Here is a 903,791-nt window from a genome sequence, read left to right as displayed (position 1 = left end):
CGCCATGCCCGGCGTGATCGCCGTCCTGCACCACGGCAACGCCCCACGGATCGAGACCGGCTACGTCGGTCTGCTGGGCGTCCCGGACCCCACCGCGACCGTCTTCCAGCACGACCGGGTGCCGCACGCGGGCTGGCCGGTGGCGCTGGTCGTCGCCGAGACCTCCGAACAGGCCCGGGAGGCCGCCGAAGCGCTGGTCGTGCACTACGAACAGGAGCCGCACGACGTCGACTTCACCGGCGAGCACCCCGACGCGTACCCGGTCGACTTCCATGGGCCGGGGGTGATCGAGAAGGGCGACCTGGAGGCCGAACTCGACGCGTCCGCCGTCGTCGTGGACGCCGAGTACACCACCCCGGAAGAGCACCACGCCATGATGGAGCCGCACGCGGCCACCGCCCGCTGGGACGGCGGCCGGCTCGAAGTCGTCGACTCCAACCAGGGCACCTTCTGGGTCGCGAGCGAACTCGCGCAGATGTTCTCGCTCGACCCGTCCGCTGTCCGGGTGCGCTCCGAACACGTCGGCGGCGGCTTCGGCAGCAAGGGCATCCGCGCCCACCAGGTGGCCGCAGTGATGGCCGCGACCGAACTGCAGCGCCCGGTCCGCGTGGTCATGACCCGCCGTCAGATGTTCTCCCTCACCGGCTACCGCAGCCCCACCCGGCAGCGCCTCAGGCTCGGTGCCGACGCCGACGGCCGGCTGCGCGCGCTGGAACACCGTTCCCTGAGCGCCACCTCCACGGTGCACGAGTTCGTCGAGTCGGCCGCCGGCCCGGCCCGGACCATGTACGGCGCCGACGCCCACCACACCGCCAACCGGCTCGTACGACTCGACGTGCCGACCCCGACGTACATGCGCGCGCCGGGCGAGGCACCGGGTTCGTTCGCGCTGGAGTCGGCGATGGACGAACTCGCCGTGAAGTGCGGCCTCGACCCGATCGAACTGCGCGCCCGCAACGACCCCGAGACGGGCCCGGTGTCCGGGCTGCCGTTCAGCGGCCGCAACCTCATCGCCTGCTTCCGGGAAGGCGCCCGGAGGTTCGGCTGGGCCGACCGCGACCCGCGCCCCGGCCTGCGCCGCGAGGGACGCTGGCTGCTCGGCACCGGCACTGCGGCCGCGTCCTTCCCGGCCGGCGCCGGCCCGTCCACGGCGGCGGTGACGGCGGAGGCGGACGGCACCTACACCGTGGGGATCAACGCCGCCGACATCGGCACCGGCGCCCGGACCGCACTCACCCTCGTCGCGGCCGACGCCCTGGAGACCGCACCGGAAAACATCCGTGTGCACATCGGCGACAGCGACCTCGGTTTCGCGTTCATCGCCGGCGGCTCCATGGGCACCCGCTCCTGGGCCTGGGCGGTCACGATCGCCGCCGGGGAACTGCGGGAACGGCTCGCCCTCGGCGCCGACATCCCGCCGGAGGGGATCACCGTGAGGTCGGACACCACCGAGGCCATCGGCGCCCTCGCGCAGAAGGAACGGCACTCCTTCGGCGCCCAGTTCGCCGAGGTCGCGGTGGACCCCGCCACCGGTGAAGTCCGCGTGCGCCGCATGCTCGGCATCTTCGCGGCCGGCCGGATCGTCAACCCGCTCACCGCCCGCAACCAGTTCGTCGGGGGCATGACCTGGGGCATCTCCATGGCCCTGCACGAGGAGGCGGTCCGCGACCGGGCCCTGGGCAGCCACTACGGTGCCGACCTCGCCGGCTACCACGTCGCCGCCCACGCCGACGTCCCGGCCATCGAGGCGGACTGGATCGACGACCCGGACCCCGACGACCCTGTCGGCATCAAGGGCATCGGCGAGATCGGCATCGTGGGCGCCGCCGCGGCCGTGGCCAACGCGGTCTGGCACGCGACCGGCGTACGCCACCGGGACCTGCCGATCCGCCCCGACCGCGTCCTGACGGCAGGCGTCCGTGCTTGACCTCGCCGGGGAACTGCACCGCTGGATCGAGGAGGGCCGCGCGTTCGCCGTCGCCACCGTCGTGGCCGTCGGCGGCAGCGCCCCGCGCGGCCCCGGCGCCGCCCTCGCCGTCGACAGCGAGGGCACGGTCATCGGCTCGGTCTCCGGCGGCTGCGTGGAGGGAGCGGTGTACGACCTGTGCGTCCAGGCCCTCCAGGACGGTGAGACGGTCGTCGAACGGTTCGGATACAGCGACGAGGACGCCTTCGCGGTCGGGCTGACCTGCGGCGGGATCATCGACATCATGGTCACGCCGGTCGGCAGGGACGCGCCGGCGCGGCCGGTGCTCCGGTCGGCCCTGTCGGCCGCCGCGCGGGACGAGCCGGCAGCCCTCGCCCGCGTCGTACGCGGTCCCGCCGAACTCCTCGGCGCGGCCCTGCTGGTGCGGCCGGGCGAAGCGGCAGCGGGCCCCTCCCGGCCGGGGTCCGGGGCAGGCTCGTACGAAGGCGGTCTCGGCGGACACGCGGAGCTGGACCGTACGGCGGCCGGTGAAGCCCGCGCCCTGCTGGACGCCGGCCGCACCGGCACGGTCGAGCTGTCGGCGGACGGCTCGCGCTGTCCCGGCGGAGTGACCTTGCTGGTCGAGTCGAGTGTGCCGCCGCCCCGCATGATCGTCTTCGGGGCGATCGACTTCGCCGCGGCCCTCGTACGGGTGGGCAAGTTCCTCGGCTACCACGTGACCGTGTGCGACGCCCGCCCTGTCTTCGCCACCACAACCCGCTTCCCGGAGGCCGACGAGGTCGTGGTCGACTGGCCGCACCGCTACCTGCGCGGCACCGCGACCGACGCGCGCACGGTGCTGTGCGTGCTCACCCACGACGCCAAGTTCGACGTACCCCTGCTGGAAGCGGCCCTGCGGATGCCGGCCGCCTTCGTCGGCGCGCTGGGCTCACGGCGCACGCACGCCGACCGGGACCGACGGTTGCGTGAAGCGGGCCTGACGGAAGGCGAGTTGGCACGGCTTCGGTCGCCGATCGGACTCGATCTCGGGGCCCGCACACCCGAGGAGACGGCCCTGTCCATCGCGGCGGAGATCGTCGCCACCCGGCGGGGCGGGACGGGCACGCCCCTGACCGGGTCGGGCGGACCGATCCACCACGGCCATGCGCCCCGACGTACTCGCGGCCCGGCTGTCAGTGAGCATCCTGCGGTAGGCGCAAGGTGAAGGTCGCTCCCTTGCCCGGCCCGTCGGATTCCGCGGTGATGTCTCCGCCGTGGGCCCGGGCGACGCCCCGGGCGATGGTCAGACCGATGCCGCTGCCGCCGGCGGCAGCGGATCGGCCGGGATGCCCAAGGCGTTCGAAGCGGTGGAAGATGCGCTCAAGGTCGTGTTCGGCGATGCCGATGCCGTCGTCCGTGACCCGCACGATCACGTGGTGCCCGGGCGACGGTTCGCTGTGCACGGACAGCGCCACATGCCCGTGCCGATCGCACGCGGCCAGTGCGTTGCCGAGCAGGTTCACCAGGACCTGAGTGATCCGGTCCGGGTCGCAGAAAGCGGCGGCGGGCGTCCCTGCGTCAACGGCGAGGGTCACCTTCTGGTCGTCGTACTGGGGACGCAGTCGCTCGGCCGTCCTCCGGGCCAGCGCGGCCACGTCGGTGGGCTCGCGGCGGAGATCGAAGGCACCCTCCTCCGCCCGGGACAGGCTGGAGAGGTCACCGGCCAGACGCTGCAGCCGGTCGAGATCATCGGCGAGGGAGGCGAACATCGCCTCGTCGGGGACGAAGATGCCGTCGGCGATGCCCTCGATCTGGCCGCGAAGGATGGTGATCGGGGTGCGCATCTCGTGGGCGACCTCGGAGATCAGCCGGGCGCGGCGGCGCTCGGTGTCGGCGAGGGCGGCCGCCAGCGTGTTGACGTCTTTGACCAGCGCCGCCAGGCCCGGCTCGCTGGGGAGTTCGAGGACGTCGTCGTAGTGTCCCTCGGCGAGCCGGCGCGTGGCGGCGCGCACCCGGTCGAGCGGACGCAGCAGGAACCGCGACAGGGCGACGGACGCAAGGAAAGCCGCGGCCCCTCCGAACAACAGGCCGACCTGCAGGACCACATCGCCTTCGATGTCGGCAAAACCGAGCCACACCTCGATCAGCGCGCTGATCGCCGCCATGGCCGTCAGCGCCAGCAGGAGCACCATGACGTGCGAGAGCACCAGCCGGTTGCGCAGCGACAGGCGCTCCTTGATCCGGCGCAGCCGCGCACGAGACCGGTGGTGGGCCGGAAAGCGGGAGGCAGGCATGGGCGGATGTCCTTCCTGGCCGCTAGACGGGTCGCCCGATGAACCGGTAGCCGACGGTGCGGACGGTCCCCACGAACCGGGGTGCGCCCGCGTCGTCGCCCAGCGCGCGCCGCAGCGTGCGGATGTGCACGTCCACGACGCGCTCGTCGCCGAAGAAGTCATCGCCCCACACCCGGGCCAGCAGGCCGCGCCGGGTGAAGACCCGCCCGGGGGCACGGGCCATCGCCGACAACAGATCGAAGTCGAGGGCGGACAGCTCCACCGTCCGGCCGGCATCGACCAGCACGGTCCGGGTCCCGGGATCGACGGTCAGTCCGTCGAAGCGCAGTACGCCGTCCTCGTCGTCCGTCTCGGACCGGCTGTCGGTGCGCCGCAGGATGGCGCGTACGCGCAGTGCCAGTTCGCGGGGGCTGAACGGCTTGGTGACGTAGTCGTCGCTGCCGGTGGTGAAGCCGATCAGCCGGTCGACCTCCTCGTCGCGGGCGGTCAGCATGATCACCGGGATCCGGCTCGCCTCCCTGATGCGGCGCAGGACCTGGAATCCGTCCAGTCCCGGAAGCATCACGTCCAGCACCACGAGGTCCGGCCGTTCGCGGGTGACCGCCCGCAGGGCGGACGGCCCGTCCGCGGCCTCGACGACGTGGAACCCGTCCGCCTCCAGGTAGCCGCGCACGGTCATGCGGATCTTGGGCTCGTCATCGACGACCAGAACCCGCTGCGTACTCATCGCGCTCGCTTTCCGTCGCCGAGGTGGGGAGAGGGAGGAGAGGCCAGCGTACGGTGACTGTCGTGTCGGGGTCTGTGTCGACGGCCTCCCCGGTCCGCCGGCCCTCTGTGCACAGGTCAGCGCGAGCCGGAGCGGCGGATACGCGCCTTCAGCTTCGGGAACTGTTCCAGGGCGTTGGTCCGCTCGAGAGCGATCCGCTCGCGCCGGCTGTAGATCTCGTCGACGGTCGGTTCGGGGTCGCCCGCCTCGAGGTTCGGCAGGTTGCCCTTGAGGAAGGGCATCGTCTCGACGTTGTCGGCCGCGTAGAGGTGGCGGGTCGCCGGCCAGTCGCTGCCGAACATGATGTGGTCGGCGGGCACGAGGGACGACAGCGGCTGCAACTGCGCGGCCGTGAACGCCTGTGCGTCGTCGAAGAACATCCGCTTGATGTAGGTGAGGGGGCCTTCCGGCAGCACCTCGTTGAACGGCGGGAAGGCCGAGTGCCGGGTCGCGAGCCGGTAGGCCAGGAACGGCAGTGCGCCGCCGCTGTGGGTGAAGTGCCAGCGGATGTTCGGGTAGTCCCGCAGGACACCGTTGTAGATCAGGCTCGTCATGGCACGCGTCGCGTCGAAGGTGTACTCGAAGACGTTGTTCCCGGCCGGGATGTCGGGGCCGAAGCAGAGCTTGGGAGCCGGGTTGTTCTCCGGACCCGTCGGGTGGACGTAGACGTAGGCGCCGCGGTCGTCGAGGATCTCGTACAGAGGCTTGAAGGAAGGATCCCCCAGGTAGGTGCCCTGGTAGTTGGTGAGCAGGCAGATGCCGTCGAGATCCAGTTCGCCGAGCGCGCGGTCCACCTCGGCCACCGAGCCCTCGATGTCGGGCATCGGGGTGACCGCGAAGATCCCGAACCGGTCACCGCGGGTCTGCACGAGGTCGCGGGCGTAGTCGTTGACCGCGCGGGCGGTGGCGCGCCGGTCGTCGACCGGGCCGACGGTGACCTGGAGGTCGCCGAACGACAGGACGCTGGCCTGGATCCGGTACTGGTCCATGAAGGCCAGGTGCCGCTCGACCGACCACGGACCGTACGCCCCGGTGATGGCCCCGAGCAGGCCATAGCGCTTCAGGTAGTCGTTGTAGACGTCGGGGCTGTAGTGCGCGTGGGTGTCGATACGCCAGTTGCCCTTCGGCAGCCCCGGCCCGGACGCCGTCTCCGGGCCGGCCATGGCGGCAGGCATCGTGGCCGCGGCCGCCGTGACAAGTGCAGCGGCCGATGCCCCTTCGATCATCCTTCGCCGCGAGATGTTCCGTCGCAGGTTCATGTCCAGGTCTCCTCTTCATGCTGTGCGCGTCGGGTCGTATGTGCGCGCGGCACTGCGGAGGCCGCTGCCGCGAGCAAGTCGCTCCTGGGCAGGGCCAGTTGCCGCCGACAGCGACCCGCGCCGGGCGTGGGAGCCGACGTGTCCCCGTCGGCCGGCCGTCGCCCGCGGAGGGGTCCGTGAGAGACGGCAGCACCGAGTGCGTGCATGACCGCCAGGCAACAGCCGCCTCATCAAGCACGTACCGCTCAGCGCATGAAGCTTCTATGAAGGCAGTGACCGCTAGTGGGAGTCCTGCGCTGCCTCGGCAGGTCGCAGCGCGGTGAGCCACTGAGTCACGACGGCGTCGATGAAGGCGTCGGTGACCTGGCCGCGGTCGAGGAAGAGCCGGGCGAGAACGGGCCCGTACAGCAGGGTGAACTCGTCCTCGCTGATCTGGACGCCCGCAGGCTCCAGCAGCTTGTTGAAGCCGGCGTGGCGGTCCTCGCCGATGCGGACGAGTGCCCGGGCGCTGTCTGGGTCGTGGTCGGCCTGGGCGGTGACCGCCAGGGCCGCGGTACGCACGGACGGCACGCTGACGCCGGCGCGCAGGCTCTTCAGCCAGGCGGTGGCCACCGCGCGCACATCGCTGCCCGGTTCGGGACAGGTGCCGAGATCGGGGCCTTCGAGGACGAGGTCGAAGAGCAGAGCGGCTCGGGTGGGCCAGTGCCGGTAGAGCGTCTGGCGGGTGACGTCCGACCGCTCGGCCAGCAGGGCGTAGGTCAGCCCGGCCGGTCCGACCTGGGGCAGCAGGTCCCGCGCGACGGCCAGTACACGGTTGCGGGTGCGCTGCACGCGCGGGTTGCCCGGGGTCGGCTGACGGCGGTGGAGGGGCTGCTTCATGCGGCCACCCTACCGGCACATCATACGGCGCGTGTGATTGACGTTACACGCCCAAATCATACGCGCTGTGTGATACACCTGAGGAGGTAATCACACGCACTGGATGATTCTCGTGTGTCGACCCATCCGAAAGGCAGCCGGCCATGTCACCCCGCACCCTGACCGCACCCACGTTCGCCCGCACTCGCCTCGGCTCCGGCCCCGGTCTGCTCCTCGCCCATGGCGCCGGCAGCAGCCTGGCCGGCACCTACGGCCCCGTCCTGGAAGCCCTCGCCGCCCGCCGGACCGTCGTCGGCATCGACTACCCCGGCAGCGGCGACACCCCCCGCTCCACCGCCCCGCTGTCCGTCGACGACCTCGCAGACGAGCTCGTCGCCGCCGCCGACGCGGAGGGACTCGACCGCTTCGCCGTGGCCGGTTACTCCCTCGGCGGTCCGGTCGCCGTCCGCGCCGCCACCCGCCACCCCGAGCGCGTCAGCGCACTCGTCCTGACCGCCGCCTTCCCGCACCGCGACAACCGGCTCGCGCTCGCCTCCTCGGTCTGGAGCAAGATCGCCGCCTCCGGCGACCGCGAGCTGCTCGCCGAGTATCAACTCCTGATGGCCCTCGGTACCCAGGCGCTGGAGTCGATGCCGGCCGAGCATCTCCAGCAGACCCTTGGCCATGTCGCCGCCGGTTCGGCCGAAGGCAGCTCCGAGCAGACCGACCTCGTCGGCCGGCTCGACATCCGGGACGACCTCGCCGGCATCACCGTCCCCACCCTGGTCGTCTCGACCACGGACGACCGACTCGTCTCCACCGCCCTGCACCGCCACCTCGCCGAGACCATCCCCGGCGCCCAGCTCGCGGAGATCGCCACCGGCCATCTGCCGATGCTGGAGCGGACCGACGAGTGGCTGCGGCTCACCACCGACTTCCTCGACAAGCACCACGCCTGACCACAACTCACCACACGAAAGTTCCTGGAGGAACCATGCTCACCTTCGGCCACCTCGACGCGTCCACCCACTTCCGCGACCAGCAGAAGGAGGAGACCGGACCGGTCACCATCATCAACACGTTCGTCGCCCCGGAAGGCAAGGAGCACGAGGTGCTGGCCGCCTGGGCGGACGACGCGGACTACATGAAGAAGTCGGGGAACCTGCTCTCGGTGCAGCTGTACCGGGGCATCGGCGGCAGCCGGCTCTTCACCAACGTCGCGGTCTGGAAGTCCACCGGGCACCTCCGCGCAGCGCTCGGCACACCGGAGTTCGCCTCGCACCTCGCGAGCTACCCCGACGGCACCGTCGCCTACCCGCACCTGTACCAGAAGTTCGCGGTCGAGGGCGTCTGCGGAGGGGAGTGACGACCGCTTCCGGGGGATCGTGCCCCGGGAGACGGAAGAGGGAGGCGGGGCACCGTGCCCGGAGCGGGCTCGGCAAGCTAACTGTAAAGAACCTTGACAGTTATGTGGTCTAGTCCAATCATGGGCACGGTTCCTCTTCCCGCGGTTCGGCCATTGCGCTGTCCCCGCATGCCCTTTCCCCCTGGGAGCGTCAGTGAGACGACCTGGTCACCTTCGTGCGTTGCTGTCCTGTCTGAGCGTCAGCGCGCTGTCCGCAGGGCTCGTCGGACTCGGGGGAGGGGGCGCGCTCGCGGCGCCGCTCCCGCCCTCGCCGGCGTCCTCGCCCGCGGCCTTCGGCAAGCCCCTGCCGGCCCATGTGTCCGCCCCCTACGTCGAGTCGTGGACCGGCGAGAGCCCGGCCGCCCTCGCCGCCGCCTCCGGCAACAAGTACCTCACCCTGGCCTTCCTCCAGACGGCCGCGGCGGGTTCGTGCTCCGCCTACTGGAACGGCGGGACGGACCAGCCGATCTCGAAGGCGACCTTCGGCCGTGACATCGCCACCATCCAGGCGCGCGGCGGCGACGTCATCCCCTCCTTCGGCGGCTGGTCCGCGGACACCACCGGCACCGAACTGGCCGACAGCTGCACCAGCGTCGACGCCATCGCCGATGTGTTCAAGAGCCTCGTGACGACGTACGGCATCAGCCGCATCGACCTCGACGTCGAGGGCGACTCGATCAACAACGCCGCCGGGATCGACCGCCGCAACAAGGCGATCGCCGAGGTCCAGCGCTGGGCCGAACGCACCGGCCGCACCGTGCGGTTCTCCTACACCCTCCCGACCTCCACGAAAGGCCTCGAGGCCAACGGCCTCGCCGTGCTCCGGAACGCCGTCGACAACGGCGCGCGCGTGGACGTCGTCAACCTCATGACCTTCGACTACTACGACGGCGCCACGCACGACATGGCCGCCGACACCCGGACGGCCGCCGAGGGACTGCACGGCCAGCTCGCCGCGCTCCACCCGCACAAGAGCTCCGCGAAGCTGTGGAGCATGATCGGCATCATCGAGATGCCCGGCATCGACGACTACGGCCCCGAGGAGACCTTCACCGTCGAGGACGCGGTCGCGGTGGAGAAGTGGGCCGAGGCCAAGCAGATCAACACGCTCTCCTTCTGGGCGCTCCAGCGTGACAACGGCGGCTGCCCGGGCACCGGCGGCTCCGACTCCTGCTCCGGCATCACCCAGGACACCTGGGCCTTCAGCCACGCCTTCGAGAAGTTCACGAGCGGCGGTCACAGGTAGGAGGACACCCCGCGAGGCGAGGGCCCGGTGCGCGTCTCCTGCGCACCGGGCCCTCGTCACGCCGATTTCGCTACAAGTTCCGAAATTATTCGGGGCGAGGACCGCCACGTGGCCGAAACACGCGGTTCATAGCGTCGGGCCACATCACGCCACCGCCCTCAGTACTCGTGAGGAATCTCGTGTCACAGGAGTCCCCGTGCCCAACCTCTCCCGTCGCACCGCCCTGCGGCTGACCGCCGGAATGGCGCTCGGCGCCGCGCTTCCCCTGGCCGGCTGCGGGCGCGACAACGACGCGCCCGCCGCTTCCGCCGCCAAGAAGGTCGACGCGTCCCCGGCCACCGGCACCGTGAACGTCTGGGCCGCCCAGGGCGACGCCGACGTGCTCGGCACGGTCGTCAAGCCGTTCAAGGCCGCCAACCCCGACCTGGTCGTGAAGACCACGCTGATCCCGAACGCGGAGTACTACACCAAGCTCCAGGCGGCGATCGCGGCGGGCAAGGGACCCGACATCGCCCAGTTCTTCCCCGAGTCGCAGGCGCAGTTCCTCAACCCGTCGACCCTGCATCCGGTGCCGGACGGCCTGGTGGATCCGGGCGGCTTCTTCAAGAGCCTCTGGGCCGCCGGAGTCGTGGACGACGTGGCCTACACGGTGCCCTGGTACGCGTACACGTACGCGCTCGTGTACCGATCGGATCTGGCCAAGAAGGCGGGCGTTCAGGCGCCGACCACCTGGGCCGGCATGGAGCCCTTCCTCAAGGCCCTGCAGGGCGCCGGCGCGGCCCACGCGCTCGGGGCCGACATCGGGTGGGACATCTTCAACGGCCAGGACGTCGCCATGTACGCCTGGCAGGCCGGAGCCTCACTCGTCACCTCCGCCGGCAAGTGGAACCTGAACACGCCCCAGATGGTCGACGCCCTCGACTACAACGCGTCCTTCTTCACCGCCGGGACCGCCGACACCGGCGGGCCGACCTTCCTCGACGCACAGCCGTACTTCGTCTCCAGCAAGACAGCGAGCATGATCACCGGGCCCTGGGTCATCGGCCAGCTCGACACCGCCGCCAAGAAGCGCGGCTGGACCGCCTCCCATGTCGCCACCGCTCCGCTGCCCGCCGGTGCGTCGAGCAGCGTCTCCTTCTCCGCGGGCGGCACCTGGGGCGTCCTCGCCGACAGCGGCAACACGGACGCCGCCTGGAAACTCGTCCGGCATCTGGCCGAGCCCAGCACACAGGTCGCGCAGTACAAGGCGTACGGCTCGCTGCCGGCCGTCATCTCCGCCTGGGACGACCCGGCGATCAAGGGCCAGCCGCTGCTTGCCGCCTTCTTCACCCAGCTCAAGAACACCCGCGCCTTCCCACAGGTCAGCACGTGGCAGCAGGTCGCGACCCGGCTGGGCAAGGAGGTGGAGGCCGTCGCCAAGGGCAAGCAGACCGCGGCGAAGGCGGCCGCGAACATCCAGGCCTACGCCGAGAGCGTCGGCACGGGCACGCAGTGATGACCACGACGCTCGCACCGGCCACCAAGAAGGCGACGGCCGTACCGAAGCCCGCGGCACACAGGACGTCCCGCGCCCGCCGTACCGCCGTCGCCTGGCTCTTCCTCGCCCCCTTCGGCCTCGTCTTCCTGGTCTACACGGCGATCCCCACGGTCGCCGCGCTCGCCCTGAGCCTCACCGACATCCGCGGTGCCGACCTGCGCACCCCGTTCGCCGTCGACTTCACCGGCATCGACAACTACCTGCGGCTCTTCCAGGACGACACCTTCGTACGGGACATCCTCAACACCGCCCTCTTCGTGGCCGTGGGCGTACCCCTGACGATGGGCATCGGCTTCACCCTGGCCCTCGCGCTGAACTCCGGCATCAGCCGGCTGCGCGGTGTCCTGCGCACCGTGTTCTTCGCGCCCGTCGTCACCAACGTCGTCGCCGTCGCGCTGATCTGGCAGTACGCCTTCCACATCGACGGCACCGTCAACAAGCTGCTCGGCGCGGTCGGATTCGCCGGACCGAACTGGCTGGACGACCCCCACCTGGCCATGCCCGTCGTCATCCTGCTCGGCGTCTGGCGCAACTTCGGCATCGCGATGGTGCTGTTCCTCGCCGGTCTCCAGGCCGTCCCGCGGGACGTGTACGAGGCCGCCGCACTCGACGGGGCCGGCCGGTGGCGCCAACTCCGGCACATCACCCTGCCGTTGCTGCTGCCCACCACGCTCATGGTCTCCGTCCTGCTGACCGTCTTCTACCTCCAGGTCTTCGACGAGCCCTACCTGCTCACCGGCGGCGGCCCGCTCGGCTCCACCGAGTCGGTCGCGCTGTACACCTACCGCCAGTTCGGGGCGGGCGAGTTCGGGATGTCCTCGGCGGCGTCCTTCGTGACGCTCGCGCTGGTGACCGTGGTGAGCGTCGTCCAGTTCCGGCTGCTGAGGTCCCGCACATGAACCGTGCCGCCCGCCCCGCGCTGTACGCCGCCCTCGTGCTGTGCGCCCTGCTCACCACGCTGCCCTTCGCCTGGGGTGTGAGCGGCTCGCTGCGCAGCCTCGACGAGATCCGCTCCGACCCCGGGGCCCTGTTCCCGCACCACCTCACCTTCGGCAACTTCACCCGGCTGTTCGAGACCCAGGGCTTCGGCCGGTTCCTGGTCAACAGCGTGGTCGTCGCGCTGATCGTCGTGGCCGGGAACATCGTGGCCGCGTCGGCCGCCGGATACGCCCTCGCCAAGCTCGACTTCGCGGGCCGGCGGTTCGCGTTCGGCGCTGTCATGGCGGCGATGATGGTGCCGTTCACCGCGGTGTTCGTCACCCAGTTCGTGATCACCGTGGACCTGGGCCTCGCGGACACCCTCACCGGAATCGCCCTGCCCGGCGCGGCGCTTCCGCTGTTGGTCTTCATCGTGCGCCAGTACGCCCTGTCGGTCCCCGACGAACTCCTCGAAGCGGCCCGCATCGACGGCGCGGGCGAGTTCCGGATCTTCTTCAGGATCTTCCTGCCGCTGGCCGGTCCCGCCGTCGCCACCATCACGATCATGTCGTTCCTCAACTCCTGGAACAACTTCATCTGGCCGCTGGTGGTCGCCCAGAGCATGTCCACCTACACCCTCCCGGTCGGCCTCGCCGCCACCAGCCAGGCCGCGGCCCACGTCACCGACTACGGCCTGCTGCTCGCCGGAGCGATCGTCGTGATGCTGCCGGTGCTCGTGCTCTTCCTCTTCCTGCAGCGGTACTTCGTGCAGGGCATCGCGGGAACGGGGCTGCGATGAGCACGCCCGTCACCGTCCGGACCCCGGCGGGCACGGTCGTCGGCCGTCAACACCGGGGCGTGCGGCGCTTCTTGGGCATCCCGTACGCCGAAGCACCTACCGGTCCACGGAGGTTCACCGCACCGACTCGACGCGGCCCCTTCGCACAGCCGTACGACGCCTCCCGCCCCGGCGCCACCGCGCAGCGCGTGCCGCTGTTCGCCACGACCACCATCCCGGAACCCTCCGTACCCGGCGACGACATACTGAACGTCTCCGTCACGGCCCCCGACGCGGACGGCTGCCCGGTGCTCGTGTGGATCCACGGCGGCGGCTTCCTCGCGGGCAGCCCGGCGAGCCCCTGGTACGACGGCCGCGCCTTCGCCCGCGACGGAGTCGTCACCGTCAGCGTCGGCTACCGGCTCGGTGTCGACGGATTCGCGGTCCTCGATGACGTCCCCACCAACCTCGGGCTGCGGGACGTGCTCCTCGCGCTCGACTGGGTGCGGGAGAACATCGGCGCGTTCGGGGGCGACCCGGACCGGGTCACCGTCGCGGGCCAGTCGGCCGGGGGAGCGATGGTGCTCGCGCTGCTGTCGTCACCCGCCGGGCGCGGGCGGTTCCAGCGGGCGGTCAGTCTCTCCGGCGGCCTGTTCGAGGTGGAGGCGACCCGGACCCGCGACCTCCTCGCTCGGCTCGGCGAGCACCTGGGCGTGCCGCTCACCCGGGCCGGATTCGCCCTGTGCGCACCGGAGTTGCTCCAACGCGGCGTGCTCGACCTGTGCAAGGACGACGACCAACTCCTGCTCGGCCCGGTCGTCGGCGACGACATTCTGCCGGTGCCGCTCGCCGAGGGGCTGGCCGGGCACGGACAGGACGTCCCGCTGCTGCTCGGCGCCACGGGCGACGAGTTCGACGGCGACGGCGGGCGCGGTTCGCGCGGGGCCGGCACCCGGATCTCGGACACCCTGTTCCGGTCCGCCTGCCCCCGCACGGCGGCCGCCCGCCGCCAGGCACCCGCCGGTACCTGGCTGTACTCCTTCGAATGGCCCTCCCCGACCCTCGGCGGCGCCGTCCACTGCGTCGACCTCCCCTTCTTCTTCGACGTGCTCGACGCGCCCGGCGTCCCCGAGGCGCTCGGCCCGAACCCGCCCGCCGACCTGGCCGCCCGGATGCACGCCGACATCGTCGCCTTCGTCCGCGGCGAGACCCCGGCCTGGGGGAGGGCGGCGGGACGGCTCGGCGACCCGGCCCGTGAGTACGGCCGACCGCTCGCGGCGGACACCCGAGGCGTGTACGACCCGGTGACGGGAGGCGACGCGTGCTGACGGCGGGGATGAACCAGAGCGCCGTACGACGGGTCAACACCTCGGTGATCCTTCGGGCGTTGGCGGTATCGGCCGGGCCGCGCAAGCTCACCGAACTCGCCGCGCAGACCGGCCTGTCCCGCCGCACGATCGAGCTGATCCTGGACTCGCTCGTCGAGGCGGGCTGGGTCGCCGAACTCGACCGGACGCCGCACAGCGGCTGCGCCGGACGCCCGGCCCGCCGCTACGAACTGCGCGCCGAACACGCCCTGTTGGCGGCCGTACGGGTCACGACCGTCGACGCCTCCGCCGTCGTCGCCGATGTCCGCGGCCACATCCTCGGCCGGGCCCACCGGCCGCTGCGCGCCTACAAGGACCCGCACACCACCCTCGACGACGCCGCCGAACTGGTCCTCCGCGCCCTCGACGACGCCGGCGGCTCGGTGGACCGGCTGCGCGCCGGGGCCATCGCGGGCGGCGGTGCCATCGACGACGAAGGAGTCGTACGGCGCCTGGTGCACACCACGCGCTGGGAGGGCGTGCATCTGCCCGAGGAACTCGGCCGTCGCGTCCCGGTGCCCTGGTTCGCCGACAACGACACCAACCTCGGTGCGCTGGCGGAGCGTTGGCGGGGCGTGGCCGCCGATCACGACAACGTCGTCTGGGCGATGCTCGGCAACCGGACCGGCCTCGGCATTCTCATCCGGGGGGCCGTGCACCGCGGACTCGACGGCGCCGCGGGCGAGATCGTCGAGGCCCCCTCGATGCCGGCCGGCTCGGTCGAGGACTGGCCCGTAGCCGCCCTGACCTCACCCGTGCCCGCCCAGCGCGCGCTCGCCCAGGCCCGTTTCGAGGCGGCCCGCAACGGTGACGCCGCCGCACTCGCCGAGGTCGACGAGTTCGTGGAGAACATCGCGTCGATCCTCACCACCCTGTCCTGGACGGTCGCCCCTTCGCTGATCATCCTCGGTGGCGGCCTGGAGGACGCGGCCGACATCCTGCTGCCCCGGGTGCGGGCCGCGCTGCAGGCCGCCCGCGCCCCCGCGGTCGAACTGCGCGCCACCGCGCTCGGCCCCGACGCCCCGCTCGTCGGCGCGGTGAAACTCGCCCTGGACCGCATGGACACCGAACTCTTCGGACCGCTCGCCCCGGTCGACTGACCCCCACAACCCACTCATCCGGAGCTTCAGTTGACCCACACCCCCCGCACCGACGTCCTCGTCGTGGGCAGCGGCATCATGGGAGCCCTCGTGGCCCGTCTCCTGCGCGAGAGCGATCCGGCCCTGCACATCACCATGGCCGACGGCGGCACCCCGATCGGCGGCACGCCGGGACGGCATCTGCACGACCTCGACGACCCCGACCTGTGGTCCCGCTACAACGAAAGGGTCGCCACCGGCATCCAGGGCATGTACACGGGAGCGGAGGTGGTCCGAGAGGTCGCGGGCAGCCTCCCCGATCTCACCCCCGGCATGTTCCACGCGCTCGCCTTCGGCCAGGACGCCGAGGCGATGCCGCAGGCCGCGCTCGCCTGGAACACGGGCGGCATGGGCGTCCACTGGACCGCCGCGACCCCGTGGCCCGCAGGGGACGAGGTCTTCGACTACGGCGACCCGGACGCCTGGGCGGCCGACCTCGCCACCGCACGCCGCCTGCTCGCCGTCACCCCCGCCGCGATCGGCCCGACCAAGGTCGGCGAACTCGTCCTCGACGTCCTGCGCCGACGCTACGGCGGTACCGGCCCGGCCGACCGGGCCCCGCAGCCCATGCCCATGGCCGTCGCCCCCACACCCTCGGGCCCCATGCCCCGCACGGCACCCGGGACGATCCTGCCCGCACTCGCGCAGGGCGGCGATCCGGCGTTCACCCTGCTCACCGGCACCCTGGTGACCGCACTCACCCAAGGCGACGCCGGACGGGTCACCGGAGCGCGCCTGCGTCGCGTCGCCGACGGCACCGAGACCGAACTCCGCGCCGGCACCGTGGTGGTGTGCGCCGACGCCCTGCGCACCCCGCAACTCCTGTACGCCTCCGGCATCCGCCCCGAGGCCCTGGGCCGTCACCTCAACGAACACGCCTTCGTCACCGCCCGCGTCCTGCTCGACCTCGACCGGTTCGGCCTCGACCCCGACGCGCTGCCCCTGCCACGCCCCGGCGAGTTCAGCACGGACTCGCTGTGGCTGCCGCGCAACGGACCCGCCCAGCCCTTCCACGGCCAGATCATGAACCGCACCTACGTCGACGAGACCGGCCGGCCCCTCGCGCACTCCGTCGGCCTGTCGCTGTACGTGCCCGTCGAGTCGCGCCCGCAGAACCGGCTGGTGTTCTCGGCGAGCGAGAGCGACCTGGCCGGCCTGCCCCGCATCCGCGTCGAGTTCGGCTACTCCGAGACCGACCGTGCGCTGATCCGGCGGGCGCTGGAGGAAGTCCGGTCCGTGGCCGAGGAGTTCGGCCCCTTCGATCCGGCGACCGAGTCCACGGTGCTGCCGCCGGGCTCGTCGCTGCATCTCACCGGCACGGTCCGGGCAGGCGTCACCGACGACGGCACCAGCGTGTGCGACCCGGACGGCCGGGTGTGGGGCTTCGACAACCTGTTTCTGGCGGGCAACGGAGTCGTCCCCACGGCGATGGCCGCCAACGTCACCCTGACCGGCGCCGTCACCGCGGTACGGGCCGCCCGTGCCGTCACCGCACGCACCTGAACCATCCGAGAGGAACAGCACAGTGATCGACATCGCCAAGGAATACCGCGTGGCCCTACCCGCCTGGATCGAGGACGAACTCGCCGACGTGCCCGCCACCGCCCCCTCCCGCGAGGACCGGATGCGTCTCGTGCACCGCCTCGCCGACCGCAACTGGCGCGAGGGCAACGGCGGCCCGTTCGCGGCACTGGTCGCCGAGCGTGATACCGGCCGGATCGTCTCCGTCGGCGTGAACGTCGTCCTGTCCACCGGAGTCTCCAGCGCGCACGCCGAGGTCGTCGCGCTCGGCCTCGCCCAGACGGCGACCGGCAGCTGGGACCTCGGCGGCGAGGGCCTGCCCTCGCACGAACTGGTCGTCAACTGGCGCCCCTGCGTGCAGTGTTACGGCGCCACGATGTGGTCCGGGGTACGCGGTCTGGTGGTCGCCGGTCAGGGCCCGGAGCTGGAGGAGATCACCACGTTCGACGAGGGCCCGCTCGGCGCGGACTGGGCCGAGCAGTTCGAGACCCGGGGCATCGAGGTCGTGGGCGACGTCCTGCGGGACGAGGCGCTCGTGGTGTTCCGCAACTACCGCAAGGCCATCGACGAGTCGGACGAGGTCGTCGTCTACAACGCGCGCGGGGGAACGGAATGAGCCCTCGTTTCGCGACCGACGTCATCACCTTCTACCACCCCGGTTTCTGGGACCTCGACTCCGCCGCCGCGGTCCGCTCCTGGGCCGCGGATCATCCGGACCGCTTCTGGCAGCGGGTCATGCACACCCTCGCCGAGACCGAAGTGACCGGCATCGAGCTGACGTTCGCGCCCGGGGACGCGGACTCGGCCCTGCGGGCCTTCGGCAGCGCGGAGGCGTTCCGCCGCGAACTGTCCGCGCGGGGCCTGGCCGTGGTCAGCGCCTTCGTCGCCGACAGCGACGCCCCCGACTGGCGGCACGGCGGCAACCTTTCCGCGATCGTCGCCGACGCCGAGCGCCGCGCCGCCTTCCTCGCCGAGGTGGGCGCCGAGGTCCTCGTCACCGGACTGCCGATGAGGACGACGTACGGCACTCGACCGCCCTTCTTCGTCGACGCCGCCTACATGACCCGCATGGCCGACATCGCGCACACGGTGGGCGAGGCGGTGTCCCGGTACGGGGTGCGGCTGGCCTTCCACACCGAGTCCCACAGCACCCTCTGGTACGAGCGGGACATCGACCTGTTCATGGCCCTGACCGACCCGCGCTATGTGTGGCTGTGCCCCGACTCCTGCCACATCGCCCTGGGCGGCGGCGACCCCGTCGCGGTGGCCCGCCGCCACGCCCCGCGCACCGCCCTGGCCCACTGGAAGGACGCGGTCGGCCCGATCGACGTCCACCTCACGATCGACGACACGGTGTACTCCCAGCAGCAGCCGTACATGACGGAGTTGGGTACAGGGATCGTCGACTGGGCGGGCTGGGCGGACGCCATGTCCGGTACGCCCGGCGCGGACACGGTCCTGATCGAACTCGACGAGGCCGCCGATCCCGTGGCCGCGCTGAGGGCGGGCACAGCGGTGGCGAAGCGGGTGCTAGCGGCGCAGCTCCGCGTGGGCGGTCTCCGGGAGGCGCAGATACACCATTGACGAACCGAGGCACAGGACGGCCACGTACCACGGGAACAGCCCCGTATGCCCCAACTCCTTGAACAGCGTGCCCACATACGGTGCTGTCCCGCCGAACAACGCCACCGTCAGGGAGTACGGGAACCCGATCCCGGCCGCCCGCACCCGCGCCGGAAACACCTCCGCGTTCACCGCCGCGCTGATCGACGTGAACCCGGTCAGCAACACCATCCCCGCGCACTGCACGAGCAGAAGCACCACGAACGAGTCCCGCAGCGCGTGCAGCAGCGGCACGCTCAGCAGCGCGAAACCCACCCCGAAGAAGAGCAGCAGCGGCCGCCGCCCGAAGCGGTCCGACAGCAGCCCGCCCAACGGCTGGAGCACCCCGAAGAAGGCGAGCGAGATCGTTCCCGCGAGCAACGCGTCGGACTTGTCGACACCGGCGTTGAGTTCGGCGTACGTCGGCAGGTATGAGGTCCACGTGTAGTAGGCGATCGTGCCGCCCATCGTGATCCCGCAGATCAGCAGGGACTCGCGCGGATGGCGCCGCAGCCCGTCCAGCAGCCCGGGACGCGGCGCCCGCCGCTGCTCCTCGCTGCGGGTCTCCTGGGCGCCCTGCCTGATCCAGAACCCGACCAGGGACAGCACGGCCCCGAGCACGAACGGCACCCGCCACCCCCAGGCGTCCATCCGGCCCTCGCTGACCGTGTCCACCAGCAGCGTGGCGATGCCGGACGCGAGGAGCTGCCCCGCCGTGGTGGACACGTACTGGAAGCTGGAGAACAGCCCGCGCCGGCCCGGCCCCGCCGACTCGACGAGGAAGGTCGTCGACGCCGCGAACTCACCGCCCACGGACAGCCCTTGGAGCAGCCGCGCGAGCACCAGCACGACCGGAGCGAGGACGCCGACCGCCGCGTACGTGGGTGTCAGCCCGACCAGCAGGCTGCTGCCGCCCATCAGCAGGATCGTGACCGTCAGCGCGGCCCGCCGCCCGTGCCGGTCCGCGATCGCCCCCATCAACAGCCCGCCGACCGGCCGCATGAAGAAGCCCACCGCGAACACCGCGAACGTCGACAGCAGCGGCACCAATGAGTTGTCCGCGCCCTTGGGGAAGACCGCGGCGGCGATATAGGTCGCCAGGAACGTGTAGGCGTACCAGTCGTACCACTCGACCGCATTGCCCACGGAGGCGGCGAGCAGTTGGCGTACGGGCCGTTTCGTGGGCGGCGCGTCCGGAAGTGGCGTCTCTGTCATGATCGCGACCATCCCCCGATCGAGCTCCGGCACACCTGCCGTACCCGCGACTTTCACATCAGCGACACCGGACCCTTCCCTGACGTTTGGTGCACTTGGAACACTCGCTGCGCGCACCTTCCGTCACCTTCGGGCCACCGATGCGCAGGATTGAGAGGTCCCTCACTCATGTCCGACGTCAACCGGCGCAGATTCCTGCAACTCGCGGGCGCCACCACCGCCTTCACCGCCCTGTCGAACAGCATCCAGCGCGCCGCCGCCCTTCCGGCCCACCACCGCACGGGGACGATCGAGGACGTCGAGCACGTCGTCGTCCTGATGCAGGAGAACCGGTCCTTCGACCACTACTTCGGCTCGCTCAGGGGAGTTCGCGGCTTCGGCGACCCGCGCCCGGTCACGCTGGAGAACGGCAAGTCGGTCTGGCACCAGACGGACGCCAACGGCAAGGAGATCCTGCCGTTCCGCCCCGAAGCAGACGATCTGGGCCTGCAGTTCATCCAGGACCTCCCGCACGGCTGGAACGACGGACACGCCGCCTTCAACGGGGGCAAGTACGACAAATGGGTCCCGAACAAAGGGACCACGACCATGGCGTACCTGACCCGCGAGGACATCCCCTTCCACTACGCCCTCGCCGACTCCTTCACCGTCTGCGACGCCTACCACTGCTCGTTCATCGGCTCCACCGACCCGAACCGCTACTACATGTGGACGGGCTACACGGGCAACGACGGCCAGGGCGGCGGCCCGGTCCTCGGCAACGACGAGGTGGGCTACGGCTGGACCACCTACCCCGAGCGCCTGGAGAAGGCCGGCGTCTCCTGGAAGATCTACCAGGACGTCGGCGACGGCCTCGACGCCAACGGCTCCTGGGGCTGGATCCAGGACGCCTACCGCGGCAACTACGGCGACAACTCGCTCCTCTACTTCAACCAGTACCGCAACGCCAAGCCCGGCGACCCCCTGTACGACAAGGCCCGCACCGGCACCGACTACACCAAGGGCGAGGGCTACTTCGACCGGCTGAAGGCCGACGTGAAGGGCGGAAAGCTGCCCCAGGTCTCCTGGATCGTCGCCCCCGAGGCCTTCACCGAGCACCCCAACTGGCCCGCGAACTACGGCGCCTGGTACATCGCCCAGGTCCTGGACGCGCTCACCTCCGACCCGAAGGTGTGGGCGAAGACGGCCCTGTTCATCACCTACGACGAGAACGACGGCTTCTCAGTCGCAAGGCGCTGACCTGGGAAAACGCCGCATTGGGGCTTGCATTGGTCGCATTTTGTCCCGCTTGTAGTTCGCCGACGCCTCGATTCCGGATGCCCCCTTGCCCACGGTGCTGGGGCGGCTCGCGAGGGCGGCGAGGGTCTGGCGGCCGATCACGGGAGGAGCCCGGCGCTGATGTCGCCGCAGTGACCACCGTCCAGGTTCGTGAGGTCGTCGAGCAACTCGTCGCCGCGGGCCAGTGGAAGCCGGGCGGCCCCGAAGTCCTGGTCGTCCTGGACGCCGGATATGACGCACCCCGCATCGCCCACCTGCTCAGTGATCTGCCCGTCGAGATCCTCGGCCGGCTCCGCTCAGACCGTGTCATGCGACGGCCGGCACCGCCGCAGGTCTACGACCCCAAGGGCGGCCGACCGCCCAAGCACGGCGGAGAGTTCGTCTTCGGTGACCGAGTCACCTGGGGCACCCAGCAGGCCGTGACGGCCACGGACACCCGCCTCTACGGGAAGGCGACCGCCCAGGCGTGGGACCGGCTGCACCCGAGGCTGACCCGGCGGGTTGCCTGGCTCAACCACGACGGACCACTGCCCATCGCATCATGTAGGTGCCACTGGTGAAGTCCGCGCCCACCCGGGCGGATCGCTCAGCGAGAGAGGTCGAGGACTCGGACGCCGGCCCCGTCCCAGGCCTTGGGCTGGATGGTGGCGACGCGTGCCCCGTCCACGCGCTCGGGGCTGGGCATGGCCACATGGTGGGTGTGGCACCAGCCCAGAGGCCGCTCGTGGCCCGAGGCGGCCAGGACGGCGGCGAGATCGAGCGGATGAAAAACCACCTGGTCGAGCATGCCGAGGTGGCCGGCGAGTCCGGTGCGCACCCGGTCCGCTTCGGCGAGTGCGGCCAGCGCGACGTGGACGCGCCAGGCCCCGGTCTCGGCGGCCTGGTACAGAAGGCGGGAGGCCAGGACGTTGCCCGAGCCCAGAGCGAGCAGCGCGCTGTCGTCGAGGACTACATCGACAGGGGCGACAGGGTTCACGCGGCGCTGCCGAGTCGGCGCGTGAGCTCATCGTCCGCTGCGCGGTCCTGCTCGGGATCCGGGGCGTAGCCGGAGAGCGCGTGCAGGACTTCGAGGGTCTTCGCAACCTGCTCGTCCCGCTCACTCTGAGTGAGGGTGTGGGTGGCGAATTCGCCGACGAGCCCCGCGATCGTGGTGTCCTTCTCGGCGGCCAGGATCGCCAGCCGGTCCCGGACACTGCTCTCGACCTTGATCGTTGTGTGTGCCATGCCTGACAGAATACATCGGGTATACCCGCCCGGGGAGGCGATTGAGGTAGCTGCTTGTGCTTGCCTCGGCCAGGGGCGAGGGACGGTCGGTAGGTGTGATTTCGCAAGCGAGAGCTCCTCATGGCTGCCGTACAGCGCGGCGAAGTCGACGTCATCATCGTCTACACGCTCTGGCGGAACCGGCGCGAACGGGCAGTGTGACCGCTACTTCGCAGGAGGTGGGGCTCTTGTCGTACCGGATGGCGATGCCGCGGAAGCCTTTGCGCTTGGGGCACCGCCAACGTTGTTCTGTGGCCCCGCCCGATCGTCCTGGTCGCCAACACCAAGGTCCTCGAGCGGCTCGGCGAGGACCAGCGCAAGCTGCTGCACAAGGCGGCGCGGCAGGCAGTGCATGGCGTCGGCGCCCACTTGCGCGAAGAAGAGACCAGGGACCTGGAGGGCCTCTGCGCCCGGGGCCAGAGGTTCGCCCCCGCGATCCCGGTCCAACTGGCCGCACTGCGCAGGGCGCTTCAGCCGGTGTACGACCGGCTCTCCCGCGACAGGCACACCAAGGAATACCTCGACGCCGTCACCACCCTGGTGCGGGATGCACCGGCCGAGCCACCCATGGCATGCAAAGGCTGACGCCTACGACGAAACGACGTCGCCCCTCACTACGTCCCGCCTCCGCCCGATCGAATCACTAACGAACGGGACCGACCTGGTCGCCCAGCGCGGCCACGCGAACCCGGCTGCTGTCACCCGCCGTCAGCGGGGGGACGGGACGGGAGGGCGTCGGGGGTGGCGCGGTCGGCCTTGGCGGCGTCGGCGAGGGCTGCGGCGGCGGCTTTCGCGGCTTGTGCCGTGTCGTCGGCGGCACGCTCGGCGCTGTCGTCCGAGGGCTTCTCTCGGGTGGCTGGTGACTGGGGCAGCACCTCGGTGAAGGCGCGGGACACGCCCTGGAGTGCGGAGGTGATCTCGCTGGGGATCACCCAGAAGTTGTTGCCGGAGCCTTGCGCGAGTTGGGGCAGTGTCTGGAGGTACTGGTACGCAAGCAGTTTGGGGTCGGGGTCGTTGCGGTGTACGGCCTGGAAGACCTCGTCGATGGCCCGGGACTGGCCCTCGGCCTGGAGGATCGCGGCGGTTCGGTTGCCCTCGGCGCGCAGGACGGCGGCCTGCTTGTCGCCTTCGGCGGTAAGGATCTGCGACTGGCGTTGCCCCTCGGCTCCGAGGATCGCGGCCCGCTTGTCCCGCTCGGCTCGCATCTGCTTCTGCATCGCGTCCTTGATGGACTGCGGAGGGTCGATGGCTTTGATCTCCACGCGGTTGACCCGCAGCCCCCACTTGCCGGTGGCCTCGTCCAGTACGCCACGGAGCTGACTGTTGATGGTGTCCCGTGAGGTGAGGGTCTTTTCCAGGTCCATGGATCCCACGACGTTGCGCAGGGTGGTCACGGTGAGCTGTTCGACCGCCTGAAGGAAGTTCGCGATCTCGTAGAAGGCCGCGCGTGGGTCGGTGACCTGGAAGTACAGGACGGTGTCGATCTCGACGACCAGGTTGTCCTCGGTGATGACCGGCTGCGGTTTGAACGAGACGACCTGTTCCCGCAGGTCGATCACCGGGTGCACGCGGTCGACGTACGGGATGACGAGGCTGAGACCGGGGGTCAGGGTCCGGTGGTAGCGGCCCAGGCGCTCGACATTGCGAGCGCGTGCCTGGGGCACGATACGGACCGCCCGCACCACGGTGAAGACCGCGATCAGCGCGACGATCAGGCCGGCAATGAGGAACGCGGAGGTTTCCATGGGTTCAGTCCCGGGGGTAGACGAGGGCGGTGGCGCCGCTGATCTCCATGACATCGACGGTCTTTCCGGGCGGAATCACCAGCGTCTCGTCGTAGGCGCGGGCTGTCCATTCCTCGCCGTCGATACGGACCCTGCCATCCAGGCCCGTCACCTCCGAGACGACATAGGCCGCCCGGCCGACCAGTGCGTCCACGCCGAATCGCGCCACCTGGGGCTGGAGCACGTGCCGCACTGCGAGGGGGCGGACGAACACCACGGTGACCGTGGCGACGAGAGCGAACACCAGGAACTGGAAAGGCACTGGCAGCCCCACAGCAGCGGACCCCGCTGTGACCAGCGCGGCCGCACTCAGCAGTCCGAGCGCGGCGGTAAGAGTGAAGATCTCCGCCGCAGCCAACACGGCTGCGACGATCAACCAGATCAGCCATGGATCCATAGCGTGCCTCTTCTGACCGGTGCGGGTGCGGAAGGGCCTGACTCTCACCATTGGACCCTGATACCGGACGGCGGCGATACCCCTGGGCGAGGAATCCCTGGCGGGCGACCGGAGGGGTACTGATGCAACGCACTCCGAGCGGCTACTTCGCACCTTTTCAACAATTTTACCCGGATGGAGAAGCCGACGACCGAGATGTGAAGCATTGAGGGCGGCGAGCCGATATAGGCCGAGGCAAGGGCGCCTCAGCAGGGCGGCGGCCGGCGGTCCAGCAGGGCTCGCCATATGCGCCGGAACGATCCCGTGAGGTGGCAGCACAAGGGTTCAGCGTGGGGCCAAGCCACCGTGGTCTCCTGGGCCATTGCCAGGAAGAAGGCTCTTCCCGCCTGGGTTTGTAAGGTCGTGCTCCACCGGTAGCCCGGGCGATGGGCGAGAAGGCAATGGACGAGTTCGCGGCCCAGCCCCTGGTGCTGCCAGGCGTCGCAGACCCAGATGTCCAGGATCCGACCTGTCCGGCACGCCGGGCAGGCGTGGAAGCGCAGCTGCCCGATGAGACGGTCGTTGCGATCACGCAGGACTATCTCGGTAGGTGTTATCGCGGAGGAAGCGGCAAGGCTGTTCCACCGCGGGGAGGGAACCACCCTGACCACCTCTCCTGGAGCCTTGGGTGCCTTGTTTTCAGCAACTGGTGCAGCGATGGTTCGTCGGAGGCGGGCCCAGGCGCTGTCCGCGGCTTCGACGACGTTCGCCGTTCTGGTTCCCTGTCGTTTCCGCTCCCGGCGTGGTGGACAGGTGGACGATGTGGGCGACGAGTGCCCCGGCCAGCACCGCCCACGCAACGGCGGCGATGCCGACTGCCCGCCAGCCCCCGACGGAGAGAAGCACGGAAACGGTGGCTCCGGCGGTCATCGGTCGACGGCGAACAAGAAGGCACCGCTGCCGGCGTGCGCTTCCCGGGTGGCGGATCTCCAGCAGCGCGGCTCGGATCACCAGCAGGGCGACGACAGCCACGGGTGCCAGCAGCGAGGCGTCCATGCGCATGCCTCCTTCCGGTTCGGGCGGCCGTACCCGTGGCGGGTTCGGCAGAGGGCCGGTCAGGCGAGTGCGAAGTAGCGCAGCCACACATAGCGACGACCAGCCGCCCGAGTCGGACGAGTAACGCCGGGGCCGAGACGGCGACGCTTTCGGGTTTCCTGCTACCCCGATTCCAGGCGCTCGTGTAGGGCCCCCTGACCAACCGTACGGTTCTGCGCTGTTGCGGTCGCAGACCAGCCGGACAGCTCAACGCGAGGCGCGGTGCGAGTCGCTCCTCCTTGTCCCGGCGGCGAGCAGAGCGAACCCCAGTGCGAAGCCGAGCATGGTGCATACACCGCGGGGCCAGAAGATGTGGCTGTCTGTGAAGGACCAGCCGGCCACCAGGAGAACCCCCGTGCCGGGAGCAACTCGCACGCCGTGTTTCGGGAAGAGCGCGACCGCCGTGGCCACGACAGCGACGATGAGGGCGTAGGCACCGACCTCCCCGAGCGACTCACCCGCCTCGTAGAGCGGGTACTTGATCGGCCCTACGTTCGCTGTCCCGGCAGCGTGCTCGACCGCGGTTCCCGCCGCGATACCGGCCACCGCGTCGAGACCGGTGTAGAAGGCCGCGTAGGTGAACGCACTCGTCCAGGCCACCGCGGTGGCGAAGCCTGCGAGGTCTGGTCGGGGGCGGTGCCACAGAGGGACGAGGAGGCCGAGCGTAAGCAGCGGAAAGACCGGCAGCAGTGCGATGTGCAACTGGGTCCAGTCCATGGCCGTCGCCCTGGACAGGCCATGTGGGTGCGCGGCGCCCGCCGCAGCCAGCACAAGGGGCGCGACAGTGACGAGTGCGAGGTCTCGGATGGTCAACACGCTGTGATCGTAGGCGCGTTACGTCACTTGAGACGCATGCGTAAGGGCTTCGTAAGATCTTGCGTGGTGCCGTGGAACGCTGGAAACCGTCCGCCTGGGCGATTCCACTCTGAGGTGACACTGGCCTCGCCGATCTTGCGGCGAGGCCAGAGCACAGGACCTTCAAGAGCCATGTGGACGGATGGTGTCTCCAGTCAATGGGTTGAGGCCCTGGGGCCGGGGGAGTGGCGGTCCGGTCGGTCGGGTCAGCCGCAGCGGCGCCCTGAGTTGATGCAGGAGACCGCCTGTTTCATGAGCTGGTCGGTCATCACGTTGATGAAGTCGTTGTGGTCGGTGATGGCGTTGTGCTGCTGTCCCTGGAAGCCGTCGACGGCGAAGTTCGGTGCCGCAGGGGTCTTGTAGGTGAGCCTCATCGTCAGCTGCGGGATGGCCTTGAAGCCGCTCGCGCAGTTGCCGCGTGCGTCGGCGAAGGCGACGTGGCTGCGGTGGTCGGCGCTGTCGGTGTTCCTGCCGTCCCAGCAGCTCTGGAAGGCGAAGCTGCGCACCACCTTGCTGCCGCTGGGACAGATGGGGTACTTGTCGGTGAGCTGGACCTTGTTCTCGAAGCCGGTGCAGCTCCAGTGGGCGTTGGCGTTCTTGGTGCCGTTGGTGAACGCCTTGGCGTCACCGGTGATGATTCGCAGGAAGCGTGGCATGGCCACGACCTTGCCGGTGGGGCTGCCCTGGTAGGTGATCGTCACGGTCCGGGGTACCAGGATGGCTCCCTTGTTGCCCTCGGCGCCGCCGCCGAGGGCGTTGGCGTCGGGACCCTGACGGGTGATGTCCCGCAGGACGGGCCAGTAGTACGCGGACTGGTCGCCGTTGGTGCAGGAGGTGCGCTGGGCGCTCAGAGACTCGTTGGTCGATGTGAAGTCCACCTTCCGGTTGCCCACGTAGTCGTGGACGTGGTGGGCGCCGTTGCTGACACCGGGAGCCACGATGTCGTTGTCCGAGTTGTGCTGTCCCTGCTTGTTGACTCCGCATCGGGAGGTGAAGGCTCCGGTCGAGGCGCCGGCTTGCCTGCGGACCTTGCGCACGTTCGGGGCCACCTTCGTGATGTCCACGAAGTCGGCCGCGGTGGGCCCGTCGTTGCTGCGTCCTGCGGCACCGGATCCGTTTCCTTGCTGTCCGGTGTTGCCCCCCGCGCCCTGGGCGCCGCCGGGGCTCTGGTTCGCGGCCCCGGCGCCGGATGTCTGGGTCGCGGGTGCGTCGAGACCGAGGTTGCAGGCGGCGAGAGCGTCCAGCCCTGTGGGCCTGGCGGCCGTTCGGCCGATGGCGATGGTGATCCGGTCGATGGTCGCCTTCCGCTTGTCTGTCAGAGGGCCGAGGATCGCGTTCTGCACAAAGTTCGGACCCCCTTGCCCACGGGTGTCGACCAGGCGCTGGTTGGCCTCAGCGGTCTGGCGGTCCAGCAACTGCAGGTTCCGGTCCACCTCGGCCTGTGCCTGCTGGGGGATGGCCGGCAGCTTGCCCTTCACATCCGGGCAGCTGATCGTCTGGGCTGACCGCGTCGTAGGAGCAGTGGCGGTGACGTTGGACGCGTTGGCGGCGTAGTTCACGGCTACGAGGCCACCGCCCCCTGCCAGGAGCGCCGTGACCGCCATGATGGCGTTGCGGCGGCTTCGGCCGCGCCTGTGATCTGCTCGCATGAGAACTCCTGATCTGACAACGTGGTTCCTGGCCCGGCGGCGACGCGTATCACCCGCCGCCGTGATGCCCCAGCCTCACCTGAGGGGCCGGCGCTCGGCTGCTATTCACGTTGTGCGTCATGGACACGTAAGAACTAAACCGCGACCGAACTGACTCCCGCCCAGCACGAGGAGTTGCGCCGCCTCGGCATCCTGCGCTTGGCGCTGGAAGAAGCCGGGATCCCATGTGATCCGGGCCTTGTGCGCTATGACGACTTCACCCACTGCCTCGCGCACCACGACGCTCTGGAGCTGCTGGCGTCACCGACCGCACAATGGCGGTCCTCGTCGGCAGCAACCACCAGAGGCTGTACATCAATCGGGCGGCAGCGTCGCTCGGGCTGCGCCTTCCGGACGACGTCAGCGTGGTCCGCTTCGGCGATCTGCCTTTCGCGGACTGAGTGACTCCGCGTCTGACGGTCATGCCCACTCCGCTCACTGTCATAACTGTGCGCGCCACATGCCATGCTCCAGCCGGCTGGGCAAGTCCGGCCCGCATGGCTTGTTTCGGCTGCGGGATCGATGACAGACATCGAGCGCTCCTTGCTACCGGAACGGGTTCGGCGCCTCGGAGAGGAGTCTCCAGGGCGCCGGGCCACGGTGGCAGCTTCTTTACACCGCGGCTATTCCCTCCATGCCGGACTCGGCGAAGGGGGGCAGCCCGGTCGCCGTGGTGACCTTGGTGAGGGAGCCGTTCTTGCCGATGCGGAAGCCGTCGACGGTGCCGGATGTCCCGTTCTGCACGTACAGGAACTTCTCGTCCTGTGTCACCGCCAGGTCGATGACACCCTGGGACATGGCAGACGGCGGGGTGGCTATGCCGATCTCGTTGGTGAGCGCGAGCTTGCCGTGGTGGTCGGTGCGGTAGCCGGTGACGGTGGAGTTGCCGGTGTTGCCGCCGTAGAAGAAGTCGCCGGCGCGTTCCAGCCAGCACAGCGTGTTCTGTCCGTTGGCCAGGGGCTTCTGGACGACCTTGAGGCTGCCGTCGGTGCGCACTTTGTACGTACTGACCGTCGATTTCTCGGCTTCGGCGACCAGCATCCGGCCCGTCTTGTCGAAGGTGATCGCGAACGGCACGCCGCCGGCCGAGTCGTTGACCTTCGCCCGGTGCGTGGGACGTCCGTCGCGCCGCATCGGGAACACCTCGATGGTGTTGGCCGACTTCGTGGTGATGACCAGCTCCCGGCCGCCCGGCGTGAACGCGACCTGGCCGGGCGAGCTGCTGAACAACGGCACCTTGTCGTTCTTCAGCCCCAGGGAGCGATATGAACCGCCCAGCGGCTTGAGTCCGTCGGCTGTGATCCTGAAGCCCTGGACGCTGCCCGCGCCGCCCGCGTTCATGACGTAGGCGAGGTTGCCGGACACCGCGATGGACGAGGGGAAGTCCCCGCCCGAGCGCACCACCCGGCGGCCCGTCAGTTTCTGTCCCTCGACCCGGAACGAGGTCACGGTGCCGCTGCCCGCGTTGACCGCCAGCAGCAGATGCGAGCGCCGGTCGTAGACGAGCGAGCCCTGGGAGGCGAGCGAGTCGGTGGGCGCGTCGACCTGGTCACCGCCCTTGCCGCCGGTCGCGTAGGTACCTGCGGCGGTGAGCTTTCCGTCCTCGCCGCGCCTGAAGACGTGGATGGTGTTTCCGGCGAGCTCGTTGCCCTGGACGAAGACGGCGTGGTCGGCTCCCGCCCTGGCGCTCTTCGTCGTGGCGCCTTCGTGTGCGCGGGGGACTTCCCCCGCCGAGGCGATGGCCACCGTGGTCGCGACCGCCGCCGAAGCGAGGATGCCGCCCCCGGCGACGGTCATCCGGATCTGCGACTTCGACCTGCGCCTGGTATGCCTGCTCACGCCTGACTCCTTGCACCTCGTCGCCACCGCCGGTCGGTGACGTGCAGAGCCAGAGTTGCCTGTGGGGCGGGTGTGGCGAGGATGTTTCGGTTCCGCGTCAGCTTCTCGTAAGAACTTCCGTTCGCCCGGAGAAAACGGCGGCGGTCCGGCCTGCGGGGGAACTTCCGGGAGCTGCCGGACGGGGTATTCCGGCAGGTGATCGAGGTCGACCACTTCGGGACGCCGTACGCCGTGCGGACCGTGGCCCAGGGTGCTGGAGTGCGGGCGGGGGCGTGCGGTCGCGGTGTCGCCGGTCCCGATCTGATCAGGACGGCGGATGAGCCTGCCCGACGGAGTTGGCCCCGAGGTGACGCGCCATGGACTGCATCTGTCGAGATCTCACGGACCCGTGACGTGATGGGCGCGGTGCTGCCGTGCGGGGTGCCCATGCTCTTGGCGTTCGCGTATGCGAGTACTGGTCACCGGCGGAGCCGGGTTCATCGGGTGTCATGTCGTCGAAGCGCTGACCGCGCGGGGGCACGAGGCGGTCGTGTTCGACCTGCGTGACGGTCTGGACGTGCGTGACGCGGAGGCGGTCGCGGCCGCTCTGCCGGGTGTGGACGCCGAGTGTCATCAGGCGGCGATGGTGGGGCTCGGGAAGGGGTTCGGCGACGCGGTCGAGTACGTGTCGCGCAACGACCTCGGTACGGCGGTGGTGCTGTCCGCCATGGCCGAGGCGGGGGTGGGGCGGTTCGTGCTGGCCGGGTCGATGGTCGTGTACGGCGAGGGCTTGTACGGGTGTGAGCGGCACGGGGCGGTACGACCAGGCCCTCGGGCCGTGGCCGATCTGGACGCAGGGCGTTTCGAGCCCCGGTGTCCGCGGTGCGAGGAGGCGCTGACGCCGGGGCTGGTCGGCGAGGACGCTCCGGTCGATCCCCGGAACGTGTACGCGACGACCAAGCTGGCCCGGGAGCATCTGGCTTCGGCCTGGGCCCGGTCCATGGGCGGCTCGGCTGTTTCGCTGCGCTACCACAACGTGTACGGGCCGGGCATGCCACGCGACACCCCGTACGCGGGGGTCGCGTCCTTCTTCCGGTCCGTGCTCGCCCGGGGCGAGGCACCGCGTGTCTGCAAGGACGGCCGTCAGTGGCGGGACTTCGTGCACGTACGGGATGTGGCGGCGGCCAATGTGGCGGCGCTGGAGGTCGAGCCACCAGCCGGAGCGCTGGCGGCGTACAACACCGGCAGCGGGGAGCCCCACACGGTCGGCGAGATGGCGCAGGTACTGGCGTCCGCGTACGGCGGACTTGCGCCCGTGGTGACCGGGGGAGTACCGCCTCGGGGACGTACGGCACATCACGGCGGACTCGTCGCGGTTGCGGGCCGAACTGGGCTGGAAGGCCGAAGTCGGATTCGAGGAGGGCATGCGGGAATTCGCGAGAGCCGGGCTGCGCGAGGAGTAGTACTCGGCCGGGCCTGTCGCGGCGGAGCGGGAGGCGGGCGGCGCCCCGCCGACCGACCGGCGATCGAGCAGCAGCGCGGGCCCCGGGGGATATCGGCTGCTGTCACGGCGGCTGGTTTCACCACTGTGTGGGCCGGCAAGGTGGTCGCCTGCGCCCCACGTCCGCCGGCTCCACGAGCATCGCAGTGACCGCGACAGTGCCGACGAACGAGGGAGACGAACAGCATCCGCACGTCAGTCTCTGTGTCCGGCATCCGGGTGACCCCGCGTGTGGCAGAGCCGGTTCGGCATCGGAGGTGCCTGACGCTCGCGCACCCAACCGGACCTCGGCCGGCGGCACTTCGGTGCTCCGCTCCCTCCTTCGACGTCCGCGTTTCGTAAGGAGCCGAAGTTCCTTACGCCCCTTTTGTCTTCGTAGGGTGAAAACCGTGACGACTTCTCCTGCAACGCGATCGGAAGCGGAGACGCCCGCGGCGACTGTCGACGTGGTGCTCCCCTGTCTGAACGAGGCCGAGGCCCTGCCCTGGGTGCTCGCCCGCATCCCGCCCACATGGCGCGCGATCGTGGTGGACAACGGATCCACGGACGGTTCGCCGGAGCTGGCCCGCGATCTCGGCGCGACCGTCGTGCGTGAGACGCGCCGCGGCTTCGGCGCCGCCTGTCACGCCGGGTTGACCGCGGCCACCGCGGACATCGTGTGCTACTGCGACTGCGACGCCTCCCTCGACCCGTCCCTGCTCGTGCCCTTCGTGCGCGAGGTGTGCGACGGCGAGGCCGACCTGGTGCTCGGGCGGCGCCGTCCGCAGGGCGGGGGCGCCTGGCCCGCGCACGCCCGGTTGGGCAACGTGGTGCTGGCACGGATGCTGCGTCGCCGCACAGGGCTGCGCCTGCACGACCTCGGCCCACTCCGCGCCGGCCGTCGTGAAGAGTTGCTCGCCCTGGCACTCAAGGACCGCCGCAGTGGCTACCCGCTGCAGATGGTCGTGCGCGCGGCCGACGCCGGCTGGCGGGTCGTCGAGCACGACGTGCCCTACCTGCCGCGCGCCGGTGCCTCCAAGGTCACCGGTACCTGGCGCGGAACCTGGCAGGCGGTCCGGGACATGGGCCGCGTCCTGGCCGAACCACCGATGCCCCCGGACGGGGCAGGTGCCGACTCATTCGCCGTACTCCCAGGAGGAACCGCTCAGTGACCACTCTCCTCGTCATCGCCAAGGAGCCGCGGCCGGGACGGGTGAAGACCCGGCTCACCCCGCCGTTCACGCCTCGAGAGGCGGCGGCGCTCGCCGAGGCGGCGCTCGTGGACACCCTGCGTACGGTGGCGGCCACACCCGCCCGGCGCCGCGTGCTGGTACTCGACGGCGCTCCGGGCCCCTGGTTGCCCCCCGGCTTCGACGTCGTCCCGCAGTGCGCGGGAGGTCTGGACGAGCGGCTGGCCGCCGCCTTCGCCGGCTGCGACGGACCCGCGCTGCTCATCGGCATGGACACCCCTCAGGTGACGCCCGCGCTGCTCACCGTCGACTTCGCCGACTGCGACGCGTATTTCGGGCCGGCCGAAGACGGAGGCTTCTGGGCGCTGGGCCTCGCCCACCCGGACCCCGAGCTGCTGCGGGGTGTGCCGATGTCCACGCCCACGACGGGTGCCGTGCAGCGTGAACGGCTCGCCGTCGCGGGCCTGCGAGTACGCGAGCTGCCCCGCCTGCGAGACGTGGACACCGTCGGCGATGCGGAGGCGGTCGCCGCGGCTGCGCCAGGGAGCCGCTTCGCCGCCGAACTGGAACGTCTCGGGGCGGCTGTCGGCCGATGAGCACCGCACATGAGATCACGTCGCCGGGGGCGATCGCCCTGGATTGCCCTGCGCCGGTTGCCTCCGTCAGCGTCCCGCGCCCTTGGGCTGCCGACCCCTATTCAGAGGCCCTGGTCACCGGCCGGGGTCCGCTCTTCCTTCGTCGCTCCGACGGCTGGCTGCTGCCGCTGGAGGTGGAACGCTGGTGTGCCAGGGCCGACGCGGCGGACATGAATGTTCTGGAGCACTGTGAAGGCGCGGTACTCGATGTGGGGTGCGGTCCGGGGCGGCTTGTCGCCGAACTCGCGGCCCGGGGCCGGCCGGCGCTCGGCGTCGACGTAAGCGAAGCCGCCGTCGCCCGCACCGTGCGGCTTGGCGGTCAGGCTCTGCAACGCTCCGTCTTCGAGCCGCTCCCCACCGAAGGGCGCTGGGACACGATCCTCCTCATCGACGGCAACATCGGCATCGGCGGCGACCCGACCGCCCTCCTCCGACGGGTGTCCCAACTCCTCAACCACAACGGCCTGTTGATCGCCGAGACGGCCCCGGACAGTGAGGTCGACGAACGCGTCACCGTGCACGTCGTCCGCATCACCGCCGACACTCACGGCACGGCAGGCCCGCCCTTCCCCTGGGCCCGACTCGGAACAACGGCCCTGCTCCGGCTCGCGACATGCGCCGGCTGGCACCCGGAACGTCAGTGGACGACCGGCGGCCGCTCCTTCGTCGCCCTGCGCAACCACAGGGACCGCAGCAGGAGCACCACCACCGAGCCGCCGAACAGCACCGCGGTGATCAAAAGCCACCGGGACAGGAATCCGTCGCCGGACAGGGTGGTGGCAGAGCTGTAGCGGTCCGCCATCTGCCCGCTGATCAGTGGAAACCAGATCAGCAGCAGAAGGCCGGAGAACGCCGCCGGGACGCGCACGAAGACCGTCCACTCCCGGCGGCCGACCACGCCCAGCCCGCGCGCGACAATCCGGTCCGCGCCCGCGTACAGGGGCAGCAACACCAGGTCGTGCACCAGCGCCGCGCCCACGAACCACAGCACAACAGAGAGCCAGTCGTCCGCGAGCAGTCGCATGCCCGCATACCCTGCCAACGCGAACGAACAGGCGAGAAGCAGGAGTTGAAGCGGGCTGCCCACACCCGGGCGCACCACAAGCCGTCGTGTCACACGTCGTCGCATCACAGATCTCCGAACGTCATCCGTGCCACCCACTTGGTGTTCAGCACGCCAGGCGCCGCAGGAACGATGACCCGCGCCGGATAGCCGTGGTCCGCGGTCAGGGGCTCGCCGTTGACGAACAGAGCGAGCAGGGAACGCGGGTCACGCACCTGGTTGTCGCGCAAGGCGGCCCGGCGGAACGACCCCTGCCGCTGGAGCGACTCCACCAGTACGTCGGGCGCCGCGCCGGTCTCATACCCGACGAGCGCCGCCAGATCCCGCAGGCGTACGCCCCGCCACCACTGGTCCGAGGTCGACCAGCCCTCCACACACGCGATGGGCAACGCAGCGCTGTACAAGGGGAGTTGCAGCAGCTCGGTCCGGCTCAGCCGGACCGTCCGCCCCTGCCCCTCGACGACCAGCCGCCACGCCTCGTCACTCGTCTCCGTCATGTTGATCCCGCGCGACGCGGCCGTCTTGTTGATCTGGAAGCCGCCGGGTCCCGAACCCGGTTCAGGGCCGCCGTGCGGCGCGAGCAGGGCCGTTGCTCGCAGCGGTCCGTCGAAGCTCCGGCCCGCCGTCGTGGTCAGCAGGAGCAGGAAGCCGCCGCCGACGAAGGCGAGGGCGCCGCGGCGCGAGACGGTGGACGGGGCGGGGTTGGGAGAGCCGAGCTCGCTCTCCTGGTCGCCCAGGTGGCGCAGATTGCGTAGCGCGGCCGGCGCCCGCAGCACCGCGTGTGTCACGAACGCCGCGAAGAACACCCAGGCCCCGTAGAAGTGCAGCGGATAGAATGAGCCGGGGAAGAGGTAGTCGAGCTGGACGTTCAGCACGCCCGTGGTGAACTCGAACAGTGCGCCCCCGACCAGCAGAAGCAGTGAGATCCGCTCCAGCGCATGTGCGAGGGATCGCACGGGCGGCAGGGTGAACAGTCGCGGCAGGACCGACCACAGCTTTGCCAGCAGTACGGGGATCAGCGCGATGCCCAGGGTGACGTGGACCCCCTGGGTGAGCCGGTAGAGCCAGGGCGGTCGGTCGGCCAGGCGAAGAGGTAGAAGCCGAGCAGGCCCTTGTCCGGGGTCTTGTCGTTCACCGGTGACAGGCCGGGGTTGTAGGCCGCGTACGACACAAGGCCCGTGGTGAAGAGCACCGTGATCCCGCCGAGCAGCACGATACCGAGCACGGAGGTGAACCAGGGGCTGCGCAGCGGGCTGCGCCAGAAACCGGGAGAAGTGGGGAGTCGATGGTCGCGCCGTCCCGACCGTAGGCCGGGACAGGCCGAGGAGGGGGCCCGCAACTCATGACGAAATGCTGACGTCCAGGCTCACCGGAGCCTCACCCGGCCCTCCCCGGCCTAGCGTGCCGGTGTGAACCGCGATCTTCTCCGCGACCTGTCCGCGGCCCTGGCCGCAGCGCTGCTCGTCACGACGGCGGCTGTGATCGGCACCGTCCTGGAACACCGCTACAGAAACCTTCATGTCAGCTGGCCGCCGCTGTACGGGCATTGGGAGCCGCATGTCGGCTCCGGCACCCCCGCCGCGATCGCGGTGGCCCTCGCCGTGGTCGCGTACGGGCCGCTCCTCGCCGCCCGGCTGCCCTGGCGCGCGCTGCTGTGCACGGCCTGGGGCACGGCCACGGCGTGGACGTTCTCGCTCGCCCTGGTCGACGGGTGGCAGCGCGGGATCGCCCGCCGGCTGACGACCAAGTACGAGTACCTCCAGGTCATCGACCCCGTCAACCGCTTCCACGACATCCCGGCCGCCCTACAGGACTTCACCCACCACATCCTGATCCACTCACCCGACGCCTGGCCCGCACACGTCGCCGGACATCCCCCCGCCGCGACCCTCACCTTCGTCCTCCTCGACCGGATCGGACTGGGCGGCGGGGCCTGGGCGGGCGTCTGGTGCATCACCGTCGGGGCGACTGCGGCGGTGGCGGTTCTCGTCACCGTACGAGCGCTGTCCGGGGAGGCGCTCGCCCGCCGCGCCGCGCCCTTCCTGGTCCTGGCCCCGGCCGCCGTCTGGATGGGCACCTCCGCGGACGGCTACTTCGCGGCGGTCGCCGCCTGGGCGATCGCGTTCCTCGCCCTCGCCGTCACGGGACACCGGCCACGTTCGACAGGTCTCGCCTCCGGGCTCCTCTTCGGCCTCACCGCGTATCTCTCGTACGGGCTGACACTGTTCGCGGTGATCGCCGCCGGCGTCCTGCTGCTCGGCTCCCGACGGCTGCGCCCCCTCCCTTACGTCCTCGCCGGATTCGTCGTCGTCCCCTCCGCGTTCCCCTTCGCGGGCTTCAACTGGTGGGAGGCGTACCACCTGCTGGTCACCCGCTACTACCAAGGGGCCGGCGGCGTCCGCCCTTACGGCTACTGGGTGTGGGCGAACCTCGCGTGCACGGCACTCGTCGTGGGCCCGGCGACGGTGGCCGGACTGCGACGAGCCGGCGCGGCTCCCCTCCGCCAGGGCATTCGCACATGCCTGCGCCGCTCCGCCCCCGGACCCCGCCTCGCCCTGCTCGTCCTCGCCGCCCTGCTCGCGCTCCTCGCCGCGGACCTCTCCGGCATGAGCAAAGCGGAAACAGAACGCATCTGGCTGCCGTTCGCGATGTGGCTCCTCCCGGCCTGCACGTTCCTCACCCGACCCCGCGCCTGGCTCACCGCACAGGCCACCCTCGCCCTGCTCCTCAACCACCTGCTGCTGACGGGATGGTGACCACGGGACCCAGCTCAAGCCTCCGCGGAGGAGCGCCACCGCTCACCGCTTCTCCGGACGGACCTTCCCGGCCCTCGCCTCCAGCGCCACCCCTACCCCGCGCCCAGGATGCCGCGCTGGTACGACACGGGTGCAACGTCCTGCAGAGGGCGATCGGGGCCATCGTGGCGGTCACCCGGGCCGGGACTGGACGCCCGTCAGCAAGCGGCGTGCCAGCGTCATGTGCTGTCAGCCCCTCACCGGTCGTCGTGGGCGAAAGAGCCCGGAGAAGCGAGCGCATCGGCCGACGCGCTGCCCGGCATGATGACGCAGTGATCGACCGGACCGACGGTCACCGTCGTTCCACCTGCCGTGGTCGCGAGGAATCCGGCGCCTATGACATGCAAAGGACTCCTTGGCTTCGCCATCCGGTTGGTGCGCGGCTTGGGCCTGCTCATATCTGGCTCCTCGCGGATCTGCGACCGCCACTGCGGATCCGTGGCGACAGGACCAGGGTCGGTGGTCAAGCGTGGGCCAGGCAGCTGGTCGGCCGTCGCGTCAGAGTCTGGTAAGAATTCCGGCCCACGCGGGCTCCTCCCGCCGTCGGCGATGCCAGGGGCCTGCCAGAACGTGCGAACGGAGGCACGCAGGGGTGCTCGCGACGCCGCGCCTTCCGAGCTCAGGCGCGGGCGCGCAGGCGCCGCCGAGGTACACGGCAACGCCGTACGACGGGAGCGTTGGCCGCGGGAATGGCCAGATTCAAGGGAGGGCGAAACGGGCGTCAAGATCTTACGAAACCCGGACGTCGGGGCGGCCCGTCCGCACGGCAATGAGGCCGGTGGGAAGCTGGGAGCATGCAGCAGCCGCACGAATCCCCAGGCTCCGAACATGCTCCCCGCGGGCCGGGAGGTACGACCCGCGTCCTCGTCGTGGACGACGATCCCACCGTGGCCGAGGTCGTCTCCGGCTATCTCGACCGCGCCGGGTACCAAGTGGACGTAGCCGGGGACGGGCACTCCGCGCTCGCGCGGGCGGCCGCGCACTGGCCGGATCTGGTGGTGCTCGACCTGATGCTGCCCGGCATGGACGGGTTGGAGGTGTGCCGCCGGATACGTTCCCGCGGGCCCGTGCCGGTCATCATGCTCACCGCCCGCGGCGACGAGGGCGACCGGATCCTGGGCCTGGAAGTGGGCGCCGACGACTACGTCACGAAGCCCTTCAGCCCCCGTGAGCTGGTCCTGCGGGTCGAGTCGGTACTGCGCCGGACCCGGCCCGCCGTCGCGGCTCACCCCGTGCACGCGGCTGGCGTCACCGTCGACCCGGCAGCCCGCCGCGCCACCAAGAACGGCACCGAACTCAGCCTCACACTCCGCGAGTTCGACCTCCTCGCCTTCCTCCTGCGCAACCACGGCCGCGCCTACAGCCGCGAAGAGCTCATGCGCGAGGTGTGGGGATGGGACTTCGGCGACCTGTCCACCGTCACCGTCCACGTCCGCCGACTGCGGGGCAAGGTGGAGGACGACCCGGCCCGGCCCCGACTGATCCAGACGGTGTGGGGAGTGGGCTACCGCTTCGATGCCACGCCCTGCGAGGAGGCGGTCCGACCGTGAGCGACACCCTCCTCATCGCCCTCTTCGCCTTCCTCGGCGCCGCCCTGGCCGGGCTGCTCGGGGCGGGTGTGCTGTGGCTGATCCGGCGACGCTCGCTGACCGCGTCCCTCGCCGTGGTCGCCGCAGTGGCCGTGACCGCCATGCTCGCGGGCACGCTGGCCGTGGCGCAGGCGATGTTCCTGTCCTCGCACGACCTGAGCGTCGTCACAACGGTCGTGGCGATGGCTGCCGTCGTCTCCCTGGTCACCGCGCTGCTGCTCGGCCGGTGGGTGGTCGCCCGCAGCCGGGCGCTCACCGCCGCCGCCCGTTCCTTCGGCGACGGTGGCCATTTCGCGGCCCCCGACGGCCCGGCGACCGCGGAACTGGCCGCACTCAGCCGCGAGTTGGCCGCCACCAGTGCGAAGCTGGCCGAGTCCCGCGACCGCGAGCGCGCCCTGGAAACTTCGAGACGTGAACTCGTCGCCTGGATCTCGCACGACCTGCGCACGCCCCTGGCCGGGCTGCGCGCCATGTCCGAGGCCCTGGAGGACGGCGTGGCCGCCGACCCCCACCGCTACCTCCGCCAGATGCGCACGGAGGTCGAACGCCTCAACGGCATGGTGGGGGACCTGTTCGAACTCTCCCGCATCCACGCCGGGGCGCTCGCCCTGTCTCCCTCCCGCATGTCGGTGTACGACCTCGTCGGCGACGCCCTCGCGGGAGCGGACGCCCTCGCCCGCGAGCACGGGGTGTGGCTGGTCGGCGACCGCGTCGAGCCGGTGCCGGTCGAGGTGGACGGCAAGGAGATGAGCCGAGTGCTGGGCAATCTGCTGGTCAACGCGATCCGCCGGACACCCTCCGACGGCACCGTCGCGGTCACCGCCGAGCGCTTCTCCGACGGAGTCGTCCTGTCCGTCACCGACGGATGCGGCGGCATCCCCGAGGAGGACCTGCCACGTGTCTTCGACACCGGTTGGCGCGGTACCCATGCCCGCACTCCTCCCGCCGGTGCGGGCCTCGGCCTAGCCATCGTCCGAGGCATCGTGGAAGCCCACCAGGGCCAGGCCGCCGTACGCAACGTCCCCGGCGGGTGCCGCTTCGAAGTGACGCTTCCCCTGGCCGAGGCGTGATCGGGGGCTCCTGAGCCAAGCGAATCCGCCGACTACCGGAATGGCATCCGGGCTGGACCCATGGCGGTCGGCCATCTGGGTCGGTCAGCAACTTCACGTTCACGCCATCAGCAGTGCTTGGCTGACTAGTCGGCCCGGCCGTCGCCCAGGCGGTCGGACTCCGCGAGCGTTCCCTCGAACAGAACCTAGCCGAAATCGGGTCTCGCGCAGCACCTCGAGCGGGCCCGTGCACGGTCAGCGTGGCTTCGAGGTGACGATTGACGCCACTTATAGGGCAGTGGGGTGCCGATTTGCCGTGGCATGGTCCCCGGTGCGGTACGGCAGCGCCAGAAGGCCAGGTTGGTGTGGCAGGTCAGAGTGGTGGGGTGCTCAGAGCCCAAGGCGAGTTCGGCGTCATCGGCCGCCATGAGGAACTGCTCGACCGCCAGGCCGTGGTCTCCAGCGATCCCGTGCCAGTAGGCGAGGTTGTGCCGGGCGATGATGGTGTCGTGGTGCAGTCGGCCGAGGACGGAGACCAGTCCGTCCACCGCTTCCCGGTAGGTGGCGACGGCGGAGCGCACGTCACCCGTCTCCCCGATCCACCGGCTGAGGTCGGAGAGGACCCGCAGGGTCGACGGGTGTCGTTCGGCCGAGCCTGTGCTCCAGATCCTGGGCGAGCGCGCCGTAGGCGTCGCGGGCGCCGTCGGCGTCCCCGAACAGGCCGCGTGAACCAGCTGTGTCTGCACGGTCGTAGGCGGTCGCTGAGCGGTAATACGAGTCGATGAACCCCGATGACCGGCGGGACCGGGACTGCTTCGCAGCTGGCCCATGCGGCGGGCGGCGGCCGATTCAGGGGGGTGACGGTTACCAGCTACCCCTACAGAGTCAACAGGATCCCCACCCCCTGGACACGTCTCAACCACGCCTGAACCGCAGAGTCCGTGGAGAGCCCGGTACTCGGAGACGGGTAAGAGATCTCGGTCAGCCGCTCAATGCTCTGAGACGCCCCGGGCCGTGGGCGGTCAGATACCTCCATCCCCGCCTCGATGAGTGGATGGCACGCGAAGGCGTTCAGCCGGGACGCCTCCGTGATGTGGTCATGGACGTGCAGACTCTTATTGGGTGTGCGATGCGGCCCGCTCACGGTGACAACCTGGAAAACCGTCGCGGCAGCGATGTCACCGTGAGTTCGAATCCCACACCCACTGCCAGGTGAACGGCCCCGACCAGTCGTTCCCGTGGGGCCAACAGACACCTGGGTGGAGGTCTCATACAAGATCTCCGGGACGTGCGGCGCGGCCATGCATTGGACTGGGGGCAAGACCCTCCAGGCACCACCTCGAACCGTCAACAGGGGTGACGTGGCCGGTCAAGTCCACGTAGCCAACGGCGCTGTACGGCGGCAAGCACGTCAGCCGATGATGGCGACCGGGGCGTCCCAGGTATTGCGGTCGACGTTGATGGTGTAACCGCCACGGGTTTCCTTGCTGTTGGCCTTGTACTGGTGGCCGCGGCTGTGGTCGGTGTACAGCTTCGGGTCCCAGGGCCAGTCCTTGGTGGTGGTCTCCTGGCCGTTCCACAGCGCGTACCAGAGGTTGCCGGGCAAATCCGTGCGGTTTTTGGCGGTGGCGATCGCCTTGGCACTGGAGCTGCTGAAGCCGTAGAGGCCCGCGCGGTAGGTCTTGGCGCGCAGGGTCTTGGTGAAGGACCGCACGTAGGTGAGGGTGGCGTCGTTGCATGCCTTGTCGGCGACGTCGTACGACTCCATGTTGAGGTAGATCGGACTGCCGGGCTTCATACCGAGCGCCGACACCTTGGCTACCGCGTCATTGGCATTGGCAGCTCCTACCGAGGCCGCGGTGGCCGCGGTGAACCTCTCCTTGTTGAGGCTCTTCTGGCAGGGGGGCTGTGCGCCGACGTACAGCGGAATGATCCGCCAGCCGAGGGTGTCGACCGATTTCACCCAAGACTTGGTGAGGTTGGGCTGGGCGCAACCACGGTTCTTGCCGCCGATGTAGACGGCGACGCCGCTGTAGTAGGCGTCCTTCTTCCACGCCTTCATCGCGGCGAGCGAGGGCGCCGTGCAGGCGTCGAAGGCCCGGCCGGTGTAGGTTTTCTGCGCGGGCCACGTTGTGGCGGCCATCGAGGTCTGCGCCGCGATCCCGGCGCCGGACACGACGACGATGCCGGTCGTCGCCAGAGCGATGTAGCGGCCTTTTCTGGACAGCCGATGCTTCGGCATTTCCCACCCCACAAAAATTCAATCAGCCAGGGTTTGTTGCAGCCCAGGCGACTAACGAAAAGAGAAATCGGTGCGCCTTATGACGGCCGAGTAGCGTTCAGCTTGCGGAATTGCGGCCGATGAACCATACGGCCCCTCCTGCGACGACAGCGGCGAGACCCAGCAGCAGGACAGGAAGGCCCGGGCCGGGAAGAACGTACATCGCTGCTCCGGCCGCTGTGAGAGCGACGCCGATCGACATCACTAGGACGCCGACACGGGACTGGGACATGCTTATGCTCCTTGGTCTTCACTGGTGAGAGGCGTTCGGGAAGTCAGGGCGGCTGCCCGGACCGCTGAGAAGCGGTCCGGGCAGCCTGGAATGTACCGGGGTCAGTATCCCCAGTAGATCTTCGAGGAGTAGACGTAGGTCCGCCGGTAGGTGGTCCACCAGGACGACGTCTCGGAGAACCGGAAGTTGGTGTAGGTCTTCCGGTAGGTGATCCGGTCCTGGTACTGGGTGGTGTAGACGGACACCCATTCGGCCAGGACCTTTTCGCGGCTCCACGACAGGAGGGTGCAGCGGACACCGCGCTGGGTGCGCCAGCGCCACCGCTCCTTCCAGCCCACGATCGCCAGGGGCGTCCAGTCGGCGAGCGCGTCCCACATCCAGGAGTACTTCTTGGTGCGCCAGCTGGTGTAGGACCACTTCCCGGACCAGGTGATCTTGATGTCGCTTCGCCAGCCGGTCCACGCGTACCACGGGATCTTGCAGGGCAGACAGCCAGAGACGTCCTCTGCGTTGACCGGGTCGGCGCAGACGTAGTCGTAGTTGCTGCAGCTGCCGCCGGCGACCGGATCGGTCTGCAGGAACCGGCCGGATGCCGGGTCGTACAGGCGCACGCCCATGAGCACGAGGTTGCCGAGGGTGTCGGCGGAGCGCTGTTCGCCGCCGAAGAACCCGTACCGGGCCTGCTCGGTGCTGGTGCGCTTGCCGAACTCGTCCGTGGTCAGGGCCGTGGGGGCCTTGGAGGTGTCGAGCGGGAGCGCGAGGGAGACGTCGTTGTGCAGGTCGACGAGTTGCAGGACGACGTCGCCGGTCTTGCTGGTGGTGGCACCGAGGCTGCGTCCGGCGGATTCCACGTTGCGGGTGATGGCCCCGGTGGTGGTGTTCTCGACGATCCAGGTCGGCTTGTCGCTGTCGCTGCTGTAGTGGTTGACCTTGGTCGCGGTCGTGGCCCAGCTGCCCGAGGCGTTCGACTCGACGGTCCACGAACGGATCCGGCGGGTGGCGTCGAGAGCCCAGGTCTGACGCTGGTCGCCCAACTGCTGCTGCCTCACGAGGTCGTTGAGGTAATAGCCGAGCGTGCCCTCACCGGGAACGGTGGTGGCGCGGCCGAACGCGTCGTAGACGTAGCCGCTGTCGGTCCGCCGGTCTGCCGTGTCGTAGGTGCTGGTGACGGTCGTACCACCGGTCGTCGGGCAGTCCAGACCGGGGGCGGCGGCGGCCGTCGTGACGGAGGTGCGGTTGGAGTGCTTGTCCCAGACGTACGAGCGGCGGGTGCAGACGCTGTCGGCGGTGTCCTCCACCGACAGCAGTCGGCCGGCGGCGTCGTAGCCGTAGGCGCGGTTGGTGTTCTGTCCTGCGCCTCCGGCCCGGGTGGCCCACTGGTCGTGAGCCGTGACCGTGGCGGCGTCGCTGAGCAGCAGGGCGCCGTCGGAGTCACGGGTGTAGGCGCGCTCCGTCGGCTTGCCGGCCGGGTCGTTGGCCTGGGTCATCGTGTAGCCGCCGGGCAGTTTCTCGGTGGCCACGTTGCCGTCCGCGTCGTACGAGGTGCGGAAGGTTCCCGCGACGGAGTCGGTGAGTGAGACGAGCAGTCCGCGCGGCTCTGCCGAGGTGTCGTAGGTGTAGGTGACCGTGGAGGGGGCACCGTCGGTGCTCTTGACCGGCCGGTTGAGCTGGTCGTACTGCACCGAGGTGGTGTTGGTGTCGGCGTCCGTGTAACTCATCTGACGTCCGAGCACGTCGAAGGTACGGGTAATGGCGCCCGCGGTGGTCGAGGAGGTCTTGGTGAGGTGTCCTGCCTCCGCGTCGTAGGTGAAGGTCTGGTCCGGGATGGCGGTGCCGGCGGTGCCGCTGGTGGTCACCGTCGACTGGCGACCTGCTGCGTCGTAGGTGGTCACCAGGGTGCGAGTGGCGCCGTTGGCGCTCTCCACGACCTTCGTCGGCTGACCGTAGACGTTGTACTCGTTGTAGATCACCGGCAGGGCGCCGTTGGTGCCGGCTGCGGCACCGGCGTAGCGCACCTCGCAGACCTGGTCGGCCCACTCAGGACGGCCCGCGCAGGTTCCGGTGCCGGTGGCGGACCAATAGGTGGTCAGCTGGGTTCCGGGGTCGGTTCCGTTCGACTTGGGCATGAGCGACTTGACGGCGCGGCCCTTGTCGTCGAACTGGGTGATCCGGGTGATCGCCAGACCGCCGGGGTCCTGCACGTTCTTCGTGGCCAGGCCCTTGGCCCAGTCGTACTCGGTGGTGGTGATACGACCGTCGGCCATCTGGCCGGGATAGGTCAGCAGTTCGGCGCCGACGGTCTCCTTGGTGGGCTGGTTGACCACGGTGGCGGAGCCGTCGGTGGGACGACCGGCGTCGTAGGCGGTGGTCGTCCACGTACGACCGGGAGCCGCGGTGCCCGCTGCGAGCAGGACCGTGCCGTCGGCGGCCTTGAGGTCCTTCTCCACCGTCAGCATGCGCAGCGGACCACGGGAGTCGGTCGAGCGGGAGCCGTCGGCGGCGAAAGTGGTCTCACTGGCCAGCAGGCGGGCCCGCGCTGCGGATCCGGCCGCGTCGGAGCCCAGTCCGAGCTCGGCGAGGCCGGCCTTGTCCTTGGCAGTCAGCCCGAGAGCGAGAGCGCGGTTCGCGGCCGACAGCTCCATCACCGTGTTGCCGTACCGGTCGTACTGGGTGGTGGTGATGTGGTCGCCAGGGTTGCGCTGGTTGACCTGGCGGCCGGAGGCGTTCATGTAGAGCACCATGGCCCGGGCGTAGTCCGCCTTCGTCAACTGCGCACCGTCGGAGGAGGAGGGCACCTTGTCCGCGGGGAAGACCGCGGTCGCGTCAACGGGAGCCTCGTTCTGTCCCCACTTGGCGACATCGGCCGAGCCCATCGCGGCCGGGGCCGTCGTCCCGGTGAGCGGAACGTTGTAGACGACCGTGGAGGTCGCCGTGCCGGAGACCTGGTCCTTCGTGCCGGCCGCCAGGGTGGGCCTCTGCACGGACAGCAGCATGCCGTCCGAGGCACCCGTCACCGCGGCGACCTTGCCGTAGTTGAACGTCCACGGCAGTTGTCCCGGTGGTGTCAGGGTGCTGATGCGACCGGCGGAGTCGTAGGTGTACGTGGTCTTCAGAGCGGGGCTGATCCGCGGGTCCCACACCTGCCGCAGACGGCCCTGCTCGTCATAGGCGTAGCGGGCCACGCCGACCGCGGTGGAATTGGCGGCGCCGGGTTCGGAGGCCCACACCTTGAGCTCGGAAACCTGGCCTGCGATGTCGCCCAAGGTACTGGCGGTGGCGGTGGTCGTGGTCGCGTAGACGAAGTCCAGGACCTTGCAGCCGCGTGTCGACGGAGTGGCCTCACAGGTCGTGGCCGTGGCCGCGCTCGTAGCGCCGATGATGCGCTTGGGGCGGCTGACCCGCTTGCCGTCGATGGTAACGGCTTCGGATACGACCAGGCTTTCCCCGCCGTCGATACCGGACTTGACCGAGCTGGACAGCTGCCAGGTCGGGGCGTCGGCGGCAGCCTTCTTGAAAGTGGTCACCGAGCCGTCGTCCTCTTTCAGGGTGAAGGAGGATGAGAAACCGCCGGTCAGGGCGAGTTCTTCGAAACCGGGCTCGGGGATCCAGCCGTTCTGGGCCTGGTTGGCCGTGAAGTACGCGGACGCGCCGTCGGTCGAGACGAGGTTGAGCGAGGTGTTGGAGGTCTTCTCGATGTGGGAGTACCCCGAGTCCACCTCGGGGGCGGTGGTGCCGGAGACCCACTCCTTGCCGAAAATCGGCGCCTGGCCCGTCTGCTTGGTGCCCTTGTCCGGCACTCGTGAGGAGGCCGTACGGCTCACCGACAGGCCCAGCACCTCGGCGTCCGAGGCGCCGAGCGAGTAGTCACCGTTGAGCAGGTTCACCGAGCCCGGGCCCACCTGGGAACCGGCGGCGCCGTCCGCGTTGCGGTCGATGACCACGGGATGTGGCTGCGTACTGCCTGCCGCGCCGTTCGGCCCGGTGAAGTCGGCCTTGATCTGGACGCTGCCATCGGGGTCCACGGTGCTGGTGGCGTTCCAGGCGAGGGCGGCGTTTTTACCGTTCACCAGTGGGACCGGCCACGAAGTGAGCGCTTGGCCGTCCTTGAGGACGTCCGACACCGGGATCTTCGTCCAGGTGTCGGCGTCGGAACGACGCCAGGAGAAGGAGACGGAGTCGTACTTGCCTGCTTCGGCCTCGGCGAGAAGCGGCAGCCGGCGCGCGGTGCTCTCACCCTCGCTGGGCTGGACGAAGCCGCCGGGCCCGGCGTGGAAGGTGTACTCCAGGGCCTCGGACTTGTTGTCCGCCTTGTCGACCTGCCGCACCTGCAGGGTGTGGGTGCCGTCCTTGGGCGGGGTGACGCTGATGGCCTTGGCCGCGGTGGACCCGCTGGTGGTGACCTTGGTCCACGTCAGGCCGTCCAGGGACCATTCGAGCCAGTTGTGATCGGTGCCCCGGGGCGTGACCGTGAAAGTGCCGGCTTGTCCGGCGCCCTTGACCCACGCGGTGGACGGGTAGTCCGTCGACGTCACACCGGTCGGGGCCGAGGGGGCGGTGGTGTCGACGGTGAACGTCTTCCACTCCGACCAGCCCGTGTTGTAATGCGCCCCGTCGTACGGCGACGTACGGAACTTGTACGTCTTGCCGTTGGTCAGCACTCCCGCCGGGACGGTCACGGAGGCGACCTGTCCGGAGTTCACCCAGGGCGAGACGATGACGTTGCCGACCTGGGCGTTGGTGGCGGAGTCGAAGATCTGGAAGGTGCCGTTGACCTTGTCCCCGTTAGGGTCGACGAAGGTGTCCCGCAGGGTCGGGGTAGTGGTGTTGACCACATAGGCGCCCCCGTAGGAGAAGAACGGCGCACCCGCCTCCTGCTTCGTGCCCGTGCGCGGCCGGTAGTTGTACGTGACGGTCAGCTTCGGCGGGTTCGAGGCTGCGTTAGCGGAGTTGACACGTTTCCACTGCCCCGTGACAGCCTCATCTGTGGCACGCAGACCCATGTGCGACTTGGCCGCCTTGGCCGAGGCCCACTCCTGCACCAGGGTCGTGACGTTGGCGTTGATCCAGCCGTCCGGCTGCGTGGAACACGAAGCGTTGCCCCGGGTCTCCGAGGAAGTGGCCTTCTTCGCGGTCCATGACGGCTGGGCCGTCCACCGCGACGATGTCGTCGCAGCGCCGGTGGACCACACCTCCCACGGCTGGGTCGGACATGACGATCCGGTGTAGTTGCCGGAGTGGAAGTTCCACAGCGAGAGCTTCGCGTCCGTCACCAGCGCGTCGGCGATCGGCGCGGTGTTCCACGAGACGAACGACCGGGCGGTCCGGAAGGTCCCGTCGGCGTTCTGCGTACCGGGGTTACCCAGGTCCAGCTCGACATCCGTGGACCAGTCGACCGCGGTGCCCTGCTGGACGTAGGTGTCGAAGACATTGGAGAGCGCCGAGGTGGAAGGGTCCACCGTGACGGGGTACTTCGTGGCCGGATCGGCCAGGAAGTCGGCGTCGGGGGTGATGACGAGATCAACACCGCCCTTGACCTTGACCACCTTCATGGCAACGCGGACCTGGCGCGTGTGTTCGCCGGAGACCGGGTCGACCGTGGCATCCCACATGACCGGGGCAGGCATGACCGCGGTCTTCTTCGACTTCTTGTCGGTGAACAGCACACCACCGTCGGCTTGCTGCTCGACCTTCAGGCCCTTGGTCCGAAGCGGCAAGGTGTAAGCGAAGCCGGCCTCCGGCCGCGCCTTGACCTCAACGAACTGCTCGAAGCCGGTACGGGTGGCTTCCACCACCACATCCGCGCCGGGCACCGCGTTGACATAGGTGGCGCGAGTACCGTCCAGCTGAGGCGCCGGCAGCCCACCGCGCCACTGCAGGGTGATCTGCTCGTCCCCCTGGCCGAGCGTGACCAGATCGGCGGCGGGAGCGGCCTGGGCCGCTCGCAGGGAAGACGGCTTGGCGCCCGTCTTCCCAGACAGCTTCAACCCAGCCGGGTGCGCCTTGGCGGCAACCGAACCGTCAGCCTGAGCCGCCAGGTCGACATCCACATCGCGCCAGACACCCTTGGCGGGGTCCTTGAAGCGCACAGGCCCGGCGGTCAGCTCGGTGGTGAGCGACCCGTCCTTGTTGACCCAGGTGGTCGACGTCTCGGTGCGCTCGGAAAGCGCCTCGACCCTCTTACCGGACAACTTCGCGGCGATACGGGCCGAAGCGATGTCAGCGGCCTGCGTCACCGCCTTCTTCTGCGGTACGGCCGCAGGCGCCTGGCGCGGCTGGGCAAGAGCGGAACCAGCGCCGTCCAGCACGGTGATGGCCATGGCCAGGGCGAGACCACTCGCTATGAAGCGCGCTCTCCCCCCGGCCCCCGACCGTCTGCGCCTTCCCGGCGCAGAGCTGTGAGTTGCCACGATTCCCCCGTCTCATGCGTATCTGACACACCGTCTTGTGGTGCTGGTGTGAACGTATCGAAGGAAAAAACGGCAAAGAAACTACAAAGCACACGTAAAGCGTCAGCGTAGGTTCCACTTTTCGGAGTGATCTACGCCACTCTCTTCTGCGGAACTGCTCCATGCTGTCTATGCCGTTCCCGGTCGGCCGCGAAGGCCAGCCGCTTCGGCGGCCTACGGCCCCCTTCAGTAGGCCGTCCCAATCCGGAACGTGCGACCACCCTTCGTCGATGGCGCGGAGGGAGCAGGCGAAGGGCGTCCGTCCACACAGTCCGCAGCTCCGAGCTCTCAGCGCGATCCAAGTGCGGTAGGAATGAGCAGGGGTGATGACAGGTGACGACGGGTCAGGTTTCCGGAACCCGCGACAAGGTGCAAAGGCAACCCAAGATCGCTAACCCTGCCTGGCAACGCCCGCACCGTGCATGACGGGCCCGGCTAGGTAACCGCTGAGGGGGAACGCGTGGCAGCTCGCGATCGGGCTCGCCCTGCTGCGGACGGTGGGAGGCGTTTGAGGCGTTACAGCGACCTGCGGGACGCGTACGACCTCTGCCTTCCGTAATGCGTTGCCATTGGCTGGCTGGCTGGCTGGCTGGCTGGCTGGGCCCGCGGTCCTGCGCCGCAACTGGCGCGGTGGCACTCATCACCTGGCATCCATGCCTTGCGCAACAGGCTAGGTTGCCCACCCCCAGTAACGTCGGGGCGGGATACCGCAGACCCCTGGTAGCAGTGCTCGACGAGGAGGTGGGATGCCTCCCGCCCCCGCCCCCGCCCCCGTGGCCGACGGCGCGACGTAAGGATTCCGTCATCAGCTGGGGGGTGGGGGACGGCCGCCCGTGCCCGTTGAATGGGAGCGCAACAGGAAAATCTCAAGAGGCGAGCGGGGATGGGGCGCGTGCGGAAGGCATTGACCAGGCCGTGGGTCAGCGCGGTTGTGGTGGTAGCGGTCGGGGCAGTCGGCTTCGGGCTGTACTGGTTTCAGCCCTGGAAGCTGTGGCAGGACGAGACCGTCCAGGAGGCCCTGCCCGGGGTCGTGGAGGAGTCCGCTCCTCCTGCCGCGGCGCCCACGGAAGAGACCTTCGCGCCGCCCTCCCCGGCTACCGGTCCGCAGGTGCTGGCCAGTGGTGAGCTGATCAGTCACGAGCATGCGACTTCGGGCACGGTGAAGCTCGTACGGCTGGCTGACGGCTCCCATGTCGTCCGTCTGGAGAACCTCGACACCAGCAACGGGCCGGACCTGCGTGTCTGGTTGACCGACGCGCAGGTGAAGCAGGGGAAGGCCGGCTGGCATGTCTTCGACGACGGCAAGTACGTGAGCCTCGGCAAGTTGAAGGGCAACAAGGGAAGCCAGAACTACGTGCTGCCCAAGGGCGTTACTCCCTCGGACTACCGCAGCGTGAGCATCTGGTGCGACCGTTTCGACGTGTCGTTCGGTGCGGCCGAACTCGCCCGAGTCTGACGGTCCGCTTGTGGCGGCCCCGACTGGCACTCAGCCCAGGGCATCGAGGGCCGCCAGGACGTCGGCGGGTTCGGCGCGCTTGGTGTAGTCCGTGTCGACGAAGGCCCAGCGAATGACGCCCTCGCGGTCGATGACGTAGGTGGCGGGCAGCGGCAGGGTGCGCGGGTGGCCGCCGTTGACGCGCTGGAGGTCGAAGCCGAGCTTGTCGTAGACGGTTGCGAGGTCGTCGGGGAGGTCGAAGGCGAGGCCGTACTGCTTGGCCGTGTCGGAGCCGACGTCGCTGAGGACGCTGAAGGTGAGCTGGTGCTTCTCGGCCAGGGAGAGGGACTCGTCGGGGACCTGCGGGGATACGGCGACGAGGTGGGCCCCTCGTGCGGTGATCTCGTCGTGGTGCTGCTGGAATGCGCGCAGGGCGATGTTGCAGTACGGGCACCAGGCGCCACGGTAGAAGGTCAGGACGACGGGGCCGGTCTTGATCAGGTCGGCCAGGCTCACGGGGTTGCCGGTCGCGGACGGAAGGCGGAAGGCAGGGGCCTGTGCGCCGACGGCCAGAGCGCGGTCGGCCTGACCCGATTCGGCGAGTTCGCGGCCCGCCCGGTGCATGATCTGCCGTATGTCGGCGGGGATCTGCTGCTGGCGGGCTGTGTAGAAGGCGTGCAGCTCGGCGTTGAGGGTCATCGGGAAGGTTCCTCCTGGAGTGCCGGTCATGTCGTGTTCCGTCATCTTGGAACGACCGTTTCAAGATAGCGGGCGTGGCGGTATCTTGGAACCCTCATTTCAAGATGCCGAGGACTGAGACATGCCGGACGTCAAACACTTCGCCCCCGACGCGGCCCTGGACACGGTGATGCGGCTGTTCTGGCGCCAGGGCGTGGAGGCGACAGGCATCCAGGACGTCGTGACGGCGACCGGCCTGAACCGCTCCAGCCTCTACGCCACCTTCGGCGGGAAGCAGGAGCTGTACCGCGCCGCACTGCGCCGGTACGTCGAGCAGCGCTCCCGGCCGGCGTTCAGCCGCCTGGCGGGAGACGGCCGCGGTCTGCCTGCTGTTCACGACTTCTTCGCAGCGCTGATCGAGGCCCGCTGCTCCGGTGCGTATGCCCGCTGGGGGTGCATGGTCTCCAACGCTCACGTCGGCGACGCGAACAGTGACCCCGACATCCGAGCCGTCCTCGACCGGCACCACGCGGAGCTACGGGAGGCGTTGCGCACGGCGCTCGTCGCCGGCGAGGCCAAGGGGGAGCTCAGACCCGGCACCGACCCCGGGGCTGCGGCCGACTTGCTGGCCTTGGTCGCCTACGGGGTCAATCTGCGCTCCCGTGCAGGCGCCGACGCCGGGGAGCTGACAAGGACCGTGACCGGGGCCCTCGATGCGCTGGGGGCCGCGTAGCCGGGCAGTGCGGCGCGGCGTGGGAGCGGGCTCGGGGCTCGATGCGAGTGGGGGCGGGGGCGTGCGGACGGTTGTGATCGTCGTACGCGCTGTCGGCCCGCCCGACCGTGGCGGCGGGCTGTGTCAGACGTCTTTGGCCGGCCAGTCCAGAAGCCGGGCTCCGATCACGGCCGTCTGAAGCATGTAGCGGTGGGTGGGGTCGGCAGGGTTGGCGCCGGTGAGTTTGTGGATGCGTTCCAGGCGGTAGGTCAGGGCGCGCACGCTCAGGGTGAGACGGCGGGCGGCCTCGGCGGCGACACAGCCGGAGTCGAAGTATGCCGTGAGGGTGTCGAGGAGAGGCTGGGCACCACCGCGGGCGGTGGTGAGCGGGCCAAGAGTGTCGGCGACCAGGTCGGCCATGGCTTGGCGATCACGGGTGAGCACGGGGTAGACCAACAGGTCGGCGGCGCGCAGGACGGGGTCGTCGAGGTCGAGGCGCTCGGCCAGTTCAAGGACGCCCAGGGCCTCTTCGTAGGACTGGACGACGCCCCCCGGACCTGGCTGAGGGCGGCCAATGGCGACTCGGCCGCCGTCGGTGGCGGCGTGGGCCTGTTTGGCGAAGTGGGCGAGTACCTCGTCCTGTTGACCGGGAGCGATGCACAGCAGGCGGCCGTCCTTGGTCGTGAGCAGGACGTTGCGGTCGCCGAAGCGGGAGATGAGCGCCTGTTCCACCTGCCGGGGCACCGGGTCACCCTCGTCGTACGCCGTCGGTCCCTGCGCGACGGCGACGGCGTGCGCGTGGGAGAGGCGCAGCCCGAAGCGTTCGGCGCGTTCGGCGAGGCGGCCGAGGTCGCTGCGGCCGTAGAGGAGGTCATCGATGAACTCCCGGCGGGCGGCCTCTTCCTGGCGGACAGCGACAAGCTGGGCGCGTTCGTATCCTTCAGCGAAGGCGTCGATGACCTGCTGCACGGCGGCAAGCGCGCTGTCGGAGGATCCGGGGGAGCTGGGCCAGGCGGTGCGGGCGGCGGTCAGATGGGCGCTGACGAGTGCGCGCAGCCCGTGCCCTGCCTCGGCGGCCTGCTCACCCAGGGCGCGGCGGGAGGCGACCTCGTCCCGGGTGAGGCGTCGGCCGGTGGCTGATACCTCGGCCAGGATCTCGGCGTAACCGTCCAGGTACTGCTCGGGAAGGTCCCGGTCCGTCACGTCGTCCCCCGGTTTTTGATGTGCCGTTGACGGATTCTTAGCGGTCACCGGCATGCAGACCCTATTGAACACTGCCGGGAACCGGCAATGCGCGGCCGCGATCGGATCGTGCAGCATGGCTTGCGGGGAGCACGGCGGATGGTTCCGGTGCCGGACACCGGCAGGTGCCCGGCACCGAGCCCCGGAATGGCCGTGTGCCGTCGGAGCCGGCAGATGCGCGTCGCGGGCGGAGAGGGGGATCAGGGGATGCGGACAGTTCTGACAGCGGCCACGGGCCTGCCCACGATCCTGCTGACCGCCGCCCTCGTCGTGGTCGTCTGCTTCTGGCTCCTGGTCGCGGTGGGTGCCGTCGGCGTCGGCAGCTTCGACACGGACGTGGACCTGCGGGCATGGCGTATGGGCGGGGTGCCGGTGGCGGTCGCCTTCTCTGTGCTGACGGTGCTCGGCTGGTCCTTGAGTGTCGGCGCGGCGGTCGTGGTTGCCGTGTTCGCCCCTTCCGGACCTGTCACCTGGCTGCTGCACCTGGCCGTATCTGTCGGCGCTCTGCCGGCGGCCTGGGCTGCGACCTGCCTGATCGTGCGGCCGTTGCACCGCCTCTGTCCGGATGAACCCGCGCAGTCCGTGCTGAGCGAGGCTCGCACGGGCGGCGACAACACCGGGCTACGAGGTGCCGGGAGCCGCGATCCCTACCGAGGCGCGACCCGCGCCACCGCGCGGCATCGCGCCGCCTGAGCCCCGACGCCTGAGCCGGATCTCACCTCCGGCCCCTTCCTTCTTCGTGCTCAACTCCCTTACGCCTCAAGGACGTATGCCATGACTGCCATGATCGTGGGCATCGGCGTGCTCGTCGCCGTCTGCCTCGTTGTCGTACTCGTCGTCTCACAACTGTTCCGCAAGGTGGAGCAGGGCAAGGCGCTGATCGTCTCCAAAATGCGCAAGGTCGACGTGACGTTCACCGGGCAGATCGTGCTGCCGGTTCTCCACAAGGCCGAGGTGATGGACATCTCGGTGAAGACCATCGAGATCACCCGGGCCGGCAAGGAGGGGCTGATCTGCCAGGACAACATCCGCGCCGACATCCGCATCTCGTTCTTCGTGAAGGTCAACAAGACCGTCGAGGACGTCATCAAGGTCGCCCAGGCCGTCGGCACCGCGCGGGCCAGCGACCGGGACACGCTGCAGGAGCTGTTCCACGCCAAGTTCTCCGAGGCACTGAAGACCGTCGGCAAGCAGCTGGACTTCACCGACCTCTACACCAAGCGCGAGGAGCTGCGGTACCGGATCATCGAGGTCATCGGCGTCGACCTCAACGGCTACCACCTGGAGGACGCGGCGATCGACTACCTGGAGCAGACGCCGCTCACCCAGCTCGACCCGGCCAACGTCCTGGACGCCCAGGGCATCCGGAAGATCACAGAGCTGACGGCCATCGAGCACGTACGCACCAACGAGTTCCAGCGCACCGAGGAGAAGGAGATCACCCGGCAGAACGTCGACGCCCGCGAGGCCATCCTGGAGCTGGAGCGCCGCCAGGCCGACGCCGAGATCAAACAGCGCCGGGAGATCGGCACCGTGCGGGCCCGGGAGGAGGCCGAGACGGCGCGGGTGGTGGAGGAGGAGCGGCTGCGCTCCCAGGGCGCGTTCCTGAAGACCGAGGAGCAGCTCGGCATCCAGCGCGAGAACCAGGCCCGCGAGGTCGCCGTCGCCGCGAAGAACCGCGAGCGGGTCATCGCCATCGAGAACGAGCGCATCGAGAAGGACCGGCTGCTCGAGGTCATCGCCCGGGAGCGGGAGACCGAGCTGACCCGGATCGCCGCCTCCAAGGAGGTCGAGGCACAGAAGCGGGAGATCGCCGAGGTCATCCGGGAGCGGGTGGCGGTGGACCGTACGGTCGCCGAGCAGGAGGAGTCCATCAAGAAGCTGCGCGCGGTGGAGGAGGCGGAGCGGCAGCGGCAGACGGTGATCATCGCCGCCGAGGCCGAGGCGCAGGAGAAGCTGGTCAAGGACATCAAGGCCGCGGAGGCCGCCGAGCAGGCCGCCACCCACCGTGCCGCTGAGGAACTGACCCTGGCCGAGGCGCGGTTGAAGAGCGCCGACCTCGACGCACGGGCCAAGCTGCGCCTGGCCGAGGGTGTCCAGGCGGAGTCCGCGGCGGAGGGGCTGGCCGCCGTGCAGGTCCGTGACAAGGAGGCCGAGGTCATCGAGAAGGCCGGCCGCGCGGAGGCCGAGGCGACCCAGGCCCGGATGCTCGCGGAGGCGGAGGGCACCAAGGCGCAGGCGCTGGCCGAGGCGGAGGCCATCGGTGCGAAGCTGAAGGCCGAAGCGGCCGGTCTGACCGAGAAGGCCGCCGCGATGGCCGCGCTCGACGACGCGTCCCGTGGTCACGAGGAGTACCGGCTGCGGCTGCAGGCCGAGAAGGACATCCGGCTCGCCGGGCTCGACGTGCAGCGCCAGGTCGCCGAGGCGCAGGCCACGGTGCTCGCCACCGGGCTGGAGAACGCCGACATCAACATCGTCGGCGGAGAGTCGGTCTTCTTCGACCGGCTGATGTCCTCGATCTCCCTCGGCAAGAGCGTCGACGGCTTCGTCCAGCACTCCGAGACCGCGCAGGCCCTCGCGAAGCCCTGGCTGGACGGCACCTCGGGCTTCACCGACGACCTGAGCCGGATCCTCGGCTCGGTCTCCACGGCCGACGTGCAGAACCTGACCGTCTCCGCGCTGCTGATGAAGCTGATGAAGACGGGCGGGGCCGATGCCTCCGCACTGCGCAAGCTCCTCGACCAGGCCGGTGAACTGGGTGTCGCCGACACCTCGCTCGCCGCCCTGAACGGCAGCGCCAAGGGCTGACAGGCCGGCGGTACGGAGCTGCCGCACAGGGGACGGCAGCTCCGTACCGCCCCGTTCGACTTCCGAGAGGGATCCCATGACCACCGGCCTGGACACCGGCACCTACGACGCCGTCGACACCGGCACCTACGAGGTACTGCGCGACCGGCTCACCGCACAGGCCACCGAGCTCGCCCGGCGCGCCGAGGCGCTCAACGCCCGCCGCACCGAGGAGTTCGGCTCGACGCGGCTGGAGCTCGCCGGCACCGAGCGGCTGCGCACCGAGCACGCCTGCGTGCCCCGCGACATCGTCTCCGTCGGCGGCGTACTGCTCTTCGGCTACAACGTCTTCCTCGACGTGAAGCCGGAGACGACCGTGAGTGACGTCTTCGCCCTGCACGACCGCGACCTGAACCGGCTGCCCGACGATTCCGTGCCGGGCCTGCTCGACGACCCCGCCTTCGTACGGGAGTTCGCGGCCCTCTACCGCTACTACCGCCAGGCCCACCTGCTCCAGCTGCGCCGCGTCGACGGCAAGGTGCTGGCTGTTTTCCAGACCGGTGACAAGCCCGGCGACATCCGCGTGTTGCGCTGGGCGGTCACCGAGGACGGTCGCGCCGCCTTCCTGGACGCGCGCGGCGACCGGGATCACGTCTTCCCGCCCTCCCACGACTTCGCGTGGACGCAGACGACCCGCGAGGACCACGTCCTGGGCCGCCACCCGCACGTGTCCGTCGAAGGCGAGGTCTTCGTCGACACCCTCGGCGGCGCCCTCACCGTCAAGGCCGAGGACGACACCGAGGCGGGGGAGGGGATCTACTCCGAGCCGGTCGAGGAGCCCCTGCAGTCCCTTGCCGACGCCGATATCGCGTACGCCCGCGTGGGCGCCCTGATCCTGCTGCGGATCCGCCCGTACAAGGAGGACACCTACCGGTACCTGGTCTTCAACACGCTCACGAAGAGCGTCGTACGCCTCGACGGCATCGGGCAGGCGTGCCGCCGCCTGCCCGAGGACCAGGGCATCGTCTTCCCCGGCGGCTACTGTCTGGCCGCCGGCGCCCACAAGACCTACGACCTCTTCGCGACGGACCTGGAGTTCGAGCGCGAGGTGCGCTCTCCGAACGGCGAGGACGTCCTCTTCGCCTTCCACGCGCGCGTGGAAGGCCGCAGTCTGCTGCTGCCCTACAACATGATCCGCAAGGAGGTCGCCAACCCGCTGTCCTGCCACGGCTGGGCCCACTTCGACGACGGCACGCTGATGGTGCTGCGCGCGGACCATGACGAACCGCAGCGTGTGCACCCGCTCCAGGTGTGGAACTCCCCGTACGTCTCCGACACCTATGCCGCCGCCAAGCCGGTCGGCACCGGCCCGCTTGCCCGTGTCGGCAACGCCGACCTCGTGCGCGGCATCTCCGACTGCCTCTCCATCACGCGCGCCGTCACGGAGACGAAGCCGACGAGCGAGGTGTACGAGGCACTGGCCGCCGCCTGCGTCCGGGCCACCGACTCCTACCACTGGCTGGGAGAGCCCGAGCTCGGCGATCTGCACGAGCCGCTCAGCCAGGTGCGGGCCACCGCCGAGCAGGTGCTGGCCGAGTTCGAGACCGTCCAGACCCTCACCCGCCAGGCCGCCGACGCGCTGGCCGAAGCCGCCGCACGGGTAGCGGCGGTCGTTCGACGCCTGCGCGGCGAGGCCCCGCGCAGCGCCGCCGCCTGGGTGAGCGGCCTGACCGAACTGCGCCACGCCGAGGGCCACCTGCTCACCCTCAAGGACATGCGGTACGCGGACACCGCCCGCATCGATGAACTGGCCGCCGACGCCGAGGCCGACCTCGCCACCTTCGGGCAGCGGGCCGTCGCCCATCTCGCCCGCGAGGACGCCTTCGCCGACCACCAAACCGACATCGAGCAGCTCGTGGCCGACGCGGAGGCGATCGCCACCGTCGCCGAGGCCGCGCCCGTCGCCGCCCGTCTCGACGACCTCGCCGACAGACTGCACACGGTGACCGAGGTCGTCGCCGCGCTGGACATCGGCGACGCCAGCGTCCGTACGTCCATCCTCGAGCGGATCGCCGAGGTCCTCGGCGGCGTCAACCGCGCCCGCGCCAGGCTCGACGGGCGCCGCCGCGCCCTCCTCGACCGCGAGGGGCGGGCCGAGTTCGCCGCTGAGTTCGCGCTGCTCGGCCAGGCCGTCATCGGTGCGCTGGCGGCAGCCGACAGCCCCGAGGGGTGCGACGAGCAACTCGCCCGCCTGCTGGTGCAACTGGAGAATCTGGAGTCCCGGTTCGCCGAGTTCGACGACTTCCTCGGCGAGCTGGCGGACAAGCGCGACGAGGTCCACGAGGCGTTCTCCGCCCGTAAGCAGACCCTCGCCGACGCCCGCGCCCGGCGTTGCGAGCGCCTGGCCGATTCGGCGAGGCGTGTCCTGCAGTCAGTCGCCCGCCGCGCCGGCACGCTCGCCGACGCGGACGCGATCGCCACGTACTTCACCTCTGACCCGATGACCGCCAAGGTCCGCCGCCTCGCCGACGAGCTGCGCGAACTCGGCGACCAGGTCAGGGCGGAGGAACTGGACGGCTTGCTGAAGACTGCCCGCCAGGAGGCATTGCGCGCCCTGCGCGACCGCACCGACCTGTACACCGTCGACGGCCGCACCCTGCGCCTGGGCACCCACCGTTTCGCCGTCAACACCCAGCCCCTCGACCTGACCCTGGTCCCGCACGGCGACACCCTCGCCTTCGCGCTCACCGGCACCGACTACCGCTCGCCGGTCAGGGACCCCGACTTCACGGCCACCCGCCGGTACTGGGACCGCCCGCTGCCCTCGGAGTCCCCGCAGGTCTACCGCGCCGAGCACCTCGCCGCCCGCCTTCTGGACGAACACGGCCCGGCGGCCCTGGCAGAGGCCGACCTGCCCGCACTGGTCCGGCAAGCGGCGGAGGCGGCGTACGACGAGGGGTACGAGCGCGGCGTCCACGACCACGACGCCACCTTGATCCTCGCCGCACTCCTGCGCCTGCACGAAGGCGCGGGCATGCTGTGCCACGAGCCCGCCGCCCGCGCCACCGCCCAGCTGTTCTGGGCACACGGTACGACGGAGGACAACCGCGAGAGCTGGACCCGGCGCGCGGTGTCGCTGGCCCGAGCCCGGGATGTGTTCGGGCTCGCGCCCGCCATCGGCGACCTGCAGAGGGAGTTGGCACAAGCGATCACCGGAGACGTCGCCGATGCCGCCGCCGCGTACCTCTTCGAGGAGCTGACCAGCGGCCCCGACGGTTTCGTCATCAGCGCCGGCGCCCGCCTGCTGCTCGACAAGTTCCGCCGTACGGTGGGCACTTCGGCCTACGACGAGGACCTCGCCGCACTCGGCGACCTGGCCGCACGCAAGCAGCTCGTCGAGGCATGGCTCTCCTCGTACACCGCCGCCACCGGCACGGACATCACCGCCGGCGACCTGGCCGAGGCCGTGGCCGCCGAGCTCTGCCCCGGCCTGCCCCGCCACGAGTCCGACGCGCCACTGACCGAGACCGTCCAGGGGCTCCTCGGCGCCCATCCCCGCATCACCGCCGGCACACTCACCGTCCGTGTCGACGAACTCCTCTCCCGGACACACGCGTTCCGCACCCATGACGTGACCGGCCACCGCGCCTACCAGCGCCGACGTACGGCGTTGGTGGCTGCCGAGCGCACGCGCATCCGCCTGGATGAATACCGGCCGCGCGTGATGTCGGCCTTCGTCCGAAGCAGGCTCATCGACGAGGTGTACCTGCCCCTCGTCGGCGACAGCCTCGCCAAGCAGCTCGGCACCACGGGCGAATCCAAGCGCACCGACACCGGCGGGCTGCTCCTGCTCGTCTCCCCGCCGGGCTACGGCAAGACGACGCTCATGGAGTACGTCGCCGACCGCCTCGGCCTGATCCTGGTGAAGGTCAACGGCCCGGCACTGGGGCACGCCGTCACCTCACTCGACCCGGCCGAGGCCCCGAACGCCACCGCCCGACAGGAAGTCGAGAAGATCAACTTCGCGCTGGCGGCAGGCAACAACACGCTCCTGTACTTGGACGACATCCAGCACACCTCGCCCGAACTGCTGCAGAAGTTCATCCCGCTGTGCGACGCCACCCGCCGCGTCGAGGGCGTGTGGGACGGCCAGCCGCGCACCTACGACCTGCGCGGCAAGCGGTTCGCCGTCTGCATGGCCGGCAACCCCTACACCGAGTCCGGCAGCCGCTTCCGCGTCCCCGACATGCTCGCCAACCGCGCCGACGTGTGGAACCTCGGCGACGTCCTCACCGGCAAACAGGACGTTTTCGCGCTCAGCTTCATCGAGAACGCGCTCACGGCCAACCCGGTCCTCGCCCCGCTGACCGGCCGCGGCCGCACCGACCTCGACCTGCTGATCCGCCTCGCCGAAGGTGACACGACGGCCCGCGCCGACCGGCTGACCCACTCGTACGCGCCCGCCGAACTGGAGCGGATCCTGGCCGTACTGCGCCACCTGCTGGCGGCTCGCGACACAGTCCTCGCCGTCAACGCCGCCTACATCGCCTCCGCCGCCCAGACCGACGCCGCCCGCACCGAACCGCCCTTCCAGCTCCAGGGCTCCTACCGCAACATGAACAAGATCGCCCAGCGCATCCAGCCGGTCATGAACGACACCGAACTCGCCGCGCTGGTCCACGACCACTACAGTGCCGAGGCCCAGACCCTCACCACCGGCGCCGAGGCCAACCTGCTCAAACTCGCCGAACTGCGCGGCACGCTCACGGCTGAACAGGCGCTGCGCTGGGCCGAGGTGAAAGCAGCGTACGTCCGCACCCAGACCCTGGGCGGACCGGACGAAGCCCCCCTCACCCGCGCGGTGGCCACCCTCGGGCTGCTCGCCGACCGTGTTGCGGCCGTCGAGACGGCGATCAACCGCGCCGCCGACCCACACCACCCGATCGCCCACTCCGCCGCCCGGCACGCGGCCCGCTCGGGTCACGAGGAGCTCTGAAGTGCCGCGCACCCCTCCGGCACCGCTGCCCCGGCAACCGCCCGACGTCGGCACGGTCCGCCGTCGGGCACGTGCGGCTGCGGGTCTGGCAGTGTGGCTGCTCGTGCTGCCTTCGCCGCCGGCGTCCTGGCCGAGGCGGCTGTGGCACTGGGCCTGCTGACCTGTCCTCTCGCCTTCCTCCTGCTCAGCGAGCTGTGCGAGGAACGCCCGCCGGCGCGCCACAGCGCAACCAGGATGACCGCACGGACCCTGACCGGCGTGCGCTCCGTCGACCTGAACCACATCACCAGCGTCCGACTGCTGACGACGTTCTCGTACGGCACCGTCTACCGGGCTCTCCTTGTCCGCTACACGCAAGGGGTGCAGCTCGGCGTCACCTCCACAGCCGGGCGGCGCGCGCTGCGGCGGGCGCTCGAACGGCAGCCGAGAGTCTGCATGGAACCCCGTCCCCGGTGAGCCGCGCGGCGTGTGCCTGCCTCAGGACCGGGTGCCTCAGGACCGAGTGGCCTGGACAACACACCGTCCACACTGCGCCGTGCTTCTTGCACAGGTGGGGTTTGTCTGCGCGTATGTCGTGGCGCTGAGGCCGGTGGGATCGGTTGACCCGACGGCCCGAGGCCGCTCTGTCATGGTGGGAGACACCCCAGGCAGGCGTGTCTACTCTGGCCCGTATGGGACGGCACAGTCGAAAGCGCGCCTTGACCGGTGGAACCTGCCGTACGGAGAACGCCGGTGTGATCCATGACCGTTACTGGGCGCGGGAGATGCGGAGCGCGGTGATCTGCGGCGCCGTGTTCTTTGGGGCGCTGGTATTGCTCGACTGGGGGCTCGTGGGACTCACCGCGATGCGGTTGGCCGGATGGGCCGCGCTCGCCGTCCTGTTCTGGGTCGTTCTGACGCCGCCACGTGTGAGCGCGCAGGACGGCGGCCTCGACTCACGGGGGCTGGTGAGCCGCCGCCGGGTGCGAACAGACCGCCTCGTGGCCGTGAGGATGTCCGAGGGGATCACGCAGCGATTGGTCCTGAGTGACACATCCGGCGGCCGACTGGAGCTGGATCCGAGGGTCCTGATCACTAATCCCCTGTTGTGGCACCACCTCGAACGCGGTGCACGCCGTGCCCTGGAACAGGGCACGCTGCGGTGCGGTATGCCGGTCCTGGAGCGTTTGGGCAGACGGATCGACGCCGAGGTGTGCCGGGAGATCCTGCGCGCTTCCGGCCTTGGGTAGTCGGCACACGCGCGAGTTTCATTGGCGCGGTTACGTTGTGCTCAACGCCCCTGCCGCGCCCAGCAGTTCGTGCAGGAGGTGCGAGGCCGTGATCACGCCTAGCAAGCGGGTACTGCCTGGTTCCCGGCCGCCCGGTCCGGCTTTGACCTTCTCGACGACCGCCACCAATGGGCTGCGTACCTGTGCCATCAGCGCGGCGACCTCCAGTGCGGTGTAGTCGGGGTCGGCGATCGGCGGCGGGGCCGCCTTGCTGGACAGGCAGTCCCCGACACGGCGGCCGGCCAGTGCCTGGCAGAGCCGGTCGGCGTGCTTCTCGTCGACGACGGCGGCGAGGGCCGGGTCTTCGACGACGTAGGCGGGCACCAGTACTTTGATCATCTGGGAGGCGGGAAGGATCGCCTTTGGCTCGCCCCGCTCGTCGAGCACCAGCAGCCCCGGCAGCTTGTGCTCCGCCATCAGCCGGGCAGCGTCCATGGCGTCGCTGTCGACGCTCACCGTTTCGTATTCGACCGCCAGGTCACGAGCGCGCACGGCGGGCTCCTCTTCCACTGGAAATGTTCCTGTGCTCAGCGTCGTACGGTTTCACGGCACGGGCCAGCTCATTGGCGCGGAACCACACAGTGGCCGAGCTCACCATGGTTGCCCGGCGCTGTCGGGTGCCTGCTCGGCTGCCTGAGAGCGCACAGTCCGCCGGTGGAACCGCTCACTGAGCTGTGATCCGCCGATGAGTCCGGCGGCGAACATCAGCACGCCGACCTCCATCATCGACCCGAAGAATGTGGTGTCCTCGGTGTCCAGGCCGCTGAACCGCAGCAGGGGAACCACCAGCCCGCCGACCCAGATCACCAGCAGCGCCACCCCTCTCACGCGGATGCCCCACGGGCTCGTACGACGTCGGACGCGCCGAGGTGCCCAGCCCCGCAACGAGGCGATCGCCAGGGGGAGGGCGAATGCTGACCAGCCGATCAGCCACAGCCAGGGGAACAAGGTTCACGCTCCATATCGGGTGTCGCCCGACAGCTGAAGGATTTGTGCGGCTACCGCCCCCGTCGGGGCGCCTGCCCATGGGTCGGCGTCCGGACGGTTCGAGAACCGTCCGGACGCGCTGCGCCACCGGGTGCCCTGATGTCAGCTGGTGACCTCGATCTTTCCGTTAGCTTCGACGGGCGCCGCGGCGGCGGACTGTGTCCCGCCGGTCCGCTGGGTGATGTTCTTCAGCAGCTCGGCAAGGTCGACCCCGGTGGTGGAGCTGAGGAGTTCGACGCCCTGGGCGACGTTGTCGGCGACGGTTCGCGAGAGCTGGGAGGCGCCGTCGGTGGAGATGACGGTCATCTTGTCGATGGCGCTGAGCGGCTCGGACGCCTTGGCGACGACCTGGGGCAGAACCTCGACGAGCATCTGCAGCACGGCCGCGTCGCCGTACTGCGCGAAGGCATCCGCCTTCTTCTGCATTGCCTCGGCCTCAGCGGCGCCCTTCGCGCCGATCGCGGCGGCCTCGGCCTCACCCTCGATACGGACGGCGTCGGCGAGCGCGGCGCGGTGTGCCTTCTCGCCCTCACCGGTCAGCCGGGACCGCTGGGCATCCGCTTCGGCCTGCTTGACCAGGGCGATGCGGCGGGCTTCGGCCTCCTGCTCGGCCTGGTAGCGGGCGGCGTCGGCGGGCTTGCGGACCTTGGTGTCCAGTTCGCGGTCGGTCAGCGCGGCCTGCCGCTCGGCGACCTTCTCCTGCTCACTCAGGACCTCCTGCGAGCGGGCGGCCTCGGCCAGCGGTCCCGCCGCAGCCGCGCGGGCGGCGGCCTCGTCCGTCTCGGCCTTGATCTCGGCCTGCTTCAGCGCGAACGTCCGCTGCGCGATCGCGATCTCCTCCTCGGCCTTCAGCCGCGCCTGCTCGGCAGCCCGCCGGGCGACGGCCTCGGCGATGTCGGCCTCCTGCTTGGCGCGGGCGGCCTCCGGGCGGCCGAGGTCCTCCAGGTAGGAGCCCTCGGTGCTGATGTCCTGGATCTGGAAGGCGTCCAGCACCAGGCCCTGCCCGGACAGGCTCGCCTCGGCCTCTTCAGCGACCTGACCCGCGAACGCGGCCCGGTCGCGGATGATGTCCTCCACCGACATCCGGCCGACGATGGCCCGCAGCGCACCGGAGAGCACTTCCTGGGTGAAGCCGACGATGCCGTCCTGCTGCATCAAGAACCGCTGCGCGGCGGCACGGATGGAGTCCTCGCTGCCACCGACCTTGACGATGGCGACGCCTTCCAGGTGCGCCTTGACACCGCGGAGAGTAACCGCGCCGCGCACCGCGACCGGGATGTGCCGCGAGGAGAGGTCGAGGGTGAACTTCTGCTGCACGAACGGCACGACGAACACGCCGCCACCGACCACGACCTTCTGCCCGCTGTTGTCGGTGAAGATCCGGCCGGTCTCTGGGTCGGTGGCCTTCTTGCCGCGCCGCCCGGTGACGATGAACGCCTCACTGGGACCGGCCACCTTGTAACGCGTGACGACAACCAGAGCCAGCAGGACCAGGAGTACGACGACTCCCACGACCGCGACGAGGACAGGACTCATGACAATGCCCCTCTTTTAGAACCCAACCCCCTGAGGCGGGGCGGATCGAACAAACAGCAACGACGAACGGACACAACTCAGCGGTCGACCGGGCGTACTGCCACGGAGGTCACCGACAGGGCTTCCTCGACCCACACCTCGGTGCCGCGCTCGACGGGGCCTGCGCTTTTCGCGGCGTACTTGACCGGCTGGCCCGCCAGGTACACCAGCACCTCGCCGTAGCCGTCGGCCGGGATCGGTGTGACCACGGAGCCGGAAGTGCCCACCAGGTCCGTGCCGCGCGGGGTGGTGCCGGGCTCCTCCCGCATCAGAGCCCGGCTGAGCCGCCAGGTCAGCCAGCCCGCCCCGACTCCCGCGCCCGCACCCGCGACGGCCGCGGTGCCGGCCCCGAGACCCGTCGTGCCCAGCACGATCGCCCCGCCGAAGCCCAGCATCGAGACGAACCCGGCGATGACCGGAAGCGACAGCAGCCCGTCGAACAGCCCGTCCAGCACGCCGACGCCGTCGAAGAACCCTTCGAGGACACCGTCGAAGACGAGCGCGAGCACCAGCAGGATGAGACCTGTGATGCCAAGACCCAGAAACAGAGTCACGGAACTTCACCTCCCCGCTGTCGTTCACGGCACGTCACGGCGAGGGTCTCACGCGTCTCTACGGCAGTCATTGCCGGATTCCGGCAGTCTTTACGCGCCTTTGATGCCTGGCCCACGCGTCTGCGGACCGTCTCCCCGAAGCGCGGCCGACGGCCAAGGAATGCGGCCGGGTCCTGGCGCGCTCGTGCGGGGCGGCAGTCTCAGGGCGAGGACGCGCACGGCCTCCGGGCGGGAGGCCTCGGCTCTGGGGCCTCCTTCGAGAACGTCCGCTCGGGGCGGCTTCCTCGCCCGGTCGTGCTGCCGGGACCTCGCACGGCGGCTGGGGAAACCCGACCGCGCCGTCGGTCAGCTCCAGTTCAGGCGAGCGCGAAGTAGCGCAGCCACACGTATCCCGCCGACAGCGCCACGGTGACGACGGTGACGACCAGGCCGTATTTGGTGAACTGCCAAAAAGAGATGGGCTGCCGGTTGCGTTCGGCGATGCCCAGGACGACCACGTTGGCGCTCGCGCCGATCGCGGTGGCGTTGCCGCCCAGATCGGCGCCGATGGCCAGGGCCCACCACATGACGTGGCCGCCGGATCCGCCCATCGACTGCACCAGGTCGCTGGTGATTGGCGCCATCGTCGCGACGTAGGGGATGTTGTCCACGATGCCGGAGAGCACGGCCGACGCGCCCAGCATCAGCATGGAGCCGCCGAGTTCGTTGTCCCCGATGGCGTCGGCGAGGGCCTTGGAGACCTCGCCGATGACGCCGGTCTCGATCAGACCGCCGACCATGATGAACAGCCCGGCGAAGAACGCGAGGGTGGGCCACTCGACCTCACCCAGGACTTCGCCGGTCTCCACGGCGGACACTGCGATCAGCAGGCCGGCGCCCAGCAGGGCGACGACGCTGGGCTCGTAGTGCAGCACCGGGTGGAGCACGAAGCCGACGACGACCAGGGCGAGTACGACGAGCCCCTGGACGAGCAGCCGGGGGTTCTTGATGGCCTCGCGCTCCTCCAGCGCCATGACTTCCTCGGCGCGCGCCTCGTCGTAGACGAAGGACTTGCGGAACAGGAAGCGGCACAGAGCGATGAGCACGACGACCAGGATCGCGGAGAGCGGCGCGAGATGGACCAGGAAGTCGTTGAAGGTCAGGCCGGCCCGGCTGGCGATGATGATGTTGGGCGGGTCGCCGACCAGGGTCGCGATGCCGCCGATATTGGATGCGAACACCTCGGCGATCAGAAACGGGGCTGCGGGCAGGGACAGGCGCTCGCACACCAGCAAGGTGACCGGGGCGATCAGCAGGACCGTGGTGACGTTGTCGAGCAGCGCCGAGGCCATCGCTGTGATCACGATGAGCATGACCATCACCCGGAAGGGTTTGGCCCGTGCCCGTTTCACCGACCAGATGGCCAGATACTCGAACATGCCGGTCTTCTTGAGCACTCCGACGATCATCATCATGCCCATGAGCAGGAAGATGACGTTCCAGTCGACACCGCTGTGCTCGGAGAAGAAGGCCGACTTGTCGTCGGTCGCGCCGATGGCGAGCATCAGCGCGGCGCCACCGAGGGCTGCCCCCACGCGGTGGATCTTCTCGCTGATAATCAGGCCGTACGTCGCGACGAAGACGACGATCGCCGCCCAACTCTGCCAGCCGTTCACGATCCTCCGATGAGTCGTTCCCTCAGGCGGGCGGCCGTCACGGCGCCTACCAGCCAAGTTTGTTTACCGCTGCGTTCGAGGCGACGCGGCAACCTTCCCCAAGCTCTCAACTTCGTTCGAGCAGGGGGGACACCCGTCGCGACCGTGCGTCCGGTGGGCCCTCCCCGTCACCTCGTCGAGGTCCCGGCCCTCGAGCCCGGCCGCGGGCAGATGATCCGCCAGCGCGTACGCGTACTCGGGCACGAGGCATCTGACGAGTTGCGATCCGGGAACGATGGCGTACGGCTGGTCGTCCCGGTCGACGACCAGCAATGCGGGCAGCCTGCGCTCGGCCAGCACCAGCGCCGCGGCGGTGGACACGTACGGGTAGGGCTCCGCGAGTTCATGCGCCGACATGGCCAGCCTCCTTGGTGCCAGGGGGTGCTTCGTCGCCGCCGGGTACGCCGGCGAGGTCCTCGACGTCGAAGAGCCGGGCGATCGGCACGTCGGTGGAGCTGTGCGCGATGATCGAGAAGGCGATGCACACGGCGATCAGTGTGAACGCCTTCTCGCCCTGCGGGATCCCGGCCTGCAGCACCAGCAGCCCGTACACCACCGACGCGAAGCCCTTCGGTCCGAACCAGGCCGCGACCAGTTTCTCCCGTCGGTCGAACCGGGTGCCGAGCAGCGAGAGCAGCAGCGAGGCCGGCCGGATCAGCACGATCGCCAGGACCACGGCGACGTAGCCGCCGAAGGACAGGTCTCCGAACAGCTGCGGGGTGAGCAGGGCGCCGAAGACCAGCAGTGCCGCGAACTTGGCCAGTTCCGCCAACGCCTCGCCGAGTGGCTCGAACGCCTCTTTCGCCTCCAGGGAGCGCGCGGTGAGCACCGCACCCGCGGAGAACGCGGCGAGGTAGGGGTTGGCGTGCGTCAGGTGGCACGTCGCGTACAGGATGACGCCGATGGCCAGCGGCAGGAGCGGCTGCAGTTTGGGCTCGGCGCCCAGCAGCCGGAACCGGACGAGTTCGATCACCACGAACGGCAGGACGACACCGAACGCCAGCCCGAGGACCAGCTCGAGCGCGATCTTCCCCAGCGACGCCTCGGCGTGCCCGGAGGTCGGCCCAGCGGCGGCGATCAGGACGAGGACGACCGGCAGGGCGAGCCCGTCGTTGATGCCGCTTTCCACGTTCAGCAGCTGCCGCAGCTTCGCCGGGACCTTCTTGCGGCCGACGATCGCCGAGGCGAACACCGGGTCGGTCGGCGCCAGTACAGCGCCGACCAGGAACGAGGTGGTCCAGTCCAGGCCCACCAGGTAGTGGGTTATCAGGGCCATGCCGACGAACGCGAGCGGCATGCCGAGTCCGAGGGCGCGGGCCGGGTTGCGCCAGTTCGCGCGCAGCTTGGGGAACGAGACGTGCATGCCGTCGGTGAACAGCACCGCGAACAGCGCCAGATCGGCCGTCACCGACACGATCTCGCTGTCGGGGGTGATGTGAATCAGCCCCAGGAAACCGTCGCTGACGAGAGCGCCGCCGACCAGGAACAGGAAGGACGTCGACAGCACGGTGCGGGCAGCCAGCCCTGACAGCAACACCGCGATGAGCAGCGCCACCCCGAAGACCACAACGAGCACCATGACCTGAACCCCCGATCAGCGAAGAGACTTGTCCCCCAACGCCGACCAGGCTTCCCGGCACACCGCTGGGAACCCTACACGTTCCGTACGCGGCACTGACAGGTCACCAACGCGCACTCTGACCAGGCGGTCACTGCCGGATTCCGGAAGAAACTCTCAGCCTGCCGATGTGCCGTCGTCCGCTCCGGCAGCCAGCGCGCGGGTGATGCCGATCTGGCGCAGGACCCGGCGTGCCCGGTCGTTCGCGTTGGTGATGACCAGCCGTGTGCCGTGTGCCCGGGCGGCTCGAAGGGCCATGAGCAGCGCCCTGCAGCCGTCCGGGCTGAGGTAATTCACACCCCCGAGGTCGATCTCCAGGATGTCAGGCCCTGCGCCGACCATCCCGACCAGGCGGCGACCGGTCGCTTCAGCGTTGCGGGCGTCCAGGTCGCCGCGCAGCCGGACCACCTCGTAAGCGCGCGGGTGGCGCTGCTGTCGGCGGTGACGCGAGCGGAAGAAGTGCATGGGCGGCTCCGGGGCAGGCGGATGTCCGCCGACCAGACTTCCCGGCACACCTGTGGGAAGCATATGGGGAGCACGGCTGGGGTGCCTGTTCTGCGCCCCCTGGGGGACGATCGGAGTCCTGTGGAGGCGTAAGGAGACAGCTGACGTGCGCGTCGGCTTGGTCGCCGCCGGGGAGCGCGGGCCGACGGCGGCTGCGGGCTCTGCCGCCTCACCTCTCGTCGCCGAAGGCGGGCCCAGGGCCCGATCGGTCAGGCGTGGCCGACGGCGTCTTGGTCGTCGATGGTCTCGTACGTGTGCGGCGGCGCAGGCGGCGCCTCCTGGAGTGGCGGGCCCGGGCGCCGGAGGCGCTGTCGGAGCAGGCGGGTGGCCAGGGGCTCGGTGTAGCGGGCGGTGAGGGGGCCGAGGATGACCAGGATGAGGACGTACGCCGTGGCGAGGGGGCCGAGGGAGGGCTCGATGCCGGCCGTGACGGCGAGCCCGGCGATCACGATGGAGAACTCGCCACGAGCCACCAGGGTCCCGCCGGCCCGCCAGCGCCCCCTGGACGCGACGCCGGCCTGTTTGGCGGCCCAGTAGCCGGTGACGATTTTCGTCAGGGCGGTGACGACGGCCAGGGCCAGAGCGGGCACCAGGACGGGCGGAATGCTGGCGGGGTCGGTGTGCAGGCCGAAGAAGACGAAGAACACCGCCGCGAACAGGTCACGCAGCGGCGCCAGCAGACTGTGGGCGCCCTCGGCGACTTCGCCGGACAGGGCGATGCCGACGAGGAAGGCACCCACCGCGGCGGACACGTTCAGCCTCTGGGCCAGCCCGGCGATCACCAGGGTCAGCCCGAGGACCACCAGCAGCAGCTTCTCGGGGTCGTCGCTGGAGACGAAGCGGGAGATGTGGCGGCCGTAGCGGACTGCGAGGACCAGGACGAGGACGGCCACCCCGAGTGCGATGGCGAGCGTGACGCTGCCTGCGGCGAGGCCGGCGCCGGCCAGCAGGGCGGTGACGATGGGCAGGTAGACCGCCATGGACAGATCTTCGAGGACCAGGATGCTCAGGATGGCCGGGGTCTCCCGGTTGCCCAGGCGGCCCAGGTCGCCCAGGACCTTGGCGATGACGCCGGAGGAGGACACCCAGGTGACCCCCGCCAGCACGACGGCGGCAACCGGGCCCCAGCCCAGCAGCAGCGCCATGGCTGCGCCGGGCAGGGCGTTGAGGACGGCATCGAGGAGCCCGGCGGGGTAGTGCGTCTTGAGGTTGGAGACCAGATCGCTGGCGGTGTACTCCAGGCCCAGCATGAGCAGCAGCAGGATGACGCCGATCTCCGCGCCGACGGCGACGAAGTCCTCGCTGGTGCCCAGCGGCAGCAGCCCGCCGTTGCCGAACGCGAGCCCGGCCAGCAGATACAGCGGGATCGGGGAGAACTGGAAGCGTCCGGCGAACCGGCCCAGCAGGCCAAGGCCCAGGATGATGCAGCCGAACTCGATCAGGAAGACGGCGGAGGAGTGCATGGCCGCTCACTCCCGCCCGAGTATCGCGGCGGCAGCCTCCACGCCTTCGCGGGTGCCGATGAGGATGAGGGTGTCACCGCCGGCGAGCCGGAAGTCCGGCGTGGGGGAGGGGATCGCCTCGGCCCGGCGCAGCACGGCGACAATGGAGACGCCGGTCTCGGTACGCATCCGGGTCTCGCCCAGCAGGCGCCCGTTCCAGCGCGACGTGGCCGACAGTGCGATGCGCTCGGCCACCAGCCCCAGGTCCGTGGTGGACAGCAGGTTCGGGGTGTGGTGGGCAGGCATCAGCGCGTCGATGAGGGTGGCGGCCTCCTCCGAGGTCAGCCGCGCGGACAGGGCGCACGCGTCCGGGTCGTCCTTGCGGTACGCGCTGATCGTTCGCTGCCCGTCGCGGTGCGCGACCACGGACAGCCGGCGGTTCTCCCGCGTCGTCAGGTCATAGCGGACCCCGATACCCGGCAACGGCGTACTGCTGAGGCGTCGTGCGCCCATGGCTGTCCCCCTTCTCTCGGCGTGAGCAATGTTCCTGTGCCTCGCGTGCGGGGGTCGCGCTGACGAGCGCCCAGGTCCAGCCTGTGCGCTTCATCCTAGGCGGCCGGACGGAAGCGGTCCTCTTCCAGCGATCGCCATCCGCCCAGCAGAGGGGACGCCCGACTGGCAGGGGTGCCATTCGCTGCCGTCTCCTTCGCCCACGTGCTGACGCGCGCGAGGCCGGCCGTCCGGGACGGCGCGCGAACTCGTCACCGTGCTGGTGATTGAGGACCAGGGGGCAAAGATGACCGATTGCCCTCTGCACTGGGGTGTACGGGCCCCAGAAACGGATAGAGTGCAAAGAACGCGTCAAGTGGCGCGGGGTGTGCCGGGAAGTCTGGTCGGCGTGGAAGGGGCCGTGGGCCCTTCGTCGCCGATCCCCGGAGGTTCGCCTGTCATGGCCGACGCCCCGCAGTCCCGTTCGCTGTTCCTCGGTGTGCTCCCGCTCCCGGAGCGGCAGGCCGTCGCCCGTGCTCTGCGGACGGAAACGGTGGGTGGCCTGATCCTGCTGGCCGCCGCTGTAGTGGCCCTGGTGTGGGCCAACAGCCCCTTCAGCGGTGCCTACGCACAGATACGCGACGTCCACTTCGGCATCTCCGCCCTCGGCTTGGACCTGTCGCTCGGGCACTGGACCGCGGACGGACTGCTGAGCGTGTTCTTCCTTGTCGCGGGGATCGAGCTGAAACGCGAACTCGTGGTCGGCGAGCTACGCAGCCCGGCAACCGCCGTGCTGCCTGTCATCGCAGCCCTGTGCGGCATGGCGGTCCCCGCAGCCCTCTACGCCGCCACCGCTGGGCTTGGCGGCGGCAGCATGGACGGGTGGGCGGTGCCGATGGCCACGGACATCGCTTTCGCCCTCGCTGTTCTGGCGGTCATCTCCACCCACTTGCCCGCGGCGCTGCGTGCGTTCCTGCTCACCCTTGCCGTGGTCGACGACCTCGGCGCGATCCTGGTGATCGCAGTCTTCTTCACCGCCGATCTCAACCCGTACGCGCTGGCTGGGGCCCTCGCCGGTCTCGTCGTCTTCTACCTGCTCCAGCGGCTGAGGGTGACCGGCTGGTGGTGGTACCTCCCGCTCGGGGTCACGATCTGGGCGCTGATGTACAACGGCGGCGTCCACGCCACCCTCGCCGGCGTCGCCATGGGCCTGCTCCTGCGCGCTACCCGAGACGAGGGCGAGAGTGCATCGCCTAGTGAGCGCACCGGGCACCTGCTGCACCCTCTGTCCGCCGGCGTCGCGGTCCCGTTGTTCGCGCTGTTCGCCGCCGGTGTCAGCGTCTCCACGGGTGCCCTGGGGGAGGTGTTCTCCAGCCCGGAGCCGCTCGGCGTGGTCGTGGGCCTGGTGCTCGGCAAGACGGTGGGGATCTTCGTGGGCACCTACCTCGCGGCCCGTTTCACCCGTGCGCAGCTCAACCCGGACCTGGCCTGGGCCGACGTGTTCGCCCTCGCTGCCCTGGCAGGGATCGGGTTCACGGTCGCTTTGCTTGTCGGTGAGCTCGCCTTCCCGCAGACCGCGGGCGAGCACGTCAAGGCTGCGGTCCTCATCGCCTCGCTGGCCTCCGCCCTCCTGGCCGCGCTTCTCCTGCGCCGCCGCAACCGGATCTACCGGCGCCTGTACGAGGAGGAGAACACCGACGCGGACGCCGACGGCATCCCCGACATCTACCAGCAGGCCACTGCAACACCAGCCGGTGCGGACCGTTCTGACGGGACCTCCCGCTGATGGCCGCCGACTCCTCGCTGCTGGCGCCGGCGATCGTGGCCGCCGCTTTGGTGATCAGGACAGCCGTCGGTGAGCTCAGGCACCCGGGCAGCGCCCGCGAGCAGTGGGCCTTCGCCGCCAGCCGCCGCGCCGTGGCCGCAGGTGCGACGACAGCCGCGGCCGTAGTCCTGCTCGGCTGGCACCAGGCCGGGCCCGCTGCTGCGGCCTGGGCCCTGCTGATTGGGGCGCTCACCGCTCACCTGGTCCACCGCGACGGGAACCGCCCATGACCGCACCGCCGACGCCCTGTGGCCCGGCCGCGTCGGCCACCGGCCCCGCGGACGATCGCCGCCGCTCGCCCGCGTCGACCCGCGCCGCCCGCACACGCATTGGAGCGCTGCCTCTATGACCTGGCACTGGACTGGTCTCGTTTTCTTCTCCCTCACCTTGCTGCCGGCAGGACTCGCGCTGGTCAGCGGCCGGATGCCGCACCGGTTGCGGCATCGGCTTGCCCCCATGCGTCCGCGCGGCTGGGCCCTTCTCGGCCTCTACGCCGTCGCCCCTCTCACCACGATCCCGCACCTTGCCGAGGCACCGCCTGTGACCATCGTGGTGGCTATGGCCGCCGCAGTCGTCCTGGCCGCAGCGGGTTGCACGTATGCCGCCCTCGCTCCGCGCCGGGCCCGGAACGTCGCTCACTGACCGGCAGGCCGCGCCTGTCACGCCTCGCCTTCTCCCTTACCGTCTGGTGGATGCTGATTGGTCTCGGTCTCTGGCTCCTGGGCCGGGCACTGGACCAGCCCGCCTCACTCGGACAGTGCGCCGCCTCGTCTGCCTTTCTCGTCGTTCTGGGGGAGGCTGGTGACTCGCTGCGGCGGCGTTGGAGGTCCGGGCGGATCACGCTCCGCAGCTGGCGCCGTCACGGCCTCAACCGTCGGAGGAGAAGGGGCCACGTAAGCACCTCATGACTACGGCCTCCGAGGGAGGGGGAATCCTCGTGGCGAGTGGTGCTCGGCGGGGACAGCGCAACCTCCGGGAAGAATGAGCTGTCTTCTTTCCGGGCACCAGGTGTCCCAGGAGCAGAGGGAGACCACAGGTCACGCGGCCCGCTCCGAGACGCGCCAGCGGGGCTGAGATCCGCGCTGGTCCGTTCGGCAAGGAGGCACGTGGAATGGCTGTATGGCGGGACGATTCAGACGGCATAGCGCGCCTCCGCAGGCACAGTGAGACCCCCATCGGGGGCCTGCCCGCCGGGAAACGCGTACACGTCACGCAGGAAGTGGTTGAACCGCTGCTGCGCCGCGCCGACCTGTTGTCACAGCTCCTGCGGATCGGGTACGCGTGTGACCCGCAGGGGCAGGAGGCGTAGCAGTCCCGGACATCCCTGGCAGCGCGCGCAGGACCACCAGTACCGAGTGATGACTCGCGCTCGCATGCTCTGTGGGCGTGTTCATCATGACCACCCTGTTGCCCCCGAGTGGCAGGGCTGTCGTCCTCCACGTTGAACGCGCGTCGTCGTCCCGGGCAAGGCGGCGTACGACCGTGATCCGTACAAGATCAGTGCCCCGTAATCCCCGTCAGCACGGGTTCGCCCGATCCCTGGCCAAGGCGGGGGCACATGGCACATACGGGCGGTTCCGGACTGGGCAAGGCGCGCTGGGTCGTCGAGCGCGCCTTCGCCTGGCTGCACCAGTTCAAACGACTCCGCACCCGCGAAGCAGCCTGCTGAAGATGTTTCGCGTGGCCGCCGGGTGGTCCGCATGAGGGCCCTGGGGGTGGTGCGTCAGCCCGAGGCGCCGCCGCGCCGGGCGTAGGCGCGGGCGGCGCGGGCACGGTCGCCGCAGCGTGTGGAGCACCAATGGCGCCGACCGTGGGTGCGCAGGAGGAACCGGTCGCAAGGGGCTGATCCGCAGGCGGCGAGGATGTCGGCGTCGGGACCGGTGAGCAGGTCGGCGGCGTCGGCGGCGAGGGTCGCCAGTGCGTGGTTGACGGCCTGGTCGGTGGGGTGCGCCTGGACGCGGCGCAGCCCCCGGGCCCCGTCCCAGGCGAGGAGGGGGGCGGTGGGCACGGCCGTGAGGGCCTCGTTCACCGCGCGCAGGGACTCCTCGGGCGGGGTGGTGGTGTCGACGCGGGCGGCGAACAGGGCGCGGATGTGGGCGCGCAGCGTACGCATCCGCTGTGCGCACACCTCGTACAGCTGCACGTCCGGGGTGGTCAGGTCGTGGGCGGCGAGCCAACGCATGGCGGATTCCGGGGCGGCGAGCAGGTCGTAGCTCTGGCCGGCGGGCAGGGTGGCGGCGGTGTCGGCGAAGTCCAGGGAGCAGTACCGGTCGGCACCCGGAGCCGGGGGCAGAGCGGTCAGTGCCACGTCGGTGGTCAGGGTGTCGTCCATGCCTCTCATGGTAGCGCTTGCATTTTTCCGTGATGCCTGCCTAGCCTGAATCACGTTAACCGCAGGATTTTTTCGTGAGAAACGGAGACGTGATGTCCCAGTCCAACGCCAGCCAGTTCCCGGTCCGCACGTTCGGTGGTCCGACCGCCCTGTTCGAGTACGGCGGCCTGCGCTTCCTGACCGACCCGACCTTCGACGGCCCCGGCGACTACGCCTCGCCCGGTGGCCCGACCCTGACCAAGACCGCCCCCTCCACCACCACAGCCGCCGACCTCGGCCCCATCGACGTGGTCCTGCTCTCCCACGACGAGCACGCCGACAACCTCGACACCTCCGGCCGCGCCCTGCTCGCGGACGTCCCCCTCACCCTCACCACTCCCGGCGGCGGCAAGCGCCTCGGGGGGAAGGCCAAGGGCCTGGCCGACGGGGAGTCGATCGAGCTGGAGCGTCCGGGCGGCGGCACCATCACTGTGACCGGGGTCCCTGCCATCCACGGCCCCGGCGCGCGCGAGGAGATCGAGCCCTTCGCCGGCCAGGTCGTCGGCTTCGTCCTGACGGGCGAGGGCCTGCCGACGGTCTATGTCAGCGGCGACAACGCCTCGCTCGACGCGGTCAGGGAGATCGCCGACCGCTTCGCCCCGATCGACACCGCCCTCCTGTTCGCCGGAGCACCCAGCTTCCCCATGCTCTTCGACGGCCGACCGGTCGTCCTGGACAGCGGCCAGGCTGCCGAGGCCACCCGGATTCTTGACGCCCGCCGCGTCGTCCCGGTCCACCACGACAGCTGGGCCCACTTCACCGAGGGCCGCGACGAGCTGGAGGCAGCCTTCGCCGCCGCGGGCCTGACCGACCGCCTCGACCAGGACTGGGCGCAGCGCGCCTGAGCCCGGACCGCAGCTCAGGAACCGAGACCCCGTGCCAGGGTCGGGGCTCCCCGCACACCGAGCCCCGACCCTGGGAGCAACCCCTCGCGGCGTCCCCTGCGCCACCCGGGCTGTCTTCAAGGTGGGAAACGGGCGGACGACGGTCTCGGGTACCAGGGGAAACCACCGCGCGCCGGTGCGTCGCAGCGGGACAACGCTTGCATTCCGCGAGACGCTGCCGCCGGGACGGCGCGGAGCCGCCGCCTCCCTCGCCCCGTCCGCTCTCCTCCCGGAGGCCTCAATGGCAGCACCGCACTCGCCAACTGAGCACAGTTACCGTTTCGACGACCTGCGTGCGCTCTTCATCAACTGCACACTCAAACCGTCCCCCCAGCTCAGCCACACCCAAGGGCTGATCGACAAGAGCCGGGCGATCATGGACGCGCGTGGGGTGACCACCGACGAGATCCGTGCCGTCGACCACGACGTCGCTCCCGGTGTCTATCCGGACATGACCGAACACGGCTTCGCCACCGACGCCTGGCCCGCGCTGTACGAGAAGGTGATGGCCGCGGACATCCTCGTGCTGGCCGGACCGATCTGGCTGGGCGACAACAGCTCGGTCACCAAACAAACCATCGAGCGGCTCTACAGCTGCTCCAGCCTCCTCAACTCCCAAGGCCAGTACGCCTATTACGGGCGCGTCGGCGGCTGCCTCATCACCGGCAACGAGGACGGCGTGAAGCATTGCGCCATGAACGTCCTCTACAGCCTCCAGCACCTCGGCTACACCATCCCACCGCAGGCCGACGCGGGCTGGATCGGAGCGGCGGGGCCCGGGCCCTCGTACCTGGACCCAGGCTCCGGCGGCCCGGAGAACGACTTCACTAACCGCAACACCAGCTTCATGACCTGGAACCTGATGCACCTGGCGGCCATGCTCAAACGCGCTGGAGGCATTCCCGCCCACGGCAACCAGCGCACGGAGTGGGACGCCGGCTGTCGGCCGGGGGCAGACAACCCCGAGCACCGCTGAGCCAGACCGGGAAGTCCGGGGCTCTCGCCGATTCGACTACAAGCCCGGCGCCCAAGCACCGGGCGTTGGACAGCTTCTGGCCTCGCGTCAGGGGGCGGTTTCCAGGCGGCCTTGTAATCGCAGGCGTGACGCCCCGGAATCGGACCAGGTCGGCGACACAGCGGCCGTGAGGCACGGGATACCTTGCTCCTCCTGTCAAGATCCTTAACGACAGCCCTAGCCCGAAACGCCAGTGGGGCTCCCCGCCCACAAGAACGGGAAGCCACACCTGCCTGTGCCGGTCAACCGGCCATGGCCGCCATGACCAGCGCAACAGCCGCACCGCACAGCAGCACCACAAGCGGCCATGCCAGCCGGCCGCGCCCGGTACGCCTGCGCCATAGCACCAGCCACAGCGCACACGCCGCCACGAACACAACCGTCACACCGCTCAGCTCGCCCTCCCGCCACGCCATCCGCATGGCGTCATGGTCAGCGCCCCATACAAGGAGCGCAACGAGGACCCCCAAGGTCAGCGCACACACCGCTTCCAGCAGCCTGCTCATGCGGGGCCCTTCTTCTCCGGAGTGTCCGTCAGGTCACCGCGCGGGCGGAACGGACGGCTCGACCTGGGCGGTCTCCGTCTTGCGGCCTTCTGTGTCCCGTCGAGGCGCTCGCACCCTTCCTCGGGGTCAAGGATGCACGGTGCCTGACGCGAACCAGTCATAGGCGTTGGGCAGGGCTTCGTCGGGGACGTCGGTGAGGAAGACGACTGCGAGGCCACGGCGGGCTCTGGAGCACGAGACGTAGAAGAGGTTGCGTGATCGCTCCAGTCGTTTCTCGAGGTCACGGCCTGTGAGCATCTTGCCCATGTTGTACTGGGTCCACGACCCGTCGTCGATGATCACGATGACGTTGTCGAACTCGTCGCCCTTGACTCCATGCTGGGTGTGGAACGGGGTGAGCTGCTCGCGGTACTCGATGAAGCGGATGACTTCCTGGTAGGGGACTTTCCGCAGGGCGTTAGAGAATTCGGCTAGTTTTGCGTCGTAGCCTTCGAGGTCTTCAGACCTCCGTCGGCGTTCGAGGTCGCTGAGCTTGCGGGGCACTGACAGAAGGTGCTGCCGAGCCATGTGGTCGAGTACGTCACCGATTGTTCCGGACTCTCGCACCGTGGTCAGTTGTCTGATGTCGGCTGCGATCCGCTGCTTGTCGGTGTGACTTGTGATGGTGGTCCGTCCTGCCACCAAAAGGCTTGTGAGCTCTGCGTAGTCGAGCGCGTGGAAGGCACGACAGAGAGCCTCGACCCGGCTGAAATATTCGATGTAGGGCTCGTCATTGTCCAGAAGCTTGTCGCGACCTCGAGAGCCGAGGATCTGATACTGCTGCAGAAGGGCACCGTAGGACAGGGCTCCCGCAATCCCTCGGTGGGTGAGCATCAGGTAGCTGGTGGTGTCGTCGCTCCAGCCCAGTTCGGCGAGCTGCAGGCGAGCCGCACCCAGGCGTGCCTGGCCAGCGGGCAGGGCGGAGTTGAGGAAGAGGTGCACTTCCCCGTCTGTGTGCTCGCCCACCGCTTCCTGCTGCAGCTCGGGACGGATCTTGTTGAGTACGGCGACAACCGGGGGAGAGCAGCGGTAGTTCTCGTGCTTGGTGATGACCGTCAGCTTGGAGTGCACAACGGCGCCCTGCCCCGTGGCGTAGATCTTCTGCATGGAGTCGCCGAACAGCCCAACGACGCAGGACTGGCGGCCGGCCCCGGCGAGGTGGTCGAGCAGCAGGCGGATCGTCTTGGGGGAGGTGTCCTGGTACTCATCCACGAAGACAACGGGGTAGCAATCGGCGATGAGACGCGTGAGTTTGGGATGCCGGATCACCATGCGCAGCGCGAGGTCGATGACCTCGTCGTGGGATATCTCCCCCCGGTCCAGGCGCCGTCGCCGGTCGACGTACTGGACAGGCGGCCGAGGGCTGCTGAGCTCGCTGAGATCCTCGGGTGTTGGCAGAGCATCGTTATATTCAATGATCTGCTGCCACAGCTCGGCTCCGAATCCCTTGATGATCTCCCAGAGAAACTCATGGATGGTTGCAACCGCCACGAGCGGGTTGTCGTGGATCCGGTCGGCGATCTTGCGTTTGGCCACGTTGGTAAAGGTGATGCATGCGATGCGACGGCCCTTGCTCGCCAATTCCGCACCCTGGCTCCGGAGACTGTGCTCCAGAGCCTCGACCAGTGTCGTCGTCTTGCCCGCGCCGGCGCCGGCCTCCACCAGGAAGCTACGCCGTGCTTCCAGTTCACCGATGACCTTGTCGATCGTCGTCTTCACGGTAGTGTCAGCCACTGCAGGCCCTCGTCGATGTACCGGGGCACCTTCCAGCCGTCCAGGAGCATGGCGTCGAAGGCGAAGTCTGTCTTGTGGTCACGGAGGTTCTCCGCGATCTGGTAAGCCTGCGTCGCGATTGCTGCCTCGGTGGGGTGTTCGCCCACAGTGCGGTCGAAGTGCCCCTTCAGAGCGAGGCCGGAGATGTTGTCGGCGAGGACAGCGGCGTTGGCGATGATGAAGGCGTCCTCGAAGCTGCGGCCGAAGAATCCGCCTGGCTGTTCGGGCACCTCCTGGTCACCGGGCGGTACCCCCGCAACCGGCATCACCGTCACCGACCGGGCCAGCGGCTCCTGCTTCGGGACTGCCGAATCCACCATGCGCACCGACGCTTGGCGCTGCACCGCCGGCGACCGGATCCTCGACCCCTGTTTCTCTCCGGACTCCGATCCCTCGGACACCAGCGCGCTGTGCCTGGACGGAGCCCCCGACCGCATGGTCGAGCTGTCGGTCGCCGAGGGCTTTCCCGGCAACAACAACCACATGCGGGGCGGACCCGCCATCGAACCGATCACCCTCGTCCTGAGCAACGGCGCCCGCTGCTCGTTCGCGGTGGCGGCACCGCGAGGCTCGCGGGACAGCGCCTGAACTACGGCTGCGAGAACGGAGGCTACCCGTACGGCTACCCGACCAAGACAGCCGCGCTGTGGACCGTCTCCTACGCAGCCCCCGGCAGCGGAGCCAGTGTCTCCGCGCCGATCACCACCGTCTACCAGTAGCCCGCCGACGGTCGCGTCAGCACATCGGGCGGTCGATCAGCCCGACACCATTGCTGCGTCGATGAGTTCTCCGGTTATGGCGAATCTATGGGGGTTCGCTGTCATGAAAAGGGTGTTGGGCCCTCTGAAACTTGTTCGCATGCGCGTGTCTGCATTGGCTGCACAGATCCTGCAGCGCTGCACGCCAGCGACGAGTGTGTTCCGCTAGAACGGTAGTCCGCTGCAGCCAATCTACGTCGTCGGCCCAGCCGCCGAGCGCTCGCCACAGGACCGGGCGTGAGTTGCCTAGCTGACAGCGATCCGGAACGGCGATGCTCTCAAAGATTTCACGCCGGTCTGTGACGTACTGTGAGATGTCAACCTGGTTGTACAAGATGGTGAACGCACTCACCGACGACTGGCGCTTGCTGATCTCAAACTCCAGTTGGACCAGGGGGAAAGGATCGTCCCCCGGCCAACGTGCATAGTCGTCCGTTAGTGGCAGGCGCATGAAGCCTCGTCCTTCTGCGGGACGTTTCCAGCCCAGAGCCTGCAATGGCCCAAAAGACGCGGCGATCTGATCCAGAGCACGCTCGGCCTCGGCTCTTTGGGCAGTTCTTGCAGCGACCCGCTTCTGCGAGCGTTCGGCCGCACCAGCGGGAACGGCAGCGACCTCCTCCGGAGCCGGTGCTTGCGGGGCGGACGACAGCAGCGCGCTCCTGAGCGTCGGATTTCCCACGAGATCCCAGATGCCGATCTTCAGGTCGTAGCGTGCCTGAAGCAGCACCCGGGCGGCTTCGAGATCCGATGGATCACGCCACTCGCCGTCCTGCACCAGCCCCGTGACACCGAACTGCGCCTCGACTGGAACGGGGCAGGTGTAGTGGACCGGATCCGGCAAAGCCGTCGGATCCCACGTCGTGACCGGAGCGGAGATCTTCTTGGCAGCGGGCCGACCGCCACGCACCCATGCCAGATAGCCGCGCACCAGCGATTCGCTGCGGTGGGTATGTGGCATGACGAGGATGCTGTTATCCCCCTTGAGACGTCGCTGCTCGAAGGCTGCATACCGGTCCGGGAGGAGATCGCCGCCTTGGGTGAGTGTTTCACTCGTGTCGATGAGAGCCGCGGCTCCGATTCTCTCTCCGGCCTTGTCGAGGTAGAACTCGTTTCCTTTGAGGAAACGCCATCGGCGGCTCGGGGTATTGGTCTTGAACCCCACGGTTCCCATGACAGTGCCGTCCCAGCTTTCGAGCCTGTGCGCCTCGGTATAGCTGTTCGGCAGTGGTTCGTCGAACGACGTACGGATCAGCTCCAGCTCTGTCGTGCCGCCGGGCAGTACAGCGCGAAGACCGGTACGGCGCAAACTCCCGTCGTGGCGCAGCTGGACCACCGAGCGCTGGCCGACCAGTAGGGCAAATGCGGATTCGCCTGCCGAGTCGAGGAGGCGACCGACGAGCGAGGATGCCGTCAGCCACCAGAGCAGAGAGCTTGCGAGACTCGCATGCGTCACATGCGAGGTGGGGTCTTCGGCTACCGGCTGGCGCGAGTCCAGCGACGAGCCGTCGTCGACGGTCATCGGCCCGCCGATGAGAATGATCGTCGGGCTGGTGGGGTCAGCGTGCTGGTGATCGCTCATCGTGGCCCGTGCTGCAGGGCGAGCAGCGCTTGGCGCAGTTCCGGCGCGTCGCTGGCTGCCAGGGCCAGGGATTCGGGGTCCGTGCCGGTCAAGCCTTCGCGTTCGATGAACAGTCGTGCGCAGGCCACCAGATCGGCGTGTGAGTCTCGTCCGTCGGTGTCGAACACGCCCCCCTGTTCGCCGACCGTGTTGAGTGCTTCGAACGAGCCCTTGGCTTCACCTCCGTTTCCGTTGCTTACCCGAAGGGCACGTTCTCCGTCCGTGATGAGGACGAGAGGAGGCGGAAGCAGGTCCACGTTCTCAGTGATGCGCCGAGCCATGCCGAGCAGTCGGGGATCCGCTGGGAGATAGACCCGCCCGTGATCGTCGACGTTCGCCGGGTCCGTGCGCACCACCCGTCCGACGATCTGCCGGAACGACAGAAGGGTCAGACGGTTCGTCAGGTAGACCACGGCCCGCAGCCTGGGGATGTCCACTCCTTCGGAAACCATGTTCACCGCGACGATCCATGGATCATGGGAGGCGCGGAACACCCGGATGGCGTTGGCTGGGTCGGGATCGTTGTCGTCATGGAGCCTGGAGCAGGCGACGACCGGACGGAAATCCAGTACCCGGGAAGCCATGTGGCCGGCTACTCGGGCCGCGTGATCGCAGTCGATGCACACGACGAGACCGGCGGCATCAGTGTCTCCGCGCTGTCGCAGGCCGAGAAGATACTGGTTGGCATCGATCAGCATCCGCTCGGCGATCGAGCCGTCATCGATCCACTCGATCGCGGCGCGAAGGCGGCCCCGTTCTCTGATCTGCGTCACATCTGTGTCGTCGAAGGTGACGGAGTGGGTCCGGTGATCAGAGGTCCGGAAGGTCGTCTCGCCGCGAGCCTCGACGAACTGCACGGGCCGGCAGGCCCCGTCGGTGATGGCCTGATCGTACGAGTAGCGGTAGTGGGGGCGGGCGTTGCCCCCCTCTGAGGGTACAAACGCGATCGGGTCGCGAACTGTGCGAAATGGAGTGCCGCTGAGCGACAAGATCCCCCACGCGCCCGCTGCGAATGCCTCCTGGGCCGCGATACCCCAGGCCGCGTCGGCGCCCGCGTGGTGGACCTCGTCGAAGATGACCAGCGTCCGCTGGCCGGGATCCGTCGCGTGGGCCAAGAACATCTCGGTGGACGACAAGAGCGATTGGTAAGTGATGATCGCTCCAAGCCATCCATCCCCAATCGGGTCCACGGCCCGCCAGTCACGTTGCGTCCGCAGCGGCAGCGTCGGCGCCCCCGGCGTTGCCACCGAGCACGCGCGCGCCCAACCGTCCGCGATCGCCAATGAGGGGACGACAACGAGCACACGTGAGATGTGCCCCTTAGTCGCCAGCTCATGAGCCACTTCAAGGCCGAAGCGCGTCTTGCCCGCGCCCGGGCACGCTTCGACGAGAACGGGCTCACGGCCCAGCAGGGAGAGGACGATTGGCATAGCTTCGGCCTGCCATGGCCGCAAGGGCGCCGTGCTCGGGTTGAGCAGGCCGGCGGAGAAGCGGACATCCACGACCGACTGCGCTGTGTTGCCTTTGCGGAGATTGCAGGAACCGCAGATCGCCTGGAGGTTCTCGCTGCTGGTCCGTCCGCCCTGGCTCCACGGCACGATGTGGTCGCCCTGCATCAGATCGAAGGGGATATCGCGCCTGCAGAGATGGCAGACACGGCCCTGCAACTGCCATGCGCGCCAGGTCTCCTGGCGTGTGAATGTTCGCCTGGCATCGAGTGTCACATAGGGAGGGTAACGAGCCGGGGCCACGGAGGGGCCGGTGAACGCTGATGGCTGCGTCGGCTGGACGTCGCGGGGATCGTCGACGGGCTGCGGCCACCGGATTCGCGGGCGGGTGATCGAGGTACTGGTGGCGAACCGGCTGACCGCTCCCGGTTGGGCCCTTCCGTGTCATCCCCTACGAAAGAGCCGCACCCGCCGGGCTTTCGTGGTGCTCCGTCACGACGACGTCACCCCCGACCGGCGCGGCAGTGTGCACAGTGCTGGTCGCACTGTGGTCGCATACGCGCGTGAAGTGGGGTGTAGTCGGGTGTAGTCGGGTGCAGTATCCGTGCAGGTCAGACCCAGTTTCCCGGGTTACGCTGCTGGTGGCGAAACCGCGTGTCTGAAAACGACGGCATCTCAGGCGCAAGGCGCTGACCTGGGAACTTGCCGCACATTGGTCGCATTCCGGTGCCCACCCGCCGGACCTCGGTGCACCCGTCACGGCGGCACAAGCTCGCGACCAATTCCTCGAACTCGGTGCCGGTCATGGCATCCACCTCGGCGAAGGTTCGGCGGCCGTTCCCCCAGCTCGGTGCGGAGGCTGCCCACAGCGGACTCGGCCCACGCCAGAGTGTCGCGGCAGCTGTACGAGTTCGGCCCGTAGCTCGTCATCGCTGCGGGATCCGAGGACGAGAGGAACTGGCCGACGTTGTCATGCTCGGCGGGTCGGGCCTTCAGCCTGTCCGTGAGCTGGCTCGCAGTGGTCTTGAGCTCCCGCAGCACGCTGTCGGTCAGCGCGAACATCAATCGGAAGAGCTCTTTGCGCTTGGGCTCGAACCAGGAGTCCAGGTGGCCGACGACCTGCCGGTCGATCTCGCGGGCCTGGAGATAGACGTACGCGTACAGGTCGGTGAGGTGAGATTCTGCGGCCGTGCTGCTCCCTCGCAGCGCGCGGCGATCTGTACGCGGGGACGGCCGAGAGCGTCCAGCAGGTGGTGGGAGAGCGTCGTGCCGCCGCAGTACTGGGGCGTTCAATGTGCGTGCGCACGCAGGACTTCTGTACCGACTGCCGAAAGACCCCAAGATGGCGTACGCGCTCTCAGATCGCCGTAAGGCCAAGGGAGTTGTTGTTGGGTGGTCGGCCTCGGCGAGCTGAAGGGCTGGCGGATGTGTCCTCGATGGCTCTCACACACACTGGGTTCCCTCATGCCGAAAACTTGTACCCCTCTTTGCATAGGAGGGTGGTAGCTTCTCAGCCGTCTGTGGATCTTCGCAATAGGCAAGTCGGCCCGTGCAGGCTGCTATTGACATCGTGTCACCGACGCCGGTGGAGGCGCCGGTAAGGGGAGGGGACCATGAGAGTCAAGTCTGTTCAAATCAAGGTGGCCGCGGCCGGAACTGTCCTTGCTGCGGGTGCGGCGCTATTGTCCGGCGCCGCACCCGCACAGGCGGCCACCAACAACGTCACCGACAACTGTGATGTCCCATGGATCAGTTGCTCCTACGGTGATCTGTGGCTGTTCTACAACTCGAAGGCCATTGCCATCCAAAATGGCACTATCGAGTCGGCGTACACGACGTTCTACGGCAATGTGGACGACCACTGGGGCACCAGCGCATACCAGGGATCCTCGGAGACGACTTACCGGTATGTCTTCGGCAACGGCGGCAATGGCAACGGCCAGTACATGAAGAACAACGCGGCGTCTGTGCAGAACTGTGCCCCAGACGACAACTACCGCGTGTACTTCAACTCCGGCTACGGCGGCACTTCTCAGTACTTCGCGAAGAACGGGCCCTACGGAGACTGCGACATCACCGACCTGATCTCCGCTTTGAAGAACAACAACGCCTCATCTCACTTCTCATAGGAAGGAACACGCGTGAAGCACATCAAGCGGACCGCCACCGCCGTCGCCCTAGCCGCTTCAGCTCTCCTGGTCAGCGCCTGCTCCTCCAACACGAGCCCGCACACCACGCAGAATGCGGCTGACGGCAGACCGATCGTGAACAAGGAAAACTGGCCCAAAAATATACCCACCAGTGGCCTGACGAAGGGTCTGACCCTTCCGTTGGAGGCGTACATGGCCTCTTACGAGGACCAGGTCGCCGTCGAGCAAGCCGCCAGCGATCTTCAGCAGTCCTGTATGAAGGACTACGGCATTGACCTGACGCTGCCGCGAGCGGGCGCCAACCCGCCCCCCAGTGACAACGACGCCAACATCGAACGCCGTTATGGCATCACTGACCGGGCCGAGGCCGAGAAGTACGGCTACGAGCTCCCCCCCGCGCTGCAAGAGCACACCACGCAGACCATGCGTGACCTGTCCGGTGTCGAGGTCGAGGTGCTGACCGGCCACACCAAGCCTCAACCGCCCGAGAACCCCAAGGACGTCAAGGCCGGAGAGCCGCTCGCCGCCCCCGGCCAGGGCACCAAGCCCGCTCGGGCGGAATACAACGGGAAGAAGCTGAAGACGGGCGGCTGCATCGGCTGGTCCAAGGGCCAACTCGGCGTGCGGGAAACCGACCCGACGTTCGTGGCGCAGCTCGCCGGGGACAGCCTGATGCAGTCGATGAAGGACGACAAGGTCATCCAGGCCATCGCCGCGTGGTCTTCATGCATGGACGGCAAGGGACACTCAGGAATTGCCGATCCGTACAAGGCGATGGACCAAGGGGTCACCAGCGATGGGAAGCCGACGCCGGAATCCATCGCTCTGGCCGTCGACGACATCGACTGCAAGACGAAGACGGATCTGGTGAAGATCTGGTCCGGCGTGGAGGCCGTAATCCAGGACAAGCAGATCGCCGACAACCAGAGCCAACTGACCGGCATCAAGGAACAGCACGGCAAGGAAATCGCCGCCGCGCGCAAGCAGATGGCGGCTTCGACCCAGTGAAGGCTCGCGCAGTAGTGCCCGGACCACGCATGGTCCGGGCACTGTCCCTGATGGCGGCGTGCCTGCTGGCCGCCGGGTGTACGGACGCATCCGCTGACCGGACCCCCGTCTCTCAGCGGCCGGTGACTCCGAGCGCGGAACAGAACAGTCCGCAAGCGCGTCCATCACCTGTGCCTTCGGTGCACTCCGAAGGCCGCACCCGCGTCTTGGAGTACGGAGAACTGACCGTGCGTGCCACACCAGCAAGCAGCGGTGTGCGTACTGAGATCGAGGTAGCCAATACCTACGAGCGGAAGGCGACGTACTCGGTCCAGATCAGTATCGCTGACGGGAAGGGATGGACCGCGTACAACCGGTTCTGGCTTCAGGACGTCCCTCCGGGAAAAACCGGGCGGGATGTTGCGGTGATCGGCTCAAAAGCCATGGGTCCGGTTCCGCAGGTTCCGAGGGTTTACGTCGACCAGTTCACTCCCATCGTCGACCGGAAGTAGGAAAGGGAAAGCTACTGCTCCGAAGTCGACAACCACGGCGTCTACTTGCCCGCAGCGTCAACCACGAGTTCGTGGCCTCCTTGCCAACCGGGAGCAGCACCTGGCTGCCGGCGGCGTACGACACGGGCAGCCCCTTCCCGGCACCACGACGGGCAAGCCACCGCGCACTCCGGCGAGGGACGTCATCGCGTATGTGCCGCAGCATCCTCGGCACGGTGTGCTCACGGTGCCGTTCGCCCATCCATCACGGCAGCAAGCCGTATGCCTACGCGATCACAGTGACCGTCAACGGGGCGACCGATCCCGGATCGCCTCGGAGGGCGCTTAGCGCAATAGACCGGGATGCTGCCCCGAACGCCACGACGGGCACGAAGGTCAGCTCCGAGAGGCGCGACAACATTCCGGGTCAAGCCCATCGGTGTCCGCAATCACTGAGACAAAGAACAGGGAGATAAATGATAGCCCGTCATAGACGGCACTCGGTGACGGTCCTCGCCGTTACCGCGATCTTGTCGGGGCTGATCCAAGCCCAGACCGCCACCGCGAAATCCACGCCCAACCCTGCCCCCACAGCCTCCAAACCGGCGGTCACAGCCTCGAAAGGCGCCGTCAAGTCCCCAGACACCACCCTGGGCAAGGGCTGGAAGACCTCCGGCGACCGGGCCGTGACCAGCGCCGCCGACAGCGACGGACTGCATCTGCTCGTCGCGGACAGCAAGAACGCCTACGCGTGGAAGACGGTCACGGTGCTGAGTGAGCCGCAGCTTCCGGCCGACACCTGGATCGGCAACAGCTGTGTCATGGACGACCACCACGCGGCCGTCGTCTACGCTCCCCGCGCCTTCACCAACAAGCCGGACCTGATGATGGGCGGCGCGTTCACGGCGATCGTGAACCTTGACGACGGCAGCGTCACCAAGCTGCCGTTCACCGCGTCCCTGGCCTACTTCGACCCGAGCTGCAATCCGGCCACGCACACCGCCGCCTTCACCGCGCTCCGTGACGCCCAGACGCGCCTGGTCACGGTGGACACCAAGGGCGCCACCGTCGCCGACACCACGGCGAAGGGCGAGATCACCTCCGCCGTGCCCACCGGGGACGGGGTGATCGCGGCCGCCGGAAACCGGCTCGTCCACGTCGACCGCAAGGGCAAGACAGCCAAGCTCACCGCCACCCAACACGCCCCGTACGCCATCCATGTAACCAGTGACGGCACGGTCACCTACATTGATCGCACGGGCGACACCGACGCCAACGTACAGACGTACACGCGCGGTAGGAAGACGACCGTCGCGAGCGGCAAACTTACTGCGATGAGCCTGCGCCAGGGCACGGACGGCACCGTCTACCTCACGGGGAAGGCCAGTCGCGGCAAGAGCTTCGCGGCCAGTGGCATCAAGCAGTTGAACGTCTCGCCCGACGCGGACCTCTCCACCCGTGGACGTCTGGCCGTCGACCCGGTCGTCTCCCCGGCTGTGCAGGCAGGCGTTGCCAACATTGAGAACGCTGGACGCGGGTTCTCCGGCACCGCGACCAAGGAACCGGCGGCCAACGCGAAGCCGGACCACACCAGCCATGCTCTGACCGTCACCGGCTCGGTTCCGGGCACGGGCAGGCATACGAACCAGAAGGTCGCCGCGCCCGGCAGCACCGCGGGCAGCACGCCGTCGCCGGCGCTGACCGGCTCCCCGAAGCCGCAGATGTCCACGATGACCATGCTGACCACGGCCGACGACGACCCGCGGGCCCACGACCCGGTCGACACCGACGCCTGGTGCTCCGTGCCCCGCAACGACACCGCCACCCAGGCTCTTCAACCCACCCCGAACCAGGTCGAGTGGGCCGTGGACATGGCCGTCCGAGGCGACCTGCGCTCCGGCTACCTCACCCAGGGCGGCTGGCGCGCCCAGACCGGGCTCTCCACCATCGACCCGCAGGGCATGTTCCCCGCCCCCACGCTGAACGGCACCAGCGGCCGTATCCCCGCCCAGGTCGAACTGGGCATCCTCGCCCAGGAGTCCAACCTGTGGCAGGCCGAATCCGGCGCCATCCCGGGCCAGATGGGCAGCCCGCTCGCGGCCGTCGACGGGTACTACGGACACCAGACCGGCGGCACGCTCGCCGACTACTGGACGATCAACTGGGACAAGTCCGACTGCGGCTACGGCGTCGGCCAGGTCACCGACGGTATGCGCAAGGCCGGATACGAGAAGGAGGGCGAAACCTCCCTCCCGGTCAGCACGCAGCGCGCGGTCGCCGTCGACTACGCCACCAACATCGCCGCCTCGCTGCACATCCTCGCCGACAAGTGGAACGAGGTGCACGAGTCCGGCCAGACCATCACCGTGAACAACGACGACCCGGCCAAGCCCGAGAACTGGTTCGCCGCCGTGTGGAACTACAACCTCGGCTTCAACACAAAGGCGGACGAGGGCACCAACGGCAACTGGGGCCTGGGCTGGTACAACAACCCCGCCAACCCCGTTTATCCGGCATCCCGGCCAGCTTTCATGAACACGGATGTCGACCCGTTGGCCGCCAAGGACGCCGCCCAGCCACAGAAGTGGCCGTACGAGGAGAAGGTGATGGGATGGGCCGCCTGGTCCATCGACACCGGCCACTCCTACGCCACCTCGGGACGCCAGGACTGGCCCGGCGAGTCCGGCTTCTCCTCGGCCGGATTCCGCCCCGCCTACTGGAACGGCACGGCCGACCCCTACAACATCACGGGCAGCGCGAAATACAACCGGGCCCATGTCTCGCCGCCGCTGGACGCGTTCTGCAACGCGCAGAACGGCTGTGACGCGGCTAATCCGCCCAACTGCTCCGACGCCGCCTGCTACACCCCGTACTGGTGGAACGCCTCCAACGCCACCTGGAAGTCGACCTGTTCCGCGACCTGCGGCTTCGAGAGCATCAAGTACGTCACCCTGGTCAGTGAGCCCGGGCGTGGCTCTCGCCTCCAGTACGGCACACCCGTCTGCTCCGGCGCACCCTCCGGCGCGAAGGTCGTCGACTCCGATCCCGCTGGCGTCAACACCTGGAGCAGCTGCGGAACGACCAGTACCGACGGCTCGTTCCAGTTCACCTTCTACCCCGATCCGAACGCCACCGGCCCGGGCCTCGGCCAGTATGACGCCAAGGCCGACCTGCACCAGATCGGCGGCGGCTACCAGGGCCACTTCTGGTACGCGCACGCACGCGACTACGCACATCTGGGCGGCACCAGCGGGCGAATGACCGTCCTGGGAACCTGGAAGCTGAACGGCCCGGTCACCGAGAAGCAGGCCGAGGTGTTCGTCCACATCCCCGATACCGGAGCACAGACTCACGAAGCCATTTACAAGATCAACACGGCGTGGGGGGAGGCTCAGGTCCGTCTCGACCAGGACGCCAACGAATCCAACAAGTGGGTCTCTCTGGGTGCGTACCGGTTCAACGACAACACCCCGCAGGTCACCCTCTCGAACTCCTACGGCACCGGATCCGGCGACGACGACATCGCCTGGGACGCAGTTGCCTTCGTGCCCGGCGACTACGGCATCAGCAACGACCGTCCCGTGGACCTGACCCTGCCTGACCCGAACGAGAACAGCGCCAATCCCGACCTGCTCGACCAGCCGGTCAGCACCGAGGCGACCGGAGCCCTGAAGGAGGATGCCTCCAACCCGGCGCAGGACGGCAGCGTCGTGCCCTACGTCAGCAGTCATGGTGTGGCCCCCTGGTGCGACGACGGCAAGATCGTCGCTCGTGCCACCCGCACCATCGAATGCGAGACGCGCGTGGTTCCCTACTACCTGCGAGTGGACGGACAGGTGAAGGCCACCGCCTGGTTCCAGTTCCAGCGCACCATCGAACTGACCGGCACCAACTCCTTCACTGAACATCTCAGCGTGGCCGGGCAGGATATTCCGCCGGATTTCGCCATGATCCAGCTCGCGATCAACGAGCACCTGTGTGAATCCCCGTGCAAGCCCGTCGAGGCAAGCATGAGCGCATGGCAGGGAACTCCAACGTGGACAGCTGGTGACACCCACGAGGCGTCCATCACCTCGTCGTACACCTGGGACACCTCCGCCAGCGGGCAGACCTACTTCTTCCACCCGGACGTCAAGATCGACGGCGACGAGTACCCGTCGGACGACAGCATCCAATACCAGACCACCGGCTACCAGTGGAGTGCGAGCACATCGAGGGCGACCGACCTCGACACGGTCCGCTGCGACACCGTCGTCACGGTAGGCGGAGGCTGCGTCTTCTCCAACTACGCCCCCACCTACACGTTCAATGGGGCCAAGTATCCCCAGGCCGCCGCACATGCCTGGCTGATCCAGACCTTCTCGCCCAAGCACCCCGGGTCCAAGGCGACAGGTCAGCCCCTCTACTACCTGAGCGACACCAGCCAGAGGAACAAGAACCGGGGCCGCATGTGCCCGACCAGCTGGGCAGCCGACAACGGCGACCTCAGTGCCCTGGACGGGGCCGACGATTCGATTCTCAACTGCGACGAGTTCGCCTTCGGCGCCAGCTACAACAGCGGCGGCATGAGCACCAGCGAAGGAGGTCTCAATCCGGCCATCCCCGACGACAGCACCACCGGCGTACCGAATGGGCGGGCCTGTATCCAGACCTACGCCATCAAGGTCAACGGCACGATGCACCTGTACAACCTCAACGGCACGGTTCCCAGCTGGACCGAGGTCTGCGGGCGCTCCGCCATCTCCGACACGGACAATCAGCAGTCCATGTCGCCCTTCGGTGGATTCATCACCAAGATGCGCCTGATGGGCAAGGACGCCTACTGGCTCGACACCGCCACCTCCGGGGACTGCGGCACGCCCAGCGTCTCGACGTCCGTCAAGTGCACCCTGAAGGCAACCAACTGACACCCGGAATCTGACACAGCGCACGCGTGTGAGCCCGCCCCCAGGGGGCGGGCTCACACGCATTCCGACAACCAGATCTGCGCCTCAGCCGCAAGCAGTCACTCCTCGCCCCACCTGAGCGAACCCCTCTCCACCCGCGCAGGCCACCCACCCCAGCTGCCGCTCTCCAGGGCATCCGCGAACGAATCCAGTAGCGCCGCCAGCGACGGGGAAGCTTCGGCCGGAACAGAGCCCTCGCCATACTCCAGCGCAGGGAAGCCGGACGTCCCAGAAGCATCCACGGCGTATCCGTAGTACTGCCCCTCAAAGTCCTGGATGACAGGCACCCAGGAAGCGCTCCAGTAGCCGTCCAGGCCGTTCTTTTCCTCAGTCCGCCGCCACTTGGCGTACTCCTTAGCAATATCTGTGCATCCCAGAAGAATCTTTCCGTAGGGGAAGATCGCCGCATCCAGGTGACGGACAGGCACCACCCGCCCGTTGGGAAGGCTCCGCGTGGAGTCCTTTGCGGTGTTGCCGTTGTTCATCCGCAGCAACGCCTCAAGCACGTTGGGCACCTCGAACCCCAACGCCTCAGACAGACCCGCGATGTCCTCATCCGTCGCCGGCCCGCACAGCGTCTGCGCACTGCCCGGCGCATTCACCGTAAGCCAGTGGACTATCCGCCCCCACGCCGACTGCACTTCTTCTGTCTCGGACACTCCGGCTGCACCGCCTCAGTATTAATCAGAGCTACCAACAACACTGCACGCACCATCGGCATACCGCCCAGCGTGCTGCCCCCAGACGCTCATGGCCTCGCGACGGCGCTCTTTCGCGTGGCCTGACTATAGACGCGCATGAGACGGTGGTGCCCGGAGGAGTAGGACCCTTGGGCCATCGACCGGTCCGATGCAGCTGCGGGTACGGCATCACGCAGGCGTTCTGATGCCTGTGCGGGCATGTTCAGCGGTATCGCCGGCGCGGTGGCCACTGCGACAGCGACCGGCGCAAGGAACCGCCTTCTCAGCTTGACTCTGAAGCTCCTATAGATCGTCGCCGAGGGCGCCGTAGTGGTTCCAGAAGGCGAGTTCGGCGTCACGTACGCCGGCCCGCTCGAACTTGGCGGCGTAGCTGATGAGCGCGCCGGAGTTGCCCATCTCGGCGGGCGTGCCGTACTCCTCGATGGAGATCGGCCGCGGACTGATGCCGAGGCTCGACTCCAGGGACCGGTACGCGGAGACGTGCGCGGCGATGTCCTGGCTGCCCTGGAGCTCGTGCCAGGCGATGACGTCGGGGACGGTGCCGCTCGCCTTGGCGTCGGTGAGGAACGAGCTCATCCAGGACTGGTTCCACGCCGAGTAACTCGGACCCTGGACGGGGGTCGTGGCGTCCTTGGCGCGGACCTCCTTGAACGTGCGTGCCCAACCGGCGTTGAACGCGCCCGCGTTGGTGGTGTCCCAGGTCCAGTCGGGCTCGTTCCAGAGCTCGTACGCGCTGATGTTGGTGGCGCCGGAGGACTGTACCGAGGCGACCTGCTTGTCGACGGCGGACAGCCAGTCGGCCCAACTTTCCCAGTTGTAGGAGAAGTTCGGGTACCAGTCCGGCATGCGGACGACCACCTTGGCGCCGGCGCGGGCCGCCTTGGGCGCTACGACGAGCGCGTCGCCGGCGGGATTCGGCTCACCGTTGGGCAACTGGCTGCCGCCCGGGGCCATCTGCACGAACGTGTTCGGCTTGAGCGCCTGGACCACGCTGTCCGTGGGGGTGGTGTCGTCGGCGAGGCCGTAGAGGCTGCCCGTGCCGACGTGGGTGACCGGGCGCAGGGTCTGGTTGGCGTTGACCACCAGAGTGGTGGAGGAGGTGGGGGTGGCCTGGGCGGAGGTGCCCGTCAGGACGACGGCCGTGGTGGCCAGGGCCGTGGCGAGGGCGGCGGCGGTGGCGCGGCCGAGGGTGGCTCTGCGGCTGCGCTGGGAGCTCAGGTGTGACATCAGCGGCTCTCCTGAGTGCTGGAGGGGACGTGCTGGTGGCGGGGTGCGCCGGGGTGGGGCGGCTCGGGGGGATAGGCCGGACGGATCGCAGGGGACGTGAACCCTTGTGACGGGTGGCAGTCCTACGTGGTGGACGAGCGAGGCGGCGGAGCACGGCCCCGCCTGGCTGGTGGGCCGGGGGCGGTGGGCACGGGTGCTCAGTCCTTGACCGCGCCCGCGGTGACGCCGGCGGCCACGTAGCGCTGGGCGAGGACGAGCAGCACCGCGGCCGGCAGGGACGCGACGACGGCGGTGGCCATGATCGCGTTCCACTCCTGGTTGTTGTTGCCGATGTAGTGGTAGATGCCGAGGGTGATCGGCCGCCAGTCGCCGCCGCCGTCGAGGGTGTTGGCGAAGACGAAGTCGGACCAGGCCCACAGGAAGCTGAAGAGCGAGACCGTGACGATGGCGTTGCGGCTCACCGGCAGGACGACGGACCGGAAGGTGCGCCAGGTGCCGGCACCGTCGATGCGGGCCGCGGCGATGAGTTCGCCGGGGATGCCCGACATGAACGCCGTGAAGATCATGACGCCGAAGGGCACGGCGATGGTCGAGTCCGCGATGATCAGACACCACCAGGAGTTGAGCAGGCCGAGGTCGAGGAAGATGCCGTAGAAGCCCATCGCCATGACGATCCCGGGAATCATCTGGGCGACCAGCAGCACCAGACCGAGGAACCCTCCGCCGAAAGGCCGGAGCTTGGCCAGCGCGAAGCCGGCCGGGGCGGCGAGGACCAGGGTGAGGACGACCGTGCCCAGACCGATGAGCAGGCTGGTGCCGAGGTAGGGCATCTGGTCGTTGAGCACCGCGCGGTAGCCCTCGAAGGTGGGGTGCAGCGGCAGCAGATCGGGTGGGCTCTTGCGCATGTCCTGCTGCGGGGTGAGGGACACGTTGATCATCCAGTACACCGGGAACAGCATCACGGCGGTGAGCACGAGCCCGATGACGGTGTAACGGCGGGATCCGGTACGCGACTTCACGCTTCCTGCCTCCTCTGGACGCGGATGTACAGCAGCCCGAAGACGAGGGCGATGAGGATGAGGATGTTGCCGACGGCCGCGCCCGGGCCGAACTTCGGCAGCAGCGTGCCGAATCCGAGCTGGTAGGACCAGGTGGGCGGGCAGAGCGTCGGCGAGGGTGGCGAAGCACCGCTGGTCGCGCCAGGCGTCGCGGTCGCCGACGACGAACAGGCGGCGCTTGGCGCGGCTGACGGCGACGCTGAGGAGGTTGGGTCGCGAAGGGGCCCAGGCCCGGGCCCAGGCGCGGGCGCCGGGGCGGCGCGGGTCGGTGCTGAGGACGAGGATCACGACGTCGGCCTCCTTGCCCTGGGTGGTGTGGATGGTGCCGACCCGGTTGGCGGGCAACAGATCCCGGCAGGTCTTACGCGCACCGGCGACGACCGCGCGCAGCGACAGGTGGCTCCCGGCGCGGATCTGGACGATGCGGCGGGCCTGCTGGCGTTGCTCGCTTACGGGGGTGAACCTGCGTTCGCGCGCCGGAGCCGACGCCGGTGAACTGACGAGGACCGTGACCGCCGCACTGGACTCGCTGCGGCCCGCGAGTTGATCACCTGACGCGGCGGTCATAACCACCTGGCGCGACCACCACCCGCCAACTTTCTACCTCCATACCAAAGCCCACTGGACACGCTCCCCCTACGCCGACACCGCCCTCGCCCTATGCGCGGCGACCACAGCAGCGGGCGCCCTCTGGATGGCGCTCAGCGGGGGTTCCTGACCGACTCGCGCAACGGGATAAGCTCAGGTCCTTTCGCCGTAGGCTCGCACGAAGATCGCGCGGAAGGTTCAAAGCGGTAGCGGCTCAGGCCCTTCGTGAGCGGGGCCTGAACGGTTGATCCGTTCGTTCCAGGCGGTTGGTCTACGGGCTGGAGCTGCCGGCGCCTGAGTCGGTGAACTGGACCCTCGGCCGGCTCATACTGTGGAGCAACGAGCTCCTGCACACCCTGGTCGGCGACGGCTTCGCCAACCAGCAGCACGCCGCAGCGTTCCTGTGGTGGGCCAAGGACCAGCCCGGAGGGCTGGGGCAGCCGCCACGCCGAGGGCGATCTTGGGCAGGCTCATATCGTCCGGTCACGCAAGCTCGTACAGGCCGGTCGGGCAGTGCACGCGAGAGGGGCGCGGACGGGTGCAAGGCGAGCAGGGCCGCCTGTGATCCAGCCGCGATCCTTGATACTGCAGCAGCCGGCGGGGTGGTCGCTGGTGTCCCTCGACGAGGGTAGGGGACGTCACGGCGGATACCATCTTCGCTGGTGCCGTGTAGCTCCTCAGGTGGGCCCGCCGGGGCATACCAGCGTTGTCCATGGGGAGTTGGCGGGCGGTCATCTCGCGAGCAGAAGGTCCTGCACTGTGGGTCGGAAGGCGCCGGGCAGGGGGCAGTCAACCCACTCCGAGTACCATTCCTGCGAGGGTTTCCGGTCGGCGCTGTGCAAGGTGGCTTTCTTGCGCGCGCTTCGGGATTGCGGAACTCGGCGTCGACACTTCGAACACTAGCCCGCAGTGACGCAGCCGTAGTGGGCGTTCGTACAGAGAGGATCGTGGGGAATGAGCGTGGTGGAGAGCTGGTCCCGCGTGATGAGTCTTCTTCACGAGCACGCCCCGGCCGATCATGCGGATCTGCCCGGGCCGGCCACGGAACAGATGCTCGCGGCCGCCGAGAAACAGATGGGTATCTCACTTCCTCCGGAACTGCGGGCGTGGCTGTTGCAGAACAATCTGGATCTTCCTGAGGAAGACGTGGACGACGATGTGGCCTGTTGCGGTTTCGCCGGATTTCCGGACGAGGGGATGTTCTTTCTGGGCATCCGGGCGATAGAGAAGCTCTACGCGAACCACTCCATGCCCGGTGGGGTCAACCCTCCGGATGAGCGGGACAATCCGTTCTGGCGCAATGAGTGGATCCCGTTCCTGTCGGACCAGGACGGCTGGACTGGAAAGTTCATCGACGTGCGGGACGGCCGTATCGGCAGGTGGTTCGTGGGTGAGAACACGACCACGGGCGAGTACGCGTCACTGGCCCACTATTTCGACTCCGTGGCGGAAATGCTCACGAAAATCGCCGATGGAAGCCATCCGGTCTGCTCGATCGCCGAAGGACGACTCGTCTGGTTGTGACACCAAAGTGCCCCCCGGTTCTTCCGGGGGGCACTTCTCATTGCCCGGTCACGGTGTGGGCGCGGTGAATCCGTCCAGGTCGAGCCAGTAGTCGTCGTCCTCCATCAAGCGTTGTTCCTTGATGAAGTCGCCGAACGGCCGCATCGACTGGGTGTTCTGCCAGTTCGACATCGAGGACCGGCCGCAGGGCTCCTTCCAGGTCGGTGCCGGGGCATCAGGACGCAGGTGCAGCGTCATGGTGTCGTCGGCGTTGCGCTTCAGATAGGTCTGCACGCATTCCTTGCCGCTGTACGTGACAGGGTTGGGGCCTGCTGAGTTTCCGGCGCTCTGGAAGGAGTTGGCGAAGGCGAACTCGTCACAGCTCTTCGAGTCGGTACGTGTCGCCCCTGCCTCCAGGGTCCACATGTCACTGAACAGACCGGTGTCCTTGTAGGTCTTCCACTGCCTGCCGCAGATGAGCTGCCGGTTGCGGTCCGACTGAACCTTGCCGGAGCCGTCGACGGACATCTTGTTGCCCAGGTAGGTGAGCGGCTTGCCACCGTTGCGGTTGCCCCAGTCAAGGGTGGTCTTGCGCCACATCATGTCGATGTGTGCGGCGGCCCCCGGAAACTTCTTGGAGTTCATGACGTACGTCGGGTCGTAGCCCGAGAACACGCAGCCGGTGCCGGCATTGGGGATCTCGCTGTCGCAGCGGATGTCCAGCTTGGCCTTCTCGACTTCGAGCGGATTCGCGATCGGGGTGGTGTTGGCCATACCGCTGAAGTACCAGTACGGGGTGATCGTGTTCTTGGTGGCGCCACTGGGTGTCCACTTGAACCGCGTGGTGATGGTCCGCTGGATCGTGTCGCCCTTCTTGAAGATCTTCGACCCGTCCCAGGTGACACTGGTGATGTTGCAGTACCCGCGGCACTTGGCCTGGTAGTCCAGGTCGACCGTGTTCATCACACCGCTCATCGACTTCAGCCGGATCGTGGTGACCTGGGAGAACTCATCACTCGTCGGGTCGAGATAGATCGTGTTGTAGTAGTCGAAGGAAGCGTTTCCGTCCGGTGTGCCGTTCGCGTAGTGATTCACCCACAGCTCGTCGTGGAGACAGCTGTTGGTGCGCTTGCGGGTGATGGAAAGGGACACCGTCGAGCACGACGCGGTGCTCATGGTCGTCGCCATCGGCGGCGCCGTGGCGGTGTCGGCCGAGAACCCGCTGACATCGGGGAAGAGACTGTCGCTGATGTCCTCACCGGGCTCGACCGGGGCCGGCTCCGGTGCGGTCGGGTCGGCCGTCATGCTGCCCGTCATCTTCAGGCCGTCGTACGTGCCCGGGACGAACGCCAGCGCGTCAAAGGCGATGTCCGCGCTCCCGGTGCCGCCGTTGAAGTTGTCGAGCCGCACCTCGGGGACCTGGTCACCGAAGTCGTAGGCGCCCAGGTCCACCCATTTGTTGGACTCGTTCGCCGTCTGTGAGATGGCCACCTCCTCTTCCCCTTCAGGGGTCTGGATCCGGTAGACGGCGTTGGAGGTCTGCGCCCCGTGGTCGGGGATATGCGCGAAGACCTTCGCCTGCCGCGTGGTGTTGGTCAGCGGAGCGTTCAGCTTCCAGGTGCCGGCGACCTTCATCCGGTCGGCGTTGCCCGGGTAGGACTCCGGCGAGCGGGTGTGCGCGAACCAGAAGTGGTTGCCGTAGCCCGCGCCGATCTGGTGCGTGTCGATCTTCCCCGGATACGTGGTGACGGTGGTCGGGTTGTCCGTCCCGTCGTTGGTGAGATCCATCTGGGTGTCCCACGGGACGAACGTGAAGCTGAATGTGCCGCTGGAAGCCACCGCCCCGCAGCCGCGCTTGGTGTCGACTCCTGCGGGTGTGGTGCCGTCGGGCAGGTCGTCGACCACCAGGGCGTTGGCGGGCAGGCCGGTGGTGGAGCAGTTCGGCGGGTACGAGCCGGCATCTGCCTGTTCGCCGTACGACGTACTGAAGCGGTGCACACCGTTGCCGCACTCGGCGAGCCGTTCACAGTCCTTCCACTGCTCCTTGGTGATCTTCTCGTGCCACCAGCAGTGGAGCCAGTGCGCGTTGGTGTCGCTGTCGCCCGAGTCGAGGGTGCAGGCGCCCAGGCCAGGGTCGTTGGAGTCGTTGTCGCCGATCTTGGACGGGTCGCAGTAGTTCGACGCGTTGCAGAAAAGATCGACGGGAGGCTTGGCGTTGGAGCGATCCTCGTTGGTGGTCCACCACGCGGGACGGTAGCCCGCCTGGAAGTCACCGGGCGCGAACATCGCCGAGATCGGACGGGCCGCCCAGCCGATCACCTTCTCCTGGTACGGCCAGTCCTGCGGGTGTGCGGCATGGCTGTAGTCGTCACCGGCAGGGTTGGACGCGCTCTGCAGGAACGGGACGCGGTTGGCCTTCCACAGCGGGTTGGCCGGGTTGTTGGTCCAGCCGACGCCCCGGTGGCCCTGGGAGTCGGCGGTGTCGTAGAAGCCGGAGTTGTATGCCCACAGGGCGAAGAACCAGTTCTCGATCCACTTGGGGTGGCCGCCGTTGATCGTCATGCCGGCGTTGTAGGTCTGGTTCCACTTCTCCGACAGGATCCGCACACCGGCGGCGATGTTCGCCGTGTAGTCCAGGGCGACGGCTTCCTGCGCGAGGGTCGACAGGGCGGTCTCGCCGGGCTTGGTCTTGCCCGCGAGACGCATACCGTCGGTGGCCTGGGTGATGCCGTAACCGCAGTCGGCGTCCGCCCAGTTGATACGCCAGGGGTCGAGTTGTTCACCGTCGGCGGCGTAGTCGACACCGTAGTAGTTGCCGATCAGGGAGTTGGCGGTGACACCGGGCACGGCAAAGCGGGTGGCCTGCCACATGTTGGACTCCTGCGCGGTGATGCCGAGCATCACCTGCGCGGGAATGTGCCACTTGTCGGTGACATCGGGGTCCTCGTTGTCGAGGGTGCCGTTAGGGTCACCGGCGAGCACGGTCGGCGGAAAGAGGCCCTGAGGCTGGTAGCCACCGGTCCCGGTGTTCTTCCAGTTCCCCGCGCGGTAGAAATCCAGTTCGCCGACCACTGCCTGGTCCACGGCCCATTCGACCTGGCGCGGGGTGGGCTGGAAGGCCTGCTTCTTCGCATCGTTACGGGCCACCGCGCAGTAGCGTTCCCCGGTGCCCTCGCTGGGGTCGTCGGCCTGTGCGGTCCGGGCCCGGGTGCTGACGGTCTGCGTGGACAGGCCTTCTTCGCCTTGCCGGCCTGTGTCCGGGCCGGACTCGACCGGGCCGCCGGTGGGCAGGGCGGGGGACAGGACATGCCCCTGGGCCTCCTCGCCCACGCGGTGGGCACCGGGACGCAGATCGAGGGTCACGGACCTGCCGGAGTCCAGCATGCGCAGGACCGTACGCGCGGGACGGGGCTTGGCGGCGTCCTCCGGGTTGACCAGGGTGGTCTTCCCGTCGGACCACGTGGTGGTCAGGGCTGTCCGGGCGTGGCTGGAGATCGCCGCGCCTTTGGGGAGTCTGCCTGGGTTGTGCACCCGCTTGGGCAACGTTCTGGACGTGGCGGCACCGGTGACGAACACCTCGCCGCGTGCCGAGCGGGTCAGGTCCCAGGCTTCGAGCTTGCCGGAAACGACGGTGACGGGCTCGGTCTTCTGGCCCTTCTCGACCTTGGCACGGTCGAGGTGCTTGGCCCAGCTGGTCGGCGTCTTGGACGCCTTCTTGTCCAGTTCGCGGTCGATGAAGGTGATGCCGCCATCGGCGTCGGCGGTGATCTCGAACGGCACCGTTGTGGTGGACGCCAGTGTCTTCTCGGCCGTGCCGTTGACCCGTACCAGCTTGTTGCCGTGCGCGGCGATGATGCCCGTGTCCGTGGGGATGGCCGAGGTGACCGCGCCTGCGAGCGTGACCGGCTTGGACGCCTTGCCGGTTGCCGCGTCGACGGTGATCAGGCGGGTCTGCTGCTTCTTGTCACCGTCGTGGCTGAGCTGAGTGAACACCGCCTTCTCACCATGCCCGCAGCCGGGCGAGAAGTAGGCGAGCGACGACTGGAACGGCAGCTTGGTGACCTTGCCCGACTGAAGATCGACCACTGCGGTGAACGCGCCGCGCACCATCAGCTCGGGCTTGTTGGTGAACATACGCGGCGCGTACGAGACGGCCGCGTACTTGCCTGACTCGGTGACGCAGTGGTTGCCGATCCAGGTGTCCGAGGCGAAACCGTCCTCGAACAGGCTGGCTATCGTGCGCAGTTGATAGCCGTTCTGCTCCTTGCCCGCAAGGAGGTGGAAGCCGGTGCCGTCGCCGGTCGTGGTGACGGCGGTGTCGGCGGATGCCGCGTAGTCCTTGCCGAGCAGGCCGGCGCGGTCCTTCGCGGGGATCGCGGAAGGCTTCAGGGAGAGCTTCTTCTGCTCCTGTGTGGCGTCATTCCAGCCCTGCGCCGCGCCCTTGGGCGGCTTTGGTCCCTCGGCCTGTGCGGGCAGGCTCAGCGGTATCGCCAGCACGGTGGCCACCGCGAGGGTGAGCGGCACGCGCAGGCGCATACGTTTCTGTCTCAACTTCGTTACCCCCTGGGTTACTTGACAGCCTTGGCGGCTGCAAGGGCCTTGCTCAGGCGCGTTTTGACCGCGGCGAGCTGGTCCTTGTTCTCCTCGATCAGCCGCTTCTGGATTGCCGACTCCTCCTTGAACCAGACCTCGATCAGACGGGTCTGCTCCTTGCAGTCGATGTCGTCCAGGGCGAGCTCGATCGCGTCTTCGGTGGTGCCGTCGCCGTTGGCGTAGCCTTGCTCCATGGCCCTGTACGGGTCCGCGGCGGACCGTCCCTGCTTCTTCATGCAGGCTGACCAGTCCTTGATGGCCTTCTTGACCGGCTTGCGCGAGCGGGACTCGGAGAGGCTTGTCGAGGCGAGTTGTGAGACATAGCCCGCATCTGACTCGTTCAGCTTGAGCTGTTGCTTCGACCGTGCGGTGCAGCCACCCTTGTGCAGCTTCTTGCCCTGGTACTCGGCGCGGGCGGGTCCGGAGTCCGCACCGGTGAAGTACGGCCCGTCACCCTCGGCACCCTGGGGCGGAAGGAACTCGGGCTTTGTACGCCCGGTCAGTACCTCGACCTCCACACCCGAAAGCCCCTTGTCGACCGCTTCGGTGCTCCGGGTCAGCTCCTTCGGCAGCCCGTACCCGTACTTCTCCGCCCGGGTGCGGTCGGTGATGCCGTAACGGGCCTCGATCGACATGGCGTTGCTGTACGGCGGCGGATTCATACCGGGGCGCGGCAGGTCGACAGTGAGCCCGTACTCGGCCATGCACCGCGTCTGGAGGGTGCGCAGCGCGGTGTCTACGGTGACCTGATCCGCGTACGAGGACATATAGGCCTCAAGCGGCAGCTCCAAGCCTTTGACCAGTCCCGAAGCAGGGGTCTCCGCAGGCCAGTTGCTCCGGTCGACCGGGGTCTGGTCCTTCGCCGAACTGGAGCCCGATCCGGACGAAGAGCATGCCCCGAGAGACATTGCCGCGAGCATGACAGCTGCTGCGGTGGTCGTTGGCTTGAGGACGTGCACGGGCACTCCTTGTCTACCTAAGTGCTGGGGAAGAATGCTGTCGTTGTGCAGCTGGTCAGCGGGCGTCGAAGACGGCCCGGGCGATGCCACCCGGGCTCGCAGCGCCCCGACCGAGGTCTGTTGCCACGGCGGCGGCGAGGTCTCCGCTGAATGCGGTGAACCATGCGTGATCTGCCCGTCCCGTGCCCTGCTCCGCGATGCCGGCCCTGGAGCCGACAGTGTCGGTGGTGCGCCGTCGGGACGTCCACGGAAAGGGGCACCGCCGCGCGTCACCCCACAGGTGAGGGCGGTGACGCGCGGACAGGGAGGCGGGGCTAGTACCTCTTGTGGGATGCGTTGTCGTTCTTCAGCTCGGGCACGAGGTTTTCCGCCAGGCCGCCGTAACCGCCGCAGGAACCGTAGATGGCCTGGGAGATGCTCTGGTAACCAGAGCCCCAGTAGACCCGGTTGTAGACGCCGCATTCGGCGTTCGCAATGGAAGCGGCGTTGTTCTTGAGGGGTGTCCCGTCTCCGCTGTCAGTGGTGCAGGTGCCGGGAAGCAGGCCGTAGTGGAACACCAGGCGGACGAGAGTTGCCCCGTTCGGGGAGTAGCCGTAATGGTCGGGGACGCTCCTGTTGGAGATGTAGCAGGAGCCCTGTCCGGAGTTGGTGGTCGAGCCGACGCTGTTGTAGTAGAGCACGAAGCAGTACTTGTTGCCGCTGGAGGTGCAACCGTCCGACTCGTAGGAGGTGGCGGCCTGCGCGGGCTGGGCGCAGAAGATGCTTGCGGCGAGGAGCAGGGCGGCGATGAGCGACCGGATCAGGTTGCGTATGGTCGGGGTCACTTGTCACTGCCTTCCGAGATCACTCTTCGCGCGGTCGTCTTGACGGTGTTCGTTCGGGCGAGTTCGGCGTCGAGAGAGGTCTTCTTGGCAGCGATCTGCTGGTTCTGGAGGGCGATCTCCTCTCCGGACCAGACCTTGATGAGGCCGGTTTCGCCCTTGCAGGCGACGTCGGCCGTGGCCACCTCGATCTCCTCTGCCGACGCCGTTGGCGTCGACAGGTCGAAACTGGCAGCGGGCTTGTACGGATCGTCGAACGCGTGGCCCTTGTCCTTCATGCACGCCGCCCAGCCGTCGATGACGTTTTGGACGGCGGGCTGCTTCAAGGACAAGGTCATGCTCGACGCGTTGACTTGCGATGCGTCCTCGCCCTGTGTGAGATGCCCGAGCTGACGTTCCGTCTCTCCGCGGCACCCTCCCTGGGGAACAGTCACCCCGTTGTACGTGTCGCCCGTGAGCTCCGGCCCGTCCCCGAGGAAAACGGCTTCCTCCGCCCCGGCGGCCGGCTCCCATGCCGGCGGCTCGTCCAGCTGCTCCGGCGGCAGGTGGTAGCCGTATTTCGCCGCTTGTGTCGCGTCGGAAGCCCCGTATCGCCTGGGCATGTTGGCGTCGTTGAACTCAACAGGCGGGTTGACCCCCGGAACCGGGGGGCTGAACTTCTCGAAGCCGAACCGAGCCATACAGCTGATCCAGAGGTCGCGCTGGGCGCGCTGCCAATCCACGACGTCCGTGTAGCCGACGAGATACTTCTCCACCGGCAGGGACAGCCCCTTGGCAAGCCCACGTTCGGGAGTGCGACTGGGCCACTTGCTCTCGTCGACAGCGTTTGCTGCCACCGTCTTCGGTGAAGGCTCATCCGGTGCCGCCCCACCCCCGCCGGCGACACCCACCACAACACCGGTGGTGAGTGCTGCTGCTGCGAAGAAACCGGCAAGCGCTTGCCGCTTGCGCATCAACTACCCCCTCATTTGCTTTGCATGTGCATGACATGTAAAAGCTATGCCAGGTCGCTTCACAGTGGCTACACAGAGATGATCACGGGATGGCAACGACTGGTCTGGACCCTTGCGGGCCGCAGGGGGTGCAGCCGACGATTATGCGGGCGAAGCCGTATGGCGTGCTTGGAGCAGTCGACTTGGGTGGCAAGGGGAGTGTTCGTGCCCAGAACCGCAGGGTGGGGTGCGGTTGTCGCCGTGACTCTGGCAATGTTCGGTGCGTCGTGCAGCGCAGGCTCTGATTCCGACAATCCGGGCGGTACCCCGGCTGTCGCCAGCCGGCCGGCCGGCAATGCACCCACCGCCGAGCCTTCACCGCCACTGATACCGACTGCAACGCCAGTCGAGAAGGTCCGCGACGCCTTCGCCGGACTGCAGGCGACCTTGGATGATTCCTGCAGGCCTGCCGACTGCGCCTACGTTCTGCGCCGTGTCTTCGATGAACTCCACCGCCTTGACGGCGCCATGAAGGCGTCTGAGAAGGGCCCCAGCCACTTCGCCGAGCCAATCAAGTTGATCAAGGATCTCGACACGCAAGTCGGCAGCGATCAATCCTTCGAAAATCTCAAGGAACACCAGGACGCATTGATCGACACTCGCAACAAGATCAACACATGGATGCAGGGCCACCCAGACGACTACCGCTGATGCAAGGCGCCGGCTTTGGTCAAGTGGCAGTGCATATGTAACTCGGTGTGTGGCGAGGCCGGTGCAGGGGCGTCATGCGGTCGGTCCTGGGGAGTCAACGCTGTTCGGGGTGGCGTCCCGCCGGGTGGTGTAGCCGCGTGGCCTTCGTGACGCCGCAGGTCGCGGCAGTGATCGGCCCGGAGCTCGGGCGTCGGGCGGCGTACGCCGTCGTGACCGGCTCGCGCAGTGGCCCGAAGCACTCGGCCGCACCGCGCGGCCACAGCCACCCGGACTGCCGCCGTCCGGATGACCGCACCACGCCGCGGGGCACGCCCCTGCTCGGTTCGAGCCCTGGAATCTGCGCCGATACGAGCCCGAACGAGTGGTGCCGCGGTTCGCCTCCCACCCCAGGCCTGGCGATGCTGCTGTTTCCTGTACAGCCGGCGCCAACCTCGTATCACGCGCAGCCACTCCAGGCCCTATGCGTCAACTGCACTGTTGCGTAGGCAATCCATAGCATTGCCTCACTATGGCGGGCAGCTTGATCATCTGATTACCAACATTGACGTTTCCGTGGGAACTTGATGGGCAGTCCATGGACGTCATGTGACCCGAGTGCACCATGCACCGATCAACTCGGCGTCGAATCAGTGTATAAGCGGCAAGACGTGCTGCGCTTGATGCGGCGCGGAGGAGAAAGGTCTGAGGTGATGTGTGTGCACGGCATACGCAGATGGGGGCCGGCAGCGGTCGCACTGACGCTGCTGGCCGGAGCGTTCCAAGGGATTCAGGCATCCCCGGCAGCCGCGGTCGGCTGCTTCCGAGCCACCTGTTCGGGCAAGGACCCCATCGAAATGGGGTGTGACGACGACGCCGAGCTTCTTCAGCAGGTCACCGAGCCGGACGGGTCGGTCGTGATACGGCTGATGTGGTCGTACATGTGCCAGGGGGTGTGGGCGAAGATCTCACGCGATCTCGACACGTCGCCCGACTATGTGTACGGGACGCTGTGGACGACACGTGATCCCGAAGGCGGCGTCCAGCAAGCCGACACGACGGGCCTTCTCGCCGACGGCGTGGCAGGCGACTACACCAAGATGCAGAACTGGAAGAAGACGTCGGCGAAGGCGTGTTGGAACGACGTCGACGCGCAGTACGACCCCATGCCGCTGAGGTACATCGTGAACAACAACGACGCGAGCATGCCGACCGTGCACGGCTCGTGCACCGACTGGCTGTAGGGGGAGAAGATGCGCAGAAGACGTCTCCGGAGATTCTTCTCCACGAATCCGCTGATAGCCCTGAGCGTGCTGGCGGCTTCCGCCGCGCTACTCCCGCCGGCTTCCCCGGACACCCCGGTGCAGACGGCCGCCGCTGACGGCACGGCACCCCGCATGTTCTCCGCACCCGGCAAGGAGCTCGGATCGGGCTACGCCTCGTCATCGGACGCGATCGTCCAGGCCACCGGCGACGCCGAGGGACTGCACATCCTCGCGGCGAAGGAGAGCGACGGGTTCTCCTTCTACGAGATCGCCCGCCTCAACCGTACGGACCTGTCCGAGGTCGGCCCCTGGACGGGCTATGTCTGTACCACCGGATCAGGGAACTACGCGGCTGCGGTCTACGCCCCGTCGGTCTGGTCCAACCAACCCGGCGCGTACGACAACGGTGCCTTCGCCGCGGTGATCCGGCTCTCCGACGGCAAGGTCACCGAGGTTCCCGACCGGGTGCAGCTGGCCTACTTCACGCCGGGCTGCGGAACGGGCGACGAGGTGGCGTTCACCTCCAGCTCGGCCACCGACAGGTCCGTCGGCGACACGACCGTGATCTCGGTCGACGCGGCCACCGGATCGGTGACCTCCCGCCGCACGGTCGACGGCTACCTGACGCACGTCACGCCCACCGAGAAGGGCACCGTCGGTGTGCTCGGCGGCAACCTCGTCGACCTGAAGGGCGACGGCAAGAAGCTGTCCGCCCGCAAGCTCGCCGCGGTACCGGGCCCGATGTTCGCGCTGACCGCCTCGAAGAACGGCACCGTCGACATCGGCACGGTCGACGGCGAGAACAGCGTCATCTCCCGCTACGACGGCGATGACTTCACCGAACTGGGCCGCGCCCCGAAGGGGGACGTCAAACTCCTCCCGGTGGCCGACGGCGACGCGGTCGTCGGCGACGTGGAGGACATCGACACCAGCAAGGCGCCGGGGCTCGCCAAGCACCCGGTGGACGGCCGTGTCGTAGGCATCTCCCGCCAGGGCCACCTGGTGACCAACTCGGTGTTCTCCGAGCAGATGAAGGGCATCACCACCAACATCGGCTCGCCCTCGGAGGAGGGTGTCGGATCCCTGACCGTGAAGGCTACGGCGGTCAAGACCGGCGTGAAGGCCAGCACCCTCGTGGACGCCGACCGCGAGCGGCCGCAGACGGACTCATCGCTGTCGCTGGACCCGGCCGCGTTCGCCGCGGCCGAAGGCGATGACGACGACCCGCTCACCTGCGGCGAGGGCGGCCCGGAATCACAGTGCCTGTCCGGATCCGGCGCGCAGGTCGTCGGCAAGATCGCGGACATGGAGAGCCCCTGCATCGTCAAGCGCAACGACCCCAAGCGCCAGGCGCTCCAGGCCAGTGCGAACCAGGTGGAGTGGGCGGTCGACCAGGCCGTGCACGGGGACCTGACGGTGTCCCGCGAGGCGGACTGGCACGACACGGGCCTCGCCGCCTACACCCCGCAGGGCCTGTTCCCCAAGCCGTCACTGACCGGCGGAGGTGAGATTCCCGCACAGGTCATGCTCGGTATCCTCGCCCAGGAGTCCAACTTCAAGCAGGCGTCCTGGCACTCCGTGAACGGCGACTCCGGCAACGTCACCAAGTCCGACTGGTACGGCAACCTCAACGGCATCCACGACTACCCCAGGCGGGGCTTCGCCGACTGCGGCTACGGCATCGCCCAGGTGACGACCGGCATGTCCGAACTCCACGGCGAGCAGCTCGACGCCCTGCACGCCGGTGCCGTCACCACCGACTACGCGGCGAACATCGCCGCCGGGCTGAGCATCCTGGCCGAGAAGTGGAACCAGCTCAAGGCCTTGGGCATGAATGCCAACAACGGCAGCGCGGACTACATCGAGAACTGGTACATGGCGCTGTGGGGCTACAACTCCGGCGTCTACACCTCCGGTTCGGTGGGCCTGGGCTACTTCAACAACCCGATCAAGCCGAACTACCCGGCCGACCGGGAGCCGTTCCTGCGCAACAGCTACGACGACGCCTCCCACCCCGGTGACTGGACCTACCAGGAGAAGATCCTGGGCTGGGCGGAAGTACCGCAGATGACCTGGGACGGCGTGGCCTCCTACGTCAAGCCGACCATGCCGTTCAACGTCATCACGGCCGCCCCGCTCGACGCGTTCTGCGACTCGTCCAACGCGTGCGACCCGGACGCGGCCGACCCCTGCCCGACCTGGGACTCGGCGTGCTACTGGAGCGGCAGCGTGAGCTGGATCGGCTCGCAGAGCAGCGCCAACTCCAGTACCGAAGCGCTGAGATACACGCTCGGCTCGTCGGAGCCCGCACTTGAGAGCAAGTACGGTCACGGCCCGTGCATCGACCATCCGAGCGTCTACACGAACGCCATCATCGTCGACGACCTCGGCGAGCACGAGGACACCTATGGATGCGGGGACTTCGAGGGCGCCGACGACGGCAAGTTCACCCTCCAGACCGGTGACAACATCACCATGGAGCGGGACGACTACACCTACCGCGCCACCCCCTACATCGCCCCCATCGACCTGCACCAGCTCGGCGCCGGGTACGACCACCACGTCTACTTCACGCACAGCTACCCGGACACCGACTACTTCCACAAGGTGACCGGCCGCTGGCAGGTCAACCAGTCCGACCTCCCCTCCGGAGACGAGTTCGGCGGCCAGCGGTACAAGGTCTACGTCCACCTGCCCAGCCACGGTGCGGAAGCGATCGTCCGCTACCGCTTCATCCCGGGCGACAACGCGTTCGGCGCGGAGGCCGACTACTGCCGGGTCAATCAGGCGACCCGCAGCAACGGCCAGGAGACCTGGTTCGAGATGGGCACGTTCTCCTTCTGGAAGGGCGGCTATATCGAGGCGGACAACCTCCACGACGCCGGCACCGGAGACGACAACGTGGTGTTCGACGCGATCGCCTTCGTTCCGTTCACCAGCGCCGATCCCGGCGCGTGCGCCCTGAACGACGGTGGTGCGTGATGCGCGTCGCCACCCGTGTTTCCGCCGTGCTGATGGCTGTCGCCATCGGCACGGCGGGAGCCGTCTCTTGCGGCGGGAGCGACTCCGGCAACTCCGGTACGGCGGCATCCGACCGTACGAAGGCCGCGGCGTCGCAGCCTTCGCCGTCCAGGACGCGGACCGCGCCGCGCGCCGCCGATCTGCCGAAACACGCGGTGACCGGCGACAAACGGCCGACCTTCGGTGCGGCGGACACCATAGCCGCCGGATACACCGGGCAGGAATTCCTCGCTGGTCTCTCGAAGCACTGGAAGCTGAAGCTGGACAAACCCGTCGAGCAGGAGATGCCCGACGGAAAGAAGAGGACGTATGTCAACGGGAGCGGCGGGAACGGGGTGACGATTTCGGCCGGTTATGTCGACAGCGAGAACATGTCGTCTCTTCTGTGCAGAACGAGCACCGATCAATCGGACGAATTCGGCTTTCTCGCCGCCTGCACCGGACTCGACGTGCCGGGAGCCGACCACGACAAGGCGTCTTCGTGGCTGAAGCAGGCGAAGAAGGAGACCGACTCCCTGTACGAGAAGCAGGTCGCCGAGACGGGAAACAAAAAAGAGTACGTCGTCAGCGGGGTCTTCGTCTCGGGGCCGGTGACGATGATTCTGCACCGAGCGTACGACAAGTATTCCCTGAGGATCCTCGGGGGCGCGGTGGCCTAGGGCGAGCAGAGGAGGTCTTCGACCTTCTCCTTGTAGTCCTGGGCTTCGCCCGCCTCGTAGCCGGCTTCCTTGAGGCTCTTCATGAGTGAGGCAGTGTCCCCGCACAGGGTGGGGCGCTGCCGCTCAAGGTAGGACTTGACGCCTTCGGCGGACAGTTCTTCCCATGCCCGTTTGGTCTCGTCGCTCTTCTCGTGCGCGTAGGAATACTCGACCCACTCCTTCTCGTGGTCCGACAAGGCGGACGTGTCAACGGTCGAGTCGCTTCCCCCGCATGCGGAGACCAGGAGAATGCACGTGAATACGAGACATATGCGCGCCTTCTTCACAGTTCCTCTTCTGCGTAGATTGCCGGAGGCGCATTCTATTGTAGGTTCCGCGAGTTCGTTGGCACTGGCTCCTGCAGAAACGTCAGAATCCGGGCTTTGTGCGCAGCGCTGGGGTCGGGCGACGATGCGCAGTCTTGGTCTCGTGGGTGAGGTCGCAGGTTACCCAGGGTGTTGACGCTTGCCCATCGAATGAGAGGTCGCGCAGGTAGGCGCGTTGGTGGACCCCGGCAGCACAGCAGGCACAGGTCTTGGCGATCATGGAGTTGCGATGCTCTGTGATCACCGGGGAGACCTGTGCCTGTACTGCCATCATGGCTGACCGAACCACTCTGGGGCCAATTCGCCGCCCTGCTGCCTGCGCGATCGGCCTACGTGCCGACCCATCCGCTGGGCTGCCACCGCCCACGCATCAGCGACCGCATCGTCTTCGACAAGCTGCTGCAGCTCCTGCGCTTCGGCTGTTCCTATCAGGCGATCGCCGACACGACCTGCTCGGCCACCACGATCTGCAACCGCCGCGGCGAGTGGATCGCCCTCGGCGTCTTCGCCTAACTCAAGCAGATCGCGCTGGCCTCCTACGACCGGATCGTCGGCCTTGTCCTGGAGCAGATCGCCATCGACGGCTCGATCACCAAAGCCCCCGGCGGCGCCGAGGTCGCGGGGCGTTCACCGGTCGATCGCGGCAAACGGGGCCTGAAACGCTCGGGCATGACGGATGGTTACGGGGTCCCACTGGGCCGCGTGTTGGCTGGAGCCAACCGTCACGAGTCCCCGCTGCTTGCCTCGACCCTGGACCGCCTGGACGACCTGCGACCACTGCCCGACGACATCACCATCCACCTGGACGCCGGCTACGACTCGGACAAGACCCGCGCCCTGCTCGACGAACGTGGCCTGCACGGCCGCATCGCGCACAAGGGCGAGAAGGCACTCTGCGCATGATCCTCCGCCACCACCTCGGCACGGTCCTGGACGAACCCGTACCGCTGCCCATGAGCACACGCCTATCCGCGCGACCTCTAAGGGGTGCTTGCAGAATGATCCTTTTGTGGCACGGTGGAGATGTATGTGATCCCGTCGTTTGCGGGGTGTGACCATGGCGCGGCGGAAGCCGTGGGAGGTCAGCGACGAGTTGTGGGCGGTGATCGAGCCGTTGTTGCCGCGGCATGAGCGTCGTTACAGGTATCCGGGCCGCAAGCGGATCGATGACCGCAAGACGCTGCAGGGCGTGCTGTTCGTCCTGTACACCGGTGTCCAGTGGGAGTTCCTGCCGCAGGAGTTGGGGTTCGATTCGGGTCCCACGTGCTGGCGGCGGCTGGCCGAGTGGCAGGAGGCCGGGGTGTGGGAGGAACTGCAGCGGGTGCTGCTGGATGGGTTGCGGGCGGCTGCCTGCCTGGACTTCTCCCGCGTCACCATCGATGCCTCCCATGTGCAAGCCAAGCGGGGGCGAAGCAGCCCAAAAGTCGGTCCGAGCCCGGTTGACCGCGCACGTCCGGGCTCGAAGCATCACGTGCTGACCGAGGCGCACGGCATCCCGCTGCGGAGGCAAGGGATACGCCTCCGAAGCCCTCCGCGGACTGCTGCTGTTCGCGCGGGCACGCGGCGTCACCTGCGTGAAAGGCGACGGCGACCACGACAACATCCCGTCCCAGCACGTCATGATGGCAGCCGGCATGCGGCCGACCGGACAGGACGAACGCGTCAGATACTTCGAGATCGCCTGGACCGCCACGATGGCAAGTACTGACCCACGCTCCCAGGTCTGTGCCCCGCCGTGAGCGCAGCACTACCCGTCCGGCCTGAACCACGAGCAGGGCCCGCCACCCGTCCCAGTTCAACTCTCCCGCCCATCCCGGCAGCAGCATCGGGTCGGGCACGGGGGCGGCGAGCATCGGCTTCGGCAGCGTCCGCATCACGATCCCCGTGCCTTCCATCCAGCCGCTGCGTCCGCGAACCGAGCGGCGCGACCCGACCACAGGGCCGACCACGGCCTGCATCGCCAGACCATGACGCCGACCACGGCAGGTCAGCGCTAACCGCACGACGCCATGCTCACGTGTGTCGGGTGCTACGACCGAGGTTGCACGAGGTGACGTCACACCGTCCGGCAGGGGGCCGCAGCATTCGTGTTTCTCCGTCACGACGACGTCACCCCCGACCGGCGCGGCAGTGCGCACAGCGCTGGTCGCACCGTGGTCGCATACGTGCGTGAAGTGGGGTGTAGTCGGGTGTAGTCGGGTGCAGTATCCGTGCAGGTCAGACCCGGTTCCCGGGTTACGCTGCTGGTGGTGAAACCGCGTGTCTGACAACGACGGCTTCTTCGACCACGTGGTCCCCGCCTTCCCTGCGGGTTCCGCGGCGCAGGGCAAGTCCACCGTCGACCCCGCCCTCGACCTGTTCAAGGGCGACACCAGTCACCCGGCCGGCCCCTACGGCCTCGGCCAGCGCGTGCCCATGCTCGTCGTCTCACCCTGGAGCAAGGGCGGTTACGTCTGCTCCGAGACGCTCGACCACACCTCGATCATCCGCTTCCTGGAGACCCGCTTCGGCGTCCACGAGCCCAACATCTCGCCCTGGCGGCGCACCGTCTGCGGCGACCTGACCGCCGCCTTCGACTTCTCCCGCAAGGACACCAGGCCGGTCGCCCTCCCGGACACCGACGGCTACGAGCCGCCGGACCGCGAGCGCCACCCGGACTACGTGCCCGTTCCGCCCGCCGTCGGCGCCCTGCCGAAGCAGGAGCGCGGCCTGCGCCCCGCCCGCCCCCTCAAGTACGCCCCGCGCGTGGACGGTTCGGTGGACGCGAAGAACGGCAGGTTCACGCTCACCTTCGCCTCCGGCGCCAAGGCCGGTGCCGCCTTCCTGGTGACCTCCGGCAACCGCACCGACGGACCCTGGAGTTACACCACCGAGGCCGGAAAAGCCGTCTCGGACACCTGGAACTCCGCGTACTCCAAGGGATCGTACGACCTGACCGTGCACGGCCCGGCCGGTTTCCTGCGCGTCTTCAAGGGGCCGAACAAGAACGCCGGTCCCGAGGTCACCGCCCGTCACACCGGGGACGACGTCGAGCTGACCTTCACCAACAAGGGCTCCGGCACGGTCCGTCTGAAGGTGGTGAGCGGCTACGGCGCCCCCGCGAGGACCTTCACCGTGCGGGCCGGCGCCACCGCCCGCCACACCTTCCGTCTCGCCAGGAGCCGTCGCTGGTACGACCTCACCGTCACCTCCGACACCGACCCGGCGTTCCTGAGGCGATTCGCCGGACATGTCGAGAACGGGCGTACAGGAGTGAGCGATCCGGCCGTCATCACCAGGTAAAGCCGCGGCCGGAGCTGTCGTTCACCCGGCCGGATCGCAGTGGTCCCGGGGTAGTGTGCCCCGGTGACCACGCATTCGAACACACCTGCAGGCTGGTACCCCGATCCGCACGGAGCGGCCCAGACGCTCCGGTACTGGGACGGCGCGCAGTGGACCCAGCACACCCACCAGGACCAGCAGGGAGCGGGGCAGGGCACCGCTCAGGCCGTGCAGGCCCCGCCCGCCCCGCCGGTCCAGCAGGCACCGCAGATGCCTCAGCAGTCGGCCGGTCCCGACCAGCGCGTCCAGCGTCAGGTGCAGCAGCAGGCCGGGGTCAGCGGGGGCGGGGCGGGCGGCGGCACGCTGTTCACCGAGCCGGTGCTCGTGGTCAACCAGAAGGCCAAGCTGATCGAGCTGACCAACGAGTACAAGGTCATGGATCAGAACGGCAACCAGCTCGGCTCCGTCACCCAGGTCGGGCAGAGCGCCTTCCGGAAGATCGTGCGGTTCTTCTACAGCATCGATCAGTTCATGAAGATCAAGCTGGAGATCCGCGACGCCCACGGGCAGCCGCTCATGCTGCTGACCCGGCCGGGGAAGATCTTCAAGTCGCGGGTGATCGTGGAGCGTCCGGACGGTTCGCCGGTCGGTGAGATCGTCCAGCAGAACATGATCGGGAAGATCAACTTCGCGCTGATGGTGAACGGGCAGCAGGTCGGCGCGATCAAGGCGGAGAACTGGCGGGCCTGGAACTTCGCGATCGTCGACCACACGGAGAACGAGGTGGCCCGGATCACGAAGACGTGGGAGGGGCTCGCCAAGACGATGTTCACGACCGCGGACAACTACGTGCTGCAGATCCACTACCAGCTGCCCGAGCCGCTGTTGAGCCTGGTCGTCGCCACCGCGTTGACCGTGGACACGGCGCTGAAGCAGGACGCGCGCGGGTTCGGCTGAGCCTGTCTAGAGCGGTGTGAGGTGTCCCGGCTCCGGCTGCCGGGGCACAGTCATGTCCCGCAGGGACGGTTCCACGGACGCAGTCGAAGGCTCCAGGGCCAGGACCGCCGCCACCGGGTGGTCGTCGTCCGCCGGCACCGGGGGCTTGCGGGTCAGCAGCACCACACCCCAGGCCGCCAGGCCCGCTCCGGCCAGCGCGAGCAGCATGCCCGCCGCGCCGCCCCGCAGGCCCTCGCCCAGCAGGGAGAGGCCGATCACCGCGGCGGCCAGCGGGTTGGCCAGGGTCACCACCGCCAGCGGGGCGCCCAGTCCGTCACGGTAGGCGGTCTGGGAGAGCAGGAGTCCGCCCGCGGCGAAGGCCGCCACGAGCAGGGTCACGCCGATCACCTGGACGCTGAGGAGCGACTCGGAGCGGTCCGTCGCGGCCACCGTCACGGTCTGGGTGAGCGCGGAGGCCACGCCCGAGGCGACCCCGGACGCCGAGGCGTGCCGTATGCCGGGCCGGGCGCCCGGACGGGCCAGGAGACCGATCAGCGCCGCCGTCACGGCGGCCACCGCCACCGCCTCGGAGGTGCTCAGTACCCTCCCGGGCGCGGATCCCGACGCCACCACCAGGATCGCGGCGAGACCGGCCAGGGTGTACGCGGTGCCCCGCCACTCGGTCGTGCTGACCCGGCGCCCCGCGATCCGCGCGCCCAGCGGCACCGCGGCGACCAGGGTGAGGGCGCCGAGCGGCTGGACCACGGTCAGGGGGCCGTACTTGAGGGCGACGACGTGCAGCAGCGCGGCCGCCGCGTTGAGCGCGACCGATCCCCACCAGGCGCCCGAGCTCAGCATCCGCAGCACACCGGAGCCGGGGTCGCGGGAGGCGAGGCGCTCCTGGGCGACGGCGGCGGCCGCGTAGGCGACGGAGGAGAGCAGGGAGAGGGCCAGGGCGAGCAGGGTGGCGTTCATCGGGCCGCTCCGACCAGGACGTTCTTCTCGGGTTCGGCCGGGGTGAGCTTCTCCTGCGTCCGGCCCGCGGTCGTGGCCGTGCGCTGCGGCACCTGGATGACCGCCAGGGCGATGCCGAGCAGGGCCGTGGCCACGATCGCGTCCATCCAGTAGTGGTTGGCCGTCCCGACGATCACCAGCAGGGTCACCAGCGGATGCAGCAGCCATAGCCAACGCAGGCGTGAGCGGGTCGCCACGATCAGGCCGATCGCCACCATCAGCGCCCACCCGAAGTGCAGCGAGGGCATCGCGGCGAACTGGTTGGAGAGGGTGTCGGTCTGCGGCGGCCCGTACACCGAGGGGCCGTAGACCTTCGCGGTGTCGACCAGGCCGGCCGCCGCGAGCATCCGGGGCGGGGCCAGCGGGAAGACGAGGTGCAGTACCAGGGCGGCGCCGGTGAGGGCGGCCAGGACGCGACGGGCCCAGACGTAGTGGGCGGGGCGCTTCAGGTACAGCCAGACCAGGAAGGCGACCGTGGCCGGGAAGTGCACGGTCGCGTAGTAGGTGTTCGCCAGGTGCGCGAGGGTGTCGCCGTGCAGCAGCAGCGACTGCACCGAGCCCTCCGAGGGCAGGTGCAGGGCCCGCTCCCAGTCCCACACCCGGCCGGCGTTGCGGAAGGCCTCGGGGGTGTGGCCCGTGACCAGTTGCCGGCCGAACTTGTAGACGAGGAAGAGTCCTACGACGAGCAGGAGTTCACGGACGAGCGGCGGCCGCGCTGTGGCGTCCGGTTCCGCTTCTGAAGGCTCGGTGCGGGCATTCATTCCCCCGGCCCTTTCGCTGGCGGTGGTGCAGGTGGTGAATCCGAACAGGGTGGTGACCCGTTCCGATTCCAAAACTCATCGGTACGACATCGTACCGATACGCCAGTGTACCGATACGGTCGGGTACCGGTACACTGGCGTTTCGATTGACATACGACACACTGGAATCCGGGAATGAAACGCGACGGCCGTGCAGCAGGCCCGGCCGGCGGAGTGAGTGAAGGGGAGAGCTGATGACGTCGCAGGCCGCGGACGGACCGGAGACGGTCGCCGCCTCGCGCCGCTCCAAGATCACGCCCGAGCGTGAGCAGGAGTTCTTCGACGCCGTGCTCGAACAGGTCCGCGAATGCGGATACGAAGCCGTGACCATGGAGGGCGTGGCCGCCAGCACCCGTTGCAGCAAGTCCACCCTCTACCGGCAGTGGAAGACCAAGCCCCAGTTCGTGGTGGCCGCCCTGCGCTCCCGCCGCAGGTCGAAGTTCGACGGGATCGACACCGGTTCGCTCGCCGACGACCTGCGCGAGGCCGCCCGGGCCGCGGCCCGGTGGTCGATGCACGACACCAAGCTGCACCAGGCGCTCGGCCACGCCGTCACCCAGGACGCGGAGCTCGCGCAGGCATTGCGTGAGGCGCTGGTCGAACCGGAGATCGCCGCGCTGAGGCACATTCTCCAGCGTGGGGTCGACCGGGGTGAGATCGCCGACGGACACCCGGCGCTGGAATACATCCCGTGCCAGATGTTCGGTGTCATCCGCGCCCGGCCCGTCGTCGACGGGCAGTACGCCGACCAGGACTACCTGGTCCGCTTCGTCGAGGCCGCCGTACTGCCGACGCTCGGCCTGGCCTGAGACCCGGGCCGCCGTCCACGGGATGACCGGACGGTGGCCTGCTCGCGCCGCACCGTGGGGACGGGGGCGGCGCGCACCCCCCGGCCGGGTGGGGTTCCTCTCGAGCAAAGAGGCGCCCCTCCCGGCCGACCGGGTGTGCGGGGCCGGCGTCAGACGTCCTGGCCGCTGCCGCCGCCCGTCGACACCTTGATCCCCTTGGTGATGTCGTCGATCACGCTCTGGCCCTCCTCGACGTCGACACCGAAGCGCACCACGACGATCTGCTGCGGGTTCGCGGGGGACGGGAAGGCCAGCGACTCGACATAGCCGTCGGAGCCCTTGCTGGTGACCGCCTTCCAGCGGACCAGATAGCCCTTCTGCCCGGCCACGGTCACCGCCTTGGAGGCGAGGACGTCGTGCGAGGTGATCGAACCGTAGGTCTTGCCGCCGTAGGACTGCTCGGCGTTGGCCTCGATGTCGGCCTTGGCGACCGCCTCGGCCGTGCTGCCCTTGGTGCGCAGTGCCTGCGCGGGCGCCGAGTAGGCACCGCCCTTCGTGCACTTCTCGGAGGTGTCGCCGGGGCAGGCATAGGAGTCGTTCGAGGTCACGGACGCGCCGACCTGGATCTCCTGGCCGTACCAGTCGTCCGGTATGGGCAGGCTGATCCCGTCGATCGAGTCGGTCACCGAACCGCTCTCGATCTTCGGTGCCTCGGACTCCTGCGGGGAGGGCGACGCGCCCCCGGAACCCCCGCTGCCACCGGAGCCGCCCGAGCCGCCGGACCCTCCGTTGCCGCCGAAGGGCCCGCCCTGGCCCCCGGTGCCGCCCGGGCCGCCCTGGCCTCCCGGCCCCTGCGAGGTGGCGGAGTCACCGTTGCCGTTGCCGCTGTCGGCCAGTGCGTAGACACCCACGCCTATGCTCGCCAGGACCACGACCGCCACCGCCACGGCTATGCCCATGCGGCCGCGCCGCGACCGGGCCGGCGGCTGCGCGGGATACGGCGGAAAGGCCGGGTACTGCCCGGCGTCCCCGGGGCTCGCGACCTGTTCCGGGGGACCCCATGCGGCGGCCGAGCCGGCGGGCCGGGTCCGCTCCGTCCACGCCTTGCCGTCCCACCAGCGCTCGGCGGCGGGACCGTCACTTGTCTGCCCGGGATCGGGGTACCACCCGGGGGGAGTCTCCTGCGTCATGCCCCCACCGTATGAGCACTCGGTGAAAGAGGGATGAGAGGGCCCCGGCCGATTCCGGACGACCGGCACGGGAACGCCCGGGGCGGCGCGTGCGCGGGCGCGTGTGCTCGCCGGGGCGGGGTGCTTGCCGATGGGCTGCGGGATGTCGAGGTCGAGGCGGTCGCGCAGGACGAGGCGGCGGCTCTCGTCGGCGACGTCCTGGTCGTGGAGGCCGACGGTGGTGGGTGGCCTCCCGCAGTTCGGCCGGCTTGAATTCGACCAAGGTGTCCGCCTCGGTGCGCGCGGTTTGCGCGCGGCCTTCGGCGCGAGCACGACCCCGGGCCTCGGTGTCCCGCGCCCGACGCTGCGAGCGAGGTGATCAACTCGGCTCGGACGAAGCACAGTTCGCTGCCGGAACGCGCGGTGGCGCCCACGGCTGACTGTCGGTCAGGTGTGTCGGCGGCAGGTCGCGGGCAGGGCGCGTCGCCTGCCCGTACCGCAGGTCACCCGTCAAGGCAACAGGTACCCCGACCGCCCTCCGCTTCCGCACCCGGACGGCTACGCTCGAGATCTGCACGTCGTTCGGGCGACTTGGGGAGGTAGCGGGATGACGGAGGTACGGCCCATTGCGGCCGCCCCGGCCTCGCTGTGGGAGCGTGACGAGGAACTCGCCGCCGTCGAAAGGGTGATTGACTCCCTGTGCGCGGACCGCGCGTCCTCGGGCAGCGTGCTGGTGATCCGCGGTGAGGCGGGCTTCGGCAAGACCGCCCTGCTCGCCGAGACCCGCCGCATCGCCGAGGCCCGCGGCTGCACGGTCTGGTCGGCCCGCGGCGGCGAGACCCTCAGGTCCGTCCCCTTCAACGTCGTACGACAACTGCTGCAGCCCGCCCTCCTGTCACTGATGCCGGAGGAGGCCCGCGAGTACCTCGGCGACTGGTACGACATCGCAGGCCCCGCCCTCGGCATCGCGGACCCGGGAGAGCGGCAGGCCGACCCGCAGGGCGTGTGCGACGGACTGGTCGCCGCGGTGCGCCGGCTGGCCCGCCGGGACTGGCCGCTCGTGCTGATGGTCGACGACGCCCACTGGGCCGACCAGGAGACTTTGCGCTGGCTCGCCGCCTTCGCCGAGCGCCTGGACGACCTGTCCGTCCTGGTCGTGGTGGCCCGTCGCCCCGGGGAGGCCGACGGCGAACGCGCCCGCCTCCTGGAGACCGTGGCCGGCGCCGCGGGCCGCCCCGTCACCAGCCTGAGCGCCCTCACCCCGGAGGCCACCGCGGGGCTCACCCGCGCCACCCTGGGCGAACACGCCGACGCCCCGTTCTGCCGCGAGGTGTGGGCCGTCACCGGCGGCAACCCGTACGAGACCGTCGAGCTCCTCGCCAAGGTCCGGGACAGCGACATCGAGCCCAGCGAGGGCTCGGCGAACGAACTGCGCGAACTGAACCGCTCGGCCCGCGGCGGCGGACTCGTCAGCCGCCTGGAGGAACTCGGCATCGACGCCACCCGGTTCGCCTGGGCGGCCGCGATCCTCGGCACCGACATCTCCGTCGGCCTGGTGGCCAGGCTCGCCACCCTCAAGCCGGACCAGGCCGCGCTCTGCGCCGAACTCCTGCGCAACGCCCGCATCCTGACCGGTTCCGGCACGGAGGACGACGAGCTGGAGTTCGTGCACCCGCTGATCGCCACCGCCGTCTACGAGTCCATCCCCGACGCCCTGCGCAAGGCCATGCACGGCATCGCCGCCCAGCTGGTCACCGACTCCGGGCTCGGCGCCGCGGCCGCCTCCCGGCACCTGCTCCAGGTCCACCCGGACGACGACGAGGAACTCGTCGAGCAGCTGCGCGAGGCCGCCCGCGAACACCTCCTCGTCGGCGCCCCCGACGCCGCCCGCCGCTGCCTGGAGCGCGCCCTGGTGGAGCCCCCGCCGCCCGAGGTCCACGCGCGCGTGCTCTTCGAACTCGGCTGCGCCACCCTCCTGACCGCCCCCGCCAAGACCATCGGCCATCTCCAGACCGCGCTCGCCATGCCGGGCCTGGAGGGCTCCGCGCGGGTGGACGCCGTCGTCCGCCTGTCCCAGGCACTCATGCACAACAACCAGCTGGAGGAGGCGGTCCGCACGGTCGAGGCGGAGGCCGCCCGGCACGACGAAGGCCCCGCCCGACTGCGCCTCCAGGCCGTGCAGTACACCTGGGAAGGGCTCTACCCGGGCGAGGCCACCTCCCCGGCGCGCTCCGAGCGTCTCGCCGCGCTGGCCGCCACCTGCACCGGCCGGGACAACTCCGAGCGGGCCCTGCTCATCCTGCGCGGGTTCGACGCGATGGCCCACGGCGAGAGCGCCGAGGAGATCGCCGAAGTGTGCGACCGCGCCCTGGTCAACGGCCGCCTCGCGCCCGGACTCGGCTGGACCGACACCGAGTGGGGCCTCGAACTGCCGCTGATGCTGGCCAGCGCCTACGCCTTCACGGACCGGCTGGACCGCGCCGAGGCCCTGTACACCGACGCCCTGCGCACCTACGAGTCGGCCGGCTGGAGCGGCGGCCACCTCGCGCTCGCCCATGCCTACGTCGGCCTGGGCCACCGGCGGCGCGGGCGGCTCAGGGAGGCGGAGACCTCCCTGCGCGAGTCACTGCGGCTCGCCGAGCGGGTGGGGCGAGGACTGCCCCTGTACTGGTCGGCGACCTGCAACCTCGTCGACACACTGCTCGCGCGCGGGCATGTCGAGGAGGCGTGGGCGATCGCCGAGCAGTACGGGTTCGCGCCGCCGTATCCGTCCACGATCGTGCTGCCCGATCCGCGGTCCGTGCGGGGGCGGCTGCTGCTGGCCGTCGGCAGGACCAAGGACGGGATCAACGAGCTGGAGGCCGCGGAGAAGGCGGCGGCGGTCCGGGGACACCACAATCCGGTGCTGGTGCCGTGGGCCGTCGATCTCGCGCGCGCTCTCGCCGTCGAGGACCCGGTGCGGGCCGCCCAGTTGGCCACGGAGGTGCGCCGGCACGCCGAGCGGCTCGGCACGGACACCGCGATCGGTGAGGCGCTCAGGTGCGCTGCCGCGCTGGAGACCGGGCAGCGGGCGGTACGGCTCGCCGCGCAGGCGGTCGCCTACCTGGAGGCGTCGCCCTGCCAGTACGAGCATGCGGCGGCGCGGGTGGAGTACGGGATCGCGGCACGGTCCGTGGCGGAGCTCAACCGTGGCCTGGCGCTGGCCCGTTCGTGCGGGGCGGACGGGCTGGTGACGCAGGCCAGGGAGGTGCTGGAGACCGGTCGGGGACTGCGGTGACCGGCGTTTTCGCCTCCTCAGGACACCAGTAGCCGGTCGGTGACGGCCGACAGGCGCTTCTGCACCTCCCGGTCGTACGTCCCCTCGTGTGCCCGCGCCGGATTCGTCCCGTCGAAGAAGCGGCCCGTGCCCAGGTCCTGGGTGGCCAGGGCCAGCACACCCGGAGCCCCGTCCGCCACCGTCGACCACGGGGCCACCCCGCCCTCGCGGACCATCGCTGTGTCCATGAAGGTCGCCGGGTGCAGGACGTTGACCGCGACCCCCGTTCCCGCCAACTCCTCGGCCAGGGCGAAGGTGTGGGCCGCCAGGGCGAACTTGGCGCGGCGGTACGCGGCGAAGCCGTCGTAGCCGCGGGTGAACTCGATGTCGTCGAAGTCGACCGGCTCCTGGCCGACCGACCCGACGTTGACGATCCGCGCCGGCCGCGTCGGCAACAGTGCTCTGGTCAGCGCGACCGGCGCCAAGTAGTTCACCGCCAGCCGCAGTTCATGCCCGTCCGCGCTCACCTCCCGCCCCGAACCGGGCGAACCCGCGCCCACGCCCGCGTTGTTGATCAGGACGTCCAGCCCGGGGTGGGCCTCGGCGACCCGCGCGCCCAGCTCGCGCACCTGGGCCAGGGAGGCGAGGTCGGCCACGAAGCCCTCGGCCGCCCCCTCGGACCGCAGCTCCTCCACCAGGGTCCCGGTACGGCCCGGGTCCCGGCCGTGGGCGAGGACGGTGTGACCGGAGCGGACCAGTTCGAAGGCGACGTAGCGGCCGAGACCGGAGGTGGCACCGGTGATCAGAATGGTCGACATGCCCCTACCGTAGGCACATCCGCACAGCCGGCGCCTGTCCCTGCCGGGGTCACCCTTCCGTCTCCTCCGCCAGCACCCGCTGCGCCGTGGCGAACGCCGAGTTCGCCGCCGGCACCCCGCAGTAGACGGCCGTCTGGAGCAGTACGGCCCCGATCTCCTCCGGTGTGAGGCCGTTGCGCCGCGCCGCCCGCACATGCATGGCCAGCTCGTCGTAGTGGCCGTGTGCGACCAGCGCCGTCAGCGTGATCATGCTGCGCTCGCGGCGGCTGAGCGTGGGGTCGGTCCAGATCTCGCCCCACGCGTAGCGGGAGATGAAGTCCTGGAAGCGGGCGGTGAACGGTGTCTGCCGGGCCTGTGCCCGGTCCACGTGCGTGTCCCCGAGCACCTCGCGCCGCACCTCCATGCCCCGCCCGGCGCCCCCGTCGAGGTGGGCGCGCAGCGCGGTGAGGACGGCTTCCGGGCACTGCGCCGGTGCCAGATGCGAGGCCCCCGGGAGTTCGACGAGCGTGGCGCGCGGCACCGCGTCGGCGATCTCCCGCAGATGGGGCGGCGGGGTCGCCGGGTCCTGGCGGCCGGCGATCAGCAGGGTCGGCGCGGAGATCCGGTTGAGCCGGTCGCGCAGGTCGAAGGAGCCCAGGGCGTCACAGCAGGCGGCGTACGCGGACGGATCGGCCTCGGCGTGGTCCCGTACGAGCTCCGGCACGGTGAAGTCACCGGCGAACCAACGGGAGTTCGCGCTCTCCAGCAGCCACTCCAGCCCCTCGCGGCGGACCCGCTCGGCTCGCTCCTCCCAGGGACCCCGCCCGTTGAAGTGGGCACTCGAACAGATCACGGCCAGCGACTGGACACGCTCCGGGTGATGCGCGGCCAGGTGCAGACCGACCGCACCGCCCAGCGACACCCCGGCATACGCGAACCGCTCCACGCCGAGTGAGTCGGCGAGCGCCAGCACCAGATCGGCGAGGTCACCCACGGTGGCGCCGGGACCGATCAGGCCGGCCGCCGAACCGCCGTGTCCGGGCAGGTCCCAGCGGATCACCCGGTGGCTGATGGACAGCTCGGGCGCCACCTTGTCCCACAGGGCGTACGAGGTCCCGAGCGAGGGCCCGAGCAGCAGCGGGGGAGCCGACGCGGGGCCCTCGGCGCGGTGGTTGAGGAGTTTCTCGGTCAACGTCGCTCCAGAGCACGGTCGGTGAGGGCACCGGCGGAGCCGGTGTAGCGGGCGGGGTCGGTGAGCTCGTCGAGGTCGACGTCCTTCAACTCGGGCTCCTGGGCGAGGAGTTCACTCAGCGACACGCCTTCGGCGTAGGTCCGCTCGGCGAGCTGCGTGAGCAGGGCCTTGGCGCGGGCGCGGCCCAGCACGGACGCCAGCTCGGCGGACAGCCGCTCGGAGACGATCAACCCGTGGGTGAGGTCGAGGTGTTCGCGCATGGTGTCCGGGTGGACCCGCAGCCCCTCGGTCAGTTCGGCGGTGTCCCGGGCGGCTCCGCCAACCAGCCGCAGCAGGTCCCTGAGCGGCTCCCACTCGGCGTGCCAGGCGCCGGCCGGCCGCTCGTCCTCGGCGGCGAGGGAGCCGTACAACGTGGCGGCGAGCTGCGGCGCGCGCCGGGCGGCGGCGGCGATCAGCGTGGACCGTACGGGATTCGCCTTGTGCGGCATGGCCGAGGAGCCGCCCCCACTGCCTTCCGCGAGCTCGGCGATCTCGGTACGGCCGAGCACGAGGACATCCGCGGCGATCTTGCCCAGCGCGCCGGCGGTGAAGGCGAGACATCCGGCGAGGTCGGCGACAGGGGTACGGAGGGTGTGCCAGGGAAGCAGCGGCGTCCGGAGTCCCAGCTCCGCGGCGAAGGCCGTCGTAAGCGCCTGGGTGTCCTCGCTGCCGTACGCCGTGAAGGCCGCCAAGGTCCCGGCGGCGCCGCCGAGTTGCGCGGGGAGGGAGTCCCGTACGGCCGCGACCCGGTCCCGCGCGTCCAGCACCAGTTCCCGCCACCCGGCCGCCTTCAGCCCGAACGTCGTCGGTACGGCGTGCTGGGTGAGCGTCCGCCCCGGCATCGCGGTGTCCCGGTGCTCCGCGGCCAGCCGGGCCAGGGCCTGCTGGACGCGGTGGAGGTCCGCCAGCACGAGGTCGAGCGTGCGCGCCGCCACCAGCATCGTCGCCGTGTCCAGGATGTCCTGGCTGGTGGCGCCCCGGTGCACATACGGGCCGTACTCCTCGCCGACCGCCTCGGTGAGGTCGGCGACCAGGGGGATGACCGGGTTGCCGCCGCCGCGCGCACGCCCGGCGAGGGACCGTACGTCGAAGCGGTCCGCGTGGGCCGCCTCGGTCACCGCGCCGGCCGCGCCGTCCGGGGCGAGACCCAGCCGGGCCTGTGCCCGCGTCAGCGCGGCCTCCGCGTCCAGCAGCGCCCGGAGGTAGGCGCCGTCGGCGGTCGCCGAGGCGGCGGGGGAGCCTGCCCACCCGGGGGCGAGCAGGCCGGTGTCGGGATCGGGAGAAGTCACTGGTACTCCAGGAAGACCGTCTCGCCTTCGCCCTGAAGGCGGATGTCGAAACGGTAGGTGCCATCGCCCTGCCGGCGTGCGATCAGCGTGTCGCGCCGCTCGGCCGGCACCCGGGCCAGCAGCGGGTCGGCGGCGAGGACCGTCTCGTCGTCCGGCAGGTAGATCCGCGTGTACAGGTGAACCAGCAGCCCGCGCGCGAAGACGCACACGCTGATGTACGGGGCGCTCCGCCCGCGCGCGCCCGGCCGCAGGGTCCGCGCGGTCCAGTGGCCGTTGGCGTCGGTCTGGATCCGGCCCCAGCCGGTGAACTCCACGCCGTTGCGGCCCAGGTAGCCGCCGCTCGCGGGGTCGCGCCTGATCGAACCGTCGGCCTGCGGGATGTTGCCGTCCGGGTCGGCGCTCCACAGCTCCACGAAGGCGTCCGGGAGCGGGTCGCCCTCGCCGTCGGTGATGTAGCCCTGGAGGGTGAGGGTGTCCGGGTGGCCGACGGGCGCGATGTCGCCGCCTCCGGGGAAGGGCAGGGCATGGCCGTAGAAGGGGCCTACCGTGTGCGACGGGGTCGGCAGCACGGTCTCCGGACGACTGGTGTCGATCTTCGTCATGGCGGGTCAGCGTCCTTCTTCGAGCCAGGTGGCCTGCGGTCCGTCGAGCACGATGTCCCAGTGGTAGCCCATCGAGAACTCCGGCACCGACAGGCTGTGGTCGTACGTGGCCACGAGCCGCTGACGGGCCGCGTCGTCGGTCACCGACTGGATGATCGGGTCGTAGGGGAACAACGGGTCGCTCGGGAAGTACATCTGCGTCACGAGCCGCTGGGTGAACGCCGTGCCGAAGATCGAGAAGTGGATGTGGGCCGGCCGCCAGGCGTTGACATGCTGGCGCCACGGGTAGGGGCCCGGCTGGACGGTGGTGAACCGGTAGCAGCCGCTGTCGTCGGTCAGGGTGCGGCCGACCCCGGTGAAGTTCGGGTCCAGCGGGGCGTCGTGCTGCTCCCGCTGGTGGGCGTAGCGGCCGGCCGAGTTCGCCTGCCAGATCTCGACCAGCTGCCCGCGCAGCGGACGGCCGTTGCGGTCCAGGAGCCGGCCCTCGACGGTGATCCGCTCACCGATCGGCTCCCCGGTGTGCTGCCGGGTCAGGTCGTTGTCGATCTCGGTGATGTCCCGCTCCCCGAAGGCGGGCGAGTGCAGCTCCACCAGCTCCGGGTCCTTGGACACGTCGATGCCGATCGGCGGCTGCTTCGGATGCCGCAGCACCGAGGAACGGTAGGGCGCGTAGTCGCGCCGCGGCTGGTGCTCGACGGGAGCGCCGTCGGCGAGCCGCTTCTCGTAGGCGGCGTGCTCGGCGGCGATTTCCCGGTCGATGTCGTGCTGGGTGAGAGTCATGACGATTCCTGCGTTCCGTTAACGTTCGAGGACGAGAGCGAGACCCTGGCCGACGCCGATGCACAGGGTGGCGACGCCGACTCCGCTGCCCCTGCGGGCGAGTTGATGGGCGACCGTGCCGGCCAGACGCGCGCCGGAGGCACCCAGCGGATGGCCCAGCGCGATCGCCCCGCCCTGCGGGTTGAGGATCGCCGGGTCGAACTCGGGCCACTCGGCGACACAGCCCAGCACCTGGGCCGCGAAGGCCTCGTTCAGCTCCAGTACTGACAGGTCGTCGAACTCCTTGCCCGCCTTGGCGAGTGCCCGGTTGACCGCCTCGACGGGGGCGAGCCCGAAGTAGTGCGGGTCGAGCGCGTTGACCCCGGTCGCGGAGATCCGGGCCAGCGGCTCGCGACCGGTCGCCGCGAGGCCCTCGTCGTCCACCAGCAGCAGGGCCGCGGCACCGTCGTTCAAAGGTGACGCGTTGCCCGCGGTCACCGTCCCGCCGTTCTCGCGGAACGACGGCTTGAGCTTCGCCATCGCCTCCAGCGACGCGTCCGGCCGTACGCACTCGTCGGCGCCGAAGGCGACCGGCTCACCCTTGCGCCGCGGGATCGACACCGGCGCCAGCTCGGCGTCGAACAACCCTGCCACCTGTGCCGCGGCCGCCTTCTGGTGCGAGGCCAGCGCGAACTCGTCCTGCTGCTCGCGGCCGATCTTGTGCTTGTCGGCGATGAGCTCGGCCGACTCGCCCAGCGGGATCGTCCACTGCGGCTCCATCCGCGGGTTGACCATGCGCCAGCCCAGCGTGGTCGAGTACAGCTCGGTGTGCCCGGCCGGAAACGGCTTGTCGGACTTGGGCAGCACGTACGGCGCCCGGGTCATCGACTCCACGCCACCGGCCACGGCGATGGAGGCGTCCCCGAGAGCGATGGCGCGGGCCGCCTGGATCACGGCTTCGAGGCCCGAGGCGCACAGGCGGTTGACCGTCACGCCGGGCACGCTGGTCGGCAGGCCCGCCAGCAGCGCGGCCATACGGCCGACGTTGCGGTTCTCCTCACCGGCTCCGTTGGCGTTGCCGAAGTACACGTCCTCGATCCGGGCCGGGTCCAGGTCGGGCGTACGGCCGAGCAGTTCACGGATCGCGTGCGCGCCCAGGTCGTCCGGGCGTACCGAGGAGAGGGCTCCGTTGTAGCGGCCGACCGGAGTACGGACCGCGTCGACGATGTAGACGTTCTTCACTGCAGGCCCTCCGCGACGGTCAGCTCGGCGTCGGTCTTGGCGGTGATCTCCTCGACGCCCACCCCGGGCGCCGTCTCGACCAGCACCAGGCCGTCCTCGGTGACGTCCAGGACGCCGAGGTCGGTGATGATCCGGTTCACGCAACGCTTGCCGGTCAGCGGCAGCGCGCACTCGGTGAGGATCTTGGGCGAGCCGTCCTTGGCGGTGTGCGTCATCACCACGATGACCGTGCGGGCGCCGTGGACCAGGTCCATCGCACCGCCGATTCCGGTGATCAGCTTGCCGGGGATGGCCCAGTTGGCCAGGTCGCCGGTCTCGGACACCTGCATGGCGCCCAGCACGGCCACGTCGATGTGCCCGCCCCGGATCATCCCGAAGGAGAGCGCCGAGTCGAAGAAGGATGCCCCCGGCAGCACGGTGACGGTCTCCTTGCCCGCGTTGATCAGGTCGGGGTCGACCTGGTCCTCGGTGGGGTAGGGACCGGTACCGAGGATGCCGTTCTCGGATTCGAGGATCACCTCGACGTCCTCGGGGAGGTAGTTCGGGATCAGCGTCGGCAGTCCGATGCCGAGGTTGACGTACTGACCGTCCCGGAGTTCGCGCGCGGCCCGCGCGGCCATCTGTTCCCGTGTCCAGGCCATCAGCCGCTCACCGTCCCTCGTGCCGCGGGCGTGGAAACCGTCCGCTGCTCGATCCGCTTGTCCCTCGCCTGCTCCGGCGTCAGCGCGACGACCCGCTGCACGAAGATGCCCGGCAGGTGCACCGCGTCCGGATCGATCTCGCCGGGCTCCACGAGTTCCTCCACCTCGGCGATCGTGACCTTGCCCGCCATCGCGGCGAGGGGGTTGAAGTTCCGGGTCGACCTGTTGAAGACCAGGTTGCCGTGCCGGTCGCCCCTCGCCGCCCTCACCAGCGCGAAGTCGGTGCGGATCCCGCGCTCCAGGACGTACTCGGTGCCGTCGAACTCGCGGACCTCCTTCGGCGGGGAGGCCACCGCGACGCCGCCGGAGCCGTCGTAGCGCCAGGGCAGTCCGCCGTCGGCGACCTGGGTGCCCACGCCGGCCGGTGTGAAGAACGCGGGGATTCCGGCGCCGCCCGCCCGCAGCCGCTCGGCGAGCGTGCCCTGCGGGATCATCTCGACCTCCAGCTCACCGGCCAGGTACTGGCGGGCGAACTCCTTGTTGGCGCCGATGTAGGAGCCGGTCACACGGGCGATCCGCCCGGCGGCGAGCAGGACCGCGAGGCCCGACTCCATCGCTCCGCAGTTGTTGGAGACCACCGACAGCGAGCCGGTGCCCTGCTCGTACAGGGCCTGGATGAGCACGTTCGGCACACCGCTCAGCCCGAAACCGCCCACCGCGAGCGACGCGCCCTCCGGCACATCCGCCACCGCCTCCCGGGCCGTGGCGACCACCTTGTCCATCCGCGTAGCCCCATCTCTCCAACTGCTCAGTGCACTGAGTATTTCAGCGAGGTTTCTCTTAAGCTGCCACTGTGGCAGCCTGGCGTCAAGACTCACTACTCTTCAGTGCACCAACCAAATGCACCAACCAAATGCACTGACCAAAACGCCCACCAACCTGACTCGGGAGCGCACATGGCCGCGGTGGATCTCACCACCCACCCCGGGCACCTCGCCCGGCGGCTCCAGCAGGCGCACTACCTGCTGTGGAACACGATGGTCTCCGAGGAGATCACCTCGCCCCAGTTCGCGGTCCTGAACGCGCTCGTCGCCGAGCCGGGGCTCGACCAGCGCACGGTGGGGGAGCGGGTGGGGCTCGACCGGTCCACGATCGCCGAGGTGATCAGCCGGCTCGGCCGACGCGGACTGCTCGACAAGGTGCGCGACCCCCAGGACGGCCGCCGCTTCCTGCTACGCCTGACCGAGGACGGGGTGCGCACCCACCGCAAGCTGACCGTGCGCACCGCCCGGATGAACCAGGTCTTCCTGGCCCCGCTCTCCGACGAGGAGCAGGGCCGCTTCTTCGAGCTGATCCGCCGGGTCGCGGACGCGGCGGAGGGGCTCCGCAATCCCGCGGAACCCCTTCTCACCCAGCGCTGATCAGGACGCCTTCGCGAAGACGACCCAGACCTGGCCCTCGGCGAAGTTCACCGCGGAGCCGTCCTTCGTGGTGAACTCCGTGCCGTCCGTGGCCTTCGCCCGCTTCCAGTTCACGTCGTAGGCGCGGCCGTCGCGCAGCACCTTCGCCTTCCCCGAGCCCACCGTCACCGTGTACGGCGTGTAGTTGCCGAGGAAGTCGTGGAAGGCGGACTTGCGGACCTTCACGTACTGCACGACGACCGTGGCCGGGGCCAGCCGCTTCCCGTCGGCCGTCATGTCCGGGGCGCCGTCCATCGAGACCAGCCAGCGCTCCCGGCTCTGTGACCAGGTGAAGGAGAAGCGGGCAGCCGGGAAGCGGACCGTCTCCGAGGTGTCCCTGGTGCCGCCGGCGGGCGCGGGGCCGTAGTGGAAGCCGGTCGTCAGTGCGGCGGCGCCCGGCGTGGCGGGCACCAGGCTCTTGGGGCGCAGGAAGAGGTTGTGCGGGGAGACCTTGTCGGCGCCGCGGAAGTAGGCGCCGGTTGCCTTGTCGGGGGTCCGGGCGACCAGCGGCGCCCCGTTGATCAGGGGCATCAGTTTGCTCTGGGCGCCGGAGAAGGCGAGCGTCGGGTCGTCGAACTGCCGCAGCAACTCCAGGTCCGACTCGCGGGCGCTGCGCACGGGGCCGACGGCCTTCGGCAGTTTCGTCGCGTACACCGCCATGAGGCGGCTGAGCCCGCCCTCGACCTGCTCGGCGTAGACGACGTCGGCGGAGTCGATGCCGGTCTGCGGGCGCGCCTCCCGCACGTTGTCGATCTTCACGGCGAGCACGGAGGGACCGTGGGCCTCCTTGCTCGGTTCCGCTGTGTTCGGTGGTGACGTGCTCGGTTGATCCGTGCGGAACTGTCCGCGTCCGTCGTCGGCCGGGACCCGGGGTGTGCCGTGTCCCGTGCAGCCCGCGACGAAGAGGCCCGTGACGGTCAGCAGCGCCGCCGCCGTACGGGCGCGCCGCGTGCGCACCCCTTGCTCCCTACCCACCATGCCCGCCATGCCCACAGTGCCCGCCCGTCTCGTGTCTTTGATTGTGCGCTTATAAGTTCATTGATGGCCATACCCGTCCGTTTCTGATTCGTCGCGTCGACTAGGCCGATCGGCCCTGGATCACGGTTCGGCGGGAGTCCGCCCGGGTACCCGGGGCGCCTCACCCCAGGACCGACACGCGACGTGACGGAGGGAGAGCCGGGCGATGAAGGCTGTGACCTGGCAGGGCAAGCGGGATGTACGGGTGGAGGAAGTGCCCGATCCGAAGATCAAGGAACCGACGGACGCGATCATCAGGATCACCTCGTCCGGGTTGTGCGGCTCCGACCTGCATCTCTACGAGGTGCTCACCCCGTTCATGACGCCGGGCGACATCCTCGGCCATGAACCCATGGGCATCGTCGAGGAGGTCGGCGCCGGGGTGCCGGACCTCTCGGTCGGCGACCGGGTCGTCGTGCCCTTCCAGATCGCCTGCGGCAAGTGCTGGATGTGCATGACCGGGCTGCCGACCCAGTGCGAGACCACCCAGGTCACCAGCGAGGGCATGGGAGCCGCCCTGTTCGGCTACACCCGCCTGTACGGCGCCGTACCGGGCGCCCAGGCCGAGTACCTGCGCGTCCCGCAGGCCCAGTTCGGCCCCATCAAGGTCCCCGAGGGCCCGCCGGACGACCGTTTCGTCTACCTCTCCGACGTGCTGCCCACCGCCTGGCAGGCCGTCGCCTACGCGGACGTCCCCGAGGGCGGCAGCGTGGCGGTGCTCGGACTCGGGCCCATCGGCGACATGGCCTGCCGCGTCGCCCAGGTGCGCGGCGCCGGGCGCGTCTTCGGCGTGGACCTCGTGTCCGAGCGGCTGCGCCGGGCCCGCACGCGGGGCGTGGAGACGTACGACCTCAGGAGCTTCGACAGCGAGAAGGAGCTGGTCCAGGCGATCCGCGACGAGACCGACGGACGCGGACCGGACGCCGTGATCGACGCCGTCGGCACCGAGGCCCACGGCAGCGCGGTGGCCCGCCTCGCCCAGAACGCCTCGGCCCTGTTGCCGAGGAAGATCAGCGGACCGTTCGCCGAACGCTTCAGCGTCGACCGGCTCGCCGCCCTGCACACCGCCATCGAACTGGTGCGCCGCGGCGGCACGCTCTCCCTCACCGGCGTCTACGGCGGCATGGCCGACCCGCTGCCCATGCTCACGATGTTCGACAAGCAGATCCAGATCCGGATGGGCCAGGCCAATGTCCGGCGCTGGAGCGACGAGATCATCCCGTACCTGACCGACGAGGATCCGCTCGGCGTCGACGACTTCGCGACCCATCACGTGCCGCTGTCGGACGCCCCGCACGCCTACGAGATGTTCCAGAAGAAGCAGGAGGGCGCGGTCAAGGTGCTGATGCGGCCCTGACCCCGCCGCCGGAAGCGGGCGGTGTGGCGGAATTGTGTGCCGTGGCTGTCCGGAGACGTCCTTCGTCCGCGTACTGACGCGGTCCTGACCTCGCGGCTCAGCCCAGGATTTCGTCGAGGTCGTAGCGCACCGGTTCCTCCAGTTGTGCGTAGGTGCAGCTCTCGGGGGTCCGGTCGGGTCGCCAGCGGCGGAAGCGGGCGGTGTGGCGGAATCGTGCGCCGTTCTCCATGTGGTCGTACGCCACCTCCGCCACCCGCTCGGGCCTGAGCGGCACCCAGGACAGGTCCTTCTTTCCCGACCAGCGGCTCGGCGCCCCGGGCAGCCGGGCGCTCTCGTGCGCGGCCTCCTCGGCCCAGGCCGCCCACGGGTGTCCGGAGGCGTCGTCCATCCGGAGCGGCTCCAGTTCGTCGATCAGCTCGGCGCGCCGCTTCATGGGAAAGGCCGCGGACACGCCGACATGCTGGAGGACGCCCCGGTCGTCGTGGAGCCCCAGCAGCAGGGAGCCCACGACAGGGCCGCTCTTGTGGAGCCGGTAGCCCGCCACCACCACGTCCGCGGTGCGCTCGTGCTTGATCTTGAACATGGCACGCTCGTCCTGGAGATAGCGCAGGGTGAGCGGCTTGGCGATGACACCGTCCAGGCCCGCGCCCTCGTACTCCTCGAACCACTGCAGGGCCACCTCGATGTCCGTGGTCGCCGGTGCGAGGTGCACCGGGGCCGTGACCCCGGACAGAGCCGCCGTGAGCAGCTTCCTGCGGTCGGTCAGCGGGACGTTCAGCAGCGATTCGTCCTGGAGCGCCAGCAGGTCGAAGGCCACGAAGGAGGCCGGCGTCCGCTCCGCCAGCGTGCGCACCCGGGAGGCCGCCGGATGGATGCGCTCGGTCAGCGCGTCGAAGTCCAGCCGGCCGTCCCGCGCGATCACGATCTCGCCGTCCATCACGCACCGCTCGGGCAGACGCGCCGCGAGTGCCTCCACCAGCTCGGGAAAGTACCTGGTCAGCGTCTTGCCGGTACGGCTGCCCAGCTCGACCTCCGCCCTGTCCCTGAAGACGATGGCCCGGAACCCGTCCCACTTCGCCTCGTAGTGCATCCCCGGCGGGATCTTCGCCACCGACTTGGCGAGCATGGGCTTCACTGGGGGCATCACCGGCAGATCCATGGTCCGATTCTGCACGCGGGTGCCCCGAAATGCCTGATATGCCGGGCTCGCTTACCGTGGCTCGCATGGGTGACGCGGTGGAACTGGAGGCGGGCGGCCGGACCGTACGGCTGTCCAGCCCGGACAAGATCTTCTTCCCGGAGCGCGGCTTCACCAAGCTGGACCTCGCCCGCTACTACCAGGCCGTCGCCCCCGGCATCCTGCGTGCCCTGCGCAACCGCCCCACCACCCTGGAGCGCTACCCGGACGGCGTGACCGGCGAGAACTTCTTCCAGAAGCGGGCGCCCAAGAACATGCCCGACTGGATCCCGACCGCCCACATCACCTTCCCCAGCGGCCGCAGCGCCGACGAGATGTGCCCGACCGAGGAGGCCGCCGTCCTGTGGGCCGCCCAGTACGGCACCCTCACCTTCCACCCCTGGCCGGTCCGCCGCGACGATGTGGACCGCCCCGACGAACTCCGCATCGACCTCGACCCGCAACCCGGCACGGACTACGACGACGCCGTGCGCGCGGCGCATGAACTGCGGTCGGTGCTGGAGGAGTTCGGGGGTCTGCGCGGCTGGCCCAAGACCTCCGGCGGTCGCGGTCTGCACGTGTTCGTGCCGATCGAACCGCGCTGGACCTTCACCCAGGTGCGGCGGGCCGCGATCGCGGTCGGGCGGGAGATGGAGCGCCGGATGCCGGACCACGTGACCATCAAGTGGTGGAAGGAGGAGCGGGGCGAGCGCATCTTCATCGACTACAACCAGACGGCCCGCGACCGTACGATCGCCTCCGCATACTCGGTACGGCCCCGCCCGCACGCTCCCGTCTCCGCGCCCCTGCGCTGGGAGGAGGTCGGTGAGGCGCACCCGCAGGACTTCGACATCGCGACCATGCCCGCGCGCTTCGCCGAACTCGGCGATGTGCACGCGGACATGGACGATCACGCGTTCTCGCTGGACGCCCTCCTGGACCTGGCCCGCCGTGACGAGCACGACCACGGGCTCGGCGATCTGCCGTACCCGCCCGAGTATCCGAAGATGCCGGGGGAGCCCAAGCGGGTACAGCCGAGCCGGGACACGTCGAGGAAGGCGCCTCCTACAGCTCCTTGATCCTGATGTCCCGGTACGAGACCACATCCGTTGTGCTGTGCACCTGGAGCCCGATGTAGCCGGAGGAGAACCGCCGCCCGTCCGTGCCCGGGTCGTCCGAGCGGGCCGGGTAGAAGTCCTGACCGCCGATATTGTCGAACTCGTTGATCAGCACGCCGTTGCGGTAGACCGAGTAGTGCTGGTCGACCACCCGGATCTCGTAGTCGTTCCACGTGCCCTTCTGGGTGACGCCGGCCCCGGCGAGCCCCACCCGGTCGAAGCCGTAGACCGACCCCGTCTTGTACATGTCGCCGTCGGGCCGGTCGAGCACCTGCACCTCATGGCCGTACTTGATGGCGACCCACTCGGGGCGGGACTCCTCCGGGTGGTCGTGGACCCACGGGAACCGCACGAACACCCCGGAGTTGGCGTTACCGGTGCCCGGGGCGTCGTCCCGCCACTGGAGCTTGAGCGAGAAGTCGCCGTACTTGTGCTCCGGGAACCAGAGCATGCCGAGGCCGTCCTTCGTGGTGCCGGACGTGATGGACCCGTCGCCGTTCGGCGCGAACGAACCGCCGCCCACCTGCTGCCACTTGGCGAAGGAGGCTGCGCTGCCGTCGAGGATCGTGCGGTACCCCTCGGTCTGCCCGGGCCTGCCGATCCCGGACTCACGGGCCGCCGCGTCGATCGCGTCGTACTCGCGCTCGTCGACGACCCCCTCCCGGAAGAGCTTGTCCAGGACCGTCTTCACGTGCTTGAGGAACAGAGCGTGGGACGTCCACTCCTTCTCGTCCTCGATCAACTCGTTGATCCGGCACCGGCTGTTGGTGATCCGGTTCGGGACCCCGGAGTCGACCGTGCCGACGATCACCGTCAACCGCTCGTCGAACTCCGCGCAGTTGGGCGCCGGGACCTGGCCGGCGACCACCGTGAAGGTCACCGTGCGCGCGGCCGAGGTGTTGCCCGCCTTGTCGGTCGCCCGGTACGCCAGGGTGTGCGTGCCCGCCCGGTCGACGACCACCGGAGCGGTGTACGCCAGGTAGGGCCCGGCGTCGATCGAGTACTCGACGCCCGCGACACCCGAACCGCCCACGTCCGTGGCGCTCACGGTCACCTTGGCGTTGCCCACGTAGGCCCCATCCGAGTTCCGGGTGCCGTCCACGGTCACTCCGGTCACCGGCGGGGTGGTGTCCTGCGGGGCCGCCGCGACCACCGTGAACCGGACGCTCTTCTCGGCGGCCACGTTGCCCGCCTTGTCGGTCGCCCGGTAGCGCACGGTGTGGCTGCCGACCTGGTGCACCATCACGGGCATGGTGTACGGCTGCCAACTCCCCTCGTTCACCGCGTACTCGATGGTGTTCACCCCGGATCCGGTGTCCGAGGCCGACACCGTCACCGTCGCCATGTCGACGTACGTGCCGTCCGGGTTCTGCTCGCCGCTCACCGTCGCCGAGGTGTCCGGCGGGGCGGTGTCGTCGGAGGGCGGCGGGACGACCGTGAAGTCGACACTCTTCTCGGCGGAGACGTTGCCCGCGTTGTCGACGGCCCGGTAACGCACCGTGTGGCTGCCCACCTGGTCGACGACGACCGGGGCGGTGTACGGCTGCCAGGCGCCCGTGTCCCCGATCGCGTACTCGATCCGGTCGACGCCGGAACCCCCGGCCTCGTCGGTCGCCGTGAGGGCCACGCTCGCCGAACCGACGTACTGGCCCTGCGCGTTCTGCGTACCCGTCACCTGCGCCTGGGCCGTCGGCGCGGTGGTGTCCTCGCCGGTGCCCTCGGTCACCACGAGGATGCCCTGCATCTGGCCATGGCCTGGGATCGTGCAGTGGTAGAAGTACCGGCCCGGCGTGAGCGTGACCTCGGCGGTGTGGCGGCCGCCCATGTCGTCATTGGGGTTGGCGAGGATGTTGAGCTGCACGTCGTTGTTGAACTCGGGGTCGCTGGTCACGAAGGTCAACGTGTGCGGCATGCCGGTGGTGTTGCCGGTGGCCGCGCTGTTCTCGAAGACGATCGTGGCCGTGCCGGCGACGGCGGTCGTCGGGGCGGAGGTGTACTTGGTGATGTCGTCGCCGGCGGTCCAGGTGAGTGTCTGGGCCGCCGCCGGGACCGTGTCAGGGCGTGCCTGGGACGTCGACTGGAGGCCGAGCACCATCAGCAGGGCGGCCACCAGGACGGTCAGAGCTCCTCGGGGGCGCATCACTGCCCTCCTCTCACCAGTTGTCCGGCGGCCGGCGTCGGGCCGCCGCCCGTGTAAGTGACGCGCCACAGGGCCGACTTGGCGTCCGAGGTGAAGAACCCGCGCCCGTAGTCGAGGACGTACAGCGCGCCGTCCGGGCCGAACTTCCAGTCCATGAGGTTCTTGATGCCGTCGTTGCCGATCGGCACGATCTTCTTGAGCGACTCCGAATGGACGGGCAGTCCGCCCTCCCCGTGGGTCTTCGGATCGGTGATGACCGCGTTGCGCGGCTGGTCGGCGTCGTAGAAGTCACCGATGAACCACTTGCCGTCCCAGTAGGAGGGCCACTTGACGGTGCTGGTCGCCGAGGCGGCGTCGTAGCGGTAGACCGGCCCGTTCATCGCGGCCTGGCCGCCACCCTTGAGCCACGGCAGCAGGTACGTGGCGTCCGCCTGCTTGTAGGAGGGGATGCCGTTCGCATCCCGCGGGTAGTCCGGGGCGCCGCCCTGCGGGGAGTACCAGATGTTGTTGCCGGTGACCGGCGGGAGATTGACCAGACCGTCGTTGTTGGGCGACTCGTTCTTCGGGTGGCCGCAGTCGTACCAGCCCAGCGGCTGGTCGGGGTTCGGCAGGTTGCGGTCCCGGTAGGGCTGCTTGTTGCCCATGCAGTACGGCCAGCCCCGGTTGCTCGCCTTGGTGATGACGGCGAAGGTGTCGTACTTGGCCGGGCCCCAGGTCGTCGAGGGCTCGCCCGCGTCCGGGCCGACCCATCCGGCGTACAGGATGTCGGTCTTCTTGTCGACGAAGATGCGGGCCGGGTTCCTGACGCCCATCACATAGATCTCGCCGCGGGTCTTGCCGCCGCCCTCGGCGGTCTCCTTGCCCGTGAAGAGGTTCCCCTCGGGCAGGGTGTACGTCCCGTCGGGCTCCGGGTGGATGCGCAGGATCTTGCCGTTGAGGTTGTTGGTGTTGCCGGCGGTGCGGCGCGCGTCCGCGAAGGAGACGCCCTTGTAGTTCGGCTGCGGGTTGTTGCCGGAGTAACCGCCGCTGAAGCCACTGGAGTTGTTGTCACCGGTCGCGATGTACAGGTTGCCCTTGGAGTCCCAGGACATCCCGCCACCCGCGTGGCAGCAACTGTGCACCTGGACCGGCCACTTGAGCAGGACCTTCTCGCTGCTCAGGTCCAGCTTGTTCGTGGCGAGGTCGAGGGTGAAGCGGGAGACCCGCCGCTCGGCGATCCGGGTGTCGCGGTTGAGCCGGTCGTGCGGGGTGTAGTGCAGATACACCCAGCCGTTCTGCTCGAAGCGCGGGTCGAGCTCGATGCCGAGCAGTCCCTCCTCGACCTTCACCAGCTCGTCGCCGCCGCCCTTGTTGCCGAAGACGGTCAACTCGCCCGCCAGGGTGGCCTTCTTGGTCGCCGGGTCGTAGACGTGGATCTGGCCCTTGCCCTTTCCGACGTCCGGGTTGTTCCAGTCGGTGATCACCGGCTGGGAGGAGTCGGCGCCGCCCCGCCCGATGTACAGGACCCGTCCGTCGGGGGCGGTGACCAGCCCGTGCGGTTCGCCGATCTGGTCGTTCTGCCCCGCCTGGTTGGGCTGGGTGAGCCGCTCGGCCCTGTAGTTGCCGTTGATGGTCGCCTTGCAGTCGGCCTGCACGAGCCGCGAGGTCCACAGCAGTGCGCCGCGCAGATGGGTCCGGAAGTCGGTCTCGTCGTACGAGGACACCGTGCCGCCCATACCGGTGTAGAAGGACCGGCCGCCGTCGTAGTCCCGGCACCAACTCACCGGGTGGTCCCAGCCGTTGGCGCTCGCTCCCGGCCGGTACGTCGACTCGCGCACCCGGGCCACGGTGTGCACGTCACCGGACGGGTTCTTCGTCCAGTTGAACCACTGGTCGGGACGCTTCCACTGCACCGGCAGCTCCCTGGTCGCCGGATGCTGCCGGTCGCCGACCTCAACGGTTGCCCGCTGGACGGCTGTTGGACTGGAGGCGGCCGGACGGGCGCCGACGAGGCCCGTGAACCAGTCGGAGTACGGCTCGGCGCGGGCCGCGTCATGGATGCCGACGAAACCGCCGCCCGCCTCCATGTAGGCCTCCAGACCGGCCTCCTGCTCGGCATCGAGGACGTCACCGCCGCCGGTCAGGAAGACGATGGCGTTGTAACTCCCCAGCGCCCTCTCGTCGGTGAAGACTCCGGCGTCGTCGGTGGCCTCGGTCTCGAACCGCTGGTTCACCGGACCGGACAGCCCGATCTGCTCGACGGCGGCGATCCCGGCGTTGACGACCGGTGACTCGTCCCCGGCCGCCGCGGACCCGTAGAACACCAGCACCCGTACATCGGCGCCGCCCGGCGGCGACTTGACGGACATCGTTGTCGCGGACGGATCGGGAGCCGGTAGCGCCCCCGCGGCCGGTCCGGACATCAGCCCGGCGGCGACGATCCCCGCGGTCACGGTGGCCGTCCAGACCCGTCTCCTCGCGCTTCCTCCGCTTCTCGCGCTCAACCCTCGTAAGTGCATGGGCACCTCCTCGGTCACAGCAACAGCGCCATGGAAGCTAGACCCCTTTGCGTCGCTCGCCAATACCTATGACCGGGATCGCACGAACTTTGTCCTGAGTGTGGATAAACGGCTCGGGGGCCGGTACCGTCTCACAGGTTCATCACAGGTACGTCTCCGCAAAATCCGTATCACGGTGGGGAGTTCTGCGTGGGTGCACTGGACAGACGTGGCTTCAACCGGCGGGTGCTGCTCGGTGGTGCCGCCGTCGCGACATCGTTGTCCCTGGCGCCGGAGGCCCGGAGCGACACAGGTCCGGCGAAGGCGGCCCCGGGCGGCGGCGAGGTCAAGCGCATCAGGCTGTACGCCGAGAAGCTCGCCGACGGGCAGATGGGCTACGGCCTCGAGAAGGGCAAGGCGACCATCCCGGGACCCCTCATCGAGCTCAATGAGGGCGACACCCTGCACATCGAGTTCGAGAACACCATGGACGTCAGGGCGAGTCTGCACGTCCACGGCCTGGACTACGAGATCTCCAGCGACGGCACGAAGTTGAACAACAGCGACGTCGAGCCGGGCGGCACCCGCACCTACACCTGGCGCACGCATCTGCCGGGCCGCCGCGGCGACGGCACCTGGCGGGCGGGCAGCGCGGGCTACTGGCACTACCACGACCACGTGGTCGGCACGGAACACGGCACGGGCGGTATCCGCAAGGGCCTCTACGGCCCGGTGATCGTCCGCCGCAAGGGAGACATCCTCCCCGACGCGACACACACCATCGTCTTCAACGACATGCTCATCAACAACAAGCCGGCGCACTCGGGGCCCAACTTCGAGGCCACGGTGGGTGATCGGGTCGAGTTCGTGATGATCACGCACGGTGAGTACTACCACACCTTCCATATGCACGGTCACCGCTGGGCGGACAACCGCACGGGCCTGCTCACCGGACCCGACGACCCGAGCCAGGTCATCGACAACAAGATCGTGGGCCCGGCGGACTCCTTCGGCTTCCAGGTGATCGCGGGGGAGGGGGTCGGGGCGGGCGCGTGGATGTACCACTGCCATGTGCAGAGCCACTCCGACATGGGGATGGTCGGGCTGTTCCTGGTGAAGAAGACGGACGGGACGATTCCGGGATACGAGCCGCACGAGCACATGGAGCACCGGGCCGGGCACGCGCACTGACGGATCATGGACGGGTGACTCTTCTTCTCACGCGCGGCGATCTGGAGGCGGTGCTGGAGCCGGAGGCCTGCCTCGACGCACTGCGGGACGGCTTTCGCACCGTGGACAGCGAGTCGATCGCGGGACAGCGGGTGCGCACGGACCTCCCGTTCCCCGGTACGGCCACCGCTCTGATCCCGGGCCTGCTCCCCGGCGTCCCTGCCTACACGGTGAAGGTCAACGCCAAGTTCCCCGCCGCCCGGCCCGCCCTGCGCGGGGTGATCTGCCTGCACAGCGGCACCGACGGCGAGCTGCTGGCGCTGCTCGACTCCGCGACGGTCACGGCGTGGCGGACGGGGCTCGCGGCCGCCCTGGGCACCGATCTGCTCGCCGGCCCGGCAGACGTGGTTGGAGTGGTCGGGGCGGGAGCGCAGGCCGAGTTGATGGTGCGGGGGCTTGCGGCGCTACGGCCCCGCAGCGCCCTGGTCGTCCAGGACACGTCCGCCGACCGCGCCGCGGAGTTCGCCGCGCGGCACGGTGGCCGTGTGCTGTCCTCCGCCGCGGAGGTGGCCATGGCAGCCGACATCGTCCTGTCGGCGACCTGGTCGAGGCAGCCGCTGCTGCACCTGCGTGACACCAGGCCGGGCCAGCACTTCACGAGCCTGGGCGCGGACGAGCCGGGCAAGGCGGAACTGGCGGCGGATCTCCTGGACACGGCGCTGCTGGTCGTCGACGACCGTGAACTGGCCTCACGTGTCGGCGTGTTGAGGCCGGCCGACGCCACCCTCGGCGAACTCCTGCGCTCGGAACACCCCGGCCGCACGAACGACACGGACCGCACGGTCTACGCACCCGTGGGCCTGCCCTGGCAGGACCTCGCCCTGGCCTGGACGGCGTACGAGCGGGCCGAGCGGGAGGGAATCGGGCGGCGGGTGGATCTGCTGGCCTGAACCCGGTCACGCGATGGCCGGCAGGGACCGGTCGGCGGCCGAGTGTGCTGCCGGTCGGGGCGGCGGTCGGTCGGGATACCTGGGCCGTACGTCTCTTCCGTCGACCCCGAGAGCGCTCTCACCGGTGACCTCGTCCGGGGCTATCCTGATCCGCACCCGCCGACGAGGAGCCCCGAAGTGACCGAGACAGCGCCGCGCCCCACGCTGGAGGCCGTGGCGGCCCGGGCCGGGGTGTCGCGGGCCACCGCGTCGCGGGTGGTGAACGGCGGGGACGGGGTCAGGGAACCGCTCGTCGAGCGGGTACGCAGGGCTGTCGAAGAGCTTGGATACGTGCCCAACCAGGCCGCCCGCAGTCTCGTCACCCGGCGCCACGACGCCGTCGCCGTGGTCGTGGCCGAGCCGGAGACCCGGGTCTTCGCCGACCCCTTCTTCGCACTGCAACTCCGCGGAATCAGCAAGGAGCTGACCGCCCACGACAATCAACTGGTGCTGCTGCTCACCGAGGGCCGCGACGACCACGCGCGCGTCGGACGCTACCTCGCCGGAGGACACGTCGACGGCGCGCTCGTCTTCTCCCTGCACCTCGACGACCCGCTGCCCGGACTGATCCAACGGGCCGGTGTCCCCACGGTGTTCGGCGGACGGCCCGGCTGGAGCGACGGCACGACGGACATCCTGTACGTCGACAGTGACAACCGGGGCGGAGCCCGTGAGGCCGTACGGCATCTCACAGGGCTCGGGCGCACCCGTGTCGCCCACATCACCGGCCCCCTCGACCAGACCTCCGCGGCCGACCGGCTCGACGGCTACAAGGACGTCATGGGCGACGCCGACCCGCGGCTCGTCGTGCCCGGCGACTTCACCCCGGCCGGCGGGGAGCGGGCGATGCGGACGCTCCTCGACACGTTCGAGGACGTGGACGCGGTCTTCGCCGCCAACGACCTCACCGCGTCCGGTGCCCTGCGTGTGCTGCGCGAGCGCGGGCGCCGGGTGCCCGAGGACGTGGCGGTGATCGGCTTCGACGACATGCTGCCGGTCGCCGAGCAGACCGATCCGCCGCTGACGACGGTCCGTCAGGACATCGAGGAGATGGGCCGGTTGATGGCCCGCCTGCTCCTGGGAGGTCTCGACCCCGCGGACGCGGGGGCCGCGCCGGCCGGTGTCGTGCTGCCCACCACGCTGGTACGGCGCGCCTCGGCGTGAACCCTGCCGCCCCCCTATGGCGTCTGCTGCGGCGCGCTCTTGATCACCGCGAAGCGGGCGCCGTACGGGTCGGCCAGCTTGGCCACCCGGCCGACGCCGGGCACGTCCGTGGCGGGCAGCCGGACGCTGCCGCCCAGCTGCTGTGCCTCGGCCACCGTCCCGTCCGTGTCCGTGACCTCGAAGTACGGCATCCAGTACGCCCCGTCCCGCGCCTCCAGCGGGTCGTCGGCGAGCGGGACGATGCCGCCGAACATGCCGTCCTCGCTCTGCCCGTCCGGCAGCACGGTGGTGTACGTGCCGCCGGGGAACTCGACCCCGTAGGTCTCCAGGCCGAGCGCCGCGCGGTAGAAGTAGGCGGCCATCGGCAGGTCGGCCGTGTACAGCTCGACCCAGCACAGCGAGCCCGGCTCCTGGGTGACGTCGAGCCCCTTGTTCCGCCCGGGCTGCCAGATACCGAAGGGCACGCCCGCCTTGTCGGCGAGGATCGCCATGCGGCCCTGGTCCATCACGTCCATGGGCTGCATCAGCACCGAGCCGTGCGCCTCCTCGGCCGCCTTCGCGGTGGCGTCCGCGTCCGGGGTCTGGAAGTAGACGGTCCAGGACGGCGGGCCCTGTTCCGATGTGGTCTGCATACCGCCCGCGGCGGTCCTGCCGGCGAGCTGGAAGAAGCCGTAACCGCCGGCTTCGGGCGGACCCGGCTGGAACTCCCAGCCGAACAGGCCGCCGTAGAAGGTGGTGGCGCCGTCGATGTCGGGGGTGCCGAGGTCGAGCCAGTTGGGAGCGCCGGTGACGTAACGGGTCGTGAGCATCTCTGCCCTCCTCTGAGGGGTCCCGCTGCCTGTACCGCCGAGTCTTGCACCGTCCACTGACAATCGCCGCCGGTACGCCGATGCGGGCCGGTCGGCGAGTCGAACCGTTTCCGCGCGCCGCCGTGCACCCCCGCACCGGGCGGAGGACCATCAAGGTGGCCGGGGGCATGAACGCCGCTGTTGATCCCGCGTTGATCGAACGTTTTTCGCTGCCCGGCACGATCTCGGCATGCACATCGACACCATCACCCCGACCGACCCCGCCTGGCAGGCGCAGGCGTTGTGCGCGCAGACCGGGGCGGACTTCTTCTTTCCCGAGCCGGGCAGCTCGGTGCGAGAGGCGAAGCGCATCTGCGGCATGTGCGAGATGCGCCCGGCCTGTCTCGAGTACGCCCTGGCCAACGACGAACGCTTCGGCGTCTGGGGCGGCCTCTCCGAGAAGGAACGGCTGGCCATCAGGCGGCTGGAAAACCGTGAGCCGACGGCCCGGGAGTGCGGTTAGGATCCCGGAGCGCACCCGGGCGTAGCGCAGAGGCAGGCGCACCGCCTTGCCAAGGCGAAACACATCGGTTCGAATCCGATCCCCGGGCTGCGTCCGCGGGCCCTGTGGAGCAGAGGCAGACTCGCCGCCTTCTCAGGGCGGATACGCCGGTTCGAATCCGGCCGGGGCCCATGGCAAGGGCTCGGTAGCGCAGAGGCAGGCGCACCTTCACCGCATGAAGGGAACGTCGGTTCGAATCCGACCCGGTCCACGACAGGGCACGAACGGGGCGGGGACGCATGGGGGACATGATCGACGAGGGCGAGCTGGCCGCCTTCCACCGCATGGTCGGCAGGCTGCGCGAGCTGCCCGTCGACGACCCCGTGCGGTTGCGCGCCGAGCAGGTCGCCGCGTCCTTCGCCCGCGACGGACGGCTGCGGCGACGCAAGGCACGGGGTGCCGAGACGGCGGCCGCCGACGCGGGGGCGATGGCGGCCACCGCGACCGGCGCCCACGACCGGCGCGAGGACGCGCCCCTGACGGTGTCCGGCGACGGAGGCGTCTACCGCAAGCCTCGCAATTGCTATGTCTGCAAGTCGTCCTATCGACAGGTGGACGCCTTCTACCACCGTCTCTGCCCGCGCTGTGCCGCCGACAACACAGCCCGCCGGTCCCTGGCCACCGACCTCGACGGGCGCCGCGCGCTGCTCACCGGCGGCCGCGTGAAGATCGGCTTCCAGCTGGCCCTGATGATGCTCCGGGACGGCGCGGAACTGCTGGTGACCAGTCGTTTCCCGCACGACACCGTGCGCCGCTTCCGGTCCGCGCCGGGCAGCGATCAGTGGCTCCACCGGCTGACCGTCATGGCGGTCGACCTGCGCGACCCGCGCCAGGTACTCGGCCTGTGCGAGGAGCTGAGCCAGGAGGGCGTCCCCCTGGACATCCTCGTCAACAACGCCGCCCAGACGGTACGCCGGCCGCCCGAGTCGTACGCCCTCCTCGCCGCCGGCGAGCGCGACGAACTGCCCGAAGGGGTACGGCGGGCGCCGGGCTTCACCTCGATGCGGATGCTGGAGGGCGGCGCCGCGGCGCTGCCCGTCGCGCTGCGCGAGGCCGACGAGGCGGGGCTCCTGCCCGACCCGTCCCCGGAGAACTCCTGGTCGGCCCGGCTCGGCGCGCTCGACCCGGCCGAGGTCCTGGAGACCCAGCTCGTCAACGCGCTCGCCCCGGCGCTCCTGTGCGACCGCCTGCTGCCTCTGCTGCTCGCCTCCCCGCACCCCCGCCGGTACGTCGTCAACGTGACGGCCGTGGAGGGCCGTTTCGCCGTCCGCAACAAGATGGCCGGGCACCCGCACACCAACATGGCCAAGGCCGCCCTCAACATGCTCACCCGCACGAGCGCCGCGGAACTCGCCGCGCAGGGCGTGCACATGTGCGCCGTCGACACCGGCTGGATCACCGACGAGAACCCGGCGCCGAAGAAGGAGCGGATGGCCCGCGCCGGGTTCCGCACACCGCTGGACGTCGTGGACGGGGCGGCGCGGGTGTACGACCCGATCGTGCGCGGCGAGGCGGGCGACCCCGTGTCCGGGGTGTTCCTGAAGGACTACCGGGCAGCGGAGTGGTGAGCGGGCGGGGCAGGGAGCGGTACCGCTCCCTGCCCCGAGTCACCGGCGCATCGCGATGAACACCTCGGTCCAGAACCGCTGGTGCTGCGCGGACGCGCCCACCAGATAGGTCGCCCGCAGCTTCGCCGGCAGCAGGGCGACGAGGCGGGTGACGGCGGCGCGGTGCTTTCTGAGCTGGGACAGCTCCGCGTTGGCGAGGATCTGGTGGACGACGTCGCTGTCGTCGCCCCCCTCCGAGGAATGTCCTGCGGCGCGGCTCAGGCGGGCCTCCCAGGCCTCGACGTCCCGCGCGACTTCGCGCAGACCGGTGACCTGGCGGCCCCGGAAGCGGTCGATCAGCGCGGTGAGCGGCACGGGCGCGTACTCGCCGTCGCCCAGGTAGACCGTGCCCATCTCCAGCGGCAGCCCGCGCCGGTGCAGCTTGATCAGCCGCTCCAGCGTGCGCTTGGTGATCCAGGCCCGTCCGTCGTCGTCGATGTCGTGCTTCCACCACTCCAGGACCGTCTCGGCGTCCGAGCCGTACCGGGCCAGCAGCCACTCGTTGGCCGGGATGTCCTCGGGCTCGACCTGGAGCGAGGCCGTGAACCGGGTCGCCTGCGCGATGTTGTTCCGCGCCACCAGCATCTTGCGGCCCAGGTGGTACGGCGGATTCTGCACCGCGATCTGCGCCCGGAGGTTCTCGATCCGGCGCCCTGCCAGTGACCACTCCTGGGTGATCTCCATGAGCTTGGCGAACGCGGTCTTGTCCTTGGGCCGGTTGTACTCGTCCCACACGATCGCCTTGGGCTCCGGCCCGGTGAACTTCGCGGCCAGCAGGTTGTCCAGGGTGCCGTCCGCCGAGGGGATGGGCGCGCACAGGTCCTCGACGTTCGTCACGGGCAGCGAGAAGTACAGCGGCTCGCGGCCCAGTCCCGCCCGCACCGTCTCCCGCACCAACTGCGTCTTGCCGCAGCCCGGCGGGCCCTGGAGCAGCACCGTCCAGCGGCCCCGCAGCGTCGCCCGCACGACCTGTCGTACCGGGTCGGGGATCGTCGCGGGGTTGGGTACGCCGAGCGACTCCGCGACCCGGTCCAGGATCTCGGCGGTGCGGTTCTGCCCGGGTCTGCCGTCCCGGCCCGGCTCGGCCAGCCGCAGCCGCTCCCCGTCGACCAGCGGGAGCCCCCAGCGCAGCGGGAAGCCCTCCCGCGCGTTCGCCAGGACGTGGTCGAGGGTGCGCGGGGACAGCAGCTCGCGCAGGGCGGGGGAGAGCGACGCCCACAGCGAGAACACCGGACGCAGGTCCCATGGGCGGTACTTGGCGGCCAGGTGCGGCCGCCACGCGGTGTCGTTCGCCGTGATCCGCAGTGTCACCATGCGGTCGAGGAGCGCGAGGTCGCTGCGCCGGGCCGAGGTCTCGGCCAGCGACTCGTTGTCCGTCAGGAAGACGCCGACGCAGCCCAGGGCGCGCAGATCGTGCTCCCCGAGCGTCCAGTCGCAGGCGATCTGCATCAGCTGCGACTGGATCGTCCCACCCGCCTGCAGGGAGTCGTCGATGAGCAGCACGAACGGCCGCCCCGGCTTCAGCTGGCTCATCACCAGCTGGCGCAGGACCAGTTCACCGGTGCGCGGGTCGCGCACCGGGGCGTTGACGAGCAGGTCGTCCGGCGTGAGGTTCGCGGCGGGGACGTACACCAGCCCGGCGTCCGGGTACGCCCGGGCGATGTGCGAGAAGAACGTCGCCGTCTTGCCGATGCCGTGCTCGCCGAAGATCTGCCCCGTCTGCCCCATGTCGATCATCGCGTCGATGAAGGACTCCAGGCGCGAGGTGGTCAACTGCTCGGTCTTCGTCGTCATTACCGCGATCCTGTGATGACGCGATGGCAGTCCATCGCGGGGGTGTGCGTCTCCGGCCAGTCGTTGCCGCCCTCCGTGATCAGCCAGATCCATTTGTCCGGCTCGGCGGGCGTGATGGGCGGGGCGTATCCGTCGGTGAGCATCACGACGGCGTCCGGGGTGACGTCGAACCGCCGCCCGTCGACCTCCGTGCGACCCTCCACGTAGTCGGCGACCACCTGGAAGCTCGTGCCGCCTCCGCCGTAGACCCGCTCGCCGGGCCGGAACGGCATCACCGCTGCGTCGAAGGCGAGCCAGTGCGCCTCGACCCCGTCGATGCGCCCCACGAGCCGGGTGAGCCACTCGACGACGTGGTCCGGCATGGAGCCCGAGGTGTCGTAGGCGACGACGAGCACCTTCTCCCGCACCGGACCCCGCCGCGAGAGCATCGGGTCCTGGCCCAGGGCGGCGAGCAGCGCGCCCCGCTTCTTCGGGTACACCAGCCGCTCGCCGTCGCGCAGTCTGGAGCCGAGCACGTCGACCAGCCAGCGCTGCCACCAGTCGACCGTACGCGTGCGCGTGGTCTCGCCGCGCAGGGCGCCCGCGCCCAGGCTGCCCCAGATCCGCGAGGCGCGGCTGTTGCCGTCCTCGGTGCGGCCCATGAGGTCGAGCAGCTCCCGCTCCGCGCCCGCGTGCCCCCGCCGGGCCGCCAGCAGGGAGTTGAGCAGCGCCGAGGAGGCGACCGCGTCCACGGTTTCCTGGTCGGCCGGAACGCCTCCCTCCCGCAGGTGCACGCACAGCCGCCGCTCGGGGACGGGCGGGGCGTGCATGCGTTTGAGCTCGCCGTACACCCGCATGTCCGTCTCGGTGAACGTGTCGTACCCGACCGGCTCCAGGCCGTGTTCCGTCAGGTCCAGGACGTAGAGGTCGTAGATCCCGCGCGGGTCGACTCCCGTCGGGCGCCCGTCCAGCAGGGGGAGCTGCGGCCGCCCCAGCCGGACCAGCGCCACATGGTTGACGGACACCTCGCAGGCCAGCTCGAACACCGGGTCCGCGCGTAGCCCGGGGTCGGTGAACAGATGCCTCTGCACGAGGTGCCGGGCCTCGTGGAACAGCACGAACTTGACGCCGTCCAGGCCGAGACCGACGAAGAATGCCGGGTTGTACAGCAGCAGGCAGGAGCCGTCGCCGGACGCCACCACAGCCGCGGTGTCGATGGCGGTCGTCGGGATCTGGTGCCGGCACTTGGCGTACAGCCAGGACGCCACCGCCGACTCGGTCAGCCCGAAGTCCAGCAGGGCGGCCTCCTTCAGCCGCCGAGCCTCCTCGATCAGTCCCGAGTCCGCCGGGCGGTACCGCTCCAGCGCCCTGCGGTCGGCCAGGTCGACCACCGGGACACGCCGCCCCCGCTCTCCGTACGCCATGCCGAGCCCCCCGTACCGAAATCCCCCGTGCCTCATTGGTAGCAGCGCGCACTGACAACGGGCCAACGCATTACGCTCGGGGACCAAGGGCGGGGCCGTAGCGCAGAGGCAGGCGCACCGGTCTCCAAAACCAGAACACGCTGGTTCGAATCCAGCCGCCCCGCCCCCCTGACGACTGACGACTGACGACGAGGTCAGGCGATCGCGCCCGCCGTCATGATCAGCTCGGGCGCCGTTCCGTGGTACGTGTCGAGGAGCTGAGCCAGCACCGCCCAGGCCTCCTCGCGCTCGCCCAGGTGCTCGCGCACGAGGGGGCGCAGCGCGTCCTCGGCGGCGCGTACGCGCGCGGGGAACATCGCAGGGCCCAGGGAGAGCACCCTCAGAACCTGCGCGGCCGGCCCGTGCGCGGTCGCGTACGCAGCGGGACCGGCCAGGACACCGGCCTGCCGGACGCGGTGCTCGAACTTGGCGTGGCTGCCGAACTGTGCGCGCAGGGCGGGCGGGCAGTCCGGGCGGACGGACAGGGCCCAGCGGGCGTAACCGGGCAACGGCCGCTCGCGGTCGGCCGCGGTGACCGTCTGCCAGTCGCGGTGCCCGAGCACCATGGACGCCGCGTCTCTGGCCGGCCCCATGGCGGTGGCGGCCCGCAACGCCCCCACGAGCCCCCGCGTCACGACGGACTGCGGCACCGGCGGCTCGTCCGCGTGCTTGCGCAGGACGGTGTCCACGGGCAGGGGGCCCGTGCGGCCCGTACCGAACGGCACGCCTCGCAGCACCGCCCGCCGCATCGTCGGGTCGGCCGAAGCGTGCCCGTGGACGGCCGCGTTGAGCTCCGGGTCGTCCTCCTCCAGGATCCACACCAGCACGGAGGAGGGGACCGGGGTCAGCTTCAGGGCGGCGTAGGCGGCCCGGCGTTCGTTCCCGCGCGTGCGCGGCGCGCCGATCCGCCGCCGTACCCGCGCGGCGGCGTCGGCGTCGATCAGGCCCAGCAGGAAGCCGACGGCCCGCTGATCCTTGCTGCTGTCATGCATGGCCGCATGATGCCCCGGCCGGCGGGCGGCCCGCACCGGATATTCGGCGTGCGGCCCGCACCTGGTGGTCGGCGGACCGGCCGGACCGGCGTCAGGCCCCCGCCGCGCGGGCCGCCATCCGCGCCTTGCGCGCCGCCAGCTTCTCGTCGAACTTCGACGCCTCGGAGTCCAGGCCGCTCATGTACAGGCCGAGCTCCTCCTGGGCCTTGAGGCCCTCGGGGCCGAGGCCGTCGATCTCGAGGACCTTCAGGAAGCGCAGGACCGGCTGGATGACGTCGTCGTGGTGGATGCGCATGTTGTAGATCTCGCCGATCGCCATCTGCGCGGCGGCCCGCTCGAAGCCGGGCATGCCGTGACCGGGCATCCGGAAGTTCACGATGACGTCGCGCACGGCCATCATGGTGAGGTCGGGCGCGAGCTCGAAGGCGGCCTTCAGCAGGTTCCGGTAGAAGACCATGTGCAGGTTCTCGTCGGTGGCGATGCGCGCCAGCATGCGGTCGCAGACCGGGTCCCCGGACTGGTGCCCGGTGTTGCGGTGCGAGACGCGGGTCGCGAGCTCCTGGAAGGAGACGTAGGCCACCGAGTGCAGCATCGAGTGGCGGTTGTCCGACTCGAAGCCCTCGCTCATGTGGGCCATGCGGAACCGCTCCAGCTGGTCCGGGTCCACCGCGCGCGAGGCGAGCAGGTAGTCCCGCATCACGATGCCGTGCCGGCCCTCCTCGGCCGTCCAGCGGTGCACCCAGGTGCCCCAGGCGCCGTCACGGCCGAACAGCGAGGCGATCTCGTGGTGGTAGCTGGGGAGGTTGTCCTCGGTGAGGAGGTTCACGACCAGGGCGATCCGGCCGATCTCGGTGACCTTGGACTGCCCCTTCTCCCAGGCCTCGCCGTCCTCGAAGAAACCGGGGAAGTTGCGGCCGTCGCTCCACGGCACGTACTCGTGCGGCATCCAGTCCTTGGTGACCTTCAGGTGCCGGTTGAGTTCGTTCTCGACGACTTCCTCCAACGCGTACAGCAGACGGGCGTCGGTCCAGGCCGAGGACGGGCTGCCGAGGTGAGGGGAAGTGATCGTCACAGGTACTCCAGGGGGACGCGGCAAACATGTGGAGGGGTCGGCGAGCGGTGCCGATAACTTACGGAATCGTAGGCTACGAAACCGTAGGTTACGAGACCGTAGGTTAAGGGCGCCGTAAAAGATCCCTGATCAGCCGTGTTCCCCGGGCATGACAAGCAGTCCCGGAACCGCAGGTCGGGCCGCTGGAGCGACCGGTCCGCACGGTCAGGCGTACAGGTCCCGCAGCCGTACTGAGAGGCACGTCACACAGCCTTCGAGCTTCTCGAACTCGCTGATGTCCACCACCACCGGTTCGAATCCGAGGTCGGTGAGCAGCTCCGCGGTCTTGGGCGCGCTCGCGGCCATGAGCAGCTTGGGGCCGCCGAGCAGGACGACGTGGGCGCCGGCCTCCTCCGGCACGGACAGGAAGCGCGGGAAGAGGGCGGGCCGGTCCACCTTGGGGATGTGCCCGATGACGGTCCCGTCGGGCAGCGCGGTGACCGCCGACTTCAGGTGCAGCACCTTGCTCACCGGTACGGCGACGACCTGCGCCCCGAGCGGTTCGAAGGCGGCCCGCAGCTGCTGGACGCCGGCCGCGTTGGTACGCCCGCCCCGGCCGACGTAGATCGTGTCGCCGATCTTCAGCACGTCGCCGCCGTCCAGGGTGCCCGGCTCCCAGACCCAGTTCACCGAGCAGCCCAGACGCGCCACGGCCTCCTCGACGCCGGCGGTCTCCTCGCGCCGGGACTCGGCGCCGGAGCGCGCGATCAGCGCGACGTTCTTGTACATGACGACGGTGTCCTCGACGAACACCGAGTCCGGGCAGTCGTCCTCCGGGTCCACCTCGACGGTCTCCCAGCCGTGCGCGCGCAGCGCCTCGACGTACGCCTCCCACTGTTCGAGCGCGAGCTCGACATCGACCTTCTCCCGCTCGACGTGCGTCACCAGACCTTCGGCGAGGCGAGGGCTGGGGCGGCGGACGAGGGCCTTCTTGCTGGGCACGAGGGAACTCCGTATCGGCGGGACAGGGACGGCTCCCGTGACGGGCGCCGGTCAGCCATCATGCAGCGCCGGTCCGTGTCGACAAAACCCCCGTACCCAGGCTGTGCCCCTCCTGAGACGCGCACGGCAGACGCTCCACGGCTCACGAGCACCGCCGCACCGCACGCGCGCGTGCCGCCTCGTGGGCCTCGCGCAGCAGTCGTACGACCGTCCCGGTGGTCCGCTCGCCGGGATTCACGACGCAGACCCAGCCGAGGGCGCCGTGGACCGGGTGCGGCAGCACCACGTCGGCCGCCGCGGGGTCGTGCCGCTCCCCGAGGAGTCCGGGGAGCGCCGTACGGCCGACCTGGACGTTGACCCGCCAGCGGCCCGGCGGGTCCAGGTCGGAGGCGGTGTCTTCGGGGTAGTCCTTGGTGACGATCGTCCCGTAGGGCTGGGTGTTGCGGGGCATCCGACCGTCGGGGGCGTAGTAGAAGAACGCGTCGCCCCACGCGATCTCGGGGGAGTCCCCACCGGGCTCCGGGACGACCACGAGTGCCCCGTCGAAGCCGCGCACGGTTGCGATGATCTGTTCCATACTCATGGTTCAAGCGTGACCTTCAAGTGCTTATGTGGGGTTTGGTCGAACGATGCGCACAGCCGACGTCGCCAGGGAGTCCGGGTACTCGGTGCAGCAGGTGCGCGACCTGGAGCGGCTGGGGGTGATCCCGCCGGCCGTACGGTCGGACAACGGCTACCGCTCCTACACGGCGCTCCACGTGCACGCACTGCGCGCCTATCGAGGGCTCGCCGCCGCAGTCGGCCCCGTCGAGGCGCGGCGGCTGCTCGCCGAACTGCGGACGGCGACGATCACCGAGGCGGCCTCGGCGGTCGACGAGGTCCACGCCCGGCTCGCGCGGGAGCGCGCGGAGGTATTGCGCGCCCAGCGGGCACTCCAGGGCATCCGGGCCGAAGAGGGCGGTGAGGGCGACGAGGAGGACGAGGGCGGCGGCTCCATGACCATCACGCAGCTCGCGGAGGCGCTCGGCGTGCGGTCCTCGACCCTGCGGTTCTGGGAGGAGGAAGGGCTGGTCCTCCCGGAGCGGGTGACCACGCTGCGCGCCCGTCGCTACGGTCCCGCGGCGATCAGGGCGGCGCGCGTCGTCGTCGCCCTGCGCGCCGGCGGGTACGGCATCCCGGCCGTGCGCGAGGTGATGGGCGCCCTGGAGAACCTCGACGGCCTCGACGGACCGGAGGACGCCCGACGCATCCTGCGGGAGCGGCTCGACGGGCTCGCCGCCCGGAGCGTGGGGCTGCTCCGGGCGGGCGCCGATCTGGCGGTCGTTGTCGCCGCCGCGGACGCTACCCCGGGAGCTCCAGGGTCTCGGGAGTGACCTCGCGCAGCTCGCCGTCCAGCATGAGCCAGCGTGTGATGCCGATCGACTCCAGGAACGGCAGGTCGTGACTGGCCACGATCAGCGCGCCTTCGTAGGACTCCAGGGCGGAGGTCAGTTGCCGCACGCTCGCGATGTCGAGGTTGTTCGTCGGCTCGTCGAGCATGAGCAGCTGTGGTGCGGGCTCCGCCAGCATCAGCGCGGCCAGCGTCGCCCGGAAGCGTTCGCCGCCGGACAGCGTCGACGCCTGCTGGTCGGCCCGGGCGCCCCGGAACAGGAAGCGGGCGAGACGGGCCCGCACCCGGTTGTTGGTGGCGCCCGGCGCGAACCGGGCCACGTTCTCGGCGACCGACAGCTCACCGTCGAGGACGTCGAGGCGCTGGGGCAGGAAGCGCAGCGGCACATGGGCCGTCGCCTCGCCCGACACCGGCTCCAGCTCCCCGGCGATCGTCCGCAGCAGCGTCGTCTTGCCCGCACCGTTGCGCCCGATCAGCGCGACCCGCTCGGGGCCCCGCAGGTCGAAACCGCCCTTGACCCGTGCGCCGTGGGCCAGTTCCAGGTCCATGAGGGTCAGCACGGTACGGCCCGGCGGCACGGCCGTGTACGGCAGGTCGACGCGGATCTCGTCGTCGTCCCGTACGGCCTCCACCGCCTCGTCGAGCCGGTCCTTGGCCTCGGCGAGCTTCTCCTCGTGCATGATGCGGTGCTTGCCCGCGGACTCCTGCGCCGAGCGTTTGCGCGCCCCCATGACGATCTTCGGCTCGCGCTTCTGCTCGAACATCTTCTGGCCGTACCGCTTGCGCCGTGCCAACTTGACCTGCGCGTCCGCCAGTTCGCGCTTCTGCTTGCGGAAGTCGGACTCGGCGACCCGCACCATCCGCTCGGCCGCCTCCTGTTCGACGGCGAGGGCCTCCTCGTAGGCGGAGAAGTTCCCGCCGTACCAGGTGACCTCGCCCGCGCGCAGATCGGCGATCTGGTCGACCAGGTCGAGGAGTTCACGGTCGTGGCTGACCACGACCATGACCCCGGGCCAGGAGGCGACAGCCGCGTACAGCCGCCTGCGGGCGTACAGGTCGAGGTTGTTGGTGGGCTCGTCGAGGAGCAGGACGTCCGGTCGGCGCAGCAGCAGTGCCGCCAGCCGCAGCAGCACCGACTCGCCGCCCGACACTTCGCCGATCCCACGGTCCAACCCGATGTGCCCGAGCCCGAGTTCACCGAGGGTGGCCAGGGCCCGCTCCTCCACGTCCCAGTCGTCGCCGACCGTCTCGAAGTGCTCCTCGGCCACATCGCCCCCCTCGATGGCGTGCAGGGCGGCGCGCTGAGCGGAGATACCGAGCGCCTCGTCGACCGTCAGGCCGGTGTCGAGGGTGACGTTCTGCGGGAGGTATCCGACCTCGCCCGCGACGCGCACGGCGCCGTCGGCCGGGGTGAGTTCACCGGCGATCAGCTTCAACAGGGTTGATTTACCTGAACCGTTGACGCCGACGAGGCCCGTCCGGCCGGGGCCGAAGGCGATGTCGAGGCCGTCGAGGACAGGGGTTCCGTCGGGCCAGGAGAAGGTGAGCGAGGTGCAGGTGATGGAAGCAGACATACAAGTCTCCGCGGTTGCTCGAAGCGAGAAGGGGCAAACGCGTATCGAGACACCCGCGACCACGGGAGACGACGGAAAACCGGAGGGCACGGACCAGGTCCTGCTCGTCGGAACGGCTCGTATGCCGAGGTCGCACGCGGCGCACACACCTCAGGTGTGTGACACGGTGTCTCAGGACCTCAGACGAGCAACGTCCTTCTCCGATCGACGGCAACAGAAGCGTTCTACACCGTACGAGGCGGCCATAGAGCTGTCAACGAGTTAATGCGCCTTAGGAGGCCCCGTGCCCGACGGCTCGCTCTCTCTGCCGGCCCACCTCTATCTGCTGGCCTGGGACACCTCGAAGTCCGAGACGGCCGGCGTCGGCCAGGTCCCCCAGCTGGTGCGGGCCGGTGCCCTGACCGAGCTGGCCCGGCGTGGTCTGCTCCTCGACGAGGACGGCATCGCCACCCCCGTCGACATGGACGCCGAGACCGGGGACCCCGTGCTGGACGGGCTGCTCGAACTGGTCCGTGAATCCCGGCCGCACCGGTGGCGGGGCTGGGTGACACCGCACACCCGGATCACCCTGGACGCCGTACGGGAGCAGCTCACCGCGGGCGGACAACTGCGCGCCCGGAAGAGGCGGGCCCTCGGGCTGTTCCCCACGGTGGAGTACGACCTGGCCCGCCCGGTCGTCGTCGAGGCACTCCAGGAGGAGGCCCGGCAGGTCCTGCGGGGACCGGTGCCGGGCGTGGACGTCTCCGACCGGGACGCGGCCCTCGTCGCGCTCGCCGCCGCGGCCGGTCTGCGCACCCTGCTGCCCCGCGGGGAACACCCCGAGACACGGGTCGAGGAGCTGATCGAGCGCAGCGGGCAGGTCGCTCCGGTGCTGCGGGAGCTCGTCCACGGGGTGCGCGGGGCGGCGGCCTCGGTCGCGGCGCGCGCCTGAACGTCGACGCCGGAGTCCTGCCGGCGCTGTCGCGGGCGCAGCCGGTCGGGCCAGGTGCATGGCGAACCAGGACAGACTCCGCGAGCGCGCCGACATGGAGGGCATGTTGCTCGTCAACGCCGGTATCGACACGTCTCTGCCCGGCGCCGGAGCCGTTGCCCTCACTCCGGAGCGGCCCGCGGCCTTCCTCGCCGCGGGCGCCGATGGGAGGTCCCCGGGGCCGTCGACCCGGGGACCGTCGAGCTCCTGGTCGACGGGGCCGACCGTCCGCTGAACGTCATGGCCGGACCCGGCGCCCCGTCCGTCGCCGATCCGGTCTCACTCGGGCCGCGCACGTCCTGATCCGCCGCGCCGCGCGGGAGCTGCTGGGCGCGGGGGACGTACGACGTGCCGGCCGGCGGGCTCGACCACGGCGAGCGCAACGCCCGCCCCGGCGACCGCGTCAGTACGCGTCGCGCATCAGCTCGGCCAGGTCGTGGTCGAGGTCGAGCTGGAGGTGCTCCAGACCGGCCGGCACGAGGTCGTTCGTGGCCTCCAGGAACCGGCGCAGCTCGCCCGTGCGCACATGCACGACGGCGGTGCCCTCGGGGGCGTGGAACTCGAGAACGGTGCGGTCGTAGCCGTACGGCCGCACCCGGACGTCGCCGTGGCCCTCGGGCTCGTGCAGGCCGGTGGTGAGCAGTTCGCGGCTGAAGGTCCAGCAGACCTCGACGCCCTCCAGGGTGGCCGGGGCGGGGAAGGTCATACGGACGGCGAACGGATCACAGCGGTCGTAGTGCAGGGTGGCGGGAATGCTCGGCATCCGCGGTGCCGCGGCGACGAGTCGGGCCTCTACGGGCTGCTCGATGACGGTGGACAACGCCTTGCTCCCTTGTGACGGCTGGTGGGGCTTCCGGGGTGGGACGGGCACTGGAAGAGACGTCGGAATGAGCCAATCCGTGTACACGAAGGGCGAGTGACCTCTGTCACCGTCTTCATGCCCCGGTGCGATCCGGTCCTTCTCCCGTGCCCCGAGAGCCACTTGTGACACCCGCGCACCGCTCGGCGGGCGGCCGAGGGCATCTGGACGGCGCCGGGAGCGTGGGCTAGCTTCGCCCGCCATGAGGCGCTTGGGGAACACGCGAGGCAAGAGACGAACGGGTCCGGTGTTCCGGACCATCACCGCGGGAGCGGTCTCGGCGGTGGCGCTGGCCGCCCTGACCGCCGTACCGGCCGAGGCGCACGACCCGGACGGCCGTACACCGCACTGGGCACTCAAGGACAGCGGCACCCCCGAGGTGCGGTTCCGCGGGCTGTCGGCGGTCAGCCGCAACACCGCCTGGCTGGCCGGCACCCAGGGCACCGTGCTGCGCACCACGGACGGCGGGGCGAGCTGGCGGAACGTCTCACCGCCCGGTGCCGCCGAGCTCCAGTTCCGCGACATCGAGGCCTTCGACGCGCACCGGGCGGTGGTGCTGGCCATCGGGGAGGGCGAGGCGTCCCGCGTCTACCGCACCGAGGACGGCGGCGCGACCTGGACCGAGTCCTTCCGCAACACCGACGCCAAGGCCTTCTACGACTGCCTCACCTTCTTCGACCGCCGCCACGGCCTCGCCATGAGCGACCCGGTGGACGGGAAGTTCCGTGTGCTGTCGACCTCCGACGGCGGCCGTTCCTGGAAGGTGCTGCCGGACAAGGGCATGCCGGCCGCGCTCGACGGCGAGGCGGGCTTCGCGGCGAGCGGCCAGTGCCTGGTCAGTTCCGGGCCCCGGGACGTCTGGCTGGCCACCGGCGGCGCCGCACGCGCGCGTGTGCTGCACTCCGCCGACCGGGGGCTGACCTGGACGGCGTCCGACACGCCGATCCCGGCGGGCGACCCGGCCAAGGGCGTCTTCGCGCTCGCCTTCCGCGACCGCGCCCACGGACTCGCGGTCGGCGGCGACTACCGGGCCGACCAGAGCTCTCCGCGGGCCGCCGCCCGCACCGGCGACAGCGGTGCGACCTGGAGGCCCGCCGCGGCCCCGGTGACCGCCTACCGCTCCGGTGTGGCGTGCCTCCCGTACAGCCGCGCCGCAGCCCTCGCGGTCGGCCCCACCGGCACGGACCTCACCGGGGACGGGGGCAGGACCTGGCGGACCGTGGACACCGGCTCGTACGACACGGTGGACTGCACGGCCGACGGCGGCTGCTGGGCGGCCGGGGAGAAGGGACGGGTGGCTCGTCTGGAGAAGTGAGTGGAGAAATGAGTGGCGGAATGTGGGTACCCGGTCGCCGACGGCGAAAGGAGTGATCCCCCATGCCAGCCGGCTCCAACTCGAAGCGCGAACGCCAGTACGAGCACATCAAGGAGAGCGCCCAGGACCGGGGCGAGAGCACCGGACGGGCCAAGGAGATCGCGGCGCGGACGGTCAACAAGGAACGCGCCCGCTCCGGCGAGTCCAAGACCGCCAGCCGCACCTCGACCCAGGACATGTCCTCGGGGAAGCGGGGCGGCCAGCGGTCCGGAAAGGGCTCGCAGGGCCCGACGTACGACCAGCTCTACGAGGAGGCCAAGCGCAAGGGCGTCAAGGGCCGCTCGGACATGAACAAGAGCCAGCTCCAGCGCGCCCTCGGCAACAAGGGCTGACCGGTCAGGCTGGCGTCTCCCGGTACGGCTCCAGCGCCGGGGCCGTCTTCGTCGCGGCGAACTCGGTGACGCGGTACGCGCACACCCCGGCCGAGACGAACGGGTCGCCCGCGGTGACCTCCTCGATGCGCGCACGGTCCTCCGCGACGGCGATGATCACCCCGCCGTCGCGGGGGTTCTTGGGCCCGGACGCCAGGAACAGGCCCTTCGCGTACTGCTCGTCCAGCCAGACGACATGCGCCGGCAGTACGGCGTCCACGGCCTCGAGCGGGGCGGTGTAGGTCAGTTCCAGTACGAACATGATCGCGAGCCTACGCCGCCGAGCCGTACGCTCGTCCCCACCATGACGACAGTGGACATTCCCGCGGGCTGGCCCGCGACCGAGGAGCAGGCCCGCGCGGTCCAGGACGAGTTGAGGGCGAGCACGGTCCTCGACGAGACGGGCCCGCCGCCGGGCACCGGGCATGTCACCGGGGTCGACGTGGCCTACGACGACGAACGGGACGTCGTCGCGGCGGCGGCCGTGGTGCTGGACGCGGCCACTTCGGAGGTCGTGGCCGAGGCGACCGCGGTGGGCCGGATCTCCTTCCCGTACGTCCCGGGCCTGCTCGCCTTCCGGGAGATCCCCACGGTTCTCGCCGCCCTCGCCGCCCTGCCGTGCCCGCCCGGCCTGGTCGTCTGCGACGGCTACGGCCTCGCCCACCCCCGCCGCTTCGGCCTCGCGAGCCACCTCGGCGTCCTCACCGGCCTGCCGACGATCGGCGTCGCCAAGAACCCGTTCACCTTCACCTACGACGATCCCGGCGCCCGGCGCGGCGCGTGGACGCCGCTGCTGGCGGGCTCGGAGGAGGTCGGCCGGGCCCTGCGCACGCGCGAGGCGGTGAAACCGGTCTTCGTCTCGGTCGGCCACCGCGTGAGCCTGGACAACGCCTGCGCCCACACCCTCGCGCTCACGCCGGCGTATCGCCTGCCGGAGACGACGCGCAGGGCGGACGCGTTGTGCCGGCAGGCGCTGCGGGAGGCGACGTCCCGGCAGGGGGCCTGAGGGGGCCTGAGGGGGCCTGAGGGGGTACTGAGTACGTCGTCTGAGTATCTGTACGGATGTGCGTGCCCCGGTGTGCTCGGCAGGCTGTCCCGCATGACGACGCACCGCGTGACCCACCGTTCTCCCAAGCCCCTGGCCGACCCGAACCGGCCCGTCGAGCGCGCCGTGACCGCCGCGCTGGTCCTCGGCGTGCTCGCGGGGCTCGGCTGGATCGTAGGGATGATCTACACGGTGGCGGGCTGGTCCTTCTAAGCCCGGTCCACCGGTGTGCGAGGCCCGGGTGTACGGTCCGCGCTCACCGGCTCGACGCCACCCGGAAGGTGATCCCGGCCCGTCGCAGCCGCTCGATCAGGGCGTCACCCATCGCGACCGCCGTGGTGACCTGGCCGGACGTCCCCGGAAGGTCGTCGAGGGCCAGGGACAGGGCCGACTCGGCGAACATCTTCGCCGTCTCGTCGTACCCCGGGTCACCGCCCGCGACCTCCGTGAACACCCGCCGGCCACCGCCCTCGCCGACGAAGCGCACCGAGAACCAGCTCTTCGCGCGCTTCTCCGCGCTCGGCCCGTCCCCCGGCTTGAGCCGGTCGGACAGCCAGTGGCGCGCGGGCGGCAACTGGGCCGCCGTGACGAGCGCGCCCATCGCCGCCACACCGCCCAGCGCGACGGGCAGACGTCGTACGGCCGCGTAGTGGCGGTAGCGGAAGTCGGGGCCGTAGCGATCGAGCGCCTTCGCCGACCGGCGCACGATCTGCGGGTCGATCGTCGGCAGCGGCAGCGCCCACGCGCCGATCTCCTTGGCGAACCGGGGCGCGCCCGTCGGCGCGGCGGCACGCCGGCCCACCAGGCGCGGCTCGTGCCGCCGCCGGTCCCGCTCGGCGGCCAGCATCGGCCGCAGCCGCGAGAACTGGTTCAGCGCGGACGCGAACGTACCGCCCGAGAACGTGGCGTCGGCGGTGACGAACCCGTCGACCGTCAGCGGCACCCCCTCGGGCAGCTGCTGGACGGTGAAGTAGGCACCCAGGTCGTGCGGGATCGAGTCGAACCCGCAGGCGTGCACAAGGCGTGCGCCGGTCTCCCGCGCGCGTGCGTCGTGCCGGACGTACGTCAGGTCCACGAACTCCGGCTCGCCGGTCAGATCCAGGTAGTCGGCACCGGTGTCCGCGCAGGCCGCGACGAGGTCCTCGCCGTAGTTCACGTACGGCCCCACGGTCGTGGCCACCACGCGCGCGTGCTCGGCGAGTTCGCGCACCGAGCCCGGCTCGGCCACGTCGGCGCGCAGCACTCCGACGCTCTCGCCGCCCGGCAGCCGTTCGCGCAGCCGTTCCAGCTTCCGCTCGCTGCGGCCCGCGACGGCCCAGCGCAGCCCCTCGGGAGCGTGCGCGGCGAGATACTCCGCGGTCAGCGTGCCGACGAAGCCGGTGGCTCCGAAGAGCACGATGTCGTACGGACGGTCCGTTGCGTTCAGCCTGCTCATGACACTCCTCGGTCCGCACCACGCGCCGTTGTCGGTGGCCGAGGCTAGCGTGAGGAGTGCGGAGCCCGACGACGAGCCCGGAGGTGGAAGGTGGCCGTGCCCGAAAACGCCCTGAGGAAGAGGGAGAAAGTGCGCGAATTCGCCCTCGGGCTGCCGGGTGCCGTCGAGGAGTTCCCGTGGGGCGAGTCCGTGGCGAAGGTCAAGGGGAAGGTGTTCGTCTTCCTCGGCGTCGACGACGGCAGCCACCCGCCGGGCATGACGGTGAAGCTCACCGACGAGGCCGTCCACGCGCACGCGCTGGCCTGTCCCGGCGCGGCGCCGTCCGGGTACGGCCTGGGCAGGGCCGGCTGGGTGCGCGTCCCGCTGGAGGGCGAGGGCGTCCCGGCCGCGGAGCTGCTGTGCGACTGGGTGGAGGAGAGCTACCGCGCGACCGCGCCGAAGCGGCTGACAGCCGAGCTGGACGGACGCCGATCCCCGACAATTGGCTAAGCGCTTGCTCGCTCAGCTCTTGTGCTCGGTGGAACACGTTCTTAGCATCACTGGTGTTACATCAGTTGTGTCATACCTGTGGGACTTGGGGGCCGAATGGCGACGACGCCAGGACAGGGGCCGCTCACCGGCGTGCGCGTCGTCGAGCTGGCCGGGATCGGGCCGGGCCCGTTCGCCGCGATGCTCCTGGCCGACCTGGGCGCCGACGTCGTGCGCGTCGACCGACCCGGCGGAGTCGGCCTGGCGATCAAGCCGGAGTACGACGTCACCAACCGCAACAAGCGTTCCGTGGTGGTCGACCTGAAGTCCCCGGACGGCCCCGCCCGCGTCCTCGACCTCGCCGCCCGCGCCGACATCCTCATCGAGGGCAACCGCCCCGGCGTCGCGGAACGCCTCGGCGTCGGCCCCGAGGACTGTCACGCGCGCAACCCCGCCCTCGTCTACGGCCGCATGACCGGTTGGGGCCAGGAGGGGCCGCTGGCCCAGCGCGCCGGGCACGACATCGCCTACATCGCCCTCACCGGCACCCTCGGCCTGATCGGCGAACCGGGCCGTCCCCCGGCCGTGCCCGCCAACCTCCTCGGCGACTACGCGGGCGGCTCCCTCTACCTCGTCGTCGGTGTCCTCGCCGCCCTGCACCACGCGCGCGCGACCGGCACCGGCCAGGTCGTGGACACCGCCATCGTCGACGGCACCTCCCACCTCTCCGCGATGCTCCACGGCATGGCCGCGGCCGGCGGCTGGCAGGACCGGCGCGGCGCCAACCTCCTCGACGGCGGCTGCCCGTACTACGGCACCTACGAGACCGCCGACGGCAAGTACATGGCTGTGGGCGCGCTGGAGCCGCAGTTCTACGACCTCTTCCTGGACCTGCTCGGCCTCCCGGACTTCGCGGACGCCCGCAAGGACTGGACCCGCTGGGGCGAGCTGCGCGAGGCGGTCGCGGCCCGCTTCCGCAGCCGTACGAGAGACGACTGGACGGCCGTCTTCGAGGGCACCGACGCGTGCGTGGCGCCCGTGCTGTCGCTGCGTGAGGCCCCGCACCACCCGCACCTCGCCGCCCGCGGCACCTTCACCGACCACGGCGGCATCACCCAGCCCGCCCCCGCGCCCCGCTTCTCCGCGACCCCCACGGCCGTCCGCACCGGGCCCGCCCGGGCCGGCGCCCACAGCGCGGAGGTGGCACGCGACTGGGACGTACCGGATCTTCTGAAAGGCCCGAATGCAGGCCCTGATGAAGGCCCCAGATGAAAGGCCCCGAATGAAGCGGCAGCTCTTCGCCCCCGAGCACGACGCGTTCCGCGCGACCGTGCGCGCCTTCCTGGCCAGGGAGGTCCTGCCGTACTACGCGCAGTGGGAGAAGGACGGCATCGTCTCCCGCGAAGCCTGGCGGGCGGCCGGCAAGCAGGGCCTCCTCGGGCTCGCCGTGCCCGAGGAGTTCGGGGGCGGCGGCACCACCGACTTCCGCTACGCCACCGTCCTGGCCGAGGAGTTCACGCGCGCGGGCACTCCCGGGCTCGCCCTGGGCCTGCACAACGACGTCATCGGGCCCTACCTGACCTGCCTCGCCACCGAGGAGCAGAAGCGCCGCTGGCTGCCCGGCTTCTGCGACGGCTCGCTCGTCACCGCCATCGCCATGACCGAACCGGGCGCGGGCTCCGACCTCCAGGGCATCCGCACGCACGCGCAGGACCGCGGCGACCACTGGGTGCTGAACGGCTCCAAGACGTTCATCTCCAACGGGATCATCGCCGACCTGGTGATCGTCGTCGCGAAGACCACCCCCGAGGGCGGGGCCCGCGGACTGTCGCTGCTGGTCGTCGAGCGCGGCATGGACGGCTTCGAGCGCGGCCGCAACCTCGACAAGATCGGCCAGAAGGCCCAGGACACGGCCGAGCTGTTCTTCCACGACGTACGCGTGCCCAAGGAGAACCTCCTCGGCGAGCGCGACGGCGCCTTCGGGCACCTGATGACCAACCTCGCGCAGGAGCGCCTGAGCATCGCCGTCGCCGCGGTCGCCGCCGCCGAGCATCTCCTGGAGATCACCACCGAGTACGTCAAGGAGCGCGAGGCCTTCGGGCGGCCGCTCGCGACCAAGCAGCACATCCGGTTCGAGATAGCCGAGATGGCCACGGAGTGCGCCGTCACGCGGACGTTCCTCGACCGCTGCGTCGAGGACCACTGCGACGGGGGACTGGACGCCGTCCACGCCTCCATGGCCAAGTGGTGGGCGACCGAGCTCCAGAAGCGGGTCGCGGACCGCTGCCTGCAACTGCACGGCGGCTACGGCTACATGAGCGAGTACCCGGTCGCGCGGGCCTTCACCGACGGCCGGATCCAGACCATCTACGGCGGCACGACCGAGATCATGAAGGAGATCATCGGCCGTTCCCTGCTGAGCTGACCCTCATTGAAAGGCTTCCCCGTGAGCACCGAAGCGTACGTGTACGACGCGATCCGCACCCCGCGCGGCCGCGGCAAGGCGAACGGCGCCCTGCACGGCACCAAGCCCATCGACCTGGTCGTCGGACTCATCCACGAGATCCGCGCCCGCTTCCCGGACCTGGACCCGGCGGCGGTCGACGACATCGTGCTCGGCGTCGTCAGCCCGGTCGGCGACCAGGGCTCCGACATCGCCCGCACCGCCGCGATCGCCGCGGGCCTCCCGGACACGGTCGCGGGCGTGCAGGAGAACCGCTTCTGTGCCTCGGGCCTGGAGGCCGTCAACCTGGCCGCCGCCAAGGTGCGTTCCGGCTGGGAGGACCTGATCCTGGCGGGCGGTGTCGAGTCGATGTCCCGGGTGCCGATGGCCTCCGACGGCGGCGCCTGGTTCAACGACCCGATGACCAACCTCGCCGTCAACTTCGTGCCGCAGGGCATCGGCGCCGACCTGATCGCCACGATCGAGGGATTCTCGCGGCGTGACGTCGACGAATACGCCGCTCTGAGTCAGGAGCGTGCCGCGACGGCCTGGAAGGAGGGCCGCTTCGACCGCTCCGTCGTCCCGGTGAAGGACCGCGCCGGCCTGACCGTCCTCGACCACGACGAGCACCTGCGCCCCGGCACCACCGCCGACTCCCTCGCGGGGCTCAAGCCGTCCTTCGCGGACATCGGCGACCTGGGCGGCTTCGACGCCGTGGCCCTGCAGAAGTACCACTGGGTCGAGAAGATCGACCACGTCCACCACGCGGGCAACTCCTCCGGCATCGTGGACGGCGCCTCGCTGGTCGCGATCGGCTCCCAGGAGGTCGGCGAGCGCTACGGCCTCACCCCGCGCGCGCGGATCGTCTCCGCCGCGGTCTCCGGCTCCGAGCCCACCATCATGCTCACCGGCCCCGCGCCCGCCACCCGCAAGGCGCTCGCCAAGGCCGGGCTGAGCATCGACGACATCGACCTCGTCGAGATCAACGAGGCCTTCGCGGCAGTCGTCCTGCGCTTCGTCAGGGACATGGGCCTGTCGCTGGACAAGGTCAACGTCAACGGCGGCGCGATCGCGCTCGGCCACCCGCTCGGCGCCACCGGCGCCATGATCCTGGGCAGCCTGATCGACGAACTGGAGCGCCAGGACAAGCGGTACGGCCTCGCGACGCTCTGTGTGGGCGGCGGCATGGGCATCGCCACCATCGTCGAGCGCATCTGACCCCCTCCCACGGATACGACGGATCACACGGAGCACATCCACATGAGCACTCAGCCCACGACCATCCGCTGGGAACAGGACCGCACGGGCGTCGTCACCCTCGTCCTCGACGACCCGAACCAGTCCGCCAACACCATGAACCAGGCGTTCCGCGACTCCCTCGCGGTGATCACCGACCGCCTGGAGGCCGAGAAGGACACCATCCGCGGTGTCATCATCACCTCCGCCAAGAAGACCTTCTTCGCCGGCGGCGACCTGCGCGACCTCATCCGGGTCACGCCCGAGACCGCGCAGGAACTCTTCGACGGCGGCCTCGCGATCAAGCGCAACCTGCGCCGCATCGAGACCCTGGGCAAGCCGGTCGTCGCCGCCATCAACGGAGCGGCCCTGGGCGGCGGTTACGAGATCGCCCTGGCCTGCCACCACCGCATCGCCCTCGACGCGCCCGGCTCCAAGATCGGCTGCCCCGAGGTCACCCTGGGTCTGCTCCCGGGCGGCGGCGGTGTGGTCCGCACCGTCCGTCTCCTGGGCATCGCCGACGCCCTGCTGAAGGTGTTGCTCCAGGGCACGCAGTACGCCCCGCAGCGCGCCCTGCAGAACGGCCTGGTCGACGACGTGGTCACCACCCAGGACGAACTCCTCGCCAAGGCCCACGCGTTCATCGAGGCCAACCCCGAGTCCCAGCAGCCCTGGGACAGGCCGGGCTACCGCATCCCCGGCGGCACCCCCGCCCACCCGAAGTTCGCGGCGAACCTGCCCGCCTTCCCGGCGAGCCTGCGCAAGCAGACCAACGGCGCGCCCTACCCGGCCCCGCGCAACATCCTCGCGGCCGCGGTGGAAGGCGCCCAGGTCGACTTCGAGACCGCGCAGGTCATCGAGGCGCGCTACTTCGTCGAGCTGGCCGCCGGCCAGACCTCGAAGAACATGATCCAGGCGTTCTTCTTCGACCTCCAGGCGGTGAACTCCGGCGCCAACCGACCCAAGGGCGTGGCACCCCGCCCGGTCCGCAAGGTGGCCGTGCTCGGCGCCGGGATGATGGGCGCGGGCATCGCGTACTCCTGCGCCCGGGCGGGCATCGACGTCGTCCTGAAGGACGTGTCACCGCAGGCGGCGGCCAAGGGCAAGGCCTACTCGGAGAAGCTCTGCGCGAAGGCGGTCTCCCGCGGCCGTACGACGCAGGAGAAGGCGGACGCGCTCCTGGCCCGCATCACGCCGACGGCGGACCCGCAGGACCTCGCGGGCTGCGACGCGGTCATCGAGGCGGTGTTCGAGGACACGGCGCTGAAGCACAAGGTCTTCCAGGAGATCCAGCACATCGTCCAGCCCGACGCATTGCTCTGCTCCAACACCTCGACGCTGCCGATCACGGCGCTGGCCGAGGGCGTGGAGCGCCAGGACGACTTCATCGGCCTGCACTTCTTCTCACCGGTCGACAAGATGCCGCTGGTCGAGATCATCAAGGGCGAGCGCACCGGCGAGGAAGCCCTGGCGCGCGCCTTCGACCTGGTGCGGCAGATCAGGAAGACCCCGATCGTCGTCAACGACTCCCGCGGCTTCTTCACCTCCCGTGTGATCGGCCACTTCCTCAACGAGGGCGTGGCGATGGTCGGCGAGGGCATCGAGCCCGCGTCGGTCGAACAGGCGGCGGCGCAGGCGGGCTACCCGGCGAAGGTCCTGTCGCTGATGGACGAACTGACGCTGACGCTCCCGCGCAAGATCCGCAAGGAGACCAGGCAGGCGGTCGAGGAGGCGGGCGGCACCTGGACACCCCACCCCGCCGAGGCGGTCATCGACCGCATGGTCGACGAGTTCGGCCGCACCGGCCGCAGCGGAGGCGGCGGCTTCTACGACTACGGCGACGACGGCAGGCGCACCTCCCTGTGGCCGGGCCTGCGCGAACACTTCACGCGCGCGGGTTCGGAGATCCCCTTCCGGGACATGCAGGAACGCATGCTCTTCTCCGAGGCCCTGGACACGGTCAAGCTCCTGGAGGAGGTAGTCCTGACCTCGGTCGCCGACGCCAACATCGGCTCCGTCTTCGGCATCGGCTTCCCCGGCTGGACGGGCGGCGTCCTCCAGTACATCAACGGCTACGAGGGCGGCCTGCCGGGCTTCGTGGCACGCGCGCGTGAACTGGCGGACCGATACGGCGAGCGCTTCACGCCTCCGGCGCTGCTGGTCGAGAAGGCGGCGAACGGGGGCCGTTTCGCGGACGAGTGAGACGGACGCTGCGCACGCCGGGCGGGCGAACTCGGCTCGCCCGGCACGCGGGGCACCCTTCACCGTCTCAGGAGGCCCCGCCCACCTCTGACGTCCACTGGCGCAGTTCCTCCTTCAGGGACCGCTGGAACGTCGTCAACAGGGCCTGCACGACCAGGGGTTCCATGTGCGCGGACAGCGACCTCACGTCCTGCGCGTCCCGCTGTGCCACCTCGCCCCGGAACAGCTGCGACAACTCGTGCGCGGCGGCCCGGGAGTGCTCGATGAGCACCTTCCGCGAGGCGAGGATCGCCTCCTGCGACAGGGGGACGTCGAGCAGTCCGACGCCGAGCCGGAGCAGCCCCAGGTCGACGCGGTAGCCGTCACCGTCCCGCCGTACGACGTCCATCGCGGCGAGCCGCTCCAGGTCGTCGTCGCTCAGCGCCCGCCCCGCCCGCCGCCGGAGTTCCTCGCGCGTCACCCGCTCCACCACGTCCGGGGCCCAGGAGGCCACGACCGCCCGGTGGATCGCGAGGTCATGGGCGCTCAGGTCGGCCGGGAGCTGCTGCATGTACCGCTCGATCGCCGCCAGCGTCATGCCCTGGTGCTGGAGCTCCTCGATCAGTGCGAGGCGCGCGAGGTGCTCGCGGCCGTAGCGACCGACCCGGCGCGGACCGATCACCGGCGGCGGCAGCAGTCCTCGGGTGCCGTAGAAGCGGATGGTGCGGACCGTGACCCCCGCCCGCGCGGCCAGCTCGTCGACGGTGAGGGCCGGCTCCTCGGCATCGGCATCGGCGTCGGCATCGGCGTCGGCGTCGGGGGAGGGGTCGGTCGTCATGTGCAGCAGTATCGCTGTCTCACCATCGCTGTGACACCCGATCGGCGGTCCTTTCCGATCATGTGAGGTGCCCTCGCTGTGACGCCCGCCACCGCGTGCGAGGACGGTTCCGGGGAAGGCGAGCCCTCGGCCGGTGCCTTGTGCCAGGAGGCAGGGGCCGACGCACGTCCGGAGACCCGGGCGAGACCTGCCGGGGCGCACCAGAGAGTGGAACCACCTGTGAGCAAGGACGCCGTGCAATCGGCACAGGCCGCCTCCCGCACCGACGTGGCCCAGGTGCCCGCCGACGCGGGCGACGCCGGCTACAGCAAGGACCTCAAGGCCCGCCACGTCAACATGATCGCCATCGGCGGCGCGATCGGCACCGGCCTCTTCCTGGGCGCCGGAGGACGACTCCACACCGCGGGCCCGGCGCTGGCGCTGGCCTACCTGGTCTGTGGCATCTTCGCCTTCTTCGTCGTCCGCGCCCTGGGCGAGCTGGTCCTCTACCGCCCCTCCTCGGGCTCCTTCGTGTCGTACGCGCGCGAGTTCCTCGGCGAGAAGGGCGCGTACGTCGCCGGCTGGATGTACTTCCTGAACTGGTCGACGACCGGCATCGCCGACATCACCGCGATCGCGCTCTACACGCACTACTGGAGCCTGTTCACCGACATCCCGCAGTGGACGCTGGCGCTCATCGCCCTCGCGGTGGTGCTGACCGTCAACCTGATCTCGGTGAAGATCTTCGGCGAGATGGAGTTCTGGTTCGCGATCATCAAGGTCGCCACCCTCGTCGGCTTCATGCTGATCGGCATCTTCCTGCTGGCCACCCGGCACGAGGTGGGCGGCGGGACACCCGGCACGGGCGTGATCACCGACAACGGCGGCGCCTTCCCGTACGGCGTGATGCCGGTCGTCCTCGTCATGCAGGGCGTGATCTTCGCGTACGCCGCGCTGGAGCTGGTCGGTGTCGCGGCGGGGGAGACGGCGGAGCCGGAGAAGGTCGTCCCGCGCGCGGTGAACTCGATCATGTGGCGGGTGGCCCTGTTCTACGTCGGCTCGGTCGTGCTGCTGGCCCTGCTCCTGCCGGCCTCGGTCTACTCGGCCGACGAGAGCCCCTTCGTCACGGTCCTGTCGAAGATCGGGGTTCCGGCGGCCGGTGACGTGATGAACCTGGTGGTCCTGACGGCGGCGATGTCCTCGCTGAACTCCGGCCTGTACTCCACGGGCCGCATCCTGCGCTCGATGGCGACGGCGGGTTCGGCCCCGAAGTTCACCGCCCGCATGAACCGCAGCCAGGTCCCCTACGGCGGCATCCTGCTCACCTGCGCGGTCTGCGTTCTCGGCGTGGGCCTGAACTACCTGATGCCGAGCCAGGCCTTCGAGATCGTGCTGAACATCGCCTCCCTCGGCGTCATCAGCACCTGGGTGATCATCATGGTCTGCCACCTGGTCTTCGTCCGCCGCGCGCGGTCCGGCCTGGTCACCCGCCCCTCCTTCCGACTGCCCTTCAGCCCGGCCACGGAGATCACCACGATCGCCTTCCTGCTGGCCTGCCTGGGCATGATGTGGAACGACCCCGAGGTCGGCCGCAGGACGCTGCTGCTCATCCCGGTGATCGCGGTACTCCTGGTGGGCGGGTGGTTCGCCATCCGCCGCAGGGTCGAGCAGACATCGGACCGCGAGCTGACCGACCTCACGGACTGACGGGGCACCGCGTTGTCAGTGGTGCCCTCTACGGTGGAGTCATGGGGGAGATCACGTACGTCCGAGGCGACGCCACCGCACCATCGGTGAAGGGCACCAAGCTGATCGCGCATGTCTGCAACGACATCGGCGGCTGGGGCAAGGGCTTCGTCGTGGCGGTGTCGCGCAGGTGGCCCGAGCCGGAGAGCGCCTACCGCGCCTGGCACCGAAGGCGCGCGTCGAACGACTTCGGGCTGGGCGCCGTGCAGTTCGTGCAGGTCGAGCCGTACGTCTGGGTGGCCAACATGGTCGGGCAGCGGGGGATACGGAGCGGCAGCAAGGGCATCCCGGTCCGGTACGAGGCGATCGACGCGGCTCTGGGCCGCCTGGCCGACAAGGCCCTGGAGCTCGACGCGTCCGTGCACATGCCACGGATAGGCTGCGGACTGGCCGGCGGAAAGTGGTCCCGCGTGGCGCCGCTGATCGACGAGCGGCTGGTGAAGCGGGGCGTCGCGGTCACTGTCTACGACCATGGGGAGGGCGGGAGTTGACCCGATGCACTTCTCGCCCGCGTGGCCGATGTCTCGACTCGCGGTGAATCGGTCACCCTCACCGGGTGAGGACGCCGTCGGAGCGGCCCGCACCTCGACGGGAGTCGAAGGACGGGCCGCCCCCAACCCCCTAGTCGGTGTGCACGTCGTTCGTCGCCGCGATCTGCTTCCACGACTTGGGCTGCACAGGAGCCTGCGCGGTCCTCGCGATCGACGCACCCCGCGCCGCGGGCGCCCCCGGCTTCGACGGCTGGAACAGCCACGTGTCGAACAGCGCGGCCAGCGACTGCCCCGACACCTCCTCGGCGTACTTCTGGAACTCGGCGACGGAGGCGTTGCCGTACGCGTACTTCTGCGGCCAGCCCTTCAGCACCGCGAAGAACGCGTCGTCACCGATCTCGTTCCGCAGCGCCTGCAGGGCCAGCGCGCCCCGGTCGTAGACGGCGATGTCGAACTGGTTCTCCGGCCCGGGGTCACCCGGCTTCACCGTCCAGAACGCGTCGTCGGCCGGGTGCGCGGCGTACACGTAGTCGGCGAGTTCCTGCGCGGTCCCTTCGTCCTCGTGCTCGGACCACAGCCACTGCGCGTACCGCGCGAAGCCCTCGTTGATCCAGATGTCCTTCCAGTCGTGTACCGACACCAGGTCGCCGTACCACTGGTGGGCCAACTCGTGCACGACCACGGAGGTGTTGGACCCGTTCGCGAACTGGCGCGGGCTGTAGAAGGGCCGGGTCTGTGTCTCCAGCGCGTACCCGGTGTTCGTGTTCGGCACATAGCCGCCGAGCGCGTCGAAGGGATACGGCCCGAAGTACCCGCTCAGCCAGTCGGCGATCTCCCCGGTCCGCTCCACACTGGCCCGCGCCGCGCCGTAGTTGGCCCCGAGGTCCTTGCTGTAGGCGTTGACGACCGGAATGCCACCGTCTGTCGTCCCGGTGGTGAGGTCGAACTTCCCGACGGCGAGCGTCGCGAGATACGTGGCCTGCGGCTTGTCGGAGCGCCAGTTCCAGCGGGTCCAGCCCAGGCGTGAACTCGTCGACTGGAGCGTGCCGTTGGAGATGGCCTGGTTGCCGTCGGGCACGAGGACCGAAACGTCGTAGGTGGCCTTGTCGAGCGGGTGGTCGTTGCTGGGGAACCACCACCAGGCCGCCTCGGGCTCGTTCGCCCCGACCCCGCCGTCAGGGGTGCGGTGCCAGCTCGTGAAGCCGTACGCCTGCTTCGACGACGGCACCCCGCTGTAGCGGACCACCACCGTCACGGACGTTCCCTTGGCCAGCGGTGACTTCGGCGTGATCTCCAGCTCGTGCTCACCGGAGGTGGTGAACGAGGCCTTGGCGCCGTTGACCCGCACCTCGCTCACGTCGAGGAGAAAGTCCAGATCGAAGCGGGACAGGTCCTGCGTGGTGCGCGCCAGAAGGGTGGCTGTGCCCTCCAACTCGTCCGTCGCCGGCTGGTACTTCAGCCGCAGGTCGTAGTGGGAGACGTCGTATCCGCCGTTGCCGTAGTCCGGGTAGTAGGGGTCGCCGATGCCCGGAGCGCCGGGGGAGAAGCCCGCCGCCGACGCCGGGATCGCCAGCATCAGGGAGGCCGCCGCGAATGCGCCCGGTGCGATGAGTCTGCGGTGCACGAAAGCTCCAAGTCGTGGGGAGATGAAGTCTGTTCGCAGCCTATTCACCACCTGTGAGCCGGACGTGTCCACGGTCCCTCCTGTCACACGATCGCCATTCGGCCGTCATGGACTCAATGGGCCCTCTTTTGTGCGGGAGTTGACCGCAGTACCGTCCGCCCATGTCGATACGCACGCGCTTCACGACCTGGAGACCGCTCGCGACAGCCGCCGCGGCCACCGCCGCCCTGCTGGCTACCTTCCTCGCGCCCGCGACCGCACAGGCACAGACCCGCACGGCCCCGCGCGAGAGCCAACCGATCTACTCGTACGACAACGCCGTCCGCGAGGCCGTCTGGGTGGACACCCGGCTCGACGGCGACGGTGACGGAAAGACCGACCGTGTCGCCGTCGACATTGTCCGGCCCCGCGAACCCGCCCAGCGGGGCCGCAAGGTCCCGGTCATCATGGACGCCAGCCCGTACTACTCGTGCTGCGGACGCGGCAACGAGAGCCAGCTGAAGACGTACGACGCCCAGGGGAACGTCGTCCGGATGCCGCTGTTCTACGACAACTACTTCGTGCCCCGCGGCTATGCCTTCGTCGGGGTCGACCTCGCCGGCACCAACCGTTCCGACGGCTGTGTGGACGTCGGCGGCCGCTCCGACATCCAGTCCGCCAAGGCGGTGGTCGACTGGCTCAACGGCCGGGCCACCGCGTACACCAGCCGCACGGGCACAGCGAAGGCCAGGGCCACCTGGACCAACGGCAGGACCGGCATGATCGGCAAGAGCTGGGACGGCACCATCGCCAACGGCGTCGCCGCCACCGGCGTCAAGGGACTGAAGACCATCGTCCCGATCAGCGCCATCTCCACCTGGTACGACTACTACTTCTCCCAGGGCGCCCCGCTCTACGACTCCGGCCCCGACTGGCTCTCCGACTACGTCGACAGCCCCGACGCCCGCGCCAAGTGCGCCGCCGTCCAGCAGAAACTCGTCGACCAGGCACCCCGCACCGGCGACCGGACCCCGCTGTGGACCGAGCGCGACTACGTGAAGGACGCGCGCAAGGTCACGGCCAGCGTCTTCCTCGTCCACGGAATGCAGGACCTCAACGTCCGTCTCCAGCACGTCGGTCCGTGGTGGGACGCCCTCGCGAAGAACGGCGTCGAACGCAAGATCTGGCTCTCCCAGACCGGCCACGTCGACCCCTTCGACTTCCGGCGCGCGGAGTGGGTCGACACCCTGCACCGCTGGTTCGACCACGAACTCCTCGGCTACGACAACGGCATCGACCGCGAGCCCATGGCCGACATCGAACGCCACCCCGACCAGTGGGTCACCTCGAAGTCCTGGCCCCCGCGCGGCACTTCGGCGACCACTCTGCGCCCGGCGAAGGGCGCACAGCCGGGCGTCGGCACCCTCGGCCTCGCCAAGGCCAAGGGCACCGAGACCTTCACCGACGACCCCGCGCTGAGCGAGACGGACTGGGCCGCCCGGATCGACACGTCGACCCCCGACAAGGCGGGCTTCACCACCGGAACCCTCACCAAGGACCTCCGCCTGTCCGGATCCTCCAAGGTCACGGTCACGGCGACCCCGACCACCACCACGGCCCACCTCTCCGCCGTACTCGTGGACCTCGGCCCCGACACCATCCGCGACTACGCGGCCGGCGGCGAGGGCATCACCACCCTCACCGACCGCACCTGCTGGGGCGCGAGCACGACCGGCGACAGCGCCTGCTTCAAGCAGACGCAGGCGAAGACCACCGCGGTCGACTACACCGTGGTCAGCCGCGGTTGGGCCGACCTGGGCAACTACGCCTCGGACCGCAAGGGCGTCCCGCTCACCCCGGGCAGGGCGTACACCATCACCCTCGACCTGGGCGCCACGGACCACGTCGTCCCGGCGGGCCACCGCCTCGCCCTGATCGTCGCGGGCACCGACAAGGACCTCATCGACCCGCCGTCCACCAAGCCCACCCTCACCATCGACCTGGCCCGCACCTCGGCCCGCGTGCCGCTGGTCGGCGGCGCCGCCGCCTTCGCGCACGCGACGAAGGGCGCCGAGACGGTCGTACCGGATGCGGCGCGAGCCCTCGACGGTGTCCGCGCTCCGCGCGCCACCCAGCGTGTCCCGGAGGTGGGCCGGTGATCGGAACCGTCACCGCCGGGGAGCCCGACACCGGCTGCTGAATCGGTCGAGATCTGCGGCACCTGTGGTAGGTCCTGGGGAACTTGGTGAAAACCGGCGTATCCACCGCCCCAGGGGAAGGTGCCGCAGATGACTGAAGACCTGAAGAAGAGAGGCGGCCGGGAAGGTGCCGCGGGCATCCTCGGCCACGAGACCGACCGGGTGGTGTTCGGTGTCACCGCCGTCATCACCCTGGCCTTCGTGATCTGGGGCTGGGCGGCGACGGACTCCCTGGAGGACGTCTCCACCACCCTGCTCAAAGGGCTGATCCACAACGGCGGTTGGGCCTTCATGCTGGCCGCCTCGTGCTTCGTGGTGTTCGCCCTGTGGCTCGCGATGAGCCGCTACGGCCGCATCCACCTGGGCGCCGAGGGCGAGGAGCCCGAGTTCAAGACGGTGTCCTGGGTCGCGATGATGTTCAGCGCCGGCATGGGCATCGGCCTGATGTTCTACGGCGTCAGCGAGCCCCTCTCGCACTACACGACCCCGCCCCCGGGCACGAACCCCGCCAACTCCGGTGAACGCATGGAGACGGCGATGGCCACCACCCTCTTCCACTGGACCCTGCACCCCTGGGCGATCTACGCGGTCGTCGGCCTGGGCATCGCCTACAGCACCTTCCGCAAGCGCCGGCGGCAGACCATCAGCGCCGTGTTCACCCCGCTCATCGGGGAGAAGCACGCCAACGGCACGGTCGGCCGGGTGATCGACATCCTCGCGATCATCGCCACCGTCTTCGGCTCCGCGGCCTCCCTGGGCCTCGGCGCCCTCCAGATCGGCTCCGGTTTCCGGGAACTGAACTGGATGGACGACGTCAGCACCGGCCTGCTCGTCACGATCATCGCCGTGCTGACCCTGGCCTTCGTGCTCTCGGCCGTGTCCGGCATCGAGCGGGGCATCCAGTGGCTGTCCAACACCAACATGGTGCTCGCCCTGATCCTCGCCGTGTTCGTGTTCATCGCGGGCCCCACGATCATCGTGCTCGACCTGCTGCCCACCTCGGTCTTCTCCTACCTCGGCGACCTGCCCCAGCTCGCCGGCCGTACCGAGGCGAGCGGCGGCAAGGGCGTCGCGGACTGGCTCGGCAGCTGGACCGTCTTCTACTGGGCCTGGTGGATCTCCTGGACGCCCTTCGTCGGCATGTTCATCGCCCGCATCAGCCGCGGCCGCACCATCCGGCAGTTCGTCGGCGGCGTCATCCTCGTGCCCAGCACGGTCAGCCTCGTCTGGTTCGCGATCTTCGGCGGTACGGCCATGAAGCTGAAGGAGGGCGGCGCGCTCGGCGGCGAGTCGACTCCGGAGGGCCAACTCTTCGGCGTCCTCCAGGAATTCCCCATCGCCACCGCCACCAGCCTGCTCGTGATGATCCTGGTCGGCATCTTCTTCGTCTCCGGCGCCGACGCCGCGTCCATCGTGATGGGCACGCTCTCCCAGCGGGGCGCACTCGAACCCGGCCGGTTCGTCGTCGTGTTCTGGGGCGTGGTCACCGGAGCGGTCGCCGCCATCATGCTGCTCGTCGGCAGCGGCCAGGGCGACGCGCTCACCGGCCTGCAGAACCTCACCATCCTGGCCGCCGCGCCCTTCGTCCTCGTGATGATCGGCATGTGCGTCGCCCTCATGCGCGACCTGCGCCGGGACCCGCTCATCGTGCGCGGCGAGATGGGCTCCGAGGCCGTCGAACTCGCCGTGATCGAGGGCCACCGGAAGTACGACGGCGACTTCGGGATCCAGATCGGCCCGGGCCCCGGCACCGAGACGGAGGGCGACCCACTGGGCCACGACCACAGCTGATCCGGCGCACGCCGAGGAGGCGGTCACACCCCCTCCGACCGGTCCTCCTTCGACCATGCGTACGCCGCTGACGCCGGGCCGCGCCGCCAACTCCCCGTACCCGCCGAGGTGCACGTCGGACGACCGCGCCGCCCGGCGTGAGCGGAATGACCCATGCCGTGCTCAGACCGGCCCAAAGCCGGGAATACTCACACCATGTCTGCCGCCTACGCGACCTTCGGCCTGGCACCGGCGATGCGTGCCGGTGGAGTCCTCGCCAACGGTGACTTCCAGGTACACCGGGACTTCGTGGACTTCATCGTCGACGGCCGCCCCCTCCTCTTCCAGCTCTCCGACCTCGACGCGGTCTCCCCCCTCGCCTCCGACGTGCCACCCGCGATCTTCACCGCCCAGGTCCGCAGCCTCCTGGGCGAGACGGACGCCCCGCTTCCGAGCGGTCGTCACGTCATCTACGGCTGCCCCGAGTGCGAGGATCTCGCCTGCGGAGCCGTCACCGCCGTCATCGAGCGGGACGGCGACGATGTCATCTGGAAGGACTTCGCCTGGCAGAGCACCGAGGACGTGGACCTCCGGCTCAGCGGCTACCACGGCATCGGACCGTTCCGTTTCCGGGGCGCCGAGTACCGCGCGGCGCTCGACTCCCTGCTCCGGGGCGGCAACGGCTCCGAGGGAGCCCGCCGCCGTGTCCTGCTCATCGGCGCCCGCGTCGCCGTCCTCGCCAAACTCGCCGCCGCCCTGCGCACCATCGGCATCGGCGCCGACATCACCCACGAGGTGGGAGCCGTCCACGCCGACGAACTGCGCGGCTACGGCGCCGTCGCCTTCGGCCGCGCGGTCACCGAGGAGGAACGTGCCGCCGTACGCCGCTCCTTCGAACACGCGGGAGTCGACGTGGCCTACGTCGACGGTCTCGCCCCGATCGTCCCGCTGCTCGTGGCCCAGATAGAGCACGCCCTCGACCGCAGCCCCGCCGAACGGCGCCGGCTGACCCGGCTGGTCGCCGCCGCCGGCGAGGCGGGCGTCGAGGTCACCTCACCGTGCCGGGTGCGCCTGACGGCGTACCGCCTCGACCGCCTCTACCGCACCCACGCCCAGGAGGTCTTCGACGGCGTCCTGGAGGCGGGCCGGCATCGGATCGCCCTGGACGCCAAGGCGGTGAAGGGTCAATCGTTCGTGGTGGCGCGGACCTCGGGAAGTGTCCTGGTGGAGCCGATGGCCCGCTGAGAAACCCGCGCGCCGGGCAATCGCCGCCGCCGTTAGGATCGACGGTCTGATGACTGCCACCCTCGTCGCCAAGAACCTCGCCGCCGGCCACGGCGACCGTTCCCTGTTCAGCGGGCTCGACCTCGTCGTCGCGCCCGGAGATGTGATCGGCCTGGTCGGGGCCAACGGCGCGGGCAAGTCCACGCTGCTCAGGATGCTCGCGGGGCTGCTCGCGCCGGAGGAGGGGGAGCTCAGGCTCTCCCCGCCGACGGCCACCGTCGGGCACCTCCCGCAGGAGCCGGAGCGGCGCCCGGGGGAGACCGTGCGCGCGTTCCTCGCCCGCCGCACCGGAGTCGCCGAGGCCCAGCGGGTGATGGACGAGGCGACCCAGGCCCTGGTCGACGGGGCCCCGGGCGCCGACGACGCGTACGCCACCAGCCTGGAGCGCTGGCTCGACCTCGGCGGCGCCGACCTCGACGAACGCGCCGAGGAGGTCACCGACTCCCTGGGACTCGCGGTCGACCTGGACCTGCCGATGACCTCCCTGTCGGGCGGCCAGGCGGCCCGCGCGGGCCTCGCCTCCCTGCTGCTCTCCCGCTACGACGTCTTCCTCCTCGACGAGCCGACCAACGACCTCGACCTGGACGGCCTGGAGCGCCTGGAGCGCTTCGTGAAGGGCCTGCGCGCCGGCACGGTGGTGGTCAGCCACGACCGCGAGTTCCTCACCCGCACGGTCACCAAGGTGCTCGAACTCGACCTGGCCCAGCAGCGGATCACCCTCTACGGCGGCGGTTACGAGGCCTACCTGGAGGAGCGCGAGGTGGCCCGCCGGCACGCCCGGGACGACTACGAGGAGTTCGCCGACAAGCGGTCCGCCCTCCAGGACCGGGCGCAGATGCAGCGCTCGTGGATGGACAAGGGCGTGAAGAACGCACGTCGCAAGGCGAACAACGACAACGACAAGATCGGCCGCAAGTTCCGCAGCGAGGCCAGCGAGAAGCAGGCCGCCAAGGCCCGCCAGACCCAGCGCATGATCGAACGCCTCGATGTCGTCGAGGAGCCGCGCAAGGAGTGGGAACTGCGCATGGAGATCGCCTCGGCCCCCCGCTCGGGCGCGGTCGTGGCGACACTGCGGGACGCCGAGGTGCGCCAGGGGGACTTCGTCCTCGGTCCGGTGTCCCTCCAGATCGACTGGGCGGACCGGGTGGCGGTCACGGGCGCGAACGGAGCCGGAAAGTCCACCCTGCTCGGCGCCCTGCTGGGCCGGGTCCCGCTGACCTCCGGCCAGTCCTCCCTGGGCTCCGGCGTCCTGATCGGCGAGGTCGACCAGGCCCGCAAGCTCTTCCACGGCGAGGAGTCCCTGCTGGACGCCTTCTGCGCGGCGGTCCCCGACACGGAACCGGCGGAGGTCCGCACCCTCCTGGCCAAGTTCGGCCTCAAGTCCGACCACGTCACCCGCTCGGCGGCGACGCTGTCGCCGGGAGAGCGGACGAGGGCGGCCCTGGCACTGCTGCAAGGCCGAGGAGTGAACCTGCTGGTCCTGGACGAGCCCACCAACCACCTCGACCTGCCGGCGATCGAACAGCTGGAGTCCGCCCTCGACGCCTACGAAGGCACGCTGCTACTGGTCACGCACGACCGCAGAATGCTGGACGCGGTGAGGGTGAACCGTCGCCTGGAGGTCCAATCGGGCAAGGTGACCGAAGCGCCCTGAAGGGGCGCGGGGAACTGCGCGCCCAGCCCCACCGGCGCGCAGTCCCCCACCACCGCTACCGCCCCTTTTTCTTGGAATCGAGCAGCCCCGCCTTACGCAGAGCATCAGCCATCGCACCGTTGGCCGGAGCAGGCGCCGCCTGCCGTTGCTGCCGCTGCTGAGGCGGCCGCCCACCCCGCTGCGGCTGACGACGCTCCCCACCGGAAGGCTTCGCCGCCGCTTCGTCATCGAGCCGCAGCGTCAACGAGATCCGCTTCCGCGGAATATCGACCTCCAGCACCTTCACCTTGACGATGTCGCCGGGCTTCACCACATCGCGCGGATCCTTGACGAACGTCTTCGACAACGCGGAGACATGCGCCAGACCGTCCTGGTGGACACCGACGTCGATGAACGCCCCGAACGCCGCCACGTTCGTCACGACCCCCTCCAGCACCATCCCGGAGACGAGGTCGGAGATCTTCTCGACGCCCTCCTTGAAGGTCGCCGTCTTGAAGGCGGGCCGAGGGTCGCGCCCCGGCTTCTCCAGCTCCTTGAGGATGTCCGTCACCGTGGGCAGACCGAAGGTCTCGTCCACGAAGTCCTGCGGCCGAAGCGAACGCAGCGTCGCCGTGTTGCCGACGAGGGAGGCGACGTCCTGTCCCGCGGTCTTCACCATGCGCCGCACCACCGGATATGCCTCGGGGTGGACGCTGGAGGAGTCCAGCGGGTCGTGGCCGTCACGGATCCGCAGGAAGCCGGCGCACTGCTCGTACGCCTTGGGGCCCAGGCGGGCCACCTTCTTCAGCTCGGTGCGGGCCTTGAAGGGGCCGTTGGCGTCCCGGTGGGACACGATGTTCTCGGCCAGCCCGGAGGTGATCCCGGAGACCCGGGCGAGCAGCGGGGCGGACGCCGTGTTGACGTCGACGCCCACGCCGTTCACACAGTCCTCCACCACCGCGTCCAGAGAGCGCGACAGCTTCACCTCGGACAGGTCGTGCTGGTACTGGCCGACGCCGATCGACTTCGGGTCGATCTTCACGAGCTCGGCCAGCGGGTCCTGGAGCCGGCGCGCGATGGACACCGCGCCGCGCAGTGACACGTCCATGTCCGGCAGTTCCTGCGAGGCGAACGCGGACGCCGAGTACACGGAGGCCCCCGCTTCGGACACCATCACCTTGGTGAGCTTCAGCTCCGGGTGCTTGGTGATGAGTTCACCGGCGAGCTTGTCGGTCTCGCGGGACGCCGTGCCGTTGCCGATCGCGATCAGCTCGACCGCGTGCTCCCGGGCCAGCCGGGCCAGCTTGGCGATCGCCTCGTCCCACCGGTTGGCGGGGACGTGCGGGTGGATGACATCGGTGGCGACGACCTTGCCGGTCGCGTCGACCACGGCGACCTTCACGCCCGTACGGAACCCGGGGTCCAGGCCCAGCGTCGCGCGCGTGCCGGCCGGGGCGGCGAGCAGCAGGTCGCGGAGGTTGGCCGCGAACACGTTGACCGCCTCGTCCTCGGCGGCCGTCCGCAGCCGCAGCCTGAGGTCGATGCCGAGGTGCACGAGGATGCGGGTCCGCCAGGCCCAGCGGACCGTGTCCACCAGCCACTTGTCGCCGGGGCGGCCGCGGTCGGCGATGCCGAACTTCCCGGCCACGATCCCCTCGTAGGAGGAAGGACCGGGCTGCTCGGACGGCTCCTCGGGTTCCAGGACGAGGTCGAGGACCTCCTCCTTCTCGCCGCGCAGCATCGCCAGGACGCGGTGCGAGGGCAGATCGGTGAATGCCTCGGCGAAGTCGAAGTAGTCGGCGAACTTGGCGCCCGCCTCCTCCTTGCCGTCCCGTACCTTGGCGACCAGCCGCCCGCGCACCCACATGCGCTCGCGCAGCTCACCGATCAGGTCGGCGTCCTCCGAGAAGCGCTCGGTCAGGATCGCCCGGGCACCGTCCAGCGCGGCCTGCGCGTCCGGGACGCCCTTGTCGGCGTCGACGAACGCGGCGGCCGCGGCGAGCGGCGCGACACCCGGGTCCCCGAGCAGGCCCTCGGCGAGCGGCTCCAGACCTGCCTCGCGGGCGATCTGCGCCTTGGTGCGCCGCTTCGGCTTGAACGGCAGGTAGATGTCCTCCAGGCGCGCCTTGGTCTCCGCGCCGCGGATCCGCGCCTCGAGCTCCTCGGTGAGCTTGCCCTGCTCGCGCACCGAGTCGAGGATCGCCGTCCGCCGCTCCTCCAGCTCCCGCAGATACCGCAACCGCTCCTCGAGCGTGCGCAGCTGCGCGTCGTCGAGCATCTCGGTCGCTTCCTTGCGGTAGCGGGCGATGAAGGGAACCGTGGAACCGCCGTCCAGCAGCTCCACGGCAGCCTTCACCTGCCGCTCCCGTACGCCGAGTTCCTCGGCGATCCTGCTTTCGATCGACCCTGCGCTGGTGGACCCGCTGGACCCGGGTGTCGTCACGATCCCGTACCGCCTTCTCACTGAGGTTGCGCGGCAATTGTGGCAGGCGGCACCGACAGTCGGGGATCAGGGCGCGGTCATCAGGCCGAGGTCATCAGGCCCTGCTGCTCCTCGTGGAGCCGGACGCACCGCCGAAGAGCCGGGCCACCGCCCGGAAGGGCAGGGTCACCACGGTGGCGATGGCGCCACCGATCTGGCGCAGGACGTCTGCGATCGCGCGGAACATGTGTATCCCCTTTCCTCTCCCGGCCGCGACGACCGGGAAAGGAACGGGTACCTCCGAGACGGCCGGGCAATCTTCGTGGCCCCGTGTTTCAGCGCTTGCCGATCAGGTCCGCGGGATAGGCCCCCGCGGTCGACGCGGCCCGGGCGAAGCCCACCGCGAGCTCTGTCAGCCGTCGTACGCCGTCGGCCCCGAGGTGCTCGTACGGGGCCCGGTCCAGGCGGTCCGTCTCCGCCTCGATCTCCTCCCGCAGGGCGACACCCCGCCCGGTCAGCTCACCGTCGGCGTCCAGCAGTCCGCGCTCCCGGAGCCGGCCGGCGGCCGCGTCCCACTCCTGGCGGGTCCACCCGCGGGTGGTGAACACCCATGACGGTGTCATGCCCCGGCCCGTCGCGGTGTGGGTCACCAGGGCCTCCAGGCCGTCCAGCTCCGCGGACATCAGGGCGGCGAGATGTCCGTCGCCCCGGTGCTCGCGCAGCAGCGTCGCGGCGTGCCAGAACGCCAGGTGGGGTGCCTCGGGCACCGGCAGGTCGGCGTGCGCGGAGTACAGCGGGCGGGCGGCGCGCGAACAGGCCTCCGTGGCCCGCAGCGCGAGCCGCGCGGCCTCGGCCATCCCCTCCGACGCCACGGTCTCGTCGCCGAGCAGGCGGCGCAGGGTCGAGTCGACGGCACGCGCGCGTGCCGCCAGGACCTGTTCGGGCGTGGTGGTCCGCCACACGGCGGGCACGTGCTCGGCGACCAACTCGTGCTTGTAGTTGTAGAACGCCGCCGTGACCGCCCCCGGCCCGACCGGACCCAGCGCTGCGGCCCGCACCGCGAAGTTGACGGCCCGCGGATGGGTGACGCCGATCGCGGCCAGCTCCTTGTCCAGGTCGGGAGAGAAGTAGTGCGCCGCGTGCAGGGAGTTGAGCGGGTTGTGACAGCGGCGTCCGGCACGTGGTTCCAGGGCGGCAGTAGTCATGACGAGCAGGTTACCGACCGCTTGGTATCCGTTCGACGGCTGTGCCGGGCATGGCAGAAAAGGTGGGGAACTCGTCATTGCCGCCATCGCGCCCCGCCCCAAGAATCAAAGGCATGGCCCAGCGAACCGTTCTCTTCGTCCTCTTCGACGGCGTGCAGAGCCTCGACGTCACCGGCCCGCTGGAGGTCTTCGCCGGGGCCGAGCAGCTCACTCCGGGCACGTACCGCATCCGTACGGCCTCGCTCGACGGCGCTCCCGTACGCACCTCCAGCGGCCTGACCGTCGTACCGGACGAGGCCCTCGCGCGGGCGGATGCCCCGCATACCCTCCTCGTGCCCGGTGGCCGGGGCACCCGGCACCCCGACGCCCGCATCGCCGACTGGCTGCGCGAGCACGGGCCGCGGGCCGAGCGCCTGGTCTCGGTGTGCACCGGCGCCATCCGGCTCGCCGAGGCGGGGCTCCTGGACGGCCGCCGCGTCACCACGCACTGGGCGTACTGCGACAAGCTCGCCCGCGACCACCCGTCCGTGGAGGTGGACCCGGACCCGATCTATGTGCGCGACGGACATGTGTCGACGTCCGCCGGCGTCACCTCCGGGGTCGACCTCGCGCTCGCCCTGGTCGAGGAGGACCTGGGCCGGGACGCCGCCCTCGTCATCGCCCGCCACCTGGTCGTCTTCCTGCGCCGGCCCGGCAACCAGGCCCAGTTCAGCGCCCAGCTCGCCGCCCAGACCGCCCAGCGCGAGCCCTTGCGCGAGGTCCAGCAGTGGATCACCGAGCACCCCGCCGACGACCTGAGCGTCGAGAGCCTCGCCGCCCGGGCCCGCCTCTCGCCCCGCCACTTCGCCCGCGCCTTCCAGACCGAGACAGGCATGACACCGGGCCGGTACGTCGACCGGGTCCGGCTGGAACACGCCCGCCGCCTCCTGGAGGACACCTCCGACGGCATCGAGGAGATCTCCCGCGCCTGCGGCTACGGCACTCCCGAGGGCATGCGCCGCGCCTTCGTCAAGGCCCTCGGCACGGCCCCCTCCGAGTACCGCCGCCGCTTCCACCCGACCCCGGCCCACTGAAAGGACTCCCTGTGCAGATCGCCATCGTCCTCTTCGACCGCTTCACCGCCCTGGACGCCGTAGGACCGTACGAGACCCTCGGTCGCCTCCCTGACTCCGAGGTGGTCTTCGTCGCCGAGCAGACCGGTCCCGTCCGTGCCGACAGCGGCAGCCTCGCACTGATCGCCGACCGGACCCTGGCCGAGGTGCCGAACCCGGACGTCCTGGTCGTCCCGGGCGGCCCGGGGCAGACCCCGCAGATGGAGAATCGGGCGCTGCTCGACTGGATCCGCGCCGCTGACGCCACCAGCACCTGGACGACGTCCGTGTGTACCGGCTCCCTGCTGCTCGCCGCCGCAGGCCTCCTCGAAGGGCGCCGCGCCACCTCGCACTGGCTGGCGCTCGACGAACTGCGGAAGTTCGGGACCGAGCCGACGGGGGAACGGGTGGTGACCGACGGCAAGTACGTCACCGCGGCCGGCGTTTCCTCCGGCATCGACATGGGGCTCACGCTGATCGGCCGCATCGCCGGGGACTTCGTCGCACAGGCCGTACAACTCGGCATCGAGTACGACCCGCAGCCCCCCTACGACGCCGGTTCGCCGCAGAAGGCGCCCGCGCACCTCGTCGAGGAGTTCCGCTCCAAGAGCCGCTTCATCCTGACGTAGTCCAGGTGAAGCGCGGTGTCCTGCGCTCCAGGAACGCGGCGACCCCCTCCGCGGTGTCGCCGCTGCCCCGCGCCTGCCCGGCCCAGTACGCGTCCCGGTCCGTACGGCCGTTCGCGAACTCCTTCGCCGCGGCCTGCGTGAGCTGCGAACGGGACGCCAGGATTCGCGTGAACTCCCCGACCCGCTTGGCCAGTTCACCCGTCGGCAGTACCTCGTCGACCAGGCCCGTACGCAACGCCCGCTCCGCGTCGATCAACTCACCGGAGAACAATAGGTACTTGGCGGTGGCGGGACCGACCAGCGACACCAGTCGCCGGGTGGAGGACGCCGCATACACGATCCCGAGCTTCGACGGTGTCACCCCGAACAGCGCGCCCTCCTCGGCGAACCGCAGATCGCACGCCGCCGCGAGCTGCGAACCGCCGCCCACACAGTGCCCCCGGACCGCCGCGAGCGTCGGCTTCGGAAACGCGGCGAGGGCCTCCTCGGCACGCACCGCCAGCTCCTGCGCCTCCTCGGACGATTCACGCAGCGTGGAGATGTCCGCGCCCGCACAGAACGTCCCGCCCTGACCGGTCAGCACGAGCGCCCGGACGCCCGGATCGGCGGCCAGCGTCTCAAGGAGCGGCGGCAGCGCCCGCCACATCGCGGCCGTCATGGCATTGCGCTTGGCCGGATGGTGCACTACGACGGTAGCGACCGAGTCGGTGACGGTGTGCAGCAGCTGCGGCTCCGGGAGCTCCATGCGTCGGATGCTAGCCCCACGCCCCGACCGTACGATCAAGAAGGGGTCCGCAGCGCGAGGAGGCCCCCGCATGTCAGTGAACAAGGCGGAGAACCCCGAGGCGGCCAAGTTGAGCCGCGGTTTCGGCTGGCTGGCGGCGCTGGGCGTGGTCCTGGTGATCGCCGGACTCGTCGGGCTGATCTATACCGGGGTGGCCACGCTCACCTCGATGATCCTTTTCGGCTGGCTCCTGCTGATCGGCGGCGTGGTCGGACTCCTGCACGCGGTCCAGGCCCGGGACTCCAACTTCTTCTGGCTCGGTGCCGTGGTCGCCGCCCTGAACATCGCGGCCGGCGTGGTCGTCATCGGGCGACCGGAGGCGGCGGCAGCGGCACTGACCATGTTCGCCGCGCTGCTCTTCCTGACCGGCGGGGTGTTCCGGCTGGCCGGCAGCCTGGTGGTGCGCGGACCGCAGTTCGGCTGGACGCTCGTGCAGGGCGCCTTCGACCTGCTGCTGGGCATCCTGGTGCTGGCGTCCTGGCCGAGCAGCAGCAAGTACGTGATCGGCTGCTTCTTCTCGCTCGCCCTGCTCTTCGACGGCCTCGGCCTCGTCGCCACCGGCTTCGGCGGACGCAAGGTCGTCGGCATGGTCACCGAGCGGCAGGAGGCGGCCGCGAAACCGACACACCTTGAGTAGCTCCGTGCGGAAACGGTCAGAGCCACTCGATATGCGCTGACTTCTGTTCAGTACGGCGGGCCGGGGTGACATGCTGCCAACACTCGACGTGTGGTGACAATCGAGCGCAAGGGTGGCGACCGAAGAATGGACGACCATGGGCGTGGGTCCGGCCCTCGCCCAACGGACAGCGGAGAAGACCCCCTCGAACCGGACCCTCTCGAACAGGATCCCCCCGGCCCGGATCCCCTCGGACCGGACTCCCTCGGCCCGGACTCCCTCGACCCGGACTCCCTCGACCCGGGCGCACCGGACCCGCTGCCGTACGAGGGCGTGTGGCGGTTCACCGCCCCCGCCGTCGACGCGTCGGTCCCACAGGCGCGACACGCCGTGCGGGACCTGCTGTACCGCCAGGGCGTGCCCGTCTCGGACGATCTCGTCCAGGGCCTCTTGCTGATCGTGTCCGAGCTCGTCACGAACGCCGTCCGGCACGCGGCCCTGCTCTCGCCGATGCTCGCCGTGGAGGTGGCCGTCGGCGCGGAGTGGGTGCGGGTGTCCGTGGAGGACAACCACCCCTACCGGCCGACCGCCCTGGAGACCGATCACAGCGGCGAGGGAGGCCGGGGACTGCTCCTGGTCCGCGAGATCACCCGGGAGGCGGGCGGAGTCTGCGACGTCGAGCACACGGCCAGTGGCGGCAAGGTGATCTGGGCCGCCCTGCCGCTCATGGCCGTGCGCGTGCCCTGAGCGGCAGAGAATCGCTCACCAGCCGGCGGACGGGCCCGTCAGCTCCCTGACCGCGGGACGGGCCGCGTCCAGCACCGTCATGAACCACGCCGAGAAAACGTCCTTCGCGTGCCGCTCCGCCAGCTCGTCCGGGGTCACGAAGGCGGTCGTGGCGACCTCCTCCGGGTCCGGGGCGAGCGAGGACTGCACCATGCCGACGAAGAGGTGGTTGTACTCCTGCTCGACCAGGCCCGAGTCCGGGTCCGGGTGGTTGTAGCGCACCGTGCCCGCCTCGGCGAGCAGCGACGGGGAGACCCCCAGTTCCTCGTACGTCCGCCGGGCCGCCGCCGCGAAGGGCGCCTCGCCCGGGTAGGGGTGGCCGCAGCAGGTGTTGGACCACACACCGGGGGAGTGGTACTTGCCCAGCGCGCGCTGCTGGAGGAGCAGTCGGCCGCGCTCGTCGAAGAGGAACACCGAGAAGGCGCGGTGCAGTTGTCCCGGGGGCTGGTGGGCGGCGAGCTTCTCCGCGGTGCCGATCGTCACACCGTGCTCGTCGACCAGTTCCAGCAGGATCGCGTTCGCGGCGCCGTTCGACGGAGTGTGCGTCGTGGTGGCAGGTGTGGTCGGCATACCCATCCTTCACATCGGTCTTCGCGCCCCAAGTGTGCCGCACGGATCGGGCACTCCCGGCAGTTGATCGTGCCCGGCGCGGCGGGCGGGGAACCGCTCGGGGTGGTGCTGTGCGGTGGAGGACGCAAAGGTGCGCCGGATCGCTGCATTCCGTCAGAACGGGCGTTTCATGCACCGTACACGTGTGTCACTGGTACACCCGTCAGTGGCACAGCCGTGCCTCGTGTTCCGCGTGCCCGCTCGGCTCCAGCTGGAAGGTGCAGTGCTCCACGTCGAAGTGGTCGCCGAGACAGTTCTGGAGCTCGTGCAGCATCTTCTCGTGGCCGATCGCGCTGAGCACGTCGGAGCGCACCACCACGTGCGCGGACAGCACCGGCATCCCCGAGGTGATCGTCCAGGCGTGCAGGTCGTGGACGTCCTCCACGCCGTCCAGGGCCAGGATGTGCATCCGCACCTCCGTCATGTCGACGTCCTTGGGTGCCGACTCCAGCAGGACGTCGAGGGTCTCGCGCAGCAGCTTGACGGTGCGCGGCACGATCATCAGGCCGATGACGAGCGAGGCGATCGGGTCGGCGGCCTGCCAGCCCGTGGTCAGGATCACCGTCGCCGCGATCAGCACCGCGAGCGAGCCCAGCGCGTCCGCCGCGACCTCCAGGAACGCCCCGCGCACGTTCAGGCTCTCCTTCTGACCGCGCATCAGCAGGGTCAGCGAGATCATGTTCGCGACCAGACCGATCGCACCGAACACGATGGTCAGCCCGCCCTCGGTGTCGGCCGGCGTGACGAACCGCTGGATCGCCTCGTACAACACGTAGCCGCCGACCCCGAGCAGCAGCAGACAGTTCGCGAGGGCGGCGAGGATCTCGGCGCGGGCGTACCCGAAGGTGCGGTTGCCGGTCGCCGGGCGGTTCGCGAAGTGGATCGCGAGGAGGGCCATGCCGAGACCCAGCGCGTCCGTCGCCATGTGCGCCGCGTCCGCGACCAGGGCGAGCGAGTCCGCGACGAAGCCGCCGACGATCTCGACCACCATGACGGTGAGCGTGATCGACAGCGCCACCCGCAGCCTGCCGACGTACGCCGCGGTCGCCGTACCGCCGGTCGGCGCATGCGAGTGCGCGTGCCCGTGATCGTGCCCTGCCCCCATGGAAGCCGCCTCCTGCGCGTCGATCCGGAACACCCGTCCGGGATCACAGTGAACTACGCCCTGGGGGTATCCGGCAACGCGGCACTGAACACCGTTGTCATATGTCCTGACCTGCGGAAACGAACCGCAGGTCAGGACAGCCTCAGTGGTGGTGCAGCAGCCATCCGCGCCAGGCCGACTCGATCATCTCGCGCACCCCTCGCCGCGCGCTCCACCCGAGCGTCTCGGCGGCCAGCGCGGCCGAGGCCACCGACACGGGCGCGTCCCCGGGGCGCCGGGGCTCCACGACCGCGGGCCGTCGGTCTCCGGTCACCTCGCCGATCACCGTGACCATCTCGCGTACGGAGACGCCCTCGCCGCGACCGATGTTGACCGTCAGGTCACCGCTCTGTCCGCCTTCCGACAGTCGCCGGGCCGCCGCGAGATGCGCCTCGGCGAGGTCGGACACATGGATGTAGTCACGGACGCAGGTGCCGTCCGGCGTCGGATAGTCGTCGCCGAAGATCCGCGGGGCCTCGTCGCGGGTGAGGCGGTCGAAGACCATGGGCACGATGTTGAAGACACCGGTGTCCGCGAGCTCCGGCGCCGCGGCGCCGGCGACGTTGAAATAGCGCAGGCAGACCGTGGAGATCCCGTGTGCCTGTCCGGCCGCCCGCACCAGCCACTCCCCGGCGAGTTTCGTCTCGCCGTAGGGGTTCACGGGGGCGCACGGCGTCTCCTCCGTGATCAGTTCCGCCGCGGGGTTGCCGTAGACGGCCGCCGAGGAGGAGAAGAGGAAGCGCTCGATCCCCGCCTCCGCGACCGCCTCCAGGAGGGTCGCGAGACCGCCGACGTTCTCCTGGTAGTAGCGGGTCGGCTGCGCCACCGACTCGGCGACCTGCTTGCGCGCCGCGAGATGCACCACACCCGTCACCGCGTGCTCGGCCAGCACCCGCTTCAGCAGGCCGCCGTCCAGCGAGGAGCCCCGCACCAGCGGCACGTCGGCGGGCAGCCGCGCGGGTACCCCCGCCGACAGGTCGTCCAGGACGAGCACCCGCTCCCCGGCCCCCGTCATGGCCCCCGCCACATGCGCCCCTATGTACCCGGCACCGCCGGTGATCAGCCACGTCATGGTCGCCCACCCTATGCCGAGGCACCCGGACCCACGCGATGTCCTGGATGTCCGCTCTGTGGAGCGCGGTTTGTGGGCGGGGGCCCACATCACCGATGATGATCGCGGCAAAGGCCGGGGGAGACGGTGTTGATCGGCCCGTGAACGGGCGGTGAACGCGGCCTTCTTGGCATCCGATAGCCTCTGCCGACATGCCGCCCGCCTGGTCCAGCCAAGGGGCGCCCCCATCGTGCACATGACCGGCGCCCGCGCGTCGGCACCCAGGGAGTGAGTTCGGTTGTCGACCGCCATCCTCACCGGTCAGCCGGTCCCCGGATCGTCGATCGAGGGTGATCTGCGGTCCCTCGGCTTCGACGTGCGGGTCGCCGCGGACGCCGCCGACGCCGAGCGGCTGATCGCCGAGACGCCCTGCGACCAGCGCGTCGCCCTCGTCGACACCCGGTTCGTCGGCCACGTACACGCGCTGCGCCTGGGCCTCACCGACCCCCGCTTCCCCCTCGCCGCGCTGCCCGGCGCCGTCACCGCACAGCCCGACGGACGCGTGACCCTCACCCGGGCACTGGCCCGCGAGAACTCCGCGGGCGGCGGCACGGCAGTCGCCGTGGACAGCCTCCCCGACCGCATCGTCACCGCGCTGGCCGATGACGGCGCCGAGGTGTACCGCCCCGAGCTCGGCAGTCTGGTCGCCACCGTCCCCGCCGACCCGCAGGCCCGCAACGAGGCACGGCAGGCCGTCGCGGACGTCGACGACGAGGCCGTACGCCTGAAGTCCGCCGTGAAGTCCCGCGACGGGTTCTTCACCACCCACTTCATCAGCCCCTACTCCCGCTACCTCGCCCGCTGGTGCGCCCGTCGCGGCCTGACCCCGAACCAGGTCACCACGGCCTCCCTGATCACCGCGCTGATCGCGGCGGCCTGCGCGGCCACCGGCACCCGGGGCGGCTTCGTCGCCGCGGGCGTCCTGCTCATCGCGTCCTTCGTCCTGGACTGCACCGACGGCCAGCTCGCCCGTTACTCCCTGCAGTACTCCACCCTCGGCGCCTGGCTCGACGCCACCTTCGACCGCGCCAAGGAGTACGCCTACTACGCCGGCCTCGCCCTCGGCGCGGCCCGTGGCGGCGACGACGTCTGGGCCCTGGCGCTCGGCGCGATGATCCTGCAGACCTGCCGGCACGTCGTCGACTTCTCCTTCAACGAGGCGAACCACGACGCGACCGCCAACACCAGCCCCACGGCGGCCCTTTCGGACAAGCTCGACAGCGTCGGCTGGACGGTGTGGGTCCGGCGGATGATCGTCCTGCCCATCGGGGAGCGCTGGGCGATGATCGCGGTGCTCACCGCGGTCACGACTCCGCGGATCACCTTCTACGCCCTTCTCGTCGGGTGCGCCTTCGCGGCGACGTACACGACGGCGGGCCGGGTGCTGCGGTCGCTGACCCGCAAGGCACGGCGGACGGACCGGGCGGCGCAGGCGCTGGCGGACCTCACGGACTCGGGCCCGCTCGCGCAGGCCATCGCGGGGCTCCTCAAGGCTCCCGCGCGCCGCCTGCCCGGTTTCGCCGCCCCTGCTCTGGCCCTGCTCGGCGGTCTCGTCCTCGTCGGTCTCGCCTGGCAGCCCGGCTTCGGCGGACCGCTGACAGTGGTCGGAGCGGTGATCTACGCGGTCACCTCGGCCCTGGCCGTGGCCCGCCCCCTCAAGGGCGCCCTCGACTGGCTGGTCCCGCCCTTCTTCCGCGCCGCGGAGTACGGCATCGTCCTGCTGCTCGCGGCCGAAGCGGACGTGAACGGGGCCCTTCCTGCGGCTTTCGGCCTGGTGGCCGCCGTCGCCTACCATCACTACGACACGGTGTACCGCATCCGCGGCAACGCCGGAGCGCCCCCGGCCTGGCTGGTGCGTGCCGTCGGGGGGCAGGAGGGGCGGACACTTCTCGTCGCCGTTCTGGCCGCGGCGCTCACCGCCTCGCAGTTCACGGTCGCGCTCACGGCCCTGGCCGTGGCCGTGGCCCTGCTGGTGCTCGTCGAGAGCATCCGCTTCTGGGTGTCCGCTGGGGCGCCCGCCGTACACGATGAAGGAGAACCCGCATGATCGGCCTCGTGCTGGCGGCCGGCGCCGGACGCCGTCTGCGCCCCTACACCGACAGCCTTCCCAAGGCTCTGGTGCCGGTGGGGCCTGCGGGCATAGAGGGCGAACCCACGGTCCTGGACCTCACCCTCGGCAACTTCGCCGAGATCGGTCTGACCGAGGTCGCGGTCATCGTCGGCTACCGCAAGGAGGCCGTGTACGAGCGCAAGGCGGCGCTGGAGGCGAAGTACGGCCTCAATCTCACCCTCATCGACAACGACAAGGCCGAGGAGTGGAACAACGCCTACTCCCTGTGGTGCGGCCGTGACGCCCTCGAGGACGGCGTGATCCTCGCCAACGGCGACACCGTGCACCCGGTCTCCGTCGAGAAGACGCTGCTCGCCGCCCGCGGCGAGGGCAAGCGGATCATCCTCGCCCTGGACACCGTGAAGTCCCTCGCGGACGAGGAGATGAAGGTCGTCGTCGACCCCGAGAAGGGCATGACGAAGATCACCAAGCTGATGGACCCGGCCGAGGCCACCGGCGAGTACATCGGTGTCACCCTCATCGAGGGCGCCGCCGCCCCCGAACTGGCCGACGCCCTGAAGACCGTCTGGGAGACCGACCCCCAGCAGTTCTACGAGCACGGCTATCAGGAGCTCGTGAACCGCGGCTTCCGCATCGACGTCGCGCCGATCGGCGACGTCCCGTGGGTGGAGATCGACAACCACGACGACCTCGCCCGTGGACGGGAGATCGCGTGCCGCTATTGACCAGGCTGATCCCCGCACCGGTCGTCGTGGACATCCGCCCGGGTGCCCTCGACGACCTGGCCGGTGTGCTCGCCGACGAGCGCATCTCGCACTCCGGCAAGCTGGCCGTCGCCGTCAGCAACGGCTCCGGCGCCAAGCTGAAGGAACGGCTCGCTCCCGCCCTGCCCGGCGCCACCTGGTACGAGGTCGGCGGCGGCACCCTCGACGACGCGATCCGGCTGGCCGGCGAGATGAAGGCCGGCCACTACGACGCGGTCGTCGGACTCGGCGGCGGCAAGATCATCGACTGCGCCAAGTTCGCCGCGGCGCGCGTCGGGCTGCCCCTGGTCGCCGTACCGACGAACCTCGCGCACGACGGCCTGTGCTCGCCCGTCGCGACCCTCGACAACGACGCGGGCCGCGGCTCCTACGGTGTGCCCAACCCGATAGCGGCCGTCATCGACCTGGACGTCATCCGTGAGGCCCCGGTGCGCTTCGTGCGCGCGGGTATCGGCGACGCGATCTCCAACATCAACGCGATCGCCGACTGGGAGCTCGCGAGCCGCGTCAAGGGTGAGAAGATCGACGGACTCGCGGCCGCCATGGCCCGCCAGGCCGGCGAGGCAGTGCTCCGGCATCCCGGCGGGGTCGGCGACAACAACTTCCTCCAGGTGCTCGCCGAGGCACTGGTCCTCACCGGGGTCGCGATGTCGATCTCGGGCGACTCACGGCCCGCGTCCGGCTCGTGCCACGAGATCAACCACGCGTTCGACCTGCTCTACCCCAAGCGCGCCGCCGCCCACGGCGAGCAGTGCGGCCTGGGCGCGGCCTTCGCGATGTACCTGCGCGGAGCCCACGAGGAATCGGCGTACATGGCCGAGGTACTGCGCCGGCACGGACTTCCGGTACTGCCGGAGGAGATCGGCTTCACGCCCGCGGAGTTCGTGCGCGCCGTGGAGTTCGCTCCGCAGACCCGCCCCGGCCGCTACACCATCCTCGAACACCTCGACCTCAAGACCGACCAGATCAAGGACATCTACGCCGACTATGTCAAGGCCATCGGTAGCTGAACTCCGTCCGGTCGTCCACCCCGCAGGGGTCAAGGACCGGCGCAGCGGTGAGCACTGGATGGGACGCCTCTACATGCGTGAGGTGTCCCTGCGGGTGGACCGCTACCTGGTGAACACCAGGGTCACGCCCAACCAGCTCACGTACCTGATGACCGTCTTCGGTGTCCTGGCGGCCCCGGCCCTCCTGGTGCCGGGGATCCCGGGGGCCGTGCTCGGTGTGGTGTGCGTCCAGATGTATCTGCTGCTCGACTGCGTCGACGGCGAGATCGCGCGCTGGAAGAAGCAGTACTCGCTCAACGGCGTGTACCTGGACCGCGTGGGCGCGTACCTGACCGACGCGGCCGTGCTCGTCGGCTTCGGTCTGCGCGCCGCCGACCTGTTCGGCAGCGGCCGTATCGACTGGCTGTGGGCCTTCCTCGGCACGCTGGCCGCCCTCGGCGCCATCCTGATCAAGGCCGAGACCGACCTGGTCGGTGTCGCCCGCCACCAGACCGGGAAGCCGCCGGTCCAGGAGGCGGCCGCCGAGATGCGCTCCTCCGGCATGGCACTGGCCCGCCGGGCCGCCGCCGCGTTCAAGTTCCACCGGCTGATCCTCGGCATCGAGGCGTCCCTGCTGATCCTGGTCCTCGCGATCGTGGACCAGATGCGCGGCGACCTGTTCTTCTCCCGGCTCGGCGTCGCCGTGATGGCCGGCATCGCGCTGCTCCAGACGCTGCTGCACCTCGTGTCCATCCTCGCCTCCAGCAGGCTGAAGTGAGTACGGGCATGAAGGTCGGCGCGGTCATCATCACCATGGGCAACCGCCCCGAGGAGCTGCGTGCCCTGCTCGACTCGGTCGCCAAGCAGGACGGCGACCCGGTCGAGGTGGTCGTCGTCGGCAACGGCTCGCCCGTCCCGGACGTCCCCGCCGGCGTGCGGACCGTCGAGCTGCCCGAGAACCTCGGCATCCCCGGCGGCCGCAACGTCGGCATCGAGGCCTTCGGCCCCAGCGGCCGCGACGTCGACATATTGCTCTTCCTGGACGACGACGGTCTCCTCCCGAACCACGACACCGCCGAACTGTGCCGCGAGGCGTTCACCAAGGACCCCGGGCTCGGCATCGTCAGCTTCCGCATCGCCGACCCCGATACCGGGGTCACCCAGCGCCGGCACGTGCCCCGGCTGCGGGCCGCCGACCCGATGCGCTCCTCCCGGGTGACCACCTTCCTCGGTGGCGCCAACGCCGTCCGCACCCAGGTCTTCGCCGAAGTCGGCGGCCTCCCGGACGAGTTCTTCTACGCCCACGAGGAAACCGACCTTGCATGGCGGGCCCTCGACGCGGGCTGGATGATCGACTACCGGTCCGACATGGTGCTGTACCACCCGACGACCGCGCCCTCGCGGCACGCGGTCTACCACCGCATGGTCGCCCGCAACCGCGTCTGGCTCGCCCGCCGCAACCTGCCCGCGCTGCTCGTCCCGGTCTACCTCGGTGTCTGGATGCTGCTCACCCTGGTGCGCCGCCCCTCACGGCCCGCTCTGAAGGCCTGGTTCGGCGGCTTCCGGGAGGGCTGGAGCACGCCGTGCGGACCGCGCAGGCCGATGAAGTGGCGTACCGTCTGGCGACTGACCCGACTGGGCCGGCCCCCGGTCATCTGACAAGCTCGTTCCCGAGAGCGGCAGGGCCGCACCCCGGCCCGCGCTCCCGCCCTGTCCGCACAGGCGCGCATCCCGAAGCATCCCGAAGAGGAAAGCTATCCATCAGTGAGTGAGACAACGCACGACGGCACGGTCGCGGTGAGCGCGCCCGCGTCGCCCGACGAGGGCCTCACGGCGGCACAGCTCGCCGACCGGTACGGCCTGACCGTGAGCGGCGCCAGGCCCTCACTCGTCGAGTACGTCCGCCAGCTCTGGGACCGGCGCCACTTCATCCTCGCGTTCTCGCGGGCGAAGCTGACCGCCCAGTACAGCCAGGCCAAGCTCGGCCAGCTGTGGCAGGTGGCGACGCCGCTGCTGAACGCGGCCGTGTACTTCTTCATCTTCGGCGTCATCCTGAACGCCAGCCGGGGCATGCCGAAGGACGTCTACATCCCGTTCCTGGTCACGGGTGTCTTCGTGTTCACCTTCACGCAGAGCTCCGTGATGGCGGGCGTACGCGCCATCTCCGGCAACCTCGGCCTGGTCCGCGCCCTGCACTTCCCGCGGGCGTCCCTGCCGATCTCCTTCGCGCTCCAGCAGCTCCAGCAGCTGCTGTTCTCGATGGTCGTGCTGTTCGCCGTGGCGATCGGCTTCGGCCACTACCCGGACCTGTCCTGGGCGCTCATCGTGCCGGTGCTGATCCTCCAGTTCCTCTTCAACAGCGGCCTGGCGCTGATCATGGCCCGCGCGGGTGCCAAGACCCCCGACCTGGCGCAGCTCATGCCGTTCGTGATGCGTACCTGGATGTACGCGTCCGGCGTGATGTTCTCCATCCCGATCATGCTGGCCGACAAGCCGCAGTGGGTCGCCACGGTGCTCCAGTGGAACCCGGCGGCCATCTACATGGACCTGATGCGCTTCGCCCTGATCGACGAGTACGGCGCCGAGAACCTGCCCGACCACGTCTGGGCGGCCGCGGGCGGCTGGGCGGCGCTCTTCGCGCTGGGTGGCTTCGTGTACTTCTGGAAGGCGGAGGAAAGGTACGGCCGTGGCTGAGGACACCAGGGACGAGCAGATCCCCACCGTGATCGCGGACGAGCTGCACATCGTCTACCGCGTCAACGGCGCCAAGGCCGGCAAGGGCAGCGCGACCGCCGCGCTGAGCCGCATCCTCAAGCGCGGTGAGGAGCGGGGCGTGCGCAAGGTGCACGCCGTCAAGGGTGTCTCCTTCGTCGCCTACAAGGGCGAGGCGGTCGGCCTGATCGGTTCCAACGGCTCCGGCAAGTCGACGCTGCTGCGCGCCATCGCCGGCCTGCTGCCCGCCGAGAGCGGCCGCGTCTACACCCACGGTCAGCCGTCCCTGCTCGGCGTCAACGCCGCCCTGATGAACGACTTGACGGGCGAGCGCAACGTCATTCTGGGCGGCCTCGCCATGGGGATGACCCGGGAGCAGATCAAGGAGCGCTACCAGGAGATCGTCGACTTCTCCGGCATCAACGAGAAGGGCGACTTCATCACCCTTCCGATGCGCACCTATTCCTCCGGCATGGCGGCCCGTCTGCGCTTCTCCATCGCCGCCGCCAAGGACCACGACGTCCTCATGATCGACGAGGCCCTGGCCACCGGTGACCGCAAGTTCCAGAAGCGTTCCGAGGAACGCATCCGGGAACTGCGCAAGGAGGCCGGCACGGTGTTTCTCGTCAGTCACAACAACAAGTCGATCCGTGACACCTGCAACCGCGTCCTGTGGCTGGAGCGCGGGGAACTTCGCATGGACGGCCCGACCGACGAGGTCATCAAGGAGTACGAGAAGTTCACGGGCAAGTAGTCCACTCCGCCCCGGACGAACGTGACCGCTCCGCTCGACCTGGCCCCGCCGGAACTGTTTCGGCGGGGCCACACGTCTGCAAAGGAAGCGTCAACTTCGGCGCCCCTTAGGAATCTTGAGGCCAATCGGTGTGTTGTTGTGATGTGCAGGACACCCCGACGATCCTTGCCGCGTTGTACAACGTAAGCTGTACCGGTGCCCAATCGCGGCAAGTGGGGCGATAATGCGCGACACCCGATCACGGGGACGCCGCGCGGACGGCCGGGCGGCGTGTCCGAAATAGTGTGCATTGGGTCGGCGGTGTAGAACGGGAGATGTGACGGCGATGGCTACGGAAACTCCCCAGCTCAACGCAGCACGTGCCGTCCCCGCCGCGGGCAGGCAGCGATGACGGAGACCGGCACGACGCGCCCCGGAGTGACGGAGCGCGGAACGCTCGACAAGGCCGCGGCGGAGAACTTCCCCGTGGCTCCGTTCTTCCTGCCCAAGGACTGGCGCACCGACCTCATGGCGGTCTACGGCTTCGCGCGCCTCGTCGACGACATCGGCGACGGCGACCTGGCCCCCGGCGACGCCGACGCCGCCCTGCTCGGCGTGTCCCCCGCGGAGGCCGGGGACCGGCTGGTCCTGCTGGACGCCTTCGAGGCCGACCTGCACCGCGTCTTCTCCGGAGCCCCCCGCCACCCCTTGCTGCGCCGCCTCCAGCCCACGGTCCGCCGTCGCTCCCTCACCCCCGAGCCCTTCCTCGGCCTGATCGCCGCCAACCGCCAGGACCAGCTCGTCACCCGCTACGAGACCTACGACGACCTGCTCGCCTACTGCGAGCTGTCCGCCAACCCCGTCGGCCGTCTCGTGCTCGCCGTCACCGGCACCTCGACCCCGGAGCGGATCCGTCTCTCGGACGCGATCTGCACGGCCCTCCAGATCGTCGAACACCTCCAGGACGTCGCCGAGGACCTCGGCCGCGACCGGATCTATCTGCCCGCCGTGGACATGAAGCGCTTTCACGTCCAGGAGGCGGACCTCGCCACGAAAACCGCGGGCGCATCGGTGCGCGCTCTGGTTGCATACGAGGCACAACGCGCCCGTGAACTCCTGAATGAAGGCGCCCCCCTGGTGGGTAGCGTCCACGGCAGACTGAAGCTGCTGCTCGCAGGGTTCGTGGCGGGAGGAAGGGCGGCGCTCCGCGCGATTGCCGCCGCCCAGTACGACGTACTTCCCGGCCCGCCCAAGCCCGGCAAGCTCCAACTGCTGCGCGAGGTGGGCGTCGCTCTGCGAGGAGAGGGGTGATCCGGACCGTGGAGTCACCGTCGCACGTGTCCGCACCGGTACTCGCCGCCTACAGCTACTGCGAGACCGTGACCGGACAGCAGGCCCGTAACTTCGCGTACGGCATCAGGCTGCTGCCGACGTCCAAGCGGCGTGCGATGTCGGCGCTCTACGCGTTCTCGCGGCGCGTCGACGACATCGGCGACGGCGCCCTGGCGGAAGGAGTCAAGGCCGCGAGACTCGAGGACACCCGGGCGATGCTGACCCGGGTGCGGGAGGGCTCGGTCGGCGAGGACGACACCGATCCGGTGGCCGTCGCCCTCGCCCACGCCGCCGAGACCTTCCCGATCCCGCTGGGCGGCCTGGACGAACTGATCGACGGCGTCCTGATGGACGTACGCGGCGAGACCTACGAGACCTGGGACGACCTGAAGGTGTACTGCCGCTGTGTGGCCGGCGCCATCGGCCGGCTCTCGCTCGGTGTGTTCGGCACCGAACCCGGGGCGCGCGCCGCCGAGCGCGCGCCGGAGTATGCCGACACGCTCGGTCTCGCGCTCCAGCTCACCAACATCCTCAGGGACGTCCGTGAGGACGCCGAGGGCGGGCGCGTCTATCTGCCTGCCGACGACCTCGCGAAGTTCGGTTGCTCGGCCGGCTTCAAGGGGCCGAAACCACCGGAGGGCGCCGACTTCGCGGGCCTCGTCCACTTCGAAGTGCGACGGGCCCGCGCCCTTTTCGCCGAGGGCTACCGGCTGCTGCCCATGCTCGACCGGCGCAGCGGTGCCTGTGTCGCCGCCATGGCCGGCATCTACCGCCGACTGCTCGACCGCATCGAGCGCGATCCCGAGGCGGTGCTGCGCGGCCGGGTCTCACTGCCCGGACGCGAGAAGGCGTACGTCGCCGTCCGCGGCCTGTCCGGCCTGGACGCCCGGCATGTGACGCGGCGGACGGTCAGGAGGCGCGCCTGATGGGTGAGGTGGACAATTCGGTCCAAGGTGATGCCGCCGGAGAAAAACGGCACGCAACCCTCCGCTCGAGGACGGCGTCCCTGACTGCAACGGCCGGCCGTGCACCGTTCAAGCACCACGGCGTCCGGGCAGGGGAGGATGTGCGATGACCGACGGACAGCGGTCCGGACGGGATGCCGTCGTGATCGGCGGTGGGCTCGCCGGTATCACCGCCGCGCTCGCGCTCGCCGACGCCGGAGTGCGCGTCACCCTGCTCGAAGGCAGGCCACGCCTGGGCGGACTCGCCTTCTCCTTCCAGCGCGGCGAACTGACCGTCGACAACGGACAGCATGTCTACCTGCGCTGCTGCACCGCCTACCGCTGGTTCCTCGACCGCATCGAGGGGACGGCGCTGGCGCCGCTGCAGCATCGTCTCGACGTGCCCGTACTCGACGTGGCCCGGCCCGCGGGCCGACGGCTCGGCAGACTGCGACGCGACGCGCTGCCGGTGCCCCTGCATCTGGGACGCAGCCTCGCGACCTATCCGCATCTCTCGCTCGCCGAGCGGGCCAGGGTGGGGCGTGCCGCGCTCGCGCTCAAGGGGCTCGACCTCGCCGATCCGAGCCTGGACGCACAGGACTTCGGCAGCTGGCTGACCGCGCACGGTCAGTCGGCGCGTGCCGTCGAGGCCCTGTGGGACCTGGTCGGGGTCGCCACCCTCAACGCGGTCGCGGGCGACGCCTCGCTGGGGCTCGCCGCGATGGTGTTCAAGACCGGTCTGCTGTCCGACCCGGGCGCGGCCGACATCGGCTGGGCGCACGTCCCGCTGGGTGAACTGCATGACCGGCTCGCCCGCAAGGCGCTCGACTCCGCGGGCGTGCGTACCGAGGTCCGTACACGCGTCACCTCCATCTCTACTGACGAGAACGGCACTTGGAGCGTTCAGGTTCCCGGGGAGACGCTCCGGGCCGACGCGGTCGTGCTCGCCGTCGCCCAGGGCGAGGCGTGTGACCTGCTGCCGGAGGGGGCGCTCGACGCCCCGGAAAATCTTCGGGAGATCGGCACCGCGCCGATCCTCAACGTCCATGTCGTCTACGACCGCAAGGTCCTCGACAAGCCGTTCTTCGCGGCCCTCGGCACCCCGGTGCAGTGGGTCTTCGACCGCACCGACGCCTCCGGGCTGCGCGAGGGCCAGTACCTCGCCCTGTCCCAGTCGGCCGCGCACGACGAGATCGACGAGCCGGTGGCCGTACTGCGCGAGCGGTATCTGCCCGAGCTGGAGCGGCTGCTGCCGCTCGCGCACGGCGCCGAGGTGAAGGACTTCTTCGTGACCCGGGAGCGCACGGCGACGTTCGCCCCGGCCCCCGGCGTCGGACGGCTGCGGCCCGGCGCCCGTACGAAAGCCCCCGGCCTCTACCTGGCCGGCGCGTGGACCGCCACAGGGTGGCCCGCGACCATGGAGAGTGCGGTCCGCAGTGGTGTGAGTGCGGCGGACGCCGCCCTCGCCGCCCTGGGCCGGCCCCGCCCCGCCCGTCTCTTCGAGTTCGAGGAGGCCGCGTGATGCTCGACCAGCACGGCGTATCCGGCCCCAGCACCTCCGGTACCGCAACAAGAGGAGAGACTGTGCCCACTGTGCCCCCGGCCGAGACGACCGCTGCGAGGAACGCGGTGGACGTGACCGCGCTCCTGGAGCGCGGCCGGACCCTGGCCACTCCGGTGCTGAAGGCGGCCGTCGACCGTCTCGCATCTCCGATGGACACCGTTTCCGCCTACCACTTCGGCTGGATCGACGCCCAGGGCAACCCCGCCGACGGCGACGGCGGCAAGGCCGTGCGCCCCGCCCTCGCCGTCCTCTCCGCCGAGGTCACCGGCGCCCCGCCGGAGACCGGCATCCCCGGCGCGGTCGCCGTCGAACTGGTCCACAACTTCTCCCTGCTGCACGACGACCTGATGGACGGCGACGAGCAGCGCCGCCACCGCGACACCGTCTGGAAGGTGCACGGCCCCGCGCAGGCCATCCTGGTCGGCGACGCACTGTTCGCCCTGGCCAACGAGGTGCTGCTGGAGCTCGGCACCGTCGAGGCCGGCCGCGCCACCCGCCGGCTGACCACCGCCACCCGCGCCCTGATCGACGGCCAGGCCCAGGACATCTCCTACGAGCACCGCGACCGCGTCAGCGTCGAGGAGTGCCTGGAGATGGAGGGCAACAAGACCGGCGCCCTGCTCGCCTGCGCCAGCTCCATCGGCGCCGTGCTCGGCGGCGCGGACGACCGCACTGCCGACACCCTGGAGAAGTACGGCTACCACCTCGGCCTCGCCTTCCAGGCCGTCGACGACCTCCTCGGCATCTGGGGCGACCCGGTCTCCACCGGCAAGCAGACCTGGAGCGACCTGCGCCAGCGCAAGAAGTCACTGCCGGTCGTGGCCGCGCTCGCGGCGGGCGGTGCCGCCTCCGAGCGGCTCGGCGAGATCCTCGCCGCCGACGCCAAGAGCAGCGACTTCGAGAACTTCTCCGAGGAGGAGTTCGCGGCCCGCGCCGCCCTCATCGAGGAGGCGGGCGGCCGCGAGTGGACGGCCGCGGAGGCCCGCCGTCAGCACACCATCGCCATCGAAGCCCTGAACGCCGTCGACATGCCGGACCGGGTCCGGGACCGGTTCACTGCGCTCGCCGACTTCGTCGTCGTACGAAAGAGATGATCACTATCGGTCGAATAGCCCTCGCGTAGTCGCCGGCCGGTGCTGCGAGGAAAGGAAAGGCACCGGCCGACGGCGGACCCACAGCAGAGCACCACATTGCACACTGCACGAAGGGGAAGCCATGACAGCGACGACCGACGGAAGCACCGGGGCCCTGCCGCCCCGCGCTGCCGCGGCCAGCGAAACCCACCTCGACATTCCCGTCGCGGCCGGGATACAAGAAGCCGCCGTGCGTGCCGTCCAGCGCGCCACCGACCACCTGCTCGCCCGGCAGGACGCCGAGGGCTGGTGGAAGGGCGACCTCGAGACCAACGTCACGATGGACGCCGAGGACCTGCTGCTCCGTCAGTTCCTCGGTATCCGCGACGAGTCGACCACCCGCGCCGCCGCCCAGTTCATCCGCGGTGAGCAGCGCGAGGACGGCACCTGGGCGAGCTTCTACGGCGGGCCCGGCGAACTGTCCACCACCATCGAGGCGTACGTCGCCCTCCGCATGGACGGCGACGCCCCGGACGCCCCGCACATGGCGAGGGCCTCCGCCTGGATCCGCGCCCAGGGCGGTATCGCCGCCGCCCGGGTGTTCACCCGGATCTGGCTCGCCCTGTTCGGCTGGTGGAAGTGGGAGGACCTGCCCGAACTCCCGCCGGAGCTCATCTACTTCCCCAAGTGGTTCCCCCTCAACATCTACGACTTCGGCTGCTGGGCCCGCCAGACCATCGTCCCGCTGACGATCGTCTCCGCGAAGCGCCCGGTCCGGCCCGCGCCCTTCCCACTCGACGAGCTGCACATCGACCCGGCCGACCCGAACCCGGCCAAGCCCCTCGCCCCGGTGGCCAGTTGGGATGGCGCCTTCCAGCGTCTGGACAAGGCGCTGCACCAGCTGCGCAAGGTCGCCCCGCGCAGACTCCGCAGAGCCGCCATGAACAGCGCGGCCCGCTGGATCATCGAGCGGCAGGAGAACGACGGCTGCTGGGGCGGCATCCAGCCCCCGGCCGTCTACTCGGTGATCGCCCTGCACCTGCTCGGCTACGACCTGGAACACCCGGTCATGCGGGCCGGGCTGGAGTCCCTGGACCGGTTCGCCATCTGGCGCGAGGACGGATCCCGGATGATCGAGGCCTGCCAGTCGCCGGTCTGGGACACCTGCCTCGCCACCATCGCGCTCGTCGACGCCGGCGTGCCGGCCGACCATCCGCAGCTCGTCAGGGCCGCGGACTGGATGCTCGGCGAGGAGATCGTGCGGCCCGGGGACTGGTCGGTCAAGCGGCCCCAACTCCCCCCGGGAGGCTGGGCCTTCGAGTTCCACAACGACAACTACCCCGACATCGACGACACCGCCGAGGTCGTCCTCGCCCTGCGCCGGGTCAGACACCACGACCCCGAGCGGGTGGAGAAGGCCATCGGGCGCGGGGTGCGCTGGAACCTCGGGATGCAGTCGAAGAACGGTGGCTGGGGCGCCTTCGACGTCGACAACACCAGCCCCTTCCCCAACCGGCTGCCGTTCTGCGACTTCGGCGAGGTCATCGACCCGCCGTCCGCCGACGTCACCGCCCACGTGGTGGAGATGCTCGCGATCGAGGGCCTCTCCCACGACCCGCGCACCCGGCGCGGCATCGAGTGGCTGCTGGCCGAACAGGAGCCGGACGGCTCGTGGTTCGGGCGCTGGGGCGTCAACTACATCTACGGCACCGGGTCGGTGGTGCCCGCGCTGACGGCGGCCGGACTGCCCGTCTCGCACCCGGCGATCCGGCGGGCGGTGGCCTGGCTGGAGAAGGTGCAGAACGACGACGGCGGCTGGGGCGAGGACCTGCGCTCCTACAAGTACGTCAAGGAGTGGAGCGGCCGCGGCGCCTCCACCGCCTCGCAGACGGCCTGGGCCCTGATGGCGCTGCTGGCCGCGGGGGAGCGGGACTCCAAGGCCGTCGAGCGGGGCATCGAGTGGCTCGCGAGCACCCAGCGCGAGGACGGCTCCTGGGACGAGCCCTACTTCACCGGCACCGGCTTCCCCTGGGACTTCTCCATCAACTACCACCTCTATCGGCAGGTCTTCCCGCTCACCGCCCTGGGCCGTTACGTCCACGGAGAACCGTTCTCCCGGACCGAGGCCCTCTGATGACCACCCAGCCCGCCACCGCCCCGCTGCTGATCGCCTGCGCCCTCGGCATCGAGCACCTCGCCCTGCGCACCGGGGACCGCGGCGGGGCCGGCGGGCCGGTCACCCTGCTCCGGACGGGCATGGGCCCCAAGGCGGCACAGCGGTCCGTCACCCGGCGCCTGGCCGACCCCGCCCTCGCCGGGGCCGCCGTACTGGCCACCGGGTTCTGTGCGGGCCTCGCCCCCGGGATGCACCCCGGCGACCTGGTCGTCGCCGAGGAGACCCGGGATCCGGACGGAACCGTTCCGTGTCTGGAGACCGACCTGCTCGTCAAGGAGCTCGTACGGGCCCTGCCGGGACGTACCGTGCACACCGGACCTCTCACCGGCTCCGATCACATCGTCCGTGGTCACGAGCGGTCGCAGCTGCTCGCGACCGGCGCGATCGCGGTTGACATGGAGTCCGCGGCCACACTTCTGAGCGCCGTGCGCACGGGCGAGCGCCCGGTTGCGGCCGTCCGGGTGGTCGTGGACGCTCCACAACATGAACTCGTCCGGATCGGCACGGTACGCGGTGGAATATCAGCCTTCCGCGTTCTTCGTTCCGTCCTTCCCGCTTTTTACGAATGGCACCGTTCCTTGCTGCTCCCCAGGAGGTGAGCCAGATGGCCATGCCGCTGCGCCAGTCCATCAAGGTCGCTACATACTTGGCCGAACAAAAGCTCCGCAAGCGGGAGAAGTTCCCGCTGATCGTGGAGCTGGAACCTCTCTTCGCATGCAACCTGAAGTGCGAGGGCTGCGGCAAGATCCAGCATCCGGCGGGTGTGCTGAAGCAGCGCATGCCGGTGGCGCAGGCCGTCGGAGCGGTGCTGGAATCCGGTGCGCCGATGGTGTCCATCGCCGGCGGTGAGCCGCTGATGCATCCTCAGATCGACGAGATCGTGCGGCAGTTGGTGGCGAAGAAGAAGTACGTCTTCCTCTGCACCAACGCCATGCTGCTGCGCAAGAAGATGGACAAGTTCACGCCCTCGCCGTACTTCGCCTTCGCGGTGCACATCGACGGGCTGCGCGAGCGGCACGACGAGTCGGTGGCCAAGGAGGGTGTGTTCGACGAGGCGGTGGAGGCGATCAAGGAGGCCAAGAAGCGCGGCTTCCGGGTCACCACCAACTCGACCTTCTTCAACACCGACACCCCGCAGACCATCATCGAGGTACTGAACTTCCTCAACGACGACCTCAAGGTCGACGAGATGATGATCTCGCCCGCCTACGCCTACGAGAAGGCGCCCGACCAGGAGCACTTCCTGGGCGTGGAGCAGACCCGTGAGCTGTTCAAGAAGGCCTTCGCGGGCGGCAACCGCAAGAAGTGGCGGCTCAACCACTCCCCGCTCTTCCTGGACTTCCTGGAGGGCAAGGTCGACTTCCCGTGCACGGCCTGGGCCATCCCGAACTACTCCCTGTTCGGCTGGCAGCGGCCCTGCTACCTGATGAGCGACGGATACGTGCCGACGTACCGCGAACTCATCGAGGAGACCGACTGGGACAAGTACGGCCGCGGCAAGGACCCGCGCTGCGCCAACTGCATGGCGCACTGCGGCTACGAGCCGACCGCCGTCCTCGCCACCATGGGCTCGCTCAAGGAATCGCTGCGCGCCATGCGCGAGACGGTCTCCGGAAACCGCGAGTAGTGCCATGACCGCCATCTCCTTGGGCGTCCCCGAGGTACCGGTCCGGCCGATCGCCGAGCGGCGTGTGTCGCGGCAGATCATGGTCGGGCCGGTGGCGGTCGGGGGCGGGGCCCCGGTGTCGGTGCAGTCGATGACGACGACCCGTACGTCCGACATCGGCGCCACCCTCCAGCAGATCGCCGAACTCACCGCGTCCGGCTGCCAGATCGTCCGCGTCGCCTGTCCCACGCAGGACGACGCGGACGCCCTCGCGACCATCGCCCGCAAGTCGCAGATTCCGGTGATCGCGGACATCCACTTCCAGCCCAAGTACGTGTTCGCGGCGATCGAGGCAGGCTGCGCGGCCGTACGCGTCAATCCCGGCAACATCAAGCAGTTCGACGACAAGGTCAAGGAGATCGCGCGGGCCGCCAAGGACCACGGCACGCCGATCCGGATCGGGGTCAACGCCGGATCGCTGGACCGCCGGCTGCTCCAGAAGTACGGGAAGGCGACTCCGGAGGCGCTGGTCGAATCGGCGTTGTGGGAAGCCTCGTTGTTCGAGGAGCACGGCTTCCGGGACATCAAGATCTCCGTCAAGCACAACGACCCCGTGGTGATGGTGGCCGCCTACCAGCAGCTCGCCGAGCAGTGCGACTACCCGCTGCACCTGGGGGTCACGGAGGCCGGTCCGGCCTTCCAGGGGACGATCAAGTCGGCGGTGGCCTTCGGGGCGCTGCTGTCCAGGGGGATCGGCGACACCATCCGGGTGTCCCTGTCCGCGCCGCCCGCCGAGGAGGTCAAGGTCGGCATCCAGATCCTGGAGTCGCTCGGGCTCAGGCAGCGGCGCCTGGAGATCGTCTCGTGCCCGTCCTGCGGGCGCGCGCAGGTGGACGTGTACAAGCTGGCCGACGAGGTCACGGCCGGTCTGGAAGGAATGGAAGTGCCTTTGCGGGTCGCGGTGATGGGGTGTGTGGTCAACGGTCCCGGTGAGGCGCGGGAGGCCGACCTGGGGGTCGCCTCCGGCAACGGCAAGGGGCAGATCTTCGTCAAGGGCGAGGTCGTCAAGACCGTCCCGGAGTCGAAGATCGTGGAGACCCTCATCGAGGAGGCGATGAAGATCGCCGAACAGATGGAACAGGACGGCGTCGCGTCGGGGGAGCCGGCCGTCACCGTGAGTTGAACAGCACGGACCGAAGGGGGCCCGAGCGTGACCATGCTGGAGAACATCCGGGGACCACGCGACCTGAAGGCGCTGTCCGAATCGGACCTCGGTGAACTGGCCGAGGAAATCAGGGAGTTCCTGGTGCACGCGGTCGCCAGGACCGGCGGACACCTCGGGCCCAACCTGGGGGTGGTGGAACTGACCATCGCGCTCCACCGGGTCTTCGAGTCGCCGGTCGACCGCATCGTGTGGGACACCGGCCATCAGAGCTATGTGCACAAGATCCTGACGGGGCGTCAGGACTTCTCCAAGCTGCGCGGCAAGGGCGGCCTGTCCGGCTACCCCTCGCGCGAGGAGTCCGAGCACGACATCGTCGAGAACAGCCACGCCTCCACCGCGCTCGGCTGGGCCGACGGACTTGCCAAGGCCCGTCAGGTCCAGGGCGAGAAGGGTCATGTCGTCGCGGTCATAGGCGACGGCGCCCTGACCGGCGGCATGGCCTGGGAGGCGCTGAACAACATCGCGGCCGCCAAGGACCGGCCGCTGATCATCGTCGTCAACGACAACGAGCGGTCGTACTCGCCGACCATCGGCGGCCTCGCCAACCACCTGGCCACCCTGCGCACGACCGACGGCTACGAGAAGGTGCTGGCCTGGGGGAAGGACGTACTCCTGAAGACGCCCCTGGTCGGCAACACAGTGTACGAATCGCTGCACGGCGCGAAGAAGGGCTTCAAGGACGCCTTCGCGCCGCAGGGCATGTTCGAGGACCTCGGGCTGAAGTACGTCGGTCCCATCGACGGACATGACATCGGGGCCGTCGAGTCCGCTCTGCGCCGCGCCAAGCGCTTCCACGGGCCGGTGCTGATCCACTGCCTCACCGAGAAGGGGCGCGGATACGAGCCCGCCCTCGCTCATGAGGAGGACCACTTCCACACCGTCGGTGTGATGGACCCCCTCACCTGCGAGCCGCTCGCCCCGTCCAACGGGCCTTCCTGGACCTCGGTGTTCGGCGACGAGATCGTGGCGATCGGGGAGGAGCGCGAGGACGTCGTGGCGATCACGGCCGCCATGCTGCATCCCGTGGGGCTCGGGAAGTTCGCGGCGCGTTTCCCGGACCGGGTGTGGGACGTCGGTATCGCCGAGCAGCACGCGGCGGTCTCCGCGGCCGGTCTCGCGACGGGGGGCCTGCACCCGGTCGTCGCCGTGTACGCCACCTTCCTGAACCGGGCCTTCGACCAGCTCCTGATGGACGTCGCCCTGCACCGGTGCGGGGTCACGTTCGTCCTCGACCGCGCCGGGGTCACGGGCGTCGACGGGGCCTCGCACAACGGCATGTGGGACATGTCGATCCTCCAGGTCGTGCCCGGACTGCGGATCGCCGCTCCCCGCGACGCCGACCAGCTGCGGGCGCAGCTGCGGGAGGCGGTCGCCGTGGACGACGCGCCGACCCTGGTGCGGTTCCCGAAGGAGTCGGTGGGACCCGTGGTCCCGGCTGTGGACCACGTGGGCGGCATGGACGTACTCCACCGCGGGGAGCGGCCCGAGGTGCTTCTCGTCGCCGTCGGCGTGATGGCGCCCGTCTGCCTCCAGGCCGCCGACCTGCTGGAAGCGCGGGGCATCACCTGCACGGTCGTGGACCCGCGTTGGGTCAAGCCCGTCGACCCGGCGCTGCCGGGCCTCGCGGCAGAACACCGGCTGGTGGCCGTGGTCGAGGACAACAGCCGGGCCGCCGGGGTGGGAGCGGCGGTCGCGCTGGCGCTCGGTGACGCCGACGTCGACGTGCCCGTACGGCGGTTCGGGATCCCGGAACAGTTCCTCGCGCACGCCAAACGGGGCGAGGTACTCGCCGACATCGGCCTGACGCCGGTCGAGGTGGCGGGACGGATCAGCGCGAGCCTGGCCGTGAAGGCACAGGCCGACGTCAAGGAGAAGGCTGAATGAGCACGGAGTTCGACCTCGGCAGACTCCTGGCCGAGCGCGGAGCCGAACGCTACGAGCTGCACACCAGGTACCTGAACCACCAGCTCCCGCGCATGCTGCACACCATCGGCTTCGACAAGGTCTACGAGCGCGGCGAGGGTGCCTACTTCTGGGACGCGGACGGCAACGACTACCTGGACATGCTCGCCGGGTTCGGCGTGATGGGCCTGGGACGCCACCACCCCGTCGTCCGGAAGGCACTGCACGACGTCCTCGACGCCCGGCTCGCCGACCTCACCCGCTTCGACTGCCAGCCACTGCCCGGGCTGCTGGCGGAGAAGCTGCTCACCCACAGCCCGCACCTGGACCGGGTGTTCTTCGGCAACAGCGGCACCGAGGCGGTCGAGACCGCGCTGAAGTTCGCCCGGTACGCGACCGGGAAGCCCCGTGTCCTGTACTGCGACCACGCCTTCCACGGGCTGACCACGGGCTCGCTGTCGGTCAACGGCGAGGACGGCTTCCGGGACGGGTTCGCGCCCCTGCTGCCCGACACCGCCGTACCCCTCGGCGATCTCGACGCCCTGGCAGGGGAGTTGAAGAAGGGCGATGTCGCCGCCCTGGTCGTCGAGCCGATCCAGGGCAAGGGGGTGCACGAGGCGCCGCCCGGCTATCTGCGCGCCGCGCAGGAACTGCTGCGCCGGCACAAGGCGCTGCTCATCGCCGACGAGGTGCAGACCGGGCTCGGCCGGACCGGGGACTTCTACGCCTACCAGCACGAGGACGGGGTCGAGCCCGACCTGGTGTGCGTGGCCAAGGCGCTCTCCGGTGGCTATGTCCCGGTCGGCGCCACCCTCGGCAAGGACTGGATCTTCAAGAAGGTCTACTCGTCGATGGACCGGGTGCTGGTGCACTCGGCGAGCTTCGGCTCCAACGCCCAGGCGATGGCGGCCGGGCTCGCCGTCCTGTCGGTCATGGAGAACGAGCAGATCGTCGCGAACGCCCGCGCCACCGGTGACCTGCTCAGGTCCCGGCTCGCGGCCCTGGTCGACAAGTACGAACTGCTTGCCGATGTGCGAGGCCGGGGCCTGATGATCGGCATCGAGTTCGGCAGACCGAAGTCGCTGAAGCTGCGCAGCCGCTGGACCATGCTCCAGGCCGCCCGCAAGGGCCTCTTCGCGCAGATGGTGGTCGTCCCCCTCCTCCAGCGGCACCGGATCCTCACCCAGGTCTCCGGCGACCACCTGGAGGTCATCAAGCTCATCCCGCCGCTCGTCGTCGGGGAGAAGGAAGTGGACCGGTTCGTCGACGCCTTCACGGACGTCATGGACGACGCGCACAGCGGCGGCGGGCTGATGTGGGACTTCGGCAGGACGCTGGTGAAGCAGGCGGTGGCCCACCGGTAACGGCCCGCTCGGACGGTCTTTGCCTCTGAGGCAAGAAATTTGCCGCAGAGGCAAGGCTCCGGCTCAATGGAGGCATGACCTCCTCGGAAGCCTTCAGGGAGCTGCCCTCGGTGGCTCCCCAGCTTCGCGCGCTGCGCCGTCGGGCCTCCCTCACCCTGGAGGCCGCGGCCGGTGCCGCGGGCCTGTCGCCCGCCCATCTCTCCCGGCTGGAGACCGGACAGCGCCAGCCTTCGCTGCCGATGCTGCTCGCGCTGGCCCGTATCTACGGTACGACCGTCTCGGAACTGCTCGGCGAGACGGCCGCCGACCGGGACGCCGTGGTGCGCGCCGCCGACATGGAACCGACCGTGGCGGGCGGCTGGACCTACGTCCAGGCGGGTGCGGCCGGCCGCGGGATGCAGGCCCTGCGCGTGCGGGTGCCACACGGCTCCCAGGGCGACATCGTGCGCGTGCACCCCGGCGAGGAATGGCTGTACGTCCTCAAGGGGCGGCTCAGGCTCCGTCTCGCGGACACCACGCACCGGCTCGGCCCGGGCGACAGCGCGCACTTCGACTCGCTGACCCCGCACCGCATCGCCGCCGAGGACCCCGACGGCGTCGAGCTCCTGTTCGTCCACACCCTGCTGCAGAGTCCCACGGCCACGCTGTGCCTGGGCCCCACCCCCGGAGAGACGCCATGAGCGACATGGAAGAGAAGTTCCCCCGCGCCCTGTGGGTGCGCCTCATCATCTATCTCGCGGTCGGCCACATCTTCGCGGCCTTCGTCTTCCTGCTCTTCGAGGTGGGAGCCGGGCAGTAGCGGCCCTACGCGCAGCTCAGTCGAGCAGACGCTCCCGCAGCCGCTCACGGATCTCGGGGGTCAGGCCGAGGCCCTTTTCCAGATACGCCTCGACGCCGCCCCACGTCTCCTCGATGGTCGCGAAGGCCGCCGTCAGATACTCGGCGCGTGCCTCGAACAAGGGGCTGAGCAGCTCCATGACCTCGGGGGAGTAGGCGTCGGCGGAGGTGCTGGTGCGCCGCACCTTGTAGCGGCGGTGCTTGGCGTTCGACTCCAGGTAGTCGGCGATGATCGCCTCACGCTCCACGCCCAGGGCGAGCAGGGTCACGGCGACGGCCAGACCCGCGCGGTCCTTGCCGGCCGCGCAGTGCATGAGGGCGGGCACGCTGTCCTCGGCGAGGGAGTGCAGCACCTGGGAGTGCTGGGCGGTGCGCTCCTTGATCATCGTGCGGTAGGAGTTGGTCATGCGCTCCGCGGCCTTGCCGTCACCGAGGAGCTCACGCAGCTGCTCTATGTCGCCGTCGCGGACCATCTTCCAGAACGAGGTGCCCTCCGCGGGGTCGCTCAGCGGCAGGTTCACATTGGTGACGCCCGGCAGGTCGACGTCGGGGCCCTCCAGCTTCTGGTCCGCCGCGTTGCGGAAGTCGAAGATCGTGTGCAGGCCGAGCGAGGACAGGAAGGCCGCGTCGTCCTCCGTCGCGTGCGCGAGATGGCCGCTGCGGAACAGCACCCCGTACCGCACCCGCCGCCCGTCCGCCGTCGGCAGCCCGCCCACGTCGCGGAAGTTGCGCACACCTGCCAGCTCGGGTTCGGTCGACGGGATCTGCTGCGTCACGGGGGGTCCTCCCAGCCAGGTTCCGCCGGCGCGGCTCGCCGGCGGAGGCACGCTCTCGACGATACGACATGGATTCCTGGGGCAATGAGTTGTCCACAGGGCCGGCAACGACTTGTCCACAGCCGTTGCCACCAGGGCCGGTGCCCGCTGATGATGTTGGTGCCTGAGTGCACCTGTTGGCACCTGTTCGAATCTGTGAGGAAGCGCCATGCTGGAGATCGCCGAGAACGGCCGTACGTGGATTCTGTCCGGGCCGGCCAGCAGTTACGCCCTGCACCTCACCGCCGAGGACGAGCTGCTGCACCTGCACTGGGGTCCGAGGATCACCCGGGCCGACGCCGAAGCCCTCGCCGTCCGTCCGCTGCCCGAGTACTGGCCCTTCGAGTCCCCGCTCGACGGACGCGAGGAGTACCCCGTCGAGGGCGGCCCCCGCTTCACCCGCCCCGCCCTGTCCGTGCGCACCGACGAGCGGCGCGGCACCGAGTGGAGCTTCGAGGCGTACGACACCGAGGGCGACGAGCTGCGGCTGCGGTTCCGCGACGGCGGTCTGGCCATCACGCTGCACTACCGGATGCGTGACGACGTCCTGGAGCGCTGGGTGATCCTGGACAACCAGGGGCAGGACCCGGTCGAGCTGCTGCGCGCCGACTCCGCCACCTGGACCCTGCCGGACCGCGAGGACGGCTGGCGGCTGTCCCAGCTGCACGGCCGCTGGGCCGCCGAGTCCCTGCTCACCCGGACCCCCCTCACCTACGGCGAGAAGGTCATCGGCAGCCGCCGCGGCCACACCGGGCACCAGCACCTGCCGTGGGTCGCCCTCGACACCGAAGCCACCGAGGAGCACGGCGAGGTCTACGGCGTCGCCCTCGGCTGGTCGGGGTCCTGGCGGATCGCCGTGGCGCAACTGCCCGACGCGCGCGTGCAGATCACCGGCGGCGCCGGATACGACGACTCGGGTCTGCTCCTGCTGGCGGCCGGGGAGTCCTTCACGACGCCCGTCTTCGCCGGACTCTGGAGCGACGGCGGCTTCGGCGGCGCGAGCCGCACCTGGCACGCCTACCAGCGGGCCCACGTCATCCCGCACGCGGACCAGGACCGACCCGTACTGTTCAACTCCTGGGAGGCCACGAACTTCGACATCTCCGAGGAGCAGCAGCGCACCCTGGCGCGACGGGCCGCGGCGATGGGCGTAGAGCTGTTCGTGGTCGACGACGGCTGGTTCGGTGCCCGCACCAGCGACCGGGCCGGGCTCGGCGACTGGACGCCCAACCCCGACCGCTTCCCCGCCGGCCTCAAGCCGCTCGCCGACTACGTGCGCACGCTCGGCATGCAGTTCGGCATCTGGGTCGAGCCGGAGATGGTCAACCCGGACAGCGAGCTGTACCGCGCCCACCCGGACTGGGTGCAGTACCAACCGGGACGGAAGCGGACGGAGCTCCGCAACCAGCTCGTACTGAACCTCGCGCGCGAGGACGTCCAGGAGTACCTGTGGGAGCGGCTCGACGCTCTCCTCTCCTCGGCCCCGATCGACTATGTGAAGTGGGACTTCAACCGCTGCTTCACGGACGCGGGCTGGCCCGGTGAGTCCTACCCGCAGCGCCTGTGGGTGGACCATGTGCGCGGCTTCTACGCCCTCTTGGACCGGTTGCGGGAGGCCCACCCGGGCGTGGCCTTCGAGTCCTGCTCGGGGGGTGGCGGCCGGATCGACCTCGGGGTGCTCAGCCGCACCGACCAGGTGTGGACCTCGGACAACACCGACCCGCTCGACCGGCTCGCCATCCAGCACGGCTTCAGCCAGATCCATCCCGCGCGTGTGATGGCCGCGTGGGTGACCGACAGTCCCAACACCCAGCTCAACGACCGGGTGAGCTCGCTGCGGTTCCGGTTCGTCAGCGCGATGGCCGGGGTTCTGGGGGTCGGCGGGGACCTCGCGGAGTGGACCGAGGAGGAGCTCGCCGAAGCCGCTCGGTGGGTGGGTCTCTACAAGGAGATCCGGCCGGTGGTGCAGCGCGGCGACCTGTACCGGCTGCGGCCTCCGCAGGGCGGGCTGAGCGCGGTGCAGTACGTCCTCGGGGACGAGGCCGTCGTCCTCGCCTGGCTGCAGGCGCAGAAGTACGGTGAGCCCGCGCCCTCGCTGCGGCTGCGCGGGCTCGACCCGACAGCGTCGTACGAATGCCTCGAAACGGGCGAAGTACACCGAGGGGGCGTATTGCTTCATCACGGACTCCGTACCGGTGTGCGCGGTGACCTCGATGCGACGGTTATCCGACTGCGTCGCATCTAGGGCTTGTGCCCGAATTGGCAGGTTCTCTCCCAACTCCTTTCGGCTTGAGGGTTCCTGTGAATTCGTGACGTGAGCAGCGTCATATTCGTGACGGTGTGTCGCCCGTCATGTTCACGTAATTCGCAGGTTTCTCAAGGGGATTCGGGTCGGGTGAAGGGCGTCCGATTCACGCAGGGTGACCGGTAATTCTCATACGGGATCAACAGGAACGCAGGCACAGGGAACCCTTCACTTGTCCCTTTGCGTCTTGCTCGCTTACGTTCACCCCCGATCCGGTCGGACGCCCAATCCTGCCGCCGAGCGGATTCCCCACACTCACCCACCCGTGCAAGGCAGGAGCGGGGGACCCACAGGTAGAACCGCCTGTTCCGGTCTCCGGAACGGCTTGGGGTTAAGGCGCGTCCAGGCGCGTCCGGGCATCTCCAGCCCGCACCCGACAGCTCACCTCGCAGGCGCCGGAGAGGAATTCGTCATGCCCGCGAAGGGTAAGCACCGCCGTCCGAAGTCTCAGCGCTTCACCCGCTCGATCGCCGTCGCCGGAACCGGGGGCGCCGCGCTCGCCCTCCCGCTCATAGGGGCCACCGGCGCGCACGCCGCCACTCCCCAGTCCGTGCCGGAAAAGGCCGTTCAGTCGCTTCCGGTCACGCAGAAGTCCGCCGAAAAGGCGGCCGCGAAGAAGACCTCTACGGTGCGCACCTATTCGGTGCGCGTCGGCGACTATCTCTCGAAGATCGCCGATGAGCAGAACGTCAGCGGTGGTTGGAAGAAGCTGTACGCCGACAACCGTTCGGCGATCGGAGACGACCCGTCGCTGATCCACCCCGGTCTGAAGCTCTCGATCGGCAAGAAGGTCAAGGCGAGCACGACGAAGACCCAGTCTTCCTCTTCGTCCTCGGCGAAGACCGAGAAGGCCGAGTCGAAGAAGTCCTCCGCGAACTCGACGGCCGCCACCCAGAGCTCCGCCGCCACCAGCTCCAGCGGCTACACCCTTCCGGTCACCGGCGCCACGATCGGCACCGGCTACCGCGTGGCGGGCAGCATGTGGTCCAGCGGCTACCACACCGGCGTCGACTTCGTCGTCCCGACCGGCACCTCGCTCAAGGCCGTGGCCGCGGGCACGGTCGTCTCCGCGGGCTGGGGCGGCGCCTACGGCAACCAGGTCGTCATCAAGCTGAACGACGGCTACTACGCGCAGTACGCCCACCTGTCCCAGCTCTCCGTCTCGGCCGGCCAGACCGTGACCGAGGGCCAGCAGATCGGCCTCTCCGGCGCGACCGGCAACGTCACCGGCCCGCACCTGCACTTCGAGATCCGCACCACGCCGGACTACGGCTCCGACGTGGACCCCGTCGCCTACCTCCGCTCGAAGGGTGTCGCCGTCGGCTGACGCCCCCCTGTGCCACTGAAGGCCGGACCCCGATCCCCGGGTCCGGCCTTCGGTGTTTCCTCATGATCACTTCGTTGCGTTCTTGTGGCGGATGCGCTCGGGGCGTCGACAGGGGGAGGAAGGGCGCGGCACAGTGAACTCTCCAGCCGAGTAAGCGCTTTCTGGGATCCTCGTCTCTTCAGGGTCCTCGTCCCTAGGGTCCTCGTCCCTAGGGTCCTCGTCCCTTCACGGAAGGAACCGTCCGTCATGACGACCACGCGCAGAGCCTTCGGGGCCCTCGCCGCCGGCGCCGCCCTGGCCGCCCTCGCCCCCGCGGTCACCGCGAGCGCCTCGCCCCGACACCGCCGCCTCATCGCTCACGACGACTTCCGCCACGGCCTCGGCCGCTGGGCCGTCGAACTGGAGCAGGGCGGCACGGTCACCGCGCGGCGCGGGGTCCTGGAGGTCGATGTGCCGGCCGGTGCGACGATCTGGTTCAGGCAGCCGCTCGAAGGGCCGTACGTCCTGGAGTACACCGCCACACCCGTGTCCGCGGGCGGGGTCAACGACCGGGTGTCCGACCTGAACAACTTCTGGAACGCGGTCGACGTCCGGTCTCCCCACGACCTCTTCGCCACCCACCGGGGCGGGGCGCTCGCGGAGTACGACTACCTGAAGACGTACTACTCGGGCTACGGCGCCAACTACAACACCACGACGCGGCTGCGCCGTTACGTCGGAGAATCCGGGGTACGGCCCCTGGTCCACGACTACACCGAGCCGCTGCTGGTCGCGAACGAGCCGAACCGGGTGCGGATCGTCTCCGACGGCTCCACCGTGCAGTGGTGGAACAACGGGCGGCTGGTCTTCGACTACACCGACCCGCAGCCGTACACGCATGGGCACTTCGCGTTCCGGACCACCTGGAGCCACTTCCGGATCAGTGACTTCAGGGTGTGGCGGTCGCAGCGTCAACATTCCTCATGAGATGCCTATTCCTGGTTTGGCCAACACTTTAGGAGTGGCTTATCTCACCGACCGTCAAGTCCTTCTTACGGTCGCGTAGGTCACATTCGAAGGTGAATCATGAACGGCTGTGGCAGACGATTCGAAGAACGACAGCAGCTCAGTGATCGGGTCGTACGTGGCGGTGGGGGACAGCTTCACCGAGGGCGTCGGCGACCTCGGCCCCGACGGGGCATTCGTCGGCTGGGCCGACCGGTTCGCGGTGCTTCTCGCGGACCGGCGGCCCGAGGGCGACTTCAGGTACAGCAATCTCGCCGTACGCGGGAAGCTCCTCGACCAGATCGTCGAGGACCAGCTTCCGCAGGCCGTCGAACTGGCACCGGACCTGGTGTCGTTCTGCGCCGGCGGCAACGACATCCTCCGGCCCGGTACCGACCCCGACGAGGTCGCCGAACGCTTCGAGCGGGCCGTGGCCCGGCTCACCCAGGCGTGCGGCACGGTCATGGTGACGACCGGCTTCGACACCCGTGGTGTGCCCGTGCTCAAGCATCTGCGCGGCAAGATCGCCACGTACAACGGACATGTGCGGGCCGTCGCCGACCGGTACGGGTGCCCGGTGCTCGACCTGTGGTCCCTGAAGACCATCCAGGACCGGCGGGCCTGGGACGGCGACCGGCTGCACCTCTCCCCTGAGGGGCACACGCGCGTGGCGCTCCGTGCGGGACAGGTGCTGGGACTGGAGGTGCCGGCGGATCCCGACCAGCCCTGGCCGCCGCTTCCCCCGCGCGGGCCGCTGGACGTGCGGCGGGACGATGTGCACTGGGCCCGGGAGTTCCTGGTGCCGTGGATCGGGCGTCGGCTGCGCGGCGAGTCCTCCGGGGACCACGTGACGGCCAAGGGCGTGCTGTCGCCGGATGACATCAAGAGCCGGATCGCTCCGGTGGCCTGAGTCGTGTGCGAGACCGGTGCCGGGCGGGGCGGATCTCGCCCGGCGGCCGCCGTGAGGCCCTCCACCTGGCCTTCGTGAGGCCCTTCGCCTGGCCTTCGTGAGGCCCTCCACCTGGGCGCCGGCCCGCGTATCGCCGCTACCCGGACCTCGTGCCGTCCAGGCCGAGTTCCCGTGCCAGGGCCTCGTCCACCCACTCCTGGGCCCGGGACCTGGCCACCGCGCCCGCGTAGGACGTCAGTTGGACGGCCAGACCGTCCAGGAGGGCGGTGAGGCGCAGAGCGGTGGCTTCCGGGTCCGGGCAGGAGAACTCGCCCGCGGCCACGCCCTCGGCGATCACCTCCGTGAGCGCCGCCTTCCAGCGTCTGTCCAGGTCACGGGTGACCTCCTGGAGCGTCGGCTCACGCAGGGCCACCGCCCAGCCCTCGATCCACAGCCGCCAGCCCTTGGCCTGGCCCGTCGGGGCGTACCAGCGCACGGCCGACCGGAGCCGGCGCAGGGCGCTCGTGCGGCGGCCGAGAAGCTTGCGCAGATGGGCCAGGTCGTCCTCGGCGGCGTAGGTGAACGCGGCGGCGACCAGCTTCTCCTTCGTGGAGAAGTGATAGAGCACCAGGGCGTTGCTCACCCCGAGCGCCGAGGCCACGTCGGCGATCCTGACGGCCGCCACGCCCCGAGCCTCGATCTGCTCGATGGCGGCCCGCAGCAGCTCCTCGCGCCGCTCCGCCACTGTCAACCGCACTCTCGCCACGGGATCACCCTAGCCGTCCCCCTGCGGGTCCTCGCCTGTCGGGCCAGGTCAGCGGTACCAGCCGAACCGCTCCGCGATCACCGGCAGCCGGTCCGCGACCAGTGCGTGCGCGGCGGCGCGCGGTGAGGTGCCGTCCGCCTCCGCACGCGCCAGCAACTGCCCGGCCAGAGCGCGCATCGAACGTCGAATGTGCGCGAAGGCCTCGTCCGGATCCGCGCCGATGTCGCCGAACAGGGTCCACCACCACCAGGCATTGGTCCCGGAGTTGACCACGACGTCCGGCAGGACGGTCACCCCGCGCGCGGCCAGCAGAGCCTCCGCCGCGGGCAGGACGGGCATGTTGGCCGCCTCGACGATCCAACACGCCCTGATCCGCTCCTGGTTCCCGCTGTCGATCGCGTACGAGACGGCCGCGGGCACGAGCACCTCGGCGTCGAGCGACAGCCAGGCATCGCCGGGCAGTTCGCGGTCGGCGGGGCGCAGGGCGGAGCGGTCCACGGTGCCGTAGGCGTCCCGGGCGGCCAGCAGCGCCTCGACGTCGAGCCCTTCCGGGTTGAAGATCGTGCCCTTGATGTCGGCGACGGCCACGACCGTCAGCCCCGCGCGCGTGAGGAAGCGGGCCGTGGCCCCGCCCATGGTGCCGAGCCCCTGTACGGCCACACGCGTGCCCGCGTACGGCACTCCGGCCGCGTCCAGGGCCGCGAGCGCCGACTCGGCCACCCCGCAGCCGCCCGCCAGCTCGTCGAGCCCGATGCCGTCCACCTCCACGGCGAACGCGTCCGCGAGCCGGCGCCGGGCCGCGGCCTCGTCGTCGAGCAGTGGATAGACCGCCTGGATCGAGGAGACGAGACCGGCCTCCGCGGCCGCCCGGTCCACCAGGTCCTGGCTGAGACCGAGGTCCTCCCCGGTCGTCCAGCAGCTTTCGACGTACGGCCGCATGGCGCGCAGGTAGCGCACGAGCAGCCCGTACGCCTCCGGGTCCCGGGGGTCGCAGTCGATGCCGCCCTTCGCCCCGCCCAGCGGGACGTACCGCGCCGCGGGGTCGTAGTGCAGGGCCTCCTTCATGGTCATGCCGCGAGCGAGCCCGGCGACCTCGTCCAGCGTGCAGCCCGGGCGCATCCGCAGGCCGCCGCTGGCGACACCCCGCACCAGCCGGTCGACGACCAGGAAGCCCTGGCGGCCGGTGACGTGGTCGGTCCAGGTGAGCGACAGCAAGGGGGTGGTCACGCGGGCTCCGGGGTGGGCAGGCTGCTACTGAACGGGGGGTCAGTATTGGTATCCGGGTACGCCCTGTCAACGTGATCCGCCTCCACGGCGTCCTTGTCCGTGTGACCGGGCAGACCCCGGCGCTGTCAGAGGGGCGGACCATAATGGGTGCCTCAGCGACTCCACATGGAGGTACCGTGACCGGCTTCCGTCCCCTGAGCTCCGGGCTCCGCGCGCTGCAGCCCGCGGCCTTCGGCGCGGACCCGAGCGGTGAGCGCATGGCGCGCATCCGTAGATCCCCCCACTTCGAGAACGGTGTCTTCCAGAACCCCGGCGGTACGGCCCGGACCCGTCCCGACGCTTCGGCGATCGACCTCGCCAAGGCCTTCTTCGACAGCGACGGCCGCCGGCAGCGGGCTCCCGAAGGCCGGATCCCGGTACACGCCACGACGCTCGCCGACCTCTCCAAGCCCCCGGCCACCGGGCTGCGCCTTACCTGGATGGGGCACTCCAGCGTGCTCGCCGAGATCGACGGGCGGCGGGTGCTGTTCGACCCCGTGTGGGGTGAGCGCTGCTCCCCGCTCCCCGTCGCCGGGCCCAAGCGGCTGCACCCCGTGCCGCTGCCGCTGGCCGCGCTCGGGCCGGTCGACGTGGTCGTCATCTCCCACGACCACTACGACCACCTGGACATGCCCACGATCAAGGAACTGGCCGGGACCGACACCGTCTTCGCGGTGCCGCTCGGGGTGGGGGCCCACCTCGAGCACTGGGGAGTGTCCGCGGACCGGCTGCGTGAGCTGGACTGGCACGAGTCGACCCAGGTCGCCGGACTGACGCTGACGGCCACCCCGGCCCGGCACTTCTGCGGACGGGGGCTGCGGAACACCCAGCACACGCTGTGGGCGTCCTGGGTCGTCTCCAGTGGGGAGCACCGGGTCTACCACAGCGGCGACACCGGGTACTTCGACGGATTCAATGACATCGGCGCGGCCTTCGGGCCCTTCGACGCCACGATGATCCAGCTCGGCGCCTACTCGGAATTCTGGCCGGACATCCACATGACACCCGACGAAGCGGTGCGGTCCCATCTGGATCTGCAGGGCGGGGACGCGGCGGAAGGCGTGCTGCTGCCGATCCACTGGGGCACGTTCAACCTCGCGACGCATCCCTGGGCGGAGCCTGCGGAGCGGACCATGCTGCTGTCCCACAAGGCCGGGGTGGTCATGGCCACGCCTCGGCCGGGGGAGCCGTTCGAGCCGGGGGCGGTACCGGTGGCCGATCCTTGGTGGCGGCGGGTGGCGAGGGCGCCGGCCGGGGGGTGGGCCGAGCTGCCCGCGGCTTCGGGGGAGCGGGAGCCGGAGCGGGAGCCGGTGGCTGAGCGGTGACGTGAGGTTGGGGGCGGGTCTTGGCTGCCCCAGGGTGGGTGCCGTGGCCCTGCTGTCGCGACGGTCCGGGCAGGTCTCCCCGTCTTCGCGGTGCGGCGTGGCGCGGTGAACATCTCTACTGGGGCAGGCAGTACGGTCCGGACCCCGGCATCGAGGTCGGTGACGGGGCGGCAGCGTGCGGCCTCGGCGGGGCCCGTCGAGAAGGCGGTAACTGGAGTAGCAGGTGGCGCCGGACATCCTCGGCAAGACCAACGGCCGGCGCGGGGGATGCCCACGCCGTGGCTCGGGGACGAAGCGGCCCGGCGTCGCGGCCGACCGACACGGTCAGTGACGGTCCGGAAGGTTCGGGCCAAGGGTCCGGGAGGGTGCGGTGAGTCCGTCGCGCCCGAGGAACGGGCCGCGGCGACGACCGAGGCTCGCGTACGGCTGGAGTGCTCGCCGGTCGTGTGTGAACGGTTCTGACCAGGGCTGATCGGTATTCACTCGTTCGAGAGTGCTCGACCGATCAGCTTGTCGGTCTGTCGTGCGAAACCTCATACCAGAGCGGGATGCTGCCCGGGGCAGTTTGTCAACTGCCGCTCGCACATGATGCCTTGGCGACTACTGTGAGTGTCCACCGGGCAACGAGGGGTTGAAGTCTTCGGTTCTCTCGACCGGTACGCCATGACGCATGCCCACGGCGCTCAGCCGAGGTGCGGGGAGGAGGGAGGCGACGCGCCGGTGACCGACGACCATGCCGCGCGAGCCGCCCGGCGACCCGCCCCGACGCCCGTGGGGGCACGCGCCGCAGCCCGCCGATCCGGGCCGGCAGGCCCGGATCCCTCCGGCCAACAGGACCGACGGACCAGTACAAGGACACCGATGTCTCACCTCCGTGCACCTGCCGCACGCGCAGACCGCCGCGAGAGCGGGCGGCACGGGCGGCCGGTCGCCCGCCCCACCCCCTCGCTGCCTGAGACGCACATACGGCCACAACTGCTGCGGCTGGCCGTGCTCCCGCCGATCGCGGTCGCCCTCAGCGGCTGCGCGGCCGTCCTGTTCACCGTCCGTTCCACCGGGGCGCATCCCAACCTCATCCTGTGGGCTGTCCTGGCCGGCACGGTCTCGGTGGCCCTCGCGGGGATCCTCATCGCCGCCGTCGCGGCCGACCGCGCCGCAAAGACGGTGGGCGACCGCGTCGGCGCGCTGCGCCGCAGCAGCGCGCGCCGCGAAGCCGACCTGCGGGCGCTGGTCGAGGGGCTGCGCCGCGGCGAGATTCCGCCGGGCCTCAGCCCGCGCAACGGTCCGCCCGACGACGCCGACGACCTCGAACTGCTCGCCGCCGACCTGGACCGCGCCCACGACGGGGCGGTCACCGCCGTCGTCCAGGCCGCCCAGCTCTCCAGCCAGGCCGGCAGCGAACAGAAGCTGGAGGTCTTCGTCAACCTCGCGCGGCGGCTTCAGTCGCTGGTGCACCGCGAGATCTCGATCCTCGACGAGCTGGAGAACGAGATCGAGGACCCCGACCTGCTCAAGGGGCTCTTCCACGTCGATCACCTCGCCACCCGGATCCGCCGGCACGCCGAGAACCTCGCCGTCCTCGGCGGTGCCGTCTCGCGTCGGCAGTGGAGCAACCCCGTCTCCATGACCGAGGTGCTGCGCTCCGCCATCGCCGAGGTCGAGCAGTACTCGCGGGTGAAACTCGTGCCGCCGATCGACGGCACACTGCGCGGGCATGCCGTCGCCGACGTCATCCATCTGCTCGCCGAACTGGTGGAGAACGCCACGGTGTTCTCGGCGCCGCACACCCAAGTGCTGCTGCGCGCCAACCTCGTGACCTCCGGGCTCGCCGTCGAGGTGGAGGACCGCGGGCTCGGCATGCCGGTCGCCGAACAGCACCGCATGAACGCCCTGTTGGCGGATCCGGACCAGGTCAATGTCGCAAGTCTTCTGGCGGACGGGCGCATCGGGCTGTTCGTGGTCTCGCAGCTCGCGAAGCGGCACGGGATCCATGTCCGGCTCCAGACCAATATCTACGGCGGCGTCCAGGCCGTCCTCGTCGTGCCGCAGGCGTTGCTGGGTTCGGCGCCGGGGGCGATCGGTGCGCAGCAGCCGGAAGCGGCGGGGACGGGCGGGGGCGCGGGGGCGGTCGTATCGCGGCAGGGTCCGGGTCATCCGCGCGCCTGGCACGAGCCACGGCACCGGGGAGCGCCCGCGGAGCCGCGTCCCGGTCTCAACGGTGGTGCGACGCCGACGGCGGAGAGTGGCGCGGCGGTTCCGCAGGTCGTCGGGCATGGGCGGAACGGCCGTGGGCCCGGACCGAACGGGAGTGGTCGCGGGCCGAACGGGAGTGATCGCGCGCCGGGTGGCGGCGGAGGCGTACCGGTCGGCGAAGGGGCTGCGCCGGATCGCGGCGCGGCCGTGTCGAGCGGTGGGGGGCGTGGGCCTGGTGGCAGCGATCCCCTGCCGAGTGGCAGCGGGCCGTTCTTGAACGGCTCGGGGACACCGGCCAGCGGTGGAAGCGTTCCGCATGAGGGCGGGCGCTTGCCGGGCGGCGGCGGACAGGTGCCCGGCGGCGAGGCCCTGGCGGGTGGCGCCGGAGCGTTTCCGGACGGTTCCTCGGGGGTTCCGGTTGGCGGTGGGCAAACGTCCGGTGCCGACGCCCTGGCGAGTGGGGGCGGAGCCTTCTTGGACGGTGCCTCGCGAGCCCCGGGTGACGGTGGGCAAGTGCCTGTTGGCGACTCCCTGGCGCGTGGCAGTGGGCCCTCTCCGAGTGGTGGCTCGGCCGTACCCAGTGGTGGCGGGGGTGTTCCGGGCGACGGTGGGCACGGGCATCTCGCAGGCGGGGCCGTGCCCGGCGGGGGCGGGTCCCCGGCCCGTGGCAACGGAGCGGGGGCCGATCGGCAGCCCGGTCGTGCGAGCGGGCCGGAGGGAGCGCCCTCGGGGCGTCCCGCACCGCTGCCCGTGCGTGGGGCCCGCGGGGCGCGGCCCACCCCTGCCGAGGCCGTGCCCGGGATCAGGCCCGACGACCGGCGGCTGGTCGCGGAGCACATCGCCGCGCCGCCCACCCCGCGTACCGGGACCGTGCGCGGCACCATGGGCAAGCCCCAACTGCCCCGCCGCCGCGCCCAGGAGCACATCGCACCCCAACTGCGCGGCGGACCGGCACCACGGCAGGACGCCGAGTACATCGCCGGCCACGACCCGGGGCTGATGGCGGCCTTCCAACGCGGGATCAACCTCGCCGAGGCCCAGCAACACGTGGAGCCGGAGCGCGGTGAAGCGACCACGCCCTTGCCCTTGCCGTCGCCGCGTACGGAGGCGGGACACATGGAATCGGCATACACCACGGGCCGCCCCAGGGCGGTGTCCGCGGCGCCCATGTCCCGCCCCGCTCCGTCCCCCGACCCATCCGCCTCCTTCGACTTCGACAGCAACAGCAACAGCGACATCGACCTGGATGCGAGCCACACGGACGCCACACACACGACCGACGCCGCCACCCTCGACGTAACCCCCATGGAGCGGCCCCACATAGCCGAGGCGCACGGCCTCGATCCCGACCGCACCACCCACCGGCACGACGGGAGCGCACCCGCCGGATGACCACCCCCGCGTTCACCCCACCCCCCAGCGCTCCCGCAGACCTTCGTACCTCAAGGAGTCGATCCACCATGGCGAGCGAAGCGCCGACCGGCCATGTATCCGATCTCGACTGGCTGATGAGCGGCCTCGTGCAGCGCGTGCCGCACACCAGCAGCGCGGTCCTGCTGTCCTGCGACGGGCTCGTGAAGTCGGTCCACGGCCTCGACGTGGACAGCGCCGACCACATGGCGGCCCTGGCCTCCGGCCTCTACTCCCTCGGCCGCAGCGCGGGCGTCCGCTTCGGCGACGGCGGAGACGTCCGCCAGGTCGTCGTCGAACTCGACTCGACGCTGCTGTTCGTGACCACCGCCGGCTCCGGCACCTGTCTCGCCGTCCTGGCAGAACGAGAGGCCGACGCCGCCGTGCTCGGCTACGAGATGGCGATGCTCGTCAAGAGCGTGCGCCCCTACCTGGTGACCGCGCCCCGGCAGCACGCCGTCGAATCCTCGGCGATGAGGCCTTGAGCGTGGCGGCGGCCGGCGACGGGCCCTGGCTCGACGACGCGGCCGGGCGGCTGGTGCGGCCCTTCACGGTCAGCAACGGCCGCACCCGGCCGTCCATCGTGTTCGATCTCCTTTCGCACGTGATGGCCACCGGTGCCACCCCCATCGGCTACCTCGGCCCCGAGCACGCGCAGGCGCTCGACCTGTGCCGCGCGCCCGTCTCGGTCGCCGAGGTCGCCGCCCATCTCAAGCTGCCGGCGGTGGTCACCAAGGTGCTGCTGTCCGACCTCGTCGACTGCGGGGCGCTGACCACCAAACCCCCCGAGTTCACCCACAACCCGACTGACCGGGCTCTTCTGGAGGCAGTGCTCGATGGACTACGACGACAGCTCTGACCCCTTTCCCACCGCACTGAAGATCCTGGTGGCGGGAGGGTTCGGGGTAGGCAAGACGACCTTCGTGGGCGCGGTCAGCGAGATCGCTCCCCTCAGCACGGAGGAGCTGCTCACCACGGTCAGCGCCGCGACCGACAGTCTCGACGGCATCGAGAACAAGGTCGAGACGACGGTGGCCATGGACTTCGGAAGGATCACGCTCGACCCGGAACACGTCCTGTACCTGTTCGGCACACCCGGCCAGGAGCGGTTCTGGTTCATGTGGGACGAACTCTCCGAGGGCGCGCTCGGCGCGGTGATCCTCGCCGACACCCGCAGACTGGAGGACTGCTTCGCCGCCGTGGACTTCTTCGAACAGCGCGGCCTCGGATTCATCGTCGCGATCAACGAGTTCGACGGGGGGTACCGCTACGACCCCGAGGAGGTCCGTGCCGCCATCGACCTCCCGCCGGAGATCCCGATCGTGCGCTGCGACGCCCGGATCTCCAGTTCCGGTGTGCAGACCCTGCTCACCCTCGTACGGCATCTCATCGCCCACAGCCCGGCCCCCGCGCCGAGCCATGGCGCCCACATGTGACCCCCGCACACACTGCTACGGAGCCGCATATGACCGACGTCCACAGCGACGGCCGCCCATGAGCTACGACCCACCGCGCCCGGCCGGTCGACTGCTGCTCACACCGGAGGACAAGGAGGCCCCGGACCGGACGCGCCGGCTGCGTCTGCTCGGGCTCGGGGAGCATCCGGAGCCGGTGCTCGATGCCTTCGCCGAGCGGCTCGCCGCGTGCACGGGGGCGCCGTACGCGATGGTCAACTTCCTTGGTGAGAACCGGCAGTTCTTCGCCGGTCTCAGAATTCCCGCGCCCCGGCCGCCGGCGGCCGGCGAGGAGGCCAAGCCGGAAGTGGGCCGCTATATGGCGCGCGACCATGGGTTCTGCCCCCATGTGGTCGCCCGCCGCAAGGCGCTGGTGCTGGAGGACGTCCGTGACTACCCGCGGTTCGCGGGCAACCCGGTCGTCGACGAGTTCGGCATCCGTTCCTATCTGGGCGCTCCGCTCATCGACTCCACGGGGATGGTCCTCGGCACGGTGTGCGCGGCGGACGTGCGGCCGCGGACCTGGGGGAGGTCCGGCCTGGACACCATCAAGTCGTCCGCGGCGGAACTGGTCGCACGGCTGGAACGACGGGAGGCCGACGGGCTCCCGGTGCTGTGACGGGCGGGACGGCCCGTCGGGGGAGCCCGGCTGGAGGGCCGGGTATCCGGCTCGCCGGCTCCTAGTAACCGCGCCAGACATTGTCGAACGCGGCGTTCTCGATGACCTTCCGCTGGCGTACGGCCTCCAGTTCCATCACCGCGTCCCCGACCGCGGCCAGCACGGTGGCCGCCTCGTCGGCGTGTTCCCCGGCCGGTTCGTCGCCGATCCCGGCGGCGGCCACCAGGGCTGCGAGGACGGGCTCGCCCGCCGCCCAGCGCTCCTCGGCCTCCCGCCGGGCCGCCGACTCGACCAGCTCCGTCCGCCCGGTCCGCAGCGGGATCCGGCGGCCCCGCGAGCGGGTGGTCAGCCCCTTCCGCTCCAGGTCGTCGACGTAGGCCGCGGACAGCCCGCGGCCCCGGCGCCACAGCCAGTCCTCGACCGTCTCGTACGGTTCCTGCCGCACGAGCGCGTCGGCGGCCTCGTCCAACAGCCGGTCGCCGGTGGGGGACTGGGCCTGCGGCAGGATGCGGTCGCCGTCCAGGGCGACGGCGTGGGCGTCGAGGAGGTCGAACACCTCGGCGCCCGCAAGCGCGAGCGCGAGGTCACCCTGTTCCACCGGCTTGTCGGCGGCCACATCGAGGGCGACGATCGCGAGGTCCCGTGCGGTGGTCATCAGCGGCTCCACGTCAGTTTGGCCGGGTACGGCGGTGAGCGTTCAGGGGCCGGCCGCGGCGGGCCGGGCCTTCCCGGTCGATTCTCGCTGCTGATCGGCGACCGTGTGACCTGATACGACCATGTAGTGCGAGAACCGGGCCGAACCGCCCGGCGGGTGTGAAGCGGAGCTGTGGCACCGCTTAAGAAATCCTCGATGGACCAGGACGGTGCCGTACGGCAGATTGCTGGGCGTTTCCACCCCTCGCACCCACAGGAGCCGTACCGTGAAGGCGCTGGTCAAGGAGAAGGCCGAGCCCGGGCTGTGGCTCGCGGACGTCCCGGAGCCGGCCGTCGGCCCCGGCGACGTACTGATCAAGGTGCTGCGCACCGGTATCTGCGGCACCGATCTGCACATCCGGTCCTGGGACGGCTGGGCCCAGCAGGCGATCCGGACCCCGCTTGTGCTCGGACACGAGTTCGTCGGCGAGGTCGTGGAGACCGGGCGCGATGTCTCGGAGATCGCCATCGGGGACCGGGTGAGCGGCGAGGGGCACCTCGTCTGCGGCAAGTGCCGCAACTGCCTCGCCGGGCGACGGCACCTGTGCCGGGCCACGGTCGGACTCGGCGTCGGCCGGGACGGGGCCTTCGCGGAGTACGTCGTGCTGCCCGCCGCCAATGTGTGGGTGCACCGCGTCCCCGTGGACCTCGATGTGGCGGCGATCTTCGACCCGTTCGGCAACGCCGTGCACACCGCGCTGTCCTTCCCGCTGGTCGGCGAGGACGTGCTGATCACCGGTGCCGGGCCGATCGGACTGATGGCGGCGGCGGTGGCCCGGCACGCGGGTGCCCGCAACGTCGTCGTCACCGACGTCAGCGAGGAGCGCCTGGAACTGGCCCGCAAGATCGGAGTGAGCCTCGCGCTGAACGTCTCACAGGCCCGGATCGCCGACGGACAGCGGGAGTTGGGGCTGCGCGAGGGCTTCGACATCGGCCTGGAGATGTCCGGGCGGCCCGAGGCCCTGCGCGACATGATCGCCAACATGACGCACGGCGGCCGGATCGCCATGCTGGGACTGCCGGCCGCGGAGTTCCCGGTCGACTGGGCCCGGATCGTCACCTCGATGATCACCATCAAGGGCATCTACGGCCGCGAGATGTTCGAGACCTGGTACGCGATGTCGGTCCTCCTGGAGGGCGGCCTCGACCTCGCCCCCGTGATCACCGGCCGGTACGGCTACCGCGACTTCGAGGCGGCGTTCGCCGACGCGGCGAGCGGCCGCGGCGGCAAGGTCATCCTCGACTGGACCGACTGACTCGACCGGACCGACCGACTCGACTGGATCAACCGACTTAGGGATTGACGATGTTCGACTCCGTGCGCGACGACCTGCGCGCCACCCTCGACGAGATCCGTGCCGCCGGACTGCACAAGCCGGAGCGCGTGATCGACACCCCGCAGTCCAGGGCCGTGAACGTCTCGGCGGGCGGCCGCCCCGGCGAGGTCCTCAACTTCTGCGCCAACAACTACCTCGGCCTCGCGGACCACCCCGAGGTGGTCGCCGCCGCGCACGAGGCCCTGGACCGCTGGGGCTACGGCATGGCCTCGGTCCGCTTCATCTGCGGCACGCAGGAGGTCCACAAGGAGCTGGAGGCGCGGCTGTCGGCCTTCCTCGGCCAGGAGGACACGATCCTGTACTCCTCCTGCTTCGACGCCAACGGCGGCGTCTTCGAGACGCTGCTGGGCCCCGAGGACGCGGTGATCTCCGACGCCCTGAACCACGCGTCCATCATCGACGGCATCCGCCTGTCCAAGGCCCGCCGCTTCCGCTACGCCAACCGTGATCTCGCCGATCTGGAGCGGCAGTTGAAGGAGGCGTCGGGGGCCCGCCGGAAGCTGGTCGTCACCGACGGCGTCTTCTCCATGGACGGTTACCTCGCGCCCTTGAAGGACATCTGCGACCTCGCCGACCGCTACGACGCCATGGTCATGGTCGACGACTCGCACGCCGTCGGCTTCGTGGGCCCCGGTGGCCGCGGCACCCCCGAGCTGCACGGCGTCATGGACCGTGTCGACATCATCACGGGCACGCTCGGCAAGGCGCTCGGCGGTGCCTCCGGCGGCTACGTGGCCGCCCGCGCCGAGATCGTCGCGCTCCTGCGCCAGCGCTCGCGGCCGTACCTCTTCTCCAACACGCTCGCCCCGGTGATCGCCGCCGCCTCCCTGAAGGTCCTCGACCTGCTGGAGTCGGCGGACGACCTGCGGGTGCGGCTGCGGGAGAACACCGCGCTGTTCCGGCGCCGGATGACGGAGGAGGGCTTCGACGTCCTGCCCGGTGATCACGCCATCGCGCCCGTGATGATCGGGGACGCGGCGAAGGCGGGACGCCTCGCGGAGCTGCTCCTGGAGCGGGGCGTGTACGTGATCGGCTTCTCGTACCCGGTGGTTCCCCAGGGGCAGGCGCGCATCAGGGTGCAGCTCTCGGCGGCCCACTCCACCGAGGACGTGAACCGCGCGGTCGACGCCTTCGTCGCGGCCAGGGCCGAGCTGACCGGCTTCTCGGGCGCTCTGTAGTCCGGACGTATTGCGATAATCGATCCCATGATCGAAGCGCGGCGGCTCCACATCCTCCGTGCGGTGGCCGACCACCGCACGGTCACGGCGGCTGCCGCCGCGCTGTATCTCACCCCCTCCGCGGTCTCTCAGCAGCTCACGGCCCTGGAGCAGGAGACCGGCCACCGGCTCGTCGAGCGCGGTGCCAAGGGTGTACGGCTGACCCCGGCCGGCGAGATCCTGCTCAGCCACACCAACGCCGTCCTCGCCCAGCTGGAGCGGGCGGAGGCCGAGCTGGCCGCCTACAGCTCGGGTGCGGCCGGCACGGTCACCGTCGCCTCCTTCGCGACCGGGATCGCCCTGGTCGTGGCCCCTGCGGTGGCCCGCCTCGCCTCGACGGCCCCGGGCATCCACCTCCGCGTCCAGGACGCCGAGGGCGACGCCAGCCTGCCGATGGTGCTGGACCGGCAGGTGGATGTGGCGGTCGCGGTGGAGTACCGCGGGGCGCCGCCCGCCGACGACCCCCGCCTGGCGCACGTGCCGCTGTACGCGGAGCCTTTCGACGCGGTCGTGCCGGTGAGCCACCGGCTGGCCGACGCGAGCGAGGTGCCGCTGGCCGAGCTCGCCAAGGACCCGTGGATCGGCCCCTACCCGGGCAACCCCTGCCACGACGTCGTGGTTCTGGCCTGTGAGCACGCCGGATTCCAGCCCCGCCTGGAGCATTCCTCGGACGACTTCCGCGCCGTGGTCGCACTGGCGTCGGCGGACGCCGGAGTGGCGTTGGTGCCGCGTTCGGCCCTGATCGGGATGGACCTGACCGGAGTGGTCGTACGGCCGGTCGACGGGGTCGCCCCGACGCGCCGGGTCTTCGCGGCCGTACGGCGGGGAGCGGAGGAGCATCCCCTGATGCGTCCGGTGCTGGACGCGCTCGGAGCCATTGCCGGGGCATAGGGACTGGCACGGTTTCTCGTAAGTGGGATAGCGTCCCGAATGTGAGACGTGATGAACCCGGACCCGACCCCGTCGACACCCGCCTCGGCCTCCGGCTCGCCGAGCTACGGGGCGAACGCGGCTGGTCCCTGGGCGAGTTGGCCGAGCGCAGCGGAGTCAGCAGGTCCACCCTCTCCCGTGCCGAGCGGGCCGAGACCAGTCCCACCGCCGCGCTGCTGAACCGGCTGTGCGGGGTGTACGGGCGGACCATGTCCCAGTTGCTCAGCGAGGTCGAGGCCGAGGCGGAGCCCCCGCCGCTGGTGCGGGGCGCCGAGCAGCCGGTGTGGGAGGACCGGGCCTCCGGGTTCGAACGGCGGTCCGTGTCGCCGCCGCACCCCGGGCTGCGCGGCGAACTCGTCGAGGGACGGCTCGCCGCCGGTGCCGACATCGCCTACGACCGGCCGCCCGTGCCCGGCCTGGAGCAGCACATCTGGGTCCTGGAAGGGGCGCTCGACGTCACCGCGCAGGACGCCGAGCACCATCTCGGCGCCGGGGACTGTCTGCGGCTGCGGGTGTGGGGCCCGACGCGGTTCCGGTGTGCGGGCCCCGACGCGGCGCGGTACGTGCTGGCGGTGGTCCTGCCGTGACCGTCACCCGCCTGGACCAGGCCCAACTGTCGGCCTCCGTGGATGAGTTGGCCGGCCTCCTGGTGGACACCGTGGACGGTGGGGCCTCCATCGGGTTCCTCGCGCCGATGGACCACGCGGCGGCCGTCTCCTGGTGGAAGGAGCGCGCGACCGCGGTGGCCGCGGGACACCTGGCGGTGTGGGCGGCGCACGACGGTCACCGCGTCGTCGGCACCGTCAGCCTCGCCTTCCCCGACAAACCCAACTCCTGCCACCGCGCGGAGCTGGTCAAGCTGATGGTGCACCGGGATACGCGCGGTCAGGGCCTCGGGCGGCGGCTCCTCGACACCGCGGAGAAGGCCGCCCGCGCGGCCAAAATCACCCTGCTCCACCTCGACACCGAGACCGACAGCCCCGCCGAGCGTCTCTACGGCTCGGCCGGCTGGACCCGGGCCGGTGTCATCCCCGACTACGCGGCCGATCCCGCCGGCGTGCTGCGGCCGACGACCCTGTACTACAAGCGGCTCGAGCCGACCACTTGACCAGGTGATTGTCAGTGCCGGCCGCTACGGTGCCTGTCATGCCGGACGCCGAAGACGTACGCCGTATCGCCCTGTCCCTGCCGGACACGACGGAGAAGATCGCCTGGAGCATGCCCACGTTCCGGGTCGCGGGCAAGATGTTCGCCACGCTGCCCGAGGACGAGACGTCCATCGCCGTGCGCTGCCCGAAGGAGGAGCGCGACGAGCTGGTGCTCGCCGAGCCGGGGAAGTTCTGGATCGCCGACCACGAGGCACAGTTCGCGTGGGTGCGCGCCCGTCTCGCCGCGATCGAGGACGAGGGCGAACTGCGGGACATCCTCGCCGACTCCTGGCGGCAGGCGGCGCCGGCCGGGCTGCTCGACGCGTATCCCGAGCTGGGGCTGCCCGATCCGCCCAGGGGGTGAGGAGCGGGAAAGGGGTGCGCGATCACCGACGCGAGTGCGGTATGGTTTCTTTGCACGTTCGGCCAGGGGAAACCCCAGGTCAGACGGGCACCGGGACGTGGCGCAGCTTGGTAGCGCACTTGACTGGGGGTCAAGGGGTCGCAGGTTCAAATCCTGTCGTCCCGACTGGAGACAGTTGCAGGTCAGGGCCGGTTTCGGAGGTATCCGAAACCGGCCCTTGATCATTTTTGAGGATCAGGTGGGGCCCGGCGTGACCTTGTGTACGTCGAGGTGCATCGGAGCATGCCGAATACGGTGTCTTGGTCGTTTGAGTGGCAGGGTGGCCACCGGACCCTGGCCTCGACCTCCGAAGTGGTCGGCCCCGCGCAGGGAACCGGGATGATCGGCCGATCGTCCTAGTGGTCGTGCCTCGTGCTCTCACCCCTGGAATCGGCCCGTACACGGTGCCTGGCATGGGTGACGACGTCACGCGTGCGGCTTTTGACCGGAAGCCGGCGCGCCTTGGCGAACGTTCCACTCACGAGGCGGCGGCGAAGCGGCGACTGTGACCGAGGGATGCGCCCTGCCCCGTGCGCAGGCACCGGGTCGGCGGAAACCTCCAGGCGTCTCTACAATCCTGGCGACCACATCGGGGGAAAGTCGGTATGGAAACGATCATTGTGCAACCGCCCGGTCCGTCACGGCCGAGTGAAGTCGATGTCGGCGGCCCCGAGTTGCTGCACATGGGACCGGGGGACGTGGCCGACTTCGGGCGCGGGATGCCCGGCGGCCGGACAGTCTCCATCGTCCTGCCCGACCCTGGAATCTCCCGGCGGGCGGGACGGCTGGAGGCGGCCGAGGACTACTGGCGGCTGTCGAACTTCAGCCGTGACACCGCGTATGTGGTCGAGAACCTGGAGGGGGCCGGCGAATACATCACCGTCGCGCCAGGTCGGCTCGGAGCGCCGGTACCCTTCGAGTTCTCCAGAGTCGTCCTGCCCGCGCTGGGCGGGACCGTCGACTTCAAGGTGTTCGCACCGCAGCACGCCTATCTGGACGAGCAGTCTCCGCCAGGCGGCGGGGAGTTGACCGTGCATCCCTACGCGCTCGATACGACGGCGAAGTACTTCCTGGTGCTGGTGGCCCTGTGCGAGCCGCGGCTGCGCGACCCCTCGGACGACGTACTGCCGGGCGCCGGGGACATCGCGGAGCGACTTCGCCCGCTGGAGAGCTGTCGTGGTCTGACCCGCTCCGCGGTGAACTACCACATCGACTACCTGTCCTTCGCCAAGCTGCGCCTGGACCTCGGCGACGAGCCCGGAGCCGACGGCAACGGCCGCACCGGCGTCAAGCGCGCTCGACTGGCCTCCCTGGCCCTGCGCTTCGGCCTGGTGCGCGAGGAACACCTCGCCCTGTTGCCGTCCCGCAGACGGCCCGTCCCGCAGGAGAGCGGCGCATGACCTCCTCAGGCGCCGAGCAGGGCGCTCTCGAAATGCCGCGTCTGCCGGCGGGTTTCCGCATCGAGGGCTGGCAGTTGGACGCCGTCATCGGGTCGGGCGGCTGGGGGACCGTGTACGAGGCCCGCGCGGTCGCCGACGGCACGGTCGTGGCGGTGAAGGTGCTGCCGACCGGCGCCTTGGCACCCGGTCAGCGTGCCGCACTCGGCGAACTCGTCGCGCGCGAGGTGCGTTTCAGTGCCGAGGCGGACCACCCGCACCTCGTACGGACACACGCGGTGTGCACCGTGGACGCGCCGGACCTGCCCGCGCTGGACGGGGCCATCGCGCTCGTCATGGACCGGGCCGAGGCCAGTCTGCGCCAGGTGCTGGATGCTGCCGCGGCAGGCCGCCCGATCCCGGACGCCGCGCGGGTCCTGCGCGGCGTCGCCGCCGGACTTGCCCATATGCACGGCGCCGGCTGGGTCCACGGCGACCTCAAACCTGCCAACGTGTTGCTGGGCGCGGACGGAGCGGTCTGGCTCGCCGACTTCGGCCTGGCCACCGAACTGGAGGGCACCCACGCCTATGTGCCGCCGCTAGGCACGCTCGACCATGTGCCGCCCGAGTGGTGGTCCCAGCGCACCGGGGCGGACGGGACGATGGTGCGGCCGACCGCCGACATCTGGGCTTTCGGCGTCCTGGCCCACCAGGTGCTCACCGGTGGCCTCCACCCGTTCCCGGGCGCCACCGCCCGGGCTCGCTCGCTCGCCGCGCAGGCCTACGCCCGCGGCACCGCGCCACTGCGTCTGGATGCGGGACTCGACGAGAACTGGCGCCGGCTCATCGGGGACTGTCTGGCGCCCGATCATGCGGGCCGCCTGCGCCACACCGCCGCGAGCCTGTCCGCCCGGGTCGAGCAACTGGCGAGCCCGCGTGGCCGGCGTCGCCTGCTGCCGGCCGCCGCCATGGCGCTGGCCGCGGCGGCGGCTGCCGCCATCGCCGGGCCCGCGCTGCTCGGGGGTGGTGGAGGCGGGGAAGACGACGGTGAAGACCAAGGGCGGCGTGCACCGGCCGTCACCGTCACGCACAGCCCGGCCGACGGGGAGATCCCGGAGGACTCCGACGTACCCGAGGCACTGCGACCGGTCATGGTGAAGGCAGCCCACCGCTGCACCGACGCGGAGGTCACGCCCGCGTTTCTCGCCGCCATGGTCAAGGCGGAGAGCGGTTTCGACGTGAACGCGGCCCGCCCGGCGAGCGAGGAGTACGGCATCGCCATGTGGACGCCGTCGGTGTTCCGGGCCTGGGCGGTCGACGGCGACGGCGACGGGGACAAGGACTACCGGTCGCCGCCGGACGCGATCTCCACGATGTCGCTGTACGTGTGCTGGCTGGACCAGCAGTTCAAGAAGGCCGACATGCCCGCCAAGGACCTTCCCGCGCTGATGGCGGCCGGCTACCGCACGAGTGACCGCACGGTCATCACAGAGGGCGGCGTCCCCGAACGGGTGAAGCCCCACGTCGAGAAAGTGCTCCGCTACCTCGCCGACTACGAGGGGTGAGGTGGCGGAGCTGTCGTCCAGGGCCGCTCAGCAGTCCTTGACGTCCGGCATCTTGTTGTCGGGCGAGTTGATGTAGATGTTGGAGATCCAGCCGTTGTACTGGGGGAGGTACGCCCACCATTCGTTGGTGTAAGGCGGTACGTTCACCACCTCGCCCCTGGCCTGGCAGCCCACCAACACCTCGACGCCTGCGGGGAGTTGGGTGATCGGTGAGTTGCCGGTGCCGGTGCCGGGGCGGACGTTCACATGGTCGCTCCACGTGCCGTACCACCATCCCGCGGGCCGCGCGGCTCCGGGGACGTTCAGGGAGCGGGTCAGCCGTCCGATGTCCGTGTACGCCTTCCCGTACGAGGTGCCGACGGGATGCAGTGTGAACACGGCCACGATGGATCGGTCACCGGCGCCCACGGTGCCCGTGCTGTGCAGCGCGGGCCGCGTCAGATCCAGGTCCGCGGCCGGACTCCCCGCACGCGCCACTGCCGCGGTCGCGGTGCGCTTCTGGCCGCAGGTGCCTTTCTCGTACGAGGATCCCGACCAGCCCTGCTTCACCGCCCACGGCCTGTCGAACGCCCCGGCGATGCCGAAGTGCTGGTCGAAGCCGTCCGAGGCACAGCGGGTGGACTGGCGCAGGTTGCCCATCATGAAGTCGCGCACGGGGCCGGGCGCCGAGTCCAGGAGGTAGCGGTAGATCGTCACCGTGTCGCGGGCGGAGAGTGCGGTGTAGCCCCAGTAGCCCTCGTACCCGATGGGCGGCGGTGCCGTGTCCTTGAGGGCGAGGCGGTCGACCATGCGGGTGATGATCGCCGTACCGCCGTGGTCCGACCAGTAGGCGCTGGCCGCGTCGTCGTCGCTGCTGCGCAACATCGGCTCCAGCCACGCCCGGTCGGCGGCCGGCACGGTGTAGTCGGGGCCCCGGTTCCACAGGTAGTCCAGGGCCAGCAGCAGCTTGACGACCGAGGCGGACCGGAAGCGGGTGCTCGTGTTGAGCTGCTCGGTGAAGGTACCGGTCTGCCGGTCGAAGACGGCGACCCCGGCGCTGACGCCGGCGGGTACCTCGGCGGACGCGGCGGCGGGACGGGCCGGCTGTCCGGCCGGGGCGTCGGCAGCGGCGGAGCCGGCCGCGCCGCCGATCAGCAGCAGCGCAGCGGTGGCAGCGAGAAGTCGGCGCCTCACTGGTAGTGCTCCCTGAGGTTGAGGGAGTTGATCGGCCCGAGGTCGACGTACCAGCCCTCCTGCGGAGGGATGGACTCATGGCAGTCCGTGTTGACGGACTTGCACAGCTCGACGAGGGCGCCGTCGTACTGGTTGTTGAAGACCCAGTGGTTGCCGTACTGGTTGTAGATGGGGTGGAAGCCGTAGGAGTAGAAGATGTGGCTCGGGTGCGGGCTGGTGGCCGGCGTCACGTTCTCCGGGTAGATGCAGACGGCGCCGTAGGGGCAGCCGTCCCATGTGCCGCCGTCGGCCTGGGCCTGGGCGGCTCCGGTGAGAACGGCGGCGGCGGTGAAAGCGAGCGCGGCGGCGCCGCGCAGGATTCTGCGCATGGTCATGCCTTTCGGGTGAATGCCGGGTAGCGGGAACGGCGGGCGGGCTCTACCACCAGTTGGAGCAGCGGACCGCGCCGTCCGACTTCAGCGAGCCGCAGACGCGGAACTGGTACTGCGGGTCGGTGCTGGTGCGGCGGAACGGTGTGGTCAGGCTCTGCCCGGCTGAGCGGACGGTGAAGGGCCCGCACTGCAGCCAGGGGGACACGGCGTTCCGATCGCGGTCCCAGCCGTCGGCACGCCAGTCCATCCAGACGTTGTCGCCGGGCTGGGTCCGGCCGCTGATCTTTCCGAAGGCGATCTGCTGGCCGACGTAGACGCCCTTCTCCAGCGTGATGCGGACGCTGCCGAGGCTGAAGTCGGCGGGCTTGTCGGTGTCGCCCTCGGCGTCGTCGGGGTGGTCGCGGAAGCCATGTGCGCCGCCTTCGCAGTCGGAGGCCAAGGCGTGTGCGGGCTGCGCCGGTTGAGCGACGAGGACGCCGGTGGTGATCGCGGTCAAGGCGGCGGCCGCGGCGAGAGCGGAGCGGAACGGACGCATGGGAGCTGTCTCTTCCTGTCTGTTGGAGGGTGCCCTGCGATACCGCCGGGCCTGGAAGACGACTCGAACCTTAGAAAGCGGAAGGGGACCGGCGGTCCTGACGGATGTCAGGGTGCCGTGGGCCCTGCGGTTGCCCTGACATTTGTCAGGACCTCGGCAGCCGCTCCCTCGCTAGGTTCTGGCCACGTCGCTGTTTCGGGTCAGCACCTCTACTTCCAAGGCCTGTTCGGCCGTCCCAAGGGGGAATCACTCATGATCCATTCCGTGAGAGCCGCGGCCGCGGCCACGGCGTCCACCGTCATCGCCGCCGCCGGCCTCGTCTTCGGTACGGCGGGCGCTGCCCACGCGACCGGTCACGGCGAGGGCTACTACGGCGTCTGGGCCTCCGGCGTCAATGTCCGTGCCGGTGGCGGGGAACAGTGCTACCTGTATCCGTCGGCCACCAACTGTCCGGACGTGCAGACCACAGTGAGCAGCCCGGCCCGGGTGTGGGTGTACTGCCAGCAGGAGGGGGCTCAGAGCGTCGGCGACAACCCCTACTGGGTCTGGGTGCTCACCGCGAGTGGTCACCGCGGCTACATGGCCAGTTACTACACCGACAACGCCACCAACTGGATCGACGGTGTCGAGCGCTGCTGACGCGGCCTCGCAGACACGACCACGTGGAGAGCACCTCTTTCCGGGCCGGTGCGCGCATCGGCCCGGGCAAGTCGTCAATCGCGTCGTAGGCCCGCCGGTCTGCCCCGCTGGTCCCGCAAGCCCGGGTTCGCAGCGAGTACTTCGTAAGCCGGGGCGGCAAGGCGGATGTCCACGCCGGCGCATCCGACCCGTTCCCGCCGCAGCCCAGGTGCGCGTGAAAGGACACAGCATGGCCGACCAAATGGTCATCGAGGCACAGAAATTCATCAACTCCTACAACGTCGCCGGAATCCCGAAGGTCGAGGAGAACGGCCGCACCGGCTGGGCCGTCATGTTCGCGCTGACCCGGGCGCTCCAGTACGAGCTGGGCATCACCTCCCTGTCCGACAGCTTCGGCCCGACGACGCTCGCCACCCTCCAGGCCCGCCACCCCGTCATCAATGCGGGCACCCGGCACGAGAAGGTCCTCAAGATCGTGCAGTCCGCGCTGTACTGCAAGGGCTACGACGGCGGCGGCATCGACGGTACCTACAACGACTCCGTAGCGGCGTCGGTCCGCGAGCTGAAGCAGAACATGGGCGTCGACGGCGCCTTTGCGGACGGGGTACCGCCGAAGGTGTTCAAGGCGCTGCTCACCATGGACGCCTATGTCGTCACCGAGGGCGGGAGCGAGCCGACCCGCGCGGTACAGCAGTGGATGAACGGCCGCTATGTCGGCCGCCGAAACTTCTTCATCGTGCCGTGCGACGGTCACTTCTCACGGGACGTGCAGAAGGCATTGATGCTTGCGATCCAGTACGAGATCGGCATGAGCGACGACGTCGCGAACGGGGTCTTCGGCCCTGGTACCCAGCAGGGCATCAGGAACAACCCCCTCTCGGAGGGCTCCTCGGGGACCTGGGTGAGTCTCTTCACCGCCGCCATGATCTTCAACAAGCGCGATGGCGTGTTGTTCAGCAGCGCCTTCAACGCCGACCTGGCAACACGCGTGCGCAGCTTCCAGAATTTCGCGAAGCTCCCGGTCACCGGCCGAGGAGACTTCCAGACCTGGGCCTCGCTGCTGGTGTCCACCGGTGACGCCACCCGCAAGGGGACCGCGGCCGACTGTGTCACCGAGGTCACCGACGCGCGGGCGGCGGCGCTCAGGGACGCGGGGTACCAGATCGTGGGGCGCTACCTGTCCAACGTCCCGGGCACCTCACTCGACAAGAAGATCAAGCTCGGTGAGCTGAGCCGGATGGCGGCCTACGGTCTGAGCTGCTTCCCGATCTACCAGACCTGGGGCGGGGAGGCGGCCTACTTCCGCCGCGCGCAGGGAATCGCCGACGCCTTCGCGGCCATCGAGCGGGCCAAGTACTACGGCTTCAAACCCGGCACTCGTATCTACTTCGCCGTCGACTTCGACGCGCTCGACTACGAGGTGACCGACAACATCCTGCCGCATTTCCGGGGCATCCGGGACATCATGAACGAGCACGGCCAGGGGTACCTGACCGGCATCTACGGACCCCGGAACGTCTGCAGCCGGGTCGCCGCCGCGGGCTACACCTCGGCGAGTTTCGTCTGCGACATGTCCACGGGCTTCTCCGGGAACCTCGGCTATCCGCTGCCCGACGACTGGGCCTTCGACCAGGTCTCCACGGTCTCGGTGGGAGCGGGCAGCGGTCTCATCGAGATCGACAACGACATCGTGTCGGGCCGTGACGCCGGCCAGAACACCTATGGCACCGAGCAGGTCACCGGAATCCTGGACGTCAATATGGACATGTCCATGCGGGGCGCCCTGCTCGCGGACGTCCAGTCGTATCTCCTCAACAGCATGGGCGTGCCGGAGACGGGCGGAAACCAGGGCGCCCAGGTGCTCACATACCGGTCGACCACCGAGGCGTTCGACCTGATGATGAGCTTCGACGGGCTGGTGACCCAGCTCGCGCGCACCTTCAGAATGCGCAAGGCCATCATCCAGGCCCCGCTCCTCTGGGAGATACGGATGTACAACAGCCTGGACGTCGTCGGCGACGAGGCGGTCATCGACCACTACGACGGGACAGGGCTGAGCACGAAGACCGACTCCAGCACCGGTCTCGCGCAGATCTTCGCGGCCACCGCCATCCGCGGCCGCAACCACTGCATCCTGGCCGGCCTGATCGGCGGCAGCCTCATGCTCCCCTCCGACGAGAACGACCTGTGGAACGTCTGGCAGCAACTGCACAACGACCACGACTACAACATCCGGACCGTACCGACGGTCCTGATCGAGGGTGCCAACGACGTCGGCGTTCCCCGGCCGTCCATGTTCACGGGCGAGGAGGACACCCGCCGCACACTGGCCCGCTACAACGGCAATGACAGCGAAGGGCGGGCTGACGCCTACGGCACCGCGATGCTCGGCCTCCACCGGGTGTTCGAGAAGTACAACGCGCCCCTGCGCGGCCTGTGACGTCCGATCGCACCCATCGCACCCATCGCAGTCCACACTCTCAGACAGGACGAACGTGACCATCTCATCCCCACACCCGCCGCGCCGCCGCGTACTGCGCACCGGCCTCGGCCTGACCGCGGCGGCCGGCCTCGCCACTCTCGCGGTCCCCTCCCCGGCGTCCGCGTCCACGCGAACGGCCGCGGACGGCTCGCCCGCGCACCACACCAGCGCCAACGGCTGGCCGACGGAATCGCAGGCCGACACCTCGGGAGCCATCTGGACCCGTCAGGTGCCGGGCAGTTCGGTCTCCGTGGCCCTGCGCATCGGCGAGGCCGCCACCGTGCTCGTACACGTCATCCGCCGCTACCACTACGAGATCGACACACTCGTTGACGGGGAGGTGATCGGCTTCCGCCCCGCGGACGGCACGCTGAAGGGCCGCGCGACCAACCACGCCTCGGGGACCGCGGTCGCGATACGCCCGACCTGGTACCCGGACGGCGCCAAGGGCGGTCTCTTCCCCCACCAACTGGCCACGGTCCGCGACATCCTCAGGGAATGCCAGGACGTGGTGGCCTGGGGTGGAGACTTCCGCCGCCCGAACGAGTCCCACTTCCAGATCGACGTAGCCCCCTCGGACGCGCGCCTGAAGCGGCTCGCGGCCAGGATCCGAGGCTGGGAGGACATGCCCGGCCAGGGGGCGGGGACGCTCTCCCTGGGCGCCTGACAGTCGATGTCGGGGACCGCACGGTGTGCGCGATGGCGCACGACGGAGCGTCCGCTTTACGGTCGGCCGTACTCGCCCATCGCGTCGATGAGCCAGCGGGCCAGATAGTCGGCGAACGAGGACCGCGGAAGCAGGCGGTACGTCGGAGCGTCGTCGAGCTGCCAGAGCAGCACCGCGATCGGGCCCACCGTGGTCGACACCGCGTGGCCGGGGCCGAAGACGCGGGGGTGCAGGTCCAGTGGGCAGCCCTTCTCCAACACCTCCCGGGCGGACGGGCCGCTCAGTTCCAGTACGGTGCGGTTCGCCGAGACGTCCACGGCCGAGCCGGGGTCGCCGTCGAGGGCCCGCCGTACCTGGGCGCTCACGGCGCCCGCGTCGGCCCGGGACAGCACGAGCCACTCGTCGGGGCCGAGCCACATGATCGTATGGAGGCCCGAGGCAGTCGTGTTGCCGCACCGGCGGGGGAGCGGCGCCCCGAGAGTCCTGCCGATCCGGCCGGCCGCCGCGGACGCGGGGTCGACCCGCACGTTCACCATCGTGAGGAACGGCACCTCGCTCAGCGTGACGCCCCGGGCACCGGTGACGGCGGCGGCGCGCATCCGCTCCTGAAGGTGGGACAGGGGGCTGGTGCGCAGGGCCACCGGTCCCGCCATGATCGGTTCAGCCATCTCGCCGGGTCCCTTCGGGGTCGTAGAGCACGAAGTCGGTCACCTCGACCGGCACCAGCGCCTCGCCCACCGGAGCGAGCAGGGTCTGGCCCTTCCTCGCCTGTCCGTCGGCGACGAGGGCGAGGGCGAACGGACGGCCCAGCGCCGGACTGTGGTAGCTCGAGGTGACATGGCCGAGCATCGGCACGGGCACCGTCTCCAGATCGACGTCCGGTGCGACGAGCTGGGTGCCCTCGGGCAGCCGGGTCGTGCGGTCGGCCGGGAGCAGGCCGACCAGTTGCTTGCGGTCGGTGCGGGCGGTGTCGGCGCGGGCGAAGGACCGCTTGCCGATGAAGTCCTTCTGCTTGGAGACCACCCAGCTCATGCCCGCGTCCTGCGGGGTGACCGTGCCGTCGGTGTCCTGGCCGACGATGATGTAGCCCTTCTCGGCCCGCAGGACGTGCATCGCCTCGGTGCCGTACGGGGTGATGCCGTACGGCCGGCCGGCCGCGTCCACCTCCTCCCAGACCGCGAGTCCGTACCAGGCGGAGACGTTGATCTCGTAGGCGAGTTCGCCGGAGAAGGAGATCCGGCAGATCCGGGCCGGAACGCCGGAGGCCAGGGTCGTCTCGTGGAAGGCCATGAACGGGAAGGCCTCGTTCGACAGATCGACGTCCGGGGCGAGTCGGGCGACGACCTCGCGCGACTGCGGACCGACGACGGCGATCGTCGCCCACTGCTCGGTCACCGACGTGCAGTGCACGTCGAGCTCGGGCCACTCGGTCTGCAGCCACTCCTCCAGCCAGTCCAGGACGTTCGCGGCGCCGCCGGTCGTGGTGGTCATGAAGTAGCGGTTGTCGTCGAGGCGCAGGGTCACGCCGTCGTCGAAGATCATGCCGTCGGGCTTGCACATCACGCCGTAGCGACCCGTGCCGGGCTTGAGCTTCTTGAAGGCGTTCGTGTAGATCCGGTTGAGGAACTCGCCCGCGTCCGCGCCCCAGATCTCGATCTTGCCGAGGGTGGAGGCGTCCATGAACGCCACCCCTTCCCGGGCCGCCCGGCACTCGCGCGCCACGGCCGCGTCCATGTCCTCACCGGCCTGCGGGTAGTACCGGGGGCGCTTCCACTGACCCACGTCCTCGAACTCGGCGCCGTGCGCCACGTGCCAGCTGTGGATCGACGTGGTCCGCTCCGGGTCGAACAGCTCGCCGCGCTCACGCCCGGCCAGCGCGGCGAAGGCGATCGGCGTGTACGGCGCCCGGTAGGCCGTGGTGCCGATCTCGCCCAGCGAACCGCCCAGGGCCTCGGCGATCACCCCGATCGCGTTGACGCCGGACGTCTTGCCCTGGTCGTTCGCCGTGCCGAGCGAGGTGTACCGCTTGACGTGCTCGACCCCGCGCATACCGGCGCCGGTGGAGCGCCAGACGTCGGCGACCGTGACATCGCGCTGGAGATCGACGAAGTGGCTGTCCCAGGTGCCGGGTTCGCCCCCGGGGGAGGGCACCAGCCACAGGGCGCGTGTCGGGGCGGGTGCGCGCCGCGCGGGCTCGGCCGGTACGGGCACCGGGAACCCCGCCGCTGTCGCCGCCAGCGCTCCGGCCCGTGCCCCCTCGGTCAGACAGCCCGCCAGGTCGTACGTCCCCCGGGCCGCCCCCACCACCTGCTGATCCCGCACGTCCCCGTCCGGCACGAACGCGGCGAGCCCGGAGTCCCAGCGCAGCTTGCCCTGACGCTGGCTGTGCAGATGCACCACCGGACTCCAGCCGCCCGACACGGCGAGCAGATCGCAGGCGAACGACTCGGGCTCACCGGTGAGTCGGCCCTCGCTGTCGAGGGCCTGCACAGTGACGCCGGTGAGCCTGTGCTCGCCCGCCGTGTCGACCACCGCGCTTCCCGTCAGCACCCGGACCCCGGTGGCCGCGGCCACCTCCGCTGCCCGGTCGGACAGTTCGGAGCGCGCGTCCACGACGACGGCAACGGGGATTCCGGCCGCACACAGGTCGGCGACCGTGTCGTAGGCGCTGTCGTTGGTCGTGCTCACCACGGCCCGTGAACCCGGGGCCACGGCATACCGGTTGAGGTAGGCGCGTACGGCCCCGGCGAGCATCACGCCGGGCCGGTCGTTGCCCGCGAAGACCAGCGGGCGCTCGTGCGCTCCCGTCGCCAGGACCACCTGCCCGGCCCGGATGTGCCACAGCCGCTGCCGCGAGACGCCCTCGGGGGCGGCCGCGCCGAGGTGATCGGTGCGCCGCTCCAGCGCCAGCACGTAGTTGTCGTCGTACGAACCGAAAGCTGTCGTCCGATGCAGTACGACGGCCTCCGGGGCGGCGTCGAGCGTCGCGCGCAGCTCGTCGGTCCCTTCCCCGTCACCGGGCTCGGGCCGCTCGTCGACGAGGATCACGCGGGCGCCGGAGGCGGCGGCAGCGGCAGCCGCCGCGAGGCCCGCGGGGCCGGCGCCGACGACCAGCACGTCGGTGTGGACGTACTTCTTGTCGTAGACGGCGGGATCCGGAGTGGGGTCGAGGCGGCCCATCCCGGAGAGCGTGGTGGCGGACAGGCCGTCGTAGAGCTCGACGGTCGTGGCCGGGAGCATGCCCTCCGAGTGCGAGCCGCCCAGCTGTACCAGGGCGTTGGGCTCCTCGACGCCCGCGGCGACGATGCCGCGCGGGCGGCCGCGGTAGAGCGAGGGGGCGACCTCGACGAGGCCGTTCGCCAGCATCGCGGAGGCGAGGGTGTCGCCGGGGTGACCGGTCAACTCCTGTCCGTCGACGGTGAATCGCAGCAATGTGCCGCGGTCGACTCGGCCGCCTCGCGGCAGCCGGAAGCGCTGGTCGGTCATCGGTTCCCTCCGGGGCGTGGCTCGTCGGGCCGGTACGAGGTCAGCACCTCGTGGGTGGCGGTGTCGCGCAGGACGTTGAACCAGCGGCGGCAGCCGATGCTGTGCATCCACCGTTCCGCGAAGGGGCCCTTGGGGTTGTCGCGGTAAAAGACGTACTCGGCCCACTGCTCGTCGGTGAGGTCCGCGGGGGAGACGGGGTGGGGGACATGGGCCTGTCCGCCGTAGTGGTACTCGGTCTCGTTGCGCGGGCCGCACCAGGGGCAGGTGATCAGCAGCACGGTGTCCTCCTCAATGCCTCAGTGGGCCACGGCTGCTGCGCCGTGTTCGTCGATCAGCGCGCCGGTCGTGAAGCGGTCGAGGGCGAACGGGGCGTTCAGCGGATGCGGTTCGCCCGTGGCGATGGTGTGCGCGAAGGTCCAGCCGGCCGCCGGAGTGGCCTTGAAACCGCCGGTGCCCCAGCCGCAGTTCACGTAGAGGTTCTCCAGCGGAGTGCGGCCGATGATCGGTGAGGCGTCCGGGGTGACGTCGACGATGCCGCCCCAGGTGCGCAGCACATGCGCCCTCGCGAAGACCGGGAACAGCTCGACGGCGGCCGCCATCTGCTGCTCGATCACATGGAACGAGCCGCGCTGGCCGTACCCGTTGTACGAGTCGACGCCCGCGCCCATCACCAGCTCGCCCTTGTGGGCCTGGGAGACGTAGACGTGCACGTGGTTCGACATGACGACGGTCGGATGCACGGGCTCGTGCAGTTCGGAGACCAGGGCCTGGAGCGGGTGGGACTGCACCGGCAGCCGGATGCCCGCCCGCTCGGCCAGCACGCTGCTGTGTCCGGCGGCCGCGAGACCGACCCGGCCGGCGTGGATGCGGCCGCGATTGGTGTCGACGCCCACCACCCGGTCGCCGTCCTTGAGGAAGCCGGTGACCTCGCAGCCCTGGATCAGGTCCACGCCCAGTTCGTCGGCGCGGCGGGCCAGCGCCCAGGCGACATGGTCGTGCTTGGCGATGCCGGCCCGGGGCTGGAAGGTGGCGCCGAGCACCGGATACCGGGTGCGGGACGAGACGTTGAGGATCGGGCAGACCTTGGCGACCTCCTCCGGCTCCAGCCACTCGGCGTCGACCCCGTTGAGGCGGTTGGCACCCACGCGGCGCATGCCCTCGCGGACGTCCTGCAGGGTGTGCGCGAGGTTGAGGACACCGCGCTGGCTGAACAGGAAGTCGTAGTCCAGCTCCTCCGGGAGTTGTTCCCACAGTTTCAACGCGTGCTCGTAGATCGCCGCGCTCTCGTCCCACAGGTAGTTGGAGCGGATGATCGTGGTGTTGCGGGCCATGTTGCCGCCCGCGAGCCAGCCCTTCTCCAGGACGGCCACATTGGTGATGCCGTGGTTCTTGGCGAGGTAGTAGGCGGTGGCGAGGCCGTGGCCGCCCGCGCCGACGATCACGACGTCGTACGACGAGCGCGGCTCGGGGTTGCGCCAGAGGAAGTCCGGGTGTTCCGGCAGCGGTTCGGCGGTCATGCCGGGCCTCCGTCGAGGTGGGGATAGAGCGGGAAGGCGGCGGCGAGCTTCTCGACCCGGGCGCGCAGTTCGTCCTCGGACCGCTCGCCCTTCAGGGTCTCGGCGATGATGTCGGCGACCTCGCGGAACTCCGTCTCACCGAAGCCACGGGTGGCCAGGGCGGGCGTACCGATCCGCAGGCCGGACGACACCATCGGCGGGCGCGGGTCGAACGGGACCGCGTTGCGGTTGACGGTGATGCCGACGCGGTGCAGCAGGTCCTCGGCCTGCTTCCCGTCCAGCTCGGACTTCCTCAAGTCGACGAGGACCAGATGGACTTCGGTGCCGCCGGTCAGGACGGTGATGCCGGCCTCGGCCACGTCGTCGGCCAGCAGTCGTCCGGCGAGGATCTTCGCTCCCCGAAGCGTGCGCCGCTGGCGCTCCTTGAACTCCTCGCCCGCCGCCACCTTGAACGCCACGGCCTTCGCCGCGATCACATGCTCCAGCGGGCCGCCCTGCTGGCCGGGGAAGACCGCCGAGTTGATCTTCTTGGCGAGGCCGGCGCGGCTGAGGATGACACCGCCGCGCGGCCCGCCGAGGGTCTTGTGGGTGGTGGTCGTGACGACATCGGCGTACGGCACCGGGCTCGGGTGCAGGCCCGCGGCGACCAGACCGGCGAAGTGCGCCATGTCCACCAGCAGATAGGCGCCCACCGCGTCGGCGATCCGGCGGAACTCGGCGAAGTCCAGCTGCCGTGGGTAGGCCGACCAGCCCGCGACGATCATCTTCGGCCGGTGGGCGAGGGCGAGCTGTTCGACCTCGTCCATGTCGACGCGCAGGTCGGACTCGCGCACGTGGTACGGCACGACGTCGTACAGCTTGCCCGAGAAGTTGAGGCGCATGCCGTGGGTCAGGTGCCCGCCGTGCGCCAGGTCGAGGCCGAGGATCGTGTCACCGGGATCGAGCAGGGCGGACATCGCGGCCGCGTTGGCCTGGGCGCCCGAGTGCGGCTGGACGTTCGCGGCCTCGGCGCCGAAGAGCTCCTTCACCCTGGTGATGGCCAACTGCTCGATGACATCCACGTGTTCGCAGCCGCCGTAGTAGCGGCGCCCCGGGTAGCCCTCGGCGTACTTGTTCGTCAGGACCGAGCCCTGGGCCTCCATCACGGCGGCCGGGGCGAAGTTCTCGGAGGCGATCATCTCGAGGGTGGACTGCTGGCGGTGCAGCTCGGCGGCCACCGCGTCGGCGACGTCCGGGTCGATTTCGCTGAGGGGGAGGGAGAGCGGCGAGGTGGGCGTGGTGAGCGACGTACTCGTTGCCATCTGTGCACCGTCCTGAGAGCCAGCTAATGAGCAACTGATATATCAGCCTGTGCGGTAAGGTATGGGAGCTCGCCGCACAGGTCAAGGGGGCATCCATGCAGCAGGTCGCGACCGAGATCGAGGAGCTGTCGCTCGCCGAGCGCGCGTACCGCGCCATCCGGGACCGGCTGGTCATGCTGGAGATCCGGCCCGGAGCGCCGATCAACGAGGAGCAGCTGGGGCAGTCCCTCGGCGTCGGACGCACACCGGTGCGCGAGGCCCTCAAGCGGCTCCAGTACGAGCGGCTGATCACCACCTACCCCCGGCGCGGCACCTTCGCCACCGAGGTCAACATCACCGACCTCGCCCACATCTCCGAGGTGCGCCAGGAACTGGAACCCCTGGCCGCGGCGCAGGCCGCCCGCCGCGCCACGGCCACCGACCGGGCGAACCTGACGGCCCTACGGCGGGAACTCGACACCGCGGGGGCTCCCGGGCGGGACTCCGCCGAGCTCATGCACCTGGACCTCCAGGTCCACCGCGCCATCTACACGGCCACGCACAACCCGTACCTGGAGGACACCCTCGTCCGCCACGACAACCTCGCCACCCGCATCTGGTGCCTGTTCGTGGACCGGCTCGCTGACATGGCCGGCCATGTCGAGGAGCACGGACCGCTGATCGAGGCGATCGTCGCCGGGGACCCCGACACGGCGGCGCGGCTCGCCCGCAGTCACGTTACGGGCTTCGAACAGGCGATCCGCGAGGCGATCTGAGGGCGGCGGGTCTTTGCAAGGGGGCTCTGCGGGGTTGATCAGACGCGCTACGCCAAGGGGAACCAACTACTCACCTGACGGCGCGGGCAGGGTGACCCCGAGCGCCACCGGGGTGCCGAAGTTCGGAGTGCCGTCGGCGTTCCAGGTGAACTTCTGGGCCCTGGTGGTGCGGTTCATGTCGCAGCCGCCGCTCGCGGAGCTGTTGGCGTGGTAGACGATCCAGTCCTCGGTGCCGTCGGGCGACTTGAAGAAACCGTTGTGGCCGGGGCCGTACACGCCGTTGGCGTTGGACCGCTGGAAGACCGGGTTCGGCGACTTGACCCACGAGGAGGAGCTGAGCGGATCACCGCCGTTGTAGGTGAGCATTCCCAGCTTGTAGTCGGGCGTCGAGCAGTGGCTGGCCGAGTAGACGATGAACGTCTTCCCGCCCCGCTGGAGGACCTCGGCGCCTTCGTTGACCGCGCCGCCCGCCGTCTCCCAGCTGTAGGTGGGCGTGGACAGCACGCGCCGGGTGCCGCTCGCGGTCCAGGGGTTGGACAGCGGCCGGATGAACATGGGCTGTGAACCGTTGTAGAAGGTGCCCAACAGGTAGAGCTGCCCGTTGAGTTGGAGGATGCCCGGGTCCAGTTCCCAGGTGTTGTCCTGGGTGGGGTCGAGCAGGTCGGCCTTGAAGGTGTAGGGGCCCATGGGGTCCAGTCCCGCGCTCTCCAGTACATGGATGCGCTGGGTGCCGAGGTCGTACGGCTCGCGCCCGGCCGTGTAGTAGAAGTACCAGCGCTTCCCGTTGGGGCCGTCGAGCAGGTGGAACTCCGGAGCCCACATGGTGCCCGCACCGTTGGGCCGGGTCAGGTTGAAGATCACCTGGTCGGAGGCGGTGGCGAGTCCCGCGAGGGTGCTCGCCCTGCGCATGGTGACCGTCGAGTTCCAGGTCGTGGTGGCGAGGTAGTAGGAACCGTCGTAGTACGTCAGCCAGGGGTCGGGCCCGTGCTGGGAGAGCGGGTTGGTGAAGGTGCCCGGGCCGGTGCCGCCGCCGGTGAAGGCGGGCAGTCGCCACACTCGGCCGTTGCTTGTGGCGCACGGCAGTTGGACCAGGCTGGTGTTGGATGCCGACGAACCACCGCTCGGCGCGACGCACTTGCCGGAACTCACGGACACCAGGTTGAAGGTCTTGTCGGTGCCCGCGACCGTCACCGGGACGAGCCGCCACTGCTGGTTCGTCGCGCCGTGGCAGGGCCACTGGATGATCGCCGCGTTGTCCGCCGTGGAGGCGCCGCTGACGTCGACGCACTGACCGGAGCGGGTGGTGATCGTGTACGTGTCGCTCGTACCGGAGACGGGCGTGTAGACGAGGTTCTGGTCGGCGCCCGAAGAGCAGGTGAACGCCCGGAGTTGAGCCCCTGCGGTCGTCGAACCCCCGGGCAGATCCAGGCAGTTGCCGCCGCTCTGGTTCACCGCCGTCGAGGTGAAGGTCGCGGCGGCGGACGCGGACGGTGCGACGAGCAGGGCCGTTGCCAGAACGATCAGGGCCAGGAGGATTCTCGGTCTGGTCACGGGCCGTACACCTTCGCTTCGAGGAGGCCGACGGAGTTCGTGCCGTTGCTCGTGAGCAGCACCCGCAGCCGGGTGGTGCTGGTGGCGGAGAAAGTGACGCTGTTGTACTGGTTCTTGGCCAGCGGATAGCCGCTCGCCCCGGGCACGTCGACGTACGCGCTGCCGTTCCAGTACTGGAGTTTCCAGGAGGCGGGCATGTCGATGCCCTGGTCGTCGTCGAAGAAGTACACGTCGGCCTTGTTCAGGGTCTTCGCCGACGGCCAGGTCAGTTCGGCCCACTGCTGGCCCGTCTCCGGCCAGGTGCCCCAGCGCGGGTTGACGGTGTCGTTGGACGAGGGCGGATCGATGCCGTCGTTGACCGCCGCGACGCTCTCCCAGGAAGAGGTGTACGACGCCGAAGCCGTCGCCGATGCCGCCTGGTTGGCCGGCGGCTGGGCCCCGCCCCGGTTGAACACCTTGACCTCGGTCAGGCCCGTCCTGGCGCCGGACGCGTTGGTGGCCAGGATGCGGACGCGCTGGGCGCTGATCGCCGGGAACCTCACCAGGTTGTAGTTGGCGCGCGGTGCCGCGGGACTCTTCGTCTGGCTCGGGGCGTCCACCCACGAACTGCCGTTGTGGTACTGGACGGTGTACGCCGAAGGTGCCCGGTAGGTCGTACTCGCCGGGCGGCTGTCCTTGAAGTACAGGCGCACCTCGTTGAGCGTGCGGGCGGTGCCGAAGTTCAGCTCGTACCAGTCCTGGGCGGCCGATCCGCCGGCGCCCCAGAACGGTTCGTTGGTGGGGTAGCCGTCGACCGCTCCGCCCACCGTGCTGCCGGAACCGGTGGAGGAGGCGGACACGGTCGCCCCGGCGGCGAGGTTCGTCAGGTCGGCGGTGAGGTCGACGCCGGCCTTGGCGAGCATGTCGACCATGCGCGGGCTGTCCTGCACGACCTGGTTCGGCGCCTTGAGCCCGGCGACGGCCGTGTGGTGCGTGACCGTGCCGCTCGTGGTGACGGCACCGGTGGCCGGATCCCAGGTGAAGGGCACCAGCGAGCCGACCGTGGCGACCCGGTTGCCGTTGACGTAGATCGAGTAGCCCTCCGGGATGCCCGGGTAGCGGACCACACCGTCGGCCGGGTCGTCCCAGACGATCGACAGGTCGGCGCCCCGGTAGCGGAGGTTGTTGACCGTGAAGTGGTCCCAGCCGATGTCGATGGGGGAGAGCTCCACCTTGGCGTCGTTGCGCGGCCGCAGCCCCGCCACGTCCTCGATCACGGTCCAGTTGCTGCTGCCGAGGATGTTGTGGTGGATCCAGGAACGGTAGTCGATGCCGCTGCCGTTCCAGTCCGCCCAGAACTCGTTGGCGTCCGGCCACCGGGTGTCGCCGCCGACGTACTGGGCCCAGGCGTTCCAGTAGAGGAGTTTCTTGTAGTCGGCCGCCTTCATCCAGGAGTTGGGATAGTTGCGCAGCACCGAGGAGTAGAGCCGGAACTGGACGGTGGAGTTGATCGTCGAGAAGTTGTTGGAGCCGGGCTCACCCGCGTCGGCGGCCGCCTTCTTGTCGACCTGGTTGGCCGTGTAGAACGGGAAGACCGGGTACTGGGCGGGGTCGTCATAGAGGCGCAACGCCTGCTTGTACGTGGCCGTGTCGGGGACCGCCCCGACCGAGAACGGGTAGTAGTTGTTGATCTCCTTCCAGGGCACCCACTCGTTGGTCGACTTCAACCGGTGCTCGAACAGCTGCCTGTTGGGGTTCCAGAGCACGTTGACGATGGCGTCCTTGATCTGGTTCGCCAGCGTGCGCATCTCCGTCGCCTTGGCCGTGTTGCCGGTCGCCTCGTAGGCCTGTGCGGCGGCGAGAGCCCCGCTGTACTGGTAGGCGGACTCGGCGCGGTCCATGTTCCCGGGCTTCCAGTGGAAGGAGACCGCGTCGGCGTCGTTGCCGGTCAGGGCGCCCCAGTCGTACTCGATCAGCTTGTTGTTGTCGTGGTCGTAGTGGGCGAGCTGTCCCTTCACGTCGCCCTCGGCGTAATGGGCGAGCTGTCCCGCGATCGCCGGCTGGCCGCCGTGGATCTGGTAGCTCTTCCAGGCCGCCTCCGCGATGTACTGGGTGTAGCTGTTCGACCAGTTCTCGGGGTCGCCCGGGTTGTCGAGGAAGCGCCCGCCCTTGGAGACTTGGCCGACGCTGAGCCAGTCCCCGTACGAATACGCCGGGTTGCGCAGGTACTTGAGGTCGTCGATGTGCATCGGCTGGGTCAGCGCGATCGCGTTGTTGTAGCCGAGGACGCCCTCGGTGGAGGTCGGGAACTGGAAGGTCTGCCCGGGGATGTCGGCGTCGAGGTTGTTGAAGCGCATCAGCCACCAGCGGTAGTAGATGTTCTTCTTGATCGCCGGCTCGGGTACGTCGATGTAGGGCACGTTCTGCGCCCACCACAGGTTGTAGGCCCGGACGTGGGTCGCGAAGGCGGTCGCGTTGGAGTAGCCCGCGTAGGCCTGGTACTCGCTGAGCGACTCGGGGATCTCGTCGGTGACGAAGCCCATGACCACCTTGGCGGTCGCCGTGGCCCCGGCCGCGATGGTCACCGACCGGTTGAGGCCGCCCCCGGACGCGGTGAAACCGTCGCCGGTGAGCCGGGGCCGGAGGGTGGTGAGGTTGTTGTAGGCGTTGACCTGGCCGGTCAGCTCGCTGCCGGTGCCCGTGGTGGCGTACGGCGAGGTCGCCCGCAGTTGCAGGGTGGTCGAGCTGCTGCCGTTGTTCCTGATCGACAGGTTGGTCACGGCGACGTTGTTGTCGGTGATGAACTTGGTCTGCTCGACCGAGACCGAGCCGCTGGTGTGGACGCTCTTCCAGTGGCTGGGCGTCTGACGGCGCTGGGAGACCTGCTCGGTGAAGGTGCCCGGGGTGATCGCCACCGTGTAGGCGCTGTTGTCGTTGATGCTCTCCCAGTAGGCGACCTTGCCGGCGAACCCGAGCCGGGCGGGGTCGTGCTCCTTCATGAAGAGGGCCCGTCCGCGGCTCATCAGCCAGGGTCCGGCCGGGTCGTCGCCGGTGCGGGCCAGCAGCCGGTCCATCCAGAAGTCGGTGCCCGAGCTCTCCGCGTCGTAGATGGCCCGCATCATGTCGCCGGTGGTCTGGGCGACGGGCGGAGCGGGGATCGCGGGCCCTGTGAACGTGGGGAACCCGATGGTCTGCGCGGCGCGGGCGGGGGCCGCGAGGGAGACGGAGCACAGGAGGAGCGCCAGGATCACCAGGAGGCGCTGGGGGACGGTCCCGGTTCGCCTTCGCGGCGCAGTTCGTCTTCGCATCGGATGCTCCCCTTTGCTGAAACGACCTAAAAGGTTTTCGCAACGTAGGAGCGAGCTGATGGAGTGTCAAGAGAGGTCGCCGATGACCGAGTTCGGCAACCGCATGGTTCAGGACAGCTGAGCCGTGGACCCCCGGATCACCACCCGGCACGGCAGCGTCTCCACCCCCGAGCGGGGAATGCCGTCGATCGCCCCGAACAGTGCCTGGGCGGCCGCCCGCCCGACCTGCTCCAGGTTCATGTCGACGCTCGTCAGCGGCGGCCGGGAGGCCGAGGTCAGGACCTGCCAGTTGTCGAAGCCCATGACCGCCACGTCTTCCGGTACCCGGTGCCCGCGCTCCCGCAGGACCTCGATGACCCCGCGCGCGATCTGGTCGCTGCCGCACAGCACCGCGTCCACGTCGGCGTGCCCCTCCAACAGCATCGCGGTGGCGGCACGCCCCCACCCCTCCGACCACTCCGCGAACCGCGGTTCCCCGACAAAGGCCAGCCCCGCGCCCGCGAGCGCCTCCCGGGCGCCGTCCGCACGGTCCCGCGCGGCGAGATAGCCCGGGTCGCCGGTGATGTGCGCGATCCGGGTGCGCCCGCAGGCCAGCAGGTGCTCGACCGCGATCCGGCCCGCGTCCACGTTGTCGGGCACGATCGACAGATCCGCCGGGTCGTCGGAGGGGGCGTACGCGTACACGACGGGAACGGGCAGGTCACGGCCCAGGGAGGGGCGTGGATCGGTCCGGCTGCCCACCACGATCAGCCCGTCGACCCGGCGCCCGAGCAGCGCGCGCACATGATGCTGCTCGCGGATCGCGTCACCGCGCGCGTCGCACAGGAACACCGCGACCTCGCCCGCGCCGAACGCGTCCTCGGCGCCCATGAGGATCGGGATGCTGAACCTGCCCTCCAGGTCGCTGGTGAGCAGTCCGACCGTGCCGGTCCGCCCGGCGAGCAGTCCCCGGGCCAACTGGTTGGGCCGGAACGACAACCGCTCCGCCGCCTCGATCACCCGCTGCCGGGTCTCGGCGCGCACCTGGCTGCGGCCGTTGAGTGCCTTGGACGCCGTGGCCACCGAGACGCCGGCGAGCCGGGCGACGTCGGTGAGGGTGGCGGTGTGCGAACGAGCGGGGCCGGGGGCGGATGTCATACGGGGGTCTCCTGTCTCGCGTCGCGCACTCCCAACCGTAACCGAGAATTTTCGGTCGCCCACCTGAACTCGTTGTTCTGCGCGGGGGATTGACGGACAGTGAGCTCGGTTCTAGCTTGACGAAAGCCTTTTCGGTTCGTTTCTTCCGGGTGCTCATCACGTAGGGGGATCGTCATGGGGAGCCCGTTCGGATCGCGTGGACCCGTCCGCCGACTCGTCACCGCCGCAGTCGCCCTGGCCGCCACCGTCGGCCTGGCCACGGCCTGCGGATCGGGGGACGACGACTCCGGCGGCGGGGGAGGGGGCACAGCGGACGCGAAGGGGGCCGACGACGGCGCCACGCTGACGATGTGGACCCGCGCGGCGACCCGCCCGCAGAGCGAGGCCCTGGTCAAGGCGTACAACGCCCACCACAGGAACAAGGTCGAACTGACCGTCGTCCCCACCGACGACTACCAGGCCAAGGTCGGCGCGGCCGCCGGTGCCAAGGACCTCCCCGACCTGTTCGCCTCCGACGTGGTGTTCGTCCCGAACTACACCTCCAGCGGGCTCTTCGCCGACCTCACCGACCGCATCGACGCCCTGCCCTTCGCGGACGACCTCGCCCAGTCGCACATCAAGGCGGGCACGTACGACGGCAAGAAGTACGTCGTCCCGCACACCCTCGACCTCTCGGTGCTCTTCTACAACAAGGACCTCTACCGCCGGGCGAAGCTCGACCCCGGCAAGCCGCCCACCACGCTGGCCGAGTGGGACCAACAGGCGCGCGCGGTGGACAAGTTGGGCGGTGGCGTCAGCGGCACCTTCTTCGGCGGCAACTGCGGCGGCTGCGGCGTCTTCACCTGGTGGCCGTCGATCTGGGCCGCCGGCGAGGACGTACTGAACAAGGACGGCACCGAGGCCCTCCTGGCCTCCGGCACCGCCGAGAAGGTCTACGACACCTACCGCGGCTGGGTCCAGGACGACATCGTGGCCCCCGGCGCCCGCGACGAGACCGGCGTGACCTGGACCGGAGTGTTCCCGAAGGGCAAGGTCGGCGTGATGCCCATGCCCTCGACGACCCTGGGCCTGATGCCCAAGGACCTCGACCTCGGTGTGGCCGCCATCCCCGGACCCGACGGCGGCAAGTCGACCTTTGTCGGCGGGGACGCCATCGGCATCTCCGCCACCAGCGACAAGACCGACCAGGCCTGGAACTTCCTCGCCTGGTCCCTGGGCGACGAAGCACAGGTCGACGTGGTCGCCGCGCACAAGGACGTGGTGGCCCGCACCGACCTCGCGTCCAACAAGTACTCCACGGCCGACCCGCGCCTGGTCACCATCAACCAGCTGGTGGCGGACGGCCGTACCCCCTACGCCCTGAAGTTCGGCCAGACCTTCAACGACCCCAACGGGCCCTGGCTGACCCTGATGCGCGACGCCGTCTTCGGTGACGCGGCGAAGGTCGCCAAGGACAACGAGGCCGTCACCGCCTCACTGGGCGACTGACCGTGACCCAGGGCTTAGGGCTGAGGAGGGACACGCAGGTGCAGACGCCGGACCGGGAGGCGGTCGAAACCCCGGTCCGGACGGAACGCCGGCACCGCCGCCTGCGGCACTCCCGCACCCTCCAAGGCCTCGGATACGCCACCCCGACAGCCGTGTTCGTTGCCGTCCTCTTTGTCCTGCCCCTCCTCCTCGTCGGCCAGATGTCGCTCCACGACTGGCCGTTGCTCGCCGGAGACCAGGGCGGCAACACTCCCGAGAACTACACCGACGTCACCGACAGCAACCTGTTCTGGCCCGCGGTCCGCTTCACGCTCCTCTACACGGGGATCGTCACCGTCCTCCTCCTCGGCCTCGCGCTCCTCCTCGCACTGCTGGTGCAGGAGTCGCGCCCCGGCACCGGCTTCTTCCGCACGGTCTATTTCCTGCCGGGCGCCCTCGGCCTCGCCTCCGCCTCCCTCCTCTTCTGGGGCATGTACAGCCCCACCACCGGCCCGCTCAGCCGCCCGCTGGAGAAACTCGGCCTGGTCGACGGCCCGGTGTCCTTTCTCGGCACACCGAACTCCGCCCTGCTGTCGACGGTGTTCCTCGTCGTCTGGAAGTTCGCCGGCTTCTACATGCTGATCCTGCTCGTCGGCCTCCAGCGCATCCCGCACCAGCTGTACGAGGCGGCGCGCATGGACGGAGCGAGCCGCGGCCAGGTCTTCCGCTCCATTACCCTGCCGCTGCTGCGGCCCTCCCTCGCCCTGTCCCTGCTGCTGTGCGTGACCGGATCGCTGCTCGCCTTCGACCAGTTCTTCGTCCTGACCAAGGGTGGCCCGGACAACAGCACGGTGACATTGGTGCAGTTGATCTACCGGGAGGCGTTCCAGCGGCTCGACCTCGGTACCGCGGCGGCCCTCTCGATCATCGTGCTGGCCACGCTCCTGCTCCTCAACGCCGTGCAGTTCCGCGGTCTGCGGCAGGCCGACGAATCATGAAGGGGGACCGCGCCGTGCGCACCCGCGCCCTCGGACAGACGCCGTACTACGTCGTCGCCTCCGGCCTCGCCGTCATCTTCCTCTTCCCGCTGCTCTGGAACACCTGGGCCTCCGTCAGCGCCCAGCCCGGCACCGCCCAGGAGTCCGGCTACGGCCTCGGCAACTACCGCACGCTCCTCGACTACGACGCCGGACTGTGGCGCTACCTCCTCAACTCGACCGTTGTCTCGGCCCTCACGGTCGCGCTCACCGTCGGTGTGTCGCTCCTCGGCGGCTACGCCTTCGCGCGGTTCAGCTTCCCCGGCAAGAACCTGCTGTTCCTGCTGACCCTGGCCATCCTCATGGTCCCGTACGCCACCCTCCTGATCCCCCTCTACGTCCTCCTCGGCCGGCTGCACCTCCAGAACTCCCTGCTCGGGCTGAGCCTGGTGCTGGCCATGTTCCAACTCCCGTTCGCCACCTTCATGATGAGGATCTCCTTCGAGGCGGTCCCCCGCGAACTGGAGGAGTCGGCCCTCGTCGACGGCTGCGGCACCGCGGGCGCCCTGCGCCGGGTACTGCTCCCGGCAGTGCGTCCGGGACTGATCACGGTGGGCCTCTTCGCCTTCCTCGCGGCCTGGAACGACTTCATCGCCCCGCTGATCCTCATCTCCGACAGCGAGAAGGCACCCCTGCCGCTGGCCGTGGCGAATCTGCGCCAACAGAGCATGGGCGCCGTCGACTACGGCGCCACCGAAGCGGGTGTGGTGGTGCTCGCCGTGCCCTGTCTCCTCGTTTTCCTGCTTCTGCAACGGCACTACGTGCGCGGGTTCATGTCGGGCGCCCTGAAGGGATGACGCGTTGTTGAAGGAGAACAGGGACCTTGTCGTACCGGTCGCACCGAGTCGCGGTCGGCTCCGGCCGCTCGGACTCGACGAGGTCAGGATCACCGGCGGCTTCTGGGCCCGGCGCAGGGAGGTCAACGCCGGCGCCACCCTCGACCACTGCCGCGACTGGATGGAACGCGTCGGCTGGACCGGCAACTTCAGCACACCGGTGGAGCAGCGGCGGGGACGGGAGTTCGCCGACTCCGACGTCTACAAACTGCTCGAAGCGATGGCCTGGGCAGGCACCGGCTCCGACACGATCACCGAGACGATCGCCTCCGCCCAGGAAAGCGACGGCTACCTCAACACCGCCTTCGGCCGCCCCGGCCAGCAGCCCCGCTACAGCGACCTCGAATGGGGCCACGAGCTGTACTGCTACGGCCACTTGATCCAGGCGGGCGTGGCGCAGATCCGCACCCTTGGCGAGGGCGAGCTGGCGAAGATCGCCCAGCGGGCCGCCGACCACGTGTGCGCCACCTTCGGCCCCGGCGGCATAGAAGCCGTATGCGGACACCCCGAGATCGAGACCGCCCTGGTCGAACTGGCCCGAGCGACCGGCGAACAGCGCTACCTCGACCAGGCGGCACTCTTCATCGACCGAAGAGGCCGAGGCACGCTCGCCGACGGCGAGTTCGGCCGCGCCTACTACCAGGACGACCTGCCCGTCCGGCAGGCCACCGTCCTGCGCGGCCACGCCGTCCGCGCCCTCTACCTCGCGGCCGGCGCCGTGGACGTCGCCGTGGAGACGGGGGACGAGGACCTCCTCGCGGCCGTCGTACGGCAGTGGGAGACCACGGTCGCCCGGCGCACCTACCTGACCGGCGGCATGGGCTCCCACCACCGCGACGAGTCCTTCGGCGACGACTTCGTCCTCCCACCCGACCGCGCCTACTCGGAGACCTGCGCCGCGGTCGCCTCCGTGATGCTCAGCTGGCGGCTCCTCCTCGCCACGGGCGAACCGCGCTTTGCCGACCTCGCCGAACGGACCCTGTTCAACGTCGTGGCGACCTCGCCCTCCGAGGACGGCCGTTCCTTCTTCTACGCCAACACCCTGCACCGCCGCCGACGCGGCACCGTCCCGGTGGCGGACGCCGTGAGCCCACGTGCCGAATCGAGTCTGCGCGCCCCCTGGTTCGCGGTGTCCTGTTGCCCGACCAACGTGGCCCGCACCCTGGCCCAGCTGCCCGCGTATCTGGCTTCCGTCGACGACCATGGCATCCAGCTCCACCAGTACGCGGACGCCGAAATCTCCGTCGACCACATCGCCCTGCGCGTGCGCACCGGCTACCCGTCCGACGGAACCGTGACCGTACGGATCGCCCGTTCCCCGGACCACCCATGGACCCTGTCCCTGCGCGTCCCGGCGTGGACGGAGGGAGCCACGGCCCGGCTGGTCGACGCCGACGGAACCCGCCGCACCGTCGCCCCGGGCACGGCGACGGTCACCCGAGTCTTTCGCCCCGGCGACGAGATCCGGCTCGAACTGCCCGTCGCCCCGCGCTGGATCGTGCCGGACCCCCGCATCGACGCGGTACGTGGCACGGTCGCCGTCCAGCGCGGCCCCCTGGTGTACTGCGCGGAGTCTTTGGACCTGCCGGGCGGACGGGAGGTCGACACCGTACGGGTGGACACCGCCGCCGAGCCGGTGGACCGGCCGGGTGACACCGTCGTGGCCCCGGGTGAACTCGCCGAGCCGCACGACGAGGAGTGGCCGTACCGGCCGCCGGACCAGGCCGAGGTGCCCGCCGCCGAGCGGCAGGGGATCGTGCTGGTGCCGTACCACTCCTGGGCGAACCGCGGCCCGTCGACGATGCGGGTGTGGCTGCCGACGACCCGGCACTGACGATGTCCGGCTCAGACGATGTCCGGCTCAGAGACCGGGACCAGCACAGTAACAGGGAGCAGTACAGAAACGGGGCCCAGCACAGACGCGACCGACGATCGGAGACCCGGTATGTCCCAACCCCCCACCCGCAGAGGCGTGTTGGCTCTGGCCGCCGCCACGGCGGCCGCCGTACCCCTCGTGCAGCTCGCCACCCCGTGCTACGCCGCCGCGGCGCCCGACTGGCCCGTGCGGCCCTTCCCCCTCGACCAAGTGACCCTCGGCGAGAGCGTGTTCCGCCGCAAGCGCGACCTCATGCTCGACTACGCCCGCTCCTACCCCGCCGACCGCATCCTGGCCGTCTTCCGCGCCAACGCGGGCCTCGACACCAGGGGTGCCCGGCCGCCCGGCGGCTGGGAGACCTCCGACGGCAACCTGCGCGGCCACTACGGCGGCCACTTCCTGACCCTCGTCGCCCAGGCGTACGCCGGTACCCGGGAGACCGCCCTCAAGGCCAAGCTCGACTATCTCGTCACCGCGCTGGACGAGTGCCGACAGGCCTTCGCGGAGCGCGGCTCACCGAAACCGAGCCATCCCGGCTACCTGGCGGCGTACCCGGAGACGCAGTTCGTCCTGCTGGAGAGCTACACGACGTACCCCACGATCTGGGCGCCGTACTACACCTGCCACAAGATCATGCGAGGCCTGCTCGACGCGCACACCCTGGGCGGCAACCAGCAGGCGCTGCGGATCGCCTCGGGGATGGGCGACTGGATGCACAGCCGCCTGAGCCGGTTGCCCAAGGCCCAGTTGGAGCGCATGTGGTCGATCTACATCGCCGGTGAGTACGGCGGGATGAACGAGGTGCTGGCCGACCTGTACGCCCTCACCGGACGCCCCGAACACCTCGCCGCCGCCCGGTGCTTCGACAACACCACACTCCTGGACGCCTGTTCCGAGAACCGGGACATCCTCGACGGCCGGCACGCCAACCAGCACATTCCCCAGTTCACCGGCTACATCCGGCTGTTCGACCACACCGCAGAGCAGCGCTACGCCGCGGCGGCCCGGAACTTCTGGGGCATGGTCGCGGGCCCCCGCACCTACAGCCTGGGCGGCACGGGGCAGGGCGAGATGTTCCGGGCCAGGGGCGCCATCGCGGCCACCCTGGGTGACAACAACGCCGAGACGTGCGCGACCTACAACATGCTCAAGCTGAGCCGACAGCTCTTCTTCCGCGACCCGGACCCCAAGTACACGGACTACTACGAGCGGGGCCTGACCAACCACATCCTCGCCTCCCGCCGTGACACTCCCAGCACGAGCAGCCCGGAGGTCACCTACTTCGTCGGGATGGGCCCGGGGGTGGTGCGCGAGTACGACAACACCGGAACCTGCTGCGGCGGCACCGGCATGGAGAACCACACCAAGTACCAGGACTCGATCTACTTCCGCTCCGCCGACGGCACCGCCCTGTACGTCAACCTCCACATAGCCTCGACGCTGCGCTGGCCGGAACGCGGGCTCGTCGTCGAGCAGAGCAGCGCTTTTCCGTACGAGGGCGTGCGCACGCTGACCTTCCGCGAGGGCGGCGGCAGACTGGACCTGAGACTCCGCATCCCGTCCTGGGCCACCGCAGGCGTCACCGTCACGGTCAACGGCGTACGGCAGCGGGTCCCGGCCGTGCCGGGCAGCTACCTCAGCCTGAACAGGGACTGGCGGACCGGCGACCGGGTCGGCCTCTCCACCCCCTACCGCCTGCGCGTCGAGCGGGCCTCGGACGATCCGACGGTCCAGTCGCTCTTCCACGGCCCGGTCCTGCTGGTCGCCCAGAGCCCGGCCACGACCTTCCGGGAGTTCTCCTTCTACAAGGACCTCACGCTCCGCGGCGACCTCGCCGACGCGGTCCGCCCCGAGGGCCGCCCGCTGCACTTCACCACGCACGGCCTCACCCTCGCCCCCTTCCACCTCGCGGACGACACCCGCTACCACGCCTATTTCAAGCGCGTCGAACCGCTCATCCGCTTCGGCCGGGCCGACTCGGGCGTCCCGAACCGCGCCCGCGGCGACGGCCTGACCTTCCTCGACGTGCTCTGGGCCGAGGCGCCCTTCGCGTCCTCGGGAGTGTTCGTGCAAGCGGTGCGCGCCCTGGCCGACACCTGGACCTCGGAAGCGCTGATGAGCACCACCGAGCGGGACCGGGTGATCACCGCCGCGCAGAACGCGGGCCTCAGGCGCTGATGTCGTCGCCGTCGAGGTCGGTGCGCTGCCGCAGCACCCGCAGCTCGTCACCGTCGATCCGCATCTCGTACAGCTTGCCGCGGGCGTTCTCGAAGGGACGGTGGAGGATCATCATCAGCCGGCCGTCGAAGGTCCGGAACAGCATGCCGTGCCCGCTGTCCTTGCGGACCAGCGGCCGGCGCTGCTCCCAAGGGCCGTGCAGCTCACCGGACTTGGAGACGGCGTAGGTCTGCACGTACCCGCCGCTGACGGTGCCGTCCGTACCGGCCGTGTCCTTCTCGTACGTCGACCACAGCATGAGAAGGGCACCGTCAGGGGTGCGGTGGAGCTGCGGGCCGTCGGTGACGTAGGGCGCGAGCTGGTGCGGTACACCCGCGGGGATCTGCTCACCGAGCCAGAACGCGTCCGAGCCCTTGAACAGGAAGACGGGCTCACCGACCGTCCCGGTCAGATCGGGGGCCAGCCGGACGGCTTCCATCGTCCCGTCGACGGTCTGCAGCCACTCGTGCGCGTACACCATCCAGGGCTGCCCGGCCGGATCGACGTACAGCGTGCCGTCGAGAGTCATCAAGTGCGCGGGCGGGGTGGGCCCGGACGGATCGACGACGGTGAAGGGGCCGAGCAGCGAGTCGGACACGGCGGTGACCGTGCCGCGCGCGTGGTTCGGCAACTGGAAGGGCGTGCCCCAGCGCCCGGCGGGCGGCACCGGCAGCATCCGGCCCTCGTCGTGCAGGGTGGTGAACAGGTAGTACCTGCCGCCCCACGCGTGCACCTCCGGCGCCCAGGCTCCGTCCCGCGCCCAGATCCCCTCCTGCTCGTCCGTCCGGAACACCACGTCGGGCCGCGTCCAGTCCCGCAGGTCCTGACTGCGGTAGACCATCGTCCCGACGCCCTCCACCCCGGAAACGGACGGCTCGTTGGACGTGTAGAGCCAGTACGTCCGCGTCTCCTCGTCGGCGACGACGAAGGGGTCGTGCAACGGCATGTCGGGCAGGTGGAGGGGCTCGTTGTCGGTCACGGGGGCACGATACGTGGAGGTCGTGATCAGCGGGCCGCGAGGCATTGTGCGCCGGTGCCGCCCGGTCCGGCCGCGCCGGGGTTCATGAGGACGGCGTACAACCTGCGCAACGCCCGCGCGGGCGCCCGCCTTTGTCCCGACGGCGTCAGGACGGTCCGTACCGCGCCGCGATGTCCGTGAGATATCCGCGCAGCAGGATCTTCGCCTCCTCCAGCAGCGCGATGTCCCCCTTCGTGTCCCGGCGGAAGGCCTCCTGGGCGAGGGCGTCGGCGGTGAGGATCGCGGCGTGACAGACGCGGGCGAGGGCCTCGTCGTCCTCGGCGAGACGCAGCGCGAGCAGGATGCGGCGGATCCCGTCGGCCATCCGCAGCTTGTGCTCGCGGTCCGCGGCCCGGGTCCGCTCGGTCAGTCCGCTGCCGAACCACAGGGCACGGAAGCCGTGTTCGCTGCGGTAGATCTCGGCGTACGCGTCGACGAGGACACCGACCGGGTCCTCCCAGCGCTCGGCGGCGGCGGCCTCCACGAGCGCGTCCATCGCCGCTTCCAGCTTCGCGAAGTAACCGGCCGCGAGCGCCTCGATGATCGCCCCGCGGTCGGGCAGGTACTGGTACAGCGAGCCGACCGACACCCGCGCCTCGGACGCGATCCGGGTCGTGGTGAGCGACTCGACGCCCTCCTCGACCAGGATGCGCTCCGCGGCTTCGAGCACCCTGGCCAACCGGGCCCGGCTGCGGGCCTGTTGGGGAGTGCGGCGCAGGGAGGCGATCCATGCGGCCGGGTCGGCGTTCGGGGCGGCATCCGGGGCGGACTCAGCCACGGCACGACCTCCGCTCACCCACGTGACCACCTCACGGGACAACCTCCGAACGTGAACGTGACTTTGTTTCAGGTTTAGGTTAGCGTCCCGCGCATGACCGACTCAAGCCCGGTGCTGAGCGAGGAACGGGCCGCCGTGGCGGACGCCTGCCGCCGTCTGGGGGCCGAGGGCCTGCTCATCGGTACGGCGGGAAACGTCAGCGTCCGTGTCGAGGACCGGGTGGCTATCACCGCGACCGGCGCGATCCTGGCCGAGCTCACCCCGGACCAGGTCACCGTCGTCGACCTCGACGGCGAGATCGTCGCCGGAGGTCTGCTGCCGACCTCGGAACTCGACCTCCACCTGGGCGTCTACCGCCGTTACGGCACCGCCGCCGTCGTGCACACCCACGCCCCGATGGCCACCGCCCTCTCCCTCGTCCTCGACGAACTTCCCTGTATCCACTACCAGTTGCTGGCCCTCGGCGGCACCGTCCGGGTGGCGCCCTACGCCACCTTCGGCACCCCTGACCTCGCCGAGTCGGTCCTCACCGCGCTGGAGGGCCGGGGCGCCGCCCTGATGGCCAACCACGGGGCCGTCACCCACGCCCCGACTCTCGACAAGGCGGTCGAGCACGCACTGCTCCTGGAGTGGGCCTGCGGTGTCTACCAGCGCGCGGCCGCCCTGGGGCAGCCCCGCGTCCTCGACGAACAGCAGCAGATCGCGGTGATCGAGGCCGCCCTCGCCCGCAACTACGGCACCACGCAATCCGCAGATTCCGCACCATCCGCGCAGGAGGGGAACCGATGAACGTCGTCACCATGGGCGTGCACGTGCTGGACGTCCTGGTCCGGCCGGTCGAGGAGATACCCGAGGGCCAGGGCGCGACCCTGGTCGAGGACATCCGCATGACCGCCGCCGGCACGGCCGCGGGCACCGCCCTCACCCTGGCCAAGCTGGGCGCCTCGGTGCGCACCGCCGGGGCGATCGGCACCGACCCGACGGGCGACCTGCTCACCCAGCTCCTCGACCAGGCCGGGATCGACACCGGGTTGCTCGTCCGCCGCATCGACACCTCCACCTCCGCGACGGTCCTGCCCATCCGGCCCAACGGCGACCGCCCCACCCTCCACCTGCTCGGCGCCAACATCACCTACGGCCTGGACGACGTGCCCTGGGACGCGGTCGCCGAGGCGAGCCACCTGCACCTCGGCGGCCCCGAACTGATCGGCGCCGACGTCGCCGCCCGCATCCTGGCGCACGCCAAGGAGCACGGCGTGGTCACCTCGGTGGACCTCCTCGCCCCGGGCGAGCTCGGCACCTTCGACCAGATCGAACCGCTGCTCCCGTACGTCGACTTCCTGCTCCCCAACGAGGACCAGGTCCTCGGCTTCAGCGAGGAACAGGACGTCGTCACCGGCGCGAAGAAGTTCCTGGCCGGCGGGGTGGGCCTGGTCGCGGTCACCCGCGGCGGCGACGGCGCCCTCCTGGTCACCGCCGAGGGCACGGAGACCGTCCCCGCCTTCGAGGTCGAGGTCGTCGACACCACCGGCTGCGGTGACGCCTTCTCGGCGGGCTTCCTGCGCGGGATGAGCCTGGACCGCTCACCACGCGAGGCGGCGATCCTGGGCAGCGCCGCGGCGGCACTGGTGGCGCAGGGCCTGGGCAGCGACCACGGTGACTTCGACCTGGCGGAGGCCGACGAGTTCTCCATGACGAGCGCGACCCGCGCATAGGCCGCACTCCCGCTTCACGGGCGCGAGGGGTGCGGAATGGGGGTGCGGAATGGGCGTGGGGCGGCCGGTGTTGCGGCAGCATCGAGTCCGTACCGCGCCCTCGCACTCCTGGGAGTTCCGATGCCCCGCTCCGAAGCCCGCGTCGCCACCGACCGGCCGCACCGCTACGCCAAGCAGCTCGCCTCGCACCTCGGGCGTCGCAGCCGGACCACGTGGGACGAGGAGAGCGGTGAGGGCACCCTGCTCTTCCAGAACGGAGGCAAGGGCTCCCTCACCGCCACCGAGGACGCGCTGCTGCTGACACTGGAGACGGAGTCCGAGCACCTCGATCTCCTGGAGAACGTCGTCGGCAGCCACCTGGTCCGCTTCGGCACCAAGGACGAACTGGTCGTCGAGTGGACGCGGGACGGCGGCGAGCCCGGCACGACGCAGCGCAAGGAGACCGACTGACCGGGCGCCTCAGATCGCGCAGCCCACGTGGGCCAGCGCCTGCTTGAGCAGCACCCCGTGACCGCCGGGCATCTCGCTCGCCACCGCCGGTGACAGGGCCTCCTGCGGACTGAACCACACCAGGTCCAGCGCGTCCTGCCGGGGCCGGCAGTCGCCGGTCACCGGGACGACGTAGGCGAGGGACACGGCGTGCTGGCGCGGGTCGTGGAACGGCGTGACCCCCTGGGTGGGGAAGTACTCGGCCACCGTGAACGGCTGGAGCGAGGACGGGATCCGGGGCAGCGCCACGGGGCCCAGGTCCTTCTCCAGGTGACGCAGCAGGGCGTCCCGGACCCGCTCGTGATGGAGAACGCGGCCGGAGACCAGAGTCCGGCTGACCGTTCCGTCGGGTCCGATGCGCAGCAGCAGGCCGACGCTGGTGACTTCGCCGCTGTCGTCGACGCGCACGGGCACGGCCTCGACATACAGGATGGGCATCCGGGCGCGCGCGTGCTCGAGATCGTCGGCGCTCAGCCAGCCGGGCGTGGTATCGGTCAAGTCAGACATTGCTAGATCATACTTTCCGGGGACAGCGGGCGCTCAGTCGCGCTCGCCTGGTGGGACGGGGACCGGGGCGGGAAGCACGTAGAGACGGCGGGCGTTGTCGCCGCTCGTCCAGGCCGCGACGCGCAACGCGTCCGGCAGACTCAGCTCGTCGGCGTCCACCCGCTCCTGGAGCAGAGCGGCGAGGCCCTGCCGGAAGGACAGCGCGCCGAGCAGATGGAATTCGGCCACTCCGTACGCGTCGGAGCTGTACAGCAGCTTGCGGAACGGCGTGATCTCCAGCGCCTCCGCCAGGATCGCCCGGGACCGCGCGGGCCCGACGTAGTGCAGGGTCAGGCCCACGTCCAGGTACACCTGCTCGAACACCGCGGCCAGATAGGCGGCCTGCCGCTGGTACGGCCAGCAGTGCAGCAGCAGGACCGGGACGGTGCCCGCGGTCAGGTGCAGCCAGTCCGTGAGGTGGGTCGGGTCGACCCGGTGCATCCGGATGTCGCTGTCGCCGAACCCGGTGTGCAGCTGGAGCGGCAGCCCCAGGTCCACGGCGGTCCACAGCAGATGCCGTACGAGAACCGGATCGGCCAGTCGGCCACCGCGAGCGAGCCAGTCGGCGGCGGCACGGGTGACCTCCGCGTCCGAGGGGCGCGCCGGGTCCAGGTCGAAGCCGGTGCGGTAGGCGGCGACCGACTTCACGGCCACCACACCGGGCCGCCCCACGGCCGCCACAGCGGCGTCCCGGAACACGTCGGCGTACGCGCCCGGCTCCACGCCCCGCTCGGCCACGGCTTCCGCAACGCTCTCCAGCCGTACGACCTCGTAGGCCGTCCCGCCCGCGATCCGGGCCAGCTCCCCGGGCGAGGTGATGCGGTCCGGCGCGTACCCGGTGTCGACGCAGAACACCTCCGTGCCCGCGGCGGCCAGGAAGCGGCGGTTGACCTCGTGCGGGCCGAGTTCGGCACGGCGGGCCAGGTAGGCGTCCGGCGGCGCGTGGCGGGGGAGGTCCAGCAGGGGTGCGCAGTGACGGCGGACCGCCACACCGACAGGGCTGTCGAACGGGGAGATCCCGGGCCAGACCGTGCCCTCGGTGAGCAACGACTCGAAGCCCGTCCGGTCGAGTCCGTCGGTGACGACCCCGTGGCAGTGGTGGTCCACCAGCCGGGCGGAGGCGAGGGCCTCGTGGACAGCTCCGCTCATGCTCAGTACTTCCAGCGGTACGCCGCCGCGATCTGCTCGTCGTCCAGCTCGGCCACGGAATCGCTCTCTCCGAAGCGCACGGCGACCACGGCGTCGGCGAGAACCGGGCCCAGCGCGGCCCGCAGCTGTTCGTCGGCGCGGAAGGCCCGGACCGCCTGGGAGAGAGAGGTCGGCAGCCGGCGTACGCCCATGGCGGAGGCCCGCTCGGCGGGGAGCAGGGCCGGATCCCCGGTGATCTCCCTGGGCAGCGGCAGGGCCGAGGTCAGCCCGTCGAGTCCGGCGGCGATCAGACCGGTGAACGCGAGATACGGGTTCGCGGCCAGGTCGACCGGCTTCAGCTCCAGGTTCGCGGCCCGATGAGTCCGGCCCGCCGTGCCGGTCACGATCCGGACCGCCGCCTCCCGGGCCTCACGGCCCCAGGCGGTGAACACCCCGGCCCACTGGGACGGTTTGAGGCGCAGATAGCTGGCCGGGCTCGGCGCGGTCAGGGCCGCGAGCGCGTGCAGGTGGGCGAGGACACCCGCGACGAACGACTCGGCCTCGGGCGTCATGCCGTACCGGCCCTTGCCGCTGGAGTGCAGGTTCTCGCCGTCGCGCCAGGCGGAGAGGTGGAGGTGGCCGCCATTGCCGACGCCCTCCGCGAAGACCGCCGGGGCGAAGGAGACGACGAGCCCGTGCCGCTGGGCCACCGCCCGGATCGTCTGCCGTACGAGCACGCTGACGTCGGCCGCCGCCACCGGATCCAGCGCGCCCGTCGAGATCTCGAACTGCCCGGCCGCGTACTCGGGGTGGAGCTGCTCCACCTCGATGCCCTGCTCGGCGCAGGCCGCCAGCAGGTCGGCCGCATAGTCGCCGAGCTCCACCTGGCGGGTGGCACCGTACGCCGGTCCCGACACGGCGGGCACGAAGTCACCCTCCGCCGCCGGGCCCCGGCCCACCGCCCACTCGATCTCGATGCCCGCCTTGAAGGTGATCCCGTGCCGCTCGGCCGCCTCGGTGACGATCCGCCTGAGGACCGTGCGGGAACAGCCCGGATGGCGCTCGCCCTCCTGTGTGATCCGGTCGACCGGTGCCCATGCCCAGCCGGGCTGCCCGGCCAGTGCCACGAGCCGGTCGAGATCGGGGTACAGGCGCAGATCGCCGTCGGGGGAGCCCAGGGTGTCCGTGGTGACGATGGAGTCGTTCGCCAGGAAGGTGTCGAACACCGGCGACATGCCCACGCCCCAGGCCGCGGCGGACGGCAGCTTCGCCGTCGGGATCGTCTTCACCCGGCAGATGCCCGCGGTGTCGACATAGGCCAGGACCACGCCGTGCACACCCTTCGCGGACAGCTCCTCGCTCAGTGCGGCGGCCCGGTCCACCTCCCCGGGACGGCCTCCGGGGACGGGGTCGGCAAGGGTGGTCATACGTCCTCCACGACGGGCTCGGCCGATCGGATCCCGCGTCAGGGTTTCACGGCCACCGCACCGAACTGCGGTACCACGGCCGGGGAGTCGGACTCGGCACGCCACTGCGAGCAGGAGACCAGGCCCGGTTCGAGGAGATCGAGTCCCTCGAAGAAGGTGGCGATGTCCTCGCCGCTGCGGGCCGTGATCGGCGGAGTGGCGTTCTCGTTCCAGAACTTCATGGCCGGGATCTGCCCCTCGCCGCCGAGGTCGGCGTCGAACGTGGGGTGCGTCAGGGCCAGATGGCTGCCGGCGGGCATCGCGGCCATGATCTCGCGCGCGATCCTGCGCGCCTCGTCGGTGTCGAGGACGAAGTTGAGGATTCCGAGCATCATCACCGCGACCGGCTTGCTGAAGTCCAGGGTCCCCGCGGCCCGTTCGAGGATGGCGGCCGGGTCGTGGACATCGGCGTCGATGTAGTCGGTGACGCCCTCGTGGGTGCTGGTCAGCAGGGTGCGGGCGTGGACGAGGACGATCGGGTCGTTGTCGACGTAGACGATCCGTGAGTCGGGCGCGATGCGTTGGGCGATCTCGTGGGTGTTGTCCACCGTCGGCAGCCCGGTGCCGACGTCGAGGAACTGCCGGATGCCCTGCTCCTCGGCGAGGAAGCGCACCGAGCGGCCCAGGAACCAGCGGTCCGCGCGGGCGATCTCCCGGATGATGGGGAACATCCCGGCGACGTGGTCGCCGACCCGCTGGTCGACCTCGTAGTTGTCCTTGCCGCCGATCCAGTAGTTCCACACGCGCGCGTTGTGCGCCACACCTGTGTTCAGCCTCGCCGACGCACCCGACGAGGTGTGGCTCTCGCTCACGACTGTGCTCCTTCTCGCGCCTGCGGCCGTTGCCGCCATTGTGCCGTCCGATGATCAGCTTGTCCTGGAAACCGCGACTCGAACGCCCTGTCCGAGGTGCCGGGCGCCCTCCCGGCGGTGACACTGGCCCGGTACGCCCCGCCCCTGCCCGCGGACTGCCAGGAGTGAGCATGCTGCCCGGATTCCTCGTCAGGGTCGTCGGGTTGATGCTCGGCCGGGAGGGGCGCTCGCTCCACATGAAGGCGGCGGGCGGTGCGACCCTCGTGCTCCTCGCGGTGATGCTGACGGGTTCCTGGGCGGTGCTCGTCGCCGAGGAGCAGACGCGTGGCGCGAACCTCACGTCCTACCCGAAAGCCCTGTGGTGGTCGGTGGAGACGGCGACGACCGTCGGATACGGCGACTTCTACCCCGTCACCTGGTGGGGCCGGGTCGTCGGCACGGTGGTCATGGTCGTCGGGATCACGACGTACGGCATGGTCACGGCGGCGCTCGCCACCTGGTTCGTGGGGCGGGAGCAGAAGCGCCTGCACTCTGTGGGTGCCCGGACGGTGCATGCCCTGCACGAGCGGTTCGACCGGCTGGAAGAACTGCTGGAGGCCAAGAAGAACGGGTGACTCAGCTCTCCGGCCGCGCGTGCCCGTGCTGCCAGGCCCAGGCGGCGATCTCCACGCGGTTCCGTGCGGCCAGTTTCAGCTGGACGCTGGACAGGTGGGTCTTGACCGTGGAGAGGGAGACGTACAGCTCGGCGGCGATCTCGGCGTTCGTACGGCCGAGGGCGACCCGGCGGACCACGTCGAGCTCACGGTCGGTCAGGGGTTCGGTGGCCGGTGCGGGGCGGGCCGCGACGACCGGCGCGGGCGCCGGGCCCTGCGTCAGGTGCCGGAGCAGGCGCACGGTGACCGAGGGGGAGACCAGCGAGTCACCGGCCGCGGCGGCACGGACCGCCTCGGCGAGGAGGGTGGGCCCGGAGTCCTTCAGCAAGAACCCGCAGGCACCGCCGCGCAGCGCGCCGTAGACGTACTCGTCGAGGTCGAAGGTGGTGACCACGACCACCCGCAGGGGATCGGCGACCTCGGGCCCCGCCAGCAGCCGGGTCGCCTCCAGCCCGTCCAGCTTCGGCATCCGGATGTCCAGCAGACACACATCGGGCCGCGCCTCCCGGGCCAGCCGCACCGCCGTCTCCCCGTCGGCGGCCTCGGCGACCACGGTGATGTCCGGCTGCGCGTCCAGGAAGAAACGGAAGCCGGTACGGACCATGTCCTGGTCATCGGCGATCAGCACACGGATGGGCACGGCCGGCGGGGTGGGGCTCGTCATGGGTCGATCATGCCTCAGGGAGAGACGGGCGCGATGGCGCTGTGGACGGGGCGGAACGGGACGGGACGGGCTTGTGGCACCGGGCCCGGCCGGAGGGTGACGGTCGGGCCCGGTGCCGGTTCGAGGGCGGGTTGTGTCCTGGTCAGGGCTGGTGCTTCGCACCAGTTCCCGAGGCGGCGCGAGGACGCCATCGGGTCCATGCCGGGCCGGGAGCCGACGGTGGGGCGCCCGACCGGCCCCGCCGCTCGGGCGGGGGCCTGCTCCTGGTCGGCACTGCCTACGCCGGAGGGGCACGCCGGGCCGGGAGCTGATGGGCGTCCGTTCGTCTGGTCGTCAGGTCGGCGGGCTCGCACCCCGCTCTGGCGGGAGCCGACTTGTGGCCGGCACTGCCTACGCCGGAGGGGCACGCCGGGCCGGGAGCCGATGGGCGTCCGGTCGGCCGGCGCGCCCACCGCTCTGGCGGGAGCCGGCTCGTATGCCTCGGCACCGCCTCCGAGCAGCGGGAGCCGCTCCGGCCTGTGTCTCAGTCCGTGCTCCGCGCCGCGTCCTCCGTCACTCTCCGCAGCAACGGCCTGCTGCCGCCGATCGCCGCGAACATCGCCAGCGCGCCCACGGCCACGCACACGCCCAGTTCCAGGACACCCGTCATATTGATCGAGGCGCCGACGGCCTGGTTGAGGCGGTAGGAGACGTAGACGCCGACGGCGGTGGTGCCGCCGGCCAGGACGACCAGGGGGATCACCGTCTCGCGGACGCGAGCCCGGTCCAGCACCTTGAGGGGAGTGCCGGCCAGGCGGAGAAGGCCGTAGATCCGGCGTCGATCCAGGACACCCGCGGCGGCGGTGAGGCCGGCCGAAGTGGTGGCGACGAGGAAGCTCAGCGCCAGAGTCGCCGTGCTGACCTCGGCGAAGCGGCCGATGGCGGTACGGTCGCCCGCCGTCACGTAGTCCTGGGTGAGGGGCGGCCGCGCCGGGTTCGCGGCCGTCAACGCGGTGACGGCGGTGTCGAGACGGGCCCGGCCGCCGCCGGATATGTGGGCGACCACGCCCGGTGTGCCGCTCAGCAGCCCGTCCCAGTCGTCCTCGCCCACCGTGTCGAAGGTGGCGGTGACACCGGCGTCACGGAGCAGCGTACGGACCTGGGAGGCGTGCGCACCGGCCACCGCGACCTGGTCCCGGTGGGCCGAGCCGTCCATGCCGACCATGCTTACGGCGAAGAACCCCGCCGCGAACCCGGCCAGCACCAGACCGCTGACCGTACGCCAGGCACCGCGCGGGTCGTCGCTCAGACGACGGCCCGCCAGCAGGGTCGCCGGGCCCCGGGCGAAGCGGCCGACCAGTCGGCCGAGCCGGTCCACCACCCACGGCCCGACCAGCCAGAACGCTCCGTAGAACAGCAGCAGCAGACCGATCACCTGCCGGGTCGACAGCTGCCCGCCGCCCGTGGAGCCCCACAGATACAGCAGGACCACGACGAACAGGACGAGCCGGATGATCCTGGTCCGCCGCGGGTCCGCCTGCTGGGCGACACCGAGCGGCGAGGTCGCCACCCGACGCAGCATCGACACCGCGCTGAGAGTGATGAGCCCGGTGACCGCCACGACGACCGTCGCCAGCCACGGCAGCCCCACCCACAGCTGACTCACGTACCAACCCCCGATGCCGTACGGGATCTCGGCGAGCAGGGGCAGCAGTCCCGCGTACAGCGCCGCACCGGTCAGGGCACCGGCCGCCCCGAGCGCCGCGGTCTCCAGCGCGGTCATGCCGATGATCTGCCGCGGGGTCGCCCCGGCCAGTCGCAGCGCGGCCAGTTGCTGCTCGCGCCGGGCCGCGCCGAGCCGCCCGGAGGCCGCCGCGAGGACCACCACCGGCATCACCAGCAGCGCCATACCCACCAGGGCGATCTGTTGATCGTAGGCGGTGAACAGGCTCGCGTGGGTGCCCGAGAAGCCGGTGATCTCGGCACGCGCCGCCTGATCGATGTCGGAGACCGTGGACCCCTCGGCCGCTCTGGACACCGCGGGATCGGTCGGGGCCCGCCCGACGACGGCCACCAGCTCGTCCGGCGAGGCCAGACCGGCGGCGCCGATCGTGCCGTACGAGGACACCTTCGGGAAGCGGTCGGCCAGTTGGTTCGCGGGCAGCTCGTGCAGCAGCGAGGCCAGGGCGGGGGAGACATACACCTCGCCCTTCGCCGGGAAGGACGTCAGGCCGGGCGGTGCGGGGGTGCCGCTGCGCCCGGGGAGTTGGGCGAGGGAGACGACGGTGACCGGCTCGTGGCGGACGTATGTCGTCGCGAGCGCCTGGATCGCGGTGCCGTGCTTCGCCGGCTGGGGGGTGCGCCAGGCGGTGCGGTCGGCGCGGGCGCCGGAGCCGAGGGCGGCGGCGACGATGACCAGCAGGACGAGCGTGCCGACCGCGGCCGCGCCGGCCGCCAGCAGCCGGCTCTGCAGGCCACGGCGGCCGGAGGACCGGACGATGTGCCAGGTCAGCGGAATGAGGGGGGAACGCATGGCATCTCCTGCCGCTCAGGCGACCGTGTATGGGCTGTGGCCACTGACGCGGCCGTCGCGAACCTGGAGGACCCGGTCGCAGTGGCCGGCGACCTCCGCGTCGTGGGTGACCACCACCAGGGCGGCACCCTGTTCCCGTGTGACAGACGTCAGCAGCCGGACCACCTCCGCGCTCGTGGCCTGGTCCAGGGCGCCGGTCGGCTCGTCGGCGAAGACCACGTCCGGTTCGACCGCCAGGGCCCGGGCGATCGCCACGCGCTGGGCCTGACCGCCGGAGAGCTGACCGGGCCTGCGGTGCGCGAGGCCGTCTAGGCCCAGCGGCGCGAACCAGCGGCGGGCCCGCTCGACGGCCTGTCTGCGGGGCATGCCCTCCAGCATCAGCGGCAGCGCGACGTTCTCCTCGGCGGGCAGCTCCGGGAGCAGCTGACCCGACTGGAAGACGAACCCGAACCGCTTGCGGCGCAGCGCGCTCAGTCTGTTCTCGCCGAGCCGGTCGATGCGCTCGCCGCGCAGCAGCACCTCGCCGCCGTCCGGTCGGACGATCCCCGCGAGAGTGTGCAGCAGGGTGGACTTGCCGGAGCCGGACGGGCCCATGATCGCCAGCGAGTCGCGCTCGCGGACATCGACGTCCACTCCGGCGAGCGCGGTGGTGGAGCCGTACTTCTTGACGAGGCCGTAACCGGCCAGGACGGTGTTCATGATGTGAGCCGGTCCTCTTGTCAGCGGTCTTGTCAGCGGCCGAATTTCCAGGTGACGGACGTGTCCGAGGCCTTGACCACGGTCACCGGTATGTCCACGGTCCCGCCGCCGCTCCTCGTGCCGGTGCAGGTGAGGGTGGCGCCGGCGACGGCCTTGAGCCCGCTCGGGCACGAGACGTCGGTGACCTTCACGCCGACCCACGGCAGCGGGTGGTACTTGCTCTGGGTGCGGCCCTCGACGACGTACGCGGCCAGTGCCTTGTGGCCGCCGACGGACGCCGAGCTCTGGGTGTCCAGGGAGGTGGTGGACTCGGTGCCGGCCAGGAAGTGGCTGCCGAGTCCGAAGACGACGGCCGCGCCGGCCACTGCGCCGACGGCGCCGACGAGGTACTTGCTCTGCATCACGTACTCCTGAGGACAGGGGAAGGAGGGGCCTCCGGCGGGAGAGGCGTCTCCTCGGAAGTGCCTCCACTCTCGCCCGCGGAGCCGGGCGCCCGCCTCGGCCGAACGGCCAGGGTCTCCGGGCCCGGCACGGCGGCGTCTCGACCGTTCGGCCGATCCCGTGAGCGGCGGCTGCGCATAGCGTGAACGGCATGAAGTCCGTTTCCGCCCGGGGCTGCGCAGGGGCCGCCGGCATCGGTGCCCTCGTCGCGGCGGCCGCTGTCGACCTCTTCGCCTCGGGCACCGACAAGGGCGTCGGCTGGCCGCAGGCGGCCGTGCTGCTGCTCGGCACCGCCGCCGTACTGTGGCCGGCCCACCGGCGCCCGCCCTGGCTCACCCCCCAACTGCGCGCCGCCGTGCCGGCCTTGGCCTCCCTCCTGTGCACGGCTGACTCCGTGCTGCGCTCCGGTGCCCTGTTCGGACCTGGCGAGCCGGCGATCCTGCTGTGCCTGCTGTTCGTCGCGGTACGGCACTGTCCGCGCTCCTCGGTGATGGCGTGCGCGACGCTCGACGGCGCCGCCGTCCTCGCGTTGCCGGTACGGCCGTTCCTCGACGACGAGGACATCATGCTGGCGTACATGCTGATCGGGTTCGTCCTGATCGGCCTCACCGTGGCGTTCGCCGCGTATCTGCGCTCGCAGGACTACCGGCGGACCGTCGCCGTCAGCGAGACCCGGCGGGCGGAGCGCCTGGCCATCGCCGCCGACCTGCACGACTTCGTCGCCCACCATGTCACCGGCATCCTGGTCCAGACCCAGGTGGCGCGCATGATGGCGGACACCGGCGCCGACGAACTCGACCCGGTCCTCGCGGGTATCGAGCGGGCCGCGACCGAGGCGCTGGCCTCGATGCGCCGTACGGTCGGTGTGCTGCGCGACACCGAGGACCCGGCCGACCGGCGCCCGGTGGGCGACCTCGCGGGCGTCACCGGTCTCATAGAAGGTTTCGCGAGTCCCATCCAGAAAGCCGCCCTCAACCGCGCACCCGAGGTGCCCGACGACCTTCCGCACGAGGTTCAGGCGGCCGCCTTCCGCGTGGTGCAGGAGGCGCTGACCAACGTACGGCGACACGCGGGCGACGCCGGCCAGGTCACCGTGGAGCTGCGCTACGAGCGGGCCCGCCTTGAGGTGACGGTGTCCGACGACGGGCGCGGCGGCAGCCAGTTGCCGCCGGCGGCGCACGGGGGCGGCTTCGGCCTCGTCGGCCTGAAGGAACGGGTGACGGCCCTCGGCGGCGAACTGCACGCGGGACCGCGGGCGGAGTACGGGTGGGAGGTGCGGGCGCTGCTTCCGGGATGACGGGGGGCTCGAGGGCGGCGGGGGCGCGGGTGGTCTCTGCCGGATGGCACGCGGGCTCTTGCCGTGGGTACGGGGCTCCCGTTGAGGTGCGGGTGTTCTGTCCCGGAGACGCGCGCAGTCTTCCCCGGACGGCGCGAGAGCTTCTCCCAGGACTGCGGGCGGCCCAATCCAGGCGTACTCGGCGCTCTCGCCCCGATCACGTGGGCAGTCTTCCCCCGCCGTGGGGCCGGGCTGTTCAATGGTGCTGCACAGGAGAGGAGCCCGCCCGTGTCCCCTGTTCCCGTGCCGGCCGTCGGGGCGCGCATTCGGCAGGCGCGGCTGGAGCGTGGTCTGGGGTTGCGTGCCCTGGCCCGTGAGGTCGGCGTCTCCGCGAGTCTGGTCTCCCAGATAGAGACCGGGAAGAGCCAGCCGTCGGTCAGCACCCTGTACGCCATCACCACGGCTCTCGGCATCTCCGTCGAGTCGCTCTTCGATGGCCGGGAGGCCGCTGCGGCGCGTGAGGCCTCCGTCGTACACGCCCTGGCGGCCTTCGCGGCCGACCCCGGCCGACGCATCGGCCCCCTGGTCGGCCCCGGTGAGCGGGAGGTACTGGAGCTGGACTCCGGTGTCGTGTGGGAGCGGCTCGGGCACGTCCCCGGCACGGACGTGGACTTCCTGCTCGTCACGTACCGGCCCGGCGGCTCCTCGTCGGGCTCGGGCGGCCTGATGCGGCACGCCGGCACCGAGTACGGCTATCTGATTTCCGGCGAACTCGTCCTCACCCTCGGCTTCGACGAGCAGGTCCTGCGCCCCGGCGACGCCGTCAGCTTCGAGTCCACCACCCCCCACCGGTACCGCAACGACGGCGACGAACCGGCCGTCGGTGTCTGGTTCGTGTCGAGCCAAACTGTTCAGTGACGCTTGACACTCCTCGCGGACGGTCGTTGACTCGATGGTGGGGGTGGTCGCGATGGCGATCCGTACATACGGCCCCAATGCCGTCGACTGGGAGGAGCGCGTCGACCTGGACCGGCTGCGCAGACAGCGCCTGGCCCGCCTCCACGACACGCTGAACCGCTCCGAACTGGGCGCCGTGCTCAGCTTCGACTTCGCCAACATCCGCTACATGACCGCCACCCACATCGGCACCTGGGCGATGGACAAGCTGATCCGCTTCGCCCTGCTGGTCCGCGGCGGCGAACCGATCGTCTGGGACTTCGGCTCCGCCGCCCGCCACCACCAGCTCTACAACCCGTGGCTCGACCACAGCGACGGCAAGGACGGCCCGCCCACTGGCCCGCCCACCGGAGCCCGCGCCGGCATCTCCACCCTGCGCGGCGCCTTCCACCCGGGCGCGGGGATCGCCGAGGACGTCGCCGCGAAGATCGCCGCCGAGCTGCGCGAGCACGGCCTCGCGAACGAACCCCTCGGCATCGACGTCGCCGAGAGCCCGTCCTCGCCGCCCTGCGCGCCGAGGGCATCGACGTCGTCGACGGCCAGCAGGTCTTCCTGGAGGCCCGCCGCATCAAGACCGGCGACGAGATCTCCCTGCTCGCCCAGGCCTGCGCGATGGTCGACGCGGCCTACGAGGAGCTCTACGCCCACCTGCGCCCCGGAGTCCGCGAGAACGAGTGCGTCGGACTGGTCAGCAAGGTCCTCTACGACCTCGGCAGCGAGTACGTCGAAGGTGTCAACGCCATCTCCGGGGAGCGCTGTTCGCCTCACCCGCACGTCTACAGCGACCGGCTGATCCGCCCCGGCGACCCTGCCTTCTTCGACATCCTGCACAGCCACCTCGGCTACCGCACCTGCTACTACCGCACCTTCGCCGTGGGCAGCGCCTCCCGCGCGCAACGGGACGCGTACACCAGGTGCCGCGAGTACATGGACCAGGCGATCGCCCTCGTGCGGCCCGGCGCCACCACCGCCGACGTCGTCCAAGTGTGGCCGCGCGCCGAGGAGTTCGGCTTCGCCGACGAGACCGCCGCCTTCGCCCTCCAGTACGGCCACGGCGTCGGCCTGTCCATCTGGGAGAAGCCCATCTTCAGCCGCCTGGTCTCCCTCGACCACCCCGAAGTCCTCGAAGAGGGCATGGTGTTCGCCCTGGAGACCTACTGGCCCGCCGCCGACGGCTGGTCCGCCGCCCGGATCGAGGAGGAACTGGTCGTCACCGCCGACGGCTGCGAGGTCATCACCAAGTTCCCGGCCGAGGAGCTCCTGGTCGCGGGACGCAAGTACTGGACGGTGGGCGGCGAACTCAACACCGCCCGGGAGGCTCAGTCCCACCTGAACACGGGGACCGGAACCGCTCACGGACACCAGGGGACCGGCGATGGACACCGCTGAACTCCTCGCCCTCTACGAGCAGATGGCCCTCATCCGCCGTACGGAGAAGGCCGCCCACGACCTGTTCCTCCAGGGGCTCGTCAAGGGCACTACCCACCTCGCGGCCGGCCACGAGGCGATCGCCGTCGGCGCGAGCGCCGCCCTGCGCGACGACGACTACGTCTTCGCCACCTATCGCGGCCACCACCACGCCATGGCCCGGGGCGCCACCCCCGAGGAGTGCCTCGCCGAACTCATGAGCAGGGCAACGGGGTTGTGCAAGGCCAAGGGCGGCTCCATGCACCTCACCAAGGCCGTGACCAACATGCTCGGCTCCTACGCCATCGTCGGCGCCCATCTCCCCATGGCGGTCGGCGCCGCCTGGTCGGCGAAGCTGCGCGGCACCGGCCAGCTCGCGGTCGCCTTCTTCGGGGACGGCGCCACCAACATCGGCGCCTTCCACGAGGCGCTGAACCTGGCCGCCGTGTGGAAACTGCCCGTGCTGTTCGTCTGCGAGAACAACCTGTACATGGAGTACACCCCGATCGCCGACGTCACGGCGGTGCCCCGCCCCGCCGCCGACCGGGCGTCCGCGTACGGCATCCCCGGCGAGGTCGTCGACGGCAACGACGTCGTCGCCGTCCAGGAGACGGTGGCACGGCTGGCGCGACGGGCCCGGGCCGGAGACGGGCCCGCCGTGCTGGAGGCCGAGACCTACCGCCACTTCGGGCACTCACGGGCCGACCCGGCGACCTACCGCCCGGCCGAGGAGGTCGAACGCTGGCTCAAGCACGACCCGTTGGACATCGCGCGAGGGCGGCTCATCGAGGCCGGGGTGCCCGAGGACACGGTCACCGCGGCCGACGAGCGCGCACGGACGGTCGTACGGGAGGCGGTCGAGGCGGCGAAGAACGCGCCGCCGCCGGATCCGCGCGAAGCGTTCACCGACGTATGGGCGGACGGGGGTGCGGCATGGCGGACGTGATCACGTATCGGGAGGCGGTCGCCGAGGGCATCGCGCGGGAGATGCGGCGCGATCCGTCCGTCGTCTGCCTGGGAGAGGACATCGGCGAGGCGGGCGGGGTGTTCAAGACCACCGCGGGGCTGCACAAGGAGTTCGGGTCCGAGCGGGTGTGGGACACGCCGATCTCCGAACAGGCCATCGTGGGCGCGGCGATGGGGGCCGCGATGACCGGGATGCGGCCCGTCGTGGAGATCATGTTCTCGGACTTCCTGGCCTGTTGCTGGGACTACCTCGCCAACGAGATACCCAAGGTGCGTTACATGACGGGCGGTCAGGTCACCGTGCCCCTCGTCGTGCGCACCGCCAACGGCGGCGGGCTCGGTTTCGGCGCCCAGCACTCGCAGGCCACCGAGAACTGGGCGCTGACCGTCCCCGGGCTGAAGATCGCCGCGCCTTCCACGCCCGCCGACGTGATCGGGATGATGGCGGCCGCGATCCGCAGTGACGACCCGGTCGTGTTCTTCGAGCACAAGGGGCTGCTGGCCACGAAGGGGCCGCCCGCGCCGCCGGACCATGTGATCGACCTGGGGCACGCCGCCGTCGTGCGTGCGGGCGCCGACGTGACGCTGGTGGCGCTCGCCTCGATGGTGCCGGTCGCGCTCACGGCCTCGGAGAGGCTCGCGCAGGAGGGCATCGACGTCGAGGTCGTCGACCTGCGCTCCCTGGTGCCGCTCGACATGGCCACCGTCCTCGCCTCGCTCGGGCGGACCTCCCGGCTGGTGACCGTCGAGGAGAACCCGTACCAGGGCGGCTGGGGGGCCACCCTGGTCTCCGTCGTGGCCGACGAGGGGTTCGGGCTGCTGGACGCGCCGGTGCGCCGCGTGGCGGGGGAGTGCGTGCCGCTGCCGTTCGCGGACGCGTTGGAGGAACAGGTCATTCCCACCGTCGACAAGGTCGTGGCGGCCGTCAGGAGCCTCGCCGCGTACTGAACATCCCCTAGGAGGAAGCGCGATGACCCATCGGACACTCCTTCGAGCCGGACACGTGCTCTCCATGGACCCCGACATCGGGGATCTGCCGAGCGGGGACGTCCTCATCGAGGACGGGAGGATCGCGGCCGTGGACCGCGAGATCGCCGCGGACGCCGAAGTTGTCGACATGACCGGCCGCATCGTGATCCCCGGCTTCGTCGACACCCACCGCCACACCTGGGAGGCCTCGATCCGGAACGTGGCGCCCGACGCCACCCTCGACGACTACTTCGTCGACATCCTCGACACCTTCGCCCCCCTCTACACCCCCGAGGACGTGTACGCGGCCAACCTCGCGGGCGCCCTGGAGTGCCTCAACGCGGGCATCACCACGCTCGTCGACTGGTCCCACATCAACAACACGCCCGAGCATCCGGACGCGGCGATCCGGGCCCTCACGGAGACCGGCATCCGCGCCCAGTACGCGTACGGCAGCGCCAACACCTCCCTCGCCGACTACTGGTTCGAGAGCAAGATCGCCATCCCCGGCGACGACGTCCGCCGTATCCGCGGCGAGTACTTCGCCTCCGACGACGGCCTGCTCACCCTCGCCCTCGCTACCCGCGGCCCCGGCTTCTGCGTGAACGACGTCGTCACCTCGGAGTGGGCCCTCGCCCGCGAGCTGGACATCCCGATCACCGTGCACGTGGCCATGGGACGGCTCGCCGGCCGCTTCGGCATGGTCAAGCAGCTCCACGACCTCGGACTGCTCGGCCCCGACACCACCTACGTCCACTGCTGCTACCTCAGCGAGGAGGAGTGGCGGCTGGTCGCCGACAGCGGCGGTACGGTCTCCGTCGCCCCGCAGGTCGAGACGCAGATGGGACACGGCTGGCCGCCGGTCATGAAGGCGATCGAGCACGGTCTGCGGCCCTCCCTCAGCATCGATGTCGTCACCACCGTGCCCGGCGACATGTTCACCCAGATCCGCGCGGCCTTCGGCGCCGAGCGCGCCCGCGTCAACGCGGACAGCTGGCAGGCGGACGTCCCGGTCCCCGACACGATGTTGACGGCACGTCAGATGCTGGAGATCGCCACCCGCAACGGCGCGCATGTCGCAGGCCTGGAGGACCGCACCGGTTCCCTCACCCCCGGCAAGCGGGCCGATGTCGTCGCCATCGACGCAACGGCCCTGAATGTGGCCCCGGTTCACGACGCGGCCGCCGCAGTGGCCCTCAGCGCCGACGTGTCCAACGTGGAGACGGTCATCGTCGACGGTGTGGTCCGCAAGCGCGACGGCAGGCTCACGGCCGACGTGGCACGGGCCCGGCGCCTGGTCGAGGAGTCCCGCGACCGGCTGCTGGCCGCGAAGGAGACCCCGGCGTGACGCGACACCTGGTGCGCCGGGCCACCGACCTCCCGGAGCCGCCGTACGACGAACACGGCTACCGGCGACGGGAGTTGGTCGGCGAGGCCGACGGCAGCTCGCACACCGGTTTCGGGGTGTGCGAGCTGCGCCCCGACGGCGCGGTCGCGGCCCATGTGCACTCGTACGAGGAGAGCTTCCACGTCCTCGACGGGACCGTGGTCCTCGATGTGCCCGAGGGGTCGTATCTGCTGGAGGAGGGCGACTACGGCCTCCTCCCGACCGGTGTCCCGCACGCCTGGCGCGGCGCCGGGGACGGTGTCGCCCGCTGGGCGGACATGCTCGCGCCGGTACCGCGGGCCCGGTACGGGTACGACACCCAGACGGTCCCTCCCTGGCCTGCGCGCCCGCCCGTCCGCATCGATGTCCGCGACCCGCGCACCCGGTCCTTCGGGCATTTCGAGCCCGTCCAGATGGACCCGGGGAAGCAGTCCCAGGACCTGCTCGCGGTGTCGGCGAGCATGCGGACCGCGCTCCTCGTCTACAGCGGGATCACCGTGAAGACGATGGTCGACAGTGATCTGGGCGCGGTGGCCTCGACGATGTTCATGGTGCAGTACGCGCCCGACGGCGTCGCAGGGACCCACGACCACCCCTTCGAGGAGACGTACCTGTTCCTCGAAGGCGAGGCGGACGCGGTGTTCGACGGTTCGCCGTACCGGCTCGGGCCGGGCGACTGCGCCTGGGCGGGGGCGGGTTGTGTGCACGGCTTCTCCAACGCCGGTGACGGGCCGCTGCGTTGGCTGGAGACCCAGGCGCCGCAGCCGCCGGTGAGGCACTCCTACCGGTTCACACGGGACTGGGAGTACCTGAGGGAGGCTTCCCGATGAGCGGTGTGGTGGTGGTCGGCGGGACCTCGGGGATCGGGCGGGAGTTCGCCCGGGTGCGCGCGCGACGCGGCGACGACGTGGTGATCACCGGTCGGGACCCGCACCGCACCGGCACCGCGGCCAAGGAGATCGGCGCCCGGGGCCTCGCCCTGGACCTCGCCCGGCCGAAGGAGATCAGCGACGCGCTGAGCGATGTGGGAGCCGTCGACCACCTGGTGATCGCGGGCGTCTCCCGCGACGAGAACCGGGTGGCCGCGTACGACATCGACGCAGCCGTCCATCTCGTCACCCTCAAACTCGTCGGCTACACCGCCGTCGTGCACGCGCTGCGGTCCCGGCTGCACGACGACAGTGCTGTCGTGCTGTTCGGCGGACAGGCCAAGGAGCGGCCCTACCCGGGGGCGACGACGGTGGCGACCGTCAACGCCGGGGTGACCGGGCTGATGCGCACCCTGGCCGTCGAACTCGCTCCCGTCCGGGTCAACGCGATCCATCCCGGTGTGGTGGGGGACAGCCCCTACTGGCGGGCCAAACCCGAAGAGATCCTGGCGGGCCTGCGGGCCAGGACCCCGACCGGACGGCTCGCGACCGTGGCGGACGTGGTGGACGGCGTGGACTTCCTGCTGTGCAACGGCTCCGTCAACGCGGTGGAGTTGAGCGTGGACGGGGGATGGCTGCTGGGGTGAGGGCCGGCTCGCGGGTTCGGCGCCCGATGCCCACCGCCCCGTGCAGGGTTCAGCGCTTGACGCCGACCGCCCCGTACAGCGACACGGGCTCGCCGTCCTCGGGCTCGTCCGGGCGCCACCGCGACAGGGACACGATCCCGGGCTCCAGCACCTCAAGTCCCTTGAACAGGCGGCTCACCTCGTCGTGCGAGCGGGCCACGAGAGTCACTCCGCTCGCCGTGTACGCCGCGATGCCCGCGTTCACCTTCTCCGGGTCGAAGTCCGCCGTCATCGCGGACAGCACCAGGCAACTGCCCGGCGCCAGCGCGTCGACCAGTGTGTCCACCAGCTCCTGGGCGCCGTCCTCGTCGGAGATGAAGTGCAGCAGTGCGACCAGCGACAGCGCGACGGGCTGATCGAAGTCGAGGACGGCGGAGGCTCCTTGGAGGATCCGCAGCGGCTCGCGGGCGTCGGCCTGGAGGTAGTGCGTCGCCCCCTCCGGCGTGCCGTGCAGCAGGGCCGCCGCGTGGGCCAGGACGATCGGGTCGTTGTCGACGTACACCACCCTGGCGTCCGGTACCGCGGACTGGGCGATCTGATGGAGGTTGGGCTCGGTGGGGATGCCGGAGCCGATGTCGAGGAACTGGCGAATTCCCGCCTCCCGTACGACGACCCGCGTGGCCCGCTCCATGAACCGGCGGTTGGCGCGGGCCTGCCGGGGAGCGTCGCCCTGCGCGGTGATCTGCCGTCCGAGCTCCTCGTCGACGGGGTAGTTGTCCTTCCCGCCGAGGAACCAGTCGTACACCCGGGCCGGATGGGGCCTGCTCGTGTCGATCCGCCGGCCGGCCGACTCGGTCCCGGTCACGCAAAACTCCTCTGCTCGACAAGATGTGCGAGCAGTGTGCCATGTCACCCGGGCGCGGCGGAGGCGGTCTTCGGCCACCCCTGCGCCGGTTGCGCCCGGTACAGCCACGGCGACGCCGCGGAGGCGGGCACCGCGCGGAAGGAACGGCACCAGCAGCCGGTACTGGGGCTGCGGGGTGTCCTTCGGCGTGATGCCCGCCTCCGCGGCGTGCGTCCGTCCGTGCGCGCCGACGCGTTCCGCTACGACGCCTCGGCCCCGGTCACCGCCTGAGCGGGTCGTGTCCGACGGACATCAGCCGCTGCCTGCGGACACTGTCCTCGGCCCGGGGTTCGTTCTCCACGTCGGCATCCGCGGTGACGGTGTCCACCACCTCGTACATGACCTCGATGTCGTCGTCGGTCAGGTCCGTGCGCCGCTTCTGGAGGATCGCGAGGACATGCTGCCCGGTCGGCTCACCCGCGTGCTCCGGCAGCGGCTCCGTGGACTCGGCGGCGTCGCTGACCCGCAGCCAGGCGGCCAGTTCCTGTGAGGTCATGTTCACCACGCGGTGGAAGTCCTCCCACAGCGCGTCGAGTTCGAGAGGGTCGGTCATCGCCTGCGCCTTTCCGTGGGGGTTTCGGGCCGGTCAGTCCCGGGGCCAGTTCTCGGCCTCGAACATCCAGCGCTGCTTCTCCAGCTCGGCGGTGATGCCGATCAGCAGGTCCTGCGTGACCGGATCGGCCTTCTCGGTGGCCTCGATGCGCTCGCGGAGCCGGCCGATGGCCGCCTCCAGCGTCTCCACGATCAACCGGACGACGTCGTCGTCCCGGATCCAGCCGTTCTTCGAGCCCGGCAGCGTGTAGGCGGCGGCGATCGTCTCGGGGCGGCCGTCGGGCGACACACCCAGGGCCGCGGCGCGCTCCGCCACCGTGTCGGAGAACGAGCGGGCCGTCGACACCACCTCGTCCAACTGGAGGTGGATGGACCGGAACCGCGGGCCCACGATGTTCCAGTGCGCCTGCTTCCCGATCAGCGACAGCCCGATGAGATCCACCAGGGTGCTCTGCAGGGCGTCCCCGGCCGTCTCGCGGGCCGAATCGGACAGGGTGCTCCTGACCACAGTCATACCGTGCTCCTCCTTCTGGCATGGTCAATGCCGGTGCGGAGCAGTTCGTCGCGCTCCTGCTCGCCGGTCCCGCCCCACACGCCCGAGGTCTGCCCACTGCTGAGCGCCAGATCGAGGCACTCGGGGGCGACCGGGCAGCGGGCGCAGACGCGTTTCGCCGCCGCCATGTCCCGCAGCGCGGGTCCTTGCGTGCCCACGGGGAAGAACAACTCGGGGTCCTCTCCCACACAGGCCGCTCGACGCAACCACTCCATGGGGGCGCGAGTGCCCCGGCCGCAATCGTGCAAACAGCGGCGTCTCAGGGTGTGAGCACACCGCCGAGGAAACCCGTCACATCTGCGAAGACCTGCGAGCTGGCAGGCGGGCCCCGTGCTCGCCCCCGTCTGCTCCGGCTATAGTCCGAAACTAGCGGTGCTAATTAAGTGTTGCCGAGGAAAATCCTCTCGGTTCCCCGGATCCCGACGGTCAGGAGTCAAGTCGTGCGCCCCGTCCACTTCGCGGCCGCCCGCCGCACCCCCATCGGCAGACTCCGCGGCGCCCTGTCCGCCGTACGCCCCGACGACCTCGCCGCCACCGTGATCCGCGCCCTGGTCGCCGACGTCCCCGCGCTCGACCCGGCGCGCATCGACGACGTCTACTGGGGCGCCGCCAACCAGGCCGGCGAGGACAACCGCAATGTGGCCCGCATGGCCGCGCTGCTCGCCGGACTGCCCGAGACCGTGCCCGGCGCCACGGTCAACCGGCTGTGCGCCTCCGGCCTGGAGGCCGTGACGCTCGCGGCCCGTACCATCGCCGCCGGTGAGGCCGACATCGTGCTCGCGGGCGGCTCCGAGTCGATGAGCCGTGCCCCCTTCGTGCTGCCCCGCCCCGACGAGGCCCTGCCGCACCGGATGGAGACCCACGACACCCGGCTCGGCTGGCGCCTGGTCAACCCGGCCATGAAGGAACTCCACGGCCTGCTGCCCATGGGCGAGACCGCCGAGGAGGTCGCCCAGCGCCACGGCATTCCGCGCGAACGCCAGGACGAGTTCGCCCTGCGCAGCCACCGCCTCGCCGCCGAGGCCCGCAAGAACGGCCACTTCGACGACGAACTCATCCCGGTGGAGCGCCCCGACGGCGTGCTCGTCGACAGCGACGAATGCATCCGCGAGGACACCTCCTACGACAAGCTGGCCCGCCTGAAGCCCGTCTTCCGGTCCGGCGGCACGGTCACCGCGGGCAACGCCTCCCCCATGAACGACGGCGCGGCAGGACTCCTCCTGGTCAGCGAAGAGGCTCTGAACGACCTGGGGCTGGAGTCCCTGGGCCGCTACGTCGCCGGCGCCTCGGCCGGCGTCCACCCCGACGTGATGGGCATCGGCCCGGTCCCCGCCACCCGCAAGGCGCTCGCCCGCGTGGACTGGAGCATCGGCGACATCGAGGAGGCCGAGTTCAACGAGGCCTTCGCCGCCCAGGCCCTGGCCTGCGTCGACGAACTCGGCATCGACCCCGAGCGGGTCAACCCGACCGGCGGCGCGATCGCGCTGGGCCACCCGCTCGGCTGCTCGGGCGCCCGCATCCTCACGACCCTGCTGCACCGGATGCGACGGACGGGGGCGGCGCGCGGACTGGCGACGATGTGTGTGGGAGTCGGCCAGGGGAGCGCGGTCCTGGTGGAACGGCACTAGCCCGAGGGCGCCGACAGGACCACTCGGCGAGACGGCACTTACGACACCGGTTACCTGCACTTAGCATCGGTCTCCGCATGGACACGATGACGCTCTGGCACATTTCCGTCTGGGGGTTCGCCGCGCTCGCCGCCGCGGCCCTGCTCGTCGGCTTCTCCAAGACGGCCGTGAGCGGGGCCAACACGGTCAGCCTCGCGATCTTCGCCGCGGTGCTGCCCGCCCGCGCCTCCACCGGCGCGCTGCTGCCGATCCTGATCGCCGGGGACGTGCTCGCGGTGCTCACCTACCGGCGGCACGCCCACTGGCCCACCCTCTGGCGGCTGTTCCCGGCGGTCGCGGTCGGCGTGGTCGCCGGCACGCTGTTCCTGCAGTGGGCGGACGACGGGATGGTACGGACGTCGATCGGCGCGATCCTGCTGTTCATGGCCGCGGTGACGGTCTGGCGCCGCCGCACGGCCGACGCGGAGCAGGACCCCGACTCGGTCGTCACCCGCACCGGCCGTGTCAAGGCCCGCTCCTACGGCGTCCTCGGCGGCTTCACCACCATGGTCGCCAACGCCGGCGGCCCGGTGATGTCGATGTACCTGCTGTCGGCGGGCTTCCGCAAACTCGGCTTCCTCGGCACCTCGGCGTTCTTCTTCCTGATCGTCAATGTCTCCAAAGTGCCCTTCAGCGTCGGCCTCGGCCTGATCGACGGCCACTCGCTGCTGCTCGACCTCGCGCTCGTGGCGTTCGTCGTGCCCGGCGCGCTCCTCGGCAAATGGGCGGTGAACCGGATCAACCAGCGGCTCTTCGAACAGCTGGTGATCGCGGCGACGATCGTGGGCGGCGTACAGCTCCTGCTCCGCTGACGCGCCGAGCGGCGCCGACAGATCCCTTGCCCCAGAGTTCCCGGCGCTCATCACCCGGCCCGCCGGGCCTCGCCCCTGACCTCGTACGCTACCCGCCATGTCCCCGCACATCCTGATCCTCGGCGGCACCACCGAGGCCCGTGAACTGGCCGCCGTGCTCGCGTCGCGGCCGGGAGTCCGCGTCACCACCTCGCTCGCGGGGCGGGTGACCCGGCCGGGCACGGTCGCGGGGGAGGTGCGGATCGGGGGGTTCGGCGGGGCGGAGGGGCTGGCCGACTGGCTGCGGGAGGAGCGGGTCGACGCACTGGTCGACGCCACGCATCCCTTCGCCCGGGCGATCACCGCCCATGCGGCCCGGGCGGCCGCCGCGACCGGCGTGCCCTCCGTGGTGCTGAGCCGCCCCGGCTGGCGGCCCGGACCGGGGGACCGCTGGCACGCGGTCGACTCCCTGGACGAGGCCGCTCAGTTGCTGCCGAGCCTCGGCCGACGCGTGTTCCTGACCACCGGCCGCACGGAACTCGCCGCCTTCGCGCACCTCACCCAACTGCACTTCCTCGTACGGTCGGTGGAGCTGCCCGAGCCGCCCATGCCCCCGCACACCGAAGTCCTCCTGGCCCGCGGCCCCTTCACGGTGACCGACGAGTCGACGCTCCTCCACGACCACTGCATCGACGTCCTGGTCACAAAGGACAGCGGGGGAACGGCCACGTCCGCCAAACTCACGGCCGCCCGCGAACTGGCCCTGCCCGTGGTGGTCGTACGCCGGCCGCCCCTCCCGGACGGGGTGAGGACGGTGCCCGACGTGGCGGGCGCGCAGGGGTGGCTGGACCAGCTCGGCACACCGTGAGGATCACCCCTGCCTACGGGGCGGTCCGCCGGGTGCCCACCCGGCTTCCGGCGCCTACCGCTGCTTCGGATTCCGGCGCAGCAGATACGTGTCCATGATCCAGCCCTTGCGCTCCCTGGCCTCGGCGCGCAGCCGCTCGATCCGGGGCGCGGTCTCGGCGATCGGACCGGCGGCGAGGATCTCGTCGGGCGTGCCTATGTAGGCGCCCCAGTAGATGTCGATGTCCTGGTCGGCGTACGCGCGGAAGGCCTGGTGGGCGTCGAGCATCACGACCACGTCGTCCACCCCCTCCGGGAACCCCTCGGCGAGGCGCCGCCCCGTGGTGATCTGGACGGGCCGTGCGACCCGGTTCAGCCCGGTGCGATGCCGTGCCACCAACGCCGAGACACTGCTGATGCCGGGCACGACGTCGTACTCGAAGGACACCGAGCCACGCTCCAGGATCTCCTCCAGGACGCCGAGCGTGCTGTCGTACAGCGCAGGATCCCCCCACACCAGGAACGCGCCGCTGTCCTCCTCGCCCAGTTCCTCGGAGATCAGCCGCTCGTAGATGTCGGCACGGGCGCTGCGCCAGTCACCGACGGCGGGGGAGTAGGCGGCGCCGCCCGCCGCACGGTCCCGCTCCGGGTCCCGGGCCTCGACCACCCGGTACGACCCCTCCGGTATGTGCGCGTCCAGCATGTCCCGGCGCAGCTGGGTGAGATCGCTCTTCACCTCGCCCTTGTCGAGGACGAAGAACACGTCCGTGTCCCGCAGCGCCCTGACCGCCTGGAGGGTGAGCTGCTCGGGGTCGCCCGCGCCGATACCGATGACATGAATCTTTCGCACACCCCGAGTCTGCCCCACACCACTGACAGCACGTACACCGCGTCCACCAGGGCTCCCCAGGGGCGCGGGGAACTGCGCGACCAGTCCCCACCGCCCTGAAACCGCGCAAGAACCCGGCGAGGCACCCCGTAGGCGCCCGGCTCAGCCCCACGTACCCGCCCCCGCCCCCGCCCGACAACCCGACCGGCACCCCTCGATGAGGCCTATCCGCGCAACCGCGGTGCCCGTGCCCCCGCGTCGACGCTCGTGCCGGTCTCCTCCACGAGGTCCGCGAGCCGCCGGGCCCAGTCCGCCAGCCCCGCGAGATCCATTCCGTACGGCCGCCCCCGCCCGGTCTCCGACGCGGCCCACTCCTCCGCGGCCCCGGCGCCGCGCCGCAGCAGCCTCGCCCCGCCCGTGACGTTCCCCCGGGCAGAGTGGGTCAGCCCCACCGCGAGCTGGGCCAGCCCCCGCCACAGAGCCCGTTCCTCGTCGGGGCCCGACTTCCAGGCGTCCTCGAAGACCTCGTGCGCATGGAACGGGCGTCCCGCGTCCAGCAGTTCCTGAGCCTCGGCCACGGTCTGCTGCGGGGTGCGCACCACGCCCTCCGGCTGCCGGGCGACGCCGTCGGCGCCGTACGGAAGTGGCCGCCCGAGCCCGTCCCGCGGCCGGGCGTTGCGCGCCCGCCCCTCGCCGTCCCGGTCCCGCGCGCCCGTCTGCCGTCCTGAGGATGTACTGGCCATACGTCGATTGTCCCGCGCCCGGCGCCGGCTTCGGTCCGGCCCCCGACGTGGGGTAAAGTTCTGTCGGCGCGCTCCCGCGATCCACCGCGGGGCAGCGCACCGGGACGTGGCGCAGCTTGGTAGCGCACTTGACTGGGGGTCAAGGGGTCGCAGGTTCAAATCCTGTCGTCCCGACGGTGCGGAAACGCAGGTCGGAGGCCGTCCTCTCATTCCATGAGAGGACGGCCTCGTGTGCGTCGGGGGGAAGCGGTCGTAGGCCTCGATCGACCGGGAGTCAGCGGCCCCAGCGCAGCGCGGCGGTCTGTACAGGCGCGTCCCACAGCCGCAGCATTTCCGCGTCGGCCCGGCACAGCGTCACCGAGCAGCCCGCCATGTCCAGCGACGTGACGTAGTTGCCCACGAGCGTCCGCGCCACCGGCACGCCCCGGGCCTCCAACAGTCGGGCCACCTCGGCGTGGAACCCGTACAGCTCCAGCAGCGGCGTCGCACCCATCCCGTTGACAAGGGCCAGTACCGGCCCGTCGGCCGGAGCCACCTCCACCAGCTCGTCGAGTACGGCGCCCACCGCGACCTCCGCGATCGCCCGGGCCGGCATCATCGCGCGCCGCTCCCGGCCCGGCTCGCCGTGGATCCCGACGCCGAGCTCCATCTCCCCGTCCGGCAGGTCGAAGGTCGGGCCGCCTTTCGCGGGAGTGGCGCAGGCGCTGAGCGCCACGCCGAAGCTGCGCGAGGACTCGTTGACGCGCCGGGCGATCGCGGCCACCTGCTCCAGCGGTGCGCCTTCCTCGGCGGCCGCCCCGGCGATCTTCTCCACGAACAGGGTCGCCCCGGTGCCCCGCCGACCGGCCGTGTAGAGGCTGTCGGTGACGGCGACGTCGTCGTCGACCAGGACCCGCTCGACCCGGACGCCGTCCTCCTCGGCGAGCTCGGCGGCCATCTGGAAGTTCAGCACGTCCCCGGTGTAGTTCTTGACGACGAACAGCACGCCCTGTCCGGCCTCGACGGCGCTCGCCGCGCTCAGCATCTGGTCCGGAACGGGCGAGGTGAACACATCCCCGGGACACGCGGCCGACAGCATCCCGTACCCGACGAACCCGGCGTGCAGCGGCTCGTGCCCGGAGCCTCCGCCGGACACCAGCCCGACCCGCCCGCCTTCCCGCGCGTCTCGCCGTACGACCACCCGCCGCTCCACGTCCACGTCCAGCTCCGGGTGGGCGGCGGCCACCCCCCGCAGGGCATCGGCGACCACGGTCTCCGGACTGTTGATCAGCATCTTCATGGGAACCTCCCGGGTGGAACCGGCGGCGGAGCCTCTGCCGCAGTGTCCGTCTCCAGTGTCCGTCTCCCCGTGGACATCCGCGACGGGTGCTCGCTGCCGACCTGCACCGCCGAAAGCTGCTTGTAAGCCGAAGTGTCGGCTCGCGCGCGCATGGCTCTGGCCCGTTTTACACTGATGTGTGGAGTACTCGGGGGAGTCGACGGCCGGTCCTCGGGCCGGCGGGAAGCGGGTACCCATGGCTGAGCGACTCAAGAGATCAGGACTGGTCGGCGAGCTTTCAGCGGAATTCGCCGGCACGATGATCCTCATCCTCTTCGGTTGTGGCGTGGTGGCTCAGGTCGTGGCAGGCGGAGCCCTCACGACTCCGCCGGGTGGTCTGGGAAATCACGACAGCATCGCCTGGGCCTGGGGCCTCGGCGTCACCCTGGGTGTGTATGTCGCGGCGAGGCTGAGCGGTGCTCACCTCAATCCCGCGGTGACCGTCGCGCTGGCGGCGTTCAAGGGTTTCCCGTGGAGCAAGGTCGCTCCCTACGCGCTGGCCCAGACGGCCGGCGCCTTCGTGGCGGCCCTGCTCGTCCGGTGGAACTACACCGAGGCGCTGGCGAAGGCGGATCCCACCCACACGATCAAGACGCAGGGCGTGTTCTCCACACTCCCCGCCAACGGCAACCCGAACCTGCCGGTCAGCGACTGGGGCGCACTCCGCGACCAGATCATCGGCACCGCGATCCTGCTGCTGCTGATCCTCGCGGTCACGGACCTGCTCAACACGCCCCCCGGCGCCAACCTGGCGCCGTTCATCGTCGGTCTGATCGTCGTGGCCATCGGTATGGCCTGGGGCACCAACGCGGGGTACGCCATCAACCCGGCACGTGACTTCGGTCCCCGGCTGGCCAGCTTCTTCACCGGGTACGGCGGAGCGTGGCGAGATCAGTACGGGCACCTCTACTTCTGGGTGCCGATCGTCGGCCCGCTGATCGGAGGTCTGCTGGGAGCGGCCCTGTACAAGGTCTTCATCGGCCGGTTCCTGCCGACCGCCGAGCCGGAGCCCCCGGGACGGGTACCGGCCCCGGACGAGACCGAGACCTGACACAACAGCGGCACGAGAGCTGACCGGCTTCCGGGGTTGCCGTGATCCGGCTGCCCCGGGAGAGCCCCAAGGAGAGGCGGCATCCCATGGCGGACTTCGTCGGCGCGGTGGACCAGGGGACCACCAGCACCCGTTTCATGATCTTCGACCATGCCGGCAACGAGGTGGCGAGACACCAGCTGGAGCACTCACAGATCCTCCCGCGCTCGGGGTGGGTCGAACACGACCCGGTGGAGATCTGGGAGCGCACCAACTCGGTGATCCAGAACGCCCTCCGGCACGGAAACCTCGCGCCGGAGGACCTGGCGGCCATCGGTATCACCAACCAGCGGGAGACGACCGTCGTCTGGGACCCCCGCAACGGCCGCCCCTACTACAACGCCATCGTCTGGCAGGACACCCGTACCGACTCCATCGCGGCGGCGCTGGACCGCTCGGGCCAGGGCGACGTCATCCGCCGCAAGGCGGGGCTGCCGCCGGCCACGTACTTCTCCGGCGGCAAGATCCAGTGGATCCTGGAGAACGTCGACGGAGTCCGCGAGGCGGCCGAGCAGGGCCATGCCCTCTTCGGCAACACCGACGCCTGGGTGCTGTGGAACCTCACCGGCGGCCCCGACGGCGGCGTCCACGCCACCGACGTGACCAATGCCAGCCGCACCATGCTGATGGACCTGGAGACCCTCGACTGGGACGACGAGCTGCTGGGCTTCTTCGGCGTTCCCCGGGCGATGCTGCCGACCATCAGCCCGTCCTCCCACCGGGAGGCGTTCGGACAGACCCGTACGTCCCGGCCGCTGCGGGCCGCCATCCCCATCACCGGGGTGCTCGGCGACCAGCAGGCAGCCACTGTCGGGCAGGTCTGCTACGCGCCGGGCGAAGCCAAGAACACCTACGGCACCGGCAACTTCCTGGTGCTCAACACCGGCACGGAACTGGTGCGGTCCCAGCACGGCCTGCTGACCACCGTGGCGTACCAGTTCGGCGACAGCCCGGCGATCTACGCCCTCGAAGGCTCCATCGCCGTCACGGGCTCCGCGGTGCAATGGCTGCGTGACCAGCTGAAGATCATCAATGACGCCGCCGAGAGCGAACGCCTGGCGCGTACCGTCGAGGACAATGGCGGGATCTACTTCGTCCCCGCGTTCTCCGGCCTGTTCGCCCCGTACTGGCGTTCCGACGCCCGGGGCGCGATCGTCGGCCTCGCCAGGTACAACGACGGCGGCCACCTGGCGCGGGCCGCCCTGGAAGCCATCTGCTATCAGAGCCGCGACGTCGTGGAAGCCATGGAGCAGGACTCCGGCGTCCACCTCGACGTGCTCAAGGTCGACGGCGGTGTGACGGCCAACGACCTGTGCATGCAGATCCAGGCCGACGTCCTCGGCGTCCCGGTCAGCCGCCCGGTCGTCGCCGAGACCACCGCGCTCGGCGCCGCCTACGCCGCCGGCCTGGCCACCGGTTTCTGGCGGGACACGGACGAACTGCGCACCCACTGGCAGGAGTCCAAGCGCTGGGAACCCCAGTGGTCCGAAGATCAGCGCGAGGAAGGATACGCGGGCTGGAAGAAGGCGGTGGAGCGCACGCTCGACTGGGCCAAGGTCGAATAGGCCCGGCCGGGAGCGACCGAACGGGGCCGCGCGAGCCGCGAGCGCGGCCCCACCCGCACCCGCTGCACGAGGAGGACACCATGGCGAACCCGGTGGCTCTCTCGCCCGGGGCACGCGCGGAGGCCCTCGTCCGACTGGGAGAGGGTGAGCTCGACGTCCTCGTCGTCGGGGGCGGCGTCGTCGGCGCCGGCGCGGCCCTGGACGCCGCCACCCGGGGCCTGAGAGTCGGCCTGGTCGAAGCCCGCGACTGGGCCTCGGGCACGTCCAGCCGCTCCAGCAAGCTCATCCACGGCGGTCTGCGCTACCTGGAGATGCTGGACTTCCGCCTCGTCGCCGAAGCCCTGAAGGAACGCGGACTCCTGCTCCAGTTCCTGGCCCCTCATCTGGTGCGTCCGGTGCCGTTCCTCTACCCCCTGCGACACCGCATCCGGGAGCGGCCGTACGTCGGCGCCGGCGTGCTGCTGTACGACACCATGGCCGCGGCCTCCGGTACCTCCAGAGGTCTGCCCCACCACCGCCACCTGCTCAAGCGCCGAGCCCTGCGCGAGGCACCCGCGCTGCGCTCCGACGCCCTGGTCGGCGCGATCCAGTACTGGGACGCCCAGGTCGACGACGCCCGGCACACCCTGTTCCTCGTCCGCACGGCCGTCGCCTACGGAGCGCTGGCCGCCAACCGCACCCGCGTCAGCCGCTTCCTGCGACAGGGCGAGCGGGTGGTGGGAGCCGCTGTCACGGATCTGGAGACCGGCGACGAGACCGAGGTGCGAGCCAAGCAGGTCATCAACGCGACCGGCGTGTGGACCGACGACACCCAGGCCCTCACCGGCACGCGCGGCCAGTTCCACGTCCGCGCCTCCAAGGGCGTACACCTGCTGGTCCCCCGTGACCGGATCAACTCCCGTACCGGGCTGATCCTCCGCACCGAGAAGAGCGTGCTGTTCGTCATCCCCTGGGGACGACACTGGATCATCGGAACCACGGACACCGACTGGACACTGGACAAGGCCCATCCCGCCCTCAGCTCCCAGGACGTCACCTACCTGCTGGAACACGTCAACAGCGTCCTGGCCACGCCCTTGGTTCCGGAGGACGTCGAAGGCGTCTACGCCGGTCTGCGTCCCCTCCTGTCCGGCGAGGCCGCGGAAACCAGCAAACTGTCACGGGAGCACCTGGTCGCCCACCCGGTGCCCGGTCTCGTCGTGGTCGCGGGCGGCAAGTACACCACCTATCGGGTGATGGCCAAGGACGCGGTCGACGAGGCGGCCCGCGGCCTGGACGAGAAAGTGCCCGACTGCGTCACGCACCGCGTTCCGCTGCTCGGCGCCGACGGCTATCCGGCCCTCTGGAACTCCCGCCACAACCTCGCCCAGGGCTCCGGGCTGCATGTCGCCCGCGTCGAGCACCTGTTGAACCGCTACGGCTCCCTGGTGCACGAGCTGCTCGCCATGGTCGCGGCCGACTCCTCGCTCGGCGAGCCGTTGCCGAGCTCCGACGACTACCTGCGGGTCGAGGCCGTGTACGCGGTGACCCATGAGGGTGCCCGTCACCTGGAGGACGTGCTCGCCCGCCGTACCCGGATCTCCATCGAGTCCTGGGACCGTGGGGTGGACGCGGCGCGGACCGTCGCGGAACTGATGGCGCCGCACCTGGGGTGGGACCAGGCGCACCGGCACCGTGAGGTCGACCAGTACCTGAAGCGGGTGGCCGCCGAACGGGAAGCGCAGCAGCAGCCGGACGACCGGACCGCCGACGCGGTCAGGCTCGGCGCCCCCGACATCATTCCGGTGCACTGAGCAGGGCGACCGCCTCGCGTGGGGGATGCGTCCGCCGACGTGCGTCCGCGTGTGGCGGGGAGTCCCGGTTGGCAGAGGCGCGGTGGCGCCGTCGAGGGGCATTCGGGGGCCAGGAGGCCGCCTGAGCGTCCGGACGGGCGGTCGCGGCGGCCGCCGTGAGGACTTGGTCGGCGGCGCGAGGCGGGTGCCTGCGGGGCCCTTTTCGTGTGTCCCGGCGACTCCGGACGGCTTCCGTCACGCGGGCGGCAACCTCGCCGGGACCGGCGGCCACCTACAGGCGAAGTCCCGGCGGTCTCCCGCCCCGGTGCCGGTCGGCAAGCGGCTCGGCCCGTCGGCGGGAGGCGTTCCGTATCGCCATACCCCCACCCGGGCCGTCCGCTGTCCGGATCCGATGAACCGAGGAACCCCCACATGACCGACACCGAACGAACCGGCCCCTCCGGCTTACCGCGGCGCACCCTCCTGCTCGGCGCGGCAGCCGGCGCCGGCGCGCTAGCCCTGGGCACGGGCCCCCTGGCGACCCCCGCGCAGGCCGCGACCTTCGTCAAGGGCGCCGACGTCAGCTGGCTGCCGCAGATGGAGGCGCAGGGCTACTACTGGAACAACAGCGCCGGAGTGCGCCAGGACCTGTTCACGATCCTCAAGGGGTACGGCATCACCGCGGTGAGCCTGCGCACCTGGGTCAACCCCTCCAGCGATCCGGCCAACGGGCACTGCTCCATCGAGGAGACCGCCCAACTCGCGCAGCGGGCCAAGAGCGCCGGCATGCAGGTCCTCGTCGGCTTCCACTTCGGCGACACCTGGAACTCGGTCGGGGTGCAGAACCCGCCGGCGGCCTGGGCGGGCATGACCTACAGCCAGATGCTCGACGCCATGTACGACTACGTGTACCACTCGTGCAACGTCATCAAGAGCCATGGTGTCACCCCGGCCTGGGTGAAGATCGGCAACGAGTCCAACTCCGGTATCTGCAAGCCGGTCGGCAGCGTCACCCGGCCGGCTCAGATGACGGGCCTGCTGAACGCGGCGTACGACATGTCCAAGCAGGTCTTCCCGAGCACACCGGTGCTGGTGCACCTCGCCCAGCCGCAGAACCTGGCGAGCGTCCAGAACTTCCTCAACGCCTACCGGGACAACGGCGGGAAGTGGGACATCACCGGCCTCTCCTCGTACGCGCAGGGCGGCAACGTGCCCGCCGTGCTGGCCAACATGCAGACCATCCAGTCCGCTTACGGCAAGCCGGTCATGCAGGTCGAGTACGGCGGACCGGTCGGCAAGCCCACCCAGGTGCGCGACTCGCTGAAGGCGTTCGTCACCGGGCTGCAGGGCTTCGGCGGCCTCGGCACCTTCTTCTGGGAGCCCGAGGGCTATCCGTCGTTCAACGGCTACAACAGCTCGGCCTGGGACGAGAGCACGCGGCGCCCCACGGCGGCCCTGGACGGATTCCTCAACGGATGAACCTGGAGTCAACGATGAGTTCTGCCCAGCTCGTGGGGCGGGCGCTGCTGATCTCGGCGGTCGCCCTCAGCCCCCTCGCGATCCCGACCGGTTCGGGGGCCGTGAGCAGCGCGGCGGCCGTGACCACCTATTACGTCTCCCCGAACGGCAGCGACAGCGCGGCAGGGACGCAGGCCGCCCCCTGGGCGTCCATCGCCCACGCGCAGGCCGTCGCCCAGCCCGGCGACACCGTGTACTTCCGGGGCGGCACCTACCGCTACACCCGCGCCAACAGCGACTGCACGAGCCAGACGGCCAGGGTCGACGCCATCACCCTGAACAAGAGCGGCAGTTCGGGAAGCCCGATCCGCTACTGGGCCTATCCGGGGGAGAAGCCGGTCTTCGACTTCTCCGGGATGACGGACGACTGCCGGATCAAGGGCTTCGACATCACCGGCAGCTGGATCCACCTCAAGGGCCTTGAGGTCACCGGCGTCCGGCAGAACAACAAGCTGAACCACGAGTCCTGGGGCATCTGGATCTCGGGCAGCGACAACACCTTCGAGCAGATCGACACCCACCACCACATGGGACCCGGCCTGTTCCTCCAGAACGGCGGCGGCAACCTCGTCCTCAACTCCGACTCGCACGACAACTACGACACCAACTCCTCCAACGGGGCGGGAGAGAACGCCGACGGGTTCGGCGCGCACATCCCGGCGGGCCGCTCCGGCAACGTGTTCCGGGGCTGCCGCGCGTGGTGGAACGCCGACGACGGCTTCGACCTCATCAGCGCCTACTCGTCGGTGACCATCGAGAACTCGTGGGCGTGGCGCAACGGCTACATGCCGGGCACGACCACCGCGGCCGGCAACGGCACCGGCTTCAAGGCGGGCGGCTACGGCGGCGACTACGACGCCGGTGCCGTCAAGCACACCGTGCGCAACTCGGTGGCTTTCCTCAACCGGGCGTCCGGCTTCTACGCCAACCACCACCCGGTCGCCAACGACTACTTCAACAACACGGGGTACGGCAATCACCCCGACTTCAACATGCTGGGTGTCGACGCGACCGGCGCCGCCGTCGGCCGGGGCAACCTGCGCAACAACCTCGCGTACACCGGCACGTTGACATCGAACATGACCGGCACGAGTGCCGCGAACAACTCCTGGAACCTGGGCGTCACCCTGTCGGACGGCCAATTCCAGAGCGTGTCGACGTCCGGCTGGGACGCGCCCCGCCGGACCGACGGGAGCCTGCCCGTGCCGCCCGGTCTCCGCCCCAGGGCCGACAGCACCTTGATCGACAAGGGTGTGAACGTCGGACTGCCGTACCAGGGACAGGCGCCGGACCTCGGAGCGTTCGAGATCTCCTGAGCCGAGGGAGGTCCCCGGTCAGCTCAGCCAGGACCGCCGATTCCCTGTCGGGCCGGTTCGGGGCGGTGGATGCCGCGGGGGCGGTAGCCGAGTTCGTCGGAGCGGCCCAGCAGGTCGGCGAGGTACCAGGTGATGGCCAGCCACATCTCCGTGCCCTGGAGGCCGGGCTCGGGGCCGGGCCCCGCGGCGCCGGGGCCGAAGCCGAGGCCCCGGCCGTCCTGCCGGCGGCGCAGGACCGTGGACAGCTGCCGCTCGGCCCAGTCGCGGATCTCGGCGGAGCGGTAGCCGCCGGCCGCCTGGCCGAGCTGCCGGGTGCACAGCCACAGGGGGTGGGCGACGTCGAGCACATTGCAGGCGTTGCCCCGCCCGGGCCCGAAATGCCGGGTGTCGCGGGCGTGGTCCAGGACCGTGTCCACGACCCGCTCGGGATACGGCACCGGCAGCCCGAACTGCGCGAACGATCCCCGCGTCAGCCGGTAGTAGCCGTTGACCATCTGGAGCCGGCCCTCCTCGGCGGAGGGGCTGCCCCACATCCCGGTCCATGGATCGACCCTGGTCAGCAGCCAGCCGAACAGCGACTCCGGCGTCCCGTTGCCCGCGCCGCCACCGTCGCCGTGCCGCAGGTTCCAATGGGCCGCGGTGGCAAGGCTGTCGACCCAGGCACCGGCTCCCCACGCCCCGGTCCGCCAGGGCAACGCGTCCAGTTGCGCAAGGAGTTGACGCGCGGTCATGTCCTCGGCGTCGCACACCGGATGAGGGAGACCGGTGCCCAGCAGATCGAGGGCGTATCCCACGCACAGCACGTGATAGAGCGCCGCCCCCTCGCCGATGAACCCGTCGGCGTCCGTCACCGGAAGCGGTTCGCCGAACTCCGGCACGAGACCGCTCTTCGCATCCTGGAGCCCGCTCAGCCGCTCGATGTGCTCCTCGGCGGACATGTGCTCCGGCACGGACCCGAGCAGCAGGTCGGCGATCTCCACGGCATCGCAGTGGGCCCGCACGGTCGGCGCGGCACCAGGACGGTCGACGTATCGCCCACCGTCCCAGCAACGGTCGAGCAGCTCGCCGGCCTGGGCCCGCGCGGTGTCGGCGAAGGCGGCCAGATCACCATCGCCGGGTCCGAGTCCGAGTCCGAGTCCCAGTCCGAGTCCGGGTCCAAGTCCGGGTCCGGCGCCGGACACAGGCGTACGGCCGCCTCCTGGCCGCGCCTCCGCCAGACCCACCGCTGCCCCTGCGCTCCCGACCGTGGGAGCCTCCGCGTCCTTCGCCGCCGGGCGGGTCGTAGCCGTGGGGCCACCGGCCGACCGTAGCTCGGCCCGTCCCGTCGCCGTCTCCCGGCGATCCCGCAGCACGCGTGCCGGATTGCCCGCGGCCACCGACCATGCCGGGAGATCTCGGGTGACCACCGCTCCCGCCCCGATCACGCAGTGGTCGCCGATGGTCACGCCGTCCACGACGATCACGTGTGAGCCGATCCAGACGTCGTCCCCGACCCGGATGCCTCGGCTGGTGAGCGGCTGGCGGAAGACGGGCCGGTCGGGGGCCATGGAGTGGTTGAAGCCGAGCAGCGAGGTGTGGGCGCCGATGCGGACCCCGTCGCCGAGAACGACGTTCCCGCGCACCGTGGTGAACGGGTTGAGCGTGCAGTCCGAGCCGGTGGTCAGCTCGTCGGTGACATAGGCGTGCGCGGCGATGTACGAGTCGTCGCCGAGCCGCAGCCGGTCCGCGAACACCGCGGCGGACTCGGCGACGTAACACCGCTCACCGATCCCGGTGTCGCCGCCGATCGCCTCCTGCACCTCCCGCTGTGCGGCGCGCTGTTCCTCGGTCGCCTCGTCGGCGAAGAGCCAGGGGCAGTGGTCGAAGTGCCGGAGGGACGGCTGCCGCGGATGATCCATACGAGCACGCTAAGCACCGTGCGGCCCGCCGGGGAAGGGGTGCCGCACGGGACGCGGCCCGCCCCGGAGTGGTAGAAGCGGTCATGACCAACTCGCACTTCTCCCGCTCCTCCTCCCGCCCGGCGGGTGTCCGATGACCGAGGGCGCCGACATCCCCGACCGCCGGGGCCGCACCGGACTCGACCGCACCGGCCTCGACCTGACCGGCAACCCCCGCGTCAAGGTCCGGGAGGTGAAACTGCTGTCCAGCCACTGGTACGTCGAGCGGGCCACGACCTTCGACCTCCAGCGCGCCGACGGAACCTGGAGCACCCAGCAGCGCGAGACCCACGACCGCGGCAACGGCGCCACCATGCTGCTGTACGACACGGAACGCGAAACCGTCCTGCTCACCCGCCAGTTCCGCTTCCCGGTGTATGTCAACGGCCACCCCGACGGACTGCTGATCGAGACCCCCGGCGGTCTGCTCGACGACGATGACGAGCACCCCGAGCTCGCCGTACGGCGCGAGGTCGTCGAGGAGACCGGGCACACCATCGGCGAGGTCCGCCACGTCTTCGACGTCTACATGAGCCCCGGCTCGGTCACCGAGCGCGTCAGTTTCTACGCCGCCGAGTACGCCCCGTCGACCCGCACCCACGAGGGCGGCGGCCTCCACGAGGAGGGCGAGGACATCGAGATCCTCGAACTGCCCTTCCGCAGGGCCCTGGAGATGATCCGGACCGGGGAGATCGCCGACGCCAAGACGATCATGCTGCTCCAATGGGCGGCGCTGGAGGGGCCGTTCGCCAAGTGAGCGCGTTCACCAAGTGAGCCCGCGGGCCCTTGACTTGAAGTGCGCTTCAAGATGAAGACTCCCGTGTGTGCCCCGAAGACGGGTACACACGGGAGGGAATCACCATGAAGTACCGCACCATCGGCACCGATCCGGCGACCCGTCGCGAGGTCAGTGTCCTCGCGCTCGGCGCGATGCTGTTCGGTTCACGGACCGACGAGGAGACCTCCTTCGCCGTCCTCGACCGCTATGTCGAGGCCGGTGGCACCTTCATCGACACGTCCGACAACTACGCCTTCTGGGAGGACGGCGGCCAGGGCGGCCAGAGCGAGGAACTGCTGGGCCGCTGGCGGCGCAGCCGCGGCGTCGGCGACGAGATCGTCATCGCCACGAAGCTCGGCGCCCGCCCCCTGGCCCCCGGCACGAGCCACCTCGACAACGCGGAGGGCCTGTCGGCCAAGGTGATCCGCGAGTCCGCGGAACGCAGCCGGGAGCGCCTCGGCGTGTCCAAGCTGGATCTCCTCTACGCCCACATAGAGGACCCCAGGGTCCCGCTCCAGGAGACGGTGGAGGGGTTCGCCGAACTGGTCGCCGAGGGCACGGTGGGCCTGCTCGGCGTGAGCAACCACGCGGTGTGGCGGGTGGAACGAGCCCGGGCCCTCGCGGCAGCGGCCGGCCTTCCCGGCTACGAGGTCCTCCAGTACGCCCACAGCCATCTGCGCCCCCGCACCGACGTACCCGACGACCTCTTCCCCGACGGCAGCCTCGGCCACGCGGGCGCGGACCTGCTGAGCTACCTGCGCGCCGAGCCCGCCCTCACCCTGGTCGCGTACTCACCCCTCCTGAAGGGCGCCTACACCCACCCGGACCGCCTCCCCGCGGACTTCGACCACCCCGGCACCGCGCCCCGACTGCGGGCCCTGGCCGAGGTGGCGAAGGAAACGGGCGCCACCGTCAACCAGGTGGTTCTGTCCTGGCAGATCGGCTCGGACCTCCCGATCCTCCCGCTCGCGGGAGTCTCCTCCCTGGCACAGCTGGAGGAGAACCTGGAGGCGGTGGATCTGGAGCTGACAGGGGAGCAGCGGGCGCGGCTGGACGGGGCGCACTGAGCCGGCCCCATGTGTCAGGGCCTGACCAGCAGCTGGAAGTCGAACGTGTACCGCGACGCCCGGTAGATGTGGCTGCCGTACTCGACCGGGCGGCCGGTGTCGTCGTAGGCAGTGCGCTGCATGGTCAGGACCGCCGCGCCCTCCTCCTCGTCGAGGCGGGCGGCCTCCTCGGCGGTGGCCGAGCGGGCGCCGATGGTCTGGCGGGCGCTGTGGAGGGTGACGCCGGCGGTGCGCAGCATGCGGTAGAGGCCGGTGGACTCCAGGCGGGCGTCGTCGAGGTCGAGGAGGTCGGTGGGCAGGTGGTTGCAGAGCAGGGCCACCGGTTGGCCGTGGGTCAGGCGCAGGCGCTCCAGTACCGTGACCGCGCTGCCCTCCGGGAGGGACAGGGCGGCCGCCACGTCGGCGGACGCCGGCACGGTCTCGTGGCGCACGACGCGCGTCGCCGGACCCTGCCCGGCCGCCTCGAGGTCGTCGTAGAGGCTGCTGAGTTCCAGGGGGCGCTTGACCTGGCTGTGCACCACCTGGGTGCCCACCCCGCGCCGGCGGACCAGCAGGCCCTTCTCCACCAGGGTCTGGATGGCCTGGCGGACGGTCGGGCGGGACAGACCGAGGCGGATCGAGAGGTCGATCTCGTTGCCCAGGAGGTTTCCCGGAGCGAGCTTCCCGTGCTCGATCGCCTCCTCCAGTTGCCGGGCGAGCTGGTAGTACAGCGGCACCGGACTGCCCCGGTCCAGGGCGAAGTCCAGGCAGTCGAGCGCGGGCGCGGTCGCGGCACGGGACGTGGCGCCGGGTTTCGCCATGGAGATACCTCCCTCAAAGGGTCGGGGGCGGGACGTCACAGGTGGGTGCGGCGAGCGGCCGCCTGACGGTCGTACTCCGTCCGCGCCCGCACGGCGGCCTCGCGCGACGCCGTCTGTGCCACCGGCACGTCCCACCAGGCCTCCGCCGGGGGAGCGGTCGGGGTCGCGGTGTCCGTCTCGACGTAGACGCAGGTCGGGCGGTCCGAGGCGCGGGCCGTGGCCAGGGCCTCCCGCAGCTCCCGGACGGTCTTGGCGCGCAGGACGTCCATGCCGAGGCTCGCCGCGTTCGCGGCCAGGTCGACCGGGAGCGGGGCCCCCGTGTACGAACCGTCGGCAGGATCACGGTGGCGGTACGCCGTGCCGAAGCGCTCGCCGCCCACCGACTCCGACAGGCCGCCGATGGAGGCGTAGCCGTGGTTCTGGATGAGGACCAGGTTGATCGGCAGGCCCTCCTGGACCGCGGTGACCAGCTCCGTCGGCATCATCAGGTACGTGCCGTCGCCGACCAGCGCCCACACCGGGGTGTCCGGGGTCGCCTGCTGGACCCCGATCGCCGCCGGGATCTCGTAGCCCATGCAGGAGTAGCCGTACTCCAGGTGGTACTGGCGCGGGCTCCGGGCGCGCCACAGCTTGTGCAGGTCGCCGGGGAGCGAGCCCGCCGCGTTGATCACCACGTCCTCGTCGCCGACGACCGCGTCCAGCGCGCCCAGCAGCTGGGTCTGGGTCGGCACCGCGCTCTCGTCCGCCGCCTCGAAGGCCCGGGTCACGACCTGCTCCCAGCGCTCCTTGCCCGTGCCGTACTCGGCCTCGTAGGCCGCGTGCACGCGGTGGCCCTCCAGCGCCGACGTGAGCGCGTCCAGGCCCGCTCGCGCATCGCACACGACCGTCCGCGCGGCCAGCTTGTGGGCGTCGAAGGCGGTGATGTTGAGGTTGAGGAAGCGGACGTCCGGGTTCTGGAAGAGGGTGCCGGAGGCGGTGGTGAAGTCGGAGTAGCGCGTGCCCACGCCGATGACCAGGTCGGCGGTGCGCGCGAGGTCGTCGGCGACCGCCGTGCCGGTGTGGCCGATGCCGCCCACGTCGGCGGAATGGTCGTGGCGCAGGGACCCCTTGCCCGCCTGGGTCGAGGCGACCGGGATGCCGGTGGCGTCCACCAGGGCCTTCAGTGCCTCCTCGGCCTCACTGTGGTGGACTCCGCCGCCCGCCACGATCAGGGGGCGGCCGGCGGACCGGATCGCCCTGACCGCCTCCGCCAGCTCCACCGGGTCCGGCGCGGGCCGCCGTACCCGCCACACCCGTTCGGCGAAGAACTCCTCCGGCCAGTCGTACGCCTCCGCCTGCACGTCCTGGGGGAGGGCGAGGGTGACCGCGCCGGTCTCGGCCGGGTCGGCCAGCACCCGCATGGCCTGCAGGGCGGAGGGGATCAGGGCCTCGGGGCGGTGGACGCGGTCGAAGTAGCGGGACACCGGGCGCAGGGTGTCGTTCACCGACACGTCCGCCTCCGTGGGGTGCTCCAGCTGCTGGAGGAGCGGGTCGGCGGCGCGGGTGGCGAAGTAGTCGCCGGGCAGGAGCAGGACCGGGAGGCGGTTGATCGTCGCCAGGGCAGCGCCGGTGACCAGGTTCGTGGCGCCCGGACCGATCGACGTGGTGACCGCCTGGGCCGACAGGCGGTTGAGCTGGCGGGCGTGGCCGACGGCCGCGTGGGCCATCGCCTGCTCGTTGCGGCCCTGGTGGAAGGGCATCGCGTCCTCGCCCGCCTCCAGGAGGGCCTGCCCGATGCCCGCCACGTTGCCGTGGCCGAAGATGCCCCAGGTCCCGGCGATCAGCCGGTGCCGTACGCCGTCCCGCTCCGTGTACTGGACGGACAGGAACCGGACCAGGGCTTGGGCGACGGTCAGACGGGTGGTGGTGCTCATCAGGACTTCTCCGGTGCGGTGTAGAGGGGGAAGGAGGACCGGTTGCCGCCGGGTGCCGGGATCGTCGTACGGCAGCCCCGTGGCCCGTACGCGGAGCCGCTGACGGGGGGGCCGGTCACGACGGGACGCCGTTCAGGAGACCGTCGACCTCCGCCTGCGTCGGCATCGCGGAGGAGCAGGCGAGGCGGGCGGCGACATGGGCGCCGGCCGCGCCCGCGTACCGGACGGTCCTCTCCAGTTCCCAGCCGGACAGCAGGCCGTGGCAGAGCGAGCCGCCGAAGGCGTCACCGGCGCCGAGACCGTTGACCACCTCGACCGGGATCGGCGGGACCTCGGCCGTGGTGCCGTCCCGGTGCACGGCGAGGACACCCTTCGGGCCCTGCTTCACCACGGCGAGCTCCACGCCCGCCGCCAGCAGGGCCTCGGCGCACGCCCGGGGTTCGCGGACCCCGGTAACGATCTCGCACGCGTCGAGGTTGCCGATCGCGACCGTCGCGTGCCGCAGGGCCTCGGCGTAGTAGGGGCGGGCCTCGTCGGGGTCCGCCCAGGCCGTGCCGCTCCACAGCTCGGGCCGCCAGTCGAGGTCGAAGACCGTGGTGCCCGCCCGGTCGCGGCACTTCAGCGCGGCGAGCGTGGCCGAGCGGCTCGGTTCCTCGCTCAGTCCGGTGCCGGTGATCCAGAAGATCCGGGCCGCGCGGATGGCGAAGTAGTCGAGCTCGTCGGTGTGTATCCGCAGGTCAGGCGCCGTGCGTTGGCGGTAGGAGTACAGCGGGAAGTCGTCCGGCGGGAAGAGCTCGCAGAAGGTGACCGGGGTCGGACAGGCCTCCACCGGCGTCACCCAGCGGTTGTCGACGCCGAGATCCGTGAGGGTCCGGTGGAGATACGTACCGAAGGGGTCGGCTCCGGTGCGGGTGATGACCGCGGCGGAGCGGCCGAGCCGGGCGGCGGCGACCGCCACGTTGGCGGCCGACCCCCCGAGGAACTTCCCGAAGGACCGGACCTGCGCCAGCGGCACCCCGGACTGCTGCGGGTAGAGATCAACTCCGATCCGGCCCATACTGATCACGTCGAACTGCTGGACTGGCTCGACCATGCGCGACGCTCCTCGATCCGGACTGGGGATGCGAGGCCCTCCGGGCCCGTTGCATCCCAGGTGTAGGGCTCGAAGGGCGACGCTGTCAATAGTTTGTACTTACATTCGGACCTGATCGTGAAATGATGTCTTAACAAAGTATTGACAGCGGCCGCGCCAGGGGAGTTGGATCCCGTCCCAACGCAAGTTGGCGCGTTTTCGTAGATCCCGCCCCCTTTCCCGACGTTCCCCCGTCGCACAGTGAGGTGCAAGGAAAGATGGACCGCTCTTCTCTCTCCCGTTCGCGGAGATTCGCTCCCGCCGTGGCCCTGGCTGCGGCCGCGGCCCTGACGCTCGCCGGCTGCTCCAGCAGCTCGGGCGGCAAGAAGTCCGAGGAGAGCGCGGACGGCGCCTCCGCGGGCAAGGCCACCACCCCTCGGATGACCATCGCGCTGGTGACCCACCAGTCGCCCGGCGACACCTTCTGGGACATCGTCCGCAAGGGCGCCCAGGCCGCCGCCGCCAAGGACAACGTCAAGCTGGTCTACTCCGCCGACCCGAGCGCGGGCGGCCAGGCCAACCTCGTCCAGAACGCCATCGACCAGAAGGTCGACGGCATCGCCATCACCCTCGCCAAGCCCGACGCCCTCAAGGACGTCGTGGCCAAGGCGAAGAAGGCCGGCATACCCGTCGTCGGCCTCAACTCCGGTGTCAGCGACTGGCAGAAGCTCGGCCTCATGGAGTTCTTCGGCCAGGACGAGACCGTGGCCGGTGAGGCGCTCGGCAAGCGGCTGAACGAGGAGGGCGCCAAGAGCGCCGTCTGTGTCATCCAGGAGCAGGGCAACATCGGCCTCACCCAGCGCTGTGACGGAGTCAAGAAGACCTTCTCCGGCAAGTTCCAGACGCTGAACGTCAACGGCGCCGACATGCCGTCCGTGAAGTCGACGATCACCGCCAAGCTCAGCCAGGACAAGTCCATCGACTACGTCGTCGCCCTCGGCGCCCCCATCGCGCTGACCGCGTCGCAGGCGGGCTCCGACGCCGGCAGCAAGGCCAAGGTCGCCACCTTCGACCTCAACAAGGACCTGACGACCGCCATCAGCAAGGGCACCATCGCCTTCGCCGTCGACCAGCAGCCCTACCTCCAGGGCTACCTGGCGATCGACTCGCTGTGGCTCTACAAGAGCAACGGCAACTACATGGGCGGCGGCGAGCAGCCGGTGCTGACCGGTCCGGCCTTCGTGGACAAGTCGAACGTCGAGGCCGTGGCCAAGTTCGCCGCGAAGGGCACCAGGTGATGGGTATGACCCAGCACGCCGAGCCGGCGGTGACCACACCGCCGGCCTCCGGCCCCAGCAAGGTCAAGGACGGCCGGACCACGGAACGACCACTCGCCCTGCGGCTCCTGGCGCGCCCCGAGGTGGGCGTGTTCCTGGGCGCGGTGGCGGTGTGGGTGTTCTTCCTGATCGCTGCCCCGCCGGTGCGCGACGGCAGCTCGATGGCGAACATCCTCTACCAGTCGTCGACGATCGGGATCATGGCGTTGCCGGTCGCGCTGCTGATGATCGGCGGGGAGTTCGACCTCTCCTCCGGTGTCGCGGTGATCACCTCGGCGCTGACCGCGTCGATGTTCGCCTTCCAGCTCACCCTGAACGTGTGGGTGGGCATCGTCGTGGCGCTGCTGGTGGCGCTGGCGATCGGGTTCCTCAACGGCTGGCTGGTCGTCAGGACCGGGCTGCCCAGCTTCCTGATCACCCTGGGCACGTTCCTGATCCTGCAGGGCGTGAACCTGGCGGTGACCAAGCTGGTCACCGGCAACGTGGCCACCGACGACATCTCCGACATGGACGGCTTCGACCAGGCCAAGAAGGTCTTCGCATCGTCCTTCGACGTCGGCGGCGTCCAGATCAAGATCACTGTCGTGTACTGGCTGATCTTCGCCGCGCTGGCCACGTGGGTGCTGCTGCGCACCAAGTACGGCAACTGGATCTTCGCGGTGGGCGGCAACAAGGACTCCGCCCGGGCCGTGGGTGTCCCCGTGACCTTCACCAAGATCAGCCTGTTCATGCTGGTCGGCTTCGCCGCCTGGTTCGTCGGCATGCACAACCTGTTCTCCTTCAACACCGTGCAGTCCGGCGAGGGCGTCGGCCAGGAGCTCATCTACATCTCGGCCGCGGTGATCGGCGGCTGTCTGCTGACCGGCGGCGCGGGCAGCGCGATCGGACCGGTGTTCGGGGCGTTCATGTTCGGCATGGTCCAGCAGGGCATCGTCTACGCCAACTGGAACCCGGACTGGTTCAAGGCCTTCCTCGGCGTGATGCTGCTGGGCGCCGTCATGATCAATCTGTGGGTCAGCCGCACCGCGACCCGGAGGTAACCGCACTATGACCACTGAAGAGACCGGCCCGCACGGCGCGATCCTCGCCGACACCCCCGAGACCGCCCCCGGCGGCGACGGCGGGGCGATCGTCGAGCTGCGCGGCGCGGGCAAGTCCTACGGCAACATCCGCGCCCTGCACGGGGTGAACCTGACGGTCCATCCCGGCCAGGTCACCTGCGTGCTCGGCGACAACGGGGCCGGCAAGTCGACCCTGATCAAAATCATCTCCGGGCTGCACCAGCACACCGAGGGCGACTTCCTCGTCGACAACACCCCGGTGCGCTTCACCACCCCGCGCGAGGCCCTCGACAAGGGCATCGCGACCGTCTACCAGGACCTGGCCGTGGTCCCGCTGATGCCGGTGTGGCGCAACTTCTTCCTCGGCTCCGAGATGACCAAGGGCCCCTGGCCGATCCGGCGTCTCGACATCGAGAAGATGAAGCAGACCGCCGACCACGAGCTGCGCGAGATGGGCATCGTCCTGGACGACCTCGAACAGCCCATCGGCACCCTCTCCGGCGGCCAGCGCCAGTGCGTGGCCATCGCCCGCGCCGTCTACTTCGGCGCCCGCGTCCTGATCCTGGACGAGCCCACCGCCGCCCTGGGCGTCAAGCAGTCCGGCGTCGTCCTCAAGTACGTGGCCGCCGCCCGCGACCGCGGTCTCGGGGTCATCTTCATCACCCACAACCCGCACCACGCCTACATGGTCGGCGACCACTTCAGCGTGCTGCGCCTGGGCACCATGGAACTGTCCGCCGCACGCGACCGGATCACCCTCGAAGAACTCACCAACCACATGGCCGGCGGCGCCGAACTCGCCGCGCTCAAGCACGAGTTGTCCCAGGTCCGCGGCGTCGACACCGAAGCCCTCCCCGAGGAGGACGACCTCACCGCGGCCACCGCCGGCGAGGGGAAGGCCTGAGATGGCGGCCCCGCTCGACCGTATCCGCGTCGGTTCTGCCCCGGACTCCTGGGGCGTCTGGTTCCCCGACGACCCGGTCCAGGTGCCGTGGGAACGCTTCCTGGACGAGGTCGCCGAGGCGGGCTACTCCTGGATCGAGCTGGGGCCGTACGGCTATCTCCCCACCGACCCGGCCCGCCTCACCGACGAGATCGCCCGGCGCGACCTCAAGGTCTCGGCGGGCACGGTCTTCACCGGTCTGCACCGCGGCCCCTCGGTGTGGGAGCCGACCTGGGAGCACGTCAGCCAGGTCGCCGCGCTCACCCAGGCCATGGGCGCCCGGCACCTCGTCGTCATCCCGTCCTTCTGGCGCGACGACAGGACCGCCGAGCTCCTGGAGCCGCCCGAGCTGACCCACGAGCAGTGGGCGCACCTCACCAAGGGCATGGAACGGCTGGGCCACGAGGTGAAGGAGGTGTACGGGCTCGACCTCGTCGTCCACCCGCACGCCGACACCCACCTCGACACCGAGGACCACGTCGAGCACTTCCTGGACTCGACGGACTCCGAGCTCGTCAACCTCTGCCTGGACACGGGGCACTACGCCTACTGCGGCGGGGACAGCGTCAAGCTCATCGAAACGTACGGCGAGCGCATCGGCTATCTGCACCTCAAGCAGGTCGACCCGGAGATCCTCGCGGACGTCGTCAGGGACGGGGTGCCGTTCGGCCCGGCCGTCCAGCGCGGGGTGATGTGCGAACCGCCGTCCGGCGTACCCGAGTTGGAGCCGGTCCTGGTGGCCGCGCAGAAGCTCGGTGTGGAACTGTTCGCCATCGTCGAGCAGGACATGTACCCGTGCGAGCCGGACAAGCCGCTGCCGATCGCGGTGCGCACCCGTGAGTTCCTGAGGTCCTGCGGCGCCTGAAGGGATGACCATGACCGAGCGAGCCACGCTGGGCGTCGCCGTCATCGGCACCGGCAAGATGGGCGCCGACCACGTCCGCCGTCTCCACGAGGTCGTCAGCGGTGCCCGGGTGAGCGCCGTGGTGGACCTCGACACGGACCGCGCCAAGCAGATCGCCGCCCGCGTCGAGGGCTGCACCGCCTACACCGACCCGGCCTCCGCGATGGCGGCGGCCGACGTGGACGCCGTCCTGATCGCCTCACCCGGCCCCGCCCACGAGGCGGCCCTCCTCCATGCCTTCGAGCACGACCTGCCGGTGCTCTGCGAGAAACCGCTCACCCCCGACGCGGCCTCCGCGCTGCGCGTCATGGAGGCCGAGCAGCGACTGGGGCGGCGGCGGGCCCAGGTGGGCTTCATGCGGCGCTACGACGCCGAGTACATGAAGCTCAAGTCCCTTTTGGGAACCGGCCAGTTGGGGCGGCCACTCATGCTGCACAACCGGCACCGCAACACCGCGAGCCCGCCCTTCTTCACCAGCTCCATGCTGATCAGCGACTCCGTGGCCCACGAGGCCGACGTGACCCGCTGGCTGCTCGGACACGAGATCACGGCGGTCACCGTGCTGCGCCCGACCCCTTCGGCGAACGCCCCCGGCGACCTCCAGGACCCCCAGTTCGTCATGTTCGAGACCGACGGCGGCGCCCTCTCCGACGTGGAGATCTTCGTCAACTGCGGCTTCGGCTACCAGGTCCAGGCCGAGGCGGTCTGCGAACGCGGCACCGCCCGCATCGGGGACGGCCACGCCATGGTCACCAACATGGCGGGGCGCTGGGGCGGCACCATCGCCCAGGACTTCGTCGAACGCTTCGCCGACGCCTACGACCGTGAGGTCCAGGCCTGGGTCGACGCCACCCGCCGCGGCGAGGTCACGGGCCCCGGCGTGTGGGACGGCTATGCGGCGGCCGCGGTGTGCGAGGCGGGCGTACGGTCGCTGAACGAGGGCGGCCGGGTGCCGGTGGAACTCGTGGAACGGCCCGCGCTGTACGACTGACTGCGTGCTGTGCGGGAGGAGTTCGGCGAAGTTCCCCCGTGCTCGCTACGTACTCGGTGAATCGCGGCATCGGCGTGAGCCCCTGTGCCACCATGGCGCGGCTGTCCTCGGCGGGGCGGCGAGGGGGTGCGCATGGGACTCGTACGGATACTGCTGCCGTTGCCGCGCGCGGCGGCCCGGCTGGCGCCGGAGAAGGGCGGACCATTGCTCGGGGCGGCACTGTCGCACTGCGTCACGCCGTCCTGGGCGGGGCTGCGGTCGCCGTCGGCCGCCCGGCGGCTCGCCTGGGCCGACGAGGCGGTCGCGGTCTACCGCGCGACGGCCGATGAGGACGGTCTCGGGCGCGCCCTCGCGCTGCGCGCCCACGCGTTGCTGCTGTCCGGCCGCCACGAGGATGCGTACGCGGCCGCAGCCGACGTGCCGGACCAGGAGTCGCCGGCGCTGAGTGCCTTCCTGGGGGACGTGCGGGCACAGGCGCTCGCGGGCATCGGCCGGGCCGAGGAGGCCGTGGCGGTGGCCCACGCGAGCGTGGAGGCCTACCGCGCGTTGTCCGCCCCCGACCGCGGGGACCGCGCGCTCGGAAGCCTGCCAGGGGCGCTGCGCACCTACGGGATGCTGCTCGCCGCGGTCGGCCGCAGCGAGGAGTCCGTGGCCGTCTACGAGGAGTGTGCCGCGCTCCTCGCCGCCATGTCACTGCGGGAGTTGGCGCACGTCGAGCTGGTACGGCCGCAGGTGCTTTCCGAACTGGTCGGTGTACTGCGGGCGTTGGGCCGGTACGAGGACGCGCTGGGCGTGGGCCCCGAGGCCCGGGCGGCGCTTCGGGGCGCCCTCGCGTGGGCCGCCCCCGAGATCGTCCTGCCGTTGCGGGTACGGCTCCTGGTCGACCTCGCCCGCTGCCACAGCGCCACCGGCGACCCGGCCGAGGCCGGCGCGTACGCCGTGGAGGCGGTGGCCGAGGCCCGCAAGCCGCACGGCGCGGGCGAGTTGACCTCGGCACTGGACTGCCTGGCCGAGCTGCGCGACAGCTAGGACACGCGCGGCCGCGGCTCGAACCCGGCCGCCCGGTAGGCGGCGTCGATCAAGGTCATCGTCGACAGCGCGTCGTCCGCGTCCAGCGGCAGCGGCGCACCTCCGCGCACCCGGTCCGCGAACGCCTCCAGTTGGTAGGTGTACGACGACCGGGTGCCGAGCCGCTCGGTGCGCTCGCCGTCGGCCGTGCGCACCACGACCCGGTCGTCCGTGTGCGGCAGCACGAAGTTCGGCGCGCGGACGTCACCCTGCGAACCGATGATGCGGCAGCTCATCTCCAGCCGGTCGTACGCCATGTGGCAACGCGCCGACCCGGTCGCACCGCCCGGGAAGGCCAGATCGGCGTCCAGCCACTCGTCGACGCCCGGAGCGCCCGCCCTCTCGCCGCCCCGCGCGGACATCAGGCGCGGGGCGCCGCCCGCCCAGGGGGCCAGCATGCGCAGCGCGTGCAGGCTGTAGCAGCCGAGGTCCATCACCGCCCCGCCGGCCAGCGGCAGCGACCAGCGGGGATCGTCATCCGGCGGCGCCTGGATCGCGACCATGGTCTCGACGTGCCGCAGCTCCCCGATCTCCCCGCTCGCGAGGATCTCGTGGAGGCGCCGGGTGACCGGGTGGAACAGGTAGTGGAAGGCCTCCATGAAGACCGTCCCGGCCTTCGCGGCCGCCTCCCGCACCTCCGCGGCCTCCTCGGCATTGCTCGCCGACGGCTTCTCGCTCAGCACATGCTTGCCGGCGGCGAGCGCCGCGAGGTTCCACGGCCCGTGCAGCCCGTTGGCGAGCGGGTTGTAGACGGCCTCCACCTCGGGGTCGGCGATCAGTTCGGCGTACGACCCCGCCACCCGCTCCACACCGTGCTCGGCCGCGTAGGCCTCGGCGCGGGCCCGGTCGCGCGCGGCCACCGCCACGACCCGGTGGCCGGTCGCCCGGGCCGGGCCGATCAGCGAGGCCCCGCTGATCCGCGCGGCTCCCAGGACTCCGATGCGCAGCGGTTCGCTCATGTCTGCCGTTCCTCCTCGATCGTGGCAGGGCCGTGATCCTGCCGGGTCAGTGTGCCCCGGTGGGCGGGAAGTGGCGGCGCGCGAGGTCCTGGGCGTGGGCCACGGCGCACTCGACGAGCTCGAACGCGGGCAGCCCGCCGACGTAATAGGTGCGGTTGCGGCCCTGCAGCGCGTCGAGCCGGTCCAGCGCGCCGTCCATGAGGTCGGCGCTGCCGAAGTGCGGCATGAACGCCCACTCCCGCTGGAGATGCACCTCGGTGAGGCGCCCGCCGAGCGTCTCGATGTCCTCCCGCAGCAGCGCGGTGACGCCACCGGGGCGGCCGTAGGAGTAGAAGGTCCGCACCTCGCTGCCGGGGTAGCGGTGGTGGTACGACACACAGTGGCCGGCCCTCTCGCGGCTCGCGGTGTGGGCGGCCAGGAAGTAGAAGGCGTCCCCCGGGAGCCCGGACACGGCGGCGAGGGTGGTGTGGTAGGCGTTGCCGCGGATCCGCGCCGCGAGGTCGCGCTCCTCGTCGGTGGCGTCCAGGACCGGCAGGACCCGGTCCGGCGCGACCGCGATCACCACGTCGTCCGCCTCGACCGGCCCCGATTCGGTGCGCAACCGCACCCCGTCCCCGCGGCGCTCCACCGACGTCACGCGCACCCCGCACCGCACGTCCTTCAGCTCTTCCGCGACCCGGCGCCACAGCGTGGCGAACCCGCCCACGAGGGTGAAGTCGCCGCGGTGGCCGAGGAGTTCGCGGCCCGGGTCCAGCAGCCCGGTCATCTCCGCGTACTTCACGAAGTACAGCGCGGGAATGTCGTCGTCGAGATGGCCGTACCCGGCGGCCGTGTACCCGGTACCGAAGGACTCGGCCATGGAGTCGAGGCCGTGCTCGTCGATCCACCGGGCGACGGGCGCGGCGAGGGCTCGCGCTGAGTGGGCGAGCCCGGGTTCGCCGATGCGGGGGAACTCCCTCTCGCGCAGGGCCCGGTAGCGCTGCAGGGAGCCGTCGCGCAGGAACGCCATCGGCTGCCGCAGGACATGTCCCCCGGCGTCCAGGACGCGGTAGCGGCTGGTGCGCTCCGTCTCCACGTCCAGTTCGGTCAGCAACTGCGCGATCCGCTCGTACCTGTTGGTGCAGATGTGACCGCCGAGGTCGAAGGCGTACCCGTCGACGTGCACGCTCTGGCACTTCCCGGCCACCGTGTCCTGCTCCTCCAGCACGGTCACCCGGTGCCCGGCGCGCTCCAGTTCACGGGCGACGGCCAGACCGCTCGGTCCCGCACCTACGACGGCCACGGTTCGGGGGCCTGCGGTCTCGCGTAACTCCTGCATGCTCGTGACTCCTGGGTCGGTCGGACGTGGGAGGCTCTCATGGTCGTACGGAGAGATCACGTGACCGTAAACGGGCGTCGCGGGCGCGGCGTTCACCCCCGCGTGTCCCGGGCACGGGCGCCCGGGACACGGCGGCGGACTCAGGCGGAGCTCAGGCGGAGCGGACCTCGGCGATCGTCACCGGGCGGTGCTCGTGCAGGGACAGCGTGCACGCCTCGGCGATCCAGCCCGCCTCCAGGGCGTCCGCGATGGTGCACGGGGAGGGCCGGGTGCCGGCCACGACCTCGGTGAACGCGGTGAGTTCGGCGCGGTAGGCCGCGGTGAAGCGGTCCATGAAGAAGTCGTGCGGGGTGCCCGCGGGGAAGGTCACACCGGGCTCGACCGAGCGCAGCGGGAGCTTGTCCTCCAGGCCGACGGCGATGGAGTCCGTGAAGCCGTGGATCTCCATGCGGACGTCGTAACCCCGGGCGTTGTGGCGGGAGTTGGAGATCACCGCGATGGTGCCGTCGTCGAGGGTGAGGATCGCGCCGGTGGTGTCGGCGTCGCCCGCCTCCTTGATGTAGTCGGCGCCCCGGTTGCCGCCGACGGCGTACACCTCGACGACCTCGCGGCCGGTGACCCAGCGGATGATGTCGAAGTCGTGCACCGAGCAGTCCCGGAAGATGCCCCCGGAGGCGGCGATGTACGCGGCCGGCGGCGGGGCCGGGTCGAGGGTGGTGGAGCGCACGGTGTGCAGCTTGCCCAGCTCACCGCTCTGCACGGCGGCCCGCGCGTTGACGAAACCGGTGTCGAAGCGGCGGTTGTAGCCGATCTGGATCGGTACGTCGCTGCCCTGGACGGCCCTGAGGACCGCGACGCCGTCGCTCATGTGCTTGGCGACGGGCTTCTCGCAGAAGACGGGGATGCCGGCCTCGACGCCGGCCAGGATCAGCCCGGGGTGGGCGTCCGTCGCCGCCGCGACCACGATGCCGTCCACGCCGGAGGCCAGCAGGGCCTCGGGCGAGTCCACGACCTCACCGCCGAACCGCTCCGCGGCGGACTTGGCGGCCTCCGCGAAGGGGTCGGTGAGCACGAGTGACTCGACCGCGTCGAGTCCGGAGAGGGTCTCGGCGTGGAAGGCGCCGATACGGCCGAGGCCGAGGATTCCGATACGCATGAGGGTGCAGCTCCTTGAGGGTGTTTCTTGCGAGCGGTGTTTCTCGGGGGCGGAACGGTCAGTCGAGGCCGCCCAGGACGTTCTGGTCCCAGTCGATCACCGAACCGGTGACCACGCCCGAGCGGTCGGACAGCAGGAGGACCACGAAGTCGGCGATCTCGTCCGGCTGGCCGAGCTTGCCCATGGGGAGTTTGGCGGCGGCCTCCTCACGCCAGTCGTCACCGGCGCCGTGGAAGGTCTTCTGGGTGGCGTCCTCGCCCTCGGTCGCCGTCCAGCCGATGTTCAGGCCGTTGATCCGCACCCGGTCCCAGCGGTGGGCGTGCGCCGCGTTGCGGGTCAGGCCGATCAGGCCGGCCTTCGCGGCCACGTAGGGCGCGAGGAACGGCTGCCCGCCGTGCGCCGAGGACGTGATGATGTTGACGACCGTGCCGGGTGCCTTGCGGCCGACCATGTCCCCCACCGCCGCCTGCATCGCGAAGAACGGCGCCTTCAGGTTGATCGCGATGTGCTGGTCAAACAGGTCGGGCGTGGTGTCGAGGAGCGTGCCCCGGGAGGTGAGCCCGGCGGAGTTCACCAGGCAGTCGACCCGGCCGTACGCCTCGACGACCCGGGTCACGGACGCCTTGGCCTGCTCGGCGTCGGCGAGGTCGGCGCGGACGAACAGCGCCTTGCCGCCGGCCGCCTCCAGCTCCGCCACCAGCGCCGCTCCGGGCTCCGGGCGCCGGCCGGTGACGGCCACGACCGCGCCCTCGCGGACGGCGGCCCGGGCGATGGCGGCACCGACGCCCTGGCTGCCGCCGTTGACGAGGACGACCTTGTCGTCGAGAAGTCCCATGAATGTGCCAGTACCTTTCAGTTCGTGCGGCGCCGAGTCAGCTCGTGCGCCGCTCGGCGCCCGCCCGCAGTTCGTCCCGGAGCGTCCGCGCGGTCCAGCCCTCGGCGAGGGCCCGTCGTACGAGGTCCGCCTGGGAGGGCGGGGCGAGCCCGTCGACCGGTGGGTCGCTGTCGAGGTTGGTGGGGAAGGGATAGCCCTCGGCGCTCGCGGCGATCACGTTGTCCAGCCACTCGGCGTCGGCGCCGTCCGCCTTGCGGCGCAGCAGGGCCGGGTAGACGGCGTTCGACACGGCCTCCCGGTCCACGGTCTCCATGGCACGCCCGAAGGCCGAGGACACCTGCAGGAGATTGGCCATGCGCCGCACGCCGGTGGTGCGGTTGGTCCCGGCCGCGTGGAACAGCGCCGGGTTGAAGAAGACGGCGTCGCCCTTCGAGAGCGGCAGCTGGACGTGGTGCTCCTTGAAGTACGCCTGGAACTCCGGCCGCCGCCACGCCAGATACCCGGGCTCGAACAGCTGCGAGAACGGCAGGTACAGCGTCGGCCCCGACTCCACGGGCATGTCGCAGTGCGCGACGGCGCCCTGGAGCGTGAGCACGGGCGAGAGCCGGTGCACGTGCGCCGGATAGGCCGCGGCGACCTCGTCGGAGAGGAAGCCGAGGTGGTAGTCGCGGTGCACGGTCTGCGCGAGGCCGCCCGGGTTGACCACGTTGACCTGCGAGGTGACCTGGTAGCCGGGGCCGAGCCAGGCCTCGGACACCAGGGCGACGACGGGGTTGGCGTAGTAGTCGGCGAACGCGGCCGGGTCGTAGAGTGCGGCCTTCTCCAGTGCGTTCCACACCCGCTCGTTGGCGCCGGGCTTGGCGAAGTGGTCGCCCGCGGTGGTGCCCGCCGCGTACTGCTCGCGGATCAGCGAGTCGAAGACCTCGGTGAACCGATCCACGACCGCGTGATCGGGGAACGCCCCCTGGAAGACCACGACCCCGGGGCCGTCGGCCAGGGCTCGCACCAGCTCCTCCTGGACCTCCCTGCGGCCCTTGGCACCGAGGACGCGCTCGGTGTCGTACAGCAGGACGTTCCGCTCCACGGCGGCGGCGTGCGGGTAGTCGGCGGGGTCGGCCGTCCGCTCGACGAGCGCGCGGAACGAGTCGAGGTCGCAGTCCTGCTCGGACAGCCAGGCACGGCGGTGTACGGCGGTGAAGGACATCGGCGTCCTCTCGGTGACAGGGGCGACTCAGCGCTGTCATTCTTGTCATGACAAAGCCGTCGAACAACCAGCAGGCAGCCATCAAAAACCCCTCAAGGAGCACACGCGTGGGCCACCCCTATCCGATCCGGGAGATCGCACGTCAGGCGGGGCTGAGCGAGGCCACCGTCGACCGGGTCCTGAACGGCAGGGGAGGGGTCCGGGAGAACACCGCCCGCGAGGTCCGTCAGGCGATCACCGACCTGGACCGGCAGCGCACCCAGGTCCGGCTGGTCGGCCGCACCTTCATGATCGACATAGTGATGCAGACACCGGAGCGCTTCTCGACGGCCGTGCGTGCCGCCCTGGAGGCCGAGCTGCCCGCGCTGCACCCCGCGGTCCTGCGCTCCCGCTTCCACTTCCGTGAGACCGGGCCGGTGGCGGAACTGACGAAGACCCTCGATCGGATAGTCCGGCGCGGCTCCCAGGGAGTGATCCTCAAGGCTCCCGACGTCCCCGAGGTCACGGCCGCGGTCGGCCGGCTCGCGGAGGCGGGCATCCCCGTGGTCACCCTCGTCACCGACCTGCCGTCCACGGCCCGCCTCGCCTACGTCGGCATCGACAACCGGGCGGCGGGAGCGACCGCCGCCTACCTCATGGGCCAGTGGCTCGGCGACCGCCCCGGCAACGTCCTCACCAGCCTCAGCAGCGGCTTCTTCCGCAACGAGGAGGAGCGCGAGATGGGCTTCCGCAGCGCCATGCGCACCCGGCACCCGGAGCGGGCGGTGGTGGAGATCGCCGAGGGCCAGGGCCTGGACGCCACGCAGTACGACCTCGTCAGGGCCGCGCTGGACCGGGATCCGGAGATCCGCGCGGTCTACTCGATCGGCGGCGGCAACATCGCCACCCTGCGGGCCTTCGAGGACCTGGGCAGGGAGTGCGCGGTGTTCGTGGCCCACGACCTCGACCACGACAACGACCGGCTGCTGCGCGAACACCGCCTGTCGGCGGTCCTCCACCACGACCTGCGGCAGGACATGCGGGAGGCGTGCCACATCGTGATGCGGGCGCACGGGGCGCTGCCGCCCGCGGGGCCGGCGACGCCTTCGGCGATACAGGTGGTGACGCCGTACAACATGCCGTACTGAAGGGGCTCCTCCTACACGTCCACCCACGAACCGCTCTCCGCGGACCGGGACATCGCGTCCAGTACGGCCGCGCTGTGCACGGCGTCCCGCAGAGTCGCCCCGTACGACGTGCCCTCGGCGACCGAACGCAGGAAGCGGTACGCCTCCACGACCTTCAGGTCGTCATAGCCCATGGCGTTGGCCGCGCCCGGCTGGAAAGCGCCGAACTCACCGTCGCCCGGGCCGACATACACCGTGCTGACCGGCTGGTCCTGGTAGCCGGTGCCGCGGCTGATGCCCAGCTCGCCCATACGGCGGAAGTCCCAGAACACCGCGCCCTTGGTCCCGTGCACCTCGAAGCCGTAGTTGTTCTGCTCGCCGACCGAGACCCGGCAGGCCTCCAGGACACCCCGGGCGCCGGAGGCGAACCGCAGCAGGCAGTTGACGTAGTCCTCGTTCTCGACCGGCCCGAGTTCTCCCGTGGCGAGGGTGTGCCCGGCGGTCGCGCCGGTGGGCCGGGCGCGCTCCGGCACGAAGATCGCGGTGTCGGCCGTGAGGGAAGCGATGTCGCCGAGCAGGAAGCGGGCCAGGTCGGCGCCGTGCGAGGCGAGGTCGCCGAGCACTCCGCTGCCTCCGCGTTCACGTTCGAAGCGCCAGGTCAGGGCACCCTGCGGGTGGGCCGCGTAGTCGCTGAGGAGCCGGATGCGGACATGGGTGACCGTGCCGATCTCGCCGGAGGCGATCAGCTCGCGGGCGGCCTCGACAGCGGGCGCGTTGCGGTAGTTGAAGCCGACCGTGCTCCGCACCCCCGCCTTGGCGGCCGCCTCGGCCACCGCCCGGGCGTCCTCGGCGGTGAGGCCCACCGGCTTCTCGATCCAGATGTGCTTGCCGGCCTCGGCCATCGCCACGCCGATCTCGCGGTGCAGGAAGTTCGGCGCGGTGATGCTGACCGCCTGGACCCGAGGGTCGGCGGCGACCTCGCGCCAGTCGCGGGTCGTCGAGGCGAACCCGAACTGCGCGGCGGCCTCCTCGGCCCGCCCCGGCACCTCCTCGGCGACGGTCACGAGCTGCGGACGCAGGGGAAGCCGCGGGTAGTGGTGCGGGACACGGGCGTACGCCTGGGTGTGCACCCGCCCCATCCAGCCGAATCCGACGACGGCGACGCCGAGCGTGTCCACCATGACTGACAGCCCCTCTTTGGACCGGTCCATATTCTGTCCAGGTCACCTTGGGTGCCGTCTTGGCTCGCTGTCAACCCTTTGACAAGCCGCCGGACGGCGTGGAACGGTCCATACCCATGAGACCGCCGACGATCCGTGATGTGGCCGACCGGGCCGGTGTCTCGAAGTCGCTGGTCTCCCTCGTGCTGCGGGGCTCCGACCAGGTACGCCCGGAGAAACGGGAGGCCGTGCTGCGGGCCGTGCGCGAGCTCGGCTACCGCCCGAACGCCGCCGCCCGCAGCCTCAGCGAACAGCGCACCCGCACGGTCGGGGTTCTCCTCAACGACCTGCGCAACCCCTGGTTCGTCGACCTGCTCGACGGCCTCAACTCCCTGCTCCACGACAACGGCCTGCGCATGCTCCTGGCCGACGCCCGTCTCAACCGCCGTACCGGGCAGGACCCTGCGGGCCCCTTCCTCGACCTCGGGGTGGACGGCCTGATCGTCGTCGGCACACTGCCCGAACCGGCCGCGCTCGGGGCGGTGGCCGAACGCCTCCCGGTGGTCGTGGCCGGCGCACGCGAGCCCAGGCTGCCGGGGGTGGACGTGGTCGCCAACGACGACGAGCGCGGCGCCCGCCTGGTCACCGAGCACCTGATCGGCCTCGGCCACCGCCGTGTCGCGCACATCGCGGGGTACGGGGCCGTCGGTGAACTGCGCCGGGGGAGCTTCGAGGCGACGATGCGGGAGCACGGTCTCGAGGACGAGACGCTCGTCGAGCCGAGTGACATGACCGAGGAGGGCGGCTACCGCACGACGGTCCGGCTGCTGAGCCGCCCCGACCGGCCCACGGCCGTGTTCGCCGTCAACGACATCGCCGCGATCGGCGCGCTGTCGGCCGCCGAGGAACTGGGCCTGAGCGTCCCGCGCGACCTGTCCGTCGTCGGCTACGACAACACGAGCATCGCCCGGCTGCGCCACGTCTGGCTCACCACCGTCGACAACGCCAGCCACGAGGTCGGCCGCCGTGCCGCCCGCTGCCTACTGGACCGGTTCGAGGGCCGCGGGGGAGAGGGCCGTACGGATCTCGCCGCGCCGGCGCTGGAGATCCGGGGGACGACGGCGGGCCCGCCGGACGGCAAGTAACGGCGCCCCCGCCCCCGTCACAGGTTGATCGCGTACGCCTTGCGCAGCGTCTCGTGCACGGTCCATGTCGTACGGTCGCCCTCGCGCAGTACGGCCATGTCGCCGGGCCCCACCTTCAGCGTCGGCCCGCCCTCCACCTCGATGGTCGCCGAGCCGCTGACGACGACGAACAGCTCGTCCGCCTCCGTGTCGGTGACGACCCCGGGAGTGATCTGCCAGATGCCCCGGATCTGCCGTCCGTCCTGCGACTCCCAGACCACCTTCCCGGTCACCTCGGGCGTCCCGGAGACGATCTGCTCCCGGGCGAGGGGCTCGGACTCGAGCTCGGCGTCGGGGATGTGCAGTACGAAGCTGTGGTCCATGGAGCGACCCTAGCGAGATCGTTCCCGGCCCGTCCGCCGACAGTGTGTGGAGTGTCGGCGCAGGTGGGCGTACACTCCGTCGCGAACTGGCGGCACCTGGCGGCCCGGGTGATCGTGGAGGACATGGTGGACACCGAGACTGCCGCGTCCCGGCCGCACCAGCACGACACCCGTGAGGCCGTCCTCTTCGGCGGCGTCTACGGCTCGGTCCTCGCCTGCTCCATGGTGGCCGCGCTCACCCAGTACGGGCACACCTCCCAGGCCAGCCGCCGCTACGACGCCGCGTGGCTCCTGGTCACCGCCCTCGCCTCCGCCCTCGCGCACGGCTACGCCCACTACATCGCCGAGCGCGCCCCGCACCGCCGCGGGGACGCCCTGCGCACCCTGGTCGCCGAGTGGCCCCTCATCGCCGCGGTCCTGCCGACGGTCGCTCTCCTGGCCGGGGCGGGCTGGGGCTGGTGGCCCGCGAACGGCGTCGAGTACCTGGCCTTCATCCTCAACATCACCCTCCTCTTCGCCCTGGGCCTGGTCACGGCCCGCTGGTCCCATCGCCCGTGGACGGTCGCGATCGGCATCGGAGTGGTGGACGCGATGCTGGGGGTCGTGGTCGTGGTGGCGAACGCGGTGATCAAGTAAGGGGTGCGGGGTGTGCCCGACCCCGCAGTTTCCGTCGATCGCGGGGATGGTCGTACGCCTGCTCCGAGGACGGTGTCGCCGTCCGGCGATGCCACGGCGGACCGAGTCGTGCTGCTCGCCGAGCCGGCGCTCGGGTGACTGGCCCCATCCCGCAGCCCCGCAACGCAGATCGGCCGCCCCTCCCACAAGGAAGCGGCGGCCGATCCATCTGCGACAGACCAGGCCCTACGCCTTGGCGCCGACGCCCGCCGGCTCCACCGGCCCGTCCGTCGGGGCCTGCGGTGACGTCCGGCGCCGGCGCGGGATGAACGTCGCGACGGCGAAGGCGAGCAGCGCCGCCCCCGCACCGATCACCATGACGACCTTGAAGCCGTTCTCCGAGGGCAGCGCGTAGCCGCCGAAGTCGGTGGTCATCTGGGCCAGGATCACACCGGCGATGGCGCTGGCGAAGGAGGTGCCGAGGGACCGCATCAGGGTGTTGAGACTGTTGGCGGCGCCCGTCTGGGTGGGATCCACGGCGCCCATGATCAGGGCGGGAAGCGCGCCGTAGGTGAAGCCGATGCCGGCGCCGATGATGCAGGAGACCAGGACGAGGTGCCAGACCTCGGACATCAGGACGATGTTGAGCCCGTACCCCGCGGCCACGATCAGTGTGCCGATCAACAGTGTGATCTTGGGACCCTTGGCCTTGGTGAGGGCCGCGGAGACCGCGGACATGGCCATCATCACCAGTCCCTGCGGGGCCAGCACCAGACCGACGGTCAGCATGGACCTGCCGAGGCCGTAGCCGGTCTGCTCAGGCAGCTGGAGCAGCTGCGGGAGCACCAGGGACATCGCGAACATCGAGACGCCGAGGGCGATCGAGGCGAGGTTGGTGAACAGCACCTGCGGCTTGGCGGTGGTCCGCAGGTCGACCAGCGGCTGCGGGCTGCGCAGCTCCCACCAGCCCCAGGCCAGCAGGATCACGACCGCGGCGGTGCCGAGGCCGAGCGTCGTGCCGCTGGTCCAGCCCCAGTCGCCGCCCTTGGAGACGGCCAGCAGCAGCGAGACCAGACCGGCCGACAGACCCAGCGAACCGACCAGGTCGAACCGGCCCCCGGCGCGCACCGTGGACTCCGGCACGATCAGCAGGACGAGCACGAAGGCGACGACACCGAGCGTGGCGGAGACCCAGAACAGGATGTGCCAGTTCCAGTTGTCCGCGATGAACGCGGCGGACGGCAGCCCCAGCGCGCCACCGACACCGAGCGAGGCGCTCATCAGCGCGGTGGACCCGGCGAGCCGGTCGGCCGGCAGCGCGTCCCGCATGATGCTGATGCCGAGGGGTACGACCGCGGCGGCCAGCCCCTGCAGGGCCCGTCCGATGATCATCGGGACGAGGGAGTCGGCGAGGCCGCAGACCACCGAACCGGACACCAGCAGCACGATGCTGAGCAGCAGCATCCGCCGCTTGCCGAACATGTCGCCGAGCCGCCCGACGACCGGCGTGGCCACCGACGCGGCGAGGAGCGTGGCGGTGACCGCCCAGGCGGTGTCGGAGGCCTCCGCGTGCAGGAGCTTCGGCAGCTCGGGAACGATCGGGATGACCAGGGTCTGCATCAGCGAGACGACGATTCCGGCCAGGGCCAGCACCGCCACCACGGCGTTCGGTTTCGGCGGGGCGGACGACCCCGCTGCGACGGGTTCGGCAAGGGCGTCGGACATGGCTGGTCCTCCGGTCGGGAGCAAGGAGAGAAGAGGGATTGCTTGACTTACTCAAGTGAATCGCAATTGATTGACTTAAGCAAGTTCAGTGGGATGCTGGCGTCTCGAGGGCTTCCTGGACGATGCGGTACGCCGTGAGGTCGGTACCGGCGGCCAGAGGCCTCGCTGTTCCTTCGAGGGTGAGGGTGACCGTGAGCCCGGGTGGGCTCCGGCGCCTTGTCGGCGTCAGCCGCACGGTCGGTGTGGTGCCGCAGCAGGCCCACGGTCGCCTTGAGTTCGCGCAGCACCGTCGCCGGGCCGCGCGGGCGGCATCCGGCTGACCGCGCCGGCCCGGACGTTGGCCAGGAGGAGATGGTGGGCGACCGTGTCGTGCAGATCGCGGGTGATGCGCATCCGCTCCGCGGTGACCCGGTGCCGGGCCTCCTCTGCACCGACTCCGATGCGACGGCCTCGCGAAGTCGGCGCTGCGCGACGACCCCCCGGCGATCCACCGGCCCGCCATGCCCGCGATACGGCAGACAAAATTGTTGACAATCTTGTTTGGCTAGATTTAGGTTCGACAGGCACTCACTCAGGGAGGGCAACAATGCCGAAAGAAGCCCGTCCGAGCACCGGGGAGCAGGCCAAGCAGCATGCGCTCGCGCAGCTGCGGCAGGCGATCCTGCACGGCGAGATGGCACCGGCGCAGCGGCTGGTGGAGAACGAGCTCGCCGAGCAGTTCGGTGTGACACGGGCCAGCATCCGGGCCGCACTCATCGATCTGGAGGCCCAGGGCCTCGTCGAGCGGATCCGCAACCGGGGTTCCCGGGTGCGGGTGGTGACCGTCGAGGAGGCGGTCGCCATCACCGAGTGCCGCATGGTCCTCGAAGGACTGTGCGCGGCCAAGGCGGCGACCCTGGCCAGTGACGAGCAGCTCGCCGAGCTGACCGAACTGGGCACGGCGATGACCAAGGCCGTGGTCGACGGCGAACCGATGACCTACTCCGAGCTCAACCAGGAGCTGCACGCCAGGGTGCGAGAGTTCTCCGGCCAGCGGACCGCCGTGGATCTGCTGGAGCGACTCAACGCCCAACTGGTTCGCCACCGCTTCCAGTTGGCGCTGCGGCCGGGACGCCCGCAGCACTCCCTGAACGAGCATCTGGCGATGATCGAGGCGATCAGGGCCAGGGACCCGCAGGCGGCCGAGAAGACCGTCCGCGCCCACCTCACCAGCGTGATCGAGGCGCTGCGCGACTGAGCGACGCAGAGGTGGGCGCGAACCTGTCCATTCCAAGGAGATTCACGTAATGACGCAGTCAGGCGCGCCCGCCACTCCACGTTCGACACTGGTGATCACCGCGCACGCCGGGGACTTCGTGTGGCGGGCAGGCGGAGCCATCGCCCTGGCGGCTTCCCGGGGCGAGAGGGTCACCATCGCCTGTCTGACCTTCGGTGAGCGCGGGGAGTCCGCGAGGGCCTGGCGCGAGGGGAAGGGGCTCGACGAGATCAAGGCGATACGCCGGGGCGAGGCCGAGCGTGCCGCCGCGACCCTCGGCGCCGAGGTCCGTTTCTTCGACGCCGGCGACTACCCGCTGCTCCCGACCGCCGAGTTGACCGACAGGCTCGTCGAGGTCTACCGGGCCACCCAGCCCGATGTCGTGCTCACCCACCCGGTCGAGGACCCGTACAACGGCGACCACCCGGCCGCCAACCGCATGGCCATGGAGGCCAGGATCCTCGCGCAGGCCATCGGCTATCCGGGCGAGGGCGCGATCATCGGGGCCCCGCCGGTCTTCTACTTCGAGCCGCACCAGCCCGAGATGAGCGGCTTCAAGCCCGAGGTCCTCCTCGACATCACCGAGGTCTGGGAGACCAAGCGCAAGGCGATGGAGTGCCTCGGCGCCCAGCAGCACCTGTGGGACTACTACACCGACCTGGCCGTGCGCCGGGGCGTCCAGCTCAAGCGCAACGCGGGCCCGAACCTGGGCCTGGCCCACAAGACCATGGCCGAGGCGTACATGCGCCCCTACCCGCAGATCGCGAAGGAGCTGGCATGAGCGGCGTGATCGTCACCAACCCCCCGAAGGCGGCTCTGAAGGACGTCGACGCGCTCGCGCGGTACGGCGTGGCCACCGTCAGCGAGGCCATGGGCCGAACGGGCCTGCTGGGCCCGGCGATCCGCCCGATCCAGCAGGGCGTACGGGTCGCGGGCACGGCCGTCACCGTGATCGGCTGGCCCGGTGACAACCTCATGATCCACGCGGCCGTCGAGCAGTGCGGCGAGGGCGACCTCCTCGTCGTCACCACCACCTCGCCCTGCACGGACGGACTGTTCGGCGAGCTCTTCGCGACCGCTCTGCGGCAGCGCGGAGTACGCGGGGTCGTCACCAACACCGGCATCCGTGACACACAGGAGCTGCGGGACATGGGCTTCGCCGCCTGGTCCCGCGCGGTCTCCTCGCAGGGCACCGTCAAGGCCACCGGCGGCTCGGTCAACGTGCCGATCGCCATCGACGGCCAGGTGATCGACCCGGGCGACGTGATCCTCGCCGACGACGACGGTGTCGTGGTCGTCCCGCGCCGACGCGTGGCCGAGACGGTGGAGAAGGCGGAGGCCCGCGAGGCCAAGGAGGCCGCCACCCGCGCCGCCTTCATCGAGGGGCAACTCGGGCTGGACCGTTACGGGTTGCGGGAGACGCTGCAGAGGCTCGGAGTGGAGTACCGCACGTACGAGGAGTACGAGGGAGGGCGGTCGTGAACGAGCAGGTGCCCTGCATGCTGATGCGGGGCGGCACCTCCAAGGGCGCCTATTTCCTCGCCGACGACCTGCCCGCCGAACCCGCCCTGCGCGACGACCTGTTGCTGCGGATCATGGGCAGTCCGGACGACCGGCAGATCGACGGCCTGGGCGGCGCGCACCCGCTCACCAGCAAGGTCGCCGTGATCTCGCCGAGCGCCGACCCGCAGGCCGACGTGGACTATCACTTCCTCCAAGTCGCCGTGGACCGCGCGGCGGTGAGTGATCGTCAGAACTGCGGGAACATCCTCGCCGGCGTCGGCCCGTTCGCCGTCGAGCGCGGAATCGTCACGGCGGGGGAGCGGGAGAGCTCCGTCCGGATCCGCATGGTCAACACCGGCGACTACGCGACCGCGACCTTCCCGACCCCGGGCGGCCGCGTCGACTACACCGGGGACGCAGAGATCTCGGGTGTGCCGGGTACGGCCGCGGCCGTGGTGATCGAGTTCCCGCCGGGCGCCGGGGCGTTGCTCCCCACCGGCAATGCCGTCGACGTCATCGAAGGCGTCGAGGTGACCTGCGTGAACAACGGCATGCCGACCGTCCTGATCACGGCGACCTCCCTCAGGGTCACCGGCTACGAGCCGCCCCGGGACCTGGAGGAGGACGTGGCCCTGGCCGACCGCCTGCGCACCGTCCGCCTGGCGGCGGGCCGCCTGATGGGCCTCGGTGACGTGTCCGACGCCACGGTCCCCAAGCTCACCCTGCTCGCCCCGCCCCGCGACGGCGGTGCGGTCACCACGCGGACCTTCATCCCCGTGCGCTGCCACACCTCCATCGGCGTCCTGGGCGCGGCCAGTGTGGCCGCGGGCCTGCGGATCGACGGGAGCGTGGGCGCCGGGATCGCGGAGATCGATCCCGGGAGCGACCGCGTGCGCATAGAACACCCCACGGGGTTCCTGGACATCGAGAGCAGCCTGGCCGTCACCCCCGACGGCCTGCCCTCCGCCCGCCGTACCGCCGTGGTCCGCACCGCCCGCAAGATCTTCGACGGCACCGTCTTCCCCCGGGCCGCCGACCGACCCACAGGAGGTCACTGATGACTCCGCCGCTCGGCGACATCGCCCACATCGGCCACACCCAGCTGTTCACACCGGACCTCGACGCCAGCGTCGCCTTCTTCACCGACTTCCTCGGCCTGACGGTCAACGGCCAGGACGGCGACACCGTCTACCTGCGGACCTACGACGACTACGAGCACCACAGCCTCGTCCTCACCGCCCGCGAGCAGCCCGGCCTCGGCCGGCTCGCCCTGCGCACCTCCAGCGAGGAGGCACTGCACCGCCGTATCAAGGCAGTTGAGGACGCGGGCGGCACCGGCACGTGGGCCGAGGACGAGCCCGGTCTCGGCAAGCTCTACGTCACCACCGACCCGGACGGCCACGAACACGCCCTCTACTGGGAGAGCGAGTACTACCGGGCCCCCGACGAGCTCAGGCCCGCGCTGAAGAACCAGCCGCAGGCCAAGCCCAACAGGGGAGTGGGCGTACGGCGGTTGGACCACATCAACTTCCTCGCCGCCGACGTGCTCGCCAACGCCGAGTTCCAGCAGAACATCCTCGGCGCCCGGCCCACCGAGCAGATCCGGCTGGACAGCGGGAGGATCGCGGCGCGCTGGCTGACGTACACGAACAAGTCGTACGACGTCGTCTACACCTCGGACTGGACCGGCAGCGAGGGGCGGCTGCACCACATCGCCTTCGCGACCGACACCCGAGAGGACGTCCTGCGCGCGGCCGATCTCGCCATCGACAGCGGGGTGTTCATCGAGACCGGCCCGCACAAGCACGCCATCCAGCAGACGTTCTTCCTCTACGTCTACGAACCCGGCGGCAACCGCATCGAGCTGTGCAACCCGCTCACCCGGCTGGTGCTCGCGCCCGACTGGCCGCTCGTCACCTGGACCGAGGAGGAGCGGAAGAAGGGGCAGGCCTGGGGGCTGAAGACCATCGAGTCGTTCCACACGCACGGGACGCCGCCGGTCGGCTGAGGCGGCGCGAGCGGCACGGGGGAGCCACCCGGCGAAGACTGTCGATGAGATTGTTGACAAAAGCGTTGACACTTCGCGGGGTGGCTCCTTAGCGTCTGGCGCACCACGTACGAGAGGTAACCAACGATGTCTTCCTCCCCCTCCCCGCTCCTGTCCGCCCGGGGCAGCGGACTGGCCCTCCTGGTCGTCGGTCTGTGCTGGCTGGCCGTGCTCTTCGACGGTCTCGACATGTTCATCTACGGCTCGGTGCTGCCCCACCTGCTGGAGACCAGGACCTTCGGCCTCACCGCGGACCAGGCCGGCGACCTCGGCAGCTACGCCACCTTCGGCATGCTGGTCGGCGCCCTCGTCGCCGGCACGATCGCCGACCGCGTCGGGCGCAAGAAGCTGATCGTCTGCTGCGTGATCCTCTTCTCGCTGGCCTCGGGCGTGTGCGCGCTGGCCGGCAGCGTCGAGGTCTTCGGCGTCGGCCGGACCCTGGCGGGCCTCGGCCTCGGCGGTCTGCTGCCGACCGCGATCAGCATGGTCTCCGACTACGCCCCGCGCGGCCGCGGCGCCCTCGTCATCGGCCTGCTGATGACCGCCCACCACGCGGGCGGCATCCTCTCCGCCTATGTCGCCAAGTGGCTCATCGACCCGGTCGGCTGGCGTGCCGCGTTCTGGGTCTGTGTGCTCCCGCTGCTGTTCGCCCCGGTCTTGGCGAAGTTCCTGCCCGAGTCGCTGAGCTTCCTGGTCGCCAAGGGGCGCGGCGAGGAGGCCAGGGCGCTGGCCGAGCGGTACGACGTCGAGGTGCCCGCCGCGAAGGCCGGCGGCGCCGGTGACCGCTGGGTCAACCTGGCGAAGCTCTTCCGCGGCGACGAGTGGATCCAGACCCTGCTCTACTGGGTGGCCTCCTTCGGCGGTCTGCTCCTCGTCTACGGCGTCGCCACCTGGCTGCCCACCCTGATGCGCGCCGAGGGCTACGAACTGGGCTCCGCCCTGTCCTTCGTGGTCGTCTTCAACCTCGGCGGCATCGTGGGCATGCTCGTCGCGGGCCGGGCCGCCGACCGCTTCGGCGCCCCGCGCATCTCCGCGCTCTGGTTCGCGCTGACCGCCGCGGGCGTCTTCCTGCTCAGCGTCCACATGCCGATGACCGTCACGATGATCGTCGTCTTCCTCACCGGCGTCTTTCTCAACAGCGCCCAGACGATGATCTATGCCACCGTCTCGATCCGCTCCCACCCGGACCACCGCGCCACGGCCGTCGGCTGGACCTCGGGCATGGGCCGCTTCGGCGCCGTCTTCGGCCCCTGGCTCGGCGGCCAGCTGCTCGCCTCGGGCAACGGCGACCGGGGCTTCACCGCCTTCGCCCTCGCCGGCCTCTCGTCCATGGTCTTCATCGGCCTCGCGGCCCTGCGCAGCGCCCGGCAGGTGCCGGTCGGCAGTGAGCAGGAACTGGTCACCGCCCACTGACGCCTGTCAACCAGGAGTCGTCTCACCTACCCAGGGGCGCGGGGAACTGCGCGACCAGCCCCCACAACCCGCACCCGCGAACGACGAGACGGGCCCGAGTCCCTAGGCGCTCTCCGCTCCAGACACCGCCCGCACCCCGTCCAGCGCGATCGACAGCACCCGGTCGCGCTGGGCGTCGTCGTCGAAGGCGGTCGCCGTGATGCCGGCGACCATGCGCAACAGGTCCACGAAGTCCATGTCCCGCCGTGCCTGGCCCGCCTCCTGAGCCCGTTCGAGCAACGGCCCGCCCGCCGCGTACATCGACTCCCGGCACGCCGCGAAGATCTCCGACTCGTCGTTGAGCGCCTCGCGCACCGCCCGCTTGGTCACCATGTAGCCCGCGAACCGGTCGAGCCAGGCCGTGAGCGCCTCCCAGGGCTCCCGGTCGGCGACCTCCTGGGCCACCCGCACGAGGGTGTTCACCTCGTCCGCGTAGACGCTCTCGAAGAGGTGACGGCGGGTGGGGAAGTTCCGGTACAGCGTGCCGATGCCCACGCCCGCGCGCCGCGCGATGTCCTCCAGGGACGCCTCCGCCCCGTGCTCCGCGAACGCCTCGCGGGCGGCGGCCAGCAGGGCGTCGTAGTTGCGGGCGGCGTCCTTCCGGTGCGGCCGGCGGGACGCGACGATCTCGCTGACGGGGAACGACGGGGCGGTCACGACTGCCTCCCGGGGCTGAAACGGAGGTGCACCTCCGGTACGGGTTGAAGCGGAGGCGTGCCTCCGCTAGAGTGGAGGCGTACCTCCACTTTAGCAGTCGAGGTGCGTCCACCGTCCTTTCCGCGACCGCTTCCCACGAGGCTCCGGCCGCACTCTGTGTTCGGAGAGGCTCTCCATGCCCCGCTCGTCCACCCGCCTCACCTTCGCCGTCCTCGCGGCCGGTGCCGGCGTGTTCTCCATGCTCCAGTCCCTGATCGCGCCGGCCCTGCCGACCGTCCAGCACGCACTACACACCTCGCAGTCCATCGTGACCTGGGTGATGACCGCGTATCTGCTGTCCGCCTCGATCTTCACGCCGATCCTCGGCCGCGTCGGCGACCTGATCGGAAAGAAGCGCACCCTCGTCGCCGTCCTCGTGACCGTGGCCGTCGGCTGTCTCCTCGCCGCCCTCGCGCCGAGCATCGGCGTCCTGATCGTCGCCCGGGTCGTCCAAGGTGTCGGCGGCGCCCTGTTCCCGCTCTCCTTCGGCATCATCCGGGACGAGTTCGCCGCGTCCCGGGTCAGCGGCTCCATCAGCAACCTGTCCGCCGTGATCGCCGCCGGCGGTGGCGTCGGCATGGTCGCCGCCGGTCCCATCGTGACCGCGCTCGACTACCGCTGGCTGTTCTGGATCCCGGTCGCCATCGTGATCGCCGCCACGCTCATCGCCGTACGGTATGTGCCCGAGTCGCCCAACCGCGCGCAGGGCAGCGTCAATTGGCTGGGTGCCGTCCTGCTGTCCGCGTGGCTGGTCGCGCTGTTGCTGCCGCTCAGCCAGGCCGGCCGGTGGGGCTGGGGTTCGGCAAGGGTGCTCGTCCTGTTCGCCGCGGCCGTCGTGCTGTTCGCGCTGTGGCTGTACTCCGAGGCCCGCTCGCGCACCCCGCTGATCGACCTGAAGGTGATGCGCCTGCCCGCCGTGTGGACCACGAACACCGCCGCGCTGCTCTTCGGCGCCGGGATGTACTCGATCTGGTCCTTCCTGCCGGGCTTCGTCCAGACGCCGTCGTCGGCCGGGTACGGCTTCGGCGCGAGTGTCACCCAGGCAGGACTGCTCATGCTGCCGATGCTGGTGGCGATGTTCCTCTCCGGTGTCCTCAGCGGCCGCCTGGAGCCGGTCGTCGGCGCCAAGGCCCTGCTCACCACGGGTGCCGCGCTGGGCGCGGTGGCCTGCGGGTTCCTCGCCCTGTGGCACGACGAGCAGTGGCAGATCGCCGTGGTCGCGGGCCTGTTCGGCCTGGGCATCGGGCTCGCCTTCGCCTCCATGGCCAACCTGATCGTGGGCAGTGTCCCGGCCGACCAGACCGGTGCCGCGACCGGGATGAACGCCAACATCCGCACCATCGGCGGCTCCATCGGGGCGGCGGTCACCAGCGTCCTGGTCACCGGTCGTCTGCAGCCGTCGGGGCTGCCGTACGAGTCCGGCTACACGCACGGTTTCTCGCTGCTGGCCGTGCTGTGCCTGGCGGCGGCGCTGGCCGCGCTGCTCGTTCCGGTACGGCGGAGCGTGCGCCGGGTCGTCACGGGGACCACGGAGGTCCGCGAGACCGTCGCCACCCGGGGCTGACATCCCGCCAGTCGGTCCGGCCGCGTGCGTGAGGTAAGGTCTACCTGCGCGATCACACGGAACACCGTGGGCATCGCGGCCGGGACGTGGCGCAGCTTGGTAGCGCACTTGACTGGGGGTCAAGGGGTCGCAGGTTCAAATCCTGTCGTCCCGACGGTGACGAGCGGCGGGTCTGCCAGAAATGGCGGGCCCGCCGCTCGCGTTGGTCAGGCCTCCTCGCGGACCAGTCCGGCGTAGGCGGCGCCGAGCCTGCTCGCGAGCTGCTCGACGCCGAGGGTGTCGAGGCCCCGCTGTCCGGACACCGCGGCCCTGGCGGCCTTGCGTGCGGAGGCGAACAGGGCCCAGGAGTCGGCCGTGTAGTCGCTCCGGTCCGGGGAGCCCACCGCCTCCAGGGCAGTGCGGACCGGTGACGTGTCGACCCGGCCGTCCACGTCCCCCGAGAGCGCGGTGAAGGCGTCGAGGACGATCTTCCCGGACTTCAGGGTGAAGGTGACCGAGTGCCTGCCCTCGGGCAGGCCGCGGAGCGAGTACGTCGCCTGGCGTTTGTCGGTGGCGGTGGTCCTGGCGTCCCGGGCGACGGGCCTTCCGTCCACAAAGACGTCGAGAACGGCGCTTCCGTCGTTGCCGCCGATGACGTCGACGCCCGTGCCGCGGAACGGGACGGTGACCGTCGCGCCGGCGGTGGTGCTGGTCGACGTCGACCGGTACCAGTTCATCGCGTCACCGAGGGCGGCGTTCCGGCTCCAGGTGCCGGCGTAGGTGACCGAGCTGTCCATGTTGTCGGTCAGCGTGGTGGCGTACGGGGTGTATCCGGCGACCTTCTCGACCCTCAGGTTGTCGAACGCGGTCCGGTGGAAGTCGGTGCCGAGCTTGACGCGGCCCTCGGTCACGGGCACCGGGTCCAGGTAGGTGGCGACGGCCTGTCCGTCGACGTACGCGGTGACGGTCGCGCCCCTGGCCTCGACGGCGAGGCGGTAGCCGTCGGACGCGGCGACCGTCCCGGTGCGGATCGCCGTGCCGTAGCGGGAGAAGGTCCAGCTTCCGGCCGGGCCGATCCCGATGCTGTACGCGGCGTCCGTCGCGGCCATGCCCTTCTGCTGGCGTACGCCCAGGGTGGCGAGGCCGCCCTGCGGGTCCGGGAAGGAGACGTCGACCGAGGCCTTGTAGTTCTCCCAGCGGAAGTCGCCGACCGTGGTGTTGGGGGTGTTCCGGTTCCAGGCCCCGGTGTCCTTCATGGACTGGTCCAGGTACTGGTAGAGGACGTTGTCGCCGTCCGTGTCCTTGCCGACCTCCCACGCGCCGGTCTGGTCGACCAGGTAGCGCGGTTGGTTACCACGGGACGCGAGGTACGGCTGGGAGACCTTGCGGGCCCCGTCGTCCGTGCCGACCCGGACCCGGCCCTCCTCCTCGTACCCGAAGTCGTCGGCGTACAGGACGGTGTCACGGGTGTCGTGCCGCTTGCCGGTCGCGTCGGTGTCGAGCACGGTGCGGGCCGCGGTCTCGGGCAGGCGCTGCCGGGTCGCCTTGTCGTGGCTGCGGTCGAGCGTGGTGAACGTGACGATCGAGCGGGGCTGCACGGTGTAGGTGTAGAAGCCGTCGCCGTCGGGGCGGAGTTCGGCGGCGAGGTGCTTGAAGTTCGCGTCGTAGGCCTGGCCGGGGTCCGCCGCGCGGGTCTCCCAGACCTCCATGGTGGGATCGCCGCCCAGGTCCATGTTCTCGGCCTTGATCCGGTACGTCTTCGTCCGGTCGCTGTCGTTGACGGCGATCGTGGAGAAGTCCTTCTTCTTCGGGTCGGCGAGCGTCATGTAGCTGGGGGCGCCGTTCGAGCCGTCGACGTTCTCGGTGCCGCTCACGCCGCTGTAGCTCGCCTCCGGCACGGTGCGCCAGATGCCGGCCGTGTTGGTGTCGTTCTCCCAGCCGGTCCTCGCGAACTGGGTGAAGTGCTGCATCACGTACACGGCGGCGTCGTAGTGGATGCTCCCGGACCACGGGTCGCGGGCGCTGACCAGCTCCTTGTGGCTGTACTGGGCGCCCTCGTAGAAGGCCCCGATCGCCGGCTGGAAGATGTAGTGCGTCCGCTTGGAGTTGGCGTAGCTCTTCACGGAGCGGTTGGCGATGTCGAGGGCGCTCTGCACACCGCCGATCCCGGTGCTCGCGCCGCCCGGCCCCTCGGTGTTGGCCACCCGGTAGTCCGTCCAGCCGAAGGAGCCGACGCCCTCGCTGTACCAGACCTCCTTGTCCTGGCCGGAGGCGTTGTCACCGGTCGCCAGCTTCGAGTAGGGCCGGTAGGTGGCGCTGTCCGGGGTGCCGTCGAGACGGTCCTCGGTGGTGTAGTGGTAGCCCACCGCGTCGACCGCGCCGAAGAGTTCGGTGTCCGTGAGCATCGCGGGACCGATGTTCTTCGTGGTGTTCTCGTCCGAGGCGACGATCTTGATGGCGTGGTACGCCTTCGCGGCCGATGCCTGCTGACCGGACGTCAAGCCGTAGCGGGGGTCGGCGAATTCGGTGTCGTTCGCCACGGCGTTCTTGTACCACTTGACGAAGGAGAGGTCGGGTTTCGTGGTCTCGTTGGTGTCCGGGTTGACGTAGTCGACCATGTACCCGTACTTCTGGTACGCGTCGAGGATCGTCTCCTTGTACCACTTGTACATCTCGTCGGTGCCGGTGCCCTTGTTCCACTCGGTCTGCACCCACTGGGGCATGACCCAGCGCAGGATCGAGACCTTGAGCTTCGGGTTCACCGTCTTGGCGTCGGCGGCCAGCTGGAAGCCGGGGGAGCGGGACGCGTCGGCGAGTTCGTCCGCCGTGCGCATGGTCGCCGGATCGGAACCGGTCGACGTGTTGGTGTCCGACCCCATCTCGATCTTGACGTGGTTGATGAGTGGGTTCCGGCCGCCGAACAGCACTCTGACGAGCTGCCAGTAACGGTCGGGGTGCTCCGCCTTGTAGTCCATCAGCAGGTTGCTCGTGCTGTTGCAGCTGAGCAGGCCGAGGCCCTTGTAGGTCAGGCCGTTCACGTTGCCGGCGCGTACGTCGTTCCCGTCGACCACGATCCGCACGGGATCGTCCGCGGAGTGTGCGGCCGGTGCCGCGGTCACCCCGGCCGCCAGTGCCATGGTGGTCGCCGCGGCGAGCGAGGCCCATCCGAATCTTCGCTGCATACCCATTCGGGGGACCGTAGGTGGCAAGCGCTTTCTGCGTCAATCCCCTTGCGCCACTTGAGATTTCGTCCGTCACCGTGGGCCTGACCTGCCGAAAAACGCGTGGACCGGGAAGGGGCCGTCGCGGGACACTGCCGAACTCGGACCGCTACTCCCCATACACACAGGGTTAGGATGCATACGCCTGAGCTGGAGAAGATCACCCCGCGCAGGGGCGCGGTGCTCCTCGCACTTCGTTACTACGGACGGGAGTTGGCCCGGCTCCGCCGGCTGACGGCTCCCGCCATGCTGCTGTTCGCGCTGGGCGGCATCGGCCTCAACTACATCGCCCCGCTGATCGTCGCGAAACTCGCCGGAGACATCGCCGACGGCGGCGGACTCACCATCGGGTCGGCACTGCCGTACGTCCTGGGTTTCGCCGGTGTCCTGCTGCTCGCGGAAGGGCTGTGGCGGGTCGCCCTGCACTGCATGAACCGTCTTGACGCCCTCGGCATCGAGCAGCTGTACGTCATCGGGATGGACGAACTGTTCGCCAAGGACGCGACGTTCTTCCACGACAACTTCGCCGGGTCGCTCACCAAGCGCGTCCTGAGCTTCGCCACCCGTTTCGAGCCGTTCGTCGACACCCTGGCCTTCCAGGTCGTGGGCAATGTCGTGCCGCTGCTGTTCGGCTCGGTGGTGCTCTGGCGCTACGAACCGCTGCTCGTCGTCGGCCTGTTGACGATGATCGCGGTGACGGCGCTGTGCGCGGCGCCCCTCATCCGGCGCCGCCAGGCGCTGGTCGCCGAGCGCGAGGCGGCGGTCGCCCGGGTCTCCGGGCACGTCGCCGACAGCCTGATGAACATGGACACCGTCCGGGCCTTCGGCGCCGAGGAACGCGAGGCCGCCGAGCACCGCTCCCGCGTCGCGGCCTCACGCCGGCTCATGCTCCGGTCGTGGGACTACGGCAATCTGCGCATCGACACCTTCGTCGCGCCGATGTCGGTGCTGACCAACGCGCTGGGCCTGCTGCTCGCGGTCACCCTCGGCGGGGGCGAGCACGGCGTGGAGGCGGTCGTGGTCGCCTTCACCTACTACTCCAACGCGACCCGGATCATGTTCGAGTTCAACCAGATCTACCGTCGTCTGGAGAGCTCGATGACGGAGGCAGCGCAGTTCACCGAACTGCTGCTGACCCCGCCGACCGTGCTCGACCCGCCGTCGCCCGAGCCGCTGCTGCCCGGGCCCGCCGAGGTCCGCTTCGAGCGGGTGAGCTTCGCCCACGCGGGCGCCGAGCGGCTCTTCGAGGGGCTCGACCTGGTCGTGCCCGGCGGGACGAAGGTGGGGCTCGTCGGCCGCTCCGGCGGCGGCAAGACCACGCTCACCCGGCTGCTGCTGCGGATGCAGGACATCGACGGCGGCCGGATCCTGGTGGGCGGACAGGACATCAGCAGACTGCGCCAGACCGACCTGCGGGGTCTGATGGCCTACGTCCCGCAGGACCCGGCGATGTTCCACCGGAGCCTGCGCGACAACATCGCCTTCGCCCGGCCCGAGGCCGACGACGCCGAGATCCGCCGTGCCGCCGAGGCGGCCCACGTCACGGAGTTCGCGGACGCGCTGCCGGAGGGCTTCGACACCCTCGTGGGCGAGCGTGGCGTCAAGCTGTCCGGCGGCCAGCGCCAGCGCGTCGCCCTCGCCCGGGCGATCCTGCGCGACGCGCCGATCCTGCTGCTCGACGAGGCGACCAGTGCCCTGGACTCGGAGAGCGAGATCCTGGTCCAGGAGGCGCTGTGGCGGCTCATGGAGGGGCGGACGGCGCTCGTGGTGGCCCACCGGCTGAGCACGGTCGCGGGCATGGACCAGCTCGTCGTCCTCGACCGCGGGCGGATCGTGGAGCAGGGCAGCCACCAGGAACTGCTCGCCCTGGACGGCCCGTACGCGAAGCTGTGGCACCACCAGTCGGGCGGGTTCCTCGAAGACGACCCCGTGGAGGCCGAGTTGCACTGACCCGAATCGCACTGACCGCGATCTGCTACAGGGGTGCCGGGGAGGACGCGCCCGCGATCAGCAGACGCGGCGTGCCCGTGCCGTTCGCCGGGACGCTCCACAGGTCGCTGGTACCGACCTTGCCCTCGGCGGGCAGGGCGTAGGCGACGGTCCTGTTGTCGAGCCAGGTGGCCTGGTCGTCGACGCTGTGGCGTTCGGCGAGCGGGGTCTGCTTGAGGGTGCGCAGGTCCAGGACGTACTCGTGCCACAGGTCGGTACGGGACAGCACCCGCTTCTTGAAGGCCACCCGGGTTCCGTCGGGGGAGAGCGAGGGGCACTCCACGTTCTCGACCAGAGTGGTGACCTCGCGGGCGGACAGCGAACCCCGCACCAGGTAGGTCTTGTTGGCGGAGTTGAGGGTGGCGTAGAAGGTGTCGTCGTCCGAAGCGAAGGTGACGCCCCAGAAGTTGACGTCCGCGGCCCGGTAGGACCTGCCGTCCAGGGTGATGGCGAAGGACTCCAGGCTGGGCGTCAGTTTCATGGTCCGGGTGTCCAGGACCGAGGTCCGGGTGGAGAAGAAGGCCGACGCGTACGACTCGCCGGAGACGAAGACGGTCCAGGCGACGAAGCGTCCGCTGGGGGAGACCCGGGCCCGGCTGGGGGTGCCCGCGAGCGCGTAGGTGTGGCGGGTGCGCAGGTCGGCGTCCAGGAGCAGGGCGCGGTTGCTCTGCTTGAGGACGCCGGGGTTGGACTGGAGGCAGATACCGGTACCGGCGGCCGCGTAGAAGCGCGCGCACTTGAGGTCCGAGGCGGTGCGTCCGGCCTTCGGATCGGCGGACGGGACCGAGGCGACCGCGGTGCGGTGCGGGCCCGCGGCCGCGTTGATGAAGGTCAGGCGGTTCTTCTGGTCGAGCGTCAGCTTGCCCGTGCCGACGGCGGGGCCGCCCGACCGGGGCCGGTTCGCCCGGTCCGCGCGGTCGGCGGCGTGCAGCACCAGGCCCGTGCCCACGCCCGCGAGCAGCAGGACCGCCGTGAGCAGAACGAGCAGGCGGCGGCGTAGCGGTGTCATGTGGTTCCTCGATGTGGCGGTGGTGGTCGTCGGGGCTCCCTCGGTGGCCCGGGGGCTCGGAGGCGAACGGGGCGCGGCATGTCCCGGAGCTTCTCTCGGGCGTCGGGCCTGTCGGTCCCGGTGGTCGCGCGGGAGGACTGGAGCCGCCGTACGGTCCGCTCCGGCATGCGGGCGCGCAGGCCGGCCGGCGCTCGGCCGGGGAGCCCGTGTGGCGGTGGTGGTCGTCGGGGCCCCTGGACCGTCGGGGCCCTGGTGGTCATCGGTTGCCGCCCGTCGGGCGCAGCACCCTGCTCGCGACGGCCGCGCAGCACAGCAGGCCGACCGCCGACGCGGCCAGCGCCGGGCCGTCCCCCCACACCGTCCAGGCCGCGCCGAAGGCCAGCGAGCAGCAGAACCGGGCCAGTGCCTGGCTGGTGCCGACGATGGCGAGGCCGCTGGCGCGCAGCTTGGCGGGCACGATGTCCGCGAGGGCGGCCGGGAGTACGCCGTCGGTGGCCGCGTAGAACACCCCGTGCAGGGCGAGCACGAGGAAGGGCAGCGCCGGTGTGGCCGGCGCCCACAGCAGGAGGGCGTAACCCGTCAGCAGTGCTCCGTGCCCCGCGAGGAACACGGTGTACCGCCCGACCCGGTCGGCCAGCGCCCCGACGGGCACGGCCAGCAGCAGGAACACGACGGCGGTGCCCAGCGGGAGCAGCGTGAACCACTGTTCGGCGATGCCCGCGCGGCGTTGCAGGAGCAGGTAGACGAAGGCGTCGCTGACGGTGGTCAGACCGAGGAGTGCGGCGCAGCCGGCGAGGGCGCGCAGCCGGGGCAGCCGCAGGAGCGCGAGCGCTTCACGGACGCGGACCGGGGGCCTGTCGTCGCCGGCACCGGGCTCGTCCGCGCCGGTGACCTGCCGCCCGACGGGTGCGACCAGGTCCGTGCCGGGCGCCTGGTCGGTCGGCGCGTCGTGCCGTGCGCCGGGCACGAACGCCTGCGGGGCATCGCCCGGGTTCTGCCGCCCTGTGGGTGACGGCTCCGTGCCGGCCGTCGGCCCTCCCTGCCGACGTCCCGGCACGAACAGCACCAGGACGACCACGCCGAGCACCGCCACACACGCGCTCACGCCGAACACCGCGTCGTAACCGTCGGCCGCCGCGCTCAGGATGAGGAAGGCGGCGAGCGGGCCGAGCATCGCGCCCGTGGTGTCCATCGCCCGGTGCACGCCGAAGGCCCGGCCCTGTTTCCCGGACGATGTGGACAAGGAGATCATCGCGTCGCGCGGGGCGGTGCGCAGGCCCTTGCCGGTGCGGTCCAGGGCGAGGACCGTGCCGAGCGCGCCGATGCTGCTCACGAGCAGGAGCAGCGGCTTGCACAGCGCGGACAGGCCGTACCCCAGGCCGGCGAGGAGTTTGTGGTTGCGAATGCGGTCGGCGAGGTGGCCGCCGGTCAGCTGGACCAGCGCGCTGACACCGTTGTAGACGCCGTCGAGGGTGCCGAAGGCCAGCGGGCTGAAGCCGAGCGTGCTGACGAGGTAGAGCGGCAGGACCGCGGTGACCATCTCCGAGGAGATGTCGGTGATCAGGCTGACCGTGCCCAGCACGAGCACGACCGGGGCAACCCCGGGCCGCAGACCGCGTCTTCGGCCCTGTCCGGTGTCCGCCTCCGCGGGCGCGGAGCGGTCGGTGAGGTACATGTCGGTACTCCGGATCTGGTGCGCTTCAGTGCTGTCTGCTGCTCTCGTCCCGCAGCCAGGTGCCGAAGTCCTGGGCCCGGATGGCCTTCGCGGCCCCGCGCCGGGCGACGACCGCCGCCGCGAGGAAGACTACGACACCCGTCAGCAGCCTCGGTTCGGCGCGGACCAGGGCGATCAGGTCCGCCTTGCTCGTGCGCGCCGAGACCTCTTCCGGGCGCTGGTGCTGCTGTTCGACCTGGGCCGTGGACACCGCCGCCCGGATCCGCCGTTTGATCAGATCCGGCCATGTTCGCGGCGGCTGGACCACGACCCGCGCCCCGTCGACCACGAGCCGCTCCTCGGGCGTGAAGGCCAGGGAAGCGGCCAGGTCGTCGGCCATCAGCGGCGGCAGGGCCGCGATCCGGGCGTGCCCCGCCTTGGAGACCGCGATGACGCCCCGGCCGAACAGCCCTTCACGGACCGCGGGCAGCCGCTGCCACACCCGGTAGTAGGCGCGCACCCGCCAGGCACAGCCGGCCAGCGGAATCCGCCGCTCCGGCGCGGTGGCGAGGATGCCCGAGGTGTCGTCGTCGAGGGGCGCGGTCAACGCCCGTACATCGGCGCCGCCGAGCACGACGTCGGCGTCCACGTAGAGGCGGGGGAAGTCGCGCGCGTGGTCGTCACCCACCCGCAGAGCGGCGTGTTTGGACGGCATGGGGATCTCGACCACCCGCACGCGCGGACCGCGGGCGGCCGCGGTCCGCGCGGTGTCGTCCGTGCAGCCGTTGCACACGACCACGATGTCTGTCTCGTCCTCCGAGGAATCGGCCAGAAGTGAGTCGAGGAGCCGGCCGATGACTTGCGCCTCGTTGTGGGCCGGGATCACGATGCTCGTCACCTGGGCAGTATGCAGTCGATGTCACTATTGCGATGTGTGTTTCGTCCAACTGTTCCCGTGACTGCGTTCGGTGGTCTAGATTGAGGGCCGCCGAACCGGTTTGGGTGGGGAACGTGAGGCGCTAGCCGACATGTATGGGGACATGCGGCGGTTGGGGAACCGCTGAGGCTTCCTTTGTTTTTCAGCTGCCGCTGTGTTGGGGACACATCGGTGTTCGGTCAGGGGTAACCGTGCACGTGTGGGGGGCGCATGACCATTGAGGTCACGCATGAGCAATTGCTTGTGGAACACAGGACTCCGCAAGGTCGCCGAAGACCTTGGGAGCAGAGATACCGGATCGTCCTGCTGGTCGCGGACAGCCTCGCGGCTGTTGCCGCGGCCTTCGTGATCCACGCGGTGTACGGCCGCTGGGCGGTGGCCCTGGTGCTGCCTCCGACGTGGATCGTGGCCATGGTGGCCCACCGCTCCTACGACCGCAGCGCCCTGGGACTGGGCTCCGAGGAGTACCGACGGGTGCTCCGAGGCGCCGTCGCCCTGCCGGCGCTCGCCGCGGTCGCGCACTGGTCGTTCACCCACGATGCGGGCCTTCTTCATGACATGATCATGGCCGCGTTGCCCGCCGGTCTCCTCGCCGTGCTGGTCCGGTACACGCTCCGGCGCCGACTGCACCGCAGGTGGGCGCGGGACCGGGGCCGCAGCGCCACGCTCCTGGTGGGGCCGGCGCACGGCATCGCGGAGCTGGTCGCCGTGCTGCGACGCGACGGTGTCCAGGAACTCCGGGCCGCGGGCGTGTGCCTGAGCGATCCGGAGAACGCTTCGGCGGTCCGCAAGCTGGGGCTGCCGGTCCTCGGTGGTGTGGACACCATGGACGACGTCATCCGGGCCATGGGCATCGGCACCCTGGTGGTGCTGCCCGCGCCCGAGTTCGACGCCTCCGTCCTGCGCCGGATGTCCTGGACCGCGGCCGCGCGGGGCGTGGACTTCCTGCTGGCTCCCGTCCTGGCCGACGTGTCCGCGGCACGGCTCGCGGTACGGCCCACCAACGGGGTTCCGCTGGTGCGCGTCCAGGCGCCGAACCTCTCCCGGACCTCCCGGCTGCCGAAGGAACTGCTGGATCGTTCCTTCGCCGCCGGCCTGCTGCTTCTGCTCGCCCTGCCCATGCTGCTCGTCGCCCTGATCGTCCGCCTGGACAGCTCGGGACCGGCACTCTTCCGGCAGCAGCGGGTGGGCCGGTACGGCGACCACTTCACCATGTTCAAGTTCCGCACCATGCGCCCCGACTCGGAGGCCCTGCGCGCGGAACTGGAGCACCTCAACGAGAACAGCGACGGTCTGCTGTTCAAGGTGAAGGGGGACCCGAGGATCACCCGGGTCGGCTCGTTCCTGCGCCGCAGCTCCCTCGACGAACTGCCGCAACTGATCAACGTGGTCAAGGGCGACATGTCGCTCGTCGGCCCGCGCCCGCCCCTGCCCGAGGAGGTGGAGGAGTATCCGGCGGAGGTCAGACGCCGGCTGCTCGTGAAGCCCGGCCTCACCGGGCTGTGGCAGGTCAGCGGCCGCTCGGACCTCCCCTGGGAGGAAGCGGTCCGGCTCGATCTCGCATATGTGGACAACTGGTCGACCAGCCTCGACCTGTCCATCCTGGCGCGCACCACGACAGCGGTGGTGCGCGGAACGGGGGCCTACTGATGGACCGAAGGAAGAGGGACCACGTGACGCAGAGCAGCGAGCCGTTGGGGGTGGCGGTCGTCGGGGCCGGCTACTGGGGACCCAACCTTGTCCGCAACTTCCAGGCGAGCGAGCAGTTCCGGCTGCGTTCGCTGGTCGACCTCGACGTGGACCGGGCCCGGCGGGTCCTGGGCGGCTACTCGACCGTCGAGGCCACCTCGGACTACGCGGCCGTCCTCGCCGATCCCGAGGTGGCCGCCGTCGCCGTGGCCACGCCCGCCGGCACCCACCTCGACATCGCCCTGGCCGCCCTGCGCGCCGGCAAGCACGTCCTCGTGGAGAAGCCGCTCGCGGCGACTTACGCCGACGGGATGCGGCTGGTCGCCGAGGCCGAGGAGCGCGGGCTGACCCTGATGTGCGACCACACCTACTGCTACACGCCCGCCGTGGGCCGCATCAGGGACCTGGTCCACTCCGGCGAGCTCGGCGAGGTCCACTTCGTCGACTCGGTCCGCATCAACCTCGGGCTGGTCCAGAAGGACATCGACGTGCTGTGGGACCTGGCCCCGCACGACCTGTCGATCCTGGACTTCATCCTCCCCGAGGGCGTCGAGCCGGTCGCCGTCGCCGCCCACGGGGCCGACCCGATCGGCGCCGGACAGGCCTGCATCGCCTATCTGACGCTCACGCTCAGCACCGGGGCCATCGCCCACGTGCACGTCAACTGGCTGTCGCCGACGAAGGTGCGCACCACCATGGTGGGCGGCTCCAAGCGCACCCTCCTCTGGGACGACCTCAACCCGCTGCAGCGGGTGTCCGTCTACGACCGCGGTGTGGACATGGCCGCACCGCAGGAGATCGGCGCCGACGAGCGCCGGGACATGCTCATCTCGTACCGCTCGGGAGACATGGTCGCGCCCGCGATCGGCGAGAAGGAAGCGCTGCGCAGCATGGTCGACGAGTTCGCCGACTCGATCAGGACGGGCCGGGCGCCGCTGACCGACGGCCGGGCGGGCCTGAGGGTGCTGGACATCCTCGAAGCGGCCTCCCGGAGCCTGCAGTTCAAGGGCGCGGTCGTCGGCCTGCGCGCCGGGCGTTGACAGATCCCCATCACCTGAGAGGCAACCGCAGTTGAGCACCGTACGTGGCAAGAAGATCCTGGTCACCGGGGGAGCCGGCACCATCGGCTCCAACCTGGTCGACCTGCTGGCCGAGGGCGGCGCCCGCGAGATCGTCGTCCTCGACAACTTCGTGCGCGGGCGCCGGGCCAACCTCGAAAAGGCCCTGCCCAGCGGTGTGGTGGAGGTCGTCGAGGGTGACGTCCGGGACGTCGACACCGTCAAGAAGGTCACCGAGGGCGCCGACCTGGTGTTCCACCTCGCCGCGATCCGCATCACCCAGTGCGCGGAGGAGCCGAGGCTCGCCAACGAGGTCCTCGTCGACGGCACCTTCAACGTGCTGGAGGCGGCGGCCGCGGCCGGTGTCGGCAAGGTGATCGCCTCCTCCTCGGCGTCCGTCTACGGCATGGCCGAGGTCTTCCCGACGACCGAGCGCCACCACGCCTACAACAACGACACGTTCTACGGCGCCGCCAAGGCCTTCAACGAGGGCATGCTGCGCAGCTTCCACGCCATGTACGGGCTCGATTACGTCGCCCTGCGTTACTTCAACGTCTACGGCCCCCGGATGGACATCCACGGCCTGTACACCGAGGTGCTCATCCGCTGGATGGAGCGCATCGAGTCGGGCGAGCCGCCGCTGATCCTCGGCGACGGCACGCAGACCATGGACTTCGTCGACGTCCGCGACATCGCCAGGGCCAACATCCTGGCCGCCGAGTCGGACGTCACCGACGAGGTGTTCAACATCGCCAGCGGCAGCGAGACCTCGCTGCGCGAGCTCGCCGACGGGCTGCTGGAGGCGATGGGCGCCGAGGGGCTGGAACCGGTGCACGGTCCCGCCCGGTCGGTGAACTCGGTGGTGCGCCGGCTCGCGGACACCACCCAGGCCGCCGAACGGCTCGGGTTCACCGCCGAGATCGACCTGCGCACGGGCCTGAGGGACCTGGTCCAGTGGTGGCGCGCGGAGCGCTCCGCCAAGCAGGAGGCCAAGCAGGGGGCCGCCGAGTGAGCACCGACCGCATCCCCGTGATGATCCCCTGGCTCGGTGAGGAGGAGGCCCGCGCGGCCTCCGACGCCGTGCTCTCGGGATGGGTCGCCCAGGGCCCCCGGGTCGCCGCCTTCGAGCGGGCCTTCGCCGAGCGGGTGGGCGCCGAGCACGCCGTCGCGGTCAGCTCCTGCACCACCGCGCTGCACCTCTCGCTGGTCGCCCTCGGTATCGGGCCCGGCGACGAAGTCGTGGTGCCCTCGCTGTCGTTCATCGCCACCGCCAACGCCGTACGGTACGTCGGCGCCGAGCCGGTGTTCGCCGACGTCGACCCCGTCACCGGCAACCTGACCCCGGCCACCGTGGAGCAGGTCCGCACCGCCCGCACCGAGGCCGTCCTCGCCGTCCACCAGGGCGGCGTACCGGCCGACGTGCACGCCCTGCGCGCGGCCTGCGCCGACTGGGACCTGCCGCTGGTCGAGGACGCGGCCTGCGCCATCGGCTCGACCGTCGGCGGCAAGCCCGTCGGGCACGGCGCGCTGCTCGCCGCCTGGTCCTTCCACCCCCGCAAGCTCGTCACCACCGGCGAGGGCGGGATGGTCACCACCGACGACGCGGAGTGGGCGACCCGGCTGCGCCGGCTGCGCGAGCACGGCATGAACGCCTCGGCGGCCCAGCGCCACGCGAGCAACAAGCCGATGCTGGAAAGCTATCTGGAAGTCGGCTTCAACTACCGGATGACCGACGTGCAGGCCGCGATCGGCCTGGTCCAGCTCGGCAAGCTCGACGCGATGATCGCCCGCCGCCGCGAACTGGCCGCCCGCTACGACGTGTTGCTGCACGACGTCCCCGGCCTCACCCCCGTGTGCGACCCCGCGCACGGGCAGAGCAACTTCCAGTCCTACTGGGTGCTGCTCGCCGAGGACTTCCCCGTGGGCCGCGACGACCTGCTCGAAGCGCTCGCCGACGCCGGTGTCTCCGCCCGGCGCGGGATCATGGCCGCGCACCTCGAACCGGCCTACGCGGACCACCCGAGCGTGCCGCTGCCGGTCACCGAGCGGATCAGCCGCGACTCGCTGATTCTGCCGCTGTTCCACACGATGACCGAGGCCCAGCAGGACCGGGTCGTCGCGGCACTGCGCGCACAGGCCCGCGGATGACCGGACTCGTGATCGTCGGCGCGGGCGGCTTCGCCCGGGAGACCGCCCAGGCGGTGGCGGACACGGGCGCCTTCGAGCTGCTCGGACACCTCGACGACAACGCGGACCTGCACGGCACCGATGTCGCCGGCGTGCCCGTCCTCGGCGGCTGCGAGCTGGTCCACGAACTGCCTGAGGCGCGGGTGGTGATCTGCGTGGGCAACCCGCGCGACTACGCGGCCCGCGCCCGGCTGGTCCGGCGGCTCGCACTGCCCGAGGAGCGCTACGCCACCGTGGTCCACCCGAGCGCGGTGGTCTCGGCGGACTCCGGGATCGGCCCCGGCTCGGTCCTGCTCGCGCACTGCGTCCTGACCGCCGCCGTACGGGTGGGCGCCCATGTGGCAGTGATGCCGCAGGTGGTCCTCACCCATGACGACGTGGTCGAGGACTACGCGACACTCACCTCCGGGGTCCGCCTGGGCGGGGGAGTGCGGCTGGAGCGCGGCGCCTACGTGGGCTCCGGCGCCCTGGTCAGGGAGGGCGCGACCGTGGGCGCCTGGTCGCAGATCGGCATGGGCAGTGCCGTACTCGACGACGTACCGCCGGGTGAGGTCTGGGTGGGGAGCCCGGCCCGACGGCTGCGCGCGGCGGGCACGCCCGCGCTGGACGAACTCGCAACACCGACAGTGGGGGGACCACTGACATGAACCAGATTCCGCTCGTGGACCTCAAGGCGGCCCACGAAGAAGTCGCCGACGAGGTCCGGGCCGGTTTCGACCGGGTACTGGCGAACACCGCGTTCATCGGCGGCGACGAGGTCCGCCAGTTCGAGCGCGAGTACGCCGAGTTCGGCGGGGTCGCGCACTGCGTGGGGGTCGCCAACGGCACCGACGCCGTGGAACTCGCCCTGCGCGCGAGCGGGGTGGGGCCCGGCGACGAGGTCGTCGTGCCCGCCAACACCTTCATCGCCACCGCGGGGGCCGTGGCCCGGATCGGCGCCCGCCCGGTCCTCGCCGACTGCCTGCCGGACAGCCATCTCCTCGACCCGCAGGCCGCCCTGGAGGCCGTCGGACCGGCGACCCGCGCGGTCGTACCGGTCCACCTGTACGGACAGATGGCCGAGGTGACCGGCCTGGCCGCCCGGCTGCCCGAGCGGGTACGGGTCGTGGAGGACGCCGCCCAGTGCCAGGGCGCCACCCGCGACGGCCGCTCGCCCGGCAGCGGCACCGTCGCGGCCACCAGCTTCTACCCGGGCAAGAACCTCGGCGCCTACGGCGACGCCGGTGCGGTGCTGACCGACGACGAGGAACTCACCGGCCTGGTACGGGCGATCGCCAACCACGGCGGTGTCGCCAAGTACCGCCATGACGTCCCCGGCTTCAACAGCCGCCTGGACGGACTCCAGGCCGTCGTCCTGCGGGCCAAGCTCAAGCGGCTGGCGGACGGCAACGCGGCCCGCCGGGCCGCCGCCGCCCGCTACGACGAACTGCTCGCCGACCTCGCGGCCGCCGGCCGGGTCGTCCTCCCGGTGACGGCCCCCGGCAACGTCCACGTCTGGCACCTTTACGTCCTCCAGGTCGCCGGAGCCGACCGCGACGACCTCGTCGGCAAGCTCAACGCCGAGGGCATCGGCGCCGGGGTGCACTATCCCGCCCCCGTCCACCTCACCCCGGCCTACCGCCATCTCGGCCACGAGCGGGGCGACTTCCCGAACGCCGAGAAGGCCGCGGAGCGGATCCTCTCGCTCCCGCTGTACCCCCAGATCACCCCCGACCAGCAGCAGCAGGTCGTGGCCGCGCTCGCCGAAGCGCTCCGAGGCTGATCGGTCCCCTCACCACACGCCTCACCCCCGACTTTCAGGGTCGGTCCTGCACAGCACCGCTGAGAGGTACACATGAACAGATGGAGCAGACGGTTCCGGGGCGGGCGCCTCGCCGTCATAGCCGCTTTGGTATGGGCTGTGCTCCCGCAGGCGGGGTCCGCCCAGGCGGCTTCCGATCCCTGCGGTACGGGCTCGAACCCTGTCGTATGCGAGAACTCCAAGGCGGGCAGCCCCATGTCCGACTGGTACTCGCCCAACGCCTACGGTGACATCAAGGGGTTCTCCACCAAGGAGAGCGTCCAGGCCGGTGACAACGTCCAGTTCAAGGTCCAGTCACCGGTCTCGTACCGGGTGGAGATCTACCGCCTCGGCTGGTACGGCGGCGACGGGGCGCGGCTGATCTCGACCACGGCCCAGGCGGCGACGACCTACCCGGCCAACTACACGACGAAGCCGGCCAACTGCACCACCAAGGCCGCCACCGGCCTGGTCGACTGCGGCAACTGGCCCGTGACCGTGAACTGGACGGTGCCCGGCGACGCCGTCTCCGGCCTGTACATCGCGAACCTCACGCAGACCGACGGCGACGGCCTGATGCCGTACCCGTTCGTCGTCCGCAAGGACTCCAGCACCTCCGACGTCGTCGTGCAGACCAGTGACCAGACCTGGCAGGCGTACAACGACTACGGCGGCCAGGACCTCTACGGCGGCACGGGCCCGGCGCCCGACGGCCGTGCCTACGAGGTCAGCTACAATCGGCCGCTGGACATCGGCGGCGACAACGGCATCTACGGCTCCGAGTTCATGATGCTGTCCTGGCTGGAGCGCAACGGCTACGACGTCAGCTATCTGTCCGGCGTGGACGTGTCCACCAACGGCGCCACCCTGCTGAAGAAGCACAAGGTGTACCTGTCCTCGGGCCATGACGAGTACTGGACGCAGAGCCAGTACTCCAACGTCCTGGCGGCCCGGAAGGCAGGCGTCAGGCAGGCCTTCTTCAGCGGCAACGAGGTGTTCTGGAAGACCCGGCTCGCCCCGAGCATCGACGGCGCGAGCACGGCCAACCGCACCATGGTCTGCTACAAGATGACCAAGATGGCGCAGAACAACGGCATCGCGGATCCCAGCGGCGAGTGGACCGGCACCTGGATGGACCCGGCCAGCACGAACTACGGTCAGAGCTACCAGCCGCCGAACATCCTCACCGGCTCCATGTTCACGGTGAACGGCTACCGCGCCGACGCCATCACGGTCCCCGGCTCGTACGGCAAGAACCGGCTGTGGCGGGGCACCTCCATCGCCAACCTCACGGCGAGCCAAACGGCCACCTTCCCGACCGGCACGCTCGGCTACGAGTGGGACAGCGACATCTCCAACAGCACCAGACCGGCCGGCGCGATCGACCTGTCGTCCACCACGGTGGACATCAACGACGGGAAGTACCGCCTCGACTGGGGCAACATGTACGGCAACGGCACCGCCACGCACAACCTCGTCGAGTTCCGCGACCAGGACTCCGGAGCCCTGGTGTTCGGGGCCGGAACCGTGCAGTGGTCGTGGGGCCTGACCAACCTGCCGACGTACGACCCGGCGGACACGGTGGTCACCGAGGACGCCCGCATGCAGCAGGCGACCGTGAACATCCTCGCCGACATGGGCGTCCAGCCGCTCACCCGGCAGAGCAACCTCGTCGCCGCCACGGCCACCACCGACACCACCGGCCCGGCCGTCACCGTCACCAGCCCGGCCTCCGGGGCCACGGTCCCGGCGCTGAAGCCGGTCACCGTCAAGGGCACCGCCTCCGACTCCGGCGGCGTCGTCGCCCGCGTCGAGGTGTCCACCGACGGCGGATCGACCTGGAACGCCGCCACCGGCCTCACCTCGTGGAGCTACACCTGGACCCCGACGACCCCGGGTGCGGCGTCGATCAAGGTCCGCGCGGTGGACGACAGCGTCAACATCGGCGCCACCACCACCCTCGCACTGACCGTCGGCCCCCAGGCCTGCCCCTGCACCATCTGGCCGGCCTCCGCCGTTCCCGGCACCGTCAACGCGGGTGACGGCAGCTCCCTGGAGCTCGGCGTCAAGATCCGTACCACGGTGGCCGGTTCGATCACCGGTGTCCGCTTCTACAAGTCGCCCGCCAACACCGGCACCCACACCGGCAGCCTGTGGAGCGCCTCCGGCACCCGCCTGGCCACCGGCACCTTCACCAGCGAGACGGCCTCCGGCTGGCAGCAGCTGAACTTCTCCACCCCGGTGACCGTCAAGGCCAACACCACCTACGTCGCCTCGTACTTCGCCCCCAACGGCGGATACTCCTACGACGGCGGCTACTTCTCCGACAAGGCCGCAGGCCTCGCCCCGCTCACCGGACTCCAGTCCGGCACCGACGGCGGCAACGGCGTCTACCGCTACAGCTCCACCAGTGCCTTCCCGTCCTCGGCGTCCTCCGGCAGCAACTACTGGGTCGACGTGGTGCTGGACACCTCGACGGCCAGCACGACCCCGCCGGCGGTCACCTCCACCTCGCCGACGTCCGGCGCGACCGGTACGTCGATCACGGCACCGGTGTCGGCCGTCTTCGACCACGCCATCGACGCCGACAGCCTGACGTTCACCGTGAAGGACCCGGACGGCAACACCGTGCCGGGCACCAAGACGCTTCCCGCGTCGAACAAGGCGACCTTCACCCCGTCGACCGAGCTGTCGCTGCACACCACGTACACCGCGTCCGTCCAGGCCTCCGACCTGTGGGGCAACGCCATGGCGGACCCGGTCACGTGGAGCTTCACCACCAGTTCCCAGCCGCCGGCGGTCACCTGCCCCTGCACGCTGTGGAACTCCTCCGCCACCCCGGCCACGGCCGCGGTGACCGGTGACGGCAACTCGGTGGAGCTGGGCACCCGGTTCACGTCCTCGGCGAACGGCTGGATCACCGGCGTCACGTTCTACAAGGGCGCGACCAACACGGGCACCCACACCGGCAGCCTGTGGTCCGACGACGGCACGCTGCTCGCCACCGGCACCTTCACCACCGAGTCGGCCTCCGGCTGGCAGACGTTGACCTTCGCCACCCCGGTGGCCGTCACCGCCGACACCGCCTACGTCGCCTCCTACCACGCGCCCAACGGCAACTACGCGGTGGACGGCGGCTACTTCTCGGCGGCCCACCAGTCCTATCCGCTCACGGCCACGGCCGACACCAGCGCCCACCACAACGGGCTCTACCGGTACGGCAGTTCGGCGGCCTTCCCGAACGGCTCCTACGGATCCGCGAACTACTGGGTCGGCCCGGTCTTCACCGCCGACAACCCGAGCGCGTCCCTGGCGACGGCCAACGCCTCGGAGGTGACGGCGTCCTCGCTGGCGCACACCGCCGACACGACGAGCCCGCTCGTCACCACCCTGCCCGCCTCGGCCAAGCTGTCGTCCGTCAAGGCGACCGTGACCGTCCTGAGCGGCTCCAAGGCCGCCAAGAAGCTCCATGTCACGGCCGTCACCTCCTACAACAGGGCCACCCACAAGGTGTCCGTCCACCTGTCGTCGCCCCTCCCGGACGGCACCCGGTTCAAGGTCGGCGTCAAGGCCCTGGACAAGAAGGGACACACGGTGAAGTCCAAGACCTGGACCCTGACCAGCAAGACGACCGTCCGCAAGAAGAAGAACTGACCGACCAGAACCCACCGGTGGTGGTCCGCGCCGAGTCCGGCGCGGACCGTCACCGGGGATTGGCTTCCCCACAGATGAGCACCGTCAGTGTTGTCATCCCCTGCTACAAGTACGGCCATTTCCTGGCCGACTGTGTGAGCAGCGTCCTGGACGAGCAGGACGGCGTCGACGTCCGGGTGCTCATCATCGACGACGCCTCGCCCGACGACTCGGCGGAGGTGGCGCAGAAACTGGCCGCCTCCGACCCGCGGATCGAGGTCCACGTCCACGAGACCAACAAGGGCCACATCGCCACGTACAACGAAGGCCTGCTGGAGTGGGCCGACGGCGACTACGTGGCCCTGCTCTCCGCCGACGACCGGCTGGTCCCGGGCGCGCTGGTGCGGGCCGCGGCCCTCCTGGACGCCCACCCCGAGGCCGGCTTCGCCTACGGACGGCCGCTGCGCTTCCAGCACGGCGGTCCGTTGCCCGAGGCCCGTACCCGGAGCACCGGTTCGGTCGTCTACCCCGGCCACTGGTGGCTCGACCGGCGTTTCCGTGAGGGCACCGGCTGCATCACCTCGCCGGAGGTCGTCGTGCGTACGAGCCTCCAGCGCAAGGTCGGCGGCTACGATCCGGCACTGCCCCACGCCGGCGACATCGAGATGTGGATGCGGCTCGCCGCGCACGCCGACGTCGGCTACGTCCGCGGCGCCGACCAGGCGTTCTACCGCGTCCACGGCAAGAACATGTCCACCGTCGACTTCGGCGGCCAGCTCGACGACCTGCGCCAGCGGCTCGTGGCCTTCGACTCGGTGCTCACCAAGTGCGCCGACCGGCTGTCCGACGCCGACCGCCTGGCCGACCAGGTCCACACCCGGCTCGCCCGCTTCGCGCTGCGCCGCGCCTACCGCGCATACGACCGGGGACGTACGGCAGTCGTCCCGGTCGAGGAGTGCGTCGCGTTCGCCGAGGAGTGCCTGCCCGGCTACCGGAGCCTGCCCGAGTACCGCGCGCTGCGGCTCAGACGGCGGATCGGGCCGAAGGCCATGCCCTGGCTCCAGCCGCTGGTGTGGTCGGCCGTGGCCGAGCGGGGGCGGGAGTGGCTGTGGTGGGAGTCCTGGAAGCGCCGCGGAATCTGATGAACGACCCGTTCCCCTCAGCTCACCACGGGCACCGGATCGGTGCGACGGCGGCGCCCCGGAGCGTCCGTGCGGCGGCTCAGCAGAAGCCGGTCGAGCCACAACGCGCCGACGATCCCGCCCGCCGCGCCCAGCAACGCCGTACCCGCGAGGCCCCGCATCCTGTCGCCCTGCACCTGGGCGGCGCTCGGGGAGGTCAGGACCGTCGCCGTGATCCGCGCCCCGGCGGGCACTCCCTGGGCCTTCTGCAGCGCGTCGACATGCCGGGTGTAGACGTCGATGATGCGGCTCACCGCCGTCACCGCGGCCTTCGCGCCGGACGCCTGCGACTGCACCTGCAAGGAGGGGATCAGATAGCGGGGCGTCGCGCTGGTGCCGCTGTTGCGGGGGACGAGATGGTAGGTGCCGTGCACGCCCGCCGCCTTCAGCTCCTTGGTCCCGGCGGGGGATTCCAGCTGCCGTACGACGCCGTAGGAGAGCACGGCGAGCGGCGGCTGGAGGTTGGTCAGCTGGTTGGGCTGGTTCTGGGTGACCGGCGGCTTGAGCACCACCACCGCGGAACCGACGTACTGGGGGGCGGGGCGCACCACGTGGTAGGCCCCGGCAGCCGTCAACAGCAGCGCCACCACCAGGACGTACCAGCGGCGGAGCAGGGCGTCGGCGACGTTCCCGGGCGACATGTGAGTTCCTTCCGTCGCCCCCGATACTGGCAGGACATGTGGCCGGATGCCACCGAAAGGAGGAATGGTTCGTGAGCATTGGTGAGATATGGGCCATTCTGCGCCGACGGTGGTACTTCATGGTGCCGTTCACCGTCCTGAGCCTGCTCGGCGGCGCGTATCTGTACGAGACGGTCCCGGTCTCCTACGAGTCGCAGAGCTCGGTCGCGCTGCTGGACTCCTCGGCCGTCGCCCGGCTGGCCCCCACCTTCGGCAACCCCATCTCGAACGCGGGCGGTTCGCTGATCGTCACGGCCGACGTGCTGATCAGAACCCTCGAATCGAGTGACGCGGCCAAGGAGTTGCACGGCAGAGGCGTCACGGACCCCTACACGACCGGATTCGCCCCGGACAGCGAGAGCCCGCTGCTCGTCCTCAGCGTCACCGGGACCGACCGGGAGAAGGTGCTCGAGGAGACCGACATCCTGACCGCCTTCGCGGGCGAGCAGCTCGACGCCCTCCAGGCCGCCGCCAAGGTGCCGCCCGCCTATCTCGTGCAGACGGCCCCCGTAGTGCTGCCGCAGACCCCGGTGGCGGAGTCGAAGAACCGCTACCAGGGCATCGCGGCCGTCGTCATCGTCGGCGTCGTCAGCGCGTTCCTGCTGTCGATCCTGGTGGAGGGCATCACGGTGGTCCGCCGCCGGCGCAACGCCGCCGCCCGGCCGCGCCAGGCCCGCGCCCCCGCCCGCGAACGGGTGGGCTGGCTGAACCGCCGCGTCGACGCCACCGCGATCCTCACCGTCTACCTGGCACTGGCCTTCTTCATCCCCTCCAACCTCGCCCTGCCCGCACTCGGCGGCGTCGGCACACCGGCCAACGTCTTCGCCCTGCTCGGGCTGCTGTGGTACCTCGCGACCTGGCTGGGCGGCCGCATCCTGCCCGCGCCGGGAACCAGGTTCGTGCGGGTCTCGATGTGCGTGCTCGGCACGGCCGTCCTCATGGCCTACATCGCGGACGCGATGCGCGAGAGCTCGCACCAGGAGATCCTCGGGGCCGACCGCGGGCTCATCGGATACCTGGTGTGGGTCTCGCTCGTCGTCCTGACCTCGGCGGCCATGCAGGAACGCGGTCGCCTTGACGTCCTGATGCGCCGGGTGGTCGTCCTGGCGTCCGTCGTCGCCGCGATCGGCTTCTACGACTTCTTCGCGGCCACCAACATCGCCGACTCCATCCACATCCCCGGCCTGCAGACCAGCGTCGCCCAGGTGAGCGCCATGGACCGCGGTGCCTTCACCCGGCCCCGGGCCACCACGGCCCAGCCGCTGGAGTTCGCCGGCATGCTGGCCATCCTGCTGCCCTTCGCGATCCAGCAGGCCTTCGATCCGGTACGACGCCACCGCCACGTCCTGCGCCGCTGGGCCCCGGTGGTGCTCATGGGCGGCGCGCTGCCGCTGTCGGTCTCGCGGACCTCGATCATCGGGCTGCTGCTGGTGGCCCTGGTGATGGTGCCGCGCTGGAAGCCGGCCCGGCGCTGGGCCGCGATCGGCGTGATGACGGCCTCCGTGGCCGTCTTCAAGGTGCTCGTCCCCGGACTGATCGGCACGATCACGGGTCTGTTCGCGTCGTTCCTGTCCAACTCCGACAGCAGCACCCAGGCCCGCACGGTCAAGTACAGCGCGATCGTGCCCTATCTGAAGGAACACCCGCTGTTCGGGCGGGGCTTCGGCACCTTCACCCCGGACCTGTACTTCTTCACCGACAACCAGTACATGCTGACCCTCGCCGAGATGGGGGCGCTCGGACTTCTCGCCCTGCTCGTCCTGTTCATTACCGGTATCCACCACGGCGGCGCCGTCCGGCGGCTCGCCCGCACCGAGTCCGACCGTGAGCTCGGGCAGGCGTTCTTCGCCTCGTCGCTGGTCGCCCTGGTCAGCAGCGCGACCTTCGACTCGCTGAGCTTCCCCATGTTCGCCGGCATGTTCTTCCTCGTGCTCGGGGCGGGGGGCAGCTACCTCGGTTTCGTCCGGCGCGAGGCGGCCGCCGCCGCACTACCGGCCGTCCCCCGCAAGGCCTCCGAAGGCCGGCTTCCCCAACTCGTGGAGTCCCGTTGAGCCCCGTCGCCGTCATCGTCGTCACCTGGAACAGCGCCGAGGTGCTCCCCGGGTTCCTCGCCGCCCTCCCGGACGGCATGGCCGGCCTGGACTGGCGGCTGGTCGTCGCCGACAACGACTCCGCCGACGACACCGTCGAGCTCCTCGGGAAGCTGGCCCCCGACGCGACCGTCGTGCAGACCGGCCGCAACGCCGGGTACGCGGCCGGCGTCAACGCGGCGCTGAAGGCCGTCGACCCCGGTTACGTGGCCCTGATCTGCAACCCCGACATCCGGATGCGGCAGGGCTGCGCCAAACGTCTCGTCGACAGCCTCGGCGACGGCGTCGGGATCGCCGTACCCCTGCTGTACGAGGAGGGCCGGGACACGCCCCACTACTCGCTGCGGCGGGAGTCGAGCGTGCTGCGGGCTCTCGGCGAGGCCGTCATCGGCAACCGGCGGGCGGGGCGCTTCCCGTGGCTGAGCGAGCTGGTCACCGACCCCGACGCCTACCGGCGCCCCACACGTGCGGACTGGGCGACCGGCGCGCTCATGGCCATCTCGGCCGAGTGCCGGGCCGCCTGCGGCCCGTGGGACGAGTCCTTCTTCCTCTACTCGGAGGAGACGGAGTACTGCCTGCGGGCGCGGGATCTGGGCCACGCCACCCAACTGGAGCCGTCGGCCGAGGCCGTGCACCTCGGGGGCGACTCCCAGGTGTCGCCCCGGCTGTGGGCCCTGCTCACCCTCAACCGGGTGCGGCTGTACCGACGGCGCCACGGAGCGGTCCCGACCGCCTGTTTCCGGGCCGCCGTACTGCTGCGTGAGACGTCACGGGCGGTGCTGGGCCGGCGGGCCAGCAGGGCCGCGGTCGGCGCGCTGCTCCGACCGGGATCCGCTCAGCCGGACCACGTGGTGTAGAAGCTCCCGGGGTTCACCAGATACCGCACGGTGGCGTGCGGCACATGGCGTACGGCGTGATGGCGGCTGTAGCGGTACACCAGCTCCCAGTCCTCGCGCGGCAGCACCCGAGGCGTCCTGCGCAGACGGCTGAAGTGCAGGGAACCGTCACGCCGGGCGACGAACGCGTTGGTGTCCAGGAAGGACTCCCGGGCGGCCTTGTGGCGGTCGAACTCCACGGACAGGACGTCCCGTTCGGTCCCGTCCGGCAGGAGGCGGCGCAGCGCGGTGTAGACGCCGTCGGGCCCGCCGGGGGCCTCCAGGACCGCCAACGCCCGTTCCAGGTGGTCGGGTTCCCACAGGTTGTCGTCGTCCAGGAACGCCACGTACCGCGAGCGGGTGAGGCGGATGCCGACATTGCGCACGACACCCGCCACGGCGGTGTTGCGTGCCAGCGAGACGGCGAACAGCCGTGGATCGTCCGGGAGTTCGGGGAGCCCGGCGCCGTCGTCGATGACGATGACGACCTGGTCGCGCACCGTCTGGGCCAGCGCCGAGGCGACCGCGGCCCGCAGCGCGTCGGGGCGTCGGTGGGTGGCGATGACGGTGGCGACGAGGGCTTGCGGTACCGGCCCGACGACCGCCGTGAGGCGGCGCGTCTCGGCGTCTTCGAGACGACGCAGCCGCACCGCCGAGGGCAGCAGCAGCACCTTGTTGCGCAGCTCGAAGAGGACGAGCCAGCCGAAGGCGCGCTTGAGGAGCTCCCAGGGGGCGCGGGCGATGCGTCGCATGATCCTCTTCCTCAGCCTGCCGGTTCGGGGGTGATGGGAGTGCCGTCGTCGAACCGGTTGCCGCGCCACACGTTGCCCGCGCCGCCCGCGTTCCAGGCGGTGACGGCGCCGTAGACGCCGGAGTAGCGGTGGTACCGGGTGGAGAACACGTTGTTGGTGACGGTGATCCCGGTGGCACCGTCGCCGCCGCCGTACAGGGCGTAGGCCCCGCCGGCCAGCAGGTTGCCGTCGATGACGGTGTTGGAGACGTGGCCGGTGTCCGCGAACAGGCCGACGGCGGCGGACGCTCCCTGGTCGACGGGGACCGCGTTGAGCAGGGTGTTGTGCCGGACGACCAGCGTGCCGCTGCTGCCGCCGCCGCTGATCACCGCGTCGGTGTGCTGCCACTCGCCGCCGTTGTTGCGGAAGGGGACCAGGCCGTGGACGTAGTTGTCGTGGAGGGTGCCCTGGCCCATGGAGAGGGCGTTGCCGAACACGGAGATGTCGCACCAGCCGACCTCGATGGAGCTGCTGCCCATGTTGGAGACGGCGTAGTCGACCCCGCCGTTGTCGGGGCCCTTGCCCGGTACGGCGGTGATGGTGGTGTGCAGGACACGCAGACCGCTGTAGCCGGGGCGCAGGTTGATCCCCCACCAGTTGGTGGAGGTGATCCTGCTGTCGATCACCGTCACGTTGTTCGCGTAGATGTCGAGCGAGCCGGTGATGTCCTGGCCCCTGATCACGGCCCCGTCGGTCCTGATGCTCATGTTCCCGGCGGCACGCGCCTTGAGCCGGATCCGGGGGCCGGTGTTGCCGGCGTCCGGGAACCCCGCTCCCGCGGGCGCGGCAGTGGGGGGCGGGGTCCTGTCAGGAGAACGGGAAGGCGACGCGGACGGCTTGGGCCTGTGGGTGGGCGACGAGATACCCGGACTCACGGAGGTCGAGGCGCTCGCGGACGGTGTGGGGTCGGCGACGGCTCGCGAGGGCGTCCGCGTCGGCTCGGCACGGTCCGCTTTTTCACCCCCCGAGGAGCAGGCGGCCGTCAGTAAAAGCGCCAGGCCGACGAGGAGTCGGCGGAGCGTCGTCATGCGGTCTCCGGGGTCCGGGAGCCGAGCAGGAAGCGGCGGCTGGGCAGCGCGCACGCGTGGGGGGTCGGGGGAGGTCCGGGGCGTTCGTGTGGGTGTGGGCTCGGCGCGGTGGGCCCTTTCGCCTCCGGAGGTGTGGGCGGCCGTCAGGAGAAGCGCCAGGCCGATGAGGAGTCGGCGGAGCGTCGTCATGCGGTCTCCGGGGTCCGGGAGCCGAGCAGGAAGCGGCGGCTGGGCAGCACGCACACCACGTAGCAGGCCAGGGCGGTCGCGGCGATGGCGAACAGGGCCAGCGTGCCGTCGCCCAGCAGCCGCTTGGCGCCGAGGAGGACCAGGGTCATCGCCGCGCCCCCGAGGAACGGCCAGGCACAGGCCCGCGCGACGGGGCCGAGGCCGATCCCGGCGCGGGCGAGGGCGTAGAGGAACACGGGGACGACCAGACCGGCACCGACCAGGACATGGCCCTGGGAGACACCGACGATGCCGTTCATACGGGAGCCGACGATCAGGACCGGGATCAGGGCGGCGACCCACAGCCCCTGGACGAGGATGAGCGAGCGGCGCCGGCCGACCGCGACGAGACAGTCGTAGGCCAGTTCGCAGACGATGCGGATGAGGCCCAGGGCCATCAGCCACGGCAGCGCCTCGGCGGCCGGCAGCCACTTGCCGCCGTAGACGAGGTGGATGACCGGGGCCGCGAGGCCGCCCAGCAGGACGCACAGCGGCACGGTGCCCGTGACCAGGACGCCCAGGGCGCGGCTGAAGCCCTGCGCCAGGGCCTGCGGGGAGTCGGCCAGGCGGGAGAAGCCCGCGAAGGAGACCCGGCGGGCGGCCTCGGAGATGACGCGGACCGGCCAGCCCGACATGTTGAACGCCAGGACGTAGAAGCCGAGCGAGATCTGGCCGAGGGAGGAGCCGACGACCATGGTGTCCACGTTGACGACGGCCAGGGCGAGCAGGCTCGCGCCGGCCAGTGGCAGCCCGAACTTCAGCAGGGCGCGGGCCTGTTTGCGGTCCCAGCCGAACCGCAGGGTCCCGGGGACGGCGATCGCGCAGCCGACGAGGGCGGCCACGTTGCCCACGACCGCGCCGCAGGCGAAGCTCATCGCGCCCCAGCCGTGGAAGGCCAGCAGCAGGGTCACGGCGGTGCTCAGGACGAAGTTGAGCGCGTCGATGACCATCCGCCTGCCCTGGGCGAACTCCCGGGTCAGGATGCCGGCGGGGACATGCGCCACCGCGTCGATCACCAGGCACAGGCACATCACCCTGAGGACGCCGGAGGCGTCGGGCGAGCCGAGCAGCCCGGCCACCGTCGGCGCCGAGACGAACAGGGCGATGTACAGCAGGCCGCTGGACAGGACGCTCAGGGTCAGCACGGTCGGCGCGAAGCGGCGCGGGTCGCCCTCCCAGCGGATGATGGCGAGGCTCACGCCCAGTTCGTTCGCGGAGAGCAGGACCAGGAGCACGGTCTGGGCGATGCCGTAGACGCCCCACTCCGCGGGCCCGAGCGCGAACCGCGCCAGCAGGATGCCGGTGGCGAAGTTGCCGAGGCGCATGACCAAGGTGTTGATCAGGCTCCAGCGGGCCGCGGAACGGACCTTGCTGCCGAGGGAGGCAGGGGAGGGAGACGACGGGCTGTCGCCCGTCTCAGCTCTCTCGCTGTCCGGTGTGCGAACGCTGTCCATGTGTCGGCTCCTCGTCGAGCGCCTCGGCTGCGGGGGCCACGGTCATGACGGACCGCCCGGCCCGCGGCCCGTCGGCGCGCCTCTTCTCGGCGGACCGCGACCAACTGGGCGGCGTCCGCAGGGCCATGGTCTGCTCGGCGACCGATTCCGCCGCTTCGGGCGCCGGCTCCGGGTCGGCGACACGCTGCGCGGGCTCCTCCTGCGGTGCCGCCGCCGGGCGGGGGCGTCGGCGCGCCTCCACGTAGAAGGTGGCGACCAGGCTCAGGACCAGTCCCAGACCGCCCGCCATGACCATGTACTCGAGCCGGGTCTTGGTCTGCGCGGCCGGGTTCTGCGGGGCCACGATCGTCATCATGCGGATCCTGGCGTTCTCGCTGACCGACTGCTGCTTCTGGAACTCCACCAGCCGCTCGTCGGCGTACTCGGTCAGGAGGCGGTCCGATTTCAGGACGGCCTTCTTGTCCGTGCCGGTCACCGTGAGCCACATGAGCGGCCCCTGGGCGTTGTCGGCGAGCTTGGCCTCGAACGTGCCGGTGGCCCCCCGGGACTTGAGCTCCCGGAGGGAGACGTCGGAGTTGAGGTTGCGGGCCAGGCTGTCGGCCATGCCGGTCAGCGAGGTCTGGGTGCTGAGGAAGGGGTTGCCGTCGTAGGCCTTGGTGGCCTTCTCGGAGTTCAGCAGGACCACCGTGCTCTGCGACTGATAGGTGACCGGGACCGTGATGGCCACGGCGACGGTCAGGCCGATGGTCAGCAGCAGCCCTGGCAGCAGGACGTACCAGCGCCTGCGCATCACCCGGAAGATCTCAGCGAGATCCATGGTGGTCCCCCCTAGCGCCCAAATGTTCGACGAGCATATGTTGCAAGCGGATCATATGGGGAACGATCGATCGGTGGGCCTCGGTCGGGTGTGCGCCGTGCCTCCCTCCAGCAGGACCTCGGCGATCCGGTCACTGGCGTGGCCGTCCCACAGTTCCGGCCGACGCGGTGCGGGAGGCGCGTCCAGCACCTGGTTCACGACGGACACGATCCGGGCCGGGTCCCGGCCGGCCAGCACATTGGTGCCCTGTTCGACGGTGATGGGCCGCTCGGTGTTGTCCCGCAGGGTCACGCAGGGCACGCCGAGAGCGGTGGTCTCCTCCTGGATGCCGCCCGAGTCGGTCAGGACGACACGCGCGGCGTCCTGGAGGGCGATGAAGTCCAGGTACCCGGCGGGCGGCACCAGTCGGATGCCACCGGGTACGCCGAGCTCGGCCAGCCGGCCGGCCGCGCGCGGATGCACGGGCAGCAGCAACGGCAGCCGGCCGGCGATCTCGCCGAGCGCCTTCAGCAGCCCGGCGAGGATCTCGGGGTCGTCCACGTTGGCCGGGCGGTGCAGGGTGACCAGCCCGAACTCGCCCCTGGTCAGGCCGTGCCGGTCCAGGACGTCCGAGGCCCTGGCCCGCTCCAGGTTGGCGAGGAGTGTGTCGATCATGACGTTGCCGACCAGGTGGATCTGGTCGTCCCGGTACCCCTCGGCGCGCAGGTTGTCGGCGGCGTCGGGGGAGGGGGCCAGCAGATAGTCGCTGACCCGGTCGGTGGCGACCCGGTTGACCTCCTCCGGCATGCTCCAGTCCCGGCTGCGCAGCCCGGACTCGACATGGGCGAGAAGCGGCCCGGCCTTCGCGGTGACCAGGGCGCAGGCCAGGGTGGAGTTGATGTCGCCGACCACGACGACGATGTCCGGGGCGAGCTCGGTGAGCAGCGGCTCGAACGCTGTCATCACGCGTCCGGTCTGCTCGGCGTGGCTGCCCGAACCGACCCCGAGGAAGCGGTCGGGCGGGCGGATGCCGAGATCGGCGAAGAACACGTCGTTCATGGCCGGGTCGTAGTGCTGCCCGGTGTGGACGAGGATCACCTCGGCGCCCCGGCTCTCCAGGGCGTCCATCACCGGTTTGATCTTCATGTAGTTGGGGCGGGCCCCGGCGACGCAGACGATGCGCACCATGGTTCAGAGCACCTCGATCGTGGGTCCGGACGGCAGCCGACGCCTGCAGTCGAGGACGAAGGGGGCGTGCGCGGCGACGAGGTCGTAGTCGAAGGCGTCGTGATCGGTGAGCAGGACCACCACGTCGGCGGACGCCAGCTCCTCGGGCGTCGGTTCGACCCGCACCAGCCGGGTGTCCACCGGCAGGCTCTCGACGACGTGCGGGTCCGCCGCCCTGACCTGGGCGCCCATGTCGAGCAGCAGCTGCGAGATGCGCAGGGCGGGCGACTCGCGCGCGTCGCCGGTGTTCTTCTTGTACGCCAGGCCGAGCAGCAGGATGCGCGAGCCGTTGACCGAGCGGCGTCGCTCGTTGAACAGGTCGCTGATGCGGCGTGTCACGTACTCGGGCATGTGGTTGTTGATGTCGTTGGCCAGCTCCACGAAGCGGAAGCTCTGGCCGAGTTCGCGCTGCACCCGCCAGGACAGGTACGAGGGGTCGATCGGCAGGCAGTGGCCGCCGACGCCGGGGCCAGGGGTGAACCGCATGAAGCCGAAGGGCTTGGTGGAGGCCGCGTCGATGGACTGCCAGACGTCGATGTCCAGGTGGTGGGCGAACATCGCGATCTCGTTGACCAGCGCGATGTTCACATGCCGGAAGGTGTTCTCCAGGAGCTTGGCGAGCTCGGCCTCCTTCGGCGAGCCCACCGGCACCGTGGTGTCGACGAGTTCGTCGTAGAAGTCCTGAACGGCCTTGAGCGAGGTCTCGTTGACACCCGACACGACCTTGGGGGTCTCCTTGAAGCCCCACACCGTGTTCCCGGGGTCGATCCGCTCGGGGCTGTAGCCGAGCTGGAAGTCGGTGCCCGCGGTCAGCCCCGAGCCGTCCTCCAGGATCGGGGCGAACATCTCCTGGGTCGTACCGGGATAGGTGGTGGACTCCAGGATGACGGTCGCCCCGGGTCTCAGATACCGGGCCAGGGTGACCGCCGACTCGCGGATGTACCGCAGGTCGGGCGTGCCCTCGTGCAGCGGGGTCGGCACGGTGACGACGGCGACGTCGAAACCGCCGCAGTCCTTGGCCGACTCGCTCGGCCGGTAGGCACCACTGTCCAGTGCAGCCCGGATCCGCTCGGAGGTGACGTCCTCGACGAAGGACTCACCGGCGGCGAGGCTCTTGACCCGCCGGGAGTCGACGTCGTAGCCGATCACCTCGTGGCCGACCTCGGCGGCCCGGATGGCCAGCGGCAGGCCGACGTATCCCTGTCCAACCACGACGACACGCATCAATGACTCCTGTTCGCGGGAGCGGCCTGCGGGATGAGCCGGATGAACTCCCGTGCCGTCATGAGAAGGAAGGCGGTGTTGGTGGTGACGTAGCGCCTGCCCAGCCGGCGGGGCTCCTGGAGCGCGCGGTAGAGCCACTCGACACCGAACCGCTGCCAGGCCGCGGGGGCCCGCTTGGTGACCCCGGCGAGGATGTCGAAGGAGCCGCCGACCCCGTGCACGACGCGGGCGCCGGTGCGCTCGCCGTACGCGGCGGTGAAGATCTCCTTCTTCGGCGAGGTCATGCCGAGGAAGAGCATCTGGGCGCCGCTGTCGGCGATCGCGCCCGCGATGGTCTCCTGCTGGGAGTCGTCGAAGTAGCCGTTGCGGCTGCCGGCGACCTTCAGCGCCGGGAAGCGGTCGGCCACCCGGCGCAGCATCTCCTCCAGCACCTCCTCCTTGGCGCCCAGGAAGTACACGGAGATGCCCGCCGACTCGGCCTCGGCCAGCAGCCGCAGGAACAGGTCGATACCGGCCACCCGCTCGGGCAGCGGGGCGCGCAGGACCTTGCCGGCCCACACCACGGCCTGGCCGTCGGCGAGGACCAGATCGCAGCCGGAGACGGCCTCGGCGAGCCGGGGGTCGCGTCGCATGTTGACCAGCTTGGCGGCGTTGACCACGCCGATCTCCAGCTGCCTGCCGTCCCGCACCGCCGCGAGGCAGCGTTCGACGGTCTCGTCCATGGTCAGCGGGTCCAGTTCGACCCCGAACAGGGTCTGGCGCTCGCTCATATTCGTCCCCCGTGCCAGGCATAGAGCATCCAGCCGAACTCGTACGGCCGGCATTCGCGGTCCACGGAGAGCGGGCGGTACACCCGGTCCAGGGTCTTCAGGCGCAGGCCCGGAACGACTCGGGTGGACAGTCCCCGGGCGGCGCGTACGGCCTTCTTCGGGTCGCCCCGGTAGACCTTGCGCCAGGTCACGCCGAGCTCGTCGAGGATCATCGGCTCGGGGTGTCCGGCCAGTTCGGGCACGTCCGTCATCCAGCGCAGGCCCTTGCGGATCGCCGCGCCGAAGTCGCTGCCGCCGGCGTCGGTGAGGTCGAACAGCGCGGTCGGCGCCATCGCGTGCTGGTGGACGCTGTAGACCGGGTAGCCCTCGATGACCTGGCCGGTGCGCGCGTCGTAGTGCCACCACCACTGCCCGCCGTCGCCCTGGAGTTCGCAGATGCGCGCGGCGCACGCCTCGGAGGCGGCCAGTGCCTCGGGATCGCCGGCCCCGTCGCTCGCGTGGGCGCGGGCCAGGGCCTGGAGCGGATACGTCTGGTCGGCGAAGCAGGCCACATGAGCCCGGTACCAGGGCACCAGGCCGGGCCCGGTGGCGTGCGGGAAGAGCGGGCTGTCGCCGATGCGGGCCCGCAGCAGACGGTCGCGAGCTGTGGAGAAACGTCTCTCCACGTCGACCGTGTCGCGAGCGGCCGCCAGGGCGGACAGCACCCAGGCCGCCTCGACGGTGTACTGCGGCCGGCCCTCCTCGTCCAGGTCGTCGACCCGGGCCAGCGCGTCGGACAGCTTGGGGTGCCCGGTCTCGGCGGCGGCCCAGGCGATGAGTGCCGCGTCACCGAGGTTGGTGACGCCGGGCAGCGACTCGATCAGCAGGCCCGTGAACTCCTCGGCGGTGCGCCCGCCGAGGACCGCGCGCTGGCGGTCCTCCGGGAGGAACCGGACACCCAGTGCGGTGATGGCCGCGTACCGGGTGCTGGTCCCGCGCCGCTCCAGGGTCCAGGAACCGGCGGCCGTCTGCCGCCCGGCCATGGTGAAGGCGAAGGCCTCGCCACCCGGCAGCAGCATCGACGGCAGCCCCGACTCGGCGACCGCGACGAGTCGCCGGGCGAGTGGGAGCAGCGTCGGATCGTCCTGGCCGAGCGCGGCCAGACGTGTGATGCTCATCGGTTGGTCACACCAACCCCCCTGTTTTTGCGCAGACTTGTGAGCGCCGCGGCGCGGACGGCCGGGCGGTGGAAGGCAGGCGGACGTCAGACGTCGGAGCTGGTGCCGATCCCGATTTCAGGCATAGGTGTTTCCACCCGGTAACCCCCCCTGGGCACTACTGGTTCGTGCGCCCATTGTGCTTGGTCTGCACAGATCGCACACATGTTATGCCGGTGAATGTTCGAAGATTTGCGATTTGGCGGAAACAGGAGTCATGCGCGCTCGACGAGTCCGCCGTCCTTCTCGTCGTACAGCGCACCCGTCTCGGGGCACTCCCACACGTCCGGTTCGCCCTCCCGCTCGACCAGTCGTACGCCGGCCCGGCCCACCCAGCCGATGCGGCGCGCCGGAACGCCGGCCACCAGCGCGTGGTCGGGCACGTCCCGGGTCACCACGGCGCCCGCCGCGACCAGTGCCCAGCGGCCGACGCGGACCGGTGCCACACACACCGAGCGGGCCCCGAGGGACGCTCCTTCGGCCACCTCCACCGCCACGGCCTGCCAGTCGCCGCCGCGCTTCAGCTTGCCCTCCGGGTCCACCGACCTGGGGAAGTAGTCGTTGGTGAGGACCGCGGCCGGGCCGACGAACACCCCGTCACCGAGCACGGCGGGCTCGTAGACCAGTGCGTAGTTCTGGAGCTTCACGTTGTCGCCGATGCGCACCCCGGGGCCGACGTAGGCGCCCCGGCCCACGATGCATCCACTGCCCAGCCGGGCGTCCTCGCGGATCTGGGCCAGATCCCAGACGGTCGTCCCGTCGCCGATCGCCGCCGTCTCGTCGACCTGGGCGGTGGGCTGCACCTTGAAGTTCACGGGGCTGAATCCTTCGTCTCGTCGAGCATGTCCGGTCGCCGAGCATGTCGACGGTGTCCTTGTCGGACCGAGTCTGATCACCGCGTCGGCGGAATACCAGCCTCCGTTCGTGACTGCGTCCGCTGCGGGGACGGTCTCAGACCAGGCCGGGATCGACGTGGATCTTCGGGCCGGCCCCGGCACCGGGTGGGCGTCCGCCCGCGAGTACGGCGCCGATCGCGTCCAGTGCGACGGTGGCGGCCACGAGCGGCCTCGGGTCGATGACCTTGTCGGCGTACGCCCTGATGGTCGCGTCGAGCCCGGGGGAGGCCGACAGTACGCCCACCGCCGTCACGTCCTTCAGGACGAGCGTGCGGGTGTCGATCCGGCTGGGCTCGCCGGCCAGCCCGATGTACACGAGCCGCCCGCCCGGTTCGACCAGTTCCTGGGCCAGGGCGGGCAGACGGACCGCGTTGGTGGCGTCGACGACCGCGTCGAACGGCAGGTCCGGCAGCGTGTCCTCGCGCCAGGCGTGCGGGAAGCCCAGTGAGCGCGCGAAGGCGAGGGAGCCCTCGGTGGCGCCCATCAGGTGCACCTCCGCCCCCGCGGCCCGGACGAACAGCGCGACCAGCAGCCCGATGGTGCCCGGCCCCAGCACCAGGACCCGGTCGCCGGGCCCCGCACCGGTGGCCCGCGCGGCCCGCAGGGCGTTGCCACCGGGCTCGACGAGCGCGCCGAGCTGCGGGTCCACGGAGTCCGGCAGGACGTGCAACGAGTGTGCGGGTACCGCGAGTTGCTCGGCCAGGGCGCCCGCCCGGCCGCCCCGGATGCCCACCTCCTCCCGCTTCTCGCACACATGGCGGCGTCCCCGCCGGCAGCGGCGGCAGGTCCCGCAGCCGAGCATGGTGTCGCCCATGACCCGGCGCCCGACCCAGCCCGGATCGACCCCGGCACCCACCGCACGCACCCGGCCGGCCCACTCGTGGCCCAGCCGCATCGGATAGCCGGCGTGCCCTTGGTGGAGGTAGGCCATGGCACCGGTGAAGAACTCCAGATCGGTACCGCACACGCCGACCCGCTCGACGTCGACGACGACCTCACCGGGAGCGGCGACGGGCGCGGGCACCTCCTGGACCGCGAACTCGCCGGGGGCCGTGAGGACGAAGGCCCGCATCGGCCGGCCCCCCGCGGAGGAGAGGTTCAACGCACAGGCTCCTTCGGGAGACCGTGGACGAGGTGCCGTACGGGGCCCGGAACGCCGTCTCGCCGCACCGGGCGGACAGCGTCGTCGGGTCCCACGGGACGGTCGCCCTCGGCGCGGTCCGTGGCGGGGGCTGTCGAAGCGGAGAACGGCTGCGTATGCTGCATCGCGTTCCGGATGGTAGACCGCCGTACCGATCACCCGAAAGAGCCGAGCGATGGGCCTTCGCAGCGCGCAGTGGTACGCGGGACAGGACCGCAACGCCTACATCCACCGGGCCTGGATGCGCCGGGGCGTCCCGGCCGACGCGTTCACCGGCCGGCCCCAGATCGCCATCGCCAACACCGCCTCCGACCTCACGCCCTGCAACGCGCACCTGGACGAGGTGGCCAGGTCCGTGCGCGACGGTGTGTACGAGGCGGGCGGCATCCCCCTCGACCTGCCCGTGGTGTCGCTGGGCGAGACCAACGTGCGGCCCACGGCGATGCTCTGGCGCAACATGGCGGCGATGGCCACGGAGGAGATGCTGCGGGCCAACCCCCTCGACGGAGTGGTCCTGCTCGGCGGCTGCGACAAGACGATCCCGTCCCTGCTGATGGCCGCCGCCTCGGTGGACCTGCCCGCCGTGGTCGTGCCCGGCGGACCCATGCTCACCGGCACCTTCCGCGGCACCCCCCTGGGCTGCGGCACGGACGTGTGGCGGCTGTCGGAGGAGGTCCGCGCCGGGACCCTGTCGCAGGAGCAGTTCACCCGCTCCGAGTCGTCGATGATCCGCAGCCGCGGGCACTGCAACACCATGGGTACGGCCTCGACGATGGCGCTGGTCGCCGAGGCGCTGGGCACGGTCGTCCCCGGGGTGGCCGGAACGCCCGCGCCGGACAGCCGGCTGCTGGAGGCCGCGCACGGCACCGGACGCCTCGCGGTGGAGCTCGTGACGGCAGGGCGCCGTCCGAGCACCTTCCTGGCCAAGGGGTCCTTCCACAACGCGATCGTGGCGCTGGCCGCGATCGGCGGCTCCACCAACGCCGTCGTCCATCTCCTCGCCATCGCGGGCCGGCTGGGCATCGAGCTGACCCTGGACGACTTCGACCGCATCGGCTCCCGGGTCCCGGTTCTGGTGGACCTCCAGCCCGCCGGGCGCTTCCTCATGGAGGACTTCCACCGGGCCGGCGGACTGCTCGCCGTGCTGCGCGAGGTCGCCGACCTCCTGGACCCCGACGCGCTGACGGTGACCGGAAGGCCCCTGGTGGACCACCTCACCGACGCCCCGATCTGGGACCCCGAGGTGATCAGGACCCGGGACCGGCCGCTCGTCGAGGAGGGCGGCATCGCCGTCCTGCGCGGCAGCCTCGCACCCGATGGGGCACTGATCAAACCCGCGGCGGCCTCGGCGCATCTGCTGCGCCACCGGGGCCGGGCCGTCGTCTTCGACAGCATCGAGGACTTCCACGCCCGCGTCGACGACCCGGACCTGGACGTCGACGCCGACTCCGTCCTGGTCCTGCGCGGCTGCGGACCCAAGGGCTATCCGGGCATGCCCGAGGTGGCCAACATGCCGCTGCCCACCAAGCTGCTGGAGCAGGGCGTGCGGGACATGGTCCGCGTCTGCGACGGCCGGATGAGCGGCACCGCGTACGGCACCGTCGTGCTGCATGTCGCCCCGGAGGCGGCGGCGGGCGGCCCGCTCGCCCTCGTACGGACCGGCGACGTCATCAGCCTCGACGTCGCCGCCCGCCGCATCGACCTGGAGGTGCCCGCCGGCGAACTCGCCGCCCGCACCCCGAACGCGGCCACCGTGGAGGGCTTCGCGAACCCGAGGCGCGGCTGGGAGCGGCTGTACGTCGACCACGTCCAACAGGCCGACCGGGGCGCCGACCTCGACTTCCTCGTCGGCTCCAGCGGCTCGGAGGTCAGCCGCGAGTCGCACTGACCAGGAGCGCTCCGGCGGCCCCGCGTTCGCCCACCTCGTGGACGCCCCCTTGACGTGCGCCCCGGCCCGATCGACACTCCACATGGGAATCCTAGTGAACAGGTAGGGAAACATGGGGCGCCTTGAACCGGCCATCGGCCGAGTGAGCCGTACACCTCGGCCTTCGCCTCTCCTGACCTCCCGCCGGCACATCGACCTGCTGCGTGTCTGCAGCGCGATCAGGGCCCTGGGCTGAGCCCGGCCGCAGCCGCCCCGCCGCCCCGCCGCCCCTTCCTGTCCCGACCCCCACTTCCGGCCCGACGACGCTTCCGCCGCGCGTACGTCTGCGCACCGACACCCTGGGGAGACCTATGTCCGTCACACCGCTCGCCCATGTCCCCGCCACCCACCCGGCCCCCGCGTTCCGGGGCAGGATCGGACGGGACGCGCGCAGTGGGCACTACGCCGTGCCGCGCCGCTACCGGCTCCATCTGGCCGCCGCCTGTGCCGACGGCCTGCGCATCGCCGTCGTGCACAGCCTGCTCGGCCTCGACGACGTCTGTCCCGTGACCTTCCTGGACCCGGTCCCCGACTGTCCGGACGGCGGGCACTCCGCGCTGCGCCCGCTGTACGAGGCCAGCGCGCACCGGTACACCGGCGCGGCCGTCGCGCCGGTGCTCAGCGACGACTGGTCGGGACGGATCGTCAGCACCCACGCCGCCGACATCACCCGCGACCTCGCCCGGCACTTCGGCGGCGGCCGTCCGGCGCTGTACCCGTGCGGAGCGGAGTCGGAGACCGACGCCGTCGAGCGGATGGGCAGGGCCATCGAGCAGGCCGCACAGCAGGCCGGGTCGGCGGGCGGCGACGACGCGGACCGCGTCGCCGCGCTGGAGCGACTGCTGGACACCTTGGGCTCGTTGGAGCGCTGGCTGGAAGGCCGCGCGTATCTGATCCGGGATCACATCACGGCGACCGACGTCGAGTTGTGGGTCACGCTCGTGCAACTCGACACCGTGCACCGCGACCACCTCGACGCCGCCGCGGTCCAGCGCATCGCCGACCACCCCACCCTGTGGGCCTACGCCCGCCGGCTGACCGCCCACCCGGCCTTCGGCAGCCACCTCGACCTCGACGGCATCGCCCGCCGGCACCACGCCCACTGCCGGGGCCTGGAGGCCGCCGGGGCCGCCGTACAGATTCTGGACTGGGCCTCGCACACCGCCCGCACGCCCTGACCGTTCCAGTTGTTGGACCACGATTGACATTCGTTCGGGCATTTGTCTTAACTACGGCCCAGAACGGTCATGAGTGTCAGCGACAAGCCCTGGCTTGCTGACCGGCAACCCTCGCTCGGCGGTGGGGTGCCCCAGGTGACGACCGGACCGGACGACGTTTCGGTAAGCGCGAGGGCCCAAGGGGCCGGAAGAGCACGGTGACGGACATGTACGCAGTCTCCAGGACGGCCACGCGCCGCTCCCCGGGCTGCGTACAGCCGTACACGAACGTGCTCGTGGCCGACCGGAGCGTCGATCTCCTCCGCGTGAGCAGCGCACTGTGTACCGCACCGGGCCGCGCCCGCTGTCGGGGCTGACGTTCCGCCTCCGCAGCCCCCGCGTTCCTGACGAACACCGCCTTCGCGGTGTGCCGTCGTCCGCCCAGCCCCCGGTGCCCGAGCATCCCGTACTGCCGCCGTAGTACGCCGTGTTCGCCGTGCCCCAGGGGAAACCCGACTCCGCCGGAGCCCCTCATGAGTGAACCCCCAGGCGCCGCAGTGTCCGTCACCGAGGCACCGCCGCAGCCCGACACCCCGTCAAAGCCGCTCGCGGCGCAGCGAGTTCTGCCGTTGCGGCGACCGGGCCGCTGGATCGCCACCGCCGTCGTCCTGGTGCTGACGGCACAGTTCGTCCACGGCCTGGTGACCAACCCGTTCTACCAGTGGGACCGGTTCGCCTACTGGTTCCTGCGGCCGACCGTCCTCGACGGGCTGGTGATCACCCTTGAAGTCGCCGCCTACAGCGCGGTGCTGGGCCTGGTCGGCGGCATTCTGCTCGCCCTGGCCCGGCTCTCGAAGAGCCCGGTGCTGCGGGCGGTGAGCTGGACCTATGTGTGGGCTCTGCGCTCCATTCCCCTGATCGTCCTGCTGCTGTTCCTCTACAACTTCAGCGCCCTGTACAAGACGCTGAGCGTGGGTGTCCCCTTCGGGCCGGCCTTCTTCTCCTTCGACGAGTCCCGGCTCGCCACCGACATGGTCATCGCGGTGATCGGCCTCAGCCTCAACGAGGCCGCCTACGCCGCGGAGGTGGTCCGTGGCGGCATCCTCTCCGTCGACCAGGGCCAGCACGAAGCGGCCTCGGCCCTCGGTCTGCCGAAGGGCTACCAGTTCCGCAGGATCGTCTTCCCGCAGGCGTTGCGCTCGATCACCCCGAACTACGTCAACCAGCTCATCGGCCTCATCAAGAGCACCTCGCTCGTCTTCTACGTCTCCCTGCTCGACCTGTTCGGCACCGTGCAGTCCATGGGCTCCACCTACCCCGGAGACATCGTGCCGCTCCTGCTGGTCGCCACCGTCTGGTACCTGATCCTGACCAGTGCCGTCTCCGTCGTGCAGTTCTACGTCGAGCGGTACTACGCCCGCGGTGCCACCCGCTCCCTGCCGCCGACCCCGCTCCAGAAACTGCGCGCCGGTCTCACCGACCTCACGGCGCGCGTCCGCAGGGAGACCGCGATATGACCGTTACCGACATCACCCCCGTCGCGCTCGAAGTGCACGGTGTGCACAAGTGGTACGGCACCCACCGGGTCCTGGACGGGGTCGACCTGACCGTGCGGCCCGGCGAGGTCACCGTGATCCTCGGCCCGTCCGGCTCCGGGAAGTCCACCCTGCTGCGGGTCATCAACCACCTGGAGAAGCCGGAGATCGGTTATGTCAGCGTCAACGACGAGCTGATCGGCGTCCGCCGGCAGGGCGACCGGCTGAAGGAGCTCAGCGAGCGCGCCATCCTGGCCCAGCGCAGCCGCATCGGGTTCGTCTTCCAGAACTTCAACCTCTTCCCGCACCTGACCGTCCTCGACAACGTGGCCGCCGCGCCGGTGGCGACCGGCAAGCTCGGCAGGGCGCAGGCGCAGGAACTGGCCCGCGACCTCCTCGGCCGGGTCGGGCTCGGCGACCGGACCGGCGCCTACCCCCGGCAGTTGTCGGGAGGCCAGCAGCAGCGCGTGGCCATCGCCCGCGCCCTCGCCCTGCGGCCGGGAGTCATCCTCTTCGACGAGCCGACCTCCGCCCTCGATCCCGAACTCGTCGGTGAGGTCCTGGCCGTCATCAAGGACCTGGCGACCAGCGGCACCACGCTCGTCATCGTCACCCACGAGATCGGCTTCGCCCGCGAGATCGCCGACCGGGTCGTCTTCATCGACGGCGGACGCATCGTCGAGCAGGGCCCGCCCTCCGAGGTCCTCGACCGGCCGCGCAACGAGCGGACCCGGGACTTCCTGAGCAAGGTCCTCTGAATCCCTTTACCCACCTCCTGTTTCTCTCATCTCTCTCAACTCCTAAGGACAGCCATGCCCGTTCACCCCTCCCGACGCAGCCTGATACGCGGCATCACCGCGGCGACCACCGTCGCCACCCTCGCGGGCGGGCTCGCCGCCTGCGGCGGTGACAGCGACGCCGCCACCAGGACGACCGACAGCGCGGGCACGGTCACCGTGGGCCGCCTGTCCAACGGCGCCGCCAAGGAGACCACTCTCAAGGTCGCCGAAGTGAAGTCCATCAGCGCCGAACTGCCCGCCGCCGTGAAGAAGAGCGGCAAGCTGGTCATCGGTTCCGGCACCCTGCCCTCCGGTTCTCCGCCGCTGGGCTTCGTGGGCAGCGACCAGAAGACCCTCACCGGCTCCGAGAGCGACCTGGCCCGCCTGGTCGCCGCCGTCCTCGGTCTGAAGCCCGAGGTCAAGCGGTTCACCTGGGAGAACCTCTTCGTCGGCATCGACAGCGGCAAGGTGAACGTCGGCTTCTCCAACATCACCGACACCGAGGAGCGCAAGCAGAAGTACGAGTTCGCCTCCTACCGCAAGGACGACCTCGCCTTCGAGACCCTCAAGACCTCGAAGTGGACCTTCGACGGTGACTACGAGGCCCTCGCGGGCAAGACGGTCTCGGTCGGCGCCGGCACCAACCAGGAGCGGATCCTGCTGGAGTGGCAGGCCAAGCTGAAGAAGGAGGGCAAGAAGCTCACCATCAAGTACTTCCAGGACAGCCCCAGCATCTACCTGGCCCTCGCCAGCGGCAAGATCGACGCCTACCTGGGTCCCAGCCCCAACTCCTCCTACCACGTCACCCAGACCGCGAGCACACCCAACGCGACCCGTATCGCGGGCCAGTACTCCGGTGCCGGTGAGACGCTCCAGGGCCTGATCGCCGCGACCGCCAAGAAGGGCAGCGGCCTCGCCAAGCCCCTCGCCGACGCGATCAACTACCTGATCGACAACGGTCAGTACGCCAAGTGGCTCGCCGCGTGGAACCTCTCCCACGACGCCGTCTCCAAGTCGGAGGTCAACCCGCCCGGGCTGCCGCTCGACAACTCCTGACACACCGTCAGGAACCCGTGCCGGGCATCTCCGCGTCCGGCCCCCTCGCACGGGGGCGCAGCACGGTCTGGCCCGGCCCAAATCCCGGCCCCGGTCCCGGCCCACCGGGGCCGGGCCCGCCCACCCGGCTGGACCACTGCCCACCGCACATGCGATGCCCCATTCCTGCATGCCGCCGCTCACCGCACCAGCACGCTTGGGAACATCCCGCGAGGCCGGGGTGTTGTGACTCACGACGAGATCTGCCGGGCGCCGCCGCGCCGCCCAGAAGGAGGAGGTGACGGGAGTGACCAGCACACTTCGCTCCGTCCACCTCCACTCCCGGCCTCATATCGATCTCCTGCGCGTGTCCGCCGCGCTCTGTTGTTCCTGACCCGTTCAGCTGCCCCAGCCGCCGTGTCCCGCCCGCCCGCGGGCCGGCTTTCTCGTACGGATCTCCAGGAAGGCACCCACCCGTGTCCCCTTCTTCCCCCTTGCTGCATCTGGCCGTCGCTCTGGACGGCACCGGCTGGCACCCCGCTTCCTGGCGTGAGCCGGTGGCCCGGCCCCGAGAGCTGCTCACCGCCGGATACTGGGCCGACCTGGTCGCCGAGGCGGAGCGTGGCCTGCTCGACTTCGTCACCATCGAGGACGGACTGGGCCCGCAGTCATCCCACTTCCTCGACCCGGACGAACGCACCGACCAGGTCCGTGGCCGCCTCGACGCCGTGCTCATCGCCTCCCGCATCGCCCCGCTGACCCGGCACATAGGGCTGGTGCCGACCGCGGTGGTCACCCATACCGAGCCGTTCCACCTCTCCAAGGCGATCGCGACCCTGGACTACGTCAGCAGCGGCCGGGCGGGCGTGCGCGTCCAGATCACCGCGCGCCCCAACGAGGCCGCGCACTTCGGGCGCCGCACCATCCCTTCGATCGAGGCCTACGACAGTCCCGGGGCCCAGGAACTCGTCAGCGACCTCTTCGACGAGGCCGCCGACCACGTGGAGGTGGTGCGCCGGCTGTGGGACAGCTGGGAGGACGACGCCGAGATCCGGGATGCGGCCACCGGCCGTTTCATCGACCGGGACAAGCTGCACTACATCGACTTCCAGGGAAAGCATTTCAGCGTCAAGGGCCCCTCCATCACCCCGCGCCCGCCGCAGGGCCAGCCCCTGGTCACCGCCCTGGGCCACCAGACCGTCCCCTACCGGCTCATCGCCCGCCAGGCCGACGTCGGCTACGTCACTCCGCACGACAGCGGCCAGGCCCGCGCGATCGTCGCCGAGATCCGCGCCGAGCAGGAGAATGCCGGGCGGTCGGGTGAACGCCTGCATGTCTTCGGCGACTTGGTGGTCTTCCTCGACGACGACCCGGCCGAGGCCGCTGCCCGCCGGGAGCGTCTCGACGGGCTCGCGGGAGAGCCGTATCAGAGCGATGCCCGTGTCTTCACCGGCACCCCTGCTCAACTCGCCGACCTGTTGCAGGAGTTCGCTGAGCAGGGGCTGAGCGGTTTCAGGCTGCGGCCGGGCGTCCTGGGCCACGACCTGCCGGCCATCACCGGTGGCCTGGTTCCCGAGCTCCAGCGCCGGGGCGCCTTCCGCACCGCCTATGAGGCCGACACCCTGCGCGGCCTGCTGGGCCTGGCCCGCCCCGCCAACCGCTACGCCGCAGCGACCGCCTGACCTCGGAAGGAACCCCAGGACCGATGACCAAGCCCCTGAAGCAGATTCATCTGGCCGCGCATTTCCCGGGCGTCAACAACACCACGGTGTGGAGCGATCCGAAGGCCGGCAGCCACATCGAGTTCAGTTCCTTCGCCCACTTCGCGAAGACCGCCGAACGCGCCAAGTTCGACTTCCTGTTCCTGGCCGAGGGTCTGCGCCTGCGCGAACAGGGCGGGAAGATCTACGACTTGGACGTGGTCGGCCGCCCCGACACCTTCACGATCCTCGCCGCGCTGGCCGCCGTCACCGAGCACCTCGGCCTGACCGGCACCATCAACTCCACCTTCAACGAGCCCTACGAGGTGGCCCGCCAGTTCGCCAGCCTCGACCACCTCTCGGGGGGCCGCTCGGCGTGGAACGTGGTCACCTCCTGGGACGCCTTCACCGGCGAGAACTTCCGCCGCGGCGGCTTCCTGCCGCAGGAAGAGCGCTACTCGCGCGCCAAGGAGTTCCTGGCCACCACCCAGGAGCTGTTCGATTCCTGGCACGGCGACGAGATCCTCGCCGACCAGGAGGCTGGCCTGTTCCTGCGCGAGGCGAAGGCCGGCTCCTTCGAGCACACCGGCCAGCACTTCGACATCCACGGGCAGTTCAACGTGCCGCGCTCCCCGCAGGGCCGCCCGGTCGTCTTCCAGGCCGGCGACTCCGAGGAGGGTCGCGAGTTCGCCGCCTCGTCCGCCGATGCGATCTTCAGCCGGTACGCCACCCTCACCGAGGGCCAGGCCTTCTACACCGACGTCAAGAACCGCCTGGCCAGGTACGGCCGCCGCCACGACCAGCTGCTGATCCTGCCCGCCGCGTCCTTCGCGCTCGCCGACACCGACGCCGAGGCCGAGGAACTCGCCCGGACCGTGCGGCGCCAGCAGGTCAGCGGGGCCACCGCGCTCCGGCACCTGGAGTTCGTGTGGAACCGGGACCTGTCCGCCTACGACCCCGAAGGCCCGCTGCCCGACATCGACCCGGACGTCAGCGGCGAGCACATCTCCAAGGGGCGGGCCCAGGTGCGCATGTACCGGGACCCGCTGGCCACCGCCCGCGAATGGCGCGAACTGGCCGCCGCGAACAAGTGGTCCATCCGCGACCTGGTCATCAACACCGGCAACCGGCAGAACTTCATCGGCTCACCGCAGACCATCGCCCGCACCATCAACGAGTACGTGCAGGCCGACGCGAGCGACGGCTTCATCCTGGTCCCGCACATCACCCCGACCGGCCTGGACGACTTCGCCGACAAGGTCGTCCCGCTCCTGCAGGAACAGGGCGTCTTCCGCACCGACTACCAGGGCCCGACCCTGCGCCACCACCTCGGCCTCGCCCACCCCGACGACACCCACGACGAGCAGCGGGCGGCGTCGTGAAGCGTGGTCACTCCTCCCAGTCGAGCTGATGTCCGGGCGTACCCACCGACCGCCCGTACTCCACCGCTTCGGCGCGGCCCGCCTCGTCGCCGCGCCGATAGCGGAACACCTTCCCCGCGAAGACGACCACGCGCTCGTCCCCGGCGGTGAAGTCGGCGTACCAGCCGAGCTCCGGTTCCAGCGCCGAGGCCAGGGCGTCCGCGAGCGCACCCACGTCCTCGCTGTCGGTCTCCCACTCGACGAGCGTCCACACGGGCGGCTGCGCGTCGGCCGCCCCGCCGATCTCGACCCTGCTGACCTTCCGCAACCGCAGTCCGCGAGGCTCGAACACCGCGCCGGGCCGAAGGCTCTCGCCGATGACATATCCGTTGATCACGTGCTGTCTCCCTGCTGATCGGGGGCTTCGCGGACGACGCTACGACCGTATGGCCGACACCCTTTGTCAGTCATACGATCGTCAGTCCTGCGGTGGCCGGTCATACGTCGATGAGGTGATCGCCCGTTGAGAGCGGACCGGCTGCCGGGACCTCCAGGCGCTGAGCGCGGCGGCCGTACCGGTGGTCTCTACGAGGCCTTCACCGAGACCGCCCGCCGCCAGGGAGCGGTCCGCCAGCCCCCCGCGTCGTCTTCACCCGCGAGCTGCCGTGAGGATCGCCTCGAGAAGCGGGCCCAGCGACTTCTCGGGCTCCTGTCCCGCGGTGTCGACCACGAGGCGGTCCCGGTGCCACGGCTCGTACTCCCCGTCGACGATCTGCTGCCAGGCGGGCAGCGGCAGGTCCGGGATGTCCACCGCGCGGGAGTCCGCGCGGCGCCGGTGCTCCTGCGGATCGGAGCAGACGACCTCCACCTCGACCACGGGCACTCCGGCCCTCGTCGCGGCGCCACGCCACGCATCGCGCGTGATCATCAGCGGGTTGACGGACTCCGCGATCACTGTGAGCCCCTGCCGCAACTGCTCCTCGGCGAGGGCGTACCCCACGACGTAGCCCACCGGGCCCACAGGGTGCCGGGCCAGTCCGGAGCGGACGATCGCCTGCTCGATGGTGTCGATCCGCAGATGGACCGCGCCCGTCCTGGCCGCCAGGAGCCGCGCGAGGGTGGTCTTGCCGGTGGCCGGCAGACCGCCGATGACGATCAGCATGCCCCCACTGTGTCACCCGGAATTCCCGGTGAACGCCGTGTGGCCGGAAGTACGTTTCCCTCCCCCGAAGGCTACGTACTTCCGGCCATTCCCCCGGCGCCGGACAGCGGTCCAGCCTCGCCCGTGCGGCCTGTCTGTGCTGTCACCAGCACATGAGCGCGGTTTCCCCCGAACCCCACGCGGAGTACAGGCGCACACGGACGAAGTAGCGGCGGCCCTTCACGAGACGGGCCCTGATCGTGGCGTTGTGCGGAGTGCCTCCGTCGTCCCGGCCGAAGAGGTAGCGGGGTTCCCCGTCCCGCTCCTCGAAGACCACGACGACGGTGTCGCTGTCGCCGAAGGTGCCCACGGTGTACTCGCGGGTCTCCGGCGGTTCCACGGTGAAGTCGGCCTGCTCTCCCGGGCCGAGTCCGAGCGGCGCGGACCGGAAGGGCACCAGCGCCGGCGCCGGTATCGGCCCGGCCGGCGGGTACCAGCGCAGGACGTACTCCTTGTCGGCGGCCGACAGGGTGCCGGGCGGGTTGAGGCCCGCGCGGAACTGCTCCGGTTCCAGGACCAGCCCCGCCTCGAATGGATACTCCATGATCGACTGCGGGTCCCAGACCGAGCCGTTGACCTCGTCCGCATCCAGCTTGCGCACGATGTTGAAGAACGTCCGGTCCCGGCTCCAGAAGTTCGGCGGGCCCGCCAGATCGGCGTAGACGGCCTCGTCGTCCCAGTGGATCCCGGCGAACGGACTCTGGTGCTCGTGCAGCATGCCGAGCGCGTGCCCGATCTCGTGCAGGGCCGTTGCGCGCTCCCCGGGCGCGGTGAGGTCCCAGCCGAAGTTCATGGTGCGTTCGTTCTGACCGACGAGGAGCGCGTCCTTGCCCACGGTCGACCAGGAGCCGTCGCCGATCTGGAACCCGATCCGCAGTTCGGCCTCCGAACGGTCGCCGACCTCGGCGAAGCGCACCCCGATCCCGAGGTCCTGCCACTCCCGGAAGCACTCGCGCACCACGTCCCGCTGCTCCTTGGCGCCGACCCACGACACCCGACGGGACTGCCCGGTCCCCGGAACCGCGATGACCGAACCGTCGGTGTCGCCGTCGAAGAAGCAGTAGTGCAGGACCGTGCCGTTGACCCACATCCGGCTGCCGCCGACGAGCGCACTCAGCCGCTCGGCGGCCAGCCCCGGGACGAACGCCGGAGCCGACTGCTGCGCGAGGGAGCAGTAGCGTGCGGTCATGGGGTTCAGCGTGCCGTCGGGCGCCCCGGGGCGCCTGAGTCGGGGGCTACTCAAGTCCCCCTGTATCAGGACTGAGTAGCGGTGCTCTAGCTTCCGTGACGATATTCGAACGGGACGCGAAGACCCTGGAGCTGCCCTGGCCGTTCACCGGGCGGGAGGACGAACTCGAGCTGGTCCGCAGGTCCGTCGCCGGAGGGCGGCAGGGCATCGTGGTGACCGGTCCCGCGGGCCGCGGCAAGACCCGGCTCGTCACGGAGGCCGTACGCGGCACGGAGTGCGTCAGGGTGGCGGGCACACCCGGGACCCGAGGTCTTCCGTTCGCCGCCTTCGCGCACCTCCTGCCGGAGTCGGTGTCCCTGCAGCGGGCGGTCCAACTCCTGTCGTCCGTACGGCTGTTGCTCATCGACGACGCCCATCTGCTGGACGACGCCTCGGCGGCCCTGGTCCACCAGCTCGCCGTGCACGGCCGCACCCGGCTCCTGGTCGTCGCCACCGAGGGCACGCGAGCGCCGGGCGCGATCTCCCGTCTGTGGACCGGAGAGCTCCTGCCGCGCCTCGCCCTGGAACCGCTGCCCCGCGAGGAGACCGCACAGCTGCTCGCGGTCGGCGCCGGCGGCCCGGACGTCCTCACTGTCAATCGGCTCTACCGCCTGTGCCGGGGCGATCTGCGACTGCTGCGCGAGCTGGTGGACGCGGTACGCGAGCGGGGGCTGCTGCACCGGGTCCCGGACTCGGGCGAGTGGGAATGGCGCGGCCCGGTTCCGGTCACCGCGGCCGTACGCGAGCGCTCCGCGCACCTCCTCGGCCGTACCGGCCCCGGCGAGCGGGAGACCCTGGACCGCCTGGCCTTCGGGGAGCCGCTCCCGATGGACGCGGACACGCTCGACCTGGACGCCCTCGAAGCTCTGGAGGCCGACGGTCTGGTCCACGTCGACGAGCAAGGCGCCGCCCGTCTCGCCCACCCCCTGCACGGCCCGGTGCTGCGAGCCGCCGCCGGACGCCTGAAGACGCGGCGCCTGGCCCGCACACCGGCCGGCCGCGCGGCCGCCCTGGAGACCGAGACGGCCGCACTGGTCCGGGCGATCGCCGAGGGGGACGTACGGGCCGTCTCCACGTCGGTGGGGGAGTGGCTGCTGGACGAGGGCACCGGCATACCGGCCCGGCATGCCGCGGTACGCGCGCGGTTCGCACGCCTGCGGGGGGAACTGCGGGAGGCCGCGGCCTGGGCGAGGGAGGGACTGCGGGCCGCTGCCGACGACCCGACCTGCCGTCTCGAACTGGCCCTGGCCGCGGCACAGTCGGGGCACCACGAGCTCGAGGCGCCTCCGGTCGGCTCGGCTGTCTCGGGCGGTTCGGCGGCCACCTGGTGGGCCGCCGCTCACGGTGATCTCGACACGGCTCTCGGCACCGTCGGGGAGGAGCCGTACGACGCCGTCCGCCTGGGGGCGCCCGACCGGGCCCTCGGCCGGCTGACCGGTGTCTTCGCCGAGCATGCCGACGCGCTCGCCCGCGGTGACGGGCTCGCCCTCGACCGTGCCGCACAGGCCCTGGAGGAGCGCGGCTTCCTGCTCTTCGCGGCGGAGGCGTACGCGCAGGCCGTACGAGCGCACCGCGATCCGAGCGCCGCCCGCACCTCCCGCACCCGAGCCGTCGCCCTGGCCCGGCGCTGTCAGGGTGCCCGCACCCCGGCCTTGTCCGGACTGGTCCTCGGCGAACTCACCGCCCGGCAGCGGCAGATCGTCACCCTCGCTGCCGCCGGCCTGAGCAACCGCCAGATCGCGGAGAAACTCACCCTGTCCATCCGTACGGTCGGCAACCACCTCTACAGCGCGTACGCCCGCCTCGGCGCGAGCGACCGCGACGCGCTGCCGTGCCTGGTGGAGCTGGAGCAGGCACAGCCGGCCTGAGCCGTACACCGGACCGGGGCGGTCTGACCCCCAGTATTCGGGGGAGGGGTCAGGCCGCCCCGCACTTCACGCACCCTCGCACTTCACGCACCCTCGGCACGTCGCGCACCCCTCGCCGTCACGCCGCCCCGAACGCCGAGAACGCCCACCCCGTCGCCTGGTGCACCGCATCCCCCGGCAGCGAGGACCGCGCATCCCGCAGCGCCTCCGCCATGGACGCCCCCGCACTGAGCCCCTTGTGCAGCGTCAGCATCAACGGCACCACCGCCTCGTCGTTGACCGGCGCACTGCACGCGACCACCCCCGCCGTACCCAGCGGCAGCAGCGCGGTGACCAGGCCGAGCAGTTCGTCCGCGCCGACCGAGGCGAACCGGGCGGTGTCGCAGCAGGACAGGATGATCCGGTACGGGCTGCGGTCCAGGCGCTCGAAGTCGTGCACGATGAGCGGCCCGTCGGCCATCCGCAGCGCCGAGAACAGCGGGCTGTCCGCACGGAAGGTGCCGTGCGCGGCGATGTGCGCCAGCGCCGCCCCGTCCAGTTCCTCCAACACCCGCGGCACGCGCGCGTCGTCGTACTCCAGGACGGTGGCGGAGCCGTAGCGCCCGGCCAGTTCGGGCACCTCGGCGCCCTCGGTCGCGAGCCCGGGCCCGCGTACCAGCACCTGACGCCCGCCCGGCGGCGGCACGGTGTCCCGCGCCCGCAGCCAGCTGCTCGCCGACGGCGACACGCTGAACACCCGCTCCCGCAGCGAGGGCAGCAGCGCCCACGGCACCCGGTGCAGCCGTCCCGGCGGTACCACCACGACCGGTCCGGGGCCGAGCTGTGCCGCGGCCGGTCCGAGCAGCAGCTCCTCCAGCCGCCGCCCGGCCGCCTCCACCACCGGAAGCCGGGCCTCCGCCCCCGGGTGGGCCAGCCGCCTCAGCCCTGCCTGGACATGCTCCGCCTCGCGCTCGGCGTCGGCCAGCAGTCCGCCCTCGAACCGCCGCACCCGCCCCTGCGCGCACAGCAGCACCTGAACACGCCCGTCGAGCACGGCGAGTTCGACCAGCCGTACGTTGTCACCGAGCCGTTCCAGCAGTCTGCCGGGGTCGAACCGGTAACCGTCACCGGGTGCGTCACCGCGCATGTGGAGGGTGCGGGAGCGGATCTCCCGTTCCAGGCGCCGTTGTTCGCGCTCCAGCGTCGGCACCGGCCGGCCCTCCATCCGGGCCTCCTCCGCGCGTGCCGCGATCTCCCGGAACGCGGTGAGGTCGCTGAGCAGGGCGGGGTCGGCCGGCGGGCGGGTCGGCGGCGCGGACAGCACCGTGGCCCGCCAGCGCTCGCTCCACACCAGCAGCCGCCGCGGCCCGCCCGACGTGAGCGAGGCCCGCGCCGCGAGCCCGGCGAGCTCCGCGCCCTGCGCGGTGGCCCGGGCCCGCAGCTCCGAGGCGCCCAGGGTCGTACGGTGGTCGTCGAGCACGTCCAGGCCCCGGCGGCAGGCCTCCAGGACCCCCCGGTCGGAGCCCACGGCCCGCGCCCACAGCGCCCGCGCCGCCCAGCCCGTCATCCGCGCCAGCGGCGGCCCGCCGTGCCGGCTGCGGGCGGCCACTTCCAGATGCCGCTGGGCGTCCTCCCGCCACCCCAGGCCGAGCGCGATCCGGCCCGCGAGCAGCGAGGCCTCCGGGGCGGCCGGCGCACCGAAGGAGGCCAGCCGGTCCGCGACCGCCGCCGCGTCCGCGACCAGCCTGCCCGACCCTCGCCCGGCGGCGACCCGCGCCTCGATCAGCACCAGCCGGGCATGCGTCTCCCACCAGGTGCGCCGCTGTCCCGCGAACAGTCGTACGGCCATGTCGGCGCGCGCGATCGCGGTGTGGGCATCACCCGCGACCCGCGCCGCCCGCGCCGCGGCGAGCAGCAGCTCAGCCTTGCGGGTGGACTGCCCGCCGATCCCGTCGAGCACCCCGATCGCCGCGTCCGCCTCCGCGAGCGCCTCCGGGGCGAGACCCGCGGCCATCAGCACCTCGCAGCGCCGGATGGTGAGCATGAACGTCGGTGTGCCGAGCTTGGCGTACCGCTCCTGCGCCTCGTCGAGCAGCCGCAGCGCGGCGGGAATGTCCCCCGACCGGTACGCGGCAAGGCCCCGGCTCTCCACCACGTCGGCCTTGTCGTGCTCCTGGCCGGTCGTGTCCCACAGCGCCTCCGCCGCCGTGAAGTCGGCGTCCGCCCGCTCCACCGCCCCGAGCGCCAGATGCACGGTGGCCCGCAGGGTCAGGGCCCGCGCCGTCCAGATCACGTCGTCGGCCTGCCGCAGCACCGGAATCGCCCGCCGTACGTCCTCCAGCGCCGCCCGGTGCTGCCCGAGGACCCAGGACGCGTAGGCCCGCCGGAACAGGACGCGCGCGCGTGTGTGCCCGCTGCCGACCTCGACACCCCGCTCCAGCGCCGCGAGACCCTGTCGGGTGCGCCCCGCGTGCACCAGTGCCACCCCGAGCGCGGCCAGCACGTCCGCCTCCCGGTCGGCCGACTCCGCGCGCGCCGCGAGATCGCGGGCCCGGCGCAGATGGTCCAGGGCGATCCGCATGTCGCCCCAGTCCCGCTGCCAGATGCCGATGACCTGGTGGGCGACGGAGGCGTGCAGCGGTGAGGGATCCGAGCCGAGTACCTCCTCCGCCCTCGCCAGCGCCTGGTTGGGCGCGGCGAACACCATCGGCAGCAGTTCGAGAACCGAGTCGCTTCCCGCTGTCACTCCATGGATGGTAGTGGCCCAGGTGGCAGGCCACACCGGTTTGGCGCTGTATCAATCACCGGCCCCGCGGCTCTGACTGACGACCGCCGCCTCAGTGGGAGGAAACGCCATGGCACCTCAGCGATTCCACGAGCAGTTCGACCAGATCCAGCGTTCCATGCCCGACGTCCCGCTGGCACTGGGGCCCGACGACGCCTCCGAGTTCATCTACGAGAAGGGCGTGGTCCTCGCCCGGGACGGCCGCGACGCGGCGCTGGTCGAGGAGACCGTGCGCACCCACTTCGCCGAGGCGACCGGTCTGACCGGCGACCATGTGCGCCGGGACAGCCCCGAGACCAACCGCTCGGGCATCACCCGGATCAAGGTCGGCGACCCGGGCCACGGCGACCGGCGCGGCGACCGTGCCGTCACCCACGCCCTGCGTGCGATGAGCGAACGCGAGGGACGCGCCGGACACCGCCTGGTCAGCCGCAACCACGTCGTGTCGATCGCGGTGAACTCCTGCCCCGGTGACGAACCGGTTCCCGCCGCGCTCAGTCAGGGCACCAACCCGGCCCCCGCGGAGGCGGGTTACGACGCCGACACCGCCGTGGGCGTCCTGGTCGTCGACAACGGCCTCACCCACGACCACGCGCTCGTCCCGCTGCTCGCCCATGTCGAGGGCGACCTGCACGGCACCGAGACGGACGGGACCGGGAACCTCCTCCAGTACGTCGGCCACGGCACGTTCATCGCCGGTGTCCTCGCGGCCGTCGCGCCCAACACCGACATCACCGTCCGCAACACCCTCAACGACGCGGGCGCCATCCTGGAGTCCGAGCTCGGCGACAGGCTCTTCGAGGCGGTCGCCGACGGCTGGCCCGACATCATCAGCCTCTCCGCGGGCACCTCCAACGGCCGCACCGACGGCCTGCTCGGCATGGACGCCTTCATGCAGGAACTGCGCGCCCACGACACCCTGTTGGTCGCCGCGGCCGGCAACAACGCCAGCGCCAGCCCCTTCTGGCCCGCCGCCTACGCCTCCCTGCCCGACTACCAGGGCGTCGTCCTGTCGGTCGGGGCGCTGCGCGGCGACGGCGAGTTCGGCGCCTGCTTCAGCAACCACGGCCCCTGGGTGCAGGTCTACGCCCCCGGCGAGCGCCTCACCAGCACCCTCACCGGCTTCGACGCGCCGGTGCCGTACCTCTACCAGCACTCCACGTACGAGGCCTGCCGGTACGGCTTCACCTACGTGTGCACCTGCCAGTCCCCTTCCCACACGGGCGTGTTGAGCGAGGACGGCACCACGGCGAAGCCGGACCAGGTGATGTTCGAGGGGTACGCGCACTGGAGCGGCACCTCCTTCGCGACGCCGGTGGTGGCAGGTCTGGTCGCCGCCCACATGACCGCGAACAAGGAGATGGACCCGCGCGCCGCCCGGCAGCAACTCGTTGCCACCAACACGCAGTTCGCCGAAGTGCGCGGGGCGCACGTGCCGGCGCTGAGGCCGGCCGGCTGGCGTCCGGTGCCGGTCGTGCAGCGCCCGCTGGGCACATGACGGCCGGAGTGGTCCCTTCCACGGCGTACGATGACTTGCCGTACACGAGGGGTGGGACCGTGGACCGAGCAGATGTCGGTGCGCTGGTCCAGTCCGCCGTCGACGGTGACGCGGCGGCCTGGAAGGCGCTCGTGGAAGGGCTGAGCCCCCTGGTGTGGGCCGTGGTGCGCGCGCACCGGCTCTCCGACGCGGACGCGCACGAGGTGTACCAGACCGTGTGGTTCCGCTTCGCCCAGCACCTCGGGCGGATCCGGGAACCCGACAAGGCCAAGTCCTGGCTCGCGAGCACCGCACGCCACGAGTGCCTGAAGGTGCTCAAGAGCTTACGGCGGCTGACCGTCACGGACGATCCGCAGCTCCTGGACCGGATCAGCGAGGACCGTACGCCCGAGCAGTCGTTCCTCGACTCCGAGGAGGCCGCCGCCCAGAGCGAGCGCGTCCGGTACCTGTGGCAGGAGTTCGAGGAACTCGGCGAGCGCTGCCGGGAGTTGCTGCGCATCCTGATGGCCTCGCCGAAGCCCGGCTACCAGGAGGTGTCCGCCGCTCTGGGAATCGCGGTGGGCAGCATCGGACCACTGCGCCAGCGCTGCCTGAGGCGGTTGCGGGCGCGGCTCGAAGCCCGGGGGGCGGTATGAGCGACATGCACGACGATCTCGACGATCGGGACGATCAGGACGCAGTCTTCGACGAAGAGGCGTTGCCGGACGAGGAGTTCGCCCTCGAACTGCTGGAGGAGGAGCTCCGGCAGGCGGCGGCCATCCTGGACCCCGTGCCGCCCGCCCTGCGGCAGCTCGCCGTGGAGGCGTTCGCGCTGCACGACCTGGACAGCCGCATCGCCGAACTCTCCTTCGACTCGGTGGTGGACGCCCTCCCGGTGCGGGGAGCGACGGGGGCGCCGCGGATGCTGACCTTCCACGCGGGGGAGGTGACGGTCGACGTCGAACTCACCCCGCAGGGCCTGATGGGGCAGGTGCTGCCGCCCCGGCCGGCCCGGATCGAGGTCCTCAGCGGCCCGCAGGCAGGCGTACCGCTCACGACCGACGACATGGGCCGCTTCACCTGCGAGGCGTCCCCCGCCGGCCCGTTCGCACTCCGGCTGCGAACAGACGAGGGAGTGATCGTCACCGACTGGGTGACGGTCTGAACTACGCGTCAGGAGACTCCAGAGCATCCACGAGAGCGGCGAGTGCCTGTGCGAGCCGGTGGAGTCCCGGCCCGGCGGGTCCGCCAGGTTCCGTCATGTAGGTGTCCCGCCGGATCTCCACCATCAGGGCACTCACCCGCGGATCGCGGCCGTAGAACTCCAGCGGCACGTACGTCCCACTGAACGGACTGTCCAGCCCGACCTCCCCGAACGCCTCCCGGGCCGCGGCGACCAGTCCGGGCGGCGTGTGGAAGCGGTCGGTGCCGAGACAGACCGGCGGCCGGGGGCCCTCGCCGTGCAGTTCGTAGGGCAGCGGCGCGCTGGGATAGGAGTGCACGTCGATGACGACGGCCCGCCCCGTGACCTCCAGCCGCTCAGCCACGGCTTCGGTCATGGCACGTGCGTACGGCCGGAAATAACGCGCGATGAGCGGCTCGGGGTCGGTGTTCGCGGGCCGCAGTTCCTCCCGGTGCGTGGTCCGCGTGTACACGGCCCCCATCCCCACGGCGAGCATCTCCTCCCGCTCGTCGGGAAACCGCTCGGGATCGACGACCAGCCGCGAGAGCCGGTTCACGAACCGCCACGGCGTTGTCCGCACCAGTCCGGCCGCCATCTCGGCGAGCTCCGCCGTGTGCGCGTCGACGATGTGATCGAGCTCCCGCTCCAACGCGAGGTCGTCCAGCACGATCCCGTCCCGGACCTCGGCCGGGATCTCCCGCGCGGAGTGCGGCACATGGAGGATCACCGGCGACCGCTCGGCGCCGGGCAACAGGTCGAACGAGGGCATACGGCTGCTCCGGGGGCGTTGTCAGTGGCGTGGTGCACCATCTCAGCATGAACATCGGCAACCAGCGGGTGATCGCCCACTCGTTCCTCGAGGCGCTCTACCGCGACGGCTACTACCCCGACCGCGCGGTGGACCGGGGCAAGGAGATCCTGCTGCGGCTGTGCGAGCGGATCGAGACGGACCGACCCGCCGACCCGGCCGCGCTGTACGTGCTGACCCAGGCGGCCACCGAGGAGTTCAACGACCTGCAGGACGACGACTTCGACATCGAGACCGTGGCCCGCGAGGAGATAGCCGAGGAGTTCTGGTTCATCGCACGGACCTACGGCTTCGAGGACGCGGACGTGGAGGAATTGATCGCCACGCGAGACTGGTGAGCCGCCGCGCACGGCCGCCCCTCCCGGTCCGCCGCGCACGGCCGGTCCCCCCGGTGTCCTGCGCGCACGGCCGCTCCGGGTCCGCCGCACGCACGGCCGGTCCCCCGGGCAGACCCCTGCGGATCGACCGGCGGACCCCCGGCCGCAGACCCGCCGCCTCAGTACCCGGCGGCCTCCAGTGGCCCACGCCGTGCCACTTCAGGCCGGCCGCCGCGCCCCTCGGCATTCCCCACGACGCGCCCCCGCGATACACCCCCCGGACACAACCCCGCCCCGGCCGGGCAGAAGCCGACCGGGGCGGGGTCACCGAGAGAGCGGGGGTCAGCTCAGGGACGCCAGCGTGTCGTTCCACGTCGGCGACGGGCGCATGATCTTCGCGGCCTTGGCGGGGTCGGGCTGGTAGTAGCCGCCGATGTCGGCCGGGTTGCCCTGGACGGCGTTCAGCTCCTCGACGATCTTCTGCTCGTTCGCGGCGAGCGTCTCGGCGAGCGAGGCGAACGCCTTGGCCAGGTCCGCGTCGTCGGTCTGCGCCGCCAGCTCCTGGGCCCAGTACAGGGACAGGTAGAAGTGGCTGCCGCGGTTGTCGATGCCGCCGACGCGACGGGTCGGGGACTTGTCCTCGTTGAGGAAGGTCGCCGTGGCGCGGTCGAGGGTGTCGGCGAGGACCTTCGCGCGGGCGTTGCCCGTGAAGTCGGCGTACTGCTCAAGCGACGGGACCAGCGCGAAGAACTCACCGAGGGAGTCCCAGCGCAGGTAGTTCTCCTTGACCAGCTGCTGGACGTGCTTCGGGGCGGAACCGCCGGCGCCCGTCTCGAAGAGGCCGCCGCCCGCCATCAGCGGGACGACCGACAGCATCTTCGCGCTGGTGCCCAGCTCCAGGATCGGGAAGAGGTCGGTCAGGTAGTCACGCAGGACGTTGCCGGTCACCGAGATGGTGTCCTCGCCGCGGCGGATGCGCTCCACCGACAGCTTGGTCGCCTCGACCGGGTTCAGGATCCGGATGTCCAGGCCCTCGGTGTCGTGCTCCGCCAGGTAGGCGGTGACCTTGGCGATCAGGTTGGCGTCGTGCGCGCGGGTCTCGTCCAGCCAGAACACGGCCGGGCTGCCGGTGGCGCGGGCGCGGGTGACGGCCAGCTTCACCCAGTCACGGATCGGCGCGTCCTTGGTCTGGCAGGCGCGGAAGATGTCGCCGGCGGAGACCGCCTGCTCGATCACCACATTGCCGGCCTGGTCGACGAGGCGGACCGTGCCGGTGGCCGGGATCTCGAAGGTCTTGTCGTGGGAGCCGTACTCCTCGGCCTTCTGCGCCATCAGGCCGACGTTCGGCACCGAGCCCATGGTCGACGGGTCGTAGGCGCCGTTGGCACGGCAGTCCTCGATGACGGCCTGGTAGACACCGGCGTACGACGAGTCCGGCAGCACGGCGAGGGTGTCGGCCTCCTGGCCGTCCGGGCCCCACATGTGGCCGGAGGTGCGGATCATGGCCGGCATGGAGGCGTCCACGATCACGTCGGACGGCACGTGCAGGTTGGTGATGCCCTTGTCGGAGTCGACCATCGCGAGGGCCGGGCCCTCGGCGAGCTCGGCGTCGAAGGACGCCTTGATCGCGGCGCCCTCGGGCAGGGACTCCAGGCCCTTGTAGATGCCGCCCAGACCGTCGTTCGGGGTCAGGCCGGCCGCGGCGAGCGTCTGGCCGTACTGCGCGAAGGTCTTCGGGAAGAACGCGCGCACCACGTGACCGAAGATGATCGGGTCCGAGACCTTCATCATCGTGGCCTTCAGGTGCACGGAGAACAGCACGTCCTCCGCCTTGGCGCGGGCGATCTGCGCGGTGAGGAACTCCCGCAGCGGAGCCACGTGCAGCACCGACGCGTCGACGACCTCGCCCTCCAGGACCGGTACCGACTCGCGCAGCACCGTGGTGGAGCCGTCGTCGCCGACCAGTTCGATCTTCAGCGAGCCGGCCTCGGAGACCACGACGGACTTCTCGGTGGAGCGGAAGTCGTCCACGCCCATCGTCGCCACGTTGGTCTTGGACTCCGACGACCAGGCGCCCATGCGGTGCGGGTGGTTCTTGGCGTAGTTCTTGACCGAGGCGGGGGCGCGGCGGTCGGAGTTGCCCTCACGCAGGACCGGGTTCACGGCGGAGCCCTTGACCTTGTCGTAGCGGGCCTGGATGTCCCGCTCCTCGTCGGTCTTCGGGTCGTCCGGGTAGTCCGGCAGCGCGTAGCCCTGCGCCTGCAACTCGGCGACGGCGGCCTTGAGCTGCGGGATCGATGCCGAGATGTTCGGCAGCTTGATGATGTTGGCCTCGGGCGTCTTGGCCAGTTCGCCCAGCTCGTGCAGGGCGTCCGGGATCCGCTGGTCCTCGGTCAGGTACTCCGGGAACACGGCGATGATCCGCCCGGCCAGCGAGATGTCCCGCGTCTCCACGGAGACACCCGCCTGCGAGGCGTACGCCTGGACCACCGGCAGGAAGGAATACGTCGCCAGGGCCGGGGCCTCGTCAGTGTGCGTATAGATGATGGTCGAGTCAGTCACCGGGTGCTCCGCTCCACGTCTGCAACATTGCTCGACATCAAGATATCTCGTGACCGACCCGGGCTCGACAGGGGTCCTCGCCCAGTTCCGAAGATCTCGTGTCTCCTCCGGTGCAACCAAGGCGTCTGATCTTGTGGTCATGCACGGTGATCACACTCATCCGACGGCCGGACCCGACCAGCCGGCCGCCCGAGGGAAAGCAGACCATGAGATATCGCACCAGAGTGACGGCCCCGGCAGCACTGTTCGGCACCGTGGCGGCCCTGTCCGTTGCCGCCCCGGCGCACGCCGACCCGGAGACCGCCACCCCTGGCCCGGAGACCCTCGGGGACCCCGTCTTCCCGAGCCTCGGCAACGACGGCTACCGGGTCTCGTCGTACCACCTCGATCTCGCCTACGACGCCACGACCCGGCTCGTCGACGCGACGGCGACCCTGACGCTCACCACCACCCAGGAGCTGAGCCGCCTCTCCCTGGACGCGCTCGGCCTCGACGTGCACGAGGTGCTGCTCGACGGCGTCCGGGCCGACCGGGAGCAGGCCGGCGAGAAGCTGCGCATCACCCCGGCCGCCCCGCTGGCCGCGCGGACCACGGCGACCGTCACCGTGACCTACACGGCGGACCCGCGTGCCGTCCTCAGCCCCACCGCCTGGGTGCCCACCCCGGACGGCTTCGCGATCTGCCCCCAGCCCAACGCGGCGCACACCGTCTTCCCGTGCAACGACCACCCCTCGGACAAGGCGGACTTCACCTTCCGCGTCACCGTCCCGGCCGGTCTCAGGGGCGTCGCGAGCGGCCGGCTGGTGAGCACCGAGGACCTCGGCGACGGCCGGACCGCGTACTGCTACCGGTCCCGGGAGCCGATGGCCACGGAGCTCGTGCAGATCACGGTCGGCGACTACGTGGTCAAGGACCGGCAGGGCCCGCACGGACTCCCGCTCAGGGACATAATCCCGACGGCCCGGGCCACCGCCCTGGAGCCCGCGCTCGCCCTCACCCCGAACCTGGTGAGCTGGATCGAGCAGCGGCTCGGGGCGTTCCCGTTCGAGACGTACGGCCTGCTGCCCTGCAACAACGACGCCTCCAACGCCTTCGACTTCACCGGCCTGGAGACCCAGACCCTCACCCTGTACAAGCCGAACTTCCTGCTCCAGGCGGAGAAGAGCATCGGCTCGCACATGATGCACGAGCTGGTCCACTCCTACTTCGGCAACAGCGTGAGCCCCGCCACCTGGGCCGACCTGTGGCTCAACGAGGGACACGCCGACTTCTACGGGCTGCTGTACCGCTACGAGCGCGGCTGGACCGACTCCCTCGGTCTGACCACCATGGAAGCCCGCATGAAGGACACGTACGCGCGCGGCGACCAGTGGCGCAAGTCCTCGGGCCCGGTCGCCGCCCCGAACGAGGTCAACCTCTTCGACAGCCAGCGCTACCTCGGCGGCGTCCTCGTCCTGTACGCGCTGCGCCAGCAGGTCGGCGAGAGCGTCTTCGGCGCGATCGAGTCGACGTTCCTTGAGCGCTTCCGCAACGCCTCGGCGTCGACCGAGGACTACATCGCCGTCGCCTCGGAGGTCTCCGGCACCGACCAGTCCGGCTTCCTGCGGGACTGGCTCTACGGCACCAAGACCCCGAGGATGCCCGGTCACCCGGACTGGACGGTGACGCCGGTCAGCTCCGCGCTGCGGCAGCCGCAGAACCGGCCGAGCGCCCCGCACGACAACTCGGCCACCTTGTAGCCGACCACGACGGGGCCGGTGCTCCCCATCAGCCCGGACGGCCCGCGCAGCCACGGCTTCGCGGTGCCGCGGTCGCGAGCCCGGCCCCGGCCGCGCGGGAGCACCCCGATCGTCGCCCCCGCACGAGCCGGGCCCGGGTGCGCCGTGCCTCGAGGCCGGTCCGGTACGACAGGCATGACCTAGTCGAGCCGTGCGGCGGACACCTCGCCCGGCTCGATCACGGTCTGTCCGCCGCGCTGGTGCGGAATGGACACCGAGCCCTGCTGGAGGGCCACGGTCCGCGTCGGCGCCGGGATCCGGATGCCCTCCGCGCGGTAGCGCTTGTGCAGCTCCTTGATGAACTCGTGCTTGATGCGGAACTGGTCGCTGAACTCGCCGACGCCCAGGATGACGGTGAAGCCGATCCGGGAGTCGCCGAAGGTGTGGAAGCGGACCAGCGGTTCGTGCTCGGGGAGCGCGCCCTCGACCCGGGTCATGACCTCGGTGACGACCTCGCAGGTGACCCGCTCGACGTGGTCCAGATCACTGTCGTACGCCACCCCGACCTGGACCAGGATCGTCAACTCCTGCTCGGGACGCATGAAGTTGGTCATGTTCGTCTTGGCGAGCTCGCCGTTGGGGACGACGATCAGGTTGTTGGAGAGCGCGCGGACGGTCGTCTGGCGCCAGTTGATGTCCTCGACATAGCCCTCCTCGCCGCTGGCCAGCCGGATGTAGTCGCCGGGCTGGACCGTCTTGGAGGCGAGGATGTGGATGCCGGCGAAGAGGTTGGCGAGGGTGTCCTGGAGGGCGAGCGCGACCGCGAGGCCGCCGACGCCGAGGGCGGTGAGCATCGGCGCTATGGAGATGCCGAGGGTCTGCAGCACGACCAGGAAACCGATCGCCAGGACCAGCACCCTGGTGATGTTGACGAAGATCGTGGCCGAACCGGCGACTCCGGAGCGGGACGTGGTGACCGTGCGCACGAGCCCCGCGACCAGCCGGGCCGCCGCCACCGTGACCACGAAGATCAGCAGCACGGTGAGCACCTGGTTGACCGTGCGCTGGACGCCCTTGGTCAGCGGCAGCGCCGCCGCGGCGACGGCGATGCCGCCCGCGATCGCCGCCGAGGGCACCACGGTCCGCAGCGCGGCCACGAGGACGTCGTCGCCGCCCCACTTGGTGCGGTCCGCGTGCTTGCCCAGCCACTTGAGCAGCATGCGCAGCAGGAAGGCCGCCACCAGGCCCGCGACCACGGCGATGCCGGCGCCGAGCATGTCGTCCATGGTGAGATCCCGTTGAAATGCCGTCACGTTGCCACCTGTTCGAAAATTGCGGGAAGTGCGATCGCGTCGGCCGTGTGAAGCTTCCGTGGCCGACGCGACCGCTCATCCTGCCGTATCCGGCACGGCAGTTCGTACCGGGCGTGGCGCCGGATCGCCGGGTTTCAGACGATCCCCTCGGAGAGCTCGGCCTGCTCGCGGTCCGAGTACGCGGCCGTCGTGGGCGTTCCGTACGAACGCCGGGCCACGAACCACCACACCGTGGCGAGAAGCAGGACGACGGCCAGGGCCACGGAGGCGTAGTTCATCGTGTCCACCGTCACCGGCGAGGACTGCGGCAGGCAGAACAGCACCGTCACACAGGCCACCCACACCACGGCCGTCCATCCAATGGGCTTGCTCCACCTGCCCAGGCTCCACGGACCCGGCTGAAAACGGCTCCCCGCGCGCAGCCGCAGGAACACCGGGATGGCGTACGCGGGTGTGATGCCGATGACATTGATCGCGGTCACCGCGCCGTACGCGGTCGCCGAGTACAGCGAGGGCAGCGCGAGCACCCCGGCGACCACGACCGACAGCCACACGGCGGCGACCGGCGTCTGGGTGCGGGCGCTGACCTTGCGCCAGAGCGCCGAGCCCGGCAGGGCCTTGTCCCGGCTGAACGCGAACACCATCCGGCTGGCCGCGGCCACCTCGGCGTTGCCGCAGAACAGCTGCGCCACGACCACCACGACGAGCAGCGCGCTCGCGCCGTCGGTGCCGAGACCGTCGAGCAGGATCTGGGCCGGCGGCACCCCGGTCGCGCTGGTCCGCGTGGCGTCGTAGTCCTGGATCGCGAAGGTGAGTCCCGCGAGCAGCACGAACCCGGCGATCCACGACACCCAGATCGCCCGCACGATGCCCTTGGCCGCCGAGACCGAGGCGTTGGAGGTCTCCTCGGACAGATGGGCCGAGGCGTCGTAGCCGGAGAACGTGTACTGCGCGAGCAGCAGGCCGATCGCGGCCACGTGGACGGGGTTGTGCCAGCCGGTGTCGTTGACGAACTCCGTGAACACGAAGGACGGCGACCGGTGGCTGTCCGGGACGATCCACAGGGCGCCGACGATCACCGCCACGCCGGCCAGGTGCCACCACACGCTGATCGAGTTGAGCACGGAGACCAGGCGCACGCCGAACAGGTTCAGTACGGCGTGCAGTAAGAGGATCGCCGCGAAGATCAGCATGGTCTTGCCCGGCGTCGGCTCGAAACCCCACTGGAGGTTGGCGAACGCGCCCGCGAACAGGGCGGCGCCGTAGTCGATCCCGGCGATCGCGCCGAGCAGCCCGAGCAGGTTCAGCCAGCCCGTGTACCAGCCCCAGCGGCGGCCGCCGAGCCGGTCCGCCATGTAGTAGAGGGCGCCGGACGTCGGATACGCGCTGGTGACCTCGGCCAGTGCGAGTCCCACGCACAGCACGAACAGCCCGACGCCCGCCCAGCCCCACAGCATCACCGCGGGCCCGCCCGCGCCCATGCCGAAGCCGTACAGGGTCATGCAGCCGGACAGGATCGAGATCACCGAGAAGCTGATCGCGAAGTTGCCGAAGCCGCCCATGCGCCGGGCCAGCACGGGCCGGTAGCCGAGATCCCGCAGCCGCTGTTCCTCGTCGGGCTGCGGGACGTGCGGGGATATCGATGGTTCGTACGCCATACGGAGACCTCCGATGAAGGGGCGGAAGCGGTACGGGTGTCAGGGGCCGTGCGTCGCGGACCGGCTGCGCGCCCGCGCCCGGAGGAAGACCTGCCCGCCCTGCCCCCGCTCGTCGCCCGCGTCGGCGCGGTAGGACCACGGCAGGGGCGTGTAGTACGGGCCGAGCGCGTCGAACACCTCGGTCGCCTCCGTGAACCGCAGCGCCCCCCATAGGGCGTGGGCGAGATGGTTGAGGTCGAGCGGGGTGCGCTCCTCGGCGGGAGCCCGGGCGAACCAGGCGTCGTAGGCCCGGCCCGCCTCCCGGACGGCGTCCTCGGCCACCCAGTGCAGGTCGAGCGCGGCACTGTGGCCGGCGTCGCGCCGGTACCGCTCGACCCGTACGTACAGCGGGAGTACGTGCAGCGCGGACCCCGGTGGGGCGGACTCGGCGGCTCGGTGCGCATAGCCGACCGCCTCCGCCAGCCGCTCCGAGGACGCCTGCGCGTACAGGAACTGGAGCATGCGGTGGTGGGCCTCGCGGTTGTACGGGTCCCGCCTGTCGGCCTCGGCCAGTAGCCCCCAGGGCCCCGGCGGCAGCATCGGCGCCGGCGGCTTCGCCCGGTGCTCCTCCCACAGCCGCCGGTGGTCCAGTTGCGCCAGGGCCAGCAGGCACACCCAGGGCACCGGGTCGTGGGCCGCGACCCGGGCGGCGGTCCGGCTGACGTCCCAGGCCTCGATCCACAGTTCGTGCGTACGGCGGTGCCGCTCGCGCCGGGCCCGCAGCGCGCGCTCCACGGCCACCCGGGCCCGCATCACCGTGGCCGGCACGCTGCCGGGCTCCTCCGCGAGCCAGGTCCGCACCACGTCGGTGCCCGCGGCCGCGGCGGCCAGCACCTGGGTGCGCTGGGTCCACTGCCACCAGGCGGTGGTCCGCTCCAGCAGGGTGCGCATCGACATCCAGCGCCCGGCGCGGACCTCCTGGAGGGCCGCGCGCAGTTCCGGATCGTGGCCGGCGGGGTCGAAGACGGGGCGTGCTCCTTCTCTGGCCATCACCTGCCCGCTCCGGACGGGGGACCGGACAGGACGGCAGGGTGGAGTAACAACAGCCCTCCTCGGGGCGGCGGTTGAGGAGATCGCGGGTGGTCGGCGGTCACTATAGGGGCGGAGAATCGCAGGCACACCACCTTCCCGATCATTGAGAACTTCTTTTCACGAAAGGGAAGTTGACTGGTGATCGGCCAGTCAAAGCGGCCGAGTAACCGCTGGTGGGGGGCCGCTTGACGCGGCACGGACGACGACGGCAGGCTGTCGGACCGTGATCACTACGGGAGGGACGTGATGACCGGTCCGGTGCTTGCCGTCGACCAGGGCACCTCCGGCACCAAGGCCCTGGTGATCTGCCCCGAACGCGGTGTCATCGGCACCGGATTCGCCGAGGTGCGACCACGTCACCGGCCCGGCGGACTGGTCGAGGCCGACCCCGCGCGGCTGTACGACTCGGTGATCGAGGCGGGCACGCGGGCGCTGGCCGAGGCGGGCGAGTCCGTGGTCGCGCTGGGCCTCGCCAACCAGGGCGAGACCGTGCTCGCCTGGGACCCGGCGACGGGCCGGCCGCTCACCGACGCGCTCGTGTGGCAGGACCGCCGGGCACAGAGCGTGTGCACCGAACTCCTGCCGCACGCGGAGGAGTTGCGGGCCCTGACGGGCCTCCCGCTGGACCCGTACTTCGCCGCGCCCAAGATGGCCTGGATACGACGGCACCACACCCGCGAGGGAGTCGTCACCACCAGTGACGCCTGGCTGGTCCACCGGCTCACCGGCGCCTTCGTCACGGACGCTGCCACCGCCGGGCGCACCCAGCTCCTCGACCTCGACCATGTGCGCTGGTCGCGGCGCGCCCTCGACCTGTACGGCCTCGCGGACGAACGGCTCCCCGAGGTCGTCGGCAACGCCCAACCGGTCGGTGCGACACGGGCGTTCGGCCCGGAGATCCCGCTCACCGGTCTGGCCGTCGACCAGCAGGCCGCCCTGCTCGCCCAGCGCGTCACGGCCCCCGGCGGCGCCAAGTGCACCTACGGGACGGGTGCGTTCCTGCTCGCGCACACCGGGTCCGTGCCCCGGCGCGGTGACACGGGACTGGTCAGCTGTGTGGCCTGGCAGCTTGCCGGGCGGACCAGCTACTGCCTCGACGGCCAGGTGTACACGGCCGCGTCCGCGGTCCGCTGGCTCACCGACCTGGGCGTCATCGAGGGCGCCGCCGACCTCGACGCGGTGGGCGGCACGGTGCCCGACTGCGGCGGGGTCACCTTCGTCCCGGCCCTCGCCGGGCTCGCGGCCCCCTGGTGGCGGGGTGACCTGCGGGGCTCCCTCACGGGCCTGGGCCTCGACACCGGCCCCGGGCATCTGGTGCGAGCACTCTGCGACGGCCTGGCCGCACAGGTCGTCCTGCTCGCCGAGGCCGCCGCCACGGATCTCGGCTCGCCCCTGGACGTCCTGCGCGTCGACGGCGGCCTCACCCGCTCCGCCCTCCTCATGCAGACCCAGGCCGACCTGCTGCAACGCCCCGTGGAGGTGTCGGCGCTGCCGGACGCGACCGCGCTGGGCATGGGTGCGCTGGCGCGGCTCGGCGCGGAACCCGGGCTCGAGGTGGCCGACGCGCTGCCGCACTGGAAGCCGGCCGCCGTGTACGAGCCGCGGATCTCGGCCCAGGAGGCGGGGGAGCGCATGGGCGGGTTCCGGGCCGCGGTCGACATGCTGCTCCGGGAGGCGGACGGATGAGAGGGCGGCCGTCGGGCACGGGTGGTCCGCGGCGCCGTCGTGGCGGGTCGCACAATTCCCTGCGCCCCTTCCTGGCCGGCGGACGCGCATGACGGGCCGTGCGCACGGCGTCGTCACCCGCCGGGGTCCCCTGCCCACACCGCCGTACGACATCACCGTCGTCGGGGCCGGAGTGGTCGGCACAGCGATCGCCCGCTCCCTCGCCCGCCACCCCCACTTCCACATCGCCCTCGTGGAAGCACAGGACGACGTCGGCCAGGGCACCTCGAAGGCCAACACCGCGATCCTGCACACCGGTTTCGACGCCGCCCCCGGCACCCTGGAGGCACGCCTGGTCCGGGAGGGTTCACGACTGCTCGCCGCCTACGCGGCAGCGTCCGGCATCCCCGTCGAACCCGTCGGCGCCCTCCTCGTCGCCTGGGACGAGCAGCAACTCGCCGCCCTGCCCCGCCTCGCCGAGAAGGCCGAGCGCAACGAGTACCACGACACCCGCCTCATCGGCCCCGAGGAGCTCTACGACCGTGAGCCGCATCTCGGTGCCGGTGCGCTCGGCGCCCTGCACGTCCCCGGCGAGAGCATCGTCTGCCCCTGGACGACGACCCTGGCGTACGCCACCCAGGCCGTCCGGCACGGAGTCGACCTCCACCTCAACGCCCGTGTGGAACAGGTGAGTCGCCCGGACGGCACGCACCACCACCTGACGACGTCCCGGGGAACCCTGCGCACCCGTTGGCTCGTCAACGCCGCCGGACTGCACGCCGACACCCTCGACCGGGCCCTCGGCCACGACGACTTCACCGTCACCCCGCGCCGCGGCCAGCTCCTCGTCTTCGACAAGTTCGCCCGCGACCTCGTGCGGCACATCCTCCTGCCCGTCCCCACCGCCCTCGGCAAAGGCATCCTGGTCGCCCCCACCGTGTACGGCAACGTCCTGCTCGGCCCCACTGCCGAGGACCTGGACGACAAACGGGCCACCGGCTCCACCGCCGACGGCCTGGAAGGGCTGCGCGACAAGGGCCGCCGCATCCTCCCCGGCCTGCTCGACGAGGAGGTCACCGCCGTCTACGCCGGCCTGCGCGCCGCCATCGAACACGAGGACTACCGCATCTCGGCCCACCCCGAGCAGGCGTACGTCACCGTCGGCGGCATCCGCTCGACCGGACTGACCGCCTCGCTCGCCATCGCCGCGCACGTGAGGGACCTGCTCGCCGACACCGGCCTCGACCTCGGCCCCGCCGAGGAACTGGAACCGGTGCACATGCCCAACCTCGGCGAGATGTTCCCGCGCCCCTACCAGCGGCCCGAACTCATCGCCGCCGACCCGGAGTACGGCACCCTCGTCTGCCACTGCGAACGCGTCACCCGCGGCGAGATCCGCGACGCCCTCACCACCACGATCCCCCCGACCACCCTCGACGGCCTGCGCCGCCGAACCCGGGCCCGGGCGGGGCGCTGCCAGGGTTTCTACTGCGGGGCGGCGGTGCGGGAGTTGTTCGAGAGGGCCCAGCTGCCGGCGTCGCCCGAGAAGGTCCGCCCATGACCGCCGTACGTGAGGTCGACGTCCTGATCGTCGGCGCCGGCCCCGCCGGACTCGCGGCCGCCGCCCGCCTGGCCGCCGCCCGAGTGGGGCGGGTCGAGGTCCTGGACCGCGAGCAGCAGGCCGGGGGAGTGCCGCGGCATTGTGCCCACGGCGGCTACGGCAGTCCGCTGCGCCCCCTGAGCGGGCCCGCCTACGCCCGACTCCTCGTCACCGCCGCCGAGGGCGCCGGAGCCGTCGTACGTACCGGCGTCACCGCCCTCGACTGGGCCGGTCCGCTGGCGCTGGGCACCGTCGGACCGCGTGGTCACGAGACGATCCGGGCCCGGGCGGTCGTCCTGGCCACCGGCGCCCGTGAACGCCCGCGCTCCGCACGGCTGGTCCCCGGCACCCGCCCGGCCGGCGTCCTCACCACGGGCGAACTCCAGCAGGCCGTGCACCTCTACGGCCAGCGCATCGGCGAGCGCGCGGTCGTGGTCGGCGCCGAGGACGTCTCCTACGCGGCCGCCGCCACCGTACGGGCTGCCGGAGCGGTGGTCGTCGCCATGGTCACCGAGGGGTCGCGCGCACAGACCATGCCCGCCCGCGCCGCCGACGCCCGTCTCCGGCAAGGCATTCCGCTCCTGACCGGCACCACGGTCACCGAACTCCTCGGACACGGAAGGCTGTCGGGCGTCCGCGTACGGCACCGGGACGGCAGGACGGCCGTACTGCCCTGTGACACGGTCGTCTTCACCGGCGACTTCGTGCCCGAACACGAACTCGCCCGGCGCGGCCGCCTGATTCTGGACGGCGGCACCCGGGGCCCGGCCGTCGACGGGTCGCTGCGCACCTCACGGCCCGGCGTGTTCGCGGTCGGCAGTGTGCTGCACCCCGTGGAGAGCGCGGCGACCGCGGCCCGCGAGGGGGCCCACGTGGCCGGCGCCGTTCTGGAGACTCTTGGCGGAGCCGAACGACCCGGGCACGACGGCGTCCCCCTGCTGGTGGACCCGCCCCTGCGCTGGATCGCCCCGAACCGCGTCACCCCGGCCGACCGCGGACTGCCGTACCTCCTGCGCACGACGGCCCCGCTCTACCGTCCGCTCCTCCAGGTCACCCAGGACGGCCGCACGCTGCACCGCCAAGGCTTTCTCAGGGCGCTTCCGCATCGGACCCTCACCCTCGGCGCACGCTGGACACACCGCGTCGACCCCGGGGGCGGCCCCGTACGGGTACGGCTCACGGACCGGTGAACGACCCCGCGGCCGAGCCAGAAGGTCAGATCACCTTCAGCCGCACCAGCGCACCCAGCGTCACCGCCCCCGGCACCAGCGGCACCCAGACCGTGATGATCCGGTACGCGAGCACCGCCGCCGTGGCCACGGATGCCGGGCCGCCGGCCGCCACCAGCGCCACCACCAGGGCCGCCTCCACCGAGCCGACCCCTCCCGGCGTGGGTACCAGGGCCACCGCGCAGGTCGCCGCGAGGTACGCGAGGGCCACGTGCGCGGGCGGCACCGACAGCCCCAGCGCCTGCCCCACCGCGGCAAGCCCCGCCGCCTGGAGTGCCGGGAAGGCGAGCGAACCGCCCCACAGGGCCAGCGCCCGGGACGGCCGGGTGTGCACCGAGCGCGCCTCGCACAGCGCGGTCCGCAGGAAGGAGCCCACCGCCGTCCGCACCCGGCGGACACCGGCGAGGACGCTCACCGCCGCCACGAGCACCGCGCCCAGACCCAGCAGCAGCGGACCCACCGCGGTGTCGGGCAGCAGCGCGCCGAGCCGCAGCGCGTCCGGGAAGGCGATGAAGAGGGCGGTCAGCAGGGTGAGCCGGCCGATCGACTCCGCCAGCAGATACAGGGCCAGCGCGGCCGAGGCGCGGGTGAGCGGAACCCCGCACACGGTCATGAACCGCAGGTTGACCGCGCTCGCGCCGAGGCCCGTCGGCAGCAGATGGTTGGCCGCCCCGGCAGCGAACTGAGTGGCCAGCAGCTGCCGCCGGGGCAGCCGCTCCACGACGGCACCCTGCCGGGTGAAGGAGGCGGCCACCCACGTCAGACAGGTGGTGCCGACCGCGACCACGAGCCATGGCCACTCGGCGTGCCGCAGCTGACCGAAGCCCTCCGCGAGCACGGAACGGTGCTGCACCGCCACGACGGTGACCAGCAGGAGCGGGACCAGACACAGGATCTGGCGGATACGGCGGACGGGGAGGCGCTGGAGAGGGCGTCCCTGGGGGAGCTCTACCGCTGTCACACCAGGAGAGGCTGTCCTCGCCGCGCCAACGGCGGGTTGCGGAAGCGGGGCCAGGGTCTTACGTACGGTCATCGAGTCCTTCCGGCGGAGGGAAGATGGTCGGTCATTGACCTCAAGAACGCTTGAGGTCGTACGTTCTCTCCCATGAGCATGGAGACCACAGCCTGGACACAGCTGCACAGTGTCATGAACGCCGAGCAGGAACGCCGTCCGTTCGCCCGCGCGACGCTGCGCCGCATCGGCGCGTTCGCCCGCCCGCACCGTACCCGTATCGCCCGCTTCGTCGTGCTCGGCGTGGCCACCGCGCTGCTCGCCGTGGCCACGCCCGTGCTGGCCGGCAAGGTCGTGGACGCGATCGTGTCGGGCGACGACGAGGGCAAGGTCGTCCACCTGGCCCTGCTCATCGCCCTCATCGCGGTCGCGGAGGCGGCGCTCGGCATCCTCGCCCGACGCCTGTCGTCCACGCTCGGTGAGGGACTCATCCTCGATCTGCGCACGGCTGTGTTCGATCATGTGCAGCGCATGCCGGTCGCGTTCTTCACACGCACTCGTACGGGAGCGCTGGTCTCCCGTCTCAACAACGACGTCATCGGCGCCCAGCGCGCCTTCAGCAACACCCTGTCAGGCGTGGTCAGCAACCTGGTCACCCTGCTGCTGACCCTTGTGGTGATGCTCACCCTGTCCTGGCAGATCACCCTGCTCGCGCTCGCGCTGCTCCCGGTGTTCGTGATCCCGGCCCGGCGCATGGGCAGCAGGATGGCCCGGATGCAGCGGGAGGCGGCCACCCTGAACGCGGCCATGGGCACCAGGATGACCGAGCGCTTCTCCGCGCCCGGCGCCACCCTGGTCAAGCTCTTCGGCCGCCCGGAGCAGGAGTCGGTGGAATTCGCCGCCCGGGCCCGCCAGGTGGCGGACATCGGCGTCCGCACGGCCACCGCCCAGTCGGTGTTCATCACCGCCCTGACCCTGGTCTCCGCCCTGGCCCTCGCCCTGGTCTACGGCCTCGGCGGCTGGTTCGCCCTGCGCGGCAGCCTGGAACCCGGCGCCGTGGTCTCCCTCGCGCTGCTCCTGACCCGTATGTACGCCCCGCTCACCGCCCTGGCCGGCGCCCGTGTCGAGGTGATGAGCGCGCTGGTGAGCTTCGAACGGGTCTTCGAGGTACTGGACCTGAAGCCGCTGATCGCGGAGAAGCCGGACGCCCGCGAGGTTCCCGAAGGACCGGTCGCCGTCGAGTTCTCGGACGTCCGCTTCGGCTACCCGTCCGCCGACAAGGTCTCCCTGGCCTCCCTGGAGGAGGTCGCCTCCCTCGACACCCGCGGCGGCGCCGAGGTCCTGCACGGCGTCTCCTTCCGCGCCGAACCCGGCCAGACCGTCGCACTCGTCGGCTCGTCCGGCGCCGGCAAGTCGACCGTCGCACAGCTGCTGCCGCGGCTCTACGACGTCGACGAGGGCGCCGTCCGCATCGGCGGCGTGGATGTCCGCGACCTGACCGCCGGTTCCCTGCGGGCCACCCTCGGCATGGTCACCCAGGACGGCCACCTCTTCCACGACACCGTCCGCGCGAACCTGCTGCTGGCCCGCCCGGAGGCGACCGAGACGGAGCTGTGGGACGCCCTGCGCCGCTCCCGCCTGGAGGCTCTCGTACGGTCCCTGCCGGACGGCCTCGACACCGTGGTCGGCGAACGCGGCTACCGGCTCTCCGGCGGCGAACGCCAGCGCATGACCATCGCCCGTCTCCTGCTGGCCCGCCAGCGCGTCGTCATCCTCGACGAGGCCACCGCGCATCTGGACAACACCTCGGAGGCCGCCGTCCAGGAGGCGCTCACGGAGGCGCTGGAGGGCAGGACGGCGATCGTGATCGCCCACCGGCTGTCCACCATCCGCACGGCCGATCTGATCCTGGTGGTCGAGGACGGGCGGATCGCGGAGCGGGGCACGCACGAGGAGCTCCTCGCCCTCGACGGCCGGTACGCCGAGCTCTACCGGACCCAGTTCACCTCGCACGGTGAAGGGGCGACGCAGACCAGCGCGGTGTAGCCGCGGGACACGTCGAGCACCTGACTCCTGAGCCGCGGCCGTCACTGCCGAAGCCACAGCCCAGGGTCGTTCTGCCGGACAGGAACGGGGCCGGTCAGCCGTCCTTGCCCATGGCCTTGCGTACGGCGTCCCGGGTGCGGTCGACCAGGGCGGCGACCGGTCCCAGGGCCATGTTCTTGACCGCCGACTCGGTCCCGGGGTGCGGGTGGGTCGGGGCCACGGCCTCGGCCGCCTTCAGGGCGGTGGCCATGGAGGCCAGGCGGGCCTTGTCCGCGTGGCGGCGGATGTGGTTGAACTCGTACCGCTCCTCGGCGCGGGCGTGTTTCATCACGTCCAGGCGCAGCGTCTGGAGCTCGGGCAGGAACTTGGGGTCGTCGGTGTCCATCCCGTCGAGCCGCGACAGCAGTTCCTTCGCCTCCCGCTCCTCGGCCAGCCGCTCGTCCGCCACCTTCGCGCCGTCCGGCACGGAGGAGCGGGTGAAGGGACGGATGACCTCCTCCTCGGCCGTCTCGTGCACGGCGAGAAGCTGGACGAGGTTCCGGAACGCCGCCCGGCGCTCGTCCCCGGCCGTCCGCTCCACCTCGTCGAAGAGGTTGCGGATGTCACCGTGCTGACGCATCAGCAGGGCCACGACATCGGCGTCGCTGCCCGCGATCCCGGCCATGTCAGCTCCTCTCCCGGGAGGCGAGGTCGGGGTGCTCGCCCTCCGTCTCGATGCGGTACTCGCGGCCGAACAGCTCCCGGTGCTGGGCCATCACCCGCTCGCTGGGCGGCTCCTCGCCACCGTGGATCTGCTCCTGCATCTTCTCGAACCGCTCGTGGGCGTCCCGGACATAGCCGGTGCCCAGGGTCGTCAGATCCATCTGGGTGTCCAGCAGACCCCGTACGAACTGCTTGTTCTCCTCGAAGGTCAGCACGTTCGGCAGCTCCGGAGCGAGGATCTCCTGGGGCTCACGTCCGTCGTGACGGCGCATCAGCTCGCAGGCGATCCGCAGGTGTTCGAGCTCCATGTTGAGGTGCAGCTCCCAGATCGCCTTCACCTTGGGGTCGGGCTCCTGCTCCATGAAGGAGTGGTAGAGGTAGCACTCGTTGTACTCGTGGGTGACGAGCTGCTCCCACCACGACTCTCCCGGGTCGACCAGGGACTCGTAGTGGGTGACGTGCTCCTCCTCGATCAGCCCGATCTCCTGGTACAGCTGGCGGGCGATCGGTTCCATGTACTGGGGGCCGACGTTCATGTAGAAGTTCATGGTCTGCTGCTCGGCCGCCATGATGGTCAGCGCGTGCAGCCGGGAGAGCGGGTTGACCGTCGTACGGTCGTAGGGCTCGCGCACATTGTCGGCCGGGTTGCGGTGGTGGAACTTGGTCGGCCGGCCCGGCATCACCTCCGTGAGCCCCTCGACGATCGACTCCGCCTTGCGGTGCTCGATCATCTCGTAGAGGTTGGCGTAGCGGTACAGGTGGTCGAAGTCCTCCAGGACACCGAACTCGTATGCCTGCTTCAGATACGGGTCGGGCTCGTGGCGGGCGATCCAGCCGGTGAGGTCGACCGCCACCTGCTCGTAGGAGATGGTCGTCTCCAGGACCGAGGCGAGGCCGGGCAGCAGCCAGTTGACCACCTTCTGCTGCTGTTGCTCGATGTACCGGACCTCCGCCAGCTGCCGCTTGACGTCGAGGTCGGGACAGTGGCGGGCGAACTGGTGGCTGAACAGGATCGCCTCGACCTCGATGCCGTTCATCGCGATGATGCGGCACTTGGTGTACGGGTCACCGTGGTCGGGGTCGACGGGCTCGACGTCGAGCTCACGCCAGTTGCGCAACTGACGGTCCAGCGGGATTCCTTGGTGTTCCAGGGGGTTGAAGCCCATGAGGGTCTCCTAGGCTGTTGGCCGGAACGGAGCCGCGCGAGTACCCGTGCCGCTGCGGTGTAACCAAACGGTGAAGGCCGTGGTGGAACGGAATCGGCCAGACGGACGAGGTCGTGGACGGACGAGGGCGGTCCGCGCCGACGACGTCAGGTCGGCGAACTCGTCTCCGCCGTGGGCGCCGACTCCGGTTCCCGCCGGTTCGCGGGAAACAACAGCGTCGTCGCGACCCTGGCATGCAGCGAGTCCAACGTCTTGATCTGGCGCACCGCCCTGCGCAGCAACTCCTCCAGCCGGTCGGCGTCCAGACGCGAGTCCTGTGCCGACGCGGCGAGCAGCCCGCGCCACAGCGAGGCCTTGCCCTGCGCTCCCAGCCGCAGCGCTTCGAGCTCGACCAGCAGGGCGAGACCGGAGCGGCGCAGCAGGCGGCCGTTGGGCTTCAGCCGCGCGGCCTTCTCGCCCAGCCACGCGCCGTACGTCTTGTAGTGCCTGACGGGGACGTCGAGGTCGGCGAGGAGGCGTACCAGGGCCTGCCGGTCCTGGGAGATCTCCTTCCGCAGGCTCTCCAGGGTCTCCCCATACGGCGAGCCGCGGTGCTCCTGTGCCATGCGACGGGCCAGTTCGACGCCCGCCGTCGCGCCGGCCAGGTGGTCGTTGAGGTAGATCACCAGCCGCTTCTGCCGTGTCGGACCGTCGAGCGGGGTCCGTGCCGTCGTGTTCATGATTCCCCTCCGGTTGCGGGAGTCCTGTGACGGCCTCCGAGTGCCCCGGGCGGGCCGGTCCACCACCTCGTCCTCGCATCCCCGGCGCCGACGGCGGGCCCGGGCCCGCCCGGCACCGGCGTACCAGGCCACCCCCATCAGCACGGCCAGCCCCGCTTCCGCGAGGTCGCCGCCGTAGTACATCCACTGGGCGCCGAGACGCAGGTCGGCGGTGGTGAAGGCGGTGCCGGGCGGTGGCCGGGAGTAGAGCGTGCGGGCCAGCACGGCGTGCGCGGTACCGGCGGCCAGAACGGTCGCACCGCGCACGCCGAGACTCCAGCGGCGGCGCACCGGATCGAGCCCGCACACCGCGAAGGTGAAGAGCAGTCCCGCCGCCGCCATGTGCACCTGTACCGCGCCGTGCAGCAGCGGCCGGTGCGCCGTCGCCGCGAACAACTCCGTGCGGTACAGCAGCCACAGCCCGCCGACGTCCAGTACGGCCGCCAGGGGAGGGAAGAGCAGCAGCCCGACGGCACCGGAGTGTGCGACGGCCACCAGGCGCCGCCGCACCCCGCCGGGGGCGAGGGCGCGCAGGGCGAGGGTGAGGGGATGGGCCGCGACGAACAGCAGGGGGGCCATCATGGCGACGACCAGGTGCCGTACCACGTGCTGGGTGAACGGCCCGCCCCACGGGTCGCCCAGTGTCGCCCAGACCGTGCCCAGGCCTCCCGCCGCGAACGAGGCGTCCCGGGTCAGCGGCCAGGAGTCCCCGCGCCGCCGCAGCCGCCCCGCCGCTGCCAGATAGCCGACGGTCACCAGCAGCACGGCCGCGCCGACGACCAGTTCGGCCGGTCCCGGACCGGCCGGCCCCGGGTGCACGTGCGCGGGAGTCATCCCGGCGGTTCGCCCTCGCCGTGGCGCCGCGCCGCGCGCACGGCGAGGCCCGCGCCGATCAGCAGCAGGACCAGGCCCGCGAGGTTCCAGGCCAGGTCATAGGGGGTGACGTCCACGCCGTAGCGGATCTGGTGCAGGCGCAGCAGCTTGTGGTCCACGATGCCGTCGAACAGCTGGAAGGCGCCCATGCCGAGGAAGAGGCCCGCCCAGGCGTGGGGTACGGCGAGGGAGCCGCGGCGGCGCAGATCGGCGTAGAGGAAGAACCCGGCGCACAGGGCGAGCAGTTCGGCGGTGTGTAGGAGGCCGTCGGAGAGCAGGCCCGCACTCGTGGTGGCGCGGTCGTAGAAGTGGTGCCAGCCCAGGAGCTGGTGGAAGACGATCTCGTCGACGGCCGCTGTCACCGCCGCCCCGATCAGCGCGCACACGGCCATCGACCTGCGCGGATCGACGCGGGAGGCGGGGGCGCTGTCCGGCCGGTCGGAGGTCCTCGTGGGTCTCATGGGCTCCGCCCTCCTCAGGGCCGTTCACCCTCGTGTCCCGGGGCGTCGATGGCGTCGCGTCTGCCGGAGTGCTGTTTCTGGTCGTGTCGGGCGATCTCGGGGTGGTGGATGTCGAAGGCGGGGGATTCGGAGCGGATGCGGGGCAGGGCGGTGAAGTTGTGGCGTGGGGGCGGGCAGGAGGTGGCCCATTCCAGGGAGCGGCCGTATCCCCAGGGGTCGTCGACCTCGATGCGCTTGCCGTACTTGGCGGTCTTCCACACGTTGTAGAGGAAGGGCAGGGTGGACAGGCCCAGCAGGAACGCGCCGAGGGAGGAGACGGTGTTCAGGGCGGTGAAGCCGTCGGCGGCCAGGTAGTCGGCGTAGCGGCGGGGCATGCCCTCGGCTCCGAGCCAGTGCTGGACCAGGAAGGTGGTGTGGAAGCCCACGAACAGCGTCCAGAAGTGGATCTTCTCCAGGCGGTGGTCGAGCATGGTGCCGGTCATCTTGGGCCACCAGAAGCTGAAGCCGCCGAACATCGCGAAGACGATGGTGCCGAACAGTACGTAGTGGAAGTGCGCGACCACGAAGTAGCTGTCGGTGACGTGCCAGTCCAGTGGCGGGGAGCCGAGGATGACGCCGGTCAGGCCGCCGAACAGGAAGGTGACCAAAAAGCCTGCCGCCCACAGCATGGGGGGTTCGAAGGACAGGGAGCCCTTGAACATGGTGCCGATCCAGTTGAAGAACTTCACCCCGGTGGGCACCGCGATCAGGTAGGTCATGAAGGAGAAGAACGGCAGCAGGACCGCGCCGGTGGCGAACATGTGGTGTGCCCACACGGTGACCGACAGGCCGGCGATGGCGATGGTCGCCCCGACCAGGCCCATGTAGCCGAAGATCGGTTTGCGGGAGAACACCGGGATGATCTCGGTGATCACCCCGAAGAACGGCAGGGCGAGGATGTACACCTCGGGATGGCCGAAGAACCAGAACAGGTGCTGCCACAGGATTGCACCGCCGTACTGGGCGTCGAAGACGTGCGAGCCGAAGCGCCGGTCGGCCTCCAGGGCGAACAGGGCGGCCGCCAGGACCGGGAAGGCCAGCAGCACCAGGACCGAAGTGAGCAGCACGTTCCAGGTGAAGATCGGCATGCGGAACATGGTCATGCCGGGGGCGCGCATGCAGATGATGGTGGTGATGAAGTTGACCGCGCCCAGGATGGTGCCGAACCCGGCCAGCGCGAGTCCCATGATCCACAGGTCGGCGCCGATGTAGCCGCTGCGGATGGGGCCGCTGAGGGGGGTGTAGGCGGTCCAGCCGTAGTCGGCGGCGCCCTGCGGGGTCAGGAAGCTGCCCAGGACGATCAGTCCGCCGAACAGGAACAGCCAGTAGGAGAACATGTTCAGCCGGGGGAAGGCGACGTCCGGGGAGCCGATCTGCAGCGGCATGATGGCGTTGGCGAACCCGGCGAAGGTCGGGGTGGCGAAGAGCAGCAGCATGATCGTGCCGTGCATCGTGAACGCCTGGTTGTACTGCTCACTGGACAGGAACTGCAGCCCGGGACGGGCCAGTTCCGCCCGGATCGCCATCGCCAGCGCCCCGCCCACCAGGAAGAAGCAGAACGAAGTGATCAGATACAGATGCCCGATCTTCTTGTGATCGGTCGTACTCAGCCAGGAAACAACCACCTGCCCCCGGCTTCGACGCCCAGCCGCCGGGACCGGAGCGACCGGTTCGGTGTATGTCGCCATCTGCCCGCCCTACCGTGCCTCGTGAAGTATTCGTGTAGGGCGCTGTGTAACCAGCCTGCCGGGGGCCATTCATCGAACTTTTCGCACCGCCCGGCGGGCTGCCTTCCTCTCAGGTGTCGGCGGGGCCGTTCTCCGCGTCCGTGCTCTCGGTGTCGTCACCCTCCGCCTGCGAGGGAGTCGTCCGGGGCACGTCACGCCGGCCGGATGTCTCCTGCCCGGCGTCCGGCGTGGTCTCCGGGCGCTCGCCCTCCGCCTGGGACGGGGTCTGCTCACTCATGGTCGCCTCCCTCTCGGGGTTCGTGGTGCTCGTGCGGGTGGCCCCTCCGCCGCTCACGACGCCTTCCCGTCAGCGGCTCGCAGCCAGGCGCCGATCCAGCCGGTCTGCATCGCCGCGTCGAGGAGGTACGTCGGCCGGATCCGCCCCTTCGGTACATAGACCAGGTCAACGGCCAGCAGGGTCAGGGCGGTGCCGAGGCCGATGCTGCGGGCCTGGGCCGGGCCGTTCGGACCGGGAGCCGCGGCAAGCTGGGCGACGCCCGCGGAGACGAGCAGTCCGCCCGTCGTCATCTGCAGCCACACGTCCGTCTTCGGACCGAAGACCCACTCGAAACTGCGCAGATGCACCAGCGGCCACAGCCCGCCCACGATGTTGAAGAGGCCGTGCGTGACCGCGAGGGTGTCCGCCGTGCCCCGCGTGCTCGTCCTGCCCATGTGCCACTCCCTGTCCGGACGGCCGGGTACCCCCGGCGGGCGTCCCTCACTCCGGGGCCGGTTCCACCGTGGTCGTGACGCGGGTGAGGGAGGGCCTCCTCGGCACGGACCCGAACCCGAACCGCACGGGCGGGACGACGGGGGCCGCCGCACCGAGGTCGTCGCCCTCGAAGACCCCCGACACCGCGCCGATCGGCCGCAGGTCCCGGGCTCCGTACCACTCCCGGCGGCCCGCCCCCGCACTGCCACGGGTGCGCACACCGGGCAGCAGCACGCGGGCGGGAACGGAGATGAGCGTGCACCAGGCCGGCTGCCGGGCGAGCACACCGGGCACCGCACGCAGCAGCAGCCCGAGGAGTCGTCGGCGGCCCGCTGTGAAACGCAGGTCCAGCGGCCCGGCCGTGACACTCCAGGTCCGGCCGGAGACTCGCACCTCGACCGGGACGACACGCACGGTGTCGAAGACGTACGTGCCGCTGACGAAGTCCGCCGTCTGCCGGGTGGGGGCGAGCAACAGCCGTTCCCCGTCGGGCCGTTCCAGCATCACGTCGCTGAACGGCCCGAACGGCGACCGCGGCCAGTGCCCCAGCACGACACGGGTCCCGGAGGCGGTGCCCAGGCCCGCGATCCAGCCGTCGAAGCGCAGCCGCCCCCTCATGGGAAAAGGGGCCGCGAGGGCCCGAGCCGGACGTGCTCGACCCCGGGGGAGAAGTGCACGACGGGCTCGTCGAGCGGGGCGGGCAGGCCCACCGCGGCGGTGAGCGTCTCCTCCAGCACGTCGACGGCCGCCCCGGCCAGCGGCCACGGTTCGTGCTCCACCGGCGTCTCCAGCAGAACCCCCAACCGACGGGTGTACGCCCGCCACCGCGAGGTCAGCCACACGTCGCGCTCGGTCGGCCGGACGGGCTCCCCGGGACGCACGTCCAGACGGTACGAGACGCGGCCGGCCCCTCGCGAGCCCGTGTACGACACGGTGTCGCCGTCCGTGGCGACGCACAGGTCGCCCAGCGTGTACGGCGCCCCGACGGCACGAGCCGCCAGCATCAGCGGACAGGCCACCTCGATGGACAGAAACCAGATCCCGTCCCGTCCGTCCTCGCGCCGCACATAGGTCCGCAGGTTGGTCTCGGCGAACGTGGGGAGTCCGGGTACCGACGCGGGTACACCCGGCGGTCGTACGTCCGCCATCACGAACGGCGTGAAACCCACCCACGCCGCCCCGTCGTACTCGTCCACGGCCAGTTCCCGGGGCAGCAGAGCCTGCACGGCCTCGGGCCGGAACGGCCAGTGCACGAAAGTCTGCCGCAGCCACCGGGCCCGCAGGGCCGGCACCCGCACCCGTTGTTCCGCTCCGTAGGCCACCACGGGCGCCGGGTCCCCGCCCGAGGACGCCGGAAACGCACAGACCACGGGGCGGGCCGTAACCGTCGTTGCCGGAGCGAGGCCCGCCCGGCTGTGGCGATGGTCACGAACTCCGCCGGGCCGAAGGCGGGACGCCGGACCAGCAGTAAAATCCCTCAACAGCCCTTGACCTGCAAAAACGCAGGCAGGGAGCCTACGTTCAGGAGTGCTCCGATGCTGCGCACCATGTTCAAGTCCAAGATCCACCGAGCCACCGTCACCCAGGCCGACCTGCACTACGTGGGATCGGTGACCATCGACGCGGATCTGCTCGACGCCGCCGACCTGCTGCCCGGTGAGCTCGTCCACATCGTCGACATCACCAACGGCGCCCGGCTGGAGACGTACGTCATCGAAGGCGAGCGCGGTTCGGGGGTGATCGGCATCAACGGTGCCGCCGCCCATCTCGTCCACCCCGGAGATCTGGTGATCATCATCAGTTACGCTCAGGTGACCGACGCCGAGGCGCGGGCACTCGAACCCCGGGTCGTGCACGTGGACCGTGACAACCGCGTCGTCGCCCTGGGGGCCGATCCGTCCGAGCCGGTACCGGGTTCGGACCAGGAGCGCAGCCCGCAGGCGGTGCCGGCCTGACCTGCTCGACGACCTTCGGACCAGGAGCGTGCCCATGAGCGACATCGAGATCCGCGACGACCGACAGGCCGGACGGCTGGAGGCTTTCGGTCCCGCGGGAGGCGAAGTCGTCGGCCACATCCAGTACTTCGTCCTCGAATCGCCCGAGCGCGCCCTGGTCCCGGTCCACACCATCGTGGAACCGGCCCACGAGGGGCAGGGCATAGCGGGCTCCCTGGCCCGCGAGCTCTACGGCATCGCCGCTCGCGAGGGCGTCTCCGTCGCCCCGCTCTGCCCGTACGTCGTCAAGTGGGCCGAACGCCACCCCGACGAGGCCCCCGCGGTGAGCCCGGAGCTGCTCCGCGCGGCGAAGGAGTGGCTGGCGGCCCACCCCGAGGGGTTCTGAGCCGAGAGCCCACCCGGGTGACTGCGGTTGCCGCCCACGGGTACGCGGGGGAGTAGTCCAGAGCCGACGTCGACCGACTGGCCGGAGGACCTCATGACCAACCCGTACCCCGACCCCGTCCCGCCGGGCCCCACTCCGGGCCCCGGCCCGGTCCCCACGCCGCCGGGACCCACCCCGGAGCCCCCCTCACCCCCGGACCCCGACCCGACTCCGGGACCCGGCCCGGGCCCGGTCCCCGACCCGTCGCCGTCCCCGGTCCCACCGGGCCCGGAGCCGGTACCGAACCCCGAACCGGGGCCACCGCTCAGCTGACGGCAACCACGTGAACACACTGGAGGAGGGCCACCGGACGGTGGCCCTCCTCCATGTCGGAGCTCAGGCGACGCTCAGCCGGTCACCTCGGACCGGTCCCCGCCCCACAGCGTGTGGAACGAGCCGTCCCGGTCCGTGCGCCGGTAGGTGTGCGCTCCGAAGAAGTCCCGCTGTCCCTGCGTGAGCGCCGCGGGCAGCCGCTCGGCGCGCAGCGCGTCGTAGTAGGCCAGCGCCGCCGCGAAGCCCGGCGTCGGCACACCCTGCCGCGTGGCCGCGACGATGACTTCGCGCCAGTCGTCCTGGGCGTCGGCGATCTCCTGCGCGAAGGTGTCGTCGGAGAGCAGGCTCGGCAGGTCCGCGCGGGTGTCGTAGGCGGACCGGATGCGGTCCAGGAAGGCCGCGCGGATGATGCAGCCACCGCGCCAGATCGCCGAGACGGCACCCAGGTCGATGTCCCAGTCGTACTCCTCACGGGCGGCCGCGATCTCGTGGAAGCCCTGCGTGTACGACACGATCTTCGAGGCGTACAGCGCCTGCTCGACGCGGTCGGCGAAGGCACCCGCCTCCGACTCGCTCAGCGGCGACGCCTTGGGTCCGGCCAGACCGCGGGACGCCTCCCGCAGCTCCGCGTGCCCCGAGAGCGACCGCGCGAAGACCGCCTCTGCGATGCCCGACACCGGGACGCCCAGGTCGAGGGCGATCTGCACGGTCCAGCGGCCGGTGCCCTTCTGCTCGGCCTGGTCCACCACGACGTCCACGAACGGCTTGCCGGTCGCCGCGTCCACGTGGGAGAGCACCTCGGCCGTGATCTCGATCAGGTACGAGTCCAGGCGGCCCGTGTTCCAGGTGCGGAAGATGTCGGCGATCTGGCTGGGGGAGTACCCCGCCACGTCCCGCAGCAACTGATAGGCCTCGCCGATGAGTTGCATGTCGGCGTACTCGATGCCGTTGTGGACCATCTTCACGAAGTGCCCGGCACCGTCAGGACCGACGTGCGTCACACAGGGCGCCCCGTCCGCGGCCTTCGCGGAGATCTTCTCCAGCATCGGGCCGAGAGAGTCGTACGACTCCTTCGGGCCGCCCGGCATGATGCTCGGTCCGTTGAGCGCGCCCTCCTCGCCGCCGGAGACGCCCATGCCCACGAAGTGGATGCCCTGCTCGCGCAGGTCGCGCTCCCGGCGCCGGGTGTCCGCGAAGTGCGCGTTGCCGCCGTCGATGATCATGTCGCCGGGCTCGAGCAGCGGCGCGAACTCCTGGATCACCGCGTCGGTCGGCTCACCGGCCTTCACCATGATGACCAGACGGCGGGGCCGCTCCAGCGCCGCCACGAACTCCTTGGCGGTCTCGGCCGCGATGAAGTCGCCCTCGGAGCCGAACTCCTCGACCAGGGCGTGCGTACGCGACGCGGTCCGGTTGTGGAGGGCGACCGTATAGCCGTTGCGGGCGAAGTTGCGGGCGAGGTTGCGGCCCATGACCGCGAGGCCCGTGACGCCGATCTGCGCTGTGTTGCTCATACCGCCTGCTCCCAAAAGATCCTGTGGATCGCGTAGGTCATGTATCGCTGCTGCACGTCGTGCTTGTCAGTATCGTCCACCGGTCATCCTGGCCTGTCGGGGGACTGTCCGCACACCAGGGATACGGTTCGGGCGCCTCGTTGCGTTCAGCCGGACACGCCGGTCCGGCACGCGCCCCCACGCGGCTGGTTGCCGTCTTGTCATGGCCTGTTCGCGGCGCTTACTTTTGCCCCTCCTGACGCATGTTGTAGGGGGAGGCCTCCATGGCCGCACGCGGCCGGCACCGCCGGTATCAGCCGAACAGGATCAACCGCGCCTCGCTCACCGTCACCGCCGGCGGCGTCGGCATCGCGGTCCCGCTCATCGGCACCGGCACCGCCCACGCCGCCGACGTGGACACCTGGAACAAGGTCGCCGCGTGCGAGTCCAGCAGCAACTGGAGCATCAACACCGGCAACGGCTATTACGGCGGGCTCCAGTTCACCCAGTCCACCTGGGAGGCGTACGGCGGCGCCCGGTACGCGGGGCGAGCGGATCTGGCCACCAGGGACCAGCAGATCGCCGTGGCCGAGAAGGTGCTGGACGGACAGGGACCGGGAGCCTGGCCGGCGTGCTCGGTGCAGGCCGGGCTGACGCGCGGGGGCTCCACCCCGGACATCCAGCCGGCCACGAAGAAGGCGGCCTCCGGCCGGGGCGTCCAGCCGCTCACCACGAAGACCGCCTCCGTGCGGGACGTCCAGCCGCAGACCACCCCGCAGTCGCGGGCCGGGTCCGCCGAGATGTACACCGTGGTCCGGGGCGACTCGCTCTCCGGGATCGCCGACGCGCACAAGGTCCGGGGCGGCTGGCGGGGGCTGTACTCCGCCAACCGGCAGACGGCCGGGGCCGATCCCGACCTGATCCTGCCCGGACAGCGGCTGAAACTGCGCGCCACCGTCGCCACGCCGACCACCACCGGCCACACCTCGACGAAGAAGACGTCCTCCGACACCGGCGAGAAGAGCAAGGAGAGCGAGAAGAGCAAGGAGAGCAGGAAGACCGAGAAGGCCTCGGACACGGGCCTGGTGGCCCCCGTGAACGCCTCCCTCGGCACCCCGTACCGCAAGGCGGGCTCCGCCTGGTCGAAGGGCTACCACACCGGCGTCGACTTCCCGGTGCCCACCGGGACGTCCGTGAAAGCGGTCGCGGCCGGGAAGGTCGTCACCTCGGGGTGGGGCGGCTCCTTCGGCTACCAGGTGGTGATCCGGCACGCCGACGGCCGCTACACGCAGTACGCCCACCTGTCCGCGATCTCCGTGAAGGCGGGGCAGTCGGTGGGCGGCGGGCAGCGCATCGGCCGTTCGGGCTCCACCGGCAACAGCTCGGGCCCACATCTGCACTTCGAGGTGCGGACGGGGCCCGGCTTCGGTTCCGACGTCGACCCGGTGGCGTATCTCCGGGCCGGCGGCATCAGGATTTGACCCGGGTCCGGTGCCGGTCCAGGACGGGCATCGGGATGTACGCGGCGCCGTAGAAGGGGCCGTAGTACGCCGGGGGCTCGCCGCCCGGGTCCGGGAGCTCCTCGGCCGAGCCGTCCCTCGGCGCCGTGTCGGGCGCGGCGGGGGACGGCACCAGCAACTCCTCGCGCAGGGCGGCGACCTGCTCGACGAGCACGCCCTCGCGCACGAGAGCGTCGGCCGGTTTCTCGGCGGGCGCCGGGACGAACACGTCCCCGTCGTCGGGGAGCGCGGCCTCCGACGGCTCGGCGTGGGTGCGCTGGATCCGCTCCGTCGTCAGCAGGATCAGCCCGCCCGCCGCCACCACACCGCAGCTCAGGGCGAGCGCGGTGCCCGTGGTGCCGTAGCGGAAGGTTTCTCCGAACATCGTGATGCCGACCACCGCCGCCACCACCGGGTTCACGACCGTCAGGGTCGCCAGCGGCGCCGCGAGACCGGCGCCGCGGTAGGAGGCCTGCGACAGCATCAGTCCGGCGGTCGCCAGGACACCGATCGCGGCCAGCGAGGGCAGGTCCGCCGCCGACACGACGCCGTCCCAGTCGACGGCGACCGTCTTGGTGAACACCGAGGACATCCCGAACGCTATGCCGGCCGCGGTCGCGAGCAGCACGCTGCGCACCACCGGGTGCCGGTGCGCGGCCCGGCCCGCGATCATCAGCGCGACCACCGCGGCGGCCGTCACCAGCCCGGCGAACACCCGCTGGGTCGTGCTCAGCGAGTGCCCGTCGGAGGTTCCGACCAGGGAGAGCAGACCGGCCAGACCCACCGTCGCCATGATCGCGCCGCGCCAGGCGGTGGCCCCGGCCCTGCGGCCGACGAACAGCGCGGCCATCGGCAGCGCGAACACGATCGTCAGGGCGCCCAGCGGCTGGACCAGGCTGAGCGGCCCGTAGGCCAGCGCCACCACGTGCAGCAGTCCGCCCAGGCCGTTCAGCGCGACCGCCGCCCACCAGCTCGGCCGGCGCAGCGGCGCGTACTGCTCGTCCGGGTGCGACACCGCGACCTGCTCCTGCACGATCGCTCCGCCCGCGTAGGCGACGGCGGAGACGAGGGACAGGAGCACGGACAACGCGAGGGCACTCATGAGCTGCTCCTCTGCGTGAGGCGGGGGCTGGCTGCCCGGCGCGACGAACGGTCGTCTTCCATGACCAACACGATGCCCGGAAAAGTTCTTCCCGTCGTCGTACCTGAGCAGGCAATGGGTCCTACTGCCGATGGAGTACAAAAGGGTCCGTGTCCTCCCCAAGGCGGGTGACACGGGGTGGAGGCCCCCTGGTGGGTACCCCTACGGGCCTTGGTACTACTGCTGGTCGTGGACCTCGACCCGGAACTCGCGGCGCTGCGACCGCTCGGCGCCTTCTTCGTCCTGCGCACGATCGGCGGCACTGCCGCGCCATCGCGCCCGGCGCTGCCGACCCTCGCACAAGTCTACGAGAACCGGCGATCGGATGTTTACCGAAATACCCTGACTTTTCGGGTTCGGAAGGTCGCCGGGGCCCTGCGCGCCCCCGAGCCCCGGATCGCGGCCTCCATCGCCCACCAGGGCCTCGCGGCCCGGCTGTGGTCGGTGGCGCTCGGCTGCGCGGTCGTGTACGGCCGGCTTCCGGACCTGGCGCCCCGGCGGCTGCACTGGGACCCCGACGCGAGCGCCCCCGACGACCTGTGGCTGGACGACGTCGAGCCGTTGCCGGGCGACGCCGAGACCCTCGCCGACGTCGTGCTGCACGGCCATCTCGAACCGCTGGCGGCGGCACTGCACGCCGAGTACCGGCTCGCCACCGGACTGCTGTGGGGCAACGCCGCATCGGCGCTCGCGGGCGCCGCCCGTCAGCTGCTGGCCCACCGCCCGGACGCCCACGCGCGCACCCGCGACCTCACGGCAGGGCTCCTCGCCCACCCTCTGCTCACCGGCACGCTCGACAGCAGCACCCTGCGCCGCCGCAGCTGCTGTCTGTACTACCGGTTGCCGGGAGGTGGTGTGTGCGGTGACTGTTGCTTCACACGAGCCCCGCGCTCTTCCCCGCGCGGCGCATCTGGGTGACCATGAAAGCCATCAGCCGCTGAGACAGGGGGTACCGGGTGCGTGTGGGCCTGCTGACCCGGGAGTACCCGCCGGACGTGTACGGCGGCGCGGGTGTCCATGTCGAGTTTCTCGCCCGGGAGCTGAGGTCCCTCGTCGACCTCGACGTGCACTGCTGGGGCGAGGTCTCCCTGAAGGAGCGGGCCGCGGGGGTGATCCGGCACCGGCCCTGGTCCGCGCTGGACACCGCCAATGACGCGCTGCGCACCTTCTCCGTGGACCTCTCCATGGCCGCGGGCCTCGAAGACCGCGAACTGGTCCACTCGCACACCTGGTACGCCAACCTCGCCGGCCACCTCGGCAAGCTGCTGCACGGCATCCCGCACGTCATGACCGCCCACTCCCTGGAGCCCCTGCGCCCCTGGAAGGCCGAGCAGCTCGGCGGCGGATACGCGCTGTCCAGCTGGGCCGAGCGCACCGCGATCGAGTCCGCCGACGCCGTGATCGCCGTGTCGGGAGCCATGCGCGAGGACATCCTCGGCTGCTACCCGGCGCTGGATCCGGCCAAGGTCCACATCGTGCACAACGGCATCGACACCGCCCTGTACCGGCCCGACCACGGCACCGACGTACTGGACCGCATCGGCCTGGACCGCGATCGCCCGTTCGTGCTGTTCGTCGGCCGCATCACCCGCCAGAAGGGCGTGCCGCACCTGCTGCGCGCGGTGCGGGACATCGATCCGGCCGCGCAGGTCGTGCTGTGCGCGGGGGCCCCGGACACTCCGGAGATCGACCGCGAGTTCCGCGAGCTCTTCCAGGAGCTGAGCCGGGTCCGTGAGGGCGTGTACTGGATCCCGCAGATGCTGCCGCGCCCCGAGGTGATCCAGCTGCTGACCCACGCGGCCGTGTTCGTCTGCCCGTCGGTGTACGAACCCCTCGGCATCGTCAACCTGGAGGCGATGGCCTGCGGCACTCCCGTGGTGGCCTCGCGGGTCGGCGGTATCCCCGAGGTCGTGGACGACGGCAGGACCGGACTGCTGGTGACCGTGGACGACGCGTTCGAAACGGCCCTCGCCGGGGCACTCGACTCGGTGATCGGCGATCCGGCGACGGCCCGGCGGATGGGCGAGGCGGGCCGGGAGCGCGCGGTGGGCGAGTTCGGCTGGGACGCGGTCGCCCGGCGTACGGCCCGGCTGTACGAGGAGATCGTCAAACAGGCGTAGCAGACCCCGCACAAGGGCAGTGATGGATCAACCAGGGTGAGGGGAGCGGCCATGCGTCGTGGCGGACCTTCGGTGCTCGGCATCGTACTCGCGGGCGGAGAGGGCAAACGCCTGATGCCCTTGACCACAGACCGCGCCAAGCCGGCGGTCACCTTCGGAGGAACGTATCGGCTGGTCGACTTCGTCCTGTCCAACCTCGTCAACGCCGACATCCTGCGCATCTGCGTGCTCACGCAGTACAAGTCGCACTCGCTGGACCGGCACATCACGACCACCTGGCGGATGTCGAGCCTGCTGGGCAACTACATCACGCCGGTGCCCGCCCAGCAGCGCCTCGGACCGCGCTGGTACCTGGGCAGCGCGGACGCGATCCTGCAGTCCTTGAACCTGCTCTACGACGAGCGCCCCGAGTACGTGGCGGTCTTCGGCGCCGACCACGTGTACCGCATGGACCCGCGCCAGATGCTCGCGCAGCACATCGAGTCCGGCGCGGGCGTCACGGTGGCCGGGATCCGCGTCCCGCGCTCCGAGTCCCCCTCGTTCGGGGTGATCTCCCCGGGCTCGGACGGCCTCACGGTGGACGGCTTCCTGGAGAAGCCCGCCGACCCGCCGGGGCTGGCGGACGACCCGGAGCGCGTGTTCGCCTCCATGGGCAACTACATCTTCACCACCAAGGCCCTGATCGAGGCGCTCCAGCGGGACTCCGAGGACGAGCACTCCGTGCACGACATGGGCGGCTCGATCCTCCCGCAGCTCACCGACCGGGGCGAGGCCCAGCTCTACGACTTCAGCGCCAACCACGTGCCGGGTGAGACCACCCGCGACCAGGGCTACTGGCGGGACGTCGGCACCCTGGACGCCTACTACGACGCCCACATGGACCTGATCGCCGAGCGCCCCGCCTTCAACCTCTACAACCGGCAGTGGCCCATCTACACCCACTCCGGCCAGCTCTCCCCGGCCCGCTTCAACGCCGGCGGCATCGCCAGCGAGTCCATCATCAGCGCGGGCTGCCTGATCCGGGGCCAGGTCACCCGGTCCGTGCTCTCGCCCGGTGTCCTGGTCGACCCGGGGGCCGTCGTCCAGGGCTCGGTGCTGCACGACAACGTCAAGATCGGGCGGGGCGCGGTGGTCCGCGGCGCCGTCCTGGACAAGAACGTCGAGGTCCCGCCGGGCGCCACGATCGGCGTGAACCCGGAGCGGGACGCGGAGCTCTACACCGTGTCCAAGGGCGGGGTCATCGCGCTCGGGAAGGGCCAGCTGGTGTCCTAGGGCCGGTCCGCCGGGTCAGTCCTGTCCGCGCAGGGACTGGAAGTTCTTCATGATCACTTCACTGGTCCTGCGCAGCTCGTCCGAGGGGCTGATCTGCAGGTACTCGCTGCCCGGCTCGGTATGGACGGGCACATGTCCCGCGGGGGCGTAGAACGCGTCGCCCTCGTGGTACACCTCGTCGTGGTCCGCGAAGTGGAAGGTGAGTTCGCCCCTGAAGACGTAGCCCCAGTGCGGGCACTGGCACCGGTCGTCGGGCAGCCCCTTGAGCAGAGGCCGGTGGTCGACGTCCTCGCGGAATGTCAGGAAGTCGACCGTGTAGTCGCCGAACTCCTCGGCGCGGTCGACGACCACCCCGAAGTCGCCGCCCTGAGTGGCCGTGTCGCGGGAAACCTTCGGCATCTCCGTCGCCTTCTTCCGGCAGGGGAGGGTTCTTGCGTCCATTGTCCCGCGCGCGGGGGGCCGACGGCATGCGCCGGGCGGACTTGCTTCCCTGCACAGCGGGCACCTCCTGCGACCGCGAGGTCCTGAGACCGGACGCCGAACGGGTCAGGTCCGCGCGCCGGGCCCTCATCCGAAATGCCTCCCCGGCGAGCCCGGCCGGGTGCTGATCACCCCCGGTGGCCACATCAGCAGCATGTGTCCCGCCCTCTTCTCCGAGGGGCGGGACTTAATCTGCTGTTAACTGTGCGTAGCTTGATCGTACTTGACCGTAATCGCCGGAGGGCGATTGACTGACTGACCCACCCGTTGTCGACGCGAGGCAAGCCATTGACATCCGACCTGCTGGCCCCTCTCGACCTGGCGTTCTGGAACATGGAGTCCGCCGAGCACCCGATGCACCTGGGAGCGCTCGGCGTCTTCACGGCGCACTCGCCCACCGCGGGCGCCCACGCGGCCGACCTGCTCGCGGGCCGGGCCGCCGCCGTGCCCGGCCTGCGGATGCGGATCCGGGACGTGTGGCCGCTCGGCTTCCCGTACGCCTTCGGGGGAGCCGCCCGCGTCCCCGACCCCGACTTCGACCCGCTCCGGCACGTCCTGCTGCACGCCCCGACCGCGGACTTCCACAGCGAGGCCGGTCGGCTCATGCAGCGGCCGCTGGACCGTGAACGGCCGCCCTGGGAGGCGCACGTGCTGCCCGGGGAGGACGGCGTCTCCTTCGCCGTGCTCTTCAAGTTCCACCACGCCCTGGCCGACGGACTGCGGGCACTGACGCTCGCCGCCGCCGTCCTGGACCCGATGGACCTGCCCGCACGCAGGCCACGCCCCGAGGAGCCCGCGAAGGGCCTGCTCCCGGACGTGCGCAAGCTGCCCGACCTCGTCCGGGGTGCCGTCTCCGACCTGGGCCGGGCCCTCGACATCGGCGCCTCCGTCGCCCTGTCCTCCCTGGGCGTGCGCTCCTCCGCCGCTCTCGTCTCCGAGCCGAGCGGTACCCGGCGCACCGCCGGAGTCGTCGTCGACCTCGACGACGTGCACATCGTCCGCAAGAGCCGCGGCGGCACCGTCAACGACGTCCTGATCGCGGTCGTGGCGGGCGCCCTGCGCCGCTGGCTGGACGAGCGCGGCGACGGCAGCGAGGGCGTGACCCCCCGCGCCCTGATCCCCGTCTCCAGGCGCCGGCCGCGCACCGCGCACCCGCAGGGCAACCGGCTCTCCGGGTATCTGATGAGGCTTCCGGTCGACGACCCCGACCCGCTGGGCCGCCTCGACGCGGTCCGCACGGCCATGGACCGCAACAAGGACGCGGGCTCCAACCGGGGCGCGGGAGCGGTCGCCCTGCTCGCCGACCACGTCCCGGCCCTCGGCCACCGCCTCGGCGGGCCGCTCGCCGGTCAGGGGGCCCGGTTGTGGTTCGACATCCTCGTCACCAGCGTCCCGCTGCCCGGCATCGGCCTGAAGCTCGGCGGCAACCCGGTCACCGAGGTCTATCCGTTCGCCCCGCTGGCCCGCGGCCAGTCCCTCGCGGTCGCCATCTCGACGTACCGGGGACAGGTCCACTACGGCCTCGTCGCCGACGCGGAAGCAGTCCCCGACCTGGACCTGCTGGCGCGAGCACTGAGCGAGGAGGTGAAGGAACTCCTGATCGCCTGCGGCTCTTGATCGTTTCCGGATTGCGGGTCGGGCCCGGCGCTGAAGTAAAATTCCGCGTTCGACCAGCGGACGCGGCCACAGCCGCACGGGTGATCAGGAAAGCGGCAGCACGATGACGGTGACAGAGGACGGCTCGGCGACGACCATGGACGAGGTCGTGCGCGAGCCCGGTGACGAGGTCGTATACGGCCCCGGCATCGACCCGGAGCGGCTGGCCGTCTGTCTCGCCGTGCTCGAGGAGCTCGACAAGCTGGAGGTCGACCACCCCGACGCGATCGCCGTGCGCCGGGCCACCGCCGCGGTCTACCGCACCGTGAAGCAGCGCCGCCGGCAAGAGCGCCGGGCCGCCAAGACCGCCCACGACAAGGCGGTCACGGAGGCCACGGCGACCGGCTCCGCCCAGCGCATCGACGACGAGACCGAGGGCATCCTGCCGCGGTCGGTGACCGAGGAGGGCCGGGTCGCGGGGATACTCCAGCGCCCGCGCTCCTGCTACACCTGCAAGACCCGGTACGTCGAGGTCGACTACTTCTACCACCAGCTCTGTCCGGACTGCGCCGCCCTGAACCGCGCCAAGCGCGACGTCCGCGCCGACCTCACCGGCAAGCGCGCCCTGCTCACCGGCGGCCGCGCCAAGATCGGCATGTACATCGCGCTCCGGCTGCTGCGCGACGGCGCGCACACCACCATCACCACCCGATTCCCCAAGGACGCCATCCGCCGCTTCAAGGCCATGGACGACTCCGGGGACTGGATCCACCGTCTGGAGGTCGTCGGCATCGACCTGCGCGACCCGGCCCAGGCCGTGGCCCTCGCCGAGCAGGTCGCCGAGGCGGGCCCCCTCGACATCCTCGTCAACAACGCCACCCAGACCGTACGCCGGCTGCCCTCCGCCTACGCCGCCCTGGTCGACGGCGAGAGCGCCCCGCTGCCCGCCGGTGAACTCCCCGCCCACCACGTCATCGGCGCCTTCGGTTCCGGCGCGGTCGACGGTCTCGCCTCCCTGCCCGCCGGGATCTCCGGCCTCGACGCCCAGCAGGTCGCCGACCTCGCCCTGGTCGCGGGCAACGCCAGCGTGGCCCGGCACCTCGACGGCACCGCCATCGACGCGGGCGGCCTCGTCCCCGACGTCGTCGACAGCAACACCTGGGTCCAGACCATCGAGCAGATCTCCCCGGTGGAGCTCCTCGAGACCCAGCTGTGCAACTACACGGCACCGTTCATCCTGATCAGCGCACTGCGCCCGGCCATGGCCGACGCCGCGAAGAAGGCCGGGAGCGGACGCTCCTACGTCGTGAACGTCTCGGCGATGGAGGGCGTCTTCGGCCGCGGTTACAAGGGCGCGGGCCACCCGAACACCAATGCCGCCAAGGCCGCCATGAACATGGTCACGCGGACCAGCGCCCAGGAGATGTTCCAGACCGACGGCATCCTCATGACCTCGGTCGACACCGGCTGGATCACCGACGAACGCCCCCACTACGACAAGCTCCGCCTCGCCGAGGAGGGCTTCCACGCCCCCCTCGACCTGGTCGACGGCGCTGCCCGCGTCTACGACCCGATCGTGCGCGGCGAGGCCGGCGAGGACGTGTACGGGGTCTTCCTGAAGGACTACGCGCCCGGCAAGTGGTGAGCGCCGACCGTGCGTGTGGCCTGGGCTGCGCCGGGAACCCGGGCGCCGTGGGACAGCGCACGGGAGGTTCTCATGAGCGACGAGCACGGTATCGATCCACGCGCGCACAGTGATCCGCGCAACGTCTATCCCACCGACGAGGAGTTCTACGCGAGCGATCGCCCCCACGACGCCACTCTGCCCGAGGACCGGCCGCGCGGTGGCGGCACCACGCACCGGGGCAGGCTGGCCACGGTGGTCCTGATCGCCTTCATCGCCCTGGTGGTGATCGTCTGGTTCCTCGCGTTTCCGTGAGCGTTTCCGTGACGAGGCGCCGTCACGGCCGCGGCGGCGTGAACGAGCGAAGTCGGTCGTGGACGGCGTACGCCCCGGCGTGCGCCGCCCGCACCCGTGTGCCCCCGTCCACCAGCAGATCCGCCCCGGTGATCCACGCGGCCGCGTCGGACGCGAGCCACACCACGGCCCGCGCGATGTCCTCGGGCTCGCCGATCCGGCCCAGCGGCAGCTCCACGGGTCCCTGCTCCCACACGAACCGGGCCATCTCCGTGCGCACGAGACCGGGCGAGACGGAGTTGACCCGTACCTTCGGCGCGAGCTCGCCCGCCAGCTGCTGGGTGAGGTGAAGCAGCGCCGCCTTGCCGGTGCCGTACGCGCCGACGTTCGGGCCCACGTGCCCGGCGCCCTCCGTGCAGATGTTGACCACCGCACCGCCGTGCTCCCGCATCCATCCCCGCCACACCGCCTGCACCAGCCGCAGCGGTGCCTCGACATTGACGGCGAAGGCCTCACGCCACGCCTGGGGATCCACCTCCATGAGAGGGCCGTACGGCTGGTTCGTCGCCGCGTTGTTGACCACGATGTCGATCCGGCCGAACTCGCGCAACGCGAGGTCCACGAGGGCGCGCAGGTGGTCCGGATCGGCGACGCTGCCCGCGAGCCCGATGCCGCCGAGCCCGGCGGCGGCCCGCCGGACGTCCTCCCGGTCCCTGGCCGTGACGCACACCAGTGCCCCGGCCTCGGCCAGTTGCCGCGCGACCTCGTGCCCGATGCCGCGGGTCCCGCCGGTCACCAGAGCGGCCCTGCCGTGCAGTCCGTACGACGACGTCATCGCCGTACCGTCTCATGACGGACCGTCAGGAAACAGACGTAGGCCGATCGGGTGACTTCGGAAAAGGGCACAGAGGGGCAAACAGCCCAGAAAGTGGCGGGAGTGACGCAGGGAATTGCAATGGTTACACCTTGTTTTCATCCCCGATCGAGCGCACCCCCGCTCATCTGGTTAGTCTGTAGCGGACGGACGGCAGTACGGGGTCCACCCACACCCATAGTCCGTCCCGGGACAAGCCGGTCACCACGGCCTGCTCTCCATGAGTTGCCGGCGCCACCGCGTCCGACCCGATCTCGACCCAGACCCGAGCGGACGCCCAGGCACGGACCGTAGGTTGAACAGGTACGTCCCGAGGGTGAGCCCGACACATAAGGAGTGCGCGGTGACACCGGAGAAGACGAATCGCGAGCAACGCCCCAAGGATCGACCGGAGCGTGCGGGCCGCAGGCCCGGGGACATCGGCAGCCTCGACGTGTGGGCGCGCTCGGCCCCCATCCGTCTCGCGGGTTACGAGGACGACCTCGCCGAGCCCCACATCCTGCCCAGCGTGGACTGACCGCAGGACCTTCGCGATCGCCGACGGCATGGGCGTGCGAGACTCACGCCCATGCTGATCAGAGAAGCCGTGGCCGACGACTGGCCACGGATCTGGCCGTTCTGGCACCGGATCGTGGCCGCGGGCGAGACCTACGCCTGGGACCCCGACACCTCCGAGGAAGCCGCGCGCGCCCTGTGGATGCACCCCGCCAAGCGCGTCCACGTCGTCGAGGACGAGACCGGCACCGTCGTCGCCTCGGCCTACGTCACCCCCAACTACGGTGGCCCCGCCGCCCGGATCGCCAACGCCGGCTTCATGGTCGACCCCGGTCAGGGCGGCCGCGGTTACGGCCGCGCCCTCGCCGAGCACGTCCTGACCACCGCCGCGGCCGACGGATACCGGGGCATGGTGTTCAACGCCGTCGTGGAGACCAACCCGGCCGTGAAGCTGTGGACCTCGCTCGGCTTCACCGTCCTCGGCACCGTGCCGGACGCCTTCGACCACCCCCGGCACGGACCGGTCGGCCTGCACATCATGTACAAGGCCCTCTGACCCGGCCGCGGTCCCGGGGTTCAGTCGAGCGGTGCCGTCCGCCGCCACGGCTGCCGCCGCTCCAGTTCCTCCGCGATCCCCAGCAGCACCGTCTCCGAACCGGGCCGGGCGACCAGTTGGACGGCGGTGGGGGCGCCCGAGGGCAGGGTGCCGAGCGGGACCGACATGGCCGGCCAGCCGGTGAGGTTCCACGGCGGGGTCAGCGGCGAGTAGGCGGTGTTGGCGAGGACATTGCGCAGCCAGCCCCGCTCGTGCCAGGCCTCGGCCTTGGGGGAGCGGCGGGCCAGCGCCGGAAGCACCAGCACGTCGTGCTGGGCGAAGAACGGCTCCAGGCGTTCGCGCAGCTCCTGCCGGGCCCGGCCCGTCCGCACCGACTTGACGAAGCGCCGGCCGATCGCCGCGTGCACCCGGGTGCGCCGTGCCAGCAGCCGCGGGTCCAGCCCCTGCGCGTCCACCGAGGTGCCCGCCGTCCAGGTGGCCAGCGAGGTCAGGCCCAACGACAGTGGATACGGCGGGTCGGCGCGCCGCACCTGGTGCCCCGCCTTGATCAGCAGTCCGGCCGCCTCGCGGACCGCGTTCGCGTACGGCGCGCTGATGGTGGCTCCGGCGAGCGGGCTGCGCAGGGACACGGCGACGTCGAGCGTGGCGGGCGCGTCCCGTCGTACGAAATCGGTGCCGGCGATGACCGAAAGCAGCAGGCGGGCGTCCTCCACCGTGGTCGCGAGAGGACCGTTCTCGGACATGCCGAACCAGTCGCCGTCGCTGATGCCGGCCGGCACCACCCCCGAGCCGGGCTTCAGTGTGACGAGCCCGCAGTTGGCCGCGGGGATGCGCAGGGAGCCCATGCCGTCGTTGCCGAGGGCGATCGGGACCAGGCCCGCGGCGACCGCGGCGGCGCTGCCACCGGACGAGCCGCCCGCCGTGCGCGAGGTGTCCCAGGGGTTGCGGGAGGTGCCGTGAACGCCCTCGGTGGTGCCGAAGACACACAGCTCCGGGACGTTCGTCAGCCCCACGACCACCGCGCCCGCGGCCCGCAGACGGGCCACGACCTCGTGATCGGCCCCTGCGGGCGTGTCCGGGGTCGCGGCGGTGCCGACGCGGTTGGTCTCGCCGTGCACGGCGAGGTTGTCCTTGACGGCCACGGGCACACCGGCCAGCGGCAGTTCACCGAGATCGCCCCGGGAGCCCACCTCGTCCGCCTCCGCCAGTGCCGCTTCGGCGCGCACCACCCGGAACGCCCCGACGCGCCCGTCGAGCTTCTCGATCCGGGCGAGGTGCTCGGCCACCACCTCCCGGGGTGTGGCCCGCTTCTCGCGGACGGCGGCGGCGATCTCGGCGGCGGTACGGCCGACCCAGCTGGTCACGTGCGCTCCTCGGGCTACTCGCGAGTACGTAGGGAGAACTCTGCCCGGAGAGGGACGTCACGTCGAGAGTGTCCGCGCCTGGATGCGCACGGGTCCTCGTGCCCGTGCTCTCTTGTGGTGACTCGGAAACCGTAGGAGAGTGGACGGATGGCCAAGCAGTACACGGGCTCGCCCGAAGACGCGGACCTGAGGCGCGCCGACTCGCTGGCGCGGGAGATCTTCTCCGACGTCGCCAACAAGTGGGCGTTCCTGATCATCGAAGCTCTCGGAGAGCGCACTCTGCGCTTCAGCGAGCTGCGCCACGAGGTCGAGGGCGTCAGCCACAAGATGCTCACCCAGAACCTGCGCATGCTGGAGCGCTACGGCCTGGTCGAGCGGAAGGTGTACCCCACGGTGCCGCCACGCGTGGAGTACACCCTCACCGAGCCGGGCCAGGCCCTGCGCGCCACGGTCGACGGCATGTGCGGCTGGACCCACCAGTACCTCGGTCACATCGAGGCCGCGCGCCGCCGCTTCGACGAGTGACGGGCGCCCGGCACGCGCATCAGCGCAGTCCGGCGAAGAGATCCTTCTCGGGCAGGGCCGCGCCGGTGGCGTCCTGGACACGGACGAACGTCTCGGTGCCCATCAACTCGCCGAACCTCTCCTTGCCCATCCTGAGGAAGAAGATGTTCTCGCCCTGACTGGCGTGCGCGGCCAGCGCGTCGAATTTCTGGCCGCTGAACGCGGTGGTGTCCACCCACGTCGTGATCTCGTCGTCGGGCAGGCCGATCTCGGCCAGCGCGGCGGCCTCGGCGGGGTCGGGCTCCGGCATGTCCTCCTGGAACTCGCGCATGACCTCCCCGAACCGCTGCATCATCGAGCGGGGCATCGTGGTCCAGTACACCTTCGGCGTCAGCGCGGTCATCTCCAGCGCGGCCATCGTGATGCGGTGGGCCTGGATGTGGTCGGGGTGACCGTAGAAGCCGTTCTCGTCGTAGGTGACGACCACATCGGGCCGGTAGTGCCGCATGAGTTCCGCGAGCCGGGCCGCGCCTTCCTGCACGGGCGTCTGCCAGAAGGATCCGGGCGCGTCGTTGCTCGGCCAGCCCGCCATCCCGGAGTCGGCGTAGTCCAGCATCTCCAGATCGCTGATCTTCAGAACCTCGCAGCTGGCCTCCAGCTCCTGGCGGCGCATCGAGGCGACCGCCGCGGGATCGTGCCCGGGATCCCCCGGCTTGACGCCCCCGGGTCCGTCACCGCAGCCGCCGTCGGTACAGGTCACGAGCACCGTGCGGATGCCTTCCGCCGCGTACCTCGCGAGGACCCCGCCGGTTCCGGTGGCCTCGTCGTCGGGGTGGGCGTGTACCGCCATCAGCGTCAAGGGCCGGTCAGTCATGAAGAAGTCCTCCTGCGGACATACGTCTTGATCCAGGAGCGCGGCGGAAGCACCGCGATCCGGGGCCCGGATGCCGGTGGGGCGGACGACCTCCTGGTCTCCCTGCTCCCCGTCCGTGCGGTGCCGGTCCCTCGGTCGGTGCAACCGCGTCGGACGGACCTGCTGTTCCCGGCGCGGCCGCTCGGTTTTCGACGCGGGAACGCCGACGGTCGGCCAGCCGGATGGGTGCTTCCGGATCCTGACGCCCGGGACGCGCCGGTCACCCGCTCATCGGACCACCCGGGTCCGCGGCCACACCTCGGTCACGCCCCGAGCTGCGCCCGCAGCCACTCCTCCACCTCGCCCACATGGGCGGCCGCAGCCGCGCGGGCCGCCTCCGGGTCGTGGGCGACCAGGGCGCGGTGGATCGCCGCGTGCTCGCGCCGCGTGCGCTCGAAGGCGCCCTCCTCCTGGTAGCCGCGCCACACCCTGGCCCGGAAGGTGCGCGAGGACAGGCCCTCCAGGATCGCCGCCATGGTGTCGTTGCCGGCGGCCACCGCGATCTCGCGGTGGAAGGCCAGGTCGTGGGCGAGGATCTCCTCCGGGTCGTCGGTGGCGTTCATGGCCGTGAGGTGTTTCTCCACCTCGGCGAGCTGATCGGGTGTGATGCGGGCGGCGGCCAGCGCGGTCGCCGTCGACTCCAGGATGCGGCGCACCTCCAGGAGCTCCACCAGCTGCGGGCCACGGGACAGGTCGGCGACCACGCCGAAGGTCTCCAGCAGGTCGCCGGCCTCCAGCTGGGTGACGTAGATGCCCGAGCCGTGCCGGGCCTCCAGTACCCCCAGGACCGTCAGCGCGCGGATCGCCTCCCGCATCGAACTGCGGGAGATGCCCAGCTGCACCGCGAGATCGCGCTCGGTCGGCAGCCGCTGGCCCGGCTCCAGTCGGCCCCCGCCGATCATCGCCTTGATCTGCTCGATGGCGCGCTGCGTCACGGTGCCCTTCTGCGGGGCTGTCTCGTCCACGCCGTTCCTCCACTCACCGGGTGCCGGTCACCGGGTGCGCCGCAGTCTAACCGGCGATGTGGTCGGACCACTATGGCCGAAAGACGGGAAAAACTGCCGCCGAAGGGTATTGCAGGGGGCGAGTGGTCTGATAAGTATGCGTCATCTGCTCGAACTCGCTCATGCTCGATGATGCTCGGACACGCTCGATGAGGAGCCGCAAGATGCCCGTCAGAACAGTGGGGAAGCGAAACAGGTTTCGGATCGTCGGTGCGGTGGCCGCGGCCGCGAGCGCCTCGCTGGTGCTCGCCGCGTGCGGCAGCACCAAGGACACCGGCAGCGCCGGCACCGAGGGAGGCGACGGGACCGGCAAGGTGGGCGTGATCCTGCCGCTGCTGACCTCGCCGTTCTGGCAGTCGTACAACGACTACGTGCCCAAGATGGCCAAGTCCGAAGGGGTGGACACGCTCAAGACGGTCAACTCCAACAGCGACCCCTCCCAGCAGATCACCGACATCAACAACGAGCTCAACCAGGGCGTCAAGGGCCTGGTCGTGGCTCCGCTGGACAGCGCGGCCATCGAGGCCGGCCTCGACCAGGCCGAACGCAAGGGCGTCCCGGTCGTCGCCGTCGACGTGGCGCCCGACAAGGGCAAGGTCGCCATGGTCGTACGGGCCAACAACGTGTCGTACGGCGAGAAGGCCTGCCAGTACCTCGGAGAGCAGATCCCCTCCGGCAAGGTCGTGCAGATCATGGGCGACCTGGCCTCGGTCAACGGCCGTGACCGCTCCGAGGCCTTCCGGGCCTGCGTGAAGAAGAACTTCCCGAAGCTCAAGGTGCTGGAGATCCCCGCCAAGTGGGAGTCCGACGCGGCCGCCTCGCAGCTGGGCACCCTCCTGAACGCCAACCCCGACATCAAGGGCATCTACATGCAGGCCGGCGGCGTCTACCTCGCGCCGACGCTGCAGACCCTCAAGTCCAAGGGGATGCTGAAGAAGGCCGGGCAGGCGGGCCACATCAGGATCGTCTCCAACGACGGCATCCCGCAGGAGTACGACGCGATCCGCAAGGGCGAGATCGACGCCACCGTCTCCCAGCCCGCCGACCTGTACGCCAAGTACGGCATGTACTACATCAAGGCGGCGATGCAGGGGAAGACCTTCAAGCCCGGGCCGACCGACCACGACTCCACGATCGTCAAGCTGTCGAGCGGCATCCTGGAGGACCAGTTGCCCGCGCCCCTGGTCACCAAGGACAACGTCGACGACCCCAAGCTGTGGGGCAACACGGTCAAATGAGCACCCCACTGGTTGAAGCCGAGGGGGTCGTCAAGCGGTACGGCCCCACGACCGCCCTCGCGGACGGCCGCCTCACCGTGCTGCCCGGCGAGTCCCACGCCCTCGTCGGGCGCAACGGGGCGGGCAAGTCCACCCTCGTCACGATCCTCACCGGCCTCCAGGCCCCCGACGAGGGCACCGTCCGCTTCGACGGCGAGCCCGCACCCCCGCTCACCGACCGGGACGCCTGGCGGAGCAAGGTCGCCTGCGTCTACCAGAAGCCCACCGTCGTACCCGAGTTGACGGTCGCCGAGAACCTCTTCATCAACCGGCAGCCGCTGCGGCGCGGGTTCATCAGCTGGCGCAGTCTGAAGAAGGAGGCCGCCGAACTCCTCGACACCTGGGACGTCGGCGTCGACCCGGAGGCGCGCACCGCCGACCTCAAGGTCGAGGACCGCCAAATGGTGGAGATCGCCCGGGCGTTGAGCTTCGGCGCCCGCTTCATCGTCCTCGACGAGCCGACCGCACAGCTCGACAAGCGGGAGATCGAGCGGCTCTTCGGCCGGATGCGCGCGCTCCAGGACTCCGGTGTCACCTTCCTGTTCATCTCGCACCACCTCCAGGAGGTGTACGAGGTGTGCCAGACGGTGACGGTCCTCAGGGACGCCCGCTGGATCACCACGGCCCCGGTCGCCGACATGCCCCGGGCCGCCCTGATCGAGGCCATGGCCGGCGAGACCATCGCCGAACAGGCCGTACAGCTCAGGGAGGTGGAGGAGAGCGCGCCCGTCCTCCTCGACGCCCGGGGCCTCACCTCCGACGCCTACGAGGACATCGACCTCACCGTGCGCCGCGGTGAGGTCGTCGGACTCGCCGGCATCAGCGGCAGCGGCAAGATCGAGCTCGCCGAGTCGTTCACGGGACTGCACACCCCGACTGGCGGAACGGCCCGACTGGACGGCAGGCCACTGCCGTTCGGCGACGTACAGGCCAGCCTGAAGGCGGGCGTCGGCTTCGTCCCGCGCGACCGGCACGCCCAGGGCCTGGTCTTCGGCATGACCATCGGCGACAACGCCACCCTCAGCGTCCTGGACCGGCTCGGCCGCTACGGCTTCGTCGGCATCGACCGCAAGCGCGGCTTCGCCACCGAGCTGATCGACCGCCTCGACATCCACACCGAGGGCCCCGAGCAGCCCGTCTCCGACCTCTCCGGCGGCAACGCGCAGAAGGTCGTCATGGCCCGCGCCCTCGCCTCCGACCCCCGCCTGCTCGTCCTGATCAACCCCACCGCGGGCGTCGACGTGAAGTCGAAGGAGTCCCTGCTCTCCCGTGTGGACACCGCCCGCGAGGACGGCACCGCGGTCCTGGTCGTCTCCGACGAACTCGACGACCTGCGCCGCTGCGACCGCGTCCTCGTCCTCTTCCACGGCCGCGTGGTCGCCGAGCACCCGGCCGGCTGGCACGACCACGAGCTGATCGCCTCCATCGAAGGAGTGGACCACCATGGCTGACACCAAGGCTCCGCCGGTGAAGCAGGTGCGGGTGCCCGAGGTGCGGGCGGCCCGGACGGTCCTGCTGCGCCGCGCCCGCGAACTCGCCCTTGTCCCCGCGCTGTTGCTGCTCATGGTGCTCGGCGCGTTCGTCAACGACTCGTTCCTCACCGAGCGCAACCTGATCTCCATCCTCGGCGCCTCGGCCGCCCTCGCGATGGTGGTGCTGGCCGAGTCGCTGGTCCTCATCACCGGCAAGTTCGACCTGTCCCTGGAGTCGGTCGTCGGCATCGCGCCCGCCGTCGGAGCCCTCCTCGTCCTGCCCGCAGCCCAGTCCGGCTGGGGCACCGAACTCCCGGCCGCACTCGCCCTGTTGGCGGTCCTCGTGGTGGGCGCGTTGGTCGGCGCCTTTAACGGCATCCTGGTCGTGAAGTTCAAGCTCAACGCGTTCATCGTGACGCTCGCGATGCTGATCGTGCTGCGCGGACTGCTCGTCGGCGCCACCAAGGGCAAGACCCTCTTCGGCATGCCGGACAGCTTCTACTCCCTGGCCACGACGACCTTCCTGAACATCCCGATGTCGGTGTGGCTCGCCGCGGTCGCCTTCGCCGTCACCGGCTTCGTCCTGAAGTACCACCGCATCGGCCGCTCCCTGTACGCCATCGGCGGCAACTCCGACGCGGCCCGCGCCGCCGGCATCCGCGTCGAACGGGTGATGCTCGGCGTGTTCGTCGTGGCGGGCGTCCTCGCCTCCGTCGGCGGCATCATGCAGACCGGCTACGTCGGCGCGATCAGCGCCAACCAGGGCCAGAACATGATCTTCACGGTGTTCGCGGCCGCGGTGATCGGCGGCATCAGCCTCGACGGCGGCAAGGGCACCATGTTCGGCGCCCTGACCGGCGTACTCCTGCTGGGTGTCGTACAGAACCTGCTCACGCTCGCCCAGGTGCCGTCCTTCTGGATCCAGGCCATCTACGGCGGAATCATCCTGGTCGCCCTCATGATCGCCCGAGTGACGACGGGCCGGGCCCAGGACTGACCCCGCCCGCCTTCCCGTCACCTACCGAAAGGCACTCCGTGTCCCCGACACCCGCCCGCGTCACCGCGGTAGACACCTACGACATCCGCTTCCCCACCTCGCGCGAGCTCGACGGCTCCGACGCGATGAACCCGGACCCCGACTACTCGGCGGCCTATGTCGTGCTGCGCACGGACGCGGCCGACGGGCACGAGGGGCACGGATTCACCTTCACCATCGGGCGGGGCAACGAGGTCCAGGTCGCCGCGATCGAGGCGCTGCGCGGGCATGTGGTCGGACGGTCCGTCGACGAACTGTGCGCGGATCCGGGGACGTTGAACCGCGACCTGATCGGCGACAGCCAGTTGCGCTGGCTCGGCCCCGAGAAGGGCGTGATGCACATGGCGATCGGCGCCGTCGTCAACGCGGTGTGGGACCTGGCCGCCAAACGCGCCCAGAAGCCGCTGTGGCGGCTGCTGGCCGACGCCGAACCCGAGTGGCTGGTCAGCCAGGTCGACTTCCGTTACCTCACGGACGCGCTCACTCCGCAGGAGGCCCTGGAGATCCTGCGGCGGGGACGGGAGGGAGCCGACGAGCGGGTCGCACAGCTCCTCGCGACCGGCTACCCCGCGTACACCACCTCCGCCGGCTGGCTCGGTTACGACGACGAGAAGCTCACCCGGCTCGCCGCCCAGGCCGTCGCCGACGGCTTCCGGCAGATCAAGCTCAAGGTCGGCGCGGACCTGGAGGACGACATACGGCGCTGCCGGGTCGCCCGCCAGGTCGTCGGCCCCGGCATCCGCATGGCGATCGACGCCAACCAGCGCTGGGACGTCGACGAGGCGATCCGCTGGACCGGGGCGCTCGCGGAGTTCGACCCGTACTGGATCGAGGAGCCCACCAGTCCCGACGACATCCTCGGCCACGCCGCCATCCGCAAGGGGGTAGCCCCGGTGAAGGTGGCCACCGGCGAGCACGTCCAGAACAGGGTCGTCTTCAAGCAGCTGCTCCAGGCGGGCGCCCTGGACGTCGTGCAGATCGACGCGGCCCGTGTCGGCGGCGTCAACGAGAACCTCGCCATCCTGCTGCTCGCGGCCAAGTTCGGCGTGCCGGTCTGCCCGCACGCGGGCGGGGTCGGTCTGTGCGAACTCGTCCAGCACCTCTCGATGTTCGACTACGTCGCCGTCACCGGCACCACCGAGAACCGGGTCATCGAGTACGTCGACCATCTGCACGACCACTTCCTCGATCCCGTGGTGATCCGGGAAGGCCACTACACGGCACCCGTCGCGCCGGGCTTCTCGGCCGCCATGCGCCCGGAGTCCATCGCGCGGTACACGTTCCCCGACGGCGGGTTCTGGGCAGAAGACCTCGCCGACGACACACAGAAGAAGGGGCAGGCGGCATGAGTGACTTCGAGGGTCTGAAGGCCCTGGTGACCGGCGGCGCCTCCGGAATCGGCCGGGCCACCGCGGAACTCCTCGTCGCACGCGGCGCTCAGGTCGCCGTCCTCGATCTGGACCCCTCCTCGGTCGAGAAGCCGCTGCTGGCCTACCGCGCCGACGTCACCGACGACGTCTCGGTCCGCGAGGCCGTGGCCGCCGCCGTGGCCGACCTCGGCGGACTCGACGTCGTGGTCAACAACGCGGGCATCGGCGCCCAGGGCACCGTCGCCGACAACGACGACGAGGAATGGCACCGCGTCCTGGACGTCAACGTCGTCGGCATGGTCCGGGTGACCCGCGCCGCCCTGCCCCACCTGCGCGAGTCCGCGCACGCCGCGATCGTGAACACCTGCTCCATCGCGGCCACCGCGGGCCTGCCGCAACGGGCCCTGTACAGCGCGACCAAGGGGGCCGTCTACTCCCTGACCCTCGCCATGGCCGCCGACCACGTCCGCGAGGGCATCCGCGTCAACTGCGTCAACCCCGGCACCGCGGACACCCCGTGGATCGGCCGCCTCCTCGACAAGGCCCCCGACCCGGCCGCCGAGCGGGCCGCCCTGGAAGCCCGCCAGCCCACCGGACGCCTGGTCTCGGCGGACGAGGTCGCGGGCGCCATCGCCTACTTGGCGAGCCCGCTCTCCGGCGCCACCACCGGCACCTCCCTCGCCGTCGACGGCGGCATGCAGGGCCTGCGCCTGCGGCCGGTGGGACAGTGACCACCCTCGGCAGCAGCGGCGTCCGGGTCAGCGGGCTCGGCTTCGGCGCCGGCGCCATCGGCAACCTCTTCACCGAGGTGAGCGACGAGCAGGCGCACGAGGCGGTCACCGCCGCCTGGCAGAGCGGCATCCGCTACTTCGACACCGCCCCGCACTACGGACTGGGCCTGGCCGAACGCAGACTGGGGGAGGCCCTGAGCGCCTTTCCGCGCTCGGAGTACACGCTCTCCACGAAGGTCGGCCGCCGCCTGGAGCCGTCCGCGGACGGCGGGGACGACCTCGCCGACGGCTTCGCGGTCCCCGCCACCCACCGCCGCGTCTGGGACTTCAGCGCCGACGGCGTACGACGCACTCTTGAGGCGAGCCTCGAACGGCTCGGCCTCGACCGCGTGGACGTCGTCTACCTCCACGACCCCGACGACCGCGCCGACGAAGCCTTCCGTGAGGGATATCCCGCCCTGGAGAAGCTCCGCTCCGAGGGTGTCGTCGGGGCGATCGGCGCCGGCATGAACCAGGCCGGGATGCTGACCCGCTTCGTCCGCGAGACCGACGTCGACGTGGTGCTCTGCGCCGGCCGCTACACCCTGCTCGACCAGAGCGCACTCACCGAACTGCTCCCCGCCGCCGTCGAGCGGGGCGTGTCCGTGGTGATCGGCGGTGCCTTCAACTCCGGGCTGCTGGCCGATCCGAGGCCGGGAGCGACGTACGACTACGCGCAGGCCCCCGGGGACCTGCTGGAGCGGGCCCTGCGCATGCGGGAGGTCGCCGAGCGGCACGGCATCAGCCTGCGGGCCGCCGCCCTCGCCTTCTGCGCGGCCCACCCGGCCGTCGCGAGCGTCCTGGTGGGCGCCCGCTCGGCGGCCGAAGTACGGGACGCCGCCGACCGGTTCGCGACCCCGGTGCCCCCTGACTTCTGGCAGGAACTGCGCGACACCGGTCTCCTGACCACCGAGGAGCCGTCATGAGAGTCGCCCTGCACACCAAGGTCCGCGCGGACCGCGTCGAGGAATACGAGGCGGCCCACCGCGAGGTCCCGGAGGAACTGACCGCCGCCATCCGCGCCGCGGGCGTGAGCGGGTGGACGATCTGGCGCAGCGGCACCGATCTGTTCCACCTCCTGGAGGCCGAGGACTACCCGGCGATGATCGCCGAACTGGAGAAACTGCCGGTCAACATCGCCTGGCAGGCCCGCATGGCCGAACTCCTCGACGTCGTGCACGACTACTCCGGCGAGGGCGCCGACGCCGGTCTGCCCGTCGTGTGGGAGCTGCCGTGACGGTCGTGGACGCGCACCACCACGTGTGGGACCTGTCGGTGCGGGACCAGGACTGGATCACCCCGGACAGCCCGCTGCGACGGACCTTCACGACGGCGGACCTGGCACCGGAGGCCGCAGCGGAGGGAGTCGCCCGCACGGTCCTCGTCCAGACGGTCACCGTGCCCGAGGAGACCCCGGAGTTCCTCGCCCTCGCGGCCGGCCACGAGCTGATCGCCGGCGTTGTCGGCTGGACCGACCTGACCCGTCCCGATGTCGCCGACGAGCTGGCCCGGCTGCGGCAACTCCCCGGCGGAACCCACCTCAAGGGCATCCGCCACCAGGTCCAGGGCGAGCCCGATCCCGAGTGGCTGCTGCGGCCGGACGTACGCCGGGGCCTGGCCGCCGTGGCGGACGCCGGCCTGGTCTACGACCTGGTGGTCCTCCCGCACCAACTGCCCGCCTGCGTCAAGGCCGCCGAGTCGCTGCCCCAGCTCACCTTCGTCCTGGACCACCTGGGCAAGCCCCCCATCGCCTCCGGCACCCTGGAACCCTGGGCGACCGACGTCCGCGCCCTCGCCGCGCTGCCCAACACCGTCTGCAAACTCTCCGGCATGGTCACCGAGGCGGACCTCGCGGCCTGGACCCTCGACGACCTGCACCCCTACGCCGACACGGTCCTGGACGCCTTCGGCCCGGACCGCCTGATGTTCGGCTCGGACTGGCCGGTGTGCACGCTCGCGGCGACCTACGGCGAGGTGGTGTCCGCGGCACGGGACCTCACCGCCGGCCTGGGCCCATCGGAACGCGCCGAGGTCTTCGGCGGTACGGCCGCCCGGACCTACGGCCTCTGACTCTGCCGGGCCGGCTGCGCCAACCGGGTGGGCGGCAGGAACTCCCGTACATACGTCCGCTCCCAGCACGCGCCCGTCTCCCGCAGCTCCCGCCATGTCGTGTAGCGGTACCGGAAGAGGCGGGCGCGGACGTAGCGGGGCGGCGAGTCGGCCGGGAACGGGGAGCGGCGCAGCAGTCCCAGCGTGGCGGGGTCGTTCTCCAGGAGCCGTTCGACCATCGTGCCGAACCACGCTCCCGCGTACGCCGGGGACAGCGCGGCGAACCACATCATCCAGTCCAGCCGCAGATGGTAGGGCGCGAACTGGCGCGGCCAGCGCCGTGGATCGCCCGGCTTGCCCTTGAACTCGTACTCCCTCCACTCGGAGTCCCTGCGCGGTACGTCCTCGGCGGTGCCCTCGACCACCACCTCGTGGCGGACCCGGCTGACGCTGCCGAACGCGCCGTAGGTGTTGACGAGATGGAGCGGGTCGAAGGAACGGTTCATGATCTGGCTTCGGGAGATCATGTTGCGGACCGGGTGGTAGCTCAGGGCGAGCAGGAGCGCGGCGACGGCGAGGACCACCGCTTCGTACCAGAGGGGGGTGGCGGGCAGGCCGGGTGCGTCGCCCGGGAGTGCCAGCGCCGGCACCGCCAGCACGATGGTGATCCAGTTCAGCCAGGCGAAGTTGCCCGAGAGCACCAGCCACAGCTGGGTCACGATCATCAGGGACGCGGCCGCCGTGGCGATCGGCTGCGGGGTGAACAGAAGGAACGGTACGGCGAGTTGCGTGACGTGGTTCGCGGCCACCTCCATCCGGTGCACCGGCCTCGGCAGATGGTGGAAGAACCAGCTCAGCGGACCCGGCATCGGCTGTGTCTCGTGGTGGTGGTCTAGGCACGTGAGCTTGCGCCAGCAGTCGTCGCCGCGCATCTTGATGAGCCCCGCGCCGAACTCGACCCGGAACAGGACCCAGCGCAGCAGGAACAGCACGACGACCGGCGGGGCCACTTCGTCGTTGCCGAGGAACACCGCGAGGAAGCCGACCTCCAGCAGCAGGGACTCCCAGCCGAAGCCGTACCAGGTCTGGCCCACGTTGACGATCGACAGATACAGCAGCCACGGCACCAGCCACAGCAGCATCCCGCCCCACAGCGGCAGCCGGGAGTCGAGGCCCGCGGCCAGCGCGACCGCCACCGCGCAGCCCGTCCACGCGCAGAGGGCGAAGAACCGGTCGGAGTAGTGGAGTTGGAACAGGCTCGGCGCCCGCCGGAAGGGCACCCGCGCCACGAAACGCGGGACCGGCAGCATTCCGCGCTCCCCGAGCAGCGCCCGGAACTGCAGGGCCGCCGCCAGGAACGCGACGAAGTACAGCCCGGCCAGAGCCCGCTGGAAGACCAGCCGGCTCAGCCAGTACTCGGGTGCGGTGAACCAGTCCACGGCCGTGCTCTCCTGCCTCCATTGTCCGGCCGAACCCTCTGTGACGCTCCGTGTACCTCCCCTGCGCTTGCGTAAGCCGAGTGAGCGAAGAAGACAATAGCGACGAAACACCCGGGATGGACAGGAGAGCGTGGTGCGGACACCCACCCGAACCCTCGCGTCGGCCTGCGCGCTCGCGACGGCACTTCTCGTCGCCGGATGCGGTGGTGACGGAGGCGGGAACACCGCCGGGGTGAGCGGCGCACTCCTGCCGCAGCCGGCGGCGGCCCAGGGGCCGAACCCCTTCACCCGTTCCTCGGCGACCACACCACCGCCCTTCACCCGAACGCCCCAGCGGGACTCGACCGCCCCACGGACCGTCCCCGGCGACCTGCCGGGCCTCTACGGCGGCACCGAGCGCGTCGGCAGTTGCGACGTCGGACGGCAGATCGACGACCTGACCGCCGACCGGTCCCGGACGAGCGCCTTCGCGCGGGTCGCGGGCGTTCCCCCGGCCTCGGTCCCGGACTACCTGCGCGGGCTCGCCCCGGTCGTCCTGCGCGCCGACACCCGGGTCACCGACCACGGCTACCGCGGCGGCCGGGCGAGGGGCTTCCCGTCCGTCCTCCAGGCGGGCACCGCCGTCCTCGTCGACCACCGGGGCGTCCCGCGTGTCCGCTGCGCCGGCGGCAACCCCCTGACGCCGCCCGTGGCGATGCGGGGCGGCGCGGTCGCGGGCGGGCGGCCGTGGCCCGGCTACCGGCCCGACCAGGTGGTCGAGGTGACCCCCAGCGAGCAGGTCCTCACCGACCTCACGATCATCGACCTCGTCGGCCATTCCTGGATCGAACGCCGGATCGACCACGACTGCCGGCACGATCGCGCCGTCACCGCGCCGCCAGGGGAACCGCTGACTCCTACGGCGACCCCGGGCGACGACCCGGTGAGGAGGCCCGCACCGGACCGCGCGACCCCGACGATCCCCGTCCCGCCCGCCGCCACCGCCACCCCGCCGCCCAGCCCGCCGCCGTCTACGACGCGGCCGGGGGCACCCGTGGTCCCGCCGGAGGACACCTCTACGACCGTCCCCGGGGACCCCGAGGTCGAGATCGGCCCCGAGACCGTCCCGGACACCCCCGACCTGCCCGACGGCGGTGGGCTGATCCCCGACGATCCCGATGCCCCGACCGGCGCCGACGCCGACGCCGACGCCGTTCCGGACGGTCCCAGCGACGTCCTCGGTGCCTGACGGACGCCCGCGGCCCCCGGTCGAAGAATCGGACAAATCCTGGCAAGGTGGGCCCATGGTTGATCGGGGAGCGAGCGCCCTGTCACTCCCGGACGACTGGCCCGCCCACCCGGATCCGATCCTGGCGCTCAACCGCATGGGCAGCTTCGACTGGGACCTGGACACCGGTCTGTTCCACATGGACGCCCAGGCCCACGAAGTCTTCGACCTGCGCCCCGACGAGTACGACGACAACCCCGTGAGCCTCGCCGTCCGGGTGCCCACGGCCGAGGCCCACCGGCTCGACGCCCTGGTCGCCCAGGCGATCAAGGACGGCAGCGAGAACTACGGCACCTACTTCCGCATCCGCTGCCGTGACGGCACCCTGCGCTGGACCCACACCCAGGGCTACATCCGGCGCGACGAGTCGGGCCGCCCGCGCCGGATCGTCGGGATCGTCCGTGACGCCACCCAGGAGATGGGCGAGCTGGAGGCCCGCCGGGAGCAGGCCGCCCAGGACGAGGCCCGGCGACGGCAGACCAACGTCGTCCAGCTCACCACGGCCGCCCTCGCCCACGCCCGGACCGTCCAGGACGTCATCGACGTCCTCAAGGACACCCACGGGCTCACCCACCTCGGCGCCACCAGCCTCGTCATGGGCCTGGTCGAGGCCGGCCGCATCCGGCTGATCGCCGAAGGCCCCGCAGGCAGCTTCGTACCAGGCACCGACGTCACCCGGATCGACGAGCCGTACCCGATGAGCGAGGCCGTGCGCACGCTCAGCCCCCGGTTCATCGAGTCACCGGAGGAGTTCGCGGACCGCTACCCGATCCTGTGGCCGCACATCACCGGCCTCAACATCACCTCCGCCGCCTATCTCCCGCTGATCGCCGAGGCCCGCCCGATCGGCGCCATGGGCCTGCTCTACAGCGACCGGTACGGCTTCACCCCCGAGGACCGCAACGTCCTCATCGCCCTCGGCAGCAGCATCGCCCAGAGCCTGCAGCGGGCCATGCTCTACGAGCAGGAGAAGGACCTCGCCACCGGCCTCCAGCAGGCCATGCTGCCGCGGACCATCCCGAGCGTCCCCGGCGCCGACGTCGCCGTCCGCTACCGGGCCGCCAGCGCCGAGGGGGCTCTCGGGCGGGACATCGGCGGCGACTGGTACGACCTGATCCCGCTGCCCGGCGGCCGCGTCGGCGCCGTCATCGGCGACGTCCAGGGCCACGACACCCACGCCGCCGCCGTCATGGGCCAGCTGCGGATCGTGCTCAGGGCCTACGCCGCCGAGGGCCACACCCCGGCGACGGTGATGGCCCGCGCCTCCGTCTTCCTCCACGAGCTCGACACCGACCGCTTCGCGACCTGCCTGTACGCCGAGGCCGACCTGGCCACCGGGGTCGTCCAGGTCGTGCGCGCGGGCCACATCGACCCGCTGGTCCGCCGCCCCGACGGCAGCTGCCGCCGGGTGACCGTCGACGGGGGGCTGCCGCTCGGGCTGTCCGCGGAGTTCGGGCAGCTCGACTATCCCGTCGCCACCCTCGAACTCGATCCCGGGGGCACCCTGCTGCTGTGCACCGACGGCCTGGTCGAGGAGCCCGGCGCCGACCTCGACGACGGCATGCGGACCCTCACGCGCCTCATCGCCGTGGGTCCCGCCGACGTCCGGGAACTCGCCGACCGGCTCATCGACGTCGCCGAGGAACGCGCCGGCGACGACGACGTGGCCCTGCTCCTGCTGCGCCGCCGCGACCAGGACGCCCCGCAGTCCGGCAGCCGCCTGCGGCAGCACGTGGCACCCGGGGACCCCGAGGCCCTCACCCAGGCCCGGCACATGATCCGGACCGCGGTCGGCACCTGGGGCGCACGGGAACGCTCCGACGAGATCGAACTGGTCGCCGACGAGCTGATCACCAACGCCCTGATGCACACCGAGGGCGCCGCGATCGTCAACCTGCGGGTCCTGACCGGCTCCGACCGGCGGATGCGCGTCGAGGTCGAGGACTCCTCCAGCGCCCTGCCGCGCCGCCGGGAGGCGGGCGAGTCGGGGGTCTCGGGCCGCGGCCTGCTCCTGGTCGACCTGCTGAGCGATGCCTGGGGCGTGGAGGCACGCGGCGGCGGCAAGTGCGTGTGGTGCGAGTTCGTCGTACCGGAGCGGCCCTGACCTGACCACGGCGGCCCCCGGTGGCACTCTGGACCTATGCCGGAACTCCCCGAGGTGGAAGCGCTCAAGGACTTCCTGACCGAGAACCTGGTCGGCCACGAGATGGTGCGCGTGCTGCCGGTGGCCATCAGCGTCCTGAAGACGTACGACCCTCCGCTCACCGCCGTCGAGGGCCGCGAGGTGATCGCCGTGCACCGCCACGGCAAGTTCCTCGACCTGGAGACGGACGGCGGCCCGCACTTCGTCACCCACCTGGCCCGCGCGGGCTGGCTGCACTGGAAGGACCGCCTGCCCGACGGCCCGCCCCGTCCGGGCAAGGGCCCCCTCGCGCTGAGGGTGGCGTTGGAGACCGGCGCGGGCTTCGACCTCACGGAGGCGGGTACGCAAAAGCGTCTTGCCGTGTACGTGGTGGCCGATCCCCAGGAGGTTCCCGGCATCGCCCGGCTGGGCCCTGACCCGCTGGCCGAGGACTTCGACGGGGCGAGCTTCGCGGCCCTGCTGAAGGACGAGCGCCGGCAGCTGAAGGGCGCCCTGCGCGACCAGAGTCTCCTCGCCGGCGTGGGCAACGCCTACAGCGACGAGATCCTGCACGCGGCGAGAATGTCCCCGTTCAAGCTGGCGGCCTCCCTGACCCCGGAGGAGACGGAAACCCTCTACCGGGCCCTGCGCACGACCCTCACCGAAGCGGTGGAACGCTCGAGGGGGGTGGCGGCGGGCCGCCTGAAGTCGGAGAAGAAGTCCGGTCTGCGCGTCCACGGCCGCACCGGCGATCCCTGTCCGGTCTGCGGCGACACCATCCGGGAGGTCTCCTTCAGCGACTCCTCCCTCCAGTACTGCCCCACCTGCCAGACGGGCGGCAGACCACTGGCGGACCGGAGGCTGTCGAGACTGCTCAAGTGACCGGACGTCGTCAGCCGGGCTCCAGCGTCACCAGATGGTCCCCGGCCGACGTCCTGACCTCGTAGTGGTCGATCTGGTCGGAGTGGAAGGTGGAGCTGCCCATCATCGTGTTGTCGCTGGTGGCGTGCCCGGTGGCGTTCCAGCCGGTGACGGTCTCCTCCTTGCCGTCGTGGCTGATCGCGACGAGGTGACAGGCGCGGGGGCCGGACTCGTCCTTGACCCTGAGCTCCACCTGGGTGCCCCAGTCCTCGTCCTCGGTGGTGACCTGGGCCCACACCCCGGAGCGGGCGTCGGTGGCCTCGACGCTCGTGGTCCGCGCCGCGTCTCCGCCCGCCGTCATCGCGAGGCTGGAACCGCCCACGGTCAGGACCACCGAGGCGGCCACCGCGTACAACAGGCGCCTGCGGCGTGCCCGGTGCCGGGTCGCGACCTCGCCAAGCAGGCGCCCCAGGAGCTGGGGGCCGGGCTGGGCCATCGGATGCACGGTCCGCGGTGTCGCCCGGCGGTACAGCATCATCTGACGGGTCACAGGACCGAACTCGGTCACGTGTGCCGCGCACTTGGGGCACTCCATGAGGTGGTCCTCGAAGCGGAAGGCCTCCGCCTCGTCCAGCACGCCGAGCGCGTACGCGCCGACGTCGCGATGCCTCTCCAAGGACCTCATGCGGAAACCTCGTGCCGTTGAGTGTGGGTGGGGTTACTCCTTGCTCCCACCGGTACGCACCAGCCCGCCGAATCACTCAAGGCCTACACAGAATCGTGACCAAGGGATTCGGAGCGGTCGGCCCCGCGGATTGGTCCGATTCCGAAGGAATCTAGAAGAGGTGGATGGCGAGGTGGCCGAGCGGCAGACCGAGCTGCCAGGCCGGTGTCCACACCTTCGGACCCTCGTCCTCACCGACTCCCGCACCGCCGCCCGGCACGGCGTTCAGATCGGGCGCCAGCAGCTCCGTCTCCTCCAGCCAGCGCCAGGCCGCGGCCGCGAGTTCGAGGTCCGCGGCGGGCTCGCCGGTGGCGACGGCCTCGGCGGTCAGCGCGGCCATCCGCTCGCACACCCAGTCCTGCCACGGCTGGTCGTACGCCGTCAGTGACAGCCAGTTCTCCAGCTGCGAGACGACCTGGATCCCGGAGAGCTCGCCCTCGGTGTCGGCGAGGAAGACGGTCAGCGCCAGCGCGTCCCGTCCGGCCCGGAACTCGAAGGACGTCGGCGGCATCAGATCGCCGGAACGCAACAGCTCGTCGGCGATGTACTCGGCGTACAACCAGGCCATGGGGACGACGAGTTCGCCCCCGCCGGTGTCGTCCGTGCCCTGTTGACCTCTGTGCAGCATCCCTTCCTGCCTTCCTCCGGTGCGTGCGCGTCGCCCGACCCCGGGCTCCCAGTCCGGAACACGGATAGGAACACCCGATTACTCAACGGGGGTCCTCAGCAAGGCGCTTTACGGAGGTTTGACTTTCCCATTGGTTTCACCGCAGGTCGGCCGCGTATCCCGGAAGCACCCGGCGCAGGGCGCGCAGCGCGTAGTACGCGCGGGACTTCACGGTACCGGGCGGAATCCCCAGCATTTCGGCGGCCTCCGCCACACTCGCCCCCTGGAAATACACCAGCACCAGGACTTCACGGTGCTCCGGAGTGAGTGTCTTCACAGCCTCGCGTACGTCGAGGGCGGCGGCCGCCCGCTCGGCGTGATCGGCGCACACCCGCGCGTTCTCCAGCACCGCGTCGCCGACCTCGGCGGGACGCGCCTGCCGGGCCCGCCGCGCGTCGATCGCGAGCCGCCGTCCCACCGTCAGCAGCCACGGCCGTACCGAGTCGAAGTCGTCGGCGCGCAGCGCCTCGGGATGCTGCCAGGCGCGCACGAGGGTCTCCTGCACCAGGTCCTCGGCGCGTTGCCGGTCGCCGTCGCTGAGCCGGAGGAGGAGCGCGAAGAGGGGCCGGCCGTGCTCCCGCTGCAGTGCGGCGAGCTCGTGCTCGGCGGTCGTCCCGTTCGTGAGGGTGGTTCCGGCCGTCATGGCCGTATGGCACCCCAGCGCGGGGCCGGGGGACAGGGCACGCACAAGGATCTGCGGCGGACGGTCGATCGCGTCGACGAACGGTTCGGTGAACGGTCCCTTCCGCGTCCCGGCGGCATCCGTTCCGCGTCCCTTCCGCCCCGGACGGGTCAACAAGGCGGCCGGGCCGTTTGCGGACACGGACAAGCTCATACCTATTCGTCAGTAAATATGACCTGAGTGGGGTGAGCTGATGATTGCACGCAGACGGCAGATTGCCCTGGCCCTCACGGCCCTTCTCGCCGGCGGAGCGGCCTGCCAGGCGCACGGCCACGAGACACCCGGCCGCCCGGCCCCGTCCGCCACCGCGGCGCACGGTTTCACGCTCGTCGCCTCCGGTGACGTCCTGCCGCACAGCTCGATCATCGACCGGGCCCGCTTCGACGCGGGCGGGACCGGTTACGACTTCCGCCCGATGCTGGCCGGCATCCGGCCCGTCGTCTCCCGCGCCGATCTGGCGCTGTGTCACATGGAGACCGTCTACGGCGCGAACGGCGACTACACCGGCTACCCGACCTTCAAGTCACCGCCGGAGGTGGCCCAGGGGCTCGCCGCCACCGGCTACGACGGCTGCTCCACCGCCTCCAACCACAGCCTCGACGACGGCGCCGACGGAATCCGCCGCACCCTCGACGCCCTGGACCGCGCGGGCGTACGGCACACCGGTTCGGCCCGTACCGAGGGCGAGGCGCGCACGGTCACCGTCCTGCGCGCGGGCCCGGCCAAGGTCGCCCACCTCGCCTACACCTACGACACCAACGGCTTCCCGCTGCCCCAGGGGCAGCCCTGGGCGGTGAACCTGATGGACGGGAACAAGATCCTGGCGGACGCGCGGGCCGCCCGGAAGGCGGGCGCCGACGTGGTCGTCGTCTCGCTGCACTGGGGCACCGAATGGCAGGACGCGCCCGACGAGCAGCAGTTGGCTCTGGCCCGCGACCTGACCGCCGCCCGCACCGGCGCACGACCCGACGTCGACCTGATCCTCGGCACCCACGCCCATGTCCCGCAGGCGTACGAGAAGGTCAACGGCACCTGGGTGGTCTACGGCATGGGCGACCAGATCGCCGGCGAGATGTCCAACCACGAGGGTGCCCAGGACCCGCGCGGCAACCAGTCCACCCTCGGGCGCTTCACGTTCGCCCCGCCCGCCCGGCCCGGTGAGCGCTGGCGGGTCGCGAAGGCGCAGTTCGTGCCGCAGATGTTCGACGTGGACGCCGGCCGGGTGGTGAACCTCAACGAGGCGATCGCGCAGGGCGCCGATCTGAGCGGCGTGCGCGACCGCATCCGGGAGGTCGTGCTGAGCCGGGGCGCGGGCAAGTACGGGCTCACGATGGGGCAGTAGGTCAGTCCACGTCCACGTGGTCGAAGGTCCGCAGCATCTCCTTCAACACCCTTACGCACCCCCGGAGTTCGGCATCGGTCAGCTCGCCGCCGCCGACCTGCCGGTTCAGGGCGTGCTCGCGGGCGAGGATCGCGGTGATGACGGCCGCCCCCTCGTCCGTGATCCGGATCAGCGAGGACCGCTGATGGGCGGGGTTGGGCGTGGCCTCGGCCCAGCCCCGGTCCATCGCCTCATTGGTCATGCGCTGCACGAACTGCCGGGTCAGCGCCATGAGCCGGGCCATCTGAGGAACCGTCATGGGCCCGTACCTGTGGAGCAGGACGAGGACGGAACGCACGCCGACGGACACCCCACCGGCCGCCTCGTCCTGCTCCAGTTTGCGCAGGCCGCGTCGGTAGAGCGCGCCGACGAGGTCGAACACCTCGCTGACCCGGTGGCCGAGATCGTCGGGGGGCAGTGGTTCGTCGATGTCGTTCACCTGCTCATCATGCACCGGCCCATCATGACAACCGGGTTGTCAAAGTTCCTCACACATGACACCTTGGTTGTCATGACAGTTGCTTCGGAACTGAGTTTCTTCGCGTCCGCCGACGGGGACATTGCCTACCTCGACACCGGAACCGGGGACCCCGTGGTCCTGCTGCACGCCGGTTACGTCGACCACCGTCTCTTCGAGGCCCAGGTGCCGGTCCTCGCCGCCGACCACCGCGTCATCGCCGTCGACATCCGCGGCCACGGCTGGACCGCCAACGCCACCAAGCCCTTCCGCTGGGCCGACGACCTCGCCGACCTGCTGCGCCACCTGGACGCGGGGCCCGCGGTCCTGGCCGGCGTCTCGATGGGCGGGGCGATAGCCGGTGACATGGCGATCGAGTATCCGGAACTGGTCCGCGCGATCGTGCTGAGCGGGTCCTCGGTCAGCGACTTCCAGTACACCCATGAGGCGACCCGGAAGGTCGTGGTCGATTCCCACCGGGCCCTGCACTCGGGGGACATCGAGGGCTGGCTGAAGATCTTCCTGGGGTCCGTAGCCGGCCCGTTCCGCACCCCGGACGAACTCGACCCGCGCATCCTCGACCACCTGCGCGAGATGGCCCTGCACACCATCTCCAAGCACACGCCGGGCGAACGGGACTGGCACGTTCCCATGACGGACACCTGGGCCCGCGTCCCGAAGATCGACGTCCCGGTGCTCACCGTCAACGGCGCGCTGGACTCACCGGACTTGCTCGCCGACGCGGAACGCTTCGCCGACACCGCTCAGAACGGCCGCTCGGTGCTCGTGGAAGGCACCTCGCACTTCCCCAACCTGGAGAAGCCCGAGGAGTTCAACGCGATCGTGCTGGACTTCCTGCGCTCGCTCTGACGCCCCGCCGGCGCCGCCCGCGGCGTGCTGCGCCTGCTGGGAACGCCCCCCGGACCCGCGGTGCCGGCACCGATGATGCCGCCTACGCCGCGATCGCGGAGGAGGCGCTCGCCTGACCCCGAACGGATCTACGGCACCACGGTCACCGGCCACCGCCCCGCCTTGACCAGCCGTACCGCGACGGAGCCGACGATCCGGTGGCCGGCCTGCTCCGAGGCGCCGACGACCACCGCGTCGGCCTTGAGTTCGTCCGCCGCCTTCGTCAGCCCGCTGTAGGGGTCGCCGCGGAAGGTGTGGAACTCCCAGCGCACATCGAATATCCCCTTGTTCTGCTCGGTGGCGAGCCGGATCTGGGCGACCAGGTCCTCGGCGATCTCGTCGGTCGTCTCGGCCACAGGTGCGCCGAGCGCGGCGCCCGAGGCGATCACCGGCTGGACGTACACCACGGCGAGCAGCGCGTGCTGCCGCCGGGCCAGGCCCCCGGCGTAGGCCGCGGCGCGCAGAGAGGAGTCGGAGCCGTCCACGCCGACGACGATGACCTTGGGCCCGTCCGTGCCCCGCTCGAACTGGTGCGAGTGCTGTTCCGTCACGGCTGTGAGGCTATCGGAAGCCGCAGGTCCGGGCGGCAGACGGGACCCCCGCCGACATCGGTGCGCAAGCTTTGCGGAAAAGGGGCACCCGGAGGGCGGGCCGCGAACGGGCAGCACCGAAGCCCGCCGCCGCCCTCGGCGCCCGGCCTCGACCGGAGGGGACGAGGCCGGGGCCGAAGCCCCTGCAGCCCCTCCGCGACGCCCTCCTGACGTTCCGCCATGCCGCCGGTGCGTCTTCGCTGGGCCGTGCGGGTGTATTCGTGGAGCCGCACCGGTGTTGCTGAGGTGCGTCGGCGCTCTGCCGGGCGACTGATGAGTCATGACGAAGGATCAGTTGCTCACACGGCTGTCGTCGAAGGCGACGGCGGTGCTCACGCGGCGCCGGGCCCTGCTGGCCGGCGCGGCCGCGGTCGGGGCCGCAGGCACGGCCGGAGTGCTCGCCGCACTCTCGGGCGAGGAGCCGGTATGGCCGGCACCGCCCGCCGCCGGCCCACCGGCCCACCGCGCGCTCAAGTCCTCGGCCTACCGCCTCCAGCCCCTGACCGGATACGGCCCGCCGCACAACGCCCCCAGGAAGACGCTCGTCCGCCACGAGCCGTTGCTGAAGGTGTCCGGACGCGGCCGGACCATGGTGCTGACCTTCGACGACGGACCCGACCCCCGCTACACCCCGCACATCCTGGACACGCTGGCCGAGTACGACGTCCGCGCGATGTTCTTCGTGTGCGGGGAGATGGCGGTCGACAACCAGGACCTGCTGGCCCGGATGGCCGACGAGGGACACATCGTCGGCAACCACACCTGGTCCCATCCGCTGCTCACCCGGCTCCGCCGCTCCCGCATCCGCTCCGAGATGGAACGCACCAGCGACGTCATCGAGGACGCCTACGGCGAGCGTCCCGAATGGTTCCGGGCTCCCTACGGGGCCTGGAACCGGGCCGCGTTCCAACTCGGCGCCGAACTCGGCATGGAACCCCTCGCCTGGACCGTCGACACCCTCGACTGGACCACCCCGGGTACCCGCCGCATCGTCGGCGCGGTGGAGCACGGCGCCGCCCCCGGCGTCGTGGTGCTCTCGCACGACGCCGGGGGCGACCGTTCCCAGAGTGTCCGGGCGCTGCGCGCCTATCTGCCGCAGCTCATCGATTCCGGTTATCACATCACCGTCCCGCGACGGCAGTACGTATAGACGGCTGTACGTAAAGACGTACAGCCGAAAGGCGCCCGCCGGGTCGGGGAACGTTCAGCGGACCTCGACCAGGCGGGCGAAGGCGACGACATTGCCCGCGTATCCGTTCTGCTTGGAGAATCCGCCTCCGCAGGTGATGACCCGCAATTCGGGGGTCCCCTTGGAACCGTAGACACGGTCGCCGGGGAAATTGTTCTTCTCGAAGACCTCGATGCCGTAGATCTCGAAGATCGCCGTCTTTCCGTCCTGGCGTCTGATCTCGACGCGATTTCCCTTCTTCAGGGCCCCGAGTCCGTAGAACACGGCGGGGCCCTGCTTGTTGTCGACATGGCCGACGACGACCGCGGTGCCCTTCTCGCCGGGGGACACCGCGCCGGTGAACCAGCCGGCCAGGTTCGGGTCCTCCGGTGGCGGCGCGCCGACCCAGCCGTCCGGGTCCAGACCGACCGGCACCATCGGCGCGTCGACCCGGATCGCCGGGATGGAGACCCGGTCGGGCGCGGCGAACGGCAGGGGGGCGGGGGCGTTGCCGAAGACCGTGCCGTGTGCCCGGCTGTCCGCCGCGGCCGCCGACGCGGGCTGGGGCGGGCCGACGTCGAATTCCCCCGAACCGTTCCGAATGAGCGCGAGGCCGGTCAGCAGAACAAGCGCTATCACGCCCCAGGGAGCGCGCTTCCTCCGCTGCTCCTCCTCTTCGGCCAGCTCGGCGAACTCGGACGCAGACATTGACTTCCCCTCTCGACGCGGCCGTCGCCTCGTCATTCGCGCATACGAGAACGCTAAGTCCCGCGCGCGAAACCGGCGACGGGACGGCGGCGAACGGGTGGCCCCCGAACGCGGGTGGTGCGCCATCCGAGTTGCCGTGAACAGGAATTTTCTGACGGTCCGTGACCTGCGGAGATATCCGATTGTGCGCTTTTCGTTCGGCGTGTCCTCTCCACCGTACGGACCAGCGCCGAAATGCGGGGTTGCGCACGGCATCCGAGGGTCTGACTGGGAGGCGTTTTCTCGCCGATCCACCGGGGACCGTTCCCGGGGCGTCTCCCGCGGAGGATTCACATGCGTACTACTCGTGCCCTGGCGGCCGCAGGCGCCGCGGTCGCCGTGCTCGGACTCACCGCTCCGGCGGCCGTCGCGCGGGACGGCATGAACCTGAGCCCGAGCAATGTCGTCGCCCTTCCCAACGTCATCGCCCGGGGCGGGCAACTGACCATCACCGTCAACAACTGCACCGGCAACGCCACCGCGAGCTCGGACGCGTTCCGGACGATTCGGCTGCGGACGGGGGCCAACAACCTGGCGACGGGACGCGCCACGGTCAACCGGAACGCGGCCACGGGATCGCACAGCATCAGCGTCGTCTGCAGCAACGGCACCGTGATCAACCCCACGGCCTTCACGGTCATCGGCGGCGTCCGCGGTGGTCTCGGCGGCAGCAGCTCCTCCGGGGCCACCCCGACCGACATGGCCATCGGAGGCGGTCTGGTGGCCCTCGCCGTCGTCGGCGGCGGGGTGTTCTGGATGCGCAGGCGGTCCGAGAGGCACATCTGATCTCCACCGGCTCCGCCCCGGACTCCGAGAGGACCGGGGCGGAGCCCTGTGCGGCCGGAAGAGTCGTCAGGCGCCGTCGTCGTCGGTGCGGCGTCGGGACAAGTGGTACGCAGCGCCGACCGACCCCGCGATCAGCAGGGCCCCCATGCCGAGTTCCTTCACGTCGAACCCGGCGAAGCTGCCGCCCTCACCGGCGTGCACACCCCGGTCGGGGTTGAGCGGTACGGGCGTGGGAGTGAACGGGTGGCGGCCGGCGATGGTCAGGACCGTGGAGCCGCTCACGCCGTCGCAGGTGAACGTCACCTTGTAGACGGCACCGGGCTTGACGTCCCAGTCGACCGCGACCGTCGCCTGGCTCTTGTGCGGCGGGATGACGACGGTGTCGAACACCGCCGACGCGACGGTCGCGGAGCCCTTGCAGCCGCCGTGGTTCCGTTCCAGCAGCAACGTCACCTGGTCGCCCGCGGAGACGGTCGAGGGCAGGACGCTGAAGCCGAAGGGTGTGATGGTGGTGTCGCCCGTCGCCACGGCGGCCGGTGCGGAGAACGTCAGGGCGGTCAGGCCCAACAGTGCGGCCGAAGCGACGCGTATCGCGCGCATGGTGGTTCCTCCGGTACCCGAGGAGCAGCCGCGGATCTTTTCCGCCTGAGTCAGAAATGCACCTCGATGACCGAAACGCTAGGAACAGGTGTGCGTTCGCGCGATCGTTGTCCCTCCGAATGGGGCATCCGTGTGGGCCGCTCGGGGGACGCCGACGGCGTGTCGGACACCGGACGTCCCCCTACGGTCCTCGCGTGAGAGGCCGTCAGCCCTTGATGTCCGGGAACAGGGCGTAGAACGGCTCCGCCGACGCCGTGATGCCACGGCTGTAGGGCGCGTCGAAGTCCCAGATCAGGAAGAGCAGGAAGGCGATCAGCGCGGAGAACAGGCCGGCCAGGATCAGCTCACGCGCCGTACGCCGGATCTGCAGCGCGAAGACCATCCCGATGGTGACGACGGCTCCGCCCAGCAGACCGAACCAGACCACCCCGGGCATGGTGGGTTCGACCGAGTCCGCGCGGGCGTTGCGGGCCTGGTCCACGGCGGCCACCTGGTCGACGAGCGGCTGGTAGGCCTGGGCCTCGAAGTCGCTCTTCGGCTCGTAGGAGGTGACGTCCGTACGGATCCGGTCGAGGAGCTCGGTGCCCCGCTCGGTCATGCGGCGGTGGTCGGCCATCTCCTTCCACTCCGTGGTGACGACGTGTCCGACATAGGCATTGACATCGGCCCGAATGCGGTCACGGACGTCGGACGGATAGACCTGCACCCGTTCCGAGATCTCGTGCAGCGCCTGGGCCTCCGTCTGGACGTGGTCCTGGGCGGCGCTGCGGGCCTCCCACACGCCCGCGATGGCCAGACCCAGGACGATGGCGTACACCACCCCGATCCACATCGTCATGTACTCGATGACGTCCGGGGTCTCGCTGGGATCCTCGTCCACGGGCGCCGCCTTGTGGCGGATGAGCGTGATGACGACCACCACCGCGCACGCGGCCAGCATCGCGAGGATGAGAACAAGCCATTCCGGCAAGGGATGCCTCCAGGGTCGGCACTAGCGGGGCCGCAGCGCGGCCACGGCGACCACCGCGGGCGCGGTGATGAGCAGGACGTAGATCACGGGCGAGGTCGTGCTGTGCGTGGGCCGGTCGGGGGCCTTCGCGTGGTGGTACGCCGGGTAGGCCACCGCGGGCGCGGAGGGGCCCGGTGCCGGACTGGGCGGCGGCGTCCGCGTCGGGGTCGGGGTGGGAGTGGGGGTCGGGGCGGGCGCGGGGGGCGGCGTCGGCCGCGCCCGGGGCGGCGCCGGCTGTGGCGCCGGTGCGGGCGGCGGGGGTGGTGGAGGCGTCGGCTGCGGGGTCGGGGTGGGCCGGGGCTTCGGGGGCTTCGGGGGCTTCGGCGCGGGAGGCGGCTTCGGCGTGGGGTCGGGGGAGGGTGTGGGTGTCGGAGTGCAAGGGGGCTCTGGGGGTGTGGGGGTCGGCGTGGGCGTCGGGGTGGGCGTGGGTTTCGGTTTCGGGCAGGGCGGGGGAGTGGGCCAGGTGAGGCTTCCGGCGACCGCCACCACCTCCGCGCCGTCGGGACCGACCGAGGCGTAGGCGCAGGCATCCGCCTCGGCGACACCGGCCGTGGGGCCGACGAGCGCCCACGTCAAGGCCAGCAGGGCCAACACGCGTATGGCGATGGCGGATTGGGGCGATTCGGGTCGATGCACGACGCGATCATGAGGCCTGGCGGACCGTCTCACGCGCGGGCGCGAAGAGATTGCTCCGAAGGAGGGATAAAAGATCGCCCGATGTTTGAATCCTGGGCGTCCGTCCGTCCGATGAGGCGTATGTCTGTGCGGTCCGGGGCGGGTGTGGTCACAGCGTCCGAAAAGAAATATGCGGGACGGTTGAACACAACCCCTGCTCCGGTGCGTACCCATTGTCGTGCGGCGGCGCAGCAGGGCGCTGCAACACCCTTTTGAATTTTGGGGAGTTGACGATGAAGACCTCCTGGCGGAGCGCCTCACTCGTGGCAAGCGCCGCGGTGGTGCTGGCATTGACGACGGCGTGCGGTCAGGAAAGCGGCGGCTCGTCGGTGGGCAGCCAGAACGTCGGAGCCACCGCCGCGGCGGGCGGCTACGGCGGCGTCGGCTCCGGTCTCGCGACCGGTACCAGTGCCAGCCCCACCGCGAGCTCGACCGCGATCGGCCAGGGGAATCTGGGTGCCCAGTCGGCCTCGGCCGGCAAGTTGCAGGTGTCCGCGAACGCCGAGATCGGAGACGTGCTGACCGATGCCACCGGTCTCACCCTCTACCGCTTCGACGAGGACACCGCCGAGCCGCCGAAGTCGAACTGCAACGGCGACTGTGCCACGGCCTGGCCGCCGGTGCCCGCGGACGATGCCTCGGCCGGTGCCGGTATCGACAAGGCGCTGCTCGGTGAGGTGACCCGGGCCGACGGCAGCAAGCAGCTGACCATCGGCGGCTGGCCCGCCTACCGTTATGCCAAGGACACCAAGGCCGGCGATCTGACGGGCCAGGGCGTGGGCGGCAAGTGGTACGCGCTGGCGCCCACGGGCAAGAAGGCGTCGGTCGCCAGCCTGCCCGGACTGTCCACGCGCAACGACCCGAGCCTCGGCGAGATCGTCGTCGACAAGAACGGCATGACGGTCTACCGCTTCGCCAAGGACAAGGCCTGGCCCGAGCCGGTCTCCAACTGCACCGGAGCCTGCCTGGAGAAGTGGCCGGTCGTGGCGCCCGTGTCGACGAACGACACCAAGGGCGTCCAGAAGAAGGGCCTGATGAGCTTCACCCGTTCCGACGGCGTCAAGCAGCAGACGGTCAACTGCTCGCCGATCTACACCTTCGCGGCCGACAAGAAGCCCGGCGACACCAACGGCCAGGGCGTCGGCGGCACCTGGTACGCCGTCCGTCCCGACGGAAAGATGGTCGGCGTCTCCGACAAGTGACGCCGGCCCCACCAGATCCACCGGTCCGACCCCTCCGCGCCGCACGGAGGGGTCGGACCGGTTTGCCGTCATTTCCCGCAACTCCCCGCGACTGGGCGCCCGTTCCGCAACTCTCCGGAGCGCGGCGCCTACGTATCGTGAAGAACCGGCAGCCGCTTCCTTGCGGCACGTGCCGCAGGCAGTGACCGGGAACGGATGGTCAATTTCCGTTTCCGCTCGCTCCATTGGCGGGCGATCAGTAGCCTCAGCTCGAACACCGGATCGCCTACGCCTTGGAGAGATACATGGAGCGTCCCGCCTGGGCTCCCCGGAACATCGACATCTCGGTGCCGAGCGTCGCGCGTATCTACGACTTCTACCTGGGCGGTTCGCACAACTTCGAGGCCGACCGGGAGGCCGCCCGCAGGGCCATGGAGCATGCGCCGGGGCTGCCGAAGACCATGCAGGCGAACCGGGCGTTCCTGCGGCGGGCGGTGCGGTTCGCCGCCGAGGAGGGCGTCACCCAGTTCCTGGACATCGGTTCCGGCATTCCGACCTTCGGCAACGTCCACGAGGTGGCCCAGAGTGCCCGCCCCGGCGCCCGGGTCGTCTACGTCGACCACGACCCGGTGGCCGTCGCGCACAGCCAGGCGGTCCTGGAGGGCAACCCGGACGCGGGCGTCGTCGCGGCGGACCTCCGTAAGCCCCAGGAGATCCTTTCGAACGCCGAGGTCCAGCGCCTGATCGACCTGAACCGGCCGGTGGCGCTGCTTCTCGTTGCCATACTGCACTTCGTGGAAGACGCGGACGACCCGTACGGAGCGGTGGCCGAACTGCGCGACGCGCTCGCGCCCGGCAGCCTGCTGGTGCTCACGCATGCCTCGTACGAGGGAATGCCGCTTCCGCCGGAGCGGGCCGAGGGCGCGGTGGACGTGTACAAGGACATTCGCAACCCGCTGATCATGCGCTCGCGCGAGGAGATCGCGCGGTTCTTCGAGGGGTACGACATGGTGGAACCGGGACTGGTGTCGCCGCCGCGGTGGCGGCCCGATTCGGCGACCTGGAACCCCGACGACGAGGATCCGTGGGCCTTCGCGGGGTTCGCCGGCGTGGGGCGTTCCGCGTGATCGCCGAGCCGGACGGGCCGGAGGACAGACTGCGCCGGTTCGCGACGATCTGGAGCCGGGCCGTGTTCCCGGTGACCTCGACGTCCGCGACCCGGCCGGAGTTCGAGGAACAACTGCTGCCGCTGGCCCGCCGCTTGAGCGGAGCACTCGCGGCCAGGACCGTCGACACGGACGAGGGCCGGGCGATCGGCGCCGCCCTCGTCGACGCGCACTGCACGGACCCGGAGGCGCTGAGCCGCTCCCTGGACTGCGTCGACGCCTATCTGGTGCTCTACTGCGGCGGCGACGGCGACCGCGAGGACCTGCGGTCCCGGTCCGCCCGTCTGCAGCACGCCATGGCCGCCGGGTTCGCGCAGGCGCTGCGCGAGCGGACGCTGGCCGAGCAGGAGGCCATCGCGCAGGCCGCCCTGCAGGCGCAGGGCGCCGTGGCACAGGCGCTGCACGCGACCGAGGCGCGATTCCGGGCGGTGTTCGAGGGCGCGGCCATAGGAATCGGCATCGCCGACCTGGACGGCAACGTCCTCCAGGTCAACGGCGCGCTGCTGCGCATGTTCGGTCTCACCGACCCCACGATGCGCGGCCGCAAGGTCCAGGAGTGGACCCACCCCGAGGACGCGCCGCAGACCTGGAAGCTCTACGACGAACTCGTCCGCGGCGAGCGCGAGCACTACCACCTCGAAAAGGCATTCTCCCGCCCGGACGGAACGGTCCTGTGGACCAACCTGACGGTCTCCCTGCTGCGCGACGCCGACGGCGCCCCGCAGTACCAGCTCGCCCTCATGGAGGACACCACCGAGCGCCGGCTCCTCAACCTCCGGCTGCGCTACGAGGCCACGCACGACGCCCTCACCGGGCTGCCCAACCGCACCCTGTTCTTCGAGCGCCTGGAGAAGGCCCTCAGCGCCGGCGAGGGCCAGCGGTTCGGCCTGTGCTACCTCGACCTCGACGGCTTCAAGACCATCAACGACAGCCTCGGCCACGCGGCCGGCGACCGGCTGCTCGTCGAGGTCGCCGACCGGCTCCAGTCCTGCGCGACCGCGCCGGGCGAGATGGTCGCCCGCCTCGGCGGTGACGAGTTCGTGGCGCTGACCACCGGCCCGGACACCGCGAGCGAGGTCGACGACCTCGCGGCCCGCATCATGAACGTGCTGCTCGCCCCCGTCCGTATCGACGGCCGGGAGCTGACCGTGCGCGGCAGCATCGGCATCGTCGAGGGTCCGGCGGGCGAGCGGGGCCCCGCGGAGGTGCTGCGCAGCGCCGACATCACGATGTACCGGGCCAAGTCGGCGGGCGGCAACCGCTTCGAGCTGGCCGATCCGGAGGCCGACGCCCGGGCCATCACCCGGCACGGGCTGACCACGCAGCTGCCCGCGGCCCTGGAGCGGGGCGAGTTCTTCATCGAGTACCAGCCGCTGGTGCACCTCGGCGACGGCAGTGTGCGGGGCGCCGAGGCGCTGGTGCGCTGGCTGCACCCGCAGCACGGCGTCCTCGGCCCCGACCGGTTCATTCCGCTCGCCGAGCACACCGGACTGATCGTGCCGCTCGGCCGCTGGGTCCTGGAGCAGTCGGTGCGGCAGGCCCGCGAGTGGCGAGAACGGTACGGCGAGAACACGGCGGGCGGCCCGCTCCGCATCAACGTCAACCTCTCGCCCTGCCAGCTGACCCACCCCGGCCTGGTCCAGGACACCGTGGACATCCTGGAGCGCGCCGGCGTCGAACCGGACGCGCTCTGCCTCGAAGTCACGGAGTCGGCCCTCATCGGCGCCGACGACGACCTGCTCAAGCCTCTGCGCCAACTCGCCGAGATGGGCGTCGACATCGCCCTGGACGACTTCGGCACCGGCTACTCGAACCTGGCGAACCTGCGCCGTCTCCCGGTCAGCGTCCTCAAGCTGGACCGCTCCTTCACCCGGAGCATGCAGCAGTTCCCCGCCGACCCGGTCGACCTCAAGATCGTCGAGGGGATCGTCTCGCTCGCCCACGGCCTGAACCTGGCGGTGACGGTCGAGGGCGTGGAAACCGGGGCCCAGGCCGAGCAGTTGCGGATACTGGGCTGCGACACGGCCCAGGGCTGGTACTACGCCCGCCCGGGCCCGCCGGAGCGGCTGCACCAGCTGGCCCTGGTGGACGCGGCGGGCTGAGTCCCGCCCCGGGCTAGGGCAGCGGCAGTGAGCGCAGGGAGCCGTGGGTGCGGGCCATGACGACGACGTGGCCCGTGTTCCCGCCCGGCGCGACGAGCACGGGGTGCTCGCCGTCTCTGGTCTGCGCGTACGCCGCGGACATGCGGGGCGCGGCGGCGCCGGTCCCCTGCGGACCGGCGTGCAGGTCGATCGTGAGCACGCGGCCCCGCGTGGCGTCGTTGCCGGGGGTGAAGGTCACGAACCGGCCGCCGGCCACGGTGGCGTCAGCCTCGGTGGCGTACGTGCTCCACAGTTTGCGGTTGTGCTCCAGGTCGTACGCGTTCCAGTTGCCCGCGCTCGTGTCCTCGGCGCCGGCCTCGTACAGCACCAGGACCCCGTCGTCGGAGATCACCCCGCGTACCGGCTTGTCGATCGTGTTCCTCGGGGTCGGCAGCGGCCTCAGAGTCGCCGGATCCAGGCGCCGCATGGGCGGGAAGGTGTCCCCGGCGGAGATCGGGCTGCCGGTGCAGACCAGGTGGTGGCCGCCGGTGACGAGGTGCGGGCACTCGACGCCCGTGGGGCTGGTCGCCACGGTGTTGCCGGTGCGGGCGTCGCGGGCGGTGACCCGGGTGCCGTCGGCCGTGTAGACACGGCCCCGGAAGGCGGCCAGGGGTTCACCCGTGCTCCAGGCGACGGTCCGGTGCCACAGGGGCCTGCCGTCGGACGCGCGAAGGGCGTCCAGTACGGCGGTCCTTGACGCGGGGTCCGACGTTGCGAGGGTGTAGACGACACCGCCCGCCGCGCCCAGGGAGGCGGCGCTGCCGGTGGGCAACCGACGGGTCCACGCCTGCCGACCCGTGCGCAGGTTCGCCGTGCGGAGCCTGCCCGCGACCGCGGTCACGGCGCGTTCGTCGGCCGCGTCGACGACCAGTCCGGCGCTCTTGCCGCGGTCGCCCGCGGGCACGGTCCAGGTGATACGGCCGTCGGCCCGCGAACGCCCCACGAATCCGCCGGAGTCGGTCGCGCACACCACCTGGTGGGCCGTCGCGCCGCAACTGCCGTGGGCCTCCCGGCTGGAGAGGGGCGCCGTCCACGCGCGCCACGGGCCCGAGACGGACCTCGAGGCCGTCTGGACCGTCTGCACCGTCGGTCCGGAGGCACCGGACGGCGACGAGGCCGCCGGGCTCTCGGGTCCGCCGGACGCGGTGTTCCCCGCGCACCCCACCAGCACCAGCAGTACTGCGACCACCGCAACGGTCTGCCGCTTCATCCCCGCCCACCCCGTCCGAGAAAACCCCCATGCTACGGCCGCTCAGCGCTGTAGGAGCATCCGCTGCAACTCCCGTGCCGCCCGCGGCGGAGCCACATCGCTGCGGTGGGCCAGCGCAATCGTCCGGTGCAGCCCCGGCCGGGCGAGCGGGGTGACCCGCAGCCCCCGCCCGGAGCGCGTGGCGACCATGCGCGGTACGACGGCCACGCCCAGGCCCGCCCGCACGAAGCCCAGCACGGCGTCCATCTCCCCGCCCTCCACCGCGAAGTCCGGCTCGAAGCCCTCGGCGCGGCACGCGGCCACGGTCAGTTCCCGCAGGTCGTAGCCGTGCCGGAACATCACAAGCGGCTCGCTCTCCAGGTCGGCGATGCGCACGGTGCGGCGGCCCGGACCGCCGGGCGCGGGTGCCTCCGGCGAGGAGACGACGACCAGGTCCTCGCGCAGCAGCTCCACCGTCGTCAGCGCCGGGGACGGCGAGGGCAGCGGGAGGACCACGAGGGCCAGATCGAGGGCGCCGCGCGCGAGCAGCCGTACGAGATCGTGGGAGCCGCCTTCCTCGATCATCAGCCGGATGCCGGGATAGCGGTCGTGGAAGGCGCGCAGCACGTCCGGCAGCAGGCCGGTGCACAGGCTCGGGGTCGCACCCAGCCGGACCCGGCCGCTGCGCAGCTGCACCAGTTCCTGCACCTCGTGCCGGGCCGTGTCCGCGTCGGCGAGGATGCGGCGGGCGAGCGGCAGCAGGGCCTCGCCCGCGTCGGTGAGGGTGATGTTGCCGCGCGCCCGCAGGAAGAGGTCCGCCCCGAGCTCCCGTTCCAGGGCCCTGATCTGCTGCGACAGGGAGGGCTGGGCGACATGGACCGCCTCGGCGGCGCGGGTGAAGTGCCGGGTCTCGGCGACCGCCACGAAGTACTGGAGCTGCTGGAACTGCATCCCCGTACGATAGTCGCCCGCTATGGAATCAAGCCGGACCATGTCTTGGACCGATCGGGCCCTTGGGCTCTAGCGTCTTGGCCATGGCTCTGGCAACGCGGACGGGCCGACGGCCGTCCATGGCACGCACCGTGTGGGACAGCTCCGTCGGCAAGAAGACCGTGATGGCCGTCAGCGGCCTGATCATGCTGCTGTACCTGGTCGTCCACATGATCGGGAACCTGAAGATCTTCTTCGGAGCGGGCGAGTTCAACCACTACGCGCACTGGCTGCGCACGGTCGGCGAACCCTTCATGCACTACGAGTGGACGCTCTGGCTCATCCGGATCGTGCTGGTGGCCGCCGTCGTCGCACACGCCGTCTCGGCGTACCAGCTCAGCCGCCGCGACATCCGGGCACGGCCCGGCAAGTACGTCCACAAGAAGCCGCGGGCGAGCTACGCGACCCGCACCATGCGCTGGGGCGGCATCATCCTCGGCCTGTTCATCGTGTGGCACCTCCTCGACCTGACGACCGGCACCGTGCACTCCGGCGGCTTCCAGGAGGGCCACCCGTACCAGAACGTCGTGGACACCTTCTCCACCTGGTACGGCAACGTCATCTACATCGTCGCGATGCTCGCCCTCGGCCTGCACGTCCGGCACGGCTTCTGGGCCGCCGCCCAGACCCTCGGCGCCGGCAGCCGCACCCGCGACCGCGCCCTCAAGGCCGTCGCCAATGTCCTCGCACTGCTGCTCACGGCCGGCTTCATCGCCGTACCCGTGGGTGTCATGACCGGAGTGGTGAGCTGAACATGACGTACACCGACTACCTGACCGGTGAACCGGTCACCGACACCAAGGCTCCCGCAGGTCCGGTGGCCGAGCGCTGGGACAAGCGCCGTTTCGAGGCCAAGCTGGTCAACCCCGCCAACCGCCGCAAGCACACGGTGATCGTGGTGGGTACCGGCCTCGCGGGCGGCTCAGCCGGAGCCACCCTCGCCGAACAGGGCTACCACGTCGTCCAGTTCTGCTACCAGGACTCCCCGCGCCGCGCCCACTCCATCGCCGCGCAGGGCGGCATCAACGCGGCCAAGAACTACCGCAACGACGGCGACTCCATCCATCGGCTGTTCTACGACACCGTCAAGGGCGGCGACTTCCGGGCGCGGGAGTCCAACGTCCACCGCCTGGCGCAGATCTCGGTGGAGATCATCGACCAGTGCGTGGCGCAGGGCGTGCCCTTCGCGCGGGAGTACGGCGGTCTGCTCGACACCCGCTCCTTCGGTGGCGTCCAGGTCTCCCGGACCTTCTACGCCCGCGGCCAGACGGGCCAGCAGCTCCTGCTGGGGGCGTATCAGGCGCTGTCGAGGCAGATCGCCGCCGGGAACATCGAGATGCACCCGCGTACCGAGATGCTCGACCTGATCGTCGTCGACGGGCGGGCGCGCGGCATCGTGGCGCGCGATCTCGTCACCGGGCGCATCGACACGTACTTCGCGGACGCGGTGGTGCTGGCCTCCGGGGGCTACGGCAACGTCTTCTACCTGTCGACGAACGCCATGAACTCCAACGCCACGGCCATCTGGCGGGCCCACCGGCGCGGCGCCCACTTCGCCAACCCCTGCTTCACGCAGATCCATCCGACCTGCATCCCGCGCACCGGCGACCACCAGTCGAAGCTCACGCTGATGAGCGAGTCGCTGCGCAACGACGGCCGGATCTGGGTGCCGAAGGCCAAGGGCGACACCCGTCCGCCGAACCGGATCCCCGAGGACGAGCGCGACTACTACCTGGAGCGCATCTACCCGTCCTTCGGCAACCTGGTCCCGCGCGACATCGCCTCCCGCGCCGCGAAGAACGTCTGCGACGAGGGCAGGGGAGTGGGGCCGGGCGGACAGGGCGTGTACCTCGACTTCGCCGACGCCATCCGGCGCATGGGCCGGGCAGCCGTGGAGGCGAAGTACGGCAACCTCTTCGACATGTACCAGCGGATCACCGACGAGGATCCGTACGAGGTGCCGATGCGGATCTACCCCGCCGTGCACTACACGATGGGCGGGCTGTGGGTCGACTACGACCTCCAGACCACCATCCCCGGCCTGTTCGCGATCGGCGAGGCCAACTTCTCCGACCACGGGGCCAACCGCCTCGGCGCCTCCGCGCTGATGCAGGGCCTCGCCGACGGCTACTTCGTGCTGCCCGCGACCATCAACGACTACCTCGCCCGCAACCCGCACCAGGACGCGGTGACCGGCGAACACCCCGCCGTGCAGGAGGTGCTGGCGGAGACCGAGGACCGGCTCAACCTGCTCCTCGCCGTCGACGGCGACCGCACCCCGGACTCCTTCCACCGTGAGGTCGGCGAACTCATGTGGGAGTTCTGCGGGATGGCACGCTCCGACTCCGGCCTGCGCAAGGCGCTGGAGCGCATCCCGCAGATCCGCGAGGAGTTCTGGCGGCGGATCAAGGTCCCCGGCACCGGCGAGGAGTTCAACCAGTCGCTGGAGAAGGCGAACCGTGTCGTCGACTACCTGGAACTCGCGGAGCTGATGTGCCTCGACGCCCTGCACCGCGCCGAGTCCTGCGGCGGCCACTTCCGCGAGGAGTCCCAGACACCGGACGGCGAAGCCGCCCGCCGGGACGACGAGTTCGCCTACGCGGCGGCCTGGGAGTTCACCGGCACCGGCGAGGCTCCCGTCCTGCACAGGGAAGACCTGGTCTTCGAGTACGTCCACCCCACCCAGCGGAGCTACGCATGAAGCTCACCCTGCGCGTCTGGCGGCAGAAGAACGCCGACGCCGACGGCGCGATGTCCACGTACGAGGTGGACGGCATCTCGTCCGACATGTCCTTCCTGGAGATGCTGGACACCCTCAACGAGGAACTCATCCTGCGGGGTGAGGACCCGGTGGCCTTCGACCACGACTGCCGCGAGGGCATCTGCGGCGCGTGTTCGCTCGTCATCAACGGCGACGCCCACGGACCCGAGCGGACCACCACCTGCCAGCTGCACATGCGGTCCTTCTCGGACGGCGACACGATCGACGTCGAGCCGTGGCGGGCGTCCGCGTTCCCGGTGATCAAGGACCTGGTCGTGGACCGGTCGGCCTTCGACCGGATCATCCAGGCCGGGGGATACATCACGGCGCCCACCGGGTCGGCACCGGAGGCGCACGCCACGCCGGTACCCAAGCCCGACGCCGACTTCGCCTTCGAGCACGCCGAGTGCATCGGCTGCGGGGCGTGTGTCGCCGCCTGTCCCAACGGGGCGGCGATGCTGTTCACCTCGGCCAAGGTGAACCATCTGAACGTTCTGCCGCAGGGGGCCCCGGAGCGGGAGACCAGGGTCCTCGACATGGTGGAGCAGATGGACGCGGAGGGCTTCGGCGGCTGCACACTCGCGGGCGAGTGCGCGACGGCCTGCCCCAAGGGCATTCCGCTGGTCTCCATCACCAGCATGAACAAGGAGTGGCTGCGGGCGACCCGGAAGGCCGCCCGGCGCTGAGAGACGTTCGCCGACAAGGTGCGGACGGGCGGGGCCGGACGTGGTGCTCAGGTCCGGCCCCGCCAAGGTCACGTGGGGAATCCGGCCACCGGCGGGACACCGGCCGGTCGACAGAGTCGCAGGTCCCGGACACCTTGCCCGAGCCGTTCAGCGTCCGCACATCCGCGCTCTCGGAACCCGTCACGTACACGCCAACCGGCGTCGGGAGAACTGGGACAGCGGCACCGCTCGCCGCCTCCGCCCGTGACCTGGAGAGTGCCATGACCGGCGTTTCCACCCTGGACCGTCCCCCGCAGAGCGTCGCCCCGGCGCGCTACACCGTCACCCTGGCCCGCGACGAGGACGACGTACGGGCCGCTCAGCGGCTGCGGCACGACGTGTTCGCCGGGGAGATGGGCGCCCTCCTGGCCACCCCGGAACCCGGCCTCGACCTGGACGGCTTCGACGCCCACTGCGACCACCTGCTCGTCCGCGACACCGTCACCGGACAGGTCGTCGGCACCTACCGGCTGCTGCCCCCGGAGCGTGCAGCGGTGGCCGGACGCCTGTACTCGGAGGGCGAGTTCGACCTCGCGCCGCTCGACGCGATCCGCCCGGGACTCGTCGAGGTCGGCCGCTCCTGCGTGCACCCCGAGCATCGCGACGGGGCCGTCATCGGTCTCATCTGGGCCGGGATCGCCCGCTACATGGTGGACCGCGGCCACGACTGGCTGGCGGGCTGCTGCTCGATCCCGCTCGCCGACGGCGGCGCGCTCGCGGCCGGCACCTGGAACCGGGTGCGCACCAAGTACCTGGCTCCCGAGGAGTTCCGGGTACGGCCCCTGCTGCCCTGGGAGCCGACCGAGGGGACGCCGGCCGCCCACACCGAGCTGCCCCCGCTGCTGCGCGGCTACCTCCGCCTGGGCGCCTGGGTGTGCGGACCGCCCGCCCACGACCCGGAGTTCGGGGTCGCCGACCTGTACGTGCTGCTGTCGATGCGCCGGGTCGACGCCCGCTATCTGCGGCACTTCCTCTCGCTCGTCCCGGCCTGATGAGCGTCTGGCTGCCCAGCGCGCCCTGCACCCCCGGGGCGTGTCTGGAGCGGACGGGGGCCGCCACGGCCGTACCCCGTGCCGTGCTGCGGCTCCTCGCGGTCACGGCGGTCCTGCTCGCCGGGATCGCGCTGCTGCCGGCAGGCCGGTGGATCCCGGCCGGAGTGGTCAGGTGGTGGTGCCGGGCGGTGGTGCGGGCCTCGGGGGTCCGGGTCCGCGTGTCCGGCGCCACCGCGCCCGTGGGCGGAGTGCTGCTGGTCGCGAACCACATCTCCTGGCTGGACATCCCGCTGCTGGCCGCCGTACGCCCCGCCCGGATGCTCGCGAAGGCCGAGATCCGCCGCTGGCCGGTGGCGGGGCGGCTGACGGCCCGCAGCGGCGCGCTGTTCATCGAGCGGGACCGGCTGCGTGCCCTCCCGGACACGGTCGCCCGGATCGCCGAGGCGCTGCGCGGAGGTGCGGCGGTCGCCGTCTTCCCCGAGGGAAGCACCTGGTGCGGCCGCGCCCAGGGTCACTTCCGCCGCGCGGTGTTCCAGGCCGCCCTCGACGCCGGGGTGCCCGTCCAGCCGGTGAGCCTGCGGTACCGGCTGGCCGGCGGCGGGCCCAGCACGGCCGCCGCCTACATCGGTGACGACTCACTGCCGGCATCGGTATGGCGGGTGGTGTCGGCACGCGGGCTGACGGCCGAGGTGGAGGTCCCGGCCCCGATCACCCTGGGCAGCCACCCCGACCGCCGCTCCCTGGCCCGGGCGGCACAGTCGCTCGCGTGCGACGGGCGCACCGGCGAGCACGCGACCGGCTGACCGGGCGACAGCCGTCGTGCCGCCCGACGGAGTCGGCCGCCCGTGCCGGAGTTGCTCTGCGGGCCGGGGCTCCCGGACTCAGGCGCCGGCGGCCAGCGTCCTGGCCAGGTACGGCGCCGTGGCGCTGCCCTCCGCCGCGGCGACGTCTTCCGGCACGCCGGTCGCCGTGATGCGGCCGCCCGCGTCACCGCCGCCCGGGCCCAGGTCGATGACCCAGTCCGCGCCCGCCACCACCGACATGTCGTGCTCGACGACGATCACCGTGTGTCCGGCGTCCACGAGGCCATGGAGTTGGCGCATGAGGACCTCGACGTCGGCCGGGTGGAGACCGGTGGTGGGTTCGTCGAGCAGGTAGAGGGTGTGGGCGCGGCGGGCGCGCTGGAGTTCGTTCGCGAGCTTGATGCGCTGGGCCTCGCCGCCGGAGAGTTCGGTGGCGGGCTGGCCGAGGCGCAGGTAGCCGAGGCCGATCTCGAGCAGGGTGGTGAGACTGCGGGCGACGAGCGGGGTGTCCGCGAAGAAGTCCGCCGCCGCCTCCACCGTCAGGTCGAGCACCTGGGCGATGTTCCTTCCCCGGTACGTCACTTCGAGTGTCGCGGGGTTGTAGCGGGCCCCGCCGCAGTCCGGGCAGGGCGCGTAGGTGCTCGGCAGGAAGAGCAGCTCGACGCTGACGAAGCCCTCGCCCTGGCAGGTCTCACAGCGCCCTCCCGCCACGTTGAAGGAGAAACGGCCGACCCCGTAGCGGCGTTCACGTGCCTCGTCGGTGGCGGCGAAGACCTTGCGCACGACGTCGAACAGGCCCGTGTAGGTGGCGAGGTTGGAGCGCGGGGTGCGGCCGATCGGCTTCTGGTCGACCGAGACCAGACGTCCCACCCCCTCCAGTTCCTCGGTGATCTCACCCACCAGCGTGGACTTGCCCGAGCCCGACACCCCGGTCACCGCGGTGAACACACCGAGCGGGAAGTCGGCCGTCACCCCGCGCAGGTTGTGCCGGCTGACCGGACCGACCTTCAACTGACCCCTGGGCGAGCGCACTTGACGCTTCGGGGTGGGGGAGCGGTCGAACAGGTACCGGGCGGTCGCGGACTCCCCGGCCTTCGCCAGCTCCGCCACCGGGCCGCTGTGCAGCACCCGCCCGCCGTGCTCACCCGCCCCCGGCCCCACGTCCACGAGCCAGTCCGCGCCCCGCATGACGGCCAGGTCGTGCTCCACCACGAACACCGAGTTGCCGGCCGCCTTCAGCCGCGCCAGCACCGTGAGCAGAGCCTCGGTGTCCGCGGGGTGCAGTCCGGCGGAGGGTTCGTCGAGGACGTACACCACGCCGAACAGTCCCGACCGCAACTGGGTGGCGAGGCGCAGCCGCTGGAGTTCGCCCGCGGACAGGGTGGGGGTCGCGCGGTCCAGGCTCAGATAACCGAGGCCGAGCTCGACGACGGGCGCGATACGGGACTTGAGGTCGTCGGTGAGGACGCGCGCGGTCTCGCCGTGGGCGACCAGCGAGGCGGCCAGCTCGGTCAGCGGCAGGGCCGCGAGGTCGGCGATCGTGCGGCCCGCGAAGGTGACCGCCATCGCCTCCGGACGCAGCCTGCTGCCGCCGCAGACCGGGCACGGGGCGGCGACCAGGAAGCGTTCCGCCTTCGCCTTCAGCGTCTGGCTCTTGGAGTCCGCGAACGTCTTCAGGACGTAGCGGCGGGCACTCATGTACGTGCCCTGGTACGGCCGTTGGATACGGTCCGCGTCCCGCACCGGGTGCACGGTGACCACCGGCTGCTCGTCGGTGAACAGGATCCACTCGCGCTCTTCGGCGGGCAGTTCACGCCAGGGCCGGTCCACGTCGTGGCCGAGCGCGTCGAGGATGTCCCGCAGGTTCTTGCCCTGCCAGGCACCGGGCCACGCGGCGATGGCGCCCTCCCGGATCGACAGCGACGGGTCGGGCACCAGCGACTGCTCGGTCGTACGGTGGACCCGGCCCAGGCCATGGCACTGAGGGCAGGCGCCGACCGCCGTATTGGGGGAGAAGGAGTCCGAGTCGAGCCGCTCGGCGCCGGGCGGGTAGTCACCGGCCCGGGAGAACAGCATGCGCAGCGAGTTCGAGAGGTTGGTGACCGTGCCGACGGACGAACGGGACGTCGGTGCCGAGCGCCGCTGTTCCAGCGAGACCGCGGGCGGCAGCCCGGTGATCTCCCCGACCTTCGGTGCCCCCACCTGGTGGATCAGTCGGCGCGCGTACGGTGCCACCGACTCGAAGTACCGCCGCTGCGCCTCCGCGTAGATCGTCCCGAACGCCAGCGACGACTTCCCCGACCCGGACACCCCCGTGAACACGGCCAGCACATCCCGCGGGACGTCGACGTCCACGCCCTGGAGATTGTGCTCCCGGGCACCGCGGACGCGGACGTACGGGTCGTGGGAGCCGGTCGGGTCGGGCATGGGAACGACTCTAACCGGAGGTGATCGCCGCCAGCCGCCGATAGGAGTCCAGCAGGGCCTCGCGGTCGTACGTACTGGTCGTGACCAGCACCTCCTGCGCCCCCGTCTCCTTCAGGACCGTCTCCAGCTCGTGGGCGACCTGCTCCTCGGTGCCCGCGATGTGACCGGCGAGCCCGGACTCGTACAGGCCCCGTTCCCTGTCCGTCATCGGGAGCGTCTCGACGCGCTCGGCGGGCGGCGGGGGCGGGAAGGTGCCGTGGGTCCGGGAGTACGCCATCGACCAGGCCTCCGGGATCAGCAGGCGCCGCGCCTCCTCAGGGGTGGCGGCCACCGCGACCGTCCCGGAGATGACGACGTACGGCTCCCCGGCCCATGGAGAGGGCCGGAAATGCGCGCGGTAGTGGTCGATGCCGCGCTGCATCTTCTCCCGGTTCCGGAGGTCGCCGATGACCATCGGCAGGCCCGCGCGGGCCGCGATCGCGGCACCCTCGCCCATGGCCAGCACGAAGGGCGGCACCGTCAGGCCCTCGGCGGGGCGGGCGTGCACCCCGGTCGGGGAGGTGCCGCGGAACCAGCCCAGCAGTTCCTCCAGCTGTACGGCGAAGTCGTCGGCGTCGTCCTTGTCGCGGCCCAGCGCCTTGCGCACGCCGCCGGTGAAGCCGACCGAGCGGCCCAGGCCCATGTCGATCCGGCCCGGGAAGAGGGACTCCAGCACCCCGAACTGCTCGGCGACGACCAGGGGTTGGTGGTTCGGCAGCATCACACCACCGGTGCCCACCCGGATCGTGTCCGTGGCCGCGGCCACGGCGGCCGCCAGCACCGTCGGCGCGGAGCCCGCGACCCCCGGCACGCCATGGTGCTCCGAGACCCAGAAGCGGTGGTAGCCGAGCCCTTCCAACTCCCGCGCCAGCCGGACGGTGTCCTGGAGCGCCTGCGCGTTCGTACCGCCCTCGCGGGTGCGGGAGCGGTCGAGGACGGAGAAGCGGGTGGCGGCGGTCAGGGAACTCACACAGGGTTCAACGCCCGACCGGACGCGGTATTCCCGCCGGAAAACCGGATGACCGCGTCACCGCAGGTCAGCACAATGGTCGCGTGACCGTCCAGAACATCCTGCTCTCCGGCATCGTCGGCTCGACCGCGTACGGCCTCGCCCGCGAGGGCTCCGACGTGGACCGGCTCGGCATGTTCGCCGCGCCCACCGAGAACCTGCTCGGCCTGCACACGCCGAAGGAGTCCCACGTCACCACGGCACCCGACCGCACCCTGCACGAGGCGGCTAAGTGGTGCCGGCTCGCCCTCGGCGGCAACCCGACCGTCATGGAACTGGTGTGGCTGCCGGACGAGCTCTACGAGGTGCGCACCCCGCTGGGCGACGAACTCATCGGCATCCGCGGGACGTTCCTCAGCGCCAAGCGGGTCCGGGACGCCTATCTCGGGTACGCCGCCCAGCAGTTCAGGAAACTGGAGAGCCGGGCCGGCGGCCACCGCACCGCCAAGCACGCCCGGCACCTGAAGCGGCTCTGCCACCAGGGCCTGGAGCTGTACACCACCGGACGGCTCTCGGTGCGGGTCGAGGACCCCGAGGAGTACCACCGCTTCGGGGACGCCGTCGCCGCCGACCCGGCCTCGGCCCGCGCGCTGCTCGCCCACTACGAGACCGCGTTCGGCGAGTCCCGCAGCGCGCTGCCGGACCGGCCCGACGAGGAACCGGCCGAGGCGTGGCTGCGCCGCGTCCGCGCGGAGTTCTACGACACGGCGGCATGAGCGGGGGCTTCAGCTGAACCGGCTGACCCGGGCCCTCAGCCCTCGGGGCGCAGCAGTCCGCGCTCGTACGCCTTGACCAGGTGCTGGGGGACGAGATGGGCGACGCCGGCGATCGTGACGGGCACCAGTTGGGTGGTGGTGGCCTTCCACTGCGCGCGGCGGTGGCGGGTGTTGCTGCGGGACATCTTCCGCTTCGGGACAGCCATGACGGGAACCTCTTCGGTGGCCTCGGTGGGTGGGCACCGAGGACGCTACATGAAAATGGATCCCATTAACAATCAGCGACGGCGGCGCGACCGTACCCTCGCCTCCCGCGGCGGCTCGATGAACTGCAGCTCCAGCGTCGGCGGCGGCTCGGCGACCCCCGGCCCGCCCGCCGCCGCCCACCGCACGACCTCCTCGGTGCCCTCGTCGTCCATGACGAACCCGATCCACGCGGCCCGGCCACCCGCCCGGCGCCCGGCCGCCGAGGGCCGTACGACGATGACGTTGGCCTGGTCGCAGGGGCCCAGGCAGTCGGTCGTACGGACCTGGAAGCCGTGCTCGGCGGCGCCGGCCCGCAGCAGTTCCAGCTGCCAGGTGTGGTCGGTGCTGGGGTACTTGCGGGCGTCGCCGCAGCAGCAGCCCCGGCAGACGACGAGGGTGCAGGAGCCGGAGCCGGTCAGGAACGTACGGGGCGTCGGGGGCATGGGAGAAGCATGATCCATACGCCTCGCGCCCCGTGTCACCGGGTCGGCCGGATCAGAACCTCGCTCCTACGGCGGCCCCGCTCCGCGGCACCAGGAACGACGGCGCCGACGGCAGGGAACCGTCGGTCGCGCGTGCGCCCGTGAGCGGCGCCGGGTCCGTGCTGAGTACCGAGGACGCGTTCCACGTGCCGCCCAGATCCCAGGAGTTGCCGCTGGAGACGGTCGCCGAGCCGAGTGCGGCCGCCTTGGAGTCGGCGACCGACAGGTTGGCGGTCAGCTTGGCCTTGCCGCCCGAGACGTCGGCGTCGAAGCCGGTGCCGCCGTTGGCCCACGTCGAGTTGCGGGTCAGGACGAGGGCACCGGTGTTGCCGTTGTCCGTCATGCCATGGGCGGCGTTCTTGAAGGCGACCGAGTTGCGCACGGTGTGCGCCACCGCCGGAGCCGGACTGCCGCCGCCCAGCTTGAAACCGTTGCCGTCACCCGCGAAGTCGGGGAAGTTCCAGCGGTTGAACCCGTTGCCGTAGGCGATGGTGTTCTCGATCAGGACCGGCGAGGTGAACTTCCAGTCGTCGAAGCCGTCGTCGACGTTGTTCCACAGCCGGGCACCCCGCACGACGTTGCCGGTGCCCGAACCCTCCTTGATGGCAAGGCCGTCCGCGCTCTCCCCGTTCTTGCGCGGGTCGCGGTTGGCGTAGCTGTCCAGGTTCAGGATCTGGTTGTTGCCGGAGGCGCCCTGGAGCTGGAAGCCCGACTCGTAGTTGTCGTGGGTCTTCAGGCGGGCGAAGACATTGCCGTTGCACCCGTCGCAGTAGACCCCGTACGGGCCGTTCACGATCTCCAGGTCCGAGATCCGCCAGTAGGACGCCTCCTGGTGGATCGCCCCGCGCTCGGCCCGCGGGATGCTGCCGCCGACCGGGGTGTGGCTCGCGGCCAGCTGCTCGCCGTCGATCACGACCCGCTCGCCCTGGTAGGCGCCCAGTGAGATGGGCTGGGACGCGGTGCCCGAGGCGGCGATGGTGATGTTGTCCGTGAGGGCGTACGTCCCGCCGCGGACGGCGATGGTGTCGCCGGGCTTCGCCAGGTCCACGGCCCGCTGGACGGTCCGCAGCGGCTGGGCGAGTGTGCCCGGGGCGGTGTCGTTGCCGTTCGTCGCCACGATCAGGGTCGTCGGCGCCGCGGACGCCTCGGTCACGGGTAAGGCCAGGGCCGCGCCCACCAGTACCGCCGTCCAGATCGCCGTGTTCACACGCATGGAGTCTCCCGCCTCGACCGACTGTGCTCTTCTCAATCAGTGGCCGCCCGGGGCGGGAAGGTTGCCGGGCCAGGAACCATCAGAGGGCCCTAGGGTGGGTGAGGTGACCGACAGCAGCAAGCGCCCGCTCGCCGTGTTCGACCTGGACAACACCCTGGCCGACACGGCCCACCGGCAGCGGTTCCTGGAGCGCAGGCCGCGCGACTGGGACGGCTTCTTCGCGGCCGCGCCCGAGGACCCGCCGATCCCCGAGGGCATCGCGCTGGTGCTGGAGAGCGCCGAGGAGTGCGAGATCGTCTATCTCACCGGTCGGCCCGAGCGCTGCCGACGCGACACGCTCGCGTGGCTCACCGCGCAGGGGCTGCCCGAGGGACGCGTGCACATGCGGCGCAACGACGACCGGCGGCCTGCCCGGCGCACCAAACTGGAGATCCTGAAGCGGCTCGCCCGCACGCGGGAGATCCGGGTCCTGGTGGACGACGACGAGTTGGTCTGCGAGGACGCCCGACGGGCCGGATTCACCGTCGTACAGGCACGCTGGACCGCCCCTTCCGCGACGCTGGAGGTGGCGCAGGAGCGGGAGGGGCGGACCTGAGAGCCGTCAGCCGGACTCGTCCAGGCGGAAGCCGACCTTGAGCCCCACCTGCCAGTGCTGGACCTGTCCGTCCTCGATCTGGCCCCGCACCTGGGTCACCTCGAACCAGTCGAGGTTGTGGAGGGTCTGCGAGGCGCGGGTGATGCCGTTGCGGATCGCCTGGTCGACGCCGTCGGGGGAGGTGCCGACGATCTCGGTCACCCGGTAGGTGTGGTTCGTCATGGTTCCACCGTGCCCCAGGCAGCCGTGGAGCGCGAGCCGTCCGGCCTATCTTTGGCCCATGGACGGTCTGCCCCGTGACATCCCCGCGCCCACTGCCGTGAACCCCCTGCGCCGGCTCACCCTGGAGCAGCTCCGGCGCCGTACGAGCATGAAATGGCGGACGTACCCCGAGGACGTGCTGCCGCTGTGGGTCGCCGAGATGGACGTCCCGTTGGCCGAACCGGTCGCGCGGGCCGTCCGGGACGCGGTGGCGCTGGGCGACACCGGGTATCCGGCCGGGACGGCGTACGCCGAGGCGCTGGCCGGCTTCGCGAGCGAGCGGTGGGGCTGGGACGGGATCGCCGTGGAGCGTTCGGCGATCGTCCCGGACGTGATGCTGGGCATCGTCGAGATGCTGAAGCTGGTCTCCGGGCCGGGCGATCCGGTGGTCGTCAACTCGCCCGTGTACCCGCCCTTCTACCAGTTCGTCGGGCACATGGACCGGCGGGTCGTCGAGGCTCCGCTCGGTGGGGACGGCCGGATCGATTTCGGGGTCCTGGAGGAGACCTTCGGGCGGGTCCGGAAGGACGCGGCCCGACCCGCGTATCTGCTGTGCAGCCCGCACAACCCGACCGGCGCCGTGCACTCGGCCGCGGAACTGGCGGAGGTGGCGGCGCTGGCGCGGACCTACGGGGTGCGGGTCGTGGCCGACGAGATCCATGCCCCGCTCACGCTGGCGGGCGCGACGTTCGTGCCCTACCTGAGCGTTCCCGGCGCGGAAAGCGGGCTGTCGCTGATGTCGGCGTCCAAGGCGTGGAACCTGGCCGGACTCAAGGCCGCCGTGGCCGTCGCCGGGCCCGACGCGGCCGACGACCTCGCGCGCCTTCCCGAAGAGGTCGGTCACGGCCCCAGCCACGTCGGCGTCATCGCCCACACCGCCGCGCTGCGGGACGGCGGCGCCTGGCTCGACGCCCTGCTCACCGGCCTCGACGACAACCGCCGGCTGCTGGCCGAACTGCTCACCGAGTCGCTGCCCGCCGTGCGCCACGAACCGGCCCAGGCCACCTACCTCGCCTGGCTGGACTGCCGTGCGCTGGATCTGGGCGACGATCCGGCGGCCGTCTTCCTGGAGCGCGGCCGGGTCGCCCTGAACTCCGGAGTCCCGTTCGGCACCGGGGGCGCCGGCTTCGTCCGGCTGAACCTCGCGACCTCGCCCGAGCTGATCACCGAGGCGGTACGGCGGATGGCCGTCGCCCTCGACTGACCGCGGGGGCCGGCGCGAACCGGCCCCCGCGAGTCCGCGCTACCGCACCACGCTCAGCGACAGCGCGAACCGGCCCTCGCTGTCCGTCCACCAGTGGGCCAACTCCAGCCCTACGGCGGCCAGTTCACTGCGAACGCCCTCCTTGCGGAACTTCGCCGAGATCTCGGTGTGCAGCTCCTCACCCGCCGCGAAGTCGACGGCCAGGTCGAGCGCCGGGACCTTCACGGTCTGGTCCGTACGGGAACGCAACCGCATCTCGATCCACTCGTTCCCGGCGTCCCAGAGGGCCACGTGGTCGAAGGCGCCGGGATCGAAGTCGGCGCCCAGCTCGCGGTTGACGACGGTCAGGACGTTCTTGTTGAAAGCGGCCGTCACCCCGGCCGCGTCGTCGTAGGCCCTGACCAGAACGTTCTCGTCCTTGACCAGGTCCGTGCCGAGCAGCAGCGCGTCACCGGGGGAGAGCAGCGAGCGGACGGAGGCGAGGAACGCGGCGCGCTCGACCGGCAGCAGGTTGCCGATCGTGCCGCCGAGGAAGGCCACCAGGCGCGGGCCCGGTGTCCCCGGCAGGGACAGACCGGCCGTGAAGTCGGCGATCAGCGCGTGCACGCTCAGCTCCGGCCGCTGGGCGATGAGCGCGTGCCCGGCCTGGGTGAGCGCGCTCTCGCTGACGTCGACCGGGACGTAGGTGTGCAGGCCGGTCAGCGCGTCGAGCAGGTACCGGGTCTTCTCCGAGGAGCCGGAGCCCAGTTCGACCAGGGTGCGGGCGCCGGTGGCCTGCGCGATCTCGCCGGAGCGCGCGACGAGGATCTCCCGTTCGGCGCGGGTCGGGTAGTACTCGGGCAACTCCGTGATCTGCTCGAAGAGTTCACTGCCGTGGGCGTCGTAGAACCACTTCGGCGGCAGCGTCTTGGGCGTGTGCGTCAGGCCCTTGAGAACATCGGCGCGCAGGGCGGCCTCGGTGGCGTCCTCGGGCAGGGTGCGGGTCAGCAGGAACGGACTCACGTGCGGGGCTCCTTGAGTGGTTCCAGGGACTTGAGGGGGGTCAGCAGGACATCGGTGCGGCTCGCCGCGAGCAGCGTGCGGTCCGGGACCTCCTGCCAGTGCGGATCGTCGTCGTACGGCTCGGAGGCCACGACCGTGCCGGCGCCGGGGCGTTGGAGGTACCAGAGGGTGTCGCCCCAGGCGGTCGCCGCGATGGACTCCCCGTTGGTCAGCAGCAGGTTGAGCCGGGAGCCGGGGGCCGCCTCGGCGACCTCCACGACGGTGTCGGCCAGCGCCTGGCCCTCCTCGTCGCCGCCGCGCAGCCGGTTCAGGACAAGGGCCCACACGAACGCCGAGTCGTTGCGGGCCTCCATCGACAGCAGATCCGCCGGAGGGAGCGAGGAGGTCAGGGGGGCCAGGGAACCCGGCCACCCCTTGACCGCGCCGTTGTGGCTGAACAGCCAGGGACCCGAGGCGTACGGTGCCGCGGCGGCCTCGGCGTCGGCTCCCGCCAGGGTCGCGTCCCGTACGGCGGCCAGGATCGCCCGGCTCCGCACGACCCGGGCCAGATCGGCGAAGGACAGATCGGCCCAGATGGGTCCGGCCCGCCGGTACCGCGCCGGTGCCGGGTCGCCCTCGGCATACCAACCCACCCCGAAACCATCGGCGTTGACGGTGCCGTACCGCTGCCGCCTGGGCGCCCAGGACTGGCGGTACAGGCTGTGCGGGGGCTCCACGAGGAGCCGGCCGAGCGGCTCCTCGGGTCCCAGGTAGGCCAGATGACGGCACATCAGACGGCTCCGGAGGAACGGGCCGTGCGGAAGCCGGCGAAGATCTGCCGCCGGATCGGATAGTCCCAGTTGCGGAACGTGCCCCGGCATGCCACCGCGTCCACGGCGAACGAACCGCCGCGCAACACCTTGTGGTCGGGGCCGAAGAACACCTCCGAGTACTCCTTGTACGGGAACGCCTGGAACCCGGGGTAGGGCTCGAAGTCGCTCGCCGTCCACTCCCACACGTCACCGATCAACTGCCGGACTCCGAGCGGTGATTCGCCCTCCGGATAGCTTCCGGCGGGGGCGGGGCGCAGGTGCCGCTGTCCCAGGTTGGCGTGCTCGGGTGCCGGGTCGGCGTCGCCCCACGGGTAGCGCGTCGAGCGGTCACCGGCCGGGTCGTGGCGGGCCGCCTTCTCCCACTCCGCCTCGGTGGGCAGCCGCCGTCCGGCCCAGCGGGCGTAGGCGTCGGCCTCGTACCAGCACACGTGGACCACCGGCTCGTCGGGCGGCACGACCTCGGTGACGCCGAAGCGCCGGCGCAGCCACTGCTTGCCGTCGCGGCTCCAGAACAGCGGGGCGTGGATGTTGTGCCGGCGGATGTGCGCCCACCCGGCCGGGGCCCACCATCGCTCGGTGTCGTAGCCGCCGTCCTCGATGAACGCCTGGTACTCGGCGTTGGTCACCGGAGTGGTGTCGATGTAGAAGGGATCCACCTCGCGCCGGTGCGCGGGGCGTTCGTTGTCCAGGGCCCACGGCTCGTCGGAGGTGCCCATGGTGAACGGGCCGCCGGGGACGAGGACTTCGGCCGGGCCGGTGAACAGCGGAGCGGGTTCGGGGTCCGGGGCGGTCAGGGCCGGCGGTCCCGTGCGGAGCTGATGCGTGATCAACATCGTCTCGTCGTGCTGCTGTTCGTGCTGGGCGACCATCCCGAAGGCGAACCCGGCCTCGGTGAGCCGGGTTCCGTGCAGCGCGGTGCCCTCCAGGACGTCCAGGACCCGTCCGCGTACCTCCGCGGCGTAGCGCCGGGACTCGGCGGGCGACAGCAGGGGCAGGGTGGGGCGTTCGGAGCGCGGGTGCTCGAAGGCGTCGTAGATGCCGTCGATCTCGGGCCGTATCGCCTCCTGCCCGGCGACGGTCCGCAGCAGCCACTGCTCCTCCTGGTTGCCGATGTGGGCGAGGTCCCACACGAGCGGCGACATCAGCGGCGAGTGCTGGGCGGTCAGGTCGGGGTCCTCGACGCAGCTGGTGAGGAGTGTCGTACGGTCCCTGGCGGTGACCAGGGTCGTCACGGCCCGCTCGCGGAAGGTCTCGGGATCGGCGGACAGGTCGGCGGTGGGGTCGGTCATGTGCGGATTTCCCTCCCGAGCGAACCGTGCGTGCGGTCCAGCAGATCGTCGGCGGGGCAGCGGCCCCGGTTCACATAGCGGTGCACGAACGCCCCCACGGCGTCCGTGACCTCGGTGGTGGCGCCGAGCCGGGGCAGGGCCTCCAGGGCCGCCGAGAAGCACGCGATCGCCGCCTCGTGCAGTTCGGGGTCGGCCAGGCCGTGCCGGGCCGCGTCGATCCACAGCGGATTGTGCGGCGCGGGCAGCGACGCGGTGCGCTCGGCCAGCGGCTTCACCACGCGGTAGGCGGTCTCGGCGGTCTCCGGGTCGTCGAAGAGCGCCGTCGTCACGGCGAGCGGGACGATCCAGCCGTCCTCGCCGGGCTGGGCGTCCATCATGCGCAGTTCGAGATGGCCGCGCGGTCTGACCGGCGGGAACAGGGTCGATATGTGGTAGTCGAGATCCTCCCGGGTCGGTGGCCTGGGCGCCCCGGACCTGGCCCACTCCCGGAAGGAGAGCCCCTCCGGGACGTCCCAGGGGCCGCTGTCCCGCCGTATGCACATCACGGGCGCGTCCAGGACGTGCCGGGCCCAGGCGCCGCGAGGGTCGGCGTCCAGGTCGGGGCCGCCCGCCCGGTCCTTGCCGATCTCGGTCCACAGCAGCTGGCGGGTCGAGAGCCAGCCGGTGGGTTCGGACCCGGCGAGCGGGGAGTTGGCGAAGGCGGCCACCAGGACGGGGCCCAGCTGGTGCGCCAGCCACCAGCGGCGTCCCAGGCCCAGCGGGCCGGGCTCCTCATGGCCGGCGTCCACGCACACCTGCACGGAGGCCGAGGTGCACATCATGGCGCGGCCGGCCGGTCCGGTGCGGTCGAGGCAGGTCTCCATGGCGTCGTAGCGCGGTTCCCGCAGGTATCGGCGGGGCGGATGCCAGGGGTCGTGGCCGAGGCCGACGAGGCCGAGTCCGTGCTCTGCGAGGGCGGCCCGGACGGCGGCGAGGTCGGCGGAGACGGTACCGATGCACTCCATCAGGGAGTCGGCGGGCTGCGAGCTCAGCTCCAGCTGGCCGCCGGGTTCGACGGTGAGCGCCGATGTCAGGGGCACGGTCCGCAGTGCGGCGTAGGCCGCCGCGAGTCGTTCGGGTGTGACAGGGAGCCGAGGGCTGCTCAGCTCATGGACGAGCCATTCCACTTCCACCCCGATACGGCGGGGCGGGCCGGTCTTGAAGCAGATGCCGCGGACCAGGGCCTCGAGCTCTGCTTCGGGGAGCGACGTACGGGGCTTCGTACAGTCGCTTGGTGAGTCGGACATGTCGGGATCCTCCTGAGATTCCACCATGCCACCGGTCCGGAGATCAGGTGGGTCGGACCGGCAACGCTCGTTCCACCCAAGACCCTCAAGTCGTTCCGCACAAGGGGGCACTTCCTCGCATTAGGGGCTGTGGATCTCCGTTTCCCAGGGTTTTCAAGGTGTTTTCCGGTTGTACCCGGCGTCGAAAACTCGTTTGCACCGCATCCCCAGCATCACCGACCATTCCTGCATGGGCACGACGGGGGAGACCGCGCGGCGTGCGGTCATGGCGCTCACGGGGGTGGCGCCATGAGCGCGCGTCTGCGCGGGATCGCACGGGAGACGGAACGGATCGTCGCGGCGGGGCACTATCGCGCACCGGACGGACGCGAGGTCTCCCTGGCCGCCGCGATCGAGGCGGCGCGGGCGGGGACGCGGATGTACGGACCGGAACCCGTGCCGGTGCCCGCCTTCGCTGCCGTGGACACGTGCGTGGAGGTCACGGGCGAGAGCAGCCTCGAAGCGGCCCGTCGGCTGGGCGGCGGGACGGCCGTGCTGAACTTCGCCTCGGCCCGCAATCCGGGCGGCGGTTACCTGAACGGCGCACAGGCCCAGGAAGAGGCCCTGTGCCGTGCCTCCGCGCTCTACACCTGCCAGTTGCGGGCCCGCGCGTTCTACGACCATCACCGGGCCCACCGCGACCCGTTCTACACGGACCGCGTCATCCACTCGCCGGCCGTACCGGTGTTCCGGGACGACGCCGGCCGTCTGCTGGAGTCGGCGTACCTCGTGGGGTTCCTGACGGCGGCCGCCCCGAACGCCGGGGTGGTGCGGCGCACGGCGCCCGAGCGGGCCGCCGAACTGCCGCGGGCCCTCGCGGCACGCGTCGAGCAGGTCCTGTCGGTGGCCGTGGCGCAGGGCTACCGACGGCTGGTGCTGGGCGCCTGGGGCTGCGGGGTCTTCCAGAACGACCCCGCGCAGGTGGCGGGGGCGTTCCGGACGCTCCTCGGGCCCGGCGGACGGTTCTGCGGTGCCTTCGAGCACGTGGTGTTCGGGGTACTGGACCGGACGCGGGACGCGGTGGTGCGAGCGGCGTTCGAACGGGCGTTCACGACGGAGCGGCCAGGTCGGTTGGTCCAGAAGGGTTAGCCGTCAGGGCCGGCCGTAGCCCCGGAAGGTGTTGGCCGTCAGGTCCAGCCGTACCGCTCGTGCAGCCGCTGCCTGACCAGGTTGAACCGTCCCCGGTCCAGCGCGCACGCCTCCCGGCGCATGCCCTCCTCGTGGAGGCGCAGGACACGGTCGACGTCCACCCAGGAATCCCGTCCGGTCCGGTCCCAGGGCCCGCTGCCGATCGGCACCCACTCCCGGTCCCCGTCGTGCCGCTTGCTCGACAGCTGTACGGCGAGGAAGGTGCCGGCCGCCTCCCGGGCGACCACGAGCACGGGACGGTCCTTGCCGCGTCCGTCGTTCTCCTCGAAGGGCACCCAGGTCCACACGATCTCCCCGGGGTCGGGGTCGCCGTCGTGCGCGGGGGAGTACTCGGTGCGCACCCGGCCGACCTGGCGCGGGTCGGTCTCGGCGGTGGCGGTGGCGCCGAAGCGGCCGGGGACGTTCTCATCGGTAAACGCAGTCACGGGGGAACCTTAAGGCGTCCCGAACCGGGGCGGGGGGTACGGTCGATCGGATGAACGCAACCTCGGCCGCGACGGCGAGCGCGGTCACCTTCGTGTGGCTCGGGATGGTGCTGGCGATCTCCTTCCTGGAGGCGCCGCTGAAGTTCCGCGCCCCGGACGTGAGTGTCCGGATCGGTCTGGGGATCGGGCGTCTGGTCTTCCGGGCCCTGAACCTCGTGGAGTGCGTCCTGGCCGCCGCGGTGGTCGTCGCGGTCGTCGCCGGTGACGCACCGGGGCGCGCCATCACTTGGACCGGGGCAGCGGTGGCCGTGCTCATCGTCCAACTGGCGGTGATCCGCCCCCGCTTGAACCGCCGCTCCGACCGCGTCCTGGCGGGCGAGGACCTGCCCCGCTCGCGCGGACACCTCCTCTACGTCGCCTTCGAGGTGGCCAAGGTCGTCGCGCTGCTCGGCCTGGGCATCACGTTGTCGGCGCTGTGAACACAGGCCGGCCGGGGCCCCTTTCTACAAGGACCCCGGCAGGCCTGCCCGTTACTCCTGGACCGGCACCTTCTGGACCGGCACCTTCTGGGAGGGCGGCGACGCCACCCCGTTGAGCGAAGCGCCGTTGACGCTCTGCCCGTTCTGGTTCATCGAGGCCAGCAGCTGACGTGCCAGACCCAGACCGGTGCCGCCCATGGTGAGCGCCTTGGCGAACATGTCCGCCATGCCGTCGGCGCCGTTGAGGATCACCATGTTGTCGGCGTTGCCGAACGCGGACGCACCGGCCCTGACGATCTCCGGCCAGTTCTCGGCGAGTTGCTGGGCGACGACCGCCTCCTGGTTCTCGGCGAGGGCGGCGGCGCGGGCCTTGATGGCCTCGGCCTCCGCGAGTCCCTTCGCTCTGGCCGCCGCGGCCTCCGCGAGACCCTTGGCCTGAGCCGACGCGGCCTCGGCCTCACCGGTGGCCCGGGTCGACGCTGCCATGGCCGTACCGCGGGCCTTGGTCGCCTCCGCCTCGGCCATCGCGGCCGTCTTGACCCGGGTGGCCTCGGCCGCGGCGGCGAGTTCGGTTTCCTTTGCCTTGGCCTCGGCCGCGGAGATCCGCGCGTCGCGCTCGGCCTCGGCGAGCGTGCGCTTCTCGTAGGCCTTGGCGTCCGCCGGCTTGCGGACGTCCGCCTGGAGCTGCTGTTCCCGCCGGTTCGCCTCCAGTTCGGCGATCCGGGTCTCCTGGACCACGACCTCCTGGCGGGCCGCGGCGTCGGCGAGCGGACCGGCCTGGCGTGCCTTGGCGCCCGCCTTGTCCCGCTCGGCCTGGTAACCGGCCTGGAGGATCTCGCTGTCCCGGGTGGCCTGCGCCATCCGGGCGTACGCCTGCTGCTCGGCCTCGGTGGCCAGCCGGTTCGCCTCTGCCTGCGCGATCCGCGCGTCCCGCTGGACGGCGGCCGCGTGCGGCATCGCCAGGTTCTGCATGTACCCGGTCGGGTCCTCGATCTCGTGGATCTGCAGCGAGTCGACGATGAGCCCCAGCTTCTCCATCTCCGTGCCGCAGGCCGCCCGGGTCTGCCCGGTGAGCTTCTCCCGGTCGCGGATCATGTCCTCGACCGTCAACCCGCCCACGATGGACCGGAGATGACCGGCGAACACGTTGTGCACGCGCTCCGACATCAGCTTCTGCTGGTCGAGGAAGCGACGGGCCGCGTTGGCGATCGACACGAAGTCGTCGCCCACCTTGAAGATGACCACGCCCCGCACCTTCAGCGGAATGCCCTGGTGGGTCACGCAGTCCACGTGCAGTTCGGTCTCGTTCAGGTCGAGCGACATCTTGCGCACCGCCTGCACACCGGGCAGCACCAGCGTGCCGCGCCCGGTGACGATGCGGAATCCCATGCCCGCCTCAAGACCCTCGGTCTTGTGGTTGGACCCGGAGATGACCAGTGCCTCGTTGGGTTCCGCGACACGCCACATCAGCTTGAACAGACCGATCAGAACGGCGATGGCAGCTACGGCCACCCCCGCAACGACGCCGACGATCATCGGCATACGCCCCCTTTGCATGGTGCCCTTTCGGCACCGAACGAAGGGAGTGTGCGCCTGTTCGAGGCCGCGGTGAAGACGCCGGCGGATCCTTGTCGAAACCTTGATACACGCCCCTCACCTGCGCGTGAGCAGGCTCAACTGTCGTACGCCGACTGCACGTAGACCGTCCTCGGCGGCAGGTACTCCACCACCATCACCACGGTGCCCCGCTCGATGCGGTCCGTGGCGGTGGCCGGGTAGGCGAGGAAGTGCTCGGCGCCGCCCCGCACCCGGACGATCACCTCGCCGACGAGCCCCGGCCCGATCGTCCCCGTGACCCGCCCCATGAGTCCGACCATCGACGCATCGTCCATGGTCACAGGGTACGGGCGGAACGCGGTCGGACGGCCGGGGAATCCATGGCCGCCTCCTGGGGCGGCCACGTCTCGTGCCAGCGCAGCGCGTCCTCCAACTGCGCCGCCAGCGACAGGAGAAGCGGTTCACTGTTCGCGGGTCCGAGCAACTGGGCGCCGACGGGCAGGCCGCCGTCGACGAACCCGGTGGGCACGCTGACCCCGGGCCACCCGAGGACGTTCCACGGCCAGGCGTACGGACAGGCCGCGATCATCGCCCGGTCGGTGGCCAGCCCGCCCAGCTCCAGCATCGCCCCGATGCGCGGCGGGGGAGCGGCCGTCGTCGGGGCGAGGACGACGTCGTACGACGTGAAGAAGCCGCCGATACGGCGGTGCAGGACCGCCTCCGCGCGCCGCGCCGCCCTGAGCGGGACCCCGCCGAGCAGTCCGCCGAGCCGGGCCGCGTCCCGGGTGCGGCGGTCCAGGAGCGCGGGGAAGGGCGCCTCGCGGACCCGTTCGGCGATCCCGGCCGTGGCGCGGGGGATGAAGGTGAGCCCGATCTGTCCGTACGGCGGATCGGCCTCCTCGACCAGATGCCCCAACGCGCTCAGCTTCTCGGCGAGTTCGACGACCCGCGCCCGTACCTCCGGCTGGAGCCGGGCGGGCAGCGCGGTGAACGGCGGCTTCAGGGCGAGCGCGATACGCAGCCGGCCGGGGTCGCGGCCGACCGCCGCGGAGGCGTCGACGGCAGGCGGGCGATGCGGGTCCAGGGGATGGTTGCCGGCGGCCGCGTCGAGCAGGAGGGCCGCGTCGGCGACCGTGCGGGCCAGCGTGCCGTTGACCGTGATGCCCTGGAAGGACTCGCCGCGCGGCCAGGTCGAGATGCGGCCGCGCTGCGGCTTGATGCCGACGAGGTGGGTCCAGGAGGCGGGGATCCGTACCGAACCGGCCCCGTCCGAGCCGAGCGCGGCGGGCACCAGACCTGCGGCGACGGCCGCGGCGGACCCGCCGGACGAGCCGCCGGGCGTGTGCTCCGGGCTCCATGGATTGCGGGTCGCGCCGAAGGCCGGGCCCTCGGTGAACGGCCACTGCCCGAACTCGCAGGTGTTGGTCTTGCCGACGATCACGGCCCCGGCCGCGCGCAGCCGCCGTACCGCCTCACCGTCCCGGGCGACCGCCGGGAACTCCCCCTGGCAGCCGAACGCGGTGGGTTCACCGGCCACGTCCATGTCGTCCTTGACGGCGACGGGCACTCCGAGCAGTGGTTTCCTTACGCCGGCGGCCAGTTGGGCGTCCGCGGCCTCCGCCTCGGCGAGGGCGGCGCGTGTCCGTACGATTCGGAAGGCGTTGAGCGAACCCTGGGAGGACTCGATCCGCGCCAGGGTCTGCTCGACGAGCTCACGGGAGGTGATCGTGCCGTCGGCCAGCGCGCGGGCGGTCTCCACCAGGCCTGCGGAACGGTCGTACGTCATACGGGGCACCTCCGGGACTCCGGGACGACGTTGCCTACCGAACGGTAACGTCGGAAAGCGCTTCGCCGGAACGTATCCCCGGCGGCAGCGGCTGTTCGGCAGGCGCCACAGCCATCTCACAACGCTCACCAGGTCATGCGCAAAGCATTGACGCGTTCGGGCCACAGCCCTACCTTCTGATCGACTTCCCGAACCTCGTTCGGTATGTCGGACATATCGAGCCGCGTTGTGTCCTTGCCCCAGGGAGAGCCGCCGTGACCGCACGTCCCCCCTCGCCGTCCCGCCGTACCCTGCTGCGCGCGATGGCGGCCCTGCCCGCCTCCGCCGTCCTGCTGGGCGAACTGCCCGGCGCGGCCTTCGCCGCCGCCCCGCCGAGCGGTTCCGCGACCCGCTACACGATCGTGCCGTTCCTCAACAGCAACGACGGCACCGTGAACGTCTACCAGTCCGACGACGCCACGGACTTCCGGCTGCTCAAGTCCTCCGCCTACACGCCGCCCAGCAACAGGATCCGCGACGCGAGCGTCTTCAAGCACACCGACGGCTACTACTACCTCACGTACACGACCCACACCTGGCAGGACGTCAGCACCACGATCGGCTTCGCGCGCAGCTCCGACCGGGCCAACTGGACCTTCCTGTACGACTACACGGTCCCCCTCGCCAATCTGTCCCGCGCGTGGGCGCCGGAGTGGTTCGTCGACAGCGACGGCAGCGTGAACGTCATCGTGTCCTGCTCGCTCACCAGCGACGAGTGGATCTTCACGCCGTACCGCCTGAAGGCGACCAACTCCGCCCTGACGGCCTGGAGTTCACCGGTCGCCCTGTCCGGGATCGGCGCCAACCACATCGACACGTACATCGTGAAGAGCGGCTCGACCTACCACGCCTTCACGAAGAACGAGACGACGAAGTACATCGAGTACGCGACGGCGTCGTCCCTGACCGGTCCCTACACCATCTCCAGGACCGGCGACTGGGCCGGCTGGGGCAGCTACCGCGAGGGCCCGTCCGTGATCCAGCTCGACAACGGCGGCTGGCGGATCTTCTTCGACGGGTACGGCGACGGGAACTACTACTACAGCGACAGCTACAACACCTTCGCGACCTGGTCGGCCCCGACCGCACTGCCGGTGGTCTCCGGCACCGCCCGCCACTTCACGGTCGTCAAGGAGACGGTCTCCGGCGGTCCCTCGCTCACCAAGAGCGTCACGCGTTCCTTCCAGTCGGCCAACTACACCACGCGGTACTGGCAGACCCAGTCCTCGCTGCTCAACCTCCCGGTGGTGACCGGCTCCAGCACGGCTGCCGAAAAGACGGCGTCCACCTTCACGGTCGTCGCGGGCCTCGCCGACTCGGGCGGCTACTCCTTCCGCGACTCCTCCGGCAACTACCTGCGCCACTGGGACTTCCGCGCCCGCTTCGACGCCAACGACGGCACATCGACCTTCGCCAAGGACGCGACGTTCATCGCCCGCACGGGCACGTCCTCGGGCGCGATCCGGTGGGAGTCGTACAACTACCCCGGGTACTACCTGCGCCACTACAACTACCAGCTCCGGCTGGAGCGGACGGCGGGGACGGACCTGTTCCGGCAGGACAGCTCGTTCGTGCCGGTGGCGGCCTGGGGCTGAGCTGCACCCCTGCCGACCTGGGGCAGCGGCACGGCACAGTCTGTGGGCCTCCGCCCCGGGTAGGGAGGAGGTTGCCGGAGGCCGCATACTCGGTGATCGTTGCGGGCTGTGGGGCCCAGCACGCTGGGCCGGCTGAAGGGTGTGGGGGGACATGACCGACGTGGACGATCTGGCCGCTGTGGACGTGGTGGAGGATCCCGACACAACGGGGCGCCAAGGTGGCGCTCTGGGACAGTGGTTGCTGCGACACCGGGTGCAGGCGGTCAACCCGGCGGCGGAGGCAGGCGCCGGGGAGGCCCATGCCTGGTGGAAGGTGATGTGCCTGACCGGCGTCGACTACTTCTCCAGCCTGGCCTACGTGCCGGCGATCGCCGCGCTCGCGGCCGGTGCCGTCTCGCCGCTGGCCACGCTTCTGCTCGTGGTGCTGACCCTGGTGGGGATGCTGCCGATGTACCGGCGGGTGGCCGGCGAGAGTCCGCACGGGGCCGGATCGGTGGCGATGCTGGAGGACCTGCTGCCCTTCTGGCGGGGCAAACTGTTCGTCCTGGTCCTGCTCGGGTTCGTGGTGACCTCGTGGATCATCACCATCACCCTCTCCGCGGCCGACGCCTCCGTACATCTGGTGGAGAGTTCCTACGCCCCGCATGCTCTGCAAGGACATGAGGTCGTCATCACCGTGGCGCTCCTCGTGCTCCTCGGCGGGGTCTTCCTGCTCGGGTTCAGCGAAGCGGTGAGCGTGGCCATCCCTCTGGTCGCCGTCTTCCTCGCGCTCAACGCGGTGACCATCGGCGTCGGCCTGGTGGATGTGTTCACCAGCCCGGACGCCTTCTCGGCCTGGACCGGCGCACTCACCGAAGGCCGCGGGTTCGGTGACCTGGTCGAGCCCGCGTTGCTGGCCTTCCCGCTGCTGGTGCTGGGTCTGTCCGGCTTCGAGACCGGAGTGAGCATGATGCCGCTCATCTCCGCCGAGGGCGAGACCGCCGAGCAGCGGCTCAAGTCCCGCGTCCGCAACGCCCGCAGACTGCTCACCACGGCCGCGCTCATCATGAGCGTCTACCTGCTCGCCGCCAGTTTCGTGACCACCGTCCTCATCCCGCACAAGGAGTTCGAGGCGGGCGGTGCGGCCAACGGCCGGGCTCTGGCCTGGCTGGCCCACGAACACGTCGGAGAAGCCTTCGGCACCGCCTACGACATCAGCACCATCCTGATCCTCTGGTTCGCGGGCGCCTCCGCGATGGCCGGACTGGTCAACATCGTCCCGCGTTATCTCCCCGCCTACGGCATGGCCCCCGAATGGGGTCGCGCGGTGCGCCCCGTCGTCCTGGTCTACACGGTTCTGTGCGTCATCATCACCATCGCCTTCGACGCCGACATCGACGCCCAGGCCGGCGCCTACGCCACCGGCATCCTCGCCATGATGGTCTCCGGGGCCTTCGCCGTCACCGTCTCCGCGCTGCGCCGCCGCCAACGCACCCTGTGCGGGGGATTCGCCGTGCTGACCGCGGTGCTGCTCTACGCGCTGGTGGCCAACATCGTCGACAAGCCGGACGGCATCACCATCTCCGCGATGTTCATCCTCGGCATCATCATCATCTCGCTGGTCTCCCGCATCTCACGCACCACCGAACTGCGCGCGGACAGAATCGAGTTCGACGAGGGCGCCCGCCAGTTCATCAGGGACACCCTCGCCCACGACAACGCCATCAACATCGTCGCCAACCGCCGCGAGGCCGGGGACGGCGCGGAGTACGCCGACAAGGAACGCGAACAGCGTGCCATCAACCCGGTGCCCGGCCTCGCCGACATCCTGTTCCTGGAGATCGAGGTCGTCGACCCTTCCGACTTCAGCGAAACCCTCACCGTCCACGGCGTCGAAGTCGACGGGCACCGGGTCCTGCGAGCCGAAGCGCCCGCGGCTCCGAACGCCATCGCCGCGATCCTTCTCACCCTCCACGACACCACCGGCGTCCAGCCGCACTGCTACTTCGCCTGGGCGGAGGGAAGCCCTCTGACCCACATGTTCCGCTACTTCCTCCTCGGACGCGGAGACACGGCCCCCGTCACCCGCGAGATCATCCGCCGGCACCAGCCCGACCCCACCCGCCGCCCCGGCATCCACGTCGCGGGCTGACACCACGGTCGGAAACGAACCCAGCAGGTCCTGTCTTGCAGGTTTCTTGACGAACGGGCAGGACTGGACCGCTGACGCAGGGCAATGAGCGAGGAGTGAAACGCATTGCGATCGTCGTCCTCGCTCTGGCCTCCGGAATGGTGGCGGTTGTTGCCGCGGTAGGTATCTCACCCTGGTGGTGGGCGGCCGCCGTACCGCTCACCCTGCTGGGTCTGCTGGGTGCGGCGGACCTGTTGCAGCGCCGGCATTCGGTGCTGCGCAACTATCCGGTCCTGGGCCACGCCCGCTTCCTTCTGGAGCGGATCCGCCCGGAGCTGCAGCAGTACTTCATCGAGCGGAACTTCGACGGGCGCCCCTTCGACCGGGATGTCCGCACCATCGTCTACGAGCGGGCGAAAGGCACCGACGCCGAGCAGCCGTACGGCACCGAGCGGGACGTCTATCTGCCCGGCTACGAGTTCCTGGTGCCGTCGATGGCGCCGTGCCCGGTGCCGAAGACGCCTCCGCGGGTGCGGATCGGCGGACCCGACTGCGCCCGCCCCTACGACATGGCCCTGCTGAACGTGTCGGCGATGAGCTTCGGCTCGCTGTCCTCCCACGCGATCCTCGCCCTCAACGGCGGCGCGGCGGCCGGGGGTTTCGCCCACGACACGGGGGAGGGCGGACTGTCGGAGTACCACCTGAAGCCGGGTGGGGACCTGGTCTGGGAGGTCGGCACCGGCTACTTCGGCTGCCGTACCCCGGACGGCGACTTCGACCCCGCCGAGTTCGCCGACAAGGCCGCCCACGATCACGTCAAGTGTGTGTCCCTGAAGCTCTCGCAGGGCGCCAAACCGGGCATCGGCGGAGTCCTGCCGGGGGCGAAGGTCAACGCCGAGATAGCGAAGGTACGGGACGTGCCCGAGGGGCGGACGGTGATCTCGCCGCCGTACCACAAGGTGTTCTCCACCCCGCGCGAACTCGTCCGCTTCATCGCCCGGATGCGCGAGCTCTCCGGTGGCAAGCCGACCGGATTCAAACTGTGCGTGGGCTCGCGCCGGCAGTTCCTCGCCGTGTGCAAGGCCATGCTGGCGGAGGGCACGGCCCCCGACTTCATCATCGTGGACGGAGGCGAGGGTGGCACCGGAGCCGCTCCTCTGGAGTTCGCCGACCACGTGGGAACCCCGCTGACCGAGGGCCTGCTCACCGTGCACAACGCCCTCGTCGGCGCGGGCCTGCGCGACCGGATTAGGATCGGAGCGAGCGGCAAGATCGCCACGGGCACCGATCTGGTGAAACGCCTGGTGCAGGGCGCCGACTACGGCAACGCGGCGCGGGCGATGATGTTCGCCGTCGGCTGCATCCAGGCCCAGCGCTGCCACACCAACACCTGCCCCACCGGGGTGACGACCCAGGACCCCCGACGCGCCCGCGCCCTCGACGTCCGTGACAAGACGCCCCGCGTCCAGCGCTTCCAGGAGGCGACCGTGGCCAGCGCCCTGCAGCTCATGGCGTCCATGGGCGTCACCGATCCCGCCGACCTGCGCCCGCACATGCTGCGCAGGCGCATCGATCCCTACACCGAGCGCTCCTACGAGGAGTTGTACGAGTGGCTCGAACCGGGGCAGTTGCTCGCCGAGCCGCCTGCCGCCTGGGCGGCCGACTGGACCGCCGCCGATCCCGACCGATTCACCGTCTGACAAACCGGAGGACTCACGTGGCCCGCACCGTCGCCCGCGTCATCGTGGACGCACTGAGCGAACTCGGCGTGCAGCAGGTGTTCGGCGTCGTGGGAGACGCGCTGAACCCCCTGACGGACGCCATTCGCACCACCGAGAACCTGCAGTGGGTGGGTTGCCGGCACGAGGAGGCGGCGGCGTTCGCCGCGAGCGCCCAGTCGCAGCTCTCGGGCACCCTCGGTGTCTGCATGGGCACGGTCGGACCCGGTTCCGTCCACCTGCTCAACGGACTGTACGACGCGGCCAAGAGCCACACCCCCGTCCTGGCGATCGCCGGTCAGGTACCGCTCGCCGAGCTCGGTACCGACTACTTCCAGGAAGTCGACAACGACGCGCTCTTCACGGACGTCGCCGTCTTCCGCGCGACCATCACCTCTCCCGACCAGCTGCCGCAGATGCTGGAGACTGCGGTGCGTCACGCCCTGGGCCGCAAGGGGGTGGCCGTCCTGACCGTGCCCGGCGACCTGGGCGAGCGCGAACTGACCTCGGACCGCCCGGCCCGGTTCTCCCTGAACGCCCCGCTCAGCCGGCCCGAGGAATCCGCCGTACGGCGGGCCGCCGAACTCCTGGACCGCTCGGAACGGGTCTCGCTGCTCGTCGGACGGGGCGCGCGTGGCGCGCGCGAGGACGTGCTGGCCCTCGCCGACCGGCTGGCCGCACCCATGGTGCTCACGCTCAAGGCCAAGGAGGGTTTCGAGGGCGACACCAATCCGTTCCAGGTCGGCCAGACCGGGCTGATCGGCAACCCGGCCGCCGCGTCGGCCCTGCAGGACGCGGACACCCTGCTGCTCCTGGGGACCGACTTCCCCTACCGGGACTGGTATCCGCAGGGGAAGACCGTCATCCAGGTGGACACCGAGCCCGCCCACATCGGGCGGCGCGTGCCGGTCGACGTCGGTCTCGTCGGCGACACGGGCGTGACCGTCCGCGACCTCCTCACCCACCTTGCCGCCGCACCCGCCGGGACGGACGGTGCACGGGACCGCTCGCACCTGGAGAAGGCACGTGAGCGCTTCGAGCACTGGCGCGAGGGCCAGGCACGGCTGGCCGACCCGGCACACGACAGGGGCCTGCTCGGCCGGGTGCGTTCCTCCCTCGACAACCGCACCCACGACATCCGGCCGGAGGCGCTGGCGGCCGTGGTGGACCGGCTCGCCGACGACGACGCCGTCTTCACCTCCGACACGGGCATGGCGACGGTGTGGCTCTCGCGGTTCGTCGAGATGCGGGGCGAGCGGCGGCTCATCGGCTCCTACAACCTCGGCTCCATGGCCAACGCGATGCCGCAGGCGCTCGGCGCCCAGTGCCTGGACCGCGAGCGGCAGGTCGTGGCCTTCTGCGGGGACGGCGGGCTGAGCATGCTCCTCGGCGACCTCATGACGCTGAAGACGCACCAGCTCGCCGTGAAGCTCGTCGTCTTCGACAACCGCCGCCTGGGCATGGTCAAACTCGAACAGGAACAGGTCGGGCTGCCGGAGTTCGGTACCGTCCTGGACAACCCCGACTTCGCCGCCGTAGCCACGGCCATGGGCATCCCCGGGATCCGGGTGACCGACCCGGCCGACCTGGAGAAAGCCGTGCGCCGCGCCTTCGACACCCCCGGTCCTGTGCTGCTCGACGTGCTCACCAACCCGGACGAGATCGCGGTGCCGGCCAAGCCGACCGTCGAGCAGGGCTGGGGGTTCGCCGTGGCCAAGGTCAAGGAGATCGTGCGCAGCCACGGAGACGACAGCACGCGCTGAGACGGCGGCGTGATTGCGGGTGGACGGGGCACGCGGTCCAGCAGAAGCGGAGAAGAGCGAAGAATCCCACCGACCCCGGAGCCCTTGATGGTCATCGCCGTTGTCATCGCCGCATGTGTCCTCCTGGCCGTGCTGGCCTTCCTCCTGCCGCGCCTCTCCCGGCATCCGCAGAACGGTGCCCAGCGTGGTCTCGGGGCCGGCTCGCGGGCCGGATCCAAGGCGCCCGGGGTCCTGGGGCGGCTGCTGAGCAAGCCCTTCAGCTCCAGCTCCCGCGCGGTCGGTCGCAGCGGCTCCGCCGGCCGCCGGGCGCGAGGCCGCCTTCCGTTCTGAGGAGTGCCGCCCGTCGCAACGGCCGTCCGGTGGCGGCACACGAGGATGATTCAGGAGATTGGTGATGTCGGAGCACGACGACAAGACCCGGCCGGACGAGGACGAGGGGGCCCGGGTCGAGGCGGACCTGCTCGACGGCCTCCGTGTGGACGAACGCCGGCCGGAGAAACCGATCCTCCTGGACGCGGACGGCAGTCCGGTGGACACGTGGCTGGAGAACTACCCGTACGACCGGAAGGTGAAGAGGTCCGAGTACGAGAGGACCAAGCGCGTTCTGCAGGTCGAGCTGCTGAAGATGCAGCGCTGGGTGAAGGAGACCGGCCAGCGGGTGGTCGTGCTCTGCGAGGGCCGTGACGCGGCCGGCAAAGGCGGCACGATCCAGCGGTTCACCGAGCGGCTCAACCCGCGAGGTGCCCGCGTCGTGGCGCTGGAGAAGCCGACCGAGAGGGAAGCGGGGCAGTGGTACTTCCAGCGCTATGTGGCGCATCTGCCGTCCCGCGGCGAGATCGTCTTCTTCGACCGGTCCTGGTACAACCGGGCAGGCGTCGAGCGGGTGATGGGCTTCTGCACCGAGGCGGAGTACCGCACCTTCCTGGAGCAGGCCCCGCTGTTCGAGGAGATGCTGACCCGGGACGGCATCCTGTTGGTGAAGTTCTGGTTCTCGGTGTCCCAGGCCGAGCAGCGGACCCGTTTCGCGATCCGCACGGTCGACCCCGTACGCCGCTGGAAGCTCTCCCCGACGGATCTCGCCTCGCTCGACCTGTGGGACGAGTACACCGCTGCCAAGGTCGACATGTTCCGGGCGACGGACACTCCCCACGCCCCGTGGACCGTGGTGAAGAACAACGACAAACGCCGCGGCCGGCTGGAAGCGATGCGCAGCCTCCTGGACCGCTGCGACTATCCGACCAAGGATCACGCGGCCGTGGGCAAGCCCGACCCACTGATCGTGGGCGCCGCGAACACGCTGCTGGAGGCCGGTGAGGAACCCACCGACCTCTCCCCGACCCCTCTGACCGGGTCCGGCCACGGTCCCGGCAACCACCCGGCCAGGGTGGACGACGAGCAGCGCTGAACCACGACGTCGGGCTTCGCGTGCGGTGATGCCGTGGCGGGCTCGCCGTCGCGTGCGTACCGGCAGCCGGAGAGCCAAACGGTCGATTCGCGCGACAGACGCGGTTCACGGGACGGGCGTGGGTACCCGGCAGATGGTCGGCGTCGGCCGTGCACCGCGTCAGTCGGCCACCGACCAGCGGCACAGGGCGCCCCGGCTGGAGGAACCTGGTGAACGGCGAACCGACACCCCTGACCTGCGAGTCGCGTTTCCCCGCGGTCACAGCGAGCATTGCCGCCGCCCGGCGCTGGGCCCGCGACTGCGTGGAAGGCTTCGGCGGACCGCTGCGCCGGCACTCGATGATCCAGACCACCGAACTGCTCGTCTCGGAGCTGATCACGAACGCCATCCGCCACGGCACCGGCCCACCCCTGGTCCGGCTCACCTGGAACGGCCGACTGCTGCGCATCGCCGTCACTGATCACAGCGACCGTCGGCCCCGCAGAAGGGCCACCCGGAACACCGAGCCCGGTGGCTTCGGCCTCCAGCTCCTCGAACGAATCGCCCTCCGCTGGGGCGTCACGCCGCGCAACCCCGGCAAGACCGTCTGGGCCGAACTCGGCCTCACACCCTGAGCGCACCGGCGGTCGTGCCGACCCGCCCGGTGCTACGGCGCAGGGGGCAGGTGAGGGGAGCGAAGCACGAGCAGGGTGATCTCGCTGGGGGCGAAGACGCGGAACGGCGGGCCCCAGAAGCCGGTGCCGCGGCTGGTGTAGAGCAGGGTGCGGGTGCCGTGCCGGCTGAGGCCGGCGAGGGCGGGCTGGTCGATGCGGACCAGGTGGTGGAAGGGCCAGATCTGGCCGCCGTGGGTGTGGCCGGAGAGCTGGAGGTCGATGCCGGCGGCCGCCGCCCGGTCGACGAACTTGGGCTGGTGGGCCAGAAGCAGGACGGGCAGGTCGGGGTCGGCGCCGTTCAGGGCTCCGGCGAGGTGGGCGCGGTGACCGGCCAGCCCCGAGGACTCGGCGGTGACGTCGTCCACGCCGGCGACCACGAGGGTGTCGCCTCCGCGTTCGAGCAGCAGATGGCGGTTGCGCAGCGGCTCCCAGCCCAGCTCGTCCATCAGGTCGACCCAGCCCTGCGCCTCGCTGTAGTACTCGTGGTTGCCGGTGACGTAGACACGGGCCCGGGTGGCCCGCACGGTCCCGAGCGGGGTGGCCTGCGCGCGGCGCCGTTCGGCCGTGCCGTCCGCGATGTCGCCGGTGTGGCAGACCACGTCCGCTTCCAGCGTGTTCACCGTCTCGCACACCCGTGCCGACCAGCGGGCGCGATCGAGCGGGCCGTAGTGGGTGTCGGTGATGAGGACGACGCGCAGGCCGTCCAACCCGGCACCCAGCCGCGGGAGTTGTACGTCGAGCCGGCGCACCCGTGGCACACGGCGGGCCTCGGTGTAGCCCCAGACGAGCAGCAGGGCGGTCACGCCGAGGACGGCCCAGGTGACGGTTCGGGCCCGGTCCTGACTCTCGCCGACGCCGGCCACGGTCAGAGCGAGCCGCAGGAAGACGCCGAGCAGAACGGACCAGGTGAACAGGACCCAACTGGCGCCCAGCAGGGTGTCACCGAGGATCGCCGCCCGGTCCTGCTGGCGCCGGCCATGGCCGCGCGCCATCGCGAGCGGCATACCGGCGAGGCCGAGAACGAACAGGGCGGTGCCTACCAGGGTCACGGGCAGCGGCCAGTGCTGGCCGGTGTACAGCAGCACCCAGCAGGGCACCGCCCACAGCAGGACGGGGGCGATCAGGGGGAGATAGCGCATCAGGCGGAGCAGCCGACTCTGCCGCGGAGCTTGCGCTTCCCTGTCGGCGGGCCGGGTGTTGCTGGTGTCGGTCACGGCTTGCTCTCTCTCACCAGACTGCCGTAGGGCACCCCATCGTACGATCGAACGCCGCTTCCCTTTTCGTGACCTGGATGTGCGGTGTCAGCGGCTGAAGACGAGTTCGGCCTGGCCGCGCCTGGTGGTGTGCAGCTCCCAGTAGACGGGGGAGATCTCCTCCGGCTGTGCCGTCGGGAAGCCGGGGACGGCCGGCGTGCCGATCGACACGTCGATGCCGACGTGGGCGGCCTGGACGCCGGTGCCGTCCAGCTCCTTGTGGAGGTTGATCGCCCAGTTGCGCAGCGCGGCGGCGGCCGCGTTGACGTTCCCGACCTGGGGGACGGGGTCGATGGAGCCCGCGCCGGTGGTGTAGAGCAGCGTGCCCGCGCCGGCCTCCCGCATCGCCGGCAGCACCGCCTTGGTGGCGGCGATGGCGCCGTAGAGCTGGAACTCGATCTCGTGCTGCACATGGGACGGCTCGGTCTCGGCCGGAGTGGTCAGAGCGGTGGAGGTGAACGTCCCCACCGGGGAGTACTCCAGGACGTCGATCCCGCCGAACCGTGCGGCGGCCTCCGTGAGTGCCCGGGTGAGCGCGTCATGGTCGAGGACGTCCGCGGGAAGGCGGCGGCGGTGATGCCCTCGGCCCTGAGCTTGCCTACCAGACCGTCCAGCTTGTCGCGGTTGCGGGAGATCAGGGCGACGTCCAGGCCGTGGGAGCCGAAGGTACGAGCGATGGCCAGACCCAGTTGGGGGCCGGCTCCGATGATGGCGATGCTGGTCACAACAATCCTTTCACACAAGCCAGTTGAAGGAAGCAGGAATCGGATAGCCCTATCCGAATTGGGAACGGATAGGGCTTTCCGGTTCGCCGCCGCCAACCGTAGCACCAAAAATGGATAGGGCAATCCGGTTGCTAGAGTGGCCGGTATGAATCCTGGTGCCCAGCACTCCGGTGTCCCCGCCTCCCCGCCGCTGCGCAGTGACGCCGAGCGCAACCGGGAGCGGATCATCGCCGCGGCGCGGGTGGTGTTCGCGCGGGAGGGGCTGGGCGCCTCGATGGCCTCCGTGGCGCGCGAGGCCGGGGTGGGGATCGCCACCATGTTCCGCCGCTTCCCCACGAAGGAGGAGCTGGTCGACGCCGTCTTCATCGACCGCATGGACGCCTACGCCGACGTGGTCGCCGCCGCCCTCGACGACCCCGACCCCTGGCACGGTTTCGTCGGCTACATCGAGACCGCCTGCGCGATGCAGGCCGCCGACTCCGGCTTCGCCGACGTCCTGACCTCGACCTTTCCCACCGCCAAGGCCCTGGAGCAGCGCCGCAACGAGGCCTACGAGGGCATGGTGGAGCTCATCGGCCGGGCCAAGGCCGCGGGCCGGCTGCGCGAGGACTTCGACTCCTCGGACCTGGTACTGCTGCACATGGCCAACGCCGGAGTCGTCAGCGCGACCGGCGGCGCCGCCCCGGACGCCTGGCGCCGCGTCGTCGCCCTGCTGATCCAGTCCTTCGAGACCCCGGCCCGCGGCCCGCTGCCCGCCTCACCCGGACACGACGCCCTCTACCGGGCCATGCTCCGCGGCGGCCCGGCGGGGGACGCGGCGCCCGAGCCGGATGCGGGTGACAACTGACCTGCGAGAATGACGACGGCAGCAGGCGAGGCGATGGGGAAACGCGACCGTGCCGGACAACCGAGCGGGAACACCTTCGTCGGACGACCATCGTGAGCGCGGCGGGGTACCCCCATCGGTGACCATCGCCCAGCACGGCTACCGCAAGGTCCCCAAGAACCGCAGCGACCTCGTGGAGCTGAGTTCGGTCTCCACGACACCGTGGGCATGACCATCGACGACACGGTCGGCCGGCGTCCACGATGCGTCCTGTCGGTCGCGCAGCTGGGTCGGTTCAGCCTTCGAGAGGCTCGTAGTCGAACCAGTCGAAGTGGACGGTGCCTTCGGCGGCGTACATGCCGATGACCCGGCCGGTGAAGCCGCCGGCGACCTCGGTCGACAGATAGCGGCCGTCGAGGGACGCGAACTCGGTGAAGGTGCCGTCGGGTTGCTCGATGCCGAGGGAGACGACGTCGGGTCCGGTGCACGGTCCGTGCGGAGGCGGTGGGTCGCTGATCGTGACGGCGAGGACCAGTGGCCCGGCGGGTACGGAGCCCTCGGCCACGACCGTGCGCAAGGAGCCGACGCGCGCGATCACCCGTACGTCCGTCCCGGACGCCTCGATCGCGTAGTGGTGCCGTTCGTCCAGCCGGACGGCGAGGCCGCCGCGGCCCTGCGCCGGGTCGACGAGGGTGCGGGCCCGGCAGGTGAGGTGCTGCTGGCGCCGGCCGGTGAACACCACGTCGGGCTCGTCCAGGGAGCCGCCCCGGGCGCGGAGCGTCAGCCATCCGGGGCGCTCCTTGGTGGTGCAGAGCTCGGGGTCGCGGTCCCGGACGGAAATCCAGGCCGGTCCGAGCTCGCCGAGTTCGAAGTCGTCGCGCCGTTCCTCGGCGGGCGCGGGGGAGAGCGGCCAGGGGAGCTCGAGCGGCTCCAGGGTGACCTCGCCGACGACCGGCCAGCCGTCCTCCCAGGTCACCGGCGCCAGGAAGGTCTCCCGGCCGAGCACGTGCCAGCCGGGGGTGCCACCGCGTGGCCGTACGCCGAGGAAGACCATCCACCAGGAGCCGTCGGGCGCCTGGACCAGGTCCGCGTGGCCGGTGTTCTGCACGGGGTGGTCGGTGCCGCGGTGGGTGAGGACCGGGTTGGCGGGGCACGCCTCGAACGGACCCTGGGGGCTACGGCCGCGGGCGATCGACACGCCGTGGCCGCGCTCGGTGCCGCCCTCGGCGATGAGCAGGTACCAGTAGTCGCCGATCCGGTACAGGTGCGGCGCCTCCGGGGCCTTCGCGCCGGGGCCGCCGGACCAGAGTTTGCGGGGGGTTCCGTACGTCTCACCGGTGGCCGGGTCGAGGCGGACCTGCGACACCCCGGCGACCGTGCACCAGCAGGTGCCGTCCTCGTCCCAGGCCAGGTCGGGATCGATCCCGGGCACGCCCGGCGCCGGGACGGGATCCGACCAGGGGCCGGCCGGGTCGGTGGCCGTGACGACGAAGTTGCCACCGCCCTCGCTGCAGTTGGTGACGATCAGCCAGAAACGGCCGTCGTGGTGGCGCAGGGTGGGGGCGTAGATGCCGCCCGAGGACGCCATGGAGGCCGGCAGACGCAACTGCTCCGGCCGGTCCAGCGCGTTGCCGATCTGCCGCCAGTGCACCAGGTCACGGCTGTGGAAGAGGGGTACGCCGGGGAAGTACTCGAAGCTTGAGCAGGCGAGGTAGTAGTCGTCGCCGACACGGCAGATGCTCGGGTCGGGGTGGAACCCGGGGAGCACGGGGTTGGCGGCGCGGGCGGGAGGGGTCTGAGGGGGCACCCTCGGTCGTCCTTTCGTCGAGTGAACGGCAGGGCGCTCAGCGAGCGTCCGGCTCGGTGCGCAGTGTCGAAGCGCTTCACTTGTAGGGGAAGTTAACGGACGTGTTTCTTGCGAAACAAGAGCAATGACAGAGCGAAAGTTTCTTGATCAGGGAAGATTGCCAGTGAGCAGGGGCGGCAGCGAGCGTCGATGCGCTTCGACAGTCGGGTCAGCGCACGAGGCGCTTTTCGCGCAGCCGGATGGTGGCCGCCGGACCGACCGCTTCGAAGCGCACCTCGACGGGCCCGGCGGAACGATCCGCGTGGAGCGGGAGCACTCGGGAGACTTCCTCGGCCTCGGCCTCGGGCGTGAGCGTGTCCATCACCTGCCCGTCGACCAGGACACGGGTCGGCCCGGCTCCGGCTGGGGGAAGGAGGCTCACCTGCAGGCCGGTGGCGGCCCGCCACCTCGCCCCGCCGGTGAGCTCCGACCAGGTGTCCTGCCTCTCGAACCGGTGGTCGCTCTCCGGCTGTTGCTCGCCCGCGGCAACGGCGTCGACCGTGCGGTCGTACAGCCGTTCCGGTTCCGCCACGGGGAAGTAGGGAATGTAGCGGGATTCGTGGATGCCGGCGAACGGGACGAGGACGACGGACTCACCAGGTCGTGCGTCCACATGCTCAAGGGCGAACGCCGGCCGGTCCGGGGCGAGTCGGCGCACAACGGCCGCCAGCTCGGAGGTGCTGCGGGCGAGTACGACGGGCAGGTGCTCCAGGGGACGCAGCGGGCCGCCGACGACGTGTCCCATCCGGGAGTCGTCGGCGAAGTGCCCGACCAGGTCACCTCGGTCGCCCTCGGCCGCGAGCACGGGGGCCGTAGCGGAACGACACCCACGGCGAGCCGTCGGGGAGCAGTTCCGCGCTGACACGCGGGCGAAGGCGCATGGTGATCGTGTGCCCTGCACGCCACTGCCGCTCCGGACGCACGTAGGTCAGGGGCCGTCCGCCTTCCCCGCGGCGCGTCGTGAGCGGGGCGTGCCCCCCCGGCCGGTGCGCCGTTGACACGGACCTGCGGCGGCCCGTCGTGCCAGCCGGGGACGCGTAGGTGGATCGCCAGGTGGCCGTCGAGGTCGCCGTCCTCGGCGGTGTACCCCAACTCACCGTATTTCGCATGGTTCTTCAGCCCGGTGCCGACGCAGCACCAGAAGCAGTTCTGGGGCGTCGACACCACGCGGTAGTGGCCAGGTCGCACGGGCGTGAAATACACCAGTCCGCCCTCGGGATGCAGAGACGACAGGATGTGGTTGACCGTCGCGCGCTCGTAGTTGCAGGTCTCGGGACCCTCAGGCGATTCCAGGGCGGCCCGAAGTCGTCGCGGGGGTGCACGTTCGCGTACGGAGTTGCCGCCGAATGATCGTGCGTGATCAGGAATCGCGATGCTGCCCCGGCCCGTCCGCCGACGCCTTGGCCGCCGACGAGCTCGTGGAGCGCTCCGGATCCTGTGTCAGGATCTTGAGGTGCCCACTCGCCCATACGACAGCCGGATTCGCGCGGAAACGGGATGACGACCGATGACCGACACCGTTGAGGCCGAGATTCTCGCCGACGTCCACCGGGGCGTCGGCCGCATCCTGTTGAACCGGCCCAAGGCACTCAACGCCCTGACGACAGACATGATCGTCGCCATCGACCGTGTCCTCGCCGGGTGGGAACACGCACCGCTGTCCGCCGTGGTGCTCGCCAGTACCGGCCCGAAGGCGTTCTGCGCCGGCGGAGACATCCGCGCGATCCGCGAGCACAGCCTCGCCGGGGACGCCGGGGCCAGTGAGCGGTTCTTCGCCACCGAGTACCGGCTCAACGCCCGGATCGCCGAGTACCCCGTGCCGGTCGTGTCGCTCATCGACGGCCTGTGCATGGGCGGCGGCCTCGGCCTGTCCGTCCACGGCGGCTTCCGCGTCGTCACCGAGCGCGCGGCGCTGGCGATGCCCGAGACCGGGATCGGCTTCTTCCCGGACGTCGGGGCCAGTTACTTCCTGCCGCGGCTGCCCGGAGCGATCGGCATGTACCTGGGACTGACCGGGCACCGGCTCGACGCGGCCGACGCCCTCTACACGGGCCTGGCCACGCACTTCGTCCCCACTCACCGCATCGACTCGGTCGGCGACGCTCTGGCCGACCGTCCCGGCGACCCCGTGGACGTGGTCCTGAACCGCCTCGCCGGCCGTTCTCCGGTGGCACAGAGCAGGCTGGCGGAGGTGCGCGAAGACGTGGACCGGGTGTTCGGTGCGCCGACCCTCGGCGAGATCGAGAAACGTCTGCGCCACCTCGATACCCCGTGGGCGGCGGCCACGTCGGTCGCCCTGGAGTCCGCCTCACCGCAGAGCCTGGAGATCACTCACGCCCTGCTGGCCCGGGGCAGGCAGCGCCCGTTGCGCGAGTGCCTCGACGCGGAACTCGCCCTGGGGCGGACCGTCATCCGCACACCGGACTTCCTGGAGGGTGTCCGCGCGGCCCTGGTCGACAAGGACCGCACACCGCGCTGGCAACGGCCGTCGCTCGACGTGGGGACGCTGCCGTACGGCTCGTAGGGGCACTGCGTTCGGCAGGGTCTCAGTCGATGCCGGGCGCCGACGGTCAGTCGTTGCCGGGCAGCATCGAGACAACGACCTTGCCGGCCTTGGTGCGGCCCTGCTCGACGTGTGCCATCGCCTCGAGCGTCCGGTCGAACGGGAAGGTGCTGTCGATGACCGGGCGGAGCTTCCCGCTGTCGTAGAGGGCGCCGAGCTCGCGCAGTTGGGAGCCGTTGGCCTGCATGAAGAAGAACTGGTAGCGCACGCCCAGCGCCTTCGCCTGCCTGCGGATCCTGCGACTGAGCACGCTCATGACCAGGCCCAGGAAGGAGGGAGCCCCGAGTTGCTTGGCGAAGTCCGCGTCCGGCGGGCCGACGACACTGATGGCCAGGCCGCCGGGCTTGAGCACGGTCAGCGATTTCTCGAGGTTCGCCCCGCCCAGGGAGTCCAGCACCAGGTCGTAGCCGGACAGCACCTTGGAGAAATCCTCCTTGGTGTAGTCGACGACGACGTCGGCGCCGAGGCTCCTGACCAGCTTCTCGGAATCGGTGCTCGCGGTCGTCGCCACGGTGGCGCCGAGGTGCTTGGCGAGCTGGATGACGGTCGAGCCGAGACCACCGGCACCGGCGTGGACGAGCACCTTCTGACCCGGCTTCACGTGGGCGCGGTCGACAAGAAGCTGCCAGGCGGCCAGGGCCACCAGCGGCACCGCGGCTGCCTCCTGGAGGGTGAGGGAGGCCGGCTTGGGCGCGACGTCGTCCATGTCGATCGCGATGTACTCCGCGAAGCCTCCGATCCGCTGGTCGCGCGGACGGGCGTAGACCTCGTCGCCGACTTCGATGCCGTGTACGGCGGAGCCGACCCGGGTCACGACTCCGGCGACATCGTGGCCGAGCACGAACGGAGGCTTGTGCTTGATGAGCTGCTTGAACTCCCCGTTGCGGATCATCTTGTCCAGCGGGTTGACGCTCGCGGCGCTCACTCTGACCAGAACATCGCGGTCTCCGACGCGCGGCTCGGGTACCTCGGCGGCGCGCACGCCGTCCTTGCCGTACTTCCCGACGACGAATGCCTTCATGCCGGCCGCCTTTCCATGTGCTCTTCCCGGTCGCCTGTGTGCTGGCATGACGCTACGTTCTGAGTATAGAAAAGTAAACTCAGGTGAAGTTAGAATCACCCCCATGGACACGAGGACCGAAGCTCCCCAGGACGTCGGCATGCATGCCCGTCTCGACCGGGATACGTCGAACTGCTCGATCGCCCGGACCCTTGAGGTCGTGGGGGAGAAGTGGACGATCCTGATCCTGCGCGAGGTCTGGTACGGCTCGTCCCGCTTCAGCGACTTCGAACGTGTCCTCGGCTGTCCCCGCAATCTTCTCGCCGCCCGGCTGCGGATGCTTGTCGAGGAAGGGATCCTGGTCACCGAGACCTACAAGGAGCCGGGTTCGCGGAGCCGGCCGAAGTACGTGATCACACCGAAGGGCGTGGATCTGGTCCCGGCCGTGATGGGGCTCCTGCAGTGGGGCGACCGCTACCGCGCCGACCCGGAGGGTCCGGCCGTACTGACACGGCACCGCGGATGCGGCGCGCGCGTCGACACCCGGATCCGCTGCGAACGCGGCCACGCCGTGCCGGCGGAAGACATCGAAAGCGTTCCCGGCCCCGCATTTCGTCTGAGGCCCGCGGAATGAGCCCGGCGCGGAGTGAGTCCAGCGTGCAATGAGCCCCGCGCGGGTTGCGCGAGAAGCCCACGGGCCGCGTCTGTCCGCGCGTGCTCACTCCGTCCGGGAAGCGCACGGGGCACCTGTCCGCGCCGCGGACGCGCGCGTGCCGGAGCTCGGCGGACAAGGTGCGGGAGTCACGCCCGGGGTGCGGGGACCGGGAAGAGCATGCAGCTGCTGGTGGCGTGGGCGAGGAGGCGGTCCGTGGCGTCGACCAACTGCGCCTGGGCGAGAGCCGTTTGGCGGCCCTTGCTGAGGACCGTGCCGATGGCGCGCACCGGGCCCGTGTCCACGGTGACCCGCCGCAGGAACTTCACGGTCAGGTCGAGCGATGTGTACGCCATGCCCTGCGGAAGCGTGGTCTGGACGGCGCAGCCCGCCGCCGAGTCGAGCAGCGTGGCGAAGACGCCGCCGTGCATGCTGCCGATCGGGTTGTAGTGCTCCTCGCCCGGTGTCAGCGAGAAGACCGCCCTGCCGGGCTCCACCTCGTCCAGGGTGAAGTCGACGGTGTAGTTGATCGGCGGCGCCGGCAGCCGCCCCGCCATCAGCTCACGCAGGAAGTCGATGCCGGCCATGCGCCCGGCGGCCTCCGCCGCGATCGCAGGATCGTCCCATTGATACGTACGCGTTCGCCCCACGGTCCGGCGCCCTTCGCTCTGACTGTCAGCTGACTTTCTCAAATGAAGCTAGATGTGCGCTCCACTGACTGTCAATGGCGAAGTCAGGTCCTCTACGATGGCGGGATGGAGTGGCTTGAGGCGAGCACGGAGAACTGCCCCGTCCAGCGCACGCTCGACGTGATCGGGGAGAAATGGACGCTGCTGATCCTGCGTGACGCCGTCAACGGCGTCCGCCGCTTCGACGACTTCCACCGTCACATCGGCCTGTCGGAGGCCGTCCTCAGCGACCGACTCCGCAAGCTGACCTCGGCCGGCATCCTCAGGACCGTCCCCTACCAGGAGCCCGGCAGCCGCTCCCGCAACGAATACCGCCTGACCCACAAGGGCTGGGACCTCTGGCCCGTCCTCATGGCGCTGACCCAGTGGGGCGAGACCTACGCCCTCGGCTCCGAGGGCCCCGTGCTGGACGTGCGCCACACCGAGTGCGACGCCCCCGTCCGCGTGGTCGTCGAGTGCTCCGCGGATCACTCAGCTCTCACCGCCCGCGACGTCACCGCCCGGCTGGGAACAGGCGCCCGCCTCCGGTCGTGAGCCGTCGATCTCGCGGGGGCGGGGACGGGTATCGGGACCGGCGGATGCCGACGCCGGGTGTCCCCCACGTTTGCGGGCGCGGCGACGCCTTCAAAACCGGCTGAGGTGGCCGGGCCGCGTTCCTGGCCGGCCCGCGCGGTGCTGGCCTCTTTGCCCGACGCTGTCCCCGACTTCGCCGCCGCGTCGGCCGACCGGTCAAGGTGCTGGAGGTTCGCGTGTTCAAGGTGGCGACCTCGCGACGCTCTTCGCTCAGCTGCAGTCCTGAGCGGGCACGCCCCTCCTTTGGATTACGTTCGCAATACCATACACTGGCGCAGTCGGTAAAGGGCAACCGGCCCTCTGGGTCGGCGAGGGAGCGTGTGCTGTGGTGCGGTACGGAAAAGAGCACAAGTCGGAGACGAGGCGGCGGATCATCGAGACGGCGGGCCGCCGGTTCAAGCAAGACGGTATCGACGGCTCCGGGGTCTCGACCCTCATGAAGGACGCGGGGCTCACCAACGGGGCCTTCTACGCCCACTTCGCATCGAAAGAGGACCTCGTCACCACGGCGATCGCCGACCAGTTGAAGGTGCAGGCCGAGAGTGTTGTCGAGCAGGCCGCACCTGGGCGTGCCGGACTCGAGCAGATCGTGCGGGGATACCTCTCGCCCCAGCACCGTGAAATGCTTGGCGACGGCTGCCCCAACGCCGCTCTGCTCGACGAGATCGGGCGCTGCGCCGACGCGACCAGGCAGGCGTACACCGACGGGGTGCTGATCCTCGTCGAGGGTATTGCCGCCCGCATCGCCCCCGAAAACCCTTCCTCCGCCCGTGTGAAGGCGCTCGGCCTCCTCGGTCTGATGGCTGGAACGCTGCAGCTGTCCCGCGCCTTGACCGACAGCCGGCTCGCCGAAGAACTCCTCGAACAGGGCGTGAACAACGTCCTCGCCCTACTGGACGCCGGGCAGCGCGTCTGACGCGGCGGATCATTGTGGTGTGCGGCTCACCTCTTGCGGCTACATGAAATTACGGTCATGCTTTAAAAGTCGTCGACCTCTACGGGGCTTTTGTCGTCGGCCGAACTGACTGCAACCGCAGTGCAGAACCCCACATGCAGGAGGGCACGGTCATGAACGACGCCCAAGAAGTACGAGGCGACGTGGTGACGTCGTACAAGAAGGCGCCCACCCGCACCCTCACCGCCGGCGGAGTGACCTTCGCCTACCGCGACCTCGGTCCGAAGACCGGCATCCCCGTGGTCTTCATCACCCACCTTGCCGCGGTCCTCGACAACTGGGACCCCCGGGTCGTCGACGGCATCGCCGCGAGGCATCGGGTCATCACCTTCGACAACAGGGGTGTCGGCGCCTCCAGTGGTACGACGCCGAGAACCATCGAGGAGATGGCGAGGGATGCCGTCACCCTCATCCGGGGACTCGGGTTTGAACAGGTCGACATCCACGGCTTCTCGATGGGCGGCATGATCGCCCAGGTGATCGCGCAGGAGGAACCGCGGCTCGTCCGCAGGCTGATCCTCACGGGTACCGGTCCGGCGGGTGGCGAGGGCATCAAGAACGTGACCCGGCTGTCCCACCTCGACACCGTCCGGGGTCTGCTCACCCTGCAGGATCCGAAGCAGTTCCTCTTCTTCACCCGCACCGCGGGTGGACGTCGAGCCGGGAAGCAGTTCCTGGCCCGGCTCAAGGAGCGCACCCACGACCGGGACAAGGCGATCTCTCTCCCTTCGTACTTCGCCCAGCTCAAGGCCATCCACCGCTGGGGGCTCGCGCAGCCGCAGGACCTCTCCGTCATCCATCAGCCCGTATTCGTCGCCAACGGCGACAACGACAGGATGGTGCCGACGAAGAACTCGTTCGACCTGGCCCGGCGACTGCCGAACGCCGATCTGGTCGTCTACCCCGACGCCGGCCACGGAGGCATCTTCCAGTTCCACGAGCAGTTCGTGTCGGAAGCCCTGGACTTTCTTGAGCGGTAGGGGGAGTCGGGGGGCGGACGGACACCGGTGATCGCGTGCGGGCTCAGTTCAACGGCCTCGCGCGCATCGCCCGTCGGGCCCGCACGATCGACGTCGGCGGGGTGCCGTTCGCCCACCGCGAGCTCGATCCGACCGGTGGTGTTCCGGTGGTGTTCCCGCATCACCTGATGCCGCCGCCGGTGATCACGTTCGACAACCGCGGGGTCGGCGCGTCCGGGGGGTCCGTACCGACCGACGCCGAGGGCATGGGCCGCGAAGGACTACCTCGCCCGGCCCAAGGAACGCACTCGGAATCGCGACGAAAAAATCTCCCTGCAGGCTCGACTCGCGCAGCTGAAGGCCATCCGCGCGGCCGGGCTGCACGCATCCGACGACCTCTCGGTGATCACCCAGCCGGTCTTCGGCGCCAACGGTGATCACGACCTCGGATCAGTGGAAGGGAGCAAGGGCGGGCACGCGCCGCGGCCGGTCCGATCCAGCCCGCTTCCTCCCCAGTCGGCTGGGGCCATTCTGGAGCCGCGCCGTCTATTCCGCTGCCACGATGCGCTCCACGGCGGCCGTCACCAGGTGTTCACGCTCTGCCTCCGTGAAGACGTCCGGCAGCGTGAGCTGCTCAACGATCAGCCAGTTCAGCGTCAGGATGAGCAGCTTGACCGCCGTGGCGTCGCCCGGGAGGCCGGAGGCCTCGTGATAGGCGACGTTGGCGTCGACGTCGGCCCGCACTCGTTGCGTGAGGACCTTGCGTAGTTCGGGGCGGCGGGTGGCTTCGAGGCGGAGTTCCAGCAGCGCGAGGTAACCGGTGCGGAAGGAGGCGATGCGGCCGACGAGTTCCCGCATCAGCTCCGCATAGGTTTCCCGATCGCGGCCGGCCGCCTGTTGGCGAGCGATCGTGGCCTCGTCGGGCTGGAGTCGCTCGTAGACCCGGGCGCCGGCGTGAGTGAGCAGGTCGTCGCGGTTGGCGAAGTAGTTGGACGCCGTACCGGCGGGCACTGCTGCCTCGGCATCCACAGCCCGGAAAGTCAGGCCGCGTGCGCCTTCCCGGGCCAACACCTCGATCGCCGAGTCCACGAGGGCCGCACGCCGCTGGTCGTTCCGTCTCACCATTGACACCACTCCACATGTAGTACTACGTTCAAACCACTTCAAGTAGAGTACTACGTGTGAGGGATGGCTATGCGGAAGCTCGTGTACTACATCGGCGTCTCGCTCGACGGCCGCATCGCCGGCCCCGGTGGCGAGTTCGACTTCTTCCCGCAGGGCGATGAGCAGCAGGCCGCCGCCTACTCGACCTGGATGACCGCGCTGTACCCGGAGACCATCCCGACCGCCTACCGCGCGGCCGTCGGCGTTGCCGACGCGCCCAACCGGCGTTTTGACACCGTCGTCATGGGTCTGGGTACCTACCGTCCCGCCCTCGACAACGGGATCACCAGCCCGTACGCACACCTGCGCCAGTACGTCGTGTCCAGCACCCTCAAGCCGGACACCGACCCAGCCGTCACCGTCGTACCGAGCGACCCGCTTTCCCTCGTCCGTGAGCTCAAGGGCGAGGTGGGCACCGGCCTGGACATCTGGCTCTGCGGGGGCGGTCGGCTCGCGGGCACCCTGCTGCCCGAGATGGACGAGCTGCTGATCAAGACGTATCCGGTCGTTGCCGGTGCCGGGATCCCGGTGGTCGACGGTGCCTTCGACCCCACCGCCTTCGACGTCGCCGAGCGCACCGCGTTCCCCAACGGGGTCACCCTGACCTGCCTCACCCGGCGCTAGGCGGTTTCGATTCAGCAGTTCGGGGATGCCAACAGGCTGTAGACGGCGCGGGTCGTGGTACCGACCTCGGATGCCGCCCCGCGGAGGGAGAGATGGTCATGGACTTCTCCGCGACGCGCCGCCCCCGGCCCGCCCCTCCGCATCCGGCTGCGTCACATCGTGGCACGCAGGTGGCTGACGGTGACGAAGTGGTAGCCGCGGGCGGTGAGGGTGCGCAGGATCTCGGGGACGGCTGCGACCGACGTGGGGTGGATGTCGTGCAGGAGGACGACATCGTCGGGGTGGGCCTGGGTGATGACGGTCCGGGCGACCTTGGCGGGGTCGCGGTACTTCCAGTCCTCGGTGTCCACGTCCCACAGCACGGGGGAGAGGCGGGTGGCGGCCCGGACCACGGGGCTGATCGCGCCGTAGGGAGGACGGAACAGCGTGGGGGTCGTGCCGGTGGCGGCCTTGACGGCGGCGCTGGTGCGGTCCAGCTGGGAGGCGATCTGCTCGCGGGTGAGCCGGGTGAGGTCGGGGTGGTTCCAGGAGTGGTTGCCGACCTCGTGGCCCGCCTTCGCCTCGGCGCGCACGAGGTCGGGGTGGGCGGCGACGTTCTGGCCGACGGTGAAGAACGTGACGCGTGCCCGGTACTGGGCGAGGTAGGTGAGCAGGGTCGCGGTCTCCGGGGCGGCGGGTCCGTCGTCGAAGGTCAGGGCGAGGCACTTGACCTTCTCGCAGTCGGTGTCGTCGTCCCCGGAGGCGGTGCGGGTGGGGACGGCCGGGGCGGGGACGTGGGGCGCGCCCAGGTCGAGCGACGGGCTGGGACTCACGGTCTGCCGCTGGGCGCGCTTGCCGAACCCGGACAGCCACGGCGTGATCGTCGCCTCGGGGAGGGTGACCGTGTAGGCCCCGGCGGGCGGGGCGCCCACCTCGCCGCGGTCGAGGTTCACCCGCAGTGCGCCGTCGGCGGTGAAGTCCATGTCGTCCAGGGCGGCTGCCCGGGCCTCGGGGCCGGAGAGCGTGGCGTCCAGGGTGGCGGCATCCACGCCCTCCCGGCCCCTGAGCTGATCCTTCACCGCGGCGACGAAGGCGTCCCGGGAGGCGCCGGCGACGAGTCCAAGGGCCGTGCGGGACGCGCCCGCCCTGCCGTCGTACCAGTACGTCGCCGCGGACTGTCCGTCCGAGGCGGCACTGTGGTCCTGCGTGGTGAGGCGGACGCCGAGCACGTCGCCGGAGGCCACCAGGAACTGGTGGCTGATGTTGAGCTCGCCGCCCGCCACGCTGTCCGAGCCGTCCGAGCACGCCCCGGAGCGGAAGATCGCCAGGCGACGCTCCACGTCCTTCTTCATCGTGGCCGTCATCGCCTCCGCGCCCGGCACGTCCGGATAGCTGGTGGCGAAGGGGCAGGAGCTGTTCTCGCTGTTGTCGTCGACGATCTCCAGGCCCTTGATCTTCGACGGGTCGACCGTCCGGACCGGGGACGGTGACGAGCCGGGCCGTGCGCCGTCCGTGACCGGCGGTTCGGACGTGCCGTGCGCACAGGCCGAGGTGAGCGAGCCGAGCAGCAGGAGGGCGGGGAGCAGGGTGCGAGAGCGCATGTGACCAGAACCTGGGGAGAGGAGGACCGGCCGCCGCGTCCGAGTGACGCGACGGCCGTTGTGATCTCCGATCGTTCTGGTCAGGGGTGTTTTTCAGCGAGCCCCGGGGTCGTGGTGAACAATTCAGTGCGCTGCCGGGCAGACCTGCCGGTACGGCGCGTCGGGGACGTACCGCCGCCACTGCGCCCGCGTCAGTCCGCCACCGGCGCGTTCGCAGATGGCGCGGACGGCCGCGTCGGGGGCGACGGGGTGGCGTTGCAGCACCACGTCGGGGCCGGCGGCGTAGACCGTGCCGTCGTCGCGTCCGAAGGCGAGGGAGCGGATCTCGTCCCCGGGTGTGGGCAGGTCGCCGCCGAGGAGCCGCTGGCCCGCGGTGTCCCACAGGCGGAGGGTGCCGTTGGCTCCCCCCACGGCGAGGGTGCTGCCGTCGGCGGAGAAGGCCAGTGCGCCCACGGCCTCGGTCAGGCTGGGCGGAGCGGTGTCTGCGGTGCCGGTCAGGACACCCGTGGCGTGCCGCAGGTCGGCGTCCCAGAGCGTCACGTGCCCGGTCGTGTCGCCGACGGCGAGGCGGCTGCCGTCACGGCTGAAGGCGAGGGCGGTGACCTGACGGCCGTCGGCGAGAGCCCATCCGGTGACCTTGCCGGAGGTCAGGTCGGCGTACTGGTCCAGGTCGCCGACGAGGAGCCGGCCGTCCGGCCGCACGGCCACGGCCTGCCCGAAGAGGCCGTGCAGGGTCCGCGGGGCGCGGTGGGTCCGGGTGTCCCAGACCTCCGCCGCCTCGCCGTCGCCCGCGGAACGAACGGCCAGCAACGTGCGCCCGCCGGTGCCCAGGGCGAGCGCGGAGACCGGGCGGTCGGCCGCTCCGGAGGTGGTGAAGCTCGTACGGACCGTATGGGCCCGTACGTCCCACACGGTGAACCGCAGCCGCAGGGAGCCGCCCGAGGAAGTGGTGTCGGCGACGGCGAGCGTCCGGCCGTCCGGGCTGAAAGCCGGCACCGGGGTGTCCTCGCCGGTGTCGTCCGGCAGGGGACCGAGCGTGCTCCGGGCGAGGACCGCGCCGCTGCCGGTGGAACGCAGGTCGAGGCGGTAGCCGTGCCCGGACCGGGTGACGGTGGCGAGGGTGGTGCCGTCCGGGTCGAGGAGCGTGGCGTCGGCCGGGGTGCGCTGCCAGGGGGCGGCGAGGCGGTCGGTGAGGTCGAGGGTGTGGACGGTGGCGCGGTCGAGGTAGCGCAGGGTCCGGCGGCCGTGGTCCGGGGTCCATGTCAGCCCCCTGACCTCCGCGCCGGCCAGCGGCCGGTGGAAGATCTGCCCGCCCCCCGTCGCCAGCCGCCACACGGCGATCTCCTGGTCGTCGGTCGTGGCGAGGAACTCTCCGTCCGGGGAGAGGTCGGCCTGGGCGAAGCCCGTGGTGCCGCCGCCGGCGAAATCGGCGATGACGCGCCCACTGCGGACGTTCCAGACGGTGGCCGCTGTGCCGTGGGCCACGGCCAGCGTGCTGCCGTCCGCGCTGAGGCGCAGCAGCCGCTCCCCGCCGTCGGCTCCCGTGCCGGTGCCGCAGACCAGGGCGTCCGCCTTGTCCCACTCCCCGGACAGCCGCCTGCCGCGCACGGTGTCCCACACCTGCGGTGGGCCCTGGGCGGGACAGAGCGCGGCCAGGCGGCCGCCGGGGCCGAGGGCCGACGTGGTGATGGTGCGCGAGACACCGGTGGTGAAGAGGACCCTGCCGTCGTCCGTCCGCCGGACCTGCACCTGGCCGGGCCCGTCGATCGGCTGGGTGAGGTACGCGTCCCCGTCCGGCGTGGTCGCCCCGATCTCCGTATCGCCCAGATCGGCGGCGGACCTCCCCTCGGGGAGGTTCCACAGGGTGTCGTCGGCCGCCCCGGTCAGGACGAGGAAGCGCCCGTCGGGGCCGACGTCGGACGCCTCGGTGCCGCTCGGCAGGCGGTAGGCGCCCGTGCGACGGTGCCCGGCCACGCTCCAGGCGGTGACACGGCTGCCGTCGGCCCTGAGCAGGGTGCGGCCCCGGTCGGTGAGGAAGCGCCGGACGTCCTCGCCGGCCTGCGGGTCGGTGAAGGCGTCCCGTTCGGGCTGGGCGAGCGCGCCCAGCAACGCCGAGCGGGACTCGGTCAGCGGCGCGATCCGCCACGCGGCGGCGCCGAGCAGGGACGCGGTACGGGGATCGGTGGCGCGCAGGCTCTCGGCGACGGTGGCCAGGCGCCGGGCGGCGGCCTTGGCGGACTCCTCCTCGCTCACCCGCTCGCGCTGCCAGGCGACGAGTCCCGCGGTCAGCGCGAGCACGAGGAACACGCACAGACCGATGGCGAGGGCCCGTGTGCGGCGGGCGGCGCGCGTCCCGGCGTCCCGCTCGGCGGCACGGGCCGCGGCCGAGGCGGTCAGGAAGGCCCGCTCCAGCCGGGTGAGGTCGTCGTTCTCCTCCGCCTTCTCCTCTTTCTCCTGCTGCCCACCGAATTTTTCCCGTTGCCTGCCGAACAGCTCCTCGGCGCGGTCCAGTCGTGCCCCCCGGTACAGCGCGCCGGGATCACGGTCCAGCTCCTCCCAGGCGCGGGCGGCCTCCCCGAGGATCCGCTGGGCGCGCAGCCGCTCCCGGCCCTCCTCGATCCAGCCGGCGAGCCGCGGCCAGCCGGTGATCAGCGCCTCGTGGGCGAGTTCCACGGTGTCGCCGTCCAGGGTGACCAGGCGGGCGGCGGCCAGACGTTCCAGGACGTCCGGCGCACCGGGTCCCAGCTCGGACCGCGATGCCGGGCGGCGCGTGTCGGCCGTACGGTCGCCCGGGGCGATCAGCCGCAGCAGGATGCGCCGGGCGGTACGGGTCCGGCCCTCGTCCAGGTCGCCGTAGACCTGCTCGGCCGTGGCGGCGATCGCCCCGCGCACGCCGCCCGTCTCCTCGTATGCGGCCAGCGTCAGCGTGCGGCCCCGGCGGCGGCGCCATGTCTCCAGCAGGGCGTGCGAGAGCATCGGCAGCGCGCCCGGCCGGTCGCCGACCTCCTCGGCGATCCGCGCGGTCAGGATCCGCTCCACGTTGAGCCCCGCCGCAGTGGCCGGACCGGTGACGACCTCCCGCAGCTCGTCCGCGTTCATCGGCCCGACCAGCAGGTTGGCGTGAGCGACCGACTCCGCCAGCTCCCGGTGCTCGGCACAGTGGCCGTAGAAATCACCGCGTACGGCGACCACCACCCGCAGCCGGCTCTCCGGCTCACGCGCGCGGAGCAGCAGGTCCAGGAAGCCGTCCCGCTCCTCCCGGTCGTGGCAGAGCGTGAACAGCTCCTCGAACTGATCGACGATCACCCAGGTGTCCAGCTCACCGTCCTGGGGAACGAGCGCCTGCCGGTGCGTGTGGGCGGGCCGCTCGCCGGGGGTGAGAACCCGGACCACGGCCGGGCGGGCGGCCCCACCGTTGTCCCGCAGCAACGGAATGAGGCCCGCTCTCAGAAGCGAGGACTTGCCGCTGCCGGAGGGCCCGAACACCGCCGCGAACCGGTGCGCGTGCGCCAGGTGCAGCAGCTCGCGGACCAGTTCCGCCCGGCCGAAGAACAGGTCGCTGTCAGCCGGTTCGAAGCGGGCCAGCCCACGGTACGGCGCCCGCTCGTCGGCCCTGGGTGCCCGCAGCTCGGTGTCCGCCTCCCGCCAGCGGGCCGCCCATTCGTCCGGGTCGGCGTCGAGCGCCTCCGCGTACGCGCGCACCACCGGCAGTGTCGGCAGCTGGTCGCCGGCCGCGGCCTGCGACAGCGCGGTCGTGGAGTAGCCGGCCCGCTCGGCCATCTCCCGGTACGGCGGCTTGCCGGCCTTCTCCCGCAGCAGGCGCAGGTCGTGCGCGAGGCGCTGGACCGGGCCGGCACCCGGGTCGACCGGTTTCTCTCGTCGGCCCACCTGGTGGCACCTTTCAACCCGCGAGCAACTCTCGAACAACCCTGGAACACAAAACGGAGCTCAACCTACGTTTTCAGTCATCCGCAGGCAATCCCGGTCCATCACGCGAGAACGCCTGCTCAGGGCAGCAGCTCGATGGCGTCGTAGGAGACCCCGGGGCTGAGGTAGGCGGTGCCGCCGGAGCCGCTGACGATGTCGATCGTCAGCTCCTGGTAGGCGTCGGCGGACCCGGCCCAGGCGCTGGCCGGGATGGCGTAGCTGTAGGTGTGGTTGGTTCCCCGGTAGGAGCCGACGGTCAGGGAGCGGGTCGTGGGTTCCTTGGCGGGCTGGGGGACGGCGGAGACCCAGTCGTTGACCTTGATCCGGGGCCTGCCGTTGGCGAACGCGGTGGTGATGCCGATGTTGAGGGTGTGGCCGGAGGCCAGCTGCTGCTGCGTCAGCCTGAAGCGGATCTTCAGTGTGTTGTTGATGTCCGCCCACTGGTAGCAGGGGAAGTCCGTCGCCGAGGAGGAGCCCACCGTGTGGACGCCGGTGGCCCAGGGCCTCGCCCGCGCGTCGGAGGGGTGCATGGTGGTCATGAGGGAGGCGTTCTTGAAGCCGCCGGGGGTGCCGGTCCAGTTGCCGATGCGCCAGATCGCGGGGTTCCGGCTCGGGTCTGCGGTGACCTTCAGCGTGTGCAGGGCCGTCGTCCTCCCGGCCGTGACGGTGACGGACTCGGTGTGGACGGCGAGTTCGTCCTTGTACACGGTGAGCGTGTAGGTGCCCGGGAGCATGTACGGGGAGAGGAAGTGCCCGGTGGCCGCGTCGGCCTTCGCCCAGTACTGGGCGGCGGCGTTCGCGAAGCCCACGGTGTAGGCGTGGCCGTCGCTCCGGCCGCTGATGCCCACGCCGGCGACCCGTCCGCGACCGGCGCGGCCGACCCAGCCGACCAGGCCCAGACCGTCGGCCCAGGAGGTGTCGATGACGTCGTGGGAGAGGGAGCGGGCGGGTGCGCCGCCGTCGGTGAAGGCGAGGACGTAGGGGCCCTGGAGGCCGAAGCGCATCGGCTCGGTCTGGTTCTCGCCGTAGTGGAGGATCTCGTACAGCCCGGCGCCGTCCTCGTAGTGGTGGCGCATGAGCGAGCGGTAGAAGGGGCCGCCGGAGGCCTTCTCGTGGTTGCTGCGCACCATCCACATGCCGGTCCTGCCGTCGCTCCAGCCGACGTGGTCGTAGTCGATGACGCGCTGGTTGGAGTAGTGCTTGGAGCGGGTGGTGCCGTTCGGCTTGCGGCGGATGTCCTGGGCCTCGATCAAGGTGTCGGTGCGCGCGTCCCAGGTGTCGGGGTTGTTGTTGGGGAACAGGCCCGGCCTGACGCGGACGATGTAGCGGGTGGCGGTGATGGAGGCGTCCGCCTTGTTCGTCCACATATAGACGTTGTTCTCGCCCCGGCGGGCGGCGTAGTAGTGGTGCATCGTGCCGTGCACGACGGTGACCAGGACCGTGTCGCCGGCCTTGCGGATGCTCACGGACGAGGCGCCGAGACCCGTCTCGACCTGGGAGTTGCGGTTGCCGTAACCCTGGTACTCCGTGCCCTTGTGGACCAGGGAGGTCAGGTCACCGTTGCGGTGGTCGACCTTGAAGACCAGGTCGGCGCCGGTGGTGATGACGTAGGCCCGTCCGTCGTCGCGGTACCCGAAGGCGCTGGGTGCCGCGTCGGCGCTGGCGAGCAGGGGGCCGGCGACCGCGGCGCCCCCGCCGAGGACGAGTCCGCCGGCGGCGGTTCTGAGCAGGACGTCGCGGCGGGTCGGACGTCGGTGACCGTGTGCGGCCATGGTGGTTCCGTTCGTGAGCAAGAGACTGACGGGCTGGGATGTGCGCGGCGGTGGCGGCCGGACCGGGCCCGGAGCCACCGCCAGGTGTGCCTTCCGGTTACCGGACGGTGCGGTAGGCGTTGCGGATCGTGCCGGTGTAGGTGCTGCCGGCGGTGTCGGCGAGGTCTGCCCTGAAGGAGACGGTGCCGGGCCGCTTCGGGTTGGTAAGGGCCAGGTAAGCCTTGCCGCTCGCCGCGCCGTGCACGGTGACCGGCTTCCAGGTGCGCCCGCCGTCGTACGACACCCTCACCCTCAGCGACCTCAGGTGCCCCTTGGCCGCCGCCGGGCCCTGCAGGGACAGCGGGACGGTGATCCGGGCGCCCGCCTTCGCGGTGCCGGTCAGGCTCAGTTCCGGGTGGAAGCGGACGACGGACAGCGGCCAGGCGACCACCTGGGTCTCGGGCGTGTTCGCCGAGGTGAAGGTCCACACGCCCTCGACGTGGTCACTGATCCTGTAGCCCCTGCTGCGGTCGGCGGTGACGGACAGTTTGAAGCGCGCTGTCCCGGCCGGCAGGTTGGAGTAGGTGTTCGGGCACGTGTCCTCCGTGAAGTCGCCTATGACCTTGCTGCCGGAGGTGAGCCGGGTGTGGACGCGGACCTGCGCGGAGTACGAGAAGTCGCCTTGCCCGTCCGAGAACATCGGCACGCACAGCGCGTAGTACCGGCCGACCCGCAGCCCGCCCACGACCTTCGCCGGTGTCACGATCGGGCCGTGGACACCGCCGTCCAGCGTGACGCGGTACGCACGCTTCGGCTCGAAGCGGCGCGGGGTGGTGAAGGCGACCATGCCCTCGCCGTCCGTGCCGTTCTGCGTCCGGGCGCCCGGGTACCAGCGCATGCCGTGGTCGACGGACAGGTACTGCACGACGGACGAGGTCGGCGCCGGCCGCAGCGGCCCTTCGAGGGGTGAGACGACCTGGTCGAGCGATGGCCGGCCCGGTGTGCTCCACCAGCTGTTCGGCGCGGTTTCCGCCCTGGTCAGGGCTGTGGCGACGGAGGTGTTCACCCTGGCCATGCCCCGGGTGGAGGCGAAGGTACGGGTGAGGCCGTCGAAGAACCCGCCGGTGCGGGTGGTCACCAGGGCGTACGACGGTGACGTCGCGGTGCGCTGCCAGACGCCGCCGATCTGGGCGATGGCGGAGTTCGCGGGGCCGTTCGGGCCGACCTGGCCGAGGAAGCTGTCGTGTGTGTCGATGGACGTGCCGACGGAGAAGTCGTAGGCCGGTTCGGCACCGCGGGCGGCGAAGACGGCCTGGCCGTCGCGCAGGGTGGCCCGGCGGTCCGGAGCGGTCACCTTCACGGGTTTTGCCTTGCGTCCGTCGAGGGCGACCGTGCTGTCGTGGTCGAGTACGAGGTGCGGAGCGATCAACTGGACCGACTGTCCTGCCGGGGTGATGGTGGCGGCGCTGATCGCGTAGCGCCCCCGGGGCAGCCGCAGGGTGACCGTGCCGCCCCGTGCCTTTCCGTCGTCGTAGGGCGTGAACTGCTTGCCCGTGTCCAGTCCCGCCACGGTGACGTCCGGCTCGTTGTCGCGCTTGCCGTCCCGGCGCGTGGTGACCAGGGTCAGCGTGTGTGCCTCGACCTCGCGGTCGACCGCCACGGCGGTACGGACGCTGTGCCCGTCGCCGTGTGCGGTGATCACGCCGGAGTAGAGGCCGTCGGCGCCGCCGAGCCGGGTGTCGGCCGTGACCGTCGCCTGCGCGGTGCCACCGGCCGGGACGGTCAGCCGGGCGGGGGAGACGGTGAGCATGCCGGAGGGCGCCGTCTCCCCGTCGGGGCCGGTCGCGATGATGCCCAGGTCAAGGGTGACCGGCAGGGAGCCGTCGTTGCGGTACGTGACGGCCCTGGTGACCCGGGTGTCGTCGTTGTGCGGCCACGGGTCCGGGGTACCGAAGTCGACCGAGGACGGCTCGCTGCCGACGGTGGTTTCGATCGCCCGGGTCAGGTCGAGACGGCCGGCGCCGACGTCGTACGCGGTGACGCCGCTCAGGGGCTTCGCCGAGGCGGTGAGGGCGGCTTTGAGACGCTCGCCGGTCCAGTCCGGGTGCTCCTGGGCCAGGACGGCGGCGGCGCCGGCGGTGTGCGGGGTGGCCATGGAGGTGCCGGACATCGACACGTAGCCGGGCGCCTCGTCGTTGCCCTCGGTGCCGTGGGCGGCCTTCGCGGCGATGATGTCGACGCCGGGCGCGGCGATGTCCGGCTTGAGGTGGCCGTCGGCGGTGGGGCCGCGGCTGGACCAGGAGGCGATCTTGTCGTCGCGGTTCACGGCGGCCACCGTCAGGGCGGCCGCGGCCGATCCCGGGGAGCCGACGGTGGTGTCCGAGGGGCCGGAATTGCCGGCGGCTATGACGAACAGGGCGCCGGAGGAGGCCGACAGGTCGTTCACGGCCTTCTCCAGAGGGTCGACATCCGGGGTGTCGACCTCGCCGAGGCTCATGTTGACGACCTTGGCGCCCTGCGCCACGGCCCACTGCATCCCGGCGATGATGCCCGAGTCCTCACCGAACCCTGTGTCGTCCAGGACCTTGCCGATCAGCAACTCGGCCCCTGGAGCCACTCCCTGGTACTTCCCGCTGCTCCTCGCCCCGGAGCCGACGACGGTGGAGGCGACGTGGGTGCCATGACCCTGCCGGTCGTCGGCGGAGCCGGAGTCGGTGAAGTTCTTGGCCAGGAGGATCCTGTCCTTCAGATCCGGGTGGGTGGCGTCGATGCCGGTGTCCAGGACGGCGACCTTGACGCCCCTGCCGGTGTAGCCCGCCCTCCAGGCCGTCGGGGCACCGATCTGTGCGACCCCGCCGTGCGGGTCGGGAGCGACGGCGTCCTGCGCGCTGATCCTGACCCGGCCGTCGAGCCACACCCGGTCGATACCGGGGGCGGCGGTCATGGCGGCGCGGCCGCCGACGGAGTCGGTCAGCGCCCGCCACACCGTGCCGGCGTTGGGTTTGTCCGCGGTCAGCGCGTCGCCGTGGATGGCCGGCAGCCGGTGCGTGACCTCCGCCGCGGTGGCGAGGAGAGCTGCCCGGGCTCCCTGCTGCGCCCGGCTGGAGCCCTTGTAGGAGACGATCAGTGGTACCTGCGCCCGGTGGGTGTCGTCGTAACCGTCCTTGATCAGTTGCGTGACGTCGAACAGCCGGCGGTCCAGCCTGCCGCTGCCCAGCAGCCTCGTCGCGTCGAGCGGCACGACGTAGGTGTGGCCGGCGAAGTGCCGTACCGAATACCCGATGCCCTTACGGCCCTTGCCCGGCCGCACCTCGACCACCCGGCCGTGGCCGTCCACGGCGACGGTGTCACCGGTCAGCAGCGTCACGCGCGCGGGCTTGGTCAGGGCGCCCGGGGACACGGTGGGCGGGCCGTCCGACGTGATCGGTGCGGCGGAGGTGACCGTCGCGGTCGCGGTCAGGCCGGTCAGGGCCAGGACGGCGGCGATGCCGCACAAGGTCCTGGCGTGCCCGGTCGGTCTCCTCGTGGTTCGTCGGTGCTGGTGCCGCAAAGGAAGGTGCCTTTCCCCGTCATCGGTGCGTCGTCCGCAGGTCGCACCGACTCTGCAAGGTCGGGGAGTTGTTCAGCAGGCCCTGTCCAGCACTGAAAAACGGGAGTGCCGGTTGATGAGCGCCCGGTGGAAACCAGAGACGCGCACGATCCCCCCGGTCAGACGTGTGAGAGGGCGAAGGAGACCAGGAAGCCGCTCACGGTGATCAGTCCGATGGCCAGGTGGGCGTCCTCGAACGCCTCGGGGATCATCGTGTCGGCGACCATGGCGAGGATCGCGCCGGCCGCCACGGCGGTCACCGCGGCGATCCACGCGGGGGAGAGGGAGCCGACCACGGTGTAGCCGAGGACGGCCGAGACGGTGCTCGCGGCGGCGATCGCGGCCCAGACGCCGAAGACGTACCCCTTGGTGCGGCCGGCCTTCTTCATCCCCGCCGAGCTGGACAGTCCCTCGGGCACGTTGCTGATGAACACCGCCGCCACGGTGACCAGGCTGACCGCGCCGCCGTCGAGCAGGCTGACGCCGATCACCGCGGACTCCGGCACTCCGTCGAGCAGCGCGCCGAGCGCGAGCGCCGTCCCCGAGCCGCCCTGCTGGGCCTCCGAGGGCTGCGCCGCCGACTGCGCGTGACCGGAGCGCTTGCGGTGCCGGGCTCCCCGGCGGGCCAGCCACACGTTGCCCACGGTGTAGGCCAGGGCACCGACGAGGGTGCCGACAGCCGCGGGAGTGAGCCCCGCCTCGTCGTACGCCTCCCCGACCAGCTCGAAGGAGACCGCCGACAGCAGCACCCCGGCACCGAATGCCATCACGGTCGCGATCACCTTCTGCGGCACCCGCAGCCCGTACCCCAGCGCGGCACCGAGCAGCAGCGCCGAGCCCGCCACCAGACCCCACAGTCCAGCCTGTACCACTTCAGCCATGCCGACGCGTCTACCCGTTATGGATGTGGATCAACAGATGACCAGCACGGTTGTGCGGACAACGACACCCTGTGCCAGCCGTCCCGGCAGCTTTGACCAGCCAAGATGCCGGTACCAGGTGAAGGCGCTCAGATGCGGGGAAGAAGTTGCGGCAACCGATGGGAGGTTGTTGTGGAGGGTGGAGATCTGGAACTGGGCGAGTTGCTGGCCGCTGCGGAAGCGGCCCCGCCCAGTGAGTCCGTCGACGTAGTGGCCCGCGACTTGCAGAAGCGGTTCGGTGCGGAGCGGGTGTCGTTCCTCTTCGTCGACCTCATCGGTCAGCGGCTGGTGCGGCTCGCCGCGGCCGGCGCCGATGGCGGCACGGATCGTGCCGAGCCGATCGACCTGCAGGACAGCGTCTACGAGAAGGTGCTGCGCAGCCAGCGCCAGCATGTGGAACCGGACGGCCAGGGCGGACTGCGCGCCATCACGCCGGTCACCAACCGCGGCGACTGCATCGGCGTACTGGAGGTGACCCTGCAGTCCGCGGACGACACCGTGCTGGGGCAGGTCCGCGAGGCGGCGCACGCACTCGCCTACATCATCGTCACGGACGGGCGCTTCACCGACCTGTACCACCTGGGCCGGCGCACCACCGAGACCAGCCTGGCCGCCGAGATCCAGCACCAGCTGCTGCCCTCCGCCCCCTGCTGCGAGGCGGACCAGTTCACCCTCGCCGCCGGGCTGGTGCCGGCCGACGACATCGGTGGCGACACCTACGACTACACCCTCGACCGCGACACCCTGCACCTGTCCATCACCGACGCGATGGGTCACGACACGAACTCCGCGCTGCTGGCCACCCTGCTGGTCGGTGCGCTGCGGCGGTCCCGGCGCAGCGGCTGTGACGCTCTGGAGCAGGCCGACGACGCCCATCAGGCCCTGCTGAGCCACAGCCGCGGGCTGGCCACCGGGCAGTTGCTCTGCGTCGACCTGGAGACGGGCCTGTGCGAACTGGTCAACGCCGGGCATCCCTGGCCGCTGCGGCTGCGTGACGGCGTCGTCGAAGAGATCAAACTCGCCGTCAATCTGCCGTTCGGGGTGGCCACACCCGCCTCCTTCCAGCTCCAGGAACTGCAACTGCGTCCCGGGGACCGGCTGATCCTGCTCACCGACGGCATGCTGGAACGCGGTGCCGCGACGGCCGACCTGGCCTCGGTCATCCACGACACCGGCGCGCTGCATCCGAGAGAAGCCGTCCGGGCCCTGACCGCGGCGGTCCTCGATGCCTGCCACGGCAGCCTCAGAGACGACGCCACGGTCCTGATACTGGACTGGCACGGCGATCGCCGCAGACCGGTCGGAACCGGACCGGACCCACACCGCTGACCCGCAGCGGTCCGGTCACTTGATCGGCCGTGAACGCGGAGGTCAGGGGTTCAGGGCCTGCTCGAGTGTGGGATGGCAGGCGATGACGGTGTCCAGGCCGACGAGTTCGAGAACGCGTAGCACCGACTCCCGGGGGGCCGCCAGGCGCAGCCATCCGTGAGCCGCGCTGACCTGGTGGTGGATGTGGACGAAGACGTTGATGCCGGTGGAGTCCAGGAAGGTCACGCCGCTGAGGTCCGCCACGACACGAGGTGGCGGACCGTCGTCAGGGCCGTCCTCGGGCAGCAGGGCCGTGGTCAGTGTGTCCTTGACGTCGTGATCGATGTCTCCGTGCAGGGTCACCACGCGGATGCCGTCGACCGTGGAGTGCGCGACGGACAGCTGTCCGGGTCGGCCTGTTGGCGATATGTCGGTCACCGTTCCTCATCTGAAATCGGCTGCTGGGGGGCAGCGTCCGCGGACGATTGTGCCGCACCGTCCGGGCCGGTCGCACCGGGGCGTCTGTGCCGAACCTCGCCTCTCGGTCGGTCTTGCCCTGGCGGGAGGCGCCGGACGCACCGGCGGCGCCGGGTGATTTTCGACCGCCGCTCCCCGGGAACGTTTTCTGGGCACCCCCTGGCTCCTCACCCCTGGAGCGCCGTTGCCCACCAGGTCGACTCCCCCGAGGTCTGCGATCCCCCATGAAAGGCATGACCGGCACCCCGCCCCGCACCAGCGGCTCGTCGCCCCTCCCGGTGTACCTGACCTCGGCCGTCCTCGCCCGGACCGCCGACGAGGGAGCCCGCGTCGCACTGGTCCTGCTGGCCACCCAGCGCGCCGACAGCCCGGCGCTCGGCGGTGCCCTGGTGGCCGCGCTGATGATCCCCCACGTGGCAGCCGCGCCGGTGGTCGGCGTGCTGGCCGACTCGGTGCGGCGACGCCGTCTCTTCCACGGCAGTGCCGTGGCGCTCTACGGTGCCGCGCTCGTCGCCCTGGCCTTCCTGGTGGGCACGGTCGACGACGTCCTGACGCTGGCGCTGGCGGCCGCCGCCGGGTGCGTCGCGCCCTTGCTGACCGGAGGCCTCACCGGTCTCCTCGCGGAACTGCTCAGCAAGGATCGGTTGACCAGGGCCTTCAGTGCCGATGCCGTGTCGTACAACCTGGCGGGCATCTGCGGGCCCGCCGTCGCGGCGGCCCTGGGTACGGCGGTGGGCGCGGGAACGGCCCTCGCGGTTCTCGGGTCCGGAGCGACGACGGGTGGGCTCCTGCTGTTCTCGCTGCGGCTGCGACCGCGTCCACGGGTCGGGAGGCGTACCGAACGGCGGCGGTTCCGGCCTGCCGACCTGGTGCGGGGAGTGGTCGAAGTGGTCCGCAACCCCCCGTTGCGGTCGGTCACTTGGGGGAGCGGTGTGGCGCAGCTGGGGGTGGGGGCGCTGCCGGTGGTGAGCGTTCTGCTGGCTGCCGAGTACCACGCCGCATGGGCCGCGGGCGGGCTGATGACCGCGTTTGCCGCCGGTGCTCTGGCGGGCTCCCTGAGTTACGCCTGCCGTCCCGTCGGCCGGCACCGCCCGGAGCGCGTGGTGCTCTGGGGACTGCCGGCGACCGGGGTCCCCCTGGCGATGGTGCCGTGGGCCGGTGATGCCGTCGCGGCGGCGGCCCTGTTCGCCATGGCCGGCTTCTGTACCGGTCCGCTGTTCAGCGCGCTGCTGGCCAGCCGTGAGCGGTACGCCCCGGCGCCCGTCCGCACCCAGATCTTCACCCTCGGCGCCGGCCTCAAGAGCACCTTCGCCGCTGCCGGGGCGGGTGCGGCGGGTGCCCTGAGCGGGCTGGGAGCCGTGCCACTGATGCTGGGAGCCGCCGCATGTCAGGTGCTCGCCGGCACTCTCGCCCTCGCCCTGCTGACCGGTCGGCGCACCGGGCGGGACGGCACCGGGACGGGTCTGGCCGGGGGCTCGCCCCGCCCCTCGGCTTCCGTGCGGGACACCCCACGAGGGCGTTGAGCAAGGACGCGGTCACGATCCTGGCGCGAGGGGCGGGCCGTACGTCACCCGGCGGGGTCGATGCGCAGGACGGCGGCCGCGTCGAGGACGTCGACGACCTTCAGGCTCATGGCGTTGTTGATGGTCGCGGCGGGTCCCTCCTCACAGCTGAACGTGACACCGCCCCCGCCCGCCGACGACACGCTGCCGCCCCCGGAACAGCCCGAGACGCTGTAGCCGGACCCGGTCAGCCGGGCGACCATGTCGACCTTGCCGCCCGCGATCGCCGTCACCTTGATCGGCCCGAGGCCGTACGCCTCCGGCACGCTCACGGCGTCTCCCACGGCGACCCTGATCTCACACGTGCCGTCGGCACACGGCCCGGTCGGCGAGGGCGACGGAGTGGACGACGGGGTGGACGTCTCCGCGGGGCCGGAGGCCGACCCGGATCCGGATCTGCCGGGCCGGCTCTCGGACGTGGAGCCGTCGGAGGAGTTCGAGGAACACGACACGAGAACGGCGGACGCGCAGGCGACCACAGTGGCGACGGCGGCGTTGAATGAGGGGCTTCTACGCGTCATGGGTGCCATTGAACCCCCGCCGCCAGCCACTTCGCGGGCAGTTGTGAGGACGCAACCGCGCCCCACATGCGTCCCAGGCCCCCCGACAGGGGAGAATGGGCCCCGTACCCAACGGTCGACCCTTGCGGAGGAGCGGGGAAATGCAGAACGCGCGAGCGGGGCAGGTCGCCGGGCCCGAAGACCTCATCGACGTGGCCCGTCTGGTCACGGCGTACTACACGCTCCACCCCGACCCGGCCGAACCGGGACAGCGGGTGGCCTTCGGCACCTCGGGACACCGCGGTTCGTCCCTCGCGGCGGCCTTCAACGAGGACCACATCGCCGCCACCAGCCAGGCCATCTGCGAGTACCGCGCCGCCCAGGGCACCGACGGCCCCCTCTTCCTCGGCGCCGACACCCACGCCCTGTCCGAGCCCGCCCGCATCACGGCCCTGGAGGTGTTCGCGGCCAACGACGTGACCGTCCTCATCGACCAGGCCGACGGCTACACCCCCACCCCCGCCGTCTCGCACGCCATCCTGACCCACAACCGGCAGCGGACCTCGGCACTCGCCGACGGAGTCGTCGTCACCCCCTCGCACAACCCGCCCGCCGACGGCGGCTTCAAGTACAACCCGCCGAACGGTGGCCCCGCCGGATCGGAGGCGACCTCCTGGATCCAGGACCGCGCCAACGAGATCATCACCGGCGGTCTGAAGGACGTACGGCGCATCCCCTACGCCCGCGCCCTCGCCGCCCCCGGCACCATCCGCCACGACTTCCTCGGCGCCTACGTGGCCGACCTGCCGAACGTGCTGGACCTGGAGGCGATCCGGTCCGCCGGGGTGCGCATCGGCGCCGACCCGCTGGGCGGTGCCGCGGTCGCCTACTGGGGCCGTATCGCCGAACAGCACGGTCTCGACCTGACGGTGGTCAATCCGCTCACCGATCCCACCTGGCGCTTCATGACGCTCGACTGGGACGGCAAGATCCGCATGGACTGCTCGTCGCCCTACGCCATGGCCTCGCTCATCGAGCAGCGCGACCGGTTCGACATCGCCACCGGCAACGACGCCGACGCCGACCGGCACGGCATCGTCACACCGGACGCGGGCCTGATGAACCCCAACCACTACCTGGCCGTGGCCATCTCGTACCTGTTCTCGCACCGGGAGCAGTGGCCCGCGGGGGCCGGGATCGGCAAGACCCTGGTGTCGTCCAGCATGATCGACCGGGTCGCCGCGGATCTCGGCCGGACGCTGGTCGAGATCCCCGTCGGCTTCAAGTGGTTCGTGGACGGTCTGTCCGACGGCACGATCGGCTTCGGCGGCGAGGAGTCGGCCGGCGCGTCCTTCCTGCGCCGCGACGGCTCGGTGTGGACCACCGACAAGGACGGCATCATCCTGGCCCTGCTCGCCTCCGAGATCACGGCGGTCACCGGCAAGAGCCCCTCGCAGCACTACGCCGCGCTCACCGACCGCTTCGGCGCCCCCGCGTACGCGCGCGTCGACGCACCGGCCTCCCGCGAGGAGAAGGCCCTGCTCGCCAAGCTGTCCCCGCGCCAGGTCACCGCCGACACCCTTGCCGGAGAGCCGGTCACCCAGGTCCTCACCGAGGCACCCGGCAACGGCGCCGCCCTCGGCGGCATCAAGGTGGCCACCGCCAACGCCTGGTTCGCGGCCCGCCCCTCGGGCACCGAGGACGTCTACAAGATCTACGGGGAGTCCTTCCTCGGTCCCGATCATCTGAGCCGGGTCCAGGAGGAGGCCAGGTCCGTGGTGCTGTCGGCGCTGGGCGCCTGACCCGGCATGGACGATCGCGAGCTGGCGCCGGAGGCGGAGGCCGGCGAGATCCGCCGTTTCTGGGGCGGGCTCGGTCTGCCGGGCCTGATCGACGTCCACACCCACTTCATGCCCGAGCGGGTCCTGCACAAGGTCTGGGAGTACTTCGACGGTGTCGGGACGCTGACCGGCGGACTGGAGTGGCCGATCACGTACCGGAAGGAGGAGGCGGAGAGAACGGCCCTGCTGCGGGAGTTCGGGGTCAGGGCCTTCACCGCGATGCTCTACCCGCACAAACCCGGTATGGCCAGGTGGCTGAACGGATGGGCGGCCGACTTCGCCCGCCGCACCCCCGACTGTCTGCACACCGCCACCCTCCACCCCGAGCCGGACGTCGAGACATACGTCCGCGAGGCCGTCGAGGCAGGGGCGCGGGTGTTCAAGGCGCACGTCCAGGTGGGCGGGTACGACCCGGCCGACGAACTCCTCGACCGGGCCTGGGGGCTGCTGGCCGAGGCGGGCATCCCCGTGGTGATCCACTGCGGCTCCGGACCCGCGCCCGGCAAGCACACCGGCCCCGAGCCCGTCGCGCGGGTGCTGGCCCGCCACCCCGGGCTGCGGCTGATCGTCGCGCACATGGGCATGCCCGAGTACGAGGAGTTCCTCGACCTGGCCGAGCGGTACGACCAGGTGCGGCTGGACACGACGATGGCGTTCACCGACTTCACCGAGCGCCTCGCGCCGTTCCCGCGCCCGGCCCTGCCCCGGCTCGCCGCACTCGGTGACCGCATCCTGCTCGGCTCCGACTTCCCCAGCATCCCCTACCCCTACCTGCACCAGCTCCACGCCCTGGAACGCCTGGACCTCGGACCGCAGTGGCTGCGGGCCGTGTGCCACGACAACGCGAGAAGCCTGTTCGACCTGTGACGGCGCTGCCGCGCACGGGCCGAGGGGTGGGAGAAGGGCCGCCTCGACCTCCCCAGGTGCGACGGCCCTTCTCCCGGGTAAGCATCGACTCTGCTACCCCGAAGATCCGGACTCATGCAGGAGGGATTGACGGACACGCGTGGTGTGGTCACCCTGAACAACGCCAGGGGTGTGGGAGCGCTCCCGTGCCGTACGGGTCGTACAGGCAGTACGGGCCGTACTGAGCATTCCGGGGCGGGCACCGCACCCCGCCCCGACCGCGCCCACCAGCCAAGGATGGCCAGATGCAGCCCCCTTCGCCCCGTCCCTTATCCCGCAGAACCCTGGTGACCGTCGCCGCCGCCGGCCTGGTCGCCGCCGTCGCCGCCCCCTCGCGGGCGTCGAGCGCCGCCTCGGCCCGGTTCCACACGGTGGGCCGGGTCAAAGCCGCCGCCGACGGGTTCGTGCGCTACAGCTGGCCCGGCATCTACTTCGAGGCCCGGTTCCGCGGCACCGGCGTCGGCGTCCTCCTCGACGACTCTGTCAACGACTACGACGTCCAGGTGGACGGCAGGACCGCGGCCACCCTCGTGACCCCTGGCCGGACCACCTCCTGGGTCAGGGGACTCTCCGACACCGAGCACCGCGTGCGCCTGGTCAAGCGCACCGAAAGCCCCTGGAGCGAGGGCAGGTTCGGCGGCTTCGTCGCCGCTGCGGGCGGTGTGATCCTCGCCCCGCCCCCGGCCCGGCGCAGGCAGATCGAGTTCATCGGAGACTCCTACACCGCGGGCTACGGCAACCTCTCCGGCACCCGTGACTGTTCGGGCAACGGGGGAGTCGACCGGAACACCGACTCCGACCTCTCCTTCGGCGCCCTCACCGCCCGGCACCTCGGCGCCGACTACCAGATCAACGCCTTCTCCGGCCGCGGCATGGTCCGCAACTACAACGGCAGCAGCCCCGGCACCGACTTCCGCACCTACTACGACCGCGCCCTGCTGAGCGTGGCGGGCGACGTCTGGCAGAAGCCGGCCGGCTGGCGGCCGCAGGCCGTCGTCATCGGGCTGGGCCTCAACGACTTCTCCACACCCCTGAACCCGGGCGAGCGCTGGAGCACGGAGGCCGAACTCGTCAGCGCCTACGAGTCCGCCTACCACGGCTTCCTCGACAAGCTGCGCGCCCGCTACGGCCCCAGGACGTTCCTCGTCGTCAGCGCCACCGGTCTGGGCTCCACCCCCTTCGCCGAGACCGTCGAAAGGATCGCCCGCACCCGCAACGCGCGAGGCGACGAGCGGGTCGGCCACTGGTACTACGCCGACACCGCCCTGGATCACCTCGGTTGCGACTGGCACCCCTCCGTGCGGGACCATCGCATCATCTCGGGCCTGCTCGACGACCACCTCGCCACGCTTCCGCTGGCCTGGTAGCGGACTGACGGGCGGGCCCGGTGTTCAGCTGATGCAGAGCAGGTTGAGCACGCACAGTCCCGACGGATCGGTCGCGGACGACGAGGTGCCCGTCTGTGCGGTCGTCGAGCTGTCGCCACTCGTGCTCGCGCTGGTGCCCGTGTTCGTGGTCGTGGTGCCGGCGGCGGACGAGGAGGAGGTCTGACCCGTCGTCGTGCCGGTCGTGCCGGTCGTGCCCGTCGTGTCCGTCGTCGTCGTACCGCTCGTGCCGCCGGTGTCGGTGCCGGCCGCGGCCGACGTCGAGAGCGTGCCCTGGGACTGCGACCGCGAGGCGGTCGTCGCCGTGGGCGGGGGGGAGGTGGCGGAGTCGGTGTGGACCGACGACCGGGTCGTCGTGGACGCCGAGTCGACGGTCCGCCGGTGCGAGCCGACCTTCGTGGCGGGGGTGGACGTCGACGCCTGCTGTGCCGTGGCGGGCTTCGCCCCCGGGAGGGCGTCGTCCGAGGTGGGCAGCTCCGCCACACCCATGGACCGGTTGTCCGGCGAGGCGGCCGCCTGGTCGCGGGTGTTGGACTGCTGGCTCATCGCGGTGACGGTCAGGCCACCACCGACGAGGGCGACGGCGGTCGCGACCACGGCCTTGCGCTGGTTCTTCTTCCAGCGGGCCCGCTGGCGCCGACGTGCCGCCCGCCCCTCCGCCACCACGGGAGCGTCCGCCACGTCCTCGGACGGGACGTCCGGGTCGGTCCCGGTCGTCGGCTCCTCGGGGAGACCCGCGTCGTGCCACTTGGGTGCTTCGTCCCACGCCGCTGACGCCGTGCCCGTCGTCGCGAGGAGGTGGGAGGGGGGAGCGATGTCCGGGGCGTAGGCGCCGCATCCGGGACACGCCAGGGCGCCGTTGAGATGCCGACGGCACGAGGAGCAGTAGTCCATCTGGTCTTCCTGAGTCGACTGCACCATCGGCCCGATGGCCGTGGCCGGTCTCGTTCGCACGGAGGATCGAGCCGAGGCAAAAGTAGCGAGGCTTTCGAAAGGCGGTGTGCAGCCTGTGTGATGCTCCTGCGCAGATGTCCGAGGAGTGCGGTGGGCACGGGGGACGTACGTCGTATTCGAGCCACTTGTCTGGCATGCGTCCCCGGCTCGAGTCCCCCCGCAGTCGGAGACGGCCGGGGTGGCCGTGGAGCTGGCGTAGGCTCCGCGGCCACCCCGGCCGGCCGCTGTTCAGTCCGGTTGTTGGGCCGGGTTGTCGGTGACGGCCCGGAGGAGGGGACGGCTGGCGGCGATCGCGGCGAACATCGCGGCGGCTCCGATCAGGACACAGACCGTCAGCTGCAGAGCGCCGGAGGAGTCCACCGTCGTATCGCCCGCTTCGTTGAGCTTGACAGCGCCGTAGACCCCGGAGGCGGTCATGCCTCCGGCGAGGACCACCAGCGGGACGACTGTCTCGCGGACTCTGGCCCGGTCCAGTACCTTCATCGGGGTTCCGGCCAGACGCAGGAGGCCGTAGACGCGGCGGCGGTCGAGGACGTTCGCGGCGGCGGTCAGGCCCGCGGAGGCGGTGGCGACGACGAAGCCCGCGGTCAGGACCGCCAGGCCCAGCTCACGCCGCGTGGCGGAGCCGAGGTCGTCGGCGGCGGTGAAGTATTTCTGGGTGTACGGCGGCGACGCGGGGTTGAGGGCCGTCAGCGCGGTAAGCGCGGTGTCGACCTGTGCCGGTCCGCTTGGGAGACGGACCGTGACGCCGGCGCGGCCCCACAGCAGCGAGTCGTCGTCTTTGTCGTCGGTGCGGGCGTGCACGGTGGCGGTGACCCCGGCTTCCGTCAGCAGCGCGCGGGCCCGTTCGGCAGCCTCCCGTGCGGCGGCGGGACGATGCTCCGCCGCGGGCACGGACACGGCGACCTGCCCCGAATAGTCGTGGCCGCCAAAGTCGAGGTGGGCGACGGAGAGGAATCCGGCCACGAATCCGGCCATCACCAGGCCGCTGACGGTACGCCAGGCGCTGCGAGGGTCGTCGCTCAGCCGGCGGGCGGCCAGCAGGGTGGCGGGGCGGCGGGCGAAGCGGGCCATGAGGCGGCCGAGGCGGTCCACGACCCAGGGGCCGATGATCCAGAACGCGCCGTAGAAGAGCATCACCAGGGCGGCCTGTTGCGACGTCTTGAGGCCGCCGCCGTCCACGCTGACGAGGATGTAGAGCACGGCAGCGGCGAACAGGACCAGACGGATCATGCGAGTGCGGCGCGGGTTGGACTGCTGGGCGACGCCCAGCGGTGAGCGGGCGACCTGCCGCAGTGTGCTCACCGCACTGAGGGCGGTGAGCAGCGAGACCGAGGCGACCACCGCGAGCACGCCCAAGCCGCCTACCCAGAGGTCGCCGGTGTGCCAGGTCCCGATGCCGAAGGGCAGGTGGGCGAGGGCCGGGAGCAGCAGCCGGTAGGCGAGGGCGCCCGCCGCCGCTCCCGCCGCGCCGACCGCCGCGGTCTCGGCGCCGGTCATGGCGAGGATCTGGCGGGGGGTCGCTCCGGCCAGCCGCAGCGCGGCGAGCCGCTGTTCCCGGCGGGCCGCCCCGAGCCGTCCGGAGGCGGTCGCCAGCATAAGCACGGGCACGACGAGCAGGCCGGCGCCCAGCAACATCCCGGACTGGTCGTAGACGGTGAACGGGCTCGGGGTGGTGCCGGAGTAGCCGGAGATGACCACGCGGGCAATCAGCCCGCTGTCCAGGGGAGCGTCACCCGCGGCAGGGGAGACTGCGGGATCGGAGGCGGAGCGTCCGACCACCGCCACCAGTTCGTCCGGGGCGGCCAGTCCGGCTGCGCCGATCGTCTCGTAGGAGGCGGTCTTGGGGAACCGGTCGGCGAGTTGCAGGGCAGGCAACCTGTGCGCCAGCTCGGCGAGGGCCGGGGAGAGGTAGACCTGGCCGGGCTTGGGGAAGGCGGCCACTCCCGGCGGCGCGGGCGTGGGTTTGCGGCCGGGCAACTGGGCGAGGCTGACCACGGTGACCGGCTCGCCGCGGACGAAGGTCGTGGTCAATGCCTGGACTGCGGTGCCGTGCCGGTCGGGCTGCGGGGTTCGCCACGCGGTGGCGTCTGCCCGTGCGCCGGCCCCGTGCCAGGCGGCGAACAGGACCAGCAGCACCAGGGAGCTGACGGTGGCGGCCGCGGCGGCCAAGAGCTGACCCTGCCAACCGCGTCGGCCGGAACGGCGGGCTAGATGCCAGGTCAACGGCAGGACGGGGGAGGACATGAAGGGCTCCGGGAGGATCAGACAGTGGTGATGTACGGGGCTCAATGAGCGGCCGTGTACTGGAGGGGGCCGGTGATCCGGCCGTCGCGGACCTGGAGGATCCGGTCGCAGTGGGCGGCGACGTCGACGTCGTGGGTGACGATGACGAGCGAGGCGCCCTGGTGCCGGGTGACCGAGGTCAGCAGGCCGATGACCTCCTCGCTGGTGGACTGGTCCAGCGCGCCGGTGGGTTCGTCGGCGAAGACGACATCGGGTTCGACCACGAGGGCGCGGGCGATCGCGACCCGCTGGGCCTGGCCGCCGGACAACTGACCGGGGCGGCGCTGTTCCAGGCCCTCCAGGCCGAGCGGGGCGAACCAGCGGCGGGCCTTTGCCACCGCCTGCCGCCGAGGGGTGCCCTCCAGCATCAAGGGCAGGGCGATGTTCTCCTCGGCGGGCAGTTCCGGCAGCAGTTGGCCGAACTGGAAGACGAAGCCGAAGCGCCGCCTGCGCAGTGCGCTGAGCCTGTTCTCGCCGAGCTTGTCGATGCGCTCGCCACGTAGCAGCACCTGTCCGCCGTCGGGACGGATGATCCCGGCAAGGGTGAGCATGAGGGTGGACTTGCCGGACCCGGACGGGCCCATGACGGCGAGCGATTCGCGCTCGCCGACCTCGACGTCCACCCCGGCCAGGGCGGTGGTGGACGCGTACTTTTTGACCAGGCCGATGCCGGTCAGGACGGTTCCCATGATCGTGTGTCGTTCCCCTCTCAAACGGTTCAAAGGAGCTTTCCGCTGCCTCTCGGCGCTTCTCAGCGGTCGAACTTCCAGGTGCTGGAGGCGGAGTCGGCCTTGATGACGCGCACCGGGATCTTGAGCTGCCGCCCGTCTGTCCTCTCGGTGCAGGTCATGGTCGTACCGGCCACTGACTTGAGTTCGCCCGACAGACACTCCGGCCACCTTGCGGCCGACCCACGGAAGCGGCGGTACCTCGACTGGATGCGGCCGACGACCAGCTTCGCCGCGAGCGCCTTCTGGCCGTCCACGGTCACCGTGCTCTGCTGGTCCAGCCCAGTTGTGGATGTAGTACCGCTCAACGCGTGGGTGGCGGCGGTCCCGGCGCCGAGGACGGCAGCCACCGTGAACCAGTAACGATCATGGACTTGCGCTGCATGCCGTGCCTCTCGAAGCCGGGGTTGTGATCCGCCTTCACTCTCGCCGCCCAGCGGCACCCCGCGCCTCGGCCGAACGGCCATTGCCCGCGGCCTTCCGCCGCGCCGGGTCAGCCGATCGACCGATCAAGGCGGAGATCCTGGCCCGGCTGCGAGCCGAGCACAGCAATCTGCTCAACACCAGCCCCAACCGGCGGCTGGAGTCAACGTGCCGCGTTGCCACGGGCTCCGCGGCTTGCAGAGGTAGATCGGCTTCCTGGTCTCGGTGGTGATGGCCTGGTGCTCGGCGATTTTCCGGCCGCGGTCCCAGGTGAGCGGTCAGTGCCTTCGGAGCTGGTGACACCACCCCCCCGGGCCATGCACTCGATAAGGGGAGGTAGTCATGCCAACTCCGAAGGCCGGTAACCCCGTTGCGGGGCTATGAAAGACGGTAATGGGGGGACGGTGATGGACACCATGCCGCGGATGATGCCCCGCCCGGTGGGCCGGCGGGCGATCTTCGGACGGCACATGGGCCTGGCTGACCGCAGCCGCTGGGAGAGGGTGCGCTTGATCGCCTGGCGCCGACGAGGGTCGTAGAGCGATAGGCAGACCGCTTCGTGCGAGATCTGCATGGAGGTGTCACCAGGAAACTGCCGTCGCAGCCATCCTGCAGATCTGCTCGGCTGACCAGCACAGGGCGGGCTTGGCTTCCACCAGAGCCCTTAAAGCAGGCCGTTGAGCGAGTTTGGCCTGCTTGGGGCGGCGCCCGCGCTGGTCGGCGGCTGCATCGGCCGAGGCGGCTCGGTAGCGGTCCCGGCCCCCGTTGCGGGCGATCTCGCGGGAGACGGTCGAAGGAGATCTGCCCAGCCGCTCGGCCAACTGCCGGGCTGATTCCCCGTCGGCGATGCCGCGGGATATCTCCTCGCGCTCGCTGCCGCTCATATGCCGCTTTGACCGCGTCTGTGGTGTGAGGCGGATGCCGCCACTCTGGTACAGGAAGCGACGGGCGTTCTGCATCAGCGCCCTGAGCGCCCGCCCGATCAAGTGAACGACTGCCCCTCGCGCCAGCGTCTCCAGATTTCGTCTTGCCGAGCTGGCGAAACCCCGTAGCCACGCACCTGTGCCTCCACGATCACATGCCATCGTTTGCCGACACTCAGGCAGTGGTTCCGGCGACCACGTCGACGGCGTGGCGCCGGTGTGCTGCGAAGAGGTCGAGGGCGGTGTCGGTGTCCCGGGCGCGCAGTGCGGTGACGAGTCCGTGGTGCTCGCGCGGGATGCGGTCGAGGTAGCCGGCGGTGCTGCGGCCGATCCGGGTCAGCAGGAACAGGTGGACCTGGCAGCGTATGCCGTCCCAGGCGTCGGCGAGGCGCCGGTGCCCTGCGGCGGCGAACACCGCGTCGTGGAAGGCGATGTCCAGGCGCACCATCTCGTGCGCATCGCCGGCCCGCTCCATCATGTCGGCCGTCTTCGCGATGGACGCGAGGTCCTCGTCCGAGGCGTGGGCGATCACCTGCCGTACGGCGAGGTCCTCCAGCGCGCCGCGCAGGCTGTCGAGCTCAGCCACGTCCTCGGCGGACAGCGTCGTCACCGTCGTGCCCCGGTGCCACGCACAGTGCACCAGGCCCTCGCGCTCCAGCAGCCGCAGCGCCTCGCGCACCGGGCCGCGGCTGACGCCCAGCTCGCCGGACAGCTCCACCTCGCGCAGCTGCTCGCCGGGGGCGTAGGCCCCGTTGAAGATGGCCTCGCGGATACGGTCCGCAACCTCGTCGGCCAGACCCCGGCGGCGAGCCGGGGCCACCTTGCCCTGATTACTCATGCCCGAATTACACCTCGACCCATGACCTAATGTTAACATTCAGTCGTTGTCGTGATGTCAACATTAGGACAAGCGGAGCAGGATCGCCCACGGGCCGCTCCGTCCCCAGCAGGAAGGCAGTGCCATGACCGTTCTCGACTCCCCGATCCCCCGCTTCCACCTGGCCGTGCCGGTCGACGACCTGGCTGCCGCGCGCCGCTTCTACGGCGACGTCCTGGGCCTGGAGCAGGGCCGCAGTGCGGACACGTGGGTGGACTGGAATCTGCACGGCCACCAGTTCGTCACGCACCTCGCGCCGGAGCGCGCGCAGCGCATACACAACCCGGTCGACGGCCACGACGTACCCGTGCCGCACTTCGGCCTGGTTCTGACGGTCGAGGCCTTCCAGGAGTTCGCCGAGCGGCTGCGGGCGGCGGGCACCGAGTTCGTCATCGAGCCGTACGTGCGTTTCGCGGGCCAGAAGGGCGAGCAGTGGACGATGTTCCTCCTCGACCCGGCCGGCAACGCGCTGGAGTTCAAGGCGTTCGCCGACGACTCCCAGGTGTTCGCCGCCTGACCGGCGGCCGGCACCACCCACCCCCACACGCGAAAGACGGGACGAGCTCATGAAGGTGTTCCAGATCGGTGCCGCCGGAGAAGTCGGCCGCCGCCTCACTCAACTCCTCACCCAACGCGGTGACGTCGTGACTGGCATGCACCGCGGGCCCGCTCAGGGCGAGACCATACAGGCGGCCGGCGGGACGCCGGTGATCGGTGATCTCATCGCAGACTCGGTCGAGGATCTGGCCGGCAAGATGCGCGGCCATGACGCCGTGGTCTTCTCGGCCGGCGCACACGGCACCGGTCAGGACAAGACGACCCTCATCGACGGCCGTGGCCTTCAAAAGGCCGCCGACGCGGCCGCGCTGGCCGGGGCGGCGCGGTTCGTCCTCGTCTCGGTGTTCCCCGACGCGCTGCGCGACGGGACACGCAGTGAGGGCTTCGAGCACTACATCAAGGTCAAGAAAACCGCCGACGTCTATCTGACGCGCACCGATCTGGACTGGCTGATCGTCCGTCCCGGAACCCTTCTGGACACCCCCGGCACCGGCCGGGTCACCGCCGGTCCCGCCGTCGAGTACGGCGACGTGCACCGCGACGACGTCGCCGCGTTCCTCGACGCCGCCCTGCACGCGCCTGCCCTCAGCCGCGTGATCGTCGAACTCACCTCCGGTGACACCCCCGTCGCGGACGCCGTCACCCGCCTCGCGGCCGCCTGAGCTCACCCCCGCACCTCAACCACAGCACCGTCAGCAAGGAGAAGCACCATCACCGCCATCGATTCCTACAGCCACGACGTCTCCGGTGAGAAGGAGTTCGGTTTCGCCCAGGCCATCAAGGTCGGCGACACGATCTACGTGTCCGGGCAGCTCTCGCACGACGAGCAGGGCAACTTCCTCTACCCGGGCGACTTCGACGCCCAGCTGAAGCAGTCCTACGCCAACTTCGAGAAGGTGCTCGCCCACTACGGCGCCACCCGCAACCAGGTCGTCTCCGAGACCCAGTTCATCGTGGACCTGCCGCGGTACAACGTGGCGATGGCCGCGGCGAACCTGGCCTACTTCGGCGACCACCGCCCCACCAGCTCCACCATCGGCGTCGCGTCGCTGTTCTTCCCGGGCCAGCTCATCGAGGTCAACTTCGTCCTCGACACCCGCCTGCCGGCCTGATCGTGAAGGTCCTGATCGCCGGAGGGCACGGCAGGATCGCCCTTCTCCTGGAGCAGCTGCTGTCCCGGCGCGGCGATGCGGTCACCGGCCTCATCCGAAACCCGGCCCAGGCCGAGGCGTTGGCGGAGGTCGGGGGCCCGGGCCCGGCTCGTGGATCTGGAGAAGGCCGCCGGCGACGAGGTCGCCCGGCATCTGACGGGTGCCGACGCGGTGGGTCCCGGGAGTTCGGTGGGCCGTAAGGACAGCGTGGACGGCGGCGCGGCGATCCTGCCGACCGACGCCGCTGAGAGCGCCGGAGTCGGACGCTACCCGCTGCTCTCCGCCATGGGCGCCGATCTGCGGGCCGTCGACGACGAGAGCCTCGACCCGGTCTTCCGTACCTATCTGCGGGCCAAGCTCGCGGCCGAGAACGCCATCCGGTCCCGGACCGCGCTCCGGGCGACGAACGTCCGTCCCGGTCTGCTCAACGACACCCCCGGCACCGGCCGGGTCGCGCTCGCCGAGCGGACCGGTCCGGGCCCCATCTCCCGGGCCGATGTCACCGCCGTCCTGCTGGCGCTGCTCGACGAACCGCGTCTGAACGGCCGGACCGCCGAGGTCATCGGGGGCACCGCCCCCATCGCGGCGCCGTGGCAGCCCACGCCGCCCGCTGAACCGGCGCTCCGCACCTCAACTCATCTCCCCGTCGACGGCGTTGCCCGCCGGCGATGCCCCACCTGAAAGGGAAACACCGTGAGCACTCTGTTCACCCCCCTCAAGCTGCGCTCCCTCCAGATACCCAACCGGGTGTGGATGTCGCCGATGTGCATGTACTCCGCCGCCCCCACGGGCCCGGAGACCGGCGCGCCGACCGACTTCCACCTCGCCCACCTGGCCTCGCGCGCCGCCGGTGGCGCGGGCCTGGTCATGGCCGAGGCCACCGGGGTCCGTCCCGACGGGCGGATCAGTCCCTGGGACCTGGGCCTGTGGAATGACCACCAGCAGGAGGCGTTCTCCCGGATCACCGTGGCCATCAAGGCGCACGGCGCCGTCCCGGCGATCCAGCTCGCCCACGCGGGCCGTAAGGCGTCGGTGGACAAGCCCTGGCTGTCCGACCGGTCCGTGCCCCAGAGCCAGGGCGGCTGGCAGACGGTGGCGCCCAGCGCGGTCGCGTACGACGGCCTGCCCGTCCCGCACGAGCTGACCGTGGCCGAGATCCGGCAGCTGGTAGCTGACTTCGCCGATTCCGCCCGCCGCGCGCTGGCCGCCGGCTTCGAGGTCGCCGAGGTGCACGGCGCCCACGGCTACCTGATCAATTCATTCCTCTCCCCGGCCTCCAACCACCGCACCGACGCCTACGGCGGCAGCTTCGAGAACCGGATCCGCTTCGCCCTGGAGGTTGTCGACGCGGTGCGCGCCGTGTGGCCCGCCGAACTGCCGGTCTTCTTCCGCACCTCGGCCACCGACTGGCTGACCGAGAACCCCGAGGACACGCGCGAGGGCTGGACCGGTGAGGACACCGTCCGCCTCGCCAAGGAGTTGACCGCTCACGGCGTCGATCTGCTCGACGTGTCCACCGGCGGCATGGTCCGCGACGCCAAGATCGTCGCTGGACCGAGCTACCAGGTGCCCTTCGCCGCCCAGGCCCGCCAAGGCACCGGCATCCCCACCGCCGCCGTCGGCATTATCACCGACCCCCACCAGGGCGAAGAGATCATCACCTCCGGGCAGGCGGACGCCGTCCTGCTCGGCCGTGAACTGCTGCGCGACCCCTACTGGCCGCAGCACGCCGCCCTCACACTCGGCGCCGAGCCGCGCTGGCCCGACCAGTACGCCTACGTCGTCAAGCGCCGCAAGCACTGAACCCTGCGCGGGCCTGCTCAGCACCCGGCCGTCCAGCCCTCGACAGGGGCGATGCGCTGCCCTCCCACGGGGAGATCCCGATGAACCACCTTGAAGTCAAGGTCGTCATCACCGGTGCCTCCTCCGGTATCGGTGCCGTCAGGGCCAAGTCCCTCGCCGCCCGCGGCCAGGAAGCCGTTGACCAGCTGATCACCGACGGGAACTCCCATCCCCGCACGACAACCAGAGCAGACGGCGGGCAGTCGCCACGCGGTCGCCCGCGACCTGAAACGTGAGGACTACCCCGCCGTGGCACAGGCGTACTGGAGCTCGGCCCTCACCAGCTCCGCAGCTGCCATATGGGCCGTCGTACGACGGTTCAACGGGATGCCCGACTGGCACCCGGGCGACCCTAAGGCTACTGGTGAGTTACTTGTCGCTTGGTTCGCCGCTCGTCAACGGCGCCCCGGGGCTGAGCGTCCTGTGACATCGCATCATGAGCGTGTGCCACCGAACCTCGCCCGATCCCGGAGAAAAACCTAGGGAAGTCTGAGCGTGAGCCCACGACTACGCGGCTGCCCGAGGCCGTGTTCCGCGGGATAGGTAGGTTTGGGGCACCGTAAGAGGAGATGCATGATGCCCGAGCGCCGCAGAGTTCTGTTCGTGACCGACCTCGCCTACCAGGCCCGGGGGCGGCGCTACTGCGATGAGGACATCTTCTTGACCTCCCGACTGCGCGACGGCTTCGACATCGGCCTGTGCCACCCGTTGGATGCCGCCGCGCTGATGGACGCCTTCGACGGGGTCGTGGTCCGTAACAGCGGGCCCGTGCTGCACTACCAGAAGGAGTACGAGGCCTTCCGGGAGCAGGCCATGGCCCGTGGCATCCGGGTCTACAACCCGCTGTCCGGCCGGGGCGACATGGCCGGCAAGCAGTACCTGCTGGACCTGACCGCCGCCGGATACCCGGTCATCCCCACCATCGACCGGCCCGAGGACCTGCACCTGCTGCCCGAGGTCGGCCGGTACGCGGTCAAGCCGAAAGCGGGCGCGGACTCCATCGGCCTGACCTTCGTGCCCCGAGAGCAGCTGAGCGACCTCGTCCACGGCGACATCCTGGTCCAGCCGCGCATCGACTTCCGCTACGAGGTGTCCTTCTACTACGTCGACGACACCTTCCAGTACGCCCTGCACGCCCCCGACCCCGAACGGCGCTGGGTCCTTGCGCCCTACGAGCCCGCCGACGCCGACCTGGCCTTCGCCCGGTCCTTCATCGACTGGAACACCCTCGACCACGGCGTCCAGCGTGTGGACGCCTGCCGCACCCAGGAAGGCGAGCTGCTCCTCGTAGAGCTGGAGGACCTCAACCCGTACCTGTCCCTGGACCTGGTCTCCGACCGGACCCGTGACACGTTCGTGGCGAGCATGACGGCATCCCTCCACCGGTTCCTGGACGCTCAGCCTCGTGTCTGAGGTGGCATACGAGCCCTCACGAGCGATCGCTCAGACTTCGATGGCACGCATTCGTTGTCACAGGACACCCTGACCGCCACGACCGATTCGCTCCGCAACGGGCCGGGGTCAGGCTGGAAGGCGTGACCAGCGCGCCGATCGTCGTGCACCGGCCGTCCATCTCGGGCGGCCGGAGGGGCACCGTGCGCAGCGGCGGCCGGGACGAGATCCTCGGCACCGCGTACAGCGACCACGACCTGGGCGTCTCCCTTGAAGCCGCCGACTCGCCGACCCCGAGGCCATCCTCGACGACCCGCAGCGGGTGGAATGGCGAGGCGGCCCCGCCCACGAATTCAGCGCCGCCTGACGTCCGGCGGCAGCAGCCGGACAGCGCACGTGCCGAGGTCGGTCATGGCGTGTGTGGACCGGTCGTAGGCGAAGGCGTGCGAGTTGAAGTCGTCGCCGGCTCGTGCGGAGCTGCCGACCACCGTGTCACGGTCGAGGGCGAACCCCGAGCTGTAGGTGCCGCCGAGCGTGCCCAGGTCGATGGCGGTGTAGTGCCGTGAGGACGGCTTGGCGGTGTGGGCGAGCGCCGGGCGCCCGAGCCGAGTCCGAGCCGAGTCCGAGCAGTGCGAGCGCGAGCGTCGCGACCGTGGCGGAGTTCCGCCCTGTGGACGGGTGTGCGAACTTGGCGTTGCTACCGGCCAGCCACTCCAGCCAACCGCCGCCCCAGGGAACGTACGGAAACACTCATCCGGGTGACGAACCCCCCGTGGACGCTGACCGCGTCGGCGCGCGCGCCGCCAGCGCCTCGAGGATCAGGTCCACCGCCTTCTCGAACGAGCTGTCCGCCATCCCCGGCAGTTCGCGGCGTACCGCGGTGAGCGCCGGGTACGTCACCGGGTCCAGGTCCTGGTAGACCTCCCGCCACGCCCGCCGGTCGGCCTCGCGCTGCTGCCGGGGCAGTGCCTGGAACGCCGCGTCCGTGGCCGCGTGGCTGAGCACGGTGTCGATGAAGGCCAGGTACAGGCGGGCGGCGACGGCCGGTGCGAAGCCCGCGGACAGCAGCAGGCCGATCCCGGTGTCCACCGCCCGGATCTCGCTGCTGCGCCGGGTCACCCGGTGCGCGGCCAGGGCGGCCGCCCGCGGATGGGCGAGGTATCCGGCACGGACCCGCAGGGCCATCTCGCGCAGCGAGGCCACCCAGTCGTCCCCGGGCACGAACCCCGCCATCGCGTCGCCGATGATCCGGTCCGCGATGGCGAGCACCAGGTCGTCGGTGTCGTGGAAGTAGCGGTACAGGGCGGTCGGGTCGCAGCCCAGCGCCGCGCCGAGCCGGCGCACGCTCAGCGCCTCGGAACCGTGCTCGCCGATCAGCCGCAGCGCGGTCTCGACGATCAGGCCCTCGGACAGCAGGACTCCGGAGCGGGTGGGCCGCCGACGTCGGCGTTCCTCCGGGACACGGCTGGACATGACCGGGATCCTCTCGCCGGGGCCTCCCTGAACGACCCGGGCCCTCAGTGAACGACCCCGGCCGCCTTACGTCAACAGGGTTGACCCAATGTGGGCATCGGCTGTTCCATCACCTCACCGCGCGGCTCTTCCCCGTCTCCCGTCCCCGAGGAGCCCTCCATGTCGTCCAGACCGTCCCTCTCCTCCGCTCCGAGCCCGGATCTGCGCCGTTCCCTCGGCGTCGTCGACGGCGTGGCCATCGCCGCGTCCAGCACCGCGGCCACCACCAGCATCGCCATCGGCATGGGCACGATCGCGACCATCGTGGGCCTCCAGGCCCCCGCCCTGCTGCTCCTGGCCTTCCTGCCGGTCCTCGGCATCGCCACCGCCTACGCCCGCCTGAACCGCTCGGAGCCGAACTGCGGCAACGGCTACGTCTGGGTCGGCAAGTCCCTCGGTCCCTGGCCCGGCTTCCTGACCGGCTGGGTCACCCTGGTCGGCTCCGTCATCTTCTGCGCCTACACCAGCGCGATCATGGGCTCGGTGGTCCTGGCCTTCGCCAACAAGGCCGGGCTGCACAGCGTCGCCGGGATCGCCCTCGACCCGACGTCCACCGGTGTCACCACCGGCGTCGGACTGGTGATCCTCGTCGCCCTCACCGCGCTCGCCGTCACCGGGGTGCGGGCCGCCACCCGCTTCCAGTTCGCCCTCCTGGTCTTCGAGTACACGGTCCTGCTGGCCTTCTGCGGCTGGGCCCTGATCACCGGCGACCACGCCCTCTCGCTGTCCTGGTTCAACCCCTTCGAGATCTCCAGCGGCACCACGTTCGCCCAGGGCATGGTCCTCGCGGTGTTCTTCTTCTGGGGCTGGGACGCGGCCTTCAGCGTCAACGAGGAGACGAAGAGCCCGGGCGACGCGGCGCGCGGTGGCCTCATCGCCCTCTTCGCGATGCTCGGACTGTTCCTCTTCGCCTCGGTCGCCTTCCAGCGGGAGATGAGCCTGGCCGAACTCGTCCGCAACGGCCCCCAGGCCCTGCCGTACCTCGGCGAGAAACTGGCCGCCGAACCCTGGGCCACCCTGCCCCTCGTCGCGCTGATGTTCTCCGCGGTCGCCTCCGTGCAGGCCACCCTGATCCCCACGGCACGCGGCCTGTTCGCCATGAGCCGCGACCGCACGATGGGACCGGTGTGGACCCGCCTCCACCCGCGCTACGGCACCCCCGCAGCCGGCACGGTCGTCGTGATGGCCATCGCCGCGGTGGTCGCCCTGCTCGCCGTCGCGATCCCCAAGCTGAGCGACATGCTGCTGGCCGCCGTCAACGCCATCGGCCTGATCGTCGCCCTCTACTACGGCCTCACCGCGCTCGCCTGCGCCGTGCGCTTCCGATCCGCGCGTCACGACGGGCCGCGGGAGGCGCTGCTCGCCGTCGGCGTGCCCGCCGTGTCCGGACTGATCCTGCTCGGCCTCGGCGGCTACCTCGGATACTCGTATCTGACCATGAGCGACCACTTCGAACTCAGCCCGGACAACGGCTGGTTCATGTTCTCGCTGCCCGCCGCGATCGTCCTCGCCGGTCTCGCCATGGCCGCCGTCGCCAAGTACGTGCGGCACTCGCCGTACTTCAGCACCGGGCGCGGCACCGACGCCGAGTCCCTGACCCTGCCGATGGACCGCACGGCGGTCTGACCCTTCCTGGAGTTCACCCCCATGTCACACACCGCGGACCTCGTCCTCACCGGCGGTCCCGTGCACACCGTCGATGCCGCCCGCAGCCGCGCCACCGCCGTGGCCGTGCGCGACGGGCGGATCGCCGCCGTGGGCCACGACGAGGTGCACGAGCTGATCGGCCCGCGCACCGAAGTCGTCGACCTGGCGGGGAAGTTGCTCCTGCCGGGCTTCCAGGACGCCCATGTCCACCCGCAGGGCGCCGGCCTCGAACTCGGCCTGTGCCACCTCGCCGACACCGTTGACCCGGCCGAGTACCTGCGCCGGATCAGGGCGTACGCCGACCGGCACCCGGACGTCGAGTGGATCACCGGCGGCGGCTGGTCCCTGGAGGCGTTCCCCGGTGGGGCGCCCACGGCGGCGGCCCTCGACACGGTGGTCCCCGACCGGCCCGTCTTCCTGCCCAACCGCGACCACCACGGCGCCTGGGTCAACAGCCGCGCCCTGGAACGCGCGGGCATCGACGCCCGTACCCCGGACCCCGCCGACGGCCGGATCGAACGCGACGCCGACGGCAACCCCACCGGCATGCTCCAGGAGGGCGCGGTCCACCTGGTGGGAAGGCTGGTTCCGGACCCCACCGCGGAGGCCCAGCTCACGGCCCTCCTGCGGGCGCAGGCCGTGCTGCACTCCCACGGCGTCACCGCCTGGCAGGACGCCATCGTCGGCGCGTACGCCAACATGACCGACCCGGCGCCCTCCTACCTCGCGGCCCTCGACCGGGGCCTGCTCACCGCCCGGGTCGTCGGCGCCCTGTGGTGGGACCGCGAGCGGGGCGCCGAACAGATCCCCGAACTCGTCGCCCGGCGCGAGGAGTTGCACCGGGGTCGGTTCCGGGCCGGCACCGTGAAGGTCATGCAGGACGGCATCGCGGAGAACCACACCGCGGCGATGCTCGACCCCTATCTGACCGGCTGCGGTTGCTCCTCGGACAACAGCGGCATCAGCTTCGTCGAGCCGGACGACCTGAAGAAGTACGTCACCGAACTCGACGCGTCCGGCTTCCAGGTCCACTTCCACGCGCTCGGCGACCGCGCGGTGCGCGAGGCCCTGGACGCCGTGGAGTCGGCCCGCACGGCCAACGGACGGCGCGACACCCGGCACCACCTGGCCCACCTCCAGGTCGTGCACCCGCACGACATCCCCCGGTTCCGGGCCCTGGGCGCGAGCGCCAACCTCCAGATGCTGTGGGCCGCCCACGAACCCCAGATGGACGAACTGACCCTGCCCTTCCTCGGCGACGAACGCGGCGCACGGCAGTACCCCTTCGGGGACCTGCTGCGCGCCGGCACCACCCTGGCCGCCGGCAGCGACTGGCCCGTCAGCAGCCCCGACCCCTTCCAGGCCATCCATGTCGCCGTCAACCGGATCGCTCCCGACGCCCCCGAGGGCACCCCGGAGTTCCTCCCGGGGCAGCGCCTCGACCTGGGCGCCGCCATCGCCGCGTACACGGCGGGCAGCGCCTATGTGAACCACCTCGACGACATCACCGGCACCATCGCCGTGGGGAAGTCGGCCGACCTCGTCGTCCTCGACCGCGACCCCTTCGCGGGCCCGCCCGAGGAGATCGCCGCCACGCGTGTCCTGCAGACCTTCGTCGAAGGGCAGCGCGTCCACGCGGCAGGGGACGCCTGAGCCGCTCATCGGGTGACGCCGGGTGATTCCGCCGCCCGGGGACGGGGCAGTAGGGATGCGGACGGGGGAGTTGTGCACGCCGAAACCGTCCCTGCTGTCCTTCGAACCGAGGAACACCATGGCAACACCCAGCCCCGACCGTGTCCGGGGAACCGCCCTGCTCGCCGACCCCCTGCTCAACAAGGGGACCGCCTTCAGTCCCGAGGAACGCGCCGACCTCGGCCTGGACGGGCTGCTGCCACCGGCGACGGAGACGCTTCAGGAGCAGGCGGACCGGGCGTACGAGGCGTTCCTCGGCTACGACAAGCCGCTGAACCGGCACATCTACCTGCGCCAGCTCCAGGACACCAACGAGGTGCTCTTCTACGGCCTGCTCACCCGGCACATGGAGGAGATGCTGCCCGTCGTCTACACCCCGACGGTCGGTGAGGCCTGCCGCCGCTTCAGCGAGATCTACCGCAGGCCGCGCGGTCTGTTCCTGACCTACGAGGACCGGCACCGGTTCCGGGAGATCCTGCGCAACCGGCCGGGCGGCGAGGTCGACGTCATCGTCGTCACCGACGGCCAGCGCATCCTGGGTCTGGGCGACCAGGGCGTGGGCGGCATGGGCATCCCGATCGGCAAGCTCAGCCTCTACACCGCCATCGGCGGCATCCACCCCGCCCGCACCCTGCCGATCCTCCTCGACGTCGGCACCGACAACGAGGAACTGCTCGCGGGCGAGCACTACCTCGGCCGCAGGCAGCACCGCGTCACCGGAGACGCCTACGACGAGATGATCGAGGCGTTCGTCTCCGCCGTGGAGGCCGAACTCCCCGGCACCCTGCTCCAGTGGGAGGACTTCGCCACCGCCCACGCCCGCCCCATCCTCACCCGTTACCAGGACCGGCTGCTCACCTTCAACGACGACATCCAGGGCACCGCGGCCGTGGCACTCGGCGCGCTGAGCACTACCACGAAGGTCGCCGGAACATCCCTGACCGACCACCGGATCGTGGTCCTGGGTGCCGGATCGGCGGCGATCGGGGTCGCCGACATGATCCGTACCGCACTCGTGGAGGAGGGCCTGTCCGAAGAGGAGGCGGCCGGCCGGTTCTGGTTCGTCGACGTCGACGGCCTGCTGGTGGGCTCCCGCACCGACCTCACCCCCGAGCAGCGCGTCTACGCCCGCGACGACGAGGAGGTACGACAGTGGGGCGGGGACGCGCCCGACCTCGCCCGGGTCGTCGGCGAGGTGAAGCCGACGGTGCTGATCGGGCTGTCGACCGCGCACGGTGCCTTCACCGAGGAGATCGTGCGGACGATGGCCGACTCCTGCGACCGGCCGGTGATCCTGCCCCTGTCCAACCCCACCTCGAACGCCGAGGCCGACCCCGCCGACCTCGCCCGCTGGACCGACGGCAGGGCCCTGATCGCCGCCGGATCGCCCTTCCCACCGCTGAAGGTGGACGGTCGCGAGGTACCGGTCGCGCAGGCCAACAACGTCTACGTCTTCCCCGCCGTCGGCCTGGCGGTCACCGCCTGCCGGGCCACCCGGGTCACCGACCGCATGATGGTGGCCGCGGCCCGGGCCGTGGGCGACTGCGCGGTACGGGCCGGCACCGACGGCGCCACCCCGCTGCTGCCCCCGCTGGCGAGCATGCGGGACGCGGCCCGCGAGATCGCGCTCGCCGTGGCCCGGGCCGCCGTCGAGGACGGCGTCGCCCCGCAGGCGACGGAGGCCGAACTGCGCGAAGCGATCGACAAGGCCCAGTGGACCCCGCGGTACACATCCTGAGACTCACCGGCTCACCCACAGGCCGGGCGCCCAGGCGTTCCGGACGACCGGGCCGGTGCGCGGTGGCGCCGCGCACCGGCCCGAGGGCGCCGTACCCCTCCTGAGGCGAAGAGGCCATCCGGCGCCTGTGGCAGTATCGGCGGTGGGCGTGGGCCGCCTGCTGGGGTCGAGCGCAGAGGACGGGTGACATGGACCGGCCGCCAGGCATGATGGATGTGGCCCGGGAGGCCGGCGTCTCGCACATCACCGTCTCCCGTGTCGTCAACGACCATCCGTCGGTCAGGCCGGAGACGCGGGCCCGGGTCGAGGCGGCGATCCAGAAGCTGGGATACCGCCGCAACAGCGTCGCCAGGGCCCTCAAGAGCCGTCGCTCCTCGACGATCGGCGTGGTGATCGTCGGGTCGGAACTGTTCGAACTGCCCCGCATCCTCCTCGGCGTGGAGACGGCCGCCAAGCAGGCCGGTTACTGGGTGAGCCTGGCCAGCCGGCAGGGCGAGAGCACCACCGATGACCTCATGGAGACCCTGCAACGGCTCACCGACCAGTCCGTCGAGGCGATCGCGGTCGTCGCGGACCGGCCCGAGACGGTGGAGGCGCTGTCCGGGCTCGCCCTCGGAGTGCCGGTGGCGGTGGTGATGTCCGGCAACGTGCCCGACCCCGAGCTGAGCTTCGTCGAGGTCGACCAGGAACTCGGCGCCCGGCTCGCGGTCCGGCACCTCCTCGACCTCGGACACCGGGACATCGCCCACCTCACGGGCGCCCTGCGCACCTTCGACGCCCGGGCCCGGGTCGAGGGCTGGCGGGCCGAACTCACCGCCGCGACAGCCGAAGGACCCCTGCTGGAGGGCGACTTCGGCGCGGAGAGCGGGTTCCGCCTGGCCCACGAACTCTGCGACTCCGACGGCGGCCTGCCCACCGCCGTCTTCGCGGGGAACGACCAGATGGCCATGGGTGTGCTGGCCGCCTTCGCCGAACGAGGTGTGAAGGTGCCGCACGACGTGTCGGTCGTCGGCTTCGACGACATGAAGGGCGCCGGGTACCTGGTACCCGCCCTGACCACGGTCCGCCAGGACTTCGCCCACCTCGGCCGGAGCGCCATCGAGCTGTTGGTGCGCAGGGTGGACGGGGAACCGGCGCAGCGGCAGAAGATCACGCCGCGACTCGTCGTACGGCACAGTACGGCCGTACCCCGCGCGGATTCCTGAAGCGCGACTTCCGTTCGACGTTCCGCCGCCCTGCGCCAAGGGCCTCACCCAGGGAGTACGACAGCACATGCGTTACCGCGAACTCGGCCGCACCGGACTGACCGTGTCGGAGATCGGCTACGGCGCCTGGGGACTGGGCCAGGGAGCCTGGGTCGGCGCCGACGACGACTCCGCCGTCCGCGCCCTGCACCGCGCTCTCGACCTGGGCGTCACCTTCATCGACACCGCCCGGGCCTACGACCGCAGCGAGCGCGTCGTCGGCCGGGCGCTCAAGGAACTGCCGGGCGGTGGCGACGGCGTCCACGTGGCGACGAAGGTCGGGCCGAAGGTGCACGTCTCCCTGACGCCCAGCGGTCTTGACCCCATGGAGGTGTTCCCCGGCTCACATCTGCGCGAGAGCCTGGAGACCAGCCTGCGCGAACTCGGCCGCGACCACGTCGACCTCCTCCAGCTGCACACCTGGGAGGACGAATGGACCGGCCAGGGCGACCTGTTGGAGACGGTGGACGCCCTCAAGCAGGAGGGCAAGATCAGGTTCTTCGGGATCTCCGTCAAGGACCACCAGCCCGAGAACGTCCTCCGCGTGCTGCGCACCGGCGTCCTGGACACCGTCCAGGTCATCTACAACGTCTTCGAACAGGCCCCGTCCGACGCCCTGTTGCCGGCCTGCGAGGAGTACGGCGTCGGCGTGATCGTCCGTGTCGCCCTCGACGAAGGCGCCCTGACCGGATCGATCCGCAAGGGAGTCACCTTCCCCGAAGGGGACTGGCGCAACTGGTACTTCAGGGAGGACCGGCCCGCCCAGGTCGAGCAGCGCGTCGACGCGATCCTCGCCGAGCTGGGCATCGGAGTCGACGAACTCCCGTCCGCCGCGCTGCGGTTCGCTCTCGCGGGGCAGGCGGTCTCCACGGTCGTCGTGGGGATGCGGTCCCTGACGAACGTCGAACGCAACGCGGCGATCGCGGACGCCCCGCCGCTCACCCCGCGGGAGCTGTCCCTGCTGGCCGGGCACCGCTGGGCGAAGAACTTCTACAGCTGATCCGTTCCCGCGCCGACGGCAGGGCGGGGCCCGTACTCGAACCACCGCACAAGGGTCTCGCCCGCGCCCGCGTCGCCCACCTCGGCGTCGCCGACGCCGTACAGGCCGATGTGGACGCCGACGAACCCGCCGGCGCGTTCCGTGCTGAAGAAGGGCCGCTCGATGCCGCCCACCGTGCTGTTCCCGGCGCGGAAGGTGTAGCCGGACTCGTCGCTCCCCACCGCGAGGACGACCTCGGCGTCGGTCACGGCGACGGCGCCGAGACGGGTGGTGGTGCCTGCCTCCACCGCGGTGAGGACGACCTGCCGCGCTCCGTCGGTGCCCACGGTGAGCGCCAGGATGGCGTGCCACCGGCCGTTCTGGAAGACGACCAGCCCCGCCTCCTGTGTCGGCGCGGCGGCGAAAGGGACGCGGGGGCGAGAACGCGGGCGTACTCCGAGGCAGACGGGGTGGGAGGGGGATTGGCCGGGGCGGAGGTCTTGACAGCTTGTTAACGTTAACATCACCGTGGTTCCCGGGCACCGCCCCCATCCTCTGGCCCTCACCGGAAAGCGACCCGCATGTCGACAGCCCAGCCCGTGTCCTTCCCCGCGCACTTCCTCCTCGGCTCCGCGACCGCCGCCTACCAGATCGAGGGCGCCGCCGACGAGGACGGGCGCGGTCCCTCCATCTGGGACACCTACTCCCACACGCCGGGCAAGACGTGGAACGGCGACACCGGTGACGTGGCGGCCGACCACTACCACCGCCTCGACGAGGACCTCGACCTCATGGCGTCCCTGGGCCTCAGGGCCTACCGGTTCTCGATCGCCTGGCCGCGCATCCAGCCCACCGGCCGGGGGCCGGCCAACCCCAAGGGGCTGGACTTCTACAGCCGGCTGGTCGACGGCCTGCTCCAGCGGGACATCGCCCCCGTCGCGACCCTGTACCACTGGGATCTGCCGCAGGCCCTCGAGGACGAGGGCGGCTGGACGAACCGCGAGACCGCCTTCGCCTTCGCCGAGTACGCCCGTGTCGTCGGCGAGGCCCTCGGCGACCGGGTCGCGATCTGGACCACGCTGAACGAGCCCTGGTGCTCCGCCTACCTCGGCTACGGCGCCGGAGCCCACGCCCCCGGCCGCAGCGACGGCGCCGCGGCGCTGACCGCGGTCCACCACCTCAACCTCGCCCACGGGCTGGCGGTTCAGCAGCTCAGGGAGGTCACCACCAACGACCCGCAGTACTCGGTCACCCTCAACTTCCATGTTCTGCGCGGCGAGGGGGACGGCGCCGAGGAAGCCGTACGCCGCATCGACGCGCTGGCCAACCGCGCCTTCACCGACCCCCTGCTGCGCGGTCATTACCCGCGGGACCTCATGGAGGACACCGCGGCCGTCACGGACTGGTCGTTCGTCGAGGACGGTGACCTCGCGCTGATCCGGCAGCCCCTGGACCTGCTCGGCGTCAACTACTACGCCACCACCCGGGTTCGCCTGTGGGACGGCACGACGGCACGTCAGAACAACGACGGTCACAAGGACATGGGCGGCTCGCCCTGGCCCGGCTCCCCGCAGGTCGAGTTCGTCGCGCAGGAGGGCCCGCACACCGCCATGGGCTGGAACATCGACCCCGACGGACTCGAAGAACTCCTCCTGGACCTGCACGCCCGCTTCCCGGACCTGCCCCTGGTCGTCACCGAGAACGGAGCGGCCTTCGAGGACCACCTCACCACCCGCCCCGACGGCAGCCCTGCCGTTCACGACCCGGAGCGCGTCGACTACCTCCACCGGCACTTCGTCGCCGCCCACCGGGCGCTCGCCGCCGGTGTCGATCTGCGCGGGTACTTCGTGTGGTCGCTGATGGACAACTTCGAATGGGGATACGGCTATTCGAAGCGCTTCGGCATCGTCCACGTCGACTACGAGACCCAGCGCCGCACGCTGAAGGACAGCGCCCTGTGGTACCGGGAACTGACGACGACGGGCATCATCCCGCCCCCTCGAACCACCAAGTAGCCCGGACGGGGCGGACGCCGGGTGGAGCGGGGACCGTCAATGGGGTTGCCTGCGGGGGAGAGGGGCGGGTGCAATGTCCGGCATGACCACCCAGGCGCGTCCGGCGACACGGCCGGTCCGGATCGGCGCTCTCGTTCCGCTGACGCGGCCCGGTTGGGTCGAGGCGGGCCGGCACCTCCTCGCCGGCCTGGAGCTGTCGGTCGGTGACGTCAATGACGCCGGCGGGATCGGCGGAAGGCCGCTCGAGCTGCTGGTGAGGGACACCGCGGCTGATCCGCAGCGGGCCGCGGCGGCCGTGGACGAACTGGCTCGGCTGGGCGTGGCCGCCGTGGCGGGCGAGTACCACAGCGTCGTGGCCCGCGCCGCTGCCGCCAAGGCCGACACCCTCCGCCTGCCGTTCCTCTGCTCGTCGGCGGTTCTCGACACGCTGACCGAACAGCCGACCGAGTGGGTCGCGCGGCTCCCCCCGCCGCAGTCCCACGGCTGGCAGGTCTACGCGGGCTTCCTCCTCGGAGCGGGTCACCGCCGGATCGCCGTGGCGGGCGAACCGAGCGTCTACTGGGCGGCGGGGACCCGCATCCTGCGCGACCACCTCGCTCCGCGCGGCGGAACCGTCATCGAACTCGACGCCCGGGCACTCACCCCCGAGGACGTGTGCCACCGGCTCGTGGACCGGCGGGCGACGGCCCTCCTGCTCCTGGTCGGCTTCCCCGAGCCTGCCGTGTCGATCGTCGGATCCGTCCGCCGTGACCGGCGCCTCGCCGAGTGCATGATCGGAGCTCCGGCCGGGCAACCCGAGTTCGCCGAATGGGCGAGCCTGCTGGGCGGTGACGGCGCCGGAATCCCGTTCCTGCGCTATCTGCCCGAGCACCTCGGCCCACTCGGTACGCGGGTGGAGACAGCCCTCCGCGAGCGGCTGGGCGCGGCGCCCTCCTTCGTGGCCTTCGAGGGCTACGACACGATCGCCGTCCTCGCCGACGTGCTGCGCTCCCACGGGACGGACCGGGCGGACATCGCCGCGGCCTGGCCGCGCGTGGCGGTCGAAGGCACCCGCGGGCCGATCCGGTTCTCCCGCGTGCCCGGCGTCAGCGTCTGGCAGTGGGACCGGGCACCGGTCCGGATCGTCGACCGGGATCCGTCGGAACCCGGCCGCTTCCGGATCCGGCACGTCGGCTGAGGCCGGGGTGTCGGCCGGTCAGGCGGGCTGCCACAGCTCGATGCGGTTGCCCTCCGGGTCGGTGACCCAGCCGAATCGGCCGACGCCCTCCATGTCCTGGGTCTCCTCGGCCACGTCCGCTCCGGCGGCGCGCAGTTGCGCGAGCATCGCGTCCAGGTCGCGGACCCGGAAGTTGAGCATGGTCTGCTGGGCGCGGGACCCGAAGTAGGCGGTCCCGGACTCGAACGTCGCGAACACCGTGGGCCCGGCCTCCTGCCGCCACAGTCCGTTCTCGTCGGCCTCCAGGCCCAGGCAGTCGCGGTACCACGCGCTCAGGGCCACGGGGTCGTCCGACCTGAGGAAGTATCCGCCGATTCCCAGCACACGTTCCATGCCGGCCATCCTGCCAGGAGCGCGTGCCGCCCGCCTCGGGGGACTCAGGGCAGCAGCGGCAGGGAGTCCCGGGCCGCGTGGCTGAGAATGCGCAGGTCCTCCGCGAAGCGTTCCCGGTGGGCGGCGGGCAGGGGCTCCAGGAAGTACCGCTTGATGTTCGCCACGTGCAGCCGGGAGGCGCGTACGGCGGTCTCCTCACCCAGGGGCGTCAGATGGACCAGGCGTCCGCGCCGGTCGTCCGGGTCCGTGACGCGCCGCACCAGCCCGGCCGCCTCCATCCGGTCCACCAGCCGCGTCGCCCCGCCCGTGCTGAGCACCTGCTCCTGGCCGATCGCCCGCATCGACAGCCCCGGCTCGCCCGCCCGGCCCAGGATCAGCAGCACCTCGTACATCAGGTGGCTGATCCCGCACTCCTCCTCTATCCGCCGGCCCAGGATGTACTCCAGCCGGTTCGCGGCGCCCTGCAGCCGCCCGAACGCCAGGACCAGCGCGTCGTCGGCCGCCTCCTTGGCGGTCGTGATCTCCCTCTGAGCGTCCTGCTCGCCCACGGCACCTCCGTATGTTCTCCAGGGCGGAACCTATCGCGCCTGATCATGGCGAGGCTCCGAGGGACTTCGCAGGCAACCGGACCGGTCGGGCACCCTGAGCGTGCGCTCACGTCACGGGTGCCCGCTCGTCCAGGAGCCCCTTGCCCCGCAGGTCGTCCCACAGCCGGGTCGGGATCTCCGCGCCGAACGCCGCCGTGTTGCTGCGTACCTCCTCCGCCGTACGCATGCCGACGACGATGCCAGCGACCGCCGGATGGCGGAGCGGAAACGCCATCGCCAGCTCCGGGAGGGTCACGCCGTGGGCCTCGCAGACATCGGCGATGCGGTGCGCACGCTGCAGCAGGCGCGACGAGGCGGGGGCGTAGTCGAAGGTGCTGCCCTCGGTGGGGCGGGCCGTGGCGAGCAGACCGGAGTTGAAGACCGACGCGGCGAGGACCGAGACCCCGCGGTCGGTGCACAGGGGCAGGAGTTCGTCCAGGGCGCTGTGGTCCAGGAGCGTGTAGCGGCCGGACAGCATCACGACGTCGACGTCCGACTCCCTGACCAGCCGGGTCAGTTTGCCGGGGTGGTACATCCCCGCGCCGATCGCCCCCACCACGCCCTGGGCGCGGAGTTCGGCGAGGGCCGGGTATCCGTCGCGCAAGGCGTCCTCGAAGTGCTCCTCCGCGTCGTGCAGGAACAGCACGTCGAGACGGTCCACGCCCATCCGCTCCAGCGAGTCCGCCACGCTGCGCAGCACACCGTCCCGCGTGAAGTCCCACACCCTGCGGTGGGTGGCGGGCACCGCGAAGCTCTCGTCCATACGGCCCGCCGCGTCCTGCGGGACCAGCAGCCGGCCGACCTTCGTCGACAGGGTGAACTCGTCACGCGGCCTGCCCCGGAGCAGGGCGCCGGTGCGCCGCTCGGAGTGGCCGATGCCGTAGTGCGGGGAGGTGTCGAAGTAGCGGATGCCGCTGTCCCAGGCCGCCTCCAGGGCACCCGCGGCCGTCTCGTCGTCCAGCGGTGCGAAGAGTCCGCCGAGCGGGCCGCCACCGAAGCCCAGCTCGGTGACGTGCACATCGGTCTTCCCGAGCCGGTTGCGCCTCATCCACCGTTCCCCTCGACTGTGCCGACACCGAGCGATCATCCTGCCGTGGCAAGGGCCCCGGGGCCAAGGCGATTTACCGGGGCGGGGTTCCTCCGGCCACGAGCCCCTCTCGCCTATCTGTCGTTCCAGGCCTCGTATCCGCGGGCGGTGGCCTCGGGGAAGCCGGGGTCCGTGAAGGTCGCCAGGGCCATGGTGTCGATGTCGGACTCCGCCGGTGTTCCCCGGTAGGTGATCGTGTCCGGGAGCATCGCCAGTGCCGTCGTGCCCTGGCCCTCCTCGGAGGGGCGGAGCTGGACGCGGATGCCGTGCCGGTCCGCGAGCCGGCCGACCACGTACAGGCCCATGCGCTGGGAGATCGCCGCGTCCACGGTGGGCGGGTCGGCCAGGGTGTGGTTGATGTCGGCCAGCTCCTCCGGCGGCAGCCCGATACCCCGGTCGTGGATCTCGACCATGATCCGGCCGTCGGGCAGCCGCGCCGCGGTGACCCGGACCCGGGACTGCGGCGAGGAGAACGTCGTCGCGTTCTCCACGAGTTCGGCCAGCATGTGCACCAGGTCGGTCACGGCGCGGCCGTGGATCTCGGCCTCCGGGACCCCCGCCAGCTCGACCCGCTCGTACTGCTCGACCTCCGAGGCCGCGGCGCGGATCACGTCGACGAGGGGCAGCGGCTGGTCCCACTGCTGGGCGGGCGTCTCACCGCCGAGCACCAGGAGGTTCTCGCCGTTGCGGCGCACGCGGGTGGCGAGGTGGTCCATCTTGAAGAGGTTCTCCAGCTGGTCGGGGTCCGCCTCCTTGCCCTCCAGACTGGTGATCAGCGCGAGTTGACGCTCGATCAGCGACTGGTTGCGACGCGCCAGGTTGCTGAAGATCGTGTTGATGTTGGCGCGCAGCAGGGCCTGTTCGGCGGCGAGCCGGACGGCCTCGCGGTGCACGTGGTCGAAGGCGCGGGCGACCTCGCCGATCTCGTCCGTGGTGGTGATCGGTATCGGCACCACCTGGGCGTCGACCCGGCCGGGGATGGCCCGGGTGAGCTGGGTGAGCAGGGCGGGGAGCCGCTGTCCGGCGATCTCGTGGGCCGAGGCGCTCAGCCGGCGCATGCTGGTGCTCATCGTCCGGGCCACCCAGGCGGCCAGCAGGAAGGCGACGAGGACCGCGGTGAGCACCAGTACGGCGTTGATGACGGCGTCGTTGCGGGCGTCGTCGGCGATGCTGTGGGCGTCCGCCAGCGCGCTGTCGGTGAGGTGCACCTCGACACCGCGGTAGGCGTCGAAGCTGAGGGTGGAGGCGGCGAAGAACGCCTCGGGCGTGATGCCCTCGGCGGCGAGCTGCTGCGCCGACTTGCCCGAGGCGATCTCGCCGGCCATCTTCGCCAGGCCCGGCGCGGCCACGAAGGTCTTCCCCGCCGCCTCGGCCTGCGTCTGCGCCTGCTCGGCCTGCTCCTTGCCCTGCTTCTCCGCGTCGGACAGCGCCTTGCGCAGCCGGGCCATGTCGTCGGCGGTGCCGGCGCCGGCGTACTCCTGGAGCGCGACCTGTTCGAGATAGACGTAGGAACTGAACGAGCCGAGCTGGGCCTGCAGTTCGCCCGGGGCGAGTTTGGCGCGGTCCTCGACGAGGAGGTGGGTGCCGATCGCCCGGATCAGGGACTCGGCGGCCTGGGTGAGGGACGCGGCGTAGAGGGTGCGGCCGAAGCTCGCCTGGTTGCTGCTGCCGAAGCCGAGCTCGTTGGAGAGTTCCATCAGCGGGTGCTGGACGGCGTGGTAGCTCTCCTCGGTCTGCACGCCGGTCAGCCGGGAGGTGAAGGCGTTCGCGCGCACGGACGCGAGCTGCTTCTCGCCGGTGCGCACGAGTTCGACCCGGCGCAGCAGTCCGGCGGTCTGCGGCATCCGCTCCACCGCCTCGTTGAACCTCTCGGCGTCGGCGTCGGTGATCGCGCGGGCCTTCGTGACCACCGTCGATGTCCGGTCGCCCTTGACCAGGGGGATCACCGACACATCGCGTTCGTCGATGGCGTCGCTGGCGTACTTGTTGGCCGCCTGGACCAGTTCCGCCACGCGGACCGCGTCGTCGGCGTCCTGCCAGGTGTCGATGGAGCGCTTGACCCGTATACCGCCGAGGACAAGGGCCACGATGACCGGGATGAGGAGGATGGCCTGGAGTTTCCTGGCCACGCGCCAGTTTCTGGTTCCCCAGCCCCGGCGGGTGGCGGTCGGTGCGTTCGACAAGATGGCCTCACGGTTCTGGTTCGCCTCGCGTCCTGCACTCTTAAGAACGTGGCGCACAGGGCTGGGTGTTCAGATCGGTCCCATATGTTCGGATCGGCCCGCCGAGCGAACCGGTGAAGGCGAGCGGTGTGTCGGCCAGTGTCACAGATTCCGGCGCTGTCCTGTCCTGCCCGCTCCGGCAGCCAGGCTCGGCCTCGGACACGCTGCGGAGAGGAATTCCCGTGCGGGGGAGGGCAGTTGCTTCAGGTATGACCCTTGGACTGGCTCTTCCTCTCCATCATCGGATCGACCCCACGGTGCAGCTCGCGCGGGAGGCCCACGAGGCCGGACTGCGTTCCGTGTGGTTCGGACAGACCTTCGGATACGACTCTCCCTCGCTGGCCGCCATCGTCGGCCGCGAGGTGCCCGGACTCCAGGTCGGCACCTCCGCGATCCCCGTCTTCGGCCGCCATCCTCTGCTCGTCGCCAGTCAGGCGCTCACGGCCCAGGCCGCCACCGGCGGCCGCTACCACCTCGGGCTCGCGCTCGGCACCAAGCACTTCACCGAGACCGGGTTCGGCATCCCGTACGAGCGCCCCATCGCCCGGCTGCGGGAGTTCCTCACCGCCCTGCGCCTGCTCGTGGAGACCGGCAGCGCCGACTTCCACGGCGAGCTGCTGACCGCCACGACCCCGCTGCCGGCCACGGTGCCGGGCGCCGAACCGCCGGTGCCGATCCTGGTCGCCGCCATGGCACCGCAGGCCCTGCGTGTCTCCGGTGAACTCGCCGACGGCATCCTGCCGTTGCTCGCCGGCCCGCGTGCGCTCGCCGAGCACATCGTCCCGGCCGTCACCGCCGCGGCCGAGTCCGCGGGCCGCCCGGCACCGCGGATCGTGGCCTTCGTGCCGGGCGTGGTCACCGCCGACGTCGAGGCCGTTCGGCGGACGGCGACCGAGACGCTCGCGTTCTACGAGCAGTTCCCCTCCTACCAGCGCGTCCTCGGTCTATCCGGCGCCACCCGAGCCGCGGACCTGGCCGTCATCGGCGACGAGGAGACCGTCGCCGCCGAAGTGCGCCGCTACCGTGACGCGGGGGCCACGGAGGTGGTGTTCACCGCGACGGACCTGGGCGGCGACGAGGACCAGCGCCGCACCTGGAAGCTGCTGGGGGAACTGGCGGACGGCTGAGCGGTCTCAGAGGCGCAGGGAGCGGCGGACCGTCAGGACGGCCACGTCGTCGTGCGGGCCGCCGCGGCCGGCGAACGCGCGGGCGTCGTCGTGCAGGGCCTGCGGCAGCTCGGTGGGGGAGAGGCCGACGTACTTCGTCAGGCGCTCGTCGACCGGGTAGAAGGCGCCGTCCGCCGAGCGGGTCTCCGTCAGGCCGTCGGTGCTCAGCAGCAGCGTCGCTCCCTCGGGGAACTCGAACCAGCCCACGGTCGTGGGCTCGTGGGCGAGTTCGGCCAGGCCCAGCGGAACCCCGGGCTCGAGGTCGGGAGTGCGCACGGACCCCTCGTGGAGCACATGCGGCAGCACGTGTCCGCAGTTCACGGCCTGCACCTCGGTGTCCGCGTCGACGCCGACGATGAGCGCGGTGACGAAGCGTTCGTCGTCGCCGGTGTGCATGGCGTAGGAGTTGTGCCGTACGACGGCGGCGTCCAGGGCGTCCACGAGCGCGGTGAGGGTGGGCTCGCGGTAGGCCGCCTCCCGGAAGGCGCCGATGACGGCGAACGCGGTGCCCACGGCGGCGAGCCCCTTGCCCTGGACGTCCCCGATCAGCACCCGGGTGCCGAAGGGCGAGTCGACGACGTCGTAGATGTCCCCGCCGACGAGGCGTTCCTCCTGGAGCGGCTCGTACACGCCGTTGACCAGCACGTCGTCGGTCAGGAGGGGGAGGGGATGCAGGATGTGCCGCTGCATGGCCGCGGCGGTGGAACGCAGCCGCAGCATCGCGCGCTCGCGTTTGATCCGGCGGTGGCATCCGTAGACGGAGGTCGCCGCCAGGACCAGGGTGAACAGGACCAGCAGCAGCCGGTCGAACCAGTGGCCCGCGTTGCGGTCCCGCAGCAGCACGCTGGCCGTGACGACGAGCGTGGTCCACACGGCGACGAACGCCGTCTGCCGGACCGTGCCCAGCGCCGAGGCGGCACCCGGCAGGAACACCAGGAGCCCCAGAAGCCACACCTCGGACCCGGACAGCGCGCCGAGGAACTCGACCAGGCCGGTCACGGTCACCACGGCGGCGACCAGCCGGGCGTCGCCCGGCGGCTCGATGGTGTCGAAGGTGTCGCCGGGTCTCTTGCGGCGGCTACCGGTCATGCGCGCTCCCGGGCAGATGGTGATCTGCCTCTACGGTATGCAGGCACCCTCCGGCCCGGAGCGGCGCCCCGCCGATCAGAGTTCACCCTCCGCTCCTCAGCCCTCGTACTCCCGCAGTTTGCGATACAGCGTCGCCCGCCCGATGCCGAGTGCCGCCGCCGCGCGGGACTTGTTGCCGCCGTGGCGGTGCAAAGTCCTGAGGATCGTGGTGCGTTCGGCGTGTTCCATCGGGCTGAGCGGACGGACGGGTGGTCCCTGCCGCACGGTGTCCGGCAGTTCGGCCCGGCGGACCGGTCCCCGGACCCGCCGGTGCTCCGCCAGGGCCTGGACGACGTGGGCGAGTTCGGTGACGTTCCCGGGCCACGGATGCTGTTCGAGCGCGCTCAGGGCATCCAGGGTCCAGGTCAGCGGAGGAGTTCCCGGTGCCGGGCGCGGCGCGAGGGCCGACAGCAACTCCCTGATGTCCTCGGTGCGTTCCCGCAGCGGCGGCAGGACGACCGTGCGGGCGGCCAGCTTGTCGAGGAGCCGCTGCAAGCAGGGGCCGGGCGCGGTTCCGGGGGTGTGGGTCACCAGCAGCCGGGTGTCCGGGTGCGTGTCGAGCAGGGAGTTGAGCGTCGCCACGGCGGACTGCGTCAGCCGCTCGGCGTGCCGGAGGACCAGGGGGCTCCCCGCGGCCCATGCCGCCAAGCCCCCTTCGAGCGCGCCCTCTTCCGCCGCGTCGACCAGCTGGAGGCCACCCGGTCCCAGCAGCTCCCGGGCCAGCGCGGTCTTCCCCGTGCCCCGTTCACCGGTCAGCAGCACGGGCTCGGGGGAGCGGACCAGCTCGGCGGCGCGCTGCACGGCGTACGCCCACGGCGGAGAAGAGCCGGCCAGACGGGACAGCGGGCGCGGCCGGGGCCTCGGTGGGCTCTCGTCCCGCGGTTCCAGGACGGCCACGATCCCCACGACCGCGCCCTCCTGACGCACCAGGTCGATCCGGGCCCCGCACCCCGCTCCGTCGGGCAACTCGGCGGACACCGGCGCATCCGTGTGCCGGGCCGTCATCGCCGTACGCTCAAGAGCCCGAAGCACCTCCGGAGTCGCGAGCCGCTCCGCCGCCACGCTGATCAGGCGGTTGCGGCCGTCCAGCGCGGCCACCGCGCGGCCCTCTCCTCGCGCCGCTCGCGTGTAGGCGTCCAGGAGGACCTGTTCGGGCCGTCCCGCCCGGGCCGGCAGTTCGGCCTCGATCGCGGCGGCCGCGGCCTCGGCGAGCGCCGCCTGCGGGTGCGGCCGGCGCCCGCCGCACAGGTGGGAGGCGACGGTGACCGTGCCCAGTGCCTGTCCGCTGTTCGGCGCGCGGACCGGGACGCTGACCGCCGACACGTCCTGCCACACGTCGAGGAAGTGCTCGGGCCCGTACACCTCGGCACGGCGCCGGCCGCGCAGGGCGAGGGCCGCGCTGTTGTGCCCGACCTCCTGCTCCGACAGCCCCGGGCACGGGGCGAACCCGCCGGTGTTCCCGGACGTCCACAGCACGCGCAGCCGCGCGTCGGTGAGGAGGAGGACGTGGTGGCCGGCGCCCAGCGCGGGGGCGATCCGTTCGAGCACCGGACGGGCGGCGCCGAGCAGCGCCGACTCGGCCGGCCGGGGCGGATCGGCGGGGGGCTCCTTCAAGTCGTGCGGTACGCCGAAGAAGCGGGCCCGCCGCCACGCCGCGAGAACCTCCTCCGGCACACCGTCGGGCAGCGGGCGCCCGGCCAGGAAGCGCTCGCGCGCCACTCGCAGCGGCGGGAGGGCGTGGACTGCGGGGGAGGGCTCTGTGGTGGTCACGACCCCTCCACCGTAGCGGGTTCGGTTGAATGGGCAACGACTGCCCCGCACGGAGGGTGGTGTCTCCTGACGGCCGGTGCGGATGTCTCATTTCGAGACACCCGCACATCGCCGCACCGGGCCATGATCGAGACTGTCAGCAGTCCGTGAGCCCCCGCCAGGAGCGTGCCGTGTCCACCGTCGTCGAGACCGACGTCCTGATCGTAGGCAGCGGCCCGGCCGGAGCCTCGGCCGCGCTCGCCCTGAGCACCTACGGCGTGCCGAACATCGTCGTCACCCGCTACGCGAGCCTCGCCGACACCCCCCGCGCGCACATCACCAACCAGCGCACGATGGAGGTGCTGCGCGACCTGGGCGTCGAGCAGGACGTCATCGCGCGGGCGACCCCGCAGCACCTGATGGGCAACACCACCTTCTGCACGAGCCTCGCCGGCGAGGAACTCGGCCGGGTGCGCTCGTGGGGCAACGATCCGCTCGTCCAGGCCGCCCACGAACTCGCCGGACCCACCCGCATGTGCGACCTGCCGCAGCACCTCATGGAGCCGGTCCTCGTCGACGCGGCCGTCGCCCGCGGCACCGGCCTGCGCTTCGAGACCGAGTACCTCTCGCACACCCAGGACGCCGACGGCGTCACGGTCACCGTGCGGGACCGGCTGCGCGGGGACACGTACGAGATCCGCGCCAAGTACCTGATCGGCGCGGACGGCGGCCGCTCCAAGGTCGCCGAGGACGTGGGGCTCCCGATGGGCGGCCGGATGGGCGTGGCCGGCAGCATCAACATCGTCTTCGAGGCGGACCTGACCAAGTACACCGCCCACCGGCCCGCCACCCTCTACTGGGTCCTCGCCCCGGGCGCCACCGTCGGCGGCATCGGCGCGGGCCTGGTGCGCTGCGTACGGCCGTGGAACGAGTGGATGATCGTGTGGGGGTACGACGTCACGGCGGGCGCCCCCGACCTGACCACGGAGTACGCCGAGTCCGTGGTCCGCCGGCTGGTCGGTGACGACGAGATCCCCGTGACGATCACGTCGTCCTCGGCCTGGACCGTCAACGAGATGTACGCCGAGACCTACTCCCGCGGCCGGGTGTTCTGCGCAGGAGACGCCACCCACCGGCACCCACCGTCCAACGGCCTCGGCTCGAACACCTCCATCCAGGACTCCTACAACCTCGCCTGGAAGCTGAAGCTCGTCCTCGACGGCACCGCCGCCCCGAAGCTCCTCGACACCTACACCGCCGAACGCGCCCCGATCGGCAAGCAGGTCGTCACCCGCGCCAACCGGTCCATCGGCGAGACCGCCCCGATCTTCGAGGCCCTCGACAGACTCTCCCCGCAGACCCCCGAACAACTGTGGGCCAACATCGCCGCCCGCAAGGACACCACCGAGGCCGCCGCGAAGCAGCGGGCCCGGCTCCGCGAGGCCATCGCCTTCAAGGTGTACGAGTTCAACGCGCACGGCGTCGACCTCAACCAGCGCTACGCCTCGCATGCCATCGTCCCCGACGGCACCCCCGCGGAGACCTTCGCCCGCGACCCCGAGCTCCACCACCAGCCCACCTCCCGTCCCGGCGCCCGCATCCCGCACGCCTGGATCACCTCCGGCTCCCGCACCCTCTCCACGCTCGACACCGTCGGAAAGGGCCGCTTCACCCTGCTGACCGGCATCGGCGGCGAGGGCTGGGTCCGGGCCGCCGAGGCACAGGACGTGGAGATCGCCACCGTGGTAGTCGGTCCCGGGCAGGAGTACGAGGACCCGTACGGCGACTGGGCACGTCTGAGCGAGATCTGCGACGCCGGCGCCCTGCTCGTACGGCCCGACGGCTTCGTGGCCTTCCGGCACGCGACCGCGGCCCCGGACGCCGAGGCGCTGCTCACGGACGCGCTGCGGCGGATCCTCGGTCACGCCTGAGAACGCGCGACCATGGCAGAAGCGGAACGCCGTCGAGAACGAGGAGCCGGGATGACCACCGACGCGATCGGAAGCAGCGTCACCGAGGAGGCCCTCGCCGGCCTCCACGCGACCACCGATCCACGCCTGCGCGAACTGCTCGCCGGTCTGATCGGTCGTCTGCACGACTTCGTGCGCGAGACCCGGCTCACCCGGCAGGAGTGGGAGAAAGCGATCGCCTTCCTGACGGCGACCGGGCAGAAGTGCACCGACACCCGCCAGGAGTTCATCCTCCTCTCGGACGTCCTCGGCGTCTCCATGCTGGTCGAGACACTCAACAGCGACCGCGTACAGGGCGCCACCGAGTCCACCGTGCTCGGCCCCTTCCACATGACCGAGTCGCCCGTGCGGGAACTCGGCGACGACATCGACCTGGTGGGCGGCGCCGAGCCGTGCGTGGTCAGCGGCCGGGTGCTGTCGGCGGACGGCACCCCGCTGCCCGGCGCCGTCCTCGACGTCTGGCAGGCCGACGACCGGGGCTTCTACGACGTCCAGCAGCCCGACGTGCAGCCCGCGGGCAATGGACGCGGACTGTTCACCGCCGACGCCGAGGGCCGCTTCTGGTTCCGCACCTGCGTCCCGGCGCCGTACCCGATCCCCACCGACGGCCCGGTCGGGGACCTGCTCCGGGCGACCGGCCGGCATCCCTACCGGCCCGCGCACATCCACTTCATCGCCGCCGCCGAGGGCCATACCCCCGTCACCACCCACATCTTCGTCGCGGGCAGCGACTACCTCGACTCCGACGCCGTCTTCGCCGTGAAACAGAGTCTGGTGCAGGACTTCGCGACGACCGACGACCCGTCCCTGGCCTCGGAGTTCGGCATCCCGAACCCCTTCCGGCACGCCCGCTTCGACCTCGTACTGGAGCCGAACGCATGACGTTCCCGGGCGACTTCACCTACGAGAGCCGGCCCGGGCGGGTCGTCTTCCGGCCCGGGGCGGCCGTGACCGCGACCCCTGCGGAGGCCGAACAGCTGGGTCTGCGGCGGCTGTTGGTGGTGTGCGGCAGCCGGGGCGAGGCCGTCGCGCGGGCCGTGGCGGACGCCCTCGGGAGCTCCTGCGCGGGGCTGCACGCCGAGGCCCGTATGCACGTACCCGTCGAGGACGCCGACCGAGCCGTGGCGGTGGCACGGGCGGCCGGGGCCGACGGTGTCGTCGCGGTCGGCGGCGGCTCGTCCATCGGCCTCGGCAAGGCGATCGCCCTGAGCACCGGACTGCCGCTGATCGCCGTGCCGTCGACCTACTCGGGCTCCGAGATGACCCCCGTCTGGGGCCTGACCGAGGGCGGGGCCAAGCGCACCGGCCGCGACCAGAGGGTCCAGCCCCGCAGTGTCGTCTACGACCCCGAGCTGACCCTCTCCCTGCCGGTGCCGCTGACCGTGACCAGCGGCATCAACGCCCTCGCGCACGCGGTGGAGGCGCTCTACGCTCCGGACACCTCGCCGCTGATCGCCCTGATGGCCCAGGACGGCGTACGGGCGATGGCCGAGGCGCTGCCCGCGCTCGCCGCGAATCCGCAGGACCTGGACGCACGGGGCCGGGCCCTGTACGGCGCGTGGCTGTGCGGCACCTGCCTCGGGGCCACGACGATGGGCCTGCACCACAAGCTCTGCCACGTCCTGGGCGGCACCTTCGGTCTGCCGCACGCCGAGACGCACACGGTCGTCCTGCCGTACGCGCTCGCGTACAACGCTCCGGCCGCTCCCGATGCGTTGATCGCGCTGGGCCGGGCACTCGACGCCGATGACCCGCCAGGAGCCCTGTGGGACCTGGCCGGACGCCTGGGCGCTCCGCGTTCCCTCGCCGAACTCGGTCTCCAGGAGACCGACCTGGCTCAGGCGGCCGCACAGGTGGCGGGGCAGCCGTACGCCAACCCCCGTCCCGTGACGGCGGACGGTGTGCGGGCGGTGCTCCGGGCGGCCCACGAGGGCCGTCGGCCGTGAGGCCCGCAGCAGTACAGCAAGTCCCCGAAGAAAGGTGAACATCATGGCCCTCGCACTCCTCCGGCGTCGGCGGTCCAAGGCTGCCCTTGCCGAGGCGGCGGGCCTCTCCGTCCCCCTCCCCGAAGGCGCCGGCGCCGTGGCCCGTGAGGTCGTCGACCCGATGGGCTCGCCCATGGCGGGCGCCGACGTCACCGTCACCGCCCTGGACACGCACCGGGTCGCCGCGCGCGGCACGACCGATCCCTACGGCTACTTCGTCGCCGTACTGCCGCCCGGCCGCTACAGCCTGATGGCCGCGGCCGAGGGACTCCAGCCGCACCGCGAGACGGTCGAGGTGGGGCCGTACGGTGTGACGCCCACCGAACGGGTCTGGCTCCAGCCGGCCCAGGCGCTCCAACTGCCCGCGCCCGGCGTCTGGTTGTTCGATCCGCCGCACACCGCGATCCGCTTCATCGCCAAGCACGTCGGCATGGCCCATGTGCACGGCCGCTTCGAGCGTTTCGAGGGCGGCATCCAGGTCGCGCAGGACATGTCCCAGTCCCGGGTCCAGGTCCGCATCGACGCCTCGAGCATCACGACGGGCAACACCACTCGCGACAACCACCTGCGCTCCGGTGACTTCCTCGACGTGGAACGCTTCCCCCACATCGACTTCGTCAGCAGCCGCTTCGCCTACCGGGGCGGCAGCAAGTGGACCCTGCAGGGTTCCCTGACCATGCACGGCGTGAGCCGCTCGGTCGCCCTCGACACGACCTACCTGGGCACGGTCAACGGTGGCTACGGCGAGGAACTGCGCTGCGCGGCCCTCGCGACGGCGGAGCTGCACCGCGAGGACTACACCCTCAACTGGCGGTCCATGCTGGCCCGGGGCATCGCGGTCGTCGGCCCCACGGTCCAGCTGGAACTGGACGTCCAGGCGATGTACCGCACCCACGACACGCCGACCCCGCCGGAGTAGCCGCGAGCGGCCGGCCGGGCATTGTCGGACCCGGCCGGTACCGTCGGCCCATGAGAGCAGACGGAACATTCAGCGTGAAGGCGTTCGTCCCGACCGAGCTGAAGCCCGAGCCGGCCGTGGCCACCGGGCTCCCGGTCGGTGTCGCGACGCTGGAGAAGCACTTCGAGGGCGAGATCGCCGGCCGCTCGGCGACCCTGTTCACCGCCGCGTACGACCAGGAGTCCGGCGTCGGCACCTATGTGGCCATGGAGTCCTTCGAGGGCTCGGTGCACGACCGGTCCGGCGCCTTCAACTTCGCGCACTCGGCGACGACCTCCGGCAGCGACCGCACCGCGGAGTTCTTCACGATCGTCCCCTCCAGCGGCACCGGGGAGCTGGCGGGTATCACCGGCACCGGGGGCCTCTCGGTCGACGCCGACGGCACCCACCGGATCTGGCTCGACTACGAACTCGGCTGACGCCCGGTCAGGCGAGAACTTCACGGAAAGCACACAGGACCCCACCGTAACTTTATGTTTCAAGCGTTACGCTCACCGGCATCCGAGTGCCCGGGGGAGCGGCTCGTCCGTCATGGCACTCCCTCCCCCCACGGCACAGGAGACCGGCGTGAGTGACGGCGACGTAGTGGTGATCGGCGGCGGCTATGCGGGCGTCCGGCTGGCGAAACGGCTGGACACGACAGCCCGGGTCACGCTGGTGGACCGCAAGGAGGTCTTCTTCCACCGTATTTCCTCCCTGCGGGCGGGAGTTCGCAGGGAGTGGAGCGCGACCCCCTTCATCCCCTACGACCGGCTGCTGCGCCACGGCCAGGTCGTCGTGGGCAAGGTGGTCCGCATCGACACCGCCGAGCGGCAAGTGGTGCTGGCCAACGGCACGCGGCTGCCCTACGACGTGGTGGTGATCGCCACCGGCGCCGACTACCCGGAGCCGGCCCGCTTCGCAGGAACCACCACCGAGGAGGCGATGAAGTCCTTCGCCGAGCACCAGCAGAAGATCGCCTTCGCCGAGCACGTCCTCGTCGTCGGCGGCGGGCCCTCCGGCGTCGAACTCAGCGCCGAGATCCGGCTGGCCCGGCCGGACGCCCGGGTCACCCTCGCGCACGCGGGTCCCGCACTGCTCGCCAGCACGGGCAGCGAACGGGCCGGACGCAAGGCGCGCGAGTGGCTGGAGGCGCACGACGTGGAGGTACGGCTCGACTCCTTCATGGCCCCGGGCAACGACTTCGGTACCTACCGGGACGCCCGCGGCGAGGTCATCACCGCGGACCTCTCCTTCTGGGCGACCGGCACCACTCCCAACACGCTCTGGCTGCGCCTGGGCGGACACGGCGACTGGCTGACCCCCTCCGGGCATGTGAAGGTCGACCGGTCACTGCGGGCCGAGGGGCAGCTGGACGTCTTCGCGGTGGGCGACGTCAACGACGCCACCGAGCTCAAGATCACCCCGGCGGCGCTCGCCCAGGCCGACCTCGCCGCCTGGAACATCCGTGCCCACCTGCACAGTTCGGGCCGGCACCGCAAGGAGCCCCGCTTCTACCGGCCTTTCCACCGCACCCCGCTGATCGTGCCCTTCGGCCCGGCCGACGGGGTGACCATGCTGCCCGTGCCGGGCGGTGAGACGGCGGTGCTCGGCAGCCGCACCAGCACCCTGGCCAAGGCGAAGACCCTCATGACGCCCTACATGCGACGCCAACTCGGCTATACGGCGGCCTGATCGACGACGGCCGCCTCGGACCAGGCCCAGCATGAGCGGGCCTCCGGGACCGGCGGCACGGAGTGGGCGTCGCGGACCTGTCCACTGGGGAGGTCCGTCAGGCGGGCCTCTTCACGCGTGCAGTACGTGCTGCGTGGGCCGGACCAGGCCCGACTCGTAGGCGAAGACCACCGCCTGGACCCGGCCGCGGGCGCCGATCTTGGTGAGGATGTTGCTGACGTGCGACTTCACGGTGGTCGGGGCGATGGAGAGCCGGTCGGCGATCTCGGCGTTGGAGTCCCCGGAGGCCACCGCGGTGAGCACATCGCGTTCGCGTCCGGTGAGGGTGTCGAGCCGGTTGCCCGGGACGGAGTCCTCGACGGCGCTCCGGCTGCGGACGGCGTCGATGAGGGCGCGGGTCAGTCCTGGGGAGACGACGACGTCACCGGCGGCCACCACCCGGACGGCCGCGACCAGTTCGTCCGCGGTGGCGTCCTCCGGAAGATGTCCGGCCGCTCCGGCACGCAGGGCGCCGTACGGGTAGGTGTCGTCGCCGGTGGTGAGCAGCAGGACGTGCGGGGCGTGCCCGTCCGGCGCGTGGGCGAGACGGCGGACGGTCTCGACGGTGTCCGCGCCGGTGCTGCGGCCGTCCAGCAGGACGACGTCCGGCCGGAGCAGCGCGCTCAGCCGGACCGCCTCCGGCCCGCGCGCCGCCTCGCCGACGACGGTCAGATCGGACTGGGAGTCGAGGAGCATGCGGAGGCCGACCCGCTGAAGGGACTGGCCGGTGGCGATGAGGACGCTGGTCATGGCGTGCTCCATTCTCGTCCAGCGGACAAGCTGCTGAACGAAACGGTTTCGTTCTCGTGGGGATCAGCGTAACTCCCGAGCAATCGATACGGGAGCGTATCGATTGTGGGGTGGCTCACATCCCAGCCGTGTTTTCCGTCCGCGGTCAGGGGCAACCCGGGGCGGCCCGGCGGCGACCCTCCCAGTGAATCCCGTCCCACGAAGGGAGTTCACTCCATGCCCACCCGCATCGCGCGTCTCGTCACCGTCCTCGCCGCCCTGTTCGCGGTACTCGCCACCCCCGCTGTCACGGCGCCCCCCGCACAGGCGGCCGCCAACTGGAACCCGCCCGCAGGTCTCGTGCAGCCCCTGGGCGAGGTGTGGAACCACGTCGAGTCGACCTACTCCGACCTCTACGGCTTCCGCAACTACGGCTGGGACCAGGTCATGGCCAACAAGGGGAGCGTCAACTACTGCGTCCGGTGGGAGTCCGACGCCCCGGTCAGCGTCGCCCTCCGCGACCAGGTCCACGCCGCGCTGAAGAAGCAGTTCGGCAAGTGGATGGCGGCCATGCTCGACAACGGCACCGGCACCAACGCCTGGCCGTACACCACCGTGCCCGTCAACATCGTCGGCTGGGCGGTGAAGAACCGCTCGACCCTGCAGTGGACCGACAACTCGGTCGACATCTACGCCGGGAACCTCGACGAGGGCGGCGCTCCGCAGTGCGCCCCCGACTGCGGCCGTTTCTTCCACCAGGACGGCAACTACACGAAGTGCCCCGGCGGCGCGGTCCGCCACTACGACCAGTCGCTCTGGCTCACCAAGGGCTTCCAGGGCGGCGCGGGCGGGGACTGGGGCCAGCGTGTCGGCCAGGAGTACTTCACCGGGGCCCTCGCCCAGGAGGACATCCACATCTACCTCCACGAGGTCGGCCACACCTTCGGCCTCGACGACTTCTACGACTGGACCCCGACCGGCCAGTGCTGCTTCCTGATGAACGCGGGCAGCGCGACCCGGATCACCGACTTCGACAAGTGGATGCTGCGCGACTTCTGGCGCCACCTGAAGAGCCGGTACGGCTACTGAGGGCAGGGGGCGGCCGGCGGGGAAGCAGAAGCTCCGCTAGCCGCTCTCCACCAGGTTCTGCGTGCCGAGCACCGAGATCAGCCGCAGCTTCTCGGCGGCCTCGGTGCCCGGCTCGGCCGAGTACACGAGGATGTGGAGGTCGTTCTCCTCCACCCGGAGCAGGTCGCAGTCGAGCGTGAGCGTGCCGACCTGCGGATGCTCGATCGTCTTGTGCGAGGCGGCGAGACGGCCCACCACCCCCGCGTCCCACAACCCGGCGAACCTCTCGCTCCGCGTACGCAACTCGGCGATGAGGGTGATGAGTTGACGGTCCGCGGGATAGCGGGCGGCGGCCGCGCGCAGTTCGGCGACCATGCCCGCCTCGAAGTCACGCCGTTCCTCCGGGGTGTGCCGTACCCGGGTCGGCATGCCGGTGAAGTTGCGCCACACGCCGTTGCGTTCGAAACCGCGCAGGACGGACGGATCGCCCATCAGGGCCGCGTACATCGGATTGGCCAGCAGGAACGTCATGGCCGCGTCGGAGACCGCGACGGGAGTGTCCACCAGCCGGTCGAGGAGGCGCTGCACGCTGGGCGTGATGAAAGCGGGCACGACCTCAGGGCCCGGCGGTACCAGTCCCGCGAGACCGAAGAGGTACGTCCTCTCGTCCGCCGAGAGCCGCAGTGCCCGGGCCAACGCCTCGACCACCTGCACGGACGGGTTGGCCGCACGCCCCTGTTCGAGACGCGTGACGTAGTCGACCGAGATGCCGGCCAGCAGGGCCAGCTCCTCGCGCCGCAGCCCGGCCGCCCGCCGATGGCCCCCCGAGGAGAGCCCCGCCGCGTCCGGGGCGACCCGGTCGCGCCAGCGCCGCAGCGCCTGTCCCAGTTCTGTTGCCGCCATGCTCCTCAGTGAACACCGCCGGCCGCCGACGTGCCTGGTACCGGCAGTCCCAGGAAGAAGGGTCTGCTGGCTGACCCCGCCGCGCTCCAGCAACCTGGTCGGCATGACGACAACACTCATCACCGGAGCGAACAAGGGTCTCGGTTTCGAGACCGCCCGCCGACTCGTCGCCGCGGGGCACACCGTCTATGTCGGCGCCCGTGACGTCGAGCGCGGCCGGCGCGCCGCCGACGCGCTCGGGGCACGGTTCGTCCAGCTCGACGTCACCGACGACGCCTCCGTCGAGGCCGCGGCCAAGACCCTTCAGACCGCGGGAGGCCTGGACGTCCTGATCAACAACGCCGGTATCGAGACCCGCACCGAGGACAACAGCGTGCCGGTCGCGGAGACGGTGACCGCCGACCACATGCGCACCACCTTCGAGACGAACGTCTTCGGCGTCGTCCGCGTCCTGCACGCCTTCCTGCCGCTGCTCCAGCGCTCGGCCGCCCCCGTCGTGGTCAACGTCAGCAGCGGCCTGGGCTCGCTGACCCACCTCTCCGACCCGGACCACCCCGCGCACTTCTACCCGGGCATCGCCTACCCGACCTCCAAGACCGCGCTCAACATGCTCACCGTGCAGTACGCGAAGGCGTTCCCGGCCATGCGGATCAACGCCGTGGAGCCCGGTTTCACCAAGACCGACCTGAACGGCAACACGGGCACGCAGACCGTGGCGGAGGGCGCCGAGATCATCGTCCGCATGGCGCAGGTCGCCCCGGACGGCCCGAGCGGCGGCTACTTCGACGCCAAGGGCCCGCTGCCCTGGTGAACCCGGGTGAAGCGGGGGTCAGACGACCCCGTCCGCACGCAGCGCCGCGATGTCCTCGCCGGTACGGCCGAGCTGCGTGAGGATCGCCTCGGTGTGCTCGCCCACCCCCGGCACCGGGTCCATGCGGGCGGGCAGTCCCGCCAGGTCGGCCGGAGGCAACAGCGCCTCCACCGTGGCCCCGCCGGGGACGGCGACCTCGTGCCAGCGGCCGCGGGCGGCCAGGACCGGATGGTCGAGGAACGCGGCGACGTCATTGACCCCGGCGCAGGCGATGCCGATGCCCTCCAGGTCCTTCAGGACCTCCGCGGCCTCGGAGCGGGCGATCCGCTCGGCGACCACGGCGTTGATCTCCTCGCGGTGGGCGACCCGGGCCGAGCCGGTGGCGAAGCGCGGGTCCTCGGCCAGCTCGGGCCGCCGCAGGAAATCGGCGCACAGGACCGTCCACTCGCGTTCGTTCTGGATGGAGAAGAGCACGTCGTTGCCGTCGGCGGCCGTGAAGGCGCCGTACGGGGCGATCGTGGCGTGCTGGGTGCCCAGACGCGGTGGCTGGCTGCCGCCGTAGCGCGTGTAGTTGGCCGGCTGGCCCATCCACTCGGCCAGTGCCTCGAACAGGGACACCTCCACGGGGTGGGCCCTGCCGGTGGTGGCGCGGGTGTACAGGGCGGTCAGGATGCCGCTGTAGGCGTACATCCCGGCCGCGATGTCGGCGACGGAGATCCCGACCCGTGCGGTCTCCTCGGCGGTCCCGGTCAGCGACACCAGACCCGTCTGGCACTGCACCAGCAGGTCGTACGACTTGCGGTCGGCCCACGGCCCGTCGGTGCCGTACCCGGAGATCGTGCACGGGATCAGCCGCGGCCGGCGCTCGGCGAGAACGTCCACGCCCAGGCCCAGCCGGTCGGCCGCGCCCGGAGCGAGGTTCTGGACGAACACATCGGCGCCGTCGAGGAGTTGGTTGAGGATCTCGAGGCCGCGCGGGTCCTTCAGGTCCAGGGTGAGCGACTCCTTGGACCGGTTGAGCCAGACGAAGTAGCTGGAGTGGCCGTGCACGGTCGTGTCGTAGCGGCGGGCGAAGTCACCCTCGCCCGGTCGCTCCACCTTGATCACCCGGGCGCCGAGATCGGCGAGTTGGCGGGTCGCGTAGGGTGCGGCCACCGCCTGCTCCAGGCTGACCACCGTGATCCCGGACAGGGGTAGCTGCGGCACGCTCATGCGGCCTTTGTACGGCCCGATCCGAGAGGGTGTCAACGACGGCCGGCCCCCGCGACCTGTGCGTTCGTCACGGCACGACGTCCCGGCGAGGTCGCCCGAGCCCCTATGTACGGCCCTTTCGGCCTGGCGCTCAGTTCTCGCGGCCCGGGTGGCAGAGCACCATGACCGCGCGCGCGACGAGTTCTCCGGCCCCGCCGAGTTCCTGACGGTAACGGTCGGTGATCTCCCGTACGGCCTCCACGAAGCCGGGGTCTACGGCGCGGGCCCTGGCCGGGGCGGGGAGCTCCTGAGCCATCTCACGACGGCGCGCCAGCAGCGCGATGATCTCCTCGTCGAGACGCTCTATCCGAGTGAGTGACATGTCTTCGTCGGGGGTGGTGGCCTGGCTCGCCGTCACGCTGGTCTCCGTTCCTCTGCGCGGAATGTGTCGCGTTCCTTCACCGCTGGTCCTTGAAGACCTTGCCCATGGCGGCCGTCGACAATTCCCGGGAGACGCAGTCGGGCCAGGCCGATGAGCTGGGGATGGCTCAGGCCGGTACGCCGTGGGCCTCCAAAGCCCGTACCAGGGGAGCGAGTTCGGGGTTGGCGGCAGCCTGGTCGAGGGCCTCGCGCAGGGCCTTCTCGTTGGTGGGGCGGGCTTGTTCGAGGAGGGTGCGGCCGGCGTCGGTGACGTCGGTGTAGATGCCCCGGCGGTCGGTGGGACAGAGGTAGCGGGCGAGCAGGCCGCGGTCCTCCAGACGGGTGACCAGGCGGGTGGTGGCGCTCTGACTGAGGACGACGGCGTCGGCGACCTGCTTCATCTGCAGGTGTCCGCCCTCGCCGTCGTGCTGGCGGCCCAGGACGTCGAGCAGGGAGTACTCACGCACACTGAGGTCGTGGGCGGACTGCAGGGCCTTCTCGATGTGCGCCTCGATCCGCCCGTGCAGCAGGGAGAGCGCGCACCACCCCTGGGCGAGGGCGGTCAGCGCGGGGTCTGTGGCGGTCATGGGGCCTGCTTCCTCCGTCCCGATACGGACGTCCGATACGGATGGGCCCAGGATATTGCATCGCTGAAACTTTCAGCGTCTGCTTCTATAGTGCGCGCGCAACTATCGCCTGCCCCGTACGCGTCCACACCCGCAGAGAGCGACTCCGATGACCACCCGGCCCTCCACCACGACCCTCTGGCGCCCGACCGGCCCCAAGGAACTCGACCTGGTCCGGGAACTCGACTGGCGCGCCTGGCCACCGAGGCTGCCCGGGCAGCCGATCTTCTACCCGGTCCTCAACGAGGACTACGCGATCAGGATCGCCAGGGACTGGAACGTCAAGCACGACGGCGCCGGCTTCGTGACCCGCTTCGAGGTCGAGGCGGACTTCCTGAGCCGTTATCCCGTCCAGCAGGCGGGTGGTCGCACGATCCTCGAACTGTGGGTCCCCGCGGAGGAACTGGACGACTTCAACGCGCACATCGTCGGCCGGATCGAAGTCGTGCACGAGTTCCGCTGACTCCCGCACTTCCGCTCTGGCCGTGCCAAGTGCCGCATCATGAGTGCCAGTTGCAGCCGCAGCCGCCCCTGAGGTGTGCGCAGGGACCAGCCGTGTGGAGTGGTGGACGTTGATCTCGGCGGCAGCCCGCCCGCGGGCTGGCCGTCGAGACCACGGCGTGCAAATGTGGCGAGCAGCCAGGGCGTGCCCGCCCCGCCGCCTCCAGCACCTGGACGCCGGGCGGCGGCTCCGCGTCCGGCGCGACGAGGCCGGCCAGCAGCGCGATGCCGCCCAGTTCCTCGGCGTGGACGACCGTCGGCCCAGGATCCTGAGCGGTGCCCTCCGCGGTGACCGCAGCGCGGTGCGGGCGTCCGCCCAGGACCGCGGCAGATCGAGCACGCGCCCGGCGGGGCCCACCCCGACCCGCCCCGCGGGCAGTTCGGCAGCGAGACCTCGGGGGCACCCTCCGGCCCCGGCACCGGGCGGTCCTCCACCTCGAAGAACCCGCCCAGGGTCAGGTCCTGGTCGGCCGGCATCTCGATGCCCGGCCCCCCGACGCACGACGTCGATCTCGTCCATGGCGAGACTCGGCGAGATCACGTCCTTGATCTTCTGTTGTGTTCCGGCGTGACCTGCGGTTCCTTGCCATCGCGTGACCTGTTGTTCACCTCTTGTAGGTGGAAGGGATCCCCGGTGATGGCAACGCTGTCGGTGCCCCCCATGCACAGGAGAACCAGTGAACGTCTCGCTCACCGTCTGGCTGCTGACCGTCGTCGCCCTGTGCGTCCTGGTCGGCGCCGACTTCTTCATCGGCCGCAGACCCCACGACGTGTCGGTCAAGGAGGCCGGCGTCTGGACCGTCGTCTGGGTCGTGCTGGCCTGCCTCTTCGGGCTCGGGCTGTTCCTCTTCGGCGGGGGTAAGCCCACGGGCGAGTTCTTCGCGGGATACGTCACCGAGAAGTCCCTGAGTGTCGACAACCTCTTCGTGTTCGTCCTGATCATGGGGAAGTTCGCAGTGCCCTCGCAGTACCAGCAGCGGGTGCTGATGGTCGGCGTGGTGATGGCGCTCGTGCTGCGCGCCGGGTTCATCGCGGCCGGAGCGGCGATCATCTCCGCGTTCTCCTGGGTGTTCTACCTCTTCGGCGCCTTCCTGATCTGGACCGCCTGGAAGCTCGTCCAGGACGCCCGCAAGGACGCGCATGACGAGGAGTACGAGGAGAACAAGCTGCTGAAGATGGTGGAGAAGCGTTTCGGCGTGGCGGACCGCTATCACGGCACCAAGCTGTGGATCGTGGAGAACGGCAAGCGGGTCATGACCCCGATGCTGGTCGTGATGCTCGCCATCGGCTCGACCGACGTGCTCTTCGCGCTCGACTCGATCCCCGCGATCTACGGCCTCACCCAGGACCCGTACATCGTCTTCACCGCCAACGCCTTCGCCCTGATGGGCCTGCGCCAGCTGTACTTCCTCATCGGCGGCCTGCTGAAGAAGCTGGTCCACCTCAGCTACGGCCTGTCGATCATCCTGGGCTTCATCGGCGTCAAGCTGGTGCTGCACGCCCTGCACGAGTCGGGGGTCCACGTCCCCGAGATCGGCATCCCCTTCTCCCTCGGCTTCATCGTCCTCGTCCTGGCGGTCACCACCCTGACGAGCCTGCGCGCCGCGAAGAAGCAGGAGCAGGCGGAGGCGGAACCCGTGAGGTGACGGGGATCCAAGCCCCGCGCGGCTCGTCGGAGCAATCCGCCCTTGACTTCGAGAGCACTCCAAGTTCTAGCGTCGGCAGGGTCGGCGAAGGTCCCGTGAACGGAGAAGCCATGCGTGTGGGCGTGCACATCAACCGGTTCAACCATCCGGCGGGCGCACCCGCCCTCGGTGCCGAGCTCGCCGCCGCGGGTGCCGCGGCGGAGGCGGCCGGGGTGAGCTGGCTGTCGGTGATGGACCACTACTTCCAGATGGAGTTCAACGGCGGCGCCGAGGACCCCATGCTGGAGGCCTACGCGACCCTGAGCTTCCTCGCGGCCCACACCGAGACGGTCCGGCTCGGCGCGCTGGTGACCGGAGTGACGTACCGCCATCCCGGCCTGCTCGCCAAGATCGCCACCACGCTCGACGTGCTCTCCGGCGGCCGGGCCGCCCTCGGCATCGGGGCCGCCTGGTACGACCGGGAGCACGAAGGGCTCGGCGTGCCGTTCCCGCCCCTCGCGGAGCGCTTCGAGCGGCTGGAGGAGAGCCTGCGGATCTGTCTGCAGATGTGGGACCCGGCGGCGAACGGCCCCTTCGAGGGCACCCACTACCGGCTCGCCGAGACCCTGTGCGTACCGGCCCCGGTCAGCAGCCCGCACCCCGAGATCATGATCGGCGGCAGCGGCGAGAAGAAGACGCTCCGCCTGGTCGCCCGCTACGGCGACGCCTGCAACCTCTTCGCCACCTCGCCCGAGGAGGTCACACACAAGCTCGACGTGCTGCGCCGCCACTGCGACACCGAGGGGCGGGACTACGGCGAGATCCGCAAGACGATGACCTACACGGTCGACGCGGCCGACGCCGGCGACCTGGACGCCTTCACCCGGGACATCACCGGCTACACCAAGCTCGGCATCGACACGGTCATCCTCGCCCCGCGCACCGGCGCCCCCGCCGAGTGGATCGAACGCTTCACGGCACCCGCCGTACAGCGGCTCGCGGAACTGGACTAGGGCCTGTCCCGCGGCCGGCGGACATGGCAAAGGGGCCGGAGTGCAAGGACTCCGGCCCCTCTGCCGCGCGGCAGGTCAGGCCGCGGCGGTCTCGCCCGTGTTGCTGTGCAGCTGCGCGACGACCTCGGCCAGCTGCGCGGCGACCTCGGCGTCGTCGGCCGGGTGGGTCTCGGCGAAGCGTACCAGCGAACCCGGGATGGACAGCTTGACGTCCTCGAGCACCTTGCCACCGGCGATGCCCACCGACTTGCGGGTCTCGTCCTGCGCCCACACGCCGCCGAACTGGCCGTACGCGGTACCGACCACGGCGACCGGCTTGCCGCCGAAGGCGCCGGCGCCGAAGGGGCGCGACAGCCAGTCGATGGCGTTCTTCAGCACGGCCGGGATGGTGCCGTTGTACTCGGGGGAGAAGAACAGGAACGCGTCGGAGGCCTGCGCGGCCTCACGCAGCTTGGCGGCGGCCGCGGGGACGCTGCCCTCCACGTCGATGTCCTCGTTGTAGAAGGGAATGTCGCCGAGGCCCTCGAAGAGCACGACCTCCGCGCCCTCGGGGGCGTGCTTGACGGCCGCCTCGGCGAGCTGGCGGTTGGTCGAACCGGCGCGGAGGGATCCGACGAGCGCGAGAATGCGAACAGACATGCGTATCTCCAGGGATGCTGAAACACTGCGGCAATCTTCCGGACCGGGGTCCGTTTATGTTCTAACACCCTAACCGGACCGAGGTCCAGTTTTCTTCCCGATGCTTTACGCTGGCGTCATGTCCGCGACCCTGCCCCCGTTCCCGACGCCTCAGGAGCCCTTCGACCAGCCGCAGCTTCTGGAGGTGGGTTCCACCCTCGACGAACCCTGCCTGCGCGCCGACGCGGCCCGCAACCGCGCCCGGCTGCTGGAGGCGGCTACCCGGCTGATCGCTGAGCACGGGGTGGCGGGAGTCACCATGGAGGCGGTGGCCACGGCGGCCGGGGTCGGCAAGGGCACGGTCTTCCGCCGCTTCGGCGACCGCACCGGACTGCTCATGGCGCTGCTGGACCACTCCGAGCGCACGCTCCAGGCGGACTTCATCGGCGGCCCGCCGCCACTGGGTCCCGGCGCCCCTCCGGTGGACCGGCTGCGGGCGCTCGGCGTGGCCGTGCTGTACCGCTCCGCCGAACAGCTGGACCTGCAGCTGGCCGCGCAGGCGGAGCCCACCCGTCGCCATTCCCACCCGTCGACCCGGGCGCTGCACATGCACACCACCGTGCTGCTGCGGCAGATCCTCCCGGACGCCGACTGTGACCTCCTGGCCCACACGCTGATGGGGTATCTCGACCCGGCCCTCATCCACCACCTCACCCGGCAGTGCGGAATGCCGCTGGAGCGTCTGGAGGCCGGCTGGAACGACCTCGTCTCCCGGGTGACCGGCACTGACGCCCCGCGCTGAACGAAAGCGGCAACCCCCATGTGAGCACCTTCACAGCTTCTGCAAAGATGACGGTCGTCATGGTGCAAATACAGAACACGTCCGCGTCCTCCGTCACGCGCCCGGTTCCCACGAGCGCCGATGTGGCCCGCCTGGCCGGCGTCTCGCGTGCGACCGTCTCCTACGTCCTCAACAACACCAGCGCCGTCCGGATCAGCGAGCCCACGCGCCGCCGTGTCCACGCGGCGGCGAAGGAACTCGGGTACGTCCCGCACGCCGCCGCCCGCAGCCTGCGCGCCGGCCACAGCCGGATGGTCCTGATGCCCGCCCCGGCGATTCCGGTCGGCCCGCTCTACAGCCAGTTCATCAGTGATCTCCAGTGGGCTCTGGGTCGGCTGGACTACACCGTCGTGCAGTACGGCAGCGTCGGCCTCCAGGGCGACGAGGCGGCCCGTGCCTGGGCCGAGCTGCGCCCGGTCGCCGTCCTGGTACCCGGTGCGGGACTGGGTCCGCAGGGCGTGGCCCTGCTGCGGCGCTCCGGTGCCCGCGCGGTGGTCACCCTCGGTCCCGAGGCGGTCGAGGGGGCCCACGCCCTGCTCATGGACCACGCGGGCGTCGGCCACAGCGCCGCCGCCCACCTGTACGCCCGCGGCCGGCGCCGCATCGGGGTCGTGGTGCCCGCCGAGGCCGGCCTGGAGGCCTTCTCGCTGCCCCGGCTGGCCGGGGTGCGCAGGGCTCTGGACGGCACGGACGCCACCCTGACCGAACTGTCCCTCGCCTACGAGGAGCAGGCCGCGGCCGGCCTCGCCGCCCGCTGGCGGGAACTCGACCTCGACGCCGTGTTCGCTTACAACGACGAGTACGCGATGCTGTTAATGCGTGCCCTCCAGGACGAGGGTGTGCGCATCCCGGAGGACACGGCGGTGATCGGCGCCGACGACCTGCTCCTCGGCCGGCTGCTGCGGCCCCGGCTGAGCACGGTCCACCTCGAGCTCCCGTCCGGCCGTGACCTCGCCGAACTGGTCGACCGCGCGGTGCGCGAACCGGGCGCCGCGACCGAGACGCACACGGTGCTGGGGGCCACGGTCGTGCACCGCGACTCCAGCTGACGCGGAAGGGTCTGCCATGCGCACCACGGTCGGGATCATCGGCGGCGGCCCCGCCGGACTGCTCCTCGCCCGCCTGCTGCACCTGGCCGGCATCGACTGCGTGGTCCTGGAGAGCAGGACGCGGGAGTACGTCGAGCACCGCCAGCGCGCCGGGATGCTGGAGCAGGGCACGGTCGACGCCCTGCGCGCGGCCGGTGCCGCCGCTCGGCTGGACGCGGAGGGACTGGTCCACCAGGGCATCGAGCTGCGGTTCGCCGGGGAGCGGCACCACCTCGACTTCCCGGTGCTCACCGGCGGCCGCACGGTCACCGTCTATGCCCAGACCGAGATCGTGAAGGACCTCGTCGCGCTCCACCTGGCCGAGGGGCCACCGCTGTTGTTCGGGGCTCAGGCCCTGGCGGTCGAGAAGCCGGAGAGCGACACCCCGGTGGTGCGGTTCCGGCACGAGGGCCGCGAACAGGTACTGACCTGCGACTGGATCGCCGGCTGCGACGGCTTCCACGGCATCTCGCGCGGGGCGTTCCCGACGGCGACGAGCCGGACGTACGAGCGCGACTACCCGTACTCCTGGCTCGGGATCATGGCCGATGTCGCCCCGTCCTGCGAGGAGTTGATCTACGCCCGCGGGGAGCGCGGCTTCGCCCTGCACAGCATGCGCTCGACCGCCGTGTCCCGGCTCTACCTCCAGGTCCCCAACGGCACCGACGCCGATGACTGGGCCGACGAGCGGATCTGGGACGAGCTCGCCGCCCGCTTCGCGATCGACGCCGACTGGACCCTCGCGAGAGGTCCGATCACCGCCAAGTCCGTTACGCCCATGCGCAGTTACGTCCACGAACCGATGCGCCACGGCCGTCTCCTGCTCGCCGGCGACGCCGCGCACATCGTGCCGCCGACCGGAGCGAAGGGCCTCAACCTCGCCGTGTCGGACGTGTCCCTCCTGGCCCGGGCCCTGATCGGTCTGCACCGCAGGGGATCGACACAACTGATCGACAATTATTCGGAGTTGTGTCTTTCTCGGGTGTGGCAGGCCACCCGGTTCTCGTATGACATGACTAGGATGTTGCACGCTCAACCAAATGGGGATGCCTTCGAGAGCCGGATGCAGCTCGCACGGCTGCGCCGCATCACCGCATCCCGCCATGCGGCCGCCGAACTGGCCGCGAACTACACGGGACTACCGCTCCCGGTGTGAGTCCCACCGGTGATCGAACGGAGAGCCGTCATGTCGTTGCTCGACCCCAAGAGCTGGCAGCCCCACCCCCTTTCGGGACCCGAGTACGCGGTCACCGAACCCGCCACCGGCGACACGCTCGCCACCGTCGCGCTTGCCACCGGCGAGGACGTGGAGCGTTCCGCCGAGGCCGCCCGCGCCGCCCAGGCCGAGTGGGCCAGGCTCCCGCACTTCGTCCGTGCCGGGGTGCTGCGCAAGGCCGGTGACCTGTTCGCCGCACACGCCGACGAACTGCGCGGATGGCTCGTCCGGGAGTCCGGGTCCATCCCCGGCAAGGCCGACTTCGAACTGCACGTGGCCGCCCAGGAGTGCTACGAGGCAGCCGCCCTCGCCTCCCGCCCCGCGGGCCAGGTCCTGCCCAGCGAAGCGCCCCGGCTGTCCTACACGCGCCGGATCCCGGTCGGTGTGGTGGGCGTGATCTCGCCCTTCAACGCTCCGCTGATCCTCTCGATCCGCTCGGTCGCCCCGGCCCTCGCCCTCGGCAACGCCGTGATCCTCAAGCCCGACCCGCGCACCGCGGTCTGCGGCGGCCTCTCGCTCGCCGCGGTCTTCGCCGAGGCCGGGCTGCCCGAGGGACTGTTCCATGTCCTGCCCGGCGGCCCGGACGTCGGCCAGGCCCTGGTCGCCGACCCGCGGATCCCCGTCATCTCCTTCACCGGCTCGACCGCGGCGGGCCGAGCGGTGGGCGAGGCGGCCGGACGCCACCTCAAGCGCGCCCACCTGGAACTCGGCGGCAACTCCGCCCTGATCGTCCTGGAGGACGCCGACATCGAGGCCGTGATCTCCACGGCGGCCTGGGGATCCTTCTTCCACCAGGGCCAGATCTGCATGACGACGGGCCGCCACCTGGTCCACGCGTCGCTGTACGAGGAGTACGTGGAGCGCCTGGCTGCCAAGGCCGACTCGCTCGCCGTCGGCGACCCGAACCGCGAACAGGTCCACCTCGGGCCGATCATCGACGACAACCAACTCGCCAAGGTGCACGGCCTGGTCGAGGCCAGCACCGCGCAGGGCGCCAAGCTGGCCGCCGGCGGCACGCACGACAGGCTCTTCTACCGTCCGACGGTCCTCGCGGGCCTCGACGACGGCACACCCGCCTACGCCGAGGAGGTCTTCGGACCCGTCGCGCCCGTACGGTCCTTCAGCTCGGTCGACGAGGCGGCCGCGCTGGCCGCCGCGGGGCCCTACGGCCTCTCGCTCGGCATCGTCACCGGGGACGCGGCCCGCGGCCTCGACCTGGCGGAGCGGATCCCGACCGGCATCGTGCACATCAACGACCAGACCGTGAACGACGAGGCCGTCGCGCCCTTCGGCGGTATCGCCGCGTCCGGCACCGGCGCCCGGTTCGGCGGCGAGGCCAACGTGGAGGCCTTCACCGACGTGCGCTGGACGACGGTACGCGCGGACGTGGCGACGTACCCCTTCTGATCCGGGGCGTTACTCGCCGTTCTGCCCGGCCTGGGCCTGCTGCGCGGCCACGGACTTGCGAACCTCGTCCATGTCCAGCTTGCGGGCCTGCCCGATGACGTCCGTCAGGGCGGACTCGGGCAGCGCCCCGGGCTGGGCGAACACCGCGACCTGGTCGCGGACGATCATCAGCGTCGGGATCGACTGGATACCGAAGGCCTGGGCCAGCTCCGGCTGCGCCTCGGTGTCCACCTTGCCGAAGACCAGGTCGGGGTTGTCCTCGGCGGCCTTCTCGTAGACCGGCGCGAACTGGCGGCAAGGACCGCACCAGGCAGCCCAGAAGTCGATCAGGACGAACTCGTTGTCCGTGACCATCTGGTCGAAGTTCTCCTTGGTGAGCTCCACGGTGCTGCTCATGACGTGATCCCTCTTCCTGGTCTCGGAGCGAAGCCGTCGGCACAACACGGCCGGTCGGCCCGGTATTCCACAGCCGGCACCTGTGGACATGCGCCGCGCGTACCCCTGCTGGCCCGAGCGCACACCACCCACCAGACTGGGCCCATGACGGAAACGGAAAACATCGCCTCCAGTACCTACGACGTAGTGGTGCTCGGTGCCGGACCCGTGGGGGAGAACGTGGCCGACCGCACCCGCGCGGCCGGCCTGTCCACCGCGGTCGTGGAGAGCGAACTGGTCGGCGGAGAGTGCTCCTACTGGGCCTGTATGCCCAGCAAGGCCCTGCTGCGGCCGGTGATCGCCCAGGCGGACGCGCGCCGCCTGCCCGGTCTGAGCGCCTCGGTGCAGGGTCCCCTCGACGCGGCCGCGGTCCTCGCACGCCGGGACTACTGGGCCTCGGACTGGAAGGACGACGGCCAGATCGGCTGGCTGGAGAGCATCGGCGCCGACCTCCACCGCGGCCACGGCCGTCTCACCGGAGAGCGCACGGTCACCGTCACCGGCCCGGACGGCGTACGGAAGGTGCTGACCGCCCGGCACGCCGTGGCCGTCTGCACCGGCACCCGCGCCGTGCTGCCCGACCTGCCGGGCCTCGACGAGGTCAAGCCGTGGACCAGCCGTGAGGCGACCAGTGCCAAGTCGGCACCGGGGCGGCTCGTCGTGGTCGGCGGGGGAGTGGTCGCCACCGAGATGGCCACGGCCTGGCAGGCGCTGGGCTCACGGGTGACGCTCCTGGTACGCGGGAAGGGCCTGCTCAACCGCATGGAGCCGTTCGCCGGGGAACTCGTCGCCGAGGCGCTCACCGAGGCGGGCGTGAGCGTCCGCACCGGTACCTCGGTCGAGTCGGTCGCCCGCGAGAACGGCACGGTCGTGGTCGTCACCGACACCGGCGACCGCATCGAGGCCGACGAGATCCTGTTCGCCACCGGACGCGCCCCGCGCACCGACGACATCGGCCTCGACACCATCGGCCAGAAGCCCGGCAGCTGGCTGGAGGTCGACGACAGCCTCCGCGTGACCGGCAGCGACTGGCTCTACGCCGTCGGCGACGTCAACCACCGCGCGCTCCTCACCCACCAGGGCAAGTACCAGGCCCGCATCGCCGGTGCCGCCATCTCCGCCCGCGCCTCGGGCACCTCGGTCCAGGCGGACCCGTGGGGCGCGCACGCCGCGACCGCCGACCACGACGCCGTACCCCAGGTCGTCTTCACCGACCCCGAGGCCGCCTCCGTGGGCCTCTCCCTGGCGGAGGCCGAACAGGCCGGCCACCGGGTCCGCGCGGTCGACTACGACCTCGCCTCGGTGTCGGGCGCCGGTCTCTACGGCGACGGCTACCGCGGCCGCGCCCGCATGGTCGTCGACCTGGAACGCGAGATCCTCCTCGGCGTCACCTTCGTCGGCCCCGGCGTCGGCGAACTGATCCACTCCGCGACGATCGCGGTCGCCGGCCAGGTCCCGATCAGCAGGCTGTGGCACGCGGTCCCGTCGTACCCGACGATCAGCGAGGTGTGGCTGCGGCTGCTCGAGGCCTACCGGGACAACTAGCAGTACACCTAAGGCAGTTCGAAGCCGAGGGACGCGGCCGCCTGCTCCGGCGTCGGCTGCGTCCAGCGCTCGGCCATCGCCTGGTTCGAGGACAGCGAGCGCGGCTCGGCGCGGTCGAGGTAGAGCACGCCGTCGAGGTGGTCCGTCTCGTGCTGGACGATCCGCGCGGGCCAGCCGCGGAACACCTCGTCGACCGCGCGGCCGTTCTCGTCCTCGCACCTGAGTCGGACCTCGGCGGGCCGCGCCACCACGGCCTGCCACCCCGGCACGCTCAGACACCCCTCGAAGAGCGCCACCCGCCCGGTGCCGGCCGGCTCGTACGACGGATTGACCAGGACCCGGAACGGCTGCGGGACGCGTCCACGTGCCAGCCGGATCTCCTCGGGGACCGGCGCGGGGTCCTCGATCACCGCGATCCGCAGGGGGACCCCGACCTGAGGGGCGGCGAGCCCCACGCCGGGCGCCGCGTGCATCGTGATGCGGAGGGCCTCGACGAAACGGGACAGGAGAGTGCCGTCCAGGTGGCCGTCGTAAGGCTCGATGCCCTGGCGCAGCACCGGATCGCCGGCCGCGACGATCGGGAGCGGGCCGTCCGTGGTGAGGAGTTCCTCGACCAGTTCGGCAAGGGGCTTGCGGTGACTCGGAGTTGCCATCGCGCCAGGATGCCACGAGAACCTCTTGTGTGACGCAGGTCACTGGAAGTGCCGGGAACTCGGCGCCCCCGTTCTCCGACTACTGGACCGCCACCGTCCGTCCCCAGCCCTCGGAGAACCGCCGATGTCCATCGCCCCCCCGACGTCCACGGACGAGGCCGCGCAACCGGTCGCCCCGGCGCCGACCCCCAGCAGATGGGCCCCGCTGCGCCCGCTCGTGCTGCGTCTGCACTTCTACGCCGGTGTGTTCGTCGCCCCCTTCCTGTTCATCGCCGCCGTCACCGGCTTCCTGTACGCGGGCGCCTTCCAGGCCGAGAAGATCGTCTACCGGCACGAGATGACCGTCGCCGTCGGTGACGCCGAACTGCCCATCTCCGACCAGGTGGACGCCGCACGCAAGGCCCACCCCGAGGGCACGGTCTCGGCGATACGGCCCTCGCCCGCGGCCGACGCGACGACCCGGGTGATGCTGTCCGGCGTGAAGGGAGTCGACCCGAACCACACCCTGGCCGTGTTCGTCGACCCGTACACCGGCAAGGTCCGCGGCGCGCTGGAGCAGTACGGCTCGACCGGCGCACTGCCGCTGCGCACCTGGATCGACGAGTTCCACCGCGACCTCCACCTCGGCGAGAACGGCCGCCTCTACAGCGAGTTCGCCGCCAGTTGGCTGTGGGTGATCGCGGGCGGCGGCATCGTGCTGTGGTTCTCCCGCCGCCGCGCCCTGCGCAAGGTCCGCGGCACCAGCGGGCGGCGCCGCACCCTCGGGCTGCACGGCAGCGTCGGCGTCTGGGCCGCGGTCGGCTTCGTCTTCCTGTCGGCGACCGGACTGACCTGGTCGACGTACGCCGGCGCCAACATCGACGAACTGCGCACCTCGTTGGGCCAGTCCACGCCCTCGGTCTCCTCGGCCGCGGGCGGTGACCACGCGGGCCACGGCGCGTCCGCCTCGGCCGGGGACGCCGAGCACGGCGTAGGCCTCGACAAGGTGCTGGCCGCCGCCCGCGCCGAAGGTCTCGGCGACCCCGTCGAGATCGTCCCGCCCGCCGACGCCTCGTCGGCCTATGTCGTACGGCAGGTGCAGCGCAGCTGGCCCGAGAAGCAGGACTCGGTCGCCGTCGACCCCGCCACCGGCAAGGTCACCGACACGCTGCGGTTCGCGGACTACCCGCTGCTCGCCAAGCTGACCCGCTGGGGCATCGACCTGCACACCGGTGTCCTGTTCGGGCTGGTCAACCAGATCGCCCTGATGCTGCTCGCACTCTCGCTGGTCCTGCTGATCGTGTGGGGCTACCGCATGTGGTGGCAGCGCGGCCGGGGCTCCGCCTTCGGCCGGCCGATCCCGCGCGGCGCCTGGCAGCAGGTCCCGCCGCAGATCCTGGTGCCCGGCGTGGTGCTCGTCGCCGTCCTCGGCTACTTCGTGCCGCTGCTCGGCATTCCGCTGGCCGGCTTCATCGTCGCCGACGTGATCCTCGGCGAGATCGCCCATCGACGGGGGCAGAGGAACGCGACGGCCTGAGACGGACGTGGGCCCGGCTCCTGTGCGGAACCGGGCCCATGTGTCCGTGTGTCGCCGGGGCTTGCTCGGCTTACTCGAAGTCGCCCGCGAGCGCCGAGGCGAGGCGCAGATGAGGCTCTGCCTCCTCTTGCCTGCCCTGCCGCTCGAGGGTGCGGCCGAGCATCAGCCGGGCGTACTGCTCGACCGGGTCGCGCTCGACGATCACGCGCAACTCGCTCTCCGCGCGCCGCAGTTGGGCCGAGTGGTAGTAGGCGCGCGCCAGCAGCAGGCGCGGTCCGGTCTGCTCCGGAACCTCCTCGACCAGCCCGTCCAGGACACGCGCCGCCGTGGCGTATTCCTTGGCGTCGAAGAACATCTGCGCGCGCTCCCAGCGCTCCGCCGGTGTTCCGTGGTCGTAGTACGTGGTCTCCACTCGTGCCTCCTAAGCCTTCGAGGCCGTCAACGGGACCGGGTAGTTCAATATTCCACTACCCGGCCAGGGCGGCGAACTCCGCGTCCGCGCGCTCGGTGATGAGGCTCAGCACGCGTCCGGCGACCGCGAGATCCTCCGCGGGGATGTCGGCGTAGACCCGGGCGGTGACGGGGGCGGTCTCGGTGGATGTCGTCTCGAACAACTCCCGGCCGACGTCCGTGATCCGCACCTGGGGCGACTCATGGGGCGACGCATGGGGCGTCTCGTGGTGAGCCAGCAGTCCGGCGGAGATGAGCTCGTCGACCACGGAGTGCGCCTCCGCCGCGTCGATCTTCAGGGCGCCGACGACATCCGCGACGATGCGGTCACGCTCGACCGGCCCCTCCGCGACGGCGGCCAGTCGCAGGGTGACGGACTGCTGGAAGGTCACACCGTGGCGGGCCAGGACCTTCTCGAGAACCGCACGGGCCGCGTAGTGGGCCAGGGCTATGACGCGGGGGTTGAGGAAGGCAGTGGCGGTGGGAGTGGTGGTGGTGGTCATGACTGCTCCTTGAGGTTCTCGTTCGTCGGATCGAGAGGTGCGTCGAGCAGGACCGTCAGCTCACGTCTGAACTCCCGCGTGCGCGCGCTGTCCGGGCCGCCGAGCGGTGCCAGCAGTTGCTCCAGGAGCCCCTGGACGACCTCGATGGCCTGCCGGGTGCGCTCGCGGCCCTCCTCGGTGAGCGCCAGTTGCACCGCGCGCGGGTCGCGCGGGTCGCGGGCGCGCTCCAGGAGCCCGGCGCTCTCCAGGGAGCGCGCCAGCTTGGAGACGTACAGCGGTTCCAGGCCGGTCTGGTCGGCGAGGCGTCGCTGGCTGGGGCGTTCGCCGCCGCGCTGCATGCCGTACAGCGACGCCACCAGCGAGTACTGGGCGTGTGTCAGGCCGAGCGGCGCCACCGCGCGGTCGACCGCGACCCGCCATTTCATCGACAGTCGCCAGACCAGGAAACCGGGCGTGGCGCCCGCGGATGTCGTACTCATGCCCGATACGGTACATGGCTACTATGTCCATGGCTACTGTTCTCGGAGGGACGGCCTGACGGGAATCGCCTCACGGGTCTAGGTTGGGCGACATGAGCAATCTTGATCGCGAGCCGGTTCCCGCCCTGTGCGGCGGCCGCGGCTTCGTGGTGGCGGAACCCGTGCGCGAACTCCTCAGCCCCCGCCGCGTGAAGCTGGGCGAGTCCAGTGAGGTGCGCCGGCTGCTGCCCAACCTGGGCCGCCGCATGGTCGGCGCCTGGTGTTTCGTCGATCACTACGGCCCCGACGACATCGCCGACGAGCCGGGCATGCAGGTGCCCCCGCACCCGCACATGGGCCTGCAGACGGTGAGCTGGCTGCACCAGGGCGAGGTCCTGCACCGCGACTCCACCGGCAGCCTCCAGACCATCCGCCCCCGTGAGCTGGGCCTGATGACCTCCGGACGCGCGATCAGCCACTCCGAGGAGAGCCCGAAGTCCCACGCCCGGTTCCTGCACGGCGCCCAGCTCTGGGTCGCCCTCCCGGACGGGCACCGCCACACCGACCCGCACTTCGAGCACCACACCGGGCTGCCGCAGATCACGGCCCCCGGCCTGACGGCCACGCTGATCCTGGGCGACCTCGACGGCGCACGCTCACCCGGAACGACGTACACCCCCATCGTCGGCGCCGACCTGAGCCTCGCCCGCGGCACGGACGTACGCCTGCCGCTGGAACCGGACTTCGAGTACGCCGTCCTGTCCATGTCCGGCGAGGCCCACGTGGACGGGGTGGAGGTGCTGCCCGGCTCGATGCTCTACCTCGGCTGCGGCCGCACCGAACTCCCGCTGCGCGCCGAGTCCGACGCGGGCCTGATGCTCCTGGGCGGCGAGCCCTTCGACGAGGAACTGGTCATGTTCTGGAACTGGATCGGGCGGTCCCAGGAGGAGATCGAGCAGGCGCGTCAGGACTGGATGACAGGGACGCGGTTCGGTGAGGTGAAGGGGTACGACGGGGCGCCGCTGCCGGCTCCGGAACTGCCGCCGGTGCCGTTGAAGCCGCGGGGAAGGGTGCGCTGAACTGCTGAGATGCGCCAACGGGCCTGCCTGGGGCAGGAGTGGGCGGACTTCCGTCTGCGTGCCTGGGGCTCTCTGGAGGTCGTGTGGGCGCTGGAGCTTGAGGGGCTCGATGCAGGCGTGGCGTCGATTCCAAGGTGTGGCTGTGTGTGGGCGGCTGTGGTAGTCCGCTTGCTGACTTTTGCTGACTTTCCTGACGGTGTGTCAGTCGTCTGCAGCAGCTTGTGGACGGAAAAGGATGGTGCCTTGTGTCGTGAGTCGCCATCTCGTTGCCCGGCGCATCGGGGTCGCTTCGGGGCGGTGCCGGTTGGTTTGATCGGGGACGGTGCCTCGGTGTCTCGCGATTGGCGGGTACTGACAAGACGCGAGAGCGGTGGTGACTTGGCTTGGTAGACCTCGGTGCCCGCTTCGGCTGTTGTGCACCAGCGGGTTCTTGGTCTGCTGGCGGTACACGGCGCGCATGGTCCTGGCCAGCGCGAATGTGGGCTTTGGATCAGAGATGGAGGGCTCTGGCCCGCGTATGGTCCGGATCTTGGCTGTGAACTGGGCAAGGCCGGAGTCGGAGACGGGCTCGTACAAGACTGGGTGCGATGTGCGAAGCCGGTGGAACGAAAAGATCTTCTTGAAGTTGTCTACCTTGGGGCGCTGACCTGCGATGATGTCGCTGCATAGGTCTCTGGCCTGAGCTGATCTGGCTGCTGGATCTTTCACGCTCGTGCCCGGCCATGCAATCGATTCTCCCCACGCGCTCCCCAGAGCCGCACGTACTCCCTAGATTCTCCCCAGAGAACCGCTCCGCAAGTGGTCGGTGGGGCACCCTGCGTGAACCCCTTCCATTCGCCTGTGGATCACAAACCGTTACTGCCGACGGCTGGTTCAGGAGTCGTTGGCAGTCTCTGCCACACATTTTGCCTATCTCTCCATGGCCTCCGGATTGCGCTGGTCCGTGCATCGAGGAAACGACTCCGTGATCGCGTCGTCCAGGCTGTCCCCGACGGTGCCGAACGACGGCAGAAGGCCGGTGGAGCGGATCCGCTCCCCGAAGACCCAGGAGGTGAACTGGGTGCCGGGATCGGTGTGAACGATCCCGCCCGGCTCAGGGCGGCGGTTGCGGATGGCCATGTCCAACGCATTGACCACGAGCATAAAGTCCTGCCTGGAGTCGATCGACCAGCCCACGATCCTGCGGCGGAACGCGTCCAGGACCGCCGCGCAGTACATCCACCCTTCCCTGGTGCGGTGTTGCGTGATGTCGGTGACCCACAGCTCGTCGGGACGCAACCGATGGAACTTGCGATTGACCAGCTCCTCGGCGGTGACGACACCCCGCAGGCGCTTCACGCGCACCGGTCCGGGCAGTCCGTGGATCCCGGCCTGCGTCATCAGCACCGACACGGTCCTCGAGCACACCTGGATACCCCTGCCCAGGGTGAGCTCGGCGTGGACGCGGCGGTAGCCATAGGTGCCGTGGGAGGCGACGTGGACCTCCCGGATCAGCCCGGTGAGCCAGTCCCGCCGTAGCTGCCGCGGTGTGGTCGGTGTGCGCTTGTGCTTGTAGTAGTTCTGCCGGGCGATGTCAAGGATCCCGCAGCATCGGTCGACCGGTGCCCCGGCATCGACGAGTCGGTCGATCACCGGGTAGAGCCTTTTGGGCGGGGCTGGTCCTCACCGAGGAACTTCGACGCCTGCCGGACGATCCCCAGCTCGGTCTCCAGCTCACGGATCCGCCGGCGAGCGGCCCGCAGCTCAGCGGACTCGCTCGACGGCGTTCCCGGTCGCCGCCCGTTGTCGATGGCGTCCTGCCGCGACCACTTCGGCAACGTGACGGGATGGATGCCGAGCTCGACCGCGGTGTGCTTGACCTTCTTGCCGGCACGGACCAGCGCGCCGGCACGTGCCCGGAACCCCGGATGACAGGGGCGAGGCATGACTGCCAGCCTTCCGCGAAAGGCAGACAGTCAGTTAGCCATCAGAGCTGGAACCCAGGACCTGGGGCACGCCAAGATGTCACCCGATCGTGCGGCAGACCCGTTCGACAAACTGATCACCGCGTTGCGGCGCGAAGGCGCGGACTCCGTCAGTAAAGGTCCGCCCTGGAGTCTGCCGCTGGAGGACCGGGTCCTACTGGTCGCCACGTACTGGCGAACGAATCTGACTCTGCGACAACTAGCCTCGCCTTCGGGGTCTCGAAATCGGCCGCCGACCGCATCATCGACCAGTCATAAGTGAACATCCCATCACCAAGTGCCGCCAGCAGGGCCACCATGGATGTGTGACCGAAGCAACGGGACCCGTGAGCGCCCTACCCGCCGCCTGCGCGGCCCTGTTGAGGGCGAGCCTCAACGAGGGGCCGATGGTCCTCTTCACAGAGGACGCCGAGGCCCTGCTCGGCCAACTGCGCACGGCAGCCGAACAGAATGACGCGGAGGCGCTGTACAGGGCCGCCGCGGCCCTTCATTGGCATCGGTACGCGGTGAGGAGCGATCCCGCCTCATATCTCGAACTCGCCGGGGTGCTCGCCATGTTGCTCGCGACCGCGCTTCCGCCGCAGGGACTTCTGGAGGCGGTGCTCGGCCTGTGCCGACAACGCCCCGAGTGCCAGAGCCCCGTCTTCCAGCACGATCTCATGACCGACCTCTCCCAGGTGGCCCGGGAGTTCGCCGCCCCCCAGTTCCTCTCGCTCGCGCTGGAGATCGGCCGGGGTCTGACCGCCGTACTACCGCCGGACCACCCGGTACGACTGCCCGCCGCGACCAACGCGGCCCTGCTGCGGTACCACCTGAGCCGCATGATGCGGAACGGTGACGGGCTCCTCGACGAGGCGGTGCAGGAGCTGCGGCAGGTGATCGACGACCTCCCGCAGGACACTCCCAACCAGCGCTTCCTGCTCGCCTCGCTCGCCGACATGCTCCGCGCGCGCTTCGAACGGCGCGGCGAGCGGCGAGACTTGGCGGAAGCACTGGACCTGGCGGAACTCGCGAACAGCGTCTCCAGCGAAACCGACGGACCCGCCGGTCCCGCGGGCGGCGGAGATCCCGGCGACCAGGATCCCGGGTACGAGGTCTCCGTGCTCGGACTGACCCTGCTCACGCTCGCCGAACAGTCCGGGCAGCCGTCCGACTACGACGCCGCCATCGCCCGCCTGGACGCGGCCCTTGCGGCGACCCCCGTCGGGCATCCGGAACGGGCCGGCCGTTGTGCCGGCCTCGCTCTGGCGCTACGGGAGCGCCACCCTACGGCTCCCGACCCGGCGCGCCTCGCACGGGCCGTCGACCTGGCGAGGGAGGCACTTGCCCTTCTACCAGAGCACCACGGCGACCGTCCGGCCGTGCTCCTCACCCTCTGCCACTGTCTCCAGATCACGTTCCGTCACGGTGGCCGCCGCGCCGACCTGAACGAGGCGTTCCAGGTGGGCGCGGAAGCGCTGGAGGCACTCGGCCCGGAGGACCCCCGGAGGCCGACCGTACTGTCCGTGGTCGCCCTGAACCATCAGCTCCGATTCGAGCGCGACGCCGCACCGGACGACGGCGACCGGGCTGTGACCCTGTTCCGCGAGGTGACCGAGCTCGGCGCGGACGGCGGCGTCGGCGACGACGAACACGCGGGCAACCTGTCCAACCTCGGAGTGATCCTGCGGACGCGCTTCGAATGGACCGGTGACCTGGACGACCTGCACGGTGCGGTCACCGCAGCCCTGGACGCCGTACGGGCCACCCCGAACGGGTATCGGCGGGCACACCGCCTCGGACAGTACGCGGGCATCCTCATGGCCCGCTTCGAGCACACCCGGGCCGCCCTGGACGCCGAGCATGCAATCGACGCGCTGACCGAGGTCCTCGAAACTCTGCCGCAGGAGGACGCCGAGCGGACGGCGTATCTGCACAACCGGGGGCTCGCACAGGCCGCTCGCTGGCGTGTGCTGTCCGACCCGGACGCTCTGGAGGGCGCACTGCACGATCTGCGGACGGCGGCTGAACGGGGCCGTGCCGAACGGCTCCCCGAGTTGCCCGCCGTCCTGTCCGGGCTGGGCGGCGTCCTGCGGATGCGGTTCGAGCGGCTCGGCCGGGCCGAAGACCTGCGGGAGGCGGTGCGGGTGGGCCGGGAGGCCGTGGCCGACGAGTCCGGCGACCCCGTGGCGCGGGCGGGCCGGCTGAGCAACCTGGGCACCTCCCTCCACCTGTGCTTCGAGCACGGCGGGGACATGGAGGATGTGCGGGGCCTCCTGGAAGCGATCCGCGTGGGTGAGCTGGCCGTGCGCCTGCTGCCGCCGGACCACCCCGACCGGGGCACGGTGCTGATGAACCTGGCCCACGCCCGGCGCGCCCGCTTCGAGCGAACCGGCGACGTACGGGCGGGCGCCGCGGCCGTCCTGGCCTACCGGCGGGCGTGCCGGACGCCCACCGCGCCCGTGATGGTGAGGCTACAGGCGGCTCGTTCGTGGGGCGCCGCCGAAGTCCTCCGGCAGGAGGCACGGTCCGCGCCGGACCGCCGCTGGGAGCGGGCACTCATGGGGTACGAGGAGGCGGTACGGCTGATGCCGGTGGCCGCGTGGCACGGCATGACTTACGAGGAGCGCGGCATCCTTCTCTCCCGGGTGGCCGGCACCCCGAGCGCCGCCGCGGCAGTCGCGCTCCGCGCCGGGTTGCCCGAACGTGCCCTGGAACGTCTTGAGTTGGGCCGAGGAGTGCTGCATACGCAGCTTTTGGACCGACAGGGCACGGCGCACGCCGTACGCGCGGTCGCCCCCGATCTCGCCGACCGTATGGACGACGTGCGCCGGCGCCTGGAACGGGCGGCGGCCGGACGCGGCCTAGCCCTGACGCCGCGGCCAGTCGAGGAACCGGCTGCCGGAGACGGTGTCGCGGAGGGCCTGCGCCGCGCGGGCGCGCTCGAACTCGCCCGTACCTGGGACGCGTTGGTTGCGGAGGCGGCCGCGCGTCCGGAACTGGCCGGGCTGTTGAGCCCGCCGCGGTTCGACTCGCTGCGCGCCGCTGCTGAGCAGGGTCCTGTCGTGGTGTTAAACGCCAGCGATCTGCGCTGCGACGCCCTGATCGTCACCCCTGACGGTGTGCGCGTGTGCGAGCTGGCCTCGGTCACACCCGGGCATCTGCGCCGAGCCCTGGCGACCTGCATTCAAGTGGTCGCCGGGATGCGCCGCTTCCCCCTCCTCGGGGACCAGTTCCGATCCGAACTGTCCCACCGGCTGCGCGAGTTGCTTGCCTGGTTGTGGACCGGGGTCGTCGAGCCCGTGCTCGACTTCCTGGACCTGCGGCACCGGACGGACGACTGGCCCCGGCTGTGGTGGTGTCCGGCCGGCCTGCTCGGACTGCTCCCGTTGCACGCGGCACAGACGTACGACCCCGAGCGGGGCGCCGACACCGGCACGGTCGACCGGGTCGTGTCGGCCTACACCCCGACCCTGAAGGCGCTACTGGAGGCGAGGAAACGCCAAGTGTCCGGCGACGGTCCGGGGCACCGTCTGCTGGTGGCGCTGCGGCACACCCCGGGGCTGGCCGAACTGCCGTACGTGACCGCGGAATCGGAGCTGACGCGGGCCGCGCCGGAGCCGACCGCGGCGCTGGAGGACGACGCGGCGGGCAGGGACGCGGTGGGTACGGCCCTCTCCCGTCATCGGCATCTGCACTTCGCCGGTCACAGCAAGCAGGACTCCGGCCTTCCCGGAGCATCGTGCCTGCGGCTGCACGACGGTCCGCTGACGGTCGCCGAGATCTGTGACCTCGAACTGCGCGACGCCGACGTTGCGTTCCTGTCGTCCTGCGAGGGCGGGGCGGCAGATCCCGACCTGCCGGACGAGACCCTCGACCTCGCGGGCGCGCTGCTGATCGCCGGCTATCGGCAGGTGATCGCTGTCGCATGGGCGGTCACTGACGAGACCGCGCCGGAGGTCGTCCGGCGCATCTACGGCCATGGGGCGTCCTCGGCGGAGCCATGGGTGGCGAAGGCCCTGCACACCGCCGTCCGCGCGGTGCGCGACCGGCTGCCGCCGGTGGAGTGGGCGGGCTATCGCTACAGCGGGGTCTGAGCGGGCCTGGCGGCGGTGGCGGTTCCGGTACGGCGTTCCAGCGCGATCCGCAGGCCGTACAGGTGGGAACGGGCCTCGGGCGTCAGTCCGTCGTCGTGGGCCAGTCGCTCGGTGAGCCGACGAGCGGCCGCGAAGGCATCCGCGTCGGCCGGGGTGAATGGGCCGGGCAGCCAATGCGCGAGGGCGTTCCTGGCGATGACGGGGAGCCGGGGATCCTCGCCCGGGAGAGCGTCGAGCACGGACGGCCAATCTCCCGTCACGGCCAGGGCGGTGAACCTGCCCACCGCCACGCTGGGATGGGTACCGGAAGTGTCGAACTCACTTATCGCCCGGTACGCGCGGACGGCGTCGGGGTGCCCGGCGCCCGCCCGGGCGGCCAGGTATCCGGACGCCGCGAGGAGATCCGCGAAGGGCGACACCTCACGCACTCCGAAGGCGCCGAGCGAGACCGGGATCGCCGAATCTGCCCCGTCCCGTCGCGCGATCAGCTCGCACACCACGGGCAGCGCGTCCACCAGCCCGAGCACGGCCGACACCCTGGCCAGCCGCGGTACATCAGCGGGGCCGGCGGTCCGAAGCAGCTTCAACACCCGTTCTGTGACATGGACTTCGGAGCCTTCAGCGGTGCGGACCGGAACCGGCCCCGCAAGCAGCAGGAAGCCCTGGTCCGCCAGGACGTCGAGGGCGAGGTCCTGGTCGTCGGGGTCGGGTGAGGCGAGCAGGGCCGTCACGGTGCTCGGGTACGCCGAGCAGCGGATCAGGGTGGCGGACCAGGCGCCGTGGAACCGGGCCGACAGGCCCGCGGCGGTGAAGCGACGGTGCGCCCGGCGCGCGAGCCGGAGCCCGGTCGGCCGGTCGCGGGCGAAAACGGCGTCGACGAGTGCCGCGATGCCGTCCAGGGAGCAGGCCGGATCGCACGTCTCTGCCGCCCTGACGCCGAACTGCTCTGCCTGCGCGAGGAGTTCGGCGGGCAGCGACCGCACCGTGGCCGCGACGGCCCCGGCACGTTCGGGGAGACCGGTGCCGGCCGGCGAGTCCGGTCCGGACAACAGGGCGAAGGCGTCGGCACCGCGCTCGGGTGCGTCGGACAGCAGCCGGTGCAGGGCGGCGGTGAGGCACAGCCCGTCAGCGGTGGTCCGCAGCGTCTTGTGGGCGGAGTCGGGCTCACCCCTCCGCCACAGCACGTCCTCGTACGGTGTCGCGGTCTCCGGGCGCGGAACGCTTCGGACGTACTCCTCCAGCAGTTCACCGGCCAGCTCCCCGACCGCCGGCGCGAACCGGCGCTCCAGCAGGGCCCGGACGCGTTCGGGACCGGGCAGCCGCCGCACCAGCCGCACGCGTTCCACGGCGAGGTCGGCGGCGTCGCTGCCGGAGAGCGGGCCGTCGAGGGCGCGCTCGACGTGGGCCAGCCCTTCGTGTTCCGCCGACAGCCGGGTCTGCGCCAAGGCGGCGGGCGGGGACACCTCCAGGGCGTCCAGGGCGGCGAGTGCGGCCCGAACCACGGGCCAGGGCATACCCGGCCGGACCAGATCGGCCGCGCGGAGCGCCAGCCGGTGCAGGGTGAGTGTCTCGACGGCGTGCAGTGCGCACAGCGTCAGTTCACTCGGGGCGTCCGGCGTGAGCCATGGAGCGAGCTGGTGGGTCAGTTCCTCGGACATGCGGTGGGCAGAGGAGGCCTGGCGGGTGGTGCGGGCCGCCGCGACCAAGGAGCGGAGGGCCGCCGTACGGGCGGTCGGCGGGCCGTCAGCGTCCGCCAGGACGGCGAGCAGGCGGGCGTAGGCGAGCGGCGCGTTGAACACCGCGAGCGCGTCGGCCGCCGCGACGTGCTCCAGCTCTCCGGCCCGCCGGTCCATGAGGACCGCGACCCGGCCGTCCAGGAACGCCTCGACCCGCATACGCGAAGGACGGGGCGGGGCTCCCAGCAGCGCGGCGCCCTGCACGGGGTCCGCCTCTGCGATTTCCTCGACGATTCGCGGAGGCAACTCCCTGATGGGCTCCGCCAGCGCTGACCAGCATCGAAAAGCCCCGTACCAGCGGTGGCGCAGTGCCAGCCGCCGGAGCAGCTCCCTGTCCTGGCTCCTCGAACGCAGCCAGCGGAACGCGAAGTATTCCCGCTCCTCGACGCGGTGGAAGGCTCCTTCCGCGGTCATTACCCCCGAGTCGACGGATACGGCCCGCAGTTGCTCCGGGGGTTCGTCGCCACCGAGCGACAACACATCGGGATCGGTGAGATACGCGGCACGCTCCTTCACGTAACGGACCGCCCGATTGGGCCAGCCCGCGGTCACTTCGGTGAAGTAGGCGTCCAGCAGCTCGTGTTCGTTGCCCGGTCGTCGCCGGGCCGGCCCACCGACGGGCGAGCCGGCGAGCCGCGAAAGCAGCAGGGGCGAACAGCGTCCCTCCCCCAGCAGCTCCACCCAGGTGTCGGACAGCGCCAGGTCGGCGAGTTCCGCGGCGTGCTCGGGGCCGAGCCCGCGCTGCGCCGAGCGGCGGGCGAGATACCGCGCGGCCTGGTCCGGCCGGGGACCGAGCAGGCGTACGGCGGTGAAGGTGTCGTACTCGGCATGCGGCGCCCGGACCGATGCCGCTGCCGTGACCTTTACCGCCGGCCATCGGTCGGTGAACTCCCGCAGGGTCCTGGCCGTCGAGGGCGCGTCAGCCTCACCCGGCAGATCGATCAGGAGATGCACCACGCCCGCCCTCAGGAGGTCCGCCCGATGGGCAGCGGGCGCTACCGTCTCCAGCTCAGCCCAGGCCTGCCGTTCCAACGCATCCAAGTCCGTGCACCCGGCGATCACCGCCCTTGTCAGACGCACGGGCAACAGTCCCGGCACGGCGGTCGCCGTCCCTTCATCACCCACCAGTGCGGTCAGTCTTCTGCGTTCCACCTCGTCGAGCAGGGTCGTCCGGCCCGATCCTGCCCCGCCGAGCACCAGCGCATGCGACACGGCCAAGACCTGGTCGACGGCGCTCGGCACGTCGGCCCAGATCCGCCGGGCCGGCCCTGGCCCCGGTGCCGGAGCCGCCGCTGTGGCGGCCAGGTTGATGAAGGGAGTGCGCTCCTTGCGCTCCGCGTCCAGTTCCCGCAGCCGTCGGTGTGCCGCCGGACCGACCACGGCACGGGCCACGCCGGTGCGACAGGCCTCGAGGACATCCGCGAGACCGGGGTCCAGTCCCCCGTCGGCCGGCAGGCCGTCGACCACCGCGGCCAGGAGAACCGCTGCCCGGGGACCCGGTTCGTCCGGGAGGAGGGGCAGCAAAGCCCGTGCGGCGGCGGCGAGTTCGGTGCCTTCCCACAGGCCGAGGCAGGGGCCGCCCTGCTCCAGGGTTTCGGTCGCGACACAGGCCGCTGCCACCTGGGCACGCCAGGACGCCGTCGTCTGCATGTCGTCCGGCCATTTGAACGCGCGGTGCGCGGCGAGCAGCAGGGCGACCTGGTACTCGCTCCACCAGGACTGGCCGGTGTCCTTGTCCTTGCCCGCGCAGATCTGCCGTACCCGCGCCCGGAGGACGGCGAGGAGCCGGATCGCGGCGACCGCGTGCCGGCCCCGGTTGGCCACAAGGGCGACTAGTCGTTCGCCGAGCGCGCCGAGACCGTCCGGGCCCGGTGGCAGCAGGTCCGCCACCAGGTCGCCGAGGAGCAGAACGCGCTGTACGGCCACGAGGTCGTCGAAGCTCAGCCCGCCGGCCAGGGGCCGTCGCAGCATGTTCAGCTCCAGCCATGCCAGATCGTCCAGCACGGGCATGTCGCGACGCCCTCTGGCGTAGTCGATAAGGAGGGGCTGGCCGTCGCAGAAGAGGATGTTGCGGTCGTTGAGATCGCCGTGGACCACGCCGACGAGGGTGGCGGCGGTGCGCTCGCGGACGACGTGTTCGAGCAGTTTGAAGGGATCCCGGGCACGCGTGCCGCCCACCCGGACGCACCCCGGGGTGTCGCCGAGCATCCCCAGGGCGGTGGTGATGCGCCGCCGGGCGCGGTGCGGGCGGGTCTCGGTCACCTTGCCGTGGACGTACCGCACCTTCTCCGGGTCCAGGCCGCGCAGCGCGGTAATGTCGCAGCCGGGCTCGAACTCGACTTCCATCACGGCGTTGTCACGCTCGATCAGAAAGCCCCCGGCCGTGGTCCGCACCCCGGGCACGGTGAGCGTGACGAGCTGTCCCGGAGTCAGGGCCCCTTCCTCTTCGGGTGGTGCAAGCCCCGCCCGTACGACGTCCAGAGGCGCAACCACATGGGCCTCGAGGGTGTCCCGGCCCGGAGTGCCGTACACGGGCTGGCCCTTCAGGTCGACGCCGTTCACCACCACCCGCACGTCAGGACCGAACGTCCGCTTCGCCGCCATCCGGTCGTCGTGGTTCCGGCGGGGGCTCGCTCCCTGGTACATCGCCTGGGAGGCGAAGCTCAGCAGCCGGTCCAGCGCGGTCACGGCGCGTTCGACCTCGCCTGAGTCATCACTCGGTGCGACCGCCCGCTCGGTCAACTGCTCCAGGCTGACCACCTCTTGGTCCGGCTCGCACCCGGCCCACGTGACCGCGTCGACGTAGACCACCGCCTCTTCGGGTTCGAAGTCCTGTGCCTCGGCCGGGTCGTTCGCACCCGGGGTGGCGGCGCGGATTGGCACGAAGAGCATGCTGTGAAGCTGGGAGAAGATCTTCCGGAACGCCTGGAGTTCGTCGTGCGCCTCCTCGGCCGGGGCCAGTTTGGCCACATGCCGGGTCCACGCTCCGTCCGTCCTCACCCGCAGGCCGATGACCATCGCACCGCTCAGCCCCTCGCTGAACTGCTTTTCCACGTCAATGAGTTCGGGTGCCCACGGGGAGAGCCCCGGCGTGGCCCCGTGTCCGTCGGCCGTCCGCGCCCGGTGCAGCGCGGCCGAGATACGTGCCTGGGCCGCCCGGTCGAACTGCTCGGCGAAGGTGATACGCACTCTGCCCCCTGCTGACCGTGACTGCCGCCGCCGCGGTGCCGGGTACAGGGTAGCCGCGTTGGTACTTACAGCGACGGCCGGACGTCGTGACGGCTACCATTCGATCCTGCACACTGCGCGCGGCGGGAGAGGCGACGTGACCGGGACGGACACGGCGGACGGGGCCATGTCGGGGCCGTTGAGCTGGGACGACGTATGCGAGCGGTTCCACGACATCCGGGTGGGCGCGCACGCCCACTCGCTACAGGGCGAGTGGCGGACGCTGGCGACCGAGCCCGGTCCGCCCACCGCCGCCCTGCTGTCGCGATGGCGGGACCTGGTCGCCGAGATCGAGCGGCTCGACGCGGGCCGGGACGACTCGACCGTACGGCACGGCGACGACGACGAGACAGCAGCCGACCGGGAGACGGACAGCGCCTGGCTCGACGAATGGGAGCCCGTGAGCGAGGAGTTCGGCTGCCCCGGTGACCTGTGCCGCCGGGTCCGGACCACTCTGCTGCTCGCGCCGAGATGCTGGCTGCTGGACCGCGACATGAAGCCGCTCCCCCACACCCCGGAGCCCGCCCCGGACGGCACGCGCTGAGCGCGGCGACGGATCCTGGGGAGCACGCCGACCGCGACCCCGTGGCGGAACTCGGCGCGCTTCTGCACGACGGCCAGAAGACGGACGCGGCCACCGCGCTGCTCGCCGACTCGGCCCTGCGGCTCGCCGACGAGGTGCTCGCCGACGTCGACTGGACGCCTCGTGACGGAACGGACGTGCCCGTCGAGGCGCTGCGCACCGCCTCGCTGGTGGCGCGGTTCCACCGACAGCGCGGGCAACACGATCCCGGACGGCACGCCGACGAGGTCCGCTCCGGCGCGGAGGTGTTGCTGGCCGCCCTGGCGCTCACCTCCGCCGGACCCGATCCAGACCTGCTGGTCAAGTACCGGGTTGCCTACCGCGGTGTCCCGGACACGCAGGTCCTGGCGCTTGCCCGGCACGCGGTGGGCATGCGTGTGCTCGGGCACGCGGAGCGCGCGAACGACACCGATGCCGTGCGCCGTGCCCTGGTCCTGTTGCACGGTGCGCTCGCGGTGGCCCCGCCGGACCACCCCCACCTGTCCGCACTCCACAGCAACCGGGGCACCGCGCACTGGGCGCTGTTCGAGCGGACCGGCGACCGGCGGGCGCTGGACGCGGCGGTGGCCGATTTCGCCCGCGCGTCCGGCGCGCCGGACGGCAGTGTGCGCCCCGCCGCCACACCGCACGGCGGCCGGGACCGTGCCGCCCTGCTGGGCAATCTGGGCGCGTCACTGACCGCGCGTTTCGAGGTCGCGGGCGGTGCCACGACGGACCTGGAGGCGGCCGTGTACGTTCAGCGCCTGGCCCTGCGGGCCACGCCATGCGACGATCCGGACCGCGCGCTGTACCAGTCGAACCTCGGCTCGACGCTCATCACCCGCTATGAGCACACCGGCGACGCGCGCTCGCTCGCCGAGGCGGTCCGGCTGCTGACCGACAGCGTGCGCGGCACTCCGGCGGACGGACCCGAACAAGCGGACCGGCGGGGGAACCTGGCGTGGGCGCTGGCGTGCCACTTCGAGCAGACGGCGGACACGGCCGCCCTGAGGGCCGCGCTCGAGCACATGACGCACGCGGTCGCGGCGACCTCGCCCGACCACCCGGACTGGGCGTTGCGGCTGGGCAACCTCGCCGGCATCTGCCTGCACGTCTTCAACCGGACGAAGGAGGAAACGGCACTCGAACTGGCCGAGGACGCTCTCGAAGACGCGCTGAGCCGCCCGCACCGGCTGCGGCGGGCGCATCTGTTGAACCTCGGCAGCGTGCACCAGCGGCGCTACGACGTAGGGGGCGGCGCCGAGCACGCCAGGGCGGCCGTCGCGGCGTACGAGCAGGCCCTCGCGCTGACCCCGGTGGGTCACCCCGACCGTCCGGGCACGCTCTCCAACCTGGGCAACGCGCTCATCGGCCGCTACCGTGCCGACCGGTCCCCGTCCGACCTCGACCGGGCGGTGGGCCTGCTCCGCGAAGCCGGGCGCGCCCCGGCCGGCGATCCGGACCGCTGCCGTTACCTGACCAACCTGGGCGCGGCTCACGAGGAACGCGCGAAAACGGTGCCGTCGGCCCGCACCCGGCGCTCGTCCCCCGCCGTTCGGGAGCGGGAGCGCGCGCTCGCCGCCTACGCGGCGGGAGCGCGCGTGCCGACCGCGCCCGTACTGGGGCGGGCCAGGGCCGCACTGTATCGGGGGCGGCTGGCGGCGGCGGTCGATCCGCTGCGGGCGGATGCCGTCGACGGCTACCGGGATGCCGTAGGTCTGCTGGAGGCCCTGGCCTGGTTCGGGCTGGGGCGGCTCGACCAGGAGCGGCTGCTGCGGGACTTCTCCGGAGTGGCCGGCGAAGCCGCCGCCTGTGCCATCGCACAGGGGCGCCACGAGCTGGCGCTGGAACTGCTGGAGCAGGGGCGGGGCGTGCTGCTGGCCCAGGCGGTGGGCGGGCGCGGCGGCCACGACCTGCTCGACCGGACCCGGCCCGAGCTGGCCCGTCGGCTGCGTCGGCTCCAGGACGTCCTCGAACGCCGTACGTTCGACTGGCGGGAGCCACCGGAGCCCTCGGACCCGGCGCTCGCCCAGGCCATGGCACGTTGCTCGGCGGCGGCCGCCGAACGGGAGGCGCTGCTGGCGAGCATCCGGCGGCTGCCGGGGCTGGAGAGGTTTCTGCTGCCGCCGGACGCCGCCGAACTGCGCGCCGCCGCCGAGCACGGCCCGGTGGTCGTCGTCAACGTGAGCGGGCTACGCTGCGACGCGCTCGTCGTCACCACCGGCGGCGTGCGCTGTGTCCCGCTGCCCGGTCTGACCCGGGACCGCCTGCGCACAGCGGCCCGTGCCCACCTGCGGCTCGTCGCGGGGCTGCGGCGGCCCGGCCCGCCCCAGCAGCGCACGGCCGCCGCCGAGACCCTGCGCGAGACGCTGGCCTGGCTGTGGAGCGCCGTGGCCGATCCCGTGCTCGCCGACCTCGGCCTGGACCACCGCGACGACGCCTGGCCCCGCCTGTGGTGGTGCCCCACCGGGCCTCTCTCCCTGCTGCCCCTGCACGCCGCCCAGCGCTACGACCCGGCCCGCCTGCGCGACACAGGGGTTGCCGACCGGGTGGTCTCCTCCTACACACCCACCCTGCGCTCCCTGATCGCCTCGCGGGAGCCTCCGGAGGTGCCCGAGGACTCCGCGGGCCCGCGCGGTCTGCTCACGGTCTGTGTACCGCGTGTCCCGGGCAGGCCGCCGCTGCGGCACGCCGCGAGGGAGGTGCGGGCGGTTCGTGCCGCGCAGCCCCCGGGACCGGAAAACCGCTTCCTGGTGATGGCCGGACACGGGGCGACTCTGGCGCGCGTCACGGCCGAACTCCGCCGGCACCGCGGGCTGCTCTTCGTGGGCCACAGCGCCCAGAACCCGAGCGACCCTGGCCGCGCTGCCCTCTACACGCAGGACGGTCCGCTCACCATGCGGGAGATCGCCGCGCTGCGGCTGCGCAGCGCCGACCTCGCCTATCTGTCTTCGTGCGAGAGCGCGTTGGGCGACGTGACCCTGCCCGACGAGGCGCTCTCCCTGGCCGGCGCGCTCCAGATCGCCGGGTTCCGGCAGGTGGTGGCGAGCCTGTGGTCGGTGCTCGACGCGGGTGCACCAGAGATCACCGGCGGCTTCTTCGCCCGCCGGGCGATGCCCGCGCCGGGAGGCGAGGACTCGGCGACGGCGCTGCACGCCGTGCTGCGTTCCGCGCGCCTGACGAATTCGCCACTGGTCTGGGCCGGCTACTGCCACACCGGCAACTGAACCCGCTCCGCACGCCTCACCGCATGATCGGCAGATCTGCGTTGAGCCGCCGGGCCCCGAAGAGATAGGCGGACTGCGGCTGGATGTAGCACGTGTCGAGGCGGCCGTACTCGATGTCGTACGCCGACACCCTGATGATGCCCTCGTCGGCGGGATCCTGGGCGAAGTCCATGAGCCGCCGGCGCAGTTCGGCGGCGCCCGACGACGCCGGGTCGAGGTCGCAGACCTCCATGAGACGCACCTGCCGGTACGACTGCCCAGGCACCCGATGCGGACCGTCCAGCACCGTGCGTACGGCGACGAAGTCGACGGTCGTGAGATCGACGCCGAGGTCCGGGTGCCCCACCTCGGCCAGTTCCTCATCCAGTTCACGGCGCAGGCACTCCGACGTGGACTCCCGCCCCTCGCCCTTGGCCCACCAGCGCGCGAATCTGGCCAGCGCTCTGGGTGACACGAAACCCCGGAGGTCGTGCCGCATGTTGGCGTGGCTGCGCGGCTCCTCGTGGAAGCCGAGGCGCTCCAGGTCCTGGCGCGCCCCGGCGGAGTACTTGGCGACGCCGCCGGGCGGGCCGTAGGAGCCGGGACGGCGTGGCGAGTGGAACAGGACGTACCCGCCGTCGTCCTGGACACGCAGCAGCACCGCTGCCGACACTCGCATCCGTCGGCCGGGCCGCAGGGCCGGCAGCAGCAACCGCAGTCTGCGCCGGTGCAGCCACAGTCCGGCCACGCCGGAACCGAGCGCCGACACGATCAGCCCGGTCAGAATTTCCTCCAGCACTGTCCCACCCCCGAATGACGTCGCGCCGGAATCGCCTCCGCGTTAGTTGTGTCCCTTCGACAATGTCCCCATGGCCCGCGACCGTGACACACCTGTCCCCTCCCAATTCCCGGGCGCCCTGATCCGGCAGGCAGCGAGGCGGTCGCGCAACCGTCTGGCCGCGCACTGGAACGACCGCGCCGCCGTCTGGATGGAGCGGGCCGAAGGGCGGGCCGCCGGCAGGCGGCTGCGCCGGGCCGAGCGTCTGCTGCGGCGCGCGATCGGGGTCACCGCGTCCGATCGGGCCCGTCGGCACTTCCACCTCAACCTCAGCCTGCTGCTCCAGCAGCGCCACGAACTGTCGCTGTCCGACGGCCCGTCGGATGCGGTGGAAGCGGTCATGGCCGCCCGCCACGCCCTCGCCGGGCTGTCGGCGGAGGAGGCTTGGTGGTGCGACGCCCTGTGCACCCTCGCGGACGCGCTCCTGCTGGTGCACGCGACGGACCCGGACGTCGGCACGGGCACCGGATCCGAGGAGGCCGTGCAGTGCCTTGTGCGGGCCGTCGCCGATGTCCCGGATGGGTTCGATGAGCTGCCGATCCTGGTCGTCCGGCTCGGCAACGCGCTAGAGACGTGGGTGGATTCGGGGGCAGCCGATACCGACAGGTTCGACCGGTCCATCGGTGTGGCCCGTGACGCGGTGGCGGAGGTCACCGGCGACGAGCAGCCCACGGCACGGTTGGCACTGGCCCAGGTGTTGTGCTCCGTCGCCCTGGCCGCCGGGTGGACGGCCGCCCTCGACGAGGGCATCGGCATCTACCGTGATCTCGCGCGTGAACTACCCGCCGACAGTGGGGTGTTGCACGCCCTCGGCACAGCCCTGCTGCTGCGCGACGAGGTCGGGCACGCCCCCGATGCGGTCGCCGAAGGGCTGGACGCGCTGCGGGCCGCGGTCTCCGCCGCCGACCTGGAGAGCGCCGAACGACGCGCGGTGGAGCAGGACTTGGGGGCGGCCCTGCACATCTCGTACGAGCACACCGGGGACCTCATGCTCCTCGACGAGGCAATCACGCTGCTCAGCGCCACGGTCGACGGCCCGCCCGACGGGGAGCCCGGACTCTCCGTGCGCAGACTGCGCCTCGGGATCGTCCTGGACGCCCGGGCCACCCGCACCGGCGAGGCGGGCGACGCGCGTGAGGCCGCGGAGCTGTTGCGCCAAGCCCTGGCCGATCCCGCGGTCGAGGAGGACGACGAGGAACTCGCCGGCGTCCTGCTGGCTCTGGCGAACGCCCTGCTGACGCTGGCCGAACTCACCGGCGAACCGGGCCTGGTTCCGAAGGCCGTCGGCCATCTGCGGACGGCCGCGCATGCGGCCACCGGCACGCTCCTGCGGGTCCGGATCCACTCCGGTCTGAGCAGCGCCCTACGGTCGTCCTTTACGCAGGGTGGTCCCCCGACCGACCTGGACGACGCGGTGACGGCCGGACGCACGGCGGTGCGGCTGGCCGGAGACGGTACGGGGGACCTTCCCGCCTGCCTCACCAATCTCGCCAACGCCCTTGCCGACCAGTTCGACCGGACCGGAACCGGGGCACCCGAGCTCCTCGACGAGGCCATCGTCCACGCCAGGGCCGCCGTGGCCGGATCGTGGCCGGGGCGCCCCGGCCACGGCGGTTCCCTCTCCTGCCTGGGTGTGTGCCTCACCGCGGAGTACGAGTCGGTCAAGGACCTCTCGGTACTGACGGAAGCGGTACAGCAGCACCGCGAGGCGCTGCGCGTCACCGCCTCCGACGACGTCCGGCGCCCCGGCTATCTGTCGAACGCCGCCACCGCGCTCGGTCTGCTGCACGAGCACACGTCCGACGCCGACGCGCTGGCCGAGGCGGTCGAGGCCGCACGCGAGGCCGTGGCCACCGCCGCCGAGCACGACCCCGACCGGCATCTCTACCTCCAGGTCCTGGCCCGGGTCCTGCGCGAGCGGCACTTCGCCGCCCGCCGCGCCGCCGAGCCGCACTCCGGCATCTATCTCCATCAGGCCCTGGAGGCCGGACGCCGTGCCGTTCGGAGTCTGCCTTCCGGCGCCCCGACGAGCGCCGCCTGCTGGGGGAATCTCGCCGCCGACCTCCTGCTGAGCCACCAGGAAGGGCTGAGCGAAGACGACGGTGACCTCACGGAAGCGCTCGCCCTGCTGACCGGAGAAGCTGCCGCCCTGTCACCCGGCACCCCGGAACGCGCCCTGTCGCTCTACAACCTCGGCCTGGCCCGGGTCGCACGGTACGAGAGCACCCACGACGGCGCCGAACTGCCCTTGGCCGTCACCGCGTTCACGGAGGCGGAGACGATCACAGCGGCGTCGCCCATGCTGCGCGCCGAGGCCGCCCTGGAACACGGACGGGCCGCCGCCGCGGCTCACCAGTGGCGGATCGCGGTCGAGGGCTTCGAGCGGGCGCTCGACCTGCTGCCACTGCTGCCGTTCGCCCGGCTGGACCGCGGTGACCAGGAGTACGTCCTCACCGTCTTCGCCGGTCTGGGCCGCGATGCCGCCGCCTGTCTGCTCGCCTGCCCGGGCGCGGATCCGCGGCGCGCCGTGGAACTGGCCGAACAGGGGCGTGGAGTGCTGCTCGACGCGATGTTCTACCCGGAGAGCGAGGTGGCCGCGCTGCGTCGGATCGCCCCCGACCCGGCTGAGCGGTTCGAGCGGCTGCGGGACCGGCTCGACGCACGGCGCTCGCGCCAGTGGTCCCGCCGTTCCGGCAGCGCGGTCCGCCATCCGGGGCCGCCCGCCGGACGGGAGTCCGCCGACAGCCGCAAGGCGCTGGCGGCCGAACTGGACGACGTGGTGGGGCAGATCCGCGCGCTGGACGGCATGGCACACTTCGCGCGAGCCCCTGCCGTCGGTGAACTCCTCGACGGTTCCCTCGCCGACCAGGGCCCGGTCGTCGTGGTCAACGTCAGCCGCTACCGGTCCGACGCCCTTGTGCTGACCGGCGACGGAGTGCGGGTCGTCCCCCTGCCCGGGCTCACCCCCGACCGGCTGGACCGAGCCGTTGCCCTGCATCTGCACACGCTCCGCGCGATACGCGCCACGGGCGGTCGCGACCGGGCCAACCGCCACCGGATGTCCGAGCGGCTTGCCGAGGTCTGCGCTTGGCTCTGGCACAGCGTGGCCGGCCCGGTGCTGGACGCGCTCGAACTGACACCGCGCGAACACGGCCGACCCAGGCTGTGGTGGTGCCCCACGGGACCACTGACCCTGCTGCCGCTGCACGCCGCCCAGCGCTACGACGCCCGTCTCGGCCGGGACGACGGGGTGCCCGACCGGGCGATCTCGTCGTACACCCCCACCCTGCGCGCCCTGGCGACCGCCCGACGACCGCGCCCGACGACGGTCAGTCTCCGGGACCGGGGCAGCGACGGCGACGTCCTGGTCGCCTCAGTGGCGCGCGTGCCGGGGTTGCGCCCGCTGGCCTTCGCCGAGGATGAGGTTGCAGCGGTCTCCGACGCCTGTCCGAGGACGCCGGAGGTCCTGCAGGCCGGCGGGGCGACCCGGGAGGCGGTCACCGTAGGGCTGACGCGGCATCGCTGCTGGCACTTCATCGGGCACAGCAGACAGGATCTGCTGAACTCCGGGCTGGCGGCGATCCGGCTGGCCGACGGCGAACTGACCGCCCTCGACCTGGCGAGCCTGCGACTGCACGGCGCGGAACTGGCCTACCTGTCGTCGTGTGAGAGCGCCACAACGGGCACCGGCGTGCCGGACGAGCCGCTCCATCTCGCTCTTAGCTGCCAGATCGCCGGCTACCGGCACACCGTCGGCACGATGTGGTCGGTGCTGGACCACTCGGCCGCGGAGATGGCTGGCCTGTTCTACACCAACCTGACGGTGGACGGCCGCCTGGCCCCCGAGACAGCGGCCGACGCCCTACACAAGGCCGTCATGCACCTGCGGCGCACTTCTCCGATGGAGGTCTGGGCGGCCTATCTGCACGCCGGCACATGACCACGGCTGCTCCGGGGACCAGCACACCCGGCAACCGTCCGAAGCCAATCCGGGGCCTTGGGTCAAGGCCCTACCTCGGAGGCGAGCAGATTCTTTGGCCGACCTGCGTGTTGGGGTCCGGGACGTGGGTTGGTGGCGGACGCTCCCCACCAAGCTGGCAGGCTCGAAGCTGCGTGTTCGATCCTGGTCACGCCGTGATCCAGGCAGACCGGATACCCGGTTATCTCGGCGAGCCGTGGACAGAACGAGCAAGCAAAGGTTTTGGTCAGGTACGACACACGGTGACGGTGGCGGACCACGAACCGGAACATGGGCCACTTCATTGCTCGTCAGCAACTGCGTGATCAGGTAACGCGTTTAGAAGGCGCTTCAGTTGCTCTGTCCGCCGCGTGGTATATCTGGGCAATGACAGCCCGGTTTGCCAACGGTGTCTGTTGTTGCGCGGGGCCGATGGGAAGAGGGCCGCTCGCCTTCAGCGGCTGTCCATGCGGCGTGCTGTAGCTGCACGATGCGCGGATCGGCTGTGGAGTGTTGTGACGAGTGCCAGTGCCGGACGGAAGGCATGCGGCAGCGAATCGATCGCAGCGGGGAAGCTCCAGCGCCTATAAGAAAAAGTAGGGGCAAATCGCCCCACGACTGACGGCTCGGATGCTGACTTTTGCTGACTTTGAGGGACTCGCGCGGCCCTCACCTGCGGAAACGCCCGATGATGCAATGGTTCTGGAACTGGATCGGGCGGTCACAGGGGGAGATCGAGCAGGCGCGTCAGGACTGGATGACAGGGACGCGGTTCGGTGAGGTGAAGGGGTACGACGGGGCGCCGCTGCCGGCTCCTGAACTGCCTCCGGTGGCGTTGAAGCCACGGGGGAGGGTGCGCTGACCTGCAGCGAGGTGCTGGTGAAGTTGCGTGGGACAGATGTGCTGCCTTCCGCCCTCGCATTGCAGCCAAGCCAGAAGCCCGTGTGAGGGGCGGGGATTCCTGACGGCGCCGCGCATGGCGGACGCCTCCGGGCGGACCCACACCCGCGAGCCGGCACCGTCGCGCAGGTACGATCGACGACCACACCTCGGCGCCGCCTGGTCGGCCCAGCGGCTGCACCTCGACGTCGTCGGCGTGGCCGATCCGGGATGGCCGCCGGAGCACATCACGCTGCAGTCGCTGCCCATGCTCAGCACGGTGCGCGTCGCCCACCGACAGAGGGAGCGGGCGTGGGCCGGTCCGGAGGACCGCCGTGCGCAACCCGAACTCCGGTATGTCCGCCGGCGGCGATGCGGCAGGCGCGTCCGGGAGCCGATTTCGCCGGTTCACTTCGAGGGCTGGTCGTCGCGGTCGTCCTGGAGCGTGCGACGACGTTCCTGTTCGCGCTTGGAGTAGGCGGCTTGCCCGGATCGCCTCGTCGCTCTCCAAGCCCGATCCCAGCGCGCCGCCCACGGTGGCGACCGAAGCGACGAACCAGGCCAAGGTCCAGTACTCCGCGGCGTGCAGCGGGGTCCGTGTCATGGAAGCGAACACTCGGTCGTTGAAAATGAACAGAGCCCACACGAGGTTGATGGCCATCAAGCCCGCGTAGCAGACGAGCACCCCGATGCCCACGGTCACGACCGTCGAGGCGTTGTAGAGAACCGTCCTCTTCCTCGCTTCCGGTGAGACCTCTGTTGTTCGATGCCACAGGTTCGCGTCCACGATCAGCCAGCCGATCATGAGCGCGACAGACCCGACCATGGCGATCACGAGGCAGGGCGTGCTCAGGGATGCGGCCAGGCTCCAGACGGTGGAGTTCACGGTGGCGACGGCTCCCGTGGCGAGTGCGGCCGCCAGGACCTTCAGCGGCGACGAGACCTCGGGCCCGGACGACGACATGGGCATGGGCGGAGCCCCCACCCTCCGGAGTGCCGTGAGAAATGCCTTCAGGTATGCCGGGTGGTCAGGACGGCGACGGCGCTCAGGGCAGTCAGGGTGAAAGCGGCGGCATGCGTATGGAGCTGTACGAAAAGTTCTGCGGCTCCGGGACCGCTGTGCAGCCGCTGGACGACATCGCCGAACAGGCGGGGAAGGCCGGGGCCGACGGGAAGGAGCTGGACCCTGCTGCCGAGAAGCTCTGCTCCAGGCCGTCGGCGCTCTGGGGGAGCAGGGTCCGGACGTTCGGGCGTGGGCGGTCGCGGGGATCGCCACGACCGGCGCCGGAGCGGCGCCCAGAGCCGTGGTCAGGGATGTCAACGTACGCATGTCGTACCCCCGTTCAGCAGTAGAGGTTGCCGCCGGGGGCGACCCCGAGGATGGACGTGAAGCGGTTGTAGGCGTCGACGCGGCTCTGCACCTGGGCGGGGTTGCGGCCGTCGCACTCCAGGGAGCCGTTGATGGAACGGATGGTCTGGCCGAAGCCGGCCTGGTTGGCCATGGCGTTGTGCGGGGTCATGGTGCCGGGGCCGGACTGGGTGTTCCAGTACCAGAGACCGGTCTTCCAGGCCACGGCGGAGTCGTTCTGCACCAGCCAGGGGTTGTTGAGCAGGTCGATCCCCAACGCGTCGCCCGCCGCCTTGTAGTTGAAGTTCCAGGACAGCTGGATCGGGCCGCGTCCGTAGTACGCGGCCTGCCCCGCCGGGCAGCCGTACGGCTGGTTCCAGTCGCAGTACGTGGGGTAGTTGGCGGTGTTCTGCTCGACGATGTGGACGAGGCCGCCCGTTTCATGGTTCACATTGGCGAGGAAGGCCGCGGCCTCCTGCTTCCGCACCGTGTCGCTGCCGGTGGTGGCGAAGCCGGGGTAGGCGCTCAGTGCCGCGACCAGGCCGCTGTGGGTGTAGAAGGAGTTCCGGTTCGGGAACATCTGGTTGAACTGGGCCTCGCTGACGACGAATCCGGACGGTGTGCTGCCGCCGCCGCTCGCGGGCGCGTTCCACTTCTGATTGGCCGTACCGGCACAGGTCCAGATCTGGAGCCGGGTGCCGTTGGCGCTGTTGTTGCCGGTGACGTCCAGGCACTTGTTCGCGGCCGGGTTGACTATGTCGCGCGCGGCGGAGACCACCCACTGCTGGTTGGTGCCGCCGGAGCAGTCCCACAGCCGTACGGCCGCCCCGTCGGCGGTGCTGCGGTCGGCGACGTCCAGACACTTGCCGAGCGCCCGCAGGGTCCCGTCACCGGGGTTGGACCAGATCTGGGCGCCGGTGCCGTTGCAGTCGTAGAGCTGAACGGCCGTGCCGTTGGCGGTGCTCGCGCCCGCCACGTCGACGCACTTGCCGGCGAGGCCGGTGATCGTGCCGGAGGCGGCGTGTGCGGGTGTCACCGTGAACAGCGCGGTGAGGACGGCGGCCAGGACGGGGAAGACCGCGAAGCGGCCGCTGCGGAGGGATACGGACATGGGTGAGCACGCTCCTTGAGGGGGGTGGAGGAGGCCGCCCCCGTCGAGGAGGGGGCGGCCGAAGGACGGAGCTCTTCTACGGGTAGCTGGTCAGATTCGCCACGTTGGTCGAGGAGTTGGACGGGCCGCCGGTGCCGTTGACGACGTGCCGGATGGTGCCGGTGCCGCCGAGGGAGACGGTCACCATGCTCTGGAAGCGCACACCGGAGGTGTTGGGCGCCTCGATGGCCCGTTCGGCGGCCACGCCCGGGTTGACGTTGAAGTAGCAGTAGCTGCCGAGGCCGTAGGCCTGGTGGATGGTGACGGAGTCGGCGACCTTGTAGGCGGCGTAGCCCTGCGTGGAGCCGTTCATCCAGGCGGCCTGGTTGGGCGGGTCGTAGGGCATCTCGTTCTGGTAGAAGTACGTGCGGCCGCCGTTGCCGTTCCAGATGGTCTGGTACTTCTGGTATTGCTCGACGAACAGGCCGTACGCGGTGACGTTGTCGCCGTTGACGATGAGGCCGGTGTCCGCGGTGTTGCTGGTCCAGCCGACGCCGCTGCCGTGGTCGGCGCGCCAGATCCAGGTGTGGTCGGCGATGACGTTGTCGCTGTTGATGACGAGGCTGGTGGTCGCCTTGCCGACGCCCGCGCCGCCGACGCGGAAGTACACGTCGTGCAGGGAGGTCGGGTTCGCGGCGTGGGAGGCGGAGGAGCCGGCGGGCCCGACCTCCATCAGGGTGGGCGAGTTGGTGGTGCCCGCGTCGAAGAGGACACCCGCGACCTTCACACCGTCGACGTCGGCCACCTTCATCGCGGTGACGCCGTTGTCCGGCACGAACGTGGCGAGCCCCAGGCCGAGGACCACGGTGTCGGCACGGTTCACCTGGAGTGTCTGGTTGAGGTGGTAGACACCCGGCGTGACCAGGAGGTTCTTGCCCGCCGCCAGAGCCGCGTTGATGTCCGCGGCACTCGCGCCAGGCTTGACGACGTAGAAGGTGTCCAGGGACAGGGAGCTGCCGGGCGGGGAGCCCTTCGCCCAGCTGGTGCCCGAGGAGTCGGACCGCACCGACGGCACGAACACCTTGTAGGCGCCGTCGCCGTCGACGTACAGGAAAGGCTTCTCCCAGCTGACCGGGGACTGCGCGACCGTGGTGTGGGGCGGGTTGGGGAAGGTGGTGCCGGGGACGCCCTGGCTGCCGACGAAGACCATGTTCCAGTTGGCGCCGGTCCAGCTGCCGAGCTGGGAGTTGCGGGTCAGCCACTGCTGCTGACTGCCGGAATTGACCTGACCGTCGATCTTCGTGTCGGCGAGCAGACCGCCGCTGGACCAGCCGTTGTCGTCCAGGGCGAGGTTGCCGCGCAGATGCATCCGACGGTAGGCAGCCGCCTGGGAGACCGCCCAACGGTCGCTGCCGCCGGTGGGGTTGACGGACAGGTTCTCCGCCCCGCGCCAGAAGTTCTGCGTCGCGTTGCCCTGGAACCAGTCGGCCTCGGCGTGCACCGCCCCGTTGATCGTGACCGCGTCCGGGGTCAGCCCCAGCCCCGCGACCTGGGTGTAGAAGCCGACGTTCGCGTCCGCGCTGTAGGAGCCGGGCTTGAACAGGACGGCGTAGCGCTGGGCGCCGAACTGATTGGTCTCCTGCTGCTGGAAGATCGAGTTCAGCCGCGACTGGATCGTCGAGGACGACATCGACGGGTCGAAGACGACCACGTTGGGGCCGAGGTCGGGGTTGGTGGCGGACGGGGTCACGGGAACCACCTGGAAACGCTGGGCCGCGCTGCCGTTGCAGGTGTACTGCACGAACTGCACGCTGTCGGCGGTCGAAGCGCCGGGATCGTCCAGGCACTTGCCGCTGTTGCGGTTGACGAAGTGATAGGCGCCGCCGCCCTCGTCGACGGGCAGCCACTGCTGGTTGGCGCCGCCGCCGTACGCCCAGAGGTGCACGGGCGCACTGTCGGCCGTGGAGACGTCGGCCACGTCCACGACCTGGCCGGTGTTGTTGCGGTTGCCGATGCGGACGTAACCGTCGCTGGTGGCGGTGAAACTCCACTGCTGAGCCGTACTGCTGTTGCAGGCGTACTGCTGGACGACGGTGCCGTTGGCGGTGCCGGCCGATCTGGCGTCCAGACACCGCCCACTTGCCGCGTTCATGACAGTAGAAAAGCCGGTGGGGAGGGCGGTGGGGAGTGCGGTGGCGGCCTCCGCGGGTGCGGATACGGCGGTCAGGGCGGACGCGGCGGCCATCGTGACGAGGGTGGCGGCGCCGGATCTACGGAGGCGCGTGAGGGTGTGCATGCGCAGAGCCCTTCATGGTGGGGGGTGGGGTGTCGCGAGGTGTCTGGCTGACCCGTGAACCTAAAGGTATGGACCACTTACGTCAAGAGATGAAGTAAGCTTTGAGGGAAGGGGGTTGAGGTGAGAAGCGCGCGGCTTCCGGTTCGGCAGGCTTGGGCGGCCGCTGCGGGGAACCCGGCTGGACGTCGTCGCCGGGAGGGAACCCGCGTTGTGATCGCCGTCGCCTTGTTGTTGCTGCCCGCTCTGGGGGCGCTGCTGTACGCCATGGACCGCATCGAGGACCGATTGTCGGCCGGGCCGCCCACACCCCGGCACGCCAGGGGACGTCACCTGCGGCTGGTCCGTGGCGCGGCCCCGTCCCGCACCGGGCGCAGTTCTGCCGGGCATCCCGCGCAAGACCTCGACGCGGCGTGACGTCACTGCCGGGGCGGCCGGGCGGACCGAGCCGTCGAGGACACAGCGGACCGGGCTGTCGAGGACACAAGCGGAATTCACCGGTGTCCTGATTGGGCGGAGGTTCGGGGGTACTCGGCGGGAATGAAGCTGCATCTTCCTGGACGCAAAGACCACCACGGCGGCGACGAGGCTCCGGAGCGCGAGGTCCCGTCGTCCGAGGAGGTGGGCCCCGGGTCCGCCGTGGAGGAGCGTGCTCCGGACACGCCGTCGCAGTTGCCGAAGACGGCCTGGGGGGCGGTGCTGCGGGGCAGCCTGCGGGAGTTCAAGGACGATGAACTGACCGACCGGGCCGCGGCGCTGACCTACTACGGTCTGCTGTCGCTCTTCCCGGCCATCCTGGTCCTGGTGTCGATGCTCGGCCTGACCGGCAAGTCCGCCACGGATACGGTGCTGAAGAATCTCAAGCAGTTCACCCCGGGCTCCGCCCGCGACATCATCACCGGGGCCGTCGAGCAGCTTCAGAACAACGCCGGCGTCGGATCGCTCATGGCGATCGTCGGCATCGTCCTGGCGGTGTGGTCGGCCTCCGGGTACGTGGCCGCGTTCATCCGTGCGGCCAACCGGGTCTACGACATGCCGGAGGGCCGCCCGATCTGGAAGATCCTTCCGGTGCGGGTCGGCCTGACGGTCGTCCTGATGGTGCTCGCCGTCATCAGCGCGCTGATCGTCGTCTTCACCGGCACCCTCGCCAGCAAGGCGGGCACGGCGATCGGGATCGGCGACACCGCCCTGACGGTGTGGTCGATCGCCAAGTGGCCCGTCCTGGTGGTCCTGGTCACGGTCATGATCGCGCTCCTGTACTGGGGCACGCCGAACGCCAAGGTGAAGGGGTTCAGGTGGATCACGCCGGGCAGCTTCCTCGCCCTGGTCATCTGGCTGGTCGCATCCGCCGGCTTCGCGTTCTACGTCGCCAACTTCGCCTCGTACAACAAGACCTACGGCACCATGGCCGGCGTCATCGTCTTCCTGGTGTGGCTGTGGATCAGCAACCTGGCGATCCTCCTGGGCCTGGAGTTCGACGCCGAGACCGTCCGGCAGCGGGCGATCGCCGGAGGGCTGCCGCCCGACAAGGAGCCCTACACGGAGCCGCGCGACACCAGGACGTGGGACGAGCAGGACCTCCGCAGGCTCGACGACCCAGGACCGGCGCACGGCGAGTGACGGGGTGATCCGGATCCGGGCTGATTATCTCGGGGAGCTTGGGACAACCGCAGGTCATGAGGTTGCTGACGGACTTGTATGAGGTCGACGAGGCTCTGACACGGCGGGCGGCTTCCCGGATCCCGCCGGGCGTTGCCAAGGCGTTGTCGGCGGTGGAGGAGTCCGCCGAGAGCACCAAGCTGTGGTGCGGTGCCGCCGCCGTGATGGCGTGGCAGGGCGGTTGGCGGGGCCGGAGGGCGGCGGCCGCCGGACTGGGCGCCCTGGTGGTGGCCCAGCTGGTGTCGAACGGCCTGTGCAAGCAATTGGCCGGTCGTCCCAGGCCGCCCGCGGAGTGGATCCCGCACGACGAGGTCGCCGACCGCCCCGACTCGTCCTCGTTCCCCTCCGGACACACGGCGGCCGCGGTCGCCTTCACCGCCGCGGTCGCCCCCACCTGGCCGGCCGCGGGCGCACTGTGCGCGGTGCCGGCCACCATGGTCGCCGTCGAACGGGTGCAGTCGGGGGCCCACTATCCCAGCGATGTCGTCGCCGGTGCCGCCATCGGCCTGGCCGGCGCCTGGCTCGTACGCCGTGCCCCGGCCCTGTTCCTGCGCCACTGGCTCTGACGCTCTTCCGCCAGAAGCTCTCCGGGGGCCATGCTCCGACGTCGATGAAAAACGAGGGTGCGCGTCGGCCCGCTCGAACCTGCTGAGCGGGCCGACGCCGCTGTGTGCCGGCAGCCCCACACCGCGGGCACACAAGGGACAAGCCACCGTGGGCCGCCGCCGCGGCTCCCCAGGGACCCATCGTGGGGGTAACCCGTATCCCACGAGGTAATCCTCGTGAGTTGTGACGCGTGGGACAGAGCCACCATTGACCGGGGGAGACGGTTCGTCCTACCGTCGTCGCACGATGTGCCGGAACGTTCCGGCAGAGCAGCGGCTCCTCGCCGCGGAAGCGGAGCGGACCCATGGGCCTGCCGTCCACCGACTGGCTGGTGCGACCCGTCGCACCGATCGACGAAGCCGCCGCGTCGGCCGTGCTGGCGACCCGGTTCGGGGTGCGGGGCACCGTGCGGGACCTGGGCAGCCAGCAGGACCGCAACTACCGGGTGCGCGGTGAGACGGGGGAGTACGTCCTCAAGGTCGCCAACCCCGCCACCCGGACGGCCGAGCTGCGGGCCCAGTGCGACGCGGTGGAGCACCTGGCGCGTGCGCTGCCCGGCCTCCGGCTGCCCCGGGCGGTCCCCGGAGCCGACGGTGACGTGGTGCAGCCCTTCCGCGTGGACGGAGCCGAACTGTCCTGTCGGCTGCTGGAGTTCGTGCCGGGCGAGCCGATCATGGACAGCCGCCATCTCGCCCCCGCCGTCGTCGCCCGCCTCGGTGAACTCGCCGGGCAGATCGCCGCGGCCCTCGCCGGTTTCACCGCTCCCGACCCCGGCCGCTTCCGGCCGTGGGACCTGCGCAACGCCCTCGACGTGGTCGAGGCCCTCGCCCCGCACTGGCCCGACCGGACCCGCGCCGACCAGGTGCTGAACGCCGCCCGCACCGCGTACGCCCTCGTGGAGCCGCACGCGAAGGACCTGCCGGTCCAGTTCGTGCACGGCGACCTCACCGACAACAACGTCGTCTGCGAGACGACGAGGAACGGCCGGCGGATGCCCGTCGGAGTGATCGACTTCGGGGACCTCGGCACCGGCTGGACCGTGGCGGAACTGGCGGTCACCTGCACCTCCGTCCTGCACCACCACGGCGCCGGACCCGCCTCGGTCCTGCCCGCCGCCCGCGCCTTCGACGCCGTACGCCCGCTCTCCGACGCCGAGTCGGCCGTACTGTGGCCGCTCGTCGTGCTGCGGGCGGCCGTCATGGTGGTCAGCGGGCAGTACGACGTCCTCCAGGACCCCGGCAACGGCTACGCCTCCGCCGCCCTGGACCGGGAGTGGGCCATGTTCGAGTCGGCCGTCTCCGTCCCCGCGGAGGTGATGACGGCCCAGCTGCGGGAGGCACTCGGCCGCCCCCTGCCCCAGGTCGCCGTCGCACCCGCCCACCGCATGCTGGCGGACCTGTCCGAGGACATACCGGTCCTCGACCTCTCCCCGCAGAGCGACGACCTGCACACGGGCCGGTGGCTGGACGCGGACGCCGAAGCCGCCCTGGCCTTGGGCCGGCCGGCGGCCCGCACGCGGCACGGCGAGTTCCGCATGACCCGGACCACGATCGACACCACGGACGCCCCGGCGACCTGCGCCCTCGCGGTGGACGTCCATCTCGCGGACGCCCTGGAGGTGCACGCGCCCTGGGCGGGCACGCTCACCCGGCACGCCGACGGCACGCTCGACCTGCGCGGCGAGGGACCGGTCCTGTGGCTGTCCGGCATCGCCGGCCCGGCCGCATCCGGTCAGATCGCCGCCGGACAGCGCCTCGGCACCGTCGCCGAGCGGGACGGCAGACACACCCTCGGAATCCAGCTGTCGACCCTGGCCGACCGGCGGCCACCTCGGTTCGCGCCCCCGGCCCTGGCCGCCGGCTGGCTCGCGGTGAGCCCGGATCCGACGGCACTGATCACCGGGCGGGACGCGGGGGAGCCGCCCGTCGACCAGGATCTCCTCGACCGCCGCGACCGAGCCTTCGCCGGCGTCCAGGAGCACTACTACGACGAGCCGCCCCGCATCGAACGCGGCTGGCGCCACCACCTCGTCGACACCCAGGGCCGCGGTTATCTCGACATGCTCAACAACGTGACCATCCTCGGCCACGGCCACCCCGGGCTGAGCGACGCCGTGCACCGGCAGTGGCGCCGTCTGAACACCAACTCCCGCTTCCACTACGGCTCGGTGGTCGAGCTCTCCGAGCGGCTCACCGCGCTGCTGCCCGCGGAACTGGACACCGTCTTCCTGGTCAACAGCGGCTCCGAGGCCGTGGATCTCGCCCTGCGCCTGGCCTGGGCGGCGACCGGACGGCAGGACACGGTCGCGGTCGAGGAGGCGTACCACGGATGGACGTACGCCAGTGACGCGGTCTCCACCTCGATCGCGGACAACCCGAACGCCCTGTCCTCACGCCCGAGTTGGGTCCACACCGTGGCCGCCCCCAACTCCTACCGCGGCCGCCACCGCGGTGCCGAGGCACGGCGGTACGGCCCCGAGGCCGCCGCGCGGATCACCGAACTCGCCGCCCAGGGCCACCGGCCCGCCGCCTTCATCTGCGAGCCCTTCTACGGCAACGCGGGCGGCCTCCCGCTGCCCGACGGCTACCTCCGGCAGGTCTACGACGCCACCCGCGCAGCCGGCGGTCTGTGCATCGCGGACGAGGTACAGGTCGGCTACGGCCGACTCGGCACCCACTTCTGGGGGTTCGAGCAGCAGGGCGTGGTGCCGGACATCGTCACCGTCGCCAAGGCGATGGGCAACGGGCACCCGCTGGGCGCGGTGATCACCCGGCGGGAGATCGCCGACGCCTACCGCACCCAGGGCTACTTCTTCTCCTCGGCCGGGGGCAGCCCGGTCAGCAGCGTGGTCGGGCTGACCGTGCTGGACGCGCTGCGCGACGAACGGCTCCAGGACAACGCCCTGGAGACGGGCGGGTACCTGAAGCGGCGGCTGGAGGAACTCGCCGCCCGGCACCCGCTGATCGGCGCGGTGCACGGCTCGGGGCTGTATCTGGGCGTCGAGTTCGTCCGGGACCGCGAGACCCTGGAGCCGGCGACCGAGGAGACCGCCGCGATCTGCGACCGGCTGCGCGAGCTCGGCGTGATCGTCCAGCCGACCTCGGACCGGCAGTGCGTGCTGAAGATCAAGCCACCGCTGTGTCTGACCCGGCAGAGCGCCGACGTGTTCGCCGCCGCCCTGGACGACGTGCTGACCCACGGCTGGTGAAGCAGGTGCCGACCAGCAGCCCCCGCCGGCCGACCGGACCTGTCGCGCCCGCCACCCTCGCCGACGTCGCCCGCGGCGCGGGGGTCTCCAAGACCACCGCGTCGGACGCGCTGCGGGGCCACGGCCGGGTGTCCGACGCGACCCGCCGGGCCGTTCTGGACGCCGCCGTGCGCCTCGGGTACACGCCCAACAGGAGTGCCCGCACCCTGCGCACCTCCGTCACGGACACCATCGCGCTGCACATCCCGGAGTTCCTCACCAGCGCCGAGTACTACATGTCGTTCGTGTTCGGCGTCGCGGAACAGGCCGCGCGCGCCGGGCTGAACGTGACCCTGGTGTCCTCCGGCCGCCTCCCGCAGGCCGACGGGCTGATCCTGTGCGACCCGATGCCGGACAACCCGGTCGTGGACCAGCTGATGAGCGCGGGGCGCCCGGTCGTCACGGCCGAGCGCTACGGCGGCGAAGGACAACCCGCCGGTGTGGTCTGGTCCGACCACGAGACGGCCCTGACGGAACTCCTCGAGCACCTGCGCGCGAGGGGTGCCCGCCGGCCAGCGTTCATCGCCTCCGACACCACCGCCGACTGGGCCCTCACCCTCCAGCGCACCTACGCCCACTGGTGCGCCGGGCGCGACGTCCGACCGCTGCTGCGCAAGGCGCCGTTCGGCTCCTCGCCCGAGGTGCTCCGGGGCGTCGTAGGGCAGTTGCTCGCCGAGAACCCGGAGGCCGATGCGATCGTGTGCGCGGCCGACGGGGCCGCAGCGGCCGTCCTGCCCGAGATCCGCTCGGCGGGCCGGGTCGTGGGTGAGGACCTGCTGCTGGCGTCCTGCGTCGACAGCCCGGCGATGCGGACCGCGGAACCCCCGATCACGGCCATCGATCTGAAGCCCCGTCGCATGGGCGCGGAGTGCGTCCGGTTGCTCTGCGAGATACTCGCCGGCCAGGCCCGGCGCGGCACGGCCCGCACCCTGGCCATCGACATGATCGTCCGGGCGTCCACGGGTTCGTGACGCGTCAGGAGCGGGGCCGCTGCGCTCTCACCGCCCAGGCGCCGCCCCGCTGCTCGCGCGGACCACGAGGTCGACGGGGACGAGCGACTCGGGCCCGGGCGGCGAGGCCGAGTCGTCGATCCGGCTCAGCAGGAGCCGCAGGGACCGGGTGCCGATCTCCGCGAAGTCCGTGCGCACGGTCGTCAGCGGCGGCAGCAGATGCGCGGCCTCGGGGATGTCGTCGTAGCCCACCACGCTCACCTCGCCCGGCACCGAGCGGCCCGCCTCGTGCAGGGCGTGCAGGACGCCGAGGGCCATCTGGTCGTTGGACACGAACACCGCGGTGACGTCCCCGCGCCGGGCCAGCCGGCGCCCCAGGTGGTAGCCGGAGTCGGCGCTCCAGTCCCCGAACAGCGGTTCCGGGACCGGTGCGCCGGCCGCCTCCAGCGTGGTGCGCCAGCTCGCCAGCCGCTGGTCGGCGGAGGTCCAGCCGCTCGGGCCCGCGATGTGCCAGACGGTGGAGTGCCCGAGTCGCAGCAGATGCTCGGTGGCTTTGCGGGCGCCCTCCCGTGAGTCGCCGGTGACCCGCTCGGTCTCGGGGTCGAAGCCGTTCTCCAGCACCACCAGCGGGGTGTCCAGATGAGCGTCCGCCAGGGCGTGGCCCACCCACAACTGCGGGGCGATGGCGATCACCCCGTCCGCGCCCTCGGCGGAGAGCCGGTCGACGGCCTCGACGACCGTGTCGTGCTCGGCCGTGTCCAGGGCGATGGAGCTGAGCAGATAACCGGCCTCCTGGGCGGCGGTGTTGATCGCGGTCAGGATCGCCGACGGTCCGTAGCGGGCCGCGTCGAAAGTGATGACCCCGACCATCCGGGTCCGCCCGCTGGCCAGCGACCGAGCGCTGCGGCTGGGCCGGTAGCCCAGCGTTCGCATGGCCGTCAGGACCGCCTCGCGGGTCTCGGGGCGGACCGACGGATGCTCGTTGAGCACCCGGGAGACGGTCTGCTTGGAGACACCGGCCAGCCGGGCCACATCGTCCATCACCGGACGCGAGCCGGCGAAGTTGCGTCGGCTGCGCCCCTTCGGCACGGCTCCCTCGGCGGCGCTTGGGGTCATGGTGGCGGTTTCCTCGACGTGGTGGGGGCGGTGGTACGGCGGTCCCGGCCCGCCCGGGGAGCACAGCATAGGCGGGCCGGTAGCGGGAATCCGGCGGCGGCATCGGGCTCCGGGGCAGGTCAGCCCGCCGGCACCGACCGGGTGTGCCGGATGATCCACTCGGCGTGCGTGACAGAGGCCGTCTCCCGGGCACCGTGCGCCTGTTCGGGCAGATGGACCGGCGCCTGCGCGTGCAGCGGCAGCACCCGCAGCCGCAGACCCCCGGCGCGCAGCGCGTCCGCGGGCAGCCGGTCCAGGCCGATGTCCCAGACCCGCCCGCCCCAGAACTGGTCGGCGACCAGCGTGTCTCCCACGTACGCCCGCCCCACGTCTCCGCTCCACCGCAGCCGCAGCAGCGTCCCGGCAGGCAGCCCGTCCGGCACCGCGACGTGGTATTCGGCGGCCACGGTGTCGAAGTACTTGTCGGCCGGCGCGCTTGCCCGGTCCAGGACCCCGGTGACGGTCTCGGGGGCGGGCCCTGCGGCCCGTACAAGGGTGACCTCGGGCGCGGATACCTCAACGGCCGGTGCCGCCTGGACCGCGTAACGGATGAACACCCCGTCCGGGGCCGCCTCCGCGGTCACCCCGTCCACCACGGGCGGCCGCTCGGGCGCGGGCAGCACGGCGAACGACGTCGCCGCCCCCGAACCGTGCAGCCGTACCTCGTCCCGGTCGAAGACCACACCGTCCCCGCTCAGCACCAGCCGCTCGGCACCCCATGCCTCGCCCCGGTAGACGGTACGGGCCGTCACCGCGTCCAGCACCAGCAGCCCGACCCGGCCGCCCTCGGCGGTGTCCACCTCCACGAGGGCGCCGGTGCCGGGACGCAGCCCGGTCACCAGCAGCCGGTCGCCGACCGGGGTGACCTCGCCGGTGGGCGTGTGCACCACCGAGACCGTGGCCGCGTCCAGGGCGAGTTCGGGCGCGATGCCGTCCGTCGCGGCCAGCACCAGGACCGTACGGCCGTCCACGTCGACCGTGCACACCGGCTGGGCAGTGGCCCACTCCAGCCGCAGACCGGCCACGTCGAGACGCAGCGGCCAGCAGAAGTACGCACCGCTCGGAACGGTGACGGGTGTGCTGGGCAGGGTCAACCCGCCCTCAGCGGAGGGGAATTCGACGGTGAAAGAGGTCTCCGGGTGATCCGGCAGCTGTTCGTGCGGCTGGTGGTTGTTGACGAACAGGAAGCCCGAGGCGCCGTCACCGCGCACCGCCCAGCGCAGGCTCTCCCGGTCGAACTGCCCCTCCGGCCGCCGCTCGGGCAGCACCGACTCCATGGGCGCGATCAGGTGCCCGAAGTCCGCCAACAGCAGATGCTGGAGCCGCAGTTCGTGGTACGTGCGCCGGTACTGGCCGTACTCGCCGAGCGGTGCCTGGAAGTCGTACGTCAGCACGGGCAGGTCGTTCGGATAGCCGGTGGCGTGCGACTCCTGAAGGGTGCTGAGCTCACCCGCGGGGTTGGTGCCGCCGTGGAACATGTAGTAGCCCTGCCAGACCGAGCCGCAGCCGATCTTGGTGAGGCCGAGCGCGCCGATGTCGTCGGGGTCGACGTACGGCCGACGGTGGTACGACACCGCCATGCCGCCGCCCAACTCGCAGGTGGCCCAGGGGAACCGGTCCGCGAAGGCGTCGGGCTCGCTGCCGCGCACGGTGACCGGGCGCAGGTCGGATCCGATGCCCTCGTCGTCGCGCTGGTGGGTGAAGAAGAAGTGCTTGCGGCAGGTGTCGGGCCAGCCGCCGTCGGCCTCGGTCCAGAAGGCCTCGGTGTAGCCGCCGTACAGCGGAAGCAGTTCGTCCGGCGGGAGTTGCACACCGCCCCAGGCGGTCGACGTCCACAGGGGTGCGCTCAGGCCCGCCTCCTGGGCCATCCGCTTCAGCGTGAGCAGATGGCCGGGCTGGTCGTAGAGTTCGTTCTCGATCTGGATCGCCACGATCGGGCCGCCGTGTGCCCGGTCGAGGCCGCTCAACTGCTCGGCGATCGCCGCGAACCAGGGGCGCACGGCGTCGAGGTACAGGGGGTCGTCGGTGCGGGGCACGCAGTCGCGGGCCAGGACCCAGTCGGGCAGGCCGCCGCCCCGGACCTCCGCGTGCGACCAGGGGCCGACACGGGGGATGAAGTCCAGACCGTGCCGGGCGCACAGCTCGGCGAAGCGGCGCAGGTCACGGTCGCCGTCGAAGCGGATACGACCCTCGATCTCCTCGTGGTGGATCCAGATGAGGTAGCCGGCGACGGCCGTGACCCCGCCCGCCTTCATCTTCAACAGCTCCTCCTCCCACTCCCCGGCCGGATAGCGGGAGTAGTGGAACTCGCCGGACACCGGGAACCAGGGACGGCCGCCACGGGTGAGCCAACGGCTGGTCACCTCGATCGGGTCGGGCACCCCGGGGGCGTCCGCGAAGGGCAGGTGCCCGGTCAGCGGAGGCCCGGCGGGGGAGGGGACGCGCAGGTGGTGCGGGCGGGACATCAGTCGCTCTCCGGTCCGAGGTCGGGCGTGTCGGTGAGCCGGGCGCGCGTGCCGGTGGTGGCGTGCAGCTCGAGGAGGACCAGCTCGTTGGTGCCGGAACGCAGGACGGGCGCGGGGACGTACAGCGTGTGCTGCGGGCCCCGGTTCCAGTAGCGGCCGAGGTGGAAGCCGTTGACCCAGGCCTGGCCCTTGGTCCAGCCGGGCAGCGAGAGGAAGGTGTCCGCCGGGCTGTCCACCTCGAAGGTGCCCCGGTGGAAGGCGGGTACCGCGTCCGTGGTCGCCCCGGACGGCCCGAACGGCACGGCGGCCAGGTCGTCCAGCGGCACGGCCCGGCACTCCCAGCCGCGCAGGTCGGTGCCCTGGAAGGACACCGGGCCCAGCAGCCCCTTCGGCGCCCCGATGCGCGGCCCGTAGTTGACCCCGCCCATGTTCTCCACGAGCACTTCGAGAACGGCACCGGCGTGCGGCACCCGCACGGACAGGGTCTCGTCGTGCCGCTCCCGCTCCAGTACGCCCACCGAGGCGCCGTCGACGAAGACCTGAGCCCGGTCGCCGACCCCGCCGGGGAAGTGCAGCAGACCGTCGCCCGAACCGGGAAGCGTGGTGCGGTAGAGCACGTAACCCGTGTGCACGCCGAGCTCGTTCATCGTCGCGGGGGCTTCGGTGCCGGTCGACGGAAGTCCCCGGACGTACGACAGCAGCGGCGCCCGGTGGTCCAGGTCGACGTCCGTGAGCGGGAGTTTGGGCGCGGGCGCCGGGGCCGGCTCGGCGGGCGTGGCCGTGTGCCGGGCGATCACCTCGCGGAAAGCGTGGTACTTGGGGCCGGGGTCGCCGCTCTCGGTGAGCGGGGCGTCGTAGTCGTAGGACGTGACGGTGGGCTCGTAGGCGTGCTTGTGGTTGGCGCCGTTGGTGAAGCCGAAGTTGGTGCCGCCGTGGAACATGTAGATGTTGACCGAGGCGCCGGCCGACAGCAGACGGTCCAGGTCGGCCGCGGCGTCGGCGGCGGGCCGTACGTGGTGCGGGCCGCCCCAGTGGTCGAACCAGCCGACCCAGAACTCCGAGCACATCAGCGGACCCTCGGGCTGGTGGGCGCGGAGCGCGGCCAGGTTCTCCTCGACCCGGCTGCCGAAGGTGACCGTGGCGAGCGTGCCCGGGAGGGTACCGGCCGCCAGGTGCCCGGCGTTGGCCTGGTCGCAGGTGTACAGCAGTTCCTCGACACCGCGCTCGCGCAGCGCCTGGTGGACATGCTTGAGATACGCGGTGTCGTCGCCGTACGCCCCGTACTCGTTCTCCACCTGCACGGCGATCACCGGACCGCCGTGCGCGGCCATGAACGGCCTCAGCGCGGGCAGGAGTCGGTCCAGGTAGCCGTCGAACGCCGCCGTGAAACGGGGGTCGCTGCTGCGCAGCCGGATGTCGGGGTCCGCGAGCAGCCAGGCGGGCAGACCGCCGTCGTCCCACTCGGCGCAGATGAACGGCCCCGGGCGCAACAGGACGTGCAGGCCCTCGTCCTGGGCGAGGCGCAGCCAGCGGGGCAGATCGAGGAAGCCGTCCAGGACGAGCCTGCCCGGTTCGGGTTCGTGCAGGTTCCAGGGCAGGTACGTCTCGATGGTGTTGAGGCCCATCAGCCGCGCCTTGCGCAGCCGGTCGCTCCACTGGTCGGGATGGATACGGAAGTAGTGCATGGCCCCGGAGATGATCCGGAACGGCTCACCGTGCAGAAGGAATCCGTCGGAGGACGTCGTCAGTGCGGGCATGCGGGGCATCCCTTCGAGTCAGCGGGAATTCAGTGGGTTCGAGTACTGCGGACGAGCCAGAGCGTGGCGGCCAGACACAGCGCCGAGACACCGCTCAGCAGGAGTGGCACGGCCCGGATCCCGGACCACTCGATGGCCTTGCCCAGCGCCGGTCCCGCCGCCACACCGCCGATCATCGAGGCGGCGATGACCAGCGCGCCGGCCCGTCGGGCACCCGGGGCGGCCCGGTGCAGCCAGGGCAGGCCGGTGGGAAAGATCGGCGCGATGAACAGACCGACACCCGCGTACGCGTACGGCGCCAACTCCCGTACGGACACCAGGAGCAGACAGGCCGTCATGCCCGCGCAGGACACGGTGATGATGGTCTGCGCCGAGAACCGCAGGGCGATCGGGGCGACCAGGAAGCGGCCCAGCGTCATCATCAGCCAGTAGACGGAGGTGGCGGTCGCGGCCACCCCGGCTCCGTATCCCACGGTCTCCAGATGGGTGGGCTCCCAGCCGCCGACGCCCGCCTCGATGCCCACGTGCAGCACGTAGAGGGCGACGAACACCGAGAGCACCGAGGCCAGGCTGCGGCCGAGCGCGCCGGGGGAGTCGGGAGGTGCGCCGGACGGCTGGGGCGCCCGGTTGCGTACGCCCTTCAGGCACAGCAGCAACGGCAGGTTGGCGAGCGCGAAACCGAGGAAGACCGCCGGATAGTGCCCGGCACCCACCACGCCGATCAGCGCCGGACCGAGGATCGCGCCGACGCCGAAGTGCGCGTTGAGGATGTTCAGCATCGCGGTGGACCGGTGGCCGAAGCCCACCGCGAACAGTTGGTTCAGGCCGTAGTCGATGCCGCCGAAACCGAGACCGGCGAGCAGCGCCGCGGTCAGGGCGGTGGGCCAGTTCGGCGCGAGCGCGAAACCCGCCGCCCCGAGCGCCATCAGCAGGTACGAGGCGCCCAGGATCCGCCGGTTGCCGATCCGGCCGAAGAGCCGGTCGAACAGCAGGACGCCGGCCACCCCACCGACGAAATGGGCGCTGAGACCGAGCCCCGCTGCCGAGGGAGACAGTCCGAACTCCTCGCGGAACGCGGGGATCGCCGGACCGTACAGCGCCTGGAGCGCGCCGATGAGCACGAAACCGACGCAGGAGGCGACCACTGCGGCCGGGCTGAAGACCGGAGTGCGCGCGGGCGCCAGCGTCGAGGACATGGATCTGATGTTACCGGTAACATGATGGTCGTCAAGATCCATGGACGAAGACGGAAAGGAGGGCAGGATTGGACTGGTCGTCCAGCATCTGGATTGCTAGTCTAGAGAGACTGATGGGGGGAGGACCTGATGGAGACCGAGCGGGACGCGATCATCGCCGCGCTCACGTCGGTCGTCGGCGGGATCGCGGCGACCTTCGGGCCGGTGTGCGAGGTGGTGCTGCACGACTACCGGAAGCCGGAGAACTCGGTGGTGACCATCGCGGGGTCGGTGACCGGGCGCACGGTGGGCGGGGCGATGAGCGAGATCGGCATGCGGATGCTCGCCCGCGGCGACGAGGCGGCCGACGAGCTGAACTACGTCACTCGTACCGATACCGGCAAGCTGGTCAAGTCCTCGACGATGCTGCTGCGGGACTCCTCGGGCGCGGTCTTCGGCGCGCTGTGCGTCAATGTCGACGTCACCGCGGCGAGCGAGGTCCATGCCCTGCTGGGAGCCCTGGCCGGGACCGGCGCGCCCCCCGAGGAACCGCCCGTCACCACCTTCGGTGACGACATCGACTCCGTCGTCGACGTCATGCTCGATACGCACCGGCATCAGTCGTGGGCACTGCTCGACCGCGCCGGACGCCTGGACCTGTTCCGCAGCCTGGACGAACGGGGCGTGTTCGCGGTCCGGCGGGCGATCGAGCAGGTGGCCGGACGGCTCGGGATCTCCCGCGCCTCCGCCTACAGCTATCTGTCCCAGTCCCGGAAACAGGCGAGCACCGGGGGGCACTCGTGACGACCACTGGAGGGCACTCATGACGACCACTGGAGGGCACTCGTGACGACCACCACCCCGCCGGTCACCCTGGACGACGTCCTGGACGCGGCCACCCGGCTCAAGGGCGTCGCGCACCGCACACCGGTGCTGCGCTCGCGGACCCTCGACGCCCTGGTCGGCGCCGAGGTCCTCCTCAAGTGCGAGAACTTCCAGCGGGTCGGCGCCTTCAAGTTCCGCGGCGCCTACAACGCGGCCTCCCGGCTGACCCCGGAGCAGCTGGGCCGGGGCATCGCCGCCTACTCCTCCGGGAACCACGCCCAGGCCGTCGCCCTCGCCGCCCGCGAGCTCGGCACCACCGCGGTGATCGTCATGCCCGAGGACGCCCCACGCTCCAAGCGGGCGGCCACCGAGGGTTACGGCGCCGAGATCGTCACGTACGACCGCTACACCGGCGACCGCGAGGCCATCGCCGAGGCCCTGGCCGCCGAGCGGGGCCTGGCGCTCATCCCGCCGTACGAACATCCGCACGTGATGGCGGGACAGGGCACGGCCGCTCTCGAACTCCTGGAGGAGGCGGGCGAGTTGGGCGCGCTGCTCACGCCGGTCGGGGGCGGCGGGCTGATGGCGGGGAGCGCTACCGCCGCCAAGGGACTGCACCCGGGCATCCGTATGGTCGGCGTGGAACCGGAGGCCGGCGACGACACCAGGCGGTCCCTGGAGGCGGGGCGGCGCGTCACCATCCCGGTGCCGAAGACCATCGCCGACGGACAGGCCCTGCACACGCCCGGCGAGTTGACCTTCTCGGTGAACCGGCGGCTGGTCGACGAGATCGCGCTGGTCTCCGACGACGAGATCCGCGCGGCGATGCGGTTCGCCTTCGAGCGACTGAAGATCGTCGTCGAGCCGAGCGGCGCGACCCCGCTGGCCGCGCTGCTGAGCGGCCGGGTGAGCGATCTCCCCGGGCGGGTCGGGGTGATCGTGTCCGGCGGCAATGTGGACGCGGAGCGCTTCGCGCGGCTCTGTGCGGGCGGGGACCTCGCCTGAATGGCAGTCCCGGCCGGACGGGCGGAGGATGGAGGGATGGGGCTCGGCCCCCGCCGGTGCCGCCCGGCGTGGGTGGGAGACGGAGACCGGCCCCGGCCGTGCTGTAACACGGCCGGAAGGGAGAGCCGTCATGTTCGAGATCAAGACGCTCGACAAGCCGGACGAGCGCAGGGACTTCCCCAAGGGGCACCTCGAAGCGGTCCACATGTCCGGACTGGACTTCGCCGTGGGCACGTTCGAGCCCGGCTGGCGCTGGTCCGAGTCCGTGGCACCGATCGCGGGCACCAAGAGCTGCGAGGTCCACCACAACGGCTATGTGGTCCAGGGCCGCATGCACATCACCATGGACGGCGGCGGAGAGGGCGAAGTGGGCCCCGGTGACGTCTTCGTGGTGGCGCCCGGGCACGACGCCTGGGTCGTCGGCGACGAGCAGTGCGTGGTGTACGACTTCGCGGGTGGCATGGCGAAGGAGTACGCGAAGAGCCAGTAAGGCACGTCCGTCCCGGGCCGTCACCTTTCGGATGGTGACGACGATCGGCTCCACCTCCAGATGCCGGATGGCCTCGGCCGCCTCGTCGAGCGGAGGCATCCGCTCGACGGCCGGGGCGATCCTGCCTGCCCCGGTGAGTTCCCGCAGGACCCGGAGATTGTCCCGGGGAGAGGAGCAGTCCCCGGAGCGTGAGCCGCACCGGGCCGAGGACGCTGCCGCCCAGGCTTACCAACGCAACCGCAGATCGCCCAGTGAACGATTGCCCACCAGGTCCAGCACCACGTCATAGCGACGTCCGGCGCGGGCGATGCTCTCCCTGGCGCAGTCGACGACCTTGGTCCGTCCCGAGCGACCCGACGAGCTCGACGTTGCGGTCCGTCTCGCCGTCCTTGGCGCGCACGAACTCGTCGAAGGTCCCGTCCGCCTCGTCGCCCGGACGCAGCACCTCGTCGGCGGCGGGTACGGGTTGCTCCCTCCCTCGGCTCCAGCGTGTCCGCCGAGCCGTACGGGTAGGGAAGGGACACTCACTTGCCATGGGAAACCGATCGGTTTACTCTACTCGGTGTAGGTAAACCAATCAGTTTCTCAATGTTCCTGGAGACTCGCATGACCACCATCGAAGGTTCCGTCGCCCTGGTCACCGGCGGCAGCCGCGGTATCGGCCGGGCACTGGTGACCGCGCTGTACGAGCGGGGCGCGAAGAAGGTGTACGCCACCGCCCGCGACCCGCGGACCGTGACCCACCCGGACGCGGTGCCGCTGGCCCTCGAGGTGAGCGACCCCGCCTCCGTCGCGGCCGCCGCCGAGCAGGCCCAGGACGTCACCCTGCTGATCAACAACGCCGGCGCGTCCGTGAACGCGAACTTCCTGGACTCACCGGTCGACGACGTCCGCCGCGAGTTCGAGACCAACTTCTACGGCCCCCTCCTCGTCACCCGCGCCTTCGTGCCGGTCATCGAGCGCAACGGCGGCGGCCACATCCTGAACGTCCACTCGGTACTGTCATGGATCGGCCTCGCCGGCTCCTACAGCGCCTCCAAGGCCGCCTTCTGGTCGCAGACCAACTCCCTGCGCCTGGACCTGCGGCCGCGCGGCATCGAGGTCACCGGACTGCACGTCGGATACGTCGACACGGACATGACAGCGAACGTCGACGCCCCGAAGGCCACTCCAGAGAGCGTGGCCGCGCAGGCCCTCGACGGCATCGCCTCCGGCGCCTTCGAGGTACTCGCCGACGACCTGAGCCGCCAGGTGAAGGCCGGACTCGCCGCGGACCTCTCGGCGCTGTACCCGCAGTTGACGGCCTGAGCACACCCGGCACGGCCCGTCGGAGGCCGCTCCCACGGAGGACGGCGTGCGGCGGCTCCGCCCGCGCCCGCGGATCGGGATCGCAGGCCAGGTGCCGCTGCGAGCCCGGTCGGCGCGTACCGGCCGGCCCCGGTGCGGCCGGCCCAGGACGTTGGCGTGGACGAACGTGCGCCGAGCCGTGGCCCCGCCCCCACCCTCGCGGACCGGGATCGCCGCCCAGACGCCACCCCGCGCCGACCGCACGCCAGGGCGGCGTGGAACGCAGCGATCCGCCGATACGCAGCCCCGTCTGGACGGCATCCAGCCGCCCGCGTCCCGCCCGAGCGGTTCGTCAGATCGGCAGCAGTCGCCCCACCAGGGCGCTGAGCTGGCGGACATTGCGGCACTCGTGCATCTCCACCAACTCGGCGTACTCGTACGCGGCCGAGTCGCCCGTGCCCCACTGCGCACGTGCCTCCGGGTTCAACCAGTAGACGCGGCGCGCCCGTTCGGTGATCTCCCGGACCGCGGGCAGGTTCGGGTCGCTCATGTTCGTGCGGGCGTCACCGAGGACGAACACGGTCGTGCGCGGGCTCAGCGCGTCCCCGTACAGCGACGCGAACTCGCCCAGCGCCACACCGTAGTCGCTGCTGCCGTGCCACCCCGTGAGCGTGGCCTCGGCCCGGATCCGGGCGTCGAGCCCCGCCGCGTCGGCCGCCCCGTGTTGGAGGAGCCGGGTGACCTCGTCGAGGCGGTTGACGAAGGCGAACACCCGCACCTTGCTGAACTGGTCGTGCAGCGCCTGCACCAGCAGCATGGTGAAGTCCGAGAACCCCGACACCGAGCCCGACACATCGCACAGCAGGACCAGTTCGGGCCGGGCGGGCCGGCGCCGGCGCAGCACCGGTTTCATCGGCACCCCGCCCGTCGACAGCGAACCACTCAGGGTCCGCCGCAGATCGATGGTGCCCCGTGCCGCACGGCGCCGACGGGCCGCGAGCCGAGTGGCGAGCTTGCGGGCCAACGGCTGGACCGTGCGCCGCAGTTCGGCCAGCCGGTCCTTCCCGGCGAACAGGAAGTCGACCCGGTCGGTCGTCGGCGCCACCGCCCGCCGCGCGATCTCGTCCCTGTCCCGCCGCTCCGCCACCCGCCGCCGGGCCTCCGCCGCCACCAGCGCGCGGAACGCCTCGATGCGCCGCCGGATCTCGTCCTCAAGCAGCCGGTCGGTGAACCCGGACATGCCCTGCTGCCCCCGCACGTCGTCGCGCACGCGCGCCAGCAGTGTCTGCGGGCGCAGCCGGTCGAGCGTCTGGTACGACGACCAGCCGTCCGAGGAAGGGGAGTTGCCGTATCCGCCGAACCCGTCGACGGCCTCCGCCGCGAGGCGGGCCATCAATGTCTCGTCGTTCGCGGCGAGAGCCTTGGCGAGCCGCTCGCGCAGCTCCTCCCGGTCCGCGGGGCCGGTGCCGGGTGCGCCGACGCCCCGCGGGAAGTACAGGTCGAAGACCGGGTCGAACACCCGCCGTTGGGCCGTGCTGTGCAGCAGGGTCGCCGCCAGGCCCTCCCGCAGCCGCTCGCGGTCGGCGAGTCCGAGCACCTCGACCGCCTGCGCCGCGTCCACCGTCTCGCCGGTCCCGATGCGCACCCCGTGCGCGCGCAGGGCGCCGACCAGGGAGGTGAGCCGCTCGGCGGTGCTCACACCGCGTCCAGGTCGAGCTTGGCCCCCGCCTTGAGGATGTCGTCCTGGTGCTTGAGGAGCACGCCCAGACTGTCCCGTACGACCGTCTCGTCGAGGTGGTCCGCGCCGAGTGCGAGCAGTGTGCGCGCCCAGTCGATGGTCTCCGCGACCGAGGGCACCTTGCGCAGGTCCATGGCCCGGAGCGCCCCCACGACCCGGACCACGGACCTGGCCAGCGTCTCGTCGAGACCAGGCACCTTCAGCCGTACGATCCGCCGCTCCAGCTCCTCCTCGGGGAACCCGATGTGCAGGAACAGGCAGCGGCGGCGCAGGGCCTCCGACAGCTCGCGGCTGGCGTTGGAGGTGAGGACGACGAAGGGACGGCGGGACGCGGTGATCGTGCCCAGCTCGGGGACCGTGACCTGGAAGTCGCTGAGCACCTCCAGGAGCAGGCCCTCGACCTCGACGTCCGCCTTGTCGGTCTCGTCGATCAGCAGCACCGTGGGCTCGTCGCCGCGGATCGCCGTCAGCAGCGGCCGGGGGAGCAGGAACTCCTCGCTGAAGATGTCCGTGCGGGCCTCGTCCCACGTCTCGTCCCGGCCGGCGCTGATGCGCAGCAGCTGCTTGGCGTGGTTCCACTCGTACAGCGCCCGGGACTCGTCCACGCCCTCGTAGCACTGCAACCGGACCAGCCGCGCCGCGGCGACCTCGGCCACCGCCTTGGCCAGCTCCGTCTTGCCGACCCCGGCGGGGCCCTCGACCAGGAGCGGCTTGCCGAGCCGGTCGGCGAGGAAGACGGTGGTCGCGACCGCGGGCGAGGCGAGGTAGCCGGTCTCGGCGAGGCGTGCGGAGACGTCGTCGACGGATGTGAACAGCAACGGGGCCTCCAGGGCGGCGCGAACTCGTTCCGCCAACTATCTAAGCGCTTGTTCACCCCGTCTGTAAACGTGTTCGAAGGCCGGCGGACGCGGACGCGGGGCAGCACGAAGGGGCGTCACCGAAGTGACGCCCCACGCCCCCGCCGCCCGCAGCTCCTCACGCCGCCAGCCCCACCGCCTCCACCGCCGGAGTCCGCAGCACCCTGCGGGCCGTGACCAGGCTCGTCCCGATCGTCGCGGCCGCCGCGATCGCCACCACCGCCAGCCAGATGCCGAGCCCCTGGTGCGGCAGCACCGAGTCGCTGCGGACCACCGTGAACGGAATGATCCCGGCCAGCGCCGCCACCGTGCCGAAGAACAGCCCGACAGCCGTGAGGATCAGCCCTTCCACGCCCACCGTGCCCAGCACCTGCCCCGGGCTCGCCCCGGCCAGCCGCTGCTGGCCGAACTCCCGGCCCCGGTAGGTCGTCGCCGCGTACAGCGAGTTGACCAGCATCACGCACACGAAGACCACGATGATGCCGACGACCGTGAGGTTCAGCGTCTGGAGGTTCTTCGCGTCGACCGTTTTGACCGCGCCCGAGGCCTTCATGGCGTCGCTCTCCACACCCTGCATGTACAGGGTGGCCACGGACACGGCCGTGAAGAGGATCAGCGACATCAGGATCCCGGAGAGGTGCTCCACCCGTCGCCGCAGGTTCCGCACGGCCAGCCAGCCGCTCGCGCCGGTCAGCGGCAACCGGTCCAGGACACCCTTCAGCAGCCGCGGCGCGAGCAGCGCGAACCCCACGGACAGCAGAATCGCCCCATAGGCCGGCGTCGCCATGAGCGCCTCGTCCGTCGCCGAGAAGGCGAAGGTGGAGGTCACCGACACGGCCCCGACGCCGAGCGCCGCGTACGCGAGGAACGTCCGCGCCCGACCCCGCGGCCGACGCCGGCGCGTGGCCCGTCGTACGGCGAGGAAGGCGGCGCCCGCCGCCGCGACCAGGGTGATGTCGACGCCGGACATCAACGCGACGACACCGAAGGAGTGGTCCACGTCCTTCGCGACCTGGCCGCTGTCCTGGAACACCTCCAGCAGCGCCTGCCCGCCGAGCATCGCCGGACCGATCGCCAGTACGGCCCCGATCAGGGCGACCGCCACGGACTCGCCCACGACCATCCGCCTGATCTGCCCCGGTGTCGCCCCCGAACAGCGCAGCAGCTCCAGCTCAGCGGCACGCTGACGCACGTTGACCGTCAAGGTCGACGCCACGGCGAAGAACACCAGGAGGGTGCCGTAACCGCCGACGACACTCGCGGAGGTGGTCAGGGTGTCCGAGCTCACCGGATCGACACCCGGCCGGCCGGCCGTGTCGTACAGCGAGTTGAACGTCATGATGATCCCCGCGCCCAGGAAGGCGGCCAGCAGGGTCACGAGGAACCGTCCGGGCCGTTGCCGTATCGACCGCATCGCCAGCGTGAACATCGCTCACACCCCCACTGTCATGTCGTCGCCCAGGTGCGCGAGGCGCTCGGCCACCGCGTCCGGCGTCGGCGCGTCCATCCGGCCCGCGAGCCGGCCGTCCGCGAGGAACAGCACCGAGTCGGCGTAGGAGGCGGCGACCGGGTCGTGGGTCACCATCACCACCGTCCTGCCGTGCACCCGCACCGCCTCCTGGAGCAGCCGCAGCACGTCCCGCGCGCTACGGGTGTCCAGGGCGCCCGTCGGCTCGTCCGCGAAGATCACCCGAGGGTCCGCGACCAGCGCGCGGGCGATCGCCACGCGCTGCCGCTGACCGCCGGAGAGCTGGTCGGGCCGGTGCCCGAGCCGGTCGCCGAGACCGACCGAGGTGAGGACCTCCTCCGCCCGCCTCCGGTCGACCTTCCGGCCGGCGAGCTTCAGCGGCAGGACGGTGTTCTGGGCGACGGTCAGCGTCTCCAGCAGGTTGTACTGCTGGAACACGAACCCGACCCGCCCCCGCCGGAACCTGGTCAGCTCGGCCTCGCCGCCGCCCGTCAGCTCGGTGCCGTCCACCCGCACGATCCCGCTGTCCGGCCGCTCCAGACCGGCCGCGCACTGCAGCAGCGTGGACTTGCCGGATCCCGAAGGACCCATCACCGCGGTGAACGTGCCCCGGGCGAGGCTCAGTGTGACCCCGTCCAGGGCGGTCACGGCACTGTCGTCCGTGCCGTAGGTCCTGCTGACCTTCACCAGCCGCAGCGCCTCGGCGGCGGGTCCCGTGTCGTACGTGCGTCGTGAGCCTGTCCGAAACATCGTCGTCCCCCTTCGTCCGGCACGCCGTGTGCCTCGTTGAAGAAGCTACGGAGCCGGGGGCCTCGGGACATTGGGCCCAGAACCCGTCTTCAGGGGTGTACTCAATGACACCACCATGGCGGATACGGCAGGGTTGACCGCCATGACCGACGGAATAGCCTGGCTCGCCGAACCGCAGTCCATCGCGTACGGCGGCTACAGCGTGGTGATCGCCCCCGACCTCGAATCGGAATCGCTGGCGCGGCGGATCGCCGAGACCGCCCACCGGCCCTACCGGCCGCGCGCCATCGGAGAACTCACCGGCCGCCAGGTGCAGGATCTGCTGGAAGGCCTGTACGGCGAGGTCCTGGACGGCATCGCGCTGCGCCACGGCGAGCTCGACGAGTGGTCGTACGTCATCAAGTACGGCGGCTGGCAGGGCGAGTTCGGCACCGGCAGCCGGCCGGTCGACCGCGGCGGCCTGCACGTCTTCCACCTGGAGTACCAGGAGGAGAACGGCAAGCCGGTGCCCCCGAACTTCGCCTATCGCCACGACGAGAACCTGATGTGCGCGTTCAACCTGCACCTGGACGGGAGTTGGGGGTACGGCAGCCCCGAGGGCGATGCCGAGGTGGTCGCCGCCGTCCACGAGCGGCTCACCGCGGCCGGACTGCCCGACGAGGAGTTGGACCGCCGTGCCGTGCACCGGGCCTGCCTGGAGGTGCTCCAGCGGCACTTCGGCCTCACCCTGCCCCGCGAGCGGATCCTGGAGGAGACGCTGCCCACGCTTCTGCTGACCGGCCCCTGACCGAGCGTCCGGGGAAGGGACGGGGCGTTGTCAGTGGGGCGCTGTACGTTTCCGGGCATGGGGATCTACCTGGTGAGCGTGGGTGCGCAGGAGTGGTTCGACGCGGGTGAGGAGGAGGGCGGCCGGGGCACCCTCGCCGCGGCGCTCGGCGAGGAGTTGAGCCGCCGGGGGCTGCCGCCGTACGAGTCGGTGCCCGATGAACCGGAGCGGGTGGTGCGCGGGGCGGGGCTCTCGTTCGAGGAGAAGCTGGTGCCTCCCATGGACGGGTTCGAGACGCTGTGCCGCGCGCGTCTGTCGCAGCAGGAGTACGAGATGCTCTGCGACTGGTCGCTGCTGGTGCCGTTCGCGCTCGACGAGGAGATCTGGCTGCCGGTCGAGAACGCCTACGCCGACACGACGATGGTCGTCGGCGCCCCGCAGGTGCTCGCCCTCGCCGAACGGCTCGCGCGGGCCGTCGGCCTGCCGGTGGACGAGATACCGGCGGCCTGCGACAACCTCGACCTGACCATGTGGTTCCTGGACGGGCCGGCGAAGGACGTCGCGGCCGCGCGACCGGGACCGTGGGCCGAGGACCTGGACGCCGCGTTCTACGTGGCGCTGTACCTGCGCGCCGCACAGCACTCGCTGCGGCGCGGCTGCCCGATCGTCTACTGCTGACACGCCCGTGCGAGGTCGCTTACCGGCTTTTGAACGGTTTCAACGCGCGACGCGAACAGTGGACACCCGTCCCTTTCGCCAGTAGCTTCGATCGCCGAACCCGCTGAATCGATACAGCCCCGGGCCGCCGAAGGGACCACGGTATGACCGACGGAGTCCAGCACACCGCCGTCGAGGGCCTCACGGTGGAGCACCGCACCGACCCGCTCGGTGTGGACGCGGCCCGCCCGCGATTCGGCTGGCGCACCGCGTCCCGGGTCCGCGGCCGGCGGCAGACGGCGTACCGCATCCTGGTCGCGTCCACCCCCGACCGGCTGGCCGAGGGCCGCGCGGACGTCTGGGACAGTGGCCGCACCGACTCCGCGGACTCGGTGGGCGTGCGCTACGTGGGCCCCGAGCTGCACGCCTCCACCCGCTACCACTGGACCGTCCAGGTCTGGGACGAGACCGGCCACAGGCTCCCCGAGGCCCCGGCGGCCCACTTCGAGACCGGCCTGCTCAGCACCGACGGCGTGACCGGCTGGGACGGCGCGCAGTGGATCAGCATGGCGGGCAAGGCGCCGAACAGCGCGGGCGCCCCGCTCCTGAGAAGGCAGACGGCCCTGAAGGCGGGCCGCGTGCGCGAGGCCCGGCTCTACGTCTCCGCGCTCGGCGTGTACGAGGCCTACGTCAACGGCCGCAGGGTCACCGTGCCGCAGGACGGCGGCACCACGTACGAACTCCTCACCCCGGGCTGGACCAACTACGACACCACGGTCAGCTACTTCACCTACGACGTGACCGGCCTGCTGGCGGAGCAGCCGCAGGTCACCCTCGCGGCCGTGCTGGGCAACGGCTGGTACAACGGCCGCGTCTCCGCCAACAGCGTCTACTACTCCGAGGCCGGCAACCGCCTCGCCCTCAAGGCCAAGCTCCTGATCCGCTACGAGGACGGCTCCACCCAGACCGTCGTGACCACGCCCGGCGACGACTGGAGGGCCACGGACACCGGCCCCTACCGCGCCGACGACATCTACGACGGCCAGACCTACGACGCCCGCCGGGAACTGCCCGGCTGGACCGGGAACGGCTTCGACGCCTCCGCCTGGTCCGGAACCGAGGAGCACGACTTCACCACCCGCTTCCCCGACTCCCGGCTGGTCGCCTACCCGGGCGAGTCGGCCCGGCTGATGCCCGAGTGGGACCGCAGGCCGCGGTCGATCACCGTCTACACCGGCGGCAGCAACTTCGTCGCCGATCCCGCCCGCACGGTCACCGACCCCACTGAGGCCGCCACCGCCCCCCTCATCCTGCACCCCGGTGACACCGCCGTGATCGACCTCGGCCAGAACCTCGTCGGCGTCCCCCGCTACACCCTCCGCGGCCCCGCCGGAGCCGAAGTCGCCTTCAGGCCGGGGGAGATGCTCAACGACACCAGCGCGGGCGCGGACGGCCCGGAGGGTTCCCTCTACCGGGCCAACCTCCGTACCGCCGAAGCCACCAGTACGTACATCCTCAAGGGCGACCCGAACGGCGAGACCCACGAGGACTCCCTGTCCTTCTACGGCTTCCGCCACCTCTCCGTCACCACGACCGCCACCGTCACCCTCACCGGACTGACCGGCAGGGTCGCCACCTCCGCCCTCCACGACATCGGCACCGTCGAGACGGACGATCCCGACATCAACCAGCTGATCAGAAACGTCCGTTGGGGCCAGCGCGGCAACTACCTCTGGGTGCCCACCGACTGCCCGCAGCGCGACGAACGCTGCGGCTGGAGCGGCGACACCCAGGTCTTCTCCCGGACGGGCCTCTACAACGCCGACGCGGTCGCCTTCCTGAGCCACTTCCAGGACATCCTGATCGACTCCCAGCGCACCTACGGCGCGGACGGCGCCCAGTTCACCTGGATCGCGCCCGGCGCCCGCTACAACGATCCGGTCCCGGCGAGCGGTTGGGCGGACTGCGGGGTCGTCGTCCCCTGGACCGTGTGGCAGATGAGCGGGGACACCACCATCGTCGACCGCAGCTGGGACGCGATGACGGCCTACATGGACTGGATCCGCACTCGCACCGGCGACAGCTACGCCGGACAGGGCGCGGTCTTCGGCGACTGGCTGGCCTTCCAGGTCACCAGCACCCAGCTCATCAGTGACGCCTACTACGCCCACAGCGCCCGGCTCATGGCGGACATGGCCCGCGCCACCGGCCGCACCGCCGACGCCCACGCCTACGAGGAGCTCTTCGGCCACATCAAACGGGCGTTCGTCACCAAGTACCTGAGCACCGAGGACGGCCGCCTCACCGTGCGTTCCAGCCTCGGGTCCCCGCCGCCCTGGACCCCGGGAGACAGCCCCACCCGGACCGAGGACGACAGCCAGACCGCGCTGCTCTGGGTCCTCAAGCTCGGCCTGTACGACACCGAGGACCAGCGGCGAGCCCTCGTCGAGCTCCTGGTCGAGAACATCGGCAACTCGGCCGCCTACAAGGCCGCCCACCCCGACAGCACCCGTGTCGGGTACGCCGAGAACACCCTGTCCGTCGGCTTCCTCGGGGTGAACGTCCTGGCGCCCGTGCTCACCGAGGAGGGGCAGGTGGAACTGGCCTACAAGGTGTTGCACCAGGACGCGATGCCGTCCTGGCTGTACTCCGTGAAGAACGGCGCGACGACGGTCTGGGAGCGCTGGAACTCGTACTCGAAGGAGGACGGCTTCGGGCCGGTCGAGATGAACTCGTTCAACCACTACGCCTACGGCGCGATCATGGAGTGGATGTACGAGAGCATGGCCGGCATCGCCAAGGACCCGGCCCACCCGGGCTTCAAGCACTTCTTCCTGCGGCCCCACCTCGACCCGACCGGCAGGATCACCCGGGTCACCGGCGCGCACCGGTCACCGTACGGCGAGATCGTCAGCGCGTGGGAGGTGCGGGAGAGCGAGTTCACGCACCGGGTCGCGGTCCCCGCCAACAGCACCGCGACCCTGCGCATCCCCACGGCCGACCCAGGCTCCGTGCGCGAGGGCGGCACCGCTCTGTCGGACATCGAGGGAGTGCGGTACCTGGGCTTCGAGGACGGTACCGCGTCCTTCGAACTCCCCTCCGGACGCTACGAGTTGACCTCCGCGCTCGCCTGAGTGTCCACCAGCACCACCTCCAGGGTGCGCGGACCGTGCACCCCTTCGACCCGGTCCAGCTCGATGTCACTGGTGGCCGACGGACCGGAGATCCACGTCAACGGGCGTACCGGGTCGAGCCGTTCGAGGGCCTGCGGCACGGAGGAGACGACCTGGTCCGGGACGCGCACGACGCAGATGTGGTGGTCCGGGACGAGCGTGATGCGGCGCCGGCCCTGGTCCGGGCCGCCGTCCAGGACGATGGTGCCGGTCTCGGCGACGGCCACCGCGCAGGCGGTGACCACACTGTCGATCCGGTCCAGCGCGTCCGGAGTGCTCTCGACCCGGTCCGGGACCTGCTCGGCGTCGGCTTCCGCCAGCCACGACCGCTCCAGACCGGGCGGCACGAGGACCGTCTTCGAGCCCCGGGCCGCCAACATCCCGGCCAGCGTCGCCGGCAGGTCGGCCGCCGTGCAGCGGTGCACTATGGCCCGGTAGTCGGCGAGGTTCTCGGCCAGCAGCTCCACGGTCTCCCCGACGCTCCGGGCGCCGTGTTCCCGCAGATAGGTCCGCTCGATCGGGGCATCCTCGCCCGGGGCATCGGCCAGCGCGCGCCGCACCCGGCCCAGGATCCGTTCCCTGCTGCTCACTTGCCGCCCTCCTTGCCGCCATTGGTGCGCTGCCACCAGTCGCGGAACGGTTCCGCGGGCACGGGCGGCAGGTCCCTGGTGCCGCTCCACGCCTTGCCGGGACCCGGCAGGGTACGCGGATGGAAACGGCGGGTCCGCGAGGCCGCCCGCTGGCCGGTACGCAGGACACCGGGATGGGAGAACGCCCAGCGGGCCGCCCGCATCGCCGACCGCTCGGCCGCGTGTCCCTTGGCGGGCTTGAGCACCACCTTGTTGCCCTCGCGGACCACGGGCCCGCCCTGCACGACCCGCTCCCGCAGATGCACCAGCACCTCGGGGATGTCGATGGCGACCGGGCAGACCTCGTAGCAGGCCCCGCAGAGACTGGACGCGTACGGCAGTGAGGCGTCGATCTCGCTTGCCGTGCCCCGGAGTTGGGGGCTGAGGATCGCGCCGATCGGGCCGGGGTAGACCGAGCCGTAGGCGTGTCCACCGGCCCGCTCGTAGACCGGGCAGACGTTGAGACAGGCCGAGCAGCGGATGCAGCGCAGGGCCTGGCGGCCGACCTCGTCGGCGAGGGTGTCGGAGCGGCCGTTGTCGAGCAGCACCAGATGGAAGTTCTGCGGGCCGTCCTCGTCGGTGGTGCCGGTCCAGGTCGAGGTGTAGGGGTTCATGCGCTCGGCTGTCGAGGAGCGCGGCAGCGTCTGGAGGAAGACCTCCAGATCCTGCCAGCTCGGCACGATCTTCTCGATGCCGACGACCGAGATCAGCGTCTCGGGCAGGGTCAGACACATGCGTCCGTTGCCCTCGGACTCCACGACCACCAGGGTGCCGGTGTCGGCGACCATGAAGTTGGCGCCGGAGATGCCGACCTTGGCGCGCAGGAACTTCTCCCGCAGGTGCAGCCGTGCCGCCTCCGCCAGTTCGGCGGGCGTGTCGGTGAGGCCCTCGGGAGCCGGGCGGCCCCACTCGCTCATCTCCCGCTGGAAGATGTCCCGGATCTCGCCCCGGTTGCGGTGGATGGCAGGGACAAGGATGTGCGAGGGCCGGTCCTTGCCCAACTGCACGATCAGCTCGGCGAGATCGGTCTCGTAGGCCCGGATGCCCTCGGCCTCCAGAGCCTCGTTGAGCCCGATCTCCTGCGTGGCCATCGACTTGACCTTGACGACCTCCGACTCGCCGGTCATCTTGACCAGCTTGGTCACGATCTCGTTGGCCTCGTCGGCGTCGGCGGCCCAGTGGACGGTGCCGCCCGCCGCCGTGACCGACTCCTCCAACTGCACGAGGTAACGGTCGAGATGACGCAGCGTGTGGTCCTTGATCTGCTTGCCCGCCTCGCGCAGCTCCGCCCAGTCGGAGACCTCGGCGACGGCCTTCTCGCGCTTGGCGCGGATGGTGTGCGTGGCGTGGCGCAGATTGCCGCGCAGCGTCTTGTTGGTGACGGCTTCGTGCGCGGCCTTCGGGAAGGCCGGCATCCCTACGAACGTTCCGCTCATACGGCCGGTTCCTCCTCCGTGCTCGCCAGGATCTCCGCGATGTGCACCGGCCGCATGGCCGACTCCAGCCGGCCCATCGTGCCGCCGATGTGCATGAGACACGAGTTGTCGGCCGCGCACAGTACCTCGGCGCCCGTCGACTCGGCGTTGCGCACCTTGTCCGTACCCATCGCCGCCGAGACATCGGCGTTCTTCAGCGCGAAGGTGCCACCGAAGCCGCAGCACTCGTCGGCGCCCGGAAGCTCCTTCAGCTCCAGGCCCTTGACCGCCTGGAGCAGCCGCCGGGGCCGCTCACCGAGCCCGAGGCTCCGCAGCCCGTGACAGGTCGGGTGGTACGTCACCGTGCGCGGGTAGTACGCCCCTACGTCCGTCACCCCGAGCACGTCCACCAGGAACTCCGTGAGCTCGTAGGTCTTCGGCACCACGGGCGCCAGCACGGCGGCGAGGCTCTCCCCGCGTCCCTCGGCCCGGGCCCGCTCACCCATCCGCGGATACAGCTCCCGCACCATCGCCCCGCAGGAGCCGGACGGCGTCACGATCGCCTCGTAGTCCCGGAAGACATCGGAGAAATGTCGGGCCAGCGGTTCCGCCTCATGCCGGTAGCCGGTGTTGTAGTGGGCCTGCCCGCAGCAGGTCTGGGACATCGGGAAGTCGACGTCCACGCCCAGCCTGGTCAGCAGTTTCACCACAGCGCGCCCGGTGTCCGGATAGAGCGTGTCGTTGACACAGGTCAGGAACAGGGCGACACGCATCGCGGCTCCTTGTGGTCGATCATCGGATGAGTGAAGCGTAGTCCGGGCGCGGGCCCCGGGGGAGACCCGGGTCAGGCCCCGGCGAGCCGGGCCTGCGCCGCACGCCAGCGCGCGGTGTCGCCCTGCGGCTCGTACCGCGTGATCGGCTGGGTACGGGTGAGCAGCTCGCGCCCGCCCGCGAGGTCCCGCACCAGGCCGTGGGCCCGGGCCTGCACCAGGACGTTCCCGAGCGCGGCCGCCTCGGTCGGCCCCGCCACCACCGGCAGCCCGCAGGCGTCGGCGGTCAGCTGGCACAGCAGGGCGTTGCGCGTCCCGCCCCCGACGACGTGCACGACGTCCACGGGGTGGTCGGCCAGCCGCTGCGCCTCCTCGACCGCCTTGCGGTGGGCGAGGGCCAGTGAGTCGAGGATGCACCGCGTGACCTCGGCGGGGGAGACGGGCACCGGCTGCCCCGAGGCACGGCACGCCTCGGCGATCCGCTCCGGCATCCGCCCCGGCGAGAGAAAGACCGGATCGGAAGCGTCCACCACCGACCGCAGCGCCGGCACCTTGGCCGCCTCGAGCAGCAGCTCGCCCAGATCCGGGTCGCCCCAGGCCCGTACGCACTCCTGGAGCAGCCACAGCCCCATGATGTTCCGCAGATACCGGACCGTGCCGTCGAGCCCCAGCTCATTGGTGAAGTTGGCGGCCCGGCTCTCCTCCGTCAGCACCGGCGCGTCGAGCTCGAGGCCCGCCAGGGACCAGGTGCCCGTGCAGATGTAGGCGAACCGCTCACCGGACGCGGGCACCGCGGCCACCGCGGAGGCGGTGTCGTGCGACCCGACGGCCGTCACCGGTACGGGCCCGCGCAGCCCGGTCTCCTCCAGCACCGCGGGCCGCAGCAGTCCCGCCGGATCGCCCGGCTGCCGCAGCGGCGCGAACAGGTCCAGGTCGATCCCGACCCGCTCGGCGATGTCGTACGACCACCCGCGCGTGCGGGGATCGATCAGCTGGGTGGTCGAGGCGTTGGTGAGCTCGGTGCCCTGCTCGCCGGTCAGCCAGTAGGTGAGCAGATCGGGGATCAGCAACAGCCTCTGTGCGCCGGTGAGTCGGTCGGCGACGAGCTGGTACAGGGTGTTGAAGGGGGCGTACTGCAAGCCGGTCGCCGCATAGAGCTCGGACGCGGGCACGGTCGCCCATACCTTCTGCGCGACCCCCTCGGTACGGGAGTCCCGGTAGTGCACCGGATTGGCGAGCAGCGCCCCGTCGGCGTCCAGCAGCCCGTAGTCCACGGCCCAGCTGTCGATCCCGACGGAGTCCACCTGCCCGGCCGCCTTGAGCCCGTCCAGGACACCGCCGTACAGCGAGAGGATGTCCCAGCGCAGGCCCTCCGGGACCCGGACCGGACGGTTCACGAACCGGTGTGCCTCGGTCAGCTCCAGGCTGTCGGGGCCGACGCGGCCGACCATGACACGTCCGCTGGACGCGCCGAGGTCGACCGCGGCGTACGACTTCACGCTCGCGCTCATCGCAGGAAGGCGGCCGCGACGCCGGCGTCGACCGGGACATGCAGACCGGTGGTGTGCGTCAGCTCCCCGCCGGTCAGCGCGAACACGGCGTTGGCCACGTGCTCGGGGAGCACCTCGCGCTTGAGGATGGTCCGCTGGGCGTAGAACTCGCCGAGCTTCTCCTCCTCCACGCCGTACACGGCAGCCCGCTTGGCACCCCACCCACCGGCGAAGATGCCGGAGCCGCGCACCACACCGTCGGGGTTGACGCCGTTGACGCGGATGCCGTGCTCACCCAGCTCGGCGGCCAGCAGCCGCACCTGGTGGGCCTGGTCGGCCTTGGTGGCGGAGTAGGCGATGTTGTTGGGGCCGGCGAACACGGCGTTCTTCGAGGCGATGTAGACGATGTCGCCGCCCAGCTTCTGCGCGATCATCACCCGGGCCGCCTCCCGCGACACCAGGAACGAACCGCGCGCCATGATGTCGTGCTGGAGGTCCCAGTCCTTGGCGGAGGTCTCCAGGAGCGGCTTGGAGATGGAGATACCCGCGTTGTTCACGACGAGGTCCACACCGCCGAAGGCCAGCACCGCGGCCCGGAACGACTCGGCGATCTGCTCCTCGGACGTGACGTCGACGGTCACGGCGACGGCCTTGTCGGGCCCGCCGAGCTCCTCCGCGACGCTCTCCGCGTTCTCGGTGTTGAGGTCCGCGACCACGACACACGCGCCCTCGGCGACCAGGCGCTGCGCGATGGCCTTGCCGATCCCGCTGCCCGCGCCCGTCACGAGCGCGACCCGCGTGGCGAGCGGCTTGGGCTTCGGCATCCGCTGGAGCTTCGCCTCCTCCAGCGCCCAGTACTCGATGCGGAACTTCTCCGACTCCTCGATGGGGGCGTACGACGAGACGGCCTCGGCGCCCCGCATCACGTTGACCGCGTTGACGTAGAACTCGCCGGCGACCCGGGCGGTCTGCTTGTCCTTGCCGAAGGAGAACATGCCGACACCCGGGATCAGCACGATCGCCGGGTCGGCACCGCGCATGGCGGGGGAGTCGGGCAGGGCGTGCCGCTGGTAGTAGGCGGCGTACTCGTCCCGGTACTCGGCGTGCAGCTCCTCGAGGCGCGCGACGGCCTCCTCCAGAGGGGCCGTCGGCGGCAGGTCCAGGACGAGCGGCCGCACCTTGGTCCGCAGGAAGTGGTCGGGGCAGGAGGTGCCGAGCGCGGCGAGCCGGGGGTGCTCGGCCCGGGCCAGGAATTCGAGCACCGGCTCCGAGTCGTTGAAGTGCCCGACCTGCGGCTTGTCCTGGGAGGCGAGGGCTCGGACGTGCGGTGCGAGGGCGGCGGCCCGTGCACGCCGCTCCGAGGGCTCCAAGGCCGCGTAGCCGTCGATCACCGGACCGAACGGCTCCGGCTTCCCCCGCTCGGCGAGAAATGCCTCCGCCGTCCGGATGATGTGCAGCGAGTTCTTCTCGCACTCCTCGGCGGTCTCTCCCCAGGCGGTGATCCCGTGCCCACCGAGCACGACCCCGATCGCCTGCGGATTGGCGGCCTTGATGGCGGCGATGTCCAGCCCCAGCTGGAACCCGGGCCGCCGCCACGGCACCCAGGCGACGGTGTCCCCGAAACACTCGGCGGTCAGCTTCTCCCCGTCGGCGGCGCAGGCGAGCGCGATACCGGAGTCGGGGTGCAGATGATCGACGTGCGCGGCCTCGACCAGCCCGTGCATGGCGGTGTCGATGGAGGGAGCCGCCCCGCCCTTGCCGTGCAGGCAGTAGTCGAACGCGGCGACCATCTCGTCCTCGCGCTCGACCCCGGGGTACACGTCGACGAGCGCCCGCATCCGGTCCAGCCGCAACACGGCCAGCCCCGCCTCGGTCAGCGTCCCGAGGTCACCCCCGGACCCCTTGACCCACATCAGCTCGACGTCACCACCGGTGACGGGATCGGTGTCGGTGCCCTTGGCGGACGCGTTGCCGCCGGCGTAGTTGGTGTTACGGGGATCAGAGCCAAGCCGACGGGACCGGGCGAGGAGGGAGGCGGCTTCGGGATGGATGGCCATGAACTTTCAGTCCTATCTAGAAGAAGGGTGAGGTGATTCCCTCAGGGGAGCGGGGAACTGCGCGACCAGCCACGAACCGGCCCGCACCCCGCAACGAACAGAACCCGGCAGACGCTTACGCCCCCCACCCGGCCTGCTCCCCGCCAACGCGCTCGGCGACGATCTTCTCCGCCCACCCGGACCGCCGATACGCAGCCATGGGGTTGGCGTCCAACCCCATCTCCTCCCGCACCTCGGCAAGAAGCGGCCGCACATCCGTGTTGTACGCATCCATCAGCACGGCGTTCGCCTCAAGAACGTCACCCTCCCGCTGAGCCACCGCAAGCGCGTCCCGGTCGACCAGCAGCGCCTTCGCCGTCGCTTCCTGCACGTTCATCACCGACCGGATGATCGCGGGAATCTTCGCCTCGATGTTGTGGCACTGGTCGAGCATGAAGGCGACGTCGGGCGTGAACCCGCCGCCACGGATGACCTCGTACATGATCCGGAACAGCTGGAAGGGATCAGCCGCCCCCACCATGAGGTCGTCGTCGGCGTAGAACCGCGAGTTGAAGTCGAACCCGCCGAGCTTCCCCTCCCGCAGCAGCGTGGCGACGATGAACTCGATGTTGGTGCCGGGAGCGTGGTGCCCGGTGTCGACGACGACCTGCGCCTTGGACCCGAGCTTCAGGCAGTGCGCGTACGCCGTCCCCCAGTCCGGCACATCCGTCGAGTAGAACGCCGGCTCGAAGAACTTGTACTCCAGCAGCATGCGCTGTCCGTCACCCAGACGGCCGTACACCTCGGAGAGACCTTCGGCGAGCCGGTCCTGCCGGGCCCGCAGATCATCCTGACCGGGGTAGTTCGTGCCGTCGGCGAACCAGAGCTTCAGGTCCTGGGACCCGGTCGCGTCCATGATGTCGACGCACTCCAGCAGATGATCGAGAGCCTTCCGCCGCACCGAGGCGTCCGGATGGCAGATGCTGCCCAGCTTGTAGTCGTCGTCCTGGAAGGTGTTGGAGTTGATGGCGCCCAGCTTCACGCCCCGCTCCTCGGCGAACTTCGCCAATGCGGCGTAGTCCTCGACCTTGTCCCAGGGGATGTGCAGGGCGACGGTCGGGGCCACCCCGGTGAACGCGTGCACCTGTGCCGCGTCCTCCAGCTTCTCCTGCGGAGTACGCGGTACGCCCTGCTGGGCGAAGACCTTGAAGCGGGTTCCGGAGTTCCCGTACGCCCACGACGGCGTCTCGACGGCCTGGGTCTTGAGAGCGGCCTTCACCGCGGCGAGCTCGGTCACTTGAGGGCTCCTGTGACGTCGGGTCCGAAGGGCTTGCGAACAGCTTCACTGTGAAACGATTCAAGACGCGAAAGTATGGGGACCTCGCAAGGGTGTCAACCCCTGCGACCAAGGCTGTTGCCCGTGACTCCCCTGTGACCTGAGTTCATCGAAACATTTTCGACACGAACCCATTGACGTGACATGCGCGGCATGTCTAACGTCCCGGCAACCAAGTTGAAACCTTTCACGACGCCGAGAGGGTCGTCCCGCCGGCGTCGTCGAGGAGCCCCCAATGACCCACCCGTCCACCACGGGTCCGGCCCCGGTTCTCGCGCTCAGGGACATTTCGAAGTCCTTCGGTGCGGTTCGCGCCCTGCGGGACGTCTCCCTGGAGCTGTTTCCCGGGGAGGTGCACGCCCTCGCCGGCGAGAACGGCGCGGGCAAGTCGACCCTCATCAAGACCCTCGCGGGAGTGCACCGGCCGGACACCGGCCAGGTACTGCTCGACGGTCAGCCGGTCGTCTTCCACGGCCCCGGCGACGCCCGCGACGCCGGGATCGCCGTCATCTACCAGGAGCCCACGCTCTTCCCCGACCTGTCGATCGCCGAGAACATCTTCATGGGCCGCCAGCCCAGGCGCGCCCTCGGACGGATCGACCACAGGGCCACGCACGCCGCGACCCTGGCCCTGATGCAGCGCCTCGGGGTCGAACTCGACCCCGACCGCCCGGCACGCGGCCTGTCCATCGCCGACCAGCAGATCGTCGAGATCGCCAAGGCGCTGTCCTTCGAGGCCCGCGTCCTGATCATGGACGAGCCCACCGCGGCCCTGACCGGCAGCGAGGTGGCGCGTCTCTTCGGCGTCGTCAAGGCGCTCCGGGAGCAGGGCGCCGCGGTGCTGTTCATCTCGCACCGCCTGGAGGAGATCTTCCAGATCTGCCAGACGGTCACCACCCTGCGCGACGGCGCCTGGATCGCCAGCGAGCCGATCGAGGGCATGACCGAGGACGACCTCGTCCGCCGCATGGTCGGCCGCGACCTCGACGAGCTCTACCCCAAGCAGGACGTACGCCCCGGCGAGGTCGCGCTCACGGTGAGCAGGCTGACCCGGGAAGGCGTCTTCACCGACGTCTCCTTCGAGGTCAGGCAGGGCGAGATCGTCGGCCTCGCGGGCCTCGTCGGAGCGGGCCGTACCGAAGTCGCCCGAGCCGTGTTCGGCATCGACCGCTGGGACGCTGGCGAGGTCTCCGTGGACGGAAAGGCACTGGTCAACGGCGCCCCTTCGACCGCGATGGCCGCAGGGCTCGCCCTGGTCCCCGAGGACCGGCGCGCCCAGGGCCTCGTGATGGACATGTCCATCGAGCGCAACATCGGCCTCACCGGACTCCGTACAACCGTCAAGGCGGGCCTCATGGACCGCGGCGCCGAACGCAGCCGTTCCCTCGACTGGGCCGTCAAGCTCCAGGTGAAGTACGCCCGGATCGCCGACACCGTCAACACCCTGTCGGGCGGCAACCAGCAGAAGGTCGTCCTCGCCAAGTGGCTGGCCACCGGCCCCAAGGTGCTCATCGTCGACGAGCCGACCCGCGGCATCGACGTCGGCACCAAGGCCGAGGTGCACCGGCTGCTCAGCGAGCTGGCCGCCGACGGGGTGGCCATCCTGATGATCTCCTCCGACCTGCCCGAGATCCTCGGCATGGCCGACCGCGTGCTCGTGATGCACGAGGGCCGCCTCACCGCCGAGATCCCGCGCTCCGACGCCACCGAGGAAACCGTGATGGCCGCAGCCACCGGGAGGGCCGCCGCATGACGGTCACCACCCCCCAGCAGGCCCCTCCCGCGGAGGTGCCGAAGGCCGGTGCCACCCGGCTCGTCGACCGCGTCTTCAAGATGCGCGAGCTCGCCATCCTGGCCGTGTTCCTGGTGATGATCGTCGTCACCCAGATCGGGAACAGCGACTTCCTCACCGAGCAGGGCATCAAGGACCTGCTGCTGAACGCCACGATCCTGGTACTGGTCGCCACCGGACAGTCGCTGGTGGTCATCACGAGGAACGTCGACCTCTCGGTCGGCTCCATCCTCGGGATCAGCGCCTTCGCCGCCGGTACCTACCTCCAGGGCGGCGGGAACCCCGTCGTGGCGATCGGGCTCGCGGTCCTGTTCGGCATCGGCTTCGGCCTGCTCAACGGCCTCCTCGTCAGCCTCGGCCAGGTGCCCGCGCTCGTGGTCACCCTCGGCACGCTCTACATCATTCGCGGCATCGACTCCATCTGGGTCGGCTCCCGCCAGATCACGGCGGCCGACCTCCCGGACAGCTTCGTGAACTTCGGCTCCGGCGGTATCTCCGCCGTGCCCTGGCTGGCCCTCATCGCGCTCGCGGTGCTCATCGCCACCGCCTACTACCTCAAGCACTTCGGCAGCGGACGCGAGCTGTACGCGCTCGGCTCCAACCCCGAGGCCGCACGGCTCGCCGGCATCCCGGTGCGCAAGCGGATCCTGGCCGCGTACACCTTCTGCGGCGGTCTCGCCGGTCTCGCCGGGGCGATGTACCTGGCCCGGTTCGGCAACGTCGACTCCGGGACCGGCACCGGTTACGAACTGACCGTCGTCAGCGCGGTCGTGGTCGGCGGTGTCGTCTTCACCGGCGGCTCCGGCAGCGTCTACGGCGCGGCGCTCGGCGCCCTGCTGCTGACCTCCATCAACAGCGTGCTGCCCGCCCTCGGCGTCAGCTCGGTCTGGGTGCTCGCCATCAACGGCATCCTGCTCATCCTCGCCATCGCGGTCGACCGGATCGTCGCGCTGCGCGTGGCCTTGGCCCTGAAGAAGAGGAACGCCCGCCATGCCTGACTCCCTGACGCGTGCGATCCGCTGGGACACGGTCGTCGGCGCTCTCCTGATCGTGGTCCTGCTGCTGTCCTTCGGGACGGTCGACGGGTTCGGCAACGCCCTCAACCTGTCGTTCCTGATCGGCAACACCCTGCCGATCGCGTTGATCGCCCTGCCGATGACCATGCTCGTGGTCTCCGGCGAGATCGACCTCTCCGTCGCCTCCACCGCGGGTCTGTCCGGCGCGGTGATGGGCGCCCTGTGGAACCAGGGCCTGACGATCGAGGTGATCATCCCGATCTGCCTGCTGCTCGGAGTGGTCTGCGGGCTGGTCAACGGCCTGCTCGTGACCCGGCTGGGCCTGCCCTCCCTCGCCGTCACCATCGGCACCCTCGCCGCCTACCGGGGCATCGCACAGATCGTGCTCGGCTCCGACGCGGTGACCGACTTCCCCACTCAGTACCTGAACTTCGCGGCGGGGCGGGTCGGGGACACGTTCATCCCGCAGGCCTTCCTGCCCTTCCTGGTCCTGCTCGCGATCGCCGTGGTCGTCCTGCACGCCACGCCGTTCGGACGGTCGGTGTTCGCGACCGGCGCGAGCGAGGAGGCGGCACGCTTCGCCGGCATCCGGGTCAAGCGCCAGAAGCTCATCCTGTTCACGGTGACGGGCCTGATGGCCTCCCTCACCGGCATCTTCTGGGCACTGCACTACGCCAGCGCCCGCTACGACAACGCCACCGGGCTCGAACTCTCCGTCGTGGCCGCCGTGTTGCTGGGCGGCATCGACTTCGACGGCGGCAAGGGCACGCTCGGCGGCGCGATCGCGGGAGTCTTCCTGCTCGGCGCGCTGCAGAACGTGATGAGCCTCCAGGACGTCTCCGCCCAGTCCCAGATCGTCGTCACCGGCGTTCTCCTCGTCCTCTCCGTGCTCGGCCCCCGGGTCGCACGGCAGATCTCGGTTGCGAGGGCCGGCCGCCGAGCCGCCTCGACACCGGCGTCCAAGGCGCCCACACCGGCCGCATAGGTCCGGAAGCTCCAAGGAAACCTCGTATCCGCTCACCCTCGTAAGGAAGATCCGTCATGCGTAAGTCATCCCTCCGCCGTTCCTGTGCGGCCCTCGCCGCCGGCACCTCCCTCGCCCTCGCGCTCACCGCGTGCGGCGGCACCACCAAGAAGGACGTGCAGGACGAGGGCGCCTCGGCCGCCTCGACCGCCAAGGCGGACCCGAACGCGGCCACCAAGAAGGGCCTGACCGTCGGGTTCCTGCCCAAGCAGGTCAACAACCCGTACTTCACCTCCGCCGACAAGGGCGGCGAGGCGGCCCTGACGGAGCTGGGCTCCAAGTACAAGGAGGTCGGTCCGTCCAGCGCCACCGACACCGCCGGGCAGGTCTCCTACGTCAACACGCTCACCCAGCAGCAGGTGAACGCGATGGCCGTGTCCGCGCAGGACCCGGGCGCCCTGTGCACCGCCCTCAAGCAGGCCATGTCGAACGACATCAAGGTCGTCACCTACGACTCCGACACCAAGGCCGACTGCCGCAACGCCTTCGTCTCGCAGGCCTCCGCCGAGGACCTGGGCCGCACCGAGGTGCAGCTGCTTGCCGAGCAGATCGGCTACAAGGGCGAGATCGCGATCCTGTCCGCCGCGCAGACGGCGACGAACCAGAACACCTGGATCGACTTCATGAAGGACGAGCTGAAGCAGGACAAGTACAAGAACATCAAGCTCGTCAAGGTCGCGTACGGCAATGACGACGCCCAGCAGTCCTTCCAGCAGACCCAGGGCCTGCTCCAGGAGTACCCGAACCTGAAGGGGATCATCTCCCCGACCACCGTCGGCATCAAGGCCGCCGCCCAGTACCTCTCCGGCTCCAAGTACAAGGGCAAGGTCAAGCTGACCGGCCTCGGCACCCCCAACGACATGCGCAAGTACGTCAAGAACGGGACCGTCGAGGGCTTCGAGCTGTGGGACCCGGCGAAGCTCGGCGCGCTGGCCGCCCAGACCGCCGTCGCCCTGGTCTCCGGCCAGATCACCGGCAAGGAGGGCGAGACCTTCAAGGCCGGCGGCACCACGTACACCATCGGCAAGGACGGCGTGATCAACCTCGGCAAGCCGACCGTGTTCACCGCCAAGAACATCGACCAGTTCAACTTCTAGTCCCCTCTGTCCCTGTCGGGAGCTGGTACTTCATGCAGCGCGTCTGTTTCCTCCTCAAGGTCCGTCAGGACAAGCTCGCCGAGTACCGCGAACGACACGCCGCCGTGTGGCCGGAGATGCTGGACGCACTCTCGGCCACCGGCTGGCACAACTACTCGCTCTTCCTGCGCGACGACGGCCTGCTCGTCGGCTATCTGGAGACCGAGGACTTCGAGGCCGCCAAGGCCGGTATGGAAGCCACCGAGGTCAACGCCCGCTGGCAGGCCGAGATGGGCGAGTTCTTCGAGTCCCTCGACGGAGCCCGCCCGGACGAGGCGATGAAACCGCTCACCGAGGTGTTCCACCTCGCCTGACCCCTCCCCGCAAGGCCCCATCAGCACCGCAGGAGCCGCACCATGAAAAGACGCACACTGCTCGCAGGTGCCATCGTGTCCGCCATGTCCACCACCGCGCTCACCGGCGGCACCGCCCGCGCCGCCGACCCCGGTCCCTCCGTCACCCGGACCGGCACCACCACGCTCGACAGCCAGGCCGTCTTCTTCGTCTCCTACGACGGCCTCGTCAACAACAACTCGTTCCAGAAGAACGGCCTGCTGACCTACAAGGGCTATCAGTACGCCGTCTGGTACACCGCCGACAAGAACGCCGTCGTCGGCCGCCGCGTCCTCGGCGGGGGCACCTGGTCCACCGTCCAGGTCGGACACACCCTCAAGACCAGCGACTCCCACAACGTCATCTCCATGGGCGTCTCCAAGGTGGACGGCCGCCTCCACCTCAACATGGACTCGCACAGCGACGGCTTCACCTACGTCAAGTCGGTCGCGGGCCTCATGGACAACCCGTCCGGACTGAGCTGGACCGCCGCCCGGTTCGGCGCACCCCAGTCCACCCTGGACGGCGTCGCCCTCACGTCGCAGTTCACCTACCCGCAGTTCGTCTCCACCCCCGACGGCAAGCTCCAGCTCAGCTACCGGCGCGGGATATCCGGCAACGGCCGCAACGCCCTGGCGGAGTACGACGGTTCCACCTGGACCGACCTCGGCGAGTGGTCCGCCTCCACCGGCACCTACACCAGCGAGCACGGCTCCTCGACGGCCCGCAACATGTACCTGCACGGCATCGACTACGACAAGAACGGCCGGCTGCACTCCTTCTTCACCTGGCGTGAGCAGAACGGCGCCGTGATGTGCTCCAGCGGCGGCATCACCAACCACGACACCGGCTACGTCTACTCCGACGACCGCGGCCGCACCTGGCGCACCAACGCCGGGACCGTCGTCGGCACCACCGGCGGCTCCGACAAGGTCGCCGTCACCGACAGCGGCCTGGTCATCGACGCGCTGAACCCGGACCACTCCCTGATGAACCAGGAGAGCCAGTCCACCGACTCCTCCGGTCTGCCGCACGCGATCATCTCGTACGTGCCGGGCCGCTTCGGTCAGTGCACCACGAACTACGTCTCGGACCGCACCGCCAACGGCCGCGCCTTCCACGTCCGCAAGAACTCCTCGGGCACCTGGCAGAAGACCGAGATCCCGGTCGTGCTCGGCTCCAGCCAGCGCACCAAGCTGGTCCTCGACAAGTACGACAACGCCTACGCGATCTTCCCGTTCGGCCGGATCGCCGCCGCCTCCAAGGCGTCCGGGTACACCGACTGGAAGATCCTGTTCGACGGCAGCGGTCTCAACGCCTTCGGTGAGGTCGTGATCGACGAGATGCGGATCGCACAGGACAACGTGCTGTCGTTCATGTACCAGGAGAAATCGAGCGGCACGACCCCCTCGGCGCTCCACGTCGTCGACTTCGCACTGCCTGCCTGATCGTGACCGGTGTGGGGGCGACTCGACGATAATGTGAAGGTCGTCCTGTCGCCCCCCGTCTTCCTGGAGGTCCCTGCCCGATGGCCCAGTCGGTGGGTATCAAGGACGTCGCCCGCGCCGCCGGAGTCTCCGTCGGCACGGTCTCGAACGTCATCAACCGCCCGGACTCCGTCGCCACCGAGACCCGGGCGCGCGTCCTGTCCGCGATAGACCGGCTCGGCTATGTCCGCAGCGAGTCCGCCCGCCAACTGCGCGCGGGCCGCAGCCGGATCATGGGCCTGCTCGTGCTCGACATGGGCAACCCCTTCTTCGTCGACGTCGCCCGCGGCGCCGAACGGGCCGCCCGCGAGGAAGGCCTCGGCGTGATGGTCTGCAACAGCGCCCAGAGCGCCAGCGAGGAGGCGGAGTACCTGTCCCTCTTCGCCGAGCAGCGGGTCCGTGGCGTCCTGCTCACCCCGACCGACGCCTCCGGCCGCAACATCGACTCCTTCCGCCGCCACGGCATCCCCTTCGTCCTCGTCGACCGGGTCGCCGAGGGCACCACCGAGTGCTCGGTCTCCGTCGACGACGTCGCCGGCGGCGCCCTGGCCGTGCGCCACCTCGTGGACGCGGGGCACCGCTCCATCGCCTACGTCAGCGGTCCGCCCGGCCTCAACCAGGTCCGCGACCGCCGCACCGGCGCCCTCAACGCGCTGGCCGAGGCGGGCCTGGGCCCCGACCATCTGCGCGAGCTGCCCACCGAACGGCTCGACGTGGCCGCGGGCCGGGACGCCGGCGCCCGCCTGCTCGGCCTCGCCGACCGCCCGACCGCCGTGTTCTGCGCCAACGACCTGCTCGCCCTCGGCGTCCTGCAGGCCATGTACGCGGCCGGCATCACGGTCCCCGACGACCTCGCCATCGTCGGCTACGACGACATCGAGTTCGCCGCCGCCGCGGCCGTCCCCCTCACCTCGGTCCGCCAGCCCGCCGTCACCATGGGCGCCCTGGCCGCCGAACTGCTCCTGGAGGAGGCGGAGACCAACGGCAAGCGCCACGACCACCGCCGCGTGGTGCTGCAGCCCGAACTGGTCGTACGGCGCTCCAGCCTGGCGGCCCGCTGACCCGCGAGTCAGTAAGATTTCATGATCGAAGGGGTCGGCCGGCGGACGAACATGTGCTGAACTGGGACGCGCCTGAAGAATCCGTCCGTCCCGGGAGCCCTGTTGACCGCGACCTACCGCCAGCCCGGCCTCGTCCTCACCGACCGCGGCTTCACCGTCCCGCTCGATCACGACGACCCGGCCGGGGAGACGATCGAGATCTACGCCCGCGAGGCCGTGGCGAGCGACAAGGCGGGCCAGAACCTGCCGTGGCTGGTCTATCTCCAGGGCGGCCCGGGCTTCGGGGCGAACCGCTTCGTCGGCAAGGGAGCCTGGTTCGGCCGGGCCCTGAAGGAGTACCGCGTCCTGCTGCTCGACCAGCGCGGCACCGGCCACTCCACGCCCGCGAACCGTCAGACGCTCCCGCTGCGCGGCGGTCCCGCCGAACAGGCCGACTATCTGGCGCGCTTCCGCGCCGACTCCATCGTCCGCGACTGCGAGGCGATCCGCGCCCAGGTGACCGGCGGCGCCCCCTGGACCGTCCTCGGCCAGAGCTTCGGCGGCTTCTGCGCGACGACCTATCTGTCCCTCGCCCCCGAGGGCCTAGCCGCCGCCCTCATCACCGGCGGCCTGCCCTCCCTCGACGCCCACGCCGACGACGTCTACCGGGCCGCCTACCCGCGCGTGGAGCGCAAGGTCGCCGCGCACTACGCCCGTTATCCGCAGGACATCGAGCGGGCCCGCCGTATCGCCGACCACCTCCTCACCCACGACGTGACCCTGTCGAACGGATACCGGCTGACCGTCGAGGCCTTCCAGTCGCTCGGCATCCTCCTCGGCGGCAGCGAGGGCAGCCACCGCCTGCACTACCTCCTGGAGCACGCCTTCGTCCGCACCCCGCAGGGACCGGAGCTCTCCGACGCGTTCCAGGAAGAGGTCCAGGGCCTCCTCTCGTACGCTGCCCACCCGCTGTACGCCCTTGTCCACGAGGCCACCTACGGCCAGGGCGAGCGGCCCACCGCCTGGTCGGCCGAACGGGTGCGCGCCGAGTTCCCGCGGTTCGACGCGGCCAAGTCCCTCGCCGGGGACGAGCCGCTGCTGTTCACCGGAGAGACCATCCACCCCTGGCTGTTCGACTGCGACCCTGCCCTGCGGCCGCTGCGCGAGACGGCCGAACTCCTCGCCGCCCGCACCGACTGGCAGCCCCTGTACGACCCGGCCCGCCTCGCCGCCAACGAGGTCCCGGTCGCCGCCGCCGTCTACCACGACGACATGTACGTCGACACGGCCCACTCCCTGGAGACCGCCCGCGCGATCCGCGGTCTGCGCACCTGGGTGACGGACGAGTTCGAGCACGACGGCGTCCGCGCGGGCGGCCCCCGCGTTCTGGACCGGCTGCTCGCCCTCGCCCGCGACGAGGCCTGACAGCCTGGGTGGTCTCTGGGTGGGCGACGACATGCCTCACTCTTGATTCCGGCATAGGGTTCATTTCGGTCGAGTGTCGACGCCGGAGTCGAGAGGACATCAGTCGATGAGCACACCGTCACCCCACGGACGGTCCCGGATCGCCGCCCTCGCCGTGGCCCTGGCCGCCGCGAGCACGCTCACGCTGACGGCGTGCGACGACGACTCCGGGGGCTCCTCGTCGTCCTCCGTGACGCCGTCCGCCCCGGACACGGCCTCCTTCTCCGGCAACGCGGCCTCCGCGCTCGAGTCCGTCAAGGCTTCGGTGCGGGCCGAGGCCTCGAAGCGGGCCGCGTCCGCCTCGGCGGCCGCCTCCTCCTTCGAGGCCTCCGTATCCGCCGAGAGGGAGGGGGCCAACCAGGCCGCGCGGACCGAACTCGCCAAGGTCGACGGACAGGGCAACGCCATGTCCGAGGTCACCATGACCGGCAAGCCGCGCTCCGGGACCGGCGGCCTGCTCGCCGTCGTCGTCACCGTCACCAACAAGACCGACAAGGCGGCCTCGTACGCCGTCCAGGTCGACTTCCTCGACGCGTCGGGCAAGGTGGTGGAGACCCGGTACGTCGGCGCCGAGGACCTGAAGCCGGGGGAGAGGGCCCAGCCCGTCGCCGTCAGCCGCAAGCCCGCCGAGCCGGTCCTGACACCCCAGTTGGCGAAGGCGCAGCGGTACTGACTCAGGCGGCCGTGGCCAGCGCGCCAGGAGTGCGGTGCGGGCCCACGACCCGTCCGTCCGGCAGGAGTTCACCGGTGTCGTCGAAGACGATGGTGCCGTTGCACAGCAGGCTCCAGCCCTGTTCGGGATGGGCCGAGACGATCGCCGCGGTGTGGTGGTCGGGGCTGTCGACGCTGGGGCACGGTGGCTGGTGGCTGCACATGACGTCTCCTCGATGCGTTCGGCTCCTGCCTCGGTTCGGCCGGTATCTCTGTGGTAGCCGAGCTTGTTTTCCGTTGGATGAGGAGACCCCCACATCGCCGGAAAGTCGTCAGTGAGTTCCCGTCAGGTGGGTCGGTGAGCGGGGCCGTTAGGCTTGCCGTGATGCAAGAACATGTGACCGACCTCAGGGGCGACTGCGCGCGGTGCTTCGGCCTGTGCTGTGTCGCCCTGCCCTTCGCCGCCTCCGCGGACTTCGCCCGCGACAAGCCCGCCGGCAAGCCCTGCACCAACCTGCGGGACGACCACCGGTGCGGTATCCACGCGAGGCTGCGGGACGAGGGCTTCACCGGCTGCACGGTCTACGACTGCTTCGGCGCCGGGCAGAAGGTCTCGCAGGTCACCTTCGGCGGCCGGGACTGGCGCACCGGCCCGCGTGAGGACGCCCGCCGGATGTTCGACGTCTTCCCGGTCGTGCGCCAGCTCCACGAACTGCTCTGGTACCTCACCGAGGCGCTCACCCTGCCCGCCGCCCGCCCGGTCCACGCCGACCTGCGCCGCATGCTGGAGCGGACCGAGGCGCTCACTCGGGGCACCGCCGAGGAACTCGCCGCACTGGACGTCCCCGCGCACCGGCAGGAGGTCAATGTCCTCCTCCTGCGGACCAGCGAACTGGTGCGAGCGGGCAGGGGCGGAAAGAAGAAGAACCGCCGGGGCGCCGACCTGATGGGCGCCCGGCTCAAGGGTGCCGATCTGCGCGGGGCCAGTCTCCGCGGCGCCTACCTCATAGCGGCCGACCTCACCGGCGCCGACCTGCGCGGCGCGGACCTGATCGGCGCCGACCTGCGGGACACCGACCTGACGGACGCGGACCTGACCGGCGCGTTCTTCCTCACCCAGCCGCAGCTGAACGCGGCCCGCGGCAGCGCCGGCACCCGGCTGCCGGAGTCAGTCACCCGCCCTGTGCACTGGACAGCGTGACTCCGGGGGCGGGGCCTCGTCGGAATCCGCGACGGGGACGGCCGTAGCGCCTTCGCCCGCCCGGCGTTCCAGGTGCAGTCGCAGCCCGTCCGGCATCAGCGTCAGCCGCTCGGTCACGCTGAGCCGGTAGTCCGGGTCGGCCCGCAACGTGTACCGGCGCAGCAGCAGACCGAGCACCAGCGTGGCCTCGTGCAGCGCGAACTGGCGCCCGATGCAGGCCCGCGCCCCGGTGCCGAACGGCTTGAAGACATGCGGGGGACGCGACCGGACAGCCTTCGGGTCGAAGCGGTCCGGGTCGAACCGCTCGGCGTCGGCGCCCCACACCTCGGGATCGCGCTGCAGCATCGGCGTGAGCACCAGCGTCCACGCACCCCGCCGCATCGGGTGCTGCCCGGCCAGCACGGTGTCCTCGATGGCCTCCCGGGCGAACGCGGGCGCCGTCGGCCACAGCCGCAGCGACTCGTCCAGCACCCGGCGCACATACCGCAGCTTCGCCACCTGGTCGTACCCCGGCACGTCGGTGGAGCCCCAGACCCGGTCCACCTCGGCACGCGCGCGTGCCGCGACCTCGGGGTGGCGGGAGAGGTAGTGCAGGGCGAAGGAGAGCGCGCCCGACGTGGTCTCGTGGCCGGCCACCAGGAAGGTGATGACCTGCCGGCGGACGTTCTGAGGCGACAGCCGCTCACCGGTCTCCGGATGGGCCGTCTCCAGCATCCGGTCCAGCAGGTCACCGCCCCCGCCCGCCGTGCGCCGGGCCCGGACCAGGTCGTCGACCATGCGGTTGAGATAGGCGATGTCGTCCGCGTTCGCCCGCGCGGCACGCCGTAGCAGAGCGGGGAACGGGACGGAGTTGAGGCGCTGCGCGTAGGTCAGGGTGCCCACCATCGCCCTGACGAAGGGATGCGGCCGCTCCCGCTCGAAGGAGCCGAAGTCGTGCCCGAACCCGGTGCGCGCGATGGTCTCCAGGGTCAGCTTGGTCATGTCCCCGGGCACGTCCACCGGCCGGCCCGCCGCCTGCGCCCGGTCCCAGTGGTCCGTCAGCCGCCCGGCCACGGCCAGCATCATCGGGTGGTAGGCCTCCATCGCCTCCCGGCTGAAGCCCGGTGCCAGAATGTCGTGCGCCAGCTGCCAGTTCGGCTCGTGGTTGTAGGCCGTGAACAGCCCGTCGCCGGCGACCGGCCGCAGATTGGCCACCCCGAGGCCAACGTGTTTGGCGAACCGCGACTCGTCCGCCAGATCCGCGACCAGCTCGGCGCCCCAGACGAACACGAACTCCCGGTTGAACGCCTTGCGCCGGTAGATCGGCCCCAATTGGCGAGCGAAGCGCAGCGAGTCCTGGAGCGGGGTGGCCCGGTTGACGCCCAGCACGTCACCGAGCAGGGGGAGCCGACGCGGCGGATGCGGAATGGCGTCCAGCTCCGGCCAGCCCAGCTCGGCACTGCGAAATCCCGTCGGCCGCGTGTCCGCCGTCGTCTCCGCCATGACGAGATCTCCCTTGATCCAGCGGCAGTTGAGCGCGTTGTACGTGGGTTCAATAGCGCGCCTCAGTCTGATCCCGTTGTTGAACCGGCGTCAAGTAAAGTGCGGGCATGTCCGGGAAGCAGGGCGGGCGCACGCGCCGCAGGCTCAGCACCGAGGAGCGCCGGGAGCAGCTCCTGTCGGTGGGGGCGAGGCTGTTCTCGGAGAGCCCGTACGACGACGTGTGGATCGAGCAGGTCGCCGAGATCGCCGGCGTCTCGCGCGGGTTGCTCTACCACTACTTCCCGACGAAGCGGGACTTCTTCGCCGCGGTCGTCGAGCGCGAGAGCGAGCGCATGCTGGCCATGACCGCGGCCGTGCCCGGCATCCCGGTGCGCGAGCAGCTGACGGCGGGCCTTGACACGTATCTGGAGTACGTCCACGCCCACGCGCACGGCTTCCGGGCCTTCCATCGCGCCGACGCCGCCGGGGACCAGGCCGTGCGCCGGGTCTATCAGCGGGCGCTGGCCGCACAGGAGCGGCAGATCCTCGCGGCGCTGGCGGCGGACCCGGAGTTCGGTGAGCCGGCGAAGGACCGCCCCGACCTTCAGCTGGCCGTCCGCGGCTGGCTGGCCTTCACCACGGCCGTCTGTCTGGAGTGGCTGCGCGGCGCGGACCTGACCCGGGAGCAGGTGCGCGACCTGTGCGCACGGGCACTGCTCGGTGTTCTCGGGCACTGACCTTTCCGTAGCGCCTTCCGGGTTGGCTTCATCGCCGATCTTCGCTAGGTTAGGCAAGCCTTACCTAAGGAGGAACTGGATGGGTGACAGCCAGACGTGGACGGCCGCGCCGTCCGCGGCGGAACACGCCCGGTCGGTGCTGGCCGCCTCGTGGTCCTGCGCGGTGACCGCCGAGGGCGGCCGCGAGGAGTTCGTCGGCGCGCACACCGTCACCGAGGACGGACGGGTGACGCTGGACGTGCCCGAGGACAGCACCCTGGTCGCGGCCGCGATCTGCGCGCCCCGCGGGGAGCCGTCCGCCGTCCTGGAGTTCGCCGACGCGGCACCCGTCCCCGTGCGCAGCCGTATCCGCGCCCGGCTGTGGATCGCCGGCTGGTTCCTCCCCGGGGACGGCCGGCTGGAGCTCAAGGCCACGCGCGTCGTGCTGCGCCGCCCCTCCGGCGCCGTGGTCGTCGACCTCGACGAGTTCGCCGCCGCCGAGCCCGACCCCCTCGCCACGGCCGAGGCCCGGCTGCTCACCCACCTCGCCGACTGCCACCCGGACGCCGTCGAACGGCTCACCCGGCTCGTCGATCCGGACACGCTGCACGGCGTGGTCCGCGTCCAGCCCCTCGCCGTCGACCGGCACGGACTGACCCTGCGCGTCGAGCGCGCCCGCGCCCACGGCGACGTACGCCTGCCCTTCCACGCACCCGCCGACGACGTGGCCCGGCTGACGGAGCGCATGCACGCCCTGCTGACCCGGGCGAGCGCCGCGTCCTGCCCGCGTGCCCTACAGCGGCAGCGCACAGACGGCGACGGGTGAGGCGAACGGCTTGCCCGCCAGTCGCAGAGCGCCGCTCGTCGTGTCCACGTGGAAGACGCTGACGGTGCCGGACCTCTGATTCGCCGCGAAGAGCAGCCCGCCGTCCGGGGAGAAGGCGATCTGGCGCGGGAAGTCACCCTCCACCGGCACGGTGTCGAGCAGCCTCAGCCGGGCGCCGCCCGCCTCCACCGCGTACCGCGTGAGGCTGTTGTGGCCCCGGTTGGCGAGATAGGCGTACGAGCCGTTCGCGGTGACCAGGAACTGCGCCGGGTAGTTCGTGCCCGAACCCGTCCCCGTGGACTGCGGCGCCCCGACGGACAGACGGCCGCTCCCGGGGTCGTAGGCGCAGACCGCCACCGTGTTGTCGACCTCGTTGGCCAGATAGGCGTACCGGCCCCCGGGATGGAAGGTGAGATGGCGCGGTCCGGCACCCGGCCGGGTCTGCGCCCGCGAAAGCTCCGTGAGGGCGCCGGTGCGTTCGTTGAGGCGATAGCTGTAGACGGTGTCGGTGCCCAGGTCGACGGCGAGCACATGGTTCCTATCGGGACCGGTGAGGAACTGGTGGGCGTGCGGTCCCTCCTGGCCGGGCCCCGGCGCCGGACCGGAGTGTGTGACCGAGTCCCTGAGTTCGCCGAGGGCTCCCGAGGAGCCGATCGGATGCACGGCCACACTGCCGGAGCCGTAGTTCGCGCTGAGCAGCCAGCGCCCGCCCGGATGCACCGACAGATGACACGGCCCCGCGCCACCCGTGCTCCGGCTCCCCAGGACCTTGCGGTCGGACAGGCGTACGGCGGTCACGGCACCGGCGTCCTGCTCGGCGACCGCGTACAGCGTGCGGCCGTCGGGGTGCAGCGCGAGATACGACGGGTTGGTGACACCGGTGATCGTGCCCTTGCCGGTGATCCGGCCGCTCCCGCCGTCGTAGGCGGCGACGCCGATGCCGGTGCCGCCTCCCTCGGCGGAGGTGTAGGTGCCGAGATACAGGGGGCGGGGGCCGGTCGGGGCCGCCGCGGACGGCGTTTTCGCCGGGCTCGGTGAGACGGTCCCGGGAGAGCCGGGAGCCTGCGAGGGCGCCGCTGCCGAAGACGGTTTGGACGACGTCGAGCAGCCGACGAGGCCCGAGCCCGCTCCCGCGAGAGCGCCGACGAACCGGCGCCTGCTCCAGCCGCCGTTCGCACTGCCCATTCCTGCGCACCCCTGCTGATCGGTCTTCTCGGCCCGGACAGCCACCTTCACCCGGATCGCCCGGCCGGTGCAACCCGAGCCCGGCCGCCCGCTACCAGTCGCCGTCCTCGACCGGCTTGCCGGGTGCGTCCCCCAGCTTCGTGACCTGGTGCGATCCCGGCGGCTGCCAGGGTTCGTGATCGTCCCCGAGCCAGTCACCGACCGGCTTCACGCCCTCCAGCGGGCCCGTCGGGGCCAGATCCTCCGCGTCCTGGTCGTAGTAGTCGAACCAGGGCAGCCCCGCGGCGGTGTACGCCGCGCGGTCCACGGGCGACGGCGGGGGAGCCTCGCCGGTGATGCGGCGCCACTCGGGCGGTGTCACCAGGTGCACGAAGACCCGCCCGGCCGGTGTGTCCGCCCAGTCCGACAGCGGCCGGTCGTCCCGGTAGACCTCCTGGCGCATGGAACCGCCGACGCCGAGCCCCATCGACGGGGCCCTGGGCGGCGCCCCCGCCGGAGCGGCGGGCGCGGCCATCGCCATGGGTACGGCGGCGCCGTAGCCCATGGCGGGCCCGCTCGCCGACCGCAGCCGCCGCTGCGCCTCCCGCCACTCGGCCAGCCGCTCCTCCGCCAGCGGGAAGGACTGCAGCTGTACGCCGCCCCAGACCTCCTCGCCGGTGACCTGCCCCTCGACGGTCGCGCCCAGTCCGAGCGGCACCGCGACGAACTGGCGGACCGTCCCCTTGCCGGAGTTGATGCCGTCCAGCCACGGCTGGCGGGGCAGGACCACGTAGTTCTGCGGATCACGGGCGAGCCGGTCGCTCCACGGTTTCCCGGAGACCGCGCACACCTTGCCCACCCCGACCTGCAGGGCGGCGGGCTCGGTGGTGCCCCCGAAGCTCAGCCACATCGCCTCCCGCAGATACACCGGCAGCATCACCCCGCCCCGCGCCCGCCACTGCTCAGGGACGGTGTCCGGGTAGTCGGAGACACGGCGCACCGGGAACTCGCCGAGCCCCGGCGGCAGCGGATGCGTGCCCGTCTCGGGCAGCCGCAGGGTGCGGACGAACCGCACCGCCGCACCGCCCGGCAGCCGCAGTGTGTTCCCGTCGATCCGTACGCCCGTGCCGGTCATCGGCCGCCCCCTGTGATGGTCCGTTGTGCCTGTGTCACCTTGAACGACGGGAGAGGGCCGGGCGGTTCCGGCGCCAGCGTTCCTGCAGCCGGGTCAGGTGCGGCATCCGTTCACGCTGCTCGCGGGAGGCACGGTCCAGCTCCTCCAGCAGACGGCGGGAGCGGTGCTCGGTGTCCAGCTCGTCGAGGATGCGGTTGACCTCGGTGAGGACCGCCCCGTGCAGCTGCCAGTGGCGGGAGTCGCGCTGGACCTCCTCCAGCAGGAGCTGGGCCATCTTGTCGCGGGTCGTCGTGGCCTGGCGTAGCTCGGCGGTGAGCCGGGCCTCGGCGGACTCGGCGCTCACACTGACGTGCGTGGTGACCAGGACCGCGAAGCTGACCACCGCGTCACCGATCTCGGACAGCAGCTGCTCCACGGTCCGGCCGGTCTCCGGCCCGAACAGCGGCTCGGGAGCCTGCCCCTCGTCGATCGCGTACGGCTCGTCGGCGAGGGGGTCGCGTTGCTTCGCGAGGTCGGTGAGGGTGCGCGCCAGGACCCGCAGCACGACCGTGCAGATCTCCAGGGTGTCCAGGCCGGTACGCAGCACCACCCGGTGCAGCAGGCCCTCCTTCACCCTGGGGTTCAGTTTGAGACTGTCCTCGGCCTGCCGGAGGGCCGCGTCCACCTCGACGATGTCGTGGTCGAGCTCGCGCGCCTCGTACAGCCGGGCCGTCGCCAGCTCCACGGGGGTACGGCCCGCGGCCTCCTCGCCCATCCGCAGCATCAGCTTCCGCAGCCGGCGGGCTAGCCCCTCGATCGACTCGCCCGCCTCGTCCACCCACACCGGGGGAGCGAACAGCAGATTGCAGGCGAGGCCGACGACCGCGCCGATCAGCGTCTCCACCACGCGCGCCCAGGCGGTGTCCCCGACCGTCGTCACCCCGAGCACCAGCATCGCGCTGATCGCCACCTCGGGCACGAACTCCTCGACCCGCACCAGCCGTCCGACAACCAGCGAGGCCACGATGAGCAGGCCCAGGCTCCACCAGGTCAGACCCACCAGCAGACTGAAGGCGATGGCGACGAGAACGCCGGTCACCACCGAGTTCACACGGCGGATGCCGGTGGTGAGCGTGGAGTACAGGGTGACCTGGACGACGAGCAGCGCGGTCAGGGGCGAGGTGAGCGGGGCCGCCTCGGGGCTGAGCCGCAGTGCGATCACGTACGCGATCGTCGCCGCGGCCGCCGACCGCAGCGTCTGCACGACCACGGGGTCCCGGCGCCGCTTCACGGAGCGCACCAGGGACGCCCTCACCTCACGTACATCTCGCATCCTCAGTGTGTTCCTCTTCCGCATAAGCGTTCGGTGCACTCCGTGCGGACGGTGGCCGTCCGCACGGAGTGCACCCATTGTGGGGGAAAACTCCCACCTGGCTCCGCGTGGCCCGCCCGGCCCGCCGGATCGGCAACGCCTACCCCGAGGCCCGCACCCAAGACATCGGATCCACCTCAAGGATCCGCCGTCAACGGGTGGCGGCAGCCCGGCTGCGGGACCGGTAACCGGCGATCTTCGCGAGATTGCCGCAGCGGTCCATCGAGCACCAACGGCGGCGGCGGGCCTGCGAGTCGTCCAGGAACAGCAGGGAACAGTCCGGGTTCTCGCACTCCTTGACCCGCTCCAGGAGCGGACCCCGCACCAGGAGTACGGCGTCCCGTGCCACCGTCGCCAGGGCCGCGCGGGCCGGACTGCGCGCCGCCCACCGGACCGGACCCAGCTGGGGCGCGAGATCCGGCTGGGCGGCGACCGCGTTGACCCGCTCCACGTCGGCCGGGTCGGCTTCCCGGCCGGCCATCGCGGCGCGGACCAGGCCGTACACGGACTCGCGCAGAAGGCGGGCGTCCGTCAGATCCCGGGCGGTGACCCGCACCGCGGCCGCGTCGGTGGCCAGCTCCGCCTCCGTGAACCAGCGCGCGAGGGCCGCGGTGTCGGGGAGCCGCTCCAGCGGCGTGGCGTGCCGTTTGCCGAGAGTGGCCGCGAAGTCCAGGCAGGGGCGGCCGCCGATGAACGGGAACGCGAGTGCCGGGTCGGCGGGGGCGGGGCTGCCGGTCATGCGTCGAGCGTACACCGGTTCATGAGGTGTCGGGCCGATGCATCGGCCCTCTTGACACCGGTTGATGAGGTGTCGGATGGTGGCACCACTTCGCGACACCGCTTCAACCGGTGTCAGTCGCTCGGGTGGCCGGGCAGAGAGCAGGTGCGGTATGCGTGCGGTGCGGATCGACAGGTTCGGCGGACCGGAGGTGCTGGTGCCGGTCGACGTCCCCGACCCGGTGCCCGGCCCCGGAGAGGTGCTGATGAGGGTCGCCGCGGCCGGGGTGAACCGGGCGGACGCCCTGCTCCGCGCCGGCCTCTACCACCGCGCCGGACGCCCACCGCTCATCCCGGGCGCCGAGGCCGCCGGGGTCGTCGTGGAAGTGGGGGAGGGGGTGACGGACTTCGCGCCCGGACAGCGGGTCATGGCCCTGGACGGCGGCAAGTCATCGGGTTTCTACGCCGAGTTGGCGACGGTGTCCGCCACCCAGGTCGTCGTGCTCCCCGACGGCGTGGACCTGGCCCGGGCGGCCGCCCTGCCGATCGCCTGGCTCAGCGCCTGGTACTGCGTGCGGCACCTGGCCAGGGTCGCCAAGGGCGACACCGTGCTGGTGAAGGCGGCGGCGAGCGGTGTCGGCACCGCCGCCGTGCAGATCGCCGCCGAGGCGGGGGCGCGGGTCATCGCCCTCGCCGGCTCGGCCGAGAAGGCCGCCTGGGCGGGGGAGTTCGGCGCCGACGTCACCGTCGACACCTCCGCCCACCCCGACGACGCCGAGGTCGAGGAGGTGCTCCGGCTCACCGAGGGCCGGGGCGCCGACGTCGTCCTGGACACCGTCGGCGGCCGGGCCTTCGGGCGCAGTCTGCGGGAAGTGGGCCACGGCGGCCGGGTCGTGGCCCTCGCCAACGTCGCCCTGGAACCGAGCACCGTCGACACCCGCGACTTCTATCCCAAGAACGCCTCGATCCTCGGCTTCCAGCTCACCAACCTCCAGATCCACGGCTACGACGCCCGTCCCGACCTGCGGGAACTGGCCGACCGGGTGGCCGCCGGCGGCTATCGCGTGCCGATCGAGACCGTCGTACCCCTGGAAGAGGCGCGGAGCGCGCACGAGCGGCTGGAGGAGCGTGCCAACCGCGGCAAGATCGTGCTCTCGGCCGGACCGGAATTCGGCAAATGACATGCGGGCGTCCTCCTCGCCGGGTGATCATCCAGTGAGTCATGGGTGAGTTGTCGGTGAGTCGTGGGTGAGGAGACGCCGGTGAGTCCAGTCGCGTCGGCACGAGCGCGGGCGGCGCTGAACCATGTGGCGGCCGTGTCCGAGGGGCCGGCCGTCGCCCCGGACGTGCGCATCACGCTGAACTTCCACCCCGACCGCCTGGCACGCGGCCTGCCCCTCCTGGAGGCCCTGGCCCGGGACGGCGTCTACCACTCGCAGTTCGTCACCGGCACGAGCAACGGCGGGCTGACCGCGCACCCCGGCGGCGACCGGTGGCGCTGGGAGAGCCGGATCTTCGGCGGCGCCTACGACGACGCCGGCGCGCACGAGCGGCCCGTGTACGGCGCGCTGAACTTCCGCCGTCAAGTGGTCGGTGCCGCCCCGCGGTTCGGCTCCTCGCACTTCCGGCTGACCGGCGAAGCCCTCGCCCGCGCCACCTTCTGCTACCCCGACAGTGCCGCCGAGCCGGTCCACTTCGGCGTCGCCGCCGGCATGCCCCTGATCGCCCTCGCGGAGGCGGACGAGCAGGACGCCCTCGACGACTACATCGAGGCCCAGGTGCACGGCGGCGTGGACCTGGCCCGCGATGTGGAGGCCCTCGTCCTGGACGCGAGCTACCGGAACACCCCCGTCGAGGCGGCGGCACACCTGCTGCCCGTCCCCGTCGAGTGGCACCCCGGGCACCGGATCACCGTCGCCGAACTGCATCGCCACGCCCACTACCGCGGGCAGGAGTACGCCGACCTGGGCGCGAGCATCGCCGAGGACGGACTGGTCGACCCGCGCATCATCGGCGACGCCGCGAGGACGGGCCGCTACGAACTCCAGCACCTGAAGATGGTGTGGCACACGCTGGCCCGCTTCGGCGCGCCGGGGGGGGGACGACTCACGGAGGGGAGCCGGCGGGGGGCCGGACGCCCGCGGTGAGCACCCCGAGCGCGTAGGCCCGCGAATGGCCCCCGGTGCGCGGGACGCGTTCCGTACCCTGTTCGGGGAACACGCGCCCGACGCCGACCGGACGGCTGCCGAGCGGAGAGAAGGGGGCGGGACGTTGATGGACTCCTGGGAATGGGCTCGGCAGGTGCTGGAGGGCGCGGGCCTCGACCCCGGTCGGCTCGCCGGGGTCCGGCCTCTGAGCGGCGGCACCTACAACACCGTCGAGGAGCTCCTGCTCACCGACGGCACCCGGTACGTCCTCAAGGTCCCGCCCGCGACCACCGTTCCCGGCCTGCGCTACGAGCGTGAACTCCTCGTCTCCGAGGCGGAGTTCTACCGCGGAGCCGCCGTGGCCGAGGTCGCGGCGCCCCACGTGGTGGCCGTCGGCACCCACACCGTCGTACCCCATCTCCTGATGACGGCCTGTCCCGGCGACCCCTGGGACCGGTCGGTGACCGATGCCGAACGGGCGCCGCTGCGAAGGGAGTTGGGCCGTCAGGTGGCCCGGCTGCACACGGTGACCGGGCCGGGCTTCGGCTACCCCTCCCGCGCCCTCGGTCCGCTCGCCCGTGACTGGCGGACCGCGTTCACCGCCATGATCGAGGCCATTCTGGACGACGCCCGGGACTACGGGGCGCGACTTCCCCGCTCCGTCGAGCAGGTGGAGGGCACCCTCCGGGCCGGATACCCCGCTCTCGACGAGGTCACGGTCCCCGCCCTGGTCCACTTCGACCTGTGGGACGGGAACATCCTGCTGCACCGCCCGGCCGGCGGTCAGCCGCGCATCGGCGGGCTCATCGACGGGGAGCGGATGTTCTGGGGCGACCCCCTCGCCGACTTCGTCTCCCTGGCGCTGCTCGGGGACATCAAGAAGGACGAGGCGTTCCTCGCGGGGTACCGGGAGGCGGGCGGGCAGGCCGAGTTCGACGTCATGGCCCGGGTGCGCCTCGCCCTGTACCGTTCCTACCTCTACCTGATCATGCTCACCGAGACCGTCCCACGGGCGGTCGACGACGAGAAGGAACGCTGGGTCCAGTCGGCGGTGGCCCCGGAACTCGTCGCCGCCCTCGACGAGATCGAGGCCCTCGCCCGGGTCACAGGAGCCTGAACTCCCTTGAACAGACGCACCGTACGTGACCTCAGACGCGCCAACCGCACGGCCGTACTGCAGCGCCTCTACTTCGACGGACCCCTCAGCCGCTTCGAACTCGGGCCGGTCACCGGGCTCAGCTCCGGCTCCGTCAGCAACGTCGTCGCCGACCTGGTGGCCGACGGCCTGCTGGAGGAGGCGGGCAGCGTCGACTCCGACGGCGGACGCCCCCGCACCCTGCTGCGGGTGGCGCCCGGCAGCGGTCACATGATCGGCGTGGACGTCGGCGAGACCCGGGTGCGCGTCGAGCTGTTCGACCTCACCCTCACCGAACTCGCCCGCGCCGAACGCCCGTTGACCCAGCACGGCTACGACGTCGAGGCCATCGTCGGGCACATCCGCGACGGCATCACCGAAGTGCTCGCCGCTGCCGCCGTCGAGCCCGAAGTGCTGCTCGGCGTCGGCATCGGAGTGCCCGGCATCGTCGCGCACACCCCCGAGAGCGGGGCCGTCGTGCACGGACAGACCATCGGCTGGGACGCCGTCCCGCTGGAGGCACTGCTGCGCACCGGCTCCCCGCTGCCCGGCAGCGTCCGGTACTTCATCGACAACGGCGCCAAGACCCTCGGCCAGGCAGAGATGTGGTTCGGCGGGGGGCGCGGTGCCCGCAGCGCCGTCGTGGTCCTCTTCGGTTCCGGTGTCGGCGCCTGTCTGGTGACGCCCGAGGTGGAACACGGCCGGGCGGTCGAGTGGGGGCATCTGACCGTACGGGTCAGGGGGCGCCGCTGCCGCTGTGGGGCCCTCGGCTGCCTGGAGGCCTACGCGGGCGCCGAGTCGCTGCTGGAGCGCTGGCGGGAGGCGGGCGGCCGCCCGCCCGAGGGCACCGACGAGGAGACCGCGCTGACCGCCATGCTCAGCGCCGCCCACCCGGCCGACGGCACCGCGGCCGACCCCGTGGCGCTCGCCGTCCTGGAGGAGACCGCCGAGTACCTGGGCGCCGGCCTGTCCGATCTGATCAACCTCTTCCAGCCCGAGCGGATCATCGTCGGCGGCTGGGCCGGGCTCCAGCTCGGCGACCGGTTCCTGCCCGCCGTACGGCGCCACGCGACGGCGTACGCGCTGCGGTACCCGGCCGGGAAGGTCACCGTCGACCTCGGTCGCCTCGGGCCCGACGCGGTCACCGTCGGCGCTGCCATCCTCCCGCTCGCCGACTTCTTCGCCCGTGGCGGCCGGCGCCCCGAACCCGCGCCCGAGGGCCCGGCACCGGCCTGGCGGACCGCTCTGGAGGAGCGCGCACCGCACTGACGTTTCGCCGACCTGGGCGGAGGTACTCGCGCTCCCGCCAGCAACACGCCAGGGAGGATGCCGTGGACCACCGCAACGAAGGACCGGGCGAGATCGGGGACCCCGTCCCGCGGGATCTGCCGGACCAGCAGGCGGGCGAGGGCGAGGACCCCTGGGAGGTCGCCACCGTCCCGGACGGGGAGTCCGGCACCGACGAGTCCGAGGACGTCCCGGACACCGACGAGGCGGGGACCGGCCGCCAGGGGGCGCAGCGGTCGGACACCGTGCACCCCGAGCACCCGGGAGCCGAGGAGTCCTCCGGCTGAGCGCCGGCCCGGCGGCCGACTCGCGGGCCCGCCGGGTCTCAGCCCACCTTGCGGCCCTTCATCGGCTCCGTCCGCGCCCCCGCGCCCTGCTGCATCCCGTGCAGGAACTCCTCCAGGACCTCGGTCGCGGTGTGCTCCGGATGCCAGCCGAGTTCCGTACGCGCACGCGTGCAGTCCATCAGCGGCAGCCGCAGGACCGCGTCGAACAGATGCGGGGACGCGGGCAGCAGATGCAGGCCCCACGCGGCCGCGATCGCCGAGCGGGCCGCGGTGCGCGGCAGCCGTACGGGACGGGCGTCGAGCATCCCGGCCAGCAGCTCGGCGTCGACCGTCGGCTCGGCCGCCAGGTTGAAGGCGCCCCGCACGTCCGAGCGCACCGCCAGCGCGTAGGCCTTGGCGGCGTCGTCGGTGTGCAGCGCCTGCACGCGCAGACCGGGGATGTCGGGCAGGAAGGGCAGCAGGTCGGGCCGGGCCAGCTGGCCCGGCAGGAAGCGGCCGCCGAAGATACGGCGCTGCTCACTCGCCGACTCCCGCTTGAAGAGGAACGCCGGGCGCATCCGTACGACCCGGACGGCGGGGTGGTCGCGCTCGAAGGTGTCCAGGGCGCGCTCCAGATACGCCTTCTCCCGGCAGTACGCGGCGTCCGGCCAGCCGTGCGTCGGCCACGACTCGTCGACCGCGTGGTCCTTCGGGCCGGGGGAGTAGGCGCCCACGGACGACGCGTGCACCAGCGTCGGCACCTTGGCCGCCGCCACCGCCTCGAACACCCGGATCGAGCCGAGGACGTTGGTGCGCCAGGTCGCCGCGGGGTCGTGCGTCGGCTGGAACGCCCACGCCAGGTGGATCACCGCGTCGGCGCCCGTGAACTCCTCGACCAGATCGGTCTGTTCCGATGACAGGTCGACCGCGGACCACTCCGTTCGCGGGAGCGACCAGTCCGGGATCCGCCGGGCCAGGCCCCGTACGGAGCCGACCTCCGGATCCTCGGAGAGAAGGCGCACCACGCTGGTTCCCACGTTGCCGGTGGCGCCCGTGACCACGATCCTGCTGCCGGTTGAAGTGCTCACTTCGGCTCCTTCGGTCCGCTGGGTCGGGGAGCCGCCCGAGTACCCGGCCTCCGGCGATGCACGCGAGGTGCGGCAGGTGCACGCCACGGTCCGCGGCCACGAGAGGATCACGGCATGAGTGAGATCATCCTGATGTCCGACACCCGTGTCGCCGCCGTCCCCGTCGAGGAGAACGGGGAGCCTCTCGTGGACGTCCGCGGCCACCTCCTCGTCGACGACCGCAAGCACGAGGACTCCCTGGGCGCCGAGGTGTATCTGCGCCGGGGTGTCCTCGACCGGCTGCTCCGGGCGCAGGCCCTGCTGCCCGGCGGCCTGGGCCTGCTCTTCGTGGAGGGATACCGGCCGCCCGCGCTGCAGCGGCACTACTTCGAGACGTACGCCGGTGAACTGCGCGCCGCCCACCCCGACTGGTCCGCGGACCGGATCCACACCGCGGCCAGCCGCTATGTCTCCCCGCCCGGCATAGCCCCGCACAGCGCCGGCGCGGCCGTCGACCTCACCCTCGCCGACGCCGACGGCCGCGAACTCGACCTGGGCACCGCGATGAACGCCAACCCCGAGGAGAGCGACGGCGCCTGCTACACGGGCGCCGCCAACATCACCGAGCAGGCGAAGACCAACCGGGCCCTGCTGGGCGAGGCGCTGAACGCGGCGGGCCTGGTCAACTACCCGACCGAGTGGTGGCACTGGTCCTACGGCGACCGCTACTGGGCCCTGGAGACGGGGGCGCCTGCCGCGCTGTACGGAACGAAGGAGCTCGACGCGCGGTAGCGCCCTGGGCCGCTTCCTGAATCGGCAGTGGCCCCTCTCGACATCCCCCCGAAGGGCCCGCGTCAGGCGAACGCGTTCACGCCCGTGAGCTCCGCCGACAGCGTCCACAGGCGCTCCGCCTGGTCCGGGTCGGTCGCCCACGCCCTGACGCCGCCGCTCTCGTCGCCGTCGACGGCGGGCTCGGCGATGTCGCAGTCCTCCAGGTAGACGCCGCCCATTCCCGCCAGCTGGGGCGAGGTCGCCGCCCACACCTGCGTGGCCGCGCCCTGCTCCGGGCTCTTGAAGCCCGAGGGGTTGAGCACGTTGCCCTGCTCGTCGATCCAGCCGCGCTCCACCATCTCCGCCTTGGGGAGGTGACGCTGCAGCGGGGTGAGGATGCCGCCCGGGTGGAGCGAGAACGCCCGCACCCCGCGATCGGCGCCGAGCTTGTCGAGATGGACGGCGAACAGGACGTTCGCCGTCTTCGCCTGGCCGTACGCCTGCCACTTGTCGTAGCCGGTCCGCCAGTGGACGTCGTCCCAGCGCATGCCGGAGAAGTGGTGGGCGCGCGACGACACCGAGACCACCCGGGCGCCGCCGGGCTCGATGGCCGGCCACAACCGGTTGACCAGCGCGAAGTGCCCGAGGTGGTTGGTCGCGAACTGCGCCTCCCAGCCCGGCCCGACCCTGGTCTCCGGGCAGGCCATGATCCCGGCGTTGTCGATGACGAGGTCGACCGTGCGGCCCGAGTCGAGGAACCGCTCGGCGAAGGCCCGCACGCTGTCCAGGTCACCCAGGTCGAGTTCGTCCAGTTCGACACGGTCGATGCCGGCCAGGGCCTTCCAGGCGGTGTCGGGACGCCGGGCCGGGACGACGACCCGCGCGCCCGCCTTGGTGAGCGCCCGGGTGGTCTCCAGACCGAGCCCCGAGTAGCCGCCGGTGACGATCGCGAGCTTGCCGGACAGGTCGACGCCCGCGAGGACGTCGTCGGCCGTGCTGTGGGCGCCGAACCCCGAACCGATCTTGTGCTGTGCAGTGCTCATGACGGGAACGCTACGAATTGGAGTGCTCTCGAAGTCAAGCCGGGACAAAAGGAAGCCCCGACCGGACGGGGGAATCACGGTCGGGGCGGTCAAGGGATGGGCACGGATGGCGGTCGCCTCTCGGCGAAAGGCTCCACAGGGCTTCAGCCGAACGATCGTCCCTGTGGGCAAAAGGTGAGGCCCGGGGACACTGTCCCATCCGTACCCACGGTCTGTTCAACGGGCAACCACCCGCTGGTGTTCCGCCCCGCGGCCCGCTCCCGGGTGAGCTGCGTCACCCGTTCCGACCGGTCGGAACGGTCTCGCTCCACAGGTTCTCGGCCTGCAGCAGCAGGGTCCCCAGCACCGTCGTGCCCTCCGCCCCCTGCCCGGCGTGCTCCCGCAGCCCGTCCTGGAGCTGACCGCGCAGCTCCCGCATCGCCGCCTCGGCATGGTCGTCGGGGTGGTCCTCACCGCCGGTCGCCAGCAGCCGGTCGCTCTCCGCGTGGCAGGCGTCGCCGATCAGCTGGAGGAGGTCGGCGTACGCGTCCAGTACGGGCCCGGCGGGCGCGACGGGGGCGCGGTCCTCGTCGGCGGCGACGACCAGGGTGCGGGTGAGCGCGCGGATGTGACCGGTGACGCGGCTCCAGCGCTCGTCGTCCTGCTCCGGGGGGATCGACGCGGGAAGCCGCCGTACGGCACGTCGCGGACCGGCCGTCAGACGCAGGCTCTCCCGGCTCCAGCCGCGGGCGGACCGCAGCGCCTCCAGCCGGCGCTCCAGCCGGGCCGAGGCATGCGACCAGCCCTGCACGTCCCACTCACCGTCCCGCAGATCACCGGCCAGGGTGTGCAGGACATCGCCCGCCTCCCGGGCCAGCGCCGCGAGGTTCTCCCGTACGTCCCGCAGATGGATCGGCGGAAGCACGAACGCGTTCACGGCGATGCCGATGACCGCGCCGAGCGCGGCCTGTCCCACCCGGTGGCCGACCTCCGACACCCCGACCGTGCTGGTGGAGAGGGTGAACAGGGCGGTGGTCGCGCCGTAGATCCCCTGGTCGCCGAAGCGCGGCCAGTTCGCGAGGAGCACCAGCAGCGGCACGGACAGTGCCACGGCGCCCAGCGTGCTCCCGGTCACGGCCAGCGCCACCGACGCCAGTACGGCCCCGCAGCAGATCGCCGCCAGCTGCCGTACTGCCTGGATCAGCGAGCTGAACACGGTGGCCTGCACCAGCACCACCGCCACCCAGGGCGCCATCAGGGCCATCGGATCGCCCATCCACACACCGGCCACGAGCCAGGCGAGGATCGCGGCGGCCGAGGCCTTGAGCGACTGCACGAGCAGATCGCGCTCCCGCCCCGGGCCACGGAAGGCGGCACGGGCCGCCCGGCCGAAGGCATGTGCTCCCTGCCGTATCGCTTGCGTCGGGCGGGGCTGTCGGCGTAGAGCTTCCGTCACACCAGTCATCTGCTATGGGTTCCGGCCGTCGGGCACGTCATGCCAGGGGACTGTCGGCCAGGGATGCCAGCAGGTGGGCCGGATCGTCGTAGATCGCCTGCGCACCCGCTTCCTCCAGGTCGGCGCGGGGGATTCCGCCGCACAGGACGCCGACACAGCGGACGCCCGCCCGGCTGCCGGCCTGCATGTCCCAGACGGTGTCGCCGACGAAGACCGCGCGTTCGGCGGGCACCCCGGCCAGTTCCAGCGCGTGCTCGACGGGCTCGGGGGCGGGCTTGCCCTCCTCGACGTCGTCGGCGCTCGCGGTGGCCACGATCGCGTCGTCGGCGTCGATCGCCCGGCGCAGCGCGGACAGTTCCGCCCCGCCCGCCGAGGTGGCGAGGACGACGCGCCAGCCCTCGTGGTCCAGATGCCGCAGCAGCCGGCCGGCGTCCTGCAGGGCGGGCAGCCGGTCGAAGTACTGCCCGTAAAGTGCCTTGTGGGCGGCGCTCAGCTCGGCGTCCTGGTCCTTGTCGCGGTCCTCGCCCAGCAGATGCGCCACGAGGTCCTCGGAACCGAGCCCGATGGCCCGGTGGACGGCGTGCATCGGCACCCGGTGGCCCGCCTGCCGCAGCGCCTCCCACCAGGTCGTCACATGCAGGTGGTTGGTGTCGACCAGGGTGCCGTCGACGTCGAACACTGCCGCCCGTTCCATGTACCGCTCCTTGTCCTGTCGTGCCGCACGGGTACCACCTCAGGGGCCCGCCACTCGGTCCGGTACCCGGCCTTCCCGGGACCAGGCCAGCAGTTCCCCGAGGTTCCAGGTGGTCACGATCCGCTCGGCCGGCACCTCGCACTCCTCCGCCCGAGCGCAGCCGAGGATCTGCCAGTCGAGCTGGCCGGGCGCGTGCGCGTCGGTGTCCACCGAGAACAGCACGCCCGCCTCGACCGCCCGGCGCAGCAGCCGGCGCGGCGGGTCGAGGCGCTCCGGGCGGCTGTTGATCTCGACCGCCGTGCCCGACTCCGCGCACGCGGCGAACACCTCGTCCGCGTCGAACTGCGACTCGGGCCGGCCGCGCCCGGTCACCAGTCGTCCCGTGCAGTGCCCGAGGATGTTCGCGTGCGGGTCGCGCACGGCGGCCACCATGCGCCGGGTCATCGAACGGGCGTCCATGCGCAGCTTGGAGTGCACGGACACGACCACGACGTCCAGGCGGTCCAGGAGATCGGGTTCCTGGTCCAGGGAGCCGTCGTCGAGGATGTCGCACTCGATGCCGGTGAGCAGCCGGAACGGCGCCCAGGTCTCGTTGAGTGCCGCCACCACGTCGAGCTGCTTCCGCAGCCGCTCCGGGGACAGCCCCCGGGCCACGGTCAGCCGTGGCGAGTGGTCGGTCAACACCGCCCACTCGTGGCCGAGCTCCGCCGCGGTCCGGCCCATCTCCTCGATCGGGCTGCCGCCGTCCGACCAGTCGGAGTGCAGATGGCAGTCGCCGCGCAGGAGCGCCCGCAGCTTCTCGCCGCCCCCGGTCCGGGGCGCTGCCGACTCCTCCTCCAGTTTCACCAGATAGCCGGGCACGCCTCCGGCCAGCGCCTCGCGCACCACCTGGGCCGTCTTCGGGCCGATGCCCTTGAGCGACTCCAGCGCCCCGGCCTCCGCGCGCTCGCGCACCTCGTCCGCGGGCAGCTCGGTCAGTACCCGGGCCGCCGTACGGAAGGCACGGACGCGGTACGTCGGTGCCAGGGACCGCTCCAGCAGGAAGGCGATCCGTTCCAGGGCCTCGACGGGATCCATCGCACCTCCTCCAGAGTGCCCGGCTCCTCCAGAGTTCCCCAGACGCCCGGGCGCCGCACGACGGGCGAGCGGTTTGTCGGGTTCACCGCCGGGTACTGCGATGCCTCGTCGGACGTCCCCCGGATCTCGGACCCCGGACCCCGGTTGTCCGGCAGTCGCCTCGTCAGCCCTGACGACACCCCCGCCCTACGAGGAGGCCGAGATGTCCGCTCCCCCCGCACCCGACACCAAGGTGGCCGTGATCACCGGAGCCGACTCCGGCATCGGCAGGGCCACCGCCGTCCGGCTGGCCCGGGCGGGGATGGACGTCGGCATCACCTGGCACACCGACCACAAGGGCGCCGAGGAGACCGCCGAGGAGGTCCGCGCCCTCGGCCGACGCGCCGAGGTGGCCCGGATGGACCTCACCCGGCTGCCCGCCGCCGCGGACACCGTCGACGAGCTGTGCGACCGGCTGGGCCGCCTCGACGTCCTGGTCAACAACGCGGGCACCGGCACCATGACGCCCTTCCTCGACCTGGAGCTCGACACGGTCCGCGAGGTCCTCGACGTCGACCTGCTGGGACCGTTCCTGTGCGGTCAGCGGGCCGCCCGGCACATGATCCGGCAGGGCGACGGTGGCCGGATCGTCAATGTGACCTCCGTGCACGAGCACCAGCCGCGGGTCGGCGCGGCCCCGTACTGCGCGGCCAAGGGCGGCCTGGGACTGCTCACCCAGGTGATGGCCCTGGAACTCGCCGAGCACGGCATCACCGTCAACGCGGTCGCGCCCGGCGAGATCGCCACCCCGATGACGGGCCAGAAGGACACCGACGTCCACACCGAAAAGCGTCCCGGTGTCCCGCTCGGCCGCCCGGGTGATGCCCGCGAGGTCGCCGCCGTGATCGCCTTCCTGGCCGGCCCCGAGGCCACCTACGTCACCGGCGCGTCCTGGAGCGTCGACGGCGGGATGCTCCGCATGGGCCCGCAGGCCGGCTCGCACCTCGGTGACGACGAGTGGCGGCGCCCTTGAGACTGCGCACCAGTTCCTGCGAGCGTCCGGGCTTCACCCGGGTCCGCTGCGGCCGGGGTTTCCGTTACCGGGACTCCGAGGGCGAGCCGGTAACCGACCCGGACGTGCTCGCCCGCATCCGCGCCCTGACCATCCCGCCCGCCTGGCGCGAGGTGTGGATCTGCCCCTGGCCCAACGGGCACCTCCAGGCCGTGGGCACCGACGACGCCGGACGTCGCCAGTACCTGTACCACGAGCGGTTCCGCGCCCAGCAGGAGCAGGCCAAGCACGAGCACGTGCGGGAGGTGGCCCGGGCCCTGCCCACCCTGCGCGAGCGGGTCGCGGCGGACCTCGCGGGGCGGGGCCTGAGCCGCCCGCGGGTCACGGCCTGCGCGGTGCGCCTGCTCGACCTCGGCTTCTTCCGGATCGGCAGCGACCGGCACACCCGCCAGACGGAGACCTACGGCCTGACGACCATGCTCCGCGAGCACGTCACCTGCGGCCGCGACGGGCTCACCTTCGCCTACCCGGCCAAGGGCGGCATCGAGCTGGTCCGCGCGCTGGTGGACGAGGACGCCCTGACCGTCGTACGCGCGCTCAAGCGCCGCAGGAGCGGCGGGGACCGGCTGCTCGCCCACTGGGAGCGGGGCGCCTGGCACGATCTGCACGGCGCCGACCTGAACGAGGCGCTGCGCCGGCTGTCCGGCACCGATGTCACCGCCAAGGACTTCCGGACCTGGCACGCCACGGTCCTGGCCGCGGTCGCCCTCGCCGTCACCGCCGAGGAGGCCCGTGCCACCCCGACGGGCCGCCGCCGGCAGATGGCCAGGACAGTGCGCGAGGTCAGCCACTACCTGGGCAACACGCCGGCGGTGTGCCGGGCCTCGTACATCGACCCGCGGGTCTTCGAGCTGTTCGAGCAGGGGCGGACCGTCGCCCCCGCCCTCACCCGGCTGGGCGAGCACGGGGACTTCGGGCGGCCGGCCACCCAGGGCGCGGTCGAGGCGGCGGTCCTCGACCTGCTCGGCGGATGACGCACGCCTCTCCTCGCCGCGGGATGCGTTCTACGCTCGAACCATGACCGAAATCGCGAGCCCGCACATCGCCACCCCGCGGATCATCGTGCTCGGGGTCCAGCCGACCACACCGCCGTTCCGGATCGTGGAGATCGACGGGGAGGTGGTTGGCGAGGCGAGGGCCGTCACCGACGTCCTGGAGGCGGCCGCCGCCTTCGGGATCACGGTCCACGACCTGGACGACCCGGACGTGGTCCGCTGGGTGGGCGGCGACAAGTTCACCTGGACCCGGCACTGACCCACCGGCTCAGCCGACCGTCCACTTCTGGTTGGCGCCGCCCGTGCAGGTCCACAGCTGCAGCCGGGTGCCGTTGGCCGAGTTGTTGCCGGTCACGTCGAGGCACTTGTCGGCCTGCGGGTTGACGATGTCGCGGGCGCCCGTGACGGTCCACCGCTGGGCCCCGGAGCCGTTGCAGTCGTAGAGCTGGACCGCCGTCCCGTCCGCGGTGCCGCCGCCCGTGACGTCCAGGCACTTGCCGAGCGCGCGGATCGTGCCGTCCGAACCGACGGTCCACTGCTGGGCGGCGCTGCCGTTGCAGTCGTAGAGCTGTACGGCGGTCCCGTTCGCGGGGTTCGCCCCGGCGACGTCCACGCACTTGCCCGCGAGGCCCCGGATCGCCGCCCCCGTTGGCGCCTCGCCGGTGGTCACCGACACGTGGTCCACCACGAGCTGCTGCGGGAAGGCGGTGGAGCCGTCCGGGTCACCGGGCCAGTAGCCGCCCACCGCGAGGTTGAGGATCAGGAAGAAGGGCTTGTTGAACACCCAGGTGCGGCCGCCCAGGTCGGCGGGGGTGCGCCGCTGGTAGACGGTCCCGTCGACGGACCAGGTGATCGAGTCGGGTGCCCAGTCGACGGCGAAGGTGTGGAAGGCGTCCGCGAAGGCCTGGCCGTTCGGGAGGGAGTAGCCGGCGCCGATGCCGCCCGAGCCGGAGTAGCCGGGGCCGTGGATCGTGCCGTGGACGGTCGAGGGCTCGAAGCCGACGTTCTCCATGACGTCGATCTCGCCCGAGTCCGGCCAGTTGACCGGGGTGCCGAGCATCCAGAACGCCGGCCACATGCCCTGCCCGCGCGGGATCTTCATCCGCGCCTCGACGTGTCCGTACTGCGCGGTGAACTTCCCGGAGGTGTTCAGCCGGGCCGAGGTGTACTGGCAGGTGCCGTACCAGCACTGGTAGTTCGCGGGGTTCTCGCGCCGGGCCGTGATCACCAGATGGCCCTGCCCGTCGAGAGCGGCGTTCTTGTTGCCCGAGGTGTAGTACTGCCGCTCGTGGTTGTTGACGTTGTCGCCGGTCTCGATCTGCCACTTCGAGGAGTCGACCGCGGCTCCGGCGGGCCCGTCGAAGGTGTCGGAGAACGTCACCGCGGCAGCGGCAGCGACGGCGGGCGGGTCCGCCTGGGCGGTACCGGACGAGATCAGCACGGCGGACAGTGCGGCGAGGAGACATCTGCGCAGCAGGCGTGAGGCGGCCACGGCTCTTCCTCCGGGGTGGGGGGATGGTGGTGTCGCCTCTTGATTTAAGGAGTGAACTAAGGGGCCGTCAATACTCTGGTACAGACCAGAAGTTGAGCGGACCCCGGGTTCCTTACGCCTTCTTCGCCGACTTGTCGCGCGGCTTCTTGTGCACCGCCCGGCTCAGCCGCCTGCCCAGCAGCAGATAGCCGATCAGGGCGCCGGAGGTGTTGAGGATGACGTCGTCGATGTCGAAGGCCCGGCCCTCCACGAGGGCGCCCTGCGCGAACTCGACGAGCAGCATCACGACGGCTGTCAGCAGCAGGATCTTCAGGAGTCCGCGGGTCTTCGGGGCGATGATCGGAACCAGGATGCCGAACGGGATGCCCAGCAGGATGTTCCCGCCGATCTGCTTGAAGGCGTCCCGCAGCTCGGGCTGGTCCAGATAGGCCTTCAGGGAGGCACCGGGGTGCAGGTTGGTGTGCGTCAGATCAACGGACGCCGGTGAGGGTTCGAGCGTCAGCCGGGCCAGGACGACGGCGAACGCCACCATGAACACGAACGCGAACACCATCGCCACGAAACGGACGACGAGGGAGAGCGGATCTCGCCGGGGGCGGGCGGGCTTCACCGCGCGCTCGGTCTTGGCGGTGCCGGCGTCTGACCCCGCTCGCGAACGTGACGGCGCCCAGGCCATTGGATCCTCCACTCTCGAACTTCCCAGTGTCGAAAGGCGCTTACCCCTGAACGGTCCGAGGATGCCGCCGCACACCGGTCGGCCTCCGGTTTCCCTTCGTACGGTCGGGGCACGCGGGCTGGAGTACCGCGCGCGTCGCCCCCGCACGCCCTCGGACCGGTGTTTGGACGGCGCGCGACGGACGTTCCCCAGGCCGCGGCCGCGAGGAGGTGGCGCATGACCGGGCGTACGACCGGGCGTACGACACTCCTCGCCACAGCCGAACTCCTCGGCTGGTGGACCGCACTCGCCGTGCTCTGGCTCGTGATCATCTCCGCCGTGGACACCCTGGAGCTCACGGTCGGCGCGGCCGTCGCCGGCCTCGGCGCGCCATGAGCGCGGTGCCCGCCGTGCTGCTCGCGGGAGCCGTCGCCGCCGGCGTGGCCCCCGGTTTCGCGGAGGTGGTCGCGCACTCCGTGAACGAGACCGGATCCGCGGGCGGGTTCACCTCCGTGCACTGGACCCCGGCCGGAGTCCTGCTGGGCCTGGTGTCGACCCTGCTGGCCGGGGTCCTCGCCCTCCTCGCCGTCACCCGCCCCGAGCCGTTCGCCGCACCGGACCGGGCGCTGTGGCTGCGGCGCCTGCAGTCCGGGCACGTCGGCGACTACGTGGCGTGGGTCCTGGTCGGCACCACCGTGCTCGGCGCTCTCACCCTGCCGGGCATGCTCGGCGGCTGATCAGGTGCCGTAGGTGACCTCGACCTTCGTGAAGCCGAGCGAGTTCAGCAGTCCCTTGAGCATGTTGGTGGTGTTGGTCTCGGCCCGTTTGGTCAGCTCGCTCTCCTTCGCCGCCTCGGTGATGTGCTTCACCGCGAGCTTCTGCACGGCCTGTTCGCTGTTGGGGTTGTCGGAGAAGAAGTCGCCGAGCCGGTCGAGCAGACCGCGCTGTTTGGAGACCGCGTAGGAGCGGTCGGCGTCCAGCGTGGCCTTGCCGAGCTGCGCGTGCGGCAGATGGAGCGTGGCGGCCGTGCGGTCCTCGTTGACCGTCACGTCGTTCTTGGCCACCTTGCCGAGGTCGACGTAGGCGTCGACGGCGCCCGCCCCCACGTACAGGGTGCGGGAGCCGCGGATCGCGTCGGGCAGGAACTTGGTGTCCTTCTCCAGGTCCACCACGACCTGGAAATTGCCGGAGGCGGCGTCGTAACGGCTGATGTCCTGGATGGACTCCAGAAGTGCGGGACCCGAACGGTCGTGGGTCTCCGTGCCGAACAGGTCCTTGAGGCCAGGGAGCACGCTGAACCGGATCCCGGCGAAGAACACCACGAGCACCACCACGACGGCGGTCAGTATCTTCGCCCAGCCGGGCATGCGCCTGGACACGCGCCTGATGGGAGTCGTCATGCGACGGCCCTCCTTCCTACTGCACGGATGCCCACGGATGACCCCCAAAAGCCCTGGGAGACCGTCTTGTTGGCCGATTGGGACACTGACGGGACACACCGGGGCGCACTAGCGTGGGGAACTCCGTGTACCGGCGTGTCTGGAGACCTGGATGAGTACGGACAGCACGTCCCGGACCCTTTGTCCCATGCACCGTATCCCCCTGCCCGAGAACGGCCCGCCCCGGCTCACCACCCTGGCCACCGGCACCCCGGTATGGCTCGTCACCCGCTACGCCGACGTGCGCCAGGTACTCATGGACCCGCGCTTCAACCGGAGGTCCCTCAGGGACGAGGACGCCCCGCCGCTGCTCCTCGTACCGAACCTGCTGGACTCCCCGGACGGCCTCCTCAACCAGGACGGGCCGCCCCACCAACTGCTGCGGGGTACCGTCCAGCGGGCCTTCACCCCGCGCGCGATCGCCCGCTGGCGGCCCTGGACCGCCTCCGTGGTGGAGACCCTCCTCGACGACCTCGCACGGCAGCCGCAGCCCGCAGACATCGTCGAGGGGTTCACCCGCCGACTGCCCGTCTCGGTGATCTCCCGGCTGATGGGCCTGGAGCACGCCGACTGGGAGCGCATCCGAGACTGGGCCGACCACGCCCTGTCCGGCGGCGCGCACACCGCCGAGGAAGTCGGCGCCGCCATGCGGGAGTTCGGCCACTTCTGCGCGGGACTGATCGCCGAGCGGCGCAAGGAGCCGGGCGACGACCTGGTGAGCGCCCTGGTCGTCGCCGGCGACGACCAGGGCATCGACGAACCGCGCCTGGTCATGCTGGTCCTGGGCCTGGTCGTCGCCGGACACGAGACGACCATGACCGCCCTCGGGAACATCGTCGTCCACCTCCTCACCGACGGGCGGCAGGCCTGGCCCGGCCTCGCCGAGAGCCAGGAGGCCGCCGAGACCGCCGTCGAACAGCTGCTGCGCACGATCCCGTTGAGCGAGGGCAGGGTGCTGCCGGGCCTGATCCGCCGGGCCGTCGAGGACGTCGAGGTCGGCGGGGTGGCGATCCCGGCGGGGGCCGTGGTCGCCGTGCAGACCAACGCGGCGAACCGGGATCCGGACGTCTTTCCACGGCCAGAGGAGACCGACCTCTTCGCCCCGCTGACGACACCGAGCGTGGTGTTCGGCGCCGGTCCCCACCACTGTCTCGGCGCGTGGCTGGCCCGCCTGGAGCTGGGGCTGGCCCTGCACCGGCTCGCGGTCCGGTTCCCGGGGCTGCGGGCCGAGTTCACGCCGGAGGCGATCGACTGGCGGGAGGGACAGATGACACGGGGACCGCGCCGGTTGCCGGTGTCGTGGTGAGTGCTACTGGTGAGGCTTGAGTTCACGGTCGCCCGACGGCCTGGACCACCACACCCCCTCACCGTGGGTGAGCCCGGGCAGCCGCAGCTCGATCTCCCGTACCCGCCGCGCCGGGAGCCCTCCGGTGATCACCCATGCCGTGGTCCCACCCGTGGTGCCCGTGAATTCAGCTCCAGCGGCGGCGAGTTGGCCGGTGACCGCAGCCAGTGCGTCCAGCGGCACCTCCGCCTCGAACGCGTGGTACGGCTCGAACAGCCGGGTCCCCGCCCGCTCCAGGGCACGGCGCAGCACGATCGGCGTGAGCCCGCGGAAGTCGGCGGCGGTGCTGAGGGGCCCGACGAATCCGGAGCGGACGAGGGTGACCCGGTAGTCCGTCACCGGCGCGCCGCTCAGACCGGTCCGCATGCCCGCGTGGACGGTCTCCTCGATGGCCTGGTGGAACGCCCGGGGGAGCGCGCCGAGTTCGGTCTCGTACGCGAAGACCCCACCGGAGCCGCGCTCACCCGGCTCGACCCGCAGTCCGATCGTCGCCCAGTAACGGGTCCCCAGATGCCAGGGACACTCCTCGCACGCTTCCCCGGTGCCGCGTGGCCGCTCCAGGTACCGCACCCGGCCCGGCTCGAAATCCGCCTCGACACCGAAGTCCTGGGTGAGGGTCGCCGCGAGCACCTCCATCTGCACCTCGCCGTACAGGAGCAGCGAGGTGGCGCCCGCGGCCGCGGGGCGCACGTGGATCAGGGGGTCCTGGTCGGCGAGGGTCAGCAGGGCCGAGCGCAGCCGGACCGCCTGGCCGGGGTGGCGGGCGGTGACCAGGGTCTCCAGGGTCGGGGGAGCGAATTGCGGCGCGCGGTCGGTGAGTTCACCGAGGCGGTCGCCCACGCGGAGGCCGGCGGAGAAGGCCAGCGCCGCGATGGTCCCGGCGGTGAGGGGTCCGCTCAGGTGCGTCACCCGCCCCGCGACCCGGCTGGTCGCGCCGTCGGCCTCGCGCCTGAGAAACGTCAGCCGTTGACGCTCCGTCACCTCGCCGTCGTACAGCCGCAGATAGGCGGTGCGCTCACCGCCGGGTCCGGGGCGTACGGCGAACACCGTGCCGCGCGGTTCGCCGTCTCGGGTCGCAGGGCCGGCCGGGATCAGCCGGATCACGCCCTCGACCAGGTCGCGCACGCCCTGGCCGCCGAGGGCGGAACCGAAGAACACCGGGTGGAGGGAGCCGTCGGCGGTGCGGGCGGCGAGGGCCCCGCGCAGGTCGTCCGGGGTGGGCGCGGGGCCGTCCACGAGCGCCGTCAGGATGTCCGGGTCGACCTCGGCGAGGGCCTCGGCCAGCCGGCTGTCCCCGGGCAGGGCGGTCACTCCGGCGGCGGAGGTGCCGATGCCCGTCACCTCGGTGAGCGGGGCGACGTACGGCGTCAGCCTGCGCCGGATGTCGGCGAGCAGGCCCTCGTCGCGGGCACCGGGCCGGTCGATCTTGTTGACGAAGATCAGCGTGGGCAGCCGTAGCCTGCGCAGGGTCCGCATCAGCACCCGGCTCTGTGCCTGGACGCCCTCCACGGCGGACAGCAGCAGGACCGCCCCGTCGAGGACCTCCAGGGCGCGCTCGACCTCGGCGATGAAGTCCGAGTGCCCCGGGGTGTCGATGAGGTTGATCCGAGTGTCACCGACGGTGAACGAGGCGACCGCCGAGCGGATGGTGATGCCGCGCTGCCGCTCGATCGCACCGTCGTCGGTACGGGTGTCACCGGTGTCGACGCTGCCGAGCCGGTCGATCGCGCCGTGGTCGAACAGCAGCCGCTCGGTGAGGCTGGTCTTACCGGCGTCGACGTGGGCCAGAATTCCGATGTTCAGGGTGTGCATACGGGGTCGAGTCCTCGAGAACCGTGGGCCGAAGGGGGCGCTGGGTCGATTCGAGGAGTCGGCGCATGCGAGGGATCCTGACATTGAGGGAACTCGGACCTGGCCATGATGGCGTCCGCCGGCCGGGGCACCGCAACCGAATTTCGCCGGCCGGGCGGTCGGCGGGCGGGCCAGTAGCATGAGCCGGGCAACCCGAGATGATCATCATAGGAGCAGGTCCGTGCGAGACATCGCCGTGTTCAGCGGTAGCGCCCACCCCGAGCTGGCGGCGGAGGTCTGCGCGCATCTGGGGGTGCCGCTCAGTCCGACCCGGGTCAGCCGGTTCGCCAACGACTGCCTGGAGGTGCAGCTTCAGGCCAACTGCCGGGAGCGGGACGTCTTCCTCGTCCAGCCGCTGGTCAGGCCGGTCCAGGAGCACCTGGTGGAGCTGCTGCTGATGTGCGACGCGGCCCGTGGTGCCTCCGCGCGCCGGATCACCGTGGTCATGCCGCACTACTCCTACGCCCGCTCCGACAAGAAGGACGCGCCCCGCATCTCACTGGGCGGACGTCTCGTCGCCGATCTGATGGTGTCGGCCGGGGCGAGCCGTGTCCTCGCCATGACCCTGCACTCCCCGCAGGTGCACGGCTTCTTCTCGGTGCCCGTCGACCATCTGCATGCCCTGCGGGAGCTGGCCGCGCACTTCCGGCAGTACGACCTGACCCGCACCACCGTGGTCTCCCCGGACCTCGGCAACGCCAAGGAGGCGGCCGCCTTCGCCCGGCTCATCGGCGCGCAGGTGGCCGCGGGCGCCAAGCAGCGGTTCGCCGACGACCGGGTCAGCATCAGCGACGTCATCGGCGAGGTCGCCGGACGGGACGTGATCGTGCTGGACGACGAGATCGCCAAGGGCAGCACGGTCCTGGAACTGCTCGACAGGCTGCGCGAGCTGGGCCCGCGCTCCATCCGGGTCGCGTGTACGCACGGGCTCTTCGCCGACGGTGCCCTCAAGAGGATCGGCGAGCAGCCCGACGTACTGGAGATCGTGTGCACCAACACCGTGCCGGTCCCCGTCGAGGAACGCACCGACAAGCTGCGGATCCTGTCCATCGCCCCCGCGCTCGCCGAGGCCGTACGGCGCATTCACAACGGTGAGTCCGTCAGCGCCCTGTTCGACTCGCCCCGCAGTGAGTAACCGACGGTCATTGTGCAGCGGACGGTCATAACGTCTCGGACGTCGTCTCGGGCTGGCCCAGGGCCGCGTCCAGCGACGGCAGCGGCGGCAGCAGCCGGGCCAGGCCGGTCACCTTGATGATCCGCAGCGTGAGCGGGTGCGTGCAGACCAGGAGCAGGCTGCCGTGGTTGTCGAGCACGCGCGCGCGGGCCCGGTACAGCAGCCGCAGCCCGGAGCAGTCGAAGAACTCCACGCCACTGAGGTCGATGACGAGCCGCGCGTCGGGCTGCCCCGTGACCTGGTCCAGCTGGGGGAGGAGCTCCACGGTCGCGGCGATGTCGATCTCCCCGCGGAACTCCAGCACGGTGTGACCGCGGTCCTGGTGGATGCGCAGATGCCGGGACGACGGTGCGGGTTCCTGCTGCACGACCACATCGCCTCCAACCGGTGCGTGTCCGGGGGCGCGCTAATCCGTTCCCCGCACTGCAAGTTACCCTCGGTGGAGCGAATTTGAGCATGTTCGATTGACATATGTCTTCGAATTGCGACCGTCGGTTCGCACCGGGTTCACGCGGGGCTCGCGCCCGGCTCACGACAGGGCGTGCCAGGCCCTGGTCAGCGCTTGACGGAATTGCTCGGTCTGGTGCGCGGTGAGGTCCCGCACCATCCGCTCCTCCAGCTCCCGCACGGGACCCTCGTGCTGGGCGAGCAGCGCGCGCCCCTCCTCGGTCAGCAGGATCAGCAGTTCGCGCCGGTTCTTCGGATTGCGCTCCCGGCGCACCAGTCCACGGGTCTCCAGTGAGCGCACCAGATCGGCGATCGACTGGGCGGTGACGAAGGAGTCCCGGGCCAGTTGCGCCGCCGACAGTCCGTCGTGCCGCTCCAGCACCGTGAGGGCCGTGTACTGGAGGGCGGTGATCCCGGAGGGCCTGACCAGGTCGTCCAGATGGGAACGGACGACGAGCTCCACCTGTTTCACCATGTAGAGGAGTGACGGGGGCGCCTTGGTCAGCTGTGTGTCGAGCATGGGTTCAGGCTAGACCATTGACAGGAAACCTGTCTGTAAAGAGACTGCGAACCAACAGGAATCCTGTTTGTTGAAATCTTGGCGACGAAGCTGAGGAGCCGCGATGTCCCCCATCGAGATCGAACCCGGACGGCTGTTTGTGGGCGGCCAGTGGCGTGAGGCCGCCGACGGCGCGCGCACCGAGGTGGTCGACCCGTCCCGGGGCGCGGTCGTCACCACGGTCGCGGAGGCCGGTGCCGCCGACGTGGACGCGGCCGTCCGCGCCGCCCGGGAGGCCTTCGACGACGGCGCCTGGTCCGGCCTCAGCGGTCGCGAGCGGGGCCGGATCCTGCACCGGGTCGCCGAGCTGATCCGCGAGAACGCCGACGAACTCGCCCAGTTGGAGAGCCTGGACGTCGGCAAGCCGATCTCGCTGTGCCACGCGGTGGACGTGACCAACGCGGCCAACGACTACGAACACTTCGCGGCCCTCGCCCACTCCCTGGACGGCTCCGTCCGCAACACCCCCATGAACGCCCTCGCGTACACCAAGCGCGAGCCGCTCGGCGTGGTCGCCGCGATCACCCCGTTCAACTTCCCGCTGATCCTCGCCGGTTCCAAGATCGGCCCCGCGCTCGCCGCCGGCAACACGGTCGTGCACAAGCCGGCCGACGAGACCCCGCTCAGCGCCCTCTACATGGCCGGGCTGTTCCAGCGGGCCGGTGTCCCGGACGGTGTCGTCAACGTGGTCACCGGCGCCGGGCCGGTGGCCGGTGAGGCCCTGCTGCGCCACCGCGGGGTCGACAAGGTCGCCTTCACCGGCTCCACCGCGATCGGCCGGCACGTGGCGGCGACGGCGGGCGAGGCGCTCAAGCCCGTCACCATGGAGCTCGGCGGCAATGCGGCCAACATCGTCTTCGAGGACGCCGACCTGGAGAAGGCGGTCGGCGCGATCATCAAGGCGTTCGTCTTCAACACCGGCCAGTTCTGCATGGGCGGCCCGCGCCTGCTCGTGGCCCGCTCGGTGCACAGCACCCTGCTGGGCATCCTCGCCGACGCCGTGCCCGGCGTGCCGGTCGGCGACCCGCGCGACCCCGGGACCGTCGTCGGTCCGATGGCGGGGGAGAAGCACCTGAAGAAGGTCGAGGAGTACGTCGACCTGGCCCGCAAGGAGGGCGGCCGGATCGTCTGCGGCGGTGAACGCCTCGACCTGGACGGCGGCTACTACTACAAGCCCACCGTGATCGCCGACCTCTCCAACGACTCCCGGGTCGTGCAGGAGGAGATCTTCGGTCCGGTCCTGACCGTGCAGCCCTTCGACACCGAGGACGAGGCCGTCGCCCTCGCCAACTCCACGCCGTACGGCCTGGCTTCGGGCGTCCAGACGACCAACCTGGCCCGTGCGCACCGGGTCGCCGACCGTCTCCAGGCGGGCATCGTCTGGGTCAACGACTGGGCGATGCTCGATCCCGCGGTGCCCTTCGGAGGGGTCAAGGACTCCGGCTACGGCCGCGAGTACGGCCCCGAGGCGCTCGACGCCTACACCAGGGTCAAGTCCGTCGTCGTCTCGCTCGACTGAGCACTACCAAGGAGTTCCCGCGATGTCCCTCACCACCCGTGCCGCGGTCGTCGAGTCCGGCGGCGCACCCTTCACCCTCTCCGACGTCACCCTCGACGAGCCCGGCCCCCGTGAGGCCCTCGTCCGCATGGTCGCCACCGGCCTGTGCCACACCGACCTCGGCGTGGCGAGCGGCGGACTGCCCTTCCCGCTGCCCGGTGTCCTCGGGCACGAGGGCGCCGGGGTCGTCGAGGCGGTCGGCTCGGCCGTCACCGGCGTATCTCCCGGCGACCATGTCGTGCTGTCGTTCACGTCCTGCGGCGACTGCCGCAACTGCGACGGCGGCCACCCCGCCTACTGCGCCACTTGGCTGCCGCTGAACCTCCTCGGCGGCCGCCGGGCCGACGGCACCAGCACCATCAGCCGCGACGGTGAGCCGCTCGGCGGACACTTCTTCGGCCAGTCCTCGTTCGCCGAGCGCGCCCTGGTCGACGAACGCAGCCTCGTCAAGGTCGACCCCGACGTGCCGCTGGAGTCCATCGCCCCGCTCGGCTGCGGTGTCCAGACCGGCGTCGGCGCCGTGTGGAACGTACTGAAGCCGGTCACCGGTGCCACGATCGTCGTGCTCGGCGCCGGAGCGGTGGGTCTGTCCGCGGTCATGGCCGCCGCTCTCACCCCCGCCACGACGATCGTCGCCGTCGACCGGTTCGGCGAACGACTCGCCCTGGCAAAGGAGTTGGGCGCCACCCACACCGTCGACGCCGGCGAGGAGGACCTCGGCGAGGCGCTCGCCGCGATCACCGGCGGGCAGGGCGCGGACGGCATCGTGGAGACCACGGGCAACGTCACCGTCCTGCGCCAGGGCGTCGACGCGCTCGGCGCGCGCGGCACGCTGGTCGTCGTCGGCGCCCCGCCGTTCGGCACCGAGGTCTCCCTGGACGTCAACGGGCTGCTCGGCGGCAAGCGGGTCGTCGGACTCACCCTCGGCGACGCCGAGACGCAGAGCTTCATCCCCGCCCTGGTCCGCCTGGTGAAGGAGGGACGGCTCCCGCTGCACCGCCTGATCAGCACCTATCCGTTCGCGGACATCGACCAGGCGGTACAGGACATGCGCGCCGGCAAGGCGATCAAGCCCGTGCTGACGTTCTGACCGTGCTGACGTTCTGAGAGGTCAGTCGACCACCAGGACCAGCTTCCCGGTGGTACGGCCGGTGTCGCCGAGCCTGTGGGCCTCGGCGGCATCGGCCAACGGGAACGTCCCCGCGATCGTGGCCCGCAGCTCGCCCTTCTCCACCAGGTCCACGATCGCGTTCATCCCGGCGCGGTCCGCGTCGACGAGCATCCGCACGGCCCTGACACCGAGCCGCTCGGCCTCTTCGGTGAACTCGTCCGAGCCGACCGGCAGGATCGACACCACGACCCCGCCCGGCCGCAGCACCCGCAGCGAACGCACGGACGTCTCGCCGCCCAGCGTGTCCAGCACGACGTCGACGTCCTTCACCGCCTCGGCGAAGTCCGTCTCCCGGTAGTCGATCACCTCGTCCGCGCCCAGTTCGCGCAGGAAGTCGTGCTTGCCCGCGCTCGCCGTACCGATCACGTGCGCTCCCCGCGCCTTGGCGATCTGCACGGCCACATGACCCACCCCGCCGGCCGCCGCGTGGATCAACACCCGCTGTCCGGGCCGCAGTTCGGCGTTCTCGACCAGCGCCTGCCACGCGGTCAGCGACACGAGGGGCAGCGCGCCCGCCTGGGTGTGGTCGATCGACGCCGGCTTGTGCGTGAGGGCCCGCACCGGCGCGATCACGTACTCCGCGTGCGAACCGTGGCCCCACGGGTACGGCAGCATGCCGAACACCTCGTCGCCGGGCTTGAAGGTGGCGACCCCGATGCCGACCGCCTCGACGACGCCGGAGACGTCCCAGCCGAGGGCGAACGGCGGCTCGCCGAGGAAACCGCCGGTGGCGCGGTGCTTCCAGTCGGTCGGGTTCAGACCGGCCGCCCGCACCCGGACCAGTACCTGGTTGGGCCGCGGCTCGGGGCGTTCGACCTCGATCTCCTTGAGGACCTCGGGACCGCCGAGTGTGTCCTGGCTGATGGCTCGCATGGTGTTCACAGTGCTCATGGTCGTCCAGCCTGCCCGGCTGCGCCCGTCCGGGAAATGGCATGATTGCCAAGCTTCGATAGGATCGTGCCATGCGACATGTGGAGCGGACCGAGCGGGTCGTGGTGCTGGCCCTGGACGGCGTGTACCCCTTCGAGCTGGGCATCCCCAGCCGGATCCTCGGCGCCGCCGACGGCCGGTACGAGGTGCTGACCTGCACGGTCGACGGCCGACCGGTGCGCACCAACGCCGACTTCACCATCGGCGTCGAGCACGGGCCGCAGATCCTGGCGACCGCCGACACCGTGGTGATCACCCCCGTCTCGCCGGAGCGGATGCCCGCCGAGCTCCCGGAGGAGGTGCGTGAGGCCCTCGCGTACGTCCGCCCCGACGCCCGGATCGTCTCCATCTGCACCGGTGCCTTCGTCCTCGCCGCGGCCGGTCTCCTGGAAGGCCGCCGGGCGACGACCCACTGGCAGCTCGCGGACCTGTTCCGGATCAGGTACCCGCACGTCGACCTCGACCCCGACGTCCTCTTCGTCGACGACGGCCGCATCCTCACCTCGGCCGGGGCCGCCTCCGGCGTGGACGTCTGCCTGCACCTCGTCCGCAAGGACCACGGCAGCGAACTCGCCAACACCGTCGCCCGCCGCTGTGTGGTCCCGCCGTTCCGGGACGGCGGTCAGGCCCAGTACATCGAGCAGCCGGTCCCGGAGCAGGGCGCCGCGAGCACGGCCGGGACCCGCGCCTGGGCGCTGGAACGCCTCGACGAGCCCCTGACCCTGGGCGACCTGGCCGTCCACGCCCGGATGAGCCTGCGCACCTTCGCCCGCCGCTTCAACGACGAGGTGGGCATGAGCCCCGGCCGCTGGCTCATCCAGCAGCGCGTCGCACGGGCCCGGCACCTCCTGGAGTCCAGCGATCTGTCGGTCGACCGGATCGCCGGCCGCGTGGGCTTCGCCACGGGCGCGTCCCTGCGTCAGCACCTGCACGCGGCGATCGGGGTGTCGCCGCAGGTGTACCGGCGCACGTTCCAGACGGCGGCGCGCTGAACGTTCCGGGGCCCCGCTGCGTCGAAGGATCATGAAGGCGGGCGGGGTGCAGGGGGCGGGAATGCGCAGAGGGCTGTGGGCGGTGCTGGCGGCCGTGGCCATGACGGTCGTGGGGTGCGAGTCGGGGGAGGGCGTGGTGGTCGAGGGCACCGCACCGGCCACGCCCTACGACGGGCCGATGGACCTCCCCACGAAGGAACTCGACGAGCACACACAGCAGGCGTTGCGGATCGCCTCAGGGTCCGCGGGCCGGGCGCTGGAGTGTGCTGGGGGCATCTACAACGGCAACGGCCCCGACGGCTGGAGCAGGGACGACGGTGGGGACAGCCCGGAGGAAGGACTGAAGCTGTACTTCGACCTGTTCGACCCGGGCGACCCCCGCACCGGTTATCGCGTCGAGCGCCGGGAGACGGACCGCGTGCTGTACTCCTACGACGTCGACGGCCGGACCAAGGTGGCGGTCGTGGTCGCCAAGGACCAGGAGGACAGGCCCGGTTGGGGCCCGGAGACCAGCGCGTCCTGCGACCCGTCCGAACTCCCGGCCGGCTGGACCGCCTCCCACGGCTACGAGATCTGGACCGACCGCGCGGGCCGCCGGGTGCCGACCACCGAGGTGAGCAGCGGTGCGGGGGACGAGCACTGCGGCTGGCGGCAGGTGCACTTCCTCGATCTCGGCGGGCGGACGTACGGCCGTGATCCGCAGGGCCTGCTCGAACCGGGCATGCTCACCGCGGCCTACGACGGCTCGGTCACCCTGCCGGCGAACGCCCACGACACCGGATACCGGTACGAGGAGCGGGAGTTGTGGCTGACCGGCGACCGCGGAACCGCGTACGTCCGCACACCCGACGGCGTCGAGGCCTGGCCCCTGCTCAAGGAGCGCGTGGCCTGCATGTGAGGCGAGTTCACCGGCTGGCGTGCAGGGCGACCAGCAACTGCCACACCTGGTCGGCGATTTGGGACGTGCTGGCATCGAGCAGGCCGTGCAGCCAGTCGCCGAGGACACCGGCGAAGGTGGCCGCGACCGCGGAGGCGACCAGCGGGGCGTCGGCGGCCCCCGCGAGCTCGCGCTCCCGCAGGCTGTAGGCCCTCAGATCCCGGTGCAGGACCTGGCCGAGCGGTCCGCCGCCGCCCGGGGCGAGCAGGGACCGGTACAGGGCGGCGTGCGGCGCGAGCGAGGCGAAGAACTCCCCGAGCGCGGGCGGCGCGTGCACCGGATCGGGCCGCCCGCGCCAGGCGTGCAGCGCCTCCACGGCATCCCGTACGACATCCGCGCAGGCGTCGACGGCGAGCGCCTCCAGGCCGTCGTAGTGCACGTAGAAGGTGGCCCGGCCGACCCCGGCCCGCCGGACCAGCGCGGCCACGCCGACCTCCTCCAGCGGCCGCTCGGCGCACTCCGCGAGCAGCGCCTCCCGCAGCCGCGCCCGGGTGCGGGCCGCCCGCGGGTCCTCGGGTGCGGGGCGGGTCACTGCGCCACGAGGACGGCGGCCAGGGCGATCGCGCCGGGCAATGCCTGGGCGGCGAGGATCCGGACGTTGGCGGTGACGGCGCCGTACACGCCGGCGACGATCACGCACACGAGGAAGAACACCTGCGCCCGGAACCCCGTCGGATCCCCGGCGACGAGCCCCCACACCAGCCCCGCCGCGAGGAACCCGTTGTAGAGCCCCTGATTGGCGGCCAACGGAGCGGTGGCCCGGGCCATCTCCCGGTCGAACCCGTGGAAGGACATCCCCGGCTTCTTCTGCCACAGGAACATCTCCATCACCAGGATGTACACATGCAGCGCCGCCACCAGGCCGACCAGCACATTCGCCAGGATCTCCATCAGCTTTCCCCACTTCTTGGACAGGTGCCTATTATAGCTGGACACCCGTCCAGGAAGTCTCCCCAGCCCTCGGCCGTGCGGCCGGTGAAGTCGGTCACGCTGAACGGCGGAGGTCGCCGCCTACGCGGCCGACGCCGAGGCGATCCGCTTCTACGAGCGCCGGGGATGCGGGACCCACACCGTGACGCTGCGGCACGCCCTAGGTCGAGAGGCGGAGGTGGAATCCTGCCCGAACGGACACACTGACACGGTCAGTTGATGATCCGGCAGCCAGCAGGAGGACGCACACCGATGGCCGAGCAGTCGCCACGTCCCGCCAAGCAGCGCAAGCAGGACACCCTGTACCGACTTGAGCACGATCAGGACGTCTGGGTCGCCACAGCACCGGACGACGCCTCGGGCGTGCCGTACCTCGTCCCGCTCTCGTTCCTCTGGGACGGCTCCACCCTTCTCCTCGCCACCCCGGCCACCAGCCCCACCGGACGGAACCTGAAGGCGACCGGCAGAGTACGGCTCGGCCTCGGGCCCACCCGGGACGTCGCGATGATCGAAGGGACCGTCGAGACCGTCACCCAGGCCGAGTTGAGCCAGGAGGAGGGGGACCGGTTCGCCGAGCGGACCGGCTTCGACCCCCGACAGCTCACCACGCCCTACCTGTACTTCCGCGTCCGCCCGCGGCGGGTGCAGGCCTGGCGGGAGGAGAACGAGCTCACCGGGCGTGAGCTGATGCGGGACGGACAGTGGCTGGTCGCCGACTGAATCGGCCGTGCCGGGATATCCGCAAGGTAGGGCCGCGGGGCGCCAACACCCCGTGGCCATACCCTTCGGAGGAGACATGGCACTGGTGAAAGCGGGGGTCGTGGTGCTCGACTGTGCCGAGCCCGAGAAGCTCGCCGTGTTCTACAAGGAGCTGCTGGCGGCCGAGCAGACCGACGCGACCGCGAACCGCGTGGAAATCAAGGGAGCCGACGGCTTCCGGCTGGCGTTCCGCCGTGACGTGAACGCCACACCGCCGAGCTGGCCCCGCCCCGAGAACTCCCTCCAGGCCCACATCGACTTCGTGGTGGAGGACCTGGACGCGGTCGAACGCAAGGTGGTGGAGCTCGGCGGGCGTCCGCTGGAGACGAAGGACGTGGCGGGGCCGTTCGAGGAACGCGGCTACGCCGACCCCGCCGGACACTCCTTCACCGTGCGCCTGGTCACCCCGACCGCGCCCAAGCAGGGCTGAGTCAGTCGCGGCCGCCCTTGTCGTCGGCCGGCCAGACCCCGGTGGAGCGTTCGATGGCTGTGGCGCCGGCGCGGTCCACCGCGCTGCGAACCACGGCGAAGATGGCGCCCTGGACCGCCGCAGCCAGCAGGATCTCTCCCCAGCGGCGGTCACGGTCCAGGGCGTCGGGCGCGTTGTCCTCGTGCCGGATGGCCTTCCAGGTCTTCTGGAAGGCCAGTCCCGCCAGCGTTCCGCTCGTCCAGCCGAGTACGAAGCCGAGGGGCTTGTAGGCGAGGGGCAGCTTCTTCTTCTTTGCCACGTCAATCTCCTTGCTCAGTGGTGGGTCGGTGGTGCGCCGGGACCGCCTCGGCCGTCGGCACCGGGCCCGGCGGGGTCCCGTCGCCGAACGGACGGCCGCCGAGCTCCTCACGGTGATGCGGCGTCAGCCAGCCGGCCAGGTCCGGTCCGAGCGGCACGATGCCGGTCGGGTTGATACCGGTGTGCACCTGGTAGTAGTGCCGCTTGATGTGGTCGAAGTCGACGGTGTCGCCGAAGCCCGGCGTCTGGTAGAGGTCGCGGACGTACGCCCACAGCACCTCGTTCTCCGCCAGCTTCCAGCGGTTGCACTTGAAGTGACCGTGGTAGACGGCGTCGAAACGCACCAGTGTGGTGAACAGACGGATGTCCGCCTCGGTGATGGTGTCCCCGACCAGATACCGCTGCCGAGCCAGCCGCGGTGTCAGCAGGTCGAGCCGGCGGAACACGCCAGCGCACGCCTCCTCGTACTCCTCCTGCCGGCTGGCGAAACCCGCCCGGTACACGCCGTTGTTGACGTCCTCGTAGATGTCCGCCATCACCGTGTCGATCTCGTCGCGCAGCGCCCGCGGATACAGATCGGGCGCTCCCTCCCGGTGCAGGGCCGTCCACTCGGTGGCGAGGTCCAGGGTGAGCTGCTGGTAGTCGTTGGTGACGAGCTTCCCGCTGGGAATGTCCACGAGCGCGGGCACACTCACCCCGCCGGGATAGTCACTCTCCCGCTTGTCGTAGGCCTCGCTGAGGTAGTGGATGCCGAGCACCGGGTCGCGGCCGTCCGGGTCCAGGGTGAAACGCCAGCTGCGGTCGTCCTGGATCGGGTCGGTGATCGCCATCGAGAGCGCGTCCTCGAGCCCGAGCAGCCGTCGCGAGATCACCGCCCGGCTCGCCCAGGGGCACGCGCGGCTGACCACCAGGCGGTAGCGGCCGGCCTCCACCGGCCAGCCGTCCCGGCCGTCGGCGGTGACCCGGTCCGCGAAGTGGCTCTTGGACCGTTTGAACGCCTTGTGGCCGTACGCGCTGTTGCCGTCGTCGGCGCTGCCCATGCTTCCTCCTGTCTGACGCCTGTCCTGGACGCGTTCCCCGTTTTCCGGAATCGGCACGGTGTGAGTGCCCGGTAGGCGGGCAGTCGCCGTGGGTGAGCGGGACAACGACGAACGACGAAGCGGACCGGAAAACTCGCGTCACCGTGCTGGTGGCACTCGCGGCGAATCTGGTGATCGCCGTGGCCAAGGCAGTGGGCGGCCTCTTCGCGGGCTCGCCCGCGCTGCTGTCGGAGGCGGCGCACTCCGTCGCGGACAGCCTCAACGAGGTCTTTCTGCTGGCCGCGCTGCGCCGCAGCCGCCGCCCAGCCGACCGGCGCCATCCCTTCGGCTATGGCAAGGAGCGGTTCTTCTGGTCGCTGATCGCGGCGGTCGGGATCTTTGTGATGGGTGGCTGCTTCTCCTTCTTCCAGGGCGTGGAGGCGCTGCGCAACGGCGCCGAGGAGACACTCAGCGGCTATGTGGCCGGTCTGATCGTGCTGGGCGTGGCCCTCCTCGCCGAGGGAGTCTCGCTGCTGCGGGCGCTGCACCAGGTGCACAAGCAGGGCGGGGCCGCGAAGGGCATGCGCGACCCGGCGCTGCGCACGGTCGTCGCCGAGGACGGCACGGCGGTGCTCGGGGTGACGCTGGCCATGATCGGCATGGCGCTGCACATGGTCACCGGGCAGGTGGTGTGGGAGGCGTCCGCCTCACTGGCCATCGGCGTGCTGCTCGTCTACGTGGCCTACCGGCTGGGCCGCGAGGCCAAGGGGCAGCTCATCGGTGAGGCGGCCGACCCGGAGTCCAGTGCCCGCATCCGGGCCGTACTGGACGCGCAGCCCGAGATCGACAGCGTGGAGGCGCTGTTCACCATGAAGATGGGGCTGGACTCGGTCCTGGTGGCCGCCCGGGTCGACCTGGTGCCGGGTCTGGACAGCGAGCGGGTCGAGGAGGTCGCCGTACGCATCAAGCGGTCCGTCTCCCGGACCGTGGCCGAGGCGGACCAGATCTTCCTCGACGTGACCGACCGGCCGGCCGAGGAGGCACGAGAAAGCCCCGCCGCGACGGGGGAACGCGGCGGGGCCTGACGCACGGGTGCCCGGCCGGAGCCGGATCATGCGAAGTGGCTGAAGATTTCTTCGAGGGGGGTCAGTCCCCGTCGACGGGCTCCAGAACGAAGACCGGAATCACCCGGTCCGTCTTCTCCTGGTAGTCGGCGTACGGCGGGTACGCCGCGACGGCCCGCTCCCACCACTCGTCCTTCTCCGCGCCGGTGATCTCGCGGGCGACGAAGTCCCGCTTGACCGCGCCGTCCTGGAGCTCGACATGCGGGTCGGCCTTGACGTTGTGGTACCAGACCGGGTGCTTCGGCGCGCCGCCCAGCGAGGCGACCACCGCGTAACGCCCCTCGTGCTCGACTCGCATCAGCGGCGTCTTGCGGATGCTGCCGCTCTTCGCGCCACGGGTCGTCAGGATGATGACCGGCATCCCCGTGTCCATGAGCGTGTTGCCCTTGGTGCCGCCGGAGCTCTCGTACAGCTCCACCTGCTCACGCACCCACTGGGTCGGGCTGGGCTCGTACTCGCCCTCAAGAGGCATGGTTGTTGTCTCCTCGCTGTGTGCAACGGGGTTCCCGCTCGTGACCTCAACACCGTCCTGAACGGGAATCATCCCCACCGGGTTCCCCGGGAGACCCGACCGGCACTCCCCGTCGGGCCATCGACCTCCTGCGCGTGGGAGGCAGACCGCGTTTCACGGCCACCGGGAAGTGGACCCTCCGAGCTCGGCGTGGCCGGATAGCGAGGTCGGCAGGGGAACCGCGGCAGCCGAAGTTCCACGCCACGGCCGCCCCGCCGCCAACACAGCCCTCCGCCTCCCCGCCCCACGGCGACGATCTCCGGCCAGATCGCCGCCGCCACCGATCTGGCCGAACTTCTCGTCGCCCTATAGATGCCCGGGGCATCTAATGAAGATCTGCACGACGCACCCTTCGTCTGCGAGGTCTTCCATGACGGAAACGGAACCCGTCGCCTTCCCCCAGGACCGGACCTGTCCCTACCACCCGCCCACCGCCTACGACCCGCTGCGCGCCGCCCGCCCGCTGTCCCGGATCACCCTCTTCGACGGCCGTCCGGCCTGGCTGGTCACCGGACACGGCACCGCGCGCGCTCTGCTCGCCGACCCCCGGCTGTCCACCGACCGCACCCGCGACGGTTTCCCCGCGCCCACGGCCCGCTTCGCGGCGGTCAAGAACCGGAGGACCGCGCTGCTGGGCGTCGACGACCCCGAACACCGCGTCCAGCGACGCATGATGGTCCCCGCTTTCACGCTCCGCCGGGCCACCGAACTCCGCCCCCGCATCCAGGAGATCGTCGACGAACGCATCGACGCGATGATCGCCCAGGGGCCGCCCGCCGAACTGGTGAGCGCCTTCGCGCTGCCCGTCCCCTCGACCGTGATCTGCGCCCTGCTCGGCGTTCCCTACACCGACCACGACTTCTTCGAAGGACAGTCCCGGCGCCTGCTGCGCGGCCCCACGGCCGACGACGTCATGGACGCCCGCGACCAACTCGAGGAGTACGTCGACGAACTGATCACCCGTAAACAGAAACAGCCGGAACCCGGCGACGGCGTGCTCGACGGACTCGTCCACCAGCAGCTGCGGGACGGGGAGCTGAACCGTGAGGAACTGATCGCGCTGGCGATCATCCTCCTGGTCGCCGGTCACGAGACGACCGCCAACATGATCTCGCTCGGCACCTTCACCCTCCTCCAACACCCCGACCAGCTGGTCGAGTTGCGCACGGACCCCGCCCTCATCCCCAACGCGGTCGAGGAGCTCATGCGGATGCTGTCGATCGCCGACGGACTGCTGCGGATGGCCCTGGAGGACATCGAGGTGGCCGGGACGAGGATCCGTGCGGGTGAGGGCGTCGTCTTCTCGACCTCGGTCGTCAACCGCGACGAGGACGTCTACGCCGACCCGGACACCCTCGACTGGCACCGGCCCGCCCGGCACCACATCGCGTTCGGCTTCGGCATCCACCAGTGCCTCGGCCAGAACCTGGCCCGCGCCGAACTGGAGATCGCCCTGCGCACCCTCCTCGACCGGCTGCCCACCCTGCGCCTCGCCGCCCCCGCCGAGGAGATCCCCTTCAAGCCCGGCGACACCATCCAGGGGATGCTGGAACTCCCCGTGACCTGGTAAGAGGCTCCGACGATGCGCATGGACATCCACATCGACAAGGACGCATGCATCGGGGCGGGCCAGTGCGCCCTGGCCGCCCCGGGCGTCTTCACCCAGGACGACGACGGCTTCAGCACACTCCTGCCCGGCAGTGAGGACGGTGGCGCCGACCCCATGGTCCGGGAGGCCGCCCGCGCCTGCCCCGTGGCCGCCATCACCGTGTCCCAGACGGTGAGCTGACTCGGCCGAGCGGGCCGGGCCCCAATCCCCTCCGACTTGGCGCGCGCGTCGTACGAGGTGAGCCGTCGGCCCCCGGGTTCTGACGGTGAGTGCGAACAGCGGCCGCCGCCCGAGCGTCCCGCAGCATGACCGGCACCACGTTCGGCAGCCCGGCCGGATCACCGCCCCGCGCGTCGGCCAGGAAGGTCTCCACCAACTGCCGGGGCCGTGGCGCCACCTCGCGCCATGACGGCGATCACCCGGGTGTCCCGCAGCGGGCTCTCGCGGTTCCTGAAGTCGCTGTCGACCGCTCAGCGGCAGTCCAGCAGCAGCCGGGCCGCTTCTCGCGCCTCCGCCGCAGGGCGGGTGCTGTGTGTGATGCCCGCCGTCACCATGGCCCCCTCGGCGAGCAGGAAGAGCGGCCCGGCCAGCGCCGCGGGCCGCCCCGCTGCGGCCACGAGGGAGGTGAGGTAGTCCCCGAACGCCTTCTTGTGCGCCCGGACCTGGGCCGCCACCCGGTCCGAGCTCGCGCCCAATTCACCGTAGGAGTTGATCCACGCGCACCCGCGGAATCCCCCCTCGCCGAACCACTCCTCCAGCCAGTCGAAGACCGCCAGGATCCGTTCCTCAGGAGCCGACCGGAGTTCCACGAACGCGGCCAGCCGACCCCGCCATCGTTCGTCCCGTCGCTCCAGGTAGGCCTCCACCAGCTGTTCCTTCGCCGGGAAGAGCTGGTAGAGCCGCTTGAGCGAGACTCCGGACGCGCCGCGTACGGCGTCCATGCCCACGGACTGGATGCCGCGCCCGTAGAACAGCTCCTCGGCGGCGTCCAGCACCCGCTCACGGGCCACCGAACTGTCCATGGACGACCACTCCTTGACGTGAGAACGAGCGTTCTCCTACGGTAGCAGGCACCCGGAGAACGCCCGTTCTCCGCCTGCCCGGCGCCTCGCCACGGAGGACGACATGACCGACCGCCCGCCCCTGCCGCCCTTCACCCCCCAGAGTGCCGCCCAGAAGGTGCAGGCCGCCGAGGACGCCTGGAACACCCGCGATCCGCAGCGCGTGGCACTCGCCTACTCCGAGGACTCCGTGTGGCGCAACCGCGCCACCTTCGTCACCGGCCGCGCCGAGATCGTCGAGTTCCTCACCGCGAAATGGGCGCGCGAGCGGGAGTATGCGTTGCGCAAGGACCTGTGGGCCTTCGACGGCAACCACATCGCGGTCCGTTTCCAGTACGAGTGCCAGGACACCGAAGGGCAGTGGTGGCGGTCGTACGGCAACGAGCTGTGGGAGTTCGACGAGCACGGGCTGATGACCCGGCGGGAGGCGAGCATCAACGACGTGCCCATCGAGGAGAAGGAGCGCCGGATCCGCGGACCGCGCCCCGAGAGCGAGCGCGGGCTGTCCTTCCCGCTTCAGTAGGGTTCCGGGGTGACCGATCAGGACGAGATACCGCCCTTCTTGTACGTCGTCGTGTGCGCCGCCGGTATCGCGACGGATGTCGGCAGGCTGATCACCGCCGCGCAGGAGCGGGAGTGGCAGGTCGGCGTCATCGCCACCCCGACCGCCATGAACGGTTTCTTCGACGCGGCCGCCGTCGAGGCGGCCACCGGCCACCCGATCCGTTCCGCCTGGCGCCGCCCGGGGGACCCGCGGCCCTTCCCGGACCCGGACGCGGTCGTGGTCGCCCCGGCCACCTTCAACACGATCAACAAGTGGGCGGCCGGCATCGCCGACACCCTCGCTCTGGGCACGCTGTGCGAGGTGGCCGGCCGGGGCATCCCGATCGGCGTCCTGCCCTGTGTCTCCGACGACCTCGCGAGCCACCCCGCCTACCAGGACAGCCTGATCCGGCTGCGCGGGATGGGGGTGCGCTTCGGACACCCCCACCAGGGCACCGGGGGCGAGGTGTTCGGCTGGGAACGGGCGTTGGATCTGGTCGAGCCGGGAAGACGCCGAAGCGCGAAGTCGTAGGCTCCCCTTCGGACCCCTCTCGAAGGCAGGAGCAGCAACGATGCAGTACGTGAAGCTCGGTTCGACGGGCCTGGACGTCTCGCGGATCTGTCTGGGTTGCATGTCCTACGGCCTGCCGGACCGCGGCGTGCACGAGTGGACGCTCGACGAGGAGGCGTCGCGGCCACTGATACGGCAGGCACTGGACGCCGGGATCAACTTCTTCGACACCGCGAACATCTACTCCGACGGCACCAGCGAGGAGATCGTCGGCAAGGCCCTCGCGGACTTCGCGAACCGGGACGAGATCGTGCTCGCGACCAAGGTGCACGGCCGGACGCGGTCCGGACAGAACGCCGCGGGGCTGTCCCGCAAGGCGATCATGACCGAGATCGACCACAGCCTGCGGCGCCTGGGCACCGACTACGTCGACCTGTACCAGATCCACCGCTTCGACCCCCACACCCCCGTCGAGGAGACCATGGAGGCGCTGCACGACCTGGTGAAGGCGGGCAAGGTGCGCTATCTCGGGGCCAGTTCGATGTACGCCTGGCAGTTCTCCAAGATGCAGTACACGGCCGAGCGGCACGGCTGGACCACGTTCGTGTCCATGCAGAACCACTACAACCTCCTCTACCGCGAGGAGGAGCGCGAGATGCTGCCGCTCTGCGCCGACCAGGGTGTCGGCGTCCTGCCGTGGAGCCCGCTGGCCCGTGGCCGCCTGACCCGGGACTGGGGCACGGTCACCGACCGCAGCTCCACCGACGACTTCGGCAGCCGCCTCTACCAGGAGGGCGACCGCACCATCGTCGAGGCGGTCTCCCGCATCGCCGGCGACCGGGGTGTTCCGCGCGCCCAGGTGGCGCTGGCCTGGCTGCTGGCCCAGGACACCGTGGCGGCCCCGATCGTCGGCGCGGGCAAGGCACACCACATCGAGGACGCGGTGGCAGCGGTCGAACTGGAGCTCAGCGACAAGGAGATCGAGGAGCTGGAGGGGCCGTACACCACCCGCCCCATCGTCGGTCACAGCTGAACTAGTGCGGTCCGTGCGGTGCGAACTCGGTACCGCACGGACCCGCCCCCTCGCTCTCCGGCAACGGCACCCGCGCCCCGCTCATCGACAGCGTCCGGTAGTACTGCCCGATCCGCTCGGTGGACGCACCCACGTAGTGCCCGATGAAGGACCGCCGGAACCGGTCGGCCGTACGGTTGGGCCGGGACCCGTGCACCAGGCTGCCGTTGAAGAACAGGACGTCCCCCGGGTTCATGTCGACGGGGACCGCGGCGAGCCCCGGAGGCGGTGCCACGTACTCCCGCGCGAACGACACCTCGGAGTCCGCGAGTTCCGGGCAGAACAGGTCCATCCGGTGCGTGCCCGGGACGACCTCGAGGCCCCCGTTGTCCCGGTCGATCACATCGCAGGCCACCCAGGCCGCGACACAGGTGCCCGGCTCGACGCGCAGATAGAAGTTGTCCTGGTGCAGCGCCTGCCCCCGCGCCCCCGGCGGCTTGAAGTAGAACATGCTCTGCGCGGCCAGCACCTCCTCCCCGAGCAGCGCCTCCAGCACCTCCCGCAGCCGGGCGTCCAGCAGGAACCGCAGCGCGAGGTCGTTGATCTCGTGCGGCTGCATCACGCGCGGATACCTCCGCAGCGGATCCGCCGACTGACTCGGCGCACCCGGCTCGAAGTGCCCCGGCACCGGGCCCCCGGCGTGCAGGGCCGTGAACTCACCGCACAGCCGGTCGATCTCGTCGCGTGCGAACAGCCCCCGGACGACCATGAAGCCGTCCTCCTGGAACTGCCGCACCCCTGTCCCGATGCCCGTGACTGTCATCTGCCCACTCCCCGATCGGATGTGTTCCACTCGTCACGCTAGGCCGCAGCCCGTGCCAGGAGGATGCCCGTGACCGCCGACGGATTGCCCGAGACCGCTGCATCCGGCGACCCCGGCCCGCCACCGGGCCTCGTGGTCGTCGGCTGCTACCACGAACTCCCGGGCTACGCCGTCCAGCGACCGCGCGGCGCCGACAGCTGGCTGTTCACCTGGACGGTCGGCGGCCGGGGCACCCTGCGCCAGGGCCGGACCGAGACCGGGGCGGGCGCCGGGGACCTGGTGGTGCTCGCCCCCGGCACTCCGCACCGCTACGGCGTCCAACAGGGCGCCGCACACTGGGAGTTCTGGTGGGCGCACTGCGGAGCCCGACCGTCCTGGACCGCCTGGCTGGCGCCGCACGGCAGGGGCGACGGCATGTACGTCGTCACCCCGGACCCCGTTGTCACCTTGGACCCCGTCGTCCCCCCGCACCCCGCCGGTGACGGCCCGCACGCCCGCATCGAGGCGGCCTTTTCCCGAATGCTCGCCGACGCCCGCTGGACCGGTACCGGCACCCCGCCCGACACCGCCCCACCCGGCGACCGGGACGCCGTCGCCGTGGCGCACGGCACCACCGCCCGCGAACTCGCCCTGTGCGCTCTGGAGGAGGTCGTCCTGCTCGCCGCCGGCGCCGCGCCCGGGCCCCGGACCGGGACCGGCGTCGACCCTCGGATCCAGCGCGCCCAGGAACTGATCGCGGCCGACCCCGGGGCCCCGCACACGGTCCGGTCGCTCGCCGTCCAGGTCTCGTTGTCACCGTCCCGGTTCGCCCACCTCTTCACCCGGCAACTGGGCCGCTCGCCCATGCGGGCGCTGCGCGAGGCACGCCTCCACCACGCCGCCCGGCTGCTGGAGAGCACCGACCTGTCCGTGGAACGTGTCGCCGCCGCCTCCGGCTTCGCCAGCCCGTTCCACTTCAACCGCGTCTTCCGCGACCGCTACGGCACACCGCCCGGGGCCTACCGGGCGGTACGGCCCAATGGTTGAGGCATGACATCATGGGTGATCCCGGACGTGCGGTGTAGTGGAGGTTCAATGGTTTCCTGGATCTCATCGCGGAGTTAACTGAATCCTGTTTCCAATTGCGAAATCAGGAGAATGGCAATCCTTACGGCGTCGGTGCTGACAAATCGTCTATCTGCGCCGGGCCGGCGGGATGTGGAAAACCGCTAGATCACTTGTTGGACGCCCTTGACCTGTGCAAAGGTGTGCCTTGTCAGCGCACAGACAATGCGCATTCATCCTGTGTGCTCTTGACCCCCTCCGTACGCCCTTCACGCTTCAAAAGAGCTGTCCCAGGCGGACGTACCCATTGGTATGGACTTTATGCAATGCAGCATGCCCTCGGGAGGAAATGCCGCCGTGAATGACGCAGGCCTGTCGAATTCCCCGTCTCCGGTTCGCCCGTACGACGTCACGGACGAGCAGCTGAGCGCCGAGCTCAAGAAGTGGAGCGGCACGACGCCGGCCCTGCAGCCCGTCGGTGAACTCCTCGACCGGCACTGGGAAGCCGCCTTCGCCTACGCGCGGCTGTGCACCGACGGTCCCCGCCCCGCGGGCATGCTCACCACGGCCGCGTTCACCCGCCTCTTCGGTGAATCCCTGCGCCACACCGGGCCGACCGCCGCGTGGCGGCCCCATCTGCTGGTCACCATCCGCCGTATCGCCGCGGAGTGGGACGCCGACGGCCGGCGGGAGATGCTCCACCCCGCGCTGAGAACCGAGGCGGGCGGTGACCGGGCCGCAGCCCGCCTGCTGCCCCCCGCCGAACGACGGCTGCTGTCCGGTGCCTTCCAGCGGCTGCAGCAGTCCGCCCGCTGCCTGCTGTGGCACACCGAGGTGGAGGCCGAACCGATCGGCGCCCCCGCCGCCCTCCTGGGCCTGGACGAGGAGGACGCCCTCGTCGAACTGCGCCGGGCCCGCGAGCGGTTGCGCGAGGAGTGCCTCCAGGTCCACCGTGAACTCGCCCCCGAGCAGGAGTGCCGGCACTACCTGCGGCTGCTCGACGTGACCTTCCGGCGTGGCGGTGTCGACCTCGACCCCGATCTGCGCGAGCACCTGGAGCGGTGCAGGCACTGCATGCACACCGCCGACCAGCTGCACCAGTTCAACGGGCAGCTCGGTCTCGCCCTCGCCGAGGCCGTGCTCGGCTGGGGTGCCGCCGCCTACGTACAGTCACGGATGAACGCGGACGACGCGGGGACGGCGGCGCGCGAGGCCCAACAGCACGCGCCGGCCAGGGCGTTCGTGGGTGAGGCCTTCGGTGCCGCGATGCCCTTCCCCGCGCCGGGCCAGTCCGCCGCTGCCGGCCCCGCTCCCGCCGGCCAGCCGGCCACCGCCCCCCGCTCCCGCGCCCGTGAGCGCTCGGCCTCGCACCGCTCGACCCACAAGGCCGCCCGCAGCACCTCCCGCCGCAACCTCACCGCGGCTGTCCTGACGGTGAGCGGACTCGTCGTCCTTCCCCTGGTCATGTGGTCCTCGTTCCACTCGGACGGCAACGGTCCCGCCGACGCCGCCCCCTCCGAGGTGCCCGGCACCGACACGGCATCTGCGACCGGCGACCCGTCGTGGGCCGGGGCGAGCGAGGCGCGTCAGGGCGACCTGCGGGGCCGCCTGCACAACGTCGAGTCCGGACTCTGCGTCGGCGTCGTCGGCAAGAAGATCGCCCAGGGCGCCGAGACCGCACTCGCCGAGTGCTCCGCGGTCGAGGGCCAGCAGTGGACGTACGAGACCGACGGACTGCTGCGCAGCGCCGCCGACCCCGACCTGTGCCTGGACTCCCGCCTCGGCTTCTCGGTGCGCCTCGCGACCTGCGCGGGCGACACCGCGCCCGACACCAAGGACATCCGCTACGACTTCACCCTCCAGGGCACCCTCGTACCGCGCTGGAACCAGGACCTCGCCCTGACCCCCGCCGCCACCGACGGATCCGGCGCGCTGGTCCTGAAGAACCGGGACGACGGCCCCGCCCAGCGCTGGGTGTTCGACACCTCGAAGCCCGACCCCCAGATGGAAGCGGTCAACTGGGACGCGGACAGCAGCCCCGCACCGACCCCGAAGTCCGCCCCCGCGCCCTCCAGGACGCCGGCACCGGCCCCCACGGCGACCGCCACACCGACGGCCACGCCGACACCGCCGAGCAGCGCGCCCCCCGCCGGCGACTGCGCCACCAACCCGTACTACTGCAACGGGGGCGGCCGGAACGGCGGCGGCTACGGCGGTGGGTACGGCTACCCCGGCGGGTACGGCTATCCCGGTGGCCCCGGGTACGGCGGCGGCTACGGGGGCGGGCGCTGACCCCGCTCAGGCTCCGACGAGCTGAAGCGAGCCCCACAGGGCCACCACCGCGGCGGCCAGCGCGGCCGGCACGGTCAGCAGGCCGAGCCGGGTGAACTCCCCGAGCCCGACCTCGTGGTCGTCGCGGTGCAGGATGCGCCGCCACAGCAGCGTGGCCAGGGACCCGGCGTAGGTGAGGTTCGGGCCGATGTTCACCCCGATCAGCACCGCGAGGACCGCGCCCGGCCCGGCCGCGGCGGTGAGCGGCAGCAGGACCAGGACCGCGGGCAGGTTGTTGATCAGGTTCGCCAGGACGGCGGCCAGCGCGGCTGTTCCCAGCAGCGCGACGATCCCCGTCCCGTCCGGCAGGACGTCGCGCAGGGCGTCGGCGAGGCCGTTGTCGACGACCGCGCGCACCACGACGCCGAGGGCGAGCACGAACGCCAGGAAGGCCGGAGCCGCCGCCCGCACCACCGAGACGGGGGTGGCCTTCCTCCGGACGAGCGCGCGGCCCGCCAGCACGAGCGCTCCCGCGCACGCGACCCAGGCGGGATCGACGCCGAACGCGGAGGCCACCACGAACCCGGCCAGCGTGCAGCCGACGGTGACCAGCGCGAACAGCGGCAGCGCGGGCTCCTCGGACGGCTCGGGGGAGTGGTCGACGACAGTGAGGTCGGTGTCGAAGAAGCGCCGGAACACCGCGTACTCGACGGCGATCGCCGCCAGCCAGGGCAGCGCCATCAGCAGGGCGAACCGGGTGAAGCTCACCCCGCTCGCCTCGAAGGCCAACAGGTTGGTGAGGTTCGACACCGGCAGCAGCAGTGAGGCCGTGTTGGACAGATGCGCACACGCGTAGACGTGCGGCTTCGCGCGGGCGCCCATCCGGGAGGCGGTGACGAGCACCACCGGCGTCAGCAGCACCACGGTGGCGTCCAGGCTCAGCACCGCCGTGATCGCCGACGCCAGCCCGAAGACGCCGGTCAGCAGCCTCCCGGGCGAGCCCGCCGCCCGCCGGGCCAGCCAGGCCCCACAGGCATGGAAGAGCCCCTCGACGTCACAGAAGTGGGCGAGCACCAGCACTGCGGCCAGGAACCCGACCACCGGCCCCAGCCGCTCGGCCTCCGCCCACGCGTGCTCCGGGGTGATCGCCCCGGTCACGATCACGAGCGCCGCCGCCGGGACCGCGACCACCGCCTCCGGCAGGCCGAAGGGGCGCAGAACCGCCCACACGAGCACGGCGACGAGCAGGGCGACGGACAGGGCTTCGGCGAGCGGGGTGTTCAGGGCGAATCCTTCGGGACGTGAGCAGATCGTGCCTGGTCATGAAACCAGGCGGGGGTAAGAAGCCTGCTAATACCCCCGGACGCGACCGCTCAGGCCCCGGTGCCCGGACTGAAGGGGATCAGCCGCACCGACGACTCGTTGCCGGACACCGGGACCTCCCCGGACTTCCACGCCACCTTCAACGGGTCCTCCTCGTCGGGCGGGGTCACCACAAGAGCGGCGGGGGTGGCCGTGTCCGCCCCGCTGACCTCGGGGTTCGCGAAGGACAGCCCGGCCCAGGCGCTCCGGCCCGGCGCCAGCTTCACCATCTCCGGCTCCGTGGCGGAGCGCTGGGGGTCCGGGCCCAGCTGCTTGCCGGACGCGTCGACGAAGGCGGTGCCCGGAAAGCCGTACAGGGTGCAGGTGCGGCTCGACCTGTTCGTCAGCACGACCGGGAAGTTCTCCTGCCCGGCGCCCGGGTTGTTGCGGCCGACGGAGGCGCTCAGCTCGGAGGTGTGGCAGCGGGTGCCACTGACCGGGGAGTGCGGTGCGGACGGGGTGAGGGAGTTGCTCACCGCGTCCGTCGGCACCCCGCTCGGCGCGCTGCTGGTGCCTTCTGTCGCGGTAACGGACGCGGACACGGTGGTGGCGCCGGTCGCGGGCGCCGCCGAGTCGTCGTCGCCGCTGCCGCAGCCCGCCATCAGGCCGAGCATCGCGACCGGCCCGGCGAGCAGTGCCACCCGTCGCACACCGAGGGACCTGTTCGTCATGTCTCCACACTCCCGGTGATTCGCCCACGCGCGCGTACAGCGCCTTGTGCCCCCTCACTGAGGTCCGACGCGGCACGGCCCGCAACGGTTCGCTCACTCCTCGTCGAGGAGGCCGATCTCCGCCCAGATCGTCTTGCCGTCGGGCGTGTGCCGGCTGCCCCAGCGCTGGGTGAGCTGCGCGACCAGGAGCAGTCCCCGGCCGCCCTCGTCCCACGTCTTGGCGCGCCGCAGATGCGGCGCGGTGTGGCTGGTGTCGGAGACCTCGCAGATCAGTGTGGTCGCGTCGTGGATGAGACGCAGCCGGATGGGGTGGGCGCCGTAGCGGATCGCGTTCGTGACCAGCTCGCTGGTGACCAGCTCGGCCGTGAACGACGCCTCGCTCAGGTCCCAGCGGCCCAGCTGCTCCACGACCTGCTTGCGGACGGGCGCCACCAGCGCCGGGTCGGCGGGGATGTCCCAGGTCGCCACCTGCGAGGCGGGCAGCCCCAGGGTGCGGGCCAGCAGCAGTGCCACGTCGTCCGTGGAGCCGCCGGGCGGCAGCAGCGCGTGCAGCACCCGGTCGCAGCTCTCCTCCAGGGAGTCGGAGGGCACGGCCAGGGCCTCGCACAGCAGCGCGTGACTGGCGTCCACGTCCCGTTCCCTGGACTCGACAAGACCGTCCGTGAACAGGGACAGCACGGTCCCCTCGGGCAGGGCCAGCTCGGCGGACTCGAACGGCAGCCCGCCCAGGCCCAGCGCCGGCCCCGCGGGCAGGTCCACCCGGCGTGCCGGCCCGCCCGGCGTCATCATCATGGGCGCCGGATGCCCCGCCCGGGCCAGCGTGCAGCGCCGCGACACCGGGTCGTAGACCGCGTACAGACAGCTGGCCCCGACCTCACCGGGACTGCCGTCGTGCCCGGCCTCTGCGGACAGCCGTACGACGAGGTCGTCGAGGTGGGTGAGCAGCTCGTCCGGGGCCAGGTCGATGTCGGCGAGCGTGCGGACGGCGGTGCGCAGCCGGCCCATCGTCGCCGAGGCCTGGATGCCGTGCCCGATCACGTCCCCGACGACCATCGCGACCCGCATGCCCGACAGCGGGATCACGTCGAACCAGTCGCCGCCCACCCCGGCCCGCGCGGCCGGAAGATAGCGGGAGGCCGCCTCCACGGCGGCGGTGCGCGGCAGGGAGCGGGGCAGCAGACTGCGCTGCAGGGCGAGGGCGGTCTCGCGCTCGCGGGAGAAGCGGCGGGCGTTGTCGATGCAGACCGCGGCCCGCGCGGTGATCTCCTCGGCCAGCAGCACGTCATCCGGGGTGAAGGGGTCGGGCCGGCGGTAGCGGGTGAGGACCGCGACCCCGAGGGTCTGGCCGCGGGCCTGGATCGGTACGGACATCGTGGAGTGGACGCCGAACTCCTTGACCCGTTCGCCGCGGGTTCTGTTCCAGTTGAGCCACTGGTCCAGGCGCCCGGACGCCACCGTGGCGACGATGGTGCGGCCCGCCACCAGAGAGTCGGCCTGCGGCGAGGTGGCGGGATACACCTCGGTGTGCCCGGGCTTCACCACGGCCATCGGATTGCCGGGATCCACGGAATGGTGGGCGGCGCGGCGCAGTTCGACCGGTGCCGCGAGCTCGGTCGGGGCCTCGCCGCTCTCCTCGGGGTCCAGCAGGTCGACGCTCACGAAGTCGGCGAGCGACGGGATGCACACGTCCGCCAGTTCCTGGGCCGTACGGGTGACGTCGAGGGTGGTGCCGATCCGCACGCTCGCCTCGTTGACCAGCTGGAGCCGCTCCCGGGCGAGGTAGTGCTCGGTGAAGTCGTGTCCGGTCAGACAGGCTCCCCGCACCCGTCCCGAACCGTCGGTGAGCGGCGCGATGCGAGTCAGCATCCCGGCCGCGCGGTTGAGGCCGCTGGGACGGACGTACCCCTCGATGTCGCGTGCCCGTCCGGTGGCGAGCACCTCGGCGAGGAGTTCCTCGATCTCCGCGTTCTCCGGGCGGACGCCGATGTCGGTGATCCTCAGTCCCCTGACCTCGTGGTCGGGCAGGTCGATCAACTCGGCCATCCGGTCGTTGATCCACCGCAGGCGCAGCCGCTCGTCGCAGACCAGCATGGGACAGGGAGACTGGTTCAGCGCGGCCGCCGTCACCACGTCGTCCGGCGGATCGAGCTCCGTGTGGTCGGGCCGGACGACGACACGCCAGGCGGCCCGGTCCCCTCGCGGCGGCCTGCGCAGGGCGAGCAGGTGGGCGGAGACCGTGCGACCGTCCCGGTGCCGCAGCGTGAGATCGCCGCTCCAGCGCGGGCCGGCGAGGGCGGCCAGGGCATCCGGCTCGGCCAGCAGGGCCGCGGCGGGGCGGCCCAGCACCTCGTGGGCCTCGTACCCCAGCAGCCGCCGGGCACCGACGCCCCATCGGGCCACGGCGCCCCGGTCGTCGATGACGGCCCGAGCGGTCGAGGCATCGTCGAACGGATCCACCGGCCTCATCGTCGCCACTCCATCACGCCTACGCACAGTGATCAGATGCGTAAATGGAGTCCCAGCCTAGTGCGTCCCGCCCGCCGGTGAACGCCGATCCCACCTGTCCGAGACGGTGGCGCGCGGAGGCGAACGGGCCGTCCGGGGGGACGCCCAGGACAGAAGGCGCTTTCCGAACCCTTGACGGACCTGAGTGGCGCGTCGTCAGATTCTGTGTGTTCACGATCAGTTGTGAGTACTTCTGGGCCCTGATGAGGGAGAGCCGCCATGACCGTCACTCGCAGATCGGTTCTGCTCGCTTCCACGGCCGCCCCGGCCGCGGGCGCGCTTCTGGCCACCCCGGTGGCCCAGGCCGCCGAGTCCGCCGGGAACGCGTACGGCCGCCGTACGGTCGCACTGCGCGACGGCTGGCGCTTCGCGCTCGTCAATCCGGGCGGGATCACCGATCCGACGGGGGAGTACACGGACGCCGCGGCCCCGGGATACGACGACTCGGAATGGCGTGAGATCGCTGTCCCGCACGACTGGAGCATCGAACTCGCCCCGACCACACAGAACGGCACCACCAGCGGAACCGGATTCTTTCCCGGCGGCCTGGGCTGGTACCGCCTCGCCCTCACCCTGCCGCCCGCCCTCGCAGGCAAGCGGATCTCGGTGGAGTTCGACGGCGTCTACATGGACTCCTACGTCTACTGCAACGGCACCGAAGTGGGCCGCCACCCCTACGGCTACACGGGGTTCGCCCTCGACCTCACCGACCTGCTGCACACCGACGGCACCACCGAGAACGTGATCGCGGTCAAGGTGCAGAACCGGCTCCCCAGCAGCCGCTGGTACTCGGGCAGCGGCATCTACCGCGAGGCACGCCTGGTCGTCACCGAGGCGGTGCACGTGGAGCGCTGGGGCACCCGCGTCACGACCCCGGAGATCACCCGGGAGCGGGGCCTGGTCCGGGTGGCGACGTCCGTGGTGAACGCGTCCGGCACCGCCGCCGACATCGAGGTCGTCACCCGGATCCTCGATCCCCGCGGCCGTACGGTCGCCCGCACGTCCTCCACGGTCGCCGTCACCGACAAGGCCACCGAGACCCACGAACTGACGGTCCGCGAGCCGAAGCTGTGGGATCTCGAGACACCGCACCACCGCTACACCGTGCGGACCGAGCTGCGGGCCGGCGGCACCACGACCGACACCTACAGCACCGCCTTCGGCTTCCGTACCTTCCGCTTCGACCCGGACGAGGGCTTCCACCTCAACGGCACCCATCACAAGATCAAGGGCGTCGACCTCCACCACGACCTGGGCGCCCTCGGCGCGGCCGTCAGCATCGACGCGATCCGCCGGCAGCTGACCATCATGAAGTCGATGGGCGTCAACGCCTTCCGCACCTCCCACAACCCGCCCTCCCCGGAGATGATCCAGGTCTGCGAGGAACTGGGCATCGTCATGCTCGTGGAGGCCTTCGACTGCTGGAAGACCCCCAAGACCCGCTACGACTACGGCCGGTTCTTCGACGAGTGGTGCGAGCGGGACGCGACCGAGATGGTCCTGGCGGCCCGCAACTCGCCCGCGGTGCTGCTGTGGTCGATCGGCAACGAGATCCCCGACTCCACGTCGACGGCCGGGCTCGCCATGGCCGACCGGATCATCGCCGCGATCAGGGCCGTGGACGACACCCGCCCGCTGATCATCGGTTCCGACAAGTACCGCCGCCTGCCCGCCAAGGGTTCGGCGGCCGATCTGATGCTGGCCAAGCTGGACGGCCTCGGCCTGAACTACAACACCGCCAAGTCGGTGGACCAACTGCACGCCGCCTACCCGCACCTCTTCCTCTTCGAGTCCGAGTCGTCCTCCGAGACCTCGACGCGGGGCGCCTACCAGGAGCCCGAGCACCTCAACACCGGCGAGAACCACACCCCCGGCAGGCGGGAGACCTCGTCCTACGACAACAACCTCGCCTCCTGGACCATGAGCGGCGAGTACGGCCACAAGAAGGACCGGGACCGCAAGTGGTTCGCCGGGCAGTTCCTCTGGTCCGGCATCGACTACATCGGCGAGCCCACGCCGTACGACGTCTTCCCGGTGAAGGCGTCCTTCTTCGGGGCGGTCGACACGGCCGGCTTCCCGAAGGACATGTACCACCTCTTCCGCAGCCAGTGGACCGACGAGCCGATGGTCCACCTGGTGCCGATGACCTGGAACCACGAGAAGGGCGACACGGTCGAGGTGTGGGCGTACGCCAACGTCCCCGAGGTGGAGCTGTTCCTCAACGGCAGGTCCCTCGGCACCCGGACCTTCGACACCAAGAAGACCACCGACGGCCGGGTGTACCTGGAGACCACGCAAGCCACCGGCGACGACAAGACCTTCACCGACGGCCCCTACCCCGGCAGCTACACCAGCCCGAACGGCAGCGCGGGCAAGCTTCATCTGACGTGGCAAGTGCCGTATGCGCCGGGCGAGTTGAAGGCGGTGGCGAGGCGGAACGGCAGGACCGTCGCCACCGACGTACTGCGCACGGCGGGCCGGCCCCACGCCGTACGTCTCACCGCCGACCGCACGTCGCTCGCCGCGGACGGCCGTTCACTGGTCTTCGTCACCGCCGACGTCGTCGACGCCCGTGGAGTGGTCGTGCCCGATGCCGAGCACCTGATCTCCTTCGCGGTCACCGGCGGCTCGCTCGCCGGGCTCGACAACGGCCGCCAGGAGAGTGCCGAGCGCTATCAGGCGAGCACCCGCACCGCCTTCCACGGCAAGGCCCTCGCGATCGTGCGGGCCGGAACGGAGCCGGGAGTGCTGAAGGTGACGGCGAGCGCGGAGGGGCTGCGGGCGGGTACCGCGAAGGTGCGCACCACCCGGTCCCGGTCGGCCGCCCTCACCGAACCGGCCGCCTTCACCCCCGATCATCCGGCGCCTCTCAACTACCCGTACGCGGACGCCAGTTACTCCGGCCGACCGGACACCCTCCCGGCCGCGATGCTCGACGGCGACCCCGCCACCGGCTGGTCCAACGCCTTCAGCAAGGCCGCCACCGCCCTGCTGCCGGCCTTCGGCGGCGCGAGGGCCGAGGACTGGGTCTCGGTCGACTTCGGACGGACCCGCACCTTCGACCGGGCGGAGATCTCCTTCACGGTGAGCGCGACCCACAGTCTGCCCGCGGCGGTGGCGGCCGCGGTGTGGGACGGGCAGCGGTATGTGCCCGTCAAGGGCGCCTCCGTCGCCTGGGCCACCGCTTCCGACGAGCCGAGCGTGATCAGCTTCGGTGCCGTCCGCGGCTCGCGGCTCCGGCTCACGCTGACCAGCGCCTATCCGGGCGAGAGCAGGGGAGCGGTACGCATCAGCAAGCTGGCGGTCCCGGGGAGCTGACCCGCACCGGCAGCGGTCCGGACGGGAAACCAGTCCCGTCCGGACCGTTGACGAGGTGTCATGCCTGCAACAAACATGGCCTGCGACCGTCAGTTGGGAGCGCTCCCATTTTGGGCGCCGCCCGTACCTCCCCCGAGGAGTCCGGACGTGAACAGACGCAGAACCGCCCTGTTGTCCCTGACCGCGCTGCTGGGAGCGGCACTTGTCGCCTCGCCCGTGTCTCCGGCCGCCGCCGACGAGGTGGAGCAGCTCAAGAACGGCACCTTCGACACCACCACCGCGCCCTGGTGGACGACGAGCAACGTCACCGCGGAGGTGTCCGACGGACAGCTCTGCGCGGACGTGCCCGGCGGCACCGCCAACCGCTGGGACGCCGCCGTCGGCCAGAACGACGTCACCCTGGTGAAGGGCGAGTCGTACAAGTTCTCCTTCACCGCGAAGGGTTCGCCCGAAGGACACGTTCTGCGGGCGATCGTGGGGCTGCAGGTGGCGCCCTACGACACGTACTTCGAGGTGAGCCCGCAGCTGAGCGTCTCCGGGAACTCCTACTCCTACACCTTCACCTCGCCCGTCGACACCGCCCAGGGCCAGGTCGGCCTCCAACTAGGCGGCAGCGCCGACCCGTTCCGCTTCTGCATGGACAACGCGTCCCTGCTGGGCGGGGTCCCGCCGGAGGTGTACGAGCCCGATACCGGGCCGCGCGTGCGCGTCAACCAGGTCGCCTATCTGCCCGCAGGGCCGAAGAACGCCACCCTGGTCACCGACGCGACGACAAAGCTGCCCTGGCAGCTCAAGAGCGCCTCCGGGGCCGTCGTCGCCCACGGCTGGACCCTGCCGCGCGGCATCGACGCCTCCTCCGGGCAGAACGTCCACTCGATCGACTTCGGCGCCTACAAGAAGCGCGGCGAGGGCCTCACCCTCGTCGCGGACGGCGAGACCAGCCGCCCCTTCGACATCGGCACGCGCGCCTACGAGCAGCTCCGCCTCGACGCCGCGAAGTACTACTACACCCAGCGCAGCGGCATCGCGATCCGCGACGACCTGCGCCCGGGCTACGGCCGCGCCGCCGGTCACGTGAACGTGGCCCCCAACCAGGGCGACAAGAACGTGCCCTGCCAGCCCGGCGTGTGCGACTACACCCTCGACGTCTCCGGCGGCTGGTACGACGCCGGAGACCACGGCAAGTACGTCGTCAACGGCGGCATCTCCACCTGGGAGGTGCTGAGCACGTACGAACGCGAACTGCTGGCCCGCACCGGGCAGCCCGACAGGCTCGGCGACGGCACCCTGACCATCCCCGAGAGCGGCAACAAGGTGCCCGACATCCTCGACGAGGCCCGCTGGGAGCTGGAGTTCCTGCTGAAGATGCAGGTGCCGGACGGGCAGCCGCTGGCCGGGATGGCCCACCACAAGATCCACGACGAGCAGTGGACCGGCCTGCCGCTGCTGCCGAGCGACGACCCGCAGAAGCGTGAACTGCACCCGGCGTCCACCGCGGCGACCCTGAACCTGGCCGCGACCGCCGCGCAGGCGGCCCGCCTGTACAAGCCGTACGACAAGGCGTTCGCGGCGAAGGCCCTGGCGGCCGCCCGCAAGGCCTGGACCGCGGCACTCGCCCACCCCGACCTGTACGCCTCGGAGAGCGACGGCACCGGAGGCGGCACCTACGCCGACAACAACGTCACCGACGAGTTCTACTGGGCCGCGGCCGAGCTGTACCTCACCACGGGGGAGAAGGCGTTCCAGGACCACGTGCTCGCCTCACCCGTCCACACCGCCGACATCTTCACTCCCGTCGGCTACGACTGGGCCCGCACCGCCGCCGCGGCCCGTCTCGACCTGGCGACCGTGCCGAGCAAGCTGCCCGGCCGCGACAAGGTCCGGCAGTCCGTCGTCAAGGGCGCCGACCGCTACCTGGCCACCCTGAAGGCCCACCCGTACGGCCTGCCGTACGCCCCGGAGGGCAACCTCTACGACTGGGGATCCAACCACCAGATCCTGCACAACGGGATCGTCATCGCCACCGCCTATGACATCACCGGCGCCACGAAGTACCGGGACGGCGCTCTCCAGGGCATCGACTACATCTTCGGCCGCAACGCGCTGAACATCTCCTACGTCACCGGCTACGGCGAGGTCAACTCACACAACCAGCACGCCCGTTGGTACGCCCACCAGCTCGACCCGAACATGCCCAACCCGCCGAAGGGCACCCTCGCGGGCGGGGCGAACTCGGGCATCCAGGACCCCTACGCACAGAGCAAACTCCAGGGCTGCGTGGGCCAGTTCTGCTACATCGACGACATCCAGTCCTGGTCGACCAACGAACACACCATCAACTGGAACTCCGCTCTGACCCGGATGGCGTCCTTCGTGGCGGATCAAGACTGACCCTCGCAGGCTCCACCAGCTCACCGGGCCGTTCGTGCGCGGTGAGCGTGTGGAGTTCGGTCTGATCGAGCGGCTGGTGCACCTCGACGTACTCACCGTGCGGCAGCCGCTTGATCACACCGGTCTCCCGGCCGTGCAACACCAGCTCCCGGTCCCGGAGTTGCAGGCCCAGGCAGATGCGCCGGGTGGCGACGAAGACGACCACCGGGACGACGAACATCCCGATCCGCACGGCCCAGGTCACCGTGTTGATCGACAGATGGAGCCGGGTCGCCACGATGTCGTTGCCGCCGCCCGCGAGCAGGATCAGATACAGGCTGATCCAGGAGGCGCCGATCGCCGTACGGACCGGTCGGTTGCGCGGGCGGTCCAGGAGGTGGTGCTCACGCCGGTCCTTGGTGAACCGGGCCTCCAGGAACGGATACACGCCGATGAAGACGAGGAGGAGGGGGAAGACCACGACCGGGATCAGGACCCCGAGGACCAGCGTGTGGCCCCACAGGGTGACCTCCCAGCCCGGCATCACCCGCACCAGCCCCTCCGCGAACCCCAGGTACCAGTCGGGCTGGGCGCCGGTGGAGACCTGGTCGGCGCGGTAGGGGCCGTACGACCAGACCGGGTTGACGGACGCCACCGCCGCGATGAGCGTGAGCGCCCCGAACACCAGGAAGAAGAAGCCGCCCGCCTTCGCCAGGTACACCGGGAAGAACGGTGTGCCGACGACGTTGCGTTCGGTCTTTCCGGGGCCCGCGAACTGGGTGTGCTTGTGGTACACGACCAGGATGAGATGGGCCACCACGAGGGCCGCCATGATGCCGGGGATCACCAGGATGTGCAGCGAGTAGAAGCGGGCCACGATGTCATGGCCGGGGAACTCGCCGCCGAACAGGAACAGCGCGAGATACGTCCCCACGATCGGCACCGACACGGTGGCGCCGTAGACGAACCTCATGCCCGTGCCCGACAGCAGGTCGTCCGGCAGCGAGTAGCCGAAGAGGCCCTCGAACAGGCCGAGGAACAGCAGCGCCCAGCCGAACAGCCAGTTCACCTCGCGCGGCTTGCGGAACGAGCCGGTGAAGAAGTGCCGCATCATGTGGGTGAGCATCGCGGCGACGAAGATCAGCGCCGACCAGTGGTGCAGCTGCCGGATCAGCAGTCCGCCGCGCACGTCGAAGCTGATGTCCAGCGTCGAGGCGTACGCCTCCGACATGCGCACGCCGTTCAGCGGCGTGTAACTGCCGTGGTACGTCACCTCGTTCATCGACGGATGGAAGAACAGCGTCAGCCACACCCCGGTGAGGATCAGCACGACGAAGCTGTACAGACAGATCTCGCCGAGCAGGAAGGACCAGTGGTCCGGGAAGACCTTGCGCAGGTACTTCGCGCCCAGCGTGCGGGTGCCGAGCCGTCCGTCGAGCCAGCCGGACAGCCGCTCGCCCTTCCCCGGCCCGGCCGGGAGTTCCGTGCGCGTCACGCCTCCTCCTTCTGCACATGCGTGAGCTTGTCGGGATTGCTGACGACGTAGAGGGCCGAGACCTGGTCGCCGTCCGGGGTGAGGTCCAGGACGATCACCGCGTACGGCGCGTCGTCCTGGAACAGCACGGCCGCGTCGTCGCCGTTGACCCGGCGGTGGCGCAGCTCCAGCGGGTGTGCCTGCGCCGAGCCCCGCTTCGCGTAACCGCTGAGCAGCCGTACGGCCTTGTCGCGGCCGTGCACCGGGCGCAGCGCCGACGGCCGGCGCTTGCCGCCGCCGTCCGTCCACACCGTCACGTCCGGCGCGAGGATCTCCATCAGCTCCGCGATGTCCCCGCCGACGGCCGCCCGTACGAAACGTTCCGTCGCTTCCCGGCGGACCCGGGGATGCGCCTCGTACAGCGGACGGCGGGCATGCACATGGGCCCGCGCGCGGTGCGCCACCTGCCGTACGGCGGCCGGGGTGCGGTCCAGGATCTCCGCGATCTCGGTGTGGGCGTACCCGAACACCTCGTGCAGCACGAACACCGCGCGTTCCAGCGGGGACAACGACTCCAGGACCACCAGCATCGCCAGCGACACGGACTCGGTCCGCAGCGCGGGGTCGTCGGCGCCGTCCTCCCCGGCGACCAGCGGCTCGGGCAGCCACGGGCCGACATAGGTCTCCCGGCGACGGCTGACCACGGCCCGCCGTTGGAGCGCGTGGTTGACGGCGATCCGGACCAGATAGGCCCGGGGGTTGTCGACCCCGTCCACGCCCCGGCGCGACCACGACAGCCAGGTGTCCTGGAGGACGTCCTCGGTGTCGGCGACGCTGCCCAGCATGTTGTAGACGACGCCGAACAACAGCTCCCGGTGCTCGACGAAGACACCGGTCGCCGCCTCGGTGTCGGGAAGGGGGATCTCGGACATCGCGTGTGGCCTCCCAGTAGCGCGCTCACTACTGCGAGGCGGTCGGGCCCCGGAATGTGACATCGGGCGGCCCAATGTGACCTACGCCTCACCGAGGTGGTCCGTGCCGGTACTGATCGGGACTGCGACCGGGCCGGGCCGGCCCCGTGGACATCGACGATTGGGACGAGTGCCGTCGGTGTTCCGGCAGCGTTTGGTCACGTTTCCGAGCACGTGCTGCCATGGTTCCCGCACCGCTTGGAGGTCGCCCCGTCGAAGCCCAGCCGTGTGCTAGGACGCGTCGTGGAACACGATTCCGAGCGCGTGCCGGCGGCCGGAGCGCACGATGCTCACCCCGTGCCGCATCGCCCCGGCCGACCAGCCGCGCTTCGTGCGTACCGGCCGTTCACGGGTAGTGAAGACCACGCCGTGGCCCCGCGGGAGGACGGTCGCCGTGCCCTGTGACTGGGCGCGCGGGCGCTGCTCGACCATCAGGAACTCGCCGCCGGTGTAGTCGGTGCCGTACTCGTCCAGGCCCACCACCACCTGGAGCGGGAAGACGAGGTCGCCGAAGACGTCCCGGTGCAGCGCGTTCCAGTCGCCCTCGGTGTAGCGCAGCAGGATCTGCGCCGAGCGGTCCTGTCCGGCCGCGTGACAGCGCTCCAGCCACTCCTCGAGGGAGTCCGGCCAGGGTGCCGGGCGTCCGAGACGGGCCGCCCAGTCGCGCGCGACAGGTAGCAGGCGGGGGTAGAGCGCGGCGCGCAGGGCGGCGACGGGGGCGGGCAGGTCGTGCGTGAAGTAGCGGTACTGGCCTGATCCGAAGCGGTGGCGTGCCATGTCCACGGTGGTCCGGAACAGCTCCGGGTTCTCGTACAGCGCCGTCAGGTCCCGGCACTCGTCCGGCGTCAGCAGCGGCGCCGTCGGCGCGCAGCCGTGCGTGTCCAACTCGGCGGTGAGCGCGGCCCAGTCGGTCTCGGCGGCCCGGGCGGCGGCCGTGCCGGGGGTGAGCATCATGTCGATTCCTTCTCTCCTTCTCTCCTTTGAGTGTGGAACGTCGCGCACCGTCGGTCCGGCGGGAATCGGACACGGTGCTTCGGGCATGGCAGGTACCGGTTTACATCCCGTGTGACCTGCGCTTATTTACGGCCGAGTACCCGAGCGGTACCATGGAGGCATGCCAGCTCTCAACGTGGAGTTCAGCGATCGCGAGCTAGAGGACCTGCGGCAGATCGCCAAGGAGCGAGGTACGTCGATGAAGGCCCTCGTACGGGAGGCCGCCGCGGCCGACATCGCCCGGCACCGGGCCCTGCAGGAAGGCGCGGAAGCGTTCCGGCGGTTCTTCTCCGCCCATGCCGACGAGTTCGCCGCCGCCTTCCCCGAGGACGAACCGGCGGGCAAGGGTGCGGGGCGGGTCGGCTGACCGATGGCTTCCGTGGTTCACATCGACGTGCCCTGGCTGCTCCAGCGGCACGAAGAGGTTCTGCCCGACCAGCCCACGATCAACGACTTCTCGGCCCTCGTCGCCGCCGTCGCCCGGCACCGCGTCGACCCGCCTCGCCTGGGCGTCGACTCCGACCCGGCCTGGCGCGCCGCCGCCCTCCTGCACACCCTGGCCCTGCTCAAGCCCTTACCGGCGGCCAACGCCCGCTTCGCCTGCGCCACAGCCGTGGCCTACATGTTCGTCAGCGGCGTCGGCATCGACCCGCCCTACGGCGCCCTCGTCGACCTCGCCCGCGACCTGATCTCCGGCAAGACCGACGTGTACGGCGCGGCCGACCGGCTGCGCTCCTGGCAGATCTGAGGCCGCCGACCGTCCCGCCCCGGGGCCGCCGACCGAGGGCGGGAGGAACGGGGTCGGCGGCCGGGGTTTCGCGCGGAAGAGCCGCCGTCCCACGCGGGGCCTCCCGGAGGGGCCGTCTCCACTGGACCACCGGTCACCGGGCGGGGGGAGCGTGCGTGGCGCTCCGGCGCGTGCGCGGGTTTCACACGGGGCGCATGGAATGTCGAAAGCCGGTGCGAGGGGACGCAGTTGCGGTTCCCCCGGATTGTCTTTCCATTGACGCTGATGTTGCCCAAGTGCCTTGTTGGCCGTGAGTGACGTGTGCAAGGGTGAACCCCCTGTGTGGGGGCAAGGGCCGGGTCGCATTCGTCCCGTGGGGAACCGGGGTGAAGGGGCGTCGGCGAATTCGTGCTTCCCACGCCCGCGCCCAAAAGGGACGCCCTTCGGCACTCCTTTTCGGCGCGAGAACTTCTGTGAGTCCCATGTCCGTGGGAAGGAAACCCGCTCAGTGCCAACCCCCCACCCACCGCTCCCTCCTTACCCGCCGCCCGGCGGTGCCTCCTCGGAATCCGACGAGGATCTCGCCGCCCGGCTCAGGGGCCGTCCCGACGGCGAGGCCGCCCAGGCCGTCGCGCTGCTCATGGCGCGCCACTGGAAACCGGCGCACGAATACGCGGTCATCTGCCTCGCCTCCCCGACCGAGACCGCCTCCATGGTGGCCGCGGCCGCCTTTCACCAGGTCCTGGACCGGCTCGCGCTCGGCGAACAGGCCCTCGCGCTGCGCCCCAGAACCCTCGTGGCCGTGCGGGACACGGTCAGGGAGTGGACGACCGAGGACCGGACAACCGCTGTTCTGCCGGACCTGATGAAGCCGAACGGCGGCCGTGGCATGCGGGCCGCGAAGTCCATGACCCCCGAAAACCGCAAGCTCGCCGAGCGGTCATTCCAGTCCCTTCCCGGACTCGCCCGCTGCCTGCTGTGGCACACCGAGGTGGAGGCGGAGTCGATTGCCGTGCCCGCCGCACTCCTCGGCATGGATACCGACACGGCGTCGGCCGCGCTCGAACAGGCGCGTGAAAAATTCCGTGAGGGATGTGTACATGCCCATCGGGAACTCGCGCCGACGAAGGATTGCCGCTTCTACAACCGTCTCCTCGACGTTCCGATTCGCCGCGGCGGAGCCCTGCTGCCCGATGTCCAGCAGCATCTCGCGGAGTGCCGCTACTGCCGTTCCGCCGCGGAACAACTGAGCCATTTCGAGGGCGGCCTGGGCATACTGATCGCCGAGGCGGTGCTCGGCTGGGGCGCCCGCCGCTATCTCGAACTGCGCGCCGGGCGTACGCCCCCGACGGCGGCCCGCGGCCGGGGCGCCGGCCGGCACGGCGCGGGACGCCGCCGTATCCTCGCCCGCATCCCGACTCCCGGCCGCCGCGCTCCCGGCGAGGGCGGCGGCCTGCGCTCCTCACGGACGCTGCTCACCGGGGTCGGCCTCACCTCCGCCGGACTCCTCGCGGCCATGCTCGCCACCGGCCTGTGGTCGCACGACGGCGGCGCCGACCCGGCCGCCTCCACCAGCGCCACCGGCAGCGGTACGGCCCCCGGCGCCGGCACCCCGGGCACCGCCCAGCTGCCCACCGCACCGGCGGTGACCCGGCTGCGCAACGCCGCCGCCGACCTCTGCCTCGACATCCGGGGCACGGTGAAGGCGGGCGCGGCCACCGAACTCGCCGCCTGCTCGACCGAGCGGACCCAGCAGTGGTCGTACGGGGAGGACGGGCTGCTGCGCAGCGAGGCGGACATCGAGCTGTGCCTGGACTCGCACGTGGACGCCGGTGTGGTCATCCTCGGCACCTGCGCCGACGAGAAGGCCGAGCGGGCCGGCGACGTGCGCTACGACCTCACCGTGCAGGGGGAGTTACTGCCCCGCTGGGACGAGCAGCTCGCCCTCGCCCCCACCGCCGAGGCCCCGGGCGCCGATGTCGTCGTCAAGGTCCGTGACCGCTCGGACCAGCAGCGCTGGCTGACCGACGCGGCCGCCGGCGCCAGTCCCGGCTCGCTGTCGGTCACCGGGAGCGAGGCCCCGCAGGCCCGGCCCGCGGGTCTCACGGACCGGATCTAGGGACCGGGGAGGCCTCCGCTCACGGAGGTCTCCCCTCAGGCGGGGCCCTCCACGAGGTCGTCGGGGCCGACCGTGGCCGGGCTCGCGTGGCCCGAGAGGGCGAGCGTGAGGTCCAACTCCGCGAGCAGACAGCGGATCACGTGCTCGACGCCCGCCTGCCCGTCGAGGCCGAGGCCGTAGACGTACGGGCGTCCGAGGAGCACCGCGCGGGCGCCGAGCGCGAGGGCCTTGAAGACGTCGTCGCCGGTGCGGACACCGCTGTCGAAGAGCACGGTCAGCCGGTCGCCGACCGCCTCCACCACCCCCGGCAGCGCGTCGGCCGCCGCGACGGCCCCGGCGACCTGACGGCCGCCGTGGTTGGAGACCACGACCCCGTCCATCCCGGCGTCGGCGGCGAGGCGGGCGTCGTCGGGGTGCAGGACGCCCTTGAGGACGATCGGCCCGTCCCAGTTCTCCCGCAGGAGGGCAAGGTCGGGCCAGGTTTTGCCGGGATCCGCGAACAAGCCGACGAAGTGCAGCACGGCCGCGTTCGGGTCCTCGTGCACCGGCTTGGCCAGGCCCGCCCGGAAGGCCGGGTCGGAGAAGTAGTTGGCGGTGCCGACGCCGTGCAGGAACGGCAGGTACGCCTGGTCGAGATCGCGGGGCCGCCAGGACAGCAACGGCGTGTCCAGGGTGACGACCAGGGCCGTGAACCCGGCCGCCTTCGCCCGGTTCAGGAAGCTCAGCGCCACCTGCGGGTCCTTCGGCCAGTACAGCTGGAACCAGCGCTCGGCGTCCCCCATCGCCTCGGCGACCTGCTCCATCGGTGTGCTGGAGGCGGACGACAGGATGTACGGCACGCCCTGTGCCGCCGCCGCCCGGGCCGCCGCCGGTTCCGCGTCGGGGTGCATGATCGACAGGACGCCGACCGGCGCCAGCGCCAGCGGCGCGGGCAGGGCACGCCCCAACACCTCGACGGACAGGTCGCGTTCATGGACGTCCCGCAGCATGCGCGGGACGATCCGGCGCCGCTCGAGAGCCGCCCGGTTCGCCCGGGCCGTACTGCCGTCGCCCGCGCTGCCCGCCACATAGCCCACCGGTCCCGGACCGAGGCGCTGCTCGGTGAGCTCCTCCAGCCGGGTCAGGTCGGTGGGCAGCCGGGGCACCGCACCCGACATCCCGTTCAGATAGATCTCGTACTGGAAGTCCGCCCAGTGCTCGGCCATCCGTCGGAACCGCCTCTCGTCGTCGGGTGGGCCGACGATATCCGCAGGCGGGTGCCGGTCAGGCGGGGGTGGCCGCCGCATGCTCGGCGAGGATCCGGGCCAGCTCCCGTGGCCGGGAGAACATCGGCCAGTGGCCGGTGTCCATCTCGACCAGTTCCCAGCGCTCGCTCTTCAGCAGTTCCGCCACCACGGGCATGGGTTCCTCGTCGTCGAGGAGGCACTTGATGTAGGTCGCCGGAAGCTCGCCCAATGGACGGGTGAGGACGGCGGGTTCGGTGAGCGTCGCGCCCGGGTGCGGGGACGAGCGGTCGATGATCCGGGCGATCTGCTCGTCCGTCAGCCCCTGGCCGGCGTAGTAGTCGGCGCCCACCAGCGGCCAGAAGCCGTCGTTGTCCTCGATCTCCTTGCGGACATGGTCACTTGGCCACCCCGACAGGAACGACTCCCCGTCGACGGGCACGCCGGAGTCCACGAACACCACCCGCGCGAGCCGGTCACCGATCCGCTCGGCCGCCTGGCCCACGGGTATCCCCGCGTAGCTGTGCCCGACGAGCACGACCTCGCGCAGGTCCAGCCGCTCGACCTCGTCGACGATGTCCCGCACATGGGTCTGCTGTCCCGCCGGGACCCCCCGCTTCTCCGCGAGGCCCGACAAGGTCAGCGGATGGGCCTGGTGCCCGGCCGCGCGCAGCTCGGCCGCGACCTCGTCCCACGCCGACGCTCCGAGTCTTGCTCCTGCCACCAGCACGAAATGAGTCATGCCCGCAACGTAGCCGACGGCACCGACAACGCCCTCCCGCGGTGCGCGAACCGGAACGTCCGCCTCGCCGACGGCGGTTGAAGACCTGGAGCGCGTCCGTGCTATCCCTCTTCCGGGTCCCCGGTGGCGGAACCGGCCACCCCCTCGGTGTCCGGCCCCCGCTCCCGCACCCGCTGGACGTGTTCCAGGGACTCCCGCAGCTCGGCGAGCCAGTCGTCGGTGTGCCGCTGGACCAGCCGGACGCACCAGGCGAGCGCGTCACTGCGACTGCGGGCGACCCCGCCGGCGATGAGGGTGTCCAGGACCTGGCGCTCGGGCTGGCGCAGCCGGGTCATCACGGGCGCGGCCACATGCGTGAACAGGGCCCGCTCACCGTCGCACTCCACGCCCCAGGAGACCTTGCGGCGGAACGCGTGCTCGGCCTCGCGGGCGACCTCGACGCGCTCTTCCCGGGTGCGTTCCCGGAACTCCTGGATCCGGCCCTGCACGGCCGCCTCCCGCTCGGCGGCCGAGACGTCCCCGCTGAGCCGGGGGCCGGGGATGCGGCCGATCACGGTGATCTCCTCGCGGTCGACCACCACCTCGACCAGGGCCTCGAAGAGGTCGTCGGGCAACCGGCCGGTGAACCAGCCGCGCAGCTTCTCTCGCTGTTCGTCGGTAATCATGTAATGACGATTACTCGCCTGCTTCATGAACGCAAGAGGTCGCGACAGAGTGCGCCGACGGCTGAAGCGGAATGTTTCAGGCCTATTGCCGAGAGGGGGTAATCAGGCCATCCGGCCGGATCGGGCGATCAAGAACCGCGCGGTTAAAGGGTTCAGTTGTTCGGATGATGTGACTTCACGCCACTGATTCAACACGCAAGGTTACTGAAAGCTGTGGGGTCGATGTGAAGTTGCGGCCAGGACTCGGCAGACTCGCGCTCGCCGCTCCGGCACCGACCGAGTCGGAGGGCACACCCTCGAATCCAGCGGAAGGATGCACACAATGCGGAACACCGCGCGCTGGGCAGCGACCCTCGGCCTCACGGCCACCGCCGTCTGCGGACCCCTGACCGGGGCCGCCCTCGCCGAACCGGCCGCCGCCTCAAGCCTCTACGCCCCCTCGGCGCTCGTGCTCACCCTCGGGCACGGGGAGAGCGCCGCCACCGTCACCCCTGAGCGTGCCGTGACCTTGACCTGTGCCCCGACCTCCTCGGGCACCCATCCGGCCGCGGCCCAGGCCTGCGCCGAACTGCGCGCGGCACAAGGGGACTTCGACGCTCTCGGGGCCGGATCGGACGCCCTGTGCACCAGGGAGTACAACCCCGTGGTGGTCACGGTCGACGGCGTCTGGCGGGGCAAGCGCGTCTCCTACGAGCGCACCTTCGCCAACGAGTGCGTGAAGAACTCTGACGGGACGAGCGTCTTCGCGTTCTGAGAGACCGGGATCGCGGGGGACCCCGTGACCTGCCCGAGGGGCCGGTGGCTGGGGAGTGCCGCCCCTCTCACGGAACCCCGTGATCCCGCACCGAGGGCCGGCGGACGGAGTGGGGCCGTCCGCCGGCCCCCTCGGTCACTGCCTGTCAGCGTGTCCGCTCCCGGTGACTGGTGTCGCACCACGGATAGCGACGACTGCGCCGGCAGGTGCACAGGGCCACCCGGAAGCGGTCGGAGGCGACCGTGGTGCCGTCCTCCAGCTCCACTTCCACCGGGCCCTCCACGAGCAGGGGACCGCGGTGCTGGACCCGGATGCGGCACGGCCGCTCGGAGTCAGAGGGGGAGTTCGGCACGGACGACCACCAGCTCTTCCTTCTCGTCGGCGGCGGACAGCAGACCGCGCTGACGCAGCCATTCCCTCCGCGTGCGCAGCACCGGTCCGAAATCGATGCGGTGCCGGCGGGTCACGGCGGCTTTGAGGCCGGCCGCGCGCAGATGTTCCACCGTCCGCCCCGAGTCGCTCAGTTCGGAGTGCACCATCAGCAGCACCCCTCCGGGGCGCAGCAGTGCGGGTGCCTCCCGGCAGACGCGGTCCAGTACGAACCGCCCGTCATGGCCCGCGTCCCAGGCCCGGGCCCTGCCGCGCGGCGGGCGGGTGCCGGTCGGCGCCGGTACGTACGGCGGATTGGTCAGGATGAGGTCGAACGACTGGTCCCGCACGGGAGTGAAGAGGTTTCCGCGCCGGACCCGGACCGGCAGACCGGTCAGCCAGGCGTTGGCGCGGACCGTGCACACCGCGCGCCACGACACGTCGACCGCGGTCACCCGGCTGCCCCGGCGAGCCGCCTGGAGAGCGAGGGCGCCCGTCCCGGTGCCCACGTCCAGGACGTCCGCGCCGGGCGGCAGCGGCTCCTCGGACAGGGCTCCGGCCAGCAGCTCGGTGTCCTCCTGCGGGCTGTAGACACCGGGGAGGACCAGAGGGGGAATCAGTGATCTCACGTCGCTCAAGTACCCCGACATTCAGGAAATATGGTGGATTTCGGAAGCCAGCGGCCTGAGCAGGGACGAGCGTCCGTCCGCCCAGTCGCGCAGCAGGCGGTCGGCGAGCCGGTCCTCGACGTATCCGGTGACATCGATACCGAAGGCGACGTCGGCGGCCAGCTGCGGCTCCTCGGCCAGCAGACCGCCGATCACCTCATGGCGTACGACCTGTTCGTGGACGGCGTCGGCCTCGACGTGCTCGTCGTAGAAGTGCTCGGCGGCCGGTCCCGCGCCGGTGCGGCGCATCGCCTCGGCCAGTCGCCGGGAACCGGGGGAGGAGGTGATCTCGACCGCCGCGAAGTGGCCCACGAGGGCTCCGCGCAGGCTGCGGTGCAGGCCCAGCAGGGACATGAGGTTCACCGTCGCGAGCATTTCTGCGCAGGCCGCGTCCAGGTAGTGCCCGTACGTCGTGTCCAGGCGCAGGTCCGTCATCAGGTCGGCGAAGAGGAGGGCGTGGACACGGTCGGGGCGGCCGCCGCCGAACTCGTCGTACTCGATCGCCGCCATGCCCGCCTTGGCCCGGCCCCACAGCCGGGGGAGCACCCACGCGTGCGGGTCGGCCTCCTTGAGGTGGTAGAGCGAACGCTGGGCCGCGTACTCACGCACCTGCCACAGTTCGCCCTCCTTGCTCAGGAAGTGGCTGACTCCCGTGCCGTCGACCGGCTCCACCAGGAGCTCGGCGAGCGCGTCCTCGACGCTGTCATGGACCGGGGTGTCCCTGCGCAGGGCGGACAGAAAGCGGCTCTCCAGGTCCGCCCTGGTGCGCAGCAGGTCCGGGTCCCACTCGTGGTCGCCGGAGATGCCCGCGAAGCCGCGGTAGTGCAGTTCGTAACAGATGTAGAGGGCCAGCTGGAAGTCGTCGCCGTACACGTCCGCCGTCGCGACGGTCTCGTGACGCGGCAGCGGGCCGGCGCCGAGCAGATACTCCTGGACTGCGGCGGAGACCGGGCCCCGGGCCGGCGGCAGCTGTGGTTCTCGAGGGTCCTGAGGCATGGCCCCCGGGTACCCGGGCGGCGGAGGATCACCCTCACCCGCCCGGGCCGTCCAGGGTCACTCTCCTGCGGATTCGTCCTGGGCGCGTTCGTTCGGGGTGATCGCTTCTCCGGCCTCGCCCCGCTGCGCCCGCTGCTCGTCGGAGTCCCGGACGCGCTTCTCGGTGTCCTCGAACTCGTGCAGGACCTCGTCCAGGGCGGTGTCGGGCTTCTGCTTCTTCTCCGGCACGGCTGTCTCCTCGCTTTCTTTCCTCGTTCAGGTGCTGGCGGTCGCGATACGCAGGGGCACCGGCTCGGCGGGAACGGTGTTCTCCTCGTTGCGGCGGGCGATCTCCGCCCACCAGGAGGCGCCGTCCTCGATGTGCCGCAGCAGGACCCCCTCGCGGATCGCCCAGGGGCAGATGGTGACGGTCCTGATCCCGGTGAGTTTCATCGCCGTGTGGCCCACCACGGCACCGGCCAGGCTCTGCGCGGCGCGCGGGGCGGAGATGCCGGGCAGTTCGGCCCGCCGGGCGGCCGGGAGGGCGGCCAGGCGCTCGACGGCCTCCCCCAGGTCGGCGCGGTGCATCCGGCGTTCCACGAACGGTCCGCGCCGCCCGGGCGGGGTGCCGCACAGCCGTCCCAGCTGCTCGAAGGTGCGTGAGGTGGCCACGGCGGTGCGCGGTCCCTCCCAGCGGATCCGTGAGGCCACGTCCCGCAGCTGGTGGCGTACCTTGCGGCGCAGCGCCCGCACCGCCTCCGGGGGCGGCGGGTCCTGCCCCTCGAAGAACTCGTGCGTCAGCCGGCCCGCGCCCAGCGGCAGCGAGGCCACGTAGTCCGGCAGCCGGCCGCGTCCGAAGGCCACTTCGAGCGACCCGCCGCCGATGTCGAACAGCGCGAGCGGCCCCGAGCGCCAGCCCATCCAGCGCCGCGCCCCGAGAAACGTGAGCTCCGCCTCCACCTCGCCCGGCAGGGTGTACAGCCCGATGCCGGTCCGGGTGCGGACGGTGCGCAGCACCTCCTGACGGTTGGGCGCGGAGCGCACGACCGCGGTCGCGAAGGCCAGCGGTCCGGCCGCACCCCACTTGGCGGCGGTCCGGCCGGCCTCTTCCACCGCCTCCACCAACCGTTCCACGGCCTCCTCGGGAACCGGTCCGCCCGGCCGCACATGATCGGCCAGTCTCAGCCGCCACTTCGCCGTGTGGACCGGCAACGGCACCCCGTCCTCGGCGTCCGCGACCACCAGCCGGACCGTGTTCGAACCCACATCCACCACGCTTATCCGCATGGCCCTGTGGGTACCCACCGAGAGCCACTTCCAACGCCGGTCGTCCCTGTCGACCGTCGCTCTCAGCCACCGGCAGGGCACCGCCCGTCGACAGGGAAGGGCCGCCGTCTCCCTGCTGACGGCGGCCCTTCGAAACCGGCGGCTCCCGCTGCGGCGGCTACATGTGTACGACGGGTGCGGCGTCCGCGTCCTGCTCCGGCACACCGCGCCGGAAGAGCAGGAAGGTGATCAGCGCGCCGACGGCGAACAGGCCCGCCGACCACCAGAAGGCGGTGGTGTAGCTCTCGATCGTCGCCCGGGCCCGGACCAGCTTGTTCGTCGGGTCCTTGCCGGCCAGGTAGTCGGTGGCGGCGCTCGCGGCCAGCGTGTTCAGCAGGGCGGTGCCGATCGAACCGCCCACCTGCTGCATGGCGTTGACGGTGGCGGAGGCGACTCCCGCGTCCTCGGCGGCGACCCCGCCGGTGGCCAGCTGCATGGCCGGCGGCATGACCAGACCGAGGCCGAAGCCGGTCACGATCAGCTGCGGCAGTACCGCGGTCAGGTAGCTGGAACCGACGCCGATCCCGGTCAGCCAGGCCATGCCGACCGCGGCGACGGCGAAGCCCACCGGGATGACCACCTTCGGCCCGATCCGGGGGACCAGCATCGTGGTGCTGACCTGGGCCGCGACCATCAGCGCGGCGACCATGGGCAGGAACGCCGCACCGGTCTTGGTCGGGCTGAAGCCCAGGTTCAGCTGAAGGTAGTAGGTGAGGAAGAGGAAGACGCCGAACATGCCGCCGCCGGAGATCAGCACGGCCAGGAAGGAGGCGGCGCGGTTGCGGTCCAGCAGGATGCGCAGCGGCAGCAGCGGGTGCGCGGCGCGGGTCTGCCACCAGGCGAAGGCGGTCAGCAGCAGACCGCCCGCGACCAGGAAGCCCCAGGTCTCGGGGGAGCCCCAGTCGTGTGTCTCGGCGTTGGAGAAGCCGTAGACCAGGGAGAAGAGGCCGGCGGCGACCAGCAGCGTGCCGGGCACGTCGAGCTTGGAGTTCGCGGCGTCACGGTGGTTGTGCAGCAGCAGCCAGCCGCCCGCGAAGGCGACGACGGCGATGACGACGTTGACGTACAGCGTCCAGCGCCAGTCGAGCGCGTCGGTGAGGACGCCGCCGAGCAGCAGGCCCACCGCGCCACCGGCGCCGGCGATGGCGCCGTACACGCTGAACGCCCTGGCCCGCTCGCGGGCGTCGGTGAACGTGGTGTTGAGCAGGGAGAGCGCGGCCGGTGCGAGGAGCGCGCCGAAGGCGCCCTGCAGGGCACGGGCGGTGACCAGCATCTCGAAGTTGGTGGCGGCACCGCCGAGCGCGGAGACCGCCGCGAAGCCGACGACACCGATGAGGAAGGCCGTCTTGCGGCCGAAGAGGTCGGCTATCCGCCCGCCGAGCAGGAGCAGGGAGGCGAACGCCAGGGCGTAGGCCGTGACGATCCACTGCCGGTTGCCGTCGGAGAACCCGAGGTCGGCCTGGGCCGAGGGGAGGGCGATGTTCACGATGGTGGCGTCGAGGACCACCATCAGCTGGGCGAGCGCGACGACGGCGAGGATCCACCACCGCTTGGCCGAAGCGTCGGTCGGCGCCTCGACGGCGCCCACCTGCCCGCTGTCGGTCACAGTCTTCTGGGACATGGGAGCAACTCCAGGGAAAGTCGGCCGGGCTCTTCCGGTTCATAAACGAAACCGTTTCGTACACGAGGAGGCTAGACCATGCCGAGCGAAACGGCAACGTTTCGCTGAGGGGGTGGCGGCGGCCCGAACGCCGCTACGCCATCTGCCGCCGCACCAGTTCGTGCAGCCGCCCGCCGGTGTCCGCGAGGAGCTGTGCCGGCGGGCCCTGCTGGGCGACCCTGCCGTTCTCCATCACGATCACGCGGTCGGCGTCCAGCACCGTGGACAGACGGTGGGCGATGACGATCCGGGTGGCGTTGAGGGCCTTGGTGGACTCGATGACCGTGCGCTGGGTGTCGTTGTCCAGGGCGCTGGTCGCCTCGTCGAAGAAGAGGATCCGCGGCCGCCGGATCAATGCCTGGGCGATCATGAGGCGTTGGCGCTGGCCGCCGGAGATGGCCCCGCTGCCCGAGACGATGGTGTGCAGGCCCATCGGCATCCGCTGGATGTCCTCCGCGAGCCCCGCCATCGCGGCCGCCGCCATCGCCTCCTCGGGCGTGCAGGGCTCGGTGCCGCAGATGACGTCCATGATGGAGCCGGTGAACGGCTGGGCGTGCTGGAGCACGACACCGCACTGCCGGCGCACCGCGGACTGGTCGAGGGCGGCCAGGTCCTGGCCGTCGTACAGGACGCTCCCGGAGACCGGACGGTCGAAGCCGATCAGCAGCCTGAGCAGGGTCGACTTGCCGCAGCCGCTCGGGCCGACGATCGCCACGAACTCGCCCGGCCGGATCTCGAAGGACACGTCGTCGAGGATCAGGGGACCGTCGTCGGAGTACCGGAAGGAGAGCTTGCGGGCCTCCATCGCCCCGGTCAGCGGGCCCGGCCGGGTGCTCGCCGTGCGCACCTCCGGCTGCGCCTGAAGGACCGGCTTGATCTCCTCGAACAGCGGCAGCGCGGACACCGCCGAGACGAAGGCGCCGGTGAGCTGGGTGACCGCGGTCAGCAGCATCGTCACCGAGGTGTTGAAGGTGAGGAACTCCGCCGCCGACATCGAGCCGCGCGCCGGACCCGCCAGCAGCATGAACATCAGCAGCGTGCACAGCGGGAGGTAGACCGAGCCCATCACCGCGGTGAGGTTCTTGATCCGGCCGACCTTCTGCTGGAGCTCGCGGCTGCGGGCGAACTCCGCGGCCCAGGCCGCGTACGCGTAGTTCTCCGCCGCCGCCACCCTGAGCTTGGGCAGACCGCGCAGGGTCTGGAAGGCCTGGTTGTTCAGCTTGTTGCTGAGCACGACCAGCCGCCGCTGCCAGCGCACCTGCCACAGCCCGAGGCCGAGGAAGCCGGCGGCGATGACGACGAGCATGCCGATCGCCGCCATCGCCATCGGGACGCTGTACCAGAACAGCAGGCCCAGGTTCATCGCGCCGACGGTCACCGACTGGGCGACGGCGGGGCCGAGGCCCGCCATCATCCGGCGGATCGAGCTGATACCCATGGCCTGACTGGCCAGTTCACCGGTCGAGCGCTCGGTGAAGAACTTCGTCGGCAGCCTCAACAGCCGGTCCCAGACGGCCGGTTGCAGGGTCGCCTCGATACGGCCCTCCAGACGGAGCATGGTGAGGTTCTGCAGCAGCATGAAGGCCGCCGTCACCACCCCGCTGACCATCACGGCCAGACACACCTGCACGATCAGCGCGGTCTGCGCCCTCGGCACGAACTCGCCGAGCACCTTGCCGGTCGCGATCGGGACCAGCGCGCCGATCGCCACCGTCACCAGACCGCTGAGCAGCAGGTTCGTCATATCACCGCCCGTGCCGCGCATGCTGAACCGCAGCAGGCCGAGCGGACTGAGCCCCCGGTCGGGCAGCGGGCGGTAGAACATCACCGCACGCGGTTCGAACTCCTCCGCGTTGTCCTTCTCGATCGGCGTCTCGCGGCCCGTCGCCGGATGCACGGCCACATAGCCGCCGCGCCGCCACAGCAGTGCGACCGGCGTGCCCGACAGGGCCCGTTGGCCCACCAGCGGGCCGACGTTGTCGCGCCACCAGCGACCGTCCAGGCGCACCGACCTGATGCGGACGCGGGAGGCGAGGGCGATCCGCTCGACCGGGTCGAGGCGGTCGCTCTCGGTGCCGCTGTGCGCGTTCTCGGCGAGCGGGATCCCGGCCGCGTCGGCGACCAGCTTGCAGGCCGCGTAACTCGCGTCGGCGTCGGCGGTCGTCGCGCGCTGCTTCGACTTGCCGATGGACGCCAGCAAGGTCCGGTCGGCCTGGGCGCGCACGGCCTCACCGGCCTTGATACCGGCGGCCGTCCTGGTCTCGTGGGTGCGCTCCAACTGCTCGATCCAGCGGTCCAGCGTGGTGAGCAGCCGGTACTGCTGGTCGACCATGGACTGCCAGACCGCCGGGTCCATCAACAGGTCGGCGGCCGCCTCCGCGCCGTAGAGCGAGCCGTACTGCACGCTGCCCGGCGGCACCTGCATCCAGAACACGTCGTCGTCGGTCGGGGCGGCGGCCCGCTCGTCGGCCATCGGTGCCTGGAAGAGGATGGACAGGCTCCGGCCCACGCCCAGCGCGAGGGCGTACTCCAGCGGGCTCGTCGTCGGCGGCACGTACTGGGGGTTGCCGTACGCGTCGTACGACCACGTCTGGGTGTGCGCCGGTTCGTACAGCTCGCGCAGGCCGATGCGGTGCACCACGCAGTCCCTGAGCGGCCTCGCCACCAGGGTGTGTTCGGGCCCCGACACCGGTCCGAGCAGCAGCGCGCCCGGCTCCAGGCGGCCCAGGTGGTGCCAGTGGCCCTGCTGCCCGGCGTCCACCGCGAACAGGTCCACGGCGCCCGACACGACCAGCCACAGCACCTGCGGCCCTTCGAGGTCGATCCGGCTGAAGCCGGCGCAGTCGACCCGCGTGCCCATCTGCCCGAGGGCCCCCAGGACCACATCGCCTTCGTGTGCGGTAGTCATCTCACCGTTCCCTGACCAGCGCTGCGTACGCACCGCCGCGCGCCACCAGTTCCTCGTGCCGCCCGCGTTCCACGATCGTGCCGTGCTGCAGTACGACGATCTCGTCGCTGTCGCGCACGGTGCTGAGCCGGTGCGCGATCACCACGCAGGCGCAGCCGCGCCTGCGCAGGTTGTCCATGACGACCTGCTCGGTCTCCGCGTCCAGCGCGCTGGTCACCTCGTCGAGGACCAGGATGCTGGGCCTGCGCACCAGCGCCCGCGCGATCTCCAGGCGTTGACGCTGGCCGCCGGAGAAGTTGCGGCCGTCCTGCTCGACCCTGCTGTGGATGCCGCCGGGCCGCCGCACGACCACGTCGTACAGGGCCGCGTCCCGCAGCGCCTCCACCACGGCGTCGTCCGGGATCGACGGGTCCCACAGCGCCACGTTGTCGCGGACCGAGCCCTCGAAGAGGAAGACGTCCTGGTCGACGAAGGACACCGAGGACGCGAGCGCGCCGCGCGGGATGTCGTCCAGGCGCTGTCCGTCGATGCGGATCACGCCCTCCCAGGGCGCGTACAGGCCCGAGATCAGCCGGGAGACGGTCGATTTGCCGCTGCCGGAGCCGCCCACCAGCGCCACCTGCTGACCGGGGCCCACGGTCAGGTCGAAACCGGTGAGCAGCGGCTTGTCGAGCGGGTTGTAGCCGAAGGTGATGTTCTGCAGCTCGACATGCCCGTGCAGCCTGCGGGTCGAGTCGCCGGCGCCGGGACGGCCGTAGAGCGGGTCGGCCTTGAAGTTCTCGACGTCCTTGAGGCGGGCCACGTCGGCCGCGAAGTCCTGGATGCGGCCGGCCACGCCGTTGAGGCGGGTGATCGGCGCGGTGAAGCGGGTGACCAGGGCCTGGAAGGCGACCAGCAGACCGACGGAGATGCCGCCCTCGATGGCCCGCATACCGCCGATCCACAGAATGAGGGCGCTGTTGAAGGTGGCCAGCATCGGCGCAACCACGCCCAGCCAGGCGCTCGGCACCCCGAGTCGCTGCTGCTCCTCAAGGGTGGTGGCGTGCTGTCCGGCCCACTTGCGGAAGTAGCCGTCCTCGCCGCCGGTCGCCTTCATCGTCTCGATCAACTGCAGGCCTGTGTAGGCGGTGTTGGTGAGCCGGGCGCTGTCGGCGCGCAGCTTCGCCGTACGGGTGGCCCGCAGCCGGATGACGACCCGCATGGCCACCACGTTCAGCAGGGCCACACCGATGCCGACGTAGGTGAGTTGGGGGTCGTAGGTGTAGAGGAGGATCGCGTACAGGACGACGACCACCGCGTCGACGCCCGCCGCCGCGAGGTCGCGGGCCAGGGTCTCGGCCACCTGGTCGTTGGACTGGAGGCGCTGCACCAGGTCGGCCGGGCTGCGCTGGGAGAAGAACGTCACCGGCAGGCGCAGCAGATGGCGCAGGAAGCGGGCGCTGGAGAGGGTCGAGGAGATGATGCGGCCGTGCAGCAGGTTCGCCTGCTGGAGCCAGGTCAGGGCGAGGGTGAGGGCCACACAGGCCCCCATCGACGTGAACAGCACGCCGAGCAGCGAGGTCTGACCGCCGATCAGGAACATGTCGATGTACGTGCGGCTCAGCGCGGGGGTGGCCGCGCCGACCAGCACCAGCAGCAGGCTCGCAAGGACCGCCGTCGGCATGGTGCCCGCGGTGCCGCGCAACCGGGCCGGCATCGCTCCGAGGACTCCCGGCTTGCGGCCGCCCCGGGTGAAGCCCTCGCCGGGCTCCATCACCAGCACGACGCCGGTGAAGCTGCCGTCGAAGTCCTCCATGGGGACGAAACGGCGGCCCTTGCCGGGGTCGTTGATGTAGACACCGCGGCGGCCGAAGCGGCGGCCCATGCCGTCGTAGACGACGTAGTGGTTGAACTCCCAGAACAGCACCGCCGGGCTCTTCACCTCGGCGAGCGCGGCCGTGTCCATCTGCATGCCCTTGGCCGTCAGACCGTAACTGCGGGCCGCCTTCAGGAGGTTGCTGGCGCGTGAGCCGTCCCGGGAGACACCGCAGGCGATGCGCAGCTCCTCCAGCGGGACGTGCTTGCCGTAGTGGCCGAGCACCATCGCGAGGGAGGCCGCGCCGCACTCCACCGCCTCCATCTGCAGCACGGTGGGCGTACGGACCGTCTTCGCCCTCCCCATGGGGACCGGGCGCTTGGGCGGGGCGGAGCGGCGTCTGCTCCGGGTGTCCTGTGCGGTGCTCACGGCAGCAGCCAATCGACGGGACGCTGATCGGCCAGCCGGATCGAACCCGAGGCCACGGTCATGGAGGTGAGGGCGAACGGCGGGCCCTCCGCGGACGACCACTCATAACCGCTCTTGGTCTTCTTCGACTTGTCCAGCTTCACCAGGACGGCGACCGGCCGGCCGTCCTTGGTGAACTGCTCGCCGAGCTGACTGTCCCCGAGGAAGGCGGCGATCTGCTGGGCCGACTGGGCCGAACGGTCCACCGACTTCACATGGCCGCGCAGCACGCCGTACTCCTGGGTGGGCACCGAGGAGACGGTCAGGTCCACGGCGGCGTTCGCGGGAATGGAGGCCGCGTTCTCGGCGGGCACGTACACCGTGGCGTACATCGGGTCGGAGGAGTGGGCGACCTTCTCCACGGCGGCGACGTTCGCACCGGTCGAGATGATCTGCCCGATGGTGGCCGCCAGCGCGGTGAGCCGGCCCGCGGCGACCGTGCGGACGACGGTGTCGCCCTCGGACGTACGGACCTTCAGGACCGGGGAGTTGGCGGGCAGCTGGGTGCCCTCCTTGGCGATCACCTGCGTGACCTGGCCCGCGACCGGGCTCTGCAGGATGTAACTGCCCTGCCCGTGCGTGAGGATGGCGGGCGCGCTCACCGTGGAGGCCACCGAGCCGGTCACCGCCCACACGGACGCGGCGGCCATCACGACCACCGTCACCGACATCACGAGCCAGCCCTGAGGCCGGGCGAAGCGCACCGGAAGGTCGAGCTCCTCCGGTGACTGGAGCTTGGCGAGGGCCTGTTGGCGGAACTGCACGGGTCTTCCCTCACCTGCGAAAGCTGCGAACGCTGTGAATGCGGCGAATTCTGCGAAAGCTGCGAATTCTACCCACGACAAAGGACCGACTCGCGCGAGCCGGCCGCATTACGGCACCCAAGAGTCCCGGAACCGCCGGTGTGCGGCTCCGGGACGGGTCGACCACATGACAGTGATCAGATCACGAAGAATGTGATCAGAGACCGGCGACCAGGCCGGTGACCGGGGCGGTGTTCAGGCCGGTCACACCCTCGACCGTGCCGACGACCGTGTTGACCAGGCCGGAAACCGGGGCAACGCCGTCCACCAGGCCGGTGACGGTGCCGAGGGCGTTCAGCTGCAGGCCGCCGGAGACGTTGTCGAGGTCGGCGTCCGAGATCTCGACGGTCTCAACCTGGGGGGTGGAGTTCATGATGGAACTTCCCTTCGTATGGGTATTTCACAAGGGGGGAGCGGCCCCCTCTGGGGACAGATGACGGCCGCAATCGCACGGCGCCGGATCCCGTTTCCGGGAAACCCAACGGCCCTGCGGTGCGATGGATCAAAGCACGCTGCGGCTCCGCCCTTCCAATTAACCACCCGCCTCACCAGGTAACTTGAGTCACAGAGGCCCCTATCCGTGTGCGCCTGCGCACGCCTTGGTGGCGACTTCTTCACATGTGATGTCGCGGCGGTGTGAACGGGCCCTTGCCGTCGCCACGGCGAATGCGACACACCTCGCCAATGACGTGGGCGGCGGTCCGTACTTGTGCAGAACTCCCGGTCCCGGTGACCTGGTTGCGCATTCGATGTGCAGATTCGCTGAAGAGGGGATTCGGAACGGAATCCACAACGGACCGTTGCCGTCCGCTTGCTGAGCGTGTCGGACCGGCTTGGTGAGCGTGTCGGACCGCCGTGATGACGACCGACTTGATCAGGACATCCGCACGCGGCGTCGGCGGCGGTCATCAGAGCATGGCCCGACACCGCCCTGCCCGCCCGCGCCAACCCCTGTGACCAGTGTTCCCGCCCGCCGCTCACCCGGCACGGCCCGTGGCCGAATCGGCATCGCAATCGGGGTGCAAAGAAACGGCATTGAACGCCCCGCGCACACCATGCGTACCCATGGCCATCCAGGCGCCCCGAACAACCGACTGCCGTACGGCGGTTACAGACTCCGGTCCCCCAGGAGGTCGAGAAGTTTGAGTCACAAGCGAATTCCGAAGCGCAAGGCCGCATTCGCGGCAGGCACCGTAGTGGCGCTCGGAGCCGCCGCGATCCTGCTGCCCAACGCCAACGCGTCCCAGGACGGCTCGTCGAACGACGCGGCGGCCATCGCGCCGAAGACTCTGAAGGCGACGGACGCCTCGGACCTCGCCTCGCAGCTCGAGCAGGCGCTGGGCGACGCCTTCGCCGGGTCCTACTACGACGCCGACAGCAAGCAGCTCGTCGTGAACGTCATATCCGGCGACAGCAACGTCGTCGTGCAGGCGAAGAAGGCCGGCGCGAAGGTCCGCGAGGTCGAGAACAGCCTCCCCGAACTGGCGGCCGGCGCCAAGACGCTGAAGCAGCAGGCGACCATCCCGGGCACCGCCTGGGCCGTCGACCCGCGCACCAACAAGATCGTCGTGACCGCCGACAGCACCGTCACCGGCGACAAGTGGAACACCCTCGAGTCGACCGTGAAGAGCCTCGGCTCCGACATGGCGACCGTGAAGAAGTCGGCCGGCACCTTCAAGACCTTCGTGTCCGGCGGTGACGCCATCTTCGGCGGCGGCGCCCGCTGCTCGCTCGGCTTCAACGTCACCGCGGGCGACGGCAGCCCCGCCTTCCTGACCGCCGGTCACTGCGGGGTCGCGGCCGAGCAGTGGTCGGACACCCAGGACGGCCAGCCCATCGCCACCGTGGACCAGGCCACCTTCCCCGGTGACGGCGACTTCGCCCTGGTCAAGTACGACGACCCGGCGACCGTGGCGCCCAGCGAGGTCAACGTCGGCGGCGGCCAGACCGTCGCGATCAGCCAGGCCGCGGACGCCGAGGTCGGCCTCCAGGTCTTCCGGATGGGCAGCACCACGGGCCTCGCCGACGGCCAGGTCCTCGGACTCGACGCCACGGTGAACTACCCCGAGGGCACCGTCACCGGGCTCATCCAGACGAACGTCTGCGCCGAGCCCGGCGACAGCGGCGGCTCGCTGTTCACCCAGGACGGCTCGGCCATCGGCCTGACCTCCGGCGGCAGCGGCGACTGCACGGTCGGCGGCGAGACCTTCTTCCAGCCGGTCACCACCGCCCTCCAGGCGGTCGGCGCCACGCTCGGCGCGGGTGACGCGGCCGGCGGCGCGGGCGACCAGGCGGGCGGCGAGGAGGCCGGTGCCGGTGCCGGTGACGAGGCGGGCGCCGGTGGCGACGCCGGGGCCGGTGTGGGCGGCGACGCCAGTGCGAGCCCCGGTGACGAGGCCGGCGCGGGCCAGGAGGTCGGCGGTGAGGAGGTCGGCGGCGAGCAGGCCGGCGGTGACGTGATCGGCGGCGAAGAAGCCGGCAACGGCCAGCAGACCGGTAACGGTCAGGAGACCGGCAACGGCACCGGCGATGCGGCGGGCGATGCCGCGGGCCAGTCGCACAACTGACCCCGTCCGTCCCGCACCACACCTTGAACCGGCCGCGTCGGCAGCGGTCCCCCCACACCCGCCGCTGCCGACGCAGGCCTTAAGACCACCTCCCGGCCACACCGCGGTTCCGGCCCGGGCAGGTGCAACGGTCCGGCCCTCCGGCGGGAGGGCCGGACCGGCGCGTTGTGCCCCGCCGGCCGCCGGCCGTCAGCCGTCGGCCCGCAGCAACAGCAGCGCCACGTCGTCGATCCGCTCCCGCGCCGCCGCGCCGCGCCGCACGAGTTCGTCGGCCAGCTCGTCGAGCGGACGGTCACCGGCCTCGGCGAGCTGCCGCCCCAGATCGGCGAGCGCGTCCTCGATGTCGACGCCGGGGGACTCGATCAGGCCGTCGGTGTACAGGGCGAGGACGCAACCGGGCGTCAGATCCACCTCCGTCGTCGGGTACACGGCCGAGCTGTCGATCCCCAGCAGCGGACCCCCGGCCAGATCCAGCACCCGCACCCGGCCGTCCGGCCTGCGCAGCAGCGGCGGCGGATGCCCGGCCCGGGCCATGACCGCCCGCCCCCGCTGCGGATCGAGCCGCAGATACAGGCAGCTGGCGAACAGCTCGGCGCCGAGGTCGATCAGCAGCCGGTTGGTCGAGCGCATGACCTCCTCCGGCGGCTGGCCGACGGTCGTGTACGCCCGTACCGCCGTCCGGATCTGCCCCATCAGCCCGGCCGCCGTCACGTTGTGGCCCTGCACGTCCCCGATCACGGCGGCCGCCAGCCCGTCCACCGGCACCAGGTCGTAGAAGTCGCCGCCGATGTCCATGCCCTGCGTGGCCGGCAGATAGCGGGCCGCCGCCTCGATGCCGGGCAGCGACGGCAGGGTGTGCGGCAGCAGGGCCGCCTGCAGACCGTGCGCCACCCGGTACTTGGCGTCGTACAGGACGGCCCGTTCCAGGGCCTGCGCGATCAGCCCGCCCAGGCTCGTCAGTACGGCCCGCTCGTCCGTGGGGAAGGGATGCCGCTCGGCGTAGGCCAGCACACACGTGCCCACCGGGCGCCCGGAGGCGATCAGCGGCAGATACGCCCAGGCCGCGAACCCGTCCGGGGTGGCGTTGCGCGTCGGATACAGGCGCTCCAACTGCTCCCGGGACTCGAAGAACGCGGGCACCCCGGTCCTCAGGGCATGGGTGCCCGGCGTCGGTTCGGCCAGCGGCAGTCCGTCGAACCGCTCCACCACCCGCGCGTCCGGATAGCCGCGATGCCCGAGCACGTGCAGCCGTCCCGCCCGTGAACCGAGCACGACCAGAGCGCGGCTCCCCACCGCCGGGGCGATCTCGTCCGCCACCAGCTGCACCACGTCCTGCACGCCCACCGCCTCGGTCAGGGCCCCGGCCAGACTCAGCACCTGCGAGATGGTGACCAGCCGGGACGGCGCGTCCCCGGGCTGCGGCCCGGCCCGGTTCATCTCCGCCACCGCCCGGGCCCGGCTGATCCGGACGCTCAGCCCGGTCGTGCTCGGGTACAGCCGGAACGACAGCCAGTCCCCGGGCGGCCGCAGCGCCACGAACGACGTGCTGTGCTGGCTGAGCAGCGCGGCCCGGTAACGGTCCTCGTAGACCGGGTCGTTGAGCCAGGGCACCGCCGCCCACAGCTGCGAGCCCAGCAACCGGGAGACCGGGACGCCGATCAGCTCGGCCGCCGCGGCGTTGGCGAAGGAGATCCGCCCGTGCAGATCGAGCGAGCACAGTCCGTACGGCAGCCTCGCCACCATCCGCGCCGCCTCCACCGTGCCCAGCGTCCCGGCCGGGCTTCCGACCTGGGCCGCGCCCAGCAGATCCGGTTCGGCGTGCGGCGCCACGCTGTCCTCGATCGCCCGCTCCAGCCGCATCGCGAGCCGCCCGCAGGCCGCGGTCAGATGGTCCCGCTCCCGGTCCGACAGCTCCGGCGGGTGCGAACCGGGCCAGGTCACGAAGACCGCTCCGTACACCTTGGACGGGGTCGCCACCGGCACCGCGGCCAGCGCGAAGGGATACGGCAGCACCACGGCGATCCGCGGATAGCGGCGCGCCATCTCGTGCTCGCCGCCCACCCACACCAGCCGTCGCTCCCGCACCGCCTCGGCCACCGGGATCGGCGCGCTCAGGCCCACCCGTTCCCAGGGCGCGGCGAACGCCCGCGGCAGGCCCGCCATCACCGCCATCTCCAGTACGGGTTCGTCGGGGGCCAGGAGATACACCGCGCCGGAGTGGGCGTGCACCTCGTCCATCATCGACGCCAGCGCGAGGGAGAGCAGCGGCCGTCCGACCCGGGTCCGGGCGCCCGCCGGCGCCGGGGACATATGCCCGTCGGACACGCCGACCACCTCCTCGCAGGGGGCGCGTCCCACAAGGAGCGCGGGCCGCTGTCGCGTGCCGGGTCCCCAGGCATCAAATCTCCACCCTCGGGGCGCGTCCCGCACGGCGAGCGTTTCCGGGTGCGGGCACACGGGTGCCCGTGCGACGGCGAGGACGGCCGCGTACCCCTTCGGTCCGGGACCATGCCCCCGCAGTCGAAGCGCGCCACGGCACGCGGGCGCCGCTCGTGCGCCCCCGCGCACCCTGATGGCCAATTCTCCGCGCCCCAGGGCGGTCCGGGACCCGAACAATGGGGCACGCGTTTCATGCCACGGAACCGAGCAGGGTGAGTCGAGGGGGACGAGCAGTGATCCGGGTGCTTCTGGTGCACGACGCGTGTCTGGTGAGATCGGCCCTGGCGGAGTGGCTCCGCCGGGAACCCGACCTCGGGGTGTTCGACACCCCGTGGCACAGCGCGCCCGGCCGTTTGCGCTCCGTACGTCCCGACGTCTGCGCGGCCGACCTCGACTGCTCGGACGCGTACGGCATTCCGCCGCTGGGGGAGTTATCCGTGCGCGAGCCGGACCGATGTCCGCCGCGCCTTCTCGTGATGGCCAGCGCCAACCGGCCGGGGCTGCTGAAGCGGGCCGTCGAGGCGGGGGCGCTCGGGTACGTCGACAAGGAGGGGGCGGCGCCCGAGCGGCTCGTGCACGGGATCCGCCGGGTCGCCGAGGGGAAACGTTTCGTCGATGACTCGCTGGGCTTCGGCTTCCTCCAGGCCGCGGAGATGCCGCTGACCAGACGGGAGCTGAGCGTGTTATCCCTCGCGGCCGAGGGCGCCTCCATCGCGGAGATCGCGGGGAACCTGTGCCTGTCCCACGGCACCGTGCGCAACTACATGGCCGCGATCACCCGCAAGACCGGAGCCCGCAACCGCATCGACGCGATCCGGATCTCCCAGGGGCAGGGCTGGCTCTGACCGTTCGGGGGGAACGGCCGTCCAGCCGCCGACGAGTTCGCGGTACGCGGGTGAGTCGCGCACCAACTCGTCGTGGGTGCCGTACGCCGTGCGCGGGCCGTCCATCAGCAGCACGTGGCCGGCGCGGCGGGCCGAGCTGATCCGGTGGGCCACGACCACCAGCGTGGTGCCGGGCCGGTTCGCGAAGGCCCGCTCGGCGCGCTCCTCGGCCCGGGGGTCCAGATGGCAGGTGGCCTCGTCGAGCAGGACGAGGGGGGCGGACGACAGATAGGCCCGGGTGAGCGCGACGAGTTGCCGCTCACCGGCGGACAGCGTGGCCGGGTCGACGGTCGCCCGGAGTCCGCCCAGGGCTTCGAGCAGCGGGGTGAGCCCGACCGCCCGGGCCGCAGCGAGCAGCTCCGGCTCGGGCACCGGGTCCGTCCTGAGGTGCCCGAGGTTCTCGGCGAGGGTGCCGCTGTGGACGTACGCCTCCTGCGGAATGAGCACGCGCAGGGCGGCCGCGCCGGCGGAGGGCACGGGGTGCCCGCACAGCCGGATGCGTCCGCCGGTGGGCTGGAGGAGCCCGGCGATCAGAGCGGTGAGCGTGGACTTCCCGATCCCGCTGGGACCTACGACAGCCAGGTGGGCGCCGGGCGGGAGGGCGAGGTCGAGGCGGTCGACGACAGGGGTGGCGGCGGGGCCGTAGGCGAAGGAGACGCCGGTGAGGGAGAGGGCGGGGGTGTGCGGGGAGGTGCGGTCTCTCGGGTGCGGTGCGGTGCTGTGCGAGGTGTCGGCGTCCGTGCGGCTGGTGTCGGGGTCGTGGTCCTCCGTGCGTGCCGGAGTGTGTGGAGTGTCGGCTTCGGTGCGGCTGCTACCGGGATTCCGGTCCGTCGTCCGAGCCCCGGTGTGCGGGGCGCGGCGGTGGCGCGGCTCGGCGTGCCGGTCGGCGGGCCGTGCGTCGGTGAGGCCGCCGCCGGTCTCGTCGTCGGGCGCGTCCAGCCCCGCGGGAGCGCCTGCGGCCACGGCGATGGTGTCGGCGGCGGGCTCGCGGACCAGTCGCCGCAGGACCACCACCAGCCGGGAGCCGCTCGTGCCCAGGCCGTGGACCAGGTTGCGCAGGGCGGGGAGCAGGGACTGGGTGACGTAGGCGAGGGCGCCGACGAGGGCGCCCGTGGTGACGCCGCGGGCCAGGAGCCAGGGAGCGCAGGCGAGGAGGAGGACGATCGGGAGCTGGCCGCCGACGGCGAGGGAGACCACGCGCAGGACGGACCAGTGGGCGAGGGAGTACGCGGCCCGCTGCTCGGTGTCGACAAGTCGTCCCGTGTCGGCGGCGACCCGGTCCTCCGCACCGGCCGCGGTGATGTCCCGCAGCCCCGGGCAGACCCTGCCGAGACCGTCGGCCAGCGCCTCGTCGGCGATCAGGAACTCCTCCTGGCGGCGGGCCAGCGGCCGCAGTGTGGCCGCGAACAGGCCCAGTCCGGCGGCGAGCGGCGGCCCCACGACCAGCAGGAGCAGCGGGTCGAGCGAGGCCAGTCCGACGGCCGCGCCGACAGCCGTGAACACGAAGGACCGCGACACCATCACCAGCCCGGCGAAGGTGTCCCGCGCGATCTCCACCTGCTGGGTCAGCCCGGACAGCGCCCCCGTGTCCGCCTCCCGCACCCCGCGCTCCACCACCCGCCCGACCAGGACGTCCCGGAGCGGCTCGACCAGCGCGGCGACAGCGGCGTACACCCGCACCGTCCCGTACGCGCCGAACAGCACCCCGACCGCGGCCACCCCGAGCCAGCCGAGCCCGACTCCGGGCCGCCCGGCCAGAAACCCCTCGTCCAGGGCCCGGGCGGGCGCGTACCCGGTGAGGAAGGTCTGCCCGGTCTCCAGCACGGACCACCCGCCGAGCCGGACGAGGACCCGCCACCGGGCGCGCAGGAACCGGAGACCGCGCGTGTAGATCCCGTCAGTCACGGTGTCCTGCCTCCGTCGGCCCGTCGGCCCGTCGGCCCGTCGCCCCGTCGCCCCGTCGCCCCGTCGCCCGGTCGGCCTCGGGCGCGGCGCCTGCCGAGCCGTGGCTCATGACGGCCCCCCGTCCCAGCTGTCCGCCCCCTCCGGCCCGCTCCCGAACACCGCCCGGTACTCCGGCGCCCGCCACAGCTCCTCGTGCGGCCCCACCGCCCGTACCCGACCCCCGTCCAGCCAGGCCACCGCGTCCGCGCGGGCGGCCGTGGCGGTGCGGTGGGCGACGAGCAGGCGGGTGCCGCCCGCCCCGCCGCTCACCAGGGCCTCGGCGATGCGGGCCTCCGTGACCGTGTCGAGGCTGGAGAGGGCGTCGTCGAGGATGAGCAGACGGCCGCCGTGCGCGAACGCCCGCGCCAGGCCCAGCCGTTGGGACTCCCCGCCGGAGCGCGGTGCGTCGGCCACGAGGGTGTCGTACCCGTCGGGAAGCCGGTGCACGAAGTCGTCCGCGTGGGCCGTGCGGGCGGCCTCCCGGACGCGGACGGGGGAGGGGGACGGGAGGGCGAGGCCGATCTCCTCCTCGACGGTGCCGCCGAGCAGGGCGGGGCGTTCGAAGGCGTAGCCGATGGCACGGCGCAGTTCGTCGTGGGTGAGCTCGCGCAGCGGCACCCCGTCGAGCAGGACCTCTCCGGCGTCCGGGTCGGCGAGCCGCCCGGCGAGCGCGGCGAGCAGTGACTTGCCCGCCCCCGACCGGCCCACCACGGCGAGCGTCGTCCCGCCCGGTACGACGAGGTCGACGCCGTCGAGCACGGCACGCGCGCCGCGCAGGGCGGTGACGCCCCGTAGTTCCAGCCGCCCCGGACCGGGCGGTAGCCGGCGTTCGCCGTGTCGGACGGGGGACTCCTCGAGGACCTCGTCCAGACGTCCCGCCGCCGCCCGGGCCCGGGCGAGGCCGGCGAGCCGGCCCACCAGGACGCCGACGCCGGCCGCGAGGACCGCGTACCGGGAGGCGGCGAGGACCTCGCCCACGGACACCCGGTGCCGGGCGAGCAGGACCCCGGCCACGGCCACGACACCGAGCTGGAGCAGCGGGGCCACGGCGACGGACTGACCGGAGGCCCGGCCCTGCACCCGCCACATGCGGTGACCGGCCTCGGACAGCTCGGGCAGCGGGCGCAGGATGCGGGCCGTCTCCCGGTCCTCCGTGCCCGCGGCCCGGATCGTGCGGTGGCCGCCGACGGCCTCCGAGAGGGCCTGCGCCATCCGCCCCTGCACCTCCTGGTAGCGCGTCACGCATTCCCGCGTGTCCCGGGCGAAGGCCCGCAGCAGCAGGGCGAGCACCGGCGCTCCGGCCAGGAACACGGCCGCGAGCCAGGGGGAGATGAGGCCGAGGGCCACGACGGCGCCGACCGGTCCGGCGAGCGCGGCGAGCAGGGCGGCGCGGGCGGTCGGTGCCGTGCCGGCCTGTGCGGCGTTGCCGACGAGGCGGGCGACGAGGTCTCCGGGCCCGAAGCGGGCGGTGGCGCGCGGGCCGACGGCCAGGACGTGCCGGATGAGACGGCGGCGCAGCCAGGCGGTGGTGCGGGCGTCGAGGGTGCCGCCGAGGACGGTCTCGGCCGCGTCGAGCAGGGCGACGAGGAGGACCAGTGCGGCGCAGTACAGGATCCAGGGGGTCGCCGGCGCGTGCGCCAGCAGCAGGTCCAGGGTGCGGCCGAGAGCCGCGGGCAGCAGCAGTCCGGCGCCGGTCGCGGCCGTGCTCACCAGGCACAGGACCAGACAGCGGACGGGGGCCGGACCCAGGAGGCCCTGCACGGCCGGCGTCGAGGTGCGAGTCGTCATACGGCGGCCTTCCCGAGGTGCGCAGGACCCCGGGCGGCCCCTCCCTCGCGGGAGTGGACCGCCCGGAGTCATGGGCGCACGATGTCTGTCAGAGACAGAGCGTGACGCTCGCGGCGCTGACGCAGGACAGCAGGCTCAGGGTGCTGTTGCCGCCGCCGGTGTGCTCGTCGGACTCCATCGTCTGCAGGTCGAGAAGTGCCATCTCGGTTTCCTTTCCTCGGTGTCGTCCACCCGTGGGGACGGGGTTGGGTTCACGGCTCCGTCACATCGCGGAACCGCGTTCTGTGGGCCGCCCGAGCGGCGGCAGGAACGGCAGGTGTGCGGTGGTCGGGTCGCCGGGGGCCGCGTGGGCCGCGCCGAGTGCGAGCAGGCACCCTGCCGTTCCGGTGCCCAGATCCATCGACAGCCGCATCATCTGGTGGCCGGGGAAGGCCAGTTGGCCCTGGTAGTCCATCGAGAACCAGCCGAGCCCGTCGATCTGCTCGGCCAGCCGCTCGCGGGTCGCGCCGGGGGTGTCCGTGCGCGCGAGGTGCAGGATCATCCCGGCACGGCCCTGGAAGAGACCGGGCTGGACGTAGAAGCGGCTGGTGGCGGCGGTCAGCACCCCGGCCCGGGCCCGCTCGAACTCACCCTCGGTGTCGGCGCCCTGGGCGAGGTAGTCGTCCAGGACCATCCCGATGCCGGCGCTTCCCTCACCGAGGTAGGGCAGTGTCCGCCAGCCCTCGTCGACCTCCAGCGAGCCGCCCGGATGCGTCACGCAGCACTCCAGGTCCCTGCGCAACGCCACCTCGGCCGCCCTCAACAGCAGGGGCTCACCGGTGTGCTGGTACTGCCGCAGCAGGAACAGCGCGGGCCCGGTCCAGCCCCGCAGCAGTCCGGCACGGCGCCGCTTGGGGGTGTCCGCGAGGGGCTGCGCGAGTCGTCGTACGAGGACGTCGGCGGCCTCGGCCGCACGTTCCCGCAGTTCCGACTCGCCTGTCGTGCGGGCCAGTTCACCGAGGACCAGGCCGAGCCCGGCCAGGCCGCCGTGCAGGTCGGCGGAGAGGTTCTGCCAGCGTTCCGCGAGGACCCGCTCGACGAGGTCGAGGGCGCGCTGCCGGTGGCCGAGCCGGTCCAGGACGTGGGCGACGCCCGCGAGACCGTCGTAGAGCCCGAGCGGAGTGCCCGTCGGCGGGGGAGCGGTGCGGGCCAGGAGCCAGCGCTCGCCCTCCTCGTACCGCTCCGCGCCGACCGCGTCCAGCGCGTACAGCACCCCGGCCGCGCCGTGTGCGAGCCCCAGGCCGCCGCCGTCGTTGAACTGCGTGATGTCGCCGGGGAAGAGCCGGTCCTCGCGCTCCGGGGTGGCCGAGGCGAGGAGTGCCTTCACCATGGAGTCGCGGCTGTGCGGCCAGTCGCCCGGTTCGACGAAGGACGGCGTGGCCTCGACACGGACGGCCGTGCGCTCGCCGCCGGTGTCCCGGGTGATCTCCGCGACCGCCTCGTCGAGGAACTCCTTCGGCACGTCCGGGAACTGCCGCAGGATCACCTCGGCCAGATGGGCCGCCTTGCCCCGGTCCACCACGAACAGCGTGGTCACCGGCAGGAACAGGGCGATCCTGAGACAGGCCAGGGCGTAGCGGTCGACGTCGATGCCCTTGCGGTCCGGCGGGGCGAAGAAGCCGGGGTGGGCGACGACCTGGCGGCCGTTCTCCTCGACCGGCGCCGCCGCCTCGAAGTCCAGCAGGGAGACCGACTCCTCGTCGGGGCCGACCATGATGTTGAAGACGTGCAGGTCGTTGAAGACGATCCCGCGCGCGTGCACCGCCTCCACGGCCCGTTCCACCGCCCCGTGGATCCGCACCGCCCACGCCGTGTAGTCGGCGACGGCCTGCGGATCGGGGTCCGGGCTGAGCAGCGGATGCCGTTCGGCGAAGAACGAGTTCAGCGGGCGCCCCTCCAGGAAGTCCATGACGAGGAACCGGTGGTCGCCGAGCGTGAACCAGTCCCGCACCTCGGGCACCACCCCCGTCCCCGCCACCTGTTCCAGGGCGTCCTTCTCCCGCTCCAGGCGGGAGATCGCGTCCGCCCCGTCGGCGGCAAGGCCCGCGTGCGGCCGGCCCTCCTTCAGGACGACCTTGCGCCCGTCACGCGTGTCGGTGCCCGTGTAGACCCCGCCGCCGTTGGAGAAGTGCAGCGCCTTCTCGATCTTGTACGGCAGGTCGCCGACCGTCGTGGTGTTGCGCGCCTTGAGATGCGGCTCCAGGAAGGCGGGCAGCGTCACCCACCCGGGTACCTGGAAGGACGGCTCCCGCCGGTCCGGCACCAGCGTGCCCTCGCCGTCCCGCACCGCCGGCACCAGCGAGCCCCGGTCGTCGACGACGAAGGTGCGCGCGAACGCGCCGTAGCGGACGTAGAGCGGACCCTCGTGCCAGCGCAGATCGGTGAGGATGTACGGCCCCTCGAAGCCCTCCAGGAGCTCGCCCAGCTCACGGAGCACGTCGTGCAGCTGCTCCTCGTCGGCCGGGTAGATCGTGACGAACTTGCCGCTGGTGTCGCGGGCCGCGTACTTGGTGTTGCGCAGGTGCAGCAGATGCGGGCCCGGCACGAACTTGAACGCGATGCGCCGGGGCACGCAGTAGTCCCACACGATCGCCGCGATCCGCTCCGCGTTCGCCCGGGTGGCCGAGGCATGGATCTTCCAGCCCTGCGAAGGACCCGGCGCCGGCTTTCCGTCCGGACCGAGCGGCGTGAGCGTCAGCCAGTCGCCGATGCGTGCCGCGTCCCAGCCGTCCGGCACCGCGCGGCGCGCCGTCTCGTAGACGGGCGCCGCACCGGCCGAGATCCGGTCGGGCGTCTCGTAGAAGTGTCTGTCGGCGAGCGCGTACACCTCGTAGCGCTTGTCCATGCGTCCCCCTCCTTGGCCCACCCCAGAGCCTTCCAGCGGGGCCACGGCCACGGACAGTCACGGCTGTCACGAGATCACCGTGCGAAACGCATGCGTCAACAAGTGTTCGAAGGGATTCGAGCACGGCCACCGCGGTCGCTCCACGGAACGCTCCCAGGGGCTGCGCACGTGCCGTATTAGCGCTCTAATGGCGAACGTGGTGAGTGAGGGCTCTGCGGGCCGCAGAACGAGAGCGTTGCGTGCCGAAAATGCCCTGACATCGATCACGGACGGTCCCGAATCGCCGGAACGGCTGCGCCGAGTCCTCGAACAGGCGCTGGTCTTCGCCGGGGCGACACTCGCCGCCGTGTACACGCCCGGTGAGGACGGGGACGTGCTGTACCTCGTCGAGTCGGCCGGTGTCCCCCGGACGGTCTACGGGCTGCGCGACAGCTACCCCGGCTCCGGCGGCTCCCCGCCCGCCGACGCGCATCGCTCGGGCCGGCCCCTCTTCCTCGGCCCGGAGGAGCTCGCCGCCTGCGCGGAGTCCCGCAGGGTGGCCCGGCGCGACTTCCACCTGGCCGTGCTGCCCGCGCACGGCGACGACGGCCGGGCCTGTCTCGTCGCCGTCGGCGAGGACCCGCACGGTTTCGACGACGAGGACCGCAAGTGCCTCGAACTGATCGCCGACGCGATCGTCTGCCCCCTGCCCGTGGCCGCCCCGGAGGGCGCGGAACTCGGCTCCCACGCGTTCAGCCTCGCCATGGACACCGGCCGGGTCGAGGTCGGCGACGGGCTCCTGGAGCTGTTCGGTATGAGCCGGGCCGCCTTCGACGGCAAGATCGAGACCCTGCTCGGCCTGACCGTCCCCGAGGACCTGCCCTCGCTGATGTCCCTGTTCGAGGCCGGTCACATGTCCATCGGCGACCGCGAGCTGGAGTTCCGCATCCTCCAGCCCACCGGGCCGCCCAAGTGGCTCAGGCTGCGCGGCCGCATGCTGGCCGGCGGCGAGGGCCGTCCCGCCCGGCTCGTGGGCACCGTCGCCGACGCCTCCACCCTGCGCTCCGACGTCACCGACGTGGCCCGCGTCCAGCGCCTGGCCGCCGCCCTCTCCATGGCCGGCACCGTCCGCGACGTCAGCCAGGCCGTCGTCTCCGCCCTCCGCGCCCCGCTCAGGGCCGACCGGATCGCCCTCGCCGAGCTGGAGAACGACCGGCTCGTCGTCACCGTCCTCGACCCGCCCGAACCGGAGTCCTGGCCCGAGCTGTGGCGCCTGGAGTGGCGCAGCGAGTGGCCCGAGGCACCCGTACGGGCCATGCCCACCCTGGCCACCGCCCTGCGCGAGGGCCGCGCCCAGATCTGGCCCGCCGGGACCGTCCTCGAACCCGCCCTCGCCGACGTCGGCCCCGGCGGCCTCGCCGTCCTGCCGCTGCCCGCAGCGGGCCGCATGGCCGGCGCCTGCCTCATCGGCTGGGACACCCCGCACCACTTCGACCCCGACGAACGCGCCCTGCTCACCGCCTCCGCCGGCCTCGCCGGGCAGGCCCTGATGCGCGCCCACGCCCTCGACGCCGAGCACGAACTCGTCGGCATGCTGCAGCGCCAGCTGCTGCCCCGCCGGCTGCCCAAACTGCCCGGCGCGGTCGCGGTCGCCCGCTATCTGCCCAGCACCGCGGGCCTGGAGCTCGGCGGCGACTGGTACGACGTGATCCCGCTGCCCGACCACCGGGTCGGCCTGGTCATCGGCGACGTCCAGGGGCACAGCGCCGCCGCCGCGACCCTCATGGGCCAGATGCGCACCGCGCTGCGCGCCTACGCCGTCGAGGGCCACCCCCCGGACGTCGTCGTCGCCCACGCCAACCGGCTCCTCATGGACCTGGAGACCGACCTCTTCGTCACCTGCACCTATGTGGACATCGACATGGAGGAGGGCACCGCCTGGTGCGTGCGGGCCGGCCACCTGCCGCCGGTGCTGCGCCACCCGGACGGCACCACGGAGATCGTCGAGTCCGACGGCGGCCCCCCGCTCGGCGTGGTCGCCCAGGCCGACTTCCCGATGACCCCGCTGCGGCTGCGGCCCGGCTCCCTGATCGCCCTGACCACCGACGGACTCGTGGAGTCCACCGAGGCCGACATCGACGAGGGCATGGCCCACTTCGCCCACGGGCTGGCCGTCTCCGACCCGGCCCACCTCGGCCTCGTCGCCGACGCCCTGCTCGGCGGCGCCCGCCGCAGCGACGACGTCGCCCTGCTCCTGCTGCGCTACGACGGCATGGCCACCCACCCGCTCAGGGAGGGCTGGACCGTCTGGCGGGTCCCCGAGGCCGCCCGGCACGCCCGCCGCTTCACCCGGCGCACCCTGCGTGTCTGGGGCGTCCCCGAGGACGCCATGGACACCGCCCTGCTCGTCGTCTCCGAACTCGTCACCAACGCCCTCGTGCACACCGGCGGCCAGGTCCGCCTCGACCTCACCCTCGTCGGCAGGCGGCTGCGCGTCTCCGTCTCCGACACCTCGCCCCGGACCCCCGCCAAACCCACCAACATCGGCTGGGAGGCCACCGGAGGACGCGGCATCCTCCTCGTCGAGGCCGTGTCGGCGGCCTGGGGCAGCGTCCCCGTCAGCGGCGGCAAACAGGTGTGGAGCGAGATCGCACTGGACGCCTGAGGAGGGGTACCCGGGACGGACCATCCCCACAGCAGAGAGGTACGTCATGACTCAGCACGTCAGCGACATCATGACCAGCGCCCCGGTCACCGTGGAGCCGCAGACCTCCGTGACGGCCGTCGCCAGGATCATGCGCGACCAGGACCTGGGCGCCGTCCTGGTCACCGACGGCGACGAACTGCGCGGCCTGGTCACCGACCGCGACCTCGTCGTGCGCTCCCTCGCCGAGGGCGGCGACCCGGAACGGGCCACCGTGGCCGACGCGTGCAGCGACGACCTGGTGACCGTCACGCCCGAGGACGACCTGGACCACGCGATCGAGCTCATGCGCGAGCATGCCGTGCGCCGGATCCCGGTCGTCGACCACGGCCACGCCGTCGGCATCGTCTCCCTCGGCGACACGGCCATGGAACGCGATCCCGGATCGGCCCTGGGCGACATCAGCGTGGCTCGGCCCAACACCTGAGCGGGGGCGGGCCGGTTCGGCCGACCGTCAAGTTCCGGTGCCCCGGATCCTCGACGAATGTGTGTGCGGGGGCGAGGGGCCGGCGGGCCTCCCGGTCCGTTTGTCCCGCGCCCCCCTGGGGACCCGGAGGGCAGCATGGAAGGACGGTGAACCGCCGTGACCCCGCAGACCGTTGAGAAATCCGTCGCCCGCCGGCCCGAGACGGGCTGGTCCAGGGCGCGCCGCCTGCAGAGCAAGGGAGAGCTCCGGACCTGCCTGCCCGCGGTCGAGGACCCGGTCGGACCGACCACGGCGCACACGGGAGAGGGCAACATCTTCCGCGGCGAGGACTGAGCCCCCGCGCCGAGCCGCACCGCAAGGCCCCCCCTGCCATCGCCGGTCCTTCCGGATCCGGGCTATGGTGACGCAGATGAAGGCTCTCGTGCTGTCCGGCGGGGCCGGTCCCCGGTCGCGGCCGATCACGCCCACCCCGCCCGAACCACCGGTGCCCGTCGCCCACAAGGCCGTCCTGCTGTCCGACGGCCCGCAATCCGTCGCCGCCTCGGAGACCCACCGGGTCCGAGTGATCGTCGGCGAGCATCTGTTCACGCCGGTCGTCCATGACGCCGTACGGCCTGTCGAGCCGTACGGGCGGGCCGAGTTGGAGATTCTCCACGCCGTTCGGCAGCGCAAGGCGCAGACCGTTTCATGAGCCTCCTCGCCGCCGACCACCTGTGCGCCGATGGGCCCGGTACCGCCGCCCGCACCCGGAGGGCTACCCTCCGCCTTTCCGCACTTTGCACGCCTTTTCCCTCAGGATCATGCTCCTCGGCGCGAAGTCCTGTCATGGGGAGCTCACAGCAGGTATGTTCCACGGAACCGGTTGAATGTTCCGGCACCTCGGCCGACCCGGACCGGGACTGCCCCACCAGCAGCGGGGCCTGCAACGGGCCCGCACCACGCGCCGCCCACAGCGCCCCAGGGCACGACCGGTGGGCGGGGGTCGCGTCGGCCTCGCACCGGGACCGGCGGTCCGCCCTGCACGAAGCACTGACACACATCCGCAAGGAGATTTCCCAGTGAAACGTCACGAGTTCCTGCGGGGGCTCCACCAAGCCAGCGCGAACCGCAACTACCTGGAGATCGGCGTCAACGACGGCCGCAGCCTGACGTTCTCCCGGGTACCGAGCATCGCGATCGACCCGGCGTTCAAGGTGGTCTCGGAGATCCGCTGCGACGTCCACCTGGCGAAGGCCACCAGCGACGACTTCTTCGCGCGGGAGAACCCGCTGCAGCACCTCAAGGGCGGCCGCCACCCGCTGCGCAACGTCATCCGCAACCGCAGCCCGTTCGGCTACTGGAAGGACGTCACGCTCGACCTGGCGTTCATCGACGGCATGCACCTGTTCGAGTACGCGCTGCGCGACTTCATCAACGTCGAGAAGTACTCGGACTGGGCCAGCGTGATCGTCTTCGACGACATGCTGCCGCGCAACGTGGACGAGGCGGCCCGCGACCGTCACACCAACGCCTGGACCGGTGACGTGTACAAGGTCATCGAGGTCCTGAACCGCTACCGGCCCGACCTGGTGACGGTCCTGGTCGACACCGAGCCCACCGGGCAGCTCGTGGTCTTCGGCGCGGACCCGACCAACACGGTACTCAAGGACAAGTACGACGAGATCATCGCGGAGTTCGTGGTTCCCGACCCGCAGAAGGTGCCCGAAACGGTCCTGGAGCGGACCGTGGCGATCAAGCCGGAGACGCTGATCGAGGCGCCCTTCTGGAAGGCGCTGGTGAACGCCCGCAACCGCGGCAGCAAGCGGGACCGCAGCTGGGAGCACCTGCGCACCAGCCTGAAGCAGCTCAGCGACGCCGGCTGAGCGACGTGCGGTGAGCCGGGGAGGACGCGTCCGCGTCCTCCCCGGATCTGTTTCTACCTGCCGCGCGCCCTGAGCCGCTTGGCCAGTTTCCCGGCCAGCCGTCTCGCCCTGCGGACCAGCGGCTGTCCGACGGCGGGCCGGGGCGGGCGCACGGCCACGACCTGGACCTCACCGCCCTGCACCCGCAGCTCGAACGGCAGCGGATGGAAGCGGGGCTCCTCGGCGTCGGGCGCCGGGCTCAGCGCGACCCGCCAGGCCCCTCCGGTCAGGTCGCCGACCGGCAGCACCGCCTCCAGCAGGGCCGCGGAGCCCTGGGGACGCAACGTGCCGGGCACCTTCACGGGCGCGGCGCCGGAACCACGGGTGAGCTCGAGCAGCACCGGCGTGTCACCGGGCACGTGGAACGGCACCGGCACCTCGACGCGGTCACCGGTGATGGTGACCTCCCCGGACGTGATCCGCCCGAGGTCCAGACGCTTGCTCGCGGTGTCCACGTCCAGGGCGAGCGTGCCCTGCTTCGCGGTCCAGTACGGCAGCACGACCCGGCCGCCCGCCACACCGGCGTCCGCGGCCGTACGCCCCCGGAGGGAGACCGGGCCCAGCCGGGACTGCTTGGTCCAGCCGCCGAGCTTGACGCGGACGAACACGTCCCACAGCCCGGCGTCGAGGGGGCCGCCGTCGGCCGCGGTGGCCGGGTCCAGGGCCGCCGTGCCCCGCAGCACCAGCCGCACCCGGCCGTCCTCGCCCGGGACGGTGTCCCGGGTGAACTCCACGGGCTGGAAGTACTGGGCGGAGCTGGCACGCTCCTGCAGCAGCACTTCGACCGTGGCGCGCTTGAAGCCGGCCACACTGTGGGCGCCGACCCGGTCCACGGCCTGTGCGACGGAGGCCGGCGGCTCGGTGAGCGGGGCGGTGCTGCCCTCGGCGGGGAAGGTCATGGGCGTACCGCGGGAGGCGAGCTCGGCGGACAGGCCGACCCGCAGCACACCGCCGTCCCACTCGACGCCGTCCGGCTCGATGAGGGAAGCGACGGAGGCCTCCCACTCGGCGAACGCGACCAGGTCCTCGAGCCGGCCGTCGGCGATGAGCGCGGCGACGACCTGCTGGGTGGGCTGGAGGCCGGCCGTGACACCGGGGCCGAAGCGCTCGACGACCACCCTGCGGATCTCGGTGAAGAGCTCCTTGCGGTAGTCCTCGGGCGCGGCGAGCAGCCGCCTGCCGCGCATCCGCTCGACCATCTCGTTGCGCAGCCAGCGACGGAACAGCCGGTCGCGGGTGGGACCCGGCTCGGTGTACTTCTCCACGACGTCGAGCGCCTCGCGCAGATTCGCGAAGTAGCCCACCGGGTCGAAGCGCTGGAAGCCCGCGTTCGAGGCGTCGTCGCGCTTGAGGTGGTAGTAGCAGACGTAGTCGCTGAGCACGGAGACGTTGTCCGCGCGCAGATACGCCTCAGTGACGAAGACGTGGTCCTCCAGCCGGCGTCGGCCCTCGGGGAAGCGCAGACCGATCCGGTCGAGGAAGGCCCGCCGGAACATCTTGTGCGGGGTCAGGCTGTCGATCAGCGGGGCGTTGTCGACGGTGGCGCGCGGATGGTTGCGGCGGAACAGCTCCACCGGAACGCCCCGCCCCTTGCCGGCCATCTTGCCCACGACCACGTCGGCGCCGTTGGCGACCGCGTAGTCGTACATCCGCTCCAGGGCCTCGTCGCCGAGGTAGTCGTCGTTGTCGACGAACATGACGAACTCGCCCTGGGAGGCGGCGATCCCGACGTTGCGGGGCTTGCCCGACCAGCCCGAGGCCTCCTGGTGGATGACCGTCATGTTCGCGACCTCGGCGGCCAGCGCGTCGAGCCGGGCCGGCGTGTCGTCGGTCGAACCGTCGTCGACGAAGATCGCCTCGAACTCGTCCGGGGGCAGGGACTGCCTGCGCAGTGAGGCGATGCAGTCCTCGATGTAGTTCCCCGGGTTGTAGACGGGAATGACGACGCTGACCTTGACCGGCATCGGTGTCCGGACTCCTTGGGTGGCTTGTGGCTTGCGTCACGGATCGACGCTTTGTGCGCCGATGTTATCGGCGACGGATAAGTGCCGTGTCAGCAGGCCGTCTTGGCAGCGCTCGCCGGGACGGTCCGGATGACCGCCGGACGAGTCTTCCATGTGCGGCCCGGGAGCGCCCGCCTTTGCGGCCCGTTCACGCACGGCGCGCCCGCCCCAGGGAGGTCCGGTCGGCCCGGACGGCGGGGGCGATGCCCGGGTCGGCGGCGGCCTGGTCGGCGGGGTGGTTGCCACGGCCGCCCGGCCAGGGGTCACACGCGGGGGCGGGCCTCCGACGGGTGCAATGCCGGCGGTCAGCTGCTCGGTACTGATGCCCTCGCCACCGCCCCCGCTATGCCCCGGCGCGTCATTCCCCCGTCGGCCACACCCACAGGGTCACTCAGCGTGTCGACCCTGGAGCCCGGGGTGTCCGCGTCGACAAGGACGCCGCAACCGGACTCGTCCAGCCGACCGAGTGGCGCGCCGCCCGTGTGGTGCGAGGTCGGCCGGAAGCCCCTCTAGGGTGGTCCTGTGCGCCTGCTGCTGATGTCCGACACCCACCTCCCCAAGCGCGCCAAGCAGCTCCCGGCCCCGCTGCTCGCCGAACTCCCGCGTGCCGACGTCGTGTTCCACGCCGGCGACTGGGTCGACACCGCCACCCTCGACCTGCTGGAGAGCCGCAGCGCACGGCTTGTCGCGGTCTACGGCAACAACGACGGGCCCGAGCTGCGCGCCAGGCTGCCCGAGGTGGCGTACGCCGAACTGGGCGGCCTGCGCTTCGCCGTCGTCCACGAGACGGGCGCCGCTCAGGGGCGCGAGGCCCGCTGCGCCGCCCGCTACCCCGACGCCGACGTCCTGGTCTTCGGCCACAGTCACATTCCCTGGGACACCACCGCGCCCGGCGGACTGCGGCTGCTCAACCCCGGCTCGCCGACCGATCGCCGCCGCCAGCCCCACTGCACCTACATGACGGCCACGGTGGCCGACGGGCGCCTCCAGGAGCTGGAACTGCACCGGCTGCCCCCTCGCTGAGGGTTGTTTCGGCTCGCGCTCCTGGCCCGCGCCGGGACCCATTCAGGGTTCGCCGATCTGCTGCCGGCCTTCCTCTGTCGCCGGGCGCGCTCACACCGTCCTACCGGCACTCATGGATCCGGGCCGCTCCGCGTAGCGGAAAGCGGCCCGGACGCTGCGAGTGTGCGCTTTCACGGACCTCCTTCCCGATCGGAGGCGGGGTGAGGGTTCGGAAACCCTCTCCGGCTGCTCGCCGCGTACCCGTACGAGCGCGGCTCACACATGCCGATTCCGCCTTCTTCGTACAGCTCCATGAGTTCCGCCAGGCGCGCTTCACGAAGGCGGATGGATCGCCCCCGCCGTCGCCGTCAGCGGGACACCGCTGCCACCCCAGCGCAGTGCCACGATCTCGGCGGCCACCGACACGGCGACCTCCTCAGGCGTACGGGCCCCGAGGTCGAGGCCCACCGGCGAGCGCAGCCGGGACAGCTCGGCCTCGGACAGCCCCGAGTCGGTCAGCCGCTTCAGCCGGTCGTCGTGGGTACGGCGGCTGCCCATCGCCCCGATGTACGCGGCGGGCCGGCGCAGCGCCACCTCCAGCAGGGGCACGTCGAACTTCGGGTCGTGGGTCAGGACGCAGATCACGGTGCGTTCGTCGGTGGCGGTGCCGCCGAGGTAGCGGTGCGGCCAGTCCACGACGACCTCCACGCCCTCCGGGAAGCGCTTCGGCGTGGCGAAGACCGGGCGGGCGTCGCAGACGGTGACCCGGTAGCCGAGGAAGGCGCCGATCCGGGCGACCGCGGCCGCGTAGTCGATCGCGCCGAAGACCAGCATGCGGGGCGGCGGGGCGAAGGAGTGCAGGAAGACCGTGACCGTGTCCTCACGGCGCTCCCCGCGCGGGCCGTAGTGTCGCAACCCCGTCGCGCCCAGGGCGAGTTCGCCGCGTGCGTCGGCGGTGACCGCCACGTCCAGGCCCGCGGTGCCGAGGGTGCCCGCGACGCGGTCCGGCCATACGGCGAGCGTGGCACCGCGAGGTGCGGGGCCGTCGGTCACCGTCGCCGCGGTCACCGGGCGGCCCGCGGCGACCGACTCCGCGATCTCGCCGAACGCGGGATCGAGGGCGGCCGTCACGGGCCGTACCAGAAGGGTGATCTCCCCGCCGCAGGTCAGCCCCACCGCGAACGCGTCCTCGTCGCTGTACCCGAAGGTCTCCAGACGGGCCTCGCCGCTCGCCACGACCTCCTGCGCCAGTTCGAAGACGGCCCCCTCGACACAGCCGCCGGACACGCTGCCGACGACCTCGTCGTCCGGGCCCACGGCCATGGCCGCGCCGGGGTCGCGCGGTGCGCTGCGGCTCGTCGAGACGACCGTGGCCAGGCCGAACGGTGTCCCTGCCGTGTACCAGCCGTTCAGCACCGGGAGGATGTCACGCATCCTCGGCTCCTTTCGCCACCGCCCTCCCCGGTCCCTTATCGGACGACCCCTACCCGGAAAAGCTGAAACTTACTCATCAGTCATAAGTGTTGACGGTGTGCCGGATGAGTCGGACTGTTATGGACATGCCGAATATGCGTGCGCGTCTGCTCGTTGTTCTGGTTGTCCTCTGTGGATTCCTGACGGTGGCGGGTACCCCGTCCGCCTCCGCCGCCACCATCGCCGACTCCCTCTCCTTCGACGACACCCCCCTCACCGTCCAGAACGGACGGTTCGTCGACGGCAACGGCCGCGAGGTCGTGCTGCGCGGCTACAACGTCTCCGGCGAGACCAAGCTCGCCGAGAACAAGGGCCTGCCCTTCGCCTCGGTCGCCGACGCCAGGAAGTCGGCCGCCGCGCTGAGAGCCCTCGGCGGCGGCAACTCCGTGCGCTTCCTGCTCTCGTGGGCCTACGCGGAACCGGTGAAGGGCCAGGTCGACACCGCGTACCTGGCGAACGCCACCGCGCAGCTGCGGGCCTTCCTCGACGCGGGCATCCGGGTCTACCCCGACTTCCACCAGGACCTGTACTCGCGCTGGCTGTTCAACTCGGGCAGCTGGTACACCGGCGACGGCGCCCCCGCGTGGGCCGTCGCGCTCGGCAACTACCCCGCCGAATCCTGCGGCATCTGCTTCACGTGGGGCCAGAACATCACCCAGAACGGCGCGGTGAAGGCCGGCCAGTACGACTTCTGGCACAACAACCACGGCCTCCAGGACGCCTTCCTGGCCACCGCCCAGAAGACCATGGCGTACCTCAAGGCGAACCTCACCACCGAGGAGTTCGCCGGCGTGGTCGGCTTCGACCCCTACAACGAGCCCTACGCCGGCAGCTACGACTCCGGACAGAACAGCCGCACCTGGGAACGCGACCTGCTGTGGCCCTTCTACGTGAAGTTCCGGGCCCGGATGGACGCGGCGGGCTGGACGGACAAGCCCGCCATGGTCGAGCCGAACCTCTTCTGGAACGGCAACGTCAGCAAGGAGGAGGGCGGCCTCCTCGACGCCGGCACGCTCGGCTCCCGGTACGTCTTCAACACCCACTTCTACGACCAGAAGGCCATCTCCGGCATCCTGATGTGGGGCAACGCCTCCGACGGCCAGTACGTAGGCGACTTCGGCACCATCCGCGACCGCGCGGCGGCCACCGGCACGACGGCCGTGGTCAGCGAGTTCGGGCACCCCCTGAACGGCTCGACGGCCGGCAAGGCGCCGACCGTCCTCAAGGCCATGTACCAGGCCCTCGACTCCCGGGTGAAGGGCGCCAACTGGTGGTCCGCGCCCGCCGGTTCGGGACCGGTCCTCTCCGGCACGCAGTGGCAGTGGGACATCTACAACGGCCGTCACCACGAGCTGATGAACGACAACCCCGAGAAGGTCATGACCTCGGGCGACGCCTGGAACGACGAGGATCTGTCAGCCGTGAAGCTCGACGACTCGGGCACGGCGGTACTCCGCCAGGACGCCCGGCTCCTCGACCGGATCTACCCGAGCGCCGCCTCGGGTACGACGCTCGCGTTCACCTACGAGGACCGCTCGCGCGACGGTTCCACGACCCTGACCTGGAACCCGGTGCCGAGCAGCCTGCCCAACGTGTCGTCGCTGGTCGGGTCCGGCCAGTACGCGGTGCTGGTGTGGCGCTCGGGAAGCGGCTCGGCGCCCACCGAACTGCACCTGCCCGCCTCTTTCCCGACAGCGACGACCACGGTGGTCTCCGACCTGGGCACGGTCTACGGTCCGCCCGCGTACACCTCGTCCACCCCGGTCGGGGCGGCTGTCGAACCGGGCGGCACGGGCAGCCGGCGGCTGCTCCTGACCGACTCGGACTCCGGCGTCCTGCACTACGCGCTGGTGACCAACGGGGCGAGCTCGCCCTCGGCGTCCGTGCTGAACGCGGCCAGGTCCGAGCTGGCCAACTGGGCGAAGCAGAAGATCGGTTGACCGCCCCCTCGCGTCGGGGCCGAAGCGGGCCCCGACGCGAGGGCAGGTGCCGGAGCCGTTACGAGGAGGGACTCGTCCAGTTGGCGGCCACGTGCCCGAGGCGCACCCGCTGCGGGTGGTCGCCCACCGGCACGGACACCGTCTTCTGCCCGGTCGCGAAGTCGATCGCGGTGACCTGGTCGGCCCCGCTCTCCGAGACGACACAGCTCTTGCCGTCACCGCTGACGGTGGCCCAGTAGGGCTTCGAGGCGGGGACGAGCGGGCCCTCCTGGAGGGTGGTGCGGTTCACGACGGTCGCGTAGTCGTCCATCGTGCCCGCGACACACAGCTTGCTGCCGTCCGGGCTCATCGAAATGCCGTGATGGCGCGAGTCGTTGACCATGGTGGTGCGGTCGTCGCTGGTCGCCGGGTTCTTCGGCAGGGTCTTCGTACGGGTGATCTTGTCGGTGGCGACGTCGTACTCGAAGAAGCCGTTGAAGAACGACACCTGGAAGTACAGCTTGGACTCGTCCGGCGAGAACACGGCGGGGCGGACGGCGTCGGAGTAGTCCGTGAGACCGATCGCGTCCAGCTTGTCCCGCATGTCGATCGTCTTGACCTGCTTGTAGGTGGTCGCGTCCACCACCGTGATGTGCCGGTCGCCCTTCGTCCAGTCCAGCCAGGGCGCGTCGGAGTCGGTGTTCACGTCACCGATCCCCATGTTCCAGATGTACTTGCCGTCCTTGGTGAAGATGTTCTCGTGCGGCTTGTCGCCGGTGGCGAACGAGCCGAGCTGCTGCCCCGTGTTGATGTTCAGCACGTGCACGGTGTTCGCGGTGGAGGCGGACACCGCGACCCGGGTGCCGTCGGGGGAGACCGCCATGTGGTCCGCGCGGTAACCCGAGACCGGGAAGCGCCAGTTGACCTTCCCGGTGGCCAGGTCGATCGACACCACGTCCGCGAAGCTCGGCCGTGAGACGACCACCGACCTTCCGTCCGGCGTGGAGTACATGTCGTCGGCGAACTGGTCGTGGCCTTCGCCGACGCTGTTGCGGATCGCCATGAAGTAGATCCACTTGATCGGATTCGCGTTGATCTCCGCCATCCGCGCGTCCTTGTCGGGGATGACGTTGATCCGGCCGATCTTCGCGAGGTCGCCGGAGGACTTGATGACGTCGGCGGTGCCGTCCCAGTTGTTGGCCACGAACAGCACTTCGCGCAGAGCGGCGGAGTCCGCGGCGGAGGCGGCGGTCGCGGGGGCGGTGACGGTCAGGACGACGGCGGCGGCCATGGCACACAGGTGTCTGGGCTTGAGAACAGGCATGACGGATCTCCCTCTGGGCGGCTCATGACGGGGGCATGCCAAGGAGGCAAAACTGAAGACGCGTACTTTCAGATTGAACTTACTGCAAAGTAAGGAAGGGGGGCCCTTCTCCACAAGACTCCGTACACGACAAAATTGCGCTCATACGGGAGGTCGGACGCTCCGGCCCGGGTGGGAGGTGCGGTGACGGGCAGGCTCAGGGCCCCGACCGGTCGCTACGGCGGCAAGACGGCCGCCGAGCGGCAGGCCGAACGACGCCGCCGTTTCCTGGACGCGGCACTCCAGCTCTTCGGGGACACTCCCGGCTACCGCGCCACGACCGTCGCGGCCCTCAGCGAGGCCGCGGGCCTGTCCACCCGCCAGTTCTACGAGGAGTTCCGCACCCTCGAGGACGTCCTGGCCGAGCTTCACCTGGAGGTCAACGACTGGGCGACGGCGGCCGTGGTGGCCGCGGTGACCGATGCGGACCACCTGCCGCTCGCCGAGCGTGCGGCCGCCATCTTCCGCGCGTACGCGGCGAACGTCACCTCCGATTCCCGCCGGGTACGGATCACGTTCGTGGAGATCATCGGCGTCAGCGCGCGGCTGGAGGAGCAGCGGCTGGCCCGTCGGGCGCACTGGGTGGATCTGGTGTGCGCCGAGGCGAACCGGGCCGTCGCGCGGGGGGAGGCGGCCCCGCGCGACTACCGGCTGGCGGCGACCGGGTTCATCGGCAGCGTGAACGGGCTGCTGCACGACTGGAACGCCGGGTGGGTGGACGCGACCTTGGACGAGGTGGTGGAGGAGCTGGTACGGCAGCTGCTGGGGATCCTGCGGCCACCCGGGTGGGAGCCGGTTCGGGCGTGAGCGGGTCGGCGGGCGGGTGCCTCAGAGCCTGTCCACGGCCTCCAGCACCGGCGTCACGCCGTCCTCCCCGCGGATGTGCACCCCGAGTGCCCGCGCCCGCTCCCGGTACCCGGCGTCCCGCGTCACCTGGACCAGGGCCGCCTCCAGCGAGTCGGCGGTCAGGTGTCTCAGCGGTACGGCACGCGGCGCCACGCCCAGCGCGACCAGCCTCGCCGCCCAGAAGCTCTCGTCGAACTGGATCGGCACCGGGACCGCCGGAACCCCGGCGCGCAGGCCCGCGGCCGTCGTGCCCGCGCCCGCGTGATGGACCACCGCCGCCATCCTCGGGAACAGCGCGGAGTGCGGCACCTCGTCGACCGTCAGCATGTCGTCGCCCGTCGCCGACAGGTCCGCCCAGCCGCGCTGGACGACTCCGCGCAGACCGGCCCGGCGCAGCGCCCGCACGATCTCGGCGCTGGTCCGCGCGGGATCGGGCACGGTCGCGCTGCCCAGGCCCACGAACACCGGGGGCGGTCCCGCCTCGATGAACCTCCGCAGGTCGTCGGAGAACGGCGCGTCGCCGTCGTACGGCCACCAGTAGCCCGCCACGTCCAGTCCGGACCGCCAGTCGCGGGGCCGGGCGACCACTCGTGGGCTGAAGCCGTGCAGGACCGGCCAGGCCTGCCGTTCGCGGGTGCGCAGTGCCGCGGCCGGGCCCGTCGGGGGCAGGCCCAGCCGGGACCGTACCGAGGGGAGCGCCGCGGCGAAGACCTGCTCCACCGCCAGGTTCAGGGCCAGCCCGGCGAGCCGGTTGCCCGGGCGGCCCCAGGAGCCGGTGCCCAGTAGCGGTGGCGCGAACTCCCGGGTGGCCGCGAGGGGTTGGAGATTGAGGCCCAGGCTGGGCAGGCTCAGGCCCTCGGCGACGGCGTGGCCCAGTGGGGCCACCGATCCGGACAGGAGCAGGGCGTCGCTCACCCGGGCGGCGGCCACCAGGTCGTCGGCCATCTCCACCGCCAGCGCCCGCGCCATCATGACCACCCGCGCCAGCTTGCCCACGCCGGTCCTGCTGCGGTGCAGGGCCCGACCGCGCGAGGACTCCAGCTCGGTACGGGGATCGACCGGCAGGGCGTGGAAGCCGATGCCGGCCCGCGCCGCGAGCGGTTCGAAGCGGCCGTGGGTGACCAGGGTGACCTCGTGCCCGGCCTGCGCCAGTCCGTGCCCCAGCCCGGTGAACGGGGCCACATCGCCCCGGGAACCCGCTGTCATGATCGCTACCCGCACGACCGACAGTATGGCGCCGGGCCCTGCCTTCCCGCACGAACGACCCGTTCACATCGGCCAGTTCTCGCCTGTCGACGCTGAGCCGGCTCAGCTCTTCCGGGCGGCCGCCTCCGCTGCCTGCACGGTCTGTTCCAGCAGTGTGGCGATGGTCATCGGACCGACCCCGCCCGGCACCGGCGTGATCAGCGAGGCCCGCTCCACCGCGGAGTCGAAGTCGACGTCTCCGACGTTCCCCGCGTTGTAGCCGGCGTCGATCACGACCGCGCCGGGCTTGATGTCCTGGCCCCGGATCAGCCGGGGCCGGCCCACCGCGGCGACCACGATGTCCGCCTCCCGTACGGCCGCCGACAGGTCCGCCGTACGGGAGTGGCAGTAGGTCACCGTGGCGTCCCGGGCGAGCAGCAGCATGCCGGCCGGCTTGCCGAGGATCGCGCTGCGGCCCACGACCACGGCCCGCTTCCCGGCGGGGTCGACGCCGTACTCGTCGAGCAGCCGCATGATTCCGCCCGGCGTGCACGAGACGAAGCCCGGCAGCCCGAAGCTCATCGTCGCGAAGGAGGCGAAGGTGACCCCGTCGACGTCCTTCTCCGGGGCGATGGCCTCGAACGCGGCCCGCTCGTCGATGTGCGGGCCCATCGGGTGCTGGAGCAGGATGCCGTGCACGGCGGGGTCGTCCGAGAGGTTGTGCAGCGTGGCGACCAGTTCCTCGGTGGTGGTGGCCGCGGACAGCTCCACGTGCCGCGACTCGATACCGGCCGTGCGGCAGCGGTTGCGCTTCATCCGGACGTAGGTGACGGACGCGGGGTCCTCGCCGACCAGCACCGTCGCGAGACAGGGCGCCTGTCCGGTGCGCCCGGTGAGGCCGGCCGCCCGCTTGGCGGTGTCCTCGACGATGCGCCGGGCGAGCGCGGTGCCCTCTATGAGCCGTGCCTGGGACATGATCCACTCCTGAGCCGATCGAAGGAATCGCCCAGGCGCACGGCATCGAGTGTGCGGACCGCTCCCCGGTGGTGCTCCACCTCAGCGCCAGTCACGGCCCGGACAGCACAGTAACCGACGCGCCACGTCTCGGTCGGTGCCGGGGGAGGTCCAGGTCAGCCGGGGCGTGATCTGGACCCTCGGCACCTTTCTCGCTACTCGTCCCAGGCCTGGATCATGGTCTGTTCGACGATCTTGCCGTCCCGGAGCGTCAGCATCGACTCGGAGAGGACGCGCATCCCGTCGGAGTAGCGACAGGACTCGCTGAAGGCGACGTGGTCGCCGTCCATGACGCACTGTTCCAGCTTGTGGGTCATGTCGCGGCTGTAGACGTCGTCCAGCATCGCGCTGATCTCGTCCCTGCCGTGCAGCACGGTGGGGTGACTGGGTTGGCTGTTGCGGTCCACGACGCGTATCTCGGCGTCGTCCGCGTAGAGCGACAGAACATTCGCCGCAGAGTTTCCTTCGATGCTGTTGCGCAGTGTTTCGGTGGTGAAGCCGGAGCTTGCCGCGGTGCCCATGGTGACCTCCTTCGAAGGCCGCGGCCCGACGAGAGCGGACCGCGTAGGGCCTGTTTCTTCGAGACTCCTCCGCCGCGGCGGCCACGGCAAGCGCAGACCGGGTGCTCCGCCTGACGGGTGAGGGGCGTCGGCAGGCCGTGTCCGTGAGGGGCCGCCCCGCGTTGCTGAGAACATGATCTCAACTCGACGTATCGTTGCCGCAGTCGGTCTCGCCGTCGGCGTCACCGGCCTCACCGCCCCCCTCGCGAACGCGGCCGACATGGCCGCCCCGGGCGGCGGGCTCAACCCGGTCACCGTGATCGACTCGCTCGCGGCGAGCAGCATCCCCGCGGAGCACCAGGGCGAGATCCCGTCGGTCTCCCGGCAGCTGGCGGGCCTCAACCAGCTCAACGACCTGAACCAGCTGGGCCAGCTCACCGGTCTCGTCGCCCCCGTCACCGGGCTGGTGCCGGCCGTCCACTGACCCTCCCGCACGCAGACGAGGGCCGCCCGGATCACCGGGCGGCCCTCGACGCATGTCCGCTCAGCCCGCCGTGGAAAGGAACTGCGTCGCCGCGAGTTCGCCGTACAAGGGGTCCCCGGCGACCAGTTCCCGATGTGTCCCCACCGCGCGGACCCGCCCCGCGTCCATGACCACGATCCGGTCGGCCATCGTCACCGTGGACAACCGGTGCGCGACGACCAGCACCGTGGTCGTACGCGCCACATCCGCCACCGTGTCCCGCAGGGCCGCCTCGTTCACCGCGTCCAGCTGGGACGTGGCCTCGTCCAACAGCAGCAGCCGAGGCCGCCGCAGCAACGCCCGTGCGATCGACACCCGTTGCCGCTCCCCACCCGACAGCTTGGTCCCCCGGTGCCCGACCAGCGTCTCCAGCCCACTGGGCAGCTTGGCCACCAGACCGTCGAGCCGGGTCGTCTTCAGCACCCGCGCCACCGCGTCCTCGTCCGCGTCCGGATTCCCGAGCAGGAGATTCTCCCGCAGGGACCCCGACAGGACGGGCGCGTCCTGCTCCACGTACCCGATGGCGGACCGGAGTTGAGGCAGATCCCACGCCGCGAGGTCCCGGCCGTCCAGGGTGACGACCCCGGCCTCGGGGTCGTAGAACCGCTCGATCAACGAGAACACCGTCGTCTTGCCCGCGCCAGACGGCCCGACGAACGCCGTCATGCCCCGCGCGGGCACCTCGAAGGTCACTCCGTGATGGACGTACGGCAGATCGTCGGCATACCGGAACCGGACGTCGGTGAAGGCGACGGAAGCCGGCGCGGCCCCGTCGGCGGGCAACGGCGCGGGCGGCGCGGCCGGTTCGGCGGGCAGCCGCAGCGCCTCCTGGATCCGGGCGAGCGCCGCGGCTCCCGTCTGGTACTGCGTGATCGCACCGACTACCTGCTGGATCGGCGACATCAGATAGAACACGTACAGCAGGAACGCGACCAGGGTGCCGACCTCGATGGCACCGGTCGCGACCCGCGCGCCGCCCACCGCGAGCACCGTGATGAACGCGATCTGCATCGCCAGCCCTGCCGTATTGCCCGCGGCCGCCGACCACTTGGCGGCCCGCACGCTCTGCCGCCACGACTCCTCGGCCGCCGCGTGCAGCGTCCGCTCCTCCCGGTGCTCGGCGCCGGACGCCTTGACCGTGCGCAGCGCGCCGAGGATGCGTTCCAGTGCGGCACCCATCACGCCGACGGCGTCCTGGGCCTGTCGGCTCGCCCGGTTGCTGCGTGGCACGATCACACCGAGGACGGTGCCCGCCACCAGGATGACCGCCAGCGTGACGCCCAGCAGCACCGGGTCGACCAGGCCCATCATCACCACGGTCGCCACCAGAGTGAGCCCGCCGGTCCCGAGGCCCACGAGCGAGTCGGTGGTGACCTCGCGCAGCAGGGTGGTGTCCGAGGTGATGCGCGCCATCAGGTCGCCGGGTTCGGTGCGGTCCACGGCCGTGATGCGCAGGCGCAGCAGATACGACGACAGCGCCCGCCGCGCACCCAGCACCACCGACTCCGCGGTGCGCCGCAGCACATACGAACCCAGCGCCCCCACCGCCGCGTTGCCTACCACCAGCACCGACATGACGAGCAACGCGCCGGTGATCGTGCGGTCGTGGGACAGGTCGTCGATCAACTCCCGGGCCACCAGCGGCAGCAGCAGACCGGTGGCGCCCGTCAGCAGCGACAGCACGGCACCCGCGAGCAGGGTCCACCGGTGCGGCCGTACGTATCCGAGGAGCAGCCGCCAGGTGGGAAGGCCGGTCTCCGTCTCGGTGCTGCTCACGGTGCTCCTTCGGGCCCGACGGCGTGCGGAGCCTTCAGGCTACGTCCGCGTTCCCGCGCGGCGCGGACCAGGATGCGACCGGGACGGCGTGATCGAGATGAGCGAGACGGAGCTGCCGCAGTGGCTGAGCGATCCCGAGATCCGGACGGCGGCCGCCCGGACACCGCCCCGCCGGTGGCCACAGGGGGAGGTCACCGGCGCGAACAGAGAGCCCTCGGGCCGGCGCCGCGCGGAAGGGCCCGGCGGTTCCCGGTCTGCCGTGCCGTTACCGATCAGTCGCGCGTAGGGTCGAAGGGACGTGCACCGGGCGACGGAAAGGGTCAGGACCATGGCGCAGGAGGTACGCGGAGTGATCGCACCCGGCAAGGACGAGCCGGTACGGGTGGAGACGATCGTGGTGCCCGATCCGGGGCCGGGAGAAGCCGTCGTCCAGGTACAGGCCTGCGGGGTGTGTCACACCGACCTGCACTACAAGCAGGGCGGGATCAACGACGACTTTCCCTTCCTGCTCGGCCACGAGGCCGCCGGTGTCGTGGAGTCGGTCGGCGAGGGGGTGACCGATGTCGCGCCCGGCGACTTCGTGATCCTCAACTGGCGTGCCGTGTGCGGCAATTGCCGCGCCTGTCTGCGCGGGCGGCCCTGGTACTGCTTCAACACCCACAACGCGAAGCAGAAGATGACCCTCACCGACGGCACCGAGCTCTCGCCCGCCCTGGGCATCGGCGCCTTCGCCGAGAAGACGCTGGTCGCCGCCGGACAGTGCACCAAGGTCGACCCGTCGGTGTCGGCCGCCGTCGCGGGGCTCCTGGGCTGCGGCGTGATGGCCGGTATCGGCGCCGCGATCAACACGGGGAACGTCGGCCGGGGCGACACCGTCGCCGTCATCGGCTGCGGTGGCGTCGGTGACGCGGCGATCGCCGGCTCGAACCTCGCGGGCGCGGCGAAGATCATCGCCGTGGACATCGACGACCGGAAGCTGGAGAAGGCCCGCACGATGGGCGCGACCCACACCGTGAACTCCAAGGACACGGACCCGGTGGAGGCGATCCGCGAGCTGACCGGCGGTTTCGGCGCCGACGTCGTCATCGAGGCGGTCGGCCGCCCCGAGACGTACAAGCAGGCCTTCTACGCCCGTGACCTCGCCGGCACGGTCGTCCTCGTCGGCGTGCCCACCCCCGAGATGAAGCTGGAGCTGCCGCTCCTCGACGTCTTCGGGCGCGGCGGCTCCCTCAAGTCGTCCTGGTACGGCGACTGCCTGCCCTCCCGCGACTTCCCCATGCTGATCGACCTGCATCTGCAGGGCCGCCTGGACCTGGAGGCGTTCGTGAGCGAGACCATCCAACTCGACGAGGTGGAGAAGGCGTTCGAGCGCATGCACCACGGCGACGTCCTGCGCTCGGTGGTGGTGCTCTGATGTCCGTCCGCATCGAACGTCTCGTCACCTCCGGGCAGTTCAGCCTCGACGGCGGCACCTGGGACGTCGACAACAACGTCTGGATCGTCGGTGACGACCACGAGGCGATCGTCATCGACGCCGCCCACGACGCCGACGCCATCGTGGAGGCGGTGGGGGACCGCAGGCTGACCGCGATCGTCTGCACCCACGCCCACAACGACCACATCGACGCCGCACCCGCCCTCGCCGACCGCACCGGCGCCACGATCTGGCTGCACCCCGACGACCTGCCGCTGTGGAAGCAGACCCACCCCGACCGCGACCCCGACGCCCATCTGCGCGACGGCCATGTCATCGAGGCCGCGGGCGCCGATCTCAGGGTGCTGCACACCCCTGGCCACGCGCCGGGCGCCGTGTGCCTCTACGACCCGGGCCTCGGCACCGTCTTCACCGGCGACACCCTCTTCCAGGGCGGTCCGGGCGCCACCGGACGCTCCTACTCCCACTTCCCGACGATCATCGACTCGATCCGTGACCGCCTGCTGGCCCTGCCGCCCGAGACGAAGGTCCTCACCGGGCACGGCGACCCGACCACGATCGGCGCCGAGGCGCCGCACCTGCAGGAATGGATCGACCGCGGTCACTGACGCCGACCGGGTGACCTGCTCGTAAATCACGACAGAGGTTGTCCGGCTTCCCGGTCATGCTCGAAGAGACATCGGGCACAACGGGAGGTCGGACATGTCACAGCCGCTGCAGGGCAAGGTCGCGCTGGTCGCCGGGGCGACCCGGGGAGCCGGGCGCGGTATCGCCGTGGAGCTCGGGGCGGCGGGCGCCACCGTCTACGTCACCGGACGCAGCACCCGGGCCCGCCGCTCCGAGTACGACCGCCCCGAGACCGTCGAGGACACCGCCGACCTCGTCACCGCGGCCGGCGGCCGGGGCATCGCCGTACCCACCGACCACCTGGACCCCGCGCAGGTCCGCTCGCTCGTCGACCGGATCGCCGGCGAGCAGGGCCGCCTCGACGTCCTCGTCAACGACATCTGGGGCGGTGAACACCTCTTCGCATGGGACAGCCCGGTGTGGGAGCACGACCTCGACAACGGCCTGCGCCTGCTCAGGCTCGCGATCGAGACGCATGCGATCACCAGTCACCACGCCCTGCCCCTGCTGCTGCGCCGGCCCGGCGGCCTGGTCGTCGAGATGACCGACGGAACCGACGCCTACAACCGCGAGAACTACCGCGTCTCCTTCTTCTACGACCTCGCCAAGACGTCCGTCCTGCGCATGGCGTTTCTCCCTCGGCCACGAACTCGGCCCGCGCGGCGCCACCGCCGTCGCCCTGACCCCGGGCTGGCTGCGCTCGGAGATGATGCTCGACCATTTCGGGGTGCGGGAGGACAACTGGCGCGACGCCCTCGGCCGCGTCCCCCACTTCGCCATCTCGGAGACCCCGCGCTATGTGGGCCGGGCCGTCGCCGCGCTGGCCGCCGACCCCGAGGTGGCCCGCTTCAACGGCACGTCTCTCGACAGCGGCTCGCTCGCCCGGACGTACGGCTTCACTGACGTCGACGGCAGCCGTCCCGACGCCTGGCGGTACATGGTCGAGGTCCAGGACGCGGGCAAGCCGGCGGACGTGACGGGTTACCGCTAGATCAGGAGGGGCGCACCGGCGGCAGCTGCCACCGCACCGCGAGGCCCGGTGGCAGTGCCAGGTCGTCGCGTACGGCGGCGTAGTAGCCGTCCCGCCCGTTGCGATGCCGCTCGAGCAGCGCCCGCCACGCCGCCGGATCGCGCGTCCCGTCGCGCAGGAACTGCTCCATCTTGAAGGAGTGCCTCCCCGTCCGGGTCCCGGGCGAGCGTGGACTCCGCCGGCAGCGGGGCGGCCTCCCGTATGTGGCGGTCGTGCGCAGCGACCGCGCGCCTTCACCGTGAAAGGCGGCCCGTTGGGAGGAGCGGCGGCTGGCCGTGTACTCCGCGAACCGAGTGCGCCGATGACGACACCGATGAGCGCGGGGAGTTGCTGTATGAACGCGGCCATGGACGCACGGTATCTGCCCCGTTGATCACCGACGGGCTATCTTCGGCCCATGACCCACACCAAGCGCTTCGAGGGATACGCGGCTCTGGTCACGGGCGCCGCCCGCGGGATCGGCGCGGCGGCGGCCCGCCGGCTCGCCGAGGAGGGGGCATGGGTCGTGCTGGCCGACCGCGACGGGCCGGGGGTCGAGAACACCGCCGCTCGCCTGCGTGACCAGGGTCTCACCGCCCGGGCGGCGGAGTGCGACGTGGCGGACCGTACGGCGGTGGAGGCAGCGGTCGCCCATGTCGTCGACGCGTTCGGCTCGCTCGACGTCCTGGTCAACTGCGCCGCCCGGTGCACCCCGGAGACCCCGCTCTTCGAGGACGACTCGGACGACGAGTGGGCGCGTGACCTGGACGTCACCCTCGGCGGGCCGTACCGCTGCTCGCGGGCCGCGCTCCCGCACCTGGTCGCCTCGGGCCGCGGCGCGATCGTCAGCATCGGCTCCGTCAACGGCCTCCAGGACTTCGGCAACCACGCCTACAGCGCCGCCAAGGCGGGACTCGGTTCCCTGACCCGTACCCTCGCCGGGCACGCGGCCGCGCGTGGGGTGCGCGTCAACCTGGTCGTCCCGGGCACGGTCCGCACCTCCGCCTGGGAAGGGCGCGAGAGCGAGCTCACCGAGCTGCAGCGGCTGTATCCTCTCGGCCGGGTCGGTGAACCCGAGGACATCGCCGCCGCGGTCGCCTTCCTGGCCTCCTCGGACGCGGCGTGGATCACCGGCACGACACTGGTCGTCGACGGAGGACTCACCGCGGTCAACACCGGCTTCCACACGGCGGTCCATCCCGGCCGGGGGTCTTCGTCATGAGATTTGTCACCGTTCCGTCCCAGCACTCCCCGGGGTACAACGAAGTGGCTCGGAGACCTGTCTAGAGGTAAGAGATCGCAGGACCTATGAAGGGGACAGGGCCATGGGGGACATACGCAGACGGGGTGCCATCGCACTCGGCATCACCGGACTCGTCGCACCGCTGACACTCGTGCTGGGCGCCGCGCCCGCGCAGGCGGCGAGCTGCACCACGCAGGCGGGGCCGTACCAGAAGAAGGTGGAGAAGTTCCTGGGCCGCCCGGTCGACGGCAGGCAGTCCGCCGCCGACTGCAAGGCGATCAAGGCCTTCCAGACCAAGCACGGCATCTCACCGAACATCGGCTACGCGGGGTCCGTCACCTGGGGTGTGATGGACCTGATGAACAAGCAGAAGGCCGTCGGCTCGAACCCCAACCGGGACGGCAAGTGCCCGACGAACAAGGGCCGCATCGCCTGTGTGAACCTCACCCTCCAGCTGAGCTGGATCCAGGACGGCGACCGGCTCGTCTACGGCCCCGTCCCGGTCCGCACCGGCCGCGACGGCTACGAGACCCGCACCGGCCTGAAGAAGATCTACTGGCGCGACATCGACCACGTGTCGAACATCTACAACGTGCCGATGCCCTACAGCCAGTTCTTCGACGGCGGCCAGGCATTCCACTCGGTGAACCTCAGCATGTGGAACCCGCCGGGCTCGCACGGCTGCACCAACATGACCCCCAAGGACGCCAAGAAGTACTGGTCGCTCCTGAAGAAGGGCGACGACGTCTTCGTGTACGGCCGCAAGCCGGGCACCTGAGACACCAGGCGCCCGGCGCGAGGGCACGGTCACGCGTCAGGCGCGTCCCCGAAGTCCGGGATCTCCAGCCTTGCCCCGCCCTGCCGCGCGGAGTCGTGCGCGACGATGCCCGGCAGGGTGTAACGGGCCGCCACCCAGGCGTTCACCGACGGCAGGGTGCGGGAGTTCACCGCGGTCACGAAGTCGTCCACCAGGAAGTGGTGGCTGCCCTCGTGGCCGTTGTGCAGGTGGTCGAACTCCCGCGGCAGGCGCGCCCGGTCGTGCACCGGCGCCGACCCGGACGTGAACGCGGCCCGCAGATCCGGTGCGATGTGCTGGAGTGAAGGGTCGTCAGGAGCCATGGTGGGCTTGGGCTCCAGGAGTTCGCTGATGTCCTGCACGCCCTTCTTGTCCTGCCAGAGGGCGACCGTCGCGAGCTGCTCCATGCTCGCCTCCGTGCCGAAGAACCGGAAGCGCGACTCCCTGATGTGGGAGGGGTAGCCCACCCGCCGGAACTCGTTCGTACGGAACGATCCGCCGCCCGCCACCTCGAACAGCGCGGTCGCGTTGGAGAAGTCGTTGCCGAACTGGCTGACCTCCTTGTCGAACACCCCGTCTCCGCGGTCGTCGACCACACCGATCGCCGACACGCTCACCGCGTGCGTCTGCCAGGCGCCGAGCACCCCGCCCACCGAGTGCGTGGGGTAGAGCAGCGGGGGATAGCTGGCGGTCTCCTTCCACTTCTCGCCGCCGCTGTACTGGTACGCCTCGTAGAACCCGAGGTCCATGTCGTGGACGTAGTCGCCCTCGGCGTAGAAGAGCCGCCCGAAGGTGCCCTCGGCGATCCGGTTGCGGGCGTGCACGGTCGCCGGGTTGTACTGACTGGTCTCGCCCATCATGTACGTCAGCCCGGTCGCCCGGACCGCGTCGATGATCGCCGCTATCTCCTCGGTGGTGATGGCCATGGGCACCGCGGAGTACACATGCTTGCCGGCGTTCAGGCCCTGGAGCACCAGGGGGCCGTGCGTCCAGCGCTGGGTGAAGATCGCGACCGCGTCGACCTCCTTCGACTCCAGCATGGCCTCGTACGTGGGGAAGGTGCCGGCCAGGCCCTGCGCCGAGGCGAGCTGCCCGGCCCGTTCGGGCAGCAGATCGGTGACGTAGACGTCGCCGACCCCGGGGTGGGCCTGGAACAGCGTGGCGAACTGGCCGGAGAACTGGCCGGCGCCGACGATGCCGAGGGAGAACGTCATGCGGGGTGTGTCCTTCACTGGTCGCGGGATCACTGCGAGAGGATCAGGTTGATCTGGTCGTTGGTCTGGTCGAGGCTGCTCACGGACCTGCCGTTGCCGAAGATGTCCTGCATGGCGGGATGCATCAACGCGTACACGTCCGCGGCGTAGTTGGTGATGGGGTAGGAGAAGGTCGTGAAGTCCTTCTTGTCGGCGACCGGCTTCGTGAAGGCCGTGACGTCGATCCCCTTCTTCTTGTAGGCGGCCACGGCGGCCGCGGTCCCGTCAGGGGTGGCGGGGAAGACGATGCCGTAACCGCCCACCGTCCTCTGACACTCGTCCGAGGAGAGGTACGTCACCCACTTGCGGGCGCCCTCCTTGTTGCGGGCGTTCTTGGTGATGGAGTCGGCGAGGCCGTTCATCATGGTGGCGCGTTTGCCGGTGGGGCCTTCGGGGGTGACCGCGGTGCGCATGTCGAGGCCCTTGAACCCGGCGTACGTCGAGATCATCCATGCCCCGTCGAAGGCGGTGGCCGCCTTGCCCGCCGCGACCTGGGTGTTGGCCTGGTTGGACTGGGAGTTGTAGTCGGTGAAGGGCGCCATGTACCCCTTCTTCGCCAGTCCGAAGTACCACTTGACGGCCGACTGGAAGGCCGGGCTGTCGTACCGGTACTTCGTGCCCCACCGCTTCTTGTCGGTGTAGCTCCAGCCGGCGGAGGCGGTGAAGGTGCTCCATTGGGTCTGGCCGTCGCCGTCGCCGCCGCCGTTGGTGGCGAGGCCGTACACCTTGACGTTGTTCTTGTCGAAGCCCGGCTCGTCGCCCCGCTTGCCGTTCTTGTCGACGGTGAGGTGGGCGACGGCCTTCTCGAAGCTGCCGCCGTCCTCGGGGTTCCAGGCGAGGTCGTTCAGCTGGGCCGCCGTGAGTCCGGCCGCGTCGGTCAGCTTCTTGTTGTAGAAGAGGGCGACGGTGTCCCAGTCCTTGGGGGCGCCGTAGCGGTGACCGTCCTGGCCGATCCAGTTGGCCGCGAGCCCGGGCTGGTAGGCGGAGTCGTCGATGCCCAGGTCGTCGAGGGGTTCGAGGACCTTGAGGTCGGCGAACTGGCCGAACTTCTGGATGTGGTCGGTGAACACGTCCGGCTCGGTGCCCGCGATGAAGCTCGCGGTGAGCTTGGTCCAGTAGTCGTCCCAGCCCAACTGGGTGATCTTCACGTGCAGTCCGGGGTTCTGCTGCTCGAAGGCCTTGGCGCAGGCCTGGTAGGCGGGCTGCTGGTTGGAGTCCCACAGCCAGTACGTCACCGTGTTCGAGGAGGACCCGGCGGAGCCGCTCCGCGCACACCCCGTCAGACAGAGGGCCAGTGCGCCGGCCAGCGCGGTCAGCGTACGAAGTCGCATCACAAGTCCCTCACTTGATCCCGGTGAAGCTGATGGTGGACACGATGCGGCGCGCGAAGAACCCGAACAGCGCCAGCATCGGCAGCGCGGCGATGAGCGTCGCCGCCATGAGGCCCGACCAGTCGACGCCGGACTGCGGGGTCTGGGCCCGGAAGATGGCCAGCGCGACGGTCAGGACGCGTGAGTTGTCGCTGTAGGACACCATCAGCGGCCAGAAGTAGTCGTTCCAGGACGTGATGTACGTCAGCACGGCCAGGGTCAGCACCGGCGCGGAGGCCATCGGCAGCAGCACCCGGAAGAAGATCCGCACCTTACCGGCGCCGTCCAGCAGGGCCGCCTCCTCGACCTCGCGGGGCACGTTCATGAAGAACTGGCGCAGGAAGAACACCGCGAACGGGGTCATGAACATCGTCGGCAGGGCGATGCCCAACAGGTTGTCGATCAGGCCGAGTTCCTTGATGAGCACGAAGTTCGGCAGCAGCGTGAAGATGGTCGGCACCATCAGCCCGGCCAGGAACAGCGCGAACACCTTGTCACGGCCCCGCCAGCGCAGCCGGGCGAAGGCGTAGGCGGCCATCGCGGAGAAGAAGATCTGGCAGACCGTCACCAGGGTGGAGACGATCACCGAATTGAGCAGATAGCGCCAGAACTTCAGTCCGCCGCCCGCACCGCCCTGCGCGATCGCGTCCTTCGTGGACTCCAGGCCCAGGGCGCGGGCGAATCCGGTTCCGGTCGGGTCCACCGGCAGCGGATCGGAGGCGTGGGCGGCGAGGCCCGAGTTGGTGGACAGCGCGGTGCGCAGGATCCAGTAGAACGGCAGCAGGGTCACGAGCACGATCGCGCCCATCGCCGTCCAGGCCAGGACCCGGCCGGGGGAGAGGGGACGGCGCCCGGTGGGCCGTACACGTGTCGTCGTGGTCGTGGTCGCGGTGGTGGTCACGGCGGTCATGTCGACTCCTTCCGGGTCAGCCGAGATCGGTCTGGCCGGCCCGGGTGAGCCGGTACTGCAGGACGGTGATCGCACTCAGCACGACCAGGAGGGCCACCGACATCGCGGACGCGTAGCCGAACTGGAAGCGGCCGAAGGCCGATTGGTAGATGTAGAACTGGAGCACGTTGGTGGCGTTCGCCGGGCCGCCCGCGGTGGTCACGGCGACCGTGTCGAACACCTGGAACGAACCGATCACCGTCATGATCAGCACGACCGCCAGAACCGGCCGCAGCAACGGCATGGTGATCCGCCAGAACATCCGCCACTCGCTCGCGCCGTCCACCTTCGCCGCCTCGTACATGTCGTTCGGGATGGCCATGAGCCCCGCGAACAGCAGCAGCGCGGTGTAGCCGACGTGCCGCCACACGTTGATCAGGGCGATCGTCGGGATCGCCCAGGTCTCGTCGGCGAGGAAGGGGATACGGTCGAAGCCGAGCCCGGCGATGATCTCGTTGCCGATGCCGAGCTGGTTGTCGAGGATCCACAGCCACACCAGACCCGCGACCACGTTCGACATCAGATACGGCGTGAGCACGATCCCGCGCAGCACCGGGGACTGCGTCAGGCGCTGCAGGAGCACGGCGATGGCGAGGGCGGACACCGTCTGGACGCCGATGTTGATGACCACGTACTCCACGGTGACCTTCAGCGACTCCCAGAAGATGGGGTCGTGGATCATCCGGTCGTAGTTGGCGAGGCCCACCCACTCCGCCGGGGTCAGCAGGTTGAAGCGGGTGAAGCTCAGATAGATGCCCCGCAGCGTCGGCCAGAGCAGAAAGACCACGAAGCCCACCAGGGCCGGGGCGATGAACACCGCGGCCAGGCGCCCGTCGCCCCCGTTCGCCCCGCCGGAGCTCCGCTGCGTGCCCGGTTCGGTCCGTGGCCCCTCGGCGCCGCTGAGCGGCAGTCGCGACGGAGGGCTGCTGGAGGCGATGGTCATCGGGAGACTCCCTCGTCTTCGGTGGCTCGTCCTCGGCCACTTACTTTTGCCGCGAAAGAATCCATGCGTCAATACCTCTGCAAACATCTTTTCAGGGCCGTTGCTGGAGCCTTAGTCTGGCCGTGTTGATTTTATGGCGAAAGAAATCATGTGGGAGTCTGACCTTCATGACCGCAGTTGCCGCCAGCTGGCTACCCCTGAGCGCCGGTGAGCGCTCGGTGGCGATCGAGGTGCTCGTCCACGGCCCGCTGTCGCGCACCGAACTCGCCCGCCGCCTCGACCTCTCCGCGGGCAGCCTCACCCGCCTGACGAAACCGCTCATCGAGTCGGGCCTGCTGATCGAGGTCCCCGAGGCGGGCACCCCGGCCGAGGTGCGCCAGGGGCGCCCCTCGCAGCCCCTCGACGTGGTCGCCGACTCCCGCTCCTTCATCGGCTTCAAGATCACCGAGGACATGGTCTACGGCGTCGTCACCACCCTCAGGAGCGAGATCGTCGCCCGCCACGACCGCTCCCTGACCAGTCACGACCCCGCCGAAGTGGCCGACCTGCTCGCGGAGATGACGAGCGAACTGGCCAGCGCGTACCCGCGGCTCGCCGGTATCGGCATCGGCGTCGGCGGCTTCGTCCAGGAGCGTGCCGTGGTCGGCGAGTCCCCCTTCCTGCACTGGCGGGACGTCCCCCTCGGTGAACTCGTCGAGGAGCGCACGGGGTTGCCGGTGGTCGTCGAGAACGACGTCTCCGCCCTCGTCGAGGCCGAGACCTGGTTCGGCGCCGGCCGCGGCCTCGACCGCTTCGTCGTCCTCACCATCGGCGCCGGCATCGGCTACGGCCTGGTCCTCGGTGGCCGGCGCGTCCCCTACGCCGAGGAGGACCGGGGCTTCGGGCGACACTGGATCATCGACCCCAATGGGCCGCTGACGCCCGACGGCAACCGCGGCAGCGCCGTCTCCCTGCTCACCATCCCCAACATCCGCTACCAGGTGCAGGCCGCCACCGGCCGCGACCACACCTACGAGGAGATCCTCGCCCGCGCCGCGGCGGGCGACCCCATGCCCGCCCGCGTGATCGACGAGGCCGGGCGCGCCCTCGGTGTCCTGGTCGCCCAGATCGCCAACTTCGCCATGCCGCAGAAGATCATGCTCGCCGGAGAGGGCGTCGGGCTGATGGACGTGGCAGGCAAGACCGTCGAGGACACGATCCGCTCCCACCGCCATCCCCTGGCCGCCCCGATCGATCTGGAGACCAGGGTGTCGGATTTCCACGACTGGGCCCGCGGAGCCGCCGTACTGGCGATCCAGGTGCTGGTCCTGGGTGTGGCCGAAGTGTGAAACGGGTCACCAAGTGTGAATCTGGCCGCACCCCTTGACATCCGGCGCCTTGACAGGCGGACGTGATCAGTAACACGGTCCCGGTATGTCCGTCTCTGATGGGATTACTCACGACGCCTTCACTTCCAGGGCCGTATGCTTCACACCATGTCCACCACTGTTGAACCCGTGACCGATCGATCGGCCGACGAGGTCAACGAGGAGATCCGGGCCCTGTGGCGCCGGGCGGGCGGGACACTGAGCGGCGAGCAGCGTGAGGAATACCAGCGCCTCGTCCTGGAGTGGGCCGCCGCCGCTCCGCAGCCGGTCCGGGCGGCCTGACCCCCGCGTACCGCGCGGGGTATCACCGCCCCGTCCCTGGGCACCCCTGACGGGATGGGCCCTCTCCTCGCACTGGCCTCAGCGGTCTGCTACGGCATCGTCGACTTCTCCGGCGGCCTGCTGTCCCGTCGCGTCCACTTCGCCGCCGTCACCCTCCTCGGTCAGATCGGCGGCCTGCTGCTCGCGACCACCGCCGCGCTGCTCCTGCCCGCTGACGCCGTACATCCCGTCGACCTCCTGTGGGGTGCTCTGTCGGGCATCGGCAGCGGCGCCGCCATGCATTTTCTCAACCGCGGCCTCAGTCACGGCGCGATGAGCGTGGTCGTACCCGTCAGCGCCGTCACCGGGGTCGGCCTCTCCGTGGTGTGCGGCGTGGCGCTCGGCGACCGGCCGAGCGCCGTGGCCTGGCTGGGGATCGCCCTCTCGGCGCCCGCGCTGTGGATGGTGTGCGGTGGCGGTGGCGGTACCGACGAGGGCGGAGGAGTCCCCGACGGGCTGGTGGCCAGTGCCGGTGTCGCGCTCCAGTACATCGCCCTGGCGCAGGCCGGTGCCTCCAGCGGACTGTGGCCGGTGGCCGCGGGGCGGGCCGCCGCCGTACTCGTGCTGCTGCCCGCTGCGGCACGGCATCCCCGGCGGCTGCGCCTGCCGCGCGTGCGAGCTCTTCAGGCCGTGCTCGTCGGAGCGGGCGCCGCCCTCGGGCTCATCCTCTATCTGCTCGCCGTCCAGCGGCAGTTGCTGGCCGTCGCCGTCGTCCTGGCCTCCCTCTACCCGGCCCTGCCCGTGATCCTCGGACTCGCCCTGCTCCACGAGCGACTGGGCTGCAAGCAGGTGGTGGGCCTCCTGGCGGCCGGGGTCGCGACGGTCCTGCTCAGCCTGGGATGAGGAAGGGCGGGCGGGGCTCAGCCCCAAGTCGCCGAGTAATAGCGCTGATACGCCTTGCGGTCCTGTTCCGAGCGGATGTACCGCGTCGCCACCAGCGCGATCAGACTTCCCCCGACGACCAGCAGACCGGGCCCGACGTTCCGGGTGTCCGTGAGCCGGCTCAGCAGGGGCGTGCCCTCGGCCCCCTGCACCGCCGCCGCGGAACCGGGAGAGGCGGCGCCGGGAGCGATCGATCCCTGCGCCTGCGCCGAGGTGGCCGACGGAGCGGGAGACGCCCCGCCGGTGGCGGCCGGGTTCGACACGATCAACTGCATGCCGAGCTCCTTCAGCACCTTCGTCACCGGCTGGAAGAACGTCGTACCGCCCTGGGTGCAGTCACCGCTGCCTCCCGAGGTGATGCCGAGCGCGATCCCCTCGGAGAACATGGGACCGCCGCTGTCCCCGGGCTCGGCGCACACGTTCGTCTCGATCAGCCCGGTGACCGTGCCCTCCGGGTAGTTCACCGTCGAGTTGACGCCCGTGACCTGACCGTCGCGCAGCCCGCTCGTGCTGCCGCTGCGGAACACCCGCTGCCCGATGGACGGATCGCCCGCACCGGTGATCTGCACGCCCTTGCCGTTGCCGATGAACACGACCCCGGCGCCGTCGCCCGCCTTCCCGTTGGCGTACTGCACCAGCGAGAAGTCGTTGCCCGGGAAGCTCTGGGTGACCGTCCTGCCGAGCTGGTTGGTGCCCCCGGTGTCCGCGAACCAGACCGACCCGGTGGGACCGCAGTGCCCGGCCGTGAGGATGAAGTCGCTCTGGCCGTTGGTCACGTTGAAGCCGGCCGAACAGCGTCCGCCGGTCGACAGGATGGGCTGCGCGCCGTTCAGGCGGGGAGTGAAGCTGCCTTCGGTGCGCTCCATGCGGACGAAGCCGCCGATACCGTTCGCGACCTGTGTCATCGCGGCCCAGTCGGACGCCGAGACGGTGCTGTCGCCCTGCACGACCACCTCGTTGGTCCGGTAGTCCATGGACCAGGCGGTCCCGGCGACCCGGGGCGCCGAACGCAGCGTCTTCGCCGCGGACTTGAGCTCGTCCATGCTGTGCCCGACCATCTTCGCCCTGGCCCCCGCCGCGCGTACCGCGGCCGCCGCCTGCTCGTCGGTGACCGCGACGACCGGCTTGCCGTCGGCGCCGATCCAGGTGCCGGCGGTACGGGAGCTGCCGAGCCGCGACACAAGATCCGCGCCCGTCTGCCCTGCCTTCATGGCGTAGGTGTGCGGCACGGCGGTGGTCGCGGGAGGCTCGCTCGCGACGGCTCGCGTGACCATCACACCTCCCAGGAGGAGTCCGCCGACTGCCGCCAGCCGTGTCACTCGCCGGACGACCCGTCGTCGTGCGTGCCTCATGCATGGCTCCCGAACCCGAACAAGCGGTGCCTGGCACCGCAGGGCCCTCCGGTCGTTGAGTGCCCTCCTTCCATACGCGGCCCGGCCCGGGCGCGTTCACGACAGCCGGTGATCCGGTACGGCGGGATCGCCCCGAGGCGCCTCAACCAGCCATGCGCGCAGCGGTGTTGGCCGGTCCACGTGCATCCGGGCCCCCGGTTTCGATGAGCACGTCGGCCAACTGCACGGACTCGGCGCTCGCGATCCCGTCACGGCAGGCCACGCCGTCGCCCCCTGTGCCGTGCTCCACGACCAGGCACCCGAGCCGCGCCCGCGCGCGGACCGCACTCCATTGCCTAGACTCTCGTCATGGATGACACGCCGCTGGAGCGGCTCGGCGCGGGCAAGTACCTGCTGCTCACCAGCTTCCGCAAGAACGGCACGCCGGTCGCCACCCCGGTGTGGGTGGTCCGCGACGGGGACGCGCTCGGCGTGTGGTCGGCCGCCGACGCGTGGAAGGTGAAGCGGATCCGGGCCCGCGGGGACGTCCTCGTCGGCCCCTGCGACGCGCGGGGCAACCCGACCGGCGACCAGATGCCGGCCACGGCGGAGATCTGCGACACGGCGACCACCGCCCGCTACCGAAAACTCCTGGCCAGCAAATACGGCGTCGTCGGCCGGCTCACTCTCCTCGGCAGCAGGCTGCGGCGGGGGCTGGACGGCACGGTCGGGATCCGCGTGACCCTGTGACGTGCGGGGCCCGGTCATCCGGGCCCCGCACCACAGGCTCAACCGCGCGAGAGGGGACTCACGGCCGGTCGAGCACCGTGCCGGTCAGCGCCGGCCTGTCGGGCAGCGGCTCGGCGTTGCGGTCGGTCAGCGCGATACGCATCGACTCGGTCGGTTCGGCCACCTGGTCCCGCACGGTCGGCGTGACGAAGTCCACGCTGGTGCTCCCGGGCGGGATGTTCAGCCACACCCACAGGTTCGCGTCGGACAGCCGGCGCTCGGGGTCGGGCACGTCACCGGACCAGTCCTTGAGCCACTGCGGGTCCACGTCCTTGGTGGACAGCTCGGTGCCCCCGGTGACCGGAAGCACCCGCACCGGCTGCCAGATGTCGACCACCGAGGGTGCGTCGATGGACAGCCGCCAGGTCAGCGTCTCTCCCTCGGTCACCCGGTCCGCGACCGGCGACAGGGTGATCACCGGCTCGGGGTCGTCGTTCTCGACGGTGAGCCCACCCCGGTGCTTGCCGACGACGGTGCCCCGCACGGCCTTGACCGCGATGTCGTGCTGCACGTCCTCGCCGTAGACCGTGTCGCCCTTCACCTCGACCGGCACGTCGATCGCGTGGCTGCCGGGCCGGACCGTCACCAGCCTGCTCCGGGCCCGGCCGCTGTCCGGTTCGAGGACGTACACCCGGACCTGGCCGCTGCCGTGCCCGGAGATCCTGACCGGGACGCGGTAGGTGCGGGTGCCCGAGTCGCCCTCCTTGACGATCGTGCGGCCCACGTCGACGCGGGGCAGCGCGGCCGCCTTGACCGCGGGAGTGCCGGGCGCCCAGCCCCAGGCGTCCATCAGCCAGGCCCGCCCGGACCGCGAACGGGGTGTCAGCTCAAGGGACATGACGTGCCGGAGATCGAGCCCGGCCCGGGTCGCCGCCGTCAGCGGGACCCGCAGCTCCTGAGCCCAGTAGGACGCGGTCCTCGCGGAGCCCGGCAGGCCCGCCACCGTGGCCCGGCCCAGCGTCACCCGGCGGTTGGCGGAGTCGGTGACGGACACGTCGAACTTCGTGCCGGTCGTGTTCGGCGGTACGAAGACCCGCAGTGCGAGCTTCTGGGAGCCGTGCAGGGAGAGCGGCTTGGCGGGGGTGACGCGCGCTGCCGTGCCCGGCGCGGACCACTTCAGGGCCACCGCGCTGCGGCCGGTCTCCTTCTCCGTCTCCCACCACGCGAAGTGCGGGGACGAGCCAGGGGTCTCCGGGTCCAGACAGGCCACGGCCGGGTTCGGATCGATCGCCGAGCACAGCCGGGCGCCGGTCACCTTGGCGCCGGCGTCCGGCAGGAAGCCGCCGCTGCGGCGACCGCCGACCGCGTGGGTCAGCACCCGCGCCGGATCGGCGGACGGGGCCCGCCTGCCGGAACCGTCGAGCAGCGGACGCACCCGGTCGTCACCGGCGAGGAAGAGCCGGGCCGCCGCGGCGATGTAGGTGGAACCCGCCTTGTGCTGCTGGGCGGCGGTCAGCCGGGTCGGGGCGCCCGGCGTGCACACCGGGTCGGTCTGCTCCGGGTCGGTTCCGAAGTCGTCCTGGGCCGGGGCCTCGGCCGTGCCCGGAGTCCACTCGCTGTTGAAGTAGTTGTGGTTGGCGCCCACCACGTAGACCGCGCTGTGCAGCGCGGTGCCCCGGCTGACACCGCGGGTGCCGTCGACGAAGTCCTCGCCCTGGAGGTCGGAGACATCGCCGTCGCAGCCCGGCAGCAGGGTCACGGACGGCACGTCGGCGACCGGATTCTGGCCGAAGATCGTCGGTCCGATCAGGACGGTCCCGCGTATTTTCCAGCGCACCGGCCCCCGGTAACCGTCCTCGGCGGCGGGCGGCGGGTACAGGCTGTCCATGGCGGCCCGGTTGACGCCCTCGCCGCCGCGCGAGTGGCCGACGAGCAGGACCCGCGAGAGGTCGGCCTTCGGCGCCTGGCGTACGACGGCCGGGGCGGTGGAGCGGTGGGCGGTCCAGTCGGCCCAGCGGGCGAGGTGCTGCCGTACCAGCGAGGAGCGCGCCTGCGCGCCGGCGTCCTCGGGCTGCCAGTCCTGGGCGTTGATGCCGTTGGCCGAGATGGACACGGTCACATAGCCCTGCGAGGCCAGGAGTTTCTGGTCGCGCAGATAGCCCTTGTCGCTGGGGATCGGCTTGTAGCCGTCCGCGCAGGGCCAGTCGATGGTCACGTCGTCCTCGCTGCCCGGCTTGTAGCAGGTCGCGTGACGGCCGTGCAGGAACAGCGCGAGCGGCCGGCTGCCGGTGGCACCCTTCGGGGCCACCACCTGGGCACGCATCTCGACCGGGGTGGCGAACCCCGGCAGGCGCACGGGGGCGAGGTCGTACGAGCCGCTGACCGTGCGGTACGAGCCGGGCTTCCCGGGGTCGACACCGTTCGCCGGTGCCTGCGCGGGGAGCCGCACCCCTGGTGCGCCGGACTCGCGCGGCTGGTCGGCCGCCGCGTCCAACCGGCGTCCCGCGGCGGTGACTTGCAGGTCGGTCAGTGCGGTGGATCCGGCTTCGTCGAGGGAGAGCCGGAAGGTCCGCCCGTCCTTCGCCGGTTTCGGCACACCGAGCAGCCGGTCCCCGGCGCGGAACTCGACGCGTGCGTCCCCCATGGGCACGGACTTCGGCGCGCGCCAGACCAGCTCACGCGCCCCGTGCTCCCCGTCGATCCGCCATCCCGGCGGAAGTCGGTTGTCGTCCGTAGTGCTCAACAACCGTGTCTGAGAGGGCTGTTGAGCCTGTGCCAGTCCGGGCGAGCCCGCCAGGGCCGCCACCACCGCCACGGCGGTCACACATATTCGCCGGGCATGGATCAATGGTTCTCTCCTCAAAACCCCGTGCGCAGGCGTCCCGTCGGTCCCGGGAGCCTCTCGCGTCACCTAGGACGAGAGGGAGGCGTCTGTGGGTTGTCTGTGAGGTGCCGTGGATCGCGGAACGGGAACGCGAACAAGCCACTGAAGGCGCGGGGACTAGCGGATCACCGGACGGGGGAAGCGCTTTCCATGAGTCGAACTCCCCATCTGCGCGCAGCCGTCGTCGGCACCGGCCACCGCGCCCAGCTGTTCACCCGGGCGCTGGCCGCACGCCCCGGTCACCGGGTCGCCGCCCTGTGCGATCCCAGCCCCACCCGCATGGCCTTCCACAACCGCCTGCTCGCCGAGGCCGGCGAACCCACCGCCGCCCAGTGGGAACCCGAGCGCTTCGCCGAGCTGCTCGTCGAGGAGGGCATCGACGAGGTCGTGGTCACCACCGTCGACGCCGAACACGACCGCTACATCGTCCCCGCGCTCCAGGCGGGCTGCCGGGTGGTCACCGAGAAGCCGATGACGGTGGACGCCGACCGCTGCGCCCGCATCCTGGACACGGTCAAGGCCACCGGCAACTCCCTCACCGTCGCCTTCAACTACCGCTTCAACCCCGTCCACGAGAAGGTCCGCGCCCTGCTCGCCGAGGGCGCGATCGGCGAGATCCTCTCCGTGCACTTCGAATGGCTCCTCGACACCCGGCACGGAGCGGACTACTTCCGCCGCTGGCACCGCGAGAAGCGGCACAGCGGGGGCCTGATGGTCCACAAGGCGAGCCACCACTTCGACCTGGTCAACTGGTGGCTCGCCGACGAACCGCAGGAGGTCTTCGGCTACGGACGGCTCGGCTTCTACGGCCGTGCGGCCGGCGAACGCCATGGCCTGCGCCGCGACTACACCCGGGCCCACGGGGCGGGCCCGGCCGCCGACGATCCCTTCGCCCTCGACCTCGCGGCCGACGACACCCTGCGTGCCCTGTACCTCGACGCGGAGCAGGACGACGGCTACCTCCGCGACCGCAACGTCTTCGACGGGCCCGTCACCATCGAGGACGACATGGCGCTCCTGGTCCGCCACGCCCGGGGCGCGACGATGACGTACCACCTCACCGCCTACTCCCCGTGGGAGGGCTACCGGGTCATGTTCAACGGCAGCGCGGGCCGGCTGGAACTGGAGGTCGAGGAGAGCCGCTGGCAGGCACCCCGGACCAGGATCAGCTCGGCGAGCGGCGCGCTGCACGGGGACACCGCGGCCGACCACGCGGGCGGTGCTCGGCTGACCCTGCGCCCGCTGTGGCAGCCCTCCGTCGACGTGCCGCTCGTCACCGCCCACGAGGCGCACGGCGGGGGAGACCCGCGCATGCTCGACGCGCTCTTCGGACCCCTGGACCCCGGCGCGGGGCCCGTGAGCGAGGACACCGGAGCGGCGGGGCATCCGACGGCCACCGAACGGGACGGCGCCCTGGCGCTCGCCGTGGGCATCGCCGCCAACCGGTGCTTCGAGACGGGGCAGCCGGTGCGGGTGCGGGATCTGATCCCCGGGGAGTGGTGAGACCCCGTGCAGTCACCAGGAGTTGATGGCGCGTCAGCTCCAGGCGCGGTACGGCTCGTCGAGCAGCTGGAAGACAGGCTCGCCGCGGACCGGGTCCTTGGCCGTCGACATCCGCACCCGGTCACCGCTGTGGATCGCGGCGGGCGGGCCCATGACCCGGCCCCGGACGACGAATCCCTCGGCCAGCTCGATCAGCGACACGTTGCGGGCGGCGGGGGTGTTGCGGTGGACCACCGTGGAATGGCGGACCGTGCCCACGCCCTCGCTGCGCTCCGTGCGCAGGTCGCCGCCCTGGCAGACCGGACACAGCAGCCGGTGGTACATCGCGGTACCGCACCAGGTGCAGCGCTGGAAGAGGATCGCGTCCGTGGCCGGGGCGGCCGGTTCGAGCAAGCTCGTCCCGGATCCGGCTGCCTGACGAGCAATGCTTCCTGAGTGGTGGTACACGCTGGTCAACTCCCTGCGCTCGGCCGGAATCCCACGTGCTCGGGTCACCGTGCACGGACGTGCGCGGCTCCCTGTGCCGCCGTGCACACGGTCAGCGTATGGCACTGAGTGTCGGCCGTAAAGGTACTGCGTACCCTCTTTTTGAGGCGGGCGGTACGGCTCAGTCCCGGTCGAGCGTGGACTCGATCTCCTGGACCACCCGCCACAGCGGGGCACCGCGGCGGGAGACGATCACCACCACGTCCTCGGCCGGCTCGTCGGCGGACGGCGCGCCGGGTACCCCGAAGGCGGCCTGCACATAGCCGAGCGCGTGCTCCACCGCCTGCTCGGCGTCGCCGTGCCCGTCCGAGCGCAGCCAGGAGCGCAGGGCGTTGTTGTGCGCCGCGGCCACGGCGGCGGCGATCACGTCGGCCCGGAGCGTCCCGTCGTGCAGCCCCTTCAGGCGCCCGCGCAGGTACTCGGCGAAGGCGCGCTCGTAGCGCCACACCACGGACAGCTCATAGGCGCGCAGACCGGGCACCTGCTTGGTGAGGCGGTAGCGCTGCACGGAGAACGTCGGGTTCTCGGTGTACATGCGCAGCACGAGGCGCACCGCCTCACAGACTCGTTCGAGCGGGTCGCATCCGGGGTCGCTCGCGGCCAGGAAGGCCGTCATGTCGGTCAGGCACCGCTCGTGGTCGGGGAAGACCACGTCCTCCTTGGACGGGAAGTACCGGAAGAACGAGCGGCGTCCGACTCCGGCGAGCGTGACGATGTCATCGACAGTGGTCTGCTCGTAACCCCGTTCCAGGAACAGCTGGAAGGCGGCCGCGACCAGCGCGTCCCGCATGGCGGGCTTGGTGGAGCTCATGGTCGCGAACGTAGCACCTGAACCGCCGCCATGGCACTGGGTGCAGTACGCGGAGGGAACTGAGTGCCCTTTGCGTTGCCCGGTGGGGTGTCGGTGGGGTGTCACCGCATACGATCGGCTGCCGCCCGCCGAGGAGTCCCCGCATGTCGCGTCGCCCCACCCTCCTGTACGTCACCGACCTGGCCTACCAGGCCCGCGGGCGTCGCTACTGCGACGAGGACATCCTCCTCACCTCCCGCCTCAGGGAGGACTTCGACCTCGCCCTGTGCCACCCCCTGGACGCCGCCGCGCTGGCGGACGCCTTCGACGCCGTAGTCGTCCGCAACAGCGGGCCGGTCCTGGCGTACCAGGAGGCGTACGACGCCTTCCGCGAGCAGGCGCTGCGACACCGCACACGCGTGTACAACCCCCTGTCCGGCAAGGCCGACATGGCCGGCAAGCAGTACCTCCTCGACCTCACGGCCGCGGGCCACCCCGTCATCCCGACCGTCGGCCGCGCCGAGGACCTGGACCGGCTGCCCGCGACGGACCGGTACGTCGTGAAGCCCAGGCTCGGCGCCGACTCCATCGGCCTGCGCATCCTGTCCGCCGGCGAGGTGCGCGACCACATCGACGGGCAGGTCCTCGTCCAGCCGTGCGTCGACTTCGCCTACGAGGTGTCCTTCTACTTCGTCGACCACGACTTCCAGTACGCCCTCTACGCCCCGCACGCCGACCGGCGCTGGGCCCTCGAGCCGTACGAACCCACCCCGGACGACCTGGAGTTCGCCCGGCGTTTCATCGACTGGAACGCCCTCGGTCACGGCATCCAGCGCGTGGACGCCTGCCGGGCCCCGGGCGGCGGACTCCTGCTGGTCGAGCTGGAGGACCTCAACCCGTATCTCTCCCTGGACGCCCTGGACGAGGCGGGCAGGGACGCCTTCGTCGCGGCCATGAAGACGTCCCTGCACGGGTTTCTCGCCCGTGGTACCAAGCGCGAGCGCTGAACTCCCGGGCCCGCCTCGCCGTATCTCTTCGTGGGGGACGGCCAGACCCGTGAGCGCGGGACGGAAGGAGACCAGGATGCCGACACCGTCCGACCGAGGGGCGCCGCCGGACCGCACGCCGCTCGAACCCATCCGGGTGCTGCGTCCGCGCCGTACCGACGCGCTCGCGGAGCTGATGAAGGACCTGCCGCCCCGAGCGGCCGTCGGATACGAGTCCTTCGCGCTGCCCGTCCGGCCGTCGCCAACCGAGGACGCGACCGAGGAACTGCCGCCCGTCAGGGACGACCACGACCGCACCCGGCGCTCCCGTGACGTCCCGCGCGGACGGGTGCCGGGACTGCGCCGCACGGCGATCGCGGCGGCCGTCACCGCCGCCGCGGTGATCGGCTTCGGCGGTGCCCTCCTGCTCGCCGACCGCACGGAGACCACCGCCACGGCGGTCCCGCAGCCGACCTCGACCACCGCCGCGGCGCCCACGCCGACCCCGACGGCCTCCGGCGCCGCCGATCCCGACGGCCCCGGCACCCTCCGTCAGGGAGACAGCGGCCCGGAGGTGACCGACCTGCAGGAACGCCTGCGGCACATCCCGAACGTCTACGACAACGGCTCCACCGACGGCACCTACGACCCGACCCTGACCGCCGCCGTGGCCCGCTTCCAGCTCTGGTACGGCATCCGCGGCGACGAGGACGGCGTGTACGGCGACGACACACGACGGGACCTGGAGTCCCGCACGGGCGGCGGCTGATCGACGAGGATGTCTGGCATGGACGCGTTCATCGACCGGCTCGACCCCGACATGTGCGTCGTGACCGCCGCCACGGACGGCGACCGCGCGGGCTGTCTCGTCGGATTCGCCTCACAGTGCTCGATCGAGCCCGTGCGGTATGCGGTGTGGCTGTCGAAGGCCAACCGCACCTATCGGGTGGCCCGCACCGCGGACCGCCTCGCGGTCCACCTCCTCACCCGCGAACAGCGTGGCCTCGCCGAGCTGTTCGGCGGGGAGACGGGGGACCGGACCGACAAGTTCGCCCAGGTCCCTTGGCGGGAGGAGGCCGGCGGGGCCGTCGTCCTGGAGGAGGCGGCGGCGTGGTTCGTCGGCAAGGTCGTGCAGCGCGTCGAGGGCGGTGACCACCTCGGGTTCGTCCTGGAACCGGAGGCGTGGGGCGAGCGCGAGGAGACCGAGGGCGCGAAGCTGCTGCGGCTGTCCGACGCCGTCTCCATCTCGCCCGGCCACCCGGCGGACTGAGCACGGCACGTGTCCGACGACCTCGACCATGAAACCGGCGGCGGACGACCTGCGGCGGCCCGAGACGCAGGGTTGTCGGCGGCAAGGACGCCACCGGCGCACTGAACGCCCTGCTCACCGGCCCGCTGGAGCACACGCCCCGGATGTGCTCGGCCGGGAACACCGCGCGGGTCCCGGCGGCTCACTCCCGCCCGGACGGCACCCGGATGTCCACGACACAGACGTCGTCGCGCCGCTCGCCCTCCAGCACCGAGGCCAGCAGCGGGGCCAGGGAGCCGCGCTCGTCCGTGGGGTGGGCCGCGACGGCCGCGGCGAGCCGGTCCAGGCCGTGGTCGATGCCGTCCGGAGGCCTCTCGACCAGGCCGTCGGTGTAGAGCAGGACGCGGTCACCCGGCTCCAGGAGACAGCGCGCCTCCTGGAAGTCCGGATCGGAGCACGCCCCCAGCAGCATGCCCAACGGACGCTCCAGATAGCGCACTTGTCCGCCGCGCACCAGCAGCGGTGGCGGATGGCCCGCCTGGGCCCACACCAGGCAGTGCTCGTCGGGGTCGTAGCGGGCCAGGACCATGGTCGCGGTGCCGTGGGAGTCGCGTGAGTGCAGCAGCAGGGTGTTGAGACGGGCGAGCGCACCGGTCAGCGACGAGCCCGTGATGACCATCCCCTTGGCGGTGAAGCGCAGTTGGGCCATGGTGGCCACGGCGTCGATACCGTGCCCGGCGACGTCACCGACCACGAACAGCGCGTCTCCGTCGGGCAGTTCGATGGCGCTGAACCAGTCGCCGCCGACGTGAATCCCGGACTGGGCGGGCAGATAGGACACTTCGACCCGCAGTCCGGCCAGCCGGACCGGCCGGGTGGGCAGCGGCAGCAGCGCATGCTGGAGGCGGGCTGCCATGGCCCGCTCGGCGTGCAGCACCCCGTGCTGCGTCACGATCGCCTGCTCGCTCTCGACGAGGGCCAGTTCGGCGCTGCGCTGCGCGGTGAGGTCCTGGACGAAGCCGTGCACCTCGACGGGTTCGTTCTCGGTGTCCGTCACGACTTCGGCGACCATTCGCAGATGGCGGACCTCGTCCCCGGCCCGGATCCGGAACGGGACGTCGAACTGAAGGCCGGCGCGCACGAGTTCCTGCACGGCGTGGGCCAGTACCGGTGCGTCCTCGGCCAGCGCGAGCCGCGGAAGGTCGCCCAGCGGGACCGGTCCGAGCGCGGGATCCCGGTTCATGACGAGGAAGGTCTGGGAGGACCAGCTGCCCTCGCCGGTGACGAGGTTCCAGTTCGCCCAGCCCAGGTTCCCCAGTCGCTGCACGTCCGCCAGGCGCTGTTCCTGCCGGTCGGAGGAGTCGTGGCGGACCCAGGTGACGACCAGGGCGCCGCCGAGGCGGGCCGCGTGCAGCGCGTACGTGGACAGTTCGGCGGCGCCGTCCACGACCTCCTGGTAGGCGAACGGCTCGCCCTCGAACGGCTCGCCGGTGGTCAGCGTGCGCAGCAGGCCGTGCCACACCGCCTCGTCCGCCATGCTCGGGAAGCACTCCAGGATCCGCCGGCCGAGCAGCTGCCTGCCGCTGCGGCCCACGACGTCGACCGCCTCCTCGGTGGCGGCGTCGACACGGTAGTCCGCGATCTCTCCGGAGGGGCCGCGCAGCGGCGTGAGCAGCATCGCCGAGCCCGGCAGCGAGTCCAGTACGGGCTGCACGGCCGCGGCCGTGGCGGCGGCGCCGGGCCGGGGCCGGGCGCCGAAGGACCGCAGCCGGCCGGCACACAGCCGCACGACGGCCCGCAGGAGCTGCCGGTCCTGCGGGGAGAACGGTCCGCCGCGGGCGCGCAGTATCCCGATGCAGACCTCGGCCCCGTCGCCGGTCGGCACCGGAAGCCAGGCGCGGGACAGCCAGCGTTCGGGCGGATCCCCTATCAGCAGGTGCCGCTTGCGGTCCGCCGCGAAGTCCTCCAGCCAGCGCGGCTCCCGCGCCCGGAGCGCTTCGAGCGCGGCGATGCCGCTCAGCGGGGGAACCCGCGCCCACTGGCCGGCCAGGGTGGCGTCGACACCGGCGTGGCCGATCAGTTCGAGCCCTCCGGCCGGCAGCGACCGGAAGAGCAGGAGCGCGTCGGCGTCGACGTCCTCCCTGAGCTCCTCCAGGAGACAGTCGGCCAGGTCCTGCGGTGTGGCCACGTGGACGAGGGCCTTGCCGAGGCGGCCGAGCGCGGTGAAGCCGTCGTCCAGGTCGCCGGTGTCCCGCCCGGCGGGGAGGGCGGTGCCCTGCGGAACGGACGGCGGACCGGGCGGCCCGGGCACCGCCGACAAGGGCGCGCCGGGCAGGTCGTCGCCGACGAGGGGCTGGGTGGCGGCGCCGAGCGGGGACAGGGAGCCGAGGGTGATCCAGCACTCCTCCAGCAGCGTGCGGTTGCCGGCCTTGGCGCGCTGGAGCAGATCCTCGCCGGCCGCGTCCGGGGTGCACCCGGTCAGCGCCATGATGACGCCCTTGGCCCGCTCCAGCACCACGGACGTGGCGACCTGGTCCCGCAACCGGTCCATTTCGGCACGCTGTCTGGCCACGACCTTGGCCAGCGCTGCCATGTCGGGCGCGGTACCGGTGTGCTCATGGCCGGCTGACTCGCTCACGGGTTGAGCATCGCACATGCGCCATGTGCCGTTCCCGCTCTCGTGCACACGCATCCCACCCACCGGTGACGCAGCCGGTTGACGAAACCGGCCGGGCCCCCGGTCGGTGGCAGATCAGTGGCCGGGCGGCGGGTAGAGCCACCGTCGCAGGACCCGGCTCAGCAGTGGCATGACCAGATAGGTGAGCAGCGGCAGCAGGACCACCGGGAACACCGCGGCTCGCAGCGGCAGGGGCCAGACGGCGGTGCGGGGCGCCACCAGCCACTGGATCAGCAGCGTGCAGGGGAAGGCACCGAGGAACGTCGTCAGCACCATCTTCCAGCGGACCGGGGGCCGCACGGTCGTGCCGGGCAGACTGAACCAGGTCTCCAGCCCGGTCGTCGACTGCCGTTCGCTGCCGAGCTCCGTGGCGATGTCGTCGATCCGCGTGTGCCAGGCCGCCCGCTCGTCCGACTCCAGCCAGGCGGTGAGCCGGTGCGCGTCGGACCAGCGCAGCACCGCGTGGAAGCGGTGACCGTCCTCGGGACGCAGCCAGGAGACGCCCTCGTTGCCGGGGAACCGTCTGGCGCAGCGGGTGATCCCACGCGTCCAGCGCTCGAACTCCCGCTCCCGGCCCGGACGCACCTCCCAGGTGAGGACCGTGGTGACCGGGTCGCCGTGCCGTACGTCGGTGGTGCTCATGGTCTCCACGGATTCCCCCGCACGGCACGGGTCATGCCCTGCGCGAGAGGTCAGCGCCCGTGGTGGTGGTCGACCAGGGCCTGGGTGACCGCGCGGATGCTGCGGGCGATGTGCTGCAGCTGGAGCACCTCGGCCGCGTACAGCTTGATGGTGTGCTCGATGACCGACTCCGGCAGCCCGAGCGCCGGCAGGTCCGCCCGCGCGGTCTGCAGCGCGGTGCGCGCCACCCGGATCTCGTGCTGGACCTGGATCTGCGCGTGCCGGGCCAGGAGCACGGTGTGCCGCATCAGGGCCGGATAGCTCGCGTACCGCGTCGGCACCAGCTCCCGCAGCCACTTGGCCGCGGAGCGCTCCCAGTCGTAGCTGCCGGGCGTCTTGACCTGGCAGGGCCAGTCCGGGCCGGGACGAGTGATGGTCCGCGTGGTCGTCAGGGGCATGGTGATCGCTTCCGGGTGTGCGGCGTCGTGCGGGTGTTCCGACGGATTGGGCGGCCCCGGCCTAGGGGATGACCGGGGCCGCCATGGGCTCGCGTGCAGGCGAGGCCCTACCGAACATCCCTGGCGTCGACGCGGGTAGGTGACGACGGCTCGGGATGTCCGCGAAGGAGCCCTTTCGGGCGGTGTGGGGGTGGGGACGGGGACAGGGGTGCGGACGGTCCGGGAGTGATCCCGGTGTGATCCGTGAGCAGTATTTATATATGCCGTCCGCTTGGCAAGGCGTATGAAAACATTCATGCTCGATTTATTACGGCTGGTCCCGGTGTGCAGGCGTATGACCGGGGGTGGGCGGGGTCAGTCCCTGAGGAAGAACTGGTGCTGGTCGGAGATCTGCTCGTACTCCTCCAGCCGGGCCTGGGTGCGCTCGGGATCGGCGTCGGTCATGGCCTGGAGCAGGGCGGCGGCGATCACACCGGGCGCGGCGTAGGAGTCGAAGACCAGCCGTGAGCCGGTGCCGGTGGAGAAGAGGACGTCGGCCTCGTCGGCCACGTGTCCGAGCACCAGGTCCGTGACGAGGGCGACCTTCAGTCCGGCGCTGCGGGCGACCCGCAGCGCGGTGAGGGTCTCCTGGGCGTGCCGCGGCATCGAGAACGCGAGCACCCAGGTGCCGCCCGCCTCACGGGACTGCAGCAGCGCGTCGTAGGCGACGCTGCCGCCGCGGGTGACCGGTCGTACGTCGGGATGGATACGGCGGGCCGCGTAGGCGAAGTACTCGGCCAGGGACGCCGAGATGCGCAGGCCCAGGACGGTCAGCGGGGTCGACTCGGACAGCTTGCGGCCCAGTTCGATCACCTGGTCGGGGTCGGCGAAGTCGCGGCGCAGGTTCTCCAGGTTCTCGATCTCCGCGTCGACCGCTGCCTGGAGTTCGTTGCCGCGTGACTCGTCGTCGGCGACCGGTCCGCCGGCGAGCGTGCCGAGGGCGATGGACTGGAGCTTCTCCCGCAGGGCGGGGTAGCCGCTGAAGCCCACGGCCGCGGCGAACCGCGTCACCGAGGGCTGGCTCACGCCCACGCGCTCCGCGAGATCGGTGATGGAGAGGAACGCCGCCTCGGTGATGTGCTCGATCAGGTACTGCGCGATGCGCCGCTGTCCGGGGGAGAGCCGGGGCCGGTCGAAGAGCGTCCTGAGCTGGGAGGCCGGGGCCGCCTCCGTCTCCGGTGCGGTCTTGCCGGAGGTGATCGCGGATGCCTGAGCGCGTGCCTGCTGCGGCGATGACACCGAGGCGCCTCCTTTGTCTGCCACGGGGAGTCAACATAGCTCACACCCCCCGGTGACCAGCGCTTGTGCGGAAGCATCCGGCGAGCGCCGATCGGGATGGGTACGCCGCGCCCGAGCGGGAACCCGCCGCTGGGCAAGACGTTCGACGACACCTGAGGAGCAGCCCCGTATGACGGTCCCCGAGGAGAACCGGCGCAAGACCGAGGCCACCGACGAGCTTCTGCGGCACCGGCACGAGGAGGGCGGGGCCCCCGCCCCCGGCGGGAGCGGCCGCACCCTGCGCGAGGCGTTCGAGGAAGCGCGGGTGGAACCCGGCGACTTCGCCCAGGAATGACACCGCATACGAAACCAGAGGGTCGGCAGGTGACGAGGGCATGAGTGCGCTGAGCGCGCTGGAACGGGCAATGGAGCACGGGTGGGAGTCGCTGTGGGCGCGGGTCGTCGGCAGGGAGCCCGTCGAACTCCTCGACGCGCTGCGGCGTGAGTGCGACAGCAAGGTGGTCGTGTGCAGTGAGAGCAGGGTGGTGGTCCCGAACGCGTACGACGTCGAGCTCGCGGACTTCGCCTACGACGAACTGGTGCGCCGGGGCAGCGATGTGGGCCAGGAGCTCACCGACAGCCTGGCCCGGCACGGCGAGCGGCATGGCTACGAATGGGCGGGCCCGCTCACCGTGCACATCTCCAGGTCCGACCGGGTGCCCAACGGCCGTTACCGCGTGACGAGCGGGGCGATGCCGCACGTGAGCGCCGAGGCGTTCCAGCAAGCGGTCCGCTGAGCGGAGATGGAGCACGCTCGCCGGGGTGGTCATCGGCGATAGATGGTGATCGAGTGACCGACCTCGTCGACCGGACGGCTGCTGTCGATCAACTCGGCCAGCCGGCCCTTCGCCTTGGCGACCGAGGAGTCCGACACGACCAGCAGCCCGCGCACCTCGTCCACCGGCGCCTCACGTGGATCGGTCGCCTCGATGCCGTAGGCGGACGGCAGCCCGCTCCCCTTGTAGACGAGCCAGATCCGCTCGTCCGGGTAGCGCTCGCGCAGCCGGTCGGCGAGCCGGCCCAGGTCCTGGCCCCAGTCGACGTTGGAGTCGTGCAGCCGCAGATGGGTCCGGGCCGGTCCGCCGTACGCCTCGTTGGCGTACGGCAGATAGTAGGGAAAGGTCCGCACCGAGCTGACCGCGACGAACAGCACGAGCGCCCCGGTCGCGATCGTCGCCCAGCGTCGGCGGACCGCCAGGACGCATCCGGCGGCCACGGTCAGGAACATGGGCAGGAAGAGCGCGTACCGGGTGCCGAAGTCGCGTGACCCCGTCATGGCGGAGGCCAGCAGGACCCCGGCGGGCACGAGCAGATACGGCGCGGCGGGCCGCAGCCGCCGTACCGCCACCAGCACCACGGCACCCGCGGCCCACAGGGCGAGCAGGCCCAGCGGGGTCTTCACCAGGAGCGCCGCCGGCAGGTAGTACCAGAGGTGCCCGGTGTAGAGCCGCCCGAACAGGAAGCCCTCCCACGGATAGTTCTCGAAGTGGAACTGGATCCGCATCCCGTCCGCGTACGCCTGCGGGAACGGCAGCAGATCGACGAGGGTCCCCCGCAGTCCGCGCACCACCGGCACCTGGTCCTGGGACGTCCACCGCAGCCGCGGGTCGACCACCAGGTAGGACGCCCATACGACGGCGACCGCGGCCAGTGTCAGGATCGCGGCCCCGGCCACCACGCGCAGCAGGCGTCGGCGTGTTTCGTCGCCGCGGGACGCGGCCCACACCGAGAGGGCGGCCAGTCCCAGCAGGACCGGCACGGCCGGCAGCGCGCTCATCTTCGTCGCCAGGGCCGCCCCGAGCGCCAGACCTGCGAGCGGCACGTACAGCCGTGGCCGTGCGCGGGCCCGCCACAGCAGCCACACCGAGGTGAGAAGGAACCCGGCCATCGGCACGTCGAGCGTGGCCAGCGAACCGTGGGCGACGACGTCGGGGGAGAAGGCGTACAGGGCGAGTGCCGTGAGGCCCGCCGCTGTTCCGGCGAGTTCCCGGGCGAAGGCGAACACGACCAGCCCGAACAGCAGCGTCAGCACGATCACCGGGAGCCGCGCCCAGAACATCAGCTGCCAGGAGTCGTTGCCCGACTCGTACAGCAGATGGGGGCCCAGGTCGATCTGGGGCCCGTGGAACGCCGTGTCCACGTGCGGGTCGGCGATCGCCACCCCGGTGGCGATGACCAGCTTGCCGAGCGGCGGGTGCTCGGGGTTGTAGCGGATGCCCTGACCGTGCAGGTACTCGGCGGCCGTGGCCACGTAGACCGGTTCGTCGATCGTGGGGGTCTGCTGCACGGCGGTCGTCACCATGACGGCCGCCATCTGCGCGAGCAGCACGACGACCAGGAGCGGCACCAGCCACCGCCGGGCCGGTCGCGGCTGCCGCACCTCGTCGTCGCGGGACCCGGAACCGGAAACCGGGTCCAGGACCGTCTGCTGCTCGCTCGCCATCATCCGCCCCGCGGTGGGACCGGCCGGGCGGTGGCGGGAGCGATCCGCGGGCACCTCATGAGGGCCACTCTCGCATCAGCTCCCGCCCCGCGGGCCTCACCGCTTCAGGAGTCGTACCGACAGACCTTCCGTCGTGTAGACGGGTACGGCCCGCAGGGTGTCGGAGTTCAGTTCGACGCGGTCGAACTGGCCGCGCAGGCTGTGGCTGCCGAGGACCCGGACCGTGCGCCCCGCCTTCGGAGGGTTCTTCGCGTCCAGCTCCAGCGAGAGCACACTGCCCGCGCCGAGCACCGCGCGCCGCGTCACCTCCAGGACCGGCTCCTGGCCCGAGCGCAGCGTCAGCTCCAGCGCGCCGCCCTCCTGGCTGTACGTGCCGTGCACCTGGAGCGACGTGCCGACCAGCGTCAGCTTTCCGCCCTGCACCCGAACGTCGCCGTGACCGAGCGCGTGGACCGAACCGGCGACCAGCACACCTTCCTTCAGGACGGTCCCACCGGTGTACCGGTTGTGCCCCGTCAGGGTGAGCGTGCCGCTGCCCCGCTTGGTCAGAGAGCCGCAGCCGTCGATGTCGTTGCGCCAGGCGTCGGCCGCGTGGAAACCGCCCGAGGCCGCATCCAGTGTGACGGTGACGTCGGAGTCGAAGGAGCCGTAACCGTCCGCCGCGGCGAACAGGTTGAGCCGGCCCCACTGCTCGAAGCCGTCCAGCAGGACATAGCCCGAGGGCAGCCCGGTGGTCCGCAGCACCTCACGACGCTGCGCCGCGTCCAGGTACGGCAGCCGCGTCTCCAGCAGCACCTCCGCGCCCTTGGGCACGGTGAACGGCTTGTTGCCACCGTCCCGGTTCAGCACATAGGTCAGCCGGGGCCGTACGGAACGGGCGTTGTCGTCCCGGTCGGCGTACGCGTCTGTGGCGTCCGAGTGGGCGTAGGCGAAGAGCGTGTCGGGCGTGGTGCCGGTCTGCTCGGTGAAGTACTTCAGCGCTTGCGCCCGGGCCGCGGCCTTGAGGTCGGCGTTCGCGGAGTCGGCCAGCGTGGCGGCGGCCAGCGCGGTGGCCATGATGCGGCCGCCCATGACGTCGACCGTCGAGTGCATGCCGGACATGATCCGGGTGTGGCTCAGCTCGAAGGCGCGGGTGACCAGCTCCTGGAAGCGCTCGGGTACGGCGTACGCGAAGGCCAGGCCCGCCAGGTGGAAGGCGTTGGTGTGACCGCTGGGGAAGCCGCCGTCGTCCACCGGGGACGTGCTGCGCTGGCGCAGCAGCTGAGGGGCGACGACCACCTCGGAGTCGTAGACCGGGTAGCCGAGCGCGTCCTTGGCGCCGGTGTCGACGACCTCGCTGTCCTCGTTCATGCGCCACGGCCGCGGGTACTGGAAGGCGTACTTGCCGGGGTTCCCGGAGGCGTACGGGCCGCGCACGGTGTCGACCAGCTTGGCCACCTGGCCGAGCGAGGAGTCGTAGGAGCCCGCGCCGAGCGCCGAGCCCGCAGGGGCGTCGGCCGGGACGGCGTCGCTGATCGTGGTCGCCGGGGTGGTGTCGGGCGCGCTGGTGATGGAGGTGACCGCCTTGGCGCCGGAGCGGTAGAGGCCGGCGAGCGGGCCGAGGCCGCCGATCATGGCGTAGCTCTGGTGCTGGCGGTCGTAGAGGAAGGCATCCTTGGCCTGGGCCTCGGTGCGCGCCTTGGTGAGGCGGGCGCAGTAGCGCATGTTGGCGCGCAGTATCTCGGGCCTGAGCGGGGTGCCGGTGTTCCAGGCGCCGCCGGTCTTCCACACCTGGGTGAAGCCGCCGAGGATCCGCACCACCGCGTTGGTCTCGGGCGTCAGGTTCGCCATGACGTTGGACTTGTAGTCGTCCACGAACGCGAGCGCGGCGGTGGCGGCCTTGGCGTCCGCGGCGCCCAGCCAGGAGGCGAAGGTGGGCGCGGCCAGGACACCGGCCGAGACACCCAGGGAGGACTTGAGGAAACCCCTTCGCTTCATGGCACGTGCGGTGAGCGGCGCGGGGGAGTGCTGCCCGGCGGATGACGGCATGGGTCTGCCTCTCTTTGAAGTTCTGCGGCCGTGCGGCCGGGGGAGGTGGTGCGGATGCGACTCATGATGCGGCAGTCAACAGGTGCGCCGAATGCGCTTTCTGAAGTCCTGCGAGCTTCGTACGAGCGAAGATCTACGGGCGGGTCATGTCGGACCGGAGGAGACCCGGCGTCCGGCGGATGTCACAGAAGTGAACGGGCCAGCGCCACCGCGCCGTCCACCGGGGGTGCCCGCAGGGGACGCGGCCGTGCCGTCGGCACGGCGTCGGCCAGCGCCGACGCGAACGCGTCGTACAGCGACGGCTGGGCGAGGACGGTACTGCCCGCGACCACGACGTCGTCGGCCACCACCCCGCGGGCGGCGAGCCGCTCCACGAGCGCGGCCAGGGCACGGCCCGCCTCGGCGATCACGGTGCGGGCGAGCGCGGACCCGGCCTCGGCGGCGGCGAAGACGGCCGGAGCCTGCCGGCCCCAGTCGGCGGAGGCGGCCGTGGCGTGCTCCAGCGCGGCGCCGAGCGCGGGCACTTCGGGAACGTCGAACCCGGCCAGCAGACCGAGCGCCAGGGCGTCGGGCTCCTCGCCGCGGTCGTGCGCGGCCCATACGGCACGTACGGCCTCGCGGACCAGACCGGCGGCGCCGCCCTCGTCGCCGAGGAGCGCGCCCCAGCCGCCGACCTGGACCGGTGTGCCGTCGGCGAACCGGCCCACGGCGACCGAGCCGGTGCCGGCGACCAGGCCGACCCCCTTGTCCAGGTCCGCCGCGGGAACGAGCAGTTCGGCATCGCCCACGACCAGCGCGGGCGCGTCGAAGTGGAGTTGGAGAGCGGTGCGGATCTGCGCGCACTGGCGCGGGGTCTCGCAGGCGTGCCCGCCGACGGCGAGGGCGGACGGGCGGGCGCCCGCGGGAAGCGCGTCGGCGGCCAGTGCGGCCAGCCATCCGGCGGCGGCCACCGGGTCGTGGGGCCGCCAGCCGCTGCTGGACCGGACGTGATCGGCGACAGGAGCATCGCCCGCGAACGCGCGGAAGTGTGTCTTGGTGCCGCCCACGTCGATGCCGACAACCAGGGGTGCGGTGTCCTGCACGGAACCTCTTTCGTCATTGCGCTGTGTGCTGCGACGGTGGGCGAACCGTGTCGTGGGGCAAGGCGGTTGAAGATCTAGGGAAGCCCCGGGACGGGCCTCTGACGGACCACGGCAGGCGAGTACCGTGACGTTCGTTAGGAAGTTAACTAACGAAGTACAGTGCGTGTCAATAGGCGTCGCGCCCTCGACTTCCCGGGCCCCCCGACCCGGGCGGGGCGCAAGACGCCGGAGCAACCCGTCGCCGCCTCCCGCCGAGCCGCTCGGCCCGGGAGAGCAGCCTGTGACCTGGGGGAAGTGTGGAACACGACGTGGCTGGAGCCCCCCGTCTGACCGAAAGTGCCGGCGCGGTATTCGCCGTGCTCGCCCAAGCGGGTACGGCGACGCGACCGCAGTTGGCGAGTCTCGCGCGGCTGTCCAAGCCGACGGTCTCCTCCGCCGTGGCCGAGCTGGAGGGCGTCCATCTCGCCGCCCACTCCGGCACCTCCTCCGGCGGCACGGGCCGCAGCGCCGCCGTGTACCGCCTCGGCCCGGCCGCCGGCGCCGTGCTCGCCGTCGACCTCGGGCCCGCCCTCACCCGGGTCCGCGGCTGCGCCCTGGACGGCACCCTGCTCGCCCAGGCCACCGGGCCCCGCGAGGAGGCCGTCGACGTGGTCCGCGACGCCCTGTCCGCGCTGCCCCCCGACGCCCCGCTGCGCACCATCGTCGTGGCCGTCGGTGACGTCACCGCGCCGCAGAAGATGCGCCCCGCCACGGCCAAGGCCGGGCCCCTGTTCGACGCCGTGACCGTCGCACTGCCGCCCGGAGTCCCCGTCCACCTGGAGAACAACGTCAACTGCGCCGCCCTCGCCGAACTCCACGAGGGCGCGGCCCGGGGCCGTCACACCTTCGGCTATCTGCGGATCGGCGTCGGTATCGGTCTCGGCATCGTCGTCGGGGGACACGTGCTGGCCGGGGCCAACGGCGCCGCCGGAGAGCTCGCCCGGCTGCCCTACCCCTGGGACGACGACCTGGAGCCCCGACACGAGGCCCTGGAGGAGTACATCGGGTCCCGCTCCCTGCTGCGCCGGGCCGCCGAGGCCTGGCCCGCATCCGACGGCGCGTGCCCCCGCACGGCCGAGCGGCTCTTCGCCCTCGCCGGACAGGGCAGCGCCACGGCCCGCGCGGTCGTCGCGAGGCACGCCGTGGACGTGGGCCGGCTGGCGGCCGCCGTGACCGCCGTGCTCGACCCCGGACTGCTCGTACTGGGCGGCAGCACCGGCGCGTATCCGCAGCTCCTGCCCGGTGTACGGGCCGAACTGGAGCGGCTGAGCTGGCCCACCGAGGTGGTCAGCAGCCAGGTCGGTGATCTCGGTACCGTCGTGGGCGCCGCACGGCTCGCGGTCGCCCGAGGAGTCCAAACCGTGACCCAGGCCGCGCGGACGAAGGATTGACGGTTTCGGACTCGGTCTGCCAATGTCCGGACAAGCGCTTTCTAAGTCGGCCGGGACGCCGGCTTGGGCGAGCGTCCCGCCCGTACTCGACGTACGGCAACCGCACGAGGGCGTGCCCGTGCGGTGACGGCCCCAGCGGCCGGGGACCCTCGCCCGTCAGGATGACGCGGCCGGGCGAGGCCGCGCCCTCGGAAAGCAGACCTTTCCTGCAAAATGCACCCGTGCCGCTTCCGTCGGCGCCGTGCTCCGTCCCCTACCACGAAAAAAAGGGATCGAAGATGACCACTGTGGGTGTGCGGCGCTCCAGCCGTCTCGGCCGCGGCGGCACGCGCCGCCTGGTTTCCCTCGCTGCGGCCGCCTCGGCGGGTGCCCTGCTCCTCACCGCCTGCGGATCGGGGGGCGACTCGGGCGGCACCTCCAAGTCCCTGACGTTCTGGATCTCCACGGTTCCGGGCCAGGACGCGGGCTGGAAGAAGATGGTGGCGCAGTACAAGAAGGAAACCGGCGTCGCCGTCAAGCTCGTCAACATTCCCTACGACGGCTACACGACGAAGCTGCACAACGCCGCGCAGGCGAACTCCCTGCCCGACGTGGCGGCCGTGCCGGCGCTGGACCCGATCTGGTCGAGCAAGCTGATCGACCTCAGCTCCATCGCCAACAAGAAGAGCAACAACATCAACGCCAACTTCCTGGCGAAGGACTCGTCCGGGAAGGTGCTGTCCATCCCCTCGGACGTGACCGCCTCCGGCCTGTTCATCAACAAGTCGCTGTTCGAGAAGGCGGGCGTCTCCTTCCCGGCCTCGCCGTCGAAGACCTGGACCTGGACCGACTTCATCGCGGCGGCGAACAAGGTCCGCGAGAAGACCGGCGCCAAGTACTCCCTGACCTTCGACCAGTCGCCGTCCCGGCTGCGCGCCATGGTGTACGAGCTGGGCGGCAAGTACGTCCACGCGGACTCCTCCGGCAAGTTCTCGGTGGACGCGGCGACCAAGAAGGCCGTGAACACCTTCGTCGGATGGAACGACGACAAGGTCATGCCCAAGTCGGTGTGGACCAGCGGCGCCGACCCGTCGGCCATGTTCCAGAGCGGTGACGTGGTCGCCTACTGGTCCGGCGTGTGGCAGGTGCCCGCCTTCGCGGACAGCATCAAGAAGTTCGAGTGGGCGAGCGTCCCGACCCCCGCCGAGCCGGTGCAGGCCAGTGACGTCAACAGCGGCGGCATGACGGTGGGCTTCAACAACAACGGCGACGCGGCCACCGCCGCGACGAAGTTCCTGTCCTGGCTGTACGAGCCGGCCCACTACCAGGCGCTCTGCGAGGCGTCCGGGTTCCTGCCCGTCGAGAGCGGCCTGACCCCGAAGTACCCCTTCAAGTCCGAGGCGGCGCAGGCGGCGTTCAAGCTCTACAACGAGGAGATCCCGCTCTACGCCCCGATCTCGGGCTACTTCAACGGCGCGCAGACGCAGTGGGTGCTGAAGGGCAAGACCCTCACCGAGGACCCGACCAAGACGGAGCTCGGCAAGGCGATCAACGGCCAGCAGTCGGCCGACAAGGCCCTGCAGAACATCGTGGACGGCTACAACCAGCAGGTCGGCGGCTGAGCGTAGGCCGGCAGGCCCGGGCGGTGGTGTCTCGACCCCGCCGCCCGGCCTCGGGCGCCCAGTGGTGCCGGGCTCAGGGCCTCTTCTTGCCTGAGCCCCTCGCAATCCATTCCACCAGCACGGAGTCAGGAAGATGACAAAACGCGCCTCGGACGTGTCCGCCGTGTCCGCGAGCCCGCCCAGGAGACGCAGTAAGTACACCCTTGCGCCGCTCGTCCTCATCGCGGCCAATGTCGTGCTCTTCTCGCTGTTCTTCGTCTGGCCGGCGGTGATCGGGCTCGTCTACTCCTTCACGAACTACACGGGCGTGGGGGTGTTCCAGTGGGTCGGGCTGGACAACTACCACAACCTGTTCGGGGACTCCACGTTCTACGACGCGCTGTCCCGGACCCTGCTGTACACCGTCCTTTTCGTGCCGCTGAACTTCGTGGTCTCGCTGCTCGCCGCCAACCTGGTGGTGAGCAAGCACGCCAAGGGCGGGTCGGTCGCCCGCGTCCCCTTCTTCATCCCGTGGCTGCTGTCGCCCATCGTCGTCGGTGTCCTGTGGCGGTGGATGTTCGGCGAGAACTTCGGACTGGTCAACTACATCATCGAGAAGTTCGGCGGAGACGCCGTTCCGTGGCAGTCGAACGCGGACCTCTCGCTGCTCGTGGTGGTGATGGCGGCGGCCTGGGCCTGGACGGGTTTCACGATGCTGCTGTTCATCGCGGCGATCAAGAACGTACCGGTGTCGTACTACGAGGCCGCCTCGCTCGACGGCGCCGGTCCCTGGCGCCAGTTCTTCAGCATCACCCTGCCGAGCATCGCGCCCACCTCGTTCATCGTCATCCTGCTCAACACGATCAACGCGATGAAGGAGTACCCGGTGTTCGTCGCCCTCAACAACGGCGGACCCGGCTCGTCGAACAACCTGCTCGTCCAGTACATCTACGAGACCGGCTTCAAACGGGGCCAGATCGGCTACGCGAGCGCCGCGTCATTCGTGCTCATGCTCATCCTGATGGCCGTCGCGATCATCCAGCTGATCGTCAACCGGCGGGTGGAGAACCGATGACAACCACAGACATCCCGCGCCCGGCCGACGTCGACTCCGGACGGCGAGTCTCCAGGAAGCGGTCCCGCAAGACGGCCACCGGTGGGCTCAGGCAGGCGGTGTCCGCGACGACACTGCTGTGGATCATGGCGTGCCTGTACGGGTTTCCGGTGCTGTGGTTCGTCCTCAGCTCCCTCAAGCCGGCCAGCGACCTGTTCTCCTATCCGCTGACGCTGGTCCCGCACAACCCCACCCTGTCGGGATTCCGGGCGGCGTGGGACAGCGCCAACTTCTCCCAATACTTCATCAACACGGCCATCGTGTGCGTGATCACGACGATCCTCACGGTGGGTGTCAGCTGCTGCACGGGGTACGCGCTGGCCAAGTACGACAACAGGTGGCTCAAGGCGTTCTTCCTCTGCATCCTGGCCACCACGATGCTGCCGGGCGAGGTCATGCTCGCCCCGGAGTTCCTGGTGGTCCGCAACCTCGGCCTCTACAACTCGTTCGCCGGCATCATCCTCCCGGCCGTGCTCACGGCGACCGGATGCTTCATGTTCCGCCAGTTCTTCCTGACGGTTCCCGACGAACTGGTCGAAGCCGCACGCATCGACGGCGCCCGCGAACTGTCGATCTTCCTGCGGATCATGGTGCCGCTCGCCCGGCCCATCATGCTGACCCTCGCCATCCTGTCCTTCCAGTGGCGCTGGAACGACTACATCTGGCCGCTCCTGATGCTCAACGACCCCAACAAGTTCACCGTGCAGATCGGCATCCAGAGCATCGTCGGCGCCCAGAACATCAACTGGTCGGTACTGCTCGGCGCCTCGGTCATCTCCATGATCCCGCTGATCGCCATCTTCCTGGTCTTCCAGCGCTACGTCATGAGCGCCGACATCAACGCCGGCCTGAAGGACTGACCGTGCCCAGCCCGCTCGACCACGAGTTCGTCCGGTCGGTGGCCCGCGCCGCCGACCGGCAGGCCGTCCCGCTGGCGGCCCGCCCCGACGAGGAACCCGCCGGTGTACCGCACCGTGATCTGGCGCGCCGGGTGAAGACCCTGGTCGCGGCATACCGTTCCCCGGACTCTGCCCTGCACGGCAGCCGGCAGGCCGTCGCCGCCGCGACGACCCACCTGCGCGCCCTGCGGGCCGCCCAGACCCCCACCGGTCTCTTCGCCGGCGGCGACAACGTGCAGTCGCCGCCGGACTCCGGGTTCACCGTCAACGACGTGTGCGACGCGCACGTCCTCGCCGCCGGCGCGGGGCCGGAACTGCGCGAGGTCGCCGCCGGTCTCGCCGAGATCGCCGGTGCCGCGGCGGACAGTCTCCTGACCGGTGGCGTGCACACCCCGAACCACCGCTGGGAGCTGAGCGCGGCGCTCGCCCGGCTGCACCGGTCGTTCCCCGACGACCGACTCCTCGACCGCGTCGAGGAGTGGCTCGCCGAGGGCGTCGACATCGACGCGGAGGGCCTGTACTCGGAGCGCAGCGCCGTCTACGCGTCCATCGTGACCAACCCGGCGCTGCTGTTGCTGGCCGAGGTGCTCGGGCGTACCGACCTGCTGGACGCCGTCGAACGCAACCTCGCCGCGACCCTGGACCTCATCAGGCCGGACGGCACGGTGGAGACCGTCCACTCGCGCCGCCAGGACCAGAAGCTGTTGTTCGCGCTGTGGCCCTACCTGCCGCACTACCGTCTGCTGGCGATCCGCACCGGCCGGGGCGACTTCAGCCGGGCCGCGCATCTGGCGGCCGCCGGTGGCATCGACGACCCCGACCTGCTCGCCCAGACCCTCCTCACCCCGGACCTGTGCCGCCCACTGCCCGCACCGGTCCCGGAGACCCTGCCCCGCGCCCGGTACCTCACCACCGCCCGCCTCGCCGCACACGCCTCGGCCACCGCACACACCGTGGTGTACGGCGGCTCCGACGTGCCCGAGCACCGGCGCATCCGCTCGGGCCTCGCCTGCAACCCCACCTTCCTGCGCCTGTTCGCCGGTGCCGCCGTCCTCGACGCGGTCCGCCTCTCGCGGGTGTTCTTCGACCTGGGCCCGTTCCGTGCCGACGACATGGAACAGCTCGCCGACAACCGGTACCGGCTCACCCAAACCCTCACCACCGCCTACTACCAGCCGCTCCCGAAGGATCTGAGGCGCGACGACGGCGCCTACCGCCTGGTGGACGAGGGCCGCTTCTCCGCGGCGATGGCCTTCCCCGACCGCCCTCAGGACGAGGTCTCCCACACGACCCGGGTCGAGGTCGACCTGCGGGAGGACGGGGCCGACCTGCGGATCGACATCAGCGGCCCATCGGTGCCCTGGGCCCTCGAACTGACCTTCCGGCCGGGCGGCGAGCCACAGGGTGCCGTACCGCTCGGCGACGGCAGCTGGTGCCTGACGACCGAGCCGTTGACCTACCGCGTCGGCGACGACGAGATCCGGGTCGAGGCCGCCGTCGAGACGGGCGAACCGCTCGCCGGACCGGACCGGAGCGACGTACTGCGCTACGACCCCGGGCAGGACTACACCGTGGTCGGCGGCACCGACGCGACGACCGGAAACCGGGTCTACCTCGGTGGCCACGGACCGCAGACGCTGACCCTCGCACTGCGCGCCACCTCTCAGGCATGAAGGACTGATCCCGTGCACCTCACGCACCAGCGCGGCCCCCTGCACGACCTCCCGGACACCCCGGAGGCGTACGACACCGTCCTCGCCGACGTCGTCGAGCAGGCCCTCGCCCGGCTGACGCCCGAGGGCAACCTCGAACACCCCGAGTGCGTGGACGACATCGGCGACACCTCGCTCGGCATCACGTCCCTGCTGGCGTTCGCCTGGCAGCGGAGCAAGGACCCGAGGCTGCCGGAGGCGGTCGGCCGCAGCCTCGCCTTCCATCTGCGCGAGCGGGTGTACACCGACGACAACCCGGGCTACCCGAACCTGAAGGTGCGCAACTCCGGTCTGCCGTACGCCCGTTACACCCTGGCGGCGGGCGCCCACCCCATCGGTGACTGGCCGAGCACGGTGTGGGCGCTGCTCCAGGCGGTCAACGTCCTGGACGCGGCCGAGGGACTCGTCGACGACGACCATCGCGCCGAACTCCTCGACGTGGCCCGCGGATACTGGCGCTGGCTGACCGAGGCCACCTTCTTCAACCCGCAGGAAGCCGGCAACCAGGCGATCGGCTGTGTGGTCGGCGGCCTGATGCTGGCGGCCCAGCTGCCGGGTCCGGAGGCCGAGTCGGTCCGTGCGCGCGCCCTTCGGCTGTACCGGGACGAGATCCACGCGCACCGGGTCGAGGACCGCGGCGCCGCCCTGCCCCCCGAGCACGGCGGCGCCTACGACAACAACTACGGCCCGATCTCCCTGTCCTTCCTCGCCCAGGCCCACCGGATCAGCGGCGAGGAGATCTTCGCCGAGGACGGCGAGACCCTGGCCCGCTACATCGACGCCCGCCTGACGGGCGGCGGCTACGACAATGGCGGCCCGCGCTACAGCGAGCAGCACTCGGCGTTCGAGTCGGTCCTCGGCCTGCGCTACTTCGGTGCCCGCATCGGCGCCGACCTCGGCCGCTACCGGGGCGACAGCCGCTGGGCCCGGCACGCGGTCAAGGCGGACGGGGGAGTGGACGGTCACTTCGCCTGGATGCTGGTCTGGCAGATCCAGGACACCACCCGCTGGCACCGGGAGCCGTCCACGGCGACCGCCCGCCACCAACTGCGGGCCGGCGGCGTCTCGGTGGCCTTCGACTCCCGGATGACACCGGCGGTCGTGGAGGCGGCGGGCACCTACTACCTGCCCGCGGCCGTCGACCGCCACCACGGCTTCGGCCCGGTCGTCGACGGCTTCCTGTTCTGCCGTCCCATGGGCGAGGTCCGGGTGCGCGACGTGCGCGCCGACGGCCTCACGGCCAAGCTCGTCACCAAGCCGGTCGTCGGCCGCGACCACGTCCTGCGCCACCTCCAGTCCCTGTACGTCACCGACGGCACCAGCCTGTGGACCACGGTCACCGTGGAACGCCTCCCCGGCACGCCCTACCTCCTGGCCGGGCTGCCGTACGCCGAGGACGACGGCGACCAGGTGCGCCGGACGGCCGAGGGCGAGGTGAGCGCGGTGGGCGCCCTGCGGCTGACGCACCCCGGGACGGAGGGCATCGACCACTTCGACGCCCGCTCCGAGACCACCCAGGAGCAGGCGGCCTTCGCCCTGGCCGCCGACCCCCGCGGCTACGGCAACCCCGACGAGGGCTGGAGCCACCTGGTCAGCTCCACGGCCCTGGAGGCGGGTCCCGTCCCGGACGCGCCGGAGGACCTGCACGCCTTCGCCGTGCGCTACGGCCCCGGGACCGCCCCTCTCACGGCGGCCTTCGCCCGCGACGGCGCCGGACTGACGGTACGCACCGAGGCGTTCACGGCAAGGATCGGCGACCCGGCGGGGGACGCCCACGGCGAGCCGGAACTGACGCTGTCGGCCTGCTGAGGCGTGCGGGGAGGGAGGAGGGCCCGGGCCGGGGGCCGGAACCCTTTCTCCCTCACACGCCCACGTCCAGGCACGGCACCACCAGGTCGGCCCGCTCGCGGGTGCCCGCCACCAGCTGCGCGTTGCGCTGGTCCGAGCGCTCCACCCAGGCCACCGCCTCCTCGTGGCTCTTGCCGAACTCCTCGTGCCGGGCCACCAGCCGGCGCACCCGCTCGTCCTCGTCCAGGTCGCAGAACCACACCTCGTCCAGGGCGGGCCGGACCCGCCTCCAGGCGCCGGTGTCCAGCAGCAGATAGTTGCCCTCGGTCACCACCAGACGGGCCGTCGGCGGCACCGGGATCGCCCCGGCGACCGGCTGCTCCAGCACCCGCTCGAAGCCCGGCGCGTACACGATGTCCCCGTCGCTCTCCTCGCGCAGCCGCCGCAGCAGCGCCGCGTACCCGGCGGCGTCGAAGGTCTCGGGCGCACCCTTGCGGTCGCGCAGGCCGAGCCGGTCCAGCTCCACGTCGGCGAGGTGGAAGCCGTCCATGGGCACGTGCGCCACCCAGGGCTCTCCGGAGCCGTTGAGCGCCCGCACCAGGTGCTCGGCGAGAGTCGTCTTGCCCGCGCCGGGGGAGCCGGAGATGCCGAGGACGGCCCGTCCTCCGTGCTCGGTGAGGGAGCGGGCGCGGGTCACAAGGTCGTCGAAGGTCAGCGGCACACTCCGAGTCTGCCATTCGGCGAAGCCGGACCGGCCAGGCACCCTGGATGCGGAAGAGGGAGAGAGAGGAGGACAGCCAGTGCCCCATGACTTCGACGACGAGGCGCAGATCCGCGCCCTCATCACCGGGTGGGCCGCGGCCGTCCACCGCGGCGACCTCGCGGGTGTGATCGCCGGCCATGCCCAGGACATCGTGATGTTCGACGTGGCGCCGCTCCATCACGGCATCCGGGGCCTCGCCGCCTACCGGGCGGCCTGGCCGCCCGTCTTCGCGTGGCAGGCCCAGGGCGCCTGCTTCGACATCGAGTCCCTGCACATCACCGCGGGCACGGACATCGCCTACGCCCACGCCCTGGTGCGCTGCGCCACCCCGGAGGAACTCGCCGCCCACCCCGGCTTCCGGCTCAGGCTGACCTTCGGTCTGCGCAAGGAGCGCGGCCGCTGGCTGGTGGCCCACGAGCATCACTCTTTCCCGCACGAGTGAATCCACCTGTTGACCGGGCGTCTGGCAGGGAACCGGGTTCTGTATGAAGGAGCTCGGTCTGCCAGAAGAGATCAAGGCCTGCCTGTTCGACCTCGACGGGGTCGTCACCAGGACGGCCGTCGTGCACGCGGCCGCATGGAAGGAGATGTTCGACGCGTTCCTGCGTGAACGCGAGGGCGAACACTTCCGGCCCTTCGACGACCACGACTACGACAAGTACGTCGACGGTCTGCCGCGGGCCGACGGTGTGCGCACCTTCCTCGCCTCCCGCGACATCGAACTGCCGGACGGCGATCCGGACGATCCACCGGGCGCGGAGACGGTCCATGGCCTCGGCAACCGCAAGAACGCCCTCGTCCTGGAGAAGATCCGCACGGACGGCGTCGAGGCCTACGACGACACCCTGGCCTACATCCGGGCGGCCCGCGCCCAGGGCCTGCGCACCGCGATCGTCTCCTCCAGCGCGAACTGCCGTGACGTGCTGCGCGCCATCGACGCCGAGGACCTCTTCGACGTACGCATCGACGGCGTGGTCGCGGCCGAGCGGAGCCTGCCCGGCAAGCCGCGCCCCGACACCTTCCTCGCCGCCGCCCGCGACCTCGGCCTGGACGCACCCCGCTCCGCCGTCTTCGAGGACGCCCTCGCCGGCATGGACGCGGGCCGCGCCGGAGGCTTCGGATACGTCGTCGGCCTCGACCGCGTCGGACAGGCCGACGCCCTGTACGAGCACGGTGCGGACATCGTCGTGAAGGGCCTCGCCGAGCTGGGAGGACACGCGTGATCACCCAGCGTTCCTACACCGTCGAGCCCTGGGCCGTACGCGAGACCGACCTGAACCTCGACGTCCTGGCGCAGAGCGAGTCCGTGTTCGCCCTGTCCAACGGCCATGTCGGCTGGCGCGGCAACCTCGACGAGGGCGAACCGCACGGCCTGCCCGGCTCCTACCTCAACGGCGTCCACGAACTGCACCCGCTGCCGTACGCCGAGGCGGGCTACGGCTATCCGGAGTCCGGCCAGAGCGTCATCGACGTCACCAACGGCAAGATCGTGCGGCTCCTCGTCGACGACGAGCCCTTCGACCTGCGCTACGGCCGTCTGGTGGCCCACGAACGCACCCTCGACCTGCGCCGGGGCGTCCTCGAGCGGTCCTGCGAATGGATCTCGCCGGCGGGATCGCGGATCCGGGTGCGCTCGACCCGGCTCGTCTCGCTCACCCAGCGGGCGGTCGCCGCGGTGTCCTACGAGGTGGAGCCCGTCGACAGCCGCACCCGGGTGGTGATCCAGTCCGAGCTGGTCACCAACGAGAGCCTGCCCGGACCCAACGGCGACCCGCGCGCCTCCAAGGCCCTGAAGTCGCCGCTGGAGCACGAGGAGGGCTACGCCGAGGGCACCCGGCTGCGGCTCGTGCACCGCACCCGGCAGAGCAAACTGAGGGTCGCGGTGGCCGCCGACCACATGATCGAAGGACCCGAGCGCACCACCACGAGCAGCGAGGAGACGATCGACCTGGCGCGGCTGACCGTCACCTCCGTCCTGGAGCCCGGACAGCGGCTGCGGGTGCAGAAGCTGGTCGCCCACGGCTGGTCCGGGGCCCGCTCCCGGCCCGCGATGAGCGACCAGGTCGACGCGGCACTGGCGGCCGCGGCCCACAGCGGCTGGGACGGGCTCCTGGACGAACAGCGGTCCTATCTCGACGACTTCTGGGCCCGTGCCGACGTCGAGGTCGGCGGCGACGAGGAGATCCAGCAGGCGGTCCGCTTCGCCCTCTTCCATGTGCTCCAGGCAGGCGCCCGCGCGGAGGAACGGGCCATTCCCGCCAAGGGACTGACCGGTTCCGGCTACGACGGACACGCCTTCTGGGACACCGAGACCTTCGTCCTGCCCCTGCTCACCTACACCGAGCCCCGTGCCGTGTCCGAGGCCCTGCGCTGGCGGCAGAAGACGCTGCCCGCCGCCCGCGAGCGCGCCGCGCAACTCGGCCTGAAGGGCGCCGCGTTCCCGTGGCGGACCATCGACGGCTCGGAAGGGTCGGCGTACTGGCCCGCGGGCACCGCCGCCTTCCATGTCAACGCCGCCGTCGCGGACGCCGTCGTGCGCTACACCGAGGCCACCGGGGACACCGGGTTCGAACGCGAAACCGGTCTCGAACTCCTCGTGGAGACGGCCCGGTTGTGGCGCTCGCTGGGCCACCACGACCACCACGGCGTTTTCCACATCGACGGTGTCACCGGGCCCGACGAGTACAGCGCGGTCGTCGACGACAACACATACACCAACCTCATGGCCCGCGCGAACCTCCTCGCGGCCGCCGAAGCCTGCGGCCGGCACCCGCAGCAGGCCGCCGCGCTCGGCGTCGACGAGGAGGAGAGCGCCGCCTGGCGGGACGCCGCCGAGGCCGTGCACATCCCCTACAACCACGAACTCGGCGTGCACGAACAGGACGCGGGCTTCACCCGCCACCAGCGCTGGGACTTCGGCAGCACCCGCGCCGACCAGTACCCGCTGATGCTGCACTTCCCCTACTTCGACATCTACCGCAAACAGGTCGTCAAACAGGCGGACCTGGTGCTGGCGATGTACCTGTGCAGCGGCTGGTTCGAGGAGTTCCACGACGAGGAGCAGATCGCCCGCAACTTCGCCTACTACGAACCCCTGACCGTCCGGGACTCCTCCCTGTCGGCCTGCGTCCAGGCGGTCGTCGCCGCCCGCGCCGGACACCTGTCCCTCGCCTACGCCTACACGGGCGAGGCAGCGCTGATGGACCTCGCCGACCTGGAGAACAACACCCGCGACGGACTCCACATCGCCTCCCTCGCCGGCACCTGGACGGCCCTGGTCGCCGGGTTCGGCGGTCTGCGCCGCGACGGCGCCTCCCTCCGCTTCGCACCCCGGCTGCCGGAGCGGCTCAGCCGCCTCGCCTTCAACCTCCAGCTCCTCGGCCGCTGCCTGCGGGTGGAGATCGGGCCGGACAAGGCGACGTACACCCTGTTGTCGGGAGCTCCCCTGACGATCCGTCACCACGGCACCCCGCTCACCCTGGACGGCGACGGTCCGGTCGTCCGTCCCGTCCCGGCACCGAAGGACCGACCGGCTCCCGGCCAGCCCCCGCACCGCGCCCCGCACGCCCGCTGACCCGGGCGGGCGAACCGGACGGGCACCGCTTGGCCGAACCCCGTCCTGCACCGCCCAGTGCCGCGGGTTACGTTGTCCCTGCCTTTGTGGATTGGACCAAGTCCCCGCGGCATACGGGGTGAGGGGTGGACGAGGACGATGGCCCACGGCGAAAGCGCCCTGCTCGTCGGAGGCGACCGACGCACACCGCCGGTCGCCTCCGAGGTGTCCCTGCGGGCGCGCGGCAACCGGCTGATCGCGGCGGTGGCCGCCGCCTTCACCCTGGCCCAACTCGCCCTGGTGCGGCCCGGGATGGGCCTCGGCTGGGACGAGACCGTGTACGTCAGCCAGGTCGGCGCCCAGGCCCCGGCCGCCTTCTTCAGCGCCCCGCGCGCCCGCGGCGTCTCCCTCCTGGTGGCTCCGATCGCGAGCTGGTCGACCTCGACGGAACTCCTGCGCGTCTATCTCGCCGTACTGTCCGGCCTCGGCCTCTACCTGGCGCTGCGCGCCTGGCGCGGCATCTTCCCGGCCCGCGTCCTCGCGGTCGGCGGCGCCCTGTTCGCCTCCCTGTGGATCACCTTGTTCTACGGCCCCCAGGCCATGCCCAACTACTGGGTCGCCGTCGGCGGACTGGGCGCGGTCGGCTGCTTCCTGCGGGCCCGCGAGCACCCGAGGGCCCTGTGGGGAGTCGCGGCGGGTGCCTGTCTCATGGCGTGGATGCGGCCCACCGACGCGGTGTGGGTCACCCTCCCGCTGCTCGTCACCGCCGCCGTCGGCCGCCGCCCGCGGGCCGCCCTCGCCCTCGTGGCCGGACTGGTGGCGGGCGGTGCGCAGTGGGTGATCGAGGCGTACGTCAGCTACGGCGGTCTGGCCGAGCGCCTGCACGAGGGCTCCCGTATCCAGGGCGGGCTCGGCCCGCAGTTCGCCGTCGACGACCAACTGCGCAGCCTGGGCGGCCGGGCGCTGTGCCGCCCCTGCACCGGGCCGCTGCCCGACCCCGTCGTCATGGCCTGGTGGGCCGTGCTGCCGCTGCTGGCCGTCCTCGGACTGGTGGTCGCGGTCCGGGCCGGGCGCACGCGCGTCACCCTCGTCACGCTGGCCTGCGCCACGACGGCCGCCGTGCCCTACCTCTTCCTGATCGGGTACGCGGCCCCGCGCTTCCTGCTGCCCGCCTACGCCCTGGTGGCGATCCCGGTCGCCGACGCCCTGTTCCACCTCGCGACCACTCCGGCCGGCCGGTGGCGTCCGGTGGCGGCAATCCTCCTCGCGATCGGTCTCGCGGGCCACCTGGCGGTGCAGTATGCCGTGCTGGAGCGCACGGTCGACCGCACCACGGGCCACCACCGCGACTGGGCCGACACCGCGGCCGAGCTCAACCGCCTCGGGGTGCGCCCGCCCTGTCTGCTCACCGGCCACCTGTCGGTCCCCGTCGCGTTCTACGCCGGGTGCACCTCGGCGGCGGCGCTCGGCCCCAACACCAACAGCACCGAGTCCCGGATCGTCGGGGCTTCCCGCCGTATGCCCGTCGCCGTCCTCACCCGGCACGGTGGCGCGCCGCCCGCCTTCGCCCGCGACTGGCGCACCGTGACCGCCGCCGGGATGGACATCCACGTGGCGCCGAAAGTGAGCGCGCACGGGCCGGGCGCGACGCCCTGACAGGGGACTTTCCCCAGTCGTGGAAAAGACCTGCCACGGGCTTTACTGCACATGACTTGCAGGTACCGGAGGATGGCACAAGGCTGCTGAGTGCGGCCGTGCCCACCGAAGAGGATCCTCCGCCCGATGACGGCCGCCCCTGACTCCGCTCCGCCCCTCCTCCCCGCCACCGTCCCCGCGAGGGGCTCGGTATGGCACCGCGTCCGTGGCTCCATGACGCGGCAGGAGTGGGTCAGGGCGGGCGGCATGGCCGCGGTGGTGGTGGCGCTGCACGTCGTCGGCTGGTTCACCCTCGTCGCGATCGTCGCCCCGCACCACTACGGCGTCGGCGAGAAGTCCTTCGGCATCGGCATCGGGGTGACCGCCTACACGCTCGGGATGCGGCACGCCTTCGACGCCGACCACATCGCGGCGATCGACAACACCACCCGCAAGCTGATGGGGGAGGGGCAGCGGCCGCTGTCGGTGGGCTTCTGGTTCTCGCTCGGCCACTCCAGCGTCGTCTTCGTCCTGGCGCTGCTGCTCTCGCTCGGGGTGAAGGCCGTCGCGGGACCGGTGCGCGACGACGACTCCCGCCTCCACGACGTGACCGCGCTGATCGGTACGACCGTCTCGGGCGCGTTCCTCTATCTGATCGCCGCGGTCAACCTCGTCGTCCTGGCGGGCATCTGGAAGGTGTTCCGGCGGATGCGCTCCGGCCGCTACGACGATGCCGCGCTGGAGGAGCGGCTGAACAACCGCGGCTTCATGAACCGCCTGCTCGGCCGGGTCACGCGGTCGATCACCGAGCCGTGGCAGATGTACCCCCTCGGCCTGCTCTTCGGCCTCGGCTTCGACACGGCGACGGAGATCGCGCTGCTGGTCCTGGCCGGGTCGGGCGCGGCCTCCGGACTGCCCTGGTACGCGATCCTCACCCTGCCGGTCCTCTTCGCGGCCGGCATGTCCCTCCTGGACACGATCGACGGCTCCTTCATGAACTTCGCCTACGGCTGGGCGTTCTCGAAGCCGGTCCGCAAGGTCTACTACAACCTCACGATCACCGGCCTGTCGGTCGCGGTGGCCCTTCTCATCGGCACGGTCGAACTCCTGGGCCTGCTGGCCGACGGACTCGACCTGCACGGCCCCTTCTGGACCTGGATCAGCGGCCTCGACCTCAACCTCCTCGGCTTCGTCATCGTCGGCCTGTTCATCGCCACGTGGATCGTCGCCCTGGTGGTGTGGAAGGTCGGCCGGATAGAGGAGAAGTGGACGGCGGGACTGGCGGGGGAGCGGGCCGGCGGCTGACCCTGCCGGCCACGCTCAGGCCCGTACCTTGAACTCCTTGCGCCACTTGGTGAACTGCTGTTCCGGATCGCCGGTGTACGACCACGGAGCGCGGGTGCCCCGGCGGTCCAGCATGCGCAGGAGCGGGACGGCGACCTCCGGGAGGCCCGCGTGGCAGGCCGCGTGGGCCAGGTAGTTGAGGTCGCGCAGCTCGCCGGGTGCCACCGTCTGGTCGGTGCGGCCAACGATCCAGCGCTGGAAGGTGCGCCGCACGTCACTGATGGCGCCGTCGTTCTTCCAGTGCTGTCCGAGCCCCACTGACGTGCGTCTGTCCTCGGCGGCGTCCGTCGCGGTCCGGTACTCCTCGACCCGCGCGTACTGCACCAGCACCGGCAGCGCGGAACCCGGCGGTGCCACGCCGGCCGCGTCGCGGGCGAAGTCGTACATCAGGCCGTTCGACCCGTGCCAGCGGGCCGAGTAGTAGTGCAGCACCTGGAGGTGACCCTCGACGCTGTACGGGTCGCGCCCGTGCAACTCGTCCCACCAGCGCCCCAGTTCCTGGCGCCGCACCCCGGCCGGGTACAGCCTGGCCACCGAGATCAGGGAGATCCACGGCGTCGGGTCGTCCACGAACGCCTCCGCCGCCTGGAGACAGGTCATCACCGCGGCGTCCACGCGCCGCTGGTCGATCGGCACGCCCCGGCCCGCGGCGATGGCCAGGTTGAACGCCCTGGCCGTCTCGGTGGCCGCCCGCAGCACCAGCGCGTCCCCGCTGTACGGCTCTGCCGCGAGCCACGACTCGACCGTCGAACTGCCCGCGCAGGCCTGGGCGAGCACGCGCACCCGGTGGCCCCGGGAGAGCCAGTCCGGCCCGGTGGCACCCAGCAGTTCACGCAGACCCTGCCAGCGGCCGATGACAATGTCCTGACGGGCGCTGGTGAGCGGGAGGTCACCGCAGTCGGGATCGAACTCGGGGGCGAAACGGTCTCTCGCCATCGCACAACCCCTCAGAAGTCGGTGGGGAGACCCTCGTGGACGAGTGAGGGCCCGGACTCCGCGCCGTCGGGGACGTAGTCCGCCTCGACAGTACGGCTCGCGTCAAGCCGCGCGGGCCGGTAGTAGTCGCTGCCCCGCCGCCAGTACCAGAACATCGGGACCAGCCCCACGGCCAGCCCGCCGATGCCGATCGTGATCGCGGCGGTGTTCAGCTCGCTCAGCGACTCGACGAAGATCCAGAACATGAACAGGGCGCCCAGCAGCGGCCACAGTCCGCCGAGCAGGAAGTCGGTCGGGGACTTCAGCAGCATCTTGCGGTACGCGACGACGACCGCGAGGCCGCTGAGGCCGTAGTAGACGGCGATCTGCAGACCGATCGCCGAGATCGCGTCCAAGAGGATGTCGCCCACCGAGCCCAGCGCGTTGGAGGCGATGAACATCAGCAGTGCCACGCCGCCGACCACCACGATCGCCACCCACGGGGTGTTCCAGCGGCGGTGCACTTTGCCCAGCGCGGACGGCATCGTACGGTCCCGGCCCATCGCGAACAGCGAGCGCGTGACCTGGATCAGCGTGGTCTCCAGGGTGGCGATGGTCGACAGCATCACCGCGACGATCAGCAGCTTGCCGCCCCAGCCCGGCCAGATCTCCTCGCCCAGCACCGCAAGGACGTTGGCGTCGTTGTCCTCGATCTGCTTCGAGGTGAGGATGACGTTCACCGCGATGGTGAACACCTCGAAGAGGAGGAAGACGATGCCGACGCCGATGAGGCCCGCGAGCCCCGTCGTACGGCGGCTGTTGCGGGTCTCCTCGCTCAGGTTGCTGGTGACGTCCCAGCCCCAGTAGTAGAACGCGGCGATCAGAGCGCCCGACGCGAAGCCGGACATGCCGTCGAAGTGGCCGAAGCCCAGCCAGGACCACTCGAAGGCGCGCGCGTTGCCCGTGTGGAAGAGGGCGAGCACCGCGAACAGGGCCAGTATCGCGAGCTCCACACCGGACATGACGAGCTGGGCGCGCACGGTGAGCCGGGCACCGCCGAGCACCACGAGCAGCATCAGCACGAACCAGGCCGCGCCCACGACGGTCGACAGCGCGGTGTTGTCCGCGAGGTCCTGGTCGAAGAGGGCCAGCGTCATGGAACCGGCGGGCAGCGAGCCGGCCACCATGAAGATGGTCGCCGAGATCACCAGCGCCCAGCCGGAGACGAACCCCAGAAAGGGATGGAGCGTACGGCCCACCCAGGAGTAACTGGCCCCCGCGTTCACGTCGATCCGGCTGAGATAGCTGAACGCGAGCGCGATGCCCAGCATCGGTATCGCGCAGTACAGCAGCGCCGCCGGACTGGCCAGGCCCACCGAGCCGACCAGAACCGCGGTGGTCGCGGCGATCGAGTACGCCGGCGCGCTGCCCGCGACGGCCATCACCACGGTGTCGAAGGTACCGAGGGCATTGGCCTGCAGCCCTCTGCCCCTGCTGATGCTCATGGTTGCGCTGCTTTCCGTAGGGCACGACGCACGGGGGAGGGGACCGTACGGCGCAAGAGGGGGTGGGGGGTGGCTCCGCCCCGGACCGCGAGAGGGATGGCCTCGGGCAGGGGTCGGTGAAGAGAGGTACCAAGGGGGTGCGGGGGACCGTACGGTCGCTGCGTGGACGACCGGTCACTCCGCGTGTGCGAGTGATGATAGCCCTATTCCTTGACCCTTCAAGATTAACTGGGGGGTAACCTTCCGGCTGTGGAACGCCTTACTCCGGCAGTCTTTTGAGGTTGGGGAGCGCATACGGGGAAACGCGGATCAGGACACACACCGAACCGCACGCGACGCGCGAGGGAGGCAGCCCATGGGCACCGAACCGACACCTGCCGAGTCGATGGCCGACGACGCCTACCAGCCCACCGGAACCAACGAGGAGCAGGAGGACGCGTCCCCGCTCGACCTCCAGGACGCCGTCGACGAACGGACCTACGACGACGTCCTCGACGAGGGCTACTCGCCGCCGGAGAAGCCCCTCGGTGTCACCCGGCACGGCACCACCGCGGCCGAACAGCACGAGGGCGAGACCCTCGACGAACGCCTCGCCCAGGAGCTTCCCGAGGGTACCGAGCCCCTCGGCGACGAGATCGGCGACCTGCCCGGCGGCGAGGGCGAACCGGTCGACCCGCAGGCCGGCACCGACCGCGCCGGACGCCTCGTCGCCCCCGACGAGGGCGCCCACACCACGACCACGAAGGACGAGGTCGCCACGGACGTGGGCATCGACGCGGGCGCGGCCGGCGCGGAGGAGGCCGCGGTGCACGTGGTCGAGGACCCCGACCGACTCTGAGGCGGGTCAGTCCCCGATCCGGTCGATCTGACGGAGCTTGTTCGTGGCGTCCAGGGCCGCGACCTTGTAGGACTCGGCGAGGGTCGGGTAGTTGAAGACCGCGTCGACCAGGTAGTCGACCGTGCCGCCGCAGCCCATCACGGTCTGCCCGATGTGGATCAGTTCGGTGGCCCCGGTGCCGAAGCAGTGCACGCCCAGCAGGGTGCGGTCCTCCGGGGACACCAGCAGCTTCAGCATGCCGTGGGAGTCCCCGATGATCTGGCCGCGGGCGAGCTCGCGGTAACGGGAGATCCCGACCTCGAACGGCACGCTGTCCTCGGTGAGTTGGTCCTCGGTACGCCCGACGAAGCTGATCTCCGGGATGGTGTAGATGCCGATCGGCTGGAGACGGTGCATCTGCCCGACCGGCTCGCCGAAGGCGTGGTAGGCGGCCGCCCTGCCCTGTTCCATGGCGGTCGCCGCCAGCGCCGGGAAGCCGATCACGTCTCCGACGGCGTAGATGTGCGCCACCTCGGTGCGGTAGTGCTCGTCGACCGTGATCCGGCCGCGCCGGTCGGCACTCAACCCGGCCTTGTCCAGGTCGAGTTCATCGGTCAGACCCTGCCGGCCGGCTGAGTACATCACCGCGTCGGCCGGAATCTTCTTGCCGCTCTCCAGAATGGTCAGCGTGCCGCGCGGGTGGCGTTCGACCGCGGCGACGGTCTCCCCGAACCGGAACGTCACGGCGAGGTCGCGCAGGTGGTACTTCAGCGCCTCGATGACCTCGACGTCGCAGATGTCGAGCATCCCGGCCCGCTTCTCGACGACCGTCACCTTGCTGCCGAGCGCGGCGAACATGGAGGCGTACTCCATGCCGATGACCCCGGCGCCGACGATGACCATGGAGCGCGGGACGCGTTCGAGGGCGAGGACGTTGTCGGAGTCCATGATCGTGCGGCCGTCGAACTCGACGCTGTCCGGCCGCGCCGGGCGGGTGCCGGTGGCGATGACGATGTGCTCCGCGCTGAGCAGCCGTTCGTGACCGGTGACCTCGCGCAGGGCGACGGTGTGCGGGTCCACGAAACGGCCGGTTCCGGCGTGGAGGGCGATGTGGTTGCGGGAGAGCTGACTGCGGATCACGTCGACCTCGCGGCCCACCACGTGCTGGGTGCGCGCGGTCAGGTCGGAGACGGTGATGTCCTCTTTGAGCCGGTAGCTCTGGCCGTAGAGGTCGCGCTGGGTGAGGCCGGTCAGGTACAGCACCGCCTCGCGCAGGGTCTTGGAGGGGATGGTGCCGGTGTGGATGGAGACCCCGCCGACCATGTCGGGGCGGTCGACGACGGCGACCCGGCGGCCCAGCTTGGCCGCGGCGATGGCGGCCTTCTGGCCACCCGGACCGGATCCGATGACAAGCATGTCGAAGTCGGGCACCCTCGGGAGTCTGGCAGCCGCGGGGTCTGTTTCGATAGGGCGAGGACGACGGGTAAGTCCTCGATCAGGGCAGCAGTTTGTCGAGCGCCGCCGGACCCTCCGCCTCCAGCTTGCGCCGGGCCCACTCGAGACTGTGCGGGGTGATGTCCTTGCCCGAGGCAAGGATGAGGTCCTCCGGCGAGACTTCGGTGCCGGTACGGGCGTGGAGCAGGTCGTCCGGGGTGGTGCGGTCCTCGGACGGCCCGGATACGTCGGGCTGTGACGTCGGCATGATCTGTGCTCCTCGGATCCGGAGTCGCTGTGCGGTCCCGGTGCTGCGCAACGGGTCCGATATCACCATTCAACGCCCGGGCCGACCCTGCATCCCGAAGCGCCCGGAGCGGACCCCGGTCCGGTGGCCTCGGCGCCGGTGCGCCCGGGATGCCCGGATGATCGGAAAGGCATGTAATGGGAGTATTGCTCCCCCGGGTTCGGCAGGGAAGACGATGCCATGTCCCGTACGCGAAACAGCCCCAAGGGCGCCCTGCGCAGACTGGGCGAGTGGTGCGCCCGGCACTTCGTGATCGTCCTGGTGGCCTGGCTCGTGGCCCTGGTCGCCCTGCAGACCCTCAACCGGTCCTTCGGCGGGGACTACTCCGACAACTTCTCCCTGCCCGGCGTCCAGTCCCAGGAGGGCCAGGACGTCCTGAAGAAGCACGACCCGGCGGCCGGGGGGTACGGCAGCCAGATCGTTCTCCACGACGGTGACAAGGCGCTCACCTCGCTCGGCTCGCAGGTCTCCACGACCGTTACCGATCTCCAGAAGCTGCCGCACGTCCTGTCGGTGCAGAACCCGCTGTCCGTGCCCGCCTCGAAGGTCGGACCGCTGTCGTCGGACGCGAAGACGGCCTACATCACCGTCCGCTTCGACGTGCAGCCCTCGACCCTGGACGACGGCTACCTCCACGGTGTCGACAACGCCGTACAGCCCCTGCGGGCGGCCGGCGTCGACGTGGAGTACGGCGGCCAGCTCGGCGAACTCGCGCGCCCCGAGGCGGACGACCGGGTGAGCGAGCTGATCGGATTCGCCGTCGCGATCGTCGTCCTGCTGGTCGGCTTCGGCAGTGTGATCGCCGCCGGAATCCCCCTGGTGACCGCCTTGATCAGTGTGATCGGGGGGCTCGCCTGCCTCGGCCTGCTGGCCGCGGCGTTCACCTTCGCGACCGTTTCGCCCACCCTGGCCACGATGATCGGCCTGGGCGTCGGCATCGACTACGCGCTCTTCCAGCTCACCCGACACCGGCAGAGCCTGATGGACGGGAAGGATCCGGTGCACGCGGCCGGCGGGGCCACCGCCACCAGCGGACGGGCCGTCCTGGTCTCCGGCTGCACGGTGATCATCGCCCTGGCGGGGCTGTCCGTGTCCGGGGTCTCGTTCATCGCGAAACTCGGGCTCGCCGCCGCCGTCACGGTCGTCTCCGCCGTCCTGGGCGCCCTGACCCTGGTCCCGGCCCTGCTGGGACTGATCGGCACCCGGATCGACCGCTACCGGGTGCGCCGTCCGGTCGCCGAGACGAACGCCGCCGAGGGCGAGACGGCACAGGGGACGTGGCACCGCTATGCTCAGCGGGTCGAACGGCGGCCGTGGCGTTACCTGGCCGCCGGTGTGACGGCCGTCGTCGTCCTGGCCATCCCCGTCTTCTCCCTCCAGCTGGGCCACATCGGCGACGGCGCCGACCCCACCTCCTTCACCGACCGGCGCGCCTACGACCGGATGACCGACGCCTTCGGCCCCGGCTCCAACGGCCCCCTCACCGTCGTCATCGACCAGACCTCCGTACCGTCCTCCCAGCGCTCGGCCCTGTCCTCCCAGGCGCAGAAGACGCTCGGCGGCGTGTCCGGCGCGGCCACGGTCACCCAGCTGACCCCCACCAAGGACGGGGACGTCCTGCTCGCCACCGTCGACTCCAAGCAGTCCCCGCAGAGTGCCTCCACCACCGACCTCACCAACCGCCTGGTCGACACCACCCTGCCCGCCGCGGTCTCCGGCACCGAAGCCGAGGGGTACGTCACCGGCACGACCGCCGCCCAGGTCGACTTCCGCGACATCGTCTCCAGCCGGCTGCCGCTGATCATCGGCGTGGTCGTCGCCCTCGCCTTCCTCATCATCCTCGCGGTCTTCCGCGGGCTGCTCGTCGCCCTGAAGGCCGCCGTCCTCAACGTCCTGTCGATCGCCGCCTCCTACGGCGTCGTCGTCGCCGTCTTCCAGTGGGGCTGGGGCGGCCCCGCGCTCGGCGTCTCCGGCAAGGTGCCCATCGAGAGCTATGTGCCGATGATGATGTTCGCGATCATCTTCGGGCTGAGCATGGACTACGAGATCTTCCTGCTCTCCCGGGTGCACGAGGCCTGGCTGCGCACCGGGGACGCCAAGGCCTCCGTGGCCCACGCCCTGGAGATCACCGCCCGGGTCATCACCTGCGCGGCCCTGATCATGGTGAGCGTCTTCGCGGCCTTCATCATCAGCGACAACATCGTCGTCAAGATGCTCGGACTGGGCCTCGCGGTGAGCGTGCTGATCGACGCGACCGTCGTACGGCTGCTCATGGTCCCCGCCGTCATGACCCTGCTGGGCCGCCACGCCTGGTGGGCACCCCACTGGCTCGACCGGATGCTCCCGCACATCGACGCCGAGGGGGAGCAGGAGGTGGACGGGGCGGTCAGCGGGACTCGGGGGAAGCGGGCGCGAGAACGAGCATCGTGACGTCGTCCTGCAGGGCGGGGGCGTAGCGGACGAGGTCGGCCCAGACCCGCTCGACGAGATCCTGGGGCTCGTCCGCGAGCCCGGTGATCCGGTCGAGCAGCGGGTAGAACACCCCGGCGGCGTTCCGTGCCTCCCACACCCCGTCCGAGGCCAGGAAGAGCCGGTCGCCGGGGTGCAGCGCGACCGTGACCCCGGTCGGCGGCGAGGCGTCGGACACGCCCAGGCCGAGCGGGGTGCCCACCGGCACGTCAAGTTCCACGGCCCGCCCGTCGCGCAACAGGACCGGGCCGGGCTGCCCGCACGCCACGATCCGTACGGCCGCAGCGCCGGCGCCGAACTCCAGCACCACCGCCGTCGCGAACAGCTCCGAGTGCCGTACGGCCGCGGAGTCCACCACCAGCCTGCGGTCCAGCCGCGCGGCCACCGACTCGGGATCCGGCCGGTCCAGCACCGCCTCCCGGAAGGCCCCCAGCAGCGAGGCGACGGTCGAGACGGCCGACAGTCCGTGCCCCTGCACATCGCCCATCACCGCCCGCACCCCGCAGGGCCCCTCCCGTACGTCGAAGAAGTCACCCCCGACCAGGGTCCCGCGCTGCGCGGCCCGGTACAGCCCCGCACACCGCACGCCTCCCACCCGCTCGGGCAGCGGCGGCACGACGGCCCGCTGCGCTGCCTCCGCGACCGCGCGCTCGGTCACCAGCTGGGCGTCACGCCGGCTGCGGACGTACGACACGACCACACTGAGCGCCGCGACGAAGCCCACGGTCAGCACATCCGTGCTGCCCGGATCATTGAGCTGGAACGCCGGCACGTTCAGCACGACCAGGACCAGCGCCCCGAGCACCGCGGTGGCCAGCGGCGGGTACGACAGCACGGCCATCGGAGGGATGGCGCCCAGCAGGAACCCGATGTCGAGCGGATGGGGGCTCACGAGGGTCGCCACGCACACCCCCGCCAGCAGCGCGGCGGGCAGTGCCCGCACCCAGCCCGGCGGCGGCGCGCCCCGCAGCCAGCTCCGCCGGTCCCGGTCGCGCAGTCCGCTCACACCACCACGCTGCTACGACCCGCCGGTCCCCGCACCCCGAACCGTCTCTAGAACGGGGTGAGTGTCAGCCGGATCCCGGTCGGCGCCGTGTCCTGGACGTAGGAGGCGAAGTCGGCCACGTCGTCGAAGGCGAAGCCGTACGCCTTGCCGTCCGCCGTGGCCGCGTGCACGGCCTTGGCGTAGTGGTTGGTGAGCGCGGTCCGGTAGAAGGTGGCGGGGTCGGTGGTCGGCTGCGCGGCGGAACTCACCAGCGTCGACCGGTTGAACCCGGCACCGAGCACCGCCGCGACCGGCCCGGTCGTGCCGTCGTTGGGAGCGGCGAGCGCGCCGTCGCAGAAGAGCACGTCCCGTGTCGAGGGCCGGGCGAAGGAGACCTGCGCGGGCCCGGTGAACACGAGCCGGTCGCCGCGCACCCGCCCGGTGAAGGCACCCGCGTTCGTGGTGACGGTCAGGTCCCTGCCGGTGTAGGTGCTCCACACCTCGTCGATGTACGGCGCGAAGTAGCCCGCCGGGAACAGGCCGGCGTCCAGACCGTGACCGGGCGCGATGATCCGCGTGTCGTCCACGACGAGCGGCGCGAACTCCTGGACCTGGCGCACGGCGGCGAAGGCAGCGGCCCGCCCGGAGGCGCGCAGGGTGCCTGTCGTCTGGTCCCGCGCCCCGGTCAGCCGGATGCTCAGCGGCACGCTGAACATGTCCACCATGGTGGTGTTGCAGAACATGCCGGCCGAGTTGTACGTGAACTCGGCACAGTCGTGCAGGACCCGGTAATTGGGGTCCGAGGTCACCCAGCCGGCCGGGTACTGGAGGGCGGGGTTGCCGTTGCCGTCGGTGACGACCTTGAACTTCAGCTTCGCGCCCAGGGACACGTAGATCCGGCCGGACAGGTAGGGGAGCGACAGCTCGGTCTCGCCGCTGCCGGCCAGGGTTATCGCGTAGTCGGTATAACCGTCGGCGCCATTGTCGGAGAGGGCGACCGGAGCGAGCGTGCCGTCCGGGGTGACACGGACCTGCCTGCCGTCCTGGTTGCCCACGATGTAGACGTGGACGTTGGCGTTGTCGAAGGCGCCGGTGTTGTTGACGACGGTCAGCGGCAGGGCTCCGGCCGCCGAGGTGCCGTTGCTCTCGGCGAGGGCGTGAGGGGCCAGTGCGGCGACGGCGGGTGCGGCCGCCATCGCCCCGCCGAGGGCGAAGAGGACCTTGCGGCGCCCGAGGTGGCGCTGGTGACGAGGTGTCATGTGGGGGGTCTCCTCGGAGAATTGAGAGCGCTCTCACGATGTGGACGAGGGTCGATGGTACGAACCAAAGGCTCGGCGGTATACAGAGCGGACGGCGTTTAATCCGGCCTTAAGGACCGTTTAAGCGGCGGCCGGGGGCCGGACGCGCGCCGCGAAAAACGATGGACGCCGCTCACGAAGATCCCGTAGCGTGAACGGCCACGCCCCGAACCAGCGGAAGGAGGCGAGTGCCGTGCAGTTCCCCACCCCTCAGCGCTCCCTCTCCGTCGCCCCGGCGTGCCTCGCCTGACCGGGAGCGCTCCCCGCAGTACGCATCCCGGAGGAATCCAGCCATGACCGATCTGGTCATCCGTGCGCTCGACGAGCGCACAGCCCCTGTCTTCGACACCCTTCCCGACCCTCTCGGCGCCGGCGAGTCCCATCGGCTCACCCGGCACCGCCCCGACTGGAAGCGCGTCGCCCTGCGCGACGGCAAGGTCGTGGCACGCGGCGCCTGGTGGGGCGGCCCCGACGACACCGCCCCCGTCAACGTCAACTGGTTCGACGTGGCCGAAGGGGAGGAGGAGGCCGGCGCGGAACTCCTGCGCACCGCCCCCTGGCAGGTCGAGCTCGAGATGAACCTGCCCGCGGGGTGGCGTGAGGACCCCGGGCTGCGGGCCGCCGCCGAGACCCGCTTCTCCGCCGCGCACAAGGCCGGGTACGAGCTTCTGGTCGAGCGGTTCCTGTACCGGTGGACGCCGGAGCACGGGCTGCCCGAGCGGCCCGGACGCCTGGAGTTCCGGCCCGAACCGGACGACGCGGCCTTCTTCGACCTGCTGCGCCGCATCCACTCCGCCACCCTCGACGCGCACGCCCTCACCGCCATCGAGGAGGACGGACTCGACCGGGCCGCCCAGGAGGAACTCGACTTCTTCCACTGGTGCCCCTCGCCCCGCGAGTGGTGGCAGATCGCCCACACCCCGCAGGGCGACCTCGCCGGGATCCACATTCCGGCCCACAACCCGTCCGGACCCTGCGTCGCGTTCATCGGGGTCGTGCCGGAACAGCGCGGACACGGCTACGCCTACGACCTGCTCGCCGAGTGCACCCACTATCTGGTCGAGCGCGGCGCCGAGTTCGTCTCCGCCGCGACGGACCGGGGCAACTTCCCCATGGCCGCGAACTTCGCCAAGGCGGGCTATCCCGTCGTACGGGAACGCCTCAACTACCGGCCCGCGCAGACCGCCTGAGCGCTCGTCCGGCACCGGCAGCCGGCCCGGCTGTCGGGGCCGGCGGTGGCGACGAACCGGTCGGGGACACCTTGTCGCTGCACGCGCCGGGCTATCCCGTGCCCGAGTTCCTGCTGCACATGGAGGGCGACCGGGCCTGGTTCCGGAGAGCCGCCGGCCTACTCAGCCGGCACGCCCGTTCCGCCGTCCAGCAGGGTCTCCGCCTCGACGAGGATCTCGGTGACCCGCAGACCGAACGCGGCGTCGCACGGGTGGGCCCGGCCGGTTCGGGCGGCGGCGAGCAGTCCGTCGGCGGCCCGGAGCACGGCGGGCACCACACCCTCCGACGACTCCGGGAGCCGGACGACTCCGCCCGCGCCCCGCAGTTCGACGCCGGCTCCCGCGGCCGCCGGCGGAGCCGTGAGACTCAGCGTCAGGGTGCTCGACGCGCCGCTGGTGTGCCGGAGGACCAGATGGACGGTGTCCCCGGGACCGTGCGCGGTCGCCGCCACCTCACGCACCTCGCCCAGCACCGGCAGCAGCACCGACAGCGCGTGCGGCCCCACGTCCCACAGAGCGCCCTTCTCCTGCCGCCACGGTGAGTCGGCGAAGGGGCTGTCGTCGGTGAACACCGACCCCAGCCATTCCGCGCGCGCCGTGAACCAGCCCTCCACGCCCGCCTGTTCACCGATCCACGCCTCGGTCTCGGCCAGAAAGCGCGAGGTGAAGAACACCACCGAGGCGACCTGGGACTCCCGGACGGCGTCGACCACCTCCCGCCCCTGCTCGACCGTCGTCGCGAGAGGCTTGTCCAGCAGCAGATGGCACCCCGCCCGCGCGGCCCGCGCCGCGAGAGAGGCCTGCACGGCCGGCGGCAGGGCAACGGCGACGGCGTCCACGTCGGCGAGCAGCGCGTCGACGTCGTCGTAGGCGCGCGTGCCGTGCTCGTCGGCCAGTTCCTTGGCGGCCTCCGTGCGACGGCCCCACACTCCGGCGAAGTCCAGCTCCGGATGCGCGCTCAGCGCGGGAGCGTGAGCCATCCTGGCCCAGGGACCGGTACCGAGCAGTCCGATGCGCATACCGCCGCCTCTCTCGCCGTACTGCCGAACCTCACTACGACCGGACTGGACCAGCTGCCGGTCCAGGTGAGGGTTGCACACGGACACCGCGGACACGCAACCCCGTCTCGCCACCCGGTCGGCTCGGCGGCGGCAGGTTTCGGGATTCAGTACTGCCGTCGCTGAATGCGTTCTCATTCTTCTATTGGACCTACGGCGTGTGCGCGACCAGGCTGGTGAGGGCCCGGATCCGCGTGACAGGCGAAAGAGGACCAAGGCCATGCACACCCGCCGCATCGGTGATGTCGAAGTGAGCTCGATCGGACTGGGCGCCATGCCCATGTCCATCGAGGGACGGCCGGACGAGGAACGCTCCATCGCCACCATCCACGCCGCACTCGACGCGGGCGTGACCCTGATCGACACCGCCGACGCCTACCACCGGGACGCCGACGAGGTCGGCCACAACGAGACCCTGATCGCCAAGGCCCTCGCCTCCCACGACCGGGGCGGTGACGTCCTCGTGGCCACGAAGGGCGGGCATCTGCGTCCCGGGGACGGCAGTTGGACGCTCGACGGCAGCCCCCGGCACCTCAAGGAGGCCTGCGAGGCCTCGCTGAGCCGGCTGGGTGTGGAGGCGATCGGGCTCTACCAGTTCCACCGCCCCGACCCCCGCGTCCCCTACGAGGAGTCCGTCGGCGCGGTGCGCGACCTCCTCGACGAGGGCAAGATCCTCCGGGCGGGGATCTCCAACGCGAACCCCGACCAGATCCGGCTGGCCAACGAGATCCTCGGCGGCCGACTGGTCTCCGTGCAGAACCAGTTCTCCCCGGCCTTCCGCTCCAGCGAACCGGAACTGCGCCTGTGCGACGAGCTCGGCATCGCCTTCCTGCCCTGGAGCCCCCTGGGCGGCATCTCCCGGGCCGGTGGACTGGGTTCGGCCCACGCTCCGTTCGCGCGGATCGCCGAGAAGTACGGGGTGAGCCCGCAGCAGGTCTGCCTGGCCTGGATGCTCGCCAAGTCACCGGTGGTCGTGCCGATCCCGGGCGCGAGCCGCCCCGAGACGATCCGCGACTCCTTCGCCGCGGCCGGTCTCGTGCTCGACGCGGACGAACTCACGGAACTGGACGCGGCCTGACCCCTCGTTCACCCCCCTGTGGACTGGCACCGGCGATCGCGGTGTCCCTAGGATGGACTCCCTGTCCTGCCGGGCCAGTTGGCGGCACAAGCTGGGGGAATCATGAGCACCGGTAAGAACCTGTCCACGTCGATCGACGCCTCGGTACCCACCGCCGCGCGCATGTACGACCACTACCTCGGCGGCAAGGACAACTACGCGGCGGACCGGGCCGCCTGCGAGCAGCTCGACAAGGTCGTCCCGAGCACCCGCAGGCTTGCGGTGAACAACCGGCGCTTCCTCCAGCGGGTGGTGCGCACCCTCTCGGCCGAGTACGGCATCCGCCAGTACCTCGACCACGGCTCGGGCCTGCCCACCCAGGACAACGTCCACCAGGTCGCGCAGCGCATCGACCCCACCACGCACGTGGTCTACGTCGACAACGACCCGATGGTCCTGGTCCACGGCCGGGCGCTGCTGCAGCAGGACGAGCGGACCACCGTCATCCACGCCGACATGCGGGAGACCGACGCGATCTTCGCCCACGAGGACACCCAGCGGCTGATCGACTTCTCGCAGCCGGTGGCCGTGCTGTTCAACTCGGTCATGCACTGCATCCGGGACAGCGAGTCGGACGGGCCGGCCGCCGTGGCCCGACGGGTGCGCGAGCGGCTCGCGCCCGGCAGCTTCATGGTGATGTGCCAGCTCGTCAGCGAGGACCCCGAGGTCCGCGACTTCGTCACCGACTTCATGGACAAGGCGACCCAGGGCCACTGGGGCCGGGTCCGCCAGGAGAAGGACGTCGCCGAGTGGTTCGAGGGCCTGGAGATCCTCGAACCGGGTCTCGTGGAGGTCTCCACCTGGCGCCCCGACACCGACGTGGCCCCCCGCCAGCTCACCCACGAGTGGATCGAGTTCGGAGGCGTGGGCCGACTGAGCTGACCCGGCCACGAACGCCCCTGGCAGGACCGCGAGGGTCCCACGCCGGGGGCGTCCCTGAGCCGCCCGCTGGACTCCGGACGCCGGACCCTGGTGGGACGGCTTCTACGCGGACCGCGCCGAGCCGGTCCGTTCTTCGTGGCGAAGCCGGACGACGACCTGGTGTCGTACCTCGACCGTCGCGCCTGGTCGCCGTCGCCTTGGCCGTGGAGCGTACGCACGGCGGCCGACGTCCGCTTCGTGTGCGGTGATGCCTTCACCCTGTCGGGCGTCGCAGGCGCGAAGAGCCGGCCGAGACCCCCGCCTCGGTCAACTCAGGCGCCGTAGCGCTCGTCCCTCGTCTTGGTCAACAGCGCCAGCGAGGCCCGGGGTTCGAGCGCGTCGTCCGCCAGCCGGTCCAGGGCGAGCCGGTACTCCTCGGTCTCGTCCCGGTCCTCCAGGAAGTTGGCGCTCTTGATGTGCTCCAGGTAGACGACGTCCGGCAGATCGAGCCCGCCGAAGCGCAGATACGTGATCGGGATGGCGGGAGCGGAGGCGTTCGTCACGTCCAGGGGGATGACCTGCACCGTCACATTGGGGCGCTGGGCCATCGCGATGAGGTGGGTCAGCTGTTCCCGCATGATCTCCCGGCTGCCCAGTACCCGCAGCAGCACCGACTCGTCGATCACCGCCCACAGCTGCGGGGCGTCCTCGCGCAGCAGCAACTGCGCGCGCCGCATACGCAGTTCGACGCGGCGCGCCACCTCGTTCGACGCGGCGGCCGGCAGACCGCGCTCCACCACCGCACGGGTGTAGTCCGGGGTCTGCAGCAGGCCGGGGACGTACTGGATCTCGAAGGTACGGATGGCCGCGGCGGCTTCCTGGAGCCCGACCAGCCGGTCGAACCACTCGGGCATCAGCCGCTTGTCGTACCGCTGCCACCAGCCCGGGTCACCGGCGCGCTGGAGCAGCTTGAGGAGCACCGAGGACTCGTGGTCCCCGGTGCCGTACAGCTCGAGCAGGGCGCGGACGTCGCTTTCCGACGGGGGCCTGCGACCCTTGCCCGACTCGATACGGGACAGCTTGGCGGGACTGAACCCGAGGGCCCGCGCCGCCTGGTCCTGAGCGAGCCCGGCATCCTCGCGGAAACCCGCCAGCTGCACGCCGACCAGCATCTTCAGCAGCGTGGGAGCCGGCTCGGTCCGGTCCAGATACGGTTCCAGGCGGGAGATGCGGTGGGACGCGGCAGACATCCTGACTCCCAGTAAACCGGCACAGAGACGACTCACACTATCGCACGCAGCGTGGCCGCAGCGCACCATTCCGTAGATGCCGGTGGCGGCCCGGGAGTTCGGGCCGCCGTCGCCCCCAGGGGCCCCGGCACCTCACAGGAGGTGGTCGAACTCCCCGTCCTTCGCGCCGGCGAGGAACGCCGCGACCTCGGCCGGTGTGTAGACCAGCGCGGGGCCGTCGGGATCACGGGAGTTGCGCAGCGCGACGCCGCCGTCGACCAGTGAGGCCACTTCGACGCAGTTGCCCTCGGCGTTGCTGTGACGGCTCTTGACCCAGCGGGCGTCGAGCGAACTCGCCCGCACTCCGTTCTGCACTGGCACTGCAGTCTCCTTGCTGTTCACGATCTGTCCCGGGCGCCGTGCCCGGCCGTGCGGGGCGGGACAGGGGCGCGCAACCGCAACCCCCGTGGCCCCACCCAATCTTCGCGCAATTTCTCGTGCAATTGCACGCGGGCGCCTTCAGCGTGGATAATAGCTGCGGCGTCAACCCCCGCGGTTGCGCCCCGTCTTGACGTCGCATCAAGGAGATGCCGTGTCGTCACCTGCGAATCACGTGCTCCGGCCGCCGAGCCAGGCTGTGCCGGAGGTGGGTGATGCCGGCCCGGCCGGTGCGACCTCGGGGCGTCCCGGCCCCGCCCACCCGCAGCGGCGGCCACCGGTGCTCGGCCCCTTCGTCTCCGCCGCGCTGCTCATCCGGTGCAGTGCGGAGGGGTTCGCCCGGGCCCGGGCCTTCACCCGCGAGACGCTGGGCGGCTGGTCCCTGGACCACCGCAGCGACGACGCCACCCTCGTGATCACCGAACTCGCGGCCAACGCCGTGGCCCACGCGGTCCGCAGACCCGCGGCGGGCGGTGCTCCCGAGGTGTGGCTGGGGCTGTCCTTCGGTCCCGCCCATCTGATGGTGACCGTCTCCGACCCCGGTGACGAGCCGCCCGCGTACACGCCCGGCGACGCCACCGCCCTGCGGGAGCACGGCCGGGGCCTGTACATCGTCGACGCCCTGGCTCAGGAGTGGGGCTGGACCTCACGGCCCCCCGCCGGCAAGACCGTCTGGGCCAAGCTGTCGACCACCCCTCCTCCCTGACATGACCGCGGAAAGGTTTCACGCCATGCGCACCGCTCCGGACCAGCCGAGCAACGAGCGCACCAGCCGCCCCGTGCCCACGACCGGGGTGGCGCGGACCACGCCCCTCGCGGCGCTGAGCCGGGTGCCCTGGGGCGAGATCCAGGACTCAACCGGCTGCGCCGCGGCCATCCCCCTGCTCCTCAACGGCGTGGCCTGGGGGGATCCCGAGACCGCCGGCGCCGCACTCGGCGACCTGCGCAGGCGCATCTGCCAGTACGGCTTCGTCGTGGAGCAGGCCACCGCCGCCACCGTCCCCTTCCTCTGGGAGCTGGCCCAACTGCCCCAGGTGAGCTGCCGGGCGGAGATCATCCAGCTGCTCAGGAGCATCGCCGGCGCCCGCCAGTGGGAGAGCACGGCGGCCGTCTATCCCAAGCTGCTCAACCACCGCGAGAACCCGGTGGTGTGGGAGCGCCGGGCCCGCCAGGCCGTCCGAGCCAAGAGCGGCGTCATCGAGCGGCTGTTGGCCGACGACGACAGCGAGATCGCCCACGCCACCACGGAACTCGCCCGCACCCTGGACGAGTAGGAGTGCTCGCCGCCACCTGGTGTACTCCTTGCCGACGAGGGGGAGAAAGCGCTTGCCCTCGACTCGGCAACCGGAAGGACCACCGACGATGGCCTCGTCGCCGGCAAGACCGCTCGACCACCGCTACCGGGGCGAACACCCGCTCCGCACCCTCGGCTACCTGCTCCGCGCCGACCGCCGCCGACTGGCCGTGGCCGTCGCGGTGTTCACCGTCAAGCACAGCCCGATCTGGCTGCTGCCGCTGATCACCGCGTCCATCATCGACACCGTCGTCCAGCACCAACCGATCACCCGGCTCTGGACGAGCACCGGCGTCATCCTGTTCATCCTGCTGGTCAACTACCCCCTGCACCTTCTCTACGTCCGCCTCCTGTACGGCAGCGTCCGCCGCATGGGCACCACCCTGCGCTCCGCCCTGTGCACCCGCATGCAGCAGCTGTCCATCGGCTACCACTCCCGGGTCAGCGCCGGTGTGCTCCAGGCCAAGGTCGTGCGGGACGTCGAGACGGTCGAGCAGATGGTGCAGCAGACCGCGGAGACCGGCCTCGGCGCCACCACGGTGCTGATCGGCGGACTGGTCATCATCGCCGTACGGACACCGGAGTTCGTGCCCGTCTTCCTCGTCGTCGTGCCCGCCGCGGCCCTCGTCGTGGCCCGCCTCAGAGCCCGGCTGCGCACCCACAACGAGGACTTCCGCCATGAGGTGGAGACCCTCTCGTCCCGGGTCACGGAGATGACCCGCCTCATCCCGGTCACCCGCGCCCACGGCCTGGAGGGCAAGGCGCTGCGCCGTATCGACGGCACCCTCAGCCGCCTGCTGACCTCCGGGATGCGCCTCGACCTCGTCAACGGCCGCTTCGGCTCGCTGGCCTGGGTCGTGCTCAACGTGGTCGGCGTGCTGGTCCTCACCGGAGCCGCGCTGGTGTCGTACTACGGCGTCTGGGGCGTCACCGCCGGCGACGTCGTGATGCTCAGCGCGTTCCTGACCACGCTCACCAACTCCACGACAACGTTGGCGGGGCTCGCCCCGGTCATCACCAAGGGCCTTGAGTCCGTCCGTTCCGTCGGCGAGCTGCTCCAGGCGCCCGAACTGGAGGACAACGAGGGCAAGATCAAGGTCGACTCGGTGCGCGGGGCCGTCGAGTTCCAGGGCGTGGGTCACTCGTACGAGGCAGGGCGGCCCGCCGTACGGGACTTCACCCTCACCGTCACCCCCGGCGAGACCGTCGCACTGGTCGGCGCGTCCGGCGCGGGCAAGTCCACCGTCCTCAACCTCGTCATCGGCTTCATCCGGCCCACCTCGGGACGGCTGCTGTTCGACGGGACCGACATGAACAGCCTCGACCTGCGCACCTACCGGCGCTTCCTGTCGGTCGTCCCGCAGGAGTCCGTCCTGTTCGACGGCACGATCCGCGACAACGTCGCTTACGGCATGGACGACGCCGACGAGCAGTCGGTGCGGGCGGCGCTGCGCGACGCGAACGCGCTGGAGTTCGTCGACCGGCTGCCCCAGGGCCTGGACACCCTGGTGGGCGAGCGTGGGGCCCGGCTGTCGGGCGGGCAGCGCCAGCGCCTTGCCATCGCCCGCGCGCTGATCCGTGACCCGCGGGTGCTGGTCCTCGACGAGGCGACCTCGGCCCTGGACACCCGCTCCGAGGCGCTCGTCCAGCAGGCGCTCGCCCGGCTGCTGCGTGGACGGACGACCTTCGTGGTCGCACACCGGCTGTCGACCGTGCGGGGCGCCGACCGGATCGTGGTGATGGGGGAGGGCCGGATCCTGGAGACCGGCACCCACGAGGAACTCCTGCGCCGCGACGGGGCCTACACCGCGCTGCACGCCGGACAGGTCGCCTGAGGCGCGCCGGACCTCAGGCCACGCTGCTCCGCGGCACGCGGCGGGGGCACGTCGAGTCGTGGTCGGTGCCGCAGCTCGTCCACCAGCGTTCACAGCACGCGGTGTCGAGTTCGGCACGGACGATGTCGTCGGCGGCCTCCGCACCGGGCCCGTCAACCCTTGCGTGCATTTCGGCCAGAGTGTGTCGCTGGTCCTGGAGCACGCTCTCGCGCACGACCGCGATGACCGGGACCAGGCTCGCGGCGGCGAACAGACACACGGCCCATGGCGGGCCCTGGCGCAGCGTGAGGAACGCGGTCCAGGCGAGTCCGGTGGTCGTCGCGAGATAGAGGGCGCTGAGGAGACCTGCGGAGCGGTTCATGGGCGTATACCGTTCATGTGCGAGGGATGCCCCTTGTTCAACGGTTTGCGGCCCTTCGGGAAGCGGGTCCGCCCGCACGGTATTGCGCCAATCGCGTGCCGGGGAGCGGCGGACGGGATTGGGCCGGCGCAGAGGGGGCATACGCAGCGAAAAATTCGAGAGAGGGGCGCTTCGTGCTCGTACCGGACCCGAAGACCGTCAGAACCCTGCTGACCCGCTATGCGTCACTGAGGATCGCTCAGGCGGAGAGGGAGACTCCGGCGACGGTTCGTGAGCTGGCGGACGTCAGTTACACCCTGTGCGTGATGATGGGCACCACCGACGTGCGGGAAGCGGTCGCCAGGGCGGATGCGCTGCTGCCGGCCGCAGGGTGCGCGGACCCGGAGGGTGAGGGCAGCCTGCCGCTGGCGGGGTGAGACCACGCCGGGCCCGGCGGGCGGTCAGGAGCGCGCCGCCGCCGGGACGGCGTCCTTCGCGTGGAAGGCCGCGCGGTACGCCTGCGGGGTGGTGCCGACGACCCGGCGGAAGCGTTCCCGGAACGCCGTGGGGGAGCCGAACCCCGCCTGCCGCGCGATCCGTTCGACCGGGTGGCCGGTGTTCTCCAGCAGGTACTGGGCGCGCCGCACCCGGGCCCGCAGCAGCCACTGCAGGGGTGTGCTGCCCGTCTGCTCACGGAAGCGGCGGCTGAAGGTGCGCTCGCTCATTCCCGAACGGGCCGCCATCGCGCCGAGGGTGATCTCGTGGGCCAGGTTGTCCTCGATCCACTCCAGCAGCGGCTCCAGCGTCGAACCCCGGGGCACGGGCGGGTGGTCGTACACGATGAACTGGGCCTGGCCGCCCTCGCGTTCGAGCGGCATCACCGACATCCGGGCGGCGTGCGCGGCGACCGCCGAGCCGAGGTCCCGGCGGATCATGTGCAGACACATGTCGAGGGCCGCGGCCGCACCCGCGGAGGTCAGGAGCTGACCGTTGTCGACGTACAGCACGTCCGGCTGGACCTCGACGGCGGGGAAGCGGCGTGCCAGGTCGTCCGCGGCCACCCAGTGCGTGGTGGCGCGCAGCCCGTCGAGGAGTCCGGCCTCCGCCAGCACGAACGCGCCGACGCACACGGACGCGATCCGGGTGCCGGCGGCCGCGGCCTCCCGCAGCGCGGAAAGGACCCGCGGCGAGGGCGGTGCGGCGGTGGGGGAGCAGCCCGGCACGATGATCGTGTCCGCCTCGGCGAGGGCGTCCAGTCCGTGTTCGACCCGCAGGGTGAAACCGCCGTCCGCGCGGACCTCCGGTGACTCGGCGCACAGCCGGACCCGGTAGGCGGGACGGCCGTCGGGCAACCGCGTCCAGTCGAACACCTGCATGGGTGCCGCCATGTCGAAGGGCACCACATCGTCGAGAACCAGGATCGCCACGGAGTGCATGACGGCCACGATAGGCGGGTTCCCGCCACCGTCACGACCACGGGTGCGGGCAGAAGTGCTTGTCAGGCGCGTTGGCGGGAATCCGTTGGAAGCTGTCGTTTCAGCCTCTGTGTGATCATCCGGCGAGTTCCTAGGGTGGGCGGGCACCGACCGCACCGGAGAAGGACACGCCATCCCATGACCAAGTTCCTGCTGGCCCTGCACGTCCTCGTCGCCATCGTCGCCGTGGGGCCGGTCACCGTGGCGGCCAGCATGTTCCCGCCCGCGGCCCGCCGGGCCCACGCGGAGGAGGCCGGCGTCGGCACGGTACGGCTGCTGCACCGCATCTGCCGGGTCTACGCGGGCATCGGCGTCGCGGTCCCCGTCCTCGGTATCGCCACCGGGGCCGCGATGGGCGTGCTGGGCGACGCGTGGCTGACCACGTCCATGGCTCTGACGGCCGCGGCCGCCGGGGTCCTCGCCGCCTTCGTCCTGCCCCGGCAGGGCGAACTGCTCGAGGAGCTGACCGGACAGGGCAGCGTCGAACGCGGCGCCACCATTCAACTGGCCATGTTCACGGGCATCTTCAACCTTCTGTGGGCAACCGTGACCGTCCTGATGATCGTGCGTCCGGGGTCCACCACCGGCGCATGACCGCCCGCGGGCCGTCAAGCCCGACACCGGAATTCGTACGTCGGTGCGTTCGGGCGCCTAGACTCGGCAGTCGTGCCCACGCGCGTGGGCCCGCGAAAACGAAAGGCGCGTTGACGGGTGTTCCAGGATTCCCCCATCTACGACCGACTCGTCGCCGAGCGCGGCGACGTCCCCGCTCTGACCCGCAGGGAGGCCGAGCGCGTACGCAGGGAACTGGAGTACGTCATGCGGCCGCTGCAGTCCTTCATGCCTCCACCCGTCCCCGACCGCCCGGCCTCACCCGGTCAGGGATGGGTGCCGGCCCTGCCGCCCGCCGCCCCGCGGCCCTACTGACCCGGCCTCAGGACACCGCGGAGTTCGCACCGTTGGCGCGGGAGCGCGGGTCCGGACCGGGCCGGGCCAGCCACTCGGCGATGCCGCGTGCGATCGGCTGGCCCGTCTCCACCTCGATGAAGCCGAACTGCCCGGACTGGTTGCACTCCAGGAACCACCAGGTCCCGTCCCCGTCCTCGGCGAAGTCGAAGGCCCCGTAGGCGAGTTCGGCCGCCAAGAGATAGTCCCGGACGGCCGCGGCCACGCGCGGCGGGACTTCCGTGGGCTGCCAGGAGGACGTGGACGGGGCGAAACGGACATCCACCTCGTCGTCCGCCCCGGTGACCTTCCGGGCGGCCAGCATCGTCTCGCCCACGACGGTCAGGCGGACGTCGGCCCGTTTGGCCACCCGCCGCTGCAGCAGGGTCGGGCCGTATGCGACGGCCGCGAAGTCGGCGTCGGGTGCGACCCGGCTGGTCGGCACCGCCCGTGGCGGATCCTGTGGGTGCGCGCCGGAGACCGGCTTGACCACCAGATCGGGATAGCGCTCGGCGAACTCGCGGGCGGCCTGCGGGAACGTCGTCACGATCGTGGCCGGGACGGGCAGCCCGCAGCGCTGGGCGAGCCGTAGCTGCCAGGGCTTGTGACGGGCCCGGCGGGCCGCGTCGGGGTGGTTCATCCAGCGGGCCTCGCTGCCCCGGAGCATGCCGTACAGCGCCTGAGCGGACTCCTCGGTCAGCCAGTCGGAGGGCGCGGCCGCCCGCGCCGCGGGGGTGCCGGGACGGCGGACCCAGATCGAACGCAGCCCGGAGATGCCCACGAGGCGGCCGCCGACCGACAGGTGGCCGCGGAAGCTGCCGTGGACGTACTCCCCGGACAGTGCGACACCGTCGGTCAGGTCGGCCGGGTCGAGCCGGACCACCGGTACCCCCGTGGCGTTGAGGTGCACGACGACCATGTCGGCCGTCACGTCCTCTTCGCAGGTAAGAATCAACACGGTCATCGGACGCGGGCCGTGTTCAGTCGTCGAAGTGAGTCTTGGAGCCCGCCGTGCTCGTGGTGGTCCCCAGTTCCCTCATCAGCGCGTGGTCGCGGGCTGCGACCCGGCCGTCCCTGAGCACGTTCAACTGCAGCCCGGAGTCGTAGACGTACGGAGTGGTCGCCTCCAACGTCGCTGCCGGACGTGCGTAGTTGAGCGCGAACGGTTGCATCGTCTCTCCCTCGCCGGTACTGCCTCTCGCCGACGGCCTCTCCCCACGACGCCGTCAGGTCAGCCGACATCCTTCGGCTTCCAGAGACTTATACGAATCGAACGAGTGATTGGTTTCCTTACACTGCGTAATCACGGTCGGCGGGGCGTCTCCGGCTCCCGTCCGTCGAGCCGCAGAGCCGCCCGGTCGGTGGCGGAACCGCGCAGCGTGCGCAGGGCGAGCAGCAGGACACCGATGTCGTCGAGGTACACCGGGTCCGGCACCAGATCGGTGGGCAGCACGAAGTACAACAGGGCGCCCCAGAAGACCCAGCGGGGCCCGGTGGGCAGTCCCGCCCGCCGCAGACCGCGACGGGTTCTCACGAGCCGCACCAGCAGCCCCACGGCCACCGCGAGCGCCAGCGCCGCGAGCACCGCGACGACGACGATCAGTGCTGTGGTCGAATCCACGGGCCGACCTCCTCCTCCGGGCGCCGAACGGCCCGCTGTCTGACGGATTCCCGTATCCGGTCCCCCTATGGCTCACCGAGGGCCCTCTCACACCCGTGGCTCATCCGAGTGGCACGCCGCCGGGTACCCGCTTACGAATGGGTCATCTCAATGTCGCGGTCGCACGCCGGGGGCGCGTAGGAGCGACCGCACTCTTTGTCTGGAGCAGAGCATGACCACCGGCCCGACAGCAGCTCACCCGAACGAACCCGGCATACCGATGGACCGGTCGTACGGCGATCCCGTCGGCGACCTGGTGCGTGCCGCCGTGGCCGACCGTCCCCTGGAGGACGTCGTCCACCTCATCACCCTGATGGAACAGTCGCCCCAGTACGCGCAGGCCACCGCCGCGGCCCTGCGTACCGTCGGCGTGGACCGGTCCGTGGAGGACGTCACCCGGCTGGTCGCCCTGCTGACCCGGCCGCCACGGGACGCGGACAGCGCCGACGAGGCGATCCGGGCCGCCGCCGAGTCCCGTCCCGTCGAGGACGTGACCCGTCTGGTGGCCCTGCTGAACCGGTCCGAACTCCAGCCGCACTGCGGGCAGGAGGCGGTGCGCGCGGCGGCGACCGGCCGACCCGTCGAGGAACTCGTCGAGCTCATCGGGCGGTTGGCGACGGAGACACCCCCGCAGCCGTCGTACGAGGCGCACGACCCGTACGGCGAGGAGTGGCGGCCCGAAGCGGAGATGCCGGGGCCGGGCGCCTTCCCGGCGCCGCCACCGCATCCGCCCGCGTCGGCGCGGCCCCGAAGGACATCGGTCTGGCCGGCCAGGGTGGCCGCCCTGGCACTGCTGGTCTGCGGTGTGCTGTGCTTCCCGGCACACCCGGGCGGGGCGTCCCCGCAGGTGTACGGATTCGTGCTCGGGGTGTCGGCCCTGTGCGTCCTGCTCGCCCTGCTGACGCTCCGGCCCGTCCTTGCGGTGCTGGCCCTCGCGGTCGTCGTGCCGGCCGGGATCGCCGCGGGCCAGCTGCTCGACGGACGGTTCCGCTCGGCCGGGCTCGCCCGAGCCGTGGAACTTCCGCTCGCGCCGGCCTGGCTCGCGGGGACGGCGGCCGCGTGCGCCTCGCTGGCCGCGCTGACCGCTCTGGTGGTCCACCTCGCGTCCCCGGCACCTGCGAGGAGCGGCCCGACGGAGCGGCGGATCGTGGAGGCGCTCCGCGAGACGGCCGAGGCTCCGCTGTCCGCCCAGCGTCCCTGAAGCCGCTAGGAGCTGTCCCCTGCCCGCAGGCCGCCCAGCACGCGGTCCGGTGTCAGGGGCAGCTCGCGCAGGCGTACGCCGGTGGCGTGGAAGACGGCGTTGCCGATCGCGGCGGCCGTCCCCACGATGCCGATCTCGCCGATGCCCTTGCTGCCCATGGGGTTGAGGCGGCTGTCGTCCTCGTCGATCCAGTGCGCCTCGATGTCGGGCACGTCGGCGTGCGTGGGCACGTGGTACGCGGCCAGATCCGACTCGGTGAAGTCGCCGAACGCGGCGTCCATCGTGCTGCCCTCGGTCAGGGCCATGCCGAGTCCCATGGTCATGCCGCCGACGAACTGGGAGCGCGCGGTACGGGCGTTCAGGATGTGCCCGGCGGCATACACCCCGAGCAGTCGGCGTACCCGGGTCTCGCCGGTGACCGTGTCGACGGCGACCTCCGCGAAGTGGGCGCCGAAGGCGTGCCGGGCGAAGGGGCTGTCGGCGTCGGCCCGGCCGGCCGTGTCGGCCCGGACCTCAAGGCCCTCCGCGGGCAGCGGCCCTTCGGCCAGGCGCTCCGCCAGCCGGGCGCACGCCTCGTGCACCGCCCAGCCCCAGGACGCGGTGCCCGACGAGCCGCCGGCCAGCGACGCGGGGGGCAGTTCGCTGCTGCCCACCTCGGTCCGCACGCGGCCGACGGGCACGGCGAGCGCGTCCGCGGCGATCTGCGTGAGCACGGTCCGGGCCCCGGTGCCGATGTCGGTGGCGTTGATCCGGACGAGGAAGGTCCCGTCGGGCAGCGCCCGCGCCGCTGCCGTGGACGGCTGCGTCATGACGGGATAGACGGCGGCCGCCACCCCGGATCCCACCAGCAGGGGACCCTCGGCGCGGGAGCGCGGACGTGGGTCCCGTTCGGCCCAGCGAAAGCGCCGCGCGCCCTCGCGCAGACACTCGACCAGGTGCCTGCTGCTGAAGGGCTTGCCGCTGTCGGGCTCGGTGCCCGGCTCGTTGACGATCCTCAACTCCACCGGGTCCATGCCGAGTTCGCCGGCCAGCTCGTCCATGGCGGACTCCAGGGCGTACATGCCCGGAGCCTCGCCGGGGGCCCGCATCCAGGACGGGGTGGGCACGTCGAGCGGCGCCACGCGGTGTGCCGTACGGGAGTCGGGGGCGGCGTACATCACGCGTGCGGGCACCGCGGCCTGCTCCACGAACTCCTTGACGCGCGAGGTGTGGGTGGTGACCTCGTGGATCAGGGAGGTGAGCTGTCCGTCGGGGTGGGCCCCGAGGCGCAGCCGGTGCAGGGTCGGGGCGCGGTGACCGACGACGGAGGGCAGGAAACGGCGGGGGAGCGCCAGGGTGACGGGCCGTCCGGTGTGCCGGGCCGCCATCGCGGCGAGCACCACGTCCGGGCGGGGCGTGCCCTTCGAGCCGAAACCGCCGCCCACGTGCTCGGCGCGAACGGTGACCTGGTCCTCCGGGAGGCCGAACAGCTGGGCCAGGACGGAGCGTACGACCGTGGAGCCCTGTGTGGAGGTGTGCACCGTGAGCCGGCCGTCGTGCCACTCGGCCGTCGTCGCGTGCGGTTCCATCGGGTGGTTGTGCAGCGGGGGCACCCGGTAGTCGGCGTCGATCCGGACCTGGGCGGACGCGAACGCGCCCTCGGGGTCGCCGTGTTCGCGGCTTCCCGGGTATCCGCCGTTGGCCTGCTCGGGGGCGTACGCCTCCGGGTGCGTGGTGGTCAGGGTGACGTCGTGGTCCTCCACGGCGTAGTCGACGCGGACGGTGGCGGCACCGGCACGGGCGGCCTCCAGGGTCTCGCCCACCACCAGGGCGACGAGCCAACCGCGGTGCGGGACACGGGAGTCGCGCAGCACGGCGAGCGTGGGGTCCTCCGGCTCGGACAGTTTCGGCGCGTTCTCGTGGGTGAGCACGGCCAGGACCCCGGGCACGTCCAGAGCGGCTGCGGTGTCGATGGCGGTGACCCGGCCCCGGGCGATCGAGGCGGGCACGGGCCAGGCGTGCGCGCGGCCGGGAGCGGGCTGTTCGGCGGCGTAGCGGGCGGTGCCGGTGACCTTCTCCCGGCCCTCGCGGCGCTCGACGGGAGCACCCAGGGCGGTGGCGGCGGTCTGCACAGGGGCGTCCATGCGTCCTCCTCAGATCCTGGCGGTCGCGGTGAGACGGGTCAGGACGTCCAGGGCGAGCGAACGCGCCAGGGGCACCTTGTAGCCGTTGTCCCGCAGCGGCTCGGCGGCGGAGAGCTCCAGGTCGACGGCGTGCTCGAACGCGGCCGCCGTGGGCGCGGCACCCAGCAGCGCCTGCTCCGCCCGCCGGGCCCGCCAGGGCCGGTGCGCCAGCGCGCCGAAGGCGATCCCGGCATGGTCGACCACCCCGTCCGTCACCCGCACCACGGCGGCCACCGAGGCGAGGGCGAAGGCGTACGACGCCCGGTCCCTGGCCTTGCGATAGGCGGACGGCAGTCCGGCTGAGGCCGCGGGCAGCACCACCCCGGTGATGAGTTCGCCGGGGAGGATCTCGGTGTCCCGCTCGGGGTGTTCCCCCGGCAGGCGATGGAAGTCGGCCACGGGCACGCTCCGGGCGCCCTCGGTGCCGTACAGCTCGACGCGGGCGTCCAGCGCGGCGAGCGCGACGGCCATGTCCGAGGGGTGGGTGGCGATGCAGTGCGGGGAGTGCCCGAGCACCGCGTGGTCCCGGTGCACGCCCTGGCGTGCGCCGCAACCGCTGCTCGGCGTCCGCTTGTTGCAGGGTTTGGACAGGTCCTGGAAGTAGGGGCAGCGGGTGCGCTGGAGCAGGTTGCCGCCCGTGGTGGCCGCGTTGCGCAGTTGCCCCGAGGCGCCCGCGAGCAGGGCCTGGGACAGGGCCGGGTACCGGTCGCGCACGGCCGGATGGGCCGCGAGGTCGCTGTTGCGGACCGTGGCGCCGACGCGCAGCGAGCCGTCCGGGAGCTCGTGGACCTCGTCCAGGGGCAGCCGGCTGACGTCGACGAGCACGTCCGGCTGTTCGACGCCGAGCTTCATCAGGTCGACCAGGTTGGTGCCGCCGCCGAGGTAGCGGGCGCCGGGTCGGGCGGCGAAGAGCTCCGCCGCCTCTTCGGGGCTGGAGGCGCGTACGTAGTCGAAGGTCTTCACCGGATCACGTCCTCGACCGCGTCGACGATGCGTGGATAGGCGCCGCAGCGGCACAGGTTGCCGCTGAGCCGCTCGCGGATCTCGTCCCGGTCCAGCGGTACGGGACGGCCGGCGGGCGCGTCGCCGGTGACGCGCGAGGGGTGGCCCGCCGCGGCCTCGTCGAGCATGCCGAGCGCCGAGCAGAGCTGGCCCGGGGTGCAGTAGCCGCACTGGAAGGCGTCGCGGTCCAGGAAGGCCTGTTGCAGGGGATGCAGTTCCTCCCCGTCGCCCAGGCCCTCGACGGTGCGGACCTCGCTGCCGTCCAGGGCGACCGCGAGCAGCAGACAGCTGTTGACGCGGCGCCCGTCCACCAGGACCGTGCAGGCGCCGCACTGACCGTGGTCGCAGCCCTTCCTGGCGCCCCACAGGTCCAGGTCCTCGCGCAGTACGTCGAGCAGGACCCGCCGGTGGTCGACGAGGAGGGTGTGGGGTGTGCCGTTGACCGTGAGCTTCGTCTCCGAGCAGGTGGCACTGTCGTTGTTCTCGCCGCTCATGATGACGGTGACCTTCCGGACGGACCGAGGGGCTGTCCCCCTCGCGTATCCACAGCGGGCGCTCCGACACCTCCCGTCACCCCGCCAAAGGGCTCCGCCTAGGCTGATGTCATGGACACCGACGTGCTGCGCGCCGCCTATGAGGCCTTCGCGGCCGTCGTACGCCCGCTCGACGACGAGGAGTCCTGGCGGCCCACCGGATGCGCGGGCTGGGTGGTGCGCGACCTGGTCTTCCACTGTGCCGGTGACGCGCAGCGGGCCCTGGTCGCCCTGCACACGCCCGCGGCCGGGCCGCCCGACCGGGACGCGGTGACCTACTGGCAGGACTGGGCGCCGGACCCGGCCGGCGCGGCGAACGGGCGGCGCTTCGAGCGGGTGAGCGCCAGCATGTTCCTCGACTTCCGTCAGCTGCGCGACCTGTATCTGGAGACCACCGCGGCCACCGTGAACGCCGCCGCCGACGCCCGGCCGGATCTGTGGGTCGCCACGCAGGGCCGTGTGCTGACGGCCGGGGACCTCGTGCTCACCCTCGTCGTCGAGGCCACCGTCCACCACCTCGACCTCGTCATCGACCTGCCGGACGCACCCGGCCCCGCACCTGCCGGCCTGGCCGCGGTGCGTGCCACCCTCGACGACCTCCTCGGGCGGCCCCTTCCGCTCGACTGGAGCGACGAGCACTACGCCCGCGCCGCCACCGGACGCGCACCGCTCACGGAACCCGAACGCCGTGCCCTCGGCACGGACGCGGACCGGTTCCCGCTCTTCAGCTGATCTGCCGGTCCGGGTCCTCGTCACGGGCCGGCGGCCGCAGGGTGCCCTTCCAGCGCCCGAACGTCTTGGACAGCTGCTGCAACGGCGAGGTGGCCTCGGGGTCCGCCCGGGGCTCCGGGGCGTTCTCGCGGTAGATCGCCAGGGCCTCGTTGGCCCGCTCGGCCGCCTCCCGGTACAGGTCCCGGGACTTCGTCATGGCCTCCAGCGCCTCGGAGTACATCGCCACGAGCGCCCGTTCGCGTGCGAGCTCCTCCTCCAGCGTCAACAGCTGCCACTGCTCCCGCAGCGCGGTCACGGCCGCCTCGGCGCCCTCCGGAAGAGGCTTGGGCATCGCGGCGTAGCGCGTCACGGTCGCGATGAGCTCGGTGGGCTCCGAGCCGTCGAGGAACACATTGCGTACGGAGAAGTCCTGGCCGTCGAAGCCGGGCGGCACCGGCGTCCCGGGCAGCACCACGGCACCGCCGCGCGGCACCTCCACGCCGAACTCCTTCACCGCCCAGTTCAGGACCCGCAGTTGGTGCGGCTGCGCCCGGTGCTCGACCACCCGGTGGCGCAGGCTCGGCGGCAGCATGTCCGCCAGCGGGCGGCGGCCGCTCGCGCCGGGGGTCATGGCCTCGTGGACGACGACATGCACCGCCCAGCTGCCGCGCACGGCCTGCCGGAGCACCCGCCGTACGTCCTTGTCCTCCTCGGGCAGCATGCTCAGGTCCCTCAGGCGCAGCCCCGTGGCCGCGTCGCGGTCCCAGAAGACGTCTTCGGCGTCGGGCCAGAACATGGTCGCGGGCGAGGGCCATCGCAGGTCCCACGGCTGCTCGGCCTCGGCCGCCAGCACCCACTCCTGTCCGCCGCTCGACACGGGGGCGAGCGACAGCCGGGCCCGGACGGTCACTTCGTCGGGGACCCGCCAGCGGGCCTCGAAGATCCGCTCCGGGGCGTCCCCGGTCTCGGACGGCTCCTGGAAGTCGTCGAGGGTCGCGTTCTCCTTCAGTCGCTCCAGGTTTCGGCGCAGGACGTCGGCCGCATCGGATCCGAGATGGCGGCCGTGGGCCAGCCAGACGGTGGAAGGTGCCGTGGGGTCTGCCGTGGGAGTGCTTGACATGGGTCCATCTGTGAGAAGGAGTGGTGCCTGCCGGGGCCAAGTATCGTCGTCGCCGGCCCGTACGGACCAGGCGGGGTCCGGCAGGCGGACATGCCCGGCGTGCGGCGCCCGCCGGTACGGAACGCTCACCGTGAACTGCCCCGCGCACACGGGGCGCACACGCTCCGCACAGAGCAACCGCGGTTCACTCGTGCCCGGTTCGCGGGCCGGCACGCCAAAATGACCTCTCGAACAGGGCCCGCCCACCATCCGCATTGGGGCGAGCCCTGTTCGTCGTCTCCGCCCGCTTGCGCGATTCGGCTGGCTGAATATATCGGCAGCCGATATATTCGCGTTCATGGCACCCAGGAACATGACACAGGCGGCCTTCTTCGTCCTGACCGCCCTCGCCGACCAGCCGCGGCACGGCTACGGCATCCTGCGCGAGGTCGAGGACCTCTCCGAGGGTGCCGTGCAGATGCGCGTCGGCACCCTCTACGGCGTACTGGACCGGCTCACCGCCGACGGACTGATCGTGCTGGACCGCGAGGAGGTGCAGTCGGGCAGGCTCCGGCGTTACTACCGCCTCACCGACGAGGGCACCGCGGCCCTGGCCGCCGAGGCGGAGCGGCTGGCCGCCGGAGCGAGCGCCGCCAAGAAGCGGATCGCCGAGGGGCGCCGTACATCCCAAGGTGCTCCCGGCACCACCGACGTGCCCGCCACGGGGCCCGGACTCGCCGGAGGACTGGCATGACGACGCTGCTCGAAGCCCGCTATCGCGCGGTTCTGCGCCTGCTGCCCGCCTATTACCGGCGCGAGCGGGAGGAGGAGATGGTCGAGACCTACCTCTGGGACGTCGACCAGGAGACCCAGGAGCAGAGCCGGCCCACCCTCGGGGAGGTGGCGAGCATCGTGGCCCTGGCCGTGCGCTGCAGGCTCGGCGCGGGGGGTGCGCCCCGCCGCTACGCCGTGCTCGGCTCGGCCGTCCGCCTCTTCGCCCTCTTCGCCGTGCTGCTCCAGGCGGCGTCCGCCGTGGCCGACCGGGTCCTCGGGCTGACCTGGGCGTCGACCCGAGGCGGGAGCCAGTGGGACATGTTCACGGACGGCTTCACGGGCCACGGGGTATGGGACGGCACCGGCGCGGTCGCCCAGTGGTTCCTGCCGCTGCTGTGGACGGTCGCCTACGTCGCCCTCCTGCGCGACCACCGCCGCCTCGCCCAGGTCTCCGCGCTCGTGGCGGCCCTGCCGACGCTGTGGCCGCTGGCCGACATCTGGGCCCGCGACTTCGCCCCGTCGGACTCCGCCTACGTCGTCGCGGCCGCCGTGCTGGCCTGGGCGTCGGCGCTGGCGCTGTGCGCCGCCCACCACCGCGACGTGCCCGCGGCGGCCCTGCCCGCGGGCACGCCCGGCCTGGTCTTCGCCGCCTCCTGCGTGCTGATGGGCGGCTCCGTCGTGGCGCTGCCCGGCGGGGTCGACACCGTCTGGGCGCCCGTCACCTGCTACCTCGTGACGGCCCTCGCCTGGCTGCTGTACCGCGCGCGGGGCGAGCGCCGCGTGCCCGCCGAAGAGGCCGCCGCCCTCGCGGCACTGGGGCTGCTCCTCCTGGCGGTCCGGATCACCGCGGTCTACCCGTGGCTCGACGCCCTGCCCGGGGCGCTGCGCGTGGGTGTCCTGACCCAGGCGGCGGCCCTGGTGACCCTGACCGCCGCGCTGGCCGTCGTGAGCGGACGCGACTTGCTCAGCCGTGGTACGTGATGTACCCGTTGCCGTCCCGGTCGTCGGCCCTCTTGGTGTACGCGTGGGTGTCGGCGTGCGCCCCCGAGCGCTTGTAGAGGTAGATCGTGTCCTTGTCGTTGTTCCAGATGAAGTTGCAGTTGTTGCGGTAGACGACGTTGTTCCCGTCGGAATCGGTGCCGTGGCCGCCGCGCAGCTTCACGTAGTCGCCGGGCTGGAGCGTGTGGTTCTTCGTGAACGTGAACTTGTTGGTGCTGGTGGAGTCCCTGACGACGTACCCCTTGAGGTTCACCGTCGCGGTCCGCGAGTAGTTCTTGATCGTCAGGTACTCCTCGTCGGTGTTGCCGGTGGCACAGCTGTTGGAGTCCCGGCCCGGGGCGTCGTACTGGACGCCCTTGATCTTCAGCGCCGACGAGTACTCGGCGGCGTGGGCCGGGACCGCGGTCAGCACGGTCAGCGCACCTGCGGCCGCGACGACGGCTATGTGTCCTCTGCGCATGGGAAAAGCCCCCCTGTGAAGGTCTCGTGAAGAAGACCTGGAGCGTATACAACGCCGAGCACCAAGGGGGGCTTTTCGGTTGAATCAGTAACCTACTCGGAATGTGGCGTCCTGCTTCTCGGTGGTGGTGGAGACGGGGTCGATACGCAGGACGTAGTTGGAGTGGCGGATGTAGCGGGTCGGGTTGTTGTACGAGCGGAAGGAGGCCCAGCTCGCGTCCGCGAGGCCCGCGGTGCGGTAGAAGGTCGCGTCACCGGCGAAGGTCGACGTGCCGTCGTTGACGTCGAGTCGGAGGGCGTAGTTGTAGTGCCGCAGGTAGCGGTCGGGGTAGTTGACCGACCGGAAGGACACGCCGGAACTGTCGGCGAGGCCCGGGACGAGGGTCCACAAGGAGTCCTTGTACGGCTCGATCGGGTACTCGTCGATGCGGCCCGTGTAGTCGGAGTGGCGGACGTAGCGAGCCGGGAAGTTGTAGGACTTGAGCCGGTTCCACGCCGGGGCGCCCCACTTGGTGAGCAGGTTGTTGTACTCGGCCGTGGTGATCGTGGCGATGCCGCAGTGCTTGGAGTTGACCGGCTGGGTGTAGGCCTTCTGGTCCAGAGGGGTCCAGGTGCCGGTGGCGGGGCTGCTGGACTGCCAGGCGTAGAAGACGCCGTTGGGGGTGTAGGTGTCTCCCCACAGCCACCAGGTTCCGGAGGTGAGGGACTTGACCACGGTGGGGGCTTCGGTGCCGCCGTGGGACACGCCCGCGCTGTACTCGGTGAAGCTGCCCGGGTTCAGGGTGGTGGATCTGGCGCTCACCAGGGTCTGGTTCTTCTTGAAGAAGAGGTAGTTGTAGCCGCTCACCCCGAGGGCCATGTCGCCGTCGATGACGTCGTAGCCGGGGTCGAAGAAGACCTGCGGGGCCGAGGCGGTGACGAAGTCACTGGTGTAGTTGACCATGATCACGTTGTGGCCGCTGGAGTTGACCGCGGAGTAGATCACCGCGTACTGGCCCCGACCCGCGTCCCAGAACGCCTCGGGGGCCCAGCTGTGGGTCGTCATGTCGTGCAGCTTCAGGCGCCGGTAGCCGGTGAAGGTGCGCAGGTCGGCGGAGTCCCAGACGTGGATGTACTGGCTGTTGTAGCTCCAGTCGGTGCCCTTGAGGTCGGTGGCGAGCGCGACGAAGGTGCCGTCCTGCTTGCGCATGAGGAACGGGTCGCGCAGGCCCAGGGCGCCGGCGGTGGGGGTGACCAGGGGGTTGTTCTGGTTGAGCGGCGTCCAGTTGAGCCCGTCGGGGCTCACGGCCAGGTGGAGCCCGTAGTCGGTGCCGTCGCCGAGGTTGGTCGACTCGGTGAAGTAGACCATCGCGTACGCCGAGTCGGCGGCCTGCGCGGTGCCCGCGCCGAGCGTCAGGGCGAGCGGCACGGCGGCCGTCATGCCCAGGAGGCCGCGACGGGACAGGTGGGGGTTTGCGCTCATCTTGTTCTCCAAGCTGGCGTGCGGGGGCACCTCAAGTGACCGGTATTTCGAACACGGTTCGGTAAATCGGTCAGAAAGTAGGCCCTGGCCGTGGGCGCGTCAATCGTCCTGTCACTCTTTTGTGATTCCTGTGCACCCGGGGCGCTCGGGAGCGCCCCGGGGCGGGTGGGTCAGCGCTGGGTGTAGATGAAGCCGATCTTGTCGACCTCGTCGCCGCCACGGCCGTGGAACCCGGCGATCTGCCAGCCGGTCGGTGCGGTGCGGGTCACGCAGTCGGAGGTGGTGGTGCCGCCGGCCAGGGTGCGGCCGAGGTTGGTCGAGAACTTGGCGTAGAAGATCCGCGTGTGGCCGCTGTACTCGCCCTGGCAGAGCTGGGCCGCGGCCACGTATTCCCCGCTGCCCAGGGTCAGGGAGGACGCGGTGCCGCCGGTTCCGCCGTGGGTGAGCGCGGTGCCGTTGGCCAGAGTGAGGCCCAGTTGGTCGACGCGGGATCCGGCCCGCAGGGCGACCGTGGTGGCGCGGGTACCGGCCGGGACGGCGGCGATGTCGTTGAAGTAGTCGCCGTGCGGGCCGCCGTACTGGTCGCTGAGCCGGTAGGCGGAGTTGCGCGACCAGGTGAAGCCGACGGTGATCGGGTCGTGGTCGGAGAGCATCAGGTTGTCGCTGGTGAGGAACTTGGCGTGCTCGTTGTTGTACGAGGTGGCGTTGAGGGAGACGAGGGGGCTGCTGCGGTAGAGGACCTTGTCGACGACCTCGCAGGTGTTGGGGACGGTGGTGCCGGTCTGGTCGCAGACCAGGGCGTCGCTGCCCTTGGCGGGCGGAGTGCCGCCACGGATCAGCTGGACCCAGGGGTCGGTGAGGCCGTTGGCGGCGGCGAACTCGGCGATGGTGTCGCCGGAGCGCGTGTAGCGGGTGTTGGTGTCACCCATGACCACGACGGCGTTGCCGGCGGAGTGGGCCTTGATGAACGCGGTGAGCTGGTTGAGGTTGTCCGCGCGCGAGGCGAGGTCTCCGTCGTTGGTGCCGGCGTTGGTGTGCAGGTTGTAGAAGTCGACGTAGACGCCCTCGGCGAGGCGCTCGCGCATGAAGGTGAAGCCCTTGGGGGTGAGGCAGTCGCCCGAGTCCACCTGGCAGGAGTTCCAGCGCACCCGCTCGAAGTCGTCGGTGTCGTACGGGATTTTGGACAGGGTGTTCAGGCCGCTGCCGATGCCGGCGCCGCCACTGGTGGGGGTGCGGTAGGCGTGGTTCGTGTCGCCCGCGTAGAGGTAGGCGTGGTAGTTGAAGTCCTCCTCCACGTGGACGATGTCGTACGGCGCGATCCGCTGGCCGATCGCCGTGGTGCTGGACTCGCGGGGTGTGGACGCGCTGGAGATGGCCGAGGGCAGGCCGGCCACGTTGTAGCTGAGGACGCTGAAGCTGCCCGAGTCGGCGGCCGTGGCGGTCGGGGCGGCCGCGGTGAGTCCGCCGAGGACGGCGGTGGTCGTCGCCAGAGCGGCGAGAAGTCTGCGCATGGGGGGTGTCTCCTGCAGGAGTGGCACGGGTGAAGTGGCGGGGCGGAAGAGAAGTTACCGCTGGTTACCCCATGTTGTCGCCGTCTTCCGCACGCCCGGATCGTCAAGTTCCCAGCGCCGGACCGGGCGTTGGGTCCCCGTGCCGACCGCCGTTCATCTCTCCTTCACGCGCGGTGGCTGAATCCCGGCCCTGTGGCGCCGCGGTTCTCGAGCGATACGAGGTGTGGAATTTCTGCGCGGCATATCTGTCTACGATATGAAGATCGTAGGGAGAGGGAACGCGTGTGAGTGAACCACCAGTCCTCGTCTGCCCGGAGTGCGGGGCGCCCAGGGCGGCGGACGGCACTCCCTCCTGCACCTGCGCACACCGCGCATCCGAGGCCCACCGCGAGTCCCGTACGGCCGATGCGGCCGCGGCGGAGGACTTCGACCCGGTGCGCATCCGGCCCTTCGTGGAGGTCGGCGAGGAACCCGCGGACCCGGCTGGAGAGCCGGAACAGCTGGCCCCGGCAGGGGACTTGAGTGCGACCGCCCTGGTCCCGGTGGACGCGGGACCGGCAACCCGCGAGGAGCCGCGCGTCCCGTCCCCGGCCGACAGCGCCCCGCACGGCCGTGGGCGGCGGAACCTGATCGTCGCCGGGGCGGGGGCAGCCGTCGCCGTCCTGGTCACGGGCGGCTTCGTCGGCGGGCTCTTCACCTACGACGGCCCTTCACGGGACGGCTCCGTGGCCGGCGGCGTACGCGCGGGCGTGCCGGAAGCGCCCCCGTCGTCCAGCGCTCCCTCCGTCACGGCGTCTTCTCCTACGGCGGCCTCGACGCGGTCGTCCGCACCGCCCTCTTCCTCGCCGACCGCGGAGTCCAGTGACAGCGCGTCCCCGACGGGGACCACCACCCCGACCGGCGCCCCGTCGAGCGCCGCCGCCACCGCCACGGTGGGCCCCGGCCCGACGGCGCCGAGCGGCCGGCCTCCCGTCCTCGGCCTCGGTGACCAGGGGCCCGAGGTCGTCGAACTCCAGCTCCGCCTGCGGCAGGTCGGCGTCTACGCCGGGGAGGCCGACGGCGACTTCGACCAGCAGGTCGAGAACGCGGTGCGCACCTACCAGGTCAGCCGGTTCGTCGTCGAGGACGAGGCCGGCGTCTATGGCACGGCGACGCGCGCCGCGCTCGAGTCGGAGACCTCGCAGCCGTGACGGCTCAGGGCTGTGTCCGGTGCCTGTCGGATGGGTGTGCCCGGTCGTAGGGGCGGGGGTAACCGGTCGGCGCGTAGGGGAGGTAGCGGGCCGGTGAGGCCGGATCGGCTTCGGTGGCACGGGAGTTGAGTGCGGCGGGATCACTGCCGAGCCAGTGGCCGCTGCTGATCCGGTCCTCCAGTGCGTGCAGGGCGGCGATCTGCTCGCCGGGACTGAAGGTGCAGTGGCCCGCGTTGTCGACATAGCGCTGTCGCAGCAGCGGAGCCGAGCCCCCGGCTGTGGCGGCCCGGCGGTAGGCGCTCTCGGACTGCACCGGGATCAGTGCGTCGCCGGTGGTGTGGATGGTCAGTTGGGGCTTGGTGAGGCGGCCGGTGAAGGTGCTCGTACGGGTCATCCAGTCGACGGCCTTCCTGTCGGCGCGGGTGCGCGGGGTCTTGTCGAGGGCGTTGAGGTCGGACTTCAGGGAGAGACCGGCCTTCGCGTACAGCTCCTTGACCTCCTTGAGGTAGGGGGAGTCACGGAGCATCGCGTGGTAGTCCACGCCGGTGTTCCACGACATGTTCCCGCCCGCCCGGGCCTCGGCCTCCTGACGCCACACGAAGGCGGGGAACTTCACCAGTCCGACGATGGCCTGGTACTGGCCCAACTGCTGGGCGTCCCGGTCGGTGGGCGCGGGCCGGGGCTGTGAAGGGTCGTTCCAGCCGGGGATGTTGTGCAGGGCCGCGGCGAGCGCGATGCGGGCCCGTCCGTCGGCGGTCCACTGCGCCGCGGTGAGGACGGCCGTCATGTCGTCGGAGGCCCGGGTGGCGGCGGCCGGGCTCCGCAGCCCGGTCAGCGGGATGCCGGAGCCGGGTGCGAGGAGCGTCTTCAGCGCGAAGACCGGGTCCAGCGTGCTGTTCCAGTTGGCGACACCGCCCTGGACCAGACCGCACATCGACAGGGAACCGGCGAGACGGGACGCGTGGCGTTCCGCGAGGGCGGTCGTGACGAGGCCGCCGTAGGACGTGCCCCAGGCGATGGTGCGCCCCGCGCGTCCGAAGCGGGCGGTGAAGGTGTCGAGGGTGGCGAGCTGGTCGGGTACGGCCTCGGTGACGGCCCAGCCGGTGGTGGCGTACGAGGATCCGATGAGCGCGTAACCCTGCTTCATGAGCAGGGACTTCGTGGTGTCGTCGGGCGCGTTGCGGGCCTCGTTGGGGACGCCGGGCGGTGTGTAGCCGTGGCTGTAGAGGAGGACCGTGCCGTTCCAGCCGGCCGGCACGTCCATGAGGTAGGTCGCGCCGGACGGCAGGCGGCCCTCGACATGGACGTCCTCGGCGGCGTGGGCGGCCGGGGTGAGGGGAGCGGCGAGCAGCAGTGCCGCCACGGTGACGAGCGTGCGGGTGCGGATGCGGTGCATCACGAGACGTGGGCTCCTTGGGGGCAGTCCGTATTTTGCTGCGGTCGGGGGGACTGACACCGGCGAAAGTAGGCGTGTACATTGCGGGCGTCAATGATGTGCACAACATCAATGGACGGGTCGTGAGGCGCTCTGACGCCTCGTCAGGAGGGCCCCATGCAAAGGCGCGTGCTCGGACTTGCCGTTGCGGTGGTGACCCTCGCGGGCGCCGCCGGATGCGGATCGTCGAACTCCGGGAGCGGCGGCACATCATCCGCGGACGGAGCGAAGAAGACCCAGGTCACCGTCGGTGTCATCCCCATCGTCGACGTGGCGCCCCTCTACCTCGGGCAGAAGCAGGGGTTCTTCGCCCGTCGCGGGATCGAGCTGAAGATGGTGACCGCGCAGGGCGGTGCGGCGATCATCCCCGGGGTGGTGAGCGGTCAGTTCCAGTTCGGCTTCAGCAACACCACGTCCCTGATGCTCGCCCAGACCAAGGGCGTCCCGGTGAAGTCCGTGGTCAACGGGGCGGCTTCCAACGGCAAGGTCGGAGCCGACGTCACCGGTGTCCTGGTGAAGAAGGACAGCCGGGTGAAGTCCGCGAAGGACCTGGCCGGACGCACGGTCGCCGTGAACACCCTCCAGAACATCGGAGACACCACGGTCCGCGAGTCGGTGCGCGAGGACGGCGGCGACCCGGCGAAGGTGAAGTTCGTCGAGATCCCGTTCGACCAGATGCCGGCCGCGCTGGACGGCGGTCGCGTGGACGCCGCGTGGATGGGTGAGCCGGCCCAGACCGTGGCCAAGGCGCAGGGCGCCCGGGTCATCGCCTCGCCCTTCGCCGAGACCGATCCGAAGCTCACGGTCGCGACCTGGTTCACCTCGACGAAGATCGCACAGCAGAACCCCGACCTGGTGGAGAAGTTCACCGAGGCCATGACGGAGTCACTCGAGTACGCGAGCGGCCACCCGGACGAGGCCCGGCAGATCCTCACCGTCTACACCAAGATCAGCGGCGATGTGCTGACCAAGCTCATCCTTCCCAGCTGGCCGCCCCAGGTCGACACGGCTTCACTGGAGAAGCTCGCCGCGCTCGGCGAGGAGGACGGCATCTTCGGCGACAAGAAGCCGGACATCCAGGCGCTGTTCTCCTGAGGGGGCTGCGTGCTGGGTCCTAGAGAGGGTGCCGTTCGGCCCAGAGGTCCCCGCCCCATTCCAGGAGCCGGGCGAGGTCCTCGTCGGACGGGCGGGGCGCGGCCGAGGGGGTGTGGGTGCCCCGGGAGATGTTGCCGCTGACGGTGATGTTGTGCTCCACGCGGGGGCGGCGCAGTCTCTCGTAGAGGCCGAGCGCGGCCTCCGTGTCCGGTGCGTCCCGCAGGGACTTGGCGAGGACGACGGCGTCCTCCAGTGCCATCGAGGCACCCTGGCCGGTCGCGGGGGAGGCCGCGTGGGCGGCGTCACCGATGAGCACGGTCCGCCCGGAGCGCCACGGGGTGCCGGTGGGGATCTCGGTGGCGTTGGTGACCATGAGGTCGTCACCGGTGGTCGCGACGAGATCCGCGGCCGGCGTGGCGTCCTTGCGCAGCAGCGGCAGCAACAGGGCACGCCAGTCGGCGGGCGTGCCCTGCGCCAACTCCTCGGCGGGCAGCGGGTCGCCGCTCACCCGGGCGAACCAGTACACCTCCCCGTCCGGCGACACCGCGTACCCGAAGGCGGCCCCGCTGCCGCGGACCATGGTGATGCAGGCGTCCGTGCGGGGAGGAGACGCGGCGCGCGTGTAGCCGTAGAAGACGTACTGCCCGGCGTAGAAGGGCCGCGTCCCTGGTGAGACCGAGCGTCGTACGGTGGAGTTCAGGCCGTCGGCGCCGATCAGCAGGTCGCCGGTCGTGGTGGTGCCGTCGGCGAAGTGCGCGGTGACCCCGTCGGGACCGTCCTCGACGGAGGCGAGCCGTGCGCCGTGCCGGACGGTGATGCCCCGGCGCGCGGCCTCCGCCTGGAGCGCGGTGTTGAGGTCGCCGCGGCGCAGGCACCGGTAGTGGAGCAGCGGGTCGGAGGTCTCGCCCATGGGGGCGTGCGCCCGCTCGGTGCCCGTGTCGTCGAGGACCCGCAGTGAGGTCAGCGGGAAGCCGATCGCGGTGACCGCCGCGGAGGCGCCCAACTGGGCGAGGGTACGCATGCCGTTGCTCGCCAGGGTGAGGAACGCGCCCAGGTCCTCGGCCGAGTCGGGATGCGCCTCGTGCACGACGGCCTCGAAGCCCGCCTTGTGCAACGCCAGAGCCACCGCCGTACCGGCGATACCGCCACCGATGACCAGTACGCGTGCCACACCCACCCCGTTCGTCCCGCGTCCGCCCGCACGGCCGTACGGACACGGAAGGAACGACCGGGCGGCGGCGGGGGTTCCGCCGCCGCCCGGCCTCTGTCAGGCGCCGCTCTCGCGCAGCATGTCCTCGCGCTCGACGAGCTTCACGCGCGCGCGGCCCTGCGGCTCGCCCAGCGCCTTCTCGGCGGCGTCCAGCTTGTACCAGCCCTCCCAGGTGGTGAAGCGGACGTTCCGCTCGGCGAGGAACGCGTCCACGGCCTCCGGCTCGGGCGAACCCGGGGTCTGCAGACGCTCGTTCGCGAAGTCGTCCAGAAGGTTCGAGACCGTCTCGTTGGCATCGCCCTTGGTGTGGCCGATGAGGCCCACCGGGCCGCGCCGGATCCAGCCGGTGACGTACGTCGACTGCAGGTGCTCGCCGCTCTCCTGCATGACCCGGCCGCCCTCGTCCGGGACCGTGCCCGAGTCGATGTCCCAGGGCAGCTTGGGCAGCTTGTCGGAGAGGTAGCCGACCGCGCGGTAGACCGCGGTGACGTCCCAGTCCTTGAACTCGCCGGTCCCCTTGACGTTGCCGGTGCCGTCGAGGGCGGTGCGCTCGGTGCGCAGACCGACGACCTTGCCGTCCTCGCCGAGGATCTCGGTGGGCGACTCGAAGAAGTGCAGGAACAGCTTGTGCGGGCGGTCGCCGACGTCGCGGATCGCCCAGTTCTCCAGGGTCTTGGCGACCATGTCGGCCTGCTTGTTGCCGCGCCGGGTCTCGATCGAGCCCTCGTCGTAGTCGATGTCCTCGGGGTCGACGATGACCTCGATGGTGGGGGAGTGGTCCAGCTCGCGCAGCTCCATCGGGGAGAACTTCGCCTGCGCCGGGCCACGGCGGCCGAAGACGTGGACCTCCAGCGCCTTGTTGGCCTTGAGGCCCTCGTGGACGTTCGGCGGGATCTCCGTCGGCAGGAGTTCGTCGGCCGTCTTGGCCAGGATGCGCGCCACGTCGAGGGCGACGTTGCCGACGCCGAGGACGGCGACCTTCTCGGCCTCCAGGGGCCAGGTGCGCGGCACGTCCGGGTGGCCGTCGTACCAGGAGACGAAGTCGGCGGCGCCGTACGAGCCGTCGAGCTCGATGCCCGGTATGCGTAGCTCGCGGTCGGCGGTCGCGCCCGTGGAGAAGATCACGGCGTCGTAGAACGCGCGCAGGTCGTCCAGGTTGATGTCGGTCGGGTAGTCGACGTTGCCGAACAGGCGGATCTGCGGCTTGTCGAGCACCTGGTGCAGGGCCGTGATGATGCCCTTGATCCGGGGGTGGTCCGGAGCCACGCCGTAACGGATCAGTCCGAACGGGGCCGGCATCCGCTCGAAGAGGTCGATGGAGACGCCCGGTGCGGTGGCCACATCGGACTTGAGCAGCGCGTCGGCGGCGTAGATCCCGGCGGGGCCGGCTCCGACGATGGCTACCCGCAGGGGGCGGGGCATGATCAGGTTCCCTTCGAGCGGTGACAGATCAACTCGGGGGAAGCCTAAGCTAAGGCAAGCCTAAGTCGGTACGCGGGTCCACTCTATGAGCTCATAAGGTCACCTTATGAGTGGCCAGGGGTCTCGAAGCCGGTCACGGGAGCTGCTGTTCCGCCCAGATGACCTTGCCCGCGGGGGTGTACCGGGTGCCCCAGCGGTCGCTGAGCTGGGCGACGAGGAACAGTCCGCGGCCGCCCTCGTCGGTCATGGCCGCGTACCGCAGATGCGGTGAGGTGCTGCTGCTGTCGTAGACCTCGCAGATCAGGGCGCGGTCGTACAGCACGCGGACGTGGATGGGGTCGCCACCGTAGCGGATCGCGTTGGTGACGAGCTCGCTCAGGATCAGCTCCGTGGTGAACGCCAGGTCGTCCAGGTCCCAGCGGGCGAGCTGCCGGGACACGGTCGCCCGGACGTCGGCGACGGCCGCCGGGTCGCCGGGGACCTGCCACTCCGCGATCCGGTCGGCCGCCAGCGCCCGAGTGCGGGCCACTATCAGGGCGATGTCGTCGGTGGCCCGGGCCGGCGGCCGCGCGTCCAGCACGGCCCGGCAGGTGTCCTCGGGCGAGGGGCCCGCCTGCTCCAGCGCGGTACGGAGCAGCTCCAGGCCCACGTCGATGTCGCGCTCCCGGTCCTCCACGAGTCCGTCCGTGTAGAGCACCAGGCGGCTGCCCTCGGCGAGTTCCAGGTCGGCCGTCTCGAACGGCAGGCCGCCGAGGCCGAGCGGGGGACCGGCGGGCACGTCGGCGTACTCGACACTGCCGTCGGGGTGGATGACGGCGGGCGGCGGATGGCCGGCCCGGGCGACCGTGCACAGCCGGGAGACCGGGTCGTAGACGGCGTACAGGCAAGTGGCCCCCGTGACGGGGGAGTTGCCGCTCTCCTCCGCCTCGTCCTGGTCGATCCGGGCGACCAACTCGTCGAGCAGCGCGAGCAGTTCGTCGGGCGGCAGGTCCAGGGCGGAGAAGTTGTGCACCGCCGTGCGCAGCCTGCCCATCGTGGCCGCGGCGTGCAGCCCGTGCCCCACGACGTCGCCGACCACGAGCGCCACCCGCGCACCGGAGAGCGGGAGGACGTCGAACCAGTCGCCGCCCACCCCGGCCTGCGCGGGCAGGTACTTGTAGGCGATGTCCAGGGCGTCCTGCTCGGGCAGCCGGCGCGGCAGCAGACTGCGCTGGAGGGTCACCGCCATGGTGTGCTCGCGGGTGTAGCGGCGGGCGTTGTCGATGGAGACCGCGGCCCGGGTGACGAGCTCCTCGGCGAGGGCGACCTCTTCGGTGTCGAAGGGCTGCGGCTTGTCCGAGCGCCAGAAGCTGACCGTGCCCAGGACGAGACTGCCTGCCCGCAGGGGGACGGCGATCAGCGAGTGGATGCCGTACTCGATGACATGGGCGGAGCGCTCCGTGTCCTGCGCGCGCCATCCGGCGGCCTCGGCCAGACGCGACTCCAGGACGGCCCGGCCGCTGCTGATGCCGCGGGACTGGGGAGCGGAGTCGACCAGGGGAATGCGCTCGCCGACCTTGTACAGCGGGGCGTCCTCGCGGATGCCGCTGAGCGCGGTGCGGCGCAGGGTGGTCGCCGCCTCCGGCTGGCCCCCGCTGAGCACCGCGTCGAAGAGGTCGACGGTGGCGAAGTCCGCGAACCTCGGGACGGCGAGCTCGGCCAGTTCCTCGGCGGTGCGGGTCACGTCCAGGCTCGTGCCGATGCCGACCGTGGCGTCGTACAGCATGTCGAGGCGCTCGCGGGCGACCTCGGCGCGTCCGGACAGGGCGCGCAGCTCGGTGGAGTCGCGCAGGGTGGCGACGCTGCCCGGCGGGCCGCCCTGGATGTCGGTGGGCCGCTGGTTGACCGCGAGGAGACGGTCCTTGACCCGGTGCACCTCATCGGTGGCGACGCGCCCGGACGCCAGCAGCCCGGCGATGTCGGCGGGGAGTGCGAGGTCCAGGACGTGCCGGCCCTCGGAGTCGGCGGGCAGGTCGAGCAGCCGGTGGGCCTCGTCGTTGGCGAGCAGCAGCCGCCCCTCGCCGCCGACGATCAGCACACCCTCGCGTACGGCGTGCAGCACCGCGTCGTGGTGCTCGTACATGCGCGTCATCTCGTGCGGGCCCAGACCGTGCGTCTGGCGCAGCAGCCGTCGGCTGACCAGCGCCGTGCCCGCCGTGGCCAGGGCGAGCCCCACCGCGGCGGCCATCAGGAGCAGCGGCAGCTGCTGGTCGGCGGTGCCGCCCACCTTGGCGGTGGTGATGCCGGCCGACACCAGGCCCACGACCTTGCCGTCGTCCGCCTTGATCGGGACGACGGCCTGCACGAGCGGTCCGATGGTGCCCGTGATGTCCTCGGTCACCACACGTCCGGCCAGCGCGGGGGCGATGTCCCCGACGAACTTCTTGCCGATGCGGTCCGGCTTGGGGTGCGTGTACCGGATGCCTTCGGTGTCCATGACGACGATGAAGTCCACGTCGGTCGCCCGACGGGCCGCCTCGGCACGCGGCTGGAGCACCGCCGAGGGGTCCGGACTGCTGAGGGCCTCGACGGTGCCCGGGGCATTGGCGAAGGCCTGGGCCACGGCCACCGAACGGTTGCGGGCCTCAATGGTGCTGTCGTGCCGTACCTGGAGCACCAGGGCCACCACCGCGGCCACGACCAGCAGCAGCACGATCACGACCTGGAGGACGAACACCTGTCCGGCCACGCTGCGTCCGCCGACCGCCGCCCGCAGCGCTCCCGGCGGCCGTCGCGTCCGGGCTCCGTCGCGCTCCGCCCGCGTGGGCGAACTGCCCCTCAACGGGCCCTCGTGGCGGTCGTCGGCGTGGTCGGGTGTCTGCGGTGGGCGGGGACCGCCGGGGCGACGGGCCGGCCCGCCCCCGAAGCGGCCCAGGAGTCGGACCATGTGCCCATGTCTACACTGCCGCGTCCCGGGAGGCGAGGGGCGTCACACCGTGTGACGGCCCATCGAAAGCCGGCACAGCTTGTCATGCGGAGCTCCTCATGGTGACCGCGACGGAGCTGTCCGCCGAGTGGCGAGCAGCAGCGCGATGTCGTCGGGCCGGTCCACGGCGTGCCGGGCGGTCGCCGTGAGCCGGTCCGCCACGCCCGCCAGGAACCTGCTGCCCGGCCGGGCGGCCGGAGTGCCGGCCTTCGCGAGGGCCACCCGCAGGGCGGTGATGCCCTCGTCGATGTCGGTGCCGGACCGTTCCACCAGCCCGTCGGTGTAGAGCGCAAGGATCGCGCCCGGCTCCATCTGGAGCTCGGTCACCGGATAGCGGGCCCGCGGGGCCACCCCGAGGACCACCCCGCCGGGCAGGTCCAGGACCCGGGTGCGACCGTCGGGGCTGCGCAGCAGGGGCGGCGGATGTCCGGCGCGGGCCGCCCTGGCCACGCCGGTGGCGGGGTCGAGCCGGATGTAGCAGCAGCTGGCGAACAGACCGGGGTCGAGGTCGATGAGGAGATGGTTGGTGCTGCTCATGACCTCGTCCGGCGGCCGGTCCCCGAGTGCGAACGCCCTGACCGCGCTGCGCAGCTGACCCATGGTGGCCGCGGCCTGCACCCCGTGCCCCTGGACGTCCCCGATGACCAGGGCCAGCCCGTCACCGGACTCGACGACGTCGTACCAGTCGCCGCCGACGTCCATCCCCGCGGTGCCCGGCAGATAGCGCCCGGCGGTCTCCACCAGTGGATGCGCCGACAGGCGGCGGGGCAGGAGCGCCTGCTGGAGGCCCCGGGCGAGCACGGTCTCCGACTCGTAGCGCTGCGCCTTCTCCATGGCGTGGGCGATGAGTCCGGCCAGCGCGGTGAGGACCGTGCGCTCCTCGGTGCTGAAGCTGCGCGGCCGGTCGAAGCCGAGGATGCAGGAGCCGACCGGGCGCCCGGAGGCGATCAGCGGCAGGAAGGCCCGGGCGCCCTCGGTGGCGTCCAGGGCGATGCCGGGATAGGCGGCCGTCAGCTGTTCCATCGAGTCGAAGAACAGCGGACGGCCGGTGGTGAGGGTCTCCACGCCGGGCAGGTGCGTGCCCATGTCCACACCGTCGAAGGGCGCGAGAAAGCCCTTGGGGAAACCGGTCTCCCACTCCAGGTACAGATGCCGTTCCTGGAGCAGGTAGATCGCGAGCCGGCGACCGCCGAACGCCGGGAGCAGCTCCCGCATCACGACGGCGGACACCTGGCGGGCGGTGACCGCCTCGGTCAGGGCGATGGCCAGCGCGATCGGCCGGTACAGGTGCGCCAGGGGGCTGACGCCCGCCTCGGACACCTGGGCGGCCCCCTGCCCCGCGGGACTGCCCGTCACCCGGCTCGCGGGCCGCACCGTACAGGTCAGCCGGTCCGGCCCGGGGTGCACGGAGAGGGCGAGCCAGTCGCCTTCGTACGGGTGGGGGGCGGGGGTGGGGTTTTGCGGGGGCGCTTGAGGGGGTGGGGCCGTGGGGTCTGTGGGGGGTGAAGGGTCTGTGGGGTGGGCGGGTGGTGGTTCGGCGCTTTCGGCGGGCGGTGGTCCGGCGTTCCCGGCGGGTGGTGGTCCGGTCTGTTGAGTGGACCTCAGCGACCCCGCGTCCTGGGCAGGCGGTGGTCCGGCGTCCCGAGGGGACCGCGGTGACCCGGTGTCCTGAGCGGACGGCGGTGTCCCGGAGTCCTGCGTGGGCGGTCGTCCGAGATGGAAGTGGACCGGGTCCGAGGTGAGGAGGGCCGCTCTCAGGTGGTCCTCGAACTCGGGGCGGGCCAGCCAGGGCACGGCCTCCCACAGGTCGCGGCCCACGAGCTCGGCGCGGGGGCGGCCCAGGAGCTCGGCGGCGCGCGGGTTCGCGTAGACGACCAGGCCCAGCCGGTCCACGCAGAACACGCCGTCGGGCAGCAGGTCGGCCGCCGAGTCCGCCGTGGGGGCCGGGCCCGGGGCCAGGACGACGCCCCGTACCGCGGGGGCGGCGGGCGGTTCGTAGGCGTTCCACAGGTCCAGCAGGCGCAGCTCGCCGTCCTCCGCCCGCAGGTAGAGGGGCAGCGCGGGAGGGCGGCCGGCGGCGGTGTCGCGCAGGGAGGCCAGGATGCGGTGCGCGTCACTGGGGGCCACGGCCTCGGCGAACGCCTCGGTCGTACCGGAGAACTCGCTGGGCGGCACGCCGAGGAGGGTGTGGAGGTCCTCGTCCAGGGCGATGTCGGCCGCCTCGGGGTCCCAGGCGAAGCGTCCGGCACGTCCCGCGAACGTCGAGGAGGTCGGCGGCCGCAGGCAGACGGGCTCACCCTCCCAGGCAACCTGGTCCGGGTCCGCGTCCTCCAGGCCCCGCAGCGCCTCGCCCAGCTCCTGGGCGAGGCGCACCATCCGGTCACGGCCGGACAGCACCTCGGCGGCGTCGGTGACGGCCGGGCGCAGCACCGTCAGCACACCGAAGGTCGTCGAACCGCTGACGACGGGCACGTAGAGCGAACCGAACTGGAACGGCAGGCCCGCGGCGAACTGCGGGTAGCGCCGCATCGTCTCGGTGGCGTTCGGCAGGACCACCTGGACACCGAGCCGGTAGGCGTCGGCGACGGGGAAAGGGCGGTCGGCGTGCAGCCGCCACCAGGGGCGGAACAGCGGTCCGGGGAGCCCCGACAGGACGGCGAGCCGGAGCAGTCCGGGCGTGCGGGAGCGCAGATAGACCCCTCCGGCGTGGCCGCCGGCCGCACTGATCGCCTCTGTCGAAGCGTCGATCAGCAGCGCCGCCAGCCGCCCGGCCATGGGTCGTGGGTCCTCGACGCTCCCAGTCATCGGCCCTACCTAGTCCGTGCACCGTCCCGCGGGCGACACAGCAAGAATGCGCCACAAGGACACCGGCCCGCACCCGGGCGGCCATATGTATACCTCCCTCGCCCTGCTGGACAACCATCGGTCGGACTCTTAGGCTGAACCTCCAGATTTAGACAATAAGTCTATCGAGTCCCTGGACGGAGCGCCGATGGTGAAGGGCGACGTCGACGGTGCGGACGAGCACCTCATCGGTGAGGCCGAGAAGATCGCTGTCGCGCTCGGCCGTATGTTTCCGGGCCTGTGCGAGGTGGTGCTGCACGATCTGCGGGATCCGCGGCAGGCGATCCGGGCGATCGAGAACAACCTCTCCGGCCGCCGGGTCGGGGACTCCGCGACCGAGCTGGGGCTGGCGCGCATCGCCGATCCGGAGTACCCGAGCGTGATCCAGAACTACCCCAATCGGTTCCCCGACGGCCGCCCGGCCAAGAGCACGTCCATCGGGATAAAGAACGAGGCCGGTGAGTACATCGCGGCCCTGTGTCTCAATCTCGACGTGTCGGTGCTGTCACCCGTGACGCTCGCCCTGTCGAACCTCGTGGCCACCGACACCGAGCACCGCGAGCAGTCCCTGGAGACCCTGCGGGACCGCACCACGCGCGAACTGCGCCGGACGGTGGAGGAGTTGGCCGCGGAGCGCGCCGCCACGCCCCGCTCGCTGAGCAGACAGGACAAGAAGGAGCTCGTACGGCGGCTGCACCGGGACGGCTACTTCGACTCGCGGGACGCCGCGCAGACCATCGCGGATCTGCTCGGCGTGTCCCGGGCGACCGTCTACAACTACAGCAAGTGAGGGGCTCGCGATGACCTCCGCCGACCGCACCCCGGCCCGCCACACATCACGGAAGAGCGGACCGCCGCGCCCGACGGCACGGTCTTCGAACTGTTCGCCCGCGCCGGGGTGTTCTGCGCCCTGCCCGAACAGGACCTCCGTATGGGCGAGAGCGGGCACGCCCCCTCGGACACGTTCCTCACGCCGCTCGGCGAAGTCCTCACCGGCCGCGCCGACCCGTATCCGGGCCTGGCCCTACTCGAGAAGATGGACATCTCCCTGTGAGCGACGTGAGCCCTATGAGTCCCGTGAGTCCCGTGAGTCCTGCGGCCCCTGCAGGCCCTGTCCGGACCCCCGCGAGTGCCGCCGCGCGGACCCTGGCCGATCCCGACACCCCGTTCGCCGTCGTCGACGTCCACAGGGTCAGACGCAACGTCGAGCGGCTGGCGGCCCGGGCCCAGCGGCTCGGTGTCACCCTGCGGCCCCACGTGAAGACGGCCAAGAGCCTCGATGTCGCCGCCCTCCTGCACGAAGGCGGCCCGCCCTGCCCGGTCACCGTGTCCACCCTGGCCGAGGCCGAGGCGTTCGCCGACGGCGGTTACACCGACATCACCTACGCCGTGGGGATCGACCCCCACAAACTCCCGCGTGTCGTAGCCCTGTTGCGACGGGGGGTCACCCTGCGCGTCCTGCTGGACAGCGCGGAGCAGGCTGACTTCGTCGCCGAGGCCTCGCGCCGGGCCGGACTTCCCGTCCCCGCCCAGATCGAGATCGACTGCGACGGTCACCGCGGTGGCCTCCGACCCGATGCGCCCGCTCTCACCGAGATCGGCCGCGTCCTGCACGAAGCGGGCTGCCTGGACGGGGTGTTGGCCCACGCCGGCGAGTCCTACTTCGCCCGGACCGCCGAGGAGCAGCGCCTGGCCGCGGGGAACGAACGCGACAGTGCCGTCGCCGCGGCCGAGCGGCTGCGCGCGGCGGGCCTGCCCGTTGCCACCGTCAGCGTCGGTTCCACCCCCACCGCCCATGCCGCCGAGGACCTCACCGGGGTCACCGAACTGCGGGCAGGGAACTATGTGTTCTTCGACCTGGTGATGGCCGGCCTCGGTGTCTGCCGCCTCGACGACCTCGCCCTGTCGGTCGTCGTCACCGTCATCGGCCACCGCCCCGGGCACGGCTGGATCCTCACCGACGGCGGTTGGATGGCCATGTCCCGCGACCGCGGCACCGCGGCCCAGGCACAGGACCAGGGGTACGGCCTGGTCGCCGACCTCGACGGCAATCCGGTCCCGGGCCTGGTCATGACGGCCGCGAGCCAGGAACACGGCACCTTGACGGCCCGTGACGGCGCCCCCCTGCCCGACCTGCCGATCGGCACCCGCCTGCGCGTCCTGCCCAACCACGCCTGCGCCACCGCGGCCCAGCACCACGGCTACCACGTGGTCGACAGCACGTCGGCGAGGGCGGGCGCGCCGGTCGTCCAGGCCTTCTGGGGCCGCGTCAGCGGGTGGTGATCAGGTGGTGATCACCCCCCGGTCCCCGTGGCGACACGCCGGGGACGGTGACCGAAAGTCGCTCCGACACACGGGCGTAAAGTGCCGTGTGGGAGGGGAATCACCCTTGTGTAGATCGTGGCTTGTGGTATTGGAGAGGCCGTTTAAGGGGTAACTACCACCACTCGCGAGTGTTCAATCGTGGTGATGATCATGATGTGATCAGGGGCCGCCTCGGGCTACGTTGCCGCTGTGATCACCTCTCAACTCCCCGTAACGGCACCCCCGCTGACCGAGACGGCCGCGATCCGGCACCTCCTCTTCGGCGCACAGGACGAGATCCACGAACCCTGGCGCCGCCTGTTCAGCTCCGACGTGTTCGCCTATCACGAGGGGCTCACCCACCAGGAGCGCACGGAACTGTCCTATCAACGCCTGCGCACGCTGAACGCGGCGGTACCCGACCCCCAGGCCCTGGCGCGGGACCCGGTCGCCCTGAGCGCCCTGCACGAGTGGGCCGGGGTGGTGGACGCCGGCATGACGACGATCGCCAGCATCCACTACAACCTGTTCCTCGGCAGTCTGCTCGAACACGACCACGAGGGGCGGGACTTGGGCCCCTATCTGCGGATGGAACGCATCGGCACCTTCCTGTGCACCGAGCAGGCACACGGCAACGACGCCCCCCAGCTGGAGACCACCGCGACCCTGGACCGGGCCACGGGCGGATTCGTGCTGACCACCCCGACGCGGGGGGCGCGCAAGTGGATGCCCAACACGTCAGTGGCAGGCGGCCCGAAGGACGCCCTGGTCGCCGCCCGTCTGGTGATCGACGGCAAGGACCAGGGCGTCTTCCTCTTCCTGACCTCGCTGACCGACACGAACGGCCGTCATCTGCCGGGCGTGGAAGTGGAGTTGCTGCCGCAGACCGCCAGCAGCCCGGTCGACCACTGCGCCACTTCCTTCCACGGCGTGCGGCTGCCGCGGACGGCCATGCTCCAGGGTGACCACGGCAGGCTGACGGACGAGGGTGAACTCGTCTCCTGCCTGGGGAGTCCACGCAAACGGTTCCTGCGCTCCATCGGCCGCGTGACCATGGGCAAGCTGTGCATGAGCGCCTACAGCCTGGGGGTGACGCGGCACGCCCTCACCGTCGCCGTGCGCCACGCCCACCAGCGGGTCACCACGGGCATGACCAGCGGGCAGCGGGTGCCGCTGTTCGCCCACCGCACCCACCACGCCCCGCTCGTGGAGGCGCTCGCCACGACCTACGCCGCCACCCTGCTGCAGCGTGAGGTCGTACGGCGATGGGCGAAGGCCGAGGGGGAGGAGCGCGAGGAGGCCGAGCGGCTGGTGGCCGTCGCCAAGGGGTGGATCACTTGGCAGGCCCGCGCCGTGATGACCGAGTGCCGTGAACGCTGCGGCGCACAGGGCCTGTTGCTCTCCAACGGAATCGCGGGGCAGCTCGCGGCCAACGAGGGCACGATCACCGCGGAGGGCGACAACTCCGTCATCTGGGTCAAGGCGGCCGGGGAGATGCTGCTGGGCGGCTTCACTCCGAGGCCGCCCAGTGAGGTGCCCCCGGCCACCCGGAGCCTGCACGATCCGGCCCACCTGCACGACCTGCTGGGGGACCTGGAGCGAATACGTCACGAGCGGGCCCGTGTGCGGCTGCGCGCGAAACGGGCCGGCTCGCCCCTGGACCGCTGGAACGGCGCCTCCGGCGCGGCGCTGTCCCTGGTCGACGCCCACGTCCACCGGCTGGCCGCACAGGAACTCCTTGCCGCGGCCGCGCGGGTGGCCGACCCGCAGGTGGCCCTGCTGCTGGAGCACCTCCACCGGCTGTTCGCCCTGCGGTACGTGGCCGCGCACAGCGGTGAACTGCTCGCGCACGAGCGGCTGACCGCCGAGCAAGTCCGGTATCTGCCGGAGGTCCTGGAGGCCACCGTCGCCGCACTGGTGCCGCACGCCCTCTCGCTCACCGAAGCCTTCGCCGTGTCGGACGAGATCACGGCGCGCCATCCCATGCTGCGATCCGAGGTGGTACCGGCGTGACCGACTCCACCACTTCCTGAGCCCGGGGCCGCGGCACACTCCGCGGCCCCGGACTTCTGTTTCAAGGCCTGTCGCACATCCCCGGCTCAGGCGGTGCGCAGAGTGCGCCGCGCGAGCTCGTACGCCGGGAGCATCTCCTCGTGCTCGTCGGTGTCGAGGCCGCCGAGGTGCACCACCACCGGCCCGGCCGCGGGCGTGACGGCGAAGGCGCTCTCCTTCTTCGTCTCCTCCAGCAGCTCGCTCGTGTACAGGTACTCGACCTGCACCCCCGTCAGGCCACCGGACGTGAAGGCGCTGTACTTCTCCTCGCTCACCCCGTCCTCGGCCGCGACGAAGGCCTCCAGCACGGTGCGGGCGTCGGCGGCACCGGGCTTTCCGGCCCAGACGCGGAGGAAGCCGATGTTGCCCGCGGGCTTCGCGTCGATCTCGCATGCCAAGCTGACGGGCCCCTGACGCAGAGGCGCCTGCACCGCCTCGGCCTTCCAGCTCTTCGCCGTGTCGAAGGTGACGGGCAGCTCGCACGCCGAGCCGGCGGCCCCGATCGAGCCACCGCTGCTCGCGGCCGTGTCGTCGGGAGCGGACGTCCGCGCCGTCGCCGACGGCCGCGCGGACCCGCGGGAGTCGTCCCCCTCGGCTGCCTCCGAACAGCCCGTCAGCACACCCGCCAGCATCGCCACATGGGCCATCCGAAGCCACGTGTTCCCCGCCCTGACCAGCATGGCCGTGTCTCCCTCTATTCAGTGGTGGTACTCGAAGGAGTCAGGTTAGGTGGCAGGAATAACGAATCGTGCAGCGATGGGGGAAGCGTTGTTGGCCTTCGACGAATACTGCGACGCGATCGTCGCCCAGACCGACCTGCTCGTCCGCCACGTCAAGGGCGCCGATCCGACCCTCGCGGTGCCCACCTGCCCCGGCTGGGACCTCGGTCGGCTGCTGCGGCACGTGGGCGGCGATCACCGCTGGGCGGAGGAGATCGTACGGACCCGGGCCACCGAGCCCGTCGACGACGACTCGGTCAACGACCCCGCCGCCCACGCCGGCCTCGCCGACTCCGAGCTCGGCGGCTGGCTCGCCGAGGGCGCCACGAGGCTGGCCGGCACCCTGCGTGCGGCCGGACCCGACCTGCCGATGTGGACCCCCGCCGACGAGCAACTGGTCGAGCAGTCAGCGATGTTCTGGGCCCGGCGCATGACGTACGAGACGCTGCTGCACCGGGCCGACGCGGCGCTCGTGACCGGGGCGGAGTTCCTGGCCGAGGAGTCCCTCGTGGTGGACGCCGTGGAGGAGTGGCTGGAATTCTCCACCGTGCCCGAGGCCTACGATCCCCTGCCGGGCGTGCCCGGGCTGCTCGGGCACGGGCGGACCGTGGGCTTCGACGCGGGGGCGGCGGGGGAGTGGCTGCTCGACCTCGGCGGAGAGCGGCCGGTGTGGCGGCGCGGGGCCGGCGCGGCCACCGTCAGCGTGCGCGGGCCGGTGACCGACCTGCTCCTGTTCCTCTACGCCCGGCCGGCGCCCGGTGTCGAGACGCGAGGGGACGCGGAGCTGCTGGATCTGTGGCTGAGGCGCACCCGGTTCTGGCTGGAGGCGTAGGCGCGCGAGGGGGCCCGGTGTGGCCCCGGTGTGGCCGAAGCCACGTGCCGGGTGAGGCCGGAGCCATGTCGTCCTGGTGGGAGCGCGGGCTACCGTTCGCGCAGTCCCCTCCTCCACCAGTCCCCCGGGCGGCCCGGCAGTGCAAGCAGATCTCTCTCCGGTCATCGCGGCGACCGCGCACTGGCTGACCCGTGCCTACCCGTCGGCGGGCGGCGCGCTGGCCGCCGCGCTGTGCGAGGTGCAGGCACGGCAGGCCGTGACGGTCGCCGCGTGGCTGCGCTATCCGACGGCGATGGACGCCGCGCTCGTCGGCATGGCGGGTCCGGGCGGCTCCGCCCGTCTCGACTGGGTCACCGGCGCGGACGCGACCATCGACCAGGGGGCCGAGGAGCACGCCTGGCGCACCTGGGTGGACGAGGTCGTGGCCAGCTGGGCGGCCTGTCTGCTCACGGACCCCGAACTGGCCGAGCGGGCGGTGGCCGACCTGGCGGAGGGCGAGCACACGACGGGCTCACCTGCCGCGTTCCGTCGTCTGCTCGCCCCGGACGCGACGGACCGGAATGCCGCCGCCCTGCTCCGCCACCCGGACCTGCTCGCCCCGGTGGCCGGGCTGCACCGGGGCGAGCTTCTGGACCGGCTGGGGTCGGACGAGGCGCTCGTCGCCTGACGGCGGGCGCCGTGAGGAGCGAGTACGGCGGCGTCGGCCGACGCCCTGCCGTCCCCTTTCCCCGAACCTCAGTCCTGCTTGCCGCGGCCCGAGAGCGCGTCCCGCATCCGGTCGACCAGACCGGCCCCCGGAGCGAGCAGCTTGTTCGCCGGAGGTGTGTCCGGGGCCGACGGGTGCGGGCGGGTCGGCGCCATCTTCTTGGCGCGGCGCACCTTGTCGCCCAGCTTGTCCAGCTCCTCGGCCGAGCAGGCGACCCGCAGCTGCGGGAAGAGGGTCTCCTCCTCCTCGGCGATGTGCGAGCGGACCTCGCCCATCAGCTCGCCCACGAGCCGGTCGAACTCGGGATCGTCCGCCTCGCAGCCCTCCAGGTCCTTCATGAGCTGCTCGGCCTTGGAGTGGTCCTCGATCTCCCGGTCGGCCATGGTGTTCCCGTTGACCAGGTGTTCCCGCACCGCCGGGTAGAGGTACTCCTCCTCAGCGACCGAGTGCCGGATCAGCTCCATCGTGACCTGGTCGGCGTACACCTTCCGGTCCTTCTCACCGGGCGCCAGCGCCTCGATCTTCCCGAACAGTTCCTCGACCTCGCGGTGATCGGTCACCAGCTCGTCGATGACGTTTCCTCCGTGTCCCATGTTCTTTCACCTCCGGCCCCCGGGTGCCCTGTGCCGGGCTCTCTACGCCTGGTCACAGGCTTGCCGGAACCCGTGGGGACGCTTGTTCGATCAGCACGGAGACTGCGCTGCTCCGAGAGACGCTCGCGCGGGCGACCGGTTTGAGCCGGTGACGGCGCCCCGGGTGTAAGGCGGCCCGCTGGAAGGAACCCGCACCAGGACACAGCCGTACGACGCCGCTGGGAGGCCGATGTGACCGACGCCGTGGACGAGGTGCTCGCGCGAGTGCGCGGAGAGGTGGCCGCACGGGCGGATCGGCTGTGGGACATGGCGCGGATGCTGCACTCCGACCCGGAGTACGCCTTCGAGGAGCACCGGGCGGCCGCACTGCTGTGCGGGGAACTGGAATGGGCGGGATTCGAGGTGCGGCGGGACATCGCCGGACTCCCCACCGCCTTCACCGCACGTTCCGGCACCAGGGCCCGCCCCGCGGTGGCCCTGATGCTGGAGTACGACGCCCTGCCCGGCCTCGGCCACGCCTGCGGCCACAATCTGATCGCCGCGGCCGGCCTGGGCGCGGCCTTGGCCGCCCGTGCCGTGCTCGACCGGGAGGCGGGCACCGTGTGGGCCATCGGCACGCCCGCCGAGGAGGGCGGCGGAGGCAAGGTCGCCGAGACCGATGCCGGGGTTTTCGACGACGTCGACGCCGCGTTGATGTTCCACCCCGGTGTGCACAACTGGCAGTGGGCGCCGCTGACCGCACAGGCCCAGTACCGGGTCGCGTTCCGCGGCCGCGCCGCCCACCCGACCGGGAACCCCACCGAGGGCATCGACGCGCTCGCCGCGCTCATCCAGCTGTTCAACACGCTGGCCGTGCTCGGCCGCAGGCTGCCCGAGGGCTCGCATGTGCAGGGGATCGTCACGAACGGCGGCAGGGCGACCAACATCGTGCCCGAGTACGCGGAGGGCCTCTTCGGGCTGCGCGCGGTGACGACGTCCGCTCTGGAGGACCTGGCGGGGGAGCTGCTGACCTGCGCACAGGGGGTGGCGCGGGCGACCGGCACGACGGTCACGGTGGAACGGGCCACGCCCCGCTACGAGCACTTCCGGGACAGCACGGTGCTCTCGGCCCGGTTCGCCCGGCACCTGGCGGACACGGGCATCGAGATGACCCCGCCCGCACCGGGCGTTTACCTGGGCTCCTCCGACGTCGGCAACGTCAGCGGTCGGGTGCCCGCCATCCACCCCTTCGTGGCGATCATGGAGGAGGACGGCTCGGACCACACCCCCGAGTTCGCCGTCGCGGCCGGTTCCGAGCGCGGCCGGCAGGTGATGCTCGCGGCGGCGGAGGCGCTGGCCCGCACCGCGGTGGAGGTCCTGTTGCGGCCAGAGCTGCGGGACGAGGCGTGGGAGGACCACGATCAGGCGTCCGCCCGCGCCCGCGTCTGAGTCCGCTTTCGAGCCCGATTTTGAGCCCGATTGTGAGGGCCGGGCCGTCAGTCGGCGTGCAGGTGGTACACGTTGAACGCCCGCCGGATCACGGGCTGGGCCACGTTCCGCACCCGTACGCCACCGGCCGTCACCCCGTGCTCGGTGCCCGCGTGGGCGTGTCCGTGCACGCTCAGGTCGGCCCCCGCGGTATCGATCGCTTCCGCCAGCAGATAGCTGCCGAGGAACGGATAGATCTCCGGCGGCTCACCGGCGAGCGTGTCGGCGACGGGGGAGAAGTGGGTGAGCGCCACCCGCGTCCCGCAGCCCTGCCGCTCCAGTTCCTCCAGCGCGGTGCGCAGCCCGTCCGCGCAGCGCCGTGAGTACCGTACGAACTCCTTCATCAGCGGCTCGCCGAACTCCCCGGCGCTGCGGCCCACGAACCCGCCGCCGAACCCCTTGGTGCCGGCGATGCCCACGCGCGTGTCGCCGCACTCCACGACCGTCCCCTCGCCCTCCAGCACCCGCACGCCCGCGTCCTCCAGGAGGGCCGCGACCTTCTCGGGCTGCTCGTCGTGGTGGTCGTGGTTGCCGAGGACCGCCACGACCGGCACCGGGAGGTCCCGTACCTCCTGGGCCACCACCCGGGCCTCCTCCGGCGTGCCGTGCCGGGTGAGGTCCCCGGCCAGCAGGAGCAGGTCGGCGCAGTCGGGCAGCGTGTCGAAGGCCGGACGCAGCACGCCCTGGCTCTCGAGTCCCATGTGGATGTCCCCCACGGCGGCGACACGGATCACGGCAGTTCCTCCGCATGATCGGGCGTGGCGGTCTCCGCCACCACCACGTCGGTGTGCACGGCGAGCCCGGCGAGCTCCTCACGGACGGTCCGCAGCACGGTCTCCCGGCACTGCGTGGACGGCACCGTGCCGGTGACCACGACCGCACCGGCCCGCACCTCCGCGCGGACACCCAGTTCACCGAGCTCCTCCGCGGCGAGCCGGTCGCGCAGGTGGGCGACGCGGTACTCGATGTTCTCCTCGTTCTCGCCGTTCTCGTCGTTCTCCTCGTTCTTGTCGGAGCGTTGCGTCAGAGGCTCGCTCATGGCCGTCCCTCCGTCGTCCTCGGCTCGATGACCTTCAGGCGTTCCAGGAAGTAGAAGAACGCGTCCGGCATCGGCGCGTCCCCGCAGTCCCTGCGTACGGCCTCCCAGTCGACCTTCTCCCGCAGCGCGCGGGCGATCGGCAGGACGGCACCGAAGTTGCAGTGGTGCTCGGAGAACGCGGACAGCAGGCTGTGCAGCAGGTCGGTCGGGGACAGCACGGGCATGAGCACCGAGTCCACCGAGAGTTCGTCGGCCCGCGCCAGCAGTTCCCTGGTGACGGGCTGGTGGGCCAGCTCGAAGATCAGGTCGACCTGCTGGCCCATGCAGTCGGCCTTCAGCAGCCAGTCCTCCGGAGGCGTCCGGACCTCCAGGCCCGCCTGGCTGAGTGTCTCGGCCACGGCCTGCGCGTCCTCTGGGAGGATCGCGAAGTCGACGTCGTGCTGAAGATTCTGGGCGCCGCCGTGGGCGTACACGGCGACGCTGCCCGCCAGCGCGAACGGGTGCCCTTCCCGTTTCAGGATCGCGCCGACCTGCTTGGCCGCCTCCAGGATCGCCTGGTTGCGGTCGACAGGCAGACTCGAGGCGAGCGCGTCCGCGGCGCTCTCGGTCGCCAGTCGCAGTCCGGCGACGCCCCCGTGGCGGTCGACGTCGTCGTCGGCGTGCTGCGTCATCAGTGCCCCCTTCCTGGACGGCCCGCACCGAAGGGGCCGTGACGGCGAGCCCCGAGTACCCGGGGGTCGGGCTTCGACACGGCGGGACATCGGGCGTGGGCGGGCTACCCGGGGGAGTGGAGGCGTTGGCCTGCGGCCGGGGGGACGGGGCGACGTGGGCCGGTGGGTGGTTGGCCTGCGAGAAGGGGAGGTCGGCCCTCGGTCGGCGGGGCTGTCGGTCGTTGCCAGGGGGCACTTCAACCTCCAGCAGGCGGAAGCACCACGATCACCGGCCGACCCTGTCGTAGACGGTCGTCGTCCTCGGGACCCGCTCCAGCGACGCGAGTGCCGGCACCTGGTCCTGCTGACGACTAGAAGGCGTCCGGACCGGGATGGTCACGGCGGCGGCCACGACAAGGGTGCCGTCGGGCTCGGTGACCGGCTCGCTCATTCCTGGGGCCAGCCGTCCCGCGCCGCCAGATGCAGCACAAGTGCCGCGCTGTTCCACGCGTCGTCCTCACCGCGATGATGCCGTCCTTCGAGAGGCAGCCCGGCGATCTCGAGCGCCTGCGCCATCCCGGGGCGCTTGCGCAGCTCGTGCACCTCGGTGAAGACCGCCTTGGCGTTGATGTGGCGGCGGCCGAACGGATACGGCGTCCTCGTGGCCCCGCACTGCCGGGTGAACTGGTGACGGTCGTAGTCGCCCCAACTCGCCCACGGCCGCGCCCCGGAGGCGTGTTCCGCGGCCAGCAGTCGGCAGGCCTCCCCGAACGACAGCCCACCGTCGACCTCTTCCCGGGTGAGGCCGGTCAACTCCGTGCAGAAGTCGCTGACCTCGGACCGGGCGGGCCGCACCAGGATCCGGTGCCGTTCGACGCGCTCGACCGTCGACAGGTCCACCACCGTCAGTCCGATCTCTATGATCTCGCCGACCGCACCCGGGGGAGGGGAGCCGGGCCAGCACGTGGCTTCGACGTCCACCACGTTCAGGAGACGCCCGCTGCCCGTGCCGTTCATGACGAGAACCGTAAGGGCGCAGATGTGTGCGAGTCATCTCGTTTTCCCTGCAAGGAGGTTCGAGAGGGGGTGATGGAACCCGGTGTTCCGTATGAGAGTGCTGTGAATTTCCGAGGCGCTTGAACACCGGGGGCCCGCCGTCCGTATGGGGCGAGGGATTTGCATGCCCGGAGAGCCGACACGCGCAGGAGTACTTCCGTGGGACGCAGCAATCGCAGACGACCGACAGGCGCACGACGCGCGACCTTCGCCGCAGTGGCCCTGATGCTGGGGGGTGGTGGCCTGGTCGCGGCGAATGTGTACGCCTCCGCCACGGAGAGCGGCACGCCGCAGCAGACTTCGTGGGGAGCCGTCACGATCGACTGCCCGGACGTCGGGGACACGCTCACCAGCGTGCCCGACGGGTCGAGGGCGGATGTGGACAAGGAACTCGCCCTGCTGGACCAGCAGGTGGCCGAGGCCTACCAGCAACTCCAGGACCCGTCGGTGCAGAACCGCGAGGACGCGCAGAGTCGTATCGTCGACCCGCTCCAGGAGAACCGCGCCGCCACGATCCAGCGCATCGGCGCCGCGCTCGAAGGTGCGGGAGAGCAGCCGGACGGCCTCGGCGACATGGCCGACTGCACCCTGCGCCAGACCGAGAACCAGAACGGCGACGGTCAGGACCAGCAGCAGGGCGACGGTCAGGACCAGGGAGACCAGCAGGGCGACGGTCAGAACCAGGACGGCCAGCAAGGTGACGGCCAGCAGGGTGACGGCCAGGACCAGGGTGGTCAGCAGGGCAACGGCGGGCAGGCGGGCAATGGCCCCGTCGCTGCGGACTACGCCGACATCAACAGCGCTCCGTCCACCGCACAGGCGCCGCAGGCTCAGGGCGACGCCTCCCGCGGAACGTTCGTCACCAGCTGTGGTGTGAACGCGAACGGCCTGTTCAACTCGGACAACGTCATCGTCGCCCCGGGTGTCTCCAACGGCGCCCACCACTTCCACGACTACATCGGCAACCAGTCCAACACCGCCTTCGCGAGCGACCAGGACCTGGCGAACGCCGAGACGAGCTGCGTCGACCAGGGCGACAAGTCCACGTACTACTGGCCCGTGATCCGGCTCCAGAACGGAACGCAGGAGCAGGACGCCAACTCGCCCGGCGGCGGGGTCGAGGGCAACGCCGGCGAGATCGTCACCCCCAAGGAGGTGACGCTGACGTTCGTGGGCAACCCGCGTAGCAAGGTCACCGCGATGCCGCGGTTGCTGCGCATCATCACCGGCGACGCCAAGGCCTTCGTCAACGGCACCGCCAACGCCAACGCGTCCTGGAGCTGCACCGGGTTCGAGGACCGGCAGCTCAAGGACAAGTACCCGCTGTGCCCGCAGGGCAGTGACGTGGTGCGCACCTTCAAGTTCCAGAGCTGCTGGGACGGCCGCAACATCGACAGCGCCAACCACCGCACCCACGTGGCGTTCGCCCAGAACGACGGCACCTGCCCGCAGGGCTTCGAGGCCATCCCGCAGCTGGTCCAGCGGATCGTCTACGACGTCGACGCGCCGAGCCTGGGCGACGGCGGTCGTACGACCCCGCTGTTCGCGGTCGACTCCTTCCCGGAGCAGCTCCACAAGCCCGTCACCGACCACGGCGACTTCATCAACGTCTTCGACGAGGACCTGATGAACGAGATGGTCGGCTGCATCAACGACGGCCGTCAGTGCGGCGCGGGCACGGGCCAGGACGACCCGGGCAACGGCGGTGGCGACAACGGCGACAACGGCAACGGCAACGGTGGCGGCGACAACGGTGGCGGCGAGAACGGTGGCGGCTCCGCCCCGGACCCCGGCGCCAGCCAGAACCCGGGCAACGGGAACGACAACGGCAACGGCGGCGACAACGGCAACGGCGGCGACAACGGCTCCGAGGACAACCCCGGAAACAACGACGAGCCGCAGCAGCAGCCGACGCAGACCGCCGAAGCCCCCGCAGGCGGCCAGACGACCGCCCCGGCCGACAACGAGCCCAAGACCTACAGCTCACCCACCGCCCACAGCACGACCGCCCCTTCGCCTGAGACCGAGAACGGGACCGGCACCGTGGCGGGCACCGGAACCGGGAACAACCAGGCGACCCAGCCCGCTCCCCAGGACGACACCGCCACCGAGGCCCCCGCTGCCGTCGCCCAGCCCCCGGTCGCCGCACAGCCGGAACCCCAGGGCAACCAAAGCAGTCTCGCCGAGACCGGCACCCAGCTGTGGCCGGCCGCACTCGGCGCGATCCTCCTGATCTCCGGTTTCGTCCTCCTGCGACGCACCAGCCGCCGCTCGATGTGATCAACCGGCACGAATGACAAGCGGAGTGGCTGTCCGCCGCGCGGTTCCACCGGCGGACAGCCACCTCGACTGCTGACATGCACCTCGAAATCGACGTGGTTACTCTTGGTCTGGGAAACCGAATTCGGACCCTATCCCGCGACCGCCTCGGGAAAGGTCGTTGTATCCCCAAACCAAGCTGAACACGGGCGGCCGCCGACCCCGGCGGGGTGAATTCACGGCACCACTCCGTGGCCCCGCCACTGGTCCATATGCGGCAGCCCGGGAGGCAGGGGACCGTGGCTCCCGGCGCGGCCTGGCGGGCCAGGACGTCCCAGCTCCGGGAGCCCCCATGTCTCTACGCCGACCCCGCCTGCGAGCGGCATCCGTCCTGGCGGTCTGCCTCGCCGCGCTGGCCCCGACGACGGCCGGTGCCGCCGCCGATCCGTTGGATGACCAGTCACTTCAGCGTCAGCTCGACGATTTCGTGCGCCGCTCGGGAGGCCCGCCCGGAGCCATCGCCGTCCTGCGGACCGAGAAGGGGGCGAGAGTCGTGCGCGCCGGCGTCGCCGAGGTCGGCACGGACCGCCGGCCCAGTCCCGGCGACCACATGCGCATCGCGAGCACGGCCAAGGCCTTCAGCGGGGCGGTGGCCCTGACCCTGGTCGACCGGCGCGCTCTGCACCTGGACGACACGCTGGGCGAGCGGCTTCCCCAACTCCCCGACGCATGGGCGTCCGTGACGCTCCGTCAACTCCTCAACCACACCAGCGGTCTGCCCGACTACTCCCGGAGCGACGGGTTCCTCGACCAGTTGCGGGCCGATCCCCTCCACCACTTCGACTCCCAGCGTCTGCTCGACTACGTCGCCGACCAGCCCCTGCTCTTCAAGCCGGGCACGCAGTACCGCTACTCCAACTCGGACAACATCGCCGTAGCGCTCATGGCCCAGGCGGCGACCCACAGGCCGTACGAGGAACTCCTGCGGGAAATCGTCCAGGAGCCGCTCGGGCTGCACTCCACCAGCCTGCCGCAGGGCAATCGGATGCCGAAGCCCTATCTGCACGGCTACGACGTGAGCCGGCCCGCGGCCCCGGAGGACGTCAGCGAGGTCATCGGCATGTCGGGCGTCTGGGCCTCCGGGGGCATCGTCTCCACGCCGGCCGACATGACCCGCTTCATCGGGAACTACGCCGGCGGACGGCTCTACGGCGGGCCGGTCGTGGAGCAGCAACGGCGGTGGGTCGAGGGCGGCGCGTCCGAACCCGCCGGACCGGGACGCAACTCCGCGGGCCTGGCCCTCTTCCGGTACGAGACGCGCTGCGGTGTCGTCCTCGGGCACACCGGCAACACGCTCGGATATACCCAATTGATCGCGGCCACCCCCGACGGCCGGCGTTCACTGACTTTCTCGGTCACCGCTCAGATCACCCGGTCCTCCGACGCGGAACAGCTGCAAAGAATGCGCGCACTTCAGGAGAACTTCGTCTGCGCATTGCTGCACGGCGCGAATCAATAGCGATATTGCGCGGCGATACGCAGGTCAACTCACCACGATTTCCCAGGTGTCGACGGCGTAATGGACCGACATTCCGTTGCGCGCGTACAACGCGGGGGCGCCGGTGGTGTTCTCGGTGTCCACGCCGAGTCCGACGGTGTCCCGCCCCCGGGCCGCGAACGCCGCGAAGGCCTGTCGCAGCAGCAGCCCTCCGAGGCCCCGGCCGCGGGCCTCGCGGACGACTCCGACGTTGCGGATCCACCCAGTGGCCGCGCGGTCGTCGCGGGCGATCAGGAAACCGACGTCCCCGAGGTCCTCGGTGGAGACGAGCCACACCAGGGACCAGTCGAGCCGGTCGGCGTGGATGTCGGCCAGCCACTGCTCGTACGGGCGCGGCTGGAAGTCGAAGTGCTCGGCAAAGGCGGCCTGGTGGAGGGCGTACGCCTGCTTACGGTCCGCTTCGTCGGCGCAGTCCCGCACCCGTACGCCCGCGGGCGGCTCGGGCGGCAGGTCCTCGCCGGCCCGCAGCGCCCGCTCCAGCACGTGGTAGCGGCGTACGACCGACCACCCGCGCGCCCGTATCAGCGCGAGGTCGGTCGTGGGCGCCGCGTTGAGGTGCAGATGGAGCACTGCCCGGGAGGCGCCGTTCGCCCGGGCCTTCTCCAGCGCCCTGGTCTCGACCGCCTCCAGGAGGAGTTCACCGGCCTGCTGGTGGTCCGGGAGGACATAGTGGTCGGCGTCGATGCGCTCGCCCTTGGAGTCGTCCCACACCAGGGCGTACGCCACCAGGCGCGGTCCGTCGAAGGCCAGCCAGGAGTCGCGGTCGAGGTCGGTCTCGGGGTGCCCCAGATCGGACTCCACCGTGTGCAGATCCGTCTCGGGCCGCCCGATCTCGATCCGGTCGATCTCGTTGAGCAACTCGGTGACGGCCGACGCGTCGGAGGGCGCGGCAGCGCGCAGGAGATAGGGCATGGGGCAAGGGTCGGGGGCGGGCGCGGCGGTCGCAAACGAGTTTTGAGCGAGCGGAGGGAAACCGTTCCCATGGGCTTGGTAGGCTGCGCCGGTTGATCATGAGCGAGCGGCCGGAACAGGGGGAACCCCTGCGGACCGCCACCCGCAGCGACCACCACCCCCGCCCGGCGTGGACGAGTCCTTTGCGGGATCTTTATGGAGAGTCCTCAAGTGTGGCGCCTGGTACGCCTGTTGACACTGTGATGGCTGATAAGATCATTACACTTTTCAGTAGGCTGATGACGCGTCATACGCGCGTACGGGGACAGCCAAAACGGCCCCATCGTGAAGGAGTGACGGTTGGTCCGCCGGTGACGTCCGCGCCGTACGGCGACGGGCATGTCCGGGGTCCCATGCACGGTCAGTCTCCCGACGCGAGGCGACTTGAAGAGAGTCTCATGACGTCATTGTTCGAAGATCCACTCCTGTGGGTCCTGCTCGTGGTACTCATCGCTGCGGTTTTCGCAGTGATGCGCGCACGGAGAACCAACATCCAGCTCCGCGCGAACAACAACAAACTGCACGGCGACATGGCGAGTGTGCGAGGTCAGCTCGCCGAGCTCCAGACGACCTACTCGTCGGTGAGCGCACGGCACGCCGCGGATCTGGAAGAGGTGCGCAAGGACGCCGAGTCGGCGACCAAGGCGACCCTGAAGTCGGCCGTGGGCACCCTGGCGACCCTGGCCGAGGAGCAGCTGTCCCTGCTCGACGGACTCCAGCAGAAGTACGGCGACGACCACGCGGTCCTCGCCGACCTGATGCTGGTCGACCACACCGGCAGCCAGTTCAGCCGGCGTACCAAGGGCATCTCGGTGCTCTGCGGCGGCTGGCTCGGCCGGCGTGACCGGGACGCCTCGGTGTACGACGTCGCCCGCAGCGCCCAGGGGCGGATCCGCGACTTCGAGCGGGTCAAGGTCCACTCGCAGGCGAGCGTCGCGATCACCAGCCGCGCGGTCGAACCGGTCGCCATGGTCCTGGCCGAACTGCTGGACAACGCCACCAAGTACAGCGCCCCCGGCACCCCCGTCGAGATCAACATCCAGGCCGTCCCCACCGGGATCTGCCTGATCGTCGACGACGCCGGTCTCGGCATGGACCAGGAGACCAAGGCCCGCGCCGCGTCCCTGCTGACCACCGGCGGATCCGTGGACATCACGAGCCTCGGCGACCCGCCCAAGTTCGGCTTCGCCCTCTCCGGGAAGCTCGCCGCCCACTACGGGTTCCACGTTTCCGTCGACGCGGTCTCCCCCTACGGCGGTGTGCGTGCCGTGATCCGGGTGCCCGAGAACCTCCTGACGGCGGACGTGCCCGCACCCGCGCCCGTCGAACTGGACGACCAGGAGGGGGAGCCCGTGGCGGCCAAGCCGACCCCGGTCGCCTCCCTCGTCGTCGGACAGACGGCCGGCGGCCTGCCCAAGCGCCGTCGCCGCCGCAACGGCTCCGTCTCCATGGTCGCCACGCCCAGGGCCGAGGTGCCCGACCTGGACGCGGCCGGCGAGGAGACCGCCTCACGGCTCAAGGCATTCGCTCGCGGAACCCTGCTCGGGCGGGACTCGGACAACACGGAAGGACCTCAGAACCAGTGAATCCCGACCTGTCGTGGGTGCTGAACGACGTGCTCGAGGTACGCGGAGCCCGCCACGCCATCCTCGTCTCGGCGGACGGTCTGCTGATGCAGCGGTCCGACGGCATCGTCCGTGACGACGCCGAGCGCAACGCCGCCGCGATGAGCTCGCTGCAGTCCCTGTGCCGCAGCGTGGCCCCCTTCGTGGGCGGTGGCAAGGGCCTGTGGAAGCAGACACTGATCGAGTTCGACGGCGGATGGATCTTCCTCATCGCCGGGGGCAGCGGCTCCTACCTCGCCGTCTCGACCGCCCTGGACGTCGACATGGAGGCCATGTCGATCCGGATGCAGAAGACGGTGGGCGCGCTCACCAAGGCGATGAGCGCGACCCCGCGCCAGCACACCGGCGCAGACGCATGACCTGGCCAGGCGAGGACGCTCCGGTAACCAGCGACTTCGTCCGCTCCTACGTCATCACGGGCGGCCGCCGTCTCCCCTCCGACGACGACCTGGCCCTGCACACCCTGGTGTGCCTGGCCCCCGACCGGACCCTGCCGCTCGGGGCCGGCCCCGAGGTACGGGCCATCTGGGAGCTGTGTTCGGGCGGCTACCTCTCGGTCGCCGAAGTCGCCGGTCATCTGGGTCTGCCCGTCGGCGTGGCCCGACTGCTGCTGTCCGATTTATTCGAACAGGGGCACCTCCTGCGCCGCGCTGAACCGGCCCCCGCCCAGCACGTCCCCCGAGCGATACTCGAGAAGGTTCTGCATGGACTCGAAACCCTCAACATCGGCTGACCCCGGGGCGAACGGCTCCATCTACGTCTCCGCCGACGTGACCACCGCCGCGAAGATCCTGGTGGTCGGGCACTTCGCCGTGGGCAAGACGACCTTCATCGGATCCCTGTCGGAGATCACTCCTCTGCGGACCGAGGAGAAGATGACCCAGGCGTCCATGCACGTCGACGACCTTCGCGGGGCGCCGGAGAAGGCGACCACCACCGTGGCGCTGGACTTCGGCCGGCTGACGCTGAGCGACGAGCTGGTGCTGTACCTGTTCGGCACCCCCGGACAGCAGCGCTTCATGCAGCTGTGGGAGGACATGGCCCGCGGCGCGCTCGGTGCCCTGCTCCTGGTCGACCCCTCACGCCTTGAGGAGACGTTCCCGGTCATCGACCTGATCGACGAGTACGGCCTCGAGTACGCGATCGCCGTCAACACCTTCTCGCAGACCAGCCACTTCGAGGAGGAGGAGATCCGCGAAGCCCTCGACCTCCTTCCGGACACTCCCGTCATCTACTGCGACGCCCGCGACCAGCGCTCCTCCGCCCGCGCCCTGATCGCCCTCGTGCGTCACCTGCTCGACCGCGCCGCCTGAACCGCCACCCCCCGCCCGGACCGCACGGTCCGGGCCACCAAAGGACACACACATGGACGTTCACGACACGGCCGCCACCGGTGCGGCCAGATGCCCCATGTACGACGGCTCCTTCGCGGCCGACCCGCAGAAGGTCTACGACTACCTCCGGGCCCACGGCCCCGCCGGCCCGGTCGAACTCGCCCCCGGCGTCGACGCCACCCTCGTCGTCGACCACGAAACGGCCCTGCGCGTGCTGCAGAACCCCAACCTGTTCGCGCGCGACGGCCGCCGCTGGACCGCCCTCAACGACGGCCGGGTCCCCCTCGACAGCCCCGTCCTGCCGATGATGGCCTACCGGCCCAACTGCCTGTTCACCGACGGCGCCCAGCACCTCAGGCTGCGCAAGGCGGTCACCGAGAGCCTCGACCGCCTCAACGTCACCCGTATCCGCCGCGACGTCGAGCCGATCGCCGCCTATCTCATCGACCAGTTCAGCGAGCGGGGCCGGGCGGACCTCATCAACGACTACGCCAAGCTGCTGCCGCTGCTGATGATCAACAAGCTCTTCGGCTGCCCCGCCGCCATCGGCGACCGGGTCACCAGCGCGATGGCCGACATGTTCGACGGCAAGGACGCGCTGAAGGCCAGCGACGAACTCACCGCCTGCTTCATGGAGCTGGTCTCCCTCAAGCGCCGCGAACCCGGGGACGACATCACCTCCTGGCTGGTCCAGCACCCCGCCGGCCTCAGCGACGAGGAGCTCAAGGACCAGCTGGTGATGCTGGTCGGCGCCGGAGTGGAGCCCGAGCGCAACCTCATCGCCAACGCCCTGCTCCTGCTCCTGGACCGGGACGGCGAGGACGGGCCGAGCATGCAGATCGAGGACGCCCTCGACCACGTCCTGCTCAACAACCCGCCCATCGCCAACTACGCGACGCACTTCCCGCTCCAGGACGTCGACCTCGGCGGAGTGGTGGTTCAGGCGAACTCCCCCCTGGTCATCAGCTTCGCCGGAGCCAACAGCGACCCCGCGCTCGCCTCGTCGGGCCAGGCCCACAGCCGTGGCGCCCACCTCGCCTGGGGTGCGGGCCCGCACGCCTGCCCGGCCAAGAGCCCGGCCCAGGTCATCGCGGTCACCGCCATCGAGTTGATCCTCAACGCGCTGCCCGACCTGGTCCTCAGCGTCCCGGCCCAGGAACTGCAGTGGCGCCCCGGCCCCTTCCACCGCGCCCTGGCCGCCCTCCCCGTCCGGTTCAGCCCCACCCCGGCCACCCGGATGGCATCGGCGTACGGCGTGCCCACCGCGCCCCGCCCGACCGTCGTCCAGCAACCCCAGCAGGCGGCGCGTGTCCCCGCACCCGCGCCCGCCCCCGTGTCGCAGAAGCCGGCCAAGAAGGGCTTCTGGAGCAGCTTCCTCGAGATCTTCCGTGTGTGACGGCTTAGCACCGCCCGACAGGTGCCGGAGAGAGGACTGACCGCTTCACAAGGTCCTCTCTCCGGCACCTGCGTTCGTTCGGGCGACAGACCGGCTCTCCCGCGGCCGACAGGCCCTTCTTCGGGCAGAATCGCGGTGCATGGAGTACTACGACCTCGGCTCTCACGGCCGTCCCGTCACCACCGACTCCGCCGAGGCCCAACTCTGGTTCGACCGCGGCCTGGTGTGGACGTACGCCTTTCATCACGAGGAGGCCGTGGCCTGCTTCGAGAAGGCGGCCGCCGCCGACCCGGACTGCGCGATGGCCCACTGGGGCATCGCCTACGCGCTCGGCCCCAACTACAACAAACCCTGGGAGTTCTTCGACGACCGGGACCTGGCCCGGACCGTCGAGCGCACCCATACGGCCGTCGAGGCCGCGCACCACAAGGCGGCCACCCGGGCCACCGCGGTAGAGCGGGCCCTGATCGGCGCCCTGCGCTCCCGCTACCCGCAGGCCGAGCCCGCCGAGGACTGCGCGGTGTGGAACGTGCCGTACGCCGACAGCATGGCCGCCGTCCATGAACTCGCCCCGGACGACGCGGACGTGGCCGCGCTGTACGCGGACGCGCTGATGAACCTCACGCCCTGGCAGCTGTGGGACCTGCGCACCGGCGAACCCGCCGCCGGCGCTCGCACCCGCGAGGCACGGGCCGTCCTGGAAGGGGCGCTCGCCGGCGCCTCCGGTCGCAGCCACCCGGGCGTCCTGCACCTGTACGTCCACCTCATGGAGATGTCGCCCACGCCCGAACTGGCCCTGCCCGTCGCGGACCGGCTGCGTGGTCTGGTGCCCGACGCCGGACACCTGCTGCACATGCCCTCGCACCTGGAGGTGCTGTGCGGCGACTACCGGCGAGTGGTGACGGACAACAGCGCCGCGATCGCCGCCGACGAGAAGGCCCTCGCCCGGGCCGGAGCAATGAACTTCTACACGCTCTACCGCTCGCACAACTACCACTTCAAGATCTACGGCGCGATGTTCCTGGGCCAGTCGCAGACCGCTCTGGAGACCGCCGCCCAGCTGGAGGAGTCGATCCCGGAAGGGCTGCTGCGGGTGGAGAGCCCGCCCATGGCCGACTGGCTGGAGGGATTCCTCGCGATGCGCGTCCACGTCCTGATCCGCTTCGGCCGCTGGGCCGACATCCTGGACCTTCCGCTGCCCGCCGACCCACGCCTGTTCTGCGTGACGACCGCAATGCTCCACTACGCCCGCGGTGTCGCCTGGTCCGCCCTCGGCCGCATCACGGAGGCGGAGGGCGAACGCGCCCTGTTCCACGAGGCGGTCGGCGAGGTCCCCGAGACCCGCATGCTCTTCAACAACACGTGCGCCGACATCCTGGCCGTCGCCTCGGCGATGCTGGACGGCGAACTCGCCTACCGCAAGGGCGAGTTCGACACCGCCTTCGCGGCCTTGGAGCGATCGGTCGAGCTGGACGACAACCTCCCCTACGACGAGCCCTGGGGCTGGATGCAGCCGACCCGGCACGCCTACGGCGCCCTCCTGCTCGAACAGGGTCGCGTCACCGAGGCCGAGGCCGTCTACCGCGCCGACCTCGGCCTTGACGACACCCTCCCGCGCCCGCTCCAGCACCCGGGCAACGTGTGGGCGCTGCACGGCCTCCACGAGTGCCTGGTCCGCGGGGGGAAGGAAGGAGAGGCACGGATCATCGCCCAGCAACTGCGGGTCGCCGCCGCGCTGGCAGACGTACCGGTGCAGGCCTCGTGCTTCTGCCGTCTGGAGACCGGTTCGGGTTGCTGCGGACAGGCTCGCGTCAACAGGGCGGCGTCGGTCCATGACCGCCGTCCGGCCGCCCGAAGGAGGCGCGGGCGCCCGACTGGTGACCCGAGGCATCGTGACCGGCACTAATGTCCTCGGCATGAGCGAAAACTCCGTGCGGTCCGTCACCGTCGAACGCACCAGCACCGGCCACTACGTCGCTACCAACACCCGGGGCGGCACGATCAGTTTCGGTACCGGCTCCGGCAGCGAGTTCACCCCGGTCGAACTGCTTCTCGCCGCGCTCGGCGGCTGCACGGCGGTCGACGTCGACCTCGCCACCAGCCGCCACGCCGAGCCGAGCTCCTTCACCGTCGAGGTGAGCGGCAACAAGGTCGACGACGAACTCGGCAACCGGCTGACCGACCTCGCGGTCACCTTCACCGTGGCCTTCCCCGACGGCGAGGGCGCGGACCGGGCCCGCATGATCCTGCCCCGTGCGGTGAAGACCTCCCACGACCGCCTGTGCACGGTCAGCCGCACGGTCGAGATCGGCACGCCCGTCACGGCGACCGTCGAGGACGCCTGACCGCTGCGTAGCCTGTCCCCGTGTCAGCCTCCCGCCTTCGCCGCGTCGCCGTTCTCGTCCTCGAAGGCGCGAAGCCCCTGGACGTCGGCATCCCCGCGCAGGTGTTCACCACGCGCGCGAGCATGCCGTACGAGGTACGGCTGTGCGGCGCGGCCCCGGGGCTGGTGAGCGGCGGGGACGGGCTGTCGTACCACGTCGCCCACGGTCTGGAGGCGCTCGCGTGGGCGGACCTCGTCTTCATCCCCGGCTACCGGTTCCCGGACCGCGAGGACCCGCCGACGGCCGTCGTCCAGGCCCTGGTCGCCGCTCACAGCAGGGGCGCCCGGCTCGCCGCCATCTCGACCGGCGCCTTCGCACTGGCCGCGACCGGCCTGCTCGACCGGCGGCGCGCCACGACCCACTGGCACTACACGAGAGCGCTCGCGGCGAGGCATCCTCTGGTCCGGGTCGACGAGAACGTGCTGTTCGTCGACGAGGGCAGCGTGCTGACGTCGGCCGGCGCCGCCTCCGGCATCGACCTGTGTCTGCACATCCTGCGCGGCGACCTCGGCGTCGCCGCGTCCAACCACGCGGCCCGGCGCCTGGTCGCGGCCCCCTACCGCAGCGGTGGCCAGGCGCAGTACGTGCCGCGCAGCGTTCCCGAGCCACTCGGTGAGCGCTTCGCCGCCACCCGGGAGTGGGCCCTGCACCGGCTCGACCAGCCCCTCACCCTCGACGTCCTGGCGCGGCAGGCGGCGGTGTCGCCGCGTACGTTCTCACGCCGCTTCGTCGAGGAGACCGGGTACACGCCGATGCAGTGGGTCATGCGGGCCCGCATCGACATGGCCCGCGAGCTGCTGGAGCGGTCGCAGCGGAGTGTCGAGCAGATCGCCACCGACGTCGGCCTCGGGACGGGCGCGAATCTGCGGACGCACTTCCAGCGGATCCTGGGGACGACGCCGAGCGAGTACCGGCGCACTTTCACCCGGGGCGAGTAGTCCTCCCGCGTCCGCCCTCCGCTTGGCGCGATCCTTTTGAACCGTGGCGATCGCGCCACTGTCAGCGGTGGATGCCGCGCGCGAGCCTGGTGGGCGTAGGAAGTGGACATCGGAAACGGGACACCATTCATGACTCGCATCGCCATCAACGGATTCGGCCGCATCGGACGCAATGTGCTGCGCGCGCTCCTCGAACGCGACAGCGCCCTGGAGATCGTCGCGGTCAACGACCTCACCGAACCCGCCACCCTCGCGAGGCTGCTCGCCTACGACAGCACGGCCGGCCGCCTGGGCCGTCCGGTGACCGTCGACGGGAACACCCTGGTCGTCGACGGCCGCCGCATCACCGTGCTCGCCGAGCGCGAACCTGCGCAGCTTCCCTGGGCAGCACTCGGCGTCGACCTCGTGCTGGAGGCCACCGGCCGGTTCACGTCGGCGAAGGCGGCCCGCGCCCACCTCGACGCCGGCGCGAGGAAGGTCCTGGTCAGCGCGCCCTCGGACGGCGCGGACGTCACCCTCGCGTACGGCGTCAACACCGACGCCTACGACCCGGACGTGCACACGATCGTCTCCAACGCCTCCTGCACGACCAACGCGCTCGCCCCGCTGGCGTCGGTCCTCGACGAGCTCGCCGGCATCGAGCACGGCTTCATGACCACGGTGCACGCCTACACGCAGGAGCAGAACCTCCAGGACGGCCCGCACCGCGACGCCCGCCGCGCCCGCGCCGCCGGTGTCAACATCGTGCCCACCACGACCGGCGCCGCCAAGGCGATCGGCCTCGTGCTGCCGAACCTGGACGGCAAGCTCTCCGGCGACTCGATCCGGGTCCCGGTTCCGGTCGGCTCCATCGTGGAGCTCAACACGACCGTCGCCCGCGACGTGACCCGCGAGGACGTGCTCGCCGCGTACCGCTCCGCGGCCGAGGGCCCCCTCGCCGGCATCCTGGAGTACTCGGAGGACCCGCTCGTCTCCTCGGACATCACGGGCAACCCCGCCTCGTCGATCTTCGACTCGGCCCTCACCCGCGTCGAGGCCCGTCACGTGAAGGTCGTCGCCTGGTACGACAACGAGTGGGGCTTCTCGAACCGCGTGATCGACACGCTGGAGCTCCTGGCGAACGGCTGAGCGACTCTCGGGCAGGTACGGCCCGCGCGTGACGCTCTTGACCGGTGATGATCCCGAACGGCAGGGTCATCACCGGTTGAGCAGCTGACATCGACGTGAACGGGAGCCCGCATGGCCGCAATCCGCGACATCGAGGTCGTCGTCTTCGACGTTCTCGGCACCCTCGTCGACGAACCGAGCGGGCTTCGAGCGGGGATCCGTGAAGCGGTGCCCGCGTCCGACGAGGCACGCGTCGACGAACTCCTCGCGCTGTGGCAGGAGCACGGCGAGCGGGAGCGGCAACGCATCGCCCAAGGAATGCGCGCGTACGCCAACAGCTCGGCCATCGACGCAGAGGCCGCTCAACTGGTCGCCGAGCACACCGGATTCACGGATCCGGCGACCCTGGCCCGGCTGGCCACGGCGGGGCAGCGCCTTCCTCCCTGGTCCGATTCCCTCGGCGGTCTCGAACGGCTGTCCCGGCACTACCCCGTGCTCGGGCTCTCCAACGCCGCACAGACCGTTCTGCTCCGGCTCAACGCCCATGCCGGACTCCGCTGGCACCAGGCCCTGTCCGCGGAGACCGTCCGCGCCTACAAGCCGGCGCCGGAGGTCTACCGACTCGCCCTCGACAGCGCCGGATGCGCGCCGGACCGCGTACTCATGGTGGCCGCCCATTCCTGGGACCTGCGCGGAGCCCAGGCTGCGGGGATGCGCACCGCCTACGTCCACCGGCCCGTCGGTGACCCGCCGACGGGCCGCGACGACTTCGACGGACGCTTTGGCGGCCTGGACGAACTGGTCACCGCGCTGACGGGCCGTTGAATCCCCGTCGCGCTGGGGCTTTCAGAGGAACGGCGTCCCGGCGTCCAGTCCGGACAGCACCCTGCCGTACAGCTCCAGGTTGGCGGCGGGGTTGACGAAGGAGTGCAGATTCAGGGCGTTCAGGTCCCGCACGGCCCGCTGGACCGGCACCTCCAGGTTCAGCGAGGACGCGCCGGACGCGGAACCGATCAGATCCACGGCCTCCTTGCACAGCCGCGCCACATAGCCGGCCTGGGCCCGGATCCGAGCCCGTTCCTCCGTCGTGTAGGAGTTGCCGTCGGCGACCCGGGCGTCCATCAGCGAGACGAAGTCGGCGGTGAGCAGTTCGGCGCAGGAGATCTTCATCGCGGCCTCGGCGAACTGCAGATGGGTGACGGGGGCTTCGTGCTGATGGCCGTAGAACGTGTAGGTGATGCCCCGCTGATGGATGCGCTCACCGAACTCCGCCAGCGTCGCCCTGGCCGGACCGAGCGCGCCGGCCGCCGTCCAGGCGCAGAACAGCAGGAGGACGGGCATGCCGTAGAAGGGGTCGGCGCTGTTGAGGCGAGAGGGGAAGGAGCCGGCCAGCAACGGCCCCAGCGGCAGCACACGGTGGGCCGGGACATGGACGTCTCGGGCCACGACACTGTTGCTGCCGCTCCCGGCCAGACCGGAGACCTTCCAGTCGTCGAGCACGTCGAGGTCGGTCATCGGAACGGCCGTCCACAGCAGGTCCGGAGGGCGGCCGTCACCGGAGTCCGCCACAGCGGTCAGCAGATGCCAGTCGGAGTCCTGACAGCCGGTGGCGAACGGTGAGGCCCCGTCGACCACGTAACCGCCGTCCACCGGACGGGCCTTCGCCTTCGGGACGAGGGTGCCGCTGACCCGTACGCCCGAGTCGGTGAAGATCTCGTCCTGCGCCTCGTCGGGGAAGAGCGCCGCGATGAACGCGCACCCGGCCTGGATCAGCGCCGTGAACCCGGTCGACCCGCACGCGGCCGAGACCTCGCTCAGCACGTCGACCTGCGTGCGCACCGATGACTGGTAACCGCCGTACCGGCGAGGGACGTTCATGCGGTGGACCCCGGCGTCCGTCAGAGCCGCGACGACCTCGCCCGTCACCCGGCGTTCCTGTTCCGAGCGCAGGGCGTGCGAACGGATGAGGGGCTGGAGTTTGCGTACGCGTTCGACGAGTTCGGCGTCCGAGTTCGGTGCGGATGAACCAGCCAAGACACGACCTCCGGGCCCGATGCGCGAGAACCCTCACCGTGACGCCGAATCCCGCGGGTGTCAACGCTCCTTTCAGGCCCAGCTCGCGGCGCAATACATCGGATGGTTCAAGTGATTGGTGAGGCGCCGAGTCATTGACAGGTACAGAGACGCCTCTTAGGTTCCCGGATACACCCGATGTATCAAGGATCCGCCCACTCTGGAGGACGACGATGACCTCACAGCCCGAGAGACACGCGCAGCCACCCCGCAGGGCCGTACTCGGCACCGCCCTCGGGGGAGCCGCGGCGGTCGCGTTACCCGGTACGGCTTACGCCGAAGAACCGATGTCTTCGCAGCGGGTCGCCAAAAGCCCCTGGAAACTCCGCGACACCATGACCACCGACAGCGCCTGGGCCCGTTTCCTGCGCGACCAGGACCTGCTGTGGACCAGGTTGCCGACCCTCTGGTACGAGGGCCCGTTCCTCGGTGACGGCCAGCTCGGCAGCATGATCTACCAGGAACCCGGCGCCAACCAGATCCGTTTCACCGTCCAGCACGGCCGAGTCCAGGACCACCGCCCCGAGTTCGGCAGCGGCTGGGGCACCTGCCGCCTCCCCGTCGGCCACCTCACCCTCGAACCGGTCGGCACCATCACCGCCGTCGACTGGCGGCTGAGCCTGTGGAACGCCGAACTCACCGGCACGGTCACCACCACGGCCGGCACCCTCACCCTCGCTGCCCTCATCCACGACGAGGTCCTGGCCGTTCGGGTGAAGGCCGCCGGCGGTGAACGGGCCACCTGGACCTTCCACCCCGAGGAGGCCATCAGCCCCCGCAAGATCAGCGAGGCCCCGCCCGCCGACTACACCGCCAACCCGCCCTGGACCACGCGGGCCGCCGCCGACGGCACAGAACAGGTCCTCCAGCCCCTCACCGGCGGCGGCCAGACCGCCACCGCCCACCGCCGCACCGGCAAGGACCTGCTCCTCAGCGTCGGCCACAGCCACCCGTCCGACACCGCCGCGGAGGCCGACTCGCTGCGCAACCTCCGCCGCGCGAAGTCGTACAGCGCGCTCAGGGAACGGCACATCCGCTGGTGGCACTCGTTCTACCGCAAGAGCTTCGTGTCGTTCCCCGACCAGCGTCTGCAGAGCTTCCACTGGATCCAGCTCTACAAGGTCGCCTCCGCCAGCCGCGCCGGCGGCCCCGTCATGGCGACCTCCGGACCCTGGCTGGAGCCCACGCCCTGGCCCGCGGTCTGGTGGAACCTGAACGTCCAACTGGAGTACTGGCTCATCCACGGCTTCAACCACCCCGAGCTCGACTCCCTGGCCACCACCCTGCGCCAGAACCAGGAGCAGTTGACCGCCAACGTGCCGGCCGCCTACCGCGCCGACAGCTCAGGCATCGGCCGCAGCTCCGACATGTTCGCCAACCGCGGCGTCGGCCGGCCGGGCACCGGAGCCGAGACCGGCGACCTCACCTGGGCCCTGCACAACGTGTGGCTGTCCTACCGCCATTCCATGGACAAGTCCCTGCTGCGCGACACGATCTACCCCGTACTGCGCCGCGCCATCAACTACTACCTGCACTTCCTCACCCCGGGCAGCGACGGCAAGCTCCACCTGCCCAGCACTCTCTCACCCGAGTATCCCGTCGTACCGCCGCAGGACACCAACTACGACCTCGCCCTGATCCGCTGGGGCTGCCAGACCCTCATCGACTCCGCCGAACTCCTCGGCATCGACGACGAGTTGACCCCGCGCTGGCAGGAGGTCCTCGCCAGACTCACGCCGTACCCGGTCGATGCCAACGGCTTCATGATCGGCGCCGACACTCCCTACGCCCAGTCCCACCGCCACTACTCCCACCTGCTGATGGTCTACCCGCTCTACCTCGTCAACTGGGACCAGCCCGAGAACCGCGACCTGATCACCAAGTCGGTCGTCCACTGGCACGCGTTGACCGGCGCCCACCGCGGCTACAGCTACACCGGCGCCGCCTCCCTGTACGCCATGACCGGCGATGGCGACACCGCGATCACCTACCTCCGCAAGTTCTTCGACCCCACCACCCGTTACCCGTGCCGGCCCAACACCCACTACACCGAGGCCGGCCCGGTCATCGAGACCCCGCTGTCCGCCTCGCAGTCCCTGCACGACATGTTCTGCCAGAGCTGGGGCGGAGTGATCCGCGTCTTCCCGGCCGTCCCGACCGCCTGGGCGGACCTGACCCTGCACAACTTCCGCACCCAGGGCGCTTTCCTGGTCAGCGCCGTCCGCAAGGCGGGGACCACCCGGTTCATCAGGGTCAGGAGCCTGGCGGGCGAGCCCCTAAAGCTCCGGCACGGCCTGACCGGACGCCTCACCGCGGTGCTGGACGACGGCACCCCGGCCCGCACCCGCGACCTCGGCGACGGCACCCTCGCCATCGACCTGCCGCGTGGCCGCGAGGTGCTCGTCCACACCGGCTCCCGTCCCGACCTGAGCATCGCGCCCGTCGCCGTCAGCGAGCCGGGGCCCGCGTGGGGACTGCCGTAAAGGCCACACAACACGGAGGATTCCGATGGCGGTTCCGATCAGAACCGCGGTCGCCGCACTCTGCGCCTCGCTGGCGGCCGCACTCCTCACCACCGCACCCGCACAAGCCGAACAGCACGACCTGGGCGACAGGGCATGGTCCGTGTCCGCAGGAGCACACGCGCCCCGCGCACAGGTCACCCTCGACGACACCACGGGCACGCTGAGCCTCGCCGTGTCCCGGGAGGGCCTTACGGTCATCGAGCCGTCACCCGTCGGCATCGTCACCGAACAGGCCGACCTGTCCAAGGACCTGCGCTTCCTGCACCGCAAGAGCCGTACGGTGCAGGAGCGTTACCGCACCAAGTCCGGCAAACGGCTGGACCGCCGGGTCCGGATGAACGAGACCCGGCTGTCCTTCGCCACCACCGCGGGCGCCCGTCTCGACCTCGTCGTCCGGGCCTCCGTGGACGGTGTCGCCTACCGCTATGTCCTGCCCGCGGGAGCCGGCGACGTCCTCGGGGAGACGTCCGCCTTCAACCTCCCGGCCGACGCGCGGGCGTGGCTCGGCACCTACCGCGTGGACAACGAGGGCCAGTTCGCCCCCTACACCGCCGCGGGCTCACCCACCGGCGAGTACTCCGACCAGGCCCTGTTCTCGACCCCCGGCGGCTACACCCTGCTCGCCGAGTCCGGCCTCACCGGCGCCTACTCCGGCGCCCACCTCGCCCACACCCAGGGCACCGGCACCTACCGCATCGAGCTGGCCGACGAGCGGGTGACGGCCGACGGCCCCCTCGCCACCCCCTGGCGGGCCATGGTCACCGGCGGCCTCGCCACCGTCACCCGCTCCACCTTCACCGACGACCTCGCCCCCGCGTCCAAGGTCCGCGACACGTCCTGGATCCGTCCCGGCACCGTCCTGTGGACCTGGCTCGCGGGCGGCAGGACGGCGGGTCAGAGCCTCACCGCGCAGAAGGCGTACGTCGACTACGCGGCCGAACGCCACTGGCCCTACGAGGCGGTCGACGCCGGCTGGTACTACCGGCCGGGGGAGTGGGACGTCACGAACCCCGACTGGCAGACCGACAGCTGGATACCGGAACTCGTCCGGTACGCCCGCGCCAAGGGCGTCGGCATCATCGTCTGGATCCACCAGCGCGACCTCGACACCCCCGAGGAACGCGCCCGGTGGCTGCCCACCCTGGAGAAGTGGGGAGTGAAGGGAGTCAAGATCGACTTCATGAACTCCGAGGCGCAGCCCATGCTCCAGTGGTACGACACCGTCCTCGCGGAGACGGCCGCCCACCACCTCATGGTCGACTTCCACGGCTCCACGATCCCCAAGGGCATCCAGCGCACCTGGCCGCAGGTCATGACCCTGGAGGGTGTCGCGGGGGAGGAGAAGCGCACCAACACCGCCGCCCACCTCACCACCCTGCCCTTCACCCGCAACGTCATCGGCTCCATGGACTTCACCCCCGGCGCCTTCCAGCGCGTGGGCCTGCGCCCCAACTCCGACGCGGCCGAGATCGGCCTCGCCGTCGCCTACGAGTCGGGGCTGCAGATGTTCGCGGGCACCCCGGAGTCGTACGAGGCCCGGCCGCTCGCCCGGGCCTACTTCGACCAGGTCCCCGCGGCCTGGGACGACACCCGCCTCCTCGCCGGCGAACCCGGACAGGAGGCCGTACTGGCCCGCCGCAGCGGAGACCGCTGGTTCCTGGGCGGGGTCTACGCCGGTGCCGCCCGCACGGCCGAGGTGCCGGTGTCCCTCGGTCCCGGCCGGTGGCTGGTGGAGACGATCCGGGACGGGGCCGACGGACTCGTCCAGGACCGACGGGTGCTGCGCGGCGGCGACACCCTCACCGTCGACGTCGTGGCGAACGGCGGCTTCGCCGGGCTCGCCTGCCCCTGGCGACCGGGCCTCACCACTTGCTATCGCTGAAGGAATCCGCCACCTCCGGCGGCAGCCCTCGCCAGGCTGCCGCCGGAGGTGCCCAAGTGGCCATCGGAACAGGTCAGTTGCAGGACGTTCCCGAATCCACGGCCGTCGTCGTGATCGGCGCCGGCCCGGCCGGGATGACCGTCGCCACGCTGCTGCGGCACAGCGGCATCGACTGCGTCGTCCTGGAACGCCGCTCGCGCGACCACGTGGCGCAATGCCAGCGGGCCGGCATCGTCGAGACGCGCGCGGTCCGCATGTTCGACTCCTGGGGACTGACGGACCGGGTCCTCGGCGGTGTCCCTTACGCCGGCATCCTGGAGTTCCGGGTGGACGGCCGCAGCCACCTCGTGTCCGACAGCGACGGCTCCGACGGTCCCGCGGCCCGCCTGTGCCCCCAGCAGATCCTCGTGCAGAAGCTCACCGCCACCTACCTCAAGGACGGCGGCGACCTGCGAGTTCTCCCACTGGCTCACCCCCACCCTGCACGACGCGGGCGACGCCGAACCCTTCCTGCGCAACCTGGCCCGCGCCCGCCTCGACCGCCTCTTCAACTCCCCGATCGCGGCTCGCGCCTTCGCCGAACTCGTGACGGGCGTGGACCCGACCGGGGACGCGGTGGCCCACGAAATCCGCGGCAACCTTTCCGGGCCCGGCGGCGACTGAGACATCGCAAGGCCCTCCGCCGGAGGCTCGCACGGATCACCAAGGACGCACCAGTGGCATCTCGTTCGCATCGTTCCCCTTCGTCGGGCAGGGGGCGCACGGCCCTCGTCTCGGCGGCCGCCGTCGCCGCCGTGGCGCTCGTGGCAGCGCTGATCCTCGCCTTCAGCCCCGACCACGAGACCGACGCCGGCCCGGCCGCGGCCACGCGCGTCGCCGGCACCCGTGCCACGCCGACCCCGACGACCGAGAAGTCGGAGCCCACCACGGCGTCCCCCTCGGCCTCGGCCCGCACCGGCAGCCCGAAGGCCACCGTGAGCAGCAGCGCCTCGCCCCGCCCCTCGAAGAAGCCGGTCACGCAGCCGGCGCGGAAGACGTCCACGTCGGCCTCGCTGACCGGACGGATCAAGCCGGGCGTCTCCTACGACGGCGTGGCCACCTTCTACGACACCGGCAACGGCGACGGCGCCTGCCTGTACGGCCCCACCGCCGACGTCATGACCGCGGCGATGAACGCCACCGACTACGAGACGTCCAGGGCGTGCGGGGCGTACATCCTCGTCCGCGCCGCGAGCGGCGCCTCCGTCACGGTCCGCATCACCAACGAGTGCCCCCTGCCCTGCGCCCCCGGCCAACTCGACCTCAGCCCCCAGGCGTTCGCGAAGCTCGCCGCCCCCGTGCAGGGTCAGATACCGATCACGTGGAGCCTGCTGAGCCCCAGTACCTCCGACACGATCTCGATCCGGTACAAGACGGGATCGAGCCGCTACTGGTGCGGCATCCAGGCGATCGGCCACCGCAACCCGCTGGCCCGGCTGGAGGTCCAAACCTCCGCCGGGTGGACCGAGTTGCCCCGCACCGGCTACAACTACTTCCTCTCCGAGAAGGGCAGCGGGTGCGGTGCCGCGATCAGGATCACCGACATCTACGGAGAGCGGCTGGAGATCGATGGCATCAGCGTGAAGCCGGACGTCGTGCAGTCGACCGGGGTCCAGTTCGCCCGGCACTGACCCCCCTTCGGTGTCGTGGTGCGGCAACAGTTGTCACTGGCGTGTCACAGCACGCCAGGCCCCCACAACCTGTTGCGCGGTCGTCGTGTCGAACCCCGCGTTGAGACAAGACCAGTCGGCCGGACCAGCCGACTGACGGGGCGTCAATATCCAACGGGGGAACCAGACATGAGCATCACCACGCGCACCACCCGGCGTACCGCAGGTTCGGCCGCCGTCGTGGCGGCCTCCTTCCTGTTGCTGGCGGGAGCGGGAATCCTGGCCGCGCCGACCGCGTTCGCGGGCGTCCCCGGCGGCACCTCCGCCGCCGACCGCAACAACGACTTCAACGGCGACGGCTACGGCGACCTCCTCATCGGGGTCCCGGAGGGCACCGTCGACGGCAAGGAGGGCGCCGGATACGTCACCGTCCAGTACGGCGCTCCCAACGGCATCGGCACCAACAACACCGTGCCCAAGGGCGAGGTCCAGCTCCTCAGCCAGTCGACCAAGGGCGTGCCCGGCACCTCCGAGACCGGTGACCACTTCGGACAGGCCGTCGCGAGCGGCGACCTGGACGGCGACGGCTACGACGACGCGGTCATCGGCACGCCCGGCGAGGACGAGGGCACCCTCGAGGACGCGGGCCGGGTGACCGTCGTCTACGGATCCGCCAAGGGCCTCGACACCGGGCGCACCGGAACCGTCACCGCCGCCAAGCCCGCCGAGGGCGCCCGGTTCGGCCACTCGGTGGCAGCCGCCCGGTTCACCGGCGACATCGACGGCGACCAGCTCGTCGTCCTGGACCAGAAGGTGGGCCTGCACGTCTTCACCTACCACGCCGGCGTCCTGCGCCAGGTCGGCACCCCGCACTCCACCGGCCACACCCTCCAGGCCGCCTACCTGACCACCGGCGACTACGACCGCGACGGCTACGCCGACCTCGTCGTCTCCGGCTACAGCCCCGACGACGACTACATCAAGGGCTGGTCGGCGCTCTACGCGGGCGGAGAAGAGGGCCTGAGCTACCAGCGCGACCTGCACGGCGGCCTGGGCAGCGCCTCCGGCGACATCAACGGCGACGGCTACGACGACCTCGTCGTCGGCCAGCGCAGCGGCGTGGACGAGTCGGCCGGTGACGCGGACGCCCCCGGCGGTCTGGTCGGCGTCTACTACGGCGGCTCGGAAGGGCCCGCCGGCGAGGTGGGCCCCGGCACCGCCCCGCAGTGGTGGTCGCAGAACTCCCCGGGCCTGATCGGCTCGCCCGGGGAGCACGACGCCTGGGGCAACGACCTCTCGGTGTCCGACGTCGACGGTGACGGCTATGCCGACCTGGCGGTGGGCGGGCCCGGCGAGGACGCGGACGGCGAACAGAGGGCGGGCGCGGTGTCGCTGCTGCGCGGCTCGCGAGAGGGCGTGACCGCTACCGGGTACCAGCACTTCGACCAGAACACGCGGGGTATCCCGGGAGCCGCCGAGGCCGGTGACGGCTGGGGCGTCCAGGTGCGGCTGATCGACACCGACGGCGACGGCCGGGCCGAGCTGGTGGCAGCGGCGCCCGACGAGAACGCCGGTGACGGCGCGGTGTGGCTGCTGCCCGCGAGCGGCGACGGCCTGCTCGCCGACGGCTCCCGTTCCTACGGCGCCGCCGCCCTCGGCGGAAGCGCCCACGGCGCCCACTTCGGCGCGGTCATCGACGAGTGAGCGTGACGCATCCGGTCCGGGTCCGGGGCCGTCACTCGGCGCTGCGCAGCGCGACCCAGGTGTCGTGCGCCACGACACCGTCGGCGTCGAGGCCCCGCTCGTTCTGGAAGGCCCGGACCGCGCTCTCGGTTCCGGAGCCGAACTCACCGTCCACACCGGCGCTTCCGACGCCGTAGCCGCGCTGCGTCAGGATGCACTGCACCTGCTGCACGCGTTTGCCGCTGTCGCCGAGGCGGGTGCGTCCGTTGCCGGCGTAGTACGTGCACTCCGAGAGCCAGGGAGCGGTGTCGGTTCCGGCCGACGGGCTGTCGGCGGGCGGAGTGGGGGACGGCGTGGTGGACGGATCGTCACCGGGAGGCGGTGCGTCGACGTCGTCGCGGTCGCCGGTGGAGCCCGAGACGCTGGGCTGGGCCGAGGTGGTCCCCGTCTTGGTGTCGCGGTCCTCCGCCGCGGCGCCGTCGAGGTCCGTGCGGCTCAGTCCGCCGGTACTCGGGGACCCCGAACCACTGGAGGCGCCACCGGAGCCCGTGCTGTCCGCCCTGGTGGTCCCGGCTTTCGGGGAGGCGGCGGCGGGGGGATCCTGTCGCGTCATCAGCAACGCCGTCGCAGCCACCACACAGACCGTGATGCCCGCGACGGCGACGAGTAACGCCCTCCTCCGGCTCCGGGCAGGGGCACCTGACGGGGTCGGCGGGGGCGGGGGCGGGGTGCCCTCGGCCTTCGCGGGTGGCTGCGCATCCCGAGGAGCAGCAGGTAGGGGCAGACGCGCGGACAGGAGCAGGGGGAGGTCGTCCGGAGACCGTAGCCGGTTCATCCCCGCGACCGGCAAGCGGTGCAACGCCTCGTACGCCTGCTGCCGGGCGAGCACCTCGCCGCCCAGCGGCTCCGGCCAGGGGGAGGCCACGGGACGTGCCCGGGCGGCGTCGATCAGCTCCTGCGGGGTGGGCCGCCGCGCGGGCTCCTTGTCCAGGCAGGCGGTCAACAGGGCGCCGAGCTCCTCGTCCGCCGCCGAGATCTCGTCGACGACCTCGGGATTGGGGTCCTCGTACGCCACCCGGTGCATCACGTCGACCCCTGTGCCGTCACCGAACGGCGCCCGTCCCGTCGTCGCGTAGACCAGTGTCCCGGCCAGCGAGAACACGTCCGACGCCGTGTCGGACCGGCCCTCTCTCAGATGCTCGGGCGACATGTAGGCCGGAGTGCCGACCCGGTTGCCCGTGCCGGTGATCGCACTCGCGTCAGCGGCCTTCGAAATACCGAAGTCGATCACGTGCGCGCCCCGGACGGACAGCAGGACATTGGACGGCTTCAGATCCCGGTGGACGATCTCCTCGACGGCGAGGCTCGCGAGCGCCTGCCCCAGCTCCGCGACCAGCCGCCACACCGCGGCCGCCTCCAGGGCGCCGTACTCCTTCACGGCTTCCGCCAGGTCGAAGCCCGGGAGGTACTCCGTGGCCATCCACAGCAGCTCGTCCTCGAAGCCCGTGCCGCACAGCCGCGGTGCGTGCGGTGTCCGCAGGCGGGCGTGCACGGCTGCCTCGCGCTCGAAGCGGCGCCGGAACCTGGGATCCTCCGCGTACTCCGGCCTGATCACCTTCACCGCGACCAGCCCCGGACTGTCGTCCGCGGGACGCGCCAGATAGACCCGACCCATACCGCCACTGCCCAGCAGCGCCACCGGCGCGTAGGGGCCGACGCGCCCCGGGTCGCCGAGCCGCAGTGGTAACGCACCGGTCTGCCGCAGCGCGGCAGTCGCGTCGTCCGCCGACGCCGGCCGCTGTACCGACAAGAAGTCCCCCGAAGTCACGTTCGATGCACGCCAGTTCACCCCCAGTGAGAGAAGAGCGTAACTCAGCTCGCGCAAGTGTTCAGGAAATCGCTCACCTCCGTCCCGTGGGTGCTGGAACAGCGCCGCGCAGTCCCCACCGGGCGGGGATCCGGGGCGAGTCGGGAATGAACCGGCGGCCTTGGCATGTTTGCGCACCCGCCGACCGGCACTCCCCGGTCCCGGGAAGAAAGCAGGCTCATGACGTCCTCGCCGAACACCATGCGCGCCGTCCAGCTCTCCGCTCCCGGCCCCGTGGAGAACCTGCGGCTCACGACGCTCCCGGTCCCGCCCGCAAGGGACGGCTGGGTACGCATCCGCGTCGAGGCGTTCGGCCTCAACCGCTCGGAGCTGAAACTGCGGCTGGGCCTGGGCGTCGGTGTCACCTTTCCCCGGGTACCGGGCATCGAGGCCGCCGGCACCGTCGACGCGGCCCCGCCCGGCAGCGGACTGGTTCCCGGGCAGAAGGTCGTCGCGATGATGGGGGACATGGGGCGCACCTACGACGGCGGCTACGCCGAGTACACCTCGGTGCCGCTGTCCCAGGTCCTCCCCGTGGACACCGACCTGCCCTGGGAGGTGCTGGGCGCCCTGCCGGAGATGGTGCAGACCGCCTACGGCTCGCTCACCGTCGGCCTGGATCTCACCCCCGGCCAGTCCGTGCTGATCCGAGGCGGCACCTCCTCGGTCGGCCTGGCAGCGGCCGCGCTGGCCACCTGGCGCGGCGCCACCGTCCTGTCCACCACCCGGCGGGCCGACCGCCTCGCTCTGCTGGCCGAGCACGGCGTCGACCACCCCCTGCTCGACACCGGCGAGATCGCGCCCGCCGTACGGGAGCTGTACCCGCACGGCGTCGACGCCGCCCTCGACCTCGTCGGCACACCGACCCTGCCCGACACCTTGCGCACGGTACGCGTGCACGGCACGGCCTGCTTCGGCGGGAGCCTCTCCAACCAGTGGACGGTGCGGGACTTCTCCCCGAACGAGTACCTGCCCAGGGGCGTACGCCTCGCCGGCTACTTCGGCGACGCCGCCGACCTGCCCCGGGAGGCCTTCCAGGAGATCCTCGACGCGGTCGCCGACGGCCGGCTCACCTTCCCCGTGGACCGCGTCTACGACGGCCTGGAGCAGGTGCCGCGGGCCCACGACGACATGGAACACGACCGCGCCACCGGCAAGCTCGTCGTACGCGTCCGGCACTGACGGCACCGGCTGCGCAGGAGTAGCCCGGTCAGGGGTGGGGACTTGAAGGGCAGGCCGGCGTGGCGGCGCACCCATGGGGGCCGCACCGGCCAGGCTTCTCCGGTTCAGCCAACGAGCCGGGGAAGCCGCGGTCCGGCGAGGCCACCCACACTGGCGAGGCCACCCACACCGCAAGGCGCACAACGGGGCGGCGGTAGGGTGGCCGCACCGGTGGTCGAGGCGGGTGGTGGCGGTGGAGTGGCGAGAGTTCGCCGAGGCGATGGCTCAGCTCGCGCGGCAGTTGCTGGCGCAGGAGTCGGTGCAGGGGACGCTGGACGAGATCGCGGCGTCGGCGGTGCGACTGGTGGACGGCTGCGACGCGGCCGGAATCCTGGCGGTCCGCAAGGGGCGGGCGGTCACGCTCTCCGCATGCGGCGAGCTGGTGGAGGCATCGGACCGGCTGCAGGGTGAGCTGGCCGAGGGCCCGTGCTTCGATCTCGCCGCCCGGGCCGACGGGGTGAACGGCGAGTGCGTCTTCCGGATCCCGGACATCACCGAGCCGCAACCGTCCTGGCCGCGGTTCGCCGCGGCGGCTCGCGAGCTGGGTATCGGCAGCATGACCGGCGTACTGCTCTACACCCACGACGCGGACTTCGGCGCGCTGAACCTGTACTCCCGGCGCCCCGGCGCCTTCGGCAAGGACATCGAGACCGCCGGCTGGCTGCTGGCCTCGCACGCCGCCGTCGCCCTCGCCGACGCCCGCACCATCGACCAGCTCGAGGAGGCCATGGAGACCCGGCACGCCATCGGCGAGGCCATGGGCATCCTGATGGAACGCCACAAGCTGACCGAGGACGACGCCTTCAACGTGCTGCGCCGCATCTCCCAGCAGCACAACATCAAGCTGCGCGACGTCGCCCAGCGGGTCCGTTCCGACCGCGCGAAGAAGGCCTGACCCGCGCCACCTGGCGTACGCCCCGCGCACCCGGGTAGCCGCAAGAGCGGCAACGGCCGAAGTGGTGAACGCGACGAAAGAGTTCTACATGGTCATCCCGCTTATGAAGCAGGCGGCGGATGAACTGGGCGCAGACGAGCAGGCCAGGCTGCGCTATGCCGCAGCCTGGGGCCCGAGCACCCCCCGCGCCGTGGACGCGCGACGGGATGTGCGCGCCGTTCTCGCCCACGCTCCGTGCGGCGACAGCGCCGCCGTCCCCGCGTCCAGGGTCATGGACGCCGAACTCGTCGTCAGCGAGCTCGTCACCAACGCCTTGAGGCATGCTCCCGGCCCCTGTGCGCTGACGCTCCGGCTGTCCGGAACCGAGCTGTCGATCAGCCTGTACGACACCTCGCCCGACGCGCCCGTGGTCCAGCCGCCCGACCGCTGCCGCGTCGGCGGGCACGGCCTCCGCCTGGTGCACTCGGTCAGCGACAGAGTCGTCGTCACCCCCCGTGACAACGGCAAGGAGATCACCGCTCACCTGCGACTCGTCGCGAGCGACGAGGCCGGTACGGTCGACAGGACCGTGCTGTCCGCCCCGCGTGCGGACCGGACCCGGCAGACCTCATGACCGGTGCCGGCGCCGGGTGAGGGGCGCGCCCGGCGGGCCCGGCGCCCGTCGGCACGGCTGATCCGGTCGAAGAGCGGCGATCACTGTGCCGACCGCAGGCGGTTCATGAGCGACCTCCTTCTGTGTGCCGCACCAGAGCCGACACGAAGTCGTCCCACACAGGCCGCGGTAGATCATGTCCGGCGCCCTCGAGAACCAGCAGCTCCGCCCCCGGGACCGCGTCACGCAGCGCCTCGCCGTGCGGCAACGGCAGCAGGGGGTCGCGATCGCCGTGGACCACGAGGGTCGGCGCCACGATGTCGCCGAAGCCGCCGTGCGCCGGCCCGTCGAACCGGATGGCGAAGTGGTTGACCAACGTCGACGCGTAGTTCCTGGCCCGCACCACGTCCCGCTGGACCAACGCCCGGATCGCGGCCTCGTCGAAGTACGGCGAGCCGCCGGCGTAGGCCCGCGCGCCGTCGACGACGTACTCCACGAGCGCGGCCACGTCGGAGACGTCCGGCGCGGCGGCCATGGCCAGGTCGCTCGACGGCGGCGGCAGCTCGTCGGCACCGGTCGAGGTCGAGACGAACGTCAGCGACGCGACCCGGTCGGGATGGTCGACACCGAGGGCGAGTCCGATCCCGCCGGACATCGACTGGCAGACCGCATGGGCGCGCTCGATGCCCAGAGCGTCCTGGATGCCGAGCACGTCGCGGGCCAGATCGGTGAACGAGTAGTCCGGCTGTCCCGGTGGACAGCAGGTCGACCGGCCGGTGTCCCGCTGGTCGTAGCGGACCACGAAGCGGCCGCGGGCGGCGAGCTGTCCGCACAGGTCGGCGTCCCACCACAGCATCGAGGCGGCCGCCCCGGCGACCAGCGTGATCGCCGGGTCCGCGGGGTCTCCGAAGGTCTCGACACACAGCTCGACACCGTTGATCCCGAACAGTCGCTCGCCGTGGGATTGATATGAGGTCATGCCAGCACGCTAGAACCCCGGACTCCATTGTGAAAAGCGATGATTTCCGATCGATTCGATCGCTTGCTCCGATGGGCGTCGCTACGCTGGCGTGCGTGAGCACCGTCGAGCTGCGCCATCTGGCGGCGATGGCCGCCATCGCCGAGGAGGGTTCGTTCGGCCGGGCGGCCACCCGTCTCGGCTACACCCAGTCGACGGTGAGCCAGCAGATCGCCGCGCTGGAGAGAGCCGTCGGCGGCCCGGTGTTCGACCGGCCGGGCGGCCCCAAGCCGGTACGGCTCACCCCGCTCGGCTCCGTGGTCCTGGACCACGGTCGCGCCCTGCTGGCGAAGGCCGAGGCACTGGCCGACGCCGTGGACCGGTTCCAGGCGGGGGACGGCCGGATCGACATCGGCACCTTCCAGAGCGTGTCCAACGTGATCCTGCCGTCGCTCGTACGCCGACTGCGCGACGAGCACCCCGGATGCGACATCAGGTTGTCCGAGGAGGAGCCGGAGCAGCCGCGGATCGGCGACCTCGACCTGCTGTTCTACGACGGCCGCGTCGACGGCGAGGTCGAGCACCGCAAGCTGCTCGACGATCCCTACCTGCTGGTGGCCCGCACCGGCACCTTCCCCGACGAGGGGCCGGTGCCGCTGGAACTGCTCGACGGCGTACCGATGGTGGCCTGGCCGCTGACCTGCGACCAGCCGCTGATGGAGCAGGCGGTCGCGCGCACCGGCGCCCGTCCGCAGGTCGTGTTCCGCACCGCGGTCAACGACACCCTGTTGTCGATGGTGCGAGCCGGCCTGGGATCGGCACTCCTGCCCTGGCTCGCCGTCCTCGGCGCCGGCGTCCCCTCCGACGACCGACTCCGCATCCACGCACTACGGCCGTCCCTGCCACCACGCGAGATCTACCTGCACTGGCAGGCAGGCCGTATCCACTCACCACTGGCCGCCCGCGCGGTCGACATCGCCGTGGAGGTCGCGGCGGAACTCGCACGGCCGCCGGCCGGCGCTTGACGGATGTCCGTTGCGGGGCGTGGAGGATCAGGGGGCGTGGGTCGGATCCGGAGGTTGTGCGACCTCGGCCTCTTCGGCTTCTCCGGCGAGTTTCGCGAGTTTCGCGACTTTCGCCTGTGCCGCGGTGATGCCGCGGAGTATGAGACGCAGGTGGGTGGCGGACTCGGGTACAGCGGCTTCGAGTTCTTCCAACCGCCTGCGCTGCGCGGCGAGTTCCGCCCTGAGCCGCGCGGCCCGGTCGGGCGGTGGGGGAGGGGTGGTCCCGTTGAAGACGACGTTGTGCAGGGGGCGTTCGGTGTGGACCGCTTCGCGTTCGGCCGCATGGGCGTCGTCGGGGTAGTCGATCTGGACGCCGATGACGCGGGGGCCCCAGGGCTGTTGGTGCAGATGGGTGCGGATACGGGTGAGCGGGCAGGTGGAGATGCCGACGTACAGCAGGCCTTCGAGGCCGTAGAGCCGGTACAGGGCGGTGCGGCCAGCGGTGTGCAGGCTGCCTTCCTCGTCGAACAGGCTGCGCAGGAACTGGGTGTCGATGTCGGTCATGACACGGCCTCCCTCAGTCCGGGGCGCACGGCGACCGCGCGCCGTTGTCCGTCCTCTCACGCTCCCACGGGGGTGTGACACCGTGTTCCGCTGCCGGGTTGTCCGTGAACTCTCCCGGAATTGTCCTTGATCCGTAACGGACGCATCCCGTGGCCGCAGTTCCTCGTCTTGTCAGGTGGTCACGGAGTGACCAGTGAATTGACGAGGAACTGCGGGAAAGCGGGGCGGACATGGCACGGCACGGTGGGCGGGGCTGGAACGGCAAGGTGCTCGGGGCGGCGCTCGGGGTGACGATGCTCGCCGCCGGTGCCTCCGTGTGGACCGCACAGGCCGGCGCCGTGGGGGTCACGCCGCCCAAGGCGTCCAAGCCGGCCAGTGCGGTGAAGCCCGTCGATGTGACCATCGTGCACGCCTCGGACAAGGGAGCTCGCGGCGTCAACATCACCATCGACGACGGACCCGACCCGGCGTGGACCCCCCAAGTGCTGGACGTGCTGCGGGAGTACGGGGTCAAGGCCACGTTCTGCATGGTGGGAACGCAGGCGCAGGCCCACCCTGACCTGGTGAAGCAGGTCGTCGCCGCCGGACACCGGCTGTGCGACCACTCGGTGTCCCATGACACCACCATGGACAAGAAGTCCGAGGCATACCAGTCGCAGCAGATTCTCGACGCCGAACGCATGATCACCCAGGCCTCGGGCGGCGTACGGCCGATGTACTACCGGGCCCCCGGCGGCGCCTTCACCCCCTTCAGCCGCAAGCTCGCCGCTTCCCGGGGCATGCGTCCGCTGGGCTGGAACGTGGACTCCAAGGACTTCGAACGGCCGGGCACGGACGCCATCGTCGCCACGGTCGAACGTGAACTGCCGGGCGGTCCGACCGTCCTGTTCCACGACGCGGGCGGCGACCGTTCCCAAACGGTGGAGGCGCTGCGCCAGATCCTGCCCCGGCTCAAGGAGCAGGGCTACTCCTTCGGCTTCCCCGTGCGCTGAACCGGGGCCCTTCAAACGCCCCGCGACTCCTACCCGATGAAGTCCGGTTGCCAGGGCAGGACCCGGAAGTCGCCGGTGCCGTTCTTCACGCGCTCGTACGGCGCCGAACTCACGCACTTGGGCAGGTTCTTGGTCTCCACCGGGTTGCTCACGGCCCAGCTGTAGCCCAGCCGGTCGTGCCGGCCCATGTCGTGCACGGTGAAGCCGACCCGCTTGCCCTTCGCTCCCGCCAGATCGCTGCCGGTGATGACACCGGTGGCGACCGCGACCTTCCCCCCGGTCACCAGACAGTCGATCCTTCCCTTGGCCCAGACGCCCTCGCCGTTGAGGTAGTGACTGAAGCGGAACGTCCCGGTGGCCTTCGCGGGCTCCATCCGGTGCTCGGCGGCCAGATGCGCGTCGAAGGTGAAGGTGATGTCGTCCCCCAGGGTCCGGGAGAGCTTGGCGGATCCGGTCAGGGCCGCGGCTTCCCGCGGCGCGCGGGGGGAGTCGGTTCCGGGCGAACGGTCGAAGGCCGCGGCGGAGGCGGTGCACGCGACGGTGATCAGGACGGCGGCGCCCGCGGCGACGCGGAGGCGGGTGGAGGCTGACGCAGTGCGGCTCATCGGTG

Annotated in this window: 784 protein-coding genes, 7 tRNA genes, 23 pseudogenes and 3 riboswitches (1 of these 817 only partly in view); of the genes and pseudogenes, 446 read left to right on the top strand and 368 right to left on the bottom strand. The window is 71.0% G+C overall.

The features are described from left to right. Both ACGFWE_RS05915 and ACGFWE_RS05910 read left to right on the top strand, forming a co-directional pair. On the top strand, positions 1-1,927 hold the 3' portion of the coding sequence (locus ACGFWE_RS05915) for a xanthine dehydrogenase family protein molybdopterin-binding subunit (RefSeq protein ID WP_393598164.1). It extends 191 nt beyond the left edge of the window; the window shows 1,927 of its 2,118 coding nt (coding positions 192-2,118); the start codon falls outside the window, past its left edge; its stop codon occupies positions 1,925-1,927. After that, the gene (locus ACGFWE_RS05910; RefSeq protein ID WP_393598162.1) at positions 1,920-3,131 is read left to right on the top strand and encodes an XdhC family protein; all 1,212 of its coding nucleotides are present in this window, start codon (positions 1,920-1,922) and stop codon (positions 3,129-3,131) included. The genes ACGFWE_RS05915 and ACGFWE_RS05910 overlap by 8 nt, the downstream gene beginning before the upstream one ends. Here ACGFWE_RS05910 and ACGFWE_RS05905 read toward each other — a convergent pair. The 4 genes from ACGFWE_RS05905 to ACGFWE_RS05890 all read right to left on the bottom strand — a co-directional run bounded on the left by ACGFWE_RS05905 (position 3,100) and on the right by ACGFWE_RS05890 (position 7,104). Beyond that, positions 3,100-4,200, bottom strand: a complete 1,101-nt coding sequence (locus ACGFWE_RS05905; RefSeq protein WP_393598160.1) for a sensor histidine kinase — start codon at positions 4,198-4,200, stop codon at positions 3,100-3,102. The genes ACGFWE_RS05910 and ACGFWE_RS05905 overlap by 32 nt on opposite strands. A gap of 22 nt (positions 4,201-4,222) precedes the next feature. After that, on the bottom strand, positions 4,223-4,927 hold the full coding sequence (locus tag ACGFWE_RS05900) for a response regulator transcription factor (protein WP_352380873.1): 705 nt from the start codon (positions 4,925-4,927) through the stop codon (positions 4,223-4,225). A gap of 116 nt (positions 4,928-5,043) precedes the next feature. Continuing rightward, on the bottom strand, positions 5,044-6,225 hold the full coding sequence (locus ACGFWE_RS05895) for an amidohydrolase family protein (protein ID WP_393598158.1): 1,182 nt from the start codon (positions 6,223-6,225) through the stop codon (positions 5,044-5,046). Between the two features lie 279 nt (positions 6,226-6,504). After that, a complete protein-coding gene (locus tag ACGFWE_RS05890; protein WP_393598156.1) occupies positions 6,505-7,104 on the bottom strand; it encodes a TetR/AcrR family transcriptional regulator in 600 nt (199 codons plus the stop codon). A gap of 143 nt (positions 7,105-7,247) precedes the next feature. On the opposite strand from ACGFWE_RS05890, the gene ACGFWE_RS05885 reads away from it, so the two are divergent. The 11 genes from ACGFWE_RS05885 to ACGFWE_RS05835 all read left to right on the top strand — a co-directional run bounded on the left by ACGFWE_RS05885 (position 7,248) and on the right by ACGFWE_RS05835 (position 18,578). Continuing rightward, positions 7,248-8,042 (top strand): alpha/beta hydrolase, encoded by a 795-nt coding sequence (locus tag ACGFWE_RS05885; RefSeq protein ID WP_352380867.1) that lies wholly within the window; start codon positions 7,248-7,250, stop codon positions 8,040-8,042. Between the two features lie 35 nt (positions 8,043-8,077). Then, complete coding sequence (locus ACGFWE_RS05880; RefSeq protein ID WP_393598154.1) at positions 8,078-8,449, top strand: antibiotic biosynthesis monooxygenase family protein; 372 nt, start codon at positions 8,078-8,080, stop codon at positions 8,447-8,449. Positions 8,450-8,642: 193 nt separating this feature from the next. After that, positions 8,643-9,734 (top strand): chitinase, encoded by a 1,092-nt coding sequence (locus tag ACGFWE_RS05875; protein WP_352380864.1) that lies wholly within the window; start codon positions 8,643-8,645, stop codon positions 9,732-9,734. A gap of 196 nt (positions 9,735-9,930) precedes the next feature. Beyond that, positions 9,931-11,229 (top strand): extracellular solute-binding protein, encoded by a 1,299-nt coding sequence (locus ACGFWE_RS05870; protein ID WP_393598151.1) that lies wholly within the window; start codon positions 9,931-9,933, stop codon positions 11,227-11,229. Further along, positions 11,229-12,170 carry a carbohydrate ABC transporter permease gene (locus ACGFWE_RS05865; RefSeq protein ID WP_393598149.1) on the top strand — a complete coding sequence of 314 codons (942 nt, stop codon included), beginning with the start codon at positions 11,229-11,231 and terminating at the stop codon, positions 12,168-12,170. Before ACGFWE_RS05870 ends, ACGFWE_RS05865 begins: the two co-directional genes overlap by 1 nt. Further along, positions 12,167-12,988, top strand: coding sequence for a carbohydrate ABC transporter permease (locus ACGFWE_RS05860; RefSeq protein WP_393598147.1), 822 nt, complete (start codon positions 12,167-12,169; stop codon positions 12,986-12,988). The genes ACGFWE_RS05865 and ACGFWE_RS05860 overlap by 4 nt, the downstream gene beginning before the upstream one ends. Beyond that, a complete protein-coding gene (locus ACGFWE_RS05855) occupies positions 12,985-14,295 on the top strand; it encodes a carboxylesterase family protein (RefSeq protein ID WP_393598145.1) in 1,311 nt (436 codons plus the stop codon). The genes ACGFWE_RS05860 and ACGFWE_RS05855 overlap by 4 nt, the downstream gene beginning before the upstream one ends. Then, positions 14,289-15,434: an ROK family protein gene (locus ACGFWE_RS05850; RefSeq protein ID WP_393598143.1), complete on the top strand. Its 1,146-nt coding sequence runs from the start codon at positions 14,289-14,291 to the stop codon at positions 15,432-15,434. The genes ACGFWE_RS05855 and ACGFWE_RS05850 overlap by 7 nt, the downstream gene beginning before the upstream one ends. A gap of 30 nt (positions 15,435-15,464) precedes the next feature. Beyond that, a complete protein-coding gene (locus ACGFWE_RS05845; protein WP_393598141.1) occupies positions 15,465-16,976 on the top strand; it encodes a GMC oxidoreductase in 1,512 nt (503 codons plus the stop codon). A 22-nt stretch (positions 16,977-16,998) separates the two neighbouring features. Continuing rightward, positions 16,999-17,610 (top strand): nucleoside deaminase, encoded by a 612-nt coding sequence (locus ACGFWE_RS05840; protein WP_393598140.1) that lies wholly within the window; start codon positions 16,999-17,001, stop codon positions 17,608-17,610. Next, on the top strand, positions 17,607-18,578 hold the full coding sequence (locus tag ACGFWE_RS05835) for a sugar phosphate isomerase/epimerase family protein (protein ID WP_393598138.1): 972 nt from the start codon (positions 17,607-17,609) through the stop codon (positions 18,576-18,578). Before ACGFWE_RS05840 ends, ACGFWE_RS05835 begins: the two co-directional genes overlap by 4 nt. Here ACGFWE_RS05835 and ACGFWE_RS05830 read toward each other — a convergent pair. After that, positions 18,525-19,823: an MFS transporter gene (locus ACGFWE_RS05830; RefSeq protein WP_393598944.1), complete on the bottom strand. Its 1,299-nt coding sequence runs from the start codon at positions 19,821-19,823 to the stop codon at positions 18,525-18,527. The genes ACGFWE_RS05835 and ACGFWE_RS05830 overlap by 54 nt on opposite strands. 156 nt (positions 19,824-19,979) lie before the next feature. Between ACGFWE_RS05830 and ACGFWE_RS05825 the strand changes: the two are divergent. Next, a pseudogene (locus tag ACGFWE_RS05825) lies at positions 19,980-21,032 on the top strand (alkaline phosphatase family protein); the annotation flags it as partial. Between the two features lie 188 nt (positions 21,033-21,220). Then, positions 21,221-21,649: a transposase gene (locus ACGFWE_RS05820; protein ID WP_393598136.1), complete on the top strand. Its 429-nt coding sequence runs from the start codon at positions 21,221-21,223 to the stop codon at positions 21,647-21,649. Positions 21,650-21,675: 26 nt separating this feature from the next. Here the strand turns inward: ACGFWE_RS05820 and ACGFWE_RS05815 are convergent, their stop codons facing one another. Continuing rightward, positions 21,676-22,065, bottom strand: a complete 390-nt coding sequence (locus tag ACGFWE_RS05815; RefSeq protein ID WP_393598134.1) for a hypothetical protein — start codon at positions 22,063-22,065, stop codon at positions 21,676-21,678. After that, positions 22,062-22,313 carry a hypothetical protein gene (locus ACGFWE_RS05810; RefSeq protein WP_103545038.1) on the bottom strand — a complete coding sequence of 84 codons (252 nt, stop codon included), beginning with the start codon at positions 22,311-22,313 and terminating at the stop codon, positions 22,062-22,064. Before ACGFWE_RS05810 ends, ACGFWE_RS05815 begins: the two co-directional genes overlap by 4 nt. A gap of 288 nt (positions 22,314-22,601) precedes the next feature. On the opposite strand from ACGFWE_RS05810, the gene ACGFWE_RS05805 reads away from it, so the two are divergent. Further along, positions 22,602-22,937: a hypothetical protein gene (locus ACGFWE_RS05805; protein WP_393598942.1), complete on the top strand. Its 336-nt coding sequence runs from the start codon at positions 22,602-22,604 to the stop codon at positions 22,935-22,937. Positions 22,938-23,050: 113 nt separating this feature from the next. On the opposite strand, the gene ACGFWE_RS05800 is transcribed toward ACGFWE_RS05805, so the two are convergent. The 6 genes from ACGFWE_RS05800 to ACGFWE_RS05775 form a co-directional block, all read right to left on the bottom strand. After that, positions 23,051-24,097 (bottom strand): SPFH domain-containing protein, encoded by a 1,047-nt coding sequence (locus ACGFWE_RS05800; protein ID WP_393598132.1) that lies wholly within the window; start codon positions 24,095-24,097, stop codon positions 23,051-23,053. A gap of 4 nt (positions 24,098-24,101) precedes the next feature. Then, on the bottom strand, positions 24,102-24,533 hold the full coding sequence (locus ACGFWE_RS05795) for an NfeD family protein (protein WP_393598130.1): 432 nt from the start codon (positions 24,531-24,533) through the stop codon (positions 24,102-24,104). Positions 24,534-24,778: 245 nt separating this feature from the next. Then, positions 24,779-25,174 (bottom strand): GNAT family N-acetyltransferase, encoded by a 396-nt coding sequence (locus ACGFWE_RS05790; protein WP_393598128.1) that lies wholly within the window; start codon positions 25,172-25,174, stop codon positions 24,779-24,781. Positions 25,175-25,211: 37 nt separating this feature from the next. Beyond that, on the bottom strand, positions 25,212-25,568 hold the full coding sequence (locus ACGFWE_RS05785; protein ID WP_393598126.1) for a hypothetical protein: 357 nt from the start codon (positions 25,566-25,568) through the stop codon (positions 25,212-25,214). Positions 25,569-25,814: 246 nt separating this feature from the next. Beyond that, positions 25,815-26,423 carry a hypothetical protein gene (locus ACGFWE_RS05780; RefSeq protein WP_393598125.1) on the bottom strand — a complete coding sequence of 203 codons (609 nt, stop codon included), beginning with the start codon at positions 26,421-26,423 and terminating at the stop codon, positions 25,815-25,817. 245 nt (positions 26,424-26,668) lie between these two features. After that, positions 26,669-28,111 (bottom strand): DUF1996 domain-containing protein, encoded by a 1,443-nt coding sequence (locus ACGFWE_RS05775; protein ID WP_393598123.1) that lies wholly within the window; start codon positions 28,109-28,111, stop codon positions 26,669-26,671. 314 nt (positions 28,112-28,425) lie between these two features. Here ACGFWE_RS05775 and ACGFWE_RS05770 point away from each other — a divergent pair, with 314 nt between their 5' ends. Next, the gene (locus tag ACGFWE_RS05770) at positions 28,426-28,551 is read left to right on the top strand and encodes a hypothetical protein (protein WP_393598121.1); all 126 of its coding nucleotides are present in this window, start codon (positions 28,426-28,428) and stop codon (positions 28,549-28,551) included. Positions 28,552-28,762: 211 nt separating this feature from the next. Here the strand turns inward: ACGFWE_RS05770 and ACGFWE_RS05765 are convergent, their stop codons facing one another. Further along, a complete protein-coding gene (locus tag ACGFWE_RS05765) occupies positions 28,763-29,989 on the bottom strand; it encodes a lactonase family protein (RefSeq protein ID WP_393598119.1) in 1,227 nt (408 codons plus the stop codon). A gap of 445 nt (positions 29,990-30,434) precedes the next feature. Between ACGFWE_RS05765 and ACGFWE_RS05760 the strand changes: the two are divergent. The 4 genes and pseudogenes from ACGFWE_RS05760 to ACGFWE_RS05745 all read left to right on the top strand — a co-directional run bounded on the left by ACGFWE_RS05760 (position 30,435) and on the right by ACGFWE_RS05745 (position 34,064). Continuing rightward, a pseudogene (locus ACGFWE_RS05760) lies at positions 30,435-31,431 on the top strand (NAD-dependent epimerase/dehydratase family protein). A gap of 418 nt (positions 31,432-31,849) precedes the next feature. Then, the gene (locus ACGFWE_RS05755) at positions 31,850-32,620 is read left to right on the top strand and encodes a glycosyltransferase family 2 protein (protein WP_393598117.1); all 771 of its coding nucleotides are present in this window, start codon (positions 31,850-31,852) and stop codon (positions 32,618-32,620) included. After that, positions 32,617-33,234 carry a DUF2064 domain-containing protein gene (locus ACGFWE_RS05750; protein ID WP_393598115.1) on the top strand — a complete coding sequence of 206 codons (618 nt, stop codon included), beginning with the start codon at positions 32,617-32,619 and terminating at the stop codon, positions 33,232-33,234. The genes ACGFWE_RS05755 and ACGFWE_RS05750 overlap by 4 nt, the downstream gene beginning before the upstream one ends. After that, positions 33,231-34,064: a class I SAM-dependent methyltransferase gene (locus tag ACGFWE_RS05745; protein ID WP_393598113.1), complete on the top strand. Its 834-nt coding sequence runs from the start codon at positions 33,231-33,233 to the stop codon at positions 34,062-34,064. The genes ACGFWE_RS05750 and ACGFWE_RS05745 overlap by 4 nt, the downstream gene beginning before the upstream one ends. A 337-nt stretch (positions 34,065-34,401) precedes the next feature. Here the strand turns inward: ACGFWE_RS05745 and ACGFWE_RS05740 are convergent. Next, positions 34,402-35,675, bottom strand: a pseudogene (locus ACGFWE_RS05740) (molybdopterin-dependent oxidoreductase). Between the two features lie 70 nt (positions 35,676-35,745). Here ACGFWE_RS05740 and ACGFWE_RS05735 point away from each other — a divergent pair. Next, complete coding sequence (locus ACGFWE_RS05735; protein WP_393598111.1) at positions 35,746-37,092, top strand: hypothetical protein; 1,347 nt, start codon at positions 35,746-35,748, stop codon at positions 37,090-37,092. A 236-nt stretch (positions 37,093-37,328) separates the two neighbouring features. Here the strand turns inward: ACGFWE_RS05735 and ACGFWE_RS05730 are convergent, their stop codons facing one another. Beyond that, positions 37,329-37,529 carry a hypothetical protein gene (locus tag ACGFWE_RS05730; protein ID WP_393598109.1) on the bottom strand — a complete coding sequence of 67 codons (201 nt, stop codon included), beginning with the start codon at positions 37,527-37,529 and terminating at the stop codon, positions 37,329-37,331. A 396-nt stretch (positions 37,530-37,925) separates the two neighbouring features. Here ACGFWE_RS05730 and ACGFWE_RS05725 point away from each other — a divergent pair, with 396 nt between their 5' ends. Next, positions 37,926-38,681 carry a response regulator transcription factor gene (locus tag ACGFWE_RS05725; protein WP_393598107.1) on the top strand — a complete coding sequence of 252 codons (756 nt, stop codon included), beginning with the start codon at positions 37,926-37,928 and terminating at the stop codon, positions 38,679-38,681. Beyond that, on the top strand, positions 38,678-39,790 hold the full coding sequence (locus ACGFWE_RS05720) for a sensor histidine kinase (protein ID WP_393598105.1): 1,113 nt from the start codon (positions 38,678-38,680) through the stop codon (positions 39,788-39,790). Before ACGFWE_RS05725 ends, ACGFWE_RS05720 begins: the two co-directional genes overlap by 4 nt. A gap of 185 nt (positions 39,791-39,975) precedes the next feature. On the opposite strand, the gene ACGFWE_RS05715 is transcribed toward ACGFWE_RS05720, so the two are convergent. From ACGFWE_RS05715 to ACGFWE_RS05705, 3 genes are all read right to left on the bottom strand, one after another. After that, positions 39,976-40,350: a hypothetical protein gene (locus ACGFWE_RS05715; RefSeq protein WP_393598103.1), complete on the bottom strand. Its 375-nt coding sequence runs from the start codon at positions 40,348-40,350 to the stop codon at positions 39,976-39,978. An 830-nt stretch (positions 40,351-41,180) separates the two neighbouring features. Continuing rightward, positions 41,181-42,011 (bottom strand): glycoside hydrolase domain-containing protein, encoded by an 831-nt coding sequence (locus ACGFWE_RS05710; protein ID WP_393598101.1) that lies wholly within the window; start codon positions 42,009-42,011, stop codon positions 41,181-41,183. Between the two features lie 372 nt (positions 42,012-42,383). Beyond that, positions 42,384-48,599, bottom strand: coding sequence for a DNRLRE domain-containing protein (locus ACGFWE_RS05705; protein ID WP_393598099.1), 6,216 nt, complete (start codon positions 48,597-48,599; stop codon positions 42,384-42,386). A 1,012-nt stretch (positions 48,600-49,611) separates the two neighbouring features. Between ACGFWE_RS05705 and ACGFWE_RS05700 the strand changes: the two genes are divergently transcribed. Further along, complete coding sequence (locus ACGFWE_RS05700) at positions 49,612-50,184, top strand: DM13 domain-containing protein (protein WP_393598097.1); 573 nt, start codon at positions 49,612-49,614, stop codon at positions 50,182-50,184. A 30-nt stretch (positions 50,185-50,214) separates the two neighbouring features. Here the strand turns inward: ACGFWE_RS05700 and ACGFWE_RS05695 are convergent, their stop codons facing one another. Further along, positions 50,215-50,862: a peroxiredoxin-like family protein gene (locus tag ACGFWE_RS05695; protein WP_393598095.1), complete on the bottom strand. Its 648-nt coding sequence runs from the start codon at positions 50,860-50,862 to the stop codon at positions 50,215-50,217. Positions 50,863-50,983: 121 nt separating this feature from the next. On the opposite strand from ACGFWE_RS05695, the gene ACGFWE_RS05690 reads away from it, so the two are divergent. Next, positions 50,984-51,574: a TetR/AcrR family transcriptional regulator gene (locus ACGFWE_RS05690; protein WP_393598093.1), complete on the top strand. Its 591-nt coding sequence runs from the start codon at positions 50,984-50,986 to the stop codon at positions 51,572-51,574. 123 nt (positions 51,575-51,697) lie between these two features. Here ACGFWE_RS05690 and ACGFWE_RS05685 read toward each other — a convergent pair whose 3' ends face one another. Next, positions 51,698-52,756: a PucR family transcriptional regulator gene (locus ACGFWE_RS05685; protein WP_393598091.1), complete on the bottom strand. Its 1,059-nt coding sequence runs from the start codon at positions 52,754-52,756 to the stop codon at positions 51,698-51,700. Between the two features lie 246 nt (positions 52,757-53,002). On the opposite strand from ACGFWE_RS05685, the gene ACGFWE_RS05680 reads away from it, so the two are divergent. The 5 genes from ACGFWE_RS05680 (at position 53,003) to ACGFWE_RS05660 (ending at position 61,807) form a co-directional block, all read left to right on the top strand. Next, positions 53,003-53,488, top strand: coding sequence for a hypothetical protein (locus ACGFWE_RS05680; protein ID WP_393598089.1), 486 nt, complete (start codon positions 53,003-53,005; stop codon positions 53,486-53,488). Positions 53,489-53,569: 81 nt separating this feature from the next. After that, positions 53,570-55,603, top strand: a complete 2,034-nt coding sequence (locus ACGFWE_RS05675) for a flotillin family protein (protein ID WP_393598088.1) — start codon at positions 53,570-53,572, stop codon at positions 55,601-55,603. Positions 55,604-55,679: 76 nt separating this feature from the next. Continuing rightward, positions 55,680-60,578: a DNA repair ATPase gene (locus ACGFWE_RS05670; protein WP_393598086.1), complete on the top strand. Its 4,899-nt coding sequence runs from the start codon at positions 55,680-55,682 to the stop codon at positions 60,576-60,578. Between the two features lie 93 nt (positions 60,579-60,671). Next, positions 60,672-61,034 (top strand): hypothetical protein, encoded by a 363-nt coding sequence (locus ACGFWE_RS05665; protein WP_393598084.1) that lies wholly within the window; start codon positions 60,672-60,674, stop codon positions 61,032-61,034. A 278-nt stretch (positions 61,035-61,312) separates the two neighbouring features. Then, on the top strand, positions 61,313-61,807 hold the full coding sequence (locus tag ACGFWE_RS05660) for a hypothetical protein (protein WP_393598083.1): 495 nt from the start codon (positions 61,313-61,315) through the stop codon (positions 61,805-61,807). A gap of 30 nt (positions 61,808-61,837) precedes the next feature. On the opposite strand, the gene ACGFWE_RS05655 is transcribed toward ACGFWE_RS05660, so the two are convergent. The 10 genes from ACGFWE_RS05655 to ACGFWE_RS05610 form a co-directional block, all read right to left on the bottom strand. Next, positions 61,838-62,338, bottom strand: a complete 501-nt coding sequence (locus tag ACGFWE_RS05655) for a CBS domain-containing protein (protein ID WP_393598081.1) — start codon at positions 62,336-62,338, stop codon at positions 61,838-61,840. Between the two features lie 99 nt (positions 62,339-62,437). After that, the gene (locus ACGFWE_RS05650; protein ID WP_393598080.1) at positions 62,438-62,665 is read right to left on the bottom strand and encodes a hypothetical protein; all 228 of its coding nucleotides are present in this window, start codon (positions 62,663-62,665) and stop codon (positions 62,438-62,440) included. 270 nt (positions 62,666-62,935) lie between these two features. Then, entirely contained in the window at positions 62,936-64,369 is a 1,434-nt protein-coding gene (locus tag ACGFWE_RS05645; protein WP_393598078.1) for a flotillin family protein, read from the bottom strand. Positions 64,370-64,446: 77 nt separating this feature from the next. Then, positions 64,447-64,962 (bottom strand): hypothetical protein, encoded by a 516-nt coding sequence (locus ACGFWE_RS05640; protein ID WP_393598076.1) that lies wholly within the window; start codon positions 64,960-64,962, stop codon positions 64,447-64,449. A gap of 356 nt (positions 64,963-65,318) precedes the next feature. Further along, entirely contained in the window at positions 65,319-66,617 is a 1,299-nt protein-coding gene (locus tag ACGFWE_RS05635; RefSeq protein ID WP_393598074.1) for an SLC13 family permease, read from the bottom strand. A gap of 63 nt (positions 66,618-66,680) precedes the next feature. Further along, positions 66,681-67,013, bottom strand: coding sequence for a hypothetical protein (locus ACGFWE_RS05630; RefSeq protein ID WP_393598073.1), 333 nt, complete (start codon positions 67,011-67,013; stop codon positions 66,681-66,683). Continuing rightward, positions 67,000-68,235 carry a cation:proton antiporter gene (locus tag ACGFWE_RS05625; RefSeq protein ID WP_393598071.1) on the bottom strand — a complete coding sequence of 412 codons (1,236 nt, stop codon included), beginning with the start codon at positions 68,233-68,235 and terminating at the stop codon, positions 67,000-67,002. Before ACGFWE_RS05625 ends, ACGFWE_RS05630 begins: the two co-directional genes overlap by 14 nt. Before the next feature lie 156 nt (positions 68,236-68,391). After that, a complete protein-coding gene (locus ACGFWE_RS05620) occupies positions 68,392-68,739 on the bottom strand; it encodes an STAS domain-containing protein (protein ID WP_393598069.1) in 348 nt (115 codons plus the stop codon). A 248-nt stretch (positions 68,740-68,987) separates the two neighbouring features. After that, positions 68,988-70,241: a cation:proton antiporter gene (locus ACGFWE_RS05615; RefSeq protein ID WP_393598067.1), complete on the bottom strand. Its 1,254-nt coding sequence runs from the start codon at positions 70,239-70,241 to the stop codon at positions 68,988-68,990. A 6-nt stretch (positions 70,242-70,247) separates the two neighbouring features. After that, the gene (locus ACGFWE_RS05610; RefSeq protein WP_393598065.1) at positions 70,248-70,733 is read right to left on the bottom strand and encodes a cation:proton antiporter regulatory subunit; all 486 of its coding nucleotides are present in this window, start codon (positions 70,731-70,733) and stop codon (positions 70,248-70,250) included. Positions 70,734-71,169: 436 nt separating this feature from the next. On the opposite strand from ACGFWE_RS05610, the gene nhaA reads away from it, so the two are divergent. The 4 genes and pseudogenes from nhaA to ACGFWE_RS05590 all read left to right on the top strand — a co-directional run. Further along, the gene (gene nhaA, locus ACGFWE_RS05605) at positions 71,170-72,495 is read left to right on the top strand and encodes a Na+/H+ antiporter NhaA (RefSeq protein ID WP_393598063.1); all 1,326 of its coding nucleotides are present in this window, start codon (positions 71,170-71,172) and stop codon (positions 72,493-72,495) included. Then, positions 72,495-72,764, top strand: a complete 270-nt coding sequence (locus tag ACGFWE_RS05600; RefSeq protein ID WP_393598061.1) for a hypothetical protein — start codon at positions 72,495-72,497, stop codon at positions 72,762-72,764. The genes nhaA and ACGFWE_RS05600 overlap by 1 nt, the downstream gene beginning before the upstream one ends. A gap of 115 nt (positions 72,765-72,879) precedes the next feature. Beyond that, positions 72,880-73,176 (top strand): hypothetical protein, encoded by a 297-nt coding sequence (locus ACGFWE_RS05595; protein ID WP_393598059.1) that lies wholly within the window; start codon positions 72,880-72,882, stop codon positions 73,174-73,176. 931 nt (positions 73,177-74,107) lie between these two features. Continuing rightward, positions 74,108-74,188: pseudogene (locus ACGFWE_RS05590) on the top strand (transposase); the annotation flags it as partial. A gap of 69 nt (positions 74,189-74,257) precedes the next feature. Here ACGFWE_RS05590 and ACGFWE_RS05585 read toward each other — a convergent pair. Beyond that, a complete protein-coding gene (locus ACGFWE_RS05585; protein ID WP_393598057.1) occupies positions 74,258-74,866 on the bottom strand; it encodes an ABATE domain-containing protein in 609 nt (202 codons plus the stop codon). A 92-nt stretch (positions 74,867-74,958) separates the two neighbouring features. Here ACGFWE_RS05585 and ACGFWE_RS05580 point away from each other — a divergent pair, with 92 nt between their 5' ends. Beyond that, positions 74,959-75,750: an MBL fold metallo-hydrolase gene (locus ACGFWE_RS05580; protein ID WP_393598940.1), complete on the top strand. Its 792-nt coding sequence runs from the start codon at positions 74,959-74,961 to the stop codon at positions 75,748-75,750. Positions 75,751-76,030: 280 nt separating this feature from the next. Beyond that, positions 76,031-76,765, top strand: coding sequence for a flavodoxin family protein (locus tag ACGFWE_RS05575; RefSeq protein ID WP_393598055.1), 735 nt, complete (start codon positions 76,031-76,033; stop codon positions 76,763-76,765). 281 nt (positions 76,766-77,046) lie between these two features. On the opposite strand, the gene ACGFWE_RS05570 is transcribed toward ACGFWE_RS05575, so the two are convergent. From ACGFWE_RS05570 to ACGFWE_RS05560, 3 genes are all read right to left on the bottom strand, one after another. Beyond that, positions 77,047-77,310, bottom strand: a complete 264-nt coding sequence (locus ACGFWE_RS05570; protein ID WP_393598053.1) for a hypothetical protein — start codon at positions 77,308-77,310, stop codon at positions 77,047-77,049. A 126-nt stretch (positions 77,311-77,436) separates the two neighbouring features. Further along, positions 77,437-79,068, bottom strand: a complete 1,632-nt coding sequence (locus ACGFWE_RS05565; protein WP_393598051.1) for a UvrD-helicase domain-containing protein — start codon at positions 79,066-79,068, stop codon at positions 77,437-77,439. Further along, positions 79,065-79,442, bottom strand: a complete 378-nt coding sequence (locus tag ACGFWE_RS05560; protein ID WP_393598049.1) for a hypothetical protein — start codon at positions 79,440-79,442, stop codon at positions 79,065-79,067. Before ACGFWE_RS05560 ends, ACGFWE_RS05565 begins: the two co-directional genes overlap by 4 nt. Here ACGFWE_RS05560 and ACGFWE_RS05555 point away from each other — a divergent pair. Beyond that, a complete protein-coding gene (locus ACGFWE_RS05555) occupies positions 79,441-79,710 on the top strand; it encodes a hypothetical protein (RefSeq protein ID WP_393598047.1) in 270 nt (89 codons plus the stop codon). The genes ACGFWE_RS05560 and ACGFWE_RS05555 overlap by 2 nt on opposite strands. A gap of 216 nt (positions 79,711-79,926) precedes the next feature. Here ACGFWE_RS05555 and ACGFWE_RS05550 read toward each other — a convergent pair whose 3' ends face one another. The 3 genes and pseudogenes from ACGFWE_RS05550 to ACGFWE_RS05540 form a co-directional block, all read right to left on the bottom strand. Then, positions 79,927-81,459: a hypothetical protein gene (locus ACGFWE_RS05550; protein WP_393598045.1), complete on the bottom strand. Its 1,533-nt coding sequence runs from the start codon at positions 81,457-81,459 to the stop codon at positions 79,927-79,929. Then, complete coding sequence (locus tag ACGFWE_RS05545; RefSeq protein WP_393598043.1) at positions 81,456-83,222, bottom strand: DEAD/DEAH box helicase family protein; 1,767 nt, start codon at positions 83,220-83,222, stop codon at positions 81,456-81,458. The genes ACGFWE_RS05550 and ACGFWE_RS05545 overlap by 4 nt, the downstream gene beginning before the upstream one ends. 452 nt (positions 83,223-83,674) lie before the next feature. Continuing rightward, positions 83,675-83,782: pseudogene (locus ACGFWE_RS05540) on the bottom strand (restriction endonuclease); the annotation flags it as partial. Positions 83,783-84,559: 777 nt separating this feature from the next. Between ACGFWE_RS05540 and ACGFWE_RS05535 the strand changes: the two are divergent. The 4 genes from ACGFWE_RS05535 to ACGFWE_RS05520 all read left to right on the top strand — a co-directional run bounded on the left by ACGFWE_RS05535 (position 84,560) and on the right by ACGFWE_RS05520 (position 91,481). Next, a complete protein-coding gene (locus ACGFWE_RS05535) occupies positions 84,560-85,075 on the top strand; it encodes a hypothetical protein (RefSeq protein ID WP_393598041.1) in 516 nt (171 codons plus the stop codon). A gap of 12 nt (positions 85,076-85,087) precedes the next feature. Next, positions 85,088-86,104 carry a hypothetical protein gene (locus ACGFWE_RS05530; RefSeq protein ID WP_393598039.1) on the top strand — a complete coding sequence of 339 codons (1,017 nt, stop codon included), beginning with the start codon at positions 85,088-85,090 and terminating at the stop codon, positions 86,102-86,104. Between the two features lie 254 nt (positions 86,105-86,358). Then, entirely contained in the window at positions 86,359-86,595 is a 237-nt protein-coding gene (locus ACGFWE_RS05525) for a hypothetical protein (protein WP_393598037.1), read from the top strand. Positions 86,596-87,050: 455 nt separating this feature from the next. Beyond that, complete coding sequence (locus ACGFWE_RS05520; RefSeq protein ID WP_393598035.1) at positions 87,051-91,481, top strand: Tat pathway signal protein; 4,431 nt, start codon at positions 87,051-87,053, stop codon at positions 91,479-91,481. A gap of 98 nt (positions 91,482-91,579) precedes the next feature. On the opposite strand, the gene ACGFWE_RS05515 is transcribed toward ACGFWE_RS05520, so the two are convergent. The 3 genes from ACGFWE_RS05515 to ACGFWE_RS05505 form a co-directional block, all read right to left on the bottom strand. Continuing rightward, positions 91,580-92,179, bottom strand: coding sequence for an SMI1/KNR4 family protein (locus ACGFWE_RS05515; RefSeq protein ID WP_393598033.1), 600 nt, complete (start codon positions 92,177-92,179; stop codon positions 91,580-91,582). Positions 92,180-92,503: 324 nt separating this feature from the next. Continuing rightward, on the bottom strand, positions 92,504-93,448 hold the full coding sequence (locus ACGFWE_RS05510; RefSeq protein ID WP_393598031.1) for a hypothetical protein: 945 nt from the start codon (positions 93,446-93,448) through the stop codon (positions 92,504-92,506). Between the two features lie 197 nt (positions 93,449-93,645). After that, a complete protein-coding gene (locus ACGFWE_RS05505; protein ID WP_393598938.1) occupies positions 93,646-94,467 on the bottom strand; it encodes a carbohydrate ABC transporter permease in 822 nt (273 codons plus the stop codon). 1,581 nt (positions 94,468-96,048) lie between these two features. Between ACGFWE_RS05505 and ACGFWE_RS05500 the strand changes: the two genes are divergently transcribed. Then, a complete protein-coding gene (locus tag ACGFWE_RS05500) occupies positions 96,049-96,618 on the top strand; it encodes an SMI1/KNR4 family protein (RefSeq protein WP_393598029.1) in 570 nt (189 codons plus the stop codon). Between the two features lie 48 nt (positions 96,619-96,666). Here the strand turns inward: ACGFWE_RS05500 and ACGFWE_RS05495 are convergent, their stop codons facing one another. From ACGFWE_RS05495 to ACGFWE_RS05480, 4 genes are all read right to left on the bottom strand, one after another. Continuing rightward, the gene (locus tag ACGFWE_RS05495) at positions 96,667-101,133 is read right to left on the bottom strand and encodes a hypothetical protein (RefSeq protein WP_393598936.1); all 4,467 of its coding nucleotides are present in this window, start codon (positions 101,131-101,133) and stop codon (positions 96,667-96,669) included. 32 nt (positions 101,134-101,165) lie between these two features. Beyond that, positions 101,166-102,149, bottom strand: a complete 984-nt coding sequence (locus ACGFWE_RS05490; protein WP_393598027.1) for a hypothetical protein — start codon at positions 102,147-102,149, stop codon at positions 101,166-101,168. A 314-nt stretch (positions 102,150-102,463) separates the two neighbouring features. Further along, complete coding sequence (locus tag ACGFWE_RS05485) at positions 102,464-102,973, bottom strand: hypothetical protein (RefSeq protein ID WP_359387275.1); 510 nt, start codon at positions 102,971-102,973, stop codon at positions 102,464-102,466. Continuing rightward, entirely contained in the window at positions 102,970-103,923 is a 954-nt protein-coding gene (locus tag ACGFWE_RS05480) for a hypothetical protein (protein WP_393598025.1), read from the bottom strand. The genes ACGFWE_RS05485 and ACGFWE_RS05480 overlap by 4 nt, the downstream gene beginning before the upstream one ends. A gap of 240 nt (positions 103,924-104,163) precedes the next feature. Between ACGFWE_RS05480 and ACGFWE_RS05475 the strand changes: the two genes are divergently transcribed. From ACGFWE_RS05475 to ACGFWE_RS05460, 4 genes are all read left to right on the top strand, one after another. After that, positions 104,164-104,613: a hypothetical protein gene (locus ACGFWE_RS05475; RefSeq protein ID WP_393598023.1), complete on the top strand. Its 450-nt coding sequence runs from the start codon at positions 104,164-104,166 to the stop codon at positions 104,611-104,613. Between the two features lie 563 nt (positions 104,614-105,176). After that, the gene (locus tag ACGFWE_RS05470; protein ID WP_393598021.1) at positions 105,177-105,833 is read left to right on the top strand and encodes a DUF2690 domain-containing protein; all 657 of its coding nucleotides are present in this window, start codon (positions 105,177-105,179) and stop codon (positions 105,831-105,833) included. Between the two features lie 9 nt (positions 105,834-105,842). After that, positions 105,843-108,836: a hypothetical protein gene (locus tag ACGFWE_RS05465; protein ID WP_393598019.1), complete on the top strand. Its 2,994-nt coding sequence runs from the start codon at positions 105,843-105,845 to the stop codon at positions 108,834-108,836. Beyond that, positions 108,836-109,534, top strand: a complete 699-nt coding sequence (locus ACGFWE_RS05460; protein ID WP_393598017.1) for a hypothetical protein — start codon at positions 108,836-108,838, stop codon at positions 109,532-109,534. The genes ACGFWE_RS05465 and ACGFWE_RS05460 overlap by 1 nt, the downstream gene beginning before the upstream one ends. On the opposite strand, the gene ACGFWE_RS05455 is transcribed toward ACGFWE_RS05460, so the two are convergent. Continuing rightward, positions 109,531-109,770, bottom strand: a complete 240-nt coding sequence (locus ACGFWE_RS05455) for a hypothetical protein (protein ID WP_393598015.1) — start codon at positions 109,768-109,770, stop codon at positions 109,531-109,533. The two genes, ACGFWE_RS05460 and ACGFWE_RS05455, sit on opposite strands and share 4 nt — an antisense overlap. A 384-nt stretch (positions 109,771-110,154) precedes the next feature. On the opposite strand from ACGFWE_RS05455, the pseudogene ACGFWE_RS05450 reads away from it, so the two are divergent. The 5 genes and pseudogenes from ACGFWE_RS05450 to ACGFWE_RS05430 form a co-directional block, all read left to right on the top strand. Then, positions 110,155-110,784 (top strand): annotated as a pseudogene (locus tag ACGFWE_RS05450) (IS5 family transposase); the annotation flags it as partial. A gap of 172 nt (positions 110,785-110,956) precedes the next feature. Continuing rightward, a pseudogene (locus ACGFWE_RS05445) lies at positions 110,957-111,403 on the top strand (IS5 family transposase); the annotation flags it as partial. Between the two features lies 1 nt (position 111,404). After that, positions 111,405-111,638: pseudogene (locus ACGFWE_RS05440) on the top strand (GNAT family N-acetyltransferase); the annotation flags it as partial. A 526-nt stretch (positions 111,639-112,164) separates the two neighbouring features. Beyond that, positions 112,165-113,181, top strand: a pseudogene (locus ACGFWE_RS05435) (phospholipase domain-containing protein); the annotation flags it as partial. A gap of 63 nt (positions 113,182-113,244) precedes the next feature. Next, entirely contained in the window at positions 113,245-114,117 is an 873-nt protein-coding gene (locus ACGFWE_RS05430) for a phospholipid scramblase-related protein (RefSeq protein WP_352380845.1), read from the top strand. Positions 114,118-114,123: 6 nt separating this feature from the next. Here the strand turns inward: ACGFWE_RS05430 and ACGFWE_RS05425 are convergent, their stop codons facing one another. Next, positions 114,124-115,071 carry a hypothetical protein gene (locus ACGFWE_RS05425; RefSeq protein ID WP_393598013.1) on the bottom strand — a complete coding sequence of 316 codons (948 nt, stop codon included), beginning with the start codon at positions 115,069-115,071 and terminating at the stop codon, positions 114,124-114,126. Next, complete coding sequence (locus ACGFWE_RS05420) at positions 115,068-115,871, bottom strand: phosphatase PAP2 family protein (protein ID WP_393598011.1); 804 nt, start codon at positions 115,869-115,871, stop codon at positions 115,068-115,070. The genes ACGFWE_RS05425 and ACGFWE_RS05420 overlap by 4 nt, the downstream gene beginning before the upstream one ends. A gap of 233 nt (positions 115,872-116,104) precedes the next feature. Between ACGFWE_RS05420 and ACGFWE_RS05415 the strand changes: the two genes are divergently transcribed. Next, complete coding sequence (locus ACGFWE_RS05415; RefSeq protein WP_393598009.1) at positions 116,105-116,719, top strand: TetR/AcrR family transcriptional regulator C-terminal ligand-binding domain-containing protein; 615 nt, start codon at positions 116,105-116,107, stop codon at positions 116,717-116,719. A gap of 149 nt (positions 116,720-116,868) precedes the next feature. On the opposite strand, the gene ACGFWE_RS05410 is transcribed toward ACGFWE_RS05415, so the two are convergent. Next, positions 116,869-117,888 (bottom strand): DUF2510 domain-containing protein, encoded by a 1,020-nt coding sequence (locus tag ACGFWE_RS05410; RefSeq protein ID WP_352380837.1) that lies wholly within the window; start codon positions 117,886-117,888, stop codon positions 116,869-116,871. 586 nt (positions 117,889-118,474) lie between these two features. Between ACGFWE_RS05410 and ACGFWE_RS05405 the strand changes: the two genes are divergently transcribed. Further along, positions 118,475-121,144, top strand: a complete 2,670-nt coding sequence (locus tag ACGFWE_RS05405) for an AAA family ATPase (RefSeq protein WP_352380833.1) — start codon at positions 118,475-118,477, stop codon at positions 121,142-121,144. A gap of 17 nt (positions 121,145-121,161) precedes the next feature. On the opposite strand, the gene ACGFWE_RS05400 is transcribed toward ACGFWE_RS05405, so the two are convergent. From ACGFWE_RS05400 to ACGFWE_RS05365, 8 genes are read right to left on the bottom strand one after another with little or no spacing between them, the layout of a single operon-like run. Beyond that, positions 121,162-121,941: an SDR family NAD(P)-dependent oxidoreductase gene (locus tag ACGFWE_RS05400; RefSeq protein WP_352380832.1), complete on the bottom strand. Its 780-nt coding sequence runs from the start codon at positions 121,939-121,941 to the stop codon at positions 121,162-121,164. Between the two features lie 49 nt (positions 121,942-121,990). After that, positions 121,991-123,112: a 3-oxoadipate enol-lactonase gene (gene pcaD / locus ACGFWE_RS05395; RefSeq protein WP_352380830.1), complete on the bottom strand. Its 1,122-nt coding sequence runs from the start codon at positions 123,110-123,112 to the stop codon at positions 121,991-121,993. Further along, entirely contained in the window at positions 123,109-124,440 is a 1,332-nt protein-coding gene (gene pcaB / locus ACGFWE_RS05390) for a 3-carboxy-cis,cis-muconate cycloisomerase (RefSeq protein ID WP_393598006.1), read from the bottom strand. Before pcaB ends, pcaD begins: the two co-directional genes overlap by 4 nt. Continuing rightward, complete coding sequence (pcaG, locus tag ACGFWE_RS05385) at positions 124,437-125,042, bottom strand: protocatechuate 3,4-dioxygenase subunit alpha (RefSeq protein ID WP_393598004.1); 606 nt, start codon at positions 125,040-125,042, stop codon at positions 124,437-124,439. Before pcaG ends, pcaB begins: the two co-directional genes overlap by 4 nt. 6 nt (positions 125,043-125,048) lie before the next feature. Further along, positions 125,049-125,822 (bottom strand): protocatechuate 3,4-dioxygenase subunit beta, encoded by a 774-nt coding sequence (gene pcaH / locus ACGFWE_RS05380; protein WP_393598002.1) that lies wholly within the window; start codon positions 125,820-125,822, stop codon positions 125,049-125,051. Between the two features lie 18 nt (positions 125,823-125,840). Further along, positions 125,841-127,043 (bottom strand): thiolase family protein, encoded by a 1,203-nt coding sequence (locus ACGFWE_RS05375; RefSeq protein ID WP_393598000.1) that lies wholly within the window; start codon positions 127,041-127,043, stop codon positions 125,841-125,843. Next, on the bottom strand, positions 127,040-127,684 hold the full coding sequence (locus tag ACGFWE_RS05370; protein ID WP_352380821.1) for a CoA transferase subunit B: 645 nt from the start codon (positions 127,682-127,684) through the stop codon (positions 127,040-127,042). The genes ACGFWE_RS05375 and ACGFWE_RS05370 overlap by 4 nt, the downstream gene beginning before the upstream one ends. Then, the gene (locus tag ACGFWE_RS05365; RefSeq protein WP_393597998.1) at positions 127,684-128,466 is read right to left on the bottom strand and encodes a CoA transferase subunit A; all 783 of its coding nucleotides are present in this window, start codon (positions 128,464-128,466) and stop codon (positions 127,684-127,686) included. Before ACGFWE_RS05365 ends, ACGFWE_RS05370 begins: the two co-directional genes overlap by 1 nt. A 174-nt stretch (positions 128,467-128,640) precedes the next feature. Between ACGFWE_RS05365 and ACGFWE_RS05360 the strand changes: the two genes are divergently transcribed. After that, positions 128,641-129,105: a MarR family winged helix-turn-helix transcriptional regulator gene (locus ACGFWE_RS05360; RefSeq protein WP_393597996.1), complete on the top strand. Its 465-nt coding sequence runs from the start codon at positions 128,641-128,643 to the stop codon at positions 129,103-129,105. Here ACGFWE_RS05360 and ACGFWE_RS05355 read toward each other — a convergent pair whose 3' ends face one another. Then, on the bottom strand, positions 129,106-130,131 hold the full coding sequence (locus ACGFWE_RS05355; RefSeq protein ID WP_393597994.1) for a DUF3048 domain-containing protein: 1,026 nt from the start codon (positions 130,129-130,131) through the stop codon (positions 129,106-129,108). 196 nt (positions 130,132-130,327) lie between these two features. Here ACGFWE_RS05355 and ACGFWE_RS05350 point away from each other — a divergent pair, with 196 nt between their 5' ends. Further along, a complete protein-coding gene (locus tag ACGFWE_RS05350; protein WP_352380813.1) occupies positions 130,328-131,518 on the top strand; it encodes a zinc-dependent alcohol dehydrogenase in 1,191 nt (396 codons plus the stop codon). A gap of 97 nt (positions 131,519-131,615) precedes the next feature. Here ACGFWE_RS05350 and ACGFWE_RS05345 read toward each other — a convergent pair whose 3' ends face one another. Continuing rightward, entirely contained in the window at positions 131,616-132,677 is a 1,062-nt protein-coding gene (locus tag ACGFWE_RS05345) for an ATP-dependent DNA ligase (RefSeq protein ID WP_393597992.1), read from the bottom strand. 65 nt (positions 132,678-132,742) lie between these two features. On the opposite strand from ACGFWE_RS05345, the gene ligD reads away from it, so the two are divergent. Continuing rightward, positions 132,743-133,774 carry a non-homologous end-joining DNA ligase gene (gene ligD / locus ACGFWE_RS05340; protein WP_393597990.1) on the top strand — a complete coding sequence of 344 codons (1,032 nt, stop codon included), beginning with the start codon at positions 132,743-132,745 and terminating at the stop codon, positions 133,772-133,774. On the opposite strand, the gene ACGFWE_RS05335 is transcribed toward ligD, so the two are convergent. Both ACGFWE_RS05335 and ACGFWE_RS05330 read right to left on the bottom strand, forming a co-directional pair. Beyond that, positions 133,761-135,953 carry an OmpL47-type beta-barrel domain-containing protein gene (locus tag ACGFWE_RS05335; RefSeq protein ID WP_393597988.1) on the bottom strand — a complete coding sequence of 731 codons (2,193 nt, stop codon included), beginning with the start codon at positions 135,951-135,953 and terminating at the stop codon, positions 133,761-133,763. The two genes, ligD and ACGFWE_RS05335, sit on opposite strands and share 14 nt — an antisense overlap. After that, complete coding sequence (locus ACGFWE_RS05330; RefSeq protein ID WP_352380805.1) at positions 135,953-138,451, bottom strand: ThuA domain-containing protein; 2,499 nt, start codon at positions 138,449-138,451, stop codon at positions 135,953-135,955. Before ACGFWE_RS05330 ends, ACGFWE_RS05335 begins: the two co-directional genes overlap by 1 nt. A gap of 198 nt (positions 138,452-138,649) precedes the next feature. Between ACGFWE_RS05330 and ACGFWE_RS05325 the strand changes: the two genes are divergently transcribed. From ACGFWE_RS05325 to ACGFWE_RS05315, 3 genes are all read left to right on the top strand, one after another. After that, positions 138,650-139,621 (top strand): multicopper oxidase domain-containing protein, encoded by a 972-nt coding sequence (locus tag ACGFWE_RS05325; RefSeq protein ID WP_352382493.1) that lies wholly within the window; start codon positions 138,650-138,652, stop codon positions 139,619-139,621. A 14-nt stretch (positions 139,622-139,635) separates the two neighbouring features. Further along, complete coding sequence (locus tag ACGFWE_RS05320; RefSeq protein WP_393597986.1) at positions 139,636-140,550, top strand: ornithine cyclodeaminase family protein; 915 nt, start codon at positions 139,636-139,638, stop codon at positions 140,548-140,550. A 177-nt stretch (positions 140,551-140,727) separates the two neighbouring features. Further along, positions 140,728-141,753 carry a LacI family DNA-binding transcriptional regulator gene (locus ACGFWE_RS05315; protein WP_393597984.1) on the top strand — a complete coding sequence of 342 codons (1,026 nt, stop codon included), beginning with the start codon at positions 140,728-140,730 and terminating at the stop codon, positions 141,751-141,753. 14 nt (positions 141,754-141,767) lie between these two features. Here the strand turns inward: ACGFWE_RS05315 and ACGFWE_RS05310 are convergent, their stop codons facing one another. After that, complete coding sequence (locus tag ACGFWE_RS05310) at positions 141,768-142,562, bottom strand: VOC family protein (protein ID WP_393597982.1); 795 nt, start codon at positions 142,560-142,562, stop codon at positions 141,768-141,770. A 229-nt stretch (positions 142,563-142,791) separates the two neighbouring features. Between ACGFWE_RS05310 and ACGFWE_RS05305 the strand changes: the two genes are divergently transcribed. The 5 genes from ACGFWE_RS05305 (at position 142,792) to ACGFWE_RS05285 (ending at position 144,671) form a co-directional block, all read left to right on the top strand. After that, positions 142,792-143,064 (top strand): WhiB family transcriptional regulator, encoded by a 273-nt coding sequence (locus tag ACGFWE_RS05305; protein ID WP_352380798.1) that lies wholly within the window; start codon positions 142,792-142,794, stop codon positions 143,062-143,064. Between the two features lie 14 nt (positions 143,065-143,078). Next, positions 143,079-143,152: transfer RNA gene (locus tag ACGFWE_RS05300), tRNA-Gly, on the top strand. A 10-nt stretch (positions 143,153-143,162) separates the two neighbouring features. Then, a tRNA-Glu gene (locus ACGFWE_RS05295) sits at positions 143,163-143,234 on the top strand. 7 nt (positions 143,235-143,241) lie between these two features. Continuing rightward, a tRNA-Ala gene (locus ACGFWE_RS05290) sits at positions 143,242-143,314 on the top strand. 28 nt (positions 143,315-143,342) lie between these two features. Beyond that, on the top strand, positions 143,343-144,671 hold the full coding sequence (locus tag ACGFWE_RS05285) for an SDR family oxidoreductase (RefSeq protein WP_352380797.1): 1,329 nt from the start codon (positions 143,343-143,345) through the stop codon (positions 144,669-144,671). Positions 144,672-144,710: 39 nt separating this feature from the next. Here ACGFWE_RS05285 and ACGFWE_RS05280 read toward each other — a convergent pair whose 3' ends face one another. After that, positions 144,711-146,504 carry an AAA family ATPase gene (locus ACGFWE_RS05280; RefSeq protein WP_393597979.1) on the bottom strand — a complete coding sequence of 598 codons (1,794 nt, stop codon included), beginning with the start codon at positions 146,502-146,504 and terminating at the stop codon, positions 144,711-144,713. After that, entirely contained in the window at positions 146,504-147,907 is a 1,404-nt protein-coding gene (locus ACGFWE_RS05275; RefSeq protein ID WP_352380794.1) for a hypothetical protein, read from the bottom strand. The genes ACGFWE_RS05280 and ACGFWE_RS05275 overlap by 1 nt, the downstream gene beginning before the upstream one ends. An 89-nt stretch (positions 147,908-147,996) precedes the next feature. On the opposite strand from ACGFWE_RS05275, the gene ACGFWE_RS05270 reads away from it, so the two are divergent. Next, a tRNA-Trp gene (locus ACGFWE_RS05270) sits at positions 147,997-148,072 on the top strand. Positions 148,073-148,101: 29 nt separating this feature from the next. Here the strand turns inward: ACGFWE_RS05270 and ACGFWE_RS05265 are convergent. The 4 genes from ACGFWE_RS05265 to ACGFWE_RS05250 form a co-directional block, all read right to left on the bottom strand. Next, positions 148,102-148,938, bottom strand: coding sequence for a hypothetical protein (locus tag ACGFWE_RS05265; RefSeq protein WP_352380792.1), 837 nt, complete (start codon positions 148,936-148,938; stop codon positions 148,102-148,104). A 91-nt stretch (positions 148,939-149,029) separates the two neighbouring features. Next, positions 149,030-150,010, bottom strand: coding sequence for an acyl-ACP desaturase (locus ACGFWE_RS05260; protein ID WP_352380790.1), 981 nt, complete (start codon positions 150,008-150,010; stop codon positions 149,030-149,032). A gap of 204 nt (positions 150,011-150,214) precedes the next feature. Further along, complete coding sequence (gene ddaH / locus ACGFWE_RS05255) at positions 150,215-150,991, bottom strand: dimethylargininase (protein WP_352380788.1); 777 nt, start codon at positions 150,989-150,991, stop codon at positions 150,215-150,217. A gap of 142 nt (positions 150,992-151,133) precedes the next feature. Next, positions 151,134-151,568 carry a DUF6194 family protein gene (locus ACGFWE_RS05250; protein WP_352382491.1) on the bottom strand — a complete coding sequence of 145 codons (435 nt, stop codon included), beginning with the start codon at positions 151,566-151,568 and terminating at the stop codon, positions 151,134-151,136. Between the two features lie 52 nt (positions 151,569-151,620). Here ACGFWE_RS05250 and ACGFWE_RS05245 point away from each other — a divergent pair, with 52 nt between their 5' ends. Continuing rightward, a complete protein-coding gene (locus ACGFWE_RS05245) occupies positions 151,621-152,364 on the top strand; it encodes a MerR family transcriptional regulator (RefSeq protein ID WP_352380786.1) in 744 nt (247 codons plus the stop codon). Here ACGFWE_RS05245 and ACGFWE_RS05240 read toward each other — a convergent pair. Continuing rightward, positions 152,333-153,955 (bottom strand): ABC-F family ATP-binding cassette domain-containing protein, encoded by a 1,623-nt coding sequence (locus tag ACGFWE_RS05240; RefSeq protein WP_393597976.1) that lies wholly within the window; start codon positions 153,953-153,955, stop codon positions 152,333-152,335. The two genes, ACGFWE_RS05245 and ACGFWE_RS05240, sit on opposite strands and share 32 nt — an antisense overlap. Before the next feature lie 283 nt (positions 153,956-154,238). Between ACGFWE_RS05240 and ACGFWE_RS05235 the strand changes: the two genes are divergently transcribed. Continuing rightward, positions 154,239-154,886 carry a GPP34 family phosphoprotein gene (locus ACGFWE_RS05235; RefSeq protein WP_352380783.1) on the top strand — a complete coding sequence of 216 codons (648 nt, stop codon included), beginning with the start codon at positions 154,239-154,241 and terminating at the stop codon, positions 154,884-154,886. A 58-nt stretch (positions 154,887-154,944) separates the two neighbouring features. Beyond that, a complete protein-coding gene (locus ACGFWE_RS05230; RefSeq protein WP_352380781.1) occupies positions 154,945-155,160 on the top strand; it encodes a hypothetical protein in 216 nt (71 codons plus the stop codon). Between the two features lie 168 nt (positions 155,161-155,328). Here ACGFWE_RS05230 and ACGFWE_RS05225 read toward each other — a convergent pair whose 3' ends face one another. Then, positions 155,329-155,745 (bottom strand): SsgA family sporulation/cell division regulator, encoded by a 417-nt coding sequence (locus ACGFWE_RS05225; protein ID WP_352380780.1) that lies wholly within the window; start codon positions 155,743-155,745, stop codon positions 155,329-155,331. Positions 155,746-155,986: 241 nt separating this feature from the next. Between ACGFWE_RS05225 and ACGFWE_RS05220 the strand changes: the two genes are divergently transcribed. Then, positions 155,987-157,099 carry a WD40/YVTN/BNR-like repeat-containing protein gene (locus tag ACGFWE_RS05220; protein WP_393597973.1) on the top strand — a complete coding sequence of 371 codons (1,113 nt, stop codon included), beginning with the start codon at positions 155,987-155,989 and terminating at the stop codon, positions 157,097-157,099. A 62-nt stretch (positions 157,100-157,161) separates the two neighbouring features. Continuing rightward, positions 157,162-157,491: a plasmid stabilization protein gene (locus ACGFWE_RS05215; RefSeq protein ID WP_352380776.1), complete on the top strand. Its 330-nt coding sequence runs from the start codon at positions 157,162-157,164 to the stop codon at positions 157,489-157,491. A gap of 4 nt (positions 157,492-157,495) precedes the next feature. Here ACGFWE_RS05215 and ACGFWE_RS05210 read toward each other — a convergent pair whose 3' ends face one another. Further along, positions 157,496-157,792: a YciI family protein gene (locus tag ACGFWE_RS05210; protein ID WP_352380774.1), complete on the bottom strand. Its 297-nt coding sequence runs from the start codon at positions 157,790-157,792 to the stop codon at positions 157,496-157,498. A 42-nt stretch (positions 157,793-157,834) separates the two neighbouring features. On the opposite strand from ACGFWE_RS05210, the gene ACGFWE_RS05205 reads away from it, so the two are divergent. After that, positions 157,835-158,536: an endonuclease V gene (locus ACGFWE_RS05205; protein ID WP_393597971.1), complete on the top strand. Its 702-nt coding sequence runs from the start codon at positions 157,835-157,837 to the stop codon at positions 158,534-158,536. A gap of 93 nt (positions 158,537-158,629) precedes the next feature. Further along, positions 158,630-158,788, top strand: coding sequence for a morphogenic membrane protein MmpA (gene mmpA / locus ACGFWE_RS05200; RefSeq protein ID WP_352380771.1), 159 nt, complete (start codon positions 158,630-158,632; stop codon positions 158,786-158,788). A 43-nt stretch (positions 158,789-158,831) separates the two neighbouring features. Here the strand turns inward: mmpA and ACGFWE_RS05195 are convergent, their stop codons facing one another. Then, positions 158,832-160,010 carry a saccharopine dehydrogenase NADP-binding domain-containing protein gene (locus ACGFWE_RS05195; protein WP_352380769.1) on the bottom strand — a complete coding sequence of 393 codons (1,179 nt, stop codon included), beginning with the start codon at positions 160,008-160,010 and terminating at the stop codon, positions 158,832-158,834. A 90-nt stretch (positions 160,011-160,100) separates the two neighbouring features. On the opposite strand from ACGFWE_RS05195, the gene ACGFWE_RS05190 reads away from it, so the two are divergent. From ACGFWE_RS05190 to ACGFWE_RS05170, 5 genes are all read left to right on the top strand, one after another. Further along, entirely contained in the window at positions 160,101-160,499 is a 399-nt protein-coding gene (locus ACGFWE_RS05190; protein WP_393597968.1) for an MmcQ/YjbR family DNA-binding protein, read from the top strand. Positions 160,500-160,595: 96 nt separating this feature from the next. Continuing rightward, on the top strand, positions 160,596-161,750 hold the full coding sequence (locus ACGFWE_RS05185; RefSeq protein ID WP_393597966.1) for a CaiB/BaiF CoA transferase family protein: 1,155 nt from the start codon (positions 160,596-160,598) through the stop codon (positions 161,748-161,750). A 10-nt stretch (positions 161,751-161,760) separates the two neighbouring features. Then, a complete protein-coding gene (locus tag ACGFWE_RS05180; RefSeq protein ID WP_393597964.1) occupies positions 161,761-162,903 on the top strand; it encodes an acyl-CoA dehydrogenase family protein in 1,143 nt (380 codons plus the stop codon). Between the two features lie 21 nt (positions 162,904-162,924). Then, the gene (locus ACGFWE_RS05175) at positions 162,925-164,139 is read left to right on the top strand and encodes an acetyl-CoA C-acetyltransferase (protein ID WP_393597962.1); all 1,215 of its coding nucleotides are present in this window, start codon (positions 162,925-162,927) and stop codon (positions 164,137-164,139) included. Positions 164,140-164,181: 42 nt separating this feature from the next. After that, positions 164,182-166,359 carry a 3-hydroxyacyl-CoA dehydrogenase NAD-binding domain-containing protein gene (locus ACGFWE_RS05170; protein WP_393597961.1) on the top strand — a complete coding sequence of 726 codons (2,178 nt, stop codon included), beginning with the start codon at positions 164,182-164,184 and terminating at the stop codon, positions 166,357-166,359. A gap of 67 nt (positions 166,360-166,426) precedes the next feature. Here ACGFWE_RS05170 and ACGFWE_RS05165 read toward each other — a convergent pair whose 3' ends face one another. Further along, positions 166,427-167,176 (bottom strand): MerR family transcriptional regulator, encoded by a 750-nt coding sequence (locus tag ACGFWE_RS05165; RefSeq protein WP_393597959.1) that lies wholly within the window; start codon positions 167,174-167,176, stop codon positions 166,427-166,429. Between the two features lie 219 nt (positions 167,177-167,395). Here ACGFWE_RS05165 and ACGFWE_RS05160 point away from each other — a divergent pair, with 219 nt between their 5' ends. Beyond that, positions 167,396-168,862, top strand: coding sequence for an amino acid permease (locus tag ACGFWE_RS05160; protein ID WP_393597957.1), 1,467 nt, complete (start codon positions 167,396-167,398; stop codon positions 168,860-168,862). 41 nt (positions 168,863-168,903) lie between these two features. Then, positions 168,904-169,392: a macro domain-containing protein gene (locus ACGFWE_RS05155; protein ID WP_393597955.1), complete on the top strand. Its 489-nt coding sequence runs from the start codon at positions 168,904-168,906 to the stop codon at positions 169,390-169,392. Between the two features lie 130 nt (positions 169,393-169,522). Here the strand turns inward: ACGFWE_RS05155 and ACGFWE_RS05150 are convergent, their stop codons facing one another. Continuing rightward, positions 169,523-171,016 (bottom strand): M1 family metallopeptidase, encoded by a 1,494-nt coding sequence (locus ACGFWE_RS05150; protein WP_393597953.1) that lies wholly within the window; start codon positions 171,014-171,016, stop codon positions 169,523-169,525. A 161-nt stretch (positions 171,017-171,177) separates the two neighbouring features. Between ACGFWE_RS05150 and ACGFWE_RS05145 the strand changes: the two genes are divergently transcribed. The 4 genes from ACGFWE_RS05145 (at position 171,178) to ACGFWE_RS05130 (ending at position 177,901) form a co-directional block, all read left to right on the top strand. Further along, entirely contained in the window at positions 171,178-173,154 is a 1,977-nt protein-coding gene (locus ACGFWE_RS05145; protein ID WP_393597951.1) for a Xaa-Pro dipeptidyl-peptidase, read from the top strand. A 129-nt stretch (positions 173,155-173,283) separates the two neighbouring features. Then, a complete protein-coding gene (locus ACGFWE_RS05140) occupies positions 173,284-174,984 on the top strand; it encodes a BCCT family transporter (RefSeq protein ID WP_352380749.1) in 1,701 nt (566 codons plus the stop codon). Positions 174,985-175,179: 195 nt separating this feature from the next. Next, on the top strand, positions 175,180-176,208 hold the full coding sequence (locus tag ACGFWE_RS05135) for an oxidoreductase (RefSeq protein ID WP_393597949.1): 1,029 nt from the start codon (positions 175,180-175,182) through the stop codon (positions 176,206-176,208). A gap of 49 nt (positions 176,209-176,257) precedes the next feature. Continuing rightward, entirely contained in the window at positions 176,258-177,901 is a 1,644-nt protein-coding gene (locus ACGFWE_RS05130; RefSeq protein WP_393597947.1) for an ABC-F family ATP-binding cassette domain-containing protein, read from the top strand. Between the two features lie 55 nt (positions 177,902-177,956). Here the strand turns inward: ACGFWE_RS05130 and ACGFWE_RS05125 are convergent, their stop codons facing one another. The 3 genes from ACGFWE_RS05125 to ACGFWE_RS05115 form a co-directional block, all read right to left on the bottom strand. Continuing rightward, positions 177,957-180,323 carry a Tex family protein gene (locus tag ACGFWE_RS05125; protein WP_352380745.1) on the bottom strand — a complete coding sequence of 789 codons (2,367 nt, stop codon included), beginning with the start codon at positions 180,321-180,323 and terminating at the stop codon, positions 177,957-177,959. A gap of 94 nt (positions 180,324-180,417) precedes the next feature. Next, positions 180,418-180,549, bottom strand: coding sequence for an LPFR motif small protein (locus ACGFWE_RS05120; protein ID WP_352380743.1), 132 nt, complete (start codon positions 180,547-180,549; stop codon positions 180,418-180,420). 88 nt (positions 180,550-180,637) lie between these two features. After that, positions 180,638-181,507: a hypothetical protein gene (locus tag ACGFWE_RS05115; protein ID WP_393597945.1), complete on the bottom strand. Its 870-nt coding sequence runs from the start codon at positions 181,505-181,507 to the stop codon at positions 180,638-180,640. Positions 181,508-181,620: 113 nt separating this feature from the next. On the opposite strand from ACGFWE_RS05115, the gene ACGFWE_RS05110 reads away from it, so the two are divergent. Further along, complete coding sequence (locus tag ACGFWE_RS05110) at positions 181,621-182,580, top strand: GlxA family transcriptional regulator (protein WP_393597943.1); 960 nt, start codon at positions 181,621-181,623, stop codon at positions 182,578-182,580. Between the two features lie 11 nt (positions 182,581-182,591). Further along, positions 182,592-183,227, top strand: coding sequence for a DJ-1/PfpI family protein (locus tag ACGFWE_RS05105; RefSeq protein WP_393597941.1), 636 nt, complete (start codon positions 182,592-182,594; stop codon positions 183,225-183,227). Here the strand turns inward: ACGFWE_RS05105 and ACGFWE_RS05100 are convergent. Then, positions 183,214-183,972: an enoyl-CoA hydratase/isomerase family protein gene (locus ACGFWE_RS05100; RefSeq protein ID WP_393597939.1), complete on the bottom strand. Its 759-nt coding sequence runs from the start codon at positions 183,970-183,972 to the stop codon at positions 183,214-183,216. The genes ACGFWE_RS05105 and ACGFWE_RS05100 overlap by 14 nt on opposite strands. A gap of 70 nt (positions 183,973-184,042) precedes the next feature. Between ACGFWE_RS05100 and ACGFWE_RS05095 the strand changes: the two genes are divergently transcribed. Further along, positions 184,043-184,648, top strand: a complete 606-nt coding sequence (locus ACGFWE_RS05095; protein WP_352380734.1) for a DUF308 domain-containing protein — start codon at positions 184,043-184,045, stop codon at positions 184,646-184,648. A gap of 126 nt (positions 184,649-184,774) precedes the next feature. After that, on the top strand, positions 184,775-185,374 hold the full coding sequence (locus ACGFWE_RS05090) for an ATP-binding protein (protein ID WP_393598934.1): 600 nt from the start codon (positions 184,775-184,777) through the stop codon (positions 185,372-185,374). Between the two features lie 15 nt (positions 185,375-185,389). Here ACGFWE_RS05090 and idi read toward each other — a convergent pair whose 3' ends face one another. The 3 genes from idi to galE all read right to left on the bottom strand — a co-directional run bounded on the left by idi (position 185,390) and on the right by galE (position 188,238). After that, positions 185,390-185,983, bottom strand: coding sequence for an isopentenyl-diphosphate Delta-isomerase (idi, locus tag ACGFWE_RS05085; protein ID WP_352380732.1), 594 nt, complete (start codon positions 185,981-185,983; stop codon positions 185,390-185,392). A 202-nt stretch (positions 185,984-186,185) separates the two neighbouring features. After that, positions 186,186-187,127, bottom strand: coding sequence for a cation diffusion facilitator family transporter (locus ACGFWE_RS05080; RefSeq protein ID WP_352380731.1), 942 nt, complete (start codon positions 187,125-187,127; stop codon positions 186,186-186,188). A gap of 142 nt (positions 187,128-187,269) precedes the next feature. Then, the gene (gene galE / locus ACGFWE_RS05075; protein WP_352380729.1) at positions 187,270-188,238 is read right to left on the bottom strand and encodes a UDP-glucose 4-epimerase GalE; all 969 of its coding nucleotides are present in this window, start codon (positions 188,236-188,238) and stop codon (positions 187,270-187,272) included. Positions 188,239-188,515: 277 nt separating this feature from the next. Here galE and ACGFWE_RS05070 point away from each other — a divergent pair, with 277 nt between their 5' ends. The 20 genes from ACGFWE_RS05070 (at position 188,516) to ACGFWE_RS04975 (ending at position 209,531) form a co-directional block, all read left to right on the top strand. Next, positions 188,516-190,324: a DUF5941 domain-containing protein gene (locus ACGFWE_RS05070; RefSeq protein WP_393597936.1), complete on the top strand. Its 1,809-nt coding sequence runs from the start codon at positions 188,516-188,518 to the stop codon at positions 190,322-190,324. Further along, complete coding sequence (locus ACGFWE_RS05065; RefSeq protein ID WP_393597934.1) at positions 190,321-191,073, top strand: sugar phosphate nucleotidyltransferase; 753 nt, start codon at positions 190,321-190,323, stop codon at positions 191,071-191,073. The genes ACGFWE_RS05070 and ACGFWE_RS05065 overlap by 4 nt, the downstream gene beginning before the upstream one ends. Beyond that, positions 191,061-192,122, top strand: a complete 1,062-nt coding sequence (locus ACGFWE_RS05060) for an iron-containing alcohol dehydrogenase family protein (protein ID WP_352380723.1) — start codon at positions 191,061-191,063, stop codon at positions 192,120-192,122. The genes ACGFWE_RS05065 and ACGFWE_RS05060 overlap by 13 nt, the downstream gene beginning before the upstream one ends. Next, a complete protein-coding gene (locus ACGFWE_RS05055; protein WP_352380721.1) occupies positions 192,100-192,879 on the top strand; it encodes a CDP-alcohol phosphatidyltransferase family protein in 780 nt (259 codons plus the stop codon). The genes ACGFWE_RS05060 and ACGFWE_RS05055 overlap by 23 nt, the downstream gene beginning before the upstream one ends. Next, entirely contained in the window at positions 192,876-193,760 is an 885-nt protein-coding gene (locus ACGFWE_RS05050; protein WP_352380719.1) for a glycosyltransferase, read from the top strand. Before ACGFWE_RS05055 ends, ACGFWE_RS05050 begins: the two co-directional genes overlap by 4 nt. Before the next feature lie 105 nt (positions 193,761-193,865). Continuing rightward, on the top strand, positions 193,866-194,795 hold the full coding sequence (locus ACGFWE_RS05045) for an ABC transporter permease (protein WP_352380717.1): 930 nt from the start codon (positions 193,866-193,868) through the stop codon (positions 194,793-194,795). After that, entirely contained in the window at positions 194,788-195,567 is a 780-nt protein-coding gene (locus ACGFWE_RS05040; protein WP_352380715.1) for an ABC transporter ATP-binding protein, read from the top strand. The genes ACGFWE_RS05045 and ACGFWE_RS05040 overlap by 8 nt, the downstream gene beginning before the upstream one ends. Positions 195,568-195,954: 387 nt before the next feature. Then, on the top strand, positions 195,955-196,857 hold the full coding sequence (hpnC, locus tag ACGFWE_RS05035; protein WP_393597930.1) for a squalene synthase HpnC: 903 nt from the start codon (positions 195,955-195,957) through the stop codon (positions 196,855-196,857). Continuing rightward, on the top strand, positions 196,854-197,804 hold the full coding sequence (hpnD, locus tag ACGFWE_RS05030; RefSeq protein WP_393597928.1) for a presqualene diphosphate synthase HpnD: 951 nt from the start codon (positions 196,854-196,856) through the stop codon (positions 197,802-197,804). The genes hpnC and hpnD overlap by 4 nt, the downstream gene beginning before the upstream one ends. After that, complete coding sequence (locus tag ACGFWE_RS05025) at positions 197,804-197,953, top strand: DUF6380 family protein (protein WP_352380709.1); 150 nt, start codon at positions 197,804-197,806, stop codon at positions 197,951-197,953. Before hpnD ends, ACGFWE_RS05025 begins: the two co-directional genes overlap by 1 nt. Then, positions 197,950-199,344, top strand: coding sequence for a hydroxysqualene dehydroxylase HpnE (hpnE, locus tag ACGFWE_RS05020; protein WP_393597926.1), 1,395 nt, complete (start codon positions 197,950-197,952; stop codon positions 199,342-199,344). The genes ACGFWE_RS05025 and hpnE overlap by 4 nt, the downstream gene beginning before the upstream one ends. 71 nt (positions 199,345-199,415) lie before the next feature. Next, positions 199,416-200,480 (top strand): polyprenyl synthetase family protein, encoded by a 1,065-nt coding sequence (locus ACGFWE_RS05015; RefSeq protein ID WP_352382487.1) that lies wholly within the window; start codon positions 199,416-199,418, stop codon positions 200,478-200,480. A gap of 121 nt (positions 200,481-200,601) precedes the next feature. Continuing rightward, the gene (shc, locus tag ACGFWE_RS05010; protein ID WP_352380706.1) at positions 200,602-202,593 is read left to right on the top strand and encodes a squalene--hopene cyclase; all 1,992 of its coding nucleotides are present in this window, start codon (positions 200,602-200,604) and stop codon (positions 202,591-202,593) included. Beyond that, complete coding sequence (locus tag ACGFWE_RS05005; protein WP_352380704.1) at positions 202,593-203,234, top strand: 1-hydroxy-2-methyl-2-butenyl 4-diphosphate reductase; 642 nt, start codon at positions 202,593-202,595, stop codon at positions 203,232-203,234. Before shc ends, ACGFWE_RS05005 begins: the two co-directional genes overlap by 1 nt. Positions 203,235-203,239: 5 nt before the next feature. Next, a complete protein-coding gene (hpnH, locus tag ACGFWE_RS05000) occupies positions 203,240-204,262 on the top strand; it encodes an adenosyl-hopene transferase HpnH (RefSeq protein ID WP_352380702.1) in 1,023 nt (340 codons plus the stop codon). Positions 204,263-204,266: 4 nt separating this feature from the next. After that, complete coding sequence (gene ispG, locus ACGFWE_RS04995; RefSeq protein ID WP_352380700.1) at positions 204,267-205,424, top strand: flavodoxin-dependent (E)-4-hydroxy-3-methylbut-2-enyl-diphosphate synthase; 1,158 nt, start codon at positions 204,267-204,269, stop codon at positions 205,422-205,424. 27 nt (positions 205,425-205,451) lie between these two features. Further along, positions 205,452-207,350, top strand: a complete 1,899-nt coding sequence (gene dxs / locus ACGFWE_RS04990; protein WP_393597922.1) for a 1-deoxy-D-xylulose-5-phosphate synthase — start codon at positions 205,452-205,454, stop codon at positions 207,348-207,350. Then, positions 207,347-208,732 carry an aspartate aminotransferase family protein gene (locus tag ACGFWE_RS04985; protein ID WP_393597920.1) on the top strand — a complete coding sequence of 462 codons (1,386 nt, stop codon included), beginning with the start codon at positions 207,347-207,349 and terminating at the stop codon, positions 208,730-208,732. Before dxs ends, ACGFWE_RS04985 begins: the two co-directional genes overlap by 4 nt. 74 nt (positions 208,733-208,806) lie before the next feature. Further along, positions 208,807-209,412 carry an XRE family transcriptional regulator gene (locus ACGFWE_RS04980; RefSeq protein ID WP_352380695.1) on the top strand — a complete coding sequence of 202 codons (606 nt, stop codon included), beginning with the start codon at positions 208,807-208,809 and terminating at the stop codon, positions 209,410-209,412. Then, positions 209,409-209,531 (top strand): DUF6126 family protein, encoded by a 123-nt coding sequence (locus ACGFWE_RS04975; protein WP_352380693.1) that lies wholly within the window; start codon positions 209,409-209,411, stop codon positions 209,529-209,531. Before ACGFWE_RS04980 ends, ACGFWE_RS04975 begins: the two co-directional genes overlap by 4 nt. Before the next feature lie 16 nt (positions 209,532-209,547). Here ACGFWE_RS04975 and ACGFWE_RS04970 read toward each other — a convergent pair whose 3' ends face one another. Further along, on the bottom strand, positions 209,548-210,345 hold the full coding sequence (locus ACGFWE_RS04970) for a tyrosine-protein phosphatase (protein ID WP_393597917.1): 798 nt from the start codon (positions 210,343-210,345) through the stop codon (positions 209,548-209,550). A gap of 208 nt (positions 210,346-210,553) precedes the next feature. On the opposite strand from ACGFWE_RS04970, the gene ACGFWE_RS04965 reads away from it, so the two are divergent. The 4 genes from ACGFWE_RS04965 (at position 210,554) to ACGFWE_RS04950 (ending at position 215,910) form a co-directional block, all read left to right on the top strand. After that, positions 210,554-212,629, top strand: a complete 2,076-nt coding sequence (locus ACGFWE_RS04965; protein WP_352380689.1) for an alpha-galactosidase — start codon at positions 210,554-210,556, stop codon at positions 212,627-212,629. Positions 212,630-212,935: 306 nt separating this feature from the next. Further along, positions 212,936-213,097, top strand: a riboswitch (cyclic di-AMP (ydaO/yuaA leader). Positions 213,098-213,101: 4 nt separating this feature from the next. Then, positions 213,102-214,016, top strand: a complete 915-nt coding sequence (locus tag ACGFWE_RS04960) for a peptidoglycan DD-metalloendopeptidase family protein (RefSeq protein WP_393597915.1) — start codon at positions 213,102-213,104, stop codon at positions 214,014-214,016. A 246-nt stretch (positions 214,017-214,262) separates the two neighbouring features. Then, complete coding sequence (locus tag ACGFWE_RS04955; RefSeq protein ID WP_393597913.1) at positions 214,263-214,982, top strand: DUF6250 domain-containing protein; 720 nt, start codon at positions 214,263-214,265, stop codon at positions 214,980-214,982. 142 nt (positions 214,983-215,124) lie between these two features. After that, positions 215,125-215,910, top strand: a complete 786-nt coding sequence (locus tag ACGFWE_RS04950; protein ID WP_352382485.1) for an SGNH/GDSL hydrolase family protein — start codon at positions 215,125-215,127, stop codon at positions 215,908-215,910. Between the two features lie 136 nt (positions 215,911-216,046). On the opposite strand, the gene ACGFWE_RS04945 is transcribed toward ACGFWE_RS04950, so the two are convergent. Both ACGFWE_RS04945 and ACGFWE_RS04940 read right to left on the bottom strand, forming a co-directional pair. Continuing rightward, complete coding sequence (locus ACGFWE_RS04945) at positions 216,047-216,655, bottom strand: TetR/AcrR family transcriptional regulator (protein WP_393597911.1); 609 nt, start codon at positions 216,653-216,655, stop codon at positions 216,047-216,049. Positions 216,656-216,703: 48 nt separating this feature from the next. After that, positions 216,704-217,882 carry a Glu/Leu/Phe/Val dehydrogenase dimerization domain-containing protein gene (locus tag ACGFWE_RS04940; RefSeq protein ID WP_393597909.1) on the bottom strand — a complete coding sequence of 393 codons (1,179 nt, stop codon included), beginning with the start codon at positions 217,880-217,882 and terminating at the stop codon, positions 216,704-216,706. Between the two features lie 176 nt (positions 217,883-218,058). Between ACGFWE_RS04940 and ACGFWE_RS04935 the strand changes: the two genes are divergently transcribed. From ACGFWE_RS04935 to ACGFWE_RS04910, 6 genes are all read left to right on the top strand, one after another. Beyond that, a complete protein-coding gene (locus ACGFWE_RS04935) occupies positions 218,059-219,246 on the top strand; it encodes an MBL fold metallo-hydrolase (protein ID WP_393597908.1) in 1,188 nt (395 codons plus the stop codon). A gap of 861 nt (positions 219,247-220,107) precedes the next feature. After that, positions 220,108-222,831: an ATP-binding protein gene (locus ACGFWE_RS04930; protein WP_393597907.1), complete on the top strand. Its 2,724-nt coding sequence runs from the start codon at positions 220,108-220,110 to the stop codon at positions 222,829-222,831. Positions 222,832-222,899: 68 nt separating this feature from the next. Further along, on the top strand, positions 222,900-223,334 hold the full coding sequence (locus ACGFWE_RS04925; protein WP_393597906.1) for a roadblock/LC7 domain-containing protein: 435 nt from the start codon (positions 222,900-222,902) through the stop codon (positions 223,332-223,334). 2 nt (positions 223,335-223,336) lie between these two features. After that, entirely contained in the window at positions 223,337-223,708 is a 372-nt protein-coding gene (locus ACGFWE_RS04920; protein ID WP_352382484.1) for a DUF742 domain-containing protein, read from the top strand. Further along, positions 223,686-224,285 carry an ATP/GTP-binding protein gene (locus ACGFWE_RS04915; RefSeq protein ID WP_007386183.1) on the top strand — a complete coding sequence of 200 codons (600 nt, stop codon included), beginning with the start codon at positions 223,686-223,688 and terminating at the stop codon, positions 224,283-224,285. The genes ACGFWE_RS04920 and ACGFWE_RS04915 overlap by 23 nt, the downstream gene beginning before the upstream one ends. A 58-nt stretch (positions 224,286-224,343) precedes the next feature. Further along, positions 224,344-224,922: a GAF domain-containing protein gene (locus ACGFWE_RS04910; protein WP_352380674.1), complete on the top strand. Its 579-nt coding sequence runs from the start codon at positions 224,344-224,346 to the stop codon at positions 224,920-224,922. A 61-nt stretch (positions 224,923-224,983) separates the two neighbouring features. On the opposite strand, the gene ACGFWE_RS04905 is transcribed toward ACGFWE_RS04910, so the two are convergent. After that, the gene (locus tag ACGFWE_RS04905) at positions 224,984-225,577 is read right to left on the bottom strand and encodes a GPP34 family phosphoprotein (protein ID WP_393597904.1); all 594 of its coding nucleotides are present in this window, start codon (positions 225,575-225,577) and stop codon (positions 224,984-224,986) included. 265 nt (positions 225,578-225,842) lie between these two features. Here ACGFWE_RS04905 and tdh point away from each other — a divergent pair, with 265 nt between their 5' ends. The 9 genes from tdh to ACGFWE_RS04860 all read left to right on the top strand — a co-directional run bounded on the left by tdh (position 225,843) and on the right by ACGFWE_RS04860 (position 233,591). After that, positions 225,843-226,871, top strand: coding sequence for an L-threonine 3-dehydrogenase (tdh, locus tag ACGFWE_RS04900; RefSeq protein WP_393597902.1), 1,029 nt, complete (start codon positions 225,843-225,845; stop codon positions 226,869-226,871). A 50-nt stretch (positions 226,872-226,921) separates the two neighbouring features. Beyond that, the gene (locus tag ACGFWE_RS04895) at positions 226,922-228,130 is read left to right on the top strand and encodes a glycine C-acetyltransferase (protein WP_352380668.1); all 1,209 of its coding nucleotides are present in this window, start codon (positions 226,922-226,924) and stop codon (positions 228,128-228,130) included. Between the two features lie 27 nt (positions 228,131-228,157). Then, entirely contained in the window at positions 228,158-229,060 is a 903-nt protein-coding gene (locus ACGFWE_RS04890) for a LysR family transcriptional regulator (protein ID WP_352380666.1), read from the top strand. Between the two features lie 41 nt (positions 229,061-229,101). Beyond that, positions 229,102-229,686, top strand: coding sequence for a helix-turn-helix domain-containing protein (locus ACGFWE_RS04885; RefSeq protein WP_393597899.1), 585 nt, complete (start codon positions 229,102-229,104; stop codon positions 229,684-229,686). Beyond that, positions 229,683-230,207 carry a GNAT family N-acetyltransferase gene (locus ACGFWE_RS04880; protein ID WP_393597897.1) on the top strand — a complete coding sequence of 175 codons (525 nt, stop codon included), beginning with the start codon at positions 229,683-229,685 and terminating at the stop codon, positions 230,205-230,207. The genes ACGFWE_RS04885 and ACGFWE_RS04880 overlap by 4 nt, the downstream gene beginning before the upstream one ends. Before the next feature lie 38 nt (positions 230,208-230,245). After that, entirely contained in the window at positions 230,246-230,611 is a 366-nt protein-coding gene (locus ACGFWE_RS04875; protein ID WP_352380660.1) for an MmcQ/YjbR family DNA-binding protein, read from the top strand. A gap of 91 nt (positions 230,612-230,702) precedes the next feature. Further along, a tRNA-Pro gene (locus ACGFWE_RS04870) sits at positions 230,703-230,776 on the top strand. Between the two features lie 479 nt (positions 230,777-231,255). After that, the gene (locus tag ACGFWE_RS04865; protein ID WP_352380658.1) at positions 231,256-232,050 is read left to right on the top strand and encodes a serine/threonine protein kinase; all 795 of its coding nucleotides are present in this window, start codon (positions 231,256-231,258) and stop codon (positions 232,048-232,050) included. Then, positions 232,047-233,591: a serine/threonine-protein kinase gene (locus ACGFWE_RS04860; RefSeq protein WP_393597894.1), complete on the top strand. Its 1,545-nt coding sequence runs from the start codon at positions 232,047-232,049 to the stop codon at positions 233,589-233,591. The genes ACGFWE_RS04865 and ACGFWE_RS04860 overlap by 4 nt, the downstream gene beginning before the upstream one ends. A 27-nt stretch (positions 233,592-233,618) precedes the next feature. On the opposite strand, the gene ACGFWE_RS04855 is transcribed toward ACGFWE_RS04860, so the two are convergent. Genes ACGFWE_RS04855 through ACGFWE_RS04845 form a run of 3 tightly spaced genes read right to left on the bottom strand, consistent with a single transcriptional unit; the run spans position 233,619 to position 235,670 of the window. Beyond that, positions 233,619-234,764: a hypothetical protein gene (locus ACGFWE_RS04855; protein ID WP_393597892.1), complete on the bottom strand. Its 1,146-nt coding sequence runs from the start codon at positions 234,762-234,764 to the stop codon at positions 233,619-233,621. After that, entirely contained in the window at positions 234,761-235,138 is a 378-nt protein-coding gene (locus ACGFWE_RS04850) for a hypothetical protein (protein ID WP_393597890.1), read from the bottom strand. The genes ACGFWE_RS04855 and ACGFWE_RS04850 overlap by 4 nt, the downstream gene beginning before the upstream one ends. 43 nt (positions 235,139-235,181) lie before the next feature. Then, a complete protein-coding gene (locus ACGFWE_RS04845) occupies positions 235,182-235,670 on the bottom strand; it encodes a hypothetical protein (protein WP_352380651.1) in 489 nt (162 codons plus the stop codon). Between the two features lie 252 nt (positions 235,671-235,922). Here ACGFWE_RS04845 and ACGFWE_RS04840 point away from each other — a divergent pair, with 252 nt between their 5' ends. The 3 genes from ACGFWE_RS04840 (at position 235,923) to ACGFWE_RS04830 (ending at position 239,458) form a co-directional block, all read left to right on the top strand. Next, the gene (locus tag ACGFWE_RS04840) at positions 235,923-236,309 is read left to right on the top strand and encodes a hypothetical protein (RefSeq protein WP_352380650.1); all 387 of its coding nucleotides are present in this window, start codon (positions 235,923-235,925) and stop codon (positions 236,307-236,309) included. 229 nt (positions 236,310-236,538) lie between these two features. Then, positions 236,539-238,749 carry a glycoside hydrolase domain-containing protein gene (locus ACGFWE_RS04835; protein WP_352380648.1) on the top strand — a complete coding sequence of 737 codons (2,211 nt, stop codon included), beginning with the start codon at positions 236,539-236,541 and terminating at the stop codon, positions 238,747-238,749. A gap of 55 nt (positions 238,750-238,804) precedes the next feature. Continuing rightward, on the top strand, positions 238,805-239,458 hold the full coding sequence (locus tag ACGFWE_RS04830; protein ID WP_352380647.1) for a hypothetical protein: 654 nt from the start codon (positions 238,805-238,807) through the stop codon (positions 239,456-239,458). A 56-nt stretch (positions 239,459-239,514) separates the two neighbouring features. Here the strand turns inward: ACGFWE_RS04830 and ACGFWE_RS04825 are convergent, their stop codons facing one another. From ACGFWE_RS04825 to glyA, 5 genes are read right to left on the bottom strand one after another with little or no spacing between them, the layout of a single operon-like run. Next, the gene (locus ACGFWE_RS04825; protein WP_393597887.1) at positions 239,515-240,126 is read right to left on the bottom strand and encodes a sarcosine oxidase subunit gamma; all 612 of its coding nucleotides are present in this window, start codon (positions 240,124-240,126) and stop codon (positions 239,515-239,517) included. Beyond that, positions 240,119-242,944 carry a sarcosine oxidase subunit alpha family protein gene (locus ACGFWE_RS04820; RefSeq protein ID WP_393597885.1) on the bottom strand — a complete coding sequence of 942 codons (2,826 nt, stop codon included), beginning with the start codon at positions 242,942-242,944 and terminating at the stop codon, positions 240,119-240,121. Before ACGFWE_RS04820 ends, ACGFWE_RS04825 begins: the two co-directional genes overlap by 8 nt. Beyond that, positions 242,941-243,222 (bottom strand): sarcosine oxidase subunit delta, encoded by a 282-nt coding sequence (locus ACGFWE_RS04815; RefSeq protein WP_393597883.1) that lies wholly within the window; start codon positions 243,220-243,222, stop codon positions 242,941-242,943. Before ACGFWE_RS04815 ends, ACGFWE_RS04820 begins: the two co-directional genes overlap by 4 nt. A gap of 18 nt (positions 243,223-243,240) precedes the next feature. Further along, positions 243,241-244,461: a sarcosine oxidase subunit beta family protein gene (locus ACGFWE_RS04810; protein ID WP_393597881.1), complete on the bottom strand. Its 1,221-nt coding sequence runs from the start codon at positions 244,459-244,461 to the stop codon at positions 243,241-243,243. After that, a complete protein-coding gene (glyA, locus tag ACGFWE_RS04805; protein ID WP_393597879.1) occupies positions 244,458-245,762 on the bottom strand; it encodes a serine hydroxymethyltransferase in 1,305 nt (434 codons plus the stop codon). Before glyA ends, ACGFWE_RS04810 begins: the two co-directional genes overlap by 4 nt. 95 nt (positions 245,763-245,857) lie before the next feature. On the opposite strand from glyA, the gene ACGFWE_RS04800 reads away from it, so the two are divergent. Then, the gene (locus ACGFWE_RS04800) at positions 245,858-246,517 is read left to right on the top strand and encodes a GntR family transcriptional regulator (RefSeq protein ID WP_352380636.1); all 660 of its coding nucleotides are present in this window, start codon (positions 245,858-245,860) and stop codon (positions 246,515-246,517) included. A gap of 66 nt (positions 246,518-246,583) precedes the next feature. On the opposite strand, the gene ACGFWE_RS04795 is transcribed toward ACGFWE_RS04800, so the two are convergent. The 3 genes from ACGFWE_RS04795 to ACGFWE_RS04785 form a co-directional block, all read right to left on the bottom strand. Next, positions 246,584-248,068, bottom strand: a complete 1,485-nt coding sequence (locus tag ACGFWE_RS04795; RefSeq protein WP_393597877.1) for a family 43 glycosylhydrolase — start codon at positions 248,066-248,068, stop codon at positions 246,584-246,586. Beyond that, positions 248,065-251,355, bottom strand: coding sequence for a discoidin domain-containing protein (locus ACGFWE_RS04790; RefSeq protein ID WP_393597875.1), 3,291 nt, complete (start codon positions 251,353-251,355; stop codon positions 248,065-248,067). The genes ACGFWE_RS04795 and ACGFWE_RS04790 overlap by 4 nt, the downstream gene beginning before the upstream one ends. Positions 251,356-251,463: 108 nt before the next feature. Further along, complete coding sequence (locus tag ACGFWE_RS04785) at positions 251,464-252,492, bottom strand: LacI family DNA-binding transcriptional regulator (protein WP_393597873.1); 1,029 nt, start codon at positions 252,490-252,492, stop codon at positions 251,464-251,466. Positions 252,493-252,666: 174 nt separating this feature from the next. Here ACGFWE_RS04785 and ACGFWE_RS04780 point away from each other — a divergent pair, with 174 nt between their 5' ends. From ACGFWE_RS04780 to ACGFWE_RS04760, 5 genes are all read left to right on the top strand, one after another. Then, positions 252,667-253,980 carry an ABC transporter substrate-binding protein gene (locus ACGFWE_RS04780; protein ID WP_393597871.1) on the top strand — a complete coding sequence of 438 codons (1,314 nt, stop codon included), beginning with the start codon at positions 252,667-252,669 and terminating at the stop codon, positions 253,978-253,980. Positions 253,981-254,018: 38 nt separating this feature from the next. Beyond that, a complete protein-coding gene (locus ACGFWE_RS04775) occupies positions 254,019-254,957 on the top strand; it encodes a carbohydrate ABC transporter permease (RefSeq protein WP_393597869.1) in 939 nt (312 codons plus the stop codon). 14 nt (positions 254,958-254,971) lie between these two features. Continuing rightward, the gene (locus tag ACGFWE_RS04770; RefSeq protein ID WP_266392658.1) at positions 254,972-255,793 is read left to right on the top strand and encodes a carbohydrate ABC transporter permease; all 822 of its coding nucleotides are present in this window, start codon (positions 254,972-254,974) and stop codon (positions 255,791-255,793) included. Positions 255,794-255,800: 7 nt separating this feature from the next. Next, positions 255,801-257,666: a glycoside hydrolase family 127 protein gene (locus ACGFWE_RS04765; protein WP_393597866.1), complete on the top strand. Its 1,866-nt coding sequence runs from the start codon at positions 255,801-255,803 to the stop codon at positions 257,664-257,666. 111 nt (positions 257,667-257,777) lie between these two features. Further along, entirely contained in the window at positions 257,778-259,886 is a 2,109-nt protein-coding gene (locus ACGFWE_RS04760; RefSeq protein WP_393597864.1) for a glycoside hydrolase family 127 protein, read from the top strand. Here ACGFWE_RS04760 and ACGFWE_RS04755 read toward each other — a convergent pair. Both ACGFWE_RS04755 and ACGFWE_RS04750 read right to left on the bottom strand, forming a co-directional pair. Then, complete coding sequence (locus ACGFWE_RS04755) at positions 259,876-260,871, bottom strand: glycoside hydrolase family 43 protein (protein ID WP_393598931.1); 996 nt, start codon at positions 260,869-260,871, stop codon at positions 259,876-259,878. The two genes, ACGFWE_RS04760 and ACGFWE_RS04755, sit on opposite strands and share 11 nt — an antisense overlap. A gap of 178 nt (positions 260,872-261,049) precedes the next feature. Further along, positions 261,050-261,721 (bottom strand): TetR family transcriptional regulator, encoded by a 672-nt coding sequence (locus tag ACGFWE_RS04750; RefSeq protein WP_393597862.1) that lies wholly within the window; start codon positions 261,719-261,721, stop codon positions 261,050-261,052. Between the two features lie 93 nt (positions 261,722-261,814). Between ACGFWE_RS04750 and ACGFWE_RS04745 the strand changes: the two genes are divergently transcribed. The 3 genes from ACGFWE_RS04745 to ACGFWE_RS04735 all read left to right on the top strand — a co-directional run bounded on the left by ACGFWE_RS04745 (position 261,815) and on the right by ACGFWE_RS04735 (position 263,886). Then, positions 261,815-262,510 (top strand): class II aldolase/adducin family protein, encoded by a 696-nt coding sequence (locus ACGFWE_RS04745; protein WP_393597860.1) that lies wholly within the window; start codon positions 261,815-261,817, stop codon positions 262,508-262,510. Continuing rightward, the gene (locus tag ACGFWE_RS04740; RefSeq protein WP_393597858.1) at positions 262,507-263,436 is read left to right on the top strand and encodes a carbohydrate kinase family protein; all 930 of its coding nucleotides are present in this window, start codon (positions 262,507-262,509) and stop codon (positions 263,434-263,436) included. The genes ACGFWE_RS04745 and ACGFWE_RS04740 overlap by 4 nt, the downstream gene beginning before the upstream one ends. 120 nt (positions 263,437-263,556) lie before the next feature. After that, on the top strand, positions 263,557-263,886 hold the full coding sequence (locus tag ACGFWE_RS04735; protein ID WP_352380616.1) for a DUF2218 domain-containing protein: 330 nt from the start codon (positions 263,557-263,559) through the stop codon (positions 263,884-263,886). A gap of 9 nt (positions 263,887-263,895) precedes the next feature. On the opposite strand, the gene ACGFWE_RS04730 is transcribed toward ACGFWE_RS04735, so the two are convergent. Genes ACGFWE_RS04730 through ACGFWE_RS04715 form a run of 4 tightly spaced genes read right to left on the bottom strand, consistent with a single transcriptional unit; the run spans position 263,896 to position 267,877 of the window. Further along, complete coding sequence (locus ACGFWE_RS04730; protein ID WP_352380614.1) at positions 263,896-264,432, bottom strand: NUDIX hydrolase family protein; 537 nt, start codon at positions 264,430-264,432, stop codon at positions 263,896-263,898. 33 nt (positions 264,433-264,465) lie between these two features. Further along, a complete protein-coding gene (locus tag ACGFWE_RS04725) occupies positions 264,466-265,620 on the bottom strand; it encodes an amidohydrolase family protein (RefSeq protein ID WP_393597856.1) in 1,155 nt (384 codons plus the stop codon). A gap of 2 nt (positions 265,621-265,622) precedes the next feature. Continuing rightward, positions 265,623-267,026, bottom strand: a complete 1,404-nt coding sequence (locus ACGFWE_RS04720; RefSeq protein ID WP_393597854.1) for a glutamine synthetase — start codon at positions 267,024-267,026, stop codon at positions 265,623-265,625. A 38-nt stretch (positions 267,027-267,064) separates the two neighbouring features. Further along, positions 267,065-267,877 (bottom strand): SAM-dependent methyltransferase, encoded by an 813-nt coding sequence (locus tag ACGFWE_RS04715; RefSeq protein WP_352380608.1) that lies wholly within the window; start codon positions 267,875-267,877, stop codon positions 267,065-267,067. A 170-nt stretch (positions 267,878-268,047) separates the two neighbouring features. On the opposite strand from ACGFWE_RS04715, the gene ACGFWE_RS04710 reads away from it, so the two are divergent. Continuing rightward, complete coding sequence (locus ACGFWE_RS04710) at positions 268,048-268,491, top strand: potassium channel family protein (RefSeq protein ID WP_352380606.1); 444 nt, start codon at positions 268,048-268,050, stop codon at positions 268,489-268,491. 1 nt (position 268,492) lies between these two features. Here ACGFWE_RS04710 and ACGFWE_RS04705 read toward each other — a convergent pair whose 3' ends face one another. From ACGFWE_RS04705 to ACGFWE_RS04690, 4 genes are all read right to left on the bottom strand, one after another. Continuing rightward, positions 268,493-269,194 (bottom strand): response regulator, encoded by a 702-nt coding sequence (locus tag ACGFWE_RS04705; protein WP_393597851.1) that lies wholly within the window; start codon positions 269,192-269,194, stop codon positions 268,493-268,495. A 523-nt stretch (positions 269,195-269,717) separates the two neighbouring features. Next, a complete protein-coding gene (locus ACGFWE_RS04700; protein ID WP_393597849.1) occupies positions 269,718-271,706 on the bottom strand; it encodes an FtsX-like permease family protein in 1,989 nt (662 codons plus the stop codon). A 15-nt stretch (positions 271,707-271,721) separates the two neighbouring features. Then, complete coding sequence (locus tag ACGFWE_RS04695) at positions 271,722-272,405, bottom strand: ABC transporter ATP-binding protein (RefSeq protein ID WP_352380600.1); 684 nt, start codon at positions 272,403-272,405, stop codon at positions 271,722-271,724. 32 nt (positions 272,406-272,437) lie between these two features. Beyond that, positions 272,438-272,806 carry a DUF4333 domain-containing protein gene (locus tag ACGFWE_RS04690; RefSeq protein ID WP_393597847.1) on the bottom strand — a complete coding sequence of 123 codons (369 nt, stop codon included), beginning with the start codon at positions 272,804-272,806 and terminating at the stop codon, positions 272,438-272,440. A 191-nt stretch (positions 272,807-272,997) separates the two neighbouring features. Here ACGFWE_RS04690 and ACGFWE_RS04685 point away from each other — a divergent pair, with 191 nt between their 5' ends. The 8 genes and pseudogenes from ACGFWE_RS04685 to ACGFWE_RS04650 all read left to right on the top strand — a co-directional run bounded on the left by ACGFWE_RS04685 (position 272,998) and on the right by ACGFWE_RS04650 (position 281,324). Beyond that, positions 272,998-274,143, top strand: coding sequence for a sensor histidine kinase (locus tag ACGFWE_RS04685; protein ID WP_393597845.1), 1,146 nt, complete (start codon positions 272,998-273,000; stop codon positions 274,141-274,143). 267 nt (positions 274,144-274,410) lie between these two features. Further along, complete coding sequence (locus tag ACGFWE_RS04680; protein ID WP_393597843.1) at positions 274,411-275,040, top strand: helix-turn-helix domain-containing protein; 630 nt, start codon at positions 274,411-274,413, stop codon at positions 275,038-275,040. 52 nt (positions 275,041-275,092) lie between these two features. Continuing rightward, positions 275,093-276,468: pseudogene (locus ACGFWE_RS04675) on the top strand (M24 family metallopeptidase). Beyond that, entirely contained in the window at positions 276,455-277,432 is a 978-nt protein-coding gene (locus ACGFWE_RS04670) for a thiamine pyrophosphate-dependent dehydrogenase E1 component subunit alpha (protein ID WP_393597841.1), read from the top strand. Before ACGFWE_RS04675 ends, ACGFWE_RS04670 begins: the two are co-directional and overlap by 14 nt. Further along, positions 277,420-278,400, top strand: coding sequence for an alpha-ketoacid dehydrogenase subunit beta (locus tag ACGFWE_RS04665; RefSeq protein WP_393597839.1), 981 nt, complete (start codon positions 277,420-277,422; stop codon positions 278,398-278,400). The genes ACGFWE_RS04670 and ACGFWE_RS04665 overlap by 13 nt, the downstream gene beginning before the upstream one ends. 22 nt (positions 278,401-278,422) lie before the next feature. After that, the gene (locus ACGFWE_RS04660; protein WP_393597837.1) at positions 278,423-279,769 is read left to right on the top strand and encodes an amidohydrolase family protein; all 1,347 of its coding nucleotides are present in this window, start codon (positions 278,423-278,425) and stop codon (positions 279,767-279,769) included. Further along, positions 279,766-280,638 (top strand): cupin domain-containing protein, encoded by an 873-nt coding sequence (locus tag ACGFWE_RS04655; RefSeq protein WP_393597835.1) that lies wholly within the window; start codon positions 279,766-279,768, stop codon positions 280,636-280,638. Before ACGFWE_RS04660 ends, ACGFWE_RS04655 begins: the two co-directional genes overlap by 4 nt. After that, positions 280,635-281,324, top strand: a complete 690-nt coding sequence (locus ACGFWE_RS04650) for an SDR family oxidoreductase (RefSeq protein WP_393597833.1) — start codon at positions 280,635-280,637, stop codon at positions 281,322-281,324. Before ACGFWE_RS04655 ends, ACGFWE_RS04650 begins: the two co-directional genes overlap by 4 nt. Positions 281,325-281,373: 49 nt before the next feature. Here the strand turns inward: ACGFWE_RS04650 and ACGFWE_RS04645 are convergent, their stop codons facing one another. Further along, positions 281,374-282,168: an SAM-dependent methyltransferase gene (locus ACGFWE_RS04645; protein WP_393597831.1), complete on the bottom strand. Its 795-nt coding sequence runs from the start codon at positions 282,166-282,168 to the stop codon at positions 281,374-281,376. A 36-nt stretch (positions 282,169-282,204) separates the two neighbouring features. Here ACGFWE_RS04645 and ACGFWE_RS04640 point away from each other — a divergent pair, with 36 nt between their 5' ends. Beyond that, the gene (locus tag ACGFWE_RS04640; RefSeq protein ID WP_393597830.1) at positions 282,205-282,438 is read left to right on the top strand and encodes a hypothetical protein; all 234 of its coding nucleotides are present in this window, start codon (positions 282,205-282,207) and stop codon (positions 282,436-282,438) included. On the opposite strand, the gene ACGFWE_RS04635 is transcribed toward ACGFWE_RS04640, so the two are convergent. Genes ACGFWE_RS04635 through ACGFWE_RS04625 form a run of 3 tightly spaced genes read right to left on the bottom strand, consistent with a single transcriptional unit; the run spans position 282,428 to position 283,527 of the window. Then, positions 282,428-282,760 carry a DUF3140 domain-containing protein gene (locus ACGFWE_RS04635; protein ID WP_393597828.1) on the bottom strand — a complete coding sequence of 111 codons (333 nt, stop codon included), beginning with the start codon at positions 282,758-282,760 and terminating at the stop codon, positions 282,428-282,430. The two genes, ACGFWE_RS04640 and ACGFWE_RS04635, sit on opposite strands and share 11 nt — an antisense overlap. A gap of 33 nt (positions 282,761-282,793) precedes the next feature. Beyond that, positions 282,794-283,273: a Dps family protein gene (locus ACGFWE_RS04630; RefSeq protein ID WP_393597826.1), complete on the bottom strand. Its 480-nt coding sequence runs from the start codon at positions 283,271-283,273 to the stop codon at positions 282,794-282,796. After that, on the bottom strand, positions 283,270-283,527 hold the full coding sequence (locus tag ACGFWE_RS04625; RefSeq protein ID WP_393597824.1) for a WhiB family transcriptional regulator: 258 nt from the start codon (positions 283,525-283,527) through the stop codon (positions 283,270-283,272). The genes ACGFWE_RS04630 and ACGFWE_RS04625 overlap by 4 nt, the downstream gene beginning before the upstream one ends. A gap of 225 nt (positions 283,528-283,752) precedes the next feature. On the opposite strand from ACGFWE_RS04625, the gene ACGFWE_RS04620 reads away from it, so the two are divergent. The 3 genes from ACGFWE_RS04620 to ACGFWE_RS04610 all read left to right on the top strand — a co-directional run bounded on the left by ACGFWE_RS04620 (position 283,753) and on the right by ACGFWE_RS04610 (position 286,638). After that, on the top strand, positions 283,753-284,940 hold the full coding sequence (locus tag ACGFWE_RS04620; protein WP_393597822.1) for a thiolase family protein: 1,188 nt from the start codon (positions 283,753-283,755) through the stop codon (positions 284,938-284,940). Between the two features lie 77 nt (positions 284,941-285,017). Further along, positions 285,018-285,791 carry a sulfite exporter TauE/SafE family protein gene (locus ACGFWE_RS04615; protein ID WP_352380572.1) on the top strand — a complete coding sequence of 258 codons (774 nt, stop codon included), beginning with the start codon at positions 285,018-285,020 and terminating at the stop codon, positions 285,789-285,791. Between the two features lie 97 nt (positions 285,792-285,888). Next, a complete protein-coding gene (locus tag ACGFWE_RS04610; RefSeq protein WP_393597820.1) occupies positions 285,889-286,638 on the top strand; it encodes a cobalt-precorrin-6A reductase in 750 nt (249 codons plus the stop codon). A gap of 54 nt (positions 286,639-286,692) precedes the next feature. Here the strand turns inward: ACGFWE_RS04610 and cobF are convergent, their stop codons facing one another. Both cobF and ACGFWE_RS04600 read right to left on the bottom strand, forming a co-directional pair. Beyond that, positions 286,693-287,466: a precorrin-6A synthase (deacetylating) gene (gene cobF, locus ACGFWE_RS04605; RefSeq protein ID WP_393597818.1), complete on the bottom strand. Its 774-nt coding sequence runs from the start codon at positions 287,464-287,466 to the stop codon at positions 286,693-286,695. Between the two features lie 203 nt (positions 287,467-287,669). Beyond that, positions 287,670-288,188 (bottom strand): DUF309 domain-containing protein, encoded by a 519-nt coding sequence (locus ACGFWE_RS04600; RefSeq protein WP_352380568.1) that lies wholly within the window; start codon positions 288,186-288,188, stop codon positions 287,670-287,672. Positions 288,189-288,288: 100 nt separating this feature from the next. Here ACGFWE_RS04600 and ACGFWE_RS04595 point away from each other — a divergent pair. Further along, positions 288,289-288,362 (top strand) — tRNA-Pro (locus ACGFWE_RS04595). Positions 288,363-288,462: 100 nt separating this feature from the next. Here ACGFWE_RS04595 and dhaK read toward each other — a convergent pair. Beyond that, a complete protein-coding gene (gene dhaK / locus ACGFWE_RS04590) occupies positions 288,463-289,467 on the bottom strand; it encodes a dihydroxyacetone kinase subunit DhaK (RefSeq protein ID WP_352380566.1) in 1,005 nt (334 codons plus the stop codon). A 235-nt stretch (positions 289,468-289,702) separates the two neighbouring features. Here dhaK and ACGFWE_RS04585 point away from each other — a divergent pair, with 235 nt between their 5' ends. From ACGFWE_RS04585 to ACGFWE_RS04565, 5 genes are all read left to right on the top strand, one after another. Next, on the top strand, positions 289,703-290,557 hold the full coding sequence (locus ACGFWE_RS04585; protein ID WP_352380564.1) for an MIP/aquaporin family protein: 855 nt from the start codon (positions 289,703-289,705) through the stop codon (positions 290,555-290,557). An 86-nt stretch (positions 290,558-290,643) separates the two neighbouring features. Continuing rightward, on the top strand, positions 290,644-292,161 hold the full coding sequence (glpK, locus tag ACGFWE_RS04580) for a glycerol kinase GlpK (protein WP_352380562.1): 1,518 nt from the start codon (positions 290,644-290,646) through the stop codon (positions 292,159-292,161). Positions 292,162-292,241: 80 nt separating this feature from the next. Beyond that, complete coding sequence (locus ACGFWE_RS04575; protein ID WP_352380560.1) at positions 292,242-293,954, top strand: glycerol-3-phosphate dehydrogenase/oxidase; 1,713 nt, start codon at positions 292,242-292,244, stop codon at positions 293,952-293,954. A gap of 411 nt (positions 293,955-294,365) precedes the next feature. Further along, positions 294,366-295,412, top strand: a complete 1,047-nt coding sequence (locus ACGFWE_RS04570) for a glycosyl hydrolase 53 family protein (protein WP_352380558.1) — start codon at positions 294,366-294,368, stop codon at positions 295,410-295,412. A 14-nt stretch (positions 295,413-295,426) separates the two neighbouring features. Further along, positions 295,427-296,767 carry a right-handed parallel beta-helix repeat-containing protein gene (locus ACGFWE_RS04565; RefSeq protein ID WP_393597815.1) on the top strand — a complete coding sequence of 447 codons (1,341 nt, stop codon included), beginning with the start codon at positions 295,427-295,429 and terminating at the stop codon, positions 296,765-296,767. Between the two features lie 23 nt (positions 296,768-296,790). On the opposite strand, the gene ACGFWE_RS04560 is transcribed toward ACGFWE_RS04565, so the two are convergent. Continuing rightward, positions 296,791-298,665, bottom strand: coding sequence for an acyltransferase (locus ACGFWE_RS04560; RefSeq protein ID WP_393597813.1), 1,875 nt, complete (start codon positions 298,663-298,665; stop codon positions 296,791-296,793). Between the two features lie 133 nt (positions 298,666-298,798). On the opposite strand from ACGFWE_RS04560, the gene ACGFWE_RS04555 reads away from it, so the two are divergent. Beyond that, complete coding sequence (locus ACGFWE_RS04555; protein ID WP_352380552.1) at positions 298,799-299,461, top strand: NUDIX domain-containing protein; 663 nt, start codon at positions 298,799-298,801, stop codon at positions 299,459-299,461. A 104-nt stretch (positions 299,462-299,565) separates the two neighbouring features. Next, positions 299,566-300,549: an aldo/keto reductase gene (locus ACGFWE_RS04550; protein WP_393597811.1), complete on the top strand. Its 984-nt coding sequence runs from the start codon at positions 299,566-299,568 to the stop codon at positions 300,547-300,549. A gap of 14 nt (positions 300,550-300,563) precedes the next feature. On the opposite strand, the gene ACGFWE_RS04545 is transcribed toward ACGFWE_RS04550, so the two are convergent. The 3 genes from ACGFWE_RS04545 to iolC all read right to left on the bottom strand — a co-directional run bounded on the left by ACGFWE_RS04545 (position 300,564) and on the right by iolC (position 304,355). Beyond that, positions 300,564-301,349, bottom strand: a complete 786-nt coding sequence (locus ACGFWE_RS04545) for a GntR family transcriptional regulator (RefSeq protein ID WP_352380548.1) — start codon at positions 301,347-301,349, stop codon at positions 300,564-300,566. A gap of 35 nt (positions 301,350-301,384) precedes the next feature. Continuing rightward, positions 301,385-303,262, bottom strand: coding sequence for a 3D-(3,5/4)-trihydroxycyclohexane-1,2-dione acylhydrolase (decyclizing) (gene iolD / locus ACGFWE_RS04540; RefSeq protein WP_393597809.1), 1,878 nt, complete (start codon positions 303,260-303,262; stop codon positions 301,385-301,387). Between the two features lie 115 nt (positions 303,263-303,377). Further along, a complete protein-coding gene (gene iolC, locus ACGFWE_RS04535; protein ID WP_352380545.1) occupies positions 303,378-304,355 on the bottom strand; it encodes a 5-dehydro-2-deoxygluconokinase in 978 nt (325 codons plus the stop codon). Positions 304,356-304,612: 257 nt separating this feature from the next. Between iolC and ACGFWE_RS04530 the strand changes: the two genes are divergently transcribed. From ACGFWE_RS04530 to ACGFWE_RS04505, 6 genes are all read left to right on the top strand, one after another. Continuing rightward, entirely contained in the window at positions 304,613-305,632 is a 1,020-nt protein-coding gene (locus tag ACGFWE_RS04530) for a sugar ABC transporter substrate-binding protein (RefSeq protein ID WP_352380543.1), read from the top strand. Next, positions 305,632-306,711, top strand: a complete 1,080-nt coding sequence (locus tag ACGFWE_RS04525) for an ABC transporter permease (RefSeq protein ID WP_393597807.1) — start codon at positions 305,632-305,634, stop codon at positions 306,709-306,711. The genes ACGFWE_RS04530 and ACGFWE_RS04525 overlap by 1 nt, the downstream gene beginning before the upstream one ends. A 7-nt stretch (positions 306,712-306,718) precedes the next feature. After that, positions 306,719-307,636: an ATP-binding cassette domain-containing protein gene (locus ACGFWE_RS04520; protein ID WP_393597805.1), complete on the top strand. Its 918-nt coding sequence runs from the start codon at positions 306,719-306,721 to the stop codon at positions 307,634-307,636. A 1-nt stretch (position 307,637) separates the two neighbouring features. Continuing rightward, positions 307,638-308,540 carry a sugar phosphate isomerase/epimerase family protein gene (locus ACGFWE_RS04515; protein ID WP_393597803.1) on the top strand — a complete coding sequence of 301 codons (903 nt, stop codon included), beginning with the start codon at positions 307,638-307,640 and terminating at the stop codon, positions 308,538-308,540. A gap of 10 nt (positions 308,541-308,550) precedes the next feature. Further along, positions 308,551-309,570 (top strand): Gfo/Idh/MocA family protein, encoded by a 1,020-nt coding sequence (locus ACGFWE_RS04510; RefSeq protein ID WP_393597801.1) that lies wholly within the window; start codon positions 308,551-308,553, stop codon positions 309,568-309,570. A 132-nt stretch (positions 309,571-309,702) separates the two neighbouring features. Next, positions 309,703-310,599, top strand: coding sequence for a hypothetical protein (locus tag ACGFWE_RS04505; protein ID WP_393597800.1), 897 nt, complete (start codon positions 309,703-309,705; stop codon positions 310,597-310,599). Here ACGFWE_RS04505 and ACGFWE_RS04500 read toward each other — a convergent pair. The 5 genes from ACGFWE_RS04500 to ACGFWE_RS04480 form a co-directional block, all read right to left on the bottom strand. Further along, positions 310,596-311,597 carry a Gfo/Idh/MocA family protein gene (locus tag ACGFWE_RS04500; RefSeq protein ID WP_393597798.1) on the bottom strand — a complete coding sequence of 334 codons (1,002 nt, stop codon included), beginning with the start codon at positions 311,595-311,597 and terminating at the stop codon, positions 310,596-310,598. The genes ACGFWE_RS04505 and ACGFWE_RS04500 overlap by 4 nt on opposite strands. Before the next feature lie 46 nt (positions 311,598-311,643). Then, entirely contained in the window at positions 311,644-312,915 is a 1,272-nt protein-coding gene (locus ACGFWE_RS04495; protein WP_393597796.1) for a protoporphyrinogen/coproporphyrinogen oxidase, read from the bottom strand. A 151-nt stretch (positions 312,916-313,066) separates the two neighbouring features. After that, positions 313,067-314,071 (bottom strand): Gfo/Idh/MocA family oxidoreductase, encoded by a 1,005-nt coding sequence (locus tag ACGFWE_RS04490; protein ID WP_393597794.1) that lies wholly within the window; start codon positions 314,069-314,071, stop codon positions 313,067-313,069. Between the two features lie 58 nt (positions 314,072-314,129). Beyond that, on the bottom strand, positions 314,130-314,906 hold the full coding sequence (locus tag ACGFWE_RS04485; RefSeq protein WP_393597792.1) for an SDR family oxidoreductase: 777 nt from the start codon (positions 314,904-314,906) through the stop codon (positions 314,130-314,132). Positions 314,907-314,943: 37 nt separating this feature from the next. Next, positions 314,944-316,110, bottom strand: coding sequence for a phytanoyl-CoA dioxygenase family protein (locus ACGFWE_RS04480; protein WP_393597790.1), 1,167 nt, complete (start codon positions 316,108-316,110; stop codon positions 314,944-314,946). 107 nt (positions 316,111-316,217) lie between these two features. Between ACGFWE_RS04480 and ACGFWE_RS04475 the strand changes: the two genes are divergently transcribed. After that, complete coding sequence (locus ACGFWE_RS04475) at positions 316,218-317,237, top strand: LacI family DNA-binding transcriptional regulator (protein WP_393598929.1); 1,020 nt, start codon at positions 316,218-316,220, stop codon at positions 317,235-317,237. 11 nt (positions 317,238-317,248) lie between these two features. Here ACGFWE_RS04475 and ACGFWE_RS04470 read toward each other — a convergent pair whose 3' ends face one another. After that, positions 317,249-318,397: a Gfo/Idh/MocA family protein gene (locus ACGFWE_RS04470; protein ID WP_393597789.1), complete on the bottom strand. Its 1,149-nt coding sequence runs from the start codon at positions 318,395-318,397 to the stop codon at positions 317,249-317,251. A gap of 116 nt (positions 318,398-318,513) precedes the next feature. Here ACGFWE_RS04470 and ACGFWE_RS04465 point away from each other — a divergent pair, with 116 nt between their 5' ends. Continuing rightward, positions 318,514-319,521, top strand: coding sequence for a LacI family DNA-binding transcriptional regulator (locus tag ACGFWE_RS04465; protein WP_393597787.1), 1,008 nt, complete (start codon positions 318,514-318,516; stop codon positions 319,519-319,521). A 17-nt stretch (positions 319,522-319,538) separates the two neighbouring features. Here ACGFWE_RS04465 and ACGFWE_RS04460 read toward each other — a convergent pair whose 3' ends face one another. Continuing rightward, the gene (locus tag ACGFWE_RS04460) at positions 319,539-319,883 is read right to left on the bottom strand and encodes a cupin domain-containing protein (protein ID WP_352380520.1); all 345 of its coding nucleotides are present in this window, start codon (positions 319,881-319,883) and stop codon (positions 319,539-319,541) included. Between the two features lie 123 nt (positions 319,884-320,006). Here ACGFWE_RS04460 and ACGFWE_RS04455 point away from each other — a divergent pair, with 123 nt between their 5' ends. Further along, positions 320,007-320,519 carry a hypothetical protein gene (locus ACGFWE_RS04455; RefSeq protein WP_352382478.1) on the top strand — a complete coding sequence of 171 codons (513 nt, stop codon included), beginning with the start codon at positions 320,007-320,009 and terminating at the stop codon, positions 320,517-320,519. 225 nt (positions 320,520-320,744) lie between these two features. On the opposite strand, the gene ACGFWE_RS04450 is transcribed toward ACGFWE_RS04455, so the two are convergent. Together ACGFWE_RS04450 and ACGFWE_RS04445 are read right to left on the bottom strand one after the other, a co-directional pair. Then, positions 320,745-322,223, bottom strand: coding sequence for an MFS transporter (locus ACGFWE_RS04450; protein WP_352380518.1), 1,479 nt, complete (start codon positions 322,221-322,223; stop codon positions 320,745-320,747). Between the two features lie 88 nt (positions 322,224-322,311). Then, positions 322,312-322,649 (bottom strand): annotated as a pseudogene (locus ACGFWE_RS04445) (histidine kinase); the annotation flags it as partial. Between the two features lie 160 nt (positions 322,650-322,809). Between ACGFWE_RS04445 and ACGFWE_RS04440 the strand changes: the two are divergent. From ACGFWE_RS04440 to ACGFWE_RS04415, 6 genes are all read left to right on the top strand, one after another. Next, positions 322,810-323,460: a GntR family transcriptional regulator gene (locus ACGFWE_RS04440; protein WP_393597784.1), complete on the top strand. Its 651-nt coding sequence runs from the start codon at positions 322,810-322,812 to the stop codon at positions 323,458-323,460. A gap of 49 nt (positions 323,461-323,509) precedes the next feature. Beyond that, entirely contained in the window at positions 323,510-324,259 is a 750-nt protein-coding gene (locus ACGFWE_RS04435) for a PIG-L deacetylase family protein (RefSeq protein WP_352380515.1), read from the top strand. After that, positions 324,256-324,960 (top strand): 4-carboxy-4-hydroxy-2-oxoadipate aldolase/oxaloacetate decarboxylase, encoded by a 705-nt coding sequence (locus ACGFWE_RS04430; RefSeq protein WP_393597782.1) that lies wholly within the window; start codon positions 324,256-324,258, stop codon positions 324,958-324,960. The genes ACGFWE_RS04435 and ACGFWE_RS04430 overlap by 4 nt, the downstream gene beginning before the upstream one ends. Continuing rightward, positions 324,957-326,039, top strand: a complete 1,083-nt coding sequence (locus tag ACGFWE_RS04425) for a 4-oxalomesaconate tautomerase (RefSeq protein WP_393597781.1) — start codon at positions 324,957-324,959, stop codon at positions 326,037-326,039. The genes ACGFWE_RS04430 and ACGFWE_RS04425 overlap by 4 nt, the downstream gene beginning before the upstream one ends. Continuing rightward, the gene (locus ACGFWE_RS04420; RefSeq protein WP_393597779.1) at positions 326,039-326,989 is read left to right on the top strand and encodes a catechol 2,3-dioxygenase; all 951 of its coding nucleotides are present in this window, start codon (positions 326,039-326,041) and stop codon (positions 326,987-326,989) included. Before ACGFWE_RS04425 ends, ACGFWE_RS04420 begins: the two co-directional genes overlap by 1 nt. 126 nt (positions 326,990-327,115) lie before the next feature. Beyond that, positions 327,116-328,441: an MFS transporter gene (locus tag ACGFWE_RS04415; protein ID WP_393597777.1), complete on the top strand. Its 1,326-nt coding sequence runs from the start codon at positions 327,116-327,118 to the stop codon at positions 328,439-328,441. A gap of 102 nt (positions 328,442-328,543) precedes the next feature. Here the strand turns inward: ACGFWE_RS04415 and ACGFWE_RS04410 are convergent, their stop codons facing one another. Further along, positions 328,544-329,137 carry a helix-turn-helix domain-containing protein gene (locus ACGFWE_RS04410; protein WP_352380507.1) on the bottom strand — a complete coding sequence of 198 codons (594 nt, stop codon included), beginning with the start codon at positions 329,135-329,137 and terminating at the stop codon, positions 328,544-328,546. Between the two features lie 175 nt (positions 329,138-329,312). Between ACGFWE_RS04410 and ACGFWE_RS04405 the strand changes: the two genes are divergently transcribed. Together ACGFWE_RS04405 and ACGFWE_RS04400 are read left to right on the top strand one after the other, a co-directional pair. After that, complete coding sequence (locus ACGFWE_RS04405; protein WP_393597775.1) at positions 329,313-330,740, top strand: MFS transporter; 1,428 nt, start codon at positions 329,313-329,315, stop codon at positions 330,738-330,740. A gap of 80 nt (positions 330,741-330,820) precedes the next feature. Further along, positions 330,821-330,894, top strand: a tRNA-Pro gene (locus ACGFWE_RS04400). A 52-nt stretch (positions 330,895-330,946) separates the two neighbouring features. Here the strand turns inward: ACGFWE_RS04400 and ACGFWE_RS04395 are convergent. Next, entirely contained in the window at positions 330,947-333,907 is a 2,961-nt protein-coding gene (locus tag ACGFWE_RS04395; protein WP_393597773.1) for a GH59 galactosidase, read from the bottom strand. A gap of 168 nt (positions 333,908-334,075) precedes the next feature. Here ACGFWE_RS04395 and ACGFWE_RS04390 point away from each other — a divergent pair, with 168 nt between their 5' ends. Further along, positions 334,076-335,890, top strand: a complete 1,815-nt coding sequence (locus ACGFWE_RS04390; protein WP_393597771.1) for an ABC transporter ATP-binding protein — start codon at positions 334,076-334,078, stop codon at positions 335,888-335,890. 25 nt (positions 335,891-335,915) lie between these two features. Here the strand turns inward: ACGFWE_RS04390 and ACGFWE_RS04385 are convergent, their stop codons facing one another. The 3 genes from ACGFWE_RS04385 to ACGFWE_RS04375 all read right to left on the bottom strand — a co-directional run bounded on the left by ACGFWE_RS04385 (position 335,916) and on the right by ACGFWE_RS04375 (position 339,490). Continuing rightward, entirely contained in the window at positions 335,916-336,938 is a 1,023-nt protein-coding gene (locus ACGFWE_RS04385; protein ID WP_352380500.1) for a TolB-like translocation protein, read from the bottom strand. A 256-nt stretch (positions 336,939-337,194) separates the two neighbouring features. After that, complete coding sequence (locus ACGFWE_RS04380; RefSeq protein ID WP_352380498.1) at positions 337,195-338,613, bottom strand: MFS transporter; 1,419 nt, start codon at positions 338,611-338,613, stop codon at positions 337,195-337,197. Positions 338,614-338,638: 25 nt separating this feature from the next. After that, entirely contained in the window at positions 338,639-339,490 is an 852-nt protein-coding gene (locus tag ACGFWE_RS04375) for a glycosyltransferase (protein ID WP_393597769.1), read from the bottom strand. Between the two features lie 249 nt (positions 339,491-339,739). On the opposite strand from ACGFWE_RS04375, the gene ACGFWE_RS04370 reads away from it, so the two are divergent. The 8 genes from ACGFWE_RS04370 to ACGFWE_RS04335 all read left to right on the top strand — a co-directional run bounded on the left by ACGFWE_RS04370 (position 339,740) and on the right by ACGFWE_RS04335 (position 351,018). Continuing rightward, on the top strand, positions 339,740-341,179 hold the full coding sequence (locus ACGFWE_RS04370) for a sugar transferase (RefSeq protein WP_352380494.1): 1,440 nt from the start codon (positions 339,740-339,742) through the stop codon (positions 341,177-341,179). A 23-nt stretch (positions 341,180-341,202) separates the two neighbouring features. Continuing rightward, positions 341,203-342,258 carry a Gfo/Idh/MocA family protein gene (locus tag ACGFWE_RS04365; RefSeq protein ID WP_393597767.1) on the top strand — a complete coding sequence of 352 codons (1,056 nt, stop codon included), beginning with the start codon at positions 341,203-341,205 and terminating at the stop codon, positions 342,256-342,258. A gap of 31 nt (positions 342,259-342,289) precedes the next feature. Beyond that, on the top strand, positions 342,290-343,288 hold the full coding sequence (locus ACGFWE_RS04360; RefSeq protein ID WP_352380490.1) for an NAD-dependent epimerase/dehydratase family protein: 999 nt from the start codon (positions 342,290-342,292) through the stop codon (positions 343,286-343,288). Next, positions 343,285-344,424 carry a DegT/DnrJ/EryC1/StrS family aminotransferase gene (locus tag ACGFWE_RS04355; RefSeq protein ID WP_393597765.1) on the top strand — a complete coding sequence of 380 codons (1,140 nt, stop codon included), beginning with the start codon at positions 343,285-343,287 and terminating at the stop codon, positions 344,422-344,424. The genes ACGFWE_RS04360 and ACGFWE_RS04355 overlap by 4 nt, the downstream gene beginning before the upstream one ends. Further along, positions 344,421-345,110, top strand: coding sequence for an acetyltransferase (locus ACGFWE_RS04350; protein WP_393597763.1), 690 nt, complete (start codon positions 344,421-344,423; stop codon positions 345,108-345,110). The genes ACGFWE_RS04355 and ACGFWE_RS04350 overlap by 4 nt, the downstream gene beginning before the upstream one ends. Then, positions 345,107-346,225: a DegT/DnrJ/EryC1/StrS family aminotransferase gene (locus ACGFWE_RS04345; RefSeq protein ID WP_393597761.1), complete on the top strand. Its 1,119-nt coding sequence runs from the start codon at positions 345,107-345,109 to the stop codon at positions 346,223-346,225. The genes ACGFWE_RS04350 and ACGFWE_RS04345 overlap by 4 nt, the downstream gene beginning before the upstream one ends. 234 nt (positions 346,226-346,459) lie before the next feature. After that, positions 346,460-349,897 carry a DUF4082 domain-containing protein gene (locus ACGFWE_RS04340; RefSeq protein ID WP_352380483.1) on the top strand — a complete coding sequence of 1,146 codons (3,438 nt, stop codon included), beginning with the start codon at positions 346,460-346,462 and terminating at the stop codon, positions 349,895-349,897. 74 nt (positions 349,898-349,971) lie between these two features. Continuing rightward, positions 349,972-351,018 carry a glycosyltransferase family 2 protein gene (locus ACGFWE_RS04335; RefSeq protein WP_393597759.1) on the top strand — a complete coding sequence of 349 codons (1,047 nt, stop codon included), beginning with the start codon at positions 349,972-349,974 and terminating at the stop codon, positions 351,016-351,018. A 17-nt stretch (positions 351,019-351,035) separates the two neighbouring features. Here ACGFWE_RS04335 and ACGFWE_RS04330 read toward each other — a convergent pair whose 3' ends face one another. Continuing rightward, a complete protein-coding gene (locus ACGFWE_RS04330) occupies positions 351,036-351,698 on the bottom strand; it encodes a hypothetical protein (protein WP_393597757.1) in 663 nt (220 codons plus the stop codon). A 71-nt stretch (positions 351,699-351,769) separates the two neighbouring features. Between ACGFWE_RS04330 and ACGFWE_RS04325 the strand changes: the two genes are divergently transcribed. Then, a complete protein-coding gene (locus tag ACGFWE_RS04325; RefSeq protein WP_393597755.1) occupies positions 351,770-353,788 on the top strand; it encodes an O-antigen ligase family protein in 2,019 nt (672 codons plus the stop codon). Further along, complete coding sequence (locus ACGFWE_RS04320) at positions 353,785-354,684, top strand: glycosyltransferase family 2 protein (protein ID WP_393597753.1); 900 nt, start codon at positions 353,785-353,787, stop codon at positions 354,682-354,684. The genes ACGFWE_RS04325 and ACGFWE_RS04320 overlap by 4 nt, the downstream gene beginning before the upstream one ends. Here ACGFWE_RS04320 and ACGFWE_RS04315 read toward each other — a convergent pair. From ACGFWE_RS04315 to ACGFWE_RS04270, 10 genes are all read right to left on the bottom strand, one after another. Next, complete coding sequence (locus ACGFWE_RS04315) at positions 354,663-355,454, bottom strand: glycosyltransferase family 2 protein (protein WP_352380474.1); 792 nt, start codon at positions 355,452-355,454, stop codon at positions 354,663-354,665. The genes ACGFWE_RS04320 and ACGFWE_RS04315 overlap by 22 nt on opposite strands. Before the next feature lie 11 nt (positions 355,455-355,465). Beyond that, positions 355,466-356,200: a hypothetical protein gene (locus ACGFWE_RS04310; RefSeq protein WP_393597751.1), complete on the bottom strand. Its 735-nt coding sequence runs from the start codon at positions 356,198-356,200 to the stop codon at positions 355,466-355,468. Between the two features lie 506 nt (positions 356,201-356,706). Beyond that, positions 356,707-358,203 carry an oligosaccharide flippase family protein gene (locus tag ACGFWE_RS04305; RefSeq protein ID WP_393597749.1) on the bottom strand — a complete coding sequence of 499 codons (1,497 nt, stop codon included), beginning with the start codon at positions 358,201-358,203 and terminating at the stop codon, positions 356,707-356,709. Next, positions 358,166-359,020: a Wzz/FepE/Etk N-terminal domain-containing protein gene (locus ACGFWE_RS04300; protein WP_352380468.1), complete on the bottom strand. Its 855-nt coding sequence runs from the start codon at positions 359,018-359,020 to the stop codon at positions 358,166-358,168. The genes ACGFWE_RS04305 and ACGFWE_RS04300 overlap by 38 nt, the downstream gene beginning before the upstream one ends. Positions 359,021-359,071: 51 nt before the next feature. Beyond that, a complete protein-coding gene (gene wecB / locus ACGFWE_RS04295) occupies positions 359,072-360,187 on the bottom strand; it encodes a non-hydrolyzing UDP-N-acetylglucosamine 2-epimerase (RefSeq protein ID WP_393597747.1) in 1,116 nt (371 codons plus the stop codon). A 3-nt stretch (positions 360,188-360,190) separates the two neighbouring features. After that, positions 360,191-361,450, bottom strand: a complete 1,260-nt coding sequence (locus tag ACGFWE_RS04290) for a nucleotide sugar dehydrogenase (protein WP_393597745.1) — start codon at positions 361,448-361,450, stop codon at positions 360,191-360,193. Beyond that, entirely contained in the window at positions 361,450-362,220 is a 771-nt protein-coding gene (locus ACGFWE_RS04285; protein WP_393597743.1) for a WecB/TagA/CpsF family glycosyltransferase, read from the bottom strand. The genes ACGFWE_RS04290 and ACGFWE_RS04285 overlap by 1 nt, the downstream gene beginning before the upstream one ends. After that, positions 362,217-363,377, bottom strand: coding sequence for a hypothetical protein (locus ACGFWE_RS04280; RefSeq protein ID WP_393597741.1), 1,161 nt, complete (start codon positions 363,375-363,377; stop codon positions 362,217-362,219). The genes ACGFWE_RS04285 and ACGFWE_RS04280 overlap by 4 nt, the downstream gene beginning before the upstream one ends. Positions 363,378-363,631: 254 nt before the next feature. Further along, on the bottom strand, positions 363,632-364,231 hold the full coding sequence (locus tag ACGFWE_RS04275; RefSeq protein ID WP_352380460.1) for an acyltransferase: 600 nt from the start codon (positions 364,229-364,231) through the stop codon (positions 363,632-363,634). Positions 364,232-364,367: 136 nt separating this feature from the next. Then, positions 364,368-365,384, bottom strand: coding sequence for a zinc-binding dehydrogenase (locus ACGFWE_RS04270; protein WP_393598927.1), 1,017 nt, complete (start codon positions 365,382-365,384; stop codon positions 364,368-364,370). A 244-nt stretch (positions 365,385-365,628) separates the two neighbouring features. Here ACGFWE_RS04270 and ACGFWE_RS04265 point away from each other — a divergent pair, with 244 nt between their 5' ends. The 9 genes from ACGFWE_RS04265 (at position 365,629) to ACGFWE_RS04225 (ending at position 374,968) form a co-directional block, all read left to right on the top strand. Next, positions 365,629-367,341 carry an IlvD/Edd family dehydratase gene (locus tag ACGFWE_RS04265; RefSeq protein WP_393597739.1) on the top strand — a complete coding sequence of 571 codons (1,713 nt, stop codon included), beginning with the start codon at positions 365,629-365,631 and terminating at the stop codon, positions 367,339-367,341. Between the two features lie 112 nt (positions 367,342-367,453). Continuing rightward, positions 367,454-367,576, top strand: a complete 123-nt coding sequence (locus ACGFWE_RS04260; protein WP_352380456.1) for a putative leader peptide — start codon at positions 367,454-367,456, stop codon at positions 367,574-367,576. A gap of 115 nt (positions 367,577-367,691) precedes the next feature. Continuing rightward, positions 367,692-368,558, top strand: coding sequence for a glutathione S-transferase family protein (locus ACGFWE_RS04255; RefSeq protein ID WP_393597737.1), 867 nt, complete (start codon positions 367,692-367,694; stop codon positions 368,556-368,558). Positions 368,559-368,623: 65 nt separating this feature from the next. Then, a riboswitch (SAM riboswitch) is annotated at positions 368,624-368,733 on the top strand. 337 nt (positions 368,734-369,070) lie between these two features. Then, positions 369,071-370,054 (top strand): amino acid ABC transporter permease, encoded by a 984-nt coding sequence (locus ACGFWE_RS04250; RefSeq protein ID WP_352380452.1) that lies wholly within the window; start codon positions 369,071-369,073, stop codon positions 370,052-370,054. Further along, positions 370,051-370,830 (top strand): amino acid ABC transporter ATP-binding protein, encoded by a 780-nt coding sequence (locus ACGFWE_RS04245; protein ID WP_352380450.1) that lies wholly within the window; start codon positions 370,051-370,053, stop codon positions 370,828-370,830. The genes ACGFWE_RS04250 and ACGFWE_RS04245 overlap by 4 nt, the downstream gene beginning before the upstream one ends. 54 nt (positions 370,831-370,884) lie before the next feature. Further along, positions 370,885-371,907: a transporter substrate-binding domain-containing protein gene (locus ACGFWE_RS04240; RefSeq protein WP_393597735.1), complete on the top strand. Its 1,023-nt coding sequence runs from the start codon at positions 370,885-370,887 to the stop codon at positions 371,905-371,907. Between the two features lie 277 nt (positions 371,908-372,184). After that, complete coding sequence (locus tag ACGFWE_RS04235) at positions 372,185-372,280, top strand: putative leader peptide (protein WP_352380446.1); 96 nt, start codon at positions 372,185-372,187, stop codon at positions 372,278-372,280. A gap of 82 nt (positions 372,281-372,362) precedes the next feature. Next, positions 372,363-373,568, top strand: a complete 1,206-nt coding sequence (locus ACGFWE_RS04230; RefSeq protein WP_393597732.1) for an LLM class flavin-dependent oxidoreductase — start codon at positions 372,363-372,365, stop codon at positions 373,566-373,568. 23 nt (positions 373,569-373,591) lie between these two features. Further along, complete coding sequence (locus ACGFWE_RS04225) at positions 373,592-374,968, top strand: NtaA/DmoA family FMN-dependent monooxygenase (protein ID WP_352380443.1); 1,377 nt, start codon at positions 373,592-373,594, stop codon at positions 374,966-374,968. Positions 374,969-374,975: 7 nt separating this feature from the next. Here the strand turns inward: ACGFWE_RS04225 and ACGFWE_RS04220 are convergent, their stop codons facing one another. The 3 genes from ACGFWE_RS04220 to ACGFWE_RS04210 form a co-directional block, all read right to left on the bottom strand. Then, complete coding sequence (locus ACGFWE_RS04220) at positions 374,976-375,344, bottom strand: hypothetical protein (protein ID WP_352380441.1); 369 nt, start codon at positions 375,342-375,344, stop codon at positions 374,976-374,978. A gap of 252 nt (positions 375,345-375,596) precedes the next feature. Then, positions 375,597-376,109, bottom strand: a complete 513-nt coding sequence (locus ACGFWE_RS04215; RefSeq protein ID WP_393597730.1) for an AAA family ATPase — start codon at positions 376,107-376,109, stop codon at positions 375,597-375,599. A 142-nt stretch (positions 376,110-376,251) separates the two neighbouring features. Then, positions 376,252-377,337 (bottom strand): M12 family metallopeptidase, encoded by a 1,086-nt coding sequence (locus ACGFWE_RS04210; protein WP_393597728.1) that lies wholly within the window; start codon positions 377,335-377,337, stop codon positions 376,252-376,254. Between the two features lie 95 nt (positions 377,338-377,432). Here ACGFWE_RS04210 and ACGFWE_RS04205 point away from each other — a divergent pair, with 95 nt between their 5' ends. Next, positions 377,433-379,244 (top strand): LuxR C-terminal-related transcriptional regulator, encoded by a 1,812-nt coding sequence (locus tag ACGFWE_RS04205; RefSeq protein WP_393597726.1) that lies wholly within the window; start codon positions 377,433-377,435, stop codon positions 379,242-379,244. A 118-nt stretch (positions 379,245-379,362) separates the two neighbouring features. Here the strand turns inward: ACGFWE_RS04205 and ACGFWE_RS04200 are convergent, their stop codons facing one another. Then, complete coding sequence (locus ACGFWE_RS04200) at positions 379,363-381,930, bottom strand: CHAT domain-containing tetratricopeptide repeat protein (RefSeq protein ID WP_352382473.1); 2,568 nt, start codon at positions 381,928-381,930, stop codon at positions 379,363-379,365. Between the two features lie 148 nt (positions 381,931-382,078). On the opposite strand from ACGFWE_RS04200, the gene ACGFWE_RS04195 reads away from it, so the two are divergent. Genes ACGFWE_RS04195 through ACGFWE_RS04185 form a run of 3 tightly spaced genes read left to right on the top strand, consistent with a single transcriptional unit; the run spans position 382,079 to position 384,650 of the window. Beyond that, entirely contained in the window at positions 382,079-383,506 is a 1,428-nt protein-coding gene (locus tag ACGFWE_RS04195; protein WP_393597724.1) for a S8/S53 family peptidase, read from the top strand. Between the two features lie 59 nt (positions 383,507-383,565). After that, positions 383,566-384,141, top strand: coding sequence for a sigma-70 family RNA polymerase sigma factor (locus ACGFWE_RS04190; protein ID WP_352380433.1), 576 nt, complete (start codon positions 383,566-383,568; stop codon positions 384,139-384,141). 5 nt (positions 384,142-384,146) lie between these two features. Then, complete coding sequence (locus ACGFWE_RS04185) at positions 384,147-384,650, top strand: hypothetical protein (protein ID WP_352382471.1); 504 nt, start codon at positions 384,147-384,149, stop codon at positions 384,648-384,650. A 1-nt stretch (position 384,651) separates the two neighbouring features. On the opposite strand, the gene ACGFWE_RS04180 is transcribed toward ACGFWE_RS04185, so the two are convergent. Beyond that, positions 384,652-385,437: an N-formylglutamate amidohydrolase gene (locus tag ACGFWE_RS04180; RefSeq protein WP_393597722.1), complete on the bottom strand. Its 786-nt coding sequence runs from the start codon at positions 385,435-385,437 to the stop codon at positions 384,652-384,654. 47 nt (positions 385,438-385,484) lie between these two features. Here ACGFWE_RS04180 and ACGFWE_RS04175 point away from each other — a divergent pair, with 47 nt between their 5' ends. After that, positions 385,485-385,814: a DUF5713 family protein gene (locus ACGFWE_RS04175; RefSeq protein WP_393597720.1), complete on the top strand. Its 330-nt coding sequence runs from the start codon at positions 385,485-385,487 to the stop codon at positions 385,812-385,814. 321 nt (positions 385,815-386,135) lie between these two features. Here ACGFWE_RS04175 and ACGFWE_RS04170 read toward each other — a convergent pair whose 3' ends face one another. Next, positions 386,136-388,355 (bottom strand): NADP-dependent isocitrate dehydrogenase, encoded by a 2,220-nt coding sequence (locus tag ACGFWE_RS04170; RefSeq protein WP_352380427.1) that lies wholly within the window; start codon positions 388,353-388,355, stop codon positions 386,136-386,138. Between the two features lie 206 nt (positions 388,356-388,561). Here ACGFWE_RS04170 and ACGFWE_RS04165 point away from each other — a divergent pair, with 206 nt between their 5' ends. Further along, positions 388,562-390,094, top strand: coding sequence for a M1 family metallopeptidase (locus ACGFWE_RS04165; RefSeq protein ID WP_393597718.1), 1,533 nt, complete (start codon positions 388,562-388,564; stop codon positions 390,092-390,094). 179 nt (positions 390,095-390,273) lie between these two features. Here ACGFWE_RS04165 and ACGFWE_RS04160 read toward each other — a convergent pair whose 3' ends face one another. The 3 genes from ACGFWE_RS04160 to ACGFWE_RS04150 all read right to left on the bottom strand — a co-directional run bounded on the left by ACGFWE_RS04160 (position 390,274) and on the right by ACGFWE_RS04150 (position 394,073). After that, entirely contained in the window at positions 390,274-391,359 is a 1,086-nt protein-coding gene (locus tag ACGFWE_RS04160; RefSeq protein ID WP_393598924.1) for a mechanosensitive ion channel family protein, read from the bottom strand. 161 nt (positions 391,360-391,520) lie between these two features. After that, on the bottom strand, positions 391,521-393,044 hold the full coding sequence (locus tag ACGFWE_RS04155; protein ID WP_393597716.1) for an amino acid permease: 1,524 nt from the start codon (positions 393,042-393,044) through the stop codon (positions 391,521-391,523). A 39-nt stretch (positions 393,045-393,083) separates the two neighbouring features. Next, positions 393,084-394,073 carry a hypothetical protein gene (locus tag ACGFWE_RS04150; RefSeq protein WP_352380421.1) on the bottom strand — a complete coding sequence of 330 codons (990 nt, stop codon included), beginning with the start codon at positions 394,071-394,073 and terminating at the stop codon, positions 393,084-393,086. Positions 394,074-394,361: 288 nt separating this feature from the next. Here ACGFWE_RS04150 and ACGFWE_RS04145 point away from each other — a divergent pair, with 288 nt between their 5' ends. The 3 genes from ACGFWE_RS04145 to ACGFWE_RS04135 all read left to right on the top strand — a co-directional run bounded on the left by ACGFWE_RS04145 (position 394,362) and on the right by ACGFWE_RS04135 (position 398,570). Next, entirely contained in the window at positions 394,362-395,801 is a 1,440-nt protein-coding gene (locus ACGFWE_RS04145; protein ID WP_393597714.1) for an FGGY family carbohydrate kinase, read from the top strand. Positions 395,802-395,889: 88 nt separating this feature from the next. Beyond that, complete coding sequence (locus ACGFWE_RS04140) at positions 395,890-397,341, top strand: FAD-dependent oxidoreductase (RefSeq protein WP_393597712.1); 1,452 nt, start codon at positions 395,890-395,892, stop codon at positions 397,339-397,341. Then, positions 397,338-398,570 carry an NAD(P)/FAD-dependent oxidoreductase gene (locus tag ACGFWE_RS04135; protein ID WP_393597710.1) on the top strand — a complete coding sequence of 411 codons (1,233 nt, stop codon included), beginning with the start codon at positions 397,338-397,340 and terminating at the stop codon, positions 398,568-398,570. Before ACGFWE_RS04140 ends, ACGFWE_RS04135 begins: the two co-directional genes overlap by 4 nt. A gap of 25 nt (positions 398,571-398,595) precedes the next feature. Here ACGFWE_RS04135 and ACGFWE_RS04130 read toward each other — a convergent pair whose 3' ends face one another. Beyond that, entirely contained in the window at positions 398,596-399,570 is a 975-nt protein-coding gene (locus ACGFWE_RS04130; RefSeq protein ID WP_393597708.1) for a YbhN family protein, read from the bottom strand. A 150-nt stretch (positions 399,571-399,720) separates the two neighbouring features. On the opposite strand from ACGFWE_RS04130, the gene ACGFWE_RS04125 reads away from it, so the two are divergent. Continuing rightward, positions 399,721-401,607, top strand: a complete 1,887-nt coding sequence (locus ACGFWE_RS04125) for an ABC transporter ATP-binding protein (protein ID WP_393598923.1) — start codon at positions 399,721-399,723, stop codon at positions 401,605-401,607. Between the two features lie 94 nt (positions 401,608-401,701). Here the strand turns inward: ACGFWE_RS04125 and ACGFWE_RS04120 are convergent, their stop codons facing one another. From ACGFWE_RS04120 to ACGFWE_RS04080, 9 genes are all read right to left on the bottom strand, one after another. Beyond that, positions 401,702-402,271, bottom strand: a complete 570-nt coding sequence (locus tag ACGFWE_RS04120) for a hemerythrin domain-containing protein (RefSeq protein ID WP_393597706.1) — start codon at positions 402,269-402,271, stop codon at positions 401,702-401,704. 1 nt (position 402,272) lies between these two features. Further along, positions 402,273-403,475 carry a hypothetical protein gene (locus ACGFWE_RS04115; protein ID WP_352380411.1) on the bottom strand — a complete coding sequence of 401 codons (1,203 nt, stop codon included), beginning with the start codon at positions 403,473-403,475 and terminating at the stop codon, positions 402,273-402,275. Positions 403,476-403,621: 146 nt separating this feature from the next. After that, positions 403,622-405,067, bottom strand: coding sequence for a cytochrome c oxidase assembly protein (locus ACGFWE_RS04110; protein WP_393597704.1), 1,446 nt, complete (start codon positions 405,065-405,067; stop codon positions 403,622-403,624). Further along, entirely contained in the window at positions 405,064-405,567 is a 504-nt protein-coding gene (locus ACGFWE_RS04105) for a DUF2243 domain-containing protein (RefSeq protein WP_393597702.1), read from the bottom strand. Before ACGFWE_RS04105 ends, ACGFWE_RS04110 begins: the two co-directional genes overlap by 4 nt. 14 nt (positions 405,568-405,581) lie before the next feature. Then, a complete protein-coding gene (gene ctaD, locus ACGFWE_RS04100) occupies positions 405,582-407,294 on the bottom strand; it encodes a cytochrome c oxidase subunit I (RefSeq protein ID WP_393597700.1) in 1,713 nt (570 codons plus the stop codon). 109 nt (positions 407,295-407,403) lie between these two features. Further along, positions 407,404-407,571 (bottom strand): hypothetical protein, encoded by a 168-nt coding sequence (locus ACGFWE_RS04095; protein ID WP_352380407.1) that lies wholly within the window; start codon positions 407,569-407,571, stop codon positions 407,404-407,406. Between the two features lie 53 nt (positions 407,572-407,624). Next, positions 407,625-408,005 (bottom strand): hypothetical protein, encoded by a 381-nt coding sequence (locus ACGFWE_RS04090; protein ID WP_393597697.1) that lies wholly within the window; start codon positions 408,003-408,005, stop codon positions 407,625-407,627. 46 nt (positions 408,006-408,051) lie between these two features. After that, positions 408,052-408,663: a hypothetical protein gene (locus ACGFWE_RS04085; protein WP_352380403.1), complete on the bottom strand. Its 612-nt coding sequence runs from the start codon at positions 408,661-408,663 to the stop codon at positions 408,052-408,054. Next, complete coding sequence (locus ACGFWE_RS04080; RefSeq protein WP_393597695.1) at positions 408,660-409,370, bottom strand: YqjF family protein; 711 nt, start codon at positions 409,368-409,370, stop codon at positions 408,660-408,662. Before ACGFWE_RS04080 ends, ACGFWE_RS04085 begins: the two co-directional genes overlap by 4 nt. A 210-nt stretch (positions 409,371-409,580) precedes the next feature. Here ACGFWE_RS04080 and panD point away from each other — a divergent pair, with 210 nt between their 5' ends. Together panD and ACGFWE_RS04070 are read left to right on the top strand one after the other, a co-directional pair. After that, a complete protein-coding gene (gene panD, locus ACGFWE_RS04075) occupies positions 409,581-410,000 on the top strand; it encodes an aspartate 1-decarboxylase (protein WP_393597693.1) in 420 nt (139 codons plus the stop codon). Between the two features lie 34 nt (positions 410,001-410,034). After that, on the top strand, positions 410,035-410,385 hold the full coding sequence (locus ACGFWE_RS04070; RefSeq protein ID WP_393597691.1) for a GNAT family N-acetyltransferase: 351 nt from the start codon (positions 410,035-410,037) through the stop codon (positions 410,383-410,385). Between the two features lie 386 nt (positions 410,386-410,771). Here the strand turns inward: ACGFWE_RS04070 and gndA are convergent, their stop codons facing one another. After that, positions 410,772-412,211, bottom strand: a complete 1,440-nt coding sequence (gene gndA, locus ACGFWE_RS04065; protein WP_352384416.1) for an NADP-dependent phosphogluconate dehydrogenase — start codon at positions 412,209-412,211, stop codon at positions 410,772-410,774. Between the two features lie 263 nt (positions 412,212-412,474). On the opposite strand from gndA, the gene ACGFWE_RS04060 reads away from it, so the two are divergent. After that, a complete protein-coding gene (locus ACGFWE_RS04060; RefSeq protein ID WP_393597689.1) occupies positions 412,475-413,671 on the top strand; it encodes a transglycosylase family protein in 1,197 nt (398 codons plus the stop codon). Here ACGFWE_RS04060 and ACGFWE_RS04055 read toward each other — a convergent pair. After that, a complete protein-coding gene (locus ACGFWE_RS04055) occupies positions 413,661-414,791 on the bottom strand; it encodes a DMT family transporter (RefSeq protein WP_393597687.1) in 1,131 nt (376 codons plus the stop codon). The two genes, ACGFWE_RS04060 and ACGFWE_RS04055, sit on opposite strands and share 11 nt — an antisense overlap. Positions 414,792-415,001: 210 nt before the next feature. Between ACGFWE_RS04055 and ACGFWE_RS04050 the strand changes: the two genes are divergently transcribed. Genes ACGFWE_RS04050 through glgC form a run of 3 tightly spaced genes read left to right on the top strand, consistent with a single transcriptional unit; the run spans position 415,002 to position 418,222 of the window. Further along, complete coding sequence (locus ACGFWE_RS04050; RefSeq protein WP_393597685.1) at positions 415,002-415,748, top strand: (2Fe-2S)-binding protein; 747 nt, start codon at positions 415,002-415,004, stop codon at positions 415,746-415,748. A 38-nt stretch (positions 415,749-415,786) separates the two neighbouring features. Continuing rightward, complete coding sequence (gene glgA / locus ACGFWE_RS04045) at positions 415,787-416,950, top strand: glycogen synthase (RefSeq protein WP_352384423.1); 1,164 nt, start codon at positions 415,787-415,789, stop codon at positions 416,948-416,950. Positions 416,951-417,001: 51 nt separating this feature from the next. Then, complete coding sequence (gene glgC, locus ACGFWE_RS04040; protein WP_352384425.1) at positions 417,002-418,222, top strand: glucose-1-phosphate adenylyltransferase; 1,221 nt, start codon at positions 417,002-417,004, stop codon at positions 418,220-418,222. A gap of 15 nt (positions 418,223-418,237) precedes the next feature. Here the strand turns inward: glgC and ACGFWE_RS04035 are convergent, their stop codons facing one another. Further along, entirely contained in the window at positions 418,238-418,621 is a 384-nt protein-coding gene (locus ACGFWE_RS04035; RefSeq protein ID WP_393597682.1) for a hypothetical protein, read from the bottom strand. A gap of 369 nt (positions 418,622-418,990) precedes the next feature. Here ACGFWE_RS04035 and ACGFWE_RS04030 point away from each other — a divergent pair, with 369 nt between their 5' ends. The 3 genes from ACGFWE_RS04030 (at position 418,991) to ACGFWE_RS04020 (ending at position 422,237) form a co-directional block, all read left to right on the top strand. Further along, on the top strand, positions 418,991-420,319 hold the full coding sequence (locus ACGFWE_RS04030; RefSeq protein ID WP_352384429.1) for a wax ester/triacylglycerol synthase family O-acyltransferase: 1,329 nt from the start codon (positions 418,991-418,993) through the stop codon (positions 420,317-420,319). 103 nt (positions 420,320-420,422) lie between these two features. Then, a complete protein-coding gene (locus ACGFWE_RS04025; RefSeq protein ID WP_352384430.1) occupies positions 420,423-421,943 on the top strand; it encodes an SDR family NAD(P)-dependent oxidoreductase in 1,521 nt (506 codons plus the stop codon). A gap of 72 nt (positions 421,944-422,015) precedes the next feature. Then, a complete protein-coding gene (locus ACGFWE_RS04020; RefSeq protein WP_352384432.1) occupies positions 422,016-422,237 on the top strand; it encodes a hypothetical protein in 222 nt (73 codons plus the stop codon). 22 nt (positions 422,238-422,259) lie between these two features. Here the strand turns inward: ACGFWE_RS04020 and ACGFWE_RS04015 are convergent, their stop codons facing one another. Then, entirely contained in the window at positions 422,260-423,051 is a 792-nt protein-coding gene (locus ACGFWE_RS04015) for an SDR family oxidoreductase (RefSeq protein WP_393597680.1), read from the bottom strand. Positions 423,052-423,433: 382 nt separating this feature from the next. Between ACGFWE_RS04015 and ACGFWE_RS04010 the strand changes: the two genes are divergently transcribed. Next, complete coding sequence (locus ACGFWE_RS04010; protein ID WP_352384436.1) at positions 423,434-423,607, top strand: hypothetical protein; 174 nt, start codon at positions 423,434-423,436, stop codon at positions 423,605-423,607. Between the two features lie 51 nt (positions 423,608-423,658). Then, complete coding sequence (locus tag ACGFWE_RS04005) at positions 423,659-424,141, top strand: GNAT family N-acetyltransferase (protein ID WP_352384438.1); 483 nt, start codon at positions 423,659-423,661, stop codon at positions 424,139-424,141. Positions 424,142-424,161: 20 nt separating this feature from the next. On the opposite strand, the gene ACGFWE_RS04000 is transcribed toward ACGFWE_RS04005, so the two are convergent. Continuing rightward, on the bottom strand, positions 424,162-425,505 hold the full coding sequence (locus tag ACGFWE_RS04000; protein WP_393597677.1) for an amidase: 1,344 nt from the start codon (positions 425,503-425,505) through the stop codon (positions 424,162-424,164). Positions 425,506-425,652: 147 nt separating this feature from the next. Here ACGFWE_RS04000 and ACGFWE_RS03995 point away from each other — a divergent pair, with 147 nt between their 5' ends. Continuing rightward, entirely contained in the window at positions 425,653-426,030 is a 378-nt protein-coding gene (locus ACGFWE_RS03995) for a helix-turn-helix domain-containing protein (protein WP_352384442.1), read from the top strand. 19 nt (positions 426,031-426,049) lie between these two features. On the opposite strand, the gene ACGFWE_RS03990 is transcribed toward ACGFWE_RS03995, so the two are convergent. Then, positions 426,050-426,883: a PIG-L family deacetylase gene (locus ACGFWE_RS03990; RefSeq protein ID WP_393597675.1), complete on the bottom strand. Its 834-nt coding sequence runs from the start codon at positions 426,881-426,883 to the stop codon at positions 426,050-426,052. 302 nt (positions 426,884-427,185) lie between these two features. Then, entirely contained in the window at positions 427,186-427,887 is a 702-nt protein-coding gene (locus tag ACGFWE_RS03985) for a FadR/GntR family transcriptional regulator (RefSeq protein ID WP_352384446.1), read from the bottom strand. A gap of 203 nt (positions 427,888-428,090) precedes the next feature. Between ACGFWE_RS03985 and ACGFWE_RS03980 the strand changes: the two genes are divergently transcribed. The 8 genes from ACGFWE_RS03980 to ACGFWE_RS03945 are packed head-to-tail and all read left to right on the top strand — an operon-like array spanning position 428,091 to position 435,921. Next, positions 428,091-429,164: a sugar ABC transporter substrate-binding protein gene (locus ACGFWE_RS03980; protein ID WP_352384448.1), complete on the top strand. Its 1,074-nt coding sequence runs from the start codon at positions 428,091-428,093 to the stop codon at positions 429,162-429,164. Further along, the gene (locus ACGFWE_RS03975; protein WP_393597673.1) at positions 429,161-430,654 is read left to right on the top strand and encodes a sugar ABC transporter ATP-binding protein; all 1,494 of its coding nucleotides are present in this window, start codon (positions 429,161-429,163) and stop codon (positions 430,652-430,654) included. Before ACGFWE_RS03980 ends, ACGFWE_RS03975 begins: the two co-directional genes overlap by 4 nt. After that, a complete protein-coding gene (locus tag ACGFWE_RS03970) occupies positions 430,647-431,672 on the top strand; it encodes an ABC transporter permease (RefSeq protein ID WP_393597671.1) in 1,026 nt (341 codons plus the stop codon). Before ACGFWE_RS03975 ends, ACGFWE_RS03970 begins: the two co-directional genes overlap by 8 nt. 38 nt (positions 431,673-431,710) lie before the next feature. Then, entirely contained in the window at positions 431,711-433,060 is a 1,350-nt protein-coding gene (locus ACGFWE_RS03965; RefSeq protein ID WP_393597669.1) for an L-fuconate dehydratase, read from the top strand. After that, a complete protein-coding gene (locus tag ACGFWE_RS03960; protein ID WP_393597667.1) occupies positions 433,057-433,812 on the top strand; it encodes an SDR family NAD(P)-dependent oxidoreductase in 756 nt (251 codons plus the stop codon). Before ACGFWE_RS03965 ends, ACGFWE_RS03960 begins: the two co-directional genes overlap by 4 nt. Further along, positions 433,809-434,777, top strand: a complete 969-nt coding sequence (locus ACGFWE_RS03955; RefSeq protein ID WP_393597665.1) for an aldo/keto reductase — start codon at positions 433,809-433,811, stop codon at positions 434,775-434,777. The genes ACGFWE_RS03960 and ACGFWE_RS03955 overlap by 4 nt, the downstream gene beginning before the upstream one ends. Beyond that, complete coding sequence (locus tag ACGFWE_RS03950) at positions 434,774-435,088, top strand: L-rhamnose mutarotase (protein WP_393597663.1); 315 nt, start codon at positions 434,774-434,776, stop codon at positions 435,086-435,088. The genes ACGFWE_RS03955 and ACGFWE_RS03950 overlap by 4 nt, the downstream gene beginning before the upstream one ends. Next, positions 435,085-435,921 carry an amidohydrolase family protein gene (locus ACGFWE_RS03945; RefSeq protein WP_393597661.1) on the top strand — a complete coding sequence of 279 codons (837 nt, stop codon included), beginning with the start codon at positions 435,085-435,087 and terminating at the stop codon, positions 435,919-435,921. Before ACGFWE_RS03950 ends, ACGFWE_RS03945 begins: the two co-directional genes overlap by 4 nt. On the opposite strand, the gene ACGFWE_RS03940 is transcribed toward ACGFWE_RS03945, so the two are convergent. Continuing rightward, positions 435,909-437,339, bottom strand: a complete 1,431-nt coding sequence (locus ACGFWE_RS03940) for a lipase maturation factor family protein (RefSeq protein ID WP_393597660.1) — start codon at positions 437,337-437,339, stop codon at positions 435,909-435,911. The two genes, ACGFWE_RS03945 and ACGFWE_RS03940, sit on opposite strands and share 13 nt — an antisense overlap. Before the next feature lie 133 nt (positions 437,340-437,472). Between ACGFWE_RS03940 and ACGFWE_RS03935 the strand changes: the two genes are divergently transcribed. From ACGFWE_RS03935 to ACGFWE_RS03925, 3 genes are read left to right on the top strand one after another with little or no spacing between them, the layout of a single operon-like run. Next, a complete protein-coding gene (locus ACGFWE_RS03935) occupies positions 437,473-438,567 on the top strand; it encodes a DUF6777 domain-containing protein (RefSeq protein ID WP_393597658.1) in 1,095 nt (364 codons plus the stop codon). A gap of 55 nt (positions 438,568-438,622) precedes the next feature. Continuing rightward, complete coding sequence (locus ACGFWE_RS03930) at positions 438,623-440,710, top strand: SpoIIE family protein phosphatase (RefSeq protein WP_352384468.1); 2,088 nt, start codon at positions 438,623-438,625, stop codon at positions 440,708-440,710. Positions 440,711-440,746: 36 nt separating this feature from the next. After that, on the top strand, positions 440,747-441,610 hold the full coding sequence (locus ACGFWE_RS03925; RefSeq protein WP_393597656.1) for an Fpg/Nei family DNA glycosylase: 864 nt from the start codon (positions 440,747-440,749) through the stop codon (positions 441,608-441,610). A 10-nt stretch (positions 441,611-441,620) separates the two neighbouring features. Here the strand turns inward: ACGFWE_RS03925 and ACGFWE_RS03920 are convergent, their stop codons facing one another. The 3 genes from ACGFWE_RS03920 to ACGFWE_RS03910 all read right to left on the bottom strand — a co-directional run bounded on the left by ACGFWE_RS03920 (position 441,621) and on the right by ACGFWE_RS03910 (position 443,623). Next, positions 441,621-442,274, bottom strand: a complete 654-nt coding sequence (locus tag ACGFWE_RS03920) for a zf-HC2 domain-containing protein (protein ID WP_393597654.1) — start codon at positions 442,272-442,274, stop codon at positions 441,621-441,623. 151 nt (positions 442,275-442,425) lie between these two features. Continuing rightward, on the bottom strand, positions 442,426-442,941 hold the full coding sequence (locus tag ACGFWE_RS03915; RefSeq protein ID WP_352384474.1) for a hypothetical protein: 516 nt from the start codon (positions 442,939-442,941) through the stop codon (positions 442,426-442,428). Between the two features lie 136 nt (positions 442,942-443,077). Then, positions 443,078-443,623, bottom strand: a complete 546-nt coding sequence (locus tag ACGFWE_RS03910) for a sigma-70 family RNA polymerase sigma factor (protein ID WP_352384476.1) — start codon at positions 443,621-443,623, stop codon at positions 443,078-443,080. A gap of 232 nt (positions 443,624-443,855) precedes the next feature. Between ACGFWE_RS03910 and ACGFWE_RS03905 the strand changes: the two genes are divergently transcribed. Next, positions 443,856-445,004: a CapA family protein gene (locus ACGFWE_RS03905; protein ID WP_393597652.1), complete on the top strand. Its 1,149-nt coding sequence runs from the start codon at positions 443,856-443,858 to the stop codon at positions 445,002-445,004. A 1-nt stretch (position 445,005) separates the two neighbouring features. On the opposite strand, the gene ACGFWE_RS03900 is transcribed toward ACGFWE_RS03905, so the two are convergent. After that, a complete protein-coding gene (locus tag ACGFWE_RS03900) occupies positions 445,006-445,482 on the bottom strand; it encodes a MarR family transcriptional regulator (RefSeq protein ID WP_352385757.1) in 477 nt (158 codons plus the stop codon). A 72-nt stretch (positions 445,483-445,554) separates the two neighbouring features. Here ACGFWE_RS03900 and ACGFWE_RS03895 point away from each other — a divergent pair, with 72 nt between their 5' ends. Next, a complete protein-coding gene (locus ACGFWE_RS03895; RefSeq protein ID WP_393597650.1) occupies positions 445,555-446,370 on the top strand; it encodes an alpha/beta fold hydrolase in 816 nt (271 codons plus the stop codon). Between the two features lie 128 nt (positions 446,371-446,498). Here the strand turns inward: ACGFWE_RS03895 and ACGFWE_RS03890 are convergent, their stop codons facing one another. After that, a complete protein-coding gene (locus ACGFWE_RS03890) occupies positions 446,499-446,960 on the bottom strand; it encodes a universal stress protein (RefSeq protein ID WP_037716497.1) in 462 nt (153 codons plus the stop codon). A 319-nt stretch (positions 446,961-447,279) separates the two neighbouring features. Here ACGFWE_RS03890 and ACGFWE_RS03885 point away from each other — a divergent pair, with 319 nt between their 5' ends. Beyond that, positions 447,280-448,149: a polysaccharide deacetylase family protein gene (locus tag ACGFWE_RS03885; protein ID WP_393597648.1), complete on the top strand. Its 870-nt coding sequence runs from the start codon at positions 447,280-447,282 to the stop codon at positions 448,147-448,149. Between the two features lie 54 nt (positions 448,150-448,203). Here the strand turns inward: ACGFWE_RS03885 and ACGFWE_RS03880 are convergent, their stop codons facing one another. Continuing rightward, complete coding sequence (locus tag ACGFWE_RS03880; protein WP_393597646.1) at positions 448,204-448,875, bottom strand: class F sortase; 672 nt, start codon at positions 448,873-448,875, stop codon at positions 448,204-448,206. Between the two features lie 333 nt (positions 448,876-449,208). On the opposite strand from ACGFWE_RS03880, the gene ACGFWE_RS03875 reads away from it, so the two are divergent. Then, on the top strand, positions 449,209-449,700 hold the full coding sequence (locus tag ACGFWE_RS03875) for a hypothetical protein (protein ID WP_352384486.1): 492 nt from the start codon (positions 449,209-449,211) through the stop codon (positions 449,698-449,700). A 66-nt stretch (positions 449,701-449,766) separates the two neighbouring features. On the opposite strand, the gene ACGFWE_RS03870 is transcribed toward ACGFWE_RS03875, so the two are convergent. From ACGFWE_RS03870 to ACGFWE_RS03860, 3 genes are all read right to left on the bottom strand, one after another. Continuing rightward, on the bottom strand, positions 449,767-450,300 hold the full coding sequence (locus tag ACGFWE_RS03870) for a hypothetical protein (protein ID WP_393597644.1): 534 nt from the start codon (positions 450,298-450,300) through the stop codon (positions 449,767-449,769). A 205-nt stretch (positions 450,301-450,505) separates the two neighbouring features. Further along, positions 450,506-451,270, bottom strand: coding sequence for a DUF4239 domain-containing protein (locus ACGFWE_RS03865; RefSeq protein ID WP_393597643.1), 765 nt, complete (start codon positions 451,268-451,270; stop codon positions 450,506-450,508). 21 nt (positions 451,271-451,291) lie between these two features. Continuing rightward, a complete protein-coding gene (locus tag ACGFWE_RS03860; RefSeq protein ID WP_393597641.1) occupies positions 451,292-451,423 on the bottom strand; it encodes a hypothetical protein in 132 nt (43 codons plus the stop codon). Positions 451,424-452,217: 794 nt separating this feature from the next. On the opposite strand from ACGFWE_RS03860, the gene ACGFWE_RS03855 reads away from it, so the two are divergent. The 3 genes from ACGFWE_RS03855 to ACGFWE_RS03845 all read left to right on the top strand — a co-directional run bounded on the left by ACGFWE_RS03855 (position 452,218) and on the right by ACGFWE_RS03845 (position 456,433). Further along, positions 452,218-453,186 (top strand): SCO0930 family lipoprotein, encoded by a 969-nt coding sequence (locus ACGFWE_RS03855; protein WP_393597639.1) that lies wholly within the window; start codon positions 452,218-452,220, stop codon positions 453,184-453,186. A 284-nt stretch (positions 453,187-453,470) separates the two neighbouring features. Beyond that, entirely contained in the window at positions 453,471-454,292 is an 822-nt protein-coding gene (locus tag ACGFWE_RS03850) for an SAM-dependent methyltransferase (protein WP_352384495.1), read from the top strand. Then, positions 454,289-456,433, top strand: coding sequence for a putative bifunctional diguanylate cyclase/phosphodiesterase (locus ACGFWE_RS03845; protein ID WP_393597637.1), 2,145 nt, complete (start codon positions 454,289-454,291; stop codon positions 456,431-456,433). Before ACGFWE_RS03850 ends, ACGFWE_RS03845 begins: the two co-directional genes overlap by 4 nt. A gap of 13 nt (positions 456,434-456,446) precedes the next feature. On the opposite strand, the gene ACGFWE_RS03840 is transcribed toward ACGFWE_RS03845, so the two are convergent. Together ACGFWE_RS03840 and ACGFWE_RS03835 are read right to left on the bottom strand one after the other, a co-directional pair. After that, positions 456,447-457,682 (bottom strand): PQQ-binding-like beta-propeller repeat protein, encoded by a 1,236-nt coding sequence (locus ACGFWE_RS03840; RefSeq protein WP_393597635.1) that lies wholly within the window; start codon positions 457,680-457,682, stop codon positions 456,447-456,449. 42 nt (positions 457,683-457,724) lie between these two features. Further along, complete coding sequence (locus tag ACGFWE_RS03835) at positions 457,725-458,612, bottom strand: LysR family transcriptional regulator (protein ID WP_393597633.1); 888 nt, start codon at positions 458,610-458,612, stop codon at positions 457,725-457,727. 119 nt (positions 458,613-458,731) lie between these two features. Here ACGFWE_RS03835 and ACGFWE_RS03830 point away from each other — a divergent pair, with 119 nt between their 5' ends. From ACGFWE_RS03830 to ACGFWE_RS03810, 5 genes are all read left to right on the top strand, one after another. Continuing rightward, positions 458,732-459,403, top strand: a complete 672-nt coding sequence (locus ACGFWE_RS03830; protein ID WP_393598921.1) for a succinate dehydrogenase — start codon at positions 458,732-458,734, stop codon at positions 459,401-459,403. 2 nt (positions 459,404-459,405) lie between these two features. Then, the gene (locus tag ACGFWE_RS03825) at positions 459,406-461,352 is read left to right on the top strand and encodes a fumarate reductase/succinate dehydrogenase flavoprotein subunit (protein ID WP_393597631.1); all 1,947 of its coding nucleotides are present in this window, start codon (positions 459,406-459,408) and stop codon (positions 461,350-461,352) included. After that, positions 461,349-462,098, top strand: a complete 750-nt coding sequence (locus ACGFWE_RS03820) for a succinate dehydrogenase/fumarate reductase iron-sulfur subunit (protein WP_393597629.1) — start codon at positions 461,349-461,351, stop codon at positions 462,096-462,098. The genes ACGFWE_RS03825 and ACGFWE_RS03820 overlap by 4 nt, the downstream gene beginning before the upstream one ends. Positions 462,099-462,358: 260 nt before the next feature. After that, positions 462,359-463,129, top strand: a complete 771-nt coding sequence (locus ACGFWE_RS03815; protein ID WP_393597627.1) for a GNAT family N-acetyltransferase — start codon at positions 462,359-462,361, stop codon at positions 463,127-463,129. Continuing rightward, positions 463,129-463,932 (top strand): lysophospholipid acyltransferase family protein, encoded by an 804-nt coding sequence (locus tag ACGFWE_RS03810; protein WP_393597625.1) that lies wholly within the window; start codon positions 463,129-463,131, stop codon positions 463,930-463,932. The genes ACGFWE_RS03815 and ACGFWE_RS03810 overlap by 1 nt, the downstream gene beginning before the upstream one ends. A 78-nt stretch (positions 463,933-464,010) precedes the next feature. Here ACGFWE_RS03810 and ACGFWE_RS03805 read toward each other — a convergent pair whose 3' ends face one another. Then, a complete protein-coding gene (locus ACGFWE_RS03805) occupies positions 464,011-466,359 on the bottom strand; it encodes an ATP-binding cassette domain-containing protein (RefSeq protein ID WP_393597623.1) in 2,349 nt (782 codons plus the stop codon). A 10-nt stretch (positions 466,360-466,369) separates the two neighbouring features. Continuing rightward, positions 466,370-467,368 (bottom strand): LLM class flavin-dependent oxidoreductase, encoded by a 999-nt coding sequence (locus ACGFWE_RS03800; RefSeq protein WP_393597621.1) that lies wholly within the window; start codon positions 467,366-467,368, stop codon positions 466,370-466,372. Between the two features lie 83 nt (positions 467,369-467,451). Here ACGFWE_RS03800 and ACGFWE_RS03795 point away from each other — a divergent pair, with 83 nt between their 5' ends. After that, complete coding sequence (locus ACGFWE_RS03795; RefSeq protein WP_352384514.1) at positions 467,452-468,123, top strand: DNA polymerase beta superfamily protein; 672 nt, start codon at positions 467,452-467,454, stop codon at positions 468,121-468,123. Positions 468,124-468,158: 35 nt separating this feature from the next. Here ACGFWE_RS03795 and rpmF read toward each other — a convergent pair whose 3' ends face one another. The 3 genes from rpmF to ACGFWE_RS03780 form a co-directional block, all read right to left on the bottom strand. Next, positions 468,159-468,329, bottom strand: a complete 171-nt coding sequence (gene rpmF, locus ACGFWE_RS03790) for a 50S ribosomal protein L32 (protein WP_352384515.1) — start codon at positions 468,327-468,329, stop codon at positions 468,159-468,161. A 72-nt stretch (positions 468,330-468,401) separates the two neighbouring features. Beyond that, complete coding sequence (locus ACGFWE_RS03785) at positions 468,402-468,812, bottom strand: (2Fe-2S) ferredoxin domain-containing protein (RefSeq protein WP_393597619.1); 411 nt, start codon at positions 468,810-468,812, stop codon at positions 468,402-468,404. 52 nt (positions 468,813-468,864) lie between these two features. Beyond that, positions 468,865-470,064, bottom strand: a complete 1,200-nt coding sequence (locus tag ACGFWE_RS03780; protein WP_393597617.1) for a right-handed parallel beta-helix repeat-containing protein — start codon at positions 470,062-470,064, stop codon at positions 468,865-468,867. A gap of 103 nt (positions 470,065-470,167) precedes the next feature. On the opposite strand from ACGFWE_RS03780, the gene ACGFWE_RS03775 reads away from it, so the two are divergent. Next, positions 470,168-470,659: a hypothetical protein gene (locus ACGFWE_RS03775; RefSeq protein ID WP_352384521.1), complete on the top strand. Its 492-nt coding sequence runs from the start codon at positions 470,168-470,170 to the stop codon at positions 470,657-470,659. 6 nt (positions 470,660-470,665) lie between these two features. On the opposite strand, the gene ACGFWE_RS03770 is transcribed toward ACGFWE_RS03775, so the two are convergent. Continuing rightward, positions 470,666-470,881: a dodecin gene (locus ACGFWE_RS03770; protein ID WP_352384523.1), complete on the bottom strand. Its 216-nt coding sequence runs from the start codon at positions 470,879-470,881 to the stop codon at positions 470,666-470,668. A gap of 58 nt (positions 470,882-470,939) precedes the next feature. On the opposite strand from ACGFWE_RS03770, the gene ACGFWE_RS03765 reads away from it, so the two are divergent. Continuing rightward, positions 470,940-472,124: a MalY/PatB family protein gene (locus ACGFWE_RS03765; protein WP_393597615.1), complete on the top strand. Its 1,185-nt coding sequence runs from the start codon at positions 470,940-470,942 to the stop codon at positions 472,122-472,124. 39 nt (positions 472,125-472,163) lie between these two features. Here ACGFWE_RS03765 and egtD read toward each other — a convergent pair whose 3' ends face one another. The 4 genes from egtD to egtA are packed head-to-tail and all read right to left on the bottom strand — an operon-like array spanning position 472,164 to position 476,513. Beyond that, complete coding sequence (egtD, locus tag ACGFWE_RS03760) at positions 472,164-473,126, bottom strand: L-histidine N(alpha)-methyltransferase (protein ID WP_352384525.1); 963 nt, start codon at positions 473,124-473,126, stop codon at positions 472,164-472,166. After that, a complete protein-coding gene (egtC, locus tag ACGFWE_RS03755) occupies positions 473,123-473,896 on the bottom strand; it encodes an ergothioneine biosynthesis protein EgtC (protein ID WP_393597612.1) in 774 nt (257 codons plus the stop codon). Before egtC ends, egtD begins: the two co-directional genes overlap by 4 nt. Beyond that, positions 473,896-475,227 (bottom strand): ergothioneine biosynthesis protein EgtB, encoded by a 1,332-nt coding sequence (egtB, locus tag ACGFWE_RS03750; protein WP_352384529.1) that lies wholly within the window; start codon positions 475,225-475,227, stop codon positions 473,896-473,898. Before egtB ends, egtC begins: the two co-directional genes overlap by 1 nt. Next, complete coding sequence (egtA, locus tag ACGFWE_RS03745) at positions 475,224-476,513, bottom strand: ergothioneine biosynthesis glutamate--cysteine ligase EgtA (protein ID WP_393597610.1); 1,290 nt, start codon at positions 476,511-476,513, stop codon at positions 475,224-475,226. Before egtA ends, egtB begins: the two co-directional genes overlap by 4 nt. A 288-nt stretch (positions 476,514-476,801) precedes the next feature. Here egtA and ACGFWE_RS03740 point away from each other — a divergent pair, with 288 nt between their 5' ends. Further along, complete coding sequence (locus ACGFWE_RS03740) at positions 476,802-477,641, top strand: TIGR02452 family protein (RefSeq protein ID WP_393597608.1); 840 nt, start codon at positions 476,802-476,804, stop codon at positions 477,639-477,641. Between the two features lie 38 nt (positions 477,642-477,679). Here the strand turns inward: ACGFWE_RS03740 and ACGFWE_RS03735 are convergent, their stop codons facing one another. Then, positions 477,680-478,126: a type II toxin-antitoxin system PemK/MazF family toxin gene (locus ACGFWE_RS03735; RefSeq protein WP_352384534.1), complete on the bottom strand. Its 447-nt coding sequence runs from the start codon at positions 478,124-478,126 to the stop codon at positions 477,680-477,682. Between the two features lie 50 nt (positions 478,127-478,176). Here ACGFWE_RS03735 and ACGFWE_RS03730 point away from each other — a divergent pair, with 50 nt between their 5' ends. Further along, positions 478,177-478,605, top strand: a complete 429-nt coding sequence (locus ACGFWE_RS03730) for a hypothetical protein (protein ID WP_393597606.1) — start codon at positions 478,177-478,179, stop codon at positions 478,603-478,605. A 51-nt stretch (positions 478,606-478,656) separates the two neighbouring features. Here ACGFWE_RS03730 and ACGFWE_RS03725 read toward each other — a convergent pair whose 3' ends face one another. The 3 genes from ACGFWE_RS03725 to ACGFWE_RS03715 all read right to left on the bottom strand — a co-directional run bounded on the left by ACGFWE_RS03725 (position 478,657) and on the right by ACGFWE_RS03715 (position 481,948). Continuing rightward, positions 478,657-480,147, bottom strand: coding sequence for an SPFH domain-containing protein (locus tag ACGFWE_RS03725; RefSeq protein ID WP_393597604.1), 1,491 nt, complete (start codon positions 480,145-480,147; stop codon positions 478,657-478,659). Between the two features lie 131 nt (positions 480,148-480,278). Next, positions 480,279-480,497: a hypothetical protein gene (locus ACGFWE_RS03720; protein WP_393597602.1), complete on the bottom strand. Its 219-nt coding sequence runs from the start codon at positions 480,495-480,497 to the stop codon at positions 480,279-480,281. A gap of 2 nt (positions 480,498-480,499) precedes the next feature. Continuing rightward, entirely contained in the window at positions 480,500-481,948 is a 1,449-nt protein-coding gene (locus ACGFWE_RS03715) for an amidase (protein ID WP_393597600.1), read from the bottom strand. A 254-nt stretch (positions 481,949-482,202) separates the two neighbouring features. Between ACGFWE_RS03715 and ACGFWE_RS03710 the strand changes: the two genes are divergently transcribed. The 7 genes from ACGFWE_RS03710 (at position 482,203) to ACGFWE_RS03680 (ending at position 491,192) form a co-directional block, all read left to right on the top strand. Then, positions 482,203-483,582, top strand: a complete 1,380-nt coding sequence (locus tag ACGFWE_RS03710; RefSeq protein WP_393597599.1) for a glycoside hydrolase family 43 protein — start codon at positions 482,203-482,205, stop codon at positions 483,580-483,582. Positions 483,583-483,733: 151 nt separating this feature from the next. Next, a complete protein-coding gene (locus ACGFWE_RS03705) occupies positions 483,734-485,713 on the top strand; it encodes an amino acid transporter (protein ID WP_393597597.1) in 1,980 nt (659 codons plus the stop codon). A gap of 95 nt (positions 485,714-485,808) precedes the next feature. Beyond that, entirely contained in the window at positions 485,809-487,392 is a 1,584-nt protein-coding gene (locus ACGFWE_RS03700; protein WP_393597595.1) for an FMN-binding glutamate synthase family protein, read from the top strand. A 17-nt stretch (positions 487,393-487,409) separates the two neighbouring features. After that, positions 487,410-489,173, top strand: a complete 1,764-nt coding sequence (locus tag ACGFWE_RS03695) for a thiamine pyrophosphate-dependent enzyme (RefSeq protein WP_393597593.1) — start codon at positions 487,410-487,412, stop codon at positions 489,171-489,173. Positions 489,174-489,260: 87 nt separating this feature from the next. Further along, entirely contained in the window at positions 489,261-489,503 is a 243-nt protein-coding gene (locus ACGFWE_RS03690; RefSeq protein WP_330262247.1) for a DUF6411 family protein, read from the top strand. 64 nt (positions 489,504-489,567) lie between these two features. After that, positions 489,568-490,578, top strand: coding sequence for a polyphosphate kinase 2 (gene ppk2 / locus ACGFWE_RS03685; protein WP_393597591.1), 1,011 nt, complete (start codon positions 489,568-489,570; stop codon positions 490,576-490,578). A gap of 209 nt (positions 490,579-490,787) precedes the next feature. Next, entirely contained in the window at positions 490,788-491,192 is a 405-nt protein-coding gene (locus ACGFWE_RS03680; protein WP_393597589.1) for an ATP-binding protein, read from the top strand. A gap of 32 nt (positions 491,193-491,224) precedes the next feature. On the opposite strand, the gene ACGFWE_RS03675 is transcribed toward ACGFWE_RS03680, so the two are convergent. The 3 genes and pseudogenes from ACGFWE_RS03675 to ACGFWE_RS03665 all read right to left on the bottom strand — a co-directional run bounded on the left by ACGFWE_RS03675 (position 491,225) and on the right by ACGFWE_RS03665 (position 493,209). Continuing rightward, positions 491,225-492,445, bottom strand: coding sequence for a metallophosphoesterase (locus ACGFWE_RS03675; RefSeq protein WP_393597587.1), 1,221 nt, complete (start codon positions 492,443-492,445; stop codon positions 491,225-491,227). An 87-nt stretch (positions 492,446-492,532) separates the two neighbouring features. Beyond that, a pseudogene (locus tag ACGFWE_RS03670) lies at positions 492,533-493,000 on the bottom strand (SDR family NAD(P)-dependent oxidoreductase); the annotation flags it as partial. Beyond that, positions 492,925-493,209 carry a hypothetical protein gene (locus ACGFWE_RS03665; protein ID WP_393597585.1) on the bottom strand — a complete coding sequence of 95 codons (285 nt, stop codon included), beginning with the start codon at positions 493,207-493,209 and terminating at the stop codon, positions 492,925-492,927. The pseudogene ACGFWE_RS03670 and the gene ACGFWE_RS03665, both read right to left, overlap by 76 nt. 145 nt (positions 493,210-493,354) lie before the next feature. Here ACGFWE_RS03665 and ACGFWE_RS03660 point away from each other — a divergent pair, with 145 nt between their 5' ends. After that, the gene (locus ACGFWE_RS03660) at positions 493,355-494,056 is read left to right on the top strand and encodes a TetR/AcrR family transcriptional regulator (protein WP_393597583.1); all 702 of its coding nucleotides are present in this window, start codon (positions 493,355-493,357) and stop codon (positions 494,054-494,056) included. A 274-nt stretch (positions 494,057-494,330) separates the two neighbouring features. Here ACGFWE_RS03660 and ACGFWE_RS03655 read toward each other — a convergent pair whose 3' ends face one another. The 3 genes and pseudogenes from ACGFWE_RS03655 to ACGFWE_RS03645 all read right to left on the bottom strand — a co-directional run. Further along, complete coding sequence (locus ACGFWE_RS03655; RefSeq protein ID WP_393597581.1) at positions 494,331-495,842, bottom strand: glycoside hydrolase family 43 protein; 1,512 nt, start codon at positions 495,840-495,842, stop codon at positions 494,331-494,333. Between the two features lie 208 nt (positions 495,843-496,050). After that, a complete protein-coding gene (locus tag ACGFWE_RS03650) occupies positions 496,051-496,686 on the bottom strand; it encodes a DUF4986 domain-containing protein (RefSeq protein WP_393597579.1) in 636 nt (211 codons plus the stop codon). A gap of 299 nt (positions 496,687-496,985) precedes the next feature. Continuing rightward, positions 496,986-497,174: pseudogene (locus ACGFWE_RS03645) on the bottom strand (beta-L-arabinofuranosidase domain-containing protein); the annotation flags it as partial. A gap of 214 nt (positions 497,175-497,388) precedes the next feature. Between ACGFWE_RS03645 and ACGFWE_RS03640 the strand changes: the two are divergent. Beyond that, positions 497,389-498,405, top strand: coding sequence for an enoyl-CoA hydratase/isomerase family protein (locus ACGFWE_RS03640; protein WP_393597577.1), 1,017 nt, complete (start codon positions 497,389-497,391; stop codon positions 498,403-498,405). 46 nt (positions 498,406-498,451) lie between these two features. Here the strand turns inward: ACGFWE_RS03640 and ACGFWE_RS03635 are convergent, their stop codons facing one another. Beyond that, on the bottom strand, positions 498,452-499,465 hold the full coding sequence (locus ACGFWE_RS03635; protein WP_393597575.1) for an NADP-dependent oxidoreductase: 1,014 nt from the start codon (positions 499,463-499,465) through the stop codon (positions 498,452-498,454). Positions 499,466-499,604: 139 nt separating this feature from the next. On the opposite strand from ACGFWE_RS03635, the gene ACGFWE_RS03630 reads away from it, so the two are divergent. Next, a complete protein-coding gene (locus ACGFWE_RS03630) occupies positions 499,605-500,078 on the top strand; it encodes a winged helix-turn-helix transcriptional regulator (protein WP_393598919.1) in 474 nt (157 codons plus the stop codon). Between the two features lie 167 nt (positions 500,079-500,245). Here the strand turns inward: ACGFWE_RS03630 and ACGFWE_RS03625 are convergent, their stop codons facing one another. Then, positions 500,246-500,746, bottom strand: a complete 501-nt coding sequence (locus tag ACGFWE_RS03625) for a PaaI family thioesterase (RefSeq protein WP_393597573.1) — start codon at positions 500,744-500,746, stop codon at positions 500,246-500,248. 105 nt (positions 500,747-500,851) lie between these two features. On the opposite strand from ACGFWE_RS03625, the gene ACGFWE_RS03620 reads away from it, so the two are divergent. The 3 genes from ACGFWE_RS03620 to ACGFWE_RS03610 all read left to right on the top strand — a co-directional run bounded on the left by ACGFWE_RS03620 (position 500,852) and on the right by ACGFWE_RS03610 (position 503,293). Then, positions 500,852-501,319, top strand: coding sequence for a winged helix-turn-helix transcriptional regulator (locus tag ACGFWE_RS03620; RefSeq protein ID WP_393597571.1), 468 nt, complete (start codon positions 500,852-500,854; stop codon positions 501,317-501,319). 364 nt (positions 501,320-501,683) lie between these two features. Further along, positions 501,684-502,274, top strand: coding sequence for a TetR/AcrR family transcriptional regulator (locus ACGFWE_RS03615; protein ID WP_352384570.1), 591 nt, complete (start codon positions 501,684-501,686; stop codon positions 502,272-502,274). 152 nt (positions 502,275-502,426) lie between these two features. Then, entirely contained in the window at positions 502,427-503,293 is an 867-nt protein-coding gene (locus ACGFWE_RS03610) for an alpha/beta hydrolase (protein ID WP_352384572.1), read from the top strand. Positions 503,294-503,818: 525 nt separating this feature from the next. Here ACGFWE_RS03610 and ACGFWE_RS03605 read toward each other — a convergent pair. Further along, positions 503,819-504,397 (bottom strand): TetR family transcriptional regulator, encoded by a 579-nt coding sequence (locus tag ACGFWE_RS03605; protein ID WP_352384574.1) that lies wholly within the window; start codon positions 504,395-504,397, stop codon positions 503,819-503,821. Between the two features lie 69 nt (positions 504,398-504,466). Here ACGFWE_RS03605 and ACGFWE_RS03600 point away from each other — a divergent pair, with 69 nt between their 5' ends. Further along, positions 504,467-505,060 (top strand): dihydrofolate reductase family protein, encoded by a 594-nt coding sequence (locus ACGFWE_RS03600; RefSeq protein WP_352384575.1) that lies wholly within the window; start codon positions 504,467-504,469, stop codon positions 505,058-505,060. Between the two features lie 152 nt (positions 505,061-505,212). Here the strand turns inward: ACGFWE_RS03600 and ACGFWE_RS03595 are convergent, their stop codons facing one another. The 5 genes from ACGFWE_RS03595 to ACGFWE_RS03575 form a co-directional block, all read right to left on the bottom strand. Then, positions 505,213-506,640 (bottom strand): polysaccharide deacetylase family protein, encoded by a 1,428-nt coding sequence (locus ACGFWE_RS03595; RefSeq protein WP_393597568.1) that lies wholly within the window; start codon positions 506,638-506,640, stop codon positions 505,213-505,215. Between the two features lie 123 nt (positions 506,641-506,763). Further along, entirely contained in the window at positions 506,764-510,528 is a 3,765-nt protein-coding gene (locus ACGFWE_RS03590) for a helix-turn-helix domain-containing protein (protein ID WP_393597566.1), read from the bottom strand. 119 nt (positions 510,529-510,647) lie between these two features. After that, complete coding sequence (locus tag ACGFWE_RS03585) at positions 510,648-512,339, bottom strand: rhamnogalacturonan lyase B N-terminal domain-containing protein (protein WP_393597564.1); 1,692 nt, start codon at positions 512,337-512,339, stop codon at positions 510,648-510,650. Between the two features lie 97 nt (positions 512,340-512,436). Beyond that, positions 512,437-515,814 (bottom strand): S8 family serine peptidase, encoded by a 3,378-nt coding sequence (locus tag ACGFWE_RS03580; protein ID WP_393597562.1) that lies wholly within the window; start codon positions 515,812-515,814, stop codon positions 512,437-512,439. A gap of 212 nt (positions 515,815-516,026) precedes the next feature. Next, entirely contained in the window at positions 516,027-516,788 is a 762-nt protein-coding gene (locus ACGFWE_RS03575) for a ZIP family metal transporter (protein ID WP_393597560.1), read from the bottom strand. A 171-nt stretch (positions 516,789-516,959) separates the two neighbouring features. On the opposite strand from ACGFWE_RS03575, the gene ACGFWE_RS03570 reads away from it, so the two are divergent. Further along, the gene (locus tag ACGFWE_RS03570) at positions 516,960-518,156 is read left to right on the top strand and encodes a PP2C family protein-serine/threonine phosphatase (RefSeq protein WP_393597558.1); all 1,197 of its coding nucleotides are present in this window, start codon (positions 516,960-516,962) and stop codon (positions 518,154-518,156) included. A 42-nt stretch (positions 518,157-518,198) separates the two neighbouring features. Here the strand turns inward: ACGFWE_RS03570 and ACGFWE_RS03565 are convergent, their stop codons facing one another. Beyond that, on the bottom strand, positions 518,199-518,573 hold the full coding sequence (locus ACGFWE_RS03565) for an STAS domain-containing protein (protein ID WP_352384588.1): 375 nt from the start codon (positions 518,571-518,573) through the stop codon (positions 518,199-518,201). A 272-nt stretch (positions 518,574-518,845) separates the two neighbouring features. On the opposite strand from ACGFWE_RS03565, the gene ACGFWE_RS03560 reads away from it, so the two are divergent. After that, on the top strand, positions 518,846-520,135 hold the full coding sequence (locus ACGFWE_RS03560) for an MFS transporter (protein WP_393597556.1): 1,290 nt from the start codon (positions 518,846-518,848) through the stop codon (positions 520,133-520,135). Positions 520,136-520,179: 44 nt separating this feature from the next. Here the strand turns inward: ACGFWE_RS03560 and ACGFWE_RS03555 are convergent, their stop codons facing one another. Next, positions 520,180-520,446 (bottom strand): hypothetical protein, encoded by a 267-nt coding sequence (locus ACGFWE_RS03555; RefSeq protein ID WP_393597554.1) that lies wholly within the window; start codon positions 520,444-520,446, stop codon positions 520,180-520,182. 389 nt (positions 520,447-520,835) lie between these two features. Here ACGFWE_RS03555 and pgm point away from each other — a divergent pair, with 389 nt between their 5' ends. The 3 genes from pgm to ACGFWE_RS03540 all read left to right on the top strand — a co-directional run bounded on the left by pgm (position 520,836) and on the right by ACGFWE_RS03540 (position 524,788). Next, complete coding sequence (gene pgm, locus ACGFWE_RS03550; RefSeq protein WP_393597552.1) at positions 520,836-522,476, top strand: phosphoglucomutase (alpha-D-glucose-1,6-bisphosphate-dependent); 1,641 nt, start codon at positions 520,836-520,838, stop codon at positions 522,474-522,476. A gap of 6 nt (positions 522,477-522,482) precedes the next feature. Continuing rightward, positions 522,483-523,382 (top strand): amidohydrolase family protein, encoded by a 900-nt coding sequence (locus ACGFWE_RS03545; RefSeq protein WP_393597550.1) that lies wholly within the window; start codon positions 522,483-522,485, stop codon positions 523,380-523,382. A gap of 284 nt (positions 523,383-523,666) precedes the next feature. Continuing rightward, positions 523,667-524,788, top strand: coding sequence for an SGNH/GDSL hydrolase family protein (locus ACGFWE_RS03540; RefSeq protein ID WP_393597548.1), 1,122 nt, complete (start codon positions 523,667-523,669; stop codon positions 524,786-524,788). 24 nt (positions 524,789-524,812) lie between these two features. On the opposite strand, the gene ACGFWE_RS03535 is transcribed toward ACGFWE_RS03540, so the two are convergent. From ACGFWE_RS03535 to ACGFWE_RS03510, 6 genes are all read right to left on the bottom strand, one after another. Then, complete coding sequence (locus ACGFWE_RS03535; protein ID WP_393597546.1) at positions 524,813-525,727, bottom strand: hypothetical protein; 915 nt, start codon at positions 525,725-525,727, stop codon at positions 524,813-524,815. 261 nt (positions 525,728-525,988) lie between these two features. Continuing rightward, entirely contained in the window at positions 525,989-528,007 is a 2,019-nt protein-coding gene (locus ACGFWE_RS03530; protein ID WP_393597544.1) for an FtsX-like permease family protein, read from the bottom strand. Positions 528,008-528,048: 41 nt separating this feature from the next. Then, positions 528,049-528,735 (bottom strand): ABC transporter ATP-binding protein, encoded by a 687-nt coding sequence (locus ACGFWE_RS03525; protein ID WP_393597542.1) that lies wholly within the window; start codon positions 528,733-528,735, stop codon positions 528,049-528,051. A gap of 62 nt (positions 528,736-528,797) precedes the next feature. Continuing rightward, positions 528,798-529,124, bottom strand: a complete 327-nt coding sequence (locus ACGFWE_RS03520; RefSeq protein WP_393597540.1) for a hypothetical protein — start codon at positions 529,122-529,124, stop codon at positions 528,798-528,800. A 654-nt stretch (positions 529,125-529,778) separates the two neighbouring features. Continuing rightward, a complete protein-coding gene (locus ACGFWE_RS03515; RefSeq protein ID WP_352384606.1) occupies positions 529,779-530,081 on the bottom strand; it encodes a helix-turn-helix domain-containing protein in 303 nt (100 codons plus the stop codon). A gap of 214 nt (positions 530,082-530,295) precedes the next feature. After that, on the bottom strand, positions 530,296-530,958 hold the full coding sequence (locus ACGFWE_RS03510; RefSeq protein ID WP_352384608.1) for a GntR family transcriptional regulator: 663 nt from the start codon (positions 530,956-530,958) through the stop codon (positions 530,296-530,298). A 124-nt stretch (positions 530,959-531,082) separates the two neighbouring features. Here ACGFWE_RS03510 and ACGFWE_RS03505 point away from each other — a divergent pair, with 124 nt between their 5' ends. The 8 genes and pseudogenes from ACGFWE_RS03505 to ACGFWE_RS03470 all read left to right on the top strand — a co-directional run bounded on the left by ACGFWE_RS03505 (position 531,083) and on the right by ACGFWE_RS03470 (position 536,307). Then, the gene (locus ACGFWE_RS03505; RefSeq protein WP_059211329.1) at positions 531,083-531,514 is read left to right on the top strand and encodes a VOC family protein; all 432 of its coding nucleotides are present in this window, start codon (positions 531,083-531,085) and stop codon (positions 531,512-531,514) included. 49 nt (positions 531,515-531,563) lie between these two features. Then, complete coding sequence (locus ACGFWE_RS03500) at positions 531,564-532,217, top strand: NAD(P)H-binding protein (RefSeq protein ID WP_393597538.1); 654 nt, start codon at positions 531,564-531,566, stop codon at positions 532,215-532,217. A gap of 48 nt (positions 532,218-532,265) precedes the next feature. Then, complete coding sequence (locus ACGFWE_RS03495) at positions 532,266-532,667, top strand: RidA family protein (protein WP_352385766.1); 402 nt, start codon at positions 532,266-532,268, stop codon at positions 532,665-532,667. Between the two features lie 2 nt (positions 532,668-532,669). Continuing rightward, positions 532,670-533,288: pseudogene (locus ACGFWE_RS03490) on the top strand (NAD(P)H-binding protein); the annotation flags it as partial. A 111-nt stretch (positions 533,289-533,399) separates the two neighbouring features. Further along, entirely contained in the window at positions 533,400-534,509 is a 1,110-nt protein-coding gene (locus tag ACGFWE_RS03485; RefSeq protein WP_352384614.1) for an NADH:flavin oxidoreductase/NADH oxidase, read from the top strand. 80 nt (positions 534,510-534,589) lie between these two features. Next, complete coding sequence (locus ACGFWE_RS03480; protein ID WP_352384616.1) at positions 534,590-534,784, top strand: hypothetical protein; 195 nt, start codon at positions 534,590-534,592, stop codon at positions 534,782-534,784. 340 nt (positions 534,785-535,124) lie between these two features. Continuing rightward, on the top strand, positions 535,125-535,961 hold the full coding sequence (locus ACGFWE_RS03475; protein ID WP_393598917.1) for a hypothetical protein: 837 nt from the start codon (positions 535,125-535,127) through the stop codon (positions 535,959-535,961). 122 nt (positions 535,962-536,083) lie between these two features. Next, positions 536,084-536,307: pseudogene (locus ACGFWE_RS03470) on the top strand (hypothetical protein). On the opposite strand, the gene ACGFWE_RS03465 reads toward ACGFWE_RS03470, so the two are convergent. Together ACGFWE_RS03465 and ACGFWE_RS03460 are read right to left on the bottom strand one after the other, a co-directional pair. Beyond that, the gene (locus ACGFWE_RS03465) at positions 536,294-536,428 is read right to left on the bottom strand and encodes a hypothetical protein (RefSeq protein ID WP_393597535.1); all 135 of its coding nucleotides are present in this window, start codon (positions 536,426-536,428) and stop codon (positions 536,294-536,296) included. The pseudogene ACGFWE_RS03470 and the gene ACGFWE_RS03465 sit on opposite strands and share 14 nt — an antisense overlap. 262 nt (positions 536,429-536,690) lie before the next feature. Then, positions 536,691-537,413 (bottom strand): TetR/AcrR family transcriptional regulator, encoded by a 723-nt coding sequence (locus ACGFWE_RS03460; protein ID WP_393597533.1) that lies wholly within the window; start codon positions 537,411-537,413, stop codon positions 536,691-536,693. A 159-nt stretch (positions 537,414-537,572) separates the two neighbouring features. On the opposite strand from ACGFWE_RS03460, the gene ACGFWE_RS03455 reads away from it, so the two are divergent. From ACGFWE_RS03455 to ACGFWE_RS03435, 5 genes are all read left to right on the top strand, one after another. After that, on the top strand, positions 537,573-539,078 hold the full coding sequence (locus tag ACGFWE_RS03455) for an APC family permease (protein ID WP_393597531.1): 1,506 nt from the start codon (positions 537,573-537,575) through the stop codon (positions 539,076-539,078). A gap of 21 nt (positions 539,079-539,099) precedes the next feature. After that, the gene (locus ACGFWE_RS03450) at positions 539,100-540,752 is read left to right on the top strand and encodes an amidohydrolase (protein ID WP_393597529.1); all 1,653 of its coding nucleotides are present in this window, start codon (positions 539,100-539,102) and stop codon (positions 540,750-540,752) included. A 118-nt stretch (positions 540,753-540,870) separates the two neighbouring features. Beyond that, on the top strand, positions 540,871-542,529 hold the full coding sequence (locus tag ACGFWE_RS03445) for an NAD-dependent malic enzyme (protein ID WP_393597527.1): 1,659 nt from the start codon (positions 540,871-540,873) through the stop codon (positions 542,527-542,529). Positions 542,530-542,717: 188 nt separating this feature from the next. Next, positions 542,718-543,734 (top strand): LacI family DNA-binding transcriptional regulator, encoded by a 1,017-nt coding sequence (locus tag ACGFWE_RS03440; protein WP_393597525.1) that lies wholly within the window; start codon positions 542,718-542,720, stop codon positions 543,732-543,734. A gap of 67 nt (positions 543,735-543,801) precedes the next feature. Then, the gene (locus ACGFWE_RS03435; protein WP_393597523.1) at positions 543,802-544,773 is read left to right on the top strand and encodes an aldo/keto reductase; all 972 of its coding nucleotides are present in this window, start codon (positions 543,802-543,804) and stop codon (positions 544,771-544,773) included. On the opposite strand, the gene ACGFWE_RS03430 is transcribed toward ACGFWE_RS03435, so the two are convergent. Further along, positions 544,764-545,276, bottom strand: a complete 513-nt coding sequence (locus tag ACGFWE_RS03430) for a hypothetical protein (protein WP_393597521.1) — start codon at positions 545,274-545,276, stop codon at positions 544,764-544,766. The two genes, ACGFWE_RS03435 and ACGFWE_RS03430, sit on opposite strands and share 10 nt — an antisense overlap. A gap of 57 nt (positions 545,277-545,333) precedes the next feature. Between ACGFWE_RS03430 and ACGFWE_RS03425 the strand changes: the two genes are divergently transcribed. Together ACGFWE_RS03425 and ACGFWE_RS03420 are read left to right on the top strand one after the other, a co-directional pair. Continuing rightward, a complete protein-coding gene (locus ACGFWE_RS03425; protein WP_393597519.1) occupies positions 545,334-546,767 on the top strand; it encodes a GH1 family beta-glucosidase in 1,434 nt (477 codons plus the stop codon). Between the two features lie 82 nt (positions 546,768-546,849). Beyond that, entirely contained in the window at positions 546,850-547,944 is a 1,095-nt protein-coding gene (locus ACGFWE_RS03420; RefSeq protein WP_393597517.1) for an ABC transporter substrate-binding protein, read from the top strand. 18 nt (positions 547,945-547,962) lie between these two features. On the opposite strand, the gene ACGFWE_RS03415 is transcribed toward ACGFWE_RS03420, so the two are convergent. From ACGFWE_RS03415 to ACGFWE_RS03400, 4 genes are all read right to left on the bottom strand, one after another. After that, the gene (locus ACGFWE_RS03415; RefSeq protein ID WP_352384636.1) at positions 547,963-548,316 is read right to left on the bottom strand and encodes a VOC family protein; all 354 of its coding nucleotides are present in this window, start codon (positions 548,314-548,316) and stop codon (positions 547,963-547,965) included. Positions 548,317-548,360: 44 nt separating this feature from the next. Continuing rightward, a complete protein-coding gene (locus tag ACGFWE_RS03410) occupies positions 548,361-548,864 on the bottom strand; it encodes a MarR family transcriptional regulator (RefSeq protein WP_352384638.1) in 504 nt (167 codons plus the stop codon). Positions 548,865-548,970: 106 nt separating this feature from the next. After that, the gene (locus ACGFWE_RS03405) at positions 548,971-549,951 is read right to left on the bottom strand and encodes an aldo/keto reductase (protein WP_393597515.1); all 981 of its coding nucleotides are present in this window, start codon (positions 549,949-549,951) and stop codon (positions 548,971-548,973) included. Between the two features lie 113 nt (positions 549,952-550,064). Beyond that, a complete protein-coding gene (locus tag ACGFWE_RS03400) occupies positions 550,065-552,119 on the bottom strand; it encodes a nitrate- and nitrite sensing domain-containing protein (RefSeq protein ID WP_393597513.1) in 2,055 nt (684 codons plus the stop codon). A 302-nt stretch (positions 552,120-552,421) separates the two neighbouring features. Between ACGFWE_RS03400 and ACGFWE_RS03395 the strand changes: the two genes are divergently transcribed. Further along, positions 552,422-553,339, top strand: coding sequence for an LLM class F420-dependent oxidoreductase (locus ACGFWE_RS03395; protein ID WP_352384644.1), 918 nt, complete (start codon positions 552,422-552,424; stop codon positions 553,337-553,339). Positions 553,340-553,345: 6 nt separating this feature from the next. Here ACGFWE_RS03395 and ACGFWE_RS03390 read toward each other — a convergent pair whose 3' ends face one another. Continuing rightward, positions 553,346-554,467, bottom strand: a complete 1,122-nt coding sequence (locus ACGFWE_RS03390) for a PP2C family protein-serine/threonine phosphatase (RefSeq protein ID WP_352384645.1) — start codon at positions 554,465-554,467, stop codon at positions 553,346-553,348. A gap of 96 nt (positions 554,468-554,563) precedes the next feature. After that, positions 554,564-556,276 carry a helix-turn-helix domain-containing protein gene (locus tag ACGFWE_RS03385; protein WP_393597510.1) on the bottom strand — a complete coding sequence of 571 codons (1,713 nt, stop codon included), beginning with the start codon at positions 556,274-556,276 and terminating at the stop codon, positions 554,564-554,566. 170 nt (positions 556,277-556,446) lie between these two features. Between ACGFWE_RS03385 and ACGFWE_RS03380 the strand changes: the two genes are divergently transcribed. The 6 genes from ACGFWE_RS03380 (at position 556,447) to ACGFWE_RS03355 (ending at position 562,842) form a co-directional block, all read left to right on the top strand. Next, on the top strand, positions 556,447-558,186 hold the full coding sequence (locus ACGFWE_RS03380; RefSeq protein ID WP_393597508.1) for an FAD-dependent oxidoreductase: 1,740 nt from the start codon (positions 556,447-556,449) through the stop codon (positions 558,184-558,186). Positions 558,187-558,237: 51 nt separating this feature from the next. Next, the gene (locus tag ACGFWE_RS03375) at positions 558,238-559,107 is read left to right on the top strand and encodes an intradiol ring-cleavage dioxygenase (protein WP_352384650.1); all 870 of its coding nucleotides are present in this window, start codon (positions 558,238-558,240) and stop codon (positions 559,105-559,107) included. Next, positions 559,104-560,171: a maleylacetate reductase gene (locus ACGFWE_RS03370; protein ID WP_393597506.1), complete on the top strand. Its 1,068-nt coding sequence runs from the start codon at positions 559,104-559,106 to the stop codon at positions 560,169-560,171. Before ACGFWE_RS03375 ends, ACGFWE_RS03370 begins: the two co-directional genes overlap by 4 nt. Before the next feature lie 43 nt (positions 560,172-560,214). Beyond that, positions 560,215-561,129, top strand: coding sequence for a YceI family protein (locus ACGFWE_RS03365; RefSeq protein WP_393597504.1), 915 nt, complete (start codon positions 560,215-560,217; stop codon positions 561,127-561,129). A gap of 50 nt (positions 561,130-561,179) precedes the next feature. Then, positions 561,180-561,587, top strand: a complete 408-nt coding sequence (locus ACGFWE_RS03360) for a DUF3224 domain-containing protein (RefSeq protein WP_393597502.1) — start codon at positions 561,180-561,182, stop codon at positions 561,585-561,587. A gap of 148 nt (positions 561,588-561,735) precedes the next feature. After that, positions 561,736-562,842, top strand: coding sequence for an NAD(P)/FAD-dependent oxidoreductase (locus ACGFWE_RS03355; protein ID WP_393597500.1), 1,107 nt, complete (start codon positions 561,736-561,738; stop codon positions 562,840-562,842). A 111-nt stretch (positions 562,843-562,953) separates the two neighbouring features. Here the strand turns inward: ACGFWE_RS03355 and ACGFWE_RS03350 are convergent, their stop codons facing one another. Beyond that, positions 562,954-563,631, bottom strand: a complete 678-nt coding sequence (locus ACGFWE_RS03350; RefSeq protein ID WP_393597498.1) for a LuxR C-terminal-related transcriptional regulator — start codon at positions 563,629-563,631, stop codon at positions 562,954-562,956. Positions 563,632-563,847: 216 nt separating this feature from the next. Between ACGFWE_RS03350 and ACGFWE_RS03345 the strand changes: the two genes are divergently transcribed. Next, the gene (locus ACGFWE_RS03345; RefSeq protein WP_393597496.1) at positions 563,848-564,699 is read left to right on the top strand and encodes a hypothetical protein; all 852 of its coding nucleotides are present in this window, start codon (positions 563,848-563,850) and stop codon (positions 564,697-564,699) included. 36 nt (positions 564,700-564,735) lie between these two features. Here the strand turns inward: ACGFWE_RS03345 and ACGFWE_RS03340 are convergent, their stop codons facing one another. Next, positions 564,736-565,581 (bottom strand): helix-turn-helix domain-containing protein, encoded by an 846-nt coding sequence (locus ACGFWE_RS03340; protein ID WP_393597494.1) that lies wholly within the window; start codon positions 565,579-565,581, stop codon positions 564,736-564,738. Positions 565,582-565,684: 103 nt separating this feature from the next. Here ACGFWE_RS03340 and ACGFWE_RS03335 point away from each other — a divergent pair, with 103 nt between their 5' ends. After that, positions 565,685-566,392, top strand: coding sequence for an SDR family oxidoreductase (locus tag ACGFWE_RS03335; RefSeq protein WP_393597492.1), 708 nt, complete (start codon positions 565,685-565,687; stop codon positions 566,390-566,392). An 18-nt stretch (positions 566,393-566,410) separates the two neighbouring features. Here the strand turns inward: ACGFWE_RS03335 and ACGFWE_RS03330 are convergent, their stop codons facing one another. The 3 genes from ACGFWE_RS03330 to ACGFWE_RS03320 all read right to left on the bottom strand — a co-directional run bounded on the left by ACGFWE_RS03330 (position 566,411) and on the right by ACGFWE_RS03320 (position 568,590). After that, the gene (locus ACGFWE_RS03330; protein ID WP_352384665.1) at positions 566,411-567,604 is read right to left on the bottom strand and encodes a CaiB/BaiF CoA-transferase family protein; all 1,194 of its coding nucleotides are present in this window, start codon (positions 567,602-567,604) and stop codon (positions 566,411-566,413) included. Positions 567,605-567,734: 130 nt separating this feature from the next. Continuing rightward, positions 567,735-568,001 (bottom strand): hypothetical protein, encoded by a 267-nt coding sequence (locus ACGFWE_RS03325; protein WP_352384667.1) that lies wholly within the window; start codon positions 567,999-568,001, stop codon positions 567,735-567,737. A 130-nt stretch (positions 568,002-568,131) separates the two neighbouring features. Then, positions 568,132-568,590, bottom strand: a complete 459-nt coding sequence (locus tag ACGFWE_RS03320; protein ID WP_352384669.1) for a MarR family transcriptional regulator — start codon at positions 568,588-568,590, stop codon at positions 568,132-568,134. Positions 568,591-568,738: 148 nt separating this feature from the next. On the opposite strand from ACGFWE_RS03320, the gene ACGFWE_RS03315 reads away from it, so the two are divergent. Continuing rightward, positions 568,739-569,092: a hypothetical protein gene (locus tag ACGFWE_RS03315; RefSeq protein WP_393597489.1), complete on the top strand. Its 354-nt coding sequence runs from the start codon at positions 568,739-568,741 to the stop codon at positions 569,090-569,092. 17 nt (positions 569,093-569,109) lie between these two features. Here ACGFWE_RS03315 and ACGFWE_RS03310 read toward each other — a convergent pair. Beyond that, positions 569,110-569,629: pseudogene (locus tag ACGFWE_RS03310) on the bottom strand (PucR family transcriptional regulator); the annotation flags it as partial. Positions 569,630-569,807: 178 nt separating this feature from the next. Between ACGFWE_RS03310 and ACGFWE_RS03305 the strand changes: the two are divergent. Both ACGFWE_RS03305 and ACGFWE_RS03300 read left to right on the top strand, forming a co-directional pair. Next, positions 569,808-570,776, top strand: a complete 969-nt coding sequence (locus tag ACGFWE_RS03305; RefSeq protein WP_352384672.1) for a TerC family protein — start codon at positions 569,808-569,810, stop codon at positions 570,774-570,776. A 110-nt stretch (positions 570,777-570,886) separates the two neighbouring features. Further along, positions 570,887-571,768, top strand: a complete 882-nt coding sequence (locus ACGFWE_RS03300) for an LLM class F420-dependent oxidoreductase (RefSeq protein WP_393597487.1) — start codon at positions 570,887-570,889, stop codon at positions 571,766-571,768. Positions 571,769-571,843: 75 nt separating this feature from the next. Here ACGFWE_RS03300 and ACGFWE_RS03295 read toward each other — a convergent pair whose 3' ends face one another. Further along, a complete protein-coding gene (locus tag ACGFWE_RS03295; RefSeq protein ID WP_393597485.1) occupies positions 571,844-572,407 on the bottom strand; it encodes an NAD(P)H-dependent oxidoreductase in 564 nt (187 codons plus the stop codon). A 100-nt stretch (positions 572,408-572,507) separates the two neighbouring features. On the opposite strand from ACGFWE_RS03295, the gene ACGFWE_RS03290 reads away from it, so the two are divergent. Genes ACGFWE_RS03290 through ACGFWE_RS03275 form a run of 4 tightly spaced genes read left to right on the top strand, consistent with a single transcriptional unit; the run spans position 572,508 to position 576,938 of the window. Beyond that, positions 572,508-573,188 carry a TetR/AcrR family transcriptional regulator gene (locus ACGFWE_RS03290; RefSeq protein WP_393597483.1) on the top strand — a complete coding sequence of 227 codons (681 nt, stop codon included), beginning with the start codon at positions 572,508-572,510 and terminating at the stop codon, positions 573,186-573,188. A gap of 59 nt (positions 573,189-573,247) precedes the next feature. Further along, on the top strand, positions 573,248-574,276 hold the full coding sequence (locus ACGFWE_RS03285; protein WP_393597481.1) for a LacI family DNA-binding transcriptional regulator: 1,029 nt from the start codon (positions 573,248-573,250) through the stop codon (positions 574,274-574,276). Positions 574,277-574,292: 16 nt separating this feature from the next. Beyond that, complete coding sequence (locus tag ACGFWE_RS03280) at positions 574,293-575,471, top strand: 4-hydroxybenzoate 3-monooxygenase (protein ID WP_393597479.1); 1,179 nt, start codon at positions 574,293-574,295, stop codon at positions 575,469-575,471. A gap of 30 nt (positions 575,472-575,501) precedes the next feature. Further along, positions 575,502-576,938: a benzaldehyde dehydrogenase gene (locus ACGFWE_RS03275; RefSeq protein WP_393597478.1), complete on the top strand. Its 1,437-nt coding sequence runs from the start codon at positions 575,502-575,504 to the stop codon at positions 576,936-576,938. Between the two features lie 9 nt (positions 576,939-576,947). Here the strand turns inward: ACGFWE_RS03275 and trxA are convergent, their stop codons facing one another. Beyond that, positions 576,948-577,334: a thioredoxin gene (trxA, locus tag ACGFWE_RS03270; protein WP_352384686.1), complete on the bottom strand. Its 387-nt coding sequence runs from the start codon at positions 577,332-577,334 to the stop codon at positions 576,948-576,950. 144 nt (positions 577,335-577,478) lie between these two features. On the opposite strand from trxA, the gene ACGFWE_RS03265 reads away from it, so the two are divergent. Then, positions 577,479-578,918, top strand: coding sequence for a dihydrolipoyl dehydrogenase family protein (locus tag ACGFWE_RS03265; protein ID WP_393597476.1), 1,440 nt, complete (start codon positions 577,479-577,481; stop codon positions 578,916-578,918). Positions 578,919-578,926: 8 nt separating this feature from the next. Here ACGFWE_RS03265 and ACGFWE_RS03260 read toward each other — a convergent pair whose 3' ends face one another. Beyond that, positions 578,927-579,571, bottom strand: coding sequence for a peptide deformylase (locus ACGFWE_RS03260; RefSeq protein ID WP_393597474.1), 645 nt, complete (start codon positions 579,569-579,571; stop codon positions 578,927-578,929). Positions 579,572-579,695: 124 nt separating this feature from the next. On the opposite strand from ACGFWE_RS03260, the gene ACGFWE_RS03255 reads away from it, so the two are divergent. Beyond that, on the top strand, positions 579,696-581,087 hold the full coding sequence (locus tag ACGFWE_RS03255) for a PepSY-associated TM helix domain-containing protein (RefSeq protein ID WP_393597472.1): 1,392 nt from the start codon (positions 579,696-579,698) through the stop codon (positions 581,085-581,087). A gap of 70 nt (positions 581,088-581,157) precedes the next feature. Here ACGFWE_RS03255 and ACGFWE_RS03250 read toward each other — a convergent pair whose 3' ends face one another. From ACGFWE_RS03250 to ACGFWE_RS03240, 3 genes are read right to left on the bottom strand one after another with little or no spacing between them, the layout of a single operon-like run. Continuing rightward, the gene (locus tag ACGFWE_RS03250; RefSeq protein ID WP_352384694.1) at positions 581,158-581,499 is read right to left on the bottom strand and encodes a tetratricopeptide repeat protein; all 342 of its coding nucleotides are present in this window, start codon (positions 581,497-581,499) and stop codon (positions 581,158-581,160) included. Between the two features lie 55 nt (positions 581,500-581,554). Then, positions 581,555-582,040 carry a MarR family transcriptional regulator gene (locus ACGFWE_RS03245; protein ID WP_393597470.1) on the bottom strand — a complete coding sequence of 162 codons (486 nt, stop codon included), beginning with the start codon at positions 582,038-582,040 and terminating at the stop codon, positions 581,555-581,557. Further along, positions 582,037-582,519 (bottom strand): MarR family winged helix-turn-helix transcriptional regulator, encoded by a 483-nt coding sequence (locus ACGFWE_RS03240; RefSeq protein WP_393597468.1) that lies wholly within the window; start codon positions 582,517-582,519, stop codon positions 582,037-582,039. The genes ACGFWE_RS03245 and ACGFWE_RS03240 overlap by 4 nt, the downstream gene beginning before the upstream one ends. Before the next feature lie 92 nt (positions 582,520-582,611). Here ACGFWE_RS03240 and ACGFWE_RS03235 point away from each other — a divergent pair, with 92 nt between their 5' ends. After that, positions 582,612-583,577: a pirin family protein gene (locus ACGFWE_RS03235; RefSeq protein WP_393597466.1), complete on the top strand. Its 966-nt coding sequence runs from the start codon at positions 582,612-582,614 to the stop codon at positions 583,575-583,577. A gap of 954 nt (positions 583,578-584,531) precedes the next feature. On the opposite strand, the pseudogene ACGFWE_RS03230 reads toward ACGFWE_RS03235, so the two are convergent. Beyond that, positions 584,532-585,502: pseudogene (locus ACGFWE_RS03230) on the bottom strand (IS3 family transposase); the annotation flags it as partial. 76 nt (positions 585,503-585,578) lie between these two features. Between ACGFWE_RS03230 and ACGFWE_RS03225 the strand changes: the two are divergent. Both ACGFWE_RS03225 and ACGFWE_RS03220 read left to right on the top strand, forming a co-directional pair. Next, positions 585,579-585,790, top strand: a pseudogene (locus ACGFWE_RS03225) (transposase family protein); the annotation flags it as partial. Positions 585,791-585,846: 56 nt separating this feature from the next. After that, complete coding sequence (locus ACGFWE_RS03220; RefSeq protein WP_393597464.1) at positions 585,847-589,617, top strand: CHAT domain-containing protein; 3,771 nt, start codon at positions 585,847-585,849, stop codon at positions 589,615-589,617. Here ACGFWE_RS03220 and ACGFWE_RS03215 read toward each other — a convergent pair. Next, the gene (locus ACGFWE_RS03215) at positions 589,602-594,542 is read right to left on the bottom strand and encodes a hypothetical protein (protein ID WP_393597462.1); all 4,941 of its coding nucleotides are present in this window, start codon (positions 594,540-594,542) and stop codon (positions 589,602-589,604) included. The two genes, ACGFWE_RS03220 and ACGFWE_RS03215, sit on opposite strands and share 16 nt — an antisense overlap. 136 nt (positions 594,543-594,678) lie before the next feature. Here ACGFWE_RS03215 and ACGFWE_RS03210 point away from each other — a divergent pair, with 136 nt between their 5' ends. Continuing rightward, positions 594,679-595,125 (top strand): hypothetical protein, encoded by a 447-nt coding sequence (locus tag ACGFWE_RS03210; RefSeq protein WP_393597460.1) that lies wholly within the window; start codon positions 594,679-594,681, stop codon positions 595,123-595,125. 41 nt (positions 595,126-595,166) lie between these two features. Then, entirely contained in the window at positions 595,167-598,370 is a 3,204-nt protein-coding gene (locus ACGFWE_RS03205; protein ID WP_393597458.1) for a CHAT domain-containing protein, read from the top strand. 16 nt (positions 598,371-598,386) lie between these two features. On the opposite strand, the gene ACGFWE_RS03200 is transcribed toward ACGFWE_RS03205, so the two are convergent. Then, positions 598,387-599,148: a hypothetical protein gene (locus ACGFWE_RS03200; RefSeq protein WP_393597456.1), complete on the bottom strand. Its 762-nt coding sequence runs from the start codon at positions 599,146-599,148 to the stop codon at positions 598,387-598,389. A gap of 70 nt (positions 599,149-599,218) precedes the next feature. On the opposite strand from ACGFWE_RS03200, the gene ACGFWE_RS03195 reads away from it, so the two are divergent. After that, positions 599,219-603,127, top strand: coding sequence for a CHAT domain-containing protein (locus ACGFWE_RS03195; protein ID WP_393597454.1), 3,909 nt, complete (start codon positions 599,219-599,221; stop codon positions 603,125-603,127). Positions 603,128-603,845: 718 nt separating this feature from the next. Then, positions 603,846-604,007, top strand: a pseudogene (locus ACGFWE_RS03190) (pirin family protein); the annotation flags it as partial. A 425-nt stretch (positions 604,008-604,432) separates the two neighbouring features. On the opposite strand, the pseudogene ACGFWE_RS03185 reads toward ACGFWE_RS03190, so the two are convergent. The 3 genes and pseudogenes from ACGFWE_RS03185 to ACGFWE_RS03175 all read right to left on the bottom strand — a co-directional run. Further along, positions 604,433-604,952 (bottom strand): annotated as a pseudogene (locus tag ACGFWE_RS03185) (hypothetical protein); the annotation flags it as partial. A 415-nt stretch (positions 604,953-605,367) separates the two neighbouring features. Beyond that, the gene (locus tag ACGFWE_RS03180; protein WP_393597452.1) at positions 605,368-606,483 is read right to left on the bottom strand and encodes a glycoside hydrolase family 19 protein; all 1,116 of its coding nucleotides are present in this window, start codon (positions 606,481-606,483) and stop codon (positions 605,368-605,370) included. A gap of 76 nt (positions 606,484-606,559) precedes the next feature. Beyond that, on the bottom strand, positions 606,560-608,758 hold the full coding sequence (locus tag ACGFWE_RS03175; protein ID WP_393597450.1) for an RICIN domain-containing protein: 2,199 nt from the start codon (positions 608,756-608,758) through the stop codon (positions 606,560-606,562). A 210-nt stretch (positions 608,759-608,968) separates the two neighbouring features. Here ACGFWE_RS03175 and ACGFWE_RS03170 point away from each other — a divergent pair, with 210 nt between their 5' ends. From ACGFWE_RS03170 to ACGFWE_RS03150, 5 genes are all read left to right on the top strand, one after another. Further along, positions 608,969-609,172, top strand: coding sequence for a hypothetical protein (locus tag ACGFWE_RS03170; RefSeq protein ID WP_352384706.1), 204 nt, complete (start codon positions 608,969-608,971; stop codon positions 609,170-609,172). 123 nt (positions 609,173-609,295) lie between these two features. Further along, on the top strand, positions 609,296-610,375 hold the full coding sequence (locus tag ACGFWE_RS03165) for a YihY/virulence factor BrkB family protein (protein ID WP_352384708.1): 1,080 nt from the start codon (positions 609,296-609,298) through the stop codon (positions 610,373-610,375). 56 nt (positions 610,376-610,431) lie between these two features. Further along, entirely contained in the window at positions 610,432-610,980 is a 549-nt protein-coding gene (locus ACGFWE_RS03160) for a phosphatase PAP2 family protein (RefSeq protein ID WP_352384709.1), read from the top strand. A gap of 344 nt (positions 610,981-611,324) precedes the next feature. Continuing rightward, entirely contained in the window at positions 611,325-614,228 is a 2,904-nt protein-coding gene (locus ACGFWE_RS03155; RefSeq protein WP_393597447.1) for an aminotransferase, read from the top strand. After that, a complete protein-coding gene (locus ACGFWE_RS03150; protein WP_393597445.1) occupies positions 614,225-615,238 on the top strand; it encodes a LacI family DNA-binding transcriptional regulator in 1,014 nt (337 codons plus the stop codon). The genes ACGFWE_RS03155 and ACGFWE_RS03150 overlap by 4 nt, the downstream gene beginning before the upstream one ends. Before the next feature lie 27 nt (positions 615,239-615,265). On the opposite strand, the gene ACGFWE_RS03145 is transcribed toward ACGFWE_RS03150, so the two are convergent. From ACGFWE_RS03145 to ACGFWE_RS03130, 4 genes are all read right to left on the bottom strand, one after another. Next, positions 615,266-616,333, bottom strand: a complete 1,068-nt coding sequence (locus ACGFWE_RS03145; RefSeq protein ID WP_352384715.1) for a LacI family DNA-binding transcriptional regulator — start codon at positions 616,331-616,333, stop codon at positions 615,266-615,268. A gap of 119 nt (positions 616,334-616,452) precedes the next feature. Then, entirely contained in the window at positions 616,453-618,837 is a 2,385-nt protein-coding gene (locus ACGFWE_RS03140; protein ID WP_393597443.1) for a beta-galactosidase, read from the bottom strand. After that, entirely contained in the window at positions 618,837-620,594 is a 1,758-nt protein-coding gene (locus ACGFWE_RS03135) for a beta-galactosidase (protein WP_393597442.1), read from the bottom strand. The genes ACGFWE_RS03140 and ACGFWE_RS03135 overlap by 1 nt, the downstream gene beginning before the upstream one ends. A 29-nt stretch (positions 620,595-620,623) precedes the next feature. After that, complete coding sequence (locus ACGFWE_RS03130) at positions 620,624-621,790, bottom strand: MFS transporter (protein WP_393597440.1); 1,167 nt, start codon at positions 621,788-621,790, stop codon at positions 620,624-620,626. A gap of 129 nt (positions 621,791-621,919) precedes the next feature. On the opposite strand from ACGFWE_RS03130, the gene ACGFWE_RS03125 reads away from it, so the two are divergent. From ACGFWE_RS03125 to ACGFWE_RS03110, 4 genes are all read left to right on the top strand, one after another. Next, positions 621,920-622,573 (top strand): transcriptional regulator, encoded by a 654-nt coding sequence (locus tag ACGFWE_RS03125; protein WP_393597438.1) that lies wholly within the window; start codon positions 621,920-621,922, stop codon positions 622,571-622,573. Between the two features lie 42 nt (positions 622,574-622,615). Continuing rightward, on the top strand, positions 622,616-623,599 hold the full coding sequence (locus ACGFWE_RS03120) for a threo-3-hydroxy-L-aspartate ammonia-lyase (RefSeq protein WP_393597436.1): 984 nt from the start codon (positions 622,616-622,618) through the stop codon (positions 623,597-623,599). A gap of 130 nt (positions 623,600-623,729) precedes the next feature. Next, positions 623,730-624,089, top strand: a complete 360-nt coding sequence (locus tag ACGFWE_RS03115) for a cupin domain-containing protein (RefSeq protein ID WP_352384727.1) — start codon at positions 623,730-623,732, stop codon at positions 624,087-624,089. 606 nt (positions 624,090-624,695) lie between these two features. Further along, a complete protein-coding gene (locus ACGFWE_RS03110; protein WP_352384730.1) occupies positions 624,696-625,397 on the top strand; it encodes an SDR family oxidoreductase in 702 nt (233 codons plus the stop codon). A 331-nt stretch (positions 625,398-625,728) separates the two neighbouring features. Here the strand turns inward: ACGFWE_RS03110 and ACGFWE_RS03105 are convergent, their stop codons facing one another. From ACGFWE_RS03105 to ACGFWE_RS03090, 4 genes are all read right to left on the bottom strand, one after another. Then, positions 625,729-627,075: a VWA domain-containing protein gene (locus tag ACGFWE_RS03105; RefSeq protein ID WP_393597433.1), complete on the bottom strand. Its 1,347-nt coding sequence runs from the start codon at positions 627,073-627,075 to the stop codon at positions 625,729-625,731. Beyond that, the gene (locus ACGFWE_RS03100; RefSeq protein ID WP_352385769.1) at positions 627,072-627,929 is read right to left on the bottom strand and encodes a MoxR family ATPase; all 858 of its coding nucleotides are present in this window, start codon (positions 627,927-627,929) and stop codon (positions 627,072-627,074) included. Before ACGFWE_RS03100 ends, ACGFWE_RS03105 begins: the two co-directional genes overlap by 4 nt. Positions 627,930-628,089: 160 nt before the next feature. Then, entirely contained in the window at positions 628,090-629,400 is a 1,311-nt protein-coding gene (locus ACGFWE_RS03095; protein WP_393597431.1) for an FtsX-like permease family protein, read from the bottom strand. 3 nt (positions 629,401-629,403) lie between these two features. Next, on the bottom strand, positions 629,404-630,189 hold the full coding sequence (locus ACGFWE_RS03090; protein WP_393597429.1) for an ABC transporter ATP-binding protein: 786 nt from the start codon (positions 630,187-630,189) through the stop codon (positions 629,404-629,406). 142 nt (positions 630,190-630,331) lie between these two features. On the opposite strand from ACGFWE_RS03090, the gene ACGFWE_RS03085 reads away from it, so the two are divergent. The 3 genes from ACGFWE_RS03085 to ACGFWE_RS03075 all read left to right on the top strand — a co-directional run bounded on the left by ACGFWE_RS03085 (position 630,332) and on the right by ACGFWE_RS03075 (position 634,746). Beyond that, the gene (locus tag ACGFWE_RS03085; RefSeq protein WP_393597428.1) at positions 630,332-630,976 is read left to right on the top strand and encodes a hypothetical protein; all 645 of its coding nucleotides are present in this window, start codon (positions 630,332-630,334) and stop codon (positions 630,974-630,976) included. Positions 630,977-631,033: 57 nt separating this feature from the next. Continuing rightward, positions 631,034-631,633, top strand: a complete 600-nt coding sequence (locus ACGFWE_RS03080; RefSeq protein WP_352384739.1) for a hypothetical protein — start codon at positions 631,034-631,036, stop codon at positions 631,631-631,633. Between the two features lie 143 nt (positions 631,634-631,776). Then, the gene (locus ACGFWE_RS03075; protein WP_393597427.1) at positions 631,777-634,746 is read left to right on the top strand and encodes a family 78 glycoside hydrolase catalytic domain; all 2,970 of its coding nucleotides are present in this window, start codon (positions 631,777-631,779) and stop codon (positions 634,744-634,746) included. On the opposite strand, the gene ACGFWE_RS03070 is transcribed toward ACGFWE_RS03075, so the two are convergent. From ACGFWE_RS03070 to rhaI, 6 genes are all read right to left on the bottom strand, one after another. Next, positions 634,719-635,375, bottom strand: coding sequence for an LUD domain-containing protein (locus ACGFWE_RS03070; RefSeq protein WP_352384742.1), 657 nt, complete (start codon positions 635,373-635,375; stop codon positions 634,719-634,721). The genes ACGFWE_RS03075 and ACGFWE_RS03070 overlap by 28 nt on opposite strands. Beyond that, entirely contained in the window at positions 635,372-636,850 is a 1,479-nt protein-coding gene (locus tag ACGFWE_RS03065) for a LutB/LldF family L-lactate oxidation iron-sulfur protein (RefSeq protein WP_393597426.1), read from the bottom strand. The genes ACGFWE_RS03070 and ACGFWE_RS03065 overlap by 4 nt, the downstream gene beginning before the upstream one ends. Next, positions 636,847-637,602, bottom strand: a complete 756-nt coding sequence (locus tag ACGFWE_RS03060) for a (Fe-S)-binding protein (RefSeq protein WP_393597425.1) — start codon at positions 637,600-637,602, stop codon at positions 636,847-636,849. Before ACGFWE_RS03060 ends, ACGFWE_RS03065 begins: the two co-directional genes overlap by 4 nt. A 71-nt stretch (positions 637,603-637,673) precedes the next feature. Further along, positions 637,674-639,110 carry a rhamnulokinase family protein gene (locus ACGFWE_RS03055; RefSeq protein ID WP_393597423.1) on the bottom strand — a complete coding sequence of 479 codons (1,437 nt, stop codon included), beginning with the start codon at positions 639,108-639,110 and terminating at the stop codon, positions 637,674-637,676. Continuing rightward, entirely contained in the window at positions 639,107-641,146 is a 2,040-nt protein-coding gene (locus tag ACGFWE_RS03050; protein ID WP_393597421.1) for a bifunctional aldolase/short-chain dehydrogenase, read from the bottom strand. The genes ACGFWE_RS03055 and ACGFWE_RS03050 overlap by 4 nt, the downstream gene beginning before the upstream one ends. Before the next feature lie 115 nt (positions 641,147-641,261). Then, positions 641,262-642,422 (bottom strand): L-rhamnose isomerase, encoded by a 1,161-nt coding sequence (gene rhaI, locus ACGFWE_RS03045; protein WP_352384750.1) that lies wholly within the window; start codon positions 642,420-642,422, stop codon positions 641,262-641,264. 274 nt (positions 642,423-642,696) lie between these two features. Between rhaI and ACGFWE_RS03040 the strand changes: the two genes are divergently transcribed. The 9 genes from ACGFWE_RS03040 (at position 642,697) to ACGFWE_RS03000 (ending at position 652,426) form a co-directional block, all read left to right on the top strand. Beyond that, positions 642,697-644,214, top strand: a complete 1,518-nt coding sequence (locus ACGFWE_RS03040) for a sugar ABC transporter ATP-binding protein (RefSeq protein WP_352384751.1) — start codon at positions 642,697-642,699, stop codon at positions 644,212-644,214. After that, the gene (locus tag ACGFWE_RS03035) at positions 644,211-645,251 is read left to right on the top strand and encodes an ABC transporter permease (RefSeq protein ID WP_352384753.1); all 1,041 of its coding nucleotides are present in this window, start codon (positions 644,211-644,213) and stop codon (positions 645,249-645,251) included. The genes ACGFWE_RS03040 and ACGFWE_RS03035 overlap by 4 nt, the downstream gene beginning before the upstream one ends. Next, positions 645,244-646,254: an ABC transporter permease gene (locus ACGFWE_RS03030; RefSeq protein WP_393597418.1), complete on the top strand. Its 1,011-nt coding sequence runs from the start codon at positions 645,244-645,246 to the stop codon at positions 646,252-646,254. The genes ACGFWE_RS03035 and ACGFWE_RS03030 overlap by 8 nt, the downstream gene beginning before the upstream one ends. Before the next feature lie 56 nt (positions 646,255-646,310). After that, positions 646,311-647,390 (top strand): rhamnose ABC transporter substrate-binding protein, encoded by a 1,080-nt coding sequence (rhaS, locus tag ACGFWE_RS03025; RefSeq protein ID WP_352384757.1) that lies wholly within the window; start codon positions 646,311-646,313, stop codon positions 647,388-647,390. A gap of 32 nt (positions 647,391-647,422) precedes the next feature. After that, a complete protein-coding gene (locus ACGFWE_RS03020; protein WP_062040203.1) occupies positions 647,423-647,743 on the top strand; it encodes an L-rhamnose mutarotase in 321 nt (106 codons plus the stop codon). A 42-nt stretch (positions 647,744-647,785) separates the two neighbouring features. Then, complete coding sequence (locus ACGFWE_RS03015; RefSeq protein ID WP_352384759.1) at positions 647,786-649,210, top strand: BNR repeat-containing protein; 1,425 nt, start codon at positions 647,786-647,788, stop codon at positions 649,208-649,210. Between the two features lie 80 nt (positions 649,211-649,290). Next, entirely contained in the window at positions 649,291-650,310 is a 1,020-nt protein-coding gene (locus ACGFWE_RS03010) for a LacI family DNA-binding transcriptional regulator (protein WP_352384761.1), read from the top strand. A gap of 102 nt (positions 650,311-650,412) precedes the next feature. After that, the gene (locus ACGFWE_RS03005) at positions 650,413-651,714 is read left to right on the top strand and encodes an alpha/beta fold hydrolase (protein ID WP_393597415.1); all 1,302 of its coding nucleotides are present in this window, start codon (positions 650,413-650,415) and stop codon (positions 651,712-651,714) included. Between the two features lie 106 nt (positions 651,715-651,820). After that, complete coding sequence (locus tag ACGFWE_RS03000; RefSeq protein ID WP_393597413.1) at positions 651,821-652,426, top strand: FxLYD domain-containing protein; 606 nt, start codon at positions 651,821-651,823, stop codon at positions 652,424-652,426. Position 652,427: 1 nt separating this feature from the next. Here ACGFWE_RS03000 and ACGFWE_RS02995 read toward each other — a convergent pair whose 3' ends face one another. Beyond that, entirely contained in the window at positions 652,428-652,628 is a 201-nt protein-coding gene (locus tag ACGFWE_RS02995; protein ID WP_352384767.1) for a DUF5999 family protein, read from the bottom strand. A 161-nt stretch (positions 652,629-652,789) separates the two neighbouring features. Between ACGFWE_RS02995 and ACGFWE_RS02990 the strand changes: the two genes are divergently transcribed. After that, the gene (locus ACGFWE_RS02990; RefSeq protein WP_393597411.1) at positions 652,790-653,605 is read left to right on the top strand and encodes a pentapeptide repeat-containing protein; all 816 of its coding nucleotides are present in this window, start codon (positions 652,790-652,792) and stop codon (positions 653,603-653,605) included. Here ACGFWE_RS02990 and ACGFWE_RS02985 read toward each other — a convergent pair. Continuing rightward, entirely contained in the window at positions 653,573-655,087 is a 1,515-nt protein-coding gene (locus tag ACGFWE_RS02985; RefSeq protein WP_393597409.1) for a cytochrome P450, read from the bottom strand. The two genes, ACGFWE_RS02990 and ACGFWE_RS02985, sit on opposite strands and share 33 nt — an antisense overlap. Before the next feature lie 107 nt (positions 655,088-655,194). Here ACGFWE_RS02985 and ACGFWE_RS02980 point away from each other — a divergent pair, with 107 nt between their 5' ends. Together ACGFWE_RS02980 and ACGFWE_RS02975 are read left to right on the top strand one after the other, a co-directional pair. After that, positions 655,195-655,803, top strand: a complete 609-nt coding sequence (locus ACGFWE_RS02980; protein ID WP_352384773.1) for a TetR/AcrR family transcriptional regulator — start codon at positions 655,195-655,197, stop codon at positions 655,801-655,803. 79 nt (positions 655,804-655,882) lie between these two features. Next, positions 655,883-656,608, top strand: coding sequence for a DUF2470 domain-containing protein (locus ACGFWE_RS02975; protein ID WP_393597407.1), 726 nt, complete (start codon positions 655,883-655,885; stop codon positions 656,606-656,608). On the opposite strand, the gene ACGFWE_RS02970 is transcribed toward ACGFWE_RS02975, so the two are convergent. The 4 genes from ACGFWE_RS02970 to ACGFWE_RS02955 all read right to left on the bottom strand — a co-directional run bounded on the left by ACGFWE_RS02970 (position 656,576) and on the right by ACGFWE_RS02955 (position 660,997). After that, positions 656,576-657,793 (bottom strand): lactonase family protein, encoded by a 1,218-nt coding sequence (locus tag ACGFWE_RS02970; RefSeq protein ID WP_393597405.1) that lies wholly within the window; start codon positions 657,791-657,793, stop codon positions 656,576-656,578. The two genes, ACGFWE_RS02975 and ACGFWE_RS02970, sit on opposite strands and share 33 nt — an antisense overlap. 91 nt (positions 657,794-657,884) lie before the next feature. After that, on the bottom strand, positions 657,885-658,907 hold the full coding sequence (locus ACGFWE_RS02965; RefSeq protein WP_393597404.1) for a hypothetical protein: 1,023 nt from the start codon (positions 658,905-658,907) through the stop codon (positions 657,885-657,887). A gap of 34 nt (positions 658,908-658,941) precedes the next feature. After that, positions 658,942-660,219: an aromatic acid exporter family protein gene (locus tag ACGFWE_RS02960; RefSeq protein ID WP_352384781.1), complete on the bottom strand. Its 1,278-nt coding sequence runs from the start codon at positions 660,217-660,219 to the stop codon at positions 658,942-658,944. Between the two features lie 190 nt (positions 660,220-660,409). Continuing rightward, positions 660,410-660,997 carry an ABATE domain-containing protein gene (locus ACGFWE_RS02955; RefSeq protein WP_352384783.1) on the bottom strand — a complete coding sequence of 196 codons (588 nt, stop codon included), beginning with the start codon at positions 660,995-660,997 and terminating at the stop codon, positions 660,410-660,412. A 151-nt stretch (positions 660,998-661,148) separates the two neighbouring features. Here ACGFWE_RS02955 and ACGFWE_RS02950 point away from each other — a divergent pair, with 151 nt between their 5' ends. From ACGFWE_RS02950 to ACGFWE_RS02930, 5 genes are all read left to right on the top strand, one after another. Next, positions 661,149-662,156 (top strand): zinc-binding alcohol dehydrogenase family protein, encoded by a 1,008-nt coding sequence (locus ACGFWE_RS02950; RefSeq protein ID WP_393597402.1) that lies wholly within the window; start codon positions 661,149-661,151, stop codon positions 662,154-662,156. Between the two features lie 81 nt (positions 662,157-662,237). Further along, positions 662,238-663,122 carry a DUF3626 domain-containing protein gene (locus ACGFWE_RS02945; RefSeq protein WP_393597400.1) on the top strand — a complete coding sequence of 295 codons (885 nt, stop codon included), beginning with the start codon at positions 662,238-662,240 and terminating at the stop codon, positions 663,120-663,122. Positions 663,123-663,249: 127 nt separating this feature from the next. Beyond that, a complete protein-coding gene (locus tag ACGFWE_RS02940; protein WP_393597399.1) occupies positions 663,250-664,239 on the top strand; it encodes a phosphotransferase family protein in 990 nt (329 codons plus the stop codon). Between the two features lie 6 nt (positions 664,240-664,245). Further along, on the top strand, positions 664,246-665,526 hold the full coding sequence (locus tag ACGFWE_RS02935; RefSeq protein ID WP_393597397.1) for an ROK family protein: 1,281 nt from the start codon (positions 664,246-664,248) through the stop codon (positions 665,524-665,526). 62 nt (positions 665,527-665,588) lie between these two features. Then, on the top strand, positions 665,589-665,831 hold the full coding sequence (locus ACGFWE_RS02930; protein ID WP_393597395.1) for a hypothetical protein: 243 nt from the start codon (positions 665,589-665,591) through the stop codon (positions 665,829-665,831). A 38-nt stretch (positions 665,832-665,869) separates the two neighbouring features. Here the strand turns inward: ACGFWE_RS02930 and ACGFWE_RS02925 are convergent, their stop codons facing one another. Beyond that, positions 665,870-666,898, bottom strand: a complete 1,029-nt coding sequence (locus ACGFWE_RS02925; protein ID WP_393597393.1) for an SDR family oxidoreductase — start codon at positions 666,896-666,898, stop codon at positions 665,870-665,872. Positions 666,899-667,012: 114 nt separating this feature from the next. Between ACGFWE_RS02925 and ACGFWE_RS02920 the strand changes: the two genes are divergently transcribed. After that, positions 667,013-667,669, top strand: a complete 657-nt coding sequence (locus tag ACGFWE_RS02920; protein WP_393597392.1) for a M15 family metallopeptidase — start codon at positions 667,013-667,015, stop codon at positions 667,667-667,669. Positions 667,670-667,731: 62 nt separating this feature from the next. On the opposite strand, the gene ACGFWE_RS02915 is transcribed toward ACGFWE_RS02920, so the two are convergent. The 4 genes from ACGFWE_RS02915 to ACGFWE_RS02900 form a co-directional block, all read right to left on the bottom strand. Next, positions 667,732-668,691, bottom strand: coding sequence for an SDR family NAD(P)-dependent oxidoreductase (locus ACGFWE_RS02915; protein WP_352384796.1), 960 nt, complete (start codon positions 668,689-668,691; stop codon positions 667,732-667,734). A gap of 274 nt (positions 668,692-668,965) precedes the next feature. Then, a complete protein-coding gene (locus ACGFWE_RS02910) occupies positions 668,966-670,135 on the bottom strand; it encodes an aromatic acid exporter family protein (RefSeq protein WP_393597389.1) in 1,170 nt (389 codons plus the stop codon). A gap of 28 nt (positions 670,136-670,163) precedes the next feature. Further along, positions 670,164-670,820, bottom strand: coding sequence for an HAD family hydrolase (locus tag ACGFWE_RS02905; protein ID WP_352384799.1), 657 nt, complete (start codon positions 670,818-670,820; stop codon positions 670,164-670,166). 39 nt (positions 670,821-670,859) lie between these two features. Beyond that, entirely contained in the window at positions 670,860-671,897 is a 1,038-nt protein-coding gene (locus tag ACGFWE_RS02900) for a PHP domain-containing protein (RefSeq protein ID WP_393597387.1), read from the bottom strand. A 202-nt stretch (positions 671,898-672,099) separates the two neighbouring features. Between ACGFWE_RS02900 and ACGFWE_RS02895 the strand changes: the two genes are divergently transcribed. Genes ACGFWE_RS02895 through ACGFWE_RS02885 form a run of 3 tightly spaced genes read left to right on the top strand, consistent with a single transcriptional unit; the run spans position 672,100 to position 674,202 of the window. Further along, on the top strand, positions 672,100-672,909 hold the full coding sequence (locus ACGFWE_RS02895) for an SDR family oxidoreductase (protein WP_393597385.1): 810 nt from the start codon (positions 672,100-672,102) through the stop codon (positions 672,907-672,909). Continuing rightward, positions 672,906-673,922, top strand: coding sequence for a DNA topoisomerase IB (locus ACGFWE_RS02890; protein WP_393597383.1), 1,017 nt, complete (start codon positions 672,906-672,908; stop codon positions 673,920-673,922). The genes ACGFWE_RS02895 and ACGFWE_RS02890 overlap by 4 nt, the downstream gene beginning before the upstream one ends. 43 nt (positions 673,923-673,965) lie before the next feature. Next, positions 673,966-674,202: a hypothetical protein gene (locus ACGFWE_RS02885; protein ID WP_057613237.1), complete on the top strand. Its 237-nt coding sequence runs from the start codon at positions 673,966-673,968 to the stop codon at positions 674,200-674,202. Between the two features lie 9 nt (positions 674,203-674,211). On the opposite strand, the gene ACGFWE_RS02880 is transcribed toward ACGFWE_RS02885, so the two are convergent. Together ACGFWE_RS02880 and ACGFWE_RS02875 are read right to left on the bottom strand one after the other, a co-directional pair. Continuing rightward, positions 674,212-675,435, bottom strand: a complete 1,224-nt coding sequence (locus ACGFWE_RS02880) for an RICIN domain-containing protein (RefSeq protein ID WP_393597381.1) — start codon at positions 675,433-675,435, stop codon at positions 674,212-674,214. Between the two features lie 112 nt (positions 675,436-675,547). Continuing rightward, entirely contained in the window at positions 675,548-676,111 is a 564-nt protein-coding gene (locus tag ACGFWE_RS02875; protein WP_393597379.1) for a VanZ family protein, read from the bottom strand. A gap of 216 nt (positions 676,112-676,327) precedes the next feature. Here ACGFWE_RS02875 and ACGFWE_RS02870 point away from each other — a divergent pair, with 216 nt between their 5' ends. Both ACGFWE_RS02870 and ACGFWE_RS02865 read left to right on the top strand, forming a co-directional pair. After that, positions 676,328-676,486 (top strand): hypothetical protein, encoded by a 159-nt coding sequence (locus tag ACGFWE_RS02870; RefSeq protein WP_393597377.1) that lies wholly within the window; start codon positions 676,328-676,330, stop codon positions 676,484-676,486. Next, positions 676,483-676,827 carry a hypothetical protein gene (locus ACGFWE_RS02865; protein ID WP_393597375.1) on the top strand — a complete coding sequence of 115 codons (345 nt, stop codon included), beginning with the start codon at positions 676,483-676,485 and terminating at the stop codon, positions 676,825-676,827. The genes ACGFWE_RS02870 and ACGFWE_RS02865 overlap by 4 nt, the downstream gene beginning before the upstream one ends. Here the strand turns inward: ACGFWE_RS02865 and ACGFWE_RS02860 are convergent, their stop codons facing one another. Then, positions 676,828-677,490: a DUF4230 domain-containing protein gene (locus tag ACGFWE_RS02860; protein WP_393597373.1), complete on the bottom strand. Its 663-nt coding sequence runs from the start codon at positions 677,488-677,490 to the stop codon at positions 676,828-676,830. Positions 677,491-677,641: 151 nt separating this feature from the next. On the opposite strand from ACGFWE_RS02860, the gene ACGFWE_RS02855 reads away from it, so the two are divergent. Further along, complete coding sequence (locus ACGFWE_RS02855; RefSeq protein WP_393597371.1) at positions 677,642-678,835, top strand: cytochrome P450; 1,194 nt, start codon at positions 677,642-677,644, stop codon at positions 678,833-678,835. 3 nt (positions 678,836-678,838) lie between these two features. Here the strand turns inward: ACGFWE_RS02855 and otr(A) are convergent, their stop codons facing one another. Beyond that, complete coding sequence (otr(A), locus tag ACGFWE_RS02850) at positions 678,839-680,686, bottom strand: tetracycline resistance ribosomal protection protein Otr(A) (protein WP_393597369.1); 1,848 nt, start codon at positions 680,684-680,686, stop codon at positions 678,839-678,841. Between the two features lie 220 nt (positions 680,687-680,906). Between otr(A) and ACGFWE_RS02845 the strand changes: the two genes are divergently transcribed. Next, on the top strand, positions 680,907-681,860 hold the full coding sequence (locus ACGFWE_RS02845; protein WP_352384818.1) for a ribose-phosphate pyrophosphokinase: 954 nt from the start codon (positions 680,907-680,909) through the stop codon (positions 681,858-681,860). Between the two features lie 25 nt (positions 681,861-681,885). Here the strand turns inward: ACGFWE_RS02845 and ACGFWE_RS02840 are convergent, their stop codons facing one another. After that, complete coding sequence (locus ACGFWE_RS02840; RefSeq protein WP_352384820.1) at positions 681,886-682,266, bottom strand: anti-sigma factor antagonist; 381 nt, start codon at positions 682,264-682,266, stop codon at positions 681,886-681,888. Positions 682,267-682,428: 162 nt separating this feature from the next. Continuing rightward, the gene (locus ACGFWE_RS02835; RefSeq protein WP_352384822.1) at positions 682,429-682,866 is read right to left on the bottom strand and encodes a MarR family transcriptional regulator; all 438 of its coding nucleotides are present in this window, start codon (positions 682,864-682,866) and stop codon (positions 682,429-682,431) included. Positions 682,867-682,969: 103 nt separating this feature from the next. Here ACGFWE_RS02835 and ACGFWE_RS02830 point away from each other — a divergent pair, with 103 nt between their 5' ends. Next, positions 682,970-684,424, top strand: a complete 1,455-nt coding sequence (locus tag ACGFWE_RS02830) for an aldehyde dehydrogenase family protein (protein ID WP_352384824.1) — start codon at positions 682,970-682,972, stop codon at positions 684,422-684,424. 22 nt (positions 684,425-684,446) lie between these two features. Continuing rightward, entirely contained in the window at positions 684,447-685,553 is a 1,107-nt protein-coding gene (locus tag ACGFWE_RS02825) for an NAD(P)-dependent alcohol dehydrogenase (RefSeq protein WP_352384826.1), read from the top strand. A 21-nt stretch (positions 685,554-685,574) separates the two neighbouring features. Here ACGFWE_RS02825 and ACGFWE_RS02820 read toward each other — a convergent pair whose 3' ends face one another. Continuing rightward, positions 685,575-686,525 carry an NADP-dependent oxidoreductase gene (locus tag ACGFWE_RS02820; RefSeq protein WP_352384827.1) on the bottom strand — a complete coding sequence of 317 codons (951 nt, stop codon included), beginning with the start codon at positions 686,523-686,525 and terminating at the stop codon, positions 685,575-685,577. A gap of 71 nt (positions 686,526-686,596) precedes the next feature. Between ACGFWE_RS02820 and ACGFWE_RS02815 the strand changes: the two genes are divergently transcribed. Together ACGFWE_RS02815 and ACGFWE_RS02810 are read left to right on the top strand one after the other, a co-directional pair. Beyond that, positions 686,597-687,556 (top strand): helix-turn-helix domain-containing protein, encoded by a 960-nt coding sequence (locus ACGFWE_RS02815; protein ID WP_352384829.1) that lies wholly within the window; start codon positions 686,597-686,599, stop codon positions 687,554-687,556. Positions 687,557-687,617: 61 nt separating this feature from the next. Beyond that, complete coding sequence (locus ACGFWE_RS02810; RefSeq protein ID WP_393597366.1) at positions 687,618-688,454, top strand: hypothetical protein; 837 nt, start codon at positions 687,618-687,620, stop codon at positions 688,452-688,454. A gap of 7 nt (positions 688,455-688,461) precedes the next feature. Here ACGFWE_RS02810 and ACGFWE_RS02805 read toward each other — a convergent pair whose 3' ends face one another. Both ACGFWE_RS02805 and ACGFWE_RS02800 read right to left on the bottom strand, forming a co-directional pair. Then, the gene (locus tag ACGFWE_RS02805) at positions 688,462-689,025 is read right to left on the bottom strand and encodes a TetR/AcrR family transcriptional regulator (protein ID WP_352384833.1); all 564 of its coding nucleotides are present in this window, start codon (positions 689,023-689,025) and stop codon (positions 688,462-688,464) included. Further along, positions 689,022-689,384, bottom strand: coding sequence for a DUF1304 domain-containing protein (locus ACGFWE_RS02800; protein ID WP_352385773.1), 363 nt, complete (start codon positions 689,382-689,384; stop codon positions 689,022-689,024). The genes ACGFWE_RS02805 and ACGFWE_RS02800 overlap by 4 nt, the downstream gene beginning before the upstream one ends. Positions 689,385-689,675: 291 nt before the next feature. Here ACGFWE_RS02800 and ACGFWE_RS02795 point away from each other — a divergent pair, with 291 nt between their 5' ends. Together ACGFWE_RS02795 and ACGFWE_RS02790 are read left to right on the top strand one after the other, a co-directional pair. Then, complete coding sequence (locus ACGFWE_RS02795; RefSeq protein WP_352384835.1) at positions 689,676-690,143, top strand: pyridoxamine 5'-phosphate oxidase family protein; 468 nt, start codon at positions 689,676-689,678, stop codon at positions 690,141-690,143. Positions 690,144-690,219: 76 nt separating this feature from the next. Beyond that, on the top strand, positions 690,220-690,612 hold the full coding sequence (locus tag ACGFWE_RS02790; RefSeq protein WP_393597364.1) for a VOC family protein: 393 nt from the start codon (positions 690,220-690,222) through the stop codon (positions 690,610-690,612). Position 690,613: 1 nt separating this feature from the next. Here ACGFWE_RS02790 and ACGFWE_RS02785 read toward each other — a convergent pair whose 3' ends face one another. Both ACGFWE_RS02785 and ACGFWE_RS02780 read right to left on the bottom strand, forming a co-directional pair. Then, on the bottom strand, positions 690,614-690,910 hold the full coding sequence (locus tag ACGFWE_RS02785; protein WP_352384839.1) for a DUF4235 domain-containing protein: 297 nt from the start codon (positions 690,908-690,910) through the stop codon (positions 690,614-690,616). Position 690,911: 1 nt separating this feature from the next. Next, positions 690,912-691,949: a glutathione S-transferase family protein gene (locus tag ACGFWE_RS02780; protein WP_393597362.1), complete on the bottom strand. Its 1,038-nt coding sequence runs from the start codon at positions 691,947-691,949 to the stop codon at positions 690,912-690,914. Positions 691,950-692,041: 92 nt separating this feature from the next. Here ACGFWE_RS02780 and ACGFWE_RS02775 point away from each other — a divergent pair, with 92 nt between their 5' ends. Beyond that, positions 692,042-693,013: a cation diffusion facilitator family transporter gene (locus ACGFWE_RS02775; RefSeq protein WP_352384843.1), complete on the top strand. Its 972-nt coding sequence runs from the start codon at positions 692,042-692,044 to the stop codon at positions 693,011-693,013. A gap of 61 nt (positions 693,014-693,074) precedes the next feature. Here the strand turns inward: ACGFWE_RS02775 and ACGFWE_RS02770 are convergent, their stop codons facing one another. Further along, on the bottom strand, positions 693,075-693,524 hold the full coding sequence (locus ACGFWE_RS02770; RefSeq protein WP_393597360.1) for a nitroreductase family deazaflavin-dependent oxidoreductase: 450 nt from the start codon (positions 693,522-693,524) through the stop codon (positions 693,075-693,077). A 409-nt stretch (positions 693,525-693,933) separates the two neighbouring features. Between ACGFWE_RS02770 and ACGFWE_RS02765 the strand changes: the two genes are divergently transcribed. Together ACGFWE_RS02765 and ACGFWE_RS02760 are read left to right on the top strand one after the other, a co-directional pair. Next, entirely contained in the window at positions 693,934-695,133 is a 1,200-nt protein-coding gene (locus tag ACGFWE_RS02765) for a cytochrome P450 (protein WP_393597358.1), read from the top strand. A gap of 18 nt (positions 695,134-695,151) precedes the next feature. After that, entirely contained in the window at positions 695,152-695,352 is a 201-nt protein-coding gene (locus ACGFWE_RS02760; protein WP_393598915.1) for a ferredoxin, read from the top strand. Between the two features lie 290 nt (positions 695,353-695,642). On the opposite strand, the gene ACGFWE_RS02755 is transcribed toward ACGFWE_RS02760, so the two are convergent. After that, positions 695,643-696,194 (bottom strand): TetR/AcrR family transcriptional regulator, encoded by a 552-nt coding sequence (locus ACGFWE_RS02755; RefSeq protein ID WP_393597356.1) that lies wholly within the window; start codon positions 696,192-696,194, stop codon positions 695,643-695,645. A gap of 103 nt (positions 696,195-696,297) precedes the next feature. On the opposite strand from ACGFWE_RS02755, the gene ACGFWE_RS02750 reads away from it, so the two are divergent. From ACGFWE_RS02750 to ACGFWE_RS02740, 3 genes are read left to right on the top strand one after another with little or no spacing between them, the layout of a single operon-like run. Beyond that, positions 696,298-696,756, top strand: a complete 459-nt coding sequence (locus ACGFWE_RS02750) for a DUF1348 family protein (protein WP_393597354.1) — start codon at positions 696,298-696,300, stop codon at positions 696,754-696,756. A gap of 9 nt (positions 696,757-696,765) precedes the next feature. Next, positions 696,766-697,308 (top strand): flavoprotein, encoded by a 543-nt coding sequence (locus ACGFWE_RS02745; RefSeq protein ID WP_393597352.1) that lies wholly within the window; start codon positions 696,766-696,768, stop codon positions 697,306-697,308. A 40-nt stretch (positions 697,309-697,348) separates the two neighbouring features. Then, positions 697,349-698,320, top strand: a complete 972-nt coding sequence (locus tag ACGFWE_RS02740; RefSeq protein ID WP_352384855.1) for an aldo/keto reductase — start codon at positions 697,349-697,351, stop codon at positions 698,318-698,320. 1 nt (position 698,321) lies between these two features. On the opposite strand, the gene ACGFWE_RS02735 is transcribed toward ACGFWE_RS02740, so the two are convergent. Further along, the gene (locus ACGFWE_RS02735; RefSeq protein WP_393597350.1) at positions 698,322-699,122 is read right to left on the bottom strand and encodes a phytanoyl-CoA dioxygenase family protein; all 801 of its coding nucleotides are present in this window, start codon (positions 699,120-699,122) and stop codon (positions 698,322-698,324) included. 69 nt (positions 699,123-699,191) lie between these two features. Here ACGFWE_RS02735 and ACGFWE_RS02730 point away from each other — a divergent pair, with 69 nt between their 5' ends. Next, positions 699,192-700,148 carry a helix-turn-helix domain-containing protein gene (locus ACGFWE_RS02730; RefSeq protein WP_393597348.1) on the top strand — a complete coding sequence of 319 codons (957 nt, stop codon included), beginning with the start codon at positions 699,192-699,194 and terminating at the stop codon, positions 700,146-700,148. Positions 700,149-700,523: 375 nt separating this feature from the next. Beyond that, on the top strand, positions 700,524-702,458 hold the full coding sequence (locus ACGFWE_RS02725) for a ricin-type beta-trefoil lectin domain protein (protein ID WP_393597346.1): 1,935 nt from the start codon (positions 700,524-700,526) through the stop codon (positions 702,456-702,458). A gap of 6 nt (positions 702,459-702,464) precedes the next feature. On the opposite strand, the gene ACGFWE_RS02720 is transcribed toward ACGFWE_RS02725, so the two are convergent. The 3 genes from ACGFWE_RS02720 to ACGFWE_RS02710 form a co-directional block, all read right to left on the bottom strand. Further along, positions 702,465-703,721 carry an SLC13 family permease gene (locus ACGFWE_RS02720; protein ID WP_393598913.1) on the bottom strand — a complete coding sequence of 419 codons (1,257 nt, stop codon included), beginning with the start codon at positions 703,719-703,721 and terminating at the stop codon, positions 702,465-702,467. Positions 703,722-703,810: 89 nt separating this feature from the next. Then, positions 703,811-704,470: a DUF4232 domain-containing protein gene (locus tag ACGFWE_RS02715; RefSeq protein ID WP_393597344.1), complete on the bottom strand. Its 660-nt coding sequence runs from the start codon at positions 704,468-704,470 to the stop codon at positions 703,811-703,813. 93 nt (positions 704,471-704,563) lie between these two features. Continuing rightward, entirely contained in the window at positions 704,564-706,936 is a 2,373-nt protein-coding gene (locus ACGFWE_RS02710) for a SpoIIE family protein phosphatase (protein ID WP_393597342.1), read from the bottom strand. A gap of 258 nt (positions 706,937-707,194) precedes the next feature. Here ACGFWE_RS02710 and ACGFWE_RS02705 point away from each other — a divergent pair, with 258 nt between their 5' ends. Beyond that, positions 707,195-710,293, top strand: coding sequence for a glycoside hydrolase family 2 TIM barrel-domain containing protein (locus ACGFWE_RS02705; RefSeq protein WP_393597340.1), 3,099 nt, complete (start codon positions 707,195-707,197; stop codon positions 710,291-710,293). A gap of 147 nt (positions 710,294-710,440) precedes the next feature. Next, positions 710,441-712,684, top strand: coding sequence for a glycoside hydrolase family 9 protein (locus tag ACGFWE_RS02700; RefSeq protein ID WP_393597338.1), 2,244 nt, complete (start codon positions 710,441-710,443; stop codon positions 712,682-712,684). On the opposite strand, the gene ACGFWE_RS02695 is transcribed toward ACGFWE_RS02700, so the two are convergent. The 3 genes from ACGFWE_RS02695 to ACGFWE_RS02685 all read right to left on the bottom strand — a co-directional run bounded on the left by ACGFWE_RS02695 (position 712,629) and on the right by ACGFWE_RS02685 (position 716,062). Continuing rightward, a complete protein-coding gene (locus tag ACGFWE_RS02695) occupies positions 712,629-714,158 on the bottom strand; it encodes a cytochrome bc complex cytochrome b subunit (RefSeq protein WP_393597336.1) in 1,530 nt (509 codons plus the stop codon). The two genes, ACGFWE_RS02700 and ACGFWE_RS02695, sit on opposite strands and share 56 nt — an antisense overlap. Further along, positions 714,155-715,069, bottom strand: coding sequence for an RNA polymerase sigma factor SigJ (gene sigJ / locus ACGFWE_RS02690; protein ID WP_352384873.1), 915 nt, complete (start codon positions 715,067-715,069; stop codon positions 714,155-714,157). Before sigJ ends, ACGFWE_RS02695 begins: the two co-directional genes overlap by 4 nt. A gap of 270 nt (positions 715,070-715,339) precedes the next feature. Then, a complete protein-coding gene (locus ACGFWE_RS02685) occupies positions 715,340-716,062 on the bottom strand; it encodes a 2OG-Fe(II) oxygenase (protein WP_393597334.1) in 723 nt (240 codons plus the stop codon). A gap of 160 nt (positions 716,063-716,222) precedes the next feature. On the opposite strand from ACGFWE_RS02685, the gene ACGFWE_RS02680 reads away from it, so the two are divergent. The 3 genes from ACGFWE_RS02680 (at position 716,223) to ACGFWE_RS02670 (ending at position 718,947) form a co-directional block, all read left to right on the top strand. Continuing rightward, the gene (locus ACGFWE_RS02680; RefSeq protein WP_352384876.1) at positions 716,223-716,468 is read left to right on the top strand and encodes a hypothetical protein; all 246 of its coding nucleotides are present in this window, start codon (positions 716,223-716,225) and stop codon (positions 716,466-716,468) included. 3 nt (positions 716,469-716,471) lie between these two features. Next, positions 716,472-716,849, top strand: coding sequence for a hypothetical protein (locus tag ACGFWE_RS02675; RefSeq protein WP_059194623.1), 378 nt, complete (start codon positions 716,472-716,474; stop codon positions 716,847-716,849). Between the two features lie 487 nt (positions 716,850-717,336). Beyond that, on the top strand, positions 717,337-718,947 hold the full coding sequence (locus ACGFWE_RS02670) for an RICIN domain-containing protein (protein WP_393597331.1): 1,611 nt from the start codon (positions 717,337-717,339) through the stop codon (positions 718,945-718,947). A 35-nt stretch (positions 718,948-718,982) separates the two neighbouring features. Here ACGFWE_RS02670 and ACGFWE_RS02665 read toward each other — a convergent pair whose 3' ends face one another. From ACGFWE_RS02665 to ACGFWE_RS02655, 3 genes are all read right to left on the bottom strand, one after another. After that, positions 718,983-720,152, bottom strand: a complete 1,170-nt coding sequence (locus tag ACGFWE_RS02665; RefSeq protein WP_393597329.1) for a lactate 2-monooxygenase — start codon at positions 720,150-720,152, stop codon at positions 718,983-718,985. Between the two features lie 58 nt (positions 720,153-720,210). Continuing rightward, the gene (locus tag ACGFWE_RS02660) at positions 720,211-720,912 is read right to left on the bottom strand and encodes an alpha/beta fold hydrolase (RefSeq protein WP_393597327.1); all 702 of its coding nucleotides are present in this window, start codon (positions 720,910-720,912) and stop codon (positions 720,211-720,213) included. A gap of 101 nt (positions 720,913-721,013) precedes the next feature. Next, complete coding sequence (locus tag ACGFWE_RS02655) at positions 721,014-721,577, bottom strand: hypothetical protein (protein ID WP_352384884.1); 564 nt, start codon at positions 721,575-721,577, stop codon at positions 721,014-721,016. A gap of 322 nt (positions 721,578-721,899) precedes the next feature. On the opposite strand from ACGFWE_RS02655, the gene ACGFWE_RS02650 reads away from it, so the two are divergent. Then, positions 721,900-722,331, top strand: a complete 432-nt coding sequence (locus ACGFWE_RS02650) for a protease inhibitor (protein ID WP_352384885.1) — start codon at positions 721,900-721,902, stop codon at positions 722,329-722,331. Positions 722,332-722,476: 145 nt separating this feature from the next. Here ACGFWE_RS02650 and ACGFWE_RS02645 read toward each other — a convergent pair whose 3' ends face one another. The 10 genes from ACGFWE_RS02645 to ACGFWE_RS02600 form a co-directional block, all read right to left on the bottom strand. Continuing rightward, the gene (locus ACGFWE_RS02645; RefSeq protein WP_352384887.1) at positions 722,477-722,683 is read right to left on the bottom strand and encodes a CDGSH iron-sulfur domain-containing protein; all 207 of its coding nucleotides are present in this window, start codon (positions 722,681-722,683) and stop codon (positions 722,477-722,479) included. Then, positions 722,664-723,350 carry a HemK2/MTQ2 family protein methyltransferase gene (locus tag ACGFWE_RS02640; protein WP_352384889.1) on the bottom strand — a complete coding sequence of 229 codons (687 nt, stop codon included), beginning with the start codon at positions 723,348-723,350 and terminating at the stop codon, positions 722,664-722,666. Before ACGFWE_RS02640 ends, ACGFWE_RS02645 begins: the two co-directional genes overlap by 20 nt. Continuing rightward, on the bottom strand, positions 723,351-724,364 hold the full coding sequence (locus ACGFWE_RS02635; protein WP_393597324.1) for an iron-containing redox enzyme family protein: 1,014 nt from the start codon (positions 724,362-724,364) through the stop codon (positions 723,351-723,353). A 57-nt stretch (positions 724,365-724,421) separates the two neighbouring features. Next, positions 724,422-724,592 (bottom strand): hypothetical protein, encoded by a 171-nt coding sequence (locus ACGFWE_RS02630; protein WP_352384892.1) that lies wholly within the window; start codon positions 724,590-724,592, stop codon positions 724,422-724,424. A 27-nt stretch (positions 724,593-724,619) separates the two neighbouring features. Further along, a complete protein-coding gene (locus ACGFWE_RS02625; protein ID WP_352384894.1) occupies positions 724,620-725,630 on the bottom strand; it encodes a Ppx/GppA family phosphatase in 1,011 nt (336 codons plus the stop codon). A gap of 157 nt (positions 725,631-725,787) precedes the next feature. Beyond that, positions 725,788-727,290 (bottom strand): MFS transporter, encoded by a 1,503-nt coding sequence (locus ACGFWE_RS02620; protein WP_393597321.1) that lies wholly within the window; start codon positions 727,288-727,290, stop codon positions 725,788-725,790. A 133-nt stretch (positions 727,291-727,423) separates the two neighbouring features. Then, on the bottom strand, positions 727,424-730,237 hold the full coding sequence (locus ACGFWE_RS02615; RefSeq protein WP_393597319.1) for an NHLP bacteriocin export ABC transporter permease/ATPase subunit: 2,814 nt from the start codon (positions 730,235-730,237) through the stop codon (positions 727,424-727,426). A gap of 1 nt (position 730,238) precedes the next feature. Then, a complete protein-coding gene (locus ACGFWE_RS02610) occupies positions 730,239-732,461 on the bottom strand; it encodes an NHLP family bacteriocin export ABC transporter peptidase/permease/ATPase subunit (RefSeq protein ID WP_352384899.1) in 2,223 nt (740 codons plus the stop codon). Further along, on the bottom strand, positions 732,458-733,264 hold the full coding sequence (locus ACGFWE_RS02605) for an HlyD family efflux transporter periplasmic adaptor subunit (protein ID WP_352384901.1): 807 nt from the start codon (positions 733,262-733,264) through the stop codon (positions 732,458-732,460). The genes ACGFWE_RS02610 and ACGFWE_RS02605 overlap by 4 nt, the downstream gene beginning before the upstream one ends. Positions 733,265-733,460: 196 nt before the next feature. Beyond that, positions 733,461-733,676, bottom strand: coding sequence for a hypothetical protein (locus ACGFWE_RS02600; protein WP_020117167.1), 216 nt, complete (start codon positions 733,674-733,676; stop codon positions 733,461-733,463). A 769-nt stretch (positions 733,677-734,445) separates the two neighbouring features. Between ACGFWE_RS02600 and ACGFWE_RS02595 the strand changes: the two genes are divergently transcribed. Beyond that, the gene (locus ACGFWE_RS02595; protein WP_352384903.1) at positions 734,446-735,870 is read left to right on the top strand and encodes a S1 family peptidase; all 1,425 of its coding nucleotides are present in this window, start codon (positions 734,446-734,448) and stop codon (positions 735,868-735,870) included. Positions 735,871-736,059: 189 nt separating this feature from the next. Here the strand turns inward: ACGFWE_RS02595 and ACGFWE_RS02590 are convergent, their stop codons facing one another. Further along, the gene (locus tag ACGFWE_RS02590) at positions 736,060-738,204 is read right to left on the bottom strand and encodes a SpoIIE family protein phosphatase (RefSeq protein WP_393597316.1); all 2,145 of its coding nucleotides are present in this window, start codon (positions 738,202-738,204) and stop codon (positions 736,060-736,062) included. Between the two features lie 281 nt (positions 738,205-738,485). Here ACGFWE_RS02590 and ACGFWE_RS02585 point away from each other — a divergent pair. After that, positions 738,486-739,070: pseudogene (locus tag ACGFWE_RS02585) on the top strand (LuxR C-terminal-related transcriptional regulator); the annotation flags it as partial. On the opposite strand, the gene ACGFWE_RS02580 reads toward ACGFWE_RS02585, so the two are convergent. The 4 genes from ACGFWE_RS02580 to lanKC all read right to left on the bottom strand — a co-directional run bounded on the left by ACGFWE_RS02580 (position 738,993) and on the right by lanKC (position 745,809). Then, entirely contained in the window at positions 738,993-741,098 is a 2,106-nt protein-coding gene (locus ACGFWE_RS02580; RefSeq protein ID WP_393597314.1) for an ATP-binding cassette domain-containing protein, read from the bottom strand. The pseudogene ACGFWE_RS02585 and the gene ACGFWE_RS02580 sit on opposite strands and share 78 nt — an antisense overlap. A 105-nt stretch (positions 741,099-741,203) precedes the next feature. Continuing rightward, positions 741,204-742,925: an ABC transporter ATP-binding protein gene (locus tag ACGFWE_RS02575; RefSeq protein WP_393597312.1), complete on the bottom strand. Its 1,722-nt coding sequence runs from the start codon at positions 742,923-742,925 to the stop codon at positions 741,204-741,206. A gap of 88 nt (positions 742,926-743,013) precedes the next feature. After that, on the bottom strand, positions 743,014-743,127 hold the full coding sequence (locus ACGFWE_RS02570) for a SapB/AmfS family lanthipeptide (RefSeq protein ID WP_057612996.1): 114 nt from the start codon (positions 743,125-743,127) through the stop codon (positions 743,014-743,016). A 60-nt stretch (positions 743,128-743,187) separates the two neighbouring features. Next, positions 743,188-745,809 carry a class III lanthionine synthetase LanKC gene (gene lanKC, locus ACGFWE_RS02565; RefSeq protein WP_393597310.1) on the bottom strand — a complete coding sequence of 874 codons (2,622 nt, stop codon included), beginning with the start codon at positions 745,807-745,809 and terminating at the stop codon, positions 743,188-743,190. Between the two features lie 187 nt (positions 745,810-745,996). Between lanKC and ACGFWE_RS02560 the strand changes: the two genes are divergently transcribed. From ACGFWE_RS02560 to ACGFWE_RS02540, 5 genes are all read left to right on the top strand, one after another. After that, positions 745,997-748,453: a SpoIIE family protein phosphatase gene (locus tag ACGFWE_RS02560; RefSeq protein ID WP_393597308.1), complete on the top strand. Its 2,457-nt coding sequence runs from the start codon at positions 745,997-745,999 to the stop codon at positions 748,451-748,453. Positions 748,454-748,499: 46 nt separating this feature from the next. Further along, positions 748,500-748,919, top strand: coding sequence for a CBS domain-containing protein (locus ACGFWE_RS02555; RefSeq protein WP_352384913.1), 420 nt, complete (start codon positions 748,500-748,502; stop codon positions 748,917-748,919). A 156-nt stretch (positions 748,920-749,075) separates the two neighbouring features. Further along, complete coding sequence (locus ACGFWE_RS02550) at positions 749,076-749,252, top strand: hypothetical protein (protein ID WP_352384915.1); 177 nt, start codon at positions 749,076-749,078, stop codon at positions 749,250-749,252. Between the two features lie 76 nt (positions 749,253-749,328). Beyond that, entirely contained in the window at positions 749,329-749,610 is a 282-nt protein-coding gene (locus ACGFWE_RS02545) for a sugar phosphate nucleotidyltransferase (protein WP_393597305.1), read from the top strand. 367 nt (positions 749,611-749,977) lie between these two features. Beyond that, entirely contained in the window at positions 749,978-750,781 is an 804-nt protein-coding gene (locus ACGFWE_RS02540) for a class I SAM-dependent methyltransferase (protein WP_352384919.1), read from the top strand. A gap of 53 nt (positions 750,782-750,834) precedes the next feature. On the opposite strand, the gene ACGFWE_RS02535 is transcribed toward ACGFWE_RS02540, so the two are convergent. Beyond that, a complete protein-coding gene (locus ACGFWE_RS02535) occupies positions 750,835-752,784 on the bottom strand; it encodes a glycosyltransferase family 2 protein (protein WP_393597303.1) in 1,950 nt (649 codons plus the stop codon). A 561-nt stretch (positions 752,785-753,345) separates the two neighbouring features. On the opposite strand from ACGFWE_RS02535, the gene ACGFWE_RS02530 reads away from it, so the two are divergent. Then, positions 753,346-753,846, top strand: a complete 501-nt coding sequence (locus ACGFWE_RS02530; RefSeq protein WP_352384923.1) for a metallophosphoesterase — start codon at positions 753,346-753,348, stop codon at positions 753,844-753,846. A 312-nt stretch (positions 753,847-754,158) separates the two neighbouring features. Here ACGFWE_RS02530 and ACGFWE_RS02525 read toward each other — a convergent pair whose 3' ends face one another. Then, positions 754,159-755,259, bottom strand: coding sequence for an XdhC family protein (locus tag ACGFWE_RS02525; protein WP_393597301.1), 1,101 nt, complete (start codon positions 755,257-755,259; stop codon positions 754,159-754,161). 119 nt (positions 755,260-755,378) lie between these two features. On the opposite strand from ACGFWE_RS02525, the gene ACGFWE_RS02520 reads away from it, so the two are divergent. Next, positions 755,379-757,238 carry an endoglycosylceramidase gene (locus ACGFWE_RS02520; RefSeq protein ID WP_393598911.1) on the top strand — a complete coding sequence of 620 codons (1,860 nt, stop codon included), beginning with the start codon at positions 755,379-755,381 and terminating at the stop codon, positions 757,236-757,238. Positions 757,239-757,296: 58 nt separating this feature from the next. On the opposite strand, the gene ACGFWE_RS02515 is transcribed toward ACGFWE_RS02520, so the two are convergent. After that, positions 757,297-758,541 carry a YncE family protein gene (locus ACGFWE_RS02515; protein ID WP_393597299.1) on the bottom strand — a complete coding sequence of 415 codons (1,245 nt, stop codon included), beginning with the start codon at positions 758,539-758,541 and terminating at the stop codon, positions 757,297-757,299. 183 nt (positions 758,542-758,724) lie between these two features. On the opposite strand from ACGFWE_RS02515, the gene ACGFWE_RS02510 reads away from it, so the two are divergent. Continuing rightward, positions 758,725-759,387: a TetR/AcrR family transcriptional regulator gene (locus tag ACGFWE_RS02510; RefSeq protein WP_393597297.1), complete on the top strand. Its 663-nt coding sequence runs from the start codon at positions 758,725-758,727 to the stop codon at positions 759,385-759,387. Between the two features lie 21 nt (positions 759,388-759,408). Here the strand turns inward: ACGFWE_RS02510 and ACGFWE_RS02505 are convergent, their stop codons facing one another. The 3 genes from ACGFWE_RS02505 to ACGFWE_RS02495 all read right to left on the bottom strand — a co-directional run bounded on the left by ACGFWE_RS02505 (position 759,409) and on the right by ACGFWE_RS02495 (position 762,146). Next, positions 759,409-760,632 (bottom strand): glycosyltransferase, encoded by a 1,224-nt coding sequence (locus tag ACGFWE_RS02505; RefSeq protein WP_393598909.1) that lies wholly within the window; start codon positions 760,630-760,632, stop codon positions 759,409-759,411. Positions 760,633-760,734: 102 nt separating this feature from the next. Then, a complete protein-coding gene (locus tag ACGFWE_RS02500; protein ID WP_352384935.1) occupies positions 760,735-761,586 on the bottom strand; it encodes a bifunctional 5,10-methylenetetrahydrofolate dehydrogenase/5,10-methenyltetrahydrofolate cyclohydrolase in 852 nt (283 codons plus the stop codon). A gap of 22 nt (positions 761,587-761,608) precedes the next feature. After that, positions 761,609-761,691, bottom strand: a riboswitch (ZMP/ZTP riboswitch). Between the two features lie 89 nt (positions 761,692-761,780). Next, positions 761,781-762,146, bottom strand: a complete 366-nt coding sequence (locus ACGFWE_RS02495) for a nuclear transport factor 2 family protein (RefSeq protein ID WP_352384937.1) — start codon at positions 762,144-762,146, stop codon at positions 761,781-761,783. A gap of 172 nt (positions 762,147-762,318) precedes the next feature. Here ACGFWE_RS02495 and ACGFWE_RS02490 point away from each other — a divergent pair, with 172 nt between their 5' ends. Continuing rightward, positions 762,319-762,609, top strand: coding sequence for a hypothetical protein (locus tag ACGFWE_RS02490; protein WP_352384939.1), 291 nt, complete (start codon positions 762,319-762,321; stop codon positions 762,607-762,609). A 60-nt stretch (positions 762,610-762,669) separates the two neighbouring features. Here ACGFWE_RS02490 and ACGFWE_RS02485 read toward each other — a convergent pair whose 3' ends face one another. After that, a complete protein-coding gene (locus ACGFWE_RS02485; RefSeq protein WP_393597294.1) occupies positions 762,670-764,424 on the bottom strand; it encodes an ABC transporter ATP-binding protein in 1,755 nt (584 codons plus the stop codon). 328 nt (positions 764,425-764,752) lie between these two features. Between ACGFWE_RS02485 and ACGFWE_RS02480 the strand changes: the two genes are divergently transcribed. From ACGFWE_RS02480 to ACGFWE_RS02470, 3 genes and pseudogenes are all read left to right on the top strand, one after another. Continuing rightward, the gene (locus ACGFWE_RS02480) at positions 764,753-765,838 is read left to right on the top strand and encodes an S-(hydroxymethyl)mycothiol dehydrogenase (RefSeq protein ID WP_352384943.1); all 1,086 of its coding nucleotides are present in this window, start codon (positions 764,753-764,755) and stop codon (positions 765,836-765,838) included. Next, positions 765,838-766,467 carry an MBL fold metallo-hydrolase gene (locus ACGFWE_RS02475; protein ID WP_393597292.1) on the top strand — a complete coding sequence of 210 codons (630 nt, stop codon included), beginning with the start codon at positions 765,838-765,840 and terminating at the stop codon, positions 766,465-766,467. The genes ACGFWE_RS02480 and ACGFWE_RS02475 overlap by 1 nt, the downstream gene beginning before the upstream one ends. Before the next feature lie 94 nt (positions 766,468-766,561). Next, positions 766,562-767,477: pseudogene (locus tag ACGFWE_RS02470) on the top strand (SDR family oxidoreductase). 1 nt (position 767,478) lies between these two features. Here the strand turns inward: ACGFWE_RS02470 and ACGFWE_RS02465 are convergent. Next, positions 767,479-767,646 (bottom strand): hypothetical protein, encoded by a 168-nt coding sequence (locus ACGFWE_RS02465; RefSeq protein ID WP_393597290.1) that lies wholly within the window; start codon positions 767,644-767,646, stop codon positions 767,479-767,481. A gap of 267 nt (positions 767,647-767,913) precedes the next feature. Here ACGFWE_RS02465 and ACGFWE_RS02460 point away from each other — a divergent pair, with 267 nt between their 5' ends. Both ACGFWE_RS02460 and ACGFWE_RS02455 read left to right on the top strand, forming a co-directional pair. Then, positions 767,914-768,717 (top strand): SDR family NAD(P)-dependent oxidoreductase, encoded by an 804-nt coding sequence (locus ACGFWE_RS02460; protein WP_393597288.1) that lies wholly within the window; start codon positions 767,914-767,916, stop codon positions 768,715-768,717. 103 nt (positions 768,718-768,820) lie between these two features. Continuing rightward, on the top strand, positions 768,821-769,516 hold the full coding sequence (locus ACGFWE_RS02455; protein WP_352384953.1) for a L,D-transpeptidase: 696 nt from the start codon (positions 768,821-768,823) through the stop codon (positions 769,514-769,516). A gap of 29 nt (positions 769,517-769,545) precedes the next feature. On the opposite strand, the gene ACGFWE_RS02450 is transcribed toward ACGFWE_RS02455, so the two are convergent. The 4 genes from ACGFWE_RS02450 to ACGFWE_RS02435 are packed head-to-tail and all read right to left on the bottom strand — an operon-like array spanning position 769,546 to position 774,049. Next, positions 769,546-770,748 (bottom strand): Gfo/Idh/MocA family protein, encoded by a 1,203-nt coding sequence (locus ACGFWE_RS02450; protein ID WP_393597285.1) that lies wholly within the window; start codon positions 770,746-770,748, stop codon positions 769,546-769,548. 29 nt (positions 770,749-770,777) lie between these two features. After that, entirely contained in the window at positions 770,778-772,118 is a 1,341-nt protein-coding gene (locus tag ACGFWE_RS02445; protein ID WP_393597283.1) for an ABC transporter substrate-binding protein, read from the bottom strand. Positions 772,119-772,128: 10 nt separating this feature from the next. Next, positions 772,129-773,067, bottom strand: coding sequence for a carbohydrate ABC transporter permease (locus ACGFWE_RS02440; RefSeq protein ID WP_393597281.1), 939 nt, complete (start codon positions 773,065-773,067; stop codon positions 772,129-772,131). Positions 773,068-773,083: 16 nt separating this feature from the next. Next, the gene (locus tag ACGFWE_RS02435; protein ID WP_393597279.1) at positions 773,084-774,049 is read right to left on the bottom strand and encodes a carbohydrate ABC transporter permease; all 966 of its coding nucleotides are present in this window, start codon (positions 774,047-774,049) and stop codon (positions 773,084-773,086) included. Between the two features lie 167 nt (positions 774,050-774,216). Between ACGFWE_RS02435 and ACGFWE_RS02430 the strand changes: the two genes are divergently transcribed. The 3 genes from ACGFWE_RS02430 to ACGFWE_RS02420 all read left to right on the top strand — a co-directional run bounded on the left by ACGFWE_RS02430 (position 774,217) and on the right by ACGFWE_RS02420 (position 776,580). Continuing rightward, positions 774,217-775,377 (top strand): ROK family protein, encoded by a 1,161-nt coding sequence (locus ACGFWE_RS02430; RefSeq protein WP_393597277.1) that lies wholly within the window; start codon positions 774,217-774,219, stop codon positions 775,375-775,377. Between the two features lie 135 nt (positions 775,378-775,512). Continuing rightward, complete coding sequence (locus tag ACGFWE_RS02425) at positions 775,513-775,698, top strand: hypothetical protein (protein ID WP_007386663.1); 186 nt, start codon at positions 775,513-775,515, stop codon at positions 775,696-775,698. Positions 775,699-775,752: 54 nt separating this feature from the next. After that, the gene (locus ACGFWE_RS02420; RefSeq protein ID WP_393597275.1) at positions 775,753-776,580 is read left to right on the top strand and encodes an EamA family transporter; all 828 of its coding nucleotides are present in this window, start codon (positions 775,753-775,755) and stop codon (positions 776,578-776,580) included. A 17-nt stretch (positions 776,581-776,597) separates the two neighbouring features. On the opposite strand, the gene ACGFWE_RS02415 is transcribed toward ACGFWE_RS02420, so the two are convergent. Beyond that, positions 776,598-777,971, bottom strand: a complete 1,374-nt coding sequence (locus ACGFWE_RS02415) for a S1 family peptidase (RefSeq protein WP_393597273.1) — start codon at positions 777,969-777,971, stop codon at positions 776,598-776,600. A gap of 348 nt (positions 777,972-778,319) precedes the next feature. On the opposite strand from ACGFWE_RS02415, the gene ACGFWE_RS02410 reads away from it, so the two are divergent. Next, complete coding sequence (locus ACGFWE_RS02410; protein ID WP_352384968.1) at positions 778,320-778,700, top strand: PPOX class F420-dependent oxidoreductase; 381 nt, start codon at positions 778,320-778,322, stop codon at positions 778,698-778,700. A 58-nt stretch (positions 778,701-778,758) separates the two neighbouring features. Here ACGFWE_RS02410 and ACGFWE_RS02405 read toward each other — a convergent pair whose 3' ends face one another. Next, positions 778,759-781,527 carry a hypothetical protein gene (locus ACGFWE_RS02405; protein ID WP_393597271.1) on the bottom strand — a complete coding sequence of 923 codons (2,769 nt, stop codon included), beginning with the start codon at positions 781,525-781,527 and terminating at the stop codon, positions 778,759-778,761. Positions 781,528-781,713: 186 nt separating this feature from the next. On the opposite strand from ACGFWE_RS02405, the gene ACGFWE_RS02400 reads away from it, so the two are divergent. Continuing rightward, on the top strand, positions 781,714-783,066 hold the full coding sequence (locus tag ACGFWE_RS02400; RefSeq protein WP_393597269.1) for a Gfo/Idh/MocA family protein: 1,353 nt from the start codon (positions 781,714-781,716) through the stop codon (positions 783,064-783,066). Positions 783,067-783,099: 33 nt separating this feature from the next. Here the strand turns inward: ACGFWE_RS02400 and ACGFWE_RS02395 are convergent, their stop codons facing one another. Continuing rightward, on the bottom strand, positions 783,100-783,513 hold the full coding sequence (locus ACGFWE_RS02395) for an OB-fold domain-containing protein (protein WP_352384974.1): 414 nt from the start codon (positions 783,511-783,513) through the stop codon (positions 783,100-783,102). A 160-nt stretch (positions 783,514-783,673) separates the two neighbouring features. Continuing rightward, entirely contained in the window at positions 783,674-784,363 is a 690-nt protein-coding gene (locus tag ACGFWE_RS02390) for a TetR family transcriptional regulator (protein ID WP_393597267.1), read from the bottom strand. A 143-nt stretch (positions 784,364-784,506) separates the two neighbouring features. Between ACGFWE_RS02390 and ACGFWE_RS02385 the strand changes: the two genes are divergently transcribed. The 3 genes from ACGFWE_RS02385 (at position 784,507) to ACGFWE_RS02375 (ending at position 786,598) form a co-directional block, all read left to right on the top strand. Then, positions 784,507-785,349, top strand: a complete 843-nt coding sequence (locus tag ACGFWE_RS02385; protein ID WP_393597265.1) for a hypothetical protein — start codon at positions 784,507-784,509, stop codon at positions 785,347-785,349. 76 nt (positions 785,350-785,425) lie between these two features. Then, positions 785,426-786,097, top strand: coding sequence for a peptidoglycan-binding protein (locus ACGFWE_RS02380; protein ID WP_393597263.1), 672 nt, complete (start codon positions 785,426-785,428; stop codon positions 786,095-786,097). A 9-nt stretch (positions 786,098-786,106) separates the two neighbouring features. After that, on the top strand, positions 786,107-786,598 hold the full coding sequence (locus ACGFWE_RS02375) for a flavin reductase family protein (RefSeq protein ID WP_352384981.1): 492 nt from the start codon (positions 786,107-786,109) through the stop codon (positions 786,596-786,598). 181 nt (positions 786,599-786,779) lie between these two features. Here ACGFWE_RS02375 and ACGFWE_RS02370 read toward each other — a convergent pair whose 3' ends face one another. From ACGFWE_RS02370 to ACGFWE_RS02355, 4 genes are all read right to left on the bottom strand, one after another. After that, positions 786,780-789,170, bottom strand: a complete 2,391-nt coding sequence (locus ACGFWE_RS02370) for a SpoIIE family protein phosphatase (protein WP_393598908.1) — start codon at positions 789,168-789,170, stop codon at positions 786,780-786,782. 159 nt (positions 789,171-789,329) lie between these two features. Further along, positions 789,330-789,896 (bottom strand): antibiotic biosynthesis monooxygenase, encoded by a 567-nt coding sequence (locus tag ACGFWE_RS02365; RefSeq protein ID WP_352384983.1) that lies wholly within the window; start codon positions 789,894-789,896, stop codon positions 789,330-789,332. Between the two features lie 50 nt (positions 789,897-789,946). Continuing rightward, on the bottom strand, positions 789,947-790,333 hold the full coding sequence (locus ACGFWE_RS02360; RefSeq protein WP_352384985.1) for a hypothetical protein: 387 nt from the start codon (positions 790,331-790,333) through the stop codon (positions 789,947-789,949). 354 nt (positions 790,334-790,687) lie between these two features. Further along, positions 790,688-791,611 carry a MurR/RpiR family transcriptional regulator gene (locus tag ACGFWE_RS02355; RefSeq protein ID WP_352384986.1) on the bottom strand — a complete coding sequence of 308 codons (924 nt, stop codon included), beginning with the start codon at positions 791,609-791,611 and terminating at the stop codon, positions 790,688-790,690. Between the two features lie 169 nt (positions 791,612-791,780). Here ACGFWE_RS02355 and ACGFWE_RS02350 point away from each other — a divergent pair, with 169 nt between their 5' ends. Both ACGFWE_RS02350 and ACGFWE_RS02345 read left to right on the top strand, forming a co-directional pair. After that, positions 791,781-791,945, top strand: coding sequence for a hypothetical protein (locus ACGFWE_RS02350; protein ID WP_352384988.1), 165 nt, complete (start codon positions 791,781-791,783; stop codon positions 791,943-791,945). A 40-nt stretch (positions 791,946-791,985) separates the two neighbouring features. After that, positions 791,986-792,387, top strand: coding sequence for a DUF3662 domain-containing protein (locus ACGFWE_RS02345; protein ID WP_352384990.1), 402 nt, complete (start codon positions 791,986-791,988; stop codon positions 792,385-792,387). A 29-nt stretch (positions 792,388-792,416) separates the two neighbouring features. Here ACGFWE_RS02345 and ACGFWE_RS02340 read toward each other — a convergent pair whose 3' ends face one another. The 3 genes from ACGFWE_RS02340 to ACGFWE_RS02330 all read right to left on the bottom strand — a co-directional run bounded on the left by ACGFWE_RS02340 (position 792,417) and on the right by ACGFWE_RS02330 (position 797,203). Next, on the bottom strand, positions 792,417-794,096 hold the full coding sequence (locus tag ACGFWE_RS02340) for an ArnT family glycosyltransferase (RefSeq protein WP_393598906.1): 1,680 nt from the start codon (positions 794,094-794,096) through the stop codon (positions 792,417-792,419). A 93-nt stretch (positions 794,097-794,189) separates the two neighbouring features. Next, the gene (locus ACGFWE_RS02335) at positions 794,190-796,121 is read right to left on the bottom strand and encodes a phosphatase PAP2 family protein (protein ID WP_393597259.1); all 1,932 of its coding nucleotides are present in this window, start codon (positions 796,119-796,121) and stop codon (positions 794,190-794,192) included. 182 nt (positions 796,122-796,303) lie between these two features. Then, entirely contained in the window at positions 796,304-797,203 is a 900-nt protein-coding gene (locus ACGFWE_RS02330; protein ID WP_393597257.1) for a BadF/BadG/BcrA/BcrD ATPase family protein, read from the bottom strand. A gap of 308 nt (positions 797,204-797,511) precedes the next feature. Here ACGFWE_RS02330 and ACGFWE_RS02325 point away from each other — a divergent pair, with 308 nt between their 5' ends. The 6 genes from ACGFWE_RS02325 (at position 797,512) to ACGFWE_RS02300 (ending at position 805,747) form a co-directional block, all read left to right on the top strand. Then, on the top strand, positions 797,512-798,633 hold the full coding sequence (locus ACGFWE_RS02325) for an ROK family protein (protein WP_393597255.1): 1,122 nt from the start codon (positions 797,512-797,514) through the stop codon (positions 798,631-798,633). A 278-nt stretch (positions 798,634-798,911) separates the two neighbouring features. Further along, on the top strand, positions 798,912-800,234 hold the full coding sequence (locus ACGFWE_RS02320) for an extracellular solute-binding protein (RefSeq protein ID WP_393597253.1): 1,323 nt from the start codon (positions 798,912-798,914) through the stop codon (positions 800,232-800,234). Between the two features lie 133 nt (positions 800,235-800,367). Continuing rightward, entirely contained in the window at positions 800,368-801,288 is a 921-nt protein-coding gene (locus ACGFWE_RS02315) for a carbohydrate ABC transporter permease (RefSeq protein ID WP_393597251.1), read from the top strand. Next, entirely contained in the window at positions 801,285-802,187 is a 903-nt protein-coding gene (locus ACGFWE_RS02310) for a carbohydrate ABC transporter permease (protein ID WP_393597249.1), read from the top strand. The genes ACGFWE_RS02315 and ACGFWE_RS02310 overlap by 4 nt, the downstream gene beginning before the upstream one ends. Before the next feature lie 2 nt (positions 802,188-802,189). Further along, positions 802,190-803,899, top strand: coding sequence for a hypothetical protein (locus ACGFWE_RS02305; protein ID WP_393597247.1), 1,710 nt, complete (start codon positions 802,190-802,192; stop codon positions 803,897-803,899). 12 nt (positions 803,900-803,911) lie between these two features. Beyond that, a complete protein-coding gene (locus ACGFWE_RS02300; protein WP_393597245.1) occupies positions 803,912-805,747 on the top strand; it encodes a hypothetical protein in 1,836 nt (611 codons plus the stop codon). 52 nt (positions 805,748-805,799) lie between these two features. On the opposite strand, the gene ACGFWE_RS02295 is transcribed toward ACGFWE_RS02300, so the two are convergent. Then, the gene (locus ACGFWE_RS02295) at positions 805,800-806,447 is read right to left on the bottom strand and encodes a nucleoside/nucleotide kinase family protein (RefSeq protein WP_352385007.1); all 648 of its coding nucleotides are present in this window, start codon (positions 806,445-806,447) and stop codon (positions 805,800-805,802) included. A 79-nt stretch (positions 806,448-806,526) separates the two neighbouring features. Between ACGFWE_RS02295 and ACGFWE_RS02290 the strand changes: the two genes are divergently transcribed. The 5 genes from ACGFWE_RS02290 to ACGFWE_RS02270 all read left to right on the top strand — a co-directional run bounded on the left by ACGFWE_RS02290 (position 806,527) and on the right by ACGFWE_RS02270 (position 812,982). Continuing rightward, positions 806,527-806,931: an SgcJ/EcaC family oxidoreductase gene (locus ACGFWE_RS02290; protein WP_352385009.1), complete on the top strand. Its 405-nt coding sequence runs from the start codon at positions 806,527-806,529 to the stop codon at positions 806,929-806,931. Between the two features lie 43 nt (positions 806,932-806,974). Then, positions 806,975-807,712 (top strand): beta-phosphoglucomutase family hydrolase, encoded by a 738-nt coding sequence (locus ACGFWE_RS02285; protein WP_352385011.1) that lies wholly within the window; start codon positions 806,975-806,977, stop codon positions 807,710-807,712. Further along, entirely contained in the window at positions 807,709-810,063 is a 2,355-nt protein-coding gene (locus ACGFWE_RS02280; protein ID WP_393597242.1) for a glycoside hydrolase family 65 protein, read from the top strand. Before ACGFWE_RS02285 ends, ACGFWE_RS02280 begins: the two co-directional genes overlap by 4 nt. 138 nt (positions 810,064-810,201) lie before the next feature. After that, a complete protein-coding gene (locus tag ACGFWE_RS02275) occupies positions 810,202-811,698 on the top strand; it encodes a hypothetical protein (protein WP_393597240.1) in 1,497 nt (498 codons plus the stop codon). A gap of 126 nt (positions 811,699-811,824) precedes the next feature. Then, complete coding sequence (locus tag ACGFWE_RS02270; protein WP_352385017.1) at positions 811,825-812,982, top strand: HoxN/HupN/NixA family nickel/cobalt transporter; 1,158 nt, start codon at positions 811,825-811,827, stop codon at positions 812,980-812,982. A gap of 15 nt (positions 812,983-812,997) precedes the next feature. On the opposite strand, the gene ACGFWE_RS02265 is transcribed toward ACGFWE_RS02270, so the two are convergent. Both ACGFWE_RS02265 and ACGFWE_RS02260 read right to left on the bottom strand, forming a co-directional pair. After that, entirely contained in the window at positions 812,998-813,957 is a 960-nt protein-coding gene (locus ACGFWE_RS02265) for a hypothetical protein (RefSeq protein ID WP_352385019.1), read from the bottom strand. An 11-nt stretch (positions 813,958-813,968) separates the two neighbouring features. Next, the gene (locus tag ACGFWE_RS02260; RefSeq protein WP_352385020.1) at positions 813,969-815,441 is read right to left on the bottom strand and encodes an APC family permease; all 1,473 of its coding nucleotides are present in this window, start codon (positions 815,439-815,441) and stop codon (positions 813,969-813,971) included. A 355-nt stretch (positions 815,442-815,796) separates the two neighbouring features. On the opposite strand from ACGFWE_RS02260, the gene ACGFWE_RS02255 reads away from it, so the two are divergent. Next, positions 815,797-816,279: a DUF5709 domain-containing protein gene (locus ACGFWE_RS02255; protein WP_352385022.1), complete on the top strand. Its 483-nt coding sequence runs from the start codon at positions 815,797-815,799 to the stop codon at positions 816,277-816,279. Between the two features lie 6 nt (positions 816,280-816,285). On the opposite strand, the gene sthA is transcribed toward ACGFWE_RS02255, so the two are convergent. Both sthA and ACGFWE_RS02245 read right to left on the bottom strand, forming a co-directional pair. Beyond that, positions 816,286-817,689 carry a Si-specific NAD(P)(+) transhydrogenase gene (gene sthA, locus ACGFWE_RS02250; RefSeq protein WP_393597237.1) on the bottom strand — a complete coding sequence of 468 codons (1,404 nt, stop codon included), beginning with the start codon at positions 817,687-817,689 and terminating at the stop codon, positions 816,286-816,288. 64 nt (positions 817,690-817,753) lie between these two features. After that, on the bottom strand, positions 817,754-817,960 hold the full coding sequence (locus tag ACGFWE_RS02245; protein WP_352385026.1) for a hypothetical protein: 207 nt from the start codon (positions 817,958-817,960) through the stop codon (positions 817,754-817,756). A 219-nt stretch (positions 817,961-818,179) separates the two neighbouring features. On the opposite strand from ACGFWE_RS02245, the gene ACGFWE_RS02240 reads away from it, so the two are divergent. Further along, on the top strand, positions 818,180-820,429 hold the full coding sequence (locus ACGFWE_RS02240) for an MMPL family transporter (RefSeq protein ID WP_393597235.1): 2,250 nt from the start codon (positions 818,180-818,182) through the stop codon (positions 820,427-820,429). On the opposite strand, the gene ACGFWE_RS02235 is transcribed toward ACGFWE_RS02240, so the two are convergent. Both ACGFWE_RS02235 and ACGFWE_RS02230 read right to left on the bottom strand, forming a co-directional pair. Then, the gene (locus ACGFWE_RS02235) at positions 820,386-821,465 is read right to left on the bottom strand and encodes a PP2C family protein-serine/threonine phosphatase (protein ID WP_352385784.1); all 1,080 of its coding nucleotides are present in this window, start codon (positions 821,463-821,465) and stop codon (positions 820,386-820,388) included. The genes ACGFWE_RS02240 and ACGFWE_RS02235 overlap by 44 nt on opposite strands. 56 nt (positions 821,466-821,521) lie before the next feature. Further along, complete coding sequence (locus tag ACGFWE_RS02230; RefSeq protein WP_393597233.1) at positions 821,522-822,712, bottom strand: glycoside hydrolase family 64 protein; 1,191 nt, start codon at positions 822,710-822,712, stop codon at positions 821,522-821,524. A 332-nt stretch (positions 822,713-823,044) separates the two neighbouring features. Here ACGFWE_RS02230 and ACGFWE_RS02225 point away from each other — a divergent pair, with 332 nt between their 5' ends. Next, complete coding sequence (locus tag ACGFWE_RS02225; protein WP_393597231.1) at positions 823,045-823,941, top strand: GNAT family N-acetyltransferase; 897 nt, start codon at positions 823,045-823,047, stop codon at positions 823,939-823,941. Positions 823,942-824,099: 158 nt separating this feature from the next. On the opposite strand, the gene ACGFWE_RS02220 is transcribed toward ACGFWE_RS02225, so the two are convergent. After that, positions 824,100-824,999, bottom strand: a complete 900-nt coding sequence (locus tag ACGFWE_RS02220; RefSeq protein WP_393597229.1) for a Gfo/Idh/MocA family protein — start codon at positions 824,997-824,999, stop codon at positions 824,100-824,102. Between the two features lie 259 nt (positions 825,000-825,258). Here ACGFWE_RS02220 and ACGFWE_RS02215 point away from each other — a divergent pair, with 259 nt between their 5' ends. Both ACGFWE_RS02215 and ACGFWE_RS02210 read left to right on the top strand, forming a co-directional pair. After that, positions 825,259-826,116, top strand: coding sequence for an aldo/keto reductase (locus ACGFWE_RS02215; protein ID WP_393597227.1), 858 nt, complete (start codon positions 825,259-825,261; stop codon positions 826,114-826,116). A 102-nt stretch (positions 826,117-826,218) separates the two neighbouring features. Further along, entirely contained in the window at positions 826,219-827,037 is an 819-nt protein-coding gene (locus ACGFWE_RS02210) for an SAM-dependent methyltransferase (protein WP_352385038.1), read from the top strand. A gap of 311 nt (positions 827,038-827,348) precedes the next feature. Here the strand turns inward: ACGFWE_RS02210 and ACGFWE_RS02205 are convergent, their stop codons facing one another. Both ACGFWE_RS02205 and ACGFWE_RS02200 read right to left on the bottom strand, forming a co-directional pair. Beyond that, positions 827,349-828,266: a helix-turn-helix domain-containing protein gene (locus ACGFWE_RS02205; protein WP_393597225.1), complete on the bottom strand. Its 918-nt coding sequence runs from the start codon at positions 828,264-828,266 to the stop codon at positions 827,349-827,351. A gap of 132 nt (positions 828,267-828,398) precedes the next feature. Next, positions 828,399-828,620 carry a DUF397 domain-containing protein gene (locus tag ACGFWE_RS02200; protein WP_393598904.1) on the bottom strand — a complete coding sequence of 74 codons (222 nt, stop codon included), beginning with the start codon at positions 828,618-828,620 and terminating at the stop codon, positions 828,399-828,401. 217 nt (positions 828,621-828,837) lie between these two features. Between ACGFWE_RS02200 and ACGFWE_RS02195 the strand changes: the two genes are divergently transcribed. From ACGFWE_RS02195 to ACGFWE_RS02185, 3 genes are all read left to right on the top strand, one after another. After that, on the top strand, positions 828,838-829,389 hold the full coding sequence (locus ACGFWE_RS02195; RefSeq protein WP_352385044.1) for an ATP-binding protein: 552 nt from the start codon (positions 828,838-828,840) through the stop codon (positions 829,387-829,389). 25 nt (positions 829,390-829,414) lie between these two features. Continuing rightward, positions 829,415-829,957 carry a hypothetical protein gene (locus ACGFWE_RS02190; protein ID WP_393597223.1) on the top strand — a complete coding sequence of 181 codons (543 nt, stop codon included), beginning with the start codon at positions 829,415-829,417 and terminating at the stop codon, positions 829,955-829,957. Positions 829,958-830,045: 88 nt separating this feature from the next. Beyond that, complete coding sequence (locus ACGFWE_RS02185) at positions 830,046-831,812, top strand: ABC transporter ATP-binding protein (RefSeq protein WP_393597221.1); 1,767 nt, start codon at positions 830,046-830,048, stop codon at positions 831,810-831,812. Between the two features lie 13 nt (positions 831,813-831,825). Here ACGFWE_RS02185 and ACGFWE_RS02180 read toward each other — a convergent pair whose 3' ends face one another. Next, positions 831,826-832,173, bottom strand: coding sequence for a hypothetical protein (locus tag ACGFWE_RS02180; protein WP_352385050.1), 348 nt, complete (start codon positions 832,171-832,173; stop codon positions 831,826-831,828). A 173-nt stretch (positions 832,174-832,346) separates the two neighbouring features. Here ACGFWE_RS02180 and ACGFWE_RS02175 point away from each other — a divergent pair, with 173 nt between their 5' ends. After that, positions 832,347-832,589: a DUF5133 domain-containing protein gene (locus ACGFWE_RS02175; protein ID WP_352385051.1), complete on the top strand. Its 243-nt coding sequence runs from the start codon at positions 832,347-832,349 to the stop codon at positions 832,587-832,589. A gap of 24 nt (positions 832,590-832,613) precedes the next feature. On the opposite strand, the gene ACGFWE_RS02170 is transcribed toward ACGFWE_RS02175, so the two are convergent. After that, positions 832,614-833,588, bottom strand: coding sequence for a GlxA family transcriptional regulator (locus tag ACGFWE_RS02170; protein ID WP_393597219.1), 975 nt, complete (start codon positions 833,586-833,588; stop codon positions 832,614-832,616). A gap of 177 nt (positions 833,589-833,765) precedes the next feature. Here ACGFWE_RS02170 and ACGFWE_RS02165 point away from each other — a divergent pair, with 177 nt between their 5' ends. Next, positions 833,766-834,221, top strand: coding sequence for a hypothetical protein (locus ACGFWE_RS02165; protein ID WP_352385055.1), 456 nt, complete (start codon positions 833,766-833,768; stop codon positions 834,219-834,221). 117 nt (positions 834,222-834,338) lie between these two features. Continuing rightward, entirely contained in the window at positions 834,339-834,554 is a 216-nt protein-coding gene (locus ACGFWE_RS02160) for a hypothetical protein (protein WP_352385057.1), read from the top strand. Positions 834,555-834,561: 7 nt separating this feature from the next. On the opposite strand, the gene tgmB is transcribed toward ACGFWE_RS02160, so the two are convergent. From tgmB to ACGFWE_RS02145, 3 genes are all read right to left on the bottom strand, one after another. Further along, positions 834,562-835,536, bottom strand: coding sequence for an ATP-grasp ribosomal peptide maturase (gene tgmB, locus ACGFWE_RS02155; protein ID WP_393597216.1), 975 nt, complete (start codon positions 835,534-835,536; stop codon positions 834,562-834,564). Positions 835,537-835,552: 16 nt separating this feature from the next. After that, complete coding sequence (gene tgmA, locus ACGFWE_RS02150; protein WP_352385061.1) at positions 835,553-835,744, bottom strand: putative ATP-grasp-modified RiPP; 192 nt, start codon at positions 835,742-835,744, stop codon at positions 835,553-835,555. A 131-nt stretch (positions 835,745-835,875) separates the two neighbouring features. Further along, the gene (locus tag ACGFWE_RS02145) at positions 835,876-836,193 is read right to left on the bottom strand and encodes a YkvA family protein (protein WP_352385062.1); all 318 of its coding nucleotides are present in this window, start codon (positions 836,191-836,193) and stop codon (positions 835,876-835,878) included. Between the two features lie 211 nt (positions 836,194-836,404). On the opposite strand from ACGFWE_RS02145, the gene ACGFWE_RS02140 reads away from it, so the two are divergent. Next, entirely contained in the window at positions 836,405-837,433 is a 1,029-nt protein-coding gene (locus ACGFWE_RS02140) for a hypothetical protein (RefSeq protein WP_393597214.1), read from the top strand. Positions 837,434-837,438: 5 nt separating this feature from the next. Here ACGFWE_RS02140 and ACGFWE_RS02135 read toward each other — a convergent pair whose 3' ends face one another. The 3 genes from ACGFWE_RS02135 to ACGFWE_RS02125 are packed head-to-tail and all read right to left on the bottom strand — an operon-like array spanning position 837,439 to position 841,091. Further along, positions 837,439-839,556: a xanthine dehydrogenase family protein molybdopterin-binding subunit gene (locus tag ACGFWE_RS02135; protein ID WP_393597212.1), complete on the bottom strand. Its 2,118-nt coding sequence runs from the start codon at positions 839,554-839,556 to the stop codon at positions 837,439-837,441. 9 nt (positions 839,557-839,565) lie between these two features. Then, the gene (locus ACGFWE_RS02130) at positions 839,566-840,558 is read right to left on the bottom strand and encodes an FAD binding domain-containing protein (RefSeq protein ID WP_393597210.1); all 993 of its coding nucleotides are present in this window, start codon (positions 840,556-840,558) and stop codon (positions 839,566-839,568) included. Continuing rightward, positions 840,555-841,091 (bottom strand): 2Fe-2S iron-sulfur cluster-binding protein, encoded by a 537-nt coding sequence (locus tag ACGFWE_RS02125; RefSeq protein WP_352385070.1) that lies wholly within the window; start codon positions 841,089-841,091, stop codon positions 840,555-840,557. The genes ACGFWE_RS02130 and ACGFWE_RS02125 overlap by 4 nt, the downstream gene beginning before the upstream one ends. A gap of 111 nt (positions 841,092-841,202) precedes the next feature. Here ACGFWE_RS02125 and ACGFWE_RS02120 point away from each other — a divergent pair, with 111 nt between their 5' ends. Continuing rightward, a complete protein-coding gene (locus ACGFWE_RS02120) occupies positions 841,203-841,862 on the top strand; it encodes a maleylpyruvate isomerase N-terminal domain-containing protein (RefSeq protein WP_393597207.1) in 660 nt (219 codons plus the stop codon). On the opposite strand, the gene ACGFWE_RS02115 is transcribed toward ACGFWE_RS02120, so the two are convergent. Next, on the bottom strand, positions 841,855-842,961 hold the full coding sequence (locus ACGFWE_RS02115; protein WP_352385074.1) for a hypothetical protein: 1,107 nt from the start codon (positions 842,959-842,961) through the stop codon (positions 841,855-841,857). The genes ACGFWE_RS02120 and ACGFWE_RS02115 overlap by 8 nt on opposite strands. A gap of 352 nt (positions 842,962-843,313) precedes the next feature. Here ACGFWE_RS02115 and ACGFWE_RS02110 point away from each other — a divergent pair, with 352 nt between their 5' ends. Together ACGFWE_RS02110 and ACGFWE_RS02105 are read left to right on the top strand one after the other, a co-directional pair. Beyond that, the gene (locus tag ACGFWE_RS02110) at positions 843,314-843,694 is read left to right on the top strand and encodes a PadR family transcriptional regulator (RefSeq protein WP_393598902.1); all 381 of its coding nucleotides are present in this window, start codon (positions 843,314-843,316) and stop codon (positions 843,692-843,694) included. Next, complete coding sequence (locus ACGFWE_RS02105; RefSeq protein ID WP_393597205.1) at positions 843,691-844,695, top strand: hypothetical protein; 1,005 nt, start codon at positions 843,691-843,693, stop codon at positions 844,693-844,695. The genes ACGFWE_RS02110 and ACGFWE_RS02105 overlap by 4 nt, the downstream gene beginning before the upstream one ends. On the opposite strand, the gene ACGFWE_RS02100 is transcribed toward ACGFWE_RS02105, so the two are convergent. From ACGFWE_RS02100 to ACGFWE_RS02090, 3 genes are all read right to left on the bottom strand, one after another. Beyond that, complete coding sequence (locus ACGFWE_RS02100) at positions 844,679-845,173, bottom strand: lamin tail domain-containing protein (protein ID WP_393597203.1); 495 nt, start codon at positions 845,171-845,173, stop codon at positions 844,679-844,681. The two genes, ACGFWE_RS02105 and ACGFWE_RS02100, sit on opposite strands and share 17 nt — an antisense overlap. Positions 845,174-845,257: 84 nt before the next feature. Beyond that, positions 845,258-846,634 (bottom strand): glycoside hydrolase family 43 protein, encoded by a 1,377-nt coding sequence (locus ACGFWE_RS02095; protein ID WP_393597202.1) that lies wholly within the window; start codon positions 846,632-846,634, stop codon positions 845,258-845,260. 170 nt (positions 846,635-846,804) lie between these two features. After that, the gene (locus ACGFWE_RS02090; protein ID WP_393597200.1) at positions 846,805-848,145 is read right to left on the bottom strand and encodes a jacalin-like lectin; all 1,341 of its coding nucleotides are present in this window, start codon (positions 848,143-848,145) and stop codon (positions 846,805-846,807) included. Positions 848,146-848,429: 284 nt separating this feature from the next. Here ACGFWE_RS02090 and ACGFWE_RS02085 point away from each other — a divergent pair, with 284 nt between their 5' ends. Then, on the top strand, positions 848,430-849,335 hold the full coding sequence (locus ACGFWE_RS02085) for a peptidoglycan-binding protein (RefSeq protein WP_393597198.1): 906 nt from the start codon (positions 848,430-848,432) through the stop codon (positions 849,333-849,335). Between the two features lie 4 nt (positions 849,336-849,339). On the opposite strand, the gene ACGFWE_RS02080 is transcribed toward ACGFWE_RS02085, so the two are convergent. Next, a complete protein-coding gene (locus tag ACGFWE_RS02080; RefSeq protein WP_393598900.1) occupies positions 849,340-850,731 on the bottom strand; it encodes a hypothetical protein in 1,392 nt (463 codons plus the stop codon). A 156-nt stretch (positions 850,732-850,887) separates the two neighbouring features. On the opposite strand from ACGFWE_RS02080, the gene ACGFWE_RS02075 reads away from it, so the two are divergent. Continuing rightward, on the top strand, positions 850,888-851,865 hold the full coding sequence (locus tag ACGFWE_RS02075; RefSeq protein ID WP_393597196.1) for an ABC transporter substrate-binding protein: 978 nt from the start codon (positions 850,888-850,890) through the stop codon (positions 851,863-851,865). Between the two features lie 19 nt (positions 851,866-851,884). On the opposite strand, the gene ACGFWE_RS02070 is transcribed toward ACGFWE_RS02075, so the two are convergent. The 4 genes from ACGFWE_RS02070 to ACGFWE_RS02055 all read right to left on the bottom strand — a co-directional run bounded on the left by ACGFWE_RS02070 (position 851,885) and on the right by ACGFWE_RS02055 (position 860,267). After that, positions 851,885-853,036 (bottom strand): FAD-dependent oxidoreductase, encoded by a 1,152-nt coding sequence (locus ACGFWE_RS02070; protein WP_393597195.1) that lies wholly within the window; start codon positions 853,034-853,036, stop codon positions 851,885-851,887. 96 nt (positions 853,037-853,132) lie between these two features. Next, positions 853,133-854,497, bottom strand: a complete 1,365-nt coding sequence (locus ACGFWE_RS02065) for an FAD-dependent oxidoreductase (protein ID WP_393597193.1) — start codon at positions 854,495-854,497, stop codon at positions 853,133-853,135. 133 nt (positions 854,498-854,630) lie between these two features. Further along, positions 854,631-857,423 carry a SpoIIE family protein phosphatase gene (locus ACGFWE_RS02060; protein WP_352385090.1) on the bottom strand — a complete coding sequence of 931 codons (2,793 nt, stop codon included), beginning with the start codon at positions 857,421-857,423 and terminating at the stop codon, positions 854,631-854,633. Positions 857,424-857,519: 96 nt separating this feature from the next. Further along, the gene (locus ACGFWE_RS02055; RefSeq protein WP_393597190.1) at positions 857,520-860,267 is read right to left on the bottom strand and encodes a SpoIIE family protein phosphatase; all 2,748 of its coding nucleotides are present in this window, start codon (positions 860,265-860,267) and stop codon (positions 857,520-857,522) included. A gap of 187 nt (positions 860,268-860,454) precedes the next feature. Between ACGFWE_RS02055 and ACGFWE_RS02050 the strand changes: the two genes are divergently transcribed. The 4 genes from ACGFWE_RS02050 to ACGFWE_RS02035 all read left to right on the top strand — a co-directional run bounded on the left by ACGFWE_RS02050 (position 860,455) and on the right by ACGFWE_RS02035 (position 864,623). Beyond that, the gene (locus tag ACGFWE_RS02050; RefSeq protein WP_393597188.1) at positions 860,455-861,096 is read left to right on the top strand and encodes a transcriptional regulator; all 642 of its coding nucleotides are present in this window, start codon (positions 860,455-860,457) and stop codon (positions 861,094-861,096) included. Positions 861,097-861,237: 141 nt separating this feature from the next. Beyond that, positions 861,238-861,360 carry a hypothetical protein gene (locus ACGFWE_RS02045; RefSeq protein WP_393597186.1) on the top strand — a complete coding sequence of 41 codons (123 nt, stop codon included), beginning with the start codon at positions 861,238-861,240 and terminating at the stop codon, positions 861,358-861,360. A gap of 32 nt (positions 861,361-861,392) precedes the next feature. Continuing rightward, entirely contained in the window at positions 861,393-862,589 is a 1,197-nt protein-coding gene (locus tag ACGFWE_RS02040) for a DSD1 family PLP-dependent enzyme (RefSeq protein ID WP_393597184.1), read from the top strand. Between the two features lie 231 nt (positions 862,590-862,820). Beyond that, positions 862,821-864,623 carry an acyl-CoA dehydrogenase gene (locus ACGFWE_RS02035; RefSeq protein ID WP_352385100.1) on the top strand — a complete coding sequence of 601 codons (1,803 nt, stop codon included), beginning with the start codon at positions 862,821-862,823 and terminating at the stop codon, positions 864,621-864,623. 86 nt (positions 864,624-864,709) lie between these two features. Here ACGFWE_RS02035 and ACGFWE_RS02030 read toward each other — a convergent pair whose 3' ends face one another. Further along, positions 864,710-865,342, bottom strand: a complete 633-nt coding sequence (locus tag ACGFWE_RS02030; RefSeq protein WP_393597182.1) for a lipoprotein — start codon at positions 865,340-865,342, stop codon at positions 864,710-864,712. Positions 865,343-865,418: 76 nt separating this feature from the next. Between ACGFWE_RS02030 and ACGFWE_RS02025 the strand changes: the two genes are divergently transcribed. Further along, entirely contained in the window at positions 865,419-866,213 is a 795-nt protein-coding gene (locus tag ACGFWE_RS02025) for a maleylpyruvate isomerase family mycothiol-dependent enzyme (protein WP_393597180.1), read from the top strand. 139 nt (positions 866,214-866,352) lie between these two features. Next, positions 866,353-866,880, top strand: coding sequence for a hypothetical protein (locus ACGFWE_RS02020; protein WP_352385106.1), 528 nt, complete (start codon positions 866,353-866,355; stop codon positions 866,878-866,880). A 68-nt stretch (positions 866,881-866,948) separates the two neighbouring features. Here ACGFWE_RS02020 and ACGFWE_RS02015 read toward each other — a convergent pair whose 3' ends face one another. Then, a complete protein-coding gene (locus tag ACGFWE_RS02015; protein WP_352385108.1) occupies positions 866,949-867,512 on the bottom strand; it encodes a hemerythrin domain-containing protein in 564 nt (187 codons plus the stop codon). A 231-nt stretch (positions 867,513-867,743) separates the two neighbouring features. On the opposite strand from ACGFWE_RS02015, the gene ACGFWE_RS02010 reads away from it, so the two are divergent. After that, positions 867,744-868,940: an amidohydrolase gene (locus ACGFWE_RS02010; RefSeq protein WP_393597178.1), complete on the top strand. Its 1,197-nt coding sequence runs from the start codon at positions 867,744-867,746 to the stop codon at positions 868,938-868,940. Positions 868,941-868,987: 47 nt separating this feature from the next. Here ACGFWE_RS02010 and ACGFWE_RS02005 read toward each other — a convergent pair whose 3' ends face one another. The 4 genes from ACGFWE_RS02005 to ACGFWE_RS01990 all read right to left on the bottom strand — a co-directional run bounded on the left by ACGFWE_RS02005 (position 868,988) and on the right by ACGFWE_RS01990 (position 871,685). Continuing rightward, positions 868,988-869,713 carry a metallophosphoesterase gene (locus tag ACGFWE_RS02005; protein WP_352385112.1) on the bottom strand — a complete coding sequence of 242 codons (726 nt, stop codon included), beginning with the start codon at positions 869,711-869,713 and terminating at the stop codon, positions 868,988-868,990. Next, entirely contained in the window at positions 869,710-870,018 is a 309-nt protein-coding gene (locus ACGFWE_RS02000) for a BON domain-containing protein (RefSeq protein WP_393597176.1), read from the bottom strand. The genes ACGFWE_RS02005 and ACGFWE_RS02000 overlap by 4 nt, the downstream gene beginning before the upstream one ends. Next, a complete protein-coding gene (locus ACGFWE_RS01995) occupies positions 870,015-870,689 on the bottom strand; it encodes a nucleotidyltransferase domain-containing protein (RefSeq protein WP_352385116.1) in 675 nt (224 codons plus the stop codon). The genes ACGFWE_RS02000 and ACGFWE_RS01995 overlap by 4 nt, the downstream gene beginning before the upstream one ends. Positions 870,690-871,115: 426 nt before the next feature. Beyond that, positions 871,116-871,685: an exonuclease domain-containing protein gene (locus ACGFWE_RS01990; protein ID WP_393597173.1), complete on the bottom strand. Its 570-nt coding sequence runs from the start codon at positions 871,683-871,685 to the stop codon at positions 871,116-871,118. Positions 871,686-871,949: 264 nt separating this feature from the next. Here ACGFWE_RS01990 and ACGFWE_RS01985 point away from each other — a divergent pair, with 264 nt between their 5' ends. Both ACGFWE_RS01985 and ACGFWE_RS01980 read left to right on the top strand, forming a co-directional pair. After that, entirely contained in the window at positions 871,950-874,004 is a 2,055-nt protein-coding gene (locus ACGFWE_RS01985; RefSeq protein WP_393598898.1) for a DUF1996 domain-containing protein, read from the top strand. Between the two features lie 331 nt (positions 874,005-874,335). After that, positions 874,336-875,502, top strand: a complete 1,167-nt coding sequence (locus ACGFWE_RS01980; RefSeq protein ID WP_393597171.1) for a serine hydrolase domain-containing protein — start codon at positions 874,336-874,338, stop codon at positions 875,500-875,502. Between the two features lie 24 nt (positions 875,503-875,526). On the opposite strand, the gene ACGFWE_RS01975 is transcribed toward ACGFWE_RS01980, so the two are convergent. After that, a complete protein-coding gene (locus ACGFWE_RS01975) occupies positions 875,527-876,453 on the bottom strand; it encodes a GNAT family N-acetyltransferase (RefSeq protein WP_393597169.1) in 927 nt (308 codons plus the stop codon). Positions 876,454-876,890: 437 nt separating this feature from the next. Between ACGFWE_RS01975 and ACGFWE_RS01970 the strand changes: the two genes are divergently transcribed. The 10 genes from ACGFWE_RS01970 (at position 876,891) to ACGFWE_RS01925 (ending at position 886,101) form a co-directional block, all read left to right on the top strand. Continuing rightward, positions 876,891-878,078 carry an ATP-binding protein gene (locus ACGFWE_RS01970; RefSeq protein WP_352385125.1) on the top strand — a complete coding sequence of 396 codons (1,188 nt, stop codon included), beginning with the start codon at positions 876,891-876,893 and terminating at the stop codon, positions 878,076-878,078. Continuing rightward, on the top strand, positions 878,075-878,476 hold the full coding sequence (locus tag ACGFWE_RS01965; RefSeq protein WP_037713893.1) for a roadblock/LC7 domain-containing protein: 402 nt from the start codon (positions 878,075-878,077) through the stop codon (positions 878,474-878,476). Before ACGFWE_RS01970 ends, ACGFWE_RS01965 begins: the two co-directional genes overlap by 4 nt. Next, positions 878,473-878,850 (top strand): DUF742 domain-containing protein, encoded by a 378-nt coding sequence (locus tag ACGFWE_RS01960; RefSeq protein ID WP_007386762.1) that lies wholly within the window; start codon positions 878,473-878,475, stop codon positions 878,848-878,850. The genes ACGFWE_RS01965 and ACGFWE_RS01960 overlap by 4 nt, the downstream gene beginning before the upstream one ends. Further along, entirely contained in the window at positions 878,822-879,430 is a 609-nt protein-coding gene (locus ACGFWE_RS01955; RefSeq protein WP_352385127.1) for an ATP/GTP-binding protein, read from the top strand. The genes ACGFWE_RS01960 and ACGFWE_RS01955 overlap by 29 nt, the downstream gene beginning before the upstream one ends. A 52-nt stretch (positions 879,431-879,482) precedes the next feature. After that, positions 879,483-880,847 carry a cytochrome P450 gene (locus ACGFWE_RS01950; protein ID WP_393597166.1) on the top strand — a complete coding sequence of 455 codons (1,365 nt, stop codon included), beginning with the start codon at positions 879,483-879,485 and terminating at the stop codon, positions 880,845-880,847. 139 nt (positions 880,848-880,986) lie between these two features. Further along, complete coding sequence (locus ACGFWE_RS01945) at positions 880,987-882,753, top strand: hypothetical protein (protein WP_393597164.1); 1,767 nt, start codon at positions 880,987-880,989, stop codon at positions 882,751-882,753. Positions 882,754-882,763: 10 nt separating this feature from the next. After that, on the top strand, positions 882,764-883,192 hold the full coding sequence (locus ACGFWE_RS01940; RefSeq protein ID WP_393597162.1) for an OsmC family protein: 429 nt from the start codon (positions 882,764-882,766) through the stop codon (positions 883,190-883,192). Between the two features lie 20 nt (positions 883,193-883,212). After that, positions 883,213-884,169, top strand: coding sequence for a GlxA family transcriptional regulator (locus ACGFWE_RS01935; protein WP_393597160.1), 957 nt, complete (start codon positions 883,213-883,215; stop codon positions 884,167-884,169). A gap of 129 nt (positions 884,170-884,298) precedes the next feature. Next, complete coding sequence (gene gap, locus ACGFWE_RS01930; protein WP_393597158.1) at positions 884,299-885,297, top strand: type I glyceraldehyde-3-phosphate dehydrogenase; 999 nt, start codon at positions 884,299-884,301, stop codon at positions 885,295-885,297. 111 nt (positions 885,298-885,408) lie between these two features. Continuing rightward, a complete protein-coding gene (locus ACGFWE_RS01925; RefSeq protein ID WP_352385137.1) occupies positions 885,409-886,101 on the top strand; it encodes a haloacid dehalogenase type II in 693 nt (230 codons plus the stop codon). A gap of 21 nt (positions 886,102-886,122) precedes the next feature. Here the strand turns inward: ACGFWE_RS01925 and ACGFWE_RS01920 are convergent, their stop codons facing one another. After that, the gene (locus ACGFWE_RS01920; RefSeq protein WP_393597156.1) at positions 886,123-887,310 is read right to left on the bottom strand and encodes an acyl-CoA dehydrogenase family protein; all 1,188 of its coding nucleotides are present in this window, start codon (positions 887,308-887,310) and stop codon (positions 886,123-886,125) included. Between the two features lie 212 nt (positions 887,311-887,522). On the opposite strand from ACGFWE_RS01920, the gene ACGFWE_RS01915 reads away from it, so the two are divergent. The 5 genes and pseudogenes from ACGFWE_RS01915 (at position 887,523) to ACGFWE_RS01895 (ending at position 895,109) form a co-directional block, all read left to right on the top strand. Next, a complete protein-coding gene (locus ACGFWE_RS01915) occupies positions 887,523-889,832 on the top strand; it encodes a Tat pathway signal sequence domain protein (protein ID WP_393597154.1) in 2,310 nt (769 codons plus the stop codon). A 25-nt stretch (positions 889,833-889,857) separates the two neighbouring features. Further along, positions 889,858-891,756, top strand: a complete 1,899-nt coding sequence (locus tag ACGFWE_RS01910; RefSeq protein WP_393597152.1) for a glycoside hydrolase family 97 catalytic domain-containing protein — start codon at positions 889,858-889,860, stop codon at positions 891,754-891,756. A 134-nt stretch (positions 891,757-891,890) separates the two neighbouring features. Next, a pseudogene (locus ACGFWE_RS01905) lies at positions 891,891-892,121 on the top strand (FAD-dependent monooxygenase); the annotation flags it as partial. Positions 892,122-892,472: 351 nt separating this feature from the next. Then, positions 892,473-893,426: an expansin EXLX1 family cellulose-binding protein gene (locus ACGFWE_RS01900; protein ID WP_393598896.1), complete on the top strand. Its 954-nt coding sequence runs from the start codon at positions 892,473-892,475 to the stop codon at positions 893,424-893,426. A 168-nt stretch (positions 893,427-893,594) separates the two neighbouring features. Continuing rightward, on the top strand, positions 893,595-895,109 hold the full coding sequence (locus tag ACGFWE_RS01895) for an FG-GAP repeat protein (protein ID WP_352385147.1): 1,515 nt from the start codon (positions 893,595-893,597) through the stop codon (positions 895,107-895,109). Positions 895,110-895,140: 31 nt separating this feature from the next. Here ACGFWE_RS01895 and ACGFWE_RS01890 read toward each other — a convergent pair whose 3' ends face one another. After that, on the bottom strand, positions 895,141-896,898 hold the full coding sequence (locus ACGFWE_RS01890) for a protein kinase (protein WP_393597150.1): 1,758 nt from the start codon (positions 896,896-896,898) through the stop codon (positions 895,141-895,143). Between the two features lie 237 nt (positions 896,899-897,135). Between ACGFWE_RS01890 and ACGFWE_RS01885 the strand changes: the two genes are divergently transcribed. The 3 genes from ACGFWE_RS01885 (at position 897,136) to ACGFWE_RS01875 (ending at position 899,684) form a co-directional block, all read left to right on the top strand. Continuing rightward, on the top strand, positions 897,136-898,137 hold the full coding sequence (locus ACGFWE_RS01885; protein WP_393597149.1) for a zinc-binding dehydrogenase: 1,002 nt from the start codon (positions 897,136-897,138) through the stop codon (positions 898,135-898,137). 232 nt (positions 898,138-898,369) lie between these two features. After that, complete coding sequence (locus ACGFWE_RS01880) at positions 898,370-899,071, top strand: GAF and ANTAR domain-containing protein (RefSeq protein ID WP_393597147.1); 702 nt, start codon at positions 898,370-898,372, stop codon at positions 899,069-899,071. 88 nt (positions 899,072-899,159) lie between these two features. Continuing rightward, positions 899,160-899,684: an ATP-binding protein gene (locus tag ACGFWE_RS01875; protein ID WP_393597145.1), complete on the top strand. Its 525-nt coding sequence runs from the start codon at positions 899,160-899,162 to the stop codon at positions 899,682-899,684. Between the two features lie 103 nt (positions 899,685-899,787). On the opposite strand, the gene ACGFWE_RS01870 is transcribed toward ACGFWE_RS01875, so the two are convergent. Further along, the gene (locus ACGFWE_RS01870; RefSeq protein WP_393597143.1) at positions 899,788-900,642 is read right to left on the bottom strand and encodes an alpha/beta fold hydrolase; all 855 of its coding nucleotides are present in this window, start codon (positions 900,640-900,642) and stop codon (positions 899,788-899,790) included. 71 nt (positions 900,643-900,713) lie between these two features. Here ACGFWE_RS01870 and ACGFWE_RS01865 point away from each other — a divergent pair, with 71 nt between their 5' ends. After that, on the top strand, positions 900,714-901,646 hold the full coding sequence (locus tag ACGFWE_RS01865; protein WP_393597141.1) for a LysR family transcriptional regulator: 933 nt from the start codon (positions 900,714-900,716) through the stop codon (positions 901,644-901,646). A 27-nt stretch (positions 901,647-901,673) separates the two neighbouring features. On the opposite strand, the gene ACGFWE_RS01860 is transcribed toward ACGFWE_RS01865, so the two are convergent. Beyond that, positions 901,674-902,189, bottom strand: coding sequence for a GIY-YIG nuclease family protein (locus ACGFWE_RS01860; RefSeq protein WP_352385160.1), 516 nt, complete (start codon positions 902,187-902,189; stop codon positions 901,674-901,676). A gap of 230 nt (positions 902,190-902,419) precedes the next feature. Here ACGFWE_RS01860 and ACGFWE_RS01855 point away from each other — a divergent pair, with 230 nt between their 5' ends. After that, positions 902,420-903,181 (top strand): polysaccharide deacetylase family protein, encoded by a 762-nt coding sequence (locus tag ACGFWE_RS01855; protein WP_352385162.1) that lies wholly within the window; start codon positions 902,420-902,422, stop codon positions 903,179-903,181. Between the two features lie 29 nt (positions 903,182-903,210). Here the strand turns inward: ACGFWE_RS01855 and ACGFWE_RS01850 are convergent, their stop codons facing one another. Continuing rightward, on the bottom strand, positions 903,211-903,786 hold the full coding sequence (locus ACGFWE_RS01850; protein ID WP_352385164.1) for a hypothetical protein: 576 nt from the start codon (positions 903,784-903,786) through the stop codon (positions 903,211-903,213). Between the last annotated feature and the right edge of the window lie 5 nt (positions 903,787-903,791).

Source organism: Streptomyces sp. NPDC048523 (genome assembly GCF_043199815.1).
In the GTDB taxonomy this organism is placed as follows: Bacteria; Actinomycetota; Actinomycetes; order Streptomycetales; family Streptomycetaceae; genus Streptomyces.
This window is presented reverse-complemented; position numbering and strand designations above follow the sequence as displayed.

What these genes read in the sequence shown, in the direction of transcription:
- ACGFWE_RS03740 (WP_393597608.1), top strand. Translation starts at nt 476,802, where the DNA reads ATGAGCGCGCGTCTGCGCGGGATCGCACGGGAGACGGAACGGATCGTC.
- ACGFWE_RS02060 (WP_352385090.1), bottom strand. Translation starts at nt 857,423, where the DNA reads ATGGTCCGACTCCTGGGCCGCTTCGGGGGCGGGCCGGCCCGTCGCCCC.
- ACGFWE_RS01970 (WP_352385125.1), top strand. Translation starts at nt 876,891, where the DNA reads ATGACGTCATTGTTCGAAGATCCACTCCTGTGGGTCCTGCTCGTGGTA.
- ACGFWE_RS02105 (WP_393597205.1), top strand. Translation starts at nt 843,691, where the DNA reads ATGACGACGCTGCTCGAAGCCCGCTATCGCGCGGTTCTGCGCCTGCTG.
- ACGFWE_RS04280 (WP_393597741.1), bottom strand. Translation starts at nt 363,377, where the DNA reads ATGAGCATCACACGTCTGGCCGCGCTCGGCCAGGACGATCCGACGCTG.
- ACGFWE_RS04600 (WP_352380568.1), bottom strand. Translation starts at nt 288,188, where the DNA reads ATGGCCAGTACATCCTCAGGACGGCAGACGGGCGCGCGGGACCGGGAC.
- ACGFWE_RS02420 (WP_393597275.1), top strand. Translation starts at nt 775,753, where the DNA reads ATGGGCCCTCTCCTCGCACTGGCCTCAGCGGTCTGCTACGGCATCGTC.
- ACGFWE_RS05165 (WP_393597959.1), bottom strand. Translation starts at nt 167,176, where the DNA reads ATGACGACCGACCCCTCCCCCGACGCCGACGCCGATGCCGACGCCGAT.
- ACGFWE_RS02900 (WP_393597387.1), bottom strand. Translation starts at nt 671,897, where the DNA reads ATGGATCCCGTCGAGGCCCTGGAACGGATCGCCTTCCTGCTGGAGCGG.
- ACGFWE_RS04340 (WP_352380483.1), top strand. Translation starts at nt 346,460, where the DNA reads ATGTCCGACTGGTACTCGCCCAACGCCTACGGTGACATCAAGGGGTTC.
- ACGFWE_RS04115 (WP_352380411.1), bottom strand. Translation starts at nt 403,475, where the DNA reads ATGGGCTTCAACCCCCTGGAACACCAAGGAATCCCGCTGGACCGTCAG.
- ACGFWE_RS05185 (WP_393597966.1), top strand. Translation starts at nt 160,596, where the DNA reads ATGGCGACGACGCCAGGACAGGGGCCGCTCACCGGCGTGCGCGTCGTC.
- ACGFWE_RS04690 (WP_393597847.1), bottom strand. Translation starts at nt 272,806, where the DNA reads ATGCAGAGCAAGTACCTCGTCGGCGCCGTCGGCGCAGTGGCCGGCGCG.
- ACGFWE_RS02225 (WP_393597231.1), top strand. Translation starts at nt 823,045, where the DNA reads ATGACCGATCTGGTCATCCGTGCGCTCGACGAGCGCACAGCCCCTGTC.
- ACGFWE_RS04520 (WP_393597805.1), top strand. Translation starts at nt 306,719, where the DNA reads ATGACCACTGAAGAGACCGGCCCGCACGGCGCGATCCTCGCCGACACC.
- ACGFWE_RS04070 (WP_393597691.1), top strand. Translation starts at nt 410,035, where the DNA reads ATGAGCGACATCGAGATCCGCGACGACCGACAGGCCGGACGGCTGGAG.
- ACGFWE_RS05560 (WP_393598049.1), bottom strand. Translation starts at nt 79,442, where the DNA reads ATGGTGGATTCGGCAGTCCCGAAGCAGGAGCCGCTGGCCCGGTCGGTG.
- ACGFWE_RS04515 (WP_393597803.1), top strand. Translation starts at nt 307,638, where the DNA reads ATGGCGGCCCCGCTCGACCGTATCCGCGTCGGTTCTGCCCCGGACTCC.
- ACGFWE_RS03780 (WP_393597617.1), bottom strand. Translation starts at nt 470,064, where the DNA reads ATGCGTGTGAACACGGCGATCTGGACGGCGGTACTGGTGGGCGCGGCC.
- ACGFWE_RS05770 (WP_393598121.1), top strand. Translation starts at nt 28,426, where the DNA reads ATGGCGGTCCTCGTCGGCAGCAACCACCAGAGGCTGTACATCAATCGG.
- ACGFWE_RS05055 (WP_352380721.1), top strand. Translation starts at nt 192,100, where the DNA reads ATGTCAAGGCCATCGGTAGCTGAACTCCGTCCGGTCGTCCACCCCGCA.
- ACGFWE_RS02615 (WP_393597319.1), bottom strand. Translation starts at nt 730,237, where the DNA reads ATGACTACCGCACACGAAGGCGATGTGGTCCTGGGGGCCCTCGGGCAG.
- ACGFWE_RS04020 (WP_352384432.1), top strand. Translation starts at nt 422,016, where the DNA reads ATGAGCGACGAGCACGGTATCGATCCACGCGCGCACAGTGATCCGCGC.
- ACGFWE_RS04740 (WP_393597858.1), top strand. Translation starts at nt 262,507, where the DNA reads ATGAACGTCGTCACCATGGGCGTGCACGTGCTGGACGTCCTGGTCCGG.
- ACGFWE_RS05310 (WP_393597982.1), bottom strand. Translation starts at nt 142,562, where the DNA reads ATGCTCACGACCCGTTACGTCACCGGCGCTCCCAACTGGCTCGACCTC.
- ACGFWE_RS03115 (WP_352384727.1), top strand. Translation starts at nt 623,730, where the DNA reads ATGTTCGAGATCAAGACGCTCGACAAGCCGGACGAGCGCAGGGACTTC.
- ACGFWE_RS05355 (WP_393597994.1), bottom strand. Translation starts at nt 130,131, where the DNA reads ATGGCGGGCATGGTGGGTAGGGAGCAAGGGGTGCGCACGCGGCGCGCC.
- ACGFWE_RS03160 (WP_352384709.1), top strand. Translation starts at nt 610,432, where the DNA reads ATGAGGTTGCTGACGGACTTGTATGAGGTCGACGAGGCTCTGACACGG.
- ACGFWE_RS04270 (WP_393598927.1), bottom strand. Translation starts at nt 365,384, where the DNA reads ATGCGGGCCTTCGTCCTCACGGCCCCCGGCGAGTTCGCGGTCCAGGAG.
- ACGFWE_RS02125 (WP_352385070.1), bottom strand. Translation starts at nt 841,091, where the DNA reads ATGAGCGGCGAGAACAACGACAGTGCCACCTGCTCGGAGACGAAGCTC.
- ACGFWE_RS04210 (WP_393597728.1), bottom strand. Translation starts at nt 377,337, where the DNA reads ATGACCGCACGCTACTGCTCCCTCGCGCAGCAGTCGGCTCCGGCGTTC.
- ACGFWE_RS01885 (WP_393597149.1), top strand. Translation starts at nt 897,136, where the DNA reads ATGACGTCCTCGCCGAACACCATGCGCGCCGTCCAGCTCTCCGCTCCC.
- ACGFWE_RS02985 (WP_393597409.1), bottom strand. Translation starts at nt 655,087, where the DNA reads ATGGCGGAGACGACGGCGGACACGCGGCCGACGGGATTTCGCAGTGCC.
- ACGFWE_RS05280 (WP_393597979.1), bottom strand. Translation starts at nt 146,504, where the DNA reads ATGACGACGAAGACCGAGCAGTTGACCACCTCGCGCCTGGAGTCCTTC.
- ACGFWE_RS02210 (WP_352385038.1), top strand. Translation starts at nt 826,219, where the DNA reads ATGAGCACCGGTAAGAACCTGTCCACGTCGATCGACGCCTCGGTACCC.
- ACGFWE_RS02345 (WP_352384990.1), top strand. Translation starts at nt 791,986, where the DNA reads ATGAGTGCGCTGAGCGCGCTGGAACGGGCAATGGAGCACGGGTGGGAG.
- ACGFWE_RS04650 (WP_393597833.1), top strand. Translation starts at nt 280,635, where the DNA reads ATGAGCGGTGTGGTGGTGGTCGGCGGGACCTCGGGGATCGGGCGGGAG.
- ACGFWE_RS02970 (WP_393597405.1), bottom strand. Translation starts at nt 657,793, where the DNA reads ATGGGCAGTGCGAACGGCGGCTGGAGCAGGCGCCGGTTCGTCGGCGCT.
- ACGFWE_RS05135 (WP_393597949.1), top strand. Translation starts at nt 175,180, where the DNA reads ATGTCTGCCGCCTACGCGACCTTCGGCCTGGCACCGGCGATGCGTGCC.
- ACGFWE_RS05415 (WP_393598009.1), top strand. Translation starts at nt 116,105, where the DNA reads ATGACGTCGCAGGCCGCGGACGGACCGGAGACGGTCGCCGCCTCGCGC.
- ACGFWE_RS02370 (WP_393598908.1), bottom strand. Translation starts at nt 789,170, where the DNA reads ATGGCAGCGCTGGCCAAGGTCGTGGCCAGACAGCGTGCCGAAATGGAC.
- ACGFWE_RS03155 (WP_393597447.1), top strand. Translation starts at nt 611,325, where the DNA reads ATGGGCCTGCCGTCCACCGACTGGCTGGTGCGACCCGTCGCACCGATC.
- ACGFWE_RS02675 (WP_059194623.1), top strand. Translation starts at nt 716,472, where the DNA reads ATGGCTTCCGTGGTTCACATCGACGTGCCCTGGCTGCTCCAGCGGCAC.
- ACGFWE_RS04685 (WP_393597845.1), top strand. Translation starts at nt 272,998, where the DNA reads ATGAAGTCCGTTTCCGCCCGGGGCTGCGCAGGGGCCGCCGGCATCGGT.
- ACGFWE_RS02165 (WP_352385055.1), top strand. Translation starts at nt 833,766, where the DNA reads ATGACCAAGTTCCTGCTGGCCCTGCACGTCCTCGTCGCCATCGTCGCC.
- ACGFWE_RS04530 (WP_352380543.1), top strand. Translation starts at nt 304,613, where the DNA reads ATGGACCGCTCTTCTCTCTCCCGTTCGCGGAGATTCGCTCCCGCCGTG.
- ACGFWE_RS02120 (WP_393597207.1), top strand. Translation starts at nt 841,203, where the DNA reads ATGGACACCGACGTGCTGCGCGCCGCCTATGAGGCCTTCGCGGCCGTC.
- ACGFWE_RS02635 (WP_393597324.1), bottom strand. Translation starts at nt 724,364, where the DNA reads ATGCCTCAGGACCCTCGAGAACCACAGCTGCCGCCGGCCCGGGGCCCG.
- ACGFWE_RS02025 (WP_393597180.1), top strand. Translation starts at nt 865,419, where the DNA reads ATGGGGGAAGCGTTGTTGGCCTTCGACGAATACTGCGACGCGATCGTC.
- ACGFWE_RS05885 (WP_352380867.1), top strand. Translation starts at nt 7,248, where the DNA reads ATGTCACCCCGCACCCTGACCGCACCCACGTTCGCCCGCACTCGCCTC.
- ACGFWE_RS04015 (WP_393597680.1), bottom strand. Translation starts at nt 423,051, where the DNA reads ATGACGTCGTCGTACGGACTGCACGGCAGGGCCGCTCTGGTGACCGGC.
- ACGFWE_RS05090 (WP_393598934.1), top strand. Translation starts at nt 184,775, where the DNA reads ATGGACGACCATGGGCGTGGGTCCGGCCCTCGCCCAACGGACAGCGGA.
- ACGFWE_RS04095 (WP_352380407.1), bottom strand. Translation starts at nt 407,571, where the DNA reads ATGAGTGAGCAGACCCCGTCCCAGGCGGAGGGCGAGCGCCCGGAGACC.
- ACGFWE_RS02000 (WP_393597176.1), bottom strand. Translation starts at nt 870,018, where the DNA reads ATGAGCGAGCCTCTGACGCAACGCTCCGACAAGAACGAGGAGAACGAC.
- ACGFWE_RS05220 (WP_393597973.1), top strand. Translation starts at nt 155,987, where the DNA reads ATGAGGCGCTTGGGGAACACGCGAGGCAAGAGACGAACGGGTCCGGTG.
- ACGFWE_RS04315 (WP_352380474.1), bottom strand. Translation starts at nt 355,454, where the DNA reads ATGCGACGCATCGCCCGCGCCCCCTGGGAGCTCCTCAAGCGCGCCTTC.
- ACGFWE_RS05835 (WP_393598138.1), top strand. Translation starts at nt 17,607, where the DNA reads ATGAGCCCTCGTTTCGCGACCGACGTCATCACCTTCTACCACCCCGGT.
- ACGFWE_RS03445 (WP_393597527.1), top strand. Translation starts at nt 540,871, where the DNA reads ATGGCAACACCCAGCCCCGACCGTGTCCGGGGAACCGCCCTGCTCGCC.
- ACGFWE_RS04490 (WP_393597794.1), bottom strand. Translation starts at nt 314,071, where the DNA reads ATGCGTATCGGAATCCTCGGCCTCGGCCGTATCGGCGCCTTCCACGCC.
- ACGFWE_RS02075 (WP_393597196.1), top strand. Translation starts at nt 850,888, where the DNA reads ATGCAAAGGCGCGTGCTCGGACTTGCCGTTGCGGTGGTGACCCTCGCG.
- ACGFWE_RS03620 (WP_393597571.1), top strand. Translation starts at nt 500,852, where the DNA reads ATGGAGTGGCTTGAGGCGAGCACGGAGAACTGCCCCGTCCAGCGCACG.
- ACGFWE_RS02740 (WP_352384855.1), top strand. Translation starts at nt 697,349, where the DNA reads ATGCAGTACGTGAAGCTCGGTTCGACGGGCCTGGACGTCTCGCGGATC.
- ACGFWE_RS05900 (WP_352380873.1), bottom strand. Translation starts at nt 4,927, where the DNA reads ATGAGTACGCAGCGGGTTCTGGTCGTCGATGACGAGCCCAAGATCCGC.
- ACGFWE_RS05680 (WP_393598089.1), top strand. Translation starts at nt 53,003, where the DNA reads ATGCGGACAGTTCTGACAGCGGCCACGGGCCTGCCCACGATCCTGCTG.
- ACGFWE_RS03245 (WP_393597470.1), bottom strand. Translation starts at nt 582,040, where the DNA reads ATGACCACCACCACCACTCCCACCGCCACTGCCTTCCTCAACCCCCGC.
- ACGFWE_RS03455 (WP_393597531.1), top strand. Translation starts at nt 537,573, where the DNA reads ATGTCGTCCAGACCGTCCCTCTCCTCCGCTCCGAGCCCGGATCTGCGC.
- ACGFWE_RS04630 (WP_393597826.1), bottom strand. Translation starts at nt 283,273, where the DNA reads ATGACTGTGGTCAGGAGCACCCTGTCCGATTCGGCCCGCGAGACGGCC.
- ACGFWE_RS05345 (WP_393597992.1), bottom strand. Translation starts at nt 132,677, where the DNA reads ATGGATCTGCCGGTGATGCCCCCAGTGAAGCCCATGCTCGCCAAGTCG.
- glpK (WP_352380562.1), top strand. Translation starts at nt 290,644, where the DNA reads ATGGCGGACTTCGTCGGCGCGGTGGACCAGGGGACCACCAGCACCCGT.
- ACGFWE_RS05130 (WP_393597947.1), top strand. Translation starts at nt 176,258, where the DNA reads ATGACTGCCACCCTCGTCGCCAAGAACCTCGCCGCCGGCCACGGCGAC.
- ACGFWE_RS03765 (WP_393597615.1), top strand. Translation starts at nt 470,940, where the DNA reads ATGGACGGTCTGCCCCGTGACATCCCCGCGCCCACTGCCGTGAACCCC.
- gap (WP_393597158.1), top strand. Translation starts at nt 884,299, where the DNA reads ATGACTCGCATCGCCATCAACGGATTCGGCCGCATCGGACGCAATGTG.
- ACGFWE_RS03405 (WP_393597515.1), bottom strand. Translation starts at nt 549,951, where the DNA reads ATGAGGCGCAACCGGCTCGGGAAGACCGATGTGCACGTCACCGAGCTG.
- ACGFWE_RS02095 (WP_393597202.1), bottom strand. Translation starts at nt 846,634, where the DNA reads ATGAGCGCAAACCCCCACCTGTCCCGTCGCGGCCTCCTGGGCATGACG.
- ACGFWE_RS02820 (WP_352384827.1), bottom strand. Translation starts at nt 686,525, where the DNA reads ATGAGCACTGTGAACACCATGCGAGCCATCAGCCAGGACACACTCGGC.
- ACGFWE_RS05625 (WP_393598071.1), bottom strand. Translation starts at nt 68,235, where the DNA reads ATGGTGCTCGTTGTGGTCTTCGGGGTGGCGCTGCTCATCGCGGTGTTG.
- ACGFWE_RS05585 (WP_393598057.1), bottom strand. Translation starts at nt 74,866, where the DNA reads ATGGACGACACCCTGACCACCGACGTGGCACTGACCGCTCTGCCCCCG.
- ACGFWE_RS02915 (WP_352384796.1), bottom strand. Translation starts at nt 668,691, where the DNA reads ATGAGCACTGCACAGCACAAGATCGGTTCGGGGTTCGGCGCCCACAGC.
- ACGFWE_RS05170 (WP_393597961.1), top strand. Translation starts at nt 164,182, where the DNA reads ATGAGCACTCAGCCCACGACCATCCGCTGGGAACAGGACCGCACGGGC.
- ACGFWE_RS02835 (WP_352384822.1), bottom strand. Translation starts at nt 682,866, where the DNA reads ATGCTCGACACACAGCTGACCAAGGCGCCCCCGTCACTCCTCTACATG.
- ACGFWE_RS04480 (WP_393597790.1), bottom strand. Translation starts at nt 316,110, where the DNA reads ATGTCCTTCACCGCCGTACACCGCCGTGCCTGGCTGTCCGAGCAGGAC.
- ACGFWE_RS04225 (WP_352380443.1), top strand. Translation starts at nt 373,592, where the DNA reads ATGACCAAGCCCCTGAAGCAGATTCATCTGGCCGCGCATTTCCCGGGC.
- ACGFWE_RS05410 (WP_352380837.1), bottom strand. Translation starts at nt 117,888, where the DNA reads ATGACGCAGGAGACTCCCCCCGGGTGGTACCCCGATCCCGGGCAGACA.
- ACGFWE_RS05865 (WP_393598149.1), top strand. Translation starts at nt 11,229, where the DNA reads ATGACCACGACGCTCGCACCGGCCACCAAGAAGGCGACGGCCGTACCG.
- ACGFWE_RS03430 (WP_393597521.1), bottom strand. Translation starts at nt 545,276, where the DNA reads ATGTTAACGTTAACAAGCTGTCAAGACCTCCGCCCCGGCCAATCCCCC.
- ACGFWE_RS03855 (WP_393597639.1), top strand. Translation starts at nt 452,218, where the DNA reads ATGAAGACCTCCTGGCGGAGCGCCTCACTCGTGGCAAGCGCCGCGGTG.
- ACGFWE_RS03315 (WP_393597489.1), top strand. Translation starts at nt 568,739, where the DNA reads ATGACCACCCGGCCCTCCACCACGACCCTCTGGCGCCCGACCGGCCCC.
- ACGFWE_RS05555 (WP_393598047.1), top strand. Translation starts at nt 79,441, where the DNA reads ATGCGCACCGACGCTTGGCGCTGCACCGCCGGCGACCGGATCCTCGAC.
- ACGFWE_RS03640 (WP_393597577.1), top strand. Translation starts at nt 497,389, where the DNA reads ATGACCGACACCGTTGAGGCCGAGATTCTCGCCGACGTCCACCGGGGC.
- ACGFWE_RS04865 (WP_352380658.1), top strand. Translation starts at nt 231,256, where the DNA reads ATGGAAACGATCATTGTGCAACCGCCCGGTCCGTCACGGCCGAGTGAA.
- ACGFWE_RS03910 (WP_352384476.1), bottom strand. Translation starts at nt 443,623, where the DNA reads ATGACGGCCGGAACCACCCTCACGAACGGGACGACCGCCGAGCACGAG.
- ACGFWE_RS04905 (WP_393597904.1), bottom strand. Translation starts at nt 225,577, where the DNA reads ATGACCACCGCACGGGACCTCGCGATCGTCGCCCTCGATGTGGCCGCC.
- ACGFWE_RS03535 (WP_393597546.1), bottom strand. Translation starts at nt 525,727, where the DNA reads ATGGTGCAGTCGACTCAGGAAGACCAGATGGACTACTGCTCCTCGTGC.
- ACGFWE_RS03075 (WP_393597427.1), top strand. Translation starts at nt 631,777, where the DNA reads ATGACCGACGGAGTCCAGCACACCGCCGTCGAGGGCCTCACGGTGGAG.
- ACGFWE_RS01950 (WP_393597166.1), top strand. Translation starts at nt 879,483, where the DNA reads ATGGACGTTCACGACACGGCCGCCACCGGTGCGGCCAGATGCCCCATG.
- ACGFWE_RS03425 (WP_393597519.1), top strand. Translation starts at nt 545,334, where the DNA reads ATGTCGACAGCCCAGCCCGTGTCCTTCCCCGCGCACTTCCTCCTCGGC.
- ACGFWE_RS04250 (WP_352380452.1), top strand. Translation starts at nt 369,071, where the DNA reads ATGAGTGAACCCCCAGGCGCCGCAGTGTCCGTCACCGAGGCACCGCCG.
- ACGFWE_RS02885 (WP_057613237.1), top strand. Translation starts at nt 673,966, where the DNA reads ATGACCGAAATCGCGAGCCCGCACATCGCCACCCCGCGGATCATCGTG.
- ACGFWE_RS02090 (WP_393597200.1), bottom strand. Translation starts at nt 848,145, where the DNA reads ATGCGCAGACTTCTCGCCGCTCTGGCGACGACCACCGCCGTCCTCGGC.
- ACGFWE_RS03505 (WP_059211329.1), top strand. Translation starts at nt 531,083, where the DNA reads ATGACCGTTCTCGACTCCCCGATCCCCCGCTTCCACCTGGCCGTGCCG.
- ACGFWE_RS05205 (WP_393597971.1), top strand. Translation starts at nt 157,835, where the DNA reads ATGACGACAGTGGACATTCCCGCGGGCTGGCCCGCGACCGAGGAGCAG.
- gndA (WP_352384416.1), bottom strand. Translation starts at nt 412,211, where the DNA reads ATGAGCAACACAGCGCAGATCGGCGTCACGGGCCTCGCGGTCATGGGC.
- ACGFWE_RS03130 (WP_393597440.1), bottom strand. Translation starts at nt 621,790, where the DNA reads ATGTCCTCGACGCTGGCGCCCGCGCGCACTCCGGTCTTCAGCCCGGCC.
- ACGFWE_RS03830 (WP_393598921.1), top strand. Translation starts at nt 458,732, where the DNA reads ATGGCACGCACCGTGTGGGACAGCTCCGTCGGCAAGAAGACCGTGATG.
- ACGFWE_RS05115 (WP_393597945.1), bottom strand. Translation starts at nt 181,507, where the DNA reads ATGACTACTGCCGCCCTGGAACCACGTGCCGGACGCCGCTGTCACAAC.
- ACGFWE_RS03835 (WP_393597633.1), bottom strand. Translation starts at nt 458,612, where the DNA reads ATGCAGTTCCAGCAGCTCCAGTACTTCGTGGCGGTCGCCGAGACCCGG.
- ACGFWE_RS03720 (WP_393597602.1), bottom strand. Translation starts at nt 480,497, where the DNA reads ATGGACGATGCGTCGATGGTCGGACTCATGGGGCGGGTCACGGGGACG.
- ACGFWE_RS04980 (WP_352380695.1), top strand. Translation starts at nt 208,807, where the DNA reads ATGACCTCCTCGGAAGCCTTCAGGGAGCTGCCCTCGGTGGCTCCCCAG.
- ACGFWE_RS03015 (WP_352384759.1), top strand. Translation starts at nt 647,786, where the DNA reads ATGAAAAGACGCACACTGCTCGCAGGTGCCATCGTGTCCGCCATGTCC.
- dhaK (WP_352380566.1), bottom strand. Translation starts at nt 289,467, where the DNA reads ATGAAGATGCTGATCAACAGTCCGGAGACCGTGGTCGCCGATGCCCTG.
- ACGFWE_RS05595 (WP_393598059.1), top strand. Translation starts at nt 72,880, where the DNA reads ATGACCTGGCACTGGACTGGTCTCGTTTTCTTCTCCCTCACCTTGCTG.
- ACGFWE_RS03545 (WP_393597550.1), top strand. Translation starts at nt 522,483, where the DNA reads ATGGACGATCGCGAGCTGGCGCCGGAGGCGGAGGCCGGCGAGATCCGC.
- ACGFWE_RS04460 (WP_352380520.1), bottom strand. Translation starts at nt 319,883, where the DNA reads ATGGACCACAGCTTCGTACTGCACATCCCCGACGCCGAGCTCGAGTCC.
- ACGFWE_RS02525 (WP_393597301.1), bottom strand. Translation starts at nt 755,259, where the DNA reads ATGCGTGACATCCTCCCGGTGCTGAACGGCTGGTACACGGCAGGGACA.
- ACGFWE_RS04255 (WP_393597737.1), top strand. Translation starts at nt 367,692, where the DNA reads ATGTCCGTCACACCGCTCGCCCATGTCCCCGCCACCCACCCGGCCCCC.
- ACGFWE_RS04310 (WP_393597751.1), bottom strand. Translation starts at nt 356,200, where the DNA reads ATGAGCATCAGGACCGACGGGGCCGTGATCAGGGGCCAGGACATCACC.
- ACGFWE_RS02545 (WP_393597305.1), top strand. Translation starts at nt 749,329, where the DNA reads ATGAAGGCTCTCGTGCTGTCCGGCGGGGCCGGTCCCCGGTCGCGGCCG.
- ACGFWE_RS02995 (WP_352384767.1), bottom strand. Translation starts at nt 652,628, where the DNA reads ATGTGCAGCCACCAGCCACCGTGCCCCAGCGTCGACAGCCCCGACCAC.
- ACGFWE_RS05095 (WP_352380734.1), top strand. Translation starts at nt 184,043, where the DNA reads ATGTCAGTGAACAAGGCGGAGAACCCCGAGGCGGCCAAGTTGAGCCGC.
- ACGFWE_RS04720 (WP_393597854.1), bottom strand. Translation starts at nt 267,026, where the DNA reads ATGACCACCCTTGCCGACCCCGTCCCCGGAGGCCGTCCCGGGGAGGTG.
- ACGFWE_RS04730 (WP_352380614.1), bottom strand. Translation starts at nt 264,432, where the DNA reads ATGTCTGACTTGACCGATACCACGCCCGGCTGGCTGAGCGCCGACGAT.
- ACGFWE_RS04665 (WP_393597839.1), top strand. Translation starts at nt 277,420, where the DNA reads ATGGCGGACGTGATCACGTATCGGGAGGCGGTCGCCGAGGGCATCGCG.
- ACGFWE_RS03290 (WP_393597483.1), top strand. Translation starts at nt 572,508, where the DNA reads ATGCTTTACGCTGGCGTCATGTCCGCGACCCTGCCCCCGTTCCCGACG.
- ACGFWE_RS05210 (WP_352380774.1), bottom strand. Translation starts at nt 157,792, where the DNA reads ATGTTCGTACTGGAACTGACCTACACCGCCCCGCTCGAGGCCGTGGAC.
- ACGFWE_RS05360 (WP_393597996.1), top strand. Translation starts at nt 128,641, where the DNA reads ATGGCCGCGGTGGATCTCACCACCCACCCCGGGCACCTCGCCCGGCGG.
- ACGFWE_RS01940 (WP_393597162.1), top strand. Translation starts at nt 882,764, where the DNA reads ATGAGCGAAAACTCCGTGCGGTCCGTCACCGTCGAACGCACCAGCACC.
- ACGFWE_RS04660 (WP_393597837.1), top strand. Translation starts at nt 278,423, where the DNA reads ATGACCCATCGGACACTCCTTCGAGCCGGACACGTGCTCTCCATGGAC.
- ACGFWE_RS04840 (WP_352380650.1), top strand. Translation starts at nt 235,923, where the DNA reads ATGATCCATTCCGTGAGAGCCGCGGCCGCGGCCACGGCGTCCACCGTC.
- ACGFWE_RS04330 (WP_393597757.1), bottom strand. Translation starts at nt 351,698, where the DNA reads ATGTCGCCCGGGAACGTCGCCGACGCCCTGCTCCGCCGCTGGTACGTC.
- hpnE (WP_393597926.1), top strand. Translation starts at nt 197,950, where the DNA reads ATGACCGACGGACAGCGGTCCGGACGGGATGCCGTCGTGATCGGCGGT.
- ACGFWE_RS02960 (WP_352384781.1), bottom strand. Translation starts at nt 660,219, where the DNA reads ATGCGAGATGTACGTGAGGTGAGGGCGTCCCTGGTGCGCTCCGTGAAG.
- ACGFWE_RS03060 (WP_393597425.1), bottom strand. Translation starts at nt 637,602, where the DNA reads ATGCGTGTCGCCCTGTTCCTGACCTGTGTCAACGACACGCTCTATCCG.
- ACGFWE_RS03330 (WP_352384665.1), bottom strand. Translation starts at nt 567,604, where the DNA reads ATGAGCGTGCCGCAGCTACCCCTGTCCGGGATCACGGTGGTCAGCCTG.
- ACGFWE_RS02340 (WP_393598906.1), bottom strand. Translation starts at nt 794,096, where the DNA reads ATGATGGCGAGCGAGCAGCAGACGGTCCTGGACCCGGTTTCCGGTTCC.
- ACGFWE_RS04625 (WP_393597824.1), bottom strand. Translation starts at nt 283,527, where the DNA reads ATGGAGTGGTTGCGTCGAGCGGCCTGTGTGGGAGAGGACCCCGAGTTG.
- ACGFWE_RS01995 (WP_352385116.1), bottom strand. Translation starts at nt 870,689, where the DNA reads ATGACGCAGCACGCCGACGACGACGTCGACCGCCACGGGGGCGTCGCC.
- ACGFWE_RS04555 (WP_352380552.1), top strand. Translation starts at nt 298,799, where the DNA reads ATGACCGAGGGCGCCGACATCCCCGACCGCCGGGGCCGCACCGGACTC.
- ACGFWE_RS04285 (WP_393597743.1), bottom strand. Translation starts at nt 362,220, where the DNA reads ATGAGCGAGCGCCAGACCCTGTTCGGGGTCGAACTGGACCCGCTGACC.
- ACGFWE_RS02520 (WP_393598911.1), top strand. Translation starts at nt 755,379, where the DNA reads ATGGACATGCCGAATATGCGTGCGCGTCTGCTCGTTGTTCTGGTTGTC.
- ACGFWE_RS03660 (WP_393597583.1), top strand. Translation starts at nt 493,355, where the DNA reads ATGAATCCTGGTGCCCAGCACTCCGGTGTCCCCGCCTCCCCGCCGCTG.
- ACGFWE_RS03260 (WP_393597474.1), bottom strand. Translation starts at nt 579,571, where the DNA reads ATGGCAACTCCGAGTCACCGCAAGCCCCTTGCCGAACTGGTCGAGGAA.
- ACGFWE_RS03960 (WP_393597667.1), top strand. Translation starts at nt 433,057, where the DNA reads ATGAGTGACTTCGAGGGTCTGAAGGCCCTGGTGACCGGCGGCGCCTCC.
- ACGFWE_RS04260 (WP_352380456.1), top strand. Translation starts at nt 367,454, where the DNA reads ATGGGGCGCCTTGAACCGGCCATCGGCCGAGTGAGCCGTACACCTCGG.
- ACGFWE_RS02270 (WP_352385017.1), top strand. Translation starts at nt 811,825, where the DNA reads ATGACGGCCGCCCCTGACTCCGCTCCGCCCCTCCTCCCCGCCACCGTC.
- ACGFWE_RS04455 (WP_352382478.1), top strand. Translation starts at nt 320,007, where the DNA reads ATGGTGGACACCGAGACTGCCGCGTCCCGGCCGCACCAGCACGACACC.
- ACGFWE_RS02475 (WP_393597292.1), top strand. Translation starts at nt 765,838, where the DNA reads ATGTCCGTCCGCATCGAACGTCTCGTCACCTCCGGGCAGTTCAGCCTC.
- hpnH (WP_352380702.1), top strand. Translation starts at nt 203,240, where the DNA reads ATGGCCATGCCGCTGCGCCAGTCCATCAAGGTCGCTACATACTTGGCC.
- ACGFWE_RS02860 (WP_393597373.1), bottom strand. Translation starts at nt 677,490, where the DNA reads ATGACGACTCCCATCAGGCGCGTGTCCAGGCGCATGCCCGGCTGGGCG.
- ACGFWE_RS03095 (WP_393597431.1), bottom strand. Translation starts at nt 629,400, where the DNA reads ATGTTCACGCTGGCGATGCGGTCGATACGGCAACGGCCCGGACGGTTC.
- ACGFWE_RS03280 (WP_393597479.1), top strand. Translation starts at nt 574,293, where the DNA reads ATGCGCACCACGGTCGGGATCATCGGCGGCGGCCCCGCCGGACTGCTC.
- ACGFWE_RS04585 (WP_352380564.1), top strand. Translation starts at nt 289,703, where the DNA reads ATGGCTGAGCGACTCAAGAGATCAGGACTGGTCGGCGAGCTTTCAGCG.
- ACGFWE_RS04465 (WP_393597787.1), top strand. Translation starts at nt 318,514, where the DNA reads ATGAGACCGCCGACGATCCGTGATGTGGCCGACCGGGCCGGTGTCTCG.
- ACGFWE_RS04175 (WP_393597720.1), top strand. Translation starts at nt 385,485, where the DNA reads ATGAACATCGGCAACCAGCGGGTGATCGCCCACTCGTTCCTCGAGGCG.
- ACGFWE_RS04985 (WP_393597920.1), top strand. Translation starts at nt 207,347, where the DNA reads ATGAGCACGGAGTTCGACCTCGGCAGACTCCTGGCCGAGCGCGGAGCC.
- ACGFWE_RS03030 (WP_393597418.1), top strand. Translation starts at nt 645,244, where the DNA reads ATGCCTGACTCCCTGACGCGTGCGATCCGCTGGGACACGGTCGTCGGC.
- ACGFWE_RS04195 (WP_393597724.1), top strand. Translation starts at nt 382,079, where the DNA reads ATGGCACCTCAGCGATTCCACGAGCAGTTCGACCAGATCCAGCGTTCC.
- ACGFWE_RS03635 (WP_393597575.1), bottom strand. Translation starts at nt 499,465, where the DNA reads ATGAAGGCATTCGTCGTCGGGAAGTACGGCAAGGACGGCGTGCGCGCC.
- ACGFWE_RS02940 (WP_393597399.1), top strand. Translation starts at nt 663,250, where the DNA reads ATGGACTCCTGGGAATGGGCTCGGCAGGTGCTGGAGGGCGCGGGCCTC.
- ACGFWE_RS02055 (WP_393597190.1), bottom strand. Translation starts at nt 860,267, where the DNA reads ATGACTGGGAGCGTCGAGGACCCACGACCCATGGCCGGGCGGCTGGCG.
- ACGFWE_RS01990 (WP_393597173.1), bottom strand. Translation starts at nt 871,685, where the DNA reads ATGAACGGCACGGGCAGCGGGCGTCTCCTGAACGTGGTGGACGTCGAA.
- ACGFWE_RS04930 (WP_393597907.1), top strand. Translation starts at nt 220,108, where the DNA reads ATGTCTCACCTCCGTGCACCTGCCGCACGCGCAGACCGCCGCGAGAGC.
- rpmF (WP_352384515.1), bottom strand. Translation starts at nt 468,329, where the DNA reads ATGGCTGTCCCGAAGCGGAAGATGTCCCGCAGCAACACCCGCCACCGC.
- ACGFWE_RS02135 (WP_393597212.1), bottom strand. Translation starts at nt 839,556, where the DNA reads ATGGACGCCCCTGTGCAGACCGCCGCCACCGCCCTGGGTGCTCCCGTC.
- ppk2 (WP_393597591.1), top strand. Translation starts at nt 489,568, where the DNA reads ATGTCGGAGCACGACGACAAGACCCGGCCGGACGAGGACGAGGGGGCC.
- ACGFWE_RS03595 (WP_393597568.1), bottom strand. Translation starts at nt 506,640, where the DNA reads ATGCGCTCTCGCACCCTGCTCCCCGCCCTCCTGCTGCTCGGCTCGCTC.
- ACGFWE_RS02045 (WP_393597186.1), top strand. Translation starts at nt 861,238, where the DNA reads ATGGGCGAGAGCGGGCACGCCCCCTCGGACACGTTCCTCACGCCGCTC.
- ACGFWE_RS03510 (WP_352384608.1), bottom strand. Translation starts at nt 530,958, where the DNA reads ATGAGTAATCAGGGCAAGGTGGCCCCGGCTCGCCGCCGGGGTCTGGCC.
- ACGFWE_RS04470 (WP_393597789.1), bottom strand. Translation starts at nt 318,397, where the DNA reads ATGGTGGACACGCTCGGCGTCGCCGTCGTCGGATTCGGCTGGATGGGG.
- ACGFWE_RS03035 (WP_352384753.1), top strand. Translation starts at nt 644,211, where the DNA reads ATGACGGTCACCACCCCCCAGCAGGCCCCTCCCGCGGAGGTGCCGAAG.
- ACGFWE_RS03275 (WP_393597478.1), top strand. Translation starts at nt 575,502, where the DNA reads ATGTCGTTGCTCGACCCCAAGAGCTGGCAGCCCCACCCCCTTTCGGGA.
- ACGFWE_RS03350 (WP_393597498.1), bottom strand. Translation starts at nt 563,631, where the DNA reads ATGACCAGCGTCCTCATCGCCACCGGCCAGTCCCTTCAGCGGGTCGGC.
- ACGFWE_RS04760 (WP_393597864.1), top strand. Translation starts at nt 257,778, where the DNA reads ATGTCCCAACCCCCCACCCGCAGAGGCGTGTTGGCTCTGGCCGCCGCC.
- ACGFWE_RS03050 (WP_393597421.1), bottom strand. Translation starts at nt 641,146, where the DNA reads ATGGCCATCCATCCCGAAGCCGCCTCCCTCCTCGCCCGGTCCCGTCGG.
- ACGFWE_RS02920 (WP_393597392.1), top strand. Translation starts at nt 667,013, where the DNA reads ATGAGTGAGATCATCCTGATGTCCGACACCCGTGTCGCCGCCGTCCCC.
- ACGFWE_RS05570 (WP_393598053.1), bottom strand. Translation starts at nt 77,310, where the DNA reads ATGAGCAGGCTGCTGGAAGCGGTGTGTGCGCTGACCTTGGGGGTCCTC.
- ACGFWE_RS03480 (WP_352384616.1), top strand. Translation starts at nt 534,590, where the DNA reads ATGAACCACCTTGAAGTCAAGGTCGTCATCACCGGTGCCTCCTCCGGT.
- ACGFWE_RS01875 (WP_393597145.1), top strand. Translation starts at nt 899,160, where the DNA reads ATGGTCATCCCGCTTATGAAGCAGGCGGCGGATGAACTGGGCGCAGAC.
- ACGFWE_RS02440 (WP_393597281.1), bottom strand. Translation starts at nt 773,067, where the DNA reads ATGACCGCCGTGACCACCACCGCGACCACGACCACGACGACACGTGTA.
- ACGFWE_RS04265 (WP_393597739.1), top strand. Translation starts at nt 365,629, where the DNA reads ATGGGCCTTCGCAGCGCGCAGTGGTACGCGGGACAGGACCGCAACGCC.
- ACGFWE_RS03980 (WP_352384448.1), top strand. Translation starts at nt 428,091, where the DNA reads ATGCCCGTCAGAACAGTGGGGAAGCGAAACAGGTTTCGGATCGTCGGT.
- ACGFWE_RS02180 (WP_352385050.1), bottom strand. Translation starts at nt 832,173, where the DNA reads ATGAACCGCTCCGCAGGTCTCCTCAGCGCCCTCTATCTCGCGACGACC.
- ACGFWE_RS05705 (WP_393598099.1), bottom strand. Translation starts at nt 48,599, where the DNA reads ATGGCCATCACCGTGCTGGACGGCGCTGGTTCCGCTCTTGCCCAGCCG.
- ACGFWE_RS05330 (WP_352380805.1), bottom strand. Translation starts at nt 138,451, where the DNA reads ATGCACTTACGAGGGTTGAGCGCGAGAAGCGGAGGAAGCGCGAGGAGA.
- ACGFWE_RS05420 (WP_393598011.1), bottom strand. Translation starts at nt 115,871, where the DNA reads ATGAATGCCCGCACCGAGCCTTCAGAAGCGGAACCGGACGCCACAGCG.
- ACGFWE_RS03110 (WP_352384730.1), top strand. Translation starts at nt 624,696, where the DNA reads ATGACCACCATCGAAGGTTCCGTCGCCCTGGTCACCGGCGGCAGCCGC.
- ACGFWE_RS05180 (WP_393597964.1), top strand. Translation starts at nt 161,761, where the DNA reads ATGAAGCGGCAGCTCTTCGCCCCCGAGCACGACGCGTTCCGCGCGACC.
- ACGFWE_RS02625 (WP_352384894.1), bottom strand. Translation starts at nt 725,630, where the DNA reads ATGCGGATAAGCGTGGTGGATGTGGGTTCGAACACGGTCCGGCTGGTG.
- ACGFWE_RS05670 (WP_393598086.1), top strand. Translation starts at nt 55,680, where the DNA reads ATGACCACCGGCCTGGACACCGGCACCTACGACGCCGTCGACACCGGC.
- ACGFWE_RS02260 (WP_352385020.1), bottom strand. Translation starts at nt 815,441, where the DNA reads ATGAGCATCAGCAGGGGCAGAGGGCTGCAGGCCAATGCCCTCGGTACC.
- ACGFWE_RS02415 (WP_393597273.1), bottom strand. Translation starts at nt 777,971, where the DNA reads ATGAGGCACGCACGACGACGGGTCGTCCGGCGAGTGACACGGCTGGCG.
- ACGFWE_RS04550 (WP_393597811.1), top strand. Translation starts at nt 299,566, where the DNA reads ATGAAGTACCGCACCATCGGCACCGATCCGGCGACCCGTCGCGAGGTC.
- ACGFWE_RS04825 (WP_393597887.1), bottom strand. Translation starts at nt 240,126, where the DNA reads ATGGCTGAACCGATCATGGCGGGACCGGTGGCCCTGCGCACCAGCCCC.
- ACGFWE_RS02760 (WP_393598915.1), top strand. Translation starts at nt 695,152, where the DNA reads ATGGACATCCACATCGACAAGGACGCATGCATCGGGGCGGGCCAGTGC.
- ACGFWE_RS02350 (WP_352384988.1), top strand. Translation starts at nt 791,781, where the DNA reads ATGACGGTCCCCGAGGAGAACCGGCGCAAGACCGAGGCCACCGACGAG.
- ACGFWE_RS03885 (WP_393597648.1), top strand. Translation starts at nt 447,280, where the DNA reads ATGACGAAGGATCAGTTGCTCACACGGCTGTCGTCGAAGGCGACGGCG.
- ACGFWE_RS05215 (WP_352380776.1), top strand. Translation starts at nt 157,162, where the DNA reads ATGCCAGCCGGCTCCAACTCGAAGCGCGAACGCCAGTACGAGCACATC.
- ACGFWE_RS04185 (WP_352382471.1), top strand. Translation starts at nt 384,147, where the DNA reads ATGCACGACGATCTCGACGATCGGGACGATCAGGACGCAGTCTTCGAC.
- ACGFWE_RS03895 (WP_393597650.1), top strand. Translation starts at nt 445,555, where the DNA reads ATGACAGTTGCTTCGGAACTGAGTTTCTTCGCGTCCGCCGACGGGGAC.
- ACGFWE_RS02735 (WP_393597350.1), bottom strand. Translation starts at nt 699,122, where the DNA reads ATGACAGTCACGGGCATCGGGACAGGGGTGCGGCAGTTCCAGGAGGAC.
- ACGFWE_RS04910 (WP_352380674.1), top strand. Translation starts at nt 224,344, where the DNA reads ATGAGCTACGACCCACCGCGCCCGGCCGGTCGACTGCTGCTCACACCG.
- ACGFWE_RS04385 (WP_352380500.1), bottom strand. Translation starts at nt 336,938, where the DNA reads ATGACACCGCTACGCCGCCGCCTGCTCGTTCTGCTCACGGCGGTCCTG.
- ACGFWE_RS04390 (WP_393597771.1), top strand. Translation starts at nt 334,076, where the DNA reads ATGCATACGCCTGAGCTGGAGAAGATCACCCCGCGCAGGGGCGCGGTG.
- ACGFWE_RS03375 (WP_352384650.1), top strand. Translation starts at nt 558,238, where the DNA reads ATGACCACCGACGCGATCGGAAGCAGCGTCACCGAGGAGGCCCTCGCC.
- ACGFWE_RS02640 (WP_352384889.1), bottom strand. Translation starts at nt 723,350, where the DNA reads ATGTCGGGGTACTTGAGCGACGTGAGATCACTGATTCCCCCTCTGGTC.
- ACGFWE_RS05855 (WP_393598145.1), top strand. Translation starts at nt 12,985, where the DNA reads ATGAGCACGCCCGTCACCGTCCGGACCCCGGCGGGCACGGTCGTCGGC.
- ACGFWE_RS05645 (WP_393598078.1), bottom strand. Translation starts at nt 64,369, where the DNA reads ATGAGTCCTGTCCTCGTCGCGGTCGTGGGAGTCGTCGTACTCCTGGTC.
- ACGFWE_RS04575 (WP_352380560.1), top strand. Translation starts at nt 292,242, where the DNA reads ATGGCGAACCCGGTGGCTCTCTCGCCCGGGGCACGCGCGGAGGCCCTC.
- ACGFWE_RS04820 (WP_393597885.1), bottom strand. Translation starts at nt 242,944, where the DNA reads ATGACCGACCAGCGCTTCCGGCTGCCGCGAGGCGGCCGAGTCGACCGC.
- ACGFWE_RS04610 (WP_393597820.1), top strand. Translation starts at nt 285,889, where the DNA reads ATGTCCCCGCACATCCTGATCCTCGGCGGCACCACCGAGGCCCGTGAA.
- ACGFWE_RS05690 (WP_393598093.1), top strand. Translation starts at nt 50,984, where the DNA reads ATGCCGGACGTCAAACACTTCGCCCCCGACGCGGCCCTGGACACGGTG.
- ACGFWE_RS05120 (WP_352380743.1), bottom strand. Translation starts at nt 180,549, where the DNA reads ATGTTCCGCGCGATCGCAGACGTCCTGCGCCAGATCGGTGGCGCCATC.
- ACGFWE_RS03435 (WP_393597523.1), top strand. Translation starts at nt 543,802, where the DNA reads ATGCGTTACCGCGAACTCGGCCGCACCGGACTGACCGTGTCGGAGATC.
- ACGFWE_RS04735 (WP_352380616.1), top strand. Translation starts at nt 263,557, where the DNA reads ATGCCCCGCTCCGAAGCCCGCGTCGCCACCGACCGGCCGCACCGCTAC.
- ACGFWE_RS04960 (WP_393597915.1), top strand. Translation starts at nt 213,102, where the DNA reads ATGCCCGCGAAGGGTAAGCACCGCCGTCCGAAGTCTCAGCGCTTCACC.
- ACGFWE_RS02830 (WP_352384824.1), top strand. Translation starts at nt 682,970, where the DNA reads ATGTCCCCCATCGAGATCGAACCCGGACGGCTGTTTGTGGGCGGCCAG.
- ACGFWE_RS04955 (WP_393597913.1), top strand. Translation starts at nt 214,263, where the DNA reads ATGACGACCACGCGCAGAGCCTTCGGGGCCCTCGCCGCCGGCGCCGCC.
- ACGFWE_RS02490 (WP_352384939.1), top strand. Translation starts at nt 762,319, where the DNA reads ATGATCTCAACTCGACGTATCGTTGCCGCAGTCGGTCTCGCCGTCGGC.
- ACGFWE_RS03420 (WP_393597517.1), top strand. Translation starts at nt 546,850, where the DNA reads ATGACCACCCAGGCGCGTCCGGCGACACGGCCGGTCCGGATCGGCGCT.
- ACGFWE_RS02810 (WP_393597366.1), top strand. Translation starts at nt 687,618, where the DNA reads ATGCGCAGAGGGCTGTGGGCGGTGCTGGCGGCCGTGGCCATGACGGTC.
- ACGFWE_RS01865 (WP_393597141.1), top strand. Translation starts at nt 900,714, where the DNA reads ATGGGCGTCGCTACGCTGGCGTGCGTGAGCACCGTCGAGCTGCGCCAT.
- ACGFWE_RS04350 (WP_393597763.1), top strand. Translation starts at nt 344,421, where the DNA reads ATGACCGGACTCGTGATCGTCGGCGCGGGCGGCTTCGCCCGGGAGACC.
- pcaG (WP_393598004.1), bottom strand. Translation starts at nt 125,042, where the DNA reads ATGACGAAGATCGACACCAGTCGTCCGGAGACCGTGCTGCCGACCCCG.
- ACGFWE_RS04055 (WP_393597687.1), bottom strand. Translation starts at nt 414,791, where the DNA reads ATGAGTGCCCTCGCGTTGTCCGTGCTCCTGTCCCTCGTCTCCGCCGTC.
- ACGFWE_RS03950 (WP_393597663.1), top strand. Translation starts at nt 434,774, where the DNA reads ATGAGAGTCGCCCTGCACACCAAGGTCCGCGCGGACCGCGTCGAGGAA.
- ACGFWE_RS04785 (WP_393597873.1), bottom strand. Translation starts at nt 252,492, where the DNA reads ATGACATCCGCCCCCGGCCCCGCTCGTTCGCACACCGCCACCCTCACC.
- ACGFWE_RS05350 (WP_352380813.1), top strand. Translation starts at nt 130,328, where the DNA reads ATGAAGGCTGTGACCTGGCAGGGCAAGCGGGATGTACGGGTGGAGGAA.
- ACGFWE_RS02190 (WP_393597223.1), top strand. Translation starts at nt 829,415, where the DNA reads ATGCGCACCGCTCCGGACCAGCCGAGCAACGAGCGCACCAGCCGCCCC.
- ACGFWE_RS03880 (WP_393597646.1), bottom strand. Translation starts at nt 448,875, where the DNA reads ATGTCTGCGTCCGAGTTCGCCGAGCTGGCCGAAGAGGAGGAGCAGCGG.
- ACGFWE_RS05785 (WP_393598126.1), bottom strand. Translation starts at nt 25,568, where the DNA reads ATGGACGCCTCGCTGCTGGCACCCGTGGCTGTCGTCGCCCTGCTGGTG.
- ACGFWE_RS02780 (WP_393597362.1), bottom strand. Translation starts at nt 691,949, where the DNA reads ATGGGCAGCGCCGACGACGGCAACAGCGCGTACGGCCACAAGGCGTTC.
- ACGFWE_RS05155 (WP_393597955.1), top strand. Translation starts at nt 168,904, where the DNA reads ATGGGGGAGATCACGTACGTCCGAGGCGACGCCACCGCACCATCGGTG.
- ACGFWE_RS02685 (WP_393597334.1), bottom strand. Translation starts at nt 716,062, where the DNA reads ATGATGCTCACCCCCGGCACGGCCGCCGCCCGGGCCGCCGAGACCGAC.
- ACGFWE_RS01925 (WP_352385137.1), top strand. Translation starts at nt 885,409, where the DNA reads ATGGCCGCAATCCGCGACATCGAGGTCGTCGTCTTCGACGTTCTCGGC.
- ACGFWE_RS04565 (WP_393597815.1), top strand. Translation starts at nt 295,427, where the DNA reads ATGAGTTCTGCCCAGCTCGTGGGGCGGGCGCTGCTGATCTCGGCGGTC.
- ACGFWE_RS05600 (WP_393598061.1), top strand. Translation starts at nt 72,495, where the DNA reads ATGGCCGCCGACTCCTCGCTGCTGGCGCCGGCGATCGTGGCCGCCGCT.
- ACGFWE_RS02800 (WP_352385773.1), bottom strand. Translation starts at nt 689,384, where the DNA reads ATGGAGATCCTGGCGAATGTGCTGGTCGGCCTGGTGGCGGCGCTGCAT.
- ACGFWE_RS02680 (WP_352384876.1), top strand. Translation starts at nt 716,223, where the DNA reads ATGCCAGCTCTCAACGTGGAGTTCAGCGATCGCGAGCTAGAGGACCTG.
- ACGFWE_RS03085 (WP_393597428.1), top strand. Translation starts at nt 630,332, where the DNA reads ATGACCGACGGAATAGCCTGGCTCGCCGAACCGCAGTCCATCGCGTAC.
- ACGFWE_RS02535 (WP_393597303.1), bottom strand. Translation starts at nt 752,784, where the DNA reads ATGCCGGTCAAGGTCAGCGTCGTCATTCCCGTCTACAACCCGGGGAAC.
- ACGFWE_RS05725 (WP_393598107.1), top strand. Translation starts at nt 37,926, where the DNA reads ATGCAGCAGCCGCACGAATCCCCAGGCTCCGAACATGCTCCCCGCGGG.
- ACGFWE_RS02715 (WP_393597344.1), bottom strand. Translation starts at nt 704,470, where the DNA reads ATGACGAACAGGTCCCTCGGTGTGCGACGGGTGGCACTGCTCGCCGGG.
- ACGFWE_RS05140 (WP_352380749.1), top strand. Translation starts at nt 173,284, where the DNA reads ATGACTGAAGACCTGAAGAAGAGAGGCGGCCGGGAAGGTGCCGCGGGC.
- ACGFWE_RS05895 (WP_393598158.1), bottom strand. Translation starts at nt 6,225, where the DNA reads ATGAACCTGCGACGGAACATCTCGCGGCGAAGGATGATCGAAGGGGCA.
- ACGFWE_RS04200 (WP_352382473.1), bottom strand. Translation starts at nt 381,930, where the DNA reads ATGGTGTTCGCCGCGCCCAACCAGGCGCTGGCGAGGGCGGAGGAGGTA.
- ACGFWE_RS04405 (WP_393597775.1), top strand. Translation starts at nt 329,313, where the DNA reads ATGCCCCGCTCGTCCACCCGCCTCACCTTCGCCGTCCTCGCGGCCGGT.
- ACGFWE_RS04300 (WP_352380468.1), bottom strand. Translation starts at nt 359,020, where the DNA reads ATGGATCTCGCTGAGATCTTCCGGGTGATGCGCAGGCGCTGGTACGTC.
- ACGFWE_RS02030 (WP_393597182.1), bottom strand. Translation starts at nt 865,342, where the DNA reads ATGCTGGTCAGGGCGGGGAACACGTGGCTTCGGATGGCCCATGTGGCG.
- ACGFWE_RS02430 (WP_393597277.1), top strand. Translation starts at nt 774,217, where the DNA reads ATGACCGCAGTTGCCGCCAGCTGGCTACCCCTGAGCGCCGGTGAGCGC.
- ACGFWE_RS01910 (WP_393597152.1), top strand. Translation starts at nt 889,858, where the DNA reads ATGGCGGTTCCGATCAGAACCGCGGTCGCCGCACTCTGCGCCTCGCTG.
- ACGFWE_RS02110 (WP_393598902.1), top strand. Translation starts at nt 843,314, where the DNA reads ATGACACAGGCGGCCTTCTTCGTCCTGACCGCCCTCGCCGACCAGCCG.
- ACGFWE_RS04615 (WP_352380572.1), top strand. Translation starts at nt 285,018, where the DNA reads ATGGACACGATGACGCTCTGGCACATTTCCGTCTGGGGGTTCGCCGCG.
- ACGFWE_RS04105 (WP_393597702.1), bottom strand. Translation starts at nt 405,567, where the DNA reads ATGAGACCCACGAGGACCTCCGACCGGCCGGACAGCGCCCCCGCCTCC.
- ACGFWE_RS03850 (WP_352384495.1), top strand. Translation starts at nt 453,471, where the DNA reads ATGGAGCGTCCCGCCTGGGCTCCCCGGAACATCGACATCTCGGTGCCG.
- ACGFWE_RS04395 (WP_393597773.1), bottom strand. Translation starts at nt 333,907, where the DNA reads ATGGGTATGCAGCGAAGATTCGGATGGGCCTCGCTCGCCGCGGCGACC.
- galE (WP_352380729.1), bottom strand. Translation starts at nt 188,238, where the DNA reads ATGACGTGGCTGATCACCGGCGGTGCCGGGTACATAGGGGCGCATGTG.
- ACGFWE_RS03475 (WP_393598917.1), top strand. Translation starts at nt 535,125, where the DNA reads ATGCCCGAGCGCCGCAGAGTTCTGTTCGTGACCGACCTCGCCTACCAG.
- ACGFWE_RS05675 (WP_393598088.1), top strand. Translation starts at nt 53,570, where the DNA reads ATGACTGCCATGATCGTGGGCATCGGCGTGCTCGTCGCCGTCTGCCTC.
- iolD (WP_393597809.1), bottom strand. Translation starts at nt 303,262, where the DNA reads ATGAGCACCACCACCCGTCTGACCGTCGCCCAAGCCCTGGTCCGGTTC.
- ACGFWE_RS03460 (WP_393597533.1), bottom strand. Translation starts at nt 537,413, where the DNA reads ATGTCCAGCCGTGTCCCGGAGGAACGCCGACGTCGGCGGCCCACCCGC.
- ACGFWE_RS03125 (WP_393597438.1), top strand. Translation starts at nt 621,920, where the DNA reads ATGGAGACCGAGCGGGACGCGATCATCGCCGCGCTCACGTCGGTCGTC.
- ACGFWE_RS04085 (WP_352380403.1), bottom strand. Translation starts at nt 408,663, where the DNA reads ATGAGGGGGCGGCTGCGCTTCGACGGCTGGATCGCGGGCCTGGGCACC.
- ACGFWE_RS04725 (WP_393597856.1), bottom strand. Translation starts at nt 265,620, where the DNA reads ATGAGCGGAGCTGTCCACGAGGCCCTCGCCTCCGCCCGGCTGGTGGAC.
- ACGFWE_RS02865 (WP_393597375.1), top strand. Translation starts at nt 676,483, where the DNA reads ATGAGCGCGGTGCCCGCCGTGCTGCTCGCGGGAGCCGTCGCCGCCGGC.
- rhaS (WP_352384757.1), top strand. Translation starts at nt 646,311, where the DNA reads ATGCGTAAGTCATCCCTCCGCCGTTCCTGTGCGGCCCTCGCCGCCGGC.
- trxA (WP_352384686.1), bottom strand. Translation starts at nt 577,334, where the DNA reads ATGAGCAGCACCGTGGAGCTCACCAAGGAGAACTTCGACCAGATGGTC.
- ACGFWE_RS02435 (WP_393597279.1), bottom strand. Translation starts at nt 774,049, where the DNA reads ATGACCATCGCCTCCAGCAGCCCTCCGTCGCGACTGCCGCTCAGCGGC.
- ACGFWE_RS03610 (WP_352384572.1), top strand. Translation starts at nt 502,427, where the DNA reads ATGAACGACGCCCAAGAAGTACGAGGCGACGTGGTGACGTCGTACAAG.
- ACGFWE_RS02170 (WP_393597219.1), bottom strand. Translation starts at nt 833,588, where the DNA reads ATGCACTCCGTGGCGATCCTGGTTCTCGACGATGTGGTGCCCTTCGAC.
- ACGFWE_RS01915 (WP_393597154.1), top strand. Translation starts at nt 887,523, where the DNA reads ATGACCTCACAGCCCGAGAGACACGCGCAGCCACCCCGCAGGGCCGTA.
- mmpA (WP_352380771.1), top strand. Translation starts at nt 158,630, where the DNA reads ATGACGACGCACCGCGTGACCCACCGTTCTCCCAAGCCCCTGGCCGAC.
- ACGFWE_RS03370 (WP_393597506.1), top strand. Translation starts at nt 559,104, where the DNA reads ATGACGTTCCCGGGCGACTTCACCTACGAGAGCCGGCCCGGGCGGGTC.
- ispG (WP_352380700.1), top strand. Translation starts at nt 204,267, where the DNA reads ATGACCGCCATCTCCTTGGGCGTCCCCGAGGTACCGGTCCGGCCGATC.
- ACGFWE_RS04135 (WP_393597710.1), top strand. Translation starts at nt 397,338, where the DNA reads ATGACCGCCGTACGTGAGGTCGACGTCCTGATCGTCGGCGCCGGCCCC.
- ACGFWE_RS05370 (WP_352380821.1), bottom strand. Translation starts at nt 127,684, where the DNA reads ATGGCCTGGACACGGGAACAGATGGCCGCGCGGGCCGCGCGCGAACTC.
- ACGFWE_RS05025 (WP_352380709.1), top strand. Translation starts at nt 197,804, where the DNA reads ATGGGTGAGGTGGACAATTCGGTCCAAGGTGATGCCGCCGGAGAAAAA.
- ACGFWE_RS03975 (WP_393597673.1), top strand. Translation starts at nt 429,161, where the DNA reads ATGAGCACCCCACTGGTTGAAGCCGAGGGGGTCGTCAAGCGGTACGGC.
- ACGFWE_RS03180 (WP_393597452.1), bottom strand. Translation starts at nt 606,483, where the DNA reads ATGTCCGTATCCCTCCGCAGCGGCCGCTTCGCGGTCTTCCCCGTCCTG.
- ACGFWE_RS04850 (WP_393597890.1), bottom strand. Translation starts at nt 235,138, where the DNA reads ATGACCATGCGCAGAATCCTGCGCGGCGCCGCCGCGCTCGCTTTCACC.
- ACGFWE_RS05230 (WP_352380781.1), top strand. Translation starts at nt 154,945, where the DNA reads ATGGCGAACCAGGACAGACTCCGCGAGCGCGCCGACATGGAGGGCATG.
- ACGFWE_RS05305 (WP_352380798.1), top strand. Translation starts at nt 142,792, where the DNA reads ATGCACATCGACACCATCACCCCGACCGACCCCGCCTGGCAGGCGCAG.
- ACGFWE_RS04165 (WP_393597718.1), top strand. Translation starts at nt 388,562, where the DNA reads ATGAGATATCGCACCAGAGTGACGGCCCCGGCAGCACTGTTCGGCACC.
- ACGFWE_RS03040 (WP_352384751.1), top strand. Translation starts at nt 642,697, where the DNA reads ATGACCCACCCGTCCACCACGGGTCCGGCCCCGGTTCTCGCGCTCAGG.
- ACGFWE_RS03630 (WP_393598919.1), top strand. Translation starts at nt 499,605, where the DNA reads ATGCATGCCCGTCTCGACCGGGATACGTCGAACTGCTCGATCGCCCGG.
- ACGFWE_RS02575 (WP_393597312.1), bottom strand. Translation starts at nt 742,925, where the DNA reads ATGACGACTCGCACCTCGACGCCGGCCGTGCAGGGCCTCCTGGGTCCG.
- ACGFWE_RS02875 (WP_393597379.1), bottom strand. Translation starts at nt 676,111, where the DNA reads ATGGCCTGGGCGCCGTCACGTTCGCGAGCGGGGTCAGACGCCGGCACC.
- ACGFWE_RS05620 (WP_393598069.1), bottom strand. Translation starts at nt 68,739, where the DNA reads ATGCACTTCTTCCGCTCGCGTCACCGCCGACAGCAGCGCCACCCGCGC.
- ACGFWE_RS03515 (WP_352384606.1), bottom strand. Translation starts at nt 530,081, where the DNA reads ATGAGCGGCAGCGAGCGCGAGGAGATATCCCGCGGCATCGCCGACGGG.
- ACGFWE_RS03165 (WP_352384708.1), top strand. Translation starts at nt 609,296, where the DNA reads ATGAAGCTGCATCTTCCTGGACGCAAAGACCACCACGGCGGCGACGAG.
- ACGFWE_RS04120 (WP_393597706.1), bottom strand. Translation starts at nt 402,271, where the DNA reads ATGGCCGGGATCGCGGGCAGCGACGCCGATGTCGTGGCCCTGCTGATG.
- ACGFWE_RS03930 (WP_352384468.1), top strand. Translation starts at nt 438,623, where the DNA reads ATGGTTGATCGGGGAGCGAGCGCCCTGTCACTCCCGGACGACTGGCCC.
- ACGFWE_RS03335 (WP_393597492.1), top strand. Translation starts at nt 565,685, where the DNA reads ATGACGACAACACTCATCACCGGAGCGAACAAGGGTCTCGGTTTCGAG.
- ACGFWE_RS05250 (WP_352382491.1), bottom strand. Translation starts at nt 151,568, where the DNA reads ATGGAACAGATCATCGCAACCGTGCGCGGCTTCGACGGGGCACTCGTG.
- ACGFWE_RS04060 (WP_393597689.1), top strand. Translation starts at nt 412,475, where the DNA reads ATGGCCGCACGCGGCCGGCACCGCCGGTATCAGCCGAACAGGATCAAC.
- ACGFWE_RS05405 (WP_352380833.1), top strand. Translation starts at nt 118,475, where the DNA reads ATGACGGAGGTACGGCCCATTGCGGCCGCCCCGGCCTCGCTGTGGGAG.
- ACGFWE_RS02705 (WP_393597340.1), top strand. Translation starts at nt 707,195, where the DNA reads ATGACCGTCACTCGCAGATCGGTTCTGCTCGCTTCCACGGCCGCCCCG.
- ACGFWE_RS05775 (WP_393598123.1), bottom strand. Translation starts at nt 28,111, where the DNA reads ATGCGAGCAGATCACAGGCGCGGCCGAAGCCGCCGCAACGCCATCATG.
- ACGFWE_RS02065 (WP_393597193.1), bottom strand. Translation starts at nt 854,497, where the DNA reads ATGCCCCGCCCCCTGCGGGTAGCCATCGTCGGAGCCGGCCCCGCCGGG.
- ACGFWE_RS02400 (WP_393597269.1), top strand. Translation starts at nt 781,714, where the DNA reads ATGAGTCGAACTCCCCATCTGCGCGCAGCCGTCGTCGGCACCGGCCAC.
- ACGFWE_RS04035 (WP_393597682.1), bottom strand. Translation starts at nt 418,621, where the DNA reads ATGCCGAAGGTTTCCCGCGACACGGCCACTCAGGGCGGCGACTTCGGG.
- ACGFWE_RS05400 (WP_352380832.1), bottom strand. Translation starts at nt 121,941, where the DNA reads ATGTCGACCATTCTGATCACCGGTGCCACCTCCGGTCTCGGCCGCTAC.
- ACGFWE_RS02570 (WP_057612996.1), bottom strand. Translation starts at nt 743,127, where the DNA reads ATGGCACTTCTCGACCTGCAGACGATGGAGTCCGACGAGCACACCGGC.
- ACGFWE_RS05245 (WP_352380786.1), top strand. Translation starts at nt 151,621, where the DNA reads ATGCGCACAGCCGACGTCGCCAGGGAGTCCGGGTACTCGGTGCAGCAG.
- ACGFWE_RS04440 (WP_393597784.1), top strand. Translation starts at nt 322,810, where the DNA reads ATGCCGAAAGAAGCCCGTCCGAGCACCGGGGAGCAGGCCAAGCAGCAT.
- ACGFWE_RS04635 (WP_393597828.1), bottom strand. Translation starts at nt 282,760, where the DNA reads ATGACCGACCCTCTCGAACTCGACGCGCTGTGGGAGGACTTCCACCGC.
- ACGFWE_RS04485 (WP_393597792.1), bottom strand. Translation starts at nt 314,906, where the DNA reads ATGGGACTTCTCGACGACAAGGTCGTCCTCGTCAACGGCGGCAGCCAG.
- ACGFWE_RS04245 (WP_352380450.1), top strand. Translation starts at nt 370,051, where the DNA reads ATGACCGTTACCGACATCACCCCCGTCGCGCTCGAAGTGCACGGTGTG.
- ACGFWE_RS03585 (WP_393597564.1), bottom strand. Translation starts at nt 512,339, where the DNA reads ATGGCCGCACACGGTCACCGACGTCCGACCCGCCGCGACGTCCTGCTC.
- ACGFWE_RS02600 (WP_020117167.1), bottom strand. Translation starts at nt 733,676, where the DNA reads ATGAACTCCACCCCCCAGGTTGAGACCGTCGAGATCTCGGACGCCGAC.
- ACGFWE_RS01860 (WP_352385160.1), bottom strand. Translation starts at nt 902,189, where the DNA reads ATGACCGACATCGACACCCAGTTCCTGCGCAGCCTGTTCGACGAGGAA.
- ACGFWE_RS02965 (WP_393597404.1), bottom strand. Translation starts at nt 658,907, where the DNA reads ATGACCGGCACGGGCGTACGGATCGACGGGAACACACTGCGGCTGCCG.
- ACGFWE_RS04710 (WP_352380606.1), top strand. Translation starts at nt 268,048, where the DNA reads ATGCTGCCCGGATTCCTCGTCAGGGTCGTCGGGTTGATGCTCGGCCGG.
- ACGFWE_RS05470 (WP_393598021.1), top strand. Translation starts at nt 105,177, where the DNA reads ATGGGCAGTCCATGGACGTCATGTGACCCGAGTGCACCATGCACCGAT.
- ACGFWE_RS02385 (WP_393597265.1), top strand. Translation starts at nt 784,507, where the DNA reads ATGTCGCGTCGCCCCACCCTCCTGTACGTCACCGACCTGGCCTACCAG.
- ACGFWE_RS02650 (WP_352384885.1), top strand. Translation starts at nt 721,900, where the DNA reads ATGCGGAACACCGCGCGCTGGGCAGCGACCCTCGGCCTCACGGCCACC.
- ACGFWE_RS03080 (WP_352384739.1), top strand. Translation starts at nt 631,034, where the DNA reads ATGGGGATCTACCTGGTGAGCGTGGGTGCGCAGGAGTGGTTCGACGCG.
- ACGFWE_RS05695 (WP_393598095.1), bottom strand. Translation starts at nt 50,862, where the DNA reads ATGACCCTCAACGCCGAGCTGCACGCCTTCTACACAGCCCGCCAGCAG.
- ACGFWE_RS04495 (WP_393597796.1), bottom strand. Translation starts at nt 312,915, where the DNA reads ATGCAGGAGTTACGCGAGACCGCAGGCCCCCGAACCGTGGCCGTCGTA.
- ACGFWE_RS04140 (WP_393597712.1), top strand. Translation starts at nt 395,890, where the DNA reads ATGACGGGCCGTGCGCACGGCGTCGTCACCCGCCGGGGTCCCCTGCCC.
- nhaA (WP_393598063.1), top strand. Translation starts at nt 71,170, where the DNA reads ATGGCCGACGCCCCGCAGTCCCGTTCGCTGTTCCTCGGTGTGCTCCCG.
- ACGFWE_RS04305 (WP_393597749.1), bottom strand. Translation starts at nt 358,203, where the DNA reads ATGGACAGCGTTCGCACACCGGACAGCGAGAGAGCTGAGACGGGCGAC.
- ACGFWE_RS05335 (WP_393597988.1), bottom strand. Translation starts at nt 135,953, where the DNA reads ATGCGCCCCCGAGGAGCTCTGACCGTCCTGGTGGCCGCCCTGCTGATG.
- ACGFWE_RS04695 (WP_352380600.1), bottom strand. Translation starts at nt 272,405, where the DNA reads ATGAACACCGTCCTGGCCGGTTACGGCCTCGTCAAGAAGTACGGCTCC.
- ACGFWE_RS02750 (WP_393597354.1), top strand. Translation starts at nt 696,298, where the DNA reads ATGACCGACCGCCCGCCCCTGCCGCCCTTCACCCCCCAGAGTGCCGCC.
- ACGFWE_RS04505 (WP_393597800.1), top strand. Translation starts at nt 309,703, where the DNA reads ATGGGACTCGTACGGATACTGCTGCCGTTGCCGCGCGCGGCGGCCCGG.
- ACGFWE_RS02980 (WP_352384773.1), top strand. Translation starts at nt 655,195, where the DNA reads ATGTCCGGGAAGCAGGGCGGGCGCACGCGCCGCAGGCTCAGCACCGAG.
- ACGFWE_RS03285 (WP_393597481.1), top strand. Translation starts at nt 573,248, where the DNA reads ATGGTGCAAATACAGAACACGTCCGCGTCCTCCGTCACGCGCCCGGTT.
- ACGFWE_RS03770 (WP_352384523.1), bottom strand. Translation starts at nt 470,881, where the DNA reads ATGACGAACCACACCTACCGGGTGACCGAGATCGTCGGCACCTCCCCC.
- ACGFWE_RS04890 (WP_352380666.1), top strand. Translation starts at nt 228,158, where the DNA reads ATGATCGAAGCGCGGCGGCTCCACATCCTCCGTGCGGTGGCCGACCAC.
- ACGFWE_RS02410 (WP_352384968.1), top strand. Translation starts at nt 778,320, where the DNA reads ATGGATGACACGCCGCTGGAGCGGCTCGGCGCGGGCAAGTACCTGCTG.
- ACGFWE_RS03730 (WP_393597606.1), top strand. Translation starts at nt 478,177, where the DNA reads ATGAACGCAACCTCGGCCGCGACGGCGAGCGCGGTCACCTTCGTGTGG.
- ACGFWE_RS02795 (WP_352384835.1), top strand. Translation starts at nt 689,676, where the DNA reads ATGGCCGAGCAGTCGCCACGTCCCGCCAAGCAGCGCAAGCAGGACACC.
- ACGFWE_RS05700 (WP_393598097.1), top strand. Translation starts at nt 49,612, where the DNA reads ATGGGGCGCGTGCGGAAGGCATTGACCAGGCCGTGGGTCAGCGCGGTT.
- ACGFWE_RS03390 (WP_352384645.1), bottom strand. Translation starts at nt 554,467, where the DNA reads ATGACCGGTAGCCGCCGCAAGAGACCCGGCGACACCTTCGACACCATC.
- ACGFWE_RS05500 (WP_393598029.1), top strand. Translation starts at nt 96,049, where the DNA reads ATGAGCGTGGTGGAGAGCTGGTCCCGCGTGATGAGTCTTCTTCACGAG.
- ACGFWE_RS02215 (WP_393597227.1), top strand. Translation starts at nt 825,259, where the DNA reads ATGCACACCCGCCGCATCGGTGATGTCGAAGTGAGCTCGATCGGACTG.
- ACGFWE_RS05630 (WP_393598073.1), bottom strand. Translation starts at nt 67,013, where the DNA reads ATGTCGGCGCATGAACTCGCGGAGCCCTACCCGTACGTGTCCACCGCC.
- ACGFWE_RS04090 (WP_393597697.1), bottom strand. Translation starts at nt 408,005, where the DNA reads ATGGGCAGGACGAGCACGCGGGGCACGGCGGACACCCTCGCGGTCACG.
- ACGFWE_RS03235 (WP_393597466.1), top strand. Translation starts at nt 582,612, where the DNA reads ATGAGCAATCTTGATCGCGAGCCGGTTCCCGCCCTGTGCGGCGGCCGC.
- ACGFWE_RS02770 (WP_393597360.1), bottom strand. Translation starts at nt 693,524, where the DNA reads ATGCCTCTTGAGGGCGAGTACGAGCCCAGCCCGACCCAGTGGGTGCGT.
- hpnC (WP_393597930.1), top strand. Translation starts at nt 195,955, where the DNA reads ATGACGGAGACCGGCACGACGCGCCCCGGAGTGACGGAGCGCGGAACG.
- ACGFWE_RS04155 (WP_393597716.1), bottom strand. Translation starts at nt 393,044, where the DNA reads ATGGCGTACGAACCATCGATATCCCCGCACGTCCCGCAGCCCGACGAG.
- egtA (WP_393597610.1), bottom strand. Translation starts at nt 476,513, where the DNA reads ATGTCCGACTCACCAAGCGACTGTACGAAGCCCCGTACGTCGCTCCCC.
- ACGFWE_RS04915 (WP_007386183.1), top strand. Translation starts at nt 223,686, where the DNA reads ATGGACTACGACGACAGCTCTGACCCCTTTCCCACCGCACTGAAGATC.
- ACGFWE_RS05880 (WP_393598154.1), top strand. Translation starts at nt 8,078, where the DNA reads ATGCTCACCTTCGGCCACCTCGACGCGTCCACCCACTTCCGCGACCAG.
- ligD (WP_393597990.1), top strand. Translation starts at nt 132,743, where the DNA reads ATGGGTGACGCGGTGGAACTGGAGGCGGGCGGCCGGACCGTACGGCTG.
- ACGFWE_RS05730 (WP_393598109.1), bottom strand. Translation starts at nt 37,529, where the DNA reads ATGAGCAGGCCCAAGCCGCGCACCAACCGGATGGCGAAGCCAAGGAGT.
- ACGFWE_RS04380 (WP_352380498.1), bottom strand. Translation starts at nt 338,613, where the DNA reads ATGTACCTCACCGACCGCTCCGCGCCCGCGGAGGCGGACACCGGACAG.
- ACGFWE_RS01955 (WP_352385127.1), top strand. Translation starts at nt 878,822, where the DNA reads ATGGACTCGAAACCCTCAACATCGGCTGACCCCGGGGCGAACGGCTCC.
- ACGFWE_RS04025 (WP_352384430.1), top strand. Translation starts at nt 420,423, where the DNA reads ATGACGGTGACAGAGGACGGCTCGGCGACGACCATGGACGAGGTCGTG.
- tgmB (WP_393597216.1), bottom strand. Translation starts at nt 835,536, where the DNA reads ATGACCGTGTTGATTCTTACCTGCGAAGAGGACGTGACGGCCGACATG.
- ACGFWE_RS02255 (WP_352385022.1), top strand. Translation starts at nt 815,797, where the DNA reads ATGGGCACCGAACCGACACCTGCCGAGTCGATGGCCGACGACGCCTAC.
- ACGFWE_RS05890 (WP_393598156.1), bottom strand. Translation starts at nt 7,104, where the DNA reads ATGAAGCAGCCCCTCCACCGCCGTCAGCCGACCCCGGGCAACCCGCGC.
- ACGFWE_RS04860 (WP_393597894.1), top strand. Translation starts at nt 232,047, where the DNA reads ATGACCTCCTCAGGCGCCGAGCAGGGCGCTCTCGAAATGCCGCGTCTG.
- ACGFWE_RS03365 (WP_393597504.1), top strand. Translation starts at nt 560,215, where the DNA reads ATGGCCCTCGCACTCCTCCGGCGTCGGCGGTCCAAGGCTGCCCTTGCC.
- ACGFWE_RS03055 (WP_393597423.1), bottom strand. Translation starts at nt 639,110, where the DNA reads ATGAGCGCGAGCGTGAAGTCGTACGCCGCGGTCGACCTCGGCGCGTCC.
- ACGFWE_RS03815 (WP_393597627.1), top strand. Translation starts at nt 462,359, where the DNA reads ATGACCGGCGTTTCCACCCTGGACCGTCCCCCGCAGAGCGTCGCCCCG.
- ACGFWE_RS02220 (WP_393597229.1), bottom strand. Translation starts at nt 824,999, where the DNA reads ATGCGCATCGGACTGCTCGGTACCGGTCCCTGGGCCAGGATGGCTCAC.
- ACGFWE_RS03440 (WP_393597525.1), top strand. Translation starts at nt 542,718, where the DNA reads ATGGACCGGCCGCCAGGCATGATGGATGTGGCCCGGGAGGCCGGCGTC.
- ACGFWE_RS03875 (WP_352384486.1), top strand. Translation starts at nt 449,209, where the DNA reads ATGCGTACTACTCGTGCCCTGGCGGCCGCAGGCGCCGCGGTCGCCGTG.
- ACGFWE_RS02365 (WP_352384983.1), bottom strand. Translation starts at nt 789,896, where the DNA reads ATGAGCACCACCGACGTACGGCACGGCGACCCGGTCACCACGGTCCTC.
- ACGFWE_RS03805 (WP_393597623.1), bottom strand. Translation starts at nt 466,359, where the DNA reads ATGCCCGACCCGACCGGCTCCCACGACCCGTACGTCCGCGTCCGCGGT.
- ACGFWE_RS02050 (WP_393597188.1), top strand. Translation starts at nt 860,455, where the DNA reads ATGGTGAAGGGCGACGTCGACGGTGCGGACGAGCACCTCATCGGTGAG.
- ACGFWE_RS02710 (WP_393597342.1), bottom strand. Translation starts at nt 706,936, where the DNA reads ATGAGGCCGGTGGATCCGTTCGACGATGCCTCGACCGCTCGGGCCGTC.
- ACGFWE_RS02990 (WP_393597411.1), top strand. Translation starts at nt 652,790, where the DNA reads ATGCAAGAACATGTGACCGACCTCAGGGGCGACTGCGCGCGGTGCTTC.
- ACGFWE_RS02665 (WP_393597329.1), bottom strand. Translation starts at nt 720,152, where the DNA reads ATGGCCGAGCACTGGGCGGACTTCCAGTACGAGATCTATCTGAACGGG.
- ACGFWE_RS05610 (WP_393598065.1), bottom strand. Translation starts at nt 70,733, where the DNA reads ATGGGCGCACGACGCCTCAGCAGTACGCCGTTGCCGGGTATCGGGGTC.
- ACGFWE_RS02115 (WP_352385074.1), bottom strand. Translation starts at nt 842,961, where the DNA reads ATGTCAAGCACTCCCACGGCAGACCCCACGGCACCTTCCACCGTCTGG.
- ACGFWE_RS04780 (WP_393597871.1), top strand. Translation starts at nt 252,667, where the DNA reads ATGGGGAGCCCGTTCGGATCGCGTGGACCCGTCCGCCGACTCGTCACC.
- ACGFWE_RS04700 (WP_393597849.1), bottom strand. Translation starts at nt 271,706, where the DNA reads ATGCGTTCCCCCCTCATTCCGCTGACCTGGCACATCGTCCGGTCCTCC.
- ACGFWE_RS03000 (WP_393597413.1), top strand. Translation starts at nt 651,821, where the DNA reads ATGAGCACACCGTCACCCCACGGACGGTCCCGGATCGCCGCCCTCGCC.
- ACGFWE_RS04500 (WP_393597798.1), bottom strand. Translation starts at nt 311,597, where the DNA reads ATGAGCGAACCGCTGCGCATCGGAGTCCTGGGAGCCGCGCGGATCAGC.
- ACGFWE_RS04965 (WP_352380689.1), top strand. Translation starts at nt 210,554, where the DNA reads ATGCTGGAGATCGCCGAGAACGGCCGTACGTGGATTCTGTCCGGGCCG.
- ACGFWE_RS05285 (WP_352380797.1), top strand. Translation starts at nt 143,343, where the DNA reads ATGGGGGACATGATCGACGAGGGCGAGCTGGCCGCCTTCCACCGCATG.
- iolC (WP_352380545.1), bottom strand. Translation starts at nt 304,355, where the DNA reads ATGGTCGAGCCAGTCCAGCAGTTCGACGTGATCAGTATGGGCCGGATC.
- ACGFWE_RS05575 (WP_393598055.1), top strand. Translation starts at nt 76,031, where the DNA reads ATGGCAGCACCGCACTCGCCAACTGAGCACAGTTACCGTTTCGACGAC.
- ACGFWE_RS02955 (WP_352384783.1), bottom strand. Translation starts at nt 660,997, where the DNA reads ATGACCGGCAGCCCCGCCCCCGCCGACCCGGCACTCGCGTTCCCGTTC.
- sigJ (WP_352384873.1), bottom strand. Translation starts at nt 715,069, where the DNA reads ATGTCCGAGATCCCCCTTCCCGACACCGAGGCGGCGACCGGTGTCTTC.
- ACGFWE_RS03575 (WP_393597560.1), bottom strand. Translation starts at nt 516,788, where the DNA reads ATGGCTGAAGTGGTACAGGCTGGACTGTGGGGTCTGGTGGCGGGCTCG.
- ACGFWE_RS02790 (WP_393597364.1), top strand. Translation starts at nt 690,220, where the DNA reads ATGGCACTGGTGAAAGCGGGGGTCGTGGTGCTCGACTGTGCCGAGCCC.
- ACGFWE_RS05550 (WP_393598045.1), bottom strand. Translation starts at nt 81,459, where the DNA reads ATGAGCGATCACCAGCACGCTGACCCCACCAGCCCGACGATCATTCTC.
- ACGFWE_RS05465 (WP_393598019.1), top strand. Translation starts at nt 105,843, where the DNA reads ATGCGCAGAAGACGTCTCCGGAGATTCTTCTCCACGAATCCGCTGATA.
- ACGFWE_RS02375 (WP_352384981.1), top strand. Translation starts at nt 786,107, where the DNA reads ATGTCTGGCATGGACGCGTTCATCGACCGGCTCGACCCCGACATGTGC.
- ACGFWE_RS05535 (WP_393598041.1), top strand. Translation starts at nt 84,560, where the DNA reads ATGAGAGTCAAGTCTGTTCAAATCAAGGTGGCCGCGGCCGGAACTGTC.
- idi (WP_352380732.1), bottom strand. Translation starts at nt 185,983, where the DNA reads ATGCCGACCACACCTGCCACCACGACGCACACTCCGTCGAACGGCGCC.
- ACGFWE_RS04745 (WP_393597860.1), top strand. Translation starts at nt 261,815, where the DNA reads ATGACCGACTCAAGCCCGGTGCTGAGCGAGGAACGGGCCGCCGTGGCG.
- ACGFWE_RS02500 (WP_352384935.1), bottom strand. Translation starts at nt 761,586, where the DNA reads ATGTCCCAGGCACGGCTCATAGAGGGCACCGCGCTCGCCCGGCGCATC.
- ACGFWE_RS04335 (WP_393597759.1), top strand. Translation starts at nt 349,972, where the DNA reads ATGAGCACCGTCAGTGTTGTCATCCCCTGCTACAAGTACGGCCATTTC.
- ACGFWE_RS02315 (WP_393597251.1), top strand. Translation starts at nt 800,368, where the DNA reads ATGACAAAACGCGCCTCGGACGTGTCCGCCGTGTCCGCGAGCCCGCCC.
- ACGFWE_RS01975 (WP_393597169.1), bottom strand. Translation starts at nt 876,453, where the DNA reads ATGCCCTATCTCCTGCGCGCTGCCGCGCCCTCCGACGCGTCGGCCGTC.
- ACGFWE_RS02335 (WP_393597259.1), bottom strand. Translation starts at nt 796,121, where the DNA reads ATGCCGTCATCCGCCGGGCAGCACTCCCCCGCGCCGCTCACCGCACGT.
- ACGFWE_RS04835 (WP_352380648.1), top strand. Translation starts at nt 236,539, where the DNA reads ATGGCCGACCAAATGGTCATCGAGGCACAGAAATTCATCAACTCCTAC.
- ACGFWE_RS04420 (WP_393597779.1), top strand. Translation starts at nt 326,039, where the DNA reads ATGACTCCGCCGCTCGGCGACATCGCCCACATCGGCCACACCCAGCTG.
- ACGFWE_RS05065 (WP_393597934.1), top strand. Translation starts at nt 190,321, where the DNA reads ATGATCGGCCTCGTGCTGGCGGCCGGCGCCGGACGCCGTCTGCGCCCC.
- ACGFWE_RS03825 (WP_393597631.1), top strand. Translation starts at nt 459,406, where the DNA reads ATGACGTACACCGACTACCTGACCGGTGAACCGGTCACCGACACCAAG.
- ACGFWE_RS04925 (WP_393597906.1), top strand. Translation starts at nt 222,900, where the DNA reads ATGGCGAGCGAAGCGCCGACCGGCCATGTATCCGATCTCGACTGGCTG.
- ACGFWE_RS02905 (WP_352384799.1), bottom strand. Translation starts at nt 670,820, where the DNA reads ATGGAACGGGCGGCAGTGTTCGACGTCGACGGCACCCTGGTCGACACC.
- ACGFWE_RS05195 (WP_352380769.1), bottom strand. Translation starts at nt 160,010, where the DNA reads ATGAGCAGGCTGAACGCAACGGACCGTCCGTACGACATCGTGCTCTTC.
- ACGFWE_RS04435 (WP_352380515.1), top strand. Translation starts at nt 323,510, where the DNA reads ATGACGCAGTCAGGCGCGCCCGCCACTCCACGTTCGACACTGGTGATC.
- ACGFWE_RS03995 (WP_352384442.1), top strand. Translation starts at nt 425,653, where the DNA reads ATGGCCAAGCAGTACACGGGCTCGCCCGAAGACGCGGACCTGAGGCGC.
- ctaD (WP_393597700.1), bottom strand. Translation starts at nt 407,294, where the DNA reads ATGGCGACATACACCGAACCGGTCGCTCCGGTCCCGGCGGCTGGGCGT.
- ACGFWE_RS04895 (WP_352380668.1), top strand. Translation starts at nt 226,922, where the DNA reads ATGTTCGACTCCGTGCGCGACGACCTGCGCGCCACCCTCGACGAGATC.
- ACGFWE_RS04790 (WP_393597875.1), bottom strand. Translation starts at nt 251,355, where the DNA reads ATGCGAAGACGAACTGCGCCGCGAAGGCGAACCGGGACCGTCCCCCAG.
- ACGFWE_RS04370 (WP_352380494.1), top strand. Translation starts at nt 339,740, where the DNA reads ATGACCATTGAGGTCACGCATGAGCAATTGCTTGTGGAACACAGGACT.
- ACGFWE_RS04180 (WP_393597722.1), bottom strand. Translation starts at nt 385,437, where the DNA reads ATGCCCTCGTTCGACCTGTTGCCCGGCGCCGAGCGGTCGCCGGTGATC.
- ACGFWE_RS04975 (WP_352380693.1), top strand. Translation starts at nt 209,409, where the DNA reads ATGAGCGACATGGAAGAGAAGTTCCCCCGCGCCCTGTGGGTGCGCCTC.
- ACGFWE_RS02815 (WP_352384829.1), top strand. Translation starts at nt 686,597, where the DNA reads ATGCGACATGTGGAGCGGACCGAGCGGGTCGTGGTGCTGGCCCTGGAC.
- ACGFWE_RS04810 (WP_393597881.1), bottom strand. Translation starts at nt 244,461, where the DNA reads ATGACCGCCGAACCGCTGCCGGAACACCCGGACTTCCTCTGGCGCAAC.
- ACGFWE_RS03715 (WP_393597600.1), bottom strand. Translation starts at nt 481,948, where the DNA reads ATGACGTACGACCGTTCCGCAGGCCTGGTGGAGACCGCCCGCGCGCTG.
- ACGFWE_RS04005 (WP_352384438.1), top strand. Translation starts at nt 423,659, where the DNA reads ATGCTGATCAGAGAAGCCGTGGCCGACGACTGGCCACGGATCTGGCCG.
- ACGFWE_RS03605 (WP_352384574.1), bottom strand. Translation starts at nt 504,397, where the DNA reads ATGGTGAGACGGAACGACCAGCGGCGTGCGGCCCTCGTGGACTCGGCG.
- ACGFWE_RS01960 (WP_007386762.1), top strand. Translation starts at nt 878,473, where the DNA reads ATGACCTGGCCAGGCGAGGACGCTCCGGTAACCAGCGACTTCGTCCGC.
- ACGFWE_RS02140 (WP_393597214.1), top strand. Translation starts at nt 836,405, where the DNA reads ATGACCACCGGCCCGACAGCAGCTCACCCGAACGAACCCGGCATACCG.
- ACGFWE_RS01855 (WP_352385162.1), top strand. Translation starts at nt 902,420, where the DNA reads ATGGCACGGCACGGTGGGCGGGGCTGGAACGGCAAGGTGCTCGGGGCG.
- ACGFWE_RS03840 (WP_393597635.1), bottom strand. Translation starts at nt 457,682, where the DNA reads ATGAAGCGGCAGACCGTTGCGGTGGTCGCAGTACTGCTGGTGCTGGTG.
- ACGFWE_RS02425 (WP_007386663.1), top strand. Translation starts at nt 775,513, where the DNA reads ATGCTTCACACCATGTCCACCACTGTTGAACCCGTGACCGATCGATCG.
- ACGFWE_RS04345 (WP_393597761.1), top strand. Translation starts at nt 345,107, where the DNA reads ATGAACCAGATTCCGCTCGTGGACCTCAAGGCGGCCCACGAAGAAGTC.
- ACGFWE_RS04545 (WP_352380548.1), bottom strand. Translation starts at nt 301,349, where the DNA reads ATGGCGAAACCCGGCGCCACGTCCCGTGCCGCGACCGCGCCCGCGCTC.
- ACGFWE_RS05145 (WP_393597951.1), top strand. Translation starts at nt 171,178, where the DNA reads ATGTCGATACGCACGCGCTTCACGACCTGGAGACCGCTCGCGACAGCC.
- ACGFWE_RS04525 (WP_393597807.1), top strand. Translation starts at nt 305,632, where the DNA reads ATGGGTATGACCCAGCACGCCGAGCCGGCGGTGACCACACCGCCGGCC.
- ACGFWE_RS02185 (WP_393597221.1), top strand. Translation starts at nt 830,046, where the DNA reads ATGGCCTCGTCGCCGGCAAGACCGCTCGACCACCGCTACCGGGGCGAA.
- ACGFWE_RS02240 (WP_393597235.1), top strand. Translation starts at nt 818,180, where the DNA reads ATGTCCCGTACGCGAAACAGCCCCAAGGGCGCCCTGCGCAGACTGGGC.
- ACGFWE_RS03970 (WP_393597671.1), top strand. Translation starts at nt 430,647, where the DNA reads ATGGCTGACACCAAGGCTCCGCCGGTGAAGCAGGTGCGGGTGCCCGAG.
- ACGFWE_RS03265 (WP_393597476.1), top strand. Translation starts at nt 577,479, where the DNA reads ATGACGGAAACGGAAAACATCGCCTCCAGTACCTACGACGTAGTGGTG.
- ACGFWE_RS02505 (WP_393598909.1), bottom strand. Translation starts at nt 760,632, where the DNA reads ATGACAGCGGGTTCCCGGGGCGATGTGGCCCCGTTCACCGGGCTGGGG.
- tgmA (WP_352385061.1), bottom strand. Translation starts at nt 835,744, where the DNA reads ATGCAACCGTTCGCGCTCAACTACGCACGTCCGGCAGCGACGTTGGAG.
- panD (WP_393597693.1), top strand. Translation starts at nt 409,581, where the DNA reads ATGCTGCGCACCATGTTCAAGTCCAAGATCCACCGAGCCACCGTCACC.
- ACGFWE_RS04150 (WP_352380421.1), bottom strand. Translation starts at nt 394,073, where the DNA reads ATGGCCAGAGAAGGAGCACGCCCCGTCTTCGACCCCGCCGGCCACGAT.
- ACGFWE_RS02230 (WP_393597233.1), bottom strand. Translation starts at nt 822,712, where the DNA reads ATGACACCTCGTCACCAGCGCCACCTCGGGCGCCGCAAGGTCCTCTTC.
- ACGFWE_RS04145 (WP_393597714.1), top strand. Translation starts at nt 394,362, where the DNA reads ATGACCGGTCCGGTGCTTGCCGTCGACCAGGGCACCTCCGGCACCAAG.
- ACGFWE_RS02450 (WP_393597285.1), bottom strand. Translation starts at nt 770,748, where the DNA reads ATGACGTTCTCCCTCGGCATCGTCGGCGCCGGCCAGTTCTCCGGCCAG.
- pcaH (WP_393598002.1), bottom strand. Translation starts at nt 125,822, where the DNA reads ATGACTCTCACCCAGCACGACATCGACCGGGAAATCGCCGCCGAGCAC.
- ACGFWE_RS03395 (WP_352384644.1), top strand. Translation starts at nt 552,422, where the DNA reads ATGACCCTTGGACTGGCTCTTCCTCTCCATCATCGGATCGACCCCACG.
- ACGFWE_RS02310 (WP_393597249.1), top strand. Translation starts at nt 801,285, where the DNA reads ATGACAACCACAGACATCCCGCGCCCGGCCGACGTCGACTCCGGACGG.
- ACGFWE_RS04510 (WP_393597801.1), top strand. Translation starts at nt 308,551, where the DNA reads ATGACCGAGCGAGCCACGCTGGGCGTCGCCGTCATCGGCACCGGCAAG.
- ACGFWE_RS04570 (WP_352380558.1), top strand. Translation starts at nt 294,366, where the DNA reads ATGACCGACACCGAACGAACCGGCCCCTCCGGCTTACCGCGGCGCACC.
- egtB (WP_352384529.1), bottom strand. Translation starts at nt 475,227, where the DNA reads ATGACCGACCCCACCGCCGACCTGTCCGCCGATCCCGAGACCTTCCGC.
- ACGFWE_RS05100 (WP_393597939.1), bottom strand. Translation starts at nt 183,972, where the DNA reads ATGGAGCTCCCGGAGCCGCAGCTGCTGCACACCGTCACCGACTCGGTC.
- shc (WP_352380706.1), top strand. Translation starts at nt 200,602, where the DNA reads ATGACAGCGACGACCGACGGAAGCACCGGGGCCCTGCCGCCCCGCGCT.
- ACGFWE_RS03870 (WP_393597644.1), bottom strand. Translation starts at nt 450,300, where the DNA reads ATGCGCGCGATACGCGTCGCTTCGGCCGCACTGTTGGGCCTGACCGCC.
- ACGFWE_RS03255 (WP_393597472.1), top strand. Translation starts at nt 579,696, where the DNA reads ATGTCCATCGCCCCCCCGACGTCCACGGACGAGGCCGCGCAACCGGTC.
- ACGFWE_RS03705 (WP_393597597.1), top strand. Translation starts at nt 483,734, where the DNA reads ATGACCGACGTGGACGATCTGGCCGCTGTGGACGTGGTGGAGGATCCC.
- ACGFWE_RS03140 (WP_393597443.1), bottom strand. Translation starts at nt 618,837, where the DNA reads ATGTCCCGCCCGCACCACCTGCGCGTCCCCTCCCCCGCCGGGCCTCCG.
- ACGFWE_RS03065 (WP_393597426.1), bottom strand. Translation starts at nt 636,850, where the DNA reads ATGAGCGGAACGTTCGTAGGGATGCCGGCCTTCCCGAAGGCCGCGCAC.
- ACGFWE_RS03905 (WP_393597652.1), top strand. Translation starts at nt 443,856, where the DNA reads ATGATTGCACGCAGACGGCAGATTGCCCTGGCCCTCACGGCCCTTCTC.
- ACGFWE_RS02910 (WP_393597389.1), bottom strand. Translation starts at nt 670,135, where the DNA reads ATGACTGGTGTGACGGAAGCTCTACGCCGACAGCCCCGCCCGACGCAA.
- ACGFWE_RS04845 (WP_352380651.1), bottom strand. Translation starts at nt 235,670, where the DNA reads ATGCGTCCGTTCCGCTCCGCTCTCGCCGCGGCCGCCGCCTTGACCGCG.
- ACGFWE_RS03195 (WP_393597454.1), top strand. Translation starts at nt 599,219, where the DNA reads ATGGCCCGCGACCGTGACACACCTGTCCCCTCCCAATTCCCGGGCGCC.
- ACGFWE_RS04705 (WP_393597851.1), bottom strand. Translation starts at nt 269,194, where the DNA reads ATGACGAGCCCCACCCCGCCGGCCGTGCCCATCCGTGTGCTGATCGCC.
- ACGFWE_RS02495 (WP_352384937.1), bottom strand. Translation starts at nt 762,146, where the DNA reads ATGGGCACCGCGGCAAGCTCCGGCTTCACCACCGAAACACTGCGCAAC.
- ACGFWE_RS02465 (WP_393597290.1), bottom strand. Translation starts at nt 767,646, where the DNA reads ATGGAGCAGTTCCTGCGCGACGGGACGCGCGATCCGGCGGCGTGGCGG.
- ACGFWE_RS05510 (WP_393598031.1), bottom strand. Translation starts at nt 93,448, where the DNA reads ATGTCACACCTGAGCTCCCAGCGCAGCCGCAGAGCCACCCTCGGCCGC.
- ACGFWE_RS03295 (WP_393597485.1), bottom strand. Translation starts at nt 572,407, where the DNA reads ATGTCTGTTCGCATTCTCGCGCTCGTCGGATCCCTCCGCGCCGGTTCG.
- ACGFWE_RS05810 (WP_103545038.1), bottom strand. Translation starts at nt 22,313, where the DNA reads ATGGCACACACAACGATCAAGGTCGAGAGCAGTGTCCGGGACCGGCTG.
- ACGFWE_RS02015 (WP_352385108.1), bottom strand. Translation starts at nt 867,512, where the DNA reads ATGGGACACGGAGGAAACGTCATCGACGAGCTGGTGACCGATCACCGC.
- ACGFWE_RS02080 (WP_393598900.1), bottom strand. Translation starts at nt 850,731, where the DNA reads ATGCACCGCATCCGCACCCGCACGCTCGTCACCGTGGCGGCACTGCTG.
- ACGFWE_RS02825 (WP_352384826.1), top strand. Translation starts at nt 684,447, where the DNA reads ATGTCCCTCACCACCCGTGCCGCGGTCGTCGAGTCCGGCGGCGCACCC.
- ACGFWE_RS05005 (WP_352380704.1), top strand. Translation starts at nt 202,593, where the DNA reads ATGACCACCCAGCCCGCCACCGCCCCGCTGCTGATCGCCTGCGCCCTC.
- ACGFWE_RS02205 (WP_393597225.1), bottom strand. Translation starts at nt 828,266, where the DNA reads ATGTCTGCCGCGTCCCACCGCATCTCCCGCCTGGAACCGTATCTGGAC.
- ACGFWE_RS04215 (WP_393597730.1), bottom strand. Translation starts at nt 376,109, where the DNA reads ATGCTGATCGTCATCGGCGGTCTGCCGGCCACCGGCAAGACCACCCTC.
- ACGFWE_RS02765 (WP_393597358.1), top strand. Translation starts at nt 693,934, where the DNA reads ATGACGGAAACGGAACCCGTCGCCTTCCCCCAGGACCGGACCTGTCCC.
- ACGFWE_RS01980 (WP_393597171.1), top strand. Translation starts at nt 874,336, where the DNA reads ATGTCTCTACGCCGACCCCGCCTGCGAGCGGCATCCGTCCTGGCGGTC.
- lanKC (WP_393597310.1), bottom strand. Translation starts at nt 745,809, where the DNA reads ATGGACAAGCGCTACGAGGTGTACGCGCTCGCCGACAGACACTTCTAC.
- ACGFWE_RS01870 (WP_393597143.1), bottom strand. Translation starts at nt 900,642, where the DNA reads ATGACCTCATATCAATCCCACGGCGAGCGACTGTTCGGGATCAACGGT.
- ACGFWE_RS02555 (WP_352384913.1), top strand. Translation starts at nt 748,500, where the DNA reads ATGACTCAGCACGTCAGCGACATCATGACCAGCGCCCCGGTCACCGTG.
- ACGFWE_RS02560 (WP_393597308.1), top strand. Translation starts at nt 745,997, where the DNA reads ATGGCGAACGTGGTGAGTGAGGGCTCTGCGGGCCGCAGAACGAGAGCG.
- ACGFWE_RS03915 (WP_352384474.1), bottom strand. Translation starts at nt 442,941, where the DNA reads ATGCTGCACAGAGGTCAACAGGGCACGGACGACACCGGCGGGGGCGAA.
- ACGFWE_RS02975 (WP_393597407.1), top strand. Translation starts at nt 655,883, where the DNA reads ATGGGTGACAGCCAGACGTGGACGGCCGCGCCGTCCGCGGCGGAACAC.
- ACGFWE_RS03725 (WP_393597604.1), bottom strand. Translation starts at nt 480,147, where the DNA reads ATGCCGATGATCGTCGGCGTCGTTGCGGGGGTGGCCGTAGCTGCCATC.
- ACGFWE_RS05710 (WP_393598101.1), bottom strand. Translation starts at nt 42,011, where the DNA reads ATGCCGAAGCATCGGCTGTCCAGAAAAGGCCGCTACATCGCTCTGGCG.
- ACGFWE_RS01985 (WP_393598898.1), top strand. Translation starts at nt 871,950, where the DNA reads ATGCTGGGGGGTGGTGGCCTGGTCGCGGCGAATGTGTACGCCTCCGCC.
- ACGFWE_RS03320 (WP_352384669.1), bottom strand. Translation starts at nt 568,590, where the DNA reads ATGACCGCCACAGACCCCGCGCTGACCGCCCTCGCCCAGGGGTGGTGC.
- ACGFWE_RS02285 (WP_352385011.1), top strand. Translation starts at nt 806,975, where the DNA reads ATGAAGGAGCTCGGTCTGCCAGAAGAGATCAAGGCCTGCCTGTTCGAC.
- ACGFWE_RS05110 (WP_393597943.1), top strand. Translation starts at nt 181,621, where the DNA reads ATGGCCCAGCGAACCGTTCTCTTCGTCCTCTTCGACGGCGTGCAGAGC.
- ACGFWE_RS03785 (WP_393597619.1), bottom strand. Translation starts at nt 468,812, where the DNA reads ATGCCCCCGACGCCCCGTACGTTCCTGACCGGCTCCGGCTCCTGCACC.
- ACGFWE_RS05905 (WP_393598160.1), bottom strand. Translation starts at nt 4,200, where the DNA reads ATGCCTGCCTCCCGCTTTCCGGCCCACCACCGGTCTCGTGCGCGGCTG.
- ACGFWE_RS03145 (WP_352384715.1), bottom strand. Translation starts at nt 616,333, where the DNA reads ATGACCCCAAGCGCCGCCGAGGGAGCCGTGCCGAAGGGGCGCAGCCGA.
- ACGFWE_RS04430 (WP_393597782.1), top strand. Translation starts at nt 324,256, where the DNA reads ATGAGCGGCGTGATCGTCACCAACCCCCCGAAGGCGGCTCTGAAGGAC.
- ACGFWE_RS04290 (WP_393597745.1), bottom strand. Translation starts at nt 361,450, where the DNA reads ATGCGTGTCGTCGTGGTTGGACAGGGATACGTCGGCCTGCCGCTGGCC.
- ACGFWE_RS04560 (WP_393597813.1), bottom strand. Translation starts at nt 298,665, where the DNA reads ATGGATCATCCGCGGCAGCCGTCCCTCCGGCACTTCGACCACTGCCCC.
- pgm (WP_393597552.1), top strand. Translation starts at nt 520,836, where the DNA reads ATGCAGAACGCGCGAGCGGGGCAGGTCGCCGGGCCCGAAGACCTCATC.
- ACGFWE_RS03560 (WP_393597556.1), top strand. Translation starts at nt 518,846, where the DNA reads ATGACCGGCACCCCGCCCCGCACCAGCGGCTCGTCGCCCCTCCCGGTG.
- ACGFWE_RS02100 (WP_393597203.1), bottom strand. Translation starts at nt 845,173, where the DNA reads ATGCGCAGAGGACACATAGCCGTCGTCGCGGCCGCAGGTGCGCTGACC.
- ACGFWE_RS05460 (WP_393598017.1), top strand. Translation starts at nt 108,836, where the DNA reads ATGCGCGTCGCCACCCGTGTTTCCGCCGTGCTGATGGCTGTCGCCATC.
- ACGFWE_RS04875 (WP_352380660.1), top strand. Translation starts at nt 230,246, where the DNA reads ATGCCGGACGCCGAAGACGTACGCCGTATCGCCCTGTCCCTGCCGGAC.
- ACGFWE_RS02380 (WP_393597263.1), top strand. Translation starts at nt 785,426, where the DNA reads ATGCCGACACCGTCCGACCGAGGGGCGCCGCCGGACCGCACGCCGCTC.
- ACGFWE_RS02460 (WP_393597288.1), top strand. Translation starts at nt 767,914, where the DNA reads ATGACCCACACCAAGCGCTTCGAGGGATACGCGGCTCTGGTCACGGGC.
- ACGFWE_RS05520 (WP_393598035.1), top strand. Translation starts at nt 87,051, where the DNA reads ATGATAGCCCGTCATAGACGGCACTCGGTGACGGTCCTCGCCGTTACC.
- ACGFWE_RS03340 (WP_393597494.1), bottom strand. Translation starts at nt 565,581, where the DNA reads ATGGCGGCAACAGAACTGGGACAGGCGCTGCGGCGCTGGCGCGACCGG.
- ACGFWE_RS05580 (WP_393598940.1), top strand. Translation starts at nt 74,959, where the DNA reads ATGTCCCAGTCCAACGCCAGCCAGTTCCCGGTCCGCACGTTCGGTGGT.
- ACGFWE_RS03525 (WP_393597542.1), bottom strand. Translation starts at nt 528,735, where the DNA reads ATGGGAACCGTCCTGACCGGCATCGGCCTGGTCAAAAAGTACGCGTCC.
- ACGFWE_RS01850 (WP_352385164.1), bottom strand. Translation starts at nt 903,786, where the DNA reads ATGAGCCGCACTGCGTCAGCCTCCACCCGCCTCCGCGTCGCCGCGGGC.
- ACGFWE_RS05795 (WP_393598130.1), bottom strand. Translation starts at nt 24,533, where the DNA reads ATGGATCCATGGCTGATCTGGTTGATCGTCGCAGCCGTGTTGGCTGCG.
- ACGFWE_RS03300 (WP_393597487.1), top strand. Translation starts at nt 570,887, where the DNA reads ATGCGTGTGGGCGTGCACATCAACCGGTTCAACCATCCGGCGGGCGCA.
- ACGFWE_RS02245 (WP_352385026.1), bottom strand. Translation starts at nt 817,960, where the DNA reads ATGCCGACGTCACAGCCCGACGTATCCGGGCCGTCCGAGGACCGCACC.
- ACGFWE_RS02480 (WP_352384943.1), top strand. Translation starts at nt 764,753, where the DNA reads ATGGCGCAGGAGGTACGCGGAGTGATCGCACCCGGCAAGGACGAGCCG.
- ACGFWE_RS03135 (WP_393597442.1), bottom strand. Translation starts at nt 620,594, where the DNA reads ATGCCCGCACTGACGACGTCCTCCGACGGATTCCTTCTGCACGGTGAG.
- ACGFWE_RS05480 (WP_393598025.1), bottom strand. Translation starts at nt 103,923, where the DNA reads ATGCGCAAGCGGCAAGCGCTTGCCGGTTTCTTCGCAGCAGCAGCACTC.
- ACGFWE_RS05495 (WP_393598936.1), bottom strand. Translation starts at nt 101,133, where the DNA reads ATGCGCCTGCGCGTGCCGCTCACCCTCGCGGTGGCCACCGTGCTGGCG.
- ACGFWE_RS03810 (WP_393597625.1), top strand. Translation starts at nt 463,129, where the DNA reads ATGAGCGTCTGGCTGCCCAGCGCGCCCTGCACCCCCGGGGCGTGTCTG.
- ACGFWE_RS02515 (WP_393597299.1), bottom strand. Translation starts at nt 758,541, where the DNA reads ATGCCTGTTCTCAAGCCCAGACACCTGTGTGCCATGGCCGCCGCCGTC.
- ACGFWE_RS02755 (WP_393597356.1), bottom strand. Translation starts at nt 696,194, where the DNA reads ATGGACAGTTCGGTGGCCCGTGAGCGGGTGCTGGACGCCGCCGAGGAG.
- ACGFWE_RS04240 (WP_393597735.1), top strand. Translation starts at nt 370,885, where the DNA reads ATGCCCGTTCACCCCTCCCGACGCAGCCTGATACGCGGCATCACCGCG.
- wecB (WP_393597747.1), bottom strand. Translation starts at nt 360,187, where the DNA reads ATGGTGCGCATCGTCTGCGTCGCCGGGGCCCGCCCCAACTACATGAAG.
- ACGFWE_RS02655 (WP_352384884.1), bottom strand. Translation starts at nt 721,577, where the DNA reads ATGATTACCGACGAACAGCGAGAGAAGCTGCGCGGCTGGTTCACCGGC.
- ACGFWE_RS03925 (WP_393597656.1), top strand. Translation starts at nt 440,747, where the DNA reads ATGCCGGAACTCCCCGAGGTGGAAGCGCTCAAGGACTTCCTGACCGAG.
- ACGFWE_RS03090 (WP_393597429.1), bottom strand. Translation starts at nt 630,189, where the DNA reads ATGTTTCGGACAGGCTCACGACGCACGTACGACACGGGACCCGCCGCC.
- ACGFWE_RS05425 (WP_393598013.1), bottom strand. Translation starts at nt 115,071, where the DNA reads ATGAACGCCACCCTGCTCGCCCTGGCCCTCTCCCTGCTCTCCTCCGTC.
- ACGFWE_RS02320 (WP_393597253.1), top strand. Translation starts at nt 798,912, where the DNA reads ATGACCACTGTGGGTGTGCGGCGCTCCAGCCGTCTCGGCCGCGGCGGC.
- ACGFWE_RS05275 (WP_352380794.1), bottom strand. Translation starts at nt 147,907, where the DNA reads ATGGCGTACGGAGAGCGGGGGCGGCGTGTCCCGGTGGTCGACCTGGCC.
- ACGFWE_RS02390 (WP_393597267.1), bottom strand. Translation starts at nt 784,363, where the DNA reads ATGAGCTCCACCAAGCCCGCCATGCGGGACGCGCTGGTCGCGGCCGCC.
- ACGFWE_RS05240 (WP_393597976.1), bottom strand. Translation starts at nt 153,955, where the DNA reads ATGTCTGCTTCCATCACCTGCACCTCGCTCACCTTCTCCTGGCCCGAC.
- ACGFWE_RS03240 (WP_393597468.1), bottom strand. Translation starts at nt 582,519, where the DNA reads ATGAGTACGACATCCGCGGGCGCCACGCCCGGTTTCCTGGTCTGGCGA.
- ACGFWE_RS03010 (WP_352384761.1), top strand. Translation starts at nt 649,291, where the DNA reads ATGGCCCAGTCGGTGGGTATCAAGGACGTCGCCCGCGCCGCCGGAGTC.
- ACGFWE_RS03415 (WP_352384636.1), bottom strand. Translation starts at nt 548,316, where the DNA reads ATGGAACGTGTGCTGGGAATCGGCGGATACTTCCTCAGGTCGGACGAC.
- egtC (WP_393597612.1), bottom strand. Translation starts at nt 473,896, where the DNA reads ATGTGCCGTCATCTGGCCTACCTGGGACCCGAGGAGCCGCTCGGCCGG.
- ACGFWE_RS04415 (WP_393597777.1), top strand. Translation starts at nt 327,116, where the DNA reads ATGTCTTCCTCCCCCTCCCCGCTCCTGTCCGCCCGGGGCAGCGGACTG.
- ACGFWE_RS04670 (WP_393597841.1), top strand. Translation starts at nt 276,455, where the DNA reads ATGGACACCGCTGAACTCCTCGCCCTCTACGAGCAGATGGCCCTCATC.
- ACGFWE_RS04800 (WP_352380636.1), top strand. Translation starts at nt 245,858, where the DNA reads ATGCAGCAGGTCGCGACCGAGATCGAGGAGCTGTCGCTCGCCGAGCGC.
- ACGFWE_RS02620 (WP_393597321.1), bottom strand. Translation starts at nt 727,290, where the DNA reads ATGTCCCAGAAGACTGTGACCGACAGCGGGCAGGTGGGCGCCGTCGAG.
- ACGFWE_RS03175 (WP_393597450.1), bottom strand. Translation starts at nt 608,758, where the DNA reads ATGCACACCCTCACGCGCCTCCGTAGATCCGGCGCCGCCACCCTCGTC.
- ACGFWE_RS02870 (WP_393597377.1), top strand. Translation starts at nt 676,328, where the DNA reads ATGACCGGGCGTACGACCGGGCGTACGACACTCCTCGCCACAGCCGAA.
- ACGFWE_RS02265 (WP_352385019.1), bottom strand. Translation starts at nt 813,957, where the DNA reads ATGGCGAGAGACCGTTTCGCCCCCGAGTTCGATCCCGACTGCGGTGAC.
- ACGFWE_RS03020 (WP_062040203.1), top strand. Translation starts at nt 647,423, where the DNA reads ATGCAGCGCGTCTGTTTCCTCCTCAAGGTCCGTCAGGACAAGCTCGCC.
- ACGFWE_RS04755 (WP_393598931.1), bottom strand. Translation starts at nt 260,871, where the DNA reads ATGCCGTTGCACGACCCCTTCGTCGTCGCCGACGAGGAGACGCGGACG.
- ACGFWE_RS02360 (WP_352384985.1), bottom strand. Translation starts at nt 790,333, where the DNA reads ATGCCCCTGACGACCACGCGGACCATCACTCGTCCCGGCCCGGACTGG.
- ACGFWE_RS05365 (WP_393597998.1), bottom strand. Translation starts at nt 128,466, where the DNA reads ATGGACAAGGTGGTCGCCACGGCCCGGGAGGCGGTGGCGGATGTGCCG.
- ACGFWE_RS02445 (WP_393597283.1), bottom strand. Translation starts at nt 772,118, where the DNA reads ATGCGACTTCGTACGCTGACCGCGCTGGCCGGCGCACTGGCCCTCTGT.
- glgC (WP_352384425.1), top strand. Translation starts at nt 417,002, where the DNA reads ATGCGTCGTGGCGGACCTTCGGTGCTCGGCATCGTACTCGCGGGCGGA.
- ACGFWE_RS05615 (WP_393598067.1), bottom strand. Translation starts at nt 70,241, where the DNA reads ATGCACTCCTCCGCCGTCTTCCTGATCGAGTTCGGCTGCATCATCCTG.
- ACGFWE_RS02895 (WP_393597385.1), top strand. Translation starts at nt 672,100, where the DNA reads ATGTCCGCTCCCCCCGCACCCGACACCAAGGTGGCCGTGATCACCGGA.
- ACGFWE_RS04450 (WP_352380518.1), bottom strand. Translation starts at nt 322,223, where the DNA reads ATGTCCGACGCCCTTGCCGAACCCGTCGCAGCGGGGTCGTCCGCCCCG.
- ACGFWE_RS03690 (WP_330262247.1), top strand. Translation starts at nt 489,261, where the DNA reads ATGGTCATCGCCGTTGTCATCGCCGCATGTGTCCTCCTGGCCGTGCTG.
- ACGFWE_RS05745 (WP_393598113.1), top strand. Translation starts at nt 33,231, where the DNA reads ATGAGCACCGCACATGAGATCACGTCGCCGGGGGCGATCGCCCTGGAT.
- ACGFWE_RS04110 (WP_393597704.1), bottom strand. Translation starts at nt 405,067, where the DNA reads ATGACTCCCGCGCACGTGCACCCGGGGCCGGCCGGTCCGGGACCGGCC.
- glyA (WP_393597879.1), bottom strand. Translation starts at nt 245,762, where the DNA reads ATGGCAACGAGTACGTCGCTCACCACGCCCACCTCGCCGCTCTCCCTC.
- ACGFWE_RS05080 (WP_352380731.1), bottom strand. Translation starts at nt 187,127, where the DNA reads ATGGGGGCAGGGCACGATCACGGGCACGCGCACTCGCATGCGCCGACC.
- ACGFWE_RS02455 (WP_352384953.1), top strand. Translation starts at nt 768,821, where the DNA reads ATGGGGGACATACGCAGACGGGGTGCCATCGCACTCGGCATCACCGGA.
- ACGFWE_RS02660 (WP_393597327.1), bottom strand. Translation starts at nt 720,912, where the DNA reads ATGACTCATTTCGTGCTGGTGGCAGGAGCAAGACTCGGAGCGTCGGCG.
- ACGFWE_RS02855 (WP_393597371.1), top strand. Translation starts at nt 677,642, where the DNA reads ATGAGTACGGACAGCACGTCCCGGACCCTTTGTCCCATGCACCGTATC.
- ACGFWE_RS02275 (WP_393597240.1), top strand. Translation starts at nt 810,202, where the DNA reads ATGGCCCACGGCGAAAGCGCCCTGCTCGTCGGAGGCGACCGACGCACA.
- ACGFWE_RS04125 (WP_393598923.1), top strand. Translation starts at nt 399,721, where the DNA reads ATGGAGACCACAGCCTGGACACAGCTGCACAGTGTCATGAACGCCGAG.
- ACGFWE_RS03345 (WP_393597496.1), top strand. Translation starts at nt 563,848, where the DNA reads ATGCCCACCCGCATCGCGCGTCTCGTCACCGTCCTCGCCGCCCTGTTC.
- ACGFWE_RS03500 (WP_393597538.1), top strand. Translation starts at nt 531,564, where the DNA reads ATGAAGGTGTTCCAGATCGGTGCCGCCGGAGAAGTCGGCCGCCGCCTC.
- ACGFWE_RS03920 (WP_393597654.1), bottom strand. Translation starts at nt 442,274, where the DNA reads ATGAGGTCCTTGGAGAGGCATCGCGACGTCGGCGCGTACGCGCTCGGC.
- ACGFWE_RS03450 (WP_393597529.1), top strand. Translation starts at nt 539,100, where the DNA reads ATGTCACACACCGCGGACCTCGTCCTCACCGGCGGTCCCGTGCACACC.
- ACGFWE_RS03540 (WP_393597548.1), top strand. Translation starts at nt 523,667, where the DNA reads ATGCAGCCCCCTTCGCCCCGTCCCTTATCCCGCAGAACCCTGGTGACC.
- ACGFWE_RS03990 (WP_393597675.1), bottom strand. Translation starts at nt 426,883, where the DNA reads ATGACTGACCGGCCCTTGACGCTGATGGCGGTACACGCCCACCCCGAC.
- ACGFWE_RS05860 (WP_393598147.1), top strand. Translation starts at nt 12,167, where the DNA reads ATGAACCGTGCCGCCCGCCCCGCGCTGTACGCCGCCCTCGTGCTGTGC.
- ACGFWE_RS04160 (WP_393598924.1), bottom strand. Translation starts at nt 391,359, where the DNA reads ATGGACGACATGCTCGGCGCCGGCATCGCCGTGGTCGCGGGCCTGGTG.
- ACGFWE_RS03360 (WP_393597502.1), top strand. Translation starts at nt 561,180, where the DNA reads ATGAGAGCAGACGGAACATTCAGCGTGAAGGCGTTCGTCCCGACCGAG.
- ACGFWE_RS03820 (WP_393597629.1), top strand. Translation starts at nt 461,349, where the DNA reads ATGAAGCTCACCCTGCGCGTCTGGCGGCAGAAGAACGCCGACGCCGAC.
- ACGFWE_RS05265 (WP_352380792.1), bottom strand. Translation starts at nt 148,938, where the DNA reads ATGCATGACAGCAGCAAGGATCAGCGGGCCGTCGGCTTCCTGCTGGGC.
- ACGFWE_RS03530 (WP_393597544.1), bottom strand. Translation starts at nt 528,007, where the DNA reads ATGTCCTCCCCCGTCCTGCCGTTGACCTGGCATCTAGCCCGCCGTTCC.
- ACGFWE_RS05800 (WP_393598132.1), bottom strand. Translation starts at nt 24,097, where the DNA reads ATGGAAACCTCCGCGTTCCTCATTGCCGGCCTGATCGTCGCGCTGATC.
- ACGFWE_RS01945 (WP_393597164.1), top strand. Translation starts at nt 880,987, where the DNA reads ATGGAGTACTACGACCTCGGCTCTCACGGCCGTCCCGTCACCACCGAC.
- ACGFWE_RS03600 (WP_352384575.1), top strand. Translation starts at nt 504,467, where the DNA reads ATGCGGAAGCTCGTGTACTACATCGGCGTCTCGCTCGACGGCCGCATC.
- ACGFWE_RS05830 (WP_393598944.1), bottom strand. Translation starts at nt 19,823, where the DNA reads ATGGTCGCGATCATGACAGAGACGCCACTTCCGGACGCGCCGCCCACG.
- ACGFWE_RS01895 (WP_352385147.1), top strand. Translation starts at nt 893,595, where the DNA reads ATGAGCATCACCACGCGCACCACCCGGCGTACCGCAGGTTCGGCCGCC.
- ACGFWE_RS02950 (WP_393597402.1), top strand. Translation starts at nt 661,149, where the DNA reads ATGCGTGCGGTGCGGATCGACAGGTTCGGCGGACCGGAGGTGCTGGTG.